Annotated in this window: 873 protein-coding genes, 9 tRNA genes, 2 pseudogenes and 1 riboswitch (2 of these 885 cut by a window edge); of the genes and pseudogenes, 366 read left to right on the top strand and 518 right to left on the bottom strand. The window is 67.1% G+C overall.

Annotated features, from left to right (window positions below; translation table 11 throughout):
* On the top strand, positions 1-345 hold the 3' portion of the coding sequence (gene gluQRS, locus NUW50_RS06535) for a tRNA glutamyl-Q(34) synthetase GluQRS (RefSeq protein WP_258288317.1). 525 nt of this gene lie to the left of the window's left edge; only the last 345 of its 870 coding nucleotides appear in the window; the start codon falls outside the window, past its left edge; it ends in the stop codon at positions 343-345.
* Here the strand turns inward: gluQRS and NUW50_RS06530 are convergent.
* The 5 genes from NUW50_RS06530 to NUW50_RS06510 all read right to left on the bottom strand — a co-directional run bounded on the left by NUW50_RS06530 (position 342) and on the right by NUW50_RS06510 (position 7,417).
* Positions 342-1,427: an ABC transporter ATP-binding protein gene (locus NUW50_RS06530; RefSeq protein WP_258288256.1), complete on the bottom strand. Its 1,086-nt coding sequence runs from the start codon at positions 1,425-1,427 to the stop codon at positions 342-344. The two genes, gluQRS and NUW50_RS06530, sit on opposite strands and share 4 nt — an antisense overlap.
* A gap of 11 nt (positions 1,428-1,438) precedes the next feature.
* A complete protein-coding gene (locus NUW50_RS06525) occupies positions 1,439-3,070 on the bottom strand; it encodes an alpha-amylase family glycosyl hydrolase (RefSeq protein WP_258288255.1) in 1,632 nt (543 codons plus the stop codon).
* A gap of 10 nt (positions 3,071-3,080) precedes the next feature.
* Positions 3,081-4,400: a carbohydrate ABC transporter permease gene (locus NUW50_RS06520; RefSeq protein WP_258288254.1), complete on the bottom strand. Its 1,320-nt coding sequence runs from the start codon at positions 4,398-4,400 to the stop codon at positions 3,081-3,083.
* Position 4,401: 1 nt separating this feature from the next.
* A complete protein-coding gene (locus tag NUW50_RS06515) occupies positions 4,402-5,574 on the bottom strand; it encodes a carbohydrate ABC transporter permease (protein WP_443135092.1) in 1,173 nt (390 codons plus the stop codon).
* Positions 5,575-6,067: 493 nt separating this feature from the next.
* Complete coding sequence (locus tag NUW50_RS06510; RefSeq protein ID WP_258288253.1) at positions 6,068-7,417, bottom strand: ABC transporter substrate-binding protein; 1,350 nt, start codon at positions 7,415-7,417, stop codon at positions 6,068-6,070.
* Between the two features lie 269 nt (positions 7,418-7,686).
* On the opposite strand from NUW50_RS06510, the gene NUW50_RS06505 reads away from it, so the two are divergent.
* The 4 genes from NUW50_RS06505 (at position 7,687) to NUW50_RS06490 (ending at position 12,328) form a co-directional block, all read left to right on the top strand.
* Positions 7,687-8,724 (top strand): LacI family DNA-binding transcriptional regulator, encoded by a 1,038-nt coding sequence (locus tag NUW50_RS06505; RefSeq protein WP_258288252.1) that lies wholly within the window; start codon positions 7,687-7,689, stop codon positions 8,722-8,724.
* A gap of 47 nt (positions 8,725-8,771) precedes the next feature.
* The gene (locus NUW50_RS06500; RefSeq protein WP_258288251.1) at positions 8,772-10,097 is read left to right on the top strand and encodes a GH1 family beta-glucosidase; all 1,326 of its coding nucleotides are present in this window, start codon (positions 8,772-8,774) and stop codon (positions 10,095-10,097) included.
* Between the two features lie 28 nt (positions 10,098-10,125).
* Entirely contained in the window at positions 10,126-11,124 is a 999-nt protein-coding gene (locus NUW50_RS06495) for a glucokinase (RefSeq protein ID WP_258288250.1), read from the top strand.
* A gap of 124 nt (positions 11,125-11,248) precedes the next feature.
* A complete protein-coding gene (locus NUW50_RS06490) occupies positions 11,249-12,328 on the top strand; it encodes an Mrp/NBP35 family ATP-binding protein (protein ID WP_258288249.1) in 1,080 nt (359 codons plus the stop codon).
* Between the two features lie 291 nt (positions 12,329-12,619).
* Here NUW50_RS06490 and NUW50_RS06485 read toward each other — a convergent pair whose 3' ends face one another.
* The 3 genes from NUW50_RS06485 to NUW50_RS06475 all read right to left on the bottom strand — a co-directional run bounded on the left by NUW50_RS06485 (position 12,620) and on the right by NUW50_RS06475 (position 17,118).
* On the bottom strand, positions 12,620-13,984 hold the full coding sequence (locus NUW50_RS06485; protein ID WP_258288248.1) for a cytochrome P450: 1,365 nt from the start codon (positions 13,982-13,984) through the stop codon (positions 12,620-12,622).
* The gene (locus tag NUW50_RS06480; protein WP_258288247.1) at positions 13,981-15,321 is read right to left on the bottom strand and encodes a hypothetical protein; all 1,341 of its coding nucleotides are present in this window, start codon (positions 15,319-15,321) and stop codon (positions 13,981-13,983) included. The genes NUW50_RS06485 and NUW50_RS06480 overlap by 4 nt, the downstream gene beginning before the upstream one ends.
* Before the next feature lie 237 nt (positions 15,322-15,558).
* Positions 15,559-17,118, bottom strand: coding sequence for a DUF853 domain-containing protein (locus NUW50_RS06475; protein ID WP_258288246.1), 1,560 nt, complete (start codon positions 17,116-17,118; stop codon positions 15,559-15,561).
* A gap of 631 nt (positions 17,119-17,749) precedes the next feature.
* Here NUW50_RS06475 and NUW50_RS06470 point away from each other — a divergent pair.
* Positions 17,750-18,433 carry an invasion associated locus B family protein gene (locus NUW50_RS06470; RefSeq protein ID WP_258288245.1) on the top strand — a complete coding sequence of 228 codons (684 nt, stop codon included), beginning with the start codon at positions 17,750-17,752 and terminating at the stop codon, positions 18,431-18,433.
* 153 nt (positions 18,434-18,586) lie between these two features.
* On the opposite strand, the gene NUW50_RS06465 is transcribed toward NUW50_RS06470, so the two are convergent.
* The 4 genes from NUW50_RS06465 to NUW50_RS06450 form a co-directional block, all read right to left on the bottom strand.
* A complete protein-coding gene (locus tag NUW50_RS06465) occupies positions 18,587-19,795 on the bottom strand; it encodes a beta-ketoacyl-[acyl-carrier-protein] synthase family protein (protein ID WP_258288244.1) in 1,209 nt (402 codons plus the stop codon).
* A gap of 2 nt (positions 19,796-19,797) precedes the next feature.
* Complete coding sequence (locus tag NUW50_RS06460) at positions 19,798-20,064, bottom strand: acyl carrier protein (protein WP_258288243.1); 267 nt, start codon at positions 20,062-20,064, stop codon at positions 19,798-19,800.
* Positions 20,065-20,094: 30 nt separating this feature from the next.
* A complete protein-coding gene (locus tag NUW50_RS06455) occupies positions 20,095-21,201 on the bottom strand; it encodes a UDP-3-O-(3-hydroxymyristoyl)glucosamine N-acyltransferase (protein WP_258288242.1) in 1,107 nt (368 codons plus the stop codon).
* 66 nt (positions 21,202-21,267) lie between these two features.
* Entirely contained in the window at positions 21,268-22,884 is a 1,617-nt protein-coding gene (locus tag NUW50_RS06450; protein ID WP_258288241.1) for a L,D-transpeptidase family protein, read from the bottom strand.
* Between the two features lie 397 nt (positions 22,885-23,281).
* Between NUW50_RS06450 and NUW50_RS06445 the strand changes: the two genes are divergently transcribed.
* Positions 23,282-23,851, top strand: a complete 570-nt coding sequence (locus tag NUW50_RS06445; RefSeq protein WP_258288240.1) for a YcbK family protein — start codon at positions 23,282-23,284, stop codon at positions 23,849-23,851.
* 73 nt (positions 23,852-23,924) lie between these two features.
* Here NUW50_RS06445 and NUW50_RS06440 read toward each other — a convergent pair whose 3' ends face one another.
* Positions 23,925-24,683: an RNA methyltransferase gene (locus NUW50_RS06440; RefSeq protein ID WP_258288239.1), complete on the bottom strand. Its 759-nt coding sequence runs from the start codon at positions 24,681-24,683 to the stop codon at positions 23,925-23,927.
* Positions 24,684-24,773: 90 nt separating this feature from the next.
* Here NUW50_RS06440 and NUW50_RS06435 point away from each other — a divergent pair, with 90 nt between their 5' ends.
* A complete protein-coding gene (locus tag NUW50_RS06435) occupies positions 24,774-25,103 on the top strand; it encodes a TfoX/Sxy family protein (protein WP_258288238.1) in 330 nt (109 codons plus the stop codon).
* A gap of 177 nt (positions 25,104-25,280) precedes the next feature.
* The gene (locus NUW50_RS06430) at positions 25,281-25,898 is read left to right on the top strand and encodes a thiamine phosphate synthase (protein ID WP_258288237.1); all 618 of its coding nucleotides are present in this window, start codon (positions 25,281-25,283) and stop codon (positions 25,896-25,898) included.
* Here NUW50_RS06430 and NUW50_RS06425 read toward each other — a convergent pair.
* The 3 genes from NUW50_RS06425 to NUW50_RS06415 form a co-directional block, all read right to left on the bottom strand.
* On the bottom strand, positions 25,895-26,722 hold the full coding sequence (locus NUW50_RS06425; RefSeq protein WP_258288236.1) for a lysophospholipid acyltransferase family protein: 828 nt from the start codon (positions 26,720-26,722) through the stop codon (positions 25,895-25,897). The genes NUW50_RS06430 and NUW50_RS06425 overlap by 4 nt on opposite strands.
* A 9-nt stretch (positions 26,723-26,731) precedes the next feature.
* Positions 26,732-27,499, bottom strand: coding sequence for a GNAT family N-acetyltransferase (locus NUW50_RS06420; protein ID WP_258288235.1), 768 nt, complete (start codon positions 27,497-27,499; stop codon positions 26,732-26,734).
* A gap of 132 nt (positions 27,500-27,631) precedes the next feature.
* On the bottom strand, positions 27,632-27,781 hold the full coding sequence (locus NUW50_RS06415) for a DUF3553 domain-containing protein (protein ID WP_275982000.1): 150 nt from the start codon (positions 27,779-27,781) through the stop codon (positions 27,632-27,634).
* A gap of 51 nt (positions 27,782-27,832) precedes the next feature.
* Between NUW50_RS06415 and NUW50_RS06410 the strand changes: the two genes are divergently transcribed.
* The 5 genes from NUW50_RS06410 to NUW50_RS06390 all read left to right on the top strand — a co-directional run bounded on the left by NUW50_RS06410 (position 27,833) and on the right by NUW50_RS06390 (position 31,442).
* Positions 27,833-28,438 carry a histidine phosphotransferase family protein gene (locus NUW50_RS06410; protein WP_258288233.1) on the top strand — a complete coding sequence of 202 codons (606 nt, stop codon included), beginning with the start codon at positions 27,833-27,835 and terminating at the stop codon, positions 28,436-28,438.
* Positions 28,439-28,503: 65 nt separating this feature from the next.
* Complete coding sequence (locus tag NUW50_RS06405; protein ID WP_258288232.1) at positions 28,504-29,442, top strand: PfkB family carbohydrate kinase; 939 nt, start codon at positions 28,504-28,506, stop codon at positions 29,440-29,442.
* A gap of 7 nt (positions 29,443-29,449) precedes the next feature.
* Positions 29,450-30,349: a pseudouridine-5'-phosphate glycosidase gene (locus NUW50_RS06400; protein ID WP_258288231.1), complete on the top strand. Its 900-nt coding sequence runs from the start codon at positions 29,450-29,452 to the stop codon at positions 30,347-30,349.
* An 83-nt stretch (positions 30,350-30,432) separates the two neighbouring features.
* A complete protein-coding gene (locus tag NUW50_RS06395; RefSeq protein ID WP_258288230.1) occupies positions 30,433-31,152 on the top strand; it encodes a DUF502 domain-containing protein in 720 nt (239 codons plus the stop codon).
* 101 nt (positions 31,153-31,253) lie between these two features.
* On the top strand, positions 31,254-31,442 hold the full coding sequence (locus tag NUW50_RS06390; protein ID WP_258288229.1) for a hypothetical protein: 189 nt from the start codon (positions 31,254-31,256) through the stop codon (positions 31,440-31,442).
* A gap of 90 nt (positions 31,443-31,532) precedes the next feature.
* Here NUW50_RS06390 and NUW50_RS06385 read toward each other — a convergent pair whose 3' ends face one another.
* Entirely contained in the window at positions 31,533-32,306 is a 774-nt protein-coding gene (locus tag NUW50_RS06385; protein ID WP_258288228.1) for a 3-hydroxybutyrate dehydrogenase, read from the bottom strand.
* A gap of 278 nt (positions 32,307-32,584) precedes the next feature.
* Here NUW50_RS06385 and NUW50_RS06380 point away from each other — a divergent pair, with 278 nt between their 5' ends.
* Complete coding sequence (locus NUW50_RS06380) at positions 32,585-34,402, top strand: extracellular solute-binding protein (protein WP_258288227.1); 1,818 nt, start codon at positions 32,585-32,587, stop codon at positions 34,400-34,402.
* A gap of 122 nt (positions 34,403-34,524) precedes the next feature.
* Here NUW50_RS06380 and NUW50_RS06375 read toward each other — a convergent pair whose 3' ends face one another.
* From NUW50_RS06375 to yajC, 3 genes are read right to left on the bottom strand one after another with little or no spacing between them, the layout of a single operon-like run.
* Positions 34,525-34,863, bottom strand: a complete 339-nt coding sequence (locus NUW50_RS06375) for an Mth938-like domain-containing protein (protein WP_258288226.1) — start codon at positions 34,861-34,863, stop codon at positions 34,525-34,527.
* A 4-nt stretch (positions 34,864-34,867) separates the two neighbouring features.
* Positions 34,868-37,501 carry a protein translocase subunit SecD gene (secD, locus tag NUW50_RS06370; protein WP_258288225.1) on the bottom strand — a complete coding sequence of 878 codons (2,634 nt, stop codon included), beginning with the start codon at positions 37,499-37,501 and terminating at the stop codon, positions 34,868-34,870.
* A gap of 33 nt (positions 37,502-37,534) precedes the next feature.
* On the bottom strand, positions 37,535-37,861 hold the full coding sequence (gene yajC, locus NUW50_RS06365; RefSeq protein ID WP_258288224.1) for a preprotein translocase subunit YajC: 327 nt from the start codon (positions 37,859-37,861) through the stop codon (positions 37,535-37,537).
* 264 nt (positions 37,862-38,125) lie between these two features.
* On the opposite strand from yajC, the gene serS reads away from it, so the two are divergent.
* On the top strand, positions 38,126-39,415 hold the full coding sequence (gene serS / locus NUW50_RS06360; RefSeq protein ID WP_258288223.1) for a serine--tRNA ligase: 1,290 nt from the start codon (positions 38,126-38,128) through the stop codon (positions 39,413-39,415).
* 46 nt (positions 39,416-39,461) lie between these two features.
* Positions 39,462-40,157, top strand: a complete 696-nt coding sequence (locus NUW50_RS06355) for a hypothetical protein (protein WP_258288222.1) — start codon at positions 39,462-39,464, stop codon at positions 40,155-40,157.
* Here NUW50_RS06355 and NUW50_RS06350 read toward each other — a convergent pair.
* The 9 genes from NUW50_RS06350 to NUW50_RS06310 all read right to left on the bottom strand — a co-directional run bounded on the left by NUW50_RS06350 (position 40,154) and on the right by NUW50_RS06310 (position 47,697).
* Positions 40,154-41,419, bottom strand: a complete 1,266-nt coding sequence (locus NUW50_RS06350; RefSeq protein WP_258288221.1) for a glutamate-5-semialdehyde dehydrogenase — start codon at positions 41,417-41,419, stop codon at positions 40,154-40,156. The genes NUW50_RS06355 and NUW50_RS06350 overlap by 4 nt on opposite strands.
* 62 nt (positions 41,420-41,481) lie before the next feature.
* Positions 41,482-42,585, bottom strand: a complete 1,104-nt coding sequence (proB, locus tag NUW50_RS06345) for a glutamate 5-kinase (protein WP_258288220.1) — start codon at positions 42,583-42,585, stop codon at positions 41,482-41,484.
* The gene (gene obgE, locus NUW50_RS06340; protein WP_258288219.1) at positions 42,573-43,616 is read right to left on the bottom strand and encodes a GTPase ObgE; all 1,044 of its coding nucleotides are present in this window, start codon (positions 43,614-43,616) and stop codon (positions 42,573-42,575) included. Before obgE ends, proB begins: the two co-directional genes overlap by 13 nt.
* A gap of 68 nt (positions 43,617-43,684) precedes the next feature.
* Entirely contained in the window at positions 43,685-44,209 is a 525-nt protein-coding gene (locus NUW50_RS06335; RefSeq protein WP_258288218.1) for a GNAT family N-acetyltransferase, read from the bottom strand.
* 4 nt (positions 44,210-44,213) lie between these two features.
* On the bottom strand, positions 44,214-44,750 hold the full coding sequence (locus NUW50_RS06330; protein ID WP_258288217.1) for a GNAT family N-acetyltransferase: 537 nt from the start codon (positions 44,748-44,750) through the stop codon (positions 44,214-44,216).
* A gap of 110 nt (positions 44,751-44,860) precedes the next feature.
* Complete coding sequence (rpmA, locus tag NUW50_RS06325; RefSeq protein WP_258288216.1) at positions 44,861-45,130, bottom strand: 50S ribosomal protein L27; 270 nt, start codon at positions 45,128-45,130, stop codon at positions 44,861-44,863.
* A 6-nt stretch (positions 45,131-45,136) separates the two neighbouring features.
* Positions 45,137-45,709, bottom strand: a complete 573-nt coding sequence (gene rplU / locus NUW50_RS06320; protein WP_443135083.1) for a 50S ribosomal protein L21 — start codon at positions 45,707-45,709, stop codon at positions 45,137-45,139.
* 209 nt (positions 45,710-45,918) lie between these two features.
* Entirely contained in the window at positions 45,919-46,788 is an 870-nt protein-coding gene (locus tag NUW50_RS06315) for a hypothetical protein (protein ID WP_258288215.1), read from the bottom strand.
* 57 nt (positions 46,789-46,845) lie between these two features.
* Positions 46,846-47,697, bottom strand: a complete 852-nt coding sequence (locus NUW50_RS06310) for a DUF2059 domain-containing protein (protein ID WP_258288214.1) — start codon at positions 47,695-47,697, stop codon at positions 46,846-46,848.
* A 143-nt stretch (positions 47,698-47,840) separates the two neighbouring features.
* Here NUW50_RS06310 and NUW50_RS06305 point away from each other — a divergent pair.
* Both NUW50_RS06305 and NUW50_RS06300 read left to right on the top strand, forming a co-directional pair.
* Positions 47,841-47,930: transfer RNA gene (locus NUW50_RS06305), tRNA-Ser, on the top strand.
* A gap of 186 nt (positions 47,931-48,116) precedes the next feature.
* On the top strand, positions 48,117-48,293 hold the full coding sequence (locus NUW50_RS06300) for a hypothetical protein (protein WP_258288213.1): 177 nt from the start codon (positions 48,117-48,119) through the stop codon (positions 48,291-48,293).
* 147 nt (positions 48,294-48,440) lie between these two features.
* Here NUW50_RS06300 and NUW50_RS06295 read toward each other — a convergent pair whose 3' ends face one another.
* The 10 genes from NUW50_RS06295 to NUW50_RS06250 all read right to left on the bottom strand — a co-directional run bounded on the left by NUW50_RS06295 (position 48,441) and on the right by NUW50_RS06250 (position 60,189).
* Positions 48,441-49,214: a TIM barrel protein gene (locus tag NUW50_RS06295; RefSeq protein WP_258288212.1), complete on the bottom strand. Its 774-nt coding sequence runs from the start codon at positions 49,212-49,214 to the stop codon at positions 48,441-48,443.
* Between the two features lie 39 nt (positions 49,215-49,253).
* Positions 49,254-50,051, bottom strand: a complete 798-nt coding sequence (locus NUW50_RS06290) for a glycerophosphodiester phosphodiesterase (protein ID WP_258288211.1) — start codon at positions 50,049-50,051, stop codon at positions 49,254-49,256.
* Complete coding sequence (locus NUW50_RS06285) at positions 50,048-50,893, bottom strand: inositol monophosphatase family protein (protein WP_258288210.1); 846 nt, start codon at positions 50,891-50,893, stop codon at positions 50,048-50,050. Before NUW50_RS06285 ends, NUW50_RS06290 begins: the two co-directional genes overlap by 4 nt.
* Positions 50,890-53,199 carry a DUF3604 domain-containing protein gene (locus NUW50_RS06280; protein WP_258288209.1) on the bottom strand — a complete coding sequence of 770 codons (2,310 nt, stop codon included), beginning with the start codon at positions 53,197-53,199 and terminating at the stop codon, positions 50,890-50,892. The genes NUW50_RS06285 and NUW50_RS06280 overlap by 4 nt, the downstream gene beginning before the upstream one ends.
* Positions 53,200-53,280: 81 nt before the next feature.
* Complete coding sequence (locus tag NUW50_RS06275; protein ID WP_258288208.1) at positions 53,281-54,747, bottom strand: alkaline phosphatase family protein; 1,467 nt, start codon at positions 54,745-54,747, stop codon at positions 53,281-53,283.
* A 1-nt stretch (position 54,748) separates the two neighbouring features.
* Positions 54,749-55,645: an ABC transporter permease gene (locus tag NUW50_RS06270; protein ID WP_258288207.1), complete on the bottom strand. Its 897-nt coding sequence runs from the start codon at positions 55,643-55,645 to the stop codon at positions 54,749-54,751.
* Positions 55,642-56,562 carry an ABC transporter permease gene (locus NUW50_RS06265; RefSeq protein ID WP_258288206.1) on the bottom strand — a complete coding sequence of 307 codons (921 nt, stop codon included), beginning with the start codon at positions 56,560-56,562 and terminating at the stop codon, positions 55,642-55,644. The genes NUW50_RS06270 and NUW50_RS06265 overlap by 4 nt, the downstream gene beginning before the upstream one ends.
* Complete coding sequence (locus NUW50_RS06260; RefSeq protein ID WP_258288205.1) at positions 56,559-57,551, bottom strand: ABC transporter ATP-binding protein; 993 nt, start codon at positions 57,549-57,551, stop codon at positions 56,559-56,561. The genes NUW50_RS06265 and NUW50_RS06260 overlap by 4 nt, the downstream gene beginning before the upstream one ends.
* Positions 57,548-58,522 (bottom strand): ABC transporter ATP-binding protein, encoded by a 975-nt coding sequence (locus NUW50_RS06255; RefSeq protein ID WP_258288204.1) that lies wholly within the window; start codon positions 58,520-58,522, stop codon positions 57,548-57,550. The genes NUW50_RS06260 and NUW50_RS06255 overlap by 4 nt, the downstream gene beginning before the upstream one ends.
* A 62-nt stretch (positions 58,523-58,584) precedes the next feature.
* Positions 58,585-60,189: an ABC transporter substrate-binding protein gene (locus NUW50_RS06250; RefSeq protein WP_258288203.1), complete on the bottom strand. Its 1,605-nt coding sequence runs from the start codon at positions 60,187-60,189 to the stop codon at positions 58,585-58,587.
* A gap of 166 nt (positions 60,190-60,355) precedes the next feature.
* On the opposite strand from NUW50_RS06250, the gene NUW50_RS06245 reads away from it, so the two are divergent.
* Positions 60,356-60,910 (top strand): histidine phosphatase family protein, encoded by a 555-nt coding sequence (locus tag NUW50_RS06245; RefSeq protein WP_258288202.1) that lies wholly within the window; start codon positions 60,356-60,358, stop codon positions 60,908-60,910.
* A gap of 17 nt (positions 60,911-60,927) precedes the next feature.
* Here NUW50_RS06245 and NUW50_RS06240 read toward each other — a convergent pair whose 3' ends face one another.
* From NUW50_RS06240 to NUW50_RS06180, 13 genes are all read right to left on the bottom strand, one after another.
* Positions 60,928-61,806 carry a GntR family transcriptional regulator gene (locus tag NUW50_RS06240; RefSeq protein ID WP_258288200.1) on the bottom strand — a complete coding sequence of 293 codons (879 nt, stop codon included), beginning with the start codon at positions 61,804-61,806 and terminating at the stop codon, positions 60,928-60,930.
* Positions 61,807-62,202: 396 nt separating this feature from the next.
* Complete coding sequence (locus NUW50_RS06235; protein ID WP_258288199.1) at positions 62,203-62,436, bottom strand: hexameric tyrosine-coordinated heme protein; 234 nt, start codon at positions 62,434-62,436, stop codon at positions 62,203-62,205.
* 3 nt (positions 62,437-62,439) lie between these two features.
* Positions 62,440-62,607: a cbb3-type cytochrome oxidase assembly protein CcoS gene (gene ccoS, locus NUW50_RS06230; RefSeq protein WP_258288198.1), complete on the bottom strand. Its 168-nt coding sequence runs from the start codon at positions 62,605-62,607 to the stop codon at positions 62,440-62,442.
* Positions 62,604-63,407: a DUF2189 domain-containing protein gene (locus NUW50_RS06225; RefSeq protein WP_258288197.1), complete on the bottom strand. Its 804-nt coding sequence runs from the start codon at positions 63,405-63,407 to the stop codon at positions 62,604-62,606. The genes ccoS and NUW50_RS06225 overlap by 4 nt, the downstream gene beginning before the upstream one ends.
* A gap of 10 nt (positions 63,408-63,417) precedes the next feature.
* Entirely contained in the window at positions 63,418-63,579 is a 162-nt protein-coding gene (locus NUW50_RS06220; RefSeq protein ID WP_258288196.1) for a hypothetical protein, read from the bottom strand.
* On the bottom strand, positions 63,576-64,502 hold the full coding sequence (ccoP, locus tag NUW50_RS06215) for a cytochrome-c oxidase, cbb3-type subunit III (RefSeq protein ID WP_258288195.1): 927 nt from the start codon (positions 64,500-64,502) through the stop codon (positions 63,576-63,578). Before ccoP ends, NUW50_RS06220 begins: the two co-directional genes overlap by 4 nt.
* Positions 64,495-64,656, bottom strand: coding sequence for a cbb3-type cytochrome c oxidase subunit 3 (locus NUW50_RS06210; RefSeq protein WP_258288194.1), 162 nt, complete (start codon positions 64,654-64,656; stop codon positions 64,495-64,497). Before NUW50_RS06210 ends, ccoP begins: the two co-directional genes overlap by 8 nt.
* Entirely contained in the window at positions 64,653-65,381 is a 729-nt protein-coding gene (gene ccoO / locus NUW50_RS06205; protein ID WP_258288193.1) for a cytochrome-c oxidase, cbb3-type subunit II, read from the bottom strand. Before ccoO ends, NUW50_RS06210 begins: the two co-directional genes overlap by 4 nt.
* 4 nt (positions 65,382-65,385) lie before the next feature.
* On the bottom strand, positions 65,386-67,017 hold the full coding sequence (gene ccoN, locus NUW50_RS06200) for a cytochrome-c oxidase, cbb3-type subunit I (RefSeq protein ID WP_258288192.1): 1,632 nt from the start codon (positions 67,015-67,017) through the stop codon (positions 65,386-65,388).
* Positions 67,014-67,463, bottom strand: coding sequence for an RrF2 family transcriptional regulator (locus tag NUW50_RS06195; protein WP_258288191.1), 450 nt, complete (start codon positions 67,461-67,463; stop codon positions 67,014-67,016). The genes ccoN and NUW50_RS06195 overlap by 4 nt, the downstream gene beginning before the upstream one ends.
* A 432-nt stretch (positions 67,464-67,895) precedes the next feature.
* The gene (locus tag NUW50_RS06190; protein WP_258288190.1) at positions 67,896-71,006 is read right to left on the bottom strand and encodes an efflux RND transporter permease subunit; all 3,111 of its coding nucleotides are present in this window, start codon (positions 71,004-71,006) and stop codon (positions 67,896-67,898) included.
* On the bottom strand, positions 71,003-72,232 hold the full coding sequence (locus NUW50_RS06185) for an efflux RND transporter periplasmic adaptor subunit (protein ID WP_258288189.1): 1,230 nt from the start codon (positions 72,230-72,232) through the stop codon (positions 71,003-71,005). Before NUW50_RS06185 ends, NUW50_RS06190 begins: the two co-directional genes overlap by 4 nt.
* A 172-nt stretch (positions 72,233-72,404) precedes the next feature.
* The gene (locus NUW50_RS06180; protein WP_258288188.1) at positions 72,405-73,046 is read right to left on the bottom strand and encodes a helix-turn-helix domain-containing protein; all 642 of its coding nucleotides are present in this window, start codon (positions 73,044-73,046) and stop codon (positions 72,405-72,407) included.
* A 99-nt stretch (positions 73,047-73,145) separates the two neighbouring features.
* On the opposite strand from NUW50_RS06180, the gene NUW50_RS06175 reads away from it, so the two are divergent.
* The 7 genes from NUW50_RS06175 to NUW50_RS06145 all read left to right on the top strand — a co-directional run bounded on the left by NUW50_RS06175 (position 73,146) and on the right by NUW50_RS06145 (position 77,862).
* Positions 73,146-73,511 carry an SUF system Fe-S cluster assembly protein gene (locus NUW50_RS06175; protein WP_258288187.1) on the top strand — a complete coding sequence of 122 codons (366 nt, stop codon included), beginning with the start codon at positions 73,146-73,148 and terminating at the stop codon, positions 73,509-73,511.
* Positions 73,512-73,686: 175 nt separating this feature from the next.
* Positions 73,687-74,352 carry a hypothetical protein gene (locus NUW50_RS06170; protein WP_258288186.1) on the top strand — a complete coding sequence of 222 codons (666 nt, stop codon included), beginning with the start codon at positions 73,687-73,689 and terminating at the stop codon, positions 74,350-74,352.
* The gene (locus NUW50_RS06165; RefSeq protein ID WP_258288185.1) at positions 74,349-75,071 is read left to right on the top strand and encodes a DUF3307 domain-containing protein; all 723 of its coding nucleotides are present in this window, start codon (positions 74,349-74,351) and stop codon (positions 75,069-75,071) included. Before NUW50_RS06170 ends, NUW50_RS06165 begins: the two co-directional genes overlap by 4 nt.
* A gap of 29 nt (positions 75,072-75,100) precedes the next feature.
* Complete coding sequence (locus NUW50_RS06160) at positions 75,101-75,466, top strand: HesB/IscA family protein (RefSeq protein WP_258288184.1); 366 nt, start codon at positions 75,101-75,103, stop codon at positions 75,464-75,466.
* The gene (locus tag NUW50_RS06155) at positions 75,466-75,846 is read left to right on the top strand and encodes a TfoX/Sxy family protein (RefSeq protein WP_258288183.1); all 381 of its coding nucleotides are present in this window, start codon (positions 75,466-75,468) and stop codon (positions 75,844-75,846) included. The genes NUW50_RS06160 and NUW50_RS06155 overlap by 1 nt, the downstream gene beginning before the upstream one ends.
* A 60-nt stretch (positions 75,847-75,906) precedes the next feature.
* Positions 75,907-76,677, top strand: coding sequence for a triose-phosphate isomerase (gene tpiA / locus NUW50_RS06150; RefSeq protein ID WP_258288182.1), 771 nt, complete (start codon positions 75,907-75,909; stop codon positions 76,675-76,677).
* A 15-nt stretch (positions 76,678-76,692) separates the two neighbouring features.
* Positions 76,693-77,862: an FAD-binding domain gene (locus NUW50_RS06145; protein WP_258288181.1), complete on the top strand. Its 1,170-nt coding sequence runs from the start codon at positions 76,693-76,695 to the stop codon at positions 77,860-77,862.
* Here the strand turns inward: NUW50_RS06145 and NUW50_RS06140 are convergent.
* Both NUW50_RS06140 and dksA read right to left on the bottom strand, forming a co-directional pair.
* Positions 77,856-79,028 (bottom strand): FAD-dependent monooxygenase, encoded by a 1,173-nt coding sequence (locus NUW50_RS06140; RefSeq protein WP_258288180.1) that lies wholly within the window; start codon positions 79,026-79,028, stop codon positions 77,856-77,858. The two genes, NUW50_RS06145 and NUW50_RS06140, sit on opposite strands and share 7 nt — an antisense overlap.
* Positions 79,029-79,162: 134 nt before the next feature.
* Positions 79,163-79,585 carry an RNA polymerase-binding protein DksA gene (gene dksA, locus NUW50_RS06135; protein WP_258288179.1) on the bottom strand — a complete coding sequence of 141 codons (423 nt, stop codon included), beginning with the start codon at positions 79,583-79,585 and terminating at the stop codon, positions 79,163-79,165.
* A gap of 180 nt (positions 79,586-79,765) precedes the next feature.
* On the opposite strand from dksA, the gene NUW50_RS06130 reads away from it, so the two are divergent.
* The 11 genes from NUW50_RS06130 to NUW50_RS06080 all read left to right on the top strand — a co-directional run bounded on the left by NUW50_RS06130 (position 79,766) and on the right by NUW50_RS06080 (position 89,845).
* A complete protein-coding gene (locus tag NUW50_RS06130; protein WP_258288178.1) occupies positions 79,766-80,608 on the top strand; it encodes an AAA family ATPase in 843 nt (280 codons plus the stop codon).
* A 123-nt stretch (positions 80,609-80,731) separates the two neighbouring features.
* Positions 80,732-81,916: an ABC transporter substrate-binding protein gene (locus NUW50_RS06125; protein ID WP_258288177.1), complete on the top strand. Its 1,185-nt coding sequence runs from the start codon at positions 80,732-80,734 to the stop codon at positions 81,914-81,916.
* Positions 81,917-82,014: 98 nt separating this feature from the next.
* Positions 82,015-82,794, top strand: coding sequence for an ABC transporter ATP-binding protein (locus NUW50_RS06120; protein WP_443135082.1), 780 nt, complete (start codon positions 82,015-82,017; stop codon positions 82,792-82,794).
* Entirely contained in the window at positions 82,791-83,501 is a 711-nt protein-coding gene (locus NUW50_RS06115) for an ABC transporter ATP-binding protein (protein ID WP_443135081.1), read from the top strand. The genes NUW50_RS06120 and NUW50_RS06115 overlap by 4 nt, the downstream gene beginning before the upstream one ends.
* A complete protein-coding gene (locus NUW50_RS06110) occupies positions 83,494-83,865 on the top strand; it encodes a hypothetical protein (protein ID WP_258288176.1) in 372 nt (123 codons plus the stop codon). Before NUW50_RS06115 ends, NUW50_RS06110 begins: the two co-directional genes overlap by 8 nt.
* The gene (locus tag NUW50_RS06105; RefSeq protein ID WP_258288175.1) at positions 83,862-84,353 is read left to right on the top strand and encodes a hypothetical protein; all 492 of its coding nucleotides are present in this window, start codon (positions 83,862-83,864) and stop codon (positions 84,351-84,353) included. The genes NUW50_RS06110 and NUW50_RS06105 overlap by 4 nt, the downstream gene beginning before the upstream one ends.
* Positions 84,354-84,384: 31 nt before the next feature.
* The gene (locus NUW50_RS06100) at positions 84,385-85,395 is read left to right on the top strand and encodes a branched-chain amino acid ABC transporter permease (RefSeq protein WP_258288174.1); all 1,011 of its coding nucleotides are present in this window, start codon (positions 84,385-84,387) and stop codon (positions 85,393-85,395) included.
* On the top strand, positions 85,392-86,684 hold the full coding sequence (locus NUW50_RS06095) for a branched-chain amino acid ABC transporter permease (protein ID WP_258288173.1): 1,293 nt from the start codon (positions 85,392-85,394) through the stop codon (positions 86,682-86,684). The genes NUW50_RS06100 and NUW50_RS06095 overlap by 4 nt, the downstream gene beginning before the upstream one ends.
* A 189-nt stretch (positions 86,685-86,873) precedes the next feature.
* Positions 86,874-87,929, top strand: a complete 1,056-nt coding sequence (locus tag NUW50_RS06090; protein ID WP_258288172.1) for a TRAP transporter substrate-binding protein — start codon at positions 86,874-86,876, stop codon at positions 87,927-87,929.
* 66 nt (positions 87,930-87,995) lie between these two features.
* Complete coding sequence (locus tag NUW50_RS06085) at positions 87,996-88,526, top strand: TRAP transporter small permease (protein ID WP_258288171.1); 531 nt, start codon at positions 87,996-87,998, stop codon at positions 88,524-88,526.
* Positions 88,523-89,845 carry a TRAP transporter large permease gene (locus NUW50_RS06080; RefSeq protein WP_258288170.1) on the top strand — a complete coding sequence of 441 codons (1,323 nt, stop codon included), beginning with the start codon at positions 88,523-88,525 and terminating at the stop codon, positions 89,843-89,845. Before NUW50_RS06085 ends, NUW50_RS06080 begins: the two co-directional genes overlap by 4 nt.
* 19 nt (positions 89,846-89,864) lie before the next feature.
* Here NUW50_RS06080 and rpe read toward each other — a convergent pair whose 3' ends face one another.
* The 4 genes from rpe to NUW50_RS06060 form a co-directional block, all read right to left on the bottom strand.
* On the bottom strand, positions 89,865-90,548 hold the full coding sequence (gene rpe, locus NUW50_RS06075) for a ribulose-phosphate 3-epimerase (RefSeq protein WP_258288169.1): 684 nt from the start codon (positions 90,546-90,548) through the stop codon (positions 89,865-89,867).
* A 91-nt stretch (positions 90,549-90,639) separates the two neighbouring features.
* Positions 90,640-92,388 (bottom strand): sensor histidine kinase, encoded by a 1,749-nt coding sequence (locus tag NUW50_RS06070; protein ID WP_258288168.1) that lies wholly within the window; start codon positions 92,386-92,388, stop codon positions 90,640-90,642.
* Position 92,389: 1 nt separating this feature from the next.
* Positions 92,390-92,965 (bottom strand): RNA polymerase sigma factor, encoded by a 576-nt coding sequence (locus tag NUW50_RS06065; protein ID WP_258288167.1) that lies wholly within the window; start codon positions 92,963-92,965, stop codon positions 92,390-92,392.
* Positions 92,958-93,122, bottom strand: coding sequence for a NepR family anti-sigma factor (locus tag NUW50_RS06060; RefSeq protein ID WP_258288166.1), 165 nt, complete (start codon positions 93,120-93,122; stop codon positions 92,958-92,960). Before NUW50_RS06060 ends, NUW50_RS06065 begins: the two co-directional genes overlap by 8 nt.
* Positions 93,123-93,246: 124 nt before the next feature.
* Here NUW50_RS06060 and NUW50_RS06055 point away from each other — a divergent pair, with 124 nt between their 5' ends.
* Positions 93,247-94,059, top strand: coding sequence for a response regulator (locus NUW50_RS06055; protein WP_258288165.1), 813 nt, complete (start codon positions 93,247-93,249; stop codon positions 94,057-94,059).
* Positions 94,060-94,114: 55 nt separating this feature from the next.
* On the opposite strand, the gene NUW50_RS06050 is transcribed toward NUW50_RS06055, so the two are convergent.
* Positions 94,115-94,288 (bottom strand): DUF1328 domain-containing protein, encoded by a 174-nt coding sequence (locus NUW50_RS06050; protein ID WP_258288164.1) that lies wholly within the window; start codon positions 94,286-94,288, stop codon positions 94,115-94,117.
* Positions 94,289-94,486: 198 nt separating this feature from the next.
* On the opposite strand from NUW50_RS06050, the gene NUW50_RS06045 reads away from it, so the two are divergent.
* From NUW50_RS06045 to NUW50_RS06035, 3 genes are all read left to right on the top strand, one after another.
* Positions 94,487-94,828 carry a DUF883 family protein gene (locus tag NUW50_RS06045; protein ID WP_258288163.1) on the top strand — a complete coding sequence of 114 codons (342 nt, stop codon included), beginning with the start codon at positions 94,487-94,489 and terminating at the stop codon, positions 94,826-94,828.
* Between the two features lie 11 nt (positions 94,829-94,839).
* Complete coding sequence (locus NUW50_RS06040) at positions 94,840-95,187, top strand: phage holin family protein (RefSeq protein ID WP_258288162.1); 348 nt, start codon at positions 94,840-94,842, stop codon at positions 95,185-95,187.
* 426 nt (positions 95,188-95,613) lie between these two features.
* Entirely contained in the window at positions 95,614-96,000 is a 387-nt protein-coding gene (locus NUW50_RS06035; RefSeq protein ID WP_258288161.1) for a hypothetical protein, read from the top strand.
* Between the two features lie 54 nt (positions 96,001-96,054).
* Here the strand turns inward: NUW50_RS06035 and NUW50_RS06030 are convergent, their stop codons facing one another.
* Complete coding sequence (locus tag NUW50_RS06030) at positions 96,055-96,459, bottom strand: hypothetical protein (protein ID WP_258288160.1); 405 nt, start codon at positions 96,457-96,459, stop codon at positions 96,055-96,057.
* Positions 96,460-96,795: 336 nt separating this feature from the next.
* Between NUW50_RS06030 and NUW50_RS06025 the strand changes: the two genes are divergently transcribed.
* The 5 genes from NUW50_RS06025 (at position 96,796) to pcaF (ending at position 103,546) form a co-directional block, all read left to right on the top strand.
* Positions 96,796-97,470, top strand: a complete 675-nt coding sequence (locus NUW50_RS06025; RefSeq protein ID WP_258288159.1) for a hypothetical protein — start codon at positions 96,796-96,798, stop codon at positions 97,468-97,470.
* Positions 97,467-99,107: an O-antigen ligase family protein gene (locus NUW50_RS06020; RefSeq protein WP_258288158.1), complete on the top strand. Its 1,641-nt coding sequence runs from the start codon at positions 97,467-97,469 to the stop codon at positions 99,105-99,107. The genes NUW50_RS06025 and NUW50_RS06020 overlap by 4 nt, the downstream gene beginning before the upstream one ends.
* On the top strand, positions 99,104-99,919 hold the full coding sequence (locus NUW50_RS06015; protein WP_258288157.1) for a metallophosphoesterase: 816 nt from the start codon (positions 99,104-99,106) through the stop codon (positions 99,917-99,919). The genes NUW50_RS06020 and NUW50_RS06015 overlap by 4 nt, the downstream gene beginning before the upstream one ends.
* A gap of 174 nt (positions 99,920-100,093) precedes the next feature.
* Complete coding sequence (locus NUW50_RS06010) at positions 100,094-102,229, top strand: GumC family protein (protein WP_258288156.1); 2,136 nt, start codon at positions 100,094-100,096, stop codon at positions 102,227-102,229.
* Between the two features lie 114 nt (positions 102,230-102,343).
* Positions 102,344-103,546 (top strand): 3-oxoadipyl-CoA thiolase, encoded by a 1,203-nt coding sequence (gene pcaF, locus NUW50_RS06005; RefSeq protein WP_258288155.1) that lies wholly within the window; start codon positions 102,344-102,346, stop codon positions 103,544-103,546.
* Between the two features lie 43 nt (positions 103,547-103,589).
* On the opposite strand, the gene NUW50_RS06000 is transcribed toward pcaF, so the two are convergent.
* The 3 genes from NUW50_RS06000 to NUW50_RS05990 are packed head-to-tail and all read right to left on the bottom strand — an operon-like array spanning position 103,590 to position 105,877.
* Positions 103,590-104,882: an O-acetylhomoserine aminocarboxypropyltransferase/cysteine synthase family protein gene (locus NUW50_RS06000; protein ID WP_258288154.1), complete on the bottom strand. Its 1,293-nt coding sequence runs from the start codon at positions 104,880-104,882 to the stop codon at positions 103,590-103,592.
* Between the two features lie 36 nt (positions 104,883-104,918).
* Entirely contained in the window at positions 104,919-105,353 is a 435-nt protein-coding gene (locus NUW50_RS05995; protein ID WP_258288153.1) for a DUF1330 domain-containing protein, read from the bottom strand.
* A 2-nt stretch (positions 105,354-105,355) separates the two neighbouring features.
* Complete coding sequence (locus NUW50_RS05990; protein WP_258288152.1) at positions 105,356-105,877, bottom strand: DUF2239 family protein; 522 nt, start codon at positions 105,875-105,877, stop codon at positions 105,356-105,358.
* Between the two features lie 86 nt (positions 105,878-105,963).
* Here NUW50_RS05990 and NUW50_RS05985 point away from each other — a divergent pair, with 86 nt between their 5' ends.
* Positions 105,964-106,278, top strand: a complete 315-nt coding sequence (locus NUW50_RS05985; protein ID WP_258288151.1) for a GIY-YIG nuclease family protein — start codon at positions 105,964-105,966, stop codon at positions 106,276-106,278.
* 166 nt (positions 106,279-106,444) lie between these two features.
* Here the strand turns inward: NUW50_RS05985 and NUW50_RS05980 are convergent, their stop codons facing one another.
* Positions 106,445-107,167 carry an SIMPL domain-containing protein gene (locus tag NUW50_RS05980; protein ID WP_258288150.1) on the bottom strand — a complete coding sequence of 241 codons (723 nt, stop codon included), beginning with the start codon at positions 107,165-107,167 and terminating at the stop codon, positions 106,445-106,447.
* A gap of 212 nt (positions 107,168-107,379) precedes the next feature.
* On the opposite strand from NUW50_RS05980, the gene NUW50_RS05975 reads away from it, so the two are divergent.
* Positions 107,380-110,976 carry a hypothetical protein gene (locus NUW50_RS05975; RefSeq protein ID WP_258288149.1) on the top strand — a complete coding sequence of 1,199 codons (3,597 nt, stop codon included), beginning with the start codon at positions 107,380-107,382 and terminating at the stop codon, positions 110,974-110,976.
* Positions 110,977-110,980: 4 nt separating this feature from the next.
* On the opposite strand, the gene lpxB is transcribed toward NUW50_RS05975, so the two are convergent.
* The 14 genes from lpxB to pyrH form a co-directional block, all read right to left on the bottom strand.
* Complete coding sequence (gene lpxB / locus NUW50_RS05970; RefSeq protein ID WP_258288148.1) at positions 110,981-112,156, bottom strand: lipid-A-disaccharide synthase; 1,176 nt, start codon at positions 112,154-112,156, stop codon at positions 110,981-110,983.
* The gene (locus tag NUW50_RS05965; RefSeq protein WP_258288147.1) at positions 112,153-112,971 is read right to left on the bottom strand and encodes an LpxI family protein; all 819 of its coding nucleotides are present in this window, start codon (positions 112,969-112,971) and stop codon (positions 112,153-112,155) included. The genes lpxB and NUW50_RS05965 overlap by 4 nt, the downstream gene beginning before the upstream one ends.
* Before the next feature lie 4 nt (positions 112,972-112,975).
* Positions 112,976-113,773: an acyl-ACP--UDP-N-acetylglucosamine O-acyltransferase gene (gene lpxA, locus NUW50_RS05960; protein ID WP_258288146.1), complete on the bottom strand. Its 798-nt coding sequence runs from the start codon at positions 113,771-113,773 to the stop codon at positions 112,976-112,978.
* 4 nt (positions 113,774-113,777) lie between these two features.
* Complete coding sequence (gene fabZ, locus NUW50_RS05955) at positions 113,778-114,236, bottom strand: 3-hydroxyacyl-ACP dehydratase FabZ (protein WP_258288145.1); 459 nt, start codon at positions 114,234-114,236, stop codon at positions 113,778-113,780.
* 62 nt (positions 114,237-114,298) lie between these two features.
* On the bottom strand, positions 114,299-114,904 hold the full coding sequence (locus tag NUW50_RS05950) for an OmpH family outer membrane protein (protein ID WP_258288144.1): 606 nt from the start codon (positions 114,902-114,904) through the stop codon (positions 114,299-114,301).
* Positions 114,905-114,908: 4 nt separating this feature from the next.
* Positions 114,909-117,341, bottom strand: coding sequence for an outer membrane protein assembly factor BamA (gene bamA / locus NUW50_RS05945; protein ID WP_258288143.1), 2,433 nt, complete (start codon positions 117,339-117,341; stop codon positions 114,909-114,911).
* 169 nt (positions 117,342-117,510) lie between these two features.
* Positions 117,511-117,639 carry a hypothetical protein gene (locus NUW50_RS05940; protein ID WP_258288142.1) on the bottom strand — a complete coding sequence of 43 codons (129 nt, stop codon included), beginning with the start codon at positions 117,637-117,639 and terminating at the stop codon, positions 117,511-117,513.
* A 156-nt stretch (positions 117,640-117,795) separates the two neighbouring features.
* Complete coding sequence (gene rseP / locus NUW50_RS05935; RefSeq protein WP_258288141.1) at positions 117,796-119,136, bottom strand: RIP metalloprotease RseP; 1,341 nt, start codon at positions 119,134-119,136, stop codon at positions 117,796-117,798.
* Between the two features lie 60 nt (positions 119,137-119,196).
* Positions 119,197-120,363, bottom strand: a complete 1,167-nt coding sequence (gene dxr, locus NUW50_RS05930) for a 1-deoxy-D-xylulose-5-phosphate reductoisomerase (RefSeq protein ID WP_258288140.1) — start codon at positions 120,361-120,363, stop codon at positions 119,197-119,199.
* Positions 120,364-120,366: 3 nt separating this feature from the next.
* A complete protein-coding gene (locus tag NUW50_RS05925) occupies positions 120,367-121,158 on the bottom strand; it encodes a phosphatidate cytidylyltransferase (protein WP_258288139.1) in 792 nt (263 codons plus the stop codon).
* Entirely contained in the window at positions 121,155-121,883 is a 729-nt protein-coding gene (uppS, locus tag NUW50_RS05920; protein ID WP_258288138.1) for a polyprenyl diphosphate synthase, read from the bottom strand. The genes NUW50_RS05925 and uppS overlap by 4 nt, the downstream gene beginning before the upstream one ends.
* A 29-nt stretch (positions 121,884-121,912) precedes the next feature.
* Complete coding sequence (frr, locus tag NUW50_RS05915) at positions 121,913-122,482, bottom strand: ribosome recycling factor (RefSeq protein ID WP_258288137.1); 570 nt, start codon at positions 122,480-122,482, stop codon at positions 121,913-121,915.
* Between the two features lie 131 nt (positions 122,483-122,613).
* Positions 122,614-122,832: a hypothetical protein gene (locus NUW50_RS05910; protein ID WP_258288136.1), complete on the bottom strand. Its 219-nt coding sequence runs from the start codon at positions 122,830-122,832 to the stop codon at positions 122,614-122,616.
* Positions 122,833-122,951: 119 nt separating this feature from the next.
* Positions 122,952-123,686: a UMP kinase gene (gene pyrH / locus NUW50_RS05905; protein WP_258288135.1), complete on the bottom strand. Its 735-nt coding sequence runs from the start codon at positions 123,684-123,686 to the stop codon at positions 122,952-122,954.
* Between the two features lie 218 nt (positions 123,687-123,904).
* On the opposite strand from pyrH, the gene miaA reads away from it, so the two are divergent.
* From miaA to NUW50_RS05875, 6 genes are all read left to right on the top strand, one after another.
* Positions 123,905-124,774, top strand: coding sequence for a tRNA (adenosine(37)-N6)-dimethylallyltransferase MiaA (gene miaA, locus NUW50_RS05900; protein ID WP_258288313.1), 870 nt, complete (start codon positions 123,905-123,907; stop codon positions 124,772-124,774).
* 82 nt (positions 124,775-124,856) lie between these two features.
* A complete protein-coding gene (locus tag NUW50_RS21415) occupies positions 124,857-126,116 on the top strand; it encodes a helix-turn-helix domain-containing protein (RefSeq protein ID WP_258288134.1) in 1,260 nt (419 codons plus the stop codon).
* Between the two features lie 278 nt (positions 126,117-126,394).
* Positions 126,395-128,029 carry an ABC transporter substrate-binding protein gene (locus NUW50_RS05890; RefSeq protein ID WP_443135080.1) on the top strand — a complete coding sequence of 545 codons (1,635 nt, stop codon included), beginning with the start codon at positions 126,395-126,397 and terminating at the stop codon, positions 128,027-128,029.
* A gap of 94 nt (positions 128,030-128,123) precedes the next feature.
* Entirely contained in the window at positions 128,124-129,170 is a 1,047-nt protein-coding gene (locus NUW50_RS05885) for an ABC transporter permease (RefSeq protein WP_258288132.1), read from the top strand.
* 10 nt (positions 129,171-129,180) lie between these two features.
* Positions 129,181-130,611: an ABC transporter permease gene (locus tag NUW50_RS05880; RefSeq protein ID WP_258288131.1), complete on the top strand. Its 1,431-nt coding sequence runs from the start codon at positions 129,181-129,183 to the stop codon at positions 130,609-130,611.
* Positions 130,612-130,745: 134 nt separating this feature from the next.
* A complete protein-coding gene (locus NUW50_RS05875) occupies positions 130,746-132,830 on the top strand; it encodes a dipeptide ABC transporter ATP-binding protein (RefSeq protein ID WP_258288130.1) in 2,085 nt (694 codons plus the stop codon).
* 60 nt (positions 132,831-132,890) lie between these two features.
* Here the strand turns inward: NUW50_RS05875 and NUW50_RS05870 are convergent, their stop codons facing one another.
* On the bottom strand, positions 132,891-133,310 hold the full coding sequence (locus NUW50_RS05870; protein ID WP_443135079.1) for a PaaI family thioesterase: 420 nt from the start codon (positions 133,308-133,310) through the stop codon (positions 132,891-132,893).
* Between the two features lie 59 nt (positions 133,311-133,369).
* Between NUW50_RS05870 and NUW50_RS05865 the strand changes: the two genes are divergently transcribed.
* Positions 133,370-134,155 carry an enoyl-CoA hydratase gene (locus NUW50_RS05865; RefSeq protein ID WP_258288129.1) on the top strand — a complete coding sequence of 262 codons (786 nt, stop codon included), beginning with the start codon at positions 133,370-133,372 and terminating at the stop codon, positions 134,153-134,155.
* Between the two features lie 40 nt (positions 134,156-134,195).
* Here NUW50_RS05865 and NUW50_RS05860 read toward each other — a convergent pair whose 3' ends face one another.
* Positions 134,196-134,786 (bottom strand): lytic transglycosylase domain-containing protein, encoded by a 591-nt coding sequence (locus NUW50_RS05860; RefSeq protein WP_258288128.1) that lies wholly within the window; start codon positions 134,784-134,786, stop codon positions 134,196-134,198.
* A 192-nt stretch (positions 134,787-134,978) separates the two neighbouring features.
* Here NUW50_RS05860 and ssb point away from each other — a divergent pair, with 192 nt between their 5' ends.
* From ssb to NUW50_RS05835, 5 genes are all read left to right on the top strand, one after another.
* On the top strand, positions 134,979-135,479 hold the full coding sequence (gene ssb / locus NUW50_RS05855) for a single-stranded DNA-binding protein (RefSeq protein ID WP_258288127.1): 501 nt from the start codon (positions 134,979-134,981) through the stop codon (positions 135,477-135,479).
* 100 nt (positions 135,480-135,579) lie between these two features.
* Entirely contained in the window at positions 135,580-135,969 is a 390-nt protein-coding gene (locus NUW50_RS05850; protein WP_443135091.1) for an acyl-CoA thioesterase, read from the top strand.
* Between the two features lie 74 nt (positions 135,970-136,043).
* Entirely contained in the window at positions 136,044-136,496 is a 453-nt protein-coding gene (locus tag NUW50_RS05845) for a YeeE/YedE family protein (RefSeq protein ID WP_258288125.1), read from the top strand.
* Positions 136,496-137,008, top strand: coding sequence for a DUF6691 family protein (locus tag NUW50_RS05840; protein ID WP_338001347.1), 513 nt, complete (start codon positions 136,496-136,498; stop codon positions 137,006-137,008). Before NUW50_RS05845 ends, NUW50_RS05840 begins: the two co-directional genes overlap by 1 nt.
* 65 nt (positions 137,009-137,073) lie before the next feature.
* Positions 137,074-138,684 (top strand): peptide chain release factor 3, encoded by a 1,611-nt coding sequence (locus NUW50_RS05835; protein ID WP_258288124.1) that lies wholly within the window; start codon positions 137,074-137,076, stop codon positions 138,682-138,684.
* A gap of 21 nt (positions 138,685-138,705) precedes the next feature.
* Here NUW50_RS05835 and NUW50_RS05830 read toward each other — a convergent pair whose 3' ends face one another.
* The gene (locus NUW50_RS05830; protein WP_258288123.1) at positions 138,706-139,566 is read right to left on the bottom strand and encodes a hypothetical protein; all 861 of its coding nucleotides are present in this window, start codon (positions 139,564-139,566) and stop codon (positions 138,706-138,708) included.
* 316 nt (positions 139,567-139,882) lie between these two features.
* Between NUW50_RS05830 and NUW50_RS05825 the strand changes: the two genes are divergently transcribed.
* The 4 genes from NUW50_RS05825 (at position 139,883) to mprF (ending at position 149,385) form a co-directional block, all read left to right on the top strand.
* Positions 139,883-142,921, top strand: a complete 3,039-nt coding sequence (locus NUW50_RS05825) for a caspase family protein (protein ID WP_258288122.1) — start codon at positions 139,883-139,885, stop codon at positions 142,919-142,921.
* 10 nt (positions 142,922-142,931) lie between these two features.
* Positions 142,932-144,638: an AmmeMemoRadiSam system protein B gene (gene amrB / locus NUW50_RS05820; RefSeq protein WP_258288121.1), complete on the top strand. Its 1,707-nt coding sequence runs from the start codon at positions 142,932-142,934 to the stop codon at positions 144,636-144,638.
* Positions 144,639-144,699: 61 nt separating this feature from the next.
* Entirely contained in the window at positions 144,700-146,538 is a 1,839-nt protein-coding gene (locus tag NUW50_RS05815; RefSeq protein ID WP_258288120.1) for an MORN repeat-containing protein, read from the top strand.
* A 189-nt stretch (positions 146,539-146,727) separates the two neighbouring features.
* A complete protein-coding gene (gene mprF, locus NUW50_RS05810; RefSeq protein ID WP_258288119.1) occupies positions 146,728-149,385 on the top strand; it encodes a bifunctional lysylphosphatidylglycerol flippase/synthetase MprF in 2,658 nt (885 codons plus the stop codon).
* Between the two features lie 48 nt (positions 149,386-149,433).
* Here mprF and NUW50_RS05805 read toward each other — a convergent pair whose 3' ends face one another.
* The 3 genes from NUW50_RS05805 to NUW50_RS05795 are packed head-to-tail and all read right to left on the bottom strand — an operon-like array spanning position 149,434 to position 152,645.
* On the bottom strand, positions 149,434-149,814 hold the full coding sequence (locus NUW50_RS05805) for a hypothetical protein (RefSeq protein ID WP_258288118.1): 381 nt from the start codon (positions 149,812-149,814) through the stop codon (positions 149,434-149,436).
* A gap of 16 nt (positions 149,815-149,830) precedes the next feature.
* Complete coding sequence (locus NUW50_RS05800) at positions 149,831-150,457, bottom strand: CDP-alcohol phosphatidyltransferase family protein (RefSeq protein ID WP_258288117.1); 627 nt, start codon at positions 150,455-150,457, stop codon at positions 149,831-149,833.
* A complete protein-coding gene (locus tag NUW50_RS05795; protein ID WP_258288116.1) occupies positions 150,450-152,645 on the bottom strand; it encodes an FAD-dependent oxidoreductase in 2,196 nt (731 codons plus the stop codon). Before NUW50_RS05795 ends, NUW50_RS05800 begins: the two co-directional genes overlap by 8 nt.
* Positions 152,646-152,969: 324 nt before the next feature.
* Between NUW50_RS05795 and NUW50_RS05790 the strand changes: the two genes are divergently transcribed.
* The 14 genes from NUW50_RS05790 (at position 152,970) to NUW50_RS05725 (ending at position 166,274) form a co-directional block, all read left to right on the top strand.
* Positions 152,970-154,235, top strand: a complete 1,266-nt coding sequence (locus NUW50_RS05790; RefSeq protein ID WP_258288115.1) for a lytic murein transglycosylase — start codon at positions 152,970-152,972, stop codon at positions 154,233-154,235.
* Between the two features lie 148 nt (positions 154,236-154,383).
* Positions 154,384-155,853: a F0F1 ATP synthase subunit beta gene (atpD, locus tag NUW50_RS05785; protein ID WP_258288114.1), complete on the top strand. Its 1,470-nt coding sequence runs from the start codon at positions 154,384-154,386 to the stop codon at positions 155,851-155,853.
* Positions 155,850-156,260 (top strand): F0F1 ATP synthase subunit epsilon, encoded by a 411-nt coding sequence (locus NUW50_RS05780; RefSeq protein ID WP_258288113.1) that lies wholly within the window; start codon positions 155,850-155,852, stop codon positions 156,258-156,260. The genes atpD and NUW50_RS05780 overlap by 4 nt, the downstream gene beginning before the upstream one ends.
* Positions 156,257-156,550, top strand: a complete 294-nt coding sequence (locus NUW50_RS05775) for an AtpZ/AtpI family protein (RefSeq protein ID WP_258288112.1) — start codon at positions 156,257-156,259, stop codon at positions 156,548-156,550. Before NUW50_RS05780 ends, NUW50_RS05775 begins: the two co-directional genes overlap by 4 nt.
* On the top strand, positions 156,547-156,834 hold the full coding sequence (locus tag NUW50_RS05770) for an ATP synthase subunit I (RefSeq protein ID WP_258288111.1): 288 nt from the start codon (positions 156,547-156,549) through the stop codon (positions 156,832-156,834). Before NUW50_RS05775 ends, NUW50_RS05770 begins: the two co-directional genes overlap by 4 nt.
* Positions 156,831-157,547 (top strand): F0F1 ATP synthase subunit A, encoded by a 717-nt coding sequence (locus NUW50_RS05765; RefSeq protein WP_258288110.1) that lies wholly within the window; start codon positions 156,831-156,833, stop codon positions 157,545-157,547. Before NUW50_RS05770 ends, NUW50_RS05765 begins: the two co-directional genes overlap by 4 nt.
* Positions 157,547-157,792, top strand: coding sequence for a F0F1 ATP synthase subunit C (locus NUW50_RS05760; protein WP_258288109.1), 246 nt, complete (start codon positions 157,547-157,549; stop codon positions 157,790-157,792). The genes NUW50_RS05765 and NUW50_RS05760 overlap by 1 nt, the downstream gene beginning before the upstream one ends.
* Positions 157,793-157,796: 4 nt before the next feature.
* A complete protein-coding gene (locus NUW50_RS05755) occupies positions 157,797-158,534 on the top strand; it encodes a F0F1 ATP synthase subunit B family protein (protein WP_258288108.1) in 738 nt (245 codons plus the stop codon).
* Positions 158,524-160,101 carry a F0F1 ATP synthase subunit alpha gene (locus NUW50_RS05750; protein ID WP_258288107.1) on the top strand — a complete coding sequence of 526 codons (1,578 nt, stop codon included), beginning with the start codon at positions 158,524-158,526 and terminating at the stop codon, positions 160,099-160,101. The genes NUW50_RS05755 and NUW50_RS05750 overlap by 11 nt, the downstream gene beginning before the upstream one ends.
* Positions 160,098-160,946: a F0F1 ATP synthase subunit gamma gene (locus tag NUW50_RS05745; RefSeq protein ID WP_258288106.1), complete on the top strand. Its 849-nt coding sequence runs from the start codon at positions 160,098-160,100 to the stop codon at positions 160,944-160,946. The genes NUW50_RS05750 and NUW50_RS05745 overlap by 4 nt, the downstream gene beginning before the upstream one ends.
* 304 nt (positions 160,947-161,250) lie before the next feature.
* The gene (locus NUW50_RS05740; RefSeq protein WP_443135090.1) at positions 161,251-162,918 is read left to right on the top strand and encodes a PHA/PHB synthase family protein; all 1,668 of its coding nucleotides are present in this window, start codon (positions 161,251-161,253) and stop codon (positions 162,916-162,918) included.
* Positions 162,915-163,679 carry an enoyl-ACP reductase FabI gene (gene fabI / locus NUW50_RS05735; protein WP_258288104.1) on the top strand — a complete coding sequence of 255 codons (765 nt, stop codon included), beginning with the start codon at positions 162,915-162,917 and terminating at the stop codon, positions 163,677-163,679. Before NUW50_RS05740 ends, fabI begins: the two co-directional genes overlap by 4 nt.
* On the top strand, positions 163,666-165,093 hold the full coding sequence (locus NUW50_RS05730; protein WP_258288103.1) for a bifunctional enoyl-CoA hydratase/phosphate acetyltransferase: 1,428 nt from the start codon (positions 163,666-163,668) through the stop codon (positions 165,091-165,093). The genes fabI and NUW50_RS05730 overlap by 14 nt, the downstream gene beginning before the upstream one ends.
* A complete protein-coding gene (locus tag NUW50_RS05725; RefSeq protein ID WP_258288102.1) occupies positions 165,090-166,274 on the top strand; it encodes an acetate/propionate family kinase in 1,185 nt (394 codons plus the stop codon). Before NUW50_RS05730 ends, NUW50_RS05725 begins: the two co-directional genes overlap by 4 nt.
* Before the next feature lie 25 nt (positions 166,275-166,299).
* Here NUW50_RS05725 and guaB read toward each other — a convergent pair whose 3' ends face one another.
* Positions 166,300-167,748, bottom strand: a complete 1,449-nt coding sequence (gene guaB / locus NUW50_RS05720; RefSeq protein ID WP_258288101.1) for an IMP dehydrogenase — start codon at positions 167,746-167,748, stop codon at positions 166,300-166,302.
* Positions 167,749-167,844: 96 nt separating this feature from the next.
* Complete coding sequence (locus NUW50_RS05715; protein ID WP_258288100.1) at positions 167,845-168,795, bottom strand: tellurium resistance protein; 951 nt, start codon at positions 168,793-168,795, stop codon at positions 167,845-167,847.
* A 369-nt stretch (positions 168,796-169,164) separates the two neighbouring features.
* Here NUW50_RS05715 and NUW50_RS05710 point away from each other — a divergent pair, with 369 nt between their 5' ends.
* The 4 genes from NUW50_RS05710 (at position 169,165) to NUW50_RS05695 (ending at position 171,898) form a co-directional block, all read left to right on the top strand.
* Entirely contained in the window at positions 169,165-169,614 is a 450-nt protein-coding gene (locus NUW50_RS05710; RefSeq protein ID WP_258288311.1) for a DUF2852 domain-containing protein, read from the top strand.
* Positions 169,592-170,341, top strand: a complete 750-nt coding sequence (locus tag NUW50_RS05705) for a DUF2852 domain-containing protein (protein WP_443135078.1) — start codon at positions 169,592-169,594, stop codon at positions 170,339-170,341. Before NUW50_RS05710 ends, NUW50_RS05705 begins: the two co-directional genes overlap by 23 nt.
* Positions 170,342-170,392: 51 nt before the next feature.
* The gene (locus tag NUW50_RS05700; protein ID WP_258288098.1) at positions 170,393-170,860 is read left to right on the top strand and encodes an RDD family protein; all 468 of its coding nucleotides are present in this window, start codon (positions 170,393-170,395) and stop codon (positions 170,858-170,860) included.
* 204 nt (positions 170,861-171,064) lie between these two features.
* Positions 171,065-171,898 carry an arginyltransferase gene (locus NUW50_RS05695; RefSeq protein WP_258288097.1) on the top strand — a complete coding sequence of 278 codons (834 nt, stop codon included), beginning with the start codon at positions 171,065-171,067 and terminating at the stop codon, positions 171,896-171,898.
* Between the two features lie 9 nt (positions 171,899-171,907).
* On the opposite strand, the gene NUW50_RS05690 is transcribed toward NUW50_RS05695, so the two are convergent.
* Complete coding sequence (locus NUW50_RS05690; RefSeq protein WP_258288310.1) at positions 171,908-173,704, bottom strand: cation:proton antiporter; 1,797 nt, start codon at positions 173,702-173,704, stop codon at positions 171,908-171,910.
* 216 nt (positions 173,705-173,920) lie between these two features.
* Complete coding sequence (locus NUW50_RS05685; RefSeq protein WP_258288096.1) at positions 173,921-175,057, bottom strand: deoxyguanosinetriphosphate triphosphohydrolase; 1,137 nt, start codon at positions 175,055-175,057, stop codon at positions 173,921-173,923.
* 129 nt (positions 175,058-175,186) lie between these two features.
* Between NUW50_RS05685 and NUW50_RS05680 the strand changes: the two genes are divergently transcribed.
* Together NUW50_RS05680 and NUW50_RS05675 are read left to right on the top strand one after the other, a co-directional pair.
* Positions 175,187-175,510 (top strand): HesB/IscA family protein, encoded by a 324-nt coding sequence (locus NUW50_RS05680; protein WP_258288309.1) that lies wholly within the window; start codon positions 175,187-175,189, stop codon positions 175,508-175,510.
* Between the two features lie 108 nt (positions 175,511-175,618).
* Positions 175,619-176,821 (top strand): NAD(P)/FAD-dependent oxidoreductase, encoded by a 1,203-nt coding sequence (locus tag NUW50_RS05675; protein WP_258288095.1) that lies wholly within the window; start codon positions 175,619-175,621, stop codon positions 176,819-176,821.
* A 51-nt stretch (positions 176,822-176,872) separates the two neighbouring features.
* Here the strand turns inward: NUW50_RS05675 and NUW50_RS05670 are convergent, their stop codons facing one another.
* The 4 genes from NUW50_RS05670 to NUW50_RS05655 form a co-directional block, all read right to left on the bottom strand.
* The gene (locus tag NUW50_RS05670) at positions 176,873-177,037 is read right to left on the bottom strand and encodes a hypothetical protein (RefSeq protein ID WP_258288094.1); all 165 of its coding nucleotides are present in this window, start codon (positions 177,035-177,037) and stop codon (positions 176,873-176,875) included.
* Between the two features lie 120 nt (positions 177,038-177,157).
* A complete protein-coding gene (locus tag NUW50_RS05665; protein ID WP_258288093.1) occupies positions 177,158-177,442 on the bottom strand; it encodes a hypothetical protein in 285 nt (94 codons plus the stop codon).
* A 31-nt stretch (positions 177,443-177,473) separates the two neighbouring features.
* On the bottom strand, positions 177,474-180,257 hold the full coding sequence (locus tag NUW50_RS05660) for a glutamine-synthetase adenylyltransferase (protein ID WP_258288092.1): 2,784 nt from the start codon (positions 180,255-180,257) through the stop codon (positions 177,474-177,476).
* Positions 180,254-180,667: a nuclear transport factor 2 family protein gene (locus NUW50_RS05655; protein ID WP_258288091.1), complete on the bottom strand. Its 414-nt coding sequence runs from the start codon at positions 180,665-180,667 to the stop codon at positions 180,254-180,256. The genes NUW50_RS05660 and NUW50_RS05655 overlap by 4 nt, the downstream gene beginning before the upstream one ends.
* Before the next feature lie 56 nt (positions 180,668-180,723).
* Here NUW50_RS05655 and NUW50_RS05650 point away from each other — a divergent pair, with 56 nt between their 5' ends.
* Entirely contained in the window at positions 180,724-181,194 is a 471-nt protein-coding gene (locus tag NUW50_RS05650; protein WP_258288090.1) for a YbaK/EbsC family protein, read from the top strand.
* Between the two features lie 47 nt (positions 181,195-181,241).
* On the opposite strand, the gene NUW50_RS05645 is transcribed toward NUW50_RS05650, so the two are convergent.
* Positions 181,242-181,670 carry a cell division protein ZapA gene (locus NUW50_RS05645; protein ID WP_258288089.1) on the bottom strand — a complete coding sequence of 143 codons (429 nt, stop codon included), beginning with the start codon at positions 181,668-181,670 and terminating at the stop codon, positions 181,242-181,244.
* A complete protein-coding gene (locus NUW50_RS05640) occupies positions 181,663-182,202 on the bottom strand; it encodes a hypothetical protein (protein ID WP_258288088.1) in 540 nt (179 codons plus the stop codon). Before NUW50_RS05640 ends, NUW50_RS05645 begins: the two co-directional genes overlap by 8 nt.
* A gap of 191 nt (positions 182,203-182,393) precedes the next feature.
* On the opposite strand from NUW50_RS05640, the gene tkt reads away from it, so the two are divergent.
* The 5 genes from tkt to NUW50_RS05615 all read left to right on the top strand — a co-directional run bounded on the left by tkt (position 182,394) and on the right by NUW50_RS05615 (position 187,140).
* Positions 182,394-184,415, top strand: a complete 2,022-nt coding sequence (gene tkt, locus NUW50_RS05635) for a transketolase (RefSeq protein ID WP_258288087.1) — start codon at positions 182,394-182,396, stop codon at positions 184,413-184,415.
* A gap of 161 nt (positions 184,416-184,576) precedes the next feature.
* On the top strand, positions 184,577-185,230 hold the full coding sequence (locus NUW50_RS05630; RefSeq protein WP_258288086.1) for a DUF1194 domain-containing protein: 654 nt from the start codon (positions 184,577-184,579) through the stop codon (positions 185,228-185,230).
* A gap of 112 nt (positions 185,231-185,342) precedes the next feature.
* Entirely contained in the window at positions 185,343-186,734 is a 1,392-nt protein-coding gene (fumC, locus tag NUW50_RS05625; protein ID WP_258288085.1) for a class II fumarate hydratase, read from the top strand.
* Complete coding sequence (locus NUW50_RS05620; RefSeq protein ID WP_258288084.1) at positions 186,731-186,925, top strand: DUF4169 family protein; 195 nt, start codon at positions 186,731-186,733, stop codon at positions 186,923-186,925. Before fumC ends, NUW50_RS05620 begins: the two co-directional genes overlap by 4 nt.
* Complete coding sequence (locus NUW50_RS05615) at positions 186,922-187,140, top strand: ribbon-helix-helix domain-containing protein (RefSeq protein ID WP_258288083.1); 219 nt, start codon at positions 186,922-186,924, stop codon at positions 187,138-187,140. Before NUW50_RS05620 ends, NUW50_RS05615 begins: the two co-directional genes overlap by 4 nt.
* 18 nt (positions 187,141-187,158) lie before the next feature.
* Here the strand turns inward: NUW50_RS05615 and hppD are convergent, their stop codons facing one another.
* Positions 187,159-188,253, bottom strand: a complete 1,095-nt coding sequence (gene hppD / locus NUW50_RS05610) for a 4-hydroxyphenylpyruvate dioxygenase (RefSeq protein ID WP_258288082.1) — start codon at positions 188,251-188,253, stop codon at positions 187,159-187,161.
* Between the two features lie 121 nt (positions 188,254-188,374).
* Here hppD and NUW50_RS05605 point away from each other — a divergent pair, with 121 nt between their 5' ends.
* The 3 genes from NUW50_RS05605 to NUW50_RS05595 all read left to right on the top strand — a co-directional run bounded on the left by NUW50_RS05605 (position 188,375) and on the right by NUW50_RS05595 (position 191,519).
* A complete protein-coding gene (locus tag NUW50_RS05605; protein WP_258288081.1) occupies positions 188,375-188,854 on the top strand; it encodes an Lrp/AsnC family transcriptional regulator in 480 nt (159 codons plus the stop codon).
* A gap of 58 nt (positions 188,855-188,912) precedes the next feature.
* Positions 188,913-190,772 (top strand): monovalent cation:proton antiporter-2 (CPA2) family protein, encoded by a 1,860-nt coding sequence (locus tag NUW50_RS05600; protein WP_258288080.1) that lies wholly within the window; start codon positions 188,913-188,915, stop codon positions 190,770-190,772.
* Between the two features lie 282 nt (positions 190,773-191,054).
* Positions 191,055-191,519: an SspB family protein gene (locus NUW50_RS05595; protein WP_258288079.1), complete on the top strand. Its 465-nt coding sequence runs from the start codon at positions 191,055-191,057 to the stop codon at positions 191,517-191,519.
* A gap of 69 nt (positions 191,520-191,588) precedes the next feature.
* On the opposite strand, the gene NUW50_RS05590 is transcribed toward NUW50_RS05595, so the two are convergent.
* The 3 genes from NUW50_RS05590 to amaB all read right to left on the bottom strand — a co-directional run bounded on the left by NUW50_RS05590 (position 191,589) and on the right by amaB (position 195,734).
* Positions 191,589-192,752 carry a Gfo/Idh/MocA family protein gene (locus NUW50_RS05590; protein WP_258288078.1) on the bottom strand — a complete coding sequence of 388 codons (1,164 nt, stop codon included), beginning with the start codon at positions 192,750-192,752 and terminating at the stop codon, positions 191,589-191,591.
* A gap of 178 nt (positions 192,753-192,930) precedes the next feature.
* Positions 192,931-194,226: an NAD(P)/FAD-dependent oxidoreductase gene (locus NUW50_RS05585; RefSeq protein WP_258288077.1), complete on the bottom strand. Its 1,296-nt coding sequence runs from the start codon at positions 194,224-194,226 to the stop codon at positions 192,931-192,933.
* 5 nt (positions 194,227-194,231) lie between these two features.
* On the bottom strand, positions 194,232-195,734 hold the full coding sequence (gene amaB, locus NUW50_RS05580) for an L-piperidine-6-carboxylate dehydrogenase (RefSeq protein WP_258288076.1): 1,503 nt from the start codon (positions 195,732-195,734) through the stop codon (positions 194,232-194,234).
* 274 nt (positions 195,735-196,008) lie between these two features.
* On the opposite strand from amaB, the gene NUW50_RS05575 reads away from it, so the two are divergent.
* Positions 196,009-196,893 (top strand): LysR family transcriptional regulator, encoded by an 885-nt coding sequence (locus tag NUW50_RS05575; RefSeq protein ID WP_258288075.1) that lies wholly within the window; start codon positions 196,009-196,011, stop codon positions 196,891-196,893.
* Positions 196,894-196,938: 45 nt separating this feature from the next.
* On the opposite strand, the gene NUW50_RS05570 is transcribed toward NUW50_RS05575, so the two are convergent.
* From NUW50_RS05570 to uxaC, 6 genes are all read right to left on the bottom strand, one after another.
* Positions 196,939-197,997 (bottom strand): sugar phosphate isomerase/epimerase family protein, encoded by a 1,059-nt coding sequence (locus NUW50_RS05570; RefSeq protein ID WP_258288074.1) that lies wholly within the window; start codon positions 197,995-197,997, stop codon positions 196,939-196,941.
* A 100-nt stretch (positions 197,998-198,097) separates the two neighbouring features.
* Positions 198,098-199,525, bottom strand: coding sequence for a mannitol dehydrogenase family protein (locus NUW50_RS05565; RefSeq protein WP_258288073.1), 1,428 nt, complete (start codon positions 199,523-199,525; stop codon positions 198,098-198,100).
* 94 nt (positions 199,526-199,619) lie between these two features.
* Positions 199,620-200,354 (bottom strand): 2-dehydro-3-deoxy-D-gluconate 5-dehydrogenase KduD, encoded by a 735-nt coding sequence (kduD, locus tag NUW50_RS05560; protein ID WP_258288072.1) that lies wholly within the window; start codon positions 200,352-200,354, stop codon positions 199,620-199,622.
* The gene (kduI, locus tag NUW50_RS05555; RefSeq protein WP_258288071.1) at positions 200,351-201,163 is read right to left on the bottom strand and encodes a 5-dehydro-4-deoxy-D-glucuronate isomerase; all 813 of its coding nucleotides are present in this window, start codon (positions 201,161-201,163) and stop codon (positions 200,351-200,353) included. The genes kduD and kduI overlap by 4 nt, the downstream gene beginning before the upstream one ends.
* A 10-nt stretch (positions 201,164-201,173) precedes the next feature.
* Positions 201,174-201,476 (bottom strand): cupin domain-containing protein, encoded by a 303-nt coding sequence (locus NUW50_RS05550; RefSeq protein WP_258288070.1) that lies wholly within the window; start codon positions 201,474-201,476, stop codon positions 201,174-201,176.
* 233 nt (positions 201,477-201,709) lie between these two features.
* The gene (uxaC, locus tag NUW50_RS05545) at positions 201,710-203,107 is read right to left on the bottom strand and encodes a glucuronate isomerase (protein WP_258288069.1); all 1,398 of its coding nucleotides are present in this window, start codon (positions 203,105-203,107) and stop codon (positions 201,710-201,712) included.
* 100 nt (positions 203,108-203,207) lie between these two features.
* Between uxaC and NUW50_RS05540 the strand changes: the two genes are divergently transcribed.
* The 3 genes from NUW50_RS05540 to mnmH all read left to right on the top strand — a co-directional run bounded on the left by NUW50_RS05540 (position 203,208) and on the right by mnmH (position 205,941).
* The gene (locus tag NUW50_RS05540; protein WP_258288068.1) at positions 203,208-203,912 is read left to right on the top strand and encodes a GntR family transcriptional regulator; all 705 of its coding nucleotides are present in this window, start codon (positions 203,208-203,210) and stop codon (positions 203,910-203,912) included.
* Positions 203,902-204,816 (top strand): sugar kinase, encoded by a 915-nt coding sequence (locus NUW50_RS05535; RefSeq protein WP_443135077.1) that lies wholly within the window; start codon positions 203,902-203,904, stop codon positions 204,814-204,816. Before NUW50_RS05540 ends, NUW50_RS05535 begins: the two co-directional genes overlap by 11 nt.
* A 72-nt stretch (positions 204,817-204,888) precedes the next feature.
* Positions 204,889-205,941: a tRNA 2-selenouridine(34) synthase MnmH gene (mnmH, locus tag NUW50_RS05530; RefSeq protein WP_258288066.1), complete on the top strand. Its 1,053-nt coding sequence runs from the start codon at positions 204,889-204,891 to the stop codon at positions 205,939-205,941.
* An 84-nt stretch (positions 205,942-206,025) separates the two neighbouring features.
* On the opposite strand, the gene selD is transcribed toward mnmH, so the two are convergent.
* The 3 genes from selD to NUW50_RS05515 form a co-directional block, all read right to left on the bottom strand.
* Positions 206,026-208,167 carry a selenide, water dikinase SelD gene (gene selD / locus NUW50_RS05525; RefSeq protein WP_258288065.1) on the bottom strand — a complete coding sequence of 714 codons (2,142 nt, stop codon included), beginning with the start codon at positions 208,165-208,167 and terminating at the stop codon, positions 206,026-206,028.
* A gap of 140 nt (positions 208,168-208,307) precedes the next feature.
* Positions 208,308-209,426 carry a mechanosensitive ion channel family protein gene (locus NUW50_RS05520; RefSeq protein WP_258288064.1) on the bottom strand — a complete coding sequence of 373 codons (1,119 nt, stop codon included), beginning with the start codon at positions 209,424-209,426 and terminating at the stop codon, positions 208,308-208,310.
* 84 nt (positions 209,427-209,510) lie between these two features.
* A complete protein-coding gene (locus tag NUW50_RS05515; RefSeq protein WP_258288063.1) occupies positions 209,511-209,948 on the bottom strand; it encodes a 6,7-dimethyl-8-ribityllumazine synthase in 438 nt (145 codons plus the stop codon).
* 76 nt (positions 209,949-210,024) lie between these two features.
* Positions 210,025-210,174: riboswitch (FMN riboswitch) on the bottom strand.
* 110 nt (positions 210,175-210,284) lie between these two features.
* On the opposite strand from NUW50_RS05515, the gene NUW50_RS05510 reads away from it, so the two are divergent.
* Together NUW50_RS05510 and NUW50_RS05505 are read left to right on the top strand one after the other, a co-directional pair.
* Entirely contained in the window at positions 210,285-212,126 is a 1,842-nt protein-coding gene (locus tag NUW50_RS05510) for a M3 family oligoendopeptidase (RefSeq protein ID WP_258288062.1), read from the top strand.
* Positions 212,127-212,185: 59 nt separating this feature from the next.
* Positions 212,186-212,611 carry a cupin domain-containing protein gene (locus NUW50_RS05505; protein ID WP_258288061.1) on the top strand — a complete coding sequence of 142 codons (426 nt, stop codon included), beginning with the start codon at positions 212,186-212,188 and terminating at the stop codon, positions 212,609-212,611.
* A 4-nt stretch (positions 212,612-212,615) separates the two neighbouring features.
* Here NUW50_RS05505 and NUW50_RS05500 read toward each other — a convergent pair whose 3' ends face one another.
* The 3 genes from NUW50_RS05500 to NUW50_RS05490 all read right to left on the bottom strand — a co-directional run bounded on the left by NUW50_RS05500 (position 212,616) and on the right by NUW50_RS05490 (position 215,328).
* On the bottom strand, positions 212,616-213,635 hold the full coding sequence (locus NUW50_RS05500; protein ID WP_258288060.1) for a LacI family DNA-binding transcriptional regulator: 1,020 nt from the start codon (positions 213,633-213,635) through the stop codon (positions 212,616-212,618).
* An 87-nt stretch (positions 213,636-213,722) separates the two neighbouring features.
* Positions 213,723-214,052, bottom strand: a complete 330-nt coding sequence (locus tag NUW50_RS05495) for a hypothetical protein (RefSeq protein WP_258288059.1) — start codon at positions 214,050-214,052, stop codon at positions 213,723-213,725.
* Between the two features lie 232 nt (positions 214,053-214,284).
* The gene (locus NUW50_RS05490) at positions 214,285-215,328 is read right to left on the bottom strand and encodes an anhydro-N-acetylmuramic acid kinase (RefSeq protein ID WP_258288058.1); all 1,044 of its coding nucleotides are present in this window, start codon (positions 215,326-215,328) and stop codon (positions 214,285-214,287) included.
* A gap of 64 nt (positions 215,329-215,392) precedes the next feature.
* Here NUW50_RS05490 and tyrS point away from each other — a divergent pair, with 64 nt between their 5' ends.
* The 6 genes from tyrS to grxD all read left to right on the top strand — a co-directional run bounded on the left by tyrS (position 215,393) and on the right by grxD (position 221,472).
* Entirely contained in the window at positions 215,393-216,646 is a 1,254-nt protein-coding gene (gene tyrS, locus NUW50_RS05485) for a tyrosine--tRNA ligase (protein ID WP_258288057.1), read from the top strand.
* Positions 216,647-216,850: 204 nt separating this feature from the next.
* Positions 216,851-217,903 carry a Hint domain-containing protein gene (locus NUW50_RS05480; RefSeq protein WP_258288056.1) on the top strand — a complete coding sequence of 351 codons (1,053 nt, stop codon included), beginning with the start codon at positions 216,851-216,853 and terminating at the stop codon, positions 217,901-217,903.
* A gap of 24 nt (positions 217,904-217,927) precedes the next feature.
* Positions 217,928-218,506, top strand: a complete 579-nt coding sequence (locus NUW50_RS05475; RefSeq protein ID WP_258288055.1) for a mismatch-specific DNA-glycosylase — start codon at positions 217,928-217,930, stop codon at positions 218,504-218,506.
* Positions 218,507-218,614: 108 nt separating this feature from the next.
* Positions 218,615-220,780 carry a phosphoribosylformylglycinamidine synthase subunit PurL gene (purL, locus tag NUW50_RS05470; protein ID WP_258288054.1) on the top strand — a complete coding sequence of 722 codons (2,166 nt, stop codon included), beginning with the start codon at positions 218,615-218,617 and terminating at the stop codon, positions 220,778-220,780.
* Positions 220,781-220,842: 62 nt separating this feature from the next.
* A complete protein-coding gene (locus tag NUW50_RS05465) occupies positions 220,843-221,085 on the top strand; it encodes a BolA family transcriptional regulator (RefSeq protein WP_258288053.1) in 243 nt (80 codons plus the stop codon).
* A gap of 27 nt (positions 221,086-221,112) precedes the next feature.
* Positions 221,113-221,472, top strand: a complete 360-nt coding sequence (gene grxD, locus NUW50_RS05460; RefSeq protein WP_258288052.1) for a Grx4 family monothiol glutaredoxin — start codon at positions 221,113-221,115, stop codon at positions 221,470-221,472.
* 118 nt (positions 221,473-221,590) lie between these two features.
* Here the strand turns inward: grxD and NUW50_RS05455 are convergent, their stop codons facing one another.
* Positions 221,591-222,697, bottom strand: coding sequence for a hypothetical protein (locus NUW50_RS05455; protein WP_258288051.1), 1,107 nt, complete (start codon positions 222,695-222,697; stop codon positions 221,591-221,593).
* 151 nt (positions 222,698-222,848) lie between these two features.
* Here NUW50_RS05455 and NUW50_RS05450 point away from each other — a divergent pair, with 151 nt between their 5' ends.
* Together NUW50_RS05450 and NUW50_RS05445 are read left to right on the top strand one after the other, a co-directional pair.
* Positions 222,849-223,796, top strand: coding sequence for an alpha/beta hydrolase family esterase (locus NUW50_RS05450; RefSeq protein WP_258288050.1), 948 nt, complete (start codon positions 222,849-222,851; stop codon positions 223,794-223,796).
* 215 nt (positions 223,797-224,011) lie between these two features.
* The gene (locus tag NUW50_RS05445) at positions 224,012-224,965 is read left to right on the top strand and encodes a cation diffusion facilitator family transporter (protein WP_258288049.1); all 954 of its coding nucleotides are present in this window, start codon (positions 224,012-224,014) and stop codon (positions 224,963-224,965) included.
* Positions 224,966-225,010: 45 nt separating this feature from the next.
* Here the strand turns inward: NUW50_RS05445 and NUW50_RS05440 are convergent, their stop codons facing one another.
* The 6 genes from NUW50_RS05440 to NUW50_RS05415 form a co-directional block, all read right to left on the bottom strand.
* Positions 225,011-226,060, bottom strand: a complete 1,050-nt coding sequence (locus tag NUW50_RS05440; protein ID WP_258288048.1) for an ABC transporter ATP-binding protein — start codon at positions 226,058-226,060, stop codon at positions 225,011-225,013.
* A 1-nt stretch (position 226,061) separates the two neighbouring features.
* The gene (locus NUW50_RS05435; protein ID WP_258288047.1) at positions 226,062-227,588 is read right to left on the bottom strand and encodes a sulfatase; all 1,527 of its coding nucleotides are present in this window, start codon (positions 227,586-227,588) and stop codon (positions 226,062-226,064) included.
* Positions 227,589-227,595: 7 nt separating this feature from the next.
* A complete protein-coding gene (locus NUW50_RS05430; RefSeq protein ID WP_258288046.1) occupies positions 227,596-228,666 on the bottom strand; it encodes an aldose 1-epimerase family protein in 1,071 nt (356 codons plus the stop codon).
* A complete protein-coding gene (locus NUW50_RS05425; RefSeq protein WP_258288045.1) occupies positions 228,663-229,511 on the bottom strand; it encodes a carbohydrate ABC transporter permease in 849 nt (282 codons plus the stop codon). Before NUW50_RS05425 ends, NUW50_RS05430 begins: the two co-directional genes overlap by 4 nt.
* Entirely contained in the window at positions 229,508-230,386 is an 879-nt protein-coding gene (locus NUW50_RS05420) for a carbohydrate ABC transporter permease (RefSeq protein WP_258288044.1), read from the bottom strand. Before NUW50_RS05420 ends, NUW50_RS05425 begins: the two co-directional genes overlap by 4 nt.
* Positions 230,387-230,466: 80 nt before the next feature.
* On the bottom strand, positions 230,467-231,813 hold the full coding sequence (locus tag NUW50_RS05415; RefSeq protein ID WP_258288043.1) for an extracellular solute-binding protein: 1,347 nt from the start codon (positions 231,811-231,813) through the stop codon (positions 230,467-230,469).
* 121 nt (positions 231,814-231,934) lie between these two features.
* Between NUW50_RS05415 and NUW50_RS05410 the strand changes: the two genes are divergently transcribed.
* Positions 231,935-232,840 carry a LysR family transcriptional regulator gene (locus NUW50_RS05410; protein WP_258288042.1) on the top strand — a complete coding sequence of 302 codons (906 nt, stop codon included), beginning with the start codon at positions 231,935-231,937 and terminating at the stop codon, positions 232,838-232,840.
* 8 nt (positions 232,841-232,848) lie between these two features.
* Here NUW50_RS05410 and NUW50_RS05405 read toward each other — a convergent pair whose 3' ends face one another.
* The 7 genes from NUW50_RS05405 to NUW50_RS05375 all read right to left on the bottom strand — a co-directional run bounded on the left by NUW50_RS05405 (position 232,849) and on the right by NUW50_RS05375 (position 240,085).
* Positions 232,849-233,634, bottom strand: a complete 786-nt coding sequence (locus tag NUW50_RS05405; RefSeq protein ID WP_258288041.1) for an SDR family oxidoreductase — start codon at positions 233,632-233,634, stop codon at positions 232,849-232,851.
* Entirely contained in the window at positions 233,635-234,912 is a 1,278-nt protein-coding gene (locus NUW50_RS05400) for an L-fuconate dehydratase (protein ID WP_258288040.1), read from the bottom strand. It abuts the gene before it with no gap.
* Positions 234,909-235,751: an ureidoglycolate lyase gene (locus NUW50_RS05395; protein WP_258288039.1), complete on the bottom strand. Its 843-nt coding sequence runs from the start codon at positions 235,749-235,751 to the stop codon at positions 234,909-234,911. Before NUW50_RS05395 ends, NUW50_RS05400 begins: the two co-directional genes overlap by 4 nt.
* Positions 235,752-235,819: 68 nt before the next feature.
* Complete coding sequence (locus tag NUW50_RS05390; RefSeq protein ID WP_258288038.1) at positions 235,820-236,767, bottom strand: ABC transporter substrate-binding protein; 948 nt, start codon at positions 236,765-236,767, stop codon at positions 235,820-235,822.
* A 63-nt stretch (positions 236,768-236,830) separates the two neighbouring features.
* Positions 236,831-237,829 (bottom strand): ABC transporter permease, encoded by a 999-nt coding sequence (locus NUW50_RS05385; protein WP_258288037.1) that lies wholly within the window; start codon positions 237,827-237,829, stop codon positions 236,831-236,833.
* Positions 237,826-239,340 (bottom strand): sugar ABC transporter ATP-binding protein, encoded by a 1,515-nt coding sequence (locus tag NUW50_RS05380; protein ID WP_258288036.1) that lies wholly within the window; start codon positions 239,338-239,340, stop codon positions 237,826-237,828. The genes NUW50_RS05385 and NUW50_RS05380 overlap by 4 nt, the downstream gene beginning before the upstream one ends.
* Before the next feature lie 28 nt (positions 239,341-239,368).
* The gene (locus NUW50_RS05375) at positions 239,369-240,085 is read right to left on the bottom strand and encodes an SDR family oxidoreductase (protein WP_258288035.1); all 717 of its coding nucleotides are present in this window, start codon (positions 240,083-240,085) and stop codon (positions 239,369-239,371) included.
* Between the two features lie 175 nt (positions 240,086-240,260).
* Here NUW50_RS05375 and NUW50_RS05370 point away from each other — a divergent pair, with 175 nt between their 5' ends.
* The 3 genes from NUW50_RS05370 to NUW50_RS05360 all read left to right on the top strand — a co-directional run bounded on the left by NUW50_RS05370 (position 240,261) and on the right by NUW50_RS05360 (position 243,585).
* Positions 240,261-240,953: a FadR/GntR family transcriptional regulator gene (locus NUW50_RS05370; RefSeq protein WP_258288034.1), complete on the top strand. Its 693-nt coding sequence runs from the start codon at positions 240,261-240,263 to the stop codon at positions 240,951-240,953.
* 172 nt (positions 240,954-241,125) lie between these two features.
* On the top strand, positions 241,126-241,836 hold the full coding sequence (locus NUW50_RS05365) for a B3/B4 domain-containing protein (RefSeq protein ID WP_258288033.1): 711 nt from the start codon (positions 241,126-241,128) through the stop codon (positions 241,834-241,836).
* A 411-nt stretch (positions 241,837-242,247) separates the two neighbouring features.
* Entirely contained in the window at positions 242,248-243,585 is a 1,338-nt protein-coding gene (locus tag NUW50_RS05360) for a serine hydrolase domain-containing protein (protein WP_258288032.1), read from the top strand.
* 280 nt (positions 243,586-243,865) lie between these two features.
* Here the strand turns inward: NUW50_RS05360 and NUW50_RS05355 are convergent, their stop codons facing one another.
* The 3 genes from NUW50_RS05355 to NUW50_RS05345 all read right to left on the bottom strand — a co-directional run bounded on the left by NUW50_RS05355 (position 243,866) and on the right by NUW50_RS05345 (position 247,264).
* Positions 243,866-244,627, bottom strand: a complete 762-nt coding sequence (locus NUW50_RS05355) for a CPBP family glutamic-type intramembrane protease (RefSeq protein ID WP_258288031.1) — start codon at positions 244,625-244,627, stop codon at positions 243,866-243,868.
* Complete coding sequence (locus tag NUW50_RS05350; protein WP_258288030.1) at positions 244,624-245,586, bottom strand: peptidoglycan DD-metalloendopeptidase family protein; 963 nt, start codon at positions 245,584-245,586, stop codon at positions 244,624-244,626. The genes NUW50_RS05355 and NUW50_RS05350 overlap by 4 nt, the downstream gene beginning before the upstream one ends.
* A 499-nt stretch (positions 245,587-246,085) precedes the next feature.
* The gene (locus NUW50_RS05345; protein WP_258288029.1) at positions 246,086-247,264 is read right to left on the bottom strand and encodes a trans-sulfuration enzyme family protein; all 1,179 of its coding nucleotides are present in this window, start codon (positions 247,262-247,264) and stop codon (positions 246,086-246,088) included.
* Between the two features lie 100 nt (positions 247,265-247,364).
* Here NUW50_RS05345 and NUW50_RS05340 point away from each other — a divergent pair, with 100 nt between their 5' ends.
* From NUW50_RS05340 to NUW50_RS05315, 6 genes are all read left to right on the top strand, one after another.
* Positions 247,365-248,282: a LysR substrate-binding domain-containing protein gene (locus NUW50_RS05340; protein WP_258288028.1), complete on the top strand. Its 918-nt coding sequence runs from the start codon at positions 247,365-247,367 to the stop codon at positions 248,280-248,282.
* A 150-nt stretch (positions 248,283-248,432) separates the two neighbouring features.
* A complete protein-coding gene (locus NUW50_RS05335; RefSeq protein WP_258288027.1) occupies positions 248,433-249,356 on the top strand; it encodes an ABC transporter substrate-binding protein in 924 nt (307 codons plus the stop codon).
* Positions 249,357-249,388: 32 nt separating this feature from the next.
* Entirely contained in the window at positions 249,389-250,306 is a 918-nt protein-coding gene (locus tag NUW50_RS05330) for an amino acid ABC transporter permease (protein ID WP_258288026.1), read from the top strand.
* The gene (locus NUW50_RS05325) at positions 250,303-251,112 is read left to right on the top strand and encodes an amino acid ABC transporter ATP-binding protein (protein WP_258288025.1); all 810 of its coding nucleotides are present in this window, start codon (positions 250,303-250,305) and stop codon (positions 251,110-251,112) included. The genes NUW50_RS05330 and NUW50_RS05325 overlap by 4 nt, the downstream gene beginning before the upstream one ends.
* A gap of 19 nt (positions 251,113-251,131) precedes the next feature.
* Positions 251,132-252,277 (top strand): amidohydrolase, encoded by a 1,146-nt coding sequence (locus NUW50_RS05320; RefSeq protein WP_258288308.1) that lies wholly within the window; start codon positions 251,132-251,134, stop codon positions 252,275-252,277.
* A gap of 9 nt (positions 252,278-252,286) precedes the next feature.
* On the top strand, positions 252,287-253,720 hold the full coding sequence (locus NUW50_RS05315) for an amidase (protein WP_258288024.1): 1,434 nt from the start codon (positions 252,287-252,289) through the stop codon (positions 253,718-253,720).
* Between the two features lie 176 nt (positions 253,721-253,896).
* Here the strand turns inward: NUW50_RS05315 and NUW50_RS05310 are convergent.
* From NUW50_RS05310 to NUW50_RS05250, 13 genes are all read right to left on the bottom strand, one after another.
* Positions 253,897-253,973 (bottom strand) — tRNA-Arg (locus tag NUW50_RS05310).
* Positions 253,974-254,037: 64 nt separating this feature from the next.
* Positions 254,038-255,255, bottom strand: a complete 1,218-nt coding sequence (locus NUW50_RS05305) for a cysteine desulfurase (RefSeq protein WP_258288023.1) — start codon at positions 255,253-255,255, stop codon at positions 254,038-254,040.
* On the bottom strand, positions 255,248-255,841 hold the full coding sequence (locus NUW50_RS05300; RefSeq protein ID WP_258288022.1) for a Yip1 family protein: 594 nt from the start codon (positions 255,839-255,841) through the stop codon (positions 255,248-255,250). Before NUW50_RS05300 ends, NUW50_RS05305 begins: the two co-directional genes overlap by 8 nt.
* Positions 255,828-256,325: a YIP1 family protein gene (locus NUW50_RS05295; protein WP_258288021.1), complete on the bottom strand. Its 498-nt coding sequence runs from the start codon at positions 256,323-256,325 to the stop codon at positions 255,828-255,830. The genes NUW50_RS05300 and NUW50_RS05295 overlap by 14 nt, the downstream gene beginning before the upstream one ends.
* Positions 256,322-257,584 (bottom strand): Fe-S cluster assembly protein SufD, encoded by a 1,263-nt coding sequence (sufD, locus tag NUW50_RS05290; protein WP_258288020.1) that lies wholly within the window; start codon positions 257,582-257,584, stop codon positions 256,322-256,324. The genes NUW50_RS05295 and sufD overlap by 4 nt, the downstream gene beginning before the upstream one ends.
* Positions 257,584-258,339 (bottom strand): Fe-S cluster assembly ATPase SufC, encoded by a 756-nt coding sequence (gene sufC, locus NUW50_RS05285; RefSeq protein WP_258288019.1) that lies wholly within the window; start codon positions 258,337-258,339, stop codon positions 257,584-257,586. Before sufC ends, sufD begins: the two co-directional genes overlap by 1 nt.
* Positions 258,332-259,141 carry an FkbM family methyltransferase gene (locus tag NUW50_RS05280; protein WP_258288018.1) on the bottom strand — a complete coding sequence of 270 codons (810 nt, stop codon included), beginning with the start codon at positions 259,139-259,141 and terminating at the stop codon, positions 258,332-258,334. Before NUW50_RS05280 ends, sufC begins: the two co-directional genes overlap by 8 nt.
* On the bottom strand, positions 259,138-259,452 hold the full coding sequence (locus NUW50_RS05275; RefSeq protein ID WP_258288017.1) for a heavy metal-binding domain-containing protein: 315 nt from the start codon (positions 259,450-259,452) through the stop codon (positions 259,138-259,140). Before NUW50_RS05275 ends, NUW50_RS05280 begins: the two co-directional genes overlap by 4 nt.
* 88 nt (positions 259,453-259,540) lie before the next feature.
* Positions 259,541-260,044, bottom strand: coding sequence for a hypothetical protein (locus NUW50_RS05270; RefSeq protein ID WP_258288016.1), 504 nt, complete (start codon positions 260,042-260,044; stop codon positions 259,541-259,543).
* Positions 260,045-260,230: 186 nt separating this feature from the next.
* A complete protein-coding gene (locus NUW50_RS05265; RefSeq protein ID WP_258288015.1) occupies positions 260,231-260,401 on the bottom strand; it encodes a hypothetical protein in 171 nt (56 codons plus the stop codon).
* Positions 260,401-261,987: a Fe-S cluster assembly protein SufB gene (gene sufB / locus NUW50_RS05260; protein ID WP_258288014.1), complete on the bottom strand. Its 1,587-nt coding sequence runs from the start codon at positions 261,985-261,987 to the stop codon at positions 260,401-260,403. Before sufB ends, NUW50_RS05265 begins: the two co-directional genes overlap by 1 nt.
* A gap of 16 nt (positions 261,988-262,003) precedes the next feature.
* Complete coding sequence (locus NUW50_RS05255; protein ID WP_258288013.1) at positions 262,004-263,062, bottom strand: cysteine desulfurase family protein; 1,059 nt, start codon at positions 263,060-263,062, stop codon at positions 262,004-262,006.
* A 115-nt stretch (positions 263,063-263,177) separates the two neighbouring features.
* Positions 263,178-263,639, bottom strand: coding sequence for an Rrf2 family transcriptional regulator (locus tag NUW50_RS05250; protein ID WP_258288012.1), 462 nt, complete (start codon positions 263,637-263,639; stop codon positions 263,178-263,180).
* A gap of 199 nt (positions 263,640-263,838) precedes the next feature.
* Between NUW50_RS05250 and NUW50_RS05245 the strand changes: the two genes are divergently transcribed.
* From NUW50_RS05245 to NUW50_RS05230, 4 genes are all read left to right on the top strand, one after another.
* Complete coding sequence (locus tag NUW50_RS05245; protein WP_258288011.1) at positions 263,839-264,492, top strand: alpha/beta hydrolase; 654 nt, start codon at positions 263,839-263,841, stop codon at positions 264,490-264,492.
* 3 nt (positions 264,493-264,495) lie between these two features.
* Positions 264,496-264,771: a hypothetical protein gene (locus NUW50_RS05240; protein WP_258288010.1), complete on the top strand. Its 276-nt coding sequence runs from the start codon at positions 264,496-264,498 to the stop codon at positions 264,769-264,771.
* A gap of 203 nt (positions 264,772-264,974) precedes the next feature.
* Positions 264,975-266,189 carry an NADP-dependent isocitrate dehydrogenase gene (locus tag NUW50_RS05235; RefSeq protein WP_258288009.1) on the top strand — a complete coding sequence of 405 codons (1,215 nt, stop codon included), beginning with the start codon at positions 264,975-264,977 and terminating at the stop codon, positions 266,187-266,189.
* Positions 266,190-266,331: 142 nt separating this feature from the next.
* Positions 266,332-266,769: a hypothetical protein gene (locus NUW50_RS05230; RefSeq protein ID WP_258288008.1), complete on the top strand. Its 438-nt coding sequence runs from the start codon at positions 266,332-266,334 to the stop codon at positions 266,767-266,769.
* A 36-nt stretch (positions 266,770-266,805) separates the two neighbouring features.
* Here NUW50_RS05230 and NUW50_RS05225 read toward each other — a convergent pair whose 3' ends face one another.
* Entirely contained in the window at positions 266,806-267,966 is a 1,161-nt protein-coding gene (locus NUW50_RS05225) for a M20 aminoacylase family protein (RefSeq protein WP_258288007.1), read from the bottom strand.
* A 203-nt stretch (positions 267,967-268,169) separates the two neighbouring features.
* On the opposite strand from NUW50_RS05225, the gene NUW50_RS05220 reads away from it, so the two are divergent.
* The 12 genes from NUW50_RS05220 (at position 268,170) to eno (NUW50_RS05165) (ending at position 280,417) form a co-directional block, all read left to right on the top strand.
* Complete coding sequence (locus NUW50_RS05220) at positions 268,170-268,778, top strand: outer membrane protein (protein ID WP_258288006.1); 609 nt, start codon at positions 268,170-268,172, stop codon at positions 268,776-268,778.
* Between the two features lie 67 nt (positions 268,779-268,845).
* The gene (mazG, locus tag NUW50_RS05215) at positions 268,846-269,676 is read left to right on the top strand and encodes a nucleoside triphosphate pyrophosphohydrolase (protein WP_258288005.1); all 831 of its coding nucleotides are present in this window, start codon (positions 268,846-268,848) and stop codon (positions 269,674-269,676) included.
* Positions 269,673-270,662: an aldo/keto reductase gene (locus NUW50_RS05210; RefSeq protein WP_258288004.1), complete on the top strand. Its 990-nt coding sequence runs from the start codon at positions 269,673-269,675 to the stop codon at positions 270,660-270,662. Before mazG ends, NUW50_RS05210 begins: the two co-directional genes overlap by 4 nt.
* 87 nt (positions 270,663-270,749) lie before the next feature.
* Positions 270,750-271,748, top strand: a complete 999-nt coding sequence (locus NUW50_RS05205) for a Fe(3+) ABC transporter substrate-binding protein (RefSeq protein WP_258288003.1) — start codon at positions 270,750-270,752, stop codon at positions 271,746-271,748.
* Between the two features lie 141 nt (positions 271,749-271,889).
* On the top strand, positions 271,890-272,822 hold the full coding sequence (locus NUW50_RS05200) for a nucleoside hydrolase (RefSeq protein ID WP_258288002.1): 933 nt from the start codon (positions 271,890-271,892) through the stop codon (positions 272,820-272,822).
* On the top strand, positions 272,819-273,265 hold the full coding sequence (locus NUW50_RS05195; RefSeq protein ID WP_258288001.1) for a GNAT family N-acetyltransferase: 447 nt from the start codon (positions 272,819-272,821) through the stop codon (positions 273,263-273,265). Before NUW50_RS05200 ends, NUW50_RS05195 begins: the two co-directional genes overlap by 4 nt.
* Before the next feature lie 101 nt (positions 273,266-273,366).
* Positions 273,367-274,785 carry a protein adenylyltransferase SelO gene (locus NUW50_RS05190; protein WP_258288000.1) on the top strand — a complete coding sequence of 473 codons (1,419 nt, stop codon included), beginning with the start codon at positions 273,367-273,369 and terminating at the stop codon, positions 274,783-274,785.
* Between the two features lie 284 nt (positions 274,786-275,069).
* Complete coding sequence (locus NUW50_RS05185; protein WP_258287999.1) at positions 275,070-276,317, top strand: cation:proton antiporter; 1,248 nt, start codon at positions 275,070-275,072, stop codon at positions 276,315-276,317.
* Between the two features lie 31 nt (positions 276,318-276,348).
* Positions 276,349-277,587, top strand: a complete 1,239-nt coding sequence (locus NUW50_RS05180; protein ID WP_258287998.1) for a YihY/virulence factor BrkB family protein — start codon at positions 276,349-276,351, stop codon at positions 277,585-277,587.
* Between the two features lie 111 nt (positions 277,588-277,698).
* Entirely contained in the window at positions 277,699-278,121 is a 423-nt protein-coding gene (locus NUW50_RS05175; protein WP_258287997.1) for a Fur family transcriptional regulator, read from the top strand.
* Between the two features lie 85 nt (positions 278,122-278,206).
* The gene (locus tag NUW50_RS05170; RefSeq protein ID WP_258287996.1) at positions 278,207-279,115 is read left to right on the top strand and encodes a DMT family transporter; all 909 of its coding nucleotides are present in this window, start codon (positions 278,207-278,209) and stop codon (positions 279,113-279,115) included.
* A 27-nt stretch (positions 279,116-279,142) separates the two neighbouring features.
* Positions 279,143-280,417 (top strand): phosphopyruvate hydratase, encoded by a 1,275-nt coding sequence (gene eno / locus NUW50_RS05165; protein ID WP_258287995.1) that lies wholly within the window; start codon positions 279,143-279,145, stop codon positions 280,415-280,417.
* Positions 280,418-280,486: 69 nt separating this feature from the next.
* On the opposite strand, the gene NUW50_RS05160 is transcribed toward eno (NUW50_RS05165), so the two are convergent.
* Positions 280,487-282,172, bottom strand: a complete 1,686-nt coding sequence (locus tag NUW50_RS05160) for a chloride channel protein (protein ID WP_258287994.1) — start codon at positions 282,170-282,172, stop codon at positions 280,487-280,489.
* Between the two features lie 51 nt (positions 282,173-282,223).
* On the opposite strand from NUW50_RS05160, the gene NUW50_RS05155 reads away from it, so the two are divergent.
* A complete protein-coding gene (locus NUW50_RS05155) occupies positions 282,224-283,624 on the top strand; it encodes an FAD-binding oxidoreductase (RefSeq protein WP_258287993.1) in 1,401 nt (466 codons plus the stop codon).
* A gap of 84 nt (positions 283,625-283,708) precedes the next feature.
* Here NUW50_RS05155 and NUW50_RS05150 read toward each other — a convergent pair whose 3' ends face one another.
* Positions 283,709-284,299 carry a thermonuclease family protein gene (locus tag NUW50_RS05150; protein WP_258287992.1) on the bottom strand — a complete coding sequence of 197 codons (591 nt, stop codon included), beginning with the start codon at positions 284,297-284,299 and terminating at the stop codon, positions 283,709-283,711.
* 234 nt (positions 284,300-284,533) lie between these two features.
* A complete protein-coding gene (locus NUW50_RS05145) occupies positions 284,534-285,445 on the bottom strand; it encodes a pirin family protein (RefSeq protein ID WP_258287991.1) in 912 nt (303 codons plus the stop codon).
* 62 nt (positions 285,446-285,507) lie between these two features.
* Between NUW50_RS05145 and NUW50_RS05140 the strand changes: the two genes are divergently transcribed.
* Positions 285,508-286,119 carry a hypothetical protein gene (locus NUW50_RS05140; protein ID WP_258287990.1) on the top strand — a complete coding sequence of 204 codons (612 nt, stop codon included), beginning with the start codon at positions 285,508-285,510 and terminating at the stop codon, positions 286,117-286,119.
* A gap of 20 nt (positions 286,120-286,139) precedes the next feature.
* On the opposite strand, the gene NUW50_RS05135 is transcribed toward NUW50_RS05140, so the two are convergent.
* From NUW50_RS05135 to NUW50_RS05110, 6 genes are all read right to left on the bottom strand, one after another.
* Positions 286,140-286,706 carry a TadE/TadG family type IV pilus assembly protein gene (locus NUW50_RS05135; RefSeq protein WP_258287989.1) on the bottom strand — a complete coding sequence of 189 codons (567 nt, stop codon included), beginning with the start codon at positions 286,704-286,706 and terminating at the stop codon, positions 286,140-286,142.
* An 11-nt stretch (positions 286,707-286,717) separates the two neighbouring features.
* A complete protein-coding gene (locus NUW50_RS05130; RefSeq protein WP_258287988.1) occupies positions 286,718-287,248 on the bottom strand; it encodes a TadE/TadG family type IV pilus assembly protein in 531 nt (176 codons plus the stop codon).
* On the bottom strand, positions 287,245-288,927 hold the full coding sequence (locus tag NUW50_RS05125) for a pilus assembly protein TadG-related protein (RefSeq protein WP_258287987.1): 1,683 nt from the start codon (positions 288,925-288,927) through the stop codon (positions 287,245-287,247). Before NUW50_RS05125 ends, NUW50_RS05130 begins: the two co-directional genes overlap by 4 nt.
* Positions 288,928-289,174: 247 nt before the next feature.
* Positions 289,175-289,711, bottom strand: a complete 537-nt coding sequence (locus NUW50_RS05120; protein WP_258287986.1) for a TadE/TadG family type IV pilus assembly protein — start codon at positions 289,709-289,711, stop codon at positions 289,175-289,177.
* Positions 289,712-289,722: 11 nt separating this feature from the next.
* The gene (locus NUW50_RS05115; protein ID WP_258287985.1) at positions 289,723-290,253 is read right to left on the bottom strand and encodes a TadE/TadG family type IV pilus assembly protein; all 531 of its coding nucleotides are present in this window, start codon (positions 290,251-290,253) and stop codon (positions 289,723-289,725) included.
* Positions 290,250-291,731: a hypothetical protein gene (locus NUW50_RS05110; RefSeq protein ID WP_443135076.1), complete on the bottom strand. Its 1,482-nt coding sequence runs from the start codon at positions 291,729-291,731 to the stop codon at positions 290,250-290,252. Before NUW50_RS05110 ends, NUW50_RS05115 begins: the two co-directional genes overlap by 4 nt.
* A 419-nt stretch (positions 291,732-292,150) precedes the next feature.
* Here NUW50_RS05110 and NUW50_RS05105 point away from each other — a divergent pair, with 419 nt between their 5' ends.
* Positions 292,151-293,584, top strand: a complete 1,434-nt coding sequence (locus tag NUW50_RS05105; RefSeq protein ID WP_258287983.1) for a Glu/Leu/Phe/Val family dehydrogenase — start codon at positions 292,151-292,153, stop codon at positions 293,582-293,584.
* 43 nt (positions 293,585-293,627) lie between these two features.
* Here NUW50_RS05105 and NUW50_RS05100 read toward each other — a convergent pair whose 3' ends face one another.
* The 9 genes from NUW50_RS05100 to NUW50_RS05060 form a co-directional block, all read right to left on the bottom strand.
* A complete protein-coding gene (locus tag NUW50_RS05100; RefSeq protein ID WP_258287982.1) occupies positions 293,628-295,526 on the bottom strand; it encodes an ABC transporter ATP-binding protein in 1,899 nt (632 codons plus the stop codon).
* Positions 295,526-297,367 (bottom strand): ABC transporter ATP-binding protein, encoded by a 1,842-nt coding sequence (locus tag NUW50_RS05095; RefSeq protein WP_258287981.1) that lies wholly within the window; start codon positions 297,365-297,367, stop codon positions 295,526-295,528. Before NUW50_RS05095 ends, NUW50_RS05100 begins: the two co-directional genes overlap by 1 nt.
* Positions 297,368-297,500: 133 nt before the next feature.
* Positions 297,501-298,958 carry a carnitine 3-dehydrogenase gene (locus NUW50_RS05090; RefSeq protein ID WP_258287980.1) on the bottom strand — a complete coding sequence of 486 codons (1,458 nt, stop codon included), beginning with the start codon at positions 298,956-298,958 and terminating at the stop codon, positions 297,501-297,503.
* A 1-nt stretch (position 298,959) separates the two neighbouring features.
* The gene (locus NUW50_RS05085; RefSeq protein WP_258287979.1) at positions 298,960-299,328 is read right to left on the bottom strand and encodes a hypothetical protein; all 369 of its coding nucleotides are present in this window, start codon (positions 299,326-299,328) and stop codon (positions 298,960-298,962) included.
* Complete coding sequence (locus tag NUW50_RS05080; RefSeq protein ID WP_258287978.1) at positions 299,328-299,789, bottom strand: lipocalin family protein; 462 nt, start codon at positions 299,787-299,789, stop codon at positions 299,328-299,330. Before NUW50_RS05080 ends, NUW50_RS05085 begins: the two co-directional genes overlap by 1 nt.
* Positions 299,790-299,802: 13 nt before the next feature.
* Entirely contained in the window at positions 299,803-300,144 is a 342-nt protein-coding gene (locus NUW50_RS05075) for a hypothetical protein (RefSeq protein ID WP_258287977.1), read from the bottom strand.
* Positions 300,141-301,055, bottom strand: coding sequence for a 3-keto-5-aminohexanoate cleavage protein (locus NUW50_RS05070; protein WP_258287976.1), 915 nt, complete (start codon positions 301,053-301,055; stop codon positions 300,141-300,143). The genes NUW50_RS05075 and NUW50_RS05070 overlap by 4 nt, the downstream gene beginning before the upstream one ends.
* Before the next feature lie 127 nt (positions 301,056-301,182).
* Positions 301,183-302,223 (bottom strand): aldo/keto reductase, encoded by a 1,041-nt coding sequence (locus tag NUW50_RS05065; RefSeq protein WP_258287975.1) that lies wholly within the window; start codon positions 302,221-302,223, stop codon positions 301,183-301,185.
* 94 nt (positions 302,224-302,317) lie between these two features.
* The gene (locus tag NUW50_RS05060) at positions 302,318-302,758 is read right to left on the bottom strand and encodes a DsrE family protein (RefSeq protein ID WP_258287974.1); all 441 of its coding nucleotides are present in this window, start codon (positions 302,756-302,758) and stop codon (positions 302,318-302,320) included.
* A gap of 124 nt (positions 302,759-302,882) precedes the next feature.
* Here NUW50_RS05060 and NUW50_RS05055 point away from each other — a divergent pair, with 124 nt between their 5' ends.
* Positions 302,883-303,524: an ImuA family protein gene (locus NUW50_RS05055; protein WP_443135089.1), complete on the top strand. Its 642-nt coding sequence runs from the start codon at positions 302,883-302,885 to the stop codon at positions 303,522-303,524.
* Between the two features lie 14 nt (positions 303,525-303,538).
* On the opposite strand, the gene NUW50_RS05050 is transcribed toward NUW50_RS05055, so the two are convergent.
* Positions 303,539-304,426, bottom strand: coding sequence for an NAD-dependent epimerase/dehydratase family protein (locus NUW50_RS05050; RefSeq protein WP_258287972.1), 888 nt, complete (start codon positions 304,424-304,426; stop codon positions 303,539-303,541).
* 122 nt (positions 304,427-304,548) lie between these two features.
* Between NUW50_RS05050 and NUW50_RS05045 the strand changes: the two genes are divergently transcribed.
* Positions 304,549-305,310, top strand: a complete 762-nt coding sequence (locus tag NUW50_RS05045) for a tellurite resistance TerB family protein (RefSeq protein ID WP_258287971.1) — start codon at positions 304,549-304,551, stop codon at positions 305,308-305,310.
* 100 nt (positions 305,311-305,410) lie between these two features.
* Here NUW50_RS05045 and NUW50_RS05040 read toward each other — a convergent pair whose 3' ends face one another.
* On the bottom strand, positions 305,411-306,847 hold the full coding sequence (locus NUW50_RS05040) for a UbiA family prenyltransferase (RefSeq protein WP_258287970.1): 1,437 nt from the start codon (positions 306,845-306,847) through the stop codon (positions 305,411-305,413).
* Between the two features lie 26 nt (positions 306,848-306,873).
* Positions 306,874-307,764, bottom strand: coding sequence for a lytic transglycosylase domain-containing protein (locus NUW50_RS05035; RefSeq protein WP_258287969.1), 891 nt, complete (start codon positions 307,762-307,764; stop codon positions 306,874-306,876).
* Between the two features lie 304 nt (positions 307,765-308,068).
* On the opposite strand from NUW50_RS05035, the gene NUW50_RS05030 reads away from it, so the two are divergent.
* The 14 genes from NUW50_RS05030 (at position 308,069) to NUW50_RS04965 (ending at position 320,020) form a co-directional block, all read left to right on the top strand.
* Complete coding sequence (locus NUW50_RS05030) at positions 308,069-308,260, top strand: hypothetical protein (protein ID WP_258287968.1); 192 nt, start codon at positions 308,069-308,071, stop codon at positions 308,258-308,260.
* A 267-nt stretch (positions 308,261-308,527) separates the two neighbouring features.
* Complete coding sequence (locus tag NUW50_RS05025) at positions 308,528-308,719, top strand: Flp family type IVb pilin (protein WP_258287967.1); 192 nt, start codon at positions 308,528-308,530, stop codon at positions 308,717-308,719.
* A 318-nt stretch (positions 308,720-309,037) separates the two neighbouring features.
* The gene (locus NUW50_RS05020) at positions 309,038-309,229 is read left to right on the top strand and encodes a hypothetical protein (protein ID WP_258287966.1); all 192 of its coding nucleotides are present in this window, start codon (positions 309,038-309,040) and stop codon (positions 309,227-309,229) included.
* Positions 309,230-309,480: 251 nt separating this feature from the next.
* The gene (locus NUW50_RS05015; RefSeq protein ID WP_258287965.1) at positions 309,481-309,669 is read left to right on the top strand and encodes a Flp family type IVb pilin; all 189 of its coding nucleotides are present in this window, start codon (positions 309,481-309,483) and stop codon (positions 309,667-309,669) included.
* Between the two features lie 149 nt (positions 309,670-309,818).
* A complete protein-coding gene (gene cpaB, locus NUW50_RS05010; RefSeq protein WP_258287964.1) occupies positions 309,819-310,682 on the top strand; it encodes a Flp pilus assembly protein CpaB in 864 nt (287 codons plus the stop codon).
* 269 nt (positions 310,683-310,951) lie between these two features.
* Entirely contained in the window at positions 310,952-312,364 is a 1,413-nt protein-coding gene (locus NUW50_RS05005) for a type II and III secretion system protein family protein (protein ID WP_258287963.1), read from the top strand.
* A 47-nt stretch (positions 312,365-312,411) separates the two neighbouring features.
* Positions 312,412-313,026: an OmpA family protein gene (locus NUW50_RS05000; RefSeq protein WP_258288307.1), complete on the top strand. Its 615-nt coding sequence runs from the start codon at positions 312,412-312,414 to the stop codon at positions 313,024-313,026.
* 247 nt (positions 313,027-313,273) lie between these two features.
* Positions 313,274-314,518 (top strand): AAA family ATPase, encoded by a 1,245-nt coding sequence (locus NUW50_RS04995; protein ID WP_258287962.1) that lies wholly within the window; start codon positions 313,274-313,276, stop codon positions 314,516-314,518.
* A 20-nt stretch (positions 314,519-314,538) separates the two neighbouring features.
* Positions 314,539-315,981 carry a CpaF family protein gene (locus NUW50_RS04990; RefSeq protein WP_258287961.1) on the top strand — a complete coding sequence of 481 codons (1,443 nt, stop codon included), beginning with the start codon at positions 314,539-314,541 and terminating at the stop codon, positions 315,979-315,981.
* An 11-nt stretch (positions 315,982-315,992) separates the two neighbouring features.
* The gene (locus NUW50_RS04985; protein ID WP_258287960.1) at positions 315,993-316,961 is read left to right on the top strand and encodes a type II secretion system F family protein; all 969 of its coding nucleotides are present in this window, start codon (positions 315,993-315,995) and stop codon (positions 316,959-316,961) included.
* 9 nt (positions 316,962-316,970) lie between these two features.
* Complete coding sequence (locus tag NUW50_RS04980) at positions 316,971-317,975, top strand: type II secretion system F family protein (protein WP_258287958.1); 1,005 nt, start codon at positions 316,971-316,973, stop codon at positions 317,973-317,975.
* 50 nt (positions 317,976-318,025) lie between these two features.
* On the top strand, positions 318,026-318,586 hold the full coding sequence (locus tag NUW50_RS04975) for a tetratricopeptide repeat protein (RefSeq protein WP_258287957.1): 561 nt from the start codon (positions 318,026-318,028) through the stop codon (positions 318,584-318,586).
* A gap of 40 nt (positions 318,587-318,626) precedes the next feature.
* A complete protein-coding gene (locus NUW50_RS04970; protein WP_258287956.1) occupies positions 318,627-319,487 on the top strand; it encodes a tetratricopeptide repeat protein in 861 nt (286 codons plus the stop codon).
* 5 nt (positions 319,488-319,492) lie between these two features.
* Positions 319,493-320,020, top strand: a complete 528-nt coding sequence (locus tag NUW50_RS04965; protein WP_258287955.1) for an A24 family peptidase — start codon at positions 319,493-319,495, stop codon at positions 320,018-320,020.
* A 76-nt stretch (positions 320,021-320,096) separates the two neighbouring features.
* On the opposite strand, the gene NUW50_RS04960 is transcribed toward NUW50_RS04965, so the two are convergent.
* Positions 320,097-321,725 (bottom strand): hypothetical protein, encoded by a 1,629-nt coding sequence (locus tag NUW50_RS04960; RefSeq protein ID WP_258287954.1) that lies wholly within the window; start codon positions 321,723-321,725, stop codon positions 320,097-320,099.
* Positions 321,726-321,878: 153 nt separating this feature from the next.
* On the opposite strand from NUW50_RS04960, the gene NUW50_RS04955 reads away from it, so the two are divergent.
* The 4 genes from NUW50_RS04955 (at position 321,879) to NUW50_RS04940 (ending at position 327,077) form a co-directional block, all read left to right on the top strand.
* Positions 321,879-323,195 (top strand): ATPase, encoded by a 1,317-nt coding sequence (locus NUW50_RS04955; protein WP_275981934.1) that lies wholly within the window; start codon positions 321,879-321,881, stop codon positions 323,193-323,195.
* Positions 323,196-323,371: 176 nt separating this feature from the next.
* Positions 323,372-324,370, top strand: coding sequence for a pyruvate dehydrogenase (acetyl-transferring) E1 component subunit alpha (pdhA, locus tag NUW50_RS04950; RefSeq protein WP_258287953.1), 999 nt, complete (start codon positions 323,372-323,374; stop codon positions 324,368-324,370).
* Complete coding sequence (locus tag NUW50_RS04945) at positions 324,370-325,743, top strand: pyruvate dehydrogenase complex E1 component subunit beta (protein ID WP_258287952.1); 1,374 nt, start codon at positions 324,370-324,372, stop codon at positions 325,741-325,743. Before pdhA ends, NUW50_RS04945 begins: the two co-directional genes overlap by 1 nt.
* Positions 325,744-325,754: 11 nt before the next feature.
* Positions 325,755-327,077 carry a pyruvate dehydrogenase complex dihydrolipoamide acetyltransferase gene (locus NUW50_RS04940; protein ID WP_258287951.1) on the top strand — a complete coding sequence of 441 codons (1,323 nt, stop codon included), beginning with the start codon at positions 325,755-325,757 and terminating at the stop codon, positions 327,075-327,077.
* Positions 327,078-327,192: 115 nt separating this feature from the next.
* Here the strand turns inward: NUW50_RS04940 and NUW50_RS04935 are convergent, their stop codons facing one another.
* Positions 327,193-327,834: a hypothetical protein gene (locus NUW50_RS04935; protein WP_258287950.1), complete on the bottom strand. Its 642-nt coding sequence runs from the start codon at positions 327,832-327,834 to the stop codon at positions 327,193-327,195.
* Positions 327,835-328,047: 213 nt separating this feature from the next.
* On the opposite strand from NUW50_RS04935, the gene NUW50_RS04930 reads away from it, so the two are divergent.
* Positions 328,048-328,383: a carboxymuconolactone decarboxylase family protein gene (locus NUW50_RS04930; RefSeq protein ID WP_258287949.1), complete on the top strand. Its 336-nt coding sequence runs from the start codon at positions 328,048-328,050 to the stop codon at positions 328,381-328,383.
* A 22-nt stretch (positions 328,384-328,405) separates the two neighbouring features.
* On the opposite strand, the gene cysE is transcribed toward NUW50_RS04930, so the two are convergent.
* The 25 genes from cysE to NUW50_RS04805 form a co-directional block, all read right to left on the bottom strand.
* On the bottom strand, positions 328,406-329,206 hold the full coding sequence (gene cysE, locus NUW50_RS04925) for a serine O-acetyltransferase (RefSeq protein ID WP_258287948.1): 801 nt from the start codon (positions 329,204-329,206) through the stop codon (positions 328,406-328,408).
* A 103-nt stretch (positions 329,207-329,309) separates the two neighbouring features.
* Complete coding sequence (locus NUW50_RS04920) at positions 329,310-333,215, bottom strand: baseplate multidomain protein megatron (protein ID WP_258287947.1); 3,906 nt, start codon at positions 333,213-333,215, stop codon at positions 329,310-329,312.
* Positions 333,215-333,649: an NlpC/P60 family protein gene (locus tag NUW50_RS04915; RefSeq protein ID WP_258287946.1), complete on the bottom strand. Its 435-nt coding sequence runs from the start codon at positions 333,647-333,649 to the stop codon at positions 333,215-333,217. The genes NUW50_RS04920 and NUW50_RS04915 overlap by 1 nt, the downstream gene beginning before the upstream one ends.
* Entirely contained in the window at positions 333,646-334,545 is a 900-nt protein-coding gene (locus NUW50_RS04910; RefSeq protein ID WP_258287945.1) for a DUF2163 domain-containing protein, read from the bottom strand. Before NUW50_RS04910 ends, NUW50_RS04915 begins: the two co-directional genes overlap by 4 nt.
* A complete protein-coding gene (locus NUW50_RS04905; RefSeq protein ID WP_258287944.1) occupies positions 334,542-335,174 on the bottom strand; it encodes a DUF2460 domain-containing protein in 633 nt (210 codons plus the stop codon). The genes NUW50_RS04910 and NUW50_RS04905 overlap by 4 nt, the downstream gene beginning before the upstream one ends.
* A 12-nt stretch (positions 335,175-335,186) precedes the next feature.
* Positions 335,187-335,852: a phage tail tape measure protein gene (locus NUW50_RS04900; RefSeq protein ID WP_258287943.1), complete on the bottom strand. Its 666-nt coding sequence runs from the start codon at positions 335,850-335,852 to the stop codon at positions 335,187-335,189.
* Complete coding sequence (locus NUW50_RS04895; protein WP_258287942.1) at positions 335,839-336,048, bottom strand: rcc01693 family protein; 210 nt, start codon at positions 336,046-336,048, stop codon at positions 335,839-335,841. Before NUW50_RS04895 ends, NUW50_RS04900 begins: the two co-directional genes overlap by 14 nt.
* Position 336,049: 1 nt before the next feature.
* Positions 336,050-336,373, bottom strand: coding sequence for a gene transfer agent family protein (locus tag NUW50_RS04890; protein WP_258287941.1), 324 nt, complete (start codon positions 336,371-336,373; stop codon positions 336,050-336,052).
* Between the two features lies 1 nt (position 336,374).
* On the bottom strand, positions 336,375-336,788 hold the full coding sequence (locus tag NUW50_RS04885; RefSeq protein WP_258287940.1) for a phage major tail protein, TP901-1 family: 414 nt from the start codon (positions 336,786-336,788) through the stop codon (positions 336,375-336,377).
* A 22-nt stretch (positions 336,789-336,810) separates the two neighbouring features.
* Positions 336,811-337,221, bottom strand: a complete 411-nt coding sequence (locus NUW50_RS04880) for a DUF3168 domain-containing protein (RefSeq protein ID WP_258287939.1) — start codon at positions 337,219-337,221, stop codon at positions 336,811-336,813.
* The gene (locus tag NUW50_RS04875; protein WP_258287938.1) at positions 337,218-337,553 is read right to left on the bottom strand and encodes a head-tail adaptor protein; all 336 of its coding nucleotides are present in this window, start codon (positions 337,551-337,553) and stop codon (positions 337,218-337,220) included. The genes NUW50_RS04880 and NUW50_RS04875 overlap by 4 nt, the downstream gene beginning before the upstream one ends.
* A complete protein-coding gene (locus tag NUW50_RS04870) occupies positions 337,550-338,152 on the bottom strand; it encodes a head-tail connector protein (RefSeq protein WP_258287937.1) in 603 nt (200 codons plus the stop codon). Before NUW50_RS04870 ends, NUW50_RS04875 begins: the two co-directional genes overlap by 4 nt.
* A gap of 169 nt (positions 338,153-338,321) precedes the next feature.
* Positions 338,322-339,518: a phage major capsid protein gene (locus NUW50_RS04865; protein WP_258287936.1), complete on the bottom strand. Its 1,197-nt coding sequence runs from the start codon at positions 339,516-339,518 to the stop codon at positions 338,322-338,324.
* Between the two features lie 50 nt (positions 339,519-339,568).
* Positions 339,569-340,141 carry an HK97 family phage prohead protease gene (locus tag NUW50_RS04860; protein WP_258288305.1) on the bottom strand — a complete coding sequence of 191 codons (573 nt, stop codon included), beginning with the start codon at positions 340,139-340,141 and terminating at the stop codon, positions 339,569-339,571.
* A 43-nt stretch (positions 340,142-340,184) separates the two neighbouring features.
* Positions 340,185-341,375, bottom strand: coding sequence for a phage portal protein (locus tag NUW50_RS04855; protein WP_258287935.1), 1,191 nt, complete (start codon positions 341,373-341,375; stop codon positions 340,185-340,187).
* Positions 341,376-341,592: 217 nt separating this feature from the next.
* Positions 341,593-342,984 carry a DNA-packaging protein gene (locus tag NUW50_RS04850; protein ID WP_443135075.1) on the bottom strand — a complete coding sequence of 464 codons (1,392 nt, stop codon included), beginning with the start codon at positions 342,982-342,984 and terminating at the stop codon, positions 341,593-341,595.
* Positions 342,872-343,222, bottom strand: a complete 351-nt coding sequence (locus tag NUW50_RS04845) for a hypothetical protein (RefSeq protein ID WP_258287934.1) — start codon at positions 343,220-343,222, stop codon at positions 342,872-342,874. The genes NUW50_RS04850 and NUW50_RS04845 overlap by 113 nt, the downstream gene beginning before the upstream one ends.
* 246 nt (positions 343,223-343,468) lie before the next feature.
* Positions 343,469-344,635 (bottom strand): endolytic transglycosylase MltG, encoded by a 1,167-nt coding sequence (gene mltG / locus NUW50_RS04840; protein WP_258287933.1) that lies wholly within the window; start codon positions 344,633-344,635, stop codon positions 343,469-343,471.
* A complete protein-coding gene (gene fabF, locus NUW50_RS04835; protein ID WP_258287932.1) occupies positions 344,635-345,894 on the bottom strand; it encodes a beta-ketoacyl-ACP synthase II in 1,260 nt (419 codons plus the stop codon). The genes mltG and fabF overlap by 1 nt, the downstream gene beginning before the upstream one ends.
* Before the next feature lie 110 nt (positions 345,895-346,004).
* Complete coding sequence (locus NUW50_RS04830; RefSeq protein ID WP_258287931.1) at positions 346,005-346,718, bottom strand: hypothetical protein; 714 nt, start codon at positions 346,716-346,718, stop codon at positions 346,005-346,007.
* Between the two features lie 30 nt (positions 346,719-346,748).
* Entirely contained in the window at positions 346,749-347,300 is a 552-nt protein-coding gene (locus tag NUW50_RS04825) for a GNAT family N-acetyltransferase (protein WP_258287930.1), read from the bottom strand.
* Between the two features lie 114 nt (positions 347,301-347,414).
* Positions 347,415-347,648 (bottom strand): acyl carrier protein, encoded by a 234-nt coding sequence (locus NUW50_RS04820; protein ID WP_258287929.1) that lies wholly within the window; start codon positions 347,646-347,648, stop codon positions 347,415-347,417.
* 193 nt (positions 347,649-347,841) lie between these two features.
* Positions 347,842-348,579 (bottom strand): 3-oxoacyl-ACP reductase FabG, encoded by a 738-nt coding sequence (gene fabG, locus NUW50_RS04815; protein WP_258287928.1) that lies wholly within the window; start codon positions 348,577-348,579, stop codon positions 347,842-347,844.
* A gap of 72 nt (positions 348,580-348,651) precedes the next feature.
* The gene (gene fabD, locus NUW50_RS04810; RefSeq protein ID WP_258287927.1) at positions 348,652-349,593 is read right to left on the bottom strand and encodes an ACP S-malonyltransferase; all 942 of its coding nucleotides are present in this window, start codon (positions 349,591-349,593) and stop codon (positions 348,652-348,654) included.
* 83 nt (positions 349,594-349,676) lie between these two features.
* Positions 349,677-350,294, bottom strand: coding sequence for a hypothetical protein (locus NUW50_RS04805; protein ID WP_258287926.1), 618 nt, complete (start codon positions 350,292-350,294; stop codon positions 349,677-349,679).
* A 425-nt stretch (positions 350,295-350,719) separates the two neighbouring features.
* On the opposite strand from NUW50_RS04805, the gene rpsF reads away from it, so the two are divergent.
* The 4 genes from rpsF to NUW50_RS04785 all read left to right on the top strand — a co-directional run bounded on the left by rpsF (position 350,720) and on the right by NUW50_RS04785 (position 353,272).
* Positions 350,720-351,079, top strand: coding sequence for a 30S ribosomal protein S6 (rpsF, locus tag NUW50_RS04800; RefSeq protein WP_258287925.1), 360 nt, complete (start codon positions 350,720-350,722; stop codon positions 351,077-351,079).
* Between the two features lie 22 nt (positions 351,080-351,101).
* Positions 351,102-351,329: a 30S ribosomal protein S18 gene (gene rpsR, locus NUW50_RS04795; protein WP_258287924.1), complete on the top strand. Its 228-nt coding sequence runs from the start codon at positions 351,102-351,104 to the stop codon at positions 351,327-351,329.
* Positions 351,330-351,340: 11 nt separating this feature from the next.
* Complete coding sequence (rplI, locus tag NUW50_RS04790) at positions 351,341-351,943, top strand: 50S ribosomal protein L9 (protein WP_258287923.1); 603 nt, start codon at positions 351,341-351,343, stop codon at positions 351,941-351,943.
* 138 nt (positions 351,944-352,081) lie between these two features.
* Positions 352,082-353,272: a PQQ-dependent sugar dehydrogenase gene (locus tag NUW50_RS04785; RefSeq protein WP_258287922.1), complete on the top strand. Its 1,191-nt coding sequence runs from the start codon at positions 352,082-352,084 to the stop codon at positions 353,270-353,272.
* A 78-nt stretch (positions 353,273-353,350) separates the two neighbouring features.
* Here NUW50_RS04785 and tig read toward each other — a convergent pair whose 3' ends face one another.
* Together tig and NUW50_RS04775 are read right to left on the bottom strand one after the other, a co-directional pair.
* The gene (gene tig / locus NUW50_RS04780) at positions 353,351-354,682 is read right to left on the bottom strand and encodes a trigger factor (protein ID WP_258287921.1); all 1,332 of its coding nucleotides are present in this window, start codon (positions 354,680-354,682) and stop codon (positions 353,351-353,353) included.
* A gap of 27 nt (positions 354,683-354,709) precedes the next feature.
* Positions 354,710-354,794: transfer RNA gene (locus tag NUW50_RS04775), tRNA-Leu, on the bottom strand.
* Between the two features lie 174 nt (positions 354,795-354,968).
* Here NUW50_RS04775 and NUW50_RS04770 point away from each other — a divergent pair.
* Positions 354,969-355,472 carry a Hint domain-containing protein gene (locus NUW50_RS04770; protein WP_258287920.1) on the top strand — a complete coding sequence of 168 codons (504 nt, stop codon included), beginning with the start codon at positions 354,969-354,971 and terminating at the stop codon, positions 355,470-355,472.
* A gap of 166 nt (positions 355,473-355,638) precedes the next feature.
* Here the strand turns inward: NUW50_RS04770 and NUW50_RS04765 are convergent, their stop codons facing one another.
* The 8 genes from NUW50_RS04765 to NUW50_RS04730 form a co-directional block, all read right to left on the bottom strand.
* A complete protein-coding gene (locus NUW50_RS04765; RefSeq protein WP_258287919.1) occupies positions 355,639-356,223 on the bottom strand; it encodes an HNH endonuclease in 585 nt (194 codons plus the stop codon).
* Between the two features lie 192 nt (positions 356,224-356,415).
* Positions 356,416-357,234 carry a glycosyl transferase gene (locus tag NUW50_RS04760; protein ID WP_258287918.1) on the bottom strand — a complete coding sequence of 273 codons (819 nt, stop codon included), beginning with the start codon at positions 357,232-357,234 and terminating at the stop codon, positions 356,416-356,418.
* An 84-nt stretch (positions 357,235-357,318) separates the two neighbouring features.
* Positions 357,319-358,482, bottom strand: coding sequence for a M20 aminoacylase family protein (locus NUW50_RS04755; protein WP_258287917.1), 1,164 nt, complete (start codon positions 358,480-358,482; stop codon positions 357,319-357,321).
* Positions 358,483-358,559: 77 nt separating this feature from the next.
* Positions 358,560-359,681: an NUDIX domain-containing protein gene (locus NUW50_RS04750; RefSeq protein ID WP_258287916.1), complete on the bottom strand. Its 1,122-nt coding sequence runs from the start codon at positions 359,679-359,681 to the stop codon at positions 358,560-358,562.
* A 1-nt stretch (position 359,682) separates the two neighbouring features.
* Positions 359,683-360,123, bottom strand: coding sequence for a TrgA family protein (locus NUW50_RS04745; protein ID WP_258287915.1), 441 nt, complete (start codon positions 360,121-360,123; stop codon positions 359,683-359,685).
* Between the two features lie 158 nt (positions 360,124-360,281).
* Positions 360,282-361,679, bottom strand: a complete 1,398-nt coding sequence (locus NUW50_RS04740; RefSeq protein WP_258287914.1) for a cryptochrome/photolyase family protein — start codon at positions 361,677-361,679, stop codon at positions 360,282-360,284.
* A gap of 65 nt (positions 361,680-361,744) precedes the next feature.
* On the bottom strand, positions 361,745-362,968 hold the full coding sequence (locus NUW50_RS04735; protein ID WP_258287913.1) for an aminotransferase class V-fold PLP-dependent enzyme: 1,224 nt from the start codon (positions 362,966-362,968) through the stop codon (positions 361,745-361,747).
* 104 nt (positions 362,969-363,072) lie between these two features.
* The gene (locus NUW50_RS04730) at positions 363,073-364,239 is read right to left on the bottom strand and encodes a helix-turn-helix transcriptional regulator (RefSeq protein WP_258287912.1); all 1,167 of its coding nucleotides are present in this window, start codon (positions 364,237-364,239) and stop codon (positions 363,073-363,075) included.
* A gap of 347 nt (positions 364,240-364,586) precedes the next feature.
* Here NUW50_RS04730 and NUW50_RS04725 point away from each other — a divergent pair, with 347 nt between their 5' ends.
* The 4 genes from NUW50_RS04725 to NUW50_RS04710 all read left to right on the top strand — a co-directional run bounded on the left by NUW50_RS04725 (position 364,587) and on the right by NUW50_RS04710 (position 366,741).
* Positions 364,587-365,465, top strand: coding sequence for a hypothetical protein (locus NUW50_RS04725; protein ID WP_258287911.1), 879 nt, complete (start codon positions 364,587-364,589; stop codon positions 365,463-365,465).
* Positions 365,466-365,652: 187 nt separating this feature from the next.
* Positions 365,653-365,726 (top strand) — tRNA-Gly (locus NUW50_RS04720).
* A 126-nt stretch (positions 365,727-365,852) separates the two neighbouring features.
* Positions 365,853-366,203, top strand: a complete 351-nt coding sequence (locus tag NUW50_RS04715; protein ID WP_258287910.1) for a RidA family protein — start codon at positions 365,853-365,855, stop codon at positions 366,201-366,203.
* A 7-nt stretch (positions 366,204-366,210) separates the two neighbouring features.
* The gene (locus tag NUW50_RS04710; protein WP_258287909.1) at positions 366,211-366,741 is read left to right on the top strand and encodes a GNAT family N-acetyltransferase; all 531 of its coding nucleotides are present in this window, start codon (positions 366,211-366,213) and stop codon (positions 366,739-366,741) included.
* Positions 366,742-366,754: 13 nt separating this feature from the next.
* Here the strand turns inward: NUW50_RS04710 and NUW50_RS04705 are convergent, their stop codons facing one another.
* The gene (locus NUW50_RS04705) at positions 366,755-367,213 is read right to left on the bottom strand and encodes a type II toxin-antitoxin system RatA family toxin (protein ID WP_258287908.1); all 459 of its coding nucleotides are present in this window, start codon (positions 367,211-367,213) and stop codon (positions 366,755-366,757) included.
* A gap of 88 nt (positions 367,214-367,301) precedes the next feature.
* Between NUW50_RS04705 and hpt the strand changes: the two genes are divergently transcribed.
* Complete coding sequence (hpt, locus tag NUW50_RS04700) at positions 367,302-367,838, top strand: hypoxanthine phosphoribosyltransferase (RefSeq protein ID WP_258287907.1); 537 nt, start codon at positions 367,302-367,304, stop codon at positions 367,836-367,838.
* Between the two features lie 10 nt (positions 367,839-367,848).
* Here the strand turns inward: hpt and NUW50_RS04695 are convergent, their stop codons facing one another.
* A complete protein-coding gene (locus NUW50_RS04695) occupies positions 367,849-368,868 on the bottom strand; it encodes a tetratricopeptide repeat protein (protein ID WP_258287906.1) in 1,020 nt (339 codons plus the stop codon).
* A 14-nt stretch (positions 368,869-368,882) separates the two neighbouring features.
* Positions 368,883-369,680, bottom strand: a complete 798-nt coding sequence (locus tag NUW50_RS04690; protein ID WP_258287905.1) for a tetratricopeptide repeat protein — start codon at positions 369,678-369,680, stop codon at positions 368,883-368,885.
* Positions 369,681-369,973: 293 nt separating this feature from the next.
* On the opposite strand from NUW50_RS04690, the gene NUW50_RS04685 reads away from it, so the two are divergent.
* Positions 369,974-370,153 (top strand): hypothetical protein, encoded by a 180-nt coding sequence (locus NUW50_RS04685; protein WP_258287904.1) that lies wholly within the window; start codon positions 369,974-369,976, stop codon positions 370,151-370,153.
* 22 nt (positions 370,154-370,175) lie between these two features.
* On the opposite strand, the gene NUW50_RS04680 is transcribed toward NUW50_RS04685, so the two are convergent.
* Positions 370,176-371,042 carry a LysR family transcriptional regulator gene (locus tag NUW50_RS04680; protein ID WP_258287903.1) on the bottom strand — a complete coding sequence of 289 codons (867 nt, stop codon included), beginning with the start codon at positions 371,040-371,042 and terminating at the stop codon, positions 370,176-370,178.
* A 122-nt stretch (positions 371,043-371,164) separates the two neighbouring features.
* On the opposite strand from NUW50_RS04680, the gene NUW50_RS04675 reads away from it, so the two are divergent.
* The 3 genes from NUW50_RS04675 (at position 371,165) to NUW50_RS04665 (ending at position 373,532) form a co-directional block, all read left to right on the top strand.
* Positions 371,165-371,605, top strand: coding sequence for a c-type cytochrome (locus tag NUW50_RS04675; protein WP_258287902.1), 441 nt, complete (start codon positions 371,165-371,167; stop codon positions 371,603-371,605).
* 69 nt (positions 371,606-371,674) lie between these two features.
* The gene (locus NUW50_RS04670) at positions 371,675-372,568 is read left to right on the top strand and encodes a c-type cytochrome (RefSeq protein WP_338001346.1); all 894 of its coding nucleotides are present in this window, start codon (positions 371,675-371,677) and stop codon (positions 372,566-372,568) included.
* 70 nt (positions 372,569-372,638) lie between these two features.
* On the top strand, positions 372,639-373,532 hold the full coding sequence (locus NUW50_RS04665) for a hypothetical protein (protein ID WP_258287901.1): 894 nt from the start codon (positions 372,639-372,641) through the stop codon (positions 373,530-373,532).
* A gap of 55 nt (positions 373,533-373,587) precedes the next feature.
* On the opposite strand, the gene lipA is transcribed toward NUW50_RS04665, so the two are convergent.
* The gene (lipA, locus tag NUW50_RS04660; RefSeq protein ID WP_258287900.1) at positions 373,588-374,538 is read right to left on the bottom strand and encodes a lipoyl synthase; all 951 of its coding nucleotides are present in this window, start codon (positions 374,536-374,538) and stop codon (positions 373,588-373,590) included.
* Positions 374,539-374,688: 150 nt separating this feature from the next.
* On the opposite strand from lipA, the gene NUW50_RS04655 reads away from it, so the two are divergent.
* Entirely contained in the window at positions 374,689-375,618 is a 930-nt protein-coding gene (locus NUW50_RS04655) for a hypothetical protein (protein ID WP_258287899.1), read from the top strand.
* Between the two features lie 73 nt (positions 375,619-375,691).
* Positions 375,692-376,600, top strand: coding sequence for a hypothetical protein (locus NUW50_RS04650; protein ID WP_258287898.1), 909 nt, complete (start codon positions 375,692-375,694; stop codon positions 376,598-376,600).
* A 12-nt stretch (positions 376,601-376,612) separates the two neighbouring features.
* Here NUW50_RS04650 and NUW50_RS04645 read toward each other — a convergent pair whose 3' ends face one another.
* Positions 376,613-377,737 carry a DUF6456 domain-containing protein gene (locus tag NUW50_RS04645; RefSeq protein ID WP_258287897.1) on the bottom strand — a complete coding sequence of 375 codons (1,125 nt, stop codon included), beginning with the start codon at positions 377,735-377,737 and terminating at the stop codon, positions 376,613-376,615.
* A gap of 221 nt (positions 377,738-377,958) precedes the next feature.
* On the opposite strand from NUW50_RS04645, the gene NUW50_RS04640 reads away from it, so the two are divergent.
* Positions 377,959-378,252, top strand: coding sequence for a DUF6477 family protein (locus NUW50_RS04640; protein ID WP_258287896.1), 294 nt, complete (start codon positions 377,959-377,961; stop codon positions 378,250-378,252).
* On the opposite strand, the gene NUW50_RS04635 is transcribed toward NUW50_RS04640, so the two are convergent.
* Together NUW50_RS04635 and NUW50_RS04630 are read right to left on the bottom strand one after the other, a co-directional pair.
* Positions 378,245-379,789 (bottom strand): trimethylamine methyltransferase family protein, encoded by a 1,545-nt coding sequence (locus tag NUW50_RS04635; protein WP_258287895.1) that lies wholly within the window; start codon positions 379,787-379,789, stop codon positions 378,245-378,247. The two genes, NUW50_RS04640 and NUW50_RS04635, sit on opposite strands and share 8 nt — an antisense overlap.
* A gap of 119 nt (positions 379,790-379,908) precedes the next feature.
* Positions 379,909-380,724, bottom strand: coding sequence for a universal stress protein (locus NUW50_RS04630; protein WP_258287894.1), 816 nt, complete (start codon positions 380,722-380,724; stop codon positions 379,909-379,911).
* 179 nt (positions 380,725-380,903) lie between these two features.
* On the opposite strand from NUW50_RS04630, the gene guaA reads away from it, so the two are divergent.
* The 3 genes from guaA to NUW50_RS04615 all read left to right on the top strand — a co-directional run bounded on the left by guaA (position 380,904) and on the right by NUW50_RS04615 (position 385,366).
* Complete coding sequence (gene guaA, locus NUW50_RS04625; RefSeq protein WP_258287893.1) at positions 380,904-382,460, top strand: glutamine-hydrolyzing GMP synthase; 1,557 nt, start codon at positions 380,904-380,906, stop codon at positions 382,458-382,460.
* Positions 382,461-382,613: 153 nt separating this feature from the next.
* Positions 382,614-383,933 (top strand): MFS transporter, encoded by a 1,320-nt coding sequence (locus NUW50_RS04620; protein WP_258287892.1) that lies wholly within the window; start codon positions 382,614-382,616, stop codon positions 383,931-383,933.
* Positions 383,934-384,040: 107 nt separating this feature from the next.
* Positions 384,041-385,366, top strand: a complete 1,326-nt coding sequence (locus NUW50_RS04615; protein WP_258287891.1) for an HlyC/CorC family transporter — start codon at positions 384,041-384,043, stop codon at positions 385,364-385,366.
* A 114-nt stretch (positions 385,367-385,480) separates the two neighbouring features.
* On the opposite strand, the gene NUW50_RS04610 is transcribed toward NUW50_RS04615, so the two are convergent.
* On the bottom strand, positions 385,481-386,224 hold the full coding sequence (locus NUW50_RS04610) for a cytochrome c biogenesis CcdA family protein (RefSeq protein WP_258287890.1): 744 nt from the start codon (positions 386,222-386,224) through the stop codon (positions 385,481-385,483).
* Positions 386,225-386,318: 94 nt separating this feature from the next.
* Between NUW50_RS04610 and NUW50_RS04605 the strand changes: the two genes are divergently transcribed.
* Positions 386,319-386,561 carry a sulfurtransferase TusA family protein gene (locus NUW50_RS04605; protein WP_258287889.1) on the top strand — a complete coding sequence of 81 codons (243 nt, stop codon included), beginning with the start codon at positions 386,319-386,321 and terminating at the stop codon, positions 386,559-386,561.
* A gap of 64 nt (positions 386,562-386,625) precedes the next feature.
* Here NUW50_RS04605 and NUW50_RS04600 read toward each other — a convergent pair whose 3' ends face one another.
* The 8 genes from NUW50_RS04600 to purC form a co-directional block, all read right to left on the bottom strand.
* A complete protein-coding gene (locus NUW50_RS04600) occupies positions 386,626-389,517 on the bottom strand; it encodes an Rne/Rng family ribonuclease (RefSeq protein WP_258287888.1) in 2,892 nt (963 codons plus the stop codon).
* Positions 389,518-390,062: 545 nt separating this feature from the next.
* Positions 390,063-391,394 carry a sigma-54-dependent transcriptional regulator gene (locus NUW50_RS04595; RefSeq protein ID WP_258287887.1) on the bottom strand — a complete coding sequence of 444 codons (1,332 nt, stop codon included), beginning with the start codon at positions 391,392-391,394 and terminating at the stop codon, positions 390,063-390,065.
* 6 nt (positions 391,395-391,400) lie between these two features.
* Complete coding sequence (locus NUW50_RS04590) at positions 391,401-393,197, bottom strand: sensor histidine kinase (RefSeq protein ID WP_443135074.1); 1,797 nt, start codon at positions 393,195-393,197, stop codon at positions 391,401-391,403.
* A gap of 45 nt (positions 393,198-393,242) precedes the next feature.
* Positions 393,243-393,911, bottom strand: coding sequence for a phosphoribosylformylglycinamidine synthase subunit PurQ (gene purQ, locus NUW50_RS04585; RefSeq protein ID WP_258287886.1), 669 nt, complete (start codon positions 393,909-393,911; stop codon positions 393,243-393,245).
* 231 nt (positions 393,912-394,142) lie between these two features.
* Complete coding sequence (locus NUW50_RS04580; RefSeq protein WP_258287885.1) at positions 394,143-396,755, bottom strand: CHAT domain-containing tetratricopeptide repeat protein; 2,613 nt, start codon at positions 396,753-396,755, stop codon at positions 394,143-394,145.
* A gap of 134 nt (positions 396,756-396,889) precedes the next feature.
* Positions 396,890-397,927, bottom strand: coding sequence for a zinc-binding dehydrogenase (locus NUW50_RS04575; RefSeq protein ID WP_258287884.1), 1,038 nt, complete (start codon positions 397,925-397,927; stop codon positions 396,890-396,892).
* Positions 397,928-398,015: 88 nt separating this feature from the next.
* Positions 398,016-398,255 (bottom strand): phosphoribosylformylglycinamidine synthase subunit PurS, encoded by a 240-nt coding sequence (gene purS, locus NUW50_RS04570; protein ID WP_258287883.1) that lies wholly within the window; start codon positions 398,253-398,255, stop codon positions 398,016-398,018.
* Positions 398,256-398,281: 26 nt separating this feature from the next.
* The gene (gene purC, locus NUW50_RS04565) at positions 398,282-399,043 is read right to left on the bottom strand and encodes a phosphoribosylaminoimidazolesuccinocarboxamide synthase (protein WP_258287882.1); all 762 of its coding nucleotides are present in this window, start codon (positions 399,041-399,043) and stop codon (positions 398,282-398,284) included.
* A 226-nt stretch (positions 399,044-399,269) separates the two neighbouring features.
* Here purC and NUW50_RS04560 point away from each other — a divergent pair, with 226 nt between their 5' ends.
* The 4 genes from NUW50_RS04560 (at position 399,270) to NUW50_RS04545 (ending at position 404,709) form a co-directional block, all read left to right on the top strand.
* Positions 399,270-399,584: a DUF1476 domain-containing protein gene (locus tag NUW50_RS04560; RefSeq protein WP_258287881.1), complete on the top strand. Its 315-nt coding sequence runs from the start codon at positions 399,270-399,272 to the stop codon at positions 399,582-399,584.
* A 190-nt stretch (positions 399,585-399,774) separates the two neighbouring features.
* Entirely contained in the window at positions 399,775-400,803 is a 1,029-nt protein-coding gene (gene bmt / locus NUW50_RS04555; RefSeq protein WP_258287880.1) for a betaine--homocysteine S-methyltransferase, read from the top strand.
* A gap of 89 nt (positions 400,804-400,892) precedes the next feature.
* Entirely contained in the window at positions 400,893-404,216 is a 3,324-nt protein-coding gene (locus NUW50_RS04550) for a VWA domain-containing protein (RefSeq protein WP_258287879.1), read from the top strand.
* A gap of 139 nt (positions 404,217-404,355) precedes the next feature.
* The gene (locus tag NUW50_RS04545) at positions 404,356-404,709 is read left to right on the top strand and encodes a rhodanese-like domain-containing protein (RefSeq protein WP_258287878.1); all 354 of its coding nucleotides are present in this window, start codon (positions 404,356-404,358) and stop codon (positions 404,707-404,709) included.
* 34 nt (positions 404,710-404,743) lie between these two features.
* Here NUW50_RS04545 and lpdA read toward each other — a convergent pair whose 3' ends face one another.
* The 5 genes from lpdA to NUW50_RS04520 form a co-directional block, all read right to left on the bottom strand.
* Positions 404,744-406,138: a dihydrolipoyl dehydrogenase gene (lpdA, locus tag NUW50_RS04540; protein ID WP_258287877.1), complete on the bottom strand. Its 1,395-nt coding sequence runs from the start codon at positions 406,136-406,138 to the stop codon at positions 404,744-404,746.
* 248 nt (positions 406,139-406,386) lie between these two features.
* Positions 406,387-406,956: a DUF924 family protein gene (locus tag NUW50_RS04535; protein ID WP_258287876.1), complete on the bottom strand. Its 570-nt coding sequence runs from the start codon at positions 406,954-406,956 to the stop codon at positions 406,387-406,389.
* Between the two features lie 93 nt (positions 406,957-407,049).
* Positions 407,050-408,327, bottom strand: a complete 1,278-nt coding sequence (locus tag NUW50_RS04530; protein WP_258287875.1) for an MFS transporter — start codon at positions 408,325-408,327, stop codon at positions 407,050-407,052.
* A gap of 117 nt (positions 408,328-408,444) precedes the next feature.
* The gene (gene queA / locus NUW50_RS04525; protein ID WP_258287874.1) at positions 408,445-409,506 is read right to left on the bottom strand and encodes a tRNA preQ1(34) S-adenosylmethionine ribosyltransferase-isomerase QueA; all 1,062 of its coding nucleotides are present in this window, start codon (positions 409,504-409,506) and stop codon (positions 408,445-408,447) included.
* A 90-nt stretch (positions 409,507-409,596) separates the two neighbouring features.
* Positions 409,597-413,457, bottom strand: a complete 3,861-nt coding sequence (locus NUW50_RS04520; protein ID WP_258287873.1) for a YhdP family protein — start codon at positions 413,455-413,457, stop codon at positions 409,597-409,599.
* Positions 413,458-413,669: 212 nt separating this feature from the next.
* Between NUW50_RS04520 and bcp the strand changes: the two genes are divergently transcribed.
* The 4 genes from bcp to NUW50_RS04500 all read left to right on the top strand — a co-directional run bounded on the left by bcp (position 413,670) and on the right by NUW50_RS04500 (position 416,933).
* Complete coding sequence (gene bcp, locus NUW50_RS04515) at positions 413,670-414,128, top strand: thioredoxin-dependent thiol peroxidase (protein ID WP_258287872.1); 459 nt, start codon at positions 413,670-413,672, stop codon at positions 414,126-414,128.
* Positions 414,125-414,931, top strand: a complete 807-nt coding sequence (locus NUW50_RS04510; protein ID WP_258287871.1) for a ferritin-like domain-containing protein — start codon at positions 414,125-414,127, stop codon at positions 414,929-414,931. The genes bcp and NUW50_RS04510 overlap by 4 nt, the downstream gene beginning before the upstream one ends.
* Before the next feature lie 177 nt (positions 414,932-415,108).
* On the top strand, positions 415,109-416,425 hold the full coding sequence (locus NUW50_RS04505; RefSeq protein ID WP_258287870.1) for a M23 family metallopeptidase: 1,317 nt from the start codon (positions 415,109-415,111) through the stop codon (positions 416,423-416,425).
* Positions 416,415-416,933 carry a bactofilin family protein gene (locus NUW50_RS04500; protein ID WP_258287869.1) on the top strand — a complete coding sequence of 173 codons (519 nt, stop codon included), beginning with the start codon at positions 416,415-416,417 and terminating at the stop codon, positions 416,931-416,933. Before NUW50_RS04505 ends, NUW50_RS04500 begins: the two co-directional genes overlap by 11 nt.
* Positions 416,934-417,055: 122 nt before the next feature.
* On the opposite strand, the gene NUW50_RS04495 is transcribed toward NUW50_RS04500, so the two are convergent.
* From NUW50_RS04495 to NUW50_RS04435, 13 genes are all read right to left on the bottom strand, one after another.
* The gene (locus NUW50_RS04495; protein ID WP_258287868.1) at positions 417,056-417,829 is read right to left on the bottom strand and encodes a DUF2189 domain-containing protein; all 774 of its coding nucleotides are present in this window, start codon (positions 417,827-417,829) and stop codon (positions 417,056-417,058) included.
* 99 nt (positions 417,830-417,928) lie between these two features.
* Complete coding sequence (prfB, locus tag NUW50_RS04490; RefSeq protein ID WP_258287867.1) at positions 417,929-419,053, bottom strand: peptide chain release factor 2; 1,125 nt, start codon at positions 419,051-419,053, stop codon at positions 417,929-417,931.
* A gap of 145 nt (positions 419,054-419,198) precedes the next feature.
* Positions 419,199-419,993 (bottom strand): crotonase/enoyl-CoA hydratase family protein, encoded by a 795-nt coding sequence (locus tag NUW50_RS04485; RefSeq protein ID WP_258287866.1) that lies wholly within the window; start codon positions 419,991-419,993, stop codon positions 419,199-419,201.
* Complete coding sequence (locus tag NUW50_RS04480; protein WP_258287865.1) at positions 419,986-420,840, bottom strand: hydroxymethylglutaryl-CoA lyase; 855 nt, start codon at positions 420,838-420,840, stop codon at positions 419,986-419,988. The genes NUW50_RS04485 and NUW50_RS04480 overlap by 8 nt, the downstream gene beginning before the upstream one ends.
* On the bottom strand, positions 420,833-421,480 hold the full coding sequence (locus NUW50_RS04475; protein ID WP_258287864.1) for a glutathione S-transferase family protein: 648 nt from the start codon (positions 421,478-421,480) through the stop codon (positions 420,833-420,835). The genes NUW50_RS04480 and NUW50_RS04475 overlap by 8 nt, the downstream gene beginning before the upstream one ends.
* Entirely contained in the window at positions 421,477-423,417 is a 1,941-nt protein-coding gene (locus NUW50_RS04470) for an acetyl/propionyl/methylcrotonyl-CoA carboxylase subunit alpha (protein ID WP_258287863.1), read from the bottom strand. The genes NUW50_RS04475 and NUW50_RS04470 overlap by 4 nt, the downstream gene beginning before the upstream one ends.
* 8 nt (positions 423,418-423,425) lie before the next feature.
* On the bottom strand, positions 423,426-425,024 hold the full coding sequence (locus tag NUW50_RS04465; RefSeq protein ID WP_258287862.1) for a carboxyl transferase domain-containing protein: 1,599 nt from the start codon (positions 425,022-425,024) through the stop codon (positions 423,426-423,428).
* 70 nt (positions 425,025-425,094) lie between these two features.
* Positions 425,095-426,258: an acyl-CoA dehydrogenase family protein gene (locus NUW50_RS04460; protein WP_258287861.1), complete on the bottom strand. Its 1,164-nt coding sequence runs from the start codon at positions 426,256-426,258 to the stop codon at positions 425,095-425,097.
* A 231-nt stretch (positions 426,259-426,489) separates the two neighbouring features.
* On the bottom strand, positions 426,490-428,139 hold the full coding sequence (locus tag NUW50_RS04455) for an amidase (RefSeq protein ID WP_258287860.1): 1,650 nt from the start codon (positions 428,137-428,139) through the stop codon (positions 426,490-426,492).
* 112 nt (positions 428,140-428,251) lie between these two features.
* Complete coding sequence (locus NUW50_RS04450) at positions 428,252-429,001, bottom strand: SDR family NAD(P)-dependent oxidoreductase (protein ID WP_258287859.1); 750 nt, start codon at positions 428,999-429,001, stop codon at positions 428,252-428,254.
* Positions 428,998-429,276 (bottom strand): fumarylacetoacetate hydrolase family protein, encoded by a 279-nt coding sequence (locus NUW50_RS04445; RefSeq protein ID WP_258287858.1) that lies wholly within the window; start codon positions 429,274-429,276, stop codon positions 428,998-429,000. Before NUW50_RS04445 ends, NUW50_RS04450 begins: the two co-directional genes overlap by 4 nt.
* Complete coding sequence (gene eno / locus NUW50_RS04440; RefSeq protein ID WP_258287857.1) at positions 429,273-430,592, bottom strand: phosphopyruvate hydratase; 1,320 nt, start codon at positions 430,590-430,592, stop codon at positions 429,273-429,275. Before eno (NUW50_RS04440) ends, NUW50_RS04445 begins: the two co-directional genes overlap by 4 nt.
* Positions 430,593-430,601: 9 nt before the next feature.
* Entirely contained in the window at positions 430,602-431,591 is a 990-nt protein-coding gene (locus NUW50_RS04435; RefSeq protein ID WP_258287856.1) for a phosphotransferase family protein, read from the bottom strand.
* Between the two features lie 131 nt (positions 431,592-431,722).
* On the opposite strand from NUW50_RS04435, the gene NUW50_RS04430 reads away from it, so the two are divergent.
* Complete coding sequence (locus NUW50_RS04430) at positions 431,723-432,739, top strand: LacI family DNA-binding transcriptional regulator (protein ID WP_258287855.1); 1,017 nt, start codon at positions 431,723-431,725, stop codon at positions 432,737-432,739.
* A gap of 68 nt (positions 432,740-432,807) precedes the next feature.
* Here the strand turns inward: NUW50_RS04430 and NUW50_RS04425 are convergent, their stop codons facing one another.
* The 9 genes from NUW50_RS04425 to NUW50_RS04385 all read right to left on the bottom strand — a co-directional run bounded on the left by NUW50_RS04425 (position 432,808) and on the right by NUW50_RS04385 (position 441,462).
* Positions 432,808-433,116, bottom strand: a complete 309-nt coding sequence (locus NUW50_RS04425; RefSeq protein WP_258287854.1) for a MocE family 2Fe-2S type ferredoxin — start codon at positions 433,114-433,116, stop codon at positions 432,808-432,810.
* A gap of 17 nt (positions 433,117-433,133) precedes the next feature.
* Entirely contained in the window at positions 433,134-434,210 is a 1,077-nt protein-coding gene (locus NUW50_RS04420) for a fatty acid desaturase family protein (protein ID WP_258287853.1), read from the bottom strand.
* Positions 434,211-434,315: 105 nt separating this feature from the next.
* Positions 434,316-435,440: a Gfo/Idh/MocA family protein gene (locus tag NUW50_RS04415; RefSeq protein ID WP_258287852.1), complete on the bottom strand. Its 1,125-nt coding sequence runs from the start codon at positions 435,438-435,440 to the stop codon at positions 434,316-434,318.
* A gap of 3 nt (positions 435,441-435,443) precedes the next feature.
* Positions 435,444-436,340: a ChbG/HpnK family deacetylase gene (locus NUW50_RS04410; RefSeq protein WP_258287851.1), complete on the bottom strand. Its 897-nt coding sequence runs from the start codon at positions 436,338-436,340 to the stop codon at positions 435,444-435,446.
* Positions 436,337-437,128 (bottom strand): ATP-binding cassette domain-containing protein, encoded by a 792-nt coding sequence (locus NUW50_RS04405; protein WP_258287850.1) that lies wholly within the window; start codon positions 437,126-437,128, stop codon positions 436,337-436,339. The genes NUW50_RS04410 and NUW50_RS04405 overlap by 4 nt, the downstream gene beginning before the upstream one ends.
* Positions 437,128-438,291, bottom strand: a complete 1,164-nt coding sequence (locus NUW50_RS04400; protein WP_258287849.1) for an ABC transporter permease — start codon at positions 438,289-438,291, stop codon at positions 437,128-437,130. The genes NUW50_RS04405 and NUW50_RS04400 overlap by 1 nt, the downstream gene beginning before the upstream one ends.
* A gap of 79 nt (positions 438,292-438,370) precedes the next feature.
* A complete protein-coding gene (locus tag NUW50_RS04395) occupies positions 438,371-439,342 on the bottom strand; it encodes a rhizopine catabolism ABC transporter substrate-binding protein (protein WP_258287848.1) in 972 nt (323 codons plus the stop codon).
* A 99-nt stretch (positions 439,343-439,441) separates the two neighbouring features.
* Positions 439,442-440,341, bottom strand: coding sequence for a myo-inosose-2 dehydratase (gene iolE / locus NUW50_RS04390; RefSeq protein WP_258287847.1), 900 nt, complete (start codon positions 440,339-440,341; stop codon positions 439,442-439,444).
* Positions 440,338-441,462 (bottom strand): Gfo/Idh/MocA family protein, encoded by a 1,125-nt coding sequence (locus tag NUW50_RS04385; protein WP_258287846.1) that lies wholly within the window; start codon positions 441,460-441,462, stop codon positions 440,338-440,340. Before NUW50_RS04385 ends, iolE begins: the two co-directional genes overlap by 4 nt.
* Before the next feature lie 96 nt (positions 441,463-441,558).
* On the opposite strand from NUW50_RS04385, the gene mocR reads away from it, so the two are divergent.
* The 3 genes from mocR to NUW50_RS04370 all read left to right on the top strand — a co-directional run bounded on the left by mocR (position 441,559) and on the right by NUW50_RS04370 (position 444,887).
* Complete coding sequence (gene mocR, locus NUW50_RS04380; RefSeq protein ID WP_258287845.1) at positions 441,559-443,004, top strand: rhizopine catabolism transcriptional regulator MocR; 1,446 nt, start codon at positions 441,559-441,561, stop codon at positions 443,002-443,004.
* Between the two features lie 143 nt (positions 443,005-443,147).
* Complete coding sequence (locus NUW50_RS04375) at positions 443,148-443,744, top strand: SAM-dependent methyltransferase (RefSeq protein ID WP_258287844.1); 597 nt, start codon at positions 443,148-443,150, stop codon at positions 443,742-443,744.
* Between the two features lie 135 nt (positions 443,745-443,879).
* Entirely contained in the window at positions 443,880-444,887 is a 1,008-nt protein-coding gene (locus NUW50_RS04370; RefSeq protein WP_258287843.1) for an LLM class flavin-dependent oxidoreductase, read from the top strand.
* A gap of 57 nt (positions 444,888-444,944) precedes the next feature.
* Here the strand turns inward: NUW50_RS04370 and NUW50_RS04365 are convergent, their stop codons facing one another.
* The 8 genes from NUW50_RS04365 to NUW50_RS04330 form a co-directional block, all read right to left on the bottom strand.
* A complete protein-coding gene (locus NUW50_RS04365; RefSeq protein WP_258287842.1) occupies positions 444,945-445,829 on the bottom strand; it encodes a dihydrodipicolinate synthase family protein in 885 nt (294 codons plus the stop codon).
* Positions 445,830-446,156 carry an L-rhamnose mutarotase gene (locus NUW50_RS04360; protein WP_258287841.1) on the bottom strand — a complete coding sequence of 109 codons (327 nt, stop codon included), beginning with the start codon at positions 446,154-446,156 and terminating at the stop codon, positions 445,830-445,832.
* A complete protein-coding gene (locus tag NUW50_RS04355; RefSeq protein ID WP_258287840.1) occupies positions 446,153-447,229 on the bottom strand; it encodes an enolase C-terminal domain-like protein in 1,077 nt (358 codons plus the stop codon). Before NUW50_RS04355 ends, NUW50_RS04360 begins: the two co-directional genes overlap by 4 nt.
* A gap of 95 nt (positions 447,230-447,324) precedes the next feature.
* Positions 447,325-448,377, bottom strand: coding sequence for an ABC transporter ATP-binding protein (locus NUW50_RS04350; RefSeq protein WP_258287839.1), 1,053 nt, complete (start codon positions 448,375-448,377; stop codon positions 447,325-447,327).
* Between the two features lies 1 nt (position 448,378).
* Positions 448,379-449,536, bottom strand: coding sequence for an enolase C-terminal domain-like protein (locus NUW50_RS04345; protein ID WP_258287838.1), 1,158 nt, complete (start codon positions 449,534-449,536; stop codon positions 448,379-448,381).
* Positions 449,533-450,390, bottom strand: a complete 858-nt coding sequence (locus tag NUW50_RS04340; RefSeq protein WP_258287837.1) for a carbohydrate ABC transporter permease — start codon at positions 450,388-450,390, stop codon at positions 449,533-449,535. The genes NUW50_RS04345 and NUW50_RS04340 overlap by 4 nt, the downstream gene beginning before the upstream one ends.
* Positions 450,387-451,274 (bottom strand): carbohydrate ABC transporter permease, encoded by an 888-nt coding sequence (locus NUW50_RS04335; protein ID WP_258287836.1) that lies wholly within the window; start codon positions 451,272-451,274, stop codon positions 450,387-450,389. Before NUW50_RS04335 ends, NUW50_RS04340 begins: the two co-directional genes overlap by 4 nt.
* 106 nt (positions 451,275-451,380) lie before the next feature.
* Complete coding sequence (locus NUW50_RS04330) at positions 451,381-452,700, bottom strand: ABC transporter substrate-binding protein (RefSeq protein WP_258287835.1); 1,320 nt, start codon at positions 452,698-452,700, stop codon at positions 451,381-451,383.
* A gap of 173 nt (positions 452,701-452,873) precedes the next feature.
* On the opposite strand from NUW50_RS04330, the gene NUW50_RS04325 reads away from it, so the two are divergent.
* Genes NUW50_RS04325 through NUW50_RS04305 form a run of 5 tightly spaced genes read left to right on the top strand, consistent with a single transcriptional unit; the run spans position 452,874 to position 457,523 of the window.
* A complete protein-coding gene (locus tag NUW50_RS04325; RefSeq protein ID WP_258287834.1) occupies positions 452,874-453,887 on the top strand; it encodes a LacI family DNA-binding transcriptional regulator in 1,014 nt (337 codons plus the stop codon).
* On the top strand, positions 453,884-454,978 hold the full coding sequence (locus NUW50_RS04320; protein ID WP_258287833.1) for a Gfo/Idh/MocA family protein: 1,095 nt from the start codon (positions 453,884-453,886) through the stop codon (positions 454,976-454,978). Before NUW50_RS04325 ends, NUW50_RS04320 begins: the two co-directional genes overlap by 4 nt.
* A complete protein-coding gene (locus NUW50_RS04315) occupies positions 454,965-455,711 on the top strand; it encodes an SDR family NAD(P)-dependent oxidoreductase (RefSeq protein ID WP_258287832.1) in 747 nt (248 codons plus the stop codon). Before NUW50_RS04320 ends, NUW50_RS04315 begins: the two co-directional genes overlap by 14 nt.
* Positions 455,712-455,738: 27 nt before the next feature.
* A complete protein-coding gene (locus NUW50_RS04310) occupies positions 455,739-456,581 on the top strand; it encodes a fumarylacetoacetate hydrolase family protein (protein WP_258287831.1) in 843 nt (280 codons plus the stop codon).
* 6 nt (positions 456,582-456,587) lie between these two features.
* Entirely contained in the window at positions 456,588-457,523 is a 936-nt protein-coding gene (locus NUW50_RS04305; RefSeq protein ID WP_258287830.1) for an amidohydrolase family protein, read from the top strand.
* 128 nt (positions 457,524-457,651) lie between these two features.
* Here NUW50_RS04305 and NUW50_RS04300 read toward each other — a convergent pair whose 3' ends face one another.
* From NUW50_RS04300 to NUW50_RS04285, 4 genes are read right to left on the bottom strand one after another with little or no spacing between them, the layout of a single operon-like run.
* Entirely contained in the window at positions 457,652-458,557 is a 906-nt protein-coding gene (locus NUW50_RS04300) for a dihydrodipicolinate synthase family protein (protein ID WP_258287829.1), read from the bottom strand.
* Entirely contained in the window at positions 458,554-459,444 is an 891-nt protein-coding gene (locus NUW50_RS04295; protein ID WP_258287828.1) for an aldose epimerase family protein, read from the bottom strand. The genes NUW50_RS04300 and NUW50_RS04295 overlap by 4 nt, the downstream gene beginning before the upstream one ends.
* Positions 459,437-460,285 carry an NAD-dependent epimerase/dehydratase family protein gene (locus NUW50_RS04290; RefSeq protein ID WP_258287827.1) on the bottom strand — a complete coding sequence of 283 codons (849 nt, stop codon included), beginning with the start codon at positions 460,283-460,285 and terminating at the stop codon, positions 459,437-459,439. The genes NUW50_RS04295 and NUW50_RS04290 overlap by 8 nt, the downstream gene beginning before the upstream one ends.
* Positions 460,282-461,034, bottom strand: a complete 753-nt coding sequence (locus tag NUW50_RS04285) for a FadR/GntR family transcriptional regulator (RefSeq protein WP_258287826.1) — start codon at positions 461,032-461,034, stop codon at positions 460,282-460,284. The genes NUW50_RS04290 and NUW50_RS04285 overlap by 4 nt, the downstream gene beginning before the upstream one ends.
* A gap of 330 nt (positions 461,035-461,364) precedes the next feature.
* Between NUW50_RS04285 and NUW50_RS04280 the strand changes: the two genes are divergently transcribed.
* Genes NUW50_RS04280 through NUW50_RS04255 form a run of 6 tightly spaced genes read left to right on the top strand, consistent with a single transcriptional unit; the run spans position 461,365 to position 469,604 of the window.
* Positions 461,365-463,281: an ABC transporter substrate-binding protein gene (locus tag NUW50_RS04280; protein ID WP_258287825.1), complete on the top strand. Its 1,917-nt coding sequence runs from the start codon at positions 461,365-461,367 to the stop codon at positions 463,279-463,281.
* A gap of 57 nt (positions 463,282-463,338) precedes the next feature.
* Positions 463,339-464,325 carry an ABC transporter permease gene (locus NUW50_RS04275; protein WP_258287824.1) on the top strand — a complete coding sequence of 329 codons (987 nt, stop codon included), beginning with the start codon at positions 463,339-463,341 and terminating at the stop codon, positions 464,323-464,325.
* Positions 464,326-464,337: 12 nt separating this feature from the next.
* Positions 464,338-465,450, top strand: coding sequence for an ABC transporter permease (locus NUW50_RS04270; RefSeq protein WP_258287823.1), 1,113 nt, complete (start codon positions 464,338-464,340; stop codon positions 465,448-465,450).
* Between the two features lie 15 nt (positions 465,451-465,465).
* A complete protein-coding gene (locus tag NUW50_RS04265) occupies positions 465,466-467,181 on the top strand; it encodes an ABC transporter ATP-binding protein (protein WP_258287822.1) in 1,716 nt (571 codons plus the stop codon).
* Positions 467,182-467,184: 3 nt separating this feature from the next.
* Positions 467,185-468,420 (top strand): mandelate racemase/muconate lactonizing enzyme family protein, encoded by a 1,236-nt coding sequence (locus NUW50_RS04260; protein WP_258287821.1) that lies wholly within the window; start codon positions 467,185-467,187, stop codon positions 468,418-468,420.
* Entirely contained in the window at positions 468,417-469,604 is a 1,188-nt protein-coding gene (locus tag NUW50_RS04255; protein ID WP_258287820.1) for a galactarate dehydratase, read from the top strand. Before NUW50_RS04260 ends, NUW50_RS04255 begins: the two co-directional genes overlap by 4 nt.
* 3 nt (positions 469,605-469,607) lie before the next feature.
* On the opposite strand, the gene NUW50_RS04250 is transcribed toward NUW50_RS04255, so the two are convergent.
* From NUW50_RS04250 to NUW50_RS04235, 4 genes are all read right to left on the bottom strand, one after another.
* Positions 469,608-470,483: an SMP-30/gluconolactonase/LRE family protein gene (locus NUW50_RS04250; protein ID WP_258287819.1), complete on the bottom strand. Its 876-nt coding sequence runs from the start codon at positions 470,481-470,483 to the stop codon at positions 469,608-469,610.
* A gap of 25 nt (positions 470,484-470,508) precedes the next feature.
* A complete protein-coding gene (locus tag NUW50_RS04245) occupies positions 470,509-471,492 on the bottom strand; it encodes a mannonate dehydratase (RefSeq protein ID WP_258287818.1) in 984 nt (327 codons plus the stop codon).
* Between the two features lie 267 nt (positions 471,493-471,759).
* On the bottom strand, positions 471,760-473,517 hold the full coding sequence (locus tag NUW50_RS04240) for a M28 family peptidase (protein WP_258287817.1): 1,758 nt from the start codon (positions 473,515-473,517) through the stop codon (positions 471,760-471,762).
* Positions 473,518-473,633: 116 nt separating this feature from the next.
* Positions 473,634-474,554, bottom strand: coding sequence for a LysR family transcriptional regulator (locus tag NUW50_RS04235; RefSeq protein ID WP_258287816.1), 921 nt, complete (start codon positions 474,552-474,554; stop codon positions 473,634-473,636).
* 96 nt (positions 474,555-474,650) lie between these two features.
* On the opposite strand from NUW50_RS04235, the gene NUW50_RS04230 reads away from it, so the two are divergent.
* Positions 474,651-475,028, top strand: a complete 378-nt coding sequence (locus tag NUW50_RS04230) for a DUF4260 domain-containing protein (protein WP_258287815.1) — start codon at positions 474,651-474,653, stop codon at positions 475,026-475,028.
* A gap of 37 nt (positions 475,029-475,065) precedes the next feature.
* Entirely contained in the window at positions 475,066-475,587 is a 522-nt protein-coding gene (locus tag NUW50_RS04225; protein ID WP_258287814.1) for a hypothetical protein, read from the top strand.
* A 53-nt stretch (positions 475,588-475,640) separates the two neighbouring features.
* Here NUW50_RS04225 and NUW50_RS04220 read toward each other — a convergent pair whose 3' ends face one another.
* From NUW50_RS04220 to NUW50_RS04175, 10 genes are all read right to left on the bottom strand, one after another.
* Positions 475,641-476,183, bottom strand: a complete 543-nt coding sequence (locus NUW50_RS04220; protein WP_258287813.1) for a cysteine hydrolase family protein — start codon at positions 476,181-476,183, stop codon at positions 475,641-475,643.
* Complete coding sequence (locus NUW50_RS04215) at positions 476,180-477,190, bottom strand: ABC transporter ATP-binding protein (protein WP_258287812.1); 1,011 nt, start codon at positions 477,188-477,190, stop codon at positions 476,180-476,182. Before NUW50_RS04215 ends, NUW50_RS04220 begins: the two co-directional genes overlap by 4 nt.
* On the bottom strand, positions 477,190-477,987 hold the full coding sequence (locus tag NUW50_RS04210; protein ID WP_258287811.1) for an ABC transporter permease: 798 nt from the start codon (positions 477,985-477,987) through the stop codon (positions 477,190-477,192). Before NUW50_RS04210 ends, NUW50_RS04215 begins: the two co-directional genes overlap by 1 nt.
* Positions 477,984-478,847 carry an ABC transporter permease gene (locus tag NUW50_RS04205; protein WP_258287810.1) on the bottom strand — a complete coding sequence of 288 codons (864 nt, stop codon included), beginning with the start codon at positions 478,845-478,847 and terminating at the stop codon, positions 477,984-477,986. The genes NUW50_RS04210 and NUW50_RS04205 overlap by 4 nt, the downstream gene beginning before the upstream one ends.
* 55 nt (positions 478,848-478,902) lie before the next feature.
* Positions 478,903-479,937 (bottom strand): ABC transporter substrate-binding protein, encoded by a 1,035-nt coding sequence (locus tag NUW50_RS04200; RefSeq protein WP_258287809.1) that lies wholly within the window; start codon positions 479,935-479,937, stop codon positions 478,903-478,905.
* Between the two features lies 1 nt (position 479,938).
* Positions 479,939-480,895 carry a PfkB family carbohydrate kinase gene (locus NUW50_RS04195; RefSeq protein ID WP_258287808.1) on the bottom strand — a complete coding sequence of 319 codons (957 nt, stop codon included), beginning with the start codon at positions 480,893-480,895 and terminating at the stop codon, positions 479,939-479,941.
* Positions 480,895-481,863, bottom strand: a complete 969-nt coding sequence (locus tag NUW50_RS04190) for an ADP-ribosylglycohydrolase family protein (RefSeq protein ID WP_258287807.1) — start codon at positions 481,861-481,863, stop codon at positions 480,895-480,897. The genes NUW50_RS04195 and NUW50_RS04190 overlap by 1 nt, the downstream gene beginning before the upstream one ends.
* A gap of 10 nt (positions 481,864-481,873) precedes the next feature.
* Positions 481,874-482,155: a UTRA domain-containing protein gene (locus tag NUW50_RS04185; RefSeq protein ID WP_258287806.1), complete on the bottom strand. Its 282-nt coding sequence runs from the start codon at positions 482,153-482,155 to the stop codon at positions 481,874-481,876.
* The gene (locus tag NUW50_RS04180) at positions 482,095-482,580 is read right to left on the bottom strand and encodes a GntR family transcriptional regulator (RefSeq protein WP_258287805.1); all 486 of its coding nucleotides are present in this window, start codon (positions 482,578-482,580) and stop codon (positions 482,095-482,097) included. Before NUW50_RS04180 ends, NUW50_RS04185 begins: the two co-directional genes overlap by 61 nt.
* A 305-nt stretch (positions 482,581-482,885) precedes the next feature.
* Entirely contained in the window at positions 482,886-483,125 is a 240-nt protein-coding gene (locus tag NUW50_RS04175; protein WP_258287804.1) for a hypothetical protein, read from the bottom strand.
* Between the two features lie 17 nt (positions 483,126-483,142).
* On the opposite strand from NUW50_RS04175, the pseudogene NUW50_RS04170 reads away from it, so the two are divergent.
* A pseudogene (locus NUW50_RS04170) lies at positions 483,143-483,420 on the top strand (IS5/IS1182 family transposase); the annotation flags it as partial.
* 10 nt (positions 483,421-483,430) lie between these two features.
* Here the strand turns inward: NUW50_RS04170 and NUW50_RS04165 are convergent.
* Entirely contained in the window at positions 483,431-484,987 is a 1,557-nt protein-coding gene (locus NUW50_RS04165; protein ID WP_258287802.1) for a winged helix-turn-helix domain-containing protein, read from the bottom strand.
* A gap of 456 nt (positions 484,988-485,443) precedes the next feature.
* Here NUW50_RS04165 and NUW50_RS04160 point away from each other — a divergent pair, with 456 nt between their 5' ends.
* From NUW50_RS04160 to NUW50_RS04120, 9 genes and pseudogenes are all read left to right on the top strand, one after another.
* The gene (locus NUW50_RS04160) at positions 485,444-486,013 is read left to right on the top strand and encodes an OsmC family protein (protein WP_258287801.1); all 570 of its coding nucleotides are present in this window, start codon (positions 485,444-485,446) and stop codon (positions 486,011-486,013) included.
* A 65-nt stretch (positions 486,014-486,078) separates the two neighbouring features.
* The gene (locus NUW50_RS04155; protein ID WP_258287800.1) at positions 486,079-487,314 is read left to right on the top strand and encodes an NAD(P)-binding domain-containing protein; all 1,236 of its coding nucleotides are present in this window, start codon (positions 486,079-486,081) and stop codon (positions 487,312-487,314) included.
* A gap of 16 nt (positions 487,315-487,330) precedes the next feature.
* Positions 487,331-487,888, top strand: a complete 558-nt coding sequence (locus tag NUW50_RS04150; protein WP_258287799.1) for a GFA family protein — start codon at positions 487,331-487,333, stop codon at positions 487,886-487,888.
* A 54-nt stretch (positions 487,889-487,942) separates the two neighbouring features.
* The gene (locus tag NUW50_RS04145; protein WP_258287798.1) at positions 487,943-489,010 is read left to right on the top strand and encodes an NAD(P)H-dependent flavin oxidoreductase; all 1,068 of its coding nucleotides are present in this window, start codon (positions 487,943-487,945) and stop codon (positions 489,008-489,010) included.
* 220 nt (positions 489,011-489,230) lie between these two features.
* Complete coding sequence (locus NUW50_RS04140; protein ID WP_258287797.1) at positions 489,231-490,454, top strand: MFS transporter; 1,224 nt, start codon at positions 489,231-489,233, stop codon at positions 490,452-490,454.
* A 27-nt stretch (positions 490,455-490,481) separates the two neighbouring features.
* Positions 490,482-491,424, top strand: a pseudogene (locus tag NUW50_RS04135) (IS3 family transposase); the annotation flags it as partial.
* 177 nt (positions 491,425-491,601) lie between these two features.
* Positions 491,602-492,345: a hypothetical protein gene (locus NUW50_RS04130; protein ID WP_258287796.1), complete on the top strand. Its 744-nt coding sequence runs from the start codon at positions 491,602-491,604 to the stop codon at positions 492,343-492,345.
* Complete coding sequence (locus NUW50_RS04125) at positions 492,342-494,240, top strand: MFS transporter (RefSeq protein ID WP_258287794.1); 1,899 nt, start codon at positions 492,342-492,344, stop codon at positions 494,238-494,240. The genes NUW50_RS04130 and NUW50_RS04125 overlap by 4 nt, the downstream gene beginning before the upstream one ends.
* Positions 494,237-495,232: an ABC transporter substrate-binding protein gene (locus tag NUW50_RS04120; protein WP_258287793.1), complete on the top strand. Its 996-nt coding sequence runs from the start codon at positions 494,237-494,239 to the stop codon at positions 495,230-495,232. Before NUW50_RS04125 ends, NUW50_RS04120 begins: the two co-directional genes overlap by 4 nt.
* Before the next feature lie 459 nt (positions 495,233-495,691).
* Here NUW50_RS04120 and NUW50_RS04115 read toward each other — a convergent pair.
* The 6 genes from NUW50_RS04115 to NUW50_RS04090 all read right to left on the bottom strand — a co-directional run bounded on the left by NUW50_RS04115 (position 495,692) and on the right by NUW50_RS04090 (position 501,577).
* Positions 495,692-495,781: transfer RNA gene (locus NUW50_RS04115), tRNA-Ser, on the bottom strand.
* An 87-nt stretch (positions 495,782-495,868) separates the two neighbouring features.
* Positions 495,869-496,585, bottom strand: coding sequence for an alanyl-tRNA editing protein (locus tag NUW50_RS04110; protein ID WP_258287792.1), 717 nt, complete (start codon positions 496,583-496,585; stop codon positions 495,869-495,871).
* Positions 496,582-499,191: a DUF3772 domain-containing protein gene (locus NUW50_RS04105; protein ID WP_258287791.1), complete on the bottom strand. Its 2,610-nt coding sequence runs from the start codon at positions 499,189-499,191 to the stop codon at positions 496,582-496,584. Before NUW50_RS04105 ends, NUW50_RS04110 begins: the two co-directional genes overlap by 4 nt.
* 5 nt (positions 499,192-499,196) lie before the next feature.
* Positions 499,197-500,228 carry a cysteine synthase A gene (locus NUW50_RS04100; RefSeq protein WP_258287790.1) on the bottom strand — a complete coding sequence of 344 codons (1,032 nt, stop codon included), beginning with the start codon at positions 500,226-500,228 and terminating at the stop codon, positions 499,197-499,199.
* Positions 500,229-500,526: 298 nt separating this feature from the next.
* Complete coding sequence (locus NUW50_RS04095; RefSeq protein ID WP_258287789.1) at positions 500,527-501,078, bottom strand: peptidylprolyl isomerase; 552 nt, start codon at positions 501,076-501,078, stop codon at positions 500,527-500,529.
* Positions 501,071-501,577 carry a peptidylprolyl isomerase gene (locus tag NUW50_RS04090; protein ID WP_258287788.1) on the bottom strand — a complete coding sequence of 169 codons (507 nt, stop codon included), beginning with the start codon at positions 501,575-501,577 and terminating at the stop codon, positions 501,071-501,073. The genes NUW50_RS04095 and NUW50_RS04090 overlap by 8 nt, the downstream gene beginning before the upstream one ends.
* Positions 501,578-501,787: 210 nt before the next feature.
* Here NUW50_RS04090 and NUW50_RS04085 point away from each other — a divergent pair, with 210 nt between their 5' ends.
* The 3 genes from NUW50_RS04085 (at position 501,788) to NUW50_RS04075 (ending at position 505,869) form a co-directional block, all read left to right on the top strand.
* On the top strand, positions 501,788-502,987 hold the full coding sequence (locus NUW50_RS04085) for a phosphoglycerate kinase (protein WP_258287787.1): 1,200 nt from the start codon (positions 501,788-501,790) through the stop codon (positions 502,985-502,987).
* Positions 502,988-503,184: 197 nt separating this feature from the next.
* Positions 503,185-504,789 (top strand): hypothetical protein, encoded by a 1,605-nt coding sequence (locus NUW50_RS04080; protein WP_258287786.1) that lies wholly within the window; start codon positions 503,185-503,187, stop codon positions 504,787-504,789.
* Between the two features lie 150 nt (positions 504,790-504,939).
* Positions 504,940-505,869 carry a class I fructose-bisphosphate aldolase gene (locus NUW50_RS04075; protein ID WP_258287785.1) on the top strand — a complete coding sequence of 310 codons (930 nt, stop codon included), beginning with the start codon at positions 504,940-504,942 and terminating at the stop codon, positions 505,867-505,869.
* A gap of 96 nt (positions 505,870-505,965) precedes the next feature.
* Here NUW50_RS04075 and NUW50_RS04070 read toward each other — a convergent pair whose 3' ends face one another.
* Positions 505,966-506,670, bottom strand: a complete 705-nt coding sequence (locus NUW50_RS04070; RefSeq protein ID WP_258287784.1) for an SDR family oxidoreductase — start codon at positions 506,668-506,670, stop codon at positions 505,966-505,968.
* A 48-nt stretch (positions 506,671-506,718) separates the two neighbouring features.
* On the opposite strand from NUW50_RS04070, the gene xth reads away from it, so the two are divergent.
* A complete protein-coding gene (gene xth, locus NUW50_RS04065) occupies positions 506,719-507,498 on the top strand; it encodes an exodeoxyribonuclease III (protein ID WP_258287783.1) in 780 nt (259 codons plus the stop codon).
* 109 nt (positions 507,499-507,607) lie between these two features.
* Positions 507,608-507,967, top strand: a complete 360-nt coding sequence (locus NUW50_RS04060; protein ID WP_258287782.1) for a hypothetical protein — start codon at positions 507,608-507,610, stop codon at positions 507,965-507,967.
* A gap of 19 nt (positions 507,968-507,986) precedes the next feature.
* Here the strand turns inward: NUW50_RS04060 and NUW50_RS04055 are convergent, their stop codons facing one another.
* The 5 genes from NUW50_RS04055 to NUW50_RS04035 form a co-directional block, all read right to left on the bottom strand.
* Positions 507,987-509,846 (bottom strand): caspase family protein, encoded by a 1,860-nt coding sequence (locus NUW50_RS04055; protein WP_258287781.1) that lies wholly within the window; start codon positions 509,844-509,846, stop codon positions 507,987-507,989.
* 66 nt (positions 509,847-509,912) lie between these two features.
* Positions 509,913-512,777 (bottom strand): excinuclease ABC subunit UvrA, encoded by a 2,865-nt coding sequence (gene uvrA, locus NUW50_RS04050; RefSeq protein ID WP_258287780.1) that lies wholly within the window; start codon positions 512,775-512,777, stop codon positions 509,913-509,915.
* A 153-nt stretch (positions 512,778-512,930) separates the two neighbouring features.
* The gene (locus NUW50_RS04045) at positions 512,931-513,959 is read right to left on the bottom strand and encodes a hypothetical protein (RefSeq protein WP_258287779.1); all 1,029 of its coding nucleotides are present in this window, start codon (positions 513,957-513,959) and stop codon (positions 512,931-512,933) included.
* Complete coding sequence (locus tag NUW50_RS04040; RefSeq protein ID WP_258287778.1) at positions 513,959-514,663, bottom strand: RlmE family RNA methyltransferase; 705 nt, start codon at positions 514,661-514,663, stop codon at positions 513,959-513,961. The genes NUW50_RS04045 and NUW50_RS04040 overlap by 1 nt, the downstream gene beginning before the upstream one ends.
* A gap of 77 nt (positions 514,664-514,740) precedes the next feature.
* Complete coding sequence (locus NUW50_RS04035) at positions 514,741-515,850, bottom strand: Ppx/GppA phosphatase family protein (protein ID WP_258287777.1); 1,110 nt, start codon at positions 515,848-515,850, stop codon at positions 514,741-514,743.
* 263 nt (positions 515,851-516,113) lie between these two features.
* Between NUW50_RS04035 and NUW50_RS04030 the strand changes: the two genes are divergently transcribed.
* From NUW50_RS04030 to NUW50_RS04015, 4 genes are read left to right on the top strand one after another with little or no spacing between them, the layout of a single operon-like run.
* Positions 516,114-516,413, top strand: a complete 300-nt coding sequence (locus NUW50_RS04030; RefSeq protein WP_258287776.1) for a virulence factor — start codon at positions 516,114-516,116, stop codon at positions 516,411-516,413.
* 24 nt (positions 516,414-516,437) lie between these two features.
* A complete protein-coding gene (locus tag NUW50_RS04025; protein ID WP_258287775.1) occupies positions 516,438-517,367 on the top strand; it encodes a methylenetetrahydrofolate reductase in 930 nt (309 codons plus the stop codon).
* Between the two features lie 7 nt (positions 517,368-517,374).
* Complete coding sequence (locus NUW50_RS04020) at positions 517,375-518,034, top strand: HAD family hydrolase (protein WP_258287774.1); 660 nt, start codon at positions 517,375-517,377, stop codon at positions 518,032-518,034.
* Positions 518,031-519,026, top strand: coding sequence for a methyltetrahydrofolate cobalamin methyltransferase (locus NUW50_RS04015; protein ID WP_258287773.1), 996 nt, complete (start codon positions 518,031-518,033; stop codon positions 519,024-519,026). The genes NUW50_RS04020 and NUW50_RS04015 overlap by 4 nt, the downstream gene beginning before the upstream one ends.
* A gap of 7 nt (positions 519,027-519,033) precedes the next feature.
* Here the strand turns inward: NUW50_RS04015 and NUW50_RS04010 are convergent, their stop codons facing one another.
* Together NUW50_RS04010 and NUW50_RS04005 are read right to left on the bottom strand one after the other, a co-directional pair.
* Positions 519,034-520,665: an SAM-dependent methyltransferase gene (locus tag NUW50_RS04010; RefSeq protein WP_258287772.1), complete on the bottom strand. Its 1,632-nt coding sequence runs from the start codon at positions 520,663-520,665 to the stop codon at positions 519,034-519,036.
* A 13-nt stretch (positions 520,666-520,678) separates the two neighbouring features.
* Positions 520,679-521,038 carry a hypothetical protein gene (locus NUW50_RS04005; RefSeq protein ID WP_258287771.1) on the bottom strand — a complete coding sequence of 120 codons (360 nt, stop codon included), beginning with the start codon at positions 521,036-521,038 and terminating at the stop codon, positions 520,679-520,681.
* Between the two features lie 191 nt (positions 521,039-521,229).
* Here NUW50_RS04005 and NUW50_RS04000 point away from each other — a divergent pair, with 191 nt between their 5' ends.
* Both NUW50_RS04000 and NUW50_RS03995 read left to right on the top strand, forming a co-directional pair.
* A complete protein-coding gene (locus NUW50_RS04000; protein WP_258287770.1) occupies positions 521,230-523,281 on the top strand; it encodes an ASKHA domain-containing protein in 2,052 nt (683 codons plus the stop codon).
* Positions 523,282-523,349: 68 nt separating this feature from the next.
* On the top strand, positions 523,350-523,820 hold the full coding sequence (locus NUW50_RS03995) for a MarR family winged helix-turn-helix transcriptional regulator (RefSeq protein ID WP_258287769.1): 471 nt from the start codon (positions 523,350-523,352) through the stop codon (positions 523,818-523,820).
* A 22-nt stretch (positions 523,821-523,842) separates the two neighbouring features.
* On the opposite strand, the gene NUW50_RS03990 is transcribed toward NUW50_RS03995, so the two are convergent.
* Positions 523,843-524,715: an NAD(P)-dependent oxidoreductase gene (locus NUW50_RS03990; RefSeq protein ID WP_258287768.1), complete on the bottom strand. Its 873-nt coding sequence runs from the start codon at positions 524,713-524,715 to the stop codon at positions 523,843-523,845.
* Positions 524,716-524,838: 123 nt separating this feature from the next.
* Here NUW50_RS03990 and NUW50_RS03985 point away from each other — a divergent pair, with 123 nt between their 5' ends.
* A complete protein-coding gene (locus NUW50_RS03985; protein ID WP_258287767.1) occupies positions 524,839-527,391 on the top strand; it encodes a penicillin acylase family protein in 2,553 nt (850 codons plus the stop codon).
* A gap of 9 nt (positions 527,392-527,400) precedes the next feature.
* On the opposite strand, the gene hflX is transcribed toward NUW50_RS03985, so the two are convergent.
* The 9 genes from hflX to dusB form a co-directional block, all read right to left on the bottom strand.
* On the bottom strand, positions 527,401-528,693 hold the full coding sequence (gene hflX, locus NUW50_RS03980) for a GTPase HflX (protein WP_258287766.1): 1,293 nt from the start codon (positions 528,691-528,693) through the stop codon (positions 527,401-527,403).
* Between the two features lie 3 nt (positions 528,694-528,696).
* Positions 528,697-528,930 carry an RNA chaperone Hfq gene (gene hfq, locus NUW50_RS03975; protein WP_127900169.1) on the bottom strand — a complete coding sequence of 78 codons (234 nt, stop codon included), beginning with the start codon at positions 528,928-528,930 and terminating at the stop codon, positions 528,697-528,699.
* Between the two features lie 144 nt (positions 528,931-529,074).
* Complete coding sequence (locus tag NUW50_RS03970; RefSeq protein ID WP_258287765.1) at positions 529,075-530,595, bottom strand: TrkH family potassium uptake protein; 1,521 nt, start codon at positions 530,593-530,595, stop codon at positions 529,075-529,077.
* Position 530,596: 1 nt separating this feature from the next.
* A complete protein-coding gene (trkA, locus tag NUW50_RS03965; RefSeq protein WP_258287764.1) occupies positions 530,597-531,973 on the bottom strand; it encodes a Trk system potassium transporter TrkA in 1,377 nt (458 codons plus the stop codon).
* Between the two features lie 162 nt (positions 531,974-532,135).
* On the bottom strand, positions 532,136-533,554 hold the full coding sequence (ntrX, locus tag NUW50_RS03960; RefSeq protein WP_258287763.1) for a nitrogen assimilation response regulator NtrX: 1,419 nt from the start codon (positions 533,552-533,554) through the stop codon (positions 532,136-532,138).
* Positions 533,555-533,583: 29 nt separating this feature from the next.
* Complete coding sequence (locus NUW50_RS03955; RefSeq protein WP_258287762.1) at positions 533,584-535,812, bottom strand: sensor histidine kinase NtrY-like; 2,229 nt, start codon at positions 535,810-535,812, stop codon at positions 533,584-533,586.
* Positions 535,813-535,972: 160 nt separating this feature from the next.
* Complete coding sequence (locus tag NUW50_RS03950; protein ID WP_258287761.1) at positions 535,973-537,346, bottom strand: sigma-54 dependent transcriptional regulator; 1,374 nt, start codon at positions 537,344-537,346, stop codon at positions 535,973-535,975.
* The gene (locus NUW50_RS03945; RefSeq protein ID WP_258287760.1) at positions 537,346-538,419 is read right to left on the bottom strand and encodes a two-component system sensor histidine kinase NtrB; all 1,074 of its coding nucleotides are present in this window, start codon (positions 538,417-538,419) and stop codon (positions 537,346-537,348) included. Before NUW50_RS03945 ends, NUW50_RS03950 begins: the two co-directional genes overlap by 1 nt.
* Positions 538,416-539,345 (bottom strand): tRNA dihydrouridine synthase DusB, encoded by a 930-nt coding sequence (dusB, locus tag NUW50_RS03940; RefSeq protein ID WP_443135088.1) that lies wholly within the window; start codon positions 539,343-539,345, stop codon positions 538,416-538,418. Before dusB ends, NUW50_RS03945 begins: the two co-directional genes overlap by 4 nt.
* A gap of 295 nt (positions 539,346-539,640) precedes the next feature.
* Between dusB and NUW50_RS03935 the strand changes: the two genes are divergently transcribed.
* From NUW50_RS03935 to NUW50_RS03925, 3 genes are read left to right on the top strand one after another with little or no spacing between them, the layout of a single operon-like run.
* Complete coding sequence (locus tag NUW50_RS03935) at positions 539,641-540,774, top strand: bifunctional 2-C-methyl-D-erythritol 4-phosphate cytidylyltransferase/2-C-methyl-D-erythritol 2,4-cyclodiphosphate synthase (RefSeq protein ID WP_258287758.1); 1,134 nt, start codon at positions 539,641-539,643, stop codon at positions 540,772-540,774.
* Positions 540,771-541,262, top strand: coding sequence for a phosphatidylglycerophosphatase A family protein (locus NUW50_RS03930; RefSeq protein ID WP_258287757.1), 492 nt, complete (start codon positions 540,771-540,773; stop codon positions 541,260-541,262). The genes NUW50_RS03935 and NUW50_RS03930 overlap by 4 nt, the downstream gene beginning before the upstream one ends.
* On the top strand, positions 541,259-541,729 hold the full coding sequence (locus tag NUW50_RS03925; protein ID WP_258287756.1) for a CinA family protein: 471 nt from the start codon (positions 541,259-541,261) through the stop codon (positions 541,727-541,729). Before NUW50_RS03930 ends, NUW50_RS03925 begins: the two co-directional genes overlap by 4 nt.
* A 7-nt stretch (positions 541,730-541,736) precedes the next feature.
* On the opposite strand, the gene NUW50_RS03920 is transcribed toward NUW50_RS03925, so the two are convergent.
* The 4 genes from NUW50_RS03920 to NUW50_RS03905 all read right to left on the bottom strand — a co-directional run bounded on the left by NUW50_RS03920 (position 541,737) and on the right by NUW50_RS03905 (position 547,227).
* Positions 541,737-542,570, bottom strand: coding sequence for an alpha/beta hydrolase family esterase (locus NUW50_RS03920; protein ID WP_258287755.1), 834 nt, complete (start codon positions 542,568-542,570; stop codon positions 541,737-541,739).
* 14 nt (positions 542,571-542,584) lie between these two features.
* Positions 542,585-543,874, bottom strand: a complete 1,290-nt coding sequence (locus NUW50_RS03915) for an MmgE/PrpD family protein (RefSeq protein WP_258287754.1) — start codon at positions 543,872-543,874, stop codon at positions 542,585-542,587.
* On the bottom strand, positions 543,871-544,635 hold the full coding sequence (locus tag NUW50_RS03910; RefSeq protein ID WP_258287753.1) for an SDR family NAD(P)-dependent oxidoreductase: 765 nt from the start codon (positions 544,633-544,635) through the stop codon (positions 543,871-543,873). Before NUW50_RS03910 ends, NUW50_RS03915 begins: the two co-directional genes overlap by 4 nt.
* Before the next feature lie 105 nt (positions 544,636-544,740).
* The gene (locus tag NUW50_RS03905; RefSeq protein ID WP_258287752.1) at positions 544,741-547,227 is read right to left on the bottom strand and encodes a heavy metal translocating P-type ATPase; all 2,487 of its coding nucleotides are present in this window, start codon (positions 547,225-547,227) and stop codon (positions 544,741-544,743) included.
* A 168-nt stretch (positions 547,228-547,395) separates the two neighbouring features.
* Between NUW50_RS03905 and NUW50_RS03900 the strand changes: the two genes are divergently transcribed.
* Complete coding sequence (locus NUW50_RS03900) at positions 547,396-547,593, top strand: heavy-metal-associated domain-containing protein (RefSeq protein WP_258287751.1); 198 nt, start codon at positions 547,396-547,398, stop codon at positions 547,591-547,593.
* Between the two features lie 17 nt (positions 547,594-547,610).
* Here the strand turns inward: NUW50_RS03900 and NUW50_RS03895 are convergent, their stop codons facing one another.
* Positions 547,611-548,747 carry a pyridoxal phosphate-dependent aminotransferase gene (locus tag NUW50_RS03895; protein WP_258287750.1) on the bottom strand — a complete coding sequence of 379 codons (1,137 nt, stop codon included), beginning with the start codon at positions 548,745-548,747 and terminating at the stop codon, positions 547,611-547,613.
* Positions 548,748-548,847: 100 nt separating this feature from the next.
* Between NUW50_RS03895 and NUW50_RS03890 the strand changes: the two genes are divergently transcribed.
* Positions 548,848-549,606, top strand: coding sequence for a DsbA family protein (locus NUW50_RS03890; protein WP_258287749.1), 759 nt, complete (start codon positions 548,848-548,850; stop codon positions 549,604-549,606).
* A 6-nt stretch (positions 549,607-549,612) separates the two neighbouring features.
* Here NUW50_RS03890 and ispG read toward each other — a convergent pair whose 3' ends face one another.
* The 5 genes from ispG to NUW50_RS03865 all read right to left on the bottom strand — a co-directional run bounded on the left by ispG (position 549,613) and on the right by NUW50_RS03865 (position 555,348).
* Positions 549,613-550,740 (bottom strand): flavodoxin-dependent (E)-4-hydroxy-3-methylbut-2-enyl-diphosphate synthase, encoded by a 1,128-nt coding sequence (gene ispG / locus NUW50_RS03885; RefSeq protein WP_258287748.1) that lies wholly within the window; start codon positions 550,738-550,740, stop codon positions 549,613-549,615.
* A gap of 139 nt (positions 550,741-550,879) precedes the next feature.
* Entirely contained in the window at positions 550,880-552,100 is a 1,221-nt protein-coding gene (locus NUW50_RS03880) for a helix-turn-helix domain-containing protein (RefSeq protein WP_258287747.1), read from the bottom strand.
* A gap of 116 nt (positions 552,101-552,216) precedes the next feature.
* A complete protein-coding gene (hemA, locus tag NUW50_RS03875; protein WP_258287746.1) occupies positions 552,217-553,440 on the bottom strand; it encodes a 5-aminolevulinate synthase in 1,224 nt (407 codons plus the stop codon).
* 144 nt (positions 553,441-553,584) lie between these two features.
* Positions 553,585-554,286, bottom strand: coding sequence for a hypothetical protein (locus NUW50_RS03870; RefSeq protein ID WP_258287745.1), 702 nt, complete (start codon positions 554,284-554,286; stop codon positions 553,585-553,587).
* Between the two features lie 81 nt (positions 554,287-554,367).
* Positions 554,368-555,348, bottom strand: coding sequence for a cation diffusion facilitator family transporter (locus NUW50_RS03865; RefSeq protein WP_258287744.1), 981 nt, complete (start codon positions 555,346-555,348; stop codon positions 554,368-554,370).
* A gap of 196 nt (positions 555,349-555,544) precedes the next feature.
* Between NUW50_RS03865 and NUW50_RS03860 the strand changes: the two genes are divergently transcribed.
* Positions 555,545-556,930: a M20/M25/M40 family metallo-hydrolase gene (locus NUW50_RS03860; RefSeq protein ID WP_258287742.1), complete on the top strand. Its 1,386-nt coding sequence runs from the start codon at positions 555,545-555,547 to the stop codon at positions 556,928-556,930.
* A 76-nt stretch (positions 556,931-557,006) separates the two neighbouring features.
* Here the strand turns inward: NUW50_RS03860 and NUW50_RS03855 are convergent, their stop codons facing one another.
* Positions 557,007-557,264 (bottom strand): DUF1344 domain-containing protein, encoded by a 258-nt coding sequence (locus tag NUW50_RS03855; protein WP_258287741.1) that lies wholly within the window; start codon positions 557,262-557,264, stop codon positions 557,007-557,009.
* A 375-nt stretch (positions 557,265-557,639) separates the two neighbouring features.
* Between NUW50_RS03855 and NUW50_RS03850 the strand changes: the two genes are divergently transcribed.
* Positions 557,640-558,335 carry a M48 family metalloprotease gene (locus tag NUW50_RS03850; RefSeq protein WP_258287740.1) on the top strand — a complete coding sequence of 232 codons (696 nt, stop codon included), beginning with the start codon at positions 557,640-557,642 and terminating at the stop codon, positions 558,333-558,335.
* Positions 558,336-558,350: 15 nt separating this feature from the next.
* Here NUW50_RS03850 and NUW50_RS03845 read toward each other — a convergent pair whose 3' ends face one another.
* The 4 genes from NUW50_RS03845 to NUW50_RS03830 form a co-directional block, all read right to left on the bottom strand.
* The gene (locus tag NUW50_RS03845) at positions 558,351-558,890 is read right to left on the bottom strand and encodes an RSP_2648 family PIN domain-containing protein (RefSeq protein WP_258287739.1); all 540 of its coding nucleotides are present in this window, start codon (positions 558,888-558,890) and stop codon (positions 558,351-558,353) included.
* 10 nt (positions 558,891-558,900) lie between these two features.
* Positions 558,901-560,130 (bottom strand): RSP_2647 family RNA methyltransferase, encoded by a 1,230-nt coding sequence (locus NUW50_RS03840; RefSeq protein ID WP_258287738.1) that lies wholly within the window; start codon positions 560,128-560,130, stop codon positions 558,901-558,903.
* 52 nt (positions 560,131-560,182) lie between these two features.
* Positions 560,183-560,788, bottom strand: coding sequence for a DUF6778 family protein (locus tag NUW50_RS03835; RefSeq protein ID WP_258287737.1), 606 nt, complete (start codon positions 560,786-560,788; stop codon positions 560,183-560,185).
* A gap of 141 nt (positions 560,789-560,929) precedes the next feature.
* A complete protein-coding gene (locus NUW50_RS03830) occupies positions 560,930-561,100 on the bottom strand; it encodes an RSP_7527 family protein (RefSeq protein WP_258287736.1) in 171 nt (56 codons plus the stop codon).
* A gap of 225 nt (positions 561,101-561,325) precedes the next feature.
* Between NUW50_RS03830 and edd the strand changes: the two genes are divergently transcribed.
* From edd to NUW50_RS03815, 3 genes are all read left to right on the top strand, one after another.
* Positions 561,326-563,131 (top strand): phosphogluconate dehydratase, encoded by a 1,806-nt coding sequence (gene edd, locus NUW50_RS03825; RefSeq protein ID WP_258287735.1) that lies wholly within the window; start codon positions 561,326-561,328, stop codon positions 563,129-563,131.
* 85 nt (positions 563,132-563,216) lie between these two features.
* Entirely contained in the window at positions 563,217-563,858 is a 642-nt protein-coding gene (gene eda, locus NUW50_RS03820; protein WP_258287734.1) for a bifunctional 4-hydroxy-2-oxoglutarate aldolase/2-dehydro-3-deoxy-phosphogluconate aldolase, read from the top strand.
* A 74-nt stretch (positions 563,859-563,932) separates the two neighbouring features.
* Positions 563,933-564,421 carry a VOC family protein gene (locus tag NUW50_RS03815; RefSeq protein ID WP_258287733.1) on the top strand — a complete coding sequence of 163 codons (489 nt, stop codon included), beginning with the start codon at positions 563,933-563,935 and terminating at the stop codon, positions 564,419-564,421.
* A gap of 142 nt (positions 564,422-564,563) precedes the next feature.
* Here the strand turns inward: NUW50_RS03815 and NUW50_RS03810 are convergent, their stop codons facing one another.
* The gene (locus tag NUW50_RS03810) at positions 564,564-565,355 is read right to left on the bottom strand and encodes a heme-dependent oxidative N-demethylase family protein (RefSeq protein WP_258287732.1); all 792 of its coding nucleotides are present in this window, start codon (positions 565,353-565,355) and stop codon (positions 564,564-564,566) included.
* A 121-nt stretch (positions 565,356-565,476) separates the two neighbouring features.
* Here NUW50_RS03810 and dddP point away from each other — a divergent pair, with 121 nt between their 5' ends.
* Complete coding sequence (dddP, locus tag NUW50_RS03805) at positions 565,477-566,802, top strand: dimethylsulfonioproprionate lyase DddP (protein WP_258287731.1); 1,326 nt, start codon at positions 565,477-565,479, stop codon at positions 566,800-566,802.
* A gap of 14 nt (positions 566,803-566,816) precedes the next feature.
* Here the strand turns inward: dddP and cobT are convergent, their stop codons facing one another.
* Positions 566,817-567,827 carry a nicotinate-nucleotide--dimethylbenzimidazole phosphoribosyltransferase gene (gene cobT / locus NUW50_RS03800; RefSeq protein ID WP_258287730.1) on the bottom strand — a complete coding sequence of 337 codons (1,011 nt, stop codon included), beginning with the start codon at positions 567,825-567,827 and terminating at the stop codon, positions 566,817-566,819.
* An 80-nt stretch (positions 567,828-567,907) separates the two neighbouring features.
* On the opposite strand from cobT, the gene cobS reads away from it, so the two are divergent.
* The gene (gene cobS / locus NUW50_RS03795) at positions 567,908-568,660 is read left to right on the top strand and encodes an adenosylcobinamide-GDP ribazoletransferase (RefSeq protein ID WP_258287729.1); all 753 of its coding nucleotides are present in this window, start codon (positions 567,908-567,910) and stop codon (positions 568,658-568,660) included.
* A 274-nt stretch (positions 568,661-568,934) separates the two neighbouring features.
* Here the strand turns inward: cobS and NUW50_RS03790 are convergent, their stop codons facing one another.
* Both NUW50_RS03790 and fdxA read right to left on the bottom strand, forming a co-directional pair.
* Entirely contained in the window at positions 568,935-569,441 is a 507-nt protein-coding gene (locus tag NUW50_RS03790) for a CarD family transcriptional regulator (protein ID WP_258287728.1), read from the bottom strand.
* Positions 569,442-569,721: 280 nt separating this feature from the next.
* Entirely contained in the window at positions 569,722-570,060 is a 339-nt protein-coding gene (gene fdxA / locus NUW50_RS03785) for a ferredoxin FdxA (RefSeq protein WP_258287727.1), read from the bottom strand.
* Between the two features lie 234 nt (positions 570,061-570,294).
* Here fdxA and NUW50_RS03780 point away from each other — a divergent pair, with 234 nt between their 5' ends.
* Entirely contained in the window at positions 570,295-570,462 is a 168-nt protein-coding gene (locus NUW50_RS03780) for a hypothetical protein (RefSeq protein ID WP_258287726.1), read from the top strand.
* Here NUW50_RS03780 and NUW50_RS03775 read toward each other — a convergent pair.
* Genes NUW50_RS03775 through NUW50_RS03765 form a run of 3 tightly spaced genes read right to left on the bottom strand, consistent with a single transcriptional unit; the run spans position 570,427 to position 574,326 of the window.
* Positions 570,427-570,771: an RNA-binding S4 domain-containing protein gene (locus NUW50_RS03775; protein ID WP_443135073.1), complete on the bottom strand. Its 345-nt coding sequence runs from the start codon at positions 570,769-570,771 to the stop codon at positions 570,427-570,429. The two genes, NUW50_RS03780 and NUW50_RS03775, sit on opposite strands and share 36 nt — an antisense overlap.
* Positions 570,772-573,822, bottom strand: a complete 3,051-nt coding sequence (locus NUW50_RS03770) for a helicase-related protein (RefSeq protein ID WP_258287725.1) — start codon at positions 573,820-573,822, stop codon at positions 570,772-570,774.
* Between the two features lie 48 nt (positions 573,823-573,870).
* The gene (locus tag NUW50_RS03765; protein ID WP_258287724.1) at positions 573,871-574,326 is read right to left on the bottom strand and encodes a tetratricopeptide repeat protein; all 456 of its coding nucleotides are present in this window, start codon (positions 574,324-574,326) and stop codon (positions 573,871-573,873) included.
* Between the two features lie 171 nt (positions 574,327-574,497).
* Between NUW50_RS03765 and NUW50_RS03760 the strand changes: the two genes are divergently transcribed.
* A complete protein-coding gene (locus tag NUW50_RS03760) occupies positions 574,498-574,788 on the top strand; it encodes an SCP2 sterol-binding domain-containing protein (RefSeq protein WP_258287723.1) in 291 nt (96 codons plus the stop codon).
* Between the two features lies 1 nt (position 574,789).
* A complete protein-coding gene (locus tag NUW50_RS03755; RefSeq protein ID WP_258288300.1) occupies positions 574,790-575,728 on the top strand; it encodes an alpha/beta fold hydrolase in 939 nt (312 codons plus the stop codon).
* A gap of 17 nt (positions 575,729-575,745) precedes the next feature.
* Here NUW50_RS03755 and NUW50_RS03750 read toward each other — a convergent pair whose 3' ends face one another.
* From NUW50_RS03750 to NUW50_RS03730, 5 genes are all read right to left on the bottom strand, one after another.
* Complete coding sequence (locus NUW50_RS03750) at positions 575,746-576,468, bottom strand: peptidase (protein ID WP_258288299.1); 723 nt, start codon at positions 576,466-576,468, stop codon at positions 575,746-575,748.
* Positions 576,469-576,516: 48 nt separating this feature from the next.
* Positions 576,517-577,530, bottom strand: a complete 1,014-nt coding sequence (locus NUW50_RS03745) for a transglutaminase family protein (RefSeq protein WP_258287722.1) — start codon at positions 577,528-577,530, stop codon at positions 576,517-576,519.
* Complete coding sequence (locus NUW50_RS03740; RefSeq protein ID WP_258288298.1) at positions 577,527-578,480, bottom strand: alpha-E domain-containing protein; 954 nt, start codon at positions 578,478-578,480, stop codon at positions 577,527-577,529. The genes NUW50_RS03745 and NUW50_RS03740 overlap by 4 nt, the downstream gene beginning before the upstream one ends.
* Before the next feature lie 118 nt (positions 578,481-578,598).
* Positions 578,599-580,023: a circularly permuted type 2 ATP-grasp protein gene (locus NUW50_RS03735; RefSeq protein ID WP_258287721.1), complete on the bottom strand. Its 1,425-nt coding sequence runs from the start codon at positions 580,021-580,023 to the stop codon at positions 578,599-578,601.
* Between the two features lie 174 nt (positions 580,024-580,197).
* The gene (locus NUW50_RS03730) at positions 580,198-581,484 is read right to left on the bottom strand and encodes a flavin-dependent oxidoreductase (protein ID WP_258287720.1); all 1,287 of its coding nucleotides are present in this window, start codon (positions 581,482-581,484) and stop codon (positions 580,198-580,200) included.
* 200 nt (positions 581,485-581,684) lie between these two features.
* Between NUW50_RS03730 and nirK the strand changes: the two genes are divergently transcribed.
* From nirK to NUW50_RS03715, 3 genes are all read left to right on the top strand, one after another.
* Entirely contained in the window at positions 581,685-582,809 is a 1,125-nt protein-coding gene (gene nirK / locus NUW50_RS03725) for a copper-containing nitrite reductase (protein WP_258287719.1), read from the top strand.
* Between the two features lie 104 nt (positions 582,810-582,913).
* Positions 582,914-583,762, top strand: a complete 849-nt coding sequence (locus NUW50_RS03720; RefSeq protein WP_258287717.1) for a formylglycine-generating enzyme family protein — start codon at positions 582,914-582,916, stop codon at positions 583,760-583,762.
* Positions 583,763-583,919: 157 nt separating this feature from the next.
* Positions 583,920-584,615 carry a Crp/Fnr family transcriptional regulator gene (locus NUW50_RS03715; protein ID WP_258287715.1) on the top strand — a complete coding sequence of 232 codons (696 nt, stop codon included), beginning with the start codon at positions 583,920-583,922 and terminating at the stop codon, positions 584,613-584,615.
* Between the two features lie 9 nt (positions 584,616-584,624).
* Here the strand turns inward: NUW50_RS03715 and NUW50_RS03710 are convergent, their stop codons facing one another.
* The 5 genes from NUW50_RS03710 to NUW50_RS03690 form a co-directional block, all read right to left on the bottom strand.
* Positions 584,625-584,849 carry a DUF1858 domain-containing protein gene (locus tag NUW50_RS03710; RefSeq protein ID WP_258287714.1) on the bottom strand — a complete coding sequence of 75 codons (225 nt, stop codon included), beginning with the start codon at positions 584,847-584,849 and terminating at the stop codon, positions 584,625-584,627.
* A gap of 325 nt (positions 584,850-585,174) precedes the next feature.
* Positions 585,175-589,308, bottom strand: coding sequence for an Ig-like domain-containing protein (locus NUW50_RS03705; protein ID WP_258287713.1), 4,134 nt, complete (start codon positions 589,306-589,308; stop codon positions 585,175-585,177).
* A gap of 1,105 nt (positions 589,309-590,413) precedes the next feature.
* Entirely contained in the window at positions 590,414-590,623 is a 210-nt protein-coding gene (locus NUW50_RS03700; protein ID WP_258287712.1) for a hypothetical protein, read from the bottom strand.
* A gap of 1 nt (position 590,624) precedes the next feature.
* Complete coding sequence (locus NUW50_RS03695; protein ID WP_258287711.1) at positions 590,625-590,759, bottom strand: hypothetical protein; 135 nt, start codon at positions 590,757-590,759, stop codon at positions 590,625-590,627.
* A 39-nt stretch (positions 590,760-590,798) separates the two neighbouring features.
* Positions 590,799-590,924 carry a hypothetical protein gene (locus NUW50_RS03690; protein WP_258287710.1) on the bottom strand — a complete coding sequence of 42 codons (126 nt, stop codon included), beginning with the start codon at positions 590,922-590,924 and terminating at the stop codon, positions 590,799-590,801.
* Between the two features lie 407 nt (positions 590,925-591,331).
* Here NUW50_RS03690 and NUW50_RS03685 point away from each other — a divergent pair, with 407 nt between their 5' ends.
* Both NUW50_RS03685 and NUW50_RS03680 read left to right on the top strand, forming a co-directional pair.
* Complete coding sequence (locus NUW50_RS03685) at positions 591,332-591,850, top strand: hypothetical protein (RefSeq protein ID WP_258287709.1); 519 nt, start codon at positions 591,332-591,334, stop codon at positions 591,848-591,850.
* On the top strand, positions 591,840-592,469 hold the full coding sequence (locus NUW50_RS03680) for a helix-turn-helix transcriptional regulator (protein ID WP_258287708.1): 630 nt from the start codon (positions 591,840-591,842) through the stop codon (positions 592,467-592,469). Before NUW50_RS03685 ends, NUW50_RS03680 begins: the two co-directional genes overlap by 11 nt.
* A gap of 37 nt (positions 592,470-592,506) precedes the next feature.
* Here NUW50_RS03680 and NUW50_RS03675 read toward each other — a convergent pair whose 3' ends face one another.
* Genes NUW50_RS03675 through NUW50_RS03630 form a run of 10 tightly spaced genes read right to left on the bottom strand, consistent with a single transcriptional unit; the run spans position 592,507 to position 600,827 of the window.
* Entirely contained in the window at positions 592,507-593,148 is a 642-nt protein-coding gene (locus tag NUW50_RS03675; RefSeq protein WP_258287707.1) for an aspartate/glutamate racemase family protein, read from the bottom strand.
* On the bottom strand, positions 593,145-594,605 hold the full coding sequence (gene hydA, locus NUW50_RS03670) for a dihydropyrimidinase (protein ID WP_338001344.1): 1,461 nt from the start codon (positions 594,603-594,605) through the stop codon (positions 593,145-593,147). Before hydA (NUW50_RS03670) ends, NUW50_RS03675 begins: the two co-directional genes overlap by 4 nt.
* Complete coding sequence (locus NUW50_RS03665) at positions 594,602-595,390, bottom strand: SDR family oxidoreductase (protein ID WP_258287705.1); 789 nt, start codon at positions 595,388-595,390, stop codon at positions 594,602-594,604. Before NUW50_RS03665 ends, hydA (NUW50_RS03670) begins: the two co-directional genes overlap by 4 nt.
* Entirely contained in the window at positions 595,390-596,325 is a 936-nt protein-coding gene (locus NUW50_RS03660) for a dihydrodipicolinate synthase family protein (protein ID WP_258287704.1), read from the bottom strand. The genes NUW50_RS03665 and NUW50_RS03660 overlap by 1 nt, the downstream gene beginning before the upstream one ends.
* Entirely contained in the window at positions 596,322-596,945 is a 624-nt protein-coding gene (locus NUW50_RS03655; RefSeq protein ID WP_258287703.1) for a flavin reductase family protein, read from the bottom strand. The genes NUW50_RS03660 and NUW50_RS03655 overlap by 4 nt, the downstream gene beginning before the upstream one ends.
* Positions 596,942-597,868 (bottom strand): N-carbamoyl-D-amino-acid hydrolase, encoded by a 927-nt coding sequence (locus NUW50_RS03650; protein WP_258287702.1) that lies wholly within the window; start codon positions 597,866-597,868, stop codon positions 596,942-596,944. The genes NUW50_RS03655 and NUW50_RS03650 overlap by 4 nt, the downstream gene beginning before the upstream one ends.
* A 10-nt stretch (positions 597,869-597,878) precedes the next feature.
* A complete protein-coding gene (locus NUW50_RS03645) occupies positions 597,879-598,544 on the bottom strand; it encodes an amino acid ABC transporter permease (RefSeq protein WP_258287701.1) in 666 nt (221 codons plus the stop codon).
* Between the two features lie 3 nt (positions 598,545-598,547).
* Positions 598,548-599,231: an amino acid ABC transporter permease gene (locus NUW50_RS03640; protein WP_258287700.1), complete on the bottom strand. Its 684-nt coding sequence runs from the start codon at positions 599,229-599,231 to the stop codon at positions 598,548-598,550.
* Entirely contained in the window at positions 599,228-600,013 is a 786-nt protein-coding gene (locus NUW50_RS03635) for an amino acid ABC transporter ATP-binding protein (protein WP_338001343.1), read from the bottom strand. Before NUW50_RS03635 ends, NUW50_RS03640 begins: the two co-directional genes overlap by 4 nt.
* Complete coding sequence (locus tag NUW50_RS03630) at positions 600,006-600,827, bottom strand: transporter substrate-binding domain-containing protein (RefSeq protein ID WP_258287699.1); 822 nt, start codon at positions 600,825-600,827, stop codon at positions 600,006-600,008. Before NUW50_RS03630 ends, NUW50_RS03635 begins: the two co-directional genes overlap by 8 nt.
* 218 nt (positions 600,828-601,045) lie before the next feature.
* Between NUW50_RS03630 and NUW50_RS03625 the strand changes: the two genes are divergently transcribed.
* Entirely contained in the window at positions 601,046-601,975 is a 930-nt protein-coding gene (locus NUW50_RS03625) for a LysR family transcriptional regulator (RefSeq protein ID WP_258287698.1), read from the top strand.
* Between the two features lie 101 nt (positions 601,976-602,076).
* Entirely contained in the window at positions 602,077-603,234 is a 1,158-nt protein-coding gene (locus NUW50_RS03620; RefSeq protein ID WP_258287697.1) for a WD40/YVTN/BNR-like repeat-containing protein, read from the top strand.
* 169 nt (positions 603,235-603,403) lie between these two features.
* Here NUW50_RS03620 and NUW50_RS03615 read toward each other — a convergent pair whose 3' ends face one another.
* Entirely contained in the window at positions 603,404-603,583 is a 180-nt protein-coding gene (locus NUW50_RS03615) for a TRAP transporter large permease subunit (RefSeq protein ID WP_258288296.1), read from the bottom strand.
* Between NUW50_RS03615 and NUW50_RS03610 the strand changes: the two genes are divergently transcribed.
* From NUW50_RS03610 to NUW50_RS03575, 8 genes are all read left to right on the top strand, one after another.
* On the top strand, positions 603,569-604,156 hold the full coding sequence (locus NUW50_RS03610; RefSeq protein WP_258288295.1) for a dihydrodipicolinate synthase family protein: 588 nt from the start codon (positions 603,569-603,571) through the stop codon (positions 604,154-604,156). The genes NUW50_RS03615 and NUW50_RS03610 overlap by 15 nt on opposite strands.
* Positions 604,157-604,192: 36 nt before the next feature.
* The gene (locus NUW50_RS03605; protein WP_258287696.1) at positions 604,193-604,552 is read left to right on the top strand and encodes a class II aldolase/adducin family protein; all 360 of its coding nucleotides are present in this window, start codon (positions 604,193-604,195) and stop codon (positions 604,550-604,552) included.
* A 405-nt stretch (positions 604,553-604,957) separates the two neighbouring features.
* Complete coding sequence (locus NUW50_RS03600; protein ID WP_258287695.1) at positions 604,958-605,434, top strand: DUF3830 family protein; 477 nt, start codon at positions 604,958-604,960, stop codon at positions 605,432-605,434.
* A gap of 80 nt (positions 605,435-605,514) precedes the next feature.
* Positions 605,515-606,546, top strand: coding sequence for an ABC transporter substrate-binding protein (locus NUW50_RS03595; RefSeq protein ID WP_258287694.1), 1,032 nt, complete (start codon positions 605,515-605,517; stop codon positions 606,544-606,546).
* Positions 606,547-606,576: 30 nt separating this feature from the next.
* The gene (locus NUW50_RS03590) at positions 606,577-607,395 is read left to right on the top strand and encodes an ABC transporter permease (protein ID WP_258287693.1); all 819 of its coding nucleotides are present in this window, start codon (positions 606,577-606,579) and stop codon (positions 607,393-607,395) included.
* A 4-nt stretch (positions 607,396-607,399) separates the two neighbouring features.
* On the top strand, positions 607,400-608,185 hold the full coding sequence (locus NUW50_RS03585; RefSeq protein ID WP_258287691.1) for an ABC transporter permease: 786 nt from the start codon (positions 607,400-607,402) through the stop codon (positions 608,183-608,185).
* On the top strand, positions 608,186-609,226 hold the full coding sequence (gene ccmA / locus NUW50_RS03580) for a heme ABC exporter ATP-binding protein CcmA (protein ID WP_258287690.1): 1,041 nt from the start codon (positions 608,186-608,188) through the stop codon (positions 609,224-609,226).
* A 110-nt stretch (positions 609,227-609,336) separates the two neighbouring features.
* Complete coding sequence (locus tag NUW50_RS03575; protein ID WP_258287689.1) at positions 609,337-610,257, top strand: LysR family transcriptional regulator; 921 nt, start codon at positions 609,337-609,339, stop codon at positions 610,255-610,257.
* 188 nt (positions 610,258-610,445) lie between these two features.
* Here the strand turns inward: NUW50_RS03575 and NUW50_RS03570 are convergent, their stop codons facing one another.
* On the bottom strand, positions 610,446-611,153 hold the full coding sequence (locus NUW50_RS03570; protein ID WP_258287688.1) for an NAD(P)H-dependent oxidoreductase: 708 nt from the start codon (positions 611,151-611,153) through the stop codon (positions 610,446-610,448).
* A 107-nt stretch (positions 611,154-611,260) separates the two neighbouring features.
* On the opposite strand from NUW50_RS03570, the gene NUW50_RS03565 reads away from it, so the two are divergent.
* Complete coding sequence (locus NUW50_RS03565) at positions 611,261-612,193, top strand: LysR family transcriptional regulator (protein ID WP_258287687.1); 933 nt, start codon at positions 611,261-611,263, stop codon at positions 612,191-612,193.
* A gap of 47 nt (positions 612,194-612,240) precedes the next feature.
* On the opposite strand, the gene NUW50_RS03560 is transcribed toward NUW50_RS03565, so the two are convergent.
* From NUW50_RS03560 to NUW50_RS03520, 9 genes are all read right to left on the bottom strand, one after another.
* A complete protein-coding gene (locus NUW50_RS03560) occupies positions 612,241-613,407 on the bottom strand; it encodes a mandelate racemase/muconate lactonizing enzyme family protein (protein WP_258287686.1) in 1,167 nt (388 codons plus the stop codon).
* Positions 613,404-614,864 carry an NAD-dependent succinate-semialdehyde dehydrogenase gene (locus tag NUW50_RS03555; RefSeq protein WP_258287685.1) on the bottom strand — a complete coding sequence of 487 codons (1,461 nt, stop codon included), beginning with the start codon at positions 614,862-614,864 and terminating at the stop codon, positions 613,404-613,406. The genes NUW50_RS03560 and NUW50_RS03555 overlap by 4 nt, the downstream gene beginning before the upstream one ends.
* Positions 614,865-614,871: 7 nt before the next feature.
* On the bottom strand, positions 614,872-616,491 hold the full coding sequence (locus NUW50_RS03550) for a GMC family oxidoreductase (protein WP_258287684.1): 1,620 nt from the start codon (positions 616,489-616,491) through the stop codon (positions 614,872-614,874).
* Positions 616,488-616,919, bottom strand: coding sequence for a hypothetical protein (locus NUW50_RS03545; protein WP_258287683.1), 432 nt, complete (start codon positions 616,917-616,919; stop codon positions 616,488-616,490). The genes NUW50_RS03550 and NUW50_RS03545 overlap by 4 nt, the downstream gene beginning before the upstream one ends.
* A gap of 13 nt (positions 616,920-616,932) precedes the next feature.
* Complete coding sequence (locus NUW50_RS03540; RefSeq protein WP_258287682.1) at positions 616,933-618,153, bottom strand: sugar ABC transporter permease; 1,221 nt, start codon at positions 618,151-618,153, stop codon at positions 616,933-616,935.
* Positions 618,143-618,961, bottom strand: a complete 819-nt coding sequence (locus NUW50_RS03535; protein WP_258287681.1) for an ATP-binding cassette domain-containing protein — start codon at positions 618,959-618,961, stop codon at positions 618,143-618,145. The genes NUW50_RS03540 and NUW50_RS03535 overlap by 11 nt, the downstream gene beginning before the upstream one ends.
* A gap of 9 nt (positions 618,962-618,970) precedes the next feature.
* On the bottom strand, positions 618,971-620,032 hold the full coding sequence (locus tag NUW50_RS03530) for an ABC transporter substrate-binding protein (RefSeq protein ID WP_258287680.1): 1,062 nt from the start codon (positions 620,030-620,032) through the stop codon (positions 618,971-618,973).
* Positions 620,033-620,191: 159 nt separating this feature from the next.
* Positions 620,192-620,947 (bottom strand): FadR/GntR family transcriptional regulator, encoded by a 756-nt coding sequence (locus NUW50_RS03525; protein WP_258287679.1) that lies wholly within the window; start codon positions 620,945-620,947, stop codon positions 620,192-620,194.
* Between the two features lie 567 nt (positions 620,948-621,514).
* A tRNA-Leu gene (locus tag NUW50_RS03520) sits at positions 621,515-621,598 on the bottom strand.
* A 109-nt stretch (positions 621,599-621,707) separates the two neighbouring features.
* On the opposite strand from NUW50_RS03520, the gene surE reads away from it, so the two are divergent.
* The 4 genes from surE to NUW50_RS03500 all read left to right on the top strand — a co-directional run bounded on the left by surE (position 621,708) and on the right by NUW50_RS03500 (position 625,523).
* The gene (gene surE / locus NUW50_RS03515) at positions 621,708-622,490 is read left to right on the top strand and encodes a 5'/3'-nucleotidase SurE (RefSeq protein ID WP_258287678.1); all 783 of its coding nucleotides are present in this window, start codon (positions 621,708-621,710) and stop codon (positions 622,488-622,490) included.
* Positions 622,487-623,128 carry a protein-L-isoaspartate(D-aspartate) O-methyltransferase gene (locus tag NUW50_RS03510; protein WP_258287677.1) on the top strand — a complete coding sequence of 214 codons (642 nt, stop codon included), beginning with the start codon at positions 622,487-622,489 and terminating at the stop codon, positions 623,126-623,128. Before surE ends, NUW50_RS03510 begins: the two co-directional genes overlap by 4 nt.
* Before the next feature lie 103 nt (positions 623,129-623,231).
* Complete coding sequence (locus NUW50_RS03505; RefSeq protein ID WP_443135072.1) at positions 623,232-624,374, top strand: peptidoglycan DD-metalloendopeptidase family protein; 1,143 nt, start codon at positions 623,232-623,234, stop codon at positions 624,372-624,374.
* Positions 624,375-624,485: 111 nt separating this feature from the next.
* Positions 624,486-625,523, top strand: a complete 1,038-nt coding sequence (locus NUW50_RS03500) for a Hint domain-containing protein (protein WP_258287676.1) — start codon at positions 624,486-624,488, stop codon at positions 625,521-625,523.
* A 15-nt stretch (positions 625,524-625,538) separates the two neighbouring features.
* Here the strand turns inward: NUW50_RS03500 and NUW50_RS03495 are convergent, their stop codons facing one another.
* Genes NUW50_RS03495 through NUW50_RS03480 form a run of 4 tightly spaced genes read right to left on the bottom strand, consistent with a single transcriptional unit; the run spans position 625,539 to position 628,324 of the window.
* Positions 625,539-626,375 (bottom strand): ATP-binding protein, encoded by an 837-nt coding sequence (locus NUW50_RS03495; protein ID WP_258287675.1) that lies wholly within the window; start codon positions 626,373-626,375, stop codon positions 625,539-625,541.
* On the bottom strand, positions 626,372-627,313 hold the full coding sequence (gene tatC, locus NUW50_RS03490; protein WP_258287674.1) for a twin-arginine translocase subunit TatC: 942 nt from the start codon (positions 627,311-627,313) through the stop codon (positions 626,372-626,374). Before tatC ends, NUW50_RS03495 begins: the two co-directional genes overlap by 4 nt.
* Positions 627,310-628,044, bottom strand: coding sequence for a Sec-independent protein translocase protein TatB (gene tatB / locus NUW50_RS03485; protein WP_258287673.1), 735 nt, complete (start codon positions 628,042-628,044; stop codon positions 627,310-627,312). The genes tatC and tatB overlap by 4 nt, the downstream gene beginning before the upstream one ends.
* Before the next feature lie 22 nt (positions 628,045-628,066).
* Positions 628,067-628,324, bottom strand: a complete 258-nt coding sequence (locus NUW50_RS03480) for a twin-arginine translocase TatA/TatE family subunit (RefSeq protein ID WP_258287672.1) — start codon at positions 628,322-628,324, stop codon at positions 628,067-628,069.
* Positions 628,325-628,641: 317 nt separating this feature from the next.
* On the opposite strand from NUW50_RS03480, the gene NUW50_RS03475 reads away from it, so the two are divergent.
* Positions 628,642-629,334, top strand: coding sequence for a helix-turn-helix transcriptional regulator (locus NUW50_RS03475; RefSeq protein WP_258287671.1), 693 nt, complete (start codon positions 628,642-628,644; stop codon positions 629,332-629,334).
* Between the two features lie 9 nt (positions 629,335-629,343).
* Here NUW50_RS03475 and NUW50_RS03470 read toward each other — a convergent pair whose 3' ends face one another.
* Both NUW50_RS03470 and NUW50_RS03465 read right to left on the bottom strand, forming a co-directional pair.
* On the bottom strand, positions 629,344-630,426 hold the full coding sequence (locus NUW50_RS03470; RefSeq protein ID WP_258287670.1) for an ABC transporter ATP-binding protein: 1,083 nt from the start codon (positions 630,424-630,426) through the stop codon (positions 629,344-629,346).
* 137 nt (positions 630,427-630,563) lie between these two features.
* Positions 630,564-631,343, bottom strand: coding sequence for an SDR family oxidoreductase (locus NUW50_RS03465; protein ID WP_258287669.1), 780 nt, complete (start codon positions 631,341-631,343; stop codon positions 630,564-630,566).
* Between the two features lie 298 nt (positions 631,344-631,641).
* On the opposite strand from NUW50_RS03465, the gene NUW50_RS03460 reads away from it, so the two are divergent.
* The gene (locus tag NUW50_RS03460) at positions 631,642-632,637 is read left to right on the top strand and encodes a Hint domain-containing protein (protein WP_338001342.1); all 996 of its coding nucleotides are present in this window, start codon (positions 631,642-631,644) and stop codon (positions 632,635-632,637) included.
* A 61-nt stretch (positions 632,638-632,698) separates the two neighbouring features.
* A complete protein-coding gene (locus NUW50_RS03455) occupies positions 632,699-633,859 on the top strand; it encodes a pyridoxal phosphate-dependent aminotransferase (protein WP_258287667.1) in 1,161 nt (386 codons plus the stop codon).
* Between the two features lie 94 nt (positions 633,860-633,953).
* Here the strand turns inward: NUW50_RS03455 and NUW50_RS03450 are convergent, their stop codons facing one another.
* The 4 genes from NUW50_RS03450 to NUW50_RS03435 form a co-directional block, all read right to left on the bottom strand.
* Complete coding sequence (locus NUW50_RS03450) at positions 633,954-635,027, bottom strand: class I SAM-dependent methyltransferase (protein ID WP_258287666.1); 1,074 nt, start codon at positions 635,025-635,027, stop codon at positions 633,954-633,956.
* Positions 635,028-635,033: 6 nt separating this feature from the next.
* Entirely contained in the window at positions 635,034-635,420 is a 387-nt protein-coding gene (locus NUW50_RS03445) for a PAAR domain-containing protein (RefSeq protein WP_258287665.1), read from the bottom strand.
* Positions 635,421-635,513: 93 nt separating this feature from the next.
* Positions 635,514-635,786, bottom strand: a complete 273-nt coding sequence (locus tag NUW50_RS03440) for a hypothetical protein (protein ID WP_258287664.1) — start codon at positions 635,784-635,786, stop codon at positions 635,514-635,516.
* A gap of 27 nt (positions 635,787-635,813) precedes the next feature.
* Entirely contained in the window at positions 635,814-636,689 is an 876-nt protein-coding gene (locus NUW50_RS03435; RefSeq protein WP_258287663.1) for a M15 family metallopeptidase, read from the bottom strand.
* A gap of 188 nt (positions 636,690-636,877) precedes the next feature.
* Between NUW50_RS03435 and NUW50_RS03430 the strand changes: the two genes are divergently transcribed.
* Both NUW50_RS03430 and NUW50_RS03425 read left to right on the top strand, forming a co-directional pair.
* On the top strand, positions 636,878-637,447 hold the full coding sequence (locus NUW50_RS03430) for an OmpA family protein (RefSeq protein ID WP_258287662.1): 570 nt from the start codon (positions 636,878-636,880) through the stop codon (positions 637,445-637,447).
* Positions 637,448-637,486: 39 nt separating this feature from the next.
* A complete protein-coding gene (locus NUW50_RS03425) occupies positions 637,487-639,679 on the top strand; it encodes a serine/threonine protein kinase (RefSeq protein ID WP_258287661.1) in 2,193 nt (730 codons plus the stop codon).
* Between the two features lie 24 nt (positions 639,680-639,703).
* On the opposite strand, the gene NUW50_RS03420 is transcribed toward NUW50_RS03425, so the two are convergent.
* From NUW50_RS03420 to tssA, 20 genes are all read right to left on the bottom strand, one after another.
* Positions 639,704-640,420, bottom strand: coding sequence for a PP2C family protein-serine/threonine phosphatase (locus NUW50_RS03420; RefSeq protein WP_258287660.1), 717 nt, complete (start codon positions 640,418-640,420; stop codon positions 639,704-639,706).
* Complete coding sequence (gene tagF, locus NUW50_RS03415) at positions 640,417-641,082, bottom strand: type VI secretion system-associated protein TagF (RefSeq protein WP_258287659.1); 666 nt, start codon at positions 641,080-641,082, stop codon at positions 640,417-640,419. Before tagF ends, NUW50_RS03420 begins: the two co-directional genes overlap by 4 nt.
* A gap of 73 nt (positions 641,083-641,155) precedes the next feature.
* Positions 641,156-644,746: a type VI secretion system membrane subunit TssM gene (tssM, locus tag NUW50_RS03410; RefSeq protein WP_258287658.1), complete on the bottom strand. Its 3,591-nt coding sequence runs from the start codon at positions 644,744-644,746 to the stop codon at positions 641,156-641,158.
* Positions 644,746-646,164 carry a type IVB secretion system protein IcmH/DotU gene (gene icmH, locus NUW50_RS03405; RefSeq protein WP_258287657.1) on the bottom strand — a complete coding sequence of 473 codons (1,419 nt, stop codon included), beginning with the start codon at positions 646,162-646,164 and terminating at the stop codon, positions 644,746-644,748. Before icmH ends, tssM begins: the two co-directional genes overlap by 1 nt.
* Before the next feature lie 108 nt (positions 646,165-646,272).
* Positions 646,273-647,613: a type VI secretion system baseplate subunit TssK gene (gene tssK / locus NUW50_RS03400; RefSeq protein ID WP_258287656.1), complete on the bottom strand. Its 1,341-nt coding sequence runs from the start codon at positions 647,611-647,613 to the stop codon at positions 646,273-646,275.
* 111 nt (positions 647,614-647,724) lie between these two features.
* Entirely contained in the window at positions 647,725-649,296 is a 1,572-nt protein-coding gene (gene tagH / locus NUW50_RS03395) for a type VI secretion system-associated FHA domain protein TagH (protein WP_275981928.1), read from the bottom strand.
* A 106-nt stretch (positions 649,297-649,402) separates the two neighbouring features.
* On the bottom strand, positions 649,403-650,059 hold the full coding sequence (locus NUW50_RS03390) for a DUF6931 family protein (protein WP_258287655.1): 657 nt from the start codon (positions 650,057-650,059) through the stop codon (positions 649,403-649,405).
* Positions 650,060-650,076: 17 nt separating this feature from the next.
* Complete coding sequence (locus NUW50_RS03385; RefSeq protein WP_258287654.1) at positions 650,077-652,152, bottom strand: type VI secretion system Vgr family protein; 2,076 nt, start codon at positions 652,150-652,152, stop codon at positions 650,077-650,079.
* A gap of 69 nt (positions 652,153-652,221) precedes the next feature.
* Complete coding sequence (locus NUW50_RS03380) at positions 652,222-654,060, bottom strand: type VI secretion system contractile sheath domain-containing protein (protein WP_258287653.1); 1,839 nt, start codon at positions 654,058-654,060, stop codon at positions 652,222-652,224.
* The gene (locus tag NUW50_RS03375) at positions 654,053-654,817 is read right to left on the bottom strand and encodes an ion transporter (RefSeq protein ID WP_258287652.1); all 765 of its coding nucleotides are present in this window, start codon (positions 654,815-654,817) and stop codon (positions 654,053-654,055) included. Before NUW50_RS03375 ends, NUW50_RS03380 begins: the two co-directional genes overlap by 8 nt.
* Positions 654,818-654,954: 137 nt before the next feature.
* Positions 654,955-656,493: a hypothetical protein gene (locus NUW50_RS03370; RefSeq protein WP_258287651.1), complete on the bottom strand. Its 1,539-nt coding sequence runs from the start codon at positions 656,491-656,493 to the stop codon at positions 654,955-654,957.
* Positions 656,494-656,509: 16 nt separating this feature from the next.
* Complete coding sequence (gene tssH / locus NUW50_RS03365; protein WP_258287650.1) at positions 656,510-659,209, bottom strand: type VI secretion system ATPase TssH; 2,700 nt, start codon at positions 659,207-659,209, stop codon at positions 656,510-656,512.
* A gap of 12 nt (positions 659,210-659,221) precedes the next feature.
* Complete coding sequence (gene tssG / locus NUW50_RS03360; RefSeq protein WP_258287649.1) at positions 659,222-660,271, bottom strand: type VI secretion system baseplate subunit TssG; 1,050 nt, start codon at positions 660,269-660,271, stop codon at positions 659,222-659,224.
* Positions 660,235-662,109, bottom strand: a complete 1,875-nt coding sequence (gene tssF, locus NUW50_RS03355; RefSeq protein ID WP_258287648.1) for a type VI secretion system baseplate subunit TssF — start codon at positions 662,107-662,109, stop codon at positions 660,235-660,237. Before tssF ends, tssG begins: the two co-directional genes overlap by 37 nt.
* Positions 662,109-662,606 (bottom strand): type VI secretion system baseplate subunit TssE, encoded by a 498-nt coding sequence (gene tssE, locus NUW50_RS03350; RefSeq protein ID WP_258287647.1) that lies wholly within the window; start codon positions 662,604-662,606, stop codon positions 662,109-662,111. Before tssE ends, tssF begins: the two co-directional genes overlap by 1 nt.
* A complete protein-coding gene (locus NUW50_RS03345) occupies positions 662,599-663,438 on the bottom strand; it encodes a type VI secretion system accessory protein TagJ (RefSeq protein ID WP_258287646.1) in 840 nt (279 codons plus the stop codon). Before NUW50_RS03345 ends, tssE begins: the two co-directional genes overlap by 8 nt.
* Before the next feature lie 80 nt (positions 663,439-663,518).
* The gene (locus NUW50_RS03340; protein ID WP_258287645.1) at positions 663,519-664,019 is read right to left on the bottom strand and encodes an Hcp family type VI secretion system effector; all 501 of its coding nucleotides are present in this window, start codon (positions 664,017-664,019) and stop codon (positions 663,519-663,521) included.
* A gap of 75 nt (positions 664,020-664,094) precedes the next feature.
* On the bottom strand, positions 664,095-665,585 hold the full coding sequence (gene tssC / locus NUW50_RS03335) for a type VI secretion system contractile sheath large subunit (protein WP_258287644.1): 1,491 nt from the start codon (positions 665,583-665,585) through the stop codon (positions 664,095-664,097).
* 3 nt (positions 665,586-665,588) lie between these two features.
* Complete coding sequence (gene tssB / locus NUW50_RS03330; RefSeq protein WP_258287643.1) at positions 665,589-666,095, bottom strand: type VI secretion system contractile sheath small subunit; 507 nt, start codon at positions 666,093-666,095, stop codon at positions 665,589-665,591.
* A gap of 70 nt (positions 666,096-666,165) precedes the next feature.
* Positions 666,166-667,206, bottom strand: coding sequence for a type VI secretion system protein TssA (tssA, locus tag NUW50_RS03325; protein ID WP_258287642.1), 1,041 nt, complete (start codon positions 667,204-667,206; stop codon positions 666,166-666,168).
* A gap of 262 nt (positions 667,207-667,468) precedes the next feature.
* Here tssA and NUW50_RS03320 point away from each other — a divergent pair, with 262 nt between their 5' ends.
* The 5 genes from NUW50_RS03320 to NUW50_RS03300 all read left to right on the top strand — a co-directional run bounded on the left by NUW50_RS03320 (position 667,469) and on the right by NUW50_RS03300 (position 671,261).
* Entirely contained in the window at positions 667,469-667,885 is a 417-nt protein-coding gene (locus NUW50_RS03320; protein WP_258287641.1) for a hypothetical protein, read from the top strand.
* A gap of 1 nt (position 667,886) precedes the next feature.
* Positions 667,887-668,522 (top strand): MotA/TolQ/ExbB proton channel family protein, encoded by a 636-nt coding sequence (locus NUW50_RS03315; RefSeq protein WP_258287640.1) that lies wholly within the window; start codon positions 667,887-667,889, stop codon positions 668,520-668,522.
* A gap of 3 nt (positions 668,523-668,525) precedes the next feature.
* Positions 668,526-668,966, top strand: coding sequence for an ExbD/TolR family protein (locus tag NUW50_RS03310; protein ID WP_258287639.1), 441 nt, complete (start codon positions 668,526-668,528; stop codon positions 668,964-668,966).
* Positions 668,967-669,030: 64 nt separating this feature from the next.
* Positions 669,031-669,447, top strand: coding sequence for an ExbD/TolR family protein (locus NUW50_RS03305; RefSeq protein WP_258287638.1), 417 nt, complete (start codon positions 669,031-669,033; stop codon positions 669,445-669,447).
* Positions 669,444-671,261, top strand: a complete 1,818-nt coding sequence (locus NUW50_RS03300; RefSeq protein WP_258287637.1) for a DUF4384 domain-containing protein — start codon at positions 669,444-669,446, stop codon at positions 671,259-671,261. The genes NUW50_RS03305 and NUW50_RS03300 overlap by 4 nt, the downstream gene beginning before the upstream one ends.
* A 190-nt stretch (positions 671,262-671,451) precedes the next feature.
* On the opposite strand, the gene NUW50_RS03295 is transcribed toward NUW50_RS03300, so the two are convergent.
* The gene (locus NUW50_RS03295) at positions 671,452-672,960 is read right to left on the bottom strand and encodes a caspase family protein (protein ID WP_258287636.1); all 1,509 of its coding nucleotides are present in this window, start codon (positions 672,958-672,960) and stop codon (positions 671,452-671,454) included.
* Positions 672,961-673,082: 122 nt separating this feature from the next.
* Between NUW50_RS03295 and NUW50_RS03290 the strand changes: the two genes are divergently transcribed.
* The 6 genes from NUW50_RS03290 to NUW50_RS03265 all read left to right on the top strand — a co-directional run bounded on the left by NUW50_RS03290 (position 673,083) and on the right by NUW50_RS03265 (position 679,257).
* Positions 673,083-674,258 carry an OmpA family protein gene (locus tag NUW50_RS03290; RefSeq protein WP_258287635.1) on the top strand — a complete coding sequence of 392 codons (1,176 nt, stop codon included), beginning with the start codon at positions 673,083-673,085 and terminating at the stop codon, positions 674,256-674,258.
* Between the two features lie 168 nt (positions 674,259-674,426).
* Positions 674,427-675,944, top strand: a complete 1,518-nt coding sequence (locus NUW50_RS03285; protein ID WP_258287634.1) for a caspase family protein — start codon at positions 674,427-674,429, stop codon at positions 675,942-675,944.
* A 144-nt stretch (positions 675,945-676,088) separates the two neighbouring features.
* Positions 676,089-676,913 carry a hypothetical protein gene (locus NUW50_RS03280; protein ID WP_258287632.1) on the top strand — a complete coding sequence of 275 codons (825 nt, stop codon included), beginning with the start codon at positions 676,089-676,091 and terminating at the stop codon, positions 676,911-676,913.
* Positions 676,914-676,917: 4 nt separating this feature from the next.
* Positions 676,918-677,556: a hypothetical protein gene (locus NUW50_RS03275; protein ID WP_258287631.1), complete on the top strand. Its 639-nt coding sequence runs from the start codon at positions 676,918-676,920 to the stop codon at positions 677,554-677,556.
* 274 nt (positions 677,557-677,830) lie between these two features.
* The gene (gene hemP / locus NUW50_RS03270) at positions 677,831-678,001 is read left to right on the top strand and encodes a hemin uptake protein HemP (protein WP_258287630.1); all 171 of its coding nucleotides are present in this window, start codon (positions 677,831-677,833) and stop codon (positions 677,999-678,001) included.
* 8 nt (positions 678,002-678,009) lie between these two features.
* Positions 678,010-679,257, top strand: a complete 1,248-nt coding sequence (locus NUW50_RS03265; protein WP_258287629.1) for an imelysin family protein — start codon at positions 678,010-678,012, stop codon at positions 679,255-679,257.
* Between the two features lie 109 nt (positions 679,258-679,366).
* Here the strand turns inward: NUW50_RS03265 and NUW50_RS03260 are convergent, their stop codons facing one another.
* The 5 genes from NUW50_RS03260 to NUW50_RS03240 form a co-directional block, all read right to left on the bottom strand.
* Positions 679,367-680,956 carry a GMC family oxidoreductase gene (locus tag NUW50_RS03260; protein WP_258287628.1) on the bottom strand — a complete coding sequence of 530 codons (1,590 nt, stop codon included), beginning with the start codon at positions 680,954-680,956 and terminating at the stop codon, positions 679,367-679,369.
* On the bottom strand, positions 680,953-681,813 hold the full coding sequence (locus NUW50_RS03255; protein ID WP_258287627.1) for an ABC transporter permease: 861 nt from the start codon (positions 681,811-681,813) through the stop codon (positions 680,953-680,955). The genes NUW50_RS03260 and NUW50_RS03255 overlap by 4 nt, the downstream gene beginning before the upstream one ends.
* 75 nt (positions 681,814-681,888) lie before the next feature.
* On the bottom strand, positions 681,889-682,746 hold the full coding sequence (locus NUW50_RS03250) for an ABC transporter permease (RefSeq protein WP_258287626.1): 858 nt from the start codon (positions 682,744-682,746) through the stop codon (positions 681,889-681,891).
* A complete protein-coding gene (locus tag NUW50_RS03245; RefSeq protein ID WP_258287625.1) occupies positions 682,743-683,825 on the bottom strand; it encodes an ABC transporter ATP-binding protein in 1,083 nt (360 codons plus the stop codon). The genes NUW50_RS03250 and NUW50_RS03245 overlap by 4 nt, the downstream gene beginning before the upstream one ends.
* Positions 683,826-683,880: 55 nt before the next feature.
* Positions 683,881-684,942, bottom strand: a complete 1,062-nt coding sequence (locus tag NUW50_RS03240; protein WP_258287624.1) for an extracellular solute-binding protein — start codon at positions 684,940-684,942, stop codon at positions 683,881-683,883.
* Between the two features lie 185 nt (positions 684,943-685,127).
* On the opposite strand from NUW50_RS03240, the gene NUW50_RS03235 reads away from it, so the two are divergent.
* Positions 685,128-686,234, top strand: coding sequence for a mandelate racemase/muconate lactonizing enzyme family protein (locus NUW50_RS03235; protein WP_258287623.1), 1,107 nt, complete (start codon positions 685,128-685,130; stop codon positions 686,232-686,234).
* A gap of 20 nt (positions 686,235-686,254) precedes the next feature.
* Here the strand turns inward: NUW50_RS03235 and NUW50_RS03230 are convergent, their stop codons facing one another.
* The 6 genes from NUW50_RS03230 to NUW50_RS03205 all read right to left on the bottom strand — a co-directional run bounded on the left by NUW50_RS03230 (position 686,255) and on the right by NUW50_RS03205 (position 692,823).
* Positions 686,255-687,154: a carbohydrate kinase family protein gene (locus tag NUW50_RS03230; protein ID WP_258287622.1), complete on the bottom strand. Its 900-nt coding sequence runs from the start codon at positions 687,152-687,154 to the stop codon at positions 686,255-686,257.
* Entirely contained in the window at positions 687,151-688,191 is a 1,041-nt protein-coding gene (locus tag NUW50_RS03225) for an ABC transporter ATP-binding protein (RefSeq protein ID WP_258287621.1), read from the bottom strand. Before NUW50_RS03225 ends, NUW50_RS03230 begins: the two co-directional genes overlap by 4 nt.
* A complete protein-coding gene (argH, locus tag NUW50_RS03220) occupies positions 688,191-689,678 on the bottom strand; it encodes an argininosuccinate lyase (protein WP_258287620.1) in 1,488 nt (495 codons plus the stop codon). Before argH ends, NUW50_RS03225 begins: the two co-directional genes overlap by 1 nt.
* On the bottom strand, positions 689,675-690,544 hold the full coding sequence (locus NUW50_RS03215) for a carbohydrate ABC transporter permease (RefSeq protein WP_443135071.1): 870 nt from the start codon (positions 690,542-690,544) through the stop codon (positions 689,675-689,677). The genes argH and NUW50_RS03215 overlap by 4 nt, the downstream gene beginning before the upstream one ends.
* Positions 690,545-691,441 carry a carbohydrate ABC transporter permease gene (locus tag NUW50_RS03210; RefSeq protein WP_258287619.1) on the bottom strand — a complete coding sequence of 299 codons (897 nt, stop codon included), beginning with the start codon at positions 691,439-691,441 and terminating at the stop codon, positions 690,545-690,547.
* Positions 691,442-691,566: 125 nt separating this feature from the next.
* Entirely contained in the window at positions 691,567-692,823 is a 1,257-nt protein-coding gene (locus tag NUW50_RS03205) for an extracellular solute-binding protein (RefSeq protein ID WP_338001341.1), read from the bottom strand.
* Positions 692,824-692,951: 128 nt separating this feature from the next.
* Between NUW50_RS03205 and NUW50_RS03200 the strand changes: the two genes are divergently transcribed.
* Both NUW50_RS03200 and NUW50_RS03195 read left to right on the top strand, forming a co-directional pair.
* Positions 692,952-694,106, top strand: coding sequence for an ROK family transcriptional regulator (locus NUW50_RS03200; protein WP_258287618.1), 1,155 nt, complete (start codon positions 692,952-692,954; stop codon positions 694,104-694,106).
* Between the two features lie 18 nt (positions 694,107-694,124).
* Positions 694,125-696,443 carry a PIG-L family deacetylase gene (locus NUW50_RS03195; RefSeq protein ID WP_258287617.1) on the top strand — a complete coding sequence of 773 codons (2,319 nt, stop codon included), beginning with the start codon at positions 694,125-694,127 and terminating at the stop codon, positions 696,441-696,443.
* 101 nt (positions 696,444-696,544) lie between these two features.
* On the opposite strand, the gene NUW50_RS03190 is transcribed toward NUW50_RS03195, so the two are convergent.
* Positions 696,545-696,970, bottom strand: a complete 426-nt coding sequence (locus tag NUW50_RS03190) for an OsmC family peroxiredoxin (protein ID WP_258287616.1) — start codon at positions 696,968-696,970, stop codon at positions 696,545-696,547.
* Between the two features lie 231 nt (positions 696,971-697,201).
* Between NUW50_RS03190 and NUW50_RS03185 the strand changes: the two genes are divergently transcribed.
* Together NUW50_RS03185 and NUW50_RS03180 are read left to right on the top strand one after the other, a co-directional pair.
* The gene (locus NUW50_RS03185) at positions 697,202-698,716 is read left to right on the top strand and encodes a DEAD/DEAH box helicase (protein WP_258287615.1); all 1,515 of its coding nucleotides are present in this window, start codon (positions 697,202-697,204) and stop codon (positions 698,714-698,716) included.
* Between the two features lie 84 nt (positions 698,717-698,800).
* Complete coding sequence (locus NUW50_RS03180; protein WP_258287614.1) at positions 698,801-699,226, top strand: PilZ domain-containing protein; 426 nt, start codon at positions 698,801-698,803, stop codon at positions 699,224-699,226.
* Here the strand turns inward: NUW50_RS03180 and NUW50_RS03175 are convergent.
* The 26 genes from NUW50_RS03175 to NUW50_RS03050 form a co-directional block, all read right to left on the bottom strand.
* On the bottom strand, positions 699,195-700,865 hold the full coding sequence (locus NUW50_RS03175) for a ribonuclease J (RefSeq protein WP_258287613.1): 1,671 nt from the start codon (positions 700,863-700,865) through the stop codon (positions 699,195-699,197). The genes NUW50_RS03180 and NUW50_RS03175 overlap by 32 nt on opposite strands.
* Positions 700,862-701,641, bottom strand: a complete 780-nt coding sequence (locus NUW50_RS03170; protein ID WP_258287612.1) for a type III pantothenate kinase — start codon at positions 701,639-701,641, stop codon at positions 700,862-700,864. The genes NUW50_RS03175 and NUW50_RS03170 overlap by 4 nt, the downstream gene beginning before the upstream one ends.
* A 156-nt stretch (positions 701,642-701,797) precedes the next feature.
* Positions 701,798-702,541: a biotin--[acetyl-CoA-carboxylase] ligase gene (locus NUW50_RS03165; protein WP_258287610.1), complete on the bottom strand. Its 744-nt coding sequence runs from the start codon at positions 702,539-702,541 to the stop codon at positions 701,798-701,800.
* Positions 702,531-703,967 (bottom strand): NADH-quinone oxidoreductase subunit NuoN, encoded by a 1,437-nt coding sequence (gene nuoN / locus NUW50_RS03160; RefSeq protein WP_258287609.1) that lies wholly within the window; start codon positions 703,965-703,967, stop codon positions 702,531-702,533. Before nuoN ends, NUW50_RS03165 begins: the two co-directional genes overlap by 11 nt.
* Positions 703,968-703,977: 10 nt before the next feature.
* Positions 703,978-705,516 carry an NADH-quinone oxidoreductase subunit M gene (locus NUW50_RS03155; protein ID WP_258287608.1) on the bottom strand — a complete coding sequence of 513 codons (1,539 nt, stop codon included), beginning with the start codon at positions 705,514-705,516 and terminating at the stop codon, positions 703,978-703,980.
* Positions 705,516-707,651 (bottom strand): NADH-quinone oxidoreductase subunit L, encoded by a 2,136-nt coding sequence (gene nuoL, locus NUW50_RS03150; RefSeq protein WP_258287607.1) that lies wholly within the window; start codon positions 707,649-707,651, stop codon positions 705,516-705,518. Before nuoL ends, NUW50_RS03155 begins: the two co-directional genes overlap by 1 nt.
* Before the next feature lie 4 nt (positions 707,652-707,655).
* The gene (gene nuoK / locus NUW50_RS03145) at positions 707,656-707,961 is read right to left on the bottom strand and encodes an NADH-quinone oxidoreductase subunit NuoK (protein WP_258287606.1); all 306 of its coding nucleotides are present in this window, start codon (positions 707,959-707,961) and stop codon (positions 707,656-707,658) included.
* Positions 707,962-708,082: 121 nt separating this feature from the next.
* Entirely contained in the window at positions 708,083-708,685 is a 603-nt protein-coding gene (locus tag NUW50_RS03140) for an NADH-quinone oxidoreductase subunit J (protein ID WP_258287605.1), read from the bottom strand.
* Entirely contained in the window at positions 708,682-709,092 is a 411-nt protein-coding gene (locus NUW50_RS03135; protein WP_258287604.1) for a carboxymuconolactone decarboxylase family protein, read from the bottom strand. Before NUW50_RS03135 ends, NUW50_RS03140 begins: the two co-directional genes overlap by 4 nt.
* On the bottom strand, positions 709,089-709,583 hold the full coding sequence (nuoI, locus tag NUW50_RS03130; protein WP_258287603.1) for an NADH-quinone oxidoreductase subunit NuoI: 495 nt from the start codon (positions 709,581-709,583) through the stop codon (positions 709,089-709,091). The genes NUW50_RS03135 and nuoI overlap by 4 nt, the downstream gene beginning before the upstream one ends.
* Before the next feature lie 2 nt (positions 709,584-709,585).
* A complete protein-coding gene (gene nuoH, locus NUW50_RS03125; protein ID WP_258287602.1) occupies positions 709,586-710,626 on the bottom strand; it encodes an NADH-quinone oxidoreductase subunit NuoH in 1,041 nt (346 codons plus the stop codon).
* 12 nt (positions 710,627-710,638) lie between these two features.
* Positions 710,639-711,016, bottom strand: coding sequence for a hypothetical protein (locus NUW50_RS03120; protein ID WP_443135070.1), 378 nt, complete (start codon positions 711,014-711,016; stop codon positions 710,639-710,641).
* 17 nt (positions 711,017-711,033) lie between these two features.
* Positions 711,034-713,052 (bottom strand): NADH-quinone oxidoreductase subunit NuoG, encoded by a 2,019-nt coding sequence (gene nuoG / locus NUW50_RS03115; protein ID WP_258287600.1) that lies wholly within the window; start codon positions 713,050-713,052, stop codon positions 711,034-711,036.
* A 26-nt stretch (positions 713,053-713,078) separates the two neighbouring features.
* Positions 713,079-713,519, bottom strand: a complete 441-nt coding sequence (locus tag NUW50_RS03110) for a DUF5333 domain-containing protein (RefSeq protein WP_258287599.1) — start codon at positions 713,517-713,519, stop codon at positions 713,079-713,081.
* Positions 713,520-713,716: 197 nt separating this feature from the next.
* Entirely contained in the window at positions 713,717-714,085 is a 369-nt protein-coding gene (locus NUW50_RS03105; RefSeq protein WP_258287598.1) for a hypothetical protein, read from the bottom strand.
* An 87-nt stretch (positions 714,086-714,172) separates the two neighbouring features.
* Positions 714,173-715,468 (bottom strand): NADH-quinone oxidoreductase subunit NuoF, encoded by a 1,296-nt coding sequence (nuoF, locus tag NUW50_RS03100; protein ID WP_258287597.1) that lies wholly within the window; start codon positions 715,466-715,468, stop codon positions 714,173-714,175.
* A gap of 10 nt (positions 715,469-715,478) precedes the next feature.
* Positions 715,479-715,703 (bottom strand): DUF5337 domain-containing protein, encoded by a 225-nt coding sequence (locus NUW50_RS03095; RefSeq protein ID WP_258287596.1) that lies wholly within the window; start codon positions 715,701-715,703, stop codon positions 715,479-715,481.
* A 25-nt stretch (positions 715,704-715,728) separates the two neighbouring features.
* Positions 715,729-716,670, bottom strand: coding sequence for a hypothetical protein (locus NUW50_RS03090; protein ID WP_258287595.1), 942 nt, complete (start codon positions 716,668-716,670; stop codon positions 715,729-715,731).
* 58 nt (positions 716,671-716,728) lie between these two features.
* Entirely contained in the window at positions 716,729-717,844 is a 1,116-nt protein-coding gene (nuoE, locus tag NUW50_RS03085; RefSeq protein WP_258287594.1) for an NADH-quinone oxidoreductase subunit NuoE, read from the bottom strand.
* 355 nt (positions 717,845-718,199) lie between these two features.
* Positions 718,200-718,559 (bottom strand): hypothetical protein, encoded by a 360-nt coding sequence (locus NUW50_RS03080; RefSeq protein ID WP_258287593.1) that lies wholly within the window; start codon positions 718,557-718,559, stop codon positions 718,200-718,202.
* Complete coding sequence (locus NUW50_RS03075; protein WP_258288290.1) at positions 718,559-719,773, bottom strand: NADH-quinone oxidoreductase subunit D; 1,215 nt, start codon at positions 719,771-719,773, stop codon at positions 718,559-718,561. Before NUW50_RS03075 ends, NUW50_RS03080 begins: the two co-directional genes overlap by 1 nt.
* A complete protein-coding gene (locus tag NUW50_RS03070; RefSeq protein WP_258287592.1) occupies positions 719,773-719,925 on the bottom strand; it encodes a hypothetical protein in 153 nt (50 codons plus the stop codon). Before NUW50_RS03070 ends, NUW50_RS03075 begins: the two co-directional genes overlap by 1 nt.
* A gap of 11 nt (positions 719,926-719,936) precedes the next feature.
* Positions 719,937-720,548, bottom strand: a complete 612-nt coding sequence (locus NUW50_RS03065; protein WP_258287591.1) for an NADH-quinone oxidoreductase subunit C — start codon at positions 720,546-720,548, stop codon at positions 719,937-719,939.
* Complete coding sequence (locus NUW50_RS03060) at positions 720,545-721,072, bottom strand: NuoB/complex I 20 kDa subunit family protein (RefSeq protein WP_258287590.1); 528 nt, start codon at positions 721,070-721,072, stop codon at positions 720,545-720,547. The genes NUW50_RS03065 and NUW50_RS03060 overlap by 4 nt, the downstream gene beginning before the upstream one ends.
* A complete protein-coding gene (locus NUW50_RS03055) occupies positions 721,063-721,428 on the bottom strand; it encodes an NADH-quinone oxidoreductase subunit A (protein WP_258287589.1) in 366 nt (121 codons plus the stop codon). Before NUW50_RS03055 ends, NUW50_RS03060 begins: the two co-directional genes overlap by 10 nt.
* Before the next feature lie 173 nt (positions 721,429-721,601).
* Positions 721,602-723,206: an acyl-CoA dehydrogenase family protein gene (locus tag NUW50_RS03050; protein ID WP_258287588.1), complete on the bottom strand. Its 1,605-nt coding sequence runs from the start codon at positions 723,204-723,206 to the stop codon at positions 721,602-721,604.
* Between the two features lie 163 nt (positions 723,207-723,369).
* On the opposite strand from NUW50_RS03050, the gene NUW50_RS03045 reads away from it, so the two are divergent.
* The 4 genes from NUW50_RS03045 to NUW50_RS03030 all read left to right on the top strand — a co-directional run bounded on the left by NUW50_RS03045 (position 723,370) and on the right by NUW50_RS03030 (position 727,348).
* Positions 723,370-723,672, top strand: a complete 303-nt coding sequence (locus NUW50_RS03045; protein ID WP_258287587.1) for a septum formation initiator family protein — start codon at positions 723,370-723,372, stop codon at positions 723,670-723,672.
* A 140-nt stretch (positions 723,673-723,812) separates the two neighbouring features.
* Positions 723,813-726,218, top strand: a complete 2,406-nt coding sequence (locus tag NUW50_RS03040) for a ligase-associated DNA damage response DEXH box helicase (RefSeq protein ID WP_258287586.1) — start codon at positions 723,813-723,815, stop codon at positions 726,216-726,218.
* Between the two features lie 48 nt (positions 726,219-726,266).
* On the top strand, positions 726,267-726,929 hold the full coding sequence (pdeM, locus tag NUW50_RS03035) for a ligase-associated DNA damage response endonuclease PdeM (protein ID WP_258287585.1): 663 nt from the start codon (positions 726,267-726,269) through the stop codon (positions 726,927-726,929).
* On the top strand, positions 726,926-727,348 hold the full coding sequence (locus tag NUW50_RS03030) for a PaaI family thioesterase (RefSeq protein WP_258287584.1): 423 nt from the start codon (positions 726,926-726,928) through the stop codon (positions 727,346-727,348). The genes pdeM and NUW50_RS03030 overlap by 4 nt, the downstream gene beginning before the upstream one ends.
* Positions 727,349-727,355: 7 nt before the next feature.
* On the opposite strand, the gene folD is transcribed toward NUW50_RS03030, so the two are convergent.
* The 7 genes from folD to cysS form a co-directional block, all read right to left on the bottom strand.
* Entirely contained in the window at positions 727,356-728,249 is an 894-nt protein-coding gene (gene folD, locus NUW50_RS03025) for a bifunctional methylenetetrahydrofolate dehydrogenase/methenyltetrahydrofolate cyclohydrolase FolD (protein ID WP_258287583.1), read from the bottom strand.
* Positions 728,250-728,462: 213 nt separating this feature from the next.
* Positions 728,463-730,139, bottom strand: coding sequence for a formate--tetrahydrofolate ligase (locus tag NUW50_RS03020; protein WP_258287582.1), 1,677 nt, complete (start codon positions 730,137-730,139; stop codon positions 728,463-728,465).
* A 376-nt stretch (positions 730,140-730,515) separates the two neighbouring features.
* Positions 730,516-731,115 (bottom strand): MOSC domain-containing protein, encoded by a 600-nt coding sequence (locus NUW50_RS03015; RefSeq protein ID WP_258287581.1) that lies wholly within the window; start codon positions 731,113-731,115, stop codon positions 730,516-730,518.
* 62 nt (positions 731,116-731,177) lie between these two features.
* Positions 731,178-731,918 carry a squalene/phytoene synthase family protein gene (locus tag NUW50_RS03010; RefSeq protein WP_258287580.1) on the bottom strand — a complete coding sequence of 247 codons (741 nt, stop codon included), beginning with the start codon at positions 731,916-731,918 and terminating at the stop codon, positions 731,178-731,180.
* A complete protein-coding gene (locus NUW50_RS03005) occupies positions 731,915-732,088 on the bottom strand; it encodes a hypothetical protein (protein ID WP_258287579.1) in 174 nt (57 codons plus the stop codon). Before NUW50_RS03005 ends, NUW50_RS03010 begins: the two co-directional genes overlap by 4 nt.
* The gene (gene cimA / locus NUW50_RS03000; protein ID WP_258287578.1) at positions 732,085-733,704 is read right to left on the bottom strand and encodes a citramalate synthase; all 1,620 of its coding nucleotides are present in this window, start codon (positions 733,702-733,704) and stop codon (positions 732,085-732,087) included. Before cimA ends, NUW50_RS03005 begins: the two co-directional genes overlap by 4 nt.
* A gap of 160 nt (positions 733,705-733,864) precedes the next feature.
* Positions 733,865-735,325: a cysteine--tRNA ligase gene (gene cysS / locus NUW50_RS02995; RefSeq protein ID WP_258287577.1), complete on the bottom strand. Its 1,461-nt coding sequence runs from the start codon at positions 735,323-735,325 to the stop codon at positions 733,865-733,867.
* Positions 735,326-735,533: 208 nt separating this feature from the next.
* Between cysS and NUW50_RS02990 the strand changes: the two genes are divergently transcribed.
* Positions 735,534-735,875 (top strand): MmcQ/YjbR family DNA-binding protein, encoded by a 342-nt coding sequence (locus tag NUW50_RS02990; RefSeq protein WP_258287576.1) that lies wholly within the window; start codon positions 735,534-735,536, stop codon positions 735,873-735,875.
* Between the two features lie 15 nt (positions 735,876-735,890).
* Here the strand turns inward: NUW50_RS02990 and NUW50_RS02985 are convergent, their stop codons facing one another.
* Positions 735,891-736,274 (bottom strand): VOC family protein, encoded by a 384-nt coding sequence (locus tag NUW50_RS02985; RefSeq protein WP_258287575.1) that lies wholly within the window; start codon positions 736,272-736,274, stop codon positions 735,891-735,893.
* A gap of 90 nt (positions 736,275-736,364) precedes the next feature.
* Between NUW50_RS02985 and soxR the strand changes: the two genes are divergently transcribed.
* From soxR to NUW50_RS02965, 4 genes are all read left to right on the top strand, one after another.
* Complete coding sequence (gene soxR / locus NUW50_RS02980; protein WP_258287574.1) at positions 736,365-736,844, top strand: redox-sensitive transcriptional activator SoxR; 480 nt, start codon at positions 736,365-736,367, stop codon at positions 736,842-736,844.
* A 102-nt stretch (positions 736,845-736,946) separates the two neighbouring features.
* Positions 736,947-738,158 (top strand): pyridoxal phosphate-dependent aminotransferase, encoded by a 1,212-nt coding sequence (locus tag NUW50_RS02975; RefSeq protein WP_258287573.1) that lies wholly within the window; start codon positions 736,947-736,949, stop codon positions 738,156-738,158.
* Positions 738,159-738,390: 232 nt separating this feature from the next.
* Complete coding sequence (locus NUW50_RS02970; RefSeq protein ID WP_258287572.1) at positions 738,391-739,320, top strand: TPM domain-containing protein; 930 nt, start codon at positions 738,391-738,393, stop codon at positions 739,318-739,320.
* A gap of 18 nt (positions 739,321-739,338) precedes the next feature.
* Positions 739,339-739,929: a hypothetical protein gene (locus NUW50_RS02965; protein ID WP_258287571.1), complete on the top strand. Its 591-nt coding sequence runs from the start codon at positions 739,339-739,341 to the stop codon at positions 739,927-739,929.
* A gap of 258 nt (positions 739,930-740,187) precedes the next feature.
* On the opposite strand, the gene NUW50_RS02960 is transcribed toward NUW50_RS02965, so the two are convergent.
* Positions 740,188-741,999, bottom strand: coding sequence for an ABC-F family ATP-binding cassette domain-containing protein (locus tag NUW50_RS02960; protein WP_258287570.1), 1,812 nt, complete (start codon positions 741,997-741,999; stop codon positions 740,188-740,190).
* Between the two features lie 62 nt (positions 742,000-742,061).
* Positions 742,062-742,814 carry a GNAT family N-acetyltransferase gene (locus NUW50_RS02955; RefSeq protein WP_258287569.1) on the bottom strand — a complete coding sequence of 251 codons (753 nt, stop codon included), beginning with the start codon at positions 742,812-742,814 and terminating at the stop codon, positions 742,062-742,064.
* A 120-nt stretch (positions 742,815-742,934) separates the two neighbouring features.
* Between NUW50_RS02955 and msrB the strand changes: the two genes are divergently transcribed.
* Positions 742,935-743,330, top strand: coding sequence for a peptide-methionine (R)-S-oxide reductase MsrB (gene msrB, locus NUW50_RS02950; protein WP_258287568.1), 396 nt, complete (start codon positions 742,935-742,937; stop codon positions 743,328-743,330).
* Positions 743,331-743,373: 43 nt separating this feature from the next.
* Here the strand turns inward: msrB and NUW50_RS02945 are convergent, their stop codons facing one another.
* Positions 743,374-743,835, bottom strand: a complete 462-nt coding sequence (locus NUW50_RS02945) for an outer membrane protein assembly factor BamE (protein ID WP_258287567.1) — start codon at positions 743,833-743,835, stop codon at positions 743,374-743,376.
* Between the two features lie 78 nt (positions 743,836-743,913).
* On the opposite strand from NUW50_RS02945, the gene NUW50_RS02940 reads away from it, so the two are divergent.
* The 8 genes from NUW50_RS02940 to NUW50_RS02905 all read left to right on the top strand — a co-directional run bounded on the left by NUW50_RS02940 (position 743,914) and on the right by NUW50_RS02905 (position 749,963).
* The gene (locus NUW50_RS02940; protein ID WP_258287566.1) at positions 743,914-744,495 is read left to right on the top strand and encodes a YceD family protein; all 582 of its coding nucleotides are present in this window, start codon (positions 743,914-743,916) and stop codon (positions 744,493-744,495) included.
* Positions 744,496-744,726: 231 nt separating this feature from the next.
* On the top strand, positions 744,727-744,936 hold the full coding sequence (rpmF, locus tag NUW50_RS02935; protein ID WP_258287565.1) for a 50S ribosomal protein L32: 210 nt from the start codon (positions 744,727-744,729) through the stop codon (positions 744,934-744,936).
* Positions 744,937-744,956: 20 nt separating this feature from the next.
* Complete coding sequence (plsX, locus tag NUW50_RS02930) at positions 744,957-746,216, top strand: phosphate acyltransferase PlsX (protein WP_258287564.1); 1,260 nt, start codon at positions 744,957-744,959, stop codon at positions 746,214-746,216.
* Complete coding sequence (locus tag NUW50_RS02925) at positions 746,213-747,187, top strand: beta-ketoacyl-ACP synthase III (protein WP_258287563.1); 975 nt, start codon at positions 746,213-746,215, stop codon at positions 747,185-747,187. The genes plsX and NUW50_RS02925 overlap by 4 nt, the downstream gene beginning before the upstream one ends.
* Before the next feature lie 93 nt (positions 747,188-747,280).
* Positions 747,281-747,583: an integration host factor subunit alpha gene (gene ihfA / locus NUW50_RS02920; RefSeq protein WP_258287562.1), complete on the top strand. Its 303-nt coding sequence runs from the start codon at positions 747,281-747,283 to the stop codon at positions 747,581-747,583.
* Positions 747,584-747,610: 27 nt separating this feature from the next.
* Positions 747,611-748,606: a MerR family transcriptional regulator gene (locus tag NUW50_RS21350; RefSeq protein ID WP_275981927.1), complete on the top strand. Its 996-nt coding sequence runs from the start codon at positions 747,611-747,613 to the stop codon at positions 748,604-748,606.
* 151 nt (positions 748,607-748,757) lie between these two features.
* Positions 748,758-748,835 (top strand) — tRNA-Pro (locus tag NUW50_RS02910).
* A gap of 54 nt (positions 748,836-748,889) precedes the next feature.
* Complete coding sequence (locus NUW50_RS02905) at positions 748,890-749,963, top strand: 2'-deoxycytidine 5'-triphosphate deaminase (protein WP_258287561.1); 1,074 nt, start codon at positions 748,890-748,892, stop codon at positions 749,961-749,963.
* Between the two features lie 33 nt (positions 749,964-749,996).
* Here the strand turns inward: NUW50_RS02905 and NUW50_RS02900 are convergent, their stop codons facing one another.
* Both NUW50_RS02900 and NUW50_RS02895 read right to left on the bottom strand, forming a co-directional pair.
* Entirely contained in the window at positions 749,997-750,164 is a 168-nt protein-coding gene (locus NUW50_RS02900) for a hypothetical protein (RefSeq protein WP_258287560.1), read from the bottom strand.
* Positions 750,161-750,490 (bottom strand): TraR/DksA family transcriptional regulator, encoded by a 330-nt coding sequence (locus NUW50_RS02895; RefSeq protein WP_258287559.1) that lies wholly within the window; start codon positions 750,488-750,490, stop codon positions 750,161-750,163. The genes NUW50_RS02900 and NUW50_RS02895 overlap by 4 nt, the downstream gene beginning before the upstream one ends.
* Positions 750,491-750,694: 204 nt before the next feature.
* Between NUW50_RS02895 and NUW50_RS02890 the strand changes: the two genes are divergently transcribed.
* Positions 750,695-751,120 (top strand): TIGR01244 family sulfur transferase, encoded by a 426-nt coding sequence (locus tag NUW50_RS02890; RefSeq protein WP_258287558.1) that lies wholly within the window; start codon positions 750,695-750,697, stop codon positions 751,118-751,120.
* A gap of 49 nt (positions 751,121-751,169) precedes the next feature.
* Here the strand turns inward: NUW50_RS02890 and NUW50_RS02885 are convergent, their stop codons facing one another.
* The 5 genes from NUW50_RS02885 to NUW50_RS02865 all read right to left on the bottom strand — a co-directional run bounded on the left by NUW50_RS02885 (position 751,170) and on the right by NUW50_RS02865 (position 757,074).
* Positions 751,170-752,045 (bottom strand): FliM/FliN family flagellar motor switch protein, encoded by an 876-nt coding sequence (locus tag NUW50_RS02885; RefSeq protein ID WP_258287557.1) that lies wholly within the window; start codon positions 752,043-752,045, stop codon positions 751,170-751,172.
* Positions 752,046-752,130: 85 nt separating this feature from the next.
* The gene (locus tag NUW50_RS02880) at positions 752,131-754,818 is read right to left on the bottom strand and encodes an ATP-binding protein (RefSeq protein WP_258287556.1); all 2,688 of its coding nucleotides are present in this window, start codon (positions 754,816-754,818) and stop codon (positions 752,131-752,133) included.
* Positions 754,819-754,829: 11 nt separating this feature from the next.
* Positions 754,830-755,219, bottom strand: a complete 390-nt coding sequence (locus NUW50_RS02875; protein WP_258287555.1) for a hypothetical protein — start codon at positions 755,217-755,219, stop codon at positions 754,830-754,832.
* Positions 755,216-755,623: a response regulator transcription factor gene (locus tag NUW50_RS02870; protein WP_258287554.1), complete on the bottom strand. Its 408-nt coding sequence runs from the start codon at positions 755,621-755,623 to the stop codon at positions 755,216-755,218. The genes NUW50_RS02875 and NUW50_RS02870 overlap by 4 nt, the downstream gene beginning before the upstream one ends.
* Positions 755,624-755,745: 122 nt before the next feature.
* A complete protein-coding gene (locus NUW50_RS02865; RefSeq protein ID WP_258287553.1) occupies positions 755,746-757,074 on the bottom strand; it encodes a helix-turn-helix domain-containing protein in 1,329 nt (442 codons plus the stop codon).
* Positions 757,075-757,301: 227 nt separating this feature from the next.
* On the opposite strand from NUW50_RS02865, the gene NUW50_RS02860 reads away from it, so the two are divergent.
* The 7 genes from NUW50_RS02860 to NUW50_RS02830 all read left to right on the top strand — a co-directional run bounded on the left by NUW50_RS02860 (position 757,302) and on the right by NUW50_RS02830 (position 765,581).
* On the top strand, positions 757,302-758,648 hold the full coding sequence (locus NUW50_RS02860) for a substrate-binding protein (protein WP_258287552.1): 1,347 nt from the start codon (positions 757,302-757,304) through the stop codon (positions 758,646-758,648).
* A 132-nt stretch (positions 758,649-758,780) separates the two neighbouring features.
* Positions 758,781-759,812 carry a branched-chain amino acid ABC transporter permease gene (locus NUW50_RS02855; protein ID WP_258287551.1) on the top strand — a complete coding sequence of 344 codons (1,032 nt, stop codon included), beginning with the start codon at positions 758,781-758,783 and terminating at the stop codon, positions 759,810-759,812.
* A gap of 3 nt (positions 759,813-759,815) precedes the next feature.
* The gene (locus NUW50_RS02850; RefSeq protein WP_258287550.1) at positions 759,816-761,033 is read left to right on the top strand and encodes a branched-chain amino acid ABC transporter permease; all 1,218 of its coding nucleotides are present in this window, start codon (positions 759,816-759,818) and stop codon (positions 761,031-761,033) included.
* 9 nt (positions 761,034-761,042) lie between these two features.
* The gene (locus NUW50_RS02845) at positions 761,043-761,813 is read left to right on the top strand and encodes an ABC transporter ATP-binding protein (RefSeq protein ID WP_258287549.1); all 771 of its coding nucleotides are present in this window, start codon (positions 761,043-761,045) and stop codon (positions 761,811-761,813) included.
* Positions 761,810-762,559, top strand: a complete 750-nt coding sequence (locus tag NUW50_RS02840) for an ABC transporter ATP-binding protein (protein WP_258287548.1) — start codon at positions 761,810-761,812, stop codon at positions 762,557-762,559. Before NUW50_RS02845 ends, NUW50_RS02840 begins: the two co-directional genes overlap by 4 nt.
* Positions 762,560-762,616: 57 nt before the next feature.
* Complete coding sequence (acs, locus tag NUW50_RS02835; protein ID WP_258287547.1) at positions 762,617-764,566, top strand: acetate--CoA ligase; 1,950 nt, start codon at positions 762,617-762,619, stop codon at positions 764,564-764,566.
* A 367-nt stretch (positions 764,567-764,933) separates the two neighbouring features.
* Entirely contained in the window at positions 764,934-765,581 is a 648-nt protein-coding gene (locus NUW50_RS02830) for a hypothetical protein (protein ID WP_258287546.1), read from the top strand.
* Between the two features lie 84 nt (positions 765,582-765,665).
* Here NUW50_RS02830 and NUW50_RS02825 read toward each other — a convergent pair whose 3' ends face one another.
* The 10 genes from NUW50_RS02825 to NUW50_RS02780 form a co-directional block, all read right to left on the bottom strand.
* Entirely contained in the window at positions 765,666-766,673 is a 1,008-nt protein-coding gene (locus NUW50_RS02825; RefSeq protein ID WP_258287545.1) for an ABC transporter substrate-binding protein, read from the bottom strand.
* Between the two features lie 98 nt (positions 766,674-766,771).
* On the bottom strand, positions 766,772-767,437 hold the full coding sequence (locus NUW50_RS02820) for a class I SAM-dependent methyltransferase (RefSeq protein ID WP_258287544.1): 666 nt from the start codon (positions 767,435-767,437) through the stop codon (positions 766,772-766,774).
* Between the two features lie 182 nt (positions 767,438-767,619).
* The gene (locus NUW50_RS02815; protein ID WP_258287543.1) at positions 767,620-768,459 is read right to left on the bottom strand and encodes an ABC transporter permease; all 840 of its coding nucleotides are present in this window, start codon (positions 768,457-768,459) and stop codon (positions 767,620-767,622) included.
* Positions 768,456-769,322 carry an ABC transporter permease gene (locus tag NUW50_RS02810; RefSeq protein WP_258287542.1) on the bottom strand — a complete coding sequence of 289 codons (867 nt, stop codon included), beginning with the start codon at positions 769,320-769,322 and terminating at the stop codon, positions 768,456-768,458. Before NUW50_RS02810 ends, NUW50_RS02815 begins: the two co-directional genes overlap by 4 nt.
* 15 nt (positions 769,323-769,337) lie before the next feature.
* A complete protein-coding gene (locus tag NUW50_RS02805) occupies positions 769,338-770,120 on the bottom strand; it encodes an ABC transporter ATP-binding protein (RefSeq protein WP_258287541.1) in 783 nt (260 codons plus the stop codon).
* The gene (gene hydA, locus NUW50_RS02800; protein WP_258287540.1) at positions 770,120-771,574 is read right to left on the bottom strand and encodes a dihydropyrimidinase; all 1,455 of its coding nucleotides are present in this window, start codon (positions 771,572-771,574) and stop codon (positions 770,120-770,122) included. Before hydA (NUW50_RS02800) ends, NUW50_RS02805 begins: the two co-directional genes overlap by 1 nt.
* 18 nt (positions 771,575-771,592) lie before the next feature.
* Positions 771,593-772,045, bottom strand: coding sequence for a hypothetical protein (locus NUW50_RS02795; RefSeq protein ID WP_258287539.1), 453 nt, complete (start codon positions 772,043-772,045; stop codon positions 771,593-771,595).
* The gene (locus tag NUW50_RS02790; protein WP_258287538.1) at positions 772,042-773,292 is read right to left on the bottom strand and encodes a Zn-dependent hydrolase; all 1,251 of its coding nucleotides are present in this window, start codon (positions 773,290-773,292) and stop codon (positions 772,042-772,044) included. Before NUW50_RS02790 ends, NUW50_RS02795 begins: the two co-directional genes overlap by 4 nt.
* A 9-nt stretch (positions 773,293-773,301) precedes the next feature.
* On the bottom strand, positions 773,302-773,511 hold the full coding sequence (locus NUW50_RS02785) for a hypothetical protein (protein ID WP_258287537.1): 210 nt from the start codon (positions 773,509-773,511) through the stop codon (positions 773,302-773,304).
* On the bottom strand, positions 773,511-774,836 hold the full coding sequence (locus tag NUW50_RS02780) for an aspartate aminotransferase family protein (protein WP_258287536.1): 1,326 nt from the start codon (positions 774,834-774,836) through the stop codon (positions 773,511-773,513). The genes NUW50_RS02785 and NUW50_RS02780 overlap by 1 nt, the downstream gene beginning before the upstream one ends.
* A 147-nt stretch (positions 774,837-774,983) precedes the next feature.
* Between NUW50_RS02780 and NUW50_RS02775 the strand changes: the two genes are divergently transcribed.
* Positions 774,984-775,622: a TetR family transcriptional regulator C-terminal domain-containing protein gene (locus NUW50_RS02775; RefSeq protein WP_258287535.1), complete on the top strand. Its 639-nt coding sequence runs from the start codon at positions 774,984-774,986 to the stop codon at positions 775,620-775,622.
* Positions 775,623-775,761: 139 nt separating this feature from the next.
* Complete coding sequence (locus NUW50_RS02770; RefSeq protein ID WP_258287534.1) at positions 775,762-776,193, top strand: hypothetical protein; 432 nt, start codon at positions 775,762-775,764, stop codon at positions 776,191-776,193.
* 28 nt (positions 776,194-776,221) lie between these two features.
* Here the strand turns inward: NUW50_RS02770 and preA are convergent, their stop codons facing one another.
* The 3 genes from preA to NUW50_RS02755 form a co-directional block, all read right to left on the bottom strand.
* Entirely contained in the window at positions 776,222-777,526 is a 1,305-nt protein-coding gene (gene preA, locus NUW50_RS02765) for an NAD-dependent dihydropyrimidine dehydrogenase subunit PreA (protein ID WP_258287533.1), read from the bottom strand.
* Positions 777,527-777,556: 30 nt separating this feature from the next.
* Positions 777,557-778,249 carry a hypothetical protein gene (locus NUW50_RS02760; RefSeq protein ID WP_258287532.1) on the bottom strand — a complete coding sequence of 231 codons (693 nt, stop codon included), beginning with the start codon at positions 778,247-778,249 and terminating at the stop codon, positions 777,557-777,559.
* Between the two features lie 183 nt (positions 778,250-778,432).
* Entirely contained in the window at positions 778,433-779,776 is a 1,344-nt protein-coding gene (locus NUW50_RS02755) for an NAD(P)-dependent oxidoreductase (RefSeq protein ID WP_258287531.1), read from the bottom strand.
* A gap of 214 nt (positions 779,777-779,990) precedes the next feature.
* Between NUW50_RS02755 and accB the strand changes: the two genes are divergently transcribed.
* From accB to aat, 3 genes are read left to right on the top strand one after another with little or no spacing between them, the layout of a single operon-like run.
* A complete protein-coding gene (gene accB, locus NUW50_RS02750) occupies positions 779,991-780,488 on the top strand; it encodes an acetyl-CoA carboxylase biotin carboxyl carrier protein (protein WP_258287530.1) in 498 nt (165 codons plus the stop codon).
* A 10-nt stretch (positions 780,489-780,498) separates the two neighbouring features.
* Positions 780,499-781,845, top strand: a complete 1,347-nt coding sequence (gene accC / locus NUW50_RS02745; RefSeq protein WP_258287529.1) for an acetyl-CoA carboxylase biotin carboxylase subunit — start codon at positions 780,499-780,501, stop codon at positions 781,843-781,845.
* Between the two features lie 44 nt (positions 781,846-781,889).
* A complete protein-coding gene (aat, locus tag NUW50_RS02740) occupies positions 781,890-782,486 on the top strand; it encodes a leucyl/phenylalanyl-tRNA--protein transferase (RefSeq protein WP_443135087.1) in 597 nt (198 codons plus the stop codon).
* Here the strand turns inward: aat and NUW50_RS02735 are convergent.
* The 7 genes from NUW50_RS02735 to NUW50_RS02705 form a co-directional block, all read right to left on the bottom strand.
* Entirely contained in the window at positions 782,450-782,821 is a 372-nt protein-coding gene (locus NUW50_RS02735) for a DUF2155 domain-containing protein (protein ID WP_258287527.1), read from the bottom strand. The two genes, aat and NUW50_RS02735, sit on opposite strands and share 37 nt — an antisense overlap.
* Positions 782,818-783,297 carry an outer membrane lipid asymmetry maintenance protein MlaD gene (gene mlaD / locus NUW50_RS02730; protein ID WP_258287526.1) on the bottom strand — a complete coding sequence of 160 codons (480 nt, stop codon included), beginning with the start codon at positions 783,295-783,297 and terminating at the stop codon, positions 782,818-782,820. The genes NUW50_RS02735 and mlaD overlap by 4 nt, the downstream gene beginning before the upstream one ends.
* 32 nt (positions 783,298-783,329) lie before the next feature.
* Entirely contained in the window at positions 783,330-783,713 is a 384-nt protein-coding gene (locus tag NUW50_RS02725; RefSeq protein WP_258287525.1) for an NADH:ubiquinone oxidoreductase subunit NDUFA12, read from the bottom strand.
* Between the two features lie 49 nt (positions 783,714-783,762).
* On the bottom strand, positions 783,763-784,203 hold the full coding sequence (locus tag NUW50_RS02720; RefSeq protein ID WP_258287524.1) for a RidA family protein: 441 nt from the start codon (positions 784,201-784,203) through the stop codon (positions 783,763-783,765).
* Between the two features lie 3 nt (positions 784,204-784,206).
* Positions 784,207-784,722, bottom strand: coding sequence for a hypothetical protein (locus tag NUW50_RS02715; protein WP_258287523.1), 516 nt, complete (start codon positions 784,720-784,722; stop codon positions 784,207-784,209).
* Positions 784,723-784,749: 27 nt separating this feature from the next.
* Complete coding sequence (gene clpX, locus NUW50_RS02710; RefSeq protein WP_258287522.1) at positions 784,750-786,012, bottom strand: ATP-dependent Clp protease ATP-binding subunit ClpX; 1,263 nt, start codon at positions 786,010-786,012, stop codon at positions 784,750-784,752.
* A gap of 186 nt (positions 786,013-786,198) precedes the next feature.
* A complete protein-coding gene (locus NUW50_RS02705) occupies positions 786,199-786,819 on the bottom strand; it encodes an ATP-dependent Clp protease proteolytic subunit (RefSeq protein ID WP_258287521.1) in 621 nt (206 codons plus the stop codon).
* A 239-nt stretch (positions 786,820-787,058) separates the two neighbouring features.
* Between NUW50_RS02705 and NUW50_RS02700 the strand changes: the two genes are divergently transcribed.
* Positions 787,059-788,039 carry a quinone oxidoreductase family protein gene (locus NUW50_RS02700; protein ID WP_258287520.1) on the top strand — a complete coding sequence of 327 codons (981 nt, stop codon included), beginning with the start codon at positions 787,059-787,061 and terminating at the stop codon, positions 788,037-788,039.
* Between the two features lie 69 nt (positions 788,040-788,108).
* Positions 788,109-789,020, top strand: coding sequence for an SMP-30/gluconolactonase/LRE family protein (locus NUW50_RS02695; RefSeq protein WP_258287519.1), 912 nt, complete (start codon positions 788,109-788,111; stop codon positions 789,018-789,020).
* Here the strand turns inward: NUW50_RS02695 and NUW50_RS02690 are convergent.
* The gene (locus NUW50_RS02690; RefSeq protein ID WP_258287518.1) at positions 788,984-789,496 is read right to left on the bottom strand and encodes a GNAT family N-acetyltransferase; all 513 of its coding nucleotides are present in this window, start codon (positions 789,494-789,496) and stop codon (positions 788,984-788,986) included. The genes NUW50_RS02695 and NUW50_RS02690 overlap by 37 nt on opposite strands.
* 163 nt (positions 789,497-789,659) lie before the next feature.
* Here NUW50_RS02690 and NUW50_RS02685 point away from each other — a divergent pair, with 163 nt between their 5' ends.
* The 5 genes from NUW50_RS02685 (at position 789,660) to NUW50_RS02665 (ending at position 795,209) form a co-directional block, all read left to right on the top strand.
* Positions 789,660-790,913: a sarcosine oxidase subunit beta family protein gene (locus NUW50_RS02685; protein ID WP_258287517.1), complete on the top strand. Its 1,254-nt coding sequence runs from the start codon at positions 789,660-789,662 to the stop codon at positions 790,911-790,913.
* Between the two features lie 85 nt (positions 790,914-790,998).
* Positions 790,999-791,475, top strand: a complete 477-nt coding sequence (locus tag NUW50_RS02680) for a hypothetical protein (protein WP_258287516.1) — start codon at positions 790,999-791,001, stop codon at positions 791,473-791,475.
* Positions 791,476-791,482: 7 nt separating this feature from the next.
* Entirely contained in the window at positions 791,483-791,746 is a 264-nt protein-coding gene (locus NUW50_RS02675) for a sarcosine oxidase subunit delta (RefSeq protein ID WP_258287515.1), read from the top strand.
* Positions 791,743-794,667, top strand: coding sequence for a sarcosine oxidase subunit alpha family protein (locus tag NUW50_RS02670; RefSeq protein WP_258287514.1), 2,925 nt, complete (start codon positions 791,743-791,745; stop codon positions 794,665-794,667). Before NUW50_RS02675 ends, NUW50_RS02670 begins: the two co-directional genes overlap by 4 nt.
* Complete coding sequence (locus NUW50_RS02665) at positions 794,664-795,209, top strand: sarcosine oxidase subunit gamma (protein WP_258287513.1); 546 nt, start codon at positions 794,664-794,666, stop codon at positions 795,207-795,209. Before NUW50_RS02670 ends, NUW50_RS02665 begins: the two co-directional genes overlap by 4 nt.
* 17 nt (positions 795,210-795,226) lie before the next feature.
* Here NUW50_RS02665 and NUW50_RS02660 read toward each other — a convergent pair whose 3' ends face one another.
* On the bottom strand, positions 795,227-795,814 hold the full coding sequence (locus tag NUW50_RS02660) for a TetR/AcrR family transcriptional regulator (RefSeq protein WP_258287512.1): 588 nt from the start codon (positions 795,812-795,814) through the stop codon (positions 795,227-795,229).
* Between the two features lie 115 nt (positions 795,815-795,929).
* Between NUW50_RS02660 and NUW50_RS02655 the strand changes: the two genes are divergently transcribed.
* From NUW50_RS02655 to NUW50_RS02625, 7 genes are all read left to right on the top strand, one after another.
* A complete protein-coding gene (locus tag NUW50_RS02655) occupies positions 795,930-796,196 on the top strand; it encodes a hypothetical protein (protein WP_258287511.1) in 267 nt (88 codons plus the stop codon).
* A gap of 74 nt (positions 796,197-796,270) precedes the next feature.
* Positions 796,271-797,560, top strand: coding sequence for a homoserine dehydrogenase (locus tag NUW50_RS02650; protein WP_258287510.1), 1,290 nt, complete (start codon positions 796,271-796,273; stop codon positions 797,558-797,560).
* 117 nt (positions 797,561-797,677) lie between these two features.
* Positions 797,678-798,643, top strand: a complete 966-nt coding sequence (gene glpX / locus NUW50_RS02645; RefSeq protein WP_258287509.1) for a class II fructose-bisphosphatase — start codon at positions 797,678-797,680, stop codon at positions 798,641-798,643.
* 118 nt (positions 798,644-798,761) lie between these two features.
* Positions 798,762-799,112 (top strand): hypothetical protein, encoded by a 351-nt coding sequence (locus NUW50_RS02640; RefSeq protein WP_258287508.1) that lies wholly within the window; start codon positions 798,762-798,764, stop codon positions 799,110-799,112.
* Between the two features lie 238 nt (positions 799,113-799,350).
* Positions 799,351-800,142: a phytanoyl-CoA dioxygenase gene (locus tag NUW50_RS02635; protein ID WP_258287507.1), complete on the top strand. Its 792-nt coding sequence runs from the start codon at positions 799,351-799,353 to the stop codon at positions 800,140-800,142.
* Positions 800,143-800,218: 76 nt separating this feature from the next.
* Positions 800,219-801,961, top strand: coding sequence for a single-stranded-DNA-specific exonuclease RecJ (gene recJ, locus NUW50_RS02630; RefSeq protein ID WP_258287506.1), 1,743 nt, complete (start codon positions 800,219-800,221; stop codon positions 801,959-801,961).
* Positions 801,962-802,065: 104 nt separating this feature from the next.
* Positions 802,066-802,140: transfer RNA gene (locus tag NUW50_RS02625), tRNA-Glu, on the top strand.
* Positions 802,141-802,306: 166 nt separating this feature from the next.
* On the opposite strand, the gene NUW50_RS02620 is transcribed toward NUW50_RS02625, so the two are convergent.
* From NUW50_RS02620 to NUW50_RS02530, 19 genes are all read right to left on the bottom strand, one after another.
* Positions 802,307-802,702 carry a RidA family protein gene (locus NUW50_RS02620; RefSeq protein ID WP_258287505.1) on the bottom strand — a complete coding sequence of 132 codons (396 nt, stop codon included), beginning with the start codon at positions 802,700-802,702 and terminating at the stop codon, positions 802,307-802,309.
* A 4-nt stretch (positions 802,703-802,706) separates the two neighbouring features.
* Entirely contained in the window at positions 802,707-803,108 is a 402-nt protein-coding gene (locus tag NUW50_RS02615) for an acyl-CoA thioesterase (protein WP_258287504.1), read from the bottom strand.
* A gap of 62 nt (positions 803,109-803,170) precedes the next feature.
* On the bottom strand, positions 803,171-804,793 hold the full coding sequence (locus NUW50_RS02610; RefSeq protein ID WP_258287503.1) for an AMP-binding protein: 1,623 nt from the start codon (positions 804,791-804,793) through the stop codon (positions 803,171-803,173).
* 3 nt (positions 804,794-804,796) lie between these two features.
* On the bottom strand, positions 804,797-805,954 hold the full coding sequence (locus NUW50_RS02605) for an acyl-CoA dehydrogenase family protein (protein ID WP_258287502.1): 1,158 nt from the start codon (positions 805,952-805,954) through the stop codon (positions 804,797-804,799).
* The gene (locus NUW50_RS02600; protein WP_258287501.1) at positions 805,954-806,766 is read right to left on the bottom strand and encodes an enoyl-CoA hydratase family protein; all 813 of its coding nucleotides are present in this window, start codon (positions 806,764-806,766) and stop codon (positions 805,954-805,956) included. Before NUW50_RS02600 ends, NUW50_RS02605 begins: the two co-directional genes overlap by 1 nt.
* On the bottom strand, positions 806,750-807,208 hold the full coding sequence (locus tag NUW50_RS02595) for a MarR family winged helix-turn-helix transcriptional regulator (protein WP_258287500.1): 459 nt from the start codon (positions 807,206-807,208) through the stop codon (positions 806,750-806,752). Before NUW50_RS02595 ends, NUW50_RS02600 begins: the two co-directional genes overlap by 17 nt.
* A complete protein-coding gene (locus NUW50_RS02590; RefSeq protein ID WP_258287499.1) occupies positions 807,205-807,945 on the bottom strand; it encodes an SDR family NAD(P)-dependent oxidoreductase in 741 nt (246 codons plus the stop codon). The genes NUW50_RS02595 and NUW50_RS02590 overlap by 4 nt, the downstream gene beginning before the upstream one ends.
* The gene (locus NUW50_RS02585) at positions 807,942-810,236 is read right to left on the bottom strand and encodes a bifunctional salicylyl-CoA 5-hydroxylase/oxidoreductase (protein ID WP_258287498.1); all 2,295 of its coding nucleotides are present in this window, start codon (positions 810,234-810,236) and stop codon (positions 807,942-807,944) included. Before NUW50_RS02585 ends, NUW50_RS02590 begins: the two co-directional genes overlap by 4 nt.
* 216 nt (positions 810,237-810,452) lie before the next feature.
* Positions 810,453-811,868, bottom strand: a complete 1,416-nt coding sequence (locus NUW50_RS02580; protein ID WP_258287497.1) for an enolase C-terminal domain-like protein — start codon at positions 811,866-811,868, stop codon at positions 810,453-810,455.
* Positions 811,865-812,725 (bottom strand): sugar phosphate isomerase/epimerase family protein, encoded by an 861-nt coding sequence (locus tag NUW50_RS02575; RefSeq protein ID WP_258287496.1) that lies wholly within the window; start codon positions 812,723-812,725, stop codon positions 811,865-811,867. The genes NUW50_RS02580 and NUW50_RS02575 overlap by 4 nt, the downstream gene beginning before the upstream one ends.
* Positions 812,722-814,248, bottom strand: a complete 1,527-nt coding sequence (locus tag NUW50_RS02570) for a tripartite tricarboxylate transporter permease (protein ID WP_258287494.1) — start codon at positions 814,246-814,248, stop codon at positions 812,722-812,724. Before NUW50_RS02570 ends, NUW50_RS02575 begins: the two co-directional genes overlap by 4 nt.
* Before the next feature lie 9 nt (positions 814,249-814,257).
* Positions 814,258-814,764 carry a tripartite tricarboxylate transporter TctB family protein gene (locus tag NUW50_RS02565; RefSeq protein WP_258287493.1) on the bottom strand — a complete coding sequence of 169 codons (507 nt, stop codon included), beginning with the start codon at positions 814,762-814,764 and terminating at the stop codon, positions 814,258-814,260.
* Positions 814,765-814,840: 76 nt separating this feature from the next.
* On the bottom strand, positions 814,841-815,851 hold the full coding sequence (locus tag NUW50_RS02560; protein WP_258287492.1) for a Bug family tripartite tricarboxylate transporter substrate binding protein: 1,011 nt from the start codon (positions 815,849-815,851) through the stop codon (positions 814,841-814,843).
* Between the two features lie 709 nt (positions 815,852-816,560).
* Positions 816,561-817,694 carry a mandelate racemase/muconate lactonizing enzyme family protein gene (locus tag NUW50_RS02555; protein ID WP_258287491.1) on the bottom strand — a complete coding sequence of 378 codons (1,134 nt, stop codon included), beginning with the start codon at positions 817,692-817,694 and terminating at the stop codon, positions 816,561-816,563.
* Entirely contained in the window at positions 817,691-819,211 is a 1,521-nt protein-coding gene (locus NUW50_RS02550; protein WP_258287490.1) for a tripartite tricarboxylate transporter permease, read from the bottom strand. Before NUW50_RS02550 ends, NUW50_RS02555 begins: the two co-directional genes overlap by 4 nt.
* 6 nt (positions 819,212-819,217) lie before the next feature.
* A complete protein-coding gene (locus tag NUW50_RS02545) occupies positions 819,218-819,706 on the bottom strand; it encodes a tripartite tricarboxylate transporter TctB family protein (RefSeq protein WP_258287489.1) in 489 nt (162 codons plus the stop codon).
* Positions 819,706-820,647 (bottom strand): Bug family tripartite tricarboxylate transporter substrate binding protein, encoded by a 942-nt coding sequence (locus NUW50_RS02540; RefSeq protein WP_258287488.1) that lies wholly within the window; start codon positions 820,645-820,647, stop codon positions 819,706-819,708. Before NUW50_RS02540 ends, NUW50_RS02545 begins: the two co-directional genes overlap by 1 nt.
* Before the next feature lie 131 nt (positions 820,648-820,778).
* Positions 820,779-821,483 (bottom strand): TetR/AcrR family transcriptional regulator, encoded by a 705-nt coding sequence (locus NUW50_RS02535; protein WP_258287487.1) that lies wholly within the window; start codon positions 821,481-821,483, stop codon positions 820,779-820,781.
* A gap of 10 nt (positions 821,484-821,493) precedes the next feature.
* Positions 821,494-822,981, bottom strand: a complete 1,488-nt coding sequence (locus tag NUW50_RS02530; protein WP_258287486.1) for a DUF3604 domain-containing protein — start codon at positions 822,979-822,981, stop codon at positions 821,494-821,496.
* A gap of 101 nt (positions 822,982-823,082) precedes the next feature.
* Between NUW50_RS02530 and NUW50_RS02525 the strand changes: the two genes are divergently transcribed.
* The 3 genes from NUW50_RS02525 to NUW50_RS02515 are packed head-to-tail and all read left to right on the top strand — an operon-like array spanning position 823,083 to position 826,030.
* Positions 823,083-824,126, top strand: a complete 1,044-nt coding sequence (locus tag NUW50_RS02525) for an NAD-dependent epimerase/dehydratase family protein (protein ID WP_258287485.1) — start codon at positions 823,083-823,085, stop codon at positions 824,124-824,126.
* The gene (locus tag NUW50_RS02520) at positions 824,113-824,958 is read left to right on the top strand and encodes a GNAT family N-acetyltransferase (RefSeq protein WP_258287484.1); all 846 of its coding nucleotides are present in this window, start codon (positions 824,113-824,115) and stop codon (positions 824,956-824,958) included. Before NUW50_RS02525 ends, NUW50_RS02520 begins: the two co-directional genes overlap by 14 nt.
* A gap of 10 nt (positions 824,959-824,968) precedes the next feature.
* Positions 824,969-826,030, top strand: a complete 1,062-nt coding sequence (locus tag NUW50_RS02515) for a dihydrodipicolinate synthase family protein (protein WP_258287483.1) — start codon at positions 824,969-824,971, stop codon at positions 826,028-826,030.
* Positions 826,031-826,046: 16 nt separating this feature from the next.
* Here the strand turns inward: NUW50_RS02515 and NUW50_RS02510 are convergent, their stop codons facing one another.
* Both NUW50_RS02510 and NUW50_RS02505 read right to left on the bottom strand, forming a co-directional pair.
* Positions 826,047-826,814 (bottom strand): SDR family oxidoreductase, encoded by a 768-nt coding sequence (locus NUW50_RS02510; protein WP_258287482.1) that lies wholly within the window; start codon positions 826,812-826,814, stop codon positions 826,047-826,049.
* A complete protein-coding gene (locus NUW50_RS02505; RefSeq protein ID WP_258287481.1) occupies positions 826,811-827,533 on the bottom strand; it encodes a GntR family transcriptional regulator in 723 nt (240 codons plus the stop codon). The genes NUW50_RS02510 and NUW50_RS02505 overlap by 4 nt, the downstream gene beginning before the upstream one ends.
* 163 nt (positions 827,534-827,696) lie before the next feature.
* On the opposite strand from NUW50_RS02505, the gene NUW50_RS02500 reads away from it, so the two are divergent.
* The gene (locus NUW50_RS02500) at positions 827,697-828,629 is read left to right on the top strand and encodes a 3-hydroxyacyl-CoA dehydrogenase (protein WP_258287480.1); all 933 of its coding nucleotides are present in this window, start codon (positions 827,697-827,699) and stop codon (positions 828,627-828,629) included.
* Between the two features lie 11 nt (positions 828,630-828,640).
* Complete coding sequence (locus NUW50_RS02495) at positions 828,641-829,570, top strand: 3-keto-5-aminohexanoate cleavage protein (protein WP_258287479.1); 930 nt, start codon at positions 828,641-828,643, stop codon at positions 829,568-829,570.
* A 22-nt stretch (positions 829,571-829,592) separates the two neighbouring features.
* Here NUW50_RS02495 and NUW50_RS02490 read toward each other — a convergent pair whose 3' ends face one another.
* The 5 genes from NUW50_RS02490 to NUW50_RS02470 all read right to left on the bottom strand — a co-directional run bounded on the left by NUW50_RS02490 (position 829,593) and on the right by NUW50_RS02470 (position 834,835).
* Entirely contained in the window at positions 829,593-830,420 is an 828-nt protein-coding gene (locus NUW50_RS02490) for an amidohydrolase family protein (RefSeq protein WP_258287478.1), read from the bottom strand.
* A gap of 203 nt (positions 830,421-830,623) precedes the next feature.
* The gene (locus NUW50_RS02485; RefSeq protein WP_258287477.1) at positions 830,624-831,316 is read right to left on the bottom strand and encodes an SOS response-associated peptidase; all 693 of its coding nucleotides are present in this window, start codon (positions 831,314-831,316) and stop codon (positions 830,624-830,626) included.
* Positions 831,317-831,399: 83 nt separating this feature from the next.
* Positions 831,400-831,900 (bottom strand): response regulator, encoded by a 501-nt coding sequence (locus tag NUW50_RS02480; RefSeq protein ID WP_258287476.1) that lies wholly within the window; start codon positions 831,898-831,900, stop codon positions 831,400-831,402.
* 5 nt (positions 831,901-831,905) lie between these two features.
* Positions 831,906-833,141, bottom strand: a complete 1,236-nt coding sequence (locus NUW50_RS02475) for a sensor histidine kinase (protein ID WP_258287475.1) — start codon at positions 833,139-833,141, stop codon at positions 831,906-831,908.
* A gap of 176 nt (positions 833,142-833,317) precedes the next feature.
* A complete protein-coding gene (locus NUW50_RS02470) occupies positions 833,318-834,835 on the bottom strand; it encodes a bifunctional metallophosphatase/5'-nucleotidase (RefSeq protein WP_258287474.1) in 1,518 nt (505 codons plus the stop codon).
* 174 nt (positions 834,836-835,009) lie between these two features.
* On the opposite strand from NUW50_RS02470, the gene NUW50_RS02465 reads away from it, so the two are divergent.
* The gene (locus tag NUW50_RS02465) at positions 835,010-835,348 is read left to right on the top strand and encodes a DUF952 domain-containing protein (protein WP_258287473.1); all 339 of its coding nucleotides are present in this window, start codon (positions 835,010-835,012) and stop codon (positions 835,346-835,348) included.
* Positions 835,345-836,406 carry a quinone-dependent dihydroorotate dehydrogenase gene (locus NUW50_RS02460; RefSeq protein WP_258287472.1) on the top strand — a complete coding sequence of 354 codons (1,062 nt, stop codon included), beginning with the start codon at positions 835,345-835,347 and terminating at the stop codon, positions 836,404-836,406. Before NUW50_RS02465 ends, NUW50_RS02460 begins: the two co-directional genes overlap by 4 nt.
* Positions 836,407-836,409: 3 nt before the next feature.
* On the opposite strand, the gene NUW50_RS02455 is transcribed toward NUW50_RS02460, so the two are convergent.
* The 3 genes from NUW50_RS02455 to NUW50_RS02445 are packed head-to-tail and all read right to left on the bottom strand — an operon-like array spanning position 836,410 to position 838,690.
* Positions 836,410-837,732: an MATE family efflux transporter gene (locus tag NUW50_RS02455; protein WP_258287471.1), complete on the bottom strand. Its 1,323-nt coding sequence runs from the start codon at positions 837,730-837,732 to the stop codon at positions 836,410-836,412.
* Positions 837,729-838,238, bottom strand: coding sequence for a PaaI family thioesterase (locus NUW50_RS02450; RefSeq protein WP_258287470.1), 510 nt, complete (start codon positions 838,236-838,238; stop codon positions 837,729-837,731). Before NUW50_RS02450 ends, NUW50_RS02455 begins: the two co-directional genes overlap by 4 nt.
* Positions 838,235-838,690 (bottom strand): PaaI family thioesterase, encoded by a 456-nt coding sequence (locus NUW50_RS02445; RefSeq protein ID WP_258287469.1) that lies wholly within the window; start codon positions 838,688-838,690, stop codon positions 838,235-838,237. The genes NUW50_RS02450 and NUW50_RS02445 overlap by 4 nt, the downstream gene beginning before the upstream one ends.
* 113 nt (positions 838,691-838,803) lie before the next feature.
* On the opposite strand from NUW50_RS02445, the gene NUW50_RS02440 reads away from it, so the two are divergent.
* The 11 genes from NUW50_RS02440 to NUW50_RS02390 all read left to right on the top strand — a co-directional run bounded on the left by NUW50_RS02440 (position 838,804) and on the right by NUW50_RS02390 (position 849,672).
* Entirely contained in the window at positions 838,804-839,985 is a 1,182-nt protein-coding gene (locus NUW50_RS02440; RefSeq protein WP_258287468.1) for a putative manganese transporter, read from the top strand.
* Between the two features lie 71 nt (positions 839,986-840,056).
* Positions 840,057-840,446 carry a MerR family transcriptional regulator gene (locus NUW50_RS02435; RefSeq protein WP_258287467.1) on the top strand — a complete coding sequence of 130 codons (390 nt, stop codon included), beginning with the start codon at positions 840,057-840,059 and terminating at the stop codon, positions 840,444-840,446.
* Between the two features lie 291 nt (positions 840,447-840,737).
* The gene (locus NUW50_RS02430; protein ID WP_258287466.1) at positions 840,738-841,133 is read left to right on the top strand and encodes a MerR family transcriptional regulator; all 396 of its coding nucleotides are present in this window, start codon (positions 840,738-840,740) and stop codon (positions 841,131-841,133) included.
* A gap of 25 nt (positions 841,134-841,158) precedes the next feature.
* Positions 841,159-842,937: an acyl-CoA dehydrogenase C-terminal domain-containing protein gene (locus NUW50_RS02425; RefSeq protein WP_258287465.1), complete on the top strand. Its 1,779-nt coding sequence runs from the start codon at positions 841,159-841,161 to the stop codon at positions 842,935-842,937.
* A gap of 68 nt (positions 842,938-843,005) precedes the next feature.
* Positions 843,006-843,218 carry a hypothetical protein gene (locus tag NUW50_RS02420; protein WP_258287464.1) on the top strand — a complete coding sequence of 71 codons (213 nt, stop codon included), beginning with the start codon at positions 843,006-843,008 and terminating at the stop codon, positions 843,216-843,218.
* Between the two features lie 31 nt (positions 843,219-843,249).
* Positions 843,250-844,410 (top strand): acyl-CoA dehydrogenase family protein, encoded by a 1,161-nt coding sequence (locus NUW50_RS02415; protein WP_258287463.1) that lies wholly within the window; start codon positions 843,250-843,252, stop codon positions 844,408-844,410.
* A gap of 91 nt (positions 844,411-844,501) precedes the next feature.
* The gene (locus NUW50_RS02410) at positions 844,502-845,140 is read left to right on the top strand and encodes a glutathione S-transferase family protein (protein WP_258287462.1); all 639 of its coding nucleotides are present in this window, start codon (positions 844,502-844,504) and stop codon (positions 845,138-845,140) included.
* Between the two features lie 10 nt (positions 845,141-845,150).
* Complete coding sequence (locus tag NUW50_RS02405) at positions 845,151-846,362, top strand: acetyl-CoA C-acetyltransferase (RefSeq protein ID WP_258287461.1); 1,212 nt, start codon at positions 845,151-845,153, stop codon at positions 846,360-846,362.
* A gap of 90 nt (positions 846,363-846,452) precedes the next feature.
* The gene (locus NUW50_RS02400; protein ID WP_258287460.1) at positions 846,453-846,878 is read left to right on the top strand and encodes a hypothetical protein; all 426 of its coding nucleotides are present in this window, start codon (positions 846,453-846,455) and stop codon (positions 846,876-846,878) included.
* Between the two features lie 22 nt (positions 846,879-846,900).
* Positions 846,901-847,383 (top strand): cupin domain-containing protein, encoded by a 483-nt coding sequence (locus NUW50_RS02395; RefSeq protein WP_258287459.1) that lies wholly within the window; start codon positions 846,901-846,903, stop codon positions 847,381-847,383.
* A gap of 81 nt (positions 847,384-847,464) precedes the next feature.
* A complete protein-coding gene (locus tag NUW50_RS02390) occupies positions 847,465-849,672 on the top strand; it encodes a 3-hydroxyacyl-CoA dehydrogenase NAD-binding domain-containing protein (protein ID WP_258287458.1) in 2,208 nt (735 codons plus the stop codon).
* 112 nt (positions 849,673-849,784) lie between these two features.
* Here NUW50_RS02390 and NUW50_RS02385 read toward each other — a convergent pair whose 3' ends face one another.
* Positions 849,785-850,507, bottom strand: coding sequence for a Hint domain-containing protein (locus tag NUW50_RS02385; protein ID WP_258287457.1), 723 nt, complete (start codon positions 850,505-850,507; stop codon positions 849,785-849,787).
* A gap of 184 nt (positions 850,508-850,691) precedes the next feature.
* Positions 850,692-851,339 (bottom strand): sulfotransferase domain-containing protein, encoded by a 648-nt coding sequence (locus NUW50_RS02380; RefSeq protein WP_258287456.1) that lies wholly within the window; start codon positions 851,337-851,339, stop codon positions 850,692-850,694.
* 96 nt (positions 851,340-851,435) lie between these two features.
* Between NUW50_RS02380 and NUW50_RS02375 the strand changes: the two genes are divergently transcribed.
* Positions 851,436-853,052, top strand: a complete 1,617-nt coding sequence (locus tag NUW50_RS02375; protein ID WP_258287455.1) for an AMP-binding protein — start codon at positions 851,436-851,438, stop codon at positions 853,050-853,052.
* 79 nt (positions 853,053-853,131) lie between these two features.
* Here NUW50_RS02375 and scpA read toward each other — a convergent pair whose 3' ends face one another.
* Positions 853,132-855,264, bottom strand: a complete 2,133-nt coding sequence (gene scpA, locus NUW50_RS02370) for a methylmalonyl-CoA mutase (RefSeq protein WP_258287454.1) — start codon at positions 855,262-855,264, stop codon at positions 853,132-853,134.
* A gap of 93 nt (positions 855,265-855,357) precedes the next feature.
* On the opposite strand from scpA, the gene NUW50_RS02365 reads away from it, so the two are divergent.
* A complete protein-coding gene (locus tag NUW50_RS02365) occupies positions 855,358-855,876 on the top strand; it encodes a DUF4174 domain-containing protein (RefSeq protein WP_258287453.1) in 519 nt (172 codons plus the stop codon).
* 16 nt (positions 855,877-855,892) lie between these two features.
* Here NUW50_RS02365 and NUW50_RS02360 read toward each other — a convergent pair whose 3' ends face one another.
* The 5 genes from NUW50_RS02360 to NUW50_RS02340 all read right to left on the bottom strand — a co-directional run bounded on the left by NUW50_RS02360 (position 855,893) and on the right by NUW50_RS02340 (position 860,996).
* Positions 855,893-857,893: an acetyl-CoA carboxylase biotin carboxylase subunit gene (locus tag NUW50_RS02360; protein ID WP_258287452.1), complete on the bottom strand. Its 2,001-nt coding sequence runs from the start codon at positions 857,891-857,893 to the stop codon at positions 855,893-855,895.
* Between the two features lie 153 nt (positions 857,894-858,046).
* A complete protein-coding gene (locus NUW50_RS02355; protein ID WP_258287451.1) occupies positions 858,047-858,253 on the bottom strand; it encodes a hypothetical protein in 207 nt (68 codons plus the stop codon).
* Positions 858,254-858,599: 346 nt separating this feature from the next.
* The gene (locus tag NUW50_RS02350; RefSeq protein ID WP_258288289.1) at positions 858,600-858,947 is read right to left on the bottom strand and encodes a hypothetical protein; all 348 of its coding nucleotides are present in this window, start codon (positions 858,945-858,947) and stop codon (positions 858,600-858,602) included.
* 14 nt (positions 858,948-858,961) lie between these two features.
* Positions 858,962-859,402, bottom strand: a complete 441-nt coding sequence (locus tag NUW50_RS02345; protein ID WP_258287450.1) for a DUF6497 family protein — start codon at positions 859,400-859,402, stop codon at positions 858,962-858,964.
* A gap of 64 nt (positions 859,403-859,466) precedes the next feature.
* Positions 859,467-860,996, bottom strand: a complete 1,530-nt coding sequence (locus NUW50_RS02340; RefSeq protein ID WP_258287449.1) for an acyl-CoA carboxylase subunit beta — start codon at positions 860,994-860,996, stop codon at positions 859,467-859,469.
* 229 nt (positions 860,997-861,225) lie between these two features.
* Here NUW50_RS02340 and NUW50_RS02335 point away from each other — a divergent pair, with 229 nt between their 5' ends.
* From NUW50_RS02335 to NUW50_RS02290, 10 genes are all read left to right on the top strand, one after another.
* Positions 861,226-862,446 (top strand): multidrug effflux MFS transporter, encoded by a 1,221-nt coding sequence (locus tag NUW50_RS02335; RefSeq protein WP_258287448.1) that lies wholly within the window; start codon positions 861,226-861,228, stop codon positions 862,444-862,446.
* Positions 862,447-862,529: 83 nt separating this feature from the next.
* Positions 862,530-863,924, top strand: coding sequence for a helix-turn-helix domain-containing protein (locus tag NUW50_RS02330; protein WP_258287447.1), 1,395 nt, complete (start codon positions 862,530-862,532; stop codon positions 863,922-863,924).
* A gap of 245 nt (positions 863,925-864,169) precedes the next feature.
* Entirely contained in the window at positions 864,170-864,616 is a 447-nt protein-coding gene (locus NUW50_RS02325; protein ID WP_258287446.1) for an SRPBCC family protein, read from the top strand.
* 129 nt (positions 864,617-864,745) lie between these two features.
* Positions 864,746-865,327, top strand: a complete 582-nt coding sequence (locus tag NUW50_RS02320; protein WP_258287445.1) for a TetR/AcrR family transcriptional regulator — start codon at positions 864,746-864,748, stop codon at positions 865,325-865,327.
* A 100-nt stretch (positions 865,328-865,427) separates the two neighbouring features.
* Entirely contained in the window at positions 865,428-866,018 is a 591-nt protein-coding gene (locus tag NUW50_RS02315; RefSeq protein WP_258287444.1) for a rhodanese-like domain-containing protein, read from the top strand.
* A 183-nt stretch (positions 866,019-866,201) separates the two neighbouring features.
* Complete coding sequence (locus NUW50_RS02310) at positions 866,202-867,209, top strand: sugar ABC transporter substrate-binding protein (protein WP_258287443.1); 1,008 nt, start codon at positions 866,202-866,204, stop codon at positions 867,207-867,209.
* A 64-nt stretch (positions 867,210-867,273) separates the two neighbouring features.
* Positions 867,274-868,074, top strand: coding sequence for an ATP-binding cassette domain-containing protein (locus tag NUW50_RS02305; RefSeq protein WP_258287442.1), 801 nt, complete (start codon positions 867,274-867,276; stop codon positions 868,072-868,074).
* 3 nt (positions 868,075-868,077) lie between these two features.
* The gene (locus NUW50_RS02300; RefSeq protein ID WP_258287441.1) at positions 868,078-869,094 is read left to right on the top strand and encodes an ABC transporter permease; all 1,017 of its coding nucleotides are present in this window, start codon (positions 868,078-868,080) and stop codon (positions 869,092-869,094) included.
* Between the two features lie 2 nt (positions 869,095-869,096).
* Positions 869,097-870,260, top strand: a complete 1,164-nt coding sequence (gene dgoD / locus NUW50_RS02295; RefSeq protein ID WP_258287440.1) for a galactonate dehydratase — start codon at positions 869,097-869,099, stop codon at positions 870,258-870,260.
* Positions 870,260-871,021, top strand: a complete 762-nt coding sequence (locus NUW50_RS02290; protein ID WP_258287439.1) for an SDR family NAD(P)-dependent oxidoreductase — start codon at positions 870,260-870,262, stop codon at positions 871,019-871,021. Before dgoD ends, NUW50_RS02290 begins: the two co-directional genes overlap by 1 nt.
* Positions 871,022-871,052: 31 nt before the next feature.
* Here the strand turns inward: NUW50_RS02290 and NUW50_RS02285 are convergent, their stop codons facing one another.
* Both NUW50_RS02285 and NUW50_RS02280 read right to left on the bottom strand, forming a co-directional pair.
* Positions 871,053-871,958: a dihydrodipicolinate synthase family protein gene (locus tag NUW50_RS02285; RefSeq protein WP_258287438.1), complete on the bottom strand. Its 906-nt coding sequence runs from the start codon at positions 871,956-871,958 to the stop codon at positions 871,053-871,055.
* Positions 871,959-872,371: 413 nt separating this feature from the next.
* Positions 872,372-872,500, bottom strand: a complete 129-nt coding sequence (locus NUW50_RS02280; RefSeq protein WP_258287437.1) for a hypothetical protein — start codon at positions 872,498-872,500, stop codon at positions 872,372-872,374.
* Between the two features lie 690 nt (positions 872,501-873,190).
* On the opposite strand from NUW50_RS02280, the gene NUW50_RS02275 reads away from it, so the two are divergent.
* Together NUW50_RS02275 and pdxY are read left to right on the top strand one after the other, a co-directional pair.
* Entirely contained in the window at positions 873,191-873,871 is a 681-nt protein-coding gene (locus tag NUW50_RS02275) for an MOSC domain-containing protein (RefSeq protein ID WP_258287436.1), read from the top strand.
* On the top strand, positions 873,868-874,716 hold the full coding sequence (gene pdxY / locus NUW50_RS02270) for a pyridoxal kinase (RefSeq protein WP_258287435.1): 849 nt from the start codon (positions 873,868-873,870) through the stop codon (positions 874,714-874,716). The genes NUW50_RS02275 and pdxY overlap by 4 nt, the downstream gene beginning before the upstream one ends.
* Positions 874,717-874,807: 91 nt before the next feature.
* Here the strand turns inward: pdxY and hypE are convergent, their stop codons facing one another.
* The 21 genes from hypE to NUW50_RS02165 form a co-directional block, all read right to left on the bottom strand.
* Positions 874,808-875,851, bottom strand: coding sequence for a hydrogenase expression/formation protein HypE (hypE, locus tag NUW50_RS02265; protein WP_258287434.1), 1,044 nt, complete (start codon positions 875,849-875,851; stop codon positions 874,808-874,810).
* Position 875,852: 1 nt separating this feature from the next.
* Positions 875,853-876,986, bottom strand: coding sequence for a hydrogenase formation protein HypD (gene hypD / locus NUW50_RS02260; RefSeq protein ID WP_258287433.1), 1,134 nt, complete (start codon positions 876,984-876,986; stop codon positions 875,853-875,855).
* Positions 876,983-877,273 (bottom strand): HypC/HybG/HupF family hydrogenase formation chaperone, encoded by a 291-nt coding sequence (gene hypC, locus NUW50_RS02255; RefSeq protein WP_258287432.1) that lies wholly within the window; start codon positions 877,271-877,273, stop codon positions 876,983-876,985. The genes hypD and hypC overlap by 4 nt, the downstream gene beginning before the upstream one ends.
* Positions 877,274-877,276: 3 nt before the next feature.
* A complete protein-coding gene (locus NUW50_RS02250) occupies positions 877,277-878,758 on the bottom strand; it encodes a sigma-54-dependent transcriptional regulator (protein WP_258287431.1) in 1,482 nt (493 codons plus the stop codon).
* Complete coding sequence (gene hypB, locus NUW50_RS02245) at positions 878,755-879,570, bottom strand: hydrogenase nickel incorporation protein HypB (protein WP_258287430.1); 816 nt, start codon at positions 879,568-879,570, stop codon at positions 878,755-878,757. The genes NUW50_RS02250 and hypB overlap by 4 nt, the downstream gene beginning before the upstream one ends.
* A complete protein-coding gene (gene hypA / locus NUW50_RS02240; protein WP_258287429.1) occupies positions 879,570-879,911 on the bottom strand; it encodes a hydrogenase maturation nickel metallochaperone HypA in 342 nt (113 codons plus the stop codon). The genes hypB and hypA overlap by 1 nt, the downstream gene beginning before the upstream one ends.
* The gene (locus NUW50_RS02235) at positions 879,904-880,743 is read right to left on the bottom strand and encodes a hydrogenase expression/formation protein HupK (RefSeq protein ID WP_258287428.1); all 840 of its coding nucleotides are present in this window, start codon (positions 880,741-880,743) and stop codon (positions 879,904-879,906) included. Before NUW50_RS02235 ends, hypA begins: the two co-directional genes overlap by 8 nt.
* A gap of 66 nt (positions 880,744-880,809) precedes the next feature.
* Positions 880,810-881,604, bottom strand: coding sequence for a [NiFe]-hydrogenase assembly chaperone HybE (gene hybE, locus NUW50_RS02230; protein WP_258287427.1), 795 nt, complete (start codon positions 881,602-881,604; stop codon positions 880,810-880,812).
* A complete protein-coding gene (locus NUW50_RS02225; RefSeq protein WP_258287426.1) occupies positions 881,601-882,443 on the bottom strand; it encodes a hydrogenase expression/formation protein in 843 nt (280 codons plus the stop codon). Before NUW50_RS02225 ends, hybE begins: the two co-directional genes overlap by 4 nt.
* A 12-nt stretch (positions 882,444-882,455) precedes the next feature.
* Positions 882,456-882,839, bottom strand: a complete 384-nt coding sequence (locus NUW50_RS02220) for a hydrogenase accessory protein (protein WP_258287425.1) — start codon at positions 882,837-882,839, stop codon at positions 882,456-882,458.
* A gap of 12 nt (positions 882,840-882,851) precedes the next feature.
* A complete protein-coding gene (locus NUW50_RS02215) occupies positions 882,852-883,172 on the bottom strand; it encodes a HypC/HybG/HupF family hydrogenase formation chaperone (protein ID WP_258287424.1) in 321 nt (106 codons plus the stop codon).
* A gap of 4 nt (positions 883,173-883,176) precedes the next feature.
* Complete coding sequence (locus tag NUW50_RS02210) at positions 883,177-883,785, bottom strand: HyaD/HybD family hydrogenase maturation endopeptidase (RefSeq protein WP_258287423.1); 609 nt, start codon at positions 883,783-883,785, stop codon at positions 883,177-883,179.
* A 283-nt stretch (positions 883,786-884,068) separates the two neighbouring features.
* The gene (cybH, locus tag NUW50_RS02205) at positions 884,069-884,815 is read right to left on the bottom strand and encodes a Ni/Fe-hydrogenase, b-type cytochrome subunit (RefSeq protein ID WP_258287422.1); all 747 of its coding nucleotides are present in this window, start codon (positions 884,813-884,815) and stop codon (positions 884,069-884,071) included.
* Between the two features lie 13 nt (positions 884,816-884,828).
* A complete protein-coding gene (locus NUW50_RS02200; protein WP_258287421.1) occupies positions 884,829-885,032 on the bottom strand; it encodes a hypothetical protein in 204 nt (67 codons plus the stop codon).
* A 12-nt stretch (positions 885,033-885,044) separates the two neighbouring features.
* Entirely contained in the window at positions 885,045-886,838 is a 1,794-nt protein-coding gene (locus NUW50_RS02195; protein WP_258287420.1) for a nickel-dependent hydrogenase large subunit, read from the bottom strand.
* A 3-nt stretch (positions 886,839-886,841) separates the two neighbouring features.
* Complete coding sequence (locus NUW50_RS02190) at positions 886,842-887,936, bottom strand: hydrogenase small subunit (protein ID WP_258287419.1); 1,095 nt, start codon at positions 887,934-887,936, stop codon at positions 886,842-886,844.
* 228 nt (positions 887,937-888,164) lie between these two features.
* Positions 888,165-890,414: a carbamoyltransferase HypF gene (hypF, locus tag NUW50_RS02185; RefSeq protein WP_258287418.1), complete on the bottom strand. Its 2,250-nt coding sequence runs from the start codon at positions 890,412-890,414 to the stop codon at positions 888,165-888,167.
* On the bottom strand, positions 890,414-891,847 hold the full coding sequence (locus NUW50_RS02180; RefSeq protein WP_258287417.1) for a nickel-dependent hydrogenase large subunit: 1,434 nt from the start codon (positions 891,845-891,847) through the stop codon (positions 890,414-890,416). The genes hypF and NUW50_RS02180 overlap by 1 nt, the downstream gene beginning before the upstream one ends.
* Positions 891,844-892,836 carry a HupU protein gene (locus tag NUW50_RS02175; protein ID WP_258287416.1) on the bottom strand — a complete coding sequence of 331 codons (993 nt, stop codon included), beginning with the start codon at positions 892,834-892,836 and terminating at the stop codon, positions 891,844-891,846. Before NUW50_RS02175 ends, NUW50_RS02180 begins: the two co-directional genes overlap by 4 nt.
* A complete protein-coding gene (locus tag NUW50_RS02170) occupies positions 892,833-894,158 on the bottom strand; it encodes a sensor histidine kinase (protein ID WP_258287415.1) in 1,326 nt (441 codons plus the stop codon). Before NUW50_RS02170 ends, NUW50_RS02175 begins: the two co-directional genes overlap by 4 nt.
* A 302-nt stretch (positions 894,159-894,460) precedes the next feature.
* Positions 894,461-894,548 (bottom strand) — tRNA-Ser (locus tag NUW50_RS02165).
* 361 nt (positions 894,549-894,909) lie between these two features.
* Between NUW50_RS02165 and NUW50_RS02160 the strand changes: the two genes are divergently transcribed.
* From NUW50_RS02160 to NUW50_RS02130, 7 genes are all read left to right on the top strand, one after another.
* On the top strand, positions 894,910-895,896 hold the full coding sequence (locus tag NUW50_RS02160; RefSeq protein ID WP_443135069.1) for an SPOR domain-containing protein: 987 nt from the start codon (positions 894,910-894,912) through the stop codon (positions 895,894-895,896).
* A gap of 76 nt (positions 895,897-895,972) precedes the next feature.
* On the top strand, positions 895,973-897,196 hold the full coding sequence (locus NUW50_RS02155; protein WP_258287413.1) for a D-alanyl-D-alanine carboxypeptidase family protein: 1,224 nt from the start codon (positions 895,973-895,975) through the stop codon (positions 897,194-897,196).
* Positions 897,193-897,816: a dTMP kinase gene (tmk, locus tag NUW50_RS02150; protein ID WP_258287412.1), complete on the top strand. Its 624-nt coding sequence runs from the start codon at positions 897,193-897,195 to the stop codon at positions 897,814-897,816. Before NUW50_RS02155 ends, tmk begins: the two co-directional genes overlap by 4 nt.
* A gap of 10 nt (positions 897,817-897,826) precedes the next feature.
* Positions 897,827-898,960 (top strand): DNA polymerase III subunit delta', encoded by a 1,134-nt coding sequence (locus NUW50_RS02145; protein WP_258287410.1) that lies wholly within the window; start codon positions 897,827-897,829, stop codon positions 898,958-898,960.
* 57 nt (positions 898,961-899,017) lie between these two features.
* The gene (locus tag NUW50_RS02140; protein ID WP_258287409.1) at positions 899,018-899,806 is read left to right on the top strand and encodes a TatD family hydrolase; all 789 of its coding nucleotides are present in this window, start codon (positions 899,018-899,020) and stop codon (positions 899,804-899,806) included.
* Positions 899,806-900,603 (top strand): MBL fold metallo-hydrolase, encoded by a 798-nt coding sequence (locus NUW50_RS02135; protein WP_258287408.1) that lies wholly within the window; start codon positions 899,806-899,808, stop codon positions 900,601-900,603. Before NUW50_RS02140 ends, NUW50_RS02135 begins: the two co-directional genes overlap by 1 nt.
* Before the next feature lie 2 nt (positions 900,604-900,605).
* Complete coding sequence (locus NUW50_RS02130) at positions 900,606-901,535, top strand: AEC family transporter (RefSeq protein WP_258287407.1); 930 nt, start codon at positions 900,606-900,608, stop codon at positions 901,533-901,535.
* A gap of 48 nt (positions 901,536-901,583) precedes the next feature.
* Here NUW50_RS02130 and NUW50_RS02125 read toward each other — a convergent pair whose 3' ends face one another.
* Both NUW50_RS02125 and NUW50_RS02120 read right to left on the bottom strand, forming a co-directional pair.
* Entirely contained in the window at positions 901,584-902,519 is a 936-nt protein-coding gene (locus tag NUW50_RS02125; protein WP_258287406.1) for an isoaspartyl peptidase/L-asparaginase family protein, read from the bottom strand.
* Positions 902,520-902,523: 4 nt separating this feature from the next.
* Positions 902,524-903,376 carry the 3' portion of a polysaccharide deacetylase family protein gene (locus NUW50_RS02120; RefSeq protein ID WP_258287405.1) on the bottom strand. It continues 44 nt past the right edge of the window, so only the last 853 of its 897 coding nucleotides appear in the window; its start codon lies off the right edge, out of view; the stop codon is at positions 902,524-902,526.

Below are 903,376 nucleotides of genomic sequence, written 5' to 3'. Positions count from 1 at the left end.
GCGCTCGACCCGCAGGCGTTGCTGACCGGCACCGGGGATGTGGTGCTGGCGCGGCGCGACATCGGCACTGCGGCCTATCATCTGGCGGTGGTGGTGGATGACGTGGATCAGGGGATCACCGAGGTGGTCCGGGGCGTCGATCTGTTCGCCGCGACGCCGCTGCATGTATTGCTTCAGACATTACTTGAACTTCCAACGCCAAGTTATTGGCATCACGATCTTATTCGTGATGAGAACGGCAAGAGACTGGCCAAGCGCGACGACGCCCGCGCGATCCGGCGCTATCGGGCTGAAGGGGTCTCTCCGGCCGAACTCCGGGAGATGGTCGGGCTTCCGCCGCCCTAGCGGTAGAGCAGCGACACGCCGTCGGAGAAGATATGCACCTTCTCGGGCGCCGCCCCCAGCTTGACCTCGGATCCGCGCAGGCCGGTATGGATGCCGGGCAGCTTGGCGATCACCGGATGTTCGCGGCCGTCCTTGCGGAAATAGAGGATGGTCAATTCGCCCAGGGCCTCGGTGAAATCGACGGAACCGGTATAGAGCGGTGTCTCGCTCGTCGCCAGAAGGTCCTCGGGGCGGACCCCGACATTGACCTTCAGGCCGCTGTCGGCCCCGGTGGTCGGCACCGATGACACCGCCACCCCGCCCGAGGCAAGCTGCACCGTGGTCTTCTCGCCGGTCCCGGAAATCACTCCGGGGAACAGGTTCATGGCCGGCGAGCCGATGAACTGCGCGACGAATTCGTTATGCGGCCGTTCGTAGAGTTCCAGCGGCGGGCCGGCCTGGCTGATGCCCTTGTTGGCCAAGACCACGATCCGGTCGGCCAGGGTCATCGCCTCGACCTGGTCATGGGTGACATAGATCATCGTGCGGTCCGGCATCTGCTCTTTGAGCTGGGCAATCTCGATCCGCGTCGCGACCCGCAGCGCCGCATCGAGATTCGAGAGCGGCTCGTCGAAGAGATAGACCTTGGGATCACGCACGATCGAGCGGCCGATCGCCACCCGCTGCCGCTGGCCGCCCGACAGCGCCTTGGGCAGCCGGTCCAGATAGGGTTCGAGCTGCAGGATCTTCGCCGCCTTGGCCACCGCCGCGTCGATCTCTTCCCGGCTCTTCTTGGCGATCTTCAGCGCGAACTGCATGTTCTCGCGCACCGTCATGTGCGGGTAGAGCGCGTAGCTCTGGAACACCATGGCGATGCCGCGCTGGCTGGGCGGCACGTCATTGACCACCATGCCGTCGATTTCCAGCGTCCCCGCGGTGATCTTTTCCAGTCCCGCGATCATCCGCAGCAGGGTGGACTTGCCGCAGCCGGAAGGGCCCACGAAGACGATCAGCTCGCCCGCCTTGATGTCCAGGTTGATATGTTCCAGGACACTGACGTTGCCGTAGCTCTTGGCGATATCCGTGAGTTTCAGATCGGCCATCGGTTCCTCCCTCAGCCCTTTGTTTTCAAGGCCAGGCAGCACTGCCACGGGCCCAACCTTACATGCCCTTCACCGTCCGCATGGGCCGAGTTCAACTCGGTCCCGATCTGCACCCATCGGCCCTCGGGAAGGTCGGTCTCGGCCGGATCCTTGCCCAGGTTGAAGGCGCAGAAGATCGTCTCGCTCGGGCCCTGGCGGGTGAACTGGACCACGTCGCCCACCGCCTCGACCCGGCTCTGGGTGCCCTTGCGCAGCGCCAGATGCGAGCGCCGGAAGGCCAGCGCCCGGCGATAGTGGTGCAGGATGTTGCCCGGGTCATGCTCGGCGTCCTGCACCGAATGGTGCAGATGTTCGGACGGCACCGGAAGCCAGGGCCGATGGGTGGAAAACCCGCCATAGAGGTTGTCGGTCTCCCAGACCATCGGCGTCCGGCAGCCGTCGCGACCCTTGAATTCGGGCCAGAACTCGATCCCGTAGGGATCCTGCAGATCCTCATAGGCCAGATCAGCCTCGTGCAGGCCCAGTTCCTCCCCCTGGTAGATGCAGGCCGAGCCGCGCAGGGTCAGCAACATCGTCGTGTAGACCCGCGCCGCCGGCGGGGTCAGGTCCCAGCGGCTGATGTGGCGCACCACGTCGTGGTTGGAATAGGCCCAGCAGGGCCAGAAATCGTCGTCGAAAGCCTCGAGCCGCCGGAAGGTCGCGGCCAGATCTTCCGACGTCGGGCGATGCGGCTGCAGGAGGTCGAACGGATAGCACATCTGCACCTTGTCTCCGCCCGAGGTATATTCGGCCATGATCTCGAGCCCGCGCTGCGCATCGCCGACCTCGCCTACCGCGGCGGCGTTGTACTCGTCGCAAACAGCGCGGAATTTCTTCAGGAACTCAAGGTTTTCCGGCTGGTTCTTCGAGTAGATGTGGCGCTGCCAGTTATAGGGGTTCACCGCCGGCGCGATGGTGTCGTTGCGCTCTTCCGGCGGCAGCGCCGGATTGTCCCGCAACTGCGCGTCGGCGATGTAGAAGTTGATCGTGTCGAGCCTGAACCCGTCGACGCCGCGATCCAGCCAGAACCGCGCGATGCTCAGCAATTCGTCCTGCACTTCGGGGCAGTGGAAATTGAGATCGGGCTGCGCGGTCAGGAAGTTGTGCAGGTAATACTGCATCCGTTCCGGGTTCCAGGCCCAGGCCGGGCCGCCAAAGACCGAAAGCCAGTTGTTCGGGGCCGTGCCGTCGGGCTTGGGATCAGCCCAAACATACCAGTCGGCCTTATCGTTGTCGCGGCTGACCCGGGATTGCTGGAACCAGGGATGCGCATCCGAGGAGTGCGACAGCACCAGGTCGATCATCACCATCAGGCCCAGGGCGTGGGCGGCCTCGATCAGGGTGTCGAAATCCGACAGCGTGCCGAACATCGGATCGACATCGCGGTAGTCCGACACGTCATAGCCGAAGTCCTTCATCGGCGAGGTAAAGAAGGGCGAAATCCACACGGCATCGACGCCCAGAGAGGCCACATAGGGCAGCCGCTGGACAATGCCCAGAAGATCCCCGACCCCGTCGCCATTGCTGTCCTGAAAGCTGCGCGGATAGACCTGATAGATCACCGCGCCGCGCCACCAGTCCTTGTCGCGAACCCATTCCCTCATTCTGCAAATCTCACTTGACCGACCCGGCCAGAAGGCCCCGCACCAGATAGCGCTGCATCAGGAAAAAGACGGTCAGCGGCACCGAGATCGAGACGAAGGCGGCGGTGGCGAGAATCTCCCAGTTGCCGCCCCGGGTGCCCAGAAGCTCGATGATCTGCTTGGTCATCACGGTTGTCTCACCCGAGGAATCGACCAGGAAGACCAGCGCGACCAGCAGGTCGTTCCAGGTCCAGAGAAACTGGAAGATCGCAAAACTGGCCAGTGCCGGAAAGCTGAGCGGAAGGATGATCTTGACGAAGATCTGGAAATCCGTGGCGCCGTCGACCTTGGCATTCTCGATGATGTCGCGCGGCAGGCCGGCCATGTAGTTGCGCAGCAGGTAGATCGCCAGCGGCAGGCCAAAACCCGTATGCGCCAGCCAGACGCCGAGGTAGCCCTTGCCGATGCCGATCGCCAGGTGGAACTTCAGCAGCGGGATCAGCGCCAGTTGCAGCGGCACGACCAGCAGCGCGACGACCGCTGCGACCAGCAGGGCACGGCCGGGAAAGTCCATCCAGGCCAGCGCATAGGCCGCGAAGGCGGCGACGAGGATCGGGATGATCGTCGCCGGGATCGTCACCGTCAGGGTGTTGAAGAAGGCCCTGGCCATGTTGTCGCCGGCCTGTCCGCCGCCGTTGCCACCCTGCCCCAGGCCGAGGATCATCGCCAAGAAAATGAAGACGACAAAGGCCCCCAGGGTGGCAATGGTGCGGGCCTGCTCCCATCCGGCGGCGCGGGCGCCATAGAAGGCGCCGATGCCCAGGGCCACCGATATGGCGGCGTAAAGCAGGATCGACTGCAGCACCCCCGGCCCCAGCACCGTGTCGTAATTGGCAATGGTGAAGTCCGGCGGCACCTCGGCATTCGCGAAGATGCGCGGCAGTCTCGTGCCTTCGAAACTGGCCGGACCCTTCAGGACATAGGCCCCGGTGTTGTCCAGGGTCAGCGTCACGCCATCGCCGAGGTCGGCGGTATCACCCGGCGCATAGGCATTCGGCGCCCGGCTCGACGTGCCCCAGGCCGATACGTTGCCGGGCTCGTCGAAAAGGCTGCCGGTTATGGTGAAGACACCATCGGATTCGACTTCGGTTCCGGCGACGCGGATCGCGGGCATCTGCATTTCCTGCGTCGCGAGCGCGTCCCACCAGCCCGACGAGGCGATCTGGTCGGCGGTGCGGAAGGACGAGACGAACAGTCCGACGGTCGGGAACAGCCACAGCGCCACCAGCGCCGCGACGGTGATGTGAACGGCCCAGGTGAGCGAGGATTTGCTGCCAGCGATGTTGTCCATGTCAGCGCATCTCCTTGCGGGCGTTGTAGACGTTCCAGACCAGGATCGGCGTCACCAGCAGCATGATGACCATCGCCGCCGCCGAACCGACGCCCCAGTCATTGGCCCGGAACAGCTTGTCGTACATGTAGTTGGCCAGCACCTGCGTCTCCCACTGGCCATTGGTCATCGCATAGACGATGTCGAAGACCTTCAGCACGACGATGGTGATCGTTGTCCAGACCACGACGATGGTCGGCATGATCTGCGGCACCTTGATCTTGAAGAAGATCTGGAATGGCCCGGCGCCATCGACGATGGCCGCTTCGATGGTTTCCTCGGGGATGCCGCGCAGCGCCGCCGAGAGGATCACCATGGCAAAGCCGGTCTGGATCCAGACCAGAACCACCATCAGCAGGAAGTTGTTCCAATAGGGCATGGTCAGCCAGGTCTGCGGCTGTCCATAGGGCGGCGAGGCCCGGACCAGCGACAGGATCGTGCCCAGCGACAGCCAGATCAGCCAGACCGCCACCAGCGCCGCCAGAATCCGCAACAGCAGCGACCAGGCGGCCGGTCTTTCGCCGTCACGGCCCAGGATCGGCCTGACCAGCAGCCAGCCGACCCAGCCGCTGACGATCGCGAAGCCCAGGACCAGCAGCCCCGGCAGCACCCGCAGGCACAGGGTTGACCAGATTCCACCCTGAAACTGCAGCCAGATGGCGTTCAGCACCCCGATCTGCGGCTGGTCCGGGGGTCTGGTGTCATAGACCAGCTTCCAGATCACCGCCGCGCCGACGAAGGAGATCGCCATCGGCATGAAGATCAGCGACTTGGCCAGCGCGCCCCATTTGATCCGGTCCGTCAACTGGGCGATGACCAGGCCGAAGGCGGTCGAGGCGGCGGGCACCACGATCAGCCAGAGCATGTTGTTCTTCAGCGCTTCCCAGAATTTCGGCTCTTGCAGCATCTGGGCGTAGTTGTCGGCGCCGACGAATTCGTAGCCGCCGCCCGCCACCCTCTCGGTCAGCGACAGCCGGATCGTCTCTACCACCGGATAGGCCAGATAGAGGCCGAGCGCGATCATCGCCGGGGCCAGGAACAGCCAGGGCCGGATCATCTCGGCCCGGTTGATCCTGCGCCCGATATCCGAGGGCGCATCGATGACGAAGACCAGCGCGATCAGCGCCACCACCAAGGCCGCGATCAGCAGCGGCAGGCGCAGGGCCGGATCGGCCAGCAGGCCATATCCGGCGCGGAAGGCGTCGGGGATCGAGCCCAGCCAGCGCAGGCTGAGCAGCGAGGAGACCAGCTGGACAAACGCCACGGCCAGCACCGCGATGACGATCACGCCCAGGAAGGTGACCAGCGGTGCCTGCCAGCGGTGACGGCGGGCCTCTTCCGGGCTGCTGCCGCGCGCGGGCAGCAGATACTTGTCAAGGTAGATGTTCGACAGCGAATAGTAGCCGACACAACCGCCGACTCCGATCACGATGGTCAAGAGACCTTGCAATGCGGGATGCATGGCGCTGTCCTCCCTGGATCGCCGGCGTTGCGGCGGGGTCGCGCAATTGGTTGCGCCGTTCCTGCGACCGATACCGGGTCGCCATACTGGTCAGGAGTACACTTGTTGCGCCAAGCTGGGCGCGGTCGGGCGGCCCTGTCAACTGGGCCGCCCGGTTGTCGTAGGGTTACTTCAGCGCGTCCCAGCTGTCCTGGATCGCCTTGGCGACATCGGCCGCGGACTCGCCGCCGACATAATCCACCATCCCGGTCCAGAACGATCCGGCGCCGACGCCGCCCGGCATCAGGTCGGAACCATCAAAGCGGAACGTCGTGGCGTTCAGCAGGATGTCGTTCATCTTGCCCAGGGTCGGGTCGCTGAAGACCGCGGTGTTCACGCCCTTGTAGGGGGTCAGGAAGCCTTTCTGGGCCATCCAGACCTCATGCGCGATCGGGCTTTCGAGGAACTTGATGAAGGCCTGCGCCGCCGGGCTGTCCTTGGTGATCGAGAACACCGTGCCGGCGCCCAGAACCGGCTTGCCGAGATCCTTGTCGGCATAGGCCGGGAAGTAGAAGAAATCGGCATCGACGCCAACCTGCACGCCTTCCGGGAAGAAGGCCGGAATGAACGAGGCCTGACGGTGCATCATGCACTGCGGCGGCGACGAGAACAGGCCCTTGGGCGAATCGCGGAAGTCGGTGGTGGCCACCGCTCCGGCGCCGCCGGCGACGAAGTCGTCGTTGCGCGCGAACCAGCCGAATGCGTCGATCGCGGCGATCACTTTCGGATCGTCGAACTTCAGCTTGTTGCTGACCCAGTCGTCATAGTCCTGCGGCGTGTTGAGGCGCAGCATCAGGTCTTCGACCCAGTCAGTCGCCGGCCAGCCGGTCGCGCCGCCCGATCCCAGACCGATGCACCAGGGGGTCACGCCATCGGCGGCCATCTGCTCGGTCAGCGCCTTCAGCTCTTCCATGGTCTGCGGCACTTCATAACCCGCATCCTCGAAGTTCTCCGGCGAATACCAGACCAGCGACTTCAGGTCGGCCTTGAAGGGGAAGCCGTAGAGATGCCGGGTGCCGTCCGGACCTTCGGCGCTGGACAGCGAGACCCAGGATTCCCCGGCCGCGTAGTTCTCTTTCAGCCAGCTGGCCACGGAATCGTCCAGCGGGGTGATCTTGCCCAGCTTGGCCAGGTCCGACATCAGGCCCGGCTGCGGGAACACCGCGATGTTCGGCGCCGACCCGGCTTCGGTGTCGATGCGGATCTGCTGCTCGAAACTGTCCGAGCCGACATATTTCACGTCGGCGCCGGTGGCGGCCTCGAAATAGGCCAGAACGTTTTCGAAGTTGTCCTGGTCCGGTCCCGGCCAGGGCCCGAAGATCGTGAGCTCCTGCCCCGACAGGTCCATCGACTTGAGCGCCTCGAAGCTCGACCAGGTGAAGTCGCCCTCACCCACAGGGAATTTCAGGTCTTGCGCCGGCGCCATGCCGACCGACAGCGCGAGCAGTGCGGCGCCGCCTAAGGCTGCATTCTTCATGATCGTTCTCCCATTGATCGCCCTTAGTATGGGCGCGGACCTGCAATTCACATAACCCAATCCCGCATCGAATCAAATCCAAAGCGGTTTGGCTGATGTTAGCGTCAGACAAATCCGCAGGGCTGTCAAATGGAATTCCAAAAACCCCATGTATTCCAGTCATTTCTGCACATGCATTGCGGCGGCGCGGCAAGAATTGCTTTTGACCTTCCTGTGGGCTGTCCCTATGGTTCGAAGCTACTTTGAAGCGCTTTGAATGTCCGAGGTCCATGAATCTCAAGGAACTTTCCGCCCGGCTCGGGCTCAGTCAGACCACCGTCAGCCGGGCGCTGAACGGCTATCCGGAGGTGTCGGAAGCGACCCGCAAACGGGTTGAATCCGCCGCCCGGCGCTATGACTACCGGCCGAACCCGGGCGCCAAGTCGCTGGCCACCGGCAAGACCATGGCGATCGGCCATGTGATCCCGGTCTCGACCAGGCACGAGATCGTCAACCCGGTCTTTGCCGATTTCATCGCCGGCGCCGGTGAGGTCTATGCCCGCAACGGCTATGACATGCGCCTGACCGTGGTGCCCGACGACGACGAGGACCACGCCTATCGCGAGATCGCCGCCAGGGGGTCGGTCGACGGGATCATCGTCCACGGGCCGCGGCCCGATGATCCGCGGGTCAAGCTGTTGACCGAGATCGGCCTGCCCTTCGTGGTGCATGGCCGGACCTCGACCCAGGACGAGACGATCAACTGGGTCGATGTCAACAACCGCCGGGCCTTCGAGCGGGCAACGAACTTCCTGCTCGACTTCGGGCACCGGCGGATCGGGCTGGTCAACGGGCTCGAGACGATGGATTTCGCGATGCGGCGCCGGCAGGGCTATTGCCGGGCGCTCGAAGCCCGGGGGCTGGCGCTGGATCCGGAATTGATGGCGGCGGAGGAAATGACCGAGACCTCGGGCTACCGCGCTGCCCGCCGGATGCTGGCGGCCCCTGCCCCGCCGACGGCCTTCCTGGCCTCGTCGATCATCTCGGCCGCCGGGGTCCGGCGCGCGATCACCGATGCCGGCCTGGTCATGGGCCGCGACATCTCGGTGGTGATCCACGACGACGACCTGGGCTACATGAAGAACGGCGAGGACGAGCCGATCTACACCGCCACGCGCTCCTCGGTGCGCGCGGCGGGCCGGCTCTGCGCCGAGTTGCTGCTCGACATCATCGCCGAGCCGGGGCAGAACCCGCGGCATCTGCTGCTCGACGCCGATCTGGTTCTGGGCCGCTCGACCGGGCCCGCGCCCGGCGGTGCCGGTGGCTGAGGGGCGGGCCGCCCTCCGGCAGGGCAGTTACATGAACAGGGGCCGACATGGCATTGACACGAAACGACTTTCCAGAAGGCTTTCTGTTCGGCGCGGCGACCGCGGCCTATCAGATCGAAGGCGCGCGTTTCGGCGGCTGCGGGTCGAGCCACTGGGACAGCTTCGCCCGCACTCCGGGCAATGTCGCCGGGGCCGAGGACGGCAGCCTGGCCTGCGACCACTACCACCATTGGGAGGCCGATCTCGACCTCCTGAAGGACGGCAATTTCGACGCCTACCGGTTCTCCACCTCCTGGGCGCGGGTGCTGCCGGAGGGCCGGGGCAAGCCGAACCCCGAGGGGCTCGACTTCTATGACCGGCTGGTGGACGGGATCCTGGAGCGCGGGCTGAAGCCGTTCCAGACCCTCTACCACTGGGAATTGCCCTCGGCCCTGGCCGATCTGGGCGGCTGGGAGAACCGCGACGTGGCGCAGTGGTTCGGCGATTTCACCGAAGTGATCGACGCGCGGATCGGCGACCGGGTGGCGCGGATCGCGACGATCAACGAGCCCTGGTGTGTCGCCTGGCTGTCGCATTTCCTCGGCGTCCATGCCCCGGGCAAGCGCGACATCCGTGCCGCCACCCGGGCGATGCATCATGTCCTGCTGGCGCATGGCACGGCGGTTCAGCGGCTGCGGGCCCGCGGGCGCGACAATCTGGGCGTGGTGCTGAACTTCGACTTCTGCGACCCGGCTTCGAATGCGCAGGAGGACTGGAAGGCCGCCGATCTGAACGACCAGATCTTCAACCGCTGGTATATCGAGGGCATCACCCGCGGCGCCTATCCGCCGGAACTGCTGGGCGCCCTCGCCCCCCATATGCCCGAAGGCTGGCAGGACGACATGGGGCTGATCTCGCAAGAGCTGGACTGGCTGGGGGTGAACTACTACACCCGCCACATCCACGCCGCCGACCCCGGCGCCCCCTGGCCTGCCACGAAGCAGGTCGAGGGCCATCTGCCGAAGACCCAGAGCGGCTGGGAAATCTATCCGGACGGACTCTATCACTTCCTGATGCGGGCGCATGAGGAGACCGGCGGCCTGCCGATCTTCGTGACCGAGAACGGCATGGCCTGGGACGACCGGATCGAGAACGGCGCGGTGCCCGACCCCGAGCGCGAGGCCTATATCGACCGGCACCTGGCGGCGGTGCGGATGGCGCTGGCGGATGGCGCCAACGTGCAGGGCTTCTTCTACTGGTCGCTGCTGGACAATTACGAATGGGCCGAGGGCTATGAGAAGCGCTTCGGCCTGGTCCATGTCGATTACGAAACCCAGGTCCGGACCCCGAAAGCCTCATATCACCACCTGGCGCGGATGCTCGAACGGCGCTAGGCGCGACTTTCCACTGGCGGAGACACGAATGGCCCTTGCCGCAGACCGATACTCGCTGGTCGCCGATGTCGGCGGCACCAACACAAGGGTGGCGCTGGCCGAAGGCCGGACGGTGCTGCCGGCGACGATCCGGCGCTATCCGAACCAGCCGTTCGTCGATCGCGGCGAGGGGCTGGAGGCGGTGCTGGCAGCCTATGTGGACGAGCTCGACGGGGTCGATTGCGAAGGCGCCGCGGTGGCGATCGCCGGGCCGGTGCGCGATGGCGCCGGGGAGCTGACCAACCTCTCCTGGCGGATGGACCGCGAGACCCTGGCCCGGGTGACGCGCGCCGAACGGGCGGTGGTGCTGAACGACCTCCAGGCGCAGGGCCATGCGCTGGACGACCTGGCGCCGGGCAGCGTCAAGGCGGTGCAATCGGGCCGCGCCTCGGCCCCCGGCGCGGCGCGGCTGGTGATCGGCGCCGGAACCGGGTTCAACGCGGCGCCGGTCTTCGACACCGCCGGGGGCCGGATCGTGCCGCCCTCCGAGGCCGGCCATGTCTCGTTGCCGTTGCGCGGCGAAGAGGATTTCCGCCTTGCCCGCTACCTGGAGAGCGAAGTGCCGATCGCGGATGGCTTTGCCAGCGTCGAGGAGGTCCTGTCGGGTCGCGGCCTGGAACATGTCTATCTCTGGCTCGGCACCGAGGCCGGCGATCCGGTGCCGCGCTCGGCCAAGGCGATCATGGCCTGCCTCGCCGATGGCTCGGACCCGAGGGCCGAGGCGACGGCGCGGGTCTATGTGCGGATGCTGGGCAATGTGGCCGGCAATCTGGCGCTGACCCTGCTGCCCTATGGCGGGATCTACTTCATCGGCGGCGTGGTCCGGGCCATGCGCCCCTGGCTGGAGCCTTTCGGCTTTGCCGCGGCCTTTGCCGACAAGGGCCGGTTCGGCGAGTTCCTGACCCAGTTCCCGGTCTCGGTGATCGAGGACGATTATGCCGCCCTGACCGGCTGCGCGAGCTTTCTCGACACGCAGCGCGGGCGCTGAGCGCGAGGGGGGCTGTCTGCCCCCCGCCTGCGGCCCCCCCCGAGGATATTTCCCAGGTAAAGCCCGTGCCGGGGTTGCGTCGCCGCGGCTACGGGACGATCTAGAAACCTGAAGGAGATCAGAGATGGATGTGACGCGGGATGCGGTTCTGGCGGCGCTGGCGCGGGTGGTGGACCCGGCCTCGGGCCGTGATCTGGTGGCGGCCGACCTGGTGCGGGCCCTGGTGATTGCCGACGGCAAGGTGCGCTTCGTGCTGGAGGTGGCCAATGCCGCCCAGGGCGCGCGGATGGAGCCGGTGCGCGCCGCGGCGGTGGCGGCGGTCGAGGAGCTGACCGGACCGGGCAAGGTGCAGGCGGTGGTGACCGCTCCCGCGGGGCCGAAACCGCCGCCGCCGGACCTGAAGATCGGCCGCCACCCCACGCCGCAGGCCGGGCCGCAGCCGATCCCCGGGGTGAAGACCATCGTGCCGGTGGCCAGCGGCAAGGGCGGCGTCGGAAAATCCACCGTCGCGGCCAATCTGGCGGTGGCGCTGGCGGCCATGGGCAAGCGGGTCGGGCTGCTGGACGCCGATGTCTACGGCCCCTCGCAGCCGAGGATGATGGGGATCAGCGGCCGGCCCGGGGCCGGCCCCGACGGCAAGACCATCCTGCCGCTGCATGGGCATGGCGTCACAGTGATGTCGCTGGGCTTCATGATGCCCGAGGGCGAGGCTGTGGTCTGGCGCGGGCCGATGCTGATGGGCGCCCTGCAGCAGTTCCTCGGCCAGGTGGAATGGGGCGAGCTGGACGTGCTGATCGTCGATCTGCCGCCCGGCACCGGCGATGTGCAGCTGACCCTGACCCAGAAGGCGCCGGTCACCGGCGCGGTGGTGGTCTCGACCCCGCAGGACGTGGCGCTGCTCGACGCCCGCAAGGCGCTGCACATGTTCGAGAAGACCGGGACGCCGGTGCTCGGGCTGATCGAGAACATGTCGGCCTATCACTGCCCGAATTGCGGCCATGAGGCGCATCTCTTCGGCCATGGTGGCGCCCGGGCCGAGGCCGCGGCGCGCGGGCTGCCCTTCCTGGGCGAGGTCCCAATCACCCTGGCGACCCGCATCGCCGGCGACGAGGGCCGGCCGGTGGTGCTGGCCGCACCCGACAGTGCCGAGGCGGCGGCGTTCCGGCAGATTGCCGAACGGGTTGCCGAGGCGGCGGGATTCTAGGCAGCGACTTTAACCCCGTCTTAACCCTGCCGGATCATCCTGGGGTGGATCGGACCTCTCTGGCTGCCCCCTGCCGAAGGGCGGGGCAGCCCCGGGTCTGGTTGTACCCCGCAAACGGAACGGACCCCCGCAGCAAGTGCGGAAGCACCCTGCCCCAATACGGGGGCAGGATGCTTCGCGACGTCCGGCGCCGAAGCCCGGCGCCGGAGAGCAGCCTAGCCACATCCGGGTTAACGGGGCATGAACGCGGCCGGGGGGACGGACCGGCAAGCGGCGGTCCGGGCGACCCCGCTACCCCTGGCGCCGGCTCAGCCTGAGCCAGATCCCGTCCTTCGCGCGCACCGTCAGATAGGCCACCGGCACCGGTCTTCGGTCGGGAATCGCCGCGACCCGGAACCGGCGCAGGATCTGCGCCAGGATCAACGGGCCTTCGATCATCGCGAAACCGGCGCCGGGGCAGACCCGGGCCCCCTGCGAGAAGGGCATGTAGGCGAGACGCTGACAGTCCTTGCCATTCTCGGTGCCGTAGCGATCCGGATCGAACCCGTCGGGATTGTCCCACAGCCTCTCATGCCGCTGCAGATGCCAGGGGCTGAGCACCAGCTGGGCGCGCTTCGGCAGCTTGCGGTCGCGGAAGCGCTCGGGCTTCGTGGTCTCGCGCACCAGCATCGGCACCGGCGGGTAGAGCCGCAGCGCCTCGCGGAACACGTCGCGGGTGAACTTCAGCTGCGAGATTTCGCCGAACTGCGGCCTGTCCGACAGGGCGGCGGCCTCGGCGGCGGCCCGTTCCTGCGCCTCGGGATGCGCGGCCAGCAGCCAGAGCGCCCAGCCGAGCGCCGAGGCCGAGGTCTCGTGCCCGGCGAGGAAGAAGATCGCCACCTGGTCGACCATCTCGGTGGTGGTGAATATCTGCCCGGACTGCGGATCGGGCGTGGTCATGATCTTGGTGGCGAGGTCGTTCGGGGCCTTGCAGTCCTGGATCGCGTTCATCCGCTCGGCGGTCAGATGGGTGATCAGGCTGCGGATGATCCGGGCGCTGCGCCGGGTCGCGGGCCGGTGCAGGCGCGGCAGCCAGCGCGGCAGCGGCAGGAAGGCCGCCAGGTTGAGGATCGGCTGGCTGCGCTGATAGGCGCGGAATTCGGTGAAGACCTCCGAGGCGACATGATGGGTGATCGGAATCGAGAACAGGGTGCGGAAGATCACATCCGCCGCGACATGGCTCATTTCCTCCTCGATCTCGACCGGCGCCTCGCCGACCATCGTCTCCAGCCGCGCCACCGCCGCCGCCCCGGCCGCCACCATGGCGGGAAAGGTATCGCGCAGCCGGCCCCCCTCGAAGGCCGGGTCGATGATCCGCCGCTGCCGCTGCCAGGCCGCGCCGTTGGTCAGGAAGACCGACTCGCCCAGCAGCGGCCGCAGCCCCTCGGCCACCCGGTTGGACTTCGGGAAATCCATCGGGCGGTGTTTCAGAACCTCATGGACCAGCCCGGGATCGTTGATCAGGAAGCTGCGGAAGAAGGGCGTGCGGAACTCGGCCATCCAGGCGCGGTAGAGCCGGGCCGGCTGGGCCGAGAGGATGTCCTGACGGAACAGCCTGGCATAGCGCCAGAGCGAGACCTTGCCCTGACGCGCGGCGGGCTTCGGCGGCAGGGTCATGCGGCATCCCCGCTCTGCCGGGCCGGGTGGCGGCGGCTGGCCATGTCCCGGGCGGGGAGCCGCGCCGTGTGGCGCGAGGCCGGAACGTCGATGCGGCTGGCCGAGGGCGCCCGGCCGGCAAAACGCGCCGCCAGGGTCTGCGGCCCGGCGGTGACGCGGAAATAGTCATAGTCCTGCGCGGTTCCCGGCAGGTTGTCGAAGGCGCAGAGATACTGGAAATGCAGCCGGAAGAAGCGCCAGCGCAGCGCCTTCCAGCGCTCCGGACTGAGGGTCCGGGAGAAGGCGGCCGAGATCACCAGCGGGCCTTTCTGCCCGGGTGGGGCGACGCCGGTCACCGCCACCGGGTCGCAGAGCGCGAAGGCGCAGCCGTCGCCCGGCGCCGTCACGTCGAGCCAGAACAGCTCGTCCCTGCCGGCCAGATAGTGCAGATCGGCGCGCAGGCGTTTCGCCTCGGGCAGGAAGGAGATCATCGGGATCACCTGGCCCAGCGACAGGAAGCCCAGGGCCGGCCCGTTGGCCGGCACCTTCCCGGCGCGCAGCAGATCGGCCAGGATCGACACCGCCAGATGGGCGCCCGAGGAATGCCCGACCACCAGCACCTCGTCGACATCCGAGGCCAGCGCCGCCGCGATCGCCTTGCCGAAGGCGGCCATCCGGCGTTCCAGTTCGGGCGGGTTGGCGCCCTTCAGCCGGGCCGTATAGGCGTAGTCATGCATCAGGTAATAGGCGAAGAGCTTGCCGTCGCGGGACTTGAACAGGCGCAGCAGCAGCACCATCGCCGCCGCGCCCGCCGCCAGGGCAAGCACGATCGACGGGTAGAACAGCGGCGTGAAGATGCGCCCCGGCCAGATCTGCGCCTCGACCCACCCGACCATCTCACCGACCAGCGAGGCCACCAGCCATAAGGCCAGCAGCGCGACGAACAGCTGCAGGATCAGCATCGCAACCGGATAGAGCGCCGCGATCACCGGCCCCTTGCGCAGCCACATCAGCCGCCGCAGCGTCCCCGAGGCGACATAGGTCCAGGCGGTGCGGACCAGTTGCAGATAGGTGCCCGGAATCGAGGCGTCCATCGACTCGCGCACCAGATCCGACCAGACCAGCACCTCGACATCTGCCGCCACGGTCGCGCCCTCGATCTCGGCATCGACATGCCAGCCATAGCGGCCCTTGCGGCTCTTCGGGGTCAGATGCAGCGCATAGCCCGACAGCTCGGCCTGCGCCGCCCCTTCCGAACGGTAGAGTTCGCGGTAGCGGCGCGGATGAATCGGGTCATAGCCGGGGATGTAGAACACCCGCCGCGACCGGACCTGCTTATGCGCTGCTGCCTCGTTCATTCCGGCCCGACGCTAACCCGAAATTCTGGCAGAGATAAGGGAGCGCCTTGACCGTGACGCGGCAAGACGCGGGCCGTTTCGCCGCGATCGGCAGCAGGTTTCGCCCTGCCGCTTTCCCGACCCGGCTGACCGCCCCACGGGGCCCCGAATGCGCTCTTTGCCTTGGAAATACTCCGGGGGGCGCGGGGGGCTGGCCCCCCGCGGATCGGAGCCGCAGGGCGGCCCGAAGCAGCCAGGCTAGCGCGAGCGGAACAGGGTGCCGAAAATCCCCCGCACGATGCGCCGCCCGGTGGTGCCCTTCAGCTCCTTGATCACCACCTTGGCAACCTCGCCGCCGAAGGTCTCCTCTTCCTTCGCCTTGCGCCTGGACTTCGACGTCCCGCGGCCGCGCGGGGTCGGGTCATAGCGCCTTGCATGGTTGTAGCCGTCATCCTCGCCGGCGCTTTCGGGACCGACCTCCGAGCCCGCCGCGGCTTCCGCCTCGCGCGCGGCCGCCTCGGCCCGGGCCTTCAGCTTTTCATAGGCCGAGTCGCGATCGACCGGCGTGTCGTATTTTCCCGCGACCGGCGAGGCCGCGATCAGCGCCTTGCGGGCCGCCGGGTCGATCGGGCCGAGCTGCGACGAGGGCGGGCGGATCAGGGTCCGCTCGACCACGCCGGGGGCGCCCTTGGCCTCGAGGAACGAGGTCACCGCCTCGCCGGTGCCGACCTCGCGGATCGTCTCGGCGGTGTCGAAGCGCGGATTGGGCCGATAGGTCTGCGCCGCCTGCTGGAGCGCCTTCTGATCGTTCGGGGTGAAGGCCCGCAGCGCATGCTGCACCCGGTTGCCGAGCTGACCCAGGATATCCTCGGGAACATCGGCGGGATTCTGCGAGCAGAAATAGACCCCCACCCCTTTCGAACGGATCAGCCGCGCCACCTGTTCGACCTTGTCGATCAACGCCTTGGGGGCATCGTCGAAGAGCAGATGCGCCTCGTCGAAGAAGAACACCAGCTTCGGCTTGTCGGGATCGCCGACTTCCGGGAGCTGCTCGAACAATTCGCTCAGCAGCCAGAGCAGGAAGGTGGCATAGAGCCGGGGCGATCCCATCAGCTTGTCGGCGGCGAGGATCGATATCCGGCCGCGCCCGTCGGGATCGGTCCGCATCATGTCGGCCAGGTCCAGCGCCGGTTCGCCGAACAGCATCGCGCCGCCCTGGTTCTCCAGCACCAGCAGCGAGCGCTGGATCGCCCCCACCGAGGCGCCCGAGACATTGCCGTAGCGCAGCGACAGGTCCTTGGCGTTCTCGCCGACCCAGACCAGCAGCGCCTGCAGGTCCTTGAGGTCGAGCAGGGGCAGGCCCTGTTCGTCCGAGACCCGGAACGCGATGTTCAACACGCCTTCCTGGGCATCGGAGAGATCCATCAGGCGGCTCAGCAGCAGCGGTCCCATCTCGGCCACCGTGGTCCGGATCGGGTGGCCCTGCTCGCCGTAGAGATCCCAGTAGGTGACCGGGAAGGCCGCGTAGTCATAGCTCTCGAAACCGATCTTCGCGGCGCGGGACTGGAACGCCTCGTGCAGCTTGAAGTCCTCGGACCCGGCGGCGCCGAGCCCGGAGAGATCGCCCTTCACGTCCGAGAGGAACACCGGCACCCCGTTGGCCGAGAAGCTCTCGGCCAGGATCTGCAGGGTGACGGTCTTGCCGGTGCCGGTGGCGCCCGCGATCAAGCCGTGCCGGTTGCCGTATTTCAGCAGCATCTCCTGCGGCGTGCCATAGTCCGGCCCGCCGCCGCCCACAAAGATCGCACCGTCCGTCATCACCTGTCCGCCCTGTTGCCCTGCCTGCGCCGCGGCACGCCCTGCAGCGTCCCGGCCCTGCCCTCTTTTGCCATGCCCGGACCGACACGGCCAGCCCGGCAAGGCGCCGTGGCCCGTGGCCGGGCGGGCTGCGGCCTGCAGGGCCGCACACGCGATCTTAATCTATTGCCGGCATAACCCTCCTGTCCGCGGGCGGCATCGGGTTGCCTGCGGATTGACTTCCTCCCTGTCGAACTGGCCGCGTCCCACCCGGACGCGGCACTTTTTTGCTCTGCGAAGGTATATTTTGCAGCACTATTGCCCGGTTGACGGACTGCAAAGCATGGCATAACAATTTTGTCATGACGAAGTCGGCCAGTCCGACAGGGAGAGATAAAGAAAGGGGCCCTCGTTGGCCCCTTTCGCTTGAACCCCTTGCCTCCGCGCCGTTTCCGCCCTTGCGGCAGAGCCCTGCCGGCCCCGACGGATCCCGGATCGCGGCGCATCGCCGGGCACGGCGGACGGCGGCCCCCGCCCCTGCCCGGCCCGCAAGGCCCCGCCCATGACACAACCGTGCGCCCGTGCCCCGCTGACAATCCCTGCGGAGAGTGCTAAGACCCGGCCCGACACAGGCTTTCACCCGAGGATCCGAATGAACGCAGTCCGTCTCTCACCGCTCGCCGCGCTGGTACTGGCCCTGGGCCTGCCGCTGGCCACCGTCGCCCAGGATGCCCCCGCGACCGACGCGCCGGCCGCCGATGCTCCCGCCGCCGACGCGCCGGTCAGCCCCGCCGACCAGTTCAACCCCGGCGAGGAAGTCGATGCCGAAAACGCCCCGGGGACCGATTACGTCATCGCCACCGAAGGCGACTGGCAGGTTCGCTGCGTCCACACCCAGGACGGGTTCGATCCCTGCCAGCTCTACCAGCTGCTGAAGGACAAGGACGGAAACTCGGTCGCCGAATTCTCGATGGTGGCCCTGCCCGAAGGTTCGGAAGCCGCCGCCGGCGCCACGATCATCACCCCGCTGGAAACCCTTCTGACCGCGCAGCTAACCATGGCGGTCGATGGCGGCAAGGCCAAGCGCTACCCCTTCACCTGGTGCTCGCAGGTCGGCTGCTTCTCGCGGATCGGCTTCACCTCTGCCGAGGTGGCACAGCTGAAGAAGGGCGCCAAGGCCGTGGTGACCATCGTGCCGATGGTGGCGCCGGACCAGAAGGTGCAGCTGACCGTGTCGCTGACCGGCTTCACCGCAGGGTTCGAGAAGATGAAAGCGACCAATGAAGAGACCCAGAAACGGGCCGACGAAGCCAGGAAGGCCGCCGAGGACAACTGAGCCGGTCGCGGATTTCGTGATCCAGACGCCGCCCCCCGGGGCGGCGTCTTGCTGTCCGGCCCCTGCCCGGGCCGGTGACGCGGGCTGCCGGCGGTGGAGCCTCCGGCGGGAGTATTTCGGACCCGAAGATGGGGGCGGCGCAGGCCGGCAGGCTCAGGCGCGTTTCAGGGCCAGCACCGCATTCAGCCCGCCGAAGGCAAAGGCATTCGACAGCACCGCGCCGACCTTTGCCTCGCGCGCGGTATTGGGCACCACGTCCAGTGCGCATTCCGGATCGGGCTCTTCATAGCCGATCGTCGGCGCGATGACGCCCTCGCGCAGCGCCATGATGCAGGCCAGCAATTCGACCGCGCCGGTGCCGCCGATCAGATGGCCGTGCATGGATTTGGTCGAGGAGATCATCAGCCGGTCGGCATGGGCGCCGAAGGCATCCGCGACGGCGGCGCATTCGGTCTTGTCATTGGCGGCAGTGCCGGTGCCATGCGCGTTGATGTAGCCGACGTCGGTCGGGGCCAGCCCGGCATCGCGCATCGCGCCCGAGATCGCCCGTTCGGCGCCCTGCTTGGACGGCATCACGATATCGGCGGCGTCCGAGGTCATCGCGAAACCGACCACCTCGGCCAGGATATCGGCGCCGCGGGCCCGGGCGTGCTCGTAATCCTCGAAGACGAAGACCCCGGCGCCCTCGCCCTGGACCATGCCGTTGCGGTTCAGCGAGAACGGCCGGCAGGCATCGCGCGACATCACCCGCAGCCCCTCCCAGGCCTTGACCCCGCCGAAGCAGAGCATCGATTCCGAGCCGCCGGTCACCATCACCCGGGCGCCGCCGGCGCGGATCATCTGGAAGGCCAGCCCCATGGCATGGTTCGAGCTGGCACAGGCGGTGGCCACGGTGAAGGCCGGGCCCTTCAGGTTCCACTCGATCGAGACATGCGAGGCGGCGGCATTGTTCATCAGCTTCGGGACCACGAAGGGATGGACCCGGTTCTTGCCGTCTTCATAGACCGCCCGGTAATTCTCGTCCCAGGTGTTGACCCCGCCCCCGGCGGTGCCCAGCACCACCCCGGCCTCGGCCGCCAGCTGGCCGCCGAACTCGAGCCCCGACTGGGTGATCGCCTCTTTCGCGGCGAGCAGGGTGAACTGGGTGAAACGGTCATAGAGCGCGATCTGCTGACGGTTGAACTGCGCCTCGGCGTCCCAGTCATGAACCTGGCCGGCGATCCGGATCTGCAGCCGCTCGACATCGCGGATGTCGAGATCCGAAATCCCGCAGCGCCCCTCGCGCATCGCCTCCAGCGTGTCGGGCACATTATGTCCGAGCGCGTTGATCGTGCCCGCGCCGGTGATGACAACGCGCCGCATTCCTAGCGGGCGGCCTTCTGTTCGGCGACCAGGGATTCGACCGCCCGGACGATGGCGCCGACCGAAGAAATGTCGAAATCGCTCGATGTGGGTTCGTTGGCGTTGAAGGGCACCGTGATGTCGAAGGCCTCCTCGATGGCGAAGATCGATTCGACCAGCCCCAGGCTGTCGATACCGAGCGCCTCGAGCGTCTTGTCGTCCGAGACATCGGCAACGTCGATCACGGCCTGCTCGGCAACGATCCGATATACCTCATCCTTGACGCTCATCTCACCGCACCCTTTTTCGGTCGCAGGTATTTAGTCATTCTCGCGCGGCTTGGAAACAGCATTCTGACCATCGCCGGCAGCGGCCCGAAGCCGCTCCATCAGGCGCGGCAAGCGGCGCAGTGCCTTGTAGCTCTCGACATGGGTCTCCATCCTGACCGCCGGATAGCCCTGCACCACCCGGCCGGCCGGCACGTTCGAGAGAAGTTTCGACCCGGCCCCCGCGATCACCCGGTCGCCGACAGTAATATTGTCCACCACACCCGACTGGCCGCCGAGGACGACGAAATCCCCGATCACCGTCGATCCGGCGATTCCGACCTGGCCGCAGAGCAGGCAATGCCGACCGACCACGACATTGTGCGCGACATGGACCATGTTGTCGATCTTGGTGCCGTCACCGATCCGGGTCGGGCGGATCGTGCCGCTGTCGATGGCGCTGAGCGCGCCGAGTTCGACGTCGTCGCCGATCTCGACCCCGCCCAGCGAGGCGATCCGCTGCCACTCCTGACCTTCGATGCCGGCGGTGTCGCCCACCAGCGTCGCGCGGGCGGTCTCGACCGCCGAGACCTCGGCGGTGACAAAGGAGAACCCGTCCGAGCCGACCACCGCATTCGGCTGCGCGATGAAGCCCCCGCCGATCCGCACCCGCGGACCGATCCGGGTGCCGGGATGGATCAGCGCACCGTCACCGATCACCGCCCCGGCCGCGATCGAGACATGGTCGCCGATCCGGCAATCGGCGCCGATCACCGCCCCGGCCCCGATCACGCCGAAGGCGCCGACCGACGTGCCGATCCCCAGCATCGCGCCGTCCTCGACGATCGCCGACGGGTGCACCCCCGGCGCCCATCCCGGGCCCGGGTCGAAAGCGGTGGTGAGGGTGGACATCGCCAGGCGCGGCCGCCCGACCGGCACCGCGGCCAGCAGCCCCAGGGCCTGCCAGTCGGTCCCCTCGGGCACCACCGCGGCACGGGCCTGGCCCCGGGCCAGAGCGGCCAGATAGGTCCTGGACATGGCGAGCGCCAGATCCTCCGGACCGGCCAGCGCCGGTTCCGCCAGGCCACGCATCTGCAACCCGGCATCCCCGAGGGGTTCCACGCCCAGGGCTTCGGCGATCTCGGCAACAGTCAGCAGCATGACACGGGCCTCTCCCGGAAGTAACGGCCGGACACGCTGCCCGGCCCGCCGTTCGGCCCCGTGGATTTAGCTATGAACGCCGTCCAGCACCACCCCGGCATCCTTCAGGGCCGCAAAAACCCGTCCGTCGCGGCCATAGACGTCGCGGCGATAGCCGATCCGCCCCTTGGCGGTGGTGAAGGCGGTCCGGTAGGTGATGTGGACCGGCAGCGCCGGCTCGACCGGGATCGGCGACTCGCGGCGCGAATTCAGATGCTTCTTGAACAGGCCCTTGGGGTCGTCGGTCTGTTTCGACAGCACCGCATAGGCAAAGTCGAACGGGTCCATCAGCCGGATGCAGCCATGCGAGAAGGCCCGCACCTCGCGCTTGAACAGGCTCTTGGCGGGCGTGTCGTGCAGGTAGATGTTCCAGCGGTTCGGGAACAGGAACTTCACCAGCCCCAGGGCATTGCCCGACGAGGGCGGCTGTTTCATGTCGAAGGGGAAGTTGTGCTCGTTGTAGGCCGACCAGTCGACGGCCTCGCGATCGACCAGCCGTCCCCGGCGGTCGGTGATCCGCAGATGCCCCGCGGCATTCGGATTCCGCTTGAGCATCGGCAGGTATTCCTTGACCGAGATCGAGCGCGGCACGTTCCAGGTCGGGTTGGCGACCACGACTTCCATCTGGTCCGAGAACTCCGGCGTCCGGCGGTCGGCGCGGTTGGCGCCGACGACGGCACGGGTCTCGAAGGTGACCTTGTCATGCTCGCGGATCTGCGCCGTGAAATCAGTCAGGTTGACCCAGACATGACGCTCGCCGCGCGGCATGTTCATCCAGCGCTCACGCTCCATCGCGACGAGGATCGAGGCCAGCCGGTCCTCGACCTGCGCATTGATCTCGCGCAGCGTGCTCTCTCCTGCCACGCCATCTGTGGAGATTCCGTGATCGACCTGGAACAGCTGCACCGCCTTCTGCATGTCGGCGTCATAGGTCGCGCTGGCAGTGCGGCGCATGTAGCCCATCGCGATGAGACGGTTCCGGAGGGCGACGACGTTTTCGCCCGACTGGCCGGGCTTCAGCGCACCGCCGCGCACCTTCGGTCCCCAGCCACCGGCGGCCAGCAGACGTTCCAGGCGCAACTTCTCCTTCATCAGCCGGGCATATTCCGGCGCCTGCGGCGCAAGGCGGCGCAGATAGCCGCGCGGGCTGGCCTTGGCAAAGCCGCGCAGCACCTCGGCGCCATCGCGCAGCGGCACGGTCAGCACCAGGCCCGGATCGACCTTGCGCGGCGTCAGAATGCCGGTCTGGATATCGCGCGCATAGCGCAGCAGGACCCGGCTCAATTCCACTTCGATTTCGCCGAGATCGCGCTGCGTCCGCACCGCGGCCATCCGCGCCTCGAGCCCCGGAAGGTCATAGGCCGCGACCGGCAGCCCGTGCGTGGCGGCCTGGTCGAGCGCCTCCAGCAGGGCGGCCCGGCGGGCGGCGTCGGCGGCGCTGTCACTGGTCCAGATGCCGGCGAAATCGTTGTTGCGATAGAACTCCGACAGGGCCTCGTCCTGCGCCGCGCTTTCGGCCACCGCCTGGCGGAACGCCGTCAGAGCCGTCGCACTGGCCGCTCCGGCCCCGCTCAACCACAAGGCGGCCGCAGCACCGCCTCCCGTCAGTAGCGTCCGTCTGCCGCTGTCGACCATCTTCGTCATCCGTAACCCTTTCGCGCCCTTCACGTCGCTGTTACCGCATCTTAGCCCAATAGTTGAGAGCTTGAAGCTTCACAAATGCGCCAACTGGCCCATTTGTCGCCGTCCGGCCACGGCAATCGGCATTCCGCGGCGGACCCGCGCGGCAATGGTGAAGAATCCGGCACGAACACACCCCTGCCGTCCGGCGCACCGGCGAATCGGCCGGTGTTCGCGCCGATCGGTCCCATGCGCCAAAACTTGCCGATCCGGCGCCCGCGCCCGATCTGCGACATCTCTTGCCTTGGTCGGACCAGTATTCTGTGGCATAATCGTCCTGCAGCCTGGGGATGAGGCGGCAGAGGAAAGAACCCGCGACAACAGTGGGACGACAGGTAAGAAGACGGGACGATCAGACAATATGACTCAGCTTGACTCGGCGAAGCTTTCGCGGCGCACCCTTCTTGGCGTCTTTGCCGCAACCGCTACGGTTGCAGCCCCCACCTTCTCGAAAGCCGCCGGGTTTCTGCGGGGCGCGGGCGACATCCGCCGGATCAGCATGTATTCGGGCCGCACCGGCGAGAAGATCGACACGATCTATTGGGTCGAGGGCGAATACATCAAGGACGCGCTGAAGGAGATCACCTATTTCATGCGCGACTGGCGCACCGACCAGTTGATGGGCATCGACGCCCGCACCATCGACATCACCGCCGCCGCGCATCGGCTGATGGATGTCTCGGAACCCTACATGCTGCTGTCCGGCTACCGGTCGCCCAAGACCAATGCCATGCTGCGGGCCCGTTCGTCGGGCGTCGCGAAGAACTCGCTGCACATGAAGGGTCAGGCCAACGACCTGCGGCTGAAGTCGCGTTCGGTCAACCAGATCTACGCCGCTGCCTGCGCATGTTCGGCCGGCGGGGTCGGCAAGTATTCGCGTTCGAACTTCGTCCACATGGATTGCGGCCCGGTCCGCACCTGGGGCAGCTGAGGCTGCGTCCGGGCAGGCAAGAGCTTCGATCGGGAAACCCGTAGGGTGCGTGCTTGCACGCACCTTTTTTTGTTCACTCGTCCCGTTTCCGCAGCAACTGCCGCAGCATCCCGTGCAGGGTCTGCACATCCGGGCGGGTCAAGGGCATCCGGCTCCACATGTTGCGCAGGCTCAGCTTCATCGAGGCCGCCTTTTCGGGCGGAAAGAAGAAGCCGGCCGCGTCGAGCCGCTCTTCATAGTGGTCGCCCAGCTTCTCGACCTCGACATGGCTGGCCCATTCGGCCCCGGCCATGGCCACCGTCTCGGCCGGCATCTCGCTGCCCTGCCGGGCGAACTCATAGGCCATCAGCAGAACGCATTGGCCGAGGTTGAGCGAGAAGAACTCGGCATTCACCGGCACCGTGACGATGGCATTGGCCTGGGCCACGTCATCTTTTTCCAGCCCGGTCCGTTCCGGCCCGAACAGCACCGCGACCCGCTGACCCTCCGCCCTCAGGGCGCGGGCCCTGGCCATTGCGTGTTCCGGAGTCATCACCGGCTTGGTCAACCCGCGATTGCGCGCGGTGGTGGCAAAGACATGGCTGCAATCGGCCACCGCCTCGGCCGTCGAGGCGAACACCCCGGCATGATCCAGCAACCGCCCCGCCCCCGAGGCCAGCGCGACCGCACGCGGGTTGGGCCAGCCGTCGCGCGGGGCGACCAGCCGCATCCGGTCGAGCCCGAAGTTCCACATCGCCCGGGCCGCCGCGCCGATGTTCTCGCCCATCTGCGGGCGGACCAGGACGAAGACCGGCTCTGCAACCGCAGGTTCATTGCTTTGCTTTTTATTCATATTTTGCATGTTACGAAGAGGTTCCAGAAAGGGGCGATCGGGCTTCGGCCCGGCGTCAGTGCTTATACGCTCGAAAGACAACCGGACTGAATGCCTACCAGAGATCAACTTCTCGCACTACTGCGGTCGGATCTCGCCGCACTGGATGGCCTGAGCGAAGGACAGATGTTCGGGGGGCTGGCATTCCTGCTGAACGGCCATCTTGTCTGTGCGCTGCGCCGGAACGACGGGATGTTCAGGGTCGGAAAGCCGAACGAACCCGCGGCGCTGCAGATCGAAGGGGCATCGCCGATGACCATGTCCGGACGCCGGATGGAGGGGATCGTCGAGGCCAGCGGGAGCGTCCTGGCAGACGACCGGCGGCGTCGGCAGCTGATGGAGATCGCATTGGGATATGTCCGGACGCTCGCGCCCAAGTAGCACCGCGAAGTCCCCGTCAGGCATGGCCGCGACAAGGGCATTGCAGAGATAGCCAAAGCCAGAATTTGCCGCTAGGAACGGCCGGCGGGCGGTAACGGACAAGCGCCGGCAACCGCCCGCCGGACCCGCCGGGGATCCGACGCCCCGGGATCATCCCGCCTGCCCGAAGGACTTGCCATGGACACAGATCAGCAGCGCCCGCAACTCTACCTGATCACCCCGCCGGTCTTCGATCCCGGCAGCTTCCCCGACCAGCTGGCCGCGGTGCTGGACGCGCAGCCGGTGGCCTGCCTGCGCCTGGCGCTGGCGACCCGGGACGAGGACGAGCTGTCGCGCGCCGCCGATGCGCTGCGCGAGGTCGCCCATGCCCGCGACGTGGCGCTGGTGATCGAGCGGCATGTCCTGCTGGCGGCACGGCTGGGGCTCGACGGCGTGCATCTGACCGAGGCCGGGCGCGGCTATCGCGCCGCCCGTGCGGAACTGGGCGATGACGCGATCGTCGGCGCCTTCTGTGCCGCCTCGCGCCACGACGGGCTGACGGTGGCCGAAGCCGGAGCCGACTACGTCTCCTTCGGGCCGGTCTCGGGCGCATTGGGCGATGGCACCACAGCACCGCTGGAGCTGTTCCAGTGGTGGTCCGAGATGATCGAGATACCGGTCGTGGCCGAAGGCGGCTTGACCCCGGAACTGCTCCCGGCGCTGGCGGAGGCCTGCGATTTCCTCGGCTTCGGTGACGAGATCTGGTCCGAGGACGACCCTGCGGCGGCCCTCAACCGGCTGGTCGCGCTCTACTAGCTGCTGCGTCCCTCGGCCAGCCACTGACCCTCGCGGGTCTGGCGTTCCAGGTGCAGGGCCAGCGCCTTGCGGTCCGGGAACCCGCCCGCATCGACCGGGGGATGATAGCGCAGCGTGACGCCGCCCTGCCGCGGTGCTGCCAGAACCGTCAGCATGTGGCTGCCGAAGTCCATGTCCCCCCACCAGCCATAGAAGCGCGGATCGGCCCCCCCGGGCGCCGTCCAGACCACCGAGACAGCCTGCACCTCCAACCTCGCCTGCCCCGCCAGCGGAGCAAACAGCGTGGTCTTGAAGGGCAGCACCCGGAACCCGTCGGTCGAGGTGCCTTCGGGGAACATCAGCACCGGCTGGCCAGCCGCGATCCGCTCGCGCAATGCGGCCTGCTGCTGCGGCGCCTCGCGCCGGTCGCGGCGCACGAAGAGCGTGCCGGTGGCCCGCGCCAGCCAGCCGATCCCGGCCCAGCCCCGGACCTCGGACTTGGCGACGAAGACAACTCTCTGGGTCGCGTTCAGGGCGAAGATATCCAGCCATGACACATGGTTGGCGACGACGACGCGGGCCTCGGCCGCGGGCCGGCCCTGAACGGTACGGCGCAACCCGATCAGGCGCAGCACGATACGGCAGACGGTCTGGGTGATATGGGGTGTCCAGGGACGGCGCGGCGCATGCAACGGGGCCTCGACAAGCCGCAGCGCCAGCAGGCAGGCCAGCCCGACCAGCAGAACCAGCAGGATCGCCAGCCCCCGAACCACGATCCGCAGCCAGCCTGCCAGTCCATAGGCGCGCGGTTCGGGCGGCGGGGTTTCGGAATACCAGGTCGCCAAGGCGGGCCGCTAGATGTTGTGCAGGCCGCGCGAATAGCGCGTGCGCTGCCGTTCGGTCATCCGCGCGGTATCCAGCACCAGGCAGACGTCGATCGTGTTGAAGGCATGGTCGACAAAGGCGCCGTCCCCGACATGACCGCCCAGTCGCAGATAGGCCTTGATCAGCGCCGGCACCGCCAGCATGGCCCGGGTCCGGTTGATCTTCTCCGGCGGCCAGAGGTCCATCGACTGATAGACCAGCGATCTGGGCCGGATCTCCTCGGGCGCCAGATGCGCCTGGCGCAGCTGGGCCAGCGGTTCGGCCATCGCCGCGACGTCGGTGCCGTGGAAACTGGCCACCCCGAACAGGATCTCGATGCCGCGCTGCTGCACCACATCGGCCAGCGCCATCCACAGATGCATCATCCCGGCGCCGCCGCGATAGCGCTTGTCGAGGCACGAGCGGCCCAGTTCCAGCAAGCGTCGACCCGAGCGCTTCAGCGGCGTCAGGTCGTATTCGCCTTCCGAATAGAAATGCCCGACCCGCGCCGCGCCCGGCCCGTCCAGCAGACGGTAGACCCCGACCACCTGATCGCCGTCGCGGGCCCGGTCGAACAGCAGCAGATGCTCGCAATAGGGATCGAAGGCGTCGGTCTCGAGCCCCCGCGCATGGTCCACCCCCGGACCGCCGCCGCCCAGTTCGGCCACGAAAACCCGGTACCGCAAGCGCTGCGCGGCGGCGATGTCGGAGGCATCGCGCGCCAGTCTTGTTTCGAAACGGGCGGCAGGGATGTCCATCAGGCCTCGGGTGTCGCGGTTAACGCGGATTTAAGGGGATCGGGCGAATGATGCAATCCGGGCGCTCGATTGCCCGGGGTTTGACACAAGCGGGGGTTGAATGAGATGCCTTTGGCCAAGCCAGCACGGGAATCAGGGCATGAAGACCAAGGCCAGCGCGACTCTTCGGGAATCGATCACGACCTTTCCGGCCTCCTCGAACGTCACGGTGATGCGGTTGCCAATGACCGACTGGATCTGGCCCAGCCCCCAATCGGGGCGCTCGGGATGGCGGACGAGCATTCCGGGCTGGAACAAGGCGCTCACGCGGAGGACCTGCCCGGAGGCGTCGGCATGAATAGAACCGTCATCCTGACCTCGCTGCTCGGTTCGCGTATCTGCCATGACCTTATCAGCCCTTTGGGGGCGATCGGCAACGGGGTCGAGCTTCTGTCGATGTCGGGCGTGGTCGCCGGGCCCGAGATATCGCTCATTGCCGAGAGCGTCACCAATGCCAATGCAAGGATAAGGTTCTACCGGATCGCCTTCGGCGCCGCCGCCTGGGGCCAGAGCCTCGCCCGGCCCGAGATCATCGACATTCTCGGCGCCCTGGCCAAGGACGGACGTCAGACCATCCTCTGGCAGGTCGAAGGCACGGTCGAGCGCCCCCTGGTCAAGCTGGCCTTTCTCTGCCTGCAATGCCTGGAAAGCGCCCTGCCCTGGGGCGGGCGGATCACCGTTTCGGAGCGCGACGGCGCCTGGCTGCTGAGCGCCGACTCGACGAAGTTCCGCGATCTCGACGGCCTGTGGTCGGTCTTCGACGACCCGCATCGGATTCACGACCTGGCCCCCGCCGACCTGCATTTTGCCCTGGCCCCGATCTGGGCCGGCGATATCGGGCTGCAACTGAAGCGCAGCGAAAGCAAGGCGGGACTGTCGCTGGCCTTCTCTCCGGCCTGAGCCTCGCAGGGCCGCTGTGCCCCGGCCCGACTTGCGGCGGGGCCCGGCATTGGCCATGAAGGGGCATGAGCCCCGTTCCAACCTCAGCCGCCGCCGCAGAGCCGCTTGCCGACGCGCCGGCACCGGACGTGCTCTGCATCGGTTCGGTGCTCTGGGACGTGATCGGCCGGTCGCCCTCGCATCTCAAGCTGGGATCGGATGTGCCGGGGCGGATTGCCCGGGTGCCGGGCGGGGTGGCGATGAACATCGCCATGACCCTGCGCCGCTTCGGCCTGCGCCCCGCCCTGCTGTCCTCGCTGGGCCGCGATGCCGAGGGCAACGAACTGGAGGCCGAGGCGGCAAGGCTCGGGCTCGACACCCGATATCTCTACCGGTCCGACGACCTGCCGACCGATGTCTACATGGCGATCGAGGGCGGCAACGGGCTGGTCGCGGCGATTGCCGACGCGCATTCGCTGGAGGCGGCGGGGCCGAAGATCCTCGCGCCGCTGCATGACGGGCGGCTGGGTGATGCCGCCGCGCCCTACCCCGGCACCATCGCGCTGGACGGCAATCTGACCGCCTCGCTGCTGGCCGACATCGCCGCCGACCCGGCCTTTGCCTGTGCCGATCTCCGCATCGCGCCCGCCTCGCCCGGCAAGGCCGAGCGCCTGCTGCCGCTGCTTCAACACCCGAAGGCGGTTCTCTATGTCAATCTGCACGAAGCCGGGTTGCTGGCCCATCGCAGCTTCGACAACGCGCCCGAGGCCGCCGCCGGCCTTGTGGCGCAGGGCGCCCGGAGGGTGCTGGTCACCGATGGTGCCCGCACCGCCGCCGAGGCCGAACCCGGAGCCCTGCGCCAGGCCGAACCGCCGCCGGTACTGGTGACAAGGATCACCGGCGCCGGCGACACTTTCATGGCGGCGCATCTCTTCGCCGAACGCAGGGGCGAAACCCGCGAGGCGGCGCTGCAGGCCGCGCTGGCCGCCGCCGCGGCCTTCGTATCCGGCGGACAACCTTCATGAGGCCGAAATGACTGCACCCGTCACCCTGTCCCCCGAGGTCGCCGAGGCACGCTCCCGGAACCGCCCGTTGGTGGCGCTCGAGTCGACGATCATCACCCACGGCATGCCCTGGCCGCGAAACCTGGAAACCGCGAAGGCGGTCGAGGACGAGGTTCGCGGCGCCGGAGCGGTCCCGGCCACGATCGCGGTGCTGGAGGGACGCCTGCATGTCGGGCTGACCGGGGCGCAGCTCGAATCGCTGGCACAGGCCAGGGAGGTCGCCAAGCTGTCGCGCGCCGACCTCGCGGTGGCCATGGCCCGGGGCCAGACCGGCGCAACCACGGTTGCCGCGACGATGATCGCCGCACATCAGGCCGGGATCGCGGTCTTTGCCACCGGCGGAATCGGCGGCGTGCACCGTGGCGCCGAGCTGAGCTTCGACATCTCCGCCGATCTGCAGGAACTGGCCCAGACCCCGGTGACAGTGGTCTGCGCCGGGGCGAAGGCGATTCTCGACCTGCCGAAGACACTGGAAGTGCTCGAGACCCTGGGCGTGCCGGTCATCGCGGTCGGGCAGGATGAACTGCCCGCCTTCTGGTCGCGCGACTCGGGCCTGCAGGCGCCGCTGCGAATCGATGATCCGGCCGGGATCGCCGCCGCTGCCCGGCAGCGCGCCGCCCTGGGGCTTCCCGGCGGCCAGCTTGTCGCCAACCCGATCCCGCCCGAGTCGGAAATTCCGCAAAATGTGATCGGCCCCTGGATCGAGGCCGCCCTGGCCGAGGCCGAAAGCCGGGGAATCGGCCAGAAGGCGGTGACGCCCTTCTTGCTGCAAAGGATATTCGAACTGAGCGACGGGGCCTCGCTCGAAGCCAATATCGCTCTGGTCCTGAACAATGCCCGGCTCGCGGCGCGGATTGCGGCGGCCTAAAGCGCAAGGGGCCATTGTGCAGCCGCAGCACTCGCCATAGATTACCCCCTGGCGCCGAATTGCGCCTGACAGCCGGGTCCTTGATGTCGCAACCACCGATCCATCAGCCGTCCCCCCGCCGCCGCTCGTTCCTGGGCGGGTTGAGGGCCAACTTCCTGACCGGACTTGTGGTGATCGCCCCGATCGGGCTGACCATCTGGCTGATCTGGAAGGTTGTCGGCTGGATCGACGGCTGGGTGCTGCCCTTCGTGCCGATGCGGTTCCAGCCCGACGTGCTGATTCGCGACTATTTCCCCTCGTTCCCGCTGAACTTCCGCGGCTTCGGGGTCATCATCTTCCTGGTCTTCACCGTGCTGGTCGGCTGGATGGCCAAGGGGCTGATCGGTCGGTCATTCCTGCACTGGGGCGAACGGCTGGTCGACCGGATGCCGGTGGTGCGGTCGATCTACAACGGTCTCAAACAGATCACCGAGACCGTCTTCGCCCAGTCAGAGAGTTCGTTCGAGAAGGCCTGCCTGATCGAATATCCGCGCAAGGGCATCTGGGCGATCTGTTTCATCTCGACCGAAGCCAAGGGAGAATTGGTGGAGAAGACACCCGGAGACGGCAAGCTGCTGTCGGTCTTCCTGCCGACCACACCGAACCCGACTTCGGGATTCTTGCTCTATGTCCCTGAAAAGGATGTACAATATCTGGACATGAGCGTCGAGGATGCGGCCAAGCTGATCATCTCGGCGGGTCTCGTCTACCCCAGCGGCAAGACGAACGGCCGGAACGGGTCCGGTTCCTCGGCAACGCCATAGTGTCATCTATGCCACATCACGGAAATCGCTTCGCGAGTCTAGGGCGGTTCTCGCAGACTGGCGCTAAATATGCTGTGTCACAGAACCTTATGGGGACAACCATGAAAAAGATCCTTGCCACTACCCTCGCCCTCTCCATCGCTGCTCCGGCCGTTGCCGGCGGTATCGCCCCGGTCATCGTTGAGCCGCAAGTCATCGTCGAAGATGCCTCGTCCTCGTCGGCCGCTGGCGTCATCGTTCCGCTGATGCTGCTGCTGCTCGTCGCCGCTGCGGTGTCTTCGTCGGACTAAGCCGGACGTCGGGCCCAACCGGCCCGAAACAGGCAAACGGACTCGGGACCCTTTCGGGTCCCGTTTTCGTTTCCGGGTCTCAGATGTAATCTAGAGCGCCGTCCAGCCGCCATCGACGCTGATCGTGGTGCCGGTGATCTGATCGGCTGCCTCCGAGCAGAGGAACACCGCAGTGCCGCCGATCTGCTCGACCGTGGCGAACTGGCGCGAGGGCTGGCGTTGCAGCATGACCTCGCGCACCACCGTATCCCGATCCATGTCATGCGCCGCCATTTGGCCTGGGATCTGCGCCTCGACCAGCGGCGTCAGCACATAGCCCGGACAGATCGCGTTACAGGTGATCGGCTCTTCCGCGGTTTCCAGCGCCGTGGTCTTGGACAGGCCGACCACCCCGTGCTTGGCGGCGATATAGGCCGACTTGAACGGGCTCGCCGTCAGCCCGTGCGCCGAGGCGATATTGACGATCCGGCCCCAACCCGCGGCCCGCATCAGCGGCAGCGCGGCGGCGGTGGTGTGGAAGGACGAGGACAGGTTGATGGCGATGATCGCATCCCATTTCTCGGTCGGGAAACTGTCGATCGGCGCCACATGCTGGATGCCGGCATTGTTCACCAGGATGTCGCAGGCGCCGGCCTTCTCGATCAGGGAACGGCAATCGGAGCCCTTCGACATGTCGGCGGCAATGTAGCGCGCCGAGACGCCATGCCGGGCGGCCAAATCGGCGGCCAGCGCGTGGTCCTCGTCCCGGTCGGTGAAGGAGTTCAACACCACGTCCGCCCCGGCACCCGCCAGGGCCTCGGCCACGCCCAGGCCGATGCCCGAGTTCGATCCGGTGATGACGGCGGTTTTTCCCTGAAGACTCATGCGATGCTCCTGCTGTCTGTCCGCACAGGGTAGCCGCAGCGCAGCATGGCCGAAAGCCCCGCCCCCCGCGACCAGGTGAAGCGTCTCAAAAAAAAACGCCCGCACAAGGCGGGCGTTAAGTCATTGAGGCAGGTTTCATACAGGCAAGAAACCTATCGAGCAGTGCCTTAGTTATACCTCCCCGAACCGGAGAGTCAAAGTGTAAAAGTTTGAAAAGGCTGGCATCCGGGTTTACGCTCCCCTCAACACCGACAGGCGATACGGGGATTGTTGCCAAAATGATGCCAGATTTTTTCCGTAGCATGGGATTGGCCGCCGCCCTGATGGCCGACCTTGGATTGGGCACGGGTGCCGTAGCGAAACCCATGCATGGCATAGCTATGTATGGAGAGCCGGCCCTGCCACCGGATTTTGTGTCTCTTCCCTATGTCAACCCGGACGCCCCCAAGGGTGGCAAGATCATCTTCGGGGAACCGGGCAGTTTCGACAGTCTCAATCCGCACATCCTGAAAGGCTCGGCCCCCTACGGCGTCGGGGTCTATGTCTTCGAAAGCCTGATGGGCCGGAACTGGGACGAACCCTTCACCCTCTACGGCCTGCTGGCCGAATCGGTCGAGGTGGGGCCGAATCGGGAATGGGTCGAATTCACCCTGCGGCCCGAGGCGAAATTCTCGGACGGCAACCCGGTGACCATCGAAGATGTGAAGTGGAGTTACGAGACCCTCGGCACCATCGGCCATCCCCGCTATCAGGGCAGCTGGGCCAAGGTCGCCAAGACCGAGATCACAGGCCCCCGTTCGATCCGCTTCACCTTCAATGTCGAGGATAACGAGCTGCCGCTGATCATGGGGCTGCGGCCGATCCTGGAAAAGGCCCAGTGGGAAGGCAAGGACTTCACCGAATCGGGTTTCGGCACGGTGCCGATCGGCTCGGGCCCCTATGTGATCGGCGACTATGAGCCCGGGCGCTACATCCGGCTGATGAAGAACCCCGACTGGTGGGGCAAGGATCTGCCGTTCAACCGCGGCCTGTATAACCTGGACGAGATCCGCTACGACTATTTCGGCGACGGCGACGTGGTGTTCGAGGCATTCAAGGCCGGCGAAATCACCTCGTTCCGCGAAGGCAATGCCGCGAAATGGGACAGCCAGTACGACTTTCCGCGCGTCACCTCGGGCGAGGTGGTGAAATCGCTGATCCCGCACAAGCGACCGTCGGGAATCAGGGGCTATGTGATGAACACCCGCAATCCGATCTTCAAGGACTGGCGGGTGCGGCAGGCGATGATACTGGCGTTCAACTACGAGTTCATCTCGGACACGCTGAATGCCTCGGGCGACCCGCGTATCCAGAGCTATTTCTCCAATTCGGTGCTGGGCATGGACCATGGCCCGGCGACCGGAAAGGTGCTGGAATTGCTGCAACCCTTCGCCGACCAGCTGCCGCCCGGCACGATCGAGGGCTATTCCCTGCCCAAGGGTGACGGGACCGCTCGCAACCGGGGCAATATCGCCAAGGCCATGGACCTGATGGAGCAGGCCGGCTGGACGGTGCAGGACGGGGTGATGAAGAACGCCGCCGGAGAGCCCTTCACCTTTGAAATCCTGCTGTCCTCGGGCGCCACCGAGACCCAGAAGACCATGGACATCTATGTCGAGGCGCTGAAGCGGATGGGGATCACCCCCACCGTCACCACGGTCGATTCGGCGCAATACAAGGAGCGCACCAACAACTACGACTTCGACATGGCCTATTACGTGCGCGGCCTGTCGCTGAGCCCCGGCAACGAGCAGATGCTCTACTGGGGCTCGGAAGGCGTGACGGAACCGGGAACGCGGAACTGGATGGGGATGAACTCTCCGGCCGCCGAAGCGATGATCCAGGCGATGCTCTCGGCCAAGACCCGCGAGGAATCGCTGGCCGCCGCCCATGCCTTGGACCGGGTGCTGACGGCGGGACGCTATGTGATCCCGATCTGGTTCACCACCACCAGCCGGATCGCGCATGACCGGCATCTGCACTATCCCACCGACTATATCGCCGCCTATGGCGACTGGATCGGCTTCCAGCCCGATGTCTGGTGGTGGGAGGATTAGGGGCGTCGATGGTGCGTGCGAGCACGCACCCTACGGTGTGGTTTGCGGATGGTGCGTGACGCACCACATCCTGCCCTGCGGTATTCGTAGTATTCGTAGGGTGCGTGCTCGCCGCCCCCCCCTCAAACCGGCAGCACCGCCAGCCCGACGCGCCGGCCCTCGGCCAGAAGCATGTTGTAGCTGCGGCAGGCCGCGGGCGAGGCCATGAACTCGACCCCGATCCCCAGCCCCTCCAGCGCCTCGCGAAAGGCCCTGGGCGGATAGCTGATCTCGGCGCCGGTGCCGACCAGCAGCACGTCGATGTCCCGAAAGGCCCGGTCGTCCCAGCCGGCCCAGGCCCGCAGGCCGCCCGGGTCCAGCGCCAGCGCGCCCTCATGCACCTGGCCGCCGATCCGGAAGAACCCCGGCCCGTAGCCATCGACCGGAAGAGCGCCGCCGAAATCGATCTCGGTCAGGCGCACCGGATCAGCCTTCCTTGGTGCTGAACTGGGTTCCGGCCGTGCCTTCGGCCACCGGCTTGGACCAGTCGCGCTTCACCCCGAGCATCAGCACGATGTTCTTGGAGATGTAGATCGAGGAATAGGTCCCGACCACGATGCCCCAGGTGATCGCGAAGACGAAGCCGCGGATCACGTCCCCGCCGAAGATCAGCAGCGCCAACAGCGCCACCAGCGTGGTGCCCGAGGTCATGATGGTCCGGCTCAGGGTCTCGTTGGCCGAGAGGTTCAGCACGTCGCGCAGCGCCCGCTGCTTGTACTTGATGAGGTTCTCCCGGGCCCGGTCGAAGACCACCACGGTATCGTTGATCGAATAGCCGACGATGGTCAGCAGCGCCGCGATGATGCTGAGGTCGAACTTGATCTGGAACAGCGAGAACAGGCCGATCGTCAGCCCCACGTCATGGACGAGCCCGACCAGGGCACCGACGGCGAACTGCCATTCGAACCGCAGCCAGATATAGACGGTGATCGCGGTCACTGCGGCCAGAACCGCCATGATCGCATCCAGGATCAGTTCCTTCGAGACCTTTGGCCCGACGCTTTCGACCGAGGGGAAGGTCACGTCCGGATCGACCGCACGCAACGCCGCCTCGACCTTGTCGATGGTCTCGCTGGTGATCGCCTCGTCGCCGTCCTGCGCCTGAATCCGGATCTGCGCCACGTTCTGATCGGGGCCGAAGCTCGGGTCGAAGACCTCGGCAATCGAGACATCGCCCAGCTTCAGAGGCGTCAGGGCCTCGCGGTAGGCGCCGACATCCACCTGCTGCGTGCTCTCGGTGCGGATCGTGGTCCCGCCGCGGAAGTCGATGCCGAAATTCAGCCCCATGGCAACCGTGACGATGATCGAGGCGATCAGAAGCACGACCGAGCCGCCGAAGGTCACCCGGGCGATGCGGAAGAAGTCGATGTTGGTGTTGTCCTTGACCAGACGCAGGCCCCATTGCAGCACGCTCTTCGGCCGTTTCCGGTGGAAGTAGCTGATGACCATCAGCCGGGTGACGAAATAGGCGGTGAAGACCGAGGTCAGGATGCCGAGCGCCAGGGTCACGGCAAAGCCCTTGACCGGGCCGGTGCCCAGCACGAAGAGGATCGCCGCGGTGATCAGCGTGGTGATGTTGCTGTCGAGAATCGCCGACAGCGCCTTTTCATAGCCCAGTTCGATCGCCCGTGCCGGTCCCTTGGTGTTCTTCAACTCCTCGCGTATCCGCTCGTAGATCAGCACGTTGGCGTCCACCGCCATCCCGACCGTCAGCACGATCCCGGCGATGCCCGGCAGGGTCAGCGTGCCGCCGATCATGCTGAGCGCACCGAACATCATCGCAAGGTTCACGGTCAGGGCGATATTGGCGAACCAGCCGAACAGGCCATAGGCCGCCGCCATGAAGACCACGACCAGAACCGAACCGACGATCGCCGCCAGCTTGCCGGCCGCGATCGAATCGGCGCCCAGTTCGGGACCGATGGTGCGCTCCTCCAGGAAGGTCATCCCCGCCGGCAGGGCGCCGGCCCGCAGCAGGACCGCCAGGTTGGTCGATTCCTCCAGGCTGAAGTTCCCGGTGATGATTCCCGAACCGCCGGGAATCGCGCTCTGGATCGTCGGGGCCGAAATCACCTGGTTGTCGAGGACGATGGCGAAGGGCTCGCCGATATGCTCGGCGGTGTAGATGCCGAATTTCCGCGCCCCGGTCGGGTTGAAGGTGAAGCTGACCGCTGGGCGGCCGTTCTGGTCGAAGGACGGCTGCGCGTCGGTCAGCTCGTCGCCCGTCACCACGGCCGTCTGTTCGAGGACGTAGTAGACGCCCTTCTCATCGGCCGAGGGCAGCAGTTCGTTGTTCGGTCCCGGCACCGCATCGGGGTCGGTCGTGCGCCCGACCACCGGCTGGAAGGTCAGCTTGGCGGTGGTGCCGATGATCGCCTTCAGCTCGGCCGCCGAGCCGATGCCGGGAACCTCGATCAGGATCCGGTCGTCGCCCTGGCGCTGGATCGTCGGCTCGCGGGTGCCGACCTCGTCCACCCGGCGCCGGATGATCTCGAGGCTCTGCTGCATGGTCCGGTCGTCGGTCGCCATCTTCTCGGCATCGGACAGCGAGACGATCAGGATGTCGCCTTCGCCCCTCACGTCGATGTCCTTGGCGCCGATATTGGACAGCGAAGCCACCGGCTGCGCCAGGCTCCGCACCTTCTCCAGCGCCGCGGCCATGCCTTCGGGCTTGGCCAGCCTGATCCGCAGATCGCCGCTGTTGGAATCGACCCGGCGAATGCCGCCAACCTCGTCGCGCAGCTCGCGCAGGGCATCACGGACTTCGGGCCAGTAGCCGTTCATCCGGTCTTCGTAGACCTCGGAGAGATGCACCTCGGCCAGAAGATGCGCGCCGCCGCGCAGGTCGAGCCCCAGGTTCACCAGCCGGTCCGGCGCCCAGCTCGGCCAGTCGTCCCGTGCCGCCACCAGTTGCGGCGTCTCGCCTCCGGACTCGATCTTCTTGATCGCGTCGTTATGGGTCTCGACCCTGTTGTAGAACAGGTTCGGGATGGCAGAGCCGACAAACAGCGCAGTGATCAGAAGGATCAGGATGCGCTTCCAGGGGGCGATTTGCAGCATGGTTTCGCTTTCGCGTCAGGGTGGACTTTCGCGTCAGGTCGCGGGTTCGGTCTTGGTCAGGACTGTGGCGATGGTCGACCGCATGACCCGCACCTTGACCCCGCTGGCGATCTCGACCTCGATCTCGTTCTGGCCCTCGGTGACCTTGGTGACCTTGCCGATGATCCCGCCCTGGGTGATGACCTGATCACCGCGGCGCAGCGCCTTGATCATCGCCTGATGCTCCTTGACCTTCTTCTGCTGCGGCCGGATCAGCAGGAAATACATGATCGCGAAGATCAGGATCAGCGGAGCGAATTGCACCAGGGCACCGCCACCGGCACCTCCGGCGGCCTGAGCATAGGCGGGGCTTGCGAACATGGGTCATCCTGTTGTCGGGCCCGTCCGGCCAGGGGCTTTGACGGGCATTTCGAATTGGCGCGCAACCTAAGGCCGGGGGGGGCGGATAGCAAGGCGCGGCGCCGCGCGGATTTCGCCAGGAAACCCGCAGGCTCCGGGGGCATATGGGGACGCCATGTCGGCAACAAAAGGGGTTTGCCGGCACGCGATGGCCTTCGCCGTTCCCCTTGCCCCGAATATACTCTATGACCGCGCCACTTTCCTGCCATTCGAGGAGCCGATCCCATGCACGACATCCGCGCCATTCGCGACAACCCCGCCGGTTTCGACGCCGCCCTGGGCCGCCGCGGGGTCTCGGGCCTGTCGTCGGAGATCCTGGCCCTGGACGAGGCACGCCGCGCGAAGATCCACGCGGCCGAGACCGCGCAGGCGGCACAGAACGCCGCCTCGAAGGAAATCGGCGCCGCCAAGGCCCGTGGCGACGAGGCCGAGTTCGAACGTCTGCGGGCGCTGGTCAGCGCGAAGAAGGCCGAGATCGCGAAGCTGAACGAAGAGGCCAAGGCCGACGACGCGGCGCTGCGCGACCTGCTGATGGGCATCCCCAACCTGCCCCGCGACGACATCCCCGACGGCAAGGACGAGGCCGACAATGTCGAGATCCGGCGCGAGGGCGCACCGCGCAACTTCTCCTTCAAGCCGCTGGAGCATTTCGAGATTCCGGCGGTCAAGCGCGGCATGGATTTCGCGACCGCGGCCAAGCTTTCGGGCACCCGCTTCGTGGTCCTGCAAGGCGCCGTCGCGCGGCTGCACCGGGCCCTGGCCCAGTTCATGCTCGACCTGCACACGACCGAGCATGGCCTGATCGAGACCAACACCCCGGTGCTGGTGCGCGAAGAGGCGATGTACGGCACCAACCAGCTGCCGAAATTCGCCGAGGACAGCTATCAGACCACCAATGGCTGGTGGCTGATCCCGACGGCCGAAGTCACCCTGACCAACACCGTCGCAGGCGAGATTCTCGACGCCGAGTCCCTGCCCCGCCGGCTGACCGCCCATACGCTCTGCTTCCGCTCCGAGGCCGGGTCGGCCGGCAAGGACACCAGCGGAATGCTGCGCCAGCACCAGTTCGAGAAGGTCGAGATGGTGACGATCTGCGCCCCGGAAACCTCGGATGCCGAGCATCAGAGGATGACCGAATGCGCCGAAGCGGTGCTGAAACGTCTGGGCCTGCCGTTCCGCACCGTGGTGCTCTGCACCGGCGACATGGGCTTTGGCGCGCAGAAGACCCATGACATCGAGGTCTGGCTGCCCGGACAGAACACCTATCGCGAGATTTCCTCGGTCTCGACCTGCGGCGATTTCCAGGCCCGCCGGATGAATGCCCGCTACCGGACCGAATCGGGCAAGCCCGAGTTCGTCCACACCCTGAACGGTTCGGGCCTGGCGGTCGGTCGGACGCTGATCGCGGTGCTGGAGAACGGCCAGCAGGAGGATGGCTCGGTGGACCTGCCCGAGGCCCTGCACCCCTATCTCGGCGGCAAGACCCGGCTGACACCGGACGGATATCTGGCCTGAACTGAACCGGGACGCCGATTGGCGCGTAGTAAGGGACATGCGCATCATGTCCCTTCTCGTCCTTGCCCTCGCCGCCAGCTTCGCGCTGTCGCCGTTCTTCGTCACCTCGTTCCAGGGGATCGACCCGAAGCTCTACCCGGTTCCGCAGGTCGATCCGCCGGTGCAGCCCGCCGGCTGGGCCTTCGCGATCTGGGGGCTGCTCTATCTCTGGCTGATCGTCATGGCCGGATTCGGTGTCCTGCGCCGGGCCGGGGATGCCGACTGGCAGGCGACCCGCCCGCCATTGGCCCTGTCTCTGAGTCTCGGCACCTTCTGGCTGGCGGCGGCCGAACGTTCGCCGGTGCTCGCCACCGCGATGATCTGGCTCATGCTGCTGGCCGCCGTGCTGGCCCTGCTGCGGGCGCCGCAGCTTCGCGACCGCTGGTGGCTGGGCATGCCTCTGGGGCTCTATGCCAGCTGGCTGACGGCGGCCTCCTGCGCCGGGCTGGGTCTGCTGGGCGCCGGCTGGGGCATCGGGCCGGGCGAGATCGCCTGGGCCTATGTCGGCATCGCCCTGGCGACGGCGATCGGCGGCGCCGTGCTGGTGGCCCGGCCGCAGTCCTGGGGCTATGGCGCGGCACTGATCTGGGCGCTGGCGGCGATTGCGGCAAAGAACGCGGAAACCGCCCTCCCGGTGGCAGGGGCGGCCGGGCTGGCCGCCCTGGCCGTGCTGACGCTGCTGCTGCTGCGCGGACGCCGCTAGGGACGGATCGTCCCGTTGCCCTCGACCAGATATTTGAAGCTGGTCAGCTGCTCGGCCCCGACCGGACCCCTTGCATGCATCTTGCCGGTGGCGATGCCGATCTCGGCGCCCATGCCGAATTCGGCGCCATCGGCGAACTGGGTCGAGGCGTTGCGGATCAGGATCGCCGAATCGAGCCGGGTGAAGAACCGCTCGGCGGCCGCATCGTCGGCGGTGACGATGGCGTCGGTATGCTGGCTGCCATAGCGACGGATATGGGCGATCGCCGCGTCCACCCCGTCCACCAGCTTCACCGCGATGATCGCGTCGAGGAACTCCTTGCCGAAATCCCCGGGCTCGGCCTGCACCGTGCCGGGAAGTTCGGCCAGCTCGCCATCGGCCCTGACCTCTACCCCCTTCTCGATAAGCTTTTCAATCAGATGCGGGCCGTTCTTCACGTAATAGTCGCGATCGATCAGCAGACATTCCGCGGCGCCGCAGATGCCGGTCCGCCGGGTCTTGGCATTGATCACCACCGCCTCGGCCATGGCCGGATCGGCCTTGGCATCGACATAGACATGGCAGATGCCCTCGAGATGCGCGAAGACCGGCACCCGCGCCTCGCGCTGCACCAGACCGACCAGCCCCTTGCCGCCGCGCGGCACGATCACGTCGATATATTCCACCGCCTTCAGCATCTCGCTGACCGCCGCCCGGTCGCGGGTCGGGACCAGCTGGATCGCGGTTTCGGGCAGGCCGGCCTGATTCAGCCCGGCCAGAAGCGCCGCATGGATCGCCTGCGAGGACTGGAAGCTTTCCGAACCGCCGCGCAGGATCACCGCGTTACCGGCCTTGAGGCACAGAGCCCCGGCATCGGCGGTGACATTGGGGCGGCTCTCGTAGATCACCCCGACGACGCCCAGAGGCGTCCGCACCCGGCGAATATGCAGACCCGAGGGGCGATCCCACTCGGTGATCACCTGGCCCACCGGATCGGCCTGTTCGGCGATCGCCCGCAACCCGTCCGCCATGGCGCGAATCCGCGTCTCGTCCAGCATCAGCCGGTCGAGCATCGCCGGAGACAGATCCTTGGCCCGGGCAAAGGCAAGGTCCTCGGCATTGGCCGCGATGATCGCCTCGCGGCGCTCCCAGACCGCATCCGCGGCCGCCATCAACGCTTCCGATTTGCGCTCCGGGCTGGCAAAGGCCAGTTCGGCGGCGGCGTCACGGGCCTTGCGGCCGATCTCGGCCATCAGGGCGGGGATGTCTTCGGCGTCTTTCATCACGAACTCCTGCGGTCAGGCAAAGGTTAGGCGGTTTGGCGGGGCAAGGGAACGGGCAAGGCTCAGACCGCCATGTCGTCGCGGTGGATCAGGGCGGCGCGGCCGGAATAGCCCAGCACCTCTTCGATATCGCTGGAGCGATGGCCCTTGATCTTCGCGGCCTCCTCGGCGGTATAGCGGGTCAGTCCGCAGGCCAGCATCGCGCCGTCCGGGCCCAGCACCGCCACCGGATCGCCACGCCCGAAGCGCCCGGAGACGCCGGTGACGCCCGCCGGCAACAGCGATTTGCCCGAGGCCAGGGCCCGCGCCGCACCGGCGTCGATCACGATCTCGCCGCGCGGCTTCATCGCCGCGATCCAGCGCTTGCGGGCCTGCTGCGGGTCGAGTTGCGGGGTGAACCAGGTGGCGCGGGCGCCCTCGGCCAGCGCGGTCAGGGGCCGCTCGGTGGCGCCCAGGGTGATCACCATGGCGCAGCCGCCGGCGGTGGCGGTCTTGGCCGCCAGCAGCTTGGTCTTCATCCCGCCTTTCGACAGGCCCGACGTGCCCTCGCCCGCCATCGCCTCGATCCTCGGCGTGATCCTGTCGATGATCTCGAAGTGATGCGCATCGGGATTGGTCTGCGGATTGCTGTCGTAGAATCCGTCCACGTCGCTCAGCAACACCAGCTGATCGGCCCCCACCGTCACCGCGATCTGCGCCGCCAGCCGGTCGTTGTCGCCAAAGCGGATCTCGTCGGTCGCCACGGTGTCGTTTTCGTTGACGATCGGCACGATGCCGAAGTTCAGCATCTGCGCGAAGGCGGCGCGGGCGTTGAGGTAGCGGCGCCGGTTCTCGGTGTCCTCCAGCGTCATCAGCACCTGGCCGGCGGTGATGCCATGCGGGGCCAGGGCTTCCTCATAGGCGCGGGCCAGCCTGATCTGCCCGACCGCGGCGGCGGCCTGCTGCTGTTCCAGGCTCAACGCCCCGGCGGGAAGGTCCAGCACCCGGCGCCCCAGTGCGATCGAGCCGGAAGAGACCAGGATCACATCCGTGCCCCGGCCACGCATCGCGGCAACGTCTGCCGCCAGTCCCTTCAACCAGCCGGTCTTCAAGCCGGCCTCGCGATCCACCAGCAGGGCCGAGCCGATCTTGACGACCAGGCGACGGGCTTCAGTCAGGGTCGCCACGATTCTTCCTCGGCAGGTTTCTCGGAGATCGCGGCGCGCAGCCGGTCCTCGGCGATCTGCGCCTTCACGGCGCGCAACACCTCGGTCACGCCCTCGCCGGTGACGCCGGACATCTGCATGACCGGGCCGCCGCTCGCCTTTTCCAGCTTCTTCACATTGGCCTTGCGGGTCTTGTCGTCCAGCGCATCGACCTTGTTCAGCACCAGCACCGCCGGCTTGTCCTCCAGCCCCGCGCCATAGCGGGTCAGCTCGTCGAGGATCGTCCGGTAGTCCTTTGTGATCGTGGCCGAAGTCCCGTCCACCAGATGCAGCAGGACCGAACAGCGCTCGACATGGCCCAGGAACTGGTCGCCGAGCCCCCGGCCCTCGGACGCGCCTTCGATCAGGCCCGGAATATCGGCCACGACGAATTCCGCCCCATCGACCCCGACCACCCCGAGGTTCGGCACCAGCGTGGTGAAGGGGTAGTCGGCGATCTTCGGGCGCGCATTCGAGGTCGCCGCCAGAAAGGTCGATTTCCCGGCATTGGGAAGGCCGACCAGCCCGGCTTCGGCGATCAGCTTCAGCCGCAGCCAGACATCGCGCTCGACTCCCTCCTGGCCCGGATTGGCGCGACGGGGGGCCTGGTTGGTGGCGGACTTGAAATGCAGGTTGCCCCAGCCGCCATTGCCACCCTTTGCCAGCACCACGCGCTGGCCGACCTCGGTCAGATCGGCGATCACCGTTTCCTGATCCTCGTCCAGCACCTCGGTCCCCACCGGAACCTTCAGCACGATGTCCTTGCCGTCCTTGCCGGTGCGCTGGCTGCCCATGCCGCCCTGGCCGTTCTGGGCAAAGAAATGCCGCTGATAGCGAAAGTCGATCAGCGTGTTCAGCCCCTCCACCGCCTCGGCGATGACATCGCCGCCGGCCCCGCCGTCGCCGCCGTCGGGACCACCGAACTCGATGTATTTCTCGCGCCGGAACGAGACGCAGCCATTGCCGCCGGCGCCCGAGCGGATGGTCACACGGCAGAGATCGAGAAATTTCATGCGGAGTTCCTTTTCAAGGACGGCTTACGGCGGGCGGCGGCGAAACTCAATCGCCGAGACGGGAGACGTTACGGTCGGCCGGCCCAGTCCCGGGCGCTCAGCGCCATCCGCAGGGTCTCTACCTCGCGGCCTTCGGCGCGGTGGAACTGCCGGCGCGGTGCAGTATAGCGGAAGCCGAGCTTGGCCAGCACCCGGGCCGAGGCCTCGTTGCCCGGCAGGTGGCCCGAAACCAGGTCACTGTCCGAGCCGGCAAAATGCGCCGCGACCAGCGCCGTCGCCGCTTCGGTCATCAGCCCCCTGCCCTGCGCCTCGGGCCGCAGCCAGTAGCCCAGTTCGCCCGAAGGCGCGATATGGACCACGCCCAGAACCGGCCCGTCCCCCTCGGTCACGGCAAGGGCGCCGTCCGAGTCATGCCGGGCGATGAAGCTCTCGGCATCCTCCAGCCGATAGGGCCAGGGCGGCGAGACCAGCCAGCGGATCACGTCCCAGTGGCCGATGCCTTCCGCCACCGCGGCGGCGTCTCCGGCCACCAGCGGCCGGAGGGTCAGCCTTTCGGTCCTGAACTCCGCCGGTGATGTGACAGGCCGGGCCATCGCATCAGAGCTTGCGGATATAGGTCCAGGTGCGGACCGTGGCGTCACGGGCAACCGAATAGGCCTCGGCATCGCCGAGATATTCGAAGCCGGCATTGGTCAGCACCCGGGCCGAGGCGGGATTGTCCTGGAACACTTCGGCGAAGAACGCCTTGTCCCCGCGCGGATTGGCGGCAATCAGCGCCTTGACGGCATCCGAGGCAAAGCCGGCATTCCAGAACCCCGGCGCCACCCAATAGCCGATTTCCGACTGATCGCGGTCCATGCCGCGCAGGGAGATCACCCCCAGCAACTCGCCCAGGTCGTTGGCACTGCCATCCATGACCCAGACCTGCTCGGCCGGGGCTTCGCCCATCGCGCGGGCGATGAAGGATTCCACCGCGCCGGGCGGCAGCGGGTGCGGGATCGAGCGGGTACCTCGGGCAACGCGCTCGTCGCCGGCATAGAGCGTCAGAAGCCCGGCATCCGAAGTTCGCATCGGCCGCAGCAAGAAACGACCAGCGTCGATCGTCGGCAATGGGTCAACCTTGGTAATGATCATCTGGGCCTCCTCCCGGACGATGATGGAGCCGAAACCTGGCGGTCCCGGAAAGCGGAAAGGGGGACCGGCGTCTGCGCCGATCCCCCTTGCCAATTCGTTGAGGTCTTCGGCTACTCGGCGGCCTCCACCGCCGGGAGGACCGAAATGAAGGTACGGCCCTTGAGGCCCTTCTTGAAGGTCACGTGACCGTCGGTGGTCGCGAACAGGGTATGATCCTTGCCCATGCCGACACCTTCGCCCGGCCACCAGGTGGTGCCGCGCTGACGCACGATGATCATCCCCGGCTTGGCGACTTCGCCACCGTAGAGCTTGACGCCGAGGCGCCGACCGGCCGAGTCGCGACCGTTGCGGGACGAGCCGCCTGCTTTCTTGTGTGCCATCTCGGATTACTCCTTCTTCGCGGCGGGCTTCTTGGCCGCCGCCTTCTTCGCGGGCTTGGCCGCGGCTTCGCCAGCATCGGCGGCCTTGGCTTTCGGCGCGGCCTTGGCCTTGGGCGCAGCTTCGGACTTGGCCTTGGCTGCGGGCTTCTCGGCGGCGGCCTTGGCCTTCGGGGCGGCCTTGGCCGGCTTGGCCGCAGCGTCGCCCTTGGTGCCATGCGCTGCGACGCGGGCGGCGGCGGAGCCGGTGGCAGCCATCACGCCCGATTTCTCGGCGCCGGATTCCAGGATGTCGGTCACCCGCACCAGGGTCAACTTCTGCCGGTGGCCCCGGGTCCGCTGAGACGAATGCTTGCGGCGGCGCTTGTGGTAGGTGATGACCTTGTCGGCCTTGATGTTGTCGATCACCTCGGCCTGCACCGCGGCGCCCTCGATATAGGGCGTGCCGACCTTGGCGCCGACCATCAGAATCTCGTTGAACTGGATTTTGTCGCCAGCATTGGCGGCAAGCAATTCGACCTTCAACACGTCACCCGACGCGACCCGGTACTGCTTGCCTCCGGTCTTGAGGACCGCAAACATCTTCGTCTTCCTTTTCGGTTCCGCGTCCTGTGGTCCCCGGACGCTACTCCGGACGTCTCGGCCCGCTGCGGGCCACCTCGGACGGCGCGCCCCATGGGGCGGCATTGTAAACTTGCCCGGCAACGGCAGGGCCGGCGTCGGGATGCAGGCTTATCGGAGAGTGCGGCAGCGAAGTCAAGCAACTTCGGCCCCCGCACCGCCTCCGACTGCTAGAGTTCCTCGCCGACCATCCGCCGGGCCAGCCCGGCGCCGAGCGCGAAGGAGATGTCGTTGAACATTCCGTCGAAGGCGCTGAAGATCGCCCGGTTCAGGGTCTGCCCCCCCGGTGTTTCCGAAAACGCGATATAGGCGTCCAGCTCGGCATCGGTCAGCGGCTGATAGGCGAGGTTGAGAAAGCTGTAGACCCAGTCGATCGTATCGGCCCGGACGCCCGGCTCCTGCGCCCAGACCTCGGCGAGGATCGCCGAGTCGTCCATCTCCGGGTCCAGCGCACCGCCCGAGGCGAGGCCTTTGAAGAAGGCGTAATTCGCGTTCAGCGCCCCGGCGACATTGCTTTCGAACAGGTCGTTCACCTCGGCAAAGCGGGTCAGCTGGTCGATCCACGGCAGCGCCCTGTCGCGCATCTCCTGAACCCGGACCCGGGCCAGTTCATCGGCCTCGGGGTCCAGCATCGCCTTGCGCGCCTCGTATTCCAGACGCACCGCACGGGCGCCGAGCTCGGAACTGAAGAAGGCGATGCCGTCGCTGACATCCACCCCGGCCAGCGCCTGGCCGAAGGCGGCCCGGGACGTCCGGGTCATCCATTCGATGTCGTAGATCGCGGCCACTTCCGCGGCCCAGTCGTCGCCCCCCTGCCCGCCCAGCATGTCCCGGTCGAGGCTCTCGCCGTAATCGATCCCCTCGGCATGCATGATCCCGAGCACTTCCGGCATCAGGAGCAGCGTCCAGAGCTGGTCGATCTCGGCCTGGTCCGCAGACTGGGCCGGCCGGGCGACGGCCAGCCCCAGCATCAGCGTCAGCACCATGAACGGCTGCAGCAACCACCGGACGGCGGCGGGAACGGATGAGATCGGGCGCATGAAACCTCCGGGCGGCACGGGGCTCAACCTAGGCCCTTGCCGCGATGAAGCAAAGCCTCAGAGCTCCTGCTCGGGCTGCAATTCCCCCAGTCGGGCACCCAGAACCTGATAGCGCTCGATCATCACCTGGAACTGGGTGGCATTCAGCACTTCGTAGACCCGCTGCATTTCGGGCGTCTCCAGAGCCGCGACATAGGCGGCCAGGTCGGCATCGGAAATGTCGCGATAGGTCCAGGCATTGGCCATCAGCCCCAGCATCTCGGATTGCGGCGCCCGGGCCACCGCCTCGCGCATCAATTCTGCGCGCAGCTCGGTCTCGGTCATGTCGAGCGGCGAGGCCCCGGCCGCCATCGCCGCCAGCAGGAACCGCACCTGGATCTCGACCACCGCCTTGCGCGAGGTCTCGGCCGAGCCGATCGCCCGATCCAGTTCCCGCAGCAGGTCGAGCCGCGGCGAATGCGAATCGATCATCTGCTGCACCAGCTTCTGGCCCTCGGTATATTTCACCGTGTCATCGGCCATGTGGCTGGCATTCTCGACCGCCACCAGCCGCTGGCCGAGATCAGAGGCATAGAAATCGGCGCCGGCATCGACCAGCGCCTCGGGCATCACCGCTTCCAGGATGTCCACCGCCCGGCGGACCATCTCCTCGGGCACGAAGACCTCTTCGGCCAGCTTCGAATACTGCTTGCCGAAGGTATCGGGCGCCTCGCCGACCATGCCCGGCCCGGCCATTGCCCCCTGCTGCAGGCTCTCGATCACCACGTCATAGCCGGTGACCTTCAGGAAGGCCTGCAGCTTGTCGCGATCGGCGGCATGGGCGTGCGACTGGCTGAAGAACACCAGCCCGGCGACCAGCAGCGAGAGCAGCGGCGGAAGGACACGGAAACTGCGAAGGAGGGATTTCATCATCGGCCTGCCTGTTGTTTTGCGGCGAGACTATCGCAGCCGGCGTGTCGTGCAAATCACGTTGCCCTGAGATTGTCCGGCATCGGTGCAGGGATTCGTCTTGCACGGCGCCCGCAAGGCAACTATACGCCCGCCCAGACCAAGGAGAGGTGCCGGAGTGGTCGAACGGGGCGGTCTCGAAAACCGTTGAGCGTGAAAGCGTTCCGTGGGTTCGAATCCCACCCTCTCCGCCACCCACCCAGCCCATTGAAAATAAGCGGTCTATGACCTGCGCATGGTGGCGAGGTTTCCGCGACATGCGCGGCGTGGTGCCCCTTGGAGACTTGAATTCACGGGCCAAGTAGCCGTCCCAAACGGCCCGAGTCTCCGTCTGGCGTTTGGCGCGATACCGTTTTCGGTCGCGGCTTCAGGTGCTGGACATGGCTTCTGGTTCCTTCCAGGCCGACGATGCCGCATCTTTGCGCAGACCTGTTCTCCAAGTCGGATGGAGTATTCCCAGCCATGCTCCGCTGAACTTTTTTTCGGTACTGATCCGGGAGAACCGTCACGAAGGCGGCGGCATCGCATTCTGGTGCCACAACGTCAGCGCAGCATGAGGATTGCGGGCAGGCCCGGTCCGTCTCCCTGTCTCTTGCAGCGCTGATCGCGCCGCGGTCCTCACACACTGTATCGCGACATGGCCCCGAATGCCTCCTCCCAATACGGCGAATACGTCACCCGATCAAACCTTGGGCTTAGCCGGCCTATAGCGTAAACGCGGCGCGGAAAGCCTCCAGCGCCTTTTCCTCGTCGTCTTGTGCAAAGGCTTCCAGTCCGACCGGACCGGCATAGCCCATCGCATCGAGGGCGCGGGCGATGCCCGCGTAGTTGATCTCGCCGGTGCCCGGTTCGCATCGACCGGGGTTGTCGGCCACCTGCACCTCGCCGATCCATGGCAGGCAGGCCCGGCACCAACGGATCAGGTCACCTTCGCCGATCTGCGTATGATAGAGATCGAGATTGATCCGAAGTTGCGGCCGATTGACGGCCGAGACGAGCGCCAGCACCTCCGCCGTGCTGCCAAAGGGGCAACCGGGATGGTCGGTCGGGTTGAGGTTCTCCAGCGCGAATACGACGCCTTCCGCTTCGGCCAGATCGCAGATCCGCATCAGCGTGTCGCGGGCCTGCTGCGCCATGCCCGGCGTGCATGATCCGATATGCGGGATCGGGATGCCCATGTCGCCAAGACCGGTACCGTGCAGGTTCAGCAGGCGGACTCCCAACCGCTTGCCGACCTGTGCCGCCTCCCGCGCCGAGGCCAGCAGGATTCGAGCGCCCTCGGCATCGGCAAGACGGCCCTTCAGATATCCGTTCATGATCGTGAATGTGGCACCGGTCCGGGCCAGCTCATCGACATCCCAGGCGGTCCAGTTCCACAGGCCGACACCGAAACCCATTTCATGCAGGCGGGCGGCGCGCCAGGCCATGGGTTTGTCGCGCCACATCATCTCGGCGCAGGCCGCGAGTTGAAAGCTCATATCACGCAGTTCCATCGAATCGGGTTACGGCGACGGCAGTCATCCCGGGACTCCTTCGCGCAGTCGGACAAGGAACGACACATCGTCGCCCGAGACGGAATCGACCAGGCCCTCTTCCAGCCAGCTGACCAGATTCGGCAACGGCGAGTGGCGCGTGCCCAGGTAAGGCGCCAAGGCGGTTGGCGGCGGAACATGGAGGCGCAGGTTGAATCCCCGGTCATGCAGGGCGCGGGCATCGTCGGGGTGGAACATGGCCAGTTCGATCGAGACCGATTGCGCCCCGACTGCCGCCAGAAGCGCCGGGAAATCGGCATGCCGAGCATGGGTGATGAGCTGCAGCCGCAGGCCGGGAATGGCCTCGGCCGCGGCCCGCAGAACGACGTGATCGAAACCGATGATCTGGACATGGCCGATGGCGCCGGTCCGCTCCAGCACCTCGGCCAGACGCTCGATCATCAACGCCGGCCGCTCGGCCTCCTTCAGTTCGATCTCCAGACCGATGCCGTTCTGCACCGCCCAGTCCAGCGTCTCCTCCAGGGTCGGGATCGCGGCCCTCCGCTCGCTATCTCCCCGCCAGACGGCTTCCAGCCCGCGCAGGGCTACGAGGTCGATATCCGACAAGAATCCGCTGCCGGTGGTGGTGCGATCCAGTGTGGCATCGTGCATCAGAACCGGAACACCGTCCCGCGTCAGGCGGATGTCGATCTCGCAGGTCGTCGCCCCCGCAGCGCGGGCATCCTCGAGATTGGCGATGGTGTTTTCCGGTCCGATCAGCGGATAGCCGCGATGCCCGCAGACATGCGCCCGGCCGTTGTCGCGGTGATGAAAGGAAATCATAGGCAGCCCTCGTTGCCGGTCATTGCACAGATGCGGCCAAGTTCGGCCGCGACGCCGGGCGCGGCGGCCAGCAGGGGGCCGCCGCCCGTCAACCCGCCATCGGCGAGAAAGGGCGAGACATGGCCGCCTGCCTCGGTCACCAGAAGGTTTCCGGCAAGGCAGTCCCAGGCATTGATATGCGCCTCGAAATAGCCCAGGAGCCGACCCGCCGCGACATAGGCCAGCATCAGCGCGCCCGAGCCGTTGCGCTGAAACATTCCGCCGGCCTGCGCCAGCCCGTCGATGGCGGCCAGCGCCGGCTCGGTTCCGGTCCGGTGCGAGAAGCCGATCCCGACCACGCCCTGATCGAGCGTGCCTGCCGGCGAGCAGGTGAGAGGGGTGCCGTTCAGGCTGGCCCCCCGGCCGGCCCGCGCCAGGAACAACTCGTCGGCGTTGGGATCGAAGATCCCGCCCGCGACCGTCTGTCCGTTCCGAAGCAGCGCCACCGAGACGCACCAGACCGGGATCGCGTTCACGAAGCACTGGGTGCCGTCGATCGGGTCGATCACCCACAGGAACCCGGCACCGCCATCCCGCCGGTCCCAGGTTTCTCCGTCGGCCGCCAGCGCGCCGCCGGAACCGGTCTCTTCGCCCAGGATGGCGTCCTGGGGAAAGAGCGCCGCGATGCGGCCCGAGATCAGTTCTTCGACGGCGCGGTCGGCGTCGCTGGCCTGATCCTGAAGGCCCTTCACCTGAACGGTGAACCGCGAGGGATCGCGAAAATAGGCCAGCGCCAATGCCCCGGCCTCGCGCAGCAGTCCGGGCAAAAGTCCGGAGCGGGTATCGAGCGCGGCATCGGTCATTTCGGCAGCAGGTAGATCGGGCTCGACCAGGCACGGGTGCCGTCCTCGAGCGTGATCCGCGCAAAAAGAGGATTGTCCCTCCCCGCTTCGGGCGTGACGGTGAAGCCGGCATCCAGCGACAGCCGGTCCAGCGTCTCGGGCAGGCGGAAGATCTTCAGGAATCGCGGCAGCCGGTCCGAGCGATCCTCGATGCGGGCTTCGCTGCCAAGTTCGCCCAAGGCCAGGCTGCATTGCACCAGCGGCGTCTCGATCTCGATGGTTCCCGCCCGAGGGTCGGCCAGCCAGATATCCACCCCGGCGAAATTGCCGGTGGTGATCGATGTCCAGTTCAGCCGGTTGCCCTGCCGGGTCAGGGCCAGATCGGGGTTGAAGAAGTTGAACGCGCGGACATCCCGAATGGCATTGCCCGACAGCCTGGCATGGCCGTTCCAGACCACCTGCCGCGCCCGGCCACGATATTCGGCCCCCTCCCAGTGCAGCCGCAGCCGCGGCGCCGCGGCGTCCGGCGCGTAGCCCAGCCGTTTCGCTATGCGCCTTGTGCCGTTGAACAGCTCGATACGTTCGACCGGCACCGGCGCCGAAACCGAGACATCCACCCGGACCTCGCCCGGCGGGACCGAGACTATGTCGCCCATCATCGCCTCGCGGGCCGGCGAACTTTCGTCCGGGCCAAGCGCCGGGTCGCGATGATGAAGCCGGGCACCTTCGGGAAGGGCCGCCGTCACCGACAGGAACATGCGCCCCGAGGGGCCGCCGGTGGTGGCGTAGTGATGGCGCCGGCGCAGGGCGTCGAACACCGCGTCGCGGCTCAGCTCGGGCATAAGCAGGCAGGTCAGCCCGCCGACAGCGCCGAACAGCGAGGCGCCGGGATAGCTGGCGCCGGGCCGGCCCTTGTGGCCATCGGAATTCGCCACGATGCCGACACGGTGGCCCAGCCTGAAGGCGTCCTCGACCAGCCATTCGAAACTGCCCCAGGAGGAATGGACCTCGACCGCGGTCTCGATGTTCGGATCATGCGCGACGCCGATATCGGCATAGCGCCCGCCGCAATGGGCGAAGCAAATCGCGTCCTCGCCGTCGAGTTTCCTGAACAGGGCGCGGGCGGTGGGCACGATGCGCTCCGGCGCCGCGGCCCCCGCGACCAGCACCCCCGACGAGCGGCGGATTGGGCGGAACGGCTTGCGGAAGAACACGTTGCGGTCGCCGCCCAGAGCGGTATTGCCCGACCATTCGTAGCCCGGCAGCACCGCGAAGCGGCCCGGTTCGTCGAAATCCTCGCAGATCTCGTTGAGACGTTGCCAGAACTCGTCGGTGATCTGGAAATCGTTGCCCTGATGGGCCGTGACGTCGAGAAAGGCGAGATCGCGGGCAAAGGTGAAATAGTCCTGTGCCGAATTGGTTCCGATCGTCTCTTCCGTCTGGCCGTGGAGATCGGCCCAATAGGGCCGCAGTGCCCCGGACTGCCGCACGCGGACCGGCGTGGCCGGGGTCTCGCCGATACGGATGCGGATGTCTCCGGGGCCGGTGGCGCTCAGCCCTTCCAGCCGCGCCACCTTCTCTCCCTCGGGCAGGGTCAGGCTTTCGGGCAGGCCCGAGACCGGGCCGGAGGCCGAAAGCGGCAGCGTCGCGCCGGTGAAGGCGGTCGGATTGCCCCAGGCATCCTCGACCTTGACCCGCATCACGAAGTCCTCGCCGGGACGCAGCTCGGTGGGGCAGACGGCGACAAGCCGGCTGGGCGTGCCGCCGGTGATCTCGATCTCGGGATGGGCGGCGATGGCCTGGAAGTTGTAGGTGGCGATCGGATCGACCAGAACGCGGAACTCGAAACTCGCCTCGGCGAAGGTCTGCAACCGCAGCCCCGGCGAGCCCTGCCGACGGTCGCCGAGACGAAAGATCAGCCGATCACCCTCGCGCAGATAGCCGCGCACCACCTTCACTTCCAGACACTTGTCCCAGGGCCGGACATTGCCCTTGACCGAATAGCGGCATTCGAGCACGGCACCGTTCGAGGCTTCCACGCTCGTGAACCCCGGCGCGGTCGGGTCAGTGAACTGCAACGGCGACTGATCGGTGGGATACCGGAAGCAGAGCCGGACAGCCCCGCTGTCGTCGATGCCGTAGAAACCGGCGGTATAGGTCAGCGTGAACTCGACGAAGCTCCCGGCGGCGAAGCTGCCGACCGGGGATAGCTCGACCTGGCCGAGCCGTGCGGTGTCGAGCGTGTCCGGCTGGGGCCGGCATTGCTCGCCGCCGAGGGTCTCGCCCTGGCGGCCGGCTGCGTCGTTTTCTGGGTCTGAGGAAAGCATGTTGCGAGAATTGTCCTGCCGAGCTGTTAAGTTGTCTCGAAAAGGCCACCTGCCCGGTCGGGCGTTGGCCTCATCTATGGTTCACTCTGTCTCAACGAATCCGCCGTCGAAGTAGCGGGCGCTGCCATTGTCGACATAGTCGAGCCGCTGCACCCGCCTGCCCCGCCGCACCTTGATCGAATGCCGGGATTCGGCGGGCACCGGCCCGTCCGGTACTTCACATAGCGCGCGGCCGCGCATGGTTGCCGGGCGCGGGATGCCGAGCAGCGCAAGCACCGTGGGGGCGATGTCGATGTCACCGGCATAATGCTCCGCCACCCTCCCAGTGCCGAAGCGGCTACCGTTCAGGATCAATAGGCTGGCCAGTTCGCGCGGGTTCAGCCCGCCGTGCATCCCGCCGCCAGGAGGCTGGCTGCCGTCATAGAAACTGCATCCTGGCCAGCCCGCCTGATTGGGCCGGTCGTCGCCGCGCGAGGTGTAATAGAGATCCGGCATCCGCGGATGCTCACCACCCAGCAGCTCCATTGCGAAGGTTCCCGGTATTCCGCCCTCGATCCCGTCGCCGCGGCGGGTGAACAGGCAGCCGCACCAGGGACGGGTCATCAGCCAATCGACCAGCTCCGGCAGAAGCCGCTTGCCCGGCGTGGGGTCGGTGATCGTGCCCAGATAGCCCGGAATACCCAGCAGGCTGGTCCCGGCTGGCTCTTCGGCGCTTTCCGAGACGGGGAAACCGGCCGCTGCAAATTCGGCCCCCATCTCGATCGGGTCGGTTCCGGTGACATGCCCGTGGTCGGAAGCCACGATCATCTGCAGCGATTGCCCGTCCGGCGATGCGTCGCGCCAGGCGACGATACGGGCCAGTTCGGCATCCACATCGCGCAGGGCCTGCAGACAGACCGGCGTTCCCGGACCGTGGCTGTGCAGTGTCTTGTCCGGGTCGTTGTACCACAGCAGGGTCACATCCGGTTTCAACCGTGGTTCGGTGAACCGCAGATAGAGATCGGAGACATATCGATTGCGTCCGCTGTTCGGCACGGTCAGCGGCGGGATCGGGCCCAACAGTTCCAGCGCCTCGTTGGCCAGGTTGCCGGGCACCGACGACCCCCAGTCCTTGACCGACAACGTCACATGGCCGTTGCGGGCGGCGCGCGGATTGGCAAGAAACGTCGTTCCCTCGGAGCCCGAGGTGATCACCGCCATGCTGCGCCCCGCTTGCGCCAGCGCCTCGCCCAGTGTGACGGTCGAAAGCAGCCCTCCGTCATAGGCCCGGTCCATCGCCTCCAGATGGGCGAGTCGGCTGGTATCGACGGCGCGGTCGGAGAACACCCGAGGGTCGCAGAACCTGTTGGCGATGATGCCGTTCGTCGCCGGAAGGGTCCCGGTGGAGATCGCCGTGGAATTGACCCGCGTCGCCGAAGGGAACACCGCCCGCGCCTTCGGAAAATCCTGCCCGGCCCGGGCCAACGCCCAGAGCGTGGGGGTAAGTTCGGGCGACAGGAAATCGCGCCTGAATCCGTCGAGTATGATGACGAGGATGCGATCAGCCATGTCAGTCCGCCAGTTTCGGATCGAGACGATCGCGGACCCAGTCGCCCAGGATCGAGATCGAGAGGGTGGTGAGGAAAATGGTCATCCCCGGCAAGACCGCGATCCACCAAGCCACGATCAAGTAGTCGCGGCCGTCTCCGAGCATCATGCCGAGGCTGGTATGCGGTGGCTGGAGACCGAGGCCCAGGAAGGAGAGCGAGGTCTCCGCCAGGATGATCTCGGGGAAATTCAGCGTTAGTTGTACGATCAGCACCGGCGCGATGTTGGGAAAGATATGGCGCAGGTAGACCCGCAGTGGCTTTGCTCCCAGGGACCGGATCGCGGCGATATGGTCGCGCTCCTGCGCCGAAAGTACCATGCCGCGCGAGAGGCGGGCATAGGTCTCCCAGCCGTAGAGCCCCATGAGCATGACGAAGAGCGTCAGGCTCGACCCCAGAAAGGCCAACACCGCCAGGGCGATGATCAGGAAAGGCAGGGAAGCCTGGAAATCGACCAGCGCCATCACCACATCCTCGAATATCCCGCCGATGGCGGCTGCGAGGAATCCCAGCAATGTTCCGAGCGCGGCGCCGATCACCGTCCCTGCCAGAGCCAGGGAGAGCGAGACACGCATCCCGTGGAACAGCCGGCTGAGGATGTCGCGGCCAAGCGTGTCCGTGCCCAGCGGATGCGCCCAGGTTCCGCCGGCGAAGACCGGAGGGGTCAGGCGTGCGAGCAGATCCTGTTCGGTCGGCGGATAGGGCGACAACCAGCCCGCGAAGAGCGCGGTCAGCACCACGGCCAGCAAGTAGATGGTCGAGAGCACCACGACCGTACCGCCGCCACCAAGCCGCGGCAGCCATCGCCTGCGCAGGGGCCGGCCACCGGGCTCGAGTCGGGTGCGGGTGAGATCGTTCACTTTTGCGTCCTCACCCTGGGGTCGATCAGCCCGTAGAACACATCGACAAGGAAGTTGGCAGTGATCATCGAAGCGGCCACCATCAGCACCAGCGCCTGAACCACGGCCAGATCGCGGGTGTCGACCGACTGGATCAGAAGCCGGCCAACACCGGGCCAAGCGAATACCGTCTCGATGACGATGGCGCCGGCGACAAGATGCCCGAACTTGAGCCCCATGATGGTGACGATGGGCACCAGCGCGTTCGGCAGGGCATGGCGCAGGTTGCGCACCATTGCAGACAGGCCCTTGGCACGCGCGGTGCGCATATAGGGCTCGTTGAGAATCTCCAGCATCGCCGAACGCGCGAACCTGGCAATGGCAGCGGCATGGGCAGTGGCCAATGTGATCATCGGCAGGATGATGCTTGATGACCGGGTGTCGCCGGAGCTGGGCAGGATGCGCAGCCAGACCGAGAAGATGAGGATCAGAACGATCCCGAGGAAGAAATTCGGCATGGCATAGCCGAAGACGGCGATGGTCATCATGCCGCGGTCGGTCGCGCTGTTGCGGCGCAGGGCAGCGACGATGCCCATCGTCGTGCCGAACACCACCGCAAGCAGATAGGCGGGTATGCCCAGCCGCAGCGTTGCCGGTAACCGCTCGGCGATCAGCGAGACCACGCCGCGATTGTCCTGGAACGACACGCCGAAGTCGCCGCGCAGTGCCGAGCCGATATAGCGCAGATATTGCTCCCAGAGCGGCCGGTCGAGACCCCAAAGCTGCCGGTAATGCTCGATCACCTTGGGCGAGACGTCCTCGGGCATCATCGTCCTCACCGGATCACCCGCGAGCCGCAGCACCACGAAGGCAAAGCTCACCACCAGCAGCATGGTCAGAAGCGCGCGCGCCAGTTTGATCGAGAGATAGCGAGTCATGCCCGTGTTCCTGCGGTTTCGACCAGATGGCAGGCCACCGCATGGCCGTCGCTGTCGGTCTGCAGCGCCGGAGCCTCGGCACGGCAGCGATCGGTCGCCAACGAACAGCGGGTGGCAAAGGCACATCCGGGAGGCAGGCTGCCGGGATCGGGCAGTTCGCCTTGCAGGACTTCGCGCTTGCGGCGGGCGGCGGGATCGGCAACCGGCACCGACCGGATCAGAGCGCGGGTATAGGGATGGCGCGGCTCGGCGAACAGTGCCTCGGTCTCGGCCTCTTCGACGATCCGGCCGAGATAGAGCACCGCGATCCGGTGACAGATATACCGGACCACGGCGAGATCGTGCGAGATGAACAGATAGGCCAGCCCGAGTTCGGCCTGCAGCCGGGACAGCAGGTTCAAGACTTGCGCCTGCACCGAGACATCCAGCGCCGAGACCGGTTCGTCGCAGATCACCAGATCGGGGTCCAGGATGATGGCTCGCGCGATGACGACGCGCTGCTGCTGGCCGCCCGAAAGTTGGTGCGGATAGCGCTGCGCCAGGTTCTCGTCGATACCCACCGAGGCAAGCGTGGCAAGCGCCTTGCGCTTCCGCTCCTCGGGCGTTCCTTCGGCATGGATGTCGAGAGCCTCGCGCACCTGCGCCAGAACCCGCATCCGCGGGTCGAGATTGCCCAGGGGGTCCTGGAAGATCATCTGCACACGACGCCGGAACCCGGCTCGCTCCGCCGGATCGAGCCCGGCGAGATCGGTACCATGCCACAACACCCGCCCTTGCGTCGGCTTCATCATCCCCAGCATGATCCGGCCCAGGGTCGATTTTCCCGATCCGCTCTCACCGACCAGCCCGAACGTCTCGCCGCGCCGGATGCCGATGCTGACATCGACCACGGCCTGAACCGCCTCGGTGGCGCTCCACATGCTCGTCCTGCGGCTCGCGAAGCTCCGGCCCACACCTTCCGCCCGGATCAGTTCGTTCCCTTCCGTCATGCCGCCGGCTCCGGGTTCCAGCAGGCGTAGCGATGACCGCGGTCCAGTTCGGTATGCCCCGGCATATTGGCGCAGCGCGGCTCGGCGCCCTCGCAGCGCGGCGAGAAGGGACAGCCCGGCGGCATCTCGCGCAACGAAGGCACCTGACCCTCGATGGTCGTCAGGGTCTCGATGCGCCGGTCGATCCGGGGCCGCGATGCAAGAAGGCCGCGGGTATAGGGATGGCGGGGATTGTGAAACACGTCGGTCACCTCGCCGCTCTCGACCAGCCGACCGGCATACATTACGGCCACGCGGTCTGCCATCTCGGCGACGATGCCTAGATCATGGGTAATCATCACCACCGAGGTGCCGCGTTCGCGCGCGATCTCGGCCAGAAGTTCCAGGATCTGCGCCTGGATGGTGACATCCAGCGCCGTCGTCGGCTCGTCCGCGATAACGATGGCGGGGTCGCAGGCCAGCGCCATCGCGATCATGACCCGCTGGTTCATCCCGCCCGAGAACTGATGCGGAAAAGCCCGCAGCCGCTTGCTGGGCTGGGGCACTCCGACCCGGTCCAGCAGCTCGACCGCGCGACGGCGGGCCTCAGAGAGGTCGAGCCCCTGATGCGTCATCATGGTTTCGGCGATCTGGCGGCCGATGGTGAGAATCGGATTGAGCGCCTGGGTCGAGTTCTGAGAGATATAGGCGATCTGTCTGCCCCGGACGCGGTTCAGCCGCTTCTCGTCGAGGGACAGAAGATCCTGCCCGTCGAACATGGCCGAGCCTTCGACAACCCGACCGTTGGCGGGCAGCAAGCCGAGAAGCGACAGGCAGGTGACCGACTTGCCGCAGCCGGATTCTCCGACCAGCCCCAGAACCTCGCCCTGGCGCACCGAAAAATCGACGCCGCGCACGGCCCTCAGCCCGCCGGCGAATTCGATCTCCAGTCCTGTAACGGACAGGATCGGAATGTGCTCTGCTGCTGTCATTTGGGGGATGTCCGATATGGCCCTGCACCAATGTAGCGCAGGGCAGCCGGTCGCTGTACGGCTTAGGTCGAGAACGACAGATTGTCGGGACCGAAGTCGAGATAGAAGAAGGAATAGGGCGTCCACTCGATCTCCTTCTTCATCGCGAACCAGTCGGCGCGCATCCACAGCGGGAAGCCGGGCGTCTCCTCGACCCAGATATCGACGAGCTGCTTGAACAGCTCGCGGCGCTTCTCTGGATCGCTCTCGACCTCGAAGGCGCGGCCGACGTCGATGAAGCTCTGCGGATGATCCCACGAGCTTTCCTTCTTGCCCGGCGCACGCGGACCGTCCGGCCCCCAGGTCGCCCAGATCGGCGTGGCCGGATCGGGGATGTGAATCCCGTTCGACCACGAGATCATCGCCACTTCCCCGTCCGGCAGCCCCTCGGCCGCCAGAGCTGAACCCTTTCGGATTTCGATCTCGACATTGATCCCGGCCTTCTTCCACATCTCGGCCATGATCTGCGCGGCATCCTCGATCTTGGGATAGCCGCCGCGCTGGATCCTGAGGTTCAGCACCTCGCCGTTGTAGCCGGCGCTCTCCAGCAGTTCCTTTGCCTTCTCCATGTCGTATTTCCGGCCCCTGCGGTCGGGATCGTAGTACTCGCCGTAGAATTCGAAAGCGAAGGGTTCGGGCACATGGGTGGCGTCGCCCCACAACGCCTTGGCCATCGCCTCGCGGTCAAGCGCGTGGACCAGCGCCTGACGGATGCGTTTGTCCGAGGTGACCGGATGCAGGGTCGAGATCACGATCACCACCTGGTTCTCGTAATTCACCTTGCGGACCTTGAGTTCGTCATGGGATTCGACGGTCGAGACCAGCTCGGGCTCGACATCGGTTATGATGTCGAACTCGCCCGAAAGAAGGCCGGCGACACGCGACGACATCTCGGGGACCACGCGGAAGGTGATCTTGCTGGCCGGCGGCTTGCCACCCCAGTAGTCGTCGAATGCCTCGAACTCGATCAGCGTATCGCGCTCGAGCCTCGTCATCTTGTAGGGGCCCGTCCCGACCGGGTTGAGGAAGAACTCGTCGGGTCCGACCTTCTCGTAGTAGGCCTTGGGCACGACGAAGCCGACCGGCGAGACGAAGCGCAGCGGCATGATCAGGTCGGGCGCATTGGTGCGGATGCGCACCGTCAACGGATCGACGACATCGATCCCGGCAATCAGGCCGCCGTTGAAGTAGCGCTCGCCCTGGGGCTCGGACGGGTTCTCGCCCCACATCCGGCCTTCACCGAAGGAAAAAGCGACATCCTCGGCCGTCATCTCGGTGCCGTCGTGGAACTTCACGCCCGGACGTAGCTTGAATTCCCAAACGGTGGGTTCGATCTGGCTCCAGCTTTCAGCCAGCCAGGGAACGATGTCGAACCCGTTGCCCTCGGGCGTCGCGTTGTAGTCGCGAGCGATGAGCTGGTCGAGATAGACCATCTTCAACCGGTTGTGCGTGTTGCTGATGCGGCCCGGCATCATGCTGGTCGGCAGACCCGAAATCCCGATCACCAGTTCGGGACGCCCGCTCTGGGCAAGTCCGGGTCGGGCCAGTGTGGCGCCGCCCAGGGCGGCAAGCCCCCCCATGAACAGACGGCGATCGAGAGGCAGCTTCGTGTGATTGTGCTGTGACATGGAATGCTCCCTGCAGAGGCGATTTTTGGTCGGATACCCGACTACTCTTGATAACAGCTATAGAGCTGTATAGCACATCGTCGTATACGAATCAATCCAGTTTGTATCAGCAGTTGCTGCCGGGACAGGTAGACCAGTATTGTAACACGACCTCGGAGGCGGCGGGATGAACGGGCAGGCGAACATTTTCGAGATCGGCTTCAGCTTTCTCCGACATGGCGAAAGCGAGGCGAACCGGTCAGGCCTGATTGCGGGAAGTCTGGACGTTCCACTGACCGATCGCGGCCGCGATCAGGCGCGGTCCGCCGCACCGGCGCTTGCCGGCGAAGGCATTACACGCATTCTCGCCAGCCCGATGGCGAGGGCGCATGAAACAGCAGAGATCGTCGCGCGGGAACTCGGACTACCGGTCGAGCCGCTGCCGGGCATCGAAGAACGCGGCTTCGGGCAGCTTGAAGGCCGGCCGCTCGATGACCGGCCGGACTATTTTGCCGATCCCCCCGGTGGCGAAAGCTGGGAAACCTTCCGCCGACGCTGCGAAAGCACCCTGGAGAGGATCAATGGCAGCGGCAATCTGATCGTCGGACATGCAGGCACCTGGCGGGCGATCTGCGCGCGGATCGGGTTGCGGCCCGAGGAAAACGCCATTCCGAACGCGACGCCGATCCGGGTCGCCCCCCTGGGAATGATTCCGGCCTGGTCTTCCCTGCCCCCGACCTGACCCCGGGCAAGAGGGATTCAACCCGTCGGTGTGTCCGGCGCCTCGATCTCGATCCCGGTCAGGGCGCCCCCCGAACGACCCCGAGTGACCGTCAGGGACATGTCGCTCACCTGCATGACGCGATCATTCGGCGGGATGAAGGCGCGCTGATACATCAGCGGACGATTGTTCATGTCGTAGGACAGGATGGTCAGTTCGATCCCGTCCGTGCCCTTTCTCAGGCCCAGTTCTTCCACCACTTCGTCAGGCAGGGCCCGAAACCGCAGCTGTTGCGCAACGCGGCGGGTGGGCATCCCGAATTCTTTGTCCAGCATCCGGTAGATGGCGGCACCGTGCAGGACATCGGGCGGAATTTGCGCGATGCGCCCGAATTTCCCGGCATCCAGATAGACTTCGGAGAACAGATCGAACTCGTGGTTGACCGACATCAGCCGACGGATCCGCACAAACTCGTCGGCGCCCTGCAGGAACCCCGACCAGGGCCCGCGTTCCGAGATGACGGACAAGCTCAGCACACGTGCATAGATCGGCAACAGCTCGGTTTCGTCCTCAGCGGCGAAACGATAGTACCAGATGTCCTCCTGCGGGGTCCGTCCGCCGGTGACGAAGGTGCCGCGGCCGTGTTCGCGCACCAGAGCGCCGTTGTCGGCCATGAGGCCAAGCGCTTTCTGGACCGTGCCCAGGCTCACATCCATGAGCCGGGCCAGTTCGCGCTCTCCGAGGATCTCGTCGCCCGGCTTCCAGTGGCCCTGATCGACCATGCGCTGAAGAAGATACATCAACCGACGATACTTCGGCAGACCGGCATCCTTCGGATCGGTAGGCTCTGCAGCAAGCGTCCGGAGCGCCGCCGCCTGGCGCTTGTGGCGCGAACTGGACTGCGAATGTGTCGTCATGGTTCGGATTGATGATACTTTTTTGTCTGGACGGCAATTGGTACCTTACCGGAACCATTCGGTCTACACGCGCCACCCGCTGAAAGGATGTGACCGGTCGGGCTCTGACGCCCCGAACCTGCCCGGCCATTTCCGCACGCCAATCGCTCCAAGTCGGGTATCCGCCCGCTATCGATCCATGCTGATGCCCCCTTTGGCCGGGCGCATCGAGATTGGTGTGAGCAAGCGCGCGCCTCCGAGAACGCCCCGGCCAGGGCAACGCAGCCACTGCCATGGCCGACGATTGCGCCACCGTTGGCACGTCTTCGCTCGCCTGTGTGGTGAAGATCGGTAGGCAGGCAAGCCGAAACCCGCATCTGTCCCCGCTTCGCCACGCCCCTGCCCCCTCGGCGCTGTTCAGGCCTTGTCGCGCCAATAGCCGTTCGCGGCGGCAACGGTGGCGAAATTGGTGGCCACCACCTGCGAAACGGCGATCAGCGCATCGGCGTCGCCGGCGTATTCGGGGCGCAGCCGGTCGCGTTCGGCGGCGTCGGGCTGGGTCAGTTTCACCGCTATCCGCGCCATCTTCACGGCAAGGTCGTAACCCTTGGTCGGCGTGTCGGTGATCAGTGTGGGCAGCCAGTTCTCCATGTCCTATTCCTTCTCTGTTTCGGGTTTCGTCGATATCTCGCCGTCCGAAATGACCCGCCAGGCGGCGCCATCCGGGTCGTCGAACTGGTCGTGCCTCACCGCCCAGAAGAAGGCGACGAGACCGATGCCCCCCATGCCGATCGACAGAGGGATGAGGACCATGAAGCTCATGCCCCAGCCCGTCCCGCAGCGATCGCGCGCCAGACCGCCCAAGTGCCGTGCCCGAGCACCGGATAGACGACGATCAGCCCCAGCAGCCCGGTCGCCGCCGACAGCGCCAGCCCCAGGGCGACGATCATCCCCCAGACCAGCACCGGGCGCAGGTTCTGGACCGTCATGGCAAAGCTGAGCCCGAGCGCCGTCAACGCGTCGCGCTTCTCGCTCATGAGCATCGGAATCGAAAACAGGCTGATGGCGAAGGCGAATGCGGCGAAAAGCCCGCCCACGGCCGATCCGACCGCGATCAGCAGCCAGCCGCGCGGTGTGGTGAGCACATTGACCAGGGCATCGCTCACCCCCGGAAAGGCCGCCAGTCCGAAGAACAGCGCGTAAAGCAGATCGGCTGCCCGCAGCCAGAACAGCACAAGCAGGCCGAGCATCAGGCCGGCATAGGCGAGCTGCCCCCCGGATGCCGGCCGGACAACCAGCATGGCCCGGAGAGAAACCGGCTGACCGGCGGCAAGACGGCGGCTCTTTTCGTACAGGCCAAGGGCCAGGAAAGGCCCGACGATCAGAAAGCCCGCGGTTGCCGGAAAGGCCAGATACAGCATCCCGGCGGCGTGGAGCATGGCCAGAACCGCGACCGACAGCACGAACATGAACAGCCCGTAGGCCAGGCTCGGCCAGGGCTGGTGCCGGAAATCGCGCCAGCCCGACGCAAGCCAGTCGAACGCCGTGCCGGTCGGCAGGTGGCGGGCGAATGCCGGCGGCGGGCGGCGCGGCGGATGCAATGTTGGAAGAGGTTCGAGCATGGCCGTCTCCTCAGCAGACGCGCTTTGCCGGGGGCTTGTCCGGCGCCGCCGGAACGCAGGCGCTCCGCGACGTCAGGGCGACGCCCAGCAGGTGAATGTTGGCGGCCACGAACAGGCCCGCCAGCAACAGCGCGCCGAGAATGGCCAGACGACGTTGCGCGGGGGCGGTCATTCGCGGGCCTCGTTCCGGTTCCCCTTGCCGAGCCTTTCGACGTAGAGCGCCAGCAGGTTGATCTCGGACGGGCTGAGCCGGCCTTCCCACGAGGGCATCACGCCCTGCCGCCCCTGTCTGAGGGTCGTCCTGATCTGCCCGGGGCTGCCGCCATAGAGCCAGTCGCCGTCGTTCAGCGCCGGAGCGCCGATCCCGAGCCCGCCGACACCGCCCTCGCCGTGGCAGGCGGCGCAGTTCTCGGCAAACAGTTCCGCACCGGGGCCGTCGGCGGCGTCCTCTCCCCTGGACAGGGCCAGGACATGATCGACCAGCAGTTCGATGTCCCCGGCGGGCAGGATGCCGTCGCGTCCGAAGGCCAGCATCTGGCTGACCCGGGTGTCTGGATGCGTGCTGTTGACGCCGACGCGCAGGGTCTCGGCGATCTCTTCCGGATCGCCGCCCCACAACCAGTCGGCATCGACGAGGTTCGGGAAGCCCGGCCCGCCAGTCCCCTTCGCCTGATGGCAGGCGGCGCAGTTGTCTGCAAAGAGCCGCGCGGCGGCCGGCATGGCCCGCGCCATCAGGGGCGCATCCGAGGCCAGCGCGGCAAATTCGGCGGAGGCGAACGGGGCAAGCCAGTCGGCCCGGGCGCGCTCCATCTCGCGATACTCCCTGACCGCCTCCTCGCTCTGGTCCAGCCCCAGCAGGCCGCGCGTGTAATCATGCCCCAAGGGCCAGGCGGGCAGCAGGATCCAGGCGATGACCGAATAGGAAAAAGCCAGGACCAGCGCCCAGATCACGATCCTCGGGAATGCCGTGTTGAGTTCGGTGATGCCGCCCCAGTCGTGGCCGGTGGTTTCATGGCCCGTCACCGGATCGACGGGACGGTCGCCGCCATGATGGCCGGCGGAGTGCCGCCGCCCCGGATCCGTCGCATCAGTCATCTTCGCCCCGCTCCACGAGAATCGACCGCGCGGCCTGCTCCTGCGCGGCACGGCGCGAGGGGGCGTAGGCCCGGATCACGACAATCAGGAAAAAGCCCATCAGCCAGAACAGGCCGACGGTCTTGGACAGGAACAGGAACAGATCGTGGGTCACTTGCCGGCCTCCTCCAGTTCCTCCTGCGCGGCGGCCGTCAGCGTGCCGATCGACTGGAGATAGGCCACCAGGGCATCCAGTTCGGTCAGCCGTGACGGGTCGCCATCGAAACTGCGCAGCGCAACCGCGTCGCCGTAACGTGCAAGGACATCCTCGGCGGCATCGCTGTCGGGGCGCGACTGGGCCAGGGCATCGGTCTCGGCCCGGTCGATCATCGCCTCGGAATAGGGCACGCCCAGCACCGCCAGCGTCGCCAGGGCGCCCGGCAGGACCCGGGTATCGAGCGACCGCGTCAGCCAGGGATAGGCCGGCATGATCGAGGCCGGCACGACGCTGCGCGGATCAAGGAGATGGGCGACATGCCAGGCGTCGGAATACTTGCCGCCGATCCGCGCCAGGTCGGGGCCCGTGCGCTTGGACCCCCAGAGCATCGGGTGGTCCCACGCGCTTTCGCCCGCCAGGGAATAGGGACCGTATCGGTCGATCTCGTCCGCCAGCGAGCGCACCATCTGGCTGTGGCAGGCATAGCATCCTTCGCGGATGAATATCTCGCGCCCGGCCAGTTCCAGCGGGGTGTGCGGGCGCAGGTCGTCGGGGGCGACAACCGTTTCATCGATGGTGAACAGAGGCGCGATCTCGACCGCACCGCCGATCGAGGCGGCGACGATGATCCCCACGACCATGCCCATCGACAGTTTCTCGAGGTTGTAATGCAGGCGCAGCATCGGTCTACTCCGCCGGCCCGGGAACGAGCGGTCGATCCCAGGCCCGCACCGCGCCGGTCGCGCGGCGCATCGTGGCACGGGTGTTCAGCGCACAAAGGATCGCGCCGCTCAGGAACAGGGCACCGCCGATGGTGCGCATCAGATAGTAGGGCGCCATCGCCATGACCGATTGCAGGAAGCTGTAGGACAGCGCCCCGTTGTCGTCATAGCTGCGCCACATCAGCCCCTGGGTGATCCCCGCATTCCAAAGCGCCACGACATAGATGAGGGCCCCCGTCACGGCGAGCCAGAAATGCCACTCGACCGCGCGCGGCCAGGCCATGGTCTCGCGCCCCGACAGCTGCGGGGCCAGGGTGTAGATCGCTCCGAAGATGATCATCGCGACCCAGCCCAGAGTCCCGGAATGGACATGCCCGACCGTCCAGTCCGTGTAATGCGACAGCGAATTGACCGGCCGGATCGCCAGGAACGACCCTTCGAAGGTGGACAGCCCGTAGAACACCGCCGCCACGAACATGAAGCGCAGCGTGGCGTCGTCCCGCACCTTGTGCCAGGCGCCGTTCAGCGTCGCGATGGCGTTGCCCGCCGAGGCCCAGCTCGGGATCAGGAGCATCACCGAGAAGGTCATCCCCAGGGTCTGCACCCAATAGGGCAGCGCGGTGTAGTGCAGGTGATGCGAGCCGACCCAGATGTAGAAGAAGACGATGCCCCAGAAACTGACGATGGAGAGCCGGTAAGACCATATCGGCCGCCCCGAGCGCACCGGCAGGAAGTAGTAGAGCATCCCCAGGAACCCGGCGGTCAGGAAGAAGGCCACGGCGTTGTGGCCATACCACCACTGCACCATGGCGTCCTGCACCCCGGCCCAGATCGGGAAACTCCGCGCCCCGGCAAGGCTGACCGGAAGCGCGAGGTTGTTGACGATGTGAAGCATCGCCACGACCAGGATGAAGGCCAGGTAATACCAGTTGGCGACGTAGATATGCGGTTCCGCCCGCCGCGCGAGGGTGCGCATGTAGAGGACGAAATAGGTGACCCAGACCACCACCAGCCACAGGTCGGCATACCATTCGGCTTCGGCATATTCCTTGGACTGGGTCGAGCCCATCAGATAGCCGGTCACCGCCCAGATGCAGAACAGGTTGAAGCCGATCAGGACCGCCCAGGGGCTGATCGAATCCGCCAATCGTGCGCGCGCGGTCCGTTGCAGGACATGGAACGATGTCGCGATCAGGGCATTGCCGCCGAAGCCGAAGATCACGCCCGTGGTATGGACCGGCCGCAGGCGGCCGAAGCTGGTCCAGGGCCAGGGCGGCGTCGCCTCGGGCCAGTAGAGCAGCGCCGCCACCCAGACACCGACCCCCATGCCGATGATGGCCCAGATCACCGTCAACGCGATCCCGAACCGGGTCGGGGCGTCGTAGAAGCGCTGCCTGCGACCGGCCGGAACCTCCGGGTCATACAGCGCGCCGCCAAGCCTGAAGACCAGCGCCAGGCCGAGCGCCGCGGCAATCGCGCCATGCACCGCCATCGGCCCCTGGCGCGCCGCCGCCGCCATCACCAGCCCCAATAGGGTCAGCGCCACCGCAAGCGCCAGCCCGACCTGCCGCTCGGAAATGCTCAGCGTGCCGGTCATGGCCGCGGCCCCGGCGGCGCGGCGGTGGCCCGATCGATCTCCCTTTCCGGCAGCACGATATCGGCCAGCGTCGAGTTGTCGAGGTCGGACAGAAAGGCGGCCTCGGCGCTGCGAAGCCGGGCCTTCAGCCGGCAGCAATGCGTCAACGAGCAATCGCCGCCGTCACTGGCCATGCATTCGACCATGGCCTGCCCCTGCTCCAGCAGCCGGACGAGGGCGCCGAGCCGTATGTCCCGGGCCGGTCGCGCCAGCATCGCCCCGCCGCCGGCACCGCGGCGGGTGGTGACGATCCCGCCCTGCGCAAGGCGCTGCATGATCTTTGTCAGATGGTTGCGCGACAGACCGAACTCCTCGGCGAGTTCGGCCGTGGAAAACGCGCGGTCCGGCGCACCGGCCATCCGCATCAGCATCCTGAGGCCATAATCCGTGAAAGATGTGAGGCGCATCCCTGCCCGGCCTTTCTGAATCGGTGTTTATAATACCTATTAAGAATCGGAACAGAAACGCAAGCGGGTTTTCAAGGCGCGGGCCGCTCGGCGCTTCGGTCGGAAATTTCGACAAACCCGCCCTTGGGTGGTCTGGAACAGCGGAGCGAAGCCGCGCCAATCTGTCCATGAACACGCGGGATGAAGGACCGGCGGCAGGTCAGCCAGACCGGATTGGGTCCATTCACGAACAGGACGACATCAACCGGACAGGCGCTCCTTGATCACTTCCGGAACGCCCTTGTTGCGGAAAGCCCGCTCTGGCCAAAGCCGGCCCCTTCCCGCCCGGGTTCAGGCGACGGAGTCGATCCCGGCCCTGCCGAGGGCCGAGAAGCGGTTCGTGTTCGCGATGCGGGTCCGGATGTCGGCGGTCAGGACGCAGGGCCCGGCAGGTCAGACCGCCGAGCCCGCGCCTTCGCCGCCGGTCTCGATCCGCAGGCGCTTCGACGCCATGCCGGGCTCGGCACCCCAGACCGCGATCCAGCGATAGAAGACCGGCGTCAGGAACAGGGTGAAGACGGTGGCGAAACCGAGACCGCCGACGATCACCCAGCCGACGGCGATGCGTGCCTCGGCTCCGGCACCCGAGGTCAGGATCAACGGCAGGCCGCCGAACACGGTCGAGACCATGGTCATCATCACCGGTCGGATCCGCAGACGCAGGGCGTCGCGGATGGCACTGTCGATATCCTGCCCCGCCTCGCGCAGCTGGTTCGCGAACTCGACGATCAGGATGCCGTTCTTGGCCATCACCCCGATCAGCATCACCAGCCCGATCTGGCTGTAGTAGTTCAGCGACCCGCCGCTGATCGAGATCGCCAGCAGCGCGGCGGCAAGACCGAAGGGCACGGTCAGCATGATGACCACCGCGCTGGCGATGCTCTCGAACTGCGCCGCGAGCACCAGGAACACGACCAGGAAGGCCACGCCGAACACCGTGTACATCGCCGTCTTGCTGTCGTTGAGGCTGGCCGCCTCGCCGGTGAAGATGAGCCCCGTCCCGTCCGGCAGGACCTCGCTGGCGATGGCCGAGAGACGGTCCATCGCGGCGCCCAGATCGACGCCCTCGGCCAGATTGGCCTGCGCCGCGACGGCGAGACTGCCGCCCAGGCGGGTCAGGCTCGTCTGGCTGACCACCGGTTCCAAGGTCGCCGCCGCCGACAGCGGAACGTAGTCGCCGCCGGGCAGGCGTATCTGGATCGAGTCGAGATCCGACGGATCGTCGATCGGCGGGCCGCCGGGGACGACCTTCACATCGGTCTCGACCCCGTCCACGAAGACGCTGACGGCGGTCTGGCCCTGGATCATCGCGCTGACGGTCCGGGTGATGTCGGATTCGGTCAGACCGAAGACGCTGGCCATGTCCGGATCGACCCGCACCTCGAACTGCGCCTCGACGGCATCGGCGGAAAGCTGCGGGTTCAGGAAAGCGTCATCCGCCGCCATCGCTGCGACAAGCGCATCGGCGGCCTCGGTCATGGCGTCGATGTCGTTGCCGGTGACCGCGAATTGCAGGCCCTGCCCCGCGCCACGGATGTTGAGGCTGTTGGTCGCTCGGGCGCTGGCCTGGATTCCCGGCACCCGGGCCAGGCTCCTGCTGATCTCGGCCACGATCTGCGATTGCGACCGCTCGCGCTCGTCCCAGTCGGCGAGCCGCACGATGATGAAGGCACTGGTGCCGCCGCCGATGCCGATGATGCTCTGCACCGAAGTGACCTCGCCGCTCTCGCGATAGGGGGCAAGGATGTCCTCGATCATCGCGACCTGGGTATCGAGGTAATCCACCGTGGTGTCCGACGCCCCCCTGGCCTGGATCAGGAAGAAACCGCGGTCCTCTTCGGGCGTAATGGTCGAGGACAGGCTGCCCGCCGCCCCCGCCGCGATGATGACGAATCCACCGGCCACGGCCAGCACGATCAGCGGCATCCGGATGGCCCGGTCCATGACGCTGTCGAACAGGCGCGACATCCAGCCGGGCGTGGCCGGGCGCGCGATGTCCCCGGCGCCGGGCTTGCCGGGATCGAGCATGGCGGCCATGACCGGGGTCAGTGTCAGCGCGGTGATCGACGACAGGGTGACGGCGAAGGCCAGCACGAAGCCGAATTCGCTGAACACGCCGCCCGCCTGGCCGGGCAGGAAGGAGATCGGGATGAACACCGCCGCCAGGGTCGCCGTGGTCGAGATCACGGCAAAGAAGACCTCGTTCGTCCCCGCCGCCGCGGCGGCGAAAGCGCCCATCCCCTGCTTGCGCTTGCGGGTGATGTTCTCGATCACCACGATCGCGTCATCGACGACCATCCCGGTCGCAAGCACCAGCGCCAGCAGGCTGATCGTGTTCACCGAGAATCCGGTGATCCAGATCGCTCCGACGGTGCCGACCAGCGCCACCGGGATCGTGACGGCGGGAATGATGGTTGCCCGGGGCGAACGCAGGAAGGTGAAGATCACCGCCACCACGATAATTGTGGCAAGGCCGATGGATTTGACCACCTCGCTGATCGACCCTTCGATGAAGGTGCCGTCGTCCGAGGTCACGATCAGCTCGACCCCCTCCGGCAGGGCTGCGCGCAGCTCCTCGACGGCGACGGCGACATCCTTGGAGATCGACAGCGTGTTGCCGACCGATTGCCGGGTGATGTCGATGCTGACGGCGGATTCGCCGTTGACCCGGGTCAGGACGGCGCTGTCCTCGGGGACCAGCCGGACGAAGGCCACGTCCGAGACACGGGCGTTGGCATCGATCGGCACCTGCCCCACCAGGTCCACCGTCGCATCGGCATTTCCGACCCGCAGCGAGATGGTCTGGGAATCGGTTTCGAGCGCGCCAAGCGGCGTGTCGTCGCGCAGCGCCGAGAGCGCCTCGGTGACGTCAAAGATGGTCAGGCCCCGGCTGAGCAGGGCCGGCATGTCCAGCGTCACGCGGAACTCGTTCGCCTGGCTGCCGCGCACCGAGACCTCGGCGATTCCGTCGATGGTGGACAGGCGATCATAGACCGTTCCCTCGGCCAGCGCGGTCAACTCGTCCAGGGTGACATCGCCCAGCAGGGCAAGGCGGATGATCGCATCGGCATTGCTGTCGCTCTTCGTGACCGACGGATCGTCGTCGATCGCGTCGGGCAACTGGCGCAGGGTGGCCGAGACGATCTCGCGCGCCTCGTTGGCCGCGACATCCACATCGGTGCCCTCGGACAGGTCGATGGTGATGCGGCTCTCGCCGCTTGACGAGGTGGATTCGATATAGGCCAGCCCGTCGAGCCCGCTCAGCGCATCCTCCAGCACCTGCGTGACCTCGCGATCGACGGTGGCCGGCACCGCCCCTTCATAGCTGGTGCGCACCGACAGGACCGGCCGGTCCACGTCGGGCATCTCGCGCACATCCACCGATTGCAGCGCCGCGAGTCCGGCGATCAGGATCAGCAGGTTGATGACCACACCGAAGATCGGTCGGGCGACGAAGAGATTGGCCAGGCCGGACCTCATTCCCGGCGTTTTCGGTGCGCTCATGTCGGTTCCCCGGCCGCGGCTTCGGGCGCGGCGCCGGGATCGGCCCCGGGACGCGGCGGTGCATTCGCGACCGGCGGGGTGCCGGCCTGGGCGGGAGCCCCGGTCGAAAGCTTCGCTCCGGCGCGCAGTTTCTGCGCGCCTTCGGTCACGACCTGCGTGCCCACGGGAATATCGGCGTCGATCCAGACGGTATCGTCGCGGCGATACAGGATCGTCACCGGAACCTGTTCGGCCACCCCATCCGCGTCGATCCAGACGCTGGACCCCGAGCGCGACCAGGTGATCGCGGTGGAGGGCAGCGCCGGCAGCGGATCGCTGATCTGCTCAAGCCGCACGGCAAAGGTCATCCCCGGCCAGAGCAGCCCTTCGGAATTGTCGATCTGCGCCTTCACGGTAACGCTGCGGGTCACCGGATCGACGCGGCTGTCGTAGGAGGTGATCGTGCCGGTAAAGACCCGTCCGGCCAGGGTGGAGGTGGTGGCCAGAACCTCCTTGGCCCCGGCCAGCATGCCGATGGACCGTTCCGGCAGTTCGAATTCGACGACCAGAACGTCGGACTGGTCGATGCTGGTGATGACGCTGTTGGCGCTCAGGGTGGCGCCGACCTCGATATCGCTGAGCCCCAGACGGCCGGAGATCGGCGCCCGAATGGTCTTGTCCTCCAGCGCGACCTCTGCCAGCCCGACCGCCGCCTCGGCCAGGCGCAGGTCCAGCCGCGCTTCCGAAAGCGTGACATCCGTGACCGTCGAACTGTCGCTCTGCTTCAGCCGCTCGTAGCGGGTGACGGTGTCCCTGACCTTTTCCAGCTGCGCCTGCGCGATCTCGAGGTTCAGCACCTCCGTCCTTGCGTCGAGCCGCAGCAGCACGTCGCCCGCCTCGACCGCGCGATTGGCCGCCAGGTTCGCCTCGGTCACGGTTCCGGCGCTTTCCGAGACCACTTCGACGCTGCGCAACGCCGAAGCGGTGCCGATGGCGCTCAGCACGCTGTCATAGGGACGCAGTTCCAGGGGCGTCGTGACGACGACGGTCGTTGCCGACCGGCCGCCGGGCCCGCCGCGACCGGGGCGGCCTCCGGCCGGCGCCTGCGGGGCCGCCCCGCTTGTCGCGGCAACCTGTTCCCCGCCGCTTCCGGTCAGTTCCGACAGCCAGGGGGGAAGGCCGAATGTGACGGCATAGGCCGCCGCAAGAATGCCGGCCGCCACGACCAAAGTTGCAAATCTGCGCATGTTCTATGAATTCCTGTCCGGTCCTGTCGCTCCCGGACCAAACGGCGGACCGGGAGATTTCCGTCGAAACATGTTTCAGTTTTCCATGCCGTGAGCTTCGCGGGCGCAAGGCCCCGGCGTCCCTCGGTCCGGGACAGGCCACCCGATCGCGTGCAGGCGCAGGCCCGCCGGGTCACGCCAGCGAGGTGACCCAGAGGATCGTGGCATCCTCTTCCGAGACCGAAATCACGTTGTGACCCATCGTCGCATCGTAATAGGCGCTGTCGCCGCGGCGCAGCTCGACCGGCTCGTAGAACTCGGTGATCAGCCGCGCGATGCCGGTCAGCACATAGAGGAATTCCTCGCCGTCATGCCGCACCCAGCCGTCGAATTCCTCGAAGGCCCGGGCCCGGATCCGCGCCCTGTAGGGCAGCATCGCCTTCTTGGTCAGGGCGCCGGCCAGCAATTCATGCTCATAGGTCGTCGTCGCATGCGCCGCGCCCTCGCCCAGGCGGGTCACCGCCATCCGGCCCGAGATCCTGTCGTCCTTCGGCGGGGTGAAGAGCTGCGGCACCGATATTTGCAGCCCCGAGGCCAGTTTCTTCAGCGCCTCCCAGGTCGGCGACATCTGACCGTTCTCGATCTTCGACAGGGTCGAACGGGCCAGCCCGGCCTGCCGCGCCGCCTGCTCCAGGGTCCAGTTCCGGGCCCGGCGCAGTTCGCGGACCCGCTCGCCGAGATCGAGCGGCGCCGGCGTTTCCGGGGCGCCGCCACCTTCGCGGGCCAGGCGGATCAGCGAGGGTTCCGCCGCCTTGCTTGGGGTCGTCTTGCTCATGCGACATCCGATAGCCGCTTGCCCGGGCGGCGTCCACTGTCGGCTCTGGACCTTGGCGCGGCAATCCCTATATAATTGGTCGGAAATCGGGGAAGACCTATGACAGTCGAAAGCAAAGAGCCTCTGGAAGGCGCGCCGTTGATCAAGCCCTCCAGCACGGATCATCCGTTGTACGACTCGGTGGTCGAGGCTTGCCGCACCGTCTATGACCCGGAAATTCCGGTGAATATCTACGATCTCGGCCTGGTCTACACGATCGAGATCAGCCCCGAGAACGAGGTCTCGATCCTGATGACCCTGACCGCGCCGGGCTGCCCGGTGGCCGGAGAGATGCCGGGCTGGGTCGCCGATGCGGTGGAGCCGCTGCCGGGGGTCAAGCAGGTCGATGTGCAACTGACCTGGGAACCGCAATGGGGCATGGAGATGATGTCCGACGAGGCGCGGCTGGAACTGGGGTTCATGTAGCCTGTCGGGCGCTTCGTCGCTGCGACGGCGCCCCTGCCCCGCGCGGGGTCCAGGCAAACCAATTCATTTGCTTCCCTTGATAGCAAATGATTATTCTTGCTTTCTAAATAGCAAGCATATAAGTTTGCTTTCGAGCTCAGCAAGCAAATCCGCTTGCGCGCTCGGAGGCGTCCGAATGCCCCAAGTCGCGGTACTGACCGGTGATCTGATCGACTCGTCGCGGGCTGCCCCGGCAGAGGTGGATGCCGCCATGACCTGTCTGGGCGCCGCGGCCCGGGAGATCGCGGCCCGGGCCCGGACCGACGCGCGGTTCTCCCGCTTTCGCGGCGACGGCTGGCAGATGGTGCTGGAAAACCCGTCCGACTCACTCCGGGCGACGCTTCTGCTGACCGCCCGGCTGCGGGCGGCCGACCTCGACCTTGCCACGCGGATCGCCATCGGGATCGGGGCGGTGGACAGCCTTGGCACCCGGAACCTGGGCGATGCCACCGGACCGGCTTTCGTGACCTCGGGCCATCTGCTCGACGGGCTGCCGCATGACCGGCGGCTGGCGATTGCCGGGCCGAAAGACCCGGACCAGCCGGCGTTCCGGCAGCTCGTCACGCCCCTTCATGAGGCCATCCTGGCCCTTGTCGAACAGCAGAGCCAGCGCTGGACGGCCGCTCAGGCCGAGGCGGTGGCCCTGTCGCTGATCCATCCCGGGCGCACCCATGCCCAACTGGCCGCCCAGCTTGGCGTGACCCGGCAGGCCGTCCAGTCGCGGCTGGCCTCGGCGGGGGCCGCGGCGCTGGAGCCGGCGCTTCGGGCCTTCGAGCTCTACCCCTGGGAGGCGGCATCGTGATCGAGTCCTTCGCCGCCCTGCTCTTCGCCCATGTCCTGGCCGATTTCGTGTTCCAGACCAACCGGATGGCCTCCGGCAAGGACCAGCGGCACCGCGATGCGCTGGCCGCACACCTGCTGGCCGTCGGCGCGCTGGCGGTGATCGCTTTGGGCCAACCGGCGCCGGTGCTGGCCGGGCTGGCCTTCGTGCATCTGGCCATCGACCTGCTCAAGCCCGCCCTGCCCGGCAGGGGTCTTGGCCCTTACCTTGCCGATCAGGCGCTGCATCTGGCGACCCTGGTGGCGCTCGCCTGGTGGATGCCGGGGCTCTGGGCCTCAAGCCTCTGGGCCGGGCAGGACTGGTTGCCGGGACTCATGGCCCTGGTGGCGGGCGCGATCCTTGCCACCCGTGCCGGGGGATTTGCGGTCGGCTTCCTCATGCGGCCCTGGGCCAATGTCCGGCTGCCGCGCGGGCTGCCCAACGGCGGCAAGCTGATCGGCCTGCTGGAGCGCGGGGTGATCTTCACCCTAGTGCTCGTCGGCCAGCCCGCAGGAATCGGCTTTCTGATCGCTGCCAAGTCGGTGCTGCGGTTCGAGACCACCTCGAGGGACACCCGCGCCGGGGAATATGTCATCGTCGGCACGCTGGCCTCCTTCGGCTGGGCGCTGATCGTCGCCTATGCGACCCGGGCGCTGATGGCCGCGCTGCCGCCGCTTGGAATCCTGCCCTTCAGCCCCTAGATTGGGGGAACCAGAATTGGAGAGACCCGATGTTCGGCATTCCCGGAAAACCGGCCGTCACCCTGTCCCCGAAAGCAGCGGAAGTGATCGCCGGGCTGATGGCCAAGGGCGGCACCAAGGGGCTGCGGCTGGGGATCAAGAAAGGTGGCTGCGCCGGCATGGAATACACGCTCGACTACGCCACCGAGATCGACCCGAATGACGAGGTGGTGGAACAGGACGGCGCCAGGGTGATGATCGCGCCGATGGCGCAGATGTTCCTTTTCGGCACCGAAATCGACTACGAGACCACGCTGCTTTCCTCGGGCTTCAAGTTCCGCAACCCGAATGTGGTTGACGAATGCGGCTGCGGGGAATCGATCAAGTTCGACGAGAGTCTCGTGGCCGACCGCTGATGGCGGCGGATCCCGATTTCGTCGCGCATGTCACCGATCTCTTCGCCGGGCTGGGCCCGATCACCCGGGGCCGGCTGTTCTCCGGCGTCTCGCTCTATGTCGAGGGCGATGTCATGTTCGCGATGATCTCGGCCTCGGACCGGGTCTGGATGAAATCCGACGCCGGCACCGAGGCCGCCTTCCGCGCCGCCGGATCGGAACCGTTCAGCTTCCACCGCGCCGATGGCGAACAGGTCGTCACCTCGCTGATGTCGTTGCCCGAAACGGCGCTGGACGATCCCGACGAGGCGCTGCACTGGGCCCGGCTGGCGCTGGAGCCGGCACGGGCGGCGGCGGTCCGGAAACGGCAGCGGAAGGCCCGCAAGGCACGATCCGGCTAGCGACGGCTTCCCTTGCCCGGGCCGGGCGGCTATCACCTTCCGCAAAAGTGGAGGACGGCCATGCGGCGCAAACTGGCAGCAGGAAACTGGAAAATGAACGGCACCGGGGCCGATCTGGCCGAGGTGACGGCCATGCAGGCCGGCTTGCCGAAGGGCGCGGAGGCCCCCGAGGTGCTGATCTGCCCGCCGGCGACGCTGATCCAGCGGATGGCGGCGATGGCGGCCCCGATCGCGGTCGGCGGCCAGGATTGCCACAGCGCCGAGTCGGGCGCCCATACCGGCGACCTCTCGGCGGCGATGCTGCTGGATGCCGGCGCCAGCCATGTGATCCTCGGCCATTCCGAACGCCGCACCGACCACGGCGAACAGGACGAGGATGTCCGCGCCAAGGCCCGTGCCGCCCTGGCCCAGGGGCTGACCGTGGTGATCTGCGTCGGCGAGACCCAGGCACAGCGCGAAAGCGCCAATACGCTGGGCATCATCGGCGGCCAGCTGGCCGGCTCGATCCCCGATCTGGTGACAGGAGACCGGCTGGTGGTGGCCTATGAACCGGTCTGGGCGATCGGCACCGGCCTGGTCCCGACCACCGACCAGATCGGCGAGGTGCATGGCTTCATCCGGCAACGGCTGGAACGCCGCTTCGGTGCCGGGGTCGGACGTTCGGTCCGGCTGCTCTATGGCGGCTCGGTCAAGCCCGGCAATGCTGCCGAGATCTTCGCGGTGGCCGATGTCGATGGCGCGCTGGTCGGCGGCGCCTCGCTGAAGGCAAAGGACTTCCTGCCGATCATCCAGGCCCTGGCCGACGCGGGAGCACGCGAACAGGGCCAGTAGCCGGAGGGCGCCCGGATGAGGATCGCCGTCAACGGCTGCGGAATCGCCGGGCCGGCGCTGGCATGGTGGCTGCGTCGGCACGGGATGACCCCGGTGATCTTCGAACAGGCGCCGGCGCTGCGGCGGGGCGGCTATGTCATCGACTTCTGGGGCTCGGGCTATGCGGTGGCCGAGAGGATGGGGCTGATTCCCGATCTGCTGGCCGAGGGCTATGTGATGCAGCGGCTCCGGAGCGTCACCCGGACCGGCCGCACCTCCAGTTCGGTCGATGCCAGCCTCTTCGGCAAGATCACCGGCGGCCGCTACATGAGCCTGGAACGCTCGGCCCTGTCAGCACGGCTGGTCTCGGCCTGCGACGGGATCGAGATCCGCTATGGCCAGCCGATCACCGGCATCGCCCAGGATGTCGAGGGGGTGACGGTCCGCTCGGCCGCCGGAGAGGAACGCTTCGACCTTGCCATCGGCGCCGATGGCCTGCACTCGGCGCTGCGCGGCATGGTCTTCGGTCCGCAGGAGACCTTCGAGAAACGGTTGGGCTATGGCGTCGCGGCCTTCACGCTGCCGGGCTACCGCCCGCGCGAGGACCTGGCCTATGTGCAGCACACCCAGCCGGGGCGTCAGGTCTCGCGGGTGGCGCTGCGCGGCGACCTGACGCTGATTCTGGTGATCTTCGCGGCGCATTTCCTCGAGAGCTGGCCGAAGGGGCTGGCCGAGGAGAAGGCCGCCCTGGCGCGGGTCTGCGACGGCATGGGCTGGGAGGTTCCGGCGATCCTGAAGGCGCTCGACAAGGTGGACGAGGTCTATTTCGACCGGGTCAGCCAGATCCGCATGGACCATTGGGCCGAGGGCCGGGTGGCGTTGCTGGGCGATGCCGCCGCCTGCCCCTCGCTGCTGGCCGGGGAAGGCTCGGGGCTGGCGATGACCTCGGCCTATGTGCTGGCGGGCGAGTTGAAACGGGCCGGCGGCGATCACGGCGCGGCCTTCGCCGCCTGGCAGGCACGGATGGCGGACTATACCCGCGGCAAGCAGGACATGGCGCTGCGCTTTGCCGGCTTCTTCGCGCCGAAGAACCGGCTGACCCTGATCCTGCGCGATGCAATGCTGCTGCTGACCCGGGTGCCGGGGCTGGCAAGGCCGCTGCTGGGCTCGGGGCTGACCCGGTCGATGGAGCTGCCCGACTACTGAGCCTTGGTCACATCGTGACGATAGAGCCAGTCGAACCGCTTCAGCGCCGCGCCCGGCGCCAGCCAGCCGCCGATCTTCAGCACCTTGTGGGCGCCATAGCGGGCAAAGCCGCGCAGATGGTAGTTCCGGGCATTGGCATTGGCGGCGGCGATGGCACGCCGGACCCGCGGCAGGCGAAGGGCCTGATAGGCGGCCAGCGCCTCGGGCTGCGGCATCGCGTCCAGGCAATCGGCCAGCACCCAGGCATCCTCCAGCGCCATGTTCGCGCCCTGCGCCATGAAGGGCAACGTCGGATGTGCGGCATCCCCCAGCAGGGCCAGCCCCTGCCCGTGCCAGCGCGCCGCGATCTCGTGCCGGAACAGACCCCACAGCCGCGGCGATTCGACCTGCTCCAACAAGGCCCGCACCTCGGGACAGAAGCCCGAGAAGGCATCGCGCAGGTTCTGCGGCGCATCGACATGGTTCCAGCCCTCGGCCGCCCAGTTGCGCCGGTCCTCGACCGCCACGATGTTGCGCAGGTCGCCGCCGCGCAGCGGATAGGTGATCAGATGCTGCCCCGGCCCCAGATAGGCCTGCACTTCGGACGGCACCGCCCTGTCGGCCGGGATCACCGCCCGCCAGGCCACCTGCCCGGTAAAGAAGGGGTCGGCGGGACCGTTCAGCACCGGCCGCCCCGAGGAATGGAACCCGTCGGCACAGAGCAGCAGGGGCGTCGAGACCTCGTCCCCGGCAACGCGGGCCCGCGCCTCGGCCCCGTCCGAAAGCACCTCGACCGGCGCCCCGGTCCGAATCTTCACCCCGGCCTCGCGCGCGCCCTCGGCCAGCAGCGCCACCAGATCGGCGCGATGGAACAGACGATACTCCAACCCCTCGGCCCGGTGCGGGCCCAGGTCCAGCCGGGTGATCACCCCGCCCAGCAACCCGTCGCGCAGCACCACGGCCTGCGAGGCCAGCCCCTGGTCGCGCGCCGCCTCGCCCAGCCCCAGGGCGTCGAGCACCCGCATTCCGTTCGGCGTGATCTGCAACCCGCCCCCTGCCGCGGCGGCGGCATCGGCGGCTCCGGCCTCGGCCAGTTCGACACTGGCCCCGCGCAACGCCAGGGCCCGGGCCACGGCATAGCCCGCCACCCCGCCTCCGGCCACAAGCACCCGCTGCCCGATCAACATGGCAGGCCCCGGAACGGAGTTGTCAAAAGAGAGACGCCGGGGCCTCCCTTCCCCGGCGTCTCAATGTCCTGACAGCGCACCGACAGGCCCATGTTCATGCTTGCAGCAGGTGTCATGCAGACCGACCCGCCGCCTCAATCGCCGCGATGCACCCGCTCACGCCGTTCATGGCGCTCCTGCGCCTCGAGGCTGAGAGTGGCAATCGGCCGCGCGTCCAGCCGCTTCAGAGAGATCGGTACCCCGGTCTCCTGGCAATAGCCGAATTCACCTTCCTCGATCCGTCGCAGAGCCGCGTCGATCTTCGACACCAACTTGCGTTCCCGGTCCCGGGTCCGCAGTTCCAGCGCCCGGTCGGTCTCTTCCGAGGCGCGGTCGGTGATGTCAGGAATATTCCGCGAGGTATTCTGCAAGGCTCCGATCGTCTGCTTCGTGTCGCCGAGAAGATCGGATTTCCATGCCAGCAACTTCCGTCGGAAATACTCCAGCTGGCGCTCGTTCATGAATGGCTCGTCCTCGGCGGGACGATAGTCGTCAGGCAAGAAAACCTCGGCCTTCATGCGTTGTCCTTTTACCCCGCCTCCGGCTTCAGCGCGTGTCTCTGTCACCATCGGCACCCTCCGTGGCCAGCCATTTACCGCAAGGACAAAGGCTTGTCACTCCCCCATTCCGGCTTTGTGCGGAATGTGATTAACTCTTTCGGCCACTTCTGAGCAGTGCCGCACAGGGATTTGAAAAGCGTGACGAAATTTACTGGGACCGACTCATATGTCGCCACCGACGATCTGACCGTTGCCGTCAATGCGTCAGTCTTGCTCGAGCGACCGCTATTGGTGAAGGGAGAGCCGGGAACCGGCAAGACCGAACTGGCCAGGCAGGTCGCCGCGGCGCTCGGGATGGAACTGATCGAATGGCATGTCAAATCCACCACCAAGGCCGCGCAGGGGCTGTATGAATACGATGCCGTCAGCCGGCTGCGCGACAGCCAGCTGGGCGACGCGCGGGTGCATGACGTGGCCAACTACATCCGCAAGGGCAAGCTCTGGCAGGCCTTCGAGGCACCGGAAAAGGTGGTGCTGCTGATCGACGAGATCGACAAGGCCGACATCGAGTTTCCCAACGACCTGTTGCAGGAGCTCGACCGGATGGAGTTCCATGTCTACGAGACCGGCGAGACGATCCGGGCCCGGCACCGGCCGGTGGTCATCATCACCTCGAACAACGAGAAGGAGCTGCCCGACGCCTTCCTGCGCCGCTGCTTCTTCCATTACATCCGGTTTCCCGACATCGACACGATGCGGGCCATCGTCGCGGTGCATTTCCCCGACATCAAGGAAGCGCTTCTGACCACCGCGCTGACCCAATTCTACGAGTTGCGCGACCAGGCCGGACTGAAGAAGAAGCCCTCGACCTCGGAAGTGCTCGACTGGCTGAAACTGCTGCTGGCCGAGGATCTGAGCCCGGAAGACCTGCGCCGCGATGCCGGATCGCTGCTGCCGCGGATGCACGGGGCGCTGCTGAAGAACGAACAGGATGTCGCCCTCTTCGAGCGGCTGGCCTTTCTGGGCCGCGGTCGCGGTTAGGTCCGGACCGCGTGGCGGCGAAGCCCGAAAGGGGAAAAGGTGCAAACCTTTGAAAGGCTTTCCTTTCAAATCGGCGGCGTCTAACCTGTGCCGCAGGACCAAAAATCCACTAGGGAGCGAAACATGAAGAAACTCTTGCTGGCCTCGGCCATTGCAGCCATCGCAGGCACATCTGCCATGGCGGAAGATATCAAGATCGGCGTGCTTCTGGGCTTCACCGGCCCGCTGGAAACGCTGTCGCCCGACATGAAGGCGGGGGCCGACCTTGCGGCCAAGGAAGTCACCGACTCGGGCTTGCTGCTCGACGGCGTCAAGATCGAGACGGTCCAGGGGGATACCGGCTGCATCGACGCCGGTCTGGCAACGGCCTCGGCGGAAAAGATGATCACCGCGGATGGCGTCAAGGGCATCGTCGGCGGCATGTGCTCGGGCGAGACCGGTGCGGTGCTTCAGAACGTCGCCCTGCCGAACGGCATGGTCATGATCTCGCCCTCGGCCACCTCGCCGGGCCTGTCGACGGTCGAGGACAACGGCCTGTTCTTCCGCACCTCGCCTTCCGACGCCCGCCAGGGCCAGGTGATGGCCGACATCCTGATGGATCGCGGCTACAAGGAAGTCGCGGTGACCTACACCAACAACGACTACGGCAAGGGTCTTGCCGACAGCTTCCAGACCGCCTTCGAGGCCGCCGGCGGCAAGGTGACGCTGAACGCCGCGCATGAGGACGGCAAGGCCGACTACTCCGCCGAAGTCGGCGCGCTGGCCTCGGCCGGCGGCGAAGTGCTCGTGGTTGCCGGATATGTGGACCAGGGCGGTGCCGGGATCATCAACGCCGCGCTGGATTCGGGCGCCTTCGATATCTTCATGTTCCCCGACGGGATGGTTTCGGAAACGCTGGAAAAGAACTTCGCCGACAAGACCGAAGGCTCCTTCGGCCAGCATCCGGGCAACGACAGCCCCGGCGGCGCCAAGTTCGAGGAACTGGGCAAGGCGGCGGGCTTCAACCCGACCAACGCCTTCGCGCCGGAAAGCTATGACGCCATGGCGCTGATGCTTCTGGCGATGCAGGCTTCCGGTTCGACCGACCCGCAGGTCTACAAGGACAAGGTGATGGAAGTCGCCAACGCTCCGGGCGAAAAGATCCTGCCCGGCGAACTGGCGAAGGCCCTGCAGATCCTCAAGGATGGCGGCGATATCGACTATGTCGGCGCCTCGGCGGTCGAGCTGATCGGACCCGGCGAAAGCGCCGGCAACTATCGCGAGATCGAGATGAAGGACGGCAAGATGGTGACGGTCGGCTACCGCTGAGCGTCGGAACTTCCAGAGCGGCCCGGAGATTTTACCGGGCCGCTTCAATGCATTACAGACCGTAATTCAAGCGGTGAGGGTACCCTGGGGGAGGGTCTATGATCGAGGTCCGCGACCTCCACAAGCATTTCGGCGCCTTCCGTGCCGTCGATGGCGCCTCGATGACCATCGCCAAGGGCGGGATCACCGGGCTGATCGGTCCGAATGGGGCCGGAAAATCTACACTTTTCAACGCAATAGCCGGGGTTCTTAAACCAACCTCCGGCCAGGTGCTGATGCAGGGCGAGGACATCACCGGCCTGCCGCCGCATGACCTGTTCCACAAGGGTCTGCTGCGCACGTTCCAGATCGCGCACGAATTCGGTTCGATGACGGTGCGCGAGAACCTGATGATGGTGCCCCCGGCCCAGACCGGCGAGGCGATCATGGCAAGCTGGTTCCAGCGCGCCAGGATCCGCGAGGAAGAGGCCGTTCTCAGCAAGCGTGCCGACGAGGTTCTGGATTTCCTGACCATCTCGCATCTGGCCGAGGAGAAGGCCGGCAACCTCTCGGGCGGGCAGAAGAAGCTTCTGGAACTGGGCCGGACCATGATGGTCGAGGCCAAGGTGGTGTTCCTCGACGAGGTCGGCGCCGGGGTGAACCGCACCCTGCTGAACACCATCGGCGACGCCATCGTGCGGCTGAACAAGGAACGCGGCTATACCTTCTGCGTCATCGAGCATGACATGGATTTCATCGCCCGGCTCTGCGATCCGGTGATCGTCATGGCCGAGGGCAAGGTGCTGGCCGAGGGCCCCGCCGACCACATCATGGAGAACGAGGCCGTGATCGAGGCCTACCTGGGCCGCGGCCTGAAGAACAAGGCGGTTCCGGCATGAGCCAGCCCTTTCTGATCGGCGAAGCCATGACCGGCGGCTATGGCGCCACGGACATCCTGCACGACTGCACCGTCGCGGTCGAAAAGGGCCAGATCGCGGTGATCGTCGGCCCCAACGGCGCCGGGAAATCCACCGCGATGAAGGCGGTCTTCGGAATGCTGACCCTGCGCAAGGGCCGCGTGGTGCTGGACGGGCAGGACATCACCGGCCTGTCGCCGCAGGACCGGGTCGCGGCCGGCATGGGCTTTGTGCCGCAGACAAACAATGTCTTCGTCTCGCTCAGCGTCGAGGAAAACCTGGAAATGGGCGCCTTCCTGCGTCACGACGACATCCGGCCGACGCTGGAGCAGGTCTATCATCTGTTCCCGGTCCTGCGCGACAAGCGCCGGCAGGCGGCGGGCGAGCTGTCGGGCGGCCAGCGCCAGCAGGTCGCGGTGGGCCGGGCGCTGATGACCCAGCCGAAGCTGCTGATGCTCGACGAGCCGACGGCGGGGGTCTCGCCCATCGTGATGGACGAACTGTTCGACCGGATCATCGAGGTGGCGCGAACCGGGATCTCGATCCTGATGGTCGAACAGAATGCCCGCCAGGCGCTTGAGATCGCCGATCAGGGCTATGTGCTGGTGCAGGGCGCCAATGCCTATACCGGCTCCGGGCAGGACCTGCTGGCCAATCCCGAGGTGCGGAGGAGTTTTCTCGGTGGCTAGGCGGCGCATGTTCATCACCCTGCCCGCCCTGCTGTGTCTGTCGGCCTGCGTCTCTGCCTCGGATGACCCGCTGCTGTTCGCCGATTGCACGCTGACCGACGAACCCTCGGCCACAACCCTGCACCTGCGCCTGCGCCGGACCTATCCGGAAGACCCGAGGGCGGCCTGCTGGAAGGACGACAGTTTCGACGGCCAGTCCTGCCTGATCTATGAAGGCATCCGGGGCGATCATGCCCTGTTCACCGAAGAACACGACGAGCTGACCATCTCGGCAGACAATGTCGGGGTCTACCGGACCTTCTACCCGGACGAACCGCAGAGGACCTATCGCGGAAGCTGCACAAGGGGGCCGCTGCTGCAATGAGATGGGGCCTGATTCTGATCCTCACCAGCCTGCCGCTGCATGCCGAGGTCTGGGCGCCGGGCCAGCCGCCGAGCTGGATCGTCACCTCCGGAGACGGCGAACCCGAAGACCCGGGCCTTCTCGAACCGCCGGAACGGCCCAATGCCGACGAGGCCTGGGTCTGCGACCTGCGCACGATCTGCGACGAGATGCTCTGCACCCCGAACGCCGATTACGCCTGGGAGCGGATGATCGCCCGGCAGGGAACGGACTGGTGGGTCTTCGACTATCCCGGCGGCGAGGGCGCCCGGGTGGAGCCGCTGTCGGCCCCGGATGCGATCCGGCACGGCGCCGTACTGGCGCTGCGCGCCGCCGCTCCGTCCCCGGACGCCCCGGAGGCCGTCACCTATCTGCGCCCCGACCTGCGGGCCCTGGTCACGACGGTGATGCCCGAGGGCGAGCCGCTGATCTCGTCGAGCTGGGGCAGATGCGAGAAGATCACCGGATGACCCTGCCAGCCACAAACAGAGCGGAGCGCCAATGGACCTGTTGAACGCGATCGTCGCGGTGCTGAACTATGTCTTCATCCCTGCCGCCTCCTATGGCGCGCAGCTGGCCCTGGGCGCCCTGGGCGTCACCCTGATCTACGGCATCCTCCGGTTCTCGAACTTCGCGCATGGCGACACGATGGCCTTCGGCGCCATGGTGACGATCCTGGTGACCTGGGGGCTGCAGGCCGCCGGGGTCAGCCTCGGGCCGCTGCCGACGGCGCTGCTCGCCCTGCCCTTCGGGATCGCAGCGACGATCCTGCTGGTGCTGCTCACCGACCGCGCCGTCTATCGCTTCTACCGGCGGCAGAAGGCAGCGCCGGTGGTCTTCGTCATCGCCTCGATGGGGGTCATGTTCGTGCTGAACGGCATCGTCCGCTTCATCATCGGCGTCAATGACCAGAATTTCTCGGACGGCGAGCGGTTCATCATCTCGGCCCGGACCTTCAAGACGATGACCGGGCTGAACGAGGCCCTGGTGCTCAAGACCTCGCAGGCGCTCACCCTGGTGACGGCGGGAATCGCCGTGGCGCTGCTGTTCTGGTTCCTGAACCGGACCCGCACCGGCAAGTCGATGCGGGCCTATTCCGACAACGAGGATCTGGCGCTGCTCTCGGGCATCAACCCCGAGCGGGTGGTGATCTACACCTGGATGATCGTCGCGGCGCTGGCGACCACCGCGGGGGTCCTCTATGGCCTCGACAAGAGCTTCAAGCCCTTCACCTATTTCCAGCTTCTGCTGCCGATCTTCGCCTCGGCCATCGTCGGCGGCCTGGGCAACCCGCTGGGCGCGATTGCCGGCGGCTTCCTGATCGCCTTTTCCGAGATCGGCGTGGTCTATGCCTGGAAGAAGGTGCTGGGCTATCTGGCGCCGGAGGGCTGGGAACCGGACGGGCTGGTCCAGCTTCTGTCCACCGACTACAAGTTCGCGGTCTCGTTCGCGATCCTGATCATCGTGCTGCTGTTCAAGCCGACCGGTCTGTTCAAGGGGAAATCGGTATGAGGGGACCCATCCTTTTCGCCATCATGGCGGCGCTGATCGTTCTGGTCGGTGAAAGCCAGAGCTGGAACACAGCGCTGAACATCGTGAACATGGGGCTGATCTCGGCGATCATGGCGCTTGGCGTGAACATGCAATGGGGCTACGCGGGCCTGTTCAACATCGGGGTGATGGGCTTCGTGGCCCTGGGCGGGCTGGGCTGCGTGCTGGTCTCGATGCCGCCGACGGGCGAGGCCTGGGCGGCGGGCGGCGCGCGCGTCCTGCTGGCACTGGCGGTCGGCGCCGGGGCGATCGGCGCGGCGATCCTGACCTGGCGGAAGATGCCGCGCGGGCGCTTGCGCGGAGCGGCGGTGGCGGTGGTGCTGATCGCCGGCTTCCTCCTGTTCCGCTACCTCTTCGACCCGGCGGTCGAGGCCATCGAGGCGGTGAACCCGGCGCAGACCGGCTATCTGGGCGGGCTCGGCCTGCCGGTGATCGTGGCCTGGCCGGTCGGCGGCCTGCTGGCGGCGGGCGCGGCCTGGATCGTCGGCAAGACCGCCCTGGGCCTGCGCTCGGACTACCTGGCGATCGCGACGCTGGGCATCGCCGAGATCATCATCGCGGTGCTGAAGAACGAGGACTGGCTGGACCGGGGCGTGAAGAATGTCATCGGCGTTCCGCGCCCGGTGCCCTACGAGATCGACCTCCAGCAATCCGCGAGCTTTGTCGACTGGATGCAACGCTGGGGATTCGACCCGGTGGTCGGCAGCTCGATCGTGGTGAAGCTGGCCTATGCCGGGCTGTTCCTGGCGGTACTCCTGATCCTGATCTGGCTGATGGAAATGGCGCTGAAATCGCCCTGGGGCCGGATGATGCGGGCGATCCGCGACAACGAGACCGCTGCCGAGGCGATGGGCAAGAATGTCACCAGGCGGCATCTGCAGATATTCATCCTCGGCTCGGCGGTCTGCGGGCTGGCCGGGGCGATGATGACCACGCTCGACGGCCAGCTGACGCCGGGCGCCTATCAGCCGCTGCGCTTCACCTTCCTGATCTGGGTGATGGTGATCGTCGGCGGCTCGGGGTCGAACTGGGGCTCGGCCCTGGGCGGGATGATGATCTGGTTCTTCTGGGTCGAGGCCGAACCGATCGGCAAGGCGATGATGGATCTCATCACATATCCGATGGCCGATGGTTCCTGGCTCAAGGGGCATCTGCTGGACTCGGTGCAGCACATGCGGTTGCTGGCCATGGGGCTGGTGCTGCTTCTCGCACTGCGCTTCGCGCCGCGCGGCCTGCTTCCGGGCCGCTAGGGGCACGCGCCCCCGGCAAAGCGGCATCAGGGACTGGCCGACAACGGCCGGATCGGGCTATGCCTAGGGTCACGCCGCCTTGTCGGCAAAAAAAGTTGGTGACCGGCAACCCGAAATCCGAAAGAAATGATTACCAGCGTCAATTGTCTGACCCCGGCCTCAGGGTCGGGGGATTCCAGGGAGGAAACCATGACACACCCTACTCGCCGCAAACTGCTTGCCGGTTCCGCCACTGCCCTTGCCGCGCTCTCGGCCCCCGGGCTGATGCGCCACGCCTATGCCCAGGACGTCATCACCCTGCGCCTGCATCAGTTCATGGCCCCGGTCGCGACCTTGCCGACGCATCTGCTCAAGCCATGGGGACAGGAGATCGAGGCCGCCTCGGAAGGCCGGCTGGTGATCGAGCATTTCGACGCCATGTCGCTGGGCGGGCGTCCCGGCGACCTGATCGACCAGGCCCGCGACGGTGTGGTCGACATCACCGTGACCCTGACCGGCTACACGCCGGGCCGGTTCCCGGGCTCGGAAGTCTTCGAACTGCCCTTCATCATGACCGACTCGGTGGCCACCGCCCGGGCCTACAACAAGATGATCGAGGACGATTTCCAGGCCAGTGAATTCGCCGGGATCAAGATCCTGTCGGGCTGGGTGCATGGCCCCGGGGTGATCCACTCTGCCGAGCCCATCACCAAGCTGGAGGACATGTCGGGCAAACAGATGCGTGCCCCGACGCGGGTCATCACCGACCTGATCTCGGAACTGGGCGCCACCGCGGTCGGGATGCCGCTGCCGCAGATCCCCGAGGCGCTGTCGAAAGGCGTCATCAACGGCACCGTGATCCCCTGGGAGATCACCCCCTCGATCAAGCTGGCCGAGCTGGTCCACAACCACACCGAGTTCAAGTCGACCGAGGCGCTCTATACCGCGACCTTCGTCATGGCGATGAACCAGCCGAAATACGACAGCCTGCCGGACGATCTGAAGGCGATCATCGACGCTACGACCGGCGACAAGATGGCCGCCGCCACCGGCAAGATCATGGCCGATGGCGACGCGCCGGGCCGCAAGATCGCCGTCGATGCCGGCAACAGGATCATCGAACTGGACCAGGCCGAGGTCGACCGCTGGAAGGCGGCCTCGCAGCCGGTGATCGAACGCTGGGTGGCCGATGCGCAGGGCAAGGGGCTGGACGGCGCGGCGCTGATCGAGAAGGCCCGAAAGCTGATCGTCGAGATGTCGGTCTAGAGCGGATACGGAGGTCGGGCGGCGCGCCGCTGTTGCGCCGCCCCGCGTCCTGCTGGCGGAGCTGAGATGTACAGAACCCTCGAGAGCTGGGCCCGCGGACTGGCCGTGCTGATGGCCTGGGCCGGCGGTCTGGCGCTGCTCCTGGTGGTCGCACTCACGGTCGTGTCGATCCTCGGCCGGGCCGGAGACAGCCTCGGCCTGGGCCTGAAGCCGCTGCCGGGCGACACCGAATATGTCGAGTTCGGCATCGGCTTTGCGGTCTTCGCCTTCCTGCCCTGGTGCACCTATGCCCGCGCCCATGCCAGTGTCGATCTGCTGCAGCCGGTGCTGGGGCGGCGGCTGAACCGGCTGATCGACCTGATCGCCGACATCGGCATGCTGTCGCTGGCGCTGCTGCTGACCTGGAGGCTCTGGCTCGGGATGCTCGACAAGCGCGGCTATCACGAGACCACATTCATCCTGCGGGCCGAGATCTGGTGGGGCTATGCCGCCGGGATGGTCGGTGCGGTGGCCTTCTGCCTGGTCGCGGCCTTCGCGGTGCTGCGCTCGGCCCGCGCCCTGACCGGCGCCACCGAACAGGGCGGCCAGGCCGCATGAGCAATTTCGAGATCGGCCTCTGGTCCTTCCCGGTTCTGCTGCTGCTCGTCTTCCTGCGGATTCCGATCGCCCTGGCGATGTTCGGGGTCGGCATGGGCGGCATGGTGCTGGTCCACGGCACCACGCTGCCGGTGCTGTCGCAGCTCAAGTCGCTGACTTACGGCACCTTCGCAAGCTATTCCTTCTCGATCGTTCCGCTGTTCCTGCTGATGGGGCAATTCGCCTCGATCTCGGGGATGTCGGCCTCGCTGTTCAAATCCGCCGAGACCTGGCTGGGTCATCGCCGGGGCGGAGTCGCCATGGCCGCGATCGGGGCCTGTGCCGGCTTCGGGGCGATCTGCGGTTCGTCCCTGGCGACCGCCGCGACCATGGGTCAGGTCGCGCTGCCGGAACTCAGGAGATACGGCTATTCCGGGCGGCTGGCCACCGGCGCGCTGGCGGCCGGCGGCACCCTGGGCATCCTGATCCCGCCCTCGGTCATCCTGGTCGTCTATGCGATCCTGGCCGAGCAGAACATCGCCAAGCTCTTCGTCGCGGCGATGGTGCCGGGCCTGCTCGCCGCGATCGGCTACATGATCTGCATCGCGATCTATGTCCGGCTGTTCCCCGATCAGGCCCGGCCCCGCGACCGCGTGGCCTATGCCGAGCGGTTCCGGGCTCTGGTCGATATCTGGCCGGTCCTGATCATCTTCCTTCTGGTCGTGGGCGGCATCTATGGCGGCTGGTTCACTCCGACCGAGGCCGCGGCCGTCGGCGCGGCGGGCACCGGGCTGGCGGCGGCCTTCTCGGGCCAGCTGGGCTGGAAGCGGCTGGGCGAGGCGCTGCTGGGCACGGCCTCGGCCAGCGCGATGATCTTCATGATCATCCTCGGCGCCGGGCTGTTCAACGCCTTTCTGGCGCTGACCCAGCTGCCGCAGCATTCGGCGGAATGGGTGACCGCGCAGGGCTATGCCCCCTTCACCGTGCTGACGGTGGTGCTGCTGCTCTATCTGCTGTTCGGCTGCGTGATGGATTCGCTGTCGATGGTGCTGCTGACGGTGCCGATCTTCTACCCGATCATGTCGGTACTGGATTTCGGCGTCGCGCCGGGAGACTTCGGGCTGTGGTTCGGAATCATCGTGCTGATCGTGGTCGAGGTCGGTCTGATCACCCCGCCGGTCGGGATGAACCTCTTCGTGATCAACTCGCTGGCCCGCGACATCCCGATATCCGAGACCTTCCGCGGCACCCTGCCTTTCGTGCTGACCGACCTGATCCGCGTCTCGCTGCTGGTGGCCTTCCCCTCGCTCACCCTGGGGCTGGTCTGGCTGATCTACTGACCCGGCCGCCGCAAGCTGCTCAGACCTCGGCCTCGGCCGCCTGGCGGATGGCGCGGATGTTCTCTCCCCAGGCATCGGGCGCACCGACAGAGCCGCCCCTGAACACCGCCGAGCCCGCGACCAGCACGTCGCCGCCCGCCGCCGCCACCAGACCCGCCGTCGCCGGGTCCACCCCGCCGTCGATCTCGATCCGGATCGGCCGGTCGCCGATCATCGCCCGCAGCCGGGCGATCTTGGGCAGCGCCGAGGGGATCAGCTTCTGCCCGCCGAAGCCGGGATTGACGGTCATCACGCAGATCAGATCGACCATGTCCAGGATGTCATGCACCGACTCGACCGGGGTCGCCGGGTTCAGCGCCACCCCGGCCTTGCACCCTGCCCCGGCAATCGCCTGAAGCGTGCGGTGCAGATGCGGCCCGGCCTCGACATGGGCGGTCAGCCGGTCGGCGCCGGCCTCGGCGAAGGCCTCGATATAGGGATCGACCGGAGAGATCATCAGATGCACGTCCATGCAGGTCTTCACATGCGGACGCAGCGCCGCGACCATCGCCGGGCCGAAGGTCAGGTTGGGAACGAAATGGCCGTCCATCACATCGACATGAATCCAGTCGGCGCCCTGGGCCTCGACGGTTTCGCAGACGGCGCCGAAATTGGCGAAATCGGCGGCAAGGATCGAGGGCGCGATCAGGATCGGACGGGACATCGGGGCTTCTCCTCGGGCTGGGCGGGACCGGGTCCGGGAATGCGACGGATGCGCGGCAAAGGCAAGGGGCGCATGGCCGCATGGCCTGCGCTCAGGCGCCGTCGTCGATCCCGGCTTCGACCGGATCGGCATCGAAACCGACGATCGGAAAGCTGACCCTGACCGCATAGCGGGCGGGATCGTCCTCGGTCACCTCGGCGCTGCCGTGCATCTGGCCGGCGAAGGCCTGGATCAGGCTGGCGCCCAGCCCGGTGCCGCGGGTCTGCTCGACCGGGGCCAGCGCCGCGCCGCGCGAATTCGCCACTTCGAGCCGCGCTCTCTCGGTCCCCTCATGCAGCAGCCGCAGGGTGATCCAGGGCGCAGTTCCGTCCGCCGGCCGGCCGACGTATTTGACCGCGTTGGTGATCGCCTCGGCGGCCAGCAGCGACAAGGGCACCGCCTGATCGGGATACAGCTGGGTCGGCTCGTAGGAAGTCTCGATCCGGATGCCCCCGGTCGGCAGCAGCACCGCCTCGATGGTCTTGTCGACGATCTCCTTCAGTAGCTCGTCGGCCTGCACATGGCCCACCGTCGAGGTGCTGTAGAGCGCCCGGTGCACCGTGGCGATCGACATCACCCGCATCTGCACCTCCTTCAAGGCCGTCCGTGCTTCCGGCGCGGTGGCCTTGCGGATCTTCATGCTGACGATCGAGGCGATCAGTTGCAGGTTGTTCTTGACCCGGTGGTGCACCTCCTTCAGCAGCACGGTCCGGGTGTGGATGATGTTCTCCAGTTCCGCCTCTTCGCGGACCACAGTGGCGGCGGTCTCTTCCCAGGTCTGGTCGATCTCGCGGAATTCCAGCGGCTTGGCCAGCGGCGCCTTGGCGCTGTCGAGCCGCCGCGACGCGGAAAAGCTCTGCATCCTGGCCCGCAGCTCGGAAATGTTGCGGATCGCCAGCCGATGCACCGCCAGATAGGCCACGCCCAGCGAGACCAGCCACATCAGCGAGGCGAAGATCAGCGGCGACAGCAGCGTCGCGCCCAGCCCCCGGTCGATCCGCGCTACCGGCCAGGAGCCGAGCGCATAGGCGGTGTCCGAGATGATCGGCACCACCGCGAAGACCCGCTTTTCCCCGGCCACCGTCTCTCCGGTAAAGGCGGTGCGCGGCTGGCCGACGAAGGACTTCAGGCTTCGGTCGCGCGGCAGTTGCGAGCCATCGGCCGCCGACTTGCTTTCGGTGGAAAGCACCGCGCCCTCGTCGTTGAATGTGACCAGTTCGATCGGCCGATCGACCGAAAACCTCTCGCTGTTGCGAAACAGCCCCTGGTTCGGGATCGAGACCGCGACATAGCCGTCGAACGCGCCCTCCGCGTCGAAGACCGGCTGCGACAGGATGATGACCGAAGCGTTCGAAATCCGGCCGCGGGCACTGACGTCGATCCGCGGCTCCGGCCTGGCCAGCATCTGCTGGTGGACCGGCGAGGTCGACAGATCGACCGCGCCGCCGGACGATCCGCATTGCACCTTTCCTTCTGGGTCGATGAAGCCGGCAAAGACATATTGCGGATTCTGCCGCTGGAAGGTTTCGAAGATGCCGTTGCACTCGACCGGGTCCTGGCGGACCACCGGAAGCGCCGCCGCCAGCGCCCCGGCGACCGAGGCCCCCGCCCGCATGAAGCTTTCCTCCGAGGCCGCGGCCTCGGCGGTCAGGGCCAGGATCGCGCTTTCGGCCCGCGCGTCTTCCTCCTGCTCGACCTGCCGGGTCAGCGAGATCGCGATCAGCCCGATCGGAAAAAGCGCCACGGTCAGAAGCAGACCGACCCGGAAGGCCAGCCCGTCCAGCAGCCTTGGCAGTGCCATCCTAGCCGGCGAACGGCAGGGTCGAGAACCCGCCGCTCAGCACCGACATCGTTGCCTTGTCGGTCATGTCGAAGGACTCGTCGTCGCGCATCCCCAGCAGCAACACCAGCCGCGCCCGCGCCCGGTTGACGCGACTCTTCACGGTTCCGACCGCCACCCCGGTGGTCTCGGCGGCCTCCTCGTAGGAAAACCCCGAAGCGCCGACCAGGATCAGCGCCTCGCGCTGTTCGTCGGGCAGGGTCTGGAAGGCCGCCAGGAAATCGGTTAGCGCCAGCGCCCCGTCATGGCGGGGTTTCTCCGTCAGGGTGGCGGCCAGCGCGCCGTCGGCGTCGCCGACCTCGCGCCTTGCCTTGCGGCGGTCGGAATAGAAGGTGTTGCGCAGGATGGTGAACAGCCAGGCGCGGAGATTGGTGCCCGGCTGGAACCTGTCGATGTTGCGCCAGGCCTTGACCACTGCGTCCTGCACCAGATCGTCGGCCGCCACGCCGTCGCGGGTCAGCGATACCGCAAAGGCCCGAAGCGCGGGCAGATGGTCGATCAGTTCGTTCCGGGGATCAGGCGGGGCCGGTCTAGCCATTCACGCCGCCCTCCGAGCCGTCCTGGTCCTTGAGCTGCCGGAGGAGGTCCAGGAACCGCTCCGGCACCGCCTCTTCCAGCGTCTCGTTGTAGACCCGGCGCAGATTCTCGACGATCTGGCGCTCCAGCTCGGGGTGTGTCTCTTTGGGACTCGTCATCAGGTTCATTCGATTTTCCAGGGATGGTAGCACTTCACAGGCGCGAAAAACAAACCGTCACAGGGAACCAAACCCGCCAGCCCCGGGTTGGGTTCCCATCAATACCGAAAGAAGGACGTCAAAAATGGCCGCTGACGTGAAACCGCAGCTCCTTTCCGAGGTCGTGGCCGGCTTGCTGCCCTATGTGCGGCGCTATGCGCGTGCCCTGACCGGCGACCAGACCAGCGGCGACCGATTTGCCGCCGCGACGCTGGAGGCACTGTTGACCGACCGCTCGGTTTTTGAACAGGGCATGCCGCACAAAGTGGCACTGTTTCACGCCTTTCACCGAATCTGGAGTTCGGTCGGCGAACCGGTCGCCAGCGGCGAGACCGGCGTGGCTCGCCAGGCCCAGGCCCGTCTGGCCAGGCTGACACCCCACACCCGCGAAGCGCTGCTGCTGTCGACCATCGAAGACTTCAGCCGCGAGGAAATCGCCCTGATCATGGACCGCGAGCTGAGCCAGGTGGATCACCTGCTGGCCATCGCCGCGCGAGAGATGGAATCGGACATCAGCGGCAGGATCCTGGTGATCGAGGACGAGGCGATCATCGCGCTGGACCTCGAAACCATCATCTCGGAGATGGGCCACCGCGTCAGCGGGGTTGCCGCCACCCGCCGCGACGCGGTGCGGCTGGCACGGCGCGAACCGCCCGATCTGATCCTTTCGGACATCCAGCTGGCCGACGGCTCCTCGGGAATCGACGCGGTGAACCAAATCCTGGAAACCGCCGGCGATACGCCGGTCGTCTTCATCACCGCCTTCCCCGAACGGCTGCTGACCGGCGAGCGGCCGGAACCGGCCTTCGTCATCACCAAGCCCTATTCCGAGGAACAGATCCGCTCGGCTGTCAGCCAGGCGATGTTCTTTGCCTCCACCGAGACGCTGATCGCCTGAGCCCGTCCCGGCTCCGAGAAAGCCCCCGGCCGCCGCCGACCGGGGGCCTTCCGGCTCAACCCGGCGGTTTGCCCCGGACCGCCCGCGCCAGCATGGTGATCAGGAACAGGATCAGGAACACGCCGAAAAGGATTTGCGCGATCCCCGCCGAAGCGGAGGCGACACCCCCGAAACCGAAGACGGCGGCAATCAGAGCGACGACAAGAAAGGTCAGGGCCCAGCCTAGCATGGGGTTCTCCTTCGTTCTGGGGGCTGTCATGCGCCATGATCCGGCGCGCCATGTGGAAGAAACGCGCAGCGGCGCATCCGGTTCCCTTCCGACAGCGCGGATTGCGCAGGATCAAAGCGAAGACCGCTGCTCCGAGTCATTGTGGAACCCGAAAGCGATCACCACGTTGAGATGTGGACAGCTACAGGAGAAACCGACATGGCCACGACTTCTGCCGCCACCGGCTCGAAACAAGCCCAGGCCGACGCCTCGACCGCCGAACTGCAGGAACAGATTCTGGCGCTGAAGACCGACATCGCGGAACTGACCGCCTCGCTGGGCCGCTATGGCAAGGCACAGACCGAAGCGCTGAAGGCGCAGGCGCGTGACGGGCTGCGGGCAGCCTCGGAGAAAGGCACCGAAGGCATGGCCGCGGCCAGCGACTTTGCCGGGCAGAAATATGCCGAGACCGAGGAATATGTCCGGGCCAATCCGGCCACAGCGGTCGGCATTGCGGCGGGGATCGGCTTTCTGGTCGGTCTTCTGACCGCACGCCGCTAGGGTCCGCAGAGATGTTCGGCGCACTTCGCGCCAGCGCCGCGGACATCGCCCGCCGCTCGGCCCTCGGGGTGGCGGCGGCGATCCTGCTGATCGTGGCCCTGGGCTTTATCACCTCGGCGGGATGGTATGCGCTGAAGCAATGGGACGGGCCGGTGACGGCCGGGCTGATCGTCGGCGGCATCTATCTGGTGCTGGGGCTGGTGCTGATGCTGCTGGCCCGCGAACCGGCCCCGCCGCCCCCGCCGCCGCAGGAAGAAGTGCCGCCGATGCAGAGAGTGGTCGCCGCCTTCTTCGACGGGATCGAGGCCGGGTCCCGCGCCCGCCGGCCGCCGCCGGACGATCCGTCCCGGCGTCGCTGAGGAGAGGCGGGGTTGCGGCCGGCCCGAAGGCAACTTTAACTTCGTTGCGCAACAATTTGATATTGCGACAATATCCCTCGCCGCCACTTGAGACGGCGAGGGTCTTGCCCTGGCACACCCTGCCCGACCGCGGCCGCGATCGAAAGGTTTTGTTGAAAATCCCCAACAAGCCTTAGGCATTTGCTGCACGCCGCGGCAGCCGATCGTTAACCGGCATCGGGCCTTATGACGGCATCGGGGGCGTGGGGTCTCTGTGGTCATCCGGCCAGAACGGCCGGGTCAACACTGATGTCGAGGTGGTTCATGTCAGCGCTGTCTTGCCGGCGGCCGTGCGCATTCGCGCGGCGCCGAGCGGTTTCTTCCTGTTTTCGTCTTGTCCTGCAACTGGCCCTGGCCCTTGGCCTGACCCTGGCCACGGCCCCTGCCGTGCAGGCCCGTGCCGAGGTCTATCGCGTCTCGGGCGATCCGGGCGGCCCGGTCGAGACCCGCGTGGCGCTGGTCGAGCAACTGCGGGCCAGCCATGCAAGGGTCGAGATCGTCGGCGGCTGCTGGTCGGCCTGCACGATGTTCCTGTCATTGCCGAATGTCTGCGTCGCCCGCTCGGCCCGGTTGGGCTTTCACGGCCCCAGTTCCGGCATCCCTGGCATCGGACTGGCACCGGAGAGGTTCGACTACTATTCGCGGCTGATGGCGGCCTATTACCCCGAACCGCTGCGCAGCTGGTTCCTGGCCGAGGGGCGGCATATCACGGTCGGCTTCACCCGGCTTCGCGGGGCGCAACTGATCCGCATGGGAATCCGCGAATGCGGGTAGTTGGCGTCCTAGTGAGTCCCGGGTCCGTTGGACTTTGTCCGGGCCGCCGACCGCTCAGGTCGCGCTGCCGGCGACCGCGGTGCCAAGGTCGATCGTCTCCGCATCCCCGGCAGCGACGATCTGGGCCACCTGCCTGATCGCCGCACGCTGAACGCTGTCGGTCGATTCCTCGGCCACCAGTTCCAGCGACGCCCCGACATCATCGGCAATGGCCGGGTCCGTCCGGGCGAGCTGCACCAGCGCGCCGGCCATCTGGCCGAGAACCGAGTTGATCTGGGCCTGGGTCAGGCCCAGACGCCTGAGCCGGGCCAGAATGGCCGCCACGGTCCTGGAACAGTGGCCGGCAGTGCAGCCCGCAGTCAGCTCGGCAAGGTCGAAACCCGCCTGCGCCAAGGCCGGGCCCGGCAAGGCGAGCGTGGCGGCGGCGATGGCCGAAAGCAGGAAGTTGCGCGCGATCATCCGAGCTGTCCTTACCCTGAACTCTGCCGGTGTTTTATAAACGCATTTTCGAAAAAACGCAATAACGACGACAAATACATACAGACCGAGGCCGGAATGCATATCTTTACCTTTTGTTAATAATTCCTAATCCACAATTCCACGACATCGGGGCCGCGATTCACCCGCGCCCCTCCCATACCCGGAAAGCGCGGAGGGTTATTGCACCGCCGCGGCGAGAAATTGATGCCGAATGGACATTCCCCGAAATTCCGACCCCGACGCCCGGCTGAACGCGCCGCGTTGTTGGCTGGCGTGGTTTCGGCATTCCCTATCCGGAGAACGTGAAAGACGCCAATGGCACCGGCAATCAAGACCATCGGCCCCTGGCTTGCCGTGATGCTTCTCGGCTTCGCCGCCCTGCAAAGCCTGGTCGCGTTCCGCAGCGAGTTCGCCGCCTTCCGCCTTGGCCGGCAGCCGCCCGGGTTGCGGATACCGGCCCTGGGCCGCGCGACGGTGGAACCGCCCGCCTCCTTCCGGGCCCGGCGCGAGCTGCTGGACAGTTGCGACCGGGGCCTGCGCGGTCCCTATGGCGCGTTTCAGCCGGTCGAGTTGCGGCAGGGGCTGGTGCAGACCTGTGCCCGGGCGGCGGACAGCATTCTGCGCCGCAGCCCGACCGACAGCATGGCCTTTCTGGTCGCCGCCGAGGCGGCTCTGCAGGCCGGGGACCGGCCCCGGTTCCTTGGTGATCTGGCGCTGTCGCAGCGCACCGCGCCCGCCGAGGGCTGGCTTGCGCAACGGCGGATCGACCTGATCGCCCCGCAGATCGCCGCATCCGCGGAACCGGGTCTGCAACAGATCGCCCGTGCCGACCTCCGCCTGCTGTTCCTGAGCCCGGCCTACATCCCCTTTCTCGCCCGGCTGCATGACAGCCATCCGGCCCTGCAGCCGTTGATCACCGCAGTGGCCGAAACCGTCCGGCCCGCGCAGCAACGCCGGTTCCTGAACGCGCTGCGGGCGCTGAAGGGATGACGGGGGCCAAGGACCCGAGCGCCCGTCCGGGCGCGGATCAGGCCACCGAACCGGGGCTGCGCCAGGCGCTGCACAGGGCCGCGGCGCGGGGCCGGGCCCGATGGGCGGAAAATCCGACCGATTTCTTCCGTCTCGAACCCCCGGCCGCCCCCGCCATCCCGCCGGAACCGGCCCGGCTTTCCGATCCGGCCGGCGGGCGGGCGGATCCTGCCCCGGAGGAACGGATGCGGCCGGTCAACCGCGTGGTCGCGGGCCTGCTGACCGGCATCGTCCTGCTGGCACCGCTGCCCGCCGGCAGCGACCGGCCCGCCGCCTGGATGCTGTGGAGCACGGTGCTTCATGCGACGGCCTGCCTCTATCTGGCCCGGACGGCGGCGACCGGGGCCCTGGGCGGAATGAAGCTGCGGCGCTTTCCGCTACTCCTGTTGCCGCTGCTGCTGCTTGGCTACGGGCTGTTGCAGACGCTGCCCCTGGCCGGGCTGCTGCGGGCCTGGATGCTGCCCCTGCCCGACACCGGCGCCCCGGCCCCGCGCAGCATCAGCCTGGCACCCGAAGCCGGGCGGATCGGCCTGTTGCGGATGAGCGCCAGCTGCCTGTTCTTCGTGCTGATGCTGGAAGCCTCGGGCCGCCGCGACCGGGCGCAGCGGATCGGCATGGCGATCATTGCCGGCATCGCGCTCTATGCCGTCTGGGGCATCGTGGCGTTGAAACTGCTGGGCGATGTGCATTTCTGGGGGCCGAAGCAGGCCTATCGCGGGGTGGCGACCGGCCCCTTCGTCAACCGCAACTCCTTCGCCACATTCCTGGGCATGGGAGCGGTGCTGGGGCTGGCGATGATCGTCGAGCGGACCCGCAGCCGGCAGGTGACCCCGGCGGGCCGACACACGGCAGGCCCCGAGACCGTCTCGCTGGCGCTGATGTGGAGCGCTCTGGCGCTGATCCTGATCTGCCTGGTCGCCACCCAGTCGCGGATGGGGCTGTTGGCCACCGTGCTGGGCCTGGCCGTGGTCGTGGCGATCTCGCCGCGCAGGCCCGGGATCGGGGGCGCGAAGCGGACAAGGCGCCGCTGGCGGATCGGCCTGGGCCCGGCGCTGCTGCTTGGCCTGGGGCTTCTTGCCTCGTCCGGGATCGTCGAGCGCAGCCTCTTCACGCTGAACAACGCCGATACGCGCGTCGAGATCTACCGGCAGGTGCTGGCCATGCTGGCCGATCGGCCGCTGACCGGCTTCGGGGCCGACAGCTTTGCGCTGGCCTTCGAACTCTATCACCGGCCCGCCCTGGCGACCCATCTGGTCTGGGACCATCCGCATTCCTCCTATCTGACCCTGTGGAGCGATTTCGGGCTGATCTTCGGATCGCTGCTGCCGCTCGCCGGGCTGGCGGCGGGACTGCACCTGGCGAGGGTGCTGGCCGGGCGGCGCGAGGCTGTCGCTCTGGTCGTCGCGGCGCTTGCGGTTCTGGTCCAGAACGCGGTGCATTCACTGGTCGATTTCAGCCTGGAGATGCAGGCCAACCTGTTCGTCTTTCTGGCCATCCTGGCGCTCGGCCTGTCACGGCGGCGGCTGGCGGTAGCGGCGAGCAATCGGCAGACCCGCGGCCCGGCACAGGCGCCGCCGGGAACGGGGATCGGGGCGTGAGCGGGCGCGGCTGGCTGGACCGCCTGTTGGGCACGGCGCGGCAGGACCACGCCGACCCGGTCGCCCGGGGGCAGAGCCTGAACCGGCCCGACGCGGTGATCTATGCGGTCGGCGACCCGCACGGCCGGCTGGACCTGTTCCGCCGGCTGGAGCGGCTGATCCTGTCTGACCCCGACCGGCCCGCGACGCAGCCGGCGCTGCTGGTGGTGCTGGGCGACATGCTGGACCGGGGTCCGGCCAGCGCCGGGCTGATCGAGCACCTGCTGGCGCCCCCGCCGAGGGGGCTGGAGCGGATATGCCTGATGGGCAATCACGAAGCCATGGCGCTGGCCTTCTTCGCCCGGCCCGATCCGGCCGCGCCCTGGCTGAAGCTCGGCGGCGCCGAGACCCTGGCCTCCTACGGGATCGCGCCGGACCCGACACTGGGCTACCGGCTTCCGGCCCGGCAGCTTGCGGCGCGGATCGACGGCCATGTTCCGGTGCCGCATCTGGCCTTCCTGCGCGGCCTGCCGCTCTGGCTGCGGATCGGGCCGCACTTCTTCAGCCATGCCGGGCCCGACCCGGCCCGCAGGCTCGACGCGCAACGCCCGCACGAATTGCTGTGGTCGCGGGCCTTCGATGCGGCACCGACCAAGCCGCCGCCCGATCTGGGAAACGGGTTGGCCGTGCAGGGCCATGTCCCCCTGCCCCGGGCCGAGCGTCGGGGCTGGCGGCTGGGCGTCGATACCGGCGCCTGCGCAACCGGTAGATTGACGGCGGTGCGGCTGCAGGACGGCCAGGCGCCGGCCTTTCTCGAAGCGGTGGAGACATGAGTGGCCGGAACCGAAAACGCAAACCACCCGGCAATGGCGCCATTCGGAAACCGGAAATGAACCGAATGGGCCAATCCGACGAATTTTCACCCAACAGGAAAGGCTGGCATGGAACGGCGTATCATGATTGAAGATTTTCCAGAACCGCGACCGATCCGGAATTGGGCCTGATCCATGGACCAGGACCCCATCGACATCAAGGCGACGATCCTGCAACTGCGGCGCCAATCGAAATTGATCCTGTCGGTCATATTGCTGTGCCTGGCAATCGCCGTGGGCTATATCGCGCTGGTCAAGCCGATCTATACCGCGACCGCGCTGGTGATGGTCGATCCGGCGGCCAAATCGCTGGTCTATTCCGATGATACCAGCCAATCGGCCTCGACCGAGAATGCACGGGTCGAAAGCGAGGTCGAGATATTCCGTTCTCCGACCGTGGCGCTGGCGGTGGTCGACAGGATGAACCTGATCAGCGACCCCGAGTTCGGCCCGACCCTGGGACTGGGCGCCAAGATCGGGCAGGCGCTCGGCTTTCGGAGCGACACGGCGGAATCGGGCACCCGGCTGCTGAACCAGGTGCTGGCCCGGTTCCAGAAGGCGGTGACGGTGCGGCGGCGCGGCCTGACCTATCTGATCGCGGTATCGGTGTCCTCGGAAGACGCCGAGCGGGCGGCGGCGCTGACCAATGCGATGACCGAGGCCTATATCCAGGCCAATATCGAATCCAAGGTCGCCTCGCGGCTGAACGCCCGCGACGCGCTTCAGGACCAGATCGCCACCGTCCAGGCGGCGATGACGGCCTCGGAGGACGCGATCGACAACTACATCTCGCGCAATCTCGGCCGTCTGGAGGCGGAAGGCGGCGGTGCGGCAGTGGCCGAGTTGCAGCGCCAGATCGAGGCATTGGACAAGCAGCGCCTGGCCGCCGAGGTCAGCGCCCGCGAAGCCCGCAAGGCGCTGGAGCAGCAGGACTGGGCGACCCTGACCGCCCGGCTCGGCGACGAGGCCCTGGCGGAACTGCAGGCACAACGCGACAAGCTGGAGCGGCAACTGGCCGGCACGGATGGCGGTTCGAGCGACGAGGTGGACCTGCGCTCGGCCCTGGCGGCACTGGATGCACGGCAGGCCAGGGCGGCCGAAGAGGCACTGTCGGCACTGACCGACAAGGCCGGGGCACTGGACCAAACGATGCGCGAGACGCGGGACAAGCTGCGCCGGACGCTTCTGAGCAGCGATCTGCCCAGCCAGATGCTGTCGGAGATCTACCAGTTGCAGCAAGAGGCGAGCATTGCCCGGAGCCAGTACCAGACCCTGCTGTCACGGTTGCGCGAGATCGAGGTGCAGGCCGCCGTGCAGGTCGCCGACAGTCGCGTGGTTTCGGCCGCGCTGCCGCCGGTGTCGGCCAGCTATCCGAACCGAAAGCTCGTTCTGGCGTTGGCGCTGCTGGCCGGGCTGGGCCTGGGCACCGGGCTGGCCTTTCTCAACGAGTTCTACCTGGGCGGCATCGTCTCGGAGACCCAGCTTCGCGATGTCCTGAAGCAGAAGGTGGCGACGGCCATCCCGCTGGTGGCGCTGAAGCCCGAATCCGAACGCTCGATCGCGGACAATGTCATCACCTCGCCCCTCTCGGCCTATTCCGAGGCGATCCGACGGCTGCGTGCCTCGATCGAGCTGGAACTGCGCCAGAGACCTGTCGAGCCGGACGCCGAGGGTCGCAAACCCGGCCGCACCATCGTTGTCACCTCCTCCGGCCCGGCCGAGGGCAAATCGACCACCGCGCTGGCGCTGGCCCGGGCCTTCTCGCTGAGCCAGGTCTCGGTGCTGCTGATCGACGCCGATCTGCGCAAGCCGACGATTCACCAGCTGGCAGGGATCACGCCGGAACGCGGGCTGATCGACTATCTGACCGATGCCAGCGGTTCCACACCGGCCGAGAAACTGCTGACCCAGGACCCTATCTCGGCGACCTCTCTGATCACTGGGCGCGGCCGGGCATTTCAGGAGACCGACCAGCTTCTGGGATCGGACACGTTCCGCGGGCTGATCCGGGCCGGGCGCGAGGCCTTCGACATCGTCATCCTCGACACCCCGCCGGTCGGACCGGTGGTGGATGCCCGCTATCTGGTGCCCTATGGCGATGTCGTGGCCCTGGTGGTCCGCTTCGCCACCTTCAGCCAGTCCGATCTGCGCAGCGCGACCCAGACCCTGACCGAGAACATGGGGCCGGATCAGGCGCTGCTGACGGTGCTGAACCACGAGCCCGAGACGCGCCGGCGCTACCCCTATTACAAGGACGACTATGCCGGCTAGGCGGCGCGCGCCCTCTCTGCACGGCTCCACGACGGGTCGGGGCCTTGGCCTCGGCCCCGGTTCCTGCCAGTAACGGGCCAGAGACGACAGGCTGCGGCAGCGCCAGGAGACCCGATGCACGACGTATTCATCTGCGACTATATCCGGACCCCGATCGGGCGCTATGGCGGCGCGCTGGCCACGATCCGCGCCGACGACCTGGCGGCGCTGCCGCTCAAGGCGCTGATCGCCCGGCATCCCGGGCTGGACTGGGCCGCCGTCGATGACGTGCTCTACGGCTGCGCCAACCAGGCCGGCGAGGACAACCGCAACGTGGCCAGGATGGCGCTGTTGCTGGCCGGGCTGCCCGAGAGCGTGCCCGGCGCCACGATCAACCGGCTCTGCGGCTCGGGCATGGACGCGATCGCCACCGCAGCGCGGGCGATCGCCACCGGCGAGGCCGCCCTGATGATCGCCGGCGGCGTCGAGAGCATGAGCCGCGCTCCCTTCGTGATCGGCAAGGCGGACAGCGCCTTTTCCCGCGACGCCACGATCCACGACACCACCATCGGCTGGCGCTTCGTCAACCCGGCGATGGAGCGGGCCTACGGCACCGACTCGATGCCCGAGACCGCCGAGAATGTCGCCGAGGACTACAGGATCAGCCGCGAGGAGCAGGATGCTTTCGCGCTCCGCTCGCAGCAGAAGGCCGCCGCCGCGCAGGCCTCGGGGCGTCTGGCGCGCGAGATCGTTCCGGTCGAGGTGACCGGCCGCAAGAGCACGGTGACGGTCAGCCATGACGAGCATCCGCGGCCCGACACCACGCTGGAGGCCCTGGCCCGGCTTCGCGCCCCGTTCCGCGCCGGAGGGACTGTCACGGCGGGCAATGCCTCTGGCGTCAACGACGGCGCCGCGGCGCTGATCCTGGCCTCGGCCGAGGCCGCCCATGCGCATGGGCTGACGCCCATCGCCCGGATCCTCGGCGCCGCCACCGCCGGCGTCGCGCCCCGGGTCATGGGGCTTGGCCCGATCCCGGCCAGCCGCAAGCTTTGCGACAGGCTGGACATGGACCCGCGTGATTTCGATGTGGTGGAGCTGAACGAGGCCTTCGCCGCCCAGGGCCTCGCGGTGCTGCGCGATCTCGGGCTGGACGAGACCGCCCCGCATATCAACCCCAATGGCGGCGCCATCGCCCTGGGCCATCCGCTGGGCATGTCCGGCGCCCGGCTGGTCGGCACCGCGGCGCTGGAACTGCAGCTGCGCGGCGAGAAACGCGCCCTCGCCACGATGTGCATCGGCGTCGGCCAGGGCATCGCCATGGCCATCGAAGCGGTCTGAGGGCGTGGCCCCGGCGCCGGGTCTCCGGCACCGGGGCGGTAGCTCAGGCGGTCGCCTTGGCCAGCGCCTGATCCAGGTCGGCGATCAGGTCGTCGGCATCCTCGATCCCGATCGACAGCCGCACCACTTCCGGCGCCGCGCCCGATGCCGTCTGCTGCTCGGGCGTCAGCTGCCGGTGCGTCGTCGAGGCCGAGTGGATCACCAGCGAGCGCGTATCGCCGAGATTGGCGACATGGCTGAAGATCTCCAGCGCATCGACGAACTTGACGCAGGAATCGTAGCCGCCCCGGACCGCGAAGGTGAACAGCGCCCCGGCGCCCTTCGGGCAGATCTTCCGGGCCCGGTCGTAATAGGGCGAGGACGGCAGGCCGGCATAGGTGACGTAATCCACCCGCGGGTCCTTCTCGAGCCATTCCGCGACCTTGCGGGCGTTCTGCACGTGGCGCTCCATGCGCAGCGACAGGGTCTCGATCCCCATCAGCGTGTAGTGCGCACCCTGCGGGTTCATCGTCATGCCGAGATCGCGCAACCCGATGGCGATGCCGTGGAAGGTAAAGGCCAGCGGGCCGAAGGTCTCGGCGAACTTCAGCCCGTGATAGGCCGGCTCCGGCTCGCTGAGCGAGGGGAACTTGTCGCTGGCGGCCCAGTCGAAGGTGCCCGAATCCACCACGCAACCGCCGGTCACGGTGCCGTTGCCGGTCAGGTATTTGGTGGTCGAATGCACGACCAGCGTCGCGCCCAGTTCGATCGGGCGGCAGAGATAGGGCGTTGCCGAGGTGTTGTCGACGATCAGCGGCAGGCCCGCCGCGCCGGCGATTTCCGCCACCGCCGGAATATCGGTGACATAGCCGCCCGGGTTGGCGATGGTCTCGCAGAAGACGGCCCGGGTATCGTCGTCGATCGCCGCCTTGAGCGCGTCGAGATCATCGAAATCGACGAATTTCGCCGACCAGCCGAAACGTTTGATCGTGTGGTTCATCTGGGTGACGGTGCCGCCGTAGAGCCGGGTCGAGACCACGACATTGCGGCCCGGCGCCATCAGCGGGAACAGCGCCATGATCTGCGCCGCATGACCCGAGGAACAGCAGACCGCCCCGGCGCCGCCCTCCAGCGTGGCGATCCGCTCCTGCAGCACCGCGATGGTCGGGTTGGTCAGCCGCGAATAGATGAAGCCGACCTCCTGCAGGTTGAACAGCGCCGCGGCGTGATCGGCGTCACGGAATACGTAGCCGGTGGTCTGGTAGATCGGCGTCTGGCGGGCGCCGGTGGCCGGATCGGGGCGGGCCCCCGCGTGAATTTGCAGCGTGTCGAAACCGTAGCTCGGTGCGTCTGACATGAGTGTCTTCCCCCTGGGTCAAGTGTCGGCGCGACCCTAGGGCGCGGAGGCAGTGAAAGGCAAGCCGGCAGCCATCGGCAGCAGGCGGCTGTCGGCCAGCGCGGCGGTGCGATGCGCCAGCGCGGTCTGCGCCGCCGGATCGCCCGCGAAGGCGAAGAAGCTCTGCAGGCTGGCCTGCCGGACGATCAGCACCCGGTCCCAATGCTCGGCCTCGGGGCCGATGAACCAGCCGCCGCCCTCGGCCTCGAAGATCACCGCGCCGCCGGTGGCCTCCAGCAGGGGCGTGATCTCGCGCGAATAGCGCCCATAGGCCTCGGCGCCGCTGACCGGCGCTTCCGGAGCCAGCTGCGGGGTCGCGGCATAATCCGCCTCGGCCCGGAACCGCAGCAGGTTCAGCATCAGGATCGGGCCGTCGATCCGCCGCGCGATCAGCGCCCGGGCCGTGGCATCGGTGGGGTGAAGGTAGCGCATGGTCATGATCCCCTTGCGAGCGCGAGAACATAGGCGGCCAGATCCGGCGGCCAGCCGGCCAGCGCCCGTTCCAGTTCGGACAGCTTGCCCGCGAAGAGCAGCCGCATCGCCTCTTCATAGCCGGGCAGATCGCCGCCCAGGGCGGTAGCAACACGATAGGCGGCTTCCTGTGCCCGGCGCGGATCGGGGCCGGTCTCGGCCCGGATCGCGGCTTCGGTCAGCCGCCGCAGCGCCGCCGAGGCGCCGCCCTTCTGCCTGGCCAGCCAGTCCCAGTGCCGGGGCAGCAGCGTCACCTCCTTCGCCGCGACCCCCAGTTTCGGGCGGCCCCGGCGGGCCGGCGGCGCATGGCGGGCGGCGACCTCGGCCGGGCTGCCGCGCAGGTCGAGATCGACGACCCGGCCATTGGAATCGTCGAAGGCCAGCACCCGGCCGCCGCGCGCCTCGGCGGCCTGGGCGGCGGCCGCCACCTCGGCGATCGTGCCGCTGGCGATCCGGGTCATGTTCTCGAAAACGGTCAGGCGCATCGCCCCCTCCGGTCTGGGTCGGCGCCTATTTATACCCGGATCAAAATATGTCAATAACACCCGGGCAAAACGAATCGGAGGCGGCGATGGACCGCAAACAGGCACGGGCCGACTTTCTGGAACGGAAACCGGACGCCGGCATCTACGCGCTGCGACTGCGGGCCGGGCTCTGGGTCGGGGCGGCGTCGCGGCTGACGGCGGCCGAGAACCGGTTGCGGTTCACCCTGTCCACCGGGACCGAGCGCAATCCCGCCCTGGCCGCCGCCTATGCCGACGAGGGGGATTTCAGCTTCGAGGTGCTCGAGACGCTGGACCCGAAGCTCTCGGCAATGCGCCGGCAGGACCTGCTGAAGGAGCGGCTGGCGCATTGGCTGGACAAGACCGGCGGCCAGCCGGTCTGATCCCCGCCACGGATTCACCTTCCAAATATCCCCGCCGGAGGTGCCTGCCCCCGCCACCCGTGCCGCAGCCCCGCATCGGAGCGCCCCGGACGGCAGGGCCGGACGACGCCCGGGCGACGGCCGCCGGGCGGCCCGAGCCCGGGCGTTCCCCTCGGCGGCGCCGGGCCTATTGCCCGGCCAGTTCGAAGACGATGGTCACAGAAGCCTGAACCGAGACCTCGCCGCCGGCGACCGGCACCGCCATCGCCGCCTCGCGCGCGAACATCGGCTGCGAGCCCGGGGACGATCCGCCCTCCTGGATCGTCACGATCCGGCCCAGTTCGACCCCCGCCGCATCGGCCAGCAACCGGGCCCGGCGCAGCGCCTCGGCCACCGCCCGTTCCCGGGCCTGGTCCTGCAGCGGCCCCGGCTCGGACAGGCCGAAGCTCAACCCGTTCAACTGGTTGGCGCCATTCTCGACCATCTGGTCCAGCACCGGGCCGAGCCGGTCCAGCGCCCGGACCCGGACCGTGACCACATTCGAGACCCGATAGCCGGTGATCTCCTGCCGGCCCGCCTTCTGGCCGTCCTTGTCGAAGACCGGGTTCAGGTTCAGCCCGGAGGTCTGGATGTCGCGGGCCTCGATGCCCTGCCGCTTCAGCGTCGCCAGCAGGGCCGCGACCCGGTCGCTGTTCTCGGCCAGTGCCCCGGCGGCGGTTTCGCCGGTCGTGGTGACGCCGACGCTGACCACGGCCATGTCGGGGGCCGCATCGACATGGCCCTCGGCGCTGACGGTCAGGCTGGCCATGGGGGCCACGGCGCCGGCTCCGGCGCCCTGCTGGGCGGCGGCGGGCAGCGCCGCAATCGGCCCGAAGGCGAGGGCAACGAACAGGCAAGGCAGGAATTTCATATCACATCTCCGTGGATTTCGGTGGCGGTATCATGCCCATAGACGCCGCCCGGGGGCGCATTCTTGGCCAGACACTTCATTTCACGAAACCGCTCCTGTAGTCTGGATTTGCGCCGAAGGGCAACTTTCGGTGCTGGGCTTGGTTGCGCGCCGGGATTATGCTGGCGGCCGACCGCCCCCCGGTGGCCAGACGGACGGATAACGCATTCTTCATGAGACCTAATTTCGCACTCAATCTCGGCCATGACGGCATCGCATTGCTGCACAGGGGCAAGACCGGCTGGCGCATGGTCGGCAGCACCAAGCTGGACGATCCGGACCTGGCCCGCAAGCTGGCGATGCTGCGCAAGACGGCGGTCAGCCTGGAAACGGGCGGCATGGCGGTGAAGGTCCTGATCCCCGATTCGCAGATCCTCTACACCGAGATCGACTGCCCCGACATGCCCGACCAGGACCGGCGGGCAGAGATCAGCCAGCGGCTGGAAGGTTTGACGCCCTACACGCCCGACGAACTGGCCTTTGACTGGCGGCCGCTGCGGCCGGGCCGGGTCCGGCTGGCGGTGGTGGCCCGCGACACGCTGGGGGAGGCCGAAGCCTTTGCCCGCGAGCATCGGTTCAACCCGGTGGCCTTCGCCGCCGCCCCGACGCCGGAGAATTTCCCCGGCGAGCCGTTCTTCGGGACGGCGGAGTCGGCAGCAGAACTGCTGGCCGGCACCGGGCCGGTGGAGCCCGATGTCGAGGCCCTGGATCTGGAGCGCCTGCTGGCCTCGGAACCGGAGGCGCTGACGGACCCCTTTGCGGAACCGGCCGAGGCCCCCGCCCCGGCGGAGGCAGCCCCCGAGACCGCTGAGGACGCCGGGGACGCGGCCCCGGCACAGGCCGACAGCACGGCCGTGGAACCGCCCCCGGCCGAGCCGATCCCGGAACAGGATGCAGCGGCCCCTGCATCGGATGCCGGGGACCCGGAATCACCGGCGCCCGAAACCGCAGTGGCCGGCGCCCCGGACTCCGCCTTGCCCGACGATGCCGATGCGAAAGGTGCCGGGGAGCCGACCGAGACGGACAAAGCCGATCTCGCGGAAGCGGCGACGGACAACGCCGAAGAGCTTCCCGCCGCGTCCCACGACGCCGGGGCGGAGACACCTCCCGAGCCGGTCGAAACACAGGCCCCGCAACCCGCGGCGCCGAAGGATGACGGAAGCGGCTCTGCCAGCGCCAAGGGCACTGGCCGGGTCGAGCCGCCCGAACTGTCGCGGGGCGCCGCGGCCCAGGCTGACCCGAGGGATGCCGCGGCCGAGCCGCGCCCGGTGCCGACCTTTGCTTCGCGCCGGGCCGCCGGCACGCCCCCGCCGCCCCGGATCGAACCCAGGCTCTCGCCCCCGTCCGGCCAGCCGGAACTGGTGCCGAGCCGGGTGCCGCTGCCCGAGCGGACCGCGACGCCGGTGCTGGTCAGCTCCGACAAACAGGGGCCCGCGCGTCCCGCGGCAATGGCCGACAGCGCCGCCTCGGACGGCCCCGGAACGCCCATGGGCGAGGCGACGGGACAGAGCGAGGCCGGGCTTGCCCTTGCAGACGCTCCGCCCGAGCCGGCCCCGGCCGAGCCGTCCAAGTCCCCTGTGCCGATCCGGGCCGAAGCGAAGGTGCAGGGACAGGTGCCGCCGCCGAGCCTACGCCGCGTGCCGCCGGTTCCCCCGGGCATCAAGCCGGTCGCCGGCGCCCCGGCCCGCCGGGCTCCGGTGATCAATTTCGGGCCGAAACATGCCGCCAAGGCCGCCGCGCTTGCCAAGGCGAAGGCCGCCGCCAAGCCCGAGCCGGGCCCCGGAAGCGCCCCGGTTCCCGAACCGCCCGGCGGCAAGCTGCCGGCGCGGGACCGCGACGACCTCTCGGTCTTCGGAGCCCGGAAACCGCTCGCCGCGCGTGGCCGGCGCAGTTCCCCCATGGCCGTCGTGGTGATGACCCTTCTGCTTCTGGCCGCGATGGCGGGGCTTGCCCTCTGGTCCACCTTCTGGAGCGACGGCCCGGCCGGCACCGACGCCGAGGTCGCGCTGGTGCCGCCGCCCGAGAGCCCGGTCGCGCCGCGCGCCGACACCCTGACCGAGAGCGCTGCCGCCGAACCACCGCAGCCCGAGTTGCCGAGCCCCGACCCGGTGCTCACCGCGCCCGAGGTGGCCGCGGCCGATCCGGTTCTTCCCGGCGACCCGGCCCCTGCCGCCGATCTCGCCGGGCGACCGCTCGACCCCGCCGAAGACGCCCCTGCCCAGGATGGCACCAAGGTCGCCGCCCTGCCCACCGATGGCACCGATGCCAGCCCCATGCCCGGGGCTCTCGACCCGTCGGTTTCCGAAACGCTCGGCCCGGATGGTGCCGCGGCGCTGGAGGGTGGCGATGCCGGCCTGGTTGACGAGGAAGCTCTGGCCGATGGTGAGCCGGACGCGCTGCTGGACGCCGTGCCGGGTGGCGGTGCGGTCTCTCCGGACGGGGCCGGAACCGACATGGCGGAGCTGGATGGCGCCGAGATCGACGGTGCGGGCACCGGCGAGACCGACCTGGCAGATGCCGAGGACAGCGGACCGGAGACCGAGCTTGCCGCCCTGACCGAACCCGAGGTTCCGGACGCGGGCGCCCCTCTGGACGTGGCGCCGGTTCCCGAGACCCCGGCCCTGCCGCAGGATCCGGTGACCGAACTGGTCGGCACCGACGACGGAGCCGCCGAACGGATCGCGGCGCAGCTTCTGGAAGAGCTGACCCCCGAGGTGGCCGAGCGTCGCTATGCCGCCACCGGCATCTGGGTGCTGCCGCCGGAACCACTGCCCGAACCGGGCTTCGACTCGGTCGATGATCTCTATGTTGCGGCGATCGACACCCAGATCGAGGGCGAGGATGCCGTAGCCCTGCCGGTCCCGTCACGCGATGCGCGGCTGCTCACCCAGCTGCCGCCGCCGCCCGCCGGAACCCGGTTCGATTTCGACGAACGCGGTCTGGTGCGGGCGACGCCCGAGGGTGCGCTGAACCCGGACGGGGTGCTGATCTTCCAGGGCCAGCCGGCGGTGACCCCGGCGCCGCGCCCGGGATCGGCCGAAGCCGCCGCCGCAGCCGCCAACCCGCCCGCGACGCCCGAGACGCCGGGCGCCGATGCGGCGACCCCCGCGACCGATGCCGCCCCGGCCGTGCCGAAAATCCGGCCGAAGCCCCGACCCGAGGATCTGACGGAGCTGAACGAAAAGGCCACGCTCGGCGGCCGCACGCGGGTCGAACTGGCCGGGCTGCGCCCGCGACAGCGGCCCGCGGTGATCGAGAAGCTGGCGCTGGCCTCGCGCGTGCCGGACGCGGCGGCGGTGGATGCGGTGGCCGAGGCGGCGAATGCCGCGGTGGCGCAGGTGGCGCTGGAACTCGCTCCCGGAACCAAGCTGGCGGTGCAGACCTCCCTGCTGCCAAAGCCGAAACCCGGCAATATCGAGAAACTCGCCGCCGCCGTGGTGGCGACCCCTGCCCCGGCCCCGGCCAAGAAAGCCGGCGGCGCGAAGGTGCAGGCCGCCGCCGCGGTGATGCCGAAACTGCCGACCAAGGCAAGCGTGGCCAAATCCGCGACGGTCCCGAACGCGATCAAGCTGTCGAAGATCAACCTGATCGGGATCTACGGCTCGTCCTCGTCCCGGCGGGCGCTGGTCCGGCTGGCGAATGGCAAATACGTCAAGGTCCAGATCGGCGACCGGCTCGACGGCGGAAAGGTGGCGGCGATCGGGGAATCCGAGCTGATCTATGTGAAGGGCAACCGGCAGCACAAGCTGAAGATGCCCTCGAAGACCTGACGCCTCAGCCTGCCGCCAGCCCGTCCAGCACCGCCCGCGCCGCGCGCAGGCCCGGCGGCTCTCCGCCCCTTCCGAGCGCCTGCATGGTTTCCGCCATCGCCTGACGCTGCGCCGCCTGCGCCGCGCCGTCACCCAGCAGCGCCGCCACGGCCTGAGCGATCAGCTCGGGTCGGCAGGCGGGCCCGAGCAGCTCCGGCACCGCGCGGCACCCCGAGACCAGATTGACCAGCGTCACGGAGGGCACCCGGGCCATGCGGCTCATGATCTGCCAGCTCAGCCAGCGCAGATCATAGGCGATGACCATCGGGGTATCGGCGGCGGCGAGTTCCAGGCTGACGGTGCCCGAAGCGGCCAGCGCCGCATTTGCAGCCCCGAAGGCCGCCCGCTTGCGTGCCGCGGCACGCTCCGGCGCCTGGCCGCGCGGGTCGAGGATCAACGGCCGCCCCGGCCAGCCCCTGGCCGCCTCGATCACCGCCTCGGCCACCGGCGCGGCGGCCGGCAGCACCAGACGGGTGCCCGGCCGTGCCGCCAGGATCAGTCGCAATGCGGCCCCGAAGACCGGCATCAGCCGCGTGACCTCGGACCGGCGCGACCCGGGCAGAACCAGCAGCACCGGCGCCTCTCCCAGGCCCTCCTCGGCCCGGAACCCGGCGATCTGGTCCCGGTCGGCCAAGGGGTCCGAGACCACCGGATGGCCGACGAAATCGGCCCGCATCCCGGCGGCTTCCATATAGGGCGGCTCGAAGGGTAGAAGGGTCAGCACCTGATCGACATGGCGGGCCATCTTGGCGGCGCGGCCCGGTCGCCAGGCCCAGACCGAGGGCGCGACATAATGGACGATGCGGATGTCGGGTGCCGCGGCGCGGACCCTTGCCGCCACCCGAAGGCAGAAGTCCGGACTGTCGATGCCGACCAGCACATCGGGCCTCGCGGCGATCACGGCGTCGGCGGTCTGCACCATCCGAGCCTTCAGGGCGCGGTATTTCGGCAGCACCTCGCTCAGCCCCATGACCGAGAGTTCCTGCATCGGAAACAGGCTCTCCAGCCCCTCGGCGCCCATCGCGGCGCCGCCGACCCCCTGGAAAGCCACCTCGGGGCGCAATTGCCGGAGCCCGGCCATCAGCGCCGCACCCAGCCGGTCTCCCGAAGGCTCTCCGGCGACCAGAAACACGCGGGTCACGGGCTCGCCCAGATCCGCAGGCCCCGCTGTTCCGCCTCGGCGAACAGCCGGTCGCGATCGAGAAACATCACCCGGCCCGCCTCGGCGCAGATCCCGCCCAGCCCGGCCGCGGTGGCCTGGTCCAGAGTGTCCGGGCCGATCGCCGGAAGGTCGATGCGCAGGTCCTGACCGGGCTTCGAGCGTTTCACCAGCACCCCGCCCGGCGGCAGGTCCAGCAGGCCACGGCTGCGGGCGACGAAATCGAGCAGCGCGGCGGTGCCCTGCAGGGTCTCGATCCCCAGGCAATGGCCGCCCGCCACGACACAGGCCTGCCCGACATCCAGCGGCCCGAGCGCGGCCAGGATCGCGGCACCGCGCCCGGCATCGCTCTGCATCCCGGCGTCGGGCGCCGGTCCGGGCGGCAGCGCGACCAGGGACGGCATCAGCTCATGCGCACCGACGACCTGCAGGCCGGCCTCTTCGAACAGGCCGATGACAAAGCGCAGCAAGCCATCGTCACCCTGCGCCATCGCGGCCATGATCCGGGGCACCAGCGGCGCCGTGGCGGCGTCGAGCGCGGCGGGATCGAAACGCGGCCGCCGCGCCGCTCCGGCCAGGCAGACACTGTCATAGCCCTCGGCGGCAAGACCGGCGATCAGGCTGCCCAGATGTTCGAAGCGGAACAGCTCTGCGGCAACCCCTTCCGGCGTGAAGCCCTGCGGTGCGAAAACGGTGACGGCCCGGCCCTCGGCCTGCAGATGCGCTGTCAGAAGCGCCGGCAACCGCCCCTGCCCGGCGATCAGAGCCACCCGGCCCGGATTCTCAGCCCCCGCCACCGCGCTACTCCGGCGTCAGGAAGGAGCGGTCGGACTGACCGAGGATGAACTCGACGATCTGGCGCACATGCGGGCTGTCTGTCTCGGCCCCCAGGGCGCGGGCGCGGTCGAGGAACGAGCCCTCATCCGAGGCCAGGCGCTCGAAGGCGGCCCGCAGGGCGCTGATCTCGGCCCGCTGCACGCCGCGCCGGCGCAGGCCGACGAGGTTCAGCCCGTCGAGCCGCCCGCGCGGCCCCTGCACCAGCCCGTAGGGGATCACGTCATTGGTCACCATGGTGACGGCACCGATGATCGCGCCCTGACCGACCCGGACGAACTGGTGGATGCCCGAAAGCCCGCCGATGATGACGTCGTCACCGATCACGCAATGCCCGGCCAGAGCCGCCTGGTTGGCCATCACCACCCGATTGCCGACCTGGGCGTCATGTCCGACATGGGCCCCGGTCATGATCAGGCAGTCGTCGCCCACCCGGGTCACTCCGCCGCCACCCCTGGTGCCGGTATTCAGCGTCGCGCCTTCGCGGATCCGGCAGCGTTCACCGACGATCAGCCGGGTCCGCTCGCCCTCGAACTTCAGGTCCTGCGGCACCTCGCCCACCGTGGCGAAGGGGAACACCTCGGAGCCTGCGCCGATCTCGGTCCAGCCGGTCAGCACCGCATGCGACTTCACCGTCACCCCGACCCCAAGGGTGACCTCGGGCCCGACGGTCGAGAACGGGCCGATGACGCAATCGGCCCCGATCACCGCGCCGGGCTCGACGATGGCCGAGGGATGTATCCGGGCGTCCGGGTGAATGCTCATCGCATCAGTCTTTCGGCAGATCCAGCATCGCGGTGAATTCCGCTTCGGCGGCCAGCTCGCCTTCGACGGTCGCGCGGCCATGGAACTTGAAGATCTTGCCGCCGCCCCGCTTGGTCTCGATATGCAGTTGCAGCTGGTCGCCCGGCACCACCTTGCGGCGGAACTTGGCGGCGTCGATACCCATGAAATAGATCAGGAAGCGGCGGTCCACCAGACCCTTGGCAACCCCGACCATCACGGCCGCGGTCTGCGCCATGGCCTCGATGATCGTCACACCCGGCATGATCGGCGTGCCCGGGAAATGGCCCTGGAAATGCGGCTCGTTCATGGTCACGTTCTTGATGCCGACCGCGCTCTTGTCGCCGTCGATCCTTTCGACCCGGTCAACCAAAAGGAACGGGTAGCGATGTGGAATGATCCGCTGGATCAACTGGATGTCGGCGCTGGCCAAACCGTCACTCATCTACCGGGTTCCTTTCGTTGTCCGGGCGCAATACCAACTCAATCCCGAGGGAACAAGCTGACCTATTCCTTTGGGGCCCCTTCCGCCCCGTCCCCGAGACGGGCGTCCATGGCTGCGACCACGTCGTCGGTCACGTCGATCGAATCGGCCGAGATCAGCGCCACGCGCCGGTCGATCACCAGCAGCGCGCCGCGTTGCCGCGCGACATCGGCCAGGACCGAGCCCAGTGCGGCCGCGAAGCGTTGCTGCTCGGAATCGCGGAACGTGTTGAGGGCACGGGATTTTGCTGCCTGCTCGGCACGGATCTTCTGCACCTTGGCGTCGAAGGCATCGGCGCGGGAGCGGAACTCCTCCACCGGAAGCGTCGGGCGTGCCTCGGTCAGCGCCTGCTCTTCCGCTTCGAGATCGGCTTCGATCTTGCGGTTCTCCGCCGCCAGCGCCCGGGCCCGGTCCTCGATCTCGGCGGTGACCCGCTTGCCGAACAGACTCTCGGAAAACAGCCGCTCCTGATCCAGCGTCAGGACCTGAGAGGGCACATCCTGGGTCGTCGGATAGCCCAGACCGGGGGGCGGCGCGGTGGCGTCCTGCGCCCGGGCCGGTCCGAATGCCGGAGCGGCCAGAACCAGGGCCAGGGCCGCGACACGCAAAAGGCGCGGCTTCAGATGCATCGTCCTAGAACCGTGTCGAGATCGACAGATCGAAGGACTGAACCCGGTCGTAGTCCTGCTTGTTCAGCGCCTTCGAGAAGTTGAACCGCAGCGGCCCGATCGGGGTGCTCCAGAACACCGACAGCCCGACCGACGAACGGACATGGAAGCCGTCATCGACCGTGTCGGTGCCCGTCGCGCCGCCATTCACGTTGTCCAGCCCCCAGAGCGAGCCGACATCGAAGAAGGCGCCGCCGGAAATCCCGTATTCCTCGGGCAGGCCGAGCGGGAATTCAGCCTCGAGCCGCGCGACGAAGTAGTAGTTGCCGCCCAATGCGTCCTGGTTGCTGACCGCCATGTCACGCGGCCCGATCCCGGCATATTCGAAGCCGCGCATCTGCTGCGAGGTCAGAAGATAGCGGTCGGTGAACCGGCTTTCGCCGTCCAGCATGTAGAGCGCGCCGCCCTCGAAGGTCGCCCGCAGGGTCACTTCTTCATTCGCCACCCGGCGTTCGGCCGCGGCCTGAAGCGAGGTCTTGATGAACTTGGAGTTGCCGCCAAGGCCGCTGAAGTCCTGCCCGAAGCGCAGCAGGATTCCGCCGCGCGGGTCGAGACCGCCGGTGCGGGTGTCATAGGTGTATCCATAGCCCAGGCTCGAGGTCCAGGCCGGGCCAAGCGCCTCTTCCTGCTGCAGGATGAAGGACGAACCCGAGGCGGTCTCGGAAGGGTCGATCACGCCGTTCTGGTCGATGTCGCCATCATTGAAGCCGTCGGCATCGGAATCGCCGTTGTCGACATCGAAGAGTTCCGCATAGCCCAGCGTATAGCGCACGCTCAGGCGCCCGTTGTCGCTGATCGGGAAGGACAGCGAGGGCGAGAACTTGCCGGTCCGGGTGCTGAAGTTCGAGTTGTAGTTCTCGGTCTCGCGGTAGCTCAGCCCCAGCCCGCCGACAAGGTCGCGGCCCAGCAGATTCGGCTCGGTGAAGTTGAAGTTGAACGACGACGAACTGGAGGTCGTCAGCACCTCGAACCGAAGCCCCTGGCCGCGGCCAAGGAAGTTCGACTCGCTGAACGAGATGTTCACCCCGGCGCCGCTGTCCTGGCTGAACGACGCCCCGAAGGAAAGCGAGCCGGTATTCTGCTCTTCGACATTCACATCGACGACGACCTGATCGGGGGCGGTGCCCTGGCGGGCCTGCACATCGGTCGAGGAGAAGAAGCCAAGGGCCCGGATACGTTCCGAGGCCTCGCGGATTTCACGCGGGTTGAAGGGGTCGCCTTCCACGGTCCGGAACTGGTTGCGGATCACCCGGTCCAGCGTCGTCGCGTTGCCTTCGATGTCGATCCGCTCGACGAAGATCCGTTCGCCCCGGACGATGGCGAATTCGATGTCCAGCGTCGCGTCGCGGTCATGGCGGGTGACGCGGGGATCGACGCGAACGAAGCTCATCCCCTTCTTCAGTGCCAGCGCCTCGATCCGGCTGATGACATTGTCGACCAGCGCCGGGCTATAGGTCGCCCCGCGGCGAATCTTCAGCTGGCTTTCGAAGTCCTTCGCGTCGGCCTCGGGGATTTCCGAGACCACCGTGATCTTGCCGAACTTGTAGGATTGCCCTTCCTCGACATGGAAGGTCAGGAAAAAGGCGTTCTTCTCGCGCGAGAATTCGCTGGTCACCGACTTTGTCCGGAAGTCGATGTATCCGCGCGACAGGTAGAAATCGCGCAGCACCTGCTTGTCGAAGGCGATCCGCTCGGGAACGAAGGTGTCCTTCTGGATGATCTGCCGGAAAATGCCGGCCTGCTTGGTGCCCAGCACCCGACGCAGGCGGGCGTCGGAATAGTCGCGGTTGCCGACGAAGGACAGGCGCTCGACCTCGACCACCTTGCCCTCGGCAACCTCGAAGACCAGATCGACCCGGTTGCCCGAGCGGCGAATGATCTTCGGCGTCACGGTCGCGGCCAGGCGGCCCAGCGATTCATAGGCATCGACGATCGCGGCCGCGTCCTGCTCGGCCACCGCGGGCGAATAGACCTTGCGCGGCTGCGACCGGATGAATTCCATCACCTGATCGTCCTTGAGCCGCCGGTTCCCCTCGACATTGATCCGGTTGATGGTTGGATATTCGGTGACCCGGATCACCAGCGTGCCGCCCTGGGGCGAGAGCTCGACCGCCTCGAAGAGACCGGAATTGACCAGCCGCTGATAGGCGTCGTTCATCTGCCCTGCGCTGATCGGCGTGCCCCGCGGAATGCCCGCATAGGAGAGGATCGTGGCGGGCTCGATGCGCTGGTTGCCCTCGATCTTCACCGCGTTGAAGGAATAGCTCTGGGCCTGCGCGGCACCCGGAACCGCAGCGGCGCCGATGCTCAGCCCGAGGGCCAGCACGACACACAATCGCAATGCCAGATTTCGAATATGTCCCCGGCGCTCTGCGGCGCCTTTACTGATGCTCGTCATGGCCCCAGAACTACCTCGCCCGCGATATACGTTCTAGATGTTGAGTATCGGGATTATCAAAGGTTGTCAAAAGGCGAAGACCGCCCGATCGGGCGGTCCGTCATGTCGTTTCCGGATGATTTCGGATCGGCGCGCGAGGCGCCCCGGCAACCGAATGCGGCCGCCCGGCTCAGAGCATCGAGCCGATCAGCCCGCCCAGCACCAGCGCCAGCAGCAGCGCGGTTGTCGTCAGCAACCTGTCCACGTTCAGATCAACCAGCAGGGAAAAGCTGCGATAGCCTTTGGCGATGGTTTGCATGACATCCTCGTCGATTTGCGGTTTAGCTCGCTCTGCCAACGAATTACCGCGCGATTATGGCATGATTTGGGCGCGAATGCCGCGTCTCGGCGGTGTTTCGCGCCGCGGCTTTCGGGCAACACCTCTGGCACGACAGGCGGCGTGACGCGCCCCGGCTCAGGGGCAGCGCACGTCGTTGGTCAGACCGAAGATCATCAGCGACAGGACCAGCACCAGCCCGATGGTCATCATGATCCGCATCGCCTTTTCGCCGGGCGCCTTGCCGGTAACGGCCTCCCAGGCCTGAAACACCAGATGCCCGCCATCGAGCACCGGGATCGGGAACAGGTTCAGCAGGCCGATCGCGGCCGACAGGAAGCCGATGAACATGACGAAGGAAGCAAGCCCGGCCGCCGCCGCGTCGCCGCTGGCCTCGGCAATGCCGATCGCGCCCTGGATGTTGCACGAATCGATCTTGCCGGTGACCATGTGGCCGATCCCGGAAATCGTCGTCACCAGCACTTCCCAGGTCTGCTTGACGCCGAATTCCGCCGCCTTCCACGGGCTGGGATATTCGGTCTTGGCCTCGTAGAGACTGCCCGAGGTCAGGCCGATCAGGTAGCGGGTCTCGAACCCGCCACCGCCGGTCGGCAGGTCCATCTTGCGCGGCACCAGGGTGAAATCGAAGGTCTCGCCATCGCGCCACACCTTGATCTGCATCGGCTCCCCTTCCGAAGCGCCGGTCAGGTCACGCAATTCGCTGAAGGTCGAGATCGGCTTGCCATCGACACTCAGGATCACGTCGTCGGGCGCAAGGCCGGCATCGGCGGCGGCGCTGTTGGGCATGACCGAGCCGACCAGCGCCGGGAACAGGTTCGGCGCCGTGACCAGCATTTCCGAGCCGTCGCGCTCGACCAGATAGTCCAGCGTGGCCTGGTCGGGCAGATCGGCCAGCGCCTCGGCGGCGGCGGTTTCGTCGCGGACATCCTTGCCATCGATGGCGAGGATCCTGTCACCGACCTTCAGGCCGATCTCTGCCTCGGCCGGAAACGGATGGATTTCGGCGATCGTCATCGGCGAGACCGGCACGCCCTGCGAGAAGATCAGGGCCGAGAAGACCACGAAGGACAGAAGGAAATTCGCCAGGGGTCCGGCAGCGACGGTCGCGGCCCGGGCCCAGAGCGGCGCCCCGTGGACCGAACGGCGGCGGGTCTGTGCGTCCATCCCGGCCAGCGCCGCATCGTCACGGCCCGAGGCGGCGTTCGAATCGCCGACGAACTTGACGTAGCCGCCAAAGGGAATCGCCGCAAGCTGCCACTTGGTCCCGTGCTTGTCCACGCGGGAGGCCAGCACCGGCCCGAAGCCCAGCGAGAACACCTCGGCCCCGATACCTGTCCAGCGACCGACAAGGTAATGGCCCAGCTCGTGCACCGTCACGATGACCGACAGCGCCACCACGAAGAACACAAGCGTCCAGACGCCGCCTCCAAGCATCCCGAACAGCGATTGAAAATCCATTATACCTGTTATCTCCGTAACGTGGCCTCGGGTCGCCCTTTGCCGGTCATTCGGTGCCGGTCATTCTTCGGCGGTCTGTCTCATGGCGATGGCGCGCGCCTCTGCGTCGATCCGGGTGACGTTATCAAGGGAAAATCGGTCAATTCCAAGGCTTCCCTCGCCGGACATCCGATCAAGAACGCGTTCCACCAGCGGCGCCATGCCGGTAAAGCCCAGCGTTCCGGCCAGAAACCGGTCCATCGCGGCTTCCTTGGCGGCGTTGAAGGCGGCCCCGGCCAGCCCGCCCTCGGCCATGACCTCGCGGGCCAGGCGCAGGGCCGGAAACCGCGTCTCGTCCGGGGCTTCGAAGCTGAACCGGCCGATCCCGGCCAGGTCGAGCCGGGCCACCGGAAGCGGCCGCCGTTCCGGCCAGTTCAGCGCATAGCCGATGGCGTGGCGCATGTCGGGCGGGCCGACATGGGCGATCAGGCCGCCGTCGTTGTGCCCGACGAGGGCGTGGATCATGCTTTCGGGATGGACGATGACCTCGATCTTCTCTGGCGCGATCCCGAAGAACTCATGTGTCTCAATGACTTCCATGGCCTTGTTGAACAGGCTGGCGCTGTCGATGGTGATCCGCTGCCCCATTTCCCAATTGGGGTGGGTGCTGGCCTCGGCCACGGTCACATGCGCCATCCGCTCGGCGCTCCAGTCCCGGAACGGCCCCCCGCTGGCGGTCAGGATCACCCGCTCGACCGAGGCGATGTCTTCGCCCTTCAGGGCCTGGAACACCGCCGAGTGCTCGCTGTCCACCGGCAGAACCGTGGCACCGTGTTTCCGCGCCGTCTCGATCACCAGCGGCCCCGCGGTGACAAGGCTTTCCTTGTTGGCCAGAGCCAGCGTCGTGCCCTGTTCCAGCGCCCGCAGTCCCGGCAGCAGCCCGGCCGCGCCGACGATGGCCGACATCGCCCAGTCGGCAGGACGGGAGGCCGCCTCGGCGATCGCCCCTGCCCCGGCCGCCGCCTCGACCCCCGATCCGGCCAGCGCCGCGCGCAGTTCGTCCAGCAGTTCCTCATGCGCGGTGACCGCGATTTCGGCGCCGAGACGCCGCGCATCCTTTGCCAGTCGCGCCACATTGCGCCCGCCGGTGAGGGCCACCACATGATAGCGGTTGGTCTCGCGGCCGATCAGATCCAGCGTGGATTGCCCGATCGAGCCGGTGGCGCCGAAGATCGAAACCCGTCGCATCGGCTAGAACCGCACCTCGGGCACATCGACCAGCAAGGCGACGACCAGCATCGCCAGCGAAGCCCCCAGCAAAGCGTCGAACCGGTCCATCAGCCCGCCATGGCCGGGGATCAGGTTCGAGGCATCCTTGACGCCATAGCGCCGCTTGACCGCGCTTTCGCCGATGTCGCCCATCTGGCTGACGAAGGCCACGACCGAGGAAATCCAGATCAGGTCCCGGCCGGCATCGGTGAAGGTCAGAAAGACCGCCCCGACCAGCGCCGCCGCGACCCAGCCGCCGATGATGCCGCTCCAGGTCTTCTTGGGGCTGATCGCGGGCCAGAACTTGGCGCCGCCCAGGGTCTTGCCGACGAAATAGCCGGCGATATCGGTGGCGATCACCACCCCGACCAGCCAGAACAGCCAGACCATGCCATAGGTCATCCGGAACTCGGCCAGCCCCCAGGCCGCCAGGCCGATCAGCAGGGTGACACCGCCGAAGGTCTTGAAATCGCGCTTCAATGTCAGGTCCCAGGCGACGGCCGGCAGCATCAGCACCGGCACCACCGCCAGGTCGGGCACCAGCCGCGCCGCCGCCACCGAGAGCCCGGCGACCAGCCCCAGCAGATACGCATCGGCCCCGGCCTCGGGCACGATGATCCGCGCCAGTTCCCAGGCCATCACCCCGGCAGCCACCACCGCCAGGGTGGTGAACCAGAACCCGCCGGCCCAGATGCAGCCCAGGCCAATGGCCGCCAGAGCCGCGCCCGAAGCGATCCGGGGCAGAAGGTCATCCCATTTCGACGGGCTGCTCATCCAGGCACGGCGCCGAACCGCCGCTCGCGCCCGGCGTAGCTGGCGACCGAACGGGCAAAGGTCTCCGCGGTGAAATCGGGCCAGAGCGTGTCGATGAACTCGTATTCGGCATAGGCCGATTGCCAGAGCAGGAAATTCGAGATCCGCGCCTCGCCGCTGGTGCGGATCACCAGGTCGGGGTCCGGCAGGACATAGGTGTCGAGATATTTCGCCAGGCTCTCGGCATCGACCTTTTCCGGGTCCAGACGTCCGGCCTTCACCTCGCGCGCAAGGCGCTTGGTGGCGCGGGCCACCTCGTCGCGGCCGCCATAGTTCAGCGCGATGGTCAGGTGCACGCGATCGTTGTCGCTGGTCATCAGCTCCAGATCGTCCATCAGCCGGACCAGCTTTTCGTCCAGCTTGATCCGGTCGCCGATGAAGCGCACCCGGACGCCCTCCTTGAACAGGGACCGCGCCTCGCGGGTGATGTAGCGGCGAAACAGGCTCATCAGCCCGGCCACCTCGGTCTGGGTGCGTTTCCAGTTCTCGGTCGAGAAGGCGAAGATCGTCAGATAGCGGACGCCGAGATCGGGGCAGGCCTCGACGATCTCGCGGACCCGCTTGGCCCCGGCGTGATGGCCGAACAGGCGCGGCTTGCCGCGGGCCTGCGCCCAGCGTCCGTTGCCATCCATGATGATGGCAACATGGCGCGGGCCACCTTTGGCGCGCTCGGTTGTCAGGTCCATCGGTCGTCCTTTCGGATCGACAGGTCCACTCAGACCTGCATGATCTCTTGCTGCTTCGCCTCCAGCGCCTTGTCCACGACGCTGATATACTCGTCGGTCAGGGCCTGAACCTCTTCGGTCCAGAGCTTCTGATCGTCCTCGGCCATGCCCGCGGCCTTGGCCTTCTTGATCTGGTCCATGCCGTCGCGCCGCACGTTGCGCACCGCGACCCTGGCATGTTCGGCATATTGTGCCGCCACCCGGGTCAACTCGCGGCGACGCTCTTCGTTCAATTCCGGGATCGGCAACATGATGATCGTGCCGTTGAGTTGCGGGTTGATCCCGAGACCCGACTCGCGGATCGCCTTCTCGGCCTTGCCGACCAGCGCCTTGTCCCAGACGTTGATCGTCACCATCCGCGGTTCCGGCACGTTCACCGTGCCGATCTGGTTGATCGGCGTCGGGCTGCCATAGGCATCGACCATGATCGGTTCGACCATCGAGGCGCTCGCCCGTCCGGTGCGCAGCGACGCGAATTCGTGGTTGAGGTTGTTCATCGCCCCCTCCATCCGCCGCTTGAGATCGTCAAGGTCGATATCGAGGTCGTTTTCGTCTGCCATCAATCCACTCGCCAGTCCTGTCCGGGTTCTGTCGCCCGGCGCCGGGGTTATAGCCTCAACCCCAGCCACTTGTATAGGTCTGCTGACTGCCGGCGACAGGGTTTGAAGACCGGAAGATGCCGGCGGCGGCGCTACTTCGCGGGCTCCGGCAGGATCACCGTCCCGTCCCAGGAAACGTCCTGTCCGGCCTCTTCGGCAGCGGGAAACAGCGTCACCGGCACCGGGCATATCCAGCCCGGCGGGCAGGACCGGGGGGCCGGGTCGCCCAATGCCTGGGCCGTCAGCCCGAGCGTCACGCCGAAGGCCAGCAGACCCCTGGCCAGCCGCAGCTTGAAGGACTTGCGCATCATCGTCGCGTTCCTCGTGTCACGCCCCGCAGGCCCGACAGGGAATGCCGGGCTCCGACCTCGGGTCATGATGGCCCGGGAATGTGCGAATCAGAGGGCAGGCACGCGGCGCAATTGCGGCGTCAGGGATGGACCGTCGTATAGGTGCCCTGCCCGGCCAGGATGCCCCTGAACCCGCCGGGTTCGTCCAGCGAGAAGACGATGATCGGCAGCGCATTGTCGCGCGCAAGGGCGATCGCGCTGGCATCCATCACCGCCAGATGCTTCTGCAGCACCTCGTCGTAGGTCACCCGATCGTAGCGCTTGGCATCGGGGTTCTTCTTGGGGTCCTTGTCATAGACCCCGTCCACCTTGGTGCCCTTGAAGATCGCCTGGCAGCCCATCTCGTTGGCCCGAAGGGTCGCCGCCGTGTCGGTGGTGAAATAGGGATTGCCGGTGCCGGCGGCGAAGATCACCACCCGCGACTTCTCGAGATGGCGGATGGCACGGCGGCGGATATAGGGTTCGCAGACTTGGTCCATCGGGATCGCGGAAATCACCCTCGTGTGGATCTTAAGATCCTCCAGCGCCGCCTGCATGGCCAGCGCGTTCATCACCGTGGCCAGCATCCCCATGTAGTCGGCGGTGGCCCGCTCCATCCCCTGGGCGCTGCCCTGCAACCCTCGAAAGATGTTGCCGCCGCCGATCACCATGGCGATCTCGACACCCATGTCATGCACCGACTTCACCTCGGCGGCGATCCGCGCCACGGTGGGCGGATGCAGGCCATAGCCCTGGTCGCCCATCAGCGCCTCGCCGGAGATTTTCAGAAGCACACGGCTGTATTTCGTCGCGGGGGCTGCGGCGGTCTCGGTCATGTTGATCCTCTGGGCATGGCGGACGGATTGGCTGTTGGCCGGCACAGGGCCCGGCCTCCGGGCCGGGCGTCTGGGCATGGCGGTTGCGCGATGCGGCGAAAATGTCGGAAAAGGCGTCAAGGTTCAACGCCCGATCTCGGGAAAATGCCCCTGCCGCCGGGGGAACATGAGGAATACCCCGCAAGGTGCTGGAAATAATTGATAATATTCCACACGACATGCCGGTGCTGATCGCCGGGCCGACCGCCTCGGGCAAGTCGGCCCTGGCGCTGGCGATTGCCGAGCGGCAGGGCGGAGTGATCGTGAATGCCGATGCGCTGCAGGTCTATGACAACTGGCGGATACTGACGGCGCGGCCCGGCCCCGGGGATCTGGCCCGGGCGCCACATGCGCTCTATGGCCATGTCGGCCCCCGGCAGAGCTATTCGGTGGGGCACTGGCTGCGGGACGTGGCGGCGCTTCTGGACCGGGGGCCGCGGCTGATAATCACCGGCGGCACCGGGCTCTATTTCACCGCCCTGACCGAAGGGCTGGCCGAGATCCCCCCGACCCCGCCCGAGATCCGGGCCGAGGCCGACCGGCGGATCGCGGCGGGTGAACTGGACGCGATGCTGGCAGAACTCGACCCGGTGACAGCGGAACGGATCGACCGGTTGAACCCGGTCCGGGTCCAGCGTGCCTGGGAGGTGCAGAGGGCCACCGGGCGGGGTCTGGCCGGGTGGCAGGACGACACCGGCCCGCCTCTGCTGCCGCTGTCGCGGGCCCGGGCACTGCTGGTCAACGCCCCGCCCGACTGGCTGGCCCCCCGAATCGCGGCGCGGTTCGATGCCATGCTGGCCGCCGGTGCGCTGGAGGAGGCGCGGCAGAACCTAGCCGACTGGGACCCTGCGCGGCCTTCCGCCAAGGCGATCGGCGGACCCGAGCTGATTGCCCATCTGCGCGGCGAGATGTCGCTCGACTCGGCCCGCGATCTGGCCATCATCTCGTCGCGGCAATATGCAAAGCGACAACGCAGCTGGTTCCGATCGCGCATGAAAGACTGGCCAGCACTGTCAGGCTCGGCTATCCCTGAGTCTTCGCAGGCCTGAATCCGGCGCCCCGGATTGCGGCTGCGTCCCGAGGACCATCCCCCGACAAGAGGTCCCCGGACCGACGAAAAGGATACTGCACGTGGCGACGAAACTGCCCAGCTTTCTGCAACGCCCGACCCCCGCCCCGGTAAAGAAACTTGGCAAGACGAGTGCCGACATCGCCACTCCGAAGCCGATTTTCCGGAGCAAGCCGCCGGTTCTGCTGACCGGAGCGGCGCCGGAGCTGAACGCCAGGCAGAAGACAAGGCTGCAGGAACAGGGCGCCCGGTCGGGAACACCGAAGCCGGCCCCGCAGGTCACCCAGAAATCGATCTTCCGCACGGCGCCGCCGGTCCTTGTCGGCAAGGCCGCCGCCCCCGACCGCAGCGCCGCGGCGGCTCCGAGAAACGCGACCGAAGCCGGTCAGGAAGACACCGAGGACCGGCACAAAGTCGGTTTCCGCCACCGGACCGATCCGACCGGCCGGGTTGCCGCGACGCTGGCGGCCCCGAAGGTCGCCCCGTCGCGCCCGGCCAGGCGATCCGGCAAGCGCCCGGAAGAGACGACGCCCCCCGATCCGGGCAACCGGTTCCGGATCGTCGCCCTGCCCCGGCTGGCCAAGGGCGGGCGCTGGCGCACCGAGGCGATGCGCAGCTATTCGGCCCCGGTGCTGATCTGGTTCACCTGCGGTCAGGGCCGGATCACGATTGCCGGGGAAACCCGAGGTTTCGGCGCCCATAACGCGATCTTCCTGCCGCCCGGCACCATGCACGGGTTCGAGACCACCGCCCAGATCTTCGGCAGCCAGGTCACCTTCCCGCGCGACTTCGCCGGGATGCTGCCCGACCGGCCGCATCACCTGCGGTTCCGCGACGCGACCGAGCAGAACGAACTGAGCCAGATGATCGACAACCTGCAGCGCGAACTGGATCGCGAGTTGCCGGTGGCCGACAAGGCCCTGGCGCATCATGGCGGGCTGCTCTCGGTCTGGCTGGAACGGCAAATCCTCAAGCGCGACCCGGAAGACAGCCCGCAGACCGCCGCAAAGCGGCTGGTCGCGGCCTTCACGGCGCTGGTGGAAGAGGATGTCAGCGCCGCCCATTCGGTCGGCGATTTCGCCGCAAAGCTGGGGGTCACGCCGACCCATCTGACCCGATCGTGCAAGGCCGCCTGCGGGCGTTCCGCGCATGAAATCCTGTCGGACCGGGTGTTCTACGAGGCCCGCAGCCTGCTGCGCGAGACCGACTGGCCGGTCAAGCGGATCGCCGAGACGCTGGGCTTCACCTCGCCGGCCTATTTCACCCGCGCCTTCCAGAAGGCCACCCGGGAGACCCCGACCGCTTTCCGGCGCCGCCGCTGAACCGACCTTTCGCCGGAACCGGGAAACTAATCCGAAATTGAGAGGACTTTCTCGCCTTGCCCCCCTTGCAAGCCGGAGCAGGTCGCTTTTCAATAGTGGATATGTCGCATTTGTGCTACGACACGGCGAAAGCCGACCTAGACGATCTGCCCGGTTCCGTTCTCAATGACGGAAAAAGGACCGATCCTCCAGGGCCCGTCCGGCAAGGTTCTTCCGGATAGCGGCCACGCTCGGGGCGCGAATACCAAACCAACGCTACATGTCACAGGGAGATCGACATGAAACATGAAACCCTTACGGGTAAAGCCTTGCATCCTGCCGTCGGCATGTACGCGGAAGAATGCAGGGCCGGCCAGATGAGCCGCCGTGAATTCCTGACCCGGGCCACCGCCCTGGGGGCGACCTCGGCGGCGGCCTATGCGATGATCGGGCTCGAAACCCCGGCCCGCGCCCAGGCGACGCCGAAATTCGGCGGCACGCTGCGGATGCAGATGGAAACCAAGGGCCTGAAGGACCCGCGCACCGCCGACTGGTCGCAGATCGCCAACTTCACCCGTGGCTGGCTGGAATACCTCGTCGAATACGAAAGCGACGGCTCGTTCAAGCCGATGCTGCTGGAAAGCTGGGAAATCAACGACGACGCCACCGAGTACCTGCTGCACGTGCGTCCCGGTGTGACCTGGTCGAACGGCGACGAGTTCACCGCCGAGGACGTGGCCCACAACATCATCCGCTGGTGCGACGGCACGGTCGAGGGCAACTCGATGGCGGGCCGGATGGCGACCCTGCAGGATCCCGAGACCAAGAAGGTCCGCGACGGCGCAGTCACGGTGGTCGATCCGATGACCGTGAAGCTGGTGCTCAGCGAGCCGGACATCGCGGTGATCCCGAACTTCTCCGACTATCCGGCGGCGGTCGTGCACCAGAGCTACGACAACGGCGATCCCTCGGTGAACCCGATCGGCACCGGCCCCTACATGCCCGAAGTCAACGAGGTCGGCGTCAAGCAGGTGCTGGTCAAGCGTGACGGCTGGTGGGGCGAAGGCGCCTATCTGGACCGGATCGAATACATCGACCTCGGCACCGACACCTCTGCCTGGGTCGCCGGCGCGGATGCCGACGAGATCGACATCCTCTACCAGACGGTCGGCGATTTCGTCGAGGTGATGGACAGCATCGGCTGGAAGAAGTCCGAAGTCGTCACCGCCGCCACCATCGCGGTGCGCTTCAACCAGGAGGCCGAGGTCTACAAGGACCGCAACGTCCGCAAGGCGATGCAGATGGCGGTCGACAACGGCGTGGTGCTGGAACTCGGCTATGCCGGTCTGGGGACCGAGGCCGAGAACTTCCATGTCTGCCCGATCCACCCGGAATATGCCGAGCTGCCGCCGCGCGTGGTCGATCCGGTCAAGGCGAAGGAACTGATCGACTCCACCCCCTACGCCGAGTTCGAGCATGAGCTGATCTCGATCGACGACAGCTGGCAGGCCGCCACCTGCGACGCGGTCGCGGCACAGCTTCGCGATGCCGGAATCCCGATCAAGCGGACCATCCTGCCGGGCTCGACCTTCTGGAACGACTGGCTGAAGTTCCCCTTCTCGGCGACCGAGTGGAACATGCGTCCGCTGGGCGTGCAGATCCTGGCGCTGGCCTATCGCAGCGGCGTGGCCTGGAACGAGTCGGCCTACAGCAACCCCGAGTTCGACACCCTGCTGGCCGAGGCGATGTCGATCGCCGATGCCGACAAGCGCCGGGTGCTGATGGCCAAGATCGAGAAGATCCTGCAGGACGACGGGGTGCTGATCCAGCCCTACTGGCGCTCGCTCTACCGTCACATGAAGGAAAACGTCATGGGGGCCGAAATGCACCCGACCTTCGAGCATCACCACTACAAGTGGTGGATCGACGCCTGAGTCCGAAACCGAAGGGCGGCTTGCGAGCCGCCCTTTGCACGACAGGTTTCCTTCATCCTAGTGGCTCCGGTACAGGCGCCGAAAGGACCAGCCCATGCTGATGTTTCTGTTGCGACGCCTTGGCCTGATGCTGCTGACGGCGCTCTGCCTGACCTTCATTGTCTTCCTGCTGACCAATCTGCCGCCCAACCTCGAGAAACTCGCCAAGAGCGAGGCCTCGGCGCGGATGGACGATGCCCAGGTTGCCTCGTGGCTGGAACGCAACGGCTACGAGCAGCCGGTGCTGATCCGCTATGGCGAATGGCTGGGCGTGGTTCCGGGCTGGACCCGCACCGACGATGACGGAAAGTTGCGCGGTCGTTGCGTGGCCTCGGGCGACACGGCCGAGACGGCGCCGCGCTATTGCGGAATCCTTCAGGGCGATTGGGGGTTCTCCACCGTCTTCAAGGACGAGGTCAGCACCATCGTCGCGAAACGGCTTGGCCTGACCGCCTGGCTGATGGGCGCGGTGATGCTGCTGATGGTGCCCGCGGCGCTGCTGATCGGGGTGCTGGCCGGGATGAAGGAGGGCTCGCGGCTCGACCGCTCGTTGTCCACCGTCTCGATCGCCTCGACGGCGACGCCGGAATATGTCTCGGGCGTCATCTTCATCGCCATCTTCGCCTCGTCCGCGGTCGGGCTGAAATGGTTCTCGGGCACCGCGACCAGCGCGATGGACCACATCACGTTCAAGAACTTCACCCTGCCGGTGGTCACCATCGCGCTCTACGGGATCGGCTATATCGCCCGGATGACCCGCGCCTCGATGACCGAGGTGATGACGGCGCAATACATCCGCACCGCAAGGCTGAAAGGGGTCAGCTTTCCGCAGATCGTCATGCGCCATGCCCTGCGCAACGCTCTGATCGCGCCCTTCACGGTGATCATGCTGCAATTCCCCTGGCTTCTGAACGGGGTGGTGATCGTCGAGACGCTGTTCAACTACAAGGGTTTCGGCTTCACCCTGGTCGAGGCCGCCGGCAACAACGACATCGAGCTGCTCCTGGCCTGCTCGGTCGTCGCCGTCTTCGTGGTTCTGGTGACCCAGCTGATTTCCGATATCGGCTATGTCTTCCTGAATCCCCGCATCCGTATCTCGTGAGGAGAGGCCCATGGACCAACTGACCTGGACTGGCGCCCTCGGCCCCTATCTGAACCCGGTCCTGATGGCGGCGATCGCCGTGGCGGTCGTGGCCTTTGCGTTGCAGGTGCTGCGCACCTTCCTGCGGCTGGTGTTCCGGCTGTCCGGGGTCCAGATGGTGCCCGAGGCCGGCCCCCCGGCGCCAGGCCACAGCGCCCCGCTCGACACCGCCGATTATCTGCGCCTCGCGATGAACCTGGCCTTCAAGGTGGCGCTGGCGGTGGTGCTGATCTACCTGGCCGCGGGGATCGTGCTGCAGGGCCCGGCCAAGGGCATCATCGGCCATATCTCGACCCTCTATCTGCCGGTCTGGATCGCGCTGATCATCACCTTCGCGTTGTCGATGAAGTTCAAGCGGCGGCTCGGCCTCTACGGCAAGCTGTTCGACAGTTCGATCGGGATGATCGGCTTCGGCATCGTGATGTTCTGGGTCTTCACCGCGATCTTCGCCGATCTGCTGGTCACCGCCGACCCGCTGACCACCCTGTCGGGGATGAAGAACAAGCCGCCGGGAACGCCGCTGCCGGACGGCACCTACTGGTATCTGCTGGGCGGCGACAATCTGGCCCGCGACGTCTATTCGCGGATGGTTCTGGGCGCCCGCGAGGTGCTGAAGATCGCCCCCGCCGCGACGCTGTTCGCCTTCATGGTCGGGATCACCCTGGGTCTGCCCTCGGGCTATTTCGGCGGCAAGCTGGACACCGTTCTGGCCTTCATCTCGAACCTCGTGCTCGCCTTCCCGGTGATCCTGCTGTTCTACCTGCTGGTGACCCCGGAAATGGTCGAGACCGGGATCCCGATGTACATGGCGGCCGTCCTGTTCATCTTCCCGGTCCTGTTCATGATCGTGCTGTTCAACTCGCGCTTTCACACCCAGCCGCCAAAGCGCAATCTCTATGTCGCGATCACCGTGGTGGTGGGGCTCTGGCTCTATTCCGGGCTGGCCTTCAACGCCGATCCGCTGGGCCTGGTCTCGATGCAGCCGAACATCCTGATCGTCTTCGTCTCGGTGGTCTTCGTAAACTCGCCCACCGTCTACCGGATCGTGCGCGGCCTGGCGCTCGACATCCAGACCCGCGACTATGTGGCGGCGGCACAGACCCGTGGCGAAGGGCCCTGGTACATCATGCTGTGGGAAATCCTGCCCAATGCCCGCGGGCCGCTGATCGTCGATTTCTGCCTGCGGATCGGCTACACGACCATCCTTCTGGGCACGCTGGGCTTCTTCGGCCTCGGCGTCTCGCCGGAGAGCCCGGACTGGGGCTCGACGATCAACGCCGGCCGCCGGCTGCTGTCGATCGCGCCGCATCCGGCCGTGGTGCCGGCGCTGGCGCTGATGAGCCTGGTCCTGGGTCTCAACCTGCTGGCCGACGGGCTGCGCGAAGAAAGCCTGAAGGATTGAGCCCCGCCCTGCCCCATATCGCCGACCGCCCGGTGCCGGCACGCCGCATCGGGCGCATGACCAAAGGCCATTGACCGCATGAGCCGAGACCGCAGGCGGCAACCGCCGACCAGAGGACGAGAAAAGGAAAAGAGATGAGCACATCCGACCACCACGGACCGATCCTCGAGATCAGCAATCTCTCGATCTCGTTCTTCACCCGATTGCGTGAAATCCCGGCGGTGATGGATTTTTCCTGCACCGTGATGCCGGGCGAGGCAATGGGCCTGGTCGGCGAATCCGGTTGTGGCAAGTCCACCGTGGCGCTGGCGGTGATGCAGGATCTCGGCGTCAACGGACGGGTCACCGGCGGTTCGATCCGGTTCAAGGGCCGCGAACTGACCGAGATGAACCAGGAAGAGCTGCGCCGGATCCGTGGTTCCGAGATCGCGATGATCTACCAGGAACCGATGGCCAGCCTCAATCCGGCGATGCGGATCGGCAGGCAATTGATGGAAGTGCCGATCATCCACGAAGGCGTTTCCGAGGATCAGGCCTACAAGATGGCCCTGCAGGTGGTGACGGATGTGAAGCTGCCCGACCCCGAGCGGATCATGAAGGCCTATCCGCACCAGCTCTCGGGCGGCCAGCAGCAGCGGATCGTCATCGCCATGGCGCTGATGAGCAAGCCGGCGCTGCTGATCCTCGACGAGCCGACCACCGCGCTGGACGTCACGGTCGAGGCCGGCATCGTCGATCTGGTCAAGGGGCTGGGCAAGAAATACGGCACCTCGATGCTGTTCATCTCGCACAATCTCGGGCTGATCCTCGATACCTGCGACCGGCTCTGCGTGATGTATTCCGGCGAGGCGGTCGAGACCGGCTCGATCACCGATGTCTTCGACAAGATGCAGCACCCCTATACCCAGGCGCTGTTCCGCTCGATCCCGCTGCCCGGCGCCGACAAGAACGACCATCCGCTGATCGCGATTCCGGGCAATTTCCCGCTGCCGCACGAACGCCCGCAGGGCTGCAACTTCGGCCCCCGCTGCGAATATTTCGAAGCCGGGCGCTGCGATGCCGGCGATGTCCGGATGGCGTCGATCGAGGGCGACGACCGTCACGGCTCGCGCTGCGTGAAATTCACCGAGATCGACTGGTCGGCGCCGCCGAAGCTCGCCAAGAAGACCAAGAAATCGACACCCGGCAAGGTCGTGCTGAAGCTGGAAGACCTGAAGAAATACTACGAGGTCTCGGCCACCAAGCTGTTCGGCGGCGGCGTGCCGCGGGTGGTCAAGGCCAACGAGACGCTGTCCTTCGAAGCCCGCGAAAGCGAGACCCTGGCCATCGTCGGCGAATCCGGCTGCGGCAAGTCCACCTTCGCCAAGGTGCTGATGGGGCTGGAGACCGCGACCAGCGGCAATATCCTGCTCTATGGCGAGGAGATTCAGGACACCCCGATCCAGCAGCGCCGGCCCGATACGGTCTCGGGCGTGCAGATGGTGTTCCAGAACCCGTTCGACACGCTGAACCCGTCGATGACCGTCGGCCGGCAGATCATCCGGGCGCTGGAGATCTTCGGCGAAGGGGCCGATGACTCGGCCCGCAAGGCGCGGATGCTGGAACTGCTCGACCTCGTGAAACTGCCGCGCGCCTTTGCCGAGAGGATGCCGCGCCAGTTGTCGGGCGGCCAGAAGCAGCGGGTCGGGATCGCCCGGGCCTTTGCCGGCGGCGCCAAGATCGTGGTCGCGGACGAACCGGTCTCGGCGCTCGATGTCTCGGTGCAGGCCGCCGTCACCGATCTGCTGATGGAAATCCAGCGCGAGAACAAGACGACGCTGCTGTTCATCAGCCACGACCTGTCGATCGTCCGCTATCTCGCCGACCGGGTGATCGTGATGTATCTCGGCCATGTGGTCGAGGTCGGCACCACCGATCAGGTCTTCGCGCCGCCCTACCACCCCTATACCGAGGCGCTGCTCTCGGCGGTTCCGATCGCCGACACGCGGGTCAAGAAGAAGCGCATCGTGCTGGAGGGCGACATCCCCTCGGCGATGAACCCGCCGCCGGGTTGTCCGTTCCAGACCCGCTGCCGCTGGAAGAGCCAGGTGCCGGGCAACAAATGCGAGACCGAGCTGCCGCCCTACAAGACCCTCGCGGACGGGCATCACACGCTGTGCTGGCTGTCGGACGAGGAACTGGCCAGCATGGAGCCGGTGATCCAGATCGCTGCCGAATAGCGTCTCTTTGCCTTGGAAATACTCCGGGGGTCCGGGGGCTGGCCCCCGGCCTCCCCCGCCCTACCGCTCCGGCGGGATCGAATAGGTCAGGCTGGCCCGCGCCACCGGCGCGTCCTGCCCCTCGGAGCGGAGCAGCACATCGCCCACCGCCAGGACCCGGCCCAGTTTCAGCAGCCGGCATTCGGACAGCAGATCGACCCCCGCCACCGGCTTGCGCAGGAAGTCGATCGAGGCATTGGTCGTCACCGCCAGCGCCTTCGGCCCGATCATCGCCAGCAGCGCCAGATAGACCGAGACATCGGCCAGGGCGAACATCGCCGGACCCGAGACCGTGCCGCCGGGGCGCAGGGTCTTTTCCGTACTCGGCATCCGGACCGCGATCCGATGCGGGGCAACCTCCTCGACGGTGAAATCCTGCGCCACCTGCGGAAAGGCCTGCCGCAGAAACTCCTGCAACGCGTCGCGGTCCATCTTCAGCATGCTTTCCCTCATCCCTTGCCGGGCCTAAGCTGCGAAGAAACCGAAGAAAGGGCAAGCCGATGATCCTGAAACGCCAGGACAGGGACGGGGTGGCGCGGCTGGTGCTGAACGCGCCGGAGCGGCTGAATGCGCTGTCGGATGCGATGCTGCTGGCGCTCCAGACGACGCTGGACACGATCGCCGGGGAGTCCGGCATCCGCGTGGTGGTGATCGCCGCCGAGGGAAGGACCTTCTGCGCCGGGCATGACCTGACCGAGATCCGCGCCGCCCGGGCGGCGCCGGACAAGGGAGCCGCGAAGCTCGCCGATCTGTTCACCCGCTGCGCCCGGGTGATGACCACGATTCGCGACATGCCGCAGCCGGTCATCGCAGAAGTTGGCGGATTGGCCACCGCCGCGGGCTGTCAGCTGGTCGCCGCCTGCGATCTGGCGATTGCCGCCGACACGGCGCGATTCGGGGTCAATGGGGTGAACATCGGCCTGTTCTGTTCGACCCCGATGGTGGCGCTGACCCGCAATGTCGGGCGCAAGCAGGCTTTCGAGATGCTGGTGACCGGGCGCTTCCTGAATGCCGACGAGGCCGTGGCCGCCGGGCTGGTCAACCGCGCCGTCCATGCCGACCGGCTGCAGGAAGAGGTGCTGGGCCTGGCCGAGACCATCACGGCCAAGCTGGGCGCGGCCGTGCGGATCGGCAAGCGCGCCTTCCACGCGCAGGCCGAGATGGGGCTGGACGATGCCTATGCCTATGCCGGCGAGGTCATGGTCGAGAACATGATGGACGAGGGCACCGCCGAAGGCATCGCGGCCTTCCTGGAAAAACGCAAACCGGACTGGGCGGCGGACTGAGCCGGCCTGCCCCGCAGGCCCGACGGCAAGGCGCCGGGGCTCAGGACCCCAGAATCACCTGCACATAGTTGCGGGTTTCCTTGTAGGGCGGAATTCCCGAGTGTTTCTCGACCGCTTCCGGACCGGCGTTGTAGGCCGCCAGCGCCAGCCGCCAGGAGCCGAACCGGTCGTATTGCTGGCGCAGATAGCGGGCGCCGCCTTCCAGGTTCTGTTGCGGGTCCAGCGGATCGACACGCAGCTTGGCCGCCGTCGCCGGCATCAGCTGGGCCAGCCCGAGCGCCCCCTTGTGCGACCGCGCCGAGGGGTTGAAGCCGCTTTCCTGCTGGACCAGCCGCAGGAACAGGTCTTCCGGCACCCCGTATTTTCGCGCCGCGGCCTTCGCCATGCTCAGATAGGGGCCCTTGTAGCTGCCCCGGAAGCTCGACACCGCCGCGCCGGCGACCGGCGTCAATGCCGATTTCGGCTGCAGTTTGACCGAGTTCGAATATTGCTTCGCCGCCCGCCCGTCGAGCACCGACAATTGTGACTTGAACAAGCCGGCCCGGTTCTTGGTCGAGAGACTCAAGGCCTCGGCTTCCGCCCCCGGCGCCGTGATCGCCAACAGCATCGCTGCCGCCGCTAATCCCCGCATCTGTCCCATCCCGTCATTTTCCGGACCGGTTATAGGAAAGTTTTCCTCCCAGTTCCAGACGCAACCGCGCACCCGGCATGGCCCGGCCGACGCGAATGGCCGGCCATCGCGACGTCAGGCGGTGATCCGGGGCTTCCCATCGCCGGTCTGGGGTGGTCTAACCTGTGCCCGAGGATTCTAGGGAGAACCAAGATGGCGGGCTCGGTGAACAAGGTCATTCTGATCGGCAATCTGGGTCGCGACCCGGAAGTGCGGACCTTTCAGAACGGTGGCAAGGTCTGCAACCTGCGAATTGCGACATCGGAAACCTGGAAGGACCGCAACACCGGCGAGCGCAAGGAACGGACCGAATGGCATTCGGTGGCGATCTATTCGGAACCGCTGGCGCGGGTCGCCGAGCAGTATCTGAAGAAGGGTTCGAAGGTCTATATCGAAGGCCAGCTGGAAACGCGCAAATGGCAGGACCAGTCCGGCCAGGACCGCTATTCCACCGAGGTCGTGCTGCGCCCCTATCGGAGCGAGCTGACCATGCTCGACGGGCGTGACGGCGGCGGCAGCGGCGGGTCTGGCGGTTATGACGACCGCGGCTACGACAGCGGCTATGGCGGCGGGTCGTCGGGCGGCAGTTCCTCGGGTGGCGCTGCGCCGCAGGGCGGCCCCCGCTCGGACATCGACGACGAAATCCCGTTCTGAGAATGGCCGGCGTCGACATGGGCCGGAGCCTGCCGTGAGCAGGCCCCCGCCCGGCACCCGCGCCGACTACCGTGTCTTTCGGCCCCTGCAGACCCGCTGGATGGACAACGACATCTACGGGCATCTGAACAACGTCGTGCATTACGCGCTGTTCGATACGGCGGTAAACGGCTGGCTGATCGACGCGGGCCTGCTGAACCCGGCGACCAGCCCCACGATCGGCCTGGTGGTCGAGAGCGGCTGCCGCTATGCGGCCGAGATGGGCTACCCCGATCAGGTGACCGCCGGGCTGCGGGTCGGGGCCCTGGGCCGGTCCTCGGTGCGGTTCGAGATCGGGCTGTTCCGAAACGACGCGCAGAGCGCCGCCGCGGAAGGGTTCTTCATCCATGTTCATGTCGATCGCGCCACCCGCCGCCCGGTGGAGATCGGCAGCGCCGCCCGCGCCGCCTTCTCGGGCCTCATGCTCGATCCGCCCGCGCCGAAGGGCTGAGCCATTGTCCCTTGCCAGACGCATCGGCATCGCCTAGGAAAGTCATTCGTCTTTTGGAATGTATGGAGCGCGCGATGCCGGATATTCTGACCTCGGACATGATCTATGGATTGCTGGGAGGGCTGATGATCGGCTCGGCAGCGGCGCTGTACCTGATGGGCAATGCAAGGGTCATGGGGGCCAGCGGCATCCTGGGCGGTCTGGTGGACCGCTCGGCGCGTGGCGCGGTGCCCGAACGGCTGACCTTCCTGGCCGGGCTGATCGCAGCGCCTGCGCTGGCGGTTCTGCTGATGGGCGGCGCCGACTGGGCCGGGGCCGAGACCCATCTGACCGGCAATGTCCCGCTGCTTGTCGCGGCCGGGCTGATCGTCGGCCTCGGCACCCGGATGGCCAATGGCTGCACCTCGGGGCACGGGGTCTGCGGCATCTCGCGCCTGTCTCCGCGCGGCATCGTCGCCAGCGCCACCTATGTCGCCGCCGGGATTCTGACCATGGCGGTCGGCCGCAGCCTGCTGGGGCTGATCTGATGCGCTATCTCTTCGCGCTGCTCGCCGGGTCGCTGTTCGGGCTGGGGCTACTGGTCGCGGGCATGACCGATACCGCCAAGGTGCAGGGGTTCCTCGATGTCTTCGGCGCCTGGGACCCGACCCTGATGTTCGTCCTCGGCGGCGCCATCATACCGATGGCCATTGCTTGGCCGCTGGCCGAGCGGCGCCGGACCGCGTTCACCGGCACCCGGATTCCGGCCCAGGGCGACGCGCTGATCGACCTGCGGCTGATTTCCGGTTCGGCCCTGTTCGGGCTTGGCTGGGGCCTTGTCGGGCTCTGCCCCGGCCCGGCGCTGGCAGTGGCGGGCTTTGGCGGCTGGCAGGCGCTGGTCTTCCTGGCGGCGCTGATCGCCGGGATGATCCTAGCCCGCCGCACCAGGCTGGCGGCGCCGCTGCCCGGCCAGGCCGGGTCGCCCTGCGACGTGGCCGGCATGACCCCGGCCGAGTCCGGCACCGGCCCGATCCCCGACACCGTCCTGTCGGACATCTGAAAACATCCGGCACCGGGCCGCGTTGCGCGATTGCAGCCCCGCCCGGTGCGCTCTATATCGCGGCCATGCTGGACCATGCCCCCAACCGCCCCGATCTGCCGCCCGAGATTGCCCGTCGCCGGACTTTCGCGATCATCTCGCACCCCGACGCCGGCAAGACCACGCTGACCGAGAAGTTCCTGCTGTTCGGCGGCGCGATCCAGATGGCCGGTCAGGTCCGCGCCAAGGGCGAGGCCCGCCGCACCCGCTCGGACTTCATGCAGATGGAGAAGGACCGCGGGATTTCGGTCTCGGCCAGCGCCATGTCCTTCGAATTCGGGCAATACCGCTTCAACCTGGTGGACACGCCCGGCCACAGCGATTTCTCCGAAGACACCTATCGCACGCTGACCGCGGTGGACGCGGCGGTGATGGTGATCGACGGCGCCAAGGGCGTGGAAAGCCAGACGCGGAAACTGTTCGAGGTCTGCCGGATGCGCGACCTGCCGATCCTGACCTTCTGCAACAAGATGGACCGCGAGGCGCGCGACACTTTCGAGATCATCGACGAGATTCAGGAAAACCTAGCCATCGACGTGACCCCGGCCAGCTGGCCTATCGGCGTCGGGCGCGAGTTCATCGGCTGCTATGACGTGCTGCACGACCGGCTGGAACTGATGGACCGGGCCGACCGCAACCGGGTCGCCGAAACGGTCAAGATCGAGGGGCTGGACGATCCGAAGCTGGCCGAACACGTTCCGGCCGATCTGCTGGCCAAGTTGCGCGAAGAGCTGGAGATGGCCAAGGAGCTGCTGCCGACCTTCGACCGCAAGGCCTTTCTGGAAGGCACGCTGACGCCGATCTGGTTCGGCTCGGCGATCAACTCCTTCGGCGTCAAGGAACTGATGGACGGGATCGGAGAATACGGCCCGCTGCCGCAGCCGCAACGCGCCGAACCGCGCCAGATCGGGCCCGAGGAGTCGCCGGTCTCGGGCTTCGTCTTCAAGGTCCAGGCCAACATGGACCCGAAACACCGGGACCGGGTGGCCTTCGTCCGCCTCGCCTCCGGTCATTTCGAACGCGGCATGAAGCTGCTGCACGTGCGGTCGAAGAAGTCGATGGCGATCACCAACCCGGTGATGTTCCTCGCCGCCGACCGTGAACTGGCGGAAGAGGCCTGGGCCGGCGACATCATCGGCATTCCGAACCACGGCCAGCTCCGGATCGGCGACACTCTGACCGAAGGCGAGGCGCTGCGGGTGACCGGCATTCCCAGCTTTGCCCCGGAACTGCTGCGCTCGGTCCGGGCGCTGGACCCGATGAAGTCCAAGCATCTCGACAAGGCACTCCTGCAATTCGCCGAGGAAGGCGCCGCCAAGGTCTTCAAGCCGACGATCGGCTCGGGCTTCATCGTCGGTGTGGTCGGCGCCCTGCAATTCGACGTCCTGGCCAGCCGGATCGAGATGGAATACGGGCTGCCGGTTCGGTTCGAGGCCTCGCAATTCACCTCGGCGCGCTGGATTTCCGGCAAGAAGGCCGACGTCGATGCCTTCGTCGAGAAGAACAAGGGCCATATCGGCACCGACAACGACGGCGATCTCGTCTATCTGACCCGGCTGCAATGGGATATCGACCGGGTGGAGCGGGATCACCCGGAGCTGAAACTGACCGCGACCAAGGAAATGATGGTCGGCTGACCCCGGTCGCGGCGGCGCTGCCTAGCTGTCTTTGACCGTGGTCTTGTAGAGCATGTATTCCATCTTCAGCAGCATTCCGGCCAGATAGCCGACATTGCCCTGGCTCAGCGTGCTCTTCCTGGTGATGAGAGCGACGCCACCGTCATCCTTGGTGGTGGAGCCCTCCACCGACACCACCAGTTCTGACGGCGTTTCGCGCAGAGATTTCAGCGCCCCGTAGAACCCCTTGGCCGGCGCATCCCAGATCGCCCCCTTGCCGCGCTTGGCCTCTTTCAGATCATAGCTCAGGTCCAGCGCGGGGAAGGTCACGCGAATTTTCCGGGTCGCGGGATCGGTGGCCATCACCTCCTGGGCTGCCTTGGCCTTGTAGAACACCGGGATGTCCACAGCGATCCCGCTGGAAATCGTGTTGCGCTCCTTGTTGTAGATCAGCATCGCGGTCAGCCTTCCGCCCCCGGCGAAGTCGCCGACGCAGACATAGCCGGTGTCGCGGACGGAGCAATCGACCAGCGGAAACGAGCGGGCGCCGTCGTCCTTGCCCGAGACATAGCGCAGCTCGACCCCGTTCGCGCGGTAGATCACCAGCGCCATATGCTTGTCGCCCTGGCGCATTTTCTGCGTCGGAACCGCCACCACTGCGCCCTTACGGGCCTCGACATAGCAGATCGGCTCGCCGCTCTTGAACCAGTCGGGCGAGCGGAACGGAACCTCGGTGGTGTCGGGCGCGGGCCGCTTCCCTGCCAGGCGGGGCGCATAGAAATACTCGCCGCACTGATCACCGGTCCGGGTGTTGCTGCCCGAATTCATGTCCTGCGCCAGGGACGCTCCGGTAGCCAGAACCGAGAAAACGCCAAGCAATGCCGATCGGAAAAAGAGAGTCATGGATGTCTCCGAATGAAGTTAAGAAAAAATATTCTCGCCACTCTTGTCGAATTCGTCCCCCGGATCAACCTTCGGGAGGTTTCGGGCCCTATCGCGCGGCCTCGCACAAGCCCCGCCGGACCACCGTTTCCGGGGCAAGGCCCGGCGCCCGGCCCTGACCTGCGCCGGGCGCGCGGGATCCGCCGGGACCGCCCGATCTGGCCTGACCCGCCGAATTCGGCAGCGCCCACCGGCAGGCCCCGAGGGGACGCCCGAGCGGACTTCCCTTTGGGCAGGCTCGGCCCTAGTCTGGCGGTATTTGAGCAGGAGGATTGCCATGCGCCTGTCTTTCAAACCCGGTTCCTTTTCCGCGCGCGCGGCGCTGGCCGCGATGCTGCTGGCCTGCGCCCTGCCTGGCCCCGCCCCGGCGCAGGAGGCCGCGCCCGAAGCCTTTCTCGATCTCGACACCGGCGGCCACCTGGCCACCATCCGGGCGCTGGTCGCCTCGCCCGACGGGCAGCGGCTCTACAGCGCCGGTGATGACAAGGTGGTGCGGGTCTGGGACTGGCAGGAAGGCCGCAGCACCGCCAGCCTGCGCGGTCAGATCGGACCCGGCGCCGAAGGCATGATCAACGCGCTGGCACTTTCCGCATCGGGCGACCGGATCGCCGTCGCGGGCTATTTCGCGCCGCATCTGTCGCCGGACCCGCCTTTCGGAGACGTCCGGATATTCGATACCGCCTCGGGAAAGATCACAAGGGTTCTCAAGGGCTTCGACTGGGTTGTTGAAGCGATGGATTATGATTCCGGGCGCGACGAGCTGCTGGTCTCGGGCCAGGGCGGCATGGTGCTGCGCTGGCGGATGCCCTTCGGCGAGGCCGAACCCGAGCCCCTGCCGCCGCTCGACAGCCAGTCGAACCGGGTGACGGCAGCGGCCTTTCTGGGCGGCGGCAGCCGGATCGTGGCGCTGACTTTTGATTACGGGCTGAAGCTCTGGGATGCCGGGACAGGCGAGGAACTCGCGGTGCCCGATGCCGAGGCGCTGTGGGACGTGCCGTTGATCGCACTGGCGGTGTCGGAGGACGGGATGCGCTTTGCCCTGGCAGGCGAGGACGGCCGGGTCGAGTTGCGCGACGGGCTGGACGGGCATCTGCTGGCGACCCTGCCCGAGCAGGGCTTTCGCGCCGACGCGCTGGCCTTCAAGGGCGGGTTGCTGGCCGTCTCCTGCGGCTATCACTGCGACGCCGGTCCGCAGACGCGGATCTGGGATGTCGATACGCTGCAAGTCGTCGCCAGCGACGACGGGGCACAAGCCGGCATCCATGCCGCCGTGGCGCTGCCGGGGGACGGGGCAACGGACCTGATTGCCACCGCCGGCGGGCGGATACCCGAAATCCGCGTGTTGCACGCCGAGACCGGCGCGAAGGTCGCCAGCCTGAAGGGCATCGGCGCTCCGGTCTCGGCGGTCGCGCTTTCGGCCGACGGAACGGCCATTGCCTGGGGCACGGACGACCCCTGCCCCGAGCGCGAGGTCTGCCCGGAGGTCATGGGCGCCCTTAGCCTGCGGATGCAGCTGCCTTCGGGCGAGCGTTCGGTCGAGGCGCCGAAACCGGCGGATGCGGCTTCGGCGCGGCTGGTCCGGGCGGTGCTGGCGGCGGCGGGCTACGGGCTGGCGGCGGGCACTTCCGACACCGGCAGTTTCGAAGCGGATCAGCTGCAGATCCTCGGCGCCGAGCCGGTGACGCTCGGCAAGGGGCCGGTGGATGGCTACTACTTCTCCAGCTTCGGGCTGGTGCCGGAACGCGGCGAGTTGATCACCGGCGGCGGCAATGGCGTGCTGCTGGCGCACCGGCTGCCGGACGGACAGATTCTGGGCGAATTCACCGGCCATACCGGCGACGTGCTGGCCCTGGCCGCGGCCCCCGGCGCCAACCGGCTGCTGACCGGCAGCGCCGACCAGACTCTGAAGCTCTGGAACCTCGACACGCGGCAGTTGATCGTCAGCATCTTCGTCTCGGGCGATGACTGGATCATCTGGACCCCGCAGGGCTATTTCCAGTCCTCTCCCGATGGCGACCGGCTGGTCGGCTGGCACCTGAACCAGGGGCCGGACAAGGCGGCGCGGCTGATCCGGGCCCGGCAGCTGCGCCAGCACCTGCATTCGCCCGAGATCGTGCGCCGCGCCATCATCACCGGAGATGCCGCCGCAGCCGCCAGGGAACTGCGCGGCACCGACCGGGAGCTGTTCGATCTCCTGTCCCGCCCCGCCCCGGAATTCGACCTGAAGATCGCCGAGGACATCCCGGCCCCGCCGGGCTTTGCCACGCTGGTGCTCACCGGGGCCTCGCTGGAAGAAATGAGCGACTGGGGATTCTCGGTGCTGGTCAACGACCGCCGGGTGCCGGCGCTACAGGTTCCGGCCCCTGCCGATGTGCCGCAGGCCTATGTTCCGCAGGACGGTGCGGCGGTGTTCTACTACCAGATCCCGATCGAGGACGGGCAGAACGACATCCTTGTCACCGGCGAGGACGATTTCGGCTATGTCACCGAGCGCGGCGGCACCGCGATCTTCCGGCTGCCCAAGGAGGACGCGCAGAAACAGGGCAAGCTGTTCGTCGCGGTGGTGGGCGTCAATTCCTATCCCAAGCTGACCGATTGCGGCGGTCCGAGTTGCGATCTTGCCTTTCCGGTGGCCGACGCGATCGGTTTCCTGAAGGCGGTGCAGCAGCATTCGGCGCCGCTCTTCACCGGTATCGAGACGCTGGTCATCGCCACCCCCGATGCGCTGGCCGCGGCGGGGGCCGAGGGCGTCGTTGATCCGGCCGAGGTGCTGGAACCGGATGCCGCCACGATCACCGGCGAGCTGATCGATTTCCTGCAACGGCCCGGCCCCGACGATACCACGATCATCTTCGTCGCCAGCCATGGGGTGAATGTCGGCGAACGCTTCTACCTGATCCCCGAGAATGGCGAGAAACGCGGCGACGCCTGGCGCAAATCCTCGCTGGTGGACTGGTCGGTGATCCAGGAGGAAATCGGCTTTGCCACCGGGCGGCGGATTTTGATGCTCGACACCTGCCATGCCGCCAATGCCTTCAACGCCAAGCTGGAAAAGGAGGCGGCGGATGCGCGGGTGATCGTCTTCTCGGCCACCGCCGCCAACAACACCGCGCAGGAGCGGCGCGACCTGGGGCACGGCATCTTCACCTATTCGCTGATCCGCGGGCTGTCGGGCGAGGCCGGTCAGGATGACGGGGTGCGCCTGCTGGGGCTGGCGGACTACATCTACCGCGAGGTGGTCCGGCTGTCGAAAGGCAAGCAGGAGCCGTTCTACCACATCTCGCAGACCGCCAATTTCCTGCTGGCGAAGAAATGAGGCGCGCGGCGTGAGTTTCGTAGGATGGGCGGGACGGCTGGGCCTTGGTCTGCTGCTGGCGATGCAGGCCCTGCCGGCGCCGGCCCGCAGCCCCTGCCCGACGGGCGACTACCCGGCCTTCTATCCCGACCCCGCGCCCTTTGACGCGGCGCTGGAGGCCACGGCCGGGGTCGCGCCGCGGCCGACCCCGGTGACCGGGCTGGTGGTGCCGCATCACCTGAACGCGCCCGATCTGATCGCCTCGGGCCTGCGGCTGGGCAGCGGGCAGCGGCCGCGGCGGATCGTGCTGCTGTTTCCCGACCATTTCGCCGAGAGCCCGCGCCCCTTCGCGACCACGACGCATGGTTTCCGGACCGTGCTGGGCGCGGTGCCGACCGACGCCGGGGCCGCCCGGACCCTGCTGGCCGATCCGGATCTGGTCGCCGACAGCTGCCTGTTCGGCAGCGACCATGGCGCAAGGGCGCTGCTGCCCTTCCTGGCCCGGCTCTACCCCGGCGTGCCGGTGCTGCCGCTGGCGATCGGCAATGGATCGAACCGGGCGGACTGGGACGCGATGGCGCGGGCGCTGACGCCGCTGATCGACGCCGAGACGCTGCTGATCCAGTCCACCGATTTCTCGCATTACCTGCCCTGGCACGAGGCAAGGCAGCGGGACCAGGAGGTGCTGAACCTGCTGGCGGCGGGCGATCTCGACGGGATTGCCCGGCTGGTGCAGCCGGATCACGTCGACTCGGTCGGGGCGCTCTATCTGACCATGGCGCTGGAACGTCGTCTGTTCGGCGCCGGCCCGCAGGTGGTGGCGAACCGAAACCAGCAACAGGGGGTCGATCAGTTTCTTTCTGAAACAACCAGTTACATGGTGATCCTCTACCAACCCGAAGGCCTGCCCCCGGTGCCGGCGCCCCTTGCCGGGGCGCATCGCTATGTCCTGGCAGGCGACTGGTTCCTGGGCCGGACCTGGCCCGGGCTGCTCTATGACGAACTGGTTGCCGGACGTGTCGAACGGGCAGCGCTGGAGGCCACCGGCGGCCTGCCCCTGATCGCCAATCTCGAAGGCGTTCTGCTGCCCGACCTTCCCGGAACCCTGGACCACATGACCCTGGCGATGCCGGCCGAACTGGTCGTGGACTGGGCGCGGCGGTTGAACGTGGCGGGCTTCGGGCTGGCCAACAATCACGCGATGGACATCGGCACCTCGGGCATGACCGAAACGCTGGCGGCGCTGGACGCCGCCGGGATACCCCATGCCGCCCAGGGCGAGCGGCTGCAGCTGCCGGGGCTGACGCTGGTGATACTGAGCGATCTCGACGGCGCCGCGATGCCGCCCTGGCACCGGCTGGACGAGGAACTGCTGGACCGGGTGCTGGTCGAGGATGCCTCGGTCCCGGTGCTGGCCTTCCTGCATTGGGGCGCCGAATGGGTGACCGAGCCGCGGCCGCGCGAGCAGATGCTGACCCGCGAGATCGAGGCGCGTGGCGCCGCGGCGCTGGTCGGCGCCCATCCCCATGCCGCCAGCGCCGGGCCGAGAGCGACACCGGGCGGGCGGATGCTGGTGATCCAGTCGCTGGGCAATTTCCTGTTCGACCAGCACGGACCCGGGGCGGGCGGCCTGGCCAGCGGCGCCCTGGCCGAGGTGACGGCCTTCGATCAGGGCACGATCTTCCTGCGCCAGATCCCGGCGCCGCAGCTTTATGATATCGCCCGGGGCCGGCAATAGGGGCTTGCCCCGCCGAACCCGGCCCGGCTAGGGTTTTCCGCAACGGAAACAGGGGTGTGCAATGCGTCGAACGGCCAAGCGGGTCTGCAGTCTGGCAGCGGGGGGGCTGGTTGTCCTGGCGCTGGCCCAGCCTCTGGCGGCGCGGCCCGGAGCCGACGCAGGCGCGCCGGCGACGGCAGCCACGGCGGCACCGGCCATCGTGTCGCGAATCCAGGTGCTCTACGATCCGGTCAGCCGCTCGGTCAGCCGCCAGAAGGTCTCGGTCGTCGATCCGCATCCGGAGCTGAAGCTAGAGTTTCTCTGGGAGCCGGCGAGCGGCAACTGGCCCGGCGTCGATGCCGAGGGCCTGGCCAGCGGCCCCGGCGTGCTGACCTGGCGGGTGCCGGGCACCGCCAGCTATGATCCGCGTGCCGTGCATGACCGTTTCGAGGGGACGTTGAAGGCCGGTGCCTATGACGGGCCGGGCCTGCTGACCCGTCGCGACGGCAGCCGCTGGGAAGGAACCTGGGTCGCGGGACTGATGGAGGGCGACGGCAGCCACCGCGACGCCGAAGGCAATCTCTACGAGGGCCCGTTCCACAAGGGGCTGGCCGAGGGCACCGGCACCTGGCGCTCACGCGAGGGCTGGATCTATACCGGCGGCTTCCGGGCCGGGCTGCGCGACGGCAGCGGCGAGATCACCCTGCCCGGCGGCCAGCGCTACGAGGTGGTGATGCGGCGCGGGGTCGAGATGTCCTCGACCCGACCGGCCGAGATCACCGACAGCACCCTGGCCGGTCTCCTGCCCGCACAGGGCGGCGGCAGCGCCGGCAAGGTCTCGATCTCCGTCGTCACCGATCAGCGGATCGCCCAGAACCAGGGCGTGCCCTATATTCATTACCTCGGCGACGGCGCCCTGCAGATCTATCCGCAAGACGAACACCTCGCCGCCGCATGGGCCGGCAACGGCACCGCCCAGGTGCCCTACCAGTTCTTGGAGAACACCCGCCAGGACTGGCAGGACACGCGGGCTTTCCTGAGCATCGACCTGGCCACGGACGACGCCTCGCGGGTCCGGATCGAGAGCCTGAAGCTGGCGGTGGACTATTCCGAGCCGCATCTGCGCCCGATGCTCAGCGTCGCGGAGCACCAGGGCTGCATCGGCACCCAGCCGGATTTCGAGATGACCAACTACGGCTGGGGCCCGGTCGAGAACCCCAGGCTGCGGGTACGCTTCGCCAATCCGGATACGCTGAACTACGAGAACATCCCGGCCACCCCGGCCACCGCCGCCTATGACGTGCCGATTTCCGGTTTCGACCAGGGCACCGATGTCGATCTGCGCGACGTCCTGACCCGCGCCGGGGTCGATCTGGCCACGCTCTCGGGGCACCGGTTCACCTGTCCCAGCTATGACGATCTCGACCGCTGCCGCGCCAATCTCATCGCCTCGGTGCCGATGGGCGAACTGACCGGTTTCGTCGGCGGCGGCAGCAACCTGCAGACCGTGGCGCTCGGCGAATTGACCTATGACTGGACCGATGCCCGTGGCGAGGTCCAGACCCTGACCGAGACCTTCCACACCTATATCAACCTCGCCCGGATCGAACTGCCCGACATGATGGCCGAGATGGGTGCCGGCGGCCCCTATGCCACCCAGGCGCCGCAGTTCCAGGAGATCAAGCTGCGCGATCAAGGCACCGATTACGCCATCGACCTGCCGATCCGCGGCAATCCCAATATCTCGACACTGCGTGCCCAGGTGCAGCTCTGGGCCGAAAGAAGCTCGCTCCATGCGATGCATGTCGAGGCGACCTTTGCCGATGGCTCGATCCGCAATTCGCTGCCGATCTACCTGTTCTACATCAGCCCGCGCACACCGGAATTCGTCTCGTCGATCCGGCCCGGCGCCTGTTTCTGAGCCGGATCGACCGACCCCGGCAGCGAGGTTTCGGGCTGCTCTCTCGCCTGTACCGGCGCCTGCCGGGCACCCTGCCCGCCTGACCCGCGAGCAAGACGGTTCCCCTGACCCGCCCGATATGCGATGCCCTACCGACCCTGCCGCATGGCCCCGCGGGGCCTGCAGCCAAGAAAGATCGACGGACCGGCGATGCCTGCGCCTCTTCCACATTCCGACCGAGCACCCCCGTCCGGGCCGCCCGAGGATGCGCCCGGCGGGCGGCTGGTGCAGAGACTGCGGCGGCTGGCGCCGATGCTGCTGGCCGGGGCGTTCTTCGTGCTGGGCCTGCTGGCGCTGCGGCATCTGCTGGCCGAGACCAATCCGCGCGCGATCCTGGTGCAGGCGGCGGCGGTGCCCTGGATCGACCTGGCGGTGGCGCTGGCGGCGACCGGGTTCGGCTACGGGGCGCTGATCCTCTACGACCGGGTGGCGCTGGACTACCTGGGCCGCCGGGTCCCCGCCCGCGCCGTCGCCCTGGGCGGGTTCCTGGGCTACGCCTTCGGCAACACGCTGGGGATCAGCGCGATTTCCGGCGGCGCAGTACGGTTCCGGGTCTATTCGGCCTTCGGCCTCGGCGCGCTGGACGTGGCCGGGCTGTCGGCCTTCATCTCGATCGCCGCCGGGCTGGGGGTCAGCGCCATCGGTCTGGCCGGGCTGATCTGGGCCCCCTCGGCGCTGGCGCATCTGGTCGATCTGTCCCCGGCCACGACCCGGCTGCTGGCGATTGCAGCACTGGCGGCCCTGGGCGGCGGGCTGGCCTGGCTGTCCCTCGGCGGCCGGACCCTGCGGCTGAAGGGGCTGGAGATCGCCGCCCCGGCACCGCGCATCGTTCTGGCGCAGCTGGCCGTCACCGTGATCGACACCAGCTTTGCCGCCCTGGCGCTCTGGATCCTCCTGCCCGCCGGGGCACCCGATTTCGCCAGTTTTCTGCCGATCTTCGCCGCCGGGATGATGATCGGCGTGGTGAGCCATGTTCCGGGCGGCATCGGCGTCTTCGAGACCATCGTGATCGCCGCGATGCCCTCGGGCCCGCCACTGGCGCAGGTCACCGCGGCGCTCCTGCTGTTCCGGGTGATCTACTATCTCCTGCCCTTCGCCCTGGCGCTGGTTGTCCTGGCCTTCAACGAGGCGCGGCTGGCCGGCGGGGTGGCGGCACGGATCTTCGGCGAGATCAGCGCCCCGATGCGGCCCGCGGTCGCCTCGCTGAAGGCGCTGATCCCTTCGCTGACCGGGGTCGTCTCGCTGGCGGCGGGGGTCTATCTGGTGCTGATCGCGCTGATGCCGGCGGTGCGGCCGCATACGATCGACCCGAGGGACATTCTCGGCGCCATCCTGCTGGAAGGCGGGGCGGCGCTGTCGGCGATGATCGGCGTGGTGCTGGTGATGCTGTCGCAGGCGCTGATCCGGCGGATTTCGGGCTCGTACTGGCTGCTGCAATCCGGTCTGCTGGCCGGGGCGCTGGTCTCGGCGCTGAACGATTTCGACATCGAATCCTCGGCGCTGCTGCTGGTTGTGGCGATCATCCTGACGCCGTTCCGTGGCCAGTTCACCCGGGCCGCAAAGCTGACTCGCGGCGTGCTCTCGCCGGCCTGGTTCGCGCTGGTGCTGGCGATCGTGCTGAGCCTGGCCGGGTTCTTCTTCTTCATGCATCGCGCGACACCCTGGTCGGGCTCGCTCTGGACCGAATTCGCGGGCGGCTCGGACACGCCGCGCAGCCTGCGGGCCGGGCTTCTGGCCTCGGCTCTGCTGGTGCTCGGCACGGTCTGGCTGGCGATGCGCCCCGTGCGCGCCCATACCCGCCGGCCCGAGGGCGCGGCGCTGGACCGGGCCCGCGCCGTCATCGCCGGCAGCGACGAACCGATGGCCTGCCTTGCCCTGACAGGCGACAAGGCGCTCTATTTCGACGAGTCCGACCGCGCCTTCATCGCCTATGCGGTGCAGGGCCGGTCCTGGATCGCCCTCGGTGATCCGGTCGGCCCGGCGCAAACGGCGCGGGACCTGGCCTGGGCCTTCTTCGACGAGGCCTGGGCCGGCAACGGGCGACCGGCCTTCTATGGCGTTTCGGACCGTTACCTGCCGCTCTGGGTCGAGATGGGCTTCACCCTGCACAAGCTGGGTGAAGAGGCCGTGATCTCGCTGCCGGATTTCTCGCTCTCCGGGTCGGGTTTCAAGACCATGCGGGCAGCGCATAACAAGGCGCGCAAATCCGGCCTGGCGCTGGAGGTCCTGCCACCGCCGCATGCGCCCGCCCTGCTGGCCGAACTGGCCGAGGTCTCCGAGGCCTGGCTGCGCGGCAAGACCGGGGCCGAGAAGGGATTCTCGGTGGGCCGGTTCACGCCGGCCTTCCTGAACGAGGGCCCGGTGGCCGTGGTCCGGCGCGAGGGCCGCCTGCTGGGTTTCGCCACGGTTCTGGCGCCGGGCACCGGCCAGCATCTGGCTGTCGATCTGATGCGCTACCGACCCGAGGAACGGGGAATGATGGAGTTCATCTTCGTCAGCCTGCTGGAGCATTACCGCGACGCAGGCGCCCAAAGCTTCAGCCTGGGTATGGCGCCATTGTCGGGGTTGCAGACCCGGCCGGGCGCCCGGCTCTGGACCCGGTTCGGATCGATGATCTTCCGGCACGGCGGGCCGATCTACAATTTCGAGGGGCTGCGCGCCTTCAAGCAGAAGTTTCGGCCCGACTGGCAGCCGCGGTTCCTGGCCGTGCAGGGTGGAACCCAGCCGCTGCTCTGGGTGCTGACCGATGCCACGGTGCTGATCGCGGGCGGGGTGCGCGGGATCGTCGGGAAGGGCCGCGGCGGATAAGGGCGCGGCGGGTCCGGTCTCGACCCCGGCCGGCGGTTGTCCCTGCCCCTAGCGTCGCGCCAGAAGCGCCGCCACCCCCGCCAGCGCCACCACCGCGCCGGCCATCACCGCGATCCAGCCGAAGAACCACATCTGCCCGGCCAGGGCATCCTCGGCATAGGAGGCGGCGAAGCGGGTCTTGCCGATGAAGGTCACGGCGCCGGCGCCGGCCAGAGCGACCAGTCCCAGGCCCGCCAGCAGCCCGGGCCGCAGCTGCAGCGCCAGCAGGGCCAAGGCCAGCGCCGCGCCGATCATGGCGCCGAGCCAGCCGACCTTGACGGCCCACCAGGGATGCGCGCCCAGTGCCGCCGTGCCGCCCAGCCAGGCGAACCCCGCCACTACCACAGCCGCGATGCCGACCGGCAGCAGCCCGCGTCTCAGCCCGTCCATCCGCCTTCCCTTCCCCTCAGCCATCATTGTCCCGCGCCTTCCCGAAAGCCTCCCAGCCCATCCGCCAGCGGGTGATCGAGGTCAGCAGGCAGGCGGCGGCAAAGCCATAGGCCAGCCAGGGGAAACTGCCGGGGATCAGGCACATGGCGACGAAAAGCGCGATGGTCTCGGTGCCCTCGGTCAGACCGCCGAGATAGTAGAACCCCTTGGCAGGATAATCCTCGGTCTTCAGGCCGCGCCGCTCGGCCAGCACCGCGAAGGCCAGAAAGGACGATCCGGTGCCCATGAAGGCGGCGATCAGCACAGCGGCGGGCAGCGCGTTGCGGGCCGGCTCGCAGAGCGCGAAACCCAGGGGCACCAGCGCGTAGAAGAAGAAGTCCAGCGCAATGTCCAGAAAGGCGCCCCGGTCGCTGGGCCGGGTCATCCGCGCCATGGTCCCGTCCAGCCCGTCGGCGATCCGGTTCGCGGCGATCAGCACCAGGGCCAGCACCGTCCAGCCCATCGCCAGCGCCGGGACCGCGAGGATGCCGAGGCCGAATCCCGCCACCGTCACATGATCCGGATGCACCCCGCGTGCCACGAGGACCCGCGCGACCGGGGTCAGCACGACCTTCACCGTGGGCAACAGATAGCGGTCAATCATCGCCGTCGGTCCCGGTTGCGGGCCGCAGCGAGGCCGGATCCCCGCCGCGCCGCCAGCGGTGGAACCGCTCGGCCAGCGCCAGCAGCCGCGGGTTCACATGCTCGCGCTTCCAGGCCCCGGCCGCGTATTTGTTGGCCTCGGCCATGGTCGGATAGATATGGATCGTGCCGAGTATCTTGTTCAGCCCCAGCCCCTGTTTCATCGCCAGAACATATTCGGCGATCAGCTCTCCGGCATGGGCACCGACGATCGTCACCCCCAGGATCCGGTCCCGTCCCGGCACGGTCAGCACCTTGACGAACCCCGCCGTGGCGCCATCGGCAATCGCCCGGTCCAGCTCTGCCAGCTCGAAACGGGTCACCTCATGCGCGATGCCCTGTTCCTTCGCTTCGGCCTCGGACAGGCCGACCCGCGCGACCTCGGGGTCGCAGAAGGTCGCCCAGGGGATCACCCGGTAATCGGCCTTCACCCGCCAGAACGGCGCCAGCAGGCCGTTGACCGCGGCAAACCAGGCCTGATGCGCGGCGGTATGAGTGAACTGATAGGGGCCGGCCACGTCTCCTGCGGCCAGGATGTTGGGATAGAGGGTCTGCAGCCAGGCGTCCGTCTCGATCACCCTGCCGGTGGGAATGCCCAGCTCTTCCAGCCCGTAGCCCTGCAACCGCGCCGCGCGGCCCACCGCGACGATCAGTTCGTCGAAGACGATGCGCCTGCGGGCGCCATCGGCTTCGACCTCGATCCATTTGTCGCCGCCCTCGACCCCGCAGGCCAGCGCCTTGTGGCCGGTCAGCACCTTGACCCCGTCGGCTTCCAGCGAGCGGCGGACCAGGGCCGAGACCTCCGGGTCCTCGCGCGGCAGCAGCCGCTCGCCCATCTCGATCTGCGACACCTCGGCACCGAGCCGGGCGAAGCCCTGCGACAGTTCGGTGCCGATCGGCCCGCCCCCCAGCACCGCGATCCGGCGCGGCACCTCGGGGCGGCCGCGCAATGCCTCCCACAACGTGTCCGAGGTCAGCGGATCGACGGTATCGAGCCCCGGCAGCGGCGGCATGAACGGCGCCGCGCCGGTGGCCAGGACGATGGCGCGGGCGGTCAGGCGCGTGGTGCCCTCGGCACCGGTGATCTCGACCGTCCAGGGGTCGATCAGCCGGGCCCGGCCAAGACGGACCTCGACCCCCAACCCCTCGTAGCGCTCGACCGAGTCATGCGGGGCGATCCCGTCGATCACCTTGTGGATGCGTTCCATGACCTCGGCAAAGCGGAGCTTCGGCGCCGGGGCCTCCAGCCCGTAATCGGCGGCATGGCGTTGCAGATGCGCGGCCTTGGCGGTGGCCAGCAGCGCCTTGGACGGCACGCAGCCGTAGTTCAGGCAATCGCCGCCCATCCGGTGCGATTCGATCAGCGTCACCTTGGCCTTGGTGGCGGCGGCAATATAGGAACTGACCAGCCCGGCGGCCCCGGCGCCGATGACGATCATGTTGCGGTCGAACCGCGCCGGGCGGCTCCAGCGGGCATAGACCCGGCGACGCTTCAGCAGCCGCAGCGCCGCCCGGGCAATCCAGGGGAAGATGCCCAGAAGCGCAAAGGAGCCCAGCAGCAGCGGCGAGGCGAGCCCCGAAAGGCTGTCGATCTGCGCCAGTTGGGTGCCCGCGTTCACATAGACGGCAGTGCCCGCCAGCATTCCGACCTGGCTGACCCAGTAGAAGGTCCATGCCTTGATCGGGGTCAGCCCCATCAGCAGGTTGACCGCAAAGAACGGCACCGCCGGGATCAGCCGCAGGGTGAACAGGTAGAAGGCGCCATCCCGCGCGACGCCCTGCCGGATCGCCTCGATCCGGCCTCCCAGACGCGCCGCCACCCAGTCGCGAAACAGCCAGCGGGCGGCCAGGAAGGCCAGCGTGGCGCCAAGAGTCGAGGCGAAGGAGACCAGCAGCAGCCCCTGCCAGAATCCGAACAGCGCCCCGGCGCCCAGGGTCAGCCATGTCGCCAGCGGCAGGGAAAGCGCGGTGGTGACGACATAGAGCCCGAAGACCCCCGCCGCCAGGGCCAGAGGATGCGCCATCCGCCAGTCCTGAACAGCCGCCAGCCAGCCCCGCAGGGTCTCGAGTCCGACCGGATAGCGCCACAGCAGGGTGAGCCCGACAACGATCGCCGCCAGCAGCACCGCCAGAACCGGACCCCGCCTCATGTCCGGTGACCTTGCAGATGCGGGCCGCCGCCGGAGGCCGCTTTCGGGAATGGATTGATTGTCACGTGGTGCCTTGTCTGACCGGCTGGCCGGGTCGCATTGTCTGTATGTAGCATGGTCTCCACTTCGTTCGGAACTCTGCGTTCGTTACAGCCGCCAAGTCCAGAGACGCCGAATTTTCCGCGGCCCTGGCCTGCGCGGTCGCCCGTGCGGCCCGGACCGGGTGGCAGGGCCACGCCAGCCCGGCAGCGCGGGCTTTGAACTGCGGGCCGACCGGGCTAGGTTTGCAGACACAACCGATCAACGAACCGGGACAGGCAGGGCATGGATATCGGCAGCGGCAGGATGAACCGGCGCAGGGCATTTCTGGGGCTGTCGGCGGGCGCTCTGGCGGCCTGTTCGGGCGGCGTGCGCGAGATCGGCGCCGGGCTCGCCTTGCCGCGCCGCACCGGCGAGGCCTTTCCGGCCCAGCCCAACCCCGGGTTCGACGCCTGGCTGGAGGGTTTTCGCGTCCGAGCCGCCGCCAAGGGCATCTCCCCCGCCACTCTGTCTTCGGGGCTGCGTCACGCCGCCTTCCTGCCCGGGGTGATCGAGCGCGACCGCAACCAGACCGAGTTCAAGCGCTCGCTCGAGGATTACCTGGCCATCGCCGCCTCGCCCGAGCGGGTCTCGATGGGACGGGAGGCGCTGCGCCGGCATGGCACGGTGCTGGGCCAGATCGCGCAGAAATACGGTGTCGAGCCGCATATCGTCACCGCGATCTGGGGGCTGGAGAGCTTCTACGGCACGAGACGCGGCGAGGTGCCGGTGATCTCGGCCCTGGCCACGCTGGCCTATGACGGCCGGCGCGGCAGCTTCTTCGAAGGCCAGTTGGTCGCGGCGCTGAAAATCCTGCAGAACGGCGACGTGACCGCCAGCCGGATGACCGGTAGCTGGGCCGGGGCGATGGGCCATACCCAGTTCATCCCGACCTCCTATCTGGCCTATGCGGTGGATTTCCGCGGCGACGGGCGGCGCGACATCTGGTCGGACGACCCGACCGACGCGCTGGCCTCGACCGCCGCCTACCTGTCGCGCTCGGGCTGGACCAGGGGCCAGCCCTGGGGGGTCGAAGTGCAGCTGCCCGAGGGTTTCGAGGGCCCCTTCGGGCGCGGCACCACCCGCAGTCCCGGGGACTGGGCGGCAGCGGGCGTGCGCGACATGGACGGGCGCAGGGTGCCCGACCACGGCGCCGCCTCGATCCTGCAGCCGGCGGGTCCGCGCGGCCCGGCCTTCATGGTGTTCCGAAACTTCACCGTCATCACCCGCTACAACAATGCCGAAAGCTATGTGATCGGGGTCGGGCATCTGTCCGACCGGATCCTGGGCCGGCCGCCGATCCGGGGCGGCTTTCCGCCCGATGCCGCCGGAATGACGATCGACGACCGGCAGCGCCTGCAACGCCGGCTGACCGCCCGGGGCTTCGACACCGAGGGCGATGACGGGGTGATCGGCCCCAAGACCCGCGCCGCCATCAAGGCCTATCAGCGCGCGTCGGGGCTGGCCGTCACCGGTGAACCCTCGCTGGACCTGCTGGCGCGGCTCGGATAGCGCGACCTTCTGCCGAAACTGCGGGTTCCGCTGTGTCAGCCTGACGCAGATCAATGTATTGCCGCCCGGCCTTTCCTATATTGCCTCCCCAAGCCCCGCCGACGATCCGGGGGGCATCGACTGATCGCACCCGAAAGGCCTGGACGGAATGCAAGACTCCGATCCCCTGACTCCTCCTCCCGGACAGCCCTGCGGAATCGTCCGGTCGGTACGGGGCGCGGTCGTGGATGTCGTGTTCGACGGCGTGGAACTGCCGCAGGTCAATTCGGCGCTTCTGGTGATGTGGGACCGGCCGACGCCGTTGATCCTGGAGGTTCACAGCCATCTCGACCTGACCACGGTCCGCGCGGTGGCGTTCCAGTCCACCGCCGGGCTTTCCCGGGGCGTCCCGGTCCGTGCCACCGGTGCACCGGTCAAGGTGCCGGTGGGCGAGGCGGTGCTGGGCCGGCTGCTGGACGTGGTCGGCAACACGCAGGACAACGGCCCGGCCCTGCCCGCCGATACCCCGCGCCGCTCGATCCACGCCAACCCGCCCTCGCTGGGTGCTCAGACCCGGACCACCGAGATATTCGAGACCGGAATCAAGGTCATCGACCTGCTGACGCCCCTAGCCCAGGGCGGCAAGGCGGCGATGTTCGGCGGCGCCGGGGTCGGCAAGACGGTCCTGGTGATGGAACTGATCCGCGCCATGGTCGAGAAATACGAGGGCATCTCCGTCTTTGCCGGGGTCGGGGAACGCTCCCGCGAGGGTCATGACCTGCTGACCGAGATGCAGGGCTCGGGGGTGCTGGAGCGCACCGTGCTGGTCTACGGCCAGATGAACGAGCCGCCGGGCGCCCGGTGGCGGGCGCCGCATACCGCGCTGACGATCTCGGAATACTTCCGCGACCAGAAGCACAGGAACGTGCTCCTTCTGATGGACAACGTCTTCCGCTTCGTTCAGGCCGGGGCCGAAGTGTCGAGCCTCCTGGGCCGCCTGCCCTCGCGCGTCGGCTATCAGCCCACGCTGGCCAGCGAAGTCGCGCATCTGCAGGAGCGGATCGCCTCGGTCGCGGGCTCGGCGGTGACGGCGATCCAGGCGGTCTATGTGCCCGCCGACGATTTCACAGACCCGGCGGTGACGACGATATCGAGCCATATGGACTGCGTCATCGTGCTGAGCCGGGCACAGGCGGCGGAAGGCTTCTACCCGGCGATCGATCCGCTGGGCTCGTCGTCGATCCTGCTCGATCCGCTGGTTGTCGGCGACGAACATTACCGGATCGCCGAGGCGGTGCGCCAGGCGCTGGCGCGGTTCCGCGAACTGACCGACATCATCTCGCTGCTGGGGGTCGAGGAACTGGGCGCCGCCGACCGGCTGATCGTGAAGCGGGCCCGTCGGCTGCAACGGTTCCTGACCCAGCCCTTCATGGTGACCGAGGCCTTCACCGGCACGCCCGGCGCCAGCGTGGCGCTCACCGACACGCTGGCCGGATGCCGGGCGATCCTGGATGGCGTCACCGACGACTGGTCGGAAAGCTCGCTCTACATGGTCGGGACGCTGGCCGATGCCGAGGCCAAGGAGGCCAGGGCGAAACGCCGCGCCGCCGCGCCCGAAGCCGAGGAGGCAGCACCGTGAAGCTGTCGATCGTCACCCCGCTGTCGGTGGTCCTGGAGACCGAGATCGACAGCCTGCGCGCCGAGGACATCAGCGGCAGCTTCGGCATCCTGCCGGGCCATGCCCCCTTCCTGACCACGCTGGCGATCTCGATCGTCAGCTGGCGGCGGGCCGAGGTCGAGCGGTTCTGCGCGGTGCGCGGCGGCGTGCTGACCGTGACCGATGGCACAAGCGTGGACATCGCGACCCGCGAGGCGGTGCTGGGCGACGACCTGGCGACGCTCGACCGCGAGGTGCTGGCCCGGTTCCAGTCCGACGCCGATGCCGAGCGGGTCGAACATGTCGAATCCATGCAACTGCAGTTGAACGCGATCCGCCGCATGGTCGAACGCCTGCACCCGGTCTCGACGCCACGGGGGTTCCAATGACGGAAACGAAACCACAGGATCCGGAAGACGAGCCGCTGGTCCGCGAGACCCGTCTGCGGCGGCTTCGGCACGAACTCTGGCTGCGCGAAGGGGAAATGTCCGTCGGGCGCCGGCTGGCGCAAATCGGCGTGCTCGGCTGGATCATCGTCGCCCCGACTCTGGCCGGGCTGTTCCTCGGCCGCTGGATCGACAACCGGTTCGGCTCAGGGATCTTCTGGACCGGCCCCGGCCTGGTGCTGGGCCTGTGCCTTGGCGGCTGGACCGCATGGAAATGGATGAACGCGCGATGATCGATCCTGCCACCCTGCCCTATACCGTCACCCTTCCGGCCTGCTTCCTGGGCGGGCTGGTGCTGGGCTACATCTACTTCCGCGCCCTGCGGCTGACCGCCAATCTGATCGTCAGCCACGGCCACCCACTGCTGGGGCTGGCCCTGACCTTCGGGCGGCTGGCGCTGCTGGGGGCCGGGTTCTATGTCGCGGTGCTGGCCGGGGCGCTGGCGCTTCTGGCGGCTTTGGCCGGGGTGCTGGGCGCCAAGGCGCTGATGCTACGCCAATACAGGGAGGCCGGGTGATGGACTCTCCGCTCGATTCCGTCGCGCTGTTCCACATCGGCCCGGTGGCGATCACCCAGGCCATCCTGACCACATGGGCCATCATGGCAGTGCTGGTTCTCGGCGCCTACCTGTTGAGCCGCAACCTGGTCCTGATGCCCAGCAAGCGCCAGGCGGCGCTGGAACTGATCGTCTCGACCATCGACATCCAGATCCGCGAGACCACGGGCGCCGAGCCGGCCCCCTATCGCGGCTTCATCGGCACGCTGTTCCTGTTCATCCTGGTGGCGAACTGGTCGTCGCTGCTGCCCGGGGTCGAGCCGCCGACGGCCACGCTGGAAACCGACGCGGCGCTGGCGGTGCTGGTGTTTCTCTCGGTGATCTGGTTCGGGGTCCGCGGCACCGGCTGGGGCGGCTACTTCCGGTCCTTCGCCGCACCCAATCCGGTGATGATCCCGCTGAACATGATGGAAAGCATCACCCGGGTCTTCTCGATGTTCGTCCGCTTGTTCGGCAACGTGATGAGCGGCGTCTTCGTCATCGGCATCGTCGCATCGCTGGCCGGGCTGCTGGTGCCGATCCCGCTGATGGCGCTCGACCTGCTGACCGGGCTGGTCCAGGCCTATATCTTCGCGGTCCTGGCGATGGTCTTCATCTCGGCCACCGTCGAGGACGGCAGGCCCGAGACGGCCGACGCCGACCCCTCCACCCCCTCAAGAGAAATGGAACGCTGATGGACTACCTCTCAATTGCCAGTATCTTCTGCGCCGCATTCGCGGTGTCGTTCGGTGCGCTCGGCCCGGCCCTGGCCGAAGGCCGCGCGGTGGCCGCAGCGATGGATGCGATCGCCCGCCAGCCGGAAGCCGGGAACACGATCTCGCGCACCCTCTTCGTCGGGCTTGCGATGATCGAGACCACCGCGATCTACTGTCTGGTCATCGCGCTGCTGCTGCTCTTCGCCAACCCGCTGCTGGGCTGATCCGATGACAATCGACTTCTGGGGACTGGGGCTGCAGGCGATCAATTTCCTGATCCTCGTCTGGCTTCTGACGCGGGTATTCTGGCGCCCGGTTGCTGCGGCGATCGTCGCGCGCCAGACCGCGGCGCGGTCCCTGCTGAACGAGGGCAAGTCCCTGCAGGCCAAGGCGGATGCGGCCCTGGCCGAGGTCGCCGAAATCCGCGCGGGGATGGCGGCCGAGCGCGAGGCGCTGCTCGCCAAGGCCGCGACCGAGGCGGAAACCGCGACCAAGGCGGTGCTGGCCGAGGCCCGGGACAAGGCCGACAAGCTGATCGCCGCCGCCGAACTGGCCCGCAAGCGCGATGCCGAGGCCGCCAGGGCCCGCGAGGCGGCCCGCTCGGCGGAACTGGCGGTGGACATCGCCCGACGGCTGCTCGACCGGCTGCCGCGCGAAGAGGTTCAGGCCGCCTTTCTCGACCTGCTGGTCAAGGCCCTGACCGAGATGAAACCGCAGGACCGCGCGGCGCTGCAGGGTGCCAGGGAGGGGATCGAGCTGGTCGGCCCGACCGATCTGGAGGCCGCCGAGCAGGCGCGGATCGCCAAGGCGGTGCAGACCGCGCTCGGCGGTCCGGCGAAGCTGCGCTTCGTCACCGAGCCCGAGTTGATCGCCGGGTTCGAGCTCCGCACATCGCATTTCGTCCTGCACAACAGCTGGCAGGCCGATCTCGACGCCATCCTGAAGGAGCTGAAACATGCCGCCTGACACGCCCGACTGGCTGACCGCCGCGCGGGAGGTGGTCGGCAAGACGCCCCTGGGTCCGCGCGCCGAAAGCCGGGGCCGGGTCGAAGAGATCGGCGACGGCGTGGCGATGATCTCGGGCCTGCACGACGTGCGCCTGGACGAGGTGCTGCGCTTCGCCGGCGGGCAGGTCGGCTTTGCCCGGGTGCTGGACCCGGACCGGATCGGCTGCGTGATGCTGGATGCCGCCAGCGAGGTCGAGGCGGGCGAAGCGGTCTTTGGCACCGGGGAAGTGGTGAGCGTGCCGGTCGGCGAGGCGCTGCTGGGCCGGATCGTCGATCCTCTCGGCCGCCCGCTGGACGGGATGGAACCGGTCGAGGCCGCGGAACATCTGCCGATCGAACGCCCCGCCCCCTCGATCATCGAGCGCGACCTGGTGACCGAGCCGGTGCAGACCGGGATCGTCGTGCTCGACACGCTCTTCGCGCTCGGCCGGGGCCAGCGCGAGTTGATCGTCGGCGACCACAGCACCGGCAAGACGACACTGGCCGTCGATGCGCTGATCGCGCAGCGCGACAGCGACATGATCTGCGTCTACGTCGCGATCGGCCAGAAAACCTCGAGCGTGCGGCGGACCATCGACGCGCTGCAGTCGCAGGGCAACTTCTCCCGCTGCATCGTGGTGGTGGCCGGCTCGGCCGAGGCGCCGGGGCTGCAATGGATCGCTCCCTATGCCGGGGTGACCATGGCCGAGTATTTCCGCGACCGGGGGCAGCACGCCCTGATCGTGATCGACGACCTGTCGAAACATGCCGCCACGCATCGAGAGATCGCCCTTCTGACCCGGCAATCGCCGGGGCGCGAGGCCTATCCGGGCGATGTGTTCTACATCCACGCGCGGCTGCTGGAACGCGCCGCCAAGCTGTCGAAGGCGCGCGGCGGCGGCTCGCTGACCGCATTGCCGATCGCCGAGACCGACGCCGGCAACCTCTCGGCCTATATCCCGACAAACCTGATCTCGATCACCGACGGGCAGATCGTTCTGGACTCGGCGCTGTTCCATCAGGGCCAGAAACCGGCCGTGGACGTGGGGCTGAGCGTCAGCCGGGTCGGCGGCAAGACCCAGGCCCCGGTGCTGCGTGAGGCGGCGGGGACCCTGCGGCTGGACTATGCGCAGTTTCTCGAACTCGAGGTCTTCACCCGGTTCGGCGGCATGCCGGACGGCCGGGTGCGTCAGCAGCTGACCCGGGGCGCGCGGATCCGCGAGGCGTTGCGCCAGACCCAGCATGTGCCCTACCGGCTGGCCGACGAGGTGGCACTGATGCTGGCCGTGCAATCGGGGGTGCTGGACCCGCTGCCCCTGGACGCGGTGAAGGTCTTCCGCGCCAGGCTGCCCGCGGCGCTCGACGCCGACAAATTCGGTGCGGTCAGCACCCTGAGCACGACCGGCAAGCTCGACCCGGAGACCCGCGAGAGGTTGATCGCACTGATGACCCGGCTGGCGGAATCGCTGGTCGAGGGCAAGGCCGACGCGGCCGGCAAGCCCGGCAAGCAGCAGGACGGCGACAGCGCCCCGCCGACCGGGCCATGACGGAACGGCTGGCCGATATCAGCGCCCGGATCGAGGGGATCGAGCAGCTGGGCGCGGTGGTGAACGCGATGAAGGGCATCGCCGCCGCGCGTGCCAACATGGCCCGGACCCAGGTCAAGGCGGTGGACAACTATGCCGAGACCATCGCCCGGGCCATGGCGCGCGCCATCGGCACCGAAGACAAGCCGCCCGAACGCCAGGCCGATGCCGGTGACCAGCGGGCCGGACTGCTGGTCTTTGCCGCCGAGCAGGGCTTTGCCGGGGCCTTCAGCGAGCGGGTCCTGGACAGTCTCGGCGCCGATCCCGGCCTGCGCCGCCTGTTCCTGATCGGCACGCGAGGCCAGTCGATTGCCGCGCAACGCGACCTGGAACCGTTCTGGACCGCCGCGATGCCCTCGCACAGCCAGGGTGTTCCGAAACTGGCGGATGCGATCACCCGCGCGATCTACGAGGAGGTTGCCGGCGGGCGGATCGACCGGCTGGACGTGGTCTTCACCCGCTGGCGGTCGGGCCGCCCGGCACTGGTGCGGAAGAGCCTGTTTCCGATAGACCTCGGCGATTTTCGCGCCCCGTCCGGCCCGCCGCCGCTGACCCAGGTTCCCCGCCAGGCGCTGATCGACGGGCTGGGGCAGGACTATTTTCACGCCCGGGTCTGCAATGCCGCCCTGCATGCCTTCGCTGCCGAAAACGAGGCCCGGATGCAGGCCATGGCCTCGGCCGGAACCCAGATCGCCCGCGAGCTGGAGATGTTCCAGGCGACGCTGCGCCGGGTCCGGCAAGAGGCGATCACCGCCGAGATCATCGAACTGGGTACCGGAGCCAACACGGCCGGCACGGCACAGTGAAACGGACAGCGGCCATCGGCACGGGTCGGCATGGGACGGAATCCGCCGATGTCCCGAAAAATCCTGACCCAGATCAATGCCGCAGCGCAGCACGCACCCTATATTTGAGCCTACGGATCGACCGCTTTCGCCGTCCAGGAAAGGAATCGCTGTGTTGAACCAGAGCAGGACCACCCCGCCCAAACGGACCAGCCGCCCCGCCAAGGGACGCCGCAAGCCCGCCGCCGCAACGCCGCCGGTCCCGGCCCTGCGCCAGGACGACGCGGAAACCAAGCGCCACGCCGCCTACGAGACGCTCGACCGGATGGCCCATGCCCGCGCCGCCAAGGCGACCTCGGGGCTGTCGCCCTCGGTGCTGGGCGAAGCCTGGATGGACTGGGCCGTGCACCTGGCGGCCTCGCCGGGCAAGCAGATGGAACTGATGCATGAGGCGCTGCGCAACATGCAGGCCTTCTGGACCGACAGCCTCGGCATCACCAGGCCCGACACCCCGGACGACCGCCGCTTTGCCGGGGAACGCTGGAAGGTCTATCCGTTCAACGTGCTGTCGCAGGCGCATCTGCGCAACTGGCAGTGGTGGCAGGATGCGATGACGGATGTGCATGGCGTGGCCTCGCCGCACGAAGACCTACTGGCCTTCGTGGCCAGCAATGTCATCGACACGGTGGCGCCGTCGAACTTCATCCTGACCAATCCCGACGTGATCGCCGCCACCATGGCCGAACGCGGCCAGAACCTGGTCCGCGGCGCCACCAACCTGGCCGAGGACATCGCCCGCAGGGTCGGCGCGCCGCATCCCGCCGGGCCGCAACCCTTCGAGGTCGGGCGCAATCTGGCGACCAGTCCCGGCAAGATCGTGTTCCGCAATGCGCTGATCGAGCTGATCCAATATGCGCCCGAGACCGAAAGCGTGCATCCCGAGCCGGTCCTGATCGTTCCGGCCTGGATCATGAAATACTACATCCTCGATCTCTCGGCCGAGAATTCCTTCGTCCGCTATCTCGTGAGCCAGGGCTTCACGGTCTACATGATCTCGTGGAAGAACCCCGACGCGGAGGACCGCGACATGGGCATGGACGATTATCGCCAGCTCGGGGTCATGGCCGCCATCGACGCGATACAGGCGATCACCAAGGCGCCGAAGCTGCATGCCATCGGCTATTGCCTGGGCGGCACGCTGCTGTCGATCGCCGCGGCGGCCATGGGCCGCGACGGTGACGACCGGCTGGCCTCGGTCACGCTGCTGGCCGCGCAGGTCGATTTCACCGAGGCCGGCCCGCTCAGGCTGTTCATCAGCGAATCCGAAGTCACTCTGATCGAGGACATGATGGCCGAGCAGGGTTACCTGTCCTCGGACCAGATGGCCGGGGCCTTCGCGCTGTTGCGGGCCCGCGACCTGATCTGGGCTCCCGCCGTCCGCGACTATCTGCTGGGCAAGCGCGGCAATGCCTTCGACCTGATGGCCTGGAATGCCGACGCGACCCGGATGCCGGCGCGGATGCACTCGGAATACCTGCGCAAGCTGTATCTCTACAACGATCTGACCGAGGGCCGTTTCCGTGTCGGGTCCAAGGCGATCGCGGTCAGCGACATCCGGCCGCCGATCTTCCTGGTCGGCACCGAGGACGACCACGTTGCGCCCTGGCGCTCGGTCTACAAGCTGCATCTCTTCGCCGATACCGATCTGGTCTTCGTGCTGACCAGCGGCGGCCACAATGCCGGGATCGTCTCGGAACCCGGCCATCCGCGCCGGCATTTCCGGATCGCCGAGACCCCGCATGGCCAGACCTATCGCGCTCCCGACGAATGGCTTGCCCAGACCAGCCCTCAGAACGGCTCCTGGTGGGTCGCCTTCTCGGACTGGCTCTCGAAACATTCGGGACCGCCGGTGCCTCCGCCGCCGATGGGCACCTCGTCAGGCCGCTACAAGGCCTTGTGCGATGCCCCCGGAACCTATGTGATGATGAAATGAAGCCGCTGCACAACAAGGTCGCACTGGTCGTCGGGGTCGCCAATACCCATTCGATCGCTGCCGGCTGCGCCCAGGCCTTTGCCGATGCGGGCGCCGAGATCGCGATGACCTATCTCAACGACAAGGCGAAGCCCTATGTGCAGCCAGTGGCCGATGCTGTCGGCGCCGGGCTGCTGCTGCCGCTGGATGTCGAGGTCGAGGGCCAGATGGAGGCGGTCTTCGACGCGGTGCGCGGGAAATGGGGACGGCTGGACATCCTGGTCCATTCGATCGCCTATTGTCCTGCCGACGATCTGCACGGACGGGTGGTGGACTGCTCGCGCGGCGGCTTTGCACGGGCGATGGACATCTCGGTCCATTCGCTGATCCGCATGGCGCGGCTGGCCGAGCCGCTGATGGACAAGGGGGGCACGATCCTGACCATGACCTACTATGGCGGCGAGAAGGTCGTCGATCACTACAACATCATGGGGCCGGTGAAATCGGCGCTGGAGGGCACGATGCGGGCGCTGGCGGTCGAACTCGGGCCGAAACTGATCCGCGTCAACGCGATCTCGCCGGGCCCGTTGCAGACCCGGGCCGGCTCGGGGATCGCCCATTTCGACGAGTTGATCGACGCGGCCCGGTCGCGGGCCCCGGAACCTGACCTGATCTCGATCGAGGATGTCGGCGCGGTGGCCACGATGCTGGCCAGCGACGGCGCCGGCCGCGTCTCGGGCGATATCGCCTATGTCGATGGAGGCCTGCATGTCCGCGCCTGAGCCAAAGGAAACCGAACCCACCATGCGCTACATCGAGAACCGCACCTATGACGAGATCGAGGTGGGCGACAGCGCCGAGCTGACCCGAACCCTGCAACCGAAGGACATCGAGCTCTTCGCGGTGATGTCGGGCGACGTGAACCCGGCCCATGTGGATGCCGATTACGCGCGCACCGACATGTTCCACGGGATCATCGCGCACGGAATGTGGGGCGGCGCCCTGATCTCGGCGGTGCTGGGCACCGAGCTGCCCGGCCCCGGCACGATCTTCCTGGACCAGAGCCTCAAGTTCGAGGCTCCGGTCGGGCTGGGCGACACGATCACGGTGCGGGTCGAGGTGACCGAGAAACTGCCCCGTGACCGGCTGCTGCTGGATTGCACCTGCCGCAACCAGGACGGCAAGCTGGTGATCGAGGGTCAGGCCCGGGTCATCGCCCCGCGCGACAAGGTGCGCCGCCCCCGCGCCGTGCTGCCCGAGGTGCATCTGCATGTGCAGGGCGCCCAATATGCCAAGCTGATCGCGGCGACCGAGGCGCTGGACCCGGTCCGCACCGCCGTGGTGCATCCCTGCGACGACCTTTCCGTGTCCGGGGCGCTGGATGCCGCGCATCAGGGGATGATCGTCCCGGTGCTGGTCGGTCCGCGCGCCAAGATCGAGGCCGCCGCCCGCGAGGCCGGGCGCAGTCTGGACGGGATCGAGATCGTCGATACGCCGCACAGCCATGCCGCCGCGGCGGCCGCGGTGGCGCTGGTCCGCGCCGGCAAGGTGGCGGCGCTGATGAAGGGCTCGCTGCACACCGACGAGCTGATGGAGGCCGCGGTGGACGAGACCCTGGGCCTCAGGACCGAACGCCGGATGAGCCATGTCTATGTGCTCGACGTTCCGACCTATGCCAAGCCGCTGCTGATCACCGACGCCGCGATCAACATCTACCCCGACCTCGCCATCAAGCGCGACATCGTGCAGAACGCGATCGAACTGGCCCTGGCCCTGGGCATCGAGCAGCCCAAGGCGGCGATCCTTTCGGCGGTCGAGACGGTCAACCCGAAGATCCCCTCGACCCTGGACGCGGCAGCGCTGTGCAAGATGGCCGACCGGGGCCAGATCACCGGCGGGCTGATCGACGGGCCGCTGGCCTTCGACAATGCGATCTCGCCGGCCGCGGTCAGCGCCAAGGGCATCCTTTCGGACGTTGCCGGCAAGGCCGACATCCTGGTCGCGCCCGATCTGGAAGCCGGCAACATGATCGCCAAGCAGCTGATCTATCTGGCCGGGGCCGATGCCGCCGGGATCGTGCTGGGCGCTAGGGTGCCGATCATCCTGACCAGCCGGGCCGACAGCCCGATGGCGCGGATCGCCTCCTGCGCCCTGGGGCAGCTCTTCATCAGCTACAAGACGAAGCCCGCACCATGAGGGAGGTCCTCCTGGTTCTGAACGCGGGCTCGTCCAGCCTCAAGTTCGCGGTCTACCCCGACCAGCCCGGCGACCGGCCCCCGATCCTGCGCGGCAAGATCGCCGGAATCGGCAACCGCGCGGTGCTTTCGGCCCGCGGCGAGGATGGCCGGGCACTGCCACGGGGACAGCTGTTTCCGGTGGCGCCGGATGTCGGGCACGACCGGCTGATCCCGGCACTGCTCGACTGGATCCGCGCCTGGCAGGGCGGGCTGTCCCTGGCCGCCGCCGGACATCGTGTGGTGCATGGCGGCAGCAGGCACCATGGACCGGCACGGATCACCGATGACCTGCTGGCCGAGCTCGACACGCTGAAACCGCTGGCACCGCTGCACCAGCCGCATAATCTGGCCGCCATCCGGATCGTCGCCGCCGCTGTCCCCGGCCTGCCGCAGGTGGCCTGTTTCGACACCAGCTTTCACCGCACGCAGTCCCGTCTCGCACAACTCTTCGCCCTGCCCCGCGCCATGGCCGAGGACGGCGTCCTGCGCTACGGATTCCACGGCCTGTCCTACGAATACATCGCCAGCGCCCTGCCCGGACTTCTTGGGGAACGGGCCGAGGGCCGGGTGATCGTCGCACATCTGGGAAACGGAGCCAGCGCCTGCGCGATGCGAAACCGCCGCAGCGCCGCCACCAGCATGGGCTTCACCGCGCTGGACGGGCTGATGATGGGGCGGCGCTGCGGCGCGCTCGATCCCGGGGTGGTGCTCTACCTGATGGAGCAGAAGCGGATGACGGCCGAACAGATCGGCCATCTGCTCTACGACGAGTCCGGCCTGCTCGGTGTTTCCGGCATCAGCAACGACATGGCGGTTCTGCAGGCCAGCGAGACGCCCGAGGCCAGAGAGGCCATCGCGCTGTTCTGCTACCGCGCCGCAACCGAAATGGCGGCGCTGGCCACCGCGATCGGCGGGCTCGACGCGCTGGTCTTCACCGCCGGCATCGGCGAGAACTCGGCCCGGGTCCGGCAGGGCATCTGCGAGCATCTCGGCTGGATGGGGGTCACGCTCGACCCTGCCGCCAATGCCGCGAACGCGACCCGGATCGCGGCCAGCGATTCGGCGGTCGAAGCGCTGGTCATCCCGACCAACGAGGAAGCCGTCATCGCCCGCGCAGTCCGCAGCCTGACCGCCGGATAGGACGAAACGGCCGCAGCGGCCGGCCTCAGCCGACCCGGTAATTCGGGCTTTCGCGGGTGATCTGCACGTCGTGGACATGGCTCTCGGTCAAGCCGGCCGAGGTGATCCGCACGAATTTGCAGTTCTTCCGCATCTCGGCCACCGTCGCGCAGCCGGTATAGCCCATGGCGGCGCGCAGCCCCCCCACCAGCTGATGCACCACCGCGCTGGCCGACCCCTTGTAGGGCACCTGCCCCTCGATCCCTTCCGGAACCAGCTTGTCGCTGGCGGCATCCTTCTGGAAATAGCGGTCGGCCGACCCGCGCGCCATGGCGCCAAGGCTGCCCATGCCGCGATAGGACTTGAACGAGCGGCCCTGGTAGAGGATGACCTCGCCCGGGCTTTCGTCGGTGCCGGCAATCGCCGACCCGACCATCGCGCAGGAGGCACCGGCCGCGATCGCCTTAGCAAAGTCGCCCGAATACTTGATCCCGCCATCGGCGATCACCGGAATCTCCCCGGCCGCGGCCGAGGCATCCATGATCGCGGTCAGCTGCGGCACCCCGACCCCGGCCACCACCCGGGTGGTGCAGATCGAACCGGGACCGATCCCGACCTTGATCGCATCCGCCCCGGCGTCGATCAGGGCGCGGGTGCCCTCGGCCGTGGCGACATTGCCCGCCACCACCTGAACCGCGTTCGACAGTTTCTTGACCCGCTCGACCGCCTGCGCGACGCCTTCCGAATGGCCATGCGCGGTGTCGATCACGATCAGGTCGCAACCGGCGTCGATCAGCGCCTGGCTGCGCTCGAACCCGGCATCGCCCACCGTCGTCGCCGCAGCCACCCGCAGGCGGCCCAGTTCGTCCTTGCAGGCCTGCGGGTTCAGCACCGCCTTTTCGCTGTCCTTCAGGGTCAGAAGCCCGGTCAGCTTGCCATGCCCGTCGGTCACCAGCAGCTTCTCGATCCGGCGCGACTTCATCAGGCTGATCGCGGTGTCGCGGTCGGCGGGCTCCTCCAGCACCGCGAGGTTCTCGGAGGTCATCATCACCCGGACCGGAGTCTTGTCGTCCGAGGCAAAGCGCATGTCGCGGTTGGTGACGATCCCCAGCACCCGGCCCGCGCCGTCCACCACCGGGAAGCCGGTGACGTTGTAGCGTTCCTGCAGCAGCTTGGCGTCGGCGAGCGTCTGGTCGGGCGTCAGGGTGATCGGGTTGTAGACGATGCCGCTCTCGAAACGCTTGACCCGGCGCACCTCGCCGGCCTGGGCCTCGAGATCGAGATTGCGGTGGATCACCCCGATCCCCCCGGCCTGCGCCATGGCAATCGCCATCCGGGCCTCGGTCACGGTGTCCATCGCCGAGGACAGCAGCGGGATGTTCATCCGGATCGCCTTGGTGACCTGGGTCGCGACATCCGCGGTGCCCGGAAGCACGCGCGAGGCGGCCGGAACGAGCAGAACGTCATCGAAGGTGAAAGCCTCGCGAATCTCCATCAGGAGCCTCCATTGGGGAGTGGTCGGTTGGCGGTTTCCTGTTTCACGGCTTGGCCGGAAGTGCAAGGCCCCGCCCGGGATTCACGCGATTCCGGCTCAGGCCCGCGCCGCGCCGGTCATCTCGCCCAGCCGCCCGCCAGCCCAGAGCCGCAGGATCCGGATCGCGATCCAGGGCACCGCCACCGTCGCCAGCGCCAGCACCGGCAGCGCCGCGACCTGCACCCATGGGTAGAGCCCGGCCATCAGCCCCAGCAGGTTGGCATAGGCGGCGACCGGAAAGGTGAAGGCGCCCCAGAACGGGGTGAACCCGGCGGCGGTGATCCAGCGCAGGCTTGCCAGCAATGCCAGCGCCAGCCCGCTGGCCAGCAGTGCCAGCAGCGCCGCAGCCCAGTCGATGCCCAGGGCGCCCAGCCCCAGGCCGCCCAGGCTGATCGGCGCCAAATGGATCACCAGCAGCGGCCGCAGAGGCGGGATCGGCGTCTCCTGCCAGAGCTGCCGCAGGCTGACCAGGTGGATCGCCGCCGCGACCGGCAGCATCAGCGCCAGCAGCAGCACCGCCAGCCCGCTCCAGCCCAGCGGCGCCGCGACCAGCGGCCCGAGGATGAAACCGACGAAGGTCAGCAGCCAGACCGGCGTCACCCGGCGCCCCTCGGGCGGGCCGCCGAAGATCAGCCGCAGCACCAGCACCGCGAAGCCCGCCTGCCAGGCCAGGGTCAGCAGCAGCAGCCCCCGTGCCAGGACCGGCGCATAGGGCACCAGCCCAAGGGCCAGCGCCAGACCGCCCAGCCCGGCCGCCGCCAGCCCGGCCCGACCGGGCAACGCCGCGGCATCCTCGGCCAGGACGCCCGGCCGCTGCCAGACCTTCAGCCCATAGCTGACCGCGGCAAAGAGCCAGAGCCCTGCGCTGGCCCCCAGGATCAGTTCGCCCATCGCGTCCGGAACGCCCCAGACCGCGGATGCCCGGCGCCAGGCCAGGCCAAGCCCCAGCAGCCCGAGAATCGGTGCGAAGACCGCCGGCGGCATCTGCGCTGTTCTCAGTCCGGCCATGGTCGCATGCTCCCCTGATCATCCCGTCCGGTCACCGCCCTCTCTTGCCCCAGCCGGGCCGACTTATCCAGCGCGACCCGGTGCCGCGCCCGACCGTCCGGGATCGGCCGGACGACTCACCCCGCAAGGCCCCGGAGGCGCCATCCGGCCGCCTCCGGGCCGCCCCGGCGCCCGAAAAGACGCCCCCTAAATCTCTGGCGCGAAAGCGCTTTCCGGCCCAATGTAAATAATCTTCACATAGCCCCTTGCGAAGTCGCCCTTCGCCCCCCACATTCGTAATGTGAATGCAGTTTACATCTTCAACACTCACATCCGGCAAGGAGGCCGCAGAGCATGAGTTTCACCGACCTTGACCCGCCCAACGCCGCCATGGGCCATCGCGACACCCGTACGGAGGGTCTCTACCGCTGGTTCACCCGCGCCGAGAACTGGCTTGACGAGCGCGGCAAGGGGGCCTGGATCGCGTTGATGATCCTCGGGTTCGTCTTCGTCTGGCCGCTCGGCCTTGCCCTTCTCGCATACATGATCTGGAGCAAACGCATGTTCAGTGGTTCCTGCGCCTTCCGCGGCGGCCTGCAATCGCATCGCCGCGCCTGGAAGGCCCGTCAAGGCTTCAACTCCACGGGCAACACCGCCTTCGACAGCTACAAGGCCGATACGCTGCGGCGGCTGGAAGAAGAGCAGGAAGCCTTCGAGGCCTTCCTGCAGAGGCTGCGCGACGCCAAGGACAAGTCGGAATTCGACGCCTTCATGGAGGACCGCGCCGCGCGCGCCCGCGCCAAGGCCGACAGCGTCGATGACGACGCCACACCGGCCTGATCCTTCCGCTGCCCGACGGCCCGGGCCGGCCCCTGGTCGGCCCGGGTCCTGCGCTCTGCCGGAAGGGTTGCCCCGACACCGGAGGCCCCCGGCATGGCAGAGACGACGCCGACCAACAGACAGCGAGGTTTCGATGACCGACTTGCCCATGATGCGCGGCTCCGTCGCGCCGGAAGAACCCGATTTCGCCCTGCGCGCCCTGCGGATCATCTTCTTCACCGGTTTCGCGGTGGTGGCGGTGGTGCTGGGCTTCGTCTTCCTGCCCCTGGCCGGCGCCGCCCTGGCGCTGCTGGCCGCCTGGCTGGGGTTCCGGGCGATGATCTGGACCGATCGCAGCCGGGCGCTGCGCGCCCTCTCGCTGATCGGCTTCACCGCCTTCGCCACCGTCGCCACGGTCCTGGCCTTCGTTTTCCTCGCGCCGGTCGGGCTGCTGCTGGCGGCGATCTTCCTCTGGCGCGGCTTCGCCGGATTCGCCTTCGGCACCACACAGGCGGCGGTGGCGCCCCAGGTCGGCGCATCCCCGCAACGCTCGGGCAACAGCGCCTTCGACGCCTTCAAGGCCGACACGCTGCAACGGCTGGAAGAGGAGCAGATGCGCTTCGAAGCCTTCCTCGACCGGCTCCGCGCCGCCAAGGACAAGTCCGAGTTCGACGCCTTCATGGAATCCCGCGCAGCCCGCGCCCGCAACGGCCATGGCGCAGAGGGCAGCCGGACCGCCGGGGCCTGACCGCCCCCGTTTCCTCGGCACAGCGCCCGACATCAGACAGGACCCCGCAGCATGACCGCCCCGCCCGACCGCGACGACCCGCTCTGGGGCCTGCCCGATCCCGAGGCCAGCCCGGCCTTCTATGCCGACATCCCCGGCAAGCGCCTGGTGGCCTTCCTGGCCGATTCGGTCATCATCGGCATCATGACGGTGATCCTGATCCCCTTCACCGCCTTCACCGCGCTGTTCTACCTGCCGTTCCTCGCCATGCTGGTCAGCTTCGTCTACCGAACCCTGACCCTCGCCTCCGGCTCGGCCACCTGGGGCATGCGGATGGTGGCGATCGAGATGCGCAATCACCGTGGCGAACGCTTCGACCTGCCGACCGCCGCCGGCCACACGCTGCTCTTCACCCTGTTCCTCGGCATGGTCGTGCCGCTCCTGATCTCGGTCGGGCTGATGCTGATCACCCCGCGCCGGCAGGGGCTGCATGACATGATCCTCGGAACCGCGGCGCTGAACCGCCCGGCCCGGCGCTGAGCAGGCAGCGGTTCCCGGCCCCTCCCCCGACCCGCACCGCTTTACCTCGGAAATATCCTCGGGGAGAGCGCGAGAGGGGCAGACAGCCCCTCTCGCCGCCGCCCGCACGCCGGACCGGCACGCCCCCCCGGCGCGGCCCGGAAAACCCTTTCCAATCCGGCATCGGTCTTGTTAGGCTTCCCGGGTTGGCAACCCGGGCACCACATGCGCCATACACTTCCCATCGCGCCGCAATTCTACGTGACGGCTCCGCAACCCTGTCCCTATCTGGACGGGCGGATGGAGCGAAAGCTGTTCACCGCGCTGCAGGGCGAAACCGCGCAGACCCTGAACGACGGCCTGTCGAAACAGGGCTTCCGCCGCTCGCAGAACGTGCTCTACCGGCCCTCCTGCGCCGAATGCTCGGCCTGCCTCTCGGCCCGGATCAATGTCGCCGAATTCCGGCCGACCCGCTCGCACAGGCGCACCCTGCGCCGCAATGCCCGGCTGGTGCGCGAGGCGACCAGCCCCTGGGCCACCGAGGACCAGTTCGAGCTGTTCCGCCGCTATCTCGATTCGCGCCATGCGACCGGCGGGATGGCCGACATGGACATCTTCGAATTCGCCGCGATGGTCGAGGAAACCCCGATCCGCAGCCGGGTCATCGAATACACCGCGCCGCCGGCCGATGGTGAAACCCGGCGCCGCCTGACCGGGGTCTGCCTGACCGACGTGCTCGATGACGGGCTGTCGATGGTCTATTCCTTCTACGATCCCGACGCCGCCCGCGACTCGCTCGGCACCTATATCATCCTCGACCATATCCGCATCGCGCGCGAAGCCGGGCTGCCCTATGTCTATCTCGGCTACTGGGTGCCGGGTTCGCCGAAGATGGGCTACAAGGCCAGCTTCCCGGCGCTGGAGATCTACCACGGCGGGCAATGGCAGCCGATCGGCGACCCCGAATCCTATTCCGCCGATCTGCACCCGCTCTCGACCGACCCGATTGCCGAGCAGGTCGCCCGGATCGCCCTGCCCGACATCCGCACCGGAAAATAGCCCGCCACCTCAGCCGGCCGCCGCCCTGGCCGCCTCGGGCGGGGTCAGGGCCAGGACACGGGTGCCCGGCGGCAGCTTCCGCTCCCCCGGCCCGCTCATCAGCCGCAGTTCGCCGGCCGGCGTCAGCCGTCCCAGCATCTGCGCCTCGGGATGGGTCTCCTGCCAGTCCTCGAACCCGAATTCCTCGCTCAGCCGGGTCAGCCGCAGGGTCCAGCCCTGCGCCACCCGGCCCTCGAAATGGTCCAGCGTCTCGCCCCCGCCCAGGATCCGCGCCTCCAGCGAGGCCGGCAGCGCGTGGCGCGCCTTGTCGGCCTTCTCGCGCCCCACCTGCCAGACATTCGCGCGGCCGAACTCGGGCGCGAAATCGGTGGCGACCAGGGTGTTGTAGGCGTCGTTCCAGGTCGCGGCCAGCAGGCTGCCATAGGCGACCAGTTCGACAGAATGCTCGGCCGCCTCGGACAGGATGTCGCCGTAGAAGACCGGCACCCCGGCCCCGCGCGCGGCGCGTAGCCGGGCCGGGTTCGGGTCCGAGATCAGCACCGGGACCCCGGCCTTGCCCAGCACCTCGGCCAGCGCCACCGCGAAACGCGAGCCGCCGACGATCAGCAGCCCCGGCGCCTCCTTGCCCGACAGCCCCAGCCAGCGCGCCAGCGGCACCAGGCCGAAGCCGTTCAGCACCACCGTCACCACCACCAGCGCGAAGGCCAGCGGCGCGATGCGCTCGGCATCGGCGATCCCCAGCCCGGCCAGCCGCTCGCCGAACAGGCCGGCGACCGCGACCAGCACCACCCCGCGCGGCCCGGTCAGCGCGATCAGCCAGCGCTCCGGCCAGGGCACGTCGGTCCGGGCCAGCGCCAGCAGCACGGTCAGCGGCCGCGCCACCAGCACCACCAGCGCGATGCCCAGGCCCGCCCGCCAGTCCAGCTGCGCCAGGGTCGAGAGGTCCAGCGAGGCCGCCAGCAGGATGAACACGCCCGAGACCAGGAGGATCGTCGCATGTTCCTTGAAGCGCCGCATCTCGTCGTAGCTCGGCAATCCGGCATTGGCGATCTTCAGCCCCATCACCGTCACCGCCAGCAAGCCGCTCTCGTGCAGCACATGGTCGGACAGCGCGAAGACCACCAGGATAGCGGCGAACAGGATCGGCACCTTCATGTATTCCGGCGCCAGGCCGCGGCGGAACAGCCAGACCAGCCCCTGCCCGGCCACCAGCCCTAGGGCCGCCGCCACCGCCAGCCCGATCACCAGCGACCAGATCGCGGCGCCGAAGGTTTCTTCCGCCCGCAGCACCAGCACCAGTTCGAAGGCCAGCACCGCGGCCAGGGCGCCGATCGGGTCGTTGACGATCGCCTCCCATTGCAGCAGCGCCGCCGGCCGCCGCGCCAGCCGTGCCTGGCGCAGCAGCGGCGCGATCACCGTCGGCCCGGTCACGATCAGGATGCCGCCGAAGACGCTGGCCGAGGCCCAGCCCAGCCCGACCCCGTAATGCAGCGCCAGGGTCGAGGTCAGCCAGCCCAGCGGCGCCCCGATCAGGACCAGCCGCGCCACCCCTTTCGAGGCATCGCGCAGCGCCGAGAAGTTCAGGCTCAGCCCGCCCTCGAACAGGATCACCGCCACCGCGAGCGAAATCATCGGCCCGGTCAGCGCGCCGATATCGCGCTCCGGCTCGAACAGCCCGAAGACCGGCCCGACCAGCACCCCGGCCGCCAGCATCAGCACGATCGCCGGCAGCCGCAGCCGCCAGGCCAGCCATTGCGAGCCGACGCCGAGGGCGCCGACCAGCGCGAAGGCCAGGATCGGTTCCATCCCGGCCGCATGTTCCGCTATCGCCACTGTGCCCTCACTCGTCCCCGACACTGCCGTCCGAACGCGATCCGGCGCCCGACCCCAGCCTAGCATGGCCCGCCACCGTGCAGAACAGGCGCCCTGCCGCTTTACCTCGGAAATATCCTCGGGGAGAGCGCGAGAGGGGCAGACAGCCCCTCTCGCCACGGCCGTTCCGCCTGCGCCCGCACAGGCCCCTCAACCGATCAGCCGCGCATGTTCCTGCAGGGCGAAACGGTCGGTCATCCCGGCGACGTAGTCCAGAACCACCCGGGCCAGCGCCGTCTCGTCGGTCGCCTGCGCCACATCCCGCTGCCATTCCTCGGGCAACAGCGACGGATCGCGCAGGAACAGCGGGAACAGGTCGTTGACCACCCCCGTCACCCGCTGCCGCTCGACCACCACCGAGGGCGCGCGATACATCCGGGTGAAGAGGAACCCCTTGATCGCCTTGAGGTTCTGGAACAGCGGCTTGGAGAACCGGATGATCGGCCCGTCCATCTCGCGGATGTCCTGCGCGCAGCTCGGCCTCAGCCCCTCCAGCCGGTTGCGCGCCACCGCGATCACGTCCTCGACCATGACCCCGAAAATCCGCCGCAGCGCCTCGTGCCGGCGCCGCATCGGGTCGAGCCCGGGATGCAGCGCGTCCACCTCGGCAAAGGCCGGCCCGGTGACGGGCAGCTCCATCAGGTCGGCCTCGGTGAACAGCCCGGCGCGCAGCCCGTCATGCAGATCGTGGTGGTTGTAGGCCACGTCATCGGCAATTGCCGCCACCTGCGCCTCGGCGCTGGCATGGGTGCCCAGTTCCAGGTCATAGGCGTCGTTCACCTCGGCCATGGCATAGGAATAGGGCGGATGCACCGGCCCGTTGTGCTTGGCGATTCCCTCCAGCGTCTCCCAGGTCAGGTTCAGCCCGTCGAAATCGGCATAGTGCCGCTCCAGCCTGGTCACGATCCGCAGCGCCTGGGCGTTGTGGTCGAAGCCGCCATAGGGCGCCATCAGCGCCTCCAGCGCATCCTCGCCGGTATGGCCGAAGGGCGGGTGGCCGAGATCATGCGCCAGCGCCACCGCCTCGGCCAGTTCCTCGTTCAGCCCGAGGGCACCGGCCAGGGTCCGCGCCACCTGCGCCACCTCGATCGTATGGGTCAGGCGGGTGCGGTAGTAATCGCCCTCATGCTCGACGAAGACCTGGGTCTTGTGCTTGAGCCGCCGGAAGGCCGAGGAATGGATGATCCGGTCCCGGTCGCGCTGGAACGCCGAGCGAAAGGTCGAGAGCGCCTCGGGATACTGTCGTCCGCGGCTGTCGCCCGGATCGCACGCATAGGGTGCCGCCATCTGCCGCCCGTTCTTGTCTGTCTGTCCTGCCCTCCATATATTGAAGAAATCGCCGGGGCGGAACGCAGAAAGCGGATCGGCCCGGGCAACGGACCCCGACAGCGCCGCCGAACGGAGAGGCCCATGGACCTGACCCTGCCCCCCAAAGTCACCCCGCGCGCCTTCGCGCGGTTGGCCGAGATCACCGCCTCTGCCCCCGGCAAGGCGCTGCGTGTCGCGGTCGAGGGCGGCGGCTGCTCGGGCTTTCAATATGACATCAAGCTGGATGACCCCGGCCCCGACGACCTGGTGCTGGAAGGCGACGGCCAGCGGGTGCTGATCGACCCGGTCTCGCTGCCGTTCCTGTCGAATGCCACCATCGATTTCTCCGAAGAGCTGATTGGCGCCCGTTTCGTGATCGACAACCCCAATGCCACCTCGTCCTGCGGCTGTGGCACCTCGTTCTCGATCTAGGGTGAGACCTCGGTTGCGCGAAGAAGGCAACGGCCGGTCCGCCGGGGAGGACCTATCAGCGACCGCCCCCGGGGGGCGGGACGGCCGCCGCCCGGCCGGGCCGCAATCTTGACCCGTGCGCCTGCGTCCTACGACGCCGTCATTCTCGGCGCCGGGGCGGCGGGGCTCTACGCCGCCGGGATCGCGGCGCAGCGCGGCCTGTCGGTGCTGCTGCTCGACCACGCCCGCGCTCCGGGCGAGAAAATCCGCATCTCCGGCGGCGGGCGCTGCAATTTCACCAATGTGAACACCGGACCGCAGGCCTTTCTCTCGGAGAATCCGCATTTCGCCAAGAGCGCCCTTGCCCGCCACACGGCGCAGGATTTCATCGCCCTGATCCGGCGCCACGGCATCGCCTATCACGAAAAGACCCTTGGCCAGCTGTTCTGCGACGGTTCGGCCCGGCAGGTCGTGACCATGCTGGTCGCGGAACTGGCGGGGGCGGAACTGCGGCTTTCGACCCCGGTCGGGGAAATCACCCATGCCGACAACCGCTTTGCCCTCAGCCTGGCGGGCGGTCGGGTCGAGACGCCCAATCTGGTCGTCGCCACCGGAGGCCGGTCGATCCCGAAGATGGGCGCCAGCGGCTTCGGCTACCAGATTGCCGAGCGGTTCGGCATTGCCCTGACCGAGACCCGCCCGGGGCTGGTGCCGCTGACCTTCGGACCCGGCGACCTGGCCTGGATGTCGCCGCTGTCCGGGGTCGCCCTGCCTGTCACCGCCAACAGCACGGCCAGACGCCGCCGCGCCAGCTTTGCCGAAGCGGCGCTGTTCACCCATCGCGGCCTCTCCGGCCCGGCGGTCCTGCAAATCTCCAGCTACTGGCGCGAAGGCGAGCAGATCGCCCTGTGCCTGCTGCCCGAGGCGCTGAGCTTCCTGCGCGCCCGAAAGGCCGAGGCCGGACGCAGGGCCCTGGCGACGGTTCTGGCCGAGAAGCTTCCGGCCCGGCTGGCGCAGAGCCTGGCCGAGCGGCACGGCCGCGCCGCGCCCCTGGCCGAATATGCCGATGCCGAATTGACCGCCCTGGCTTCGCTGTTGTCGGCCTACCCGCTGAAACCGATCGGGTCCGAGGGCTATCGCACCGCCGAAGTCACCCTGGGCGGGGTCTCAACCGCCGCGCTGGATGCTCGAACAATGGCCGCCAAGCCCTTGCCGGGGCTGCATTTCATCGGTGAGGTGGTAGATGTGACCGGCTGGCTGGGGGGCTACAACTTCCAATGGGCCTGGTCCTCGGCCCATGCCTGCGCGATGGGCCTGAACGGCGCCGGTTAGCGCCGCCGGTCGGCATCGCGGCCCGGTTGCCGGTGCCCCCGCTGCCGGTCCCTAGTCGGCCTCGCCCTCCTTGGGCAGCCGCGCCGGTTGTTCAGCATTGCGCGTCGACTGGGCCGCGCCCTGCGCATTCGCGTTCTGCGGCATCGGCAGTGTCACCGCCAAGGTGGTCGCGCCGGCCAGGAACGCCGCCGTCGAAATCCGCGCAATCTTCTTCATCTTTGCCTCCATGTCTGACTTTCCAGTCTTGTCCTTACACGTGGGAACTCGGCGAATCTGTCGCAAGCGTTGGTCACGGCTGCGTGATCCGGCCCGGCAGCCGGGCGCCGCCGTTGGAAGCTACCGCGCCCGCCCGCGCCAGCCGCCGCGGCGCCCGGTTCGGGCCGGTGTTTCCAGCGCCGCCCGCAGCACGGCGGTCATCGGATGATCCTGCATCCGGTCGCCGGGGGCGTGGAGGTCGAGCAGGAACCGGATCGCTGCGGCATTGTCGACCTCGGGTGCCAGTTTCATCGCCCAGTCGAGAAAGATCGACCGGCATTCCGCCTCGGTGATCCCCTCGATCCGATAGGCCTCGCGGATCAGCCCGGTGCGATCCGCCACCTCCGCCGTCATAGCCTCCGCCATGATAACCCCGTTCCTGTTGCGCGACTCCGGCTTAATCCGCCGCGGCGGCCGGGGGAAGGGCCGTCGCGATGACCTCGGCGGCGGCGCCGCGCACCTCTTCCAGCATCGCCTCGACCTCGGCAATGCTTTCGGCCCCCGCCTCGCGGATGATCAGGGCTTCGGCCCCGGCGCCCAGGGTCGCGGGGTCGGCGGGGCTATCGGCCAGCAGCCGCATCGCGGTGCGCAGGCGCTGCTGCAGGTCATGGGCCCGGCTCAGCGCCGCCACCGCCGCCGGGTCGAGAAAGCCGGTCCGCGCCGCTTCGGCCAGTTGCGCCGGGGTCTCGCGCGCCGCCGAGCCGGCCAGCAGCGCCGCGGTCTGCCCCAGAAGCTCGATATCCTGCACCCCGCCCGGCCCCGCCTTGAGGTCCCAGAACGCCGCCCCGCCGCGGGCCGCCGCGATCCGGTCGCGCATCTCGGCCACATCGGCCAGCACCTTGGCCCGGTCATGCGGCGCCGCCAGCACGTCCTGCCGGAACGACTCGACCTCACGGCCGATCTCCGCCACCCCGGCGACCGGCCGGGCCCGGGTCAGGGCCAGATGCTCCCAGGTCCAGGCCTCTTCCTTCTGATAGCTGCGGAACGCCGCGATCGCCGTCGCCACCGGTCCCTGCCTCCCCGAGGGCCGCAACCGCATGTCCACCTCGTAGAGCCGCCCGCCCGGCATCGGCGCGCTCAACGCCGTGACCAGCCCCTGGGTGAGTCGCGCGTAATAGGGCCGCACCGCCAGCGGGCGCCGGCCTTCGGACATCTCGGCCCCATCGGGATCATAGATCACGATGATGTCGAGATCCGAGCCCGAGGTCAGCCAGCCGGCCCCCAGCGAGCCCATGCCGATCACCGCGGCGCCGCGCCCCGGCATCGGCCCGTGCCGCGTCGCGAAATCGGCCACCAGCCGGGGCCAGAGCCCGGTCAGCACCGCATCGGCCAGCGCCGCATAGGCCCGGCCCGCCGCATCGGCCCCGATCTGGCCGCGCAGGTGATGCACCCCGATCCGGAAATGCTGCTCCTTCCACCAGAGCCGCGCCGCGTTCAGCCCGGCCTCGTAATCCGGCGCCGCCGCCAGAACCTCTTCCAGAGCCCCGGTGAAGGCCGCAGCATCCGGCAGGGGCTGGAAGAACCGGCCGCCGATCACCGCATCGAAGACCTCGGCATTCTGGCCCAGATAGGCGGCCAGCGCCGGCGAGGTCGCGGCGATGTCGACCAGCAGATCGACCAGCACCGGATTGGCCTCGAGCAGCGAGAATATCTGCACCCCCGCGGGCAGGCCGCGCAGGAAATGGTCCAACTGCACCAGCGCCTCGTCGGGGCGCCCGGTCTTCATCAGCCGGGTCAGAAGTTCGGGCCGCAGCCGGTCGAAGATCTGCACCGCGCGTGTTGAACGCAGGGCCGGGTAGGTATTCCAGCGGGCCACCGACTCGCGGGCGGCCTCGGACATTTCCGGGGCCGGCGCGACGCCGGATTTCGGCGCGAAGAAGCTTTCGGCGGTGGCGGCGACCCGGGTGACGCGCTCGCGGATGTCGGCCCGCAGCGTGGCGCTGTCAGTGCCCATCAACGCCGCGATCCGGTCAAAGCCCTCGGCCGTGGTCGGCAGTGCATGGGTCTGGGCATCATTGACCATCTGCAGCCGGTGCTCCAGTTCGCGATGGGCACGGTAGTCGGCGGTCAGCACCTCGGCGGCCTCTTGCGGCACCCAGCCCTTGGCGGCCAGCGCCGCCAGCCCACCGACCGTGTCGCGGCAGCGCAGGTCGGGATCGCGGCCGCCGGCGATCAGCTGCCGTGTCTGGGTGAAGAACTCGATCTCGCGGATTCCGCCCCGGCCCAGCTTCAGGTCGCGCCCCTCCAGCCCGTCACCATGCAGCCCCTTGTGGTCACGAATCCTGAGTCGCATGTCATGCGCGTCCTGGATCGCCGCAAAGTCCAGATGCCGGCGCCAGACGAAGGGCCGCAGCCGGTCGAGGAACCCCTGCCCCGCCGCGATGTCGCCGCCGCAGGCCCGCGCCTTGATATAGGCGGCCCGCTCCCAGGTCCGCCCGACGCTTTCGTAATACTGCTCGGCCGCCTCCATCGACAGGCAGACCGGCATCACCGAAGCATCGGGGCGCAACCGCAGATCGGTGCGGAAGACATAGCCTTCCGGCGTCAGGTCCGAGAGCATCGCGGTCAGCCGCCGGGCGACCCGGATGAAGGCGGCGCGGGCCTCGGAATAGTCCTCGGGCGCATAGCGGCCCTCGTCGAACAGCAGGATCAGATCGATGTCCGAGGAATAGTTCAGCTCGGCCGCTCCCATCTTGCCCATGGCCAGCGCCACCATTCCGGCACAGGTCGGGGCATCGGCCTCGGTCTGGCCCGGCACCTTGCCGCGCCTCAGTTCCGCGGCGACCAGCGCCCGCATCCCGGCATCGACGGCACGGTCGGCCAGCGCGGTGAGGGCGCCGGTGACGGCTTCCAGTTCCCAGACCCCACCCAGATCGGCCAGCGCCGCGAACAGCGCCACCCGGCGCTTGGCCCGGCGCAGGGCCGGGCCGAGATCGGCCGCACCCTCGGGCAGGTCGGCCAGCAGTTCGGGCACCACGCTGTCGGGGTCCCGGTCCAGCGCCGACTGAAGCCAGCCGTCCTCGACCTCCAGCAACCCGGCCAGATAGGGCGCGGAACCGGCGGTGCCCTCGATCAGCCGCGCCACATCGCCCGAGGCCCAGCCCGCCCGGCGCCGCGCCTCGGCCCCCGCATCGGGATCATGCGGGCGCGGCAGCCGGGTGATGCGTCGGGCGAAACTCATGCCGGGTTCTCCGGTCGGGACGAAAGCGGATCGGGCACGGCGGGCGTGTCCTGCGAGAAGAGATTGCGCCAGCCGCCGGGCCCGCGCTGCCAGAGCGACGAAACATACCTGTCATCGGCCCCGGCCGTCCCGGGGCGGTGGAACCGGGCGCGATAGGCGAGCAGCGCCAGATCGGGGGCCGGCCGAAGCAGGCGGGCTTCGGACAGGGCGAAATCGGCGACCACCGGCCCTTCGGCCAGTTGCGCCGCATGGCCTTCGCGATCCGAGAAGCCCGACCCGTAGACGCCGAGAAAGGACTCGGCCAGCAACTCCCGGTCGGCCCCGGCATCGCCTGCAACCAGAGCCTTCCAGACGCGCGTTTCGGCCGCCAGCACCTCTTGCAGCACGTCATCGTCCGGGGCAGTTTGCATCGCGCGGTCCCTCCTGTCGGGACCATAACGCTAGGGCCGGACGGCGGGGGGGACAAGTGAGCAAGTCGGTGGCAAGGGTGCGCGCGGCGCTGGAGGCGGCGGGGCTGGAAGCGGGGATCGTCGAGATGCCTTCGGAAACCCGCACCGCCCAGCAGGCCGCGGCGGCGGCAGGCTGTTCGCTGGACCAGATTGTCAAGTCGATCATCTTTGCCGGCACCGGATCGGGCAGGATCTTCCTGTTTCTGACCGCCGGCGGCAACCGGGTCGATCCCGGGCGCGCATCGGAACTGGCAGGCGAGCCCCTGGGGCGGGCCGATGCCGATCTGGTGCGCCGGCACACGGGCTTTGCCATCGGCGGCGTGGCCCCGGTCGGGCATCTTTCCCCGGTGCCCAGTTTCTGGGACCCGAGGCTGAACGACTTCGACAGGGTCTGGGCGGCGGCGGGCACCCCGCGGCACGTCTTTCCGGCAGCCCCGGACGACCTGCTGCGGCTGACCGGCGCCAGGGTGGCCCCGTTCACCGCCTGACGCGACGGCCGCCGGCGCGGATCAACGGATGCGGCAGGCCCCGGCGCTCAGGCCGCCGAGCAGCGCTGTTCGGCCTCGGCCGCCAACCCTTCGGCCTTCCCGGCCAGCGCGTCCAGTCTCTCCGCCAGCCCCTCGGGCAGAACCGGAACCTCGACCTTGACCTCGACCGGCACTTCGACCCGCTCGACCTCCTTCGTCACCGGGGGCCTTGCCTGCAACGCCGCGATCTCGGCATGAGCCTCGGCCAGCCGGCCTTCCAGCAGCTTGATCTGATCCTCGATCCCCGCCGTCTTGTCGGCCAGCATCAGCCCGGCCATCAGCAGGACCCGCGATTCGGGCAGCCGCGACGACTGGGTGCCCAGCACCGTGGCCTCTGCATCCAGAAGCGCCGCCGCAGAGCGCAGAAAGTTCTCTTCGCCCTCCTGGCAGGCAACCTCGTATTCGCGCCCCCCGACCGAGACTTTGACTTCAGGCATCGGCACCCTCCCCGATCAGCGGTTTCAGCTCGGCCAGCACGGCGTCGATCTCGACCCGCTCGGCATCGCGGCTGGCGCGAATCGATTCCAGCTCGGTCAGCATCGCCTTGTTGATCAGATGCGCGTCCGGCAGGCCCTTGGCATTGGCCTCGCGCAGCATCAGGTTGTTCTGCCGCAGCTGCGCATTGACCCGCCGGAACTGACCGGTCAGCGCATCGCGCGCCGCCAGTTCCCCCCTGAGCCGCTCGGCTTCGGCCTCGGCCGCGTCGAGCTTGGCATGCAGCGCCTCGTTGCGGGCCTTGAGCTGCTTCGTCACCAGCACCTCCTCGTCCAGAGCCTGCTTGGCCTCGGCCAGCTGCGTCGCGGTCGCCTCGACCTCGCTCGTCAGCCGGGCAACCGTATCGCCCAGCCGGTCGACCTCGGCCCGGGCGATCTGCAGTTCGTCCGAAACCGGCGCCGGCGTCCGCAGGGCCGTGCCGATCCGTTCAAGTGCCGCCTCAAGACGGCTCTCCAAGGCGCTGATCTCATTCATTTCCGCTTCCCCTTTGACACAGGATGCAATGCTTTCCCTGCTGCGGCAAGAGGCGGGAGGAATCGTCCTCCTTTCCCCCCGCAAACCCGCCTCTGCCTTGCGCTTGCGGAACTGCCTGCTATCAGAGGACAAATTCTCGGGCCGGGGGATGGCCCGACGGGCCCTGCGCCCGTTTTCAGGAGGACAACTCGATGGATATCGCCACGCTGCGCGCCAAACACCCCGACCACTGGAAGAAAGCCGCCGCGCTGCGCGTGCTGGCAATGGATGCCGTCCAGGCCGCCAATTCCGGCCACCCCGGCATGCCGATGGGCATGGCCGATGTCGCCACGGTCCTTTGGGAAAAGCATCTCAAGTTCAGCGCCGCCAACCCCGACTGGCCGGACCGCGACCGGTTCATCCTCTCGGCGGGTCACGGCTCGATGCTGCTCTACGGCCTGCTGCACCTGACCGGCTTCGCCGACATGACGATCGAGGAGATCCGCAATTTCCGGCAGTGGGGCTCGAAGACCGCCGGGCACCCGGAATACGGCCATGCCAAGGGAATCGAGACCACCACCGGTCCGCTGGGCCAGGGCCTGGCCAATGCCGTCGGCTTCGCGATGGCGGAAGAGGCGATGCGGGCCCGGTTCGGCAAGCAGGTCGTCGATCACCACACCTGGGTCATCGCCGGCGACGGCTGCCTGATGGAAGGCATCAGCCACGAGGCGATCGCCCTGGCCGGGATGCAGAAACTGTCCAGGCTCATCGTGCTCTGGGACGACAACGGGATTTCCATCGACGGCAAGGTTTCGCTGTCGGACGTCACCGACCAGAAGCGGCGCTTCGAAGCCTGCGGCTGGGCGGTCTTCGACTGCGACGGCCATGACCCTGACGACATCGACCGGGCACTGACCGCCGCCAAGAAGTCGAACAAGCCGGCGATGGTCGCCTGCCGCACCCATATCGGCTTCGGCTCGGGCAAGCAGGACACCAACAAGGCGCATGGCTCGCCGCTGGGCGCGGAAGAGATCGCCAGGACCCGCGAGGCCTATGGCTGGACCGCGGCGCCCTTCGAGATCCCCGCGGATGTCGCCAGCGCATGGAAGGCGATCGGCGCCCGCGGCGCGGCGGAATGCGCCGCCTGGGAGGCCCGGCTGGCCGGGCTCAGCAACGCCCGGCAGACCGAGTTCAACCGGGTGCTCACCGGCGCCGCGCCGAAACGGCTGGCGGCGACGATCCGGGCCCTGAAGAAGCAGGCCAGCGAGACGCGACACAAGGTGGCGACCCGCAAGGCTTCGGAAATGGTGCTGGAAGTGGTCAACCCGATGATGCCCGAGACCCTGGGCGGCTCGGCCGATCTCACCGGCTCCAACAACACCCTGACCCCCGACCTGGGGATCTTCGGCCCCGAGAACCGCAAGGGCCGCTATGTCCATTACGGCATCCGCGAACACGGCATGGCGGCGGCGATGAACGGCATCGCGCTGCACGGCGGGCTGCGGCCCTACGGCGGCACCTTCATGTGCTTCACCGATTACGCCCGCGGCGCGATGCGGCTCTCGGCGCTGATGGGCCTGCCGGTGACCTATGTCATGACCCATGACAGCATCGGCCTGGGCGAGGATGGCCCGACCCACCAGCCGGTCGAGCACCTGGCGATCTGCCGGGCGACGCCGAACACCCGGGTGTTCCGCCCCGCCGACGTGGTCGAGACCGCCGAGGCCTGGGAACTGGCCCTGACCTCGACCCGCACGCCCTCGGTGCTGGCGCTGTCGCGGCAGAACCTGCCGACGGTGCGGCTGACCCACTCCAACGCCAACATGACCGCCAGGGGCGCCTATGTGCTGGCCGAGGCCGACGGCAAGCGCCAGGCGATCCTGATCGCCACCGGCTCGGAGGTCGAGATCGCCCTGGCGGCGCGAACGCTGCTCCAGGAACGCGGCATCGGAACCAGGGTGGTCTCGATGCCCTGCATGGAGCTGTTTGCCGAACAGGACGAAAGCTGGCGCCGCAAGGTGCTGCCGACCGGCGGCGCGGTGCGGGTCGGGATCGAGGCGGCGCTGCGGGACGGCGGCTGGGACCGCTGGCTGCTGGGCGAACGCGCCCGGGCCGGCAAATCGGCCTTCATCGGCATGGAGGGCTTCGGCGCCTCGGCCCCGGCGAACCGGCTCTATGCCGAGTTCGGGATCACCGCCGAGGCGGTGGTCGATGCGGTGACCGGGCTGCTCTGAACCGGGTTCGGCGGACCGGCAGGGCCGGTCTCGGGCCCCGCCGGGGCCTTCGCCCGGCCCTCGTCCGGCTGCGCCGTCCGGCCTCCGGCGGGGATATTTGGAAGATGAAGCGGGGCCGCTGACACCCTTGCCCTGTCGGGCGGGGCTGCTAGCATGCCAGCATGACCGGACGGCTTGCTGCCCTGGCCCTGACAGTTCTGACCGCGTTTCCGGCCCGGGCCTGCGACACGGCGCTGCTGCTGTCGATCGACGTTTCCTCGTCCATCGATGTCGGAGAATACCGGATTCAGGTCGATGGCCTGGCCGATGCGCTGGCCGATCCCGAGATCGTCGATGCGCTGGTCCAGGGCCAGGTGGCGCTGGCGGTGATGCAATGGTCCGGGGTCGGGGCCCAGGAACTGGTGATGGGCTGGGAGCGGATGACCGGACCGGCAGCGGTGGCCGGCTTCGGCCGGCGGGCGCGGCAGATGGAACGGGCCTTCGTCAACTCGGATACCGCGATCGGCGACGCGGTGCTGTTCGGATTGGGGCAGTTCGGCCCGGTCGCGGACTGCACCCGGGCGGTGATCGACATTTCCGGCGACGGCACCGAGAACGCCGGCGGCTCGACCAAGGCGGCGCGGCAGCGGGCCGAGCGCCAGGGGGTGATCATCAACGGCATCGCCATCGAATCGATCGGCGTCGCGGTCACCAGCTTCTACCGGCTGGCGGTGATCACCCGGCACGGTTTCGTGGTCACCGCCCGCGGGCATCTCGATTATCCCCGCGCGATCAAGGCCAAGATCAAGCGCGAGGTGACCAAGGTCACCGGCTGAACGCCGGCGTGACGAACGCTAGCGCAATCATCGCCTTCCGGCCCCCGGCCTCTCTTGCCCTCTCCCCCCGGCCTGCCCTAAACCCGGCGCAACCCGATCCAGGAGGCCCCCGATGACCGCGACCAGAACCGAGACCGACAGCTTTGGACCTCTGGAGGTGCCCGCCGACAAGTATTGGGGCGCCCAGACCCAGCGGTCGATCATGAACTTCCCCATCGGTTGGGAAAGGCAGCCGGTGCCGATCATCCGCGCGCTTGGCGTGATCAAGAAGGCCTGCGCCCAGGCCAACAAGGCCTCGGGCGCGCTGGATGCGAAGCTGGCCGACGCCATCATCGCCGCCGCAACCGAGGTGATCGACGGCAAGTTCGACGACAACTTCCCGCTGGTGGTCTGGCAGACCGGATCGGGCACGCAGTCGAACATGAACGCCAACGAGGTGATTTCAAACCGCGCCATCGAGATCCTGGGCGGCACCATGGGGTCCAAGGATCCGGTGCACCCGAACGACCATTGCAACATGGGCCAGTCCTCGAACGACACCTTCCCGACCGCGATGCACGTGGCCATCGCCATGCAGGCGCGCGACGTGTTGCTGCCCGGCCTGCGCAAGCTGCACGCCGCGCTGGCCGCGAAGTCGGAAGAGTTCAAGGACATCATCAAGATCGGCCGCACCCACACCCAGGACGCCACCCCGCTGACGCTGGGGCAGGAATTCTCGGGTTATGCGCACCAGGTCAAGAAGGGCATCGAGCGCGTCGAATCCTGCCTGCATGACATCTATGAACTGGCCCAGGGCGGCACCGCCGTGGGCACCGGGCTGAACACCAGGGTCGGCTGGGCCGAGACCGTCGCCGCCAACATGGCCGAGATCACCGGCCTGCCCTTCGTCACCGCGCCCAACAAGTTCGAGGCGCTGGCCGCCCATGACGCCATGGTGATGTTCTCGGGCGCGCTGAAGACCGTCGCCGCCAGCCTGTTCAAGATCGCCAACGACATCCGCCTGCTGGGCTCTGGCCCCCGCTCCGGCCTGGGCGAGCTGATCCTGCCCGAGAACGAGCCGGGCAGCTCGATCATGCCGGGCAAGGTGAACCCGACCCAGGCCGAGGCGCTGACCATGGTCTGCGCCCATGTCATGGGCAACGACGCCGCCATCGGCTTCGCCGGCAGCCAGGGCCATTTCGAGCTGAACGTCTACAACCCGATGATGAGCTACAACGTGCTCCAGTCGATGCAGCTGCTGGGCGACAGCGCCAGCGCCTTCACCGACAAGATGGTGTCGGGCATCAAGGCGAACGAGCCGCGGATCGAGAAGCTGATGAAGGAATCGCTGATGCTGGTGACGGCGCTGGCGCCGACCATCGGCTATGACAATGCCACCAAGGTCGCCAAGACCGCCCACAAGAACGGCACCACCCTGCGCGAGGAGGCAATCAAGCTGGGCTTCGTGGACGAGGAAACCTTCGACCGCGTCGTGCGGCCCGAAGACATGATCGGCCCGAAATGAGCGACGACAAGCCGTCGCGCGTCGTCAGCCTGGCCCGCGCCCGCAAGGCCCGGCTGCGCGAAGCCGCCAAGGCCCAGGCCGACAGCAACGCGCTGAAGTTCGGCCGCAGCAAGGCCGAGCGGATACTGGAGGCCAGCCGGACCGAGGCCGCCCGCCGCAATCTCGACCAGCATCGGCTGGAGGACGAGTGAGCCGCCCGCAGAAACACTCCCTGACCCTGAAGGGGCACCGAACCTCGGTGTCGCTGGAGCCGGAGTTCTGGGCGGCCTTTCGCAGCATAGCCGAAGAAAAAGGCCGCGGGATCAACGATCTCGCGGCCGAAATTGATGTGAAACGAGACGAGGATACCGGCCTGGCCTCGGCGATCCGTCTGTTCGTCCTGGCCCATTACCGGCCCGCCGGCTGAAGACCCGTTCCGGGCGCGTCAGCCCGCCTTCAGCACGCCGCGTTCGATCTGGTCGGCCTCGATGGATTCGAACAGCGCCTTGAAATTGCCTTCGCCAAAACCGTCATCGCCCTTGCGCTGGATGAATTCGAAGAAGATCGGCCCGATGCAGGTCTTCGAGAAGATCTGCAGCAGGATCCGGGTTTCGCCGCCATCGACCACGCCTTCGCCGTCGATCAGGATGCCGTGCCGGGCCATCCGGTCCAGCGGCTCTTCATGGCCCGTCACCCGATCCTTGCTGCGCGCATAGTAGCTGGCCGGCGGCGCCGGCATGAAGGTGACTCCCCTCTCGGCAATCGCGTCGGTGGCGTCGTAGATGTCCCGGGCGCCGACCGCGATATGCTGGATGCCCTCGCCCCGGTAGCGCTTCAGATATTCGACGATCTGCCCGGTCTCGCCGCGATCCTCGTTGATCGGAATCCGGATCCGGCCGCAGGGCGAGGTCAGCGCCCGGCTGGTCAGCCCGGTGTATTTCCCGGAGATGTCGAAGAACCTGATTTCCTTGAAGCCGAAGATATCCCCATAGAACTTGAACCAGACATCCATATTGCCCTTGTGGACATTGTGGGTCAGGTGATCGAGGTAGTAGAAGCCGACGCCCTCGGGATGCGCCGGGGCCAGCCAGTCGAATTCCTCGTTATAGGGCGACGCCGCCCAATACTGGTCGATGAAATAGATCAGGCTGCCGCCGATCCCGACGATCGCCGGCACATCCATGACCCTGCCCGGCCCGTCATAGGGCGTGGCGCCCCTGGCCACGGCATGCTCATAGGCATGCCTGGCGTTCACCACCCGCCAGCCCATCGAGGGCGCGCAGGGGCCGTGCTCCTCGACGAAGCCCCGGGCGTGGCTTCCCGGCTCGTCGTTCAGCACATAGGTGATGTCGCCCTGCTGCCAGAGTTCCACCGCCTTGCTCTTGTGCCGGGCGACCAGCCCGTAACCCATCCGGGTGAAGAGCTGGCGCAGCTTCTCCGGCTCGGGTGAGGCGAATTCGACGAATTCGAACCCGTCGGTGCCGGCCGGATTCCCGGCGCTGATCGTCGCCCTCGGGGCATCATGCGGAAAGGGACCCATGGCTCGCTCCTGTTCTTTGCGCGTTTGTGCGGAGGATTGCACAGATTCGATGCGAGGTATGCGCGAAGATCGGCGCGATCAGAGCTATACATGCGCGTATTTCACACTATGATGTGAATTCATGCACGAACACCGCACAGCATTGGACGAAATCGATTCCCGGCTGCTCGACGCATTGCAGACCGATGCGCATCTGACCGCGCAGGAACTGGGCGAGTTGCTGAACCTCTCGTCCAGCCAGGCCGGGCGGCGGCGCCAGAGGCTCGAGGCCGAAGGGTTCATCGACGGCTATGCGGCGCGGCTTTCGGCGACACATCTGGGCCTGCAGGTCCAGGCCTTCATCCAGGTGCAGATGGCCACCCATGTCCCCGACCGGGTCAGCCATTTCGCGCGCACGGTGGCGACACGTCCCGAAATCGTAAGTGCATGGACCTTGACCGGCGAGGCGGATTATCTTCTCAGGGTCTATTGCGAAGACCTGGCTGCGCTGAACCACCTGATCCATCAGGTGATCCTCCCCGACCCCGCCGTCGCGCGGGTGCAAAGCCAGATCGTGATGGATCAGTTCAAGCCCGACGCCCCGCTGCCCTGCCACCTGTGACCCCGCCCGGCTGATCCTCGGACCAGTCCCGCACCCCGGAAAGGACCCGCGCCCGCCCATGGACAGCTTTCTCTACCAGGCCTCGATCTATCTGCTGGCAGCGGTGGTCGCGGTGCCGATCGCCGCGCGTTTCGGACTGGGGTCGGTGCTGGGCTACCTGATGGCCGGGCTGATCATCGGGCCGATGCTGGGGCTGGTTGGTTCGGAAACCGAGGACCTGCGCCATTTCGCCGAATTCGGCGTGGTGATGATGCTGTTCCTGATCGGGCTGGAACTGGAGCCCAAGGCGCTCTGGGACATGCGGCACCGGCTGCTGGGGCTGGGCGGGCTGCAGATCACCTGTACCATGGCGCTGGTCACCATGGCCGGGCTCTGGCTCGACTATTCCTGGCAGCAGAGCCTGACCGCCGGAACCATCCTGTCGCTGTCCTCGACGGCCATCGTCTTGCAGACCCTGTCCGAGAAGAAGCTGATGAACACGCCGGGCGGGCGTTCGGCCTTTGCGGTGCTGCTGACCCAGGACATCGCGGTGATCCCGATGCTGGCGCTGCTGCCGCTGCTGGCCTTCGCCCCGGTGGTGCGGGTCGACAGCCATGCCACCGAGGGCGCCGAGGCGGTGCAGGCGGCGCGCTCGCTGATCGAGAGCCTGCCGGCCTGGGGGGTGACGCTGGTCACCCTGGCGGCGGTGGCGGTGATCGTGCTTTCCGGCACCTATCTGATGCGGCCGATCTTCAAATACATCCACACCGCCCGGCTGCGCGAGCTCTACACCGCGCTGGCGCTGCTGATCGTGCTGGGCATCGCTCTGCTGATGTCGCTGGTCGGCCTGTCGCCGGCGCTCGGCACTTTCCTGGCCGGGGTGGTGCTGGCGAACTCGGAGTTCCGGCACGAGCTGGAAAGCGACATCGAACCGTTCAAGGGCCTGCTGCTGGGCCTGTTCTTCATCACCGTCGGCGCCGGGATCGACGTGCAGGGGCTGGCCAGCGCCCCGGTCTCGATCCTCGGGCTGACCCTGGGGCTGATGGCGGCCAAGGGGTTGGTGCTCTACGGGCTGGGGCTGCTGTTCAAGCTCAAGGGCCGCGACGCCTGGCTGTTCACCCTCGGCCTGGCGCAGGCCGGCGAATTCGGCTTCGTGCTGACCTCCTTCTCGATCCAGCAGCGGGTGATCCTGCCCGGCCTCGGCGACCGGCTGCTGCTGGTCATCGCGCTGTCGATGCTGCTGACCCCGCTGGCCTTCATCCTCTACGAGCAGATCTCGAAACGGATCGGCGAAGGCGATGCGCCCGAGGCCGACGAGATCGACGAGCGGCACCCGATCCTGATTGCCGGGATCGGCCGCTTCGGCCAGGTGGTGAACCGGCTGGTGACCTCTTCCGGCTTCCGCACCACGGTGCTCGACAACGATCTCGAAACCATCGAGATGATCCGCACCTTCGGCTTCAAGAGCTTCTTCGGCGATCCGACCCGGCCCGACCTGCTGCATGCCGCCGGCATCGACAAGGCCGAGGTGCTGGTGGTCTCGCTCGACGATCCCAAGGCGGCGATCCGGCTGGTCACCTATGCCCGCAAGCGCCGGCCCGACATCTACATCATCGCCCGCGCCCGCGACCGGGTACATGTGTTCCAGCTCTACCGCGCCGGGGCCGACAAGATCGTCCGCGAGGTCTTCGACGCCAGCCTGCGGGCCGGGCGCTATGTGCTGGAGCAGATGGGGCTGAGCGAATACGAGGCGCATCAGGCCGAGAGCACCTTCTACAAGATGGACCGCAGCGCCATGCAGGGACTGGCCGAGGTCTGGGATCCGGATATCCCGATCCATCTGAACCAGGCCTATATGGAGCGCTCGCGGCTGATGAACCGCGACATGGAGGCCGCGCTGATGAACCTCTTCGCCTCCGACGAGGAAGACGCCGCCTGATCCGGCCGGCGCGCCATCTTTGGGTGCAAAATACTCCCGCCGGAGGCTCCCGCACCCGCATCCCGCGCCTCGGCCGGGGCCCGGGGCCGGCAGACAAACGGGCTTTTCCCGGCTTCCGCAGGCCGGATTTCCCTTGCCCGGCAGGGCGGCGCGCGGCCTTTGCCTGTCCCGGCGTCACGGTCCGCGGCGGCACGGCGCAGGTTCGGCAGCTTCCCGCTTCGCCTCCTCTTCCCTTCCGGATCGAATCCCCTATGCTTGAGGTCGAGCGAATAGGGACTTCGGATGGCCCGCACCATCGACTATGGCAACCTGATGCACCGCGCCATGCGGAGCCTGATCCGTGAGGTTCTGGGCGATGTTGCGGTCAACGGACTGCCCGGCGACCACCATTTCTTCATCACCTTCGACACCACCCATCCGGATGCCGAACTGGCCGACTGGCTGTCCGACCGTTATCCGACCGAGATGACGGTGGTGATGCAGCACTGGTACGACAATCTGGAAGTCACCGATGACGGCTTCGGCGTCACCCTGAACTTCGGTGATCAACCCGAGCCGCTCTACATCCCCTTCGACGCGATCAAGACATTCGTCGATCCCTCGGTGGAATTCGGCCTGCGATTCGAGACCACCGAAACGCCCGAGGACGGCGGCGACGACAAGGAACCGCCCAGCGACCCGACGCCGCCCGAGGACGGCACCCGTCGCAATGCCGAGGTGGTCAGCCTGGACAAGTTCCGCAAGTAACCCGATTCGAAGTAACCCGCTCCGCCGCGCAGCGAAGGCCGGCGGGCGCCGGGCGCCCGCCGTGCCCGGTCAGGGTTTGACCCAGGCGCCGTTGCGCTTCGAACTCGCCAGGCAGGCGGCGATGAAACGCATCCCGGCCATGCCCTCGGCGATCCCGGGGAACTCGACCGCCGGGTCCGGCGCCGCGCCCTCGCGCCGCGCGACGATCGCATCGGCCACTTCGCGGTAGATCGTCGCAAAGCCTTCCAGGTAGCCCTCGGGATGGCCCGCCGGCACCCGGCTGACCCGCATCCCGGCCTCGGTCGCTCCGGCGCCGTTGCGGGTGATCAACCGCTTCGGCTCTCCGAAAGGCGTGAACCAGAGATAGTTCGGATCGGTCTGCATCCATTCGATGCCGCCCTTGCTGCCATAGACCCGCAGCTTCAGGCCGTTCTCGTTGCCCACCGCGACCTGCGAGCACCAGAGCATCCCCTTGGCGCCCTTCTCCATCCGCAGCATCACATGCGCATTGTCGTCCACCGCGCGGCCCTCGACGATGCTGTGCACATCCGCCGAGATCTCGGCCGCGACATCGCCGGTGACGAAACAGGCCAGGTTGTAGGCATGGGTGCCGATGTCGCCCAGGGCGCCGGCGCCCGAGCGCTTGGGATCGGTGCGCCAGCCGGCCTGCTTGTTGTCGGTCCTCTCCAGCGGCTCGCTCAGCCAGTCCTGCGGATATTCGACCTGCAGCAGCCGGATTTCGCCCAGTTCTCCCGCCGCCACCATGGCCCGGGCCTGCCGCACCATCGGATAGCCGGTGTAGTTGTGGGTCAGGCAGAAGATCGCCTCGGACCCCGCCACCGCCTTCTCGAAGGCGCGCGCTTCGGCCATGGTCGCGGTCAGCGGCTTGTCGCAGATCACATGGATGCCGCGCTTCAGGAATTCCTTGGACGCCGGGAAATGCATGTGATTGGGGGTGACCACGGCCACCGCCTCGATCCCGTCCTTGCGCCGCGCCTCGCGGCTCGCCATCTGCTTGAAATCGCCATAGCAGCGCTTCGGGTCCAGCCCCAGGGCAACGCCCGAACGGATCGACTTCTCCTCGCTGCCCGAGAGCGCGCCGGCCACCAGCTCGTAGCGATCGTCGAGCCGCGCCGCGATCCGGTGCACCGCGCCGATGAAGGCCCCCTCGCCGCCGCCGACCATGCCCAGCCGGATTCTCCCGCCCCGATCCGTCGCCCCTGAGTTCGCCATGCCCTGCCCCTTCGCCTTGCTGTGTCCCGCGGGACGGCAGAGACGTCCCCGCCTGCCCCGCCTCCGGTCTCGGATCCGGCGCTTGCACCGGATTTCCCCTGCAATACCGGGGCCGTGCAAGCCGCGTCAATGATCGAGAGGCCGATCCTTCCGGCACGGGGCCGGCAGGCCGGGGCGCTCATCCGGCAGGTGCCGCCCTGCCCCCCCGGGACAGGCGGGCATCGGCCAGATGGGTCAGGACCGCGCCAGTCTCGCAGTAGAGCGCCTTCAGCGGGTTGCGCGGGCCGGGACCGGCAGGAAGGACCGGCACCGGAAAGCCGCCGCGTCCCGTCGCCCAGTCGGCGGCGGCGCGGCCGAAGACGGTGCCGGGGGAAATCCCGCGGCCGGAATAGCCGAAGATCGAGACAGCCCCCTCGCCCAGGGCCTGCACCCGGGGCAGATAGGTCGATGTCATGGCGATGCGGCCGGTCCAGTCCTGCTCGAACGGGACGCCCGCCAGCTGCGGGAACAGGGCCGCCAACTTACGCCGCGCCCAGCCGCGATGCGCACGGCCCCCGGCGCCGTCCAGATTGCCCAGGGCGCCGAAGATCATCCGCCCGGCCCGGTCGAGCCGGAACGACGACATGATCAGCGCCGTATCCCAGCAGCCTTCGCCGCCGGCCAGGATGCCGCGGAGCAGCGACCTGGGCAGCGGCGCGGTCGCCAGTTGAAAGTAATGCGCCAGGGTGACCGGGTTGGCCGGCACCCCGTCGCTGCCATAGGCATTGGTCGCCTGGATCAGTCGCGCCGCCCGCACCTCGCCGCCCGCCGTGCGCAACCGCCAGTGATCACCGTCCCGGACCATCCCGGTCACCGCCGAGCGCTCGTGCAGCCGGGCCCCCTGCGCGGCCGCCGCCCGCGCCAGCCCCTGGACATAGGCCAGCGGCTGGATCGTGCCGGCCCGGGCATCCCAGAGCGCGCCGTGGAAGGCCGGCGATCCGGTGCGCCGCGCGGTTTCCTCGGCATCGAGCAGCCGGACCGGCGCGCCCCGCGCCCATTGCTGGGCCGCGCGCCGCTCCAGGTCGCGCAGCCCGGCGGCGGAATGGGCGCAATGCAGGGTGCCGCAGCGCGTCGCCTCGCAATTGATCTGCTGGCTCTCGATCAGGTCGAAGACCAGTTCCGGCCCCGCCGCCAGGGCCCGGTTCAGCTCCGCCCCGACCTCCTGCCCCAGCTTCTCCTCGACCGCGTCGGGCGGGGTCCAGAGCCCGGCATTCACCAGCCCCACATTTCGGCCCGAACCGCCGAAGCCGACCGTCACCGCCTCGAGCAGCACCACCGAAACCCCCTGCACCGCAAGGTGATAGGCCGCCGAAACGCCGGTGAAGCCGCCGCCGATGATCGCGACATCGGCGCTCACCGCGCCGTCGAGCGCCGGATAGCTGCGAGACTCGGGCGTGGTCCGCTGCCAGAGACTGTCGGGGGGATTGGCGGGCATCGGCGTCAGATATCGAAGGAGATGCCCTGCGCCAGCGGCAGCTCGCGAGAGTAGTTCACCGTGCTGGTCTGCCGCCGCATGTAGGACCGCCAGGCATCCGAGCCGCTCTCGCGGCCGCCGCCGGTCTCTTTCTCGCCCCCGAAGGCGCCGCCGATCTCGGCCCCGGACGGGCCGATGTTCACATTGGCAATGCCGCAATCGGACCCCTGCGCGGAAAGAAAATACTCGGTCTCGCGCAGGTCGGTCGAGAAGATGCAGGACGACAGGCCCTGCGGCACCGCGTTCTGCAGGGCGATGGCCTCGTCCAGATCGGAGTATTTCACCGCATAGAGGATCGGCGCGAAGGTCTCGCGGTGCATGATGGCGCTCTGCCTGGGCATCTCGACGATGGCCGGGGTGACATAGGCCGCGTCGGGGAACCGGTTGGTCAGCGCCCGGGTGCCGCCGTGGACCGTACCGCCCTCGGCCTTGGCGCTCTCCAGCGCCTGGGCCATGGCCTCTGCCGCCGCCTCGTCGATCAGCGGCCCGACCAGCGTGCCGGGGTCGAGCGGATCGCCGATGGCCAGACCTTCGTAGACCTTCACCAGCCGCGCCACCAGCGCGTCGTAGATGTCTTCATGCACGATCAGCCGCCGCAGCGAGGTGCAGCGCTGCCCGGCGGTGCCGACCGCGGAAAACACGATCGCCCGGACCGCCATTTCGAGATCGGCCGACGGGGCCACGATCATCGCGTTGTTGCCGCCCAGTTCCAGGATGGTCTTGCCCAGCCGCTGCGCCATGTCGGCGGCGACGGCCTTGCCCATGGCGACAGAGCCGGTGGCCGAGACCAGCGCCACGTCGCGGGACCGGGTCAGCACCTGGCCGAGGTCGCGCTCGCCGATCAGGGTCTGGATCAGCCCTTCCGGCGCCTCGGGACCGAAGGCCGCACAGACCCGGTCACAGATCTTCTGGATCGCAAGCTGGGTCAGCGGGGTCTTTTCCGAAGGTTTGGCGATCACCGGATCGCCGCAGACCAGCGCCAGCGCCGCATTCCAGCACCAGGGCGCGGCGGGGAAGTTGAAGGCGGTGATGATGGCGCAGAGCCCCAGCGGCTGCCAGGTCTCGCGCATGGCATGGCCCGGCCGTTCCGAAGCGATGGTCAGGCCGTAGAGCTGACGCGAGAGACCGACCGCGAAGTCGCAGATGTCGATCATCTCCTGCACCTCGCCCAGCCCCTCCTGATAGATCTTTCCGCATTCCAGCGTGACCAGACGACCGAGGTTCTGTTTCTCCCGGCGCAGTTCCTCGCCCAGCAGGCGGACCAACTCGCCCCGCCGCGGCGCGGGCACCCGGCGCCAGGCCAGGAAGGCGGCCTTGCCGCGGGCGATGGCGGCCTCGGCATCGTCCACCGAATGAACCGGCACCGCGGCGATCTCGCTGCCGTCGATCGGGGTCGTGACCTTCAGCGTGCCGCCGGCGGTCTGGTCCGGGCCAAGGGCGCAGGCGGTGAGGATATCCTGATAGGGCATGTCGGCTCCAGTTCGGGTCAAGGGCTCGGGTCGGCTCTGCGGCGGGCTGGCAGAAGCAACGTATGAGCGAAGTGAATATGCATTTGCAGGCGCGAGGTTTCGGGACGGGCTCGGCAACGGCCAGGTGCCGGCGCGGATGTCGGGCTAACCATGTATGTCCAAGAGCGGAGCATCGGCCTGAACTCGCACTGCAGTTTCAGCACCGGATTTGACATCAGAAGCGGCGCCATGGGAAACGGATTTACCCGCTACAGTATGCAGAATCGGAATACCCATGTCGCCACCCAAGCGGTTCCTGCCCCCGATCTCGGCCTTGCGCGCGCTCGAAGCCTTCGCCCGGACCGGCAATGTCACGGTATCGGGGCGGGAACTCGGGCTGTCGCAAAGCGCCGTCAGCCGTCAGTTGCGGGTGCTGGAAGAGTATCTCGACACCGACCTCTTCATCCGGAACCGCAAGCGGATCACCCTCACCGCCGCGGCGCAGAGCTATGCCAACGAGGTCCGGCGGGGGCTGGAACAGATCGCCAATGCCAGCCTGCGGCTGAAGGCGAACCCGACCGGAGGTCTGTTGAACCTGGCGATCCTGCCTGCCTTCGGCATGCGCTGGCTGGCGCCGAAGCTGCCCGATTTCGTCCGCCGCCACCCGCAGGTGACGGTCAATCTCGGCACCCGCCTGACGCCGTTCGATTTCCGCGAGGAAGCCTTTCACGCGGCGATCCATTTCGGACAGCCCGACTGGCCCGAGGTTCACCATCTGAAGCTGATGCGCGAAGAGGTGATCGCCGTGGCGGCGCCCGAAATGGCGGCAGGCTTCATCCCCGGCGATCCGGCCTCGATCTTCGCCTTGCCCCTGCTGCATCTCGATTCCCGGCCCGACGCCTGGGAAAACTGGGCGCGTCAGCTGGGGTTCGAGGTCGCGCCCCCCCGCGGCATGCTGGTGGACCAGTTCGCCTCGATCGTGCAGGCGGCGGTGCACGGGATGGGCGTGGCGCTGGCGCCGACCTTCCTGATCGATCAGGAAATCGCGGACGGCCGCCTGGTCGCGGCCCCCGGCGTCGCGCCGATCAGCATCGGCGACTACTACCTTGTCTGGCCCAAGACCGACGCGCCCTTTGCCCCCTGCCGGATGTTCGAGCAGTGGCTGAGAACCCAGATCTAGCGATTGCCGCCTGCCCCCGATCCGGGTGCACAACCTGCTGAGAGTTCAGACCTGGAGACCCAGCATCTTCCGGTTCGCCGCCTCGTCGGTGCCGGCATCCGCGAAATCGTCAAAGGCCCGCTCGGTCACCCGGATGATGTGATCCTTGACGAATTGCGCACCTTCCCGGGCGCCGTCCTCGGGATGCTTCAGGCAGCATTCCCACTCGACCACCGCCCAGCCGTCGAAATCCATCGCCGCGAGTTTCGAGAAGACGGCCCCGAAATCCACCTGCCCGTCGCCCAGGCTGCGGAACCGGCCGGCACGGTCCACCCAGCTCTGGTAGCCGCCATAGACACCCTGCCGCCCGGTCGGGTTGAATTCGGCATCCTTGACGTGGAACATCCCGATCCGGTCCGCGTAGATATCCAGGTTGTCAATGTAATCAAGGCATTGCAGGACGTAGTGACTGGGATCATACAGCATCCTGGCGCGCGCATGGCCGCCGACCCGCTCCAGGAACATCTCGAAGCTGACCCCGTCATGCAGATCCTCGCCGGGATGGATTTCATAGCAGAGATCGACACCATGTTCCTCGGCATGGTCCAGGATCGGTCGCCAGCGCTTCGCCAGTTCGTCGAAGGCGGTTTCGATCAGCCCCGCCGGGCGCTGCGGCCAAGGGTAGACATAGGGCCAGGCAAGCGCGCCCGAGAAAGTGGCCTGCGCGGAAATCCCAAGGTTTCTAGAGGCTTGTATCGCCTTCTTCACCTGATCGACGGCCCATTCCTGACGCGCCGCCGGATTGCCCCGCACCTCGGGCGCCGCGAAACCGTCGAAGGCGGTGTCATAGGCCGGATGCACCGCCACCAGCTGGCCCTGCAAATGGGTCGAAAGCTCGGTCACCTCGATCCCGTTCTCGGCCGCCTCGGCCTTGAAGGCATCGCAGTAGTCCTTGGACTCGGCCGCCTTGGCCAGGTCGAACAGCCGCGCATCCCAACTGGGCACCTGCACCCCGACATAACCGCAATCGGCCGCCCATCTGGTGATCGCGCCCCAGGAGTTGAACGGCGCCGTATCGTCCGCGAACTGCGCCAGGAACAGCGCAGGCCCCTTGATGGTCTTCATGATGATCTCCCAGCAGCGGCACCGCCCGGCGCCAATTGTCGGGCCAAAGCTATGCCGCGGCTTCGACCAAGGTCAACGCCGCAATCCTGCCGGACGACCGCTATCCGGCAATCTTCTGCGCCGCCCCCCGGGAGCCGAGTTCCAGCAGAGAGCGATAGGCCGCGGTCACCCCGGGTTTGAGACCGGCGGCCTGGTCGGGCGAGAAGATCTCGGTCACGCCGAGCAGCGCCGCAACCTTGCCCTCGGGCGTTTCAGCGCTATCCGACAGCGCCCGCAGCCGGGCCGCCAGCGGGTCCTTGACCTCGATCGGCTGGCCTTTCTCGTCCACCCCGCCGACATAGCGCATCCAGCCCGCCACGGCGAGCAGCAGGCCGGCGCTGTCCCGCCCGGCCGCCGCGTTCTCGCGCAGGGTGCCCAGCAGCCGCTGCGGCAGTTTCTGGCTGCCGTCCATGGCGATCTGCCAGGTCCGGTGCCGGATCGCCGGATTGCGATAGCGCGCCAGCAGCGCCTCGGCATAGGCCGTCAGGCTTTCCCCCGGCGGCGGCGTCAACGCCGGGATGATCTCGCGCTGCCAGAGGTGCTGGACATAGGCGGCAAAGACCGGATCGGCGACGGTATCGGCGATCGTCTCGTGCCCGGCCAGATAGCCCAGATAGGCCAGGCTGGAATGGGTGCCGTTCAGCATCCGCAGCTTCATGTGTTCATAGGGCGTCACGTCGCGGACCATCTGCACGCCGACGGCCGAGAAATCCGGCCGGCCATCGACGAAATCATCCTCGATCACCCATTGCCGGAACGGTTCGTGCATCACCGGGGCCTCGTCCAGCCGCCCGGTCGCCTTGGCCAGCCGGGCGATATCCTCGGGCTTGGTCGCCGGCACGATCCGGTCGACCATGGTCGAGGGGAAGGCGCCCCTTGTCTCGATCCAGTCGGCCAGGCCGGGATCGATGACCCGCGCCAGGCTCAACACCACCTTGCGGACCACCTTGCCGTTCTCCGGCAGGTTGTCGCAGGTCATCACGGTAAAGGGTTTCAGCCCGGCCCGGCGACGCATCGCCAGCGCCCGCACCAGATAGCCGGGGGCCGAGCGCGGCATCTCGTGTTCCATGTCATGGATGATATCGACATGGTCGAAATCCAGCTCTCCGGTCGCGGGTTCGTGGCAATAGCCCTTCTCGGTGACGGTAAGAGAGACGATCTTGACCGCCGGATCAGCCATCGCCGCCAGCACTGCGCCGGGGTCCTCGGGCGCTACAAGAACGCCATTCAACACGTTGACGACCCGTGGAATCTCTCCATCCGGCCCCTGCTCCACCGCGGTATAATCCCAGCCCTGCGGCTGCAGCGCGTCGCGGGTGCCGGGGCTCTTCAGGCTGACCCCCAGAATTCCCCAGTCGCCGGGATGCGCCGCCATCGCCTCGGCGATGTAGATCGCGCCATGGGCCCGGAAGAAGGCGCCGAGGCCAAGGTGAACGATACCGGTGCCGGGGCGTTGGCCGGGTTGGCGGGTCAGACGTGGCGTGGTCATGTAGTCGGTCCTTGATGCGATGTGCCGGGGACCGCCCGCGCCGGGCAGCCCCGGACGCGGTCAGGCGGCCCCTTCCGCTGAGATGTCGACCAAGTTAACGCGCCATCCAGCCGCCGTCGACATTGAGAATCGCCCCGTGAACATAGGCCGCAGCCGGCGAGGCCAGGAAGACCGCCGAGCCCGCGATGTCCTCGGGCGCTCCCCAGTGGCCGGCGGGAATCCGGTCGAGGATCGCCTGGTTGCGCACCGGATCCTCGTGCAGCGCCTTCGTGTTTGCGGTGACGATGTAGCCCGGCGCGATGGCGTTGACGTTGATCCCCCGGCCCGCCCATTCGTTGGCCAGCAACTTGGTGATCCCGGCAACACCGTGTTTCGCCGCCGTGTAGCTGGGCACCCGGATGCCACCCTGGAACGACAGCAGCGAGGCGATGTTGATGATCTTGCCGCCCGCGCCCCGCGCCAGCGCCGCCTTGCCGAAAGCCTGGCAGGTGAAGAACAGCGCCTTCAGGTTCACGTCCATCACCGCGTCCCAGTCGGCCTCGGAGAACTCCAGCGCATCGGCGCGGCGGATGATCCCGGCGTTGTTGACCAGGATATCGACCGGCTCGTCAAAGGCACCCTGCCCGGCCATCGGATCGGCGAAGTCGAGCGTCATCGGCCGGCCCCGGCCACCGGCGCTTGCGATGAGGTCCAGGGTCTCGTCCGGGGCGCGGCGCGCGGCGCAGATCACCTCGGCCCCCGCCTCGGCCATGGCCACGGCGATCGCCTGCCCGATCCCGGCATTCGACCCCGTGACCAGCGCCACCTTTCCGTCGAGCCGGAACCTCATCTCAGCGCATCCATCGCCACGGGCTCTTGATCGCGGTAATCGACATTGTCGCCCGCCATCGCCCAGATGAAGGTGTATGATCCGGTGCCGCAGCCGCAATGGATCGACCAGGGCGGCGAGACCACGGCCTCTTCATTGGCCATGACGATGTGCCGGGTCTCCTCGGGCCGGCCCATGAAATGGAACACCCGGGCGTCGGGCGCCATATCGAAATAGAGATAGGCCTCCATCCGCCGGTCGTGCAGATGCGCCGGCATCGTGTTCCAGACCGATCCGCCGTGGAACTGGGTATAGCCCATGACCAACTGACAGCTTTCCATCACCTCCGGATGGACGAACTGGTTGATGGTCCGGTGATTGGCGGTCTCGGCCGCGCCCAGGGTCAGCTTCTTTGCCTCGGCCAGGGTGACCAGCCGCGAGGGCAGCGCCTTGTGCGCCGGGGTCGAGAGGATGTAGAATCGTCCCTGCCCGCCGAATGTCACCGGCCCGGACCCCAGCCCGAGATAGAGCACATCGCCCTTCTCCAGCCGGTGCTCGTTGACTGTCCCGGTCTCGCCGATGTTCACCACCGCCATCTCGCGGCGGTCGAGCACGCTGGCGGTGCCGCATTCCTTGACCTCGTCCAGCACCAGAGAGCCCCCGGCCGGCACCGCGCCGCCCAGGATCATCCGGTCGTAATGGGTATAGACCAGCCGGATTTCCCCGGCCGCGAACAGCCCCCCGGCGTGGAAGTTGGATCGCAGCCCTTCGGTATCCAGCCCCTTGGCGGATGCGGGATCGACGGCGTGGCGGGTTTCGACGCTCAGCATGGTCGTCCTTTCACAGAAAATCGTCGCGGCGCGGCGTGAAGCTGTCGATCAGCTCTCCGGCCTCGAGGCATTCGCAGCCATGCGGCACATCGGCCGCCATCGTGACGGTGTCGCCGGGGCCGACGACCATGTCTTGCCCGTCAACGGTAAAGCGGAACCGGCCCGATTTGACGAAGGTCGCCTGCACATGCGGGTGATGATGTGTAGCGCCCCTGGCGCCGGTCTCGAAGGCGACCGAGACCAGCATCAGCTCGGGCGCATCGGTCAACACCTGCCGGGTAACGCCCGGTTCGGGAGAGACTTTGGGAAACATCGGCAGTCCTTTCGTCAGAACCATAGGAATATGAGGAACGCCCGCATTTCGGACATGCCGGCGCGGATAGCCGGCACGACCGTTCGGGAACAGGGGTCATCGGCAGCAGGCCGTCGAAAGCGGCGCAGATCGCACCGCGAACGACCCTGTCACGGCCGGGCGGCATCCTCAGTGAAGCGCCCAGCCCGCAAACGACCATATTCTACTTGTAATCAGTCACTTCTCCCATGAAGTTAAAGTTTGTATGCCTGTTTCGCCAGGCCATAGGCCAGGTCTCGCGCCACTTCGGGCGCTTCATCCGCATCCAGCCGGCCGGTGCCGACCAGGGTCGCCAGATAGGCGCAGTCCACCCGCCGGGCGACATCGTGCCGGGCCGGGATCGAACAGAAGGCCCGCGTGTCGTCGTTGAAGCCGACGGTGTTGTAGAAACCGGCGGTTTCGGTGGCGGTCTCGCGGAACCGCTTCATCCCTTCGTAACTGTCGAAGAACCACCAGGGCGGCCCCAGCTTCAGCGCCGGATAGACCCCGGCCAGCGGCGCCAGCTCGCGTCCATAGCTGGTCTCGTCCAGCGTGAAGGCAATGACCGTCAGCCCCGGCTCCATCCCGACTGCATCCAGCAAGGGCTTGAGATTGTGGACATAATCCGTGCGGGTCGGAATATCGAACCCCTTGTCCCGGCCAAAGGCCTGCAGCATCTGGCCGGAGTGGTTTCGATAGCTGCCGGGGTGAATCTGCAGCACCAGCCCGTCATCCAGGCTCATCCGCGCCATCTCGGTCAGCATCTGGCCGCGGAAGGCATCGGCCTCTTCGGCGCTGCACTTGCCGCGCATGGCCTTGTCGAACAGCGCCGCGGCCTCGTCCGAGCTCAGGTTCTCGGTCCGCGCCGTGGCGTGGCCGTGATCCGAAGAGGTGGCGCCGAATTCCTTGAAATAGGCCCGCCGCGCCCGATGCGCGGCAAGATAGCCCTGCCAGCTTGAAGTTTCGCCCGCAAGTCCACAGAAATATTCAACATTCTCTGCAAACCCGGCAAACTCGGGATCGACGACCTGGTCCGGCCGGTAGGCGGTGATCACCTTGCCGCCCCAGCCCGACTCGCGGATCATGCGATGCCATTTCAGATCGTCGGTCGCCGCGTCCGTGGTCGCGATCGCCTCGATCCCGAAGCGTTCGTACAGCGCCCGGGGCCGGAACTCGGGCCGTTTCAGGCAGGCGTCGATATGGTCATAGGCGGCGTCGGCGGTCTTTTCCGACAGCCGCTCGGTCCAGCCGAAGACGTCGGCCAGCGCATGTTCGACCCAGAGCCGCGACGGCGTGGCGCGGAACAGATGCCAGTTCGACGCGAAGAGCCGCCAGATCGCCCGCCCGTCGGTCTCGGTCTTGCCGCCATCGGCGCGCGGCACCCCCAGGCTTTCCAGCGGAATCCCCTGCGAACAGAGCATCCGGAACACATAATGGTCGGGGATCACGAAAAGCTCGGCCGGACCCGGAAAGGGTTGATCCTCGGCGAACCAGCGCGGATCGGTATGACCATGCGGAGACAGGATCGGCAGCGCCTTGATGCCTTCATACAGGTCGCGCGCCAGGCTACGCAGCGAAGGTTCCGCCGGAAACAGCCGATCGTCGTCAAGCATGAGGACCCTCCCAGGTCACGCCGCCCCAACTCGGGGCTTTCAATATCTTCGGAGTCTGCTAATATTCTAGCATACCAATTCTGTCAACGCGAGGGGCAACATGGCAGCCATCGGGGCGCTGAAGACCCGGGAACCGGCTCGCCGGCCGACGGTTGCGGACGGGGTGTTCGACCTGCTGCACCGCCGTATCCTGACGCTCGACCTGCCGCCCGGCACCCGCCTTTCCGAGGCCGAAGTGGCCCAGGCGATGTCGGTCTCGCGTCAACCGGTGCGGGATGCCTTCTACCGGCTGTCGAAGCTGGGCTTCCTGACGATCCGGCCCCAGGTCGCCACCGAGATCGCGCCGATTTCCGCCGCTGCGGTGCTTCAGGCCCGGTTCATCCGCGCCGCCATCGAGGCCGAGACCGCCAAGGCCGCCGCGACCGCTTTGAGCGAAGAGGACCACCAGGCCCTGCGCGCCTTGCTGGAACGACAGCGGAGCGCCGTCGAAACCCGCGACAAGTCGGCGTTTCACGCGCTCGACGACCAGTTTCACAAGGAAATCTGCATCCGCTCGGGCCATGCCTTCGCTTGGGAGACGATCCGAGAACACAAGGCCCATATGGACCGGGTGCGCTATCTGTCCCTGGCCTTCGCCAGCGAAGAGGCTTTCGAAGACCACCAGGCGCTGATGAGCGCGCTCGAAGCGCGTGATCCGGAGGGCGCCCATGCCCTGATGCATCATCACCTTGGCCATATGCGCGAACAGATTGTACGTATCCGCGCCGAACACAGCCGATTCTTTACCGAGGAAGATGATGACTGAACATTTGAAACCGGCGCGGTTTCTGTCGATCGGGGAATGCATGGTCGAAATGGCCCCGCAGGCCGGCGGCCTGTTTGCCATGGGCTTTGCCGGCGACACGCTGAACACCGCCTGGTATGCCCGCCGGGCGCTGCCGCCGGAGTGGACGGTCGGATATCTGACGGCGGTCGGGACGGACCGGATTTCGGACGACATGGTGGGTTTCATCGAAGACTCTGGGCTGGACAGTTCGGCCATCGCGCGGGTGCCGGAGCGGACGGTGGGGCTCTATCTGATCCAGCTGTCCGGGGCCGAGCGCAGCTTTGCCTATTGGCGCGATTCCTCGGCGGCACGGCTGCTGGCCGCGGATGCCGGGCGGCTGCGGGCGGCGCTGGACGGGGCACGGCTGGCCTATCTGTCGGGGATCACCCTGGCGATCCTGTCGCCTGCCGACCGGGCGGTGCTGTTGCAGGAGCTGACGCGCGCCCGGGCGGCGGGAACGCTGGTGGCCTTCGATCCGAACCTGCGGCCCCGGCTCTGGCCCGACGCGCCGACCATGCGCGACGCCGTCACCCGGGCGGCGCAGGTGGCCGATATCGTCCTGCCTTCCTTTGACGACGAGGCGGCGGCCTTTGGCGATGCCGATCCGCAGGCCACGGCACGGCGCTATGCGGCGCGGGGCGCCGGGCTGGTGGTGGCCAAGAACGGCGCCGGCGAGGTGGCGGCGCTGTCCGACGGGCAGATGACGCTCTGGACCCCGCCGGCCGTGGCGCAGCCGGTGGATACCACCGCCGCGGGGGACAGTTTCAACGCTGCCTTCCTGGCCGCGCATCTGACCGGCGCCGGGCTGTTGGAGGCCCTGCAGGCCGGGGCGGCGCTGGCCGGAAAGGTGATCGGCCAACGCGGGGCGCTGGTGGAACTCTGACGCCCGGCTTTACTTCCGGCCCCCTGCGCCCGAAACAGGGGGCCGGTCTCGGGCAAGCGGCAAGGGCAAGCCATGATACAACTCGACAGCCTTTCGGCACTGGGCAGCCTGCCCTTTGACGAGGTGATCGACGTGCGCTCGCCCGCCGAATTCGCCGAGGATCACGTGCCGGGCGCGATCAGCCTGCCGGTGCTGAGCAATGCCGAACGGGCCGAGGTCGGGACGATCTACAAGCAGGTCGATCCCTTCGTGGCGCGCAAGGTCGGCGCGGCGCTGGTGGCGAAGAACGCGGCGCGACATCTCCAGGGGCCGCTGGCCGACCGGCCCTATCGCTGGCGGCCGCTGGTCTATTGCTGGCGCGGCGGGCAGAGGTCGGGCTCCTTCGCCTCGATCCTGGCGCAGATCGGCTGGCGGGCCGACACGATCGAGGGCGGCTACAAGGCCTATCGCAAGCTGGTGGTGCAAGAGGTCTATGACCGGCAGCCGGCACCGCGGCTGGTGCTGCTTGACGGCAATACCGGCACCGCCAAGACCCGGCTGCTGGCGCTGCTGGCCGAAGCCGGGGCGCAGGTGCTGGATCTCGAGGGGCTGGCCGAGCATCGCGGCTCGCTCTTCGGCGGCTTCGGCGGATTGCAGGCGCCGCAGCCGAGCCAGAAGATGTTCGAGAGCCGGCTGGCGGCGGCCTTGCAGGGCTTCGACCCGGCGCAGGTGGTCTTTGCCGAGGCCGAGGCGGCCAAGATCGGCGACCTGCTGGTGCCCAAGGGGGTCTGGCAGGGGATGCTGGCGGCCGAGCGGATCGAGATTTCGGCGCCTCTGGCGGCGCGGGCCGATTTCCTGATGCAGAGCTACAGCGACCTGATCGAGGACGGCGCGGTGCTGGCGGCGCGGCTGGACAAGCTGCGGCCCTATCACGCGGCGGAGGTGATCGAGGAATGGCACGGGCTTGCGGCGGCAGGCAGCTTTCATGCGCTGGCGCAACAACTGATGGCGCTGCATTACGACCCGCGCTATGCCAAGGCCGCCGAGCGGCGCCGCCCGCCGGTGGCGCGGGTGGCGCTGGAGCGGCTCGACGACGCGGCGCTGCGCGCGGCGGTGCCGAAAATCCTGGCCGCGGCACGGGTCTGACGGCCGAGGGCCTGCCGCCGGACGCGTTTGCAGGCTTCCGGACGACCGTTTGCAAATGGCGGCCCCGGGACCGGGCCGAACCCCTCAGACCAGCCGAAGCAGTTCAGGCGGCGGGGTCAGTTGCCCGATCCGGACCGCGGGAAAACCCGCCGCCCGCAACTCGGCCAGCAGGCGCTCGGCCGCGGCCTCCGGCACCGCCGCCAGCAACCCGCCCGCGGTCTGCGGATCGTGCAGGAGGTCGGCGCGGGCATCCTGCGGACCGGCCAGCGGCGCCGCCGCCCGGTTGGCATGCAGCAGGGTCGAACGGCGCCCCTCCCGCGCCAGCTCCAGCGCGCCGGGATAGAACGGCACCGCCTCCAGCTCGATCTCCGCGCCGCAGCCCGAGGCCCGGCAGATCGCCGCCAGATGCCCGGCGAGGCCGAAGCCGGTCACATCGGTCATCGCATGGGCGCCGCGCAGGATCCCGGCGGCCCGGCCCTGGGGCTGCTGCATCGCGGCCAGCAGCCCGGCCACGTCCCGGCCCCGCGCCGCACCGGCCATCTCGGCGGCCAGCAGCACCCCCGAACCGATCGGCCGGGTCAGGATCAGCGCATCGCCCGGCTGCCCGCCGCCCTGGGTGATCGCCGCTCCCTCGCAGAGCCCGGTGACGGTGAAGCCCAGCGTCATCTCGTCGCCCATGGTGGAATGGCCCCCGACGATCTCGGCCCCGGCCTCGGCAAAAACCTGGGACGCCGCTTCCATGATCTCGGCCATGGTCCGGGCCTGCAGCCCGGCCGCCATCCGCGGGAGGGTGATCGAGGACAGCGCCGCCTGCGGCTTCGCGCCCATCGCCCAGATGTCGCCCATCGCATGCAGCGCGGTGATCCGGGCCATCGTCACCGGATCATCGGTGAAGGCGCGCAGGTGGTCGGTGGTCAGAACCTGGCGGACGCCGCCGACCTGCAGCACGGCGGAATCGTCCCCGGCACCGGTCAGCACATCGGCCCGGGCCGTCGTCGGCAGGGCGCAGAGGCTGTCGGTCAGCACCGTGCCGCCGACCTTAGCGCCGCAGCCGCCGCAGAGCGGCACATCGGCCAGCATCTCGGCCACCCCAGTGGCGGCGCGGCGCGGCGGTTTCGGCTCGGACATTTCCGGCAGGTCGCCGAACCGCTCCATGAAGCGCCGGTCGATCCAATCCTTCCAGCGCCAGAGCAGCGGCCCGGCGGGGGCCAGCCCCCATTTCTCGGCCAGCGCCGACTTGCCGCCCAGCGACACCAGCTTCAGATAGCGGCGCTGCGGGCGGAAGGGACGCAGCTTGCCGCCTGACAGCGCGGCGCGCAGGTTGTCGTAGAGCACCGGGGCCGCGCGAACGGCGAAAACCCCCGCCTTGGGGCGCGGGCTGGCGGTCAGATTGGCGCAGTCGCCGCAGGCAAAGAGCCCCGGATGGTCAACAACCTGCAGGGAGGCGTCCACGTCGATGAAGCCATCGCTCAGCGGCAGGCCGGTCTGCTCCAGCCAGCGCTGCGGAAAGGCCCCTGCGGCACCGACGGTGAAGGACGACTCCAGGATCGCCCCGCCTTTCAGTCGCAGCGCTTCGGGGCCGACCTGCCTGACCTCGGCGTTGAAATGGCAACGGATGCCGGCCTTGCGGAGCGCACGCATCAGCCGCGCCCGGGCCAGGGCGCCGGTGCCGCCGATCCGGGCCTCGCGTTCGACAAGCGCGACCTGCGGATCGGTGCCCTGCCCGCGCAGCGCATGGGCCATGGCCAGCGCCAGTTCCACCCCCGCGACCCCGCCGCCGATGACCGCGGCCCTGGGCGGCCGGCGGCCCGCCGCGACCTCGGCCAGGAACCGCTGCCAGCGGGCCGCATAGGGGCCGAGCGGCTTGGCCGCGATGCCATGGACGGCAAAGCCGGGGATGTCCGGCATTTCGGCGGTGATGCCGATGTCGATCGAGGCCACGTCATAGGCGATCGGCGGCCGCCCCGGCACGAAGACCCGGCGTTCCGCGGGGTCGAGCCCTTCCACCCGGCCCAGGACCAGCCGGGCCCCGGCATACCGGGCCAACCTCACCAGATCGATTTCCAGATCGTCGCGGCCGTAATGCCCGGCGATGTGACCCGGCAGCATCCCGGTATAGGGCGCCGTCGGGTCCGGGTTGATCACCGTCAGCCGGGCGCCGGGCAAGGGCCGCATCCCCCAGCGTCGCAGCAACAGCGCATGGGCATGGCCGCCTCCGATCAGCACCAGATCGCGGGTCAGGGGAATTGACGGAAGAATGGCGGACCTCCGGGTCGATTGCCGTGTTGCATCAGTTTCTTATCAATCGGCTTCCGTTCAGGCACCAGACATTTTCGCCCTCTTTCTCCGGCCGCCCTGCCCGCCCCTCAGCCTTTCACCAGAAGCGGCGAAGGCGCGGCGTCCGGGTCGAGCGTCACCTCGCCGCGGGTCCGGGGCAGCGCGCCGGGCATCTCGGCCTGGATGAAGGCAATCAGCTTCTCGCGGATCTGGCAGCGCAGATCGAACGTCTCCGATGCATTGCGGGCCGAGGCCAGAACCCTAAGCTCCATCACCCGCTCGCGGAAGTCCGTCACCTGCACCGCGAAGACCCCGCGATCCCAGAGCGGCGAGGACTCGACCACCTCGCGCGCCCGCGCCCGGATCGCGGCGACATCGGCGGAATGATCGAGATAGAGCATCACCGCGCCGATCAGCGAGGCGGTCTCGCGGGTCCAGTTCTGGAACGGACGTTCGATGAAATAGCCGAGCGGCACGATCAGCCGGCGCCAGTCCCAGATCTTGATCACCACATAGGTTGCGCTGATTTCCTCGACCTGGCCCCATTCGCCCTCGACGATCAGCGCGTCGTCGATCCGGATCGGCTGGGTGATCGCCAATTGAATGCCGGCAATGAGGTTCTGCAGCACCGGTTGCAGCGCCAGGCCGACGACGATCCCCGCCGCGCCGCCGGCAGCCAGCAGCGAGACCCCGTATTGCCGCACCGAGTCGAAGCTCATCAGCACCGCGGCGGCACCGACCAGCAGGATCAGCACCCGCGCCACCCGCAACAGGATCCGGCTCTGGGTGACATGCTTGCGGGCCAGAAGGTTGTCTTCGGCATCCAGCTTGAACCGGCGCAGATAGAGCGTGGACCAGATATGCAGCGCCACGAGGGCACTCCAGGCCAGAAGCACGATGAAGCCGATCAGCAGGCCATGGTTCAGCGCCGCCTGCCAGGTCTCGTCCAGCGGCGAGACGCCGGCGCCAACCGCCAGGGCCAGGATGACGATCCCCAGCCGCAACGGCCGCCGGCTCCGCGCCACCAGCGAGCGCCAGAACAAGGGCCGGTCCGCGACCAGCCGGGTCGCGAGTCGGTCGAACAGGTGATGGACCAGCAGGCCGAACAGCAGCGCCGCGACCAGGGTCAGGGCGGTCAGCGCCCAGTCCGGCAGCAGTTCGCCAAGACGGTCCGAAAGCACCGTCAACCCGTCGATCAGCCCATCCATTCCGTACTCCCTCTTGCGTGCCCGGGCACGGCTGGCAGGAACGGGCGGGCCGACCGATGCGGTGCCGCCCCGCCCGGCCCGGAGTCAGGCCGCCTTTTCCAGCCGCGACCGCAGCCCGGTGATCGCCTGCGCCGCCTCGGCGGCCTCGCGCCCCTTCTCGACGAAATGGGCCGCGAATATGCCGCGATGATGGTCGGTCTCGTGATAGTGATGCGGCGTCAACGCGACCGAGAGCACCGGCACCCCGGTGTCGAGCCCGACCCGCATCAGCCCGTCCACCACCGCCGATGCGACGAAATCGTGCCGGTAGATGCCGCCATCGACGATCAGCGCCGCACAGGCGATCGCGCCGTAACGGCCGGTCAGGGCCAGTTCGCGCGCCAGCAGCGGCATCTCGAAGGCGCCGGGCACGTCGAAGACATCGACAAGGGCGGCGGGAATGAGCTCGGTGAAGCCCGCAAGTGCGCGGGAGGTGATATCGCCATGCCAGTTGGCTTTGACGAAGGCGTAGCGGCAGGTCATCGGTTTTCTCCTGTTCACGACCAAACGCTCCGCAGGGCAACCAGGACCCGCCCGCCGGAGGACCGGAGAGGCGTGCCTAGGTTCTCTTTCATCCGGACTGTGACCGTCGGCCCAGGAATCGCACCTGATCTGCTGACCCCGGCCGGGTGGCCGGGCGCTCGCGGGCTTGCCGGGCCAGGCCCTGCTTACCGCCGGTGGGGAATTTCACCCCGCCCCGAGAACGCCGCCAACCTGCCATGCCGGTCGCCGCCCCGCAAGACCGGGCCGCGCCCCCGACCACCTTCCCATTCGGGCGCAGGCATCCTATCTAGATTGCAAACAGAGAAAGGCCTTTCGATGATCAAGTCCGGCTTCGCCATTCCGCATGTTCCGCAACCCCTGCTCGACGCCAACAGCGGCGGCGGCAAGGAGCTTGGCGATCTGCCGGAATGGGACCTGACCGACCTCTACGCCTCGCCCGATGCCAAGGAGCTGAAGCGCGACCTGGACTGGCTGGAATCGGCCTGCGCCAGCTTCGCCGAGGATTTCGAGGGCAAGCTGGCCAGTCTCGACGGGGCCGGGATGCTGAACTGCGTGCTGCGCTACGAGAAGATCGACGTCGTCGCCGGGCGGATCATGTCCTTTGCCGGGCTGCGCTACTACCAGAACACGATCGACGCCGAACGCGCCAAGTTCATGTCCGACATGCAGGACCGGATCACCACCTTCACCACGCCGCTGGTCTTCTTCTCTCTGGAGCTGAACCGGATCGACGACGACGCGCTGGACGCGGTGATGGCCTCGAACGCCGATCTGGCGCGCTACAAGCCGGTGTTCGACCGGCTGCGGGCGATGAAGCCCTATCAGCTGTCGGACGAGCTGGAGAAATTCCTTCACGATCAGTCGGTTGTCGGTGCCTCGGCCTGGAACAAGCTGTTCGACGAGACCATGGCCGGGCTGGAATTCGAGGTGCAGGGCGAGACGCTGACCCTGGAGGCCACCCTGTCGCTGCTGACCGAGCAGGACCGCGCCAAGCGCGAAGCGGCCAGCCATGAACTGGCGCGGGTCTTCTCGCGCAACATCAAGCTGTTCTCGCGCGTGCACAACTCGCTGGTCAAGGAAAAGGAAATCGAGGACCGCTGGCGCAAGATGCCGACCCCGCAGACCGGGCGCCACCTGGCCAACCATGTCGAGCCGGAAGTGGTCGAGGCGCTGCGCAATGCGGTCGTCGCCGCCTATCCGAAGCTGTCGCATCGCTATTACGAGCTGAAGCGGAAATGGCTGGGGCTGGACCGGATGCAGGTCTGGGACCGCAACGCGCCGCTGCCGATGCAGTCGGACCGGCTGGTGGACTGGGACAGCGCCAGGAAGACGGTGCTCGACGCCTATGCCGGCTTTGCCCCCGAGATGGCCGAGATTGCCAAGCCGTTCTTCACCAAGGGCTGGATCGACGCCGCGGTGAAACCCGGCAAGGCGCCCGGCGCCTTTGCGCATCCCACGGTGACCGAAGTGCATCCCTATGTGATGCTCAACTACCTGGGCAAGCCGCGCGACGTGATGACCCTGGCGCATGAGCTGGGCCATGGCGTCCATCAGGTTCTGGCCGCCGGTCAGGGCGAGCTTCTGTCCTCCACCCCGTTGACCCTGGCCGAAACCGCCAGCGTGTTCGGCGAGATGCTGACCTTCCGGGCGATGCTGGCGGAGGCCAAGGACCAGGCCGAGCGCAAGGTGTTGCTGGCCGGCAAGGTCGAGGACATGATCAACACCGTGGTCCGGCAGATCGCCTTCTACGATTTCGAGTGCAAGCTTCATGCCGCCCGCCGGGCCGGCGAGCTGACCCCGGACGACATCAACAATCTCTGGATGTCGGTGCAGGCCGAAAGCCTGGGGCCGGCCTTCGACTTCATGGACGGCTACGAGACCTTCTGGGCCTATATCCCGCATTTCGTCCATTCGCCCTTCTACGTCTATGCCTATGCCTTCGGGGACGGGCTGGTGAACGCGCTTTATGCCGTCTACGAGGAAGGCGGCGAGGATTTCCAGGCCAAGTATTTCGAGATGCTGAAGGCCGGCGGCAGCATGCACCACAAGGTGCTGCTGGCCCCCTTCGGCCTGGACGCCAGCGATCCGGCATTCTGGGACAAGGGCCTGGGCATGATCTCGGGCATGATCGACGAGCTTGAGGCGATGGAGGGCTGAGGCCGGGAAACGCTCCCGGGGCGGCTTGCAAATCCTGCCGCTCCGCCTACCCTTTCGCCATGACCGCCGACCAGATCATCGCCCGCCTGAACCTTTCGCCGCATCCCGAGGGCGGCTGGTATCGGCAGAGCTGGGTCTCGGAAGCACCGGGGGAGTCCCGCCCGGCCGGCACCTGCATCTATTTCCTGCTGAAACCGGGTGAGCGGAGCCATTGGCACCGGATCGATGCCGACGAGATATGGCATTTCTACAGCGGCAGCGCCCTGACGCTCCGGATTTCCGAAACCGAAGACGGGCCGGCCCGCGCCCACCAGCTCGGCCCCGACCTGGCGGCAGGCGAACTGCCGCAGCTGGTGGTGCCGAAGGGCCATTGGCAGGCCGCCGAGCCCGGGGCGGGCTTTGCCCTCGTCGGCTGCACCGTCTGCCCGGGTTTCCGTTTCGAGGCGTTCGAGCTGGCCGCGCCCGGGTTCGATATCCCCGGCTGACCTTCTATTCCGCCGGCAGGTTCTCGCGAAGCCAGATCCGGATCGGCAACGGCAGCGGCGTGATCGGCTCGGGCGCCAGGACAGCCTCCAGCGCCCGCCTTGCCAGCAGGTCCACATCATGCGCCAGCACCGCGGTCAGATGCCCCGCCAGCAGGGCCGCGCGGTTGGCCGGGGTCAGTTCGTGCCCGATGGCGACGATGTCGCGGCGATCCGCCTCGGACAGGGCGCGCACCGCCGCCACGTTGGCGCCGCCCGGAATATACAGGCCGATCCGGCCCGGCGTGGTGGACAGGAACTCGGCGACCAGATCATGCACCCGATCGGGATCATCACGGCCCGAGCCAAGCCGCCTCACCTCGACCGCCCTGGCCATGGCCATCGACTGTTCGAAGCCGGCGCGGCGCTCGACATAAAGCCGCGCCCTCAGGTCACCCATCAGCATGTGGACCGGCGCCGGGTCCGGCCCGATCATCCGCGCCATCAAGGCTCCGGCGGTGCGCCCGGCGGCGAAGTCGTCGATCCCGACATGGGCCACACCCTGCAGCGGGACCGCCGAGCTGGCCAGAGTCACTATCCGCTGGCCCCGGTCCCTGCGGCGCAAAATGGCATCCCGCACCTCGGGAGAATCCAGCCCCATCAGGATCACCCGTCCGGCGCCCTGAGAACCGTCGTCGAGCGCCCGGATGATGGCTTCGGTCTCAAGTGACGGCAGATCGGTGACGGCCAGCCGCGATCCGGCCGGGGCGGCCCGGCCAAGCTCGGCCTGAAGGGCCGCGAGTATCGCCTGTGCAAAGAAACTGACGCCAATCGGCAGCAGCACCTCGATGACCTGCGGCTCGGCGGTCGGCATCGCCTTGGTCGCGCCCGCTGCGGCGGGCCTTCCATAGCCCAGCCGGTCAATCTCGGCTTCGACCCTGCGCACCGTCTCGGGTCGGACTCCGGGGCGATGGTTGATCACCCGGTCCACGGTGGCCGGAGATACCCCGGCCGCCTTCGCGACATCTCGTAGACGGACCTTCTTCATCGCGGCAGGGCTGCGCCCCCGGGTCCTGGGATCCGGGTCATGAGCGCAGCAGGCTCCGTGGCAGGGGACGACATCATTCTGGCCTTGTTATTCGGACCCAGCTTTGCGCGGGGCACCGCCGGCAGGCAAGGCTGCGGGAATGTCCCACCGCCCCTGCGCCACCAGCTGGATCGCCAGATCGACCAGGGCATCGAACTCCAGCCGCCCGCAGCGGTTCGCGGCAACGTCGAGCCCCGAGCGCAGGACCGCATGCGACAGATGGGTGTAGCCGCGCTCGTCGAGTTGCGAGAGCAGATAGCGGATGAACCGGGCGTCGAACTCATCCTCGCCCGGGCATCGCTGGACGCTCTTCTCCACCTGCTCCAGCCAACGCAGCCGCTCTGCGCGGGTGAATCCGGATTGATCTGATCTTCCCACTTCGACACTCCCATTCAGGGTTCGAGGACGAGATTTCTGCCCAGCCCGAAAGATATTATCGCGGCGGGGAAAGCCATCACGGTTGATGCAAAACCATCATCGTTATCGGAAAATAGATCATTTTCTCATCAGGTTGAAGCATCAAACGGCTGTTTCAAGACACCGTGCGACATGACGTCGCGGAATATGCTCAGAAACCCGGCAGGGAAGGAACGGGAAAGCCCTCAGGCGGTCAATTTCCGGGGTCCCGACGGTCCCCGCCCGGGCGGCTGACCCGCCCGCCGCCGACGCTGGCCGCGACACCCGTGGTGCCGGGCCCCGAGCTTGGCAGCCCCGCCAGCACCCGCAGCGCGAGCCAGGCACAGGCCTGCGCCGTCAGTGCCTCGCCGTCCAGCCCGGCGGCCTCGACGGTGCGGATCCGGCCCTCGAACCCGGCCTCCAGAAGCTGCAGCAACTCGGAATCCCGGCGCCCCGGCCCGGCGACCAGCAGCTCTTGCGGCGGTGCCGGGCATTGCGACAGGCCGATCAGCGCCGCAACCGCGATCAACGAACGGGTGGTGGCGGCGGCATCCGCCGGGTCGAGTTGCGCCAGCGCCGCGCCAAGCTCGGGGAAGCTCTGCCCGGTCAGCCATTTCGGCGGCAGCTGCCGGAACCAGAGCGCCTGCGTCGCCGCCTCGATCAGCGGCTCGCTGACCCGCCCGCCGGTCAGCCGGTAGCCCGCCTCGGCCTGACCGGGGCCGATATCGAAGGCCAGGCAGGCGCCGGGCGCTGCCGGGTCGGGCTGATCGGCATCGGCCCATGTCAACCGACAGACCCGGTCCAGCACCAGCACGGCCGAGGCCCCGCGCAGCCCCGTCGAGCGCAGCAGCGCATGGTGAAAGAAGGCGTCCATCGGCCGGCCCCGGCCTCCCAGTTCGCGGTCGGCGGCGGCAAAGTCGCGGACCACCGGCAGGCCCATCGCCTCGGCCAGGGCCGCGCCGACCTCGGGTGCCAGCGTGTCGCAACCCAGGGCCTGCGCCTCGGGGAAGGCGGCCAGGACCTCGGACAGCGCGGTCAAGGCGCCCTCACGCCGCGCCTCGGCACCGGCGGTGCCATCTGCGGACATCGCCCGACGCTCGGCCGCACTCCAGTAGCGCCAGCGGGTCTGGCCCAGTTCTTCGATCGCGCAGCCGTCCCCCAGCAGTGCCGCCGCCGTCAGCCCCTGCCCCTCGGGCATCTGCACCAGCCCGACCGCCCATCGCGCCGTCTCCCGGGCCTGCGCTGGCCTGCGGCTCATCTCCTGCTTCCCCTCGCCTCGGACCGCCCCTATAAGAGCGCACCCGAAATTGGACCGAAGCGCAATGACCTACCACCCCAAATCCGAATTCCTGCACGCGATCCAGAGTCGTGGCTTCCTGCAGGACTGCACCGATCTGCAAGGCCTGGACGAGGCCCTGACCAAAGGGGTGGTGACGGGCTATATCGGCTTTGACCTGACCGCGACCAGCCTGCACATCGGCAACCTGGTCCAGATCATGCTGCTGCGCTGGATGCAGAAGACCGGGCACCGGCCGATCACCCTGATGGGCGGCGGGACCACCAAGGTCGGCGACCCCTCGGGCAAGGACGAGATGCGCAAGATCATCTCGGTCGAGCAGATCAACGCCAATGCCGACGGCATCCGGAAGGTGTTCTCGCGCTATATCTCCTATGGCGACGGGCCGACCGACAGCCCGCTGGTCAACAATGCCGAATGGCTGGACAAGCTGGGCTACATCGATTTCCTGCGCGACATCGGCAAGCATTTCACCATCAACCGGCTGCTCGCCTTCGAAAGCGTCAAGTCGCGGCTCGACCGCGAGCAGGCGCTGAGCTTCATCGAATTCAACTACATGCTGCTGCAGGCCTACGACTATCTGGAGCTGCACCGCCGCTATGGCTGCATCCTGCAGATGGGCGGATCGGACCAATGGGGCAACATCGTTTCCGGCGCCGACCTGATCCGTAGGGTCGAAGGGCACGAGGCCTTCGGGCTGACGACGCCGCTGGTCACCCGCGCCGACGGCAAGAAGATGGGCAAGTCGGCGGATGGCGCGGTCTGGCTGAACGAGGACCGGATGTCGTCCTTCGACTTCTGGCAGTGGTGGCGCAACATCGCCGATGCGGATGTCGGCAAGTTCCTGAAGATGTTCACGGAACTTCCGCTGGACGAATGCGAGCGCCTGGGCGCCCTGGGCGGGTCCGAGATCAACGCCGCCAAGGTGATCCTGGCCAACGAGGTGACCGGGCTGTGCCGGGGCGCCGAGGCGGCCGCGGCGGCCGAGGCCACCGCCCGCGAGGTCTTCGAACGTGGCGGCGTGGGCGAGGCCCTGCCGACCCTGGAACTGAGCCGCGACGAGATCGGCGAGGGCATCTCGGTGGTGCAGCTGCTGACCCGCGCCGGGCTGGCCGGATCGGGAAAAGAGGCGAAACGGCTGATCGCCGACAATGGCGCCCGGATCGACGATGCGCCGCTGGCGGATGCCGGGCTGATGCTGACCGCCAGCGACCTGGAGTCGCCGATCAAGCTGTCGGCGGGCAAGAAGCGCCACGCGCTGGTCTCGCTGCGGGGCTGAGACCCGGCGTTTCCCTGACGACGACATTTCCCCTGACCGCGCCGGATTGTTGCCGCTCCGGCCCGGCCGACCCGCAATGGCCCGGCTCTTGCCCGATTCCGCGCCCATACGCCCCGGGCAGGCCGCAGAACCGCCATACCGGTCTGCGATACCGGAGGCCACGCCGGGCGGGACCGGCGGAAAGACGGGTCGGGTCGGTTGTCCTTGTTCACGGTTTATGTTCTCGGCGCGGCGAATGTCAGCGTCTCGGGTGGAAGTCAGCTTTCGGGATTTACCCAGGGCGATGGCTCGCATCTGGTCGGCCGCAGCATCACCCTGGATGCCCCGGCCTGGCAGCCGGTCGAGATATCGGACAATGACGGATTCTTCGCCGACAACGACAGCGGCCAGACCCTGTCCCAGTCCAGTTCGATCGACGGCACCAGCTATTCGGCGGGACGGATCGTCGAGGCCGAATACACCTTCACCGTCACCGATGGCGGCGGCAACAGCTACCAGATCATCGGCTTCAACATAAACGAACCCGGCTCGTCCCATCCCTCTTATGGCACGATCGAGGGGCTGGCCTTCGTCGGACCGCCCGGCGGCTGGCCGCCGGTCGGCACGCCGCTGACCGTGGTGAATGTCTCGGAAGGCCCCCCGAATGCGGCCGGACCCGCGGCGGTTGCCTATGAAGACCATGTCGCGCCGATCTGCTTTGTCACCGGCACGCGGATCGCCACGCCCGAGGGAGAGCGCCCGGTCGAGAGCCTGCGCCCCGGCGACATGGTCGAGACCCGGGACAACGGCGCACAGCCCCTGCTCTGGGTCGGGCGGACGGCGGTCGGCGGCACCGCCCGCGCCGAAGACCCGCGCTATGCGCCGGTCGAGATTTCCCCCGGCGCATTGGGTCCGGGCCAGCCGCACCAGCGGCTTGTCGTGTCGCGCCAGCACCGGCTGCTGCTGAGCGGCTGGCAGGTCGATCTGATGTTCGGCCTCCATGAAGTGCTGGTGCCCGCCGGGGCGCTGCTGGGCCAGCCCGGGTTCAGCCGGGGGCGGCCGAGCGGGGGCTGGGCCTATCACCACCTGCTCTGCCCGGCTCACGAGATTCTCCTTGCCGAAGGCGCTCCCGCCGAGAGCTTTCTGCCCGGCCCCGAAGCCTGCGCGGCATTGTCACCCGAGGCGCTGGCCTCGCTGGAACGCGCCCTGGGCGGGCGGCGGGTCGGAACGGTCTCGCGGCCGTTGCTGAAAGCCTGGGAAGGCCGCTTGGCCCTGTAGCGGATGCGGCCTAGACTGGCCGGCATGGCCGACCCTTCCCATGCCCGCGCCGACAGACCCGCCACCGCGAATGCCCCCGCTCTCGACCGTCACGGCGCGCTGCCCGCCAGCCACGCGGTCCCCGACCTGCTGACCCCGGGCCTTCGGCTGGTGTTCTGCGGCACCGCCCTGGGCCGGGTCTCGGCCCTGCGCCGGGCCTATTATGCCAATCCGACCAACAAGTTCTGGCGCACACTTCATGCGGTCGGCCTGACCCCGACCCGTTTCGCGCCCCAGGACTACCCCAAGCTGCTGCCGCTGGGCATCGGCCTGACCGATCTGGCCAAGGCCCATTACGGCAACGACGCCGAGCTTCCCGAGGGGGCGCTGGACGCCGCGGCGCTGACACAGAGGATCGCGCAGGTGGCGCCGCGAATGCTGGCCTTCACCTCGAAAACCGCCGCCAGCGCCTGGCTGGGCCGCCCGACCGGCCGCATCGCCTATGGCCCGCAGGTCGAGCGGATCGGGCCCACCGCGATCTGGGTCCTGCCCTCGCCCTCGGGCAGCGCCAGCCGCTATTGGGATGCCGCGCCCTGGCAGGCCCTGGCCCGCGAGATCGGCTGAACGCCCGCGCCCGGCCCGCCTGGCCGCGTGAATCTCGGCGCCGCCCCTTTTCACCCCAGCCTTCCCCGCATAAGACCGGGCCCTGAAGACTGGCGCATGAGGACGGCAATGCAGGAACCGGAAATCACCGAAGGCTTGGTCGCGGCGCATGGCCTGAAGCCGGACGAATACGCCCGCATCCTCCAGATCGTCGGACGCGAGCCCAGCTTCACCGAACTGGGCATCTTCTCGGCGATGTGGAACGAGCATTGTTCCTACAAGAGTTCCAAGAAATGGCTCCGCACCCTGCCGACCAAGGGGCCGCAGGTGATCTGCGGGCCGGGCGAGAATGCCGGCGTGGTCGATATCGGCGACGGCGACGCGGTGATCTTCAAGATGGAGAGCCACAACCACCCCAGCTATATCGAGCCGCATCAGGGCGCCGCGACCGGCGTCGGCGGCATCCTGCGCGATGTCTTCACCATGGGCGCCCGGCCGATCGCCGCGATGAACGCGCTGTCCTTCGGCCGCCCCGATCATCCCAAGACCCGGCATCTGGTGCAGGGCGTCGTCGAAGGGGTCGGCGCCTATGGCAACGCTTTCGGGGTGCCGACCGTGGGCGGCGAGGTGCGGTTTCACCGCTCCTATGACGGCAATTGCCTGGTCAATGCCTTCGCGGCGGGCCTGGCGAAGGCCGATTCCATCTTCTACTCGGCGGCCTCGGGCGTCGGGATGCCGGTGGTCTATCTGGGCGCCAAGACCGGGCGCGACGGCGTCGGCGGCGCCACCATGGCCAGCGCCGAGTTCGACGACACGATCGAGGACAAGCGCCCCACCGTGCAGGTCGGCGACCCCTTCACCGAGAAATGCCTGCTGGAAGCCTGCCTCGAACTGATGGCCTCGGGCGCGGTGATCTCGATCCAGGACATGGGCGCGGCGGGGCTGACCTGTTCCGCCGTCGAGATGGGCGACAAGGGCGGGCTGGGCATCCGGCTCGACCTCGACCGGGTTCCGGTGCGCGAAGAGGCGATGACCGCCTACGAGATGATGCTGTCGGAATCGCAGGAAAGGATGCTGATGGTCCTGAAGCCCGAGCGCGAGGCCGAGGCCAAGGCCATCTTCGAGAAATGGGATCTGGATTTCGCCATCGTCGGCGAGACCCTGGCCGAAGACCGCTTTCTGGTGGTGCATGGCAACGAGGTGAAGGCCGATCTGACGCTGTCGCAGCTGTCTTCGACCGCGCCGGAATATGACCGCCCCTGGGTGCCGACCCCGGCCCCGGCCGCACTGGCGCCGGTGCCCGAAGTCGATCCCGTCGAAGGGCTGAAGGCCCTGCTGGCCTCGCCGAACTACGCCGCGAAGACCTGGGTCTGGGAGCAATACGACAGCCAGGTCGGCGCCGATACCGTGGTGACTCCGGGCCTTGGCGCCGGGGTGGTGCGGGTGCATGGCACCGGGAAGCTGCTGGCCTTCACCTCGGACGTGACACCGCGCTACGTGAAGGCGAACCCGACCGAAGGCGGGAAGCAGGCGGTGGCGGAGGCCTTCCGCAATCTGGTCGCGGTCGGCGCGAAACCGCTGGCCTCGACCGACAACCTGAATTTCGGCAACCCGGAAAAGCCCGAGATCATGGGCCAGCTGGTCGGCGCGATCGAAGGCATCGGCGCCGCCTGCCTGGCGCTGGACATGCCGATCGTGTCCGGCAATGTCTCGCTCTACAACGAGACCGACGGCACCGGCATCCTGCCGACCCCGACCATCGGCGCGGTCGGGTTGATCGAATCCGCCGAAGGGTTGATCGCGGGCCGGGCCCAGACCGGCGACCTGCTGCTGCTGATCGGCGAGACGCAGGGCCATCTTGGCCAGTCGGCGCTGCTGGCAGAGATGTTCGGACGCGAAGACGGCGATGCCCCGGCGGTGGACCTGGCGGCCGAGCGGCGCCATGGCGATTTCGTCCTGGCCAACCGGACCCATATCCGCGCCGCCACCGACCTGTCGGATGGCGGGCTGGCGCTCGCGGCCTTCGAACTGGCCGAACGGGCCGGCTGCGGGCTGGAGGTGACGCCTACCGGCACGGCGCAACTGTTCGGAGAGGATCAGGGCCGCTATCTGCTGGCCGCCGCACCGAAACAGGCGCGCTTGCTCATGGCCGCGGCCAAATCCGCCGGGGTGCCGATGGCCGAGGTCGGCCGTTTCGGGGGCACCGCGCTGACGCTGGGCGGCACTTCGGCACCTCTGGAAGAACTGGCGGCGCTCTATCACTCGGGTTTCGCGGCCGCGCTCGACCTGCAATAGTCCCGCCTCTTGCGACGCCCCCCTGCCGGGGCTACATCTGAGACGAAGCGAAGGAGCGTACGATGGCGATGGAACCGCAGGACATCGAGGAGCTGATCCGCGCGTCCTTTCCCGAGGCGAAGATCACGATCACCGATCTGGCCGGCGACGGCAATCACTATTCCGCCGAAGTCATTGATGAGAGCTTCCGCGGCAAGAACCGCGTCGAGCAACAGCGCGCCGTCTATGCGGCGCTGAAGGGCAAGATGGACGGTCCGGCAGGCGAACTGCATGCGCTGGCACTGACCACAAAGGCGCCGGACTGATCCCGGCCAGATGAAGAGGAAACTGAAATGAGCGCCGAAGACACGATCCGGCAGACCGTTACCTCGAACGACGTGGTGCTGTTCATGAAGGGCACCAAGTCGATGCCGCAATGCGGTTTTTCGAGCCGCGTCGCCGGGGTGCTGAACTTCATGGGCGTCGATTTCGCCGATGTGAACGTGCTGGCCGATCCGGATATCCGCCAGGGCATCAAGGATTACTCGGACTGGCCGACGATTCCGCAGCTCTACGTCAAGGGCGAGTTCGTTGGCGGTTGCGACATCATCACCGAGATGACCCTGTCGGGCGAACTGGACCAGCTGTTCCTGACCAAGGGCATCGCCTTCGACAAGGACGCCGCCGACAAGATCCGCGAAGCCAACGCCTGACGACCGGATCGGTCGCGGGATGGTGCGTGACGGCACGCACCCGGCAACCGCATTCGAGTAGGCTGCGTGATTTCACGCACCACCGCCCTGCCCCGGTCGGCCCCGGGCGCGGAGCGGCTCAGAGCTTGCTGACCTCGGACACCACCGATTTCAGCGAGGACAGGACCGTGTCCTTGTCCTTCCAGAGGCTTTGCAGCGCCCCCTTCTGATCCTTCCAGGCCACGGCATCCTTGGCGATCAGCGAATTGGCCGCGGCCACCGCCTTGGTCGCGCTATCGACCGCCGTGGCAAGCTTGTCGATCTCGCCGGTCGCTTTCTCGAAGGCATTGGCCTTGAAGAACAGCAGGTTGACCTCGTTTCGCAACCCTTCGAGCTTTTTCTTCTGGGCCGGTCCGGCATCCTTGCCCGCACGTTTTTCGAGCTCGGCCAGCGCCTTCTGCGCCTTGGCCAGCTCGCGCGCGGCGCCGGCCATCTCCAGGGTGAATTCCTCGCGGCTCTTCACCATCCGCTCGATCGAGGGCGCCAGCCCGGCCAGCGCCTCGCCGGCCTTCTTCAGACCGTCGCGAATCTGGTCGCCGTTCTTCTCGACCTCGCCCGAACGCTTGGCCGACAACGACATGCTGCTTTCGGCGCCCTTCATCAGCGACGCCAGCCCGCCGAGCCCGGCCGCCAGCCAGCCCAGCCCGCCGGTCGGAACGCCTGCCGCAACGATCACCACCCCGCCGAGGATGGCCTTGAGTATCCCTACCCGGTCGTCCTTCAGCGCCGCATCGCCCAGCTTCAACTTCGGCTTGGCGCCCCTGGCCGCGGCATCGGATTTCATTTCCTTCAGCACATAGGCGATCGAGGCGTCGGCGAAGGGAATGCCGACCTTGGCCGGGAAGGCATTCCAGGCCGAAAGGATCTTCTTTTGCACCGCCGCCGCCAGCTTTTCGGCCACCGCCTGGTCCTTGGCCCCGGCCACCGCCTTGGCGACCGCGGTCCAGTCCTTCAGCGCCTCATTCTCCAGCTTCAATACCGGCTGCTTGAGGTTTGCCTTGTAAACCCCTTCGAATTTCTTGAGAATTTCCTTGAATATCGGGGTGTTGGGCTTGATCCCGCCAAGGTCGAGGGTGACATCGAAGCTGTTGGCCAGTGTCACCGCATCGACATTGCCGACCTTCGGCAGGGTCAGGCTTCGGCTGACCGTCGCCTTGGCGCCATTGATTTTCAGAGTGAATGACATGACGCCCCCATGCTGGCCGGAGATGTATCATTCTAGACTAATTCCGCGCCGAAGTCGCGCACAGGCGGGAATACCCTACCAGTGGCCACGGAGTCTTTGGCGTTCTCGCTACGGGCGGTGTATCCAGCAAGCGATCACCCGGAGCGTCCAGATGAAACCCCGCGTCCTCCTGTCTGCCCTCGCCCTGCTGGCCAGCCTGGCCGCCCTGCCTGCGCCCGCGGTCGCCGGAACCGAAACCATCGAGATCGAGGGCCGCGAAATCATCATCGAGAGCCCGGACTGGCTCGGCACGTCACCGGCGCCGATCGTTTTCCTGCTGCATGGCGCATTCGGCACCGCCAAGGAGATGGCCGACCGGATACCGCTGGCACGGCTGGCGGATGAGGGCGGCTTTCGCGCCGTCTATATCGACGGCAGCCGCCTGATGCGGCTGAAGGGCGGCAACTGGAAGGCCTGGAACGCCGGCTATTGCTGCGGCCGCGCCTTTGCCGACAACGTTGACGATCTCGGCACGCTCGACCGGATCATCGCCAGGTTCGAGGCCGCCGGCCTGCTGCAGCCGGGACGGGTCTATCTGGTCGGGCATTCCAACGGTGCGATGATGTCCTATCACTATGCCTGCAACCGCCCGGGGGTGATTGCCGGCGTGGTCGGGCTGGCCGGCAACTATGTCGCCCAGTCCTGCCCCGGCGCCAGGGGATTGCAGGTGCTGGAGATTCACGGCGCCAAGGACGAAGTGATCTCGATCGACTACGGGCTCAGCCAGGTTCTGGGCGCGGTGCATACCAGCCTCGACGGCTTTGCCCGGTTCATGCGCGAGGAAGGCGCCGAGATGCAGGTGATCCTGCTGCCTGACGCCGCGCATCCGCTGGAGGACATCGAGCTGAAGGTCGCCCGCCACACCGGGCTCGGGCTGAACGCCACCGTCGCGCGATTCGTCGTGACCGGTGGTCACGAGGATGCCCCGGTCCTGCCCACACCGGCAGAGGTGCCCAAGGTCGAGACCCCGCCGGTCGAGGTCCTGCCGCTGCTGCCAGAGCCGGGCGCCCCGGTCCCGGAACCGATCGAGGTGCAACCGCTGCCGCCCTCCAGCCCCTGAAGGTCATCCCGCGCCGGTAGCCAACTGATCCGTTCTTTGCGGTTGGGCGCCCGGCCCATCCCCGATAAGATGCGGGATCGGGGCCACGCGTCAGGCGCCCCGGTGCCCTGACGCATCGCCACCGATGGCCGGCCGGACCGGGCCGGCAAACAACAACCTCCCGCCACGCAGGGGCTTCCGGCGCGGCAGGGCCCAGGAACGAAAGCGAGCTTGCCATGGCTGCCGGCGAATCCACCCGCGTCGTCATCGTTGCCTTCCTCGGCAATGCCCTGATCGCGGCCTCCAAACTTGGCGCCGCGGCCTTCACCGGCTCTTCCGCGATGTTCGCCGAAGGGGTTCACTCCATCGTCGACTCCGGCAACCAGCTGCTGCTGCTGCACGGCATGAAGCAGTCCAAACGCCCGGCCGACCGCAAGCATCCCTTCGGTTACGGCAAGGAGGTCTATTTCTGGAGCTTCGTCGTCGCGATCCTGCTGTTCTCGATCGGATCGGGGGTCTCGCTCTATCACGGGGTCGAGAAGATCCTGCATCCGCACCCGGTCGAGAATCCCTATGTCAATTTCGTCGTCATCGGCCTTGCGGTGATCTTCGAGGGCTATGCGCTGCGGGCCGCCGTCGTCGAGATGAACCGGCGGCGGCAAGACGAGTCGGTCCTGCACTATGTCCGGCGTTCCAAGGATGCACCGCTGGTCGTGGTGCTTCTCGAGGACACCGGGGCGCTGATCGGCCTGGCCACCGCGGCGCTGGCACTACTGGGCGCGCAGATCTTCGGGATACCCGAACTCGACGGTCTCGCCTCGGTGCTGATCGGCATCCTGCTGGCCGCCGCGGCGATCATCCTGGCGGTGGAGACCAAGGGGCTGCTGATCGGTGAAGCGGCCGAACCGCATGTGCAGGCCGGGATCGAAGCGATCCTGAAGAGCGATGCCCGGATTCTCGCGATCAACGAGATCCTCACCATGCACATGGGCCCCGAGGACATTTTCTGCGCCCTCTCGGTGGACTTCAAGGACGGGGAATCGTCGATCGACGTCGAGGCCTCGATCTCGGACCTGGAAGCAACGATCAAGGACGCCTTTCCGGCAATCAAGCGCGTGTTCATCGAGGCGCAGAGCGTCAGTGGCCACCGGCGATCCCAGAGGGCCGCAGCGCAGGCGGCCGGGTCCTGATCCGGGCGCAACCGCCGCCAAGGGCCGGCAGAACCCGGCCCGGCGTCAGACCCGCCGGCCGGTCTCGCGGTCGAAGATGTGCAGTCTCTCCGGTGCGACCGACAAGGCCACGGTGTCGCCCGGCGCGATGTCGCGGCGGTCCGAGATGCTGACGTTGATCAGGTCCTGGCCGACCTCGACCGAGATGTTCAGCCGGTCGCCGGTATTCTCGGCGCTGTCCACCCGGCCGGAGAACTGACCCGGCCCCTCGGTCAGAACCTCGACATGTTCGGGCCGGAAGCCCAGCGTCACCGGGCGGGTGATGTTGTCGGGGATGGCGATGCTGGTGCCCAGGGCCTTGACGGTTCCCGCCGCCACCGGTTCGCTGTCCACCAGATTCATCGGCGGGCTTCCGATGAAGGCGGCGGCGAAGACGCTGGCGGGACGGTCATAGAGTTCGAGCGGCGGCGCGAACTGTTCGATCCGCCCCGCGTTCAGCAGCATGACCCGATCGGCCATGGTCAGCGCCTCGACCTGGTCATGGGTGACGTAGATCGCGGTCACGCCGAGGCGTTGCTGCAGGCGCCGGATCTCGCCGCGCATCTGCACGCGGAGCTTGGCGTCCAGGTTGCTGAGCGGTTCGTCGAACAGGAACACCTTGGGTTCGCGGACGATGGCCCGCGCCATGGCGACCCTCTGGCGCTGCCCGCCGGAAAGATCGCGCGGCTTGCGGTCGAGATAGGGCTCCAGATTCAGCAGGGCGGCAGCCTCGTTCGAGCGGCGGCTCCGCTCGACCTTGCCGAGGTCGAGCACCTCCAGCGGAAACTCGATGTTCTCGCGAACCGTCATGTGCGGGTAGAGGGCATAGGTCTGGAACACCATGGCGATGTCCCGTTCCTTCGGTGTCAGATGCGTCACCTCGCGCCCGTCGATCTCGATCTCGCCCGAGCTGGCGTCTTCCAGCCCGGCGACGATGCGCAGGAAGGTGGACTTGCCGCAGCCGCTTTCGCCCAGAACGGCAATGAATTCGCCGTCGGCAATGGCGATGTCGAGACCATGCAGGACTTCCACCGCACCGAAGGCCTTGCGCAGGCCGCGAACCGTTACATGCGCCATCTCAGGTCTCCTGCGGAGTCAGGCCAAGGCGGCCGAAGGCTTCGGGCGGGGCGTCGTGGCGCTGCATCTGTTCGCAGAGCGCCCGCGACAGACGTGCTTCCACCTCGGGATCGTCGAGCGGCGAGAGCTGCGCCGGGTCCGTCTGGACATCGTAGAGAAGCGAGGCGTTCTGTTCCATGACCGCCGGGCCATGGGACTGATACCAGGCCGATTCCGGCAAGACCGGCACGCGCAGCACGGGAACCCCATCGGCATAGGCCAGATTGGTCACCAGCGTCGCGCCCTGCAGTTCCTCGCGTCCGAAGGGCACCAGCATGTGGCTGGGCATCAGGGTATACTGGTTCAGCTCCTGTTTCAGGAGGTCCTCGGGATAGCGGAAATAGGTGTATCTGCCGTCGGTCACATTCACGGCGCCGCCGAAATAGCCGTAGATCACCGCCTCATGCCCCGGTTCGGCGGGATCGCGCAACGCCGGAAACAGCGACTTGCCGCGCACCGATTCCGGGATCGCGCAGCCGAAGGCGTCCAGCAGGGTCGGCATCAGGTCGGGCGTGTAGCTCAGCGTCTCGCAGGCGCTGCCGTCGCGGTCGGCATGGGCCGGGTGATGGATGAACAGGGGAATATGGGCGATCTCCTGATAGGCCGGCATCCGGTTCTTCGCCCACCAGCCATGCTCCCCGGTCAGATAGCCGTGATCGGTCGAGACGATCAGCATCGTATCCTCCCACATCCCGAGCGCGTCCATCTTGTCGAGCAGCCGGCCAAGCTGTTCGTCGCAATGCGCCAGCAGCGCCTTGTAATTGGCGCGCAGCTCGTCGGCCTCGCCGGCCTCCTCGGTCACCCGCGCATAGGGCGGCCAGTCCCGCACCGGGCCGTTCCAGCCGGTCTGGAAGCGTTGCTTGAGCCGCTCCGGCGCGTGGAACGGCTCGTGCGGGTCGAAGGTCTCGATCTGCAGGAACCAGTTGTCGGCCGCGTGGTTCCGGTCAAGGAACGCGCAGCCCAGGTCGAAGCACTGGACCGAGGAGAAGTCGCCCTCGTCCCTGATCTCGCCGCGATTGACCATGTTGTGATAGGCCAGATCGCCCGGGGTCTCGCTGTATTGCGCCTTGTGGTAGGTCTGGCGCCACGTCTCCAGCGGCGGATCGACCTCTGCCTTCCAGAGATCGCCCTCCTGCCCCCGGAGCATCTCGAAGCTGCTGTAGGTATTCAGATAGCCCGCACCGCCCGGTTCCAGATAATGGTAGTGATCGGTGATCATGTGGCTGTAGACACCCGATTTCTTCAGGATCCTGGGCATTGCCTCGTCGAAGGGTTCCAGCGGCCCCCAGCTGCGATGCAGGAAGTTCAGCCGTCCGGTCTGCAAATCCCGCCGCGCCGGCATGCAGGGCAGCGACCCGACATAGTGGCGGTCGAAACGCACCGAGCGTTCGGCCAGCCGGCGGAAGTTCGGCGTTTCCAGATCGGTCCCGCCATAGGGTTCGAGGTTGTGCCGGTTCAGGGTATCGAAGAGGACGAAGATCGCTCGCATGGCAGGTCTATTCTTTCGCGGAAGTCGTGGTGTTGCGGGTCAGTGAGATGTCGAGCGCGAAGTCGCGCCGCTCTCCGGGCATGAGGACGGGCAGTTCGCCGGCCGCGCGGGCCTCGCCCCGGCTGCGGTGAACCGTCGTGCAGGGTTCGATCCCCGCCATGTAATAGCCCGCGCCGCGCAGGCGGAGCAGTTGCAGGCAGGGCAAGGTCGCGGTGTCGAAGGAAATCCCCAGTTCGAGCCCGCGGGCCGGGTTCACCAGCCGGCAGGTCGCGATGCCGGGCGACGCCGGGCGATGCACCGAGATTTCCGACCGGTAGCTGTCGAGCGGCGGGCCGAAGGCCGAGCGCGGATCGTGCTCGGCGCTCTGCCAGAGCGGTTCCGAGGGATCGAACTCCAGCCGGCTGTCCGTATCGACCAGCGGGTAGCCGAGATTGAAGTGATACAGCATCATCGAGGGCGCGGGATGCGGGCCGATATTCTCGACCCGGTCCCGGATCCGCAGGTCGGCGCCGCCCAGCGACATCTCGATCCGCCGCCTGAGCCGCAGGGCGCCGCGAAAGTTCATCGCCTGGACCACCTCGCCTTCGCACCAGAGATGCGGCCGGTCGCCGGTCTCGCTCAGGCCGTGGCCGATCAGCCGTGCCGGCTGGTGCGCGCCCAGCCCATGCAGCGGGTAGTGGATGTCGGGCGTCGGGTGCAGCGGCATGTCCCGCGCGGATTCGGTCTCGGGCTGCCGGATGTGGTCGAAGCCGCAAGTCGAGAGGAAGCCGGAAAAGCCGCGCAGATAGCCCTGCCCGTCCTCGGCATGCGGGTCGATCAGCGCCGGATGCCGGTCGCCTGCCGGCGTGTGCCAGGACACCGTCTCGCCATCGCGGGCAAGACGGCCGATGTCGAACGAGCGATCGACGACGATCTCGGCCTCGAGCCCGGCGCCGGAGCGCATCTCGATCACCCGCACTCCGCGCCCTGCCCCGTCGTCCAGCGTCACCAGCCGGGTTCCGGCATAGGCTTCCAGACTGGCATGCCGCCGCCGCAGCGCCGCGAGATCGACGGGTGTCTGCTCGGGACCCGCGCTCACTTCACCGCCCCCGCCGTCAGCCCCTTGACGATGAACCGCTGGAAGAAGATCAGCACCAGCAGCGCCGGGATCGCCGACAGCACCGAGGCCGCGGCCATCTGGGTGTACTTGATCTCGTTTTCCTGCGCGAATTTGGCGATGCCCACGGGCACCGTCGCGGAATGGTTGTTGGTCAGCGCCAGGGCGACCGGAAACTCGTTCCAGCTGAAGATGAAGATCAGGATCCCGGTCGAGACCAGCCCGGGCATCATGATCGGCACCACGACGCGGCGCAGCAGCCGGACGAATCCCGCGCCGTCCACCACCGCCGCCTCTTCCAGCTCACGCGGGATTTCCCGCAGGAAGGACGACAACAGCCACAGCGCCATCGGCAGGTGCAGGGTGGTGTGGGCCAGGATCAGCGCGACCAGGGAATTGGCCAGCCCGATGGCGCGGAACACCTCGTACCAGGCCCCGGCCAGCGTCACCGGCGGCACCAGGTTGAACACGACGGACCAGAGCAGGAACAGGTGCACCACCCCCCGCGGCCACTGCATACGCAGCAGCGAATAGCCGGCCAGAAAGCCGACGCCGAGCGCCACGGCGGTGCTGATGCTGGCCACGATGACCGAGTTCAGGAAATTCCGGACGAAGGTCGAGGTATTGCCGAACAGCACCTCGGCATAGTTCAGCGTCACCGGCTTGAATGTCACATGGCCCATCAGCAGCACGATCTGGGTCTTCAGCGAGGCCGCCGCGATCCACAGGAAGGGCCCGAGGATCAGCACCGCGGCCAGGATCAGGGCGCCGTGCAGGACCAGGTTCACGGTGCGGCGCGAGTTGAACCTGCGGGATGAGACGCTCATCGGCTGCGGGCCTTCTGGCTGGTCATCGCGACCCCGATCACGAGCGCGACGAGGAACATCACAAAGATGGACATCGCGGCGCCATAGCCGGCGCTGTCCTGGACGAAGAACCGCTGGTAGATGGTGAAGCTGATCACCTGGGTCGAGGTGCCGGGGCCGCCGCCGGTCAGCAGATAGACCTCGTCGAACACCTTGAAGGCGATGATCGCCCGGAACACGAATGTGGTGAAGATCGCCGGCCACAACAGCGGCAGGACGATGCGCCGGAAGGTGCGCCAGCTGCCGGCGCCGTCGATCTGCGCCGCTTCGAACACGTCACGCGGCAAGGCCTCGACCGCCGCCAGCAGAAGCAGGAAGGAAAACGGGGTCCAGTGCCAGACATCGACCGCGATCACCGATGCCAGTGCCAGCGTCGAGGAGCCGAGCCAGTCGAACGGGCCCAGACCGACCAGGCCGAGCAGCTGGTTGATGACGCCGAACTGGGTATTGTACATCAGCTTCCAGATCGCGCCGATGATGATGCCGGGGACCAGGATCGGCAGCAGGAACAGGGTGCGATAGGCCTTGGCACTGCGGCCCAGCCGCGAGCAGATCAGCGCCAGGCCCAGACCCAGGCCGACCTGCAGGGTGGTGGCGCTGACGACCAGGATCAGGGTATTGACGATGCCGGCCTTGAACAGGGCATCCTCGGCCAGGGCGCGATAGTTCGCCAGCCCTTCCCATGTCCAGGTTGCGCTGCCCTCGGCCCAGGTCACCTTGGCAAAGCTCAGCGCCAACAGGTTCGCCAGCGGCAGCACCGACAGCAGGACCAGAAAGAGCAGAGCCGGCAAGACGGTGAAGAGCTTCACTCGGCGGCTGGCTTTGAGCATTGCCATCTTGAATCCGGTGTCTTGGGCCGCGAACGGTCGCGTGCCGGGGAAGGTCCCGGCCGCCGCAGCGGCCGGGCGGCGCCAACCTATTCCGTGAGATCGGGCAGGCGTCCGGTCTTGTAGCCGGCATCCCGCATGATCTTCTCGATCTCGGCGGCCATCGAGTTCAGCGCCTCGACCGCGCTGATCTCGCCCGCGACGGCACGGTTCAGGCCAACCTCGGTCACGGCGACGATCTCGGCGCCTTCCGGGATGGTCCACATCCGCCGCGCGGTCGGCAGGGCCTTGCGCATGGTGATCATGTAGCGGTTTTCGGGCTTGTCGGCAAAGTCGCTTTCATAGGCCGCGGCGCTGACCGGCGAGCCACCCATTTCGGCATAGGCGATCTGGGTCTCGGGCTTCTGGAACCAGCTGAGGAACGCCAGCGCGGCCTTCTTGTTCTCGTCCGGGATGTTCTTGGGAACGCCGGCCAGCCAGTGGCCGATGGCCGGAGCGCTGTCATGACCGGGCGCATGCGGCAGGTTCATGTAGCCGATCTTGCCCACCACCGCCGACTTGTTCGGGTCGTCCATCTGCGACTGCGCGGCCACCGGCAGGATCGCATGGGCGGCCTGCCCCGTGACGAGATACTGGATCAGGGTCGCCTGGTCCATCGCGGCGGGGTTGGGCGGGCCGACCTCGTTCGCGATCTTCAGATACATCTTCAGCGCCTCGAGCGACTCGGGGCTATTCAGGGTCACGAAGAAATCGCCGTTGCTTTCGTCCCGGAACAGCGAGCCGCCATAGCTGTTCATGTAGGGCCAGTAGTCCCAGCTGATCGAGATCGCGGCCCGCGCGGCGCGCTGCATCATGCCGACGATGCCTTCCTTCTCCTGGATCACCTTGGCATTGGCCAGCAGCTGATCCCAGGTCTCGGGGATTTCCAGCCCGTATTTCTCATAGAGATCAGCGCGATAGAACATCATCGTGATGTTGGGGTTGACCGGGATCGTCAACAGGTCGCCGGTCTCGCGGTTCACCGTCTTGGTCTTGCCGTCATACCAGAGCGTGTCGTCGAACGTGTAGATCTGCGGGTCCAGCTTGAACTCGGGATCAATGTCCGTCAGCGGCTCGAGGAAGCCGCCCTGATACATCTCGGGATAGAAGATGCCGTTGACGATCAGGATGTCGTATTCGCTTTCGGCCGCCCGCACCGCGTTGCGCTGCTTTTCCAGGCTGCCCGCATAGGGGTTGACGTCGAGAGAGACCTTGTTGCCGGTCTGCTCCTCGTAGAGATCGACGACATTGGCAAAGCCTTCCAACCAGGGCGACTGGTTGATGACGATGTTGATCGGCGCCTCGGTCTCGGCCTGGGCCGAAGGCGCGGCCAGAATGGCCAGTGCGGTGGCGGCCGCAACCGGCACGCCACGCAGACTCGTTCGAGTGAATTTCATAGCATCCTCCCCTGAAGCTGCGGGCATGGTGCCTCTGGCAAGCTAGAACTACAAACTTCTTTTTCTTTGAGTTGTGAACGCTTTTGTTATACCTGTCCTGGCGCGACGGGAAGGACCATCGATGATCAATCTGCGCCAGTTCCGCCACTTCATCGCCGTGCTGGAAAGCACCAGCCTGCTGGAGGCCTCGCGCAAGGTGAACATCAGTCAGCCGGCGCTGAGCAAGAGCATCGGATCGCTGGAATCCTACTACGGCGTCGCGCTGTTCCAGCGCCTGCCCCGCGGCGTGCGCCCGACGGCATTTGCCCTGACGCTCGAACCCCACGCGCGGCGGCTGCTGCATGATCTGGTCGAGAGCGAAACCGAAATGGCGGCCCTGGCGTCCGGCTCCACCGGAACGGTCGCGGTCGGGGTCGGCGCCGCCTTTGTCCCGATCGCCAGCGAGACCATTCGCGATCTCGACCGGGAATTTCCCGAAGTCCGGTTCAGGGTCATCACCGACCATGCGCGGAACCTGCGGCAGGCCCTGCTGGGAAACCAGATCGAGTTCTATGTCGGCATGGCGAACAGCGAGCTGGACGACCCGATGTTCGAGGTCGAGCGGCTGTTCGCGGACAATCTGCTTGGCATCTGCTCGCGCCATCACCCGTTCGCCGGGCAGGTCGTCCGGCCCGAACAGTGCCGTGACAGCGAATGGATCGTGCCGGCGCTCGAAGAGCCCGGCCGCGCCGCGCTGGATGCCTATTTCGTCTCGACGCTGAAGCGGAAACCGCGGGTCAAGGTCACGACCAACGCCGACCACCTGATGCGGCAGTTCCTGTCGGGCACCCGCTACCTGAGCATCACCCCGGAACTGAGCCTGCGGATGCGCGAGTTCTCCAGTTTCGGCCATTTCCGCCTGGCCGGCTTCGACTTCCAGCGAGAGGTCGGGATCGTCCGGCGGACGGGCGATTTCAGCACTCCGCTGGGCCGGCGCTTCTCGGAAATGCTGGCGACCAGGCTCCGGGCGCTGCCGAACCCGGATTGACGGCGGCGCTAGGCGGTCTCGTCCAACGCCCGGTCCAGATGGGTGTAGCCGCCATCGACAAAGACCCATTGCCCGGTGGTATGCCCGGCGCGCGGCGACAGCAGGAACACCACCTGATCCGCCAGTTCCGCGGGCCGGGTCATGCGGTGGCCGAGCGGAATCCGGCGGGTGATCTTGGCAAGCTGGGCCTCGGGATCGTCGAAGGTCCGGATCCAGCGTTCATAGAGCGGTGTCATGCTTTCGGCCGGGATCACCGCGTTCACCCGCACCCCGTCGCCGGCCAGCGCCGCCGCCCATTCCCGGGTCAGCGCCAGCTGCGCGCCCTTCGCCGCCGCATAGGCCGAGGTGTTGCCCTGCCCCGTCACCGCGGTCTTGGACGAGATGTTGACGATCGCGCCCGACTGCGCCTTCAGATGCGGCACGCAGAGATGCGCCATCGTGTAGTAGTGGACCAGGTTGTTCTCGATCGAGGCGCGGAACGCCTCGGGCCCGGCATCCAGTCCGATCGAGTCATTCGCGCCCGCGTTGTTGACCAGCCCGTCGATCCGGCCGAACGCCTCCAGCACCTCCGCCACGGCCGCAGAGCATTGCGCATCGTCGGTCAGCTCGGTCCGGATCAGCCGGGTCCCGGCGCTGTCGGCCCGAAGCTGATCGAGGAACCCGGGATCGGCGTCGCGGCGCGAGAGGATGACCGGAATCGCCCCCTCCGCGGCAAGCGAGGCCGAGATCGCCGCGCCAATGCCCGAGGCGCCGCCGGTGACGATCACCACCTTGCCGGCAAGACCCAGGTCCATTCAGCCAGCCCCCTGAAAGCGGAACTGCGTCAAGGTCTCCGGCTTCATCTCGATCGAGAAGCCGGGACGTTCCGGCGGCATGTAGGCGGCATTCTCGATCCGGCAGGGATCGACGAAATGCTCGTGCAGATGATCGACATATTCGATCACCCGCCCCTCGCGGGTTCCGGCGATGCAGAGGTAATCGATCATCGACAGGTGCTGCACATATTCGCACAGCCCGACACCGCCGGCATGCGGGCAGACCTTCAGGCCGTGTTTCGCGGCCATCAGCATCACCGCCAGGATTTCGTTGACGCCGCCGAGTCGGCAGGAATCGATCTGCACCACATCCACCGCGCCGCGCATGATGAACTGCTTGAACAGGATGCGGTTCTGGCACATCTCTCCGGTCGCGACCTGCACCGGGGCCACTGCCTCGCGGATCTTGCGATGCCCTTCCACGTCGTCCGGGCTGGTCGGTTCCTCGATGAACCAGGGCTTGGCGAAGGCCAGTTGCCGCACCCAGTCGATGGCCTGATCGACCTCCCAGACCTGGTTGGCGTCGATCATCAGGTTGACGTCCGGGCCGCATTCGTCCCGCGCGATGGTCAGGCGCCGGATGTCGTCCTGCAGATCGCGGCCGACCTTCAGCTTGACGTGGTTGAACCCGGCATCCACAGCCTCGCGGCACAGGCGCCGCAGTTTCTCGTCGCCATAGCCGAGCCAGCCGGCCGAAGTGGTGTAGCAGGGATAGCCCTCGGCCTTCAGGCTGGCCAGACGCTCGGCCTTGCCCTCGGCGGCGCGGGTCAGGAAATCGAGCGCCCATTCCGGCGTGATGCAATCGGTCAGATAGCGGAAGTCGATGCAGCGCACGATCTCGGCGGGGGTCATCTCGGCGACGAGTTGCCAGACCGGCTTGCCCTCGGCCTTGGCCCACAGATCCCAGGCGGCATTGACCACGGCACCGGTGGCCAGATGGATCGCGCCCTTGTCGGGGCCGATCCAGCGCAGCTGGCTGTCGCCGGTGACATGGCGCCAGAACCGGCCCATGTCCTCGGCGATCCAGTCCAGTTCCAGCCCGACCAGAAGCGGCCGCAGCGCATTGATCGCGGCGACGCAGATCTCGTTGCCGCGCCCGATGGTGAAGGTCAGCCCGTGGCCCTGATGGGGTCCATCCGTTTCGAGGATGACATAGGCGGCGGAATAGTCCGGATCGGGGTTCATCGCGTCCGAACCATCCAGCGATTGCGAGGTCGGGAAGCGCAGGTCGATGGTACGAAGACCGGTGATCTTCATGCCCGCACGACCTTCTGGGTCTGCTCGCCCAGCCCTTCGATGCCAAGGCGCATGGTCTCGCCACCCTTGAGGAAGACAGGCGGCTTCTGCCCCAGCCCGACCCCAGGCGGCGTTCCGGTCGAGATCACGTCGCCTGACTGCAGCGACAGGAACTGCGACAGGTAGCTGATGATCTTCGGCACCTGGAAGATCATCGTCGCGGTGCTTCCGTCCTGGTAGCGATGCCCGTCGACCTCGAGCCACATTTTCAGATTGCCGATGTCTCCGGCTTCGTCGGGTGTGACCAGCCAGGGGCCGATCGGGCCGAAGGTGTCGCAGCCCTTACCCTTGTCCCAGGTTCCGCCACGCTCGATCTGCCATTCGCGTTCCGAGACATCGTTGACGACGCAGTAGCCGGCAACATGCGACAGGGCGTCGGCTTCGTCGATGTAGCGGCCCGGCTTGCCGATCACGACGCCCAGTTCCACTTCCCAGTCGGTCTTCTTCGAACCGCGGGGGATTTCGACATCGTCATCCGGACCGCAGACCGCCGAGGTCCATTTGTTGAAGACAACCGGCTCGGTGGGAATTTCCGCGCCGGTCTCGGCCGCATGATCCGCGTAGTTGAGCCCGATGCAGATGAACTTGCCGATATGGCCCACGCAGGGACCGATCCGGGGATTGCCGGACACCAGCGGCAGGTCGTCCACATTCATTTCGGAGAGCCGCGCCATGGAACCGGGCGTCAGGACGTCACCGGAAATGTCGTCCACCACCGCCGACAGATCGCGGATCGCGCCGGATGCGTCGAGCAGACCGGGTTTTTCCTGGCCCTTGGGACCAAAGCGCAGAAGTTTCATTGTTGCCTCGTTGTCGCTGGAAGTCCCCGGGGCACCGCGGCGCGGCCCCCGGGGAGAAGGAATCGCAATCAGTCGTAGAGAACGGCCGCGATTTCGGGATCGTCGATATTGGTCGCGTCGTACCAGTAGAAGCCGGTATCGATCGACGGCGGGACGGATTCGCCCTTGGCCGCGGCGACCGCCGCCTTCACGGTCTCATAGCCGATGCCGACCGGGTTCTGGGTGATCGCGCCGGCCATCAGGCCTTCGCGGATCGCGTCGGTCTGCGCCTTGCCGGAATCGTAGCCGATGATGGTGAGACCCTTGGTCCCCATCTCGCGCACGCCGTTCACGACGCCGATGGCCGAGCCTTCGTTGGTTCCGAAGATGCCGACCAGGTCGGGATTGGCGGTCAGCAGCGCCTTGGTGATCTCGGTCGACTTCAGCTGATCGCCGCCGCCGTATTCGATGGCCACGATCTCGATATCGGGATGTGCCTCCTTCATCCGGTTCACGAAGCCGTCGCGACGATCGACGCCGGTCCGCGAGGTCTGGTCATGCGCGACCACGGCCACCTTGCCCTTGCCGCCGACCAGTTCCGCCATCTTGTCGGCCGCCAGAGCCGCCGCCGCCACGTTGTCGGTCGAGGCCGTGGTCACCGGGATGTCGCTGTCGACGCCGGAGTCGAAGGCGATGATCGGAATGCCGGCTTCCTGCGCCTGGCGGAGCAGCGGAATCGCGGCCTGGCTGTCGAGCGCGGCAAAGCCGATCGCCTTGGGCTTGTTGGCCAGCGCGGCGGCCAGCATGTCCATCTGCTTGTCGACCTGGGATTCGTTGTCCGGCCCCTCGAAGGTGACCCGCACCCCCAGCTCATCCGCCGCCTGCTGGGCGCCGGCGTTCACGGCTTGCCAGAACTGGTGCTGGAAGCCCTTGGAAATCAGCGGGATGTACATTTCATCCTGCGCGAATGCTCCGGTCACGCTACCGGCCGTGGCAAGCGCGGCAACCGCGCCCAACAGGGTTCTTCTGGTGAACATTTGGTATCCTCCTCTGGGTTCACTGGTTAAGTTCACGTCCTTGGTTCGGTGGACCATGCCGGCTCAGCCGGGCGCACGCCGGCGCAGCTGGTCGGCATAGACCGCGACGATGATGATGGCGCCGGTCACGACCGTCTGCCATTCGGGGGCGACCGACAGGACGCGCAGCCCGTTGGTCAGCACGGCCATGATGAGCGCACCGATCAGCGTGCCGAGAATGGTGCCGCGCCCGCCGGACAGGCTGGTGCCGCCGATCACCACCGCGGCGATGGCCTCGAGCTCGTAGCCGAGGCCGAGCGCCGGTTGCGCGGAATTCAGGCGGCTTGCGATGAGCAGCCCGCCGACCCCGACGATGGCGCCCGCGACGGCATAGATCGCCATTTTCCAGGCATCGGCGTTGACCCCCGAGAGCCGGACCGCCTCTTCGTTCGATCCCAGGGCGAAGGTGTAGCGCCCGAGCACGGTCCGCGACAGCACCCAGGACACCAGCCCGGCAATCACGAAGAGGATGAGAACCCCGTTCGGCACCGGGAAGGCGGGAACCACCCAGCCCACCAGGGACCCGCGCGAGATCTGGTCGAAGCCGGGCGTGTCGTTGAAGTAGATCGGCCGCGTTCCCGTCACGATCAGCGACAGGCCCTTGAGAATGAGCATCATGCCCAGCGTCGCGATGAAGGGCGGGATCTTCATCTTCGCGACCAGGCTGCCCGAGATCAGCCCCGACAGCGCCCCGGTGCCGATGGCCGTCACCACGCCGACGATCAGCGGCGCGCCCAGCCAGGTCAGCACCACGCCGGTCATCACCGCGCAGAAGGTCATCAGCGTGCCGATCGACAGGTCGATGCCGCCGGTGATGATGATCAGGGTCACGCCGATCGCCAGAACGCCGTTGACCGAGGCCGCCTGAAGGATCGCCAGCAGGTTGGAGACCTGCATGAAGTTCGAATTGGCAACCGAGAAGCCGATCACCAGGACGATCAGGCTGGCAAAGGCCAGAAGCTTCTGCTGGGTCGCCCCTCGGCGGCCGTTCCTTGCACTGGAGTCCGTTTTAGAGGCCGTCATTCTGCTGTCATCCCTTCACGTTGGGTGGCCAGGGCCATGATCTCTTCCTGCGCCGCGCCGCCGGGCAGGATCCCGGTCAGGCGGCCCTCGCACATGACCGCGATGCGATGCGACAGGCGCAGCACCTCGGGCAGTTCGCTGGAGATGACGATGATCGCCTTCCCGCGCGCCGCAAGATCGTTCAAAAGGCGGTAGATTTCGGATTTGGCGCCGACGTCGATGCCGCGCGTCGGCTCGTCGAAGATCAGGATATCGCAATCCCGCAGCAGCCATTTCGCGATGACCACCTTCTGCTGGTTGCCCCCCGACAGGAACCGGACCTGCTGCTGGTCATGCGGGGTGCGGATGTTCAGGGTCCGGATATAGTCCTGCGCGATCCCGGCCAGCCGGTGCTCGTCGATCCGGCCGATGCGGTCGGCATAGCGGCCGAGGCTGGCCAGCGCGATATTGGCCCGCACGTCGAGCCCCAGTGCCAGGCCGTAATGCTTGCGGTCCTCGGACAGATAGCCGATCCCGGCCGCCACCGCATCCGACGGGCTGCGGATCGTCATGTGATGACCATGCACGACGATCTCGCCCTCGTCGGGCGGCTCGGCCCCGAAGATCGCGCGGGCAAGCTCGGTGCGCCCGGCGCCCATCAGCCCGGCGAAGCCGAGGATTTCGCCCTTACGCAGGCTGAAGGTGACGTCCTTCACGTCGCGGCCGCGGCTGAGATGGCGCACCTCGAGCGCGACCTCCGCCCTGGACAGATCGGGCACCTCGACCGGCTCGTCATCGACATCGCGTCCGACCATCATCGAGATGATCTGCGAAATCGGGGTATCGGCGGCCTGCACCGTGCCCACATAGCTGCCGTCGCGCATCACCGTCACCCGGTCCGAGATGCGCCGGATCTCGTCCATCTTGTGGCTGATGTAGATGATGCCCACGCCTTCGGACCTGAGACGGCGAATGATCGTGAAGAGTTCCTCGATCTCGGCTTCGGTCAGCGCCGCCGTCGGCTCGTCCATGATCAGGACCCGCGAACGGAACGACAGGGCCTTGGCGATCTCGACCATCTGCTGCCGGGCGATGGTCAGCGACGAAACCGGGGCCTTCGGGTCGATCGAGACATTCATGCCCTCGAACAGCGCCGCGGCATCGGCGTTGAGCTTCGCCTCGTCGATCCGGCCGAAGGACAGGCGCGGCTCGCGGCCGATCCAGATGTTCTGCGCGACGGTCAGGTCGCGCATGAGTTCCAGTTCCTGGTGGATGATGCCGATCCCGAGGTCCTGCGCCGCCTTGGGCGTGGACAGCTGCACCTCGTTGCCGTCGATGACGATGCGGCCCGACGTCGGCTGATAGATGCCCGACAGGCATTTCATCAGGGTCGACTTGCCGGCGCCGTTCTCGCCCATCAGCGCATGCACCTCGCCGGCGCGCAGATCGAAATCCACCGACTTCAGGGCATGGACGCCCGGAAACCTCTTGTCGATCTGCTCCATGCGGATCAGGTCGGTCGTCGCCGTCATGATGGCCTCCTCCCCCTCCCGGACGCTGTCAGATGGTCACGCCGCCGTCCACCAGCAGCGCCTGACCGGTCACGAACCGGCTTTCATCCGCCAGCAGATAGATGACCATCGGCGTGATATCATCGACCGTCGCAAGCCGCCCCATCGGCTGCCGGGCGACGAAATCCTTCTCGGCCTGAACCGGATCGGGGGCCGCCTTGATCCGGCCGCGAAGCGAAGGCGTGTCCACGGTTCCGGGGCACAGCGCGTTGCAGCGCAGGCCCTGCTTGACGAAATCGGCGGCGACCGCCTTGGTCAGGCCGATGACCGCGGCCTTGGTCGCGCCGTAGGCGGCGCGGTTGACGAAACCTTTGATCGACGAGGCCATCGACGCCATGTTCAGGATGGAGGCCGTCCCGGTCTCTTCGGCGCGTTCCAGCATGCCCGGAAGGCAGGCCCGTGTCAGGCGCAGGGCAGAGGTCACGTTGACATCCAGACTGCCCTGCCAGGCGTCGTCCGACAGGTCGAGGATCGTGCCGTGATGCACGATCCCGGCGCAGTTGAACAAGCCGTCCAGCGGGCCGACCTTCCGGGCGATCTCCTTGATCGCCTGCGGGTCGGTCACGTCGAGCTGCGCGGTCTCGATCCCGGCATCCGAAAGACCGTCAAGCAGCGCCGCATCGCGATCCGTGGCGATGACCTGCGCCCCCTCGGCGGCACAGGCGAGCGCGGATGCGCGCCCCATCCCCTGCCCGGCTGCCGTCATCAGAATCTTCTTGCCACTCAGTCGCACGGATTGGTTCCCCCAGCATCTCGAATCCTCGCCCATCTTTGGCGACTCCGCTGCCAGGTTGTCAAGTGGCCTGACCAGTTGTATTCTCCGGCAAGTTGGCAATCCGAACGGCCCTGCGCGACGGATTGAACGCTGTGCGAGGGATCCGATGAAGCTTCAGGCTGTCACGAACCGAAAACTCTACATCCAGATCGCGGACCAGATCCGCGAGAAGATCCTGTCCGGCGAGGCGCAGCCGGGACGGCAACTGCCCTCGGAACGCGACCTGGCCCAGAGCCTGGGCGTTTCCCGGCCGACGGTCCGCGAGGCGCTGATCGCGCTGGAGGTGGCCGGCCTTGTGGAAGTCCGCGTCGGCGTCGGCGCCTTCGTGCGCGCCGAATCCCGGCAGCCGCAGGCCCTCACCGAACATGACGCCTCGCCCATCGAGGTGATGGCCGTGCGACGGCTGCTGGAGCCCGAGGCCGCGGCGCTTGCCGCGGCGCATATCGAGCCCGGCGAACTGCAGCGGCTCGAAACCGTGCTGGCCAGCATGGAAGACGAAACGCGCCACGGAAGCTGGAGCGCCCGGAACGACCGTGCCCTGCACCTGACCATCGCCGAGGCCTGCAAGAACGAGGTCCTGCGCGAGCAGCTCGAGTTTCTCTGGAACATGCGGTCGCAGGAGGTCGACAAGCGGTTCCACGAGCATCTGGCCGGTATCGCCGAGGTTCGCGAGCAGATCCTGCGGGACCACCAGGCGATCTCCCGGGCCATTCTGGCAAGGGACAGCGACGGCGCCCGGGCGGCGATGACCCGGCACCTGGACTATGTCGCGCGGGCCATGTTCGACGTCTGGGATTAGCCCGGCGTCCAGGCGCCGCGCCGGATCATGCGCCGTTGTCTGCCGCCCGCCCCCATCGGCAGATTCTGGACTTCGGGTGCCAGGCGCTTCATACCCGATCCCGTCCGCCAGGGGCCCGGCCCGAAGATCCGGGACCAGATTGCCCAGCCAGCCCGCCGAAGGTCAGAAGCACATGCACCCGATCATCGCCCCCGAAATCTTCACGCTGCGCCCCGATTTCGTCGCCATCAGCCTGTCCGTCCGAGGGGCACGCAACGGCCCGAGCGATGACGCAAGCGAGGCGCTTCTGGCGCGGTCCGTCGCCGGGCTGGATGAAGCGCCCTGGGCCGACGCGCATCTCGACGCCTGGCGCGACGCCTATCGGGCCTTCGGAGCCAAGCCCAAGCGCACCCCCTGTTCCGCCGAAGCGCTGCGCAAGCGCGCCCGGAAAGACGGCCGGATGCGGGCGCTGAATGCGGTGGTGGACATCTACAACGCCATCAGCCTGGAATTCGCCATCCCGGTCGGCGGGGAGGACGCCGAAAGCTACGACGGCCGGCCACGGCTCTGCCGCGCCAGCGGTCAGGAGCCCTTTCACACGACCGCGGACGGCCGGCCCGTGGTCGAGACCCCGGACCCCGGCGAGGTCATCTGGCGCGACGACGCCGGCGTCACCTGCCGGCGCTGGAACTGGCGCCAGGGTCCGCGCACCCAGATCACCGAGGACTCCCGCGACATGTGGTTTGTCCTGGAGCGTCTCGATCCCATGCCTCAGACGTCCCTGCTTCAGGCCGGGCAGGCCCTGACCGACGGACTCCGCCGCCTGTCCCCCGATCTGACGGTCTCGGTCCTGCAGTTCGACGCGGCGAACCCGTCGGGCCTGGCGCTGTCCTCGATCCACTGACCCCGTCGCCCTGACCGGCCCGCGCCCCGCTGGTGCCGGGGATGTCCCGCAAGGGCAAGGTTCCGGCCGTTCGGACCGACTCCGCTGCCGAACTCATCGGGATACGGCAAACAACGCCGGCCCGCCTTTGACCAGGATCATGGAAGACAGAGGGACGACCCCGGATGGTGGCCTGGCTCGTCACAGAATTCGGAGCGCCCCCATGTCACGCTTCTCCAATGCGTCAAGCCTCCCCACCGTGCCGACCGGCGTGGTCGCGTGGTTCCGAGCGATCGGCGGCACCCATCCTCTCTGGCCCGCTGCCGCTCTGCCACCCACGACAAGGCGGGTCCATGGCCTGGGCGGGGCGGCGCAATGACGTTGAAGACCGCATGCAAGCACCTATGGGCGGCCTTGTTCCCGGGCCTTGCCATGCTGGCCCCGCCGGCGCTGGCAGAGGACCCGTCCCTGGCCCGGCAACTGACGCGGACCATCGAGCAGCGGCTGATTTCGGACCAGGTGGCAGGCGCGGTGGTCGTGCTGATCGAAGACGGCGTGCCGGTCTGGACCGGCGCCTTCGGTCTGGCCGATCCGGCCCGCGGCCTCTCGATGACAACCGACGCGCTGTTCCGGGTGGAATCCATCTCGAAACCGGTCACCGCCTGGGGTGCGATGCAACTGGCCGAAGGCGGGCGGCTGGACCTCGATGCGCCGGTGACGGACTGCCTGAAACGCTGGCAACCGCCCGAGGGCACCGCGCCCTTCACCCTGCGGCAACTGTTGCAGCAGACCGCGGGGATCGGCCTGGGCGACTATGCGGCGCGCTATGCCCCCGAGGCACCCCGGCCGACCCTGCCGGAGCACATGGCCGCGGACTTCGCCATGATCGCCGCACCGGGGGCGGGCTTTGCCTATTCGGACACCGGCTACAACCTGGCCGAACTGGTGATCGAGGATTGCACGGGCGAGGATTTCGGCACCCTGATGGCGCGCGAGGTGATGCGCCCGCTCGGCATGGAGCGGGCCAGTTTCGACTGGACCGGGGCCGGGATGCCCGTGGGCCACGACCTGCGCGGGCGGCCCGTGGCGCCCTATCTCTATCCCGGGCGGGCCTCGGGCGGGATGATGGCCACCGCGGCGGATATCGCGCGTTTCGCTGCCGCCGGGATGCAGGGCGCCGATCAGGATTTGCTGTCGCATGAAGCCGTCGCCGAACTGCATCGGCCCGCGGTCCCGGTCGGCGGGTTGTTCGGCCTGGTCACACAGGGCTACGGGCTGGGACATTTCACCGAGACGCTCTCGGACGGGCGCGCGGCGGTCTGGCATGGCGGGCAGGGCTTTGGCTGGATGAGCCACATGCACATCGTGCCGCAGACCGGCGACGGCATCGTGATCCTCTCCAACAGCCAGCGCGCCTGGCCGCTGTTCGCCGCGGTGCTGCGCGACTGGTCCGACAGCCTGGGCGTGGCGCCTGTGGGCATGACGCGGGTGCTCTGGGCAGAGACTGCAGCGCGTATCGGCATCGGGGCGTTGCTGGGGCTGGCGCTTGCGGCCCTGTGGCTGGCGCGGCGCCCCCGCTCCCGCCCGGCGCGGATCGCGGCAGGCGGGATTGCCGCCGCCCTGCTCGGCTGGCCGCTGTGGGCCGCCATGCAGGACTATCTGTTCCTGTTCTCGATCCTGCCCGGCCTCTGGCCCTGGCTTGGCGCGGCCTCGGCCCTGGCAGCGGGCGGGCTGCTTCTCGTCGCCGTCGCGCCGGAACGGAAGAGATGAAGACCCTGCGGCTGACGGTGCTTCCGATGCCCGCCGAGCATGCCGGCAACCTGCCGTGGACAGGACGGCCTACCCAAACCGCACCCATCGACCGGCCGGACCCGGCGGCCGAGCCGATCCAGCCCGTCAAAGCGGTGCCTCAGCGGGATTTCAGCGCCCCCCATAGGGACCGGCGCGACGCAGGCAGGCCGTCCCCGAAGGACGTCGATCTCTTGACCACGAGGCCCGACCCCTTGCCGGCCTTCGCCCGTGAGACTGGTGCCATCGTGCTTCGATGCCCTCACCGCCCCGGCGCGCCCTCCCCCGGCAGGCGCCGCGCCACGCCGATGGCCACCAGCCACAGCAGCCCGACCGCGATCCACAACGGTCTGGTCCCGCCCGCGCCCTCTCCGGGGATCAGCGGCAGCAGGCCCAGGGTGGTGTTCGAGGCCGCATGAAACAGATGCACGACGATCAGGCTGCCTTCGCTCTGCAGCCAGAGCCAGGTATAGAGGATCGAGAACCCGAGGGTCTGCGCCGCAAAGAGCGACAGCGGAATTGCGGCATGGAAATCCCCCGGCAGAGCCCAGAGCGGCAGGTGCCACAGTGCCCAGACGAGGCCCAGCACCAGGCTGGCACGCAGGGGGCCGGTCCGTTCCAGCAACCGCGGCAGCAGATAGCCGCGCCAGCCGGTCTCCTCTCCGGCGACGCTGAAGGCCAGCACCCAGAGGAAGATCACCGGGGCAAAGACCAGGACGCGCGGCGACAGCCACTCGGCCCTGCCCCCCAGCAGCCAATCGACCCCCAGTGCCGCCAGGCCCAGAACGGCCGTCGAGAGCAACGCGAAGGTCCAGACCCAGACCGGTGCCCGCCAGCGGGCAAAGCCCGAAAGCAGGCACCGCAACTCCCCGGCCTGCGCCGCCAAGATCACCGCCGCCAGGCTCGGGCCGTAGCTGCCGGCAATGCGCCAGATGCTCGCCTCGCTACCGGTCAGGATCGCCCAGCCCCAGGCGGCCCAGGACAAGAGGAAAGCCAGGCCGACGAAGAGCGCCGCCTGTCTCACGACGCCCGCCCCTGCAGCCGGTCGCCGCGAACCAGGAAGCGCCCCGCGATCCGAAGCCCGAGCGGTTCGCCGGAAATCGGCGGCTCCCCCTCGGCCGCGGGCCGCTGGGCGTGGATGTGGAGATGCGGCTCGGTGCTGGCGCCGGAATTGCCCGCCTCGCCAAGCGGTGTGCCCACCGCCACCCGGTCGCCCGGTCCGGCGGAGAGGCTGCCCTGCCGCAGATGGGCCAGGACGATCTCGACATCGCCGCACCGCAGAATGACATGGTTGCCCAGCCGGTTCACCTCGTCCATCTGCGGCACGTCGTAGTCCGGCATTCCGTTTTCCGCGGCCACCACCGTCCCCGCACAGGGGGCGCGGACCATGGCCCCGAAGATCGCATAGGCCGCGGGATCGGCGGGCCTCCAGCCGCGCGCCCGCAGCCCCCAAGGGCCAAGTCCGAAGAAGTCCACCGCATAGGATTGCCCGCGCCATGGTTTGAAACGCGCCACCGCCGCGTCCAGCGTCTTCACATGACCGTTGACCAGAAGGTTCGAGCCGCCATGCCCCACGAGATACCGACCAGGCCCGAAGGGGTTGGCGATGTCCACCACCTCGACCGGCGGAAGGCGACGCCCCGCCAGGGCCTGCGCACCATACCAGCCGCCAAGCCCCAGGAGCAGCAGCGACAAGACCAGCCCGCCCCAGCCCCAGGGCCCGTCGGGCAGCAGCGGCAGACCCGCCAGACCCTTTCGCAGCGGCTGGACGAGAACCGCGACCAGCCAGAGCCCGGCATAGACCCGCGGCAACCACCAGACCGGCACCGCCCATTGCGCGACCCTCGCCAGCGCGAACAGAACGGCCCCGGTGCCAAGGGCCTGCAGGACGAAGCCCAGCAGACTGCCCGCCGGAAGGAAGACCAGCGCCAGTAGCAGCGCCAGCGGCAAGGCCAGTTGAACGGTCAGGATCAAGACATTCATGGCGCCCCCCCAAGGAAGCGGGCCCCGGTCACATCGCCAATGCAGAAGGGAAAACGGGACCCGGTTTCAAACATGTTGCCAGGCTCGACATGGAAGGGCGGCCGGGAGCCTCCCAGGCGTTCCGGGTTGACGCGCCGACCGCCTGCGCCACTCCGCCCGGCCCATCGCCGGGGCGTCCGAACCCCAATCCCGATTGCGAATTCCATGCCATCGCCTCTCGTGATACGTCCCGATCTCTTCAGCATCTTCCGCCCACGGCGCACCTTGATCCGGATCAAGATCATCGGAGGATCATCAACACCGCCAGCCCGCAGTTGCCACACCGTGCTTGCGCCAACATTGACCGCATGGCGAGCGCCGCCCGTCTTTTCCCGAGATCGATCACGGCTTCCCGAGTGTTCCCGGCCATGGGCGAAGCCGATGCCTTCAGAGGTGCCGGGCGGGCCGTGGCCGTCTCAGGCCCAGCCCTGTGCCAGCGTCACTGTGCCGCCGGGGCGGCCTACTCCGCCGCGACCGCGCGCTCCAGAGCCCCGAGAAACCGGCTCAGATCAGCCTTCAGATCCTCGACATGCTCCATGCCAATCGAGAGCCGAAGCACGACCTCGGGGCCGGTCCAGGGCCGGGCGCTGCGCTGCTCGGCGACTGCCGCCGGTGCGGCGAGGCTGCGGGTGCCGCCCCAAGAGGCGCCGATGGCGATCAGCGACAGCGCATCCAGGGCCTCCAGCACATGCGGAGTGGCCGGCTCGGTGAAATCGACCGTGAAGACGCCCGCCGCACCATCGAAATCGCGGGCCCAGAGCGCATGGCCCGGGTCCTCTTCCCGCGCCGGATGCCGCACCCCAGCCACCAGCGGCGACCGTGACAGCCAGTCCGCGATCTCAAGCGCCGACTCCGCCGAGCGCCGCATCCGCACCGCCAGCGTGTCGATCCCGCGCATCACCAGGGCGCAATCGTCCGGGGACACACCGATGCCAAGCCGCCCGAGTGCCGCCTTCATCCGCAGCCCGAGTTCCGTGTCGCGCAGGGTGATCGATCCCATCAGCAGGTCGGAATGTCCGCCCAGATGTTTGCTCAGCGCCTCGACGACGATATCGGCGCCAAGTTCCAGCGGCCGGAAATTCAGGGCAGACGCCCAGGTGTTGTCGCAGCCGACCAGGGCACCGACCCGGCGCGCGACGGCCACCACGGCGGGCAGGTCCTGAAGCTCCATGGTCAGCGAACCGGGCGATTCCACCCAGATCAGCCGCGCCCCACCGGCTGCCAGTTCGGCCAGCCCGGCCATGTCGGTCGGGTCGTAGAAGACCGGCTCGATCCCCAGGGCCGTCAGCTCATGCAAGGCGAAGTCGCGCACCGGGCCGTAGCAGGAATCCGTGATCAGCACCCGGTCACCGCTGCGCAGCACCGCAAGCATCGCCATGGTGATCGCTGCCTGGCCGGAGGGTGTCAGCAGGCTTCTGGCGCCGCCGTGAAGCTCGGTCAGTTTGCCTTCGAGATGGCGATGCGTCGGGGTGCCGTAGAGCCCGTAGACATAGCCATCCGCCCCGCGCTCCATCCGCGCCGCAAAGGAAGCGGCGTCGGCATAGCGGATCGTCGAGGCCCGGTTGATCGGAACCGTCAGGCTGTCATAGCCCTCGGAACTGACATCAACGGGCGTCACACAACGGGTCTCTGGTCGCATCGGGCTGTCCTATTCGGTCCGCCCGGAACTTGACGCGCCAAAGCTATGCCGTCCAATATTCTTCTTGCCGCACTCTATTCCGTTTGATTATAGCATTGGCATGGATGTTCGCCAGATCGAAGCCTTCCAGACCGTCATGACGCTGGGCACGACCGCCCGCGCTGCCGAGACGCTTGGCATTTCACAACCCGCCGTCAGCAAGGCGATCTCGACGCTGGAGCGCTCGATCGGGTTCAAGCTCTTCGATCGCGAAAAAGGCCGACTCGTACCCTCGGCCGAAGGCCAGCTGTTCTTCAAGGAGGTGGAGCTGTCCTTTGCCGGGCTGGCCAAACTCCGCAGCGCCGCCGCCCGGATACGCGACTATGGCTCGGGTCAATTGCGGTTTGCCTGCCTCTCGGCCTTCAGCACCAACCTGGCGCCCAATGCCATCGCCGCTTTCAGCCGCCGCAATCCCGACCTGCAACTGTCGTTCTTCGTTGCGGCATCCTCGTCGATCCGCGACATGATCGCGGCGTCACAGCTCGACCTGGCCATCACTGCCGACGAGATCGACGCCACCGGGGTCACCGCCACCCCCTTTGCCCAGGTCCGCGCCGCGCTGGCGATGCCACCAGGCCATCCACTCTGTGACAAGAAGGCGATCCGACCCGAAGACCTCGACGGTGTGCCCTTCGTCGCCCTGGCCCCCGAGGACACCACCCGGCGCGAGGCCGAGAGCATCTTTGCCGACGCTGGCGTTTCGCCGCGCATCATGATCGAGACCGCCTATTCCTCGACCGTCTGCGCCTTCGTTCTGGCCGGCCTCGGGGTCGGCATCGTCGATCCGGTGACCGCCGCAGGCTACACCGAGCGCGGTCTCCAATTGCGGCGGCTCGAACCGAAGATCGAGTTCCGCACCCTGCTGCTCTACCCGCCGCAACGACGCTCGCGGCTGGCCAACGAGATGACCGCGGCGCTGGAATCGGAACGCGACAGGCTGTTGCAGGCACATGCCGATACCGACGCTGAATCTCTATAACCAAACCGAATTGAATCCCGCCAACATAGTATTGGACAGAATAGACCTCACCTCTCACCCTTAGCGGAAATTCACGACGGTCTCTGCCGTCGCGATCCACCAGAGCGCGACCAAGGACCAGGCCCGCGCCGCAACGACAGGGACCGAGAGATGACAAGACCTACCACAATTCCCCGCAGCATCGGCACCAATGCCCTGGCGGCCGTCATGGCCCTTCTGGGCGTCCTGCCAGGCGCCGCCCTGGCCGAAAGTGCCACCGAGGTGCTGGCCGCGGTGGCCATCGACCAGGCCCTTGCCGACCGCGTTCCGGCCCGTATCCGCAGCGCAGGCGTGCTGACCATCGGCTCGGACAACGCCTATGCGCCCTGGGAATACCTTGCCGGCGACGACGGCCAGACACCCGAAGGCATCGACGTCGACATCGCAGCGGCGATCGGCAAGACGCTTGGCGTCGAGATCGCCTTCCAGACCTCTGCCTTCGACGCGATCATTCCCTCGCTCGGGAGCAAGTTCGACCTGGGCATTTCCGCCTTCTCCATCACCAACGAGCGGATGAAGGTGGTAAATTTCGTCAGCTACACCGTTTCGGGCAGTCTCTGGGCGGTGGCGGCGGGCAATCCCAAGGGGTTTGACCCGGCCGACTATTGCGGCACCACCATCGCGGTCCAGAGCGGCACCTACCACGAGCGGATACTGACCGAGGAAAGTGCCGGATGCGAAGCCGAGGGCAAGCCCGCAATCACCCTGCTGCCCTTCGACACCCAGCCCGAGGCGCTCACCCGGATCGCGGCGGGCGGCGCCGATGCGACGATCTCCGGCGGCGCGACCATCGGCTATGCCGCCGCCCAGTCGCGCGGCTCGCTCGAGGTGATCCTGCCGGTCGGCGGCATCCTTGCCGAAAGCGGTATAAACGGCATCGCGGTCGCCAAGGCGGATGACGAACTGACCCGGCTGATCGCCGACACGATGAATGCGATGATCGCCAATGGCAGCTATGTCGGCATCCTCGAACACTGGGGCGTCGGCAGTTCGGCCGTCTCGGAAGCCGTCATCAACCCCGAGGTCGGCGAGTGACGGCAGGCGGCGACACCACACTTGGCCGCAGTATGGCCGGGTCCGACACCAAGGGCGCGCGGGGCTCCGTCCCCGCCGCCTCGGTGCGCCAGATCGACGGCGTACCGCTGAACGACGTGGCGCCGCCGCGCCACTCCGGACGCTGGATCGCGCTGATCCTGCTGCTGGTCCTGGCCGGGCAGATGGCCGTGGCTGTCGCCGGAAATCCCAATTTCCACTGGCATGTATTTGCCGAATACCTGTTCCATCGCAATGTCCTGCGCGGCGTGCTCTGGACCCTCGGACTGACCGTCGCGGCGATGTCGGTTGCGGTGGTCCTGGCCATTGCGCTGGTCGTGATGCGCGACAGCGACAACCCGATCCTGCGCGGGTTGAGCTGGCTCTGGGTGTGGTTCTTCCGCGGCACGCCGATCTATACCCAGCTGCTGTTCTGGGGCCTCTTCGCGGTGCTGTTCCCGGTGCTGTCGCTGTCGATCCCCTTCGGACCGGAACTGCTGACGATCGAGACCAAACGGGTGATCACCGCGATGACCGCCGCGATCCTCGGGCTGGCCTTCAACGAAAGCGCCTATCTGACCGAGATTTTCCGCGCCGGCTTTCGTGCCATCGACCGGGGTCAGACAGAGGCCGCACAGGCCATCGGAATACCCAAGGCCAAGATATGGGCCCGCATCCTGCTGCCGCAGGCCATGCGCACGATCATTCCGCCGACCGGCAACGAAACCATCGGCATGTTGAAGATGACCTCGCTGGTCCTGGCCATTCCCTTCACGCTCGACCTGATGTTCGCCACCAATGCCATCGCAAACCGGCTCTATCTTCCGGTGCCGCTGCTCATGGTGGCGGGGTTCTGGTATCTGGTCATCACCTCGGTGCTGATGGTCGGCCAGCATTATCTGGAGCGGCATTTCGGCAAGGGTCACGACGCCGGCGCGGGGCAAAGGGCATGACCGTGGCAAGCTTGACCCACACCGCGACCAACGCAAGCCATGCAGGGTCCGCCAGCGTCGAGATCACCGGCGTTCACAAGTTCTTCGGCACCGTCCACGCGCTGCGCGGCATCGACCTCACCATCCGGCCCGGCGAGGTCTGCGTAGCCATCGGCCCGTCGGGATCGGGGAAATCGACGCTCTTGCGCTGCATCAACCAGCTCGAAACCATATCGGCGGGCCGCATCCACCTGAACGGTGAGTTGCAGGGCTATACCGACTCCGGCGGTCGCCTGCATCAACTCAGCCCGCGCCGGATCGCGGCACAGCGGCGCCGGACCGGCATGGTGTTCCAGCGGTTCAACCTGTTCCCGCACATGACCGCCCTGCAGAACGTGATGGAAGGTCCGGTGCAGGTCAGGCGTATTCCCCGTGCCAGGGCCCGGGAGCAGGCCCGCGCCCTGCTCGACCGCGTCGGACTCGGAGGCCTGGGAGACCGCTATCCCAACCAGATATCCGGCGGCCAGCAGCAGCGCGTCGCGATTGCCCGCGCCCTGGCGATGGAACCCGAGGTGATGCTGTTCGACGAACCGACCTCGGCGCTCGACCCCGAACTGGTGGGCGAGGTGCTGGACGTGATCAAGGATCTGGTCCGCACCGGCATGACGATGATGCTGGTGACGCACGAGATCGGTTTCGCCCGCGAGATCGCCGATCATCTGGTCTTCATGGACCAGGGCGCCATCGTCGAAGAGGGCCGGCCCCGCGAGATGCTGAGCCAGCCCAAGAACCCGCGCACCCAAGCGTTCCTGTCCAAAGTTCTCTGAGAAAGCCCCGACGACCCGGATCGACACAGCCCTTCTTGCCGACGTTGGCCGGTGGCGCCGCCACCTGCACGCCCATCCCGAACTCTCCGGCGAGGAGCGGCAGACCGCCGCCTTCGTCGCGGCCCGGCTCACCGAGTTGGGGATTGCGCACGAAACGGGGATCGGCGGACATGGGGTGGTGGCGCGGCTGCACCGTCCCAGCTCGAACCGGTCGGTCGGGCTGCGCGCGGATATGGACGCGCTGCCGATCACCGAAGAGAACGAGACCGCGCATCGCTCTACCGCGGCCGGGGTCATGCATGCCTGCGGACATGATGGCCACACGGCGGCGCTTCTGGGGACGGCCGCGGCTCTGTTGCAGGACAAGGACTGGACCGGAACGATCCACCTGATTTTCCAGCCCGCCGAAGAGAACGGCCAGGGCGCCAAGGCGATGCTGAAGGACGGGCTGTTCGAGCGCTACCCGACCGAGCGGCTGTTTGCCTTCCACAACTGGCCCGGCTTCCCCCCGGGCACGGTCGCCGTGCACACCCGGCCCTCAATGGCGGCGGGCGGCGACTGGACGGTGCTTCTACGCGGGGTGGCCGGACATGCCGCGATGCCGCAGCTGACCCGCGATCCGATCACCGCGATGGCGCATCTGATCGTGGCGCTGAATTCGATCGTGCCGCGCAATGTCGATCCGCTGGACACGGTGGCGCTGACCACCGCGATGGTCGAAGCCGGCACCGTCAGCAACCAGACGCCGGCGACGGCGCGGCTGGTCGGCACCCTGCGCACCTTCGATGCCGAGGTGCGCCGGGCGATCATCGCCCGCATGGAAGAGGTCATCGAAGGCACCGCAGCAACCTTCGGAGTGACGGCGGAATACCAGATCAACTCCACCGGCCGGGTGATGGAAGACACGGCCGAGGAGGCCGCGCTCTCGGTCGCCGCGGCCGAGGCGGCCGGGCTGGAGGTGACACGCGACGTGCGCCCGGCGATGGGCGGCGACGATTTCGCCTTTCTGATGGAGGGCCGTGCCGGCGCCTATGTCTACATCGGGAACGGGCCGATCGGGCCGGATGGAGACCTGCACAACGCCCGCTACGAATTCAACGATGCGATTCTCGGCCCGGCCATATCCTGGCTGACCTCGGTGGCCCGCATGGCGCTGACGGACTGACGCGATATCATGGCCCTGCCCGTGCCGCCCGCCGGGGCCGAACGTCCGGAATTCACCATCGCCGCCCTCGCCCGGCATATCCGGGCGGGCGATTTGTCACCGGTCGCGCTCACCCGGGGCTGCATCGACCGGATCGCGGCCCTGGATGGACGGATCGCAAGCTTCAATTGCGTCGCCGCCGAAGCCGCCCTGTCCGAGGCCCGGCGGGCCGAGGCCGAGATCGCGGGCGGTGGCTGGCGCGGCCCGATGCACGGGATCCCGGTCGGCATCAAGGATCTGATCGACGTGGCAGGCCTGCCAACGACCGCCCAGGCAGCGCATCGGCGCGACCATCTGGCCCGCCGGGATGCTGCCGCAGTCGCCATGCTGCGCCGCGCCGGGGCCGTGATCCTCGGCAAGACTGCCACGGCTGAATATGCAGTCGGCGGGACAAGACTCGACGGCCCCTGGCCGCCGGTGCGCAATCCCTGGAACCTCTCCCGCGACCCGTCGTCCTCGTCCAGCGGCTCGGCCGCAGCGGTCGCCGCCGGCTTCGTGCCCGGCGCCCTGGGAACCGAGACCGCGGGCTCGATCCGCGCCCCCGCCGCCTGGTGCGGCACCGCCGGGCTGAAACCGACTGACGGGCTGGTCAGCCGCGCCGGGGTGCTGCCGGTCTCGCGGACGATGGATTGCCTCGGGCCGCTGGCCTGGACGGTCGAGGACTGTACGCTGATGCTGTCGGCCATGATCTCGCAGGACGCCGCCGACCGCGCCCTGCCCGGCTTCCGCGCCCCCGATCCGGATCGGCTGACGGGCGGCATCGCCGGGCTGCGGATCGGCGTGCCGCGGCATCTCTACGAAGACCATCCGCAACTGCACCCGGCCGTGGCGGCGGGCATGGAACGGGCGCTGGCACTGCTGCCGCAACTCGGCGCCGGGCTGCAAACCCTGCGCATCGCGGATCACGCGCTTTACAGCCGCACCGCCAAGGCGATCACCTGGCCCGAGGAATATGCCGAACACGGCGCCGAATTGCGCGCGCATCCGGACCGGTTCGGGGCCACCACACGCTCCCGGCTGCAGGACGGGCGGGCCTTTTCGGCAGCGGAATACATCCTGGCCCTGCGCTTGCGGCAAGAGCTGATCCGCGCCCTGGACGAGACCATGCGCGGGGTCGATCTGCTGATCCTGCCGACGATGCTGACCCCGGCGCAGCCGCTGGGCTACGAACATCAGCCCGGCGCCATCGACACCTCGCTGACCCGGCCCTTCAACCTGACCGGCTCCCCGGCCCTGACCCTGTGCAGCGGACATGACTCCGACGACCTGCCGGTGGCGGTGCAACTGATCGGACGCCGCTTCGAGGACGACCTGCTGCTGGCCGCCGGTCATGCGCTGGAGACCGCACTCGACACCCGCAACCGGCGCCCCGTAGACGCCTTTCCGCAAGGCGGAGGGCAGTAGTGCGTTGCCTGTGGCGCTGACGCGACCTGGACGAGCAATCAGGATCTTCTCCCACAAAGCCCGGCCCTCTGGAAGCTGCGCCCATCGGCCGTCAGTTCGCCGGACTCTCGAAGGACTCCGGCTGGATCACGATCGCATTGGCGGTTCGATCCCGGCAGGTCTTCTCTTCAGGGGTTTGGCGCACCCGACACGATTCGAACGTGTGACCTCTGCCTTCGGAGGGCAGCGCTCTATCCAGCTGAGCTACGGGTGCGGACGGCGATCTGATAGGGCAAAGGCGGCGCTGCCGCAAGCGGTGTTTCGTCCCCCCTGCCGCTTTAGCCGAACAGCTTGCGGCAGAGTTCCAGCGCCTCGACCAGCTTGTCGACCTCGGCTTCGGTATTGTAGAGCCCGAACGAGGCCCGGCAGGTGGCGGTGACGCCCAGATGGTCCATCAGCGGCATCGCGCAATGGGTGCCGGCCCGGACCGCGACGCCCTTCTTGTCGAGGATCGTCGAGACGTCATGCGCATGCGCCCCGGCCATGGTGAAGGAGAAGATCGCCGCCTTGCCCGGCGCATGGCCCTGCACCGACAGCCAGTTGAGCCCCGACAGCCGCTCCTGCGCATAGGCCGCCAGCCGGGCCTCATGCGCGGCCACCGCCTCCATCCCCAGATCCATCAGATAGTCCAGCGCCACGCCCAGCCCGATGGTCTGGACGATGCCCGGGGTGCCGGCCTCGAACTTCAGCGGCGCGTCGGCATAGCTGACCGTCTCGCGCGAGACCTCGCGGATCATGTCGCCGCCGCCCAGGAAGGGCCGCATCTCGGCCATCCGCTCGGGCGCCACATAGATCGCACCCGACCCCGAGGGGCCATAGAGCTTGTGCCCGGTGATGCAGTAGAAATCGCAGCCCAGTGCGGACACGTCGACCGGGCCGTGCACCGCGCCCTGCGAGCCGTCGACCAGCACCGGCACGCCCTGCGCATGGGCACCGCGGGTGATGGCGGCCACATCAACTTTGGTCCCCAAGACATTGGAAAGATGCGTTATTGCCACCAGCTTGGTGCGCGGTCCGATGGCGTCGATCACCTTCTGCGGGTCCAGCGAGCCGTCGGCCTCGGTCTCGACCCATTTCAGCACCACGCCCTGCCGCTCGCGCAGGAAATGCCAGGGCACGATGTTCGCGTGATGCTCCATGATCGACAGCACGATCTCGTCGCCCGCCTGCATCCGCGGCGCCGCCCAGCTGTAGGAGACCATGTTGATCGCCTCGGTCGATCCCGAATTCAGGATGATGTCATCCTCGGACCCGGCATTCAGGAACCGCGCCACCTTGCCGCGCACGGCCTCGTAATTGTCGGTGGCGAGGCTGGAGAGATAGTGCAGCCCGCGGTGCACATTGGAATATTCCTGGCTGTAGGCGCGGGTGATCGCGTCGATGACCACCTGCGGCTTCTGTGCCGAGGCGCCGTTGTCGAGATAGACCAGCGGCACGCCGTTGACCTCGCGCGAGAGGATCGGGAAATCGGCGCGGATCTTGGCGAGGTCATACATAGGTCATCTCCGGCAATGTGACGCCGATCAGGGTCAGGACGAAGACCAGCACCGTGGCCAGTGCCAGCAGCCCGATCAGGATTCCGGCAAAGACCCGCGGACGCGAGCGGAAGCCGTGGATTTCGGCGACGAAACTGGTCAGCAGCCAGAAGAACAGCACCACGCTGAACAGGCCCAGGACCCCGGCCAGGAAGGGCAGCGTGAGCATCGCCACCAGTTGCGCCACCTGGACCAGCGCCATGATGAACTGCAGCCAGGTGACCGCCAGGATCGCGCCGTCGAGGGTTCCGGTGCCGCCCAGCATCCGTCCGGCCCAGAGAATCGCCACGATCAGGATCGCCAGAAGCGCGAATTCGATCAGCGCCGAGCCCAGCGGCAGGGTGCCGAAGGAGAACATCGGCTCCACCCCCTGCTGGCGCAGGATCGCCAGCATCACCTCGGCCAGCAGAACGCCCACCGCCGTGGTGGCGCCGAGCGCGATCCAGAGCGTCTCGCGGTCGAGCCCCAGCCCGATCAGCTGCCGCAGCACGCCTTTCGGGTCCGAGATCGTGTCGCGGGCCAGTGGCAGCAGGTCACGCAGAAGCATCGGCGGGCCTCCGTTCGGCTTCCAGCAGCGCCGTTAGCCAGAGCCACAGGAATCCGGCCAGCGCCAGCGCCGCCGCGATCCGGGCGACGGCGCCCGGCGCCACCGCGCCAAGGGCCGCCTGCGCCAGCCAGGCCGGGCTGGCCGCCAGCAGCGCCCAGAACAGCGCCAGCCGCGCCCCGTAGAAGCTGCCCTGCCCGCCCAGGGCCCGGGCCAGCAGATGCGAGACCGCCGCCAGCACATAGGCCGCCAGCGGGATCAGCGCCAGCCAGGCCAGCATGCCGCCGCCCAGCCGCGCCTCGAGCGGCACCGAAGGGTCAAGCCGCGCCGCCTGCGCCAGGCCGGGCCAGGACGAGACATAGATCAGCCCGCAGCCGACCAGCAGATAGACCAGCACCCGATCCTCGCGCTGGCCCTGCGCCAGCAGGCGGCGCAGCACCCGGCGCGGGGCGCGCCAGCTTTCCCAGATGTCGCCGGTGACGCTCATCGCAATTCGGCCAGCCCGTCGGTCAGCCGCCCCAGAACCGCCTCGGCCAGGGCCGGATCGGCGATTTCGGCCAGCGCCTCGGCCAGGAAGGCCTGCACCAGCAGATGTTCCGCCTCGGCCTTCGGCACCCCGCGCGAGCGCAGATAGTACAGCGCCGTCTCGTCGATCGCGCCCGAGGTCGAACCATGCGAACACTGCACGTCGTCGGCATAGATCTCCAGTTCCGGCTTGGCCAGGAAGCTGGCGTCGTCATCCAGCAGCAGCGCCTGCGAAATCTGGTAGCCGTCGGTCTTCTGGGCCCCCTGTTTCACGAGGATCTTGCCCTGGAACACCCCGGTCATGCCCTTGCGCAGCACCTTCTTGAACACCTGTCGGCTTTCGCAGCGCTCGGCGTCATGGGTGATGAAGACGGTATCGTCCTGCGACACCCCCTTTCCTCCCATCGCCACGCCCGCGACATGGGCCGAGCCATCCTCGCCCGCCAGTTCGATCACCGACTCGTTGCGGCTCAGCGCCCCGCCCGCGGTCAGGGTGAAGGAGCGGAACCGCGCCTCGCGGCCCAGCCGGGCAAAGACATGGCTGACGACCTGCCTTGCCGGGTCTCCGCCCTGGGTCCGCAGATGGTGGAAGGTCGCGCCTTCGGCAATATCCACCTCCAGAACCGTATTGCCGCGCCCGGCGGCGGTGCCAGTTTCCAGCAGGGTCAGAGAGGCGCCCGGGTCCAGCCGCACGACATGGTGCAAGAACACCTCGGAAGCCCCTGGTTCCACGTGATAAATCAGCTCCACGGGTGTCGCGTTCGGCTTTGTCGCCCGGATCAGCACGCCCTCCGGCGCCAGCGCCGTGTTCAGCGCCGCGAGCGGCCGCGCCACCGGCGTCTGGCCCCGCGCCTCGAGCGTGCCGTAGGTCTCGCGTGCCCAGTGGATGTCCGAGCCGCCCGCGCGTGACAGGAGTTCCACCCCCGCCGCCTTGGGGTCGTCGCTGGCCTCGGCGTCGAAGACGCCGCCGCGGAACACCAGCCGCACCCGCTCCAGCGCCTCGAAGGCGGAAGCGGCGGTATCGTCCGCGACATGCGGCGCTTCGGCCAGCAGCGGTGCCGGATCGGTGTAGCGCCAGTATTCATCGCGGCGGAACGGCAGCCCGGACTCGACCAGCCGCGCCAGCGCCGCCGTGCGCGCCGGCCCCGCCCAGCCGCCCTTCGGCAGGCTCAGCCCGTCGGCAAAGGCCTGCGCGGCCTCACGTCTTGCAGGAAGCGCCATCACGCCACCTCGGCCAGGATATCGGCATAGCCGTTCTTCTCGACCTCCAGCGCCAGATCCGGCCCGCCGGTCTTCACGATCCGGCCATCGGCCATGATATGCACCACGTCGGGGGCGATGTGATCCAGAAGCCGTTGATAATGCGTGATGACCAGGAAACCCCGGCCCTCGTCGCGCAGCGCGTTGACGCCCTCTGCCACCAGTTTCATCGCATCGACATCCAGCCCCGAGTCGGTCTCGTCCAGGATGCACATCTTCGGCTCCAGAACCGCCATTTGCAGGATCTCGTTGCGCTTCTTCTCGCCTCCGGAGAAACCCACATTGACCGGGCGCTTCAGCATGTCGGCGTCGATATGCAGGGTCTTGGCCTTGGCGCGGATCAGCTTCAGGAACTCGGCCGCCGAGACCTCCTCCTCGCCCCGCGCCTTGCGTTGCGCGTTCAGTGCGGTGCGCAGGAAGGTCATGTTGCCGACGCCGGGAATCTCGACCGGATACTGGAAGGCCAGGAACAGCCCCGCCGCGGCGCGCTCTTCCGGTTCCAGATCCAGCAGGTCGGCGCCGTCCAGCGTGGCGCTGCCGCCGGTCACCTCATAGCCGTCACGCCCCGACAGCACATAGGAGAGCGTCGATTTGCCCGAACCGTTCGGACCCATGATCGCATGCACCGACCCGGCATCGACATGCAGGTCGACACCCTTCAGGATCGCCTTGTCCTCTTCTTCAAGTTTGACCTTCAGGCCTTTGATATCAAGCATTTTCTTTATCTTCCGTAGGAACCGCTTCCGGGGTGTCCGGCAGCAGGATGTGATTGTCGTTGGCTCTTCCGACCCGGCGGGTCAGATGGGTTCTGTAGTGATGCCCTGCGGCCCATTCGGCGAAGGCATCCGCATTGGCATGGTTGACTTCGACCATCAGCACCGGCCGGGCGCGGGCGATCAGCGCCTCGAGCCCCTCCAGCACCTGCATTTCCATCCCCTCGACATCGATCTTGACCAGATCGGGCCGGGCCCGGGGAAAGACGCCGTCACCGCGGCGCACGCTGAACGGTCCATCGGTTCCGGCAAACATCCTGGTGGCGCCGAGGTTCCGGTCATGCGGCTTCATCGAGAACCCGGCTTCGTCGCGGTCGGCCAGGCCGAAGCCCAGATACTGAAGCTGGATCACGTGATCGAGCCGGTTGCCGAGGACATTGGCGACCAGGGGCTCCAGCGCCAGCGGGTTCGGCTCCACCACGATGATCCGGCGGGCGTCGTGGAACAAGGCGAAGAACAGCGCGTGATTGCCGACATTGGCGCCGACATCCAGGATCGACGCCCGCTTCGGCACCAGCCGCACCAGTTCGGCCAGCTCCTCGGCCTCGTAGAACCGGCCATGCCGGTGGCAATGCTGGATCGGGTCGTTCTCCATGTTCAGATGGAACTGCACCGGGGTGCCGTCGATCCGTGCCAGCACCTGCTCCATCGGCGCCAGGCGCAGCGGACGGCCCTTGGCGCGCCCGGCCAGGCGCTCGGCGATCGGGGGCAGCCCGGAGGGAAGGATCGGCGGCTGGGCGTTCATGATGCCAGCGTCACCGCGGTGCCCGAGGCCGAGACCATCAGCATGTTGTTGATCACCTCGTAATCCAGATCGACCCCGACCACGGCATTGGCGCCCTGCTCCAGCGCCTTGTCCTGCATCTCGCGCAGCGCCGTCTCGCGGGCCTTGGCGAGCTCCTCCTCATAGGCGGCGGACCGGCCCCCGACGATGTCCCGGATTCCGGCGAAGAGGTCACGGAAGATGTTGGCGCCCAGGATCGCCTCGCCGCAGACGATGCCATGATAGACGGCGACGGGTTTGCCCTCGACCGTGGGGGTGGTGGTGACGATCATGCTGACTCTCCTGATATGACGAAATCGGCCGGGCAACGCAGTGCGCGGCCCGGTCGGCAGGATGGGAAAGGATACTGGGGTTGCGCCCCTAGAAGGTCAGAGAGGCGCCCCGGATCAGCAGCGAGTTCGGCTCGGTCTCGACCAGCACGGCGCTGACCCATTGCTGCGGAAAGATCTCGGCGAAGATGTCCGGCGCCATATGCACCAGATTGTGCATGCCCAGCAGCATCGCCGCGGCCCCCGCGGTCTGCAGGAACAGGAACTGCCGCAGGTTGAGCCGGAACAGCATCTTGACCAGCAGCGCCACCGCCAGCGCCAGCAGCGCGTCGTTGATCATCGCTTCCTGGGCGCCGCTTCCGGTCAGCCCGGCATCGAAGAAATCGGCCCGGAACAGGCGCGAGGCGACCACCGCCAGACCGCCCGAAAGGATCGCGAACACATTGCTGAACAGCCCCGTCTTCCGCGACCGCATGCGCGCCCGGCGCTTGCGCATTTCCTGCAGATTCTGCTCGGCGCGTTTTTCGACCCGGGCCAGCCGGTCGTGGAAGACCCGCATGTTCTCCTGATCCATGTGCTCGCCAGAACCCGACATTCGACGACCCTCCAACCTGTCCTGCAATCAGAGGTAGACCGGGATTGGGGCCAAACTCGGGCAGATTTGTAAAGAAGCTGGGCAGATTCCGCGGCTGCGTCGGCATGACGCAGGACCGTTCCGGCAGGGCCGTCCCGCGCCCCGCCACGGGTCGCCGCGCCGGCCCGGACATCATCCGCAGCCCCATCACGCCACCCATCCGATCAGCAGCGCCGCCAGCGTCACCGTCACCCCCACCATGGCCGCCGGGAGCACCGGCCCATGCTGCAACTCGGTGCCCTTCAGCTTCCAATAGATCGCCAGCCCGACAAAGCAGCCGAGTCCGATCCCCAGAGCCTTCAGCACCTCGCCCATCATCAGCCGACCGAGCCTTCCAGCGAGATCGCGACAAGTTGCTGGGCTTCCATCGCGAATTCCATCGGCAGCGCCTGCAGGACTTCCTTGCAGAAGCCGTTGACGACCAGCGCCACGGCCTCTTCCTCGTCCATCCCGCGCGAGCGGCAATAGAACAGCTGGTCATCATCGACCTTCGAGGTGGTCGCCTCATGCTCGACCCGCGAGGACATGTTCTTCACCTCGATATAGGGCACGGTATGGGCGCCGCACTGATCGCCGATCAGCAGGCTGTCGCACTGGGTATAGTTGCGGCTGTTCTTGGCCCGCGGATGCATCGAGACCAGCCCGCGATATGTGTTCTGCGCCTTGCCCGCCGAAATCCCCTTCGAGACGATCCGGCTGCGGCTGTTCTTGCCCAGATGCACCATCTTGGTGCCGGTGTCGGCCTGCTGGAAATTGTTGGCGATGGCGATCGAGTAGAACTCGCCCTGGCTTTCCTCGCCGCGCAGGATGCAGGAAGGATATTTCCAGGTCACCGCCGAGCCGGTCTCGACCTGGGTCCACATCACCTTGGCCCGCGCCTCGCGGCAATCGGCGCGCTTGGTGACGAAGTTGTAGATCCCGCCCTTGCCGTCCTCGTCGCCGGGGAACCAGTTCTGCACCGTCGAGTATTTCACCTCGGCGTCCTCGAGAATCACGATCTCCACCACCGCCGCATGCAGTTGCGCCTTGTCGCGCTTCGGCGCGGTGCAGCCTTCGAGATAGCTGACGAAACTGCCCTTGTCGGCGATGATCAGGGTCCGTTCGAACTGGCCGGTGTTCTCGGCGTTGATGCGGAAATAGGTGCTCAGCTCCATCGGGCATTTGGTATTCGGCGGGATGTATACGAAGGACCCGTCCGAGAAGACCGCCGAATTGAGCGTGGCGAAGAAATTGTCCGACTGCGGCACCACGCTGCCCAGGTATTTCCTCACCAGTTCCGGATGTTCGCGGATCGCTTCCGAGATCGAACAGAAGATCACCCCGGCCTTGGCCAGCTCGGTCTTGAAGGTGGTCCCGACGCTGACGCTGTCGAAGACCGCGTCCACCGCGACCCGGCGTTCGGGCTGGCCATCATCGACCCGGCCGCCCACCGGGGCGCCCTCTTCGACGCCGGCCAGGATCTTCTGCTCTTTCAGCGGGATGCCCAGCTTGGCATAGGTCGCCAGCAGTTTCGGATCGACCTCGTCCAGCGACTTCGGCCGTTCCATCATGCTCTTCGGCTTGGCGTAGTAATACTGGTCCTGGTAGTCGATCTTCGGATAATGGACCATCGCCCAGCTCGGCTCGGTCATCTCCTTCCAGCGCGCGAAGGCCTCCAGCCGCCAGTCGGTCATCCACTGCGGTTCGCCGTTCTTCTGCGAGATCAGCCGGACGATGTCCTCGTTCACGCCCTTCGGCGCGTAGTCGGTCTCGATCTCGGTTTCCCAGCCGTATTTGTAGGCGCCCATGCCCTCGACCGTCTCGACCGTGGCGCGGTCAACGCCCTCGCGCACCTCGGTGCCGGCCTCGGTGGTCCCGGATGTCGGGGCGTCGGTCACGCCGAGATCGCTGTCATTCGCATCCATGATTCTGGTCCTTCGCTCAGGCCGCCGGGGCCCGGTGTTTCGTCCGATGTCGCTCGGCCGCGGCCAGATAGGCCGTGGCAAAACGCTGCAAATCCTCGTCGCGGGTCGTCGCGCCGATCGAGACCCGGATCGCGCTGGCCGCGGCGTCCGGATCAAAGCCCATCGCCGCCAGCACCCGGCTGGGGCGGACCTTGCCGCTGGAACAGGCCGACCCGGCCGAAACCGCAAAGCCGGCGAGGTCCATCTGCATGACCTGGGTCTCCCCCTTCCAGCCGGGCAGCACCAGGCAAGTCGTGTTGGGCAGGCGGGCCGCCCCCTTCCCTGCACAGATAAGCCCTGGAAGGCGATCGACAAGCCGGGCTTCCAGCGCATCGCGCCGCGCCGCCACCCGCTCCATCTCGCCCGCCGCCAGGTCGCGCGCCGCCGCCTCGGCCGCCGCCGCCATTCCGACGATGCCGAGGATGTTCTCGGTCCCGGCCCGGCGCCCCATCTCCTGGCCGCCGCCCTTCAGCTGTGCCGCCAGATCGGTGCCGCGGCGCAGGATCACCGCGCCGACGCCCTTCGGGCCGCCGAACTTGTGCGCCGAGAGCATCACCGCCCCGGCGCCGAGCCAGTTGAAGGCCAGCGGGAGCTTGCCGAAGCCCTGCGTCGCATCGCAGACCGCCAGCCCCTCGGGCAGGCTCTGCAGCACCCCGGTCTCGGAATTGGCCAGTTGCAGCGCCGTGGCGCCCGGATCGGCGACTGTCACCTGCCCCTGCGCATCGACCGGCAGGCCGTCATCCACCCAGGCCGAGACCGCCTCGTGTTCCACCGCGGCGCCCGCCAGCCCGCGCCCGGCGCAGAGCAGCGCCGCGGCCTCGGTCGCGCCCGAGACAAAGACGATATCGGCGCCCTCGGCCCCGAAGGCCCGGGCCAGACGGTCGCGCGCCTTTTCGACCAGCGCCCTGGCCGCCCGCCCCTCGGCATGGACCGAGGACGGGTTGCCGACGAGGTCCATGGCCGCGACCATCGCCGCCTTCGCCTCGGGCCGCAGCGGCGCCGTCGCATTCCAGTCCAGATAGACCCGGTCGCTCATCTCCCGCGCCCCGCATCTTTGGGTCGCAAATACTCCCGCCGGAGGCGATCCGCCGCAGGCGGATACCCCGGAAGGCGTGCCGGTGCCCTCGGCACATGATGATCCGCGGGCAGGCTCACGTCTCGTCCACCACTTCGAACAGCGACGGCACCGCCGGACAGGGCACCAGCGCATCGCCGATCACATCCGACAGCCGGGCCTGGTGCAGATAGACATAGACATGCGCCGAGAGACCTTCCCAGAGCCGGTTCGCCATCGCCTGGGCCTCGGTGCCCGAGACCCCGCCACTGGCCCCGGCGCCGGAATGCATGGCCGAAACCGTCTCGTCCACCGCCGCCAGCACATCCGCGACCCGGATTTCCGACGCCGGCCGCGCCAGCCGGTAGCCGCCGCCCGGACCGCGGGCCGAGTCGACGAGACCGGCGCGGCGCAGCTTCACGAAGAGCTGTTCGAGATAGGGCAAGGAAATGTCCTGGCGCTTGGAGATGTCCCCCAGCGAGGCCAGCGCCTCGCCCGGCTGCATCGCCAGATCGGCCAGCGCCACCATCGCATAGCGTCCCTTGGTGCTCAGCTTCATACCTACGCCCCGACCCGTTCCGGGTGATTCCCTGGGCGATTGCCCGCAGAAAACCCGCGAAACCATTGACGATGCCCGCCATGCCCATTACCTCACCGCGAGGCAAAGACCGTCCGACGGGCGGTTTAGAATGTTTCTAAGGTGCCTGAGCAAATTCGTCAAGAATTGCCGGGCCAGCTGCTGGAGGGAACCGGGACTTATGCCCGAGGTGATTTTTCCGGGCCCCGAGGGCCGGCTCGAGGGCCGCTACCATCCCCAGAAGGCCAAGGACGCGCCGATCGCGATCGTGCTGCATCCGCATCCGCAGTTCGGCGGCACGATGAACAATCGCGTTGTCTACAACCTGCACTACGCCTTCTACAACATGGGCTTCACCGTACTGCGGTTCAATTTCCGCGGTGTCGGGCGCAGCCAGGGCGAATACGATCAGGGGATCGGCGAGCTCAGCGACGCCGCATCGGCGCTCGACTATCTGCAAAGCATGAACCAGAACGCCAAGCATTGCTGGGTCGCCGGGTTCTCCTTCGGCGCCTGGATCGGCATGCAGCTGCTGATGCGCCGGCCCGAGATCACCGGGTTCATCAGCGTCTCGCCGCCGGCGAACATGTACGATTTTTCCTTCCTCGCCCCCTGCCCCTCGTCCGGGTTGATCATCAACGGCGCCGCCGACCGGGTCGCGCCGCCGAAGGATACCCGCACCCTGGTCGGCAAGCTGCACGAGCAGAAGGGGATCACGATCACCCATGAAGAGGTCGAGGGCGCCGGGCACTTCTTCGAAGACCCGCATATGGAACAGATGATCGGCTCGGTGGACAGCTATGTCCGCCGTCGGCTGACCGAATCGAGTCGCTGACGCATGGGACTGCTCGAGGAAAAGGGCGAGGATCTCGCCAAGCGGGCGATCGAGGCCGAGAAGCGGTTCGGCGACCCGACGATTCCGGACGAGATCGGCAAGGCCATCGGCGCCACCTCGACCACGCTGCAGGAGGCCTACCTGACCGCGCTGCGCATCCTGCGCGCCGCCGACCGGGCCGATGACCTTCTGGGCCGGATCATCGCGGGTCGGGAAAAGGGCGAAGTCGTGGTTTCGACCGAAAGCGTTCTGGAAGACGATCCGAACCTCGCCAACTGACGCGGTCCCGCCCGGACGCAGCAGCAAAGCCCCCCACGCCCCTTGCAGCGATCGGCTTCCGGGCCGTCGAGGCGCGTGGATTGCCGGCTGCGACGCTTGTATACAGTCGCATACCTTCCCCCGCCCCCGCTTTTCGGCTATGGCCTAGGCCGAACGATTCACCCCCTGTTTCAGACCAGCTTTCCAAGCCCCGGAGTATGCCCATGACCAAGATCAAAGTCGCCAACCCGGTCGTCGAACTCGACGGCGACGAGATGACCCGGATTATCTGGGACTTCATCAAGAAGAAGCTGATCCTGCCCTATCTGGACATCGACCTGCTCTACTACGATCTCGGCATCGAAGAGCGCGACCGCACCAATGACCAGATCACCATCGACGCGGCCAACAAGATCAAGGAAGTCGGCGTCGGGGTGAAATGTGCCACGATCACGCCGGACGAGGCCCGGGTCGAGGAATTCGGCCTCAAGGAGATGTGGCGCAGCCCGAACGGCACGATCCGCAACATCCTGGGCGGGGTGATCTTCCGCCAGCCGATCATCTGCAACAACGTGCCGCGCCTGGTGCCGGGCTGGACCAAGCCGGTCGTGGTCGGCCGTCATGCCTTCGGCGACCAGTATCGCGCCACCGATTTCCGCTTCCCCGGCAAGGGCAAGCTGACGATCAAGTTCGTCGGCGAGGACGGCGAGACCATCGAACGCGAGGTGTTCCAGTCGCCCAGCTCGGGTGTCGCCATGGCGATGTACAACCTCGACGACTCGATCCGCGACTTTGCCCGCGCCAGCCTGAACTACGGTCTCAACCTCGGCTGGCCGGTCTATCTCTCGACCAAGAACACCATCCTCAAGGCCTATGACGGGCGCTTCAAGGACCTGTTCCAGGAAGTCTTCGACGCCGAATTCGCCGACCAGTTCAAGGCCAAGGGCATCACCTACGAACACCGTCTGATCGACGACATGGTTGCCTCGGCGCTGAAATGGTCGGGCGGCTATGTCTGGGCCTGCAAGAACTACGATGGCGACGTGCAGTCGGACATCGTCGCGCAGGGCTTCGGTTCGCTGGGCCTGATGACCAGCGTGCTGATGACGCCGGATGGCAAGGTGGTCGAAAGCGAGGCGGCGCATGGCACCGTGACCCGCCACTATCGCCAGCACCAGAAGGGCGAGGCGACCTCGACCAACTCCATCGCCTCGATCTACGCCTGGACCGGCGGGCTGAAGCACCGCGCCAAGCTGGACGACAACGCCGAGCTGATGCGCTTTGCCGAGACGCTGGAAAAGGTCGTCGTGGATACCGTCGAAGCCGGCGACATGACCAAGGACCTGGCGCTGCTGGTCGGTCCCGATCAGAAATGGCTGACCACCGAGGGCTTCCTCGAGAAGGTGGACAGCAACCTGAGCAAGGCCCTGGGCGGCTGACCCCGGACAAGGCCGAACCGATCGAGGGCGCCCCGAAACGGGCGCCCTTCTGCTTTTGGCCGGCCAGTTGACGTTACGTTAATGACCGGTCGCGGCAGCTCTGCTATGCAAGAAGGGCAACCTGCGCATCAGGGAGGATCCGATGGCTGCCCCGGTAGACAAGAAGCAGATGGACGGCGCCAAGAAGTCGATCCAGGCCGAAGTCAAGAAACTCGCCCAGAAAACCAAGAAGACGACCGAAGAGGCCCGGAAACTGATCGATGAAAAGGCCAAGGCGGCCAAGGACAAGAAGACCGATCCGAAACGCCTGAAGGCAATCGACCTGAAGCTGAAGGGCCTGCATCAACTCTGCCAGAAGGAAGCCGACAAGAGCGCCAGGTCGATCGGTCTGATGCTGAAGACCTATGTCCCGGCCGACAAGAAGGCCGTGCCGGAATGGCAGAAGGGCATGGACAAGTGGTATGTCGATATCCTGAAGAAGGAACCCGGCCTGGCGATCGGCGGCGGCGCACGGGTCAATGGGTCGATGTCGGTCAAGGACAAGAAGGCAATGATCAACTTCACCTGGAAGCTGAGATAGCGGCACCGGGGACCCGTGGCCCGGACGAGCCGGCGCCTACAGCGGCTGCGCCCGTTCGACCAGACGCGCCAGCAGGCTGGCTCCGATCGGCGCGACCTCGTCGTTGAAATCATAGGCCGGATGGTGCAGCCCGGCGCCCGGCCCCTGCCCCAGGAACAGATAGGCGCCCGGGCGGGCCTCCAGGAAATGCCCGAAATCCTCGGCCCCCATCTGCCGGTCGGCCGCGCCATCGACCGCCGTTTCGCCCAGCACCTCGCGCGCCACCTCGGTGGCGAAGGCGGCCTCGGCGGCGTCGTTCACCGTGGCCGGGTCCCCGACATGGTAATCGAGCCGCGCCGTCAGCCCGAATGCCGCCGCCTGCCCGACCGCAATCTCGGCCAGCCGACGCCGGACCATGCCCTGCACCGCGGGATCGAAACTGCGTACCGTGCCGCCCAGCCAGCCGGTGCCGGGCACCACGTTGAAGGCGGTTCCGGCGTGGATCTGGGTGACCGAGACCACCAGAGCGTCCAACGCATGGTGGTTGCGCGAGACGATGCACTGGATCGCCGAGGCCATCGCTGAAAGCGCCGGGATCGGGTCGGCCGTCTCATCGGGCATCGCGGCATGACCGCCGCGCCCGGTGACATGGATCTCGAAAGTGTCCACCGCCGCCATGATCGGCCCCGGCGCCGTCATCACCGTGCCGAACTCCATCCCCGGCGCATTGTGCAGCGCGAAGATCCGTTCGATCCCGAACCGCTCCAGAATGCCGTCCTCGATCATGACCCTGGCGCCGCTGCCCTCTTCTTCGGCCGGCTGGAAGATCAGCGCCACCCGGCCCCGGAAGGCCCGGGTTTCGGCAAGGTATTTCGCGGCGCCCAGCAGCATCGCGGTATGGCCGTCATGGCCACAGGCATGCATCGCGCCGGGCGTCGTCGAGGCATGGCTGGCGCCGGTCTCCTCGTGGATCGGCAGCGCGTCCATGTCGGCGCGCAGCCCGATCGTCGGCCCCGGCGCCTGACCTTCGATGATCGCGACGATCCCGCTTCGGGCAATGCCGGTATGCAGCGAGTCGACCCCGATTTCGGCCAGCCGCGCGGCGACATAGGCGGCGGTCCTGTCCAGATCGAAGCCGATCTCGGGAATCCGGTGCAGATACCGGCGCCATTCGGCCATTTCGGGGCCCAGGGCGGCAATTCTGTTCAGGATCGGCATCGGCAAGACTCCCGGCTTCGGGCCTTTCTGGGCGCCGCGGACCGGCACTGCAATCCCCAATCGTTCGGCGGGAAACTGCCGCGCATCGGCTGGCTGTTGCCAGCTTCGTGAGGCGCTATTGAACGCCGCCCCGGCGTGCCCAGTTACTCCCCTGCAAGTGCCCGGACTCAACCACCGGGCGTGACTGCACGAAAGGAACTGACATGATTACCCGTTATCTCGGACTCGGTGCCACCTTGGCCCCGGTGCTTCTTGCCACTCCGCTGTTCGCCGGTGGTCCCGGCCCGGTTGTGGTCGAGGAAGCCCCCGTGGCGCCGGTCCCCGCGGCCGCCCCGATCACCGACTGGAGCGGCTTCTATGCCGGTCTCGGCTATGCCCAGTCCACCGGCAGCCTCAAGAACGGCACCCGCACCGATTTCAACGATGGCGACGGCGTCTCCGGCTTTGCCGGCTACAATCTGCAGAACGGCAAGTTCGTCTATGGTGGCGAGCTGTCCTATACCGGGCTCAACGACATGACCCTCACCGGCACGCCATCGACCGAGCTGACCGACTCGATCGATCTCCGGGCCCGGCTCGGCTACACGATCGGGCGCGCCCTGCCCTATATCACGGTCGGCTATTCGACCGCCAATCTCGACACCGCGACGGGATCGGTCGATCTGGACGGCGTCAACTACGGGCTGGGCCTGGACTACCAGGTCTCGGACCGGGTGTTCCTCGGCGCCGACTACTCCAAGCGAGACCTCTCGGGCAGCGGCCTTGATGCCGATCCCGAGACACTTGGCCTGCGGGTCGGTTTCAAGTTCTGAAGCACTGTGACAGACTGGCAAAGGCCCGGCTTCCGGCCGGGCCTTTTTGCTGTCCGAAGGAACAAGGATGACCGATCTGCAAGATCAAGACGGCAGCCCCGTCGAGCGGCTGCTGCGCATCATGGCGGCGCTGCGCGACCCCGAGACCGGCTGCCCCTGGGATGTGGAACAGAGCTTCGCCACCATCGCCCCCTACACAATCGAGGAAGCCTACGAGGTCGCCGACGCGATCGAGCGCGGCGCCCATGACGAACTGCGCGGCGAGCTGGGCGACCTGCTGTTCCAGGTCGTGTTTCACGCCCGGATCGCCGAGGAAGCCGGGCACTTCGACTTTGCCGATGTGGCGCGGGCGATCTCGGACAAGATGGTCGCGCGGCACCCGCATGTCTTCGGCGACGCCAGGCCGCGCAATGCCGAGGAACAGACCCGCGACTGGGAGCGGTTGAAGGCCGAGGAACGGGCGAAACGTGCCGAAGGGGGCGTGCTCGACGGGGTGGCACAGGGCTTGCCGGCGCTGTTGCGGGCGGTCAAGTTGCAGAACCGGGCGGCCCGGGTCGGCTTCGACTGGCCATCGACCGACGAGGTGCTGGACAAGCTGACCGAAGAGGCCGCCGAACTGGTCGAGGCCCGCGAGAAGCTGGGCGAGGACGAGATATTCGAGGAATTCGGCGACTTCCTGTTCGTCGCCGCCAATCTGGCCCGACATCTGCGGATCGACCCCGAGGCCGCGCTGCGCGCCGCCAATGCCAAGTTCACCCGCCGGTTCCGCGCCATCGAAGCGGCGCTGGCCGCGCGGGGCAAGACCCCCGCCGACAGCGACCTGGCCGAGATGGACGCCCTGTGGGACGCCGCGAAGGCCGCCGAGAAATCAGGAACAACGACGAAGGAAATGCCATGAGAACCCGCAAATTCGGCCCCAACGGACCTGACCTTCCGGCGCTCGGCTATGGCGCCATGTCGCTGGGCAATGCCTGGGGCGATGTCGATGACAGCGGCGCTGATGCGATGCTGTCGGCGCTGGCCGATCGCGGCATCCGCCATCTCGATACCGCCAATGTCTACGGCCAGGGGCTTTCGGAATCCCGGATCGGCGCCTGGATCGCGCGAAACGGCAATCCGTTCCACATCGCGACCAAGGCGACCATCAGCCGCGATTCCGAGGGCAACCGGACCTTCAACAACGCCCCCGAACATCTGATGAGCGAGCTTGAGGGCAGCCTGAAGCGGCTGAATGTCGAGGCCGTCGATGTCTTCTATGCGCATCGCCGCAATCCCGGCACCCCGGTCGAGGAACTGGCCGAAACCCTGCAGGGCATTGTCCGGTCCGGCAAGGCCAAGGCGGTCGGCCTCTCCGAGGTTGCGCCCACCACGCTGCTGACCGCCGCCGAGATTCAGCCGATCGCCGCCGTGCAGTCGGAATACTCGCTGCAGACCCGCGCCCCCGATCTGGGGCTGCGCCAGGCCTGCGAAAGGCTGGGCACCGCGCTGGTCGCCTTCTCGCCGGTCGGGCGCGGGCTGCTGACCGATACCCCGCCGACGCCGGAATTCGCCGCCGCGAACTTCTTCATGAAGGACAATCCCCGGTTCCAGCCCGAGGCCCTGGCCCGCAACATCGCCTATCTGGCGCCGCTGCGCAGCTATGCCGCCGATCTCGGGCTCAGCCTGGCCGGGCTGGCGGTGGCCTGGACGCTGGAACAGGGGCCGACGATGTTCTCGATTCCCGGCACCCGCTCCATCGCGCATCTGGATCAGATGATCGAAGGCGCCCGGCGCGGCCTGACCGCCGATGAACTTGACGAGATCGAGCGCCTGGCCCCGGTCGGCTGGTGCCTCGGGGATCGCTATTCCTACCAGCAATGGTGGGGCGCCGAACGCTACAGCTGACCGGGGGGCAATATTCCGACAAACACAGTCAGGTATTGACCCAACCAAAAGACTCAGGTTTAACCGGCGCGATAACTGGAGCCTGACATGACCCGAGTTCTACTGACCGCGGCCCTCACCGCCCTTGCCCTTCCGGCATGGGCGGACGAGGTCAACATCTATTCCTACCGGCAGCCGGCCCTGATCCAGCCGCTGCTTGATGCGTTCACCGAAAAGACCGGCATCACCACCAATGTCGCCTTTCTCGACAGCGGCATGGTCGAGCGACTGGTGGCCGAGGGCGACCGCTCGCCCGCCGATATCGTCCTCTCGGTCGATATTTCGCGGCTGGCCGAGGTCAAGGCGGCGGGGGTGACGCAGGCGGTCTCGGACCCCGTGCTCGACGCCATTCCCGCCACGCTGCGCGACCCCGAGGGCCACTGGTTCGCCCTGACCACGCGGGCGCGGATCGTCTATGCCTCGAAGGAGCGCGTCGCCGATGGCGAGGTAACGACCTACGAGGATCTGGTGAACCCGAAGTGGAAGGGCCGGATCTGCACCCGCTCGGGCACCCATGTCTATACGCTGGGCCTGGTCGGCGCCTATATCGCGCATCACGGAGAGGCCGCGGCCAAGGAATGGCTGACCGGGCTGAAGGCCAATCTGGCCAAGAAGCCGGAAGGCAACGACCGGGCGCAGGTGAAATCCATCTGGGCCGGGGAATGCGACATCTCGCTGGGCAATACCTATTACATGGGCGAGATGCTGGCCGACCCGGAACAGACCGAATGGGCCAATTCGGTGCGCATCGTCTTTCCGGCCTTCGAGAACGGCGGCACCCATGTGAACATCTCGGGCATCGCGATGACCAAGGCGGCACCGCACCCGGACACCGCGTTGGCGCTGATGGAATTCCTCGCCTCGCCCGAAGCGCAGGAAATCTATGCCTCGACGGTCACCGAATACCCGGTGGTGCCGGGGGTCGCGACCTCGGATCTGGTGCGCAGCTGGGGCAGCTTCACCCCGGACGGGATCGACCTGTCCGAGATCGCCGACAATCGGGCCACCGCGCTGCGGCTGGTCGAAGAGGTCGATTTCGACGGCTGAGCGGGCACGGCCGCGGCCGGCTCTCATCCCCGAGTCGGCGGCGATCCGCAGGCGGGCGGTCCGGACAGCGGGCCGCCCGCTTCGCGTCTGGACAAGCCGCCGTCGGGGCGGCAGGGTCTCGGCGAGTCCCAACGAGGCACCATGACCCGCAACATCATCATCGACACCGACCCCGGCCAGGATGACGCCGTGGCGATCCTTCTGGCCCTGGCATCGCCCGAGTTGAACCTGCTGGGGATCTGCGCCGTCGCGGGCAATGTGCCGTTGCCGCTGACGTCAAAAAATGCCCGTATTGTCTGCGAGTTGGCAGGCAGAGTTGATGTGCCCGTCTTCGCCGGATGCGCCGCCCCGATGGCGCGCGCGCTGGTGACGGCCGAGCATGTCCATGGCAAGACCGGGCTGGACGGGATCAGCCTGCCCGATCCGCAGATGCCGCTTCAGGACCGGCATGCCGTCGATTTCCTGATCGAGACCCTGCGTCGAGAGCCGCCCGGCACGGTGACGCTCTGCCCGCTGGGCCCGCTGACCAATATCGCCACCGCCTTCACCCGGGCGCCCGACATCGTCGAGCGGGTGCAGCAGATCGTGCTGATGGGCGGCGCCTATTTCGAGGTCGGCAACATCACCCCCGCCGCAGAATTCAACATTTACGTCGATCCGGAAGCCGCTGAAATCGTTTTCAAATCCGGCGTCGACCTGGTGGTGATGCCGCTCGACGTGACGCATGGCGCGCTGGCCACCCCGGCCCGGGTCGCGGCGTTCCGCCAGGCCGGCCGGGTCGGGCCGGCGGTGGCCTCGTGGCTGGAATTCTTCGAGCGTTTCGATACCGAGAAATACGGCTCGGAAGGCGGGCCGTTGCATGACCCGACGGTCATCGCCTGGCTGCTGCAGCCCGGGCTCTTCACGGGCCGCCGGATCAATGTCGAGATCGAGACCACGGGACGCTGGACCAGCGGCATGACGGTTGCCGACTGGTGGGGCGTCTCGGGGCGCGAAGCGAATGCACTGTTCATGGGCAAGGTCGAGGCGCAGGGCTTCTTCGACCTTCTCACCAACCGGATCGCAAGGCTATGAGCATTCTCACACCCGCCGGCGCCGAGCATCTGTCGCGACTCCTGCCGATGATCGCCGCCTATCACGAATTCAAGGGCATCCAGTCCAACGACTCGCGCCGCCGCGCGGCGCTGGAACCCCTGCTGCGCGGCACGCCGCTGGGCTCGGTCTGGCTGATCGGGCCGAAGATGGCGCCGGTGGGCTATGTCGCTGTCGGGATGGGCTGGTCGATCGAACTGGGCGGGCCGGATGCCTTTGTCGACGAGTTGTTCATCCGCGAGGCGGTGCGCGGCCGCGGCATGGGCGCGCAGGCACTGGACGCGCTGGCGACCGAGCTGGCAGCGCGCGGCGTGGTGGCGCTGCATCTCGAAGTGGCGGGCGACGATGCCAAGGCGCAAAGCTTCTATGCCCGACGCGGTTTCGCAAGGCGCGACAATCACACGCTGATGACCCGGCGGCTGTGACCCGCCCCGGTGCGGGCCACCGGCGGACCCGGCGCAACACCGGCGCGTGACTTTGCGGCGCTGCCCTTGGGCTGGACCGTGCAGGTGCCTACATCTGTGCCATGACACTCAGCATCGCCTTCGACAATTCCTATGCCCGCCTTCCCGACCGGTTCTTTGCCCGTCAGGCCCCGGTGCCGGTGGCGGCCCCCCAACTGCTGGCGGTGAATGCCGGGCTGGCCGACGAACTGGGGCTCGACCCGCAGGCGCTGGCCAGCCGGGAGGGGCTGGAGGTCCTGGCGGGCAACCGGGTCGCCGAGGGTTCCGAACCGCTGGCGCAGGCCTATGCCGGGCATCAGTTCGGCGGCTGGGTTCCGCGCCTGGGCGATGGCCGGGCGGTGCTGCTGGGCGAGGTGATCGACCGGCAGGGCCGGCGCCGCGACCTGCAACTGAAGGGCGCCGGGCGGACTCCGTTCAGCCGCGGTGGCGATGGCCGGGCCTGGCTGGGGCCGGTGCTGCGCGAATATGTGGTGTCCGAAGCGATGCATGCCCTGGGCCTGCCGACCACCCGGGCGCTGGCCGCGGTCGGGACCGGCGAGATGGTGCAGCGCGAAACCGCCCTGCCCGGAGCGGTCCTGACCCGCGTCGCCGCCAGCCATATTCGGGTCGGCACCTTTCAGTATCTGGTTGCGCGCAACGACATCGAGGGGCTGTCCGCGTTGACCGAACATGTCATCGCCCGCCACTATCCGCAGGCCGAAGGCCCGATGGGCCTCTTGCAGGCCGTGGTCGCGGCACAGGCGCAGCTGATCGCGGGCTGGATGTCGGTCGGCTTTATCCATGGCGTGATGAACACCGACAACATGTCGGTCGCCGGCGAGACCATCGACTATGGCCCCTGCGCCTTCATGGACGGCTACGATCCGGGCAAGGTCTTCTCCTCGATCGACCTTCAGGGCCGCTATGCCTATGCCAACCAGCCGCAGATCGCGGTCTGGAACCTGGCGCAACTGGCCTCGTCCCTGCTGCCGCTGATGGGCGGCGAGTCGGCGATCCCGGCAGCCACCGAAGAGATCGAGCGGTTCGCCGATCTCTACAGCGCCGCCTGGGCCCAGCGTTTCGCGGCCAAGCTCGGGTTTTCCGGGCCGCCGAAGCCCGGCGATTGCGGGCTGGCGCAGCGGCTGCTCGACCAGATGGCCCGCGCGGGTGCCGATTTCACCAACACCTTCCGGGCCCTGGCCGAAGGTCGGCCGACCGGGCTGGAAGACGGCAAGGACTATGCCGCCTGGCAGGCCGACTGGCAGGCCCGGCTGGCGGACGAGCCCGACCCGCAGGCGGTGATGCGGGCCGCCAATCCGGCGGTGATCCCGCGCAACCACCAGGTCGAGCGGATGATCGAAGCCGCCGTCGCGGGGGACATGGCGCCCTTCGAGAGATTGACGGCGGCGCTGGAACAACCCTTTGCCGACAGCGCCCCGGCCTGGCTGCGGGAAGCACCCGGACCCGACGAGGAAGTCACCCGGACCTTCTGCGGAACCTGACCGGCGCCGACCCTTTCGGCCAGGACGGGTCCGCAAGGGCCGAACGGCGTGCCGGGACGTGACATCAGGTCGCCGGGATCTGCCGAACTGCGATGACGCTCTCTACCCGTGGCGGTCCGCAGGATGGGTGATGTCACGCACCATTCCCCCCGTCCCCGCTTTTGCCGGCGGGGCATGGCAAGGCCCTGCGCCGCGCTTCAAATCACTTCCCGTCCGGGCCCGATGAAGTCTTTTCGCTTCGCGAGCCAGCCGCTAGACTTGCGGGGACCAGAAGCGGAGCACCCATGACGATCCTGCAACTCGCCGCCCTGATGATCGTTCTGGCGGGGGCCTTCGGGTCGATCAACTATCTCTTCCTCAAGCTGCCGCCCGCCATCGGCATCCTGATCGTGGCGCTGGCCGCCTCGGCCGGGATGATGCTGCTCGGCTGGCTGGCGCCCGGCCTTGGCCTGGCGACCACGGCGCGGGGGATCATCCAGGACATCGAGTTTGCCGACGCGCTGCTGGAGGGGATGCTGGGGCTGCTGCTCTTCGCCGGTGCCCTGCATGTCAAGGTCGAGGACCTGCGCGACGAGGGCAAGGTGGTGTTCCTGATGGCCACGCTCGGGGTCGCGCTGTCCACCGTCATCGTCGGCGGCGCCTTCTCCTGGCTGACCGGGATGCCGCTGCTGGTGGCGCTGGTCTTCGGGGCGCTGATCGCCCCGACCGATCCGGTGGCGGTGCTGGGGGTGCTGAAGCAGACCGACCTGCCGAAATCGCTGGAAACCCAGATCGCCGGCGAGTCGCTCTTCAACGACGGCGTCGGCTATGTCGTGTTCCTGGTGCTGGCCGGCCTCGCCTTTCCGAGCGCCGGCAGCCATGCCTCGGGCCTTGCCGAGGCCGGCCGGCTGTTCCTGCAGGAAGCGGTCGGCGGCGCCGTCCTGGGGCTGGTGCTGGGCTGGCTGGTGTTCCGGGTGATGCGGCGGATCGACGACTACCCGCTCGAGGTGCTGCTGACCCTGGGCCTGGCATTCGGCGGCTATGAACTGGCGGTGGCGCTGCATGTCTCGGGACCGATCACCGCGGTCTGTTCGGGGCTGCTGATCGGCGATATCGGCGCGCGCCACGGCATGTCGGAAGAGACCCGCCGCTATGTCGATGCCTTCTGGCACCTGATCGACGAGATGCTGAACGCGGTGCTGTTCCTGCTGATCGGTTTCGAGGTCTTCGCGATCGGCTTCGGCGTCGATGCGCTGAAGGCCGGTGCGCTGGCCATCGGCCTGTCGCTGTTCGCCCGGCTGATCTCGGTCTGGGTGCCGGTGACGATCCTGCGGCCGTTCAACAGCTTTTCGCGCGGGGCGGTGCAGGTGATGACCTGGGGCGGTCTGAAGGGCGGCATCTCGGTGGCGCTGGCGCTGTCGCTGCCCGAGGGCGAGTGGAAGCCGCTGATCCTGACCGCGACCTATATGGTCGTCGTGTTCTCGATCATCGTCCAGGGCCTGACCGTGGCCCAGCTCGCGGCCCGGGTGACCCGCGAACCGGAGATGCTCTAGCCATGCCCGCCCGGCAGTCGAGGCCCGCGCGATGAGCGGCCCGGACGACCCCGAGGACGATGACGCCCCGATCGGCGCCGCGATTGCCGGAGCGGCGCTCTATGGCGCGCTGGCCGCCGCCAACGAGACCCGGCGCGGCATCGAGGAGGGCCGGGCCGGCAGGCGCGGCGTGCGCCGGGCCTTTGCGCGGCGCGGCCTCAGGAAAGAGGGGCCGGCCTCCGATGCCGAAACGGATGCCGGGATCATCCACAGCCATGCCGACCGGCCGGGCGAGCATCCCCCGCTGGCGCCGCAACGCCCGGTGCACGAAAGCCGCCGGCTGGCCCGGGCGCGGGGCCGCTACGCCAATTCCCCCTGGCGGCTGCCGCCCCGGGCCTGGCGCCATATCCTGCATCGCACATGGATCGAGATGAATCAGGACCACCTGGGCCTGATCGCCGCCGGAGTCGCCTTCTACGCGATCCTTGCCCTGTTCCCTTCGCTGAGCCTGCTGGTGGCCCTGGGCGGACTCTTCGCCGAGCCGGTGGACGTCGCCTCGGCGCTGGACGCGGTCTCCGAGATATTCCCGCGCGAAGCGGCACAGATCCTGCTGAACCAGACCAACCAGGTGGCCAATGCCAGCGGCAGCGGGCTGGGCCTGACGGCGATCTTCAGCTTCGCCATCGCGCTCTATTCCGCCTCGCGCGGGGTGATGAGCCTGATCGAGGGGCTGAACGTCGCCTATGACGAGGACGAGAAGCGCAGCTTCCTGCGGCTGGGCCTGACCGCCTTTGTGCTGACGCTGGTGGTGATCGGCGGCACCTTCGTCGGACTGACCGCGACGGTGGTGATCCCGGCGGTGCTGGAGATCTTCGGGATCGAGGCCGGGCTTCTGACCTGGTTCGACTCGCTGCGCTGGCCGATCCTGCTGATCGGCACGATCATCGGGCTGACCATCCTCTACCGTTTCGGCCCGTCGCGCGAACATGCCCGCTGGTCCTGGCTGTCGCCCGGGGCGCTGCTGGCCTGCCTGCTCTGGCTGATCGGCACCGCCGGCTTTGCCTGGTATGCGGGCAATTTCGCGCTCTACAACCAGACCTTCGGCACTCTGGGCGGGGCCATCGTGCTGCTGATCTGGCTCTGGCTCTCGGCCTATGTGGTGCTGATCGGCGCCGAGCTGAACGGCGAGATCGAGGCCCAGATCGCCCGCGACACCACCACCGGCCCGGCGCTGCCACGGGGGCGGCGGGGCGCGGTCAAGGCCGATACCCTGGGCGAGCCGGTGGACTGAAGCGGCATGGCATGGCCGCTGCGGCCGATGCGCGGATTTCGGGAACGGTTGAGCCTGTGGCCCGCTTCGCCTAACTTGCCGGGAAAGCCCCCAGCACAGTGCCGAGGTCCGATGCCGCATTCGATCATCTCCCGTTGCGCAGATATCGGCCTGCGCCTGACCGCCCCGCGCCGCGTGATCGCCGAGGTTCTGGAAGCCTCGCATGACCACCCCGACGTCGAGGAACTCCACGCCCGCGTCGCCAAGGTCGATGCCCGGGTCTCGCTGGCCACGGTCTATCGAACGGTGAAGCTGTTCGGAGAGCACGGGCTGCTCGACCGGGTCGATTTCGGGGATGGCCGGGCCCGCTACGAAACCGCGGACCGCGAGCATCACGACCATCTGATCGACCTGTCCACCAACAAGGTCATCGAATTCGTCGATCCCGAGATCGAGAAGCTTCAGGAACGCATCGCGCAGCGGCTGGGCTATCGGCTGACCGGGCACCGGATGGAGCTGTTCGGAGAACCGCTGGACAAGGACGAGGACGGCTAGGAAGATACCGCGCCCTCTGGCCCTTGCGACCCATCCACGCTAACCGGAAATTCGGCCCGAACATGCGAGGCCCGGAGCCTCCCCGATGAACGACAATCTCCGCGCTGCCCTGCTGATGATCGCCGCCATGGCCGGTCTGTCGGCGGAAGACCTGTTCATCAAGATGCTGCTGGACCGGGTGCCGATGGGAGAAATCCTGCTGATTCTCGGCACCGGCGGCACCCTGGCCATGTTCGTCGTGGCCCGGATTCGCGGCGACCGTCTGCTCGACCCGCTGATGCTCTCGCGCCCGGTGCTGATCCGCAATGGCGCCGAGATGGCCGCCCAGGTGCTCGGCTTCACCGCGCTGGCGCTGCTGCCCCTGTCGCTGGTCACCTCGATCGGCCAGGCGGCGCCGATCGTCACCACCCTGGGCGCGGCGCTGTTTCTGGGTGAAGTCGTCGGCTGGCGCCGCTGGAGCGCGATCTTCGTCGGGCTGATCGGCGTTCTGATGATCCTGCGGCCGGGGTCCGAGGCCTTCCAGCCAGCGATGATCCTGTCGGCGCTCGCCGTCTGCTGCATCGCCGCCCGCGATCTGGCCACCCGCCGCGCCCCGCGCGAACTGGGCACCATGCCGCTGAATTTCTGGGGCTATGCCACGACCATCCCCTCGGGCCTGTTGATGCTGATCTTCGGCGGGCAGGCGCCGGTCTGGCCCGAGCCGATGGATCAGGTGATCCTCGCGGCGGCGGTCGTGATGGGGGTCAGCTTCTACTTTATCCTGACCCTGGCGCTTCGCATGGGCGAAAGCTCGGTCGTGGTGCCGCTGCGCTACACGAGGCTGGTCTTCGTCCTGATCCTGGCGGCGCTGGTGCTGGGCGAGCGGCCCTCTGCGATGATGCTGGCCGGGGCGGCGCTGGTCACGCTGTCGGGGCTCTACACCCTGCTGCGCGAGGCCCGGCTCAAGCGGCGCCGGCGTCAGCGGCCTTCCCCTGAACCGATGCCGCCGCTATAGGAAGGCGAACCTCGAAAGGGAGCCGAAATGAGCACGATCATCGACATCAACGCCCGTGAAATCCTGGACAGCCGGGGCAACCCGACCGTCGAGGTCGACGTGATCCTGGAGGACGGCACCCTGGGCCGCGCCGCCGTGCCCTCGGGCGCCTCGACCGGCGCGCATGAGGCCCACGAACTGCGCGACGGCGACAAGGACCGCTATCTGGGCAAGGGCGTGCTCAATGCCGTCGCGGCGGTGAACGGCGAGATCGCCGATGCGCTGGTCGGGATCGACGCGACCGAGCAGCAGGCGATCGACGCCATGATGATCGAACTGGACGGCACCCCGAACAAGGCGCGACTGGGCGCCAACGCGATCCTCGGGGTCAGCCTCGCGGCGGCCAAGGCGGCGGCGGATTTCTCGGCCCTGCCGCTCTACCGCTATGTCGGCGGCTCGGCGGCGCGGGTTCTGCCGGTGCCGATGATGAACATCATCAACGGCGGTCAGCATGCCGACAACCCGATCGACATCCAGGAATTCATGGTGATGCCGGTTGCTGCCGGCTCGATCCGCGAGGCGGTCCGCTGGGGTTCGGAGATATTCCACACCCTGAAGAAGGAACTGGCCCAGGCCGGCCATGCCACCTCGGTCGGCGACGAAGGCGGCTTCGCGCCGGGGCTGAGCTCGACCCGCGAGGCGCTGGACTTCATCATGCGTGCGATCGAGAAGGCCGGCTACAGGCCCGGAGACGATGTCATGCTGGCGCTGGATTGCGCCGCCACGGAATACTTCAAGAACGGCAAATACGAGCTTGAGGGCGAAGGAAAATCCCTGACCGCCGCCGAGAATGTGACCTATCTCCAGGGGCTGGTTTCGGATTATCCGATCCTCTCGGTCGAGGACGGCTGTTCGGAAGACGACTGGGAGGGCTGGGAACTGCTGACCCGGACCCTGGGCGACCAGGTGCAGCTGGTCGGGGACGACCTCTTCGTCACCAACCCGACCCGGCTGGCCGACGGGATCAGCCGCCGCGCCGCCAATTCGTTGCTGGTCAAGGTCAACCAGATCGGCACCCTTTCCGAGACCCTGAAGGCGGTGGACATGGCCCATCGCGCCGGCTTCACCTGCGTGATGAGCCACCGCTCGGGCGAGACCGAGGACGCCACGATCAGCGACCTGGCGGTGGCGACCAACTGCGGCCAGATCAAGACCGGCTCGCTGTCGCGCTCGGACCGGCTGGCGAAATACAACCAGCTGATCCGGATCGAGGAACTGCTGGGCGAGACGGCGGAATACGCCGGGACCGGCATCCTGCGCTAATCGGTCCGCGCCGGGGGTTTTGCACCCCCGGACCCCCGCAGGATATTTTCAAGGTAAAGCGGCGCCGGGCTAGCTGTGTTCCTCGGCCGCCTGCGCCGCCAGCGCCGCGTTGAACGCCTTCAATGCATCGACATGGAAGAGCGCGCCCCAGAGCTCGGGCGGGTCGCCCTCGCCGCCCAGCGTCACCACCGGCAGGAAGCTGACCCCGGTGCGCTCGAACATCGGCATCGCCTCGTCCAGCGTGGCGTTGCCGTTGATATGGATGCCGTCCTCGATCAGTTCCCAGCAGGCCTCTTCCCTGGCGGCCCGCTTGTCGCCCTTCTTGCGCATCAGTTTCGAGACCGAGAAGGTGGACAGCAGATAGGCCTGCGGTCCCGCCGCCAGTCGGATGTTGCGGCGCAGCAGCTGGGTCAGGAAATAACTGCGCACCGCCAGCCGCGAGGCCAGCGCCGTCGAGATCGCCACCGCCGTCATCACCGCCAGCCCGGCCTGCCAGTTGCCGGTCAGCTCGAAGACGATCAGCGTGGTCGAGATCGGCGCCCCGAGCACCGCGGCCGAGACCGCCCCCAGCCCGGCCAGGGCATAGAGCGTCTCGGAACCGGAGACGCCGGGGAAGACGGCGGTGGCGATCTGGCCGAAGGCCAGCCCGGTCAGCGCCCCCAGCATCACCGCGGGCGAGAAGATGCCGCCGCCCATCCGGCCACCCAGCGTGAGCGAGACCGCGATCACCTTGACCACCGCGAAGGCGATCGCCTGGCCCAGCACCAGCTGCCCGGTCAGCGCCCGCGAGGTCGTCTCGTAGCCGACCCCGATCACATGCGGGAACCAGATCGCCAGCAGCCCGACACCCAGCCCGGCCACCATCGGCCGCAGCGCCCTGTGCAGGCCCAGACGTTCCTGCCAGCGGTCGGCCCAATCCTCGGCCCGGAAGATCGACCAGATCAGCACCACGGCCACCGCCCCCGACACCAGGCCGAGGATCAGATAGGCCGGAAGCTCGGCATAGAAGGCGCCGGCGCCCTTGAGGACCAGCGAGAACTCGGTGACATCGCCCAGCACCGAACGCGAGATCACCGCCCCCACCACCGAGGCCAGGGCGATCGGCCCGAAGGCATGGATCGCGTAGTGGCGGAGCACCACCTCGAGCGCGAAGATCGTGCCGGCGATCGGGGCATTGAACGAGGCCGAGACCGCCGCCGCCACCGCGCAGCCCAGCAGCTCGCGCCCGGTCACGCCCGAAGCCTTCATCCAGTCGGCCACGGCACTGGAGATCAGCCCGGCCAGGTGCACCACCGGCCCTTCCCGGCCCGACGAGCCCCCGGTGCCGAGGGTGATCAGCGAGGCCAGCGCCGAGGCAATGCCCTCGCGCCGCTCGACCCGGCCATCCTGCAGCGCGGCGCCCTCGATCACATCGGCAACCGCGCGAACCCGGCCGTCCGGCGTGTAGCGGTGCAGGATCACCCCGACCAGCAACCCGCCCAGCGTTGGCACCGCGATCAGCCAGTACCAGGGCAGCAGCGGCGCCAGGCTGTGCATCTCGTGATCCGAGGCGCCGTAGACAAGGCTCTGCAGGGCGTCGATCGAAAAGCGGAACCCGGTGGCGGCGAGACCCGAGGCCGTTCCGACCAGCAATGCGGCAAGCCAGAACCGGGCCTGCGCCGGGGCGTTGTCGCGCGCCGCGCGGGCCAGGACCAGCGCCCGTCTTGCCTGTCGTCTTACGCTCCGCACCCAGACCTTGGTGCCGCTGGCTGCCATGCCTGCTCCATTCCCTTCCCCCGCCGCTGCTGCGGGTCTAGGATCCGGCGCATGAGTCCGAAATGTCATGACCCCGAACCCGCGCTTTCCGAATTGTCTGCCTTCCTAGGCAATCGGCTGGCCCGATCCAAGTCCGAACGCGACCTGCATGGCGGATCGGAAAGCCATTTTGCCGCGGCGCCGCCGAATGCGGTGGCCTATCCGGAAACCGCCGAGGAGGTGGCGCGGATCGTCCGGGTCGCCGCCGCGCACGGGCTGCCGCTGATCGGCTATGGCCAGGGCACGTCGCTGGAGGCGCAGACCTCGGCCATCGCGGGCGGCCTGACGGTGGATTTCGCCCGGATGGCGCGGGTGCTGGCGGTGCATGCCGAGGACATGGACGTGGTGGTCCAGCCCGGCATCACCCGCGAGGCGCTGAACCGAGAGCTGCGGGCGACGGGGCTGTTCTTTCCGGTCGATCCCGGCGCCGATGCCTCGCTGGGCGGGATGGCCTCGACCAGGGCCAGCGGCACCACGGCGGTGCGCTATGGCACGATGCGCGACCGGGTGCTGGGGCTGCAGGTCGTGCTGGCCGACGGGCGGGTGATCCGCACCGGCAGCCGGGCCCGGAAATCCGCGGCGGGCTATGATCTGACCGGGCTCTTCGTCGGCGCCGAGGGGACGTTGGGCCTGATCACCGAGCTGACCCTGCGGCTGGCCGGGCAGCCCGAGGCAGTGAGTTCGGCAATCTGCGGCTTTCCGGCGATCGGCCCGGCGGTCGAGGCGGTGATGGCGGTGATCCAGTCGGGAATCGGCGTGGCACGGATCGAGTTCACCGATGCCGCCACGGCGCGGGCCTTCAACGCCTATGCCGGGACCGGGCTGCCGGAACAGCCGCATCTGCTGCTGGAGTTCCACGGCTCGCCTGCCGGGGTGGACGAGGATGCGGCGCGGACCGGCGAGATCGTGCAGGGCTTCGGCGGTTCGGATTTCCAGTGGTCGGCCCGGACCGAAGAGCGCAACGCGCTCTGGCAACTCCGCCACAACGCCTATTACGCCTGCCTGCGGCTGCGTCCCGGCGCCCGCGCGGTGGTCACCGACATCTGCGTGCCGATCAGCCGTCTGGCCGAAGCGGTCGAGGCGGTGACGGCGATGGTGGAGCGGGCCGGCCTGCTGGGGCCGATCCTGGGCCATGTCGGGGACGGGAATTTCCATGCCGTCCTGCTGGTCGATCCGGGTGATGCGGACGAGATGGCGCGGGCCCGGACCTGCGCCACCGAAATGGCGGAACTGGCGCTCGGCATGGGCGGCACGATCACCGGCGAACATGGCATCGGGATCGGCAAGCGCGGGCTGATGCAGGCCGAGCATGGCGAAGCCTGGGCGGTGATGGGCGCGGTCAAGCAGGCGCTCGACCCGCAGGATTTGATGAATCCGGGGAAGCTGGTGCCGGATCCGGGGCGGAACGGGTGACGGCGGGCGACTACAGATTACTCGAGGTCGCACAAACATCCATCGTCGTCGGAACCAAGCATTCTTTGCAGCTAAGCCGCAAGTCTAATCCTCGGCTCGTCGCTCGCTTCGTCGGGCTTCGAATTGCTCCCAAACATGCATCCGACCCTTCTGGCGGGCGTCAGCCAACCATAATTTCTTGCGTACATTGGGCAATTCAAGAGAGCGGTAGGTTCCCCCCGAGAACTTTGCCCAGTCAATAGCCAACCCAAGCTTGACCATTTCGGCGGAGAGGTCGCGGCCATCTTGTAGATAGCATCGTGCGACGGTGCGACCATAAGCGTCTCGAGCTGCAACCTCTGCCCGAACTGTCGTCCCCTTGCACAATGAAACCAAGGCCCATTTGGCCTTCTTTCCATAGGGGTGATCTATTTCAGGCGCATCAACACCGAACAAGCGAATTTGCGTCTTTTCTATAACCAAGGTGTCCCCATCGACAACATAGGCAGAGCCTTGCAAGACTTGCCTCGCCGACTGGGGCCGGGCGGTCTTTGCATCAAAAGGCCGCCGCTTTGTAGTCGTGTCGATTTGAAATGTTGTTCGGTATTGATGTGTTTCTTTTCTGCGGGTGCTCCTTCTCCTAGACAGCAGAAATACGACAACAACAAGAAAGAGGATCAGTATAGAAGCTTCCAATTAACCAACCGATTCCAAACATTGCGACCCAAGATGTTCTTTAGGGCAATAGCTTCCAGCATTCCTCCTCTCCATGTCTAGCAAAAAAATGGCTTACTGGAGAAAAGTCTGTCTCCGGGTCAAGTAGCCAAGACTAAAGTCTAGCAAGCGACCGGCGACCCATATCCAGAGAAATCATTGATATCTAGCAGTTGCAGGGCGAGCGCTAATGTCGCCCTGGCTTCGCTAAATTTCTCACTGCGCCGGCTTGATGAAACTGCCGTTCCGCAAGTCCTTCATCGCCTGCTGGATTTCCTCACGGGTGTTCATCACGATCGGGCCGTGCCAGGCCACCGGCTCCTGCAGCGGCGCGCCCGAGATCAGCAGGAAGCGGATGCCCTGCGGCCCCGCCTGTACCGTCACCTCGTCGCCGGTGCCGAAGCGGACCAGGGTACGGTTGCCGGAAAGGTCGCGGATGTTGACCTCCTGTCCCATCACCTCTTTCTCCAGCAGCACGCCCGAGGGCGCCGAGGCATCGGCGAACCGCCCTGCCCCTTCGAAGACATAGGCGAAGGCACGGCGGTAGGTGTCGATCCTGAACGTCTTGCGGAGTCCGGCAGGCACCGAGATGTCGAGATACTGCGGATCGGCGGCGATGCCGTCGACCGGGCCGCGCCGGCCCCAGAAGCTGCCCGTGATGACCCGCACCCGGGTGCCGTCGTCGTCGATGATCTCGGGGATGTCACCCGCCTTCACGTCCTGATAGCGCGGCGCGGTCATCTTCAGACTGGCAGGCAGGTTGGCCCAGAGCTGGAAGCCATGCATCTGCCCGCTGGCCGTGCCCTTGGGCATCTCCTGATGCATGATCCCCGATCCGGCGGTCATCCATTGCACGTCCCCCGCGCCCAGCGTGCCGGAATTGCCCAGCGAGTCGCCATGTTCGACGCTGCCCGAGAGCACATAGGTGATGGTCTCGATGCCGCGATGCGGGTGCCAGGGAAAGCCGCGCTGGAAGTCCTCGGGGCGCTCGTTGCGGAAATCGTCGAACAGCAGGAACGGGTCCGACAGCTCGGGGTCGCCGAAGCCGAAGGCACGGTGCAGATGGACCCCGGCCCCCTCGATATGGGGTCGGGCGGTCGAGAGAGACTGAACGGGACGAATGGACATCGGATGTCTCCTTTCGCGCCTCAATCTAGCTGTGCGCCGACACCACGCCAATACGGGGGCCGGTGCGCCAACGCACAACCGTTGTGACGGGCGTGCCCGGCAGGCGGCGCGTGGCGGCACCGCGCTCGACGCTGGACGCCGCCCCCTGCCCCGGCTACCACCGCCGGATGACGCCAAGCAACGATCCCGACGATCCCGTCATTGCCCGGCTGGCCGTGCCCATGTGGCGGCGGGTCGTCGGGATGGCCGTCCTGGCGCTGCTGGTCGTGCTGCTGGCCCGGCTGGCCTGGACCGAGAGCAGCACCGGGCGGCAGGCGGGGCTGATCCTGGCGATGCTGGGGGGCGGATTTCTGCTGCTCGGGCTCTGGCGGGCCACCGCCGGGGCGGTGCTGCTGCGCGCCTCGGGGCGGCTGGAGACCAGCGGCGGGCGGGTTCTGGCGCTGCCGGACGAGATCGCCTCGGTCGAGACCGGGGCCTTTGCGGTCCGGCCGTCGAACGGTTTCATGCTGCGGCTGCGCTCGACGCGCCGGGGCCCCGGCTGGGCGCCGGGCCTGTGGTGGCGGCTGGGCCGGAGACTGGGCGTCGGCGGGCTGGCCGACGCGGCCGAGGTCAAGGCCATGGCATCGGCGCTGAAGGCGCGTCTCTCTGCGTCAGGCTCGGACCCGCGAGAATAGCCGAGCGGCGGGTTGCCCGGTCAGCTGCTGGTCCACAGCAGCTGGCCCGAGAAACGCGGCCGGGTGATGACCACGTTCTTGTAGGCAAAATCGGCAAGCCCGACGCGCAGCGGCATCTCATAGGGCATGTAGGTCTCGACCACGATCACGGTATCTTCCTCGGCCATGTCGGGGATCGAACCTTCGACCACGTCCAGCGTGTCCTGGGTCAGTGACTCGACGCCGGTATTGCCCTGGCTCCAGACCAGCTTGAATTCCTCGTCGTCACCGTCGTAGCGCACCACCGAGACACGGATCCATGTGTCATCGGCATTGGCCAGGGTGATGTAGTCGAAAATCCCCTTCATCCCGTCGATGAAGTCCTGGTCGATCTCTTCGGTCTCGCGCGACAGAAGGTCGCCGATCGTGTAGGCCGCCTTGGAGTTTGTCGCGTCGATGCGGAAGATGTCGAAGGTGACATACATGAGCGACAGGAAGAACACGAGCAGCGGCGCGGCGATGGCGGCCTCGACCGAGAGCATGCCGCGCGTGTCGTCGGCAAAGCTGCGCAGGCGGCGGCGCAGGGAATGGAACGGATGCAGGATCATGACTGGCTCCCTCACGGCTCGTTCACGAACGAGGTGGATGCGATGATCCGGTAGCCGCCGGATGCGTCGGTGGGCAGATCCGGCCCCAGACCATAGGTGGGAAACATCGGGTCGAAGACCGCACAGGCCCGCAGCAGCATGAAGGCGTTGCGCTGACCCTGGGTGAAGTTGACGATCGGCTCGACCTCATGGGTCCGGTCCACGCAGGTCACGGCGGTCTCCGGCACCGTGAAGTTGTCGGTCGAGATCGGCGTCAGTTCCAGATGCAGCGTCTCGGCGCAATCGGGAATGATCAGCGAGTTTGCGCAGATCGCATCCCGCACCGACTCGAAGGTCGGGTCCGTCATCGATCCGACCCGCAACGCCCGGACAGTGATGTCCACGCCGCGTTCCAGCATCACCTGGCGCAGCGTCAGCACGCCCATTTCGACACCGGTGACGGCGAGGATCATGAAGATCGGGAACAGGATCACGAATTCGATCGTGGCCGTCCCGTCCTCGCGCCGCGCAAGGCGGCGCAGGTTTCGAAGCGCACGGATCATTGGGTCAGCCTGAGCTTGCCGATCGCGTTGGCGATGGACTGGAATGCGGTGGTGATCTCAAGCCCGTTCACCCGATAGAAATGGCTGGGCGAAGAGGCGCAGGCCTCGAGGATGTCGGCCGAGTCGTCGGTGACCTCGAAACCGATCGAGAACACGATGATCCCTTCCTCCTTGGCCGCGTTGCACATCGCGCTCAGCCGCGCATCCTTGGTCGAACCGCCGACATAGGTGATCGGCTCGTCGTCCCAGGCGTAATAGTCGCTGCTGTGGTTGCGGATTTTGTAACGCAGGTAATAGGCGTGGTAATCGACCGACATGATCTTCCACAGATCGTAATAGGTCAGCTCGGTGGCATCGGGTGCGCCTTCCGGCAGCAGTCCCCAGCGGTTCGAGCCGCTGCCATCCTTGCGCCAGTAGTATTCCAGCAAGCCGTCGCTGTCGCCCCAGCTGCTGCTCTCGGGGTAATAGACCGAATACTTCCAGTCCGACCCGTCCCACCAGCGCCACACGCCGGATTTCTGCCCCTTGTAGGCGTCGTTCAGCTTGTATTCCGTGGTGTTGATCCCATCGGTCATGACCACGATGACCTTCATCGTGTCCGAATTGGTGTAGGAGAACGGGCGGCCTTCAAAGCTGCTCGAAACCTTGCCGTCGGCGATCATGCCGCTGACCGCGGGCTGCGCCGAGGGGTCAAGCAGGGCGGTGCCCCATTTCATCCCGATCTCGATCGACGTATTGCCGCCCGACTGCAGCGCATCGATCTTGTCCTTCAGAACCTCCGGATCATCGGCCAGGACCAGGATGCGCGAATAGGTCGTGTCGGGGCAGATGCCGTTCATGCTCGGCGGCATCGTACGATAATAGTAGTCGAAGACATCCGACCGGTAGAGCGTGCTGGTGGTGCTCACCGCCGTGTTGGAGAAATCCTCGGTCGAGAAATCGACGCAATAGTTCGTCGTGTTCTGATTGGTCAGCGTGTAATGCGCCAGCAGATCCGGCCCGGCGTTCACCTGCATGTTGTACGGGATGATCGACATCGAGGTCCGCGCATCCACGGTGGAAGCATAGATCGTGTCGACGAATTCCTTGGCCGCGTTCTGCAGCGATTCCAGCTTGGTCGTACCGGTGTTCTGGCGATAGGTGCGCGAACCGTAGCGCCGGCTGTAATAGGTCACATATTCATAGATCGGCTCGCCCATCGAACCCGAGACGTCCAGGACCAAAGAAATCTCGATGTCCGAAATGCTCTCCTCGGCGGTGCCGGACGCAACCGGCGACAGGGTGTCGATTCCGAACATGCTCATGAAGAACGTGTCGAGCGTGCCGGTGGCGGTGGCCGAAACGGTCTTCGAATTGAAGCCCGAGGAACTCTGCGGTTCGGCGTAATACTCGGACAGGCCGGCCTTGTCGAAATAACTCTGCACGACCTGCGCCGGGGTCAGGGTCTGGCCCATGTCGGCGGCGGCCAGAATGGCCCGGTCGAGCGTGTTCTGCAGACGTGCCCGCTTGGCTTCGAACCGGATCGCATCGACGGCGATCCCGGCGACCATCATCACGGTCATCAGCAGAAACAGATTGAGAATGGTGAATGAACCGGCTTCGTCGCGGGCAAACCTGCGACGCGCTCCGACTCTTCCAAGCCCAGCCCCGCCCAGCAACTTTTCCTTCAAGGAAAACATGTCATTTGCTCCACATACCAACCCCGGTCCCAAATGACCTTGTGGCAGGCAAGTGCGGCGGAAATGCGGAGGTACGGTGGCAACGACCGGATGATTTCAAGCGGCATTGCGGCAGAAACGGGGGCGAGTCGCCCGCAAGCCCGCCCCCTGCGGAGCAGCACGAACGCCCAATGGAAAAGGCCCCGGAGAGCGTTCTCCCGGGGCCTTCACTGATCGTTTGCGGGGGCCGGCCCCAAGGCCGGACGCGTCAGGATGCCCAGAGCAATTGCGGCGCGAAACGCGGCCGGGTCACGACCACATTCCGGAAGGTCATCCTGTCCAGGCCGATGTTGAAGGCCGGCGTGAAGGGCATGAAGGTTTCGACCACGATCACCGTGTCGCCGTCCGACATCATCGGGATCTGCGGCTCCAGTTCGGCCATCGTCGCCGCGGTATGCGAGCCGGTGGCATAGGTCCAGTTCAGCACCATCTTGTTCTCGGAACTGTCGAAACCGACGTTCGACACCCGGATCCAGGTGCCCTCCTGGGCGAAGACCATGTAGCTGAACATGGTGTTCAGCCCTTCGATATAGGTCGCGTCCACCGGCTCGGTCTCGCGGCTCAGCATGTCGCCGACGGTATAGGCGGCCTTCACATTGGTGGAATCGGCCCGGAACGTGTCGAAATAGGTGAAGGTCGTCACCATGATCCAGGTGATCAGCGGAATCATCAGCGCCGCCTCGATCGACAAGCTTCCGCGGCCGTCGCGTCCGAACCGGGCCAGCCTGGCACGAAGATGTTTCATGTCCTTCTCCCTCACGGTTCGTTCACGAAGGCCGAGGTGGCAATCAGGCGATAGCCACCCGAAGCGTCGCGCGGCAGATGCACCGCCAGCCCCGTCGCAGGGAACATCGGGTCGAACACCGCGCAGGCCCGGACCATCATCAGCTTGTTGCGCTCACCGGGATTGAAATTGATCACCGGGTCGATCTCGGCCGTCCGGTCGACGCAGTTGTTGCCTTCGAGCGGCACGTTCCAGGCCGTCGTGTCGACCTCGCGCAGTTCGAGCTGCACCACGTTCTCGCAATTCGGAATGATCATCGAATTCTTGCAGATCAGAGCCTTCACGTTGTCATGCGTGGGATTGGCCACCGTCCCCAGCCGCAGGGACCGCATGGTCAGGTCCAGCCCGCGTTCCAGCATCATCTGCCGGGTCATCAATACCCCGGCCTCGATCCCCGAAATCATCAGGACGATGAACACCGGGAACAGGATCACGAATTCGATTGTCGCAGTGCCCTCTTCGCGGCGGAACCGCCGCAGGGTGCGGAAAAACAAACCAATCATTGGGTCAGCCTCAGTTTGCCGATGTCATTGGCGATGGACTGGAAGGCGTCATGAATCTGCAGGCCGTTGACCCGGAAGAAATGCGATTTGGTGGTGGCGCATTTCTCGAGCACCTTGGCCGAGTCATCCGTGACCTCGAAACCGATCGAGTAGATCTTGATCCCGGCGCTCTTGGCCGCGGTGCAGATCGTATCGGTGCGCGCGTCCTTCTCGGAGCCGCCGATCATCGTGTAGACACCGGGATGGAACAGACCAGAGACCCAGGTGCCGGCGGTCCAGAGGTTGTAGGTCAGGTTCCAGGCCACGCCGCTGCCGCTCTGCATCATGTCGGCGGTCTTCGAAGCGTTGTACTTGACCCCCGTCGTGGCCCAAAGCTCGGGATAGGTCAGCTGCACCGCGTCCGAACCGCCATCGGGCTGCAGTTTCCAGCCCGAGCCGACCACCCAGAAGCCCAGCAGCCCCTTGTAGGACAGCTTGCCGTTGTCCGGATTGACCCAGACCTGAGACAGGCCGGACTTGTAGCTGTCGGCCATCAACCACTGGTTGGTGTTGATCCCGTCGGTCATCACGACGATCACCTTCAGGGTCTCGGCGGCGTTGTTGTCCAGGGGGCGCGAGGCCACGGAAGCGGGCAGCACGCCATCGGCGGCCAGCGCGGCGATCGCCGGGCGGGCCTCGGGTTCCAGCAGCGCGGCGCCCCATTTCATCCCGATCTCGATCGAGGTGTAGCCATCGGCCACCAGCGAATCGATCTTGGCCTTCAGGATGGCCGGATTGCTTTCCACCGGCATCACCTTGACCGAGTCCTCGGTGCGGCAGACGAAGCGCCGCGGCGTCTTGGTGCTGCGGCCCGAAATCGGGTCGAAATGCGCCGTCCGGCTCAGCGGTTCGGTCGTCGTCAGCGCCACCTTGGTGTAGTCCTCGGGGGTGAAATCGACGCAGGCCGAAACCGTCTGCTCCTTCGAGATGCTGAATTTCGATGCCAGTTCCTCGCCCGCATTGACCTGGGTCGAATAGGGCACGATCGAGATCGTGGTGCGGTTCGGGTCGGTCTGGGCGTAGATCGTATCGACAAAGGCCTTGGCCGCCGTCTTCAGCTCGTCGAGCTTCTTCTTGCCCGAGGCCGAGGTCTCGCCCATCGAGCCGGACACGTCCAGCACCAGCGAGATCTCGATGTTCGAGATGCTTTCCTCGGCCGCACCGGCCGCCGGCGCGTCCAGCGAGGCGATCCCGAGGAACTTGAGGAAATAGCTGTCGATCTCGCCGCTGGTCACCGCCGAGACCCGGCGCGAGTCATAGCCGTTCGCGACATGGACATTCAGCGTGTAGCCCTTGACCCCCGACTTGGCGAAATAGTCGCGTACGACGGCTTCGGGGTCCTGCTTCTGGTCCATGTCGGCGGCGGCAAGGATCGAACGATCCAGCGTGGATTGCAGCCGTGCCCGGGTGCTTTCCTGCCGCATGAAATCGACGGCCATTCCGCCGACCATCAGCATGATCAGAATAATGAAGAGTGAAAAGACCGTCAGCGACCCGCGTTCATCGGATAGCCGACGCGGACTGCCAAAGCAGCTTTTGAGAGACCAAATTGTCATAACCCGATAACTTTCCCGACAACACCAATTCGTCGGCCCCCCGGCCGAACTGGTAAATAAAACGAGACCCAAAAGCACCCAGAATGTGGCGGCAATGTGGCGAGTAGCCATAATTCCCCAATGTTCTCAATTAGTTAGAAACAGTAACTGGAAATTGTTGGCGCTGTTGCCCCCGCCGGGACAATATTGCGGCATCTCGATGACGGCCCGCGATCGTTAGGGAAAAGCCGATCTGCCGTGGTAACTGTGATTCTATGGATGAAGACCCCGGAAAGGGGTTGGCCTGTTGGAAGGGATGACCGATGAATGCTCCGATCCGCGAGCCCTCGTTCCGCGAAAGCGTGGACCTCATGTTCAATCGCGCCGTGGCGCTGATGGATCTCAGCCCCGGGCTTGAAGAAAAGATACGGGTCTGCAACTCGACATATATCGTGCGCTTCGGGGTGCGCCTGCGCGGCCAGATCCAGACCTTCACCGGCTACCGGGCAGTGCATTCCGAGCACATGGAGCCGGTCAAGGGCGGCATCCGTTATGCCACCAACGTCAACCAGGACGAGGTCGAGGCGCTGGCGGCGCTGATGACCTACAAATGCGCGCTGGTCGAGGCGCCTTTCGGCGGCTCGAAGGGCGGGCTCTGCATCGACCCGCGGCAGTATGACGAACACGAGCTGGAGCTGATCACCCGCCGCTTCGCCTATGAACTGGCCAAGCGCGACCTGATCCACCCAAGCCAGAATGTCCCTGCCCCGGACATGGGCACCGGCGAACGCGAGATGGCCTGGATCGCCGACCAGTATTCCCGGATGAACACCCGCGACATCAACGCCCGGGCCTGCGTCACCGGCAAGCCGCTGCATGCCGGCGGCATCGCCGGCCGGGTCGAGGCGACCGGGCGCGGCGTGCAATACGCGCTGCGGGAGTTCTTTCGTCACCCCGAGGATACAAGGATCGCGGGCCTGTCGCCCACCTTGGACGGAAAGCGGGTGATCGTGCAGGGCCTCGGCAATGTCGGCTATCACGCCGCCAAGTTCCTTTCGGAAGAAGACGGCTGCAAGATCGTCGGGATCATCGAGCGGGACGGTGCCCTGCTGGACGAGAACGGCCTGCATGTCGAACAGGTCCGGGCCTGGATCTCGGCGCACGGCGGGGTCACCGGCTATGCCGACGCCACCCATGTCGAGGATGGCGCCTCGGTGCTGGAGATGCCCTGCGACATCCTGATCCCGGCGGCCCTGGAAGCCGTCATCAACCAGGGCAACGCCGAGCGGATCAAGGCGTCACTGATCATCGAGGCAGCCAACGGCCCGATCACTGCCGGGGCCGACGACGTGCTGCGCAAGAACGGCTGCGTCGTCATTCCCGACATGTATGCCAATGCCGGCGGCGTCACGGTCAGCTATTTCGAATGGGTCAAGAACCTGTCCCACATCCGTTTCGGGCGGATGCAGCGGCGGCAGGAGGAATCACGCCACGATCTGCTGATCCACGAACTGGAGCGGCTGTCGGCCGACAAGGGCCTGGGCTGGGAGCTTTCGCCGGGGTTCAAGGAACAGTATCTGCGCGGCGCCGGGGAACTGGAACTGGTGCGCTCCGGTCTGGATGACACGATGCGCGCGGCCTATGGCCATATGCGGGAGGTCTGGCATTCCCGCGGCGACGTGCCCGACCTGCGGGTCGCGGCCTATCTGGTGGCGATCTCGCGGGTCGCGGCCAGTTACCGCGCCAAGGGCCTTTAGGGCCGCCCTGCCCGCCTGATCCCGCCGCCCGTTAGCGGGGGGATCAGGTGTCGGAGCCTGCCGGGGCGCCGGGAAGGTCCTGCGGCCGGATGTCGTCGAACGAGGCGTAGCTGAAGTTGTAGAGCTGCGAATAGGGTCCGCCCGCCTCCATCAACTCGTCATGGCTGCCCTGCTCGATCAGCTCGCCCTTCTGCAGGACGATGATCTTGTCGGCGTCGCGGATCGTCGCCAGCCGGTGCGCGATGACCAGCCCGGTGCGCCCCTTCAGCAGGATCTGCAGGGCCTTCTGGATCTGCATCTCGGTATAGCTGTCGATACTGGCGGTGGCCTCGTCCAGCACCAGTATCCTGGCATCGGCCACCAGCGCCCGGGCAAAGCTGATCAGCTGCCGCTGGCCCAGCGACAGACTGCCGCCGCGTTCGCCCAGCATCTGCGCATAGCCGTCGGGAAGCGCCCGGATGAAGCCGTCGGCGCCCACGGCCCTGGCCGCCGCGACAACCTCTTCGTGGGTGGCATCGACCTTGTTGTAGCGGATGTTCTCCTCGACCGTGCCGGTGAACAGGAACGGCTCCTGCAGCACCATGGCGATCTGCCCGCCCAGCGAGGCCTGGGTGACAGAACGCACGTCGCGGCCGCCGACCAGCACCGCGCCCTCCTGCACGTCGTAGAACCGATGCACCAGCGACATGGCGCTGGACTTGCCCGAGCCGGTCGGCCCGACCAGCGCCACGGTCTGGCCCGGTTCGACCCGGAAGCTCAGGTGCTTCAGGATCGGCTGACCGGGATTGTAGCCGAAGGTGACATCGCGGAACTCGATCGAGCCATCCATGTCGGCCGGCAGTTCCTCGGCATCGGGCGCGTCCTGTATGTCCACCGCCACGTCGAGCACCTCGATCAGCCGGTGCCCCGAGGCCATGGCACGCTGCATCACCGAATACTGCAGGGTCAGGGCCCGGATCGGGTCGAAGAAGCGCTGGATGTAGAACAGGAAGGCCACCATCACCCCGACGTCCAGTTCATGGTCCAGCACCATGGCGCCGCCAAAGACCACCAGCACCGCCATGGCGATGCCGGTCAGGCTGTCGACGATCGGCACCATCACCTGGGCGAAACGGGCGGCGGTCCGGTGCGCGTCCAGATTGGCCCGGACCTTGTCGTCGTAGAGGGTGAAATTGACCTTCTGGCGGTCGAGGCTCTGCACGATGCGGACCCCGTGGATGCCCTCGGCAAGTGCGCCATTGGCGACCGAATTGGTCTCATGCGCCGCCATGAAGGCGCGCCGCGCCGGCGGCAGCCAGAACAGCCGGACCACGAAGAGCACCGGCAGCACCATCATCACCATCAGCCCCAGCTGCCAGTCGAGCCAGAGCATCAGCGCGATGATCCCGAACAGAAGCACGATGTCCCCGACCGAGAGCACCGAGGTTTCCAGGAATTCCTGCATCGCGTTGACGTCGCCCTGCAGCCGCGACATCAGCCGGCCGACCTCGGTCTTGTCCATGAAGGACAGCGAGACCCGTTGCAGATGGCTGAACATGGCGCTGCGGATGTCGAAGAGCACGTTCTCGGCCACCTTGCCGACCACGCTTTCCTGCACCCAGCTGGCGGCGAAATTGACCAGAATGGTCGCGCCGAAGACCAGGATCACCAGGTTCAGCGCGGTGCGGCCGCCGGTCTCTTCGGTCAGGCCGGAATCGATGGCGTGACGAATGATCAGCGGAATCGTCAGCTGCGTCGCGGTAAAGACCAGCACCGCCGCCACCGCCAGCGCCAGACGGAAGCGGTAGGGCCGGACGAATTGCCAGATCCGGCGGATGATGCGGCCGTCGAAGACCTTGCCGAACATCTGCTCCTCGATCCGGTGCGAGCCGACGACCGCGCGCGGCGGGCGCAGGCTGTCGCTCGGCGCCTCGCGCCGGTCACTGTCGCGGACCTCGGCCATCAGGCGGCTCCCTTCGGGCGGACCTGCAGGTCGTAGAGCGCCCGGTAGCGGCCGCCCAGCTGCAGCAGTTCGTCATGGCTGCCCTGTTCCACGATCCTGCCGTCCTCCAGATAGAGGATGCGGTCGGCATGCATCAGGGAACTGAGCCGATGCGCGACGATGATGGTGACGCGCCCGGCGGCCTTCTCCTGCATCGCCTCGCGGATCCGGCCCTCGGTATTGGCATCGACCGCGGCGGTGGAATCGTCGAAGACGAGGATCGCCGGGTCCAGCAGCAGCGTCCGCGCGATTGACATCCGTTGCCGCTGCCCGCCCGACAGAGAGGCGCCCCGCTCGCCGACAACGGTCCGATAGCCGGCGGGCAGGTCCTGAATATAGCGGTGCAGCTGCGCCGAGGCGCTGGCGCTGGCGATCCGGCTTTCCTGCGCCCAGGGGTCGCCATAGGCGATGTTGTTTTCCAGACTGGTGGTGAACAGGAAGACGTCCTGCTGCACCACCGCCACCGCATGGCGCAGCGACGAGACGGTGACATCGCGGATGTCCTGCCCGTCGATGGTGATCCGCCCCGCCGTGACATCGTAGAATCGGGGGATCAGATGCGCGATCGTTGTCTTGCCGCTGCCGGGCGGGCCGATCAGGCCGATGGTCTCGCCCCGCCGGGCCGAGAAGCTGATCCCCGACAGCACCGGACGGCCGCCCCCGGCATAGGCGAAATCGACATTCTCGAAGCGCAGCTCGCCCTTGGTGATCTCCAGCTCCGGGGCGCCGGGCTTGTCGGCGATGGTCGGAGCCAGATCGAGGATCGCGAAGAGCCGCGCCCCGCAGGTCGAGGTCCGCGCCAGCGAATTGACCAGCAGGCCCAGCTGGCGCACCGGCATCTGCAGGATCGTCATGAAGGTCAGGAAGGCGGCCAGGGTGCCGACGGTGATCTGGCCCGACAGGACCTTGTTGCCACCGACCCAGAGCACCAGGCCCATCGCCATCAGGAACGACAGGTTCATCGCACTGGTATTGCGGACCCGGAGATCGACCCGCTTGTGCGACAGGTCCAGCGCCCGCTCAGACGCGACGGCGAATTTCTGCAATTCATAGGGCGCCGCGGTAAAGGCACGGACCACCCGGATTCCGGCCAGGTTCTCTTCCATCACCCGGCTCAGTACCGAAAGCCGCTGTTGCAGTTCCAGCCAGGTGCCGCGCAGCCGCAACTGCGTCACCGAGGACCGCCAGGCCACGAAGGGCACGAAGCTCAGCGCCGTCAGCCCCAGCACCAGATCGGTCGAGAGCAGACGGTAGCCGCCGATCCCGATCAGCATGGTCAGCAGAACCATCCGGGTCAGGCTGGTCGAGAAGAACATCCGCACCCCGTCCAGATCCAGCAGCCCCAGGGTGATCAGGTCGCCGGAATGGGCCTGATCGTGAAAGTCGAAGCTCAATTGCTGAATCTTGCGGTAATAGGCCAGCCGCATCCGATAGCCGGTGGTATGACCGACCATCTCGCTGAAATAGTTCTGCGCCGTGGTGAAAAGCCCCCGCAGCACCGCCACCAGCAGCACCATCCCGGCGATCGACCACAACGCCTGCCGTGCCGCCTCGGCCTCGGACGGGCCGGCGGTCAGCACCTGGGTCTGGTCGATGGCGCGGCCGAGCAGCACCGGGATCAGCAGTTGCAGCCAGGCCGCGATCACGGTCGAGATCAGCGCGACGGCCACCATCCGGGGCGTCTTCAGATTGATCCGGACCACCCGGAAGATGGTGCGCAGACCGGCACGCCAACCCGCGGCGGCGGTGCGACGAAGCAATTCCTCGCGGGTCGGCACATCATGGGTCGGGCGGCTGGCCACGTTCAGGACTCAGACAGAATGAAAGGATGTTCGGAGACTTCGCCCGGCCGGCACAAGACTACAAGGCCAGGCGGTCCAGATTATGGAATATTCCGTGCTTTTGGCGGTTTTGAAGACCCTGAGGTATGGCTGACTATTTCCGGCCGACGCTGCGCCCCACCCCGTCGGGGCGCGGCAGCCTTGCGTGCGCCTCGGCAATCGCCCCCAGCCGGGCCGCCAGTTCCGGCTCGGGATCGCAGGCCTTGCGGGTCTCCAGGCTGACATGGATCAGCATGTGCTCGCCGGTCGCCAGCAGCCGGTCGCCGCCGGGTTCCTCGGCGAACATCCGGTGAAACAGATGCATCTTCTTGCCCCGCCCCTCCAGCACCAGCGTCTCGACCCGGATCATCGCCCCGGCCAGAACCTCGTCGATATGGCGGATATGCGTTTCGGCGGTAAAGAAGCTGCCGCCGCGGGCCAGATAGGCCGGATCGACACCGATCAGCAGCATGATCCGGTCGGTGGCATCGCCGAATGCATGCAGATAGCGCGCCTCGGTCATGTGGCCGTTGTAATCGGTCCAGTCGAGCGGCACCGCGCGACGCAGGCTTTCGATCGGCCGGCCCAGATCGCCCGGTTCCGGGCGCAGCCGCTCATCCTGGGCCTTCAGCAGTTGCCCTGCCCCCCAGTTCTGGCCCTTCAGCCCGCGGAGAATGGCGACCAGATTGTGATCGCGGATCCGTTCCAGATCGCGGATCGAACGGGCGCCCGACTGGGCGTCGGACTGGCTGGCGATCCGTTCGACCAGCGCGTCGTCCAGCTCGGGCACATCCGTCAGCCTGGTCCAGGGCCAGGAAAGCGCCGGGCCGAACTGGGCAATGAAATGCCGCATCCCGGCCTCGCCCCCCGCGACCCGGTAGGTCTCGAACAGGCCCATCTGCGCCCAACGCAGGCCGAAGCCATAGCGGATCGCGTCGTCGATCTCCTCCGTGGTGGCGACCCCGTCACGCACCAGCCACAGCGCCTCGCGCCAGACCGCTTCCAGCAGCCGGTCGGCGATATGGCCGTCGATCTCGGCCCCGACCTTCAGGGGATGCATCCCGATCCCGGTCAGGATCCGGGCGGCGCGGTCGGTCACGTCCGCCGGGTTGGCGGGCGAGGCGACCAGTTCGACCAGCGGCAGCAGATAGACCGGATTGAACGGATGGGTGACGAGGATCTGCCCCGGCCGCGCCGAGCCTTCCTGCAACTGCGAGGGTCTGAAGCCCGAGGTCGAGGAGCCGATGATCGCCCCGGGGTCCGCCGCCGCCTCGATCTCGCGATAGATGCGGTGCTTGAGTTCCAGTCGCTCGGGCACGCTTTCGCCGATCCACTCGGCCCCCGCGACCGCCTCGGCCAGGGTTTCATGCAGACTCAGCCGCCCCTCGCCGGGCAGCGCCACGTCCAGCAGACCGGGCAGCGAGGCGCGGGCATTGTCGAGCACCGCCGCCAGCTTGCGCGCCGCCTCGGGGTCGGGGTCATGAACCCGGACGTCCCAGCCCATCAGCAGGAACCGCGCCACCCAGCCGGCGCCGATCACCCCGCCCCCGATTATCGCCGCAACGCCTGCCATGTCAGCCTCCACATCGGGTGAAACGGATCGGATCGCCGCCGCCGAAGAACATCCACAGCACGTCCGGCTCGGCCAGCATCAGCAGCCGGGGTTCTTGGTAGCTGTCGCCCTCGCTTTCACAGGACAGCATCAGCGTCCACCATGCGGCATCCTCCGGCCAGCGCCGGATTTCGGTGACCGAGCAGCTGTTCTCGTAGCCCGAGACCTCCTCGGCGGTGACCAGGATCGGCGCCGGGCTATGGCTGCCGATCCGGTCGGCATGGGCGCACCAGTCCGGCTCGGCGGCCCATTTGCCTTCGAAGGCCTCTTCGGCCGGGGCCGCCGTGGCGCAGGCCAGCGCCAGCGTCGCCAGGGGAACGATCCGCGCCATCAGAGCACCTCCAGCCGGGACAGGTCATAGCCGTTGAAGTCCAGCACCCGGCGCGCCGCCTCGAGCCGGTCGGAGGAGATCGGACCGCCCCGGTTGAGCACCGCGCCGATCTGGCCATCGGGGCTCCCCAGGACCAGGGTCCGGTAATCGGCATCGACCCAGAGCACCCAGAGCACCTCCCTGCCCACCTCCAGCCGCCCCGGCCCCACCCTGCGCAGCGGCGCGCGGCCCCGAACCGGCAGATAGCGCCCGGGCCCGCTGATCGCGGCGCCGCCCGAGGTGATCCGGTAAACCCCTGCAGCGGCGGAACCACGCGGATAGCCGGCCACCTCGCGCCAGTCACCCTCCAGCCGCGATTGTTCGAAAAGTGCAATCGAGCTGATCGGCACATCCGGGTCGCGCGGGCTGCCATGCGGGCCGTTTCCGGGGAATCCGCAGGCTGAAACCAGCAAAAGGGCCAAGACACACCCGGCCCTAGTCAATGCAGATCGTCCCGGGCTGGCCGTTGTCGCCCAGGATATCCTGGCAGCCGAACAGCGGGATGACCGGGGCGCAGGTCCGGGACCGCGCCAGGCACAGCCCCTCGCAATCGGACCCGGCGCTGCAGGACTTTCCGCCATCCCGGGTGTTGCGGTAACAAACATTGAAATCTCCCAATCCGCCGCGTCCCCAGCGTCCGCCGCTCTTTTCGCAGGCTTCCTTCTGGGCCGCCGCGTCGGCGGGCACCGGCCCGCCCAGCAGGCCGTCATCCTCGGGCGCCTTGGTCTCGCAGCCGTTCAGCGCCAGGACCAGCAACAGGGGCAGGATCAGCTTCATGCCGGCACCGGCGCGCGCTTGTGCAGGCCCAGTTTCAGGCGCACCTCCTCGGGCCCCAGTACCCTTGCCCCCATCGCTTCGACAAGCCCCACGGCCCGCTCCACCAATTGTTCGTTTTGTGCAAGCTGCCCCTTGGCCAGCCAGAGGTTGTCCTCGAGCCCGACCCGCACGTTTCCGCCCGCCAGCACCGAGGCCGCGACATAGGCCATCTGGTTCCGCCCCAGGCCGAAGGCCGAAAAGCACCAGTCCGGCGGCACGTTCTGCACCATCGCCAGGAAGGTCGGCAGATCGTCCGGCGCCCCCCAGGGCACGCCCATGCAGAGCTGCACCAGAGCCGGGCCGCGCAGCACGCCCTCCTCCACCAGCCGCCTGGCGAACCAGAGATGCCCGGTGTCGAAGGCCTCGATCTCGGGCCGCACCCCGAGTTCGGTCATCATCGCGCCCATCGCCCGCAACATGCCCGGCGTGTTGGTCATCACGTAATCGGCCTCGGCGAAATTCATCGTGCCGCAGTCAAGCGTGCAGATCTCGGGCAGGCAGGCGGCGATATGGGCCATCCGCTCCCCGGCGCCGGCCATGTCGGTGCCGGGTCCGGGCGGCATCGGGCGCTCGGGTGGGCCAAAGACGATATCGCCGCCCATCCCCGCGGTGAGGTTCAACACCACGTCGACCTCGGAATCGCGAATCCGCTCGGTCACTTCGCGGTAAAGGTCGAGCCGCCGCGACGGCGCCCCGGTCTCGGGATCGCGGACATGGCAATGCACCACCGCCGCCCCGGCGCGGGCCGCGGCTATGGCGCTGTCGGCAATCTGCTCGGGGCTGCGCGGCACATGCGGCGAGCGATCCTGCGTCGCCCCCGATCCGGTGACGGCGCAGGTGATGAAGACTTCGCGGTTCATGGCCAGTGGCATGTTCGCCTCCCATCCGTCCCCCGAAAGGGAATGCGATTTCGACCGGTTCCGCAAGGGCTGGCACGGCTCGGACCGGAATGGTGCCGAAAGCCCCTGCCCTTGCCCCCGGGGCCGGGCGCGGACCGGATCAGAACGGCATCGGCCAGGCCTTGTGTGCCGCCGCGATCTCGTCCAGCACCTCGGCGCTCAGGGTGACATCGACCGCAGCCAGGTCATTGGCCAGCTGCGCTTCGGTGGTGGCCCCCAGGATCGCCGAGCCGAGGAACGGCCGGGACAGGACGAAGGCCAGCGCCATCTGCGCCGGGTCCAGCCCGTGACGTTTGGCGATCGCCATATAGGCCTCGACCGCGCCCCAGACCCGCGGGGTGATCCGGCCGCCCAGTTCGGGCGAACGGGCGCGGCGCGACGGGGTCGGGATCATCCCGGCACCGTATTTTCCGGTCAGCAGCCCGGTGGCCAGGGGCGAGAAGGCCAGAAGCGCCACGTTCTCGTGATGGCTGACCTCGGCCAGGTCCAGGTCATAGAGCCGGCAGAGCAGCGAATATTCGTTCTGCACGCTGGCCACCCGCGGCCCGCCGCAGGCCGCCGCGGTGCGGTTCCAGGCGATCACCCCCCAGGCGGTCTCGTTCGAGAGGCCGAAGGCCCGGATCCGTCCGGCCTTCACCTGCGCCGCCAGTTCGCCCATCACCTCGGCCATGTTCTCGGCCACCGCCGCGGTGTTCTGCACCGAGGGGTCATAGGTCCAGTTGCGCCGGAAGGACCAGGTGCCGCGGTTCGGCACATGCAACTGATAGAGGTCGATGACATCGGTCTGCAAACGCCGCAGGCTGTCCTCGATGCAGTTGCGCACCGTCACCGCGGTGATCGGCGCGCCGCCCCGCGCCGCCTGCCCGGCGCCCGCCGCCTTGGTCGCCAGGATCACCTTGTCGCGCTTGCCGGACTTGGCAAACCAGTTGCCGATGATCTTTTCGGTATTGCCGATGGTTTCGACCCGCACCGGGTTGACCGGATACATCTCGGCAGTGTCGATGAAATTGACCCCGGCCTCCAGGGCCATGTCGATCTGCCGATGGCCCTCGGCCTCGGTGTTCTGCGATCCCCAGGTCATCGACCCGAGGCAGAGCGTCGAGACCTTCAGGCCGCTGTCACCCAGAGTACGGTATTTCATGGCTGTTCCCCGGTTGCTGTCCGGGGTGCAGCTATAGCGGGCCATACGTCAGGCGCAAGCGGTCGGCAAACGCGGCCTCATGCCGTGGACGGGCTCAGGGCCTCACATAGGCATAGCCCTGTTCCTGCAGTTCGATCAGCCGGACCACGCCCGAGGGCACCACCTCGGCCTCGTCGAGCAGGGTCATCTTGTGGCCGAGCTTCTTCTCCATCGCCGCCATCGTGTTGGCGCAGGCCGAGAAGGAGATGTCGTCCAGTTCCAGCGACATCATCGCGATCCGGTCCTTCATCGGACTGCCCTCCAGCAGGATCGCCAGGCCGGGGCCATAGGCGACCAGCTCGATCACCACCTTGTCGCCCTGCGAGGCGTAATAGGCGGCGACGTTCTGGGCGTTGTTCAGCGCCATGTTCATCAGCGGCGGGTCGCCTTCGTCGACATGGATGGCGACATGGTGGGTCTGGCCTTCGGCCATGGCGGCCATCGGCAAGGCGATCGGGGCCAGCGCGATCAGCGCGGCGCAGGTCAGTTGTTTCATTTGGTCCTCCCTCTATAGGATTACGATATCCGAATATTCTAATGAGTCAGCAAAAACTTTCCCCGGGCCTTGGCAGCTCCGGTCGGGAAGATTAGAACATAACGGGAACACCATGAATGACCGCATGCCGATCAACCTGCTGCCCCGGAACGGAACCGGCACCGACCGGCGCCCTGCCCTGCGCTTCGCGGGCGAGGTGGCGCTGACGCTGGCCCGGGTGCATGAGCTGTGCGGCGCGGCGCGTCGCAGCCTGGCGGCGATGCTGGCGGGTCAGCTCCTGGCCGAGACCGGCGGCCCGGTGGTCTGGATCCAGCCGGCCTGGCGGGTCGAGCGGCTGAACGGCGAGGCGCTGGCCGCACTGGCCGATCCGGGGCGGTTCCTCTTCGTCTACCCGCGCCGGCCCGAGGACATGCTCTGGACATTGGAAGAGGTGCTGCGGTCGGGCGCGGTGGCGCTGGCGCTGGCCGATCTGCCCGGGCCGCCGGGGCTGACCCCGGTCCGGCGGCTGCACCTGGCGGCCGAGGCCGGGGCCGAGAGAGCCCGGCACCATCCGCTGGGCCTGCTGCTGACCCCGGGCGCCGGCGGTGCCCCGGGGGTCGAGAGCCGCTGGCAGATCGAGCCGGACCATCGCGGCCGCACGGAGGGCGGGCCGGGCTGGCAGCTGTCGCGGCGCCGCTCGCGGCTGGCGCCGCCGAAGGACTGGCGGCTGGTCCACCGCGACGGCAGGTTCCGGCTAGAGGAGATCGCGCGGGCGGCGGCAGGGTAACGCCGGCACGCCCCCTACTTGATCTCGGTCCGCCAGCTGTGCTTCGGCTTGAACCCCAGCAGGGTCTTCGCCTTGCTGATCGAGAACAAGGTCTCGTCCTCGCCCATCTCGCGTTTCATCGGCACACCCTGGTAGAACTGCGCCACGATCTCCGAGGTCTTCAGCCGCACCGAGTGATCCTCGTTCGCCACGTTGAATATCTGATAGCCCAGCCCGTCGGTCTTCAGGCAGAGATCGACCATCTGGCCCAGGTCGCGGGCATCGATATAGGCGAAGAAATTGCGCCGCCGCACTTCGGGGTGATCCAGCCAGTAGGGAAAGTCGTCGCGATACTGCTCGGGCGCGATCACGTTGTTGATCCGCAGCCCGTAGATGTCGATCCCCGAACGGGCCTGAAAGCTGCGCGCCGTCGCCTCGTTGCAGACCTTGGACATGGCATAGCTGTCATGCGGCACCACGTCATATTCCTCGTCCACAGGCAGATAGTCGGGCTTGCGCTCGCCATCCGCGAAACAGACGCCATAGGTGGTCTCGCTCGAAGCAAAGACCACCTTGCGGATGCCCAGCTTCACCGCCGCCTCGATCACCCGGTAGGTGCCCATGGTGTTGACCCGGAAACACTCGTCATCGGTGGTAATGAGAATCCGCGGGATCGCGGCGAAATGCACCACCGCGTCGAACTTCGGCACCCCGGTGCCCGGCTCCAGCTCGTCGAAATTGGCGTAAGAGGTGAGGGCGTTGAAGACATGGCCGGAGTCGGTGATGTCGCCGATCAGGTTGTCGACGCCGGGCAGGTCCAGCGGTTTCAGGTCGAAGTTCACCACCCGGTGTCCCTGGGCCTGCAGCCAGGGCACGACCACCCGTCCCGCCTTGCCGCTGCCGCCGGTGAAGAGAATGCGCATGATTGGTCCTCCCGTTCTGCGGCGCCGGTTATGAACCCGAGTCGGCGAAAGGGCAAATGACATGCGCATCAGGATTTGCCATGCTGCCGGGAACAACGGCGGAGGACGGACGGACAATGAGCATGCTGGAAACACTCGTGATGGTGATCGACGCCATGGAGGCCCCTCCGCCACGGACCGCGCCCCCCGCGCCATCCGCCCGCCGCGCCGCCGCCGACGCGCCGATGAACACCGCTCCCGGGGCGGCGGCCGCGCCGCAATCCGCCCCGGCCGAGATGAACGCGGCGCCGGGACGGCCATCCCCCGCCGCGCCGGCGGCGCCGCAGGCCGCCGGCGGTTTCGGCGCTCTCCTGCGCCGGGCCCAGGGCGGTGCGGCTCCGGGCCGGGGCGGCGACATCGGCGCGGCGCTGGACGATCTCTCGGCGCTCTCACGTCCCGGCGGCAGCGCCCGCCGCCGCCCGGCCCCGCCGCGGCGGCCCGCGCCCGACGCGCCGCAATCCTCGGCCGGCCGCCGCGCTGCGCCCGACCCGCAGGAAGAACTCGCCCGGCTGCTGATCCGGGCAATGCTGCAGGCCGCCAAATCCGACGGCCGCATCGACCGCGAGGAGCGCGGCCGGATCATCGAGCGGATGGGCCGCCCCGGCCATGCCGAAATGGAGTTCCTCCAGGCCGAGATGGATCGCCCGGTCGATCTTCCCGGCCTCGTCTCGGAAACACCCGAGGGCGCCGAGGCGCAGGTCTACATGATGTCTCTTCTGGCGATCCGTCTCGACGAACAGTCCGAAGCACAATATCTGCACGGGCTGGCCCAGGGTCTCGGTCTCGACCCCGCGGCGGTCAACGCGATCCACCAGCGCCTCGGCGCCCCGCCGCTCTACCGCTAGCCGCGCCCTGCCCCGATCTTCGGGGCCCAAATACTCCGGGGGGAGGCGCAGCCGGGGGGCAGCGCCCCCCTTCCCCGGCCAGCCGACCCGCGCCGCTCGTCTAGAGTCCGAACAGGAGTTGCCAGATCCCCGCGGCATAGAACATCAGGCTGAGCGTCAGCATGATCAGCCCCAGCCCGCGCAGGTCCTTCATCGCGAAGACGATCGGGTCGTAGTCCTGCTTGCCGGTATAGCCGAGCCAGACCATGCGGATCAGCCAGGCCGCCATCGGCAGCATCGCCACCCACAGCAACCAGCGCAGCGGATAGAGCGTCCGCGCCTGTTCGGTGAAGGTATAGAGGAAGAAGGTCAGCAAGGCGCCGACCACGCCGAGGATCGCCACGTTCAGCAGGTCGCCCCGGTCGGGCCGGCCATAACCGCGGCCCGGCAGCCGCTCGTCCGAGGTCGCCAGGGTCAGCTCGGTCAGCCGCTTGACCCCGCCGAGCGCGATGAAGACCGGGAAGATCCAGACCAGCAGGAAGCCCGAGACATAGACGGCGCCCGCCGCCGCGCCCGCGACCACCCGGATGGTATAGAGCGAGGCCAGCGTGGCGATGTCGATCCAGCGCAGCCGCTTCAGCCGCAGCGAATAGGCTAGCGACAGAGCCATATAGAGCATCACGATCCAGAAGAACGGCGCCCCCAGCCAGAGGCCCAGCACCAGGGCGCCCAGCCCCATCACGCCCGAGGCCCACATCCCGATCCGGATCGGCACCGCGCCGCTGGCAAAGGGCCGGCGAAACTTGGTCGGATGCAGCCGGTCGGCCTCGAGGTCCAGCAAGTCGTTGACCACATAGATCGACGAGGCCGCCATCGAGAAGGCCGCCATGCCGATCAACACATGCAGCAGGGTCGCCAGGGCAAAGTTGTGCGCCGCCAGCATCGGCACCAGCAGCAGCACGTTCTTGACCCATTGATGCGGCCGCAGCGCCCGGACCAGGTCGCGGGCCTTCCAGCCGCCGGGATATTCGGCCACGTTCTGCCCGGCCCGGGTCATCGCCCCGGTCACCCGCGGCAGGTCGCCCACCACCAGCGCATTCTCGGCATGGTCCCAGATGTCGCGGTCCACCGGCTCGTTGCCGGCGTAGTCAAAGCCCTTCTCGCCATAGGCGGCGACCAGGGCCTGCGCCTTGGCCCTGCCCTTCAGGTTCACCACCCCGTCCGAGGCAAAGACCCGCTCGCTCAGCCCGTGGTCGGCGGCCAGCCGCTTCACCAGCTGCTCGTCCGAGGCCGAGGCCAGCACCACCTCGCGTCCCGCCTCGACCGAGCTCTTCGCCAGATCGAGCAGTTCCGGCGAGACCGGCAGCAGATCGGTGCGCAGCGGCGCGATCCCGGCCAGCTGGCGTTTCAGCGCCGCCGGGTCGCGCCAATGGGCGATGCAGGCCGACAGCACGGCGCCCGGGTTCCGGCCCAGGCCGGCCCAGAAGCACTCGAACAGCATGTCGGTCCGCAGAAAGGTGCCGTCCACGTCAAGCACAAGGGGTTTGATCGGGGCCATGGGTCTCTCTCGGCTCGGCTTGCTGTTCAGTCGTTCCGCGCCGCGCGCACCATGAAGACGCAGCCGTCACCGGGCAGCTGCGGCGGGGTCACGCAAAGCCCGCGCGCCACCTTCCAGGCCGCCAGCACCTTGGGCACATAGCCGCGGGTCTCGGGATAGGGCGGCACCCCTGCATTCTTGCGCACCGCGCCCTCGCCGGCATTGTAGCCGGCCAGGGCCAGCACCGCATCATCCGAGAATTCGCCCATCAGCCAGTCCAGATAGGCGACGCCGCCCTTGATGTTCTGCACCGGGTCGGTGGCCTCGGTCACCCCGAAGCGCGCCGCGGTGTCGGGCATCAGCTGCATCAGCCCCTGCGCCCCGGCGCCCGAAACCGCCGCCGCATTGCCGCCGCTCTCGACCGCGATCACCGCCAGCACCAGCGCCGGCGACACCTTGGTGCCGATCGTGGCCTTCAGGATTTCGGTGCCATGCGCCGCGGCAATGCCTTGCAGGGTCTGCAGGCGCGGCGCGTTCACCCCCTTGCCTGCCGGCGCCTTGGACAGCGCCTCGACCGCAGCCAGGAACCGGCCCCCTCCGGGAGAGAGACCGATATCGGGAGAGACCGCATTCCAGTACCAGGCATAGGCGTCGCCGGCCGGGGCGGCGGCGACCGCATTGCCGGCATCATCCCCTTCCCCGGCCTTGTCTCCGGTCTTGTCCTTGCGCTTGCCCGGCGGCGGCGGATAGGGCTCGGTGATCTGCACGGTGATCCGTTTCGCCGTGCTGCCCTTCTTCGGCGCGGCCACGCGCTTGAAGGTGAAATCCTTGAACTCCGGGGCGTCCCCGGCAACGACCGGCGCCACCGGCGCAAGCCCGCCCGCGCAGAGTAGAACTGTCAGGCCGAACGTCGGGCCAAGAGCCGGAAATATCCGCATCGGTGTCTGCCTCGGGTCGGTTTCTTTGTTATTGCCGCCGAGACTGGCAAATGCAGCCCCGCTTGGCCAGTCCCGAGCCTTCCCGCCGCGCGCAAGGGATTCTGGCTATGGCATTCCTGCCATTGGTGGCGCCCAGCACCGACGAAACGTTGCGGAAACAGCACGACGGCCCGCGCCGCCACAATTGCCCGACCCGCGCCGCATTCTCGCCGCAATCCGGCAGGCATTTGAATGCACCGGCCCGGGACAGACCCAGCAGAGGTCTGCCTGCCGGCAGAGACAATCGGGCAAGAATGAGGGTCCAATGAAGCTTTTCAAGTTCACCAAGAAGTTCCGCGATGCCGAAGACGGCGCGGTGACCGTTGACTGGGTCGTGCTGACCGCCGCCATCGTCGGCCTCGGCCTGGCCGTCATGTCGACCGTTCGCGGCGGCGCCAATGGCCTGGCCAGCAAGATCTCGACCGGTCTGGGCAGCATCTCGGTCAGCACCAACTGATCGAAGGCCCAGGACGAGACGAACCATCCAGGGGCGGCGGCCGGCACGGGGCGCCGCCCCTTTTCTTTGCGAGTGGCGGCCAGGCGATCGACGAAACCCCTTGTTTTCAGGCCCCCGCCACAAAATTTCTTCGCAATCAGTCCGAAAATACCCGTTTCGGGTCCAATTCATGCCCGATTCCTCGCGCTTATTGCGAGCATTCCAAGGCGGTGGCCGGATGCACCGGATAGCGCGCATGGATTTGTAAACAGTTCTACGGAGGGACCTATGAAACTGTTCAAGATGACCAAAAGATTCCAGAAAGACGAAGACGGTGCTGTGACCGTCGACTGGGTCGTGCTGACCGCCGCCATCGTCGGCCTCGGCCTGGCCGTCATGTCGACCGTTCGCGGCGGCGCCAATGGCCTGGCCAGCAAGATCTCGACCGGCCTCGGCAGCATCTCGGTCAGCACCAACTGATCGAACGCGCCTCACCGGCATAGTTCAGGGCCGCGACCGTCACCGGTCGCGGCCCTTTCTTCTGTCTGAAGACAAATGAGCCCTCGGACTGGTCCGACGTCCGTCAAGCGCCCCGCAGCTGCCGCGGAACTCGATTCGGGACAAAGCCCGGCAGGCCGCACGCAACACCGCAGAATCGCTTGGAATTGACTCTGAAATTGTACGATTCGCGCCCAACTCCCGCCCGAATCTGACGGCAAACAGGAAGCATCCAAGCGAGACGCCAGATTACCTGGTCCCTCGCCAAGGATGTTCAAGCAGCTCCACGGAGGGACCATCATGAAACTGTTCAAGATCACCAAGAAGTTCCAGCAAGACGAAGACGGTGCCGTCACCGTTGACTGGGTCGTGCTGACCGCCGCCATCGTCGGCCTCGGCCTGGCCGTCATGTCGACCGTTCGCGGCGGCGCCAATGGCCTGGCCAGCAAGATCTCGACCGGCCTCGGCAGCATCTCGGTCAGCACCAACTGATCGAACGCGCCTTACCGGCCAAGTTCAGGGCCGCGACCGTCACCGGTCGCGGCCCTTTTCCTTAAATGACCAACCCGATCCGCAGCTCGCGCAGCCTTTTCGTCCGGTTCCCGGGCCGGGCCGGATCGCCATCCGGAAACGGTCTTTCCCTTTAAACGGTCCTGCGGGCGTCAAATTTCAGCCGTAATCGGCATGCAATTTCATTGCGGGGTCAAGGCCGCCCGGAGCGGCGCAGAGTCGGAGTACGAAAGATGATGAAACTCTTCCGCAAGGTCCGCGAGGACGAAGATGGCGCCGTGACCGTCGATTGGGTGGTTCTTACCGCCGCGGTTGTCGGAATGGGCCTGGGCGTTGTTGCCATCATGCGCAGCGGACCTACCAATATCGGCAATTCGATTTCCAGCACGCTGGCATCGAGCATTACCGTCGCGACCCAATAGGCTTTGCCTCCTGGTTGACGGGTGCGCAACAATTCCTCGGATCTCCGCCATTATACCGCAAAATGGCCAAGATTGGCTGGCAGAGAGGATACGACCCGGAACAAGACCTGCCGCATGGCGGGACAGACGGGAAGTGAAAGGAACTCAACATGCGCATGGTCTTTGGACTTGTTCTCATTCTCGGCATCGGGCTGGCCGGTTTTGCGGTCTACATGGCCCGGGGCTATGTCAGCGAATATCAGGCTGAATTGCAGGCCGAACGCGCCGCCAGGGCGCAGATCGTGCCGACCAAGGAAGTCTATGTCGCCACCCGCCCCGTGCGCTATGGTGAACGCCTGAAGCCGGAAGACGTTCGGGCCGTGCCCTGGCCGGAAACCGCCCTCCCCGAGGGCGCGTTCCTCGTCGCCGACGGCACCCTGTTCCCCAAGGATGAAAAAGAGCTGCGCACGGTCACGCGCGCGATGGAAAAGGACGAGCCGATCCTGGCCGTCAAGGTCACCGAGCCAGGCGAGGATGCCGGGGTCTCGTCGCGACTGTCCAAGGGCATGCGGGCCTTCGCCATTCAGGTCGATGTGCAGACCGGCGTCTCGGGCTTCCTGCGCCCGGGTGACCGGGTCGACATCTACTGGACCGGCAACGTCGTCATGAACGGCCCGGATGGGCCGGTTCGCGGCGACATCACCAAGCTGATCGAAGCCGGCGTGTCCCTGATCGCGGTCGACCAGTCCGCCGACGGCGACCGGAACAACCCCTCGATCGCGCGCACCGTGACGGTCGAGCTGACCCCGCAACAGGTCGCCTCGCTGGCCCAGGCGCAATCCTCGGGCCGCCTGTCGCTCAGCCTTGTCGGCGCTTCGGACAACACCGTGGCGGAAGCCGCCAATGTCGATCAGCGCACCCTGCTGGGCATCGAGGAACGCAAGGTCGTCCAGGCAGAAGAGCAGAAGGTCTGCACGATCAAGACCCGCAAGGGCGGCGAGCTGATCGAAGTTCCGGTGGAATGCACCAACTGATCGGGTAACACTTTCAGTCCGAAAAGGCCGCGCCAGGGAAACCCGGCGCGGCCTTTTTGCATGTGCCGCGGGGCCGCCCGCGCCGGGCATCCTGACGCCCCGCCGCGACGCCAACCCCTGCTGCGAAAACTGTAACCCTGTGACTTATCCACATCAGCAACGCAGGGCAACCGTTTGAACGTTGCAATAAAAGCCGAGTTGACGCATGCTTTCGACAATCGGGCAGAAAAGACCCAATCCAGAGGCGTGATCGGAGAGGCAGGATCACAATGAAAATCGACAGATTTCTACAGGCCGCGCTTGTCGGCTTTTCGCTGGCACTGGCACAAGCCGCTCCTGCCGGAGCAGAAACGCTGCGTGTCATGTCGGGTTCACCTTCGGGTTCGCTCAACGTTCCCATGAACCGGGCCGTGGTCGTCGAGAGTGACGTCCCGTTTGCCGAACTTTCGATCGCCAACCCCAACATCGCGGATATTTCCACGCTGTCGGACCGGACGATCTATGTGCTGGGCAAGGCGCCGGGCCGCACCACGCTGACCCTTCTGGGGCCGGACGGGCGGCTGATCACCAATGTCGAGGTGCAGGTCGCCCCCGACATCGCCGAATTCAAGGAGCGTCTGCAACAGATTCTCCCGGGCGAGAAGATCGAGGTCCGCACCGCCAATGACGGCATCGTGCTGTCGGGCACCGTCAGCTCGATCATCGCACTGGACCGGGCGCTCGACCTGGCCGAGCGTTACGCGCCGGAGCGGGTCTCGAACCTGATGAGCGTCGGCGGCACCCAGCAGGTCATGCTGAAGGTGCGCTTCGCCGAGATGTCGCGTTCGGTGTCCAAGTCGCTCTCGTCCTCGCTGGCGGTCCGCAACAACAGTTCGCTGGGCGCGATCGGCGGCACCGGGCAGTTCACCGACAACGGCAACATCGTCTCGGCGCTCGATGGCAACCCGGCCACCGCGCCGGCCTCGGGCAACGAGGCCGAAGGGCGCTTTACCCTGGGCTTCAATGCCGGCGGGATGGAATTCGCGGTGCTTCTGGAAGCGCTGGAATCCAAAGGGGTGGTGCGCACCCTGGCCGAACCGAACCTCACCGCCCTCTCCGGGCAGGAGGCCAGCTTCTTGGCGGGTGGCGAATACCCGATCCCGGTGGTCGGCTCCGACGGCAATGTCACCATCCAGTACAAGCCCTTCGGGGTCGAGCTGAAGTTCACCCCCCGGGTCGTGGACGGCGATATCATCAACCTGGAAATGAAGGCGGCGGTTTCGGGCATCGACTCGACGGTCACCTTCAACAACAACGGCTTCTCGGTCTCGGCCTTCCGGCGTCGCGAAACCGCGACGACCGTGGAGATGCGCGACGGCGAGAGCTTTGCCATCGCCGGCCTGTTGCAGGATGATTTCCAGGATCTCAGCGGCCAGGTGCCTTGGCTGGGCGACATCCCGGTTCTCGGTGCCCTGTTCCGTTCGGCCAACTACGAACGCAACCAATCGGAACTGGTGATCATCGTCACCCCGCATCTCGTGACCCCGATCCGGGGTGAGGCGCTGGCGCTTCCGACCGATCGCGTCAAGCCGCCAAGCGAGGCCGATCTGTTCCTTCGCGGCAAGACCGTTGCCCAGCCCGGTGCGGCTGGCGAGGTCGCCAAGCAGGACTTCAACGGCCCCTATGGCTATGTGATGGAGTGAGGCGCATGTTGGCACAGAAATCCACGACGATCCTTCTCGTTTCTTCGATGCTGGCGCTCGGCGCCTGCACCGAGGGCAGCCAGTGGAACGGCGAGGCCGGAAAGTTCCTCGACGAGGGTGGCTTCGGCAACCCGACGATGAACAACAGGCTGATCATGTCGGGCGAGCTCGACTATGTGGTCAACCTCAACCAGCGCTTTGCCAACGACGTTCCGACCATGGTGAACTTCGCGTTCAACTCGGCCACGCTGGATGGTCAGGCCCGGGCGATCCTGGACAAGCAGGCCGACTGGATCCGGCAGTTCCCCGAGGTCAAGTTCAAGGTCTTCGGTCATACCGACCTGGTCGGTTCGAACGCCTACAACAAGCGTCTTGGCCTGCGCCGCGCCAATGCGGTGGTCGCCTATCTCGCGACCCGCGGCATCTCGCGCTCGCGCCTGCAGGCGGTGGTCTCCTACGGCGAGACCCAGCCCCTGATCGTGACCCAGGACAAGGAGCGCCGCAATCGCCGCACGGTGACCGAGGTTTCCGGATTTGTCGGGCGTCACCCGACGATCCTGAACGGCAAGTATGCCCAGGTCATCCATCGCGAATATGTCGAAAGCGCGACCGAGGTCTCCTCGAAGAACGAAGCCGGCACCGTGGACAGCGCCGGAAACTAAGCCCAGCTCTCCGGTCAGGCTCTAATGACCGGTCGGTAAACGATTGGGCGAAAGCCGCAGGATCACCACGTGATTCCGAAATAATACGCGCCTTTCGCCCAATTGTTGCCCTTATTTCCCAGCACTTTCAATTCGTGGGGCCGGTTTGGCGGCAATATGCCGGAATCGGACGGAAGGGGATTGCGCAAAGCTCCGGGGGATATCGGGGCATGCACGGGTCCTGGCACGATTGAAAGGACGTTGAGGTATGTCGAGTACGCCTGCATTGCGACCAGAGGCTGCACCGATCGTGGCTTGCACGATCTCGCGGGACGTTCAGAACTTCGATCTTCTGATCGAGGATATGGAAACCGAATGCGGCGAAGCCTGGGGCGACCTGTCCTTTGCGGATGCCCGGCAATTCCTGGCGCAACCTGATGCCTCGCATCTGAAGTTCGTGGCCGTGGCCATCGACAACGAGGACGAGGACAACCTTGCCGGCGTCGTCGATGTGATCCGCACCGCCATCAAGCAGGGCATCAAGGTCATCGTGATCGCCGAGGAAGTCTCGCCGATCGCCCTGCACCAGCTGCTCAAGCTCGGGGCCGAGGAATTCGTTCCCTACCCGCTGCCCGACGGCGCGCTGCACGATGCGCTGGAGCGGATGAACAAGCCCCCTGCCCCGGCGCCCGAAGCCCAGCCTGCCAACCAGGTGCTCAAGGCCACCGGCGACCGCGAAGGCGTCATCCTGCCGGTACAGGGCATGGCCGGCGGAAACGGCGCGACCACATTCGCGGTCAACCTGGCCTGGGAACTGGCCAATATCGACAAGAAGTCCCCGCCGCGCGTCTGCATTCTGGACCTCGACCTGCAACATGGCTCGGTCTCGACCTATCTCGACCTGCCGCGCCGCGAAGCCGTCTACGAGATGCTCAGCGACACCGAAGGGATGGACAGCGAGTCCTTCATGCTGGCCCTGCAGCCGTTCAACGAAAAGCTGCATGTGCTGACCGCCCCGTCCGACCTGCTGCCGCTCGACCTCATCAACCCGGCCGACGTGGCCAAGATTCTCGAAGTCGCCCGGACCAATTTCGACTATGTCGTCGTCGATATGCCGAAGACCTTCGTGCAATGGACCGAGACCGTCCTGCACGAGGCCCATGTCTATTTCGCCCTGCTCGAACAGGACATGCGCTCGGCGCAGAACTGCCTGCGGATCATCCGGGCCCTGAAGGGCGAGGAACTGCCCTACGAGAAGCTGCGCTATGTGATGAACCGGGCGCCGGGGCAGTTCGACCTGTCCGGCAAGAGCCGGATCAAGCGGATGGCCGAAAGCCTGGACATCGACATCGAACTGCTGATGCCCGACGGCGGCAAGCAGGTGACGCAATCCAATGACCACGGCCTGCCCCTGGCCGAGAGCGCCGCGAAGAACGCGCTGCGCAAGGAAATCCAGAAACTGGCCAAGTCGGTGCATGAGGTCAACCAGTCGGTGGCCTCGAAAGCCGCCTGAGGTCCAAGGAGTAATCGCCCGTGTTTTCGCGTTACAAGAAATCCGACAGCGGCAAGGCCAAGCCGGTTCTGGCCGCCGTGCCGCCCGCCGCCGCCCCCAAGGCCGCGGTCGCCGCGGCCAAGCCCGCGCTCGCGCAACGCCGCCCCACCGTCGCCGCGGCCCCTGGCCCGGCCGACAAGGAACGCAAGCGCAAGGAGCGGTTGCAGGAGATCAAGGTCGAGCTGCACAAGCGGCTGCTCGACAACCTGAACCTCTCGGCCCTTGAATCCGCCGCCGAAGCCGACCTGCGCGCCGAGATCACCTCGATCGCCGGCGAGGCGCTGGAAGAGATGGCGGTGGTGCTGAACCGCGAGGAACGCCAGCACCTGAACCAGGAGCTCTACGACGAGGTCACCGGCCTCGGGCCGCTGGAGCCGCTGCTGAAGGACGAAACGGTCAACGACATCCTAGTCAACGGCCCGCATCAGATCTTCGTCGAACGCGACGGCAAGCTGATGCTCTCGGACATCACCTTCAAGGACGAACGCCACCTGCTGCGGATCATCGACAAGATCGTTTCCGCAGTCGGACGCCGGGTCGACGAGTCGAACCCCTATGTCGACGCCCGCCTGGCCGATGGCTCGCGTTTCAACGCCATGGTGCCGCCGGTCGCAGTGGACGGCTCGCTGGTCTCGATCCGGAAGTTCAAGAAGGAAAAGCTGGCGATTGACGATCTCGTCAGGTTCGGCGCCTTCACCGAGGAAATGGCGGTGTTCCTGCAAGCGGCCGTCGCCTGCCGGCTGAACGTCATCGTGTCGGGCGGGACCGGCTCGGGCAAGACCACGACGCTGAACGCGCTGTCGAGCTTCATCGACAACGCGGAACGGATCCTGACGATCGAGGACACGGCCGAACTTCAGCTGCAGCAGACCCATGTCGGCCGGATGGAAAGCCGCCCGCCGAACGTCGAGGGCCGTGGCGCCGTCACCCAGCGTGACTGTCTGCGCAACGCCCTGCGGATGCGTCCCGACCGGATCATCGTCGGCGAGACCCGCGGCGAAGAGGTCATCGACATGCTGCAGGCCATGAACACCGGCCACGACGGCTCGATGACCACGATCCACGCCAACTCGGCCCGCGACGCCGTTTCCCGTCTGGAGAACATGATCGCCATGGCCGGGATCGAGATGCCGCTGAAGGCCGTCCGGGCGCAGATCGCCAGCGCCGTCAACCTGGTCGTGCAGGCCAGCCGTCTGCAGGACGGTTCGCGCCGCATGGTGTCGATCACCGAGATCACCGGCATGGAAGGCGAGGTCATCTCGATGCAGGAGGTGTTCCGCTTCCAGCGCCAGGGTCTGGGACCGGACGGAAAGATCATCGGTCGCTTCACCGCAACCGGCGTGCGCTCGCACTATTCCGAGCGCTTCAAGCAATGGGGCTACGACCTCCCGGCATCCTTGTTCGAGCCGGTCGCGGCGCAATAGGAGCGAGTTTCATGGTCATCTCAGCCGAACCGATCATCTACGGCCTGATCTTCATCGCCGTGCTGGTCCTGGTCGAAGGCGTCTACCTGACGGTCTTCGGCAAATCCATTTCGCTCAACAACCGGGTCAACCGCCGGCTCGAGATGCTGGAAAAGGGTCAGGGCCGCGAGCAGGTTCTGGAACAGCTCCGCAAGGAGATGAGCCAGCACCTCAAGTCGCGCTCGATCCCGCTCTACGCGATCCTCGCCAACAAGGCGCAGAAGGCCAACATCGCCTTCACCCCCTCGCAGCTGATCATCATGATGGGCGTGCTGGCGGTGGTCGCCTTCATGGGGCTGACCGTGGCCACGGCGGCCGAACTGCCGGTGCGGATCGCGGTGGCAATCGCCATGGGGATCGGCGGCATCTACGTCTGGGTCAACAAGAAGGCCAAGAAGCGGATGGCGATGATCGAGGAACAATTGCCGGATGCGGTCGAGCTGATGGTGCGCTCGCTGCGCGTCGGCCACCCGTTCTCCTCGGCGGTGAACATCGTCGCCAAGGAAGTGCCGGACCCGCTGGGCTCGGAAATGGGCGTCATCGCCGACGAGGCCGCCTATGGCCGCGACATGAGCGAAAGCCTGAAGAACATGGCCGAGCGGATCGACACCCAGGACATGCGCTTCCTCGCGGTCGCGGTCTCGATCCAGCAGCAGTCGGGCGGCAACCTGGCCGAGATCCTGGACGGTCTGTCGAAGGTGATCCGGGCCCGCTTCAAGCTGTTCCGTCGGGTCAAGGCGATCACTGCCGAAGCGAAATGGTCGGGCATGTTCCTGTCGGTCTTCCCGCTCGGCGCGCTGGTGATGATCAACGTCCTGCAGCCCGGCTATTACGACGAGGTCAAGCAGACGTCGGTCTTCATCCCGGCCTGTCTGATCGTCGCCGCGTTCCTGACGGTCAATATCTTCGTTATGCGCATGCTCGTGAACATCAAGGTGTAGGGGCCGACCATGGAAACTCTCAAAGGCATCTTTGCACCGTTCAACGCGATGCTCACCGACACGCTGGGCCCCTTCGGCCCGCTGGTTCTGGCCGGAGTGGCAGGCTTCTTCCTGATCCTGCTGACCCTGCCGGTCCTGCTGAAAAAGCAGAAGGACCCGCTGGAGCGGCTGCGCGAACAGCGCATTCCGAGCGCCAAGGCCAAGGGCGGCAAGGAAAAGTCGCTGCGCGCCGAGACCAAGAAGGACAAGCTCGAGAAATACGCCACCTTCCTCGAACCGCAGGACGAGGCGCAGTATTCGGCGATCAAGCTGAAGCTGGTGCAGGCCGGCTACCGCTCCAAGAACGCGGTGCGGCACTATCATTTCGCGCAATTCGCCCTGGGCATCCTGCTGCTGATCGCCGGTGTCGCCTATGCGGTGCTGCAAGGCGCCACCAATGACGAGCCGATGACCCCGACCAAGATGATGCTGGTCATCCTCGGCCCCGGCATCGCGGGTTACATGCTGCCGAAATACTGGGTCACCAAGCGCCAGCAGACCCGGCAGGAAGAGATCACCAACGGCTTTCCCGACGCGCTGGACATGATGCTGGTCTGCGTCGAGGCCGGCCAGTCGCTGGATCAGTCGATCATCCGCGTCGCCAAGGAAATCCGCGCCGGCTTCCCTGCCCTGGCCGACGAATTCGACATCGTCAGCTACGAGGTCAAGGCCGGCAAGGACAAGATTTCGGTGCTGCGCGACATGTCCGAACGGGCCGGTGTGGTCGATGTCGCCTCTTTCGTCACCGTGCTGATCCAGTCGGCCTCTTTCGGCACGTCGATCGCCGAAGCCCTGCGGGTCTATGCGGCAGAAATGCGCGACAAGCGCGTAATGCGCGCCGAAGAGAAGGCCAACACCTTGCCGACCAAGATGACCCTTGCCACAATGATGCTGACGGTGCCGCCGCTTCTGATCATCCTGATCGGGCCTTCGCTCTACGATATCTACCAGACGCTGAACAACGCGAAGTTCTGAGGCACTGCAAGACATCACCCGGGTCGCGGCCCGGGCGGAAAAAGGACCTGATGACCGGACACAACAGGGCAGCCGCCTTTCTCAGCCTCGCCTTGCTGGCCGCCTGCGGAAACGCGGGCGGCCCTGGTCTTGACGGAAATCCCTATGCCCCTGCCCTGCGCGCCCGCGGCGAATCCGTCGACGGGCTGATCGTCGGCCACAGGCTGATGGCCGCCGGCGAATACGACCTGGCGCTGAAGGCCTATTACCGCGCCGCCGCCGAACACGGCACCTCGGTCGATGTGCTGTCGGCCATAGGTTCAGCCAATCTCGGCCTCGGCCGCCTGGGTCAGGCCGAACTGCTGCTGCGCCGCGCCCTGGAGGTGGACCAGACCTTCGTTCCGGCCTGGAACAACCTGGGCGTGGTCCTGATGGAACGCGGCAAGATCGGCGAAGCGGTCGAGACCTTCAAGCGGGCCTACGCGCTCGACAGTGGCGAAAGTGCCCGGATCCGCGATAATCTGCGTTTGGCATTGGCCAAACTGGACAATCCAAGTTACTCTGAACCGGATAACAACTTCGCATTGGTGCGACGTGGAAGCGGGGAATACCTGCTTCTCTCAGAACACTAGAAAAGCGAAGAGCATAGAGAGCAGGACAAGGACGCAGGCCATGCGCCATTCACTGATTCTGACGCTCTGCCTAGGCGGAGCGGTTGCCGTTTCTGGATGCCAGAAGAGCTCGGATGCCGAGGTCGAACGCGCCCTGAAGGACGTCAACGTCATCGACGAGAGCAATCTCAACGACATCATGCTGACCGTTGCCGACCCGAACGAGGCGGTGGCCTATTTCAAGAAGACCCTGGCCCAGAACCCGGATCGGGTCGATCTGAAGCGCGGCTATGCGCAATCGCTGATCCGCGCCAAGCGCAACCCCGAAGCCGCCCAGGCCTGGGCCGCGGTCGTGGCCGATCCCAACTCGACCCTGGACGACAAGGTGGAACTGGCCGATGCGCTGATCCGCAACAACAAATGGGACGAGGCCGAGAAGGTCCTGAACCAGGTCCCGCCGACGCATGAGACCTTCAAGCGCTACCGGCTGGAAGCGATGATCGCCGACACCCAGAAGAAATGGGACAAGGCCGACAGCTTCTACGAAACCGCCGTCGGCCTGACCACGACCCCGGCGACAACCTACAACAACTGGGGTTACTCGAAACTGACCCGCGGCGACTACAAGGCCGCCGAGCAGAAATTCGGTCAGGCGATCACCTATGACCGAAACCTGTTCACCGCCAAGAACAACCTCGTCCTGGCACGCGGCGCACAGCGGATCTACGATCTGCCGGTGGTGCCGATGACGCAGGAAGAGCGGGCGCAGCTGCTCTACACGCTGGCATTGGCCGCGATCAAGCAGGGCGACGTGACGATCGGCAAGGGCCTGTTGCGCGAAGCCATCGACACCAATCCCCAGCACTTCGAGGCCGCGGTGCGGAGCCTCAAGGCGCTGGAAGCCAATGTCTCGAACGGCTGAAGCCGATGCTGGACTGGCTAGCGTCGATTGACCCGCCGGTGGCCGCCAGCCGGTGGTCAGCCTGGTGGTTCCTGCCCTTCGCGGTGCCGATCTCGGTCTATGTGGCCTGGACCGACCTGAAGGCAATGCGGATTCCCAACAAGTCGGTGCTGCTGCTGTTCGGCTGCTTCCTGGGGGCCGGGCTGGTGGCGCTGCCGCTGCCCGAATACGGCTGGCGGCTGGTGCAGGCGCTGGCGGTGCTGGCAATCGGCTTCTTTCTGAACCAGTTCGGCGGCGTCGGCGCCGGAGACGTGAAATTCGCCGCCGCCGCCTCACCCCTGGTGGCGACCGCCGACGGCAAGCTGATCATGATCCTCTTCGCCTCGGTGCTCCTGGCCGCCTTCGCCACCCATCGGGGCTTTCGCGCCCTGCCCTTCGCCCGCCGCGTCACCCCGGAGTGGCAGAGCTGGACCCGGCATGACTTTCCGATGGGCCTGGCTCTGGGCGGCGCGCTGATCTTCTACCTGATCCTGGTCGCGGTCTACGGGGTCTGAGACCGCCCGGACCGGCGCCCGCAGGTGCAACTGCCGGACACGGGACTGCCCCCCGCAGCCATCGGCCCTTAACGCCTCACCCGGGCGGGGTAACGCTGTAAAGCGTGTAGAGCGGCGTCTCGCGAATAGGCGCCAGCACATAGCCGGCCTCGCTGATCGCATCGAGCTTGGTCTTGCGGGCCGGCAGGCTGACCGCGCATTCGGGCACCAGCACCAGATCGGCATCCGCCATCCCGGGCGTGCCGCCGTAATACCAGGGCGCGGCGCCGATCAGCGGCGGGAAATCACCGAACAGCCACAGCGCGTTGAACAGATCGGCTTCGAAAATCCGCCGGCCCTCGAAGCCCGCCTTCTTCAGATCCCCGGCCACCGCGTCGAAAACCCCTTCGATCCCCATTTCCAGGCCGCAGCTGCGCAATGGTTCCCCCGACAGTTCGGCCTCGTCCTTGTCGCGCTCGGCAAAGCTCGCCAGATGATCCAGCCCCGATCCCTCGCCATCCAGGGGAATCTTCCCGTCGGCGCGGGCATAGCGCACCTGTGGCAGGCCCAGGTCGCCATAGCGCGGGTTGTTGGGGATCATCGCGACATAGTCCGACGTGTCGAGCCAGAGATGCCGCCAGGGTGAATAGCCGAGGTTGAGCACCGAGGGCGCCGCAAAGGCCATCACCGCCGCCGCCGTCAGGTTGAAGGCGTTGCGCAGGTTCCAGCCCCAGCCGTTGACCATCTCGGCGCCGGGCCGCAGCGTCATCAAGAGCACGCCCAGCAGGACCAGCCATTGCGGATCGTTGCCGAAATTCTGCAGCTCGATATAGAGCATGCTGGGCAGCAACAGCAGCAGCACCAGCCCGACCCGGCCGCGATGCGCCTGCCGCATCAGCACCACCGACAGCAGCAGCAGGATGTTGATCGGCAGGAAGGACGGCGCCCCCATCAGGTTTCCGATCGGCAGGCCCGGCTGGGTCCGCAGGGGCGACTCGGCGACCGTCCTGAGATCGCCGATATAGCCCAGCCAGAAGGCCGGCCCGCCCCAGAGCGTCACCACCAGCGCCACCGCGACCCCGGCCAGAAACGCCGTCAACAGCGTCCGCCGGGCGTTCAGCATTGCCAGCGAAACCACGACCGGCAGCAGCAGGGCCATGAAATAGGTGATCTTCAGCAGCACCAGCGCCGCCATCGCCAGGCCGATCACCAGCCCGTCCAGGGTCTCGGCGCGGCGCCTGGCCCGGGCCGGGACCAGGGCCGGCAGCAGCGCCAGATAGGCCAGGACCCAGGCCCATCGGTTGTAATGCATGGACATCGACAGGGTGACTTCGGTGCCGCCATAGGTCAGCGCCATGCACAGCACGACCAGATAGAGCCCGACCAGATAGGCCGCCAGCCGCGGCAGGCGCTGCGCCACCCACCAGATCGCCGGCAACAGCACCAGCGCCGTGCCGATCTGCGCCAGGATCATCGCCTTGCCGATCGTCGCCCCTGCGGCAAAGACCGCCACGATCGGCGCAAAGGCCAGGACCCCGATCGGGGTCATGAAATCCTGATGGATGCGCTGGCCATCGGCCATCCGGCTGACGATGTCCAGCAGATGCAGCGTGTCGCCTTCATGCTTGGCAATGAAGACCCCGCCCTTCAGCAGTTCCATGCCGCCGATCAAAGCCAGAGCCGCGGCAAGAAGCCCGAACAGAAGAACTGGGTTGGGTCGCTTCAAGGGGCTGCTCCTGTCGATTTTTTCGCAAACTCTATCGGCCCCGGCATCGCACCGCCAACAAATCGCCGAAATTAGTGTCCAAAACGGGGTTCAGGTGGTAGATTCGACACAAAACAAGAAGCAGTTCGCAATAAGCATTCAACAGGCTCGACCATGAACATCCAGACCCAGACCTCCGGCATCATCGCGCCGCCGCAGCCCAAGGACCTGGCCGACACCGGCCTGAACACCGTCATGCTGCGCGACATCCTGCTGAAGACCATGTTCCGGCAGAACCTGACCGAGGTCAGCGCCCTGTCGCGCGTGCTCTGCCTGCCGATCCCGGTGACGCAGGAACTGGTCGATCTGGCGCGAAGCCAGCGGCTTGTGGAAGCCACCGGCACCCTGAGCGCCACCGCCGGCAAGGAGATGGGCTATCAGCTGGCCGACGCCGGCAAGGCGCGGGCGCTGGATGCGCTGTCCCAGTCCGAATATTTCGGCGCCATGCCGGTGCCGCTGGAACGCTACGGCATCCAGATGAAGAGACAGTCGATCCGCAACATCACCATGACCCGCGACCGGCTGCTGGGCGCCATGGGCCATCTGATCCTGCCGCCCGAACTGATCGACCATCTCGGCCCCGCCGTCGGCTCGGGCCGCTCGATCCTCATGTACGGCCCGCCGGGCAACGGCAAATCCTCGATCTCGAACGGTATCCGCGACGCCCTCGGCGACACGATCTATGTTCCCCGCGCCGTCGAATACCAGGGCCAGGTGATCTCGGTCTACGACCCGATCGTGCACACCCTCGCGCCCGAACCCGAGGACGATCCCAATTCGCTGCGCCGCACCGCCGCCAAATACGACCGCCGCTATGTCTATTGCGAGCGTCCAACGGTGATCACCGGCGGTGAACTGTCGCTGGAGATGCTCGACCTCGTCTACAACCCCACCTCGCGGACCTACCAGGCACCTTTGCAGATGAAATCCTCGGGCGGCGTCTTCATCGTGGACGACCTCGGCCGCCAGAAGGAACCGCCGCAGGCGATCGTCAACCGCTGGATCGTGCCGCTGGAGGAAAGCCGCGATATCCTCGCCCTGCAATCGGGCGAGAAGTTCGAGGTACCCTTCGACACGCTGGTGATCTTCTCGACCAACTTCCACCCGAACAAGATCTTCGACAAGGCGGCGCTGCGCCGGATCTTCTTCAAGATCAAGATCGACGGCCCCAGCCAGGAAGACTTCCTGAAGATCTTCGCCATGGTGGCGCGCAAGAAGAAGATGCCGCTGGACGAACAGGCGCTGGTCCATCTGATCAAGGTGAAATACCCGACCATCGACAATGTCTACGCCAACTATCAGCCGATCTTCCTGATCGACCAGATGATCGCGATCTGCGAGTTCGAGGGCATCCCCTACCAGATGACGCCCGAGCTGATCGACCGCGCCTGGGCCAACATGTTCGTCGAAGAGGGCGAGATCGTCCATTGACCCGCGGGCGCGGGGCCACGGCCCCGCCCCGGTTGACGCCGCAGCACTGGCAGCCATTCGCCTTTTGCATGTCTGCCCTGTTTCCAAGCCGCGAAAATGCGCTACACTCCTTGGCAAGGATAGGATATTAGATAGTTTAACGTTAAACTATCTTCGCGCCAGGGGAGGAGTGCCGCATGGCAGCCAGAAAGACGCAGGCGAAACCCAATACATCGAAAGAGGACCTGCTGCATTTCTACCGGGAAATGCTGCTGATCCGTCGGTTCGAGGAAAAGGCCGGCCAGTTGTACGGCATGGGCCTGATCGGCGGCTTCTGTCACCTCTACATCGGTCAGGAAGCGGTCGTCGTCGGGCTGGAAGCCACCGCCGAGGAAGGCGACAAGCGCGTCACCTCCTACCGCGACCATGGCCATATGCTGGCCTGCGGCATGGACCCGAAGGGCGTCATGGCCGAGCTGACCGGCCGCGAGGGCGGCTACAGCCGCGGCAAGGGCGGCTCGATGCACATGTTCTCGAAGGAAAAGCACTTCTACGGCGGTCACGGGATCGTCGGCGCCCAGGTGCCGATCGGCGCCGGGCTCGCCTTTGCGGACAAGTATCTGGAAAACGGCCGCGTGACCTTCACCTATTTCGGTGACGGCGCCGCCAACCAGGGCCAGGTCTACGAAACCTACAACATGGCCGAACTCTGGGATCTGCCGGTGGTCTTCGTGATCGAGAACAACCAGTATGCGATGGGCACCTCGGTCAAGCGCTCGACCAAATCGACGACGCTCTACGGGCGCGGCCTCGCCTACGGCATTCCCGGCGAAGAGGTCGACGGCATGGACGTGCTGGCGGTCAAGGCAGCCGGCGAGAAGGCGGTGGCGCACTGCCGGGCCGGCAAGGGGCCCTATATCCTCGAGATCAAGACCTACCGCTATCGCGGCCACTCGATGTCCGACCCGGCCAAGTACCGGACCCGCGAAGAGGTGCAGAAGATGCGCGACGAGAAGGACGCGATCGAGCATGTGCGCACCATGATCCTCGACGGCAAACATGCCTCGGAGGACGACCTGAAGGCGATCGACAAGGAGATCAAGAACATCGTCAACGAAGCGGCCGAGTTCGCCAAGGAGAGCCCGGAACCGGCCGAAGCCGAACTTTGGACTGACATCTACGCGGAGGCCCAGTAATGGCGACTGAAATTCTCATGCCCGCGCTGTCTCCGACGATGGAGGAAGGCACCCTGGCCAAATGGCTGGTGAAAGAGGGGGATACGGTCACCTCGGGGATGATCCTGGCCGAGATCGAGACCGACAAGGCAACGATGGAATTCGAGGCCGTCGATGAGGGCATCGTCGGCAAGCTGCTGGTCGCCGAGGGCACCGAAGGCGTCAAGGTGAACGCGCCGATCGCGGTGCTGGTCGAGGAAGGCGAGGCGGTGCCCGACGCCGCCCCGGCCAAGGCCCCTGCCCCGGCAGCCCCTGCCGCCGAGGCCCCGGCCCCTGCGCCGGTCGCGGCCCAGGCCAGTGCCCCGGCCACGCCACAGGCCGATACCAGCCCGGACTGGCCCGCCGGCACCGAAATGAAGACCATGACGGTGCGCGAGGCCCTACGCGAGGCGATGGCCGAGGAAATGCGCCGCGACGACCGCGTCTATCTGATGGGCGAGGAAGTCGGCGAATATCAGGGCGCCTACAAGATTTCCCAGGGCCTGCTGGACGAGTTCGGCCCGAAGCGGGTGATCGACACCCCGATCACCGAACACGGATTCACCGGCATCGCGGTCGGCGCCGCCTTTGGCGGGCTGCGCCCGATCGTCGAGTTCATGACCTTCAACTTCGCCATGCAGGCGATCGACCAGATCATCAACTCGGCGGCCAAGACCCGCTACATGTCGGGCGGCCAGATGGGCGCCCCGATGGTGTTCCGCGGTCCGAACGGGGCCGCGGCCCGGGTCGGCGCCCAGCACTCGCAGGACTATGCCGCCTGGTATGCGATGGTGCCCGGCCTGCGGGTCGTCATGCCCTGGTCGGCGGCGGATGCGAAGGGCCTGCTCAAGACCGCGATCCGCGATCCGAACCCGGTGATCTTCCTGGAGAACGAAATCCTCTATGGCCGCAGCTTCGAGGTGCCGGTGCTGGACGATTTCACCATCCCCTTCGGCAAGGCCCGGATCGAGCGGCAGGGAACCGATGTCACCATCGTCTCCTTCGGCATCGGCATGAGCCATGCGATGGCGGCGGCGGAAGAGCTGGCGAAAGAGGGGATCGAGGCCGAGGTGATCGACCTGCGCACCCTGCGCCCGCTCGACTACGCCACGGTGATCGACAGCGTGAAGAAGACCAACCGCTGCGTGACCGTCGAGGAAGGCTTCCCGGTGGGTGCCATCGGCAACCACCTCTCGGCCTATATCATGACCCATGCCTTCGACTATCTTGATGCGCCGGTCCTCAACTGCACCGGAAAGGATGTGCCGATGCCCTATGCGGCCAACCTCGAGAAGCTGGCGCTGATCAATCCGGCCGAGGTGGTCGCAGCCGTCAAACAAGTCACATATCGCTGAGGGGGCCGAAGATGCCGACAGAAATTCTGATGCCCGCGCTGTCTCCGACGATGGAGGAAGGCACGCTTGCGAAATGGATGGTCAAGGAAGGGGATACGGTCAACTCCGGCGACATCCTCGCCGAGATCGAGACCGACAAGGCGACGATGGAATTCGAAGCCGTCGATGAAGGCGTGGTCGGCAAGCTGCTGGTCGCCGAGGGCACCGAGGGCGTGAAGGTCAACGCGCCGATCGCGGTGCTGCTGGAAGAGGGCGAAAGCGCCAGCGACATCGCCAGCGCCGCCCCGGCCAAGGCGGCGGCTCCGGCCGAAACGCCCAGCACAGCGGCCCCCGCCGCCCCCGCGGCGGCTCCCCCGGCGGCCCCTGCCCCGGCTCCGGCAGCCGCCCGGTCCGGCGACGGAACCCGGGTCTTCGCCTCGCCGCTGGCCCGGCGGATCGCGGCCGAGAAGGGGCTCGACCTCTCCACCATCACCGGCTCGGGCCCGCACGGACGGATCGTCAAGGCCGATGTCGAAGGCGCCCGACCCGGTGCCGCGGCCCCGGCGGCGGCCTCTCCGGCTGCCGAAGCGGCTCCGACCAAGGCAGCGGCCCCCATGCCGGCCGGCCCCGGCGCCGAGACCGTGCTGAAGATGTATGCCGACCGCGAGTTCGAAGAGGTCAAGCTCGACGGAATGCGCAAGACCATCGCGGCGCGGCTGACCGAGGCCAAGCAGACCATCCCGCATTTCTACCTGCGCCGGGACATCAAGCTGGACGCGCTGATGAAATTCCGCGCCGAGCTGAACAAGGCGCTGGAACCGCGCGGCGTGAAGCTCAGCGTCAACGACTTCATCATCAAGGCCTGCGCCGTGGCCCTGCAACAGGTGCCGGACGCCAATGCGGTCTGGGCCGGGGATCGGGTGCTGAAGCTGAAGCCCTCGGATGTGGCCGTCGCCGTCGCGATCGAGGGCGGGCTGTTCACCCCGGTCCTGCGCGACGCCGACATGAAGTCGCTCTCGGCGCTGTCGGCCGAGATGAAGGACCTCGCCAAACGCGCCCGCGAACGCAAGCTGGCGCCGCATGAATACCAGGGCGGCAGTTTTGCGGTCTCGAACCTCGGGATGTTCGGCATCGACAATTTCGACGCGGTCATCAACCCGCCGCATGGTGGCATCCTGGCGGTCGGCGCCGGCGTGAAGAAACCGGTTGTCGGCGCCGATGGCGGCCTCACGGTGGCCACGGTGATGAGCGTGACGCTTTCGGTCGATCACCGGGTGATCGACGGGGCGCTCGGCGCGCAACTGCTCGAAAAGATCGTTCAGGCGCTGGAAAACCCGGTGACGATGCTGGCCTGAGGCCGGCGGCCGGACGGCCGCTTGCCGTGCAGCGGTTTCAGGTCGTCCGGGGTGCTCGGGCGGCCGGGACCGGACGTCCGGCCCCGGAGTGGCCGGCAGTTGCGCCGCGCCCGCCTCAGTCCCCTGTCCGACGAAACTCCACGAACACGCGAACCTTGCAATTGGCCAGCCCCAGCATCGCCAGTTGCCCCCCGTCCATGCTCAGCCGGAAATCCAGTTTCGCCTGCACGAATTCCGGGTCCCTGATCTGGCTGTCCCAGATTGCCGACATCCTGACCGGTCCGCCGGACTGCAAGGGCATGATGCCGCTGTAGCGGTCATCGGTGACTTTCGACCAGCTCACCGTGCTGCCCGGCGACAGCTTTTGCGGATGGAACACCCCTTCCCAGAGCACCCGCCGCGACCGGCCCAGCCCCGCAAGACCGGGCTCCAGCGCGCTGTCCAGCCCGGCGGGACAGCCCGAGACCTGCCTGTCGGTCACTTGGCCGAACCAGGTTCCGTCCCGCGGCGTGATCGCCGGAAAGAACGCCAACTCGCATTCGCCGGGGCCGCCCGAGGTCAAATCCAGCTCTTCGGCGGTCATGGCTGTCCAGACATAGCCTTCGTCGGTTTCGACCAGCAGCGGATCCTCGACCCCTTCCGGAGGCGCCTCGCCCAGGGTGATCGTGGCCTCTTCGACACTCAGCTCGGTCAGCAGACATTCGCAACCCGAGGTGCTGCATGTCGCCACCACGACATTGCCCTCGGCCCGCGCCATCCCGGGCACTCCCCCCGGCCCGCAGGCCATGAGCGCCACAAACGCAAGCCTTATCAATGACATCCGATCTCCCCCGCTCTCACCACGCTTTCATGGTGCGGCGAGGGGGTCCATTCCGTCAAGTTTTGCCCGGCTGCGCCAATTGACCTGCCGCAAGGATTCCCCCACCGCTCCCGGCTAGGACCGGCGCAGCGCGCAATAGGGAGCACCCGCATGGACTGGACCGCAGAACTGGCCGAAGCCAACACGAACCTGGCCACCTACCGCAAGGCGGCGCCCGAGGTCGGGGTCGGATTTTCCGGCCTGGCCAAGGCCTCGATGAGCCCGGGGGCGATCGACCTGAAGCACAAGGAACTGATGTGCATCGCCATCGGCATTGCCCGGCAATGCACCGATTGCATCGGCTTTCACGTCAAGGCGGCGATCCGCGCCGGCGCCACCCGCGAAGAGGTGGCGGACTGCGTCTCGGTCTCGATCTACATGGGCGGCGGCCCGGCCTTCATGTATGGCGCCAGGGCGCTGGAGGCCTACGACCAGCTGGCCGGCTGAAACGGCGGCGCGGCGGGCCGGATCAGTCCCCGATCACCTGATCCATGCTGATCGAGGGCTGCGAGCATCCCGCCTCGCCCACCACCTTGGCGGGCACCCCGGCCACGGTCTTACAGGCCGGCACGTCCTGCAACACCACCGAGCCGGCCGCGATCCGGCTGCAACTGCCGATCCGGATATTGCCCAGAACCTTGGCCCCGGCGCCGATCATCACCCCGTCACCGACCTTGGGATGGCGGTCATGACCTTCCTTGCCGGTGCCGCCCAGCGTCACCGCGTGCAGCATCGAGACATTGTCGCCGACCACCGCCGTCTCGCCGATCACGATCGAATGGGCGTGGTCGATCATCAGCCCGCGCCCGATCTTGGCATTGGGATGGATATCGACGCCGAAGACCTCCGAGACCCGCATCTGGAAGAAATAGGCCAGGTCGCGGCGGCCCTCGGTCCACAGCCAATGCCCGACGCGATAGGCCTGCAACGCCTGATAGCCCTTGAAATAGAGCACCGGCTGCAACATCCGGTGGCAGGCCGGATCACGCTCGTAGACCGCCACCAGATCGGCGCGGGCGGCATCCGAAAGGTCCGGCGCGCTGGCATGGGCCTGATCGGCGATCTCGCGGATCAACTGTTCGGACATCTCGCCCGAGGCCAGTTTCATCGACATCCGATAGGCAAGCGCCCGGTGCAGGCTGGGGTGGTGCAGAATGGTGGAATGGATCATCCCGCCCAGCAGCGGCTCGGCCTGGACCGCCTCTTCGGCTTCGGTGCAGATCTGCGACCAGACCGGATCGACCTGGGCAAGCTTGGCGCGGTTTTCCATCGGGGGGCCTCCTGCGGCAATCCTGTCGGGCTTCTACCGCAGATAGGGCTGCCGGGCCAAATGGAAAGAGGGTCCGGCGCCGATCACGCCGCCGCGAGCGGGGTCAGAAACTGGTGCCCAGAACCCGCGGCAACCCGGCGCCGAAGACATCCGAGAGTTGCGCGACGCTGATCTCGGCCGGGCCGCTCAGCCCGTCGGCGGCCATCGCGGCGGCGGTGTAGGTCCAGCCCGGGGCCGACGTCGCGGCTTCGCGGATCACCACCGGGCCCTGCATGACCCGGACCCGATAGGCCTCGGTGGCTTCGCCCAGCGGCACGTCCTCGAATTCCCAGCTGTCGCCATTGATCCGGGTCCGCCGGATCCAGGAATAGACCCGGTCCCCGCCGACCAGTTGCTCGCGCAGATGCACCGGCGCATAGGGGCGCAACCCGATCCCGTCGAAGGCCTCGACCCGGTGGACATAGGACGGATCGTCATAGCCGCGCAGCGCCGGGCCGATCCGGTAGTGCCGCGCCAGGCGCCGGGCCGAAGCCTCCAGCGCGATCTGCCGGACGGCGGGATCGAGCAGCACGAAATAGCTGCCCTCGGGCCATTCCTCGGGCATCAGCGCATCGCTGCCCGCCTGACCGCGCAGCAGCCCGCTCAGCGCCCAGACCCGCGGCGCCACCAGCGTGGCGGTCCGGAACTGGAACAGCTCCCAGCGATCCGAAGAGCCGTCGCCCAGCACCGCCACATTGGCGCCGTTCAGCAGGCCCAGCTCGCTGACCGAACTCAGCGTGCCCTGGGTCAGCTTCACCTCGACCGTGTTGCCCCGGTCATAAAGCCCCACCGGCCCGCTGCCGACCGCGCCCAGCGTCACCCCGACCGCCGCCGGATCGGGCAGGATCAGGTTCTGCGCATAGCCGTCGTCGCTGTCCGAGGACCAGACCGCCGCCGCCCCCGGCCAGGGCCGTGCCGTCACCGCGACATGCGGCGCATGCGGCACCTCGTTGCCCTTCAGCAGGGGCAGGTCGAGAAACAGCGGAAACACCGGCACCGGCGGCACGAAGGGCCGGTTGCGCGCGACTTCCTCGACCGCATCCGAGGGCTGATAGGTCTCGGGTTCGCAACGGGTCGCCTCGATGGCCTGGCTCTCGGTCAGCTCGACCCGGTCGATCCGGTATTCGGCGGCCTCCGCGCCCTGCCCCAGCACCACCACGTCGCCGGCCCCGAGCGGCAGCCGCGACGGCGGCAGCGCGAACCGTGCCACGTCGCGGGCGATCCGCGATTCCGCCAGCCAGCGTTCGGCGATGCCGCGCCCCTCGACCGAGACCAGCGCCAGCGCCAGCTCGGTCTGATCGACACGATGGGTCTCCCCGTCGGGAAACACCGCCTCGGCACTGCGGATCGCGTAGTCACCCTCGGCCTCGGTATGGACCAGCCGCAGCCGCCCCGAAACCTCGGCCTCGGGCGCCCGGACCAGGTCCAGATCGCCCGCCTCCCGCGCCACCAGCCCCTCGGGCAGCACCATGCCCGCCGGACGCCGCCCGCGCGAACGGAAGATCAGCTTGCCGCCCCGCTCCACCGCGTCGAAACCATAGGCCAGCATCAGCGGCTGCAAGGCCGCCCGCGCCGTCGCGGTGCCATCGGCCAGATAGCCGCGCAGCAGCCCGTAGAGCTCCGAGACATCGTAATCCTCGACCCCGGCCCGGCGACAGCACTCGGCCGCCACGGTCGCCAGCGACCGCGCCCCGCCACGCCCGTTCAGCCAGTGCCCGCGCGCGTAATTCGCCGCATCGGACCAGAGGCCCGAAAGGTTCGGAAAGGCCGGGAAGGGCCGTGCATCCCAGGCCCAGACATGGGCATGGGCCATATCGACCATCGGCCCGCCGTATTCGGGCGAGACCGGGTTTTCCGCCGGATCGTTCCAGAAGTCATGCACGGCGCGCAGATACTGCATCTGGATCACGTCATCGCGGCGCCCGTTCGAGAAATGGGGCAGCCCCGATTCCGAGCTTTTCGCGTCCGGAAAGGCATTCGGCTGGTTGCTCCCCTTGTCCACCGCCGGGCAGCCCAGTTCGGTGAACCAGATCGGTTTCATCCCCGGCACCCAGCCGGTGTCGGTCTCCTGCCGCACCCCGCCGATCCGCTCGTTATGCGGGTTCGACCACCAGCCGCGGATGTCCTTGGGACGGAAGACCCAGTCCTGCCCATGCGCCGTGTCGCGGATCGGGGTCCGCAGCTGCGCCGCGCGCGCCTCGGGGGCATGGTAATACCAGTCATACCCCTCGCCCCCCGCCACGTTGCCGCGCAGATAGGCCAGGTTGTAGATCGAACCGAAACCTGCATCGGCATGATCATCGCCATCACGCCAGTCGCTCAGCGGCATGTAATTGTCGATCCCAACGAAATCGATCGCCGGATCGGTCCAGAGCGGGTCGAGATGGAACAGCACGTCGCCGGAACCGTCCTGCGGGTGATAGCCGAAATATTCGGACCAGTCCGCGGCATAGCCGATCCTGGTGCCGGGCCCGAGGATCGCCCGCACCTCCGCCGCCAGCACCTTCAGCGCCGCCACCGCCGGGAAAGACCCGCCCGCACCCCGGATTTGCGTGATCCCGCGCAGCTCCGAACCGATGCAGAAGGCCGACACCCCGCCGGCCGCCGCGCAGAGATGCGCGTAATGCAGGATGAAGCGGCGATAGCTGAACTCGTCCGGGCCGGCATAGCCGACCGTGCTGCCGCTGACGCTGAAATCGCCCGGTTGGGCGGTTCCGAAGAAGGCTGCCACCTCGGCCTCGGCCGCCGCCGTGCCGTCAGGCGAGCCGTTGCGCCCCGGTGCCACCGAGGTGGTGATCCGCCCGCGCCAGGGCAGCACCGGCTGATCGGCGGCCCCGGACCAGGGGTCGGGCAGCCCGTTGCCCGGCATCTGCTCCATCAGGAGGAAGGGATAGAACATCACCTCCTTGCCGCGGGCCGCGATCTCGCGGATCGCCTCGATGACCGAGTCATCGGCGGGCGTGCCGCCATAGACCGGACCGTCGTCATCCTGCGGCACCACCCCGGCCGAGGCCCGATCGATTCCCGAGACCCGCCAGGGCATCGCGGTGCCCTCGGTCTCGGCCTGCTCGACCCTGGGCTGCACCCGGCAGGCCCCGACCCGCAGATCGTCACCGAACCATGACACGACCAGCGAGACCGAGCCGACCGCCGGCAGCTCGTTCTCCAACCCGTCCAGCGAGGTGACCAGATCGGTCCGGCCCGACGCCGTGGACTGGTTGGCGACCCGCAGCTCGCCCAGGCCGAGATCGTGGTTCACCGGCGTCGTGGCCAGCGCATATTCGCCCGAGCCGGGGATCAGCGCCACGCCCCGCACCGCCAGCGCCGGGTCCGGGACGACCCCGGGCAGTGCCCGGTCGGCGGGGCGAAAGACCTCGAAATTGAACGCCGGCACCCGGTTGCCGAAGGGCGAGAGGTCCAGCTCTTCCAGCACGACATAGGCGGTGCCGCGATAGGCCGGAACCGTCCCCGCGCCCTCGACCGCCTCGATCAGCGGGTCGGGCAGCTGGTCCTCGCTGCCGGGATAGACCCGCAGGTTCAGGCTGTCGGGCGCGATCTCCTGCCCGTCGGCCCAGATCCGGCCAACCCCGGAGATCTCGCCCTCGCAGAGCGCGATCGCCAGGCTGACGGTGTAGCTGTAGCTGCTGACCCGCGGCGAGGCTGTGCCCTTGCCGCCGCTCCTGTGCACGGTCTCGCGAAAGTTCGAGGCCCAGATCACCTGCCCCGCCAGCCGCATCCGGCCGTGCAGACGGGCGATCCCGGCGCCCTCGCTGGCGCCGGTCAGCCGGAACCGGTCGATCCGCCCGGTCTCGACCGGCTCGGACCCCGCGCCCAGCAGCCGCTGGTCGATCGCCCGGCCCAGCGTCGCCCCGATGGCCCGCCCGATCAGCACCGAGGACAGGCCCAGCACCCCGCCCCCGACCGAGGCTCCGGCCGCGGCCCCCAGGGCTCCAAACACGATCGTCGCCATCAGCAGCTCCTTGCGGGAAAGTCGAAACAGGCCACGATCCGCCGCGCCCAGGGGGCCGACAGCGGACTCTCGGTGACCCGGTGCCCGGAATAGGCATGGATGAAGCTCGGGCGCGGCCCGGTCTCGGCCAGGATGCCCAGATGCTTGGCCACCCCGCCGGCGCGCATCCGGAACAGCAGCACCGCGCCGGGTGCAAGCCCCTCGCGCGGGATCAGATGGGTGCGGGCGGCGGACCAGAGCCGCTCGTCCCGCCCGGCTTCGGACCAGTCTTCGGTATAGGCCGGGACCGTCGCCGGTTCGGCGCCCAGGGCCTCGCGCCAGATGCCCCGGACCAGGCCCAGGCAATCGGCCCCGGCCCCCCGGGTGGAGCCCTGATGCACATAGGGCGTCCCGATCCAGCCCCGCGCCAGCGCCACGATCTCTGCCCGCCTCATCGGCCGAACCCGTCCCGGCTGCCCCCATCCTTGACGGGTTGGTTCGCCGGCACAGCCATCAGCCAGTCCTCGCCCGGGATCGCCGGAAAGCCACGATGGTTGGCGATGTTGTCGAACTTCAGCCGGCAGGTCTCGACCCGCTTGTCGCAACCCGCCTCAAGCCGGAGCATGTCGCCCGCCGCCACCGGCGCCCGCAGGTCCTGCCACAGCTCGATCACCCGGCCCGAAGCCGACAGCCGGTCGTTCTTGATCACCCCGATCAGCCCTGCCGCCGCGCCGCTCAGCACCCGCATCCGGCCACGCTCGAACCAGCGGTCATCGAAGCCGTCGAGCGCCGCGAAGACGAAGCGCTTGCCGTCCTCGACCGCCTCGGCCGCGACCTCGGCGAAATAGCCCGGATCGCCCAGATCGACACCACAGCGGGCATCGCCCAGGACCGCCGAACAGGGCGTCTGGTAGACATGCCCCTGCGGCTGGTTCAGCGCCTCGGCCAGCCCGCGCAATTCGGCATGGAAGGCACCGCCGGCCCGTGTCACCTCGCCCAGCGTGCCGCGAAACAGCATTACTCGCTGCTCCGGCGCCGCCCAGTTGACCAGCCAGGCCGTCACCTCGGCACCGTCATAGCGCCCGGCAGCCAGGTCCTCTTCGCGGATCAGATCACTGCTCAGGGCACCCATGGCTTCGGTATTGTCCACCGCAAGCCCGGTCGATTGCTGCACGGCCGAGGCGGTCAATCCCGAGTCGGCCCGGAACAGCCTGCCGTCGAAGGCCAGATCGGCATCATGGTCGGTAAAGGCCAGCGCCATGCCGTCACGCCGGACCAGCACCCAGGCCCGGCAGACCGTGCCGATCCCTCCCGCCAGATGCGCCGCCAGGTCCTCCGGAAAGTCGCTCATAGCCGCAGTTCCAGCACCGGGACCGAGGGCACCTCGCCGGCCTTGAAGGCGGCGACCGAGGTGCGGATCTGGTCGGTATCGAAGCGCACCGGCACATCGAATTCATAGCCCGCGGTGATCTCGACCCCGGCCTCGGGCGCCACCGCAAAGGTGATCAGCCCGGTGGTCGCGTCCATCTCCCAGTGCAGGCTCTCCTGCAGCGGCTCGCGCTGGATGCCCAGCGTCACCGTGCCCGCCACCGGCTTGCGGATCGGCCGCAGGTAATCGCTGCCGCCCGAGGCATAATGCTTGCCCAGTTGCCAGACCCGGGTCTCGCCGTCGCCGATGCCGATGACCTGGTCGCGGAAATCTGGGTCCTTCGAGGCCGAGCAGCTCTTGTAATCGGTCCAGTCCTTCCAGCGGAACCCGTACAGCATCCCGCGCCGGGCTTCGAAGAAGGCGACCAGCGTCTCGATATCGTCCAGCGAACGCAGGCTCAGCCCGGCGTCATAGCGCCGCCGCGAATGCGCCCAGGGCGTGTTGCGTTCCTCGTGGCCGTTGGCCAGGGTCACCACTTCGGTCCGCCGCTCGGGCCCGCCGACCGAACCGAAGCTCAGATTGGCCGGAAACCGTATCTCGTGAAACCCCATCACCTGCCTCCCCTAGCGGTTGCGGTTGCCGCGCTGGATCGCCCGGCCGACCTCGGCGGCGATCTGGCTGCGGCTGCGCCGGAAGCCTTCCGCGTCCGGCGTCCGGATGTTCATCACCACCTGCACCGGACGGCCGGCGCCGCCTTCGCTGCGCACCCCCAGCCGGCCGTCGCTGCCCCGCGCCAGGGGAAGGATCGCCTCGGGTCCGGCCTCTCCCATCAGCCCGGTGCCGCCCCGCATCGGGAACCGCACCGGCGCCGTGACGATGCCGCCCCGGGCAAAGGGCATCACCCGGCCCTGGGTGAACCCGGCGCCCTTCTCGAAGGGCAGCAACCCGTTCATCACCGAGGCGACGCCCTCGGCCAGCAGCCCGCCGAAATGGCCGGTCACCGGGCGCATGGCGGCGGAATAGGCGGCGTCGAGCATCGACCGCGCCACGCCCTTCAGCGCCTCCGACAGCTTCAGCCCGTCAAAGGCCAGCCCGTCGAAGGCCCGCCGCAACCCGCGGCTGATCCCGCCCGAGAGCATCCCCACGTCGCGCCCGGTATCGTTCACCGTCGCCTGCATCCGGATCAGCTCTGCCGAGAAGGCCCCGGTCATCTGCGCCGCGCCGTCCAGGGCGCCTTCCAGCGCCTCCAGCCCGGCATCGAAACCGTCGATTGCGTCAATCTCCGTCATCGCCCTGCCCTTTCCGGTCCGGCCATCTTGCCGCCAGTTCCTCCAGCCGCGCCCGTGCCATCGCGGGCGCCGCCACCTCGCCCAGCATCAGCCGCAGCTCCGCCGGGGTCAGCCGCCAGAAGACCCGCGGCTCCAGTCCCAGCCCGCGCAGCCCGGCCCGCATCAGCCCCGGCCAGTCGAGTCCCCCGCCCGCCATCTCAGTCTTCTCCCGGCAGGGCGAAGGCCCGCGCCAGCAGCTCTGCCGCCGCCCGCGCCGCACCCACCGGGCCGCCGCCGATATCGGCCCCCATCAGCGCGGCGGGCGAACACTCGGCCCAGCCGCCGCCCCGCAGCCCGGCGACGATCAGCGCCAGCACGTCGCGGGTCGAGAAGCTTCCGCCCTCGAACCGCTCGACCAGCGCCGGCAGCGACTCCGCGCCCAGCCCCGCCTCCAGCTCGGCCAGCGCCCCAAGCGTCAGCTTCATCCGCCGCGGTACGCCGTCGATCACGATCTCGACCTCTCCGGCCCAGGGGTTCGCCATCTCAGAGCGCCACGAAGGTCAGCTGGCCCGCCGAGGCCAGCGACAGCTCATAGGTCGCCTCGCCGTTCAGCGTGCCGGCATATTCGATCGAGGTGATCTGGAACGGCCCTTCGATGGTGCCGAAATCCGGCACGATCACCTGGAAGTCCGGCACCGTGCCGTCAAAGAACAGCGCCCGCGCCCGCTCGTCCTGGGCCGAGTCCCTGAAGATGCCCGACCCCGAGATCGTCGCCGAACGTATCCCCGCCCCCGACAGCAGTTCGCGCCAGCCGCCCTGCGAGTCCAGCGAGGTCACATCCACCGTTTCCGCGTTGAACGAAATCCGCGAGGCCCGCAGCCCAGCCATGGTCTCGAACAGCCCGTCGCCGGTCATGTCGATCTTGATCAGAAGGTCCTTGCCAGCCTGCGCCGCCATTGCCATCACTCCGATATTGGTTTCAGTCGTCACTGACCCGCGCCCGGAAGCGCAGGTCGATCCGCCGGGCCCGCCCCTGGCTGGTCTGCCGCGCCGTGGCGCGCAGGAACTGCATCGAGACCAGCGCGCCGCGGCTCAGGCTCAGATCGGCATCGACCAGGACATCCGAGACCGCCGCGGCCGCCTGCTTGGCGGTCTGGAAGCCCCCGGCATCCGCCACCACCGAGACCAGAAGATCATGCGCCGCGCCATGCCCGGTCATGTCCGATCGGTCGCGGACATCCTCGGACCCGAGCGCCACATAGATCGGCGGCAGGGGACCGGGCGGCGCGGTGTCGAAGATCGCATTGCCGACCAGTGCGGTCAGGGCCGCATCGTCCGAAAGCGCCTGATAGACCGCCGCCTGCAACGCGGCGGCCGCTCCATAGCTCATGCCGCAGCCTCCTCTCTGGCGAAACAGGTCAGGTAGAGCCCGTCCCGGTCGGCCTCGGTCACTGCCAGAATGCGAAAGCGCCGTTGCCCTTCGCGGAACCGCTGCCCCGGCTTCGGCCGCGACAGCGCCCCTTCCGGCGCCGCCCGGACGATGATCCGCAACGGCACCTGCGCCAGCGCCACCAGATCGGCCGCCCCGCCCTTTCCGGTGCCGCTGCGCACCTCGACCCAATGGGTGCCCAATGGCACCCAGGTCTCGGTATAGCCACCGGCGCCGTCGGGCAGACGCGAAGCCGCCTCCAGCACCATCGCCCGGGTCAGACGGAAGCTCATGACATCCCCCAGCCGCCGACCCGCAGCGCCCGGTAACGCTCGATCAACGCAGTGACACCAAAGGGCATCTCGGCACGGGCCCGCTCTTCGGGCGCGTGGCGGTGCTCGTGATAATGCGCCGCCAGCAGCATCACCGCCTGCGCCAGATCGGGCGGCACATCTTCCCAGGCCGGGCCGAAACCGGCATGGAACTCGATCTCGGCCATGCCGCCGCTCGGTATCTCCGGCAGACTCGTCGCCGTCGGCCGGATCAGCGGCCGATGCATGTCCTGTTCCAACCGGTAGGCCGAAGCCTCCACCAGAGTCTCGCCGCCGGCGCGGGTGAACAGCCGCAGGCTGTCGATCGCCCCCACCGGCGCCAGTGGCAGCGCCTGGCCAAGGGGATCGCGCCAGCCGGTCAGGGTCCAGACAAAGGCCCGTTCGAGCAACGCCTTGCCGGTCCGCCCCTCGATCACCGCCAGCGCGGCACGCAGGTAGCTTTCCAGCACCGTGTCCTGCACCGTGTCCTCGCCAAAGCCGGTCCCCAGTCTCAGATGCGCCCGGAACCCGGGCACCGGCAGGGCGCCGCTCGGCACCGCCGTCAGTTCGACTACCATCATGGGAAGCATCTCTTGTCCGGTCCTCCCCCCCTGCTCGGTGAAATGGGATGGTGAACGCGTGCCAGACACCGCTCGGACGGAGGGACACGCAGAAGGTGCCTGCAACCGCACGCGCTCACCCGCCCGGGGCCGGTCCGCGCCGGCCCGGCCCCGAACCTCGGCCCCGGCCCTAGCTGACCGAGAATTTCAGCAGCTTGATCGCCGCGAAATCGCTGACATCGCCGCCGACCCGCTTGGTGGCGTAGAACAGCACGTTCGGCTTGGCCGAGAAGGGATCGCGCAGGATTCGCACCTCGGGCCGCTCGGCGATCGTGTAGCCGGCATTGAAGTCACCGAAGGCAATCGCATGGCTGCCCGAGCTGACATCCGGCATGTCCTCGGCGATCAGCACCGGATAGCCCATCAGCCGCGCCGGTTCGCCCGCCGCCAGCCCGTCCGACCACAGGAAGCGGCCATCGGCATCCTTCAGCTTGCGAACCAGACCTGCGGTCTTCGAGTTCAGCACGAAGGTCCCGTTGGCGCGGTATTCGGCCCCGAGCGCATAGACCAGCGAAACGATCCCGTCGGGGTCCGGGCCGAAGCCCCCATCGGTGCCGGTCGGCACATAGCCGAGCGCCCCCCAGGCCCAACTGCTCTCGGCCACGATGCTGTGGTCCAGGAACCCTTTCGGCTTGTCGGCCCCGTCGCCGCTGATGAAGGCCGCCGCTTCCGAGCGGATGAACTTGTCGGCGATCCGTTCCGCCAGCCAGCCCTCGACATCGAAGGCGCTGTCGTCCAGCAGACGCTGGCTGGCTTTCGGCATCGCCGCCAGCTCGTGCAGCGGAATCGTGATCCTCTCGATCACCGGGGTCGCGCTCTCGCCGACCGTGCCGGCCTCGGTCGCCCAGGCCGAGCCGACATCGCCATGATCCACGATCACGTCATAGGAGGTCGCCTCGATGCTGACGATCCTCGCCACCTGCCGCAGCGAGGCGGTCGATTGCATCACCGTGCCGATCCGCTCCGATGTCTGCGGATCGACCAGATAGCCGCCCTCGGCCGCCACCGCGGTGTTCAGCGCCTTGCCCTCCAGCGCCAGCCCGCGCAGCGCGTCGTCGTCTCCCGACCGCACATAGGCCGCGAAGGCCTTCTGATGCGGCGCCTCGGGAGCGGCCGCGGCGGCCAGCACCGGGCGGCCGGAGGAAATGGTCTTGCGATCCAGCATGGTCAGTCGCTCTTCCTGTTGCTTGAGTTTGGTCCGGATCTCGGACTGGAAGCCCTTCAGCTCGTCCAGCAGCCCGGTCAGCGCGGCTTCCACCTCCGCTTCCGGCCCCTCGGCCCCCGGCAGGGCCTGCCCGGCCCGGGTCTTCGTCTCGGTCGTCTTCATCGTCGCACCCCGAATGTCGGTTCTCGTGACTGGTGGTCTCCGCCGGCCGGTCAGTCCCCGGCCAGCAGGCCGCGCGCCTCGCTCAGAAGGCCCGCCCAATGGCGCAGGGTCTCGGGCGCCGGGCCGCTCTGCCCCTTGGTGCCGCCGACCCGCGCATCCGGGAGCATCGGAAAGGTCACCAGCGAGACCTCCCACAGCTCCAGTTCCGACAGCAGCCTGCGGCCGCCGTCATCCCGCGCCGCCCGCAGCGTCCGGTAGCCGATCGACAGCCCGTCGATCGCCCCGGCCCCGATCAGCGCCGCCGCCTCGCGCCCGCGCGCGATCTCGGTCAGCAGGCGGCCCTTGACGAACAGCCCCCGGCCATCCTCGCGAACCTCGTCCCAGACCCCGATCGGCTCGCGCGGGTCATGCTGCCAGAGCATCTTGACCCCCTGCGCCCCGCGCCGGTCCAGCGACCCGGCATAGGCGCCCGGCGCCACAACGTCGCCGCCCTGGTCCGGGCGCCCGAAGACCGAGGCATAGCCCTCGATCCGCACCCCGTCGGTGACCACCAGATCACCCTCGCCCGCCGCGCCGATCCGCGCGAACTTGGTCTCCAGCCATTGCGCCAGGGCCTGTGCCATGACCGGTCCCTCCGATATCTCGATTTCTGCCGGCATCAGGGGATCAGGACGCATCGCCCGGCTCCTCCAGCTTCGGCAGCCCCAGCAGCGCCCGCTTCTCGGCCTCGGTCAGGAAGCCGGCGGCGCCGACCCGCGCCCATAGCGCATCGCGTTCCGCCGACAGCGCCGGCACCTGGTCGGGGTCGGGTCGCAGGTCCAGCACCTCGCCGGCATGGTCCGACAGCCAGTGCCCGATCGCCTGGCACATCCGCACCGCCAGCGGCAGCACCGTCAGACGATAGAAGGCCCGGTTCGCCTCCTGGTAGTTCGCATAGGTCGCATCGCCCGGAATCCCCAGCATCATCGGCGGCACTCCGAAGGCCAGCGCGATCTCCCGCGCCGCCCCCTCCTTGGTCTTCAGGAATTCCATGTCCGAGGGGCTGAACCCCATCGGCTTCCAGTCCAGCCCGCCCTCCAGCAGCATCGGCCGCCCGGCATTGGCCGCCCCCTGATGGTGGCTCTCCAGCTCCCGGGTCAGCCGGTCATATTGTTCGGTGGTCATCGACGCCGCCCCCTCGGGCCCGCGATAGACGATCGCCCCCGAGGGCCGCGCCGCGTTGTCCAGCAGCGCCTTCGACCAGCGGCTTGCCGCGTTGTGCACGTCGATCGCCGCCGCGGCCGCCTGCATCGGCGACAGGCCGTAATGGTCATCCTGCGGATTGTAGGCCCGGACATGGCAGATCGGCGACGGCTCGTCCCCGATCTGAAACCGATGCCTGCGCCCGCCCACCGCATAGTCATAGGCCACCGGCCAGCCATCCGGCCCCGGCACCACGCTCATCCGGTCCGAACGCAGCACATGCAGTTCCAGCGGCAGCCCCTCTCCGCCCACCGCCTCCAGCCAGGCATCGCCCGTGAGCAGGATCGAGGCATAGAGCGCTTCCAGCAGTTCGGCCCGCCCCTGCGCCCCGTTCGGCCGCGCCAGAAGGCTCAGCACCGGATGCTCGGCATAGCGCTGGCCAGCGCCCTGCAGGACCAGCGGCAAGGCGGCGGCGGCCTCGGCGACCAGCCGCACCACCCGGAACCCGACCGGGTTGCCGGCGAATCCGACCCGGGTCATCGTGCCGGTGTCGCGCGGGCTCCAGGCCACCCGGCCCGAGGAGTGAAAGGCCACCACCTTGCCGGTTGCGCCGGCCTTGCGCTCCGGCACCGGAGTCGCCGGCCCGTTGCCCGGCTTCCTGAGAAAATCGAACATCTCGCTCCTTCCGTTTGGCGCATGTCCCGGCAGGGCCGATCCCCGCCCCGCACCCCCTGCCGCGGAACCTGGGCGACCCTAGAGGCGAGGGGTTGAGACCGGTTGAACGCAGCGCGCGGGGCCCGTCCCGCCGACGCAACGGCCCGAACCGCGGCCCGGCCCATCGAAAAGGCCCCGGACATCGCCCGGGGCCCCGCTCCACCTCATGGTCATCGCCTCAGAGCCGGCGTATCCGCGGCACCGCCTCACTGAACTTTGCCGACGGCTCGACGATCAGCGCCGTCAGCGCCCAGACCAGCGCATCGACCCGGTCCGGAGAGCCCTGCCCCTGATAGCCACCGACGGTCATCCGGCACATCTGCGCCTCGAGCTTGTCCAGCCCGCGCAGATGAGCCACCCGCCCCTGCTCGTAGAGCGCCGCCACCGGCTCGGCCCGCAGCGCCTTGCCGCGGGTCGCGGTGACGCCGCGATAGGGCACCAGCGGCGCCACCTGGCGCAGGGTCGCCTCGACCATGTCGCCGCCCTGGTTGACCTCGGCCACCAGCCGGTCGGCGCCATGCCGCTCGAAGGCCGCCAGCGCCGCCTCGGCCCAGCCCAGCGGCGAAAGCCCCGCCACCGTGGCATCCTCCAGCACCACCGCATGCCAGTCCTGCGGCCTGCCCGCCGTCACCGCGCCGACCACCACGATGCCGCATTCGTCGCCGGCCTTGCCGCCGCCGGCCGCCGGGTCCACCGCCACGACAACCCGGTCGAAGGCAGGAAGAGGACCGCGCAGCCGGCAGCGCTCCAGCGTCTCGGACGACCACAGCGCACCTTCCACATCATCCAGCAGCACCCCGTCCAGCTCCTGCCGTTCCAGTCGCGTGCCGGCGAATCTGGCCCGCACCTCGTCCAGGAAACTGGCCGCCAGCCCGACCGCATTGGCTTCGGTCGCGGCATGGCTGACCGGGATCGCCGGATGGTCCAGCAGTTCCTTCAGCACCGCCACGTTGCGCGGCGTCGTGGTGATCACCGCCCGCGGCACCTGCCCCAGCCGCAGCGTCAACTGCAGCATGTCCCAGGTCTCCTGCGCCTTGGGCCATTTCGCCAGTTCATCCGCCCAGGCGGCATCGAACTGCGGCCCGCGCAGGGCCTCGGGCTCATGCGCCGAATAGACCTGCGCCTCGGCGCCGTTCGGCCAGACCAGCATCCGCCGCGTCGCCAGCCACTCGGGTCGCCGGTCCGGCGGCGAACAGGCCAGGATGCCGCTCTCGCCGAACACCATCACCTCCCGCGCCTGGTCGAAGGTCTCGCCAACCAGCGCCACCCGCCGCGACAGGCCGCGATCCAGCGGCCGCGACCCTTCCACCCGCGAGCGCACCCATTCCGCCCCGGCCCGGGTCTTGCCCGCACCGCGCCCGCCCAGGATTATCCATGTGCGCCAATCCCCTGCCGGGGGAAGTTGATGCGGATGCGCCCAGAAGCCGAAGATATGGGGCAGCGCCAGTAGCGCCCCGTCACTCAGGCTGTCCAGAAACCGGTCCCTCTCTGATTTCGGCCGCGAGGCGATCCAGCAGGCGTTCCACCTCGTCGCGCGCAGCCGCGAGGTCGAGCGCGTAGTCTCGAACAATACCGCGGGACTTGTTGATTTCATCTGCGACACGGCGGCCATCCTCCAAAGCTGACAAAGCGACCTTGCGGTATTCATGCAGCCGATCCCGCGCCCTGGCCGGGCTGTCCTCTCCCTCAAGCTTGGCCCGCAGGCTCAAGTCGCGGTAGAAGTCACTGCTTTCCTTCAGGAATTCCAGCGCCTCGGCGGCGCGCTTCAGCAGGTCCGGATCAACCTCGGTGGGTTTGATCAATGCCATATGTGCTAAACACCTTCGCTCAACGCCCCTCCGGCCCGAGCCTGGCTGGTCGAAAACGAAAGGGCGGCCCCGGTTTCCCGGTCCGCCCTCAGCTATTCCAGCCTGCGCAATTCCCTACCCGAGAGAGAGCGCAAAGTCAAGATTTAAACCGTTAGTTGTGTCTTGCCGCAGCGCCCGGCGCCCGGGTGCAAGACAGTCTTAATCGTTTAACTTCACGCTCCAAGCCCTTGGAAAAACGGGAAACTCCTAATCCCCATCCCCCGCAGCCCGCTCGGCCTCGATCTTGCGCCACTTGGCGACATTGTCGTTATGCTCGGCCAGCGTCCTGGCAAAGGCATGGCCGCCGGTGCCATCGGCAACGAAGTAGATATAGTCCGAACTCTCCGGATGCAGCGCCGCCTCGATCGCGGCGAGCCCCGGATTGGCGATCGGCCCGGGAGGCAGCCCGGCGTTGACATAGGTGTTGTAGGGCGTGTCGCGCTGCAGTTCCGATTGCCGCAACCCGCGCCCCAGCACCCCCTTGCCGCCGGTCACACCATAGATCACGGCCGGGTCGGTCTGGAGTTTTATCCCTTGATTCAAGCGGTTGACGAAGACACTTGCGACAAGCCGGCGCTCTTCCGGCACCCCGGTCTCCTTCTCGATCAGGCTGGCCAGCACCAATGCCTCTTCCGGCGTCTTGACCGGCAGCCCCTCGTCGCGATTGCGCCAGGCCTCGGCCAGCCGTGCCGATTGTGCCGCCTGCATCCGGGCCAGCAGCTCGGCCCGGTCGGCCCCCGGTGTCACCTCGTAGCTGTCCGGCGCCAGGCTTCCCTCGGGCGGCAGCTCGGTGATCTTTCCGTCCATGAAATCAGCGGCTTTCAGCGCCTCGGCGACCTGCCAGACGGTCGCGCCCTCGGCCATCGCCACGCGATAGCGGGTATCCGCGGCCTGCCGCACCTCGAGGTATTCCGGCGGCGGCTCGGCGCCATCCTCCGGCTCGAAGGCCGCGACCTCGACAAAGCGATTGGTTGCCGGATCCAGCTCCCGCACCTGCATCTCGGCCCGGTTGACACCGATCCGATAAACCACCTCGGTGCCGCAGGTCGAGACCCCGGAACCGGTGATTTCATCCATGATTTCAGCCATCGAGCTGCCTTCGGTCACCAGGAAGCTGCCCGCTTTCAGCGCCTCTGACTTGCCCGAGTATTCAGCCCCCAGCCGAAACAGCCAGGCCGCGCTCACCGCGCCCTGTTCGGCCAGCTGTTCCGAGACCTTGCGCATCGACGATCCGCTCTCGACCCGCAGGCAGATCGCCTGCGCCAGCGGCCCCGGCGCCTGATACTTCGCCTTGCCCCAGGCAATCGCCCCGGCAGCCGCGATCAGCAGCACGATCAGCAGCGACATGCCGTTGCTGGCGATGTGACGCCACATCAGCCGACCCGCCGAAGCACCAGCGAGGCATTCGTCCCGCCAAAGCCGAACGAATTCGACAGCGCCACATCGACCTTGCGCTTGACCGGCGCATTGGCCGCCAGATTCAGCCGCGGCTCCACCGCCGGATTGTCGAGGTTGATCGTCGGCGGGCAGATCTGATCCCGGATCGCCAGGATGCAGAAGATCGCCTCCACCGCGCCGGCCGCGCCCAGCAGGTGCCCGATCGAGGACTTGGTCGAGGACATCACCGCATCCTCGGCCGCGTTGCCAAGCAGCCGTTCGACGGCGGCCAGTTCGATCGTGTCGGCCATGGTCGAAGTGCCATGCGCGTTGATGTAATCCACTTCGGCCGGGGTCACGCCGGCCCGCTTCAGCGCCATCGTCATCGCGCGGAACCCGCCGTTGCCGTCCTCGGAAGGCGCGGTGATGTGATAGGCATCGCCCGACAGGCCATAGCCGATCACCTCGGCATAGATCCGGGCGCCGCGCGCCTTGGCATGTTCGTATTCCTCCAGCACCACCACGCCGGCGCCCTCGCCCATCACGAAGCCGTCGCGATCGGTGTCATAGGGGCGGCTGGCCTTGGTCGGGTCGTCGGCACGCTTGGTCGACAGCGCCTTGCAGGCGTTGAACCCGGCGATCCCGATTTCCGAGATCGGGCTTTCGCAGCCCCCCGCCACCATCACGTCGGCATCGCCCCACTGGATCAGCCGCGCCGCGTCGCCGATGGCATGGGCCCCGGTCGAGCAGGCCGTCACCACGGCATGGTTCGGCCCCTTGAAGCCGAAGCGGATGCTGACCTGGCCCGAGGCCAGGTTGATCAGCGCCGAGGTGATGAAGAACGGGCTGACCCGTTTCGGCCCGCGCTCGTTGATCAGAACCGCGGTCTCGGCGATCGAGGTCAGGCCGCCGATCCCGGCGCCGATCATCACCCCGGTCCGCTCGCGGTCTTCCTCGTTGGCCGGTTCCCAGCCCGAATCCTTCACCGCCTGCTCGGCCGCCGCCATCCCGTAGAGGATGAAGTCATCGACCTTGCGCCGGTCCTTCGGCTCCATCCAGTCGTCCGGGTTGAAGCTGCCGTCGCTGCCGTCGCCGCGCGGGATTTCGCAGGCGTATTTCGTCACCACGTTCGAGGCATCGAAGCGGCTGATCGGTCCGGCGCCGGACTTTCCGGCCAGAAGCCGTTCCCAGGTTGCTTCGACCCCGCAGGCCAAAGGCGTAACAAGACCGATACCGGTCACGACCACTCGACGCATCTGTTGCCCCTTTTATCTGGCGGTGCTTGGCCCTGATTACCCCGGCTTCCGGGGGCGGGGCAAGTCGGTGCCGGCGCGGGGGCCGTCCGGGCGCGCTGCGGCGCCGTGTCTCAGCCCGAGCCGGGCCGCGCCTTCAGATCGGCCTCGGCCTTGGCCAGCAGCTTGCCAATCGCCCCCGCCTTGGCCCCGTAGGCGTCGATGTAGCGTTTCACATAGGCCTGGACCTGCTTCTTGGCACTGTCCGGCAGCTTCTTGTTCTGCAACAGTTTCTTCAGCTCGACATGGACCAGATCGCTGTTCTTCCGGAAGGTCTCGTAATCCCGCATGAACTCGGCCAGAATCATGATCTCGCCCTCGGTATTGGCGGCATAGAGCTTCGAGAGCACCGACCAGACCTTGCGCTGATCGGCCGCCAGCAGATAGGCGCCGTCGCCCTTGGGTGACAGCCTTGTGACACCATGCGCATAGGCATTCATGTCGGCAAAGGGCTTGATCGGCTTGACCGTCAGCGGGTCGATCACCGCCGGCGGCGCCTTGGGGCAGGCCTTCAGGGCGGTGTCGATCGAGGAGTAACGCAGCTTCCTGCCGACCGGATTGTCGGTCATCTCCTTCACATAGGTCCAGATTCGGCCGATGTGCCGGTCCTTCCTGTCGCTCGGATCATGCGCCTTGGCCAGCTTGCCCAGCTCGCCCATGTTGATGAAATCGCCGGCATAGAACAGCGCCACCTCGCGGCGCGGCTTCACCTCCTTGCCATTGGCTTTCACCCAATCGCCGAACAGCTTGAAATTCGCCGCCCGCACCTTGTCGCCATCGACCGCCATGCGCCTGGCCTCCCCTGCCGCTACAGCAGTTTACACCGAAAGCGCGCTCGCGTCTGCCCTCCAGGGCGCCGGGCGCTGCAGGATATGCATCGCGGCGCGGTCATAGATGTCTTCGCGCAGCAGCCGGTAGCCGCAGCGCTCCGCGACCCGGACCGAGGCGCCATGCCCGGTCTCGATCATCACGAAGCTGGGGCCGAATCCCTGCCCGTCATACCAGCGATGCACCGCCGCGGCCGCCTCGTAGGCGAGCCCCCGGCCCTGGGCGGAACGGGCCAGCACCCAGCCGCATTCCGGCCGCCCGTCGAGATCGGCAAAACCGCGCCGGGCCCGCATGAAGCCGATGCACCCCAGCCAGTGGTCCGGCTCGTCGCGCGGCGTCATCGCCCAGAACCCGTGCCCGAACAGCGGCCAGTAGCCGGCATAGCGCAGCAGAGCGGTCCAGCTTTCATCCTCGGTCCGGGGTTTGCCGCCGATGAATCGCACCACCTGCGGATCGGCCCACATCGCCGCGAATCCGGCAAAGTCGCCGGGCCGGAACCCGCGCAGCCGCAGTCTCTCGGTCTCGATCACCGGAATCGTCATTGCCGCGCTCCGCCTGCCCTGCCGGGCCCCTGCCACATAGAAAACGGCGCCCCCCAATGGTCCTGGGAGGCGCCGTCGAAAACCGTTCCGGCCACAGCGGGCCGGCGAGCAGACTCAGGCGGCTTCGGTGATGAATTTCACCGCGTCACCGAAGGTCTGGATACCTTCCGCCGCGTCGTCCGGGATCTCGATGCCGAACTCTTCCTCGAAGGCCATGACCAGTTCGACCGTATCCAGCGAATCCGCGCCCAGATCGTCGATGAACGAGGCCGATTCCGCAACCTTGTCCTCTTCCACACCCAGGTGTTCGACAACGATCTTGCGAACGCGATCTGCGATGTCGCTCATGTAATATTCCTCACGCTCTGGGGCCTCGCCCGATTGTCGTTTGGCCCAATCGGGCCGCTGAAAATTCGCGTCGCAACGCCTTTTGCCCGCAGCATACGCGCCTTGGGCCTCACTTGGAAAGCGGCTATATCGGATGCCTCCCAGCTTGGCAAACGCTTTCCCGGGGGCCGTCCGGACCGCCCTGTCGCGATCCTCAGATCATCGCCATTCCGCCGTTCACATGCAAGGTCGCACCGGTGACATAGGCGGCTTCCGGACTGGCAAGGTAGAGCGCGGCGGCCGCGATATCGCCGACCTCGCCCATCCGGCCGGCCGGAATCTGGCCCATGATCTTGCCCTTCTGCTCCTCGGTCAGCTTCTCGGTCATCGCGGTGGCGATGAAGCCCGGCGCGATGCAGTTGACGGTGATGCCGCGGCTGGCGACCTCATAGGCCAGGCTCTTCGACAGGCCGGTGATCCCGGCCTTGGCGGCGGCATAGTTGGCCTGGCCGGGATTGCCGGTGCTGCCGACGACCGAGGTGATATTGACGATCCGCCCCCAGCGGGCCTTCATCATCCCGCGCAGCACGCCCCGGCAGAGCCGGAAGGTCGAGGTGAGGTTCACCTCCAGCACCGCCTGCCATTCCTCGTCCGACATCCGCATGAACAGGTTGTCGCGGGTGATCCCGGCGTTGTTCACCAGGATGTCGAGAGAGCCCATCGCCTCCTGGGCCGTCTTCGGCAGCGCCTCGACCGCCGCCGGGTCGGAAAGGTTGCAGGGCAGCACGAAGGCATTCTCGCCCAGAGCGTCGGCCAGTTCGTGCAGCGGCGCCTCGCGGGTGCCCGACAGCCCCACCTTGGCCCCGGCCTCGTGCAGCGCGGCGGCGATTCCGGCGCCGATCCCGCCCGAGGCGCCCGTCACCAGCGCCGCTTTTCCCGTCAGATCGAACATCCTGCCACTCCTCTCGTCTTTACCTTGGAAATATCCCGGGTGGGTCCGGGAGGGCTGGCCCTCCCGGCGCGCTCAGCCCGAGACCGCCGCGCGGACATCCTCGGGCGTGCCGACGGCCCGGCTCTTCGCCTCCGGCGCGATCCGGCGGATCATCCCCGACAGCGCCTTGCCGGCGCCGATCTCCCAGAACTCGTTCACGCCCTGCCCGGCCATCCAGGCCACCGACTCGCGCCACCGCACGGCGCCGGTCACCTGGGCGACCAGCAAGTCGCGGATCGTCTCGGGGTCGCTCACCGCCTCGGCGCGGACATTGGCGACCAGCGGCACCGCCGGCGCCCTGATCTCGACCTCCGAGAGCGCCTTGGCCATCACATCCGCGGCCGGCTGCATCAGGGCGCAATGGAACGGTGCGCTGACCGGCAGCAGGATCGCCCGCCGGGCGCCCGCCGCCTTGGCAAGATCCAGCGCGCGCTCGACCGCCGCCCTGTGGCCCGAGACCACCACCTGGGCCGGATCGTTGTCATTCGCGGCCTGGCAGACCTGGCCCTGGGCGGCCTCTTCGGCCACTTTCGAGGCGGCCGCGAAATCCAGCCCCAGCAGCGCCGCCATGGCGCCCTCGCCGACCGGCACCGCCGCCTGCATCGCCTCGCCCCGGATCCGCAGCAGTCGCGCGGCATCCTCGACGCTCAGGCTGCCGGCCGCCGCAAGGGCCGAATACTCGCCCAGCGAATGCCCGGCCACGAAGGCCGCGTCGGTGACCGCGACACCCTCGGCCTCCAGCGCCCTGAGCGCCGCCATCGAGCAGGCCATCAGCGCCGGTTGCGCGTTGCGGGTCAGGGTCAGCGCGTCCTGCTCGCCCTCCCAGATCAGGGTCGAGAGCTTCTCGCCCAAGGCGGCATCCACCGCATCGAAGACCGCCCGCGACTCGGGCCAGGTCTCGGCCAGTGCCTTGCCCATCCCGATGACCTGGGCGCCCTGCCCCGGAAAGACGAATGCCCGCATGTTTCCCCGCATGGTTTGTCCTGTCGTCCTTGTCCTAGACGGAAGCCGCCAGCGCGGCAAGCCGCGGGGGCGGGCTCCGGGCCGGACGGCGCGGATCAGGCGGCGGCGGGGCTCTTGGGCAGGCGGCGGCTGGTGCTGTCGCTCCGGAACCGGGGCGACATATCCACGATCAGCCGGTCGCGGATCGGCAGAAGCTCGTTCTCGTCCGAGGGCAGGATGTCCACGAATCCGCCGCTGCGCGCGATCCGCAGCGACAGCCGGGTCGGCGAGAAGGCCGATTTCGAACGTTTCAGCACGACGCTGGCGATTTCCTTGAAGGCAAACAGCGCGATCAGCCGGCCCTCGCCATGGCGATTGCGCTGAACCAGGCGGATTTCTTCCTTCTTGGTATCGACATGCAGTTCCTGCACCATGCCCTGACGCCCGGTCCAGATCAGCGCCGCGCCCATGGCGGCGAAGATCAGGGTCGAGACCAGCTTGACCGGGATGACCGACAGCGACAGGTCGGTGCCCGGCAGCAACCAGTGCCCATAGGCGGCGAAGAACATCAGCACGCCGGCGAAGGTCGAGACGATCTCGATGACGGCGGCACGTTCCAGATAGGCTTCCGGCGGGCGGACCACATAGCCCCAATAGGTCTCCGAGACGATCGGCGCCGCGCGCAGACCCTCGGTGACCACTCCCAGTTCGACAAAGCCACTGCGTGCGCTCATCATGCAGTTCCCAATTCCGCCGTCCCCAATGCGGCGCATGTCCAAGCATTGCTCGGCAATCTGGGCAGGAATTGGACGGCGCCGGAGCATTTTCACGCCTTGGAGTTGTAGACGGCGCCGCAGGCTGGTTTTTGCCGATCCGGCAAGGAATTGATCTAAATGCACTTTATTTCGCTCCGGCCGGCACCGCACCGGTGCCGTCGGCGAACAACCGCCAGTTGAACACCCGGGCCGGAGATGTGGCGCACCGGACCCCCTGACCGGATCGCGCGGGAGGGCGCAATTGCCCCGCCGGCCTTGCATCACGGGCCCGCCCGTGTATAAGGCCGCATCCTTCCGCAGGTCATGCATCGCGCAACCTCTCGGGGGCAGGTCGCGGAAGGAAGATCTGCCCGGTGAAGTGCGCCTGAAAAACTGGAGTGAACATGCCGCTTTACGAGCATGTCTTTATTGCGCGTCAGGACTTGTCCAACACGCAAGCTGAAAGCCTTATCGAACATTTCGGCACCGTCCTGGCGGACAACGGCGGCAAGGTCGTCGATTCGGAATACTGGGGCATCAAGACGATGGCCTACAAGATCAACAAGAATCGCAAAGGCCATTTCGCGCTGATGCGGTCCGACGCGCCCGCTCCGGCGGTGCTGGAGATGGAACGCCTGATGCGGCTGCATGACGATGTCATGCGGGTGCTGACCATCAAGGTGGACAAGCACGAGGAAGGCCCCTCGGTGCAGATGCAGAAGCGCGACGAGCGCGACCGGGGCGACCGCCCCCACCGTTCCTGATCCGGGCCGAGGAGAATAACCAATGGCTACCAAACCGTTTTTCCGCCGCCGCAAGGTCTGCCCCTTCTCGGGCGACAACGCACCGAAGATCGACTACAAGGATGTGCGCCTGCTGCAACGCTATGTCTCCGAGCGCGGCAAGATCGTGCCGTCCCGGATCACCGCCGTCTCGGCCAAGAAGCAACGCGAACTCGCCCGGGCGATCAAGCGCGCCCGCTTCCTCGCCCTGCTGCCCTACGCCGTGAAGTGAGGACCTGAACGATGCAAGTCATTCTTCTGCAACGCGTGCCCAAGCTGGGCCAGATGGGCGAAGTGGTGAAGGTCAAGGACGGCTACGCCCGGAATTACCTGCTGCCGCAAGGCAAGGCCCTGCGCGCGTCCGAATCCAACATTGCCAGCTTCGAGGCCCGCAAGGCCCAGCTCGAGGCCCACAACCTCGAGACAAAGAAAGAAGCCGAGGCGATGGCCGCCAAGCTGGACGGTCAGCAATTCGTCGTGATCCGCTCGGCCTCGGACTCCGGCTCGCTCTACGGCTCGGTCACCCCGCGTGACGCCGCCGAAGCGGCGACCGCCGAAGGCTTCTCGATCGACAAGCGCCAGGTCGCGCTGATCCGCCCGATCAAGGACCTCGGCCTGCATGACGTCTCGGTGACCCTGCACCCGGAAGTGGTGGTGACGATCGTGATGAACGTCGCCCGCTCGGTCGAAGAGGCCGAACTTCAGGCCGCCGGCAAGTCGATCCAGGAACTGGCCGCGGAAGAGGAAGCCGCCGCCGAATTCGAGATTGCGGAACTGTTCGACGACATCGGCGCCGCCAACAACGAAGACGAATTCGGCCCGGTCCCGACCCCCGAAAGCGACTGAGCCTTTCCACAAGGCCGATCCCGAAACCGCGCCCCGACCGGGCGCGGTTTTTCTTTTGCCGCCGGTCGCGTGCCGTGAGGGGTGCAATGCCCGCGTCTCCGGCCTAACCTGTCCCGGACAGTTTCCGGGAGACCCGAGATGTTCCGACACCGCCTGATCTGGCCGTGCCTCGCCCTGGCCCTGGCCTTGCCCGCCGGCGCCGGGCCGATTGCGCAGGGGCCGGCCAATGTCCCCGAATTTTCGCCCGCCTTCCCCGAACAGACCCGCGCGCCCGAACTGCCACAGCACATCGCCCTGACGGTGACCCCGGTGGCGACCGGCCTCTCGCATCCCTGGGGACTCGCGATCCTGCCCTCGGGCGGCTATCTGGTCACCGAACGCGCCGGGCGGCTGCGGCATGTCGCGCCGGATGGCAGCGTCTCGGCGCCGATCGCGGGCCTGCCCGAGGTGCTGGCCTTCCAGCAGGGCGGCTTGCTCGACGTGGCGCTGGCGCCGGACTTCGCGACCTCCCGTGTGATCTTCTGGACCTATGCCAAGCCGCTGCCGGGCAACAAGACCGCAACCGCCGCCGCGCGGGGCGTCCTGTCGGCCGACATGACCCGCCTGACCGAGGTGCGCGACATCTTCGTGCAGACCCCGCCCTCGGGCGTCCCGGCCCATTTCGGCAGCCGGATCACCCCGCAGGGCGAGCTGGTCTGGATCACCACCGGCGAGCATTTCACCCTATCCGAACGGCAGAAGGCGCAAAGCCTGGCCACGACCTATGGCAAGGTGATCCGCCTGCATGGCGATGGCAGCGTTCCGGAAGACAATCCCTTCGTCGGTGACGCCGCGGCCCGGCCGGAAATCTGGTCCTACGGCCATCGCAACATCCAGGGCGATGCGCTGGACCCGGAGGGCCGCTACTGGACCGTCGAACACGGCCCCCAGGGCGGGGACGAGCTGAACCTGCCGCTGGCGGGCCGCAATCACGGCTGGCCGGTGATCTCCTATGGCGAGAACTACAACGGCACGCCGGTCGGAAGCGGCCGGAGCGCGGCGCCGGGGATGGAGCAGCCGGTCTATTACTGGGACCCGGTGATCGCGCCGGGCGACATGGTGTTCTATCGGGGCGCCGCCTTTCCGGATTGGAACGGCAGCCTGATCATCGCATCGCTGACCCCGGGCGGCCTGAACCGGCTGGTGCTGAAGCGCGACCGGGTGATCGGGGAACAGAAACTGCTGCCCGATCTGGGCCGGGTCCGCGATGTCGATGTCGATACGGACGGCAGCCTGCTGGTCCTGACCGATGCCGAGGACGGGGCGCTGCTGCGGATCGCCCCGGGCTGAGAACGGGCAGAAACGCAAAAAGGGCGGCCCGAAGGCCGCCTTTCGCCGATCTCATGTCCTTGCCCGAAGGCCGGGCGCTCACTCGTCGTCGAGCGCGTCCACCGCCTTTTGCAGGGCTTCCTTGTCCACCGTCTTTTCGGTGACGCTGGCCAGTTCGAAGATGTAATCGACCACCTTGTCCTCGAAGATCGGCGCCTGGATCTGCTGCCGCACTTCCGGGGTCTTCTGCACATAGTCGAAGAAGGCCCGCTCCTGACCCGGATATTGCCGGGCCTGGTTCAGCACCGCCTGGGTCATCTCCTGGTCGGTGACCTTGATCTCCTGCTTGCGGCCGATCTCGGCCAGCAGCAGCCCCAGCCGCACCCGGCGCGCGGCCAGTTTCCGGTGCTCGTCCGTGGTCTCGATCTCGGGGTGATCGTGGCCATGCTCGTCAGGGTGCTCCTCGTGCCAGAGCTGATGCGCAATCTGCCCGGCTTCGGCCTCGACCAGGCCGGTCGGCAGTTCGAAGCTGACCTCCTTGTCCAGCGCGTCCAGCAGGCTGCGCTTCATCACCGCCCGCGCGGCGCCCTTGTATTCGTTCTCCAGCCGCTCGGTGATCTGGGCGCGCAGACCCGCGACATCCTCGGCACCGTATTTCTTGGCCAGCTCGTCATTGACCTCGGCCGGTTTCGGCTCTTTCACCGCTTTCACGGTGCAGGCGAAGACCGCGTCCTTGCCGGCGAGATTCTTGGCCTGATACTCGGCCGGGAACGAGACCTTGACCTCGAGCTCATCGCCCGCCTTGACCCCGACCAGCTGCTCTTCGAAGCCCGGGATGAACGAGCCGGAGCCCAGAACCAGCGGGTAATCCTCGGCGGCGCCGCCGTCGAACTTCTCGCCATCGACCGAGCCGACGAAATCGATCGTCACCTGGTCGCCGTCCTTGGCCTTCGAGCCCTTCCTGCGGTCCTCGTAGGAGGGCGCGCTGTCGGCCAGCGATTGCAGCGCTTCATCGACCTGCGCGTCGCCGGCCTTCACCACCAGCCGTTCGAGCTTGATCTTCTTGAAATCGACCTCCGGAACCTCGGGAAGCGCCTCGTAGCTCATCGCCACCTCGACGTCGTCGCCTTCCTTCCAGTTTTCGTTGGTCATCTTCATCTCGGGCTGCATCGCCGGACGGTCGCCGCTCTCCTCGAAATGCTTCGACATCGCGCCGTCGATCGCTTCCTGCATCGCCTCGCCCATGACCCGGGGCCCGAACTGCTTCTTCAGCAGCGCCATCGGAACCTTGCCCTTGCGAAAGCCCTTCATCTCGACGGAAGGCTGGGCCTCGGCCAGTTTCTCCTGGACCTTGGCTTCCAGCTCTCCGGCGCTGAGCGTGATCGTATAGCCGCGCTTCAGACCTTCGTTCAGCGTCTCGGTAACCTGCATCTGTTTTTCCGTCCTTCTCAACATCTCTGGTGCGGGTGAAGGGACTCGAACCCCCAAGCCTCTCGGCGCCAGAACCTAAATCTGGTGCGTCTACCAGTTCCGCCACACCCGCCTGCGCCCAAGGAAGGCCCCGGTTGCCCGACGCCGCCCTGCAAAATCGCGCCCTTCTAGCAAAGGCACGCGGCAGGGCAAAGGGGAAAAAGAACCGGCAAATGAGCTGGGCATGATCGCATTCCTGACATAATCTGAGAGAAAACAACAAGGCAGAGCAAAGTCAGGTGCCCCAATGTCGCAGCGTTCTTTCTTTCGCGGCCCCGAGTCACGGGCCGTGGATGCCGTCATCGCCCGGCCCGCGGGCCGGGCGCGGCCGTCCGGCGCGGTCACCGGTTTCTCGGCCGGAACCCTGATCCTGACGCTGGACGGCGAATTGCCGGTCGAACATCTGGGCGTCGGCGACCGGGTCATCACCCGTTCCGGCGCCCGCGCCGTCACCGGCGTTTCCGCAGAGATGGTCAAGGGCGCCTTCACCGTCAGGCCGCATAGGCTCGGCCATGACCGCCCCGAAGCGACGATGAGCCTCGGCCCCGGGCAGGAGCTCCTGCTGCGCGACTGGCGCGCCAGGGCCCTGTACCGGCAGGATCAGGCCCGGATACCAGTCGCCCGTCTCGTCGATGGCGAATACATCACCCGGGCCGCTGGCCCGCTGCGGCTGTTCCGGCTCGAATTCGCGCAGGACGAGGTGATCTATGCCGGCGGGCTGGAAGCGGCGGTTCCCGCCTCCGGCGGCTGAGCAGGCTGCGGCCGCGGGTGCCTCCGGCGGGAGTATTTTCGACCCAAAGATGCAGGCGGCCGGGAAACACTCCCGGCGCCTTGCCCTTGCCGGGCGGCTTCATCTTGCAAATATCCTCGGGGGGAGCCGCGCAGCGGCGGGGGGCGGACAGCCCCCCTGCCCGGCCTCAGGCCTCGAGTTCGGCATCCCAGTAGAGGTAATCCAGCCAGGTCGCGTGCAGGTGGTTCGGCGGGAACTTGCGGCCCTGGTTGCGCAGCTCCTCGGCGCCCGGGGTCCGCGGCGGCCGGCGCAGGGTCAGGCCGGAATGCTTCAGCGACTTCGAGCCCTTGCGCAGATTGCAGCGGGAACAGGCGGCGACGACATTCTCCCAGCTGGTGACCCCGCCGCGGGCGCGGGGGATCACATGGTCGAAGGTCAGATCGCCCTTCGAGCCGCAATACTGGCAGCGGAACTCGTCGCGCAGGAACAGGTTGAACCGCGTGAAGGCGACGCGGCGCTGCGGTTTGACGAATTCCTTCAGCACCACCACCGAGGGGATCCGGATCGTGGTGGTCGGCGAGCGCACCACCTGGTCGTATTCGGCGATGATGTCGACCCGTTCGAGAAAGGCCGCCTTGACCGCCTCCTGCCAGGGCCAGAGCGACAGCGGATAGTAGCTGAGCGGGCGGTAGTCGGCGTTCAGCACAAGGGCCGGGTGGTGTTTCAGCGCGCCGGGGTCCCTGACGAAGCTGGTCCTGAAGTCGGTGTCCATTCGGTTTACGCTCACAGCTCTGGCCGGGCCTCGGCCCATCCGGAGCGGGCGCCACCCCGCCGCCACAGGTTCCACTATATCTGGCGTCAATCATCTGACAAGCCCCGAGATATTCGGGGATTGCGCAGAGTGATGACAGGCCATGGCAACGATTCCGTGACAGGCGCCCGGGGCGCCGGCGCCGAGCGGCGCTCAGACCCAGTCGGCGCCGAGATCGGCGCGGGCCCGCTCGACCCAATGCTCCCGCAGCCAGCCGCAGGGCCGGCAGGTCCGGTTCGGCGCGCTCAGGCTGGTATAGCCGGCCAGCGCCTCGGGCATCTTCGGATGGCCGTGAAAGCAGACCACCCGGGCATTGTCCGGCAGGCGCGGCGGCAGCAGCCAGTTCAGCGGGAAGGTCGGGTAGCAGTCATGCTTGAAGCTGACCACCTGATCGGGCGGCAGATAGGCGAAGTCGCCGCGCGCCTGGGCGAGCGTCGAGGTGTGGCGCTGCTCGGAGCCGCGGGCGCGCGCGACCGCGCCGGCCGGATCGCGGGCAACCTCCTCGTAGAGATAGCCATGGCGTGCCGGATCGTAGCGGAACACCGAACCGTGGCCGGTCGGCCGCCCGCGCCGCGCCTCGACCCAGTCGGCCCGCATCGCCACCTTGCCGGGGGCGAAGCCCAGCAGATCGTCCAGCGGGCCGGTGATGACCACATCCAGGTCGAAGCCCAGCACCGGGCCCTGCAGGTCGCGGATCAGCCCGGGCCGGAACAGCGAGACCTTGCGCATCGCGCCCTTCCGGTCGGCCACCGCCAGCGCCGCGTCCATTGCCGGGCGGAAGGGCTCGTCGGGCAGGTCCAGCACCTCGACATCCGGATGCAGCCCCTCGGCATGTTCCGTCATGCAGAGAAACCGCACCGGGCGCGACAGGTTGCGGCGCACGCCGGAATAGAGCCGGTTGACGTAATCGGCGCCAAAGGCGGTGCCCCATTTGATGCAGGCGACGGTGGCATGTGTCGGATCGGCGGGCATGGGCAGGTCTCGGGGCCGGTTTCGCGGGGCGTCTGCCCTGCCCTATCCCGGCTGCGGCCCGGTTTCCAGCCTGCCGCCCATGCCTCAGGCCACCGGCATCCGCCGCTCGACCACCTCGGCATACCAGGAACAGCCGGCGGGAATCGCCTCGTCGGAGAAATTGTACTCGGCGTTGTGGACCATCGCGGTGTCGCCGTTGCCGACCAGGATATAGGCGCCGGGCCGGCTTTCCAGCATATAGGCAAAGTCCTCGCCGCCCATCACCAGCGGCGCGTCCTCGCAATCGCCCGAGACTGCGCGCGCCACTTCGGCGGCGAATTCGGTCTGCTCCTCGGAATTGACCATCGAGGGATAGCCGACGATCCAGTTGATCCTGGCCTCGGCGCCATAGGCCTCGGCGGTCAGGCTGGCGATCGCCTTAAGCCGTTTCTCGCCCAGTTCGCGCATCGGCTTGGTCAGGGTGCGGATCGTGCCCTTCAGCGTCACCCGCTGCGGGATCACGTTGAAGGCCGTCGAGGAGGTCTCGAAGGAGGTGACCGAGACCACGATCTGTTCGACCGGGTCGGCATTGCGCGAGACGATGCTCTGCAGCGCCAGGACGACATGGCTGGCGACGACGGTCGGGTCCACCGTCTCATGCGGCTTGGCGGCATGGCCGCCCTTGCCCTCGATGCTGATCTCGAACTGGTCGGTGGCGGCGAAGAACGGGCCGGAGCGGATCGAGAAGCTGCCGACCGGGCGGCCCGGCCAGTTGTGCATCCCGTAGACCTCATCGACCTTCCAGCGGTCCATCAACCCGTCATCGACCATCTCGCGCCCGCCGGCACCGCCCTCTTCGGCGGGCTGGAAGATGACCAGCGTGGTGCCGTCGAAATTGCGGGTCTCGGCAAGATACTTGGCCGCGCCCAGCAGCATCGCGGTATGGCCGTCATGGCCGCAGGCATGCATCACGCCGGGGGTCTTCGAGGCATAGGGCAGCCCGGTCGCCTCGGTGATCGGCAGCGCATCCATGTCGGCGCGCAGCCCGATGACCTTGCCCGAAGTGTCGGTCCTGCCCTTGATGACGCCGACCACGCCGGTGCGGCCGATGCCTTCGACGACCTCGTCGCAGCCGAAGGCACGCAGCTTTTCGGCGACGGTGGCCGCGGTCCGGTGGGTATCGAAGAGAAGTTCCGGATGTTCGTGCAGGTCCCGCCTCCAGGCGGTGATTTCCGGGAGCAGTTCGGCAAAACGGTTCTTCACGGGCATCGCGGGCATTCCTCTGGCAATTGGCGCGGCGATCCTGCGGCAAAGCCCGCGCAACGGCAAGCCCGGCGTCGGCCCCGTCAGCGGCGCAGGGAGTCGCGGCGTCGGGCCAGTTCCAGCGCCGAAAGGATCAGCGGCCCGGTGGTGCCCTGATCGGCGTCGATCAGCTGCATCAGCGCATCGAAGGACAGCAGGTGGACCCGGATGTCCTCGGCCTCGCTGTCCAGCCCGCCGGGGCCGGTGAACCCCTCGGGCAGGTCCGCCAGGGCAAGGAAGGAATAGAGAAACTCGGTCAGCGTTCCGGGCGAAGGATAATAGCCGCCGATCCGGATCAATCGGTCCAGCCTCAGCCCCGCCTCCTCGACGCTTTCGCGCCGCGCCGCCTGTTCCGGGGACTCGCCGCCATCTATGCGGCCGGCGATCGGTTCCAGCATCCAGGGCAGCGGATCGCCGCGCATCAGCGGCCCGAAGCGGAACTGCTCGACCAGCAGCACCCGGTCGCGCGCGGGATCATAGGGCAGCACCGTCACCGCATCGCAGCTGACGAAGGCGGCGCGATTGACGCGGCGGCTGAGGCTGCCGTCGAACTTCGGAAACCGGAGATCGGCCTCGGCCACCTCGAAGAACCGGCTGTAGGGCACCGAGCGCGAGAGGATCTCGGGCGTTCCCCGGCCCTTCCGGGGCCCGCGCGGGACCGGCTCGGCCCGGGCCCGGACCTGCGATGCGGCCCGCTGCAGCATCTGCGGATAGCGCTCGGCCGCCCGCTCCGGTTCGGTCGCGGGCCAGAGCGCCATGAAGGCCTCGGCGGCCAGCACCGTCTCGGGGCCGAGCCGCGCCACCCAGTCCTCCAGCGACCAGTCGGCCCCCGCCTGCCACAGTCCCGGACGCGGCAGATAGGCCCGCGCCGCGACCGGGCCGTCCTCGGTCTCGACCGTGATCGGGGCCAGATCGTAACCGAAGCCCAGCTCGTAGAAATCCAGCCGCGACTGCACTTCGCCATCGACGCCGCCGGGCCCGGACTCCGTATCGATCAGCAGCCCCGCCGCGCTGCGGCCCGGCGCCGGCAGCATCAGCGGAAAGCCCTGACCCTCGGCCCAGACCACCGCCTGGTCCGGCGCCGTCGCGGGCCGGGTCTCGACCGCGCGGCCCAGCACCACGCGCAACAACGGCAGATGCCGCAACGTGCCATAGAGAAAGATCATGTCAGGACCAGTTGCGCGCCGTGCGTTCCGTGACCCAGCCGCCGAACAGCGCCCCGACGATCAGCCAGATGATGACATCGGGATGGATCATCATCTTGGCGTAATCGACGAACAGCTGCACGCCTTCGGTCAGCGCCTCGATCGGGCCGTCGTAGCGGACGTTCAGGGAGCGGTCGAGCATCTCTTCGCCGGCAAAGATCAGCAGGCCCCAGAACACCGTGGCCGCCACCGTGGTCAGCCCGTAGCCGATCCCGGCCCGCATCCCGCCGCCACCGTAGCGCCCCGAGATGCGCCAGCCCATGACCATTCCGATCGCCGTCGATACCTCGGCGAAATAGGCCTGCCGCGTGCCTTCCGGCAGATAGGGAACCATGAGACGCGACACGAACCAGGCCACGAAGCCGAAAACGATCGCTGCAACGAATTTGGCGGCTGTCGGCATCCGGTCCCTCGATCGGACCCCTTGCGTCGGGCCCGCGTGTTTGCGTTGTCGGACAGTTTCCGTGCTGGGCGGTTTTCGCGCAAGGGCGCTGTGCGCCTTCGCGGTTCTGCCGGAACAGGCGTGGCGTCAAGGTCGCAGGGGCCTGCCGCGTCGCGGCCCTAGGTCCGATGCGCCGCATAGGCCGCCAGCGCCCGCTGCCGCCCCTCTGCCAGCGGCAGCGCCGGCTCCGGGCGGGGCGCCTTCGGGTCCAGCGCCCAGCTGCGCGGCACGGCATCGAAATAGCTCAGCGCGGTCTGCGTGGGCGCTGCCTCCCCTTCCGCGATCCAGCGGCGGCGATAGCGGCCCTCGGGGTCGAACCGGACCGCCTGGGTCTCGGGGTTGAAGACCCGGAAGAACGGTGCCGCATCGGGGCCGGTCCCGGCAACCCATTGCCATCCCATGGCATTCGCCGCTTCGTCCCAGTCGGTCAGGCAATCGGCGAACCAGCGCAGCCCGACCCGCCAGTCGGTCAGCAGGTGCTTGGTCAGGTAGGAGGCCGAGACCATCCGCGCCCGGTTGTGCATCCGGCCGGTGACATAGAGCTCGCGCATTGCCGCATCGACCAGCGGCACGCCGCTGCGGCCCTGTTTCCAGGCCAGCGCCTGCGCATTGTCGCCACGCCAGGGAAAGCCGTCCCAGCCCTCGCGCCAGTTTTCCTCGGCCATGTCGGGGCGATGGAAGAAGAGTTGCCAGGCGAAATCGCGCCAGACCAGTTGCCGGAGAAAGGCCTCCGCCCCCGGTTTGCCCTGCGCGAGATGCCAGAGCAGCCGCGGCGAGACCTCGCCGTAGGTCAGCGGTTCGGACATGCCGGAACATCCCGGCAGGGCCAGCATGTCGCGATCGGTCGCATAGCGGGCGACCGGCCCGGCCAGGAACGCGGCAAAGCGGGACCGCGCCCGCTCTTCGCCGACCAGGGCATGACGCGCCAGGACTTCGGCACCGCGACCGACCCCCTCCGACAGGCGCCATGACCCGAGGATTTCACTGTCAGGCCAATGCGTTGGCGGACGAAGTTGAGACGGTGCCTGAACTGGGTCCGGCACCGGCCGATCCTTCACCGCCCGCCAGAACGGCGTGAAGACCCGGTAGGGGCCGCCCGTCGCCGTCGTCACCTCCCAGGGTTCGAACAGAAGCGATCCGTTGTAACTTTTTGCCGTGATATCATGGGCTTTCGCCCAGTCCTTCACCCTGCGCCCAAGCTCGACCGAGGCACCGTCATAGGCCCGTGACCAGAGGATCGTCGCGGCCCCGGTCTCGGCCACCAGCCCACGCAGCACCTCCAGCGCCGGGCCGGACCGCAGGACCAGCCGGCTGCCGAGGCCCTGCAACCGCGCGTCGAAATGCGCCAGCGCCTGCCCCATCCGCCAACGCGCCGCGGCGCCCAGCCGGTCGAGAGCGGCGTCGCGGATCACCACCGGGATCACCGGGCGGCCGGAAGCGGCCGCAGCATGCAGCGCCGGATGGTCGGCCAGCCGCAGGTCGCGGCGCAGCCACAGCAGGATCGGCTTGTCGGTCATCTCGTTCCCTGACGGTTTCCGGCGTCGGGGCAGGCCCACCCTGCCCCGTCAGCGCATCTAGCCCGTCAGAGGATATGGTCCAGTGCTTCCATCAACCGCTCGATCTCGGCCTCGGAGGTGTAGTGCACGAAGGACAGACGCAACACGCCCCGGGCCGGGTCGATGCCCATCGCCTGCAACGGACGCCGGGCATAGAAATCCCCGCCCCCGGCCATGATCCCGTGCGGGGCCAGTTCCGCCGCCACCTGCTCGGCGCTGCGGCCGAGGTCCAGCGCCAGCGTCGGCGCCCGCAGCCTGGCATCCTTCGGCCCGAGCAGCCGGATCGAGTTCTTGGTGGCCAGGAAGTCCAGCAGGGGTTGCAGGACCTCGATCTCGCGGGCGCGGAACAGGTCATGCACCCGGGCGGCACGGGTCCGGGCATCGGCGGGGGTGCGGTGGTGAAAACTGTAAAGCTCGTCGATATAGTCGGCGATCCCGGCCGAGGCCGCGACCTGCGCATGATCCGGCCCGGCCGGGGTGAACCGCTTGTAAAGCGTATCGCCGTTGAAGAAATGCGCCTGGTTCGGCAGGCTCTCGCCCAGGGCACGCCGGATCACCATGAGGCCCTGATGCGGGCCATAGGTCTTGTAGGCCGAGAACAGGTAGATGTCGGCCCCGAGCGCCCCCACGTCGGGCAGCCCGTGCGGCGCATAGGATACCCCGTCGACACAGGTGACCGCCCCGGCCGCATGGGCGATCTTCACGATGGCGGCGGCGTCGTTGACCTCGCCCACCACGTTCGAGGCATGCGGAAAGACCACCAGCCTGACCTTGTCGTCGAGCAGCGCTTCCAGCCGTTTCGGGTCCAGATGCCCGGTCTCGGGGTCGATCTGCCACTCGCGGACCTCGACGCCCTCGTCGGCCAGGCGGCGCCAGACGCCCGAATTCGCCTCGTGGTCCTGATCCGTGACCACGATGGCCGACCCTTCGGGCAGCCAGGTCCGGAACGCCTGCGCCAGCACATAGGTGTTCTGGCTGGTCGAGGGGCCGAAGCTCAGCTCGTCGGTGGCGACGCCCAGCAGCGCCGCCAGGCGGATCCGCGCCTCGTCCATTTCCTCGCCCGCCACCCGGCTCGCCTCATAGGGCGCATAGGGCTGCACCTTGCGTTCGTGGTAGAAGCGGGTCAGCCGCTCGATCACCGGGGCGCAGGTATAGGAGCCGCCGGCATTCTCGAAGAAGGCGCGGCCCCTCAGGGCAGGCTCGGAGAAAGCGGGAAAACGGCTGCGGACATAGTCGATATCGAGTTTCATGGTCGGTCCTCCGCCGCGCACCTTCTGCGAGGCCCGCGACGGCGTCAATGCACGGCGACGGGAGCATGCCGGAGAGAGCGGAGCGCCTCCCGCGCGCCGGGCGATCACTCCTCGTGCGGCGGCGACGGCGGCGGAAGATCGAGCGGCAACCCTTCCAGTGCCAGAAGCCGCACAAGTTCGGCCTGGCGCGTCATCCCGGTCTTCTCGAACAGATGCATCATGTGGCTGCGGACGGTCGCGGGGCTGATCCCCAGCCGCTGCGCCACGGCATTGCGGCCGTCGCCGCGCAAGAGCTCAAGCGCCACGCGGCTCTCGGCCGGGGTCAGGCCGAACCTGTCGCGCAGGAAGACCAGCGCCTCGGCCATGCGCGCGGCCGGGTCGTCGATCAGCACCAGCGCCACGGCACCCGGCATCAGCAAGTCCCCGAAATCGGGCGAGAGACTGCCCGGCGGCGCGGGCAGAACCCTGATCTGCAAGGTGCCGCCCGACTCCGTCCGCAGGTTCAGCGATCCGCCCCGCCGCCGCATCCCCGCGTCGGCCCCGCAGTTTTCGATCAGCCGCGTCAGCCGCTCGGTTTCGGCCGGTGTTCGGCAGGTCAGCAGCCCATGTCTGACGCCGATCGCATCTCCGCGCGAAAACAACCCTTCCGCCGCCGCGTTGCTGGCCAGCAGATGCCCCCCGGCCCCGACCAGAAGCGCCGCCTTGCCCTTGCCTTCCACCTGCGCCACCTGTTGCGCCAGTTGCCGTTCCAGCTCGGCCTGGCGCAGTTGGCAGCGGATCTCGACCGCGCGCTGCAGATGCGGGATCATCGCCAGGAAGGCGTCCCACATGTCGGGCGAGATATCCTCGTCCTGGCGGCGCGCATGCAGGCCGATACTGGCGAACCGGCCCTCGCGGTTCACAAGGTTGGCTGCGAGCCGTTCGGCCGTGTGGCCCGAGCCCTTCCAGAACTCATTGTAGAACTCGCTCTTCAGGAACCGCTCGCGGCCGATGTCCTTCAGGCTCATCAGCTGCCTCTCCGGGGCCGCCAACATGGCGTTCCGGGTGATGTCCTTGCGGTGCCAGAAACGGCAGAAATCGTCGATCACCTCCGGGTCCGAGCGGGGCGAGACGACCGAAACCATGTGCAGCCGCGGTATGGCCAGCACCAGCGAGACGCCGCCAGCGCCCGCCATGTCGGCCAGGTCTTCCAGCGCCTGTTCCCAGCCTTCTCCGGGCATTGCGACCCGATAGATATCCCCGACGATCTCGAGGGGTTCCTTGCCCTGCATCCTGCTGCTTCCGACTGTCCCCCACGGCAGTCTAACACGGTAACGGATATCTGTCCGGTTCCCCCCCCGCCTGCCCCGTGCCGGGCGGTCTCACCGAGGCCGGCATTCAGGGACCGACCGCCTCCCGGTTTTCCCGCCGGACAGGTCTGACAGCACATTGCCCGGCGCCAACCCGGGTCCGGGACGACGCGCGCCGACCGGGGGTCGCCTCTGGCCTCGGACATTCGTCTGAGGCGACGCGGCGCGGCCGAGTCCAGAGTCGGACCCGTGACCGAACGGACCGCCCCGGGCGCCGAAGCCCTCGGTTCCCGCTTCGGAAGTAGCGATCAACGCAGGAGACCAATTTCATGTTCAGACAATCCATTTTCCCCGCGGCGGCACTGGTTCTTGCGCTGGCGTCGCCCGCCCTTCCAGCGACAGTCGATTACCACACCGAACTGGAATGGGATTTCATCAATTCGGCCGGAAGCCAGGCAGGTTTTGCCCAGGGCTCGGACAGTTTCGGCAATATCGACGAATACGCGATCGCCCCCCATCCCTCGCTTCTGGCAACCGCCTCTCTCAGTGACGACCAGCCGTTCTTCTCGGTTGCGGGCGCCATCGACGAAACGACGCTGGGCTATCTCCGTTCCAAGGCCCAGGTCACCCTGCAGGACTTCCTGATTCCCGAAAGCGGGCAGCTCGTCAGCCGTATCCAGGGTGGCACGATGTCCATGTTCCTCGAGGACATGAGCTCGGAAAACTTCGTCTCGCTGGTCCTGACGGTCGTCGTCGACGGGGTCAACCGGCTGACCCGCAGCTACGCGCTGGAGGGAGCGGACGGCGACCCGATCACCTATGGCTTCAAGGCGGACTCGAGCGGCTGGGGCGTTGGTGACGGGATGCAGATGATCCTGTTCGGCGAATTTACCGATCCGCCGGTGGAGCAGGATGCCAATGCCTACCGGCGCAACTACCATGTCCTCAACAACCAGTATGTCGTCGATCTGTCCGCCCTGGGCTATCTTCCGGGAGAAACCGTCAATGTCGAGGCTTCGCTCGAACTCGAGATCTTCAGCACCGGGCTGAACCGGATCTCGGCCGACCTGACCGACCCGATCCCGATCGAGGACACCGCGCCCGTACCGCTGCCGGTGCCGGCGACCATGCTCATCGCCGCCCTCTGCGCCCTGCCCCTGATCAGGGGCCGGGGCGCGGCGGGACGCGAGGGGATGCGCCGCAGCTGAAACGGCGCATCCGGTGACGGACCGGCACCCGGCCGGTCCGGTCGCCACCAACCCACCCGGCCCTCCGCGTGGCCGCCTGCTGCGCGGGGGGCCACGAACCGGGCCACGCAACGAACCGCTCCGAGGACCTCGGACAGGCAAGCTGCCACTTGCCTCGGACGTTCTATCGGGCTACGAGAACCGCTGTGCGGGTGTAGCTCAATGGTAGAGCAGAAGCTTCCCAAGCTTACGACGAGGGTTCGATTCCCTTCACCCGCTCCACTCCCGCAATTCCGGGCCTCCGGGCCCTGCTCCACCGGCCCACTACGGGCGGCATCGGTCCTGTCCCCCTAGCCTTGCGCAGGGCTTCCGGCTAGGACGGTATCGACCCATTCAGGAGCGACCTTCATGTCCGACATCACCCGCATCGAACCCGGCCCGCGAATGAGCCAGGCCGTCATCCACAACGGCGTGGTCTATCTGGCCGGCCAGGTCGGCGCCCCGGGGGCCACGGTGGCCGAACAGACCAAGGCGGCGCTGGCCAGCATCGACCGGCTGCTGAAGGAAGCGGGGACCGACCGGTCGCGTCTGCTGACCACGCAGATCTGGCTGGCCGACATCGCCGCCGATTTCGCCGCGATGAACGCGGTCTGGGACAGCTGGGTGCCCGCGGACAATCCTCCGGCCCGCTGGACCGGCGAGGCCAAGCTGGCAGCGCCGGAATACAAGGTCGAGATCGTCGTGACCGCAGCGCTCTGACCGCCGGATGCCGGTCACCAGGCATCTGCTGCTGCGTCCGTCGCTGCTCTCGGATGCGGCGGAACTGCACCGGTTCCTCGGTGACCCCGAGGTCATGGCCCTGACCCATCGTGACGCCGACCTCGCCGCGACCGAGGCCCGGATCGCCGCCTATGAAGCGCGGCGGGTGAGCGACGGCTTTGCGCCCTGGACGGCGATCCTGCGCGGCAGCGGTCAGATCGTCGGCTGGGGCGGGCTCTATGTCGATCCGGCCGATCCCGACTGGGGGCCCGAGGTCGGATATTACTTCGCCGCCGAGGTCTGGGGCCGGGGGCTGGCCGGGGAGCTGGTGGCCGAGGCGCTGCGCGAGGCCGACCAGACCCATCGTCTGGCCCAGGTGACCGGCTTTGCCCATGCCGACAATGCCGCCTCGCGCCGGGTGCTGACCCGGGCGGGATTCGTCGAGGTCGGAGACGTGCCCGAGATGGGGCGTATCCAGTATCGCAGAACCCGGCCGGCCAGCCCCGAGGTCTTCGCCTCGCGCCGCTCGCGCCACTGAGGCGAGCCGGAACTCAGCCGGCGGCGCCGGCCCCGTAGAGCGCCTTGGCCCGATCCTCGAACGCCCGGACGACGCGCATCATCGCCTCGTTGAAGACCAGCCCGATGACGCCCTGCAGGATCCGGTTGCGAAACTCGAAATCGACCCAGAATTCGACCCGGCAGCCGCGCGGGTCCGGGGTGAAGGTCCATTGCGACTTCATGTATTTGAACGGTCCGTCCAGATATTCGGTGTCGATCTTGCCGGCCTCGGGCCAGAGCGTCACCCGGCTGCCGAACCGTTCCCGGAACAGCTTGAACGAGATCACCAGGTCGGCCTCGAGCACCGTGTGATCGGTCGCCTCCTTGCGGCTGGTGATCCGCGCCGCTGCGGTCCAGGGCAGGAACTCGGGGTAACGCGCCACATCAGCGACAAGGTCATACATCTGCTCCGGCGTATAGGGCAGGACACGGGATTCGTCATGGCGCGGCACGGGGTCGCTGGCCCTCCGTTGCGGTGATTTCTGGGGCGACTTCAGGGCCTGATGTCGTTAAACGGGACGCGGAATGCAAGGGGGCGAAATGCCGGACAGGGAATATGTGATAGATCCGATGATCTCGGCCAAGACGATCGCGGCCCGGATCGAGGCCTTGTCACGCGAGATCGGGGCGGCCTTCGCGGGCACCGAGAAGCTGGTGGTGGTGGGGCTGCTGCGCGGCTCCTTCGTCTTCATCGCGGATCTGGTGCGCGAGATCGACATGCCGGTCGAGGTCGATTTTCTCGAGGCGACTTCTTATGGCAACGCCATGGAGAGCAGCCGGGAAGTCCGCATCCTCAAGGACTTGCGGGGCAAGATCGAAGGGCGGGACGTGCTGGTGGTCGAGGATATCGTCGATACCGGCCATACGCTGAAACATGTGCTGGGTCTGCTGGCGGCCCGCAACCCGGCGCGGCTGAAGAGCATCGCGCTGCTCGACAAGCCGTCGCGGCGCGAGACCGACATCCGCGCCGACTGGATCGGCTTCGAGATCCCCGACGAATTCGTCGTCGGTTACGGAATCGACTTCGCGCAGCGCAACCGCAACCTGCCCTATATCGGCAAGGTCCGCTTCGTCTAGCGTCGGCGGCTCAGCGGGCGCGGGCGGCGATCAGGGCTGCCTTCATCAGGTCCCGGGTCGAGACCATGGGCCGCAGCGCCTCGCAGGCCGCGTCGATCTCGCCGAAGAATTCGGGGCCGGCATTGTCGCGGGCAATCACGCAATGGGCCCAGCCGGTGACCGGATCATGCCAGTAGTCGCCGGGGCTCTCGATCAGCAGCCGGGCGTAATCCGGCATGGCGCGAACATAGTTGTCGAAGACCAGTTCGTAGATCAGCGCATAGGCGGCGACGCGGTCCGGGTCTGCGTCACCGATCCCCCTCAGATACTCCCGCGCCAATCCCCACATCGCCTCGTGATCGCCCTCCGACAGCGCGGTCTTGCGATACCAGGCGACGGCGGCGGCCTGATCCCTGACCAGTCCCATGCCGCTGGCCTGCAGATCGGCCAGCGCCTGCGCGGCATTCGCCATCCCGGCGGCGATGCCCCGGTCGAGCAGGTCGCGGATCCGCTCCGGCTCGGCCGGGCCGACCTCGCCCGAGGCAAGAAGGCGGGCCAGCCAGGCATGGGCGGGCGCAAAGCCGGCAGCCACGGCGCGCTGGTAGTAGTCGAGCGCCAGTTCCGGATCGACACCTTCGCCGTAGCAGCCGGAATGCTTCATCCGGGCGAAGTTGTACATTGCCCGATCCAGCCCCTGATCGGCGGCGCGGCGGGTCCATTTTTCGCCCAGTTCGCAGTCCTGCACCACGCCACGACCGAAGAAATAGGCGTTGCCGATCATGTTCTGCGCCACCGGGTTGCCCTCGCGCGCCAGCGGGAAAGCCTCCTTGAACCCTTCCTCGAACTCGCCGGCCAGATAGCGTTTGCGGGCGGCCTCGGCCGGGTCTTCGGGCTCTGCCGCAGGCATCGGGGCGCATTCGCTCGGGCCCGGCGCGGCCGAAGCTCCGGCCTCGGGCGGGGCGCACTCCTCTGCCCCGGCGGGATCGGTGGATTGGGCCTGGGCCGAAGCGCAGACCAGCGCCAGCAGCCCGGCGGTTGCCAATATCCGCATCGTTCGCACTCCGTTCAGTCCCAGCTCTCGAAGAGCGCCTGCCCCTCGTCGATCTGTTCCGGCGTCAGCCACTTGTCGATCTCGGCGCAGTCCGCGGCATAGGCTGCGGCACTTTCCCCGGTCGCCTGCGCCACCCCGTATTGGCACAGGGCATGGCCATAGGGCGGATCATAGAAATGCGCGTCGGTCTCGAAAGCGACCAGCCAGGCGAGATTGATCGAGGCATGGGCATAGCCGGCGTCCTGCGCCAGACGGTAGAGGTAGAAGGCGGTCACGGGGTCGGCCTCGGTCCCCATACCGTTTTCGTACATGGCACCCAGATTGTTCAGCGCAATCGGCAGGCCCATCGCCGCCGCCTCACCATAGAGCCGCAACGCGGCCTCCAGATCGGCCGGAGCGCCCCGCCCCTCGCGCATCAGGTCGGCCAGGTTGGTGATCGACTGCGCCGAGCCCAGCTTGCGGCCCCGGATATAATATGCGCGCGCCTGTTCGTAATCCGACCCTTCCGTCAGCCTGCCGTCGGCATAGAGCCGGCCCAGATTGGTCATCGCCTCGGGATAATCCTGTTCGGCGGCCTTGAGATACCAGTCGCGGGCCTGGAGGTAATCGACCGGGAAGCCCTCGAACCCCTGTTCCCAGAACCAGCCGAGATTGAACTGGGCCCGGGCAAAGCCCTGATCGGCCGCCTTCCGCCACCAGTCCAGGGTCTGCGCGTGGTCCACCTCGACCCCGCAGCCGTCATCATAGGCGGCGCCCATCACGTTCTGCGCATTGGCATCCCCTGCCTCGGCCAGCGGCCGCAGGATCGCCAACGCACCATCACAATCGCCTTCGAGATAAAGCGCCCTGCCCTCTTCGGCGGTCTGCGCGCTGGACGGGCTCGCACCGGGAACAAGCAGCGCGACAGCGACGGCAGCAGCGAGAAATCGGCCGCCGCAGCGGCGAGGGAAAGCGGCGTGGTTCAACATCTTCCCCCTCAGGTCCCTATTGCCGGAGAGTCTGCGTCTGACTCCATGACATTGCAACGTTCTTTGCGTGACAATCATGGACAGGTTAGGATGCGTCCGGCGCGGGACAGCGCCCCGAGACAGGCGGATCACGGCAGATGAGCAGCTTCACCCAGTTCCTGAGGATGGCCAAATGGGCCCGGCGTCCTCCCTCGACACGGCGGGTGATCCTGGTCGCGGTGGTGATCGTGGTCTGCCTGATCCTGTTCGGCATCGAGCGGCTGGTCGGCTGGCCCGACTGGCTGACCCCGAACCGGGTGCCGCGCGGCCGGATCTGAGGCCCCTGCCGCAGGCCGCATCTCAGCCGGGTTCGCCGGCCAGCCGCGGCGCTTCCTCGGCGATCGCCTCGGCCAGCAGGGCGCGGGCGGCATGGAGCCGGGGCACGCCCTGGAGTTCGGAATGCAGCGCGACCCAGATCGGCACCGAGATCTCGGGCACCACGCCCCGGACCCGCTCCAGCCGGGGATCGGCATCGCCGATCACGCAGGGCAGAATGGTCTGGCCCAGCCCCTCGGCCACCATCGCCGCCAGGGTCAGGAAACTGTCGGCCCCGCCCTGCACCGAGTCGGGCGGCAGCCCGGTCGCCATCCAGCCCGCCGGAGCCGATCGCCCCAGCGGCCCCGACAGGCCGAGCCAGCAGTCGATCCCGCCCGCCCGGGCCCGGTAGTGGCCGAAGCCCAGCACCGCCGCCTGGGTGCCGGTCAGCTCTTCGCCCAGTTTTTCTGCAGGGCGAACGGTCAAATCTGCGTGAAGCCGGCCGAGGTCCAGATGCGCATTCGACGACAGGATTTCAAAGCGCAACTGCCGCGCGGAGGACTCGATCCGGGCCAGGATGCCGGGCAGAACCAGGGTGCAGAACGAGTCGGTCGAGGTCACCCGCACCACGCCGCGCAGCGGCGCCTGGGCGCCGTGAATCAGCCGTTCGACCGATTGATGCGCCGCCTCCACTTCGCGCGCCGCCTCCACAAGCCGCAGTTTTTCAGGCGGAATCGCGTATCCGCGACCGGATTTGTCAAATATCTCGACACCATGGCGATCTTCGAAGCTGGCGACCCGGCGCAGCACCGTGGCATGGTTCACCCCCAGCTTTCGCGCCGCCGCCGAGACCGACCCGGTTTCGGCCACGGCCAGCACAAAACGCAGGTCATCCCAGTTCTCCTTCGGCATGGCCGACCCTCCCCTGTGCAGGTTTGACATAGTACTCTGCGAAATTTTCCACTTCATCTGTAATTTCCAACAGGTAAGGTCGGGCCATCAGATCCAAGACTCAGTTTCCAGGGAGAGACCGGATGCGGCTTACCAAGACCACCATGATCGCGGCGATGATCGGCGCCATCACCGCCGGCGCGACGCTGGCCGAAACCCCGCACGAAATGCGCTCGGCGATGATGAAGGCCCAGGGCAAGCAGCTGGGCATTCTGGGCGCGATGGTGCAGGGCAAGGCGCCCTATGATGCCGCGGCGGCCTCGGCAGCGGCGACGGAGCTGGACAAGCTGGCCAACGCCGACTGGATGCCGGCCTTCCCGGCCGACAGCCTGGACGGCAAGCGCGCGATGCCCGAAATCGCCAGCAACATGGATGATTTCATGGCCAAATACGAAGCTCTTGGCGCCGCCACGACCGCGCTTGTCGCGGTGGCGGGCACCGATCTCGACGCACTCAAGGCCGCGTTCGGCCCGGTCGGCGCCGCCTGTGGCGCTTGCCACAAGAGCTACCGCGCGCCAGAGTAGGCCGCGAACAGGGACAAGGACGGGGCGCGGGGCCTGCTCCGCGCCCTTTCCGTCTGCAAAGGGGATGAGATGCTGCGTCGCGCAATTCTGGTTCTGCTGGTCCTGGGCCTGATCGGGCTTGCCGCATTCTGGGTCATCACCCGCCCCACCCAACTTACGCCCGATGCGATTGCCGGGCTGACCCCGGACCCGGTGCGCGGCGAATATGTGTTTCGCGCCGCCGGCTGCGCCTCGTGCCATGCGGCGAAGGACGCAACCGGCGCCGATCTGCTGAAACTCGGCGGCGGCAAGGCCTTTCCCAGCGAGTTCGGTACGTTCTACGCCCCCAACATCTCGCCCGACCCGGTGCACGGGATCGGCAACTGGACCGCGATCGACCTGGTGAACGCCCTGCAGAACGGGGTCGGGCCCGACGGGACGCATCTCTATCCGGCGCTGCCCTATGGCGCCTATGCCAAGATGACCCTGCAGGACGTGGTCAGCCTGCGCGCCTATCTGGCCACCCTGCCCGCCGTCGATACGCCGTCGAAACCGCAGGACGTGAGCTTTCCCTTCTCGATCCGGCGGGCGCTCGGCGGCTGGAAGTTCCTGTTCCTGCAGCGCGACTTCGTCATTCAGGATGTCCCGCCCGAGGCCGAGACCGGGCGCTACATCGCCGAGGCGCTGGCCCATTGCGGCGAATGCCACACGGCGCGCAACGCCCTGGGCGGGCTGAAGACCGGCCAGTGGCTGGGCGGCGCGCCCAACCCGACCGGCAAGGGCACGATCCCCAATATCACCCCCGGCAAGCTCGACTGGTCCGAGGCCGATCTGGTGACCTTCTTCCAGTCCGGCTTCACCCCGGAATTCGACACCGCCGGCGGCACGATGGCCGAGGTGGTCGAGAATCTCTCGACCCTGCCGGAGGCCGATCTTGTCTCGCTGGCGCGCTACCTGAAATCGGTCCCCGCGGTGACCGACTGACCGCGCCGCGGGGTTGACTTCGGCAGTGAAGGGCGTAGCCGGAGCAAAGGCGATCTGACGGAGAGACGCGATGGCTGAGCGGCATGGAACCGGCCTGGCCGCAGCCCTGATTCTGGGCGCGACGCTGCCTGCACAGGCCGGGAGCCTGGGCTTCGGCAATACCGAATTCGAGGGCCGGCTGGCCGCGGTCACACGGCTGGAGGACCAGCGCATCACCCCTGCCCTTTCGGGCGATCTGAGCTTTGCCCTGCCGCTGTTCGGCGGACCGCTCGGGCTGGAAATCGGCCTGTTCGGCCTCGCCACCGATCTCGACACCCCGCATGAGACCTACGGCACGCTGACCCTGGAGCTTGCCGCGGTGAAGCTGGCGGCGGGCGTGCCGCGCCCGGCCTTCGACGGGGTCGCGGTCTCGGTTCTGGACCGGCTGGTGCCGATCAGCGGGCTGGACGAGGCGCGGATCGCCACGACCCGCAGCCGGGTGACATGGGGCGCGATGTACGGCCACTACCTGCCGCTCGGCCTGTCGGCCTCGGGGCAGAGCGGCGCCATCGGATGGGCGGTCTCTGCGCATCAGGTCGATCAGCAGGATTTGCAGGTGGTCGGTGCCGGGCTGGACTGGCAGAGCGGCGACTGGTCGCTGGCCGCGGCGCTGGAATGGGCCTCGGACGGCGGCTTCGGCGGCAAGGTCCAGGCAGTTCGGCAGATCGGCGACATCCGGCTGGGCGGCACGGTCTTTGTCGCGCCGCTGCCGGGTGCCGAGGACCGGGGCGAAGCCTTTGTCAGCTGGCATGCCGGCCAGCATCTGGACCTGACCGGCGCGCTGCAGGTCGCGCGCGATTCGGGCGACGCGCTGGCGCTGATGGCGGCGGATTACGGCATCGGCGACCGCGGACATCTGACCGCCGCCCTGATCTCGGACGCCGGCGACCCGGCGCTCGACCTCGGGCTGGGTTGGGATTTCTAGACCAAGGGAAGGTGCGTGAAATCACGCACCGCCCGCAAACGGCCCCCGCCCCCCGCTATACCCCCAGCTTTGCCAGACGCGCTTCGCGGAGCCGCGCGAAATCGTCGCCGGCATGGTAGGAGGACCGGGTCAGCGGCGTCGCCGAGACCATCAGGAACCCCTTGCCGAACGCGGCTTTCTCGTAGGCGGCGAATTCCTCGGGCGTCACGAAGCGATCCACCCGGTGATGCTTGGGCGTCGGTTGCAGATACTGGCCGATGGTCAGGAAATCGACATCCGCCGCGCGCATGTCGTCCATGACCTGCCGCACCGCTTCGGCCTCTTCGCCCAGCCCGACCATCAGGCCCGACTTGGTGAACATCGTCGGATCAAGCTCCTTGACCCGTTGCAGCAGCCGCAGCGAGTGGAAATAGCGCGCCCCGGGCCGGACCGAGGGGTAGAGCCCGGGCACGGTTTCCAGATTGTGGTTGAACACGTCCGGCCGCGCCGCCACCACCACCTCGAGCGCCTCGGGACCGCAGCGCAGGAAGTCGGGGGTCAGCACCTCGATGGTGGAACCGGGCGACTGGCGGCGAATGGCGCGGATGGTCCGGGCGAAATGCTCGGCCCCGCCGTCGGCCACATCGTCGCGGTCAACGCTGGTGATCACCACATGCTTGAGCCCCAGCTTCTTCACCGCGTCGGCGACCCGGCCCGGTTCGAAGACGTCCAGGGCTTCGGGCTTGCCCGTCGCAACGTTGCAGAAGGTGCAGCCGCGGGTGCAGATCTCGCCCATGATCATCATGGTGGCGTGGCCCTGGCTCCAGCATTCGCCGACGTTGGGGCAGCCCGCCTCTTCGCAGACCGTGCTCAGCCGATGCTGGCGCAGCGTGTTGCGGGTCTGCTTGTAGCCTTCCGAGGTCGGCGCCTTGACCCTGATCCAGTCAGGTTTCTTCGGTTGGGCGTTGTCGGGACGATGCGCCTTTTCGGGGTGGCGCTGGTCCGGCATCTTCAGGTCTCGGGTCATTCGGTCCTCCGCTCTCAGGCCCCATATAGATCATCCCGCGGCCAACGTCAGCCTGATCTGGACATAGGAGATATGCAGGCAGGACAGGTAAGGAATTGCTTCCCTCGCGCCGAATGTTGCCTCAAGGTAAAGCAGGCTGAGCCGAACCGCATGGAGGAGAGCAAGGTGGCCAAGGAAATCGCGAAATTCGAGACGGCGCACAAGAAGATCGCGCCGCAACTTAAGCTCTACACCAACGCGGCGGCATCCAAGCTCAGCAAGACGGCGTCGGGGCTGTACCTGACCCTGATCGGCGATGCCTCGGACGTGCTGGCCGAGTCGATGGCCGAAGCCCGCGAGAACGGCGTCACCGGCAACAAGTTTGCCGATTTTGCCAAGGACCCCGCCTTCAAGGACGGGCTGAAGGTCTACAACATCGCCTGCAACCAGCTGGAAAAGGCGCAGACCGAGCTCAAGACCTTCTGCGACAACGCCGCCAAGTGCAGCGCCGAGCTGGTCAAGCTGCAAAAGGATATCGACAAGGACCTGAAGAGCCGCAAGAGCAGCTCGGCCAGCAAGAAGGATATCGAGAAGCTCCGCAAGCAGGTCGCGGGCGAGATCACCGAGGTCAACAAGGCCGCCGCAGCCTATGGCAAGCTGCCGCCGGCCCAGCTGACCTATCTCAGCAAGTTCCAGGCCAATGTCGACAAGATCATGAAGCAGGCGCCCGAGGCGCAGAAGCAGAAACGTGACGCCACCTTGCTGCCGCAGATGCTGGTCGACCGCAATCTTGCCAAGGGCCTCAGCCAGGCCAACGGTTTCGCCAAGAAGGTCAAGGCGCATTGCGATGCCGCGATCGACAAGGCCGGGACCGACATCAAGCTGGCGATGCCCGAGCTGAAGGCGGCGGCAGCCGAAATGGCCAAGCTGAAGAAGGTGAATGACGACTATGACAGGGCGTTCAAGGCCACGGCCAAGCAGTTGAAGGGCACCAAGGACGAGGCCAAGGTGACCAAGCGGGTCCAGACCATCAACAAGCTGGCCACCGACGCGGCCCGCACCTTGCGTGGCGTGGCAACGACGATCAAGAAAGCGGGCTGAACCGACCCCGGGCAACGGCAGCGCCGGGGCCCGGGACGCCCGGAACATCTGGCTTCAACAGGGAATACACAGCATGGCGATCGCAAAGGAACTTGCCGATTTCGAAAAGAAATTCAAGGCGATGACAAAGGACCTGCATGCCTTCACCAAGAAGGAAGGCGACTACAAGGTCAACACCATCAAGACCTATGTCATGCGGGTCAAAGGCTGTGGCGAGAACTTCGCCGAAGCGGTTGGATATGCCCAGGACGATGGGTTCAAGGGCAGCAAGCTGGCCGACTACATCAAGGACAGCGATGTTGCCAGGGCGCTCAAGACCTACAAGCGCTCGTTCGAGGATCTCGACGACGAGACCGCCGGGCTCAAGAAATTCTCCGAACAGGCCGCAGCCACGCTGGACAAGCTGCAGCGGCTGATGGCCGAGATGGAGAAGAAGGTCGGCAAGAAGCCCGCCCCGGCGCTGAAGAAGGACCACGACGCGCTGCTCAAGGCGATGACCGCGCGGCTGAATGACCTGAAAGGCGCGGCAGCGGCCTTCAAGGCAGCGCCCAAGGATGCGCTGGAGATGAGCAAGAACATCGACGCCAATCTCACCGCGCTGATCAAGAAGGCGGCGACCATGCCGCGCAAGCCCAAGCAGCCCTTGCCGAAAGAGCTGGAAAAGGGACCGTTCGACAAGATCATCAAGGCGGTCAAGACCCAGGACAAGGCGCTGAAGGCGGCGATGAAGGACTGCGCGGTGGCACTGAAGAGCGGGGCCAAGTCGAAGGCGGAAGAGGCGATGGACTCTGCCCAGAAGGCGCTGGACGAGTTGTCCGAGATTGCCGGAGATCTGGAAAAGAGCTGCAAATCGGCCAAGGACGCGATCCGGCGCGCGCCGCATGGCTCGCTGATCATCAGCACCCAGGACCAGGCCTCGCGCGCGGCGCGCGGCGGCAAGGCGACGCTGGCCAAGTTGGAATCGGTGCTCAAGAAGCTCTGAGCGCCGGCCGACCTAGCCGATCAGCACATCGTGCAGGCCCCCGTTGGCCTCGTAATGCCGCCGCAGCCGGTGCAGGGCGATGCGCAGCACGATCTTGGCCGAGCGTGACGACCAGCCCAGCCGCCGCTCGGCCGCCTCCAGCCCTTCCAGATGGCAGCAGCAGCGCAGCGCGATGTCGCCCAGCCCCGGGCCGAGGTCGCCGAGCGCGGCCGCGACCCGCTGGCGTGCGGCCTCCGGCCCGTACGAGGGTCCCGCCCCTGCCGCCGCCGAGGTCTCGACGCCGCCGGTCAGAATGCCCTCCCAGTTCTGCGCGACCCTCGGGCCGAGTTGCGACAGTTCGAAATCCTCGCGCAGGCGTTCGGCGGCGGCCAGCAGTTCGGGGGCCAGAAACGGCGCCCCGTCGCGATCGCGGCGGCGGGCCAGGGCCGCCACCGGGCTTTCGGCGGCCTGATAGCGCCCCGCGCCACGGCGCGGCATCGCCCTGGCCCGCACCCCGTTCGCGGCAGCCGCGGCCCCGTCGAACCGCTCCTGCGCCTCGGCAAATCCGGCGCGGGCGTTCTCTTCCCGGGCCAGCATGGTCTTCAGCGCCGAGCGTTCCGCCGAACTGATCCGATAGCGCCGGACCCGCCCCTTGACCGAAGCCGGCGCGATCCATTCTCGCAGCGCCATGGCCTCGGCCTGCCGACGCTCGATGACAGCGGTGCGCAGCGTGCGCCCGTCGGCCGTGTCGCGGACCACCACCGCCTTCTCCATCTCGGGCGCCACGGCCAGCACCGCACCCGGCTCCAGCAGCCGCCGCAGGACGGCCAGCGCCTCGCGGTCCGGATCGTCATCCCCCGTCGCCCGCCCGGCCGGGCCCGGCTGTTGGGTCTTTGCCATGGGAGCCTCTCTGGTCGTCTCGGGAAAGCTGGCGGCACCGGCACGCGCCAGGGCCAGGATCGCGGCATCGACAAGCGGGTCGTCGCGGCGGGTCTCGATCCGGCGCACCTGACGCAGGATCGTCGAGGCATGAACGCCGTTGTCCCGCGCCAGGGCCCGGATCGAGCGCCCGGATTCGGTATGTGACAGATAATTCCGCGCCGCTGCCGGCACCCAGTCCGGCATCGGACCGGGTCGGTCCAGATCATCCTGTGTCATGCCGTCGCCCCACCTTGCCGCCCGGAATGGGCCGCGAGCCCTGCAAGCGCGAACAACCATGAGTTGAATTTCTTACCTAATGGTTAAACGATCGAACTTCTTCATCAATTGCTATCAATATCTAAAGGGTTCTCTAACGATTGGTGCGGAAGGTCGCCCCAATCCGCAACACAAGCATTGGTTGTTTATGACGGGGCCGGAAAACCTCCGGGAGCAGACCGATGCAAGACCTCAGCACGCATGTCGAATCGCTTCGCCGGCCCAGCCTTCTGATCCGCGCGGCGCGGGCCGGGCTGGCCGATTACAACCGCAACCGCGACCTGCGCCGCTTGATGCAGGATCGACTGCCGACGCCGGAGGTTGCGGTGCGGCACCTGCTCGATGCCGAAGCCAGGGCCGAACAGCGACGCCAGGCCGGCGATGCGGGCTATTCGCTGACCCGCCATGTCACGCTGATGATTGCGCTGCTGGGCGAGAGCCGCCTGCTCGAAAGAGCGCGAAGCGGTGCTAGATGAAGGCGTCCGGCATCGAGGCCTTCTTCTGCGCCACATAGGCGTTCAGCGCCTCGGCAATGCCGGGGTCCAGAGCCGGGGCCTGATAGTCGCCCAGCAGCTTCCGGACCCGCGCCGTCGCCAGCTGCGCCGTGTCGCGGGCGCCCTCTTCGGACCAGGTCTCGAAGGGTTTGTAATCCAGCACATCGGTGCGCCAGAAGGCCGATTTGAAATTGTCCTGGGTGTGCTGGCAGCCCAGGTAATGCCCGCCCGGCCCGACCTCGCGCAATGCCGCCATGGCCTGGCCGTTCTCGGACATGTCGATGCCCTTGGCCAGACTGTGCAGGATGCCCAGCTGATCGGCGTCGAGCACGAATTTCTCGAACGAGCTGACCAGCCCGCCTTCCAGCCAGCCGCAGGCATGCAGCATGAAGTTGACCCCGGCCAGCAGCCCCATGTTGAGACTGTTGGCGGTCTCGTAGGCGGCCTGTGCGTCGGGAAGCTTCGAGCCGCAGAACGACCCCGCCGAGCGATAGGGCAGGTTCATCCGCCGCGCCAGCTGACCGGCGCCATAGGTGATCAGGCCGGCCTCGGGGGTGCCGAAGGTCGGCGCACCCGAATTCATGTCGATCGAGGTCACGAAGGCACCGAAGATCACCGGCGCACCCTTGCGGACCAGCTGGCTGTAGGCGACGCCGGCCAGCACCTCGGCCAACACCTGGGTCAGGGTTCCCGCCACCGTGCAGGGCGCCATCGCTCCGCCGACGATGAAGGGAGAGATGATGCTGGCCTGATTGGCCCTTGCATAGACCTCCATCGCGCCCATCATCAGCCCGTCGAAGGTCAGCGGCGAGTTGATGTTGATCAGCGAGGTGATCACCGTGTTGGCCTCGACGAAATCGGCGCCGAAGAGGATCTTCGACATCTCGACCGAATCCACCGCCCGGCTGGGCTCGGTGACCGAACCCATGTAGGGCTTGTCGCTGAGCGTCATATGCGCCAGCAGCATGTCCAGATGGCGCTTGTTCACCGGCACGTCGGTCGGCTCGCACACCGTGCCGCCGGAATGGTGCAGCCATTTCGACATCTGCCCGAGCTTCACGAAGTTCTGGAAATCCGCCAGGGTCGCATAGCGCCGCCCGCCTTCGGCATCGCGCACGAAGGGCGGGCCGTAGACCGGGGCGAGAACCAGCGACCTGCCGCCGATCTCGACGGTCTTTTCGGGATTGCGGGCGTGCTGGGTGATCGTCGCGGGGGCTGTCTTGCACAGCTCGCGGGCCAGGCCGCGCGGAATCCGGACCAGGTCGCCCGACACATCGGCCCCCGCGTCCTTCCAGCGGGCCAGCGCCTCGGGCTGTTCGGGGAAGCGGACCCCGATCTCCTCCAGCACCGTGTCGGCATTCCATTCGATGGTTTCGAGCGCCTCGGTATCGAGGATCTCGAAATTCGGAATGTTGCGCTCGATGAAGCGCGCGGTCTCGATCCGCACCGCGGTGCGTTCCGCCCGCCGCGCCGCGCCGCCACCGCCCCGCGCCCGCCGTCCCGTCCCGACATCCGTCATCGCCAATCTCCCGATCGTTATCCGGGTGATAGCCTTTGGAACCGCAACCGGATGAGCCTATTGCGGCTTTCCAGGACGAATTGCGACATCCCCGACCGGTCCGCGGCGGGAGGCCCGGCCTAGCTTCTGACGACCAGGATATCGCAGGGCGGCGTGCGCAGGATTTCCAGCGTGAAGCTGCCCAGATGCGAGGGCATCAGAAGCCCCCGGCCATGCGCGCCGAGAACCAGCAGGTCGGGTTCGACCTCGATCAGCTTCCGGCTCAGCAATTCCCGCCGCCCGGCCACGACCGGGGTCGGCCTGGCGCAGCTTTCGGGCAGGTCATGCGCGGCCCAGAAGGCGTCCAGCGCCCGCGTCGCCTCTTCGATCATCGGCGCCTCGGCGGCGCTGCTGCCCTGCGGCATCAGGAATCCCCGGTACGGGACGTGAACCGCATGGAAGGTCGTGACCTCGGCTTCGGGGGCAAGACGGAGGGCAGCCCGCAGCGCCGCGCCGCAGGGCGGCGACATGTCGATGCCGGCGAGGATGCTCTGATAGGCGTGATCCGCCGGATCGTGAACCAGCAGGACCGGCCCCTTGCTGTCGCGCACGATCCGCTCCATCGTCGAACCGGCGAACAGCTGCAACCGCGGCCGATGCGTGCCCAGCACCAGAAGGTCGGCGCCGCTCTGTTCCAGATGTTGCAGGACACCGGCGGCCGGGTCGGCGATGTCCACGTCGATCGTGCAGGGGTGGTCCGAGATCGAGCCGCAGAGCTGTTCCAGCGCCTCGCGCGTGTCGCCGAGAAACTTCTGCGCCATTGCCCCCGGCAGGTCCTCGTCGACCACCGACAGCACGGTCAGCTTGGCGTCATGCTTTTCTGCCAGCCGGAATGCCCGCCGCAGCGCGCGTTCGGATCGGGCTGACAGGTCGGAAGCTGCGAGAATATGGTCCACCAAAACACGTCTCCTTTGCGTCTGCGAAGGCCGCAGGTCCGACCCTCACACTGGACATAGGGCGCCGACGGCGCGGTTCTTAGGGTTCGGGGAGGATTTTTCGCGCCACGCCAGCCGGCCCGGGGCGGCCTCGCACCGAACCGCTTGCCTCGGAACCGGTGGCAAACTATGGCGTGGCCATGACCCAGCATCAGCGCCTTCTCATCATCGACTACGGCTCCCAGGTGACGCAATTGATCGCGCGCCGTCTGCGCGAGCTGAACGTCTATTGCGAAATCCATCCCTACCAGAAAGTCACCGAGTCCTTTCTCGAGTCCTTCGCCCCCAAGGCGGTGATCTTCTCGGGCGGGCCGTCCTCGGTCTTTGCCGAAGGCGCACCCTCGGTGCCGATGTCGGTCTTCGACATGGGGGTGCCGATCCTGGGCATCTGCTACGGCCAGCAGTTGATGATGCATCTGCTGGGCGGCAAGGTCGATCGGGGCCACGACACTGCCGAGTTCGGCCGCGCCTGGGTCACCCCCACCGACGAGAAGCTGCCGCTTCTGGACGGCTGGTTCGAGGAAGGGCGCGAGCGGGTCTGGATGAGCCACGGCGACCATGTCTCGGCCATCGCGCCGGGCTTCAAGGTCTATGGCACCTCGCCCAATGCCCCCTTCGCGGTGACAGCCGATCCGGACCGGCATTTCTATGCTGTCCAGTTTCACCCCGAGGTGCATCACACCCCACGCGGCGCCTTGCTCTACGAGAATTTCGTCAAGCTGGCGGGATTCACCGGCGACTGGACGATGGGCGCCTACAAGGACGAGGCGATCCGCCGGATCCGCGAACAGGTCGGCGATGCGAAGGTGATCTGCGGGCTGTCGGGCGGGGTCGATTCCTCGGTCGCGGCGGTGCTGATCCACGAGGCGATCGGCGATCAGCTGACCTGCGTCTTCGTCGATCACGGGCTGCTGCGACTGAACGAGGCCGAGGAAGTCGTGTCGATGTTCCGCGACACCTACAACATCCCGCTGATTCATGCCGACGAGGCCGAGCTGTTCCTGGGCGAGCTTGACGGCGTCTCGGACCCCGAGACAAAGCGCAAGATCATCGGGCGGCTGTTCATCGACGTGTTCCAGAAACACGCCGGAGAGGTCGGCGGCGCCGAATTCCTGGCGCAGGGCACGCTCTACCCGGACGTGATCGAGAGCGTCAGCTTCTCGGGCGGGCCGAGCGTCACCATCAAGTCGCACCACAATGTCGGCGGGCTGCCCGAGAAGATGGGCATGAAGCTGGTCGAACCGCTGCGCGAACTGTTCAAGGACGAGGTCCGGGCCCTGGGCCGCGAACTGGGCCTGCCCGACAGTTTCATCGGCCGCCACCCCTTCCCCGGCCCCGGCCTGGCGATCCGCTGCCCGGGCGAGATCACCCGCGAGAAGCTCGACATCCTGCGCAAGGCCGACGCGATCTACATCGACCAGATCCGCAAGCACGGGCTCTACGACGAGATCTGGCAGGCCTTCGCGGCGATCCTGCCGGTGAGGACCGTCGGGGTGATGGGCGATCACCGCACCTATGACTTCGCGTTGGCGCTGCGCGCGGTGACCAGTGTCGATGGCATGACCGCCGACAGCTACCCGTTCAGCCATGACTTCCTGGCCGAGACCTCGACCCGGATCATCAACGAGGTGCAGGGCATCAACCGGGTCATGTATGACGTGACCTCGAAGCCGCCGGGCACCATCGAAATGGAGTGAGCCCGGCCCCGGGGCACCCCGGGCCACGCAAGGCGGCACGAGGAAGGCGAGAACCGGACGCAGGTCCGGTCTTTCTGATCCGACCCCTCTGGCCTTCCCCTTCGTCAAGTGCATATTGGGCGGCGGCGCGTCCAGCGCCCCGGATCCCTTGTCATGAGCCAGACCGCAGGCCACCAGCGCCCGTTCCTGTTCCGCCATCGCGACTTCACGCTTTTCTGGGGCGGGATGCTGATGGCCAATATCGCGGTGCAGATTCAGGCGGTGACGCTGGGCTGGCAGGTCTACACCTTGGCGCGGCAGACCCGCAGCGTGGCCGAAAGCTCGCTGCTGGTCGGGATGATCGGTCTGGCGATCTTCCTGCCGCTGTTCTTCCTCGCCCTGCCCGGAGGCTCGACCGCCGACCGGCACGACCGGCGCAAGATCGTGCTGATCTCGCTGGGCGTGGAGTTCCTCTGCGCCCTCGGCCTGGTGGCGGTGACCCTGCATCCGGCCAATGGCATCGTGCTGATCTTTGCCATTGCCGCCGTCTTCGGCGCCGCGCGGGCCTATCTGGGGCCGGCCTCCTCGGCGCTTGTGCCGATGCTTGTGCCGCTGTCGGAGATGGCGCAGGCGATTTCCTTCAAGTCGCTCAGCTGGCAGGCGGCGGTGATCACCGGCCCCTGGATCGGCGGGCTGCTGGTCGCGGTCTCGCCGGCGGCCGGCTACATGGTCTCGGCGCTGCTCTACGGCCTCTGCATCGTCACGCTGCTGTTCATCCGCGCCAATACCATGCCCCGCCGCCAGCACGGCAGCCGCATCGCCCAGATCCTCGAAGGGCTGAACTACGTCTGGGGCAACAAGATCATCCTCGGCGCGATCTCGCTGGACCTCTTCGCGGTGCTGCTGGGCGGGGCGACGGCGCTGTTGCCGGCCTTCGCCAATGACGTGCTGCATGTCGGGCCGACCGGCTTCGGCATCCTGCGATCGGGTCCCGCCATCGGCGCGGCACTGGTCGCGGCCTGGCTCAGCTGGCGGCCGATCCGGCGCCGGGCCGGGATCAAGATGTTCTGGGGCGTCGCCGGTTTCGGCCTTTCGACCCTGGTCTTCGCGGTGTCGAAGAACATGTGGCTGTCGCTGGCCGCGCTGGCCTGCCTGGGCGCCGCCGACATGATCTCGGTCTTCGTGCGCCAGACCCTGGTGCAGGTGGTGACGCCCGACCACATGCGCGGCCGGGTTTCTTCGGTCTCGGGGCTGTTCATCTCGGGTTCGAACGAACTGGGCGAGTTCGAGAGCGGTGTCGTGGCGCGGCTGATCGGGCCGGTCGGGGCGGCGATCTTCGGCGGCATCGGCACCCTGGTCGTCACCGGCACCTGGGCACGGCTGTTCCCGGCGCTGCGCAATGCCGACCGGCTGGACGGCACCGACGAGACCGCGCCGATGGCCGAGGGTCCCGAGCAGCCGCAATCGCTTTCTGCCCCGGCCAGCCCGCTGTGACGGACGCGGGCCAGGCTGCGCCGGCCTGACCGGCCCGGCACCCCGGCGGCCACACTTGATCGGCGGCCCGCAACAATGGATAAGGCGGCGATGTCAAGGATACAGCCATGCCCGCCGACCTGATACTCGATACCGCCTTCTGGATAACCGCTACAGGCATTTTCATCCTGCTCTTCGCCTCGGCCTTCTTCTCGGGTTCCGAGACCGCGCTTACGGCGTCGAGCCGCGCCAAACTGCGGATTCAGGCCGACAAGGGGTCGGCGGGCGCGAAGAAGGCGCTGGACCTCACCGACGACAGCGAGCGGCTGATCGGCTCGATCCTGTTGGGCAACAACATCGTCAACATCCTCGCGGCGGCACTGGCGACCTCGCTGCTGACCCGGCTGTTCGGCGAATCCGGCGTGGCGCTGGCGACGCTGGGCATGACCATACTTGTGCTGATCTTCGGCGAGGTTCTGCCCAAGACCTATGCGATCACCAACCCCGAGCGGGCCTCGTCCATGGTCGCCTATCCGATCTCGCTGGTGGTGCTGATCGCCTCGCCGGTGGTTTCGGCGGTGCGACTCCTGGTGCGCGGGCTGCTCTATCTCTTCGGGGTCCGCACCGATCCCGACAGCCAGATCCTGGCGGTGCGCGAGGAAATCGTCGGCGCCATCACCCTGGGCCACCACGAGGGCGCGGTCGAAAAGGAGGACCGCGACCGCCTGCTGGGGGCGCTGGACCTGGGCGACCGTATGGTCGAGGAGGTGATGCGGCACCGCTCGGAGATCGAGATGCTCGACGTCACCCTGCCGACGCAGGAACTGCTGGAACGCTGCCTGAACTCGTCCCACACCCGGCTGCCGCTCTACCGCGACGATCCCGACAATATCGTCGGCGTGATCCATGCCAAGGATTTCCTGCGGGCGATGTATGCCGAACGGCGCGACGCCCCCTCGGACGCCGACATGTTCGAAGGCTTCGACATCCTGGAGGTGGCGACGAAGCCCTATTTCGTCCCCGAGACGACGACGCTGGACGACCAGATGCGCCAGTTCCTGAAGCGCAAGAGTCATTTCGCGCTGGTGGTGGACGAATACGGCACCCTGCAGGGGCTGATCACGCTGGAGGACATCCTGGAAGAGATCGTCGGCGAGATCACCGACGAATTCGATGTCGAGGCCCCGCCGATGCTGAAACGGGCCGATGACGGCTCGGTCACGATCGACGGCGGCATGACGATCCGCGACTTCAACCGGGCCACCGACTGGTCGCTGCCGGATGACGAGGCCAATACCGTGGCCGGGCTGGTGATCCACGAGGCCCAGGCGATTCCGGCCCAGGGCCAGGTCTTCCTGTTCCACGGGTTCCGCTTCGAGGTCCTGACCCGCGAGGCGAACCGGATCACCCGGATCAAGGTGCGCCCGATGGTGGAACGCGGCGAGGCGCTGTAGCGGCCAAGGCGCCCTTGCGGGGGAATGCTGCCTGAAATCGTGCACCCTGCGGCTTGGAGGGAATGCAGCGCGGCCCGCGCAGGGCGCCTGCGTGCACGCACCACGCCCGGAGGGTTACCCCAGCGTCGCCAGCCCCGGCATCGTTTCGAGCAGCCAGTACGAGAAGGCCGAGAACCCGCCGGTCAGCATCATCAGCCCGACGGTCCACAGAAGCAGCCCCATGATCCGCTCGATCCGCTCCATGTGGCGCTTGAGAAAGTTCATCGGGCCCTTCAGCCGCGGGAAGAACGCCGCCACGGCCAGGAAGGGCAGACCCAGGCCCATTGCATAGGCCGCCAGCAACAGGGTGCCGCGACTCAGCGAGGCTTCCGATGCGGCGACGGTCAGGATCGCGCCCAGGATCGGGCCGATGCAGGGGGTCCAGCCAAAGGCGAAGGCCAGCCCCAGCACATAGGCGCCCAGCGACGAACCGCCACGGTCGCCGGCCTCGAACCGCAGGTCGCGATCCAGGAAGCGCAGCCGGTAGACGCCGATGAAATGCGCCCCGAAGATCATCACCACGATTCCGGCGGCGGTCGAGAACCACTCCTGGTTCATCAGGAAGAACCGCCCGAAGGCCGAGGCGGTAAAGCCCATCAGCAGGAACACCGTCGAAAGGCCCAGCACGAAGAACAGCGCCGGAACCAGCGCCCGGTTGGCCCTGTCGCCCATCTCGGTCACGGTGATCCCGGACATGAAGGCCAGATAGGGCGGCACGATGGGCAGGACGCAGGGGCTGAGGAACGAGATCATCCCCGCCAGAAGCGCCACGAACAATGCCGGCAGAAGCGAGGCGTCGATGATTTCAAATCCGAACATGGACCTCCCATATCCCAGCCCCGGACCGAGGTCACGCCCTGCCCGATCACCAAACCGTGGACAAGACGCCCCACCCCCTGCTAGGCGGCGCGGCATGGATGTGGATGTCGAACTCGATGCCCTGGGGCTGCTCTGCCCGCTGCCGGTGCTGCGCGCCGCCAGGCAACTGCGCGGCATGGCGCCGGGCGAGGTTCTGACGGTGCTTGCCTCGGACCCCGCGGCCGAGGTGGACATGCCGCATTTCTGTGCCCAGGCCAGCCATGATTTTCTGGGCGCCGAGGACCGCGGCGACCATCGTGCCTACCGGATCCGCCGCGGTCCCGATCCCACGGACTGAGCCCCCGGGAATCGACAAGGGGCGACGCCAGGCGCCGCCCCCTGCGAAATCATTCCCGATCCGCTCAGCGGCCGAGCGACCACCAGCCGCGTTTCTTCGGCTTGGCCTCTTCGACAGTCTCGACCGGCGCGGCCTCGGCTGGCGCTGCTTCGGCCGGCGCTGCTTCGGCCGGTGCCGCTTCGGCTTCCGCTACGGCGGCGACCGGTTCTGCCTCCGGCTTCGGCTCGGCCTTCGGCTTGGCACGCGATCGCGTCGCGGGCTTCGGCTTCGGCTTCGGCGCCTCTTCGGCGGTGTCCGGCGCGGTTTCGGTCACTTCCGGCTCCACCGCTTCGGCGGCCTTGGCCTTGGTCGTCCGCGTCGAAGGCTTCTTGGCCGCCGGTTTCTTGGCCGCCGTCTTGGTCGTCGTGGACTTCGATGCGGTCTTCTTGGCCGGGGCCTTGCGGGTGCTCGGCTTCTTCGCCGGGGCCTCCGCCTCGGCTTCGGCCTCGGGCGCAGGTTCAGCCTCGGCCGCGGGCGCAGGTTCGGCGCTCGGCTCGGCCACCGCCTCGGTCTGGGCCTCGGCCTCCTCGGCCTTGGCCGCCTTCGCACTGGTGCTCCGCGAAAGCGACGAGCGGCTCACCGTCCGGCTCTTCGGCTTTTCGGCAGGCGCTTCGGCTTCGGCAGATGCCTCGGCCGTTTCGGGCTCGACCTCGGCCGGAGCGTCCTCATGCTGCACGACCTGGGCGGCGGCAAAGGCGGCGCGTTCCGCGTCGCTGTCCTCGCCATCGCCGTCCTTCCGGTCGTCGCTTGCCTGTCCGCCCTGATCGGCGCCATTCGCGTATTGACCGTTCTGCCCGGAAGACGACCCCGACTTGCGCCGACGCCGACGCCGGCGCTTCTTCTTCGGCGGGCCGTCCCCCTGTTCGCCGCCACCGGACTGGGCCTGACCTTCTTCGGTCTCGCTCTCGTCCTCGACGACCTGATCCTCGTCCTCGTCGACCTGATCCATCAGCGCCGAGGACCCCGAGATCACCGGCAGCGCCTCGGGCACCGAACGGGTCGCGGTCTTGAACTTCTCGATCGAGAAGTCGGGCGAGATCAGCGTCGGGTCGGCCTCGATCCGCACCGCCATGCCATAGCGCTGCTCGATCACCTGGATATGCTCGCGCTTCTGGTTCATCAGGAAATTGGCGATCGCGATCGGCGCCTTCAGCAGCACCTCCTTCGAGCGCTTCCTGGTGCCCTCTTCCTCGAGCTGGCGCAGGATGGTCAGGGCAAGGCTGTCGTCCGAGCGCACAAGCCCGGTGCCGTGGCAATGGCTGCAGGGCGCGGTCGTGGCTTCCAGCATCCCGGGACGCAGCCGCTGCCGGCTCATCTCCAGCAGGCCGAAGCCCGAAATCCGCCCGACCTGGATCCGCGCCCGGTCGGTCTTGAGCTTGTCCTTGAACCGCTTCTCGACCGCCGCGTTGTTCTTGCGCTCTTCCATGTCGATGAAGTCGATCACGATCAGACCGGCCAGGTCGCGCAGCCGCAGCTGGCGGGCCACCTCTTCGGCAGCTTCGAGGTTGGTGTTCAGCGCCGTCTGCTCGATCGAGCCTTCCTTGGTCGCGCGGCCCGAGTTCACGTCGATGGCCACCAGTGCCTCGGTCACGCCGATCACGATGTAGCCGCCGGATTTCAACTGCACCGTCGGGTTGAACATGCCGGCCAGGTAGCTTTCGACCTGATAGCGGGCGAAGAGCGGCATGGTCTCGGTATAGAGTTTCACATTCTTCGAATGCGACGGCATGATCATCTTCATGAAGTCCTTGGCGCTGCGATAGCCCGCCTCGCCTTCCACGAAGACCTCGTCGATATCCTTGTTGTAGAGATCGCGGATCGACCGCTTGATCAGGTCGCCTTCCTCGTAGATCTTGGCCGGCGCGATGCTCTTCAGCGTCAGCTCGCGGATCTGTTCCCAGAGCCGTTGCAGATACTCGTAGTCGCGCTTGATCTCGGCCTTGGTCCGCTGGGCACCCGCGGTCCGGATGATCAGCCCGGCCCCGTCCGGCACTTCAATTTCGTTCGCTATCTCTTTGAGTTTCTTGCGATCCGCGGCATTGGTGATCTTGCGCGAGATGCCGCCGCCCCGGGCGGTGTTCGGCATCAGGACACAATAGCGCCCGGCCAGGCTCAGATAGGTCGTCAGCGCCGCGCCCTTGTTGCCGCGCTCTTCCTTGACCACCTGAACCAGCATGACCTGGCGGACCTTGATGACTTCCTGGATCTTGTACTTCCGGGCCCGCGGCTTGCGTGGCTGGCGGATTTCCTCGGTGACATCCTCGTCGGCCACCGACTCGATATCCGGATCGGAGTTCTCGGCATCCCCCGAGTCGGCCCTGTCCTGATCGTCCTCAACATCCTCCTCGGCCTCGGACGCGGCCGGCGTCTCGACCGGGGTTTCCTGCACGGTGAAGGCGGGCGAGGTGCCCTCTTCCGGCTGCGCGGCACCGGTCTGATCCTCGTCATCGCCCAGATCGACGACATCCATGCCGGGGATCGAGGCCTCGGTCGAGACCACCTCGTCCGACTCGGCGCTGGCGGCCTTGCTGCGGCTCGAACTGCTGCGGCTGCGCGAGCGCGAGGATTTCGATTTCGAACCGGACCCGCCACGCGAGCGGCGGTCCTCCTCGGCTTCCTCGGCCTGCGCGAACTCGCGCTCCTCGGCCAGAAGCGCTTCCCGGTCGGCGACCGGAATCTGGTAATAGTCGGGATGGATTTCCGAGAAGGCCAGGAAACCGTGCCGGTTCCCGCCGTAGTCGATGAACGCCGCCTGAAGGCTTGGTTCGACCCGCGTGACTTTCGCGAGATAGATATTGCCAGCTAGCTGGCGCTTGTTCTCCGATTCAAAGTCGAATTCCTCGACCTTGTTGCCGTCCACCACCACGACGCGGGTCTCTTCCGCATGGGTGGCATCGATAAGCATCTTCTTTGCCATGTGTTTGGTACTCGCGTGACGGCGCGCGTCCCCCCTGGCGGGCAGGCGCTGCGGTCACGGCTCTGGTTGGGGGCGGGATCGGCGGCGCCGAAGGGCTGCGCGGCGCGGTCGCGCCCCGTTCTGCCCATCAATCCTGCGCTCGGCCTCATCCGCATTTCACTCCGGCGTCGGGTTGGTCCCGTCGCCCGTTTCAGGCCCGGCAACCCGACATCCGGGGGGAAGTCGCGTCTCGGGCAGGTCTTCGGCCTTTCGGCCTCTATCGGTTGTCCCTTGGGGCCCCGACATTGATCTCAGGGCTGCAATTGGAACAGCGAATCTCTTGCCGCCTGCGGGCTTGTCCAGGCGCCACGGCGGTCGCGCGACCATAAGGGGGATCACGGGGACATGACAATGGGCAAAATCCCGCGCGCCCCGCCGCCGCAGCTGCCGCGCCCGAAGATCGGCCTGCAACACCCTGACTTTCCTGACCTCTTTACCTTGGAAATATCCCGGGGGTCCGGGGGCAGAGCCCCCGGCCCTGGCGGCCGCAACCGGCACGGATCGCGCTAGAGGTAGTCCGACCGGGTCAATCCGTATTTCGCCATCTTCTCGTTCAGCGTCCGCCGCGGCAGGCACAGCTCGTCCATCACATTGGCGATCGAGCCCTTGTGGCGCCGCATCGTGTTGTCGATCAGCATCCGCTCGAAGGCCTCGACATATTCCTTCAGCGGCTTGCCCTCGGTGGTCATCGCCGGGCCGGCATCCTCGTTGTCGGCCATCAGCAGCGAAGCGATCGAGCCCGAGCCGCGCCGCGCCTGCAGCACCGCGCGTTCCGAGATGTTGATCAGCTGCCGCACATTGCCCGGCCAGGGGGCCTGCAACAGCTGCGCCGCCTCCTGCGCATTCACCTGCGGCGCCGCGCAGCCGTATTCCTCGGCGAATTGCTCGGCATAGCGGGTGAAGAGGGTCAGGATGTCCTCGCCCCGGGTGCGCAGCGGCGGCAGGGTGATCTTCATCGCCGCCAGCCGGTAATAGAGATCGGGGCGCAGCACGTCCTCGCAGGTCTTGCCCTGCTCGGCCAGGTTCGAGATCGCGACCACGCGGGTCTCGGCCGGGGTGCCCTGATCGTTCATCCAGGTCAGCAGCCTGGCCTGAAGCGCCTGCGGCAGGGCGTCGATGTCTTCCAGCACCAGCGTGCCGCCGCGCGCCTCCTCGATCAGGGGCAGCACCACGCCCTCGGTCACCGGGCCGAAGAGCCGCGCCGCCAGCCCGGCCTCGTCATGCGCGGCGCAGGAGAAGAGCACGAATTTCCGCCCCGCCTTGGCACCGACCGCGTGCAGGGCATGGGCGACAAGGGTCTTGCCGGTCCCGGTCTCGCCGTCGATCAGCACATGGCCTTCGGCCTGGCCGAGATCGAGAATATCCTCGCGCAGCCGTTCCATCGGCGCCGAGGTGCCGATCAGCTTCTTCATCAGCCCCGAGCCGTCGGACAGTTCGCGCCGCAGCGCCCGGTTGTCCAGCGTCAGCCGCCGGTTCAGCGTCGCCTTCTTGGCCAGTTCGGTCATCCGGTCTGGGTTGAACGGCTTTTCGAGAAAGTCGAAGGCCCCGACCCGCATCGCCTCGACCGCCATCGGCACGTCGCCATGGCCGGTGATCATGATCACCGGCAGTGCCGAATCCTGGCTCATCAGCCGCTTGAGGAATGCCATACCGTCCATCCCCGGCATCTTGATGTCGCTGACCACCACCCCGGGGTAATCCGGCCCGAGTGCCTTCAGCGCCTCTTCGGCGCTCGGATAGGTTTCGGTGTCGAACCCCGACAGTGCCAGCCACTGGCTGATCGACTGCCGCATGTCCTGCTCGTCGTCCACGATGGCGATTTTCATGCCTTTGGCCATTCTGGCTTACTCCGCTGCTTCCGTGCGTTCCCGTAGGATCGGCAATTGCATTTCAAAAACGGCGCCGCCGCCCTGAGCATTCCGGGCCGTCAGGCGGCCCCCGTGATCGTTGACGATTCCCGAAGAGATCGCCAGCCCGAGTCCGACTCCGTCGCCGGGTGCCTTGGTTGTGTAAAATGGTTCAAAAAGGTTCACCAAGTCCTTGATCCCGTGCCCATTATCACGAACCATCAACACCGCTTGACTGCCGGCGCTGAGGGTCAGCGAAATTTCGGGTTCCGCGACGTCCTTGGTCGCGTCCAGCGCGTTGCGGAACAGGTTGATGACCACCTGTTCGATCCGGATCCGGTCGCCCAGCACCATCACCGGCTGGCGCGGCATCGAGCGGTTGATCTTCACCTTGCGGCTCTTCAGCTGCGGTTCCATCATCGCAAGCGCCGCCGAGATCGCCGTGCGCAGGTCGATCGGCTCGAAGGCGTCGCCGCCCTTGCGGGCATAGCTCTTGAGCTGCCGGGTGATGGCGCCCATCCGCTCGATCAGGTCGTCGATGCGCTGAAACGAGGCCAGGCTCTCCTCGGGCCGCTTGCGCTGCAGCAGCAGCCTTGCCCCGGCCAGGTAGGTCTTCATCGCCGCCAGCGGCTGGTTCAGTTCGTGGCTGACCGCCGCCGACATCTCGCCGAGGGCGGCCAGTTTCGACGATTGCGCCAGGGTCTGCTCGGCCACCTGCAGGTTCTTCTCGGCCCGCTCCCGCTCGGCGATCTCGCGCTGCAGGGCGACGTTCAGCTGCCGCAGCTCGGCGCTTTCGGCGCGGAAGAAGGCCGATTGCGAATAGGCCCGGCGCGAGGACAGCCAGAAGGCCAGCGCCAGCAGGATCGCGAATCCCATGATCTCCAGAGCCAGCACCGCATTGACCCGTTCGCGCACCGAGGCATAGGGCGAGAAGGTCACCATCCGCCAGCCCTGGAAGGGAATCCGGCTTTCCAGCCGCATCACCGCCTCGCCGCGCAGATAGGCGTCGGGCGGCAGCGCCGTCCAGTCGGCGGTGGCGCGGATCGCGCGTTCGATGGCCGAGGGCGCCGAGGTATCGGCCAGCGCCTCGTTCTCCAGCAGCCCGCGCCAGCGCGGCTCGGTGGTCAGCATGATCCGGCCTTCGCTGTCGGTCACGAAGACGGCATCGGAAATTCCCGACCAGCTCTGCTCGAACTTGCGCAGATCGACATGGACAAGGATCACCCCCAGCAACACCCCGTCGGCCTGGATGCGCCGCGAATAGGTAAAGCGGAAGGCCCCGGCCTCGGACAGCGTGGTCGAGAACACGGTGTCGTTCGAGCGCTGCGCCTCGATGACGAAGGTGGATTGCCGGTAATTGGTGCCGATCAGGTTGCGGTCGGTGGCGCCGACCACCCGCCCGGCGCCATCCACCAGTTGCAGGGAGGCCGCGCCGATTTCGTCGACGAAGGTGATCAGCCGCTGCGAGGCGCGCGAATAGTCCTGGCTCTGCAGGGCCTTGATCAGTTCCGGATCGCGCGACAGCAGAAGCGGCACGATCGAATTGCGTTGCAGTTCGCTCATGATGTTGCCGGAATAGAGCGTCTGCCGGACCTCGGCCCGGGCCCGTGTGGTGGCGGTAAAGCGTTCGGTCAGCCAGGTGTTGGTGTACCAGACGGTGCCGACCGCAAGGCCGATCATCAGCACCATGACCAGCCGAATCAGCCAGCGCCACCGCAGGCTGCCGCGGCGGGTACGGCTGCCTTCGCCGCCTTGCGGCGGTCCGGCGGACTGGATGTTGGCCTCGGCCGTCATGGACGGAGTCTAGGCCCCCGGCGGGGGCGGCTCAAGCGTTGGTGCTCAGGCGCTCACCACGGCCTGCAAGATACCGCCGAAGACCGCGCGGCCCTCGGCCGGGCCCAGGGCCGGATCGGCGGCGCGTTCGGGATGCGGCATCATGCCCAGCACCCGGCGATTGTCGGACAGGATGCCGGCGATGTCGGCGACCGAACCATTCGGGTTCTCGGTATAGGTGAAGGCGATGCGATCCTCTGCCTTCAGCCGGGAAAGCCCATCGTCGTCAATGACATAATTGCCCTCGTGATGGGCCAGCGGCACCTGGATCACCTGGCCCTTGTCCAGCGCCGAGGTAAAGACCGAGTCCGAGGTCTGGACCCGCAGCCCGACGGTGCGGCAGACGAATTTCAACCCGGCATTGCGCATCAGGGCGCCCGGCAGCAGGCCGGTCTCGGTCAGAATCTGGAAGCCGTTGCAGATTCCGATCATGTAGCCGCCGCGGGTGACATGGGCCGTCATTGCCGCCACGATCGGCGATCGTGCCGCGATGGCACCGCAGCGCAGGTAGTCGCCGTAGGAGAATCCTCCCGGCACGCCGACCACATCGGTGCCCTCGGGCAAGGCCGTGTCCTTGTGCCAGACCCGGGCAACCTCGAAGCCTTCGCGTTCGAAGGCGGTGGCCAGATCGCGGTCGCAGTTCGACCCCGGAAAGGTGATGATGGCGGCCTTCATCGGCGGTCCCCTTTGGCGCTGGCGGATGCCCTGCCCTTAGCGCAGATTCCCGCGCGCGACCAGAGTGGAGACGCGGGGAAAGGCGTCGGTTTGGTGCGGGCGTGGTGCGTGGGTGGTGCGTGCGAGCACGCACCCTACACCGCGCGACGAACCACCGTTGTCTGGAGGGCCCGTAGGGTGCGTGCTCGCACGCACCATGCCCCGACACAATCCGGCGACCCGGCCAACCCCCTACAGCCAGTTGCCCATCAGCACGAAGGCCGACCAGAAATAGGGATGGTCCAGCCCGACAGACCCCTTGCCGCTGCCGCGCCGGATCGGCCTGCCCGACCGTTCGCCACCGCCGCCGGCGCCACCTTCGGCCAGCATCGACAATTGCGCCTGGCGCAGCGCCTCGGCCTTGTCCATCCCGCCTTCGATCATGTTGCGGTAGAACAGCGCCATCAGCCGGGGCGTCGCCTCGTCGGCCACCGGCCAGAGAGAGGCCATCACCGCGCTGGCGCCCGAGAGCTGGGCCGTGGCGCCGAACCCGTCAAGCTCGGACCCGTCGCCGCCCCGGGCCGTCTGGCAGGCGCTGAGCGTCAGCAGGTCCACCCCCCGAAACCGCAGCGCCCGCTCCTTGCGGATCGTGGCAAGGGTCAGATGCGCGCCATCGCCCAGCAGCAGGAAGGAGTCATCCTCCTGCCCCGGTTGCAGGGCGAAATGGCTGGCGATGTGCAGGATTTCAGGCTTGCCGCGCAGGGTCCGCTTCAGGCTGGCCTCGTCGAAGGCCTCGTCCAGCCCGGTCTTTCCCGCCAGCACGCCGCCCTCGGCCCCGAAAATCCGCTCGATCTCGCGTTTCACTCCCGGCAGGGCGTCGAATCCGGGAAAGGCCTTGGTGACGCCGAAGCCGGCGGTCCTGTCGGCATCGCGGCCACCGCGGCGGAACTGGGTCGGCACCGCCGCCGAATAGATTGCCAGGGCGTAATCCTCGACCAGATAGCCCTCGCCGTCATAAAGCGCCGCGAAGGGCACATAGCGCAGGAAGCCGTCGAGATTGAGCATCACCACCTCGATCCCCGCCGCTTCGAGCGCCGGGCGCACCGGTGCCACCAGCAGGTCGTGCAGCCTGCGCAGCGGCACTTTCACCTCTGCGTCGCGGTCCTCGATCGCCTGCAGCGCCTCGAAGACCAGCCCGGCCAGTTCGGCCCGGGTCACGGCGACCTCGAAATGTTCCGAGATGCCCGGCAGGGTCAGGAACAGATGCGTCGCATCGTCCAGGGCGGCGATCTGCAGGATCGCGGTCGGCCGGTCGAGTTCGTCGAGAATGTCCTGATAGGTGCCGACCGAGTCGAACTGCGCCTCGAAACTGCCGCGTTCCTCGGTGCCGACTTCGGCCAGAAACCCCTCGACCGCGGCATCGAAGGCATCCGTGGCACGTTGCAGCGCCTCTTCCAGCACCGCGATCTGTTCCAGGTCCTCGTCGGTGGCGACGCCGTCGTCATCCAGGGCATAGAGCCGCTGCAATTCCTGCTCGGCCGCCACCGGAATCTGTGCAAGCGCGGTCAGCCGCGCCTGCTGGTCCAGTTCGCTGTCGGACAGCAGTGACTGGGTCTTGCGCAGATCGGCCGTGCCGTCGCGTTGCAGGAACTCGAAGACTTCCTGCTCCTTCTCCATGTTCAGCACCGCCTGGGCTTCCGAGAGACGCCCCTGCCCGATCAGCAACCCGGCGAGGTCCTGATAGAGCCGGCGCCATTCGCTTCGCAGCCCTTCGGTTTCGGATTCGCTCAACGAGTCGTTCAGCGCCCGTATCTCCTGCTGCGCATTGACCGCCATCTTGCCGAACAGGATCGCGCGGTCGATCTCTCCCTTCTTCGCGAAGGCGCGTTGCAGGGTTTCGAAGACCCATCTTTGATCGCTCAGGCTCTGGCGCCGGTTCGCCACCATCCAGGGCAGCGCCTTCATCGACCAATAGATCGCCTGATCGACATCGCCGAGGTCCAGGGAGACCAGCCCCAGATTGATCCGCGACTTGGTCGCGTTGATGCTGAAATCGCCATCCGAGACCAGGTCGAACTCGAAGCCGCGTTCCATCCAGGCCCGGGCCAGTTCGAACCGGCCCATGCGCCAGTAGACCACGCCGATATTGCCGATCGCATAGCCATATCCGCCGGCCTCGCGGCCCTCGGACTGCTCGAACAGATCCATCGCCTTCCGATAGGCCGCGATCGCCTCTTCGAAACGTTCCTGATGCTCCAGCGCGATCCCGGTGTGCAGCCAGGTCGAGGCGACATTGACCATGTAGTAGTCCCCCGTCGCCTCGGGTCCGCCGCCGGTCCAGCCGCTGAAGATCCTCCGGGCGGCCTCGAACTTGGCCAGCGCTTCGGGGTAGCGCGACAGGTCCAGCAGGGTCAGGCCCTGCAATTCCAGCGCCGAGGCGATACGCCAGTCACTGTCGCGCAGATGCGACAGCTCCCGGGCATTGGCCAGCATCGCGTCGAACCAGACCAGCGCCTCGTCGAAATCGCTCAGGTCCTTGTAGGCATAGCCGATGTTCCAGGCCGCCACACCGGCATTGCGGCGCACGTCGCCCGACATGGCGTCGAACTGGTCATAGGCGGCCTCCAGCCAGTAGATCGCCTCGCGCAGGCTGGCGTCCTGCAGGATCTCCGCCAGATTGGTGCCCAGTTCGAGCTGTGCGTAGGGATCGCCCGCCTTGGCCTTTGTGACCAGCTGCGAGGGCTGCCCGGCAAGGATCTGGTCGCGGATCTCGGCATCGGCCTGTGCCAGCGCCGGGCCGCCGCCGAGCGTGACAGCCGCCAACGCCAGCCAGAAGCAGAGGGCAAATCTCGACAGTATCGGCAAGGCACACTCCCAGAGCGCACGGCGCGCGCCGCACTGCGCAACTGTCCCGCCCCGGGCGCGCCCTGTCCAGCCCCAAGCCTGCCGTGACGGCATTTGTCACCCGCCGCCCCGGATGGCAGCGCGGTTTCAGCCGTTCAGTTCAGGAAATCGGTGATGACCGCGGTGCCCGGCGCCGTCGGCCCGTCGAAGGCACGAAGCTCGGCGCTGGCCCCCGAGAGCGGCACCAGCCGGGACACGATCGGCCGCACATCGACCCGGCCCGCCTCGATCAGCGACAACAGCGACGGGTAGCGCCAGGACGGCATTCCCCGGGTGCCGAATACGGCGAGGTTCTTCATGTAGATGGCGCTCATGTTGATCTCCATGACCGCCGTATGGCCGATCGGCATCCCGACCTGGACGTGCCGGCCCATCGGGCGCAGGCATTCCAGCGAGGCATTGGCGGTCTGCTGGATGCCCAGGGCCTCGACGCTGACATGGGCGCCGCCGCCGGTGATTTCGCGGATCGCCTCGGCAACATTGCCGTCGCGCGCGTTCACCGCCGCTTCGGCGCCAAGCCCCAGTGCATGGTCCAGCTTCTCCTGCACAACGTCGACGACCACGACCCTGGCGCCGAGCGCCTTGCCGAGGATCAGGCAGGACAGGCCGATGCCGCCGGTGCCATGCACCGCCAGCCACTCTCCCCCGGCCAGGGCGGCCCGGCCGGTCAGCGCATGCCAGGCGGTGGTGACCCGGCAGCCGAGCCCCGCCGCCAGTTCCGGCGTCAGGCTTTCGGGCAGCCGGGCAAGATTGTGATCGAACGGCACGGCGATGTATTGCGCGAAGGCGCCGGGCTCGACAAACCCGGGCAGGCGCTGGTTCGGGCAGGTGTTCTGGTGGCCCGACTGGCAGGACGGGCACGAGCCGCAGGCCAGGATGAAGGGCGCCACCAACCGGTCGCCGACCTTGTAATGCGCGTCCTTTCCGGCCTCGATCACGGTGCCGCAGTATTCGTGGCCGGGAATCTGTCCCGGCTTGACCCGGGGGTGCTCACCGCTCCAGCCATGCCAGTCCGAGCGGCAGATGCCGCAGGCGGCGACTTCCAACACCACGCCATCGGGCGGGCAGTCCGGATCGGGAACCTCCTTCAGTTCCAGATCCTCACGATAGGTTTTCAGAACCGCTGCGCGCATGATGCCTCCCCGATCTGTGCAGATCATGGGTTGCGCGCGGGGCGCGGCGAGTCAAGCACGGCGGCATGGCGCGGCGCGCTTGGGACTTTCAGCCGATCTCGACCTGGTAGCTCTCGATCACCGTATTGGCGAGCAGCTTCTCGCACATCGCCGTCACCTCGGCCTCGGCCTCGGCCCTGTCGGTGGTGGCCAGATCAAGCTCGATCACCTTGCCCTGGCGGACCTTCTCGACCCCCGCGAAGCCCAGCGACCCGAGCGCATGACGCACCGCTTCACCCTGCGGGTCCAGAACCCCCGCCTTCAGCATCACCGTTACCTTGGCTTTCATCCTAGGGGTCTTCCGTTGTCAGAATCTCAGTTGATGACCGTCGGCTTGACCGAATGGGTCACGTTGGTCGGCAGCACGCCCAGCCGGCGGGCGACTTCGGTATAGGCGTCGGAGAGGCTGCCCAGGTCGCGGCGGAACACGTCCTTGTCGAGCTTCTGCCCGGTCTCGATATCCCACAGGCGGCAGGAGTCCGGGCTGATCTCGTCGGCCACGACCAGGCGCATGAAATCGCCTTCCCAGATCCGCCCGATCTCGATCTTGAAATCGACCAGCCGGATGCCGACGCCCAGCATGACGCCCGAGAGGAAATCGTTCACCCGCAGCGCCAGCGCGATGATGTCGTCGAGGTCCTGCTGACTGGCCCAGCCGAAGGCAATGACATGCTCTTCGCTGACCATCGGATCGTGCAGCGAGTCATCCTTGAAATAGTATTCGACGATCGGGCGCGGCAGCGGCGTGCCCTCGGCAATGCCGAGCCGCTTGCTGATCGAGCCGGCCGCGACATTGCGGACCACCACTTCCAGAGGAATGATCTCGACCTGGCGGACCAGCTGCTCGCGCATGTTCAGGCGGCGGATGAAATGGGTCGGCACGCCGATCTGGTTCAGCCCGGTCATGAAGAACTCGCTCAGGCGGTTGTTCAGCACGCCCTTGCCGTCGATCTGGGCCTTCTTGGCCCCGTCGCCGGCGCTGGTGTCATCCTTGAAATACTGCACGAAGGTGCCCGGCTCGGTGCCTTCGTAAAGGATTTTTGCCTTGCCTTCGTAGATTTTCTTGCGGCGCGCCATGGTCTCTCCCGGGAGGTGGGCGGCGGGCACTGCCCGTCGCGGCTGCTTTATCGCGGATACCCCAGTGCCGCAAGGCAGAGCCGTGCAGGCACCGAAGCACCGGCCCGCCCCCTTGCCCGACCGGGATCGGGGCCGGATTTTCGTCGCCGGGCCGCCCTGCCCCTTGCGGGATCGGCCCCGGCCTTGCATATGGGGGCACAGACGCGCCCAGCCAAAGGACACAGCGATGCCCACGTTCGACGACCGCGAAAACGCCTTCGAGAACAAGTTCGCCCATGACAGCGAAATGCAGTTCAAGGCCGAAGCCCGCCGCAACAAGCTTCTGGGCCTTTGGGCCGCCGAGCTGATGGGAAAGGGCGACCAGGAAGCCCAGGCCTATGCCCAGGAAGTCATCAAGGCCGATTTCGAGGAAGCCGGCGATGCCGACGTGTTCCGCAAGATCAAGAACGATCTGGCGGGCAAGGCCGACGACGACACCATCCGCAACAAGATGGTCGAGCTTCTGGCCACCGCGAAGGCCCAGCTGATGGACGAGGCCTGAGCCAGCCTCGGGCCCCTGGCGGGCTACCGGACGATCGGGCGCCGGGGCGGGCAATACGCCGCCCCGCCGCACGCGCCTCCCGGCCTGCCGCCCCCCTGACCCGACGACCAACCTGCGGCCTCTGACTTTGCCCCGGCATCGCAACGCGCCGCTTCCCGCCGGATGCCCCGGCAGAGTGGAGTATTCACCCGTGTCCAGTTCCGCCCCGACCGACGACGCCCTGACCCAAGCCCTTGCCAGCCACGACTGGCTGATGGCCGATGGCGCCACCGGCACCACGCTCTTCAACATGGGGCTGGAGGCCGGCGAGCCGCCGGAACTCTGGAATGTCGATCACCCGGACCGGATCCTGGCCCTTTATCAGGGCCCGGTCGATGCCGGGTCGGATCTGTTCCTGACCAATTCCTTCGGCGGCAATGCCGCCCGGCTGAAGCTGCACGATCACCAGCGCCGGGTCCGCGAGCTGAACCGCGTCGCGGCCGAACTGGGCCGCGAAGTCGCCGACAAGGCCGGGCGCAAGGTCATCGTCGCCGGCTCGATGGGGCCGACCGGCGAGATCATGGAGCCGATGGGCAGCCTGACCCATGCCGATGCGGTCGAGATGTTCCACGAGCAGGCCGACGGGCTCAAGGAGGGCGGCGTCGACCTGCTCTGGGTCGAGACGATCTCGGCCCCCGAGGAATACCGCGCTGCCAGCGAGGCGGCCGCCCTGGCCGGGATGCCCTGGTGCGGCACGATGAGCTTCGACACGGCCGGACGGACCATGATGGGCATGACCTCGACCGGCATGGCCGCAATGGTCGAGACCCTGCCCTACCCGCCGATCGCCTTCGGCGCGAATTGCGGCGTCGGCGCCTCGGACCTGCTGCGCACCGTACTGGGCTTTGTCGCCCAGGGGACCGAGCGCCCGCTGATCGCCAAGGGCAACGCCGGAATCCCGAAATACGTCGATGGCCATATCCATTACGACGGCACCCCGGAACTGATGGCGGAATACGCGGTTCTGGCCCGGGATTCGGGCGCCCGGATCATCGGCGGCTGCTGCGGCACCACGCCCGAGCACCTGCGCCTGATGCGCGAGGCGCTGGAGACCCGGCCCACCAACGGCCGCCCGACGCTGGAGGCGATCACCGCCGCCCTGGGCGGTTTCTCCTCGGCCAACGACGGGCTGAACGACGACGGCCCGAAGCGCACCCGCGCCAGCCAGCGCCGCCGCTGAGGGCAGCGCGGCGGCTCGCCACGGCGAAGGGCTTTACGCAAAGTCAGCTGACAGGTTATCCTCCGGCAATTCTGACCGGAGATTTCCAGATGTTCCTTTCGCGCCTCGCCGCCTGCCTGATGGCCTGCCTGGTCGGCCTCACCGCCGCCCCCACCCTGGCACAGGATCGTGCCGACACGATCCTCGTCCTCGACGGGTCGGGCTCGATGTGGGGCCAGATCGACGGGGTGGCGAAGATCACCATCGCGCAGAAAGTGGTCGCGGACCTGCTCGACAACCTGCCCGCCGACCAGAACCTGGGCCTGACGGTCTATGGCCACCGCAGGAAGGGCGACTGTTCGGATATCGAGACGGTCGTCGCACCCGGCCCCGACACCCGCGCCGCGATCCGGGCCGCGGTCGAGGCGATCAAGCCCAAGGGCAAGACCCCGATGACCGATTCCGTCATCGCGGCGGCCGAGGCGCTCAAGTTCACCGAGAACGCCGCCACCGTCATTCTGGTCTCGGACGGGATCGAGACCTGCAACCCCGATCCCTGCGCCGCCGCGAAAATCCTGGAAGAGACCGGGGTGAACTTCACCGCCCATGTCGTCGGCTTCGATGTCGCCGGCGATGTCACCGCGATGGCGCAGATGCGCTGCATCGCCGAAGAGACCGGCGGCAAGTTCCTGACCGCCGAGGATGCCGCCACCCTGGCCGATGCGCTGACAGAGGTGGCCGCCGCACCGCCCGAGCCCGTGGCCCCGCAACCGGTGACCGTCAGTTTCGAGGCGCATGTCGCCAGCGAAACCGGGCCGCTGATCGGCGACGGGCTGATCTGGACCGTTACCGGCCCCGAGGGCGCGGTGATCGAGAACGACGGCTCGGATGCCGACCCGCAACTTCAGCTCCTGCCCGGCGATTACACGGTTTCGGTGCTGCGTCTCGCCGACGAGGCGACGGCTGAAGCTTCCTTCCGCCCCGGCACCGTGCCGATGACCGTGCGGCTGGTGCTGCCGGAACTGCTGCCGCAGGCCACCATCTCGGGTCCGGCCGAGGCGCCGATCGGCGCCACGATCAAGGTCGAATGGACCGCCGACCCCGATACCGATGGCGGCGACTATATTTCCGTCGCGGCGCTGGACCGCGAGGATTACGAATACGCCAATTACCGCCATGCCGCCGAAGGGGCGCCGACCGATCTGATCATGCCGCTGATCCCCGGCCAGTACGAGCTGCGCTATGTCGCCTCGATCACCGGACGCGGCGACATCGTTCTGGCCCGCGCCCCGATCACCGTCACCGATCTCGCGGTGACGCTGGACGCGGCGGCCTCGGGTGGTGCCGGCTCGGCCTTCAAGGTCGGTTTTGACGGCCCGGACTATCCCAGCGACTATATCTCTGTGGCCAAGCCCGGCGAGACCGCCGGGACCTATGTCACCTATACCTACACCCGCAACGGCAATCCGCTCGAGCTGACTTTGCCGCTGGAGGCCGGCGAATACGAGCTGCGCTATGTCGCGCATGGCTCGCCGGATCGGGTTCTGGCAAGCCAGCCGCTGACCGTCACCGACATCTCAGCCACGCTGGAGGCGCCCGACAGCGCCGGGGCCGGCAGCCGGGTCAAGGTCACATGGACCGGGCCGGGCAATCAGAACGACTATATCTCGGTCTCGAAGACGGATTCCGAGCCGTGGCAATACGAAGCCTATACCTTCACCCGGCACGGCAATCCCGCCGTGGTGACGATGCCGCTGGACCCGGGCACCTATGAGCTGCGCTATGTCGCCAACGGCTCGCCCGACCGGGTGATCGGCACCCGGCCCATCACCGTGGTCGAGGTCGGCGCTACGCTGGAAGCGCCCGAAGAGGTCGGCGCCGGCAGCGAGGTCAAGGTCATCTGGGACGGACCGGACAACCAGAACGACTACATTTCGGTCGCCAAGACCGACGCCGATGCGGGCAGCTACGAGCACTACAGCTACACCCGGCACGGCAGCCCGGCCAAGGTGAAGATGCCGCTGACCCCCGGCACCTATGAACTGCGCTATGTCGCCAACGGCTCGCCCGACAAGGTGCTGGCCACCCGACCCATCACCGTAGTCGAGGTCGGCGCGACGCTGGAAGCGCCCGAAGAGGTCGGCGCCGGAAGCGAGGTCAAGGTCATCTGGGACGGACCGGACAACCAGAACGACTACATTTCGGTCGCCAAGACCGACGCCGATGCCGGCAGCTACGAGTACTACAGCAACACCCGCCACGGCAGCCCGGCCAAGATGAAGATGCCGCTGACCCCCGGCACCTATGAACTGCGCTATGTCGCCAACGGCTCGCCCGACAAGGTGCTGGCCACCCGGCCCATCACCGTGGTCGAGGTCGGCGCGACGCTGGAGGCACCCGAAGAAGTCGGCGCCGGCAGCGAGGTCAAGGTCATATGGGACGGACCGGCCAACCGGGACGACTACATTTCGGTCGCCAAGCCCGACGCCGATGCAGGCAGCTACGAAAACTACGCCTATACCCGCAATGGCAGCCCGGCCAAGGTGACGATGCCGCTGACTCCCGGCACCTATGAGCTGCGCTACGTCGCGCAGGGCCGCCCCGACAAGGTGCTGGCCTCCCGGCCCATTTCGGTGGTCGAGGTCGGCGCGACGCTGGAGGCACCGGAGACCGTGATCGCCGGCAGCGAGGTGAAGATCGCCTGGACCGGACCGGGCAACAGGAACGACTTCGTCAGCGTTGCCAGTCCCGGCGAGGATCCGAACAAATACGAGAACTACGCCTATACCCGCAACGGCAGCCCGGCCAAGGTGACGATGCCGCTGACCCCCGGCACCTATGAGCTGCGCTATGTCGCGCAGGGCCGCCCCGACAAGGTGCTGGCCTCACGGAAGATCGAGGTGGTGGCGGCCGAGGTCTCGCTGTCCGCGCCGACCGAGGCGGTGGCCGGAGAAACGATCCAGGTCACCTGGAGCGGCCCCGACAACCGCAACGACTTCATCGCGGTCTCCTTGCCCGGCGCCGACCCGAACGACTATTTCAGCTATACCTACAGCCGCCAGGGATCGCCGCTGCCGCTGCTGATGCCGGTCGAGGCAGGCACCTACGAGATCCGTTATGTCGGCCAGGGCAAGCCCGACCAGGTGCTGGCCAGCAGGACGATCACGCTGAGCCCGCTCTCGGCCAGTCTCACCGCTCCGGCGACCGTCAAGCTGGGCGAGAAGCTGATGGTCGAGTGGGAGGGGCCGAACTACGCCAATGACTATATCGCCGTGGCGGTGCCGGGCTCGGACAAGAAGCTGACCTTCGCCTATACGCGGAACGGCCAGCCACTGGCGGTGCCGCTGCCGAAAGAGCCCGGCAGCTACGAGTTGCGCTATGTGCTGGGACAGGGCCGCGGGGTCATCGCGACACGCCCGCTGACCGTCGAATAGACATCCGGCCGGCGCGCTCCGGGGGCCGTGGCAGGTTGTCGCAAGCCCGGCCCCGGTTCCGCCCCCGCCTTAACATTCGAGTTCTTGAATGTTATGTGCCGGCTGCGGCATTGGAGCCGCCCCAACCGGAGTCTCCACGATGTTCGCGTTCCTGCGCAAATCCCGATCCGACATGAGCCCCGCCGAGGCGGTCGCCCTGGCCCGCGAGGGCAGGATCGTGCTGATCGACGTGCGGGGTCCGGACGAGATCGCGATCAGCGGCAAGGCGGAAGGTGCGCTCTGCATCCCGTTGGGCGAGATCGGGCTGCGCTGTGATCCCAAATCGGCGGGGTTCGACGAGAGGCTGGCCTGCGGACACCCGGTGGCGGTCTATTGCGCCACGGGCATGAGATCGGGCCGCGCAGTCGAAGTGCTGCGCAACCTGGGACACGAGAACGTTCACAACATCGGCGGCCTCGGCGACTGGCTGCGTGCCGGCGGCAAGCGCGACTGATCCCGGTGATCGGGCGGCGGGGCGCCCGGCCCCCCTAGATGTGGATCGCCCGACCGTAGGCCGAGAGCACCGATTCGTGCATCATCTCGCTCAGCGTCGGATGCGGGAACACGGTCTCGATCAGCTCGGCCTCGGTGGTCTCCAGCGTCCGGCCGACGACATAGCCCTGGATCAGCTCGGTCACTTCGGCGCCGACCATATGGGCGCCCAGAAGCTCGCCGGTCTTGGCGTCGAAAACGGTCTTGACCAGCCCTTCCGGTTCGCCCAGAGCCACCGCCTTGCCGTTGCCGATGAAGGGGAAGCGCCCGACCTTGACCTCGAAACCGGCTTCCTTGGCCTTGGCCTCGGTCATGCCCACGCTTGCGACCTGGGGCTGGCAATAGGTGCAGCCGGCAATCGCGCCGGGCTTGATCGGATGCGGATGGCCGCCCGCGATCAACTCGGCCACCATGACGCCTTCATGGCTGGCCTTGTGCGCCAACCAGGGCGCACCCGCGATATCGCCGATGGCGAACAGCCCATCGACCCCGGTGCGGCAGAATTCATCGGTCACCACATGGGTCCGGTCGATCTTGACCCCGGCCTTCTCCAGGCCCAGCCCTTCGACATTGCCGACGATGCCGACCGCCGAAATCACCGTGTCGAACTCTGCCGTGGTGGTCTTGCCGTCGGCTTCGAGATGCGCCGTGACCTTGCCCTTGCCCCGGTCCAGCTTCTTCACCGTGGTCTTTTCCAGGATCGTCATGCCCTGCTTGACGAACTGCTTCTTGGCGAAGGCGGAAATCTCGGCATCCTCCACCGGCAGCACCCGGTCCATCACCTCGACCACCGTGGTTTCGGCGCCCATGGTGTTGTAGAAACTGGCAAATTCGATACCGATCGCGCCCGATCCGATGACCAGCAGCTTCTTCGGCATCCGCGGCGGCACCAGCGCGTGACGATAGGCCCAGACCAGGTCGCCATCCGCCTCGAGCCCCGGCAGTTCCCGCGCCCGGGCGCCGGTGGCCAGCACGATGTTGCGGGCGGTCAGTTCTTCCGTGCCCTTCTCGCCCTTGACCGAGACCTTGCCCGGCCCGGCGAGGGCAGCCTCGCCCATCACCACGGTGACCTTGTTCTTCTTCAGCAGGTGCTTGACCCCGCCTTCCATCTGCTTGGCCACCCCGCGCGAGCGCTTCACGATCCCGTCGAGATCAAAGCCGACTTCCCCGGCGCTCAGCCCGAAATCCTTGGCCCGGTGCATCAGATGGTACACTTCGGAGGACCGCAGCAGCGCCTTGGTCGGAATGCAGCCCCAGTTCAGGCAGATGCCGCCGAGGTTCTCGCGCTCGATCACCGCCACGTTCAGGCCCAGCTGTGCCGCCCGGATGGCGCAGACATAGCCCCCGGGCCCGGCGCCAATCACGATCAGGTCGAAGCTTTGAGATGCCATTCCATCCTCCCGGTTCCAAGGTCGTTTAACGTTAAACTATCTACACCGGCCCGACAACGCCCCGGCCCGGCAAGGCCGATCTACCCGTCGCGCATGGCTCTGGCTGGCCGCCCTGCCCCGACCCTGCGATGCCAGCGGGCCGCGATCAAGCCCGCAGTCGGGTTTCCGCACGGGCAACCCGCCCGCCGGTCCCGTCCATTGGACTCGCGGGGCGCGCGCCGCAGCCGGCGCTGTGGACCGGGGATCGGTTATGCCGCCTTCACCTCGTTCAGCGCGAAGCGATAGCCGCCGGCGTCGAGAAAGACCTGCTCGGCCGGGGTCGTGGCGCGGCCCAGATGGGCGTTGCGATAGGGAAAGCGGCCAAAGCGACGGATCACCTCGCGATGGGCGCGGGCGTGCAGCAGCAGTTCCTCGGAATCCATCCGGGTCTTCATCAGCCGCACGGCGTGGTCCTGGTCGGCCTGCGATTCGGAATGCTCGAAGGGCATGTAGAAGAACTGCCGGGCCGGCGGGTCGATCTTGAGGTCGAAGCCCTGATCCAGCGCCGCCTGCGCCGCGCAGCGTGCCAGCCGGTCGGAACTGTAGGCCGCAGCGGTGTCGCGGAACATGTTGCGGGAGAACTGGTCGGTCACGATGATATAGGCCAGAACCCCCGTAGGGTATGTCAGCCACATTCCCAGATGACCGTCCATGGCGGCCTGCCAGACCGGCTCGAACCGCTCGCGGATTTCCGCGTCCAGCGCGGCGCCGCCTCCATACCAGCCCTTGGGTCCGGTTTCATCCAGCCAGAAGGCCAGCACGTCTTCGGGTGTTGTCATGACCATGACTCCCTGCTCCGCCACAAGTTCAGCCTGACACGGGTGCCTTGACCCATCAAGCCGGGTCTTCCTTACCCGGCCCGGGTGCGGGCTCTATGCATCACCCGCGCCAGGCCCCTCGTCCTCGGGCTTGTCGTCCCCCATGTCGAGGAACACTTCGGTCGCCGCCTCGACCGCCACCGAAGTGGCCGAGGGCGTGACCGCGACATAGCCGGTCTCGGCGACGATCCCCTTGCGCGACCGCTGGGTCGTTCGCCAGGCGGCATAGCCCGCCAGCGCGAACATCAGCACCGCCATGAACAGGAAATAGGCCCAGGTGCCGAAACCATCCATCATCCAGCCGGTGAGCAGCGGGCCGAAGATCGCCCCGACCCCGTTGATGAACAGGAAGCCGGCGCTGGCGGCGGGCATGTCCTCGCGCTCCATGTAATCATTGGCATAGGCCAGGCAGAGCGCATAGAGCGGGTTCGACAGCCCGCCCAGCAGGAAGCCCGAGATCAGCCAGAGCGCGAAGATCCCGTTGGCGAATGTACCAATCAGCCCGCCGAACCCGGCCAGAACTGCCAGGATCAGGATCATGCGGCGGCGGTCGGTGCGGTCGGAAATCCAGCCGATCGGATACTGCAGCACCAGACCGCCGACGTAGATCACCGAGACGAAGACCGAAATCTGCCCGATCGACAGCCCGGCCTTGGCGCCCCAGACCGAGGACATGCCGAACTGCGCTGCGAAGACCCCGCCGAGCAGGAACATCCCCATGCAGGACAGCGGCGAAATCTCGATCAGCTTGCGGATTGCCAGCGGCTTGGTGGTCTCGAACACCGGGGCCGGGCTGACCGACAGCAGGATCGGCGCAAAGGAGATCGAGACCAGGACCGAGGGAATGATGAACAGGATGTAGCCGGACGGATCACCGGCCGAGAGGATCCCCTGGGCCGAGATGATCCCGACCATCTGCGCCAGCATGTAGAGCGACAGCGCCTTGCCCCGGTTCTCGTTCGCGACCGAATTGTTCAGCCAGCTCTCGGCGGTGATGTAGACGCCGCAGAAGGAGAACCCGATGATCGCCCGCAGGACCGTCCAGGCCCAGGGATCGGCCACCACGGGGTAGAGCACCAGCACCGCCGAGATGAAGCTTCCCAGGGCCGCGAAGACCCGGACATGCCCGACTCGGCGCAGCATGTCGGGCGTGACCCGGCTGGCGATCAGGAAGCCGACGAAATAGGCCGACATGACGATCGAGATTTCCCAGGTCGAGAATCCCTCGATCTCGCCCCGGATGCCCAGCAGAGTGCCCTGCAACCCGTTGCCGATCATCAAGAGCAGGATGCCCAGCAGCAATGCCCACGAACTTCCGAGAACCTGTAGCATTCGCTGCCTCCGTTTCGGCGCTTCTAGCGCCTTGCCCGGCCCGGATTACCTGTCCATTGCGACACTTTCCGGCCTGCCCGCGCCAACTGTCCGCGGGGCCGCCGATCGGCGCCGGTCTCAGGGCTCTCCAGGCAGCAGAAGCGAGGCGTCGCCATAGGAGAAGAAGCGATAGCCCTCGGCGATCGCATGGGCGTAGATGGCCCGTATCCGTTCGGTCCCGATCAGCGCCGAGACCAGCATCAGCAGGGTCGATTTCGGCAGGTGGAAATTGGTCATCAGCGCGTCGGTGATGCGGAAGTCATAGCCGGGCCGGATGAAGATGTCGGTCTCGCCGCGAAACGGCGCGATCTCGCCCGCGGCGGCGGCGCTTTCGATCAGCCGCAACGCGGTGGTGCCGACCGGGATCACCCGTCCGCCGGCGGCGCGGGTGGCGGCGATCTCGGCGGCGGCGGTCTCGGTCACCTCGCCCCATTCGGCATGCATCCGGTGTTTCGAGACATCATCGACCTTGACCGGCAGGAAGGTTCCGGCCCCGACATGCAGCGTCACCCGGCTGGTCTCGACCCCGCGCGCCGCCAGCGCCGCCATCAGGTCGGCATCGAAATGCAGCGAGGCCGTCGGCGCCGCCACCGCGCCGGGCCGGGCCGCCCAGAGGGTCTGATAGTCCTGCCGGTCCTGCGCATCCGCCGGGCGCTTGGCCGCGATGTAGGGCGGCAGCGGCATCATCCCGGCCTTGTCCAGCGCCGCGTCGAAATCGGCGCCGGTCAGGTTGAACGACAGGACCGCGGTGCCCTCCTCGCGCCGTTCGACCCGCGCCAACAGGCCGGCGGCAAAGCGTACCACCTCGCCGTCGCGCAGCTTTCTCAGCGGCTTGACCAGCGCCCGCCACCAGCCTTCGGCTTCGGCCAGCGGGTCGAGCAGGGTCACCTCGATCCGGGCCTCGGCGGTGCCCTGGGCGCCGGTGCGCCGGCGGCTGCCAACCAGCCGCGCCGGAAGCACCTTGGTATCGTTCAGCACCAGCCGGTCGCCGGGGCGCAGGACCTCGGGCAGGTCCGCGACGGTCCGGTCGGACAGGCTGGAGCGGCCCGCGACCAGCAACCGCGCCGCGCTGCGCGGCCGGGCCGGCCGGGTGGCGATCAGCCCCTCGGGCAGGTCGAAATCGAAATCCGAAAGCAGCATGCGGCAGGCCTCTGGGCAGCGGGGGCTGGCCCCTCCAACCATTCCGGACGCTGTTAGGCAAGCCCCCCGGACGCCGGGCCCTGTCGCGGCCTACTTGATCTCCGGCGGCGGCGTGTTGAAGATCTCGCGGAACATCCCCGGCGTGAAGATCGACAGCGGGTTGACCGAGACCTTCGGGTTCTCGCTGGTTCCCTGCACCCGGTAGTTGAAGCCGAACAGCCCTTCGCCCTTCTTGCCGAAGATCTGCCCGATCCCGTTCAGCAGGTAGAGCGGCGAGAACACGCCGCGCAGGTCGAGCGCCCCGGAGCCCAGCGTGTAGCTGCCTTCGACCGAGATCCCCAGCGAGGCGCCGATGGCACTGGCACGGGTGAAATTGATCGCGTTCGGGGTCAGCAGGAACCGCGCCTCGACATTGTCGAAGACAAGGCCGTCGCCGTTCAGCTGCTGCATCAGCCCGACGATCGACACCGCGTTCAGCAGTTCCGCCAGCGCCGGGGTGCCGCGGATACGGACCTTCTTGGCGGTGAGGCTGCCGTCATAGATGCCGGTGCGCCCGGTGGGGATCAGGATGAGCTCCATCGCCCCGCCGCGCACCCTCTTGGCCAGATTGGCGTCCTTCAGCACATCCCCGGCATTGTCCGAGATCACCCTCAACGCGGTGCCGCCGTTCTGCGGCGCCACGGTCCCGTTCAGCACACCGCCGCCATTCAGCCTGGCGGTGAACTTTCCGTTGAAGCCGCCACGGGTGCTGAATTCGCCGTTGAACCCGGTCAGCGTGATCCCGTCCGCCACGGACAGCCGGTCGAGCCGGACCGAGACCGGCCCGCCCGCCGAGCCGCCCGCCCCCTCGCCGAAGGCGGCGCGCCGGAAGTCGAGACTGCCGCCCCGGACCAAAACCCCCGGCTGCACCCCGCGGCCCCGGCCCTGCAGGGTCACCGGCGCATCCAGCCAGCCGCCCAGCCGGACCCGGTCGAACCGCGCCTCGTCCAACTGCCCGTCGGCCTTCAGCGCGATGCTGCCCGAGGCGGTCAGGCCGCCGCCTTCCAGCACGATCCTGTCGATCTTCGGCGGCGAGCCGAGACTCCCCGAGAGTTCGAGCCTGCCCTTGGCGGCCGCCGCCTTGGTCCAGACGATGCTCTCGATCTTCAGCGCCAGCCCCCGCAGGTCCGAGGTCAGCCGGAAGGTCGGTGCACCGCTGCCGGTCTCGATCTCGACCTTGGCGGTGCCCTTGCCGCGCACCGCGCCGGGGGGCAGGTCGATGCCGAATTCCTCCATGAAGGTCTGGCTCAGCTCCACCTGGCCATCCAGCCGCCCGGTGCCGGGATCGCCCGGAGCGATGCCCTGGCGCCAGGTCACATCCACCGGCAGCGCCCCGAACCGGGCCTTGCCGTCGATGGTCAGGGTCTGTCCATCGGCGGCGACCGACAGCTTGTCGGAGGTGATCATCCGGCCCTGCACGATCTTGTCCGAGCGCACATCGGTCAGGCTGCCGCTGGCGGAATAGGTCACGTCGTCCTTTCCGATCACCGCGATCAGCGGCAGCGAGATATCGGCGGTCAGGTCGGCCTGCCCCTCGGCCAGCGCCACCGGCCGCCCTGCCTTCTGCATGACCCGGAACGGGTTCTGATCCAGCAGCGACAGCACCGCCGGGATCGGCCCCCGCGCCGCCAGCGAGATCTCGCCCTGGGCCGGCTTGACCCGGATGTCGGGAACGACGAACACAGTTCCGGCGATGTCGAGCACCCCGCCCTCGGGGGCCTGCACCAGGCCGGTGTCGGCGCGGACCACCATCCGGTCACCGTCGATGCTCAGATAGCCGCTGCCCGAGGTGATCGGCGGCATGGTCTTCATGAAGCGCATGCTTGCGGCATTGAAGGTGGCCCCCAGCATGGTCCGGTCGGCCTGCCCCGGCGCCCGCCGCCAGGCGCCCCGCGCATCGGTGAAATTCCCGGCCAGCAGGTTCTTGCCCAGCCAGGCCCGGGTCTTGGGGATCAGTTCAGGCGGCCAGAGTTCCAGCAGCCGGGCCGTCGATATCCTGTCGATCGTGGCGTCGAGCGCCAAGTCGGGGCCCGCTGCCGTCGCCGTCACCGATCCGGCCAGCCGGATCGTGCTGTCGCCGTCCCGCAGCCGCAGCTTGCCGACCCTGAGCTGGAACGGATTCAGCACCAGCTTCAGTTCCGCCAGCCCGTCATGGAAATGCAGCGGCGCCAGCAGATAGTCATCGGCCCGCGCCACCAGGTCGAGCAGGCGGAACTGGCCGACATAGGCATTCGGCCAGCCGTCCTCGCCCAGGTCCTGCAGATAGGTCTGCCCCGAAAGCTGCACCTCCAGCGCGTCGCTGGCGATCGAGAGGTCGGAGAAGTCGATCCGCCGCCGCGCCGGATCGAAGGTGAAATAGGCCTTGCCGCGGTCGATCCGGATCGGCTTGGCGCCCTCGCCCGGGGTCAGCGTCCCCTCCCCGATTTCGAGCGTCCCGGCAAAGTCGGTCAGTTCGGCATCGGCACCGACCGACAGCCGGAGCGCCCCCGAGATCGGCGCGTCCAGCACCCCGAGGAAGGCCAGCACCGGAGATTGCAGCGCGATGTCGCCCGATGCGGCATTCGAGAAGGCCGCCCCGATCTCGGCCGCCGGCGTGCCCTTGTCGGAATGGAACGTGAAAGAGGTCGAGGCAAGATCCTCGGTGCCGTTGAAGACATCGAACGCCACCGAAATCTCGATCTGCCGGGCGGTCTGGCTGAACAACAGCCGACCATCCGTGACCTGCCAGAGCCGCGAGGTGCGCGCGTCCTCCAGGGTGATGGTCAGTTCGCTGGCCGCGATGGTCTCGATCTCGCTCAGCGGACCCGCGGCGAAGATCTCGTCGATGGTCTCGAGCATCCGCGCCGCCGACCCGGAGCTGCCCGCGGCCGCGACATCGCCGAAGCTGAGGTCAAGCGAGCCGTCGCGCTTGCGCCGCACGGTGATCTGGGCCCCGGAAAGGCGCAGCGCATCGGGAATCAGGTCGCCCCGGACCAGCCCCGGCAGATCGAACCCGGCGCCGACCTCGTTCAGCCGCGCCACCTCGGCGCCGCTTGCATCGAAGATGCCGACATTCTTCAGCCGCACCTGCGGAACCTCGCCGCGCTCCAGCTCGATCTCGATCCGGTCCAGCGAGATATGCCCGGCCGGGAGACCCCGGTTGATCTGCGTCTCGACCCGATGCGCGACCCAGCCCGGAAGGGTCACGGGCCGGTCGATGAGCGCCAGCGCCGCAAGCAGGGCAAAGGCCACGGCAAAGGCGAAGGCCGCGATGCTCCACAGCACGACGAAGCGCCAGCCGTGACGGACCGTGTGGCGGGCGATGCGATGGGCGCGACTGCGTTGCGGCCGGATTGCAGGCGCGTCCGGATCGGGCACCGGGGCGTTGCGCCGGCGGCCCCGGCGCGGCTCCGGCGACTCGGCCAGCCGCAGGGCCGGATCGGCCTGCACCGGCGCCGCCGAGGCCGGTCGCCCCGCCACCCGCATCGCGGGGGACAGCACCATCGGGGCAGCGCCCGGTTCGGGGTGTTTCGCAAGCAGGTTCGGTGTCGCCGCCTCGACCTCGGAGGGCGGATCACCGCTGCCGGACGCCTCTGCCGCCGCATCCGGGTGCGGCGTCGCGGGTGCTTCTGTTTCGGGCGGCTCGGTGTCTGCGGCGGGCTCCTGGCCATCGGTCCCGGCACAGCCCCCGGCCTCAGCCGTGCGGGCAACCTGCGTGCTGACGAAGACCGGCACCGACGCCTCGTCGCTCTTGGCGGCGGCCTGACAGCTGACGAAGACCGGCAGTCGGTCCGGCCCCGGGTCCCCTGCCCCGCTGTCATCGACCCGCGACTCGGCGCCCAGCAGAAGCGGTTCCGCCGAGTCGCCGCCGGATGCCCCCTCGGCCGGCCTGGCCCGGGCTTCGCCGCCGGTGTCCTTCGGTTCCTCCTCCATGCCAGCGGACCCGTTGCCGGGCGGGTCATCAGCCGCTGTCTGATCCTTGGCCACTGCCAATGCGCTCCGATCCTATGGCGTCGCAGCGCCGCAGCCCTTTCGACCACCTCTGCCGCCCGCCTGAAACTGCCTGCTTCCTGCCCTCGGGCTTTCCTTCGCACGAACCCGTTCGTAAAAGCACGATAGCATTCTTCACGGGAGTTCAAAGCCACATGATCCAGCCCGGCGACACAGCGCCCGATTTCACCCTGCCGGCAACGCCCGACACGACCGTCACCTTGTCGGAGCTGCGCCCCTCGCGGGTGGTTCTGTTCTTCTACCCCAAGGACATGACCCCGGGCTGCACCGATGAAGCCATCGGCTTTTCCGCCGCCGAAGCCGACTTCGCCAAGGCCGGGGTGCGCATTGTCGGCGTCTCGAAGGACAGCCTGAAGCGGCATCAGAACTTCATCGCCAAACACCCGGTCAGCGTGCCGCTCGCCTCGGATGCCGAAAGCGACACCTGCGAGCGTTACGGGGTCTGGGGCGAAAAGAAGATGATGGGGCGCAGCTATCTCGGGATCATCCGCTCCACCTTCCTGATCGGACCCGACGGCACGGTCGAGAAGGTCTGGAGCCCGGTCCGGGTCAAGGGCCATGTCGCCGAGGTCCTGGCAGCGGTGACCGGATGAGCAAGGGCCTTGCCGCCCGTGCCGTCGAGGTGCTGAACACGGCCGACGGTCGCACCAAGGCGGCGTTGTCCCTGGCCCATGCACAGGCATGGAAGGACAGCCGCGCCGCCGGGACGCCGCTGCCCGTCGGCGCGGCGACACCGCCGGAGACGCCGGCCCGTCCCGACACGCCGGAATTGCTGCCGCCCAGGGACATGCCGCGTCGCCGCCCCGGCTCCGAGGCCGGGCGGATCGCGCTGCTTCACGCCGTCGCCCATATCGAACTGAACGCGATCGACCTGCACTGGGACATCATCGCCCGCTTTTCCGACACCAGAATGCCGGCGGGGTTCCATGATGACTGGGTGCAGGCGGCGGCCGACGAATCGAAGCATTTCAATCTGATGTGCGACTGTCTTGAAGCGCTCGGCAGCCACTATGGCGCCCTGTCAGCCCATGCCGGCCTGTGGCGCGCCGCCTCGGCCACCAAGTCCGACATCATGGGGCGGCTGGCGGTGGTGCCGATGGTGCTGGAGGCGCGCGGCCTGGACGTGACACCGGGAATGATCGCCGCCTTCGAAGCCGCCGGGGCCGATCAGGCGGTGGCGGCGCTGAAGGTGATCTATGCCGAAGAGGTCGCCCATGTGGCCTATGGCTCGAAATGGTTCAACTTCCTCTGTGGCCGCGCCGACCTCGACCCGAAAGAGACCTTTCACGGCCTCGTCCGCAAGTATTTTCACGGCGCCCTGAAGCCCCCGTTCAACGAAGAAAAGCGCGCCGACGCCGGCTTGCCGCCCGACTTCTACTGGCCCCTGGTCGAATGACCGGGGCGCAAAGTCGGCGGTTTCTCGCCGATTCGGGAACGATTCTGCCTGCAATCCCGGTCTGTTGACCAAAAATCTTGCAACCGGTTCCCCGCCTTGCCTAAAGACATATGGACGGCGCCGCAGGACCTTGGGGAGGGTCGGCGCCAGACGGGATAACGGGACAGGATCGGATCATTGATAGCGGGATTTCTTCACCGGATCGACGCCGCGCTTTCGCGCGCATTCCCAGAACGCCGGGTATTTCTGCGATCGGACACCGAGACGCGATTCATCCGGCTGACGCCCGCAACCCAACTTTTCAGCCTGGCAGGCAGTGCCCTGGTGGTCGGCTGGGCGATCATCGCCTCGGCGATCATCCTGATGGACTCGATCGGCTCGGGCAATGTCCGTGAACAGGCCCGCCGCGACAGGCTTCTCTACGAACAGCGCCTGAACGAACTCTCCGCCGCCCGCGATCAGCGTGCCGAAGAGGCGGCGATGGCCCAGGACCGTTTCAACGCGGCGCTGGACCAGGTCTCGCAGATGCAGAGCGAACTGCTGGCATCCGAGGATCGCCGCAAGGAACTGGAAGAAGGGATCGAAGTGGTTCAGGCCACGCTGCGCAGCGCGATCCGCTCTCGCGACGAGGCCCGCGCCGAAGCGCTGGCACTGGCCGCCAAGCTGCAGGGTGCCGGCAGCGACGGCGACCCCAAGGTCAAGATCGCAAATTACGAAGCAACGCTCGACACCATCGCCGATGCGCTCGACAAGGTCGCGGTCGAACGGGACAGGATGGCCGAGGCCGCCGCCGATGCCGAGGCCGAAAGCGCGCAGCTGCTGCACGAAGCGAAACTGGTGGCGGAAAAGAACGACCGCATCTTCGCGCAGCTTGAAGACGCGATGTCGATCTCGCTGACCCCGCTGGACAACATGTTCAAGAAGGCCGGCATGCCGACCGAGAAGATCCTGGAAACCGTTCGCAAGGGTTATTCCGGCCAGGGCGGCCCCCTGACCCCGATCTCGCTGTCGACGAAAGGCTCGGTTTCCGGGGTCGAGAAAGAGGCGAACGCGATCCTCGACAAGCTGGACCGGCTGAACATCTACCGGATCGCGGTTCAGAAGGCGCCCTTCGGGATGCCGGTCAAGACCGCCTTCCGCTACACCTCGGGCTTCGGAATGCGGTGGGGCCGGATGCATGAAGGCACCGATCTCGCCGGCGCCTATGGCGCGCCCATCTATGCCACCGCGGATGGCGTCGTGACCCATGCCGGCTGGAGCAACGGCTACGGCAACCTGGTGAAGATCCAGCACGAGTTCGGAATGGAAACCCGCTACGGCCATATGTCGAAAATCCGCGTGAAGGTCGGCCAAAGAGTCTCGCGCGGGGATCGCATCGGTGATATGGGGTCTACTGGACGGTCCACAGGCACGCACCTGCACTATGAAGTGCGGATTGGCGGCAAGGCCGTGAACCCAATGACTTATCTCAAGGCAGGCAAAGATGTTCTCTAAGTCGCGCATCAATGAACCCGGCACCAAACCCCCGGAAGGTGAAGTGAAAACCCACAGCAACGATCCCGCCGCCGCGCCCGCGCGGACCGATTTCTCCGCGTCCGCCACGCCCAAGGCCAAGCCGCCGGCATCGGTCCTGTCATCGGACCTGACCGTGACCGGCAACATGAAGACCACGGGCGATATCCAGGTCGAAGGCACGGTCGAGGGCGATATCCGCGCCCATCTGCTGACGGTCGGCGAAGGCGCCACGGTCAAGGGCGAGGTTGTTGCCGATGACGTGGTGATCAACGGTCGGATCGTCGGGCGTGTGCGGGGCCTCAAGGTCCGGCTGACCTCGACCGCCCGGGTCGAGGGCGACATCATCCACAAGACCATCGCGATCGAATCGGGCGCCCATTTCGAAGGTTCGGTGCAGCGTCAGGAAGACCCGCTCCAGGGCAACCAGACCCGCGCCATCCCGGCCCCGAAGACCGAGCGCAGCGGCCCGGCGGATCAGAACGCCTGAGCCCGGCCCGGATCGACATGAAACGGCCTCCCGAACGGGGGGCCGTTTTCGTTTGGGGCAGCGCTCTGCCACACTCTCTGCTGCCCGGCCCGGAACAGGGGCATGCGGCCCCCCTTCCGACCTCACACCGGGACGTACAGCGCCCGGCGATAGAGATGCCAGCTTGCGTGGCCCAGCACCGGCAGCACCACCATCAACCCCAGGAACGCCGGCAGCATCCCGATCAGCAGGCCCAGTCCGATGAGCACCGCCCAGAGCGCCATCACCGCCCGGTTGCGCCGCACCACGGCCAGGCTCAGCAACATCGCCGAGACGAAATCGACTTCGCAATCCAGGCAGAGCGGCAGGCTGACCACGGTCAGGCCGAAGATCAGGAACGCCGTCAGCCCGCCCACGGCCAGTTCCGCCCCGACCAGCGCCAGACCGGGCCAGGTCAGGAACATGCCCCAGTCCAGCATCCCGGTGCGCAGCGCCGTGACCCCCATCACCAGGGCAAAGAGCAAATGCGCCAGGAAACTCCAGAACAGGAAGGCGATGGTCAGGATCGCACCGATCCAGGGCACCTGCCGGCCACGTTCGGCCGCCACCACGCCCAGAACGCCGCGCCAGTCCAGCGCTTCCCCCGCCTCGAGCCGCCGCGAAACCTCATACAGCCCGACCGCCGCGAAGGGAGCCACCAGCGGAAAGCCCAGCGACAGTGTCAGCACCCAGGCCATGGTCCCGGCGCCAAGCCAGATCAGGGCAAAGCCGGCCAGCACGTAGACCGCGCTGAAGAACAGTCCGAACAACGGCGCCCGCCGAAAATCCCAGACCCCGGCCTTCAGGGCCGAGATGAGGTCGCTGATCGTGACCCGCCCGACCTCGGGCAGAACGCTGGCTTCGACCGGTTCCGGCATCACCCCTCCCACTTCGCGCGCCGGAAAGAGTGGCGTGAAACCTTCGGATTTCCAAGCAGGAAGCAGCGCGGCCTTCGGTGCCCGGCCAAGGGGCCGGCGCTAGTCGCCCTGCGCGTCGGCCCGGGCCTTGCCCGAGACATCCATGGCCAGCGTCGCGGCCATGAAGGCATCCAGGTCGCCGTCGAGAACCCCCTGGGTGTCCGAGGTCTCGTAGTTGGTCCGCAGGTCCTTCACCATCTGGTAGGGTTGCAGGACGTAGCTGCGGATCTGGTTGCCCCAGCCGGCCTCGCCCTTGGCCTCATGCGCTTCCAGCGTCGCCGCGTTCCGCTTGTCCAGTTCCATCTGGTAGAGCCGCGCCTTCAGTGCCGCCATGGCGTTGGCCCGGTTCTGGTGCTGCGACTTCTCGGAACTGGTCACGACGATCCCGGTCGGGAAGTGGGTGATCCGCACCGCCGAGTCGGTCTTGTTCACGTGCTGGCCGCCGGCGCCCGAGGAGCGATAGGTATCAACCCGGATGTCCTTGTCGGCGATCTCGATCTCGATCGAGTCGTCGATCACCGGATAGACCCAGACCGAGCTGAAGCTGGTGTGGCGCCGCGCGGCGCTGTCATAGGGGCTGATCCGCACCAGCCGGTGCACGCCGCTTTCGCTCTTCAGCCAGCCATAGGCGTTCGGGCCCTTGATCTTGTAGGCCGCCGACTTGATCCCCGCCTCTTCGCCCGGGGTCTCGCTGATCAGTTCGACCTCGAAGCCGCGCTTCTCGGCCCAGCGGACATACATCCGCGCCAACATGCTGGCCCAGTCGCAGCTTTCGGTGCCGCCGGCGCCCGAGTTGATCTCGAGATAGGTGTCGTTGCCGTCCGCCTCGCCGTTCAGCAGCGCCTCGATCTCTTTCGCCGCCGCCCGCTTCTCCAGCGCCTTCAGCGCCGCCTCGGCCTCGGCCACGACCTCGGCATCGTTCTCGGCCTCGCCCAGTTCGATCAGCTCGACATTGTCATTCAGTTCCCGCTCCATCGCCTTGGCGCCCTCGACGGCATCCAGCAGCATCTGCCGGTCGCGCATCAGCTTCTGCGCCCGTTCCGGATCGTTCCAGAGGTCCTGATCCTCGGTCATCGCGTTGAACTCTTCCAGCCGGTGCTGGGCGGTATCCCAGTTCATCCGCTGCTTGAGGATCGCCAGCGACTTGCGGATTGCCTCGACGGTATGAGTGGTCTCAGAGCGCATGTGGTTCGGTCCCTCGATCAGTCCCGCCTCTTAGCAACGCGGCCGAGGCAGGGCAAGTTGGCGCACCATGGCCGGGCGGCGCGACGGCGGCCGGGGCGGGAGCCTCCGGCGGGGATATTGGCAAGGTAAAGCCGGTTGCCAGGCGCTACGGGTTTCCGCCCCCTGCCCAGGAGGGTTTTTCCCGCGCGAAGAAAGCCTTGATCCCTTCTGCGGCTTCGGGGCTTTCCCAGCGGGCGACCAGGGCCTCGACGCTCAGCGCGATGGCTTCCTCGTCGATCCTCGGGCCGAAGCGGCGGGCCAGCGCCTTGGCCTCGGCCACCGCGCCGGGGGCGCAGGCCAGGTAGGGGGTGACTTCGGCCTCGACCGCGGCCTCGAGATCGGCGGCCGGCACGGCCCGGGCGGCCAGGCCCAGCGTCACCGCTTCGGCGGCATCGAAGAGCCGCGCCGAAAAGAACACCCGCCGCGCCATGGCCTCGCCCATCCGGGCCAGCACATAGGGACCGATGGTGGCCGGGATCAGACCCAGCCGGGTCTCGGTAAAGCCGAAACGCGCGCCTGCGACGCAGAGCGCCACGTCGCAGACCGCGGCCAGCCCCAGCCCGCCTCCGAAGGCATTGCCGTTGATCCGGCCGATCAACGGTTTCGGCAGGGTGTTCAGCGCCCCCAGCATCCCGGCCAGCCGCATCGCCCCGGCGGCGCGGTCGCGTGGTTCGGCGGCAATCTGGGCCTGCATCCAGGCCAGGTCGCCGCCGGCGCAGAAACTGGTCCCGGCGCCGGTCAGCACCACGGCCCGCACCGCCGGATCGCGGCCCAACCGCCCGGCCGCCTCGGTCAATGCCGCGATGGTCGCCTCGTCCAGCGCGTTGTGCTTGTCCGGCCGGTTCAGCGTCAGCAGCGCCACCCCGCGGTCGTCGGTCTCGATCCTGATCGGCTCAGCCATGCCGCATCCCCCTTGCCAGTTCCGCCGCCTCGGCGAGGAGCGCGACATCCAGCCCGGTCTCGAAACCGAGTCCGGCCAGCCGCGCCGCCACCGCCTCGCTCGCCACGTTGCCGCTGGCACCGGGCGCATAGGGGCACCCCCCCAGCCCGCCGACCGAGGCATCGAAGACCCGCAGCCCCCGGTCCAGGGCGACCTCGATATTGTCCAGCGCCCGGCCGCCGGTGTCGTGGAAATGCCCGGCCAGCCGTTCGGGCGGCAACTCGTCCAGCACCGCCGCCAGCATCTGCGAGACGCGCTCCGGGGTGGCGCGGCCCAGCGTGTCGCCCAGCGAGATTTGTTCGCAACCCAGATCGCGCAGGCTCGCGGTCACGCGCGCCACGGCGGCGGGCACCACCGGGCCTTCGACCGGGCAATCGGTGACGCAGGAGACATAGCCGCGGACTGACACTTTTGCGTCCCTGGCCGCGGCACAGACAGGCCGAAACCGCTCAAGACTTTCAGAAATCGAACAATTGAGGTTCTTCTGCGAAAAGCCCTCGGTGGCCGAGGCGAAGACCGCGATTTCCTGCACACCCGCCGCCAGCGCCCGTTCGAGCCCGCGCATGTTCGGCACCAGCGCGGAATAGGTCACGCCCGGCAGCCGCGTGATTCCGGCCAGAACCTCCGCCCCGTCGGCCATCTGCGGCACCCAACGGGGCGAGACGAAGCTCGCCACCTCGATATGCCGGAACCCGGCCCGGCCCAGCAGGTCGATCAGGGCGATCTTCTCGGCGGCCGGAATGATCCGGGGCTCGTTCTGCAAGCCGTCCCGCGGGCCGACCTCGTAGATTTCGACCTGTTCAGGCATCGGGGACCGGGTAGAAATCGCGGGTGTAGAGCTGCGGCACCCCGTCACGCGCCGCCGCCCGGGCAAAGGCGGGCCGCTCCCGGTAACGGGCGCGATAGTCCTGCACCGCCGGCGTCAGTTCGACGAAACGCCGGGCCACCTCGATCCCGTAGCCGACATTGGTGTCCACCGCAGAAAAACCGCCGGGCAGCAGCCAGTCCTGACGCGCCACCGCCTTGTCCACCACCGCCAGACAGGCCGCCAGCCGGCGGGCTTCCAGCTTCATCAGGGTCGGCGAGCGCATCCAGTCCTCTCGCAGGACGATATGGTTCTGGGTCAGGTTGGCGCAATGCTGGCCGATGGTTTCGGCGAAATGCAGCCATTCCAGCCAGTCGGCACGCCCGGCGGCGCCCGGCGCCGGGGCAAAGCCGGGGCGGGTCTCGCAGAGATATTCGGTGATCGCGCCGCTCTCGAACAGCACCAGCCCGTCGATCTCCAGCGCCGGAACCCTGCCGGCGGGCGACAGCGCCAGATAATCGGGGTCGCGCAGCGAGCGGTCGAAGATCGAATGCTCGACGACCTCGAACTCCAGGCCCATTTCCTCGAGCAGCCACAGGGTCCGGAAGGATCGCGCCTGCGGGATATGGTGCAGCCGGATCATCCCTCGCCCTCCTCCAGCCGGATCAGCGGTTGGCCGGCCTCGACCTGATCGCCGGGGGCGACCAGAACCTCGGCCACCACGCCGTCACGGCTTGCCGTCAACGCATGTTCCATCTTCATCGCCTCCAGCACCGCCAGCCGGTCGCCCCGCGCCACCGCCTGACCTTCGGCCACATCGACGGCCCGCACCAGCCCCGGCATCGGCGACAGGGTCAGCCCCTGCCCCGGCCCGGCCGTATCGACCGCCAGCGGATCGGGCGCCTCGAAGACCCAGGCCCGCCCCAGGGCGAAAATGGTGATCGTCCCGCCCTGCCGCAAGCCGTGTCCGGCCGGGGCGCCATCGGCCGTCCAGCCCCGCACCCCATGGCGCAGGGTGATCCGGGCCTCGGGCAGTTCGACAGAGATCACGCCCGGTGCCAGACAGCTCAGCCGAGCCTCGTTCCGGGTCTCGCCCTGCCGCAGCTCCGCCCGCCAATGCAGCGCCGACCAGAGCGCGAAGCCCTGCGCCCAGCCCGGTTCCGCATCCAGCCCAAGGGCCACGAGCGCCGCCATCGCCCAGACCTGCGGCGGCGTTTCGGGCTGCGCCACCAGTTCTTCCAGATCACGGGCAATCAGATGGGTATCGACCTCGCCACGCCGGACACCGGGATGGCTGCAGAGCGCCCCCAGGAAATCCAGATTGGTCACCAGCCCGGCCACTTCCGTCGCCGCCAGGGCCCGGCTCAGCCTGGCCAGGGCAATCTCGCGCGTGGCCCCATGCGCCACCAGCTTGGCGATCATCGGATCATAGAAGGGCGAAATCGCATCGCCGGCCCGCACCCCGGTCTCGACCCGGACGCCGGCACCGAAGGCCAGATGCGCAAGCCGCCCGGTGGCGGGAAGGAAGCCTGCCGGCACGTCCTCGGCATAGAGCCGCGCCTCGACGGCATGGCCGGTGAGGCTGATCTGGTCCTGCACCAGCGGCAGGGTCTCGCCCGCCGCCACCCGCAATTGCCATTCCACGAGATCCAGCCCGGTCACCGCCTCGGTCACCGGATGCTCGACCTGAAGGCGGGTGTTCATTTCCATGAACCAGAACCCGTCCGGCCGCAGTCCCTGCCCGGCATCGACGATGAATTCCACCGTCCCCGCACCGGAATAGCCGATCGCCTCGGCCGCCCGCACCGCCGCCGCCCCCATGGCCTGACGCAGCTCGGCGGTCATGCCGGGGGCCGGGGCCTCTTCGATGACCTTCTGGTGCCGGCGCTGCAGCGAACAGTCGCGTTCATAGAGATGCACCGCCCGGGCCCCGTCTCCGAAGACCTGAATCTCGATATGGCGCGGCCGCTCGATGTATTTCTCGACCAGCACGGCCGGATTGCCGAAGGCACCCTGCGCCTCGGCCCGGGCCGAGGCCAGCGCCGTCGCGAAGCCCGAGGCATCCTCGACCCGCCGCATCCCCTTGCCGCCGCCGCCGGCCACCGCCTTGATCAGCACCGGATAGCCGATCCGCCCGGCCTCCTGCGCCAGGACGGCATCCGACTGATCGGCCCCGTGATAGCCGGGCACCACCGGAACCCCGGCCTTTTCCATCAGCGCCTTGGCGGCGTCTTTCAGCCCCATGGCCCGGATCGCCTGCGCCGAGGGACCGATGAAGACCAGCCCGGCCGCCGTCACCTGCTCGACGAACTCGGGATTCTCCGACAGGAAGCCGTACCCCGGATGAATTGCCTCGGCGCCGGTGGCGCGGGCAATGTCGATCAGCTTCGCGCCCTGAAGATAGGTGTCGGCCGGCGCGTTGCCCGGCAGATGCCAGGCCTCGTCCGCCATGGCCACATGCCTTGCCCCGGCATCGGCATCGGAATGCACCGCCACCGTGGCGACGCCCAGACGGCGGCAGCTGTCGATGATCCGGCATGCGATCTCGCCCCGGTTGGCGATCAGGATCTTGCTGAACATCCGCGCCATCACATCCTGAACACGCCGAAGCGCGTCTCTTCGATCGGGGCGTTCATCGCCGCCCGCAGGCTCAGCGCCAGCACGTCACGGGTCTTGCGCGGGTCGATCACGCCGTCATCCCAGAGCCGGGCCGAGGCATAGAGCGGATCGGACTGCCGGGCGAACATCTCGACGGTGGGGCGCTTGAATTCGGCCTCCTCCTCGGCGCTCCAGGTGCCGCCTGCCCGTTCGATCCCGTCGCGCTTGACCGTGGCCAGCACCCCCGCCGCCTGCTCGCCGCCCATCACCGAAATCCGGGAGTTCGGCCAGGTCCAGAGGAAGCGCGGCTGATAGGCCCGGCCCGCCATGCCGTAGTTCCCGGCCCCGAAGGAGCCGCCGACGATCATGGTGATCTTCGGCACCGAGGTCGTCGCCACCGCCGTCACCATCTTGGCGCCATGGCGGGCGATGCCTTCGTTCTCGTATTTCCGGCCGACCATAAAGCCGGTGATGTTCTGCAGGAAGATCAGCGGGATCCGACGTTGGGAGCAGAGCTCGACAAAATGCGCGCCCTTCTGCGCGGCCTCCGAGAACAGCACCCCGTTGTTGGCCACCAGCCCGACCGGACAGCCGCGGAGATGGGCGAATCCGGTGACCAGCGTCTCGCCGAAACGCGGCTTGAACTCGTCGAGGCGTGAGCCGTCGACGACGCGGGCGATCACTTCGCGGATGTCGTAGGGCGTGCGCAGATCGGCGGGGACGACGCCCAGCAGTTCCTCGGGGTCATAGGCCGGGTCTTCCCCGGCACCCCAGTCCGGGCCGGGAGCGCGATTGAGCGAGCCGATCGCCTGCCGCGCCAGGGCCAGGGCATGGCTGTCATCCTCTGCCAGATAATCCGCCACGCCCGACAGCCGGGTATGCACATCGCCGCCGCCAAGCTCTTCGGCGCTGACGACCTCTCCGGTCGCGGCCTTGACCAGCGGCGGCCCGGCCAGGAAGATCGTGCCCTGCTCGCGGACGATGATCGTCACGTCCGACATCGCCGGGACATAGGCCCCGCCGGCCGTGCAACTTCCCATCACCACCGCGATCTGCGGAATGCCCGCGGCGCTCATCCGGGCCTGATTGTAGAAGATGCGGCCAAAATGGTCGCGGTCGGGAAAGACTTCGTCCTGATTGGGCAGGTTGGCGCCGCCCGAGTCGACCAGATAGACGCAGGGCAGTCGGCATTCCTGCGCGATTTCCTGTGCCCGCAGGTGCTTCTTGACGCTCATCGGGTAGTAGGTGCCGCCCTTCACCGTCGCATCGTTGCAAAGGACCATCACGTCCTGCCCGTGCACCCGGCCTATTCCCGCAATGATCCCGGCACCCGGGGCCGCATCGTCATACATCCCCCAGGCCGCGGTGGCGCCGATTTCCAGGAAGGGCGAACCGGGATCGAGCAGCCCTGCAACGCGGTCCCGCGGCAGCATCTTGCCGCGCGACAGGTGCCGCTCGCGCGATCGCGCCCCGCCCCCCGCAGCCGCCGCCTGCGCGGCATCCGAGACCCGCGCCAGGAGGTCGAGATGCGCGGCCCGGTTGGCGCGGAAGCTGTCCGAGGTGGGGAGAGCGTTGGAATTGAGTTTCACCGGACCTCACTCGCTTCGAATTCACATGATCGGCCCGGCGCGGCGGCGCCGGGATTTCGATGCGGCAGAGTCACCCCATCGCCCCCATCAACTCGCGCCCGACCAGCATCCGGCGGATTTCGCTGGTGCCGGCGCCGATCTCCATCAGCTTGGCGTCGCGGAACAGCCGCGCCACCGGGGCATCGGCCAGGAAGCCCGCACCGCCCATCGCCTGCACCGCCTGATGGCTCTGGACCATCGCCTGCTCGCTGGCATAGAGCACGCAGGCCGCCGCATCGGCCCGCGTCACCTCGCCCCGGTCGCAAGCTTTCGCCACCTCGTAGACATAGGCGCGGGCCGAGTTCAGCGCGGTGTACATGTCGGCGATCTTGCCCTGCATCAGCTGGAAGTCCCCGATCCTCTGCCCGAACTGCTTGCGCTCGACCATATAGGGCATCACCTCGTCCAGGCAGGCCGCCATGATCCCCAGGCCGATGCCGCTGAGCACCACGCGTTCGTAGTCCAGCCCCGACATCAGCACCCGGACACCGCGGCCCTCTTCGCCCAGCACGTTCTCGAAAGGCACCTCGACATCGTCGAAGATCAGTTCGGCCGTGTTCGATCCGCGCATTCCCAGCTTGTCGAAATGCGGGCTGGTCGAGAAACCCTTCATCGATTTCTCGATGAGAAAGGCGGTGATCCCCTTCGACCCCGCCTCGGGGTCGGTCTTGGCATAGACCACCAGCGTGTCGGCATCCGGCCCGTTGGTGATCCAGTACTTGGTGCCGTTCAGCACATAGCGGTCGTTCTTCTTCACCGCCGCCAGCTTCATGCCGACGACATCCGAGCCCGCCCCCGCCTCGCTCATCGCCAGGGCGCCGACATGCTCGCCCGAAATCAGGCCCGGCAGATAGCGCCGCTTCTGCGCCTCGCTGCCGTTCAGCCGGATCTGGTTCACACAAAGGTTGGAATGCGCCCCATAGGACAGCGAGACCGAAGCCGAGGCGCGGGCCACCTCTTCCACCGCCACGGTATGGGCCAGATAGCCCATCCCGGCGCCGCCATAGGTTTCCTCGACGGTGATCCCCAGCAGCCCCAGTTCGCCCATCTCGCGCCACAGCGCCGGCGGGAAGGCATTGGAGCGGTCGATCTCGGCCGCTTGCGGCTTGACCCGGTCCTGCGCCCAGGCATGGACCATCTCGCGGAGCGCGTTCACATCCTCGCCCAGGTCGAAGCGCATGGAAGCTCTAAACATCTGGCCACCTTTCTGAACGTGTGTTCAATAAATAGCGCGGCGCGAAAGCTGCGTCAATCCGGTCCAACGCTTCCGGCATCAAGTTCTTCCGGTCGGGGCGTCACCATCGGCAAGGCATTGCTGCTCCCATCGTGGCGGTCGCGGCGGCGACCCGCCTGAACGGCATCGCCGGGCCGACAGCTCGATGGGCTTTCCCGAACGCGACCCGAAATTGCCGCGCGGCCGGCGGCGTCACTTCGCGAAGGTCGGTCGTTCGGCGGCAACGCCCAGTTCGCGTTCCAGCGCCATGCCGAGACCCAGCATCGGCCCTTCGTCGAACAGCCGCCCCCACAGCGATATGCCCTGCGGCACCCGGAAGGTCGCGCCCGCCGTATCCGCCCGGCTCCCGGTCAGCTTGCCGGCCCCCAGCGAGCCGCGGCCGCGGGTGCCGAGAGATTCGAACCCGGCCCGCAGGTGCAGGCAGGGATGGCCGGTGAAATTCGAGGCGACCAGCATCGGCCCGGTCATGAACGGCCCGATCAGCACATCGACCTGCCGGAACAGCCCGTCCAGCGCCAGCATCACCTGGTAGCGGAGCCGGTCCAGCTGCACGTGATCCACTGCCGACAGGAACCGCGCCTTGCGCATCGTGTTCGGCCAGGCTCCGGCCTCCTGCCAGGTCAGACTGTCGTCCTGGCCGCTCAAGGTCAGCTCTTCGAAGAACGCCGCCGCCTCGGCATAGAGCGTGTTCATCAGCGCCGCATAGGGCAGAACGGGCAGATGCGCCTCGACGACCTCGACACCGAGCCGCCGAACCGCCGCCAGCGCCTCGTGATCGACCGCTGTCGCCCCCTCGCCGAATGCCTCGGGCAGGTATCCGACCTTCAGCCCGGCGATCGGGGCGCCGGCGTCGAAGGCGAAGGGCGCCGCGATGCTGGAGCGGTCCTCGACATCGGCACCGTTGAGCGCGGCCAGGACCATCGCCGTATCCTCGACCCTGCGGCAGATCGGCCCGATCTTGTCCAGGCTGTTGCTCAACGCCATGACCCCGGCCCGCGACACCCGCCCGAATGTCGGTCGCAGCCCGGTGGTGCCGCAACGCTGGCTGGGCGAGGTGATCGAGCCCAGGGTCTCGGTCCCGATGGCAAAGCCGCAAAGCCCCGCCGCGGTGGCCGAGGCCGAACCGGCGCTGGAACCGCTGGAGCCTTCGTTCAGGTTCCACGGATTGCGCGAGATGCCGCCATACCAGATGTCGCCATAGGCCAGTGCCCCGAGCGCTGTCTTGCCCAGCAGCACCGCTCCGGCGGCGCGCAGCTTCTTCACGACGGCCGCGTCGGCATCGGGCACCCGGTCCCGATAGGGCTCGGCGCCCCAGCCGGTCACGATACCCCGGGTATCGAACAGGTCCTTCAATCCGTAGGGGATCCCGTGCAGCGGCCCGAGCAGCACCCCGGCCCGCAACAGCGCATCCGCCGCTTCGGCCTCGGCCAGGGCAAGCTCCGGCGTCACGGTCGCGAAGCATTCCAGCTTCGGCCCCAGTTCGGCGATCCGGTCGAGATAGATGCGGGTCAGGCGCCGGCTGCTGAGCTGCCCCGAGGCAATCCAGCCGGACAGTTCCCTGAGACCGGCGAAGGCGATGTCCTCGTCCGACTCCGGAAGCGGCGCGGTCGCGGGGCTCAGGTGCAGGGTATCGGCGCCATGCGGCAGGACAAAGCCCGGCAGACGCGGATCGAAGCGCAGCGCCATCGGCGCCGAATTGGCCAGCTTGACACCGCGACGCGCCCTGGCGAGGCCGATCTGGCCTTCCAGATTGTCCAGCATCTGCGCGCGTTCCTCCGGGGTGTACTCCAGCCCCATCAGCGCCTCGGCGGCCGCGATCATGTCTTCCGAGAGCCCGGTCACCCCGTTATCTTAACCCGCGCGGGACCGGCGCACAATTCGGCATCGCCGCCGGGCCGGTTCCGCCGCTTCGGCCCGTGCGAGCCATTGTCGCGGCGGGGTTTCACGGCCACGCTCAATAGGTCGCGCGGCCCCCCGACAGGTCGAAGACCGCGCCGGTGGTGAAGGAATTCTCTGCCGAGGTCATCCAGAGCAGCATGCTGGCGATCTCGTCCACGGTCACGAAGCGGCCGCGCGGTATCTTGGACAGCATGTAGTCGATGAACTCCTGGCTGACCTGATCCAGGATACGGGTCCGGGCGGTGGCCGGCGTAATGCAGTTCACCGCGATGTCGTAGCCGGCCAGTTCCTTGCCCAGCGACTTGGTCAGCGCGATCACTGCCGCCTTCGAGGCCGAATAGGCCGAGGCGTTCGGATTTCCCTCCTTGCCCGCGATCGAGGCGACATTGACGATCCGGCCATAGCCGCGCGCCATCATCCCCGGCGTGACGATCTTGCAGCAGTTGAAGGTGCCGCCGAGGTTCACGTCCTGGACCTTGCGCCACATGTCGGCGGGATAGTCCGCCAGGGTGCTGGTCGGTCCGGCGATCCCGGCGCTGTTGATCAGCACGTCGATCTTGCCGAAGGCGGACTCGGTGCTGGCCAACGCGGCCTCGACGCTGGCCGGATCGCTGACATCGACCTGAACCATGAGCTTTCCGGCATCCGGCAGATCGGCGATCTTCGCTTCGGGCGACGAGATGTCCATGTCCCAGATCGCCACCCGGCCCCCCGAAGCCGCAAGCCGGGCCGCCGCCGCGGCGCCGATACCATTGGCTCCGCCGGTGACCACCGCCACCTGATCGTTGAAATCGTAGCTGTTCATTGTGTGACCTCGCTCAGGGGGGTGACGTTCCGATGTTGCGCGCCGAGGCCCCGGATGCCCAGCCTGATGACGCGTCCGAAGTTCGAATATTGCCGCAGCGTCATCCCGGCCCCGACGCCCGGAGGCGTGCCGGCGCCGATCAGGTCGCCCGGTTCCGGCTGGCAGAGCGCATCCGTGCAGGACAGGATCCTCGCCGCCTCGCGTGCCTGTTCGGCCAGGCCCGTCGCGCCGGGACATCCCGCGTCGCGGGGCGCGACGAAACGCAGCCGCATCATGTCGATCCGCCTTCCGATTGTCGCGCCCACCAGGTGCCCGCCAGCGGTGCGCCGCCGACAAAGGCCGACCCGCCCAGGGCATCACCGATGCGCAGGCATTCATTCCATTTCGCCATCCGCTCGGACCGGGTGAACGACCCGACCTTGAGCTGGCCCGCGTTCAGCCCGACGGCCAGATGCGAGATCGAGACATCCTCGGTCTCGCCCGACCGCGCCGAGACGATGCAGCGATAGCCGTTGCGCCGGGCCTCCTGCATGCAGGCGATGGATTCGCTGACCGTGCCCGCCTGATTGACCTTGATCAGCACCGCATTGCAGGCCCCGGCCCCGGCGGCCGAGGCGACGAGTTCCGCGTTCGTCACCAGATAGTCGTCGCCGATGATCTGCAGGCGGTCACCATAGGCCTGCGTGAAGGCGACCGTCCCCTCGGGGTCATCCTCGGCCAGCGGATCCTCGATCGAGACGATCGGGTAGCTGTCGATCCAGCGCCCCAGAAGGTCGATCATCTGGTCACGATCCAGTTCGCGGTCTTCCAGCGCCAGGCGATACCGGCCCCTGGAGCCGAATTCCGAGGCCGCGATGTCCAGCGAGATCACCACCCGCTCGCCCGGCTTCTCGCCGGTTGCCTCGATCGCGCGGACAAGGGTTTCCAGCGCCTCTTCATTGTTCGAGAACACGGGCCACCAGCCGCCCTCATCCGCCACGCCGACGGAATGCCCCTTGGCCGACATGAGGCTGCCCGCCGCGCGGTATATTTCCGACGTGACCTCCAGCACCTCGTCAAAGCTGCCGGCGCCGGGCACCATCACCATGAAGTCCTGCACGTCGACGCGCCGCCCGGCATGGGCGCCGCCGCCGAAAATCTGCACTTCCGGCAGGGGCAGGCTCGGCACTTCGCCGGACAGATCGGCCACATGCCGCCAGAGCGGCACCCCCTTGGCCGCCGCCGCCGCGTGCAGCACCGCCAGCGAGGTCGCGACCATCGCGTTGCCGCCAAGCCCGGACTTCAACGGCGTGCCGTCCAGCGCCACCAGCGCCGCATCGATGCCCCCCTGGTCCTCGCAGGACATGCCCTTCAGCGCCGTCGCAATCGCGGTATTCACGTTGGCGACCGCCTTGCGGACGTCCATGCCCTGCAGGGCCGGGCCGCCATCGCGCAGGTCGATCGCCTCGCGCGTGCCCCGCGACGCGCCGGCCGGGGCGATCGCCCGCCCGATCACGCCCGAACCGGTCCGCACCTCGACCTCGACAGTCGGGTTGCCCCGGCTGTCCCACACACGGCGGGCCGAAAGCTCCTGAATGGCGGAAGCGCTCATCTGATGTTCCTATTGCAGTCTGTTCAACACGTCGGCCAGCCCCGAAGCCGGGCTGGCAATCAAGGGCATGGCGGCGGCGCGCACCCGCGCCCGGGCGGCTTCGTCCAGGTATTCGACCGGAGACTTTCCGTCGATCCGCGCCAGCATGAGCATCGGCAACAGCGCCGCGACACGCGCTTCCAGTTGCCCGGCAGGTTCCCAGCCGACATGCGCGGCATAGGCGGACCAGAATGCCCGGGCCTCGGCGCGCAGCAGGTCCTGCCGCTCGGGCATGTGGAAGGACTTGAGCACAACGTGATTCAGACAGAAGGCCACGTCGAAGGCCGGGTCGCCGATCGTCGCGCATTCGGCATCCAGAATGATCGGCCGACCGTCGCGGATCATGATGTTCTTGGGGCTGACATCCCCGTGCACCAAGGCGACGCGGCTGCCAAGCAACGCCTCCGCCATCGCGACCATGGCCCCTGCCAGATCGGGATGGCGTGCGGCCGTGAAGCGAAGATACGGGTCCAGACGCAACTGGTCGAAATCGGCGGCATTGTCGAACGGCGACCGGTCGAAATCCTCCGATGTCGAGGCCGCATGCAATCGGCCCAGCACCTCCGCGACGGCGGCGGCTTCGCCCCGCGGCGCAGCCCCCTGCAAGAGCGCGTCCTTCCAGAGATAGATGCCGGGCCCGTCGATGAATTCCATCGCAAAGCCGTTTCCCCTGTCGGACCAGCCCAGAAGCGCCGGAACGGATTCGGGAACCACCGCCGAGGCTGCCTTCAGCCAGGCATATTCCGCCCGCCCGCGATGCACCGGGGCGAACCAGTCTTCGGCCACCTTGAGCTTCGGCAGCGCGAATTTCGCGCAGACGGTCCTGCCGCCGAAGGTGACGGCTGCTATGTCCGAAGCGACCCCGCCGGAAAGCGGCCTGACCGAAGTGACCTCGGACGCCTTGCCCAGGCCAAGGCTCTCGATCAGTTCCGCGCAGAGTTTCTCAAGCGTCGATGTCAACGGCTCCCCCCTTGAAACGGTGCCATGTTCACGTGCACTGTTCACGTGCACATCTAGAGGATGGGCCGTTGACAGGTCAAGCCGCGCGGCGAAAGATGCGGCCGGATCCGACAGGTTCGAAAGGAACCCCTTTGCGGGCAACGATAAAATCCATCGCACGGGATCTCGGCATCTCGCACATGACGGTGTCGCGGGCACTGTCCGGCAATCCGAATGTGAACCCCGAGACCCGGGACCTGATTCTGGCCCGCGCCAAGGAGGTCGGCTATGTGAAGAACTCGGCGGCCAACGCCATGCGCGGCGACCCGACCGCCATCGTCGGCCTGTTGCTGCCGAACATCATCAACGAGTTCTATGCCCGCTTCGCCAATGCGCTGGCGATGCTCTGCGCCGATCTCGACCTCGATCTGGTGATCCACCTGACCAATGACGACTATGAGCGCGAGCAGAAATCGCTGCTGCGGCTGCGGGCGCTTCAGGCATCGACCGTCATACTCGTCCCCGCCCCCGACCCGTCCGGCCGGTCGAAGGGCCAGGCGTCCCCGATGCGGATCGTCGAGTTGATCCGCAGCCGCGAGGGAACCGGCGCCTGGGGCAAGCTGCTGATCGACGACGGCCCCGCGATCGCGGCCGCGGTGGCGCATCTTGTCAGGACCGGGCGACGGCGGATCGCCTTCATCGGCGCCGATCCTTCGATGTCGTCGGGGCGCGGCCGGCTGGCGGCGTTCGAGTCGGCGCTGCAATCGCATGGGCAGACGCCCGACCCCGGTCTTGTCCGGACCGGCGCGCCGGGTTTCATGATGGGCCATGACAACATGGCGGCGCTCCTGTCCCTGGAGGCGCCCCCCGACGCCCTGATCTGCGGCGGGTTCGAGATTTCCAACGGTGCCCTCGACTGCTGCCTGCGCCGGGGCCTGCGGTTCCCGCAGGATCTGGCCTTCGTCGGCTATGGCGACCCGATCAGCTATGGCTGGATCGACAAGGGGATCAGCACCATCGAGATTTCGCCCGAGGAACTCGCGAAACAGGCCTGCCGGATGCTCGCGCCGCAGGCCATGGCGGCGGAAGACCATGTCGAACACCTGCCCACCACCTTCCACCTGCGCGGCTCGGCCGCCGCGGCAGACTCTCCGGGCGTCACGACCTAGAGCATCGAAAGCCTGTCCCTCGCGGCGCGGATGCCCGCCACGGCGGGGCCAACCCCGAAAAGGCCCGCTCAGAGTTCCAGTTGCAGGCGACCGTCGACCACCCGGACCCTGTAGGTGGCAAGGTTGACGCAGGCCGGCGCGCGCTTGGCCTCGCCGGTGCGGTAGTCGAAGACGCCGTTATGCTTGGGACATTCGACCTCGTAATCCATCACCAGGCCATCGGAAAGGAAGGCATGCTCATGCGTGCACAGGCCGTCGGTGCAGTAATAGTCATCCGCCGGTCCGCGATACAGCGCGAACACGCGCCCCCCATGTTCGAAGCGCATCACGTCCTCCGCCTCGATCTCGTCCGCCGAGCAGACATCTATCCATGCCATGATCTGTCTCCCTCTTGTCATCCTGCCGTGCCGAGCGCGGCAACGTGCAGGTCCTGCTTGTAGGGCTTCGCGGTCGGGGGCAGTTCGCGCAGGATGAAATAGTCCTCGTTGGCGAACTGGCGCCGCAGCGCCGGCCACATCTCGCGAAATCCGGCAATGATCGAAGGCGTGGGGCTGGGCAGATCATGAGCGATCAGCGCGTGCAGATCGGGCAGACGGTGATAGGGAACCATCGGGAACATGTGATGTTCGACGTGGTAGTTCATGTTCCAGTAGATGAAGCGCGAGATCGGGTTCATGTAGACGGTGCGCGAGTTCAACCGGTGGTCGATCACGTTGTCGGCCAGTCCGCCATGCTGCAGGACCCCGGTCATCACATGGTGCCAGGCCCCGTACATCCGCGGCAGGCCGATCACCATGAAGGGCAGGATCGACTGCATCCACAGCGCCAGCATCAGCGTCGCGGCATAGATCGCCAGCCAGATACGCGCGACGCGGAACACCTTGGGCTGCTCCTGTTCGGGAATCCAGGTCTCCTCTTCCGGGTGCAGCTTGCCGGCGGCGTTCAGCAGCATCCTGTGCACCCCTTCGATCACGTCGCCCACGCCGACGACATCCAGCAACAGCCGCATGACGCGGGGCGGGCGCATGACGGTGATTTCGGGGTCGCGCCCGACGATGATCGTATCGGTGTGGTGCCGCGCGTGGCTCCAGCGCCAGGAGACGGGATTCCGGATCATGCAGAAGCTTGCGATCTGGTAGAGGGCATCGTTCATCCAGCGCGACCGGAAGGCCGTCCCGTGCGAGCATTCATGCCAGCGGCTGTCCATGGCAGAACCGTAGAGCACCCCGTAGGCAAACCAGAAAGGCGCTGACCACCAGGACGGCCAGAGCGCGATGCCGGCCCCGGCCAGCAGAACCATCGCGCCGAACAGCACGATGGTGTCGCGGATCGCCGGCTGATCGCTGCGCCGCATCAGGTCCTTCATCTGCTTGCGCGACACGTCGGTGTGATACCACTCGGCCGCCGCAAGCCCGGACTCGACCGCGCGGCGGGCCGAAGGCCCCAGCATGGAATAGTCACGTTTTGCCATGTAACCTCCTTCAATTCTCTGCCACCGCCCCCCGCCCTGTCGAAGGCGAGGCGTCGTGGCGTCCGTTTCCAGAGTTCCGACCCGTGATTCAGCCCCTGCGCCTGCCTAGCCCGGCGATACCCACTGCCCGGATCGTGACGACTCGACGAATGCATGCGCGGCACGCTCGATCCCGAGGCCGGCGGCGAAATCCAGGCAACGCGAAGGTTTGCCCAGGATCGACCGGACCAGTTCGGCCAGTTCGATGACCTTCAGTTCGTTGAATCCCAGACCATGGCCGGGGGCCGGACACAGATGGGCGTATTCCGGGTGCAATGGGCCAGAGAGGACGCGCCGGAACCCGCGTTGCTCAGCCGGCCCCCTGGCAAGATAGAGGTTCAGCTCGTTCATCCGTTCATTGTCGATCCAGAGCGTGCCGGCGGAACCGTGGACCTCGACACGCAGCCCGTTCTTGCGGCCATGGGCGATCCGGGAAGAGGCCAGCGTGCCGCGTGCACCGGACCGGAACCGGACCAGGGCATGGGCAATGTCGTCGTTCTCGACCTCGGCCTTCCGGTCTTCGCCGGGAACAGGGCGCGAGCGGTGAACGGTCTCGACGCTCGCCGTCAGCATGTCGATGTCGCCCATCAGCTCGCGCGCCATGGACAGCAGGTGGACCGTCAGGTCCCCCAGGGTTCCCAGGCCGGCATCGGCGGCACGCAACCGCCAGGACCAGGGCAGATCGGGGTCGGCCATGTAGTCCTCATCGACGCTGCCGCGAAAATCGAAGGGCGTGCCGATGGCACCGGATTCGATCAGCTGACGGGCATGCTGAAGGGCCGGGTTGCGCAGATATGCGTAACCCAGGGCCGTCGCCTGGCCGGGCCGGGCAGCGGCGGCATCGGTCATCGCCTCGGCGTCGGCCAGGGTCAGTGCCATCGGCTTTTCGCACCAGACATGCTTGCCCGCTTCCAGCGCGGCAATAGCCATCTCGCGATGCAGCATGTTGGGCGAGGTGATCGAGATCAGGTCGATGCGCGGATCCTCGATCAGCCGGCGCCAGTCGGTGGTCGACTCCTCGAACCCATAGGCCTTCGCCAGATGCGCCGCCTGCCCGGCCTCGAGATCGCAAAGCGTGACCTTGTCGATCGCGGGCCCGTCATCATATGCGGTCCGGAACGCCCCATAGGCGAGCGCATGACACTTGCCCATGAACCCGGTCCCGATCAATCCGACGCCGATCCGTTCCATTACCTATACTCCCTGCCCTGCATGTTGCCGCCCGTTCTGGCGAAGCTCTTCCCGGAATTGCCGCATCCCGACGAACTCCATCCCCTGCACCCCGCCGTCCCGGAGGAAGGCGCGAAATTCCGGGGAAGAGAAAAGCGCATGTTCCTCGGTGCGCAGCCGGTAGCCTTCGGGGTCGATGGCCTCGATGTCGCCCGGCCGGGTGAAATGCAGCGCCAGAAAGCTGGTCCCCTCGCCCAGCCCCGCGATCATGGCCCGATAGATCGGCTCGGCGGCGCCGGTGCGCGACCAGTCGGTTTCGACGATGCGGTCGAAGACCCGCAGCCCCTGCGCCGCGGCACGCGCGATCCCGCGGCGAAAGCGGTCGTCGTCGGCGCCCACCATGTTGTGGGGGCCGCCATAGTCCGAGAGGCTTGGACAGAGCACGAGCGGCAGACGGCGCCGGCAGGCAATGTCCACCGTGATATCTAGGAACTCCGGCGCCAACACCGCGCCCATGTGGTCGTCGAGATGGGTCACGTCGATCCCGGCGGCCAGCGCCTGGTCGATCTGGGCTTCCAACTCGACACGCACCGCCTCGCGGTCTGCCCGCGCCCGCACCGTAGCCGTGTCGGGGTGAAAGAACCCGTCGGCATCGGTCAGTCCCGCCGACGCCGGCGGTCGGGTCAGCGGGCGCCAGCGATAGCCCGACATCTCGCTGGTCAGCGTCAGGTGAACGCCGATGTCGAGCGCCGGGGCCGCACCGGCCATGGCGGCCAGTTCCACGAACCAGGGACATGGCACCATAACCGAACCAGAGGTGCAGGTCCCGAAGGCGCAGAGCTCCGCGAAAGCCATATTGGCGCCGTGGCTCATGCCGAGGTCGTCGGCATGGATCACCACCCGGCGGATCGGCGCGGTCATGACTTCACCGCAAGCATCTCTTCGATTTCGCGCTCGACCGCGATCATGTCCTCGCCGCCCGACATGATCTGCAGGACCTCGTCCTGGCTGATCTCGGATTTCCGGTAGGTTCCCATGCTGGAGCCACGGTTGAGCAGGGTAAAGGCATCCGCGACCGGATAGGCATGGCGGATGTTGTGGGTGATGAAGATCACCGCCAGACCACGCGACCGGGCGTCGATGATGAACTTCAGCACCGTGGCGGCCTGATGAACCCCGAGCGCCGAGGTCGGCTCGTCAAGGATCAGGACCTTGGCCCCGAAATGGATGGCGCGGGCGATGGCCACCGACTGGCGCTCGCCGCCCGAAAGCGTGCCGACGGCCTGGGTCGGATCGCGGACCTGAATGCCGATATTCGCCATTGCCTCGCTGGCGATCTTGTTGGCCCGGCGCTTGTCGAAGCGTCGGAAGGGAAAGATGCCCTTCTGCAGTTCGCGGCCCAGAAAGAAGTTTCGGGTGATCGACATGAGCGGGATCAGCCCGAGGTCCTGAAACACCGTGGCGACGCCGCAATCGGCGGCATCCCGGGGGCTATTGAATTCCACCTGCCTGCCGCCGACGACGATGCGCCCCTGCGACGGCCGATGAACACCGGACAGTATCTTGATCAATGTCGATTTCCCGGCGCCGTTGTCGCCCAGCAGGCAGTGCACCTCGCCGGCATTGACCGACATGGTGATGTCCTTGAGCGCGATGACCGAACCGAAACGTTTCGATACGCCCTGAAGTTCGATTGCGGGATGTTCCATCACGATGACCTCTCGCCCAGAGCCTTGCCGCGCGCGTAGTTGTTCACCAGCACGGCGATCAGGATGACGATGCCGAGAAAGACCTTGAACCAGTCGGTGTCGATCCCGGTGTAGAAGATGCCCATCTGCACGAGCCCGAAGATCAGCGCCCCCAGTGCAGCGCCGTAGATCGTCCCGTATCCCCCGGTCAGCAGCATGCCCCCGACGACCGCGGCGATGATGGCTTCGAATTCCTTCAGCAAGCCGCGGATGGTGTCGGCGCTGCCCGAACCGGTGACCTGGATCGTGGCCATGAGAGTCGCGGCACAGGCGGTGCAGATGAAGAGAAGGATCTTCACCCGTGCAACCGGCACGCCGACATTGCGCGCCACTTCGGCATCGCCGCCCGAGGCATATATCCAGTTGCCGAAACGGGTCTCGGTCAGGATGTAGCCCGCGACAACGGTGAAGCCGATCCACCAGACGATCGAGACCGGAATCCCGTCTACGAAGGGCAAACCCGAGGATTTGACGGCAATCCAGCCCTGGTCCCCCATCCAGCGGAATAGCCCGCGCAGGACGCGCCCGTTGAACAGCGCCGCAGTTCCCGGATCCGGAACCCCGTCGAGAATGTAGGGAATCTGCGTGCGCCCGGTCACCGCGCGGGTGATGCCGATCGACAGGCCCCGCAGGATGTAGAGCGATGCCAGCGTGACGATGAAGGACGGCAAGCCGGTCTTCACCACGATCAGCCCGTTCAGATAGCCCACCACGACCGCCACCAGGAAGGCGGAACCGATCGCGGCCCAGAGGGGAAAGTGCAGCTGCGTGACCAGCAGGCCGATCACCACCCCGGCAAAGCCGATCATCGACCCGATCGAAAGATCGAACTCGCCCGCGATGATCAGCAGGGCCACCGCCGCAGCCAGGATACCCAGTTCCGCCGAGAGGGTCAGGAAGGTCATCGAGCCCTGCAACGAGTAGAGCGCCTCGGCGCCCGGCAGGAAGGCGAAGATCACCAATGTCGCGACCAGCCCGGCGAAGACACCCGCCTCGGGGCGGCGCATCAGCCTGACCGCAAGGCCGGTCCGGCGCAGTCGTTCATCGGCGCTGCCCTGGGATTTCCGGACAATGTTGAATTTCGGACTGACGCCATCCGGCCTGGTTCGAGTCACCTTTTGCATGACAATCGGCCTTTGTTCTGAACTGTGGGACGGGGAACCGGCACCGCCGGCCCCCCAGCTTCGGCCCTTCACCCGCCGCTCAGCGCGTGCCTTCCATGGCCAGCTTCTGAATGGCCTTGGCCTTCTCCGGACTATCCACGAAAAGCGGCCCGGTGTAGATATTGTTCTGCACCATCAGCCCGTGGGTCGCATACTGGGCCAAGAGGACGACCGGCAGGTAGCCCATCAGATACTGCTGACCGTCGATCCCGAAGCCCATCTTGCCGTCGGCCACCGACTCCAGGATTTCCGGGCCGAGATCGTAGGTGTACAGCTTGTACTTGCTCCACAGTTCCTGATCCTCGAACAGCTGGATCAGCGGGTTGGCCGACGCCGTGCCCGTCGCAAAGACCGCCTGCACGTCCGGATGCGAGGACAGATAGGCCTGGACCCGCTGTTGCACGCCCGACGGGTCGCCCTGTTCGACCGCGACGACCGCCGAGGCACCACCAGACTTGGCAAGGCCGTCGTTGATTCCGTTGCAGCGCTGGTCGAGGCTCAGGTTGCCGACCTCATGGTTGATGCAGGCAACCTGCAGGATGCCATCCTTGGCCAGCCGCTCGCCGGCCAGGATGCCGGCCTGGTACTCGGACGTCGTGCCGACATAGAGCGGCACACCGATGCTCTCGCCCTCGGGTTCGCCGGAATCGATGTTGATGACCGGAATGCCGGAATCTATCGCCTCCATGAGCGCCTCCCGCAGGGCGTCGATGTCGGGGATCGAGACCACAAGACCGTCCGGCTTGGTGGCCACCGCGGCCTTGATCAGGCGCGCCTGCTCGACGCTGTCGAAGACCTGCGGCGCGATATACTGCACCTGTGCGCCGGTGTCCGCAGCCGCGTCATCGACGCCGCGCTTGACCACCGACCAGTAGGCATCGGACGAGCTGCCGTGCACCACGACCGCGATCTTGACGTCCTCGGCATCCATCAGGCCTTCCGCGCTGGCACCGAACGTCGTGGCAGCGAGCAAGGCACAAACGGCGGAAGCAAGTTTCATCCACTTTGGCATTGGTTCCTCCTCTGTCAGACCCAAGAGGGCCCTGTTGCGCGGATCGCTTTTTTCGTTCTTGCCGCAGGATCGACCCGCCTAGCCTGCGGCGATACGATTTCAGGTCAAGACCTCGAACCCGGCGGCGCGCGCCAGGGACGACAGGTTCCCGAACCCCATCGTTGCATAGGTCAGCGGATGGGCCTTCTTCGGGTCCTGTTCCGCCTCGACGACGAGCCAACCAGAGTATCCATGGTCGGCCAGCATCTTCAGGATGGTCGCGTAATCCAGCCCGCCATCCCCGGGCACCGTGAATATCCCATCGAGCACGGCATCCATGAAGCTCATGTCGGTGGCACGTGCGCGCTCCAGGATCGCGGGGCGCACATCCTTGCAGTGGACATGGACTACCCGCGCGACATGCGCCGCCAGCAGGGCCACCGGATCGCCCCCGGCAAAAGCCGAATGGCCGGTGTCGTAGAGCAGCCCCACCGCTTCACCGGTGTGCCGCATCAGGAGGCCGACCTCCGCGTCGCTTTCGACGATCGTCCCCATGTGGTGATGAAAGGCCATGGCGACGCCGAATTCGGCCATCCGCTCGGCCAGCGCGGTCAGCCGCCGGCCATAGTCGGGCCATTCGTCATCACCCAGCCGCGGACGTTTGGAGATCGGTTCCCAGATCGCCCCGTGGCGTCCCCGCGAAGTGTCGGCATAGACCACATGCGCGCAGCCCATAGCCTTGAGCAGCGACAGGTGCGGCAGGATCGCCTCGAATTCGGCCTCGACCTCCTGTTCGGCACAGCGACCGTCATACCAGCCCGAGACCAGGGCAAGACCATGGCGGTCGAGGATCGGGGCCAGCGTCGCCGGATCGCGCGGAAACTTCCCGCCCAACTCGGTCCCGGCATAGCCGGCCTGCGCAGTTTCGGCCAGGCAGGTCTCCAGCGGGGTGTCGCCGCCCAGCTCGGGCACGTCGTCATTTGTCCAGGTGATGGGATTGATTCCGATCTGCACGGTCATGCGACGGCTCCGTTTCTTGTATCCTCGGCTTCTCTTGTCAGCTGCCAAAGGGTCATCTCCTTCAGCAGCGCCATGTCCCGTGCAGCGGCTTCCGCGGTGTTGCGAACGGGGGCGCCATCGACCACTGCGGCATGGAAGCCCTTCAGCTGCTCTTCGAAAGGCTCGGCATAGCCGCAGCGGATCGTCTCGCTGTGAAGCCGCTCGCCACCGCCGCCATGCACCGTCAGTCCGGTGGGGACATTGGCCAGCCAGGGCGACGGAAAGACCAGCTCGAACGATACCGACTCGAAGACCAGGCTGATCCGCTCGCAGTAGCGCGGCAGATCGGGCACGGTCAGATGCGACATCATCCACAGCCCACCACCGCCAAGGCGCACGGTGCCGTGCCCCCCTTGCCCCTCGGCATAGAACTGCGCTCCGACGACCTCTTCGGTGGCCAGACCCAGCCGGTCGAGCAGGCCGTGCACTGCATTGACATCATGAACGATGGACGAGGCAAAGGGACCGCAGAACCCGCGGGCGACATGATCATTCAACGGCCCCCCGAAGACCTGCGCCAATTGCGCGCGGCGCTTGCGCCTCATTTCGTCCCCGACCCGTTCCGGCAGGTCGTTGCCGTTGCAACCGGGATGGTGGCCGATGAAGGGGCCTGAATCGGGGTCGAGCACCTCGACAACCACCTGCATCAACTGGCCGCCATCGGCAGGCAGCAGGTCCAGAAGCGTCTCGTAGGCCGGATCGAAGCGCTTCATGTAGCCAACCTGCAAGACCTTGTCCGCCGCGTCCCTGGCCGCGATCATCTCGGCGATCGCCCCGGCACCATAGGCCAGCGGCTTTTCGCAAAAGACATGCAACCCGGCGGCAAGGGCGGCCATCACCTGTTCGCCGTGCAGCGCATCGGGCGAGGCGATAACCACCGCATCGAGAGGTGCGGACAGGAGCGCGTCAACCTCGGAGAACGCCGGGACGCCGAAGCGGTCCTGGACGAAGCCGCGCACCCGCGGCGACGGGTCGAAGACACCGACAAGATCGAAGCGATCGGGCATCCCGCAGAGGTTCGGCAGGTGCATGACCTGCGACACGGTTCCGGCGCCGATGACTCCTGTCCTGAGCTTGTCCATGTCCCCCCACGCTTGCAGCCTGCTTTACGGATACTGACGCTAGCCGCATAGTGGTTCTGAACTAAGTGCCAGTTTGGCAAAATTTGAGGATACCACATGACGGCCGGCCTTCCTGTCGACAACCTGATCCTGGACCGCCGAAAACGCCGGAACCTGCACCGGCAGCTCTATGATCACCTGCGCCGCATGATCGAGACACGGGCGCTTCCGCCGGGGGCTCCGCTTCCGGCAACGCGGGCGCTGGCACAGGATCTCGGCCTGTCGCGGAACACCGTGATCGCCGCCTACGATCAGCTGGCGTTGGAGGGATTCGTCGAGATACGGCGCGGCGTCGCCCCGGTGGTGCTGAACCTGCCCGCACGGCCCGATGCGGCGCCCGGCGGGCCGGCCCGCTTTGAAGGCAGTCTTTCAAATCGGGGCCGGACGATGGCGGCGCAACCGTTCCACCACGGCAGCCCGGGGATCACCGCCTTCCACCCGGGTCTGCCGGACATCAGCCGGTTTCCCTTCAACACATGGGCGCGCCTGACCAACCGTCGCGCCAAGAGCGCGGCATCGGATCTGTTCGGGACCTACCACGTCGAAGGCTACCCGCCGCTGCGCGAGGCCATCGCCCGCTACCTGACCGCGTCGCGCGGCGTGGTCTGCTCTCCCGAACAGATCATCGTGACCAATGGTGCCCAGGCCGCTTTCGACCTGCTGGCCCGGTGCCTGCTCGACCCCGGCGACACGGTCTGGATGGAAGAGCCCGGCTACTACGGCATGAGTTCGGCATTCGTCAGCGCGGGGGCCCGGCTGGAACCGCTGCGGATCAACCGAACCGGCTGGGCGCTGACGCCTCCGGCCGTGCCCCCGAAAGTCATATTCGTGACGCCCTCTTGCCAGCATCCCCTAGGCCTGACCATGGCGATGCAGCAGCGGCTGGACCTGATCCGGATGGCGGAGCGCTGGCGGGCCTGGATCATCGAGGACGACTACGACAGCGAATACCGGTTCCAGGGCCAACCGATCCCGGCCCTGCAGGGCATCGCCTCCAACGCCGGCACGATCTTTGTCGGGACCTTTGCCAAGATCCTCTTTCCGGCCATGCGGCTCGGCTACATGGTCGTGCCCGACACCCTGCGCGAACCGATGCGGGCGGCCCTGAGTTCCACCGGGCATTTCGCGCCGCTGATCTCGCAGGCAGCGCTGACCGACTTCATCAACGGCGGGCATCTTACCCGCCACCTGCGCCGGATGCGCCGGCTCTATGCCGAGCGGCGGGAGTATTTCATCGAGACATTCGAACGCCTGCTTTCCGACCTCCTGACCCTGCGGCGCACTGATACCGGCATCCAGCTGGTGGCGCGGTTCAATTCCGAAGTGGACGACAAGAAGGCGGTGCAGATCGCCGCGCAGCACGGGGTCAATGTCTCGGCCCTGTCCATGCAGTTCCGGCATCAGCCCGCCGAGAGCGGCCTGGTGATGGGGTTTGCCGCCCCGCCGCGCAAGGAGATCCTTCGCGGGCTCGGCATTCTCGCCGACGTGCTGCCCGGACGCTGATCCCGCCCCGGCCGAAACCTGCGGTCACATTCGCGCCAGGACCTTCCAGACGCCGCCGTCATTTGCGATAGCTGTCCAGACCCGACCGGACGGCCAGAACCGGCCTGTCCGTCAACCGCCCCGAGAAGATGGAGGAGCCTCGCATGTGGGACGCCCGATACGCAGATCCCGACTATATCTTCGGCACCCAGCCGAGCGAATTCCTGGCCCGCAATCAGGCGCTTCTCGCCAACGGCGGTTCCGCGCTGGCGGTGGCGGATGGCGAGGGGCGCAATTCCGTATTCATGGCCGAACAGGGGCTGAAGGTGACGGCGATGGACAGCTCGGCCGTGGGACAGGAAAAGGCCCGCCGGCTGGCCGCCGAACGGGGCGTCGAGGTCGATTTCAGGCTCGCCGATCTCAGAACCTGGGACTGGACTCCCGAAAGCTATGATATCGTCGCGGCCATCTTCATCCAGTTCGCCGACCCCGCCTTTCGCGCCGAGATATTCGACGGCATGGAACGGACACTGAAGCCGGGCGGGGTGCTGCTGCTGCATGGCTACACGCCCCGGCAGCTCGCCCATGGTACCGGCGGTCCGAAGGCCGTCGAGAACCTCTATGAGCCCGACATGCTTGCCGAGCGTTTCCGCCACTGGGAGGTGATGCAGCTGGCCGAATACGAGACCGAGCTGAAAGAAGGCACGCGCCATGCGGGCCAATCCGCCCTGGTGGACCTGGTCGCGCGAAAACCCGGATAGCCCGGCGCGACCGGTATCCCGGGAACTTGCCGTGGCGTGAACATGCCCGTGACGGCCAAGCCTTCCGGTCAATGAACCGGAGCGGCCTTGGCATGGTCCGCTTCGGTGGTTACCTGCGGAAGAACGGAGGCCGGCATGCAGCATTTCTCACTTCTCGATCTTTCGCCCGTTGCGGAGGGAAAAACCGTGGCCGACGCCCTGACGAACACGGTCAGTCTGGCGCAGGCGGCAGAGGGGTTCGGCTATCATCGCTACTGGCTGGCCGAGCATCACAACATGCCCGGCATTGCCAGCGCCGCCACGGCGGTCGTGATCGGCCAGGTGGCGGCGGCAACCCGCACCATGCGGGTCGGGGCCGGCGGGATCATGTTGCCCAACCACGCGCCGCTGATGGTCGCCGAGCAATTCGGCACGCTGGAGACACTCTATCCCGGACGGATCGACCTGGGGCTCGGCCGGGCCCCCGGGACCGACATGGCGACCGCCCGGGCGCTGCGCCGCCACATGGCGCCCGAGGACACTTTCCCGCAGGACGTGCAGGAGCTGATCGGCTATTTCGACGCGCCGCCGGAGGGGCGGTCCGTCCGCGCCATCCCGGGCGAAGGCACGCATGTGCCGATCTGGATTCTGGGCTCCAGCCTCTATGGCGCACAGCTGGCCGCCTATCTGGGCCTGCCCTATGCCTTTGCCTCGCATTTCGCCCCGGCGATGCTGGGCGAGGCCCTGGCAATCTATCGCAGCAATTTCCGCCCCTCGGAACGTCTCGAGAAACCGCATGTGATGATCGCCGCCGGGGTCTGCGCCGCCGAGACGGACCGCGAGGCGGCCTATCTGCGCTCTTCCCAGATTCTCGCCTTTGCGCGCCTGCGCAGCGGCCGGCCCGGCAAGCTTCCGCGCCCGGTGGAGGACGTCGAACGGGACATTCCGCCCGCCATCATGGCGCAGGTGAGGGAATCGCTGTCCTGCTCGGCCACCGGGTCGCCCGGGACGGTCCGTGAAACCCTCGCCACCCTGATCGAGACCCATCAGCCGGACGAGCTGATGGTCACCGGAATGATCCACGACCATGCGGCGCGGGTCCGCTCGTTCGAGATCGCCGCCGAAGCCCTGGCCGACCTCTGCGAAGCACCCGCCGCGGCATAGGCGAGAAGACGGCCCGGGAAGCCGCCCGTCATGTCCTGGGTCCGGACCTTCCGGGCCCTAGAAATAGCGTTCCAGCATCGCGTCGATCTCGCGCAGGGTGACGGCGTCGATGCGGCAGGTCGGGGAGCGGACAAATGCACCGGCGATCACGCCCCGGCGCTGCAGGATCCGTTTGTGAACATGATAGAAGAGATCCCCGTCCTGGGCGGCCAGCCGATTGATCGCCATGATCCTGGAGTCGAACCTGTCGCGGGCCGCAACCTCGTCACCGGCCACCAGATGGTCCCAGACAGCGACGAAATCCTCTGGCTGGCTGCAGAATGGCATCGTTCCCCGCGCTCCACGGCGGTATTCCTCGATCATGTAGCTGCCGCCGGCGCCGCCGATGACCGTCAACTGCCCGGCCACCTTCTCGGCCATGGTCCGGACCTGCGCGACGGTCGGCAGGGTCTCGACCTTGATGGCTGCGGTCCTGCTGGCGTGCAAGGCGATGCGCCGGACGGCTTCCGCCGAGATCGGGGCCTGCGGGACATCCTGCAGGATGATCGGCAGGCTGGTGGCCGAGTCGAGCCGGTCGAACAGATCCAGCATCGCCTCGGGCCCGGTCGGCATGAAGGACATCGGATAGATCATCAGCGCATCCGCGCCAAGCTCCTGTGCCCTGCGCGAAAGCGTCACCGCGATGTCGGTTCCGGGCGCAGAGGTGTTCATCACCACCGGGACCCGACCGTTCACGGTCTCGACCACCAGTTTCAGAACCTGATCGCGCTCCGGATCGGTCAGCTTGAAGATTTCGCTGCCCAGGGCGATGCCCAGCCCGTGCACCCCGGAAGAGACATTGAATTCGACAAGGGCCTTCAAGCTGTCGGAATCGATCCGGCCCTCGTCGTCGAACGGGGTGACGAGGATCGGTATGATCCCTTGGAAATCGAACTGGGACATTCAGCTATCCTTCGGAAACGTGTCGGCGTGAAAGGCGAAGACATCCTCGACCTCGGTCTGAATCGGACGGGTGTCGGGGTGGCAGTGCATCAGGGGCGCCATTTCGGCCCACCAGCGCCATTGCACCGGGTCCGGTTCCGTCGCCACGGGCAGGGCATCACGGTCCTGCACCGCGATCAGCGTCAGGCCATGGCGGTGGATGGTGAAATCGCGGATACCGTTGCTGCGCATCAGCTCCAGAAGCTCGGGCCAGATCGCATCGTGGCGGGCCTTGTATTCGGCCTCGCAGCCCGGCTTCAGCGTCATCAGCCACACCCGGCGGATCATGGCGCGTCGATCCGGTTGTCGTCGATGTAGTCCCAGACGATCTCGTAGCCCAGCCCCGGCGTCTGCGGCAGCGGGATCATCCCGTCGGCATCCATCGGATCGCAGTTGGCGCGCAGATAGGGATGCGGCGCGTCATAATCGACGCCGGGGGCCAGCAACCCCTTTTCGTAATACTCGCTGGTATCCTCGGACGTGGCGCCCATCGCCTGCAGGTTGCCCCAGCCGGCCATGTGGATTTCGCATTTGATGCCGTAGGCTTCGCAGACCACGGCGGTCTTGCGGCAACCGGTCAGCCCGCCGCGCCGCACGTCCATGCGGCTCATGTCCGAAGCGCCGCGCAGAATCCATTCGGCCCGGGTAAAGACCCCGCCCGCCGCGATTTCCGGGGCAAGGATCGGGATCGAGAGTTCGCGACACAGGCGGACGTAGCTTTCGACGCGATACTCGGGCATCGGATGTTCGAACCAGTAGAAGTCCAGCTTGTCCAGCTCGCGCCCGACCTTTATTGTCTCTTCCAGCGTGTGATAGGTGCCCCAGACGTCATACATCAGCACCATGTCCGGGCCGACGGCCTCGCGCACCAGGTGACAGGTCTCGATATCCGCCTTGATATTGGATGGACGGCCCGGTGTCGGTTGGCCGGTCTCCGGGTTCCAGAAGTAATGCGGATGAATCTTGTAGGCGGTGTAGCCCTGGGCCTGGCAGGCCAATGCGTGATCGGCATAGACCTGCGGAGGACCGATGTTGGGGTAGGTCGAGGCATAGGCCTTCACCCGGTCGCGGGCACCGCCCATCACCTTGTAGGTCGGCAGGCCAAAGGCACGGCCTGCCAGGTCCCACAGGGCGAGATCGACGACGCTGGCGACGACTTCGGGGATGTTCGCGACCCAGAGCCATTTCCAGATCATTTCGCGGTCGAACGGGTCCTGCCCGACCAGGAGGTCCTTGATCCGGCCGGTCAGCATCTGCTGCTCGACCACGTTCAGGCCGTCCTGATCCCCGTGCTTGCCGCCGCCGAGGAAATAGCCCGTCAGCCCTTCATCGGTGTCGATGCAGGTAACGGTCTGGTGCACCTCGGCGCCGGGGATCGGGCGGCCGTGGCCAGAATCCCATCGGTCTGCATGGGTGCGAAACGGTATGACCCTGATATCCGTGATGCGCATGGCCGTCAGCCCAGCCGCTGGCCGGTTTCGGTGTCGAAGGCATGCAGGCGCCCCGGTTCGACGGCAAGGCTCACTCGGTCGCCGTGGCGCAGGTTGACCCTGTCGCGGGTGGATACGAGAACCGATGTGCCGGCCAGATCGACGACGAACTGGATTTCGGCGCCGGTGGGCTCGACCAGGGTGACAGTGGCCGCTGCGCCCTGCTCCGTCACCATCAGATGCTCGGGCCGGACCCCGGCGACAAAGGCCAGCCCCTCGGCCAGCCCGGCCGGTGCAGGCGCCAGCGCCGTGCCGTCGGCGAGAAGCGCCTGTCCGTTCTGCACCCTGGCCGGAATGAAGTTCATCGCCGGAGAGCCGATGAACCCCGCGACAAAGCGGTTGGCCGGGCAGTCGTAGAGTTCGAGAGGCGCGCCGATCTGTTCGACATGCCCGTCCTTCATGACCACGATCTTGTCGGCCATGGTCATCGCCTCGATCTGGTCATGGGTGACATAGACGATCGTCGTGCCCAGCCGCTGATGCAGTTCCTTGATCTCGGCACGCATCTGAACCCGCAGGGCGGCATCGAGGTTCGACAGGGGTTCGTCGAACAGGAAAACCTTGGGGTCACGCACGATGGCACGGCCCATGGCGACACGCTGACGCTGGCCACCGGACAATTGCTTCGGATAGCGCTCCAGCAAGGGCGTGAGGCTGAGGATCTCGGCCGCCTTGCGGACCTTGGCGTCGATCTCGGGCTTGCTGACCTTGGCCATTTTCAGCGCAAAGCCCATGTTCTCGGCCACGTTCATATGCGGATAGAGCGCGTAGTTCTGGAACACCATCGCGATGTCCCGGCTCTTGGGAGGCAGGTGAACGATGCTGGCGCCGTCGATGGAGATCTCGCCACCGCTGATGGTTTCCAGCCCGGCAAGGGAGCGCAGCAACGTGGACTTGCCACAGCCCGAGGGCCCGACCAGCACGACGAATTCGCCATCGGCAACGTCGAGGTCGATGCCGTGAAGAACTTCGACGGCACCATAGGACTTGCGGATTTCGCGAAGTGCAACTGAGCCCATGTCAGACCTCCTTCATGTGTTTTGCGGCGCAGTGGCCTGCGAATTGAGTGGCGATGTCGGCCGGGGGCCGGTTGCCGGACACATCCGTCGGCACCGCGACCCGCCCGTTCCTGAAGATCGGCGGCTCGCCCATCAGGCCATAGAGTGGTGAGACCTCGCCCCGATCGACGAATTCGACCACGGCATCGGACTGTCGCGCCGCGGCAAGCGACAGCGCCCAGGGCTGTTCGCAGGTGTTGTGCAGGATCACCGGGATGTCGGCAGCCTTCGCCATGTCGAGAATGCGCAGGCACTCGGTGATGCCGCCCGCCCAGGCAACATCCGGTTGCAGGATGTCCACCAGACCCTCGCGGATCAGCTCGGCGCAGTCCCATCGGGTGAAGCAGAAGTTGCCGAGCGCCAGCCGGGTGCCGCCGCGGGTTCTGGACCTGAGCCGGCGCAGCCCCTCCATGTCGTAGGGCGGCAGCGGGTCCTCGATCCAGTAGAGATCGTGATGATCCGCAGCCTCGGCGAAGCGCAGGGTATAGTCGCTGTCCCAGGCCATGAAGGAATCCAGCATGACCCGACCACCGGGGCCGGCCGCCTGGCGGAAGGCCGTCATGTACTCGACATTGGCCTTGAGGCCCTGTTCGCCGGCATCCGGGCCGAAGGGCATGGCGGCCTTCAGGCCCCACCACCCCCTGCCCTGCTGCGCCTCGGGCTGCGGTGTCGTGCAGTAGACTGGCAGTTCGTCGGCGCCGCCCCCCAGGGCCGTTGCCAGCGAAACGCCAAGCGTCTTGGCGTGCAGATCCCAAAGCGCGATATCGACCCCGGCGACGGCCATCATCGAGAATCCGGACCGGTCGCAGGGAAGCAGGGAATTGAACATCTGGTCCCAGACATCGGCGATGTCCCTGACCATCGTGCCCTCGATCAGTCGCGAAAGATGCTTGTCGATGATCAGGGCGACGATCTCGCCGCCGTTGGTGCAGGACCAGCCGACAACGCCGTCGTCGGACTCGATCCGGACAAAGACCTTCTTGGTCGGCCACATCCAGCTGGACCGGTTCTCGCCGAACTGCGGCCAGCGCGACATGGGAGAGGCGACACGGCTGGTCTGAAGCTTCTGGGCCTGAAACCCGCAGTCGATGGCCAGTGCCTGAACGGATAGGATCCTCATCCCTTCACCGCTCCGGCCAGAAGGCCGCGTGTGAAGTAGCGCTGACCGAAGAAGAACACGACCATGATCGGCAATGCGACCAGAGTGGCGGCGGCACCGACCCGGTTGAACTCGATGGTGAACAGTTCCACAAAGCTCGCCAGCCCGATGGTCACCGTCTTGTGGTCCGCCGATTCCATCAGGATCGATGCGAAGGCGAATTCGCTCCAGGCACCGACAAAGTGCCACATCGCCGCGGTGATCAGCGCCGGGGTCGCCAGAGGCAGCACGATCCGGACCATGCTTTGCAGCCGGCTGGCGCCATCCATGATCGCGGATTCCTCCAGTTCGAACGGGATTTCCCGCAGCGACGAGGCGATGATCCAGGTGGCGAAGGGCAGTCCGAAGGCCGAGTAGAGCAGGATCAGACCGATCAGGGAATCCTGCAGATTCAGCGCGTTCATCAGCCGGTAGGTCGGCAGCAGCAGCGCCGCCCCCTGAAACATCCGGCTGATCAGCAACCCGCCCAGGATCAGGTCCCGGCCCGGGAAATGCAGACGGCTGAAGGCATAGCCCGCCAGGGTTCCGAAGATCAGCACCAGAATGGTCGAACTGACCGCCACGATGAAACTGTTCGAAATCAGCGTCGGCCAGCGCAGCAACTGGCTCGACTGGGAGTTGGCGTCGAACAGGGCGGTATAGGCCTCGATCGTGGGGGCCTTGGGCCAGAAGGTCAGCGGCAGGCTGGCCAGTTCGCCGGTGGTCTTGAACGAGGCCAGCACCAGCCAGAAGATCGGGAACAGGACATAGGCCGCGATGATTGTCCCGATCAGGCCGAGACCCAGCCAGTAGAGAGGGCGGGATGTCTGGTTCATTTGCTTCCTCCCGCGGCCCAGGACCGACGGTTGACGTAAAGGTAAAGGCCGACGACGCAGATCAGGAAGCCAAGGTTGACGACCGACATGGCCGACCCGACGCCCCAATTGAAGAACGTGAAGCTCTGCTGATAGATGTAGGTGGACATGATCTGACTGGCGTTGGCGGGGCCGCCGCCGGTCATGACCCAGGGCAGCGTGAATTCCGCGGTGATCCAGATCATCGAAATGACGGTCACGGCGGTAAGGGAAAACGCGATGTTCGGCAGGATCACATGCCGAAACCGCTGCCGGGCATTGGCGCCGTCCATCCGGGACGCCTCGATCTGTTCCGCCGGAACCGAGCGGATCGCCGCGCAGAGGATCAGCGCCACCAGGGGCATCTTGCGCCAGACCAGAACGACGACCAGCATCCACATGACAAGGTTCGGGTCGCCCAGGAACGAGATCGGCTTTTCGGTCAGGCCGGTCCGGGTGAAGGCATCGCCGATCACCCCGACCTGGCCGTGCAGCATCCATTTCCAGGCCATGGCCGTCACCACGTCCGGCAACACCCAGGGCAGCAGGATCAGCGCCCGCAATGCGGTGGTCATCTTCGAGTCGATGGCCAGAAAGGTGCCCACGGCCAGCCCGGTCACGACGCAGAACAGCGTCCCGCCGAGGATCCAGATCACGGTATTCCTGACCACGGTCGGAAAGATCGGGTCCGCCCAGAGGGCGCGGAAATTGGCCAGGGTGCCGAAGCCTCGTTCCTGGCCCATGACGAATTGCGTGAGGCTGAGCGTGGCGACGTCCCAGGTCGGACCGAGCACGAAGGCAAGGACCGCGGCGACGACCGGAAAGATCATGAAATAGGCAAGCCATGCGTCACTGCGACGATTCATCGTTTGGCCTTTCGAAAGGAACTGGGATGCGCCGGGCGCCCGGGGGCCGCACGCGCCGCGAGTGGTGGTCCGGCAGGCCCGAAGACGCCCGCCGGACCCGCCGTGATCAGCCGCGCAACAGGTCGATCTGCGCCTGCGCCGCCTCGTTCGCGGCATCCAGGGCTTCCTGCGGCGCTTTCTGCCCCAGAACCACTTGCTGGATCGCCGTCGCAAGGGCGCTTTCCACCGCCGAGACGCCGATGAAGCGCGGCATCGGTTCGGCCCCGGTGAAGAACGTGCCTTCGTTGTAGGCTTTCACCCAGTTCGGCCAGGCCTCCGCCAGTGCCGGGCTCGACCAGGCTTCCTTGCCGGCCGGAACACGGGCGATTTCGGGACTGCCGCCCCAGGTGTTCAGCTGTTCGTTCTGGGTCCAGAAATCGATGTAGGCCATCGCGGCTTCGGGGTTCTTCGTGCGCGACGAGACCATGAGCAGCGCGCTGCCGTCCATGATCGCCGCGACGGGCGGATGGTTGCCGCTGGGCGCATCGGGGCGCGGGAAAGGCACGCCTTCCCAGTTCGGCTCTTCCGGCACCGGCCAGGGCGTGTTCAGCCAGGACAGGCCGATCCACATCGCCGCGCGATGCTGGCTGAACAGCTGCGCCGTGTCGCGGAAGTTGGTTTCGGTCATCGAAGTGCCGGCCGGAGTCGACCCGTCGGCGATCAGGTCCGCATAGAGCTGCAGCGCATCGACCACCCCCTTCTCGTTCAGCAGGACCTTGCCCGATTCCTCGTCGAACACCCGCCCGCCATTGGCATAGGCAATGCCTTCGAAGATGTTGATATCGACCGGGGCGGTCGTGGCCGGAAAGGCGATGCCGGGGCGGTCGGGCTTGGTCATCGCCTTTGCGTATTCGCGCAGCTCGGACCAGGTGCTGGGCGGACGGTCGAATCCGGCCTCGGCCAGCGCATCCATGTCGATGGCAAGGAAGCTGGCCATGTCCACATAGGTGGGCATGCCATACAGCTTGCCTTCGTGAACGCCGGAGCCGAGGATCTCGGGCACGATGCGCGATTTCCAGTCATCGATCTGCCCCGGCGCGGCAATGTCGTCCAACGGCTGGATCAGGCCGAATCCCGCGAATTCGGGGATGTCCTGACCGAAGGCGATGATCACGTCGGCAAGGCGATTGGTCTGGAAGCCCGCAAGGATCTTCTGCCGGCGGATCTGGCCGTTGAAGAACGAATAGTCCAGCTCGACATCGGGGTTGGCGGCCAGGAAGCGCTCGTTGGCGGCCGGCCAGGCCTCGACCTCGGCGATGGTACCGCCGAATTTCCATACCGACAGCTTTCCGGACGCGGCCCTTGCCGGCCCCGCGCCCAGAGCGGCCGTTGCGGCCAATGCGGTCGTTCCGACCAGGAATCCGCGCCTGCTGAGGTCAAGTTTCATCATGTCTCCTCCCGAGATGATTGGTCACTGGATTTCGTTCACCCGGCGAATGACATTCGTATGTCATCGCGACTTGACGCAGCCTTATGCCTATGACATTCGTATGTCAACACTCCTGTGCAACGGCCCGACATCAGCCGGCCATGCCCGGGACGCACAAGGCAGAGGCAGGAATGACCCGGGGACGCAAAGTAACGCTCAAGGATGTGTCGAAGGCCTCGGGACTTTCCCTGATCACGGTGTCGCGCGCCCTGCGCCGTCCCGAAACCGTGCAGGAAGAAACCCGGCGCAAGGTTCTGAAGACCATCGACGATATCGGCTATGTGCCGAATCTGATGGCCCGGTCGCTGGTATCGAACCGCTCGAACATGATCGGAGTCGTGGTGCCGATCCTGACCAGCTCGCTGTTTGCAGACTTTGCACAGGGCGCCGAGACGGTTCTGAAGAATGCAAATCTGCAAATGCTGCTGGGTGTCAGCCAGCGTTCGAAGGAGCAGGAAGCCGAAGCGGTCCGGACCTTCATCGCCCGCCAGGCCGACGCGATCATCGTAACCGGCTTCACCCATTCCGATGCCTGCCGAAAGCTTCTGCAGGCTTTTGACGGACCGGTTGTCGAGACCTGGAACCTGCGGCCGGAAGCGCTGGATATCTCTGTCGGCTACAGCAACCACGATGCTTCGGCGGCAATGACGCGGTACCTGATCGAAAAGGGTTACCGAAACATCGCGACGGTCGGCGGCGCGTTCGAGAACAACGATCAGGCGACCGACCGGCAGGCGGCATTCCTCCAGACGATGCGCGAAGCCGGCCGCTCGGTTCCGCCCGAGAACATCCTGGCCGTGCCCAACCCGACGACGCTCGAAAGCGGCGGCCCGCTCATCCTGTCCTTGCTGGACCGGCCAAACCCGCCGGATGCCGTGTTCTTCCAGGCCGAACTGCCGGCGCAGGGCGCGATGATGGCCTGCCTGTCGCGGGGCATCCGTGTGCCCGAAGACGTGGCCATCGCCGGGTTCGGCGACCTGAGCATCTCGGGGCTGATGCCGGTGCCGATGACCACGGTCAAGGTTCGCGCCAAGGAGATCGGCCAGCGTTCGGCCGAACTGGTGCTGCAAAGGCTGAACGACGGCGGCGGCGAGGCGACGGTCGAGGATGTCGGATTCGAACTCATGATCAGGCAGAGCGCATGACCACCAGCAGAGAGACCATCGACAGGCCGATCCGTGCCGCCGTGATCGGCGCCGGGCATTTTGCCTATCGCGTCCACATTCCCGTGCTGCGGGAGCGCCCGGAAGTGGTGCTCGATTCGGTCTGCCGGATCGGCGCCGAGGAGCTCGCGATCATTCGCGACGAATTCGGCTTCGACTTCGCGACCGAGAATTGGCGCGAGGTCCTGGACCGGGACATCGACGTGGCGGTGATCGCGACGCCGCATCACCTTCACTTCGAACAGGCGATGGCCTTTCTGGACAAGGGCTGCCACGTCCTGGTCGAGAAACCGATGTGCCTCGATCCGGCAGAGGCCTGGACCCTTGTCGCCAAGGCAGCGGAAGTCGGCCGGGAACTTCTGGTCTCATACGGCTGGCACTACAAGCCCGGCCTGAAGAAGGCCCGTGACCTGCTGCCCCGGATCGGCAGGATCGAACATGTCCTGTGCCACATGGGCTCCTTCACGCGCACGGTCTTTGCCGGCAGCGGCGGCGGCGCGCGCTGGCAACATGTCCGGATCCAGCCCGAAGCGCGGACGTGGCAGAATGCCGACGCCGGCGGAGGCTTTGCCTATGGGCAGCTGAGTCACGCAATGGGCCTGCTCTACTGGCTGACCGACCTCCGCAGCGACTCGGTCAGCGCGATCACCCTGGATACCTCCAGCCGGGTGGATCTGCATGACGCCGCCATGGCCCGCTTCACCAATGGCGCCACCGGCGTGTTCTCCGGCACATGCGGCGTCCCCGAGGGGCATGGGTTCGAGCTGGACATCCGTCTCTATGGAGAGACCGGCTCGCTTCTGATCGACATCGAAACCGAACGGATGATCCTGAAGCTGCCCGACGGGGTGACCGAGGATCATTCCGTCGCCCCGGGCACCTGGTTCTACAGCTGCGAGGGCCCGGCCAATGCGCTGATCGACGTTGCCCTGGGCAAGGGCGGCAACGAAAGCCCGGGCGATGTCGGCGCGCGCGCGGTCGAGACCCTGCACGCCCTCGTCACCTCGTCACGGGCCGGCGGCAGCACCACAGAAGTCACATCCATGAAAGGACAATCCCTTGAGCAGAGCTGAATTATCGAAGCAGAGCGCGATCGTGACCGGCGGGGCGCAGGGTATCGGCGGCGCCGTGGCCGAGCATCTTGCGGGGCGCGGTGTGCGGGTGGCGATCTGGGACATGGATGGCGATCTGGCGCAGGCGACGGCGACGCGTCTCGGCGCCGGGGCGATCGCGGTGGCGGTCGATGTCTCGGACTGGGACAGCGTGCAGGCCGCGACCGGGCAGACCGTCTCGGCCTTCGGCGGGGTCGAGATCCTGGTGAACTCGGCCGGGATCGCCGGGATGAACGCGCCGCTGGTCGATTACCCGGTGGAGGAGTTCCGCAGGATCGTGGACATCAACCTGAACGGCACCTTCCTGGTCAACAAGGCGGTGGTGCCGCTGATGAGTGCCGGGGGCTATGGGCGGATCGTCAACATCGCCTCGGTCGCCGGCAAGGAGGGCAATCCCAATGCCAGCGCCTATTCGGCCTCGAAGGCCGGGGTGATCGGGTTGACGAAATCGCTGGGCAAGGAGCTGGCGGGGCAGGATATCGCGGTCAACTGCGTGACCCCGGCGGCGGCGCGGACCCGGATCTTCGACCAGATGAAGCAGGAGCATATCGACTACATGCTGTCGAAGATCCCGCGCGGCCGGTTCCTGGAACTGGACGAGGCGGCGGCGATGATCGGCTGGCTGGTCTCGCCCGAGAACAGCTTCACCACCGGCGCGACATTCGATTTGTCCGGCGGCCGCGCGACCTATTGAACGACTTGAAGATCAAGGAACAACCTTATGAAACTGCTACGTTTTGGCCCGAAGGGGCAGGAGCTTCCCGGGATTCTGGACAGGGCCGGCAAGCTGCGCGACCTGTCGGGCCATCTGAGCGATTTCGCCGGCGCCGGCCTGCCGGAGGCGATCGAGACCGCCCGGGGCATCGACCCGGAGAGCCTGCCGCTGGTGCCGGGCTCGCCGCGGCTCGGGCCCTGCGTCGGCGACGTCGGGAAGTTCATCTGCATCGGGCTGAACTATTCCGACCACGCCGCCGAATCCGGCATGGAGGTGCCGCCGGAGCCGATCCTGTTCTTCAAGGCGACCTCGGCGATCTGCGGCCCGAATGACGATGTCGAGATCCCGCGCAACTCGGCGGCCACCGACTGGGAGGTCGAACTGGCGGTGGTGATCGGCAAGACCGCGAAATACGTCCCGGAAGCCGAGGCGATGGACCATGTCGCGGGCTATTGCGTCGTCAACGACGTATCCGAGCGCGACTTCCAGCTCCGGCGTCACGGGCAATGGGTGAAGGGCAAGTCGGCCGACACCTTCGGCCCCATGGGCCCCTGGCTGGTGACCCGGGACGAGGTGCCGGACCCGCAGGCGCTGGCCATGTATCTCGAGGTCAACGGCAAACGCTACCAGAACGGCAGCACCGCGACGATGGTCTACGGGGTGCGGCATCTGGTGTCCTACATCTCGCAGTTCATGAGCCTGCAGCCCGGCGACATCATCTCGACCGGAACCCCGCCCGGCGTCGGCATGGGCCAGACCCCGCCGGTCTACCTGAAACCCGGCGACGTCATGGAACTCGGCATCGAAGGCCTCGGCAGCCAGCGCCAGCGCACCGTCGCTGCGGCGTGAGGAAACATGGAACCCGCCCGGGACCGTGCCCCCGACGGGCCCCTGCCGACCAGGATCGTCGACGCCCACCATCACCTCTGGGATCTCGGGCGCTTCCCCTATCCGTGGCTGGCCCCAGAAGCGCCGCCGCGTCCGTTCGGCAATCATGACGCCATCAAGCGCGATTTCCTGATTCCGGACTACCTGCGGCATTTCGACGGGCTGCCACTGGTGGCGTCGGTCCATGTCCAGGCCAATTGCGGCGCGGCCGATCCCGGCGACGAGACCGCCTGGCTCGCGGAGCTGTCGCGGGACTCGGGCTGGCCCGCTGCGGCCGTCGGGGAGATCGACCTCTGCTCGGGGACGGCAGCCGAGGTTCTGGCCGCGCACGCCCGCCATCCCCTGGCCCGGGGTGTCCGGGCCATGGTCGCGCATGACCGGACGGGGCGCTGGCGGTTTTCCGACCGGCCGCAGGTCATGGGCGAACCCGGCTTTCTCGACAATGCGGCGCGGCTGATGGAGATGGGATTCAGCCTCGATCTGGTCATCGTCCCGGAACAGCTGCCCGAAGTCGCCCGTCTTGCCGCGGCCTTGCCGAAGCTGGCGATCATCGTCGATCATCTGGCGACCCCGGAACCCGAAACCTGGTCGCAATGGACAAGCGGCATCGAAGCCGTGCGCCGTTTCGACAATGTCGCGATGAAGCTGTCCGGTCTCTGGACCATCGACAAGCCCTGGCGGCCCGACCGCCTGCGTCCCTTTGTGCGGCATGCCCTCCGCCAGCTGGGTGGCGACCGGCTCATGTATGGCTCGAACGCGCCGATCGACCCGCTGCACTGCCCGGTTGCGGATCAGGTCAGGACGCTTGCCTGTCTGGTGACCGAAACACATCCGCAGGACCTGGACGCGGTGTTTGGAGACACCGCCAGCCGATTGTACCGCCTCGCCCGCCCGGCCGGTTGAGCGTCAGGTGCCGGCGATCAGCCGTCGTGATGTGCCGAAGTGACCTGCTGGAGCGCCCTTTTACGCGACACAAAGCTCGCCGGGATGTTGCGCGGGTCCGGCGCTCCCGCCGCCCTGCCCCGGCCCGGTCACTCCCCGGCGGCCAGCCCGTTGGCCTGCAGGAACCCGCCCAGGCGCCGCTGCTGATCCGCGGTCAGCGGCCAGGCCGCCGGCGGCCGGGCCGGGCCGCAATCCTGCCCGCTCGCGGCCAGCGCCCATTTCACCCCCGAGACATTGGCGCCGTTCTGTTCCTCGGCCCGGATGTCCTCGAACACCCGCACCTCGGCGATCAGCCGGTTCGCCTCTCCGTAGTCGCCCCGGTCCAGCGCCGCGTGGATCGCCATCGAGCGTTCCGGCCAGACGTTGATCAGCCCCGAGGTGAAGCCCCGCGCACCGACGGCATAGAGCGGCGGGGCCCAGACCTCGGCCAGCCCGGCGACCCAGGTGACGCCCTCCGGCGCCGCCGCGATGGCGCGGACCAGGTTCATCGGGTTCGGCGTCGCCCATTTCACCCCGAGCACGCCCTCGATCGCGCAGAGCCGGGCGATCGTTTCGGTGCCGATGGCGTCGTTGCGCAGATAGAGCACCACCGGCAGGCCATCGCCGGCGCCGACGATCCGGGCGACATAGTCCACCAGGCCGCGCGGCGACACGAAAGGGTCCGGCGGCTGGTGGATCATCAGCGCCGAAGCCCCGGCCGCGGCCGAGGCCCTGGCCAGCGCCAGCGCCTCGCCAAGGCTGCGCCCCACCCCGGCGATCACCGGCGCACGGCCCGCGACAAGTTCGGGCACGCTGCGGGCCATGGTCAGCGCCTCCTCGGCGCTCAGGGCGTAGAACTCTCCGGTGTTGCCGTTGACGGTCAGCGCGTGGACACCGGCCTGCACCGCCCGGTCGATGATCGGGGACAGCCGCGCCGGATCGGGCCGGTCGTCGCTGTCGAAGGGCGTCACCAGGATCCCGGATATGCCGCGGAGCGCCGTCTGGATGTCGGTCATTTGGTTACCTCTGATGGCATGCGTCCCGGCGCAGCCATGGGCGGCGCCCCGGGAAGCTGAACATGGAGCGCCACGGTTCCGGAGAGCGTCTCGCCCGGCGCCAGGGTCTGCATCCCGTCGCCGGGATCGCGCGGGGGGCGGGCCAGCGCGTTGGCCAGATGGCTGACCGGCTCGACGCAGACGTAACCGGCCGGGGCCGAATAGACCACGATGTGGTTGAGCTCGGGCGTGGCGGAGAGCGAGAGCCGCAGGCCGTTGTCCAGAACCATGTCGCAGCGGCTCCAGTCCGAGAGATAGCGCGTGTCGCCGTCCTGACCTGCGGCCGGCTGCTTCTCGCCGGTCGGGGTCAGATCGGGATTTGTCGGCCAGAAATGGGCGGCATCGACGTCAATGCCGGCCAGGTGCGGCAGATACGGATGCCAGCCGATTCCCGCCGGCATCGGTGTCGTGTCCCGATTGCTTACCGACACCGTAACGTCGATCCGGTCGGGCGCCAGCCGGTAGTCCTGCGCGGCATGGCAGCGCCAGGGCCAGGCCGCATCGCCCGGGTGATCCAGCTGCATGTGCGCCGCGGTGTCGGTCAGGGCTGCGCCTTGCCAGGCCCGCCGGCTGGAAAAGCCATGCAGGGCATTGGGCGCCACGTCGGGATGCGCCGGAAGTTCCACGCTCCGGTCCTGGAACCGGAACCGGGCGTCGCTGACCCGGTTGTGGAACGGCACCAGCGGATAGGCCCCGCCCTTCGGCCATTGGTCGGGGACGAAAGAGTCGGTTTCGATCGGCACCAGAATGTCGCCGAACCGCTCGTGCACGGCGCGCAGCACCCGGCCGCCCCAGGCCGGGCGCAAGACAACAGTCAGAGGCCCGGCAGCCAGCGTGATGTCAGTCATGATCGGAATTCGACTTGGAAAGCAGATCCGCCCGGCCACGGATCACGCCATCATGGTTCACGCTGCAGAACATGCCGCCCTGAAAGGTCTCGGCGACTTCCGTTTCAAGGGGCGAAGTCCAGGCATCCGGCGTCGCGAAATCCTCGATCCGGTCCTGCGGGACATAGCCAAGGGCGGTGGCGACGGAGTTGTCCCACCAACCGTCCTCGCAGGCCGAAACCCCGTAGATCACCGTTGCATCGATATCGGGATGGGTGAGGCCGATCCGCACCTGTTGCGCCAGGTCGCGGGGGCTGATCCAGGTGACCAGGCCGCGCCGGTGCGACGGCCGGTCCATGGCGTTACCGATCCGCAGCGACAGCGTCCGGATCCCGGCCTTGTCCCAGTAGAGCCCGGCCACAAGTTCGCCGAAACACTTCGACAGGCCATAGGAGCCGTCCGGCCGCATCGGCATGTCGGGCGAGACCCGCTGATCGCGCCGGTAGAACCCGGTGGCATGGTTGCTGGAGGCCTGAACGACCCGCCCGATTCCCTGCTGGCGGGCGGCCTCGTAAAGGTTCCAGGTTCCCTGACAATTCACCCGCAGGATATCCTCGATGGCCTGATCGATGGGGTAGCCGGCCAGATGGATCAACGCATCCGCGCCTTCCAGGGCACCGGTCAGCGCCGCCAGGTCGACAATGTCGCACACCGAGGCCACCTCGTTCTCGGCCAGATCGGTTTCGGCCACGAGGTCCAGCACCGTGACCTTCCGGAACTCGGCGGACATCGCCTTGCGCAGGGTCTTCCCCACCCTGCCGGCTCCGCCGGTCACGACCACATGCATCTCCGACAGGTTCACCGGTCCACTCCTTCAAACATGCGGCGGCGGGCGGCCAGGATGTGCTCCCGCATCAGGGTCCCCGCCGCGTCGGCGTCGCGGGCGCGGATCGCCTCGACGATCGCCTGGTGCTCGCTCTGCACCTGTTGCAGCCTGTCGCGGCTGCGGTGCAGGGTCAGCGTCCGCGAGATCTTCATCCCGATCCGGATATGTTGCCGGAGCTGCCGCTGCAGCCCGGCATGGTACTGGTTGTGCGTCGCTTCGGCGATCGCCTCGTGCAGCAGGCTGTCCTGATCGGCGCCCAGGTCGCCGCGGGCAATGCAGGCATCGATCGCCGCCATCGCCTTGTCGATCCGGCGCATGTCTTCGGTTTCCCAACGCCCGGCAGCCAGGTTGGCGGCGGCCGCCTCGATCCCGGTGCGGAATTCGAAACAGCGCTGCACATCGGCAATCGAGCCCATCGTGGTGGGCTCCAGCAGCGTTGCAGCAGGCTGGCGCTGGACATAGGAGCCAGAGCCCTTCCGCGACACGATCACACCATCCTCGCGCAGTCGCGCCAGCGCCTCGCGCACGACGGGACGGGAGGCGCCGCAAAGCTCTCCCAGCCGCGCTTCGGAAGGCAACCGCTGGTTCAGCCCGAACTGGCCTTCGGCGATGAGGTCGATGATCCGGTCATAGACCGCCAGCGACAGCCGCACCGGCCCCGGCGCATTGAGTGCCGAGGTCAGTTCGACCGGTTCGTCCGAGTTCGGGTCGTTGTCAGCCGTCATCGCCCATACCCGAGGGCGTCCGATGCCCGGATATCCCCCAAGGAGCACGGCCGGGCTGAGCAGCGCAGATTCTTCGAACCGAACATGGCTTCCTCCTGACCGCCGGGCCCTTAGACGGAATATTCAAACTTCCGTCAAGTTGTCAGCTTCTGTCCTGACCTGATCCAATTTCTGGTGATTTTTCTCGCATTTCGCCCAAATGCTGTCAATACTTGCCAAGTGAATTTACATCTGTAACAGTCCGGGCAGGCAGGCGGACCAGTCAGATTCGCTGCGCAATGGGAGGAGAAACACACAATGGGAACTGACGGAAAAAGCGTTCGCGGGCGGATGAGCCGCCGTGCGTTCCTGGGCACCACGACCGGTTTCGCCGGCCTGGCTCTGACGTCCGGCGCATCCTTCGCCGCGGCAAAGGAAGCCCCTGAACTTGCGGCAATGGTCGCCAAGGGCGATCTGCCGCCACTTGCCGAGAGGATCGGCGAGAACCCGATGGTCGTGACCCCGGCCGACCGGATCGGTAGTTATGGCGGCATGTGGCGCCGCGGCTTGCGCGGCAGCTCGGACCACAACGGCATCCTGCGCTGCGTCGGCAACAACGGGCTGACACGCTGGGACATGGATTTCACCAAGGTCGAACCCAATGTCGCCGCCGGATGGGATGTCAGCGACGACGCCCGGACCTTCGTTTTCCACCTTCGCAAGGGGATGAAGTGGTCGGACGGCCAGCCGTTCACCGCCGACGACGTGGTGTTCTCGATCGAGGACTGCGTCAAGAACCCCGAGCTCTACAGCTCGGTCCCGTCGATCCTGACCTCGGGCGGCAAACCGGCGACGGTCACCAAGATCGATGACGAGACGGTGCAGTTCCAGTTCGAGGAACCCTATGCGCTGTTCCTCGAGCAGCTCGCGACGCCGCTGGGCCAGCACCCGACACTGTTCTGCAAGCACTACGCCAGCCAGTTCCTGCCGAAGTACAACGACAAGCTGGACGACATGGTGAAGGCCGAGGGGCTGAGCAGCTGGGCCGATCTGTTCCGCGCCAAGAACGGCGATATCGAGATTCCCTCACGCTGGGCCAACCCCGAGAAACCGGTTCTCGACCCGTGGGTCGTGGAAGAACCCTATGTCGGCGGCGCCACCCGGGTCATCGTCAAGCGCAACCCCTATTTCTGGCAGATCGATACCGAGGGCAATCAGCTGCCCTATCTCGACGGGATCAACTTCGGCATCAGCCAGGACGTCGAATCGCTGATGCTCGACGTCATCTCGGGCAAGATCGACCTGCAGGAACGGCATATCAACTCGCTGGCCAACAAGCCGACGCTGGCCGCGAATACCGAGAAGGGCGACTATCACCTGATGGAGCTGGTGCCGTCGTCGGCCAATGTCTGTTCGATCTACCTGAACATGTGCCACAAGGACCCGAAGATGCGCGCCATCTTCGAGCAGAAGGATTTCCGCGTCGCCATGTCACTGGCGATGGATCGCGAGGAAATCATCGACCTGATCTACCTTGGCCAGTCGGAACCCTACCAGACCGGCCCGCGGCCATCGCATCCCTGGTATTTCGAGAAACTGTCACGCCAGTTCACCGAACGCGATCTCGACAAGGCCAATGCGCTGCTCGACGGGATCGGGCTCGACAAGAAAGACGGTTCGGGCATGCGGCTGCGGCCGGATGGAGAAAAGCTGTTCTTCTCGGTCGACGTGATCCCGACGCTGTATCCCGACCTTGTCGACGTGCTGGAACTGGTCAAGTCGCATTGGGCCGAGATCGGCGTTGACATCAAGGTCAACTCCATCGAGCGGGCGCTCTATTATTCGCGCGGCGATGCCAACGACCACGATGCACAGGTCTGGCCGGGACCGGGCGGGCTCGACCCGATGTTCGACCCGCGCGACTACTTCGCCGCGCATACCCAAGGGTCGCGCTACGCGGTGCCCTGGGCACAGTGGTACGTGTCGAACGGGACCCAGGGCGAAGAGCCGCCGGAAAGCCAGAAGCAGCGCATGAAGCTCTATGATCAGGCCAAGGCAACGGTTGACCTGGAAGAGCGCGGCCGGCTGATGCACCAGCTGTTCGAGCTGACCGCGGATGCGTTCGAGACCGTGGGGGTCTGCCTGGGCGTCAACACCTTCGGCGTCTGCCGCAACAACTTCCTGAACACGCCGAAACGGGAACCGGACAGCTGGACCTACCCGAATCCGGCACCCGCATTGCCGCAGCAGTTCTTCTTCGAGAGCTGATCACGCGCCGGGGCGGCCCAGCAGGCCGCCCCGGATCACCCTTTCGGGATTCTCCAGATGTTACGATTCATATTTAAGCGCGTGCTGTGGATGATCCCGGCGCTGTTCGCTGTCAGTTTCCTCGCCTTCGTCCTGATCCAGCTACCGCCCGGGGATTTCGTCACCAATTACGTCGCCACCCTGGCGGCCTCGAACGAGATCATCGACCAGAACGCCGCCGACGCCCTGCGCGAGCGGTTCGGGCTCGGCGAACCGATGCTCCTGCAATACGGAAAATGGATTTGGGGCATCCTAGTGCATGGTGACTTCGGAACCTCGTTCGAATGGCAGCAACCGGTCGGAGACCTGGTCTGGGAGCGGATGGCGCTGACGCTCACCCTGACGCTCTCGACCCTCGTCGCCACCTGGGCCATCGCGTTGCCGATCGGGATTTTCTCGGCGGTCCGGAAATACACGATCGGCGACTACATCGTGACCTCGATCAGCTTCTTCGGTCTGGCGATCCCGTCGTTCCTGCTGGCGCTGGTCCTGATGTACATCGCGGTGGTGATCTTCGGTCAGGATGTCAGCGGGCTGTTCTCGGACGAGTACCAGAACGCCCCCTGGACCTGGGCCAAGGTCGCCGACCTGATCCACCATCTCTGGATTCCGGTAATCATCCTAGCGGTCTCGGGCACCGCCAGCCTGATCCGCGTGATGCGCGCGAACCTGCTGGACGAGCTGAACAAGCCCTATGTCACCACGGCCCGCGCCAAGGGGCTGAGCGAGTTCCGCTTGTTGATGAAATACCCGGTGCGGATCGCGCTGAACCCGTTCATCTCGACCATTGCCTGGCTGCTGCCGAACCTGGTCTCGGGGTCGATCGTGGTGGCCGTGGTGTTGAACCTGCCAACGGCCGCGCCGCTGCTGCTGCAGTCGCTGCTGGCGCAGGACATGTATCTGGCCGGCGCCTTTGTCCTGCTGATCTGCACCCTGACCCTGATCGGGTCGCTGGTCAGCGACATCCTTCTGGCCATCGCCGATCCGCGGATCAGGCTTGAATAGAGGAGCCGAGGCATGACCGAAGCAACAACCAACGCCGGGCCGCCACGCCTGGAAGTGGCCTCGCAGTCCAAGTTGATCTGGTGGGCGTTCCGCAAGCACAAGCTGGCGATGGCCGGATTGATCGTCGTCGCGATCCTCTACGTCATCGCCGCGATGCCGGGCTTCTTCGCAATCAACGACCCGAGTGCGCAAAACGCCCGGACACCGTTCCACCCGCCGGAAGCGATCCATCTGTGGTCCGATGACGGGTTCGTCGGACCGCATTTCGTGCCGTCGAAGCTGAAACGCGATCCCGACACCCTGGCGGCGATCTATGTCCCCGAGCCCGAAAAGGCGGTGCGGCTGGTCCTGTTCGGCCATGGCTACAGCTATCGCCTGTTCGGGCTGATCGAGACCGACCGGCATCTCTTCGCCTCGTCCGATCCGAAACAGCCATTCTTTCCATTCGGGACCGACCGGCTGGGTCGATGCGTCTGGAGCCGCATCATGCAGGGTGCCCAGACATCGTTGTCGATCGGCCTGGTCGGCGTGGCGCTTTCACTGATCATCGGGGTCATCCTGGGCGGCATCTCGGGCTATTTCGGAGGCCGGATCGACTTTGCCATCCAACGGGTGGTGGAATTCGTCCTGGCGTTGCCGACGATCCCCATCTGGCTGGCGCTGGCGGCGGCTCTGCCACAGGACTGGCCCGCGACACTGCAGTACATGATGATCACCATCATTCTGTCGCTGACCGGCTGGGCGCATCTGGCGCGGGTCGTGCGCGGCCGCTTCCTGTCGCTCAGGACCGAGGAATTCGTCTCGGCGGCACGGCTGGACGGCTGTTCCGAGGGCCGGATCATCTTTCGCCACATGCTGCCCAGCTTCATGAGCCACATTATCGCCTCGATCACCCTGGCGATCCCGGCGATGATCCTGGCCGAGACCTCGCTGAGCTTCCTCGGACTGGGGCTGCAACCGCCGACGATCTCCTGGGGGGTTCTGCTGCGCGAGGCACAGAACGTGCGCTCGATCGCCACCGCCCCCTGGCTCTTCGCCCCTGGCGGCGCCGTTGTGCTTGCCGTGATGGCCCTGAACCTTCTGGGCGACGGCTTGCGCGACGCAGCCGACCCCTACAACAAATAAGGCGCGAGTTCTCCGATGTCCGAAACAGGTCAGAACCCGAACAAATCCGCGAAGACACGCGCCGAACCCGTGCTGGAGGTGCGCGATCTGGTCACCCACTTTCCGGTCCGCACCGGGGTGGTGAAGGCGGTGGACGGGGTGTCCTTCAAGGTCTACCCCGGCCAGACCCTGTGCATCGTCGGCGAAAGCGGATCGGGCAAGAGCGTCACCGCCCGCTCGATCCTTCAAATCGTTGACGCGCCCGGCCGGATCGTTTCGGGTCAGATGATCTTCCGCCGCGCGGATGGCTCGACCGTGGACCTCGTCAAACTGGGCGACCGGGGCCGTGAAATCCGGCGGATCCGCGGCAACGACATCGCGATGATCTTCCAGGAGCCCATGTCGTCGCTGTCGCCGGTCCACACCATCGGCGACCAGATCATCGAGGTGCTGCGGCTGCACCTGGGTCTGTCCAAGACAGCGGCCCGGGCCCGGGCGATCGAACTGCTGGCCGAGGTCGAGATTCCGACCCCGGAAAAGGCCATCGACCGCTACACCTTCGAATTCTCGGGCGGGATGCGGCAACGGGCGATGATCGCGATGTCGCTGGCCTGCGATCCCCGGCTGCTGATCGCCGACGAGCCGACGACGGCGCTGGATGTCACCACCCAGGCCGAGGTTCTGGATCTGATCAAGCGCCTGCAGGACCGCCACGGCAGCGCGGTGATCTTCATCACCCATGACATGGGCGTGGTGGCCGAGATCGCCGATGACGTGCTGGTGATGTATCGCGGGCGGGTGATGGAACAGGGCAATGTCGACACCATCTTCCATCACCCCAGCGACGACTATACCCGTGGCCTGATCGACTCGGTGACCCGGCTGCAACGTCGCTCGGACCTGCGCGCCGCCCGGGCGCCGGTGCCGGCGGACCGGCCACCGGTGCTGGAGGTGAAGAACCTCTCGATGGATTTCGAGGCGTTGCGGGCGGTGAATGACGTCAGCTTCGAAGTCCGCCCCGGCGAGACTCTGGGAATCGTCGGCGAAAGCGGATCGGGCAAGACCACGATGGGGCGCTGCATCGTGCGGCTGCTCGACCCGACCTCCGGCGAAATCCGCTATCGCAAGCCGGATGGCGAGGTGATCGACCTGGTTACCGCCCACGGCCCGGCGCTGAAGGACATGCGGCGCGAGGTGCGAATGATCTTCCAGGACCCGTTCGGCTCGCTCAATCCACGGATGACGGTTGCGCAGATCATCGGGGAGCCGCTGCTGGTCAATGGCATCGCCCGGGGCCGGGAACTGGACGAACGTGTGTCGCATCTGATGGAGCAGGTCGGGCTGGAACCGGCCTGGCGAGAGCGCTATCCGCACGCCTTCTCCGGTGGCCAGCGGCAAAGGATCGGGGTCGCGCGGGCGGTGGCGCTGCAACCCAAGGTCATCGTCGCGGACGAGGCGACCTCGGCGCTCGACGCCTCGCTCCGGTTCCAGGTTCTCGACCTTCTCCTGAAGCTGCAGGACGAACTGGGGCTGGCCTATGTCTTCATCAGCCATGACATCGGGGTGATCCGCTATCTCTGCGACCGGGTCGGGGTGATGTATCGCGGCAAGCTGGTCGAGGTGGGCGAGACCGAGCAGGTCGTCACCGCACCGAACCATGCCTACACGAAGGCGCTGATCTCGGCGGTGCCCTGGCCCGACCCGAACCGGCGCGGAATTCACAAGCGTCACCGTTATGTCGAACAGGTCTGACCGATGAAGATTACCGGAATCCGCACCTTCCTGATGCATGTCGGCCAGCCTGCCGCGCCGACCTATGCCACCGACGGACCGAAGACCCAAGCCTTCGGCGCCGAGGGCAAGCTGAACGGGTTCCGCAACTGGCTCTTCGTCAAGGTCGAGACCGACGAGGGGATCACCGGGATCGGCGAATGCTCGGGCTGGCCGCGGGTATTGCAGACCGCGGTCGAGGATCTGGCCCATATCGTCATCGGCGAAGACCCGATGCATATCGAGAAGCTCTGGCAGAAGATGCAGGTGGCGATCATGGGCCACGGCATGACCGGCACCGTCGGCGGCGGCGCGATGACCGGCATCGACATGGCGCTCTGGGACATCAAGGGCAAGGCCCTGGGCGTGCCCGTCTGGCAGCTTCTGGGCGGCAAGATCCGCGACCGGGTCCGGATCTACACCCATGCCAATACCGCCGAAGTGGCACGATCGGCCCAGGCGCGCGGGTTTTCGGCAATCAAATGCGGCGGGGTGAGCGATCCGGTCCGCAAGGTGGCCGAACTGCGCGATGCCGTCGGCGCCGACGTGGATATCGCCATCGACCTGCATGGGCCGCCCTGGCTGACCCCCGCCGATGCCGCAAGACTTGCCCGGGCGCTCGAACCCTATGACCTGATGTGGATCGAGGATCCGATCGCACCCGAGAACCTGTCGGGCTACCGCCGGATCCGCGACGCCGCCCATGTGCCGCTGGCGGCGGGGGAGCGAAGCGCCACGATCTTCGGTCAGCGCGAACTGATCGAAGAGGAACTGGTCGATGTCGTCCAGCCCGATACCGGACGCGGCGGCGGCCTGACCCAGATGAAGAAGATCGCGGCCATGGCAGAGGCGCACTACATCATGATGGCGCCGCATTCCGGCTCGCTCGGGCCGGTGGCGGAATATGCCGCGCTGCATCTGCTGGCCACGATCCCGAACGGGCTGATCCTGGAACGGCTGGAAGACGACTGGCCCGAGCGGCGCAACATCATCCGGCCCTACCCCGAACAGACCGACGGCTTCCTGACCGTCCCCGACGCGCCCGGTCTGGGCTGCGACATCGACGAGGCGCTGGTCGCCCGTTACCCGAGCCAGGGCAATACAGGCATCCCCGCCGAGGCCGGAAACCGGTCCTGGGTGCCGGGGACATGGTCGGAACATCTCTATGTGCAGACGCGCACCGGGCGCCAACGTTACTTTTCCGGAAAGGACCAAGAATGAAGATTGACAGGATGCGGGTCTTCATGACCCGCGACAAGGATCGGCCCCGCGTGGTCGTGGCACTCGACACCGATGACGGGCTGACCGGCTGGGGCGAGTGCTACAATCACGGACCGGACAAGGCGCTTCCGGCGGTGCTCGACTATTTGCTCGGCTTCCTCCAAGGCGAGGACCCGACCCGGGTGGAGTATCTTGTCAACCTGATGATCCAGCAGGCCCGCTTCCCTCCGGGAGCACTTGGGCTGGCGGCGATCTCGGCACTCGACCACTGCCTGTGGGACCTTGCCGCAAAGGCGCTCGGCGTTCCGGTCTATCAGATCCTCGGCGGCCATGTCCGCGACAGGGTCCGGGTCTATGCCGGCGTCTACACCGCCCCCGACGCGCCACAGGCCCGCGATGAGTTCGACCGGCTGAACGCAGGCTGGGGATTCACCGCCTTCAAGCTCAGCCCCTGGCGCATCGACCAGCATGCCAATCGCTGGGGCGAAGTCGTGCGCACCTCGGCCGAGTACTTCCGGGAACTGCGCGAGACCATCCGCAGCGACTACGAAATCGCCTTCGACGCCCATGCCAAGATTTTCGAGCCGATCCAGGCCAAGCAACTGGGCAATGCGCTGGCGCCCTATGATCCGCTGTTCTTCGAAGAACCGCTACGGCCCGAGAACATCCCGATCTGGGGGGAACTGAAGAAGGGGCTCGAATGCCGGCTGGCCACCGGGGAATCGCTCTACAACCGGTTCGAGTTCTTGGAACTGCTGAAGGCGAATGGAACCGATATCGCGCAGCCGGACATCTGCGTTGTCGGCGGCATTACGGAAATGCGCCGGATCGCCACCATTGCGGAAGCGCATTACGTGACCGTGGCGCCGCACAATCCGATGGGACCGCTGGCGACGGCGGTGAACCTGCATTTCTCGGCGGCGACACAGAACTTCACGATCCTGGAGTATCGACTGCCCGAAGGCCCGGCCTATGCCTATGGCGACCACAACCACGTCACCACGACCGAGTCCTCGCGCTATGTCGCCGACCCCTATCTGCCGAAGGACGGCTATCTCGAGCTGAGACCCGACCGCCCCGGCTGGGGGGTCGAGATGGACGAGGACTACATGGGCCGCGACGGCTATGTTCACTGGCAGCGCCGGGTGCCGAAGCGGCCCGATGGGTCCTACGCCTTCGCCTGAGGCTCAGCCGAACCGGGCCACCGGCGCGCCGGCGATCCCGAGATCGCCGTCGAGCCGGTAGAGCCCGCCGGCCTCGGCGCGGTCGCCACGCCGGGTGGTGAGCGAGGTCAGGTAGACCGTCTTCAGATCGGGCCCGGCGAAGCAGGGCATGGTCGGCGCCAGGATCGGCACATCGACCCGCTGCAGCAGCGTGCCGTCCTGCGCCAACCGGTTCAGACATCCGGCCGAGACGCCGGCGGACCAGTAGCAGCCTTCGGCATCACCCGCAGCGCCGTCCGGCCGGCCATCAGCCTCGGGCAGCCGGCGGATTTCCCGCCGATTGGTCGCGGCGCCGGTCGCCGGGTCGAAATCCCAAATCCAGACCACGGTCTGGCGGCTGTCGGAGTGGAACATCCGGCGCCCGTCGGCCGACCATGCCAGCCCGTTCGAGACCGTCAACCCCTCGACCACCTTGGTCACGGCCCCATCCGCAGTCACCCGGTAGAGCGCGGCGTTCGGCCCCTTGTCGGCGGTGTCGTCCATGCTGCCGATCCAGAATGCGCCGTCCGGGCCGACCTTGCCGTCGTTCAGGCGGTTGCCGGGCCGGTCGGGTTCGGGCCGCGCCAGCAGGTCCAGCGCCCCACTCTCGGGGTCGAAGAGGAACACGCCCGAACGCAGCGCGGCGACGATCCGGCCATCGGCGCAGAGACCGCAACTGCCGATCGTCTCGGGCATGTCCCAGCGTTCGACAGCGCCGCTTTCGGGGTCATAGCGAAAGATCGCCGGCGCCAGGATGTCGATGAAGACCAGACGTCCTGTGCGGTCGTCCCAGACCGGGGATTCACCGACGCCGAGGTCGAGTTCCAGGCAACGGGTCACGCTGGCGGATTGCGGGGGCATGCTGTTTCCTTTCATGTTCCGGGCCTCAGACCCGTTTGGCGGCCAGCCGCTTTTGTCGGTCCAGCAGCGCCGCGATATAGCCATATGAAAAGGCAAAGGCCGTTCCCTCGGGGTCGCGCCCGTCCATCCTCGGCGCGTGGTCCGGCATCACCATGCCCTTGTATCCCCCCTCGGCCAGTGCCTCGATCACCGCCGGCAGATCGATGTCGCCGGCATCCGGCAATGTCTCGGCAAAGGACAGCCTGCCGCCGGCAATGTTGCGCAGATGGATGTTGAAAATCTTGCCGGTCGCGCAGAACCGCCGGGTGATCGCGGGCACTTCCGAGACATCCTCGAGCATCTCGCCGACGGTGCCGATGCAGAAGTTCAGACCGTGAACCTCGCTCTTGCGCAACTCGATGAACCGCGCCAGCCCCTCGACCGTGCCCAGAACCCGGGTCACGCCTCGGTAGCCCGGCGGCGTGTAGGGATCGTGCGGATGGCAGGCAAGCTTCACCCCCGCGGCCTCGGCGGCGGGCACCACGCGGGCCAGGAAATAATCGATCCGGCTCCAGATCTCGTCCTCGCTCAGCACGCCCAAAGGCGCCGGCGCGTCGTGATCCATCCGGTCCCACCGGAACGCGGACATCCGCACCCCGCCGCGGCCTATTTCGTCCTCGCTGCGCGGAATGCCGATGTAGTTGAAATTGTATTTCACCGCCGGGATGCCCGCCTTGCCGCAGTCCGCGATGATCTGGCAGCAGGCCGCGATCTGTGCATCACGTTCGGGTCCGGCGCTGAGGATATCGGGCATCTGCGCCTTGTCGAATGGTTTCGACGGCAGGGGCAGCTGGATCATGTCCAACGTCAGCCCGAAGGATTCGATGCGCGTCCGATGCGCCGTCAGCGCTTCGCGGTCCCAACCGCGCCAGTCGCCGGGAGGATCGGCACAGATGTTGTCGACGCCAAGCTGTTTCATCACGACGTAGTCCGCCTCGTCGCGCGCAGGCAGTTGCGTTCCCAGATACAATGCGGCCTCCTCCCCTTTTTGCCATCTATTAGGCCGATCGGCGGGGAGGTTCGAGCCCAATCATCGGACCAGAAACCGCTTCCCGGAAGATTGACCGGCCTTGAACCGGACCTGCGCCGCGCCTGTTTCGGTCTGCCTTCCATCGACATCCGTCGCAGATGACCATGCGGCGACCTACGCAGGCGACCCTGTCATCCTGACGCAGTTCCCTGTCCCCGGCCGGGCCTGCGGGCAGGCCCTCCACGAAGCGGTCCGCTCTCTGCAGGTTTATGCTTCCGCGCCGGCCCCCTGCGGCGTCGGGGTTTCCGCAAGACAATCTTCGATGGCCGACAGCGCATCGGCCAGTGCCGAAGCGGCGCGATTGATCGACTGGCGAAGCGATACCGTCGCGAATTTCTCCGCATCCGAGCCCGGCTCGGTCACGGCGAACCGGGCGATCTCACACAGCCCGGCGAATGGGGGCATGCCCAATGCAGGATCATGCGTGAAGCGGTCGCCAACCGTATGCTGCAACGGCACCAATGCATGCGAGATGTCCATGATGCAGGCATTGATACGCTCAACCGTCACGCCCCTGTCCAGCGCGTCGTCGAGCCGGCCGAGCGCCGCCTGCAGCCTCGTTGCGCGGTCGATCAGCCTGCCGAGGTCAAAGCGCCCGCCGAGCCGTTCCGAGTCGGCGCGCAGCTTCTGCAACAATGCACCGACGGAGGCCTTGTGGTCGATCGGCAGCCGCTTGCCGGTCAGCAGTTCCCAGACCACATGCAGGTAAATCCGGGTATCGCGGACAGCGATATCGAGGTCCATCTTGTCCAGCGTGTCATCCGGCGTATGCCACCACCAGCCGGTGCCCGCCCCCTTGCGGCCGGGGCCGCCGAAAGGAGATGCCGTCGCATCCGACGCCGGCTGCTCGCCCAGGTCGGCGAAGATCGACGGCACGCCGATCCCCCAGAACGACTGATCTCCCGCGCGCGCGACGGGCGGGCCGCCGAATTCCTGGCCGCCGCGCTGCCGGATGGCCCGCCCGGCCAGTGCGGAGAGTTCCGGGTCGGCCTGCGCATCGCCGAGGACGACGTTCCCTTTCGCCCCGGTCGAGTCGATGTTGACATGCGCCACGGCCCGTTTCCGGAGCTCCTCGTAATGCGTGTCGGCATACCATGCGGAGCCCGAATACCGGCCCTGCGAATGCCCGGACCAGAAGGCGATCCGCAGCCCCCTTTGCCATTGGTCGCGATGCAGGGCGCAGAGGCGTGCGACCTCGATCATGGTCGCGTTGGCGCCGCCATTGTCCATCACGCCGTAGTGCCAGGTGTCGTGATGCCCGCTGAACAGGACGAAGGGGCCGTCGGCCGGGGCCGAAGGACCGGGAAGCTCCGCCACCAGCAACGGCGTCTTGCGCCAGCCGGTGTCCACCTCGGCATGGAGGGTGATTTCGGCGTCGGCCGTGCCGGCATAGATGGCCTTCAGCCGCTCCCCGACCGACTTCGCGACACTGACGACCACCGTGGCCGGCAATTGCGGCAGGCTGTCCTGCGAGGGGCTTCCCCAGACGGGCGAAATGCACATTTCGTGGATCTGTTCGGCCGGGCAGACATGAATCTGTCCCAGTGCCCCGGCCCCGCTGGCACGGGCCGCAACGGGCGCCGTCGCAATCCCGTCCACGATGACGATCGCGCCCCCGGCCTCGATGCGTGCGAAATCCTCCGGCGAACCGGTCCCGGCCTCGATGGCCCTTGCGGTCGTTCCCTCGGGCGGCGAGCTCCGCGAGAAGGAATGCGTGATGCAGGGGAACCGCTGCCCTGCCGCTTCGATCCAGGCCTGTCCCGGCAGGCTGATATAGGCATCGTGGAACAGCAGTTCGACATCATAGCCCAGTGCCTCCATTTCGGCCTGGACGTAGTCGATGCTCGCCCTTTCGCCCGGCGATCCGGCTTCCTTCGTCCATTTCGAGAAGGCGAGCAGATGCCGTTCCAGATTTGCGCGGTCGACTTCGGTCGCCAGCCTGTCGAGCATAGAAGTCACATCCATTCGAGCCATTCCCAATCGGTTGGACAGGAGCCGGCGCCGCGAACGCTGCGCCCGGTCCCCGTGTTCGGGTCGGTTGATATCACTTCCCTGCCGGGAGACCAGCGCCGCGACCCGGCCTAGGTCGCGGCGGGCTGCGCCGGCATCTGACCGCTGCGCAACAGCACCGGCAGGACCGCCGACAGATGATCCGCCAGCAGACGCAGCATCGGCAGCCGCCGCAAATCGTCGTGCAGGACCAGCCAGGCGTCGAGAGTCCAGTTCACGGCCCCCGGCAGGACGGGTTCCAGCATCGGATCCCGCGCCGCGACCCCGGACTGCATCGGTCCGATGCCGAGTCCGGCGCGGATGCTCGCGATCTGCGCCGCTTCGCTGTCGGTGCGCAGCCGCAGGTGACGCGGCCCGAGAGCGGCGCCAAAGACATCGAACCCGGCCAGCGCCGAAGGGTCGGCATCCGGGCCGATCAGCACATGTCCGGTCAGGTCTTCCGAGGTCGCCGGCCGCCCGGCACGCGCAAGATAGGCCTGGTGGGCGAACAGGCCGATCGGCACCGGCCCCAGCCTGCGCGCGACGAGGCTGCCTTGCGAGGGGCGCACCATGCGGATTGCCAGATCGGCTTCGCGGCGCAGCAGGTCGGCGCTGTCGTTGGACAGGGCGAGTTCGATCGAAAGGCCCCGGTTCTCGGCCAGGAGCGGCGCCAGCGCCACCGGCAGCACCTCGGCGCCGACCACATGGCTGGCGGCGATGCGCAGGGTGCCGACGCCCGCCTCGGGCGCACTCGAGGCACGACGCCCGAGGCTCTCGGCGGTCAGTTGCATCGCCCGCGCCTCGGGCACCAGCAGCGCGGCGGCCTCGGTCAGGCTCAACCCCTGCGGCGTGCGCAGGAACAGGGTCTGCCCCACCAAAGCCTCCAGCGTGTCGATGTGGCGGCCGACGGTTGGCTGCGTCAGACCCAGAGCCCGTGCCGCTGCCGACAGGCTGCCGGTGTCGGCCACCAATAGAAAACTGCGCCAAAGCGCCCAGTCAATGCCCATGCTCATGAATTTTCGTATATCGACTATCCGAAGATAAACAATTCCTTTGATCGCGGCGAAGGCGCAAAAGCGGCGCAGCACCAAGACGCCATGAGCTCCGCCATGACCCCGATCACCGAACGCCCCGTTCTCGCCCTGCTGCGCCTCGAGGGCATTGCCGCCTTCGCCGGCGGTGCCGCCGGCTATGTCATGCTGACCGACGGCTGGCTGTTGTTCGCCGCCGTCGCGCTGGTCCCCGATCTCGCCATGATCGGCTATGCCTTCGGGAACCGGGCCGGCGCCCGTCTCTACAACCTCGCCCATACCTACCTCGTCCCGGCGCTGCTGGCGGCGGCCGGTCTCTGGGCGCTCCCCGCGCTGCTTCCGGTCGCCTGCGCCTGGCTGGCACATATCGGGATCGACCGCGCCCTGGGGTTCGGGCTGAAATCCGAGACCGCCTTCGGCCTGACCCATCTCGGCCGGATCGGGCGCGCTGCCTGAACCGGCTGATTTTCGATCACGGATAAAGGAGAGAGACATGAAATCCGACGTCACCCGCCGCGCCGCGACGATCATCGCGGGCCTCGGCCTTGCAACACTCATCGCATCCACGCCGACACCGGGTCTGGCGTCTTCGGCACGCATCACGGTCCCTGATCCAGGCGAGGCCCCGCCCCTGCAACAGCAGGGCCACACCGATGCGGGCACCGCCCTGATCGAGATCGACGGAAAGTGTTTCAGCATCCCCGTCCGCTTCGTCGCCGGCGTTTTCGACGGAGGGGACTTTGCACCCGGTGACGGCGATCCGATCCGCCTGCAGATCATGAACGCCGCCCTGGCCCGCGCGCTCCATGCAGGTCGCGACCTGATCAGCGAGGATCACAAGGTGGTCATCGGCAGAGCCGGCGACGCCCCCGACATCGTCATCGAACCCGGTCTCCCGACCGGGGCCAGCTTCGTCATCAATGCCGCAAGCAGCATCCTGGCGGACGTCCTCGACCTACGCCCCAGCCCCGCCCCCTGCTCGGGCATGGATGCAACGACACCCGAGCCGGATTAGGCGGGAGCCGAAGGGCGACACCCCGATGCCCCGCGCCGCGATCCGATGCCGGTTCAACTGCTGGGCGCCGTCGGCAGGTCGGCGACGTCGGTGATGGTCAGCATCGGCGCACGGCCGGCCATGACGGTGAGCGCGGAGTGGTGGAGGGCTTCGGTTCCGGCGGCGCAGGCATCGCGGACGAGATGCACGCGCCGCCCGTCGTCAACCGCCTCCAGTGCCGTACCCATCACGCAGCAATCCGTGGCCACGCCGCAGATGACCAGTTCGGCCTCTCGCGGGATGTGGGGCGCCGCCTCGACCCACTTGGCAAAGCGCGCGCTTGCCACCTGCGGCCCCTCGAAACGCGGGTCGAGCTCCCACAGCCAGCGGTGTTCCGGGGCCAGCGCGAAATCCCACTGATCATAATACGCCCGCCATGCGCCCTGCGGTTCGGCCGGAGGTACGAAGCGGGTGAAGAGCACCCGGTCGGGAAAGGCAGGCAACATGGTCTTGATCGCCTCGGCACAGGCGTCGTAGCCCGGTGTCCACCACGGGCTGTCGGCATGGCCGAACCCCGGCTGCATGTCCACCACGACAAGCCATTGCAGCGCGCTCATGCCGGCACCGCCACGGTATCCTCGGGCGCCCACGAGACCCAGACCGGCGCATTGGCCGGCAGTTCGGGCAGGTCGCGGTCGCGGGCGATCAGCTTCCATGGCTGGCCCTGAACGGTGACGATGCAGGTGGCCATGGCTCCGGCGAACACCCTCTGTTCAAGCCGTGCCTCCAGCGCGTTGACGCCCTCGGGCCGCGTGGCCGAGAGGCCCAGCGCCTCGGGCCGCACGGCAAAGCGGAAGCCCTCGCCACCGCCCGGCAGGGAGAGGCCGGGCAGGACGGCCTCGGGCAGCCAGTTGGTTTCGCCGAGGAACTCGGCAGAAAAGGCGCTGTTGGGGCGGTCGTAGACCTCGCGCGGGGGGCCGACCTGCACCAGCCGTCCGTCGCGCAGGATGCCGATGCGGTCCGAGAGCGTCAGCGCCTCTTCCTGGTCATGGGTGACGAAGATCGTGGTGATGCCGATCTCGCGCTGGATGCGCTTCAGCTCGATTTGCATGTCCACGCGCAGGGTCTTGTCCAGCGCCGAGAGCGGTTCGTCCAGCAGCAGCACCTTGGGGTTGGTCACGATGGCACGGGCCAGCGCCACGCGCTGGCGCTGACCGCCGGACAACTGGTGCGGCATGCGGTTGGCGAACTGGCCGAGCTGCACCAGCTCCAGCGCCTCGCCGATGCGGCGTTTCTCTTCCGCCGCGCCGACCTTGCGCACCCGCAGGCCGAAGCCCACGTTGTCGGCCACGCTCATGTTGGGAAACAGCGCGTAGTTCTGGAACATCATCCCGATGTCGCGCTTTTCCACCGGGATGGTTTCGACGTTGCGCTCGCCGATGCGGATGGTGCCGCTGTCGGGGAAGGAAAAGCCCGCGATGGTGCGTAGCAGCGTCGTCTTGCCCGACCCGGACGGCCCCAGCAGTGCGAAGAATCCGCCGTCCTCAAAGGTGATGGTCACGTCATTCAGCGCGCGCGCCTTGCCGAAGGTCTTGGTGACATTGCTGATTTCGACGGATGACATCAGCGGCCTCCTCCGAATCTGGCCTTGCGGGCGGCGAGGAACATGATCCCCATGGACAGGGCGATGATGATGGTCGAGATGGCGTTGATCTCGGGAGTGAAGCCCTTGCGGATGGCGGTGTAGATCAGCACCGGCAGGGTGCTGTCGCCCGGCTTGGCCAGGAAATAGCTGACCACGAACTGGTCGAAGCTGACCGCGAAGGCAAACAGCGCCCCGGCCACGATGCCCGGCGCGATCCACGGGATCGTCACCCGCCGCAGCACCGTCCAGCCATCCGCGCCCAGCGAGCGCGCGGCCTCTTCCAGCGTCACGTCGAAGCTGGACAGCCGGGCCGTCACCGTGACGATGACATAGGGCAGCGCCAGGGCGACGTGGCCGATCAGCACTGCGGGCGTGCCGCGCCCGATGCCGATGGCGAAGAAGAACACCAGCATGGCGGTGCCGATGATCAGCCAGGGAATGGCGATCGGCGGGAAGAGCATGACTTGCAGGAACCGCTTGCCGGGGAAATCATAGCGGAACAGCCCGACCGAGGCCGCCGTTCCCAGCGCCGTGGCGATCACCGTGGTTGCCACCGCGATGCCGACCGAGCGCAGGCTGGCGGCGAGGATCTGCGCATTGCCGGCCATGTCCTGATACCAGCGGGTCGAGAACTCGAAGGGCAGCTGGTAGAAGGGCGAGGCGTTGAAGCTCATCGCCGCCATGACGAGGATCGGGGCGTAGAGGAACACCAGCACCAGCGCCAGCCAGGCGCGGCCAAGCGCGGGCAGAATCAGGGCTTTCTTGCGCGGCGTCATGTCTGGGCCTTTCTCAGGATCGGGCTGGTCAGGGCAAAGATCAGCAGCACCACCGCCAGCAGCACGAAGCTGAGCGCCGCGCCAAGGGGCCAGTTGTAGACGGCGACGAACTGGTCCTCGATCACCGTGCCGAAATAGGTGCCGACACGGCCGCCGAGGATGCGCGGCTCCATGAAAGAGCCCACCACGGGCACGAAGACCAGCACCGCGCCCGCCAGCAGCCCGGGCAGCGACAGCGGCAGCAGCAGGCGGCGCAGGATGGTCAGCTTGCCGGCCCCCATGGAGCGGGCGGCGTCGATGATGTCGTCGTCGATGGCCTGGAGCGCGAGATAGGAGGTGAGGATGACATAGGGCAGGTAGCTGTGCACCAGCCCGATGACCACGGCATTGGTGGTGAACATCAGGTTCAGCCGGATGTCCCACGGCAGGATCGCCTCCAGCGTGCGCTCCAGGATGCCGTTGCCGCGCAGCACGATGGCCCAGCTGAAGATCCGCACCAGCGAATTGGACCAGAACGGCAGGATCACCAGCAGGAACAGCACCTCGCGCGCGCGCCCCTTGATGACGCGGGCCAGCACCAGCGCACAGGGATAGCCGATGAGGATGCAGAAGAGGGTGACGGTGGCCGCCAGCTTCAGCGATTTCCACAACAGCTTGCCGTAGACGGGGTTTTCCAGGAACTTGCCGTAGTTTTCCAGCGTGAAGGCCCAGTCGGGCGCGTCCTGCGGCAGGTCGGTGACGAAGCTGAAGAACAACATGGCCGACAGCGGCAGGAAAACGGCCAGCGTCAGCCAGAGGTAGGCCGGGGACAACAGCGTGGCCAGGCGCCGCTTGTCCGCGGGGGTGGCGAGTTCGGCCATGTCGGTGCTCCCCTGGGAAGGGGGCCGGCGGACCGGCCCCTCTTGCGTCTCGCGCTTACTGGGCCGCCTTCAGGCGCTGCCAGATTTCCAGATACTTCTCGCGCGTCTCGTCATCAATCGGCGCCTGGAAATGCACCCGGGCGACAACCTCGGGATCACCTAGGACCGCCTTGTTGAAGGCATCGTCCGGCAGCGCCTCCATGGCCTTGGCATTGGCCGAGGCCGGCGCGCCTTCCGCGTCCCACTTCACGTAGAACTCCGGGTCGATCATCCAGTCGATGAAGGCCCGGGCGGCCTCCTGGTGTTCCGAGGTGGCGGGGATCGAAAGGCCGTCCAGCCAGCCCACCGCGCCCTCTTCCGGCACGACGAACTGCACCGGCAGGCCCATGGCGGCCGAGCGGCTGGCCGAGCCGGACCAGTAGGTGGCGGCATCCAGTTCTCCCGCCGCCATGAACTGGTTCCAGTCGTTCTCGCTGCTCCAGAAGGTGCGCAGGTTTGGCAGCAGCTCGGCCAGCTTGGCTTCGACGGCGTCGAGGTCCTCGATGTCGTTGATGTCCTGCCCGGTGGCCAGGGCGCCCAACTGCATCGCCTCGATGGCATCGTCGCGGATCGAGATGCGCCCGGCGTGGGCCGGATCCCACAGCACCTGCACGCTGGTCGGCACCTCGTCCCAGGCCTCGGTATTGATGGCGAAAGAGGTCAGCCCCCAGGTCCACGGCACGCCATAGACCTTTCCATCGACGTTCAGCTTCGGATCCTCGGCAAAGCTGGCGGGGATGTCGGCATAGTTGCCGATGGTCGAGGTGTCGATCGGCGCCACCAGCCCCTCGGCAATGGCCTGCGGGGTGAAGGCGGCATTGATCATCACGACGTCATAGGCACCGGGATTGGTGCGCAGCTTGGTCAGCATCTCCTGCTCGGAGTTGAAATATTCATGCACGACGCTGTGGCCGGTGGCCTCTTCGAAGGCTTTCAGCGACCAGTCAAGGTCGGTGCCGTAGCCCTGCCAGTTCAGCACGCGGATTTCATCGGCCAGCGCTCCCGAGGCGGTCAGCGCCAGGGCCGTGGTCAGTGTCAGGATGGACTTCATGTCAGGTCTCCATGTTGGTGGGGGAGGCGGCGATTGCTGCGCCTTGTTGCTGCTCGTTCAGGATCGCCTCGACCGTGGCGCGGTCGGGGGCCGTTGCAGGGCCGCGGCGCAGGGTTGAAAGCGCGGCGGCGACATTTGCATAGCGCACGGCGCGCAAAGCGTCGCCGTGGCGGTCGAGTTCGGCCAGGAAGCTGCCGACATGGCAATCCCCGGCGCCGTTGGTGTCGATGGCATCGACGGGATGGCCGGGGATGGTGACGATGTCGCTGCCCTGCGCCAGCAGCTCCCCGTCCCTGCCCCGCCGAAGGATCGCCCCCGCGCGGCCTCGTGCCAATGCCCGGGCGGCCCGTTCCGGCTCTGCGTCGCCGGTCAGAACGGCGGCCTCTTCCGCGTTGACACTGACCCAATCGGCGCGGTCCATGACCTTCGCCAGCAGCGCCTTGTCCAGCCGCGCCACCACCGGCGCAGGGTCGAAGGCAAAAGTGATCCCGCGCGGCAGGGCAGCCACCCATTCGGCCAGCGCCGTACGCGCGTGGGTGTAGTGCAGTGAATAGCCCGACATCAGCACCTGGGTGACGCCGTCGAGCGAAACGCCGCTCAGCGCCTCGGCGGTAGCGTGTCCCTCGGCCCCCGGATAGCTGATGAACGTCCGTTCACCGTCCGGCTCCAGCAGCACGGTGCAACAGCCCTGGTCCACATCCGTCAGACGCGCCCGGGCCAGCGAGATGCCAAGCGCATCGAGGTCCAGCGCCACCCGATCGGCCATCGGCCCCGTGCCCAGCGACCCGCCCAGCACCACCGACTGCCCCGCGGCGCGCGCCGCCGCCATGGCGTTGAAACCGCCGCCCGAGGTCATGTCGAAGCCGGTCACTTCTGCCTCCTGCCCGCGCTCCGGCAGGGCGCGGACGTAATAGACCAGGTCAACCACCGGCCCCGTCATCTGAATCAGCCGTCCCATCAGGCCACCCCCTGCAGGGCGATCAGCGGCTCGGCCAATCCATCGAGGTCCAGCGCATTGGCCGCGCGCAGCCGGGCAACCGCCGCCTCCGGAAGGGACCAACCAAGGGCGCCGCCCATGGCCCCGGCGATGGCGCCAATGGTGTCGGTGTCGTCGCCGGCATTGGCGGCGGCAACCAGCCTGTCCCACAAGGGCGCGCCCATGCTCAGCAAGCCGAAAGCGTAGGCCACGCTTTCGCGACTGGCAACCGAGGTGCCGATGCCCTCGATCAGCGCGTCTTCACCCTGCCCGGCAAGTTCCACCGCCCGCACGATCTGCCCGGCCATGTCGGGTTCGCCTTTCGGATGGCCGGCTTTCTGACCCGCACTTGCAGCCTCCAGCGCGCGCGGCAGCGCCTGGTTGAAATCCATGCCCGCCACGCCGCAGCTGACCACCATCGCCACGGCCGAGGCCGCCGCGATCGCCTCGCCCGTGTTGTGCGTCACCCGGCAGGTCTGGACGACGCGCGCCACCAGCCGGTCCACCTCGGGCGGCACCGACAGGCCAACGGGGGCAATCCGCATCGCCGCGCCGTTGGTCGTACCGTTCACGCCGGTCCGGTCGGGCGGCGTGCCTTCCAGCAGCGCGGCAATCGCCGCCTTCGAGGACGGCCCCAGCAGGTCCGACAGCCCCTTGGCGCGGATTTCGGCCTCCCACGCCAGCAGGTCGCGGGCCCAGCCTTCCTCGTCGAACCCCCGGGGGTCGGCCACCAGCCGCCGGGCCAGCAGCAGCGCCTGCTCGGTGTCGTCCGTCACCTGCCCCGCGGCCAGCCCGTGCGAGACGGGATGTCCCTCATATGGCGCGACGAAATCGGTAATGCGCCCATATTCGGCCTTGATCCGCTCGCGCGACAGCGTCTGCGCCGGCATCCCCAGAGCATCGCCCGCAGCCAGCCCCAGGAGGCAGTAGCGTGCCCGGGTAAGCGCCATGCCATCCATCTCAAAACACCATGTGCAGGCCGAACAGCTCCGGGTCGAGAGAGCTTTCGACGAATTCCACCGTCTTTCCCGCTGCGTCGCGGGTCAGGCGCCGCAGGCGCAGCATCGGTTCGCCCGCGACGCGCCCCATGATCGCCGCATCGACTTCCGACAGCCCGGGCAGAACGTTGGCCCATTCTTCGCCCGATGCCGGCACGAGTCCCCTCGCCGCAAGCGTCGCGCTCAGCGAACCGCCGTCGAGGCCGTCCCGCAGCAGTGGCGCGAAGTCGTCGCGCCAAGGCACGCGGGCGCGTTCAAGCGAAGCCCCCTGCCCGTCTCTTCACGGAACCGCAGCCTGTCCACCGCCAGCATCTCGCCCGAAAGCGGCACCGGACAGTCCAGGTCCATCCCGATCCGCGCGATGGACAATATGCGGGTCCCCATTCGGGTGTCGTTGCCCGACAGCGCGACCGACCAGCCCGGCCCGTTGTCGATGACATTGCCCGCGTAGGTCACGAAAGAGCCGATCCCCACCTTGGTGCGGATCAGGCCCTTTTCCGCGAGCATCCCGAGGCTCTTGCGCACGGTGCTGCGCGACACGGCGAACCTTTCCACGAGGCTGTTTTCGCTCGAAAGCGCCACCCCGTCGCGCAGATGGCCCGACTTGATCTCGGCCTCCAGCAGGCGAGCAATGCGCTCCGATTTCGAGCCGACCGCAGCCTGGTTCATCCTCTCCCCACCCCGGAACAACAAACAGGTCCATACAAGTATATTCAGTACGCATCGCAGCTATCAAGAAAATTTCGCGCGGAGAGCGGGGTCTTTCTCGATACCCGGAGGTCCAACCATACAGGTGCGTACAGGATGCGCAGCGCGTCCTTCCCAGGTGTGAACAAGCACCGGAGTTCTCCGGTTTGCCTTCTCGGGGACGCCATGCCAACGCCCGTTGTCCAGCCGAACGGTGGGGGGACTGACCGGCGCCATAGAATGCGGGGTAACGGAAAAGATCCGGAACCAATGACGGCCTTGGATCGTCAGGGACCGCCACGCAGGAAGGCATTGAGGCTGCCGGCCGTGAGGTTGGCCTGGAACCCGAACGGAGAATCCGCCAGGGGGAAGGAGAGTGTCCAGGGCGCATGAAGCCCCTCGAACTCCAGATCCAGAATGAGCCCAGCGGTGGTTTGCAGCGGCTGCGGCAAACCGAAGACATGCGTGCCGCCATCGGTGGTTTGCAGCCGGTCCAGAACGGTCTCCGCCTCGACCGCCGCATCCACGTCTGTGGGGCGCAAGGTCCGGGCAGACCTCGGACGATCACGGCTTTGTCTCGGTGATGGCGGACAACCTGCCCCGCCCGAGCGGGCTGCCCGAGTTCCCGAAGCGGAAGTCCCGCAAGAAGCGGACCGGTGTGGACCGCCCGCTGTATCGCCGCGAAATCCGGTTGAACGCTGCCTCATCAAGCTAAAGAACGCCAGGCGTGTCGTAGGCCGCTACGACAAGACGGCAGAGCGCTTCCGCGGCTTCATCGATATCACGGCGATCCGCTTCTGGCTCCGTCATTTGTCGAGATGACCTGGCTTCCCTAGAAGCCCAGGTCTTGCAGGGCCGTCTGCACCTCTTTTCTGATGCGTTGATCGCGCAATGGATAGGCCACGAAGAACTGTTGGATCGAGGCATCCGGTCTCAGCTGGCGGGTCCGGTCGGCCCAGTACCGCGCCTGATCGTGGTTTCCGGCGATCTTGTTGATCGCCGCCGCGACGATCGACACCAGATAATGCGCGCCGGGTTGTCGCGCTCCGATGTCCAGCCAGTGGCAGGCTTGCTCCAGGTCCCCTGTATGGGCCAGGGAGAACCCCTTGGTCGATTGCATCGCATAGAGAAAGGGGTCGAGAGGGCTCAGCTTGATTGCCGCGTCGAGCTTGGAGATTGCAGCTTCGCCGCGACCGGCCATCAGATTCGCGAGACCATGGGCATACATGCCATGCGAAAAGCTGGGGCTGAGGTCGATGGAGCGATCCAGGAATATCAGGCCGGATTCATGGTCGTTGACCAGCCAGTAAGCGCGGCCGAAGTTGAAATTCCCGAACGGGTCCATCGGATCGAGTTCCAGGCTTTTTTCCGCGAATCTGCGCGCGTTCTCGATCTCGGTGTCGCGGTCGCCCCGGTAATTCACGAATGCTGATTGGAAGCTGGTGAAGGACCGGGCCGCGTAGGCGCGGGCAAATCCGGGGTCGAGCCTGATCGCCTGCGAGAAATGGCCCTCTGCGATCGCATTGTCGGTCGCGTTGAACCGGTACATGTGACGCAGGCCCAGGTGGTAGAGGCTCCAGGCGTCGAGACTCTCCGGCGACTGCAGTCGCGCATGATCTGCCTCGTTCAGGGATATGTGCAGTTCCATGGCCGAGGACACCCGACTGACGATATCGGTCCGTATCTGGTGTACGTCCTCGATCCTTCCGGAAATCCTGTCGCTCCAGACGATGCGGCCGTCGCGGGTGTCGGAAAGCTCGACCGAAAGCGCCAGTCGGGGCTCCAGGATTTCGACATCGCCGGTCAGGCAGTAGGTCGCGCCAAGCAAGCCACGGATCGACGCCATGTCCGGCGAATCCTCGCGGAACCGGAACGTCGATCCGCGGGCAAGGACTTTCAGCCAGCGCAGACGCGACAGCGAAGAGATCAGTTCGGATGGAATCGCGTCGGCAATCGCCCCGTAGGTCTCGGACCGTCCGATCCGCCGGAAGGGCAGCACGGCGATGGTCGGCTGCCCGCCAAGCTGCGGGGACTGGGGGGCCTCACTGGCGGGAGGCTCCGGGATCGGCTCTGCCGGGACATTCGCCGTCACGTTGCCCGTAAACCGGAATCCGCGACCATGGACGGTGCGGATAAGGCGCTGTGTCTTGCCATCGTCGCCAAGCGCACGACGCGCGGTCTTCACCAGTGTTGAAATGGCCGTGTCCGATATGAACCGACCGTTCCAAAGCTCTTTCACCAACTCGTCCTTGGTTACGAGCCGATCCCGATGCTCGATCAGATGGCAGATCAGTTCGAAGGCGCGGGGCTCGATGGGGACGTCCTCCCCCTCGCGGGTGAGCTGCCCGAGGGATGGATCGAGTGTGAAGGCGTCGAACCTGAAGATCATGCGGCATTTTATGAATTCCTCACGATATCACCACGAAAATCTCAGGTCGTCCTCAAGCGTGGCTTCCCGTGGCGCCGTAGTCAGCCTCTCGACACAGCAATCATCTGGAGACTGACATGAAGACGGACCCACATTCCACGCGGCGCGAACCGCCCTACGGAAATGGCTTCGACCGGGTGCGCAACCCGTCGCCGCCCGATGCAGCCTGGGCCTGGTTTCGCGGCCGTATCAGGACTGTCGCCCACGCGGCCGGAAAGCCCGGGCAGGCGCCACGCTGATCCAATTCCTGTCGCGCCGTCGTCACCTCGGGGCGTTGTTCGCCCGGCGCCGATTTCGCGACAGGATCGCCCCCCGAAATACCGGCCCGAGCCGGTGCAAACCCCGGCGAAGCCAAGCCACGCCGGGACACGACCCAGACGACCAAACCAACGCAACCCCAACCGAAAGGACAAGTTCATGAACACCGAAACCCAGATGACCGCCGTGGCCGACAACGGGGTCAACACCGAAGCTCTCATCGGTGCCCGCGGCGCCTTCGCCGAAATGCCCGAGGCCGCCTCTTTCACCTTTCGCAGTGCCTGCGAGTGGAAGGAAGGCACCTACAATATCAACACGATCAACGGCTATTTCGGACTTGGCCAGGAGCATGCGCGCAAGCAGAGCTTCACGATCGAAGCCGATCACCCCGAGGTCTTCGCGGCCCATGACCGTGCGGCGACGCCGACCGAGATCGTGCTGGCAGCCCTTGCCAGTTGCCTGACCGGCGGCGTGGCCGCAGTCGCCCAGCATCGCGGCATCCAGCTGCGCTCGGTACGTTCGACCGTGGAAGGCGACATCGACGTGCGCGGCATCCTCGGCATGGACCCGGATATCCGCAATGGCTTCTCGGCCATCCGCGTCACTTTCGAGATCGATGCCGACGCCAGCCAGGACGATATCCGCGCGCTGGTCGCCCAGTCGCAGAAGCGTTCGGCAATGTTCGACATTCTCACCAACCCGACCAACGTCGCCGTCAGCGTCGCCTGAGGCAGACAACTGGGCCTGCCCGGCATCGGCCGGGCGGGTGCCATCGCACCGGAAAGGCGAACGCCATGAAACGGATTTCAACCCTTGTCATCGGCGCCGGACAGGCCGGGCTGGCAATGAGCCACTGCCTGACCGAGCGGTCGGAACCTCATGTCGTGCTGGAGCGCGGCCAGATCGGCAATTCCTGGGCCCGCGAACGCTGGGACAGTCTCAGGATGCAGTCGCCGAACTGGCAAACGCGCCTGCCGGGCCATGCCTACGCCGGGTCCGATCCGGATGGCTACATGACCATGCCCGAGGTCCGCGCCTACCTTGAAAGCTACGCCGCGAAATCGGCTGCCCCGGTGGAAACCGGCGTGACGGTCACCTCCGTGACCCGCGACGACGAAAGCCATGTCGTGAAGACGACCAAAGGCACCTGGCGCGCGACAAACGTGGTTCTGGCAAGCGGGGCCTGCAATCAGGCCTCGATCCCCGGTTTCGCGCAAGACATCCCGGACAGCATCACCCAGGTGTCTCCCCTGTCCTATCGCCGGCCATCCGACTTGCCCGAGGGCGGTGTCCTTGTCGTCGGCGCCTCGGCAACGGGTGTGCAACTGGCCGCCGAGATACAGGCCTCGGGTCGCCCCGTCATTCTTGCCACCGGCAATCATATCCGGATGCCGCGCCGATACCGGGGGCATGACATTACCTGGTTGCTGGAGCATTCCGGGCTGTTCTCGAAGACACTGGAGAATGTCGACGACATCAATCGGGTTCGCTCGTTGCCGTCGCTGCAACTGATCGGTGACCGCTCCTGCCTGTTTCTCGACCTCAACGCGCTTCAGGACATGGGGGTCGAGATCGTCGGCCGCCTGACCGGTTGCCGGGACGGGACGCTGCTGTTCTCCGGTTCGCTGGCCAATACCGCGGTGCTCTCCGACCTGAAGATGAACCGCGCGCTCTCGGCAATCGACGATTGGGCGTTGCAGAGCGGTCTTGAGTTTCCCGAGCCGCCGCGCCGCTTCGCGCCGACACTGGTGCCGGCCAAGCCGCGGCTTGCGCTGCCCCTCGCGAGCGGTGCGATCAGCACCATCGTCTGGGCGTCGGGTTTTCGGCCCGACATGTCCTGGCTGCAGATGCCGGTCTTTGACGGAAAAGGGCGGATTCGGCACGCGGGCGGCATCGTGGCGCCGGGGCTCTACGTTCTCGGGCTGCCGTTTCTGCGCACCCGGAAATCCACCTTTCTCGACGGAGTCGGCGACGATGCCCGAGTGTTGGCCCAGCACATCGCCGACGCCCGGCTTCGGCAAGCCGCCTGAACCCAGGGAGCCTAGCATGACCCAGCAAACCTCTACAGTGACGCAAGCCCGCCCGAACGATGGGAAGAAACCGGCACGACCTTCGGTCTGCGAAGGCGGCTGCGCCTGCGGCGCCGTGCGCTACCGCGTGACCAGCGGGCCGCTGATCGTCCATGCCTGCCACTGTCTTCTGTGTCAGCGCCAGACCGGCAGTTCCAACGCCGTCAACGCGTTGATCGAAGCAGATCGCGTCATCCTGCGGTCGGGCGAGATCGAACAGGTGCTTCTCGACACGCCCAGCGGGAACGGCCAGCGCATCGCGCGCTGTCGGTCCTGCAAGGTTGCGGTCTGGAGCAACTACCTGATCAACAAGCTGGACGACAACCTTCGCTTTCTTCGCGTCGGGACGCTCGACGATCCGGGCCTCATGCCGCCGGACGTGCACATTTTCACCCGGTCCAAACAGCCCTGGTACGTCATCGATCCGGACACCCTGGCCGTCGCGCGTTTCTACGATCAGGACACCACCTGGTCGAAGCGGAGCAGGCAAAGACTGCAAGCCCTCGCTGAAAGGGTCGGCGTCCGGATCCGTTGAAATCCGGGATGCTCTGTCCACCCCCCAAAGGTCATGCTGAGAAAGGAACCTGCCATGTGGCCCGACAATCGAATTCGCGACCTGTTTTCAATCGATCTTCCGATCATCCAGGCACCGATGGCTGGAGCCAGCGGTTCCGAGATGCCGTTTGCGGTCAGCGCGGCAGGCGGGCTCGGGTCTCTGGCCTGCGCCTCCTACGATCCGGACCGCTTGCGCAGCCTTATGGCAGCGGCGCGGGAAAGGACGGACAAACCTCTGAACGCGAATTTCTTCGCCCATGCCATGCCGGAGGACGACGCGGAACGCGACGCAGCATGGCTCGGCAGATTGTCGACGTATTACGCCGAGTACGGGCTCGACGCTCCGACATCTCTGCCCATCGGACCCGTCCGCCCCTTCGATGCCGCGCGCTGTGCCGTCGTCGAGGAGTTTGCACCGTCCGTGGTCAGCTTCCACTTCGGATTGCCGGAGCCGGCACTGGTTGCAAGGATCAAGGCGGCCGGCTGCAAGATCATCAGTTCGGCCACGACGGTGAACGAGGCGCGCTGGCTGGCCGCGAATGGCTGCGATGCCATCATCGCACAAGGTCTTGAAGCGGGCGGCCATCGGGGCATGTTCCTGACCAAGAGCCTTGGCAGCCAAGTGGGAACGATGTCACTGGTGCCGCAGGTGGTCGACGCGGTCGATGTGCCTGTCATCGCGGCCGGCGGCATTGGCGACGCGCGCGGCATCGTCGCAGCCTTTGCCCTGGGAGCAAGCGCCGTTCAGATCGGAACGGCTTACCTGTTCACCGAAGAGGCCGCCATCAACCCGTTCTACCGGCAAGCGCTGGAGGACGCCGGAAACGGCGAAACCGTCGTGACCAACCTGTTTTCCGGCAGGCCGACCCGGGTGCTTGCCAACCGGATGATCCTCGACATCGGCCCGATGTCAGAGGACGCGCCGAGCTTTCCCAAGGGGTTTGCCGCGACAGGCCCGATACGAGCCGCTGCCGAAAGGACCGGAAAACGGGACTTCAGCGCCCATTTCTGCGGTCAATCGGTCGCGCTCGGGCGCAGGACATCGGCCTTCGCGCTGACCCGCGAGTTGGCGTCCGAAGCACTTCGCCACGGCGCGATCTGATGCGCGTGGCGTCATCGCGCAGCCTCGGGGTGACCCTCGCAGCCCCGGCAGGCAACCTGGCAGAGCCGGAATCCCTTTTGCTGCCCGGCCTGGTCACGGGACAGCACCAGTCCGGGGAGGGTTGGCCTCCCGAGAGTCACCCGTCCATCCGCCTGCGCCCGCGCGGGACCACCATGGAAACCAAGACACAAGTTGCCCGAGGGCAAAGGAGAATTCGCGCATGACCGATTTCCAATCCCCCTATCGCTGGGTCATCGTCGCGGTCGCGGCCGTGATGCTTGCCGTATCCATGGGCCAGCTGGTCAATGGTCTTTCGTCTTTCTTCCTGCCGCTGGAAGCCGAGTTCGGCTGGGGTCGGGGCGAGATCGCCCTGATCAATACCTTCGGTCTCATAGGTCTTGGCCTTGGCGGCATCCTGATGGGCCGGGTTGCGGACCGGGTCGGTATCCGGGGCGTGGTTCTGACAGGGGCCATAACGACCGGATTGTCGGTCTTGGCCGCGTCGCAGGCGCGCGAGCTTTGGCAACTCTATGCACTCTTCTTCGTCGCCGGCGCAGTTGGTGGCGGAGCGCTCTTTGCCCCGCTCATCACGCTGGTCGGCGTCTGGTTTCGTGCCGGCGCGGGACTTGCCATCGGACTGGTCGCTGCGGGCCAGGCCATTGGCCAGGGCGGCGTCCCCCTCGTGTCGGCCCTGCTGATAGAGGCGTTCGGCTGGCGCGGAGCGTTCATGACTCTGGGCCTCGGATCGCTCGTCACGCTGGTGCCCCTGGCATTGCTGATCCGCCCACCGCCGACGACCGCCGCAACAGTGTCGCAGGCCGGTGGGGATATCCGCGCGCTCGGGGCGGTCTCCGCGGTGGTGGTCATGGGGGCCGCAACGCTGATGTGCTGTTCGCTCATGTCGGTGCCGCTGATGCACCTGTTGCCCTATGCGCAGGACTGCGGAATTCCCGCGGCCCAGGCGGGCGGCATCGTCAGCGTCATGATGCTGGCCGCCATTGTCGGTCGGGTCGCTTTCGGCCAGCTGGCCGACTGGATCGGCGCGATCCCTGCCTATCTCGCGGCATCGGCCTGGCAGACGGCACTGGTCTTTCTGTTCACGCAGTTTCACGACGTGAACCAGCTCCTGGCCTTCGCGCCGGTCTATGGCTTCGGCTATGCCGGGGTGATGACCGGCGTGCTGCTGACGATCCGCCGCGTGACCCCCGCCGAATCCCGCGCAACCTGCACCGGAGTCATCGTGGCGTTCGCCTGGGCCGGTCACGGGCTGGGCGGCGTCGTCGGGGGCTATCTCTACGATGCGACAGCGAACTACGATCTGACCTTTGCGGTCGCGGCGGCGGCGGGCGTGGTCAATCTGGCCATCGTGGGCTCCCTCGGGCTGTGGCTATCTCGGGACCGGAGCCAGGTTCCCTCGCCCAGGGGGGCCGCTCTGCCTCGTTGACGATCTGGTGCTGTTTGGGTTGACGGGCTGGCGCGGGTCACAAAGGAGCGTGACATTTCGAAGAAGGCCACCGCGTGTTTCGCTAGGGACGCAAGGTGAGATACGCGTTCGTGGCCGAGCATCGCGGGCGGTTCTCCGTCCGGACGATGTGCCGTTGTCTGCGCATCCAGCCGAGCGGCTTCTATGCGTGGGTGAAGGCGCCGCTGAGCAAGCGTGCCCAGGAAGACGCCCGCCAGACCGAACTGCTGAAGGAGGCCTGGGTCGAAGCGGCAAGGTCTATGGGCACCGCAAGCTTCACGACGATCTTCTCGATCAGGGCGAAAGCGCCTGTCTGAACCGCGTCGCGCGCCTGACCAGGCTGGCCGGGATCACGGCACAGATCGGCTACAAGCGCCGCCCCGGGAAGTATGGCGGCAAACCCTGGGTCGTGGTCGACAACACCTTGGACCGGCAGTTCGACGTGGAGGCTCCGGACATGGTCTGGGTGACCGACATCACCTACATACGGACGCAAGAAGGCTTCGCTTACCTCGCTATCGTAAACGGCCTGTTTTCTCGGCGCGTGGTCGGATGGTGCATGCGTTAACGCCAGACAACCGACGTCGTGCTTCAAGCTCTGCTCATGGCCACATGGCGAAGGAAGCCGAAGGCTGAGGTGCTGATCCACTCGGATCAGGGCAGCCAGTTCACAAGCATGGACTGGGCCGCTTTCCTAAAAGCCCACGACCTCGAGCATTCCATGAGCCGACGCGGCAATTGCCACGACAACGCCGTCGCCGAGAGCTTCTTCAACCTCCTCAAGCGCGAGAGGATCAGGCGCCGCACCTACCGGACCCGCCAAGAAGCGCGGCGGGACGTGTTCGACTACATCGAGATGTTTTACAATCCGAAGCGCAAGCACGCGCGGAATGGAATGCTCTCGCCCCTCGAGTTCGAGCGGCAGCAAGAACTGAGACAAGAAGGCGTCTAAGAAACGCGGGGCTATTCAATCTGCGATATTGCGAGCAGCTGCTTCCTCGCAATACGCCCTGCAGGGACGGACCGCTGCCCTTTCAAGAACATTTCGTGCGGAGCAGGCGCCGGCTGTCAATAATGATTGATTGACAGAGATGAATGCTGCCCCTTACGTCTTTTGCAGGGGGGGAAGATGCTCGGTTCTTCTCGTGAACTCGTCCTGTCAGTCGTGGCGATCAACCTTGTGGTTCTGATCGCGTTCGTCGTCCTCACAGTGCTTCAATTCGGCCGGATACGCACGGAACTCGAACAGGAACGTCTGAGGGTGGTGGTGGGCCGTGCTTCCGAACCGTTGGCATCCGCGGCAGCACTCGGCCTTGATCTGGGTTCGGTGAGAAACGTCGGCGCGGTTCTTGAACGGGCAAGGCAGGCGGATGATGCGATCATCGCCTTGTACATTCTCGACCCGGACGGTGGCATCGTGGCCAAGACAGCCGGCAGCAAGCGCACCAGCGTCAGTCCCGAGACGCTGCAGCGCCTTGCGGGGCCGACTTCGGATGGAAGCTACAAGGAAGATGGTGACTATCGCTACCTCGTGACCTTCAGAAGAAGCACCGGTGACCTGGCCGGTGCATTGCTGATGGAATATTCTGGCGCATCAGCGATCGCGTCCGTATGGGCCATGGCCGGGCGCCTTGCCACTGCCGCCCTGGTCTTTTGTATCATCAGCAGTGGCCTGTCTGCCTGGGCGGTCCGAAACGTGCTCCGACGCGAGAGCAGGGTTGAACGCAACTTCCTGGCCGCAGATGCCGTCGCACGGCGCAGGCTTTGGCGTGGCGATGCCGGCATGTCCGGCACTTCCGATTCAGGCGAGGTTGGCGCGCCCATGCGCGAGGCCGAGGCGCAATACGTCAAGGCAAGGGACGTGATGCTTTGACCGCCCGCAAATCCCTGGGCGTTCAAGGCTTTGGCCTTCGCCTGACGCTGGCGTTGGTACTGATCATCGCGGTAAACGTTGCGGCCATTTCAGTTGTGACGTTTCAAGCCTTCGACAAGGCGATCGAGCCGGAACTGCGCCAGCGCACCAAGCTTCTCGGGACGCTCCTAAGGGACGATGTCCAGCGCGCCCTCGAACTGGGGATTCCCATAGGCTCCATTGCCGGTTTTGACGATAGAGCCGCTGAAATCATCGCCGATTTCCCGGAAGTCCAGCAGGTGCGAATCCTGTCGCGCGATGGTACGGTCCTGTTTGATATCGACAACGGCGAGCCGGAAACGGCCTCGAAGAACGACCTTGGCCTGCAGACCTGGAAGAATAGCCTCCCGGTCTTGTCGGGCAGCCGGATTTCCGCCGAGATTGAACTGACAGGCAATCCGAGGTTGATCGAGGTGCGCCTGCTACGGGTCCTGATCGATATCGGCGTAATTGCCCTCGCCATCATCCTGTTTGGTGTTGAGGTCATTCTTGCACTGGCAGCGCGAAACATCTGGCAGCCACGCGAGGCCGTAACGCGCCTGCTGGTCGAACAGCGCGACGGGCGGTTCGACACGACCATTTCAGTGCCGACGGATGGTCCGTTGGCAGGACTGGCAGAGCGGTTGAATGACCGTTCCGTGCACATCTCGGAAGGTGGCCCTCCGCCGGCACGGCTTGAAGTGTCGTTGCCGGTCTCGGCGCGCCTTCCGGTGTTCCTGCTCGCAATGGGGACCGAGACAACAGCATCCTTCCTGCCGATCATGGCCGGAAATGCGGGCCGCATGGCTGGAATACCAACCGCTTTCGCGGCCGCAGCACCGCTGGTTCTGTATCTGCTTGTTGCGGCAGCGATGGCCCCGATCGCCGGGCGTCTGGTCCGCAGAAACGGCGCACATCGGGCGTTTTCCTGGGCCGTCCTGCCGGTCATGGCTGGGCTCGTGTTGATGGCGGCGACCTCAAGCCTTGCCGGGGTCGTGCTGGGGCGCATGTTCGTCGGGGCGGGATATACCTTGGCGGCGATTTCATGTTCGGTCTACATGGTCCGGGCCGGTGGGCACGGGCTTGTGACCCAGTCCCAGGCGTCGCTGAACGCCTCGCTGTTCGGGGGGGTTCTGGCCGGGTCCGTGATCGGCGGCATATTGGCTTTCGAAGCTGGCTACGCGGCCGCGATCCTGTTTGGGGCCGGTACCACGCTGATCGCGGCGTTGGCCGCACACTGGGGCCTTTCCGGCCCCGCGGGACAGCCTCGACAACCGTCGGTTGCTCCGGTGAAATACGCCAAGAGTGGCGGCGATTTCACGGTTCTCGTGCTTTGTCTTGCCGTGCCAGCAAGCGCGAGCGTGGCCATGGTCATCTGGTATCTCATGCCGCTGGTCATGGCGGCCCAGGGATTTGACATCGCAATCATCGCGCGGGTCGTTATGCTCTACTACCTTGCTGCGATCCTGATAGCCCCACTCGCCAGCCATCTGTTCGGTGCTGTCGGAATCGGCGACAAGACGGCTGCGGGATTGGGGGCAGCATTGGCCTCGGTCGCCTTGCTGGGCGCCGGCCTGGCGGATCTGGCACCTGTCACGGTCGTCTCGTTGCTCGGCGTAGGACATGCATTTCTGCGCCCCTCTCTGTACGCACTGGTTGCGCTTTCCGCCAGGGGACGGCCGGAACGGATGGACCGCTTCCGCATGGCCGAGCGCCTGGGCGCCGTTGCAGCCTTCGTCGCCGCGATGCTGCTGACCGGGCAGGATGACCCGGCACCGGTCTTTGTCATGCTTGGGGTGTTTTCGCTGACCGGTCTGGTGGTCTTTGCCGTATTCATGAGCATTCCGAAATCTGGGGGAGTCTTAAACACACAATGAAGAAGACATCGCTTCTAATGACAGCACTCGCTTGCGTGGCTTTCGCCACGCAGGTCGAAGCGAAAGGACAAACCATTCTTTTCGCCACATGGCGCGGATGCGAGGAGGCATGCCATGGCGTGGTGGATTACTTGTCCGAAACGGCACCTGATGCCGAGGTCGTAATTCTTGACGCTGACCGCAACCATGATCGCCTGAAGGGGATCGTCGCCGAGGCGCGATCAAAGGATGTGGACTTGATCATCTCGTGGGGCACCACGGTGACCCTTGCCACGGCCGGAACATTGTCCGATCTGAACGACCCATCCTTCAATCATGAAATTCCTCAGGTATTCATGATCGTGGCAGACCCGGTCGGCTCGGGCATCATCGAAACCCTCGATGACACGGGACGCGGCAACCTGACGGGCACCTACAACCGGGTGCCGGAAAACGTAACCGTCGACACGCTTCGGCGCATCCTGCCAGACATGAAATCGCTCGGGTTGCTGTATAATCCGAACGAAAAGAACTCGATCCTCAAACGGGATGAATTGGCAGAGTTGCTGCCATCCCTCGGTGTGAGGTTGGTCGATCACGCCTTTGAATTGTCCGAAGAAGGCGCGCCGCAAATCGAGGATATTGCAGGCCAGGTCAAATGGCTCAAACAGGCCGGCGCCGAGGCAATCTACGTCGGAAGTTCGTCCTTTCTCCGGGCGAACGCGAGCATCTTCGGGGCGGCGGCAAAGGATGCCGCGCTACCGGTCATCAGCCCCTACGAGGAAATGGTGCAGAATGGCGATGCACTGATTTCTGTTGCCGCACGGTATTACGATGTCGGGCAGCTTGCCGGGCAGCAGGCCGCCGCAATCCTGGTTGACGGAAAAAGCGCCGGATCGCTGCCCGTGGCAAGAATAAAGGACTTCGCTATTACCGTTAATCTGGATTTTTCCCGCGAGATAGAGATCTGGCCCCCGATCGACTTGCTGGGAATCGCCGACATTGTCAGATGAATCCGGGAGACCTGAAAGCGGGACGTTGGATTGTTCAAGCGGCAATGAGAGGCAATCCCGGAAATGGACAACACCACCTGTTCAGGAGGTTTCGGCCGTTCGGCCTGATCGAAGCGAAGGACTGCCTCCCGCCCCTGATGCCGTTCGCCGCATTGCGGCATGTCGATTGAGCCCTGGCTGGCAGTTGCCAAAACGCGCTTCGATTTCAGATCCAACCGACCGAGCGAGACCTGCGTCGAAGTGAATTTTCTGCCTTCGGAAAACCCGTTTCAGATCAGCGCCTTACAATCTCTGAACCAGATCGGCGCAGTCATCAGGTCCAGAGAATATCATCCCGTAGAGAACGCTTCGGGCCCTTCTGGCACCGTGGCCAGTGAACAGCCCCTCTCGCATAACCCCCGAAAACAACGAGAAAATCCGGCCGCAGCCGGATCGGGAGAACGCTTTCACAAAGGCAAGTGGCGGACAGTGTGGGATTCGAACCCACGAGACGGTCTCCCGCCTACACACTTTCCAGGCGTGCGCCTTCGACCACTCGGCCAACTGTCCGGTCGCGGCTCTTTAGCCGGATGTCATGGGTCGATGCAAGGGCCGTTGCGGGCTTGGCCGGCTTTGTGCCGCGCCCGACGGGCCGGCCTAATCGAACAGCAGGGTGACGCGGCGGTTCTGGCGGCCCTTGTTGTCGATCCTGCCCAGACGGATGCCGCCGATCTCTCCGGTCCGGGCGACATGGGTGCCGCCGCAGGGCTGCAGATCGACCTGCTCCGCCCCCTGCCCGATCCGGATCAGCCGGATCCGGCCGGCGCCGCGCGGCGGCGCCACCGAGAGGGTCTTGACCAGGCCGGGATCGGCGTCGAGCTCGGCCTCGGTGATCCAGTCCTCGGACACCACCAGATCGCGGTCGACCAACGCGGTCAGCGCGGCCTCGATCGCGGCGGGGTCTTTCGGCGGCTCGGGCATCAGGAAATCCAGCCGCCCCTTCCCGGTTCCGACCTGGCCGCCGGTGACCGGCAGCGGAATCACCACCGACAGCAGATGCAGCGCGGTATGCATCCGCATCAGCCGATAGCGCCGATCCCAGTCCAGCAGCTGCCGCACCTCGGCCCCGACCCGGGGCTGCGCCGCCGGCGCGTCGGGCACCAGCACCACCGCCCCCTCGGCGCCCTTCACCGTCGTCGCGATGCCGATCCGGCCGCCGTCCCAGTCGAGCCATCCGGCATCGCCGGGCTGGCCGCCGCCGGTCGGGTAGAACAGGGTTTGATCCAGCACGATCCCGCCCTCCGTGGTCAGCCCGACGACCCGCGCCGGGGCCTCGGTCCGGTAGGCGTCGTCACGAAACAGCAGTTCGGTCAATCGTCGTCCCTCATGGCTTGTTCCTCGCTCGGATTGCTGGCGGCGTCGAGGCGATCGTGCCGCACCGCGGCGGGCGCGACCGCGGCCGGTTCGGGCGCCGAAACGGTGGGCGGCGCCGCGCCGGGGGCCGGCCCGGGCACCATGGCGCCGACCAGCGTCTCGGGGTTGCGCAGCCAGATGTCACGCTGGCCGAAGGGGATCTCGATCCCCGCCTCGGCAAAGCGCCGGGCGATCTCGTGATGGATGTCCGACTTGGTCGACAGCGAGAAATTCACGTCGCGCAGGATCGCCCGCACCTCGAACTCCAGCGCATCGGCGCCGAAGCCCGCGAAGGTCACCGAGGGCGCCGGGTTCAGGCTCACCAGCGGATGCGCCTCGGCGATCTCGCGCAGGATGCTCTCGACCAGCCTGGTGTCGGTGCCATAGGCGACGCCGACCGAGACGAGGATCCGCCCGGTCAGGTTGCCCCGGGTCCAGTTGGTCACCGTGCCGCTGATGAAATCGGCATTCGGCACGATCACATCGGTCCGGTCGAAGGTCTCGATCCGGGTCGAGCGGACCGAGATCGCCTTGACGATGCCCATCTTGCCGCCGACCTCGATCCAGTCGCCTTCGGCCACCGGGCGTTCGATCAGCATGATGATGCCCGAGACGAAGTTCGAGACGATGTTCTGCAGGCCGAAGCCGATCCCGACCGAGAGCGCCCCGGCGACGAAGGCCAGCGAGGTCAGCGAGATCCCGGTCGAGGTGATGGCCAGCAGCCCGGCCAGGAACATGCCGACATAGCCGATGCCCGAGACGATGGCATTGCGCCCGCCGGCATCGATCCTTGTCTTCGGCAGCACGGTGGAGCGCAGCATCCCCTGTATCAGTCGCGTCGCCGCGTAGCCGATCGCGAAGACCACCAGCAGGGTCACGAGCTGGCCCAGCGACAGCTTGGTGTCGCCGATCGAGATCCCCTCGCTGGCCCGGGCCCAGATCTCGGTCAGATCCGACACCCGCGCGCCCCAGATCAGCGCGAAGACCGGCACCGAGACCAGGACCAGCAGCATCCCGAACAGGACCGGCATCAGCGCCTCGTGCAGCTCGCTGTCGGATTTCCCGGTGATCAGCCCGTAGAGCTGGGTGACGAAGTTCTGCAGCACGACCAGAAAGGCAAGCAGGCCCAGCGAGACCGTCGCCGGGAAGGTCAGGAAGCCCGCCGCGGACTGATAGCCGATGCCGGCCAGCACCGGCCCGAGAATCCCGAAGATGCCGATGATGCGCCCGACCATCCGCGCCAGGCGGCTCCGATAGGCCGTGCCCTGCGCTTCGTCCCCGGTCTCGACCGGCCGATGGCCGATCAGCTGGCCGATCCGCGCCAGGCACAGGCCCGCCACCACCAGCACCGGGAAATAGAGCACCGCCCGCGTCGCATCGGAATAGCCTTCATAGTCCGACACCGCCCGGACCAGCACGATCAACCAGAGCATCATGCCCAGCACCAGGGTGAAGAACCGTCCCTCGGTGCGGCGCTCGGGCGGCAGCGACAGCACGTCCATGCCGCCGGCGTCGCGCGGGAAGACCTGGCTGCCGACCCAGAGCGAGACCGCCAGCATCAGGCCGAACCGGCCGATCTGCCCGACCAGCACCGAGCCGTGATACCCGGCCAGATGGCTGATCTCGATGGCGCCCTGGATCGCCAGGAACCCGGCATAGAGCACCACGGCCCGGCCGATCGAGATGACAAAGCCGATCACGCCCTGGGCCTGCAGCGACCGGTTTGCGGCAAGCCTGTTCCGCAGCAGTTGCAGCCAGCGCCGCCCGCGCAGCAGCAACAGCGCCGCGGCCAGCAGCAGCAGCAGGATGGCCGGCGCGGCGGCGCGGGCCTCGGCAATCGTGCTGGGATTGCTCCAGACCGAGACGGCTTCCTGCATCACCACCCGTGCGGTGCTGCCCAGTTCGGCCACGGCGCCGGGCCAGTGGCTCGGGTTCAGCGGCGAGGGCCCCAGTTCCAGCAGCGCCCTTGTCTGGCGCGAGCGGATCAGCGCGTCGATCTCGCTGATCAGGCTGTCGGCGCGGGAATAGGCCTCGTCGGCGGCGATGCGCGGGGCCTCCAGCCGCGACAGCTGCGCGGTCAGCTCGGCCCGCCGCGTGGCGATTTCCGTCGCCTCGGTGGCGCCCTCCGCCGGTGCCGGCCCGAGGGCCGAAATCTGTGCCTTCAGGGTCGCGATGCGGCTCTCGTTGGTGGTCTGTGCCTCCTGGAACTTCGCCCGCCAGACCACCAGATCGGCGCGGAGCACCTCGAAGGCCGCCGTCGATGCCAGCCCGTCCTCCAGCGCCGTCTCGGCCCGCTTGGCCAGCTTTTCCCACTCGGGATCGGTGGTCGAAACCGTGGCCTGCGCCGAGGTATCGGCGGGGATGAGGCTGTCGGCCGGGGCGGCAGGATCGAAGGGCAATTGCCCGGCGCTGTCTGCACCCGTGTCGCTGTTGGCGGCATCCGGCGAGTCCTGCGCCAGGACCCGCGGCGCGGCCAGCGTCAGAAGGCTGCCGAGCAGCGCGAGAAGCAGCACCAGCCGCAGCAGCAGGGCCCGGCCGGATCGACCGGCATGGGCGAGGCGCGGCACCCGCCCTAGTCCTCGAAGACTTCGGGCAGATCGCGCCCGCCGCCGTCCAGCCAGGCCGGGACCGGCAGCCCCTGCTTGTGCAGGAAGGCCGGGTTGAACAGCTTGGACTGATAGCGGGTGCCGTAGTCGCAGAGCACCGTCACGATGACATGGCCCGGGCCCATCTCGCGCGCCATCCGCACGGCGCCCGCGACATTGACCCCGGATGACCCGCCCAGGCACAGCCCCTCATCGGTCAGCAGGTCGAAGACATAGGGCAGCGCTTCGGAATCCGGCACCTGACAGGCGAAATCCGGGGTGAACCCCTCGAGATTGGCGGTGATCCGGCCCTGCCCGATCCCCTCGGTGATCGAATTGCCTTCGGATTTCAGCACCCCGCTGGTGTAGAAACTGTAGAGCGCCGCCCCCATCGGATCGGCGATGCCGATCTTCACGCCCTTCGGCTGCAACGCCATGCCGACCCCGGCCAGCGTGCCGCCCGAGCCCACCGCGCAGATGAATCCGTCCACCTTGCCGCCGGTCTGTTCCCAGATTTCCGGCCCGGTGCTCTCGATATGGGCCTGCCGGTTGGCGGTGTTGTCGAACTGGTTGGCCCAGATCGCGCCGTTCGGCTCGGTCTTCGCCAGTGCCTCGGCCAGGCGGCCGGAATAGCGGACATAGTTGTTGGGGTTCCGGTAGGGCGCCGCCGGAACCTGCACCAGCTCGGCGCCGGCCAGCCGCAGCATGTCCTTCTTTTCCTGGCTCTGGGTCTCGGGGATCACGATGACGGTGCGAAACCCCATCGAGGCCCCGACCAGCGCCAGCCCGATCCCCGTATTGCCCGCGGTGCCCTCGACGATGGTGCCGCCGGGCCGCAGCTGGCCCCTGGCCACCGCGTCGCGGATGATCCACAGCGCCGCCCGGTCCTTGATCGACTGGCCGGGGTTCATGAATTCGGCCTTGCCGAGGATCTCGCAGCCGGTGGCCTCGGACGCCGCCTTCAGGCGAACCAGCGGCGTGTTGCCGACCAGCTCGGCCAGATCGCTCTTGACCTGCATCATCATCTCCCTTCGGGCCCGTCGTCGGACCATCCCTCAGACCCATCCTTCCTAGGACCGCACTCCTCGAAGCTCAAGGGAGAAGCCTTGCCGGCCCCGGCCCCGCACCCGGCGCCGAAACCCTGGTTCCGCCCCGGCCCGGTTTCCCGGATCAATCCCCTGCCCTGACCGCGGCCGGGCGGAACCCGGTCCGCGCCCGGCGGCGGAAATAGGGACCACCGCCCGGCGCCCGACAGGTCCGTCAGGTGCGGCAGACACATCGCCAAGTGTGGCGATGCCTCGCCCGGCCGCGACGGGATCAGTCCTTGCTGACCGTCGCCTTGACGATCACGTCCGGGGTGCCCGTGACCTTGCCGTTGCCGCCGGTGCCCCTCTTGATCGCGTCCAGCACGTCGAGACCTTCGGTCACATGACCCACCACCGTGTACTTGCCGTCCAGGCTCGGCGCCGGGGCGAACATGATGAAGAACTGCGAATTGGCGCTGTCGGGATTCGACGCCCGGGCCATGCCGACGGTGCCGCGCACGAAGGGCGCGTCCGAGAACTCGGCCTTGAGATCGGGCAGGTCCGAGCCACCCATCCCGGCGCGCGAGATGTCGCCGCCCGACTTGCCGTATTGCACGTCGCCGGTCTGCGCCATGAAGCCGTCGATCACCCGGTGAAAGACCACCCCGTCATAGGCGCCCGATTCGGCTAGGGTCTCGATCCGCGCGACATGGTTCGGCGCCAGATCCTTGGCCAGGTCGATGACGATCTTGCCATTGGCCTCGCCCGACACTTCGAGCGTCAGCGTATCGGCGAAGACCGGCCCCGCGACCAGCAGCGCCGCGCTCAGCAGCAGGCTACGCATCGGCGGCAACCCTGACCGAGATCATCCGGTCCGGATTCGCAGGCGGCTCGCCCCGGACGATGGCATCGACATGTTCCATGCCCTCGATCACCCGACCGTAGACAGTGTAATTCCCGTTCAGGAAGTCGTTGTCCTTGAAGTTGATGAAGAACTGCGAGTTGGCCGAATTCGGGTTCGACGAACGCGCCGCGCCGATCGTGCCGCGGGCATGCGGCAGGCTGGAAAACTCGGCCGGCAGGTCCGGCAGGTCCGAGCCGCCGGTGCCGGCCCGGCGAATGTCGAAGTCCTTTTCCGCATTGCCGTTGGCGACATCGCCGGTCTGCGCCATGAATCCGTCGATCACCCGGTGGAAGACCACGTTGTCATAGGCACCGGCGCGCGCCAGTTCCTTCATCCGCGCAACATGTTTCGGCGCCACATCGGCCAGCAGTTCGACAACCACCGTGCCGTCTTTCAACTCGATGAGGATCGTGTTTTCGGGGTCCTTGATATCGGCCATCCGGGCCTCCTATGCGTTCAGGTCGCCCGCAACCTAGGCCGCTGGCCGCGGAAGGGAAAGGGGCGGAAGGATCACCGCGCGTCACCCGCATGTTATCCGCGCCGCGCCGGCGCCGGCCCTGCCCCGGCCGATGTTGACGCCGCCCCGACAATAGGGTTCGAAGGAGGGACAACCGGCAGCTACGCCGCCCCCCGAACCGGAGTTACAGCCATGGCCTTCCTCAGCCTCGACGACCTCGACCTGACCGGCAAGACCGTCCTGGTCCGCGTCGATATCAACGTGCCGATGGAAAACGGCAAAGTCACCGACATGTCCCGGATCGAACGGATCGTGCCGACGGTGCGCGATATCGTCGCCAAGGGCGGCAAGCCGGTGCTGATGGCCCATTTCGGCCGCCCCAAGGGCAAGGAAGTGCCGGAAATGTCTCTCCGGCACTTGGTTCCGGCGCTGCAGGCGGCGCTCGACCTGCCGGTGGCCTTTGCCGAGGACTGCATCGGCGGCCCCGCCAAGCGCGCCGTCGCGGATCAGGCGGCGGGCACCGTGGTGCTGCTGGAGAACACCCGCTTCCATGCCGGCGAGGAATCCAACGACCCGATGTTCGCCGCCGCCCTGGCGGCACTGGGCGACATCTATGTCAACGACGCCTTCTCGGCCGCGCACCGCGCCCATGCCTCGACCGAGGGCATCGCCCGGCTGCTGCCCTCGGCCGTCGGACGGCTGATGGCCGAGGAGCTGAAAGCGCTCGACCTCGCCCTCGGCGCCCCGCAACGCCCGGTGGCGGCGATCGTCGGCGGCGCCAAGGTCTCGACCAAGCTCGACCTGCTGGGCAACCTGGTCCGCAAGGTCGAATCGCTGGTGATCGGCGGCGGCATGGCCAACACCTTCCTGGCGGCGCAGGGAATCGACGTCGGCAAGAGCCTCTGCGAACACGACATGGCCGAGACCGCCCGCGAGATACTGAAGAAGGCCGACGAGGCCGGCTGCACGGTGATCCTGCCCTCCGACGTGGTGGTGGCACGCGAATTCGCCGCCGGCGCGGCCACGGAAACCCTCGCCGCCGAGGCCTGCCCGGCCGACGCGATGATCCTCGACGCCGGCCCCGAGACGGTGGCGCGGATCAACGCGACGCTCGAACAGACCCGGACGCTGATCTGGAACGGCCCGCTGGGCGCCTTCGAGATTCCGCCCTTCGATGCGGCGACCCTGGCGGTGGCGGCCCGGGTGGCGGAACTGACCGAAGCCGGCACGCTGGTCTCGGTGGCCGGCGGCGGCGACACGGTGGCGGCGCTGCATGCCGCCGGGGTGGCCGACAAGCTCAGCTACATCTCCACCGCCGGCGGCGCCTTCCTCGAATGGATGGAAGGCAAGACCCTGCCCGGTGTCGCGGCGCTGGAAACCCGGCAGGATTGAGCCGGCATCCCCGACGGCCGCGCGGGCCGGCCGGGGCGGGCGCCTCCGGCGGGAGTATTTCGGACCCGAAGATGCCCGACGGTGCCATGACCGGAGGCTGCGGGCGATTTCACCGCCCCTGAACCCCTCCGACCGTTGACCACGGGTCAATCGGGCGGCAAGCTGTTCGGGTGAATTTGCACCGAAAGGAATTTGCCATGCCCTTGTCCCGCCGCACTCCCGTCTGGGCCGTCGCAGGACTGGTCGCCCTCGGCCTTGCCGGGCCCGCCGCCGCGCAGCAGCAGAAGACCACGCTGCTCGACCTGATCAGCCCCGACCGGATCGTCGCGCGGATGATGCAGATGGGAATCATGTCGCTGCGGACGCAGATGGACCTGACCTACGGGGCGATCTCGGCCTCGGCCCTGACCGGCAGCGTCACGCTCACCGACATCAAGGCCTGGCCGCTGGTCGACTGGGAGATCGAAGAGGGCTGCGCGATCACCATCGACCGGCTGACCCTGCGCACCGTGCCGCTGGACGAGCTGGACCTGGTCCGGATCAAGGCCCAGGCCACCGGCGCCGAAGCGACGCTCGACTGCCTGCCGCCCGAGGCCCGCGCCGGCGGCGCGATGCTGGGAATCGACAAGGTCGCCCTGTCGCGGATGACGGTGGATCTGGACTACCGGATCTCGACCGCCGGGGCGAAGGCGCATGTCTACGCGCTGGCCGACGGGCTGGCTGCGATCTCGGCCGATGTCGATCTGGACTATATCTGGATGGACGGCACCCGCCGGATGGATGATCCCGAGCCGGTGGTATTCCTCAACTCGGCCTCGCTGAAGCTGGAGAATCTCGGCGCCTGGGAAAAACTCTCGCCCATGGTTCCGCCGCCGATGCTCGACGCGGCCCAGTTCGGCCCGATGATCGATCAGGGGCTGAACGGCATGCTCGGCCTCGCCCCGGGGGAACCGGTTCCGCCGGCGCTGGCGGAATTCTCGGCCTCGGCCAAGGAGGCCTGGTCGGCCTTCCTGGCCGATCCGCGCAGCCTGGTGCTGGAGACCGGCTTTCCGAACGGAGCGGCCCGCTATCTGAACCTGATGGACTGGGAAGGCAGCCTGGATACCATGCTGAGCGATCTGGAACCGCATATGGCGCTGCGCACCCAGCCGGCCCGCAGCATGCTGCCGGTGGCGCTGATCTCCAAGGCGCTGGACGCGCCGGACACGCTCGACCTCGATGAGCGGGTGACGGTCGGCACCGCCTTTGCCACCGGGATCGGCGCACCGCGCGACCTGGCCACCGCCGAAACCCTGCTGGGCCCGGCGGTCGATGCCGGCAACGGCTCCGCGGCGCTGGTGCTGGCCCGCGCGGTCGAGACCCGCGACCCGGAGAAGGCCTATGCGCTGGCCCTGCTGGCCGCCGAGCGCGGCACCGAAGGTGCGGCCGGCGTGCTGGACCGGATCGAGGCCGCCCTGCCCTTCGCCAAGGTGCTGGAACTGCAGGGCGTGCTGGTCGAAGGCATCGAGCATCCCGTCGAGGCGCTGGAACAGCTCACCTCGGTGCGGGACGAGGCCTCGAAGCGGATGACCGGCAAGGGCCGGACCCGGTCCTACGAGGTCGCCGCGCTCTGGGCGATGATCGGCTCGGCCGCCGGCGACCAGGAATGCGCCGACATCCTGGCCGAGATCGACGAAAAGGTCCGGCTGGCCGGGCCCGACGCCGCCGACGTCTGGGCGGCGCAAGAGGCCAATGCCGTCGAACTGGCCCGCGGAGCCTGGGTCGGGTTCGACCTGCCGTCGAGCTTCGGCGGGGTCCACTAGGCCCCGTCCCGGCCGGGCGACAGGCCGCGTCGCCCGGTCCGGTCACGGCAATGCAGGAAATCCGCCCCTGCGTTAGCGCAACCGTCCTTGAAGCCCCGGCCCGCCGCCCCTACTCACTCCTCACATCTTGCCAGAAGAGGATTGAACGCAATGCGGACCACCCGGGCGGTGCAGGCCATCTTGAAGAATTACGAAGGGGAAAACCCCGGCGTGAAAGGCAACTTGGCGCGGATGCTCATGGAGGGGAAACTCGGCGGCACCGGCAAGATGGTGATCCTGCCGGTCGATCAGGGTTTCGAACACGGGCCGGCGCGCAGCTTTGCGGTCAACCCGGCCGCCTACGACCCTCTCTACCACTACCGGCTGGCGATCGATGCCGGGCTTTCGGCCTATGCCGCGCCGCTGGGCATGCTGGAAGCCGGAGCGGACAGCTTCGCCGGGCAGATCCCGACGATCCTGAAGGCCAACAGCGCCAACAGCCTGATGAGCCCCTCCGCGGGCAAGAACCAGGCGGTGACGGCATCGGTCAACGACGCGCTGCGGCTGGGCTGCTCGGCCATCGGGTTCACCATCTACCCCGGGTCGGACATGGCGCTGGACATGTTCGAGGAAATCCGCGCCTTGCGCGAAGAGGCCGCCAGCGTCGGCCTGCCGACGGTGATCTGGTCCTATCCGCGCGGCGAGGCGATCACCAAGGAAGGCGAGACCGCCATCGACATCGCCGCCTATGCCGCCCAGATCGCGGCCCTGCTGGGGGCGCATATCATCAAGATCAAGCTCTCGACCGACCATCTGATGCTGCCCGAGGCCAAGAAGGTCTACGAGGCGGAGAAGGTCGATATCTCGACCCAGGCCAAACGGGTCGCGCATTGCATGCAGGCGGCCTTTGCTGGACGCCGGATCGTGGTGTTCTCGGGCGGCGCCAAGAAGGGCGAAGGCTCGGTCTACGACGACGCGCGCGCGATCCGCGACGGCGGCGGCAACGGCTCGATCATCGGCCGCAACACCTTCCAGCGGCCGCGCGACGAGGCGCTGGCGATGCTGGGGCAGCTGATCGACATCTACAAGGGCAAGGCCTGAGGGCCAGGGCCCCGCAGCGGCGCAAAGGGCGGCGGCCGCCCCGGGAGGGGGCGGTCCGGTCGCTGCCCGGGCAGATGCCCGGGCCGCCCTTCCCTTTCAGACCGAGCGGGTGATCCCGCCATCGACGCGCAGGTTCTGCCCGGTGATGTAGCCCGCCCCCTCCGAGGCCAGGAAGGCCACCGTGGCGGCGATTTCCTCGACATGGCCGTAGCGGCCCATCGGAATCCCGGCCTTTCGCTCGGCGGTCTCGGGCAGCGAATCGATGAAGCCCGGCAGCACGTTGTTCATCCGCACGCCCTTGGCGGCGAATTCGTCGGCAAAGAGCTTGGTGAAGGCCGCCAGCCCGGCCCGGAACACGCCCGAGGTCGGAAAGGTCGGATTCGGCTCGAAGGCCGCGAAGGTCGAGATGTTGACGATCGAGCCGCCGCCCTGAGCCGCCATGATCGGCGCCACGAGCCGCGCCGGACGCACCGCCGAGAGGAAATAGACCTCCATCCCCCGGTGCCAGTCTTCATCGGTCAGTTCCAGCACCGGCGCCCGCGGCCCGTGCCCGGCAGAGTTCACCAACACATCGATCCGGCCCCATTTCTGCATCGCCAGATCGACCAGCCGCTGCAGGTCGGCCTCGACCTCATAGCTCCCGGTCACGCCGACGCCGCCGAGTTCGGCCGCCAGAGCCTCGCCCTTGCCCGACGAGGACAACACCCCGATCCGGTAGCCATCCGCCGCCAGCCGCCGGGCGCTCGCCGCCCCCATGCCGCTGCCGCCGCCGCTGACCAATGCCACCTTGTCCGCCGCCATATCCAGTTCCTCCATTGCTTTGCCGGAGGGGCAGGCTACAAAGGCGGAATGAAAATCGCCAGCTTCAATATCAACGGAATCAAGGCGCGGGCCGGCGCGGTGCTCGACTGGCTCGGGGATGCGGACCCCGATGTGGTCGCCCTGCAGGAGATCAAGTCGCAGGATGCCGACTTTCCCGCCGCGCTCTTCGAGGATGCCGGCTACAATGTCGCGACGCATGGGCAGAAGGCCTATAACGGCGTGGCCTTGCTGTCGAAACTGCCGCTGGAGGATGTCAGCCGTGGCCTGCCCGGCGACGAAAGCGACGAGCAGGCGCGCTGGATCGAGGCGACCGTCGTCGGCAGCACGGCGGTGCGGGTCTGCGGGCTCTACCTGCCCAACGGCAACCCGGCGCCGGGCCCGAAATACGACTACAAGCTGGCCTGGATGCAGCGGATGGAGGCCCGTGCCCGCGCCCTGCTGGCCGAGGAAATGCCCGCCGTCATGCTGGGCGACTACAATGTCATCCCGCAGGACGAGGACGCCGCCCGCCCGCAGGACTGGGTCAAGGACGCCCTTGCCCTGCCGCAGACCCGCGACGCCTTCCGCCGGGTGCTGAACCTGGGCTTCACCGATGCCTTCCGGGCCTGCGTGCAGGGGCCCGGGCATTACACCTTCTGGGATTTCCAGCGCGGCGCCTGGCAGCGCAACGACGGGATCCGGATCGACCACATGCTGCTGACCCCGCAATGCGCCGACCTGTTGCAGGAGGTCGGGATCGACAAGGATGTGCGGGGGCTCGAACGGCCCTCGGACCATGTGCCGATCTGGATGAAGATTGACGCCTAAGCGTCGGATGTCTAAAATCTTTCCTGAAATTCCCGGGTAAACAGGCAGCCCGGCCCAGACTCCGGACCCATGTCCCCCGGGACATGTCCGACCGAAGAGGTATGCTGCCATGTCATCGCGCCCGGCCCCGTTTCTGCGCCCGCTCTCCCTCTGCCTCGCCCTGGCGCCGGCCCCGGCCCTTGCCTGCTCGACCGCCAGTACCGGCGCCAAATGCGTCGGCGTGGGCACGATGCATTCCGGCGGCGCTTCGGGTCTGATCCGCAAGGCCCCCTATCGCGAACCGACCTACAAGGTCGGCGATACCCTGCCGGAAGAGTACCAGATGCTGACCAACACCGGCTATTACGGCCTGCCGCCGGCCCGCGACGGCTGGCTCTATTTCCGGGTCGAGCACCAGCTTTTCCGGGTTGACCGGAAAAGCCGGGTGATCCTGGAGGACGCGACGCGCGAGGCAAACAAGGCGTTCTGAAACCGGGGGCCGGCCCGCGTCAGCCGCAGGTCCAGAGGAAATCGGCCTGGTTTTCACCCTTGTGGATGTGGATCACCGTCAACAGGCAGCTTCCGGCGGCGGTGACGACCGGATGCTGCTGGCCGATGGCGAGGGATGATCTCTTGCCGCCCAGGACGATGCCGACCAGATCGCCGCGCCCGCCCGCGGGCGTCCCGGTGACGGCCAGAACCGTGCCGCCGGGGTCAAGCAGGCGCGTGGTGCCGCCGGCCATGGTGAAGGTCTCCTGGCGGGTCGGCGCGGCATCGAGATCAAGCGCCAGCCCGGCCGCCTTCCGGTCCGCATCGCTGGACCGCGCGCCGCAACGGACCAGGAAATTCGCCTTGTTCTCGCCCCGCACGATCTCCATCAGCGTCAGCACGCAACCGTCCGAGGCACCATCGGCCGCGACATAGCCGCCGAGCGAAAGCAAATGCTTCTTGCTGTTGGCTCGGATCGCGACCAGATCGCTGCGCCCTCCGGCCGGGGTTCCGATCATCGAGAACAGCAGCCGGCCCTCCATCAGCAGCCCGGTGCGGTTGCCCTCGATCGCCAGGGTGGCCAGGGTCGCCGGGACCGGGGGCAGATCGACCGCCCGCGCCGCGGCACGCCGCACGTCCTTGCCGGATGGCTCCCCGCAGCGCAGCAGGAACTCGGCCCGGTTCTCGCCGGTCGCGATGCCCAGAAGCGTCAGGCTGCACCCCTCGGTCTCGCTGTCGGCCACCACATAGCCGCCGATGGCCAGACTGGCCTTGCGGCCATTCAGGCGCACCGCCACCAGGTCCCTGCGCCCGCCGGCGGGAGTCGCCACCATCGAGAACACCAGCCGGCCATCCATGAAGTAATGGCTCTGCCCGCCGTCCATGGTCAGCCGTTCCTCGTCTACCGGCGGCACCGGTTCGGCCGGAGGCTCGGCTTCCGGCGGGGCCGGCGCCGGCACCTGCCCGATTTCGGGAAGCTCGGCGGCCCCGCGCGCGTCGGGTTCGGGCACCGCCCTGCCCGCGGCATCCCCGGCCGGGGCCGCGACCCTGAACACGAAATCGCCCCGGTCGAAGCCGAGTTCCCGCAGCTTGCCATAGCGCGGCGTCTGCCGGTTCAGCGTCAGCGAGGTCATCTTGTCGGCCAGGAACAGCCCGAGTTCGGATCCGGTCAGATAGCCGTCATGATTGGCATCGGCGTTCGGCTCGTCCCCCGACAGCGCGTCCAGGAACAGGCGCCGGAAACTCCCGTCATCGCTGACCGTCTGACCGGCATCCCCGGACGAGATGATCTGCCGCACCGGCAGCCCGGTCGCACGGGTGATCGCCGGCGAGGGCATCGCGCGGGTTGTCTCGAAGACATTGCCGGAAAAGCAGGAATCGAAGATCGCCAGAACATGCTGGGCCCGCACCTCGCGCATGTATTTGCCGAAATCGCGCATCGAGACCGCCCGGCGCCGGAACAGGCCCTCGCGCTGCGGCGCCGGCGCGTCGATCGGCACCAGATAGGCTTCCTCGCCGATCATGTGGCCGTGCCCGGCATACCAGATCAGCAGCCGCGCCCGTTCCTCCTGACCATGGCCGTAGATGAAATCCTCGAGCGCGTCCTCCAGCCCGCGCGAGTCGAGATCGGTCTTCAGCGTCACCTCGAATCCGCGCCGGTCGAGCGCCTCGGCCACCGCCCTGGCGTCGCGCACCGCGTTCGACAGCTTCGGCCAGCCGCCCGAATAGCGGTCCATGCCGATCACCAGCGCATAGGAATGGTCGTAGAGCGGTTGTGCCGCGCCGCCGCCGGCGCCCGGCAGCCGCACCCCGCCCCGCGTCTCGGCGACGGCAAGACTGGCGGTCCACGCCAGGATCAGCGTCAGCAGAAAGCGTATCATCCCGGCTCCGGCATTGCCCCTTTGCGAAACAGTGGCATCGCCGGGCCAATGCCGCAACCCGCCCGGTCACTCGGCGGCAACGGCCTTTCGTGCCTTCAGCATCTGTTTCAGGTGGTGGCCGGTGTAGGAGCCTTCGACCTTGGCCACATCCTCGGGGGTGCCGGTCGCGACGATCCGGCCGCCGCCATCGCCGCCCTCGGGCCCGATGTCGATGATCCAGTCGGCGGTCTTGATGACATCCAGATTGTGCTCGATGACCACCACCGTGTTGCCCTGCTCGACCAGTTCGTGCAGCACTTCCAGCAGCTTGCGCACATCCTCGAAATGCAGCCCCGTAGTCGGCTCGTCGAGGATGTAGAGCGTCCGCCCGGTGGAGCGGCGCGACAGTTCCTTCGACAGTTTCACCCGCTGCGCCTCGCCGCCCGAAAGCGTCGTCGCCTGCTGGCCGACCTTGATATAGCCCAGCCCGACCCGCACCAGCGCGTCCATCTTTTCCCGGATCGCCGGAACCGCCTGGAAGAATGCCTGCGCATCTTCAACCGTCATGTCAAGAACGTCCGCTATCGACTTGTTCTTGAACTTTATTTCCAAGGTTTCACGATTGTAGCGCTTGCCCTTGCAGGTCTCGCAGGTGACATAGACGTCGGGCAGGAAATGCATCTCGATCTTGATGACGCCGTCGCCCTGGCAGGCCTCGCAGCGACCGCCCTTGACGTTGAAGCTGAACCGCCCGGACTTGTAGCCCCGCGCCCGCGCCTCGGGCAGGCCGGCGAACCAGTCCCGGATCGGTGTGAAGGCCCCCGTGTAAGTGGCCGGATTCGAACGCGGAGTCCGCCCGATCGGGCGTTGGTCGATGTCGATCACCTTGTCCAGATGCTCGAAGCCCTTGATCGTCTCGCAGGGCGCCGGCACCTCGCGGGCGCCGTTCAGCCGCATCGCCGCGTTCTTGTAGAGCGTCTCGATGGTCAGGGTCGATTTGCCGCCGCCGGAGACTCCGGTCACGCAGATGAAACGGCCCAGCGGAAACTCGGCCGTCACCTCCTGCAGGTTGTTGCCGGTCGCCTTGACCACGGTCAGCGTCTTTCCGTTGCCCTTGCGCCGTTCGGCCGGAATCGCGATCTCGCGGGTGCCGGAAAGATACTGCCCGGTGATCGAGGCCGGATCGGCCGCGACCTCGGCGGGGGTCCCCTTCGACACGACATGGCCACCATGCACCCCGGCGCCGGGCCCGATGTCAAAGACGTAATCCGCCTCGCGGATCGCTTCCTCGTCATGCTCCACCACGATCACCGTGTTGCCGGTGTCGCGCAGCCGCTTCAGCGTGCCCAGAAGCCGGTCGTTGTCGCGCTGGTGCAGGCCGATCGAGGGTTCGTCGAGCACATAGAGCACCCCGGTCAGGCCCGAACCGATCTGGCTGGCGAGCCGGATCCGCTGGCTCTCGCCGCCCGACAACGTGCCGGAACTGCGGCTGAGGGTCAGATATTCCAGCCCGACGTTGTTCAGGAATCCGAGCCTTTCGCCGATCTCCTTCAGGATCGCCCGCGCGATCTCGTTCTTCTGCTTTGTCAGCGACTCGGGCACCGTCTGCACCCAGTCATAGGCCTCGCGGATCGACAGCCGCACCACCTCGCCGATGTGCTTCATGCCGATCTTTACCGCCAGCGCCTCGGGCTTCAGCCGATAGCCGCCGCAGGCGCCGCAGGGGCGGTTGTTCTGATACTGCTCGAACTCTTCCCGGACCCAGTTCGAATCGGTCTCGCGGTAGCGCCGTTCCATGTTCGGGATCACGCCTTCGAAAGGCCGCGTCACCTGATAGACCCGGCCGCCCTCGTCATAGCGAAAGGCGATTTCCTCATCGCCCGACCCGCGCAGGAGCACCTGTTTCGCGCGCTCCGGCAGGTCGATCCAGCGGGCCTTCTTGTCAAAGCCGTAGTGCTTGGCCAGCGCGTCGATGGTCTGGGTGATGTAGGGGCTCTTGGTCTTGCGCCAGGGCGCGATCGCGCCATCGGCCAGCCGCAGCGACTGGTCCGGCACCACCAGGCGTTCGTCGAAGAACAGTTCCACCCCCAGCCCGTCGCATTGCGGACAGGCCCCATAGGGGGCGTTGAACGAGAACAGCCGCGGCTCGATCTCGGCGATGGTGAAGCCCGAGACCGGGCAGGCGAATTTCTCCGAGAAGGTAAAGCGTTCCGGCTCCTCGCCCCCGGACGGCGCGGTTTCCAGGATCGCGATGCCGTCGGCAAGGTCCAGCGCGGTGCGGAAGCTGTCGGCCAGCCGGGTCTCGATCCCCTCCTTCACCACCAGCCGGTCCACCACCACGTCGATGTCATGGCGGAACTTCTTGTCGAGCGCCGGCGGGTCTTCCAGGTCGTGGAATTCCCCATCGACCTTGACGCGCTGGAAGCCCTGCTTGCGCAGCTCGATGAATTCCTTGCGGTATTCCCCTTTCCGGTCGCGCACGATCGGGGCCAGCAGATAGGCCCGGCTGCCTTCGGGCATCGCCATCACCCGATCGACCATGTCCTGCACCTGCTGCGCCTCGATCGGCAGGCCAGTGGCCGGGCTGTAGGGCGTGCCGACCCGGGCGAAGAGCAACCGCATGTAGTCGTAGATCTCGGTCACCGTGCCGACGGTCGAGCGCGGGTTCTTGCTGGTTGTCTTCTGTTCGATGGAAATCGCCGGGGACAGGCCCGAGATGTGATCGACATCCGGCTTTTCCATCATGTCGAGAAACTGCCGCGCATAGGCGCTGAGGCTTTCGACATAGCGCCGCTGGCCCTCGGCATAGATGGTGTCGAAGGCGAGGCTGGACTTGCCCGAGCCGGACAGGCCGGTGATGACCACCAGCCGATCGCGCGGAATGTCCACGTCGATGTTCTTCAGATTGTGCTCGCGCGCGCCGCGAACCTCGATGAACTTCTGCTCGGCCATGACCACCTCTGTCGGGGACCCGTGCAATCTAGGGTGCTGACCGCGATAAACCACCCACGCGGCCGGGGCATTCTGGAACAAAGCATGAATATCCACAAGGGATACTGTTAACGTCGCGCTCCCGGGCGGCGTCGGCGCCCTGTGGGGACGAATCTACGCCCCGAAGATGGCGGGGTCGATGGGCAGATCGACGCGGCTGCCGCTGTCGCCGGTGAGGCTCAGGCGGGCGCCGGAGACGGCGATATCGGCCACGCTCTGCCAATCGGCGGGGCGCGGAATGGCGCCGATGACATGACGGATGACATGGCGCGGGCCCAGGATCAGGCAGGTCGCCACCCCTTCGCGCCGGACCGGATTGTCGGCCGAGGCGGCGCGATGGCCCTCGGCGCCCGGAGCGATCCCGTCCTCGATCCCCAGAACCCCGCGATGCCGGCGATGCCAGGGGGCGGCCTCGCGCCCGCCGTTGGACAGCCAGAGCATCGTCACCGGCAGCACTTGCGGGTCCTTCAGCACGAAGACCACGTCCTCGTCCCGGGTTACGGCGGTCCAGCCCAGGGGATTGCCCGGCGCCTCGACCGCCGTCAGGAAATCCTCGCAGCGGGTCTCGGGGTAGCGGCTCAGATCGACCGGCCCCGCGACACCGCGGATCGCCGTCAGCGCCGTCGAGCGGGCGCCCGGCAGAAAGATGTTCTCGTCCTTTTCCAAAGGCTTGGAGGGTGCAATGAATGCAGTTTTCGGGCTCATCGACAGCCGCGCACCGCGGGCCTGCACCATCGGGTGATGCGCCAGGGTGATCGCCCCTTCGCCGCCGGTCACGACATGGGTCTGACAGAGCAGCGGCGCCTCGGCGCTCAGCTCCAGATGCTTCTCGACCGTCGCCCCCTGCACCGTCCGCGCCAGCCGAAGAACCGCCTTTCCGGGGGCCTGCGTGACCAGATCCCAGGCGCTGTTCGAGGTGTAGCCGTGTTGCGGATCGCCGGTCAGGTCGGACTTGCCGAAAGGCATGCAGAGGAAATCCCCGGCCAGCCGCTGCTCGACCTTCGACAATGTCGCGTCACCGTCGCAGGTGCCATGCCATTGCGCCCGGTGCAGCGGGGTCAGCGGGCCGAACCAGAGATCGGGGATATTGCCGAGACTCGCGTCGAAGGTCAGCCCGTTCGGCCCCGCGAGCAACTTTAACATCAGCCCCGAAACCCCTGAGCAACAACATATTTTTCGGAACTGTCTGCGCGGCTTGCGGGCGGTTTCACATTCGCCACCTTGTCGAACCGCTTTTTCAGAAGCAGTTGCAGCCCCTGTTCGGTTCCCCCCGCCAGCACCTTGGCCACGAAGGTCCCGCCCGGCACGAGAACGTCGAACGCCAGTTCCGCCGCCGCCTCGCAAAGCGCGATGATCCGGATGTGATCGACCTGCTTCACCCCCGAAGAGGCCGCCGCCATGTCCGACATCACCACATCCGCCGGCCCGCCGAGCCATTCCTTCACCGTGTCGTCGGCGCCTTCGGAAAGGAAATCCAGCACGTGGATCTCGGCCCCCGGGATCGGATCGACCTCCTGCAGGTCCAGCCCCAGCACCCGGCCGACCTTCTTGCCCGATTTCTGGCCAAGCGCGTTGACCCGCTCGACCGCCACCTGGCACCAGCCGCCGGGCGCACAGCCCAGGTCCACGACCCGCGCGCCGGGCACGAGAAACCGGTACTTGTCGTCCAGCTCCAGAATCTTGAACGCCGCCCTGCCGCGATAGCCCGAAGCCTTGGCCTTCTTCACATAGGGGTCGTTCAGCTGCCGTTCGAGCCAGCGGGTCGAGCTGAGCTTGCGCCCGCGCGCAGACTTGACCCTGACCCGCAGGTCGCGCTGCCCGCGTCCGCTGGTAGGTTTCCCGGCCATGGTCTCATGCAATCCTGTTGGCGACCGGTTCCTCCGGCCAAACACGCGGCATAGTCAGCCCGGCGCGACTCCGCAAGTCAGAACGGGCCATCTTCCAGCACCCCATGCGCCGACATCTGGGCATAGAGCAGCCCTTCGCGCAGCCCCCGGTCGGCCACGGTGAGCCGGTCGGTCGGCCAGATCCGCAGCAGGGCCTGCAGGATCGCCGCCCCCGACATGATCAGCGTATGCCGGTCGCGCCCGATCCGCGGGTCGGTCCGCCGCCCCTCCGGCCCCAGGGTCAGATATTCGCGGATCACCCGGTCGATCTGGTCCGAGGTCATCCGCAGCCCGTCCACCTTGTTGCGGTCATAGCGCTTCAGCCCCAGGAACGAGGCCGCCACCGTGGTGACGGTCCCCGAGGTGCCGATGATCTGGAACCCCTCGCGGGTCTGCTCGCTTTCGTAGGGGCTGAACGAGGCCAGGTTCTCTTCGAAGAACCAGGACATCAGCGCGAATCGCGCCGCATCGTCATCGACATCGCGGAACTGGTCGCGCAGCGTCGCGACGCCCAGCGGCACCGAGATCCAGTCGACCACCTTGGCATGCGGGAACGGGCTGTCCTGCCGGAACCCGGTGTGCAGCCGCATGATCGCCTTGGGCCGTTCGACCCAGGGCACATTGGTCAGGTCGATCCAGACCAGTTCGGTCGAGCCGCCGCCGATATCGACGACCAGCAGCTGATCGGTCCGGGTCGAGACCAGCGGCGCGCAGGAGATCACCGCCAGCCTTGCTTCTTCCTCGGTCTCGATGATCTCCATCGCCAGCCCGGTCTCGCGCTTGACGAAGGAAATGAAGTCACCCGCGTTGCTGGCCCTTCGGCAGGCCTCGGTCGCCACCAGCCGCATGTTCCGCACCGCGTGCTTCTGCAGCTTCTTGCGGCAGATATGCAGCGCCTGGACGGTGCGCGCCATCGACGCCCGGCTCAGCCGCCCGGTCGATTCCAGCCCGGCCCCGAGCTGCACGGATTTCGAAAAGGAATCAACGACGTGGAACGAGTTTCCCTTGGGCTGCGCAATAAGCATCCGGCACGAGTTCGTGCCAAGATCGAGCGCGGCGTAAAGCTCGGCCGGGTCGGGTTTCGATGGCGCAAGCGGCTCGACCGGAGACGGGAACGCGCCTGCACCTTTGGGACGCATGGGCGCCATTTCGACGCGCCCTCCTGTTAGTTGTCCTGATGTTAGCACGCATCCCTCGTTACGCAAGCCCGCCCGGGCGCCGGAATCCGACTGCGGCGCCCCGTCCCCGCCTCATGATGATGATGCCTCGATTTCATCGCCCCGGGCATGGCGCCAGCCCGACCCATCGGCTATGTCTGGCAGCGTCGTTTCACGACGCCACTATGTCGATTTTCTACTGTGTCGCGGGCCGATCGGGCCCTACAAGCGGCGGAAAGAAGGACGGGACACGCATGGCCGCAATCACCATCGTCTACTGGCGCGACATGCCGGCGCAGGTGATCGCGGGCAAGGGCCGCAGGGGGGTGAAGTTGCCGCTTCCCGAACGGTTCGAGCAGGCCATCGACCGCGCGGCGATGAAATCCGGAGCCGCCGGAACCGATGCCTACCTGGCCGAATGGCGCCGCGCCGAGCCCTATGAGGTGCCCGGCGAGGATGCCGAAGCCGCGGCGGCGGAGGTCGCGCGGATCGATGCCGAATTCGATCCGGCGCGACTGCGGGCACTGATCGAGACCGGAGGCTGGGCGCGCTAGCGTCCCGACATGTGGGAGAGACTGATGGCTTTGCTGAATTTCCGTAACCGCCCCGCCACGCCGGCCCCGAAAGGGGCCGCCGTCGAGGCATTTCTGCAAGGCTGGTCGATCGAGGTCATGCCCCGCACCGCCGCCAAGATCGACAGCTTCGCCGCGATCCTGCCGCCGGGCACGCGGGTCTACATCGCCCATATCGACGGCACCCCGATCGAGGAGATGGTCGCCACCGCCCGGCGCATCGCCGGCGAGGGCTTTGCCGTCATGCCGCATTTCCCGGCGCGGATCATCCCCGATGCCGCCACCCTGGCCGACTGGATCGCCCGCTATCAGGGCGAGGCCGGTGTCACAGAGGGCCTGATCCTGGCCGGTAACCCGGCCCAGCAGGCGGGCGATTTCCATTCCTCGATGCAGCTGCTCGAAACCGGCGCCTTCGACCGGGCCGGCTTCACCCGGCTGCATGTCGCGGGCCATCCGGAAGGCAACCGCGACATCGACCCTTCGGGCGGCGACGCCAATGTGATGGCGGCGCTGAAATGGAAGCAGGACTTCGCGAACCGCAGCGACGCGAAGATGGCGCTGACCACGCAGTTCTGCTTCGAGGCGGCGCCGGTCATCGCCTGGGTCGAGGCAATCAAGGCCGCCGGGATCGACCTGCCGGTGCATATCGGCATCGCCGGACCGGCCCGGCTGCAGACCCTGATCAAGTTCGCCATCGCCTGCGGCGTCGGCCCTTCGCTGAAGGTGCTGCAGAAGCGGGCAATGGACGTGACCAAGCTGGTGCTGCCCTATACGCCCGAAACAGTGGTGGCCGAACTGGCCGCGCACATGGCCGCCAACCCCGGTTTCGGGATCGAACAGGTCCATTTCTTCCCGCTGGGCGGGATCGGACAGACCGCGACATGGACCGCCGAACACGATGGCCGGGGCGGTCTGGCCCGGGCAGCGGCGGTCTGATCTGCCGATGACGTCAGCCCTGCTCTTCGATCTCGACGGAACGCTTCTGTGCTCGGACCCGCTGCATGTGGCGGTCTTCATCGACATCTTCGCCGCCCATGGCGTGACCATCACCGAAGCCGACTACATGGCCCATATCATCGGCCGCTCGAATGCCGCGATCTTCGGTCACTTCCTGCCGGGGATGGACCCGGCGCCGCTGTCCGAGGCCAAGGAGGCGGCCTTTCGCGCCCGGCTGGGCGACAGCGTGCCGCCGGTGCCGGGGTTGCTGGACCTGCTGGCCTGGGCCGAGACCGAAGCCCTGCCCTGCGCCGTCGTCACCAATGCGCCGCCCGCGAATGCCACCGCGATGCTCTCCGCGATCGGGCTTGCGACCCGCTTTGACGTGGTCGTCACAGAGGGCGACACGCCGCGCGGCAAGCCCGACCCGGCGCCCTATGCGCTGGCGCTCGACCGTCTTGGCGCCGATCCCGCCCGCAGCCTGGCCTTCGAGGACAGCCCCTCGGGCATCCGCGCCGCCGTCGCGGCCGGGCTGACCACCGTGGGGATGCGTTCCTCGCTGTCGGACGCCACCCTGCGCGAGGCCGGCGCCACCCTCACCATTCCCGATTTCACCGACCCCGCGCTCCAGCCGTTGCTGGAACGCCTGCAAGGAGCCGACGCATGACCCGCACCGTTCTGGAATCCAAGACCAAGACCGTGGTGATCGGCTTTGACGAGCCGTTCTGCGTGATCGGCGAGCGGATCAACCCCACCGGACGCAAGAAACTGGCCGCCGAGCTGGAACAGGGCGATTTCTCGACCGTCGAGAAGGATGCGCGCGAACAGGTCGCCTGCGGCGCCATGGTTCTGGACGTGAACTCGGGCGCGGTCTTCACCAACAAGATGGCCGAAGACCCGCGCTATGCCGACAACAATTTCGTCGAGCCGCCGCTGATGCGCGAGCTGGTGACCCGGATACAGGGCATCGTCGATGTGCCGCTCTGCATCGATTCCTCGGTGCCCGGCGCGCTTCAGAACGGGCTGGAGGCGGCCGAGGGCCGGCCGCTGCTGAACTCGGTGACCGGCGAGGAAGAGCGGATGGAACTCGTTCTGCCCCTGGTCAAGAAATACAACGTGCCGGTGGTGGCGATCTCGAATGACGACACCGGGATTTCGGAAGACCCCGACGTGCGTTTCGCGGTGGCCAAGAAGATCGTCGAGCGGGCCTCCGATTTCGGCATTCCGGCGCATGACATCGTGGTCGATCCGCTGGTGATGCCGGTCGGCGCCATGGGCAGCGCCGGGCAGCAGGTCTTTGCCCTGGTGCGGCGGCTGCGCGAGGAACTGGGGGTGAACACGACCTGCGGCGCCTCGAACATCTCTTTCGGCCTGCCGCAGCGGCACGGGATCAACGGGGCCTTCCTTCCGATGGCGATTCAGGCCGGGATGACCAGCGCGATCATGAACCCGGTGCGGATGCAGGAGATGGAGGCGATTCGCGCCGCCAATTTCCTGATGAACCATGATCCCAACGGTTCGGAGTGGATTGCCTTCACCCGGATCATGGACGCGGTGGCGGCAGGCAAGACCTTCGCCGAAGCGTCGTCGGACGCCATCGCGGCCGGCAGCAGCCGCCGCGCCGGGGGCCGGACCGGCGGCCGCCGGTCGCGGGGCTGAGCCGGGGTCAGCCTTCGGGCAAACGGTCCAGCGGCCGGAACTGATTGGCCTGCGCCAGCAGAACCTGGCGCTGGTCCTCGGCCATGGCCGCCAGAATCCGCTCCTGCAGCGCCAGCAGGCTCTCGCGGTCATCCTGGTCCCGGTCACTTGCCAGTGCCCTGGCCACCGCCTCCAGCGCCTGCGCGAAATGCCCTTCGGCCAGCGCCACCTCGCCCAGCACCCGCTGCGACGAGTGGTTCGAAGGCGCAAGCGCGACACCCCGGTCGATCGCCTCGCGCGCCTCGGCCTTCCGGCCCAACGCCAGCAGCGCCTCGGCCCGGACCCGCCACAGGCCCGGCGCCAGCGGATTGAGCTCCAGCCCCGCCGCCGCCATGTCCGCGCTCGCCTGGTATTCGCCCGAGGAGTAGAGCTGCAGAGTGGCGATCTCTTCCATCAGCGACCAGTCCCGCGGCCGCAGTTCCAGCGCCCGGGCATAAAGCGCCCGGCTGGATTCGAACATCCGCGCCGGGATGTACTTGCGCGCCGCATCGACCGGGGCGGTCATCGCCCGATAGCGGAGCCCGCCGTGCAGGTCATCGACCAGCTCGCGCAGATCATCCGATGCCGCGCCCTTGACCACCACCCGGGTCAGCAGCGCGCCCTCCTCCTGCGCCGGAACCAGCAGCGTCACCCCGTCCCAGCTTCCGACCGCAGACGAGATCTGCGGGAAGTTCAGCCCCACGGCCACCGAGCCGCCGAACATCTGGAACTCGACCGATTCATGCGCCTCGAGCATCTCGGCATGGCCGTAATCGCTGACCACGATGACCCCGCCGTCATCCAGCGCCTCGACCGCGCGCCGCAGGGCGCCCAGGGCACCGTGGGAATGCAGGAAGGGCAAAGTCGTGCCGCCGGTATCCTCGGGCACCGCCGCGGCTTCGGCCAGGTCGCCACGGTCGATCGGGACATGCCGGGTCTGCACCACCAGCCGGCGCCCGGCCTGGACGAAGGGCAGCAGCGCCGCCGGATCGTCCGAAGCCAGCGCCGCCTTCAGCTCTTCGGCTTCATCCGCGGGGCCGGGATGGAGGCTGCGGACCTCCTTGCGCCAGACCCGGGCATCGTTCACCGCCAGGAAGTCGAATGGCAGGCTGTCGAGGATATAGGTGCCCAGCACCACGTCGAAGGGCCCGAGGCCCCGCCAGTCGCCTGCGGCATCAAGGCGGCGCCATTCGATCTGATCACGGAACGGGTCCAGAACCCCGCTTTGCCGCTGCGCGTCCAGCATCCGCTCGGAGCCATCGGTCACCAGGTAGCGGGTCCGGGCCAGGACATCGGGGGCCAGATCGCCGAGCCGTTGCAGGAACAGCCGGGCAAAGACGCCGGACCCCGAGCCGATTTCCAGCACCCGCAGCCCGCCGCTGCGCCCGGCTGCCTTCTGCGCCGCCAATGCCACCGCCACCGCATCCTCGGACAGCCGGCCGCTGGAGGTTCCGGTATAGGGCACGTCATAGTTCAGGAAGGGCTCGATCGTGCTGACCTGCCAGGTCGCCCGCGCCAGCCTCAGCCGCGCCGAGTTCCAGACCGGGCCGAAACCGTCCACGGGCGTTCCGGCCTGCAGGCCGCGCGCCAGCACCTCGGCGGGATCACGCGCCGCGCTCATGAATTTGCCAAGATCAGCGCCGCTTGTTCTTGTCGTAGGCCTTCAATGCCGAATCGACCAGTTTCATCAACTGCTTTTCCTGCATCTTCGGGTCTGCCGCCTTCATGGTCTGCTTTCCCACCGCCTCGACCTTCATGAATTTCTTTTCGAGCGCCGAGATGTGGTCATAGGCCTTCTGATTGACCTTGTTCTGCGAAATCAGGTTGTTTTCCAGCCGCGCCATCGTGACACGCGTCTCTTTTTCCAGCTTGTCGACACGGCTTCGAACATCGCTGACGGTCTTCGCAGCGCCATCCATGAATTTCTGCATGATCTTCAGGTTTCGGTCGACCCGATTTTCAAGATCGGCGACCCGCCTGTCCAGTCCGGACATAATACCTCCAGAAATCGAAACGGATAATTCGCCGAAAATAACACGAATGGCAGATTTGGTCTACGGCGGCGGATCCGGCGGCCATTTCCGGGATCACTGCGCAGTGGCGCGCACCGCACATCAGCCGCCGCTTCCGGGCTTTCGGCCCGTCTCCGGCGTGGCTAGAAGAGAGGCAGCAAGGGAAGCCCGCCATGACCGCCGAAACCACGAAAGACCCGCTTGTCATCTTCACCCCTTCCGGCAAGCGCGGTCACGTGAAGGCCGGCACCCCGGTGCTGACAGCCGCCAGGCAGTTGGGCGTCGATCTCGATTCCGTCTGCGGCGGGCGCGGCATCTGCTCGAAATGCCAGGTCCAGCCGGGTGTCGGCGCCTTCCCCAAGCATGGCGTCACCGTCGGGCCCGACGCGCTGAGCGATGTCAATGCGGTCGAGGAACGCTATGACCGGATTCGCGGCCTGAAACCGGGCCGGCGGCTGGGCTGCCAGGCCCGCATCCAGGGCGACGTGGTGCTGGACGTGCCGCCGGAAAGCCAGGTCCACAAGCAGGTGGTCCGCAAGGCCGCCTCGGACCGGACGATCGTGATGGACCCGGCGACCCGGCTCTATTACGTCGAGGTCGCGGAGCCGGACATGGAGGAACCCTCGGGCGATCTGGAACGGCTTCAGGCGGCTCTGGCCGACCAATGGCAGGTCGGCCCCGCCGAGGTGCCGCTGAGCGTCTTGCGCAAGCTGCAGAAGGTGCTGCGCAAGGGCGACTGGAAGGTGACCGTCGCCCTGCACCGCGACCGGCCCGACGGGGCCGAGCAGTTGCTCGACATCTGGCCCGGCTTCTTCGAAGGCCCGATCTGGGGGCTGGCGATCGACCTCGGCTCGACCACCATCGCGGCGCATCTCTGCGATCTGACGACGGGCCGGGTGGCGGCGTCGAACGGGATGATGAACCCGCAGATCCGCTTTGGCGAGGATCTGATGAGCCGGGTCTCCTATGTCATGATGAACCCCGGCGGCGATCTCGAGATGACCGGGGCGGTGCGCGCGGCGCTGGACCAGCTGGCGGTCGATCTGGCAGGCGAGGCCGGGGTCGATCCGGCGCTGATCCTGGAAGCTGTGGTGGTCTGCAACCCGGTGATGCACCACCTGCTGGTCGGGGTCGATCCGGTGGAACTGGGACAGGCGCCCTTTGCCCTGGCCGCCTCGTCCTCGATGGCGCTGGATGCCGCCGATCTGGACATGGGCTCGGTCAACAAGGCGGCCCGCGTCTATATCCTGCCCTGCATCGCCGGCCATGTCGGCGCCGATGCGGCGGCGGTGGCGCTGGCCGAAGAGCCGCAGAAGTCCGACGACCTCGTGCTGATCCTCGATGTCGGCACCAATGCCGAAATCCAGCTGGGCAACAAGACCCGGGTGCTGGCCTGTTCCTCGCCCACCGGCCCGGCCTTCGAGGGGGCGCAGATCTCCTCGGGCCAGCGCGCCGCCGCCGGAGCGATCGAACGGGTCGAGATCGACCCCGCCACCAAGGAACCGCGCTTCCGGGTCATCGGGTGCGACCTCTGGTCCGACGATCCGGGCTTTGCCGCCGCCACGGCCGCCAGCGGGATCACCGGCATCTGTGGCTCGGGCATCATCGAGGCGGTGGCCGAATTGCGGATCGCCGGGCTGCTCGACGCCTCGGGGCTGATCGGCAGCCCCGAGCAATGCGGCACCGCGCGGCTGATCCCGAACGGCCGGACCCATTCCTATGTGCTGCACGACGGCCGGGCCGAGGGCGGGCCGCTGATCACCGTCACCCAGGGCGACATCCGCGCCATTCAGCTGGCCAAATCGGCGCTCTATGCCGGGGCGCGGCTGCTGATGGACGAATTCGGAGTCGATCAGGTGGACCGGATCGTGCTGGCCGGGGCCTTCGGGGCCCATATCTCGACCAAACATGCCATGGTGCTGGGGATGATCCCCGACGCGCCGCTGTCCAAGGTCACCAGCGCCGGCAATGCCGCCGGCACCGGGGCGCGGATCGCGCTGGCTTCGCTGGCGGCGCGGGCCGAGGTCGAGGCGCTGGTGCGCCGCATCCACAAGGTCGAGACCGCCATCGCGCCGCGGTTCCAGGAGCATTTCGTCGCCGCCAATGCGATCCCCCACGCCACCGCACCCTTCCCGGAACTGGCCAGGATCGTGCCCCTGCCCGACGTGTCCTTCAACACCGCCGGCTCGGGCAACGAAGGCGGGCGGCGACGCCGGCGCAGGTAGCCGCCCTGCCCCGCGGCGGGCCCCGGTCATGCCTTGCCGCCCGGATTCAACTTCGATATCGGCATTTCATGCCCGAGACAAAACTCCCGATCGAAACCGTACTCGAGATCCGCGACAGTTGCCTCTGCCTGGCCGCGCAGCGGGCCGCACGGCTGCTGGCACGGCGCTTTGACCGGGTCTTCGCGCCGCTCGGGCTGACCAATGGCCAGTTCTCGCTGCTGGTGGCGCTTTCGGCCGACTGGTCGCCCCGGCTGGGAACGCTGGCCGAGCTTCTGGCGATGGACCATGCGACGGTGACCGCCGCGATGCGCACCCTGTCCCGGCACGGGCTGGTGACGCTGGAGACCGACCCGGCCGACGCCCGGGCCCGGATCCCGAGGCTGACCGAGGCCGGCCGGGCCAGGGTCGCCCGGGCGGTGCCGCTGTGGCGGGCCGAACATGCGCGGATCAACGCGGCGCTGGAGCCCGAAGCCCGCGCCGCGCTGCCCGATCTGCTGGGCCAACTGGCCCGCGCCGCGGGAAGCGCGCCCGACTCCTAGCCCGGCCCCGGCCGGTGGCGGCTCAGCCCATCGCCCGCAGCCGCTTGATCAGCGACGAGGTGTCCCAACGGCCGCCGCCGAGCTTCTGCACATCCTTGTAGAACTGATCGACCAGCGCCGTCACGGGCAGCGAGGCGCCGTTCTCGTCACCGGCCTCCAGACAGATGCCCAGATCCTTGCGCATCCAGTCCACCGCGAACCCGTGCTCGAACTCGTCGTCCAGCATGGTCTCGTAGCGATTCGACATCTGCCACGACCCGGCTGCGCCCTGGCTGATCACCTCGACCACCGCGCGGCCATCCAGCCCGGCCTTCTCGGCGAAATGCAGCGCCTCGCTCAGCGCCTGCACCAGCCCGGCAATGGCGATCTGGTTGCACATCTTGGTGAGCTGCCCGGCCCCGGACTCGCCGATCCGCCGGCAGATCCGCGCATAGGCGGCGATCACCGGCTCGGCCCGCTCGTAGGCCGCCGCGTCGCCGCCGCACATCACCGAGAGCTGGCCGTTCTCGGCCCCCGCCTGGCCACCCGAGACCGGCGCATCTACGAAGGCGATCCCCGCCGCCTCGGCCTCGGCGCCAAGCGCCCGGGTGATCTTGGCCGAAACCGTCGTGTGATCGACGAAGACCGAGCCGTTTTCCATGCCGGCAAAGGCGCCATCGGCGCCGCGGCAGACCGAGGCCAGATCGTCATCGTTGCCGACGCAGGCCATGACGAACTCGGCCCCCTCGGCAGCCTCGCGCGGGGTCGCGGCGGCGCGGCCGGGGTGTTTGGCGGTCCAGGCCTCGGCCTTGGACCGGGTGCGATTGTACACCGTCACCTCATGGCCGGCCGCGGCAAGATGGCCCGCCATCGGCGCTCCCATCACTCCCAGTCCCAGAAACGCGACTTTGGCCATGGCTTTCTCCTCGGGTGTTCTTGCACTACTGTCCGCCCCTAGTTAACCGGCTGCCCGGTCCAGTCAACCGACGGACCCCGGGCCTTCTGGCCAAGCGCCCGACACGACCTGACCCGAGGACTTATGGCGACCACTTTCCGATGGCTGATGCGGTTGTTCCTTGCGCTGGCCGCTGTCACGGCCCTGAGCGGCATCGCGATCTACTATGTCGCCAGCCGCTCGCTGCCCGATTACAACGCCACGCACCATGTCGAGGGGCTGCAGGCGCCGATGGAGATCGTCCGCACCAATGCCGACGTGCCGCATATCTTCGGCGCCAATGACGCGGATGTGTATTTCGGGCTCGGCTTCGCCCATGCGCAGGACCGGCTCTGGCAGATGATGCTGCTGCGCCGCACTGCGCAGGGCCGGCTGTCCGAGATCTTCGGCGCCCGGACCCTCGCCTATGACAGCCTGATCCGCAGGCTCGACCTCTACCGGCTCGCGGTCAGTTCGGTCGCCGCGCAGGATGCCTATGCCAAGGCCGCGCTCGAATCCTATTCCCGCGGCGTCAACGCTTGGCTGACCGAGGTGAACAAGGGCGCCCTGGGCCGGGGCGCGCCCGAGTTCTTCCTGTTCACCAATGCCATGGCCCCCTGGCAGCCCGCCGATTCGATCGCGATCCTGAAGCTGCTGGCCTGGGAGCAGTCGGAACAGGCTGCGGGCGAATCGCTGCGCGCCCAGACATCGCTGCTGCTGCCCGACGACCGGCTGCGCGACATCCTGCCCGACGCGCCGGGACCGGGGATCGCCACCCTGCCCGACTATGCCTCGCTGGTGCCGGGTCTGGACGGGCTGCGCTTTGCCGAGGACCAAACCGAGGATACCCGGCGGCCCGGCCTGCTGGCCCGGTTGCTGGGCGAGACCGCCGCCGACGGGTACGACCCCCTGTCGCCGATCCCGCATCCCGGGCGGCAAGGCGCCTCGAATGCCTGGGCGGCGGCCCCCAGCCGCTCGGCCTCGGGCGGGACGCTGCTCGCCTCGGACCCGCATATGGCCTATTCGGCGCCGACGATCTGGTATCTGGCGCGGCTGGAGCTGGCCTCGGGCGGGGTAATCGGCGCCACCGTGCCCGGCCTGCCGCTGATCCTCGAGGGCCGCACCGACCGCTTCGGCTGGGGGCTGACGGCGGCCTTCATCGACGATCAGGATCTGCATGTCGAGAAGCTGAACCCCGACGACCCGACCCAGGTCGCCACGCCGGACGGCTTCGTGCCGCTGCGCCACCGCGCCTCGATCGTCGAGATCAAGGACTCCGCCCCGGTGACGCTGGACCTGACCTGGACCCCGAATGGCCCGGTGCTGCCCGGCGACGTGATGAACCTGGCCCGGATCACCCCGCGCGGCCATGTGATGAGCCTGTCATGGACCGGCCTCTCCCCGGACGACACCACGATCAGCGCCGGGCTGCGGCTGATGCGCTCGGCCTCGCTGGCCGAGGGCATTGCCGCCGGGGCGGCATGGGTGGCCCCGGGGATGAACGTGATCATGGCCGAAGGCGCGGATGCCGAAGGAGTCGGCCCCGACGGTCCCGGCATCGCGCTGAAGACCTTCGGCGCCGTGCCGCGCCGCGATCCGCAGCATCAGAGCAAGGGCCGCCTGCCCTCGCCCGGCTGGATCGGCGCCAATCTCTGGCTCGGCGTGCAGCCCTATGCCTCGAACCCGGAATTCGTCAATCCGGCCGGCGGCCTGCTGGGGAACACCAACAACAAGCTGCTGAACCGGCCCTTTCCGCAGCATGTCAGCTATCTCTGGGGCGACACGCAGCGGATCCAGCGCTGGCGCCGGCTGATGCAGAGCCGCGAGGTGCATACCCGAGAAAGCTTCATCGAGGCGCAGCTCGACACCGTGTCGCCCACGGCACGCACCCTGCTGCCGCTGGTCGGCGCCGACCTGTGGTTCACCGGCGAGGCGGCCCCCGAGGGCACCCCGGAACGGCTGCGTCAGGACGCGCTGCAGCTGCTGGCCGACTGGAACGGCGAGATGAACGAACATCTGCCCGAGCCGCTGATCTACGCCGCCTGGATGCGGGCCCTGCAGGAACGGCTGATCCGCGACGAGCTGGGGCCGCTGGCGCGCCAGTTCACCCATCTGGACCCGGTCTTCATCGAGCGGGTCTATACCGATCAGGACGGCGCCTCGGCCTGGTGCGACATCCTGCAATCGGCGGCGATCGAGACCTGCACCGACATCGCGCGGCTGGCACTGGACGATGCGCTGGTCTGGATCGGCGACCACTACGGCAAGGACCTCACCTCGCTCCGCTGGGGCAATGCGCATGAGGCGGCGCAGGACCATCAGGTGCTGGGAGAGAGCCCGTTGGTGAAATACCTGGTGAACATCCGCCAATCGACCAGCGGCGGCGACAACACCCTGATGATGGGCCGCACCCTGGGCAGCGGCCCGAACCCGTTCGAAAGCGTCGCCGGGGCCACCTATCGCGGTGTCTACGACTTCGCCGATCCCGACAGTTCGGTCTTCATCATCTCGACCGGCCAGTCCGGCCACCCGCTGTCACGGCATTACGACGATCTGGGCGTTCTGTGGCGGCGCGGCGAATACATACCGATGTCGCTCGACCCCGATCTGGCCCGCGCCGCAGCGGTCGGGATCACCGAGCTGTTGCCGGCCGACTGAGACCCCGTCTCAATCGCCGCTGCCCTCTCCGGGCGCGGCCAGCCTGCGCCGCTGCCGTTCCGACCAGCGCAGCCGCAGCAGATGCCCGCCCTCGACCTCGCGTTCCTCCAGCACCGTGCCGCTGTCGTGCAGAAGCGCCCGGCGGCGGCCCTCGGCATAGGGCACGAAAATCTCTTCCTCGATCCGTGCCCCTTCCAGCGCCGTGGTGATCATCGCGATCAGACCGTCGAGCCCGGCCCCGGTCAGCGCCGAGACCGCCTGCACGCCGTCGGTCCGGGCAGCCTGGGTGGTCAGCGCCTCGCGCCGGTCCTCGGGCAGCAGGTCGATCTTGTTCCAGACTTCGATCAACGGCACCTCCTCCCTGACCCCGAGGTCGTGCAGGATGTCGGTCACGTCGGCGGCCTGCTCCTCGGTCTCGGGATGGGCGATGTCGCGGACATGCAGGATCAGATCGGCGCTCAGCACCTCTTCCAGCGTCGCGCGGAAGGCCGCCACCAGCTGCGTCGGCAGATCCGAAATGAAGCCGACGGTATCGGAAAGGATGACCTTCAGCCCGCCAGCCAGTTCCACACCCCGCATCGTCGGGTCCAGCGTGGCAAAGAGCATGTCCTTTGCCATCACCTCGGCCCCGGTCAGCCGGTTGAACAGGGTGCTCTTGCCGGCATTGGTATAGCCGACCAGCGCCACCACCGGGAATGGCACCTTCGCCCGGGCCGCGCGGTGCAGATCGCGGGTCTTGCCGACCTTGGCCAGCTGTTTCTTCAGCTTCAGTATCTGCTCGTCGATCGCCCGCCGGTCGGCCTCGATCTGGGTCTCCCCCGGCCCGCCGACAAAGCCCAGGCCGCCGCGTTGCCGCTCCAGGTGGGTCCAGGCACGGACCAGCCTCGTACGCTGATAGCTCAGCGCCGCCAGCTCGACCTGCAAGACGCCCTCGCGGGTCCGGGCGCGGTCGGCGAAGATTTCCAGGATCAGCCCGGTCCGGTCCAGCAGCTTGCAGCCCCAGGCCTTTTCCAGGTTGCGCTGCTGCACCGGGGTCACCGGTCCATCGACCAGCACCAGCTCGATTTCCTCGGCCTCGAAACGGGCCTTCAGCTCGTCGATCTTGCCCGAGCCGAACAGCAGCCCGGCATTCGGTTTCGGCAGCCGGACCACCTCGCCGCCGACGACCTCCAGCCCCGGCAGCGCATGGGCCAGCGAGACAGCTTCCTCGAGCGCCAGCGCGGGGGTGCGGCGCGCCTTGGCGGAATGGGTATCGGGATGCAGCACATAGGCGCGTGTCGGACGCGCCGCGGTTTCATCCAAGTGTCAGTCTTCCCCGTCGTAGAGGCTGATCGGCTGACCCGGCATGATGGTCGAGATCGCGTGCTTGTAGACCAACTGCGACTGGCCGTCGCGGCGCAGAAGAACGCAGAAGTTGTCGAACCAGGTGATCACACCCTGCAGCTTGACGCCATTGATCAGGAATATCGTTACGGGAATCTTCGTCTTGCGGACGTGATTCAGAAACGCGTCCTGCAAGTTCTGTTTGTCGGCAGCCATAGGTCTTCGCCTTTGGTTATATCATTGCGCTGTCGTTGCCGGCCTGAAACGCTGCCGGAAAGTCCGTTGTGAATTATGCGGCCGCACAAGGCAAGATTCCAGCCCCTTCGTCAAGGGCTTGGCATGACGGCCCGTAACCGTGCCCTAGCGGCGCCAGAACTCGGGGTTCAACAGCGCGATGATGGCCAGCGTCTCGACCCGGCCCAGCACCATGGAGGCGGCCAGGATCATCCGCGCCGAGTCGCTCAGGCTGTCATAGGACAGCGGCACGCTGCCGGCCACATTGGCGACCGGCCCGGTCGTGGACAGGGCCGCGATGGCGAAGGTGATCGAGTCATTCAGGCTCAGCCCGTCCAGCGACAGCGCCAGCATCACCACCGCGATCGAGATCGCGAAGAGCATGAAGAACACCCAGGCGATATAGGCGCCCTGCCGCCGCAGATGCCGCGCCACCTTGCCCGAGCCGCCGACCGAATGCGGCTCGACCAGTTTCTCCAGCTCGCGCACGCCATGTTTCCACAGGGCATAGACCCGCAGCAGCTTGACCCCTCCGGCGGTGGTCGCCACCCCGCCGCCGAAAACCGCCAGCCCCATCAGGATCAGCCCCGGCGTCGGCAGGCCCGACCAGCTGCGGGCGCTCAGCCAGTCGGCGCTGACGAAACCGGTGGTGGTCAGGAAGGAGGCGACCGAGAAGACCGAGCCCCAGAGCGCGCCCAGGGCGGCGCCCAGATTGGATTCGTCGCGCACCTCGTAGGCGCCGATCCAGTGCCGCAGGAACAGCATCGCCGGGACCACCGCGATGATCAGCAGGCCCAGCCGGAACTCGGGATCACGCCAGGTCTGGCCCAGCCCGCCGCCCTGATCGGCCCCGGCAAAGGTCCGCCGCGACAGCGCGAAGGCCAGGAACAGCAGGATGAGCACCTCGCCCGACCGGCCCGAGCCCGCTGCCGCGACCCCGCCGTTGATCGGCGAGATCCCCGAGGTCGAGAGCGTCGACATCGCATGGCAGATCGCCACCAGCCCGGAATCCCCGGTCAGGATCAGCCCGATCCAGAGGATCAGCGTCATCGACAGGTAGACCGGGAACAGCGAGGCCGAGAACCGGGCCATGCGCTCGGCCGGATCGGCAACGCGGGTGATCTGGTTCATCGCACCATCGCTGCCGCTGGCCGCCCCCGACAGCACCTCGAAGCCGCCCAGGTTCAGCGGCTGGAACACCGACACCGCGATCACCCACATGAAGAAGCCGCCCATCCAGCCGACCAGCGCCCGCCACAGATGCAGGCTGTCGGGCAGCCGCGCCGGATCGGTATAGACCGTGGCCCCGGTGGTGGTCAGCGACGAGACCATCTCGAAATAGCTTTTCAGATAGGTGGTCGAGGGCAGCGCCTCGTGAAACGGCACCGCCAGCATCAGGGGCAGCGCCGCATAGGCCGCCAGCAGCGCGATCAGCCGCGACCGGGCCAGCCGCGACGGCCGGTAGGGAGAGGTCGCCAGGGCCAGGAACCCGGCCAGGATCAGGAAGATGCTGCCCGAATAGACAAAGGCCCGCGCCGTGTGCCAGTCGCGCAGGGCCACCGCATGGGCCGCCGGCAGGAACATCGCGATGGCGCCGATCCCGATCAGGATCACCACCAGGGGCAAGGTCAGGATCCGGCGGAGCATCTCAGAAGAAGTCGATCGAGACCTGCAACAGGCGCTCGACCTCGGGCACGTCGGCGGCCATCGAAAACAGCACGATGACATCCCCGACCTCGATCCGCGTGTCGCCGGTCGGCTTGATGACCTCGCCGTCCTTCATCACCGCCCCCACCAGCACCCCGGCGGGGAAATCCGTCTCGCGCACCAGTTGCCCGGCGATCGGGCTGGTCGAAAGCACCTGCGCCTCGATCACCTCGGCTTCGGCATCGCCGATCGAATAGACGCCGCGGACCCGCCCGTGCCGGATATGGCGCAGGATCGAGCTGACGGTTGTGGCGCGCGGGTTGATATGGGCGTCGATGTTCAGCGTCGCCATCAGAGGCACCAGGGTCGGATCGTTGATCAGGGCAATGGCCAGCCGGCAGCCCGCCGCCTTGCCGCGCACCGCCGCAAGGATGTTGGTCTTGTCGTCGTCGCTCACCGCCAGGATCGAATCCGCCCGGTCGATCCCGGCCTCTTCCAGAATTTCCGCCGACAGCCCGTCGCCGGCCAGCACGATGGTCCGCTCCAGCGCATCCGCGGCGCGTTCGGCCTGGGCGCGGTTGCGCTCGATCACCCGGACCCGGACCCGGTCGGCCCGCGCCTCCAGCGCCCGCGCCACCGCCAGCCCGACATTGCCGCCGCCGACGATCACCACCCGCTCCTGCTTCTTCACCTGCTTGCCGAAGATTTCCAGCGTCCGGTTGATGTCGGCCGCGTGGGTGACGACATAGATCTGGTCGTTCGGATAAAGCTGGTCCGCCGCGTCCGGGGCGAACAGCTTGCCGTCGCGCCGGACCCCGACGACGATCGCCCGCAGGGTCGAGAACAGCTCGTTCAACTGCCGCAGCGGTGTGTTCACCACCGGGCAGTCCTCGTCCAGCGCGATCCCCAGCAACTGAGCCTTGCCGCCGAAGAATGTCTCGGATTCGAAGGCCACCGGCGCCGCCAGCCGCCGCAGCGCCGCCTCGGCCACCTCGCGCTCGGGCGAAATCACCACGTCGATCGGCATGTGGTCGCGGCGGAAGATATCGGCGTAGATCGCATCGAGATAACTCTTCGAGCGCAGCCGGGCGATCTTGCGCGGCACCGCGAAGATCGAATGCGCGACCTGACAGGTGACCATGTTCACCTCGTCGGAATAGGTCGCGGCGATGATCATGTCGGCGTCGCGGGCGCCGGCCTTCTCCAGCACATCCGGATAGCTGGCAAAGCCGACAAAGCCCTTCACGTCCAGCGTATCCGTGGCCCGGCGCACCAGTTCGGCATTCTGGTCGATCACCGTCACATCGTTCTTTTCACCCGCCAGATGCCGGGCAATCTGCCATCCGACCTGGCCGGTGCCGCAAATAATGACCTTCATGGCAGCCTTTCCGCCTCGCCCTGTTTTCCGGACGTCCCACCTGATTGGCAGGCCGCGCCGCCAAGGTCAATCGAGACGGCGGCGGACCGCCCCGGCCGGCGGCGCCTCGGGCAGGAGATGCCGGCCCGGCTGCGGCCGGGTTCCTGCCTGCCCGCTCGGCGCTCAGCCCTCGGCGCCGACCGTCTCGTCTTCCTCGACATAGGCCACCCGACCGCCCCCCTTGGCGGCGGTCACCACGCCGAGACTCTTCAGCTTGCGATGCAGGGCGCTGCGCTCCATGCCCACGAAGGTCGCGGTGCGGCTGATATTGCCGCCGAAACGGTTGATCTGGGTCAGCAGATATTCCCGTTCGAACAACTCGCGGGCCTCGCGCAGCGGCAGGGTCGCCAGCCCGCCGGCCAGCACCACCCGGCCCTCGGCCACCGCCGGCGGCATCGTGTCGGGCAGTTCACGCGGCTCGATCGGGCCCGTGCCGTCGCCCAGGATCAGCACCCGTTCGATGACATTCTTCAACTGCCGCACATTGCCCGGCCATTGCATGGTCTGAAGCTGGGCCACCGCCTCTTCGCTGAGTTCGCGCAGCGGCAGCCCCTGGCTGCGGTTGAAGGTCTCGATGAAATGTTTCGCCAGATCGGGAATATCCTCGCGCCGGTCCTCCAGCGACGGCACCGCGATCGGCACCACGTTCAGCCGGTGGAACAGTTCCTGCCGGAACCGACCTTCATCAATTTCGACCTGCAAATCCTTGTTGGTGCTGGAAATCACCCGGACATCCACCTTGACCTTCTCGGAGCCGCCGACCCGGGTGAAGGTCTGCTCGGTCAGCACCCGCAGGATCTTCGACTGGGTGCCCGAAGGCATGTCGGCCACCTCGTCGAAATAGATGACCCCGCCGCTGGCCTGTTCCAGCAGGCCCGGCTCGACCCGGTGATCCGGGGTCTCGCGGCCGAACAGGACCTCTTCCATCCGATCCGCCTCGACCGAGGCCGAGGAAACGCTGACAAAGGGCGCCTCGGCACGGTTCGACTGGGCATGGATATAGCGGGCGGCGATTTCCTTGCCGGCCCCGGCCGGCCCGGTCAGCATCACCCGCCCGTTCGACTTGGTCACCTTGTCCAGCTGCGATTTCAACGACTTGAACGCGGTCGATCCGCCGATCATCTCGGCCGGGGCGGTATCGCGCCGCTTCAGTTCCGAATTCTCGCGCCGCAGCCGCGAGGTTTCCATCGCGCGCCGGATCACCACCAGGAGCTGGTCGATGTTGAAGGGCTTCTCGATGAAGTCATAGGCGCCCTGCTTGATCGCGGCCACGGCGATCTCGATATTGCCATGCCCCGAGATGATCACCACCGGCACCCCGGGGTGGTCGCGCTTGACATGCTTGAGGATGTCGATCCCGTCCATATGGCTGTCCTTCAGCCAGATATCGAGGACCATCAGCGCCGGGGTCTCGGCGTTGATTTCGGCCATGCAGCTGTCGGAATTGGCTGCCAACCGGGTCGTGTAGCCTTCGTCCTTGAGAATGTCCGAGATCAGCTCGCGGATGTCCCGTTCGTCGTCAACAATCAGAATATCGCCCATTTTCCAGTCCCTTGCCTCACGTTCCTGAACTATTCAGCGGCGCGGCCTTCGGCCTGCTCCGCCCCGTCTTCCTGACCCGCGGTCACCGCTTCGACCGGCAGTCGCACTTCGGCTCGGGCGCCGCGTCGCGCCCCGTCCTTGAAGGGCTCGGCGTCGGTCAGGATCAGCGTCCCGCCGTGCTCTTCGATGATTTTCTTGACGATCGGCAGGCCCAGCCCGGTGCCCTTTGCCCGCGTCGTCACATAGGGTTCGAACAGCCGCGACCGGTCCGCCGGCAGGCCGATGCCATTGTCCGAGATCGAGATCAGCACCTCGCTGCCCTGCCGCTCCATCGTCACCCGGATTTCCGGGACGAAGTCAGGATCGACGCCATCTTCCTGAGCACTTTCAATGGCTTCGACGGCGTTCTTCAACAAGTTTGTCAACGCCTGACCGATCATCGTCTCGTCGACCATCGCCGGCACCGGCGTCTCGGGCAGATCCGAGACCAGCCGCAGCCCCTCCAGCGATCCTTCCTGCAGGACCAGCTTGTCGCGCAGCAGTTGCAGCAGGTCATGGGTCCGCAGCTCGGGTTCCGGCATCCGGGCGAATTTCGAGAACTCGTCGACGATCCGGCGCAGGTCGTTCGTCTGCCGCACGATGACATCGGTCATCTGATCCAGTTCGGCGGCCTCGTCCCCCGCCGCGGCGCGGAACTTGCGCTTGATCCGCTCGGCCGACAGCTGGATCGGGGTCAGCGGGTTCTTGATCTCATGCGCGATCCGCCGCGCCACGTCGCCCCAGGCCGCCATTCGCTGCGCCGAGACCAGGTCGGTCACGTCGTCGAAGGCGATCACGAAGCCCTCCGGCTCGCCGGAGGTGGCCCGCCGCGTGGCGATCCGCACCAGCAGGTTCTCCATCTTGCCGTGCCGGGTCAGCTTGATTTCTTCCTGCGCCACCGAGGCGCCCGTCTCGGTCAGCCGGGCCAGCAGCGGCGCGAATTCCGGCGCCAGTTCGGACAGGGTCCGGCCCTCGGGCTCACCGACCACCTCCAGAAGGGTCTCGGCCGAACGGTTGACGAAGGCCACCCGCGCCTCGGCATCCAGCCCGACGACCCCCGAGGTGACCGAGCCGAGCACCGAATCGAACAGCCGCCGCCGCCGCTCGATCTGCGCCGCATTGTCCATCAGGGCGTCGCGCTGGCCCTTCAGCTGCCGGGTCATCTGGTTGAATATCCGGCCCAGCATGGCGATTTCGTCGTCGCCGTCCTCCTCGACCACCCGCACGTCCAGATCGCCGGCCCCGACCCGCTGCGCCGCCCCCGTCAGGCGCCCCACGGGGCGCGACAGCCGCTCGGCGAACCACAGACCCAGCCAGGTCGCGGCCAGGATCAGGATCACGGCAAAGCCCAGATAAAGCAGCGCGAATTCGAAGACGATGCGCCCGCGCTGGCTTTCCAGCTGGTTGTAGAGCGTCACGGTTTCGGTGGTGTCGTCGAGCAGCGAGAGGATCTCGCCATCCACCGCGCGCGAGACATAGACATAGCGGTCGGGATAGGATTTCAGCACCATCAGGGCGCGGAACTCGTTCTGGTCCCAATCCTCGATCACCACCACTTCGCCGGCCGCGGCGCGGGAAATCTGCTCCTGGGTCGGCTTTTCGAAATCGAAGAGATAGGAGCGTTCGCCCCGCGATTTGATTTCCCCATTTCCATCAATGACATAGGCCTCTCGCAACCCGCGCTGCACATTGGCCTGCGCCTGGGTGAGCAACTGCCGCAACTCGCCGTCCGAGACGAAGAAATTCGCCTCGCGGGCGGTGTTGAGATAGTCGGACAGGGACCGGATGTCGGCGATCAGGTCGCTCCGGTGCTCCCCCTCATAGGCCTGCGCCGCCGCCAGCGAGGTGCCCAGCACGGTGCGCACCCGGTCCGAGAACCAGCCCTCCAGCCCGACATTCACCGTCAGCCCGGCAAAGACCGCAACCAGAACGGTGGGGATCAGCGCGATGAGGGCGAAGACGCCGGTCAGCCGCAGGTGCAGCCGCGACCCGGCGGATTTCGCCCGCCGGTCGGCGATCATCTTGGCGACGCGCTGCATCACCAGCGCCGCAATCGCCAGCACATAGACCAGATCGGCCAGCAGGATCAGCCGCAGCGACAGCGCCGAGGCGCCCTGATCCAGGGGACCGAGAATGGCGAAGGTCGCAGCCGTCAGGACCGGTCCCAGAAGGACGAGGCCAAGCGTCGCCGCGTTCTGAACCCGCCGAAGCTTGCGCATCCGGTTCAGACGTTCCCAAGTTCCCGTTCTCGCCGGGCTTGCCACGTTCCGACCACCTGACTCTCCGGCCCGCCCGACCCTTTGCTGGGCCGTTGCAGAACCGCACCGCTCGTGGCTTATGTGCCGACCTGACGCCGATCTGCCACTCTCTGTGTCATTCTTACATCAGCTTGCGGCGTCGTGTCACGCGAATATCGAGGTCGGTGATCTTTTTTCTCAGGGTATTGCGGTTGATGCCCAGCAGATCGGCACATTTTGCCTGGTTGCCGCCGGTCGCATCCAGCGCCAGTTCGATCAGGGGCAACTCCACTTCGCGCAGGATCCGTTGATAGAGACCCGGAGGCGGCAACTGCCCGCCATGCAGGTCGAAATAGCGCCTCAGATGCCGGTGGACCGAGGACGAAAGCTTCTCGCCCTCGCCCTGATTGCGCAGCGGTTCCATCGCCGGCTGGTTGCCCAGCACCGCATCGACCTCGGCGCGCGAGATGTCCTCCTCGCCGCCGGTGACGGTCAGGCGGCGGACGGTGTTTTCAAGCTGCCGCACGTTGCCCGGCCAGGAATAGGCCCGGACCAGATCCATCGCCTCGCCCGAGAACCGCCGCAACGGCAGCCCCTCGCGCTCGGCCCGGGCCAGGAAATGGTCGGCCAGCAGGGCGATGTCATCGACCCGCTCGCGCAGCGACGGCACCGCCAGCGTGACCCCGCCGAGCCGGTAGAATAGATCCTGCCGGAATTCCCCGGCCTCGATCTTGCGCGACAGGTCGGCCTGGCTGGTCGCCATCACCCGCGGCGCGTTGTCGGTGAAACTGTCGAGCATCCGCACGATCCGGGCCTGCGCCTCTTCCGAAAGATCGCCGACCTCGTCGAAGAGGATCGAGCCGTTGCGGGCCCGGCTCAGCACTGCCGCCGGGCCTTCCATGGTCGCCAGATCGGCGGCGCCGACAGTCACGAAGGGCAAGGAACGGCGGTCGGAGAAATCGTGAATTGCGCGTGCGATCAGGGACTTGCCGGTTCCGCTCTCGCCGGTGATCAGCACCGGCAGATCGGCGTTCATCACCCGTGCCACCAGCCGGTAGAGCGCCTGCATGGCCGGGGTCCGCCCGACCAGCGGCAGATCGTCCTGTGGTGACTGGCCCGACTCGCGGCGCGGGGGCGCGGGGCTGGCGCGCCGCTTGATCTCCAGCGCCCGCGCCGCGCGCTTCATCAGGTCGGGCAGGTCGAAGGGTTTCGGCAGATAGTCATAGGCCTCGGCCTCGGCGGCCTGGATCGCGGTCATGATGTTGTTCTGCGCCGAGATCACGATCACCGGCAGGCCGGGACGCAGCTTGCTGATCTGCGGCAGCGCCTCGAGCCCGTTCCCGTCCGGCATCATCACGTCCGAGATGACCAGGTCGCCCTTGCCCTCTTCCACCCAACGCATCAACGTCACGAGGCTCGATGTGGCATGAACCTTGCACCCGGCCCGGGTCAGCGCCTGGGTCAGGACCGTGCGGATTGTCCGGTCGTCGTCGGCAACAAGAACGGTGCCATCCATCAGTCAGTCTCCTTGGCAGATTTCGGCGCCACCGGCAGCGAGATACGGAACACGGTGCGGCCGGGAACCGAGTCGACGGCAATCCAGCCGTCGTGATCGGATATGATCTTTGAAACAAGCGCGAGACCCAGGCCGGTGCCGTTCTCACGCCCCGAGACGAAGGGTTCGAATATGTCGGCGGCGATGTCCGGCGGAATGCCGGGGCCGTCGTCGATGATCTCGACCTGCAGCGGCAGGGGTGAGCCCGAGCCATCCTTGCGGCGCAGGCGCAAGCTCAGGTCATAGAAGGTATGAAGCCGAATTGTTCCATTTTTTCCAGATGCTTGAGCGGCGTTCTTCAACAGGTTCAGGAAGACCTGCAACAGCTGATCGCCATCGACGAAGGTCGGCGGCAGCGAGGGGTCGTAGTCCTCGACGATCTTCATATGGGCGCCGAAGCCGACCAGGGCCGAGCGCCTTGCCCGGTCCAGCAGGTCGTGGACATTCACCGGCTTGCGGATCGGCGGGCGCAGGTTGCCGAACTGCTCGACCTGTTCGAGCAGGGCCACGATCCGGCGGCTTTCCATGACGATCAGATCGGTCAGTTCCTGATCCTCGGGGCCGAGATTCATCGACAGAAGCTGCGCCGCCCCGGTGATCCCGGCCAGCGGGTTCTTGATCTCGTGCGCCAGCATTTCCGCCATGCCGATCGCCGAACGGGTCGAGGACTTCACCGCCTGCGCCCGGCCGAGACGGTCGGCGATATGGCGCGGCTCCATGATCAGCAGGACATGGCCGGGATAGTCGATCAGCGGCGCGATCTGGATGTTGCACTGCACCGGCGGCGCGTTGCCGCCCGAGACATCGACATTGTTGATGAACAGGCCGGAATGGTCGCTGCGGACCCGGCGAAAGGCTTCCTCCAGCGGCGCATCGATGGTCAGCCGGTCGAAGAAGGGTGCCCCCAGCATGCTCTTGGACGAGGCGTTCAGAAAGATCTCGGCCGCCGCGTTGGTATCGAGGATCGCATCGCCGTCATCCAGCAGGAAGGCCGGCACCGGCAGCGAGGCCCAGATCGCTTCGGCGGTGCTCATGCCGCCTGTCTCGCGTCGGGGGCCAGGGCCTCGGGCAGCAGCGCCAAGACCCGTTCGGGCCGGGTCTCGGTCAGGATCGCGCGCCGCAATTCCGGCCCGGTCCCGGCGTGATCCATGAACCATCCCAAATGCTTGCGGACCGTTCTTGAACCAAGCTGCGTGCCGTAGAAGCGCAAGGTCTCTTCGTAGTGGCCGGCGACCAGATCGACCAGTTCCGCCCCGTTCGGCACCTTCGGCGCCCGGCCGTCGGTCAGCGCCGCCCGAAGCTCGGCGGGCAGCCAGGGCCGGCCCTGCGCGCCACGGCCGATCATCACCCCGTCGGCGCCAGAAAGCCGCAGCGCCTTCCGCGCAGAGGCGGCATCGACGATGTCGCCATTCGCCAGCACCGGGATCGACACCGCCTCTTTCACCGTCCGGATCGCGGCCCAGTCGGCCGACCCCTGGTAGAACTGGCAGCGGGTCCGGCCATGCACGACCAGAAGCCGCACCCCGGCGGCCTCGGCCCGCACCGCCAGCTCGGGCGCATTGATCGAACCGTCATCCCAGCCCAGCCGCATCTTCAGCGTCACCGGCACCCGGACGGCGCCGACCACCGCCTCGATCAGGCTCAGCGCATGGTCCGGCGCCCGCATCAGGGCCGAGCCGGAGAGCCCGCCGGTCACCTTCTTGGCCGGGCAGCCCATGTTGATGTCGATCAGCGTGGCGCCGTTGGCCTCGACCATCCGCGCCGCTTCCGCCATCCAATGCGCCTCGCGCCCGGCCAGTTGCACCGCCGAACCCTCGACGGCCAGACCCAGCCGGGCCTTCTCGCGCACACCGGGCTTGGACTGCACCATCTCCTGGCTGGCGACCATTTCCGAGACCACCCGATCGACCCCGAATCGCTGCACCAGCCGGCGGAACGGCAGATCGGTGATCCCGGCCATCGGCGCCAGAAAGACCAGCGGTCGCGCCACGTCGGCGGTGGCAGAGGCATCTGGACCGGGCGCAGGCCGATCGGATCGGGCGAAAGTGGGCGTCATGAAGGCAGCGGGTCATCCGGGTTCTGGTCAGTTCTGCGCTAACGACGCGGGCCGGGCCTTGCAAGCACCGCCCCCGCGGCACTGCATCAATTTTCATCGCGAAATCATAATCGCCCAAAAAATAGGCATACACTCACGGAGTCGTGGCATTGCATGGCCAAACCGCAGCGCCTAGAGAGTGGCCGAGGAGAGGCACCGGATGTCCACCGCGATCATCATCGTCGCCGCAGGCAGCGGCATCCGCATGGGCGGCCCGGTGGCCAAGCAGTGGCAAGTGCTTGGCAGCAAAGGCGTCGTTCACCGTTCGGTCGAGGCATTTCAGGCCGCCCTGCCCGAGGCCCGGATCGTTCTGGTGCTGCGCGCCGAGGACCTGTCCCGCGCCGATGAATTTCCCGGCTGCCAGGTGGTGGCGGGCGGCGCCGAGCGCGCCGGATCGGTGCTGGCCGGGCTGGAAGCGCTCGAAGGCAGCGATTGTGCCCATGTCTTGATCCATGACGCGGCGCGGCCGCTTGTCCCGGCCGAGATGATCCTGCGGGTGTCCGATACGCTGGACCGGCATGTGGCGGTGGCCCCCGGGCTGGCGTTGAGCGATGCGCTGTGGCGGACCCAGGGCGACCGGATCACGGGCACCGCCGACCGGACCGGTCTCTGGCGCGCCCAGACCCCGCAGGGGTTCCGCTACGAGGCGATCCTCGAAGCGCACCGCGCCCACAGGGGCGGCCCGGCCGCCGATGACGTGGCGGTGGCGCTGGCGGCAGGGATCGAGGTGGCGCTGGTCAATGGCGACGAACGGGCGCTGAAACTGACTCATCCCGAGGATATGGAGCGCGCGAGCGCGATGCTGGAGGTGGCGATGGATGTCCGGGTCGGACAGGGCTTTGACGTGCATGCCTTCGGGCCGGGGGACCATGTGACGCTCTGCGGCGTCACGGTGCCGCACGGGCGCGGGCTGGCCGGGCATTCGGATGCCGATGTCGGGCTGCATGCGCTTTGCGACGCGATCTACGGCGCCCTCGGCGCCGGCGATATCGGCCGGCACTTTCCACCCTCCGAGGCCGAATGGAAGGGCGCCGATTCGATGCGCTTCCTCGACCATGCGGCGGGGTTGGTGCGGGAGCGCGGCTACCGGGTCTCGCAGGCCGACGTGACGCTGATCTGCGAGGCTCCGAAGATCGGCCCGCATGCACAGGCGATGCAGGACCGGATCGCGCCGGTTCTGGGGGTCGCGGCGGATCGGATTTCGGTCAAGGCGACGACCTCGGAGCGCCTGGGCTTCACCGGGCGCGAGGAAGGGATCGCGGCGATGGCCGTCGCGACACTGGTGGCGCCATGAGCCGGATGCTGGCGATCTTCTTCGGTGTCGGGCTGCTGCGCCCGGCGCCGGGCACCTGGGGCTCGCTTGCGGCGCTGCCGCTGGCCTGGGCGATCGCGGTGCTGGGCGGCCCCTGGGCGATGGTGGCGGCGGTAGTTCTGGCCTCGGGGCTCGGCTACTGGGCGGCCGGGGCCGAGTTGCGGCTGGGCGACGACCCGGACCCGGGGGAGATCGTGATCGACGAGGTGGCCGGGCAATGGCTGGCCCTGTTGCCGGTCGTGATCGGCGCTGCGCATGTCGGCCGGCCGCCGATGGATCTCTGGCCCGGCTGGGTCGCGGCCTTCCTGCTGTTCCGGCTGTTCGACATCTGGAAGCCCGGCCCGATCGGCTGGGCGGATCGCAAGGGCGGCGCCCTGGGGCTGATGCTCGACGACCTGCTGGCCGGGCTGGCGGCGGCGATCGGCGTGGCGCTGCTGGCGGCGCTGGCGCATGGGGTGCTGATGCGATGAGCGCGGCGGAGCGGCTGTTGTCCCTGGCCCGTGCCAAGGGCGCCCGGATCGCCACGGCGGAAAGCTGCACCGGCGGGCTGATCGGCGGCGCGATCACCGAGGTCGCGGGCTCGTCGGATATCTTCGAGGCCGGGATCGTCACCTATTCCAACGCCGCCAAGGTGGCGCTTCTGGGGGTCCGGAAGCGCAGCCTCGCCGCGCATGGTGCGGTTTCCGAAGAGGTCGCGCGGGAAATGGCGCAGGGCGCGCTGGAACGGACCGGCGCCACCCTGGCCGTCGCCGTGACCGGGATCGCCGGGCCGGGCGGCTCGGAGCACAAGCCCGAGGGCCGGGTCTGCTTCGGCCTGGCCCAGGACCGCGCCTGCCGCAGCGAAACGGTGGAGTTCGGCGCCCTCGGCCGCAGCCGGGTCCGGGCCGCGACGGTCGAACATGCGCTGGCGCTGCTGATCGGCGCGCTTGAGGGCTGAGCGCCGCTCAACGCCAGGCGTCGAAGAAATCCAGCACCTCTTGCGTGGCCGACAGGGCCTGCCGCCGCGCCCAGCGGCCGCCGAACCAGGTATGCCCGCCGCCCACCACCCGCAGCGTCACCACCACCGGCCGCCCGGCGCGGTCGCGGTAGATGTCGCGGATCAGGTTGCCCGACCGCTCCCGCAGCGGCGCCGAGGTCGGCCAGCGGGCGGCAAAGGCGGCGGCCTCTTCGGCGACCGGGGGATAGACCGCCGGGCTGAGCTGTTTCGGCCCTGCCCCGCCGTCGAAGGGAATCCGCGGATCGGCGTCGCCGTGGATATGCAGCACCGGAACCGGGGCCTTTGGCGGATAGCGGGAGAGGTCGAGCGTCCCGGCCACCCAGGCCCCGGCCCGGACGGTTCCGGGCCGCGTCGCCGCAAAGGCCGCCGCCATCATGGCCCCATTCGACATGCCGGTGACAAAGATCGGCCCGGCGCCATCCCGCGCCGCCAGATCGGCGACCACGGCATCGAGAAAGCCCAGGTCATCGATCCCCTGCGCGGCGGCATAGCCGCAGCAATGTCCGGCGTTCCAGGTCAGCAGCCGGGTCCGGCCGCTGCCGGCCGGAAAGGCGACCGCATAGCCCCGCGCCAGCGCCGGCGCCACCAGCCCCGAGCTTCGGGCGAACTGCCGCGGATTGCCGCCGCCGCCATGCAGGGCCAGGATCACCGGCGGATGGGCCACGCCCTTCGGCGCCGCGAACAGATAGCTGCGGCCATCGGCCAGTCTGCGGGTTTCAAGGGCCTGCGCCCGGGCCAGGCCGGGAACCAGCAGGCAGAGAAGGATCAGGGCGCGCAGCATCGGCAAGCCCGCCCCTAGCCCAGGCAGGCCGCCAGCGCGGCGGGCTCGGCGGTACCCTGCGTGACCTCCCAGAGCCGCGCCTCGGCCGCGTCGCCCAGCAGCGCCCGGGCCTTGGCCCGCAGCTTGGCGGCGCGATCCTCGAAGGACAGCGGCGCGGTCAGGTCGTGGTGCAGCTCGCGCGGCCGGACACCGGTCAGCCGGACCCGCGCTTCGGTCTCGGCGAGGTTCGCGTCGCCCGTCACTTGCACCCGGTCGCGCAGGGCGACCAGTTCGGGGTCGTGGCAGGCGGCATCGGTGAAACTGTCCAACGCGCCGGTCGAGCGCCCGGCCAGAGCCATCGCCGCGGTCAGGCGATAGCTGAACTTGGCCTCGAGCCCGGTCGCGGGTTCGGCGATGTTGCAGACCGTCAGCCAGCGCGGGTTGGTGGCTATCTCGACCGCCTCGACCCCGGCGCCATCCTGCCCGGCCAGCGCCTCCAGCATCGCGTGCAGCCCGTGGCAGCAAGCGTGGAACTTGTGACTGATGCCCAGAAAGCGCCAGTCCCGGCCCAGCCCGTCGAGCGCCGACAGGTCGGCGGCGCCGTGATGCGTCGGGCCGAAGCCGGCCTCCAGCGCATCGGGGCGGGCCACGAACCCGGCCGCCGCCAGCAACGCCGCCTCGACCCCGGCCTGGGCGGCGATCCCGGCGTTGTAGGGTTTGCCCATGGTGCCGAATTCGGCCTTGAGGCCCGCGGCCCGGGTCGCCACCAGACCGAGCGCCATTTCCAGCGCCGGAGCATCCAGCCCCAGCAACCGCCCCGCCGCGGCCGTCGCGCCAAAGGCGCCGGCGGTTGCGGTCTGGTGAAAGCCGATCTGGTAATGCCCCCGGCCCAGCCATTGCCCGACCCGGATCGAAAGTTCTTCCCCGATCAGCGCCGCCTCGATCAGCGCCTTGCCGCTGGCGCCCTGACGCTCGGCCACCGCCAGTGCGGCGGGCAGGATGGCGACCGAAGGGTGGCCGATATGGCCGAAATGGGTGTCGTCATAGTCCAGCGCATGGCTGGTGGCGCCATTGACCAGCGCCGCGCCCCGCGCCGGCGCCCTGCCGCCGCCGATCAGCGCCGCCTCGCCGCGCCCCGCCTCGTCCAGCACCATCTGCCGTGTCAGCCGCGCCACCGGCTCGTCCCGCCCGGCGATCCCGCAGGCGGCCCAGTCGTGCAGGGACAGGCGCAGCATCGCCAGCGCCGGGGCGGCGGTGTCGCTGCCAGGATCGGTCCCGGCGACGAAACGGGCCAGCGCCGGGGTCAGGCTGCCGGCCGCGCTCATCGCGGCGCCATCCGGATCGCGCCGTCGAGCCGGATCACCTCGCCGTTCAGCATGTCGTTCTCGACGATATGGCGGACCAGCGCGGCGAATTCAGCCGGTTCGCCCAGCCGGGAAGGGAACGGCACCTGCCCGGCCAGCGAGTCCTGCACCTCCTGCGGCAAGCCCTCGAGCAGGGGCGTGCGGAAGATCCCCGGCGCCACGGCGCAGACCCTTATGCCAAGCGGTGCCAGGTCGCGCGCCATCGGTAGGGTCATCGCCACGATGCCGCCCTTCGACGCCGCATAGCCGACCTGCCCCACCTGACCGTCATAGGCCGCCACCGAGGCGGTCGAGACGATCACCCCCCGCGCGCCGTCGGTGCCGAGATGCGGGGCGGTGGCAATGAGCGCCGCGGCCTGCGAGGCCAGGTTGAAGCTGCCCTGAAGATTGACCGCGACGACCCTGGCGAAAAGCGCCGGATCATGCGCCGCCCCGCGCGAGACGGTCTTGGCCGCCGGGGCGATCCCGGCGCAGTTCACCGCGATCCGCAGCGGCGCCTGACGGGCGGCGACCTCGGCCAGCCCATGCGCCACGCTTTCCGGGTCGGACACATCGACGCGGGCGAAATGCCCGCCCAGCTCCGCCGCCGTCGCGGCCCCGGCCTCGGCGTTCAGATCGAAGATCGTCACCTCCGCCCCGGCCCCGGCCAGCGCCTGCGCCACCGCCCTGCCCAGCCCCGAGGCCGCCCCCGAAACCACCGCCTGCATGTCTTCGATCTTCATGGCTCTCTCCTGCCGAGTTGTCGCGCGGTTTCCGATCCGAAGAACCTTCTCCCCTCCTGCCGGCGGGCTCAAGCCCGTTTCGGGCTCGGCCGCGGCGAGACGACGTCAGCCCTGCACGGCGGCGACCGGCTGGCCCGGCCGCCCTGCCCCGGCCCGATGCCGCCCGAACCGCCGCAGCCGGAGCGCATTCGACACCACCAGGACCGAGGACATCGCCATGGCCCCCGCCGCCAGTGCCGGGGTCAGGCCGAAGCCGAGCCAGGGGGTAAAGACCCCCGCCGCGACCGGGATCAGCAGGATGTTGTAGCCGAAGGCCCAGGCCAGGTTCTGCCGGATGTTGCGCATCACCGCGCGGCTGAGACCGACCGCGGTCGCCACGCCCCGCGGATCGCCCGAGGTCAGCACCACCTCGGCCGCCTCGATCGCCACATCGGTGCCGGTGCCGATCGCCAGCCCGACATCGGCCCCCGCCAGCACCGGCGCGTCGTTGATCCCGTCACCGACGAAGGCGACCGGCCCGCTGCGCCGCATCTCGGCAAGCGCCGCCACCTTGTCCTCGGGGCCAAGCCCCGCCCGCACCGAACCGATGCCCAGCCCGGCGCCCACCGCGCGGCCCACCGCCTCGGCGTCGCCGGTCAGCATCACCGTGCCGATGCCGAGCGCCTCGAGCGCCCGCAACGCCGGGGCGGCCCCGGGCTTGACCGGGTCCGAGACCCCCAGCACCGCAACGGCGGCCTCGTCCTCGGCCACCAGCAGCGGTGTCCGCCCGGCCTGCGCCAGCGCCTCGGCGCGGGCCTCCAGCGGCGCCGGATCGACACCCTCGGCGCGCAGGAACCTGGCGTTGCCGATCCGCAGGGCATGGCCCGCCACCTCGGCGCGGACCCCCTGCCCGACCACCGCGGCAAAGCCCGAGACCTCGGGCAGCGCCAGACCGCGCGCCTCGGCCCCGACCACCACCGCCCGGCCCAGGGGATGTTCCGACAGCGCCTCGACCGCCGCCACCCGGGCCAGCAGTTCGGGCCCGGCGTCGCAATCGGTCAGCGCCGGATGGCCCTCGGTCAATGTGCCGGTCTTGTCAAAGGCCACCTGCCGGACCCCGGCCAGCGTCTGCAACGCGTCGCCGCGCCGAAACAGCACGCCAAGTTCGGCGCCGCGCCCGGTGCCGACCATGATCGAGACCGGCACCGCCAGGCCCATAGCGCAGGGACAGGCGATGATCAGCACCGAGACCGCCGCCACCATCGCCTCTCCCGGACCGGGGCCGAAGGCAAGCCAGGCGATCAGGGTGACCAGCGCCACCGCAAGCACCGCGGGGACGAAATACTGGGTGATCCGATCGACGAGGTTCTGCACCGGCAGCTTGGCGCCCTGGGCCTGCTCGACCAGCCGGACGATCTGCGCCAGCCTGGTATCGTCGCCCACCGCCTCGGCGCGATAGGTCAGCGCGCCCAGTCCGTTCACCGTGCCGCCGGTCAGGCTGTCGCCCGCCGATTTGGCGACCGGCGCCGATTCGCCGGTCAGCATCGATTCATCGACATGGCTCTCGCCGCTCAGCACCACGCCATCGACCGCCACCCGCTCTCCCGGGCGCAGATGCAGCACCGCGCCGGGGGCCAGTTCCGCGACCGGCACCTCGACCACCGAGCCGTCGCGCTCGACCCGCGCGGTGGCCGGGGTCAGGTCCAGCAGATGCCGGATCGCGGCGCCGGCGCGGCCCTTGGCGCGGGCTTCCAGCCAGCGGCCCAGCAGGATCAGCGTGACGATCACCGCCGCCGCCTCGAACCAGACGCTGCGCGAGCCCTCCGGCAGCCAGCCGGGCGCGAAGGTCGCCACCGTCGAATAGGCCCAGGCCGCCCCGGCGCCGAGCGCCACCAGCGCATTCATGTCGGGCGCCCCGCGCAGCAGACCGGGCACGCCATGCGCAAAGAACATCCGCCCCGGCCCCGCCAGCACCGCCGTGGTCAGCAGGAACTGGATCACCCAGGAAGTCTGCTGGCCGATGCTGGCCGCGACGAGATGATGCCAGGCCGGGATCAGATGCCCGCCCATTTCCAGCACGAAGACCGGCAGGGTCAGCAGCGCGGCAAGGATCAGCCGGGGTCGCAGCCTGTCGGCCTCGGGCAGCGGCGGCCGGGCGGCGTCCTTGCGTTTTGCCGGATAGCCGGCCCTGGCCAGCGCCGCCAGCACCGGGGCCAGCGAGGCGCCGCGCAGCACGCTCAGCCGCGCCTCGTTGGTGGCAAGGTTCATCGTGGCGCCCTCGACCCCCGGCACCCTGGCCAGCGCCGCTTCGATCCGCCGCACGCAGGAGGCGCAGGTAGCGCCCTCGACGCTGAGCACCACGGACTCCTGCGGCACCTCGTATCCGGCCTTTTCCACCGCCGCCCGCAGATCGGCGGGCTGCGCCGGAGCGGCAAAGCTGACCTCGGCGGACTGTGTGGCGAGATTGACCGAGGCGTCGAGAACGCCGGGCACCTTGGCGATCGCCCTTTCCACCCGCCGCACGCAGGAGGCACAGGTCATGCCCTCGATCGGCAGGTGCAGGCTTCCGGCGCCCTCGGCGGAGGCTGCGGGGATCGCGGAGGGATCGGTCATGGCGGCACCTTTCAGGGACTCCGAGATAAGGAACCTCGGCGGCAAAAGGTCAAGGGTGCGGACCAAGGCCCGGATCGCAACCCTGCCCCACGATCATGGCATGGATCGGCCCCTTGACGCGATGCCCCGGCTGCGCCCATCTGTGCACCCGAGCCAGGAGATGCAAGAATGACCACGCTTTCCGTTCCCGACATGAGTTGCGGCCATTGCAAGACCGCCATCGAAGCCGCGATCCGTGCCGTCGATCCCGGCGCCGAGGTCTCGGTCGATCTCGACAGCCGCACCGTCGCCCTGACCGCCTCGGACCTGGCGCCGGTGTTGAAGGCGCTGGAAGAGGAAGGCTACCCGGCGACGGTCGCCGCCTGATCCGCTGTTGCCGGGCCTCAGCGCCCGAGAAACCGCTCCAGCCGGTCCAGCCCCTCGGCGATCTCTTCGGTTCCCGCGGCATAGGAGAACCGCAGGAACCGCGCCCCCCGGCCCGGGTCGAAATCCAGCCCCGGGGTCAGTGCCACATCGGCCCGATCCAGGATTTCCGCGGCGAAGGCCCGGCTGTCCCGCGTCATCTCCGAGACATCGGCATAGATGTAGAAGGCCCCGTCCGGCGGCGCGATCCGGTCGAATCCCATTCCCGGAAGCCGGTCCAGCAGCATCTCCCGGTTCGCCGCATAGACCGCCAGATTGGCCTGCGCCTCATCGTCGCAATCCAGCGCCGCCAGCGCCGCCACCTGGCTGGCATGGGGGGCACAGATGAACAGGTTCTGCGCCAGCCGCTCGACCCGGCGCACCTGCGCCTCGGGCACCACCATCCAGCCGACCCGCCAGCCGGTCATCGACCAGTATTTCGAGAAGGAATTGATCACCCAGGCGTCATCGGTCAGTTCCAGCGCCGAGACCGGGCGGAAGCCGTAGTCGATCCCGTGATAGATCTCGTCCGAGACGAAGGCCGTGCCGTTGGCCGCCGCCCAGTCGAGCAGCCCGCCAAGCGCGTCGCGGTCCAGCATCGTCCCGGAAGGGTTGCCCGGAGAAGCGACGATCAGCCCGGCCAGACCCTCGGGCAGTTCCTCGGGCACCGGCTGATAACGGGTCTGGGCCGAAGTCTCGATTCCGACCGGCTCCAGACTCAACGCCTTCAGGATATGCCGATAGGACGGATAACCCGGCAGGCCGAGGCCGACCTTCTCTCCGGCATCGAAGAGCGCGGTGAAGGCGAGCAGGAATCCGGCCGACGAACCGGCGGTGACGATCACCCGTTCGGGGTTCAGCTCGATCCCGTAGCGGTCGCGGTAGAGCCGCGCGATGCGGGCCCGCAGCGCCGGCAGGCCGAGCGCCTCGGTATAGCCGAGCGCCCCCGACTGCATCGCCTCGCCCAGGGCTGCCAGCGCGCCCTTCGGGGCCGGGAAGCCGGGCTGGCCGATTTCCAGATGCGCGATCCTGCGCCCCGCCGCCTCGGCCTGACGGGCGGCGCGCAGCACGTCCATCACGATAAAGGGATCGACCTCGCCGCGTCTTGAGTTCCGCACCCGCGACCTCCATTCTGGAACCGAATTCATTCCGCCCGGCCTGCCGGGATTGCCGCCGAAGGTCAATGGCCCTAGACCTGCCGGAAACGAGGAGAGCCCGATGTTTCGCCCCCTGCCCGCCGTTCTGGCCGCCGCCACGCTGACCGCGATCACCCTGAGCGCCCCGGCGCAGGCCTTTGATGTCTCGGCGATGACCGATTCCGAGCGCGATGCCTTCCGCAGCGAGATCCGCGCCTATCTGCTGGAAAACCCGGAAGTGCTGATGGAGGCGATCGGCGTGCTGGAAGCCCGGCGCCAGGACGAACAGCTGGCCGCCGATGTGAATCTGGTCGCCGACAACCACGCGGCGATCTTCGAGGACGGCCGCAGCTGGGTCGGCGGCAATCCGGACGGCGACCTGACGCTGGTCGAGTTCATGGATTACCGCTGCGGCTACTGCAAGAAAGCCTATCCGGAAGTCGACAGCCTGCTGGAAACGGACGGCAACATCCGCTTCATCGTCAAGGAATTCCCGATCCTGGGCGAGCAGTCCCTGCTGGCGTCGCGCTTTGCGATCTCGGTGCGCAACAATGCCGGAAGCGATGCCTATGCCGAGGCGCATGACGCGCTGATGACGTTCCGGGGCGACATCACCGAAGACAGCCTAGCCGCACTGGCCGGGCGTCTGGGGCTGGACGCACAGAAGATCATGGACGGAATGTACAGCGCCGAGGTCGAGAACGAGCTGAGCGACAACCACGCCCTGGCGGCGAAGCTCGGGATCAACGGCACGCCGGGCTTCATCTTCGAGGATCAGCTCGTGCGTGGCTATGTGCCCTATGACTCGATGGTGCAGATCATCGAGCAGCTGCGCAGCTAGGGCCGGCTATTCGGCGGCCTTCGCCGCCGCTGCGGCCTCCAGTTCGGCGGCCTTCTTCTCGACCAGCTCGACGATATGGTCGATCATGCCCGCCGTGCCCAGCTTGTGATGCTGCTTGCCGGCCAGATAGACCATGCCGGCATCCTTGCCGCCGCCGGTGAAGCCGATGTCGGTCATCAGTGCCTCGCCCGGGCCGTTCACCACGCAGCCGATGATCGAAAGGCTCATCGGCGTCTTGATATGGCCCAGCCGCTGTTCCAGCACTTCCACCGTCTTGATCACGTCGAAGCCCTGCCGGGCGCAGGACGGGCAGGAGATGATGTTCACCCCGCGATGCCGAAGGCCGAGCGATTTCAGGATCTCGTAGCCGACCTTGACCTCCTGCACCGGATCGGCCGAGAGCGAGACCCTGATCGTGTCGCCGATCCCGAACCAGAGCAGGCTGCCCAGGCCCACGGCGCTCTTGACCGTGCCGGTCATCAGCCCGCCGGCCTCGGTGATGCCCAGGTGGATCGGGGCGTCGGTGACGCTGGCCAATTGCTGATAGGCCGCCGCCGCCATGAAGACATCCGAGGCTTTCACCGAGATCTTGAACTCGTGAAAATCGTTGTCCTGCAACAGCTTGATGTGATCGAGCCCCGACTCGACCATGGCATCCGGGCAAGGCTCCCCGTATTTCTCCAGCAGGTGGCGCTCCAGCGAGCCGGCATTGACCCCGATCCGGATCGAGCAGCCATGGTCCCGGGCCGCCTTCACCACCTCGGCCACCCGCCTGGAGTCGCCGATATTGCCGGGGTTGATCCGCAGGCAGGCGGCCCCGGCCTCGGCTGCCTCGATGGCGCGTTTGTAGTGGAAATGGATATCGGCCACGATCGGAACCGGGCTTTGCCGGACGATCTCGGCCAGGGCCCTGGTGCTGTCCTCGTCGGGAGTCGAGACCCGGACGATATCCGCCCCGGCATCCGCCGCCGCCCGGACCTGCGCCACGGTGGCCGCCACATCCGTTGTGTCGGTATTGGTCATCGTCTGCACCGAGATCGGCGCGTCGCCCCCCACCGGCACCCGCCCGACCATGATCCGGCGCGAGGCACGGCGGTCGATGTTGCGCCAGGGGCGGATCGGATTATGGGTCATAGCGGGCCTCGTTCGCGGCAGGAGCCAGGGCTTGGATTGCCTGCGTCTCAGATAATCCGCCACCGCCGGGCATGCAACGCATGGTCCTGTGACGTCTCGATGACGGCCGGGTGGCGCCCTTGCGCTGCCTGTTGCCGGGCTATTCGACCGGCTGCTCGTCCTCTGGCGGCGGTGCCGCCGCGTTCTGTGCCACGGCGACGAACTCGGCCAGATCCTTGTCGGCCGACAGATCGGCCACCGAATAGTTCTGCTTCAGCTTCTCGACCGACAGCGCGACGTTGTTGACCACCGAGGGTCCGACCCCGGCCGGCCCGTAGTTCTCGCCATTCACCGCGAAATAGACCGAACCGGCATTGCCCGCCCGCAGCAGCGGCGGCTCTTCGGTCTTGGGCAGAACATAGCTTTCGCCGGCGTCGAGGATCTTCTCGAACAGGACCGTGCCGTCCGCCGCCTTGACCCGCACCCAGGAGGGGCGCACCGCGAACATCACCACATCGGGCGCATCCTCGGCCACGACCTGCGGGACCTGGCCCGCGGGAGGCGGCGCATCCTCGCCCAAGGCCATCCGCACCGCCGCATCCGTGGCGCTTTCCGTTTCCTCGGTTCTGTCCGCGGAGCCGACCGGGCGCAGGGTCGAGATCGGGCCGTCGCGGGCCACCAGCACCGGCACGTCCAGCGCCTGCGGGCGATAGAGCCGGTCCAGCGCGTCGGGCGCCGGCGGGGCGATCTGGGCCGACTCGGTCTGGGCCGCGATCACATCGCCCGGCGCATCCAGCGACTCGATCTCGGCCACGACGCCGGGGGCCTGATCGACCGGGGCGAATTGCACTTTCTGGATTTCCTGCAGGATCGACCAGCCGCCATAGCCGAGCCCGACGATCAGCGCGATCAGCACCGCGACCGAGCCGAGCGCGCCGGGCTCGACTCGCGAGAACACGCGGTCACTGCGCGGCGCGAAGGGTGTGTTGGGATTGGCGAAGGGGTCGCGGGGGCCGTCCTGGGCCGGAGCCCGCGCCCTCCGCGGTGCCGAAGCCTGCGCCGACATGCCGTGCGCGACGACGAAATTGCCTTCCTCGCAGAACTTGCCATAGGCCCATTCCGGGTCCATCCCCAGATAGCGCGCATAGCTGCGCACATAGCCTGCGACAAAGCCCTGGGTCTCGAATGCGGTCGGATCGGCGTTCTCGATCGCGGCGATATAGGCCGCCTTGATCTTCAGCTCGCGCTGCACATCCAGAAGGGATTTTCCCAGAGTCGCCCGCTCCCCGCGCATGACGTCGCCGAGGCGCAGATCAAAGTCATCAAAGCCGCGAGGCTTCGATTCTTCTTCGACTTTGGGCGTCTTGGAACGCCCGATCATCTACCCTGCCCAAACGTCAATGCTCTGGTCCCCACGAGCGCGATTCGGTGTGTCCCCACCGCCTATTGCAGCCGAGGTTAACACAATGCAACCGAGGGTGCAGCGAAACTTGAACCTCAGGCGCTGAGATCGGCGCGATTCAGCGCGCAGCGCGACCAGAGTTGATCCAGCGCCTGCACCAGCGCCTCGATTTCCGGCGCTCCGTGCACCGGCGAGGGGGTGAAGCGCAGCCGCTCGGTTCCGCGCGGCACCGTCGGGTAATTGATCGGCTGGACATAGATGCCGTGATCCTCCAGCAGCATGTCGCTGAGCAGCTTGGTATGCTTGGGATCGCCAACGATCAGCGGCACGATATGGGTGCCGTGGTCGATGACCGGCAGGCCCAGCCCGCGCAGCCGCAGCTTGAGGATCTTCGCCTGGGTCTGATGCGCGGCGCGCAGTTCATTGTCGGTCTTGAGATGCGCGACGCTGGCCGCGGCCCCCGCCGCGATGGTCGGCGCAAGCGAGGTGGTGAAGATGAAGCCCGGCGCGTAAGACCTTATCGCATCGACCATTTTCGCGCTCGACGCGATATAGCCGCCCATCACCCCATAGGCCTTGGCCAGGGTGCCGTTGATGATGTCGATCCGGCCCATCAGCCCGTCACGCTCGGCCACGCCGGCACCGCGCGGACCGTACATGCCGACGGCATGCACCTCGTCCAGATAGGTCAGTGCGCCGAATTCCTCGGCCAGCGCCACGATCTCGGCCATGGGGGAGAAGTCGCCGTCCATCGAATAGACCGATTCAAAGGCGATCAGCTTCGGCGCCGCCGGGTCATCCGCTTCAAGTTTGGCGCGCAGGTCATTGAGATCATTGTGTTTGAAGACGCGCTTCTCGCCACCGTTGCGGCGGATGCCTTCGATCATCGAGGCGTGGTTCAGCGCATCGGAATAGATGATCAGCCCCGGGAACAGCTTCGGCAGGGTCGAAAGCGTCGCGTCGTTGGCGATATAGGCCGAGGTGAAGATCAGCGCCGCTTCCTTGCGGTGCAGGTCGGCCAGTTCGTTTTCGAGCCTGCGGTGATAGACCGTGGTGCCCGAGATGTTGCGGGTCCCGCCCGAGCCGGCGCCGGTGGCGTCCAGCGCCTCGTGCATCGCCGCCAGAACCACCGGATGCTGGCCCATGCCCAGATAATCGTTGCCGCACCAGACCGTCACCGGGCGCTGGCTGCCGTCCGGCCGGGTCCAGGTCGCATGCGGGAAATGGCCGCGGCCACGTTCGATCTCGATGAAGGTCCGGTAGCGACCTTCGTCATGCAGCCGCTGCAGGGCGGCGTCCAATCCGGCAGTATAGTCCAAGGGCCAAGCCCCCCCTTTTGGCGGTCGATGCCCTTTGCACCGGCGTCGATGGCTGCGCCAAGGAATAATCACTCGCGCGCGTCGGGTCAAAACCCTATCGCGTTACAAAGTGTCGCGGCGTCCGGTGCTGGGCCATGACCTGGATCAATCGTCGGCGATCACGACCGTGCAATCGTCGGCGCCCTTCATTTCGGCGAGGCGTTCGCATTCGCGCCGCGCCCCGATCTTCGCGCCGATTCCCCGCGCCACCGCCCAGGCATCCGTCGAGGCCGAGATTGCCAGGGCCTTCGGCCCCTTGCCCTTCTTGTAGGTGGCAAAGCCCTCGGTCGCCGACTGGCTGAGCGTCAGCGGCTTCGGCTTGTATCTCCGGGGCAGCACCTCGGCCACCACCACGCAGGGGCTCTGGGCCAGCTTGGCGCAGGCGGCCAGAGCCGCGGCGCGGGCGGCCTCGGGCGAATGCAGGTTCTGCGCGATCTGGGTCGCCGGCGCCACCAGCCCGTCACCCGGCGCCGCCGCGACCGCGCCGTAGTAGTGCGATTCCTTGAATTGCGAGAAAACCGCCTTGGCGCTCTCACGATCCGCCGCGCTGATGCCCGGAAGCTGGTCGAGCAGCGCCAGGTCCTTTTCCTTGAGCTTGAACAGCGTGCCCAGGATCGCCTGGTCGGCGGCCGAAAGCCCGCTGTCCTTGACGATCTCGACGGCGCTGGTCCGGGCCGAGAACAGGGCCCGGCCCGCGGCCCGGCCGTTCAACGGCTCGGCCACCGCCTGTGCCGCGGTCAGCAATGCGATGCCTCCGACAATCCCCGTGACAGTTCCGCGCAGTCGCCCGATCGGTTTCGCCGTCATTCGCTGGTCTCCCCTGGCTGTGGGGAAGTTCTAGCGGCCCTGCGCCGCGGGTTCCAGCCCCATCACCGGCCCGGGTCCCTGCTAGACGACTCCGTCGGGTCGCAGGGCGCATTGCTCGGCGATCTCGGGGGTCTCCATCTGCAGCGTCGCATGCCCGATGCCGAAGCGCTCGCGCATTTCCCGCGTCGCCTGGCGGATCAGCCCGGCATCGGCAGCGGCGTCGCTGCGCACCAGATGCGCGGTCAGTGCGGTCTCGGTGGTGCTCATCCCCCAGATATGCAGGTCATGCACATCGCTGACCCCGGGCAGGCCGCGCAGGGCCGCCTCGACCCGGCCGGGGTCGATGCCCGGCGGCACGGCATCCAGCGCCAGGTCCACCGAGTCGCGCAGCAGGCCCCAGGTGCTCAGCAGGATCACCGCCGCGATGACCAGGCTGATCGCCGGGTCGATCCATTGCTGGCCGGTCCAGCGGATCAGCAGCGCCGCGATGATGACGCCGACGGTCACCCCGGCGTCGGCGGCCATGTGGACGAAGGCGCCGCGGATGTTCAGATCGTCCCTGGCGCCGGACATGAACATGAGCGCCGTGCCGACATTCACCAGCACCCCGACCGAGGCGACCCAGAGGATGGTGCCGGTGGCGACCGGGCCCGGCACGATCAGGCGGTGGATCGCCTCGACCCCGATGAAGCCGACCGCGACCAGCAGGATCGCCGCATTGCCCAACGCGGCCAGGATCGGACCGCGCTTGAAACCGTAGGTATGCGACCGGGTCGGCTTGCGCTGCGCCAGCCAGGACGCCCCCCAGGCCAGCAGCAGGCCCAGCACGTCCGACAGGTTGTGCCCGGCATCGGCCAGCAGCGCCAACGAGCCGGACGCCAGCCCGTAGCCGGCCTCCAGCGCCACATAGAGGAGGTTCAGCCCGACGCCGATCGCGAAGGCGCGGTTGAAACCGGCCGGGGCATGGACATGGACATGGCTGTGCCCGTGGTCATGCCCCCGGGCGTGGTCGTGCTCTTCCCCTGCGTGACGGTCGGGCGCGGGATGGAACTTGTCGTTCATCCCGGCAATCTCCCCCGCCGGCCCGCCGCTGTCCATCCCGGCCAGGCCCCCCGGCCCTGCTTCCTCTCGTCACAGGTCGCGGGCTGCGCCCCGACGTCCCGGCAGCTTTACCTTGCCGATCGGAGTGCTAGGGTAACGCCGAAGCCCTGGGCCGGTATCCGGCCGGGGAAACCGGACACCCCAAGGAGACCCCGACATGAGCCTGGATGCCGTTCTGGCGCGTATTGACGCCGATCTGCCGAATGCCACCGAGCGCCTGATGGACCTGCTGCGGATTCGCTCGATCTCGACGGACCCGGCCTACAAGGCGGAATGCGACAAGGCCGCCGACTGGCTGGTCGCCGATCTCAGGTCGCTGGGCGTGGATGCGTCGAAACGCCCGACCCCCGGCCACCCGATGGTGGTCGGTCATGCCGGCGACGCCGAGGACGGGACCGGCCCGCATCTGCTGTTCTACGGCCATTACGACGTGCAGCCGGTCGATCCGCTGGACCTCTGGGACCGCGATCCCTTCGATCCCGAAGTGCAGGACACCCCGCAGGGCAAGGTGATCCGCGCCCGCGGCGCCAGCGACGACAAGGGCCAGCTGATGACCTTCATCGAGGCCTGCCGGGCCTGGAAAGAGGTGCATGGCAGCCTGCCGGGGCGGCTGACCTTCTTCTTCGAGGGCGAGGAGGAATCCGGCTCGCCCAGCCTGGTGCCCTTCATGAAGGAAAACACGGCCGAGCTGAAATCGGACATCGCGCTGATCTGCGACACCGGGCTGTTCGACCCCGACACCCCGGCGATCACCACCATGCTGCGCGGGCTGCTGGGCGAAGAGCTGACCATCACCGCCGCCAACAAGGACCTGCATTCGGGCATGTATGGCGGGCTGGCGATGAACCCGATCCGGGTCCTGTCCAAAATCATCGCCGGGCTGCATGACGAGACCGGGCGGATCACCCTGCCCGGCTTCTATGACGGGGTGCCCGAACTGTCGAACTCGATCCGGGCGCAATGGGAAAGCCTCGGCTTCGACGACCAGCAGTTTCTCGGCGATGTCGGCCTCTCGGTACCCGCCGGCGAACAGGGGCGGACGCCGCTGGAAATGATTTGGTCGCGCCCGACCTGCGAAGTGAACGGGATCTGGGGCGGCTACGAAGGCGACGGGTTCAAGACCGTGCTGCCGGGCCAGGCCCATGCCAAGATCTCGTTCCGGCTGGTCGGCACCCAGGACCCGCTGAAACTGCGCGAGACCTTCCGCGACTATGTCCGCGCGCAACTGCCGGCCGATTGCAGCGTCGAGTTCAAGGGCCATGGCGCCTCGCCCGCCGGTGTGATGCAGACCGAGTCCCCGGCCTTCGAGGCCGCCCGCCAGGCGCTGACCGACGAATGGCCGAAACCGGCCGCCTATACCGGCTGCGGCGGTTCGATCCCGATCGCGGGATATTTCAAGACCGTGCTGGACATGGACGCGATGCTGATCGGCTTCGGCAAGGACGACGACCAGATCCACTCGCCGAACGAGAAATACGACATGCGGAGCTTCCACAAGGGCATCCGCAGCTGGGCCCGGGTACTGGCGGCGCTGAACAGCTGAGCGGCCGAAGGGCCGATACGGAAACGGAGGCCCTGGCCGAGCCTCCGTCCCCCCCGCGCATCCGGGCGCGGATGCGCTATTCGGCGATCGTCACCGCCGAAGCGTCATGCTGGGTGCCCTTCATCTCCCAGACCACCTTGACCTTCTCGCCGACCTTCAGCCCCGGGTCGCTGAAACCGGCGGGAAGCTGGTAGGTCGTGCCGTCGTCCAGAACCAGCGTATGCTTGGCCAGGTCGAAGGCCTTGACCGTGCCGATCGTGGTGGTGGCTGCGAATGCCGCGCCCGAGAGGGCGGTCGAGACGACCAGAGCGGCGGGAAGAATATGGTGACGCATCTTCGTTCCTCCATATCCCCGCGGGCACCGCGGGGGCTTGTCGACATCGTCCCGAACTGTCGCGTCGGCGGCGTGATCCGCCCGGCAGTTCCCGATGCCGGGGCGGATCTAGATCGGCCCCGGCGCCCGGGCCAGACCCCCTCGCCCGGGCGTGAAACGGTTTGAGCGGCGCAATTTCCTGTCGCGGTTGCGGTCGTGGTCTCCGTTCCGGCGGCAAGGCCCTGCACCCGGTCTCGACGGGCCTGCGGCCCGCCGATCCGCCGGGGGGCCAGCCCCCCGGTCCCCCCGGGATATTTCCAAGGTAAAGCCGGTGCCGGGGCGGGACGGGGCCGATCCGCCCTTGGGCTTTGCCCGGCGGCAGACCATATAGGAAGGATGTTGAAGTTCACCCCCCTGCTGCTGGCGCTTCTCTACGGGCTGGCGATGTATCACTTCTCGGCCTGGCGCACCCGGCGCGAGCTGGATGCGCGCTCGACCGAGCTGGCCGACGCCCGGCTGCGCAGCGTGACCGACCGGATGGCCCGGGCCCTGGGGCTGGAGCGGATCCGGGTCAACATCTACGAGATCGCGCCGGTCAACGGGCTGGCGGCGCCGGACGGGCGGATCTTCATCACCCGCGGGTTCTATGACCGCTACCTGCGCGGCGATGTCAGTGCCGAAGAGATGGCCAGCGTCATCGCGCATGAGCTGGGCCATGTCGCCCTGGGCCATTCGCGGCGCCGGATGATCGACTTCTCCGGGCAGAACGCGATCCGGGTCGCGCTGGCCACGGTCCTGGGCCGGTTCCTGCCCGGCATCGGGCATTGGCTCGCCGGGCTGGCGACCTCGCTGCTGGCGGCGCGGCTGTCCCGCAAGGACGAATACGAGGCCGACGCCTATGCCGCGGCCCTGTTGACCAAGGCCGGCATCGGCATCGCGCCGCAGGTCAGCCTGTTCACCAAGCTGGCGGCGCTGACCGGCCAGGGCCAGGCCGCCCCGGCCTGGCTGCTGAGCCACCCGGCCACCGCCGACCGGATCGCGGCGATCGAGAAACTGTCGGCGAAATGGCAGGACGCCCCGACACCGCGCTGACCGGCGGCCCGGCCGTCAGCCCAGGGCCTTGCCGAGCCGGTTCAGCCTGGCACGCTTGAGCAGGGCCCGCAGCGGCAGGGTCTCGCCCGCCAGCCGCTCCGCCATGGCATGGACCCGATGCACGACCTCGCGCAGGGTCTCGGGGTCGCTGTCGAGGAAGCGGCGCAGGAACAGGTCGGGATCGATCCGGTCCAGCCCTTCCTCGGCCAGCGTGTGGCGCGGAAAGTCCCGGGCGTTGAAGGTCACGATCAGATCGGCCGAGCCGGCCACCGCCGTCGCCAGCACATGCACATCGTCGGGATCAGGCAGCCAGAGCCGCGCCTCCAGCCCCGGCGCCGGGGCGACCATCGCGCCGGGAAAGGCCGCCTTCAACGCCACGACCTCGCCCCGCGCGATGACCTCGGCCCCCTCGCCCAGCCTGACCGTGGCGCGGGCCCATTCCTCGAGGATGCGGTCCGACCAGAGCGGCCGGTAGAGCCCGGCCCCGGCCGCACCGGTCAGGATCTCGCGCAGCACGGTCGGAAACAGGACGCAGGCGTCGAGAACCGCCTTCACGCCCCGGACCTCACGGCAGCAACCGGAACGCCAGGGCCTTGAGATAGCCGGACTCGGCCAGTTGCGGCAGCAGCGGGTGGTCGGGACCGGCAAAGCCGGTATGGACGATCTGCGCCCGGCGCCCGGCCTTGCCGATGCCGCGGGTGCAGGCGGCGCGGAACTGGGCCAGATCGGCAGCATGCGAGCAGGAGCAGAGCATCAGCACCCCGCCCGGCGCCACCAGCGCCGCCGCCAGCCGCGCCACCCGTTCATAGGCGCGCAGCCCGGCCTCAAGCGCCGGCCTGGCGGGTGCGAAGGCCGGCGGGTCGCAGATCACCAGCCCGAACCGGCGCGACTCCTGCGCCAGCGCCTCCATCGCCTTGAAGGCATCGCTCCTGCGGGTCTCGAAACGCCCGGCCAGACCGCTGGCCTCGGCGCCCTGCCGGGCCAGATCCAGCGCCGGTTCCGAACCGTCGATGGCCAGCGCCGATTCCGCCCCCGCCGCCAGCGCGGCCAGGGCGAAGCCGCCGACATGGGAAAACACGTCCAGCACCGCCTGCCCCGGCGCCAGGCTGGCGGCAAAGGCATGGTTCGGGCGCTGGTCGTAGAACAGGCCGGTCTTCTGCCCGCCCAGCACATCGGCCATGTAGGTGGCACCGTTCATCGGCACCGGCACCGGGCCCGAGACCGCGCCGCAGAGCACCACGGTCTCTTCGTCCAGACCTTCCAGCCCACGCGCGCGGCCGGTGCCGTTCTTCACCACCGTCGAGACCCCGGTCACCCGGATCAGCGCCGCGACCAGCGCGTCGAGCCGCGCCTCGGCCCAGGCGGCATTGGGCTGGATCACCGCCAGATCGCCGAAGCGGTCGATCACCACGCCCGGCAGCCCGTCGGCCTCGGCATGGATCAGCCGGTAATGCGGGCTGGAATAGAGCCGCGCCCGGAACGCCTGCGCGGCCTCCAGCCGGGCGGCGAACCAGGCCTCGTCCACCTGCGCGGCCGGGTCCGCATCCAGCATCCGCGCCGCGATCTTCGACAACGGGTTGACCGCGACCAGGCCCATCGGGCGCCGCTCGGCATCCTGCAACACCGCAACGGTGCCGGGCGCCAGCGCTCTGGTCCTTCGGTCCATCACCAGTTCATTGGCATAGACCCAGGGAAAGCCGTGCCGGATCGCCCGCGCCTCGGCACGCGGCATCAGGCGCACCGCCGGCAGGGCGGCGGCATCGGCAGGATCGACGGAAGAAGGGGGCAGCGTCATGCCACCCCCTCTAATCGGTTTCGTTCCGGCCCGGAAGGCCTGTCAGGAAGGCTCAGGTCTCGACATGGCCCAGCAACTGGCCGATCTGGCCGGACAGGAAACGGGTCACGATCGCCTTCTCGCCACCCGATGCCGGGTCGCTCAGCACGTCGCGGGCACTGCCCCACATCGGCATGTCGGCATGGATGAGCCGCGGCGGCGCGATCACGGCGCCGGTCTTCGGATCGGTCAGGGTCAGGCGGAAGCGGATCGCGTAATTGCCGCCGGTAAGATAGCGGGCCTTTTCCGAGAGCCCGTGGAAGCGGACAAGCTCGACAATGGCATCGACGGGCTGGCCGTCCTTGACATCGGCGCCGGCGGCCGCGGTCTTGAAGATCGACTTGATCTGTTCGCGCCGGTCGCCGGGCGCATCCCCACGCCAGACGATGTCGGCGGCGGGGATCAGGTCGTTGGCTTCCGAGACCGTCAGGGAGTCGGGCACCAGAACCGTCAGCTTGTTCAGCGCATAGACCGGATGTGCTTGCGGAGCCGCGCGCTGGCCGATGCCCAGCACCGGCTCGGTGGCGATGGCCGGCGCGTTGCGCGTCGCGGTATCGACATTGCCGCAGGCCGTCAGGACCAGCATGGCCAGGACTGCGGAGATTGCCTTGAATTGCATCTGTCTCACTCCTTCGGCGAACCCCACATCAGCAGGCTGCCTTGGAATTGAGGCCAAATTTCGCTTAAATCCCGGTGTTTTAGCGCGTTTTCTTCATGTAGTTGTGCCGGGCCGAAACCCGCTCAACCTGTGCTTGCAGGATCAGGCCCGGGCTTTCACGACGGGCCGGCGGTGCAGGCGCGCCTTCAGCCAGCCGGTCATGGCAAGGGCACCGGTCCGCATCGCTTCGGCGCGCAGGCGATAGGCTTCGCGCTCGATCGCGGCATAGTCGATGGGGCCGTCATCCGGGGCATTCAGTTCGGGATTGGTCATCTCTGTTCTCCTTGGGCTGGCTTGAAAATAGGTAAGCACTACTGCCAGAACCAGCGCCAATCCGACAATCCCGCTATGCAGTCGCAGCAATACGCCGCGGCGCAGAAAAACTTGCCGCAAGGGCGCCCGCGCATCTTGTTAGCGCTAACAGGCTATGTTATGATCCTTGGCAGGCGGCAATTGCCGCAGAGATACCCCCCTTTCGCCCCGGGAGAGATTACCGACATGCCGCTTCATCCTGACATTGCCCGCCTGACCGACCGGATCATCGCCCGTTCCCGATCCAGCCGGGGGGATTATCTGGACCGGATCGCGGCGGCAGCGGACAAGGGCGTGGCCCGCGGCCATCTGGGATGCTCGGGCCAGGCACATGCCTATGCGGCAATGGGAGACGACAAGCCGACGCTGGTGGCCGAGAAGGCGCCCAACCTCGGGATCGTCACCAGCTACAACGACATGCTCTCGGCGCATCAGCCGTTCGAGACCTTTCCGGCGCTGGTCAAGGACGCGGCACGGGCGGCGGGCGGCACGGCGCAGGTGGCAGGCGGGGTTCCGGCGATGTGCGACGGGGTCACCCAGGGCACGGCCGGGATGGAGCTGTCGCTGTTCTCGCGCGACGTGATCGCCATGGCGACGGGGGTGGCGCTGTCGCACAACACCTATGACGCGGCGCTCTACCTGGGCGTCTGCGACAAGATCGTGCCGGGCCTGGTCATCGCCGCCGCCACCTTCGGCCATATCCCGGGGATATTCGTTCCCGCCGGACCGATGACCAGCGGCATCAGCAATGACGAGAAGGCCAAGGTCCGGCAGCGCTATGCCACCGGCGAGGCCGACCGGGCCGAGCTGATGCAGGCCGAGATGGCCGCCTATCACGGCCCGGGCACCTGCACCTTCTACGGCACCGCCAACACCAACCAGATGCTGATGGAGTTCATGGGGCTGCACCTGCCGGGCGCCTCCTTCGTGCCGCCGGGCTCGCCGCTGCGCGAGGCGCTGACCCGGGCCGCCGCGACCCGCGCCCTGGCGATCACCGCGCAGGGCAATGCCTATACGCCGCTGGGCGAGGTGCTGGACGAAAGGGCCTTCGTCAACGGCATGGTCGGGCTGATGGCGACCGGCGGCTCGACCAATCTGGTGCTGCATCTGCCCGCCATGGCGCGGGCGGCGGGGGTGCTTCTGACGCTCGACGACTTCGCCGCCGTCTCGGACATCGTGCCGCAGATGGCCAAGGTCTATCCGAACGGTCTGGCCGACGTGAACCATTTCGCCGCCGCCGGCGGCCTGCCCTACATGATCGGCGAGCTGCTCGACGCCGGGCTGCTGCATGAAGACGTGCGCACCGTGGCCGGCGACGGTCTGCGCCGCTACCGGCAGGAGCCGAAGCTGCGCGACGGCGCGCTGGTCTGGGAAGACCTCGCGGGCGGCAGCCTGAACGAGCGGATTCTGCGACCCGTCTCCGATCCCTTCGCGACCAGCGGCGGGCTGAAGAAGCTGTCCGGCAATCTGGGCACCGGGGTCATGAAGGTCTCGGCCGTGGCGCCCGAGCGGCATCTGGTCGAGGCCCCGGCCCGGGTCTTCGAAAGCCAGGAGGCGGTCAAGGCGGCCTTCCGGAACGGTGAGTTCACCTCCGATACCGTGGTGGTGGTCCGGTTCCAGGGGCCGGCGGCCAACGGGATGCCGGAGCTGCATTCGCTGACCCCGACGCTGGCGGTCCTGCAGGATCGCGGGCTGAAGGTGGCGCTGGTCACCGACGGGCGGATGTCGGGCGCCTCGGGCAAGGTCCCGGCGGCGATCCATGTCTCGCCCGAGGCCGCCAAGGGCGGGCCGCTGGCACATCTGGCCGATGGCGACGTGATCCGCGTCGATGCGGTGGCGGGCACGCTCGACGTGACCGACCCGGCGGCGCTGACCCGGCCTGCCGCCACGCCCGACCTCTCGGCCAACGGCCACGGCAGCGGGCGCGAGCTCTTCGCGCTGTTCCGTCAGGGCGTGACCGATGCCACCGATGGCGCCTCGGTCCTCTACTGACCGTGCGACCCGGCTTCAAATTCCCCGCGGCCCGGCTTATGCCCGGGCTGCACCCGCCCAGACGACCACGCCGAAAGGACCCGCGATGACTCCCGCCGAAATGAACGCCGCCAACGAAGCCGTCATGCGCCTGGCCCCGGTGATCCCGGTTCTGGTGATCGAGGACGCCGCCCAGGCCCAGGGTCTGGCCCGTGCCCTGGTGGCGGGCGGCCTGCCGGCGCTGGAGGTGACCCTGCGCACCCCCGCCGCGCTGGATGCGATCCGCGCCATGACCGAGGTGCCGGGCGGCCGGGTCGGCGCGGGCACCCTGCTGACCCGGGCCGACGTGAAGGCGGCCAAGGCGGCCGGCGCGACCTTCGGCGTCTCGCCCGGCGCCACCCCGGCGATCATCGAGGCCTGCGAGGACGAGGGCCTGCCGCTGCTGGCCGGCGCCGTCACCGCTTCCGAGGTGATGACGCTGCTGGAACACGGGCTGACCACCGGCAAGTTCTTCCCGGCCGAGGCAGCCGGCGGCGCCGCGGCGCTGAAAGGGCTGGGTGCGCCGCTACCGCAGATGCGGTTCTGCCCCACCGGCGGCGTCTCGCTGAAGAATGCCCGCGACTACCTGAGCCTGGCGAACGTGCTTTGCGTCGGCGGCAGCTGGGTCGCTCCGGCGGCGATGGTCAGGGCGGGCGACTGGGCCGGGATCGAGACCCTGGCGCGCGAGGCCGCCGCCCTGCCGCGCTGACGGCATCCGGCTTGCCCGGACGGGCGCCCCGACGCTAGGCTGCCCATGCGGCACCCGTCGCAGGAGTACCGCCGATGCCCGAGTCCCCCGCCCCCTCCGTTGCCACCTGCCTGTGGTTCCAGACCGACCCCGAACCTGCCGCCGAATTCTACGCCGGCCTCCTGCCCGGCAGCAGCTGGTCGGTGCCGAACCGCGAGATGCTGCCCGACGGCAGCCTCGGCGCCGCCTTCATGGCAGAGGTGGTTCTACAAGGTCAGCGCCTGATCCTGATGAACGGCGGGCCGCAGTTCAAGCTGACCCCGGCGGCCTCGATCCAGGTGCATGTCGAGACCCAGGCCGAGATCGACCGGCTCTGGTCGGCGCTGCTGGAAGGCGGCAGCGAGAACCGCTGCGGCTGGCTGACCGACCGTTGGGGCGTCTCCTGGCAGATCATCCCCCGCGCCCTGCCCCGGCTGCTGGCCCTGCCCGACCGCGCCGCGGCGGGCCGGGCAATGCAGGCGATGATGGGCATGGTCAAGCTGGACATCGCGGCGCTGGAAGCGGCGGCGGCGCAGAAGGTGTAGCCCCGGCGTCGCAGGGGACCCGGGCCGGCGCCCGGGACTGCGGCGCCCCGGCCGGCCATGAGGCTCGACGGGCCTACGGCCCGCCGATCCGCCGGGGGGCCGGCCCCCCGGGCCCCCCGGGATATTTCCAAGGTAAAGCCGGTCAGGCACCGGGGCCCGCGGCCGGGCGGTCGGATTCGCGGAGCGCCCCGGGCGGCAGCTCGGCCGCGAACCGGTCGAGCGGCAGGACATAGGTATGAATGCCGAACACCACCGCGCCGGTCCCGGGCAGCTTCAGGAATGTCTGCCGCTCCGAGCGCAGATAGCCCGGCGCACCGTCCCGCGCCGGTTTCCTCTCGCCCTCGCGGCGCGGCTGGAACAGCGCCGGATCGCGGTAGATCAGCCAGTTCGCCCGCCAGAGCGGGGTGCCGGGGCGCAGCGCATCGAACATCCGCTGCACAGAGCGGGCCACCGCGGCATAGGAAGGCACCGGCCGGTGAATGCGGCTGAGCGGCCGGCCCGCCTTCTCGGCCAGGGTCCAGCTGGACGGGAACAGCAGCGTGCCGCCGATCAGCACATGCTCGTCGCCCCGTTTCACATGCAGCAGCAGATCCTCCTGCACCAGCCGGGCCAGCGTGGCCATTGGCCCGTCGGCCGCCAGATCCACCGTGACCCCGTCCGGACGCCGGACCGCCTGCGACGAGACCGCATAGCCCCTGCAGCCGGCCAGATAGGCCAGCACCGCCGAAAGCAACTCGGCCACCGCCGGATCGTCGCTGTCGGCCAGGACCTGCGCCCGGTGGCGGGCCAGCAGCCGGTCCCGCTCGGCCATCTGGGCGGCGAAGACCTCGTCCTGCAGCAGCCAGGGCAGCGCCCCCAGCGGCTGCACCCCCGGCAGGCGCTTCAGCGCCGGATCGGACCAGGGACGATAGGGCAGGCTGTCATGAAGGATCATCCCCTCTACCTGCCACGGCGCGGCGCGGTGCGAAAGCGTCGCCTCATGTCGCAATCCGCCGCGACGGAGCCCGGTCCCGGCCCGATCCTCGCCGCATCCGCCCCTTTCGACAGGCCCCGAGATGGACGTCCCCTATCGCGACCGCCGCAAGATCGACCCCAGCCGTGGCGCCACGCTGGCCGATGGCAGCCCGAACGACCAGGACCGGATCGAGATCGGCCCGACACGGCTCGCCCTCGCGGAATGGGCCGAGGCCGGGCTGACCCTGCCCGACCTGCCGCGGATGCGCGCCTATCGCTGGCAACGGCTGGTCGCAGGGATCGTGGGGCGGGACTATGGCGGGCTGCTGCTCTTCGATCCGCTGAACATCCGCTATGCTACCGATTCCAGCAACATGCAGCTCTGGAACACCCATAACCCGTTCCGCGCCCTGCTGATCTGCCCGGACGGCCATATGGTGATCTGGGACTACAGGAACGCCATGTTCCTGAGCAAGTTCAACCCGCTGGTGCGCGAACAGCGTTCGGGCGCCGACCTGTTCTATTTCGACCGCGGCGACCGGCTCGACCTGGCGGCGGATGTCTTTGCCAACGAGGTGCGCCTGCTGGTCGCGGAACATGCCGGCGGCAACCGGCGGCTGGCGGTCGACAAGATCATGCTGCACGGGCTGCGGGCGCTGGAGGCGCAGGGCTTCGAGGTGCTGCCCGGCGAGGAGCTGACCGAGAAGGCCCGCGCGGTGAAGGGGCCGGACGAGATCGCCGCGATGCGCTGCGCCAGCCATGCCTGCGAAACCTCGGTCGCGGCGATGCAGGCGGCCATGGCGCCGGGAATGAGCGAGGCCGACATCTGGGCGGTGCTCCATGCCGAGAACATCCGCCGCGGCGGCGAGTGGATCGAGACCCGGCTGCTGACCACGGGGCCGCGCACCAATCCCTGGTTCCAGGAATGCGGCGCCCGGATCGTGCAGCCGAACGAGATCGTCGCCTTCGACACCGACCTGATCGGCGCCTACGGGATCTGCGTCGATATCTCGCGGACCTGGTGGCTGGGGCCGGACCGGCCGCGGCCCGACATGATCGAGGCGATGCGGATCGGGGTCGAGCACATCGCCCGCAACATGGAACTGCTGGCGCCCGGGGTGCCGTTGGCCGAGCTGACCCGGCGCTGCCACCGCCTGCCCGATATCTACCAGAAGCAGAAATACGGCTGCATGATGCACGGAGTCGGGCTCTGCGATGAATGGCCCCTGATCGCCTATCCCGACGCCGCGGTCGAGGGCGCCTTCGACTATCCGCTGGAACCCGGCATGGTGCTCTGCGTCGAGGCGCTGATCTCGCCCGAAGGCGGAGATTTCTCGATCAAGCTCGAGGATCAGGTGCTGATCACCGAGACCGGGCACGAGAACCTGACCCGCTACCCCTACGACGAAGCCCTGCTGGGCGGTTAGACCGGGGCCCGGGATCAGCCGGCGCTGACCCCGGCCTCGGCAAAGGTCGCCATGCCCGAGTGGCAGGCCAGCGCCCCTTGCAGCACCTGGATCGCCAGCGCCGCACCCGAACCTTCGCCCAGCCGCAGGTTCAGCGCCAGCAGCGGCACCTTGCCCAGATGGTCGAGCAGCCGGGCATGGGCGGCCTCGGCGCTCTGATGTCCGGCCACCGCGTGATCCAGCGCCCCCGGCGCCAGCCGGTGCAGCACCGAAGCCGCGGCGCAGGCGATGAAGCCGTCGAGAATCAGCGGAATCCGCAGCACCCGCGCCCGCGCCATGGCGCCGGCCATCGCGGCGACCTCGCGCCCGCCCAGGGCCGTCAGTGCGACCAGCGGATCGGCGGCGGCGCCGGGATTGGCCGCCAGCCCGGCCTCGACCACCGCCACCTTGCGCGCCAGCCCTGCGTCATCGACCCCGGTGCCGCGCCCGCACCAGTCCCCGGCGCTGCCACCGAACAGCGCCAGCGCCAGCGCCGCCGCCGAGGTGGTGTTGCCGATCCCCATCTCGCCGGTGACCAGCAGGTCGGAAGCCGGGTCCACCGCCTGCCAGCCGGCAAGCAGCGCCGCCACGCAGTCGGACTCCGACATCGCCGGACCCTTCGTGAAATCGGCGGTCGGGCGATCGAGCTCCAGTTCATGCACGTCGAGCCGCGCACCGGCCAGTGCCGCCAGCTGGTTGATCGCCGCCCCGCCGGCGCGGAAATTGGCCACCATCTGCACCGTCACCTCGGGCGGAAAGGCCGAAACGCCCTGCGCCGCGACACCGTGATTGCCGGCGAAGACCAGCACCTGCGGCGCCGCGATCCGGGGCCGGGCATCGCCGCGCCAGCCGGCATACCAGAGCGCCAGATCCTCGAGCCGTCCCAGGGCGCCCGGCGGTTTCGTCAGCTGGCCGTTGCGGGACTCGGCTCCGGCGCGGGCCGCGGCGTCCGGCGCGGGAAGGTCTTGCATCACGGTGCGAAACTGGGCGAGGTCGGCGAAGGGCATGGCGGGTCTCGTTCGTTGAAAAGCCTGCCGCCTGTCTTTACGCTGCGCCGCGCGGGCGCAAGCCGGGAAAGGACCATGACATGAGCAAAGCCGACCCTGGACTGATCGAGGCCGAGGATATCAGCGTTGCGCTCGGCCTGCTGACCCGGTTGCCGGTGCCGGGCGGCACGCGCGGTGCGCGGGCGGCCTGGGCCTGGCCGGTGGCGGGGTTCCTGGTGGCGCTGATCGCCGGGCTCTGCGGCTGGTTCCTGCTGGCGATCGGGCTGGTGCCCGGAGTGGCGGCGGCGACGGTGCTGGGGATCCTGGCGATGCTGACCGGCGCCATGCATGAGGACGGGCTGGCCGATTCGGCGGACGGTCTGTTCGGCGGCTGGACCGTGGCGCGGCGGCTGGAGATCATGAAGGACAGCCGGATCGGCACCTACGGGATGCTGGCGCTGCTTCTGGTGACGCTGGCGCGCTGGTCGGCGCTGTCCTTCCTGCTGGCCACAGGGCATACGCTGGCACCGCTGATCGTGGCGGCGATGCTGAGCCGGGCGGCGCTGCCGCTGGCGATGATCGCGATGCCGAACGCGCGTGGCGAGGGCCTGTCGCAGTCCGCCGGCGTGCCGCCGCGACCCTCGGCGGCGCTCGGGCTGGTGCTGGCGCTGATCGCGGCGATTGCCCTGCTGGGCTGGGCGGCGATCCCGGTGGTGCTGGCGGCGGCGGTGCCGATCATCGCCCTGGCGCTGCTGGCGCAGGTCAAGATCGGCGGCCAGACCGGCGACATCCTGGGCGCGATGCAGCAGCTGGGCGAAGTGGCCGTCCTGTCTGCCCTCTGCGGGCTGGTCTGACGGCGTCCCCATGGGGACGGGGGTTCAACTACCTGAAATTCAATAATAATCGCTGCGGACACCCGTCTTGGTCAATGGCGCATTGCCGCACCGCCCGCGCATCGGCCCGCCGAGGCAACGCCCTGTCCTTTGCGACGGGAAGGCCAGGCCGCGCGCCCTGTTCCGGGCCGGGCATCTGCGGTTCGGAGCGGGCCGCCCCCTGCCCCACCGGCCCCGGAACAAGCGAAAACCGCCGCCCAGAAGGACGGCGGTTGCCGAAACTCTCGTAACCGGATCAGGCGGCGCGAGCGACCAGAACCTCGTCCACCTGCTTGGCGGCTGCCATCTCGTCCGAACCCGAGACCGCCGCGATCTCGCGGGTCAGACGCTCGAGCGCAGCTTCGTAGAGCTGCCGCTCGGAATAGCTCTGCTCGCGCTGATCGTCGGTGCGGTGCAGGTCGCGCACCACTTCGGCGATGGCGATCAGATCGCCCGAGTTGATCTTCTGTTCGTATTCCTGGGCCCGGCGCGACCACATGGCCCGCTTGACCTTGGCCTTGCCCTTCAACGTCGTCATCGCCTTGGTGACGATATCGGGCGAAGACAATTGCCGCATCCCGATCGACAGCGCCTTGTGGGTCGGAACCCGGAGCGTCATCTTGTCCTTTTCGAACGAGATCACGAACAGTTCCATCCGCAGCCCGGCGATTTCCTGCTCTTCGATCGAGATGATCTTGCCGACGCCATGGGCCGGATAGACCACGAAATCGTTCGGGCGAAATTCAGATTTGGTCTTGGTCATACAGTCATATCCCCAAACCCATCCGTTCCTTGGCCGCCCCATTGCACACACACATCACGCATGAGGGGATCGTTTGGCGTCAGAAACACAGCCACAAGGCCGAACCTCGTGGCTGAGCGAATGGAATAGTTGTTCACATGGCTTTCATATAGCAGAAAATACGGCGATTTTAAAGGGTTCTGAACGGTTCGGCAGGAAAATGCCTGAATCCACGCCGAATTCCGGCCCAGATGGGGCCGCTACGCGCATCTGACGTTGCGTAACCGGTCGGCGCGGCCGGTCAGCCGCCCTCGCCCGGGGCTTCGGAAAAGTACTTTTCGAGCTTCCCCGATTCGCCGTCCCGCTCTTCCGCCTCGGGCAGCGGGTCCTTGCGGGTGACGATCACCGGCCAGGATTCCGAGTATTTGCGGTTGAACTCCACCCAGGGCTCCATCGCCGGTTCGGTATCCGGGCGGATCGCGTCGGCCGGGCATTCGGGTTCGCAAACCCCGCAGTCGATGCATTCGTCGGGATGGATCACCAACATGTTCTCGCCCTCGTAGAAACAGTCCACGGGGCATACCTCGACACAGTCGGTGTATTTGCAGGCGATGCAGTTGTCGGTGACGACATAGGTCATGGGTCGGTCTCTCCGGCGGGCTCGACGCGGCGCCCTGCTGGGGACGCGCGCCCCTAGGTATTTTCGTGCGGCCCGAGGTTCAAGCGAAGAATAGGCAAGATCGGGGCCCGGCGACACCGGATTCCGGCCTCACGGCAAGATCGCGGGCGGTTTTCGCGCCGCGGCGCATGGCCGCAGGCCGCTTGCGACAACGCCGGGCGCTGCGCTACGCCAAAGGAGTCCACTGGGAGATGGATGATTCTGGAGAGCGCCCCCGCCAGACGCGCGACATCCGGGCTCGCGACGCTGTTGCCGGCCTATTTCGGCATGGTCATGGCGACCGGGATCGTCTCGCCGGCGGCCTGGGCGCTGGCCTTCGAGGCGCTGTCAGCGACGCTTCTGCGACGGCTTCGGCGCGGCTGAGTCCTCCGGTTCGGTCAGATCGTCATAGAGCGCCTGCGCCTCGGCGGCCGAGCCGCGCCGTTCCGGCAGGGCCAGCAGCCGCACCACCCGGATCCGCCGGGCCTGGCGGAAGGTCAGCACGTCGCCGGGGCCGACGGGCCGTGCCGGCTTGCCGACCTTGCGGCTGTTGATCCGGAGATGGCCGGCCGAGATCACCTCGGCCGCCAGGCTGCGGGTCTTGAAGAAGCGGGCGAAGAACAGCCATTTGTCGACGCGCATCCGGGCGCTGCCGTCCGCAGCCGGCGCAGCCTCGGCCGCGTCGTCGCGCACCTATTGCTTGTCCTTCAATGCCGCCAGGACCGCGAAGGGATTGTCCGGGTCGATCGGCTTGTCGTGGCGCGGCGGGCGGGCCTCGAAGCTTTTCGGGCGGTCGTCGCGCTTGCCGCCCTTGCCCTTCTTCGGACCCTTGAACCGGCCTTCGGGCTTGCCGCCGCCCGCCTTGCGGGGGCCGCGGTTGCCTGCGCCGGCGTCGCCCTGGCCCTGACGGGCATTGTCGCGGCGCGGGCGCCGGTCGCCGCGCGGCTTCGGGCGCCATGTGAAGGTATAGAAGACCTCCATCTCGACCGGGGCGGATTCGGCCTCGGGGGCTGCCGCGGGATCGGCGGCTTCGGCCTCGGGCGGGGTCGCGGCGGGATCGGCGGTTTCGGCTTCGGGGGCGGCTTCGGCCGGCACCGGGGCCTCTTCGGCCGCTGATTCGGCGGCCGGGGTGGCCGCTTCGGCCGGGGCGGCTTCGGCGGGCGGCACGTCGCCTTCGCTGATCGCGGCGGTCACCGCGGCGACGACGGCCTGGGGCGGCACTTCCGCATCGTCACCGGCCAGCAGTTTCGCGGCCTCCTCGGCAGCGCGCTTCTCGGCGGCTGCCTGAATCTCTTCCGCCGTCGCCTCGCGCGGCTTCTCGACCGCCTTCACCTTGGGCCGCTCGCCCTTTTCGGCGGTATAGCCCAGCCCGGTCATCAGATCGGCGAACTGGTCCAGCGTCATCCCGGTGATCGAGAGCATGTCCGCCTTGGCCTCGAAGCCGGCGCGGCTGTCCTCGCCGCGGATCTGATCGGCCAGGCGTTCCAGCATGTCGATCCGGATCGCCCGGCTGCCGGCGCGGTGATAGCCCGACACCGTGTAGCTGCCTTCGGGCGTGCCCTCGACATTGGGGATCGTCACCAGCCCCGGCGGCGGGCTTTCGGGGAAGGTCTCCAGCCCCCTGGCCAGCGACCAGAGCACCAGCCGCAGCCGGGTCGGCGCCGGTTTCAGCAGGGCCGGCATGAAGATCGTGTACTGACCGAAACGGATGCCATGCTTGCGCAGGGCGCCCCGCGCCTCCTGGTCCAGCGCCTTCACGTCCGCCGCCACCTGCTGGCGCGGCAGCACGCCGAGAGCCTCGACGAGACGGAAGGCAAAGCCCTTGGCCAACCCGGTCAGGGTTTCGTCCTTCCGAAGTCCGAGCAGCGGCTCGAACAGCGAGGCGATCTTGCGGTCGATGAAATGCTGCAGGCGGCGCCTGACCTTCTCGGCCACTTCCGGTCCGGCCTCTTCATCCACGAAGGGCTCCACCCCCGGCGACAGCGGGTCCGGCCCGGCCACCAGCTTGCCAAGCGCGGTGTCGCCCCACATCAGCCCGCCCTGTTCGGTATAGTCGAACTCGGTATCGGGGGCGTTGTAGCAGCGGTCCGCCTTCAGCGCGAAATGCGGCCGCAGCGCGGCTTCGGACGCCTGCCGGACTGTCTTGGCCTCATCCGGCGAGCCGGTCTTGTCGATCCGGAACCGGAATCCTTCGAGACGGCCGACGAATTCGCCCTCGACCGTCACCTCACCCTTGTCGTTCACTTCGGCCACGAGGCTCTCCCGGTCCTTCAACCGCCGCATCAGCACCGAGGTGCGGCGATCGACAAAGCGTTGCGTCAGTGCCCCGTGCAGGGCATCCGACAGGCGGTCTTCTACCGCGCGGGTCTCGCCGCGCCAATGTTTTTCGTCATCAACCCAGGCCCGCTGCGCGACATAAGTCCAGGTCCGGATATAAGCGAGACGTTTCGAGAGTGTGTCAATATCACCCTGCGGCCGGTCGAGACGGCGCACCTGGACCGCCAGCCAATCGTCGGGAATCCGGCCCCGGTCCGAGAGAAAGTCGAAGATCTGCGCCAGAAGATGGGCGTGCTCGGTGCCCGAGAGGCTGCGGAAGTCGGGCACCCGGCAGACATCCCAGAGCAGCCTGACCCGCTGCGGGTGGGTCAGCCGGTCGGTGACCTCGGGCCGCTCGGACAGCGCCTTCAGCGCCAGCACGTCATCGGCATCGCGGGCCCGCGACAGCCATTCGTTGCTGGTGTGCTGCTCCAGCGAGGCCAGAAGCCGCTGCGCGGAGCCGAATTCCAGCCGCCCGTTGCGCCAGACCAGACGCCGCAGCGGCAGAAAGCGGCTCTGTTCGATCGACTCGACGGTTTCCTCGTCGAGCGGCGATGCCTCGCCGGTGACACCGAAGGTGCCCGAGGCCATGTAGCGCCCCGCCCGGCCGGCGATCTGCGCCAGTTCGGTGGGCGCCAGATGCCGCATCCGCCGGCCGTCGAACTTGACCGTCGAGGAAAAACCGACATGGGCGATGTCGAGATTCAGCCCCATGCCGATTGCATCGGTGGCAACCAGATAATCGACATCGCCGTTCTGGTAGAGCTCGACCTGCGCGTTCCGGGTCCGGGGGCTGAGCGCGCCCATCACCACCGCCGCCCCGCCCTTCTGGCGGCGCAGCAGTTCGGCGATGGCATAGACGTTCTCGACCGAAAACCCGACGATGGCCGAACGCGGCCTGGTCCGGCTGATCTTCTTCTGGCCGGTATAGGTCAGGGTCGAGAACCGCTCGCGCTTGAGGAACTGGACCCGGGGCACCAGTGCCGCGATGGCCGGGCGCATGGTCTCGGCCCCCAGAAACAGCGTCTCGTGCCGCCCCCGCGCGTTCAGCAGCCGGTCGGTGAAGACATGGCCGCGCTCGGGATCGGCGCAGAGCTGGATTTCGTCCACCGCCAGGAAATCCGGGTCCATCTCGGGCATCGCCTCGACCGTCGAGACCCAGTAGGCGGCGCGGTCGGGGACGATCCGTTCCTCTCCGGTGACCAGCGCCACCACCGAGGGGCCGCGCAGCGCCACGATCCGGTCATAGATCTCGCGCGCCAGAAGCCGCAGCGGCAGGCCGATGACCCCGGTGCGATGCGCCAGCATCCGCTCGATGGCATAATGCGTCTTGCCGGTATTGGTCGGGCCCAGCACGGCGGTGATCCGACCGCCGCCATTCGGGCCGCCCCGGTTCGGGCCGCTGTCGGGAAGATATCCGTCGGGCATTCGCCTGCCTTCGCGCTTGCAGTCGGTCGGGGCCGGAATCGCGGCGGTTCAGAGAGTCTCGCCGGTCAGTTCCTTGTCGAGCCGCTCGATGGCTTCCTTTACAGCCGGACGATATGGCGTCAACTCCTGGACCTTGTGCCAGACCTCTATGGCGTCTTCCGGGTGGCCGAGGTCCTCGAGAATCAGCGCCAGCCCGGAAAGCGCGCCAAAATGTCGCGGGTTGAGCCGCAGCGCGGTGCGGATATCGGCCAGTGCGGGGCCGTAAAGCCCGGAATTGTAATAGGCGGTGGCCCGCGCATTCCAGCCCTCGGCAAAGTCCGGCGCATGGTCCGTGAGCGCGGTGAAGAAGCCGATGGCCGAGGCCCAATCCTGTTCCTCCATGGCCGCGCGACCCCTTTGCAGCAACAGATCCATCGAGGGAGAGCCGCTTTTCGACCACTCCTCCCAGATCTGCGATTCGACCGCCTCGGAGTTGACCGAGGGCTGCTGCAGCCTGTCGAACATCTCGTCCACCGTCTCGGCATGGGCCGGTCGCGGTAGGGAATACACGACTGTCAGGGCCAATGCCGCGACGATACATTTGAGGCGATCAAGCTGGGTCTGCATAAACCCGAGTGTAACTCAGGCCATGAACAGGGCGCTAGTGCCTCGGCCCCAGCAAACAAGGAAGTGAATATGAGCGATGTTGTCAGCGCGGCAGTAGAAGCCCTTCAGGCCAAGATCGGCGACGCGGGATTCGACGGCGTGGCCAAGTTCGTGATCTCGGGCGAAGGCGCCCTGATGATCGACGGCGCCGGTGTGCATGCCGGCGACGACGAAGCCGATGTGACGCTGACCGCCGATGCCGAGACCTTCCAGGCGATCCTGGACGGCGAGATCAACCCGACCAATGCCTTCATGTCGGGCAAGCTGGCCATCGACGGCGACATGGGCGCGGCGATGCGGCTCGGCTCGGTGCTTGCCTGAAGTGCGCAACGCGGCCCCCTTCCTCGCGGATCTGTCCGAAGGGCCAGAGGGCGGCTATGCACGCTGGGTGACCAGCAGTGACGGGGTGCGCCTGCGGGTGGCGATCTGGCCGAAATCGGATGCGAAGGGCACGATCCTGCTGTTTCCGGGGCGCACCGAATATGTCGAGAAATACGGCCGGGCGGCGGTGGAATTCGCCGACCGGGGCTATGCCGTGGCCACGATCGACTGGCGCGGCCAGGGCCTGTCCGAGCGCCTGATCGACGATCCGATGACCGGCCATGTCTTCGATTTCAAGGACTACCAGATCGATGTCGCGGCGCTGCGCGAGGCGGTCCGCGATGCCGAGATGCCCGAGGCGACCTTTCTGGTCGCGCATTCGATGGGCGGCTGCATCGGCCTGCGGGCGCTGACCGAAGGGCTGCCGGTGAAGGCCGCGGCCTTTTCGGCGCCGATGTGGGGCATCGGCATGTCGACGCCGCTCAAGCCGGTGGCCTGGGCGGTCTCCTGGGCCTGGCCGAAACTGGGCCGGGGCGAGAACTACGCGCCCGGCACCGATGCCACCTCCTATTCCGCGACGGCGCCTTTCGAGGGCAACGTGCTGACCTCGGACCCGGAGATGTATGCCTATATGCAGGCCCAGACCGCCGCCCTGCCCGGGCTGGCCCTGGGCGGGCCGTCGCTGCAATGGCTCTATCAGGCGCTGACCGAGACCCGGGCGCTGCGGGGGCTGGAACGTCCGGATCTGCCCGCGGTGGCGCAGGTCGGCACCAACGAGAAGGTTGTCGACATGCATGCGGTGGAAGAATTCATGGAGACCTGGAAGAACGGCGCCTTCACCAAGATCCACGGCGCATCGCACGAGATCATGATGGAACAGCGGCCGATCCGAGAGGGCTTCTTCGATTCCGCGGCCTCGCTGTTCAACCGGGCCGCCTGACCCCCGGCGGGTCCGGCTCAGACCTCGATATCCTCGAAACTGCGGCGCAGCGCGTCCGACCATGCGGCGCTCATCGCGCGGAAATGGTCGTCATCGGGCTCGATCCGGCGCTTTTCGCTGACCTTCAGGGCATCGGTCTCGATCACCGCCATGTCCAGCGGCATCCCGACCGAGAGATTCGAGCGCAGGGTCGAATCCATCGACAGCAGCACCGCCTTCTTGGCATCGGACAGCGAGGTGTTCGACTGCACCACCCGGTCGAGGATCGGCTTGCCGTATTTGTGCTCGCCGATCTGCAGATAGGGCGTATCGTTCGAGGCTTCGATGAAATTGCCTTCGGGGTAGATCAGGAACAGCCGAATCACCCCGCCCTTGCGCTGCCCGGCGACCAGCATCGAGGCCGAGGCCTTCTGGCTCATCCGTTCCATCTTGCTCCGCACGTCGACGGTGACATCCGACAGCGTCTTGCCGACCAGTTCGGCGACTTCGAGCATGGTGTCGCAATTCATCAGCGAGGGCACCTCGTCGTCGTCGAGTTCGATGGCCTCGTTCAGGCGCGCCAGCACGGTCTGGGTGATCGACAGCGAGCCCGCCGTCAGGATCGCCACCACCCGGTCGTCGGGCTTCTCGAACAGGAACATCTTGCGATAGACCGCAATGTTGTCGAGCCCGGCATTGGTCCGGGTATCCGACAACAGGACGATTCCCGCATCCAGAAGCAGTCCGACGCAATAGGTCACGGCATGGTCTCCCTCGCCGGCCCGTATCGGGTCCGGCACGGCGCGACCCTATTGCCCCTGACGCTGCACCGCAACATCGACCTCGAGCGTGCCCGGCTCGGACGCCCCGGCCGCGATGCCGCGGATCGGCGCCGCATCCTGGGCGTCATAGCCCGAGCAGAGCCGGATATAGCGGTCGTCCGGACAGCATTCGTTGGCCGGATCGAAGCCGACCCAGCCCAGCCCGTCCAGCCACAGCTCGGCCCATGCATGGCTGGCCTCGCCGATCGCGCCCTCGGCAAAGAGATAGCCGACCACATAGCGGGCCGGAATATCGGCCAGATGCGCCAGGGAGATCATCGCATGGGCATGGTCCTGGCAGACCCCCTTGCCGCCGGCCAGCGCATCGGCGGCGGTGGTATGGGCGGCGGTTTCGCCCGGCGCATAGGCAATCGCGCCGGTCACGGCCTCGGACAGCTTGTGGGCGCGGTCCAGGGTGCTGGTGCCCTCGGTGGCGGCGATCACCTCGCGCGCCAGTTCGGTCAGCGCCACATCCGGGGCGGTGGCCCTGGTCGAACGCAGATAGAGCCCCGGCGGCGCCATTTCGCGGTGGCCGCGCAGCACGCCCGACAGGTCATGAGTTTCGACCCGGCCGGTGACGGTGACCACGACCCGCGAGACCGGGCCGCGGATCGAGACCGTTTCGGTCCAGTCGCCGACGCCATCGCGGAAGGCGGCGCCGATCCGGGCCTGGCCGGCCGCGTCGGGCCGCGGCCGGGTGGCTTCCGGCGCCTCGCCCAGCGACTGCGCCATGCCGCCCAGACTCTGGCCCATGCCGCCCGGCCCGTCGGATTTCTTCGCCTTGTCGCCGGATTTGCCGCCGCCCTTTCCGCCGCTCACCGCCTGCCGCATCGCGCCGCCGGCATGGCCGGGCGCGGCATCGCCGAAACCCTCGATCGAGACCTGCCAATCCTCGACGGTCTGGCCGTCGAAGCGCGACGGGAACAGCCTGACGCTTTGCACCAATGTCCGCATCGGCTGCGGATAGCTGTAGCTGGTGGCGTGGCGGACGGTCAGCTTCATCGTGCCTCTCCGGTCAGATAGGCATCGCGCACCGCCGCGCCGAGGCTGCCGACCTCGCGGATGAAGCGGGTTAGGAACTCGTGCAGCCCCTCTTCGAATATGTCCTCGACGCTGGCCTCGGACAATTCGCCCAGCAGCCGGCGCACCTGCGCCTGCGCCTCGGTCGAATGGCCGTAGCCGCGTTGCAGGGCTTCCAGCTGTTCGGTGGCGCCGATGATCGAGGAGCGGAGCGAGCGCGGGCAGGCCGGGTTCAGGATCAGGAAATGCGCGATCCGGGCCGGGGTCATCTCGGCGCCATAGGCCCAGTTGAAGCTGCGATAGGCGGACATGGCGCGCAGCAGCGTCGCCCATTGGTAGTTGTCCAGCCCCGAGCCGACATAGGCGGTCTGCGGCAGCAGCACATAGTATTTCACATCCAGCAGCCGGGCGGTGTTGTCGGCCCGTTCCAGATAATAGCCGAGGTTCAGGAAGTAGAACCCGTCGCGGCGCAGCAGCGTGCCGAGGATCGCGCCGCGGATCAGGGCCGAGGTGCGGGTCGTCCAGTCGGTCATCGTGGACAGTTCGATCTTCGAGCGTTCCTGCCGCGCCATCTCGCGGATTTCCTGGAAGGCGGTGTTGATCGCGTCCCAGACCTGGGTGGTCAGGGCGGTGCGGACGATCCGGGCATTCTCGCGCGCCGCCTCGATGCAGGACAGGATCGACGAGGGGTTGTCGCGGTCGAAGAACATGTAGGTTTCGATGTTGCGCTGCACCGGCTCGTCGTATTTCTCGATGAAGCGCTCGCCGGTGCCCGACGCCAGCAGGATCGCATCCCATTCGTTGCGATAGCCGCCGCCGATGTTCGGCATCAGCGCGTTGCGGCCGCCGACCTCCAGAAGCCGGGCCGTGGTCTCGGCCCGTTCCAGGTAGCGGGCGATCCAGTAGAGATTGTCGGCGGTGCGGCTGAGCATGGTCATCTGCAGACCTCGCGCGGTTCCGATTGCCCGAAGCGACGCCCGGGCGCATCGCCACGCCGCCGGCCTTCGGCACAGGGCCGCGGCCCGATCCTGGTATCCCCGACAGGCCCCGTCATTCCGCCAGCACCCAGGTATCCTTGACCCCGCCGCCCTGCGACGAGTTCACCACCAGCGAACCGTCCTTCAGCGCCACGCGGGTCAGCCCGCCCGGCACCAGCTCGATCGTCTCGCCGACCAGGCAATAGGGTCTCAGATCGACATGCCGCGGCGCCACGCCTTCATCGACGAAGGTCGGGCAGGTCGAGAGCGCCAGCGTCGGCTGGGCGATGTAGTTCGACGGGTTGGCCCGGATCTTGTCGCGGAACAGCTCGACCTCGTCCTTGCTGGCCTTGGGTCCGACCAGCATCCCGTAGCCGCCCGAGCCATGCACCTCCTTCACCACCAGATCGGCGAGGTTTTCGAGCACGTAACGGGCGTCGTCGGCCTTGTTGCAGGTCCAGGTCGGAACGTTCTTGAGCAGCGGCTCCTCGCCCAGATAGAAGCGCACCATTTCCGGCACATAGGTATAGATCGCCTTGTCGTCGGCGACCCCGGCCCCCGGCGCCGAGGCGATTGTCACCCCGCCCGAGCGATAGACATTCATCAGCCCCGGCACGCCCAGCATCGAGTCGGGCCGGAAACACAGCGGATCGAGGAAGGAATCGTCGAGCCGCCGATAGATCACATCGACCCGCTTCGGACCCTCGGTGGTCCGCATCCAGCAGTAATCGCCATCGACGAAGAGGTCGGCGCCCTCGACCAGTTCGACGCCCATCATGTCGGCCAGGAAGCTGTGCTCGTAATAGGCCGAGTTGAAATGGCCCGGGGTCAGGATCACCACGGTGGGGTCGCGGTCGCATTTCTCGGGCGCGACGCTGGCCAGGGTGCGTTTCAGCAGCCGCGGATAGGCCTCGACCGGCGCGATCCGATTCGCCCGGAACAGCTGCGGGAACATCCGCATCATGATCTCGCGGTTTTCCAGCATGTAGGACACGCCCGAGGGCGTGCGGCAGTTGTCTTCCAGCACGAAGAACTCGTCCGGGCCGGTGCGCACCAGGTCGATCCCGACGATATGGGAATAGATGCCGCGCGGCGGCCGGAAGCCGGTAACGGCCTTCTCGAAGGCCTCGTTCTTCCAGACCAGCGGGCCGGGAATCCTGCCGGCGCGGATGATCTCGCCGCGGCCATAGACATCGTCCAGAAAGGCGTTCAGCGCCCGCGCGCGCTGCTTGATGCCGCGCTCCAGCCGCCGCCATTCGTCATGCGCGAAGATGCGCGGGAACATGTCGAAGGGGATCAGACGGTCGGGGTCGCCGCCTTCGCCGTAGACCGCGAAGGTAATGCCGATGCGGCGGAACAGGGCCTCGGCCTCGTGCTGCTTCATCGCACGCAGTTCGGCGGGCATCTCGTCGACCCAGCCCTGCAACCCCTGATACGCCGGACGTACCCCCGAAGGGTCCCGCATCTCGTCGAAATAAGCCGGTGTCTTGTAAACCATTGTCAGGTCAGCCTATGCCGCGCCGGGCGCTGTGGGAAGGGAGTCGTTACGGGAGGTCGGGGGCCGATCGCCGCGCGATGAGGCGGCGGCCCTGCCCCGCCCAAAAGTCGGGCATGTGGCGCAGAATCGGGCAATCCCCGGGTTGCGGGGCGGGTCCGGGCCCGGCTTTGCCGCTCAGAGAGACAGCCTTGCGCCCGGCGGGATCGTCGGCGGCGCGGCGTTCAGGCGATCGACGGCATAGCCCGCCGCGGCCTTGTAGCTGGCCATGAAGGCGGCGCGTTCGTCGGGCGGGATCACCGCGTCGATGTCGTCGAAATCTCCACCGCAGCGCTCGTCCACCAGATTGAGCAGGCCGAACGGGCCGGCGCCGCGGTTGCGCAGCACCACCTCGGAGATCGGGCCGCAGAGCCTGTCGTCATAGGCCTGCAGGGCCTCGGGCGTCAGGCCGTGCTCCAGCAGGCAGGCGCCCAGAACCCTGGCATCGACAATGGCCTGGGTCGCCCCGTTCGAGCCGGTCGGATACATGGCATGCGCCGCGTCGCCCAGCAGGGCGCAGCGCCCGTCCACCCAGGTCGGGATCGGGTCGCGGTCGATCATCGGATATTCCCAGACCTCCTCCGCCCCCGCGAGCAGTGCCGGCGCGTCGAGCCAGTCATAGCGCCAGTCGGCGAAATGCGGCAGGAAGGTCTCCAGCGGCACCTTCCTGGTCCAGTCGCCGCCCTGCCAGCCCTGCGAATTGTCCACGGTGACTTCGGCGATCCAGTTGATCGTGGCCAGCCCGGTGTCGGGATCGGGCTGCGAGATCGGATAGAAGACCATCCGGTGCCGATGCGTGCCGAGACCGACGAAAGAGGCGCCGGTGCGGATCGGCCTGGCTTTCGCGGTTCCGCGCCACATCACCGCGCCGCCCCAGTGGATCGGCGGCTGGTCCGGGTGCATCTGCGCCCGCAGCGTCGAGTGGATGCCATCGGCGCCGATCAGCAGCGTCGCGCCCTGTTCCGCCGTGCTGCCGTCGGCCCGGCTCAGCAGCGCCGTGACGGTGCCGTCGGCATTGTTGCGATAGCCTGTGACGCGGGTGCCGAGCTGCACCGCCGCCGCGCCCAGCCGGTCGCGCAGCTGCTGATAGAGCAGCATCTGCAACCGGCCGCGATGCACCGCGTATTGCGGCCAGTTGCAGCCCGCCGCCCGACCCCGGGGTTCGGCATAGATGTCCTGCCCGTTGCGGCCCACCAGCGCCCATTCCCGCGCCGCAAGACCGATCCGGTCCAGCGCCTCGGCGCCTATCCCCAGGTCGAAGAGCTCGCGCACCGCATTGGGTTGCAGGTTGATCCCGACGCCCAGCGGTTTCAGCTCCCGCACCGACTCGCAGACCACGCAGGGCACGCCGATCTGTTCCAGCGTCAGGGCCAGCGCCAGCCCGCCGATGCCGCCGCCGGCAATCATCACCTGGGGGTCCGTCATGCCATTGCTCCGCCCGTCGCTTCCTGGAACCGCGACTGTTCATAGCAAGAACCGCCGGTTTCACAATGTCGGGCCCGAGGGCCGGAATTGGCCTTCCGGGCCGCGCTTTCGATGCGGACTTTGCGGATGCTCAACGTTTTTCTGCGATGCAGCGTGTAGGACCGACCCAACACCACGAGTTACCCGAAAGGAGACTTCCCATGCTGACCCGCAGAGCCGCCCTGATGAGCGCCGCCGGTCTTGCCGCCGCGCCGAGCCTGCTGACCCGCGCCAGCGCCGAGGAGACCATGGACACATCCATGGCCGCACCGGTGGACCTGTCCGCCCTGCCCCGGATCAAGCGCCAGCTGGTCGCCCCGCCGCATGTTCACGAGCATGAACAGGTCGCACCCGGCGGCCCCCGGATCGTCGAGTTCGAGATGCATATCATCGAGAAGGAGGTCCAGGTCGCCGAGGATGCCTATATGCAGGCGATGACCTTCAACGGCTCGATCCCCGGGCCGATGATGGTGGTGCACCAGAACGACTATGTCGAACTGACGCTCTACAACCCGCCGGAAAACCTGATGCAGCACAACATCGACCTGCATGCCGCGACCGGCGGCCTGGGCGGCGGTGCGCTGACCCTGATCAACCCCGGCGAAAAGACCACGCTGCGCTTCAAGGCGACCCGCGCCGGAACCTTCATCTACCACTGCGCACCAGGCGGCCCGATGATCCCCTGGCACGTCGTGTCCGGCATGGCCGGCGCGATCATGGTCCTGCCGCGCGACGGGCTGAAGGACGCCAAGGGCCGGCGTGTCACCTATGACCGGGCCTATTACATCGGCGAGAACGACTTCTACATCCCGAAGGACGAGAACGACGACTACATGCGCTTCGAGGATATCGGCGAAAGCTATGCGGATACCGTCGAGGTGATGAACAAGCTGATCCCCAGCCATGTCGTGTTCAACGGCGCGGTCGGGGCGCTGACCGGAGACGGGGCGCTGACCGCCAAACAGGGCGAGAAGGTGCTGTTCATCCACAGCCAGGCCAACCGCGACACCCGTCCGCACCTGATCGGCGGGCATGGCGATCTGGTCTGGGAGCGCGGCAAGTTCGACACCACGCCGCTGGTGGATCAGGAAACCTGGTTCATCGCCGGCGGCTCCTGCGGGGCGATGATCTACGAGTTCCTGCAGCCCGGCGTCTATGCCTATGTGAACCACAACCTGATCGAGGCGGTGAACCTCGGCGCCACGGCGCATGTGCTGGTCGAGGGCAACTGGGACAACAACCTGATGGAACAGGTCCAGGCCCCGATCGAGTACAACCCCGCCTGACGCGGCGCATTTCCCGCGCCCCCGGTCCTTCGGACCCCGGGGCGCGGGCCCGGCGCCGGGGCGCCCTGCCCCGGGCCGGTCTCCGCAACCGAAAGACCAATGCGATGACCCTTCGCACCCTCTTGACCGGCCTCGCGGCCGGAACCGCCGTCATGGCCCTCTCGGCCATGTCCCTCTGGCCGACGGGCGGCCACACCGGCCAGGACCGGAATGCGCCCGAGACCGTCCGCCTTGCCCCGATCACCTTCCAACACCGGCCCTCGGGCAACTATACCCGCACCGGGCGCCGCGCCGATCCGCCGCTGGAACGGGTCACCCTGCCGGCGCTGGAGATCATGAAATACCAGGTCAGCAGCGCCGAATACGCTGCCTGCGTCGCGGCACGGGCCTGCAGCCCGGCCGATCCTTCCGCCGCGCAGGCCCGCAAGCTGGCCGATGCCCCCGACGGCGCGCCGCTGCCGCAGACCGGCGTCAGCTGGCATGACGCCACCGCCTATGCCGAGTGGCTGTCGCGCCAGACCGGGCAGCACTGGCGCCTGCCGACCGAGACCGAGTGGCAACGCGCCGCCGCCGAGCGCTTCGTCGATGACGCCACCGACCTGGACGGCACCGACCCGGCGAAACGCTGGCTGGCCGATTACGCCCGCAACACGAAGGCGCGCGAGGATTCGTCGGCGCCGCTGCGGCAACGCGGCGGCTATGGCGAGAACAGCCTCGGGATCGCCGATCTGGTCGGCAATGTCTGGGAATGGACCGGCACCTGCGTGACCCGGGGCCGGATCGATGCCGAGGGCCGGATCGCCGAGACCGAGGACTATTGCGGCGCGAGGATCGCCACCGGCCAGCACCGTGCCCAGATCATCGACTTCGTCCGCGACGCCCGCGCCGGGGGCTGCGGCGCCGGGGTGCCGCCGGACAATCTGGGCTTCCGGCTGGTCCGCGACCGGAGCTGAGCCCCGGGCGCCCCCCTGCCCCGTCGCCGGCGCCGCGAATGCGGCGCCGCTGCACCTGTCTGCACAGATTCGTCTTCGGATTTGCGTTTTACGGCCTGCATTCGCTGCAGGATCGGGGTAGCGTCGCCGCGCCCGCATCCATCAATCCGGAGCCTTCGTGAACAAACTCGACGAAAGCCTTCTGACTGGCCTGCCGCCCTTTTCACGGCTCGACCGGAAGCAGATCCGCACCATTCTCGATGCCGCCACCCCGAAACGTCATGACGAGGGCGCGACGGTCTTTGCCGCGGGCGCCGATGCCGATCGTTTCTTCCTGCTGCTGGACGGCTTCATCCGGGTGATCCGCGCCACGCCCGATGGCGAGCAGATCGTCGCGCTGCATATCTCTCCCGGCCAGTTGTTCGGCATCGCCCAGGCATTGGGCCGCACGACCTATCCGGCGACGGCGGTGGCCGCTTCGGAATTGCTGACCCTGTCCTGGCCGACCAAGCTCTGGTCCAGCTACACCGCCGAATACGACGGCTTCGCCACCGAGACCTATCGCACCGTGGGCGAGCGGATGGGGGAAATCCATGCCCGGGTCGAGGAGCTGGCCACCCAGGCGGTGGAAAAGCGGGTCGCCTCGGCCCTGCTGCGGATGGCCAACCAGAGCGGCCGCCGCACCGACGAGGGCGTCGAGATCGGCTTTCCGGTGACCCGCGCCAATATCGCCGAGATGACCGGCACCACCCTGCATACGGTGAGCCGGCTGCTCAGCGGCTGGGAGCGTGACGGCATCGTCGCCTCGACCCGCAGGCATGTGGTGATCACCAAGCCGCACCAGCTGGTGCTGCTCAGCGGCGTGTCCGGTTAACCCCGGCGCTCAGGCGCAGTCCTGCCGCGCCGCGACGGCCTGCCGCAGCTCGGCGCGGAACCGGGCTTCGTCCAGACCGTATTCGATACAGGCATCCACCACCGAGTGAAACGGCGCGATCGGGCAGCCGAAGCAGAGCATCTGATGGGCGAGGAAGACCGGGACCGTCTCGGGCCAGTCGCGGAACATCCGTTCCAGCGGCAGGTCGGGGTCGTCGATAGAGGGGCGGCGCATGATCCATCCTCCGGATGCGGAGCGTGAACCCGCAGCCTGCCGGGAATCGGGCGGTCGGTCGTTGTTCTGGCGCAACCTGGGGAACCGAGCCGAAGCGGCGGGCCGGCGCAGGCCCCGCCACGCGGCGCCGCAATGCCGCGCAGCCCGCCCGGCAGCCGGGTAACCCGGGCCGAACGAAAATCGGGGCGCTGGCACCCCCCGACACCTGCACCCCGATTCCCTGCCCCCATCCGGGGGCCGCTGCGGTTCGCGCCTGGCCCTCGTGACCGTCGCGCGAACCTGCAGGAACCGGCCCTGGTGTAATTCCCGAGGGCCGGTCAATCGCCTACCTGAAGAGCAACTGAGCCTCGTGCTTCTTCAATGTCCGCCGGGCGGCGGCGTAGCCTTCGATGCCCTGCCGGTCCTTGAGTTCCGGGAACAGGCCGAGGATTTCGGCGCGTTGCGAATTGCCGATCCCTTTCAGCGTGTAGTCGCCCGGCTGGAAGCTCTCGGTCCAGGCGCCATCCGACAGCACGACCTCGTGGTGGTCGAACATGAAGTGGATGTAGGTCGTGCCCAGGCTTTCCGCGACCGAGACCCCGGCGTTGTTCACCAGATGCTTGGCGGCGACCAGAACCTCGCGCTCTTCGAAATAGAGCTGGGTCTGGTCATTGGCCACCAGCACGCGGTGGTTGGGCGACACCAGCATGTCGCGCTCGGGCAGGCCATGGCCGAGCGACCCCTTGCGGATCAGGATCGGCTTCAGATGCGGCTGGGTGCCAAGCGCCTTCCAGTCCAGCGCCTTGGCGCCGACCCAGCGGATTTCCTGGATACCGTTGTCGCGGGTGATGACCTTGTCGCCGGCCTTGAGCTCTTCCACCGGACGCTCGCCCTTCGGCGTGGCGATCAGCGACCCCGGCGTGAAGCAGGGGATCACGTTCTCGATGTTCTTGAACTCCATCGTGCCGGTGACATTGCCGTCCATGTCCCGGAACTCGACGACGCCGTTCTCGGCATTGTCGGGATCGTAGGAGATATGCAGCGGACCGGCGCCGGTGAGGTCGAGCGTGTCGTAATCGGCATGTCCGTCCTGGAACCCTTCGCCGCCATCGACGAAATCGCCCGCCGTGCCGCCGATGAACGTATCCTCGTCATCCTCGCCATACATCTCGTCGGCCCCGGCGCCGCCGAAGAAGACGTCCTTGCCGGCATCGCCCTTGAGCGTGTCGTCGCCCTCGTCGCCGTGGATTTCGTCGTCGCCGAAGTCGGCGGTGACCCGGTCGTCGCCGGTGCCGCCGTAGATGACATCGTCATCCTGGCCGCCCTTGACCCAGTCGTTGCCGGCATCACCGAAGAGATGGTCGTTGCCGTTGGCGCCCTCGACCTCGTCGTCGCCGTCGCCGCCGTAGATGTAGTCGTCGCCGAGCGAGCCCTTGACGTTGTCGTCGCCGGCGTCGCCGTAGAGCGTGTCGTTGCCGGCATGGCCCTGGATGTCGTCGTTGCCCGCGCCGCCATGGATCAGGTCGTCGCCTTCGCCGCCGTTCAGGTAGTCGTCGCCCTGGCCGCCGTCGATGGTGTCGTTGCCGGCATCGCCGTAGATCTCGTCGTCATCGATACCGCCGTCGAGCACGTCGTTGCCCTCGCCGCCGTAGATCAGGTCGTCATCGTCCTGGCCGTTGACATAGTCGTCGCCGGCACCGGCATGGATCACGTCCATGCCGTTGTCCGGGCGCAGGTCGCCCATGTCGTCGCGGATGTTCAGCGCATCGGGAAGGACCGGGCCGGCGCCGCCCCAGATTTCGTCGTTGCCGGCACCGCCGGAGACGGTATCCGAGCCTTCGCCGGCAATGATCAGGTCATCGCCCTCGTCGCCCGAGATGGTGTCGTCGTCAACGCCGCCGTCGATGCTGTCGTCGCCGGTGCCGCCGAAGATCACGTCGTTGTCGTCGCCGGTGGTGATTGTGTCGTTGCCGGCACCCCCGTAGACCGTGTCGCGGTCATCGAAGGGATCGCTGTCGGCCGGGTAGAGGCCCGGATAGTCGCGGTCGGGCGCGCCGATGCCGAAATTGGCCGGGTCGCCGGTCCTTATGACATCGTCGCCATCATCGCCATGGACGGTGTCCGCGCCTTCCTCGCCGCGCAGGATGTCGTCGCCGGCGCCGCCGTGGATCGCGTCGTCACCCGCGCCGCCATAGACATCATCGTCGCCTTCGCCGGCCATGACGGTGTCATCGCCGCCATAGGCCTCGATGATGTCGTCGTTCGGGCCCTCGCCCGGCAGAATCTCGTCGTTGTTGTCGACGCGGTCGCCATCGGGATCGCCCAGATAGGCGTCGTCGATGACATCGTCGCCATCTGTGCCCTCGACGATCCCGTCCAGCGGCGCGGCGGCCACGGTCACATCGACCTCGGCCATGTCGGTGCCGCCGTTGCCGTCGCTCACCTCATAGGTGATCGTGTCGGGGCCCGAGTAGCCCGGTTCGGGCGTGTAGACGAGCATGCCGTCCGGGTTAACCGAAACCGTGCCATGCAGCGCCACGGGCGTGCCGAGGATGGTCAGCGTGTCGCCGTCCACATCGGTGTCATTGTAGAGCACGTCGATCGTCGTGGGCGTGTTGAAGTCCACCGTCGCACTGTCGTCCACCGCCACCGGATCGTCGTTGACCGGGTTCACCGTCACCGCCACCGCGCCGGTATCGGTGCCGCCCTGCCCGTCCGAGACGGTATAGCTGATCGTGTCCGGCCCGTTGTAGTCGGGATCGGGCGTGTAGGTCAGCTGGCCGTCGCCCCCGATGGTCACGGTGCCGTGGTCGGCGCTGGCCGAGATCACGCTCAGCGGGTCGCCGTCCACATCGCTGTCATTGCCCAGGACGTCGATGACGACCGGGCTGTCCTCGTCGGTTTCGGCATTGTCGTCCCCCGCCACCGGCAGATCGTTGACCGGGTTGACCGTGACCCCGACGGTGCCGGTATCGCTATGACCGCTGCCGTCCGAGATCGTGTAGGTGATCGTGTCTTCGCCGTTGTAGTCCGGGTCGGGCGTATAGGTCAGCTTGCCGTCGCCGCCGATCGTGACCACGCCATGCTCGGCGCTGGCGCCGGTCACGGTCAGCGCATCGCCGTCCGGATCGGTGTCATTGGCCAGCACGTTGATCGAGGCCGAGCTGTCCTCGTCGGTGGTGGCGCTGTCGTCATTGGCGGTCGGCGCGCCGTTGTAATAGCTGCCCTTGATCTCTTCGATCTCCTCGAAGGTCATGGTTTGCGGTGTGCCGTCCGGGTTGCAGATCGGCGTGCCGTCGGCGTTCAGGAAATGCACCGTGCCGTTGTAGCCGTTGCCGTTCGAATCCGGAGCCAGATCGGTGATCTTGATGAAGCCCTGGCCGGTCAGGTCGAGCACGTCGTGATCGTCGCCTTCCGCGCCGCCAGCGGCATGGTCGCCGGCACCCGCCTTCAGCACGTCGCGGTCGGCGCCGCCATAGAGCATGTCATCGCCCCGGCCGCCGACCAGCGTATCCTCGCCGCCATCGCCATATAGCGTGTCGTCGCCGTCGTCGCCGTCGAGATAGTCGTCACCGACATTCTCGGGACCGATGGTGTCGAAGAAGATGTCCGACACATTCACCGCCGAACCGCCGGTGCCGACGTTCTCGTGCACGATCTCGATCCGCGAGACCGGGCCGTTGATCGAGACCAGAACCGAGTTGTTCGGGTCGTCGGTGCTGCCGTTGCCGAGGCCGGTCGCGGTGTCGTTGCCGGCGACGCCATCGGTGTCGGAGAGGCCGATTTCGCTGCCGCCAGTCATCGAGACCTCGATCGGATTGCCGTCGGCGTCCCAGGCGTGAACCGTCACCTGCCCGCGATTGGCGTCGATGTCCGAGACGGTGAACTGGACGTTGGCGACTTCCTGGTCGAAATCGACGAGGTAATGCGCCTCGCCGTTGCCGTTGGTGCCATAGCTGTCGAGGCTAGAGTTGTCGTTGACGGTCTCGCCGCCGCCGTCGATCCCGGCGACATTGACGCTTTCGGTATCGAAGGTGGTCTTCAGGCCGGCCGCGGCATTGGTCGGCACGGTGACCGTCACCTTCACGTCGCCGGTGTCCTGGACCAGCCTGTCACCCGAGAGCGACTCGCCGTCATCGACCTTTCCCGAGCCGCAGCGGTCGGTGTCCTTCAGCTGGCTCCAGTTGAAGCTTTCGCGATGCCCGGTGTTGCCGCCGTCGCCATGCAACTCGTCATCGCCGGTGCCGCCGTAGATCTCGTCATCGCCCAGTCCGGCCTTCACGGTGTCGTTGCCGGCCCCGGCCAGAACGATGTCATCCTGCGGCGCCTCGCCCGGCAGGAGCGCGTCGTTGTGGTCGATCCTGTCGCCTTCCGGGTCCCCCGTGTAACCGGCGTCGATCACATCATCGCCCGAGCTGCCCTCGACCAGACCGTCGCCCTTCGGACCGCAGCCGCCGCCGTGAAACACTACTTTCGTCATGACCCGTATCCTTTACCCCGAATGCATAGCGGCGGCCGACAACCGCGCTGCCCATGCCGGGACTTCGGACGCAGCGCCCCGCCAGCCGGCGCAACGAATGCGCCGCCTGGCCAGGCCTGCGAACGGGCTTGGTCGAACGGGACCGGCACCGAGCGGACCGCCGTGGATCGGAATGGATGCGCGGGCCCGGAACACCGGGCACCGGCCGGATGAACCCGGCCGGCCGCAACCGCGGAAATGCACGGTCACCACCTCTTGCGCATCCACGAAACACACGCGGATTTCGGTCGCCTCATACTGGCCGTCAAACCCCAACCCCCCGGTCAGGCAGGAAAAGGGTTACTGAAGCGACCCATCCCCGCGAAGTGAAAAATGTCCGAAAGAAGGCAGAAAAAACGCGACTCTCCCTCTGATTGCGGCAGGAATCTGGCGCGGCGGCGCGGCCAAGCCGGGCCATCGTTGCTGCAATCGAACCAAGCTCCCCCGGCGAACATGGCGTTTTTTCGCCGCCGCGGGGGCGGCAGACCCTTGTCGGCAAGGCTCCGCGCAGAGATCGGCGGAGTGTCGCCGGACACCGGTGCGCATCGCCATTGTTTCCCTATCCGCCCGGGTCCGTCCGGGAACCGGCTGCGGTCGATCGCGGAACCATGGCAGAATTGCGGCGGAGCAGATCGTTGCCATTCCCGCAACAACCGTCCCGATACCGGACCATTGACCGCCAGTTGCACGGATGCCGCCGGAGAAGCCGAGAATCGGGCACGGTTCGGTGAGACGGAGTCGCGGCCTTCCGCCGATCCGGAGTCCCGGCGGGCATGCGCGGTGGAGCCCCGCTGCGGGGCCATCGGCAACGACCGGGCGCAGGGCCGTGGCATGCCGAAGCCGGACGGAGGGTGGCGAACGGGACTCGTCGGGGCGAGGAGATGCTGCCGGGGCAGCGGATCAGGGTAAGCGGGCGGCGCCGGAGATGGGTCTGGGCACATTTCCGGCGCCGTCCCCGGCCGGGACACAACCAGCTGTCATGGACGCCCGGGCAGTTGTCAGGAACTGACGCAGCCCGGACTGACCGGTGGGGGACATGCTGGCCGCGCCCCTGCCGGTCACGGCGCTAACGCTGCGCCGTGACGTCGCGCCGCGTCAGAGCCGAAGCGCGGGCAAAGAGGTTGACGGTGTCGCGCTCGCTGAGCGGTGCGAAGCCGCCGCGCGCCCGGACCGCGAGTTCCGGGCTGCACGGCAGGTCCTTGCCTGCCCGACCCGGCCGGCGGCCCTGGTCAGCCGGCTCCTTTCGGACGCGGGTGAGAAAGAACAGGCCCGGCATATCATTCGACCGCGAAAGCCCGGGTCCGGCAGGCCGAGCGGCAGGACGCGAAGATCAGCGCGGGCCGGCGCTGCTGCAGGATACCGAGAGCGGCGACGCGGTTGGCACGGGCCTTGGCAACGAGTTCTGCAAACATCTCTGTACTCCCCTGAATGGACCGACGTCGAAAAGCGGGTCAGAGACCCATGATCCGGCGGATGGCCGGCATCGCATGATGGCGCAGGCCATGGCACGGCATCGCCGCGCGGGGCGGAAGGCCCTTGCGGGGCTGCTGGATGCCGGACGCTTCATGGCCGATCATGTCTGGCCTCCCTTCAACGGACACGACGACCCTGCGCCATCGGTCCTTGTCACGATGCCTCCAGCTTCCGGGCGATTCCCGCTCTGGCCAACCGCCCGCAGGGTGGAACGGGCCTCCTTCCCCCCTAAGGAGGATGCCCGGAAACGCGAAAACCCGGGAATGACCCCGGGATCGGCCATTCCGCGCCCTTGCGGAGCCCGGATTTCGCCCGACTCGGTCCGGGCCGGGACCGGGCCGAACGGCGGCCCCCGTCCATACGACTGTAGTATGATGGCCCGCTTTTACCCCCGGCTCGGGATGGCTCGGGCGCCCTGCCATTGCGCAAATTCGGTCACAAGGTGGCCCAGTTCTGCTGCCATGGCTTGCACAAGGAAGGGTATAGGAAGATGTTTCCTCTCAGGAATATCATGACGGTGGCCGTGCTGGCCATGACTGTGGGACTGACCTCTGCGCCGACGCCGGTCCATGCCGGCGACCAGAGCGCCGAGCCGACCTATGTCCAGGTCGTGGCATCCCTGCAGAACGACGGCTTCACGATAGACAAGATCTCCCGGACCTTCCTTGGCAGGATCCGCATCGTCGCGTCCAACAGCAAGGTGGTGCGCGAGGTGGTGGTCAGCCGCAACACCGGAGAGATCAAGAGCGACATGATCATCAAGGTGATCGGTGACGGGTCGGCACGCGGCACGGCCGGCGGAACCGGACGCGGCAGCGGCGGCGACGGCCCGGCGGACCCCTCGCCGGGGACCGGCGGCGGTTCGATCGGCGGCGCGGTGGCCGGCGCCGGAAGCGCGGTCGGAGGAGCCGTCGGCAGCGTCGGTGGTGCGGTCGGAGGCGCTGTGGACAGCGTGGGCGGTGCCGCCGGGGATGCCGTGGACAGCGTGGGCGGCGCCGTGGGCGGCGCAATCGACAACCTTGGCCTCTGATGTCTCTGTTCCCCTGCCTGCCGCGCGGGGCCGCCGGTCACGCCTGCGGTCCCTGCGTGCAAGGGCATTCTGCAAGCAGAAGCTGGCGCTTCTCTATGCGGTCTTCACGGTCCAGTTCCTGAGCGCGCTGTTCTTCGTCGGCGAACTCTGGTCCGAGGTCCTGGGCATCCGCCACACGCCGATCCCCTACGCCTGGCAGGAATACATCCAGTTCTGGGCCAGCATCGGCCTTGTCGTCGGCGTGATCACCAGCTTTGCCTTCCTGACGCAGACGCAGCGCCGGATGGCCTCGATGCACCGCCAGATCGACGTCACCTCGGGCAAGTACCAGAACCACCTGATGGGCCATTTCGACCGTTGGGGGCTGTCGCCTTCCGAGCGCGCGGTCACGATCTGCGCCATGAAGGGCTTCTCGAACAGCGAGATCGCCGAGCTGCGCGGCACCTCGGCCTCGACGATCAAGAGCCAGATGAAGGCGGTCTTCCGCAAGACCGAACTGCAGAACCGCCAGCAGCTCATCGCCTTCATGGTCGAGGAGCTGCTGGTCGGGATGGAGCCGGAACCGGCGTCGGGATCGGCCGCGGCCGGGACGGACGGCCGCCAGCAGACCGGCTCCTGACACCCGCCTGCCCCTCTTCACCCGCATTCGGGGCGGGTCAGGCCAGCACCGCGCCCATGGCCATGGCCACCGCGGCCTGTGTCGGGTCGATCACCGGGCAGCCGAGCGCCTCCTGCAGCGGCGCCCGGTGGCGGGCCATGCCGGCGCAGCCGAGGATCAGCACCTCGGCGCCGTCACCGATCAGCTCGTGGCCGACCTCGGTGAGCCGGGCCAGGGTTCCGTCGCCGCGTGCGCTCTCGTCTACGCTCATGTTCAGCGCGCGTTCCCCGGCCAGGCGCTGCTCGACGCCCATCCGGCGCATGTAGCGCATGTGGCGCCGGATCGACGGCTCGGCGATGGCGAAGACACCGAAACGGTCGCCCCGGGCCATGGCGGTCAGCAGGCCGGATTCCTGGATCCCGAAGACCGGCACCCGGGCCGTGGCGCGGCAGAGGTCGATGCCCGGATCGGAATAGCAGGCGATGACGAAGGCACCGGCGTCCGGGCGCCGCTCGATCAGGGCGGCGAGCGGCAGGGCCACCTGATCGACATCGCGCTGGCTTTCGATGCCGAAGGGCCCCTCGTCCAGCGTCAGGCACTCGATGGGGACCGCGGCGCGGAACGGTTCCAGCGCCTCGGACAGGCCGTCGGTCACCGCCTGGTTCGAGTTCGGGTTGATGACGACGATCGGCCCGGTCACGGCGCGATCTCCGCCCCGAAGTTCCAGGCCGGGTCGAGTTCCGGGGTCCGCGTGCCGGGATAGCCGGTGAAGTCGGGCCGCGCCCGGGCAACGAAGCGGCCCCGGCCCGGCTCGGCCACCAGTTCACCGCCGTCGATCACCGTTTCGCCCCGCGACAGCACCGTGACCGGCCAGCCGGTGACCTGGCGCCCCTCGAAAGGCGTGTAGTCCATGTTGTCGTGCTGGCCCTCGACGGTGACGGTCCGGGTCTCTTCCGGGTCCCAGATTGCGATATCCGCATCGGCGCCGATGGCGATGGTGCCCTTCTGCGGATGCATCCCGTAGAGCTTCGCCGCGTTGGTGGCGCCGAGCGCGACGAACTGGTTCAGCGTGATCCTTCCGCCGCGCACACCTTCCGAGAACAACAGCGGCAGGCGCAGGGCAAGGCCCGGCATGCCGTTGGCGATCTGCTTGAACGTTGCCTCGGGGCCCTTCGACAGCTTGCCGCTGGCATCGAAGCGATAGGGCGCGTGATCCGAGGAAAAGACCGAGAAGGTGCCCGCCTGCAGATGCCGCCACAGCGCCTCTTGCGTGGGCGTGTCGCGCACCGGGGGCGAGCACATGAACTTGGCCCCTTCCATGCCGGGGCGGTCGAGATCGTCCTTGGTCAGGAACAGGTATTGCGGGCAGGTCTCGCCGAAGATCTTCGCGCCTTCCAGCCGGGCCTGCGCCACCAGCCCGGCACCTTCGGGCGTGGAGACATGGACGATCAGCAGCGGCGCATCGACGAAACGGGCCAGGGTGATCGCGCGGTTGATCGCCTCGGCCTCGGCGGCGGCGGGGTGGCTGATTGCGTGATAGCGCGGCGCGGTATGGCCCGAGGCCACCAGCCGGTCGGATATCCACTTGATGATACCCGAGTTCTCGGCATGCACCATGGTCAGCGCGCCGTGGCTCTTGGCGACCGAGAGGATATCGAGGAACTGGCTGTCGTCGATCTTCATCAGGTCGTAGGTCATGAAGACCTTGAACGAGGTCACGCCGCGCGCGAAGGCCTGCGGCAGTTCCTCGGTCAGTGCCTTCTCGGTCGGGTCGGCGACGATCAGGTGATAGCCGTAGTCGATGACCGAAGCGCCCTGGGCCCGGCTGTCATAGAGATCGAGCGTTTCGAGAACCCCCATGCCGCGATGCTGGGCGGCGAAGGGGATGAAGCACGAATTGCCGCCGAATGCGGCCGAGATCGAGCCGCTGCGATAATCGTCCGCCGTCATCCCGCCGGTCGCGCTTTCCTGGGCGATGTGGCAATGCGCCTCGATCCCGCCGGGCAGAACCAGCTTTCCGGTCGCATCGATCTCCCGCGCGGCGGACAGGTCGTCGGCAATGGCGGTGATGCGCCCGCCGGCGATGCCGACATCGGCGCGAAAGGTGTCCGAGGCCGTGGCGACTGTGCCGTTCTTGATGACGATATCCATGGTCACACCGATCTGATGGAGCCACCGTCGCAGCGCACGAGGCTGCCGGTGATGTAGCTGGCCGGTGCCGAGACGAGGAAGGCGGCGGTCTTGGCGAATTCCTCGACCGTTCCGTAGCGGCCGGCCGGGATGGTACTGGCCGAGGCCATGCGGGCCTCGTCGATCGAGACCCCGCCCCGCTTGGCGGCGGCGGCGTCGAGTTCATCCACGCGCTCGGTGTGAATCCGGCCCGGGATCAGCATGTTGACGGTGATCCCTTCGGCGGCGAGATCGTTCGACAGCGATTTCGACCAGCCGACCAGGGCAGAACGGATCGTGTTCGACACCGCAAGTGTCGGGATCGGCTGGATGACGCCGGACGAACCGATGGCGAGGACCCGGCCCCAGCCGGCCTTGCGCATCGCCGGCAAGAGCTTGTCGGTCGTCTCGATCACCCGCAGCACCATCTGGTTGAAGTGACCGGTCAGCGTCGCGGGATCGGCATCGACCATCTTGCCCGGCGGCGGACCGCCGGTGTTGGCCACGAGGATATCGGCGGCCCCCAGCTTCTCGGCCACCGCCTGCGCCAGTGTCTCGGCCGCATCGTCGCGGGCCAGGTCGCAGGCGACCCAATGCGCCCTGCCCTGCCCCTTGGCGTTGATCGCCGCGACCTCGGCGGCCAGCCGGTCCTCCGAGCGGCCCGACAGCAGCACGTCGGCGCCCTCTTCGGCCAGCACCTTCGCGATGCCCAGCCCCAGCCCGCGCGAGGACGACATGACCAGCGCCCGTTTTCCCTTCAGCCCCAGATCCATCAGCCCAATTCCTCCAAACGTTTCTCCAGCCGCCCGACCAGACGGGTCAGGTCGTCGTGATCGGCGGGCGTCATCGTCGGCCCGGGGGCCCGCACCCTGGCCGAGGCGATCACACCGCGCCGCTTCAATGTCTCCTTGCGGATCGCCAGCCCAAGGCCCAGCTGCTGTTCGTAGCGGACCAGCGGCAGATAGGCGTCGAAGATGTCCTCGGCCCGGTCATGCTCTCCCTTCAGGCACAGGTCCACCACCTGCACCATCATCTCGGGATAGGCAAAGCCGGTCATCGCCCCGTCGGCGCCGCGCTGCATCTCCTGCGGCAGGAACAGGGCCGAGTTGCCGGTCAGGATCGACAGCCGCGGCTGCTCGGCGGTATCGGTTTCGGCCCGGACGCGCGACAGCTTGTTGAGCCCCGGCCAATCCTCATGCTTGAGCATCACCACCTGCGGGTTCTGCCGCGCGATCCGCAGGATGCTCTCGACCGAGAAGCGGACGCCCGTCGTCTGCGGATAGTCCTGCAGGCAGATCGGGACATCGGGGCCGAGCGTCTTGCAGACCTGCGCGAAATAGCCTTCGAGCCGGTCCTCGGGACCAAGCCCCGGCATCGGTGCGACCATGACGCCCGCGGCGCCGGCCTCCATCACCTCGGCCGTCAGGGCCCGCATCGGGTCGAGCCCGCCCCCCGAGACGCCGACGATCACCGGCACCTTGCCGGCAACGCGGGCCAGGACGCGCTTGACGAAGCTGCGCGACTCCTCGCCCGACAGTTTCGGGGCCTCGCCCATGATCCCGAGGATGGTCATGCCGGTGACGCCGGTCTCGAGATAGAAATCGACCATCCGGTCGGTCGAGTCCAGGTCGAGCGCCCCGTCCTCGGTGAACGGAGTCGCGGCGATCACGAAGACCCCGGATGAATTGCGATGGATAAGCTCGGTCATCTTTGTCCCACTGGTTTCGGTATGGTGTGGCGCCCGATCTCTTCAAGCCGGGCATAGCGGTCGGCGAAGAGCCGGGCCACCGGATAGTCGCCGTCCCAATCGACATGCATGCGTTCGGTATCGAGCAACCCGTCATGCGCGGCCAGCGCCACCGCCTCACCGACCACGATATCGCGCTCGGGCGAATAGCGCAGCGTGTCCTTCAGCCGGCATTCGATGGCGGCGGGCGCCGCTGCCAGCCGGGGCGGCGCGACCAGGGACGAAGGCGCCAGCTCCAGGCCCAGAACCTCGGGTTCGCTGACATCCGCGGCATAGGCGGCGGCGGTTTCCACCATCGGCTCCACCAGGTCCGGCGTCACGATGTTGACCACGAATTCGCCGCTGTCGGCGATGTTGCGGGCGGTATCCTTGGGGCCCGTGCCGTCGCGGTGATGCTCGAGCCCGAGGATGATCAGCGCCGGGTCCTGGCCGAACAGGTTGAAGAACGAGAACGGCGCGGCGTTGACCCGGCCCGACCGGTCCATAGTCGTCACCCAGGCCACCGGGCGCGGAATCACCACCGCCGTCAGCAGCTTGTAGCGGTCCATGGGCGCCAGCCGGGTGAGGTCGAGCTGCGTCATACCTTCACGACCGTGCCCGTCTGGCTGGTGATCAGGCCGTAATGCTCGATCCGGCGATGCCGGGCGAAATCGAAGATCGTCTTCTTGCCGAAGACCGACAGGTCCATGTCGCAGGCATGAACCAGCAGTTCGTCCCCCTTGGTCTTGGCGCGCTGCACCACATAGCCGTTGGGATCGACGATGATCGAGCCGCCCATCAGCGGATGGCCGTCCTCGTCGCCCGCCTTGGCGACGCCCACCACCCAGGTGGCGTTCTGATAGGCGCCCGCGGTCATCGACAGGTCGGAATGGTAGAGCCGCTGTTCCTCGCCTTCGCTGCTGTCCTGGCTGTTCACCGAGGGCGTGTTGTAGCCGAGGATCACCAGTTCCACGCCCTGAAGCCCCAGCACCCGGTAGGCCTCGGGCCAGCGCCGGTCGTTGCAGATCAGCATGCCGACCACCGCATCCTGGGTGCGCCAGACCGGAAAGCCCAGATCGCCGGGTTCGAAATAGCGTTTCTCGAGATGCTGGAAGGCCCGTTCGGTATCGTATTCGGAATGGCCGGGCAGGTGGATCTTGCGATACTTGGCGATGATGTTCGCCTGCCGGTCGGTCAGGATCTGGGTGTTGAAATGGTGCCCGTCCGGGGTCAGCTCGGCATAGCCGAAGCTGATCGCGACCCCCAGTTCCCGGGCCCGGTCGAACAGCGGCCTGGTGGCGGCGTTCGGCATCTCGGTCTCGAACCAGCGGTCGACCTCGGCCTGATCCTCCATGTACCAGCGCGGGAAGAAGGTCGTCAGCGCCAGTTCCGGAAAGACGACCATCGTGCAGCCTGCGCGCCCGGCCTCTTCCAGAAGCGCCAGCATCCGCGCGACGATCGCCTCGCGGCTGTCGGCCTTCTGGTTCGGGCCCATCTGGGCGGCTCCGACAACAATCTCTCGCATGTTTACCCTTTCAGACAGATATCCGGCGCTGGTAGCGGCTGAGCAGCCGGACCACGGGCCAGATGAGGACAAGATAGACCCCCGCCGCCAGCGTCAGCGGCGAGGCATTGTAGGTCACCGATCGCGCAAGATCGGCGGCATGAAGCAGTTCGCCAAGCGACACGACCGAGGCGAGCGAGGTCAGTTTCACCACCTCGACGGTGTTCGAGATCAGGTCGGGCAACACGTTGCGGATCGCCTGCGGCAGGATCACGTGGACCAGCGTCTGGCGCTGCGTGAGACCGGTGGAGCGCGCGGCCTCGGCCTGGCCCTTGCCGATCGAGATCAGCCCGGCGCGGAACACCTCGCCGTAATAGGCCGAGTTGTTCAGCAGGAAGGCGACCGTCACCGCCACGAAGGGCGACAGCTGAATGCCGGTGAACGGCAGGCCGGCATAGACGAAGATCAGCAGGACCAGCGGCGGGATCGCCCGGAACAGGTCCACCAGCGCCACCGCCGGCCAGCGCAGCCAGCGCGACCGCGCCGTCGATGCCAGCGCCGCGATCAGCCCGCCCGCCAGGCCCAGCGGGATCACCGCGCAGCAGATCAGCAGCGTCACGCCGAGGCCGCGCATGATCGTGGGCCAGGCCCGCATCATGATGTCGATGTTGAAGAATTGCTGAATGAGCTGGTCCATGGGTCAGTTCTTCTTCCAGGAGAACCGGCTTTCGAGCCAGCGTGACAGGATCACGAAGGGCAGGAACAGCAGCACATAGGCCATGGCGGCCAGGGTCAGCGGCGAGGCGTTGCCGGAAAAGCTCTGCGCCGTGGTGGCCTGGTTGAGGATGTCCGGCACCCCGATCACCGTGCCGAGCGCGGTCATCTTGGTGATCGCGATGGCCCGGTTGGTCAGCGGCGGGATGACCATGCGCACCGCCTGGGGCAGCACGACATGGATCAGCGTCCGGGTGAAGCCGAGCCCGGTCGAGCGGGCGGCCTCCCACTGGCCCTTGTCGGTCGAGGTGATGCCGGCCCAGATGATCTCTTCCGCGAAGGCGCCCAGCGTCAGGCCGAGGATCACGAAGAGAACGGTGAAGCTCGACAGCGAGAGGCCGATGTTGGGCAGGCCGAAATAGGCCAGCAGGATCAGCACCAGCGGCGGCAGGGCGCGGAAGATGTCGGCATAGATCACGATCAGGAAGGATATCAGCCGCAGCCGATAGGCGCGGATACAGGCCAGCAGGGTTCCCAGCAGCGTTCCAGAGATCACGATCAGGATCGACAGTTCGACGGTCACCCAGACGCCCTGCAGGATGCTTGGCGTGTATTTCGCCAGCACCGCCCCGTTCAGGAAGGTCTCGATGAAGCGGTCCAGATTGCTCATTGGCCGTAACTGTAGCGGGACAGGAAGGCCCGGGTGCTGTCGTGCTGCGGATTGGTGAAGATGTCCTCCGGCGGCCCCTGCTCGACGATATGTCCGTCGGCCATGAAGACGACCCGGTCGGCGGCCTCGCGGGCGAAGGCCATCTCGTGGCTGACCACCAGCATCGTCATGCCGTCCTGCTTCAGTTCGCGCATCACGCCCAGAACGTCGCCGACCAGTTCCGGATCGAGCGCCGAGGTCGGCTCGTCGAACAGCATCACCGCCGGCTCCAGCGCGATGGCGCGGGCGATGGCGACGCGCTGCTGCTGGCCGCCCGACAGTTGCGAGGGGTAGTTGCCTGCCTTGTCGGCCAGCCCGACCCGGGCCAGCGCCGCCGCGGCGCGGGTATCGGCCTCGTCGCGGGATTGTTTCAGAACCTTGCGCAGCGCCAGCGTCACGTTCCGGCGCGCATCGAGATGCGGGTAGAGGTTGAAGCTCTGGAACACCATGCCGATGCGGCGGCGGACCTTGTCGAGATTGACCCCGCGGCCGGTGATCTGTTCGCCTTCCAGCAGGATGTCGCCCGAGTCCGGTTCCTCGAGCCGGTTGCAGCAGCGCAGCATCGTCGACTTGCCCGAGCCGGAACGGCCGAGGACAAAGACCATCTCGGACTTCGCCACGCTCAGGCTGACGTTCTTCAGCACTTCGACCGTGCCGAAGGATTTCTTCAGCCCGATCACTTCCAGCGTGGGCCGCCCCTTTGCAGGGGCGGTCGCGCCGTTCTGTTGGTCCGGCTTATTCACAGCCGGGCGTATGGTCGTCTTCGACATAGCCGTCGAAACCCGGTTCGCCCCAGCCGGCCCGCGGCGTCACGGCGGCAGAGCCTTCGGCCGGATCGATTCCGAACCACTTCTTGTGCAATTCGGCCATGGTGCCATCGAGCTTCATGCATTCGATGACCGCCTCGACCTTGGCGCGCAGTTCCTCGTCGCCCTTGCGGAACGGCATCCCCCAGACCAGGCCGGTCGAATAGAGATAGCTCAGCTTCACGCCGGGGGTCTGCTTGGCCGCCCAGGCCATGACCGTGTTGCCGGCCACGGTGGCATCGGCGCGGCCCGAGAGCACCGCCTGAACCGCGTCGGTCGCGGTGCCGTAGCTTTCCACGGTCCAGCCGATCTCGTCGGTCAGGCCGCGCGCCCAGCTGTCATAGACCGAGCCCTTGTTGACCGCGATGACCTTGCCCTTGAAACCTTCCAGGTCGGAAATGTCGTCGGCGTCCGCCTTCACCACGAACTGGAAGTCGGTGTTCAGGTAGCCCTCGGAGAACAGGTAGTTCGCCGCGCGCTCCTCGGTGATCGTCGTGGGGGCGACCACGAAGTCGTAGGTGCCCGCCTGCAGGCCCGGCAGGATGCCCGAGAACTGCGTCGCGACGATCTCCATCTCGGTGCCGAGCCGCTCTCCGATGGTGTTGGCCAGGTCGACGTTGAAGCCCTCGACGCCACCATCCATCGTCGGCATCGCGTGCGGAGCGAAGGTCCCGTCAAGTGCCACGACATACTTGTCCTGGGCCATGGCGCCGCCGCTCAGCACGAGCGAAAGCGCAAGGCTTCTGATCATGATCTTCATCTCATTCCCCTCTGTTGGTTGATGCAGGCGCCATTGCCGTGCCCAGAAGAACCGGGCTGCCGAAGGAAGTGGTTAAGTCGACCTGCGCCCTGCTGCCAAAAGTTCAACACAGGGACGGAGAGCGACGCAATATATCTGGCTATAAAAATCTTCGCCTTCAAAATAACATTTCATTATACTGCAGCCGAAATGGGCAAAGGGAGACGCCGGTGTTCACGTTGAGACAGCTGGAGACTTTCCGCGAAGTGGTGCGGGCCCGGACGACGCTGCGCGCGGCCAAGGCGCTGAACGTCTCGCAGCCGGCGGTGTCGAACATGATCCGGCAGATGGAGGCGCGGCTCGGCTTTCCCCTGTTCGAACGTCTGGGCAACCGGCTGGTGCCGACGCCGGACGCGGACGAGATCTACCGCGACAGCGAGTCGATCTTCGCTCTCTACCAGGCGTTCAGCCACCGGATCGAAACCCGCCAGCGCAGCGAGGCCGGCCATCTCAGGATCGTCGGGACGCCGCCGCTGGCCAACGCGCTGATCCCGCAGGCGCTGCGCGAGTTCCTGTCGAAGCGGCCGGCGGTGCGGGTCCATGTCGATACGCGGCGGATCACCGGCGTGATGGAATCCGTCGAGACCCGCATGGCCGACATCGGTTTCGGCCTGAATCCGCCCGAACGCGAGGGCCTGTCCTTCGAGACCCTGGCAATGGCGCAAATGGTCTGCGTCTTTCCGCCCGGCCACCCGCTGGAAGACAAGGCGGCGATCTCGTCACGCGACCTGGACGGTCAACCGCTGGTTCTCTACGAGCCGAACTCGAGTCTCGATCGCGCGATATCCTCGGACATTCTCACCCGCGAGCTGCGGGCCCGGGCGATCGCCGAGGTGCGCTATTCCTCGCTCGCCTGCCTGATGGCCGAGGCCGGGCTGGGCGTGGGCTTCGTCGATTCCCTGACCGCCACCGTCGGGGAACGCTACCGGCTTTCGGCCCGGCCGCTGTTCCCGAGCCAGCCGGTGCCGGTCTGCGTCATCACCCGGAAGGGCGAAACGGCAAAGCGGATTCAGGCCACCTTTCTGACCGAGCTGCGCAAGTCCCCGGCCCTGACCGCCATCCAGGAATATGGCGCCGAGGTTCCCGACGTCAGCACCTGAGCGGGCACCGCCGCGCGCCCGGGCCGGGGGGCGGCCGGCATGGTGCTGTGCAGAATTGGCGCGGGATGCTATTCTGGAAGCCCAACGACGGAGCGCGAACCATGTCGGACGGCAAACTCACGATCCTGATCGGAACCACCAAGGGGGCTTTCCTGCTCTCCGGCGGCAGCGACCGCAACGGCTGGACGGTTGCCGGACCGTTCTGCGACGGCTGGCCGATCAACCATGTCGTCGGCGACCCTGCCAGCGGCACGATCTGGGCCGGAGGCGGCGGGGACTGGCACGGCGCGGGCGTCTGGCGATCCGGCGATGGCGGGGCAAGCTGGGAGCTCACCCGGCTGACCCGCGGAACGATGGACGACTGGGCCGCCAACGATCCCGACTTTGCCGAGATGATCGGCTGGAAGGACGAGCCGCTGCCCTTCGGCGACGGGTTCGCACAGATCTGGTCGCTGGGCCTGGTCGATGGCACGCTCTATGCCGGGACCAAGCCGGCCAGCCTGCTGGCCAGCCGGGACGGCGGCAGGAGCTGGAACCGGGTGCAGGGGTTGAGCGATCATCCCTCCTCCGACAGCTGGACCCCCGGTGCCGCCGGGCTGGTGCTGCACACGATCGTCGCCGATCCGGAGAACCCGAGAAAGCTCTGGATCGGGATCTCGGCTGCCGGGGTCTTCGCGACCGAGGACGGCGGCGAGACCTGGGAACGGCGCAACCGGCTGTCGAATGCCGGGGACTGCGCCGGCCACGACCACCCGGCGGCACCGCGCGACGGCGAGATCGGGCATTGCGTCCACAACATGATGCGGGCCCCCGGCGCCGATGACCTGCTCTACCAGCAGAACCACCACGGTGTCTGGCGCTCTGCCGATGGCGGCCGCAGCTGGGAGGACATCACGGCCGGGCTGCCCTCGACCTTCGGGTTCCCGATCCGGGTCCACCCCCGCGACCCGGACCGGCTCTGGACCATTCCGCTGAACGGGGACAGCGCCGGACGCTATCCGCCGGATGCCGCGGCGGCGGTCTGGCGGTCAACGGATGGCGGGGCAAGCTGGCAGCCGATGCGGGAGGGACTGCCGCAGACCGGCTGCTTCTTCACCGTGCTGCGCCAGGCGATGGCCGGGGATGCCCGCGATCCGGCCGGGGTCTATTTCGGCACCAACAGCGGCTCGGTCTTTGCCAGCCTCGACGAGGGCGAGACCTGGGCCGAGATCGCGCGGCATCTGCCGACGATCCTGGCGGTGGAGGTCCTCGACCACTGAACCGTTCGGCCGCCGCCACGTCCGGGGACAGGCGGCCCTGCCCCTCTTCGATCAGCTTGATCGCCCGCAACGCCATGTCCTGACCGTCGATCCCGACCGGCCCGGCAACCCGCAGCGCGGCGCCCTTGTCGGCGCTTGTCGCGGGCCTGCAATGCGGCGGGCCGCCGCCCTACCCCGAGTATCCCGCCATGCGCGGGATCGCCAGGACCAGGTCGGGGAACAGGATGATCAGCAGCAGCGCCACCAGCAGGGTCAGGATGAAGGACCAGATTTCCCGGATCAGCTCCGACAACGGGATTTTCGACACGCCGCCGATCAGGAACAGCAGTTCGCCATAGGGCGGCGTGATCAGCCCGATCTTCGGCTGTATCTGTACAACTTCCCGGAAATATGCGGCGTCCAGATCAGTCTGGGGCTGATCCGCCGCCTGACCGAGAAGTTCCCGGGCATCATCGCGGGTGTGAAGGACAGCGGCGGCGATCCCGATGTGACGGCCGACTATATCCTGTCGTTTTCCGGTCTGAGGATCTTCACCGGCAACGAAGTCGATGTGCCCGAGCTGAACCCGCTGGGCCTTGCCGGTACCGTCTGTGGTCTGGCCAATGTCGTGCCGGCCTTCATGCGTCATCTCGTCGATGCGCGGAACGAATACGAGGGCCGCCCGCTCGTCGCCGCCCTCCGGGAAGCCGATGCCGTGCTGTCGCGCTTCCCGTTCATACCGTCGGCCAAGGCGATCATCGCCGACCGGATGCAGGACCCGAACTGGCTGCGGCACATGCCGCCGATGACCACCCCTCCGGCACAGCTGCGGGCCCGGATGGTGGCCGACTATCTCCAATGGCTCTCGACCGGTGGCCAGACCACTGTCGCCACGGGCCAGGATCTGTCGGCCACGAATGTCCTGCCCCTCAAATCAGCCTGAAACGATGAACGGCCACTCGAATACGAAAGAGGCATCATGACGACCGCCGCCCCCACAGGCCGCGCCAGCGGCAAGAACAGCCCCGATCTTGATACCGAAGGCAGCCGCATCGCGAATGCCATCGGCTCTGCGGACATCGTCTTCATGCGCCATCACGGGGTGATGGTCCTGTCCGACAGCATCGCCAAGGCCTGGGATGACCTGTATTATCTGGAACGCGCCTGCGAGGTGCAGGTGCTGGCCCTGTCCACCGGCCGCCCGATCATTCCGATCGATGCCGAGCTCGCGCGGAAGACCGGCGCCCAGATCATGGGCGAGGCCGCCGAGGCTGCTGATTTGCATCTGGCAAGCATCCGGCGGCAGCTGGACCGGCTGGAACCCGATTACCGCTCATGACCGCCTGACCTGACCCCGCCGACGGCGAACTGGTCGAGACGCGGAATTCCGAAAGCAATCGGCCGCGAACTGCGACCGAAACAGGCCCTGCCGGCCTTGGCCATGCGCCGGGTCTTCTTGACCAGTGAATGATGCGACCCGCGGCCGCCGTCGTGCCGCGGACCAGCCCCGAGTCCGGCAGCTGCCCCACGACCATGCGGCGGATCACCGCACGGGCTGCGCGCCCGAACCTGTGCCCGCTCCTCGGCACATCGCAGACTCGACAGGGGTCGGGCCACGGGGAAGAAGAGATCATCCCGACTCCATAGGTCATAAAGAAATCTTTTCACTCCCATATCTCGATTGGATTGGACGAATTCGGGAAAATCTGGTGCTCTGAAGACGATATCACAAGGAATCATGCCCATGTCAGACCGTCAACTCTACCTGAAATTTCTTGATTCAGACGTGCGGGGCATCATCACTCTCTATGAGGAAACCGCGCCGAAGACATGTGCCGCGATCTGGAGCGCATTGCACGAGCCCGTGCAGTGGCCGGCGCTGCATGCGTCCTACACCGGACCCGAGATCATGATGGGGCTTCCCGAAAGCGCGCGGACCTTCGACCCGACCAGCATCGGCCCCGAGAACATCACGAGCTTTCCCGCCCCGGGCGAGCTGCTGTGGTTCTATCAGCCGAAGAACTACTTCAAGATGGACCCCGACGAGTTCTGGGAAATCGGCCTTGTCTATGGCGAGGGCGCCCGCACCGCCGGCCCGACCGGCTGGACCGCTCCCAACTTCTTCGGCCGGATCACCGAGAATTTCGACGCCGTGGTCGAGCAATGCCGTATCATCCGCCGCAAGGGCGAGCGGATGGTCGAGCTCGGTCGCTGCGCCTGAGCCGACAGCTTCGCGACGGCGCCCATGCCGCCGCGGCCCAGACATCGACTTTGTCCGTGAAACCATAGAATGGAAATGCCATGCAAATCACCACTCGCAGTCTTTTCGGTTCGGTCGCCATCAGCCTCTTCGCCATGCCGGCGCTGGCCGACGAAATCACCATCAACTCCTTCGGCGGCGCCTATGAGGAAGCGCATCGCGCCTGCGTCATCGACCCGTTCGAAGCCGCCACGGGCGCCAAGGTCAACATCGTCACGGCCTATTCCGCCGATGCCTTCGCACAACTTCGCGCCCAGAAGGATGCGCCGCAGTTCGACGTGATCCACTTCTCGGGCGGGCAGGAGATCGTCGGGGCCAGTGAAGGTCTGCTGCTGCCGATCACCCCCGAGATGGTGCCCAACCTTGCCGATGTCTATGACTTCGCCAAGGAAGGCGTCGCCAAGGGCGAAGGCCCGGCCTACCAGATCGCCGCGGTCGGGCTGGTCTATGCCGCCGACAAGATGCCCGAAGCGCCGACCAAATGGGCCGACCTGCTGAACCCCGAATACAGCGACCGGCTGGTTCTGACCGATATCTCAAACGGATACGGGATGATCGGACTGCTGATGCTGAACCAGATCTCGGGCGGCACGATGGATGATATCCAGCCCGGCCTCGACGCGGTGTCGAAGCTGCTCGAACAGGGGGCGATCGTGGTCTCGAAATCGCCGGAAATCCAGCAGGAGTTCGCTCAGAACGACGCCTGGCTTGCCGCCTATGCCTCGGATTATGCCTATACCCTGCAAAAGGCGGGGCTGGACGTGAAATTCGTCCAGGGCGAGGAAGGCACGCCGGCCAGCTTCATCACCGCAAGCCTGGTCGCCGGACGCGACAATGTCGAGCTGGCGTCGAAGTTCATCGACATGGAACTGTCGCCCGAGGCGCAGGCCTGCTTCTCGGAAGCGCTGCGCTACACGCCGACGAACTCGAAGACGGTGCTGGCCGATGACGTGGCCGCTTCGGTCGTCTACGGGCCCGACGCGACCGCCGGCCTGATGCGGTTCGACCCGATCAAGATCGAGGCCAACCGGTCCGCCTGGGTCGAGGCCTGGGGCAAAACCATCGCCCGCTGAACCTGAAACGGGCGGCGGCAGGAAGAGCGCATGACGGACCGCAGGGAAGCCTGGCTGTTTCTGGTCCCGGGACTGGCATTGCTGGTCCTGGGATTCGTCCTGCCGATCCTGCGGATGCTGGTTCTCTCGGTGCTGGGGCCGGACGGGCTGACGCTTCAGCAGTTTGCCCGGTTCTTTCAGGACGGCTACTACCCGTCGATCCTCTGGCGCACGGTCCGGATGTCGCTGGTCATCACGGCGATCACCGCCGCAATCGGCTTTCCGCTGGCCTATATCACCTCGCGGGTGGGTCCCCGGCTGCGGCTCTGGCTGATCGTCATGGTGATCCTGCCGCTGATGACATCGGTCGTGGTCCGCACCTTCGGCTGGATGGTCCTGCTGGGCCGGTCCGGGCCGCTGGCGACCACGCTGCGCGACATGGGGCTGGTCGGGCGCAGCTTTTCCCTGATGCATACCGAGGCGGCGATCGTCCTGGGCATGGTCCAGGTTCTGCTGCCTTTCATGGTGCTCAGCATGCTTGGCGTTCTCAGCCGTCTCGACCCGAGGCTGGAGGAAGCGGCGCGGACCATGGGCTGCAGCTTCCTGCAGACCATCAGGCGGGTGGTCCTGCCGCTGGCGATGCCCGGCGTGGTCGCCGGATCGCTGCTGGTCTTCACCCTGTCGGCCTCGTCCTTCATCACCCCGAGCCTGCTGGGCGGCGCACGGATCGAGGTGCTGGCGGGCTCGATCTACAAGAGCGTAACGCAGACGCTGGACTGGAACTTCGCCGCCGCGCAATCGGTGATCCTGTTCCTAGGGCTTGCCCTGGTCCTGATCCCCTATCTTCGCCTTGGTGCGCGGCATGGTTAAGGCGGTGCCCACCTGGCTTCGCTGGCTGGCCTGGATCTTCGTCATCCTGGCGGCGCTGCTGCTTCTGGCGCCGCTGGTGGTGGTGGTCGGGGTCTCGGTCTCGGAAAGCCAGTTCATCGCCTTTCCGCCGAACGGCTTCTCGCTGAAATGGTACGGGAACGCCCTCGGGTCGCGCGAATATGTCGAGGCCTTCTGGCTCTCGCTGCGGCTGGCGGCGCTGGTCACACTGTCGGCCACGCTGATCGGCGGCGCCGCGGCGATTGCCCTGTCGCGGCGCCGGGGCGGCCAGGCGCTCGAGACCTTCTTCCTGTCGCCGCTGGTCATCCCCAGCATCATCTTCGCGATCGGGATGCTGATGCTCTGGAGCTCGCTCTTCGGCGTCACCTCCTTCCTGGCGCTCTGGATCGCGCATACCGTGGTGGCACTGCCCTATGTGCTGCGCACCACGCTGGCCGTGCTGGCCGAAAGCGACCCCTTCCTGGAAGAGGCGGCACGGACGATGGGCGCCAGCTGGCCCCGCCGGCTCTGGCATGTCGTCCTGCCGCAATGTCGACCGGGGCTGGCCGCGGGGGCGTTCTTTGCCTTCAACATCTCGTTCGACGAGGCGGTCCTGTCCCTGTTCCTGCGCAATCCGGGTCTGAACACCCTTCCGGTGCAGATCTACGGGCAGCTCGAATTCTCGCCCGACCCGACCGTGGCGGCGGTTTCGACCATGATGATCGTTCTGACCGTGACCCTGATTGTCCTTCTTGACCGGCTTCTTGGCCTGAACCGCGTGGCGAGTACCTGAATGTCCGACCTGACCCTCCGCCAGATAGAAAAATCCTTCGGCCGCACCAAGGTGCTGCACGGGATCGACCTCGACATCCGTTCGGGCGAGTTCGTCTCGCTGCTCGGGGCCTCCGGCTGCGGCAAGACCACCTTGCTGCGCATCATTGCCGGCCTCGAAAGCGTCAGCGGCGGCAGCGTCAGCATCGCCGGCCGGGATGTCACCGAACTGCCGCCGGAGAAGCGGGACATCGCGATGATGTTCCAGTCCTACGCGCTGCTGCCGCATCTGACGGTGGCCGAAAACGTGCGCTTTCCCCTGCGGATGCGGCGCCGGGGCAGCCGCGAGGAACAGGTCGCGCAGGTCGAGAAGGCGCTGGAGACCGTGCAGCTCGGCCATCTGGGTGATCGCATGATCCGGCAGCTCTCGGGCGGGCAGCAGCAGCGGGTGGCCCTGGCACGCGCCATCGTCTCGGGTCCGCAGGTCCTGCTGCTGGACGAACCGCTTTCGAACCTGGATGCCCGCCTGCGCGAGGAGATGCAGGTCGAGCTGATGGAGATTCACAACCAGCTGGGCCTGACGACGATCTTCGTCACCCACGATCAGGAAGAGGCCCTGTCCCTGTCGGACCGCGTGGTGCTGCTGAACAACGGCCGGATCGAACAGCAGGGCAGCCCGCATGCGATCTACAGCGCCCCCGAGACGGGATTTGCCTCATCCTTCCTCGGCGCCGCCAATCTGCTGCCGGTCGCGGTCGAGGACGGGCCGGTGGCCCGGCTGGCGGACGGGCAAGAGCTGGCGCTGCGCGACGAGGAGACCCAGCGGGGCGACAGGATGCTGCTCCTGCGGCAGGAGGACCTGAAGATCGTGCCCGCAACGACCGCTGGCGCCTTGAGGGCCCGGGTGGCGATCCGTGTCTATCTTGGCGCGCGCTACCGTTACATGCTGGATCTGGCCGGCCAGCGGATCAGCCTGACCGCCCCGAACTCGGTCCATGTCGAACCGGGAGAGGACGTCGACCTGACCATCGCCCCCGACCGGATTCGCCTGCTGGCACGCTGAGGCAGGGCGACTTGCGCCGGGGTGCGACAGGGCTATCATTGCCGGGAAAGGACGCGGGGCCAGAACGACGCTTGAGGTCAGGCACCGCCCGTGTCCCACGGGAGGCGCAGGTGCGCACAATCGACATGCGGACCTTTGTCGTGCTGACCCGGACCCGCAATTTCCGGCGCGCGGCGGAGGAGTTGAACACCACGCAGCCGGCCGTCTCCAGCCGCCTCGCCGCGATCGAGCGCGAATATGGCCGCCGTCTGATCGAGCGCGGCGACGGCGTGTTTCGGTTGACCGATGCCGGAGAACTGGTTCTGAAAGGGTTCGAGACGGCTCTCGACGAACTCGACAAGGTCTCGGCCCAGCTGTCCGGCTCTCCAGTGGTCCGGGCCGCGCCCCTGCGTCTGGGGGCCATCGATACGGTGGCCGCGACATGGATGCCGGACCTCATCGACAGGCTGCATGCGCAGTTCCCCGGCGTTCAGATCGAACTGACGGTCGATGGCACCGCGCCGCTGCTCGCCGGCCTGAAGAACGACCGTTTCGACGTGGCCTTCGCGATCCAGTCACTGGTTGACGAGGGATTTCGCAGTTTCTCGCCCTGCACGCTGCAGATGATCTGGGCCGGGTCGCCGCGGCTGATCGACCCCGGCCATCGCTACACGCCCGGAGACCTGGCACGGCTCCCGATCATCTCGTTCCCCAAGGCATCGCCGCCCTTTCTGATGATCGCCCCCTATTTCCACGACGAGAAGCTGCTGGCCGCCAACCTGACCAGCTGCAACTCGCTCTATGCCATCGTCAACCTGCTGATCGACGGCTTCGGCGTGGCGGCGCTGCCTGCGGTCACGATCCGGCGCGAACTGAAGACCGGGAAGCTTTGCGCGCTGAACGTCACCAAGCATTTCCCGGCGATGCCCGTGATCGCATCCTATCAGGGCCTCACCCAGCAAGACACGATCCGTGCCGTGGTCGAGACCAGCCGCACGGTCGCCGCCGACTTCTGCGCTAAGGTCGAGCCGGGAACGGCCTGGGTCGAATAGACGCCTGCCCCGAAATCCGCGAGACTCCCCCGGCCGCCCGGCCTGCCCCCCTGCCCTGGCGGAACCGCCCATCGGGTAGGCCGCTGTTTCGGCAGTCCGGCCCATCGGCGTCCTGCTCATGATCCAGAACAGGAGCTTCGTCGTGCGCAGGCCCATCTTGCCGCCCCGGGACATCCGCACCGGATCGCTCAGAACCAGGTGACGGTGTCTTCCATCGTGCGCCGGGTCTTGGGGAATTCCGGCTCCCTGGCGCGGTAGCCGAAGGCGAACATCACCGCCGGTTTCCACCGGGTGGTATCGATGCCGAAATGATTTTCCAGGGTTTCGACGGTGCGGCCCATGTCGAAACCTTCGATCGGGCAGCTGTCGATGCCCATGAGCGCCCCGGCCGTCATCATGTTGGCCAGCACGATATAGGCCTGCTTGCCGGACCAGTCGGTGATCTCGCGGTCGGTCGTGATGCCGTGATCCACCGTCTGGAACTTGCCGTAGGCACCGTTGAATCCCTCGATCACCTCGTCCGGCAACTGCTTGACGGTGCGATAGTGGTTCTGCAGGTACTCCGACCCGGCCGCCATCGTCCTGGCGGTGCCGGCAAGGATGATGCCGAAATGGCTGGCCGTGCCCAGCTGGCCGCTGGAGCCGTTCATCATGCCGTTGGCACCCCAGGAGAACTCCCGGAACAGCTCGCGCTTTTCCGGGGTCTGGATCACCAGCACCCTGAACGGCTCATGACCGAAGGATGTCGGCGACAGACGCCCGGCTTCGAGGATGGTCTCGAAGGCGGAATCGTCGATCCTTCGCGTCGGATCGAAGACCTTGGTCGCATGACGGAAATTGAAGGCATCAAGGATCTGCGCCTGAATGTCCCGGGTAACATCGGTGATCGCGTTCATGGTCGGCTCCATCGGAATGGTGTTGTCCCGACCCAGATATCACTTGTGAGATCGCAGAAAATTGGCGCATATCAGAGTTCAGTTTTCGTCTTTCGGATATAATGACAATGGACACCGACAGCCTGCGCCTGTTCGTCATGGCGGCCGAACGGCTCAACATCAGCGCGGCCGGCCGTGAGCTTGGCCTGGCGCCGGCGGTTGCCAGCGCACGGCTTGCGAAGCTGGAGAACGAACTTGAGGTCGAACTCCTGCACCGCACCACCCGCAAGGTGACCCTGTCGCTGGAGGGGGCGGATTTCCTGCCCTATGCACGCGAAATCCTTGCCCAGGCGGATGCTGCCCGGGCCGCGCTTGGCGGATCGGAAACCGGCCCGATAGGCACCCTGCGCTTTGCCGCCCCCAGCAGTTTCGCACAGCTGCACATCATGCCGCTTCTGCCGGAGTTCCAGGCCCTCTACCCCGATCTCACGCTGGATCTTCGCCTGTCCGACAAGCAGTTCGATGCCATCGAGGGCAGCTTCGACCTTGCGCTGCGCAGCGCGCCCTTGACCGACAGCAGCCTCAGGGGCCGCAAACTGGCAGAGGACAAGCGGATTCTCTGCGCCTCGCCGGCCTATCTCGAGACCCACGGAACACCCGCGACTGTCCAGGACCTCGCGGGGCACAGGTTCATCGCCTGGAGCGATGCGGGTGCGCGGGAACTGATCCATGCCTCGGGCGCAGTGGCCCTGCTGGACCCGGCCAGGATGGTCTGCCGCACCATCGTGGATGACGGCGATGCACAGCGCGAAGCGACCATCGCCGGTGCGGGGCTTTCGATCAACTCGCTCTGGAGCGCCGCGCATGAAATCCGTTCCGGCCGGCTTTTGCAGGTCCTGCCCGATTGGCGGCTGAACGATCGGTCGGTGCTGTGGCTGGTCTATCCGCGCTCGAACGTGCTGACCCCCAAGACCCGTCTCTTCATCGACTTCCTGATCAAGCGTCTCGGGCCGGCGGTCGCATTCGATCCGGCAAGCCCGGAATTGCCCGTGCCCCCGTGATCCGCCACCACGAGTGCAACCCGTGCCAATCCTCGGCCTTGGCCGAGCTACGCGACCTCGTAGGCCCGGATGAATTCCCGGTCGGGTTCGATGCCAAGGCCGGGCCCCTGGGGGATCGCAACCATCCCGTGATTGCGGGCAACCTGGCCCCGAATGTCCAGCGGCTCCTTCAGCAGTTCGTCGCGAAACAGGTTGTGGGTGGTGTCGAACTCCAGCATTGGCTCCCACGGCGTCAGCCCGCCCGGCAGCGCTGGCATGGCGGCCAGCAGGTGCAGGTTGGTGGCGACCGCCACGGCAGAGCCCCAGACATGGTTGATCACGGGGGTGAAATGGGCGTGGCAGAGCGTCAGGACACGCAAATACTCGCTGATACCGCCAAGGGCGCAGACCTCCGGTTGTGCGATGTCGAGCCCCCGGTTCTCGAGGATACTGCGCCAACCCCAGCGGTTAAATTCGGCCTCGCCGCCGGAGATGTTGACCTTCAGGCCAGACCGTAGCTCGCGGTAGCCGTCCAAATCTTCTGGTGCGATCGGCTCTTCGAACCAGTAGGCCCCCAGATCTTCCAGCGCCCGACCGACATAGAACGCGTCCGATGTTGTGTAGCAATGATTGGCATCGACCATGAAGCGGCCCGCGTCGCCGGTCCCGACGGCCACCGCTTCGCACATGCGCACATCGGCGCGCGGCCCCAGTCCGACCTTCATCTTGGTGGCAACAAAGCCCATGCCGATGATCGCCGCCGCCTCGTCACGGAAGCGCATGACGTGATCCTCAATGCTTTCCCGCTTGAGCATCATGCCGTAACCGTAAGCCGAGATCCGGTCGCGATGTGCCCCACCGATGAGCTTGTGCAGCGGCAGGCCCGCGACCTTGCCCGCAATGTCCCAAAGCGCAATATCCACCCCCGACAGCGCCTGCATAGGCATGCCCTTCTGGCCGTGGTCGCGCAGGAGGTTGTAGACCTTGTGCCAGATAACGTCACGGTCCATCGGGTCGTCGCCCAGCACCATCGGCTGGATGACCTTCTCCACGATCCCCTTGTTGGCGAGCGCCACGTTTCCGGGGCCGAAGCACTCTCCCCACCCGGTTATGCCCTCGTCTGTTTCGATCTCCACCAGATGTGCCGTGCGCCGGGAATAGAACTGCTGCGAGTAGCCAAGCTCTTCCGGCAGGTCGTATTGCAGGACGTGGCTGGTAACCCTGATGATCTTCATGCGTTCAGCCTCTCGAAGCGGCTCGTGTCCAGCGCGCGGGTTATCCGTTTCACCACCAGATAGTCGTGCAATGCCAAGGGCGAGCAATCATGCCCGAGTCCGGATTGGCCGATCCCGCCATGCGGCAGGTCGATGTCGTATTTCACCCCGTTGATCTGGATTTCGCCGTAGCGAAGCCGACCTGCCCAGGCCTCGGCCCGTGACAGGTCGCGTGTGAACAGATAGGCGGTCAGCCCGCCTTCGTCGCAGTCGTTGGCCATCTCCAGAAGCCGCGACTCGTCAGCAAAGGGGATCACGCTGACGATGGGGCCGAAGGTTTCCTGGCGGTAGACATCCATTGTCTCGGTGACGCCGTCGAGCACCGTCGGCGCGATGTAATGGCCCTTGTTCAGATGCGGCGGCCTGCCGCCGCCCGCCAGCAGCGTCGCGCCCTCTGCCACCGCGCTGTCGATCAACCCCTTGATCCGGGTCCAGGCCCGACCGTCGATGAGCGGGCCCGTGGTGATGTCCTGGTGGCGATCGAAGCCGACCCTGGCGGCCTGCGCCCGGCTGCGCAGCTTCTCGCGGAATGTCGCGTGTACCGACTCGGCCACGAAGACCCGGTTGGGAGAGACGCAGATCTGGCCGGCATTCGAGAACTTGACGCCGCAGATCACGTCGGCGGCCAGATCCAGGTCGGCATCGCCAAAGACGAGAACCGGCGCGTTGCCGCCCAGTTCCATTGAGTAGCGCTTGATCGAGGTCGCGCCGGCCCGCATGATGTGCTGCCCGGTCTTGGTGGATCCAATGAGCGTCACCACCGCCGGAATGGTCGAGGCCGTCAGCGCATCAGCCACATCGTATCCGTCAGTGCAGAGGATCTGCACAACCCCGCGGGGCAGCCCGATCCTTTCGCACAGCATCCCGACGGCATAGGCCGAGACCGGTGTGGCCTCGGAAGGACGAATGATGATCGGGCAACCCGCCGCCATCGCCGGACCGATCTTGAAAGCCAGGTTCAGAAGCGGGAAGTTCCAGGCCAGGAAGGCAAGGGCCACCCCGGCGGGTTCATGCACCAGCCGGTGGCTGTGGGTTCCGGCCCGGTCCACAAGGCCGATGTCGGCGACCCGTGCGATCTCCTCTGCATAGTAGTCGAGCGAGACGACAAGGCGGTCCCAATCCTCATGCGTCTGCGCCCAGGGCTTACCCATTTCGTGGTGGACGCAGCTGCGCAGCAGCTCTTCCTCGGCGATCACCTCGTCCCGCAGGCGCCGCATCCAGCCCTGGCGCTCGCAGATCGGTGCCCGCGCCCACCCCGGGAAAGCAGCCTTGGCCGCCTGCAAAGCAAGTTCGGCCTCTGGCAGCCTGGCGGTGGCGACGGTTGCGATCAGTTCCTCGGTGGCGGGGTTCACCACGTCCTTCCGGCCGCCCCCCGCCACCAGGGCACCGTCAATATACATCTCTGTCGGGAATTCCATCTGGCCCTCAGTCGAAAAGGTTGGCGATATTGGTCTTGATCCGGTCGCCGACATAGAGAGCCAGCGCCTGGATGGTCGATGTCGGGTTCACAGCACCGGCCGTCACGAAGATCGACCCATCGACGATGAACAGGTTCTTGACATCGTGGCTGCGCCCCCAGCTATTCACAACCGACCGCTCGGGATCATTGCCCATCCGGCATGTGCCCATCTGGTGCCACCCTGCCCGCCACCAGACCTTTCCATCCCCCTTCGACAGAATCCTACGGGCGCCGGCGGCCCGCAGCACCTCACTGGCACGGGCCTCGCCATGTTCCAGCATCCGCCGGGTATTCTCGCCCAGTCGATAGGTAATCTTCGGGGCCGGGATGCCGTCACTGTCGGTCAGTTCCGGGTCGAGAGTGACGCAGTTCTCTTCTTCCGGCAGATCCTCGGACACGATGGTGAGCCCGGCGAGATAGGGATAGATCTCATCCATGATCTCGCGGTGCGCCGCCCCCCAGGGGATCGGGTCGTCGATACCATAGCCGCCAAGCGCATAGGTCATAGGCGTGGTGGAGCGGCCCGAATGCAGCCCATAGCCCCGCACGAAACCGCGCGAAGGGTCGGACTCGTAGAACTCCTGACTGAGGATTGAGCAGGCCATCGGCCCCTCATGCCCCAGCATGGGTTCGTCAAAGACCCCCGTGACCCCGATCAACGGATGGAACATCAGGTTCTTGCCGACCATGCCCGAGCGATTGGCAAGCCCCTCGGGAAACAGGCCGGAACGCGAGTTGAGCAACAGCCGCGGTGTGCCGATCCCGTTGCAGGCGACGACCACCATTTCGGCCTTCTGTTCGTGCAACTGCCCGTCCGCCCCGTGATACAGCACGCCGGAGGCAAGGCCCGTACGCTGATCGACCAGGATTTCCCGGACCCGGGACCTGGTGCGCAGTTCCACCCCGGCATTCTCGAGGATCGGCCAGTAAGTGAAATTGGTTCCGCCCTTCGCGCCCGCCGCACAGCCCAGATCGCAGGTGCCCGCGTTGACGCATTTCTGTCGTCCGTCGCGATCCTCGCTGAGGATGGCGACATCCGAAGGCCACCAATGCCAACCCAGCTTGTTGAACCCCTGCGCCAGGGTCTGTCCGAGCTTGCCAATCGGAATCGGCGGCAGGGGTGGCTTGTACTCAGGGTATGCCGGATTGCCCGCAAGACCGGAGACGCCGGTGTTGGCATCGTTCATGTCGTAGAACGGGGCAAGGGTGTGGTAGTCGAGCGGCCAGTCCTCTCCGACGCCATCCAGCGTCCGGGTGCGGAAGTCCGAAGGCCGCATCCGTGGCCAATGCCCGAGGAAATTGATGGTCGAGCCACCGACACCGTTCCAGTTGACCGGTGTGATGCAGCTGTCGTTCGAATTGATCGGGTAGTCTTGCGGTTGCCGTCGCACGTTGGGATCGCAGGAGAACTCGGCATAACGGGCCAGTTCATAGTCCTCGCGGCGTGAAGGAAAGTCTCTGTCGGGCAGGTGGCCGCCCTGTTCCAGGCACAGGATCCGCATGCGCGTCTCGAGAAGCGACCAGGCGATCGCCGCGCCCGACGCGCCGGCTCCGATGATCAGGACATCTACCGGTTCATGGCTCATGCTGCACCTCCCGTCGGATCTCGATAGATCGGCCCACGCGCCCGAACCGGGGCGGTCAGCCGTTTCATCAGCTCGGGCGGTTCCCGATCCACTGGATAGCCCTTCGGATGCACCGGATGCGCCCCGACGCCCAGCTTTTCGCGCATGTCGGGACGGCTGTAGTAGGCCATGTAGACGGCGCTCAGCAGTTGCCTAAAGTCCTCCGGGCGGTCCTTCTCCAACCGGGAGACGAGCCTGGGCGAGACCTCGCCGGGCTGCGCTCGCACCTCCGAGAGCAACGCCCTGATCGCCGAAGCAAGGGTCGGTTCGGTCGCTTCGATGAGGCCGGACGCCAGTCCAAGCTGCCCGGCGCCGGGAATGGCGCGATCGGGATTGGCCGGGATCAACTGGTCCAGGATCGCTGTCAGCAGTTCGATATCGGATTGCATGATCATCGTCCTCCTATCGGCTACCTGCAGAGTCGCCGCGGGAAACTGCATCTATGGCAACAGCCAGAAGCAGTATGGCGCCGGACACCATCAGCTTGTCGGCCGCACTCGCTCCGGTCAGGTCCAGACCGTTGCCGAGAGACCCGATGACCAGCGCACCAAGGATCGCGTTCCAGACCGACCCGCGCCCGCCAAACAGGGACGTACCGCCAATAACCGCCGCCCCGATTGCTTCCAGTAGCAGCGAACCGCCGGCAAAGGCCGTGTAGGAGACCGAGCCATAGCGCGAGGCGCCGAAAATCCCGCCGATCGCCGCCATCAACCCGACGATGCCGAATCCTGCCGCGCGGATGCGCTTGACCTTCATTCCTACTCGCCGTGCGCTTTCGGCATTGCCGCCCACGGCAAACAGGGCACGACCGAAAGGCGTCGATGTGGTGATCCATCCCAGCAGGCCGGTAATGCCGACAAGCAGCACCAGCAGCAGAGGCAGCGAGCGATAGGCGTTCAGCGTCAGGATGACCGAGATCACGATGACCCCGAACAGGAAAACCTGTCCCCACAGGGCCAGCGGGCTATCGATTTCAAGCCCCCGGGCCCGACGCTTCATCTGCTTTCGCAGGCTCCCGTAGGCAAAGAGTGCCACCACCACAATCCCAAGCGCGACACCCCACAGGTCGGGGATCAGAACCCGCGCGAATCCGCGCACGAAGGGGTCGCTGACATTCAGGTTCCCGGTCGGCAGGATCTTCTGCATCAGCCCCTGGAATCCAAGCAGGCCGGCCAGCGTGACCACGAAGGCGGGAATACCGACATAGGCCACCAGCAGGCCCTGGGCCAATCCCATCAGGGTACCGATCGCCATGACGATCAAACAGGCCAGCCAACCCGGAACCCCGGCCAGCACCAGCACGCCCAGTAGCGCCGCGCAGACGCCCGCGGTCGCCGCGGCCGACAAGTCGATATCGCCCAGCAACAAGACTACAGTGATGCCCACCGCCAGCGTCGCGATGACCGAGGACTGCATGAACAGGTTGTAGATGTTGCGCGGACTTAGAAAGATCACGCGAAAACTATCTGCCGCACCGGTCGCCAGGTCGTAGAGCGGCATCACGAGGCCGAAGTAGCCCCAGATCACCGCAAGGGCGAACAGCACGGGAACGAAGGTGCCGAATTGCGTCCGGCGCAGCGCGCGGAAGCGGTCCAGCAGGGAAAGGCGGGCGTCAGGCTGCATCGGATGTGCTCGGGTCAAGGCCGCGCGTCATGGCGACGACGATCTCATCGGGATTGGTGTCCGCAGTGCGGTAAGTGGCGACATTACTGCCATGACGCAGCACGCAGATCCTGTCGGACACCTCGAAGATATCGCGCATGTTGTGAGAGATGTAGACCACGGCGTGACCTGTCTCGCGCATGCGCTTGACCACCTCCAACACCTGCCGGGTCTGCGCGACACCCAGGGCGGCGGTCGGTTCGTCGAGCATCACGACGGTGCTTTGCGCCCCCACAGCGCGGGCAATTGCGATTGCCTGTCGCTGACCGCCGGACAAGCCGCCGACCTTGGCGCGCACCGATTGCAGCGTCCGCACTTCCAGACGGTCGATTGCGCTGCGTGCCCGGACCTCCATTTCCAGTTCGTCCAGCGGGCGCAGCAGGCGGGGAAGGAATCCCCATCCCGGCTTGACAGGTTCCGTGCCCAGCGACAGGTTCGCCGCCACATCAAGGTTCTCGCACAGGGCCAAGTCCTGGTAGACGATCTGGATGCCAAGCGCGGCCGCATCGTTGGGGGAGTTCACTCCGACTGGCCTGTCGTCGAGAAAGAACTGTCCCTCGTCCGCCGTAAGGGCCCCGGCCAGCACCTTCATCAGGGTCGACTTACCGGCGCCGTTGTCACCAACCAGCGCCATGACCTCACCGCGGGCGACCTCGAAATCCACGCCTTTCAGGGCATGGACACCGCCGAACCGCTTGTGGATTCCGCGCACGGCAAGGTGCGCTGGTGGGGCTGACCGCCCCACCACTCTTTCCTCGTTTCGTGTCATGACAGGGGGCTACTGACAGAAGTCGGTCTTGGCCGCTTCACCCTGGCACACCATCTCGCGTGTGACCGAGGGATCGTGTTCGATCACATAGCCCACGCCCTCGGTGCCGACAGCCGAATAGGCGTCAATCGGCACAAAGGCCACGTCCGCCCCGACGCCATTCTGCACGACCTCGGTCGCCAGGTCGTCATAGGGCTCGTCCTTGAGGAGACGGACAGCCACTTCGGCAGCAGCATAGCCCATCTCGTGCAACGGGCGCCAACCGCACTGGGTCTGCTTGCCCAGCAGCATCAGCTGCAGCGCCTGGACGGTGCAGTCAAGGCCCGATACCGGGACCGTGCCGGCCATGCCCTGTTCTTCCATCGCCGCGATAGCGGCGCCGGCGTTACCATCGTTCGAGGAAACAACGCCCTGCACATTATTGCCCAGCAGCGTCAGGGCCTGGTCCATGGAGCGGCGGGCGATGGCGGGATCCCAACCCGGCGTCCAGTTCTCGTACCCCAGGATGCGCTCGCCCGAGTCGAACAGCGGCTGCAGGACCGACATCTGGCCATCCGAGATCACGGCCGCATTGGGATCGGTCGGCGAGCCGCGGAGCAATACCAGCGTGTCCCCGGATTTCGTGTTGTCCACCACGTGTTGCGCCTGGGCAGCACCGGTGGCAAACATGTCGGCCTGGATCCAGACCAGCGTATTCTCCGAATTGATCATGCGGTCATAGGCGATTGTCGGCACGCCCTCCTCGGCCGCCGTATCCGCGATGATCGCGGAACTGTCACCGTCGATCGGGATCACCACCAGGACATCGGCGCCCTGCGTCAACGCCTGTTCCGCCTGCCGTTGCTGCATTGCGGTGTCGTTGTTCGCGTTGAACACTTCGACATCCACATCCGGCGCGATCTCGGCCATCCGCGCCTTGAAGGCGGCGGCATCCTGCTGTTCCCAGCGCGGGTTCACGTTTTCGGGCAGCAACAGCGCCACCATATCCTTCGCCGACGCCGCCCCGCCCGCGAAGAAAGCGGCAGCGGCCACACTGCCTGCCAATAGACCTTTTGTAGCCTTCAAGAACATCTTATCCTCCGTCTCGATGTCTGTGGCGCTTTCCGCGCCGAGGTGTCTGGTGGCAGTCAACCCTTTTCAGGGCCGCACGGGCAGTTCGAGCCAGGTTCCAAGTTGTCTCGAACTGCCGCCACTAGCCGGCCACCGTCCCGGCCACTGGCAATCTGTTTGTCAGCCTGTTCTCCCGGCCTTGCCAAAACCCGCAATCGCGCCGGAAAGGCGGGTGTGGGTATCCCCCAGATGTTCGGTCATCGTCGCCATGGCACGCGCACCGTCCCGCGCCTCGATCGCCTCAAGCACCTGCCTGTGGAGGGGAATTGACCGCTGGTTCTCGCGCGGGTCTGCGTTGGTCAGCCGGATCGAACTGAGCAGAGCCGAGAAGATGACCCCTTCCATTGCCATCAGGATCTCGTTGTTTGCGGCGCGCAGGATGGCCCGGTGAAACAGCGCATCGGCCACAACGAAAGCCTCGATCGACGCGGCAGACTCCATTCTGTCCTGTGCGGAGCGGATTTCCAGGATCTGTTCGTCAGTGGCAGAAACGGCCGCCCATGCTGCGGCACTTGGCTCGAACACCTGACGAACATCCATCAACTGGCGAAGGAATTCCGGACGCGGCTCCACCCCCTGATGCCAGGCAAGAACGTCGTCATCGAGCAGGTTCCAGCTGCTTCTCCGACGCACACGGGTGCCTATGCCGCGCCGGACCTCGAGCAGCCCCTTGGCGACCAGAAGCTTGACCGCCTCGCGCACCACCGTCTTGCTGACCCCGAAACGCGCCGCAAGCTTGCCCTCATCCTCGACAAGATCATTCTCGCGATAATGACCAGCCACGATGCGCCGCCCGATCTCGCGGCTGACCTGGGTGGTCAGGTTCGGCGTGATGCCCACCACGTCTTTCAGATCGTAAAAAAGAAGCTCGCTCATGGCAACTTCATAAACATGTGATGTTTCCTTTGTCTAGATGTTTTTGCTCTATTGGGCCGCATATTGCGCCCGGTGGTTTTCATCCCGCGCGACGCGGAAATACGAAAGCCCACACAGCCAGAACCGAGGACGTCAACCTGCCCACCGGCTGACCATCAATCCAGTCGTTGGGACATGATCCAGAGCGCAAACGCTGTCATGGCAGTTGAAGCGCCTTCTCCAGGCCCTCGAACGCGCTCTCCAGGATTATGTCGCGCGCGGCAATGTGCCGACCTGATGCGCGCACCTTCCGCGGGCAGAAGCCGGCGGCAACACCGCATGCTCCCGCCGGCGAGACCGGCCCCTTTCACACTTGCCTGGCGAGTTCCGGCACCACCGTTCCGATAGCTTGCCCCATCCAGTCGCCGGCTTCCGGAGCTACAATCGGCCCCGCCCAATTCGCTAGGCTCGTGCCATCGGCACCGCAAGCCACGCAAACACGCACCTCCCTAAAGGAGGACACAACGGAAGGCATGGAACGCCGGTGCCGCAGATGACATTGTCATCGACAGTGGTTGCCGGAAAATCTGGTGCCCGAGGCGAGACTCGAACTCGCACGCCTTGCGGCGGCGGATTTTGAATCCGCTGCGTCTACCATTCCACCACTCGGGCAGCACCGGGGCTGGTTCTAGCGCGCCGGAAAGCCACGGTCCATTGCAAATTTGCGTGGATTCTTTACCCGGGCGGGCCGGGCGACTAAGGAACCATTGAAGGGACCATCATGAAAATCCTGATCACCAACGACGACGGAATCAACGCACCCGGGCTGAAAGTGCTCGAGGCCATCGCCGAGGCCATTGCCGGCCCCTCGGGCGAAGTCTGGACCGTCGCCCCGGCCTTCGAGCAGTCCGGCGTCGCGCATTGCATCTCCTACACCCGACCGGTGATGATCTCCGAATTCGGACCGCGCCGCTTTGCCTGCGAGGGCTCGCCCGCCGATTGCGTGCTGGCCGGGGTCCACGAAGTGCTGCACGCCGCGCCCGATCTGGTGCTCTCGGGCGTCAACAAGGGCAACAACGCGGCCGAGAACACGCTTTACTCGGGTACCATCGGGGCCGCGATGGAGGGCGCCCTGCAGGGGTTGCGCGCCATCGCCCTGTCGCAGTTCTGGGGACCGGGCAACGCCGATCTCGACAACCCGTTCGAGGCCGCCGCCGCCCATGGCACCGATGCGGTCCGCGCGATCTGGGAGAACGGCGACTGGCGCGAGGAAGACTACCGGCTGTTCTACAACGTCAATTTCCCGCCCTGCCCGGCCTCGGCCGTGAAGGGCCGCCGGGTCACAACGCAGGGCTTCCGCGAGGCGACCAGCTTCGGCGTCGCCCCCAGCATCGCGCCGAACGGGCGCAAGTTCCTCTGGATCAAGGGCGGGGCACAGCACCATCCGACCGGGGCCGGCACCGATGCCGCCGCCAATCTGGACGGATATGTCTCGATCACCCCGATGCGCGCCGACCTGACCGCGCATGACCGGCTGGCGGCGCTGCGGGACGCGCTGGAATGATCGACGACGCCGAACGCCAGATGCAGTTCCTCTACACGCTCCGTTCGCACGGGGTGACGGATGCGCGCGTGCTCGGCGCGATGGAGACGATCGACCGGGGCACCTTCGTGCGCGGCCTCTTCGCCGAACGCGCCTACGAAGATACGCCGCTGCCGATCCCCTGCGGCCAGACGATCAGCCAACCCTCGGTGGTCGGGCTGATGACCCAGGCGCTGAACATCTCGCCGCGCGACAAGATACTCGAGGTCGGCACCGGTTCGGGCTATCAGGCGGCGATCCTCAGCAAGCTGGCGCGGCGGGTCTACACGGTGGACCGGTTCCGGCGCCTGGTGCGCGAGGCGCAGGCGGTGTTCGACGAGCTGAAACTGACCAACATCACGGCGATGACGGCGGACGGCAGCCACGGGCTGCCGGAACAGGCGCCCTTCGACCGGATTCTGGTCACCGCGGCCGCCGAGGACCCGCCCGGCACCCTGTTGTCGCAACTCCGGATTGGCGGTATCATGGTGATACCCGTCGGCCAGTCCGATACGGTGCAGAGCCTGATCCGCGTCACGCGCTCGGAGACGGGTTACGATTACGAGGAACTGCGTCCGGTGCGCTTCGTGCCGCTGGTCGAGGGGCTGGGACAGGACTAGCGCCGCGCCTGCGGTGCGTCGGGATGGAACAAGGCGCCGGGCAACCGGCGTGGGGTGGCCAAGGTTCGCAATGAAGACGAACCGCGGACAAGAGGTGGTGAGCATGATGACTATTCGCATTTCTCGCGGTCTGATGACGGGTGCGGCGCTTCTGGCGCTGGCCGGATGCACGGATCCGATAGATTTCGATCTTCGCGACCTCGGCAACGGATTCGACACCTCGGATGCGGTCCGCCAGCGCAGCCTCGACCGGCCCGCCACCGATGATCGCGGCGTGATCTCCTATCCCGGCTATCAGGTGGTCGTGGCCCGCCGTGGCGATACCGTCGCCAGCGTCGCCGCCCGGGTCGGTCTGGGGGCCGAAGAACTGGCCCGCTACAACGGCCTGTCCACCGGCGACACCCTGCGCGCCAACGAGGTGCTGGCCCTGCCGCGCCGGGTGGCCGAGCCCTCGCCCGCCACCGGGGCGCTGCCCTCGGGCGGCAATGTCGATGTGTCGGTCATCGCCGGTTCGGCGCTCGACCGCGCCGAAGGTGCCAATCCGGCGCCGGCCGCCTCCCCGGCGACCCCCAGCAGCCCCGAGCCGGTGCGCCACAAGGTGGCACGCGGCGAAACCGCCTATTCCATCGCCCGGCTCTACAACGTCTCGGTCCGCGCCCTGTCGGAATGGAACGGGCTGGGGCCTGATCTCGCGATCCGCGAGGGCCAGTATCTGCTGATCCCGGTCACCCAGCCCGTGGCGCCGCGCACCGCCGAGCCCGAACCCCTGCCCGGCACCGGCTCTCCCACGCCCGAGCCGCCCTCGGCCAAGGAGCCCCTGCCCGCCGAAGATGTGGCGCCGGTGACGCCCAAGGACGTGCCCGCCTCGCCTGACCTGTCCAAGGGCAAATCCTCGAGCTCGCGGCTGGCGATGCCGGTGGCCGGCAAGATCATCCGCGAATACGCAAAGAAGAAGAACGAGGGCATCGACATTTCCGCCGCCGCCGGCAGCACGGTCGTGGCCGCCGGTGACGGCACCGTCGCCGCGATCACCCGGGACACCGAGCAGACGCCGATCCTCGTCATCCGCCACGCCAACAACCTGCTCACCGTCTATGCGGGGCTCGACGCGATCAAGGTCTCGAAGGGCGACAAGGTCAAGCGCGGGCAGGCCATCGGCGTGGTCCGCAAGGGCAACCCGCCCTTCGTGCATTTCGAGGTCCGCGAAGGCTTCGAAAGCGTCGATCCGGTGCCCTTCCTGAACTGATCCCCGACCGCCCGGCGTGGAAAAAAGACGCAGTTTGGGCACAGTCGTTGCAAAGTTTGGGACAATTCATCCGCTAGGTCTGTTCCCTGGACTGGGGACAGAACGGGTACGATGTCAGTTTATTTTGGATATAATGCGATCTACGGCACCCAGACCCTGGTCGACGGGGTGCCGCAGAATTACGCCTATGCGCCCAGCGAGGGCAGCACCTGGAGCTATACCGGCGATCAGACCTGGTTCCACGTCCGCGAGAACGACGGCGCAACGGTCTTCAACGGCGACAACACCAACGAGCAGATCGGAAGCAACGAACAGATCGGCGGCTCCTGGGAGCAACTCGCCTATGTCGACGGCGCCTATTACCAGACCATCTGGGATTATACCTTCACCGTGTCGAGCGGCGGCGACACCTACCGCGTCGGCGTCATAGACATCGACTTCAACAACAACGATTTCATCGATCTCGAAACCGACAACGGCTATTACCTCGTCTTTCCCGACGGGGTGCCGCCGCCCGGCAGCTATACCGTCGGACCGGTGGTCAAGAACGATTCCTACACGGCGCATTCCGAGATGGGCGGCACCGTGGTCTGCTTTGCCGCCGGGACGCTGATCGAGACGCCCGAAGGGCCGCGCCCGATCGAGGACATGGTTCCGGGCGACCTTGTCCTGACCAAGGACCGCGGTCCGCAACCGCTGCGCTGGAGCGGCTGTCGCCGGGTTCCCGCGCGCGGCAGCATGGCGCCGGTCGCCTTCGCCCCGGGCGCCATCGGCAACAGCCGGCGCCTTCTGGTCTCGCCGCAGCACCGGATCCTGGTGTCGGACTGGCGCGCGGAACTGCTATTCGGTGAAGGTTCGGTTCTGGTCCGCGCCAAGGACATGGTCAACGGAAGCACGATAACCCGGATCGAAGGCGGCAGCGTCACCTATCACCACATCCTCTTCGACCGGCACGAGATCGTCTTTGCCGAAGGGGTCGCCTCGGAGAGCTTCCAGCCGGGCGAGCAATCGCTGGCCAGCCTGGCGCCGGAAGCGGCGGAAGAACTGCTGACCCTGTTCCCGGACCTGCCGATGAATCCCGCCACCACGGGCCCGGCGGCCCGGCGGTCGCTGAAGAGCTTCGAGGCAAGCTGCCTGCTGGCGGCCTGACCAGGGCCCGGCGGATCAGAGTCGCAATCCGCGCCGCCCGGCCAGATCGGTGAAGAACTGCCAGGCCACCCGGCCCGACCGGGACCCGCGCGTCGCCTGCCATTCGATCGCCTCGGCCCGCAACTCGTCGTCATCGATCTCCAGCCCGTGCGCATCGCAATAGCCCCGGATCATCGCCAGATACTGGTCCTGATCGCAGGGGTGGAAGCCCAGCCACAAACCGAAGCGATCCGACAGCGAGACCTTTTCCTCCACGGCTTCCGAAGGGCTGATCGCGGTCGAACGTTCGTTCTCGATCATGTCACGCGGCATCAGGTGGCGGCGGTTCGAGGTGGCGTAGAACAGGACATTCTCGGGCCGGCCTTCGATGCCGCCGTCCAGCACCGCCTTGAGGCTCTTGTAATGCTGGTCGTCCTGGCTGAAGCTCAGATCGTCGCAGAACAGCAGGAACCGGTAGTCCGAGGCCCGCAGGTGCCGCAGCAGCCGGGTGACGGAGGGCAGGTCCTCGCGCTGGAGCTCGACGATCTTCAACCCCGGCACTTCGGCCGCGACCAGGGCATGCACCGCCTTGACCAGCGAGGATTTTCCCATCCCGCGTGCACCCCAGAGCAGTGCGTTGTTGGCCGGGACCCCGCGCGCGAACTGGCGCGTGTTCTCGATCAGGATGTCGCGGGCCCGGTCGATCCCGACCAGCAGATCCACCCCGATGCGCGAGACCCTGGGCACCGGTTCCAGCCGGTCGGGCGAGACATGCCAGACAAAGGCGTCCGCCGCCCCGAAATCCGGTGCCGACATGGGCGGCGGGCTGACCCGCTCCAGCGCCTCGGCAATGCGGATCAACGGGTCACTCATGGCTTCGGCTCCTCGTCTGCCTCCGGTTCGGGCTCTGGCTCGTCGTCATCCTCGGGGATGTCGAACAGGCTTTCGTCTTCACCGATGATGCCCTCGGCCCGGGCCTCTTCGTCCTTCTTCTTCTCGACCCAGACGACCAGGAAGATCGAAATCTCATAAAGCCCGTAGACCACGGTGAAGAGGATCACCTGGGTCGTCACGTCCGGCGGCGTGACCAGGGCCGCGACCACCAGAATGCCGACCACCGCATATTTCCGCGTCGCCTTGAGCCCGCGCGAACTGGCCAGCCCGGCCTTTCCCATCAGGGTCAGAAGCACCGGCAGCTGGAAGCAGAGGCCGAAGGCGACGATCATCTTCAGCGTGATGTCCAGCGTCTCGTTGACCTTGCCGTTGAAGACGATGTCGATGCCGGTGTCGGGCACCGCATCGGCCCCGGGCAGTCCCGTCGCCTCGCCCTGCACGATCGCCGCCACGAAACTGGGCAGATCGGCAAAGCCGAGGAAGAAGGTCATCGCCAGCGGCACGACGACGAAATGGGCAAAGCTGGCGCCGAGCAGGAACAGCACCGGAGAGGCGATCAGGAAGGGCAGGAAGGCGTTCTTTTCTTGCCGATACAGCCCCGGCGCCACGAAGCGCCACAGCTGATAGCCGATCACCGGGAAGGAAATCGCCAGCCCGCCGACCATCGAGATCCGGATCAGGGTGAAGAAATACTCCTGCGGAGCGGTGTATTGCATCACCGGGTTCGGGTTGCCGAGGCTGCGCATCGTCTTCTCGATCGGCATCAGCAGGAAATCGAGTATCGCGCTGCCGAAGGAAAAGCAGATCACCATGCCGGCGACAAAGGCCAGCACAGACCAGATCAGGCGTGTGCGCAACTCGGCCAGATGCTCGATCAGCGGGGCCGAACTGTCTTCGATCTCGTCTTCGGGGCTCATGTCGTGGGCTTCTTGCGGGCCGCGGTGCCGGCCTTGGCGGCCGGTTTCGCGGCGGTCCCGGCGGCAGCGGGTTTGCCTGCCCTCTTCGCCGCAGGCTTACCGGTCGCTTTGGCTGCGGGCTTGGCGGACGTCTTGGCGGCCGGCTTGGCAGGGGCCTTGGCCGCGGGTTTCGCCGCGGACTTGGTGGCCGGCTTGGCCGCCGCCTTGGCACGTGGCTTGGCCGGGGCCTTCGCGGACGCCTTGGCCGGCTTGGCGGTTTTCGGCGCCGCGGCTTCGGCGCCGTCGGACGTCTTGGCGGCCTCGGCGGCCTTGCGCTCGGTCGCGCGTTTGGCGGCAGCGGCCTCGATCTTGGCCTTGTTGGCGGCGCGTTCCTCGCTCAGCGCCTGGGTGGCCGGCCCGACGGGCTTCTTGTCCGTGGCCTTGCCGTCGGCGGGCTTCTGGGTCGCCTTCTTCATCGGGTCCCAGGCCTCGAACTTGCCGACCGCCTGGGACACCTTGTCCAGGCCGAGGCTCTTTGCCGAGGTCATGCCCTTGAGGTCCTTGGCGACATCGCCGACACCGCTTTCCTTGGCCGCGTCGTCCATCGCCCGGCTGAATTCGCGCGCCATCGAGCGGGCCTTGGCGGTGAACCGGCCCAGGGTATGGAACATCCCTGGCAGGTCCTTCGGACCCACCACGATCAGCGCCACCACGCCGATGATCAAGAGTTCTGACCCGCCGATGTCGAACATCGCTTCAGCCCCCGGCCTGCACTCAGGCCTTGTCCTTTTCCGCGGTCTTCGATGCGGCAGCTTTCGCTGCGGGCTTGGCCTCCACTTCCGGCGTCACGTCCATCGCGTCTTCCGCGGCGGCGTCCTCGATCTCTTTCGTTCCATCCGAGACGCCGCGCTTGAAGGCCGTGATGCCTTTGCCGACCTCGCCCATCAGCGACGAGATTTTGCCGCGCCCGAACAGCACCAGGACCACGACCGCGATCAGAAGCAGGCCCGGCAGGCCGATGTTGTTGAACATGGGTTCTCTCCCTGGGGGAATGCGCCCCCGAACGCTTATGCGGCCCCTTGTGTAAGTCCGCGCCCAGGCGGTGAAAAGGCGCATCTGGCCGCAGGGCCGCGATTCCTTCGACTGTCCGGAAATTTCTCTGATTTTCAGCGCCGACGCAAACCCAACTGACAGTTCAGTGTCAGTTAACCTTGGGTAAACGGACCGGAAACCGGCAGAATCGGCCCGCTTCTCCCCTCCCGTTGCGGCCCTGCCCTGGTCCGTTGCCGGGACCGGCGCCTGCCGTTCCTCCCCTTGACCTTGCGGGGCGCAGGCCCGAACTCTGCCCCATGCGCCGCACCGACCGCCTGTTCGAACTGATCCAGATCCTGCGCGACGGGCAGCTGCATACCTCTGCCCAGATGGCCAGGCGGCTGGCGGTCTCGCCCCGCACGATCTGGCGCGACATGGAAACGCTGATCGCCTCGGGCGTGCCGGTCGAGGGCGAACGCGGCCAGGGCTATCGCCTGACCTCGCAGATCACCCTGCCGCCGCTGACCCTCTCCGAGATCGAACTGGAAGCCCTGAACCTCGGCATGGCAGTGGTCGCCGAAGGTGCCGACCCCGAGTTGCAGGGGGCCGCCAGGGCGCTCTCGGCCCGGATCGAGGAAATGCTGCCCGGCCATCGCACCGCCCCGGCGGCAGGCTGGGGCTTTGCGGTCTTTCCCTTTGCCGATGCCGCCAGCGGTTTTCCGCACATGCCGGTGATCCGCGCCGCGATCCGCGCCCGGACCCGGCTGCGGCTGACCTATGGCGCCCCCGACCGCGATCCGGTTCCGCGCGTGGTCCGGCCTCTGCAGATGGAGTATTGGGGCCGGCTCTGGACCCTGACCGCCTGGTGCGAACTGCGCGAGGATTTCCGGATGTTCCGGGTCGACCGGATCGAGACGCTCTCCGACACCGGCGAGCCTTTCCAGGAAGAGCCCGGCAAGACCCTGGCCGATCACATGGCCCGCTTCACCGAGGGTCCGGACGGCAACTGAACCGGGCGTTCAGGCCGGGAACACGAAACAGCGGTCGCGCCGGATCGTCAGCCACAGGACCGTGCCCGGCTTCGGCAGAAACACCTGCGGCACCGTGGCGCTCAGCCGCGAGCCGTCGTGATCCATCCGGAACTCGACCAGGCTCTCGCGGCCCATGAAGCGGGCGCGCTCGACCACCGCCCTTGCCGGGGTGCCGTCCTCGGGGGTCGGCAACGGCCCGTGCCCGCCCCGATCAAAGTCGATCTTCAGATGCTGCGGCCGGATCACGATATCCACCGCCGCACCCTCGGCATGGCCGGGGGCGAGGAACTGGCCAAAAGGCGTTTCGGTCAGCGCCCCGTGAACTTCGCCGCGGATCACGTTGATATCGCTGAAGAAGGCCGCCGCCGCCCGATCCACCGGCGCGGTATAGATGTGATAGGGCGTGCCGCGCTGCACGATCCGCCCCTCGCGCATCAGCAGGATCTGGTCGGCCATCCGCATCGCTTCGTCCGGTTCATGCGTGACCAGCAGCACTGCGGTGCCCTCTTCCTTCAGCACCGCCAGCGTATGGTCGCGGATGTCGTCCTTCAGCCGCTCGTCGAGGCCCGAGAAGGGCTCGTCCATCAGCATCACCTTGGGACGCGGCGCCACTGCGCGGGCCAGCGCCACCCGTTGCGCCTCACCGCCCGACAATTCGTGCGGATAGGCGCGTGCCTTGCCCGACAACCCGATCCGCGCCAGCAGCTCCGCCACCCGCTCTTCCCGCTCGGCCTTGCTGCCCGAGACGCCGAAACCGACATTGGCCGCCACCGTCAGATGCGGAAACAGCGCGAAATCCTGGAACATCAGCCCGACCGAGCGCGCCTCGGGCGGCACCTCGATTCCGGGTCCGGCAACGCAGCGCCCGTCGATCGAGACGGTGCCGGCATCCTGCCGATCGACCCCGGCGACCAGCCGCAGCGTGGTGGACTTGCCGCAGCCGGACGGCCCGAGCAGGCAGACCACCTGCCCGGCCAGGACCTCGAAGGACACGTCCTCCACGGCCGCGCGCCCGTCGAATCGGCGCACGAGCCCCGAGACCTCCAGCCGCGTCTGCAATTCCTGAGGCACCGGCGCCCCCTTAACCCGAGTGAAACAATCGGTTTTGGCGCTCTAACAGGCTGCCGCCCGCCGGGCAAGATGCCGGGCCGCGACAGGCCGCCGCCCCCTTGCGGGGTGGCCCCCACAGAGGCGGCCGGGCCTGGCGCTCACATCGTCGTATTGCTGGCGCCGCCGTCCAGCAGGATGTTCTGCCCGACGATGAACCCGGCATGGACCGAGCACAGGAAGGCGCACATGGCGCCGAACTCCTCGGCCGTGCCCTGCCGCCCGACCGGGATCCGCGCCGCCGTGGCCAGCCGGATCTCCTCGACCGATTTCCCGGTCCGCTCCGATTCCGCCTGGGCCAGCGACAGGGTCCGGTCGGTCGCATGGCTGCCCGGCAGCAGGTTGTTGATCGTCACGCCGAAGGGCGCCACCTGCCGCGATGTGCCGCCGACATAGCCGGTCAGCCCCGCGCGGGCCGAATTCGACAGGCCGAGGGCCGGCAACGGCGTCTTCACCGATTGCGAGGTGATGTTGACCACCCTGCCCCAGCCCTGCGCGATCATGCCCGGCAATTGCGCCTTCATCAGCGCGATGGGCGTCAGCATGTTGGCGTCCAGCGCCTTGATGAAGTCCTCGCGTTCCCAGTCCGACCAGAGCCCCGGCGGCGGACCGCCGGCATTGGTCACCAGGATATCGACCTGCCCGGCGGCGTCGAGAACCCGCGCCCGGCCCTCTTCCGAGACGATGTCCGCCGCCACCGTCGTCACCGTCACCCCATGCGCCCGGCGGATCGCCTCGGCGGTGGCCTCCAGCGCCTCGGCGCCCCGCGCGTTCAGCACCAGATCGACTCCGGCAGCCGCCAGGGCCTCGGCCGAACCGCGCCCCAGCCCTTTCGACGAGGCCGTCACAAGGGCCCGCTTGCCCGAAATTCCAAGGTCCATACCGATCTCCTGCAGTTGCGCGCCGACCATGCCGTGCCCCGGCCCGATTCGCACCCCCGGCCCTGCAACAATGATCGGGCGGCGAGACAACTGTTTCCCGCCGCACCGCATTTGCGCCCGCCATCCCGGGTTTCGTTGACCGCTTTTGCCCGCCGGCGTAAGCCTTGAAGGGACCGTGGTGGTGGGATGGTCTTCGGCTGACGTCATTTCCGGGGGGAAACGGGCGCAGGCGGTGGTCCGACCGTGAATCCCACGGCCAGGCTGCCCAGTGAATTCCGAGTCGATGCCAGAGAAAACCGTGCCAGCCCAGAGTCTTCCGGTCTATCGATCGGCGGACTTCACCGTGATCAACGGCGCCAACCTGGGCGACGGGCTGGCCCATGCCGCGGAGCTGATGCTGGACGACATCTATGCCCTGCGGCCGCACGCACGCCGCCACCGGCTGGCGCTGAGCGGCGGCAATGGCGCGACGCTCTTCCAACTGACCGAAGGGTCCGAGATCGGCACCCCCGGACAGGATGTCCATCTCGACTGCGCCCTGACCTTCATGTGCCCCGACGGCGCCACCGTCGAGGCGCTGGTCTTCGTCGAGGTGACGCCGGACTCGACCATCGCCGCCTGCTACCTGCTGCCGCTGGCCCCGCTGGAGCCGCGCCGCGACTATGCGCTGGTCGCGATCGACCGCACCTCCGCCCGCGCCAAACTGGCCGAGATCGCCTGCGTGTCCTTCGCGCTCGGCACCCATATCACCATGGCCAACGGGCTGCAGAAACGGATCGAGACCCTGTCGGTCGGCGACAGGGTGCTGACCCGCGACAACGGCCCGCGCGCGATCCGCTGGATCGGCCGCCAGACCGTGCGCGCCACCGGGACCTTCGCGCCGATCCTGATCGCCAAGGGGGCGCTGAACAACTCCGGCGACCTGATGCTGTCGCCCAACCACCGGCTGTTCATCTACCAGCGCCGCGACCGGATCAGGGCCGGCCGCCCGGAAGTGCTGGTCCGCGCCGGTCATCTGGTCAACGGCGACACCGTGGTGCAGTCGGACGGCGGCTTCGTGGACTATTTCCAGCTGCTCTTCGATCAGCACGAGATCATCTATGCCGAAGGCATCGCCGCCGAAAGCCTGCTGATCGATCCCCGCACCCAGCCGGTGATCCCGGCCGAGGTCCGGGCCCGGCTCGCCGAAGGGTCGCGCGCCGGCCGCGACGACCGCGCCGCCTTCGAGATCGGTGAAGGGCTGCTCGACGCCTCGGTCGCCGCCGACCTGCTGCGCCGCGCCTCGGCCTGCTGACGCCCCCTTGCCTTTTCGCCCCGGCTGACCTTACGTCCCCCGGACCAATGAGGGGATGAGAATGCAGCTAGTCGACGCCATGTCACGCCTCGGAACCGAGAGCGCCTTCGAAGTTCTGGCCCGCGCCCAGGCTCTTGCGGCCCAGGGCAAGGAGATCATCAACCTCGGCATCGGCCAGCCCGATTTCCGCACCCCCGACCATATCGTCGAGGCCGGGGTGAAGGCGCTGCGCGACGGCCATCACGGCTACACCCCCGCCAACGGCCTGCCAGCCTGCCGCGAAGCGGTCGCCGCCGACCTGCACCGCCGCCACGGGGTCGAGGTCGATCCCGACCATGTCGTGGTGGTCCCGGGCGGCAAGCCGACGATGTTCTTCGCGGTGCTGATGTTCGGCCAGCCCGGGGTCGAGATCATCTATCCGAATCCGGGATTTCCGATCTACGAAAGCGTCATCCGCTTTTCCGGCGCCACGCCGGTGCCGATCCCGCTGCGCGAGGAGAACGGCTTTGCCTTCGACGCCGAAGAGCTTCTGTCGCGGATCACCCCGCGGACCCGGCTGATCATCATCAACTCCCCCGCCAACCCGACAGGCGGGGTCACGCCGAAAGCCGAAATCGACAAGCTTGTCAAAGGGCTGGAAGCCTTTCCTGATGTGGTCCTCCTGTCCGACGAGATCTATTCCAACATGCTCTACGGCGGGCGCGAGCATGTCTCTCTGCTGCAATACCCCGAGATCCGCGACCGGCTGATCATGCTCGACGGCTGGTCCAAGACCTATGCGATGACCGGTTGGCGGCTGGGCTATGCGGTCTGGCCGGCGGCGCTGGTCGATCCGGTGACGCGGCTTTGCATCAACGATCATTCCTGCGTCAACGCCGCCGCGCAATACGCTGGAATCGCTGCGCTTTCCGGCCCGCAGGACGCGGTTCACGAGATGGTCGCCGCCTTCGACAGGCGGCGCGCCCGGATCGTCGAACTGCTCAACTCCCTGCCCGGCTTCCGCTGCGCCGATGCCGCCGGCGCCTTCTATGCCTTCCCCAATATCGAAGGCACCGGCCTCGACGCCCGCGCGGCGCAGGACCGGTTCCTGACCGAGGCCGGGGTCGCCACCATCGCCGGCACCTCCTTCGGGAAATACGGCGAAGGATACCTGCGCTTCTCCTACGCCAATTCGATCGAGAACATCGAGAAGGCCGTCGAGCGGATCGGCCAGCTACTCTGACCGGCCCGCTTCACCTTTGAAATATCCCACGGGGGTGCGGGGGGGGGGTGAACCCCCCGCCTCTGCCGGCGTCGGCCCGCGCCCGGCGCCGGGATCAGGCGGTCGCCGCCGCCCGCGCGGCGCGGGACGCCAGCACCATATGCATCTGATAGGTCATTTCCGACCTTGCATGCGGCCGCAGCACCCAGGGCAGTTCGGCAACCTCGGCCAGGGTGTCGAACCCGGACCGCTCCAGCGTCGCCTTCAGCACCGGCTCGCCGCGGCCCTGATGCGCGGCACGTTGCGAATGGCCGCCGAACCAGCCCTGCGGCGCGGTCACGTTCGGCGCCCAGTCATAGGGCGTGGTGACCAGCAGCCCGGCCCCGTCGGCCATGACCCGGCCGGCCTCGATCAGCGCCTCGGTCGGACCCGAGATGCAATCGACGACATTGATCATCGTGCCCAGTGCAAAGGCGCCCTCGACAAACGGCAGGGCCAGCGCGTCGAGCGCCCAGAAATCCACCGGCATTCCGGCATGGCTTTCGGGCATCGTGACCTCGACCCGGTCATAGACGGTGCCGATCCGGCGTTGCGGAAAGCTCGCCCGGCCCTCGACCAGCAGCTTCTGGGCAAAGCGCAGGAAGGTCAGCGACAGGTCGGCGCCCAGCGTCACCCGCCCGGTGGCCCGCGCGATCTCCCATGCCGCCCGGCCGGTGCCGCAGCCGAGGTCCAGCGCCGGGCCGTCGGGTGGCGCGGGATGATCGGCCATCAGCCCCAGACCCGCCGCGACCGTGCCGGCGCAGGACGAGGCCCGGCCGCTGCCGGTCCAGTCGTCATACTGGCTGCCGCAATACAGGCTCATGTGGCTGCGCCGGGTGTCGTAGTCGCTGCCGGTCCCGGCGGCGTCGCCCAGGATGCTCTCGAGCGCGGGCGGCAGGTCGTCGCGGCAAAGCGCCTGAAATCCCAGCGATTGCAGACTGGCCGCCGGGTCCCGGGTGATCACCGGTACCCCGTCGATCACCGGGAATTCCAGCCAGCATTCGGGGTTCGAGCAGGTCAGGACACCGTGCCAGAGATCGCCCGCCCGCATCTCCTCGCGGGTCGCGATGGTGATCGGGGACGCCCGGCCAAGCTGGTGCAGGCAGCGCGGGCAGATCGGCGCCAGCGCCTCGAAGACAGCCAGCCGCATGGCCGCTCAGCCGCCGATCATGACGGTCGTGCAGCAGGGCGGCAGGATTTTTCCGGTCGGGCCGGGGATCGGCGCAACACAGGAGGCATGCGCGGTCGCATCACCGGCCCGCGCGGCGGGCAGGTTGCAGATCAACACCGTTCCGGAGCCCTTGGCGATCATCCCCGGCCCGCCGGGCACGCAGGGCACCATCATGCAGGGCTGGGAAATGTCGGTCACCCGCGCCGCCGGAGGCCCGCCGATCAATACGTTCACCGCGCCGGGCGGGACGATCGCCAGCGGCATCGGCGGATGCGGCACCGGGGTCGGCGTCGGCGCCGGCGGATGGATCGGCGCATGGCAATGCGGCGAATCCTGCAACATCATGTCGGAAACGCGGGCGGCGGGCGGCATGGCGGAAATCCCAGGGTTCAAATGCTCTTGCCGGCGACGATACGACCGCGCCGCCCTCGATGCAACGTCAGGTAAACCCGTCCCCTGCCCGGCTCAGGGCCGCAGCAGGAACTGGTCCGGCGGCAGGCTGGCGTCGAAGGAGATCACGATCCGCTTGCCCAGCACCGGCACCGGCACCTTCAGAACCTTCTCGTCCTCGGCCCCGGTCGCGGGGATGCCGCCCGGGGTGAATTCCAGCGGCGAGACATGTTCCGAAGACAGCACCTCGAGCCACAGGTCGAATCCCAGCAGCGCCGTCTGCACCTGGTTGGGATGTCTGCGGATGCCTTCGGCCAGGGCCTTCATCGAATCGGAGAGTTCGGCCATCAGTTCGGTCCCATCACAGTCGCCCGGTCACAGCAGGCCCTGGGCGATCCATTCGTCAAGCTGCTTCTTCGACACTTCGAAATGCATTGAATCCTCGCGGCTGAACGCCGCCCCCCAGACCCAGCCCTCGGTATTGAAGAAATCGGCCAGGATCGTCAGCCCCAGCTGGGTCTTGCCGTCGCCCAGCGTATCCAGACGCCCGTCGATGTTCAGATCGACCGCCAGCCCGAAGCTGTGGGTCGAGACCGAATTCTTCGACCCCCTGATCCGCCGCACGCAGAGCGATCCGGCAGTGTTGATCCGGTCATAGAGGTCGGGGTCGGCTTTCCTGATGTTCTCGAAAACCCGGGCCAGGCTGTCGGCCGCCGGCTTCAGCATCGAGACCCGGATCGGCCCGACCTGCTCGGTCACCAGGATGTTCTTCAACCGCGGATTGGTCATCGCCTGGCAATTGTCGTTCAGATCGGGGCGCGGCATCCCCAGCTTCTCGATCAGATACTTCGGCGAGGCGACGAACAGCCCCTGGTTGATGTTGCGCCGGTCTGCGACCAGCACCACCTGGGCATAGCTGTCGATGATGTCGTTTTCGCCGTTGTTGAAGATCTCTTCGGCGCCGTCGAGAATGCCCGAATTGTCGGTCTGGGCCGAGCGCAGCTCGTTCAACTGGCCTTCGAGATTGGCGATGGCGATCTGCAGGTTCTCGATATCGCCGCGCAGCAGTTCCAGCTCGATCCGGGCCTCGCTGTCCACCGCGCCGCCGACGCCGTCACTGGCGAACAGCTTGCTGCTGCCGCCGCCGTTTCCGCCATCCGACTCACCCGGCAGGATCACCAGAAACAGCACGGCAACCAGCGCCAGAACCAGCACCACCATACCGCCAATGAGAAGATGAATGACCCGCATCGCTGTCCAGTTAGGAATTCATGACCGTAAAATTCACCCTATACCCCTTAATCGCGGGGTTCCTGCCGTAGCGCAACCCTTGCGTGACCACTATACTGTGTAGACCAGCAAGTCGTTGTTCCCCAAGAACGACTCGTGTAAGATTTTGCCGGATCGACCGGCGCAACCCGTATCGGTGAGGAATTGCCATGAAGATTTCCCAACTCGTTCTTGCCCTGGTGCTGGGACTGTCGGCCGCCCAGGTCGGGCCGGTCTATGCCCAGGATGACTCGAACCTGTCAGCCGAAGAGATTGCTGAGCGGTTCAAGAACCAGAAGACCCGTGGCCTGGTGATCGCGCCCGGGACCGACACCGGCACCGGCGGCGAAGTCGCCGAAGGCGCTGCCCCGGCCGTGCCCGGCACCGTGGTCGAAGTCGCCAAGGCCGATCAGGTCAACATCCAGATCCGTTTCGATTTCGACAGCGCCCGGCTGAACGATTCCGAAAAGCCCAAGCTGGTCGCGCTCTGCTCGGCGATGAAATCGGTGGACGTCCAGGTGTTCCGGATCGTCGGGCACACCGATTCCTCGGGCAGCGCCGCCTATAACGAAAAGCTCTCGCTGCTGCGCGCCGAAGAGGTGAAGCGGCATCTGGTCAGCGAGTGCGGCATTGAACCGACGCGGCTGGAAGCCGTCGGCGTCGGCGAGGCGATGCCCTTCGACGAGAACGATCCCCGTGCCGATGCCAATCGCCGGGTCGAGTTCCAGGTGGTGTCCTGAACTGATGCAATCGGAACCGCGGCCCGGGACCAGTTCTGAATGACCGAGTCGCGGCCGAGTGATATCTTCAAGCCGGGCGACCTGCTGAACAACACCTACCGGATCGAGGCGATCCTCGGTCGGGGGGGTACATCAGAGGTGTATCGCGCCCGCAACGAGGTCTCGAAACGGCTGATCGCCGTCAAGGCCTTGAAGAGCGAGTTCTCGGACAACGAGGACTATCTCACGCTGATGACGCGTGAGGAGGAGATCCGCGAGATCCGGCATGACGCCGTGGTTCGCTACTCCGAAAACCACCGCACCCGGGACGGGCATATCTATCTGGTGATGGATTACGTCGAAGGCCCGGCGCTGGAAGCGGTGATGAACAACGGCGGCATGGCGGCGGAAGACCTGCTGAAGGTCATGACCCGCGTGGCGCAGGGCCTGCAGGCGGCGCATCGGCGCAACATCATCCATCGCGACCTTTCGCCCGACAACATCATCCTGCGCGGCGGCGTCCCGGAAGAGGCCGTCATCATCGACTTCGGCATCGCCAAGGACACCAATCCCGGCGCCAAGACGATCATCGGCAACGAATTCGCGGGCAAATACGGCTATGCCGCGCCGGAGCAGCTTTCGGGCAATTCCGACCCGCGCACCGATATCTATTCGCTGGGCGCGCTGATCCTGGCGACCTACCGCGGCAAGCGGCCTCAAATGGGCAACAACCCGATGGAGGTCGTCCAGAACAAGGCCCTGCCGCTGGACACCGAAGGTGTGCCCGAGCCGCTGAAGTCGCTGATCGACAAGATGTCCGACCCGATCCCGGATCGCCGTTTCCAGTCGGCGGACGAACTGCTGCGGGCGCTGGAACCGGGGCTCGAGGATCGCACGGTGATCGTGCCCCGCGCCGAGACCGCAGCCAGGACGCCCGAGCCCGGACCGGCGGCCAAGGTCGAACCCAAGGCCGAGATCATCGTCCCCAAGGACAAGCCCGCCGAAACCAGGCCGAAGAAGAAGAAATCCCGCGGCGGGCTGGTGTTCCTGATCCTCCTGCTGCTGCTCGGCGGTGGCGGCGCGGCGGCCTGGTTCACCGGGATGGCCGACCCGCTGGTCGCGCGCTTCCTGGGCCCGAAACTGCCGGTGGCCGATCCCTACACGCTGATCGTCGAACGGCCCGAGACCGGCGCCGCCCAGGTCGTCGGCTTTGCCCCCTCGGAAGAGGTCGTCGCGGCACTGGACAAGATCGCCGGCGAGATCGGCGGCTCCGCCGACCTGTCGATCGCCACCGGCGACATTTCCGAAAGCTGGGGCGCCGATGTGTTGGCGCTGATCGCCATCGTCGCGCCGCTGGACGAATTCCGCATCGCGGTCAACGGCAATGCCGCCCGGGTCACCGGCGTGACCCGCGATGCCGATCTGCGGCTGGCGGTCGAGAACGCGCTGAAGGACGGGCTTCCCGGCAGCCTGCAGGGCTCGGCCACCATTCTCCAGGGCCCGGTGATCGTCACCGAGCCGATGCTGCGCGCCGTCATCGACCCGTTCCAGGACTGCGGCCATCTGAGCATCGCCGACATGCCCGCCACCGGCTTCGGCCAAGGCGCCACGATCACTGTGCAGGGCCAGATTTCCAGCACCGCCAAGCGCGTCGGCCTGTTCGACGCGCTGACCGCGATGGTCGGCGACCGCCGGGTGGTGGTCGATACCGAAGTGCTGAACCCTGCGCTCTGCGCGGTCGAGGCCAGTCTGCCCAAGGTCGGCGCCGGCGGCTTCAAGTTCACCTTCGGCTTCGGCGACCGGCCCGACCCGAACCCCTCCGGCCGCTATTTCGTCGGCGAGAACCCGGTGATCGACGTCACGATCCCGGCCACGGTCACCGACGGCTTCCTGACCGTCTCGATCATCGACGTCAGCGGCGCGGTGTTCCACATCCTGCCGCGCCGGACCGAGCCGGACAATTCCGTGGAAGCGCTGCGCGAAGGCCAGAGCGGCCCGGTGACGCTGCGCCTCGCCTATTCCGAGGCCGATGCCCTGGCCGACCCGGAGAAGAGCAAGATCGCCTTCCGCGTCGACGCCTCGTCGCTGGGCAAGTCGAAGATCATCGTGATCCATTCCGACAAGCCGCTGTTCGACACGCTGCAACCGCGTGAGGAAAGCGCCCAGGCCTTTGGGGAAGCTCTCGCGGAAGCTGCGGCCAGCGCCTCGATCCGCTCGATGGATTCGGCGATCCTGACCACCGCCGAGAAATAGGGCCGGCGCAGCGGCCGCGCAGGCTCAGATCACGTCGATCACGATCACCGAGATATTGTCGGCCCCGCCGCCATCCAGCGCCATCTGGATCAGCTTTTCGGTCAGCGTCTCGATCGGCGCACCGACCATCGCCCGGCGCAGCTGGTCGAAGGTCGCGTATTTGGTCAGCCCGTCCGAACAGATCAGGTAGCGGTCGCCCGACAGCAGTTCGCCGTGCACCTTTTCAAGCTCCAGCTCGTCCCCGACCCCGACCGCGCGGGTAATCTGGTTTGATTGCGGATGCAGTTCGGCTTCGTCCCAGTTCATCCGCCCCGACTTGACCAGTTCGGCCACCACCGAGTGATCCGAGGTCAGCATCTCGATCTGCCCGTCGCGCAGCCGGTACAACCGGCTGTCCCCGGCCCAGAGCGCCAGCCAATGCCCATCGGCCAGCACCAGCGCCACCACTGTCGCGCCGATCGTGGTGCCGCGGGCATTGCCTTCGGCCACGATCGAACGATGCGCGGACTGGAGCGCCTCCCGGATCGCATGCATCTTGGTTGCCGGGTCCATGCCATCGGGCAGCATGGTGATCGCATCGACCACCGTCCGGCTGGCCAGATCGCCGCCCTCGTGGCCGCCCATCCCGTCCGAGACCGCGTATATCTGCTGCTCGGGCATCATCAGGATCGAATCCTCATTGACCTTGCGCTGCAGGCCAACATGGGTCTTTCCGTTGTAACGTATATGAAAATTGGTCATTCAAAACCCTCGGACCAAATCGGTGCGAAAATGTCGAAAAGCGCCGCGGCAGCTCGGTTGCCGGGCATCGAATGTGTCGTCATCAGCCGCGCCTGGCCTTCGACCGCGGTGGCGAAAACGGTCGAGTAGATCGGCCCCAGCCGCAGCGCCAGATCGGGCAGCACCGCCGAGGCATCGGAGCTGGAGACAACGATCCCCGCCCGCCCGGTGCGCACCACCGAGGGCTCCAGACGCGGCGCCAGCTGCACCGCCTCCAGCCGCCGGGCCAGTTCCTCGCGGGTCATGTCGTCGTCCAGCGCGTCCAGCGCGATCAGTTCCAGTTCCGACAGCGCCGCCTCCTGCATCGCCAGGGTGCGCATCGGCGCGTCGGTCGGCGCCGGGGCCACGAGGGTCAGCGGAAATTGCCGCCCGACCCGATCGACCGAAGGCATCATCACCCCGATCACCGCCTCCTGCCCGGCATAGCCCGGCGACAGCGCGAACCGCCAGATCGGCGCCGACATGTAGCGCTCGGTCCAGTCGCTGCCGTGATCGACCCGGCCGCAGAGAAGGGCCGCCTGCAACCACTCGTCCCAGGCCTCGACAAAGCCCTGCGAGACATTCATCCGGAAGAAATCACCGAGCGCCGGGATCTTGCCGAAGGCTCCGAAGGGACCGGCCATCAGAAAGCCCCTGTAGCAGGGGTTTCACCGAGAGACCCATCAGGTCTCCCCGGTCGCGTGACCAGGACCCGCATCAGAACGACTCGGGGCATTTGAACTTGGACAAGGCCGCCAGCCCGAACGGGTTGACCAGCGACGACGTCTGCAACTGGAAGATCGCGATCCGGCCGCCCACGTTGAAGATCAGCCGCTTGCGGTCCGCTGCGTTGGTGTTGCGCACCTCGGCACTGTCCAGAAGCCGGAACCAGCCCCAGGGGCCGTCCTTGTTCAGCACGCTCTCGACACCGTTCAGCGGCGGGGTCAGGCTGACCCGGCCCAGACCGACCGATCCCGGCCAGGTAAAGCCGGTGGGCGAAGGCTGGCCGTCCCGATGGGTGAAGGTGATCGACTGTCCGTCGATCTCCAGCACCACGGCTTCGGCCTTCGGGTCCAGCGCCGCCGGGGTGATCTGGAAGGACACCGACGGAGTCGGCCCGGTCGGGAAGAACGCCGCCCGGATCTCGGCCGCCAGTTCGAACTGCGCCAGCACTGCCGGCGAGATGCCCAGATCGGTGTCGTTGACCTTCTTGAAGGTCCAGGGCCGCGTGTTGGTATCGACGAACGGCTCCAGAGACTCCTTGAAGAACTTGTCGATCATCCCGTCGGGCCCGAAGACCCTCTGGAAATCCGCCATCCCGAGTTCCGCCGCCGCACGCCGGTTGAACGGATAGACCGAGGTCGCCGCCTGGCAGGTCGGCAGCACATTCGCCTTCCAGGCCGCGTCGATGCTCGCCCGGTTGCCGGCCGCCGCGAGCCCCGAAGAGCCGGTCCCGATCTGGGTCGCCCAACGTTCCAGCGGCCCTTCGATGCGGCTGGCCGCCTGGCGGAACGAGATCAGCGCCGGGATATCGGTGATCGGCGCGTTCTGGCCACGGAAGGCCAGCTTGTTCAGCTCCTGGCTGACCAGGGTCAGCGAGGCCATCAGTTCGTCCAGCTGCGACGGCCCGGCCGAGGCATCGACAAGGTTGTGCAGGAAGGCGAAACGTTCTTCCACCGGCGCGCCCGGCGGCTTCTGCGGCTGGCCGTCGGCGCCCTGGGCATTCTTCAACGCCCCGAGAATCCGCCGGTTGGTCACCGACAGGTCCTCGGTGATCTCGCGCTTGGCCACGTCCAGCAGCCCCTCGCCCACCTTCTCGGCATCGACCTGGTCGCGCTCCTCGGTCAGCTTGGTCTCCTGCGAGATCGCATTGAGGATGTTCACGATCGGAGAGGTCGGGCCGGAAAGCACCTGGGTCACTTCCACGGCGCGGGCCAGATCCTCCATCGGCACGATGTCGAGATCGCCCAGCAATGCCTCGTACTGCTTGATGAAGTCGTCGTAGTAGAGGTCCAGAACATCGCGGCTCAGCGCGATCAGCTTGGCTTCGTCCTGCTGGCCCTCGCCGGCCTCGCCGAGCACGAAGCTTTCCTTCTGCACCCGTTCCGCGACGCCCACCGCTTCGCGCAGGAAGACATCGTTGAAGCCGTCATAGGTGTAGATGCCCGGAATGCCCTCGGACAGCGGCTTGCCCGACGAGCGGGTCATGACCCGTCCCACATTCGGCCCGCCGATGTTCGAGATCCGGAACTCGGGCAACTCGGTCGCGGCCTTCGAGACCAGGATGCCGTTGTAGACCCGCTGCGCCAGCGGCAGCTTCGCCAGGACGCCCTGCGCCTGTTCGATCAGCGGTCCGTTCAGCGAAATCTCGTCCATCGGCGCCGAAAGCAGCGCATCCAGATGGAACGCCAGATCCTCGCGCAGCTGCGCCCGGCCCGGTCCCTGGAAGGCAAGCTCCCAGTCGATGGTCATGAACTGCTTGATCAGGTCGGTGTTCATCGGGCCCTGCTGGCCCAGAACCAGGTAGGTCTTGAGAACCTCGTACAGAAGTTCGGGCTGGTTCATGTTGGCGGCGATCTGATCTTCCAGACGCAGCAGCAGCCGCGGCAGGAAAATCTCGTTCAGCGCCGCGCGATAGGCCTGATTGACCTCGTTGCCCAGCCTGTCGCCCTGATACAGCCCGTAGCCCAGCTTGCCGTCCTTGTCGGGCCGGTCCTCGGGCGCCTCGTCGCGCTCTTCCAGCAGCCGCAGCGCCGTCGGGTTCACCGGCACGTCGCGCAGCGTGTTCAGCGCATCGACGATGCCGGGCAGGTCGGTATCGGCGATCGGGTTGCCGGGGATCAGAGATGCCTGCTCCTGAAACAGCGTCACCCGCTGCTCCACATCGGCGATCAGCTTGCGGTTGGCCAGGAAGCTGCGGGTCCAGAAGGTGCCCGCCGCGATGGCGAAGATCAGCGTGGCGGCAATCGCTCCGCGCACCGCCCACTTGTAGCGCCGCTCGACCTTGTCGTCGGCCGAGACCAGCCCGGCTTCCTTGAAGATCACCCCCTCGAACAGCCGGGTCAGGAAGAAGGACCGGCCGGTCCCCTGCCCCGAGCCGATCGCCTGCCGGCCCAGCCCGAAGGTCTTGGCCATGCCCATCATCAGGCGGTCGATCGGCGTGCCTTCCTGGGTGCCGCTGGTGAAATAGACCCCGCGCAGCATGTGCCGCTTCTCGTAGCGGTTGTCGACGAAGACCTCGGCCAGGAACCGCTTGGCGATTTCGCGAAGGCTCGCGACCTGGCCCGGGAAGCCCTGGATCAGCGAACGGCGCTGATGGTCGGTCTCGGCCTGCATCCGTTCCAGAAGCTGAAGGTTGAGCTGGCCCAGCAGCGCGCCGAACTCCTCGTCGAAGGAGGCCACCGGGGATTTCTCGCCGCGCGACTTGTCCAGCGGCAGGGTAAAGCCCCAGACCTGCTCGCGTTCCTCCTTGCCGAGATCGTCGAAATACTCGGTGAATCCGGCGATCAGGTCGGCCTTGGTGAAGATGACGTAGACCGGGAACCGGACCCCCAGCTTCTCGCGCAGCTCGTGCAGCCGCCGCCGCACCGCCTTGGCATGGGCCATCTGCGTGGTCTCGTCCTGCAGCGACAGGTCGCTGAGCGAGATCGCCACCATGGCGCCGTTGATCGGTTGCCGCTTGCGGTGCTTCTTCAGCAGCGACAGGAAGCCGAGCCAGCCGGCGTTGTCGGTGGTCGCGTCGCTTTCCTGGGTCGTGTAGCGGCCCGCGGTATCGATCAGAACCGCGTTCTCGGTGAACCACCAGTCGCAGTTCCGCGTGCCGCCGACGCCGCCGATGGCCCCCTTGCCCAGCTCGTCCGCCAGCGGGAATTGCAGCCCCGAGTTGACGATCGCCGTGGTCTTTCCGGCGCCCGGCGGGCCGATCATCACATACCAGGGCATCTCGTTCAGATGCCGACGGCCCATCTTCGACTTGCGAAGCTTGATCAGCGCGGCGCGCAGTTTCTCGCGCACGTCGCCCAGTTCCGCCTTGACCGCCTCGTCCGCCGGGTCCTCCTCGGCGACCTGTTCCGAGATGTCCTCGGTCAGCTTGCGGTCCTTCTTGTTGCGAACCAGGTGGATGATCAGCATCAACAGCAGCACGAAGAGCCACAGGATGGCGATCACGATCACCCGCGGCAGCACCGCCTCGAACGGATGGGTCTCGCCAAGCAGCGGCCCGTAGAACCAGAACACCAGCGACAGGATCAGCGTGATCAGCGGGAACACGAAGACGGAAGAGATCAGGAAACGTAACCAGCGGCGCATCAGGTGCCCTCCTGCTTGACCAGGAAGATTTCAATTCGACGGTTCTTGGCACGGCCTTCCGGCGTGGAGTTGTCCCCGATCGGGTCCTTCTCGCCGCGGCCCTCGGCTGTCAGCCGGTCGAACCCGCCCAGTTCGGCCGCCAGCAGCTTGGCCACGGTCTGGGCCCGCGCCAGTGACAGTTCCTTGTTGTCCTTGAACCGGCCGCGGCCCGACAGCGGGATCGAATCCGAATAGCCGGCCACGATCAGTGGTCCGGGCTGATCCTTCAGGGCCTGGCCGACGCGGGCGATCAGGTCCTCGACCCCGCCTTCCACCTGATCCGATCCGGACTTGAACAGCGCGGTGCCGACCAGACGGACCACCAGCGTGTTGCCCTTCTCGAAGACCTCGACCTTGCCTTCCCGGACCTCGTCTTCGAGGAAGCCGGTGGTCTTGTCGATCACCACCTTGGCTTCCGGGGTCGGCGGCGGTGGCGGCGGCGGCGGGGCCCGGCGTTCCAGCACCGCGACCGTGCCGTTGGACAGCGCCGAGATCTGCCCGACCAGCGTGCCGGTCTGCTGGCTCAGGGCAAAGCTCAGCCCGCCATAGGTCGCGGCCAGGATCAGCGAGGTGACGCCGACCGCGATCCAGACCGGCTTCCAGACCGACAGCCGGCGCAGCGGCTTGTCGAGCCCCTTCCAGCGCGGTGAAAGATCACGTTCGATTGCGCCGCGCTGGCCGCGGATGATCCGGGCCAGAGAGTTGCGGATTTGCAGGTGCTTGTCGCCGCCGCGATCCTCGACCCGCAGCCGGCCCTCGAAGCCCAGCGACAGGCAGGTATAGAGAAATTCCAGCAGGTCGATGTTCTGGCCCGGGTCCTTTTCCAGTCGCGCCAGCAGGTCATAGAAGCGGTCGCCGCCCACCGTCTCGCGGTGGAAGGTGCCGACCATCGACTGCAGGGCCCAGTTCGACTGTCCGCCCCAGGGCGTGTTCAGCACCACATCGTCCAGTGTCGCGCAAAGCGCATAGCGCGCCACCTTGACCGTCTGCGGTTCGATCTGGGCACTCAGGGCCCGGCTCTCGAAAGCCCGCACCTCGGCCACCACGGATTGGCGCAGCTTGTCCGGGTCGACATGCTGGGCCCGGTTCCGGATCCGCGAAATCAAGGCGAACAGCGGCGAGGCGCAGGCGTTCAGCGCGTTCATCCCGGTCATGGCGATGGCCTGATCGGCCGAGGCCTTGGCACCGCCACGCGGCCCCTGCGGCACACCATAGGCTTCGCCGCCCTGCGGGCTCTGTTGCGAAGCGCCGCCGCCCTCGAAGGGCGAGGCGACCGGAGTCGAGACGGGCGCCGCGGTGCCGCGCCGGCCGCCCGGATTCGGCCGGATCACCGTGCGTTCGCCGTCGTCCTTTTCAGCGAAGGGATCGTCCCCTGACATGCGCGTGATCTCTCCCTAACCCTTCCGGACCGCTATCGGTCCGGCCGTCCCGTCTGTGATCCGCACCGGCGCCGATCCCGGCCCCGGTCCGTCCTGGATGCGCCCCGGCTAGGCCTGCCGGATCGCCCAAAGCTCCATCTTCAGCCCCGGGAAATTGCCCGAGACATGCACCGCAATGCCACCCGAGGTGGTCATCTTGCCCCAATAGGGGCTGTCGGCGTTCAGTTCGAAATAGACCACGCCCGAGTGATAGGGGATCTGGCGTGGGGCCACCGGCAGCGGCCGCAACTGGATGCCCGGCAGGGCCGAGTTGACCAGTTGCCGGATCTCCTCGACCGGACCGATCTTGGCCTGGCCGGCAAAGTGGCGACGGACATCTTCGTCGGAAACTTCCGAATCGACCGCCAGCACGAATTGCGAGGTGCCGATCAGCTTGCGATCCGCGATGACGCCGACCGAGATGCCGTACTTGCGTGGCTCCAGCTCGATCAGCACCGCATTCTGTTCCAGCACCGAAGACAGATAGCTGCGCAGGGTGCGGATCACCGGCTGGAAGCTGTGGGTCAGGTCGTCGTGCTTGTAGGCGGGAAACTCGGGCGGGTGCTTCTCGGTGGCCATGAAGGTTGCCAGTTCCCCCGCGAGGCGCAGGCATTCGGCATAGGCCCATTGCGGGTGAACGTTCTCGATCGAGGTCATGTGCCGGAACAGCGGCACCGCCCGGTTGACCACCATCAGCAGCAGGAAGTCGGTGATCTCGGCCACGCCGCGCGTCGCGCCGCTTTCCGACAGCCGCCCCGACAACGCCGTCATGCGGTGCGCCAGAAGCCCTTCCAGTTCGCGGATGAAACCGTTCAGCGGCGCCGAGGCGCGGATGTCGAGACAGGAGGCGATGAAGCCCTTGTCGAGGATCACTTCCTTGTCCGAACGGACCTCGATGATCCGGGCGATCGGGATCACCAGCTTGTCGGCGAGGTCGTCGACCTCCAGCGCGAACTGCAAGCGGAGCTTGCCGACCGCCAGCGTCACCGGCTTGCGGTCCTGGCTCATCGTGTCGACGACTTCGATCTCCGAGGGGCGCAGCCGGCTGACCGAATGTTCGGCGCCGGAGAGATCGACCTCTTCGGCACCCTGGCGGCGTTGCGGGACCGAGAGATAGACGACGCAGTCCTTGATCGTCTCGGGCACCACCAGCGCCGGCGGGTGATCGTCGGCCTGCGGAACCCGGAACACGGTGCCGTCCTGGGTCAACCCGGTCACCGATTTCAGCGCGAACTGACCGACCTTCAGCGCCTCGTCGTCGATTTCCAGCGTCGAGACACCCCAGAGATAGGGCGCCACCCGGCGGGCGAGACCGGCGACCAGCGCCTCGGAATGGCGGTCGGCCTGTTGGAAATGGTGCGGCTGAAGGAACAGGCCTTCGGTCCACAAAACCTTGCTATCCCAGCTCACGCGCCACCTCCGATCCAGGTGTCCCCATGGGGACGGGGTGTCAAGCCATTGATATCATGGAATTTCACCGAAAAGGGCCTTTCTGGTTAACGGGAGATTGACGCCCGAGCCTCATTTCAAACGCTCCAGCTGGTTCTTGTAGGCGGCGGCAAATTCCCGGGCAAAGAGGTCGTGGAACTGGTTTTCGGCCTGGTCGGAGATTTCCGAATACATGTCCTCGTAGGCCTCCCAATACTTGGCCTTCTTGTTCGACAGGAAGCCGCCCGCCTTGCCTTCCAGTTTCTCTTCCAGAACCTTGGGATCAAGCTTCTTCAGCACGCCCTTCAGCGCCGCCTCCATCCCGGTGACCATCGCCACCTCATGCGCCTTGATGTCGGACAGCGCCTGTTCGGTCGCCTCCTTGGCGCCGAGATAGCCCTTGGCATGGGTCTTGGCCATCGCCTCGATCGCCTGTTCCGGAGTGATCGAGAATTTCAGGGGGTTGTTGCCGCCGGCCGAGATCATCGTCTGGTCGATGCGGAACTCGCCCTTGATCTGGGTCCGGGTCATCAGGATTTCGCGAATCCCGGTGATCATCGCCTTCAGGACCGAGGCCAGCCGGATCATGGTCGGATGCAGCTCGTCCGCCGGAATCTTGTCATCGGCACCGAGCGTCCGCAGGAAGGCGCGGGCCGTGTCGCCGGAATCGGCCGCCCCGGCCGCGGCGGGTTGCGGTGCAGCCTTGGCGGCCTCGGTGGGGGCCGCGGGTTCGGCCGCGGGTTCGGCGGCGATCTCGGGCGCGGCGGGCGGAGGCGCATCGACCGAGGGCGTGTCACCGCCCAATCCGAAGGGATCGTCATCGGTTTCCGGCGGCGGCGCCGGGGCAGCGGCGGGCGCCGCATCCTCGGGCAGAGGCTTGCCGTCCGGGCCATAGCGGCGCGCCGGGGCCGGCTTGGCCGGTGTCGGCACCGCGGCCGGCTGCGCCGGAGCGGCAGCGGGCGCCGGCGTGGCCGGATCGGGTTTGCCGAGGTCGAGCAGGTCGTCCCAGTCGTCGGGGATGATCCCCGCCTTGGGCTGGGCCGGGCGGAAGGCATCCGCCGTCGAACTGGCGTGGTCCTGCGCCGAAGGACCCTCGTATCCCGGATCCTTGGCACCGAAGAACGGGTCTTCCTCGTCCCCGAGCGGGGCCAGGAGACTGTCGAAGGGATCGTCGGGTTCGGCCTTGAACTGCGACGGTCCGGTCGGCGGCGAGGACGGTCCCAGCAGATCGTCCAGGAAATCACCGCCCGGGCCCGGCGCCTCGAGAAGGTCCAGCGGGTCGGGCGCGGCCTTGGCATTGCCGAAACCGACGCCTTCCTCGGCCAGCGGATCGGCAATCACCTCGCCCTTCTTGGCGATCTCCACCACCAGTTCATAGGGCCCGATGGTCAGCACGTCGCCGGAGTTCAGCGGCGTCGGCGTCTTGCCCAGCGGCACCTTGCCGTAGTTCAGGAAGGTTCCATTGGTCGAGAGATCGACCACCACCACATTGCCGTTGTGGTTCTCGATCACGCAGTGGGTGCCTGAAACCATGCGGTCCGGGTCCGGAAGAACCATGTCATTGCCTGCGCCCCGCCCGATCGTCAGCGAGGGCCCACGCATGGCGACAGGCGCGCCGTCGCCTGGCACGAGACCTGTCGATTGAAACCGCAGTCTGACCGTCATTTCCCGTCCATTCCAAGGCCGCCCTGAGGCCCCGTTCGCAACAATGCGCCGTGAAGGCGGCGGATGTCAAAGTGCCGCGCTTCACGAATTTTCCAACTTCCCACGCTCAGCCGCCAGCCGCTGCACCGGCTGCACCGTCAGTGGCCCCGGGCGCCCCGCCGGGCGGCGGTGGCGTGTCCTTCGGGCCGACATCCCCCTGCCCGCCCCTGGCAATATCCAGCGCCCGATCGATCAGCAATTGGCCCTGGCTTTCAACCTTCTCCGAATCGAGACAGAGGCTCTGCGCGTTGATGACCAGGGCATAGGTCGCCGAAGCGCCCGGCGGCGCCTCGAACTGGGCCAGTTCCTCGGGGCCGAGCCTGCCATCGGCGTTCAATGCGCAATGGCCCGCCAGCGCGGTGCCGTCATCGGGGTCGGCGGCATCGACGCAGCGCCGGACCTTGATCAGGGCCTCGGTCGAAGGCTTGAAGACCCAGGCCTCGACCGCCTCGATCAGGGTCTCGTTCTCGCTGAGGCCGGCATTGACCAGGTCATGGGCCGCAAGACAGGCCCACCAGACCCGTTCGCGCGCCGGAAGCGCCACCGCCAGCATCCGCAGCATATCGACCACGGCGCCCTTTTCCTCGAGCTCGGCCAGAACCTCGGGCACCAGCGCCGCCGCAGGCGCAGACAGCTTCACCCCCAGCCGCGCATTGGCCAGCACAAGCATCCTGGCGGCCGGTTCGGCGGGTATCTTATCAAGACCCTTGAAGCGATCGGACATGTTTTTCTCCCGCTCCATCAGTTGATCTTGACCAAGCCACCCTTGAGGGTGGCCATTCCGCCGCCATCAAAGGTGCCACTGGCACCGCCCTTGAATGTCGCATTCGCACCGGCCTCGGCGGTCAGCGCTGCGTCGGCCTTTATGTCGATCTGCACCGAGGTCATGGTGATCTTCGATGGCTCGATCTTGATCGACGAGCCGCCGACGACCAGCTCGATCGACTTCGCCGCCGTCACGGTCATCTTTCCGGAGTCGATATTCGTCGTCTGATCACCCGATGCGATGGTGAGCGTGTGGTTCCCGCCGTCCACATTCGTCGTGTGGTTGCCGCTGCGGATCGTGGCCGTGTGGTCCTTCTCGATCTCGATGGTCTGGCTTCCCTTGTCCACCGTGAAGGTGTGGTCACCCTCCATCAGCAGTTCTGTCATCGAATTGTAAACCGTCAGCGACATGTCGCCGGGGTCCATCTTTTCGAGACCGATGGTGATCTCGGCATTGTTCTTGATCTTCTCGAACCAGTCCTTCTCGGACTGGAGCCGGATGAACTCCTCGTCCTTCTTGTCCTCGAACACCAGTTCGTGGAAGCCGCCGCCGCCCTTGGTGCTTTCGGTCTTGATCCCGGTCTGGGTCATGTTGTCCGGCAGCGTGTAGGGCACCGGCTCGAAGTTGTTGTAGATCTGGCCGATGCAGATCGGATAGTCCGGATCGTCGCGTTCGAAGGCGATCAGCACCTCGGAGCCGATCCGGGGAATGAACATCGTGCCGTAGCCCTTGCCGGCGAAGGGCTGCGTCACGCGGACCCAGCAGGAAGAGTTCTCGTCCTCCTTGCCTTGCCGGTCCCAGTAGAAGAACACCTTGATGCGGCCGTATTCATCGACATAGATCTCTTCCCCCTCGGGGCCGGAGACGACGCCGCGATGCACGCCCGACATCTTCGGCCAGGCGGTGGTGGCCTTGGGGCGGAACTGTTCCGACTTTTCGGTCACCTCGAATTCGACCAGATACATGTCGTCCTTGGAGGGGAAGTTCAGCCCCTTGTTGACCACGAACTGCTCCAGCTCGCCGCCGCCGTCCTCTTCACTCTGGACCTCGATCTGGAAGTAATGGGTGCATTTCACCAGCAGGAAGTCGTTCTTCTTGCCGAGCCGTTCATGGCCCTTCAGCTTGAAGGTGGCACCGGGGGTCATGGTGCGGGCGTTGGCGGCGCCGGTCCAGCGTTCGGCCTCGGAGGCGTGGCGTTCCACCGCCACCTTGGCGAAGTTCTCGCCATCCGCGACCTTGCTGTAGTGGCCGTCCATCGAATAGATTTCCAGCTCGTTGTAGCTGTGCTTGCCCTTCTTGTTGATGCTGGTCACGCCGAGGTTGGTGTTCGGGGTGGTGAACTCCAGCGCCTGGAGCGAGACCTTGCCGGTGACGACCTTCTGCCTGTCGCTCCACTCGAACACGGTTTCCATCTCGCGCTTGCCCTTCTGCACGCGCGGTTTGAACTCCAGTTCGGGGGTCTGCGGCAGGGGCTGGTGCGCGCCCAGCCCGTCGGCCAGCACCAGTTTCTCGGTGCCGCCGGAATGATCGAAGAAATAGTAGATCCCCGCCTCTTCCATCAGGCGGCTGATGAAATCGAAATTGGTCTCGTTGTACTGCACCACATAGGTGCGCGGGCTGTAGGTGGCCGAGAGCTTCAGCTCGACATCGGTGAAGCCCAGATCCTTGCAGACCTGTTCGACGATCTCGGGAATCGACTTGTCCTGGAAGATCCGGTTGTCCGAACTCTGGGTCAGGAACCACAGCCAAGCGCGGGTCTCGACCGCGAACATGTCATAACCCTGCGAGATACCGAGATATTCTGCCTCGATGCAGGTGCCCAGAAACTTGCGCGGCGATTCGTCCTTGGTCAGCAGCTCGACATGCAGCTTGGTGCCAAGCAGCTTGTCGAGCCCCATCTTGCTGTCCTTGACGGCGAATACGATCCGCGCCCGGGTAATGGTGCTGAGTTCTTCAGTAACTTGCGCCGAAATCAGAAACGATTCCTGCGTAGAAAAGTCGCCGACCACCTTGGCCAGCGGGTGTACCAATTGGGCTATGGACTTGGCCATTGCTTCATCCTCTCACCGGCCAGCGGGTAATTCCGCTGGCCTTGGGTCTCCCGGGTTGGCGCTGCAAGCCTAAAGACTCTCAAGCAGCGCCGCCAGTTCCGGGTCCATTTCTTCTTCATCGCCAGCGTCGTCCTCGGCGCCGTCGTCATCGTCGCTGTCGTCGTCGAAACCTGCCAGCAGCGCATCGAGATCGTCATCGCCCCCAGTATCGCCCTCGTCGTCGAGTCCCGACAGTAAGGAATCCAGATCATCGTCACCGACATCGCCATCGTCGCTGCCGGCGTCGTCATCGTCGCCGGCCAGCAGGGCGTCGAGATCGTCATCATCCTCGGCACCGCTGTCGGCATCGTCGTCGCTGGCGGTCGCGGGCGCGGCCGAGCGGCTGGGCGGAGACGGCTCGGGCGCCGGTGTCTTGGACCAGGGGCCAAGCAGGATCTTGCCGGCAAGCGACATGAAGGCTGCCAGCCTGATCTCGTCGCGGCCCTTGATCGTCAGGACCGGCATGAAGCCGCGCTCCAGCACCTTGACGGCCTTGGCCTGAGTGATGTTGCGCTCGGTGCAGGGCAGCTGAATCTGGTCGCCATACTGATCGACCACGAAGTGATACGGCTGGCCGCCCAGCTGCATCACAGAGCCGAGCTTCATCGCCGCGCCGTTCTGCTTGTAGGACAGTGCCAGCAGAATCGCCACGAAGACCGCCGGATTGGCCCAGAGCATCCCCGCCATGCCCTCCTGCGGGGTGAACTCCTCGAAATCGAACTCCGAGATCGGGTCGGTCTTCTTGCCGTAGGGCCGGCGCAGCAGGAAGCGCGGCGTGGCCAGCGCCACATGCCCGGCCTCGGGCATCGCGCGCAGCCCGTCCCAGGCCTCGGCGACCAGCGGGTGCCGGTTCTTCTTCTCGATGTCCATGAAGCCCGGCGCCATGGCCGAAACGAACGGCGCGTCGATATGCGCCGCCAGCCGCGCCACACGGCCCAGCAATTCGGCGTGGGGCGGGGTTTCCTCGAATGTATAGAGCCCGATCAGGGCCGAGAAATTGCCGCGCCCGTCCGGGGTGCCCTCGGCCAGCAGCTGGTAGAGGCCGCTTTCGGTCAGATCCTCGACCGAGGCCAGGTCGGCGGCGATCTCCTCGGCCGAGATGTCGTAGAGAATGATGTCGAAATCGTCGTCGGTCTCGATCGAGCGCGCGATCAGGTCGAGCATCCGCCACTGCGCCTCGACCGACTGGAACTCGGGGTGGTGCAGAACCAGGCGCATCGCGTCCGACAGCGCCTCGTCCACCGCTTCCTGCAGCGCCGGCGCATCGGCGTCGGGCAGCGATTTCACATGCGGGCCGACGATCCGGGCGATCAGCTCATCGGCGGGGGTGGCGGCGGGCTTTTCGGCCTTGTCGCCCATCAGCTTCTGAAAATCCGTCAGCTTGCGATCGGCCGGCACCTTGTTGCCGCGCGACGACTTCTTCGGCGGCGAGACCTTCCGGCCGTGCTCCTTGCCCCATTCCTTGAGCGTCTTGACGGCGGATTCGGAGGTCTTGCCCGAGCCGAGCTGGCGCCGCAGCGCCACCAGCCCTTCGAACAGCTCGACATTCTCGAACAACTCGTCGGGGTGCAGGTCGTCGATCCCGTTCAGCTTGACCTCGATGCCCGCGCCCTTCTTGCCGATCGGCAGCACCAGCGTGGTCGCGAAGCCCTCGATCACGTCCTCGATCGTATCGACATCCAGCTTGATCGCCCGGCGCTTGGCCAGGGCCTCGCCGGTTTCGATCTCCCCCTTCGCGGCGCGTCCCGAGAAGTCTCCCATGATCGCCATCCGGAACCGGCTGCGGTTCAGACTGGCGCGGTCCGGGCGTTCCTTGCCCATGCTTCCGAAAGCGAAGGATCCAGTGCCGGAATGAAGCGTATCAGCCATTCTTGTTTCTCCCAATTTCGACGATTTCGCGCCGCAGTGATCTGATTTCTTCGGTCAGGGTCTGGGTCTGTTCGACCGTGATCCTGGTCAGTTCCTCGATGTCCAGCGATCTCTGATCCTCCACCGCGCCCTGCATGGTGTTGACCAGAAGGCCGATGAAGAGGTTGAGCACCGAAAACGAGGTGACGATGATGAAGGGCACGAAGAAGGCCCAAGCATAGGGAAACTCGTCCATGACCGGGCGGACGATGCCCATGGACCAGCTTTCCAGCGTCATGATCTGGAACAGAGAATAGAGCGAACGGCCCAGGGTGCCGAACCATTCGTCGAAGGCGTTGCCGAACATGAGCGTCGCCATGACGCCGAAGACGTAATAGACGATCGACAGCATGATGATGACCGCGCCCATCCCGGGCAGCGCGTCGAACAGCGCCTGCACGACGGCGCGCATCTGCGGCACCACCGACAAGAGCCGCAGCGCCCGGATCACCCGCAGCGCCCTGAGCGCACGCAGGCTGCCGGTCTGCGGCAGCAGCCCGACCAGGATCACGAAGGCGTCGAACAGGTTCCACCAGGTGCGGAAGAAGGCCAGCCCGTAGGCATAGAGCTTCAGCCCCAGCTCGATGATGAAGATCACCAGCACGATCCTGTCCACCGCATGGATCAACGGCCCGGCCACCGCCATCACGGTGTCCGAGGTCGAGAACCCCAGGGTGATCGCGTTGAAGATGATCACCGTCAGGATCGTATTGCGCACGGAGTCGCGTTCCAGGAATCCCCGCAACCGGGCCCTGTGTCCGCCGCTCTCGCTGTGGTTCGTCGCAATCACGTTCTGGTCGCTTTCCTTCTGTCGTCGCGGTCACGGCGCCCCGGCGGGGGCGCCGCAATGCCTTGTCAGCCGAGGTATTCCTCGAGCTTGTCCTTGCCCTCGCTCATGATGTCGTTGGCCAGGCCCAGAGCGGTGTTGAAGGTCTCGAGCGTGGTCTTGGCCTCCTTGAAGCCGACACCCGCCGAGGCGCCCGACAGGGTCAGGTTGACCACTGCGGGGAACACCTTGTCGAAGATCTTGGCGAAGTCCGAGTTCTGGTTCGACAGGCTCTTGAGCGTCTTCTGCAGCGCCGGGCCGTTGGCCTCGAAACGGCTGACCTTGGCCATCAGATCCGAGGTCTTGTTCAGGGCTTCGTCCAGTTGCTTGCGCAGTTTGACGAGGGTCTTGTAAACCTTCTGCGCCTCCTTGCCCTGGGCCTTCATGATCCGCTTCTCGGCGGCGTCGCAGCCCTTCAGCGCCTGGTTGATCTGCTTCGAGGCAGCCCGGCCCGCGACCGTCACCCCGGCGATCTTGTTGTCCCAGAGTTCGTAGTTGGCCTGCGCCTTGGGGATCGTCGCGAGGAAGGGCGCATCGGTGCCGAGGATGCTCTTCAGCACCGTTCCGCCGACCTCGGCCGCGCCCTGGGTCTTCTTGTTGGCCTGGCCCTGGGCATCGACATAACGCGCCAGGAGCGTGTCGCAGTCCTTCTTCAGATCCTTGCCGACCTTGTCGGCGTCCAGCGCCAGATCGTAGATCTGCTTGATCACCGCGGTGGTCGAGCGGACCAGCGCCACGATCCCCAGCACCAGCCCGGCGCCGCCCGATCCGACGATCCCGGCCGCCGCCCCGGCAGTGCCGAGAATGCCGAGCGTGACGTCGAAGCCGGCCTTGATCTTGTAGTCCTTGTACTGCTTGTGCCGCGCGACGAAGGTCTTCCAGCGGGTCGCCGGGATCGGCGCCAGCTTCTTCGCCTGGGTCTTGATCAGCCCTTCCGCAACCTTGACGAAATTGGCCCGCATCTTGTCGACCGCCTGCGGCGTGCCGGTGAAGGCATCGACCTTCTTGGCCGCGTTGACGATCGCATCGACGGTCTCCTTGCCGACCTTCTGGGCATCCTCGACCATGAAGGCGGGGGTGACGAAATCCTCTTCCGCTTCCAGCAGCTTGAGGATGTCGTCATTCAGCTTCAGGGACATCTTGTAGCCCTTGAAGCTTTCCAGCCAGGCGGGCTTGAACTGCTTCTGGACCTCGACGCCGACGTCGATGGACCAGATCACCACGTCCTTGCCGATCTTCTGCTTCGGCGCCGGCCCGCCGCCCTTGGCGGCCGCGGCGTCGCGGGCGATGCGCTCGTTCGCCAGCTTGATCTGCTCTTCGATCAGCTTCGGGTATTTCTTCAGCGCCGCGATGGTTTCGGCATGCAGTTTCGGATTGGCCTTGGTGACGCCGTTGGCGACCGCCTTCTTCAACACCGACAGGGACTTCAGGACGAGCTGATCATCCTTCTTGGCCTGCGCCACCTCGTAGTTGCGCAGGGCATCGCCGATGCCGGTCTTGAGCAGGGTCTTGGCCTTGTTCTTTGCCCACCATTTGGAATCCAGCTGTGGAGTTACCCCCTTCTTCATCGCGTCGTCCTCCCTTTCAATCGAATGCGTAAGTGAAATTGCCGTCCGCGACATCGAGGGCGACCTTGGTTACCTCGCCGCCGGCCATCATCCGTTTCAGGAATTCGGAGGAAATGTCGGGCAGCATGGTATTGGTGACGATCGCGTCGATCATCCGGCCGCCGGATTCGACTTCCTGGCAGCGCTCGACGATCAGATCGACCACGGCATCGGAATATTCGAACGGCACGCCGCGCTGCGCCTCGACCCGCTTCTTGATGCGGTTCAGCTGCAGCTTGGTGATCTCGGCGATCATGGACGGGCTCAGCGGGTAATAGGGGATCACCACCAGACGTCCCAGCAGGGCCGGCGGGAAGATCTTCAGCAGCGGCTCGCGCAGCGCCTTGGCCATCCCGTCCGGGTCCGGCATCAGATCCGGATCGGCGCAGAGATCCATGATCATCTCGGTGCCGGCATTGGTCGTCAGCAGGATCAGCGTGTTGCGGAAGTCGATCGAGCGGCCCTCGCCATCCTCCATCACGCCCTTGTCGAAGACCTGGAAGAAGATCTCGTGCACATCCGGGTGCGCCTTTTCGACCTCGTCCAGCAGGACGACGCTGTAGGGCTTGCGCCGCACCGCCTCGGTCAGCACCCCGCCTTCGCCATAGCCGATGTAGCCCGGCGGCGCGCCCTTCAGGCTGCTGACGGTATGGGCCTCCTGATACTCGCTCATGTTGATGGTGATGACGTTCTGTTCGCCGCCATAGAGCACCTCGGCCAGCGCCAGCGCGGTCTCGGTCTTGCCGACGCCGCTGGTCCCCGCCAGCATGAAGACCCCGATCGGCTTCGACGGGTTGTCGAGCCCGGCGCGGCTGGTCTGGATCCGCTTGGCGATCATCTTCATCGCGTGGTCCTGGCCGATCACCCGCTTGGCCAGCAGGGAGTCGAGGTTGAGAACCGTCTCGATCTCGTCCTTCAGCATCCGGCCGACCGGAATCCCGGTCCAGTCGCCGACGACACTGCCGACGGCCTGGGCATCGACGATCGGCAGGATCAGCGGGTCTTCGCCCTGAAGCTCGGTCAGTTCGGCATTGGCGGCCTTGAGTTCCTCCAGCGCCGCGGCCCGCTCTTCACCCTGCAACGGGCCCTTGGTGCTTTCGGCGGCATCCGGCGTGTCCACCGGCGCCCCGCCTTCGCGCAGCTTCTCGCGCAGGGCGAGAATCTTCTCGACCACCGCCTTCTCGGCTTCCCATTTGCCGGTCAGCTCGGCCAGCCGGGCCTCCTCTTCGGTCTTGGCCGCCGTCACCGCCTCGCGCCGGTCGGCGACATCGTAACCGGCGGTCTCGTCGCGGCCGATGATTTCCAGCTCGGTCTCCAGGGCGCTGATCCGGCGCTGCGAATCGTCCACCGAGGCCGGCGTCGCAAACTGGCTGATCGCCACCCGGGCACAGGAGGTATCGAGCACCGAGACCGACTTGTCCGGCAATTGCCGGGCCGGGATGTAGCGCGCCGAGAGGTTCACCGCGGCTTCGATGCCTTCATCGAGGATCTGCACCTTGTGGTGCTTTTCCAGCATCGAGGCGATGCCGCGCATCATCATGATCGCCTTTTCCGGATCGGGCTCGTCCACCACGACGGTCTGGAAGCGCCGGGTCAGCGCCGGGTCCTTCTCGATATGCTTCTTGTATTCGGCCCAAGTGGTGGCGCCGATGGTCCGCAGCGTGCCCCGGGCCAGCGCCGGTTTCAGCAGGTTGGCGGCGTCGCCGGTTCCGGCCGCGCCACCGGCCCCGACCAGCGTATGGGTCTCGTCGATGAACATGATGATCGGCACGGTCGAGGCCTGAACCTCGTCGATCACCTGGCGCAGGCGGTTCTCGAACTCGCCCTTCATGCTGGCGCCGGCCTGCAGCAGCCCCACGTCCAGCGCCATCAGCCGCGCCTCGCGCAGCGCCGGAGGCACGTCGCCGCGGGCGATCCGCAACGCGAAGCCTTCGACCACGGCGGTCTTGCCCACCCCGGCCTCGCCGGTGAGGATCGGGTTGTTCTGGCGGCGGCGCATCAGCACATCGACCACCTGGCGGATTTCCTCGTCGCGGCCGACGATCGGGTCGATCTTGCCGTCGCGGGCCTGCTGGGTCAGGTCGGTGCAGAACTGCGCCAGCGCCTCTTCCTTGCCCATCTGGGCCGGGGCGCGGGCGTCGGAAAACTCGCCCGGCTCGCCGCCGCCGACGGCGGACCCATCGGTCGGTTTCTGGCCATCCTCGGGCGAGCCCGAAACCACGTCCATGAAGTTGTCCGAGAAATCGTCCGGCTTGATCTTCTTCCACTCCGCCGACATGTCGTACAGGATGTTGCGCAGGGGCGGCGTCTTGAGCATTCCCAGAATGATGTGGCCGGTCCGCACCTGGCTGGAATTGAACATCAGCGAGCCGTAGGTCCAGGCCCGTTCGACGGCGTTTTCGAGATGTTCGGAGAGGTCGGAAATGGTCGAGGCGCCGCGCGGCAGGGCATCGAGCGCGCGGGTCATGTCGCTGGCCAGCCGCGAGGGGTCGATCTCGTAATGCTGGACCAGCCGATGCAGGTCGCTGTCCTGATTGTTCAGGATCTGGTGGAACCAATGCACCAGTTCGACATAGGGGTTGCCGCGCATCTTGCAGAAGACGGTGGCCCCTTCGATCGCCTGATAGCCCAGTTTGTTCAGCTTCCCGAACAGCGACACACGGCTGATTTCACTCATTCTATTCCCCTCTCAATGTCCTGCAAGCGCCCGAGAGCCGCGGGTCTGCGACGGCGGCGCCAGATAAAGGTCGTCGGCATCTTCGGCCATGTCGCGGCGGCGACCGACCCAGGTCGTCTGTCCCAGGGCCGAACCGGCGCCCAGAGCGGTACGCGGCACGTCCTCGGCCTTGAGGATGATGTTCACATCCCAGTCCAGACGGTCGCCGACATAGTTGCGGACGATCGCCTCCATTCGTTCCAGGGCCCCCCGCCCCGGCAACAGCCTGCGGTAGGTCTCGATGTCCACCGGCCCGATCAGCAGCCGGAACTTCGAGGCCCGCGACCAGACCCTTGTGCCGACCGAGGTCGAGGCGCCCAGCCCCGCCGGCGCGCCCAGTTGCCAGCGGTCCGAGCCTTCCAGCTCCAGCCAGCAGCCGACGAACTGCTGTATCCGGACCGGCGCCTCGAAAAAGGCGGACAGGATCGAGACCAGCCCTTCGGCATGTTTGGCGCCGCTGGCCAGGTGGCCCGCGAAATGCCGCTTGGCGAGGTCCGGCATCAGGTCGGCGCCGTCCATCTTGTAGCCGCCGTAGCCGGCCAGCGCGGCCACCTTGCGCTCGACCGGGTCCGGACCGCCGCGGTCGAAACTCGGCGCCGGCTGGCCCGCCGTCCAGGCCCGGTAGAACAGGCCCATCATCCGGTGCGTCAGCATGTTGGCAAAGGCCACCAGCGCGCTGTCGCGGTGGTTGCGCTGCCGGTCGCGGGCGTATTCGGTCAGATGGAGCGGCAGCGGCCCGTGCGGCCCGAAGAGCCCGAAGAAGCGGTTGATCAGCCGCCCCGGCTTGCCGTTTTTTGGCGGGGTGAACGAGGCGATGGTCGAGGGAGGAAAGGCCAGTTCGGGTTCCTGCTCCAGCCGCACGGGGTCCTGCGCGGAACGGCGGCTTTCCCCCAGGCGCGGCGAATCCTTGTAGCGCGCCTCGATGATGCGAAGCGCGTGGAACAGGTGGTGCTTTTGCGGGGTCTTCAGGAGCTGCGCGAAATGCGTCAGATCATCCGACCCAGACCCGCCGCCGGTCTCCATCGGGCTATCTCTCCGCGTTGTTGCGTCCTGAGGACGGTTTCGGTGAAGGAATTGATCGTCACATGCTTGCGGAAGAACCGCTCGAGCACCGAACCCAGCAGATAGGCGCTGGAGCCCTCGAAGAAGCTGTCGTCGAAGGTCAGGGTGATCTCGAGCCCGCGCACCGCGGTCGAGAGAACCTCATCCGTCATCCGTCGCACGATCGGGCGCGAGGAGATGTCCACCACGCCTTCCAGCTGCTTCGAGATCACCCGGTCGCCGACCGGGGCGTAGATCCCGATCAACTCGCGCAGCGCCTCGGCGCCCTGTTCCGGATTGTCGGCAATCGAAATGTAGTTCAGCGACAGATGCGAGATCAGCCGCCAGGCGGTATCGCCCTGGGCCATGGTCGGGCGCGGCCGGGTCGGCGCCACCGGGGTGCTGACCGACAGCACCGGGCCGCCCTCGGGCAGGTCGAAGACATCCTTGCCCGCGGTGGCCAGAAGCATCGGCAGGTCGCGGTTGGTGCAGAGCCCGCTGACCGCAAGCTGGGTGATGTCGGCGCCGTAGGGGGCCTGCTTGCCATCGACCAGGCTCAGGTAGATCTCGGCCCCCAGGTAGGAGGTCCGCACCCCGCGCAGCCGCTCCCGCTCGGACCGCTGCCGCATCCTGCGGTGGATCGTGTAATAGGCCGGATGGGTCTCTCCCGCCGCGGTCAGGTCCGAGGCCGAATAGAAGGGCTTGAAGACGACGTCCTCCTTGCCCTCGCCCGAGATGCCGATGACCCGATCGATGCTGTAGATCTCGTAGTCCAGCGGCGCCGTGCGGTTCACCGTGATATGCTGTTCGGTGTCGGTCGTGGTCACATGGGCGCGGTCGAAGCGGCGCGGGAACAGGTTGATCGCCGGAACCGCGTGCAGCAGGAACGAGTCCACCGACAGCCCCTCACCGATGTCGCGATTGCCGTCCTTCAGCAGGATGTAGATATCGACATCGCTGCCGGGCGCCTTCTTCAGCGCCGGTTGCAGCCCGCAGAGTTCGACGAAATGGAACCGCTCGGGCATGGCGAAATATTCTTGCAGCAGCCGGTAGCCGTCGAAGCTGCGCGCCGGGGTCGGCAGCAGCGCCTCTTCCGGCTCGAAGCCGCGCTGCTCGACCCGGCCCTCGGGCAGTTCCAGCGTCCAGTCGGCGCGGCGGTCGGTCGCCCGCCCGACCAGGCCGACGGATTCCGCGGCGATCATCTCGTGCAGGGCCCAGGCATTGCCGGCCTGGCTGTTGAGATGCACCACCAGCCGGTCCATCGACAGCGCCGCCATCTTCAGCCCGTCGGTCCGTTTCAGCCGCAGCCGGATGCCCGCCCTTGCCTCGGTCCGGCGCGACACGCCGGCCGCCACAAGGCCGCCGCGGCTGTCGATGTATTCGACCTCGGAAATCTCGATCGGCCAGAGCGTGACATCCGCCGCGGTGCGGAAGACGCAGGCGGTCTGACCGCCCTCGACCGTCCGCGCCCGAAGCTGGGTGTGGCGCTCCAGGACATAGCCGTCCTTGACCGCCGAGTTGCCGACATCCGGCTGGAAGGCCGCCACCATCATCGACGGCGTCGGCGCCAGATAGTGCGGATAGATGATTTCCAGCAGGTTGGCGGTGAAGGCCGGGTATTGCAGCTCAAGCTCCAGCTGCACCCGTGCCGAAAGGAAGGCGACGCCTTCCAGCAGCCGCTCGACATAGGGGTCGAGGACTTCCAGCCCCTCCATCCCCAGCCGTGCGGCGATCTTGGGATAGGCAGCCGCGAATTCGCCGCCCATGTCCCGCATGAACGCCAGTTCGTTCTCGTAATGGCGCAGCAGTCGGGTATCCATCACATGGACCTCTCGACCGAAATCTCCCCGGTCGTCACATCGACCTCCGAGCGCAGGTAGAGTTCCATCGGCACCGGTTCGGCCCACATGTCGGCGCGGATGTCGAAGGCGACGATGGTTTCCCGTTTCACGTCATTGGTGCGCAGCTCGACATCGACCGAGCCGGCGCGAATCCGCGGCTCGAAGGTTTCGATGGCGTTCTGGATCGACTTGCGGATCAACTCGGCCTTTTCCGTTGTCGAATAGTCCCCCGATATCTCCTTGACCCCGTATTTCAACACCGATTGCGCCGCATGGGGGTAGATCTCGGGGTCGATGAGGTTGTCGTTGTTGTCGGTGTTCAGAAGCCAGCTCAGATCGCGCTGCACGATCTCGCGCAGCCGACGGATGTCGATCACCCGCTCGTCCCGGGACTCCTTCAACTGGGTCGGTTCCCGGTCGGTCAGCCGGTCGAGCAGCGAGGGCTGGAGCCTCTCGTGATCCGAATTCTCAACCATTCTCACCGCTCTCGTCCGGGGCGGCAGGCTCGGCCTCGGCCTCGGCGCCGACGATGGTCAGCGACCGTGCCTCCATCAGCGGGACTTCGTTGTTGTCGGTGGTCCAAAGCCGTTGGCCCGAGCCCACGAAGGTCTCTGCGCCGGCATCGGTCCAGCTGGTGGCGCGCGACAGTTTCTCGGCCGCGGTGCCGGTGCGTTCGGTGCCGGGATAGCGGGTCGGCAGCAGTGCCACGACCTGGCCTTCGTTCGGCAGGGTCAGCGTCGCCGGCATCCAGATCGCGTCGCGCAGATCGGTCGGCGCCTCGAAATCGAGCTGCTTGACCCGGGAGAAGGGCACCCAGAAATAGCGGCCGTTGACGATCGCCTCGAAACAGGGACCCAGCCGCATGTCGGCATCGGATATCCATTCGAATTTCTCGCCGTTGATCATGCCGGGGCTGGCCGGCGCCGCATCGAAGGCCTTGTCGCGCAGCTTGGCGGCGTCGTCTGGGTGGCCCTGGGCCAGGAGCTTGAGCGCCTCCATGAGATGCGCCATCCATTCCGAAGGATCACCGAAGACGAGCGGCTCCTTCTCGCCGGCGAAGACCTTCTCGCGGTAGACTTCGCAGATGATCGCCTCGCGATAGGTCTGGCACATCGGCAGGGCCGCGGGCGAGAGCTCGCCGCAGACCTTCAACTGGTTGATCGCACGCTTCCAGTCGCCGAGCACGCAGAGAAGCTGAAAAAGGAAAATCCGCAGCTTCACTTCTGCGGGGTTTGCGCGGATGCGATCCTGAAGGGCGGCAAGTGCCGCGTCGAGATCGCCTGATCTTAGGTGCTCTTCGGGCGTCATGCTGCCAGCTTTCGGTCAGAGTAGAAGGGCCTCCGGGCGCCACCGATGTGACGCCCGAAGAAGACATGAAGCAAGATGGATCAGCCGACCTTGCCGGTCCGCAGGTTCCACTTGAACTCGCTCTCTTTCGACAGACCGGCGGTGTCCTGATCGGTGCCGTGGTACTCGACCATGATCTTCTCATAGGCCAGGGTCCAGGTCTCGGTCGGGACGGCGTCGGCGCTGGAGCTAACGCTGTAGCTGTCGACGACGGTCGAGTAGAGGGTCCAGATCAGATACGGGGCCAGACCTTCGTCCTCGGCGTCGCCCGAACGGCACTGGTGGATCGTGATCTCGGGACGCACGGTGCCGTTGGCGACCGACAGCATCAGCTTGCACGACGCCTTGCCCAGTTCGGTGGTCACTTCGACCTTGCCGAAGTTGGTGTTCGCGTGACCACGCTGGTTCGAGCCGAGGTCGGTCATATCCACCGCGCGGGCCAGGTTCCAGTTGACGCCTTCCAGCACGATCCAGTTCTCGTGGTTGCCTTCGACGGCGTCGCCTTCAATGTCCGAAATGAGCATGAACATATTCGCTGCCATGGTCTTAATCCTTTCTTAGAGTTCGCGCATATGGCGCAGGGGTTGGGGTCTTGAATTGGTTGAGGTGAGCTGTCCTCAGCTCTTCTCTGACGGGAGTTTCGACACCAGCCGGAGAGACACCGACAGGCCTTCAAGCTGGTAGTGCGGGCGCAGGAAGAACTTCGAGGAGTAGTAGCCGGGGTTGCCCTCGACTTCTTCAACGACGACCTCGGCGGCAGCCAGCGGCTTGCGTGCCTTCTCTTCCTGCGATGAGATGTCGGCGTTGAAATCAACGTAGTTGTTGATCCACTGCTGGAGCCATTTCTCCATGTCCTGGCGGCTCTTGAACGAGCCGACCTTGTCGCGGACCATGCACTTCAGATAGTGGGCGAAGCGGCAGGTCGCGAAGAGATAGGGCAGCCGCGCGGCCAGGTTGGCGTTGGCGGTCGCGTCCGGATCATCATATTCCGCCGGCTTGTGCAGCGACTGGGCGCCGATGAAGGTCGCCATGTCGGTGTTCTTGCGGTGGATCAGCGGCATCATGCCGTTTTTGGCCAGTTCCGCCTCGCGCCGGTCGCCGATGGCGATTTCGGTCGGACATTTCTGATCGACCCCGCCGTCGTCGGTCGGGAAGGTATGCGACGGAAGTTCCGACAGCGTCCCGCCCGATTCAACGCCACGGATCTGGCTGCACCAGCCGTATTGCTTGAACGACCGGGTGATGTTGACCGCCATGCCGTAGGCCGCGTTGACCCAGGAGTACTTGCTGGAATCGGCGCTCTCGGTGTCTTCCTCGAAGGCGAAGGCCTCGACCGGATCGGTCTTGGAGCCATAGGGCAGACGGCCCAGGAACCGCGGCATCGCCATGCCGATGTATTTCGAGTCCTCGCTCTCCCGCAGGCTGCGCCAAGCGGCGTATTCCGGGGTCTGGAAGATCTTGGTCAGATCGCGCGGGTTCGACAGTTCCGACCACGAGTCCATCTGGAACAGCGTCGGGTTGGCCCCGGTGATCAGCGGCGCATGGGCCGCGGCGGCGATCTTGGCCATCTCGCCCAGCAGTTCCACGTCCGGCGGGGAATGGTCGAAGTGGTAGTCGGCGACCAGCGCGCCATAGGGTTCGCCGCCGAACTGGCCGAATTCCTCTTCGTAGACTTTCTTGAAGATCGGCGACTGGTCCCAGGCGGTGCCTTTGAACTTCTTCAGCGTCTTGGCCATCTCCTTCTTGGAGATGTTCATGACGCGGATCTTCAGCTGCTCGTCGGTCTCGGTGTTGTTCACCAGATAGTGCAGACCGCGCCAGGCGCTTTCGAGCTGCTGGAAGTCGGGATGGTGGATGATCTCGTTGATCTGCTCGGTCAGCTTCTCGTCGATCGCGGCAATGATCGACTGGATCGAACGCAGGGCGTCGTCCGAGATCAGCGCCGTGTTGGCCAAGGCATGTTCCGCAAGGGTCTTGACCGCATCCTCGACCGCCGACTTGGCGGCATCGGACTTGGGCCGGAACTCCTTGTTCAGAAGCGACGAGAAATCGCTGGCTTCCGCAGTTTCGGTTGCGCCTTCGGCGGCCGCCTGTTCAGCTTCGGCCATGTCTTACTCCTCCGCCGGTTTGTCATCTGCCGGCTTCTCAGCCAGCGTCTTCAGAAGCGCCGGGTCCTGGATCACCTGGGCGATCAGGTTCTCGGCGCCGGTTTTGCCATCCATGTAGGTCATCAGGTTCGACAGCTGGGTGCGCGCATCGAGCAGCTTCTTCAGCGGCTCGACCTTGGCCGCGATCGCGGCGGGCGAGAAATCGTCCATGCTCTCGAAGGTGATGTCCACCGCAAGGTTGCCCTCGCCGGTCAGCGTGTTCGGAACCGAGAAGGCGGCACGCGGCTTCATCGACTTCATCCGGTCGTCGAAGTTATCGACGTCGATTTCCAGAAACTTGCGGTCGGCCACGCCGGGAAGCGGCTCTTCCGACTTGCCCGACAGGTCGGACATGACCCCCATGACGAAGGGCAGCTGAACCTTCTTCTCGGCGCCGTAGAGTTCCACATCATATTCGATCTGGACCCTCGGTGCGCGGTTTCGCGCAATGAATTTCTGTGAACTGGCCATCCCTGGTCTCCCCTATCGTCTGTTCCGATGGCCCGGCTTGGCGCCTGGCCGTTTCCGGTTAGCGGCCATACTAGCCGTCTTCGCCGCCGATCATAGTGACGCTATCCATACCTTGCGGCGCAAGATCTTTGATGATCGTCATGAAATCCGCACCCACGAGACGCTTGGCCCGCTTCAGGATGATCGGCACCGGGCTCGAAGGCTCGGCGCGCTCATAATAGGCCAGAAGCTTGTCCAGCGTCTTGGTCACGTCGCCGGGCGAATTGATCGCCCCGACGCCGCCGCCACCACCGCCGCCAGCCGCCGGGGCCGCACCGCCCTCGCCCTCCGCGGCCGCGTCGAAGCCCTCGGCATCGCCGCCGGCGTCTTCCGCGGCCTCGGGCGCGGCGACATTGTCGTTCAGTGCATTGATGATCTGCTGCAAGGTCTTGATCAGCAGGTCCAGATTCGGACCGCGGCCCGGAGTCTCCTCGGCAAACTTGGCCTCGATGGCCTTCACATTGGCCAGCGCCTCGCGGGCGGCGGCGAGCTTTTCGGCCAGCACCGCCTGGTCGCTGTCCTGGAACGCGGCCGAGATTTCGCCGCCGTCGGGAACCGTGGCATCCTTGGGCGGCTGGCTTTCGCCGCTGGCGTATTGCAGTTCGCGCAGGCCGAAGCGGCCGAAGCCGCGGCTCTCGGTCAGCGGGGTCTGGCGCAGCGAGCGCACCACCGCCTCGGGCGCTCCCAGTGCCTGCATCGCATTGATCCGGGCGGTCGGGTCGTTGTCGTCCTCGGCATCAAGCTCGGGGTGGCAGGTGTCCCAGAAATCCTCGAGGCAGCCGCGGATATAGGCCGTCACCTCGACAAAGCCGGAAAGGCCGTCGGTATGCAGGATCGCCTGGGCAAGATAGTTGGCGGCCCGCAGGTCATGCGAGCGCTCCATCACCGTCAGGGCCTTTTCCTTTACATCGCCCCAGTCCGGGTCCTCGGCAGGCAGGATCTCGTCTCCCGCCTGGCGCTCTTCCCCGGGCGCGGCGGCAAGTTCGAGGTTGATGAAATCCATGTCATACTCGAGGTTTTCACCACTTGGAGCATCGTCGCCATGGCTGGCAAGCAAGGCTTGTAGGTCCATCTCTCCCCCGGCGCTGTCGCATTTCGGACGTCAATTCGGACGGGAAAAATTCTGCGAAGTCAATCGGCAGCGAATTTGTGGCTGGTCCGTTTGCGTCATCATCCTGTCGATCCCGACTACAGCCCCGTGAGGCCCCCGATGTCAATAATGACTTGACCCAAGGTCAGGAATCCCACACCAAGAATTGCCTTGGATCGGGTGGTTTGCCCCTGCGGCGGCCCCACCGGACTCATCAGGGATGCATTTGAACGGGAGACTTTGCATGCGGCGCGGATTCTTGTTGGCAGCGGTATTGGCGGGGCTGGCCGGACCGGCCCCGGCGCAGGACGGCAAACTGACCGTCGAGATGAACAAGTTCGAAGAGAACGAGGGCGGCGGCTGCCGGGCGTTCTTCCTGTTCCGCAACCAGACCGGCAAGACCTTCGAGGGATTCGAGATGTCGCTGGCCATTCTGGACAAACAGGGCGTGATCGACCGATTGTTGTCGATCGACGCCGCACCGCTGCCGGCCGACCGGACCACGCTGAAGCTCTTCGAGGTGCCCGAGATCGCCTGCGCCGACATTTCGGAAGTGCTGCTGCACGAGATCTCTACCTGCAAGCCGCAGAACGAGGATCCGGTCGATTGCTTCCCCCTGGTGACCTTGCAATCCAAGACCACCGCGCAACTGGTGAAGTGACATGGCAAGTCTTCTGGGAATGATCCGGGACGGTGGCCCGATCATCCTGCTGTTGCTGGCGCTGTCGCTGCTGTCGCTGACCCTGATCGTCTGGAAGATCATCCACCTGGCCCCGGTGCTCGGCGGTCGCGACCGCCGGGCGCAGGCGCTGGAGGACTGGCGCGAGGGCCGGCGCGAGGCGGCGCTGGCCGAGCTGCGCTCGGGCCGCGCCCCGGCCGACCGGATCACCGCCTATGCCATGGAATCCCTGTCCGAGGGCATTTCGGGCCCTCTGCTCGATGCCGAACTGACCCGGCGCGGCAACGAGGAGATGGCGCAGATGTCCTCGTCGATCCGGCTGCTGGAGCTGATCGCGATGATCTCGCCGCTGCTCGGCCTGCTGGGCACCGTCACCGGGATGATCCAGTCGTTCCAGATGCTGGCGGCGGCGGAAGGCTCGGCCAATGCCTCGGTGCTGGCGGGCGGCATCTGGCAGGCGCTGCTGACCACCGCGGCGGGGCTCATCGTGGCGATTCCGGCGGCGGTCGGGGCCTCGCTGCTGGCCGGACGGGTCGAACGGGCCGGGCTGGCGATGGAAAGCGCCGTCGGCTCGCTGATGCTGATCGAGGGCGGTCCGGCGCGGGCCGCCTCGGACTAGGCCATGGGCCTGGCCCTGACCCCCAGGCGCAAGTCGCGCGGCCCGGCGATCACGCTGGTGCCGATGGTCGACGTGATGATGATCCTGCTGGTCTTCTTCATGGTGACCTCGACCTATCTCGATCTCGACATGGTGCCGGCGGTCGATCAGGCGCCCGAGACCGAAGCGCAGAGCCTGCCGCCGCCCGAGGGGGCCGGTGCCGGCGGGACGGTGCTGATGGTGCGGATCGCGGCCGGCGGCGCGGCGGTGGTCGGCGGCCGGAGCCTGACGCCCGAAAGCTTCGGCGCAATGGTGGCCGAACGGCTGGAGGCGGAACCGCTGACCCAGATCGTGCTGCTGCCCTTGGCCGAGGCCGAGATGCAGGCGCTGATCTCGGTGATGGATGCGGCCACCCGGGCCGGGGCGACGCGGCTCAAGGTGATCCGGCTGGAGGCAAGGCCGTGAGCGGGCCCGGGACCAGCGCCCCCGGGGCGGCGCGGCCGGGCCATGAACCGGAACGGCCCGCGCCATGAAGCTCCGCCGCGCCGAACCGAAGCCGCAGCCCGAAACCATCGTCGCCCTGATCGACGTGGTCTTCTTCCTGCTGGTCTTCTTCATCCTGGTCGGCCGAATGGACGCCACCGCCCCCTTCGACGTGATCCCGCCCACCGGGCTCACCGGCCAGGACCTGCCCGCCGGCGGCCTCACCGTGGCGGTGGACAGCGATGGCCGCTACGCGATCGACAACGTTCTGATGTCGCGCGACGAGGTGCTGACCCTCGCCGCCGGAAGGATCGCGGAAGACCCCGACCTGCTGTTCCGGATCAACGCCGACCGCGAGACCGCGCTGCGCTTCGTGCTGCCGCTGGTCTCGGAACTGGAGGCCGCGGGGGCCAGGGAGGTCGTCCTCGTCGTCACCCCGAACCCGCCGAAGACCGCGCGATGAGCCTGACCCCGCCCCCTTCCGGCCCCCGGGTCGCCGCCCTGCCGGTGGCGGTCAGCGCCTCGGCCCTGCTGCATGCGGGCGTCGCGGGGTTGCTGCTGCTCGTCTATGCCCCCAAGCTGGTCGAACCGCAGACGCCGCCCCAGTCCCGGATGACGGTCGAGGCCTATCAGGTGGACCGCTCCGAAGCCGCCGAGGCGCGGCCCGAGACCGAGGCTGCCGCCGAAGACCGGCCGCAGGGCGCCCTGGCCGAACAGGGGGCGGTGCCGCAGAGCCGCGCCGAGCCGGCGGCACTGAGCCCGGAGGCCGCCGCCGCCGAGACACCCGCGGCCGAAGCCGTCGCCGCCGCAGAGCCCGAGGCCGCCGCGCTGGCCCCGGCCGAGGCCGCCCCCGAAGCGGTCCGCCCGGCCCCGCCCGCCGCCGACCGGGCCGAAGCCGCCGCCCCCGAGGCCACACGGGCCGAGGCCGCCAGCCCGGCACCGGAACAGGCCGAAGCCGCCGCCCCCGAGGCTGCCGCCGCCCGGGTCGAGGCGCCAAGGGCCGAGGCCGCTGCCCCGGTGCCGGCCGCTGCCGCCCCCGCCGCCGTCGAAGCCCCCGAGGCCGAAGCCGTCGCTGCGGCCGCCCCGCCCGCCGAGGCCGCCGCCCCGGTCGCGGCCCGGACCGATCCCGTCGCCGCCTCGGCCACACCGGCGCCGGTCGTGGTGGCCGCGGTGGTCGCCAGCCCGGCCCCGGTCGCCGCGACCCCTGCCGTCCCGGCCCCTGCCCCGGCGGCCGAGATCGCCGCCCCGGTGCTGGCCGCCGCCGCGCCCGAAGCCCCGGCGCTCGCCCCCGCCGCCCCTGCCACCGAAGCCGCCCCGGCGGCACCGCCACCGGCCGATGCCGCCCCGGCCACGCCGCCGCAAGCGCAGGATGCCCCCGCCGCCGCGCCGCAGACCGACGCGGCGCCGGACCGCACCCAGGGCGCCTCGGAACCTCTGCCCGACACACCGCCCCCCGCCGAGAAGGGCAAGGCGACGCTGGCTCCGGTCGGCCCGGACGGCGAGCTGGACCCGAAATCGCTGGAAGCGATCCAGGCCTTCATGCAGCCCGGTGACGCCGCCGCGGCCGCCTCCGAGGTCCGCGACGGGATCGAGGGCCTGCTGGCCTCGGTTCCCTGCGCAAGGCTGCAGGTCGAGTTCGACCCCGACACCGGCACCCTCGCCCTGCGCGGCCACATCCCCGAGGAAGGCCTTCAGGCCCCGGTTCTGGCGGCGCTGCAGGCGCAGATCGGCGAGGGCATCCCGGTCGAGGCCGACCTCCGGATCCTGCCGCGGCCGCAATGCGGGGCGCTGTCGGGGATCGCCGATGTCGGGCTGCCGCAGAGCACCGACCAGACATCTAACCCGCGGATCGTCGGCGACGACAGCTATGCCCGCGAATTCTCCTACAAGGGCGGCGACCGGCTGACCTTCGACCTGAACGCGCCGGATTACGACGCCTATGTCTATGTCGATTACTTCGACGCCGGCGGCAACGTCATCCACCTGATCCCGAATGACCGGATCGCGCTGAGCCTGACCCCGGCCAAGACGCCGCTGGATGTCGGGCAGAAACGCGAGGGCCAGCCCTATCTCGACATCACCATCGGCCCGCCCTACGGCCAGGAGATCGCCGTCGCCTTCGCCGCCTCGGTGCCGCTCTATGACGGGCTGCGGCCCTTCGTCGAACCCGCCGACGCCTATCTGGCCGAGTTGAAGCAGCGCGTCGCCGAGGCCCGCGCCGCCGACCCCTCCTTCAAGGGCGAATGGGTCTATTTTTTCATCTCGACCAGCGAATAGCGGGGCGTCGGGCGGCGGCACGGTGCGTGATGTCACCCACCGCCAACGCCCGCCGCAGCGGTCATCTTCGGGTCGAAAATACTCCCGCCGGAGGCTCCGACGCCGCCGCCCGCGGCGCGGTCTCAACTGATGGGGAACCTGTCTTCACGCGCCCCCCGACCGGCCGGCCCGCAGAGGCGGCCCCGGATCGCTAGCGGCAGCCCTGCCCGGCCCAGGCCTTCAGCACCTGCCGGAACTGGCCACCCAGCGGATGGATCGGGCCGAAGGCGTCAGGCGTGTCCTTCGAGACATAGAAATTGCCCTGATCGCAGAGCGCCTCCTGTGTCCATTCATGGCAGTTCGCACATTGCTTGCCCTTCCAGACCTCGTCGGGGATGCCCTCGAAGGGCACGAACATGGGCGAGCCGAGGATGATCTCGTCGATCCTCTTGCCCAGCACATTGTCTCCGCCTTCGACCAGGGGCTGGTCGAAGAAGATCTCGGCGGTCAGCGGTGCGACCTCGCCGCCGGGCGGATTCACGTCCGGGTCATGCTGTTCCTTGGCCTGCGCCGCGGCGAGTTCGATTTCCGCCGCCTCGCGGAACAGGCTGTCGGGGAAATCGCGCAGGAAGGCCTCCCAGAGTTCCACCGTGCCCGCCGCCTGCGCCGCGTCGAAGGCGGCCTTCTCGGCGGCGCTCGGCCCGGCGGGCTTCGGCGCTTCCTCCGGCGGCTTGGTCACCGGGGTCTCGGCCCCGGTGCCGGTCTCGAATTCCATCACCGCCGCCAGCAGGGCGCGGGCCTCTTCGAAATGCTTGCCGTCAGGATAGGCGCGCATGAACAGCATGATCTGCACCGGATCGCGGCTTGCCTCGACCGAGGCCCAGAGCGCATCCTCGGGATCGCCCATCGGCTGGCCGGCGGCGAACTGGAAATCCGAGGTCAGCGAAGAGGTATCCCATGGCGTCTGCTGGCCGCCGGTGGCTTCCAGCACCGCCACCCGGACGCGCTTGAACATCTGCTCGATCGGCACCCCCGGTTCGGGCATGAACTGCGCCAGCGCCTTGGTGAAGGGGCTGTTGGCCTCGGTCCCGTCCAGCGCCACCGCGCCGGGGGCCGTGGCATAGGCCAGGAAGGTGCCGGTCGGCGCCTTCATCTCGGCCAGGCCGTTGTCGTCGATCGAGCGGATCGCCTCGAACGGGTTGTTCCGGCAGGCGTCGAGAATGACGATGTTGGTCCGGTTCCGGGCCGAGGACATCTGCCGCAGGATCGACTGCGCCTCGACCGCCACCAGGTCGAGATCGGCGGCATCCACCAGCGAGGCATCGACCGGCAGCAGGTAGTTGGTGCCGAAGCTCTGCACCCCGTGACCGGCATAGTAGAACAGGCCGGTCGCCTCGGGGCCCGCGGCGCGCAGCGCCTGGCCGAATTGCGAGACACCGCGCCGGAAGTCGGTCAGATTGGCATCGGTGAGCAGCGTCACCTCGAAGCCGAGACCGCCCAGAGCCTCGGCGATCAGCGCCGCGTCGTTCTTCGGGTTGTCCAGCGCCGAGACCGATTGATAGCCGCTGTTGCCGACCACCAGCGCGATCCGCGGCTCGGCCCGCGCCGCCTGCATCGGGCCAAGCCCGCACAGCAATGCCAGGGCAAGGCAAAAGCGCAGCGCAACCCTGGCCACAGCCGCCCGCAGGTCTGTCGATGAAAAGGTCAAAATGCGCGTCATCTTCTCTGGGAGTAGTAGGGATCGATTGATTTTTTGGCAACCAGTTGCAACAGTCGGTGCATGCGCATGCGAACGGCGCATGGGAATTCATTGAAGAATGCATGTTGAAAAGAGGCGGTAACATGACCGAAGCGACATTCCGGCGCGACCACGGCACAGTGCGACTTCTTTCCCACAGGGCAGGCTGGCCACGCCGTGCGCTTCGATGGATTTCCCGCCTCGCGGTCCCGGCGGCCTTCGGGCTCGGCCTGGTTGCCTCTCCCGCCGCCGCCCAGGACGACCCATTCGAGGACGGCTGGGTGCTTCGCGACGACAGTTCGACCCTGTCCTTCCAGTCGGTGAAGAACCAGACCAAGGTCGAGACCTCGGGCTTTGCCACCTTTTCCGGCGGGATCGACGAGAACGGGCTGGCGACGATCAAGATCCTGATGGATTCGGTCGATACCAAGGTCGATCTGCGCAACGTGCGGATGCGCTTCCTGTTCTTCGAGACCTTTCAGTATCCCGAGGCCACGGTGCAGGTGCAGTTGAACGAGGCCGATCTTCTGGACCTGCCCGACACCCGGCGCAAGACCATGACCCTGCCCTTCACCCTGACGCTGCACGGTGTCACCAAGGAGCTGAGTGCCGATGTCGCCGTGGTCCTGATCTCGTCCGATCTTGTGGCCGTCTCGACCGTCTCGCCGATCTCGATTTCGGTCGATGACTTCAACCTGTCCGAGGGGCTGGAGAAGCTGAAGGACGCCGCCAAGGTCGAGATCGTGCCCTCGGGCGCGGTGACCTTCGATTTCCTCTTTGCGCGCAACAAGGAGGACGGCGACATCGTGACCGCCGGAATTGCCGAGGACGACGATGACGACGACGAGATCGAGGATACGTCTGACGACATCGGCTCGGTGGCGCTGGAGACCAAGGGCGATTTCGGGGTCGAGGAATGCGTCGGCCGGTTCGAGATCCTGTCGCGGACCCGTTCGATCAACTTCGCCGTCGCCTCGGCCCGGCTGAGCGCTGATTCCAACGCCTTCCTGGATGCACTCTACGACATCGTGCGGCGCTGCCCCGGCATGGTGATCGAGATCGGCGGCCATACCGACAGCGACGGTTCGGACGCAACCAACCAGGCGCTGAGCGAAAGGCGCGCCGCCGCGGTCGCCGCCTATCTGGAGGCCAAGGGCATTTCCGGCGGGCGCCTTGTCACCAAGGGCTATGGCGAAAGCCAGCCGCTGGTCGCGAACAACAGCTCGCGCAACAAGGCCAAGAACCGCCGGATCGAGTTCAAGGTGCTGTCGAACGGCTGACCGATGGCCGGGGCGGCCCCGAACCGGGCGGCCCCGCCGGACCGATCAGCGCCGGCACAGGTCAGGCCCGGCGGGCCGGCAGGTCAGGATTCCCGCCTTCATATCGAACCTGTCCTCGGGTAAGGTTCGACAGCTACCCGAATTTTCAGAGTCTTAGGCATATTGACCATGTTCCATGCCCGCCGTTTCTCCGCCCGTGTCCTGGCCGTCGCCCTGGCCCTGGCCGCGCCGGGTCTTGCCCGCGCCGCCGACCGGATCGCCCTGGTGATCGGGATGGCCAACTACGCCCATATCGAACCGCTCTCCAACACGCTGAACGATGCCCGCGGCATCGCCCAGACGCTGAAGGGCATCGGCTTCGACGTGACGCTGACGCTCGACACCAAGGGCGACGACCTGCGGCAGATCGTCGATGATTTCGCCTTCCGCTCGGAAACCGCCGACCTGGCGCTGATCTATTACGCCGGTCACGGGGTCGAGGTGCAGGGCGAGAATTTCCTGATCCCGGTCGATGCCGAGATCAGGTCCAACGTCGACGTGCAGCGCCAGTCGGTCTCGCTCAAGCAATTGCTGGTGGCGGTGGACCATGCCCGCAAGATGCGGGTCATCATCCTGGATTCCTGCCGCAACAACCCGCTCGGCGACGCGCTGGATCTGACCCAGCTGCAGCAGCCGGGCCAGCCGGCGGGCGATGGCACGACCCGCGGCGCCGGCGGGCTTGCCGTGCCCTCGCCCGACCGTGGCACGCTGGTCGCCTTTGCGGCCCGTGACGGCCAGGTGGCGCTGGACGGTCTGGGCGCCAACAGCCCCTATGCCACCGCGCTGATGGAGAAACTGCCGCAGCCGGGGCTGGAGATCTCGCTGATGTTCCGGCAGGTCCGCGACCAGGTGCTGAAGGCCACCGGCAACCTGCAGGAACCGCATACCTACGGCTCGCTCTCGGGCGAACCCTTCTATGTCGCGGGCAGCGGCACCGGGAATGTCGCCGATGTCTCGGTGCTCGACCCGACGCTGGCCTGGGCGGCGATCGCGCCCGAGCAGGAGCCGCAGTTCCTGGCCCTGGCCGATGCCGGCGACACCCGCTCGATGCTGGGGCTGGCCTACATGCGGTTGAACCCCGACAGCGACCGTTACGATCCGGTCGAGGCAGCCGGTTTTCTGGAACGCGCCGCCGAGGCCGGGGCGCCGGACGCCCAGTGGGAACTGGCCCGGCTTTACGAAAAGGGCATCATCGGCACCGCGCCGGACCCGGTGAAGGCGCTGGAACTGTTCCGGAAATCGGCCGATCAGGAATACGCCAAGGCGCTGAACGACATGGGCTTCTTCTACTACCAGGGCAGCCTCGGCCTGACCCAGGACAAGGCCAAGGCGCTGGACTATTTCCGCCGCGCCGCCGACCAGCGCCACCCCGAGGCACAGTTCAACTATGCCGCGCTGATCGACGACGGGCTGGTCGAGGGCAAGGGCCCGGAAGATGCCGCGCGCTATCTCTACGAGGCGCTGCGCTCGGGCAACGAGGACGTTCTGAACCTGCTGAGCGAGCGGCCGACGATGTTTTCCGCCGAGACCCGCCGCGACCTGCAGGCGATCCTGAAGAAGTTCTCGTTCTACAAGGGCCCGCTGGACGGCGATTTCGGCCCCGGCACGCAGAAGTCGATCCGCGAGGCCTTCGGCATCGAAAGCTGAATTGTCGCAGGGACGCCGGGCCCCTGCATCCATGTCACATGGGCGCCGCGCCGAGCCGGGGCCCGGGTGTTGTCGGTTGACTGATGCAGGCCCATCGCTCACCTTGGCCGCGCCTTGTTTCCGAATTTGCAGACTGAGAGTTTCATGCCGATAATCAACGACTTTCCCGGCCCCGGCCGACAAGGGTTCCGCCCGATCGCGCTGGCCCTGGCGGCGGGAATTGCCTGCACCTCGCCAGTCGCCGCACAGGATTCGGGCAAGCATCTCACCCTGAACGGCATCATGTCCGGAACCGTCGCGCCGAATGGTCTCGGCTTCGTTTCGCTCTCGGCAACCGACAACGGCTGGGCCAGCGGCGACACCGAAGGGGCGATGGCCCTGGGCTTCGGCCTGGGCGATGCCGACGAAGGCATCGGGATGCAGTTCACCGTCAATCTCGTCTCGCTGGGCGCGCCGGGCAACGGCGTCGGGGACTCGGGCTATCTGTCGCTGAAGTTCTCGAAACGGCTCGGTGAGCGGCCCGTCTATCTCGGCCTGCAGATCGACCATCTGGCACCCTGGGGCGATGCCTCGATGCGGGTGGTGGACGTGCTGATCCCGCCGGGCCCGAATGATCCCGGCCTCTATCTTGTCGAGAATGTCGATCCTTCGGTGAAACTGGCCGCAACCTGGTTCACGCAGATGGACATCCGGGGCGACAGCTATCCGCTGATGTTCACCCTGGGCGCCGGCAACCGGGTCCGCAATTTCGAACGCGACCCGGGAATGTTTGCCGGCGTCGGCATGGGGCTGAGCCAGAACCTGGCCGCCTCGATCGCCTGGAACGGCGACTATGCCGATCTGGGTCTCGGCTACCGGATCGGTGGCAACCTGTTCCTGAACGCGACGCTGAACGATGCGTTCGACATGGAAGACCAGCAACGCGTGACCCTGACGGTCTCGCATACATTCAACGCATTCGGGGGATAACGTGATGCGCAGACCATTCCGCTCGCTTGCCGCCGGCGCCCTGCTGCTGGCCGCGCCGGTGCTGCTCGGCACGTCGCCCGCCCAGGCGCAGAACTACAGCGACCACGACTACCCCGGCCCCTCCTTCGTGCCGAGCGTGACCTTCGTTCCGACGCTCGGGCTGACGCAGTACAAGCAGAACGACCAGGACACGGCCGCCATCGGCAACGCGGTCTACAAGGCGGTCACCGAGGCGGCGGCCTTCTGCGCCGCGCTGCCGGACGAGACCTATCAGATCGACTGCCTGTCCGAGCGGCTGAACACGATCTACCGGTCGATGCCCAGCAACACCCCCTATGACGAGACCAAGGCGGCGCTGAAATCGGCGGCCGCGCAGCTCAAGGCGGTGGTGGACGCGAACCGCGACGGCGACAAGAGCGGCAAGACCTTCGCCACCGCCAGCGGCGACCAGAAGACCACCCGCCGGATCCGCCCCGTTGCGCCGGCCAGGAAGGCCGCCGCGGTGGCCCAGGCGGTGGCGATCATCGAAGAGACCCAGACCGTGCTGCTGCGTTCGAGCGCGACCTCGCCCGAAGCCAAGCCGCAGATCGAGCGGATCGCGGCGGCGGTCGGATCGAACAAGGTGCTGCTGCGCTCGGCCTGATCCCTATCCGGAAAAACGACCAAGGTCCGGTGGTTTGCCGGGCCTTTTTCATGTGCGCCCGGACCTGCTCCTACCGGCGGGCAGCGGCAAAAAAAGTCTTTCACTCAGGAATTGACTTCACCAAGTCTTTTTGTCAACTTCTCCCTGTCCAGCCAGCCGCGCAGCATGTTCCTGCGGTCCGCCCGACCGGATTCGGGAGCGATCCCGAAGCCCGAACCGAAACCTTGCCCGGCCCGGCATGAAACGGTCCGGCCATTGGATTGAAAGGCGCGCGATGACCCTGCTCTCTCCGATTCCCGAACCCGCCAGCCCGGCACCGCAGAGGCTGGAAACCTATGACGTCCGACGCCTCACCGGCCCCTCCGGCCTGGCCCATCTGGTCCTCGACGGCCAGACCTACACGCTGCGCATCACCCGCGCAGGCAAACTGATCCTGACAAAATGAAAGTGCATATGCGCCCTACATATTTCGCCCTCGCCGCCCTTGCCGCCCCGATGACGAGCCTTGCGCAGGCATCGGACGCCGTCACCCCGGCCGCGGTGGTCAAGACCTATGCCGATATCGGTGAAGCGGTCTTCACCGATGCGCTGGCCGGCTCCCGCGACCTGCAGGACGCCGTCGATGCGCTGCTGGCCACGCCGTCACCGGAGACTCTGGAAGCTGCCCGCGCGGCCTGGATCAAGGCGCGCGAAAGCTACATGCAGTCCGAAGCCTTCCGCTTCGGCAACCCCTCGGTGGACGATCTCGAACCGATGGTGAACTCCTGGCCCCTGGACGAAGGGCTGATCGACTATGTCGATCCCAGCTATGGCGGCGCGACCGACGAGAACGAGTTCGCGGCGCTGAACGTGGTCGCCACGCCGAGCTTCAGCCTCGGCCCGGTCCAGGTCGATGCCTCCAAGATCACGCCGGAGCTGATCGCCGACACCCTGCAAGAGGCCGACGGGATCGAGACCAATGTCGCTTCGGGCTGGCACGCGGTGGAATTCCTGCTCTGGGGGCAGGACCTGCACGGCACCGGGCCCGGCGCCGGCGAGCGGCCCTGGACCGACTATGCCCAGGGCGCCGATTGCACCAACGGCAATTGCGACCGCCGCGCCGCCTATCTGTCGGCGGCGACCGAGCTTCTGGTGAAGGACATGCAAAGCATGGCCGATCTCTGGTCCGACGACGGCACCGCCCGCGTCGCGCTGGAGGCCGATCCCGAGGCCGCCCTGGGCGCGATGCTGACCGGGCTTGGCAGCCTCAGCTTCGGGGAACTGGCAGGCGAACGGATGAAGCTGGGCCTGCTGCTGCACGACCCCGAGGAGGAACAGGACTGCTTCTCGGACAACACCCACAACGCGCATTACTACGATGTGGTGGGAATCCAGAACGTCTGGCTGGGCCGCTACACGCGCGCCGATGGCTCGGTGCTGGAAGGTCCGTCGCTGGCCGCCCTGGTGGCCGAGACCGATGCGGGGCTGGCCGAGGAGCTGACCGCGGACATCGCCGCAACCCTGAAGGCCATGATGGCGATCAAGACCGCCGCCGAGGGTGGCGAGGCCTATGACCAGCAGATCGGCGCCGGCAACGAGGCCGGAAACGCCCGGGTGCAGGCCGGGGTCGACGGGCTGGTCACGCAGACCAAGACCATCGAGCGGGTGATTGCCGCCCTGGGCGCCGAAAGCACGATCGAAGGCTCGGACAGCCTGCAATAGGGCGGACAGAGGCCGGATCACGAGGGGCGCCGGGTGGCGCCCCTTTTTCATGGGTGCCCGGCATTGCCGGGAACCGGCCCGCACCCGACGGGTATCGACCCCGCGCCCCCTACCCCAGCAGTTCGGCCGCCCGCTCTCCGACCATCATCGAAGGCGCGTTGATGTTGCCGCAGGTGATCCGGGGAAAGATCGAGGCGTCGGCGACGAACAGCCCCTCGGCGCCATGCAGCTTCAGGTCCGGGCCGACCACCGAGGTCAAAGGATCAGGGCCCATCCGGCAGGTGCCGCAGGGGTGGAACACCGAATAGGCCCGCGCCCGCGCATCCGCCTCGAGCGCCGCGTCGCTGCTCACCTCGGGCCCGGGCCGTCGCTCCTGTTCGATCAATGCCGACAGCGCCGGGGTCCGGGCCAGCCGCCGCAGGAATTTCATCCCCTCGACCAGATCGGCCACGTCGCGCGGATCGTCGAGATAGTTCGGATGGATCGCCGGCGGCGCCCGCCAGTCCGGCGCCGAAAGCTCGATCCAGCCACGGCTGTGCGGCTTGCAGGGCGACACCGATGTGCAGAAGCCCGGAAACGGGTCGGGCCGGGTCATCTTGCGGGTGCCGGGCCTGGCATGCTCGTAGGTCAGCGGCGAGAAATAGAGCTGCATGTCCACCAGCGCCCGGTCCGGCGTGGTGCGATAGTAGCCGCCGCCCTGGTTGACGCTGGCCGCCAGCGGCCCGTCGCGCCGTATCGCCCAGCGAAGGCCGGCCCGCGCCTGCCCGAAGGGAGAGCCCAGAACCTGGTTCATCGTCGGCTGCCGGGCCCGGTAGTAGATGTCGTGGCAGAGGTGGTCCTGCAGATTGCGGCCGACCGCCGGGCTGTCGATGACCACCGGCACCCCCTTGTCGGCCAGCAGCGCCCCCGGCCCGACGCCGGACAGCTGCAACAGGATCGGCGTGCCCACCGCCCCCGCCGAGAGCACCACGCGCGGCGCCCGATAGGTAACCGGCCCGCCCGGCGCCATGGCCTCGACCCCGACCGCGCGGCGACCCTCGAAGAGAAGCCGCGTCACCTGGCAATCGGTGACGATCCGCAGCGTCGGCCGCTTGCGCAGATAGGCGGTGGCGCTGCTTTCGCGGCGCCCGGCCCGGGTGGTGATCTGGTAATAGCCCGCCCCCTCGATGCTGGCGCCGTTGAGGTCCGGGGAGAAGGGTAGCCCGGCCTCGGCCGCCGCCGCGACAAAGGCCCGGGTGGCCGGATGGGCGCAGCGGCTGGTGTCGGTGACATGCACCGGCCCGCCCGCCCCGTGCGCCTCGCTGGCGCCCAGATCGTGGTCCTCCATCCTGAGGTAGCAGGCCAGCACCTCGTCCCAGCCCCAGCCCGGATTGCCCGCCGCCTTCCACTCTTCGAAATCGGACGGCTGGCCGCGGCTGTAGACCATGGCGTTGATCGCCGAAGAGCCGCCCAGAACCTTGCCGCGGGGGAAATAGTTGTCGCGCCCGCCCATGCCGGGGATCGGCTGGCTGCGGAACATCCAGTTGACACGCGGGTGGTTGAAGGTCTTGCCGTAACCGATCGGGATCGTCGTCCAGGGAAACGCCCCCCTGGGCCCGGCCTCGATCAGCAGCACGCGGGTGCCGCCCGCGCTCAGCCGGCCGGCCAGCGCCGCGCCGGCCGAACCGGCCCCGACCACGATCACCTCGGCTTCGTTCAATTCCCGCCCCTGTCGCGCTGCACCAGCACGCCGATCAGGCCAAGCAGCCCCGAGCCCAGCATCAGCGCCAGGGAGACCGCGTTCAGCACCGGGGTCGAGCCTTCCTTCATCCGGTCGAACATGGTGATGACCAGCGGCGCATCGGACCCGTTCAGCATCAGGGTGGTGTTGAAATTCTCGAAGGAAATCAGAAAGCTGACGATCCCCGAACCGATCAGCGCCGGGCGCAGCCAGGGCAGCGAGATGGTCCGGAACACGGTCAGCGGCGAGGCGCCGAGGTTCAGCGCCGCCTCTTCCAGCGCCGGATCGAATTTCCGCAGCCGCGCCGCCAGCACCAGGGTGACGATGGTGGTGATGAAGGAGAACTGGCCGAGCACCACCAGGAACATCCCCGGCCGCAGCGCCGAGATCTCGATCCCGAGCGTATCGGAGGCGAAATTGGCGATGGTCGAGGAAAAGACCAGGATCGAGATGCCGAGGATCACGCCCGGGATCACCAGCGGCGCCAGCATCAGCATATAGGCCAGCTCCTTGAAGCGGAACGAATGGCGCTCGAAGAGATAGGCGGTGGTGGTGGCGACGCTCAGCGACAGGGCGGTGACGCAGCTGGCGATGATCAGCGAGTTGAAGAAGCCCGCGACGATCCGGCGGTCATGGATCAGCCCGATCTTCGGCCGCTCGGTGCCGAAGAACCAGTCCAGCGTGAAGCCCTTCCAGGGCAGGCCCGGGAACTGCGCGTCGTTGAACGCGAAGGTGGCGACGACGGCCAGCGGTGCCGCCATGTAGAGGAAGAACAGCGCCACATAGGCGCCATAGGCGAAGCGGATGCCGCGCGGTTGCGGGATCGACGGGATCATCGCCGCCCCCCGCGTCGAGGGGGCTCTGCCCCCGCCTGCGGCTCCCCCGGAGTATTTCCGACCCAAAGATGCATGTCAGCGGCCCAGTGTATTGGAAAGCGACTGGCCCGACAGCCGCAGAAGCAGCCAGACGACCAGCGTCGAGGTGATCAGGAGAATGAAGCCGAAGGCGCTGCCCAGCTCCCAGTTGAAGCGGGTGATGAACTGGTTGTAGATCTGCGCGGTGAACCACTGGCCGTTCTTGCCGCCGAGCAGCGTCGGGGTCAGGTAGTTGCCGAGGCTCAGCATGAAGACCACGATCGAGCCGGCCATGATCCCCGGCATCGCATAGGGAATGACGATCCGGGTCATCACCGTGACGCCGTTGCCGCCCAGGTCATAGCCCGCCTCGATCAGCGCGTCGTCGAGCCCGTCGATGGTCGAGATCAGCGGCACGATCATGAACAGCATCGAGGTATAGACGAGGCCGATCATGATCGCGGCGTCATTGTAGAGGAACTCGACCGGGCCGGACGTGACATGCGCCCATTGCAGGAAGCCCGACAGCAGCCCGGTTTCGCGCAGGATCATCATCCAGCCGAAGACCCGGACGATCTCGGAGACCCAGAAGGGCAGCAGGCAGAGCAGGAACAGCGCCGCCCGGCGGCGGCCGCGCGCCACCTTGGCGATGTAGAAGGCGACCGGGAAGCCGATCACGAAGGTGACGGCGGTGGTGACCAGCGAAAAGGCGACGGTGCGGAACAGCGTCCAGGGATAGACCGAGGAGGTGATGAAATCGGCATAGTTGCGAAAGCCGGTCTCATAGACCCGGGGCGCCACCTTTTCGCGCAGCGACAGGATGAGCAGGTCGATATGCGGGATCACCACCAGCAGCAGCACCCAGGCCAGGAAGGGCGCGAAGAGAAGCCAGAGGGTGAGTCGCGAGGCGGTCATTTTGGGAACAGGACCAGAGCCTCGGGCGCGACGCCGAGGGTGACGGGCGCGCCGCGTTTCAGGCTGGCGGCGGCGCCGGTCTGGGGCAGCAGCGCCTCGATGCTGTCGCCCGAGGGGAGCCGGGCCAGGATCCGGCTCTGGGCGCCGTTGAACAGCACGTCCTCGACCCTTGCCTTCAGCCGGTTGCCGGCCCCGTCCGGGGCGCCGCCACAGGCGATCGCCTCGGGGCGCAGGAAGAGCTCGACCGCAGTTCCCGTCCGGACAGGACCGCTGGGCGGACCGGCGATCAGCTCCAGCCCCGACTCGGTGGTGACGGCGGTGCGGCCGTCGCCCACGGCCTTGACCCTGCCCTGCAGGCGATTGGCATCGCCGACGAATCCGGCGACGAAGGCGGTTGCGGGCCGGTAGTAGAGTTCTTCCGGCGTGCCGACCTGCTCGAACCGGCCGGCATTCATGACGGCGACGGTGTCCGACATCACCAGCGCCTCGGACTGATCATGGGTGATATAGACGAAGGTGGTGCCGAATTCGGCCTGCAGCTGCTTCAGCTCGATCTTCATATGCTCGCGCAGCTTCAGGTCCAGCGCGCCGAGCGGTTCGTCCAGCAGCAGCACCGCCGGGTCGAGCACCATGGCGCGGGCGATGGCGATCCGCTGTTTCTGGCCGCCGGACAGCTGGTCGATCCGCTTCGGACCGGCATCCGGCAGGCCGACCCGCTCCAGCACCTCGCCCACCGCGCGGGTGATCTCGGCCCGGCGCTGGCCGCGACGTTTCAGGCCGTAGGCGATGTTCTCGGTCACGCTCATCATCGGGAACAGCGCCAGATGCTGAAACACCAGGTTGACCGGGCGCTTGTTCGGCGGCACCCGCAGGACCGAAGCCCCCTTGATCAGGATGTCGCCCTGATCCGGCGCGGCGAAACCCGCCAGCATCCGCAGCAGCGTGGTCTTGCCGCAGCCCGAGGGCCCGAGGATCGAGAAGAAGGCGCCCCGGGGGATCGAGAAGGACACGTCATCCACGGCGGTAAAGGTGCCGAAGCGCTTTACCAGATTGCGGCAGTCGAGATCGAAGTCAGGCACGGGGTCAGGTCCGGGATCAGGGGGGCGCGGGGAAACCCCGCGCCCGCCGATCAGATCACTTCGCCGCCACTTCGTCCAGCAGCCGGCCCTCGATATCTTCCAGACCGGCGGGCACCGGCGGGAACCATTTGATGTTGGCGATCACGTCCGGGGTGAAGGCTTCCTGATAGGCGGCCTTCATCACCGGGCTGACCAGTTCGTCGCTGCCTTTCGAGGCCGAGAACGCCCCCGAGGCCTCGATGATCTGGGCCGCGATCTCGGGCCGCATCACGAAGTTGATCCAGGCATAGGCGGCATCGTCGGCCTCGCCCTTGGCGGGCAGCGCGAACGTGTCGATCCAGCCGAGCGCGCCGGTCTCGGGGGCGACGAAGTTGAACTTGGTGTCCTCGCCATAGAGCTTGAAGCCGGTCGCGTCCCAGGCCTCGGCGGCGATCACCTCGCCCGAGCGCATCATCGCCAGCAGATCGTCCGACCCGGACCAATAGGCCTTCACGTTCGGCTTGCATTCGGCCAGCTTGGCGGCGGCCTTCTTCATCAGCTCTTCATATTTGACGGGATCGTCATAGGCGGCAAAGGGATCGTCGCCGAGACCGAAGGACATGCCCAGAAGCGCCGTCCGCTTGAGCCGCATCGAGATCCTGCCGGCATATTCCGGCTTGCAGAGATCGACCCAGGTCTTGATCCCCTCGCCCCGGCTGCGGTCCATCGCAAAGCCCGACGAGCCCCAGATATGCGCCACGCCATAGGCCTGGCCATCCACCGTGGTGCTCTTGATCGAGGCGTCATAGAGATCGCCGACCCAGAGAGCCTTGTCCAGTTTCGACTGGTCCAGCGGCTTGTAGATGCCGAATTCCATCTGCGGGCCGAGAATCCGGTCCTGCGACGGCTGGGCCAGGTCAAAGCCGGCACCACCGGTGGCGCGCAGCTTCGAGATCATGTCCTCGTTGTTCGACAGGGTGACTTCCACCTCGATGCCGGTCTCGGCCTCGAAAGCGTCGATCACCGCGTCGGGGGCGTAGCCGCCCCAGGTCAGCAGGCGCAGGGTCTCGGCCTGGGCCGCGCCGGCGATCAGCGCCAGCGCCGAGGCGGCGGCGGTCAGTTTCAGCGTCAGTTTCATAGTCCACTCCCTGGGTCATGCGCCCGGCGGCCGGGCGGTCGGTAAATCCCGCGGCCGTGCCGGGGTTCGACCCAGTCTAGCGCGGCAATTGTAACGGAGTCTCCGGGAATCTCGCCGCGCCTATGCCCTTGCACTGCCGCGGGTTCTGTCCGAGCACTGTGGCACGGGGCCGGACAGGAGCAGGTATGAAGATCGTCAAGCTGGAAAGTTTCAGCACCGAATACGTGGGGTTCACCCGGGTAACCGATTCCGCCGGGCGGCAGGGCTGGGGCCAGGTCTCGACCTACAACGCCGATATCACCTGCGAGATCTTCCACCGCCAGGTGGCGCCGCATGCTCTGGGCACCCCGTCCGGGGACTGGTCCGAGACGCTGCTGCGGATCAACGAGGCCGAGCACAAGTATCCCGGCTCCTACCTGCGCCGCGCCACCGCTGGGCTGGACACCGCGCTCTGGGACCTGAAGGGAAAGGTCGCCGGGCAACCTGTGGTGGCGCTTCTGGGCGGCCGGCCGGGCAGGTTGCGGGCCTATGCCTCGTCGATGAAGCGCGACATCACCCCGCAGGCCGAGGCCGACCGGCTTTGCGCCCTGCGCGATGCACATGGGTTCACCGCCTTCAAATGGCGGATCGGCGCCGAATGCGGCCGCGACCGCGACGAATGGCCGGGCCGGACAGAAGAGATCATTCCATTGGTTTCCAAAGCTTTGGGAGACGATGTTGAGAAACTGGTCGATGCCAATTCGGGTTTCTCGGTCGCCCGCGCGATCGAGGTCGGGCGGATGCTGGAAGCCAACGGGATCGGCCATTACGAGGAACCCTGCCCCTATTGGGAATTCGAGATGACCAGGGCGGTCGCCGATGCGCTCGACATCGACGTGACCGGCGGCGAGCAGGATTGCGAGCTCTCCGCCTGGAAGACGATGATCGGCATGCGCGCGGTGGATATCGTGCAGCCGGACGTGATGTATCTGGGCGGGATATCGCGGACGCTCGAGGTCTGCCGGATGGCGGCGGCGGCCGGCCTGCCGGTGACGCCGCACAGCGCCAACCTGTCGCTGGTCACGATCTGCACCATGCATCTGCTGCCCAGCCTGCCGAATGCCGGGAAATATCTGGAACTGTCGATCGAAGGGCCGGATTACTACCCCTGGCAGGAGGGCCTGTTCCTGGGCAATCCGTTCCGGGTCGAGGACGGCCATGTGACGGTGCCGGACAGCCCCGGATGGGGGGTCGAAATCAACCCGGACTGGCTGGACAAGGCACGCTACAAATGCAGCGAAATCAGTTCATAAGGGGACAAAGTTGAAGTTCCCTAGCGGATCTGCCCGGCCTCGGCCGATGCCGTCCCGCCTTCCACCAGCCCGCGCAGGTCGCCCAGCCCCTCGGCGCCGCCGATCCGCGCCACCGCCAGCGCGCCGCAGGCATTGCCCAGTTCCAGACAGGCCAGCGGATCACGGCCGCCCAGCCAGCCCGCCAGGAAACCGGCATTGAACGCATCGCCGGCGCCGGTGGTGTCCAGCACCGTCGTCTCGCGGGCCGGGGCCGACAGCTCCTCCCCCGAGGCAGTAAGGATCGCCCGCGCGCCCCCGGCGCCCCGCTTGATCACCAGGGCCTGCCTCGGCCGCAGGGCGACCCCGGCCCCATGCAGCGCCGCGATTTCCTCGTCATTGGGCAGGAAGAGATCAACCGAGGCCACGGTCTCGGCCAGGCGCGGATCGGCAAACATCGCCGCGTCCCAGCCGCAGTCGAGCGAGACGGTCATCCCCCGCTGCCGCGCCGTGGCGATCAGGCCCGGGGCCTCCAGCGCCGAGGTCATCTCGCCGATATGCAGATGCCGCGCCTCGGGCAAAGCGCCCTGCGGCAGCAAGGGTCCGGTGCGGCGGGTGACGAAGGCCCTGTCGCCGCCCTGGACCAGCGCCGCGGTGATCTGCGGTTCGGTACCGGGCGGCGGCGATTCCAGCAGCCCGATGATCCGGTTGCGCGACACCCCGGCCATGACGCAGGCCTCGAAGGGCGCCGCCGGAGCAACGCCCCAGAGCGCGGCGCGCAGGCCCAGTGCCGCGGCATAGCTGGCGGTGATGAAGGGACCGCCGCCGGGCACGATGTCGAGCCGCCGGGCAAAGACCTCGTGGCCCGGCTGCGGCGTCCCGTCCAGTCCGGTGAACACCAGATCGGCATAGACGCGACCGATTGCGACCAGATCGAGACTCACCGGATCGCCGTGCCGGTCTCGGCGTCGAAGATATGCAGCGTCACCGGCGACAGGCCGATCACGTCGCCCGGGCCCGGCGCCCCCTGACCCGGGCCCGAGGCGATCACCTCGGCCCCCGCCACATCGACATAGAGCAGCGTCTCGGCGCCCAGCGGCTCGGCCAGGATCACCTTGCCCTGCATCGGCGCGCTGGCGGGATCGCCGGGATGCAGGTCTTCCGGCCGGATGCCGACCAGGACATCGCCCCGGGCGCTGCCGGGAATCGCGGCGCCCGAGGCCAGCCGCAGGTTGCTGCCGTCGCCGCTGGCCGGCAGCAGGTTCATCGACGGCGCGCCGATGAAACGCGCGACGAAGGTGTTGGCCGGAGAATGGTAGACCTCGGACGGGGTGCCGATCTGCATGATCGCGCCGTCCTTCATGATCACGATCCGATCCGCCAGCGTCATCGCCTCGACCTGATCATGAGTCACGAAAATCACCGTTGTTCCAAGACGTTGGTGAAGTTTCTTGATCTCGATCCGGGTCTGGGTGCGCAGCTGCGCGTCCAGGTTCGACAGCGGTTCGTCGAACAGGAACACCGAGGGCTGGCGGACCATGGCCCGGCCGATCGCCACCCGCTGCCGCTGACCGCCGGACAGGGCCGAGGGCTTGCGGTCGAGATACTGGGTCATGCCCAGCGTCTCGGCGGTTGCCTCGATCCGCTTCGCCTTCTCTTCCTTGGATATCTTCGCGGTCTTCAGCCCGAAGCCGATGTTCCGCCGCACCGACATATGCGGGTAGATCGCATAGTTCTGGAACACCATGGCGATGTCGCGGTCCTTCGGCTCGACCCGGTTGACCACCCTGCCACCGATTTCCACGGTGCCGTCAGAGACATCCTCGAGCCCGGCGATCATCCGCAGCGTGGTGGATTTGCCGCAGCCCGAAGGCCCGACCAGAACCACGAATTCCCCATCGGCAATGTCGAGATCGATGCCATGCAGCACCTCGGTCTTGCCGTAGCGCTTGGTGAGCTTGTTGAGCGAGACGGTGGCCATCAGACCTCCTGCAGTTTGGTAAAGGCGGCCAGGCGGGCCCGGGTCGCGGTGTCGATGCGGCCTCTGCCCTCGGCCAGGGTCGCGGCAAGGGCGTCGATCTGGCCGCCATAGGCGGCGAAACCGGCGTCGAGCGCCTTGGGGGCCGGACCGCCGAAGCGGTCGCGGCGGGCGATGAAGACCTCTGGCGAGACGGCCTGACGGAAACCCGCCTCATCCAGAGAGCTGGGCCGGCCGCATTCCTCTTCGAAGGCTGAAGAAAAGGCCGCAAAGCCTTGGTCCAGATTGGTTTTCTCGGCAATGACAGCCCGGGCGGTCGCGGCGGCGACGTGATGCGCCTGGCGGAAGGACAGCCCGTCCTGGCGCACCAGCGTGTCGGCCAGTTCGGTGATCGTGATGCAGGCGGCGTCCGAGGTGGCGCGGACCCGTTCGGCATTGATGCTGACCGCGCCGACCAGCGCCGTCAGCAGCCGCGCCGCGCGAGAGCCGCTGGCAAAGGCGGCATGGCCGGCCTGCTGCACCTCGCCCTCGCTGTCGTTCATGTCGGTGAAGGGCGTGTTGTGCATGGTGCCGACGATGGTGTCGGCATGGCCGCAGGTGACGCTCATCAGGTGACGCAGATGTTCGATCGGCACCGGGTTGCGCTTTTGCGGCATGATCGAGCTGATCTGCACGAGGCTGCCCGGCACATGCAGCTGGCCGACCTCGAAGGCGGTCCAGAACTGGAAGTCCTGGACCAGCCGACCGAGATGCAGGAACGGAAGCTTCAGCGCCGAATAGAGCCCGGTAACGTAGTCAATGCTGGCGATGCAGCCGTAGGAATTGCGCTTCGGCCCGGTGAAGCCCAGCAGCTGCGCCACCCGGTCGCGGTCGATGGGAAAGCCGGTGGTGGTGATGGCCGCCGCCCCCATCGGACAGAGATCCAGCGCCTTGCGGGCATCGAGCAGCCGGGCGATGTCCGAGATCAGCACTTCGAGCGCCGCCGCGAGGTAATGCCCGAAGGTCGAGGGCTGTGCCGGCTGGCCGTGGGTATAGGCGACGATCAGCGTATCACGCTCGGCCCTTGCCTTGGCCAGCATCGCCTGCGCCAGCGCGATCAGCTCGGCCGTCATGGCGTCGGCGCGTTCCCGCAGGTCCATCTTGAACAGGGTATGGTCCATGTCGTTGCGTGACCGCGCGGTGTGCAACATGCCGCCCAGATCGGCACCAAGGCGCTGTTTCAGCTCGGCTTCCACCAGGAAGAAATAGTCCTCGTGCTCGCCGGTGTAGGCCAGCGATTCCACATCAACTTCCGCCTCTATCGCCTTGAGAGCACGGGCAATATCGGCTCCCTGGCCGGGCGTGAGGATACCGGTCTCGACCAGCATCACCAGATGCGCCTGATGCAGCGCCATCATGTGGCGGGCATAATGCGCCTTCACCCCGTCGAACAGCGGCGCCAGAACCGTGTCGCGATAGACCGGATGCGGGAAGCTTTCGATGTCGATCATCCCTTCAGCCCCGCCATGACCACGCCGCGGATGATGAAACGCTGGAAGATCAGGAACACGATCAGCGTCGGCAGGGTCGCCACGGCGGCGCCGGTCATGACCATTTCCCAGTCCACCGACTGCTCGACCGCGAAGGACTTCAGCCCGACCGGCAGCGTGTACATATCGACCGAATTGGTGACGATCAGCGGCCAGATGAAGGCGGTCCAGTTGCCGAGGAAGACGAAGATCGCCAGCGCCGCCAGCGCCGGGCGGACCAGCGGCAGCGCGACCTGCCAGAATATCTGGAACTCGTTCAGCCCGTCGATCCGCGCCGCTTCCAGGAAGTCGTCCGGCACCGTCTCGAAGAATTGCTTCATCAGGAAGGTGCCGAAGGCCGTCATCATGCCGGGGAACATGATGCCCCAGTAGCTGTCGATCCAGCCGAATTTCGACGACATCACATACCAGGGAATCACCAGCATCTCGGTCGGGATCATCAGGGTCGAGAGAATGGCGATGAAGACGATGTAGCGGCCCGGAAAGCGGAACTTGCACAGCGTGTAGCCGACCAGGCTGTCGAAGAAGAGGTTCGATATCGTCACCAAGGTGGCGATCAGGATCGAGTTGCCAAACCAGCGGGCAAAGCGGCTGTCGCCCAGAACCTCGCGGTAGTTGTCGAAGGTCGGTTCCTTCGGGATCAGGTTCAGGTCGAACAGCTCGTAGGGATACTTGATCGAGGCCGAAAGCATGTAGGCCAACGGCGCGACCATGACGATGCCGCCGGCGAACAGCAGCAGCCAGCGGATCATCTGGCCCCAGTTGGCCCGGCGCGGCGGCGGGGCGGCAACGACCCGGTCGGCGATCGGAGTTTCGATGACGGCCATCTAGCGGTCCCTCAGAATGCGGAGTTGGATCAGCGAGACGATCAGCAGGATCAGGAACAGCACCACGGTCTGCGCCGCGGCATATCCCATCTCGAACGAGCCCCCGAAGGCGGTCTGATAGATCAGCAGCACCAGCGGCTTGGTCGCGTTCAGCGGCCCGCCGGGGTCGTTGGTGGTCATGTTGAAGACCTGGTCGAAGATCCGCAGGAAGCCGATCGAGGAGAACACCACCAGAAAGACCATGGTGGGTTTCAGAAGCGGCAGGGTGATCTCCCACAGGACGGTCAGGCCCGAGACGCCGTCGATCTTGGCGGCTTCATAATAGCTGACCGGGATCGCCCGCAGGCCGGCCATGAAGATGATGATCTGGAAGCCGAGCCCGGCCCAGATCGCCGGGGCCAGCACCGCCGGCAGCGCGTTGGAGGTCGAGTTGAGAAAGGCGACCTGCGAAAAGCCGAGGCTGGCCAGCATGTTGTTGAACAGGCCGATCGGCACCGGCTGATAGAACCATCGCCAGACCCAGGCCATGGCAACGGCCGAGGTCATGAAGGGCAGGAAATAAAGTGCCCGGATCGTGCCGTGCAGGAAGCGGACCTTGTCCAGGTGCCAGGCGACGATGAAGGCGATGACCAGGCTGACCGGGGTGCCGATGATCAGATAGACGAAGGTGTTGCGGAACACCTTCCAGAACACCGGGTCGTTCCAGAGCGTCACATAGTTGTCGAAACCGACCCATTCACGCGGCTTCAGCAGATTCCATTTCTGGAACGACAGCACGAAGGCATCGGCGGTCGGCCAGAAGCGGATGGTGACGTAGAAGACGATCGGCAGGGCCAGGAAGGTCCAGGCCCAGCGGATGCGCCGCTGTTCGATTGTGGGATCGCGGAAGACGCTCATGCGGGGCGGAACCAATCGGGTGGGCGTAGGGTGCGTGCCGGCACGCACCGACGGCGGGAACGGTGCGTGCAAGCACACACCCTGCGAGGGCCGCGCCGGATCGCGCCGGCGCGGCCGGGGCGCCCCTACTTGGCGTTGTACTTGTCGAGGATCGCCTGCTCTTCCATCGCCGCCTGATGCAGCGCATCCGCCGCCGACTGGCCTTCCAGCAACATCCGGTTCACCGCGTCAACCAGCACGTTCCGCTGACCGCTTTCATCGGCGAAGATCGTCGCATGGGCATAGGACAGCCCCCTGACGAAGGGACCATAGACCGGGTCGGCCTCGTTCTCGGGGGTCAGCGCCGCGGTCGGCTTGGCCGGCAGTTCGCCGACCGTTTCCAGCCAGATCTGCATCGCTTCGTCCGAGGTGATATAGGCCATGAACTTCTCGGCCGCTTCCAGCTTTTCGCCTTCCGCCTTGGACGAGATCGCGTTCACCCAGTAGCTGGCGTAGTTCGACTGGACGCCCATGCCCGAAGGCAGTTCGGCAACGCCCCAGTCAAGCCCCCGGGTCGATTTCAGCGCCCCGATCCGGAACGAGCCGTCGATATGCATCCCGGCACGGCCGGCCTTGAACGCGGCCTGGGCCTCGTCCATGAAGGTGTTCTGGGTCACCTTCTCCTTGGCCTGCAGATCGACATACCATTGCAGCGCCGCGGCGCCGGCCTCGTTGTCATAGGCGACCGAGCCGTCCTCGTTGTACGGCGGGGTGCCGAACTGGCGGAACAGCACTTCGCGCAGCCAGTGGTGGTCCTGCCCGGTCATGCCCGAGGTCAGTCCTTCCTGGGTGATGTTTCCGGCACCGTCGGTCTTGGTCATCAGCTTGGCATCGGCGACCAGCTCTTCCAGCGTCGCCGGCGGGGTGGTGATCCCGGCCTCCTCGAACAGACGCTTGTTGTAGAACAGCGCCAGCGCCCGCACCGCGGTCGGCAGCGCCATGTACTGGCCGTCGCGCTTCATTGCCTGGACCATCGGGAAGAATTCTGCGTCGATCTTCTCGGGCGGGAACATGTCGGTCGGCAGCGGCTGGATCAGACCCGCATCGACGTAGTCGTTCAGCCAGCCGTAGAACAGCTGCACCACATCCGGCCCCTCGCCGGCCGGGATCGCGGCAGCGACCTTGGTGCGGTAGTCATCATAGGGGAAGTGGGTCATCTTGACGGTGATGCCGGGGTTCGCCGCTTCGAAATTCTCGATCAGCTTGTCCATCGCATCGACACGGGCCTCGAAGAAATACTGCCAGTATTCGATCTCGACATCGGCGCGCGCCGCGCTGGCGCCCAGGCCCAGGGCCATCGCCGCCGCCATCACGCCTGTCTTCAGATGCAGTTTCATGTCCATCTCCCCATTTCCTTGTTCTGGTTGCTCGCCGGGCTCCCGGGTCGTGAGAATCGATTCGGGCCGGTCTTGCTGCCAACTTAAGGTCAATTCAATTGAGCTATCAAGCAAGTTGCGCTAGGCGATAGGGCATGACCCTGCAAACGCCCCGATTCCCGGGCTCGAATGCCGAGCGGAGCCGCCTGTGGAACCGGGCGCTGGTGCTTCGGCATGTCCGGACAGCGGGCGCCTCGGGCCGGGCCGAAATCGCCCGGGCCTCGGGGCTCTCGACACAGGCGGTGTCGAACATCATCGCCGATCTGACCGGCGAGGGATTGCTGGCCGAGATCGGGCGCAGGCAGGCCCGGCGCGGCCTGCCGGTGGCGCAATATGCCGTCGCCCCCTCGGGCGGACACGCCTTGGGGGTGGAGTTGCGGCCCGATGCGGCACGGGCGGTGCTGAGCGATCTGGCGGGGCGTGCGCTCTGGTCGGGGCGGCGTGCCCTGGCCCATGCCGGACCTGACGAGGTCGCCGGGGAAATCAATACGTTGCGCGACGAAGCTCTGGCAGGTAGCGGGGTCTGCCCGGACCGGCTTCTGGGCATCGGCGTGGTCATGCCGGGCCCCTTCGGGCACACCGGACTGGCCGCCGCCGCCACCGAACTGCCGGGCTGGGAGCAGACCGACCCGGCGCCGTTCCTCGAGTCGCGGCTCGGCTGCGCGGTGGTGATCGAGAACGATGCCAACGCCGCCGCGGTGGCCGAACGGCTGTCGGGCGTGGCGCAGGGGCTGGAGCACTACGCCTTTCTCTATTTCGGAGCCGGGCTGGGGCTGGGGATCGTCTCGGACGCCGGCCTGCTGCGCGGCGCTTTCGGAAATGCCGGCGAGATCGGCCATGTCCGCATCGACGGGCGGCGGCTGGAAGAGGTCGCCAGCCGGGTCTCGCTGGCCCGGCGGCTGTCGGCGGCCGGCCATGCGGCGGGCACGGTGGAAGAGATCGAGGCGGCGCTGGACGCCCCCGAGACCGGCCAATGGCTGGACGAGGCCGCCGCGGCCCTGGGCCAGGCGGTGGTGCTGCTGGAAAACCTGCTCGACCCGCAGGTGGTGATCCTCGGCGGCGCCCTGCCCGATGCGCTGATCGACGGGCTGATTTCCCGGATCGTCCTGAGCCCCGCCAGCCTTGCCGCCCGCCCCGACCGGACCCTGCCGCGCCTGATGCGGGGCGCCGCGGGCCGGATGACCGCCACCCATGGCGCCGCCGCCCTGGTGCTGGACCGCCTCTTCACCCCACGGCTCGACGCCGCCTGACATATTACGGAGCCAATCATGCCCCTGACCGACCGAGACCTTCTTGCCCAGGACCAGGACCACCCATTGATCGTCGATCTCTGGCTGGCCCTGCGGGCGCTCGGCTCGGTGACCTCCTTCATGCAGACCGGCGCGCATCCGGATGACGAGACCAGCACGATGCTGGCGCCGCTGCGTTTCCGCGACGGGCTCTCGACCTCCTATCTCTGCTCGACCCGCGGCGAGGGCGGACAGAACGACATCGGCGCGGAAACGGTGCGCGACCTGGGCGTGATCCGCACCGCCGAGATGGAGCGTGCCGCCGCCGCCCTGGACCTGCGGATGTACTGGCTGAGCGAGACCCCGGAGGATGCGATCTTCGATTTCGGCTTCTCCAAGTCGGGGGTCGAGACCATGGGCATCTGGGGCCGCGACCGGACCATTGCGCGTTTCGTCGATGTGCTGCGGCAGGAAAAGCCCGACATCATCTGCCCGACCTTCCTGGATGTCGGCGGCCAGCATGGCCATCACCGCGCGATGACCGAGGCGGCGCATATCGTCTTCGAGGCGGCGGCGGACCCCGCCTTCAAGGGGTCGGACCTGGCGCCCTGGACGGTCTCGAAACTCTATCTGCCGGCCTGGGGCGGCGGTGGCGGCTCCTATGACGACGACGAACCGCCGCCGCCCGCCACGGTGACGGTGGACTGCCGCGACCGCGATCCGGTCACCGGCTGGAGCTATGCCAACATGGCGCAGCGCAGCCGGGCGTTCCACCTGACCCAGGGCATGGGAAGCTGGGTGGCGCCGGGCGCCGAGCAGGACCGCGCCCTGCACCTGGCGGCCAGTCGGGTCGGCGCCGACAGCGCGGCGGTCACCGACAACCTGCCACGGAACCTGGCCGACCTGGGACTCGAGGCCGCCGGCCGCGCCCTGGCCGAGGCACAGGCCGCCTTCCCGGACCGTGCCGCCGTCGCCGCAGCCGCCGCCGAGGCGCTGCGCCTTCTCGACGGCGCGGTGGTGGCGCCGGAACATGCGCATCGGCTGCCGGTGAAGCGCCGCGAACTTGCCCGGGTGCTGCGGCTGGCCCTGGGGGTCGGCGCCCGCGCCCGCAGCGGCCGCGACTGGCTCTGGCCCGGCGCCTCCGGCGCCCTGCGGATCGAATCCGACAAGGGCCGGGCCGAGTCGCTGGAGGTGCGCCCGGTGCTGCCCACGGGCTGGCATTTGCGCGACGGCGCGGTCGAGATCGACGGCACGGCCGCGGTCGCCGATCCCTACCCCGTCGCCTATGACCCGCTGCGCCCGCGCCTGCCGGCACTGGCGCTGAAGATCGGCCTCGGCGGCCAGGTCGTGGAGGACCTTCTGCCGATCGACTCGCCGCCCCAGGTCGGCCCGGCCAAATCCGCCCGGCTGGTCCCGACGGCGGCGCTGATCAACCTGGCCCTGCCGGTCGGCGCGGTGACGGTGCATCTGGCCGATCTGCGCCCCGAGGCGGCGCGGCCCGAACTGTCCCTGCCTGACGGCTGGCGCCAGGACTGGTCCGGCCCCCAGGCCCTGCTGATCCCGCCGGACGGGCTGCAGGAAGGCATCGTCGAGGCGCCGCTGCTGCTCGACGGCGAACCGGCGCCCTCCGAGCACCGCTTTGCCTACAAGCATATCGCACCGCGGCTGCGCAGTTTCCCGGCTCGGCTGCGGATCCTGGCCGCCCATGTGGCGCTACCGCAGGTCCGGGTCGGCTATGTCGGCACCGGCAATGACAGGGTGCTCGACTGGCTGCGGGCCATGGGGCTGGACACCGTCGATCTTTCCGAGACTGATCTGGGCGATGGCGAGGGGTTCGAGGGGATCGGGGCGCTGGTCGTCGGGGTCTTCGGCTTCCGCAACCCGCGTCTCGCCGCCGCCCTGCCCCGGCTGCACGACTGGGTCGCGGCGGGGGGCACGCTGCTGACGCTCTACCACCGGCCCGGCGACAACTGGGCGCCGCAGACCACCCCGCCGCGGCCGATCCAGATCGGCAGCCCCAGCCTGCGCTACCGGGTCACCGACCAGAACGCCGCCGTCACCCATCTGTCCCCGGATCACCCGGTTCTGACCGGCCCGAACCGGATCGGCCCCGAGGACTGGCAGGGCTGGGCCAAGGAACGCGGGCTCTATTTCGCCAAGAGCTGGGATGCCGCCTATTTGCCGCTCATCGAGCTTGCCGACCCCGGCGAGGCGCCGCACCGCGGTGCGCTGCTCAGCGCCGAGATCGGCCAGGGCCGCCACAACCACTGCGCGCTGAACCTGCACCACCAACTGCCGGAACTGACCCCCGGCGCCTTCCGCCTGATGGCGAACCTGCTGGCCAGGCGCGGCGGCTGACCGCTTTACCTTGGAAATATCCCACGGGGGCGCGGGGGTGTGAAACCCCCGCTCCCGCCCCCGTCACGACGCGGGCGGGTCGTCCCCGCGGGGCCGGACGCTCAGGCCAGATTCGCCTCGACGGTGATTTCCGCCGCCGCCAGCAGGCGCGAGATCGGGCAGGTGTCCTTGGTCTTGGTCACGAGTTCCTGGAACCGGGCCGCATCCAGCCCCGGCACCGCCGCCTCGACGGTCAGATGGATCCTGGTCACCGTCGGCGCCTCGCCCGACAGGTCGAGCGAGACCTCGGCCCGGCACTCGATCCGGTCGGCCTTGACCCCGGCGGCATCGAAATTCCCCGACAGGGCCATCGCATAGCAGCCGGCATGGGCCGCGGCGATCAGTTCTTCCGGGTTCGAGCCCTCCTCTTCGCCGAACCGCTTGGCAAAGGCATAGGGCGCGTTCAGGGTGCCGCTCTCGGATGTAACGGTCCCGGTCCCGTCCTTCAGCCCGCCGGCCCAGGTTGCCGTGGCATGTCTGCGGATCATCTTCGCCTCCCTCTTCAACGCCCGGCCACACCGGCCGGGATCCCGCTCAGGCTATCCGTTCCGTTGCGACGGCAACAGCCCGTTTCCCGCACGGTTTCTTGACCTTCCGTGCATTTTGCAGTAGCAGCGTGCCGCCCGACATCCGGTCGGGCTTCAGGCGGGGCGTGTCAGGCAAGCGTCCCATCACATGCGGGCAGGCAAGGTGCCAAGGCCCGCTACGATTGGACGCAAATGACGAAATTCACCGACCTCAAACTGGACCCCAAGGTCCTTTCCGCTGTTGCAGATGCGGGCTACGAAACCCCGACCCCGATCCAGGCGGGCGCGATTCCGGCCGCCCTCGAAGGCCGCGACGTCCTGGGCATCGCTCAGACCGGCACCGGCAAGACCGCCGCCTTCGTGCTGCCGATGATCTCGCTGCTCGGCCGGGGCCGCGCCAAGGCCCGGATGCCGCGCAGTCTGGTCCTATGCCCGACCCGCGAACTGGCGGCCCAGGTGGCGGAGAATTTCGACACCTATGCCAAGAACCACCGGCTGACCAAGGCGCTGCTGATCGGCGGCGTCTCGTTCAAGGATCAGGATGTCGCCATCGACCGCGGCGTCGATGTGCTGATCGCCACGCCGGGCCGGCTGCTCGACCACCGCGAACGCGGCAAGCTGATCCTCAACGACGTGAAGGTGATGGTCATCGACGAGGCCGACCGGATGCTCGACATGGGCTTCATCCCGGATATCGAGCGCATCTTCGAGATGACCCCGCCGCGCAAGCAGACGCTGTTCTTCTCGGCCACCATGGCGCCCGAGATCGAGCGGATCACGAAGACCTTCCTGAAGGACCCGTTCCGCGTCGAGGTGGCCCGCCAGGCGACCACCGCCGAGACCATCGAACAGGGCGTCGTGATGTTCCGCGCCTCGCGCAAGGATCGCCAGCCGTCGGAAAAGCGCGAATTGCTGCGCAAGCTGATCGAGGCCGAGGGCGAAGCCTGCACCAACGCGATGATCTTCTGCAACCGCAAGTCCGAGGTCGATATCCTGGCCAAGTCCTTGCAGAAACACGGCTATGACGCCGCCCCGATCCATGGCGATCTGGACCAGTCGCAGCGCACCCGGACCCTGGAAGGGTTCCGCGACAAGAGCCTGCGCTTCCTGGTCTGCTCGGACGTGGCGGCGCGCGGGCTGGATATCCCCTCGGTCAGCCATGTGTTCAATTTCGACGTGCCGAGCCACCCCGAAGACTACGTCCACCGGATCGGCCGCACCGGCCGGGCCGGGCGTTCGGGCAAGGCGATCATGATCTGCACGCCGGGCGACGAGAAATATCTCGATCAGGTCGAGCGTCTGCTGGGCAAGACCATTCCGCGGCTCGAAAGCCCGATGGGCGGCAGCGCCGAGGCTCCGGCGGAAGACGCGCCCGCGCCCGAGCGCAGCAGTTCCTCGTCGCGGTCCAGGTCACGCTCGTCGCGGTCGCGCTCTTCCTCGCGCCGCAGCGACGGGGACAAGGCCAAGCCGCAGGACACCGCAGCGGCCCCGGTGGCGGAACAGAGCCCGGAACCGGCCGAGACCGAGGCCCCGCAGGCCCCCGAGAAACAGGCCGCCGAGAAACCGGCCGGCGAGAAGAAAGAGCAATCCGGCCGTGGCCGGCAGGACTCGCGCCGCGAGAACAAGAAGGGCGACGCCGTGGTCGGCATGGGCGATCACCTGCCCTCCTTCATCGCGCTCAGCTTCGACCAGCGCCGCCCGGGCTGAGCCCGGGCCGCCGTTTACCGGATCGCAAGCCCGCCATGCCAGGGTGAGACCGGCCACAACCGGCCCGGTTTCCCCGAGGGTGCGATGAGTTTCATGTCAACGAGGCTGGACGCCGACCCACGGCGTTACCGCAGGCAGAAGATATCGCTTCTGTCGGAACTCGCCGCCCCGGATGGCGAGACCTTTCAGGTCCGGACCATCGAATGTTCGGGCGGCGGCGCCAGGATCATCTTCGAGGATGCCGACGGTGACGCCTTGCAGGGCGAAGGCTGGTTGCTGACGATCCCGCGCCTCGGCTGCTACGAGGTGCAGATGAAGTGGCGGCGGGACAGCACCTATGGGGTCCGCTTCGTGATGCCGGTGGCCGAACAGGACCATCTGGCCGCCCGCCTGGCCCTGATCGCGCCCCGCCTGCAACAGGCCGAACCGCAGCGGGACCGGACGGGCCGGGCAGCGCCCGGCCCCCTGCCCGGCCCGCTCAGGCCGACAGCCGCGAAATCACCACGCTGACTTCCGGCTTCTTGCCGATCTCGTTGGCGGCCGACTGCCGGGCGATCCGGCGCAGGTTGTCTTCCAGCTTGTCGTCGTTGCGCAGGGTCTTGGCATCGGCGCGGCCGAGGAACTGCGACAGGTCCTCTTCCAGCACGTCCAGCAGCGGCGCGTTAGAGCGGCCGAGTTCCGGCAGGCCCATGGTATCGCACCAGGCATCGCCCAGAACCTCGTCCGATTCGTCGATGATCACCGTGACAACGACATGGCCATTCAGCGCCATCCTGATCCGGTCGCGGACCACCCCGTCCATCGCGCCGATCAGCACCGAACCGTCCAGATAGGTGCGGCCCGGGTCGATCCTCTCGACGATCTCGGGACGGTCTCCGGAAAGATCGACCATCATGCCGTTGGTGGCGATGACCGAGGGGATCCCGGCCTCCTCGCCCAGATTGGCATGTTCGCGCAGCATCCGGTGCTCGCCATGCATCGGCACCAGCATCTTCGGCTTCATCAGCCGGTGCATGAAGGCGAGGTCGGGCCGGTTGGCGTGGCCCGAGACGTGGTAGGCGCCGCCGTTGTCATCGACCACCTCGACACCACGTTCCGAGAAATTGTTCATGATCCGCAGCACGCCGCGTTCATTTCCGGGGATGGTCTTCGAACTGAACAGGAAGGTGTCGCCCTCCTTCAGTTCCAGGCCCAGATACTTGCCCCGGCTCAGCGCCGCGCTGGCGGCCCGGCGTTCGCCCTGGCTGCCGGTGGTGAGCAGCATCAGGTGGTCGCGCGGCACATCCGCCGCCTCTTCCGGCTGCAGGACGCGGGGGAAATCGGTCAGCACGCCGGTCTCGGTCGCGGCATCGACCATCCGGCGCATGGCGCGGCCGAGCAGGACGATCTCGCGCCCGGCCCGCTTGCCGGCCTCGGCCAGGGTCTTCAGACGCGCCACGTTCGAGGCAAAGGTCGTCGCCGCCAGCATCCCGCTGGCCCCCGCGATCAGCCTTTCCAGATTGTCGGCGATGTCGGCTTCGGAACGGCCCGCGGCGGGCTGGAAGACATTGGTGCTGTCGCAGACCAGGGCCCGGACGCCCGGCGCCGCGATCGAGGCCCAGAGATCGTCATCAAAGGCCTCGCCGACGCCCGGCGTCCGGTCGATCTTGAAGTCTCCGGTATGGACGATCCGGCCGGCCGGCGTATCGATGACCAGCCCGGCGCTTTCCGGGATCGAATGCGAGATCGGCAGGAAGCCGACCTTGAAGGGGCCGGCGGTCACCGTCTCGGGCCAGGCCTCGGTGATCTTCAGCACATCGGTCGCCAGCCCGGCCTCGGAGAGCTTCAGCGCCCCCAGATGGCCGGTGAAGCGGCGGGCATAGACCGGCGCCTCGATCTGCGGCAGCAGCAGCGGCAGCGCACCGATGTGGTCCTCGTGGGCATGGGTGATGAACACCGCCTCGATCCGGTCGGCGCGCTGCGCCAGCCATTTGATGTCGGCCATGATCAGATCGACGCCGGGAGAGCTGTCCATGTCGGGGAAGGTGACGCCGAGATCGACGACAATCAGCCGCTCGCGGCCCTTCTTGCCATAGCCATAGACATAGAGGTTCATGCCGACTTCGCCGGCGCCGCCGAGTGGCAGGTAGATCAGCCGTTCCGCTGTCATGAGTGGTCCTGATCCTTGTTGAATTTGTGAATGACGGTCAGCCCGTGCATGGTCAGATCGTCCTCGATCGCGTCAAACAGAACGTCGCCCTGTGCAAACAGGGGCGCAAGGCCGCCGGTTCCGATGATCTTCATCGGGCGGCCGTATTCGGTGCGGATCTGATCGCAGATATAGCGGGTCAGTCCGATGTAGCCCCAATAGACCCCGGCCTGCATGCAGGCAACCGTATTGGTGCCGATCACCTTGTCGGGCCGCGTGATATCGATATGCGGCAGGGCGGCGGCGGCGATGTGGAAGGCCTCGAGCGAGGTGTTGACCCCGGGCGCGATCACCCCGCCGACATAGGCGCCGTCCTCGGCGGTGATGTCGAAGGTGGTGGCGGTGCCGAAATCGACGCAGATCAGGTCGCCGCCATGGCGGTCGTAGGCGGCGGTGGTGTTGACGATCCGGTCCGGCCCGACCTGGGTGCCGACATCGACGCGCGGCACATGCGGCAGGGCGCAACCGGGCTTGCCCACCACCAGCGGCCGACAACCGCAATACCGGTCGGCAAAGACCCGCAGGTTGAACAGCACCCGCGGCGCCGTCGAGGAGACGATCATCTCGGTGATGTCCCAGGGCAGGTTCTTGTGCTCCATCAGGGTGGAGAGCCAGACGAAATACTGGTCGGCGGTGCGCTGCCATTCGGTGGAGGTGCGGAAGGTGGCGAGAAAGCGCTCGCCGTCCCAGATCGACATCACCGTGTTGGTATTTCCGCAATCGATGCACAGAAGCATGGTCATCCCCTCGGGTCGGGCCTCTGGACCTGAGCTACCGGAGAATGCGCCGCCAAGGAAGGGTGCAGCCCGAAATCGCCCGGCGCGGCGTCTATGGCGCCCGGCGGGGGCCCTGCCCCCGCACCCCCGGAGTATTTGCAAGGCAAAGAGGCCGGATCAGAAGAAGACCTCGGCAGCGGCGATGGTGTGGCGGGTCGTCGGGGTGGCAAGGATCAGGCAGCCGCTGGCGTCGATGCTCTCGAACCGGCCGGTCAGTTCGCGGCTGCCGGTGCGGGCGGTGATCTCCTGGCCGAGCCGGGCGGCGCGGCGCAGCCATTCGGCGCGGACCGGGGCGAATCCCTCGGCCCGGAGCCGGGCCTCCCAGCCGGCGAAGGCCCTGGCGAGCAGGGTCAGGAAGGCCTCGGGCGCGATGCGCAGCCCGGTCTCGGCCAGCAGCGCCACCGGGGGAAGCGCGCCGGGCTGGAGTTCGTCCCGGGCCGGGGCGGCGGCCAGGTTGACCCCGATGCCGATCGACAGCCAGCCACCGGGCAGCGTCTCGAGCAGGATGCCCGCCACCTTGCCGCCATGCAGCAGCACGTCATTGGGCCATTTCAGCGCAAAACCGTCGGGTCGGCCGGTGGCATCGGAAAAGGCGTCATGCAGGGCCAGCGCCGCCGAGAAGCTGCGCAGCGCCGCCTGTGCCGCATCGGTGCCGACCGGCAGGGCCAGCGTCGCGGCAAAATTGCCCGGCGGCATCGCCCAGGCCCGACCGCGCCGACCGCGCGCGGCGGTCTGCTGCAAGGCCATGATCCATTCCGGGCCGCTCAGCCCCGGTGCGACCCGCGCCGCCTCCAGCATCGTCGAATCGACGTCCGGAAGTATCCGGCGGCCATAGCCCTCGGGCCAGTCCTCAGGGGACAAGGGCCGCGGCGGCGGCGGCCGCCATGCCCTCGATGCCGAAGAGATTGACCACGCCGACCAGCATCAGCAGCGCCGAGCCCATCAGGGCCAGCCAGGGCACCGGGGTCATCGTGCCGTCGAGCGCATCGCCCTCGTCGCCGAAATACATGTAGTAGACGATCCGCAGGTAGTAGAAGGCGCCGATCACCGAAGCGACGACCCCGCCGACCGCCAACCAGAACAGGTTGGCATCGACCGCGGCCTTCAGCACCCACCATTTCCCGAAGAAGCCGACCAGCGGCGGCACGCCGGCCAGCGAGAACAGCAGCACCAGCATCGCCAGCGCCTTCAGCGGCTCCCGCTTGGAGAACATGTTGAGCGAGGCGATCTCGGTCACCGGCTGGCCATCCCGGCTCATCGACAGGATGAAGGCAAAGGTGCCGATGTTCATCGTCACGTAGATCGTCATGTAGACCAGCATCGCCTGCACCCCGGTCTGAGTGCCCGCCGCCAGCCCCATCATCGCGAAGCCCATGTGCGAGATCGAGGAATAGGCCATCAGCCGCTTGATGTTGGTCTGGCCGATCCCGGCGATGGCGCCGAGGAACATCGACAGGACCGAGATCAGCGCCAGGACCTGGCTCCAGTCCGCCACCACCTGGCTGAAGGCATCCTGCATCAGCCGCGCCAGCAGCAGCATGGCGGCGACTTTCGGCGCGGTGGCCAGGAAGGCCGTCACCGGCGTCGGCGCGCCTTCGTAGACATCCGGCGTCCACATGTGGAACGGCACCGCCGAGACCTTGAAGGCCAGGCCGGTGATCAGGAAGACCAGGCCGAACAGCAGCCCGATCGGGGCGCCTTCGGCGGTCGCGGCGACGATGCCCTCGAAGCTCGTCGTGCCGGCGAAGCCGTAGCAGAGCGAGGCGCCGTAGAGCAGCATCCCCGAGGCCAGGGCGCCGAGGACGAAGTATTTCAGGCCGGCCTCGGTCGAACGCTCGGAATCACGGCGGATCGAGGTGACGACATAGAGCGACAGCGATTGCAGCTCGAGCCCCATGTAGAGCGACATCAGATCGCCGGCCGAGACCATCATCATCATCCCGACCGCGGCCAGGGCGACCAGGATCGGATATTCGAAGCGCAGCAACCCGCGGCGGGTCATGTAGCTTTCCGAGATCGCCAGCACCGCGGCGGCCGACAGCAGGATCGTCACCTTGCCGTAGCGGGCGAAGGCGTCGTCGATGAACATGCCGTGGAAGGCCGTCTCGGCGCCGCCGCGGCTGAGCGCCAGCCAGACGCCCAGCACCGCCATGACCACCACCGTGGCCCAGGTGATGAGCGTGGCCAGCTTGTCCTTGCCCGAGTAGACGGCACCCAGGAGCGCCGCCATGGCGAAGACCGCCAGCAGGATTTCCGGCAAGATGACGGAGAGATCGGTCTGGGTCATCGCTGCCCCCTCAATGCACGGCTTCGGCCACCTGCCCGATCGCGGGCAGGTCGGCATGGTAATTGGTCAGAAGCGCCGTCACGCTCGGCCCGATGACATCGGTCACCAGCGCCGGATAGACGCCCAGCAGCAGGGTCATCACCACCAGCGGCGCGAAGATCGCCTTTTCGCGGGTGGTCATGTCCTTGATCGATTTCAGGCTCTCCTTGATCAGGTCGCCCAGCACCACCCGACGGTAGAGCCAGAGCGCGTAGGAGGCCGACAGGATCACCCCTGTGGCCGCCACCGCCGCCACCCAGGTGTTGACCTGGAACATGCCGGCCAGGGTCAGGAACTCCCCGATGAAGCCGCTGGTGCCCGGCAGGCCGACATTGGCCATGGTGAACAGCATGAAGATCAGCGCATAGGCCGGCATCCGGTTCACCAGGCCGCCATAGGCGTCGATCTCGCGGGTATGCATCCGGTCGTAGATCACCCCGACGCAGAGGAACAACGCGCCGGCGACGAAACCGTGCGAGACCATCTGGAAGATCGCGCCGTCGACGCCCTGCTGGTTGGCGGCGAAGATGCCGGCGGTCACATAACCCATGTGGGCGACCGAGGAATAGGCGATCAGCTTCTTCATGTCCGACTGCGCCAGCGCCACCAGGCTGGTGTAGACGATGGCGATCGCGCTGAGCCACAGCACGAAGGTGCTGAACAGGTCCGAGGCGAAGGGGAACATCGGCAGCGAGAACCGCAGGAAGCCGTAGCCGCCCATCTTCAGCAGGATCGAGGCCAGCACCACCGAGCCCGCCGTCGGCGCCTGCACGTGGGCATCGGGGAGCCAGGTGTGCACCGGCCACATCGGCATCTTCACCGCGAAGGAGGCGAAGAAGGCCAGCCAGAGCAGGCTCTGCATCCCGCCGATGACCTGGACGCCGAGCACCGAGATCGTGCTGTGGCTGAAGTCATGCACCAGCAGGGCCGGGATGTCGGTGGTTCCGGCGTCGATATACATCGCCACCATCGCGACCAGCATCAGCACCGAGCCGAGGAAGGTGTAGAGGAAGAACTTGAACGCGGCGTAGATCCGCTCCTTGCCGCCCCAGATGCCGATGATCAGGAACATCGGGATCAGCCCGGCCTCGAAGAACAGGTAGAACAGCACCAGGTCCAGCGCCATGAAGACGCCGAGCATCAAGGTCTCGAGCACCAGGAAGGCGATCATGTATTCCTTGACCCGGGTCGTGACGTTCCAGCAGGCGGCGATCGTCAGCGGCATCAGGAAGGTGGTCAGCATCACGAACAGGACCGAAATCCCGTCGACGCCCATCTTGTAGGTCAGGCCGGCCAGCCAGGTCCGCTCTTCCACCATCTGGAAGTCGGTGTTCTGCGGGTCGAACTGGAAGTAGATGAACAGCGAGATCAGGAAGGTCGCCGAGGTGGCGAAGAGGGCCAGCCACTTGGCGTTCTTCTGTGCTGCCGGGTCTTCGCCGCGCAGGAACAGCGCCAGTGCCATGGCCGCAACCAGCGGCAGGAAGGTGACGATGGATAGCAGGTTGTCCATCAGCCGTTGCCTCCGATCAGAACCATCCAGGTAATCAGCACCGCGATCCCGATCACCATGGCGAAGGCGTAGCTGAAGATGTAGCCAGACTGCCAGCGTCCGGCGAGCCTGGTGAAGAAGGGTATGATGCCCATCGCAACCCCGTTGAGGAATCCGTCGATCACCGAGCCGTCACCCCGCTTCCACAGGAAGCGGCCCAGGGCCCGGGCCGGGCGCACGAAGGCCCAGTTGTAGATTTCGTCGACATACCACTTGTTCAGCAGGAACAGGTAGAGCGGCCGCTGGTTCGCCGCCAGCCGGCCCGGCAGAGCCGGATTGACGATATAGAACATCCAGGCGGTGAACAGGCCGATCAGCATCGCGATGAAGGGCGAGACCTTGACCCAGCTCGGCGCTTCGTGCGCGTGCTCGATGACGTGGTTGTCGGGCCCCATGAAGATCGCGCCTTCGGGTGCCACCGCCGGGCCGTGGCCCTCGGCGCCCTGGCCCGCGTCCGCCCCGGCATGATCCGCTGCGGCCGGCTCGGCGGCGCCATGGTCGGCACCGGCGGGCGCCTCGGTCGCGGCGGCGCCGTGGCCTTCCCCTGCCCCGGCCTCGGCGGCGGCATGGCTGGGCAGTGCGAAGAACTTGTTCAGCTTGTCATGGTCGCCGAAGAACGGCCCGTACCAGACCATCCCCGCCAGCGCCGCGCCCACCGCCAGCACGCCCAGCGGCACCAGCATGACACCCGGGCTTTCATGGGCGTGTTCATGCGCATGATGATCGCCGCGCGGCTTGCCGAAGAAGGTCATGAACATCAGCCGCCAGGAGTAGAACGAGGTGAACAGCGCCGCGATGACCAGGCTCCAGAAGGCATAGCCGGTGCCGCCGGCCCAGGCGCTCTCGATGATCGCATCCTTCGACAGGAAGCCGGCGAAACCGATCGTGGTCAGCGGAATCCCGACCCCGGTGATCGCCAGGGTGCCGATCAGCATGGCGTAGTAGGTCAGCGGGATCTTCTTCCGCAGCCCGCCATAGTTCCGCATGTCCTGCTCGTGATGCATGGCATGGATCACCGAGCCGGCACCGAGGAACAGCATCGCCTTGAAGAAGGCATGGGTCAGCAGGTGGAACATCGCCACCGAATAGACCCCGACGCCCGCGGCCACGAACATGTAGCCCAGCTGCGAACAGGTCGAATAGGCGATCACCCGCTTGATGTCGTTCTGCACCAGGCCGACCGTCGCGGCGAAGAAGGCCGTGGTGGCGCCGATGAAGACGATCATCTGCTTGGCATAGGGGGCGTATTCGAACAGCGGCGACATCCGGCAGACCAGGAACACCCCGGCGGTCACCATGGTGGCGGCGTGGATCAGGGCCGAAACCGGTGTCGGGCCCTCCATCGCGTCGGGCAGCCAGGTGTGCAGGATGAATTGCGCCGATTTGCCCATCGCGCCAATGAACAGCAGCACCCCCAGCACATCCGCCGCCGGCCAGTCGCGCCAGAGGAAGTGCATGGTTTCGCTGCCCAGACGCGACGACTCGGCGAAGATCACGTCGAAGGACACCGAGTCGGTCATCCAGAACAGTCCGACGATGCCGAGCGCGAAGCCGAAGTCCCCGACCCGGTTGACCACGAAGGCCTTGATCGCGGCGGCGTTGGCGGACGGTTTGCGGAAGTAGAAGCCGATCAGCAGATACGACGCGACGCCGACACCTTCCCAGCCGAAGAACATCTGCACCAGGTTGTCCGAGGTGACCAGCGCCAGCATCGAGAAGGTGAAGAAGGACAGATAGGCGAAGAAGCGCGGCTTGTAGCTTTCGCCTTCCTTGAAATTGTCGTCATGGGCCATGTAGCCCAGCGAATAAAGGTGGACGAGGCTCGACACGCTGGTCACCACGATCAGCATGATCGCGGTCAGCCGGTCCAGCCGGATGCCCCAGTCGGCGGTCAGCGTGCCCGAGTCGATCCAGCGGAACAGCGTGATGTGCTGGGTCTCGCCGTCGAAGCCGAGAAAGACGATCCAGCTCAGCAGCGCCGCCAGGAACAACAACCCGGTGGTCAGGTACTGCGCCGCCTGCTCTCCGATGATCCGCCAGCCAAAGCCTGCGATGAGGGCGCCGATCAACGGCGCAAAAAGGATGATCGAGGTCATTATCCTAGCCCTTCATCACGTTGACATCTTCGATGTCGATGCTGCCGCGGTTTCGGAAGAACACCACCAGGATCGCCAGCCCGATGGCGGCCTCGGCGGCGGCGACGGTGAGGACGAACATGGTGAAGACCTGGCCGACCAGGTCGCCGAGGAAGGAGGAGAAGGCGACAAAGTTGATGTTCACCGCCAGCAGCATCAACTCGATCGACATCAGCACGATGATGACGTTCTTCCGGTTCAGGAAGATGCCGAAAATGCCGATGACGAACAGAGCCGCCGCGACGGTGAGGTAATGTTCCAGTCCGATCATTCGCCTAACCCTGAACCTTGTGTTTCGCCGGCACCGCCGGAACGCCCGGCCGCGATCCCGGCCGAAGCCATTGCGCGCGCCCCGGGTCGTCCCCGGGCGCCCGAGACAGAACCGCCCATGCTCACAGCCCCTGCCCCGGCTTCACGTCCTTCATTTCCATCGTCTTGGCCGGATCGCGCCACATCTGCTGCAGCACGTCCTGACGCTTCACGCCCGGACGATGGCGCATGGTCAGCACGATCGCCCCGATCATCGCCACCAACAGGACCAACCCGGCCAGCTGGAACAGCAGGAAATAGCGGTCGTAGATCAGCAGGCCCAGGGCCTCGGTGTTGTGGATGTCGTCCGGCGTCACCGCGGCGCGCTGCCCTTCGGCAAGGTCGGAGGTGGTCCAGACCCCGAAGACCAGCCCCAGCTGCATCAGGATCACCACCCCGATCAGCAGGGCCAGCGGCATGTAGCGCGCCATCTCGGCCTTCAGCTCGGCGAAATCGACGTCGAGCATCATCACCACGAAGAGGAACAGCACCGCCACCGCGCCGACATAGACGATGACCAGGAGCATCGCCACGAACTCGGCCCCCAGGAGCACGAAGAGCCCGGCAGAGGAGAGGAAGGCGAGGATCAGCCAGAGCACCGAATGCACCGGGTTGCGGGCCATGACCGTGCCGAGCCCGGCAATGATGACCGTGATCGCGAAGAGGTAGAAGGAAAAGGTAATCATTCGTCTTTCTCCTCGGAAGTCTCGGCAAAGACCTCTTCGACCATCTGCATCGCCCGGCCCATCGCCGGCAGCCCGCCCAGCATCGACATCTGCCAGATCACTTCGGCAATCTCTTTCTTGTCCGCCCCGGCCTCGGCGGCATGGCGGACCGTGGCCTTGAAGGCCGGCTCGGCCTGCGCGCCCAGCACCGTCATTCCCGCCAGCACCACCAGCAGCCGCGTCTTGGCATCGAGACCGCCGGGATTGAAGGCGTTGCCCCAGATCATTTCCATGACCTCTTTCGGCATCGTCGGCCACAGCTTGTCGAAGCCCTGCGGCTGGAAATTCTCCAGCGCCGGGTTGAACGCCTTGGCCATCCTCTGACCCTGCGCCATCATCTCGGCCCAGATGTTCGACACTTCGGTCATCGGTATGCCGCGTCCAGTTCCAGGTTCCGGGCGATCTCGGCCTCCCAGCGTTCGCCGTTGGCGAGCAGCTTGGCCTTGTCGTAGAACAGTTCTTCGCGCGTTTCGGTGGCGAATTCGAAATTCGGCCCCTCGACGATGGCATCCACCGGGCAGGCTTCCTGGCAGAAGCCGCAGTAGATGCATTTGGTCATGTCGATGTCGTAGCGGGTGGTCCGGCGCGAGCCGTCCTCGCGCGGTTCGGCGTCGATGGTGATCGCCTGTGCAGGGCAGACCGCCTCGCAGAGCTTGCAGGCGATGCAGCGTTCCTCGCCGTTCGGATAGCGGCGCAGCGCGTGTTCACCGCGGAAACGCGGGCTGAGCGGCCCCTTCTCATGCGGGTAGTTCACCGTCGATTTCGGCTTGAAGAAGTACTTCATGCCCAGGCCGAAACCTTTGAAGAAATCGAACAGCAGGAAGTACTTGGCAGCGCGGGTATAGTCGATATTGGCCATTCTCAGCCTCCAATCGTCCAGCGGGCATAGGCGCCGCCGAACGCTCCGTATTGCGCGAGGAAGGCCACGATCACCACCCAGGCGATGCTCAGCGGCAGGAGGACCTTCCAGCCGATCCGCATCAGCTGGTCGTAGCGGTAGCGGGGCACCACGGCCTTGACCATCGAGAACATGAAGAACACGGCGCAGGCCTTTGCGACGAACCACAGGAACCCGTCCGGCAGGCCGGGGATCGGGCTCAGCCAGCCGCCGAAGAACAGCAGCGTGACCAGGGCGCACATCAGCACGATGGCGACATATTCACCGATCATGAACAGCAGGAACGGGGTCGAGGAATATTCGACCTGGTAGCCCGCCACCAGTTCCGATTCCGCCTCGGGCAGATCGAAGGGCGGGCGGTTGGTCTCGGCCAGTGCCGAGATGAAGAACAGCACCAGCATCGGCAGATGCGGCAGCCAGTACCAGCTGAACAGCCCGTAGCTGCCGTCCTGCGCCTTGACGATGTCGGTCAGGTTCAGCGATCCGGTGGTCAGGATGACCCCGATGATGATCAGGCCGATCGACACCTCGTAGGAAATCATCTGCGCCGCCGAGCGCAGCGCGCCCAGGAACGGATATTTCGAGTTCGAGGCCCAGCCGCCCATGATGACGCCGTAGACCTCGAGCGAGGAGACCGCGAAGATGTAGAGGATGGCGACGTTGATGTCGGCCAGCACCCAGCCGTCGTTGAACGGGATCACCGCCCAGGCCACCATCGCCAGGACGAAGGACATCATCGGCGCCAGGAAGAACACGAAACGGTCGGCGCCGGCCGGAATCACCACCTCCTTGGTGATGTATTTCAGGAAGTCGGCAAAGCTTTGCAGAAGCCCGAATACCCCGACGACGTTCGGCCCGCGCCGCATCTGTACCGCCGCCCAGATCTTCCGGTCCGCGTATAGCAGGAAGGCCAGAGCGACCAGCAGCGGCACCACAATCAGCAGGGACTCGCCCAAAAGTGTCAGTGCGATGCCGAGGCCGGTCGTGGTGAAAAATTCGTACATTTGCCTAAGCCCTCAGACCGTCGGTATTCCCTGCTCGCGGCAGTCCTGCACCACGACTTCGGCGTCGAGCGTGCGCAGACCGTCCGGCAGGGCGGACGATATGGTGTAAACAGCATCCCCGCGCCAAACGCCACCCTCTTCCGTGACGTTTGTGCGCACATGACGCGCGAATCCATAGCCCCGGATCAGCGCATATTGCGCCGCCGCGCATTTGGCATAGTCGCCGACCTGGGACTGATCGCTGACATCCCGCAACTGGACCAGAAAATTGACCAGGTCACCGTCCAGAAGACGGGTCTCGATTCCCAGATAGGTCGGCCGGGCGCCCGGGTCGGACACCTGCGGCCCGGCCCCGGCACAGGCCGCCAGCCCGGTCAGAACGCTCAGCATCGGCCAGGCGCCCCGCATCACTCGGCCGCAAGCGCCCCGGAGGTGCGCGCCGCCGCAAGCCGGCTCAACTCGCCCATCAGGGCCGAGGCCCGGGCAATCGGATTGGTCAGATAGAAATCGCCGACCGCAGGGACAAAGTCGCCGGCGCCCGGCTTGGACAGCGGCACCCGGGTCCAGCCGTTGTCCTGCACCTGATCGACATCGCCCAGAAGCGGCACCGCATCGATCATCGCATTGCGCAACGCGGCCAGCGTGTCATAGGGCAGCGCCGCGCCCAGTTCGGCCGACAGGGCCCGCAGGATCGCCCAGTTCTCCTTGGCCTCGCCCGGCGGGAAGCCGGCACGCAGCGCCAGTTGCGGGCGGCCCTCGGTGTTGACGAACAGGCCGTTCTCCTCGGTCCAGGCGGCGCCCGGCAGGATCACGTCGGCCCGGTGCGCGCCACGATCACCGTGGCTGCCCTGATAGATGACGAAGGGCCCGGCCGGCAGGTCGATCTCGTCCGCGCCGAGATTGTAGATCACGTCGGCACCGTCGAGACAGGCATGGATGCCGCCCTCGGTCACTGCGCCGACATCCATCGCACCGACCCGGCCCGCCGCCGAATGCAGGATCATGAATTTCGACTCGGTCGCCTCGGCGAATTTCATCGCCTGCGCCAGAACCGCATCGCCATCCGGCCCGGTCAGGGCGCCGATTCCCAGGATCACCAGCGAATTCTGGGTCAGGGCGTCGGCATGGTCGCCCTCGTTCAGCTTCACCAGCCCTTCGCGGCCGGTGCCGAGATGGAAGTATTCATAGGTCAGATCCACGGCCGGCCCGACGACGCCGACCTTGGCGCCATTGGTCCAGGCGCGGCGGATCCGCGCGTTCAGCACCGGCGCCTCGTCGCGCGGGTTGGTGCCGATCAGCATGATCGCGGTGGCGCTGTCGATATCCTCGATCCGCGCGGTGCCGACATAGCCCGAGCGATTGCCTTCCGGCAGCTTTGCGTCATCGGCCCGGCATTCGACACTGCCGCCCTGCCCCTCGATCAGTTGCTTCAGCGCGAAGGCCGCTTCGGTCGGCGCCAGATCGCCGACCAGGCCGGCAACCTTCTTGCCCTTCATCGCCGCCGCCGCAGCGCCAAGCGCCTCGGCCCAGGTCGCGGGGCGCAGCTTGCCGTTCTCGCGCACATAGGGCTTGTCCAGCCGCTGCCGGCGCAGCCCGTCCCAGACGAAGCGGGTCTTGTCGGAAATCCACTCCTCGTTCACCCCGTCATGGTTGCGCGGCAGGATGCGCATCACTTCGCGGCCCTTGGTGTCGACCCGGATGTTGCTGCAAAGCGCATCCATCACGTCGATGGTCTCGGTCTTGGTCAGCTCCCAGGGCCGGGCGGTGAAGGCATAGGGTTTCGAGGTCAGCGCCCCGACCGGGCAGAGGTCGATGATGTTGCCTTGAAGATTCGAATCGAGCGTCGAGTTCAGGTAGCTGGTGATCTCGGCATCCTCGCCGCGCCCGGTCTGGCCCATCTGGGTGATCCCGGCCACTTCCGAAGTGAAGCGCACGCAGCGGGTGCAGGAGATGCAGCGGGTCATGTGGGTCTCGACCAGCGGCCCGAGGTTCAGATCCTCGCTGGCCCGCTTCGGCTCGCGATAGCGCGAGAAATCGACCCCGTAGGCCACCGCCTGATCCTGAAGATCGCATTCGCCGCCCTGGTCGCAGATCGGGCAGTCCAGCGGGTGGTTGATGAGCAGGAACTCCATCACCCCTTCGCGGGCCTTCTTGACCATCGGGGAGTTGGTCTTGACCACCGGCGGCGCGCCTTCCGGGCCGGGCCGCAGATCCTTGACCTGCATGGCACAGGAGGCGGTCGGCTTGGGCGGGCCGCCGACGACCTCGACAAGGCACATCCGGCAGTTGCCGGCGATCGAGAGACGTTCGTGATAGCAGAAGCGCGGAATTTCAATTCCGGCCATTTCGCAGGCCTGGATCAGCGTCATCGCCGGATCGACCTCAACCTCACGGTCATCGATGATGATTTTCCGCAGATCGGTCATGCAAAGCCCCCGGAGCTGTCGGGTGGCTACTTCTGGTAAAGCAACGACCCGGTGAGTGTCTTGGCCGCGATTTCGGCGCGCCCGAGCCTGCAATAACTCTCTGCGTCGCCCTGCACCACCCCCTTCGAAGCGAGATAGGCATCAACGAGGGCATCACGCTTGTCCCGCGCGGCCCCGTCCTTGGTCAGCGCCTTGAAATCGGCATCGGTGTAGCCGAGCGAGCGCGCATAGGCGGCCAGCTTCTTCAACCGGCTGAAGGCGACGAGCTTGCGCGCCGAAATCGTGGGGCAATGTTTCTGGATCTGATAGGCGACTTCGCCGTCGACCAGTTCGCCCATGACGCGCTTGTTGTCCATCAGCGGCGGCAGGGCCCAGGCAGCGGCGGTGGCGCCGACGGCCAACACCAGTGCGGCGGCGACCAGACGCGTGGCCCGGGGGACAAAGGCGCGGGACGGATTGCTGTTCATCAGGTCGGTCTCCTGCGGCCCGGTCGGGGCCTGATGCTGGGTTTGCGGGCTGCGGACCCGTCCGAAACAGTGGTTTGCTGCGTCTTTAACTGGGGAAGCCGGGGCTGTTATGCAATAACAGGGGCATGACATTGCCTGTCATCGGGGGTCGAGCGGCAAGCACAGGCGCGATGTCGCCGCTGCCGCCCGATCCGGGATCACGGCAATGCCCTTCCCGGTGTCACGCAGTCGAATCGGAACGCCCAGACCGCGCCGTCACGCTCTTCGGTCACATCCAGCACATGGCCCTTGTCGCAGACCAGCGCCGCCGCCCGTAACTCGTCCTCTTCGGCCTCGGTCAGCGGCCGGTCGCCCTCGATTCGCGCGATGACCGTCACCGGCAGCCGAATCTGCGTCGCGTTCTTGTGGGTGCCGTCCGAGAGATAGAGCCGAATCTCCTCCTCCTGCGCCACGCCGATGCTGCGTGTCAGGCTGACGACCGGCCCGGAGGCGAAAGCCACGCCGGAAAATGCCGCCAGCAGGGCCGGCGGCAGCAGATGGTGCCAGGAATATGCGCTGAATGTCATGCCACGAGACTGGCAGCCGCCGCCGGGCGTTACAAGACGCCGCGGGCGCGCGCGCAGTGACAAGGGCCGTCACACGGCGGGGCGGGACTATTCGGCCGCGATCGCGCCCATCTGGCCCTTGCGCTTGGCCTTGATCCGGTCCTCGATCTCGTCGCGGTAATGCCGGATCAGGCCCTGGATCGGCCAGGCCGCCGCATCGCCAAGGGCGCAGATCGTATGGCCCTCGACCTGCTTGGACACGTCGAAGAGCATGTCGATCTCTTCGACCTCGGCCTCGCCCTTCACCAGACGCTCCATGACCCGCATCATCCAGCCGGTGCCTTCGCGGCAGGGCGTGCACTGGCCGCAGCTCTCATGCTTGTAGAAGGCGCTCAACCGCCAGATCGCCTTGATGATGTCCACCGAGTTGTCCATCACGATCACCGCCGCGGTGCCGAGGCCCGATTTCAGGTCCTTCAGCGAATCGAAATCCATGATCGCGTGGCGCATCTGGTCGCCCGGCACCACCGGCACCGAGGAGCCGCCGGGAATCACCGCCTTGAGGTTGTCCCAACCGCCGCGAATCCCGCCGCAGTGCTTTTCGATCAGTTCCTCGAAGGTGATCCCCATCGCATCCTCGACGACGCAGGGGTTATTCACATGGCCCGAAATCGCGTAGACCTTCGTGCCGACGTTGTTGGCCCGGCCGATGCCCGAGAACCAGGCCGCGCCGCGCCGCAGGATGGTCGGTGCAACGGCGATCGATTCGACGTTGTTCACCGTGGTCGGGCAGCCATAGAGCCCGGCGCCCGCCGGGAACGGCGGCTTCATCCGCGGCATCCCCTTCTTGCCTTCCAGGCTTTCCAGCAGCGCGGTTTCCTCGCCGCAGATATAGGCCCCGGCGCCGTGGTGCAGATAGAGGTCGAAATCCCAGCCCGAGCCGCAGGCGTTCTTGCCGATCAGCCCGGCGTCATAGGCCTCGTCGATGGCGCGTTGCAGCGCCTCTCTCTCGCGGATGTACTCGCCGCGGATGTAGATGTAGCTGGCATGGGCACCCATCGCGAAACTGGCGATCAGGCAGCCTTCGATCAGCGTATGCGGATCATGGCGCATGATCTCGCGGTCCTTGCAGGTGCCCGGTTCCGATTCGTCGGCATTGACCACCAGATAGGCCGGGCGGCCATCGCTTTCCTTCGGCATGAAGGACCATTTCAGACCGGTCGGGAAACCCGCCCCGCCACGTCCGCGCAGGCCCGAGGCCTTCATCTCGTTCACGATCCAGTCGCGGCCCTTGGCAAGGATCTCCTTGGTGCCGTCCCACTGCCCGCGCGCCATGGCGCCCTTCAGCGAGCGGTCATGCATGCCATAGAGATTGGTGAAAATCCGGTCCTGGTCTGTCAGCATCTTCTGCCCTTCAAGTCTCGCGGCGTCGCCGCCAGATACGGTAAGTCACGATCAGTGCCCAGAGAAAACCGGCCAGCGCGGCCAGATCAATGAGGATCGCATAGCGCCCGTCCATCCCCAGCCGCGGGGCCAGCGCCTGCGCGCCCAGCCACAACAGCATGGTGCCGGCGATGACCAGCGCCACCAGCCGGCTCTGGCGGGCCAGTGCGCGTTCTTCCTCGTCGCTCAACGGCATCGGCCGGACCTCTGGCGCAGCGGTTTCAATAGACGTCGCCCTTCTTCACCTTGGCGGCAAAGGCGGTGGTGCCGCCCTCGGCCAGGGTCTTGGCCTGTTCGATCCAGCCATCGCGTTCGATCCGGCCCGAGAATTTCAGCTTCGGCTCGATCTCGGCGATGTCGGCAGCGCTCCAGCCGGCGATCTGCGCGAAGGTCGTGATGCCCAGCCCGTGCAGGGTGCTTTCCAGCTTCGGCCCGACGCCCTTGATCTGCTTCAGGTCGTCCGGCCCGGCGCTGGCGCTGGACGCCGGAGTCGTGCCGGCCCCCGCCTTGGCGGCTTGCGTGGGTTTGCCGGCGGCCGGCTTTTCCGTGGTGGTCGTGCTCTTGGCGGCGCCCGTCGCCGACTTGGCCTTGGCCTCGCGCCGCGGGGCCGGGCGCGGATCGCTGCCGGCGGCGGCCGCGCCACGGGTGCCGCGCCGCGCACCTTCGCCCTTGCCGCGGGCTGCCGGACGTCCGCCACGGCCCTTGCCCGATGCGGTCTGAGCCCCAGCGGCGGCCAGCTGCGACGGCGTCGCGGCGGTCTTGCCGCCCGGCGCCTCATCCGCCTCCTCGCGCAATTTCGCCGGGGTCACCGCCGCTTTGCCCGAATCCGCAGCCTTGGGTTTCAGGCCCGGCCCTTCGCTGCTGCCCGAACTGATCGAGGCAGAGCCACCGGCTGCCGCGGCCTTGGTTTCCGGCGTGGCGCCGCTCCTGACAACCCCGCTGACCGCCTTGACCGGCGCCACCGCCCCGGCATCGGGCCCGGCAACCGCATCGGGTTCGTTGTTCCAGAGGATCCAGAGCACCAGCGCCACCAGCAGCAGCACCAGAATGGCCAGCAGCAAGGCCGAGAAGAAGCCGTAACCAGCGAACCATTTCAATACGATGAACGCGGCGACGGCAACTGCGGCCGCCACTGCCCAGAGCCGATTTGCCATGCTGTCCATCCTGTCCACTCCCTACCCGGCGCCCTGCCCTGCGGTCAGGCGCCAAACGGCGCCGGACCTAGTATTTGGCGCGCTTTGAAAACTCGGTCTCTCCACCTTCGGCCAGCACCTTGGCCTGCGCCTGCCAGTTGTCGCGGGTGACCCGGCCCTTGAAGCCTTCCAGATTGGCATCGACCCAGGCAATCTCGTCCGCCGTCCAGCCCGCAATCTGATCGTAATGGAAAAATCCCATCCGGTGTAGCATTGCTTCCAGTTTCGGGCCGACGCCCTTGATCTTCTTCAGATCGTCGGGCTTGCCGTCGCGCGCCGCTTCCAGCCGGGCCGGAGCGGTTCCGGGCGCGGTCTCGCCCGAATCGGCCGGCTCCGGTTCCGCCGCTTTCGGGGCGGCCGTCCCGGCCTTGGCCGGGGCCGGCTCGGCCGGTTTCGCGGTTTCGGCCTGCGGACTGGCCGCCGCCGGCTTGCCGCCCTTGCCTTGCCAGGGCGCGGTCAGCGGCACTTCGGTGCCGTCGATCCGCTTCACCGTGTCGCCGAGCGCCAGGGCCAGTTCCACGCTGGCATTCTGCGGCATCCGGTCCTTTTCATGGTCCTTCAGGCTGGTCAGCCCCGAGGCCGGTTCCGAGGCATAGCGCCCGTTCTGCGGCCCCGGCGTCGGCACCTTGCCCGCCGCCAGTTCATCCAGGATGCGCTCCAGTATCTCGGGCGTCAGATCCTCGTAGTAATCCTTGCCGATCTGCGCCATCGGCGCGTTGGCGCAGGCGCCCAGACACTCGACCTCTTCCCAGGAAAACTTGCCATCTTCCGAGACCGTATGCGGTTGCGGAGCGATCCGGGACTTGCAGGTCGCGACCAGATCCTCGGCGCCCGAGAGCATGCAGCTCAGCGTGCCGCAGATCTGGATATTGGCCACCGAGCCGACCGGGTGCAGTTGGAACATGAAATAGAAGGTCGCCACCTCCAGCGCCCGGATATAGGCCATGCCCAGCATGTCCGCGACATGCTCGATCGCCGGGCGCGACAGCCAACCCTCCTGCTCCTGCGCACGCCACAGCAACGGAATGATCGCCGAGGCCTGGCGGCCTTCGGGATATTTGGTGATCTGCGCCTCGGCCCAGGCCTGGTTGGCCGGGGTGAAGGCGAAACTCTCGGGTTGGTGGGAAGCTAGTCGGCGCAGCATCAGGCCTGTCCTTCGGCAACGAGGCGGCAGCCGGCATTCACCCGAAACTGCGCCCTCAGGAATTCACACTGGGTCGTGAAGACCGCTTTGATTTCATCGTCCATCTCGGCCCCGCCAATAGCCCCGGGCGCGTTCGAGGGCAACTCCGGGCAACGCCCGGCGTGGCCCTGCGTCAGACTGGCACGGGGCCCGTCCAACGCGCCGGAAAGCGGCGACCATGACCATCGGCGGCCAGTTTTCCGCCAGTCCGGCGCCCGGTGCAAGGGCAGGCAGCGGGAAATCGCGGCGTCGGCGCGCCCTGGCGCCCGGAAATCCGGGCCGCGGCCTGTCGTTCCGGCAGGGGACCGCCCCGGCATCACTTGCAGCCTTCGATCTTGAGCCGCAGGTTGGAATCGCCCTCGGGCACGGCCCGGCCGTCGGTCATCCAGAGGCTGACGATCACGCCCGCCTCGGTCTCGTCCATCTCGGCTTCCGAGAGAATGGTCCTCTGGTTCAGCTCGTTGACCACGCAGCCCGCCGCCGCGATCGCCTGCGCCAGCCGTGCCTGGCTTTCCGCCGAAGGGCCGCCTTCGGCCCGGGCGGGCAGCGCGGCCAGCAGCGCCAGCGTCAGGGCGCCGGGCAGCCGCAGCGCCCGAAACGGGGACCGGAGATCGGGACCTTCAGCGACAGTGGCGCCAGCCGACTCGGTCCGGGCAGGCCGATCTGCCGCGGGCATCAGCGATCAACTTCGCCGAACACGATGTCGAGCGAACCGAGGATCGCCGAGACATCGGCCAGCTGGTGTCCGGTCGCGATGTAATCCATCGCCTGCAGATGCGGGAATCCCGGCGCCTTCAGCTTGGCCCGGTAGGGTTTGTTGGTGCCGTCCGACACCAGATAGACGCCGAACTCGCCCTTCGGCGCCTCGACGCAGGCATAGACCTCGCCCGCCGGGACGTGGAAGCCTTCGGTGTAGAGTTTGAAATGGTGGATCAGCGCTTCCATCGAGCGCTTCATCTCGCCGCGCCTGGGCGGGGCGTATTTCCCCTTGGCCAGAACCTCGCCCGGAGTTTTCCGCAGCATCTCGACGCATTGCCGGATGATCTTCGTGCTTTCCCGCATTTCGGCCATGCGGCAGAGATAGCGGTCATAGCAGTCGCCGGCCTTGCCGACCGGGATCTGGAACTCGAGCTCGTCGTAGCATTCATAGGGCTGTGCCCGCCGCAGGTCCCAGGCCAGGCCCGAGCCGCGCACCATGACGCCGGTGAAGCCCCAGTCCTGGATGTCCTTCTCGCTCACCACGCCGATATCGACATTGCGCTGCTTGAATATCCGGTTCTCGGTCAGCAGCCCGTCGATGTCGTCCAGCACCTTCGGGAAGGCCTTGGCCCAGTCCTCGATGTCATCGACCAGCGCCGGCGGCAGATCCTGATGCACACCGCCGGGACGGAAATAGGCGGCATGAAGCCGGGCCCCGCAGGCGCGCTCGTAGAAGATCATCAGCTTTTCGCGCTCCTCGAAGCCCCAGAGCGGCGGCGTCAGCGCGCCGACGTCCATGGCCTGCGTGGTCACGTTCAGCAAGTGGTTGAGGATACGGCCGATCTCCGAATACAGGACCCGGATGATGCTGGCCCGTCTCGGAACCTCGATCCCGGTCAGCCTCTCGATCGCCAGGCACCAGGCATGTTCCTGGTTCATCGGGGCGACGTAATCGAGCCGGTCGAAATAGGGCAGGTTCTGCAGATAGGTGCGGCTTTCCATCAGCTTCTCGGTGCCCCGGTGGAGCAGGCCGATATGCGGATCGACACGTTCGACCAGCTCGCCGTCCAGCTCCAGCACCAGCCGCAAAACGCCATGCGCCGCAGGGTGTTGCGGGCCGAAGTTGATGTTGAAGTTGCGGATCTTCTGCTCGCCCGTGAGGGCGTCGTTGAAGTCGTTGCTGCCGTCCATCATGCCAGTGCACCTTTAGCGGCTAGAATTTCTCTTTCATCGCAGATGGCTAGAGCAAAGGAGCACTTTGTAGCCGCGTTCGCGTTGTTCAGGAACGGCAGCGCCGTGAGAGCCACCCCCACCACGGCGCAAAGGGTGCTCAGCAGTTCCATGCCAAACTCCATCACTTCGCCGCCTCGTTCTTCTCATCCCCCGGCAGGATGTATTGCGCGCCCTCCCAGGGCGACATGAAATCGAACATCCGGTAGTCCTGAACCAGCTTGACCGGCTCGTAGACCACGCGCTTCTCAAGGTCGTCGTAGCGCACCTCGACATAGCCGGTGGTCGGGAAATCCTTGCGCAGCGGATGGCCGCGAAAACCGTAATCGGTGAGGATCCGGCGCAGGTCGGGATGGCCCGAGAACAGGATGCCGAACATGTCGAAGACTTCCCGCTCGAACCAGTTGGCCGAAGGATGCACCGGGATCGCCGAGGGCACCATCTCGTCCTCGCGCACCGCGACCTTCACCCGGATGCGCTGGTTCTGATACATGCTGAGCAGGTGATAGACGACATCGAAACGCACGTCCCGCTCGGGCAGATCGACGGCGGTGATGTCGATCAGGGTCGAGAACCGGCAGGTCCGGTCGACCTTGAGGAACTCCAGGAACCCGACCAGCGCCGCGACGGTGACATTGACCGTCAACTCGCCATGCGCCACCGCCCAGGACAGCACGCATTCCGGGCGCTTCGATTCGATATGGGCGCCAAGGTCGTTCAGGGCTTCGTCGCTCATCTTTCAATCGTCCCGGTGCGGCGGATTTTGCGTTGCAGCTGCAGGATTCCGTAGAGCAGCGCCTCGGCGGTCGGCGGGCAGCCGGGGACATAGATATCCACCGGCACGATCCGGTCGCAGCCGCGCACCACCGAGTAGGAATAGTGGTAATAGCCGCCCCCGTTGGCACAGGACCCCATCGAGATCACATACCGCGGCTCGGGCATCTGGTCGTAGACCTTGCGCAGCGCCGGGGCCATCTTGTTGGTCAGGGTGCCGGCGACGATCATCAGGTCGGACTGCCGCGGCGAGGCGCGCGGCGCGGTGCCGAAGCGTTCCAGATCATAGCGCGGCATCGAGGTATGCATCATCTCGACCGCGCAGCATGCCAGGCCGAAGGTCATCCAGTGCAGGCTGCCGGTGCGGGCCCAGTTGATGATGTCCTCGGTCGAGGTCAGCAGGAACCCCTTGTCCTGCAGTTCCTTGTTCAGCAGGGCGGCGCCATGGTCCTTGTCGGCCCCGACATCGGTCGCGATCACTGCCATTCCAGCGCGCCTTTCTTCCACTCATATGCGAAGCCGACGGTCAGCACCGCCAGAAACACCATCATCGACCAGAATCCGACCAGCCCGACATCCTTGAAGGCCACGGCCCAGGGGAACAGGAAAGCGATCTCGAGATCGAAGATAATGAACAGGATCGAAACCAGGTAGAATCGGACGTCGAACTTCATCCTGGCATCGTCGAACGCGTTGAACCCGCATTCATAGGCCGAGACCTTTTCCGGGTCGGGGTTGCGCACCGCGACGACCACGGCGGCAAGGATCAGCACCAGACCCAGACCGATGGCCAACGCCAGAAAAATCAGGATCGGCAGGTAGTTTCGCAGAAGCTCATCCAAGGCAGGCTCCTTCTCCGCGCGGGCGCGGGCTTGGGGGTTGGCCGAGCATTACCCCCACGCCCCGGGAGGGTCAACCGAAGCCGGGCCGCGGATCCGGGGAATTGCGGGCTTGCGGGCGACCCGGTCGCGATCCGCCGGACCGGACCCCGCAGGCCCCCCGCCGGGCCAATGTCTCAAACCGCGAAACGGGCCAGCAGCGACTCGACCGGAAGGTCCGGCGCGGTGCCGTAAAGCCGCGAACGCGGTGCCAGGCGGCTGGCGGCATAGGCGGCGGCGATCTCGGGCGGGGCGACGGCAAAGAGCGTGGCGGCGGAGAGCAGGGTCGCCAACCGCTCGGCCTGCTGCCGGGCCGCCGATTCCGGCACTTCCGCCGGCAAGGCCGCCAGCGCCGCGTCATAGGCCGGGTGCGCGCCCCTGGCGGCGTTCAACTCTGCCCGGAGCGCCTCGGCAGCATGCTTGTCGCGCTCCAGTGTCCGGGCGATATCCAGCGCGATGACATTGCCCGAGCCTTCCCAGATGCCGTTCAGCGGCGCTTCGCGGTAGAGCATCGGCAGGGGGCTCTCCTCGATATAGCCAATGCCGCCAAGTGCCTCCATCGCCTCGACGATCAGCCCCGGCGCCAGCTTGTTCGACAGGAACTTGGCCAGGGCCACGCCGATCCGGGCAAAGCCGCGATCGGCCCGGCTTTGCCCGTCGAAGGCCCGGGCCACCCGCAGGCCCAGGGCCAGGGTGCCTTCCCAGTCCAGCGCCAGGTCGGCCAGCACCGCCGCCATCAGCGGCTGATCCGCCAGCCGCCGCTGGAACACGCTCCGGTGCCGCGCCCAGTGCATCGCCTCGACCAGCGCCGCCCGCATCAGCCCGGCCGGCGCCATCGCGGTGTCGAGCCTGGTGTGATGGACCATCTTCAGGATCGTCCGGACCCCCTGCCCCTCGTCGCCCAGCCGCTGCGCCAGCGCGCCGTGATACTCGATCTCGGCCGAGGCATTGGCCCGGTTGCCCAGCTTGTCCTTCAGCCGGATCAGGTGAATGGCGTTGCGTTCCCCTTCCAGCCAGCGCGGCACCAGAAAGCAGGTCAGCCCGCCCGGCGCCTGCGCCAGGGTCAGGAACCCGTCCGACATCGGCGCCGAACAGAACCACTTGTGGCCCTGCAAGCGATAGGCATCGCCCTCGGGCAGCGCCCTGGTGGCGTTCGAGCGGATGTCCGAACCGCCCTGTTTCTCGGTCATCGCCATGCCCAGCGTCGCGCCGCGCTTCCGCGCGACCGGCGCCACCGCCGGATCATGAACCCGCGAGACCAGTTTCGGCCGCCACAGCGCGGCAAGGTCCGGATCGACCTCCAGCGCCGGAACCGCCGCATAGGTCATGGTCATCGGGCAACAGGTTCCCGGCTCGACCTGCGAATGCAGATAGACCAGCGCGGCATGGCCGACATGGCCGCCGGGGGTCCCGTCCCAGGCCATCGCGGCGTAGCCCGCGCCGAGCCCTTCGGTCATCATCCGGTGATAGGCGGCATCGAAGCGGACCTCGTCCAGCCGCCGGCCGCCGCGATCGAAGCCGACCAGTTCCGGCAGGCGGCGGTTGGCCTCGCGCCCGATATCGCGCAGCTCGCGCCGGCCCAGCTGCCAGGCATGGGCGGCCACCGACTCGGCCGGGCCGCCCTGCGCCAGCACCGACTCACGCAGCGCCGGGTCGCCGGCCCAGAGGTCGAGATCGCCCGGTTCGGGCGGCTGATTGGTCACGTCATGGCCGGGCAGACGGTCCTGTGGCGGCAGAGTCATCCCGCGTCCTCCCCGCCGGCCATCCTAGCGGCGAAGCCGGTGCCGGGGAAGTCGGCAACATGTGATCGGCGGGCGGGCGAAAGGGGATTCCAATGCCGAATCGCCTGTGCAATGATTCGCCAAGGCGCCCGACAGAGGTGCAGACAGAGGCAGATTGGCAGTCATGACACGTCCCCGCACCCGACCCTCGTTCGGTTCGATCGTCTATCTGACGCTGGCCTTCACCGCCGGCGCCTATTTTGCCATTGCCGGGGTGCAGGGCGATTACGGCCTGTTCCGCCGCATCCAGATCGACGCCGAGGCCCAGGCGCTGGCCGCCGAGAAGGCAGCCCTGGAGGCGGAAGTCGCCGCGCTGCGCAATCTGACCAAGCGGATGTCCGACGACTATCTGGACCTCGACCTGCTGGACGAGCAGGCCCGCGACATCCTCGGATATGTCCGCCCCGACGAGGTCGTGATCCGCTAGGGTTGCGGTCCCGGCAGGCGGCAGGAGCCTCCGGCGGGAGTATTTGACAGGCAAAGACGCGCAACGCCTGGATCGGCACCGGACACCTTGGCAAGCGGCCTGTCGGCGCCGATAGTGGTGGGAACAAACCCGGATCATCCGTGCAACAGACCGCCACCCTGCCGCCGCGTTTCGCCGACTGGTTTGCCAGCCGCGGCTGGACGCTGCACCCGCATCAGGCGCGGATGCTAGCGGCGGTCGGCGACCCGGCGGTGCTGCTGATCGCGCCGACCGGAGGCGGCAAGACCCTGGCCGGGTTCCTGCCCAGCCTGATCGAACTGGACGACTCGCCGCGTCCCGGCCTGCATACGCTCTATGTCTCGCCGCTGAAGGCGCTGGCCGCCGACATCCGACGCAACCTGACCACACCGATCGAGGCGCTGAAGCTGCCGATCCGGGTCGAGGACCGGACCGGCGACACCCCCGCCGGCCGCAAGAAGGCGCAGCGCGCCGATCCGCCGCATATCCTGCTGACCACCCCGGAAAGCCTGGCGCTGCTGCTCAGCTACGAAGACGCGCCAAGGATCTTCGGCAGCCTGCAACGGGTGATCGTGGACGAGATCCACGCCCTCGCCGAATCGAAGCGCGGCGATCAGCTGATGCTGGGGCTGGCCCGGTTGCAGGGCCTGGCGCCGGGACTGCGCCGCGTCGGCCTCTCGGCCACCGTCGAGGACCCCGCCGCCATCGCGCATTTGCTGGCGCGGCACCCGGACCCCTGCCCGATCCTGCTGGCCGATCCGGGCCCCGACCCCGATATCCGGATGCTGACCACCGACGAGCCGCCCCCCTGGCGCGGCGGCGGCGGCACCTATGCGATCCGCGCGGTGCTGGACGAGGTGCGGCGGCACGACACCACGCTGATCTTCCACAACACCCGCGCCCAGGCCGAGATATTCTTTCACCATCTCTGGATGCAGAATGACGAGGGCCTGCCGATCGGCATCCACCATGGCTCTCTGGCCCGCGAGCAGCGCGAAAGGGTCGAGGCGGCGATGCAGGCCGGGGCGCTCAGGGCCATCGTCTGCACCGGGACGCTCGACCTCGGCATCGACTGGGGCGATGTCGATCTGGTGATCCAGGTCGGCGCGCCGAAGAACGTCAAGCGCCTGGTGCAGCGGATCGGCCGCGCCAATCACCGCTACAACGCCCCCTCCAAGGCGCTGATCCTGCCCGCCAACCGTTTCGAGGTCATCGAATGCATCGCGGCGCTGGAGGCGGCGAAGGCCCATGATCTGGACGGCGAGCCGCGCGGACCCGGTCCCCGCGACGTGCTTTGCCAGCATATCCTGATCACCGCCGCCGCCGGCCCCTTCGACGAGACGGCGCTGTTCCGCGAGGTCAGAAGCTGCGGCGCCTATTCCGGGCTGAGCCGGGCCGCCTTCGACGACTGTCTCGATTTCGTCGCCACCGGCGGATATGCGCTGCGCGCCTATGACCGCTGGCAAAGGCTGATGAAGAAGGACGGGCGCTGGCAGTTGCGCGACCCGCGCGCGGCGGCGCGGATACGGCGCAACATCGGCACGATCCAGGACAGAGACCTGCTGAAGGTGCGGATGCGCGGCCGGGGCGAACCGCTGGGCGAGATCGAAGAGGGGTTTGCCGCCACGCTCACCCCCGGCGACACCTTCCTGATGGGCGGCAGGGTGGTGCGATTCGAGACCCTCAAGGACGTGACCGTAGAAGTGTCGCGCGACAAGGGCCGCAAGCCGCGTGTCGCCACCTTCATGGGGACCAAGTTCGCCACCTCGACCCAGTTGTCGGCCCGCATCCTGCGGATGTTCCGGCAGGACAGCTGGCCCGACCTGCCCGCCCATACCGCCGCCTGGCTGGCGCATCAGCGCAGCGTCTCGCGTCTGCCGCAGGCCGATCGGCTGCTGGTCGAGAGCTTTCCCTGGGACGGGCAGGCGCATACCTGCATCTACGGCTTCGCCGGGCGCAACGCGATGCAGACCCTGGGCCTTCTGCTGACCCGGCGGATGGAAGTGTTGGGGCTGAACCCGCTCGGCTTTGTCTCGACCGATTACGGGGTGCTGATCTGGGGGCTCGACCCGGTCACCGACCCCGAATCGCTGCTGGCGCCCGACAGCCTGCGCGACGGGTTCGAGGACTGGCTGGCCGGCAATGCGGTGATGAAGCGCATCTTCAAATCGGTGGCGACGGTGGCCGGTCTCCTGGACCGGGTGCCCCCGGGCGGCAAGCGCGGCGGACGGCAGACGAGTTTCTCGGCCGGCGTCCTCTACGACACGCTGCGCAAATACGATCCCGATCACCTGCTGCTGCGGATCACCCGCGAGGAGGCGCTGCGCGGACTGGTCGATTTCGGCCGGATCGAGGAGATGCTGGCCCGGACCGGCGGCCGCGTCGATCACATGCAGATCGACAGGGTGACGCCGCTGGCCGCGCCGATGCTGCTGGAAATGGGCCGGGTGCCGGTAGACGGCGCCGCCGAGGAGCGGCTGCTGGCCGAGCAGGCTCAGGCGCTGATGGCGGCGGCGGGGCTGGGCTGAGCCGCCGGCCCACTTGCCTTCGGCCCGGAGCTGCGTCACCACCAAGGGATGAACGGTTATCCGGTTCCTCTCGCCGGGGCCACCCTGCTGGCCCTGGGGTCCGGCGCGCTCTGGTGGGCCGAGCGGCGGATGCTGGTGGTCTCGGACCTGCATCTGGGCAAGTCCGACCGGATCGCCCGCAATGGCGGCGCCATGCTGCCGCCCTACGAGACCGGCGACACATTGGCCCGGCTCGAATCCGACATCATGCGCAGCGGCGCCGAGACCGTGGTCTGCCTGGGCGACAGTTTCGACGACCCCGGCGCGGCGGCGCGGCTGGACGAGGCGGCGCGGCTCTGGCTGATGCGGATGCAGGCCGGGCGGCGCTGGATCTGGGTCGAGGGGAATCACGACCCCGGCCCGATCGAACTGGGCGGCAGCCATCTGGCCGAACTGCCGAGCCCGCCGCTGCTGTTCCGCCATATCGCCCGGCCCGGCGCCAGCGGCGAGGTCTCGGGCCATTACCACCCCAAGGCCGGCGTCCATGCCCGCGGCCGGGTCATGACCCGGCCCTGTTTCCTGGCCGACAGTGACCGGATCGTGCTGCCGGCCTATGGCACCTATACCGGCGGGCTCAGGGCCCAGTCCCCGGCCTTGTCGCACCTGATGCGGCCCGAGGCGCTGGCCATTCTCACCGGCCCGGTGCCGCAAGCCATCCCGATGCCAAGATGACCCGAGCCGACCCCACCATTGTCAGAAAAGTGCAAGACAGCTTTGCGAAACAGGGCTTCCTGAAGACGTTCGACGCCGAGATCGTCGAAATTCTGCAAGGTTCGGTCACGCTGTCCGCGCCGCTTCTGCCCCGCGCCTCGCAGCAGCACGGCTATGGCCACGCCGGGCTGAGCTTCGCCCTGGGCGATTCCGCTGCCGGCTACGCGGCGCTCACCCTGCTGCCGCCCGAGGCCGAGGTGCTGACGGTGGAAATGAAGATCAACCTGCTGGCCCCCGCCCGGGGCGACCGCCTGATCGCCACGGGCCGGGTCCTGCGCCCCGGCCGCCGGCTGAGCGTCGTCAGCGCCGAGGTCTGGGCCGAAACCGGCACCTCCCGCAAGCCGGTCGCCCTGCTGCAGGGCACGATGATCCCGGCCTGACGGCGGCTCAGGCGGTCAGCCCCTCGGGCTCGGGCAGGCCGTTGGCCCGGCAGCAGGCGGTCAGCGTATTGGCCAGCAGGCAGGCGATGGTCATCGGCCCGACCCCGCCCGGCACCGGGGTGATCGCCCCTGCCACTTCCGAGGCGCTGGCGAAATCGACATCGCCCACCAGCCGGCCCTTGCCGCCCTCTTCGGCCGGCGGCAGCCGGTTGATGCCGACATCGATCACCGTGCAGCCGGGTTTCAGCCAGTCGCCCTTGACCATCTCGGGCCGCCCGACCGCCGCCACCACGATGTCGGCGCGCCGCACCACGCCGGGCAGGTCGCGGGTCCGGGAATGGGCGATGGTCACCGTGCAGCTGTCGCCCAGCAGCAGTTGCGCCATCGGCTTGCCGACGATGTTCGAGCGCCCGATCACCACGGCCTCGAGCCCTTCCAGCGATCCCAGATGATCGCGCAGCAGCATCAGGCTGCCCAGCGGGGTGCAGGGCACCATGGCCTTCTGCCCGGTCGCCAGCAGCCCGACATTCGAGATATGGAACCCGTCCACATCCTTGGCCGGATCGATCGCCGCCAGCACCCTGGCTTCGTCGATCTGTTCCGGCAGCGGCAGCTGCACCAGCACGCCATGCACCGCCGGATCGGCATTCAGCCGCGCCACAAGCGCCAGCAGATCGGCCTCGGAGGTCTCGGCGGGCAGCTTGTGCTCGTAGGAGTTCATCCCGACCTCGACGGTCATCCTGCCCTTCGAGCGGACATAGACCTGGCTGGCCGGGTCCTCGCCGACCAGCACCACCGCCAGTCCGGGGGTGATGCCCCGGGCCTTCAACCCGGTGACTCCTTCGGCCACCATGCCCCGCACCCGCGCCGCGAAGCCCTTGCCGTCGATCACTTTGGCCATGGAGTCTGTTCCTTCATCTTTGGGTCTCAAATACTCCCGCCGGAGGCCGGGCGGGACAAGGGCGCTCGATGCGCCCTTGGACCGCGGCCGGCGCCGACGGTGGGGCCGGCCTGCCCGCCGCAGCACCGGGCGCCGGGCTGCGCGGGGCCCTTATACCACGGGGGAACGGGCCCGCCAGTTGGCCGGCGCCGGGTCGCGCCCCGCGTGGCCGCGTCAGAACAGTCCCTCGACCTGGCCGGCGTCGTTCAGATGGATGTTCTCGGCCGAGGGCACCCGCGGCAGACCCGGCATGGTCATGATCTCGCCGCAGATCACCACCACGAAGCCGGCGCCCGCCGACAGCCGCACCTCGCGCACCGGCACCGAATGGCCGGTCGGCGCGCCGCGCAGATTGGGATCGGTCGAGAAGGAATACTGGGTCTTGGCCATGCAGATCGGCAGATCGCCATAGCCCTGCTCCTCCCAGGCCTTCAACTGGGCCCGCACCGACTTGTCTGCCAGCACCGCGTCGGCATGGTAGATCCGCTTGGCGATGGTCTCGATCTTCTGGAACAGCGGCATCTCGTCCGGGTAGAGCACCGAGAAGTTCGAGGCCTCCGACTCGGCCAGCTGCACCACCTTGCGGGCCAGGTCTTCGGCCCCCTTGCCGCCCTCGGCCCAATGGGTGCAGAGGATCGCCTCGGCGCCCTGGCTGGCGACATAGGATTTCACCGCCTCGATCTCGGCATCGGTATCCGAGACGAAATGGTTGATCGCCACCACCACCGGCACGCCGTAGCCCTTGAGATTGCCGATATGCCGACCCAGGTTGGCGCAGCCCTTCTGCACCGCCTCGACATTCTCGGGGCCGAGATCGGCCTTGGCGACGCCGCCGTTCATCTTCATCGCCCGGACCGTGGCCACCAGCACCACCGCATCCGGCGCCAGGCCGGCCTTGCGGCACTTGATGTCCATGAATTTCTCGGCGCCGAGATCGGCACCGAACCCGGCCTCGGTCACCACATAGTCCCCCAGCTTCAGCGCCGTGGTGGTGGCGATGACCGAGTTGCAGCCATGCGCGATATTGGCGAAGGGCCCGCCATGGACGAAGGCCGGGTTGTTTTCCAGCGTCTGCACCAGGTTGGGCTGCATCGCGTCCTTCAGCAGCACCGTCATCGCGCCGTCGGCCTTGATGTCGCGGCAGAAGACCGGCGACTTGTCGCGGCGATAGGCGACGATCATGTTGCCGAGGCGTTTCTCGAGATCCTGCAGGTCCCTGGCCAGGCAGAGGATCGCCATGACTTCCGAGGCGACGGTGATGTCGAATCCGGTCTCGCGCGGGAAGCCGTTGGCGACGCCGCCCAGCGAGGCGGTGATCTGCCGCAGGGCGCGGTCGTTCATGTCGAGCACCCGGCGCCAGACCACCCGGCGGGTGTCGATCTCCAGGCTGTTGCCCCAGTAGATATGGTTGTCGATCATCGCCGCCAGCAGGTTGTGGGCGCTGGTGATGGCGTGGAAATCGCCGGTGAAATGCAGGTTCATCTCCTCCATCGGCACGACCTGCGCCCTGCCGCCGCCCGCGGCGCCGCCCTTCATCCCGAAATTCGGGCCGAGGCTGGCCTCGCGGATGCAGATCACCGCCTTCTTGCCGATCCGGTTCAGCCCGTCGCCCAGGCCGACGGTGGTGGTGGTCTTGCCCTCGCCGGCCGGGGTCGGGTTGATCGCGGTGACCAGGATCAGCTTGCCGTTCTTCCGGTCCTTCAGCCCTTCGATGTAGCTCTGGCCGACCTTGGCCTTGTCATGGCCATAGGGCAGCAGATCCTCGGCCGGGATGCCCAGCCTGGCGCCGATCTCCATGATCGGCAGCTTGTCGGCTTCGCGGGCGATCTCGATGTCGGACTTATGGCTCATTGCGCGCTCCCTACGGCTGTGCCCCGGCGTCAAGCTCCGGGTTCGGCCATGGCCTAGCCGATGCCGGGCCGAAACACAGGGGCTTTTGCGACATTTCCGGCGATGGAATCGGCAGCCGCGGTTTCGGATCGGAAATCGGCGCGGCCGATCGTGGCCGCAATCAACGGTTCGTAAAGGATTTTGCCCCTGACTAGGCGGCGGGACCGCAAAGGGTACAGAAAGGGACCCGGGCAATGAATGCGATGCTGGCCGTGAATCTCGGATTTCTGATCGGGCTGGCCCTGGGCGTGCTGCTGGCGCTCTGACCCGGGCCGCCCGCCGACCCCGGGGGTGGGCGCCTCCGGCGGGAGTATTTTCGCCCCGAAGATGGCCGCGGTCAGCTCTGCCGGGCAGCGTCGAGATGCGGCCAGGCCGGTTGGTCGGGGACATGCAGGCGCAGGCTGTCGCCCAATGCGATCGGACCTTCACGCTCGACCCAGGCGGTGACGCCGCGCCGGCCCCGGGCGGCGGATTTGAACCCCTTGCCGAGACCGGGGTGATGGCGCTCGATCACCGGTGCCGGCAATTGGCAGGGCCGGTTCTCCATATCGACCACAAGGGTCGCGCCCGAGGGCGCCTGAAGCCGCGACGATGGCGGGACATGGGTGAAATCGGGGATGCCCTCGAGCAGCAGCGTGGCGCCGAGCCAGGCGGGATCGAGCCACTCCAGCCCCATGGCGGCGGCGGTCGCGGCCAGGTCTTCGGCCGAGACCAGCGAGAGCTGGCGGGTGTTCCGGATCTCGGTGCCGCGCGGATGCAGGTCCAGAACGCGCGAGCAGCTGGCCCGGGTGGCGCCGCCGTGATCCTCGCCCGCGACGCCGTCGAAACGGCAGGTGATGCGCTCCACCGGCGCCGAGGCCAGCGCCGCGCCACGGTCGCGGACCAGGCCGAGCCAGAGCACGCGGGCCGTGAATCGGGTGGGTTTCAGGGCCGCCATACCGCCTCCGCCGGCTGTTCCCGCCCAGTCTTGCCGCCCGGGGCCAGCGCGTGCAAGCCTGCCTAGCCCGCCAGGCTGCGCCAGAGCAGGCTGCCGCGGCGGCGGAACTCGGACTGCGCGAGGCGGCCGGACAGCACCCGGTCGGGGTGGCGCCGGGCCTGTGTCAGCAGCGCCTTCGCGCGCCAGGTGGCCAGCAGCACCGGGGTTTTCGGCGGCCGCACGGCGCGGATTTCCTTCAGCGCCGCCTCGGCCAGCGCGGCGATCCCGGCCCCGGAAGCATCCGGCAGCGGGGTGCCGCCCTGCGCCAGCAGCGCCGGACAGGCCAGGAACCAGTTCGCCAGCCCCTGCGCCCGGCCCCAGGCCCGCAGCGCCTGCTCGCCCTCGGCCGCGCCCAGAGATTGCGCCCCGGCCCAGAGCAGGGTGCCGGCGGTGCGGTCGAGATAGTCCATCAGCGCCGCGGCATCGGCAAAGGGCTGGGCGCCGATATCGCAGTGCCGGGCCAGGATCAGATCGTCGAGGCCCCGCGCCGCCGCCGGGGTCAGCGCCGCGGCCAGCGGTACCGTCACCTCATGGTTGCGGACCGGGCGGCCTTCGGCGATCTCGGCCAGCGCGTCGCGCCACCATTGCAGCCGCATCTCTGCGATCAGCGGTTCGCGCGTCACCTGCGGGGCGCGGGCAACCTCGAGATTGAAGGCATAGAGCGGGAACAGGACGGCGCGGGCCGCCGGCGGCGCGGCCATCACCGCCAGGAACCGGTCCGGATCGCCACGCTGGACCAGGGAGGCGCAGGCATCGAGGCTCATGCCGGGGCCGCGACGGTCAGCGAACAGGCGATCCCGCCCGGTGCCCGATGCCGGAGGCCACCCCCCTGCGGGGCATCTTCCGGCATCCCGGCCAGGGCCAATCCATCCGCCCCCGGCTCCTCGCGCGGCAGGTCGCGGTGCAGGGTGAAGAACGCGGCGGGCGGGCTCACACCGGGCGCGCTCCGTCGCGCACAAGCTTCCAGTTGATCGCGTCGCAGAGCGCCTCGAAGGAGGCATCGACGATATTGGGAGAGACGCCGACGGTGGCCCAGCGACGGCCCTGCCCGTCCTCGCTGTCGATCACCACACGGGTCACGGCCTCGGTCCCGCCCTGGGTGATGCGGACCTTGAAATCGACCAGCCGCAGGTCGTCGATGATCGCCTGATAGGGGCCGAGGTCCTTGGCCAGCGCCTTGGACAGCGCGTTGACCGGGCCGCGATCCGAGCCGCTCTCGTCCAGGCTCTCCGAGACCGACAGCATCTTCTCGCCGCCGATCTTCACCACCACCACCGCCTCAGACAGCGTCACCATGTCGTCGCGCTTGTTCTTGCGGCGCTCGACGGTGACCCGGTAGCGTTTCACCTCGAAGAAATCCGGCAGCAGGCCCAGCTCGCGCCGCGCCAGCAATTCGAAGCTGGCCTGGGCGGTGTCATAGGAATAGCCCTGCGATTCCCGTTCCTTGATCGTTTCGAGGATGCGGGCCAGGGCCGGAGTGTCGCGCGGGACATTCAGCCCCATGCCTTCCAGCCGGGCGCGCAGGTTCGATTGCCCGGCCTGGTTGGACATCGGCACGATCCGCGCGTTGCCGATCGAGTCGGGCGGGACATGTTCATAGGTGCTCGGGTCCTTGGCGATGGCGCTGGCATGCAGCCCGGCCTTGTGGGCAAAGGCCGAAGCGCCGACATAGGGCGCGGCACGCAAGGGAACCCGGTTCAGGATGTCGTCGAGCAGGCGCGAGGTCTTCGTCAGCCCGCGCAGGGCCTCGGCGGTGACGCCGGTGCGGAACTGGCTGCAATAGGGTTCCTTCAGCAGCAGGGTCGGGATCAGCGTCGTCAGGTTGGCATTGCCGCAGCGTTCGCCCAGCCCGTTCAGCGTGCCCTGGATCTGCCGCGCCCCGGCGTCGATGGCGGCCAGGCTGTTGGCCACCGCGTTGCCGGTGTCGTCATGGGCGTGGATCGCCAGGCGGTCGCCCGGGATGCCGCTTTCGATCACCGCGCGGGTGATCCGCGCCACTTCGCGCGGCAGGCTGCCGCCATTGGTGTCGCAGAGCACGATCCAGCGGGCGCCGGCATCGTAGGCGGCGTGCAGGCATTCCAGCGCATAGTCCGGATCGGCCTTGTAGCCGTCGAAGAAATGCTCGGCATCGAACAGCGCCTCGCGTCCCTGCGCGACGACATGGGCGAAGGAGGCAGAGAGATTTTCGATGTTGTCCGCCAGCGGAATGCCAAGCGCGGTCTCGACATGGAAGGCATTGGCCTTGCCGACCAGGCAGACCGCCGGGGTGCCCGCGTTCAGCACCGCCGCCAGAACGTCGTCATTCTCGGCCGAGCGGCCCGAGCGCTTGGTCATCCCGAAGGCGGTGAGGGTGGCGTCGAGCGGCTGCGGCGACTCGAAAAACTCGCTGTCGGTCGGGTTGGCGCCCGGCCAGCCGCCTTCGACATAATCGATGCCGAGACTGTCCAGCGAGGCCGCGATCTGGCGTTTCTCGTCGGTCGAGAACTGAACGCCCTGGGTCTGCTGGCCGTCGCGCAGCGTGGTGTCGAAGAGATAGAGGCGTTCGCTCATGATCTTGTCTCCTGACCCATACGAGGCCGGCTGTTTTCTTCCTGAAAGCCCGGTTCGCCTGCGAACCGGGCAGCGCCCGACCCGCCCCCCAGGGCGGGCGCTTCGCACCCACCCTCGGGCCGGGCGCCGCCCTCTGTGGGGAGATGATTTGAACGGTGGGTCATTTCAGCGCCTCCAGCTTGGCGGGGTCGAAGTCGGTTGAAGGCAACAATTCGACTCCTTCTTTTGAAATCCGCACTTCAATTCCAGCATCGGTCAATGCGGCCTTCAGTGAATCCACAGCCGTGAAATCCTTCGATTCGATTGCTGCCAAGCGAAGCTGGAAAAGCCGGGTTGCAAAGGCATCAAGAAGCGGCTGCGCAGCCAGTCGCTCAACAGCTCCATCAGATACCCAAGCGCCCATTGTGGAGTTGTCCTCCAACACCCCAAGCAACTGCGCCGACGCTGCGAAATCATCCATCTCGGCTTGCGAGACATCAGAGCGCTGCTTGCGCTCAATCGCCCCCGCAATCTCGTGAAGCACGGAAATCGCGCCCCAGGTGTTCAAGTCATCAGCAAGCGCGGACACGACCCGAGGATTCGGTGTCCCGCCCGCTTGCGCGGAAGCTGTCAGCTCGCGCCACTTTCTGAGAGTGGCCTCGGCCTCCTCGCGTTTCTTCTCGGTCCAGTCCATCGGCTTGCGATAATGCGTCCCCAGCAACACGAACCTGATCACCTCCCCCGGCACGCCCTGGTCCAGCAGGTCCCGCACGGTGAAGAAGTTGCCCAGGGACTTGGACATCTTCCGCCCCTCGACCATCAGCATCTCGTTGTGCAGCCACACTTTCGCAAAGCTGCCATGCGGATAGGCGCAGCAGCTTTGCGCGATTTCGTTCTCGTGATGCGGGAACATCAGGTCCGAGCCGCCGCCGTGGATGTCGAAGCTTTCGCCCAGCAACTCATGCGCCATCGCCGAGCATTCGATATGCCAGCCCGGCCGGCCCCGGCCCCAGGGGCTCTCCCAGCCCGGCAGTTCGGCGTCCGAGGGTTTCCACAGCACGAAATCCATCGGGTTGCGCTTGTAGGGCGCCACCTCGACCCGCGCCCCGGCGATCATGTCCTCGACCGAACGGCCCGACAGCTTGCCATAGCCCTCGCGCCAGGAATCGACCGCGAACAGCACATGGCCCTCGGCCTCGTAGGCATGGTCCTTGTCGATCAGGTCGGCGATCATCGCCACCATCTGCGGAATATATTCCGTCGCCCGCGGCTCATGCGTCGGCGGCAGCGCCCCGAGCGCCCCCATGTCCTCGTGATACCAGCGGATCGTCTCGTCGGAACGGGCGTGGATCAGCTCTTCCAGAGTGCCCTCGGCCCCGGCCTCCTTCCGCGCCAGGGCGGTGGCGTTGATCCGGTCGTCCACGTCGGTGAAATTGCGCACATAGGTGACGTGATCGGCGCCGTAGACATGCCGCAGCAGCCGGAACAGCACGTCGAAGACCACCACCGGCCGCGCGTTGCCCAGATGCGCCCGGTCATAGACCGTCGGGCCGCAGAGATACATGCGGACGTTCTGCCGGTCGAGGGGCTCGAACAGCTCCTTCTTCCGGGTCATCGAATTGGTCAGGCGGATCGGCGTCATCACGCGCTCCAGAACGGGGTGCGCCCGCGGGACCGTGTTTGCTTATGGAATAAGGAAAACCGCCCGCGGACTGAGGTCAGCAGGGAATGCAGCAGATAATGGCGATTGCGGCACGGTTCATGGCGGCTGTCCTAGCACCAAGGCCCGGCCCCGCCAAGCAATTTCGCAGGGCTTGCCGGACATCGCGGCACCGGGCATGCTGCCGGGCATGAGCCGTGATGCCATCAACGCGATCTGCGCGGGCTTCCCCGGAGCCGAGGTATCGGACCCCTGGGGTGGCGGCCATGACGCCTGGAAGGTCGGCGGCAAGATGTTCGCCAGCATCGGCGCGGTGACGCCCGGCGTCTCGGTCAAATGCGCCGGGATCGAGCAGGCGGAAATGCTGATCGACGCCGGGGTCGGGGTGAAGGCGCGCTATTTCCACCGCTCCTGGATCACCCTGCCCTTCGACAGCGACCCCGAGGAACTGGCGCACCGGCTGCGCGAGAGCTACCGGATCATTCGCGCCGGCCTGCCCAGGAAGGTGCAGGCCGCGCTCGGGGCATTCTGAGGGACGCCGGCCGGCTCAGGCGTAGCTGACCAGTTCGAACTCCACCCCCTCGGGGCCGTCGAAATAGAACCGCCGCCCGGGTTCGTAATCGGCATGGCTGCGCGGCGTGAAGCCGGCGGCGCGGACCCGTTCCTCCATCGCGTCGAGGTCATCGACGACAAAGCCGACATGGTTCAGCCCGCCCCGTGTCGCATAGCTCGACCCGCCCGGCTCGGCGATACCGTTCGGCCCGCTGTAGACCGCCAGATAGGTCTCGGGCCCGCCGACATGGACGCTGAATCCCTCGGCGATCGCCGGGCCTTTCCAGCGGATTTTCCAGTCGAACAGCTCGCAGAGCTTTTCGGCAAAGGCCTCGGGGTCCGAGACGGTCAGGTTCACATGTTCCAGAGTGGCCGTCATGGCTGTGTCCTTTCGGTTTGAACTCTCTGGCACCGTGGTCTAGGACCTCAAGTATACTTTAGGTCAAGCGATTTCTTCAAAGAGGCTTTCATGGCGCTTCCTCCCCGCGATCTCGGCATCGGCGAAGTCGCGGCCCGCACCGGGCTGTCGGTCCCGACCCTGCGGTTCTACGAGACCCGGGGCCTGGTCAAACCGCTGCGCACCTCGGGCGGGCAGCGGCGCTATCTGCGGGCCGATCTGCGGCGGCTGTCGATCATCCGGGTGGCGACCGATCTGGGCTTCTCGCTGGCCGAGGTCGGCGCGGTGCTGGACCGGTTGCCGCCAGGCCGGGCCGCCACCCAGGCCGACTGGAACCGGATCGCCCGGCATTTCCGCCGTGAGCTCGACCGACGAATCCGCGGCATGGAACGGCTGCGCGAGCGGCTGGATGGCTGCATCGGCTGCGGCTGCCTGTCGATGAAACGCTGCGCCCTGTTCAACCGCGATGACGAGGCCGCCGCCGAAGGCCCCGGGTCGCGGCTCTGGCGCGAGATCGGCGGCGACGACCATGCCGAGGGGCCGGCGCGATAGCCCCGGCCGATCAGCGCCCGTCATGGCCCGTCGCACAGCCGTTCATTTGACAATCCGCCGGCCCCATGCACCCTGCCGGGCGCGAATTTCAGGAGGTGGCGGATGCAATTGTCACGACAGATCAGCGGCATTCATGCCAGCGGCCCGGATGGCTGGGACGCCTTCCGCCGCGCCCGCGCGATGGCCCGGGCCGGCGAGCCGGTGATCGAACTGACCATCGGCGAGCATGACATCCGCACCGATCCGCAGATTCTCGACGCGATGCACCGGGCGGCGCTGGCCGGCGCCACCGGCTATCCGGCGATTCCCGGCATCCTGCCGCTGCGCGAGGCGGTCGCCGCCCGGGTCTCGGAACGGACCGGCGTGCCCACCGGCGTCGAGAACGTGCTGATCGTGCCGGGCGGCCAGGCGGGGCTGTTCGCGGCCCATCACGCGGTCTGCGACCCCGGCGACAAAGCGCTGATCTGCGATCCCTACTATGCCACCTACCCCGGCACCGTCCGCGCCGTCGGGGGCCGGCCGGTCGCGGTGCCCTGCCGGCCCGGGAACGGCTTTCGCCCCGATCCCGCCGATATCCTTGCCCGCGCCTCCGGCGCCCGCTCCCTGCTGATCAATTCTCCCAACAACCCGACCGGGGTGATCTATGACCGGGCCACGCTGGACGGGATCGCCGGGGCCGTGCGCGAGGCCGATCTCTGGCTGATCTCGGACGAGGTCTATGACACGCAGGTCTGGGAGGGCCGGCACCTCTCGCCCCGCGCCCTGCCCGACATGGCGGAACGGACCATCGTCATCGGCTCCATGTCGAAGAGCCATGCGATGACCGGCAGCCGGATCGGCTGGGTCGTGGCGCCGGAACCGGTGATCGCAGCGATGGACGCCCTGGCCACCAACACCACCTATGGCGTCGCCGGTTTCGTCCAGGTGGCGGCGCTCTTTGCGCTGTCGCTCGGCGCCGGGTTCGAGGCGGAGATCGCCGAACCCTTCCGCCGCCGCCGGGCTCTGGCCAGGGCGCTGCTGGAGGCGCAGAACGTCGTCCGGCTGATCCCCTCCGGCGGGGCGATGTATCTCATGCTGGATATCCGTGCCACCGGGCTGGACGGCAATGCCTTCGCCGACGCGCTGCTGGAGGCCGAGAAGATCGGCGTCATGCCCGGCGAGAGCTTCGGCCAGGCCGCCGCCGGCCATATCCGGGTTGCGCTGACCGTCGCCGACGACCGCTTCACCGATGCCTTGTCGCGGCTTCTGGCCTTTGCCGCCCGGCTGGCCGCCGCGCCCGAGGCCCGAACCGCCCGGTTGAAGCGCGTCGAATGACAGGCTTGCGTGACCTGCACCACACGGGCGACGCCTTTGCCGGGACCGACCGGGTGCAATAGCCGCGGATCGGCGCGGCGCGGCTGCCGCCGGCGCACCGGGCGCACGGCGCAGGAAGGCGACAGGCTGGCGATTTCATGCTAGCGCTTGCTCCATGGCGCCGGTCCCGGCCGGTGCCCCGATTGCGCGCTGCCGGTCCCAGACCGGCCATTTTCGACCGAGAGGATTGTTCATGAGAAAAATTGCCCCCGCCCGGCTGCTGCCGATGCTGGCCGCCCTGCTGATCGCCCTCGGCACGGCCGCCGGCCCGGCCCGCGCCCAGACCTATCCCGATCATGTCACCGACACGGTGAACGATTTCGCCGACCTGCTCGACGACGAGGCCGAGGCGCGGATCACCGATGAACTGGTCTCGCTGCGCGAGGACATCGGCGTCGAGATGACCGTGGTGACGATCAAGGCGCTGGCCGATTACGACGCCGGCGACATCGAGGATTTCGCCACCGGCCTGTTCAATTCCTGGGGCGTCGGCGATGCCAGCCGCAACGACGGGATCATGATCCTGGTCTCGGAGACCGACCGCGAGATGCGGCTGGTTCTGGGCGCGGGCTACCCTTCGACCTATGACTGGCTGGCCGAGGATGTGGTCGATCTGACCATGCTGCCGCGGTTCCGCGACGGCGATCTGCAGGGCGGGATCGAGGCCGGGGTCAAGGACGCGATCTCGCGGATCGCCGAACCCTTTTCCGAGGGCCGTCCGCCGGAAGAAAAGCCCGCCACCGGCGCGGCGCCGCAACCGAGCGAGCTGGTCGAAGGCGGCGAAAGCTCCGGCGGCGGTTGGGCCGGGATCGGGATCGGCGCGGTCTTCGTGGCGCTGATCGGCGCCCTCTTTGCCAAGGGACCGATCGGCCGGATGATGCTGGCCCGCAAGCCCTGCCCGAAATGCGGCGCCAAGGGCCATCTCAGCCGCCACTCGGAAACTCTGAGCCGCGCCACCACCACCTCGACCGGCACCGTCCGCGCGGTGACCGAATGTTCGGCCTGCGGCTGGCATGACGAGACTACCCGGACCCTGCCGAGGATCCGCAAGAGTTCCTCGTCCAGCGGCGGCTCCTTCGGGGGCGGCAAGTCCTCGGGCGGCGGTGCCTCGGGCAAGTGGTAGCCGGGCGGGCCGGCCGCGATGCCCTTGCAGAACCGGGTCTTGCCGGACGGGAAGATCGTCGCCGACCCGGCGCGCGGCACCCTGACCGGCAACCGCGGCTGCCTGCATGACGGCGACCGGCGGATCGTCCGGCGCTGGACCACCCATGCCTGGATCGCCTGCCGGCTGGAGTGGAAGGGCGTCCGGCGGGTGCCGATGACGCCGGGGCGCTGGACCGAGCTGTTCTTTCTCGACGAGGCGGTGGCGCTCTCGGCCGGGCACCGGCCCTGCGCCTGTTGCCGCCGCGCCGATTACAACCGGTTCCGCGCCGCCTGGGCGGCGGCCTTCGGCGCCGTGGTCAGGGCGCCCGAGATGGATGCGGTCCTGCACAAGGCCAGGACCGGGGCGCCGGAGCGGCTGCCGGTGGATGATCTGCCCGATGGCGCGTTCCTGCGCACCGACAGCGGCCCGGCGCTGTTGTGGCGGGGGCTGGCCCACCCGTACCGGCCCGATGGCTATGGCGAGGGGACCGCGGTCTCGGGCCCGGTCGAGGTGCTGACCCCGGCACCGATGCGGGCGGTCCTGACGGCGGGCTATCGGCTGATGCCGCAGCCGAGCCTGGCCGGCTGATCCCGCCCCTGCCGATCGCAAGACTTTCTTAACCCTTTCCCGCCAGACTGATCGTCGCCAGGCCCCTGCCGGCCCCTGCCCGATACCGCCCCCCCGGTACGCGGCGGGGAGCGGCCGCGTCTTGCCCGGAAACAGTCCCCCGAGCCTGCGCAGAAGCGGACGCATCCCGCCCCAACAAGGGGCGGGATGCGACGCTGCGGCGATCGAGGCAAGGCCTCGGCCTCGGGGTCAGACAACAGCCAAAGGATGAAGGATCGGTTAACCCTGCTCGGCGCGTTCGGCGAGGTCGAGCCAGTCCTCCTCGGCCGCCGCCAGCGCCTGCTGCCGCTCGGCCAGCGCCTCGGTGGCCTTGCGGAACTTCACCGGGGCGCGGGAAAACAGCTCGGGGTCCGACAGCAGTTCGGAGAGCTTGGCGATCTCGGCGGTCAGCCGGTCGATCGTCGCCGGCAGGGTCTCGAGCCGGTGCTTCTCGGTATAGGTCAGGCCCGGCGCCGGGCTGGATGCCGTCTTCTTCTTCGGCTCGGCGGCCTTTGGCTTCGCGGCCGTCTCGGGCGCATCCCGGGGGCCGCGCTGGCTGAGGTAGTCCGACCAGCCGCCGGCATAGACCGTCGCCCGGCCGTCCCCTTCCATCGCCACGGTGATCGTCGCCACCCGGTCGAGAAAATCGCGATCATGCGAGACCAGCAGCACGGTGCCGTCGAACTCGCCCAGCAGATCCTGCAGCAGGTCCAGGGTCTCGACATCCAGATCGTTGGTCGGCTCGTCCAGCACCAGAAGGTTGGATTGCCGTGCCATGATCCGGGCGAGCATCAGCCGTGCCTTCTCGCCCCCCGAAAGCGAGCGCACCGGGGCCCGGGCCTGATCCTCGGAGAACAGGAAATCCTTGAGATAGCCGACCACATGCCGGGGCTGGCCCCGCACCATGACCTGATCCGAGCGGCCCGCTACCCGCATCTCGGGATCCAGGGTCAGGCTGTCCCAGAGCGTCGCATCCGGGTCCAGCGCAGCGCGGTTCTGGTCGAAGACCGCCATCTCCACCGAGGTGCCCAATGTCACCGTGCCGGTGTCGGGCGGGGTCTGCCCGGTCAGCACATTCAGCAGCGTGGTCTTGCCGACGCCATTCGGCCCGACCAGCGCCAGACGGTCGCCCCGCATGACCCGCAGCGAGAACGGGGAAAAGATCAACTTCCCGTCGTAACTCTTTGAAATCTCGTCGGCTTCGATGACCTTTCGGCCCGAGGTCGGGGCCGCATCCAGAGCCAGGGCCGCGGTTCCCTGGCGGCGCAGTTGCTCGGCCCGCTCGCCGCGCAGCGCGGCCAGTGCCCGGACCCGGCCCTGATTGCGCTTGCGCCGGGCCGAGATGCCTTCCACCGCCCAGCGTGCCTCGGCCTTGATCTTGCGGTCCAGCTTGTGCCGCGCCTCGTCCTCTTCCGCCCAGGTGGCATCGCGCCAGGCCTCGAAATGCTCGAAGCCCTTGTCCTGCCGCCGCACCACGCCGCGGTCGATCCAGAGCGTTCCCCGGGTCAGCGCCCGCAGGAAGGCGCGGTCGTGCGAGATCACCACGAATCCGGCGCGGGTGGTTGAAAGATGCGCCTCAAGCCATTGAATCGCCTGAATATCCAGATGGTTGGTCGGCTCGTCCAGCAGCATCAGACCGGGCGCCTCGGCCAGCAACCGCGCCAGCGCCGCGCGGCGCCGCTCTCCGCCCGAGGCGGTCGCCACCGGCCGCGCGGGATCGAAGCGCAGCCCCTCCGCCGCCCGCTCGGCGCGGAAGAGCTCGCCCGGCGGCAGGGTCGCCGCGGCATAGTCGCCCAGGGTCTCGAAGCCCGAAAGATCGGGATCCTGCTCCATGTAGCCGATGCTGACCCCAGGCGGCAGCACCCTGGTGCCACGGTCCGGTTCGACCAGCCCCGCCATCACCTTCATCAGCGTCGACTTGCCCGAGCCGTTGCGCCCGACCAGCGCCAGCCGGTCGCCCGGCTGCACGGTCAGGGACAGCCCGTCGAACACGGGATGGCCGCCGAAGGTCAGCGAGATATCGGTGAGTTGCAGGAGCGGGATACGGGCCATGCGCCCCAGCTATGCGGGGCGCGGGGCGGCGTCAACGGGTCGGCGTCATCGCGGAGGCAAGCTCACCCGGCAAGCATCCGCAAGAGCCGGGCCCGACCGGGCGGCACCTTGTTGATCTCGAGACCGGTGAACACATGCAGGGTGTTCAGGTCGCGGTCCACGACGGCGTGATCCGAGACCCAGCCGCCCATCAGCAGATAGGTCCGCAGCAGCGGCGGCATGGCCGACATCGCCCGCCGGGCGTCGGGCTTGCGCCGCAGCCGGGCGGCGAAGCGGAACACGTTCGGCGCCTTGACCCGGGGCAGCCAGCGTTTCGGCGCCAGATGCCGGTCGCGCAGCATCGCGAAGGCGTCGTAATAGTCGCGCGCCTCGGTGCCGTGGAACGAGGAACAGCCGAACAGCATCTCGACCTTCTCGTCATCGACGAATCGGGTCATCGCGCCCCAGGCGACACGCAGGATGTCCGGGTCGTGATGCGCGGGGTGAAGGCAGAACCGGCCCATCTCGACCATCCGGCCCTCGAAGCCTTCCAGCGCCGTAAGGTCGTAATACTGCGCCGAATAGCTCTGCCCGATCCCCGAACCGCCCGAAAGCTCCAGCAGCCGGAAGCAGCAGACCAGCACGCCGCTGCGGGTCTCCTCGACCAGCACATGCCGGCAGCGCGCGTCAAAATCGTCACTGTCGCGGGCCTCGGGGCGGGGCGCGGCGCCGGTTCCGGCGATGAAGGCCATGTGCCGCAGCACCTGCGCTGCCGCCAGATCCTCGGGGGTCTCGGCGAAACGGGCCGTGTAGCGGGCCTTTCCGAGGTTCAGCACGATCGTGACCTCCTTGCGCCTTGGCGGGCCGGTGGCCCCTGCCTAAATATGTCCACGGCCATCATCCGCACAAGATATGACACGATGATGATGGGGTTACGGCATGATAAAGGATCGGGCATGACCAGGATCGAGAAGACCGAGGCCGAATGGCGCGCGCAGCTGGGTGACGAAGCCTTCCGGGTGATGCGGAAGCATGGCACCGAGCGGCCCGGCAGCCACGACGATTTTCCCGATGTGCCGGGCCAGTACCGCTGCAAGGGCTGCGGCGCGGTGCTGTTCGAGGCCCAGACCAAGTTCGACGCGCATTGCGGCTGGCCCTCCTTCTATGCCGCCAAGGAGGGCGCACCGGTCGGGGAAAGCCTCGACACCAGCCTGATGATGACGCGGACCGAGGTGCATTGCGAGGGTTGCGGCGCCCATCTGGGCCATGTCTTCCCAGACGGGCCCCGGCCCACCGGGCTGCGCTATTGCATCAACGGCGTGGCGCTTACCTTCGTGCCGGACGAGGCCTGACTTCGGATCATCGGCGGGGCGCGCGCCGGGCGCGCCTTGTCCGCTAGCGTTGCTGGAGCAGATCGCCGGCGTTCAGACGGCCCAGCGAGCCGAACAGCTGCCGCAGGAAGCTGACACCCTTGACGTTGTCATCGGTCACCCGCCGCGACAGGGCGATGACCCGACCCTTCTCGAGCCCGAAGCGCTCGATATTCTCCACCACGCCCTTGTCGTCGAACGAGATCGCCACGACCTGGCGGTCGATCTCCTTCGGGGCGCGATAGGCGTAATGTTCGTAGCGGGACTGAACGTAATACCAGCCGCCATCGGCCAGCAGTCCCGAGGTTCCCGGGGCGCCGATCGCCTGGCTGACGGTCTCGCGAGTATCGGTGCCGACGGTGATCTGCGCCAGATCATCATCCGACGGCGCCCAGCCGTGATTGCGATAGGTGGCGGTACAAGCGGCCAGTGACAGCAGCAGGAGCGCGGCCAAGCCGAGCCGCAGTCTGCGCGAAATTGCGGTCATCCCGCCCCCTTGCCGTTTGCCCCTTGCCTTCAGAGTGGATTACATAAGCTTCGCTGGTTGTTCAAGAATGGTATGCAGATGGCCGACTCCAATCCTGACCCCGACACCGCGCCGACACGGCTGCGGATCGGCGACCTGCCCAGCCGCAAGGCAACCCGCTTCACCCTGGAGCCGGACAGCGAAACCCGTGCAGAGCTGGCCAAAACGCTGAACCTGCTGGCCCTGCGCAAGCTGAAGCTGACCGGCGAGATCGTGCCGAAGGGCCGCGGCGACTGGTTTCTGACCGCCAAGCTGGGTGCCACGGTTGTGCAGCCCTGCAGCATCACCCTGGAACCTGTGACGACCCGAATCGATACCGGGTTGACGCGACAATACCTGGCCGACTGGGTGGAACCCGAGGGCGACGAGGTCGAGGCGCCCGAGGATGACAGCCAGGAAGCGGTACCCGAAGTGCTCGACCTGATGGCGCTGCTGACCGAGGAACTGGGGCTGGCGCTGCCGCTCTACCCGCGCGCGCCGGGCGCCGAACTGGGCCAGGCGGTGTTTGCCGGTCCCGGGACCGCGCCGATGACCGACGAGGCCGCCCGGCCCTTTGCCGCCCTGGAGGGGCTGCGAAACCGGCTGACGGGCGACACCGACTCGGAGGACGATCCGGACTGACCGCGGCCTGCCGAAGCGGTCCCGGGGCGGCGACTCGCAGGGCGGATGCGTGGCCCGGCAGCGGCACCGCGGAAAAACCCCTTGCACATTGCCGCAATCTTTCTATTTTCCGCGCTTCCCTAGCCCGAGACGGGTTGGCAGAGTGCCAGCATCGGCGTAAGACGGCGGGAACGTATGCGAAATTCCAGCGGGTTGGCCGAAGCGGCCCGCCTATGCACCAGAGGTTGAGACATGGCTGTCCCCCAGAACAGGATTACCCGCTCGAAGCGGAACATGCGCCGCGCGCACGATTCGCTGGTTGCCGGCAATCCCGCCGAATGCCCGAACTGCGGCGAACTGAAGCGCCCGCACCACGTCTGCGGCGCCTGCGGCCACTATGACGACCGCGAAGTCGTCGCCCAGGTTGCCGAGATCGATCTTGACGAGGAAGACGCGGCGTAAGCCGTCCGCTTCCGCCCGGCATGGCGACGGCACCGTCAGACACGAATACGTCGGGTGCGGGAAGCCCCCAGACTGCGATTGACCAGACTGTGGTCGAGCGGACTCTGGCACCTGCTGCGCGTGGGCGGGAGCCCAGTGTCATTTCGGTCGATGCCATGGGTGGCGATCTGGGGCCCGCCGCGGTTGTCGGCGGGGTCGCCCGCGCCGCCAAGGATCACCCGGACGTCCGCTTTCTGCTGTTCGGCCACGAGGACGAACTGTCCCGCCTGATCCAGCGCCGCGGTCTGGCCGACCGGGTCGAGATCCGGCACGCCGCCGACGTCATCACCATGGATGTCAAGCCCAGCCACGCCATGCGGCGCGGCAAGGGGTCCTCGATGTGGGCGGCGATCGATGCCGTGGCCCAGCACGAGGCCGGGGTCTGCGTGTCCTGCGGCAATACCGGGGCGCTGATGGCGGTCTCGATGCTGCAACTGCGCAAGATCGCCGGGGTTCACCGCCCGGCCATCGCCTGTCTCTGGCCCTGCCGCAATCCGCATGGCTTCAACGTCATGCTGGATGCCGGGGCCGATATTTCCGCCGACGAGACCGACCTGTTCCAATATGCGCTGATGGGCGTCAGCTATGCCCGCAACGGGCTCGGCATCCTCAAGCCGCGCGTCGGGCTGCTGAATGTCGGCACCGAGGAGCACAAGGGCCGGTCCGAGCTGAAACTGGCACACGAGGCGATCGGCGCGGCGACGGACTCGGCCGATTTCGAATACATCGGCTTTGTCGAGGGCCGCGACCTGCCCTCGTCCCGGGTCGACGTGATCGTCACCGACGGCTTCACCGGCAATGTCGCACTGAAGACGGCCGAGGGCACCGCCGGGCTGTTCCGCGATTTCCTGACCCAGGCCTTCAAGGCCACCCCGCTCAGCCGAATCGCGGCGCTGCTGGCGCTGACCTCACTGAAGCGGCTGCAAAGGCGCATCGACCCGCGCCGGGTCAACGGCGGCGTCTTTCTGGGGCTGAACGGCACCGTGGTGAAGAGCCACGGCGGCGCCGATGCCACCGGAGTCGCGGCAGCCATCGACCTGGCGATCAAGCTGGACCAGTCCGGCTTCAACGAAAGGCTGGCCGCACGGGTTGCATCGCACCTGCCGGATCGCCAAGCTTCCCCGCAGGGGTCAGGGACCGAGTCCGGCGATTCGAATGCGCCGGACCGGAAGACACAAGGGCCGGAACCGGGGGAACCTTCCCCGTCAGGGCGGCAATCGGGGGGCGAGGCAGCTCAATGACGATACGCGCCGTGCTGCGCGGCACCGGGCATTATCTGCCCGCCCGCATTGTTCCCAACAGCGAATTCGAGGCCACGCTGGACACCAGCGACGAATGGATCGTGACCCGCACCGGCATCCAGCGCCGGCACTTCGCCGCCGAGGGCGAGACCACCTCGATGATGGCGGCCCATGCCGCCCGCGCCGCCATTGCCGATGCCGGGCTGACCGCCGACGACATCGACGGGATCATCCTCGCCACCTCGACCGCCGATCTCACCTTCCCCTCGGTCGCCACGATGGTGCAGGCCGAACTGGGGATGGACCACGGTTTCGGCTTTGACGTCCAGGCCGTCTGCGCCGGGTTCATCTTCGCGCTCGCCAATGCCAATGCGATGATCCAGACCGGACAGGCCAGGCGCCTGCTGGTGATCGGCGCCGAGACCTTCAGCCGAATACTCGATTTCGAGGATCGCAGCACCTGCGTGCTGTTCGGTGACGGTGCCGGGGCGATGGTGCTGGAGGCGCAGCAGGGCGACGGAAGCTCGGCCGACCGCGGCATCCTCTCGACCGATCTGCATACCGACGGGCGCTACCGCGAGATGCTCTATGTCGATGGCGGCATCTCGACGACCGGCACGGCTGGCAAATTGCGAATGCAGGGCAACCCGCTGTTCCGCCAGGCGGTCGAGAAACTGGTCTCGACGGCCGACGCGGCGCTGAGCAAGGTCGGGCTGGGTCATGACGATGTGGACTGGATCGTGCCCCACCAGGCCAATCTGCGGATCATCACGGCCACCGCGCAACGTCTTGGCGTGCCTATGGAAAAGGTCGTCGTCACGGTGCAGGACCACGGCAATACCTCGGCGGCCTCGATTCCTCTGGCCCTGTCGGTCGGTCGCGCCGATGGCCGGCTGAAACCCGGACAATTGGTTGTCACCGAGGCGATTGGTGGCGGGCTTGCCTGGGGGTCGGTCGTAATCCGCCTGTAGCAGCCCATTAAAGTTGCATCCCAAGCCATTGATATTGACTCGGAAATTGCCGCCCCATTAAGGTCGCATGTAACCACTTTGGGGGGACGGGCAATGGCCGGCAAGACCTTGACGCGAATGGACCTTAGCGAAGCGGTGTTCCGAGAAGTCGGGCTGTCGCGCAACGAATCCGCGCAATTGGTCGAACAGGTGCTGGGTGCGATCTCGTCCTCTCTGGCCGCCGGCGAGACGGTGAAGATCTCGTCCTTCGGCACGTTTTCCGTGCGCGACAAGGCGCAGCGGGTCGGCCGCAATCCGAAGACCGGGGAAGAGGTCCCGATCCTGCCGCGCCGGGTGTTGTCCTTCCGTCCTTCCCATCTGATGAAGGAACGCGTGGCCGACGGAAACCGGAAATAGACCGGGCCGGCGGAGGCGGGCGAATCGATGGCAATCCAGAAATCCAGGGACGCGTTCCGCACCATCTCCGAGGTGGCCGAAACGCTGGACGTACCGGCGCATGTGCTGCGTTTCTGGGAAAGCCGCTTTACCCAGGTGAAGCCGGTCAAGCGGGCCGGCGGGCGGCGCTATTACCGGCGCAGCGACATTGCCCTGCTGGACGGAATCCGCAAGCTTCTGCATGACGACGGCCTGACCATTCGCGGCGTGCAGAAGATGCTGCGCGAAGAGGGGGTGCGGGCGGTGGCGGCACAGGGCCGGCACAACGACGACGACACCGCCGCAACCGGCGACACCGTCGAGGCGACCCCGGTGGCAGAACCACCCGCAACCGCCGATGCCCCGATGGCCGAGGATGTTCCGACCGCCCCCGAAAGCTCGCGCGTTCTGCCCTTCACCCGACCCGCCGGCGAAGCGCCCACGGCCCGGGAAGAGCCCGGGGCCGCAACACCGGAGGCCGCCGACCACGTGGCCGGGGAAGCGTCTGCCGGCGCCGCGCCCGAGACCGAGGCGACCGAGGACTCCGACGCCGCGCCGGTGGCCGCCGCGCCGGAGGGGCGCCTGCATCTGGGCCTGAACGAAACCGAAGACGCCGGCGCGCCGCCTGTCGAAGCCGTCGGCGACACCCCGGCCATGGCCGGGGACGATCCTGCGACGACGGCCCCGGAAACGCCCGACACCACCGCGGCCGAGGCAACGGCGCCTGCCGAAGTGGCCTCGCCTGCCCCGCCGACCGCCGAGCCGCCGGCCGAGGAACCCCCGGCCGAAGTCCCCGCGACCGACGGCAGCGCCCCGATCCGCGCCATTCCCGCGACGCCGGACCTGCTGCCCGATCCGGAAGACGACGATCCGGCCTTTGCCATGCCCGGCCTGAACATCCGGGCGATCAAGGCCGATCCCGAGGTGCTGCGCCCGCTCTACGACCGGCTGGTCGAGGTGCGGCGCAATCTGGGCGACACGAAACGGCGCGGCCCCTCGGCGTGAACCCGGCCCGGAGAACGTCCTGCCCGCGCATGGTTGACGGCTTTGGGGGCCGTGATCCGGCCATCCCGTATCCGCTCGACGTCATTCCCTTGGCCCGTGCCCCGATTTGCGCCTTGCCACGCCCGCGAATTCGGGTATCTATGCGCCGCGTCGGGCCATGGCGCAGCCTGGTTAGCGCGTCTGTCTGGGGGACAGAAGGTCGTGAGTTCGAATCTCGCTGGCCCGACCAAACCGCCCACTGCCCCCGATCGGGGCTTGGCGGAAACTGACAAGGGGGAAGGCGATGCCGGGTGTCCTGCCGGATAGTGCGCTCAGGCGCCTGATCGCCGAGGGCGCCATTGCCGCCGATCCCGCCGTCTCCGATGCACAGGTGCAACCGGCCTCGCTCGACCTTCGGCTCGGGCCAAGGGCCTATCGCATCCGCGCCTCGTTCCTGGCCGGCTCCGGGCAGAGCGTGGCCAGGCGGCTGGCGGATTTCCAGATGCACGAGATGGACCTGACCCCCGGCGCGGTGCTGGAAAAGGGCTGCGTCTACCTGGTGCCGCTGATCGAGCATCTGGACCTGCCGCCCGATGTCCAGGGCGTCGCAAATGCAAAAAGCTCGACCGGCCGGCTCGACCTGCTGACCCGCACGATCACCGATGGCGGCACCGAGTTCGACCGGATCGCCCCCGGCTACCGGGGCCCGCTCTATGCCGAGATCTGCCCGCGCTCCTTCTCGGTGCTGGTCCGGCCCGGGATGCGGTTGAACCAGCTCAGGCTGCGCAACGGGGCGGCACAGCTGGACGATGCCGAACTGGCGGCGCTGCACCGGGCCAGCCCTCTGGTCGATGGCACCCCGGTGATTTCCGGCGGCCTGGGCTTTTCGGTCGATCTGCGGCTGCCCGAGACCGATCTGGTCGGCTTCCGGGCCAAGCCGCATACCGGGCTGATCGACCTCGACAAGATCGGCCATTACGACCCGGCCGAGTTCTGGGAAGAGGTCCGCAGCAGCCAGGGCCGGATCATCCTTGACCCCGGCGCCTTCTACATCCTTGTCAGCCGCGAGGCGGTGACGGTGCCGCCCGGCCATGCCGCCGAGATGGCGCCCTATCTGGCGATGGTCGGGGAATTCCGCGTCCACTACGCGGGGTTCTTCGATCCGGGATTCGGCCATGCCGAGGCCGGCGGCGCCGGATCACGCGGGGTTCTGGAGGTGCGTTGCCACGAGGCGCCCTTCGCGCTGGAGCATGGCCAGGTCGTCGGGCGGCTGGTCTACGAGCGGATGACCGCCCCGCCCGACCGCCTCTATGGCGCCGGGCTGGCCTCGAACTACCAAGGCCAGGGGCTGAAACTCTCCAAGCATTTCCGGAGCTGAGCCGGCCGGTCCGGGGCCGGACGCGCCTGCGGTTCAGACCGGCACGTCATCCCAGAGATCGCCTTCATCATCCACCGCCTTCGCGGGCTTCTCGCCCGTGAGAGCGGCCTTGCGTTCGGCCTCTGCCGCCTTGCGCAGGGCTTCCTCGCGATCCTCTTCCGACTGCTGCGCCGGAGCCGGCTGCTTCTTCCGCCCGCTCATGACTCGGCCTCGCGGGCGCAGTCGCGGCAGAGCGGCGTCGCCGGAAGCGCCGACAGGCGGTCCTCGCTGATCGCCTCGCCGCAGCGCAGGCAGATGCCGTATGTGCCCTTCTCGATCCGGTCCAGCGCCGCGCGGATCAGGCCGATCTCGCGCTGTCCGGCCCCGCCCAGGGCTTCGAGCACCTCGTCGCTTTCGCGTTCGGTGGCCTGGTCCTCCCAGTCCGGGTCGGCATGGCTGACCAGCTCACGCTCGATCCCGTCCAGCCGCACCCCCAGTTCGTTCAATCGTCGCAGCAATTGCCGCTTGTAGCTCACGGTCCGTTCCATCGCCGTTACTCCTTGCCGATCCTTCGGGTTGCCCGACAGACTGGCCGCGGGCGCCGGGCGCCGCCTTGACATGAATCAACAGACCCGCCGCGGCATCGGTTCCCGCCTTGAATGCCCCCCCGTGGCCGCTATGATCGGCGCCAATCCGCCATCGGCCGGCCAAAGGGCCGGCCCGGCGCCCCAGGAATCAGGACTCCCGACCCCATGGAAATCCGCGAACTCGTCCCCGGCTATGCCGTCGCCCCCCAGATCGAAGCCTCTGACATGGCAGAAGTGGCCGCCGCCGGTTTCGGTACCGTGATCTGCAACCGGCCCGACGCCGAGAACCCGGCCGAGCGGGCCTCGGACAGGATGCGGGCCGCCGCCGAGGAACACGGGCTGGTCTTCATCTTCAACCCGGTGATGCCGGGGCAGATCACCTCCGAGAACATCACCCTGCAAGGCCAGGCCCTGAGCGACGCCGACAAGCCGGTCTTCGCCTATTGCGCCTCGGGCAACCGGTCTTCGGTGGTCTGGGCCCTGTCGCAGGCGGCGCTGAAGGAAGCCGACGAACTGATCCGCGCGGCGGCGAAATGGGGCTATCAGCTGGAAGCGCTGCGGCCGCATCTCGAGGCGCTGGCCAGGGGCTGAGCACCGGGCATCCCGCCCGCATCGCAGGACCACGGGCAGCCCCGGTCCGTCAGTCCCCGCCCACCGGCGGCAGCAGCCGCAACGCCCGGTTGCCGTTCACCCGGCCCAGCTTGCCCCGCGCCAGCAGGGCACCGTCGATGTCTTCCAGACGCACAGACAGCAACGACTCGCGGGGCAGCGGCAGCAGCCCCCCCGGCTGCCAGGCCGTCACCTCGTCCAGCGGCAGCGACAGCCGCGCCAGCACCGCCCGCACCTCGGCCTGCGCCGCCATCACCCGGCGCTCCAGATCGCGGGCCAGCCCTTCCGCCGCCGCATCGGGAGCAACCACGGGTCTGGGCGGCGCCAGCGGCAGGGCGATCTGAGCGGTGCCGGAGCGCGCACCATCGCCGAAATCGAAGCCGATCCGGAAGCTCCGCATCGCCACATCCTCGACCACCAGCGGCATCGTCGCCGGATCGGCGATCATCTCTCCGACCCGCCAGCCGGTCACCGCCGCCGCGATCGACAGGGATTCGGCCAAACCGTCGAATTCGGCCAGGGCGGCATCGACGAAAGCCCCGACGATCAGCGCGTCGATCCGGGTCGGGGGCCGGGGCGCACCGGTCGCGCGACCGACCCGGCCCATGGTCTCGCTCTCGATCAGCGCCGCCGTCATTCCGGGATCGACGATCAGCACCCCGGTACCGCCCGAGGCGCGCCGCAGCGTCGTCACCAGCCCGGCCTCGGGCACCGCGCCGGCCAGCCCGGCGACCGTGGACCGTTCGTCCGCGAAACCGACCATCCGCAGCCCGAGGCCCGCAAGTCCGCGCCCGGCGCGGCCAAAGGCCAGTTTCAGGGCGCTTTCGGGGGTGATCCGCGCCGCCGAACTCGCGGCCCGGGACGATCGCGCCTTGCGCCGCAAGATATTTGCCGCCTGATCCGCCATCGCCCGCCTCGTCTTGCACCCATGAGGGTCGGGACCGAGTATCCTCGGGCACGGTTAACCAAGCCCTAATCCGGTCCGCCGCGGTTCAGGCGGCCTCGGCGCGCGCCAGCGGCAGGGTGACCCGGAACGCGGCCCCGCCCTGCCCCGGCAGATAGACGATCTGTCCGCCGAGCTTGAGCATGATCTCGCGGCAGATCGCCAGACCCAGCCCGGCCCCACCGGCCTTGGAGTTGTCGTCGAGCCGGACGAATTTCTCGAAGATCACCGGCTGGGCGCTGATCGGAATCCCCGGCCCGTTGTCGATGAAGTCGATCTGCACCGTGCCCGGCCTCCGGGTGACCGCGATCCGCAGTTCGGGCTGGTCGTTGGTGCAGTATTTCCCCGCATTGGCGATCAGGTTGATGAAGACCTGGGTCAGCCGGTCGGGATCGGTATGCAGCAGAACCGCCTCGTCCCCGTCGTCGCGGTGGATCGCGATCTTCCGGGCCGCGCCGTCCGCCGTCGCCGCATTCACCGCCGCATCAAGCACCGCGCCCAGCTCGGCATCGGCCCAGTTCAGCGTCACCTGGCCGTTCTCCAGCACCGCGAGGTCCAGCAGGTCGTCCAGCAACCGGGTCAGCCGCTGCGTCTCGCCATGGATGATCTCGGCGTAGCGGGCGCGCTCGCCTTCGGCGAGGTCGCCATCGCGGAGGATCTCCGAAAACGCCCGGATCGAGGTCATCGGGGTCCGCAGCTCATGGCTGATCTGGCCCAGGAAGGCGTCCTTCTGCACGCTGAGCGCGGTCAGCTTCTCATTGGCCTCGCGCAGCGCCCGCGCCGTGCGGCCCAGTTCCGCCGACTTGGCTTCGAGCTGGGCGGTCTGGTCGATCAGCTGCTGGGTCTCGTCGGCCACCGCCATCAGATCCTCGACCGAGACCGTCGCATAGCCGCCGATCTGGCCGATCATCGCATGGGCGGTGGCGGCGCCGACCGAGCCGGAGAGCCGCCGTTCCAGCGTTTCGACGAATTCCGGGGTCACATCGGGCAGAAACCCGGCCTTGCCCTGCGCCGCCGCCTCGGCCTGGAACAGCGCCTGCGCCTCGGCCGCGCCCAGCAGCCGCTGCGACATCACCAGCAGGTCTTCCGCCTCGGCGGTGCCGCGCTGAACCCCACGGGCGCCGGCGGCATAGTCAAAGACATTGACGAATTGCGCGCCCTGCAGCCGCTCCATCGGGGTCGGGAAGGACAGCAGCGACCCGCCGATGAAGACCAGCGTATTCATCGACAGGCTCCAGAACAGGGCATGGACCAGAGGGTCCAGCCCGCCGATGCCGAACAGCGCCTCGGGGCGCAGCCAGGAAATGCCCCAGGGTCCCTCCTCCATCAGCCAGCCGGGCATCAGCCCGTCGGCGCCGAAGGACGGCAGGAACAGGCAATAGGCCCAGACCGCAAAGCCGGTCAGCAGCGCCCCCGCCGCGCCGATCCTGGTGGCGCCGCGCCAGAACAGGGCACCGATCAGCGCCGGCAGGATCTGCGCCACCCCGGCAAAGGAGATCAGCCCGATGGCGGCCAGCGCGGTGCCGCCGCCCGAGAGCCGGTAATAGGCATAGCCCAGGGCCAGGATCGCCGCGATCGAGACCCGCCGCGCCCGCAGCACGGTCTTTCGCACATCGCCCGACATCACCGCGCCGCTATGCCGCGCCGCCAGCCAGATCGGCAGGACGATATGGTTCGACACCATGGTGCTCAGCGCCAGCGCCGCCACGATCACCATCGAGGTTGCGCTGGAAAACCCGCCCAGGAAGGACAGCATCGCCAGCCCGCCCCGGTCATAGGCCAGTGGCACGGTCAGCACGAAGAGGTCGGGGTTCGACCCTTCCGGCATCACCTCGAGCCCGATCGCCGCGATCGGCACCACGAAGAGCGACATCAGCAGCACATAGAGCGGGAAGGCCCAGCCCGCGGTGGCCAGGTGCCGCTCGTCGGCATTCTCGACCACCAGCACCTGGAACATCCGCGGCAGGGTCAGGAAGGCCGCCCCGGCCAGAAAGGTCAGCCCGACCCAGCGGGTGCCGTCGGGCCGCCAGTCGGAAATCGGCGAGGCGTCGATCCGCGCCAGCGTGTCGGAAATCCCCCCGGCCGCGCCCCAGACCACGAATCCGCCCACCGCCAGCAGCGCCACCAGCTTGACCACCGCCTCCAGGGCGATGGCGGTGACGACGCCGTGATGCCGCTCGTTGGCGTCCAGATTCCGGGTGCCGAAGAGCACGGTAAAGAAGGCCAGCCCCGCCGCCACCCAGAGCGCGGTCAGATTGGGATCATGCGGCACCCAGGCCGCCTCCACCGGATCGGCGAAGACCGCGATGGACAGCGTCACCGATTGCAGTTGCAGCGCGATGTAGGGGGTCGATCCGATGACCGCCATGAAGGTGACGATCACCCCCAGCAGCGTGGATTTGCCGTAGCGGCTCGAAATCAGGTCGGCGATCGAGGTGATCCGCTGCGCCCGCGCGATCCGCACAAGCTTGCGCACCAGGGCCCACCAGCCGACCATGACCAGGGTCGGCCCGAGATAGATGGTGAGGAATTCCAGCCCCGAGCGGGCGGCATAGCCGACGGCGCCGTAGAAGGTCCATGCGGTGCAGTAGATCGACAGCGACAGCGTGTAGATCAGCGGCGAGCGCAGCCAACCGCCCTGCCCGCGTTCGGCCCGCTTCTCGGCCGCGAAGGCGACCAGGAACAGCAGCGCCACATAGCCCAGACTGACCGCCAGCAAGAGGTTGGAAGACACCATCGGCGCGGCCCTCAGCTCCGGCCCGGCGGGCGCGTCGGCGGTGTCGGCTCGGCATCGGTTGCGGGGTCGGCCTGCAGGGGCTTCGGCGCCGGGTCATTGCCGGCCAGTTCGCTCGCCACCGCGCCAAGCTCCTGGGTCCCGACCGCTCCGGGGCCGCCGCGGGTGGTTTCCTCGACCCGGCGCCCCAGGGCCCGGGACAGGCCGGCCGCACAGCCGACCAGCAGCAGCCAGCAGGCAAAGAGCCAGAGCCCGCCACCGCTTGTCGAATGCCCCTCTCCGCCCAGCAGCGGCGCCATGAACAGAACCGCGCCCAGGGCCGGCAGAATCCGCGCCGCATCGCCCAGGCGGCGGCGGCGATAGCTCTGTCGGGCCAGAAAGAGCGGCCCCGCCTGGCGTGTCATGGCTGATCCGGCTCCCGCGCCGCATTCGCCCCCTCGGACGGTCCGGCCAGTTCCCGCACGGCGGCCAGAATCTCGGCATTGGCGAAGGGTTTGGTCATGAAGCGGCTCACCCCGGCCTGCTCGGCCTGCGCCCGGTCGCGCGCCTGCCCCCTTGCGGTCAGCATCATGACCGGCAGGTCCGCCAGTGCCGGATCGGCGCGTAGATCGGCCAGGATGTCGAAACCCGAGCGGTTCGGCAGCATAACGTCGAGGATCACCAGGTCGGGCCGCCGCTCCTGCACCACGGCCACCGCATTGGCGCCATCGGAATGGCTCGAGACCGCCCAGCCATCCCGCGTCAGGATGAACCGGATCGCCTCGATGATGTTCGGCTCGTCCTCGATCAACAGAACCTGCTTGCCCACGCCTCCCCCTCCACAGCCGCCTCCGTTCCGGATCTCGACCGTCTTGCGTGGCTGAAACTATCACCGGCTTTCGGCACCAAGTCAAAACCTTGCGATCTTCGCGGGCCGGCGGGGCCTGACGGTCAGCCCGGCAAGACCGAGGCCTCGCGCCGCGCGGCGCATGTCGGGCGCGGGCAGACCCGGCAGGTGGTGCCCACCGGTGCAGCGGCCGCAGTCTCGTCGCCCCGGGCCGGGCGCAACAGCATCGCCGCGACAAAGACCGGCGCGGCGCCCGGGTCGCCGGCACCGGCCGCCGCCGGCTCGGCCAGGGTCCAGGCCCGGAACCGGTGCGGCAGGCGGCTGGCCTGTTCGATCACCCCGCTCCAGGGCTGCATCGGCCGCGACAGGGCCTGGAACAGCGGCCAGAGCGGACAGGCCGCGCCCAGCCTCGGCATCTGGAATCCTTCGGGCGGGCGGCGAAAGGTGATCGCCCCGGCGGCATCGCAGATCACCAGCCCGTAGCCGCCGGGATTGCCCGGCAACCCGACCAGCCGCCGGAACACCGCGACCAGCGACACCCCGAAGCGCCGCGCCATCTCGCCCGGCTCGGCGCCCGCCTCGACCAGGGACAGCATATCGGCCAGCGGCATCGCCAGCGCATCCCGCCGGGCCTGCGCCAGATGCGACTCGGCCAGCACCCGCGCCTCGCCCTCGTCCGGCAATTGCGGGTCCGGCAGCGACTCGGCCCCCGGCTCGGCCTCGGCCAGAAAACCGCCGCGCGCTTCGAGCCAGGCTTCGAAAGCCTCCTGCGGCGAGGCCGCACCCGCCGCCGCCGCGCCCTCCGGGCCGGCGCCTTCGCCGTCGAGATAGGCCACCAGCGCCTGGGCCGAAGCCGCCAGCCGGGCGCCGTCCTCGTTCAGGTTGCGGTGGAACCGGTCCAGCCAGTCGCGGTCGAGATCGCCGGTCTCGGCCAGGATAGAGGCCGTGGAGCGGATCGCGGTCACGGTCGACAGAACCTCGTGCAGCGCCGCCGCCAGCCGCGGGTCATGGGTCAGCCGGTCCGAGAGCGCCTCGATGGCCTGTTCCAGCGAGCGGATGCGCCGGTGCTGGGTCGCGACCAGTTCGGCCCAGCCGGGAAATCGGGCGGCGAAATCCGCGGCCCGGGCCGCTTCGAGCTCGATGTCCACCCTTCCGCCACGCTCGGCCCCGGCATCCAGGCTGGTGCCGTTCAGCGCCGCGCCCAGTTCCGCCACCAACCCGGCCTCGGCGCCCTCGGTCAGCGCCGAGGGCTCGACCTTCAGCGCCCGCGCCAGCGCCACCAGCAGCCGGCCGCCGATTCTGCGCCGCTCGTGCTCGATGAGGTTCAGATAGGGCGCCGAAATCCCGACCTCGGCCGCCAAGGCCGCCTGAGTCACGCCCAGATCCGCCCGCCGGGCCCGGATCCGCCCCCCCATTCCACGCCTGTCCGCCATCGCCAAACCCCGCGTTTCGCTCACTTCTCTGCGCGCGCAAGAAAATTGCTTTACAGTTTCTGCGCTTGCACTGTCATAATATTTACAGAAAAATTGTTGCGACAAAAGAGCTTATTGCGATCTTATCCAACCACACGATAGTCTCACTACATCCTGTTAACAGGACTTGCCGGATTCCGGGTACTGAGGAGCGCCCGACCGGCAACCAACCGAAAAGGGAGGAGCTAATGACGCGAGGCAATCTCACACGTCGTGGCCTGCTGCGCACCGGTGCTGTCGTCACCGGGGCGGGACTGGCATTGCCGACCATCTTTACGTCGAGGGCCTCGGCCTTCACCAACGACCCCACGGGCGATACCGTCACCCTGGGCTTCAACGTGCCCCAGACCGGGCCCTACGCCGATGAAGGCGCCGACGAACTGCGGGCCTTCCAGCTCGCCGTCGAGCACCTGAACGGCGAAGGCGATGGCGGGATGCTCAACACCTTCTCGTCGAAGGCGCTTCAGGGCAACGGGATCCGGGGCAAGAAGGTGGCCTACGTCACCGGCGACACCCAGACCAAGTCCGATGCGGCACGGGCCTCGGCCCAGTCGATGATCCAGAAGGACGGCGCGATCATGATTTCGGGCGGTTCCTCGTCCGGCGTCGCCGTGGCCGTGCAGGGTCTCTGCCAGGAAGCCGGCGTGATCTTCATGGCCGGCCTGACCCACTCGAACGACACCACGGGCAAGGACAAGAAGGCCAACGGTTTCCGGCACTTCTTCAACGCCTACATGTCGGGCGCCGCGCTGGCACCGGTGCTGGCCAAGAACTACGGCACCGACCGCCGGGCCTATCACCTGACCGCCGACTACACCTGGGGCTGGACCCAGCAGGAGTCGATCCAGGCCGCCACCGAGGCCCTGGGCTGGACCACCGTCAACAACGTGCTGACGCCTTTGGCCGAAACCGACTTCTCGGCCTATATCACCCCGGTTCTGCAGTCCGGCGCGGATGTGCTGGTGCTGAACCACTACGGCGGAAACATGGTCAACTCGCTGACCCAGGCGGTCCAGTTCGGGCTGCGTGACAAGGTCGTCAACGGCAAGAACTTCGAAATCGTCGTTCCGCTCTACTCGGAGCTGATGGCGAAAGGCGCCGGAGACAACATCAAGGGCATCTTCGGCTCGACCAACTGGTCGTGGACGCTCCAGGATGAAGGCACCAAGGCTTTCGTGAAGTCCTTCGGCACCAAATACGGCTTCCCGCCGTCGAACGCAGCGCAGACCTGCTACGCGCAGACCCTGCTCTACGCCGACGCCGTGGAACGTGCGGGCTCGTTTGCGCCCTGCGACGTCGGCGCGGCCCTGGAAGGGTTCGAGTTCGACGGGCTGGGCAACGGTCCGACGCTCTACCGTGCCGCCGACCACCAGTGCTTCAAGGACGTGCTGGTCATGAAGGGCAAGGAAGACCCGGCCAACGAATTCGACAATCTGGAGCTGGTGGAAGTCACCCCCCGCGCCCAGGTCGAATACGCACCGGATCACCCGATGTTCGCCGGTGGCGAACTCGGCGCCTGCAACAACGGCGCCTGATCCGGGTCAGCTGATCCTCGGCCGCGCTCTCATCCCCGAGGGCGCGGCCGATACCGGTTTCAGCGACAGCCTGGGTTCCGACACTGGCCCGCAGATGCGGGTCCTCCGACGCATTATCCGCAGGGTGGGACGATGGACGCCATAATTCTTCAGATCCTCAACGGTCTGGACAAGGGTTCGGCCTATGCGCTTATCGCGCTTGGCCTGACGCTGATCTTCGGCACATTGGGTGTCGTAAACTTCGCGCATGGCGCCCTGTTCATGATCGGCGCCTTCTGTGCCGTGACCCTGAACCGCCTGTTCAGTCTCAGCTTCGAGGTGGTCGATCCGACCAAGCTCGACTTCCTGGGCAATCCGGCCAAGATTAAGACGGCCTATGTCGAGGCCTGGTTCGGCCAGGATTTCGGCGCCGCGATCATCGACTGGTCGGTGCCGCTGGCGATCCTGTTCTCGATCCCGGTCATGCTGGCGATCGGCTTTGCCATGGAGCGCGGGCTGATCAAGCATTTCTACAAGCGCCCCCATGCCGACCAGATCCTGGTGACCTTCGGCCTGGCCATCGTGCTGCAGGAGATCATCAAGTATTTCTACGGCGCCAACCCGATCCCGACCCCGGCACCCAGTGCCTTCACCGGCTCGTTCGATTTCGGCGCGATGCTGGGCTTCGATGTCGGGCAGATCATCTATCCCTACTGGCGCATGGTCTATTTCGCCTTCAGCCTTGTCGTGATCGGCGCCGTCTTCGCCTTCCTGCGCTTCACCACCTTCGGCATGGTGGTCCGCGCCGGCATGGCCGACCGCGAGACCGTCGGCCTGCTGGGCATCAACATCGACCGCCGCTTCACCATCATGTTCGGCATTGCCGCCTCGGTCGCCGGGATGGCGGGCGTCATGTACGCCCCGATCAACTCGCCCAACTACCACATGGGCATGGACTTCCTGGTTCTCAGCTTCGTCGTCGTCGTCGTCGGCGGCATGGGGTCGCTTGCCGGGGCAGTTCTTGCCGGTTTCCTGCTGGGCATCCTGCAAAGCTTCGCCTCGATGAACGAGATCAAGTCCCTGCTGCCGGGGATCGACCAGATCATCATCTACCTCATTGCCATTGTGATCCTTCTGACCCGTCCGCGCGGTCTGATGGGGCGCAAGGGCGTGATGGAGGACTAGACCATGCTCGGCCTTGACCGCAAAGACTTCACCCTTGTCCTGATCATCGCCCTGGTGGCGCTGCTGGCCCCCTTCCTGCTGAACTTCTGGCCCACCGAATCGGGCATGGCACAGTTCAACGCGGGCTATCCGGCGCTGATGCAGCGTTTCGCGATCTACGGGATCTTCGCCATCGGCTTCAACATCCTGTTCGGGCTGACCGGCTATCTCAGCTTCGGCCATGCCGCCTTTCTCGGGGTCGGCAGCTATTCGGCCGTCTGGATGTTCAAGCTGCTCAGCATGAACGTCCTGCCCGGCATCTTCCTGGCGATCATCGTCTCGGGGCTGTTCGCCCTGGTGATCGGCTATGTCTCTCTGCGCCGGTCGGGGATCTATTTCTCGATCCTGACCCTGGCCTTCGCGCAGATGTCGTTCAACCTCGCCTATTCGGTGCTGACCCCGCTGACCAACGGCGAGACCGGGTTGCAGACCACGCTGAACGATCCGCGGATCCTCGGCGCCTCGCGCACCGCAGAGGGCGGCATCCCGGTGCCGAGCCTTTTCGGGCTCGAAATGAACGCCACCTCGATCTGGAAGATCGGCGGCTGGGAGTTCCAGTTCAACGTCGGCTACTACTTCGCCGCGGCGCTGATGGTGCTGACCTTCTACCTGTCGATCCGGCTGTTCCGCTCGCCTTTCGGGCTGATGCTGCGGGCGATCAAGACCAACCAGACGCGGATGAGCTACACCGGTCTCTCGTCGCGGCCCTACACGCTGGCGGCCTTCGTCATCTCGGGCATGTATGCCGGGCTTGCTGGCGCGCTGCTGGCCTGCATGGACCCGCTGGCCGGGGCCGAGCGGATGCAATGGACCGCCAGCGGCGAGGTCGTCATCATGTCGATCCTCGGCGGTGCCGGCACCCTGCTGGGGCCGATCCTGGGCGCCGGCGTGATCAAGTACCTCGAGAACATCTTCTCGAAGATCAACGAGGGCGTGCTGCATGGCTGGTTCGACTTCCTTCCCGAGGTGGTCAAGGAACCGCTGGTCTGGCTCTTCGCCCGGTTCACCGGCGAAGGCTGGTCGCTGACCCTGGGGCTGATCTTCATGATCGTCGTCATCTTCCTGCCCGGCGGGCTGATGGAGGGCGCGCGGCGGATCGGGGACCTGTTCCGCAAGCGCGGCAAGCCCTCGGACGACGACAAGGAACACCACCCGAAACCTGCCGCACATGTGGCCGAATAGGAGGCGACGATGGGCATTCTCGAAGTCAAGAACGTCTCGAAGCGCTTCGGCGGCCTGAAGGCCCTGTCGGACGTGAATCTCTCGATTGCCGAAAACACCGTTCACGCGCTGATCGGTCCCAACGGCGCCGGCAAGTCGACCCTGCTCAACGTGCTGGTCGGCAAGCTGATCCCCGACACCGGCTCCGTGACCTTCGAGGGTCAGTCGGTGCTGGGCCGAAAGCCGCACGAGATCAACCAGATGGGAATCTCGCGGGTGTTCCAGACGCCGGAGATCTTCGGCGAGCTGACGGTGATGGAAAACGTCCTGATCCCCTGTTTCGCCAAGCGCGACGGAGCGTTCCGGATGCATGCACTGGAAAGCACCGGGCGCGAGAAGGAGATGGTCGAAAAGGCGGAAGCCATGCTGATCGACGTCAAGATGATCGACAAGCGCGGGATGCATGCCGCCTCGATGTCGCGCGGCGACAAGCGGCGGCTGGAAATGGCGATGTGCCTTGTGCAGGAGCCCAAGCTGCTGCTGCTCGACGAACCCACCGCCGGCATGGCGCGGGCCGACACCAACAACACCATCGACCTGCTGAAAGAAATCAAGTCGAAGCGCCCGATCACCATGGCGATCATCGAGCATGACATGCATGTCGTCTTCAGCCTGGCCGAGCGGATCACCGTCCTGGCGCAGGGCACGCCGCTGGTCGAGGATATCCCCGAGAACATCAAGGGCCATCCCAAGGTGATGGAGGCCTATCTGGGCACGACACATGGGGAGGCCGCCGAATGAACGAACCCTTCAATCCGAATGCCAACCATGCCGAGACCGCCCCGGCCTATCTCTCGGTGTATGACGTCCACGCCTATTACGGCGAAAGCTACATCGTCCAGGGTGTCAGCTTCCGGGTCCACGAGGGCGAGATCCTGGCCCTGCTGGGCCGCAACGGCGCCGGCAAGACCTCGACCCTGCGGTCAATCGCGCGGCTGGCCAGTCCGCAGGTCACCCATGGCGAGATATGGCTGGACCACAAGCCGGTGCACCTGATGAAATCCCACGAGGCCGCGCAGGCGGGCGTGGCGCTGGTCCCCGAGGACCGCCGGATCATTGCCGGTCTGACGGTCGAGGAAAACCTGCAGCTGGCGCAGATCGCCCCTCCGATCGGCTGGTCACTGGAACGGATCTACGAACTCTTCCCGCGGCTGGAAGAACGCCGCAAGCAGGAAGGCACGACCATGTCCGGTGGCGAGCAGCAGATGCTGGCCATCGCCCGGGCCCTGGCCCGCGACATCAAACTTCTGTTGCTGGACGAACCCTACGAGGGACTCGCGCCGGTCATCGTGCAGGAGATTGCCAAGACCTTGAATACGATTCGCGATGAAGGCATTACGACGATCATTGTAGAGCAGAACGCAATTGCTGCGTTGAAACTCGCCGATCGCGCGGTGATCCTTGACACCGGGACCGTTGTTTTCGACGGTTCGGCCAAGGAGGTTCTGGAAAACGAGAAGCTCCGCGCGGAATATCTGGCCATTTGACCAGAGCCAACCAGACCACCAAGACAGGCGCCCAGCTGATGGCGCCGGGGGAATGACATGACCGAGACCATCTACCCGCCTTCGGCGGAATTCGCTGCCCATGCTCATGCCGACAAGGCCCGTTACGAGGAACTCTACGCCGCCTCGATCGCCGACCCTGCCGCCTTCTGGGCGAAAGAGGCCCAACGCCTCGACTGGATGGTGCCCTTCACCAAGGTCAAGAACACCTCGTTCGAGCCCGGCAATATCACGATCAAATGGTTCGAGGACGGCAAGCTGAACGCCGCCGCCAACTGCATCGACCGGCATCTGGCGACCCGCGCCGACCAGACCGCGATCCTGTGGGAGCCGGACGATCCCAAGACCCCGGCCCAGGCGATCAGCTATGCCCAGCTGCACGAACAGGTCGGCCGGATGGCCAATGTGCTGAAGGCGCATGGCGTCGGCCATGGCGACCGGGTCATCATCTACCTGCCGATGATTCCGGAAGCCGCCTATGCAATGCTCGCCTGCGCCCGGATCGGGGCCATCCATTCGGTGGTCTTCGCCGGCTTCTCGCCCGACGCGCTGGCCAACCGGATCAACGACTGCGGCGCCAAGCTGGTCCTCACCGCCGACCACGCCCCGCGCGGCGGCCGCTCGACGCCGCTGAAATCGAACACCGACGCGGCGCTGCTGCACTGCTCGGACCATGTGAAATGCCTGGTGGTCAAGCACACCGGCGAGGAGACCACCTGGGTCGATGGCCGCGATTTCGACCTGCGGGCCGAAATGGCCGCCGCGTCGCCCGATTGCCCGCCGGTTGCCGTGGGGGCCGAGGACCCGCTGTTCATCCTCTATACCTCGGGCTCGACCGGCAAGCCCAAGGGCGTCGTCCACACGACCGGCGGCTATCTGACCTATGCCGCGATCACCCATCAATACACCTTCGACTACCATGACGGCGATGTCTTCTGGTGCACCGCGGATGTCGGCTGGGTCACCGGGCACAGCTACATCGTCTACGGCCCGCTGGCCAATGGCGCCACCACGCTGATGTTCGAAGGCGTGCCGACCTGGCCCGACGCCGGCCGATTCTGGGAAGTCTGCGCCAAGCACAAGGTGAACCAGTTCTACACCGCCCCCACAGCGATCCGCGCCCTGATGGGCCAGGGCAAGGAATGGGTCGAAAAGCACGACCTGTCGTCGCTGAAACTGCTGGGCACGGTGGGCGAGCCGATCAACCCCGAGGCCTGGAACTGGTACAACGACGTGGTCGGCAAGGGCCGGCTGCCGATCGTCGATACCTGGTGGCAGACCGAAACCGGCGGCCACATGCTCACCCCGCTGCCCGGCGCCACGGCGACCAAGCCCGGATCGGCCACCCTGCCCTTCTTCGGCGTGCAGCCGGTGGTGCTGGAGCCAACCACGGGCGAGGAAATCAACGAGACCGAATGCGAGGGCGTGCTGGCCATGAAGGACTCCTGGCCCGGCCAGATGCGCGGCATCTGGGGCGACGAGGAGCGCTTCGAACAGGCCTATTTCTCGGACTACAAGGGCCACTATTTCGCCGGCGACGGCTGCCGCCGCGATGCCGACGGATACTACTGGATCACCGGCCGGGTCGATGACGTGATCAACGTCTCGGGCCACCGGATGGGCACCGCCGAGGTCGAGAGCGCCCTGGTCGCCCATGCCCAGGTCGCCGAGGCCGCCGTGGTCGGCTATCCGCACCCGATCAAGGGTCAGGGCATCTATGCCTATGTGACCCTGATGCACGGGGTCGAACCCAGCGACGAACTGCGCAAGGAACTCGAGAAATGGGTCCGGACCGAGATCGGCCCGATCGCCAAGCCGGACCTGATCCAATGGGCGCCCGGTCTGCCGAAGACCCGCTCGGGCAAGATCATGCGCCGGATCCTGCGCAAGATCGCCGAGAACGACTTCGAGACCCTGGGCGACACCTCGACCCTCGCCGATCCGTCGGTGGTGGACGAGTTGATCGAAAATCGGATGAATCGGGGCTGACCCGGCACCGATCCGGCCCGGCGCCGCACAGGGCGCCGGGCTCCTTGCCGGACGAACCGACGGCCACTTCCCCATACCACAAGCCGCTTCACGGCCACCCCGGCCGGAGGCGAATCGCGTCTGGATGGTAGCGGCGTCCGGGGCGCGCCCTCCCGAAAGCCCCTGAGATCATTGGACACTTCGGGCGGCGAGAATCGGGAAAAACCGCAGGATCGCGGGGTCTCCGCCGCCGTGGATAACCCTCTGGTTGTATTTTTGCCCCACATTTCAAAGCACCCAAAAAGATAAATTTTTCTACTTGAGATTAAGGGCCATCCCGCGCAACCTGCGGATGTGGGGGCCTCAGAAGACAATCATGAGGTCTAAGATGGTTATTACCAAACAAGTGCGTTCCGTTATCCTGGCATCGGTGTTTGTTGCCCCTCTCCCCGCGGTCGCATTGGACCTCGGCGTGGATTTGGGCGTTGCCTCTGTTGGTGTTTCCGTAGGTGGTGGTGGTGCGTCCGTGGATGCGGGCGTCGGTGGTTCGGATGGCGTCCAGGCATCGGTTGATGTCGGAACCGGTGGTGGCTCGGGCGGCGGTGTCGGCGTTGACGTCGGCATCGGCGGTGGTTCGGGTGGCGGCGGTGTCGGCGTTGACGTAGCCGTCGGCGGTGGCTCGGGCGGCGGCGGCACGGATGTCGATGTCGAGGTCGGCACGGGTGGCGGTACGCCGGTCGTGACGCGTCTGCCGACGGACGGTTCCCTGACTTCGGACAGTGAACTGAACAGGCAGAAGCTGGCCGGGATTCGTCACAATCCGATCGGAAAGCTTCTGGTGTCCTCGGATCAGCGGCCTCTGGGCGTCGTGACCGGCATCGAGAAGGATGGCGGCTCCTATATCCTCAGCGTCAATCTGCTTGACGAACTGGGCAGCCATGCGAAATCCGCCAAGATCGTCATGAGCCGGGCGCCGGGAAGCGAAAAGATGATCCGCCTGCGGATGTCGTTCAACGCCTTCCTGCGGCAGTTCTGAGCATCCGCTCGGTTCCCTGACGGAACAACGAAAAGGGCGCGCCCGTCGCAGGGCGCGCCCGAAATCCTTCAGCCCGGTCGGGAATTACATCCCCAGGGCCTTGTCCGAGATCACATGGGTCCAGGCGCCATCGTCGGGCCGCTTGGTGATCGCCGGATTGTCGGGCGAGACCGCCGACAGCAGCGTCGAGACGGTCTGCTCGTAATCCGCCGGGTCCAGCGCCCCGTTCGACCCTGCCGTCAGCTTGGCCACCTCACCCATCATGTAGGTCTGGTGCTCCAGCGTCTGGGCGCCGGTCTCGTCGGAATCGACCACGATCTGCGCCGCTTCCTCGGCATGGGTCTCGGCGTATTTCCAGCCCTTCATCGAAGCCCGCACGAAGCGCACCATCTTGTCCTGGAAGTCCGGGTCCTCCAGGCTGTCCTCCAGCACATAGAGCCCGTCCTCGAGCATGCCCACGCCTTCGTCGAGATAGTTGAAGGTGACAAGCTGATCGGGCGTGATGCCGGCGTCCAGAATCTGGCCGTATTCGTTATAGGTCATGACCGAGATGCAATCGGCCTGCTTCTGCAGCAGCGGATCGACGTTGAAGGCCTGCTTGAGCACCTCGACGCCTTCCGGCTTGCCGGTGGTGGCGACGCCCAGCTTGGCCATCCAGGCATAGAACGGATATTCGTTGCCGTAGAACCAGACCCCCAGCGTGTGGCCGGGGAAGTCCGCCGGGCTTTCGATCCCGGTTTCCTTCAGGCAGGTCAGCTGCAGGCCGCCTTGCTTGAACGGCTGGGCGATGTTGACCAGCGGCAGCCCACGCTCGCGTGCGGCAAGCCCCGCCGCCATCCAGGTCACGATGACATCGGCGCCGCCGCCCGAGATCACCTGCTCGGGCGCAATGTCCGGGCCGCCGGGCTTGATCGTGACGTTCAGGTCTTCCTCGTCGTAGAATCCCTTCTCGAGCGCGACGTAGTAGCCGGCGAACTGCGCCTGCGTGACCCATTTGAGCTGCAGGGTGACATCGTCCGCCGACCAGGCGGGCGCGGCCAGGCCGGCGACGGCGGCCAGCGAAGCGAGTGTTCTGTTGATTCTTGTGGTCATGGTATCCCCTGTTGTTGGCGGTCTGACATGCCGCTTCGGCCCGCCCCTTCCCGGAGCTTGACCTTCTGGTAAAAGATTGCGATGGGCGTGGCGCGAGATCAAGCGATCTTCTTCCACAGGTTCCCGTCGGTGCCGACCTTGAGCATCCGCCGCGAGGGTTTGGCTTCCATCAGCAGCGGTGCCAGCAGATAGGCTGAAACTTTCATCGATTTCTCGACATGGGCCTCGTAACGGCGCTGCAGCGTGTCGTCGATGAAGGGCCGGTAGCTGTAGATCACGTCATAGGGCGAATAGTCGAAGGTCATCGCATCCGCGACCGAGATTTCCTCGGTCAGGCCGAATCCCTTCCGGCCGGCGGCAATCATCGCCTCGGAGATGTCAAAGCCGGTCAGGTCGGCATAATCAATCACCCCGGCATGGCGGATCAGCGCCAGATTGCGGCCGTGCCCGCAGCCGACCTCAAGGAACCGCACCGGCCGGTAGCGGGTGCCGTGGCAAGCATAATCCGGGTCTTCCGCCAGGGCCGCGTCCAGTTGCCTGAGATCGCGCAGCAACCCCGGAACGTTGATCGGCACATAGTCGAAACTGCCCTTCGGCGGCAACTTGGCCTTGTCCATCTCGCCGGTGGCCTCGATCACGTCGCCGGTCAGCCCCTCGATGGTCCGCGCCATCGCCTCTTCGACGAATTTTGCATCGTTCAATTCCCGCAGGATGTCGGTGAAGACCGAGCGGTAGTAGCCGTAGTCGTCCTCGCTTTCCAACATCTAGCAGGCCGCTCCGTGCTGCAGCCGTGTCCCGGTGTTCTGCAAGGACCGACCCGGCCCGCCGGACCGGTGGCGGGGATGGGGTGATGTCAACTCGGGCATGAAAATCTCCTGGGCAAGAGGCGAATGTACCGGCCAAGGCTACAACCGGCACCGATTCGCACAAGCCCAATCGGACCGCCCTAGCCGCGTTGGCTGGGGTGCCAGAAGGTCGCCCAGCGTTCGACCAGCGCCACCAGCCCGTAGAAGACCGAGCCCGCCAGCGCCGCCACCCAGATCTCGGCCCACACCATGTCGGCCCCCAGACGGCCCGCCGCGGTGGTGATGCGGAACCCCATCCCGACGTCCTTGGAGCCGAAATACTCGGCCACGATGGCCCCGATCAGCGCCAGGGTGGTGCCGATCTTGAGGCCGTTGAAGATGAAGGGCATCGCCGCCGGCAGCCGCAGCTTCCACAGCGTCGCGCCCCAGCCTGCGGCATAGGTCCGCATCAGGTCGCGCTGCATCCGGTCGGCCGCAGCCAGGCCCGCCACGGTATTCACCAGGATCGGGAAGAACACCATCGCCACCACGACCGCCGCCTTCGACTGCCAGTCAAAGCCGAACCAGGACACCAGGATCGGCGCGATCCCGACGATCGGCAGCACCGCGACCAGGTTGCCGATCGGCAGCAGCCCCCGGGTCAGGAAGGGCGAGCGATCGATCAGCAGTGCCGCGGCCACCGCCGCCATTGCCCCGATGACCCAACCCGCCAGGGCGCCTTTCAGACCGGTCTGGACGAAATCCAGCCACAGGATCGAGCGGTTGTCGGCAAAGGTCTGCGCAACCTTCGAGGGCGCCGGCAGGATCACCGGCTCGATCCCGAAACCGCGCACCAGCGCCTCCCAGACGAAGACCACGGTCAGACCGAAGATCAGCGGCACCGCGACCCGCGCCATCCGCGCCGGCGCCCGCCGTACCAGAACCCCGTTCAGCCCCCAGGCCAGGGGCCAGATCAGCAGCGCCGCCAGAAGCCAGGTCATGCCCGCACTCCCATCATCCGGCCCAGCAGCCTTTCAAGCAGCCCCACCATCAGGATCAATCCCGCCCCCAGAGCCGAGGCCACGACCAGCGCCGCCCAGATCATCAGCGGCTGGCCGTTCTGGCTGCCGATCAGCAGCCGCGAGCCCAGCCCCTGCACCGCCCCGGTCGGCAGTTCGGCGACGATCACCCCGACCAGGCTGGCGGCCATGGAGATCTTCATCGCGGCAAAGAAATAGGGCAGCGACGCCGGCAACCGCAGCTTGCGGAACACCTGCCCCGGCGCCGCGCCATAGGTGCGCAGCAGGTCCAGCTGCATCGCATCCGGGCTGCGCAGCCCCTTCACCATCGAGACGAAGACCGGGAAGTAGCTGAGATAGGCCGCGATCACCGTCTTCGGGATCAACCGCCCCTCGATGCCGATCCTGCTGGACAGGACCACGATCATCGGTGCCAGCGCCACGATGGGAATGGTCTGGCTGATGATCGCCCAGGGCGTCACCGACAGTTCCATCACCCGGCTGCGCACCACCGCCACCGCCAGTGCGATGCCCAGCAGGGTGCCGGTCAGGAACCCGGTCAGCGTGGCGCCCAGGGTGATGCTCGCCTGATAGACCAGGCTGCGCTTCGACGTCACCTTGGTGTCGATCACCGTCTTCTTCAGTTCGCTCAGCACCTGGTGCGGCGCCGGCAGCTTGGGCCGCCGCTGGGTCATCGTGTCGGCAAGCAGTTCGGACAGCGTCACCTCAGTCCCGGCCCGCTCCGCTTGATCGTAGGTCCATTGCGCGTTCATCACGACCGCGGCCGCATACCAGAGCGCCAGCAGCGCCGCGACGACCGTCAGCACCGGGCCCAGCGACTTCATCGTGTCTCTCCGGTGCTAGACGTCATCGCCATGCCCCGCACGCAAACCTTCGCGCACCCGATGCGCGATCGCGATGAACTCGGCGCTGTCGCGGATGTCGAGCGGCCGCTCCTTCGGCAAGGGGCTGTCGATCACATCGGTGATCCGTCCCGGCCGCGGGCTCATCACCACGATCTTGGTCGAAAGATAGACCGCCTCGGGGATCGAATGGGTGACGAAACAGATGGTCTTCTCGGTCTGCGCCCAGAGCCGCAGCAACTGTTCGTTCAGCCGGTCGCGGACGATCTCGTCCAGCGCCCCGAAGGGTTCGTCCATCAGCAGCAGATCGGCGTCAAAGGACAGCGCCCGGGCGATCGAGGCCCGTTGCTGCATTCCGCCCGACAGCTGCCAGGGGAATTTCCGGCCGAAGCCCTCCAGCTCGACCAGAGCCAGAACACGCTCCACCCGTTCGGCCTGTTCGGCCTTGGAAAACCCCATGATCTCGAGCGGAAGCGAGACGTTCCTGGCAATGGTCCGCCAGGGATAGAGACCCGCCGCCTGGAACACATAGCCATAGGCCCGCGCCCGCCGCGCCTCGTCGGGCGTGACCCCGTTGACGGTCAGGCTGCCGTCGGTCGGCGTCTCCAGCCCGGCGATGCAGCGCAGGAAGGTTGTCTTGCCGCAGCCCGAAGGGCCGATGAAGCTGACGAACTCGCCCCTGTCGATGCCGAGATCGACATCCTTCAGGGCATGAACCGGGCCGTCGCCGGTCTGAAACGTCAGGTTCAGGCCGGCGGCATCAATGACATGCGAGGCCATCAAACCCCCGTCGCCGGAACGCCGGTACGGGTCACGGGCCGCGGCGAGGTCAGTTCCTTCCACTGGCTCAGCGCCCGGTTCACCGGGGTGTTTGCACTGCGCTTGACGAACTGGCCATGGCCCTCCTTGGGCTGCAATTCGCCGTCCATCACCGCGACCCGGCCCCGGGTCAGGGTATAGCGCGGCAGGCCCTTCACGGTCTTGCCCTCGAAGACGTTGTAATCAATGGCGGATTGCTGCGTGGCGGCGGTGATCGTCTTGGTCTTTTCGGGGTCCCAGACCACCAGATCGGCATCCGCCCCGACCAGCACCGCGCCCTTTTTCGGGTAGCAGTTCAAAATCTTGGCGATGTTCGTTGATGTGACCGCGACGAATTCGTTCGGCGTCAGCCGCCCGGTGCCGACCCCATGGGTCCAGAGCATCGGAAGCCTGTCCTCCAGACCCCCGGTTCCATTGGGAATCTTGGTGAAATCGCCGACCCCGTAGCGCTTCTGCTCGGTCGAGAAGGCGCAATGGTCGGTGGCGACGCAGGACAGCGTCCCCGACTGCAGCCCGGCCCAGAGACTGTCCTGATGCTTCTTGTCGCGGAACGGCGGCGACATGACGCGCCGCGCGGCATGGTCCCAGTCGGGGTTGAAATACTCGCTCTCGTCCAGCGTCAGGTGCTGGATCAGGGGCTCGCCCCAGACCCGCTTGCCGGCCATCTTTGCGCGCCGGATCGCCTCATGCGCTTCCTCGCAGGAAGTATGCACGACATAGAGCGGCACCCCCGCCATGTCGGCGATCATGATCGCGCGGTTGGTCGCCTCGCCCTCGACCTGGCTCGGTCGGCTGTAGGCATGGGCCTCGGGACCGGTATTGCCCTCGCGCAGCAGCTTGGCCGACATTTCCGCCACCAGGTCGCCGTTCTCGGCATGGACCAAGGCGATCCCGCCCAGGTCGCCGAGCCGCCGGAACGACGAATACATCTCGTCGTCATTGACCATCAGCGCGCCCTTGTAGGCCATGAAATGCTTGAAGGTGGTGATGCCCTCGTCGGCGATGATCGTGGCCATGTCGGCAAAGACCTTCTCGCCCCACCATGTCACCGCCATGTGGAAGGAGTAGTCGCAATGCGCCTGGGCCGACTTGTTGTGCCAGCCCTTCAGCGCGTCGTGCAGGCCTTGGCCCTGGCCCGGCAGCACGAAATCGACCACCATCGTGGTTCCGCCCGCCAACGCCGCGCGGGTGCCGCTTTCGAAATTGTCGGTGGAATAGGTGCCCATGAAGGGCATCTCGAGATGGGTATGCGGGTCGATCCCGCCGGGCATGACGTAGCAGCCGGTGGCGTCGAGTTCCTCGTCGCCCTTCAGGTCCGGGCCGATGGCGGTGATGACGCCGCCTTCGACCAGCACATCGGCCTTGTAGGTCAGGTCGGCGGTGACGATTGTGCCATTCTTGATGACTGTGGTCATGGTCGGTCTCCTTGGGCGTTAGTCGGCGTAGGGCGTGAAGTCCGGGATTTCGGTTTCGGGGCATTGCCCCGGCATTCCGGCGGCGAGGATCAGGGCATTCTCGACCACCAGCGCATAGGCGTCCTCGCCCGGGACCAGGCTGCCGTCGTCCCGCGGTTTGGGCAGGTCGCGCAGCGCCAGCAGCGCCGCCGCCATGTCCTCGGGCCAGCCCAGGTCGGCGGCATAGGCCGCGGCCAGGCCGGCACTGCTCAGCGTCCGGACCATGGCCATGCGGCTGACGCTGCGGCTCTCTCCGGCCTCGTCCAGCATCTCCGCGACCTTGCTCATGGTCTTGCCGGCGGCGATGCAATCGGCCTTTTCCTCGGCCAGGGCGCCCTGCGCGGCGGCAATGCCGACCGCCGCCGTGACCCCGAGCCTCATCTGGCGCCCGCCGCTGGCCGCCGAAACCGCAGAGAGCGCCTGTCGGATCACCCGACCACCTCCGCCGTCTCGACCACCGCGTGAAACAGCACGTCCACACCCTTCCGGGCCCATTCCGGCGTGATCTCCTCGGCCTCGTTGTGGCTCAACCCGTCAACGCAGGGACACATGACCATCGCCGTCGGCGCCACCCGGTTGATCCAGCAGGCGTCATGCCCGGCGCCCGAAACGATATCCATATGCGAATAACCCAGCCGCTCGGCGGCGCGGCGCACGGTGGAGACGCAGTCGGGATCGAAGGCAGGCGGATCGAACTGGCCGGAGCTCTGGCAGGAGAATTCGACCCCCAGTGCCTCGCAGAGCTTCGGCGCCTTTTCCTCCAGCTCGGCGACCATGGCATTCAGCGTCTCCAGCACATGGCTGCGGAAGTCGATGGTGAAGACCACCTTGCCGGGGATGATGTTGCGCGAATTGGGATAGACGTCGATATGGCCGATGGCGCCCACCGCGTTCGGCTGGTGCTTCATGGCGATCTCGTGCACCAGTTCGGTGATCTGGGCCAGGCCCCGGCCGGCGTTGCGGCGCATCCTCATCGGGGTCGAGCCGGTATGGCTTTCCTTCCCGGTGACGGTGCATTCGATCCAGCGCAGCCCCTGTCCATGGGTGACGACGCCGATGTCCTTGCCCTCGGCCTCGAGGATCGGCCCCTGCTCGATATGCAGCTCGTAGAAGGCCTTCATCTTGCGGGCGCCGACCTCTTCCTCGCCGCGCCAGCCGATCCGCTTCAGCTCGTCGCCGAACTTCTTGCCCTCGGCATCGACGCGCTCATAGGCCCAGTCCTGATCGAGCACGCCGGCAAAGACGCCCGAGGCGAGCATGGCGGGGGCAAAACGGGTGCCCTCCTCGTTGGTCCAGTTGGTCACCACGATCGGATGCCGGGTCTTGATCCCCAGATCATTCAGCGTCCGCAGGATTTCCAGCCCGCCGAGCACGCCCAGAACGCCGTCGTATTTTCCGCCCGTGGGCTGGGTGTCGAGATGGCTGCCGACATAGACCGGCAGCGCGTCCGGGTCGGTGCCTTCGCGGCGGGCGAACATCGTGCCCATCTGGTCGACCCCCATGGTCGCGCCGGCCGCCTCGCACCAGCTCTGGAACAGCTTGCGCCCCTCGGCATCGGCATCGGTGACGGTCTGGCGGTTGTTGCCGCCCGCGACGCCCGGCCCGATCTTGGCCATTTCCATAAGTGAGTCCCACAACCGCTCACCATTGATCTTCATGTTTTCAGCAGGGGCGGCCATGGCGATACCTCATTTCAGTTCGATTGCGACGAAGGGCAGCCGCGCCGCTCCGCCAGAGATGATACTGCGCGTTGCCCCGACCCGGCGGGCGTAGCCGCGTCCAGCCGGGTTGCGGCAACGGATCAGCGTGGAAATGATCTGGCCGATGGCGGCAGCGACGCGGGCGGCGCGGACATGGAGAGCGGTCCCCTGCCCCGGCGTCACCGCCCCGCCCGCCATCAGTCGAGCGCCTCCAGCACCTCGCGCAGGGTGCCGATCAGCTGATCGACATGGGACTTCTCGACGATCAGCGGCGGCGACATGGCGATGATATCGCCGGTCGTGCGCACCATGATCCCCTTTTCGAAGCCCTTGAGGAAGGCGTTGAAGGCGCGCTTCGTCGGGGCGCCGGGGATCGGCTCCAGCTCGATCGCGCCGATCAGGCCGAGGTTGCGGATGTCGATCACATGCCGCGTGCCCTTCAGCGAATGCAGCGCCTCTTCCCAATAGGGTGCGATGTCGGCGGCGCGCTGGAACAGGCCCTCTTCGCGATAGACCTCCAGCGTCGCGAGCCCGGCGGCACTGGCCAGCGGCGACCCGGAATAGGTGTAGCCGTGGAACAGCTCGATCATGTGCTCGTCGCCGGTCATGAAGGTGTCGTGGATCTCCGAGGTGGTCAGCACCGCCCCCATCGGCACCGTGCCCGAGGTCAGCCCCTTGGCCGTGGTGATCAGGTCGGGCGTGACGCCGAAATACTCGGTGGCGAAACTGCTGCCGAGCCGGCCGAAGCCGGTGATGACCTCGTCGAAGATCAGCAGGATGCCATGCTTCCTGGTGATCGCGCGGAGCCTTTCCAGATAGCCCTTCGGCGGCAGGATCACCCCCGCGGACCCCGCGACGGGTTCGACGATGACGGCGGCAATCGTGTCGGCGCCGTGCAGCGCGATCTTGCGCTCCAGATCATCGGCCAGTTCGGCGCCATGCTCGGGCAGGCCCCTGGTCCAGCGGTTCTGCTCGGGCAGATAGGTGTGCGGCAGGTGATCGGCCCCCGGAAGCAGGCTGAACACCCGGCGGTTGTTGACCAGCCCGCCGACGCTGATGCCGCCGAAGCCGACGCCGTGATAGCCCTTCTCGCGCCCGATCAGCCGGGTCCGGCTGCCTTCGCCCCGGGCCCGGTGATAGGCCTGCGAGATCTTCAGCGCGGTATCGACCGATTCCGAACCCGAATTGGTGTAGAACACATGGTTCATGCCCTCGGGCGCCATCTCGACGATCCGGTTGGCCAGTTCGAAGGCCGCCGGGTGGCCCATCTGGAAGGCCGGCGCATAGTCGAGCTCCGCCGCCGCTGTCTGGATCGCCTCGACGATCTTCGGACGGCAGTGCCCGGCGTTGCAGCACCACAGGCCCGCCGTGCCGTCCAGGATCTGGCGGCCGTCGGCGCTGGTGTAATGCATGTCCTTGGCCGCAACCAGCATCCGGGGCGCCTTCTTGAACTGCCGGTTCGCGGTGAAAGGCATCCAGAATGCAGACAGATCGTTCGGCACGGGTTTGCGGTCAAGCGCCATGGTATCCCCCAAGGGTGGGCCCGCCGCGCAGCATTCCTTCGCGACCGGGCCGGTCCAATTAATTTGACCATTAGGTCAAGAGGACGCTACCACCCTATAACGATCAGTCAAGGGACGACGGGAGGTGAACGGGTGCCAGAAGACCTGATGCGGGACGAAGACTCGGCCGAGCCGAAGAAACCACGCCAGACCCGCATCCAGCGCAAGAACCGTCAGGCGATCCTCGAGGCCGCGCTCGACGCCTTCGCCGAGGCTGGCTTCCGCGGCACGACGCTGGACCGGATCGCCGAGAAGGCCGGGCTGTCGAAGCCCAATCTGCTGTACTACTTCGCCTCGAAGGAGGCGGTGCACGGCGCCCTGCTCGACGGGCTGCTGGATCTCTGGCTGGCGCCGCTCCGGGCGATGGATGCCGATGGGGAACCGGTCGAGGAAATCGTCACCTACGCATTGAAAAAGCTGGAAATGGCGCGGGTCATGCCGCGCGAAAGCCGGCTGTTCGCCGGCGAGATCCTGCATGGTGCGCCGCATATGATGCCCGAGATCGAGGGCCCCCTGCGCGCCCTCGTCGACGAGAAGGCGGCGGTGATCGCGGACTGGATGGCCCAGGGCCGGCTGGCCCCGACCGACCCGCGCCACCTGATCTTCTCGATCTGGGCGACGACCCAGCATTATGCCGATTTCGATGTGCAGGTCCGCGCCCTTCTGCAACCGAAACGGGACGAGCATTTCACCCAGGCGGCACAGTTCCTCGAAACGCTCTATCGTCGCGCCCTGACCCCGGCCTAGGCATCCGGGGGCCGGTTGCCCGAAGTTTCAGCGTTTCGTTAACCGAACCGCGCGGCTCCTGTCGGCAGTTAACCGGTCGTTCATGCCTCTGCCGCAGAGTCGGCGCCGGGTCGGGGGTTCCGATCGAGGAGCCATAGGTATGCTGGCATTTGCCGGATCAATTGCGCTCAATCATCACGTGCCGCCGGTGGCGGTTGCCGAGTCGCACCCGACCGCGTCCGACAGGGACGGGTCCCGGGCAGGTGCGGCGGCGCCCCGCGGGAATGCCCCCGGTCCTCCCGGTCCGGCCGGCACGGGAACCCCCGATCCTCTCGACACCACCGCGGAACGGCCGGTGCCGGCGCTGGCCGATCCCTATGCGCTGACCGGGCCGAGCCCCGCCTTCGATGCCAATGTGCTGGATGCCGAGCGGGATCTGGACGCCGTCCTGGCCCGGATGAACGCTTCGCGGGCACAGGCCGAAATGGCCCGGATGGCGGCGCCGACCATGCCGGACGGCCCCCCGGCGGCGGTGCCGGATCGGGCGGCGGATGACACCGGACCCGCCGACCCGGGCGACGGCGCGCCGTGATCCTCCGGGGCGGTCCCGCCCGTTGCCTCTATTCGGCGGCCTTCACCGTCGGGTTGTTCGGATGCGTCGTCCAGTTGGCGTAGTCCCTGCTCACCACCTTGCCGGTCCGCGCATCGACACTGCCCGGCGCCAGTTCTTCCATGGTGATGCAATTCTCGACCGGGCAGACATCCACGCAGAGATTGCAGGCGACGCATTCGTCGTCCTGCACCTCGAACACCCGGCCCGGCAGCATCGCGATCGCCTGATGGCTGGTATCCTCGCAGGCTGCAAAACAGCGCCCGCACTTGATGCAGGACTCCTGGTCGATCCGGGCCTTGGTGATGTAGTTCAGGTTCAGATACTGCCAGTCGGTGACATTGCCCACCGCCCGTCCCGAGACCGCCGCGACCGAGGCATGGCCCTTCTCGTCCATCCATTCCGCCAGGCCCGAGATCATCTCCTGCACGACCTTGAAGCCATAGGTCATCGCCGCGGTGCAGACCTGCACATTGCCGGCGCCCAGTGCCAGGAACTCGGCCGCGTCGCGCCAGGTGGTGATGCCGCCGATGCCGCTGATCGGCAGATCGGCGGTCTCCGGGTCGCGGGCGATCTCGGCCACCATGTTCAGCGCGATCGGCTTCACCGCCGGGCCGCAATAGCCGCCGTGGCTGCCCTTGCCGTCGATCGAGGGCAGCGGCGACATCGTGTCGAGATCGACCCCGGTGATCGAGTTGATCGTGTTGATCAGCGACACCGCATCGGCGCCGCCGGCCTTGGCCGCGCGGGCCGGCTTGCGGATATCGGCGATGTTCGGCGTCAGCTTCACGATCACCGGCATCCGGGTGTACTGCTTGCACCAGCGAGTCACCATCTCGATATATTCCGGCACCTGGCCGACCGCGGCCCCCATGCCGCGTTCGCTCATCCCGTGCGGACAGCCGAAGTTCAGCTCGATCCCGTCGGCGCCGGTGTCCTCGACCAGCGGCAGGATCGCCTTCCATGCGGCTTCCTCGCAGGGCACCATGATCGAGGCGACCAGCGCCCGGTCCGGCCAGTCGCGCTTGACCTGCTTGATCTCGCGCAGGTTCACCTCGAGCGGCCGGTCGGTGATCAGCTCGATGTTGTTCAGCCCCAGAAGCCGCCGGTCGGCGCCCCAGATCGCGCCATAGCGCGGGCCGTTGACATTGACGACAGGAGGACCCGCCTCGCCCAGCGTCTTCCAGACCACACCGCCCCAGCCGGCCTCGAAGGCGCGGCGGACGTTGTACTCCTTGTCCGTTGGCGGCGCCGAGGCCAGCCAGAACGGGTTGGGGGATCTGATCCCCACGAATTCGCTCTGAAGATTGGCCATCGGCGTCCCTTTCCCTGACTGAGGCCGCGCTCAGGTCGAGCGCAGCAGCACTTTCGACGAATTCACCGCAGCGGCGATCTTTTCATAGGCGGCCGACTGCGATGGCTTGATGTCCGACGACCGCAGCAGGACCGTCTCGGTCTCTTCGATGATCTCTAATGCTGCGGCCTGTGCGGCCTTGAGTTTCTCCGGCGAGACCGGGCGCACCGAGCGTTTCGCCTCGGGCACCTTGACGTCGGGCAAGGCGGCCGGGGCACGGTTCGCCGCGGCGAGACCGCTGAGTTGCGAGGCCGCCCGTGCAACCGCTTCGCGGGCATCGCCGAAGGTCGCGTTGTCGGGAATATCCGCGGCGGTCCGGGTATAGCCTTCACCCAGACAGTCGATCCGGTACTCGGCCGAGCTCAGCGACTGACAGGTCTGGTTGACCTTTTCCAGCTTGCTGGCGATGGCAACGGCCACGACCAGCGCCTGCGCGAGCGCCTGTGCGCCGTTGTTGTCGTCATCGTCGGACCTGGTTTCGGTCCGCGAATAGAAGCCGAACGGGGTGATGACGACCTTGGTGTCGCTCTTGCCGTCGCTGCTGGTCGTGGAGCAGGCCACAAGGCCGAACAACGCCGGCGCGACCAGCACCGAGGACAACAGCGCCGTCCGGCGCTTGCGGCGGGTGGCGGGCGGCGCGTTGGCCAGGGGTTGACGGGCGGTAACGTGAGTGGATTGGGGCATGGCAGTTCCTCCTGCGTCAATCATTGCAGCGGAGGTCTGCGAAATCAAATAGCGATACAACTTTCTCACGACCGAAACACGGCGCCCCGGCCCCGTCCCGGGGCGGCTTTCCGGCCGCCAGACCGGCGCATCGGAATATGCCGCGGGCCATTGCCGGGGCCGCGATATCCGACCGCCCCGGGTTCATGACCCTGCGGCCATCAGGGCCTGATGGATGTCTTCGGCGGCATCCCGGCCTTCGGCCACCGCCGTCACCGTCAGATCCTCGCCGCCGCTGGCGCAGTCGCCGCCGGCCCAGACCCGGTCCAGCGAGGTCCGCCCGGCGCCGCTCACCGCGATCTTGCCGCCGTCCAGCGCCAGGCCCTCGGGCGCGCCTTCCAGCTTCTGCCCGATCGCCTTGAACAGCTGATCGGCGGGCAGGCGGAAGGTCTCACCGGTGCCGGTCAGCCGGCCGTCGGTCACGGTGGTATATTCGAACTCGACCTCGCGCAGCGCCCCCTCGCCCAGCACCGCCACCGGCTGTGCGCCAAAGATGATCCGCACGCCTTTCGAGGCGGCCAGATCCTGTTCGTAGGCCGAGGCCGACATCGCGGCACGGTCACGGCGATAGACGATGGTGACGTTCTCGGCGCCAAGCAGCCGCGATTGCACCGCGGCATCCACCGCCGTCATCCCGCCGCCGATGACCACGACATTGCGGCCCACCGGCAGTTCGGCCAGATCCTCGGCCTGGCGCAGGTCGGCAATGAAATCGACCGCATCGCGCACGTTGGGCAGGTCCTCTCCCGGCACCCGCAGCGCGTTCACCCCGGCCAGTCCGATCGCCAGGAACACGGCGTCATGCTCGGCCCGCAGGCTTTCCAGATCCAGCGCGGCACCCAGGGCCTGACCGGTCCGAAGCTCGATCCCGCCGATCCGCAGCAGCCACTCGACCTCGGCTTGCGCGAATCCATGCGGAGTCTTGTAACTGGCGATGCCGTATTCGTTCAGCCCGCCCGGCTTCGGCAGCGCATCGTGGAGCACCACGGAATGGCCCTTCATCGCCAGCCGGTGCGCACAGGCCAGCCCCGCCGGCCCGGCCCCGACCACCGCGACCGTCTTGCCGGTGGGCTTCGCCCGGGTGAAGGGATGCCCCCCCGCGGCCATCAGGCTGTCGGTGGCAAAGCGTTGCAGGCGCCCGATCTCGACCGGCTTGCCCTCGGCCGCCTCGCGCACGCAGGCCTCTTCGCAGAGCGTCTCGGTCGGGCAGACCCGGGCGCACATGCCGCCCAGGATGTTCTGGTTGAAGATCGTCTTCGCCGCCGCCCCCGGCTGACCGGTGGAAATCTCGCGGATGAACAGCGGGATGTCGATGCTGGTCGGGCAGGCATCGATGCAGGGCGCATCGTGGCAGAAGTAGCAGCGATCCGCCGCCACCCGCGCCTCGTGCCCGTCCAGCGGCGCGTGCAGGTCGCCGAAGGCTTCGGCATATGCCTCGGCCGGCAATCGTCCCGGCTGTATGCCCGGTGTCCGCATGTCATTGGCCATAGGCTCGCTCCGTTGTTTCGGTGGCTGGCCATGGAACTGTGCCACAGGCAGATATTTTATCAACTGGTAAAATCATGCCGCCCGGCATTATGTGCCGATTGACCCGGAAACTGGCGCTTTCCTAAGCAGCATGGCTGCGTTACAAGCGGTACCGCAGGAACCGTCCCGGAAAGATGGGCGAAGACAACGGGCAAATTATCAGCGGGCCGACCATATGTCTGAGAAGAAGAACGAAGCCGATGTCGCGTTTATCCAGGCGCTCGCCGCCCTGTTGCGGGAAAACGACCTGACCGAACTGGAGGTCAAACGCGAATATGGCGAGGCCGACCGGCTGAATGTCCGGGTCAGCCGCAAGCCGCCTGCGGTGGTTCAGCATGTCGCCGCCCCGAACGCGGCCCCCGCCCCCGCCGCTCCTGCCGCCGCCGCGCCCTCGGCCCCTGCGGCCGCCCCCGCGGCCAACACGGACCCGGCCGATCTGCCCGGCGCCCTGACCTCTCCCATGGTCGGCACCTGCTATCTTGCGCCCGAACCCGGCGCCGCCCCCTTCGTCAAGATCGGCGACGCGGTGTCCGAAGGGCAGACCGTGCTGATCATCGAGGCGATGAAGACGATGAACCAGATTCCCGCGCCCAAGGCCGGGATCGTCCGCCGCATTCTGGTCGAGGATGCCACGCCCGTCGAATACGGTGCGCCGCTGCTCGTCATCGAGTGAGGGCGGGGCCATGTTCGACAAAATCCTGATCGCCAACCGTGGCGAGATCGCCCTCCGGGTGATCCGTGCCGCACGCGAGATGGGCATTCGGTCCGTGGCCGTGCATTCCACCGCCGATTCCGACGCCATGCATGTCCGGATGGCCGACGAGGCGATCTGCATCGGCCCGCCCGCCAGCGGCAAGAGCTATCTTTCGATCCCGGGGATCATCTCGGCCTGCGAGATCACCGGCGCCGAGGCGATCCATCCCGGCTACGGCTTTCTCAGCGAGAACGCGCAATTCGTGCAGGCGGTCGAAGACCACGGCCTGACCTTCATCGGCCCCTCGGCGGAACATATCCGCATCATGGGCGACAAGATCACCGCCAAGGAAACCGCCAAGGCCCTGGGCATCCCGGTGGTTCCCGGCTCGGAAGGCGGGGTGCCGGACTTCGCGACCGCAAAGAGCGTCGCCGAGGCGATGGGCTTTCCGGTCATCATCAAGGCCACGGCGGGCGGCGGCGGCCGCGGCATGAAGGTGGCGCAGGACGCGGGAGAACTGGAAGTCGCCTTCCGCACCGCCCGGTCCGAATCCAAGGCCGCCTTCGGCAATGACGAAGTCTATATCGAGAAATACCTGCAGAAGCCGCGCCATATCGAAATTCAGGTGTTCGGTGACGGCAAGGGCAACGCGGTCCATCTGGGAGAACGAGACTGCTCGCTGCAGCGTCGCCACCAGAAGGTGCTGGAAGAGGCCCCCGGCCCCGCCGTCTCCGAGGAACAGCGCGCCAAGATCGGCAAGATCTGCGCCGACGCGATTGCCAAGCTCGGCTATTCCGGCGCCGGGACCATCGAGTTCCTCTTCGAGGACGGCGAGTTCTATTTCATCGAGATGAACACCCGCCTGCAGGTCGAACACCCGGTGACCGAAGCGGTCTTCGATGTCGATCTGGTCCGCGAACAGATCCGCGTCGCCGCCGGCGAACCCTTCGGCTTCAGCCAGGAAGACCTGAAGATTCGCGGCCATGCGATCGAGGTCCGGATCAACGCCGAGAAACTGCCGACATTCTCGCCCTGCCCGGGCCGGATCACCCAGTATCACGCCCCCGGCGGGCTGGGGGTGCGGATGGATTCGGCACTCTATGACGGCTATGTCATCCCGCCCTATTACGACAGCCTGATCGGCAAGCTGATCGTCCACGGCCGCGACCGGCCCGAGGCGCTGGCGCGGCTGAACCGGGCCCTGGGCGAGCTGATCGTCGATGGCGTGGACACAACGGTGCCGCTGTTCCACGAACTTCTGGCCGATCCGGACGTGCAGGCGGGAACCTACAACATCCACTGGCTGGAAAAGTGGCTGGAGAAGACCCTGGGCTGACCCAAGACGCGATCTCTCCCGAGCTGCTGTTGCGCGGCTATGCGATGGGCATCTTCCCGATGGCCGATGGCCGCGATGCGGACGAGATATTCTGGGTTGATCCACGCCGGCGCGGCGTGCTGCCGCTGGACGGGTTCCACATCTCGCGCTCGCTGGCGCGGCGGATGCGGCGCGGCGGCTATCAGGTGACGCTGGACCGGGACTTTGCCGGCGTGCTCGACGGCTGCGCCGACCGGCCCGAGACCTGGATCAACGCCGAAATCCGGGCGCTCTACCTGGCCCTGCATCAGAAGGACGCCGCGCATTCCATTGAAATCTGGAACGAATCCGCGCTGATCGGCGGCGTCTACGGCGTCACCCTTGGGGCCGCCTTCTTTGGCGAAAGCATGTTCTCGCGGGCCACCGATGCCTCGAAACTGGCGCTGGCGCATCTGACCGACCATCTGGCGCGGCAGGGGTTCCGGCTGTTCGACACCCAGTTCCTCACCGATCACCTGGCCAGTCTCGGAGCGGTCGAAATCTCGCGTTCCGAATACCACCGGCGCCTGCACGAGGCGCTGTCGGCCCGGGCCAGCTTTGGCGCCGATCGTCCCCTGGCCCCGGCTCAGGAGGTGATACAGCGCAGGACCCAGACATCGTAGCGCGGATCGTCCAGCGCGTTCAGCGCCGGTGAACTCGCCACCATCCAGCCAGAGAACAGCGGCGCCTGCCCGGCCGCGGGATTGGCGCTGGTGATCGTCACATGGGCATAGGCATTGCCGGCCGGGTTGCCGGTGGGAAAGCGGCAATCCTCGACCGAGACGACCAGCTTGCCATAGGTCTGCGCGGTGCCGCTCGGGATCTCCAGATCGGTGGTCTCGCCCGACATCCGGTCCAGCGCCCGCAGCACGGCGCCGCTGGCTTCGGTGGTCTGCTGCTGCGTTGTGGTCGCGCCGGTGCCCAGCACCGCCAGCGCCAGAAGAAGCGCCCGGATCATTCCGCAGGCTCCGGCTCGGCGGCATCAGAGCCCGATCCGCCGCCGCCGACATATTTCAGCAACAGCTCGATCAGGCTGACCGAACCCTGAGTAAATTCGATCTCGTCGCCGGGTTTGTAATTGGTCAGCGATCCACCCGGCAGCAGTTCCACGAAACTGCCGCCCAGCAGGCCCTCCGAGGCGATCCGCGCCTCGGTGTCGTCGGGCAGCTGCACATCGGCCCCGACCGACAGCGTGGCATCGGCAAAGAAGGTTTCGTTGTTCAGCTTGAGATCGGTGACGGTGCCGACCTTGACCCCCGCCAGCCGCACATCGGTGCCGACGGTCACGCCCTCGACCGAGCGGAACGAAGCGGTCAGCGGATAGCTGGCGCCACCGCCTGCAAAACCCGACAGCTTGCTGCCATAGACGATGAAACCCGCCGCTGCGATCAGCACCAGCCCGCCAGTGACGGTTTCGGTCAGAGTTCCTGCCATGCGACTGCTCTCCGGTCCAGGGCCCTGCCCGGTTACTCGGGCGTCCAGGCCTCGTAATCCTGGCGCACCACCGGCTGCGCCCGACGGATCGAGCCGGGCGGCACATAGGCAGCCTCGGTGCCGGTCAGGTTCGGGACATGGGGTTTTTCCCAGGGCTTGTGCGGCAACGGCGACTGGGTCGGCGGCTGCTCCCAAGTGTGGTGCAGCCATCCATGCCATTCCGGAGAGATCCGGCTGGCCTCGGCCTCGCCATTATACAGCACCCAGCGGCGCTTGCCGTCCTTGGTCTGGAAGAAACGGTTGCCCTCGGCATCCTCGCCGACCTTCTGGCCTTTGCGCCAGCTCCACAGCTGGGTGTTCAGGGTTTGCCCGTTCCACCAGGTCAATGCCCTCAGGATGCCCGTGAGAATGCCCATTTCCGTTCCATCTTCCGACTGTGCGCTTTGCGATATATGGGCGAATTCGTCAGGAAGGTCTAGGACCATCCGGGCCGTCTCCCCGCCCGTGCGGCGGCATGTCGCCCGCTCGGGGCAGCCGCGCCGTCACCTCGATCTCGATCTTCATCTCGGGGGTCTGCAATCCGGCCCGGATCATCGTCGCCGCGGGCCGGGCCCGGGCGAATGCCGCCGAAACCACCGGCCAGCAGGGCGGCCAGTCATCGCCGTCCGGCAGGATGTAGCGCACCCGCACCACATCGTCGAGCGAAGCCCCGGCCTCGGCCAGAGCCTTGCGAATGGTTTCCAGCGCATTGCGGCACTGGTCCTCGACCCGCTCGGGCATGGTCATCTCGGCATAGTCGTACCCGGTGGTTCCGGCGACGAAGACCCAGCCGTCGCTGACCACGGCGCGGGAATAGCCGATGTCCCGCTCGAAGGGAGAGCCCGATGATATGAGACGGCGGGTCATGGGTCAGTCTCCATAGCGGATTCGGGCAGCCAGACGCTCGGGCACGGAATAGAGAAACACCGTCTCGCCGACGCCGTCCCGGATATACCACGATCCCGGCGTGTTCAACGCCCGTTCCAGCCGCCCGGCCAGTGCCGCGTCCCAGTATCGGCTGCAGAAGTCCAGCGCATCGCGGGTGGTATCGTTCAGCGGCGGCGCCGGGCTGGCCTGCCAGTTCCCGCCATAGGCGAATTGCCAGCCGTCGCCGCTGACGGCAGTGGGCGGAGTCGGCGCGGCAGCGTCGGACAGCTCGACGATTCCATAGCTGCAGTCCCAGGATTCGGCGCCCCAGCCATGCCAGCGCCGCGAGGCAAGAACCCGGTCATGCTCCAACACGCCCGCGAACAGTTTCTCTGCATAGCCGGGATTGTCGCGCAAGCGCCGCAGCGCCGGATAGCCCCACAGCAGCCCGGCGCCCAGCAGCGCCAGCAGAATCGTTCCGGAAACCGCACCGCGCACCAAGGACCGGAGGACGCCCATTCACGGCAGCCCTCGCCCGCCCCGGCCTCAGCCCGCGGCGGCTTGCTCTTTCTTGCCTTCCGCGAAGATCAGCAGCGGCTTGGCGCCCGAGGTCACGGCTTCCTCGTTCACCACGACCTTGTCGACATTGTTGAGCGAGGGCAGGTCGAACATGGTTTCCAAGAGGATGTCTTCCATGATCGAGCGCAGCCCGCGCGCCCCGGTCTTGCGCGCGATGGCACGCCGGGCAATGGCCAGAAGCGCATCGTCGGTGAACTGCAATTCGGTGTCTTCCAGTTCGAACAGCCGCTGGTACTGCTTGACCAGCGCGTTCTTCGGCGCCGACAGGATCGTGACCAGCGCGTCCTCGTCCAGATCCTCCAGCGTCGCGATCACCGGCAGGCGGCCGACGAATTCCGGGATCAGGCCGAATTTCAGCAGGTCTTCCGGCTCCAGCGACTTGAACACCTCGCCGACGCCGGCGCTGTCCACTTCCTTGACCTCGGCGCCAAAACCGATGGCCGAGCCCTTGCCGCGCTGCGAGATGATCTTGTCCAGCCCGGCAAAGGCGCCGCCGCAGATGAACAGGATGTTCGTGGTGTCCACCTGCAGGAATTCCTGCTGCGGATGCTTGCGGCCGCCCTGCGGCGGAACTGAGGCCACCGTGCCCTCCATGATCTTCAGCAGCGCCTGCTGCACGCCTTCGCCGCTGACGTCGCGGGTGATCGAGGGGTTGTCGGACTTGCGGGTGATCTTGTCGACCTCGTCGATATAGACGATGCCGCGCTGCGCCCGTTCGACGTTGTATTCACTGGCCTGCAGCAGCTTGAGAATGATGTTCTCGACATCCTCGCCGACATAGCCGGCCTCGGTCAACGTTGTGGCGTCGGCCATGGTGAAGGGCACGTCGAGGATGCGCGCCAGCGTCTGCGCCAGCAGCGTCTTGCCGCAGCCCGTGGGGCCGATCAGCAGGATGTTCGACTTCGCCAGCTCGATGTCCTGCGACTTGGCCGAATGGTTCAGCCGCTTGTAATGGTTGTGGACCGCGACCGAGAGCACCTTCTTGGCATGCATCTGGCCGATCACGTAATCGTCCAGAACCTCGCAGATCTCCTTCGGGGCCGGCACGCCGTCCTTGGACTTGAAGCCCTGGGTCTTGGTCTCTTCACGGATGATGTCCATGCAGAGCTCGACGCATTCATCGCAGATGAACACGGTCGGCCCGGCGATCAGTTTCCTCACCTCATGCTGCGACTTGCCGCAGAATGAGCAGTAAAGGGTGTTCTTGCTGTCGCCCGAATTCGTCGCCATCTCAGTCCCCTGCCGTCCGCTGTTCCGACCCGAATTCCGCCCCGAATTGAGTCTCGCCAACCCGTCCGTCTTCCGGCCCATGGGGCCGGCCGCCAAAGTCTAGGGCAGCGGAATCACAGGCACAACGCCAAATCGTCCTGATCACTCGCCCGTGTCGCAACGGACTCACCTCGGGTCCCCGCGTCATCAAACCTCCGGCACGCGGCTCGACATGATCTCGTCGATCAGGCCCCAGTCCTTGGCTTCCTCGGGCGACATGAACCGGTCGCGGTCCAGCGCGGCCTCGACCGCCTTCAGCTTCTGGCCTGTATGCTTTGTGTAGATTTCGTTCAGCTGATGCTTCAGCTTCAGCGTTTCCTGGGCGTGGATCATGATATCCGTAGCATTGCCCTGATACCCGCCCGAGGGCTGGTGCACCATGATCCGGCTGTTCGGCAGCGAATAGCGCATCCCCTTTTCCCCGGCGGCCAGCAGCAGCGCGCCCATCGAGGCGGCCTGGCCCACGACCAGCGTGGAGATCTTCGGCTTCACGTATTGCATCGTGTCATAGATCGACAGGCCGCTGGTCACCACGCCGCCCGGCGAGTTGATGTACATCGAGATTTCCTTCGACGGGTTCTCCGCCTCCAGGAACAGCAGCTGCGCGCAGACCAGGGTCGAAATCCCGTCATGCACCGGCCCGGCCAGAAAGATGATCCGCTCCTTCAGAAGCCGTGAAAATATGTCATAGGCCCGTTCGCCCCGGCTGGTCTGTTCGACCACCATCGGGACCAGGGTATTCATGTAAAACTCTGCCGGATCGCGCATCTTGCCTGCTTTCTTCCTGGGCACCGTTCTAGCCGGTGGTGGGTTAAACGAGTCTTAGTGGTGCCACCCGGGGGCTGCAAGGGGAGGAACCCATGCATTGCCGCGGCTGGCCCGACGACACCCTCAGCCGGCCGGCGTTCGGATCCGCCCCCGTTCCGACCGCCGCCCGCGGTGCCGGGCCGTTGCTGGACAAGCTTCGCCCGGCAACCATAGTCTGACCGCAACGAGGGAGGATTGGCATGGCAACCGCGAGAACCGTCATCATCGAAGCGCCAGGCGGGCCCGATGCGCTCAAGCTCGCCGATCTGCCGCTGGGCGATCCGGGGCCGGGCGAAATCCGCATCCGGCACAAGGCCATCGGGCTGAACTTCATCGACGTCTATCACCGTTCCGGGCTCTACAAGCTGTCGATGCCGCATGCGATCGGGGCCGAGGGCGCCGGGGTGGTCGAGGCGGTGGGCGACGGCGTGACCCATCTCAAGCCCGGCGACCGCGCCGCCTATGCGGCCATGCCGCCGGGCAGCTATTCGGAGGCGCGGGTGATGCCCGCCGCCCAGGTCTGCCCTCTGCCCGACGGGGTGTCCTTCGAACAGGCCGCGGCCGCGATGCTCAAGGGCATGACCGTCAACTACTTGTTCCGCCGCGTCACCCCGATTGCCCCCGGCGACAGGGTGCTGTTCCACGCCGCCGCGGGCGGGGTCGGAAGCATCGCCTGCCAATGGGCCCGGGCCGAAGGCATCGAACTGATCGGCACCGCCGGCTCGGACGAGAAATGCGCCCTGGCCCGCGACAGCGGCGCCGCCCATGTCATCAACTACCGGACCGAGGATTTCCCGACCCGGGTCCGCGAACTGACCGAGGGTCGCGGCGTAGACGTGGTGATGGACGGGGTCGGCAAGGACACTTTCGACGCCTCGCTCGACTGCCTGCGACCGCTGGGCTTCATGATCTCCTTCGGCAATGCCTCGGGCCCGGTGCCGCCGGTCGATCTGCTGAAGCTCGCCGCCAAGGGCTCTCTGAAGCTGACCCGGCAGACGCTGTTCACCCATATCGCCGACCCCGACACCTGCCAGCAGATGGCCGCCGAGCTGTTCGAGATGATCGCCTCGGGCAAGGTGCGGATCCGGATCGACCAGAGGGTGCCGCTGGAACAGGTGGCCGAGGCGCATCGCGCGCTCGAATCGCGGGCCACCACCGGCGCCACCGTGCTGACGCTCTGACCCCGCCCCCTGGCGGACACCTCTTTCCCGACGCCGCAAGGCCATTCACATCACGCGAGGACTTTCTGCATGCAACTCTACTCCACCATCGACCCGCGCTTCGACGCGCTGATCCACAAGAACGTCCGGATGGAGACCCTCTGGACCGGAGCGCGCTGGTGCGAGGGGCCGGTCTGGGTGCCCTCGGGGCGCTATCTGCTCTGGTCCGACATTCCGAACGACCGGGTGATGCGGTGGGACTGGGCCGATGGCCATGTCTCGACCTTCGAGCAGCCCTGCTTCAACCGGAACGGCCACACGATCGACGCCCAGGGCCGGGTGATCGCCTGCGAGCACCGAGGCCGCGCCGTGACCCGGACCGAGCATGACGGAACCCGCCGGGTGCTGGCCGACCGCTACCAGGGCAAGCGCTTCAACTCGCCCAACGACGTGGTGGTCAAGCGCGACGGTTCGATCTGGTTCACCGATCCCTCCTACGGGATCGATTCGGACTACGAGGGCGACAAGTCCCCCTCCGAGATCGGCGCCCGCAATGTCTACCGGATCGACCCCGACGGCAGCGTCGAACGGGTCATCGACGACATGGTGCAGCCGAACGGGCTGGCCTTCTCGCCGGACGAGAGCCTGCTCTATGTCGCCGACACCGGCCGCACCCATCAGCCCGACTGCACCCCGGCAATCCGCGCCTACCCGGTCGCGGCGGACGGGAAATCGCTCGGCGCCGGGCAGACGCTCTGCGAATGCGATGTCGGCCTCTATGACGGTTTCCGCGTCGATACCGACGGCAACATCTGGTCCTCGGCGGGCGACGGCGTGCATTGCTATGCCGCCGACGGCACGCTGCTGGGCAAGATCCTGGTCGACGAGGTGGTCGCCAACATCTGTTTCGGCGGCCCGAAGCTGAACCGGCTGTTCATCTGCGCCACCACCTCGCTGCGCTCGATCTATGTCAACGCCCGCGGGGTGTCGCACTTCGCCTGATCGCGCCGGCGCTCCATCAGGAGCGCCCGGCCCCAGGGCGTGTCGAGCGGCCCGCCCGCGATCCGGAAGCCGGCCTTCTCATAGGCCCGGATCGCCCGCCGGTTGTCGGGATGCGGATCGGTGCCGACCGCCGGGGCGCCGGCCCCGAACAGGCTGCGGACATGCTGGTCGATGAAGGCCGGCCCATGGCCCTGCCCCAGCATGTCGGCCTCGCCGATGAACTGGTCGATCCCGCGCGCCCCCGGCGGCAGATAGGCGAAATGGTGATCGGGCTCGTCATGGACGCCATAGTCCTGGATATAGGCAAAGGGCCTGCCCGCCAGTTCGACGATGCTCGGCACCGTGCCCGGGTCCACCTGCCCCGGCGGTTCCGCCCCCTCCTGCGGCCACCAGCGCAGCACATGCGGCGCCTGGCGCCAGCGCCGCAGCAAGGGCAGATCGGCCCCGGTCAGGCACCGGATCAGATAGCGGTCCATGCCCCAAGACTGGCAAACCCGGACCCGCGCCGCAAGACGCCCCCGGCGGGCCGCCGCCCCGTCGCCGGAAAGAGGCGGGGAAAAGTGCCGCAGGGCCCGTCAAGCCATTGAATAATCCGTCCGGGACCGTTTAGCTGGCCCCGACCCGCCGCTGGGAGTCCCGATGCGCTATTCCGCCCTGAAAATCCTGACCCAAGGTCTGACCGGCAACAAAGGCTGGACCCCGGCCTGGCGTCAGCCCGAACCGAAATCCGACTATGACGTGCTGATCATCGGCGGCGGCGGGCACGGGCTGGCGACGGCCTATTACCTGGCCCGGACCTACGGGCTGACCAATGTCGCGGTGCTGGAAAAGGGCTATCTCGGCGGCGGCAATGTCGGGCGCAACACCACGATCGTGCGGGCCAACTACTTCCTGCCCGGCAATTCCGAGTTCTACTCGCATTCGCTGAAGCTCTGGGAAGGGCTCGAGGCCGACCTGAACTACAACGTGATGCATTCGCAGCGCGGGCTGATCAACCTGTTCCATTCGGACGGCCAGCGCGACGCCTTCGCCCGGCGCGGCAATGCGATGATCAACCAGGGCGACGACGCCGAACTGCTCGACCGCGACGGGGTCCGCGAATACCTGCCCTATCTCGATTTCGACAACGGCCGCTTCCCGATCTACGGCGGGCTCTACCACCCGCGCGGCGGCACCGCCCGGCACGATGCCGTGGCCTGGGGCTATGCCCGCGCCGCCGACCAGCGCGGTGTGGACCTGATCCAGAACTGCGAGGTGACCGGCATCGACATCTCGGGCGGCAAGGTCACCGGGGTGCAGACCACGCGCGGCGCGATTCGCGCGAAGAAGGTCGCCATCGTCACCGCCGGCCGCTCGGGCCAGGTCGCCGCGATGGCCGGTCTGCGGCTGCCGATCGAAAGCCACATCCTGCAGGCTTTCGTCACCGAGGGGCTGAAGCCGGTCATCAACCATGTCGTCAGCTTCGGCATGGGGCATTTCTACATCTCGCAGTCCGACAAGGGCGGGCTGGTCTTCGGCGGCGATCTCGATCTCTACGCCTCCTATGCCCAGCGCGGCAATCTGCCGATGGCCGAACATGTGATGGAGGCGGCGATGACGCTGATGCCGATCATCGGACGGGCCAAGGTCCTGCGCAGCTGGGGCGGGATCATGGACATGACGCCGGACGGCTCGCCGATCATCGACAAGACCGGGATCGAGGGGCTCTACATCGACTGCGGCTGGAACTACGGCGGCTTCAAGGCGGTCCCCGCCTCGGGCGACTGCCTGGCGCACCTGATCGCCACCGACAAGCCGCACGAGGTCGCCAAGGGCTTCCGGCTGGACCGGTTCCGTACCGGGCGCGGGATCATCGACGAGGAGGGCACCGGTGCGCAGCACAACCTTCACTAGAGACACCGGACGGCCGGCTTGCCGCGACACCGGGCCGGAGGGGCAGGACCGGGGGATTGCGGACGCCCGGAACAGGCCCTCGGGAATGGTGATCTGCGCCGCTCTCGCCTGTCTCGCCGCCCTGCCCGCCCGGGCCGAGGGCCCGCCACCCGGCTGCTACGACCGCAGCTACAGCGCCGCCCATCTGGCCTCTCACCCCGACCAGATCGCCGCCAGAATACGGCTCTGGCTGGAACCCGACGGCGACGGCACCAACGCGGTCGGCAACCTCACGATCTGGACCGCCGACCAGGGCCATGCCCGGCGCGACGGGCTGGGCAACAGCCGATTCGATTCCTTCCTGCTGTGCTGGACCGAGAACGGCCGCGACTTCTGCGGCATCGAATGCGATGGCGGCCATGCCTCGATCACCGTCAAGGGCGACACGCTTGACCTGAGCACCGACGGGATGTGGGTCGGCGAAACCCAGGGCTGCGGCGGCGCCATCGACATTGCCGAACGCCCCGATACCCGAGTCACCTACCGCATGACCCGCGTCCCCGACGCCCACTGCAACGACTGAGAGCCTGATGCGAATCCCCTGCCCCCTCTGCGGCCCCCGCGACCTGCGCGAATTTTCCTACCGCGGCCATGCGGTCGGGCTCGACCGTCCGGCGCCCGACGCCGGCGAGACCGCCTGGGACGAGTTCGTCTATCTGCGCGAGAACCCCGCCGGTCCGACGCAGGACCTCTGGTATCACGAGGCCGGCTGCGGCGCCTGGCTGGTGGTCGAGCGCAATACCGTGACGCATGAGATCACCGGCGCCCGGCTCGCCTCGGAGGCCGCGTCATGAGGGTCGCGGGCCGTGGCATCGTCGATCGCAGCACGCCCGTCGGGTTTTCCTTCGACGGCAAGGAGTTCACCGGCTTCGCGGGCGATACGCTCGCCTCGGCGCTGCTGGCCTCGGGGCAGCGGCTCATCGGCCGCTCGTTCAAGTACCACCGCCCGCGCGGTGTCCTGACCGCCGGCTCCGAGGAACCGAACGCGCTGGTGACCACCGGGCGCGACACCGACCGGACCCCGAATGTCCGGGCCACGGTGCAGGAGATCTATGACGGGCTCGAAGCCCAGAGCCAGAACGCATGGCCCTCGCTCGGCTTCGACGCGCTGGCGGTGAACGACTTGCTGTCGCCCTTCCTCGGCGCCGGGTTCTATTACAAGACCTTCATGTGGCCGGTGAAGTTCTGGGAAAAGCTCTACGAACCGCTCATCCGCCGCGCCGCCGGGCTGGGCGCCCTCTCCGGCGCCCCCGACCTGGCGCCCCGCGAAAAGGCCTACGCCTTTTGCGACTTGCTGGTGATCGGCTCCGGCCCGGCCGGCCTGGCCGCGGCGCTGCTGGCGGGACGGGCCGGGGCGGATGTGATCCTGGCCGAGGAGGACTCGGTCTTCGGCGGCCGGCTGAACGGCGAAGCGCTGCAGATCGACGGCCAGCCCGGCCGCGACTGGGCCGCCGCGGTTCTGGCCGAGCTGCAGAGCCTGCCCAATGTCCGGCTGATGCGGCGCACCACGGTGACCGGCGCCTATGATCAGGGCACCTATGCCGCGCTGGAACGGGTGAACCTGCACCGCACCCCGCCCGGCGATGCGCCGATCGAATGCTTCTGGCGGATCGTCGCCAAGCGGGCGATCCTCGCCGCCGGGGCGCAGGAGCGGATGATCGCCTTCCGCAACAACGACCGCCCCGGCATCATGCAGGCCTCGGCGGTGCGCAGCTATCTGCATCGCTTCGGCGCCGTCGCCGGGGCGCGGGTCGCGGTGTTCGGCAACAATGACGACGCGCATCGCACCGCCCACGATCTGGCCGCCGCCGGGCTGACCGTGACGGCGCTGATCGACACAAGGCCCGACGCCGTTGTCGAAGGCCCGTTCCCGATCTTCCGCGGCGCCGAGGTGATCAACACCGCAGGCCGCACCGGGCTGCACGGGCTCAGCCTGCGCCACGCCGGCGGCAAGGCGGATATCGAGGCCGATTGTCTTGCTGTTTCAGGAGGTTGGAACCCGAACCTCGCGTTGACCTGCCATCATAACGGACGCCCGGTCTGGGACGAGAAGATCGCCGCCTTCGTGCCCCGGCCGGGGTCGGTTCCGGGGCTCGAAGCCGCCGGCGCGGCGCTCGGCGTCTTCTCCACCAGGGGGGCGCTGGATTCGGGCGCAAACTGCGCCAAGACCGCCCTGCAAGCCCTTGGATTCAAATGCCCTTCATGGGAACCACCGGAAGCGGAAGAGGCCGAGCCCGGGATCACCGCGCATTGGGCTGTGCCGGGTCCGGGCCGGGCCTGGCTCGACATGCAGAACGACGTCACGGTCAAGGACGTGAAGCGCGCCGCGCAAGAGGGCTTCTCCTCGGTCGAACACATGAAGCGCTACACCACCCAGGGCATGGCGACCGACCAGGGCAAGACCTCGAATGTCTCGGCCCTGGCGATCCTGGCCGATACCACCGGAAACGGCATTCCCGCCACTGGAACAACCACTTACCGCCCACCCTTCACACCGGTCTCGATCGGCGCAATGGGCGCTGGCGGCTGGGGAATGGGCTTTGCCCCGCAGCGCTTCACCACCTCGCACGCCGCTTCGGTGGACCGGGATGCGCCGATGGTCGAGGTCGGTCTGTGGTATCGGCCCAGCTACTTCCCGCGCACCGGTGAATCCAGCTGGCGCGAATCCTGCGACCGCGAGGTGACCATGGTCCGCGAGACGGTCGGGGTCTGCGATGTCTCGACCCTCGGCAAGATCGACATCCAGGGCAAGGACGCCGCGGAATTCCTTGATTTTGTTTACACAAACACGTTTTCGACCCTGCCTGTCGGCAAATGCCGCTACGGGCTGATGCTGCGCGAGGACGGCTTCGTGATGGATGACGGCACCTCGGCCCGACTGGGACCCGAGCATTTCGTCATGACCACCACCACCGCCGCCGCCGGGCCGGTGATGAAGCATCTCGAATTCGTCCGCCAGGCCTTCCGGCCGGGCAAGGACATCCGGCTGATCTCGGTCACCGAACACTGGGCGCAGTTCTCGGTTGCCGGGCCGAAATCGCGCGAGTTGGTGAACGCAGTGCTCGACAAGCCGATCGACGACGACGGCTTCCCCTTCATGGCCTGTGGCGCGGTCAGCGTCGCCGGGACGCCCGGGCGGCTGTTCCGGATCTCCTTCTCGGGCGAGCGCGCCTATGAAATCGCGGTGCCGGCCCGCTATGGCGACAGCCTCTACCGGCTGCTCGTGGCCCAGGCCGAGGCACTCGGCGGCGGCCCCTACGGGATGGAGGCGCTGAACGTGCTGCGGATCGAGAAGGGCTTCATCACCCATGCCGAGATCGACGGCCGCACCACCGCCTTCGACCTCGGCCTTCAGGGCATGATCTCGAAGAAGAAGGACTGCATCGGCAAGACCCTCTCGGCCCGGCCCGGGCTGATGGAGGACCGGGAGGAGATGGTCGGCCTCAAGCCGGTCGGCGGCGTCATGCAGCTGACCGCCGGGGCGCATCTCTTCGCCGCCACCGACAAACCGCTTCGCCAGAACGTGCAGGGTCATGTCACCTCGGCCTGCCATTCGCCGACGCTGGGCCATCCGCTGGCGCTGGCCTTCCTCAGAAACGGCCGCGCCCGGCATGGCGAGACGGTGAAGATGGTGGACCACCTGCGCAAGATCGAGACCCTGTGCGAAGTCACCCATCCGGTATTCTTCGATCCCGAAGGAGGGCGCGCCCGATGAGCCGTCTGATTGCCCGTGCCCCGGCCGAGGGGCTGACTCCGCTGGATGCCGACGGCACCACGCTGATCGAATTGCCGATGGAGCCGATCACCGCGATCAGCCCCTTCGCAGGGCAGGAGAAAGCCGTCAACGCCGCGTTGAAGCCGCTGGGCCTGCGTTTCCCGAAACCGGGCCAGTCGCTGGCCAGGGGCAAGGCCCGCATCCTCTGGACGGGGCAGGATCAGGCCTTCCTGATCGGTGTCGCGCCGCCCGAGATTCCCGGCGCCGCTCTGGCCGACCAGTCCGACGGCTGGGCGCGGCTCCGCCTGACCGGCGCGCTGGCCGAGGCCGCGCTGGCCCGGCTGGTGCCCCTGGACCTTCGGACCGGGGCCTTCCCGCTCGACGCCACCGCCCGCAGCCTACTCAACCACATGCCACTGTCCGTCACCCGCACCGGGACCGACAGCTTCGATCTGATGGTGTTCCGCTCGATGGCCACGACCGCGGTGCATGAGCTGGACGTCGCCATGCGCAGCGTCGCCGCCCGGCAGGACGGCGGCTGAGCCCGGGCCCGGCCGGGTCAGGCCCCGACGGCCCGGCGGATCATGTTCCAGTAGATCCGTTCGACCCGGCCGCGCGACAGGCGCCCGTCCTCGCGGAACCAGCCCGGGATCCCGTTCAGCATCGACAGCAGCGCCATCGCGGCCAGCCGCGTGTCGGGGATCTGGAAGTCGCCCGCGCCCTGCCCCTCGATCAGGATTTTCTCCAGCCGGTCCTCGTAACCGTGCCGCAGCGCCTCGATCGCCCGGTGATTCTCGGGTTCGAGATTGCGCATTTCCATATAGGCGATGACCACCGCCTCGGGCCGGGCCAGGTGGAAGCGGATGTGAAAGCGCACGAAGGCCTCGAGCCGGGGAATCGCGCCTTCGGGCAGGACCACCTCGTCCCAGGCGGCCAGCAATTCGGTCAGATGATCCTTCATCAGGTCGAAGAGCATGGTCTGCTTGTCGGGCGTGTAGAGATACAGCGCCCCGGCCTGGACCCCGACTTCGGCGGCGATCTGGCGCATCGAGACGGCGGCATAGCCATGCCGGGCGATCAACCGCTGCGCGGCCTCGCGCACCCGGGGGCCGGTGATCTCGGAATGGGAACCCTGTTTGCGTGCCATGCGGACAATCTATCTGAACAGACGTTCAGCGAAAGCCCCGATTTGCCTTACCGGCGGTCCGGGCCGCGCTTGTGGCCAGCCGGGCGGCAGCCTAGCATGGGCGAGAGAGGTTTCCATGCGCCCTGCCCGCCGCCCCGCCATCCTGCTCTGCCTGGCCATGACGTCCGGGCTGGGCGGCTGCGCCCCGTTCCCGTTGCAGGACGGTGCCGGCGTCGAGGTGGCCGAGGCCGCGCCCTGGCCGGAACTGCTGCCGATGGACCGGCTTCTGGCCCGGCAGGACGAGGTCGGGATCACCGACGAGACGACAGCCGGGCTGCTCGCCCGTGCCGCGGCGCTGCGGGCCCGGGCGGCACGGCTGCGGGCCCGGCAGGTCGGCGGCTAGGGCCGCCGTTGCGCCCTGACGGCTGGTAAGCTAACAGGCGCGGGATCAGGAGCCCCAACAAAAAGGCCATAGCCATGACCCAGCCCCCCCTACGCCTCGGTATCGCGGGTCTTGGCACTGTTGGCGCCGGCGTGCTGGCCATCCTGCAGGACCAGCCCCGGATGATCGCCGCCCGTGCCGGACGCCCGGTCGAGATCACCGCCGTCTCCGCCCGCGACCGCAACCGCGACCGCGGCGTGAAGCTGGACCGCTACGGCTGGGAGGACGATCCCGTGGCCCTGGCCACCCGGCCCGACATCGACGTCTTCGTCGAGCTGATCGGCGGCGACAACGGCCCGGCCAAATCCGCGGTCGAGGCGGCCCTGGCCAGCGGCAAGGACGTGGTGACCGCCAACAAGGCGCTGCTGGCGCTGCACGGCCAGGCGCTGGCCGAGGCGGCCGAGGCGAAAGGCCGTGTGATCCGCTTCGAAGCGGCGGTGGCCGGCGGCATCCCGGTGATGAAGGCGCTGACCGAAGGTCTGGCGGCGAACCGGATGTCCCGGGTGATGGGGGTGATGAACGGCACCTGCAACTACATCCTGACCCGGATGCAGGCGACCGGAAAGGCCTATGCCGACATCTTTGCCGAGGCCCAGGCCCTGGGCTATGTCGAGGCCGATCCGACGCTGGATGTCGGCGGCATCGACGCGGCGCACAAGCTGGCGCTGCTGGCCTCGGTCGCCTTCGGCACGAAGGTGGATTTCGCCGGCGTCGAGATCGAGGGAATCGAGCGGATCAGCATCGAGGACATCGAGCAGGCCGCCGACATGGGCTATCGGATCAAGCTGCTGGGCGTGGCCCAGGTCACCGGGCGCGGGCTGGTGCAGCGGATGTCGCCCTGCCTGGTGCCCTCGGACAGCCCGCTCGGGCAGCTCGACGGCGGCACCAACATGGTGGTGCTGGAAGGCGACCAGGTCGGCCAGATCGCCCTGCGCGGCCCCGGCGCCGGGGCAGGCCCGACCGCCAGCGCGGTGATGTCGGATGTCATCGACCTGGCGCGCGGCTTCCGGGTGCCCTGTTTCGGCCAGCCCGCGGCGACGCTGGAACAGGCCACCGCGGCCAGCGCCCAGGTTCCGGCGCCCTATTACCTGCGCCTGCGGCTGACCGACAAGCCCGGCGCCCTGGCCAAGGTGGCGACGCTGTTGGGCGAGGCCGGGGTCTCGATCGACCGGATGCGTCAGTATGGCCATGCCGAGACCACGGCGCCGGTCCTGATCGTCACCCACAAATGCGCCCGCGCCGCGCTGGACCTGGCGCTGGAAGGGCTGTCCAGCACCGGCGTCGTGCCCGGCCACCCGGTCGCGCTGCGGATCGAAGAGGTCTGAACGGCGGCTTTCCGGCCGCCGCCGCGCCCTGGGGAAAACTGTTACCGCTACCCGGTCTTGCCGAAGCCAGACCTGACCGTTAGGCCATGGCCGGGCAGGAAACCAAGGAGCGCCACCGTGACGGACAAAGCACAATTCATGGACCGGATGCTGTCGTTGGGGCTGTCCCGGGTCTCCGAGGCGGCGGCGCTGGCCTCGGCCCGGCTGATCGGCCGCGGCGACGAGAAGGCCGCCGACCAGGCTGCGGTCAACGCGATGCGCGACCAGCTCAACATGCTCGACATCAAGGGCACCGTGGTGATCGGCGAGGGCGAGCGCGACGAGGCCCCGATGCTGTATATCGGCGAGGAGGTCGGCACCGGCAACGGCCCCGAGGTGGACATCGCGCTGGACCCGCTGGAAGGCACCACCCTGACCGCCAAGGACATGCCCAACGCGCTCACCGTCATCGCCATGGCGCCGCGCGGCACCCTGCTGCACGCGCCGGATGTCTACATGGACAAGCTGGCGATCGGCCCCGGCTTCGCCCCCGATCTGCTGTCGCTGGACATGACCCCGACCGAGCGGGTCAAGACCCTGGCCAAGGCGCGCGGCGGCAGCACCTCGGACATCACCGTCTGCATCCTCGAACGGCCCCGGCACGAAGAGCTGATTGCCGAGGTCCGCGCCACCGGTGCCGCGATCCGGCTGATCACCGATGGCGACGTCGCCGGCGTGATCCATTGCGCCGAGGCGGAAAAGACCGGCATCGACATGTATATGGGGGCCGGCGGCGCGCCCGAGGGCGTGCTGGCGGCCAGCGCCCTGAAATGCATGGGCGGGCAGATGTGGGGCCGGCTGATGTTCCGCAACGAGGACGAGCGCGGCCGCGCCCGTGCCGCCGGGATCACCGACCTGAACCGGATCTACAGCCGCGACGAGATGGTCACCGATGACGTGATCTTCGCCGCCACCGGGGTCACCAGCGGCTCGATCCTCGCCGGCATCCGGCGCGAGCCCGGCTATGTCGAGGCCGAGACGATCCTGATGCGCTCGAAGACCGGCTCGGTCCGGCGGATGCTGTATCGCAACCCGACCCGGTAGGGGGCCAGAGCAGCCAAACGGCATGGGGCGAAACCATGGCCCCATTCGGCAAAACCGTGTTACGGTCCAGGCAAGGCGCAATCCTGCGTGCTTTTCCTCTTTCAGATCGGCCAGATAGATGCAGATTCCTTCATGGACGAAACCCGCCCTGCTGGGCGCGGGGACAGGAGCGATTGCCCTGGCAATCCTCGGCTTCAACTGGGGCGGCTGGATGACCGGCGGCAGTGCCGCAGCGCTTTCGGACAGCCAATCCATGGCCGCCGTTGCCTTGGCCCTGACGCCCTATTGCCTGCAGAACGCGCAAAGCGACCCGCAGTCGCTTGCCATCATGACTGAACTCGATGCCGCCAGCAGCTATCAGCGCCGGGGCATTGTCGAAAAGGCGGGCTGGGCGACGCCGCTGGGCATGGACAAGCCCGACCGGGCGCTGGCCGAGGCCTGCCAGATCGCGTTGAAGAAGGACGCGTAGCCCCCGCTTGCCGGCAGGGGTCTCCTGCCGGCAGGCATTGTCGGCCGCCACCCTGGGACTCTCGGCTTGCGATCTCGCTGACGGCACCCAAGATTTCCGCCATGATGTTCATGTCCTCCGTCTTCCCGCTGAACTGAACGCGCTGCGCTCGCCCTGATCGAGCGCGCCTGTTCCGGCGCTTCGGCACCGTCCCTCAGCCCTGGCCGCGCCTCTGCGACGGCCTTCTGGAGAACATCCCATGCCCAGAAATGAATTGAACGGCCTGACCGAGAGTCAGGGCCGTGGCTTTATCGACGACGGTTTCCTCCGCCTCGACGCCGCCTTCGACCCCGAGCTTGCCCGGCGCTGCCGAGACGCTCTGTGGTCGCAGATCGGCCTGTCGCCCGGGGCACCCGAGACCTGGACCCAACCGGTGATTCGGCTGGGACTGCAGAGCACGCCGGATTTTGTCGCCGCCGCCAACACGCCACGCCTGCATCGGGCCTATGACGGGCTGGTCGGCGCAGGGCGCTGGCTGCCGCCTGCCGGACTCGGCAGTTTTCCGGTCCGCTTTCCCGCGCCGGAAGTGCCCGGCGATGACGGCTGGCATGTCGACATGAGCTTTAGGACCGAGGCGCCGGATTTCCTCGACTGGCGGGTCAATGTCACCAGCACGGGCCGCGCCCTGCTGATGCTGTTCCTGTTCTCGGACACCGGCCCCGAGGATGCGCCGACCCGGATCAGGCGCGGCTCGCACCTGATCATCGCGCGGGAATTGCTGCCCCATGGGGTCGAGGGCACGACTCTGCGGCAACTGGCGGCGAACGGTTTCGCCTCCAGCGCCGACTGCCCGCAGGAGCTGGCAACCGGGGCGGCGGGGACGGTCTATCTCTGCCATCCGTTCCTGGTCCATGCCGCGCAAGCGCATCACGGGTCCGCGCCGCGCTTCATGGCACAGCCCGCCCTGCTGCCGAGGGGCGGGTTCGATCCGGCGCTGCCGCCCTCGCCTATGCAGATCGCGATCCGCGAGGCCTGCGGGCTGCGGTTCTAGCCACGGCAAGGGGCGGGTCCAGCGGCCTGCCCCACGCCACCCTTGCCCCGCGTCGGCTTTCGGGCGAAACCGTCGCATGGCCGATTTCCTGAACGTCTCCGCCTCGCTCACCGGCCGCCGCTGGGTCGGCCCCACGCCCGAACAGGACCGCCTGGCCGAGGCGATGGCCCAGATCACCGGCCTGCCGCTGCCGCTCTCGCGGGTGCTGGCAGGGCGCGGCGTGGCGCCGGAAGAGGCGCAGGGCTTTCTCGAACCCACCCTGCGCGACCTGCTGCCCGACCCGCTGAGCCTGAAGGACATGCAGGCCGCCGCCGCCCGGTTCCTGAAGGCCGTGAAGGACCGCCAGCGGATCGCGATCTTTGCCGATTACGATGTCGATGGCGGGTCCTCGGCGGCGCTGCTGATCTGCTGGCTGCGGGCGATGGACCGGCAGGCGACGCTCTATATCCCCGACCGGATCGACGAAGGCTACGGTCCCAACGAGGCCGCGATGAAGATGCTGGCCCGGGATCACGACCTGATCGTCTGCGTCGATTGCGGCACGCTCTCGCACGGGCCGGTGGCGGCAGCGCGGGGCGCCGACGTGGTGATCCTCGATCACCACCTGGGCGGCGAGACCCTGCCCCCGGCGCTGGCGGTGGTGAACCCGAACCGGCAGGACGAAGACGGCGCCCTGGGTCATCTCTGCGCCGCCGGTGTGGTGTTCCTGATGCTGGTCGAAGCCAACCGACAGCTGCGCGGCGACAAGCAGACCGGACCGGCGCTGCTGTCGTTCCTCGACCTCGTCGCCCTGGCCACCGTCGCCGACGTCGCGCCACTGGTCGGCGTCAACCGCGCATTCGTGCGCCAGGGCCTTGCGATCATGGCGCGGCGCGAACGCCCCGGGCTGGTGGCGCTCGCCGACGTGGCGCGGATGGACGAGGCGCCGAACAGCTATCACCTCGGCTTCCTGCTCGGCCCCCGAGTCAATGCCGGCGGAAGGATCGGCCAGGCCGACCTCGGCGCAAGGCTGCTCTCGACCGACGACCCGGCCGAGGCGGTGCGGCTGGCGACGCGCCTCGACGAACTGAACAGCGAGCGGCGCGAGATCGAATCGCGGGTCCGGGAAGAGGCTCTGGCCCAGGCCGAGTCGCGCGGGCTGGATGCGCCGCTGGTCTGGGCGGCGGGCGACGGCTGGCATCCCGGTGTCGTCGGCATCGTCGCGGCGCGGCTGAAAGAGGCCGCCCACCGCCCTGCCGTGGTGATCGGCTTCGAGGGCGATGCCGGCAAGGGCTCGGGCCGTTCGGTCAGCGGCATCGACCTTGGCGCCTCCGTGCAACGCCTGGCCGCCGAAGGGCTGATCGAGAAAGGCGGCGGGCACAAGATGGCGGCGGGCCTGAGCCTGAGCCGGGCGCAGCTGGCCCCCGCCATGGACCGCCTGGCCGCCCTGCTGGCGCGGCAGGGCGCCGCCGAACTGGGGCCGTCCGACCTGCGGCTGGCGGGGCTGCTGATGCCCGGCGCGGCCACCATCGACCTGATCGGCCTGCTCGACCAGGCCGGCCCCTTCGGCCAGGGCGCTCCGGCGCCGCGTTTTGCCTTTGCCGATGTGGCGATCCGCTCGACCCGGCGAATCGGTGACACCCATCTGCGGCTGAGTTTCGGCGACAGCACCGGCCCGGCGCTGGAGGCGGTCGCCTTCGGGGCGATGGACGGACCGCTGGGCCCGGCGCTGCTGGAGCATGGCGGCGCGCGCTTCCACCTCGCCGGACGGCTGGAAATCAACCGCTGGAACGGCCGCTCCAAGGCGCAATTGCGGCTGGAAGACGCCGCACGGGCCTGAGAGCTCCCCGCCCGGGCAGCGGAATGCAAGCTTTGTGCGCCAAGCGCAGATTTCCCATTGCGCGCCGCGCCAAGCTTGACTAAACACCCGTCACGCCGCGACACGGCCCGTTCGTCTATCGGTTAGGACGTCAGGTTTTCAACCTGAAAAGAGGGGTTCGACTCCCCTACGGGCTGCCACCGCGTCGAAGCCTCCCCCGGCATCGCTGGTGATTTCATCGAATTGCGGACCATGCCCGCCCTGCGTGATTCGGCGGGTTTGTCGCCTGGCGGCCGGGCTGCGGGCCGGCGTGGCTGCCGATCGGGCTGCGGACCCGGCAACTGACGGCGGGAGGTGTCCCGCGCCCTATTGCAGCTGCGCCGTGGCCTCGATTTCGACCATCGCCTCGTCTTCGACGAGTTCCTTGACCACGACCAGCGACATCGCCGGGAAATGCCGCCCCATCACCGCGCGATAGGCGGCACCGACCTCGCGTTGCCGGGCCAGGTATTCCGTCTTGTCGGTCACGAACCAGGTCATCCGGACGATGTCGCCGACATGGCCGCCCGCCGCCTCGACGACGGCGCGGATGTTTTCCAGCGCCTGTTGCATCTGGCCGACGAAGTCATGCGTCCGGAAGTTCTGCTCTGCGTCCCATCCGATCTGACCGCCGATATGGAGCGTTCCGTCCCTGGTCAGCACGCCGTTGGCATAGCCCTTTGCCGGCAGCCATCCACCCGGCTGAATCACCTTGTTTGCCACGAAATCACCTATTCAAATGGGATTGCAACTTGTCCTTGATCCGGGCGGGCCAGACCTCGGGCCGGCCGCTCCGGTCCACATGGACGATGGTCGAGGTGGCCCGAAACCGAAGTTCCTCGCTGCAATGCGCGTCGATGTCCAGCGTCGCGCTGGTGCGGCCGATCCGGCGGCAGGACAGGCTCAGAAGCAGCCGGTCACCGTGCCGGCTGGGTGCCTTGAAGGTCGCCGTGATCTCCACCGTCGGCACGCCGCCAACCTTCATGAGTTCCTCGAAGGGAACCCCGATGGCCTCTCCGAAAAACGTCTCGATGCAGTCGTTGATCAGTTCGAAATAGCGCGGAAAGAACACGATCCCGGCCGGGTCGCAGTATTTGAACAATACTTTCTGGGGATAGGTGAATGCCATGTTTCAACTCCTGGGGCGCGGTCCGGGCAGCGCCGCCGGCCGCAGCCGACGGCATCGCATGCTCAGTCCGCCAGTTCGCGCAGAACGAAGCGCTGGATCTTGCCGGTCGCGGTCTTGGGCAGGGCCTGGCGGAACTTGATCGAGCGCGGATACTTGTAAGGCGCGATCGTCGCCTTCACGAAGTCCTGGAGAATCTTCCGCGTCAGGTCCGAGGCGGTGACGCCCTCGTTCAGCACCACATGCGCCTCGACGATGTATCCGCGGTCCGGATCCGGCGCCCCGATGACCGCGCATTCGGCCACCGCCTCATGCGAAAGCAGCGCCGCCTCGACCTCGGGTCCGGCGATGTTGTAGCCCGCCGAAACGATGATGTCGTCGCTGCGGGCGGCAAAGTGGAAATGCCCGGACTCGTCCTGCCAGAAACTGTCGCCGGTGATGTTCCAGCCGTCCCTCACGTAATCCGCCTGGCGCGGATCGTCGAGATAGCGGCAGCCGGTGGGACCGCGCACCGCGAGGCGACCGACCTCGCCCGGGGGCAGATCGTTCATCTGCGCATCCACGATCCTGGCCTGGTAGCCGCCCACCGGCCGCCCGGTGCAGGCCGGCCGGGAATCGTCGAACCGGTTGGACAGGAAGATATGCAGCATCTCGGTCGCACCGATCCCGTCGAGCATCGGCTTGCCGGTCCGGCGCACCCATTCCTCGTAGATCGGTGCCGGAAGGGTCTCGCCGGCCGAAACCGCCGCCCGCAGGCTGGACAGGTCGGCGCCCTCCTCCATCGCCTTCAGCATCACCCGATAGGCGGTCGGGGCGGTGAAGCAGATCGTGGCTTTGAAGGTCTCGATGATCTCGATCATTTTCGGCGGCGTGGCGGCTTCGAGCAGGGTCGCCGCCGCACCGAAGCGCAGCGGAAAGACCGCAAGACCGCCGAGACCGAAGGTGAAGGCCAGCGGCGGCGAACCGACGAAGACGTCTTCGGGCGTGACCTTCAGCACTTCCCGGGCATAGCCGTCAGCGATGATCAGCAGGTCGCGGTGAAAATGCATCGTGGCCTTCGGCGCACCCGTGGTGCCCGAGGTGAAGCCCAGCAGCGCCACGTCGTCGCGCCCGGTCCGGACCGCATCGAACCTTACCGGCTTCTGCAGCGCCAGGCGGTCGAGTTCGGCATCGTGGTTCGCTGTACCATCGAAGCCGACCACCGTCTTCAGGAAGGTGCTCTTCTTTGCACAGGCGATCAGTTCGTCGGTCAGGCGGGTGTCGCAGATCGCATGGCCGATCTCGGCCTTCTCGACGATCTTCAGCAACTCCCCGGCCCGCAGCATCGGCATCGTGTTCACCACGACCGCCCCGGCCTTTGTCGCCGCCAGCCAGCAGGCCACCATGGCCGGGTTGTTGGCAGAGCGGATCAGCACCCGGTTGCCGGGCTTGACCCCCAGGTCATCGACCAGGACATGCGCCAGCCGGTTGGTCCAGTCGGAGAGTTCCTTGTAGGTCCGGCGCCGGCCGTTCCCGATCAGCGCGGTGTTGTCGCCAAAGCCCTTCTCGACCATCCGGTCGGTCAGTTCGACCGCGGCGTTCAGGGTCTCGGGATAGTCGAATCCCTCCAGCAGGAAATCCGGCCAGCTGTCGTGCGGCGGAAGACCGTCGCGGGTGAACGTGTCGATATGTGCGCTCGGTCCGAGCATGTCCTATCCTCCCAGATAATCCCGCATCGCCTGACGGGCGATCACGACCCGCTGGACGTCCGACGCGCCTTCGTAGATCCGCAGCGCCCTGATCTCGCGGTAGAGCCTTTCGACGGTGCCGCCGGACCTGACGCCGTCGCCGCCATGCAGTTGCACGGCCAGATCGATGACCCGTTGGGCCTGTTCGGTCGCGAAGAGCTTGGCCATCGCCGCCTCGCGGGTCACACGCGGCGCCCCCTGATCCTTGGTCCAGGCGGCGCGATAGACCAGCAACGCGGCGGCATCGACATCCAGCGCCATGTCGGCGATGTGGCCCTGCACCATCTGGTGATCGAACAGCGGCGCCCCCTGGACATGGCGTGCATTCACCCGCTCCAGCGCCTCGTCCAGCGCCCGGCGGGCAAAGCCGAGCGCCGCCGCCGCGACGGTGGAGCGGAAGACGTCGAGCACCATCATCGCGATCCGGAACCCGTCGCCGCTTTCACCGAGACGCGCGCCCACCGGGATCCGGCAACCGGTGAACCGCAAACGCGCCAGCGGGTGCGGCGCGATCGTTTCGAGCCGTTCGACGATGGCGAGACCCGGCGTATCGGCCGGCACGAGGAAGGCCGAGAGCCCCTTGGCCCCCGGTGCGTCGCCGGTGCGGGCGAACACCGTGTAGAGCCCCCCGATGCCGCCGTTCGAAATCCAGGTCTTCTCGCCGTCCAGCACATAATCGTCGCCGTCCCGCACCGCGGTCATCTGCGAATTCGCGACGTCGGAACCGGATTGCGGCTCGGTCAGGGCAAAGGCGGCGATGACCTCGCCGCGCCGGGTCCGGGGCAGCCATTCGGCTTTCTGCTCCGGCGTCCCGAACAGCGAGATCGCACCGGTGCCGAGCCCCTGCATGGCGAAAGCGAAATCGGCAAGCCCGTCATGGCGGGCCAGTATCTCGCGCGAGAGGCAGAGCCTTCGCACGTCGAGCGTTTCACCTTCGCCGGCGGCGGTCGGCATCAGCCAGCCCGCCGCGCCCAGTTCCGCCACCAGCCTGCGGCAGGTGGCGTCGGTATCCTGGTGATCGACCGGACCGATCGTCTCGGCCGCCCAGACCCCCAGCCGTTCGGCATGGTCCCGATGGACGGCGTCGAAGAACGGCCAGTTCAGATAGCTGCTGTCCGGCATCAGTCGCCCTCGAACACAGGTTTCTGTTTCGCGACGAAGGCATGATAGGCGCGTTCGAAATCGCGGGTCTGCATGCAGATCGCCTGGGCCTGCGCCTCGGCCTCGATCGCCTGCTCAAGCCCCATGTTCCATTCCTGGTTGAGCTGGGTCTTGGTGATGCCATGGGCGAATGTGGGACCGGCCTTCAGCCGTTCGGCCAACCTGCGGGCCTCGGCGTCCAGCGCCTCTGCGGGGTGAAGCGCATTCCAGAACCCCCAGCGTTCGCCCTCGTCGGCCGACATCGAGCGGCCGGTATAGAGCAGTTCGGCCGCCCGCCCCTGCCCGATGATGCGCGGCAGCATCGCGCAGGCGCCCATGTCGCAACCGGCAAGCCCGACCCGTGTGAAGAGAAAGGCACATTGCGCCGCCGGCGTCGCCAGTCGCAGGTCCGAGGCCATGGCGATGATCGCCCCGGCCCCGACGCAGACTCCGTCCACCGCCGCTATGATCGGCTTGCCGCAGCCGATCATCGCCTTGACCAGATCGCCGGTCATCCGGGTAAAGGCCAGCAGACCTTTCATGTCCATTCCGACCAGCGGCCCGATGATGTCATGCACATCGCCGCCCGAGCAGAAATTGCCGCCGTTCGAGGCAAAGACGACGACGTCCACATCCTCGGCATGGGGGAGTGCCCGGAACAGATCGCGCAACTCGGCATAGCTGTCGAATGTCAGCGGGTTCTTCCGTTCGGGCCGGTTCAACCGCACCGTCGCGATGCCGTTGTTGCAGACCCATTCGAAATGGGTCGGGCGGTAGTCAGTGAATCCTGTCATCGGTCTTGCCTTCCAGATGCCGCACCAGATCGCGGATCGTATCGAGTTCCCTGTGGCCGAGGCGGTCGAACAACTGGTTGACCTTTTCCTCATGCGCCTTCGCGAGCGTCTCGAACCAGCTTCGGCCCGCCTCGGTCAGCGCCACGAGGACGACCCGCCGGTCGTCTTCACCGGTGACGCGGGCGGCAAGGCCATCCTTCTCAAGCCGCTCGACCACCGCCGTCGCATTGCCGTTCGAGACCAGCAGCATCTGGCTGAGCTCGCTCATCCGGATCGGCCGCCCGCTGCGGAAGAGCGCCGCCGCCACGTCGAAGCGGGGAAGCGTGGTGTCGAATTCCACGCGGAGGAACTCGCGCAGCTGGTTCTCGGTGGACCGGGTCAACCTCAGCAGGCGCAGCCATGTCCGCAGGCGGCGGCGGGACAGGGTGTCTCGGTCGCTCATATTTCCCCCCCGGCAATCGCGATGGCCTGGCCGTTGATCCCCTCGGATCCTTCCGCGCAGAGCCACATTGCGGCGGCAGCCACCTCGGAGGGCCGGATCAGCCGTTTCTGCGGGTTAAACGCCGCCAGCGAGGCCCGCGCCGTCTCGGCGTCACGACCGGTTGTCCCGACAATCGCATCGACGCTGCGGTCGGTCATGCCGGTGTCCAGAAACCCCGGACACAGGGCGTTGGCCGTGATCGGGCGCCGTGCGACCTCCTGCGCGATCGAGCGGATCAGACCGACAACGCCGTGCTTGGCCGCCGCATAGGGCGCGGCATAGCCGTATCCCTTCAGCCCCGCGGTCGAGGCCACGGCAATCAGCCGTCCGCGCCCCTGCATCTGATTGAGTCCGGCGCGGAGGGTCAGGAAGACGCCGGTCAGGTTCACCCCGATCATCGCGTTCCATTGCGCCAGCGTCGTGCGGCCGAAAGGGGCGCTGTCCGCCGCCCCCGCATTGGCGATCACGACATCGACCGGGCCGGCGGCGTCGAAGAGTGCGGAGACGGACGCCTCGTCGGTCACATCCGCCGGAATCGCCCGGATCGCATCGGATGCCCCGGCCAGTTCGGCCAGCGGTTCCGGGCGACGTCCCGCCACCACGACCTCGGCACCGGCCGCCGCGAAGGCCCGGGCGATGGCGGCGCCGGTTCCGGTGCCGCCCCCCGTGATCAGTACGCGCTGCCCGGCGGTGCTCATACCCGGATGGTCTCCTGCTGTTGCTCGCGCAGGCGATAGGCCTGGTCGCGCCCGTTCAGGTAGGGCAATGGCCAGGGCACATGGGGGTCGCCAAGGGTCACGCCCGCATGCAGCGTCCAGTAGGGATCGGCCAGATGGGGCCGCGCCAGGCAGACGAGGTCCGCCCGCCCCGCCAGCAGGATCGAATTGACGTGATCGGTGTCATAGATATTGCCGACAGCCATGGTCGGCATCTTCAGCTCGTTGCGGATACGGTTCGAGAACGGTGTCTGGAACATGCGCCCATAGACCGGCCTGGCCCCGGTGCTGGTCTGGCCGGCGGAAACATCGATGATATCGGCCCCCGCGGCCCGGAATTGCCGGGCGATCTCGACCGCCTCTTCGGGTCCGACCCCGGCCTCGCCGATCCAGTCATTGGCACTGATCCGGACCGACATCGGCCGATCTTGCGGCCAGACGGCGCGCATCGCCCGGAAAACCTCGAGCGGATAGCGCATCCGGTTGTCCAGGCTGCCGCCATAGGCATCGCCGCGAACGTTCGACACCGGTGAGATGAAGGAGGAGATCAGGTAGCCATGCGCGGCATGAAGCTCAACCATGTCGAAGCCCGCCCGCAGCGCCATTTCCGTTGCCGCGACGAACTGGTCGCGGACCTCGTCCATATCCGCCCGGGTCATCTCGCGCGGGACGGCATTGCGCTCGGACCAGGGAATGGCCGAGGCGGAGATCAGCTCCCAGTTGCCGTGTTCAAGAGGGGCATCCATCTCCTGCCAGCCCAGCTGGGTCGAACCCTTGCGCCCGGAATGGCCGATCTGGCAGCAGAACCGGGCCTCGGTTTCGGCATGGATGAATTCGGCGATCCGTTTCCATGCGGCCTCGTGCTCGGGCGCATAGAGACCGGGGCAGCCGGGCGTGATCCGGCCGGTCGGGCTGACGCAGGTCATCTCGGTGTAGACGAGCCCGGCGCCACCTTTCGCCCGCTCACCATAATGGACGAGATGCCAGTCGGTCGGGCAGCCGTCCTCGGCCCGGTACTGCGCCATGGGCGAGACGACGATGCGGTTCGACAGCGTCATGTCCCGCAGCTTGAACGGCGCGAACATCGGCGCGCGCGCGGGCTGATCCCCGGGCACGCCCGCCTGGCGCTGGAACCAGCGTTCGGCCGATCCCAGCCATTCGGGATCGCGCAGCCGGAGATTCTCATGGCTGATACGCTGCGATCGGGTCAGCAGGTTGTAGTTGAACTGGACCGGATCCTGATCGAGATAACGTTCGACATCCTCGAACCATTCCAGCGAGTTGCGCGCCGCCGACTGCATCCGAAGCACCTCGAGCCGCCGTTCTTCCTGGTAGCGTTCGAAAGCCCGTTCCAGCGTCGGTTCGCTGTGCAGATAATCGGCCAGCGCGATCGCGCTGTCGAAGGCCAGCCGCGAACCGGAACCGATCGAGAAGTGACCGGTCGCCGCGGCATCGCCCATCAGGACCACATTCTTGTAATGCCAGGTCTCGCAGATCACCCGGGGGAAGTTCATCCAGATCGCCGAGCCGCGCAGATGCCCGGCATTCGACATCAGGGCGTGGCCGTCGAGATGCCTTTCGAAGATCCTGCGGCAGGTTTCGACCGTCTCTTCCTTGGACATGTGCTCGAAACCCCAGGCGTCCCAGGTCGGTTGCAGGCATTCGACGATGAAGGTCGCCGTGTTTGCGTCGAACTGATAGACATGCGCCCAGGCCCAGCCGTGTTCGGTCTTCTCGAAGATGAAGGTGAAGGCATCGTCAAATTTCTGATGTGTCCCGAGCCAGACGAACTTGCATTTCCGCAGATCGACGTCGGGCCGGAACGCGCTTTCGTATTCCCTGCGGATCCGTGAATTGATCCCGTCGCTGGCCACGACGACATCGTAGTCCCGACGATATGGCTCGGCACTGTCGAATTCGGTCTCGAAGCGCATGTCGACACCCAGTTCCCGGGCCCGTTCCTGCAGCAGCACCAGCATCTGCCGGCGCCCGATCCCGGCAAAGCCATGCCCGCCCGAGACGGTACGCACCCCGTTGTGCTCGACCGCGATGTCATCCCAATAGGCAAAATGATCGCGAATGGCCTGGGTGCTCTTGGGGTCGTTCCGCTCCATGCGCCCGAGCGCATCGTCCGACAGGACGACACCCCAGCCGAAGGTGTCATTGGCTCGGTTTCGCTCCAGCACGGTGACGTCGTGCGACGGATCGCGAAGCTTCATGCTGATCGCGAAATACAGACCCGCAGGGCCACCGCCGAGACACAGAACCTTCACGTGCAATCCCTCCTCAGATCGGCGCGCGTCTCCCCGATGCGAGTCACGTTACGGAGGTCAGGTTTTTATTTCAAGTTTGAAATTTAAAGTTTGAAGCTATTGGCCGACGGCCCTTCGATGCTGCTGTGCCAGCGCGTTGAGGCCCGTCCCCGACGAAATGCCCTGAATATCGCGGTCCCGAAAATCCAGCCGCCCCGAACCCCGGGGCGTCCGGCCCTACCCCGCCGCACCCATGCTGTCCCAGTCCGGCGTGACGGCGGTGCCAAGGGCCGGCGCGGCCAATGAGCCAATGGCCATGCGCCCATCGCTGATCGCCACCCGGACCCGGCCGCCATCCTGCCGGTAGAGGTCGGGATGCGCCGCCAGGAATCTCTGCTGTTCGGCCTCGGGCGCACCGGCCATGCCATCGACATAGTGATGGCCGTTGCGCTCGACATGGGTGCAGCCGATCAGCGTCGCCAGGGCCAGATCCTGCGCCAGGGCGACGCCAGGCTGGGTGGTCAGATCCTCGGCGGTCATGAACATCTTCGCCCCGTCCTCGGCCGTCCATTTGGCCACCCGCGCACGGTTCAAGAGCGCCCGGTAGACCCCCTTGCAGGACTTCGACGAAATCCCCGCATAGCCGAGCGCCCGCGCCTCGGGGAACACCCCGATGCCGCTGTCGGATTCGTCGATGATTACCGGCAGATGCGCTGCGAGGGCCGTGACGGGCCGTTCCAGCGCATGGGCGCGGGAGATCGGCTGTTCGAGATAGGCGGTGGACCGCATCAACCGGGCCAGCGCCGGTTCCTGCCCGAGCCGATGCAGCAGTTCCAGCACCGCCTCGGCATCCTCGTATTGCTCATTGCCGTCGAGGCTGACGAGATAGGGTGCCTCGGCCCGGTCCAGCACCGCGGCGATCCGTGTCAGCCGGTCGATGTCGGCCGCCATGTCACCGCCGACCTTCAGCTTGAAATGCCGCAGCCCATAGGTGGCGACCGCCGCTTCCAGGCTCTCGGGCAACCCGTCGTTCAGCCGGTCGGCCGGGGCGATTTCGGCTTCGGTGATCGGATCGACAAGGCCCACCGTGTGCCGCACGGCAATGCTTTGCGCCGGCGCCAGCGTCTGCAGGAAGCCGGACATGTCGAAGCCGGCAAGGTCGGGCGTCGTGCGGGCGTCGATCCCCGGCAGGTTGCGTTGCACGGCCGCGAAGACCGACAGCCCCTGCGCCCGGCACAGCGCGTCCAGCACCGCCCGATCGACCAGCGCCACGCCGAACCCGGCGATCAGCCCGTTCAGGCCCCGGGCGGCGCATTCGGGATAGGCCGCTTCGGCGATTGCCGCGTGCAGGCCGAAGGCGCTCAGCGGTTCGCCCGCGTCAACCGCCGCCGTCCGGGCGATCGAGAGCGCTGCGCGCAGCTGGTCGTAATTGTCCTCGTTCGACAGGTCGGGGTTCTTGTCGAACCATTTGGCCGCCAGAAGCTCGGCCGACTGGCCTTCGACGGTGCTGCCATCGGACAGGCGCACCCGGACCCGCACGAAGACCTGGGTCGCCTCGGTCAGGGTGACGATCCCGAAGCGGAACGGCGTCCGCAGACGCAGGTTGCGTTCGTGGAAACCGATATCCTCGACGACAAGTCCCGGCGCGGTCATGACCTCTCCGCCGGGCCGGCCCCCGCCCCCTGCGACAGCGCGGCCTCGATACCGCGAATGTAACCGATGGCGCGGGCCGCACAGGCGGGACCGTCCGGCTCGTAGACGAAGGGCTCGACCCCGATCCAGCCCTGATAGCCCCCGGCCCGCAGGGCCGCGGTGATCGGCGCGAAATCCATCGCGCCCTGTCCCGGCCCGCGCCGGTTCGGATCGTTATAGTGGACATGCGCGACCTTGCCGCCGGGCAGCCAATGCGCGATCAGATCGGGCACCGGCAGATCCTCGCGGGTGCCTGCCGAATTGCAGTCGATCATCGTGCGCAGCGCGTCCGAGCCGATCTCGTCCACGATCGCGGCGGCTTCCGCGACATTGACGATGAAATTGGTCTTTTCCGGCGACAGCGGTTCGAGCAGATAGGTGATCCCCGCCGCTTCGGCCGCCTCGGCCATGGCCGCGAAATAGGCCAGTGCATTGGCGCGGTCCTCGGCCTCACGCCCCCGGGCCAGCATCCGCTGCCCCGGAGAACCATGCACGACATAGCCGCCGCCCAGTTCGGCGCAGAGATCCACGAGGCGCCGCACGGTGTCCTCGGTGAACCGGCGCACTTCGGGATCGGGGCTGGTGATCGACATCCCCTCCGGCGCCAGCAGCAGCCAGTGCAGGCCGCTGATGGCAAGGCCGGCCTCCTGCGCGGCGCGGCGGATCTCGGCGATCCGGGCCGGGGAGAGGAGATGCGGCGCGGCGTCCAGCGTGAAGGGCGCGATCTCGATCCCGTCATAGCCAAGCCCGGCGGCCAGTGCGCATTGCTCCGCGAAGGGAAGCTCGCGGATGACCTCGTTGCAGAGCGCGATCTTCATGAATCGGCCCCGCCCCGCCCGGTCAGCCGGCGCAGCCCGGCCACGACCGGACGGCGGATGAAGGGCACCGAGGCCAGCACCATGATCACGCAGGCCGCAGCCAGGATCGCGGAAATCGGCTGGATCAGGAAGCCAGTGAAATCGCCGTCGAACAGCACCATGCCGCGACGGAACGAACTGTCGAGCAGCGGCCCCAGGACGATGCCCAGCACCAGCGGCGCCATCGGATAGTCCATCTCGCGCAGGATGAAGCCGGTGACGCCGAAAAACAGCATCACGTAGATGTCGAACTCGCGACCCGCGATGGCGAAGGAACCGATGGTGCAGAGCGTGAAGATCAGCGGCATCAGCTTTTCACGCGGCACCGACAGCACCCGCAGCAACGGCTTGGTCAGCAGCAGGCCGAAGACCAGCATCGCGATCGTCGCCATGAAGACCATGGCCACGACCTGAAAGACGAAGGCGGGCGACTCGATCATGATCATCGGCCCCGGACGGATGCCGTGGATGAACATCGCCGCCAGCAGCACCGCCGCGGGGGCCGAGCCGGGCACCGCCAGGGTCAGGATCGGGATGATCGCGCCCGGCACCGCGGCGTTGTTGCCGGTCTCCGAGGCCAGCAGTCCCTCGGGCGCGCCCTTGCCGAACTGATCCTTCTCGGGGCTGGCGCGCTTCGCCGCCGCATAGGACATCCAGGCGCCCATGTCCTCGCCGACGCCGGGCAGCAGCCCCATCAGGGTGCCGATCAGGCCCGAGCGGGCGATGGTGCGCTTGTAGCGCCAGATCTCTTTCGGCCGCGGGATGATCCGGTCCTTGGCGCGGCCGGCGGTTTCGTAGTTGCGGGCCTTCATGACCCCGATGATCTCGGCAAAGCCGAAGGCGCCCACCAATGCCGGCAACAGCGCCAGCCCGCCGGACAGGTCGGTCCAGCCGTAGCTGAAGCGCTGATAGGCATGGATCCCCTCCTGCCCGATCATCGCCACCAGCAGGCCCAGCACCCCCGCGATCCAGCCCTTGAGCGAATCTCCGGTGGTGGTGAGCTGCCCCGAGATCAGGATCCCGAAGAGCGCCAGCCAGAAGAACTCGGGCGACTTGAACGACAGCGCGATCTCTCCCAGCACCGGCGCGATCAGCGCCAGGGCCAGCATCCCGATCATGCCGCCGATGAACGAGCCAGAGGTGGCGATGCCCATGGCCCGCCCGGCCTGGCCGCTGCGGGCCAGCGGAAACCCGTCGAGCGAGGTCGCCGCGCTGGCCGGGGTGCCGGGAATGTTCAGCAGGATGGCCGAGCGCGAGCCGCCGTAGATGGCCCCGACATACATGCAGACCAGCACCAGGATCGCGCTTTCCGCCGGCATGTGGAAGGTCAGCGTCGTCAGCAGGGCAATGCCCAGCGTCGCGGTCAGCCCCGGCAGGGCGCCGACGGTGATGCCCAGCAGCGTCGCCCAGGCCACATTGAACAGCGCCATCGGGTCGGTCACGAAAGAGACGATCGCGGTCAGGAAGTATTCAAGCCCTTGCACGGCAAACCCTCATGGCAGGCGGACGAAGAAGATGTTCGAGAAGACATAGGCAATCAGCCAGCCCGCGATCACGGCGATGATCAACGCGACCACGGCATGGCGCAGCCAGTTGCGTTGCGCCTCGGGGTGGCCCCAAAGCTCGAAGATCATGATGAAGACAAAGGTGAAGAGCCCGGTCGCCAGCGCGAAGGGCATGTTGCCCACCAGCACACCGGCATAGGTCAGGCACAGCACCAGGGTCAGCGCGACCCGGCCGCGGCTGCCCGGTTCGGGCGGCAGCACGTCGTCCGCGTCGCCCTCGGGCACCCCTTCGCCCCGCCGCGCCTTGATCGAGCGGAACAGCAGGATCGCGGCCATGAAGGTCAGCGCCAGCCCCAGCAGCCCAGGCACCATGCCCGGCGCCGCCCAGATGCTGGACCCGACATCGGTATAGGTCGGCATCCGCCAGGATTCCTCGGCGATTGCCAGTCCGAGGATCATGAAAACGATCGAAGTGATGAGGTCTGCGCGCGCCATGATGCTCCCGGCATGCCTGTTCGAAAATAGCAGGACGCCCCGGACGGTCTGCCCGGGGCGTCCGCAGAGTGTCGCCTTACTTGGCGTCCAGACGCTCGATCCCGAGTGTCGCCGGATCGGTCTTGGTCTTGCCGCCGTCGAACATCAGATAGGCGTTCTTGCTGATCGCCGGCATCACCCGCTTCTGCGCGTCCTCGCCGTAGTAGGGCGCAAAGACCGCGCCGCGCTGACTGGCATATTCCTTGAGCGCCTCGGAGTTGGCGATCTTGGTCTTCCAGACCTCGTCCATCGTGTCGATGACTTCCTGCGGAACGCCATCCGGGATGAAGACGCCGAAGTAGTTCGGCGCCGGCGAGAAGTCCTTCAGCCAGTCGGTGACCGGCGGAATCGGCTGATCATAGCCCTCGATCATCAGCGGTTCGTCGTTCAGCACCGCCAGCGGCCGGATCCGCCCGGCGCGGATCATTTCGGCCTGTTCCACGGCCAGCTGCGTGGTCAGGTCGGTTTCGCCCGACACGGTCGCGATGACCGCCGGGTTACCGCCGTCATAGGTGACATGCTTGTACTCGACCCCCGCCAGGGCGGCGATCGCCTCCATCGCGTTGTGCCCGGCCGAGGTGATCCCGCCGGTGGCGACCGAGATCTTGCCCGGGTCCTTCTTCATCGCTTCCAGAAGCTCGCCGAAGTCCTGCCAGGGCTCATCGGCGTTGACGCCGATCACCGAGACGTTGGCAACGTCGAGATAGAGATGCCAGTCCTTGATCGAGGTGTCGATCATGCCGAGCACCTGGTAGGTGCCCAGGTCCTGCGCCGCGCCGGCGGTCCAGGTGTAGCCGTCCTTCTCGGCGTCAAGCGCGTTCTTGGTCCCGATCGAGCCCGAGGCACCGGGCTGGTTCTCGACCACCACGGTGGCGTCGAGCGCCTTGTGGATCTCGTCGGCGATGATGCGCGTGACCTGATCGGTCGAGCCACCCGCCGACCAGGGCACGATGATGGTGATCGGCTGATCGGGCACCCAGTCTCCTGCCGTTGCCAGGCCGGTCGTGGCCAGCAGCGCCCCGAGGGTCAGTGCGAATGTCTGTTTCAAGTTCAGTCCTCCCTTTTTTCCGTCCGGCACGGCTCCGCCGCGCCCAGTTGCAGTCATGAAAATCCCGGCACCACCACTCGGCGGCCCTCGCGTCCCGCCACATCGTCCGCCGCCCGACGCCCGAAGGACGGACCGATTCGACCTGCCCCGCGTGACGCTTGCCGCACCCGGGTCACAGACCCGACTCGGCACACGAAATCCCTGATCCGACAGTGACACCGCCGGCTCTGGCTTGTCAAAGCTCTGTCGTCCCCACGCCAACAACGCCGAGACGACAGCCGCGGTCTGAATCCGCCAGTCCTGGACCACGCCGATCACCACCCCCGGCGGGCCTCGGCCCTGGCGGCGCATCTTCCGACAAGCCCCCTGCCCGGCGCCGGCCGGTCGCGACCCGCCGATGCAGGCCGGCACCGCGCAGGAACAACGCTGTTCGATCGCGCAAGATGCTGATCGCGACGCGTCCGAACGGTCGTTCCATGCATGTTGATCTCGACTCCGCGTTTCCTCGCAGGATGAATCGCCCCGCCACTCATCTCAACTAACCGGTTACATCGTGGTCCGACAGCGCGCCAAGGTCAAGCGCACTCCGGCCGCAAAACGCGCGGCCCAAACGCGCCGGGCCGGGTGAACGGGGCCATGCCCGCGATTTCCCCGCCCGGGTCCGCCAGGCCGCCCGCCCGAACAGTTTTTCCGCCCCCGGAACAAGCATCTAGATCGACAGGTCCAGCGCCAATTCGCCACGCACCCGGTCCTCGTCGATGTCGCAGCCCAGGCCGGGAACCTGAGGCACCAATGCCATCTGTCCCTCGCGCGGCAGCGGCGTTCGCAGATAGTCTCCAGACAGATGCTGCGGCCCGTTCAGATCGACGGGATAGTCGATCCCGTAGGCAGCAAAGACATGCACCGAAGCGGCAAATCCGATCGGCGCGTCCATCAGCCCCGACCCGATCAGCTTCATGCCCGCGTTTCGCGCCAGGTCACAGAGTTGCCGGGCGTAGTGGATGCCGCCAACCTTCTGCACCTTGCAGACCAGCCCTTCGACCGCGTCGCGTCGCAACAGGTCTATGATCAGCGGCAGCCCCATGGCGGCTTCGTCCAGGGCGATGTTCATCGCCGTGGCCGAGAGCAGCTTCTTCAGGCCGTAGAGGTCGGTCATCGGGATCGGCTGTTCGAAGAGTTCGATGCCCTCGGCTTCGAACAGCTTTGCTGCGCGCAGGGCGTTGTCGAGATCGTAGCCCTGGTTGGCATCGACCCAGACCACCGCGTCGGGCGCCGCCTGACGCACCGCGCGCACGATCTCGGCATCGAAGGCCGGGCTGTTGCCGACCTTGACCTTGAAGGCGCGAAACCCTTCGTCCAGCGCCTTCCCGACCGCCGCCGCGGTTTCGTCGGGACCCGGCTGCGAGACCAGATAGGCCAGCTCGACCCGATCCATCCGTTTCGCGCCCAGCCAGGTCTGAAGATTGATCCCCAGTGCCTTGCAGATCAGATCGTGCGCCGCCATGTCCAGCGCGCCCTTGGCGATCGGCTGGCCAGGGTCGAAGCCCGGAGCGAGTTCGGTGTCCATCGCGGCATGCAGGCCGGCGATGTCGAACGGGTCCCTGCCGATCAGCACCGGCGCCAGGACGTGCCGGATCGTCGTCGTGACCGAATGGATGGTTTCGGCCGACCAGCGGCGGCTCGGCCCGGCCTCGCCCCAGCCGACGGTCCCGTCGTCGCCGGTCATCTTGACCAGCGCGATCTGCTTGCCTTCGTCGATCGAGCGCGACACCCCCCGCGCCAGTTTCAGCACCCCTTTCAGGGGCAGCCGAACCGGAAGCACCTCGATTCGCTCGATTCTCATGTCAGCGGCTCCTCATCCTGAATTTGCGTCCGTTTTCGCCGTCCCGCGTATTCCCGCCAGCCGACCACCAGGACGGTCAGCAGCGCGAAAGCCAGGAACAGCGCCGAAATTGGCCGGGTGAGCAATATGGTCATGTCGCCGCGCCCCATAATGGCCGCCTGCCGCAACCCGATCTCGATCAGCGGGCTCAGGATAAAGCCGATCAGAAGCGGCGCGATCGGAAAGCCCAGCCTGTTCATCAGATACCCCAGGACGCCGAATCCGATCATCACGTAGATGTCGAAATAGCTGCTGGTGGAAACGAAGATCCCGGTCACGCCCAGCACCAGAACGGCGGGAAACAGCACCGGATTCGACACCCGGGTCGTCTGGATGAACGCGTACATCCCAAGCCGCCCGATCACCAGATGCAGCACCGAGGCCGCCAGGATCATCAGGAAGAAGCCGGCGACGAAAGCCCCCTGCTGTTCGAACAGCGCCGGGCCGGGCACAAGCCCGTGCGCGATGAACGCGCCCAGCATGATCGCGGTGATGACGTCGCCCGGAATCCCCAATGTCAGGAGCGGCACGAAGGTTGAACTGGTCACGGCATTGTTGCCCGCTTCCGCGGCCGCGACGCCTTCGATGGCACCTTTCCCGAAACGTTCCGGCTCGCGCGAAAGACTGCGGCTCAGCCCATAGTTCAGATAGGCCGAAACCGCCGATCCCAACCCCGGAATCGCGCCGATGAAGACCCCGATCAGCGACGACCGCCCGATGACCGGCAGCGACCGGCGCCAGTCGTCGCGCGTGAGACAATTGTCGGGATCGTCCAGGCGCGGAGCCGCCTTGCTCCGGGTTCTCGTGACCCGCGATTCCATGACGCCGAGAGCCTCGGCAATGGCGAAGACGCCGATCACCAGCGCGATGAACGACCATCCCCCGGCAAGCTGACGGGACCCGAAGGTCAACCGGAACTCGCCGCTCAACGGATCGACCCCGAAGGTCGCCAGGAACAGGCCCATCGCACCGGCGATCAACCCCTTGACCATGTTTCCCTGCGACAGCACGCCGACCAGCGTCAGCGCGAAGATGCCCAGCGAAAAGCTCTCTGGCGGGCCGATGCGCAGCGCGAAGCCCGCCATGGGAACGGCAAAGGCGATCAGGGCGATGTCGCTGACGAACTCGGCAAAGACCGATGCGTAGAGCGACATCTTCAGCGCCTTGCCCGCCTTGCCCTGGCGCGTCAGTTCGTTGCCGTCGATTGCCGTCGCCGCCGCCGCCGGCGTGCCTGGCACATTGATCAGAACCGCCGTCAGCGAACCGCCATAGGTGCCTCCCTTGTAGATACCGACCAGCATGGCCAGGCCCGCGATGGGCTCGACGTTGAAGGTGATCGGCAAGGCGATCGCGACGGCCAGCGGCACGTTCAGGCCCGGCACGGATCCGATCAGGATCCCCACCACGAGGCCCAGAGACAGCATCAGGAACACCTGGATGGAGGCGATCTCGGGCAGGCCTTGAAGCAGGAAATCCATGGCGCGTCAGTTCCAGAGGCGCGCGGCGGGAAGCAGCACGATCATGACCTTTTCGAAGAACAGCAGCAGCAGGCCCGGCAGCACGACCGCCGAAGCGAGCAGGACCGTCCACCGCCGGTTGCCATAGAGCATGCCCGCGCCGACAAGAAACACCCCGCTGGCCAGCAGATAGCCGACCCAGGGCAGTGCGGCGGTGTAGGCGACCAGCCAGAGCACCATTGCCGGAACGCGCCAGTTCAGCCCCCGGCCGGACGGACTCTCGGCGCGCGGCTTCGGTGCGGTCCGGCCGGTCCGCAGGACCGAACCGACCAGCAGCACCAGCGCCATCGACGCCATCAACACGACAATCGCGATGGGCATGGTCACCGAGGTCACATAGGCGCCCGTGGCCTGGCTGTTCAGCAGATCGAACAGGAAGACGGCGCAGAACCCCAGAAGAACCAGCGCCGCCCAACCATCGCCATCGAGCCGGCGCAAGCCGCGCGCGACCGACATCACTTTTGCAGCATCGGCGCGTAGGTTTTCCAGTCGCGCTCCCAGATCTTGCCGAATTCGTCGGCCGGCAGATAGGTCAGCGCCGACACTGTCTTGACGGCGCGCTCCTGGAACGCCGGGTCATTGGCCACCGCGTCGAAGGCGGCTTTCAGCGTCTCGAGGACATCATCCGGCACGCCCTTGGCGACGGCCAGGCCCACGAACGGGCTGCCATAGACTTCGTAGCCCTGCTCCTTGGCGGTCGGGATATCGGGAAAGGCCGGGTCGCGGTCGGCGCTGAACACGGCAAGTCCGCGCATCTTTCCGCCCTTGAGACTGGAAGCCACCGTGGCGGCGTTGGCCGGCAACAGGTCGATGTCGCCGGCAAGCAGCGCCGTCGCCCCCGGCGCACCGCCCTGCTGGGGAAGATGAACGACATCGAGGCCGGCGGCATCGGCCAGCGCCCGCATCGTCAGGTGCGGCGCCACGTCCGGCACCGCCCCGAACAGGTACTTGCCGGGCTCGGCCTTCGCGGCCTCGATGAAGTCATCCAGCGTCTGCCAGGGCGAATCCTCGCGCACCGCGAGGATCAGCGACGCGGCCACCAGCTGTCCGATCGGCTCGAAGTCGTCATAGCGATATCCAACGTCGTTCTTCAGCGGCGTCAGGATATGGTTGCCGGAGGTCGTGGCGAGGATCGTGTAGCCATCCTTCGGCGCGTCCAGCGCGGCCTGGGTGCCCAGCGACCCGCCACCACCGGGCATGTTGGTCACCGCGATCGGCACCCCCAGTTCCTTGCTCAACGGCTCGGCCAGCAGCCGCGCCAGGACATCGGTGCTGCCGCCTGCGTTCCACGTCACGATCATCGAGATCGGCTTTTCCGGATAGTCATCCGCGGCGGCAAGGCCGGTCGCCATTGCCAGCGCGCCGATCACGCCTGCGAGTTTGACGGTCAGTTTCATGATGAGTCCCCCCTTGGTGCATGTCTGCGCCGAGCGCCCATGAGAGATGCCCCACGTGTTGCGCAGCTTTCGCCCCGGACGCTTTCAACCGCTTGGTTGATACTGACAGTCTCCCGCAAGTTTCCCTTATGTCAAGTTTTATGTTGGCCGGGCGGGGCCGCCGGCACGCTGCGCAGATAGCTCAGGACCATTTCGGTCACGTGATCGCGGCGCGCCTCGATCCGATCGCTTTCCAGCAGATCGACATTGAAGATCACCGACAGCGTGTGCCGGTTCGACAGGAAGAAATAACAAAGCGATGCGATCGAGATGTAGAGTTCGACGGGGTCGGCCTCGCGCCGGAAACTGCCGTCCTCCAGCCCCCGCCGAATCACCCGCGCCAGGGTCCGCTTCATCGTGCTCTGCAGGGCCGGAATCCTGTCGTTCACCTTGGCGTGGCGCGCCTTGTGCAGGTTCTCGTCGTTCAGCAGGGCGACGAAATACCGGTTCTTGACGGTGTAATCGAAGTTGAAATGGATGAAGCGGCGCAGCGCGTCCTCCGGCGACAGCGCATCCAGGTCCAGCGCGTTCTCCTGCTTGCGGATGTCGCGGTAGGCACGTTCCAGGACGGCGCCGTACAGACGCTCCTTGTCGTCGAAGTAGTAGTAGATCAGCTGCTTGTTCACCCCTGCCCGCTCGGCGATCGTGTTGACCCGAGCGCCGCTCAGCCCCTTGGCCGAGAATTCGTCTCGCGCGGCGTCGAGGATGCGCTCGCGCGTTTGTTCGGGGTCCCGAACCCGACCGGCGCCCCCGGTCTTGGCACGCGGGGACCGCCCGGGAGGCCTGTCGTCATTCATGCTGCCCAGCCTATCCCACGAATACGGGGCTTGCCCATGCTATTTGGCCATTGGCCTGGCGGGCGCGCAGATAGACGTGGCCGCGACCACCTTCCAGAGGAACATCACAGCGCCCCGTGACCCGCGAGGCGCTCATCGGTACCAGTCGGTGCCACTGATAGGCTTCCTTCGGGAACGGACCCGTGAACAGGTTCTTCGACGTCTTCGCAAGTTCGGCCAGCGAGGTTTCGCTCTTCTGCTCGACCGGCAGGCGAAGCGACAGGCTCACGCGGGTTCCCGCATCCCCGGCGATTTCCAGAATGGCGCTCTGGTTCGGATTGCCGCGATAGGCGTCGCGGCGCGAGGTATACGACCGGATCGACAGGCCGTCGCTGCCCTTCCTTGCGATCCGGTGACGCCGCGCCTCGTCGAACGGGCCCGATTGCAGACAGGGCCAGAAGTCGAGCAGCCGCCCGCCCTCGACGGCGACATCCATCTCCCAGTCACAGATCCGCTCCAGAGCCAGGTCGCCCCACGGTCCCCAGCCCCATTCCAACCGAACCTGCACCGGATCGGCAAAGCCGTCGCCGCCCAAAGGTGCCGGCGCGGGGAAGCCGCGATGCACGATCTCGCCGCCGGAAATGATCTCGACAACGTCCATTTCGTCGCGGCCCTGAACATCATAGGCAATCTCGACGCTGTTCCGGGCCCCGAGAAACGCCCCCATCGGAGCCCCGTCGGCGGCAAAGTCGATCGCGATGCGATCGCCGGTCAGCGCATAGGTGCGCCGCTGACGGATCGCATCCAGAATGGCCGCTCGCGAGTTCTCCTTGACCAGCGCCGCCATCAGCCCTTCGCCATAGGCGCCGGGAAATCCGCAGTGACTGTCGGAGGATGCCACGAAGCCGAAACGCAAACCGCATTCGAGCGCATGGGCCACGGTATTGGTGGTCTCGCGCCCGCCCATGGAATGGTTGAAGAAGGGAAACGCGCCGCGATCGTTTTCCGAGTTGCCGTGCTCGGAGTAGATTTCGACAACCGGCGTGCATTCAGAGTTGAAGACATTCCAGTTCACGCCCCGATGACCCTGCGGATAGGCCAGGTGGTGGGGTATCATCAGCGCCCGCTCCTCGCGGCAGAACCCGCGAAGCGTCTCGATGTCGTCGGGACGGAACAGGGGACGGTGATCCTCGGGAAAGACGACGCATTGATCGCCGAAGGTGCTGGAATGCCATTCGAACCCGAGAAACGCGCTGAAATCGTCGGCGCTGTTGGCATCGGCGATCAGGTTCTGGACCTTGGGCCAGCCTTCTTCCAGCCGACGGAAGCCTTTCAGCCAATGGGCTTCGCGCCCGCCCTCCATCGGCTCCATGTCGTGCCAGTGGGAATGGCCGGTGAAGGAAAAGAAATCCAGATGATTCCGGGCGATGTCGATGGCCCGCTCCAGCGACCCGGTGCCGTAGCCAAGCGCGTTGTGGTTGTGAATGTCGCCGAACAGTATCTGATAGCCGGACGTCATGACCCTTGCCTCCCCCCCCACACTGTGGCAGTTTTCAACCAGATGGTTGATACCAATGTTGTTAGCGCGTCGGTCACCTCAGATCAAGCGACGGAGTCATCATGAACACAGATACCCGGGGCGAAGCCCTGCCCGACCGGTTCGAGGATATCGAGGCGCTGGAAGCCTTCCTGACCACGCCGGATGCCGGATTGATCGCGGATCTGGCCCGGATCGACGGCGACATCGTGATTCTCGGCGCCGGCGGCAAGATGGGCCCGACCATGGCGCGGCTGGCGCAGAACGCGGCGCCGGACAAGACCGTTCACGCGGTGTCGCGGTTCTCGAACCAGGAGGAGCGCAAACGGCTCGACGCGCATGGCATCTCGACCATCGCGGCGGATCTGATGGACCGCGACGCGCTGGCCGCCCTGCCCGATGCCGCCAATGTGGTCTACATGGCCGGGCACAAGTTCGGGGCCAACGACAATCCCGGCCTGACCTGGGCGATGAACGTGCATCTGCCCGCGCTGGTCGCAGAACGCTATGCCAAGGCGCGGATCGTCGCGATGTCGACCGGCTGCGTCTATCCCTTCGTGGCCACCGACAGCCAGGGCCCGACCGAGGACACACCCCCGGACCCGCCGGGCGAATATGCCCAGTCCTGCGTCGGGCGCGAGCGGATGTTCCAGTATTTCTCGGCCAGGCACGGCACGCCGGGGCGGCTGATCCGGCTGAACTACGCCATCGACATGCGCTATGGCGTGCTGCACGACATCGCCCGCAAGGTGGCGGAGGGCGAAGAGATCGACGTGACCATGGGCCATGTCAACATGATCTGGCAGGGCGACGCCAACGCCCAGATCCTGCGGTCGCTGGCGCATTGCACCACACCGACCAGCCCGTTGAACGTCACCGGCCCGGAAACCGTCTCGACCCGTTGGGCGGCGCAGCGCTTTGCCGAACTGCTGGACCGGCCGGCCCGGATCGTCGGCCAGGAGGCCCCGACCGCCTGGCTCAACAATCCGGCCCGCGCCCTTGGGCTGTTCGGCTACCCGCGGGTGCCGCTCGACCGGATGATGCGCTGGACCGCCGACTGGATCTCGGGAAACAAGCCGAGTCACGGCAAGCCGACCAAATTCGAGGTCCGGGATGGACGCTACTGACACCCTGACGCCACGCGACCTGACGGCGGACGACCTGCCCGCGCTGATGGCGCTGGTCCGCGAGGCCGGCTGGAACCAGACACCCGAGGACTGGCGCGGGATGCTGGCCCGCGGCAAGGGGCGCGGGCTGGCCGACTGCACCGACCGCATCATCGCCTCGGCGCTGACCCTGCCCTATGGCGCGACCCTCGGCTGGATCGGCATGGTCTTGGTGGCGGGCGAATGGCGCAAGCGCGGCTGCGCCACGAGGTTGCTGAAGGACTGCATTGCCGAGTTGCGCGGTGCCGGACGGGTCGCCGGACTGGACGCGACCCCGGCGGGGCGGCCGGTCTACGAGAAGCTCGGCTTTGCCGGCAGCCGGGGAATCGCGCGCTGGCGGCGTCCGGCCTCGGCCCCGTCCGGCGGCATCACGCCCGGAACCCGCCTCGCCGGGCCTGGGGACCTGGACCGGATCACGGCGCTGGATGGCGCCTGTTTCGGGGCCCCGCGCCCGGCGCTGATCCGCGACCTCTGCGCCCGGGCCGAGCCGATCGGCTGGGTCGCCGGGGAGGATGCCTTCCTGCTGCACCGGGCCGGGTTGAAGGCGCGCCAGATCGGGCCGATCTGCGCCCCCGACCTGGCCACCGCCGGGCAGCTGCTGGACAGCGCGCTGGCGGCCTTCGGCGAAGCGCTGGTGATCGACGCCTGCGAGACTCGGTCCGGTTTCGACGCCCTGCTCGAAGCTCGGGGCTTTGCCGTCGAACGGCGCTTCACCCGCATGTATCTGGGCGCCCCGGCGCCCACCGGCGACCCGGAGCGCCTGTTCGCCATCGCCGGCCCCGAACTGGGATAGGAGACCCGAGATGCCCCGCAACGCACAAGACCTGCCTGACGACATCCGCGCCCTGATCCGGCAGGGTGTCGCGATCCCGGCCCACCCGCTGGCGCTGAACGCCGAACGCCGGCTGGACGAACGGCGGCAGAAGGCGCTCAGCCGCTACTACATCGACGCCGGATCGGGTGGCCTGGCGGTCGGGGTCCACACGACGCAATTCGCGATCCGCGATGTCGGGCTCTACGAGCCGGTGCTGCGCCTGGCCGCCGCCGAGATGGACGGCTGGACCGACCGCCCGCTGGTCCGGATCGCCGGGCTGGTCGGCAAGACCGAACAGGCCCGCCGCGAGGCGGCGCTGGCCCGCGACCTCGGCTATCATGCCGGGCTTCTGTCGCTGGCCGCCTGGCGCGGCACCAGCGAGGCCGAGATCCTGGACCATTGCCGCGCGGTCGCCGGGGAAATCCCGCTGGTCGGGTTCTATCTGCAGGACTCGGTGGGCGGGCTGCGGCTCAGCGCCGAATTCTGGCAGGGCTTTGCCGAAATCGAGAACGTGGTGGCGATCAAGATCGCGCCGTTCAACCGCTACCGCACCCTGGACGTGATCCGCGGCGTTCTGGCGGCACGGGCCGAGGACCGGGTCACGCTTTATACCGGCAATGACGACCATATCGTCGCCGACCTGATCACCCCCTTCACCCTGATGCGCGACGGGGAGCCGGTCACCGTGCGGATCAAGGGCGGCCTGCTGGGCCACTGGTCGGTCTGGACCCAGCGTGCCGTGCAGTTGCTGAAGCGCTGCCATGCGGCGGCCGAAAGCGGCGAGGTCCCGGCCGATCTGATGGCGCTGGACGCCCAGGTGACCGACTGCAATGCCGCCGTCTTCGACGTGGCCAACAACTTCGCCGGTTGCATCGCCGGCTGCCATGAAGTCCTGCGGCGTCAGGGATTGCTGGAGGGGATCTGGTGCCTCGACCCGGACGAGACGCTCGGCCCCGGACAGGCGGCAGAGCTTGACCGGGTGTCGGCGGCCTATCCGAATCTCGCCGACGACGCATTCGTCGCCGCCAATCTCGACCGCTGGCTGGGCTGACCGGTCCGGGCGGGCTTCAGGCCAGCATCTGCCCGTCGCCGCATATCGACACCGCCTGACCCGAAATCATGCGGCCCCGCGGGCTGGTCAGGAACAGGACCTGGTCGGCGATCTGTTCGGGCTGCACATAGTCCTTCAGCGAGGTGTAGGAAAAGGCCTCGGCCTCGACCTCGGCAAAGCTCATGCCGCGACGCTGCGCCTTGGCTTCCAGCACCCGGCGCTGACGGTCGCCCGCGACGATGCCGGGCAGGATCGCATTGCAGCGAATGCCGTCCTTGCCCAGTTCGATGGACAGCGACTTGGTGAACCCGATCACGCCCCATTTCGCCGCCGCGTAGGGCGTGCGCAGGGCAAAGCCCAGCCGCCCGGCCAGCGAGGACAGGTTGATGATCGAGGCGTTGTCACTGGCCCGCAGCGCCGCGACCGCATGGCGCACACAGTGGAATTGCGAGGTCAGGCAGACCGCCAGCGTGGCGTCCCAGTCCGCCGGGTCGATATCCTCGACCGGGCTCGTCGGGCCGGCGATGCCGGCGTTGTTCACCAGCACGTCGAGCCCGCCCAGTTCGCCGATCGCCGCCGCGATGAACCGCTCGATCTGCGCCCCGTCGCCCATGTCGGCGTTCTGGTGGAAGACTTCGGGCGGCAGCGTGGCAAGCGCCGCCTCGTCGATGTCGCAGGTCGCCACGCGGGCGCCCTCGGCCAGATAGGCGTCGAGAATGGCGCGGCCAATGCCTTGCGCCCCGGCGGTCACGATGACCCGCGCTCCCTCCAGGTCCAGTTTCATGGTGCAATCTCCCTCTGATCGTTGTCATCCTGCATCCGGCCCCGGGCGCGGATCAGCTCGGAGGCCACGCGGATGTCCTCGGCGACGGCCAGGGCCGCGGCCTCGCCATCCCGCACCCGCAGCGCCTCGCAGAGCCGGCGGTGATGGTCGCGCGAATGGTGGCTGCGCAGCTGCGAGGCGTCGGAGTCGTCACCGATGTCGAAATGGATGACCGGCCCCGCCTTGAGCCACAGCATGGTGATGACGTCGAGCAGCGCCGGCGACCCGGCAGCGCGATACAGGGCGAAATGCAGGTCCATGTTGGCGGCGACCGCGGCTGCACTGCCCCGGACACGGTCCAGCACGTCCTCGAAGCGATGCGCCAGCGCCTCCACTTCGGCAATCTCGGCCCTGCTGGCCCGGGTCGCGGCCAGCCGTGCCGCCTGGCCCTCGTTCAGCATCCGCACCATGGTCAGATCGGCGAATTGCGCCGCCGTCATCAGCGGCACCATGACCGCACGCTTGGGCGAGACCTCCAGCGCCCCGCTGGCGGCGAGACGACTGACCGCCTCGCGCACCGGCATCATCGAGACTTCCAGCCGTTCGGCCAGATCGCGCAGCGACAGCCGGTCGCGCGGCCTGAGCGCACCGGACAGCAACATCCGGCTCAGGGCGTCGAAGACCTGGTCGGACAGAGTCTGGCGGCGGGCGGGCCGCAACTGGTCGAGCGTTTCGGACAAGCGCTGCGAACTCCGGTTGACAGTCGGCGGGTCCTTCCGCAACTGTGATCTCAGATCACAGTAGATCGGACGGATTCGCAAGCCCTGATTACCCGCCGAAGAAGAAACCCGCCGGACATGGCCAGTCCCCCGATCCCGCCCTGGCCGCATCGAAAGGACCATCATGACGGACACCATTGCCATCATCGGCGCCGGGCTGATCGGCCGGGCCTGGAGCGCGCTCTTTGCCCGGGCCGGTTTCACGGTTCAGGTCTGGGACGCCGATCCGGGCGTCCTGAGGCGGTATGCCGAAGACATGGCCACACTCTGCGACACCATGAAAGCCGAAGGATTGCTGGATGACCCCGCCGCCACGATCGCCCGCATCCGCACCTGCCCGACGCTGGAAGAGGCGGCGGACGGCGTTGCCTTCGTGCAGGAAAACGGGCCGGAACGGATCGAGGTCAAGCGCGACCTCTTCGCCCGGCTCGACACCGCCGCGCCGGCCGGGGCCATCCTCGCCTCATCCACCTCGGCCATCGTCGCCTCGCGCTTTACCGAAAGCCTGGAACACCGCGGCCGCTGCGTCGTCGGGCATCCGGTGAACCCGCCGCATCTGGTCCCGGTGGTCGAACTCTGCCCGGCCCCCTGGACCACGCCCGAGACCCTGGACCGGGCCGAGGCGCTCTATGCCCGGATCGGCCAGGTGCCGGTACGGATGACCCGCGAAAGGGACGGCTTCGTGCTGAACCGCCTGCAGGGTGCGCTTCTGGCCGAAGCGCTGCGCCTGCTGGATGAGGGCGTGGTCAGCGTCGAGGGGCTCGACGCCACGATCAAGGACGGGCTGGGGCTGCGTTGGGCGCTGATGGGGCCGATCGAGACCATCGACCTCAATGCGCCCGGCGGCATCGTCGATTATGCCACCCGCTACGGGGGCTTCTATGCCGATCTGGCCAGCACGCCGGCCGGGCCCGAGGTCTTCTCGGTCGAAACCGCCGAAAAGATCGCCGCGACATGGCCGCAGGACCGCAGCCCCGACAACATCCGCGCCCGGCAGGACCGGCGCGACCGGCGACTGGCCGCGCTGCGCCGCCATCTCGCATCCGAACAATCCTGAAGGAGAGACCCATGGCCAGACCCCGCAAGGTCATCATCACCTGCGCCGTGACCGGCGCCATCCATACCCCCACAATGTCGGAATACCTGCCGATCACCGCGTCGGAAATCGCCGATGTCGCCATCGGCGCGGCCGAGGCCGGCGCGGCCGTGGTGCATCTGCATGCCCGCAACCCCGAAGACGGCCGCCCCGACCAGTCGCCCGAAGCCTTCACGCCCTTCCTGGGCGTGATCAAGCAGGCCTCGGACTGCGTGGTGAACATCACCACCGGCGGCGCCCCGACCATGACCATCGAAGAGCGGGTCCGCCCGGCCCAGACACATCGGCCCGAGGTCGCCTCTCTGAACATGGGGTCGATGAATTTCGGCCTGTTCCCGATGCTGAAGCGGTTCCCCGATCTCAAGCATCAGTGGGAGCGCGACTATCTGGGCAACAAGAACATCATCTTCAACAACAGCTTCGGCCAGATCGAGTACATCCTGACCACCCTGGGGCCGCTGGGCACGAAGTTCGAATTCGAATGCTACGACACGGCGCATCTCTACAATCTCAAGCACTTCCTCGACGAAGGGATCGTCAAGGCTCCGCTGTTCATCCAGACGGTCTTCGGCCTGATGGGCGGGATCGGGGCCCATCCCGAGGACGTGCAGCACATGAAGCGCACCGCCGACCGGCTGTTCGGCGATCAATACCGCTGGTCGGTGCTGGGCGCCGGCAAGAACCAGTTGCCGATTGCGGCAATGGCGGCGGCGATGGGCGGCAATGTGCGCGTCGGTCTGGAGGATTCGCTCTGGATCGGGCCGGGACAACTGGCCAGGAGCAATGCCGAGCAGGTGCGCAAGGCGCGGCAGATCATCGAGGGGCTTGGGCTGGAACTGGCCACCCCGGACGAGGCGCGCGAGATCCTGGAGCTGAAAGGCGCCGACAAGGTCGGGTTCTAAGGCGCGGCCGGCGGGGTCGGTCCTAGGCCAGCCCCCAGAACCGCCGCGCGTTGCCGTGGAACAGCGCCGCGCGTTCGTCCGCGGAGCATCCTTGGATCAGGGCATGGGTCGCCGCCACCCAGTCCGACAGGCTGCCGCCCAGCGTCACCACCGGCCAGTCCGACCCCCAGATCACCCGGTCCCAGCCGAAGCTGGCGATGACATGCTCGACATAGGGGCGCAGGGTCTCGACGCTCCACTCCGGCCCGGTCTGGGCCAGGAGGCCGCTGATCTTGGCAATCACATTGGGCCGCCGCGCCAGTTCGGCCAGCGGCGCCGCCCAGTCATCATAGCCGTTTCGGGCCACTTCGGGATTGCCGCAGTGATCCAGCACGAAGCGCGTGTCGGGGCAGGCATCGGCCAGCGCCGCGCCGCGGCCCAGCTGGTCGGCCCGCAGGCAGAGGTCGAAGCTCAGCCCGGCCCGCCCGATCGCCCGCAACCCGTCACGGAAGGCCGGCGCATCGGAGACTTCATCCGGCACCACATGCAGCACCCGGCGCAGACCGCGCACCACCTTCCGGTCCAGCCCGGCCAGCCAGTCGGCGATGTCGGGCCGCTCGGGCCGCACCCCGGCAATGGCACCGATGACCAGCCCGGCCTGAATCGTTTCGGCCACCATGCCGATTTCCGCCTCGGCGTCGGATTCGGCGGTATCGACCTCCATATGCAGCGCCGCGGTGATCCCGCAGCGCCCGGCGGCGGCGGTATACTCGGCCAACGACCAGTCCCGGTTCAGTGCCGGAACCCCGTCGAGCCAGGGATAGGACAGGCGCCCGCGGTCAATGAGATGCAGATGGGTGTCGATCAACATGGTTCCTGACTTCTCCTTGCCACAGATTTCGGCAATCGCCTCAATTCCGCCCAATTTTGTTGACAATATCTATCAATAGGGCGGATTGTTTACCTATTCGCCCTGTTTGACTGAGTAGTAGCAGACTCCTCCGGACTGGAAAGGGCCGCGCCCTCCCTCGCGGCCCTTTTTCCTTGCCGCCCCGCACTGCCCCCCTGCCCCGCTCACCCCTGTGCCTCGATCGGTTCGATCAGGCCCGGACCGGAGGCGCGGTTGGAGTTGACCGCCGGATCGACGCGGTGAAAGCGCAGTGCATCCTCGGGCGCCGGACGCATCAGCACCGCCGCCCCCTTGCCCTCTTCGCCCAGCCAGAGGCCGATATCCGCGGGCGCCAGGATCACCGGCATCCGGTGGTGTATCCGGGCCATCACCGGATTGGCGTCACAGGTCACGATGGCGCAGGAGACAAGCTGCTGGCCGTCCCGCTCCCACTCCTGCCAGATGCCGGCGAAGATCAACGGCTGATCGTCGGCGCGGGTGATGTACCAGGGCAGCCGCGCCTTGTCCGGGGTCACGGTCCATTCGTAGAAGCCCGAGGCCGGGATCAGGCAGCGGCGGCTGCGCACCGCCTGCCGGAAGGCGGGTTTCTCGGCGATGGTGTCGGCGCGGGCATTGATCAGCAGCGGGCCGTCGTTCGGGGCCTTGTACCAGGACGGGATGACGCCCCACCGCATTGCCACCAGGCGCCGGCCGGCCTCCCCGTCCCCGGCCTGCGCAGCGCCACGCCGCACCACATGCACGGCATTGGTCGGGCAGACATTGAAATTCGGGACCGGGGGCAGATCGTTGCCGGGCACGGCATCGAAGAGTTGCACCATCGCCTCGGGCGGCAAGGTAATCGCAAATCGCCCGCACATCGCTTTCTCTCCCCGGCGGCAACGGCACCGGCGGGCAGCCTAGACGAGCCCGACCGGGCTGGCCAGAGGTCGGCCCGCAGAGGTCAGGGTTCCCGGCGTGGCCCCGGGGCGAATTCCGGCTCCAGCGGGCCGGGATCGGCTGGGCCTGCGCCGATGCTCGGCGACGGGCCCGACGTGCCCAGGCGCGGCGCCCGCCGCCGGGAGTGCTTGGCCAGGATCCGGCAGACCGTATTCGCGTCGGCACCCTTCACCAGGTAGTCGTTCACCTGCAGCACATCCGCCAGATCCATGTCGAAGGGTGAATCCGAGGTCGTCAGAACCACCACCGGCAGATCGTGCAACCCGGGCGTCTCGCGGATGAAGCCCAGCACCTCCAGCCCGTCGACCCGCGGCATCTTCAGATCCAGGATGATCAGATCGGGCGCCGGCTGCATCCGCGTCTCCGAGGCCGGGTCGAGCATGTCGATCGCCGCCTGCCCGTCGCGGACCACGGTCAGCTCGTAGGCCTCGTCCCAGGCGCGAAGTTTCCGGGTCAGGTCGCGGACCGAGAACTGGCTGTCTTCCGCCAACAGTATCTGATGCATTGCCTCTACTCCTGATTATATCGTTGTGCCCCGAGCTGGGCATTGGGAAAGATCAGCTCGAACACGGCGCCGCGGCCGTTTGCCTGTTCTCCCAGCCGGACAAAGCCTCCGGCCCGTTCCATCACCTTCTTGACCATGGCCAGCCCCATGCCGCTGCCCTCGACCTCGTCGCGGGGCCGCAGGGTCGAGAACATCTCGAACACCTTGTCGGCATAGGCACGGGCGATCCCCGGCCCGTCATCGGCCACCTCGATCTTGACCAGATCGCCTTCCGAACGACCGCGGACCACGATCTTCCCGTGGTCACGGTCGTGATGCTTGATCGCATTCGAGATCAGGTTGCGCATGACCAGCGCCAATTCGGTCGGCGCGCAATGGACCTTCGGCAATTCGCCCTCGACATCCACCTCGAACCCGGCCGGCACCCCGCTGAGCCTTGCGCTTTCGCGGACCGTCTCGGTGGCATCGACATCGCAGACCAGTTCGCCCAGCTGGCCGATCCGCGCATAGGTCAGCAGATCGGTCAGCAGCTGGTCCATGCGCCGGCTCTGCACCTCCATCTCGCGCAGATCGACCTCGAGCTCGTCCTCGATACTTCCGTATTTCTCCTGCAGCGTTTCGCGCAGCCAGCCCGGAATCGTCATCAGCGCCCGCAGCGGAGCGCGCAGATCATGGCTGGCGATATAGGCGAAGCGTTCCAGCTCCTCGTTCGCGCGGGTCAGGGCAGCGGTGCGCATGCCGACCCGGCTTTCGAGCTCCTGGTTGACCTTGCCCAATTCGTCGAGCGCCACCTTCAGCGCCGCTTCGGCCTGCGACCGGCGCTGCACCTCGAGCGACAGCGACACCGCCTTGCGGGCGTGTTCGTCCGGGCGCGGCACGGTGATCAGGACCGGAACCAGGCGCCAGAACCGCACCGCCGTGGCCCCCGAGATCACCGCGCAGACCCCCTTGAACACACCTTCGGCGGCATAGATCGGCAGCCAGAGGGTGACCACCGCCATCAGATGGGCCAGGGCGCAGGCGGTGATGAAGGCGGCAAACAGGGCCGTGGTGCTGCGATGCTTGAGGTCCGGGCGGGCCTGCAGGATGCGCCAGATCGCCGCCGGGATCGACAGATAGGCCGCGGCAATGGCCAGATCGGACAGCGCGTGCAGCAGCACCAGATCGGGCCGCCAGACCAGACAGTCGCCGTGCGGCAACGAGCCGGCGGCGGTCAGCGAGTCGATGAGGGATTGCAGCATGGCATTGGGACCGAAGGTCAGATGAATCTCGTCCCGAAGAGCAGCAGAATATCCTTAACGAATTGCGAAAAACCCAGCGGACGGGCGGCGTTGCGCCGAAGACCGCCAATTGTCGCACCGCAACGAAAAGGGGCGCGCCCGACGGACGCGCCCCTCCTGCCGCGGCAGATCCCCGATCAGTCGCCGAGCTTCTTGATCCGGCCTTCGACCTTGGCGGTGACGGTGCCCATCTTCGAGATGTAGTCCATCACGTCATTGGCCATCAGGTTGCCGTTCCCGGCATTGATCAGCACCCGGCCGCCGCCCAGTGCGGAATAGCCGTCGCCGCCGCCGAGGATGTAGTCGTTGGCCGCGACCTTGTAGAGCTTGTCCATCTCCAGCGGCTCGCCGCCGACCAGAACCTCGGTCACCCGGCTGCCGGGCTCGGCGGTCGGGTCATAGACGAAGGTCAGGCCCGAGACCTGGGCAAAGCGACCGGCGCCGTTCTCGACCTGGCTGACCGCATTCTCCAGCGCCGCCAGAACCTGGCTGCCCGGCAGTTCGGTCAGCACGGTGACATTGCCGAAGGGCAGTTCGGTCAGGATGTCGCGCCGGGTCAGCTTGGTGCCGGCGTCATAGGTGCGGTCGGCGCGGATGCCGCCGCCGTTGGCCAGCGCGATGTCGGCGCCGGTGGCATCGCGGATCGCGTCGGCGATCAGGTTGCCCATCGCCGATTCCTCGCCCCGGACCACGTTGCGGCGGCTGTCCAGCGGCCCCTCGGTCATCCCGATCTCGACGTTCAGGCTGTCATCCAGCTGCTTCTCGAAGGCCTTGACGATCTCCATCGAGGCGGGATCCGGCTCGACCGTGGCTGTGTCGATGAAACGGAAAATCGGCGACCACTTGATGCTGCGTTCGCCGTCCTTCTCCTCGATATCGACCATCAGGTCGACCGGAGACAGGAACCGCCCGTCGATCGAGGTCTCGACATAGGCCGTAACCCCGTCATAGGCGGTGGCGAAGGAGTGGTCGTCGCCCGACATGATGACGTCGAAGGCGTGGCTGGCGATCAGTTCGCGGTCGTTCTCCATATTGGTCTGGATCACCCCGATGACGATCTCGGCGCCATCCTCGCGCGCCTTCTTGGCCGCCGCGATGGCCATGTCCACGGTCGGGCCGAACTTCAGATCACCCGGGCTGGAGACCTCGGGGGTGGTGTCCTGCGCCACCGGCACCAGCGCCACCTTCAGCCCGCCGACCTCCTTCATCATCACGCCGCCCAGCCCCTCGACCGGAGAGCCGTCGCCGTTGGTGATGTTGATCGCGGCCCAGGGGTATTTCGACGCGGCCATCTTCTCGAAGAAGTTCTCCGGCCCGAAGTCGAATTCATGGTTGCCCGGAACGGCGATGTCGAAGGGCACCAGATTGGTCAGGTCGATGGTGTTCTGGCCCTTGTCGAAGCCGGACAGGATCGAGGGGCTCAGCATGTCGCCGTCGAAGACATAGATCGTGTTCGGATTGGCGGCCCGTTCGGCCTTGGCGACAGCGTTCAGCCGGGCAAAGCCGCCGCGTCCGTCGCTTTCCTGGAAGTTGTAGACGTCCCCGACCCCGAGAACGGTCAGCTTGACGGTTTCGGCCAGGGCCGGCAGCGCTCCGGCGGTCAGCGCGGTAGCGCCGAGCAGAAGCGCGGCAAGGCGGTGCATTTGGCGAGTCATGTTGGCAATCCCCATGGGCTATGTTGCAGCAGCTGTGAATGCATGTTTGCGCTCTGCGGGATCAGAGTCAAAGGCATTCCAGTGCCATTCCTCGCCTGCCGGGGTGACATGGCGATGACGGTCGCCCTCCGGGGCCGCTTGACCCGCGCCGGGCAACAGGGGCATCTAGCGCCCATGCCGATCTACAAGATCTTCCGCACCCCGGAATGGGAACAACTGCGCCAGGCCGGTTCCACCACCGGGGCGCCTGTCGACGTGGCCGACGGCTTCGTGCATTTCTCGGCCGCCGACCAGCTGCGCGAGACCGCCGCGAAGTGGTTTGCCGGGGCCGACGGGCTGTGGCTGCTGGCCTGCGACCCCGAGACCCTGGGCGCGGCGCTGAAATGGGAGGTGTCGCGGGGCGGCGCCCTGTTCCCGCATCTCTACCGGCCGCTGCTGATCTCGGACCTGCTCTGGTCCCGGCCCTTGCCTCTGGGCGATGCGGGACATGTCTTTCCGCCCGAGATTCCGTGAGCCTGATCGAATCCCTCGGCATGGCGGCCCTGCGGCGGATCGACCCCGAGACCGCGCACGGGCTGGCCTTGCGGGCCCTGCGGCTGGGCCTGGCCGGCCTGCCGGGGCCGGTGCGTTCCGACCGGCTGGCGCAGAGGCTGGCAGGCTTGGACCTGCCGAACCCGATCGGGCTGGCGGCGGGCTTCGACAAGAACGCGGTGGCGGTGGCGCAGTTGATGCGGGCCGGGTTCGGCTTTCTGGAGGTCGGCGCCGCGACGCCTCTGCCGCAGCCGGGCAACCCGCGCCCGCGCCTGTTCCGGCTGACCGAGGACCGCGCCGTCATCAACCGCTTCGGCTTCAACAACGACGGCGCCGAGGCCATTGCCGCCCGCCTTGCAAGGCCCCGTGCCGGCGGCATTCCGGTGGGCCTGAACCTGGGCGCCAACAAGCAGTCCGCCGACCGTTCGGCCGATTACGCCGAGGTCTTGGCGCTTTGCGGTCCGCATGTCGATTTCGCGGTGGTCAATGTCTCGTCACCGAACACCGAGCGGCTGCGCGACCTGCAGGGGCGGGCAGCGCTTTCGGCGTTGCTGCGCAAGGTGATGAGCGCCCGCGCCGAGCTTCCGCACCGGATACCCGTGTTCCTGAAGATCGCCCCCGACCTGACCGAGGACGAGCTGGCCGAACTGGTCGAGACCGCGCAATCGGCGCGGGTCGATGCGCTGGTCTGCACCAACACGACGCTCTCGCGCGAAGGTCTCAAAAGTGCAAATTCCAGCGAGGCTGGCGGTCTTTCCGGCGTGCCTCTGTTCGAAAAGTCCACCCGGGTGCTGGCCCAGGTCGCGGCACTCAGTGCCGGGCAGATGCCGCTGATCGGGGTCGGCGGGGTCGCCTCGGGAGAAGACGCCTATGTCAAGATCAAGGCCGGGGCGAGTGCGGTGCAGCTCTACACCGCGCTGGCCTATCGGGGCCTGACGCTGGCCGCCCGGATCGCCCGCGAACTGGACGCGCTGCTGGAGCGCGACGGCTTCGCGTCGGTCGCCGAAGCGGTCGGAACCGAACGCTCGGCCTGGCTGTAGAGCTCAGGCGGTCCGGGGCCCGGTCGCTTCGCGTTCCAGCCCCGGATACTTGGCCCAGAGCGTCGCCGCCCGCGCCAGGAAGCTGACCATCATCGCAGCCCAGAGACCGTGGTTTCCGAAGAACGGCACCAGTGCAGCCACCGCCGCCAGGTAGATCAGCAGCGCCAGGAGCATCATGTTGCGCATGTCGCGGGTCCGGGTCGCGCCGATGAAGATTCCGTCCAGCATCCAGGCCGCCACGCCCAGCAGCGGCGAGGCCACCATCCAGGGCAGGTAGACCCGCGCTTCGGCCCGCACCGGTTCCGCGGTGGTCATCAGGTCGATGATCGCCCCGCCCCAGAGCCAGAAGGCGGCCGACATCAGCACCACCGCCGCCAGCCCCCAGCCCGAGGTCAGCAGCGCGCCACGGCGCAGTTCCGCCCGGTTGCGCCGGCCAAGCGCCTGGCCGACGATCGCCTCGGCGGCAAAGGCAAACCCGTCCAGCGCATAGGCGGTGATCGAAAGGAACTGGACCAGGATCTGGTTCGCCGCCAGGGTCACGTCGCCGAACCGCGCGCCCAGCAGCATGAAGGACGTCAGCGTTGCCAGAAGCGCCAGCGAGCGGATCATGATGTCGATGTTCACCAGCGCCATGCGCCGCAGCCGCGCCGCATCGAAGACCCGCGCCCAGTCGCGCCATTCCGGCGTGGCAAAGGCGCCGCGCACCAGCCACAGCGCCATGGCCAGCCCCGACCATTCGGCCAGGAAGGTCGCCGCCGCGACGCCGCGGATGCCCCAGTCGAGCCCGAGCACGAACCACATGTCCAGGGCAATGTTCAGCCCGTTCATCCAGAGCTGGATCACCAGCACCGCCCGGGTCCGCTCCTGCGCGATCAGCCAGCCGGTCACCCCGAACAGCGCGATCGCCGCCGGCGCCGACCAGATCCGCAGCGCCATGTAGCTTCGGGCCAGCGACTCGACCTCGGCCGAGGCCGGAGTCACCCGGAAGGCCGCCCAGAACAAGGGCAGCTGCAGCGCGATCAGCGCCAGGCCCGCCGTGGCGCCGATCATCAACGCACGCGACAGCAGCGCCGCCACCTCGGCCCGGTCGCCGGCGCCGACCGCCTGTCCGGTCAGGCCGGTCGTGCCCATCCTGAGGAAACTGAAAATCCAGTAGACCGAGGTCAGCACCACCGCCCCGACGCCGACCGCCCCGATCGGCGCCGCGGTGCCCAGTTGCCCGATCACCCCGGTATCGACGGCACCCAGAATCGGCACCGTCGCATTCGACAGCACGATCGGCATCGCAATGTGCAACACCCGCCGGTGCGTGATCGTCTGAGTCATCGGCCCTGCCGGTCGGCCTTTCCCGCGTCGGGCATCATGAAATGCCCGGTGGCCTGGGCAAAGAGCCGGGCCCGGTTGTCCTGCCAGGCCTCGACATGGACCGAGGCATAGCGCCGGCCCGAACGGTTGATGCTGGCCCGGGCATAGGCATCGCGCGGCAGGCCCGAGCGCAGGTAATCCACCGTCAGGTCGATGGTCCGGGGCAGAACCGGGTTGCTGCCGTCCGAGCGCCCGCTCTCGACCTCTTCCCAGAGCAGCGACCAGCCCAGACCGATGATCGCGGTCACTTCCAGGAACGCCGCCGTGGCGCCCCCGTGCAGCGCCGGCAGAAGCGGATTTCCGATCAACCGGTCACTGTAGCTCATGATCGCGGTCAGTTCGTCACCGCGGCGTTCGAATTCGATGCCCATGAAACGGATGTAGGGCACCGAGGCGACCAGGGTCTTGAGCGCCTTGTCGCGCCGTTCCTTCACCACCTGAACCGGTTCCGGCCGCCGCGGGTTCATGACGTACGCTCCACGGCAAAGGCGCCGGCCGCGGTGGCGACCGGGCGGCTTTCGTCCTCGTCCAGCGCCACGGCACGGACGAAGGCGACCGAGCGGGTGATGTTGTAGCACTCGGCCCGCGCCACGATCTTCTGCCCCGGCGTCGCCGGCCGCATGTAGTCCACCCGCAGGTCCATCGTCGCGGTGCCCGCCACGCCCGCCGGGTGGAACATCACTGCCGCGCCACCACAGCTGTCGAGCAAAGCCGAAACAGCGCCGCCATGAATCACGCCGGTGGCCGGGTCACCGATCAGGTCGGGGTTCCAGGGCATCTCGACCTCGGCCTCGCCATCGCCCAGCCGGACCAGCCGCATTCCCAGGGCATGGCAATGCGGCAGCGAGTCGACGAACTTGCGCCCTGCCGCCAGCCGTGCGTCCGCCGCCTCGGCGCCGTCGTCCTCACCGGATGCCATGTGCCGCCCTGCCCTTTTGCATGTTGCAGTCAGTGCCCGGTTATTCCGCCTTGCCAAGCCCATCGCAAGTGCTATGTTCTGCAAATGAGAATTATTCGCAACAGGAATCCCCCATGACCACCAGCGCCGCCAACGCCCTGCCGCCGACCGGAGACAGCGCTGCGGCCAAGCCGCAGGGCTTTGTCGCCGAGGACCGCCTGGGACCGTTCCGCAGCCGCCGCCTGCCCTTCGCGCTGGCCTGCCTGGTTCTGGCACTGATGCCGGGGGAGCTGGGGCGGGTCACCCGCGGCCTGATGACCGATGCCTATGTGCAGGTCGCGGCCTTCGTGGCGGTGACGCTGATGCTGTTCTACGGCGCCGAGAAGCTGTTCCGCTTCGATATCGGTCAGGGGCTCAAGGGCGCCCGGCTTTGGCAGGTGCCGATCGCGGCGCTGCTGGGGGCGACACCCGGTTGCGGCGGCGCGGTGATCGTGGTGGCGGCCTATTCCTCGGGCAATGTCGGCTTTGGCGCGGTGGTGGCGACGCTGACCGCGACCATGGGCGACGCCGCCTTCCTGCTGATCGCCACCAAGCCCGAAGTCGCCCTGATCCTGCTGCCGATCCAGTTCAGCACCGGGGTCCTGTCTGGCTGGCTGGTCGATGCCTTCCACAGGAAGGACTATCGCGGCGTTGCCGGCGCAAGCTGCGACATGGCGCCCCGGATCGGGCGGGTTCGCGCCCGGGACTGGGCCTATCTGGGCTTCGTCATTCCGGGCCTGGCCCTCGGGCTGATGCAGGCGACGCAGACCGATGTCGGGTTTCTCGGCCCCTGGCCGATGATCATCGGCCTCGGCGGAACCGCGATCGGGCTGTTCACCTGGGCCACCTCGCCGCTGCAGGCGATGACCAACCCCGCCGACCGGCCGGTCACGCGGATGACCGAAGAGACGTCATTCATCGCGGTCTGGGTGATCGGCGCCTATCTGGCCTATGACTACATCGTCGCCTTCGGCGGGCTCGATCTCGAGACCCTGTTCGGCTCGGTGGCGATCCTGCTGCCGCTGGCCGGGGTGCTGGTGGGTTTCATCCCCGGATGCGGCCCGCAGGTTCTGGTCACGACGCTCTACGTCAACGGTCTGATTCCCTTCGGGGCGCTGATCGGCAACGCGATCTCGAACGATGGCGACGCGCTGTTCCCGGCCATTGCCCTGAATCCGCGCGCCGCCGTGGTCGCCACCGCCTATTCCGCAATTCCGGCCCTGATCCTGGCCTACGGGTTCCACCTCATCGCCCCGGGATTCCTGTCTCCTTTCTGACACTGTGACGTTACGTCATTTGCGCTCCGCGTCCGCCGTGCTAGCTTGTCGATCAAGATAGAGGCCCGCGAATGTCTGAAGACGAACTCAGCTTTAAGGATATGTGCGCGCAATTCGACGTGACGCCGCGGACGTTGCGCTACTACGAATACATCGAACTTCTGAAGCCCCGAAAGGATGGCCGAGCCCGCTGGTACGGGCCGCGCGAAGTGGCGCGGATGAAGCTGATCCTGCGGGGCCGTCGCTTCGGCTTTCCGCTCGAGGAAATCCGCCAGTGGCTCGAAATCTACGGGCAGGAGGGGAACGACGCCCAGATGCGCGCATGGATCGCCCGCGCCGACGAGCAGATGGTGGAATTGCGCCGGCAGCGGGACGAACTCGACCAGGCGCTGATCGACCTCAAGAAGCTGCGCGACGAGACCGCGGCCTCGCTGAAGAACCCCGACACGCCGCAGGGCTGAAATGCATGGTCGTGAGCGCCGCCGGGCGGCAATCTGCCGGCCCTGGCCCGCGTATCCGGCGCGCCCGGCCGAACCGGACAAGACCGGAAAGGCCCTCCCGCAATCACCCCGGTTTCCGCGCAAGATTATTGTGACTTCCGTTGGGTCGCCTTCTCCAAGATTTCGCGCCTGTGACACTGACGTGACGTTACGGTTACGCATGCGTCAACCTGGGTTGTCAGGCGGCGTCTCTCCCCCCATCTGCCGGCCATAACGTGTGTCACGAGTTCCCGGATGGAAGGTAAAATGACAATGACCGATGCTAACATGACGATCCGCGAGATGTGCGACGCCTTCGAGGTATCGCCGCGCACCCTGCGCTTCTACGAAGCCAAGGAATTGCTTTTCCCGATCCGCGAAGGGCAGAAGCGCTGGTTCACCAAGCGTGACCGCGCGCGGCTGAAGCTGATCCTGGAAGGCAAGCGCTTCGGATTCTCGCTGGAAGACATCCGGCAACTGCTGGACCTCTATGATCAGGGCCCGAACGGCCCCGAAATTCAGCTCGCCCAGGCCTATGAGCTGGCGCAGAAGCGGCTGGCCGAGATGAAGGCGGAACGTGACGAATTGACTGCCGCGATCAGCGCCTTGCAGGAGCGTCTTGCCTGGGCCGCCGAGCGCCTGGAGAAACGCGACCAGAACGCCGCCTGAGACGGCACGATACCGGAGAAGCCCCATGACCAGCTACACCGCCCCGACCAAAGACATGGCCTTTGTCCTGCATGAGGTCCTGGATGTCGGAAGCGGTGCCACGCCGGGCTACTCGGAACTGGAGCCATCGTTCACCGCAGCGGTGCTGGAAGAGGCGGGGAAGCTCGCCTCGCAGGTGCTGCACCCGTTGAACGCGGTGGGCGACGCACAGGGCTGCCGGCTCGACAACGGGGTGGTGCGCACCCCGGAGGGTTTCAAGGAGGCCTATGACAAGGTCTGCGAAGGCGGCTGGACCGGGCTCGACTGCGACCCGGAATTCGGCGGCCAGGGAATGCCCTATGTGCTGAACTCGGCGGTGGGCGAGATCCTCTCGGCCTCCAACATGGCCTTCAACATGTACATGGGCCTGACCCATGGCGCCTATTCGGCGATCCATGTGCATGGCTCGGAAGAGCAGAAGGCCACCTATCTGCCGAAGATGGTCACCGGTGCCTGGACGGGCACCATGAACCTGACCGAGCCGCATTGCGGCACCGATCTGGGACTGCTGCGCACCAGGGCCGAGCCGCAGGACGACGGCAGCTATCTGATCACTGGTCAGAAGATCTTCATCTCGGCCGGCGATCACGACCTGTCCGAGAACATCATACATCTGGTGCTGGCCAAGGCGCCGGGCGGAGGCGAGGGGACGCGGGGCATCTCGCTGTTCATCGTGCCGAAATTCCTGATCAACGAGGACGGCTCGCTGGGCGACCGCAACCCGGTCACGGTCGGCAAGATCGAAGAGAAGATGGGCATCCACGGCAATGCCACCTGCGTGCTGAACTATGACGGCGCCAGGGGCTGGTTGCTGGGTGACCTGCACAAGGGGATGCGGGCGATGTTCACCATGATGAACGAAGCCCGGATCGGTGTCGGCCTGCAGGGCTATGCCCAGGCCGAGGTCGCCTATCAGAACGCCCTTGCCTATGCCAAGGACCGGCTTCAGGGCCGCGCCGTCACCGGCCCGGAAAACCCCGACGGCCCGGCCGACCCGCTGATCGTCCACCCGGATATCCGCCGCAGCCTGATGGATCAGAAGAGCTTCATCGAAGGCGCCCGGGCGCTGACCTTCTGGGGTGCCACCCTGATCGACGCCGCGCATCGCTCGGGCGACAAGGAGGCCGATGCGCTGATCGGGTTGCTGACCCCGGTCATCAAGGGCTTCCAGACCGATCGCGGCTTCGAGATGTGCGTCCAGGCGCAACAGATTTATGGCGGGCACGGCTATATCGAGGAACAGGGCATGTCGCAGTTCGCCCGCGACGCCCGAATCGCCCAGATCTACGAGGGCGCCAATGGTGTCCAGGCGCTGGATCTGGTCGGCCGCAAGCTGGCCCAGGACGGCGGCAAGCCGGTGATGGCCTTCTTCGAGCTGATCAAGGGCTTCATCAAGGAGAACGAGGACAACGCCGCGCTGAAGGCCGATTTCCTCGATCCGCTGAAGGCCGGGTCCAAGGACCTGCAGGCGGCGGCGATGTATTTCATGCAGAACGGGATGAAATCGCCCAATTCGGCGCTGGCCGGCAGCTATGACTTCATGCTGATGTTCGGCCATGTCGCGCTCGGGCTGATGTGGGCCCGGATGGCCAGGGCCGCGCAGGCGGCGCTCGACGCGGGCACCGGCGACAAGGACTTCTACCAGACCAAGCTGGCCACCGGCCGCTACTACATGGCCCGGCATCTTCCGGCCACCGGCCTGCACCTGGCCAGGATCACCTCGGGCGCCGATCCGGTGATGGCCTTGGCAGCCGAGGCTTTTTAGGGGAGTGTCGCTCACGGGACCGCCCCGGATCGCAGGGCGCGGTCCGGGTGCAGCCTCGGAGGGACCAGATGCCGAAACGTTTCCGCCTGACCCGGCGATTTCCGGTCGCGATGACCGAAGACGGCTACCGTCGCCTGCGCCGCTTCGCCGCCGAAGCGGGGCTGGACGAGGGCGAGGCGCTGTCCTTCCTGTTCGAGAACTTCAATTCGGTGATCGACGAGGAGAACCTGACCGCCCGGCTCCGCCTGTTCAATTCCGAACTCGAGGCCCGCAAACGCTGAGGCCGAAACACCGGGAGGAGGAGGCGTTGCGATGACATGGATGACCGACGAGCACCGGATGCTGGCCGAGATGACCTCGGACTTCATCGCGCGGGAATGGAAACCGCATTTCGCCCGCTGGCGCGAACAGGGCGAGATGGACCGCTCGACCTGGGCGCAGGCCGGCGAACTGGGGCTGCTCTGCCCCTCGATCCCGACCGAATACGGCGGCGCCGGCGGCGATTTCGGCCATGAGGCGGTGATCCTGCTGGAAGGCTCGCGGGCCAATCTGGCGGCCTGGGGACATGGCATCCATTCCGGCATCGTGGCGCATTACATCTTGGCCTACGGCACCGAGGATCAGAAACGGCGCTGGCTGCCGAAGATGGTCAGCGGAGAACTGGTCGGCGCCCTGGCGATGACCGAACCTGGCACCGGCTCGGACGTGCAGGCGATCCGGACCCGGGCCGAGAAGGACGGCAACGGCTGGACCCTGTCCGGATCGAAGACCTTCATCACCAACGGCGCCCATGCCGATCTGATCCTGGTCGCCTGCAAGACCGACCCCGAGGCCGGGGCGCACGGCATCTCGCTGATGGTGGTGGAAACCGAGAACGCGCCCGGCTTCACCCGGGGCCGCAAGCTGGACAAGGTCGGCATGCTGGCCGCCGACACGTCCGAACTGTTCTTCGACAAGGTGCCGCTGCCGCCGGAAAACCTGCTCGGGCTGGAGCCGGGCCACGGCTTCGCCCAGATGATGAGCCAGCTGCCGCGGGAACGCCTGATCATCGGCTGCGGCGCCGTCGGCGCCATGGAAGGCGCGGTCGAGCGCACCATTGCCTATGCCAACGAGCGCGAGGCCTTCGGCGGCCCGATCATGCAGTTCCAGAACACCCGATTCCAGCTCGCCGAATGCCAGACCAAGACCACCGTGGCGCGGGCCTTTCTCGATTCCTGCATCGTCGACCTGATCGCGGGCAATCTCGGCGTCGAGAAGGCCGCGATGGCGAAATACTGGCTGACCGACACCCAGGGCGAGGTGCTGGACGCCTGCGTGCAGTTGCATGGCGGCTACGGCTTCATGCAGGAATACGAGATCGGCGGCATGTGGGCCGATGCCCGGGTTCAGCGGATCTACGGCGGCACCAACGAAATCATGAAGGAACTGATCTCGCGCAGCTTCTGGGACGCCCGCCGGCAGCGCCGCGGCTGATCGCGCCGGCAGCGGCTTTACCTTGAAAATATCCCACGGGGGTCCGGGGGTGTGAAACCCCCGCTCCCCGGCCTCGGAAAAGGACCTGACGATGACCAATGTGCTCCACTGCTTCGGTGAAAGCGGCAATGCCTACAAGGCGGCTCTGACCCTCACGCTCTGCGGCATCGACTGGACGCCGCGAAAGGTCGATTTCTTCAACGGTGCCACCCGGACACCCGAATTCCGGGCCCGGAACGTGATGGGCGAGGTGCCGGTGCTGGAAACCGGGGACGGCGAGGTCATCACCCAGTCCGGGGTGATCCAGCAATGGGCCGCCGAACAGTCGGGCAGACTGGGCGGCGAGACCCCGGCCGAGCGGCGCGAGGTGCTGCGCTGGCAGTTCTGGGACAATCACAAACTGTCGAGCCAGGCCGGGATGCTGCGCTTCCTGATGAACTTCCTGCCGCCGGAAAAGCGCCCGGCCGAGGTGATCGAATTCACCAAGGGCCGGCTTCAGGCCGCCTACAAGACCCTCGATACCGCGCTGGAAAACAGCGACTTTCTGGTTGGCCGCAGCGTCACGCTCGCAGACACCGCCTGCTGCGGTTACCTCTATTACCCGGAACCCTTCGGCTTCTCCCGCGCGGACTGGCCGAACATCGACCGGTGGCTTTCCAACCTCCAGGCTCTTGAAGGCTGGAAGCACCCCTACGACATGATGCCCGGGTCACCCGCTGATCGGGCATAAGGAGAACGACATGACCGAGGCCTATATCTATGACGCCGTGCGCACACCGCGTGGCAAGGGTCGCTCCGATGGCAGCCTGCATGAAGTCACTTCGCTGCGGCTCTCGACGCAGGTTCTGGACGCCCTGGCAGAGCGCAACGGGCTGCAGGGCCACGCCGTCGAGGACGTGATCTGGGGCAATGTCACCCAGGTGGGCGAACAGGGGGGATGCCTGGCCCGCTCGGCGGTGCTGGCCTCGCAACTGGACGAGAGCATTCCGGGCCTGTCGATCAACCGCTTCTGCGCCAGCGGGATGGAGGCGGTGAACCTCGCGGCCAACCAGATCAAGGCCGGGGTCGGCAGCGCCTATGTCGCCGGCGGGGTCGAGATGATGGGCCGGGTGCCGATGGGCAGCGACGGCGCCGCGATTGCCGTCGATCCCTCGATCGCGATGAAGACCTATTTCGTCCCGCAGGGCATCTCGGCCGACATCATCGCCACCGAATTCGGGTTCTCGCGCGACGATTGCGACGCGCTGGCGGTCGAAAGCCAGCGCCGGGCCAAGGCCGCCTGGGACGCCGGACGCTTCGACAAGACCGTCATCACGGTGCGCGACATCAACGGGCTGCCGATCCTGGACCGCGACGAACACATGCGCCCCGAGACCGACATGCAGACCCTGGGCGCGCTGAAGGCCAGCTTCAAGGAGATGGGCGAAGGCATGCCCGGCTTCGACAAGGTGGCGCTGATGAAATATCCGCATCTCGAGCGGATCAACCACGTCCACCACGCCGGCAATTCCAGCGGCATCGTCGATGGCGCGGCCGGCATCCTGATCGGCTCCAAGGCCTTTGGCGAGGCGCAGGGCCTGAAACCCCGCGCCCGCATTCGCGCCACCGCCAAGATCGGCACCGATCCGACGATCATGCTGACCGGGCCGGTCCCGGTGACCGAGAAGATCCTGGCCGACAGCGGCATGGCGATCGGCGACATCGGGCTGTTCGAGGTCAACGAAGCCTTCGCCGCGGTGGTCCTGCGCTTCATGCAGGCCTTCGATGTCGATCCCGCCAAGGTCAATGTCAACGGCGGCGCCATCGCCATGGGCCATCCGCTGGGCGCAACCGGAGCGATTATCCTGGGCACGCTGCTGGACGAAATGGAACGCAGCGATGTCGAATGCGGGTTGGCGACTCTCTGCATCGCTTCGGGCATGGGGGCCGCGACGATCCTGGAACGGGTCTAGCTGCAATGCACGTTTTGCGTGAATCCAGCTTGTATGGCGCCATGCCTTGGGGCAAGTTCCCCTCTGCTCCGGAAGAGATGCACGAATGGCATGGCGTCATACTTCGAACGCTTTCTCGAAAGGTCGCTTCGCGCATTCATGGCCGGCGAACCGACGACCCTCGCCCGGCTGGCGGCGGTACCGCTGGCGGTGCATGTCGAGGATGCGTTCCTGTTGCTGCAGAGTTTCGAGGCCGTGGTGCAGGCGCTGGAGGTTCAGCGCCGCTACCTGCGGGTTCGCCGGATCACCGACGTCAAGCTGGTCGAGACGGCGCTGGAACTGCCGCGCAAGGACCGGTTCCGGGCCTGGGTCGAGTATTCCTATCTGCGGGGCGAGCAGGTGCTGCCCGAGTCCAGCAAGGTGATCTACTACGGGCACCGCAAGGGTGGGCAGACCTTGGTCGAGATGGTGCAGTATCAGACCTTCGCGCATCCGCGGCTGAAACGGCTGATCCCGGCGAGCAACAGGGCCGGTTGACCCGCACCGGGCGGACCCGGCCATGACTGTCCTGCGACGCGGCACCGTCCCCGAGACCGACGCGGTCTCGACCTATCCCGAACCCTACAACAGGGGCCGGGGGCGGATGTTCTACGCCCCTCTCTCGGATGTCGGCGGGCTGACACAGTTCGGCGCCGCCTTCGAGAGGCTGGTGCCGGGCGGGAAGGGCTCGCAGAAACACTGGCACGAGAGGGAGGACGAGTTTCTCTACCTGATCTCGGGCCGGCTGACGGTGACCGAGGGCGAGACCGAAACGGTGATGGAACCGGGTGATGCCGCCTGCTGGAAGGCGGGCGAGCCGGTCGGCCACACGATCCGCAACGATGGCGATGTCGATGCGGTCTACCTGATCGTCGGCAGCCGCGACCCGCAGGACATCTGCCACTATCCCGGGCTCGACATGCGGCTTCAGCCGCTGGAAGGCGGCGGGCACGGCTTCGTGCATCTCGACGGAACGCCCTGGCCGGAGTTCCGGCCGAAATAACCCGGCAGCGGCCCCGCGCCGCCGCCGACTACAGATCCAACGGCCCTGCCCCGCAGAGCCAAACCGTTCAAGGAGGTCCCGATGACCGAATTCACCTATGCCGTCGATGCCGATGGCGTCGCAACGATCACCTGGGACCTGCCCGGCAAGTCCATGAACGTGATGAGCCTCGCCGGGATCTCCGAACTCGAGGCGCTGATCGACAAGGCCCATGCCGATGCGGCGGTCAAGGGGATCATCATCACCAGCGGCAAACCGGACTTTGCCGGCGGCATGGACCTGAACGTGATCGCCCAGATGAAGGACGGCGCCGGCGACGATCCGGCGGCCGGCCTGTTCGAGGGCATCATGGGCATCCACCGGCTCGAGCGGAAGATCGAGCTCGCCGGGATGGACCGCAAGACCAAGCAGGGCGGCAAGCCGACCGTGGCGGCACTGCCCGGCACCGCCCTGGGCATCGGGCTGGAAATCCCGCTGGCCTGCCACTACCGGATCGCCGCCGACAATCCGAAGGCCAAGATCGGCCTGCCGGAGATCCAGGTGGGCATCTTCCCCGGCGCCGGCGGCACCACACGGGTCAGCCGGATGCTGGGCATCCTTGCCGCAGCGCCGGTGCTGCTGGAAGGCAAGATGCTGGACCCCAAGGCCGCCAAGGCGACCGGCCTGATCGACGCGGTGGTGCCGCCCGGGGATCTGCTGGCCGAGGCCAAGGCCTGGGTGCTGGCCGCCAAGCCCGCCGATCTGGTCAAGCCCTGGGATCAGAAGGGCTGGAAGATGCCGGGCGGCGCGCCCTATCACCCGGCCGGATACATGACCTTCGTCGGCGCCAACGCCATGGTTCACGGCAAGACCATGGGCGTCTACCCCGCCGCCAAGGCGCTGCTTTCTGCCATCTACGAAGGCGCGCTGGTGCCCTTCGACACGGCGCTGAAGATCGAGGCGCGCTGGTTCACCCATGTGATGCTGGACCCGACCAGCAGCGCCATGGTCCGCTCGCTCTTCATCAACAAGCAGGCGCTGGAAAAGGGCGCGGTGCGGCCGCAATCGGTGCCGGACCAGTCGGTCAAGAAGCTCGGTGTGCTGGGCGCCGGCATGATGGGCGCCGGCATCGCCTATGTCGCGGCCAATGCCGGGATCGAGGTCGTTCTGCTCGATGCCTCGCAGGAAAGCGCAGAAAAGGGCAAGTCCTACAGCGAAACCATCCTCGACAAGGGGATTTCGCGCAGAAAAGTGACAGCTGAGAAGAAGGCCGAAGTTCTGGGCCGGATCACCCCGACCACCGATTACGCAATGCTGGCAGGGGCCGACCTGATCGTCGAAGCGGTCTTCGAAGACCCGAAGGTCAAGGCCGATGTGACGCAGAAGGCCGAGGCGGTGATCGGCGCCGACTGCATCTTCGCCACCAATACCTCGACCCTGCCGATCACCGATCTGGCCCGCGCCAGTCAGCACCCCGACCAGTTCATCGGCATCCATTTCTTCTCGCCGGTCGACAAGATGGCGCTGGTGGAGATCATCAAGGGCAAGCAGACCGGCGATCGTGCCGTGGCCAAGGCGCTCGACTTCGTGCGCCAGATCCGCAAGACCCCGATCGTGGTCAACGATGCCCGCTTCTTCTACGCCAATCGCTGCATCATCCCCTATATCAACGAAGGCGTGCGGCTGGTCGCAGAGGGTACCGAACCGGCTCTGGTCGAGAATGCGGCGCGGCTTCTGGGGATGCCCCTCGGGCCGCTGCAGCTGGTGGACGAAACCTCGATCGACCTCGGCGTCAAGATCGCCAAGGCGACCCGGGCGGCGATGGGCGATGCCTATCCCGACGGCGCGGTGGACGAGGTGCTGTTCTGGATGGCCGATCAGGGCCGGATAGGACGCAAGTCGAAATCCGGCTTCTATGCCTATGACGAGAAAGGCAAGAGGCTCGGCCTCTGGGACGGCCTGGCCGAACGCTACCCGCATGCCGATCCGCAGCCCGTGCTGACCGAGGTGCAGCACCGCCTGATCATGGCGCAGGTGCTGGAAGCGGTGCGGGCGCTGCAGGACGGGGTTCTGACCGATATCCGCGAAGGCGACGTCGGCGCGATCCTCGGCTGGGGCTTCATGCCCTGGTCGGGCGGGCCGTTCTCGTGGCTCGACCGGATCGGTGCGGCGCGGGCGGTGCAGATCTGCGAGGGGCTGGAGGCGCGCCATGGCGCCAGGTTCGCGGCGCCGGAACTGCTGCGTGACCTGGCCGGGGCGGAAGAGACCTTTTATGGCCGCTTCGCTCCCGCCCCGGCCGTGGCAGCCTGACAGGTCAGGCGGCCTTTTCGAAGGGGCGGACATCCGGTCCGCCCGTCATTGTCACCCGAGACATCCCCGAACGGCGCGGCCTGTCACCCGACCGCGCCCGGGGAAACCCGCCTCAGGCGACCCGTGCCGGCGCCGCATCGACGCAGCGCCGGTCATGGCCCTCATCCACCGCCATGCAACCGACCAGGAAGTTTGCGTCTTCCCTGGGCAGGACGGTGTAATTTCCGGTGGCCCCGTGCAGCAGGTCCGAGACCGTCACATCCGCAATCGAGGGGCAGAAGAACAGCGCCCCGGCCGAGGCGAAGACGACCTGGTCGCTGGCGAAATGCAGGGTGATCACTTCGAGCCCCGCCTTCGGCCGAACCCGCTCGATCCCGTGGAACCCTTCCAGCGCCGCCGCCGGGATCAGGGTGAAGGGGTCGCCGTAGATTTCTTCTCCGACATCGCTCTCCACCATCACCGACTGCTCGGGCAGCACCATCAGCTCCTGCGCGTTGCCCAATGCGCCGACCGGAATGTGCAACGGCCAGAACTCTCGCGGGCAGAGCTGATCGTCGGACCACAGAACGCCGCGGCCGACATGGGTCACCAGCTGCATTCCGGCGTCGAAGGTCAGCACCTTGTCCCCGGCCACCACCATCTCGACCGGGCGCCAGCCGATCCCGGTCGCCACCTTGGTTCCCGCCACCAGCCCGCTTGCCGTCCCCGACGGCGCGCTGCACAGGGCATCGGCCCCGGGGATATCGCCCGTGATCAGGCCTGCAAAGCTGCTGCCCATGTCAAAGGCGCGTTTGGCCTTGGGGTCGTTTCTGCGGATCTTGGCGGGGCCGAACATGTTCATCTCCCTCTCCGAAGCCTGTTGCCTTCTTTACGAAACTTAGCAAGCCGCTTCAGTTGGGGTGATTCGTCAGACCGGACTTGGCCGGAAAAGCGGTCAAATTGCGGCACTGATGCGTCTGCGGCAATTCATCCGGAGTCTGCCGGCGACTGGAGCCGATCCGGAAACAATAGGCCGACAATCAGAAGTTGTATCCAAATCGTGCGATGTCCTTCCCGGCCGTCGCGGCGACGATCTGCCGGGTCTCGTCGGTATAGTAAATTCGATAATCCCTGTCCCTGCTGGACTCGTTGTGGCGCGGCACCGGCCCGATCCGGAAGCCGAGATGCTCTTCGAAGGGCAGCAGATCCTCGGCCAACCGCTCGATCCGGGCAAACAGCCGGCAGCGTTCCCGGCCGCGGGAGTCGGTGACATAGCTGCCATAACTCGCCTGGCGCAGGCTGTCCTGCATCCAGGGCTCTGTCAGGAATCGGGTGAAATCATGGCGTTTCGCCAGTGCCACCGCCGGGTGCTCGAAGCCCTGCGCCCGCAGCCAGTGGTAATAGCTGACCACCCGGTCCCAGGGATTGCGCACCAGGGTCAGGACAAAATAGCGCTCCAGATCGTCCGGGGCCACCACGCCCTCGATATCGGCCAGGGTCGAATGCTTCCACAACCGACCACGCGGGGTCAGCGCCGCCAGACGCCGCCGCCGGGCCCTTGCCTTGGGCGTGTCCCCGATCAGGATGTCGTCCGCTCTTGCCCGCGCCTCCAGCGCCAGGCTCAGCGCCGTGCCGCCGGTCTTGGGGATGTGAACAAGGATGTATCGGCGCCCGGGCGAGATGATCATGGCGCCAGACTAGCAGCCCCCCCGCCGCGCCGCGAGAGTGCTTGACCCGGCCCCGCGCAAGGGGTGTGATCGCCGGGCGCAGTGGAGGAGGGTTCGATGGGCTGGATGGCGGATGAACGCGGGCTGGAGAAAACTGCGGCCAATCATGTGCCGCTGACCCCCCTGTCCCCGCTGCTCCGGGCGGCGGATGTCTATGCCGAGCGCGTGGCGCTGATCGACGGCGACAGGCGCTGGACCTATGCAGGGATGCGCGAGAGGGTCTCGCGGCTGGCCTCGGGCCTGGTCGGGCTGGGTGTCGGCCCCGGCGACGTGGTGGCGACGCTGCTTCCCAATGTCTCGGCCCAGGTCGAGGCGCATTTCGGCGTGCCGGCCTGCGCCGCGGTGCTGAACGCGATCAACACCCGGCTGGAAGAGGATACCGTCGCCTATATCCTGGAACATGGCGGCGCCCGGGCACTGCTGGTCGACAGCCAGTTCCTGGACCTGGCCGAGGCCGCCTGCGCCGGCCTCTCGCACCCGCCGAAGATCATCGAGGTCGAAGGCGACGGGCACCCTCTGTCCGGACGCCAGGACGACTACGAGGCCCTGCTGGCGGCGGCCGACCCCGGCTTTGCCTGGCTGATGCCGCAGGACGAATGGGAAAGCCTGGCGCTGAACTACACCTCGGGCACCACCGGCCGGCCGAAGGGCGTCGTCTATTCGCATCGCGGCGCCTATCTCTCGGCGGTGCAGAACCTGATCTCCTGGCGGATGCAGCTCTATCCGGTCTACCTCACCATCGTGCCGCTGTTCCATTGCAACGCCTGGACCCACCCCTGGATGGTGCCGCTGCTGGGCGGCACCATGGTCTGCTGCCGCGACGTGACCGCCAAGGCCATCTACGACGCCATCGCCGACCACGGCGTCACCCATTTCGGCGGCGCCCCGATCGTGCTGAACACGCTGATCAACGCCCCGGAAAGCGAGCGCCGCGCCTTCTCGCATACCGTCGAGGTCTTCACCGCCGGCGCCCCGCCGCCCGCCGCCACCCTGGCCGCGATCGAACCGCTCGGCTTTAACGTCACCCAGGTCTACGGCCTGACCGAGGTCTATGGCCCGGCGACCGAATGCATCTGGAAACCCGAGTGGGAGCCGGTCTCGGGCCCCGACCGTGCCGCGCTCAAGGCCCGCACCGGGGTGCTGATGCCGATGATGGAAGAGATCACCGTGCATGACGGCGCCGGCCAGGAGGTGCCGCGCGACGGCAGGACCATCGGCGAGATCGCGATGCGCGGCAATGTCACGATGAAGGGCTACTACCGAAATCCGCAGGCCACCGACGAGGCGTTCCGGGGCGGCTATTTCCGCACCGGCGACATCGCCTTTCGCCACCCCGACGGCTATATCAAGATCACCGACCGGGCCAAGGACATCATCATTTCCGGGGGCGAGAACGTGTCATCGGTCGAGGTCGAGAACGCGCTGGCGCATCACCCGGCGGTCTCGCTGGTCGCGGTGGTCGCCAGGCCGGACCCCAAATGGGGCGAGGTGCCCTGCGCCTTTGTCGAGCTGAAACCGGGCCATGACCCCGACGAGGCCGAGTTGATCGCCTTCGCGCGGGAGCGACTGGCCGGGTTCAAGACCCCGAAGGCGGTGGTCTTCGGCGAACTGCCCAAGACCTCGACCGGCAAGATCCAGAAATTCGAACTGCGCGAACGGGCCAAGCATCTCTGAGCCCGGCCCCGGCTTTACCTTGGAAATATCCCGGGGAGCGCGAGGGGCCGGCCCCTCGCCCCTGCCCCGCGCCGAGTGTTCAGCCCTTCCGCGCCGCCCGGATCATCGCCAGGATGTCCTTCGCGGCCTCGGGGATGTTGGTCCCCGGTCCGAAGATCGCCCGGACCCCGGCGGACTTGAGGAAATCGTAATCCTGCTGCGGGATCACCCCGCCGCAGATCACCAGGATGTCCCCGGCCCCCTTGGCCTTCAGCGCCTCGATCAGCTTCGGCGCCAGGGTCTTGTGCCCGGCCGCCTGCGACGAGATCCCGACGACATGAACATCGTTGTCCACCGCGTCCTGCGCCGCCTCCTCCGGGGTCTGGAACAGGGGCCCGACATCGACGTCGAAGCCGATATCCGCAAAGGCGGTGGCGATCACCTTGGCGCCGCGGTCATGGCCGTCCTGGCCCATCTTGACCACCAGCATCCGCGGCCGTCGGCCCTCTTCCTCGGCAAAGGCCTCGACATCCTTCTGGATCGCGGCAAAGCCCGCGTCGCCCTCATAGGCCGCGCCATAGACCCCGGCGAGGGTCTTGACCTCGGCCCGGTGCCGCCCGAAGGCCTTTTCCATCGCCATAGAAATCTCTCCCACCGTGGCCCGGGCCCGGGCCGCTTCCACCGCCAGGGCCAGAAGGTTTCCGTCGCCGCTCCGGGCGCCGGCTTCCAGCGCCGCAAGCGCCGCATCGCAGGCCGCGCCATCGCGTTCCGCCCGCAACCGCGCCAGCGCCGCCACCTGGGCGTCGCGCACCGCCGAATTGTCGATCTCGCGGGTCTCGACCGGGTCTTCGTGCTCGAGCCGGAACTTGTTCACCCCGACGATCACCTCGTCGCCGCGGTCGATCGCCGCCTGGCGCCGCGCCGCCGCCTCCTCGATCCGCAGCTTCGGCATCCCGCTGGCGACCGCCTTGGTCATGCCGCCCAGCTCGTCCACCTCGTCGATCAGCGCCTGCGCCGCCTCGATCAGCTCGGCCGTCAGACTCTCGACGTAGTAGGAGCCGGCCAGCGGATCGACGACCTTGGTCACGCCGGTCTCATGCTGCAGGATCAGCTGGGTGTTGCGCGCGATCCGGGCCGAGAACTCGGTCGGCAGGGCAATCGCCTCGTCAAAGCTGTTGGTATGCAGCGACTGGGTGCCGCCCAGCACCGCCGACATCGCCTCGAAGGCGGTGCGGACCACGTTGTTGTAGGGATCCTGTTCCTGCAGGCTGACGCCGGAGGTCTGGCAATGGGTGCGCAGCACCAGAGACCCCGGCTTCCTGGCCCCGAAGCCCGACATGATCCGGTGCCAGAGGAACCGCGCCGCGCGCAGCTTGGCGGCCTCCATGAAGAAATTCATCCCGATGCAGAAGAAGAACGACAACCGCCCGGCAAAGGCATCGACATCCATGCCCCGCGCAATCGCGGCGCGGACATATTCCTTGCCATCGGCCAGGGTGAAGGCCAGCTCCTGCACCAGGTTCGCGCCCGCCTCCTGCATATGATAGCCCGAGATCGAGATCGAGTTGAACTTCGGCATGTTCTCGGCGGTATAGGCGATGATGTCGCTGACGATCCGCATCGAAGGCTCGGGCGGATAGATATAGGTGTTGCGCACCATGAACTCTTTCAGAACGTCGTTCTGGATGGTCCCCGACAGCGCCGCCCGGTCGACCCCCTGCTCTTCGCCGGCGACGATGAAGCTGGCCAGCACCGGGATCACCGCGCCGTTCATCGTCATCGAGACCGAGACCTCGCCCAGCGGGATACCGTCGAACAGCCGCTTCATGTCCTCGACGCTGTCGATCGCGACGCCCGCCTTGCCGACATCGCCCTCGACCCGCGGATGATCGCTGTCATAGCCGCGATGCGTCGCCAGATCGAAGGCGACCGACACGCCCTGCTGCCCGGCGGCCAGCGCCTTGCGGTAGAAGGCGTTGGATTCCTCGGCGGTGGAGAAGCCCGCATATTGCCGGATCGTCCAGGGCCGGCCGGCATACATCGTCGCCTTCGGGCCTCGGGTATAGGGCGGCGCCCCCGGTGCGCTGCCCAGCTGCGGCAGGCCCTCCAGATCCTCGGCGCGATAGACCGGCGCCACCTTGATGCCTTCCGGCGTTTCCCAGGTGAGGCTGTCGGGATCGCGCCCCTTCAGCTCCTTTTGCGCCTGCTTGCGCCAGCTTTCGGTGCCACTCATCCCCGAAACTCCTCTGCATGTCGCTGCATGTCGCAGCTCTTGCCCTTCGCATCCCGCCCCAAAGGTCCTATATCGAAGGCAACTGGAGGACTGATGCGCTTTACGTCGATCATTCTGGGCCTGGCCCTGGCCCTGTTCCCGATGGCCGCCGCCGCGCAGGCGCTGGCCGCCACCGATGCGCCGCCGGCCGAGGGCGCACCGCAGGCCGAGGCCGAAACGGTCGACCACTTCCCGATCGCCATAACAGATGAACGGGTCGAGGATTTCCTCTGGCGAAAGAGGCTTGTCGTGGTCTTCGCCGATACGCCGCTCGATCCCTCGTATATCCGCCAGATCGAATTGCTGACCGCCCGGCCCGAGGATCTGGTCGAACGCGACGTGGTGGTTCTGACCGATACCGACCCCGCCGCCCGCAGTGCGATCCGGACCGAGCTGCGGCCGCGCGGCTTTGCCATGGTGATCGTGGACAAGGACGGGCGGGTGTTGCTGCGCAAGCCCTCGCCCTGGGACGTACGCGAGATCACACGCGCCATCGACAAGACCCCGCTGCGCCAGGAAGAGCTGCGTGACGCCCGGGACGCCGACGCCCGGGCCCGCAATCTGTCGCAATAGAGGCGCGCCACCGGGGTCATTCGAACTCCATGATCACTTCATCCACCGCCAGCGACTGACCGGCGGTGGCGTTGATCTTCTTGACCACCCCGCGCCGCTCGGCCCGCAGCGTGTTCTCCATCTTCATCGCCTCGACGGTGCAGAGCGCCTGACCCTCCTGCACCTCGTCGCCCTCCGCCACGGCAAGGCTGACCACGAGTCCCGGCATCGGGCAGATCAGCATCCGAGAGGTATCGGGGGGCAGTTTCTCGGGCATCAGCCGCGACAGTTCCGCCCGGCGCGGCGAGAGCACCCGCACTTTCAGGTCGGCACCGCGCAGCCGCAACCGGAACCCGTTCGGCTGCTTGCCGACCTTCATCACCAGCGGGGTGCCATCGACCTGCAGCCGGGCCAGGCTCTGCCCGGGGCGCCAGTCGCTTTCCACCCGGATGGTGCGGCCATCGGCAAAAGTCACATTCGACCCGGCCTTGTCGGCGTGGACCGTCACCGGCATCTCCTGCCCGTCCAGCGCCACAACCCAGTCGGCGCCCACATGGCGCTCGTGATTGTCCATCCGCCCCGAAATCCGGGCCCGCCGCACCTCGGTGACGAAATACATCGCCGAGGCCGCCGCCGCGACCCGGCTCAGAAGCTCGGGCGCCAGCGTGGCACCCTGGAAGCCGTCGGGATATTCCTCGTCGATGAAAGCGGTGGAGATATCGCCCGAGACAAAGCGCGGATGATCCATCACTGCCGAGAGGAAGGGCAGGTTGTGGCCGATGCCTTCGACCTCGAACGTGTCCAGCGCCACCCGCATTCCGTCGATCGCCGCCGCCCGGTCCGGTGCCCAGGTGCATAGCTTGGCGATCATCGGATCGTAGTACATGCTGATCTCGCCGCCCTCGTAGACGCCGGTATCGTTGCGCACCACCGCCTCGGGGGTCGCGAATTCCTGCGGCGGCCGATAGCGCGACAGCCGGCCGATCGAGGGCAGGAAGTTGCGATAGGGGTCTTCCGCGTAGAGCCGGCTCTCGATCGCCCAGCCGTTGATCCCGATGTCCTCCTGGGTCAGCGACAGCTTCTCGCCCGCGGCGACCCGGATCATCTGCTCGACCAGGTCGATGCCGGTGATCAACTCGGTCACCGGATGCTCGACCTGCAGGCGGGTGTTCATTTCGAGGAAATAGAAGTTCCTGTCGCCATCGACGATGAATTCCACGGTGCCGGCACTGGCATAGTTCACCGCCCGCGCCAGGGCACAGGACTGCTCGCCCATCGCCTTGCGGGTGGCGGCGTCGAGAAAGGGCGAGGGCGCCTCCTCGATAACCTTCTGGTTGCGGCGCTGGATCGAACATTCCCGTTCGTTCAGCCACAGCGTGTTGCCATGGCTGTCGGCCAGTACCTGGATCTCGATATGGCGCGGCTGGGTGACGAATTTCTCGATGAAGATCCGATCGTCCCCGAAACTGCTGGCCGCCTCGTTCTTCGAGGCCTGGAAGCCCTCGCGCGCCTCCTCGTCGTTCCAGGCGATCCGCATCCCCTTGCCGCCGCCGCCGGCGCTGGCCTTGATCATCACCGGATAGCCGATCTCCGAGGCGATCTTCGCCGCCTCGTCGGCATCCGCGATCAGCCCCATATGGCCCGGCACGGTCGAGACCCCGGCCTCCTTGGCAAGCTTCTTCGAGGTGATCTTGTCGCCCATCGCCTCGATCGCCCCGGCCGGCGGGCCGATGAAGGCGACGCCCTCGGCCTCCAGCGCCTCGGCGAACCTGCGGTTCTCGGACAGGAAGCCATAGCCGGGATGCACCGCCTCGGCGCCGCTGTCGCGGACCGCCTGCATCACCTTGTCGATGACGATATAGGACTGGTTGGCCGGCGAGGGGCCGATATGGATCGCCTCGTCGGCCATCCGGACGTGCAGCGCGTTGCGGTCCGCGTCGGAATAGATCGCCACGGTGGCAATCCCCATCCGCCGCGCGGTCTTGATGACCCGGCAGGCAATCTCGCCCCGGTTGGCGATCAGGATTTTCTTGAACATCTGTCCCCCTTGCCCGGGCATGCTCCCGGCGGTCGCAACGCGCCCGCGGCAGCCGCGGGCCGATCGGAAAACGCAAAACGGCCACCGGCGCGACAAGCGCCAATGGCCGTTTCGATGGAGTAGAGGCGCGCCGCGCGGGCGCGCCGGATCAGGTCAGCGGCAGTACTGCGGTGCCACGTTGTCGCACAACACCCCGACCGAACCGCCGACGGCGGCGCCGACGACGGGATCATTGCCGGTGAGGCTGGCCGCACCGGCGCCGATCGCCGCGCCGGTAACCCCGCGCTCGAGATCGGTGGTGCCACAGGCCGACAGCCCGAGAACCGCGGAGATGGCCGCGACAGCAAAAAGACGTTCCATGATAACCTGCTCGTTTGTTTGGTCTTATTGGCCGCGATTGTAGCACGATTTCGCGCCGCGCCAACGGAAAATTCGCAACCTACGGTGGCGTCGGCAGCGCCTTGCCAAACGCCGGCCGCCCGGGTCGACCCCACCCCGGGGAAAACTGGTCTGACCCTTTTGGGGCCAGACCAGGTAGAAGGGGAAGGGTAACGGTCTTGACAATATGCGGCAGGAAACTTGCTGGAGGGACCTGCCGCAGAACCGACATTGGCGCAGCCGGTCCCGCCGCGAAACGGCGAAACCTCCGCCGCCGCGAAATGGGCACGAACCTGCCGAAACCCGCGCAGTGATGGCGGAAAGATGCTCATTCCTCGAACAGCTCCGGAAAGCTCGCCCGGGCCTTCGCAAGATCGACCCGCAGCAGCGCGTCATAGCTTTTCGGATCGAAGGGGTCGTCCACCGCCACCACCTCGCGGCCGAACAGCCAGCCGATCCGCCCGGCGTCCAGATTGCCGCGCACGAAGGGTTCTTCGCCGAAATGCTCGATCAGCGCCGCCAGAAAGGCCCGATCGGCGGCGCGGTCGATCGGGCGGCGGTCGGCATAACGGTCGCGCGCCACGATCGGCGAGGGCCCCTTCGGATTGGCCCGGCGCACCACGAACTGATGATCGCTGCCCGGCAACCGTCCCGGAAAGCCGCGATGTTTCACCATGTCTTCGCGTGCCATCAGAACATCTCCCAAACACATTTGCCGTCTTCGACCCGGTAGGCCTCGAAATACTGGGTCGCCTCGGGCGCCGGCTCGCCAAAGGCGGTGGCGCGATCCGACAGCGAGATGATCAGCTGCCCCGGTGTCGGCCCCATGCTGGGCAGATGGTCGATCCCGAAGCCGTCGCAGAGCGCCTGCATGTCGTCGCGCGCCTGCTCGGGCGTGACCGTGCCGCCGTCGCGCGCGATCCCCGGCGCGATGAAGCGGAACCGATAGACCAGCCCGGCGGCGCCGCGCTCGGACCGGATCACCTCGGCGAAATAGATCGCCTGGCCCGAAGGCACCTCGACCACCGGCAGATCGAAGGCGGGCTCGGGCGGCGGGGCCGGCTTCAGCAGCACCCAGGCCGCCGCCGCACAGGCCAGCGCGAAGGCGAAGGCGGGACGCAGCCATTTCATCCGGCGCCCCGGCGGCGGGAACCGCCCTGCCCCTGTCCATCGCTCTGCGCCATCGCCCTGCCCCTCACAGCGGAATGTTGTCGTGCTTCTTCCACGGGTTCGTCAGCGACTTGCCGCGCAGCGAGGCAAAGGCCCGGCAGACCCGCTTGCGTGTCGAATGCGGCTGGATCACCTCGTCGATGAACCCCTTTTCCGCCGCCACGAAGGGATTGGCGAAACGGTCCTCGTAATCCTTGGTCCGCTGCGCGATCTTCTCGGGATCGCCCAGTTCCGAGCGATAGAGAATCTCCGTCGCCCCCTTGGCCCCCATCACCGCGATCTGCGCCGTCGGCCAGGCATAGTTGAAATCGCCGCGCAGATGCTTCGAGGCCATCACGTCATAGGCCCCGCCATAGGCCTTGCGGGTGATGACCGTGACTTTGGGCACCGTCGCCTCGCCATAGGCGAAAAGCAGCTTCGCCCCGTGCTTGATGACGCCGCCATATTCCTGACTGGTGCCCGGCAGAAAGCCCGGCACGTCGACCAGGGTCAGGATCGGAATCTCGAAGGCATCGCAGAACCGCACGAAGCGTGCCGCCTTGCGGCTGGAGTCGATGTCGAGACAGCCGGCCAGCACCAGCGGCTGGTTGGCCACCACCCCGACGGTCGAACCTTCCAGCCGGATGAACCCGGTCAGGATGTTCTTGGCGAAATCGGCCTGAAGCTCGTAGAAGTCGCCCTCGTCCGCCAGTTTGCCGATCAGCTCCTTCATGTCGTAGGGCTGGTTCGGATTGTCCGGGATCAGGGTGTCGAGGCTGGGCTCGGTCCGGTTCGGATCGTCGAAGAAGGGCCGGACCGGCGGCTTGGTCCGGTTGTTGACCGGCAGAAAGTCGATCAGCCGCCGCACCTCGGTCAGCGCCTCGACATCGTTCTCGAAGGCGGCATCGGCGACCGAGGATTTCCTGGTATGGGTCGCGGCGCCGCCCAACTCTTCCGCGGTGACGACCTCGTTGGTCACGGTCTTGACCACATCGGGGCCGGTCACGAACATGTAGGAACTGTCGCGGACCATGAAGATGAAATCGGTCATCGCCGGGCTGTAGACCGCGCCGCCCGCGCAGGGGCCCATGATGACGCTGATCTGCGGCACCACGCCCGAGGCCATGATGTTGCGCTGAAAGACCTCGGCATAGCCGGCCAGGCTGGCGACGCCTTCCTGAATCCGCGCCCCGCCGGAATCGTTCAGCCCGATCACCGGGGCGCCGTTCTGCATCGCCATGTCCATGATCTTGCAGATCTTCTGGGCATGGGTTTCGGAAAGCGAGCCGCCGAACACGGTGAAATCCTGGCTGAAGACATAGACCATCCGGCCGTTGACGGTGCCCCAGCCGGTGACCACGCCGTCTCCGGGCGGGCGGCTGTCCTGCATCCCGAAATCGGTGCAGCGATGCGCGACGAACATGTCGAACTCTTCGAAGCTGCCATCGTCGAGCAGCAGCTCGATCCGCTCCCGCGCCGTCAGCTTGCCGCGGGCGTGCTGCGCCGCGATCCGCTTTTCGCCGCCACCCAGCCGGGCCGTCGCGCGGCGGTCTTCGAGCTCTTGCAGAATATCCATCGACCGAGTCCCTCGTTTTCAGGCAGACTACAGGCAGAGGGGCATTTTCGAAAGCGCCAAGCCGGATATTTGCAAAGTGTTTGCAGACTTTCGATTGCGAACTGCAAAGAGTGCAAATTTCCCGTCACCTGCCACCTCGCCGGGGTCATGGCCGCCCCCGACAAAGCCACCTCCGCCGAGCGAATGAGACTGGACGACCCCGGCCCCTCCGGCCTAAGTCCCTTTGGTCATGACTGATATGCCAGCCCCTCGTTTTCTCGACCGGACCACCGCGCCGCATATCGCCACGCTGGTCATCGTCACCTCTCTGTCGGCGCTGTCGATGTCGATCTACCTGCCGTCGCTGCCGGCGATGACCGAGTATTTCCACGCCGAATACTGGGTGCTGCAACTCTCGGTCTCGCTCTATCTGGCCGGCAACGCGATGCTGCAGCTGGTGGTCGGCCCGCTGAGCGACCGCTACGGGCGGCGGCCGGTCATGCTGGGCGGCTTCGCGATCTTCATCCTCGCCACGCTGGGCTGCATCCTGGCCGGTTCGGTCGCAGTCTTCCTGCTGTTCCGGATGCTGCAATCCACCGTCGTCGTCGGCATGGTGCTGAGCCGCGCCGTGGTGCGCGACATCCATGACTCGGACCAGAGCGCGGCCATGATCGGCTATGTCATGATGGGCATGTCGGTGGTGCCGCTGATCGGCCCGACCTTGGGCGGAATCCTGAACGACGCCTTCGGCTGGAAGGCCTGCTTCTGGGCGCTGCTGCTGATCGGCGTCGTGGTGACGGGGCTGATCTACACCGACCTGGGCGAGACCGCCCGCAGCAAGGGCCGCAGCTTCCGCGACCAGATATCCGAATACCCCGAGCTGCTGACCTCGCCCCGGTTCTGGGGCTACACGCTCTGCGCGATGCTGTCCTCGGGGCTGTTCTTTGCCTATCTCGGCGGCGCGCCCTTTGTCGGCGTCACCCTGTTCGGGCTCAGCCCGACCGGGCTGGGCATCGGCCTGGGGGTCCCGGCCATCGGCTATTTCTTCGGCAATTTCCTGTCCGGGCGCTTCTCGGTGGCCATGGGAATCAACCGGATGGTGCTGGCGGGCTGCATGGTCGCGGCCACCGGCGCGCTTCTGGAGCTGGTCATCTTCGCGCTTGGCCACGGCGGGCCGGTGCCCTTCTTCGGCCTGATGAGCCTGGTGGCGGTCGGCAACGGCATGACCCTGCCCAACACGATTGCCGGCACGCTTTCGGTGCGGCCCTTGCTGGCGGGCAGCGCCGCCGGGCTGGGCGGCGCGCTGCAGGTGGCCGGAGGCGCCGTCGCGGCGGCGGCCTCGGGCGCCTTCCTGACCGTCGAATCCGGCGCCATGCCGCTGTTGTGGCTGATGATGTCCTGCGCGGCGGGCGCCGTCGGCGCGATCCTTTTCGTCATTGCCCGGACCCGCGGCCTGGCCGGGCAGAGCTGATCCGGCACCGGCCTTTCGCAACGACTTTGCAAAGCGTAGACTGGACCCTGCAAAGTTGCGAAACAGGGCATCGGACGGCGACCATGGCGACAGGCAAACTCTACGCGGGCGCCAAGCTGCGCGAAACCCGGATGCGGCTGGGCGTGACGCAGAAGGTCTTTGCCGCCAAGCTGGGCGTCTCGCTGCCCTATCTGAACCAGATGGAGAACAACCACCGCCCGGTCTCGACCACGGTGGTGCTGGCGCTGGCCTCCGAGTTCGGCCTGGACGTGACCGAGCTGCGGGCCGGCGATGCCGAGCGGGTGGTGGGCGATCTGCGCGAGGCGCTGGCCGACCCGGTCTTTGCCGATGCCGCGCCGCCGCTGGCCGACCTGCGGCTGACCGCATCGAACGCGCCGGGGCTGGCACGGGCCTTCCTGGACCTGCACCGGGCCTATCGGCAGGCGCATGAGCGGCTGGCCTCGCTGGACGAGGCCCTGGGCCGGTCGGGCAGCGCCGCCTCGCCCTGGGACGAGGTGCGCGACTTCTTCCACTATTGCGACAACTACATCGACGCCGTGGACCGCGCTGCCGAACGCTTTGCCACAGGGCCGACGGCGCAGGGCGGCGTGATGGAGACCGCGCGGCGGGTGCTGGACGAGTTGCGGGTTCAGGTGGAAATCCGGGACGGCGGCGACATGCGCGGCTATGATCCGCAGACCCGGCGGCTGGTGCTGTCGGGCCGCGTGTCCCAGGCCACGCAGCGGTTCCAAATGCTGCACCAGGTGGCGCTGCTGACCCAGGACAAGCTGTTCGAGGCGACGCTGGACCTGGCCCGGTTCCAGTCCGACGCGGCCCGGGCCATCGCCAAGATCGGCCTTGCCAACTATTTCGCCGGGGCGGCGCTGATGCCCTATGCCGCCTTTCAGGCCGCCGCCGAAGAGACCCGGCACGATCTGGAGCGGCTGGCCGACCGCTTCGGCGCCTCGATCGAGCAGGTGGCGCATCGGCTTTCGACCCTGCAGCGGCCCGGCGCCAAGGGCATTCCGTTCTTCTTCGTCCGCGTCGATCAGGCCGGGACGATCACCAAGCGCCATTCCGCCACCCGCCTGCAATTCGCCCGCTTCGGCGGCGCCTGCCCGCTGTGGAACGTGCATCAGGCCTTCGAGACCCCGGGCAGGTTCCTGCGTCAACTGGCCGAGACCCCGGACGGGGTGCGCTACCTGTGCCTGGCCCGCGATGTCTCGAAGGGCGGCGGCTCCTGGGGCGCGCCGGTGGCGCGCTATGCGATCGGGCTGGGTTGCGAGGTCAGCCATGCCGGGCGGCTCTGCTATGCCGACGATCTCGACCTGAACAATCCGCGCCTGTTCGAGCCGATCGGAATCTCCTGCCGAATCTGCGAGCGCCGCGACTGCCACCAACGCTCGGTCCCGCCACTGGAACGCCGGCTGACGGTGGACCCGGACCGGCGCGGCACCCTGCCCTACGGGATCGAGTAGCGGCGCGGGCCGGGTCCTTCGGCACGCCATGCATAAGCTCCCGATCCAGCTTTAGCACTGTCGTCACGGCGTCCCGGACCCCGCCGGCGGGGGCTGCGGAAGGTCATGGAAGGGGACCGGGGGGACATTCGGCCGGCCCCGGCGCGTTTGGCGCTTTACGGGTTTCGGGATCGCTTCTAGAAAGCCCTGACGCCCCTGCCGCCGCCGCGGCCCGAGACGGGGCCTGGGAACTGGGAGACTTGACCATGGAACTGACCGGCAGCCGCACCATCGCCGCCGACCGCGCCACCGTCTGGGCACGGCTGAACGACGCCGAAACGCTGAAGGCCTGCATTCCGGGATGCCAGGAACTGACAGGGTCACCGGAGGAAGGTTTCGAGGCGGTGGTCAAGCAGCGGGTCGGGCCGGTCTCGGCGACCTTCAAGGGCAAGGTCGTGCTGTCGGACGTGGTCGAGGGCGAAAGCTACCGGATCGCCGGTGAAGGCACCGGCGGGATCGCCGGCTTTGCCAAGGGCGGCGCCGATGTGAAGCTGACCGATGCCGAGGACGGCGGGACCGAACTCACCTATGCCGTCGATGCCAAGGTCGGCGGCAAGATCGCGCAGCTGGGATCGCGGCTGATCGACGGCTTTGCCCGCAAGATGGCCGATGCCTTCTTCGAGAAATTCAAGTCCGAGGTCGAGGCCGGCTGAACCCCGGCCCCGCGCGGCCCCTGCGGCGGGCAGAGACCGCCGGGCAACGGGCTTTCCCCGGGCGGTCGGGGATTCTAGGAACTGCACGACAGAGCCGGGACGACCCGGCCGGACCTGGGACGGAACGGAATGACACTGGGCAAGACCCGACGCGATGCCGCCGTCGAGGCGGCAATGGACCTGTTCTGGCGCCGGGGCGCGGACCGGGCCACCTATCCGGAAATCGTCTCGGCAACGGGGCTGAACCGCAAGCGGCTCTATGCGCTCTGGCCCGAGAAGGATGCGCTGGTGCTGGACACCCTGCGGCACTACCGGGCGCAGGTTCTGCAGGCCGGCCTGGACCGGCTGAGCCCGCCCGGCGCAGCGCCGCTGCTGGCCTTCTGGGACCGGCTGGAGGCCGAGACCCGGGGCCGGGACTGGGCCGGGTGCTTTCTGATGAGCACCGCCGCCGGCCCATACGGGCGGTTGCCTGCGGTGCGCAAGCTGCGCGACGAGTGGCTGGACCAGCTGGCCGAGAGCCTGACGACGGCGATCCTGGCGGCGGTCCGCGACCTGCCGCGCAGCCGGGTCCTGGACCCGGGCGCGGCGGCCTGGCAGGCGGTGGCACTCTGGGCGCTGATCGCCGAACTGGGGCCGGACAGCGGCTATGATGCCCGCATCGCCGGGCTGTTGCGCGCCGGCCGGCTGGCCTGCGGCCTGCCGCCGGGCTGACCCGCACGGCCCGACGCTCACCGGGGTCCGCGGCAGTGACGGGGTGCCGTTCCGAGGCTAGGCTTGTCCCGGAACGCGCATTCCACTGGAGGACCATCCGATGAAGACACTTGCCTGGACGCTCGCCCTGACACTGGCCGGCGGCGCGGCGCTGGCGGAGGATGCGGTCGGCATCACCAAGGACATGCCCAGCGTTACCGTCCCGACCGCGAATGGCACGGTCGAGATCAGCCGCATTCAGGATACCGGCAACCGGATCGGCGGCGACTGGGCGCTGACCTCGCGCCCCTGCCCGAATTTCTGCATCCAGCCGCACAGCCCCGCCGAGGGCGTTACCACGATCGGAGAACTGGAGCTGATCGCCATGCTGCAGGACCCCGAGGCCGTGGTGGTGGACAGCCGCACCCCGGACTGGTTCGCCGGCGGCACCATCCCCGGCGCGATCAACATTCCCTATACCTATGTGGTCGACGAACTGGCCCGGCTGGGCTGCGAGCCGGATTTCGACGGATGGGACTGCAGCGCGGCGAAGCCGGTGGCTTTGTTCTGCAACGGCCCCTGGTGCGGCCAGTCGCCCACCGCGATCCGCAACATGATCGAGGCCGGATACCCCGCCGAGCAGATCCATTACTACCGCGACGGCATGCAGGTCTGGCGCCTTCTCGGCCTGACCGTGACCGGCGCCGAATAGGCGAAACGCCGGGCGGCGGATGACGCCGCCCTGCAGCAAACACCACCTGCAGGCGTCTTTCCCACGGCCATGGCGCGCAAAGGCTGCATTGCGCTTTACACTTCTCTTCCTGTCCCCTTACGATCCCCTTCGCCGGAGGGGAGCCGGCAGGCGCCACACTGGCCGACACTCAGGGAGGAAATCATGAAATCCAATCACTTCACGCGCAATCTGATGGGGGCCACAGCCCTCATGCTGGCGGGAACCAGCGGCGCATTCGCATTCGATCCCGCGCCGCGCTGGTGCGAAGGCGTGACCATCGCCGCCTTCCCGGGCGGACCGCAGGGCGGTGTCTTCGCCAACAATGTCTACAACGGCTTCCGCCAGGCGGAACTCGATCTGGGGCCCAAGGTCACCTACTATTTCTCGGACTGGGACCCGAACAAGATGCTGACCCAGATGCAGCAGGCGGTGGCGACCGGCGTCGATGGCATCGCGACCTACGGTTTCGCGGGCGAGGACGCCACCGGGCCGGTCGTGCAGCAGGCCTATGACCAGGGCATCATCTTCACCACCCTGAACACGGCCCTGCGGGCGAGCCAGGAGAAATACGGGCCACAGGGTTTCGGCTTCGTCGGTGCGCCGAACTATGACGCCGGCCACGCGCTGGCGGCGGAAGCGGCCAAGCGGACCGGCCTGAAAGAGGGCGACGAGGTGTTCGTCTGGGGTCTCAAGGGCCAGGGCGGCGACCGCGGACAGCGCACCGTCGGCGTGCTCGATGCCTTCACCGAGGCCGGCGCCAAGATCATCTACCAGGAGATCGACGCCGCGACCAACGCCGACCCGAACGCCGGAACCGCCACCTTCGTCGGCGTCATGGGGGCCAATCCGGGGATCAAGATCGTGGTCACCGACCATGGCGGGCTGACCGCGAATGTCGGCGTCTACGCGCAGGCCGCCGGTCTGGAGCCCGGCGAGGTCTATTTCGCCGGGTTCGACATGTCCCCCAACACCGCCCAGGCGATCGAGAACGGCTACCAGAGCCTGGTCATCGACCAGCAGCCCTTCCTGCAGGGCTATCTGCCGATCCTCAACATCTGCCTGACCAAGAAATACGGCTTCTCCGGTCTCGACATCAACACGGCCGGAGCGTTCGTCGACAAGACCAACGTCGCCGCCGTGGCACCGCTGGCGGCCATCGAAGTCCGCTGAACCGGGTGAGACACTCCCTGACTGGGCGGGCCGACGGCCCGCCCGCATTTCCGACGAGGACATGATGGCAGCAGCCGCAACAGCTCCCGCAGCCGCATCGGCAGCGGACACACCGGTCATAGAACTGCGCAAGGTTTCGAAGACCTTCGGCGAGGTTCGGTCACTGTCGAACATCGATTTCGCGGTTCGTCCCGGCGAGATCGTGGGCCTTCTGGGCGACAACGGCGCCGGCAAGTCGACGCTGGTCAAGACGGTGATGGGGTTTCACCGGCCCGATCCAGGCGGCGAAATCTATTTCCACGGCAAGCAGATCAGCGACTGGTCGGTCGCACGGGCCCGCAATCTCGGGATCGAGACGATCTATCAGGAACGCGCGCTCTGCGAGAAGCAGCCGATCTGGCGCAACATGTTCATGGGCCGCGAGCTGCGCAACAAATGGGGCCTTCTCGACGTGCACCGGATGCGGGAGGAATGCGCCCGGCTGATGAAGGAGCATATGGGCTTCACCTCGGCCGCCGTGCATCCCGACAATGTCGTGACCACCATGTCGGGCGGCGAGAAGCAGGGGGTGGCGATCACCCGCGCGCTCTATTTCGACGCCCAGCTGGTGATCCTGGATGAACCGACCGTGGGCCTGTCGCTGACCGAGACCAGGAAGACGCTCGACTTCGTCAGCAACATCAAGAAGGCCGGCAAGTCCGCCATCTTCATCGACCACAACATCTTCCATGTCTATCCGGTGGTCGACCGCCTCTATGTCCTCGACCGCGGCAAGGTCGCGGGCGTCTACGACAAATCGCAAATCACGATGGATGACCTGATCGACCGGCTGTACCGCGTCGCCCGGTCCGGATCGATGGAGTAGATCATGGCCGAGACAAGCACTTCGAAGCCGGCCGACAACCGGGTTTCGCCACCGTCCCTTCTGCGCCGCCACGGCAGCCAGCTGGGCATCATCGGGGTCGGCATCGCGCTCTGGCTCTCCTTCGTCGCGGCGGCGCCCGCGGTGTTCACCAACGGCAACATCTATCTGGCCTTCATGCAGTCGACCCCGCAGTTCGGCCTGATCGCCCTGGCGCTGACCTTCGTGGTCATCACCGGCGAGATCGACCTAAGCTTTCCCTCGGTCATGGCGCTCGGCACCGCCATCTTCTGCCTGACCGTGGAGCGGGTCGGGGTGCCGGTCGCGATGATCCTCGGCCTGCTGACCGGGGCGGTCTGCGGCGCGATCAACGGGCTGCTGGTGGCAAAGCTGAACATCCCCTCACTGGTCATCACCATCGGCACCTGGTTTCTCTATCGCGGCCTCGAACTGGTGCTGATGAACGGGTCCGGCGTGCCGCTGACCGCACAGGATTACCCGGGCCTTCACGCGGTGTTCCGCGAGCCGCTCTGGGGCATTCCGATCCAGACCCTGTGGATGATCCTCGCCTGCATCGGCCTCTGGCTGCTGCTGAACCGGACCCGCTTCGGCGCGCATGTGTTTCTTGTCGGCGACAACCCGACCAGCGCCCGGCTGATGGGGATCAACACGGTCTCGGTCAAGATGCGCGCCTTCATGCTGGTCGGCGTCTGTTCGGTCTTTGCCGGGATGATGACCTCGATCTACGGCTATTACTTCTGGCCGACGATGGGCGACGGCTTCCTGCTGCTCACCATCGCGGCGGTGTTCCTGGGGGGGACCTCGGTCTTCGGCGGCACCGGATCGGTCGTCGGCTCCTTCGTCGCGGCCTTCATCATCGGCGCGATCAACGCCGGGATCGTTTCGGCCGGCATCAACGCCTTCTACACCCAGCTGGCCTTCGGCACGGTGATTGTCGTCTCGGTCGTGCTGCAGACCATCATCGACCGCCGGATCCGGCGCCAGTCGATCACCGGGCGGTAGCCATGAAGATCACGGCAATCCACACCCAGGTGGTGAATGCGCGGCTGCGGAACTGGATCTTCGTCCAGGTCGAGACCGATGTCCCGGGCCTGTTCGGTCTGGGCGAGGCGACGCTGGAGTTCCAGACCCGCGCGGTGGTCGGCGCCATCGAGGATCTGTCGCTGCTGATCCTGGGCCAGGACCCGCGCAACATCGAGCATCTGTGGCAGATCATGTTCCGGCATCCGTTCTTCAAGGGCGGGATCGTGACGATGTCGGCACTGTCGGGGATCGACCAGGCGCTGCACGACCTCAAGGCCAAGGATCTGGGCATCCCGCTGTGGCAGTTGTTGGGCGGCCTGACCCGGGATCGGCTGCGGATGTACGACCACCTGGGCGGCGGAAGCTCGGACGCGGTCTATGACGATGCGCTGCCGGCCTCCTTCGCCGAGAAGGCGGCGCAGTCGCGGGCCGAGGGCTTCACCGCGGTGAAGATCCTGGCCGTCGGCCGCACCGCGCCGCTGGACGGGCTGGCGGCGCTGACCCATGCCGAAGACCTGATGGCTGCAGCGCGCGAGGGTGCCGGCGACGACATGGACATCATGGTCGATCTGCATGGCCGCACGACCGCGGCCATGGCGATTCAATATGCCGCCGCGCTTGCCCCCTATCGGCCCTGGTTCATCGAGGAACCCTGCCAGCCGGAAAGCTGGGAAGGCACCGCACAGGTGGCGCGTTCGACGGCGATCCCGATTGCCGCGGGCGAGCGGCTGGTGCATCGGCGCGAGTTCCTGCCCCTGTTGCAGTCCGGCGCCATTGCCATCGCCCAGCCGGATGTCTGCCACGCCGGCGGGCTGACCGAGGTGCGGCGGATCGCGGCGCTCTGCGACACCTTCGGGGTCAGCATGGCGCCGCACAATCCGCTGGGCCCGATCGCCACCATGGTCAACATCCACATGGGCTTTGCGACGCCGAATTTCCTGATCCAGGAGGTGATGAAGTCGGACGTGCCCTGGCGCGACGAGATCGTGTCGGGGGTCACGCCGATCGTCGATGGGCATGTCGTGCCGAGCCAGGCCCCGGGCATCGGCGTCGAGATCGATTTCGACGCCGCCGCCCGTCACCCCTATGTCGATGTGCAGCCACCGCAGTGGTTCCATCCCGACGGCAGCGTGGCGGATTGGTGATGGACAGGCTCAAGGATCATCATGTGCTGGTCACCGGCGGCAGCCGCGGAATCGGCGCCGCGATCGTCCGCAAGGCGCTGGCCGAAGGCGCCTCGGTCTCGATCATCGACATGGACGCCAAGGGCGGCGAGGCGCTGCTCGACGAGGTCGGGCGCGCGCGGTGCCATTTCTCGGAAGGCAGCGTGACCTCGGCCCGGGACATCGACGCGGCGGTCAGCGCGGCCGGCGAACGGTTCGGCCCGGTGACCGGGCTGGTCAACAATGCCGGGCGCAACACCTATGCCGATATCGTGGCGATGACCGAAGAGGAGTGGGACGCCGTCTTCGCCGTCGACCTCAAGGCCGCATGGCTGGTCGCGCGGGCGGTGCTGCCCGGGATGATCGCGGCGCGGCGCGGGGCCATCGTCAACATCGCCTCTGTCCATTCCGAGATGACCTACAAGGGCATGTTCCCCTATGCCGCCGCCAAATCGGGGCTGGTCGGCATGACCCGCTCGATGGCGCTCGACCTGGGACAGCACCAGATCAGGGTGAATGCCCTGTCCCCCGGCTATACCGAGACCTTTCTGGTCCAGGAGTTCTTCGACAAACACGACCCGGCGCTGCGCGAGCAGGTGATCGCGGCGCATCCGATGGGACGCATGGGCAAGCCGGCCGAGATCGCCAATGTCGCGGCCTTCTTGCTGTCGGACGAGGCCTCTTTCATCACCGGCGCGAACTGGTTCGCGGATGGCGGGTTGACGGCCCGCTTTGCCGGCTGATCCGGCGCTCCCGCCGCCCTGCCCCGGCCGGTCACTTCCCGGCGGCCAGCCCGTTGGCCTGCAGGAACCCGCCCAGGCGCCGCTGCTGATCCGCGGTCAGCGGCCAGGCCGCCGGCGGCCGGGCCGGGCCGCAATCCTGCCCGCTCGCGGCCAGCGCCCATTTCACTCCCGAGACATTGGCGCCGTTCTGTTCCTCGGCCCGGATGTCCTCGAACACCCGCACCTCGGCAATCAGCCGGTTCGCCTCTCCGTAGTCGCCCCGGTCCAGCGCCGCGTGGATCGCCATCGAGCGTTCCGGCCAGACGTTGATCAGCCCCGAGGTGAAGCCCCGCGCACCGACGGCATAGAGCGGCGGGGCCCAGACCTCGGCCAGCCCGGCGACCCAGGTGACGCCCTCCGGCGCCGCCGCGATGGCGCGGACCAGGTTCATCGGGTTCGGCGTCGCCCATTTCACCCCGAGCACGCCCTCGATCGCGCAGAGCCGGGCGATCGTTTCGGTGCCGATGGCGTCGTTGCGCAGATAGAGCACCACCGGCAGGCCATCGCCGGCGCCGACGATCCGGGCGACATAGTCCACCAGGCCGCGCGGCGACACGAAAGGGTCCGGCGGCTGGTGGATCATCAGCGCCGAAGCCCCGGCCGCGGCCGAGGCCCTGGCCAGCGCCAGCGCCTCGCCAAGGCTGCGCCCCACCCCGGCGATCACCGGCGCACGGCCCGCGACAAGTTCGGGCACGCTGCGGGCCATGGTCAGCGCCTCCTCGGCGCTCAGGGCGTAGAACTCTCCGGTGTTGCCGTTGACGGTCAGCGCGTGGACACCGGCCTGCACCGCCCGGTCGATGATCGGGGACAGCCGCGCCGGATCGGGCCGGTCGTCGCTGTCGAAGGGCGTCACCAGGATCCCGGATATGCCGCGGAGCGCCGTCTGGATGTCGGTCATTTGGTTACCTCTGATGGCATGCGTCCCGGCGCAGCCATGGGCGGCGCCCCGGGAAGCTGAACATGGAGCGCCACGGTTCCGGCGCCTGTCGGACCCGGCACCGCCGGGCCGCCGGTCGGTTTCCCAAGGACATGCGGCCTCCTCCCTCCTGCCAATGCTTAAGCCGATCGGCGGAGAGGTTCGAGGGCAATCATCAGAGCGGAGCCTCCATGCGGCAGGCCGGGCCGGCCGCAGGACGGTGGCGTCGGGGGAAAGGCGCCGCAAAGGCGGCGTCCCCCGCCAGATGGCGGGGTCCAGGGTGCAGCGGCATTCGGAAATGCCATGCGGAAGCCCCGCTTGCCGAGGCGCGATCTGCCCGGATCACGACCGGTCCGCCACCATTTGCAGGGCCAGTTGCCCGCGCGGGGCTGGTGTCAGTGCAGCATCCCGACGCACATCGCAAGAAGATAGAGCACAACCCAAATCATCTCGCGTGCATAGGGAGGGCGCAGCAGGGTATTGAGAATTCTTGCCGCGCGGTCGTCCAGATAATCGGGTTTCATATTCACAATCAATTTGGGCGGCAGCTACATGTGCCGCTGTCTTCAGTCAGGCGGCGGCGCACCCGAAGGTTTCGCCAGGTGGATGACTCCGCCGCGATTATCAGCAGTTCTCGCGCCCGAAACGGGCACAGTAGATGTGGATTCAGGGGACGGCGACCATCACCGGATCTCTCCGGCATCAAGGCCGCCGCCATCAATGGCAACTATCCGACTGTCACCATCCCCCCCTTAGTTGAAATCACTTTTCAACAATTGCAGAACGCTACCCGAACACTCGATACGCTAATTAGTTTTACTAATGCTAGATTAGTCATACTTACCACCAGGGTCAACCGGCGATCCGCGGTTGCGAGGAAACAGTCATTGTCCGCGAACAAGACAATCGTTTCGGACCGGTCCGCGCGGCCCGTTGACGGGCCATTTCCGCCCTGCCGGCGCGCCCGGACGCCGGGCGGGAAACGGACGCATCGCTGCCCGCAAGACTTCGACTGAAGATCACCGCCGCCGCGCGGCATTCTGACCGGGGCAAGCCGCTCTCGGGCTTGCTGATTGCGCTTGGCCGAGTGCCCTGTATTGTCCTTCGGCGCCGCCATGGGTGCAACGCTTGTCCGGAGCCCTTCGAATCAGCTTCCCCGATCATGGCCGCGTGGTCCGGGCCGGTGTTGCCGACCCCATGTTCTGGATATGAAAATGTACCAAATCACGCTTCTGACAGGTCGGACCGCACCGCTGCCCGACAGCAAGGCCCTCAGCGGAATCGCGAAACGCCCGGTGGACCGCCCCCTGCCCCTTGGCCCCGAGGGGTTCGAAGGTGACGAACAGGCGGACCTGCGGGCGCATGGCGGTGTCGAGAAGGCGGTGCATCACTACCCGTACGATCACTACCCGACCTGGGCGGCCGAACTGGGCGCACTGCCGTTGCTGGGCGCGCCGGGCGCATTCGGCGAGAACATCTCGACCAGCGGCCTGACCGAGGCGAGCATCGCGGTCGGGGATGTCTTCCGGCTAGGGTCGGCCGTCCTGCAGGTCTCGCAGGGCCGGCAACCCTGCTGGAAACTGAACCGCCGCTTCGGCGTGCCGGACATGTCGCGCCGGGTGCAGAGGTCCGGGCGCACCGGCTGGTACTACCGCGTGTTGCAAAGCGGCGAGGTGGCGCCGGGCGACCGCCTGGAACTGGTCGAACGTGCCGCCCCCGAATGGACATTGCAGCGTCTCTGGCAGGCGCTCTATGTCGACCGGCTGAACAAGGCGGAACTCGAAGGCATGGCCGCGCTCGAGGTTCTGGCCGAAGGCTGGCGCAAGCACGCCCGCCGCCGCCTCCAGAGCGGCCGGGTCGAGGACTGGAGCAAGAGGCTGGACGGCGAGACATGACAAGACCGCCCTTCGTGATCTCGATCCAGAGCCAGGTGGTCTTCGGCCATGTGGGCAACTCGGCCGCCCTGTTTCCGATGCAGGCGGCGGGGCTGGAAGTGGCGCCGATACCCACCGTCCTTTTCTCGAACACGCCGCATCATCCGACCCTGCGCGGCCGGGCCATGCCGCCCGAACTCTTCGCGGACCTGCTGCTGGGCGCACGGGAACGCGGCCTTCCCGAACGCGCGGATTTCCTTGTCACCGGCTATATCGGCTCGCCCGAGGTGGCCGGGCTGGTGGCGGATTTCGTGGCCGAGGCCCGGCAGGCGAACCCTGCCCTCAGATACATCTGCGATCCAGTGCTGGGCGACGAGCATCCGGGGCTCTATGTGCCGGAAGCCATTGCCGGGATCATGCGCGACCGTCTGGTGCCGATGGCGGACATCGCCACACCGAATCCCTTCGAGCTGGGCTGGCTCACGGGCTGCGAGGTCGCCACGCTCGCCGATCTGGAAAACGCCCGCGAGGCGTTGCGGATGCCGGCCGGGGCGCAGCTGATCACCACCGGGTGCCGGTTGCAGGATACCCCCGCCGGCCAGATCGAATCGGTCATCCTCGGCCCCCACGGCCACAGCCGCCACCCGACCGAGCATCTGCCCGTCGCCCTTCCCGGCACCGGCGATCTCTTTGCCGGGCTGGTCGTGGCGGGGCTCGGCGCCGGGACGGAACTTCCCCGCGCCGTCGATGTCGCGCAGGCCCTTACCGCCCGGGCGCTCCGCGATGCGCAGGAACTCGGCGCGGACGAGGTGGTGTTGAGCGGGGCCGGATTCCGCCGTGCGCTTCTGAAGCTCGGCACCGAGTAGGCCGGCCTGAGCCGGGCCGAAGCCGGATCACGTCATGCTTGCGCCGGATGCCGCGGGCTTTCTCCTTCGTCAGCAGTGTCGCCCTGCGCCTTCAGCAAATCCGCGGAAGCTGCTCTCCGACAAGCATGTCGACCAGCCGCTGCCCGCCGAACAGCGTCCGCAGGGTCACGCGCCCCGGCGGGCCTTCGAGCGCCTTGCCGATGGCAACCGCCCCCTGCCCGGCCGGGGTCGTCCGCATGGCAGCCAATGCGGCCTCGGCCTGGTCCGGCGGGACGAAGAGGACCAGCGTGCCCTCGTTCGCCAGATAGAGGGGATCGAGCCCAAGGATTTCGCAGACGCCCTTCACCTCTGTCCGCAGCGGCAGGGCAGCCTCGTCCAACTCGATCCCGACGCCGGAGGCCGCGGCCAGTTCGTTGAGGGCCGAGGCCAGCCCGCCCCGCGTCGCATCCCGTGCCGCCCGAAGATCGGGAGCCGCCGCGATGGCGGCCTCGATCAATGCGTTCAGGCTTTGGCAATCCGATTTCAGATCGGTCGTCAGCGCCATGTCTCCGCGCGCAGCCATGATGGCGGCGCCGTGGTCGCCCAGCACACCGTTCACGATCGCAATGTCACCCGGCCGGATCCGGTCGGCACGCATGTCGCGTTGCGGCGGGATCACCCCCACGCCGGCGGTCGTGACAAAGACCTTGTCGGCCTGGCCCTTGCCGACCACCTTGGTGTCGCCCGTCACGATCCGCACGCCGGCCTTCTCCGCCTCGGCCTGCATCGAGGCGACGATGCGGCGCAGCAGCGCGATCTCGCATCCTTCCTCGATGATGAAGGCTGCCGAGAGCCAGAGCGGCTGCGCGCCGCCGACGGCCAGATCGTTGACCGTGCCGCAGACCGCGATCTTGCCGATATCGCCCCCCGGAAACTCGACCGGAGAGACCACGAAACTGTCGGTGGTGAAGGCCAGTTGCGCCCCCGGTTCCCGCAGCGCCTCGGACATCAGCCGCGCCTGATCCTCGTCCCCCGGAGGATGAAAGACATCGGTGAAGACATCTTCGATCAGGTCGCGCATCGCCTTGCCGCCGCCGCCATGGGCCAGCGTCACGCGATCGCCGCGCAGGCGGGAAGGCTTGACGGACGTCGGCATCCTATTCCGCCGCCTCGATCGCGCCGTATTGGAAATAGGCCGCGCAGGCCCCTTCGGAACTGACCATCAGCGCACCGAGCGGCATCTCGGGCGTGCAGCCCTTGCCGTATTGCGGGCATTGGAAGGGCTTGATGCGCCCCGTCATGACCTCGCCGCAGGCGCAGCCTTCCGGCTCCTGCACCGAGCGCATACCGGCGCCGTAGCCGACGCCGAATTTCGCTTCGGCATCGAAGTCCCTGTAGTGGTCACGGATGCGCAGGCCGCTGGCGTCGATCTCGCCCAGGCCCCGCCATTCGAATGACGGGCGTTCCTCGTAGACATCCGCTATGGCCGCCAGGCTGACCGGGTTGCCGTTCTCGGGCACGACGCGGGAATACTGGTTTTCCACCTCGGCCCGGCCGTCGCGGATCTGTTCCAGCACCATCAGCACCGATTGCAGGAGATCGAGCGGTTCGAACCCCGCCACGACAATCGGCTTCCCGTAGTCTTCGGCAATGAAATCATAGGGATGGATGCCAATGACCATCGAGACATGGCCCGGCCCGACGAAACCGTCGAGCACCATGTGCGGATCGTCCAGCAGCGCCTTGATCGGCGGCGGAACGGTGATGTGGTTGCAGAAGACGGTGAAGTTCTCCAGCCCCTCGCGCGCCGCCTGCTGAATCGACAGCGCGGTTGACGGCGTGGTGGTTTCGAACCCCAGACCGAAGAAGACGACCTCGCGATCCGGGTTGCGGCGCGCGATTTCCAGAGCATCCAGCGGCGAATAGACCATCCGGATGTCGGCGCCATCCGCCTTGGCCTGAAGCAGCGACTTGCGCGAGCCGGGCACCCGCATGGCATCGCCGAAGGTCGTGAAGATGACTTCGGGCCGCTCGGCAATCTCGACGCACTCGTCGATCCGGCTCATCGGCAGGACACAGACGGGGCAGCCGGGGCCGTGGATGAACTCGATCCCCGGCGGTGTCAGACGGTCGAGCCCGTAGCGGAAGATCGCATGGGTATGCCCGCCGCAGATTTCCATGATGTGCACCGGCTTCTCTGCCGTCGCTCCGATCTCGTCGACCAGGCGTTCGATCGCGTCCAGATGGGCTCTCGCCGCCTTCGGGTCGCGGAATTCCTCGGCATATCTCATAGCGATCCCTCGAGAGCAGCTTCACCCTGTGCCATGGCTTCCAGCGTTTCCTGGGCCTCGCCCAGACCGCGCAGCGCCTCCAGCGTCTTTGCGGCCTCGTCCTCGTCGATCAGGCTCATGGCGAACCCGACATGGATCAGGGCCCAGGCGCCGATCAGCGACTCGAGCGGGCCGTCCATGATGCAGGCCACGTTCACCTCGCGCCGCACGCCGGAAACCTCGGCCATGGCCATCAGGCGATCTGCATCGGTGATCTCGACGATCTGTCCGGGAATTCCCAGGCACATGGCTCAATCTTCCTCGTTTTCGGCATTGATCTTGCCGGGTTGACAGACTCCGTAACGGTCCAGCTTGGCCCGCAGGCCGACACGCGAAAGGCCCAGTTCGGCAGCGGCACGACTCTTGTTCCATTTCAGGCGTGTCAGCGTCTCGCGCAGGATCCGCATCTCGACCATCTCGACGCGGTCCTTCAGCGTGCCCTCGCCGGCCAGCACATCCGCCTCTGCGCTGCCGTCTCGCTGGGTCAGGGAAGGATCGGCCTGAAGGATATGGCGCGAGATCAACTCGGGGCCGAGCAGGACGTCCTGGGCCGCGATCAGCATCCGCGTCAGCTCGTTCTCGAGTTCGCGCAGGTTCCCTGGCCAGTCATAGTTGGAGAGGAACTCGATCGCCAGTTCCGACAGGCCCCGGACCGCCTTGCCATGATGCGATCCCAGTTCGAACAGCATGTGCTGCGCCAGGATCGGCAGGTCCTCGATCCGGGCGCGCAGCGGCGGCACGCCGAGTTCGGTGATGGCCAGCGCATAGTAGAGATCGTTTCGGAACCGGCCCGACTCGACCGCCCGCAGAAGGTCCGAATGAGCCCCGGTCAGCAGCCGCGTGTTGGTGGTCAGGACCTCGTGGCCGCCGAGGGGCTGGAAGCTGCCTTCCGTCGCGACCCGAAGCAGGATCATCTGCATCTGCGGGCTGAGCGTATCGACACCGTTCAGGAACAACGTGCCGCGGTCGGCCTTCTGCAACAGGCCGACCTTGTTGCTGGGCACCCCGGGCAGCGCACCGCGCTTGGCGCCGAGCAGTTCGACCATCAGCAACTCGTCCGACATGCCGGCGCAGTTGATTTCGTAGAAGGCGTGATCCGAGCGCAACGAGGAGTAATGGATCGCGCGCGCCAGTTCCGCCTTGCCGGTGCCCGGCTCGCCGGTGATCAGGACCGGAACATCGAAGCTGGCATATTGCCGGGCCTGTTCCACCGTTGCGTTCAGAGGCGAGTTCGAAGCACGCAGGACATTCTCGAACCCCAGCCCTTCGCGCAGGCTCTTGCGGCGGCTTTCGAGCTTGTTCTCGACCGTGCGCCCCAGGAAGCGCATCTCCAGCGACATGCGGTCGTAGTCACGGGTCAGCTTGAACAGCCGGCTGGCGTTCCGGGCCGCCATGACCAGTTGATCGGGATGCCAGGGCTTGGTCAGGAACTGATAGATGCCCGCATCGTTGATCGCCGCGATCATGTCGGCGGTCTCGGTATAGCCGGTGATGATGATGCGCACCGTCTCGGGCCATTTCTCGCGGACTTCGCTCAGGAACTCGACCCCGGTCTTTCCCGGCATCCGGTGGTCGCAGAAGATGACGTGGACGAAATTCTCCTCCATCAACCGCGTCGCGTCCTCGGCACAGGTCGCGGTGATGCAGTCGAAATCATCCTCCAGCGCCATCCGCATCGAGGCCAGAGAGTGCTCCTCGTCATCGACCAGCAGGATGGTGGGCAGCGTGCTCATTCCGCCGCCTCGACCCTTACAAGATCGGCAAGGGCGCCGCGCAGCCAGTTCGTCCAGTCCGCCATGCCCTCGCCGGTGCGGGCCGAGACCCGCAGTATCTCGATCTCGGGGTTGACCCGGCGCAGATTGGCCTCGTAGAGGTCGAGGTCCACGTCGCAATGCGGGGCCAGGTCGATCTTGTTCAGGATCGCAAGCCGGGCGGCGGTGAACATGTCGGGATATTTCAGCGGCTTGTCCTCGCCTTCCGTCACCGACAGGATCGCGACCTTGCAGGCCTCGCCCAGGTCGAAGGCGGCCGGACAGACCAGATTGCCGACATTCTCGATGAACAGCACCGAAGCGGGTTCCAGCGGCAGATGCTCCATCGCATGGCCAACCATATGGCCGTCCAGATGGCAGCCCTTGCCGGTGTTGACCTGAATGGCCGGAACACCGGTGGCGCGAATACGGTCGGCGTCGTTCTCGGTCTGCTGATCGCCTTCGATCACGGCGACGGGGACATCTCCCAGGGCCTCGATCGTCTTGCACAGAAGCGTCGTCTTGCCCGAGCCGGGTGACGAGACGAGGTTCAGGGCCAGAACACCGCGGGCCGCAAGCAGGGCGCGATTGGCCTCGGCATAGCGGTCGTTCTTGGACAGGATGTCGGTCTCGATCTCGATCAGCCGCTCCTGCGACATGCCGGGCACCTCGACCCCGGCCGGGCCATGGCCGAAATGCAGGCCATGGTCATGGTGGTGATGATGATGGTGGTGGTCATGGCTGTGACCTCCGGTCTTCACCTCACCGTCTCCGCATCCGCATGTCGTGCACATCAGGCCACCTCCAGGTCCTTGATCCTCATTTCATCGCCGCCTTGCGGCAACAGCTTGCCGCCACCGCAGTCCGGGCACGGGTCAAGCCGGTGATCGATCTCCACCTCGACCCCGCAATCATAGCAGAGTGCGCGCCCCGGCAGGTCGATGGTGACGAGTTCGGCCCCCTCGGCGACCGATCCGCGCATCACGACGTCAAAGGCAAAATGCAGCGCGTCCTTCTCGACCCCCGCGAAACGGCCCAGTTCCAGCCGCACGCGCGTGACCCGGGTCACCTCATGGGCGCGCACCTGGTCCTCGATCACGCCACGAATTCCTTCGCAGATCGACATCTCATGCATGATCCAGCTCCCTCAGGCGCACGGGCGAGCACGGGTCGAGGATATCCAGAAGAAGCGCGGCCATACCAGCCTTCCTCGCGGGCAAGCTGGCCAGACTCCGGTCCAGAACGCCGCCCGGCGCCAGCAGGTGATCGGTGGGCGTGACCCGGTGGAAGGCGGTGACAACACCCGCCTCCACCCTGGCAGCGATGGCATAGGTGCCGCGCGCGGCGGGGACGATGGCGACGCCGGGCCGTGGGCTGACAAGCCGGGGCATGCGCCCATTCATGCAATCCTGCGCATCATAGGCCCGCGCCGCCACCCGCCAGAAGGGACCGCGCCCGAACCGCTCCTCGATCGCGAGCAGGACGGGATTCCGCGCCTGCCGTCCCGCGACCGAATTCTCGAGCGGCGCCACGTCCAGAGCATTCGACAGATCGACATCCGGCAGATGCCCGCTGCAGGCTTCGCCCGGCGCAAAGCAATCCCGCACCCGGGTCAGGACCGGCGCAATGCCCTGGCCCGCGTCCAGAAACGCGTCCAGTTCGGCAGGGGTTTCGGGCAGGGCCCCGCGCGGGCCGAAAAGCGCGAGGCGTGCGGCAGCCCCGCCGGTCTGCCAGCCGTCGGGAAACGGCGCCGCGCCGGTGCCGAAATGGCCCGGCAGCTTCAGGCAGAACCTGACGAGATGCTCGCGCAGGATTTCCAGTCGCACCTGCCCGGCATCCTCGGGACCGAGCGGCAGACCAAAGGCCATGCGGGCCGCGACCTTTTGCGCCGTGCGGCACAGGTTGAACAGGCGCGGCAGCAACTCGGCCGCCTCTTCGACCGGCTTGCCCAGGATCAGCGCCTCCACCGGCAGCGGTTGCGACCGCTCGGCCTGCAGGGTGCATCGGGCATTGACGGGCCGGTCAAGCATTCATCAGCCCTCTGCCGCGCCATCCGCCAGACCTGCTGTCAGGACGGCGCGACGGGTGGGGTTTGCAGGCAGGGCCGGGGTGTCTTCCTCCGGTTCCGGCGGGGCCAGTTCGGCCTCGCGGGCAGCCCGGATGTCGGCGGCGCGGTCGGTCTCGGCCCGGTTCTCGGGATCGAAGAGCGCCGCCATCACCGCGCGCCCCACCTCGACCGCCTGCATCTGGCTCTGGAATTCGCTCATCGGCGAGAACAGCGAGCAGGCCTTGTAGCCGCCGATCATCGGCCGCGTGTTGTGGATGAACTCGTAGTCGCCCGAGGGGAAGGCGATGATCTCCTTGGCCCCCGGCACAAGTGCACTCCAGTCCTCGTCCTCGGCCGGCAGCAGGATCAGATTCATGAACCACGGCGACAGGAGCACGCCCAGCGGGCGACCCTGCTCGATACGGAAGCCGACCGCCTCGACCGAGAGCATCTTGTTGACCATCGGGACGTCGCGCATCTTGGAATGCCAGATTTCGCGGAACTCGGCGACCAGCCGGGCGGTCACCTCGTCGATCCGCTCCGCCTCGGCGGCCGCCACCGAGCCGGGGTCTTCCAGCACCATGAACTGTTCCTTGGGCGCGCCGCAATTCGGGCAGGACCAGTCATGCGGCAGATCCAGAAACGAGGTGCCGGGTTCCGCCTGACGGTATTCGTCGCCCACCGCCGGATCATAGGGCGTCCAGCAGATCTTGCATTCCATGACCGCCTTGGCGCTGATCTTGTCGCTCGCGCCCAGGAAGCTGCCTTCGAACCCGCTCACGAGATCGCCTCGATCACCTGGCCGATACGGGCGCTGCTGTCGGAGAGGTCCTCGGGGGCGGCAAGCGCCACTTCGGGGATCTCGGTCACTTCGAAGGTGTCCAGAATCAGCACATCCATCGAGTTGAAGAACTGCACCCGCCAGACATGCGGCAGCGCCGTCGCCGTGACCCGGCAATTTCCGTAGCCGCGCGACAGGATGGTGACGGCACCCTCGCCCAGGGCCTGATCGAGCCAGACCAGGTCTTCCTCGGTATGGGGCAGAAGCGAGAGGTTCACGACGTGCAGATCGGCCCCGGGCTTCCAGCTCGCGGACTTGTCGCGCAGCTCGACCAGCAGGGGTGGCGCGTTCACCACCCCGGGGGCCATCGGTGCCTTGGCCAGCAGCGCGTTCCGGCGCGGCGCGAAGGCGTCGCGGGTCATGCAACCGGGGACCGGCGCGACCTCGATGCAATCGACGCCCACGCCGCTCAGCCGCCAGACGCCGGCAAAGACGCTTTCCTGCACCGCGATCGCGGGCACGGCGCGAACCTTTGCGGCGACTTCGCCCTCGCCCAATGTCTCCTTGATGACCTGCAGGCTGGCCGGGTCGAGACCTTCCAGACCGAACTGCGCCGTCTCTCCGGTTTGGGCGGCCGTGGCACAGGCCGCCGCGACCCTCCGCAACAGGTCGAGCGCCGGCGTCACGTCACCGGCAAGGCCGGCGACTTCGGGCACATGCGGCACATAGGTGCGCATGTCGCGCGGCAACGGCATGTATTCCAGTTTCTCGTCATCCTCGGCCAGAGGCTGCGAGCCGGGGCCGAAACCTGCGGGCGGCATCATGAAGGGGGTTGTCATCGGGGCGGCTCCTCACTCGGCGGCGATTGGTTGGGCGGTGATCTGCGAGATACGCTGGACATATTCCGACCAGTCGCGAACCTTGGGGATGGCACCGATCAACTCGCCCTCGCGGTAGAAGATCAGGCTGGGCGTCTTGAAGACCCCGGACCGTTCGCGCACTTCGGCTTCCACGGCATCATCGACCACGGCGCAGTCGAAGCGCCCCTGAAAGGCCATGTGCAGTTCCGGCAGGATCACCGCCACGTCGGGGGTCTCCAGGTTGCGGGAGGCATCACCGGGCACGAAGAGAACATGCACACCGGGCGCCTCGATGAATTCGGCAATTCCGGTCATGTCCGTCAGGTTGCGCCAGCCGAGTTCGGTGGTCAGACGGGTGACAAGCGGATGGGTCATCTCGGTTTCTCCTCAGGCCGTTGTCTCGCCGGCGTCGAGCGCGGCTTGCAGGTGGGCGGGCAGGCGTGGGCCACTGTCTTCGAGATCGGCAAAGGCATCCCCCAGAGCGCCGCCCTGCATCAGCGATTGCAGGCCGCCCAAGGCGGCTGTGATCTTTTGCGCCTCGTCCTCGGAGATGACTTCGCGGGCCGCGCCCAGAAAGATCAGCAGCCAGTCGCCGACCCGCGCATCGGGCGTCAGGGACAGGTCGATCAACTCGTCATCCCGGCCGTTGGTCACATGGCCGGCGATGCCGTCGATGGACAGGAGCTGCATGGGGATTCCGACGCACATGGCCCTAATCCGCCGCCGGAAAGAAACGGTCGTCGCCGGTGCGGCATGCCGCCTCGGGCGAGGGGCGTCCCTCTTCATAGGCCTGCCGCAGGATCGCGGGGTCGGCCAGCAAGCGATCGTCACCACGGCCCGGCCTGGCATGGATGCCGAGAGCACGCAGCTTTTCCAATGCGATGTCGATGGCCGGGGCAATCTGGGCCGCCACGACTTCGCGCAGCCCGCCGCCGTAATCCTCGATCTCGGCCGGCTGGCAACCGATCAGGATCAGCGTCTCGGGGCAGTAGCCCATCAGCTGGGCGGTCGCGATCACGTCCTGAAAGCCGGTCTGGTGCAACGACATCTTCTTGGCCCCCATGAAGCGGGGAACCGCGTCGCCTTCCACGATCTTCAGCGTGCCGGGCTCCAGCCCGTAGTCAACGGCGTCGAAGACGACGAGAATGTCGGCCTCTTCCAGAAACGGCAGCAGATACAGCCCCTGGGTGCCGCCATCGAGGATCCGCACGTTGTCCCCGAAGGCCCATTTCTCGGCCAGCGTCTCGACACAGCGCACCCCGAACCCTTCATCGGCCCAGAGAACGTTTCCGATACCCAGGACGAGTGCCGCTTGCGTCATGTTTGCCCTCCCTGACCGTCCTTGACCGGATAGCATCTTTCCGGTTCGTCGTTGAAATGAGAGTAACTTCGCCAGAACGCGGTGAAATCAACAAAGGCACAGCTGGCGAGAATTTTTTCAAGCTACTGTTTTCATTAATATTTTAGGCCCAACGCAGCACATCGAAGGAACAGGGCCGGACACCAACCTGCCGAATGGCCTCCAAAATGGACACTTATCTTCCAGAAAGCAGGAAGCGGGCGACTCGCGCCCGCTTCCCAACAAGTCCGGCTTCCTCCCGCGGCTAGTCCGGATCGTCGTCCTTGAAGGTCCGCATGCCCGAGATCATCGTCGACACGATCGACTGCCGGCTCATGATGTCTTCGCGGATCGCTACATAGATGTGGATGATCATGAAGATCGTGATCCACCACATGCCCAGGTGATGATAGGTGTGCAGCAGCATCGAGTTGCCGCCCACCAGCATCACGACCCAGCCGAACATCGCATCCGCCCAGCTGCCGTGACCCAGACCCTCGGCATAGAGCGCGAAGCCGGTGAGGATCATGAAGCTGACGCCCAGGGTGATGAAGCAGAACATTGCCAGCTGCGCCAGCGGGTTGTGGCCGACGTATTTCTTGGGCTGCTTCTCCAGGAACAGATACCAGCGGACTTCGAAGAACACCTCGCGCCACCAGGTGCCGCTGTAGATCGGCAGGTAGAACATCTGTCGCGCATGGTGATTGCCGAAGATCGCCCAATAGATGCGGCCGAGGAAGCCGATGGCCAGCACCCAGCCCGCCGCGAAATGGACAAAGCGGATGTAGCCGAAGACGAACTGATGGGCCGCCTCGGAGATGATCATGGTCGGCGGCGGCGAGCCGATGAAATAGCCCGTCAGGCAGAGGATCGTGATGGCGGCCGCATTGATCCAGTGCCACAGCCGCACCGGCGCCTCATAGACATAGACGCTGGTCTGCCGCGCCACATGGGTCAGATCCCCGGGGTTCGCGTCGGTGCCCGCAAGGGGCTGTGGAGAGATATCGGTCATGTCACCGCTCCTCTCATGCCCGCTTCGACGCGGCGACCTTGCGACGCAGCACCGAACGGACACCGATCCCGAGCACAATGCCGGCCAGCAGCAGGACGATCAGGTGATCGCCCGCCGTCAGCCAATGGGCCCCGCCCTGCTCGATCGCTTCCTCGTGCCCGCCATGGGCAAGGGCGGCACCGGCACCGAGGAGGTAGACTGTCATTGCGTGTTTCATCGGAACGCTCCTTCAGCGGATTTTCACGGTGGTCAGCTCGTCACCGTCCGGCGACATGACATGGGTGGAGCAAGCCAGGCAGGGATCGAAGCTGTGCAGGGTGCGCAGGATTTCGACGGGTTCCTCGGGGCGTTCCATCTTGGTGTTCATCAGGCTGGCCTCGAAGGCGCCGATGTTGCCCTGGCTGTCCCGGGGCGAACCGTTCCATGTGGTGGGCACGACGCATTGATAGTTCTCGATCCGCCCGTCCTTGATCCGGACCCAGTGGCCAAGGGCGCCGCGCGGGGCCTCGGTCATGCCCACGCCCTTGGCTTCCTTCGGCCAGGTCTTGGGGTCCCATTTGGCGACATTCGCGGTGCTTTCGTCGCCGTTCTTGATATTGGTCACCAGCTTGTCGAAGAAATGCTTCTGAAGACGCCCGCAATACTCAGCCTCCAGCGCCCGCGCGGCGGTGCGCCCAAGCGTCGAGAACAGCGCCTCGACCGGCAGGTCCATCGTTCTGAGCAGACCCGTGACCTGCTCGGTGATGTCCTCGTGCCCCTTGGCATAGCCCACGATGTAGCGCGCCAGCGGCCCGACCTCCATCGCGTTGCCGCGCCAGCGGGGCGCCTTGATCCAGCTGTATTTCGCGCCTTCGTCGATCTCCTCGATATTGGTGCGGGTGCCCTTGAGGTTCGGGCCCAGCTCGAACTTGGCCTGGGTTTCGCCGTCCCAGGGATGCAGGCCCTTGCCCTTCTCGGCATATTCGTACCACGAGTGGTCCACGAATTCCTGGATCTGCTCGGGGTCCCGGACATCGACATCATGCACCGTGGTCAGGTCGCCGTTGATGATCGCCCCGCGCGGCAGATGCAGCTGTTCGGGGGAGAAGTCATTGGCGTTCTCGGGGATGTCGCCATAGGCGAGAACCGATTGCGAACTCAGGCCGCCGCCATAGAGCCAGTTCTTGTAGAACCCGCCGATCGCGACGACATCCGGCAGATACACGTTCTTGTTGAACTCGATGCACTTGTCGATGATCGACGAGACGTGGTTCAGCCGCTCCATGTTGATCGCGCCGACCGCGCCGGTGGAGTGCACGTTGATCGGGCACGGCACCCCGCCGACAAGCCAATTCGGGTGCGGGTTCTTGCCGCCGAAGATCGTGTGGATCTTGACGACCTCCTTCTGCAGGTCGAGCGCCTCCAGATAGTGGGTCGTGGCCATCAGATCGGCCTCGGGCGGAAGCAGATAGGCGGGGTTGTCCCAGTAGCCATTCTTGAACAGGCCCAGCTGTCCGCTTTCGACGAACTGCTTGAGCCTGTTCTGAACGTCCCGGAAATACCCGGGAGAGGACAGCGGGTGGCTGGGAGAGACCGCCTGCTGCAATTCGGATGTGGCCTTGGGATCGGCGCGCAGGGCATTGACGGGATTGACCCAGTCCAGCGCGTGCAGGTGATAGAAATGCACGATGTGATCGTGAATCTCCAGGTTCAGCTGCATGATGTTGCGGATCGAGTTGGCATTCTCGGGGATGGTGATGCCAAGCGCATCCTCCACCGCGCGGACCGAGGTCAGCGCATGGGTGCCGGTGCAGACCCCGCAGATGCGCTCGGTAAAGGCCCAGGCGTCGCGCGGGTCGCGGCCCTTCAGGATCACTTCCAGCCCGCGCCACATGGTTCCGGTCGAGACCGCGTTGCGGATGTAGCCTTCGTCATCCACGTTCACTTCACAGCGCATGTGGCCTTCGATCCGGGTCACCGGGTCGACGACGATCCGCTTCCCGGAGGTGTCGAGATTGAATCCGTTCGGTGTCTGCACGACCATGACTCAGACCTCCTCCTTGCTCGGTTGCGATTGCGATTTCTTCTGGGCGGCCTTCAATGCCGAAACGGCGGCATGCACGGCGACGCCGGCCCCGACGACACCGGCGGCGGCCATGCCCACCTGATCGGCGTTCTTCTCGACCCCGAACTGGGTCAGGTCGGTGACGCGATTGTAGAACGAGCCCTGATCCCAGAACCCGTCCTCGGAACAACCGATGCAGCCGTGGCCGGACTGGATCGGGAAACTGACACCCTCGTTCCAGCGGACCGTGGAACAGGCATTGTAGGTGGTCGGCCCCTTGCAGCCCATCTTGTAGAGACAGTAGCCCTTGCGCGCGTTGTCGTCGTCCCAGGCCTCGACGAACTGGCCGGCGTCGAAATGCGGCCGGCGATAGCACTTGTCGTGAATCCGCTGGCCATAGAACATCGCGGGACGCCCCTGCCGGTCGAGTTCGGGCAGCCGGTCGAAGGTCAGCATGTAGGTGATGACACCGGTCATGACCTCGGCGATCGGCGGGCAGCCGGGCACCTTGATGATCGGCTTGTCGATGATGACCTTGTGCACCGGGGTCGCCCGGGTCGGGTTCGGCTTGGCGGCCTGCACGCAGCCGTAGGATGCACAGGCGCCCCAGCTGATGATCGCCTTGGCATGCTCGGCGGCGTGGCGCAGCTGCTCGACGAAGGGCTTGCCGCCGATGATGCAATACATGCCGTCCTCGTTCAGCGGCGGGTTGCCTTCGACGGCGAGGATGTAGTTGCCCTTGTATTTCTCGATCGTGTCCTCAAGCGCGGCCTCGGCCTGGTGCCCGGCGGCGGCCATCAGCGTGTCGTCGTAGTCCAGGCTGATCATCGACAGCACCACATCCTTGGCCAGCGGATGGGCCGAGCGGATGAAGCTCTCCGAGCAGCAGGTGCATTCCAGCCCGTGCACCCAGATCACCGGCGTGCGCGGCTTGGTCTCCATCGCATGGGCGATCTTCGGCACGAAGGCGGGCCCCAGCCCGAGAGCCGATGCCGTCAGCGAACAATACTTCATGAAACTGCGCCGTGTGATGCCTTGCCTGCGCATCACGTCATAAAAGGTTTCAATGGCTGCCACTGATATCTCCTCCGTCTGGCCACCTGTGACTCAGCACCTGGCGTGCGGTCTGGCTCAGTGTCAGAATTGCGACGGTATGCAGTGCCATACAGAAAAATCGCACGGCCCGAGGAGATCGATTTTAATTACGTAATATCAGCATGTTAGTGGAATTTTCCCGGATCAGCGCCGGCCCGACATTGGCCAAGTGATAACCGCATCGCGCCGATCCTGGTCAGGTGCTTTCCGCTACGGCCTGTGGCTGGCCGCCGCGACCAAAGCCTGCCCCAAGGCCAGGCCGCCATCATTGGCAGGGACATGATGGTGCGCCAGAACCGGCACCCCGTCGAGCTTGCGCACCACCAGATCAAGCAGCACCGCATTCTGGAAACAGCCGCCCGACAGGGCCACGGCCCCCGCCTGCCCGCTCTCGACGAGGGCGCGGGCGGCCCCGGCGAATACCTCCGCCAGACCCGCGTGAAACCGCGCGGCGACTCTGGCAGGATCCAGCCCTGCGCGCCGGTCGGCGGCCAGCGCGGCGAACATCGGGGCTGGAGAGATCACGCCGTCATCGTCGGCAAACGGATATGGGGCAGAGAAATCCTCGGGGGCCTTCGCGGCCAGAGCTTCGAGCGCCATCGCGGCCTCGCCTTCGAAGCTCTGCCGACGGGACGACAGGCCAAGGCAGGCGGCGACCGCATCGAACAGCCTGCCGGCGGAACTCGACGGAACGGCATTCATCCCCGCAGCCGCAGCCTGCCGGATCAGCCCGACCGGGCAATCGGGGAAGAGCACCTCTGCGAGGTCCTCCAGCCCGGCCCGGTCCAGCCGCATCACCGCATTGCGCCAGGGCTCGCGCTGCGCGGCATCGCCGCCGACCAGCGGTGCGGGGTCCAGCCAGGCGGCGCGCCGATAGCCGCGATAGTCGCCCAGAAGCAACTCGCCGCCCCAGATCGTGCCGTCCGGGCCCAGCCCCAGGCCATCCAGGATGATCCCGGCCACCGGGCCGGCATCGCGGGCCCAGCCATTCTCGCCCAGGCAGGCGGCCAGATGCGCGTGGTGATGCTGCACCTCGATCAAGGGCGCCTGCCCGGCACGGGCGGCCGCGTGTTGCGAGGACCGATAGCCGGGGTGAAGATCACAGGCAAAAAGCGCGGGGGCATGGTCGAAGAGGTCGGCATAGTCGGCATCGGCCTTCAGGAACTCGTCCCAGGTCAGCGCCTCGTCCAGATCGCCCAGATGATGCGACAACAGCGCCTGACCGTTCTTGAGCAGGCAGATCGACGATTTCAGATGCGCGCCGAAGGCCACGACCTGCGGCGCCTCCGCGAATCCTTCGGGCAGCGGCAGCGTCCCGGGCACCCGGCCCCGTGCATGGCGCAGGACCATCAGGCCCTGCGGAGTGATCCGCTCGACGCTGTCATCGAGCCGGCGCATGATCTCGCGGTCATGCATCACCCATGCATCGACGATCCCCGAAAGCTTGCTCCGCGCCTCGTCATTGCCGATCACCTGCGGCTCTCCGGACAGGTTGCCCGAGGTCATCACCAAGGGCCGGTCCACGGCCTGCAACAAGAGATGATGTAACGGCGTGTAGGGCAGCATCACGCCCAGTCGGTCCACGCCGGGGGCCAGCGACCCGGGCAGGACGTCCCCCTTCCTGGCCAACAGCAGGATCGGCGCCGCCGGGTCTTGCAGGCGCGATGCCTCTGCCGCCGAAAGCGTCGCATAGCGCGGGATATTCTCGAGACGGTCCATCAGCGCGAGCGGCTTGGTCGGCCGCCGCTTGCGCTGGCGCAGCAGTGCCACGGCATCGGCATTGGTCGCATCGCAGCACAGGTGGAACCCGCCCAGCCCCTTCACTGCCAGTATCCGGCCGGCGCGGATCAGACCGGCCGCCTGTGCCATCGCGTCACCGGCGGGCAAATCCTCGGCGGTTTCCAGCCAGAGCCGCGGGCCGCATGCCGCGCAGGCGACGGGCTGGGCGTGAAAGCGCCGGTCGGCGGGGTCTGCGTATTCGGCGGCACAATCGGCGCACATCTCGAAGGGCGCCATCGAGGTTTGCGCCCTGTCATAGGGCAGCCCCTTCAGGATCGTGAAACGCGGGCCGCAATGGGTGCAATTGGTAAAGGCATAGCCGGCGCGGCGCGGGTCGGCCCCGTGGATGTCCTCGATACAGGCGGCACAGGTCGCCGCATCGGGAGTCACGCGGGTTTCGGCCCCATGCCCCGTGCTCTCGGCGATCCGGAAATCCGTGGGCGCGAGGTCGAAGCGGAAGGGCGCGGTCTCGACCGAATCCACCCGTGCCAGCGGCGGCGCTTCGGCGGCGATCGCGGCAACGAAGGCATCGAGCCTGTCCCCCGCGGCATGGATCAGCACGCCCTCCGGGTCGTTCAGAACCGTGCCGGTGATCCCGAAACGGCCCGCCAACTGCCAGACGAAGGGACGAAATCCGACGCCCTGCACCTGGCCCCGGACACGGATCGCCGCCCCCTGCATCAGTGAACGGTGCAGACCATGCAGGGGTCGAAACTGCGCACGATGTGCTGGACCGACAGGGGCGTGTCCTCGCCTTCTCCGACCGCCGCGCCGACCAGCGCCGACTCGACCGGGCCGGGGGTGCCGGCCGCATCGCGGGGGCTGAAGTTCCAAGTCGTGGGAGCGATGATCTGGTAACGGTCGATCCGCCCGTCCGCGATCGAAATCCAATGCCCGAGGGCGCCCCGCGCCGCCTCGACCAGACCTTCGCCCTGGCCGTCGTGCGGGATGTCGACCACATCCATGAAATGCTCTTCCGGCCTGATCTGCCCGGCCCAGCTTTCCAGCAACAGCTGGGTGCGGGCGATCTCCAGCAGCCGGCCCGCGACCCGCGCGGAAACGCTGGACCCGGCGCGGGCAAGATCGAGTGCGGCGGGATGGCCATCCACGACCTGGCGGGCAAAGGCACCGGTCTCGACGGTCCGTCCCGAAAGACGCGGCGCCTTGCACCAGCTGTATCCGGGATCCTTCATGTCCTCGTCCGGCGTCGTCTGCCCCTCGCGCGGATGCGCCGCCCCGCCCAGCATCCAGGCGTGACTCAGGTCCTCGACGATCTCGCCGGTATCGAGCGGCGCGAGGCTTCCGCCCTCCCAGACCCCCGCGGCGAAACTGCGCCCGCCCGGCAACGGATAGGCACCGAAGGAAAGGTAGCGGCCCGGCCCCCGGCCCGATTGCGCCAGCCCCAGGTCGCGGGCGATCTCCATGAACAGGCCCGCATCGCCCCGGTCCCAGCCCAGCACCGCCTCGGCCGTCTCAAGCCCGGCAAAGAGTTCGACCGGCGCACCGAACAGGACGCGCTCCAGGTAAAGACGGAAGGCCCGGAGAGTGGACGCGATCCGGATCCGGTCCCGCGCCGTGGGTGCGCGGGTCACGCCGCCCGGCTGGATCGCCAGCGTATGGGGCCATTTGCCGCCGAGCATCCCCACGATATGCAGCAGTTGCGCCCGCGCCTCGACACAGTCCCGCGCCGCCGAGCCCTGCATCGCCGTGAACCGTGCCACCGCCCGGTCATGCCAGGCGCGGCCCGCATAGGCGGGACGGGCGAAATCGGTGCAGAAGAACAGGTTGAAATGGGTGATGTGGTCGCAGACGTTTTCCACGCCGTGCAGCAAGGCAGCCACAAGCGCCCCCTGATCCGCGGGCGGGCGTCCGGCGACCGCCCCAAGGGCCGCCGCTGCCGCCGCCGACTGGCTGATCGAACAAATCCCGCAGATCCGGGGCGTGATCGTCAGCGCATCCAGCGGAGCCTTGCCCTGCAGCATCGCCTCGAAACCACGGAACAGCGGCGAGTTCGCATAGGCGGCGGTGACATGGCCGTCCTCCACCTCGAGCCGGATTTCCAGATCTCCCTCGACGCGGTTGAAGGGGCCGACCAGAAGGCTGCGCTGGCTCATGTCTTGCCGGTCTTCTGATTCGGGGCGACCTCGATCCGGTCGGACACGGCATTGCGGGCGATCCGGCGCGGCGTGGCGGCCTTGGACAGAGAGGCCAGCGCCATGAACCAGGCCTTCGGCATGTCCGAGGGCAGCCCCACGGGAATGCCGGCGAACTTGGGGGTTTCGGTGAAGGTGTGGCGCGGCTCTTCGAACTCGGGCGCGGTGCAGTTGATGCAGGGATAGCCCGCCCGGGTGCAGGCGCCGTCCCCGTTCCAGCCGCGAATGTTGCAGTCCCCGACGGCCTGGGTGCCGACGCAGCCGAGATGCTCCATCATGCAACCCATTTCGCTGAGCTTGGTGGCGCTGGCCTTGTATTCATAGAACTCGTTCTTGGGGCAGGCATGATGCACCAGGTTGTCGGCGTAGAATCGGGGCCGGCCAAGACTGTCGAGCGCGGCGGCGTCCAGATCCCCCGCCGCCAGCAGCAGCAGCGTCTCGGTCACCCAGTCGGGATGGGTCGGGCAGCCCGCGACATTGATCACCGGCAGGCCGCTCCGGCTGCGGAAATCCGCGGGCAAGGCGCCGCCGGGCTGGCGGCCGTCATATTGCACGCCGATCGCCGAGGCCGGATTCCCGCCCGCCGAGGTGACGCCGCCATAGGTCGCGCAGGTGCCCACCGCCACGACATGCTGCGCCCGTTCGGCCAGCGCCCGAACCCAGTCCAGCATCGACCTGCCGGTGCCCGAAAGCATGTGGAACCGGCCGGTTCCCCTGGGTCCGGTCAGGATCGAGCCTTCCACCGCCAGGACATCGAGCGCGATCTCACCGGACTCGACGGCCTGAAGCAGGCGCAGGACCTCGCCGCCGGTCTGTTCGGACAGGGCCGGATGCCACAGGAACTCGATCCCTGCGCCCGACAGCAGGTCGAAGGCATTCGGCCCTTCGGCGCAGAGCAGCGACATCGTGCATCCCCCGCATCCTGCCGACTGCAGCCACAAGACGTTCATCGGCTCTGCCCTCCGGGAAGCTCGAGGCAGAAGCAGCTGCCCCCCTCGTCGCTCTTGCAGTAATAGAGATCGCCGCCATGTTCCTGCGCGATCTTGTGCGAGATCGAAAGACCCAGCCCGGTCCCCTTGCCCACGGGCTTGGTGGTGAAGAAGGGATCGAAGATCGAGCCGACGATCTCGGGGCTGATGCCCGGACCGTTGTCGCTGACGATCAGCACCGCCCGGTCGCCGCGCGTTTCGTGGCGCAGGGTCACCCGGGGATCGGCCGTTTCGCCCAACGCGTCGATTGCGTTCTGGACCAGGTTCATGACGATCTGCTGGACATGCCCCGGATTGCCCCGGGCCACGGGCCGTGCGCCCTCGGAAAAGACGATCTTCACCGGGGTCTTCGTGCCGCGGACAACCCAGTCGGCAGCCGTGCGCGTCGTCGTCACCAGATCGAAATCGACCGCCTCGCCGGACCCTTCCGCCGACAGTCTGCGCAGGTCCTCGACAATGTCGCGCACGCGCTCGGCGCCCTCCTTGGCCCCGTTGATCGCCTGGCGCAGGTTCTTGACGGCACGGTCCAGCTTGAGATCGCGCCGCAGCGCCACCAGCTCGGCGCGCGAGGCGCCCGCCTGCACCGCTTCGAAATAGGTCTCGAACCGGTTGGCGTATTTTTCGAGAGCGTGGGTATTGGCATAGACGAAACTGATCGGATTGTTCAGCTCATGCGCGACGCCGGCCAGCAGGCGACCCAGCGAGGCTAGCTTTTCGTTGCGCACCAGATGGCCCTGCGCCTCCTTCAGCGCCTTGTGGCTGGCCTCCAGTTCGAAATAGGCCCGGCGCAATTCACCCACCGGGCGGCCGACGATGACCGCGCCCATGCTCTTGTTGCGCTCGTTGAGGCGCGGCGCGATGCTGAGTTCCAGCGGCGCCGCGCCGTCCCGCGTCACGACCTCGATCTCGACCGTGGTGAATTCCCGCGTCTCGATCACCTTCTCGAGCGAGGCCCGGATCAGCTCGCGCGACAGTTCGGTCGCCAGGTCATCGACCAGAAATCCCAGATGCCGGTCCGGCCGAGGGTTGAACAGCCTGTCGAAGGACCCGCCCGTCTGCTCGACCCGATGCGCGCGATCGACGACGATCAGGACGTCCGAAACAGACTCGAAGACCGAGGACATGAACCGGCGCAGGTCCTCCAGCTCGGCATTCTGTGTTTCCAGCTTCTCCTGATAGGTGACGAGTTCGGAATAGGTCCGATCCATCGCCCGGATCACATCCGCCCAGGCCGCATCGCTAAACGCGGCTTCGCTGCGATCAGATGGATGTGCCAGAGCCATGCGCGGCGTTCTCTCTCATTCCCGCGTCAAGCCTACAGGATGCTCCCGAGGTCGGAAAGCTGGGACTTGGCGGGGTCAACCGAAACACCTCCGGCGAGATGGATCGCACGAACGACGGCAGGACTGTCGCTTTCCCGCCGAGAGATGGGATGGCGGGCGGATACGGCCGCATCGACGGCGCCCGACCTGTTGCCTCCAGACCGGATGGACCTGTTCGCTTGTGGTGACGGGGCAAATGGAAGGGGCGTCAACAAGAAATCTTCCGCCGATCCGTTGAAATGCAACCAGACCCATCGGCCAACTGGCGGAAGAGGTGGGATTCGAACCCACGGAACCTCTCGGTTCGCTGGTTTTCAAGACCAGTGCAATCGACCACTCTGCCACTCTTCCGTCGTCGGTCTTCCGGGCCGCCGGGGGCGACGGCCCGCTGCCTGCCCGACCCGGTTGACGTATCCGCTTGGGAAATGGCGGGCAAGACCCGGTGCGATGGCGGGGCCCTGGTCTGGGCACCGCGGATCGAGGCGACCGGCGCGGGAAAGCTTTCGTGATCGCCGAAATACGCCCAACGGTGGCGGCGCCCTTTCCATGCAGCGCTATTCTGGTTAAACTCCCGCGCAACCCGGATCGGAAGACCAAGACCGGGGATCGGGCGAAAAAGCCGGGCAAGGATCCGGCGGAACGGGTCGGCGTGAACCGACCGGGGGGCAACTGGATGGCAACGTTTCGTGCAGGGCAGTTCTTGATCGTAGTGGTGGCAGCTGCGCTCTTGCAGGGCTGCGAAGAGGGGCAGTCGCCGTTCGGCAAGCCCGCAATCGATGAAGACGGCGCCGCCGTCGCGCCGGGGCCGGCCGGCCCTGTCGTGGAGCGCGATGTCGAGGCGCCGGAGATATTCCAGACCACCGACGAGGGTCTCTGGGACGGCCGGCCGTCGCTGGGCGGAGTCTGGGTCGCCTATGCCGATGTGAAGGACCCAGAGCGGGTGATCATCCGCAACGAGGAAAACGGCAAGTTCGTCATCGGCGCGCTGTTCCGGCGCGAGCGCGAGAATCCGGGGCCGAAGATCCAGGTCTCCTCCGATGCCGCCTCGGCCCTGGGGATGCTGGCCGGTGCCCCGGCGAAACTGAACGTGACCGCGCTGAAGCGCGAAGAGATCGCACCGCCCGAACCGGAGCCCGCCGCCGAGGCGCCCGCGAGCGAAACCATCGCCGCCGCCGAGGAAATCGAGTCGAAGCCGCTCGACCCGGTGGTTGCCGGGGCCGCCGCGGCGCTGGACGCGGCCGAGGGTGCCGGCGAAGCGGCCACCGAGCAGGCGGCCAAACCGCTGACCAAGGCCCAGCAGCGCCGCGCCGACCGGATCGCCAGGCGCGAGGCTGCCGCCGCTGCCAAGAAGGCCGCGGCCGAGGCCAAGGCCGCCGCGGATGCCGGCCTTCCGCCCCCCGAGACGGCGCTGAAGCCCGCCGAGGACATCGCTGCCGTTGCCCCGGCCCCGAAACCGGTGGCCCGGATCAGCAAGCCCTTCATCCAGATCGGCATCTTCAGCGTCCAGACAAACGCCAACAACACCGCCACCGCCCTGCGTCGCGACGGCATGATCCCGACGATCAAGAAGAGCTCGGCCAACGGCAAAGCCTATTGGCGGGTGATCGTCGGACCGGCGACGAGCGTCGGTGAGCGCGCGGTGCTGCTGAAGAAGGTGAAGGCCCTGGGCTTCACCGATGCCTATTTCGTCAACGGCTGACCAGGAGACCGGCCGCAAGGCCGGCCGCCCCGGTCACCGACCTGACCGCCGAAGGACCGCCTGAAGGACGCCCCAGATGACCCGACTGCTGATCCGCCTTTTCCTTTTCGTGACGCTGCTGCTTCCGGCCCTGCCGGACAGCGCCCTTGCCTTCGAGACCCGGGCCCGCGCGGCCTATGTGCTCGACCTTTCGACCGGGACCGTGCTGCTCGAGAAGAATGCCGACGAGGCGCTGCCGCCGGCCTCGATGTCGAAGCTGATGACCGTCAACATGCTGTTCGAGGCGCTGCATGACGGGCGGGTGACGCTCGACACCCGGTTCGGCGTGTCGAGCCGGGCCAAGGCGATGCAGGGCTCGACCATGTTCCTCAACGAACAGGACCGGCCGACGGTCGAGGAGCTGATCCAGGGCATCGTGGTCCTGTCCGGCAACGACGCCTGCGTCGCGGTGGCCGAAGGGCTGGCCGGGACCGAGGAAGCCTTTGCCCAGCAGATGAACGAGCGGGCTCCGAAGATCGGGCTGACCAACTCGCATTTCGTCAATGCCAGCGGCTGGCCGGCGCCCGGACACAGGATGTCGATGCGCGATCTCGGCACGCTGGCGGCGCATATCATCACCGAGTTTCCCGAATACTACGGCTATTTCTCGGAGAAGGAATTCCTCTGGGACGGGCGCGCACCGGACAACCGCTTCAACCGCAACCCGCTGCTGAAGCTGGGCATCGGTGCCGACGGGCTCAAGACCGGGCATACCTCCGAGGCCGGCTATGGGCTGGTCGGCTCGGCGGTGCAGGGTGACCGGCGGATCGTCGTCGTGATCACCGGGCTGCGCAGCGAGAAGGAACGTGCCGAAGAGGCCGAAGCCCTGGTCAACTGGGCATTCCGGCAATTCGTGCAGAAGACGGTGGCGCCGAAGGGCAAGGTCCTGGCCGAGGCGGCGGTCTGGCTGGGTGACAGCCCGACGGTCGGACTGGTCCCGGCCGAGGACGTCAATTTGCTGATTCCGGCGGTGCACCGCGATGGCGTGCCGGGGGTGGTCCAGTATTCCGGCCCGATCGAGGCGCCGATCGCCGAGGGCCAGCAACTGGGCACGCTGGTCGTGGCGCTGGACGGAATGCCCGAACACCGGGTGCCGCTGGTCGCCGACCATGCTGTCGCCAAGGGCGGCATCTGGCCGCGCCTGACCACGGCGGCGAAGGTGCTCTACGGGCGCTATGTCGCCCCGGAAGAAGCCCCTGCCCCGACCCCGGCCGCCGCGGCGCCCGCCGACTCCGGCGCTGCGCCGGCCGACAAGGAATGACCAAGGGCAGTTTCCTGACGTTCGAGGGCATCGACGGCTCGGGCAAATCGACCCAGGCCCGGCGTCTGGCCGAGCGCCTGCGTGCCGGCGGGCGCGAGGTGGTGCTGACCCGGGAACCGGGGGGCTCTCCCGGCGCCGAGGAGATCCGCCGCCTGCTGGTCGAGGGCAGCGCCGACCGCTGGTCGCCCGAGACCGAGATCCTGCTGTTCACCGCCGCCCGGCGCGACCACCTGGAAAAGACCATCCTGCCGGCGCTGGAGCGCGGCGCGGTGGTGATCAGCGACCGCTTCGCCGATTCCACCCGCATCTATCAGGGCGCCACCCGTGGCGAATTGCGCACCGTCGTCGATCAGCTGCACGCCCTGATGATCGGCCGCGAACCCGACCTGACCCTGATCCTCGACATGGACCCGGCACTGGCCCTGTCGCGCGGGCTGGCCCGCGAGTCGGGCGAGGACCGGTTCGAATCGATGGGGCAGGACTTTCAGGACCAGCTCCGGACCGGTTTCATCCAGCTTGCCCGCCGCTTCCCGCTCCGCTGCCGGATGATCGACGGCAATCGCGACCCCGACATCGTGGCAGATGAAATCATGGCTGTTGTCGAGCGCGCCTTGCGGTAAGCACGAAGTCATGGCCGATCCGAGCGAGCTTCCCGAACCCGACGCCGTCGAAGGCGTGCCGCATCCGCGCCATGCGCAGCGGGTCTTCGGCCATGAGGAGGCCGAGGCCGCCTTTCTCGATGCGTTCAATTCCGGACGGCTGCACCATGCCTGGCTGATCTCGGGGCCACGCGGGATCGGCAAGGCGACCCTGGCCTGGCGGATGGCGGCCTTCCTGCTGGCGCAGCCGACCGAGCCCGCACCGGGCCTGTTCGGAGAGCCCGAGCCGCTGACCAGCCTCGACATCGACCCGGACAGCCCGTTGCGGCACCGGATCGCGGCGCTGTCGGAAAGCCGGCTGATGCTGCTGCGGCGCGGCCCGAACGACAAGGGCGACCAGCTGGAAACCCAGATCACCGCGAAGCCGGTACGGGCGCTGAAGGAGTTCTTTCACCTCTCCTCCACCGATGGCGGGCGGCGTGTGGTGATCGTCGATCCGGCCGACGAGATGAACCCGACCGCAGCCAATGCGCTGCTGAAGGAACTGGAAGAACCGCCCAAGGCCACCACCTTCCTGATCGTCTGCCACCAGCCGCACCAGCTGCTGCCGACGATCCGCTCGCGCTGCCGCAGCCTGCGCCTGGGGCCGCTGGCGCCCGAGGCGCTGACCGCCGCGCTGGATCAGGCCGGCGCGGTGCCGCCCGAGGACTCGGCCACGCTGGCCTCGCTGGCAGCCGGATCGGCGGGCGCGGCGGTGCGGCTGGTGAACCTCGGGGGGCTCGACCTCTGGGCCTCGCTGCTGGAACTGATGAAGGGGGCGCCGGGCATCGACCGGCCGGCCGCGATCAAGTTCTGCGAAGGTTTCGCCGGCCGCGCCAAGGAACCCCAGTTCGACCTCGTGCTGACCTTGATCGACCTGTTCCTGTCCCGTCTTGCCCGCGCCGGGGTCGATCCCGACCAGGCCCGGGCGGCGACCGAGGCCGAGGCCGCCCTGCTGGCCCGGCTTGCCCCCGATCCCCGGGCCGGGCGCGGCTGGGCCGCCCTGCAACAAGAACTGTCGGCCCGGGCCCGGCACGGCAAGGCGGTCAACCTTGACCCCGGCAGCCTGATCCTTGATACCCTCCTCAGGATCGACGAGGCTGCCTCGACACTGGCCCTGCGCTGACCCGCCCGAACTGTTCAGACAGTGCCAGACAAGACCCTTGAAGGCGACCCGACCCCTATGACGACCCCGCCCGCGATCACCGACAGCCACTGCCATCTGGACTTCCCCGACTTCGACGGCGAACTGCCCGAGGTCATCGCCCGCGCCGAAGCCGCCGGAGTCCGGCGGATGGTGACGATCTGCACGCGACTGGACCATGAGCCCAGGGTCCGCGCCATCGCCGAGGCCCATCCGCGCGTCTTCTACGCCGCCGGGGTTCACCCGATGAGCGTCCATGAACAGCCGCTGGCCCGGCTGGAGGAACTGGTGGCGCTGGCGGCGCATCCGAAATTCGTCGGCATCGGAGAGACCGGGCTCGACTATCACTATTCCGCCGACAGTGCCGGGATTCAGCAGCAAAGCCTGCGCATCCATATCGCGGCGGCGCGGGAGACCGGCCTGCCGCTTATCATCCATGCCCGTGCAGCGGATGACGACATGGCGCGGATATTGACCGAGGAGCACGGGAAAGGCGCCTATTCCTGCGTCATGCATTGCTTCTCCTCCGGGCCGGATCTGGCGCGGGCGGCGCTGGAGCTTGGCTTCTACCTCTCGATCTCGGGCATCGCAGCCTTCCCGAAATCGGAAGAGCTTCGGGCGATCTTCAAAGCGGCGCCGCTGGACCGGCTGCTGGTCGAGACCGACAGCCCCTATCTTGCGCCACCGCCGCACCGGGGACGCCGCAACGAACCGGCCTATACCGCCCTCACCGCGCAGCGGATGGCCGAGGCGCTGGACCTCCCCTACCCCGAGTTCGCCGCCCGGACCGAGGCCAATTTCGAACGTCTGTTCCGGAAGGCCGCCTGATGGCCCGGCTGCGCGTCACCCTGCTGGGCACCGGCTCTTCCGGCGGCGTGCCGCGCCTGGGCGGTCATTGGGGCGCCTGCGACCCGGCGAACCCGAAGAACCGCCGCCGCCGCTGCTCGGCCCTGGTCGAGCGGATCGAGGGCACAGCGGTGACAAGGGCGCTGATCGACACCTCTCCCGACATGCGCGACCAGCTGCTGGACGCCGGCGTCGGAACCCTGGACGGGGTGGTCTACACCCATTCCCATGCCGATCACACGCATGGCATCGATGACATCCGGATGCTGGTCTACAACACCCGCAAACGGATGCCGGTCTGGGCCGATGGCGATACCGAGGAAAGCCTGCTGTCGCGCTTTGCCTATGCCTTCGTGCAGCCGGAAGGGTCGAGCTATCCGCCGATCTGCGAGCTGAACGCCATCAACGGCCCATTCGAGGTGCCCGGCCCCGCCGGTCCGATCCCGTTCCGGCCGTTCCGGGTCGGCCACGGCGCGATCGACGCCCTCGGCTTCCGGATCGGTGGTCTGGCCTATCTGCCGGATGTCGCGACCATGACCGAGGAGGCCTGGGAAGCGGTGTCGGGGCTGGATGTCTGGGTGCTCGACGCGCTGCGCCGCGACCCGCATCCGACCCATTCGCATCTGGCCCAGTCGCTGGACTGGATCGCCCGCGCCGGACCGAAACGGGGAGTGGTGACCAACATGCATATCGATCTCGACTATGCGACACTCTGCAAGGAACTGCCCCCCGGCGTCGAACCGGCCTTTGACGGCATGGTGATCGAGCTGGACCTCTAGCCGTGGAAGCCCTGATCGGAGTCATCCTGCCGGTGTTCCTGGTCCTGGGCTTCGGCTATCTCGCCCGCTGGATGGACTGGTTCAAGGACGAATGGGTCGAAGGGCTGATGCGCTTCACGCAAGGTTTCGCCCTGCCCTGCCTGCTCTTCCGGGCGATCTCGGAACTGGACCTTGGCCAGAACTTCGATCTGCCGCTGCTGCTGAGCTTCTACACCGGCGCGGTCTCGGGCTTTCTGGCCGGGATCGTCGGCGCCAGGCTGATCTTTCACCGCCCCTGGGAGGACAGCGTCGCCATCGGCTTCTGCGGCCTGTTCTCGAACTCGCTGTTGCTGGGCCTGCCGATCACCGAACGCGCCTATGGCACCGAGGCCCTGACCGCCAATTACGCGATCGTCGCCCTGCATGCGCCCTTCTGCTACGCCCTCGGCGTCACCGTGATGGAGGCGGTCAAGAACCGCGGCGGCTCGATCGGCGTGACGCTTCTCAACGTCCTGAAAGGCATGCTGGGCAATGCGCTGGTGATCGGCATCCTGCTGGGCTTCGCGGTCAACCTGACCGGCCTGCCGGTGCCGCAGGCGCTGAAGGAAGCGCTGGACATGATGGTTCGTGCCGCCCTGCCGGCGGCGTTGTTCGGGCTGGGCGGCGTGCTCTGCCGCTACCGGCCCGAGGGCGACCTGCGCACCATCCTCTATGTCTGCGGGCTGAGCCTGATCCTGCACCCGGCGGTGACCTACGGTCTGGGCTGGACGCTGGGCCTCTCGACCGGGCAGATGCGTTCGGCCGTGCTCACCGCCTCGATGGCGCCGGGGGTGAATGCCTATGTCTTCGCCAACATGTATGGCGCTGCAAGGCGGGTCGCCGCCTCGTCGGTGCTGATCGCCACCGCGCTGTCGGTTCTGACGGTCTGGGGCTGGCTGGCCCTGCTGCCCTGACCGGCCCGCCGGGGCCGGCCCGGTGACCAGCCGGCGCCCCGCCCCGTTTCAGTCGCGGTAGATCGCGACTTTCGGCTGGTCGCCTTCGCGCACCCAGCCGCGGTACATGCCTTCGGAGTTGAAGGGCAGCGCGAGGTTGCCCCTGGCATCGACGGCGATCACGCCGCCCGAACCGTCATTGTCCTTGAGATCCTTCATCACGACGTGCTCGGCCGCCTCGACCACCGTTTCGCCGAGATGGCGCATCCGCGCAGCGATTTCGGCCCCGGCGGTCCAGCGGATGAATATCTCGCCATGGCCGGTTCCCGAAACAGCGCAGGTCGCGTTGTCGGCGAAATTGCCCGCTCCGGGCATCGGCGTGTCGCCCACGCGGCCCGGCAGCTTGCCGGTCCAGCCGCCGGTCGATGTCGCCGCCGCGACATTGCCCATGCGATCGCAGGCCACCGCCCCCACGGTACCGTGACGCCGGGCGGGATCGTCGTCATCCTCGCCCTTCTCGCGCATCGCCAGCGTGTCCTGAAGCGCATCCCAACGTGCCTGCGTGAAGAAGTAGTCGGCATCAGGAAACTCCAGCCCCGCCGCGCGGCCCAGTTCGAGCACATGCTCGCCGATCATGCAGACATGCGGTGTGGTCTCCATCACCAGACGCGCCAGCTTCACCGGATTTTTGGGGCCGAAAATCCCGGCCACGGTGCCGGTGTCGCGGTTGCGGCCATCCATGATGGCGGCATCCATCTCCTGCTTGCCCGCAGTGGTAAAGACTGCCCCCCGCCCCGCGTTGAAGAGCGGCTCGTCCTCGAGCGCGCAAACCGAGGCCGTCACCGCGTCCAGAGCCGAGCCGCCGGCCTGCAACACCGTTTCACCAGCGGCGACGGCGTGGCGCAGAGCCTCCTCGTAGGCGGCCTCCTTCTCGGGCGTCATGGTGGATTTCAGGATGGTGCCGGCGCCGCCGTGGATGGCCAGTGCATAGGGTTGCTTCGTCATGATCTCAGCCTTTCAATCCCGCCTGCTCGGCGCAGTAGCGGGCAATTTCCGCGTGGGTGGCGATCCAGCAATCGCCCTTGGACACGATGTGATCCAGCAGTTCTTCGAGAATGAAGATCCGCGACCGGTAGCCGGTGATATGCGGGTGCATGGTCAGCAGGAACAGCCCACCCTCGGCATGGGCGCCGTCGAATTCGCGGCGGAAGATGTCCAGCACCGCTTCGGGTGGGGTATAGGGTCGCTGGGCGCCAAAGCGGTTCATCATGAAATAGGGCGCGTCGTCCCTGATCCATTCCACCGGTAGTTCGACGATGCCGGTCGCTTCCCCCTTGTCGAGGATCTCGTAAGGGTCGTCATCGGCAAAGAGCGAGCTGTCGTAGAGCAACCCCATCTCGCGGGCGATGCCCAGCGTTGCGGTCGAGTAATCCCAGGACGGGGTGCGCATTCCCACCGGGCGACGGCCGGTGATCCGTTCCAGCGCGTCGGCCGAGCGCAGCATCAACTCGCGCTCCGCCGCGGCGGGCACCTCGGTATTGCGCTCGTGAATCCAGCCATGCAGAGCAATCTCGTGCCCCTCGGCGGCCAGTTCGGCCTGTTCCTCGGGGTGCAGCAGCGCCGACACGGCGGGCACGAAGAAGCTGGCCTTCGCGCCATGCCGGTCCAGCGCCGCACGGATGCGCGGGATGCCGCGGCGGGTGCCGTATTCGCCCCAGCTCAACCGCGCGACCGAGGTGGCGCCATCGCGCAACTCGTTGGTTTCGTGATCGCTGTCGAAGCTCAACGCCACGGCGCATCTTGCCCCGTCCGGCCATGCGGCAGGCTTCAGGGATCGCCCGGCGCGCACGGCTTCGACCTTG

The sequence above is a fragment of the Frigidibacter sp. ROC022 genome, from assembly GCF_024723735.1.
Lineage (GTDB): Bacteria > Pseudomonadota > Alphaproteobacteria > Rhodobacterales > Rhodobacteraceae > SLM-1.
The sequence above is the reverse complement of the archived record's forward strand: the minus strand, read 5'-3'. Positions and strand labels throughout refer to the sequence as shown.

Coding starts and splice junctions, on each gene's coding strand:
- NUW50_RS06530 (WP_258288256.1), bottom strand. CDS start 1,427: ATGGCCGATCTGAAACTCACGGATATCGCCAAGAGCTACGGCAACGTC.
- NUW50_RS06525 (WP_258288255.1), bottom strand. CDS start 3,070: ATGAGGGAATGGGTTCGCGACAAGGACTGGTGGCGCGGCGCGGTGATC.
- NUW50_RS06520 (WP_258288254.1), bottom strand. CDS start 4,400: ATGGACAACATCGCTGGCAGCAAATCCTCGCTCACCTGGGCCGTTCAC.
- NUW50_RS06510 (WP_258288253.1), bottom strand. CDS start 7,417: ATGAAGAATGCAGCCTTAGGCGGCGCCGCACTGCTCGCGCTGTCGGTC.
- NUW50_RS06505 (WP_258288252.1), top strand. CDS start 7,687: ATGAATCTCAAGGAACTTTCCGCCCGGCTCGGGCTCAGTCAGACCACC.
- NUW50_RS06500 (WP_258288251.1), top strand. CDS start 8,772: ATGGCATTGACACGAAACGACTTTCCAGAAGGCTTTCTGTTCGGCGCG.
- NUW50_RS06495 (WP_258288250.1), top strand. CDS start 10,126: ATGGCCCTTGCCGCAGACCGATACTCGCTGGTCGCCGATGTCGGCGGC.
- NUW50_RS06490 (WP_258288249.1), top strand. CDS start 11,249: ATGGATGTGACGCGGGATGCGGTTCTGGCGGCGCTGGCGCGGGTGGTG.
- NUW50_RS06485 (WP_258288248.1), bottom strand. CDS start 13,984: ATGACCCTGCCGCCGAAGCCCGCCGCGCGTCAGGGCAAGGTCTCGCTC.
- NUW50_RS06480 (WP_258288247.1), bottom strand. CDS start 15,321: ATGAACGAGGCAGCAGCGCATAAGCAGGTCCGGTCGCGGCGGGTGTTC.
- NUW50_RS06475 (WP_258288246.1), bottom strand. CDS start 17,118: ATGACGGACGGTGCGATCTTTGTGGGCGGCGGCGGGCCGGACTATGGC.
- NUW50_RS06470 (WP_258288245.1), top strand. CDS start 17,750: ATGAACGCAGTCCGTCTCTCACCGCTCGCCGCGCTGGTACTGGCCCTG.
- NUW50_RS06465 (WP_258288244.1), bottom strand. CDS start 19,795: ATGCGGCGCGTTGTCATCACCGGCGCGGGCACGATCAACGCGCTCGGA.
- NUW50_RS06460 (WP_258288243.1), bottom strand. CDS start 20,064: ATGAGCGTCAAGGATGAGGTATATCGGATCGTTGCCGAGCAGGCCGTG.
- NUW50_RS06455 (WP_258288242.1), bottom strand. CDS start 21,201: ATGCTGCTGACTGTTGCCGAGATCGCCGAAGCCCTGGGCGTGGAACCC.
- NUW50_RS06450 (WP_258288241.1), bottom strand. CDS start 22,884: ATGACGAAGATGGTCGACAGCGGCAGACGGACGCTACTGACGGGAGGC.
- NUW50_RS06445 (WP_258288240.1), top strand. CDS start 23,282: ATGACTCAGCTTGACTCGGCGAAGCTTTCGCGGCGCACCCTTCTTGGC.
- NUW50_RS06440 (WP_258288239.1), bottom strand. CDS start 24,683: ATGAATAAAAAGCAAAGCAATGAACCTGCGGTTGCAGAGCCGGTCTTC.
- NUW50_RS06435 (WP_258288238.1), top strand. CDS start 24,774: ATGCCTACCAGAGATCAACTTCTCGCACTACTGCGGTCGGATCTCGCC.
- NUW50_RS06430 (WP_258288237.1), top strand. CDS start 25,281: ATGGACACAGATCAGCAGCGCCCGCAACTCTACCTGATCACCCCGCCG.
- NUW50_RS06420 (WP_258288235.1), bottom strand. CDS start 27,499: ATGGACATCCCTGCCGCCCGTTTCGAAACAAGACTGGCGCGCGATGCC.
- NUW50_RS06415 (WP_275982000.1), bottom strand. CDS start 27,781: ATGCTCGTCCGCCATCCCGAGCGCCCCGATTGGGGGCTGGGCCAGATC.
- NUW50_RS06410 (WP_258288233.1), top strand. CDS start 27,833: ATGAATAGAACCGTCATCCTGACCTCGCTGCTCGGTTCGCGTATCTGC.
- NUW50_RS06405 (WP_258288232.1), top strand. CDS start 28,504: ATGAGCCCCGTTCCAACCTCAGCCGCCGCCGCAGAGCCGCTTGCCGAC.
- NUW50_RS06400 (WP_258288231.1), top strand. CDS start 29,450: ATGACTGCACCCGTCACCCTGTCCCCCGAGGTCGCCGAGGCACGCTCC.
- NUW50_RS06395 (WP_258288230.1), top strand. CDS start 30,433: ATGTCGCAACCACCGATCCATCAGCCGTCCCCCCGCCGCCGCTCGTTC.
- NUW50_RS06390 (WP_258288229.1), top strand. CDS start 31,254: ATGAAAAAGATCCTTGCCACTACCCTCGCCCTCTCCATCGCTGCTCCG.
- NUW50_RS06385 (WP_258288228.1), bottom strand. CDS start 32,306: ATGAGTCTTCAGGGAAAAACCGCCGTCATCACCGGATCGAACTCGGGC.
- NUW50_RS06380 (WP_258288227.1), top strand. CDS start 32,585: ATGATGCCAGATTTTTTCCGTAGCATGGGATTGGCCGCCGCCCTGATG.
- secD (WP_258288225.1), bottom strand. CDS start 37,501: ATGCTGCAAATCGCCCCCTGGAAGCGCATCCTGATCCTTCTGATCACT.
- yajC (WP_258288224.1), bottom strand. CDS start 37,861: ATGTTCGCAAGCCCCGCCTATGCTCAGGCCGCCGGAGGTGCCGGTGGC.
- serS (WP_258288223.1), top strand. CDS start 38,126: ATGCACGACATCCGCGCCATTCGCGACAACCCCGCCGGTTTCGACGCC.
- NUW50_RS06355 (WP_258288222.1), top strand. CDS start 39,462: ATGTCCCTTCTCGTCCTTGCCCTCGCCGCCAGCTTCGCGCTGTCGCCG.
- NUW50_RS06350 (WP_258288221.1), bottom strand. CDS start 41,419: ATGAAAGACGCCGAAGACATCCCCGCCCTGATGGCCGAGATCGGCCGC.
- obgE (WP_258288219.1), bottom strand. CDS start 43,616: ATGAAATTTCTCGATCTCTGCCGTGTGACCATCCGCTCGGGCGCCGGC.
- NUW50_RS06335 (WP_258288218.1), bottom strand. CDS start 44,209: ATGGCCCGGCCTGTCACATCACCGGCGGAGTTCAGGACCGAAAGGCTG.
- NUW50_RS06330 (WP_258288217.1), bottom strand. CDS start 44,750: ATGATCATTACCAAGGTTGACCCATTGCCGACGATCGACGCTGGTCGT.
- rpmA (WP_258288216.1), bottom strand. CDS start 45,130: ATGGCACACAAGAAAGCAGGCGGCTCGTCCCGCAACGGTCGCGACTCG.
- rplU (WP_443135083.1), bottom strand. CDS start 45,709: ATGTTTGCGGTCCTCAAGACCGGAGGCAAGCAGTACCGGGTCGCGTCG.
- NUW50_RS06315 (WP_258288215.1), bottom strand. CDS start 46,788: ATGCGCCCGATCTCATCCGTTCCCGCCGCCGTCCGGTGGTTGCTGCAG.
- NUW50_RS06310 (WP_258288214.1), bottom strand. CDS start 47,697: ATGAAATCCCTCCTTCGCAGTTTCCGTGTCCTTCCGCCGCTGCTCTCG.
- NUW50_RS06300 (WP_258288213.1), top strand. CDS start 48,117: ATGGCTTCTGGTTCCTTCCAGGCCGACGATGCCGCATCTTTGCGCAGA.
- NUW50_RS06295 (WP_258288212.1), bottom strand. CDS start 49,214: ATGAGCTTTCAACTCGCGGCCTGCGCCGAGATGATGTGGCGCGACAAA.
- NUW50_RS06290 (WP_258288211.1), bottom strand. CDS start 50,051: ATGATTTCCTTTCATCACCGCGACAACGGCCGGGCGCATGTCTGCGGG.
- NUW50_RS06285 (WP_258288210.1), bottom strand. CDS start 50,893: ATGACCGATGCCGCGCTCGATACCCGCTCCGGACTTTTGCCCGGACTG.
- NUW50_RS06280 (WP_258288209.1), bottom strand. CDS start 53,199: ATGCTTTCCTCAGACCCAGAAAACGACGCAGCCGGCCGCCAGGGCGAG.
- NUW50_RS06275 (WP_258288208.1), bottom strand. CDS start 54,747: ATGGCTGATCGCATCCTCGTCATCATACTCGACGGATTCAGGCGCGAT.
- NUW50_RS06265 (WP_258288206.1), bottom strand. CDS start 56,562: ATGACTCGCTATCTCTCGATCAAACTGGCGCGCGCGCTTCTGACCATG.
- NUW50_RS06260 (WP_258288205.1), bottom strand. CDS start 57,551: ATGACGGAAGGGAACGAACTGATCCGGGCGGAAGGTGTGGGCCGGAGC.
- NUW50_RS06255 (WP_258288204.1), bottom strand. CDS start 58,522: ATGACAGCAGCAGAGCACATTCCGATCCTGTCCGTTACAGGACTGGAG.
- NUW50_RS06250 (WP_258288203.1), bottom strand. CDS start 60,189: ATGTCACAGCACAATCACACGAAGCTGCCTCTCGATCGCCGTCTGTTC.
- NUW50_RS06245 (WP_258288202.1), top strand. CDS start 60,356: ATGAACGGGCAGGCGAACATTTTCGAGATCGGCTTCAGCTTTCTCCGA.
- NUW50_RS06240 (WP_258288200.1), bottom strand. CDS start 61,806: ATGACGACACATTCGCAGTCCAGTTCGCGCCACAAGCGCCAGGCGGCG.
- NUW50_RS06235 (WP_258288199.1), bottom strand. CDS start 62,436: ATGGAGAACTGGCTGCCCACACTGATCACCGACACGCCGACCAAGGGT.
- ccoS (WP_258288198.1), bottom strand. CDS start 62,607: ATGAGCTTCATGGTCCTCATCCCTCTGTCGATCGGCATGGGGGGCATC.
- NUW50_RS06225 (WP_258288197.1), bottom strand. CDS start 63,407: ATGCTCGAACCTCTTCCAACATTGCATCCGCCGCGCCGCCCGCCGCCG.
- NUW50_RS06220 (WP_258288196.1), bottom strand. CDS start 63,579: ATGACCGCCCCCGCGCAACGTCGTCTGGCCATTCTCGGCGCGCTGTTG.
- ccoP (WP_258288195.1), bottom strand. CDS start 64,502: ATGACTGATGCGACGGATCCGGGGCGGCGGCACTCCGCCGGCCATCAT.
- ccoO (WP_258288193.1), bottom strand. CDS start 65,381: ATGCTGCGCCTGCATTACAACCTCGAGAAACTGTCGATGGGCATGGTC.
- ccoN (WP_258288192.1), bottom strand. CDS start 67,017: ATGACCGGCACGCTGAGCATTTCCGAGCGGCAGGTCGGGCTGGCGCTT.
- NUW50_RS06195 (WP_258288191.1), bottom strand. CDS start 67,463: ATGCGCCTCACATCTTTCACGGATTATGGCCTCAGGATGCTGATGCGG.
- NUW50_RS06190 (WP_258288190.1), bottom strand. CDS start 71,006: ATGAGCGCACCGAAAACGCCGGGAATGAGGTCCGGCCTGGCCAATCTC.
- NUW50_RS06185 (WP_258288189.1), bottom strand. CDS start 72,232: ATGCGCAGATTTGCAACTTTGGTCGTGGCGGCCGGCATTCTTGCGGCG.
- NUW50_RS06180 (WP_258288188.1), bottom strand. CDS start 73,046: ATGAGCAAGACGACCCCAAGCAAGGCGGCGGAACCCTCGCTGATCCGC.
- NUW50_RS06175 (WP_258288187.1), top strand. CDS start 73,146: ATGACAGTCGAAAGCAAAGAGCCTCTGGAAGGCGCGCCGTTGATCAAG.
- NUW50_RS06170 (WP_258288186.1), top strand. CDS start 73,687: ATGCCCCAAGTCGCGGTACTGACCGGTGATCTGATCGACTCGTCGCGG.
- NUW50_RS06160 (WP_258288184.1), top strand. CDS start 75,101: ATGTTCGGCATTCCCGGAAAACCGGCCGTCACCCTGTCCCCGAAAGCA.
- NUW50_RS06155 (WP_258288183.1), top strand. CDS start 75,466: ATGGCGGCGGATCCCGATTTCGTCGCGCATGTCACCGATCTCTTCGCC.
- tpiA (WP_258288182.1), top strand. CDS start 75,907: ATGCGGCGCAAACTGGCAGCAGGAAACTGGAAAATGAACGGCACCGGG.
- NUW50_RS06145 (WP_258288181.1), top strand. CDS start 76,693: ATGAGGATCGCCGTCAACGGCTGCGGAATCGCCGGGCCGGCGCTGGCA.
- NUW50_RS06140 (WP_258288180.1), bottom strand. CDS start 79,028: ATGTTGATCGGGCAGCGGGTGCTTGTGGCCGGAGGCGGGGTGGCGGGC.
- dksA (WP_258288179.1), bottom strand. CDS start 79,585: ATGAAGGCCGAGGTTTTCTTGCCTGACGACTATCGTCCCGCCGAGGAC.
- NUW50_RS06125 (WP_258288177.1), top strand. CDS start 80,732: ATGAAGAAACTCTTGCTGGCCTCGGCCATTGCAGCCATCGCAGGCACA.
- NUW50_RS06120 (WP_443135082.1), top strand. CDS start 82,015: ATGATCGAGGTCCGCGACCTCCACAAGCATTTCGGCGCCTTCCGTGCC.
- NUW50_RS06115 (WP_443135081.1), top strand. CDS start 82,791: ATGAGCCAGCCCTTTCTGATCGGCGAAGCCATGACCGGCGGCTATGGC.
- NUW50_RS06105 (WP_258288175.1), top strand. CDS start 83,862: ATGAGATGGGGCCTGATTCTGATCCTCACCAGCCTGCCGCTGCATGCC.
- NUW50_RS06100 (WP_258288174.1), top strand. CDS start 84,385: ATGGACCTGTTGAACGCGATCGTCGCGGTGCTGAACTATGTCTTCATC.
- NUW50_RS06095 (WP_258288173.1), top strand. CDS start 85,392: ATGAGGGGACCCATCCTTTTCGCCATCATGGCGGCGCTGATCGTTCTG.
- NUW50_RS06090 (WP_258288172.1), top strand. CDS start 86,874: ATGACACACCCTACTCGCCGCAAACTGCTTGCCGGTTCCGCCACTGCC.
- NUW50_RS06085 (WP_258288171.1), top strand. CDS start 87,996: ATGTACAGAACCCTCGAGAGCTGGGCCCGCGGACTGGCCGTGCTGATG.
- NUW50_RS06080 (WP_258288170.1), top strand. CDS start 88,523: ATGAGCAATTTCGAGATCGGCCTCTGGTCCTTCCCGGTTCTGCTGCTG.
- rpe (WP_258288169.1), bottom strand. CDS start 90,548: ATGTCCCGTCCGATCCTGATCGCGCCCTCGATCCTTGCCGCCGATTTC.
- NUW50_RS06070 (WP_258288168.1), bottom strand. CDS start 92,388: ATGGCACTGCCAAGGCTGCTGGACGGGCTGGCCTTCCGGGTCGGTCTG.
- NUW50_RS06065 (WP_258288167.1), bottom strand. CDS start 92,965: ATGGCTAGACCGGCCCCGCCTGATCCCCGGAACGAACTGATCGACCAT.
- NUW50_RS06060 (WP_258288166.1), bottom strand. CDS start 93,122: ATGACGAGTCCCAAAGAGACACACCCCGAGCTGGAGCGCCAGATCGTC.
- NUW50_RS06055 (WP_258288165.1), top strand. CDS start 93,247: ATGGCCGCTGACGTGAAACCGCAGCTCCTTTCCGAGGTCGTGGCCGGC.
- NUW50_RS06050 (WP_258288164.1), bottom strand. CDS start 94,288: ATGCTAGGCTGGGCCCTGACCTTTCTTGTCGTCGCTCTGATTGCCGCC.
- NUW50_RS06045 (WP_258288163.1), top strand. CDS start 94,487: ATGGCCACGACTTCTGCCGCCACCGGCTCGAAACAAGCCCAGGCCGAC.
- NUW50_RS06040 (WP_258288162.1), top strand. CDS start 94,840: ATGTTCGGCGCACTTCGCGCCAGCGCCGCGGACATCGCCCGCCGCTCG.
- NUW50_RS06030 (WP_258288160.1), bottom strand. CDS start 96,459: ATGATCGCGCGCAACTTCCTGCTTTCGGCCATCGCCGCCGCCACGCTC.
- NUW50_RS06025 (WP_258288159.1), top strand. CDS start 96,796: ATGGCACCGGCAATCAAGACCATCGGCCCCTGGCTTGCCGTGATGCTT.
- NUW50_RS06020 (WP_258288158.1), top strand. CDS start 97,467: ATGACGGGGGCCAAGGACCCGAGCGCCCGTCCGGGCGCGGATCAGGCC.
- NUW50_RS06010 (WP_258288156.1), top strand. CDS start 100,094: ATGGACCAGGACCCCATCGACATCAAGGCGACGATCCTGCAACTGCGG.
- pcaF (WP_258288155.1), top strand. CDS start 102,344: ATGCACGACGTATTCATCTGCGACTATATCCGGACCCCGATCGGGCGC.
- NUW50_RS06000 (WP_258288154.1), bottom strand. CDS start 104,882: ATGTCAGACGCACCGAGCTACGGTTTCGACACGCTGCAAATTCACGCG.
- NUW50_RS05995 (WP_258288153.1), bottom strand. CDS start 105,353: ATGCGCTACCTTCACCCCACCGATGCCACGGCCCGGGCGCTGATCGCG.
- NUW50_RS05990 (WP_258288152.1), bottom strand. CDS start 105,877: ATGCGCCTGACCGTTTTCGAGAACATGACCCGGATCGCCAGCGGCACG.
- NUW50_RS05985 (WP_258288151.1), top strand. CDS start 105,964: ATGGACCGCAAACAGGCACGGGCCGACTTTCTGGAACGGAAACCGGAC.
- NUW50_RS05980 (WP_258288150.1), bottom strand. CDS start 107,167: ATGAAATTCCTGCCTTGCCTGTTCGTTGCCCTCGCCTTCGGGCCGATT.
- NUW50_RS05975 (WP_258288149.1), top strand. CDS start 107,380: ATGAGACCTAATTTCGCACTCAATCTCGGCCATGACGGCATCGCATTG.
- lpxA (WP_258288146.1), bottom strand. CDS start 113,773: ATGAGCATTCACCCGGACGCCCGGATACATCCCTCGGCCATCGTCGAG.
- fabZ (WP_258288145.1), bottom strand. CDS start 114,236: ATGAGTGACGGTTTGGCCAGCGCCGACATCCAGTTGATCCAGCGGATC.
- NUW50_RS05950 (WP_258288144.1), bottom strand. CDS start 114,904: ATGCATCTGAAGCCGCGCCTTTTGCGTGTCGCGGCCCTGGCCCTGGTT.
- bamA (WP_258288143.1), bottom strand. CDS start 117,341: ATGACGAGCATCAGTAAAGGCGCCGCAGAGCGCCGGGGACATATTCGA.
- NUW50_RS05940 (WP_258288142.1), bottom strand. CDS start 117,639: ATGCAAACCATCGCCAAAGGCTATCGCAGCTTTTCCCTGCTGGTTGAT.
- rseP (WP_258288141.1), bottom strand. CDS start 119,136: ATGGATTTTCAATCGCTGTTCGGGATGCTTGGAGGCGGCGTCTGGACG.
- dxr (WP_258288140.1), bottom strand. CDS start 120,363: ATGCGACGGGTTTCGATCTTCGGCGCCACCGGCTCGATCGGGCAATCC.
- NUW50_RS05925 (WP_258288139.1), bottom strand. CDS start 121,158: ATGAGCAGCCCGTCGAAATGGGATGACCTTCTGCCCCGGATCGCTTCG.
- uppS (WP_258288138.1), bottom strand. CDS start 121,883: ATGGACCTGACAACCGAGCGCGCCAAAGGTGGCCCGCGCCATGTTGCC.
- frr (WP_258288137.1), bottom strand. CDS start 122,482: ATGGCAGACGAAAACGACCTCGATATCGACCTTGACGATCTCAAGCGG.
- NUW50_RS05910 (WP_258288136.1), bottom strand. CDS start 122,832: ATGATGCGCAAGTCCTTCAAGCTGCGGCTGGCCAGGGGTCTGCTGGCC.
- pyrH (WP_258288135.1), bottom strand. CDS start 123,686: ATGACCGAGACCGCCGCAGCCCCCGCGACGAAATACAGCCGTGTGCTT.
- miaA (WP_258288313.1), top strand. CDS start 123,905: ATGCCGGTGCTGATCGCCGGGCCGACCGCCTCGGGCAAGTCGGCCCTG.
- NUW50_RS05890 (WP_443135080.1), top strand. CDS start 126,395: ATGAAACATGAAACCCTTACGGGTAAAGCCTTGCATCCTGCCGTCGGC.
- NUW50_RS05885 (WP_258288132.1), top strand. CDS start 128,124: ATGCTGATGTTTCTGTTGCGACGCCTTGGCCTGATGCTGCTGACGGCG.
- NUW50_RS05880 (WP_258288131.1), top strand. CDS start 129,181: ATGGACCAACTGACCTGGACTGGCGCCCTCGGCCCCTATCTGAACCCG.
- NUW50_RS05875 (WP_258288130.1), top strand. CDS start 130,746: ATGAGCACATCCGACCACCACGGACCGATCCTCGAGATCAGCAATCTC.
- NUW50_RS05870 (WP_443135079.1), bottom strand. CDS start 133,310: ATGCTGAAGATGGACCGCGACGCGTTGCAGGAGTTTCTGCGGCAGGCC.
- NUW50_RS05865 (WP_258288129.1), top strand. CDS start 133,370: ATGATCCTGAAACGCCAGGACAGGGACGGGGTGGCGCGGCTGGTGCTG.
- NUW50_RS05860 (WP_258288128.1), bottom strand. CDS start 134,786: ATGCGGGGATTAGCGGCGGCAGCGATGCTGTTGGCGATCACGGCGCCG.
- ssb (WP_258288127.1), top strand. CDS start 134,979: ATGGCGGGCTCGGTGAACAAGGTCATTCTGATCGGCAATCTGGGTCGC.
- NUW50_RS05850 (WP_443135091.1), top strand. CDS start 135,580: ATGGACAACGACATCTACGGGCATCTGAACAACGTCGTGCATTACGCG.
- NUW50_RS05845 (WP_258288125.1), top strand. CDS start 136,044: ATGCCGGATATTCTGACCTCGGACATGATCTATGGATTGCTGGGAGGG.
- NUW50_RS05840 (WP_338001347.1), top strand. CDS start 136,496: ATGCGCTATCTCTTCGCGCTGCTCGCCGGGTCGCTGTTCGGGCTGGGG.
- NUW50_RS05835 (WP_258288124.1), top strand. CDS start 137,074: ATGCTGGACCATGCCCCCAACCGCCCCGATCTGCCGCCCGAGATTGCC.
- NUW50_RS05830 (WP_258288123.1), bottom strand. CDS start 139,566: ATGACTCTCTTTTTCCGATCGGCATTGCTTGGCGTTTTCTCGGTTCTG.
- NUW50_RS05825 (WP_258288122.1), top strand. CDS start 139,883: ATGCGCCTGTCTTTCAAACCCGGTTCCTTTTCCGCGCGCGCGGCGCTG.
- NUW50_RS05815 (WP_258288120.1), top strand. CDS start 144,700: ATGCGTCGAACGGCCAAGCGGGTCTGCAGTCTGGCAGCGGGGGGGCTG.
- mprF (WP_258288119.1), top strand. CDS start 146,728: ATGCCTGCGCCTCTTCCACATTCCGACCGAGCACCCCCGTCCGGGCCG.
- NUW50_RS05805 (WP_258288118.1), bottom strand. CDS start 149,814: ATGGACGGGCTGAGACGCGGGCTGCTGCCGGTCGGCATCGCGGCTGTG.
- NUW50_RS05800 (WP_258288117.1), bottom strand. CDS start 150,457: ATGATTGACCGCTATCTGTTGCCCACGGTGAAGGTCGTGCTGACCCCG.
- NUW50_RS05795 (WP_258288116.1), bottom strand. CDS start 152,645: ATGAGGCGGGGTCCGGTTCTGGCGGTGCTGCTGGCGGCGATCGTTGTC.
- NUW50_RS05790 (WP_258288115.1), top strand. CDS start 152,970: ATGGATATCGGCAGCGGCAGGATGAACCGGCGCAGGGCATTTCTGGGG.
- atpD (WP_258288114.1), top strand. CDS start 154,384: ATGCAAGACTCCGATCCCCTGACTCCTCCTCCCGGACAGCCCTGCGGA.
- NUW50_RS05775 (WP_258288112.1), top strand. CDS start 156,257: ATGACGGAAACGAAACCACAGGATCCGGAAGACGAGCCGCTGGTCCGC.
- NUW50_RS05770 (WP_258288111.1), top strand. CDS start 156,547: ATGATCGATCCTGCCACCCTGCCCTATACCGTCACCCTTCCGGCCTGC.
- NUW50_RS05760 (WP_258288109.1), top strand. CDS start 157,547: ATGGACTACCTCTCAATTGCCAGTATCTTCTGCGCCGCATTCGCGGTG.
- NUW50_RS05755 (WP_258288108.1), top strand. CDS start 157,797: ATGACAATCGACTTCTGGGGACTGGGGCTGCAGGCGATCAATTTCCTG.
- NUW50_RS05750 (WP_258288107.1), top strand. CDS start 158,524: ATGCCGCCTGACACGCCCGACTGGCTGACCGCCGCGCGGGAGGTGGTC.
- NUW50_RS05745 (WP_258288106.1), top strand. CDS start 160,098: ATGACGGAACGGCTGGCCGATATCAGCGCCCGGATCGAGGGGATCGAG.
- NUW50_RS05740 (WP_443135090.1), top strand. CDS start 161,251: ATGGCCCATGCCCGCGCCGCCAAGGCGACCTCGGGGCTGTCGCCCTCG.
- fabI (WP_258288104.1), top strand. CDS start 162,915: ATGAAGCCGCTGCACAACAAGGTCGCACTGGTCGTCGGGGTCGCCAAT.
- NUW50_RS05730 (WP_258288103.1), top strand. CDS start 163,666: ATGTCCGCGCCTGAGCCAAAGGAAACCGAACCCACCATGCGCTACATC.
- NUW50_RS05725 (WP_258288102.1), top strand. CDS start 165,090: ATGAGGGAGGTCCTCCTGGTTCTGAACGCGGGCTCGTCCAGCCTCAAG.
- guaB (WP_258288101.1), bottom strand. CDS start 167,748: ATGGAGATTCGCGAGGCTTTCACCTTCGATGACGTTCTGCTCGTTCCG.
- NUW50_RS05715 (WP_258288100.1), bottom strand. CDS start 168,795: ATGGCCGGACTGAGAACAGCGCAGATGCCGCCGGCGGTCTTCGCACCG.
- NUW50_RS05710 (WP_258288311.1), top strand. CDS start 169,165: ATGGGCCATCGCGACACCCGTACGGAGGGTCTCTACCGCTGGTTCACC.
- NUW50_RS05705 (WP_443135078.1), top strand. CDS start 169,592: ATGACGACGCCACACCGGCCTGATCCTTCCGCTGCCCGACGGCCCGGG.
- NUW50_RS05700 (WP_258288098.1), top strand. CDS start 170,393: ATGACCGCCCCGCCCGACCGCGACGACCCGCTCTGGGGCCTGCCCGAT.
- NUW50_RS05695 (WP_258288097.1), top strand. CDS start 171,065: ATGCGCCATACACTTCCCATCGCGCCGCAATTCTACGTGACGGCTCCG.
- NUW50_RS05690 (WP_258288310.1), bottom strand. CDS start 173,704: ATGGAACCGATCCTGGCCTTCGCGCTGGTCGGCGCCCTCGGCGTCGGC.
- NUW50_RS05685 (WP_258288096.1), bottom strand. CDS start 175,057: ATGGCGGCACCCTATGCGTGCGATCCGGGCGACAGCCGCGGACGACAG.
- NUW50_RS05670 (WP_258288094.1), bottom strand. CDS start 177,037: ATGAAGAAGATTGCGCGGATTTCGACGGCGGCGTTCCTGGCCGGCGCG.
- NUW50_RS05665 (WP_258288093.1), bottom strand. CDS start 177,442: ATGGCGGAGGCTATGACGGCGGAGGTGGCGGATCGCACCGGGCTGATC.
- NUW50_RS05660 (WP_258288092.1), bottom strand. CDS start 180,257: ATGAGTTTCGCCCGACGCATCACCCGGCTGCCGCGCCCGCATGATCCC.
- NUW50_RS05655 (WP_258288091.1), bottom strand. CDS start 180,667: ATGCAAACTGCCCCGGACGATGACGTGCTGCAAGAGGTGCTGGCGGCC.
- NUW50_RS05645 (WP_258288089.1), bottom strand. CDS start 181,670: ATGCCTGAAGTCAAAGTCTCGGTCGGGGGGCGCGAATACGAGGTTGCC.
- NUW50_RS05640 (WP_258288088.1), bottom strand. CDS start 182,202: ATGAATGAGATCAGCGCCTTGGAGAGCCGTCTTGAGGCGGCACTTGAA.
- tkt (WP_258288087.1), top strand. CDS start 182,394: ATGGATATCGCCACGCTGCGCGCCAAACACCCCGACCACTGGAAGAAA.
- NUW50_RS05630 (WP_258288086.1), top strand. CDS start 184,577: ATGACCGGACGGCTTGCTGCCCTGGCCCTGACAGTTCTGACCGCGTTT.
- fumC (WP_258288085.1), top strand. CDS start 185,343: ATGACCGCGACCAGAACCGAGACCGACAGCTTTGGACCTCTGGAGGTG.
- NUW50_RS05620 (WP_258288084.1), top strand. CDS start 186,731: ATGAGCGACGACAAGCCGTCGCGCGTCGTCAGCCTGGCCCGCGCCCGC.
- hppD (WP_258288082.1), bottom strand. CDS start 188,253: ATGGGTCCCTTTCCGCATGATGCCCCGAGGGCGACGATCAGCGCCGGG.
- NUW50_RS05605 (WP_258288081.1), top strand. CDS start 188,375: ATGCACGAACACCGCACAGCATTGGACGAAATCGATTCCCGGCTGCTC.
- NUW50_RS05600 (WP_258288080.1), top strand. CDS start 188,913: ATGGACAGCTTTCTCTACCAGGCCTCGATCTATCTGCTGGCAGCGGTG.
- NUW50_RS05595 (WP_258288079.1), top strand. CDS start 191,055: ATGGCCCGCACCATCGACTATGGCAACCTGATGCACCGCGCCATGCGG.
- NUW50_RS05590 (WP_258288078.1), bottom strand. CDS start 192,752: ATGGCGAACTCAGGGGCGACGGATCGGGGCGGGAGAATCCGGCTGGGC.
- NUW50_RS05585 (WP_258288077.1), bottom strand. CDS start 194,226: ATGCCCGCCAATCCCCCCGACAGTCTCTGGCAGCGGACCACGCCCGAG.
- amaB (WP_258288076.1), bottom strand. CDS start 195,734: ATGCCCTATCAGGATATCCTCACCGCCTGCGCCCTTGGCCCGGACCAG.
- NUW50_RS05575 (WP_258288075.1), top strand. CDS start 196,009: ATGTCGCCACCCAAGCGGTTCCTGCCCCCGATCTCGGCCTTGCGCGCG.
- NUW50_RS05570 (WP_258288074.1), bottom strand. CDS start 197,997: ATGAAGACCATCAAGGGGCCTGCGCTGTTCCTGGCGCAGTTCGCGGAC.
- NUW50_RS05565 (WP_258288073.1), bottom strand. CDS start 199,525: ATGACCACGCCACGTCTGACCCGCCAACCCGGCCAACGCCCCGGCACC.
- kduD (WP_258288072.1), bottom strand. CDS start 200,354: ATGAGGTTCCGGCTCGACGGAAAGGTGGCGCTGGTCACGGGGTCGAAT.
- kduI (WP_258288071.1), bottom strand. CDS start 201,163: ATGCTGAGCGTCGAAACCCGCCACGCCGTCGATCCCGCATCCGCCAAG.
- NUW50_RS05550 (WP_258288070.1), bottom strand. CDS start 201,476: ATGTTTCCCAAAGTCTCTCCCGAACCGGGCGTTACCCGGCAGGTGTTG.
- uxaC (WP_258288069.1), bottom strand. CDS start 203,107: ATGCTTGACGACGATCGGCTGTTTCCGGCGGAACCTTCGCTGCGTAGC.
- NUW50_RS05540 (WP_258288068.1), top strand. CDS start 203,208: ATGGCAGCCATCGGGGCGCTGAAGACCCGGGAACCGGCTCGCCGGCCG.
- NUW50_RS05535 (WP_443135077.1), top strand. CDS start 203,902: ATGATGACTGAACATTTGAAACCGGCGCGGTTTCTGTCGATCGGGGAA.
- mnmH (WP_258288066.1), top strand. CDS start 204,889: ATGATACAACTCGACAGCCTTTCGGCACTGGGCAGCCTGCCCTTTGAC.
- NUW50_RS05520 (WP_258288064.1), bottom strand. CDS start 209,426: ATGGATGGGCTGATCGACGGGTTGACGGTGCTTTCGGACCGTCTTGGC.
- NUW50_RS05515 (WP_258288063.1), bottom strand. CDS start 209,948: ATGACCTGCCGCTACGCCTTCGTCAAAGCCAACTGGCATGGCGATATC.
- NUW50_RS05510 (WP_258288062.1), top strand. CDS start 210,285: ATGATCAAGTCCGGCTTCGCCATTCCGCATGTTCCGCAACCCCTGCTC.
- NUW50_RS05505 (WP_258288061.1), top strand. CDS start 212,186: ATGACCGCCGACCAGATCATCGCCCGCCTGAACCTTTCGCCGCATCCC.
- NUW50_RS05500 (WP_258288060.1), bottom strand. CDS start 213,635: ATGAAGAAGGTCCGTCTACGAGATGTCGCGAAGGCGGCCGGGGTATCT.
- NUW50_RS05490 (WP_258288058.1), bottom strand. CDS start 215,328: ATGAGCCGCAGGCCAGCGCAGGCCCGGGAGACGGCGCGATGGGCGGTC.
- tyrS (WP_258288057.1), top strand. CDS start 215,393: ATGACCTACCACCCCAAATCCGAATTCCTGCACGCGATCCAGAGTCGT.
- NUW50_RS05475 (WP_258288055.1), top strand. CDS start 217,928: ATGGCCGACCCTTCCCATGCCCGCGCCGACAGACCCGCCACCGCGAAT.
- purL (WP_258288054.1), top strand. CDS start 218,615: ATGCAGGAACCGGAAATCACCGAAGGCTTGGTCGCGGCGCATGGCCTG.
- NUW50_RS05465 (WP_258288053.1), top strand. CDS start 220,843: ATGGCGATGGAACCGCAGGACATCGAGGAGCTGATCCGCGCGTCCTTT.
- grxD (WP_258288052.1), top strand. CDS start 221,113: ATGAGCGCCGAAGACACGATCCGGCAGACCGTTACCTCGAACGACGTG.
- NUW50_RS05455 (WP_258288051.1), bottom strand. CDS start 222,697: ATGTCATTCACTCTGAAAATCAATGGCGCCAAGGCGACGGTCAGCCGA.
- NUW50_RS05450 (WP_258288050.1), top strand. CDS start 222,849: ATGAAACCCCGCGTCCTCCTGTCTGCCCTCGCCCTGCTGGCCAGCCTG.
- NUW50_RS05445 (WP_258288049.1), top strand. CDS start 224,012: ATGGCTGCCGGCGAATCCACCCGCGTCGTCATCGTTGCCTTCCTCGGC.
- NUW50_RS05440 (WP_258288048.1), bottom strand. CDS start 226,060: ATGGCGCATGTAACGGTTCGCGGCCTGCGCAAGGCCTTCGGTGCGGTG.
- NUW50_RS05435 (WP_258288047.1), bottom strand. CDS start 227,588: ATGCGAGCGATCTTCGTCCTCTTCGATACCCTGAACCGGCACAACCTC.
- NUW50_RS05425 (WP_258288045.1), bottom strand. CDS start 229,511: ATGAGCGTCTCATCCCGCAGGTTCAACTCGCGCCGCACCGTGAACCTG.
- NUW50_RS05420 (WP_258288044.1), bottom strand. CDS start 230,386: ATGGCAATGCTCAAAGCCAGCCGCCGAGTGAAGCTCTTCACCGTCTTG.
- NUW50_RS05415 (WP_258288043.1), bottom strand. CDS start 231,813: ATGAAATTCACTCGAACGAGTCTGCGTGGCGTGCCGGTTGCGGCCGCC.
- NUW50_RS05410 (WP_258288042.1), top strand. CDS start 231,935: ATGATCAATCTGCGCCAGTTCCGCCACTTCATCGCCGTGCTGGAAAGC.
- NUW50_RS05405 (WP_258288041.1), bottom strand. CDS start 233,634: ATGGACCTGGGTCTTGCCGGCAAGGTGGTGATCGTCACCGGCGGCGCC.
- NUW50_RS05400 (WP_258288040.1), bottom strand. CDS start 234,912: ATGAAGATCACCGGTCTTCGTACCATCGACCTGCGCTTCCCGACCTCG.
- NUW50_RS05395 (WP_258288039.1), bottom strand. CDS start 235,751: ATGAAACTTCTGCGCTTTGGTCCCAAGGGCCAGGAAAAACCCGGTCTG.
- NUW50_RS05390 (WP_258288038.1), bottom strand. CDS start 236,767: ATGTTCACCAGAAGAACCCTGTTGGGCGCGGTTGCCGCGCTTGCCACG.
- NUW50_RS05385 (WP_258288037.1), bottom strand. CDS start 237,829: ATGACGGCCTCTAAAACGGACTCCAGTGCAAGGAACGGCCGCCGAGGG.
- NUW50_RS05380 (WP_258288036.1), bottom strand. CDS start 239,340: ATGACGGCGACGACCGACCTGATCCGCATGGAGCAGATCGACAAGAGG.
- NUW50_RS05375 (WP_258288035.1), bottom strand. CDS start 240,085: ATGACGGCAGCCGGGCAGGGGATGGGGCGCGCATCCGCGCTCGCCTGT.
- NUW50_RS05370 (WP_258288034.1), top strand. CDS start 240,261: ATGAAGCTTCAGGCTGTCACGAACCGAAAACTCTACATCCAGATCGCG.
- NUW50_RS05365 (WP_258288033.1), top strand. CDS start 241,126: ATGCACCCGATCATCGCCCCCGAAATCTTCACGCTGCGCCCCGATTTC.
- NUW50_RS05360 (WP_258288032.1), top strand. CDS start 242,248: ATGCTGGCCCCGCCGGCGCTGGCAGAGGACCCGTCCCTGGCCCGGCAA.
- NUW50_RS05350 (WP_258288030.1), bottom strand. CDS start 245,586: ATGAATGTCTTGATCCTGACCGTTCAACTGGCCTTGCCGCTGGCGCTG.
- NUW50_RS05345 (WP_258288029.1), bottom strand. CDS start 247,264: ATGCGACCAGAGACCCGTTGTGTGACGCCCGTTGATGTCAGTTCCGAG.
- NUW50_RS05340 (WP_258288028.1), top strand. CDS start 247,365: ATGGATGTTCGCCAGATCGAAGCCTTCCAGACCGTCATGACGCTGGGC.
- NUW50_RS05335 (WP_258288027.1), top strand. CDS start 248,433: ATGACAAGACCTACCACAATTCCCCGCAGCATCGGCACCAATGCCCTG.
- NUW50_RS05330 (WP_258288026.1), top strand. CDS start 249,389: ATGGCCGGGTCCGACACCAAGGGCGCGCGGGGCTCCGTCCCCGCCGCC.
- NUW50_RS05325 (WP_258288025.1), top strand. CDS start 250,303: ATGACCGTGGCAAGCTTGACCCACACCGCGACCAACGCAAGCCATGCA.
- NUW50_RS05315 (WP_258288024.1), top strand. CDS start 252,287: ATGGCCCTGCCCGTGCCGCCCGCCGGGGCCGAACGTCCGGAATTCACC.
- NUW50_RS05305 (WP_258288023.1), bottom strand. CDS start 255,255: ATGTATGACCTCGCCAAGATCCGCGCCGATTTCCCGATCCTCTCGCGC.
- NUW50_RS05300 (WP_258288022.1), bottom strand. CDS start 255,841: ATGCTTCTGCGTGACCTGCTGCCACTGGCCCGCGACACGATCTCGGAC.
- NUW50_RS05295 (WP_258288021.1), bottom strand. CDS start 256,325: ATGAGCGTCACCGGCGACATCTGGGAAAGCTGGCGCGCCCCGCGCCGG.
- sufD (WP_258288020.1), bottom strand. CDS start 257,584: ATGGCGCTTCCTGCAAGACGTGAGGCCGCGCAGGCCTTTGCCGACGGG.
- sufC (WP_258288019.1), bottom strand. CDS start 258,339: ATGCTTGATATCAAAGGCCTGAAGGTCAAACTTGAAGAAGAGGACAAG.
- NUW50_RS05280 (WP_258288018.1), bottom strand. CDS start 259,141: ATGAACGCCCAGCCGCCGATCCTTCCCTCCGGGCTGCCCCCGATCGCC.
- NUW50_RS05275 (WP_258288017.1), bottom strand. CDS start 259,452: ATGATCGTCACCACCACCCCCACGGTCGAGGGCAAACCCGTCGCCGTC.
- NUW50_RS05270 (WP_258288016.1), bottom strand. CDS start 260,044: ATGTCGGGTTCTGGCGAGCACATGGATCAGGAGAACATGCGGGTCTTC.
- NUW50_RS05265 (WP_258288015.1), bottom strand. CDS start 260,401: ATGATGGGCGAGGTGCTGAAGGCTCTGGGGATCGGACTCGGCTGCTTT.
- sufB (WP_258288014.1), bottom strand. CDS start 261,987: ATGGATGCGAATGACAGCGATCTCGGCGTGACCGACGCCCCGACATCC.
- NUW50_RS05255 (WP_258288013.1), bottom strand. CDS start 263,062: ATGAGCGACCGGGTCTATCTGGACTGGAATGCGACGGCGCCGCTGCGG.
- NUW50_RS05250 (WP_258288012.1), bottom strand. CDS start 263,639: ATGAAGCTGAGCACCAAGGGACGCTATGCGATGGTGGCGCTGGCCGAT.
- NUW50_RS05245 (WP_258288011.1), top strand. CDS start 263,839: ATGCCCGAGGTGATTTTTCCGGGCCCCGAGGGCCGGCTCGAGGGCCGC.
- NUW50_RS05240 (WP_258288010.1), top strand. CDS start 264,496: ATGGGACTGCTCGAGGAAAAGGGCGAGGATCTCGCCAAGCGGGCGATC.
- NUW50_RS05235 (WP_258288009.1), top strand. CDS start 264,975: ATGACCAAGATCAAAGTCGCCAACCCGGTCGTCGAACTCGACGGCGAC.
- NUW50_RS05230 (WP_258288008.1), top strand. CDS start 266,332: ATGGCTGCCCCGGTAGACAAGAAGCAGATGGACGGCGCCAAGAAGTCG.
- NUW50_RS05225 (WP_258288007.1), bottom strand. CDS start 267,966: ATGCCGATCCTGAACAGAATTGCCGCCCTGGGCCCCGAAATGGCCGAA.
- NUW50_RS05220 (WP_258288006.1), top strand. CDS start 268,170: ATGATTACCCGTTATCTCGGACTCGGTGCCACCTTGGCCCCGGTGCTT.
- mazG (WP_258288005.1), top strand. CDS start 268,846: ATGACCGATCTGCAAGATCAAGACGGCAGCCCCGTCGAGCGGCTGCTG.
- NUW50_RS05210 (WP_258288004.1), top strand. CDS start 269,673: ATGAGAACCCGCAAATTCGGCCCCAACGGACCTGACCTTCCGGCGCTC.
- NUW50_RS05205 (WP_258288003.1), top strand. CDS start 270,750: ATGACCCGAGTTCTACTGACCGCGGCCCTCACCGCCCTTGCCCTTCCG.
- NUW50_RS05200 (WP_258288002.1), top strand. CDS start 271,890: ATGACCCGCAACATCATCATCGACACCGACCCCGGCCAGGATGACGCC.
- NUW50_RS05195 (WP_258288001.1), top strand. CDS start 272,819: ATGAGCATTCTCACACCCGCCGGCGCCGAGCATCTGTCGCGACTCCTG.
- NUW50_RS05190 (WP_258288000.1), top strand. CDS start 273,367: ATGACACTCAGCATCGCCTTCGACAATTCCTATGCCCGCCTTCCCGAC.
- NUW50_RS05185 (WP_258287999.1), top strand. CDS start 275,070: ATGACGATCCTGCAACTCGCCGCCCTGATGATCGTTCTGGCGGGGGCC.
- NUW50_RS05180 (WP_258287998.1), top strand. CDS start 276,349: ATGAGCGGCCCGGACGACCCCGAGGACGATGACGCCCCGATCGGCGCC.
- NUW50_RS05175 (WP_258287997.1), top strand. CDS start 277,699: ATGCCGCATTCGATCATCTCCCGTTGCGCAGATATCGGCCTGCGCCTG.
- NUW50_RS05170 (WP_258287996.1), top strand. CDS start 278,207: ATGAACGACAATCTCCGCGCTGCCCTGCTGATGATCGCCGCCATGGCC.
- eno (WP_258287995.1), top strand. CDS start 279,143: ATGAGCACGATCATCGACATCAACGCCCGTGAAATCCTGGACAGCCGG.
- NUW50_RS05160 (WP_258287994.1), bottom strand. CDS start 282,172: ATGGCAGCCAGCGGCACCAAGGTCTGGGTGCGGAGCGTAAGACGACAG.
- NUW50_RS05155 (WP_258287993.1), top strand. CDS start 282,224: ATGAGTCCGAAATGTCATGACCCCGAACCCGCGCTTTCCGAATTGTCT.
- NUW50_RS05145 (WP_258287991.1), bottom strand. CDS start 285,445: ATGTCCATTCGTCCCGTTCAGTCTCTCTCGACCGCCCGACCCCATATC.
- NUW50_RS05135 (WP_258287989.1), bottom strand. CDS start 286,706: ATGATCCTGCATCCGTTCCATTCCCTGCGCCGCCGCCTGCGCAGCTTT.
- NUW50_RS05130 (WP_258287988.1), bottom strand. CDS start 287,248: ATGATCCGTGCGCTTCGAAACCTGCGCCGCCTTGCGCGGCGCGAGGAC.
- NUW50_RS05125 (WP_258287987.1), bottom strand. CDS start 288,927: ATGTTTTCCTTGAAGGAAAAGTTGCTGGGCGGGGCTGGGCTTGGAAGA.
- NUW50_RS05120 (WP_258287986.1), bottom strand. CDS start 289,711: ATGAAACATCTTCGTGCCAGGCTGGCCCGGTTCGGACGCGACGGCCGC.
- NUW50_RS05115 (WP_258287985.1), bottom strand. CDS start 290,253: ATGATTGGTTTGTTTTTCCGCACCCTGCGGCGGTTCCGCCGCGAAGAG.
- NUW50_RS05110 (WP_443135076.1), bottom strand. CDS start 291,731: ATGGCCGTCGATTTCATGCGGCAGGAAAGCACCCGGGCACGGCTGCAA.
- NUW50_RS05105 (WP_258287983.1), top strand. CDS start 292,151: ATGAATGCTCCGATCCGCGAGCCCTCGTTCCGCGAAAGCGTGGACCTC.
- NUW50_RS05100 (WP_258287982.1), bottom strand. CDS start 295,526: ATGGCCGAGGTCCGCGACAGTGACCGGCGCGAGGCGCCGAGCGACAGC.
- NUW50_RS05090 (WP_258287980.1), bottom strand. CDS start 298,958: ATGGCAGGCGTTGCGGCGATAATCGGGGGCGGGGTGATCGGCGCCGGC.
- NUW50_RS05085 (WP_258287979.1), bottom strand. CDS start 299,328: ATGGCGCGGATCGTTCCCCTGGCGACGCTGGCGCTGGCCTGCGCCACG.
- NUW50_RS05075 (WP_258287977.1), bottom strand. CDS start 300,144: ATGAAGCTGATCCTGCCCCTGTTGCTGGTCCTGGCGCTGAACGGCTGC.
- NUW50_RS05070 (WP_258287976.1), bottom strand. CDS start 301,055: ATGCCACTGGCCATGAACCGCGAAGTCTTCATCACCTGCGCCGTCACC.
- NUW50_RS05065 (WP_258287975.1), bottom strand. CDS start 302,223: ATGAAATACCGTACTCTGGGTGACAGCGGCCTGAAGGTCTCGACGCTC.
- NUW50_RS05060 (WP_258287974.1), bottom strand. CDS start 302,758: ATGAAACAACTGACCTGCGCCGCGCTGATCGCGCTGGCCCCGATCGCC.
- NUW50_RS05055 (WP_443135089.1), top strand. CDS start 302,883: ATGCCGATCAACCTGCTGCCCCGGAACGGAACCGGCACCGACCGGCGC.
- NUW50_RS05050 (WP_258287972.1), bottom strand. CDS start 304,426: ATGCGCATTCTCTTCACCGGCGGCAGCGGCAAGGCGGGACGGGTGGTC.
- NUW50_RS05045 (WP_258287971.1), top strand. CDS start 304,549: ATGCTGGAAACACTCGTGATGGTGATCGACGCCATGGAGGCCCCTCCG.
- NUW50_RS05040 (WP_258287970.1), bottom strand. CDS start 306,847: ATGGCCCCGATCAAACCCCTTGTGCTTGACGTGGACGGCACCTTTCTG.
- NUW50_RS05035 (WP_258287969.1), bottom strand. CDS start 307,764: ATGCGGATATTTCCGGCTCTTGGCCCGACGTTCGGCCTGACAGTTCTA.
- NUW50_RS05030 (WP_258287968.1), top strand. CDS start 308,069: ATGAAGCTTTTCAAGTTCACCAAGAAGTTCCGCGATGCCGAAGACGGC.
- NUW50_RS05025 (WP_258287967.1), top strand. CDS start 308,528: ATGAAACTGTTCAAGATGACCAAAAGATTCCAGAAAGACGAAGACGGT.
- NUW50_RS05020 (WP_258287966.1), top strand. CDS start 309,038: ATGAAACTGTTCAAGATCACCAAGAAGTTCCAGCAAGACGAAGACGGT.
- NUW50_RS05015 (WP_258287965.1), top strand. CDS start 309,481: ATGATGAAACTCTTCCGCAAGGTCCGCGAGGACGAAGATGGCGCCGTG.
- cpaB (WP_258287964.1), top strand. CDS start 309,819: ATGCGCATGGTCTTTGGACTTGTTCTCATTCTCGGCATCGGGCTGGCC.
- NUW50_RS05005 (WP_258287963.1), top strand. CDS start 310,952: ATGAAAATCGACAGATTTCTACAGGCCGCGCTTGTCGGCTTTTCGCTG.
- NUW50_RS05000 (WP_258288307.1), top strand. CDS start 312,412: ATGCTGGCGCTCGGCGCCTGCACCGAGGGCAGCCAGTGGAACGGCGAG.
- NUW50_RS04995 (WP_258287962.1), top strand. CDS start 313,274: ATGTCGAGTACGCCTGCATTGCGACCAGAGGCTGCACCGATCGTGGCT.
- NUW50_RS04985 (WP_258287960.1), top strand. CDS start 315,993: ATGGTCATCTCAGCCGAACCGATCATCTACGGCCTGATCTTCATCGCC.
- NUW50_RS04980 (WP_258287958.1), top strand. CDS start 316,971: ATGGAAACTCTCAAAGGCATCTTTGCACCGTTCAACGCGATGCTCACC.
- NUW50_RS04975 (WP_258287957.1), top strand. CDS start 318,026: ATGACCGGACACAACAGGGCAGCCGCCTTTCTCAGCCTCGCCTTGCTG.
- NUW50_RS04970 (WP_258287956.1), top strand. CDS start 318,627: ATGCGCCATTCACTGATTCTGACGCTCTGCCTAGGCGGAGCGGTTGCC.
- NUW50_RS04965 (WP_258287955.1), top strand. CDS start 319,493: ATGCTGGACTGGCTAGCGTCGATTGACCCGCCGGTGGCCGCCAGCCGG.
- NUW50_RS04955 (WP_275981934.1), top strand. CDS start 321,879: ATGAACATCCAGACCCAGACCTCCGGCATCATCGCGCCGCCGCAGCCC.
- pdhA (WP_258287953.1), top strand. CDS start 323,372: ATGGCAGCCAGAAAGACGCAGGCGAAACCCAATACATCGAAAGAGGAC.
- NUW50_RS04945 (WP_258287952.1), top strand. CDS start 324,370: ATGGCGACTGAAATTCTCATGCCCGCGCTGTCTCCGACGATGGAGGAA.
- NUW50_RS04940 (WP_258287951.1), top strand. CDS start 325,755: ATGCCGACAGAAATTCTGATGCCCGCGCTGTCTCCGACGATGGAGGAA.
- NUW50_RS04935 (WP_258287950.1), bottom strand. CDS start 327,834: ATGGCGCGGGCCGAGGGCAATGTCGTGGTGGCGACATGCAGCACCTCG.
- NUW50_RS04930 (WP_258287949.1), top strand. CDS start 328,048: ATGGACTGGACCGCAGAACTGGCCGAAGCCAACACGAACCTGGCCACC.
- cysE (WP_258287948.1), bottom strand. CDS start 329,206: ATGGAAAACCGCGCCAAGCTTGCCCAGGTCGATCCGGTCTGGTCGCAG.
- NUW50_RS04920 (WP_258287947.1), bottom strand. CDS start 333,215: ATGGCGACGATCGTGTTTGGAGCCCTGGGGGCCGCGGCCGGAGCCTCG.
- NUW50_RS04915 (WP_258287946.1), bottom strand. CDS start 333,649: ATGAGGCGGGCAGAGATCGTGGCGCTGGCGCGGGGCTGGATCGGGACG.
- NUW50_RS04910 (WP_258287945.1), bottom strand. CDS start 334,545: ATGAGCGACTTTCCGGAGGACCTGGCGGCGCATCTGGCGGGAGGGATC.
- NUW50_RS04905 (WP_258287944.1), bottom strand. CDS start 335,174: ATGGGGTTTCACGAGATACGGTTTCCGGCCAATCTGAGCTTCGGTTCG.
- NUW50_RS04900 (WP_258287943.1), bottom strand. CDS start 335,852: ATGACGGAGATTGACGCAATCGACGGTTTCGATGCCGGGCTGGAGGCG.
- NUW50_RS04895 (WP_258287942.1), bottom strand. CDS start 336,048: ATGGCGGGCGGGGGACTCGACTGGCCGGGGCTGATGCGGGCCGGGCTG.
- NUW50_RS04890 (WP_258287941.1), bottom strand. CDS start 336,373: ATGGCGAACCCCTGGGCCGGAGAGGTCGAGATCGTGATCGACGGCGTA.
- NUW50_RS04885 (WP_258287940.1), bottom strand. CDS start 336,788: ATGGCGGCGCAGGCTGGCAAGGACCTTCTGATCAAGATCGACATGACC.
- NUW50_RS04880 (WP_258287939.1), bottom strand. CDS start 337,221: ATGAGCTATGGAGCGGCCGCCGCGTTGCAGGCGGCGGTCTATCAGGCG.
- NUW50_RS04875 (WP_258287938.1), bottom strand. CDS start 337,553: ATGAGCTTCCGTCTGACCCGGGCGATGGTGCTGGAGGCGGCTTCGCGT.
- NUW50_RS04870 (WP_258287937.1), bottom strand. CDS start 338,152: ATGATGGTAGTCGAACTGACGGCGGTGCCGAGCGGCGCCCTGCCGGTG.
- NUW50_RS04865 (WP_258287936.1), bottom strand. CDS start 339,518: ATGAAGACGACCGAGACGAAGACCCGGGCCGGGCAGGCCCTGCCGGGG.
- NUW50_RS04860 (WP_258288305.1), bottom strand. CDS start 340,141: ATGGCACAGGCCCTGGCGCAATGGCTGGAGACCAAGTTCGCGCGGATC.
- NUW50_RS04855 (WP_258287935.1), bottom strand. CDS start 341,375: ATGTTCGATTTTCTCAGGAAGCCGGGCAACGGGCCGGCGACTCCGGTG.
- NUW50_RS04845 (WP_258287934.1), bottom strand. CDS start 343,222: ATGGCATTGATCAAACCCACCGAGGTTGATCCGGACCTGCTGAAGCGC.
- mltG (WP_258287933.1), bottom strand. CDS start 344,635: ATGTGGCGTCACATCGCCAGCAACGGCATGTCGCTGCTGATCGTGCTG.
- fabF (WP_258287932.1), bottom strand. CDS start 345,894: ATGCGTCGAGTGGTCGTGACCGGTATCGGTCTTGTTACGCCTTTGGCC.
- NUW50_RS04830 (WP_258287931.1), bottom strand. CDS start 346,718: ATGGCGGTCGATGGCGACAAGGTGCGGGCGGCGAATTTCAAGCTGTTC.
- NUW50_RS04825 (WP_258287930.1), bottom strand. CDS start 347,300: ATGACGATTCCGGTGATCGAGACCGAGAGACTGCGGCTGCGCGGGTTC.
- NUW50_RS04820 (WP_258287929.1), bottom strand. CDS start 347,648: ATGAGCGACATCGCAGATCGCGTTCGCAAGATCGTTGTCGAACACCTG.
- fabG (WP_258287928.1), bottom strand. CDS start 348,579: ATGTTCGATCTGACGGGAAAAGCGGCGCTGGTGACGGGCGCCTCGGGC.
- fabD (WP_258287927.1), bottom strand. CDS start 349,593: ATGCGGGGAAACATGCGGGCATTCGTCTTTCCGGGGCAGGGCGCCCAG.
- NUW50_RS04805 (WP_258287926.1), bottom strand. CDS start 350,294: ATGAGCGCACGCAGTGGCTTTGTCGAACTGGGAGTGGTCACCGAGGGT.
- rpsF (WP_258287925.1), top strand. CDS start 350,720: ATGCCGCTTTACGAGCATGTCTTTATTGCGCGTCAGGACTTGTCCAAC.
- rpsR (WP_258287924.1), top strand. CDS start 351,102: ATGGCTACCAAACCGTTTTTCCGCCGCCGCAAGGTCTGCCCCTTCTCG.
- rplI (WP_258287923.1), top strand. CDS start 351,341: ATGCAAGTCATTCTTCTGCAACGCGTGCCCAAGCTGGGCCAGATGGGC.
- NUW50_RS04785 (WP_258287922.1), top strand. CDS start 352,082: ATGTTCCGACACCGCCTGATCTGGCCGTGCCTCGCCCTGGCCCTGGCC.
- tig (WP_258287921.1), bottom strand. CDS start 354,682: ATGCAGGTTACCGAGACGCTGAACGAAGGTCTGAAGCGCGGCTATACG.
- NUW50_RS04770 (WP_258287920.1), top strand. CDS start 354,969: ATGTCGCAGCGTTCTTTCTTTCGCGGCCCCGAGTCACGGGCCGTGGAT.
- NUW50_RS04765 (WP_258287919.1), bottom strand. CDS start 356,223: ATGGACACCGACTTCAGGACCAGCTTCGTCAGGGACCCCGGCGCGCTG.
- NUW50_RS04760 (WP_258287918.1), bottom strand. CDS start 357,234: ATGCCCGCCGATCCGACACATGCCACCGTCGCCTGCATCAAATGGGGC.
- NUW50_RS04755 (WP_258287917.1), bottom strand. CDS start 358,482: ATGCCCGTGAAGAACCGTTTTGCCGAACTGCTCCCGGAAATCACCGCC.
- NUW50_RS04750 (WP_258287916.1), bottom strand. CDS start 359,681: ATGATCTTTCTCTATGGCACGTTGCGGCATCTGCCGTTGTTGCGCGTG.
- NUW50_RS04745 (WP_258287915.1), bottom strand. CDS start 360,123: ATGCCGACAGCCGCCAAATTCGTTGCAGCGATCGTTTTCGGCTTCGTG.
- NUW50_RS04740 (WP_258287914.1), bottom strand. CDS start 361,679: ATGACCGACAAGCCGATCCTGCTGTGGCTGCGCCGCGACCTGCGGCTG.
- NUW50_RS04735 (WP_258287913.1), bottom strand. CDS start 362,968: ATGAAACTCGATATCGACTATGTCCGCAGCCGTTTTCCCGCTTTCTCC.
- NUW50_RS04730 (WP_258287912.1), bottom strand. CDS start 364,239: ATGCAGGGCAAGGAACCCCTCGAGATCGTCGGGGATATCTATCGGGTC.
- NUW50_RS04725 (WP_258287911.1), top strand. CDS start 364,587: ATGTTCAGACAATCCATTTTCCCCGCGGCGGCACTGGTTCTTGCGCTG.
- NUW50_RS04715 (WP_258287910.1), top strand. CDS start 365,853: ATGTCCGACATCACCCGCATCGAACCCGGCCCGCGAATGAGCCAGGCC.
- NUW50_RS04710 (WP_258287909.1), top strand. CDS start 366,211: ATGCCGGTCACCAGGCATCTGCTGCTGCGTCCGTCGCTGCTCTCGGAT.
- hpt (WP_258287907.1), top strand. CDS start 367,302: ATGCCGGACAGGGAATATGTGATAGATCCGATGATCTCGGCCAAGACG.
- NUW50_RS04695 (WP_258287906.1), bottom strand. CDS start 368,868: ATGCGGATATTGGCAACCGCCGGGCTGCTGGCGCTGGTCTGCGCTTCG.
- NUW50_RS04685 (WP_258287904.1), top strand. CDS start 369,974: ATGAGCAGCTTCACCCAGTTCCTGAGGATGGCCAAATGGGCCCGGCGT.
- NUW50_RS04680 (WP_258287903.1), bottom strand. CDS start 371,042: ATGCCGAAGGAGAACTGGGATGACCTGCGTTTTGTGCTGGCCGTGGCC.
- NUW50_RS04675 (WP_258287902.1), top strand. CDS start 371,165: ATGCGGCTTACCAAGACCACCATGATCGCGGCGATGATCGGCGCCATC.
- NUW50_RS04670 (WP_338001346.1), top strand. CDS start 371,675: ATGCTGCGTCGCGCAATTCTGGTTCTGCTGGTCCTGGGCCTGATCGGG.
- NUW50_RS04665 (WP_258287901.1), top strand. CDS start 372,639: ATGGCTGAGCGGCATGGAACCGGCCTGGCCGCAGCCCTGATTCTGGGC.
- lipA (WP_258287900.1), bottom strand. CDS start 374,538: ATGACCCGAGACCTGAAGATGCCGGACCAGCGCCACCCCGAAAAGGCG.
- NUW50_RS04655 (WP_258287899.1), top strand. CDS start 374,689: ATGGAGGAGAGCAAGGTGGCCAAGGAAATCGCGAAATTCGAGACGGCG.
- NUW50_RS04650 (WP_258287898.1), top strand. CDS start 375,692: ATGGCGATCGCAAAGGAACTTGCCGATTTCGAAAAGAAATTCAAGGCG.
- NUW50_RS04645 (WP_258287897.1), bottom strand. CDS start 377,737: ATGACACAGGATGATCTGGACCGACCCGGTCCGATGCCGGACTGGGTG.
- NUW50_RS04640 (WP_258287896.1), top strand. CDS start 377,959: ATGCAAGACCTCAGCACGCATGTCGAATCGCTTCGCCGGCCCAGCCTT.
- NUW50_RS04635 (WP_258287895.1), bottom strand. CDS start 379,789: ATGACGGATGTCGGGACGGGACGGCGGGCGCGGGGCGGTGGCGGCGCG.
- guaA (WP_258287893.1), top strand. CDS start 380,904: ATGACCCAGCATCAGCGCCTTCTCATCATCGACTACGGCTCCCAGGTG.
- NUW50_RS04620 (WP_258287892.1), top strand. CDS start 382,614: ATGAGCCAGACCGCAGGCCACCAGCGCCCGTTCCTGTTCCGCCATCGC.
- NUW50_RS04615 (WP_258287891.1), top strand. CDS start 384,041: ATGCCCGCCGACCTGATACTCGATACCGCCTTCTGGATAACCGCTACA.
- NUW50_RS04610 (WP_258287890.1), bottom strand. CDS start 386,224: ATGTTCGGATTTGAAATCATCGACGCCTCGCTTCTGCCGGCATTGTTC.
- NUW50_RS04605 (WP_258287889.1), top strand. CDS start 386,319: ATGGATGTGGATGTCGAACTCGATGCCCTGGGGCTGCTCTGCCCGCTG.
- NUW50_RS04600 (WP_258287888.1), bottom strand. CDS start 389,517: ATGGCAAAGAAGATGCTTATCGATGCCACCCATGCGGAAGAGACCCGC.
- NUW50_RS04595 (WP_258287887.1), bottom strand. CDS start 391,394: ATGGCCAAAGGCATGAAAATCGCCATCGTGGACGACGAGCAGGACATG.
- NUW50_RS04590 (WP_443135074.1), bottom strand. CDS start 393,197: ATGACGGCCGAGGCCAACATCCAGTCCGCCGGACCGCCGCAAGGCGGC.
- purQ (WP_258287886.1), bottom strand. CDS start 393,911: ATGAAGGCCGCCATCATCACCTTTCCGGGGTCGAACTGCGACCGCGAT.
- NUW50_RS04575 (WP_258287884.1), bottom strand. CDS start 397,927: ATGCGCGCAGCGGTTCTGAAAACCTATCGTGAGGATCTGGAACTGAAG.
- purS (WP_258287883.1), bottom strand. CDS start 398,255: ATGAAAGCCAAGGTAACGGTGATGCTGAAGGCGGGGGTTCTGGACCCG.
- purC (WP_258287882.1), bottom strand. CDS start 399,043: ATGGCGCGCCGCAAGAAAATCTACGAAGGCAAGGCAAAAATCCTTTAC.
- NUW50_RS04560 (WP_258287881.1), top strand. CDS start 399,270: ATGCCCACGTTCGACGACCGCGAAAACGCCTTCGAGAACAAGTTCGCC.
- NUW50_RS04550 (WP_258287879.1), top strand. CDS start 400,893: ATGTTCCTTTCGCGCCTCGCCGCCTGCCTGATGGCCTGCCTGGTCGGC.
- NUW50_RS04545 (WP_258287878.1), top strand. CDS start 404,356: ATGTTCGCGTTCCTGCGCAAATCCCGATCCGACATGAGCCCCGCCGAG.
- lpdA (WP_258287877.1), bottom strand. CDS start 406,138: ATGGCATCTCAAAGCTTCGACCTGATCGTGATTGGCGCCGGGCCCGGG.
- NUW50_RS04535 (WP_258287876.1), bottom strand. CDS start 406,956: ATGACAACACCCGAAGACGTGCTGGCCTTCTGGCTGGATGAAACCGGA.
- NUW50_RS04530 (WP_258287875.1), bottom strand. CDS start 408,327: ATGCTACAGGTTCTCGGAAGTTCGTGGGCATTGCTGCTGGGCATCCTG.
- queA (WP_258287874.1), bottom strand. CDS start 409,506: ATGCTGCTTTCGGATTTCGATTTCGACCTGCCCGAGGGGCTGATCGCC.
- NUW50_RS04520 (WP_258287873.1), bottom strand. CDS start 413,457: ATGGAGGAGGAACCGAAGGACACCGGCGGCGAAGCCCGGGCCAGGCCG.
- bcp (WP_258287872.1), top strand. CDS start 413,670: ATGATCCAGCCCGGCGACACAGCGCCCGATTTCACCCTGCCGGCAACG.
- NUW50_RS04510 (WP_258287871.1), top strand. CDS start 414,125: ATGAGCAAGGGCCTTGCCGCCCGTGCCGTCGAGGTGCTGAACACGGCC.
- NUW50_RS04500 (WP_258287869.1), top strand. CDS start 416,415: ATGTTCTCTAAGTCGCGCATCAATGAACCCGGCACCAAACCCCCGGAA.
- NUW50_RS04495 (WP_258287868.1), bottom strand. CDS start 417,829: ATGCCGGAACCGGTCGAAGCCAGCGTTCTGCCCGAGGTCGGGCGGGTC.
- prfB (WP_258287867.1), bottom strand. CDS start 419,053: ATGCGCTCTGAGACCACTCATACCGTCGAGGCAATCCGCAAGTCGCTG.
- NUW50_RS04485 (WP_258287866.1), bottom strand. CDS start 419,993: ATGGCTGAGCCGATCAGGATCGAGACCGACGACCGCGGGGTGGCGCTG.
- NUW50_RS04480 (WP_258287865.1), bottom strand. CDS start 420,840: ATGCCTGAACAGGTCGAAATCTACGAGGTCGGCCCGCGGGACGGCTTG.
- NUW50_RS04475 (WP_258287864.1), bottom strand. CDS start 421,480: ATGATCCGGCTGCACCATATCCCGCAGGCGCGATCCTTCCGGACCCTG.
- NUW50_RS04470 (WP_258287863.1), bottom strand. CDS start 423,417: ATGTTCAGCAAGATCCTGATCGCCAACCGGGGCGAGATCGCATGCCGG.
- NUW50_RS04460 (WP_258287861.1), bottom strand. CDS start 426,258: ATGTTTAGAGCTTCCATGCGCTTCGACCTGGGCGAGGATGTGAACGCG.
- NUW50_RS04450 (WP_258287859.1), bottom strand. CDS start 429,001: ATGAACAGCTACGATTTCAACGATCAGGTGGCGGTGGTCACCGGCGGA.
- NUW50_RS04445 (WP_258287858.1), bottom strand. CDS start 429,276: ATGATGCGGCTGCGTTTCGTCGCGCCCCGCGACGCGGGATGTCCCGGC.
- eno (WP_258287857.1), bottom strand. CDS start 430,592: ATGAGCGCTTCCGCCATTCAGGAGCTTTCGGCCCGCCGTGTGTGGGAC.
- NUW50_RS04425 (WP_258287854.1), bottom strand. CDS start 433,116: ATGGCATGGATAGATGTCTGCTCGGCGGACGAGATCGAGGCGGAGGAC.
- NUW50_RS04420 (WP_258287853.1), bottom strand. CDS start 434,210: ATGGCAAAACGTGACTATTCCATGCTGGGGCCTTCGGCCCGCCGCGCG.
- NUW50_RS04415 (WP_258287852.1), bottom strand. CDS start 435,440: ATGGAACGGATCGGCGTCGGATTGATCGGGACCGGGTTCATGGGCAAG.
- NUW50_RS04410 (WP_258287851.1), bottom strand. CDS start 436,340: ATGACCGCGCCGATCCGCCGGGTGGTGATCCATGCCGACGACCTCGGC.
- NUW50_RS04405 (WP_258287850.1), bottom strand. CDS start 437,128: ATGGAACATCCCGCAATCGAACTTCAGGGCGTATCGAAACGTTTCGGT.
- NUW50_RS04400 (WP_258287849.1), bottom strand. CDS start 438,291: ATGCAAAAGGTGACTCGAACCAGGCCGGATGGCGTCAGTCCGAAATTC.
- NUW50_RS04395 (WP_258287848.1), bottom strand. CDS start 439,342: ATGCCAAAGTGGATGAAACTTGCTTCCGCCGTTTGTGCCTTGCTCGCT.
- iolE (WP_258287847.1), bottom strand. CDS start 440,341: ATGACCGTGCAGATCGGAATCAATCCCATCACCTGGACAAATGACGAC.
- NUW50_RS04385 (WP_258287846.1), bottom strand. CDS start 441,462: ATGGACAAGCTCAGGACAGGAGTCATCGGCGCCGGAACCGTGTCGCAG.
- mocR (WP_258287845.1), top strand. CDS start 441,559: ATGACGGCCGGCCTTCCTGTCGACAACCTGATCCTGGACCGCCGAAAA.
- NUW50_RS04375 (WP_258287844.1), top strand. CDS start 443,148: ATGTGGGACGCCCGATACGCAGATCCCGACTATATCTTCGGCACCCAG.
- NUW50_RS04370 (WP_258287843.1), top strand. CDS start 443,880: ATGCAGCATTTCTCACTTCTCGATCTTTCGCCCGTTGCGGAGGGAAAA.
- NUW50_RS04365 (WP_258287842.1), bottom strand. CDS start 445,829: ATGTCCCAGTTCGATTTCCAAGGGATCATACCGATCCTCGTCACCCCG.
- NUW50_RS04360 (WP_258287841.1), bottom strand. CDS start 446,156: ATGATCCGCCGGGTGTGGCTGATGACGCTGAAGCCGGGCTGCGAGGCC.
- NUW50_RS04350 (WP_258287839.1), bottom strand. CDS start 448,377: ATGGGCTCAGTTGCACTTCGCGAAATCCGCAAGTCCTATGGTGCCGTC.
- NUW50_RS04345 (WP_258287838.1), bottom strand. CDS start 449,536: ATGAGGATCCTATCCGTTCAGGCACTGGCCATCGACTGCGGGTTTCAG.
- NUW50_RS04340 (WP_258287837.1), bottom strand. CDS start 450,390: ATGAACCAGACATCCCGCCCTCTCTACTGGCTGGGTCTCGGCCTGATC.
- NUW50_RS04335 (WP_258287836.1), bottom strand. CDS start 451,274: ATGAATCGTCGCAGTGACGCATGGCTTGCCTATTTCATGATCTTTCCG.
- NUW50_RS04330 (WP_258287835.1), bottom strand. CDS start 452,700: ATGAAACTTGACCTCAGCAGGCGCGGATTCCTGGTCGGAACGACCGCA.
- NUW50_RS04325 (WP_258287834.1), top strand. CDS start 452,874: ATGACCCGGGGACGCAAAGTAACGCTCAAGGATGTGTCGAAGGCCTCG.
- NUW50_RS04320 (WP_258287833.1), top strand. CDS start 453,884: ATGACCACCAGCAGAGAGACCATCGACAGGCCGATCCGTGCCGCCGTG.
- NUW50_RS04310 (WP_258287831.1), top strand. CDS start 455,739: ATGAAACTGCTACGTTTTGGCCCGAAGGGGCAGGAGCTTCCCGGGATT.
- NUW50_RS04305 (WP_258287830.1), top strand. CDS start 456,588: ATGGAACCCGCCCGGGACCGTGCCCCCGACGGGCCCCTGCCGACCAGG.
- NUW50_RS04300 (WP_258287829.1), bottom strand. CDS start 458,557: ATGACCGACATCCAGACGGCGCTCCGCGGCATATCCGGGATCCTGGTG.
- NUW50_RS04295 (WP_258287828.1), bottom strand. CDS start 459,444: ATGACTGACATCACGCTGGCTGCCGGGCCTCTGACTGTTGTCTTGCGC.
- NUW50_RS04285 (WP_258287826.1), bottom strand. CDS start 461,034: ATGACGGCTGACAACGACCCGAACTCGGACGAACCGGTCGAACTGACC.
- NUW50_RS04280 (WP_258287825.1), top strand. CDS start 461,365: ATGAGCCGCCGTGCGTTCCTGGGCACCACGACCGGTTTCGCCGGCCTG.
- NUW50_RS04275 (WP_258287824.1), top strand. CDS start 463,339: ATGTTACGATTCATATTTAAGCGCGTGCTGTGGATGATCCCGGCGCTG.
- NUW50_RS04270 (WP_258287823.1), top strand. CDS start 464,338: ATGACCGAAGCAACAACCAACGCCGGGCCGCCACGCCTGGAAGTGGCC.
- NUW50_RS04265 (WP_258287822.1), top strand. CDS start 465,466: ATGTCCGAAACAGGTCAGAACCCGAACAAATCCGCGAAGACACGCGCC.
- NUW50_RS04260 (WP_258287821.1), top strand. CDS start 467,185: ATGAAGATTACCGGAATCCGCACCTTCCTGATGCATGTCGGCCAGCCT.
- NUW50_RS04255 (WP_258287820.1), top strand. CDS start 468,417: ATGAAGATTGACAGGATGCGGGTCTTCATGACCCGCGACAAGGATCGG.
- NUW50_RS04250 (WP_258287819.1), bottom strand. CDS start 470,483: ATGCCCCCGCAATCCGCCAGCGTGACCCGTTGCCTGGAACTCGACCTC.
- NUW50_RS04240 (WP_258287817.1), bottom strand. CDS start 473,517: ATGGATGTGACTTCTATGCTCGACAGGCTGGCGACCGAAGTCGACCGC.
- NUW50_RS04235 (WP_258287816.1), bottom strand. CDS start 474,554: ATGAGCATGGGCATTGACTGGGCGCTTTGGCGCAGTTTTCTATTGGTG.
- NUW50_RS04230 (WP_258287815.1), top strand. CDS start 474,651: ATGACCCCGATCACCGAACGCCCCGTTCTCGCCCTGCTGCGCCTCGAG.
- NUW50_RS04225 (WP_258287814.1), top strand. CDS start 475,066: ATGAAATCCGACGTCACCCGCCGCGCCGCGACGATCATCGCGGGCCTC.
- NUW50_RS04220 (WP_258287813.1), bottom strand. CDS start 476,183: ATGAGCGCGCTGCAATGGCTTGTCGTGGTGGACATGCAGCCGGGGTTC.
- NUW50_RS04215 (WP_258287812.1), bottom strand. CDS start 477,190: ATGTCATCCGTCGAAATCAGCAATGTCACCAAGACCTTCGGCAAGGCG.
- NUW50_RS04210 (WP_258287811.1), bottom strand. CDS start 477,987: ATGACGCCGCGCAAGAAAGCCCTGATTCTGCCCGCGCTTGGCCGCGCC.
- NUW50_RS04205 (WP_258287810.1), bottom strand. CDS start 478,847: ATGGCCGAACTCGCCACCCCCGCGGACAAGCGGCGCCTGGCCACGCTG.
- NUW50_RS04200 (WP_258287809.1), bottom strand. CDS start 479,937: ATGAAGTCCATCCTGACACTGACCACGGCCCTGGCGCTGACCGCCTCG.
- NUW50_RS04195 (WP_258287808.1), bottom strand. CDS start 480,895: ATGGGACGGCTGATTCAGATGACGGGGCCGGTGGTTGACCTGGTCTAT.
- NUW50_RS04190 (WP_258287807.1), bottom strand. CDS start 481,863: ATGGCGCTTACCCGGGCACGCTACTGCCTCCTGGGGCTGGCTGCGGGC.
- NUW50_RS04180 (WP_258287805.1), bottom strand. CDS start 482,580: ATGAACCAGGCTGCGGTCGGCTCGAAATCGGAGCGCATTGCTCGCCTG.
- NUW50_RS04165 (WP_258287802.1), bottom strand. CDS start 484,987: ATGATCTTCAGGTTCGACGCCTTCACACTCGATCCATCCCTCGGGCAG.
- NUW50_RS04160 (WP_258287801.1), top strand. CDS start 485,444: ATGAACACCGAAACCCAGATGACCGCCGTGGCCGACAACGGGGTCAAC.
- NUW50_RS04155 (WP_258287800.1), top strand. CDS start 486,079: ATGAAACGGATTTCAACCCTTGTCATCGGCGCCGGACAGGCCGGGCTG.
- NUW50_RS04150 (WP_258287799.1), top strand. CDS start 487,331: ATGACCCAGCAAACCTCTACAGTGACGCAAGCCCGCCCGAACGATGGG.
- NUW50_RS04145 (WP_258287798.1), top strand. CDS start 487,943: ATGTGGCCCGACAATCGAATTCGCGACCTGTTTTCAATCGATCTTCCG.
- NUW50_RS04140 (WP_258287797.1), top strand. CDS start 489,231: ATGACCGATTTCCAATCCCCCTATCGCTGGGTCATCGTCGCGGTCGCG.
- NUW50_RS04130 (WP_258287796.1), top strand. CDS start 491,602: ATGCTCGGTTCTTCTCGTGAACTCGTCCTGTCAGTCGTGGCGATCAAC.
- NUW50_RS04120 (WP_258287793.1), top strand. CDS start 494,237: ATGAAGAAGACATCGCTTCTAATGACAGCACTCGCTTGCGTGGCTTTC.
- NUW50_RS04100 (WP_258287790.1), bottom strand. CDS start 500,228: ATGCAGGTCAAGAGCGATCTGGCCGAGCTGGTCGGCAACACGCCGCTG.
- NUW50_RS04095 (WP_258287789.1), bottom strand. CDS start 501,078: ATGCGTAGCCTGCTGCTGAGCGCGGCGCTGCTGGTCGCGGGGCCGGTC.
- NUW50_RS04090 (WP_258287788.1), bottom strand. CDS start 501,577: ATGGCCGATATCAAGGACCCCGAAAACACGATCCTCATCGAGTTGAAA.
- NUW50_RS04085 (WP_258287787.1), top strand. CDS start 501,788: ATGGCCTTCCTCAGCCTCGACGACCTCGACCTGACCGGCAAGACCGTC.
- NUW50_RS04080 (WP_258287786.1), top strand. CDS start 503,185: ATGCCCTTGTCCCGCCGCACTCCCGTCTGGGCCGTCGCAGGACTGGTC.
- NUW50_RS04075 (WP_258287785.1), top strand. CDS start 504,940: ATGCGGACCACCCGGGCGGTGCAGGCCATCTTGAAGAATTACGAAGGG.
- NUW50_RS04070 (WP_258287784.1), bottom strand. CDS start 506,670: ATGGCGGCGGACAAGGTGGCATTGGTCAGCGGCGGCGGCAGCGGCATG.
- xth (WP_258287783.1), top strand. CDS start 506,719: ATGAAAATCGCCAGCTTCAATATCAACGGAATCAAGGCGCGGGCCGGC.
- NUW50_RS04060 (WP_258287782.1), top strand. CDS start 507,608: ATGTCATCGCGCCCGGCCCCGTTTCTGCGCCCGCTCTCCCTCTGCCTC.
- NUW50_RS04055 (WP_258287781.1), bottom strand. CDS start 509,846: ATGATACGCTTTCTGCTGACGCTGATCCTGGCGTGGACCGCCAGTCTT.
- uvrA (WP_258287780.1), bottom strand. CDS start 512,777: ATGGCCGAGCAGAAGTTCATCGAGGTTCGCGGCGCGCGCGAGCACAAT.
- NUW50_RS04045 (WP_258287779.1), bottom strand. CDS start 513,959: ATGTTAAAGTTGCTCGCGGGGCCGAACGGGCTGACCTTCGACGCGAGT.
- NUW50_RS04040 (WP_258287778.1), bottom strand. CDS start 514,663: ATGGCCGGGAAACCTACCAGCGGACGCGGGCAGCGCGACCTGCGGGTC.
- NUW50_RS04035 (WP_258287777.1), bottom strand. CDS start 515,850: ATGGCGCCCATGCGTCCCAAAGGTGCAGGCGCGTTCCCGTCTCCGGTC.
- NUW50_RS04030 (WP_258287776.1), top strand. CDS start 516,114: ATGGCCGCAATCACCATCGTCTACTGGCGCGACATGCCGGCGCAGGTG.
- NUW50_RS04025 (WP_258287775.1), top strand. CDS start 516,438: ATGGCTTTGCTGAATTTCCGTAACCGCCCCGCCACGCCGGCCCCGAAA.
- NUW50_RS04020 (WP_258287774.1), top strand. CDS start 517,375: ATGACGTCAGCCCTGCTCTTCGATCTCGACGGAACGCTTCTGTGCTCG.
- NUW50_RS04015 (WP_258287773.1), top strand. CDS start 518,031: ATGACCCGCACCGTTCTGGAATCCAAGACCAAGACCGTGGTGATCGGC.
- NUW50_RS04010 (WP_258287772.1), bottom strand. CDS start 520,665: ATGAGCGCGGCGCGTGATCCCGCCGAGGTGCTGGCGCGCGGCCTGCAG.
- NUW50_RS04005 (WP_258287771.1), bottom strand. CDS start 521,038: ATGTCCGGACTGGACAGGCGGGTCGCCGATCTTGAAAATCGGGTCGAC.
- NUW50_RS04000 (WP_258287770.1), top strand. CDS start 521,230: ATGACCGCCGAAACCACGAAAGACCCGCTTGTCATCTTCACCCCTTCC.
- NUW50_RS03995 (WP_258287769.1), top strand. CDS start 523,350: ATGCCCGAGACAAAACTCCCGATCGAAACCGTACTCGAGATCCGCGAC.
- NUW50_RS03990 (WP_258287768.1), bottom strand. CDS start 524,715: ATGGCCAAAGTCGCGTTTCTGGGACTGGGAGTGATGGGAGCGCCGATG.
- NUW50_RS03985 (WP_258287767.1), top strand. CDS start 524,839: ATGGCGACCACTTTCCGATGGCTGATGCGGTTGTTCCTTGCGCTGGCC.
- hfq (WP_127900169.1), bottom strand. CDS start 528,930: ATGGCTGCCGACAAACAGAACTTGCAGGACGCGTTTCTGAATCACGTC.
- NUW50_RS03970 (WP_258287765.1), bottom strand. CDS start 530,595: ATGCTCCGCCGGATCCTGACCTTGCCCCTGGTGGTGATCCTGATCGGG.
- trkA (WP_258287764.1), bottom strand. CDS start 531,973: ATGAAGGTCATTATTTGCGGCACCGGCCAGGTCGGATGGCAGATTGCC.
- ntrX (WP_258287763.1), bottom strand. CDS start 533,554: ATGGGCGATATTCTGATTGTTGACGACGAACGGGACATCCGCGAGCTG.
- NUW50_RS03955 (WP_258287762.1), bottom strand. CDS start 535,812: ATGCGCAAGCTTCGGCGGGTTCAGAACGCGGCGACGCTTGGCCTCGTC.
- NUW50_RS03950 (WP_258287761.1), bottom strand. CDS start 537,346: ATGGATGGCACCGTTCTTGTTGCCGACGACGACCGGACAATCCGCACG.
- NUW50_RS03945 (WP_258287760.1), bottom strand. CDS start 538,419: ATGAGCACCGCCGAAGCGATCTGGGCCTCGCTGCCGGTGCCGGCCTTC.
- dusB (WP_443135088.1), bottom strand. CDS start 539,345: ATGGCCGGGATCACCGATCTGCCGTTCCGCCGGCTGGTGCAGCGATTC.
- NUW50_RS03935 (WP_258287758.1), top strand. CDS start 539,641: ATGTCCACCGCGATCATCATCGTCGCCGCAGGCAGCGGCATCCGCATG.
- NUW50_RS03930 (WP_258287757.1), top strand. CDS start 540,771: ATGAGCCGGATGCTGGCGATCTTCTTCGGTGTCGGGCTGCTGCGCCCG.
- NUW50_RS03925 (WP_258287756.1), top strand. CDS start 541,259: ATGAGCGCGGCGGAGCGGCTGTTGTCCCTGGCCCGTGCCAAGGGCGCC.
- NUW50_RS03920 (WP_258287755.1), bottom strand. CDS start 542,570: ATGCTGCGCGCCCTGATCCTTCTCTGCCTGCTGGTTCCCGGCCTGGCC.
- NUW50_RS03915 (WP_258287754.1), bottom strand. CDS start 543,874: ATGAGCGCGGCCGGCAGCCTGACCCCGGCGCTGGCCCGTTTCGTCGCC.
- NUW50_RS03910 (WP_258287753.1), bottom strand. CDS start 544,635: ATGAAGATCGAAGACATGCAGGCGGTGGTTTCGGGGGCGGCCTCGGGG.
- NUW50_RS03905 (WP_258287752.1), bottom strand. CDS start 547,227: ATGACCGATCCCTCCGCGATCCCCGCAGCCTCCGCCGAGGGCGCCGGA.
- NUW50_RS03900 (WP_258287751.1), top strand. CDS start 547,396: ATGACCACGCTTTCCGTTCCCGACATGAGTTGCGGCCATTGCAAGACC.
- NUW50_RS03890 (WP_258287749.1), top strand. CDS start 548,848: ATGTTTCGCCCCCTGCCCGCCGTTCTGGCCGCCGCCACGCTGACCGCG.
- ispG (WP_258287748.1), bottom strand. CDS start 550,740: ATGACCCATAATCCGATCCGCCCCTGGCGCAACATCGACCGCCGTGCC.
- NUW50_RS03880 (WP_258287747.1), bottom strand. CDS start 552,100: ATGATCGGGCGTTCCAAGACGCCCAAAGTCGAAGAAGAATCGAAGCCT.
- NUW50_RS03870 (WP_258287745.1), bottom strand. CDS start 554,286: ATGACGGCGAAACCGATCGGGCGACTGCGCGGAACTGTCACGGGGATT.
- NUW50_RS03865 (WP_258287744.1), bottom strand. CDS start 555,348: ATGAACGACAAGTTCCATCCCGCGCCCGACCGTCACGCAGGGGAAGAG.
- NUW50_RS03860 (WP_258287742.1), top strand. CDS start 555,545: ATGAGCCTGGATGCCGTTCTGGCGCGTATTGACGCCGATCTGCCGAAT.
- NUW50_RS03855 (WP_258287741.1), bottom strand. CDS start 557,264: ATGCGTCACCATATTCTTCCCGCCGCTCTGGTCGTCTCGACCGCCCTC.
- NUW50_RS03850 (WP_258287740.1), top strand. CDS start 557,640: ATGTTGAAGTTCACCCCCCTGCTGCTGGCGCTTCTCTACGGGCTGGCG.
- NUW50_RS03840 (WP_258287738.1), bottom strand. CDS start 560,130: ATGACGCTGCCCCCTTCTTCCGTCGATCCTGCCGATGCCGCCGCCCTG.
- NUW50_RS03835 (WP_258287737.1), bottom strand. CDS start 560,788: ATGCAATTCAAGGCAATCTCCGCAGTCCTGGCCATGCTGGTCCTGACG.
- NUW50_RS03830 (WP_258287736.1), bottom strand. CDS start 561,100: ATGACCAATCCCGAACTGAATGCCCCGGATGACGGCCCCATCGACTAT.
- edd (WP_258287735.1), top strand. CDS start 561,326: ATGCCGCTTCATCCTGACATTGCCCGCCTGACCGACCGGATCATCGCC.
- eda (WP_258287734.1), top strand. CDS start 563,217: ATGACTCCCGCCGAAATGAACGCCGCCAACGAAGCCGTCATGCGCCTG.
- NUW50_RS03815 (WP_258287733.1), top strand. CDS start 563,933: ATGCCCGAGTCCCCCGCCCCCTCCGTTGCCACCTGCCTGTGGTTCCAG.
- NUW50_RS03810 (WP_258287732.1), bottom strand. CDS start 565,355: ATGATCCTTCATGACAGCCTGCCCTATCGTCCCTGGTCCGATCCGGCG.
- dddP (WP_258287731.1), top strand. CDS start 565,477: ATGGACGTCCCCTATCGCGACCGCCGCAAGATCGACCCCAGCCGTGGC.
- cobT (WP_258287730.1), bottom strand. CDS start 567,827: ATGCCCTTCGCCGACCTCGCCCAGTTTCGCACCGTGATGCAAGACCTT.
- cobS (WP_258287729.1), top strand. CDS start 567,908: ATGAGCAAAGCCGACCCTGGACTGATCGAGGCCGAGGATATCAGCGTT.
- NUW50_RS03790 (WP_258287728.1), bottom strand. CDS start 569,441: ATGACCAAGACCAAATCTGAATTTCGCCCGAACGATTTCGTGGTCTAT.
- fdxA (WP_258287727.1), bottom strand. CDS start 570,060: ATGACCTATGTCGTCACCGACAACTGCATCGCCTGCAAATACACCGAC.
- NUW50_RS03780 (WP_258287726.1), top strand. CDS start 570,295: ATGATTCTGGAGAGCGCCCCCGCCAGACGCGCGACATCCGGGCTCGCG.
- NUW50_RS03770 (WP_258287725.1), bottom strand. CDS start 573,822: ATGCCCGACGGATATCTTCCCGACAGCGGCCCGAACCGGGGCGGCCCG.
- NUW50_RS03765 (WP_258287724.1), bottom strand. CDS start 574,326: ATGTTCGACAGGCTGCAGCAGCCCTCGGTCAACTCCGAGGCGGTCGAA.
- NUW50_RS03760 (WP_258287723.1), top strand. CDS start 574,498: ATGAGCGATGTTGTCAGCGCGGCAGTAGAAGCCCTTCAGGCCAAGATC.
- NUW50_RS03745 (WP_258287722.1), bottom strand. CDS start 577,530: ATGAAGCTGACCGTCCGCCACGCCACCAGCTACAGCTATCCGCAGCCG.
- NUW50_RS03740 (WP_258288298.1), bottom strand. CDS start 578,480: ATGCTCAGCCGCACCGCCGACAATCTCTACTGGATCGCCCGCTACCTG.
- NUW50_RS03735 (WP_258287721.1), bottom strand. CDS start 580,023: ATGGTTTACAAGACACCGGCTTATTTCGACGAGATGCGGGACCCTTCG.
- NUW50_RS03730 (WP_258287720.1), bottom strand. CDS start 581,484: ATGACGGACCCCCAGGTGATGATTGCCGGCGGCGGCATCGGCGGGCTG.
- nirK (WP_258287719.1), top strand. CDS start 581,685: ATGCTGACCCGCAGAGCCGCCCTGATGAGCGCCGCCGGTCTTGCCGCC.
- NUW50_RS03720 (WP_258287717.1), top strand. CDS start 582,914: ATGACCCTTCGCACCCTCTTGACCGGCCTCGCGGCCGGAACCGCCGTC.
- NUW50_RS03710 (WP_258287714.1), bottom strand. CDS start 584,849: ATGCGCCGCCCCTCTATCGACGACCCCGACCTGCCGCTGGAACGGATG.
- NUW50_RS03705 (WP_258287713.1), bottom strand. CDS start 589,308: ATGACGAAAGTAGTGTTTCACGGCGGCGGCTGCGGTCCGAAGGGCGAC.
- NUW50_RS03700 (WP_258287712.1), bottom strand. CDS start 590,623: ATGCCGGGCCTGTTCTTTCTCACCCGCGTCCGAAAGGAGCCGGCTGAC.
- NUW50_RS03695 (WP_258287711.1), bottom strand. CDS start 590,759: ATGTTTGCAGAACTCGTTGCCAAGGCCCGTGCCAACCGCGTCGCCGCT.
- NUW50_RS03690 (WP_258287710.1), bottom strand. CDS start 590,924: ATGATCGGCCATGAAGCGTCCGGCATCCAGCAGCCCCGCAAGGGCCTT.
- NUW50_RS03685 (WP_258287709.1), top strand. CDS start 591,332: ATGACGGTGGCCGTGCTGGCCATGACTGTGGGACTGACCTCTGCGCCG.
- NUW50_RS03665 (WP_258287705.1), bottom strand. CDS start 595,390: ATGGATCTGGGGCTGAAGGGAAAACGGGCGCTGGTCATGTCGTCCTCG.
- NUW50_RS03660 (WP_258287704.1), bottom strand. CDS start 596,325: ATGACCGAGCTTATCCATCGCAATTCATCCGGGGTCTTCGTGATCGCC.
- NUW50_RS03655 (WP_258287703.1), bottom strand. CDS start 596,945: ATGACGCAGCTCGACCTCACCCGGCTGGCGCCCATGGACCGCTACAAG.
- NUW50_RS03650 (WP_258287702.1), bottom strand. CDS start 597,868: ATGCGAGAGATTGTTGTCGGAGCCGCCCAGATGGGCCCGAACCAGAAG.
- NUW50_RS03645 (WP_258287701.1), bottom strand. CDS start 598,544: ATGGACCAGCTCATTCAGCAATTCTTCAACATCGACATCATGATGCGG.
- NUW50_RS03640 (WP_258287700.1), bottom strand. CDS start 599,231: ATGAGCAATCTGGACCGCTTCATCGAGACCTTCCTGAACGGGGCGGTG.
- NUW50_RS03630 (WP_258287699.1), bottom strand. CDS start 600,827: ATGATCAGAAGCCTTGCGCTTTCGCTCGTGCTGAGCGGCGGCGCCATG.
- NUW50_RS03620 (WP_258287697.1), top strand. CDS start 602,077: ATGTCGGACGGCAAACTCACGATCCTGATCGGAACCACCAAGGGGGCT.
- NUW50_RS03605 (WP_258287696.1), top strand. CDS start 604,193: ATGACGACCGCCGCCCCCACAGGCCGCGCCAGCGGCAAGAACAGCCCC.
- NUW50_RS03600 (WP_258287695.1), top strand. CDS start 604,958: ATGTCAGACCGTCAACTCTACCTGAAATTTCTTGATTCAGACGTGCGG.
- NUW50_RS03595 (WP_258287694.1), top strand. CDS start 605,515: ATGCAAATCACCACTCGCAGTCTTTTCGGTTCGGTCGCCATCAGCCTC.
- NUW50_RS03590 (WP_258287693.1), top strand. CDS start 606,577: ATGACGGACCGCAGGGAAGCCTGGCTGTTTCTGGTCCCGGGACTGGCA.
- ccmA (WP_258287690.1), top strand. CDS start 608,186: ATGTCCGACCTGACCCTCCGCCAGATAGAAAAATCCTTCGGCCGCACC.
- NUW50_RS03570 (WP_258287688.1), bottom strand. CDS start 611,153: ATGAACGCGATCACCGATGTTACCCGGGACATTCAGGCGCAGATCCTT.
- NUW50_RS03565 (WP_258287687.1), top strand. CDS start 611,261: ATGGACACCGACAGCCTGCGCCTGTTCGTCATGGCGGCCGAACGGCTC.
- NUW50_RS03560 (WP_258287686.1), bottom strand. CDS start 613,407: ATGAAGATCATCAGGGTTACCAGCCACGTCCTGCAATACGACCTGCCG.
- NUW50_RS03555 (WP_258287685.1), bottom strand. CDS start 614,864: ATGGAATTCCCGACAGAGATGTATATTGACGGTGCCCTGGTGGCGGGG.
- NUW50_RS03550 (WP_258287684.1), bottom strand. CDS start 616,491: ATGAGCCATGAACCGGTAGATGTCCTGATCATCGGAGCCGGCGCGTCG.
- NUW50_RS03545 (WP_258287683.1), bottom strand. CDS start 616,919: ATGCAATCCGATATCGAACTGCTGACAGCGATCCTGGACCAGTTGATC.
- NUW50_RS03540 (WP_258287682.1), bottom strand. CDS start 618,153: ATGCAGCCTGACGCCCGCCTTTCCCTGCTGGACCGCTTCCGCGCGCTG.
- NUW50_RS03535 (WP_258287681.1), bottom strand. CDS start 618,961: ATGACACGAAACGAGGAAAGAGTGGTGGGGCGGTCAGCCCCACCAGCG.
- NUW50_RS03530 (WP_258287680.1), bottom strand. CDS start 620,032: ATGTTCTTGAAGGCTACAAAAGGTCTATTGGCAGGCAGTGTGGCCGCT.
- NUW50_RS03525 (WP_258287679.1), bottom strand. CDS start 620,947: ATGAGCGAGCTTCTTTTTTACGATCTGAAAGACGTGGTGGGCATCACG.
- surE (WP_258287678.1), top strand. CDS start 621,708: ATGAAAATCCTGATCACCAACGACGACGGAATCAACGCACCCGGGCTG.
- NUW50_RS03510 (WP_258287677.1), top strand. CDS start 622,487: ATGATCGACGACGCCGAACGCCAGATGCAGTTCCTCTACACGCTCCGT.
- NUW50_RS03505 (WP_443135072.1), top strand. CDS start 623,232: ATGATGACTATTCGCATTTCTCGCGGTCTGATGACGGGTGCGGCGCTT.
- NUW50_RS03500 (WP_258287676.1), top strand. CDS start 624,486: ATGTCAGTTTATTTTGGATATAATGCGATCTACGGCACCCAGACCCTG.
- NUW50_RS03495 (WP_258287675.1), bottom strand. CDS start 626,375: ATGAGTGACCCGTTGATCCGCATTGCCGAGGCGCTGGAGCGGGTCAGC.
- tatC (WP_258287674.1), bottom strand. CDS start 627,313: ATGAGCCCCGAAGACGAGATCGAAGACAGTTCGGCCCCGCTGATCGAG.
- tatB (WP_258287673.1), bottom strand. CDS start 628,044: ATGTTCGACATCGGCGGGTCAGAACTCTTGATCATCGGCGTGGTGGCG.
- NUW50_RS03480 (WP_258287672.1), bottom strand. CDS start 628,324: ATGTTCAACAACATCGGCCTGCCGGGCCTGCTTCTGATCGCGGTCGTG.
- NUW50_RS03475 (WP_258287671.1), top strand. CDS start 628,642: ATGCGCCGCACCGACCGCCTGTTCGAACTGATCCAGATCCTGCGCGAC.
- NUW50_RS03465 (WP_258287669.1), bottom strand. CDS start 631,343: ATGGACCTTGGAATTTCGGGCAAGCGGGCCCTTGTGACGGCCTCGTCG.
- NUW50_RS03455 (WP_258287667.1), top strand. CDS start 632,699: ATGCAGCTAGTCGACGCCATGTCACGCCTCGGAACCGAGAGCGCCTTC.
- NUW50_RS03450 (WP_258287666.1), bottom strand. CDS start 635,027: ATGCGGCTGGCTGTCTTCGAGGCGCTGGCGCCGATCTGCCCGCGCTGC.
- NUW50_RS03445 (WP_258287665.1), bottom strand. CDS start 635,420: ATGCCGCCCGCCGCCCGCGTTTCCGACATGATGTTGCAGGATTCGCCG.
- NUW50_RS03440 (WP_258287664.1), bottom strand. CDS start 635,786: ATGGCCGAACTCTCCGATTCGATGAAGGCCCTGGCCGAAGGCATCCGC.
- NUW50_RS03435 (WP_258287663.1), bottom strand. CDS start 636,689: ATGCGGGTCATTCATCTTCTCATTGGCGGTATGGTGGTGCTGGTTCTG.
- NUW50_RS03430 (WP_258287662.1), top strand. CDS start 636,878: ATGAAGATTTCCCAACTCGTTCTTGCCCTGGTGCTGGGACTGTCGGCC.
- NUW50_RS03425 (WP_258287661.1), top strand. CDS start 637,487: ATGACCGAGTCGCGGCCGAGTGATATCTTCAAGCCGGGCGACCTGCTG.
- NUW50_RS03420 (WP_258287660.1), bottom strand. CDS start 640,420: ATGACCAATTTTCATATACGTTACAACGGAAAGACCCATGTTGGCCTG.
- tagF (WP_258287659.1), bottom strand. CDS start 641,082: ATGGCCGGTCCCTTCGGAGCCTTCGGCAAGATCCCGGCGCTCGGTGAT.
- tssM (WP_258287658.1), bottom strand. CDS start 644,746: ATGCGCCGCTGGTTACGTTTCCTGATCTCTTCCGTCTTCGTGTTCCCG.
- icmH (WP_258287657.1), bottom strand. CDS start 646,164: ATGTCAGGGGACGATCCCTTCGCTGAAAAGGACGACGGCGAACGCACG.
- tagH (WP_275981928.1), bottom strand. CDS start 649,296: ATGACGGTCAGACTGCGGTTTCAATCGACAGGTCTCGTGCCAGGCGAC.
- NUW50_RS03390 (WP_258287655.1), bottom strand. CDS start 650,059: ATGTCCGATCGCTTCAAGGGTCTTGATAAGATACCCGCCGAACCGGCC.
- NUW50_RS03385 (WP_258287654.1), bottom strand. CDS start 652,152: ATGGCCAAGTCCATAGCCCAATTGGTACACCCGCTGGCCAAGGTGGTC.
- NUW50_RS03380 (WP_258287653.1), bottom strand. CDS start 654,060: ATGGCTGATACGCTTCATTCCGGCACTGGATCCTTCGCTTTCGGAAGC.
- NUW50_RS03370 (WP_258287651.1), bottom strand. CDS start 656,493: ATGAAGAAGGGGGTAACTCCACAGCTGGATTCCAAATGGTGGGCAAAG.
- tssH (WP_258287650.1), bottom strand. CDS start 659,209: ATGAGTGAAATCAGCCGTGTGTCGCTGTTCGGGAAGCTGAACAAACTG.
- tssG (WP_258287649.1), bottom strand. CDS start 660,271: ATGGAGACCGGCGGCGGGTCTGGGTCGGATGATCTGACGCATTTCGCG.
- tssF (WP_258287648.1), bottom strand. CDS start 662,109: ATGGATACCCGACTGCTGCGCCATTACGAGAACGAACTGGCGTTCATG.
- tssE (WP_258287647.1), bottom strand. CDS start 662,606: ATGGTTGAGAATTCGGATCACGAGAGGCTCCAGCCCTCGCTGCTCGAC.
- NUW50_RS03345 (WP_258287646.1), bottom strand. CDS start 663,438: ATGACGCCCGAAGAGCACCTAAGATCAGGCGATCTCGACGCGGCACTT.
- NUW50_RS03340 (WP_258287645.1), bottom strand. CDS start 664,019: ATGGCAGCGAATATGTTCATGCTCATTTCGGACATTGAAGGCGACGCC.
- tssC (WP_258287644.1), bottom strand. CDS start 665,585: ATGGCCGAAGCTGAACAGGCGGCCGCCGAAGGCGCAACCGAAACTGCG.
- tssB (WP_258287643.1), bottom strand. CDS start 666,095: ATGGCCAGTTCACAGAAATTCATTGCGCGAAACCGCGCACCGAGGGTC.
- tssA (WP_258287642.1), bottom strand. CDS start 667,206: ATGGACCTACAAGCCTTGCTTGCCAGCCATGGCGACGATGCTCCAAGT.
- NUW50_RS03320 (WP_258287641.1), top strand. CDS start 667,469: ATGCGGCGCGGATTCTTGTTGGCAGCGGTATTGGCGGGGCTGGCCGGA.
- NUW50_RS03315 (WP_258287640.1), top strand. CDS start 667,887: ATGGCAAGTCTTCTGGGAATGATCCGGGACGGTGGCCCGATCATCCTG.
- NUW50_RS03310 (WP_258287639.1), top strand. CDS start 668,526: ATGGGCCTGGCCCTGACCCCCAGGCGCAAGTCGCGCGGCCCGGCGATC.
- NUW50_RS03305 (WP_258287638.1), top strand. CDS start 669,031: ATGAAGCTCCGCCGCGCCGAACCGAAGCCGCAGCCCGAAACCATCGTC.
- NUW50_RS03300 (WP_258287637.1), top strand. CDS start 669,444: ATGAGCCTGACCCCGCCCCCTTCCGGCCCCCGGGTCGCCGCCCTGCCG.
- NUW50_RS03295 (WP_258287636.1), bottom strand. CDS start 672,960: ATGACGCGCATTTTGACCTTTTCATCGACAGACCTGCGGGCGGCTGTG.
- NUW50_RS03290 (WP_258287635.1), top strand. CDS start 673,083: ATGACCGAAGCGACATTCCGGCGCGACCACGGCACAGTGCGACTTCTT.
- NUW50_RS03285 (WP_258287634.1), top strand. CDS start 674,427: ATGTTCCATGCCCGCCGTTTCTCCGCCCGTGTCCTGGCCGTCGCCCTG.
- NUW50_RS03280 (WP_258287632.1), top strand. CDS start 676,089: ATGCCGATAATCAACGACTTTCCCGGCCCCGGCCGACAAGGGTTCCGC.
- NUW50_RS03275 (WP_258287631.1), top strand. CDS start 676,918: ATGCGCAGACCATTCCGCTCGCTTGCCGCCGGCGCCCTGCTGCTGGCC.
- hemP (WP_258287630.1), top strand. CDS start 677,831: ATGACCCTGCTCTCTCCGATTCCCGAACCCGCCAGCCCGGCACCGCAG.
- NUW50_RS03265 (WP_258287629.1), top strand. CDS start 678,010: ATGCGCCCTACATATTTCGCCCTCGCCGCCCTTGCCGCCCCGATGACG.
- NUW50_RS03255 (WP_258287627.1), bottom strand. CDS start 681,813: ATGATCCCGTCGATCCCGCAACCGCGCGGCATCCGCTTCGCCTATGGC.
- NUW50_RS03250 (WP_258287626.1), bottom strand. CDS start 682,746: ATGACCGCCTCGCGACTCACCCTCTGGCTTCTCTTCGCGCCCTTCCTG.
- NUW50_RS03240 (WP_258287624.1), bottom strand. CDS start 684,942: ATGAAACTGACGCTGAAACTGACCGCCGCCGCCTCGGCGCTGGCGCTG.
- NUW50_RS03235 (WP_258287623.1), top strand. CDS start 685,128: ATGAAGATCGTCAAGCTGGAAAGTTTCAGCACCGAATACGTGGGGTTC.
- NUW50_RS03225 (WP_258287621.1), bottom strand. CDS start 688,191: ATGGCCACCGTCTCGCTCAACAAGCTCACCAAGCGCTACGGCAAGACC.
- argH (WP_258287620.1), bottom strand. CDS start 689,678: ATGATCGACATCGAAAGCTTCCCGCATCCGGTCTATCGCGACACGGTT.
- NUW50_RS03215 (WP_443135071.1), bottom strand. CDS start 690,544: ATGGCCGTCATCGAAACTCCGATCGCCGACCGGGTCGTTGCCGCCCCG.
- NUW50_RS03210 (WP_258287619.1), bottom strand. CDS start 691,441: ATGAGCGTCTTCCGCGATCCCACAATCGAACAGCGGCGCATCCGCTGG.
- NUW50_RS03205 (WP_338001341.1), bottom strand. CDS start 692,823: ATGGACATGAAACTGCATCTGAAGACAGGCGTGATGGCGGCGGCGATG.
- NUW50_RS03200 (WP_258287618.1), top strand. CDS start 692,952: ATGACCCTGCAAACGCCCCGATTCCCGGGCTCGAATGCCGAGCGGAGC.
- NUW50_RS03195 (WP_258287617.1), top strand. CDS start 694,125: ATGCCCCTGACCGACCGAGACCTTCTTGCCCAGGACCAGGACCACCCA.
- NUW50_RS03190 (WP_258287616.1), bottom strand. CDS start 696,970: ATGATCCGCAGACATGCCACGGCAACCTGGGCCGGCGGGCTGAAGGAC.
- NUW50_RS03185 (WP_258287615.1), top strand. CDS start 697,202: ATGACGAAATTCACCGACCTCAAACTGGACCCCAAGGTCCTTTCCGCT.
- NUW50_RS03180 (WP_258287614.1), top strand. CDS start 698,801: ATGAGTTTCATGTCAACGAGGCTGGACGCCGACCCACGGCGTTACCGC.
- NUW50_RS03175 (WP_258287613.1), bottom strand. CDS start 700,865: ATGACAGCGGAACGGCTGATCTACCTGCCACTCGGCGGCGCCGGCGAA.
- NUW50_RS03170 (WP_258287612.1), bottom strand. CDS start 701,641: ATGCTTCTGTGCATCGATTGCGGAAATACCAACACGGTGATGTCGATC.
- nuoN (WP_258287609.1), bottom strand. CDS start 703,967: ATGACCCAGACCGATCTCTCCGTCATCTTGCCGGAAATCCTGCTGGCG.
- NUW50_RS03155 (WP_258287608.1), bottom strand. CDS start 705,516: ATGGACAACCTGCTATCCATCGTCACCTTCCTGCCGCTGGTTGCGGCC.
- nuoL (WP_258287607.1), bottom strand. CDS start 707,651: ATGACCTCGATCATCCTTTTTGCGCCGTTGATCGGCGCCCTCATCGCA.
- nuoK (WP_258287606.1), bottom strand. CDS start 707,961: ATGATCGGACTGGAACATTACCTCACCGTCGCGGCGGCTCTGTTCGTC.
- NUW50_RS03140 (WP_258287605.1), bottom strand. CDS start 708,685: ATGATTACCTTTTCCTTCTACCTCTTCGCGATCACGGTCATCATTGCC.
- NUW50_RS03135 (WP_258287604.1), bottom strand. CDS start 709,092: ATGACCGAAGTGTCGAACATCTGGGCCGAGATGATGGCGCAGGGTCAG.
- nuoI (WP_258287603.1), bottom strand. CDS start 709,583: ATGGCCAATATCGACTATACCCGCGCTGCCAAGTACTTCCTGCTGTTC.
- nuoH (WP_258287602.1), bottom strand. CDS start 710,626: ATGTACGAATTTTTCACCACGACCGGCCTCGGCATCGCACTGACACTT.
- NUW50_RS03120 (WP_443135070.1), bottom strand. CDS start 711,016: ATGCTGAGCGTTCTGACCGGGCTGGCGGCCTGTGCCGGGGCCGGGCCG.
- nuoG (WP_258287600.1), bottom strand. CDS start 713,052: ATGACCGATCTGCGGAAAATCATCATCGATGACCGTGAGGTTGAGGTC.
- NUW50_RS03110 (WP_258287599.1), bottom strand. CDS start 713,519: ATGAACAGCAATCCGTCCCGCGCCTTTGTCCCCCGGGCCACGCGTCTG.
- NUW50_RS03105 (WP_258287598.1), bottom strand. CDS start 714,085: ATGACATTCAGCGCATATTCCTGGCACCATCTGCTGCCGCCGGCCCTG.
- nuoF (WP_258287597.1), bottom strand. CDS start 715,468: ATGCTGACAGACCAGGACCGGATTTTCACCAATCTCTATGGCATGCAT.
- NUW50_RS03095 (WP_258287596.1), bottom strand. CDS start 715,703: ATGCCGTTGAGCGACGAGGAAGAACGCGCACTGGCCCGCCAGAGCCGG.
- NUW50_RS03090 (WP_258287595.1), bottom strand. CDS start 716,670: ATGGACAGCATGGCAAATCGGCTCTGGGCAGTGGCGGCCGCAGTTGCC.
- nuoE (WP_258287594.1), bottom strand. CDS start 717,844: ATGCTGCGCCGACTAGCTTCCCACCAACCCGAGAGTTTCGCCTTCACC.
- NUW50_RS03080 (WP_258287593.1), bottom strand. CDS start 718,559: ATGCCCGCGGCAGATCGGCCTGCCCGGACCGAGTCGGCTGGCGCCACT.
- NUW50_RS03075 (WP_258288290.1), bottom strand. CDS start 719,773: ATGGACGGCAGCAACGACTTCAACGACGCCCTCACGGGCGAGCAGAAG.
- NUW50_RS03070 (WP_258287592.1), bottom strand. CDS start 719,925: ATGGAACTGCTGAGCACCCTTTGCGCCGTGGTGGGGGTGGCTCTCACG.
- NUW50_RS03065 (WP_258287591.1), bottom strand. CDS start 720,548: ATGAGCGACGAAGCCCTGAACGACCTTGGCGCCCATATCGAATCGAAG.
- NUW50_RS03060 (WP_258287590.1), bottom strand. CDS start 721,072: ATGGCAGTGATCGCGACCGATGTCGGGGCCGACAAGGACCATGGCGCC.
- NUW50_RS03050 (WP_258287588.1), bottom strand. CDS start 723,206: ATGACTCTGCCGCCACAGGACCGTCTGCCCGGCCATGACGTGACCAAT.
- NUW50_RS03045 (WP_258287587.1), top strand. CDS start 723,370: ATGACACGTCCCCGCACCCGACCCTCGTTCGGTTCGATCGTCTATCTG.
- pdeM (WP_258287585.1), top strand. CDS start 726,267: ATGAACGGTTATCCGGTTCCTCTCGCCGGGGCCACCCTGCTGGCCCTG.
- NUW50_RS03030 (WP_258287584.1), top strand. CDS start 726,926: ATGACCCGAGCCGACCCCACCATTGTCAGAAAAGTGCAAGACAGCTTT.
- folD (WP_258287583.1), bottom strand. CDS start 728,249: ATGGCCAAAGTGATCGACGGCAAGGGCTTCGCGGCGCGGGTGCGGGGC.
- NUW50_RS03020 (WP_258287582.1), bottom strand. CDS start 730,139: ATGAGCCATAAGTCCGACATCGAGATCGCCCGCGAAGCCGACAAGCTG.
- NUW50_RS03015 (WP_258287581.1), bottom strand. CDS start 731,115: ATGGCGGCCCTGAAACCCACCCGATTCACGGCCCGCGTGCTCTGGCTC.
- NUW50_RS03010 (WP_258287580.1), bottom strand. CDS start 731,918: ATGAGCCTCGATGCCTGCGCCTCCCTGGTCCAGCGTGGCGATCCGGAC.
- cimA (WP_258287578.1), bottom strand. CDS start 733,704: ATGAGCGAACGCCTCTATCTCTTCGACACCACGCTGCGCGACGGCCAG.
- cysS (WP_258287577.1), bottom strand. CDS start 735,325: ATGACGCCGATCCGCCTGACCAATTCGATGACCCGGAAGAAGGAGCTG.
- NUW50_RS02990 (WP_258287576.1), top strand. CDS start 735,534: ATGAGCCGTGATGCCATCAACGCGATCTGCGCGGGCTTCCCCGGAGCC.
- NUW50_RS02985 (WP_258287575.1), bottom strand. CDS start 736,274: ATGACGGCCACTCTGGAACATGTGAACCTGACCGTCTCGGACCCCGAG.
- soxR (WP_258287574.1), top strand. CDS start 736,365: ATGGCGCTTCCTCCCCGCGATCTCGGCATCGGCGAAGTCGCGGCCCGC.
- NUW50_RS02975 (WP_258287573.1), top strand. CDS start 736,947: ATGCAATTGTCACGACAGATCAGCGGCATTCATGCCAGCGGCCCGGAT.
- NUW50_RS02970 (WP_258287572.1), top strand. CDS start 738,391: ATGAGAAAAATTGCCCCCGCCCGGCTGCTGCCGATGCTGGCCGCCCTG.
- NUW50_RS02965 (WP_258287571.1), top strand. CDS start 739,339: ATGCCCTTGCAGAACCGGGTCTTGCCGGACGGGAAGATCGTCGCCGAC.
- NUW50_RS02960 (WP_258287570.1), bottom strand. CDS start 741,999: ATGGCCCGTATCCCGCTCCTGCAACTCACCGATATCTCGCTGACCTTC.
- msrB (WP_258287568.1), top strand. CDS start 742,935: ATGACCAGGATCGAGAAGACCGAGGCCGAATGGCGCGCGCAGCTGGGT.
- NUW50_RS02945 (WP_258287567.1), bottom strand. CDS start 743,835: ATGACCGCAATTTCGCGCAGACTGCGGCTCGGCTTGGCCGCGCTCCTG.
- NUW50_RS02940 (WP_258287566.1), top strand. CDS start 743,914: ATGGCCGACTCCAATCCTGACCCCGACACCGCGCCGACACGGCTGCGG.
- rpmF (WP_258287565.1), top strand. CDS start 744,727: ATGGCTGTCCCCCAGAACAGGATTACCCGCTCGAAGCGGAACATGCGC.
- plsX (WP_258287564.1), top strand. CDS start 744,957: ATGGCGACGGCACCGTCAGACACGAATACGTCGGGTGCGGGAAGCCCC.
- NUW50_RS02925 (WP_258287563.1), top strand. CDS start 746,213: ATGACGATACGCGCCGTGCTGCGCGGCACCGGGCATTATCTGCCCGCC.
- ihfA (WP_258287562.1), top strand. CDS start 747,281: ATGGCCGGCAAGACCTTGACGCGAATGGACCTTAGCGAAGCGGTGTTC.
- NUW50_RS21350 (WP_275981927.1), top strand. CDS start 747,611: ATGGCAATCCAGAAATCCAGGGACGCGTTCCGCACCATCTCCGAGGTG.
- NUW50_RS02905 (WP_258287561.1), top strand. CDS start 748,890: ATGCCGGGTGTCCTGCCGGATAGTGCGCTCAGGCGCCTGATCGCCGAG.
- NUW50_RS02900 (WP_258287560.1), bottom strand. CDS start 750,164: ATGAGCGGGCGGAAGAAGCAGCCGGCTCCGGCGCAGCAGTCGGAAGAG.
- NUW50_RS02895 (WP_258287559.1), bottom strand. CDS start 750,490: ATGGAACGGACCGTGAGCTACAAGCGGCAATTGCTGCGACGATTGAAC.
- NUW50_RS02890 (WP_258287558.1), top strand. CDS start 750,695: ATGGAAATCCGCGAACTCGTCCCCGGCTATGCCGTCGCCCCCCAGATC.
- NUW50_RS02885 (WP_258287557.1), bottom strand. CDS start 752,045: ATGGCGGATCAGGCGGCAAATATCTTGCGGCGCAAGGCGCGATCGTCC.
- NUW50_RS02880 (WP_258287556.1), bottom strand. CDS start 754,818: ATGGTGTCTTCCAACCTCTTGCTGGCGGTCAGTCTGGGCTATGTGGCG.
- NUW50_RS02875 (WP_258287555.1), bottom strand. CDS start 755,219: ATGACACGCCAGGCGGGGCCGCTCTTTCTGGCCCGACAGAGCTATCGC.
- NUW50_RS02865 (WP_258287553.1), bottom strand. CDS start 757,074: ATGGCGGACAGGCGTGGAATGGGGGGGCGGATCCGGGCCCGGCGGGCG.
- NUW50_RS02860 (WP_258287552.1), top strand. CDS start 757,302: ATGACGCGAGGCAATCTCACACGTCGTGGCCTGCTGCGCACCGGTGCT.
- NUW50_RS02855 (WP_258287551.1), top strand. CDS start 758,781: ATGGACGCCATAATTCTTCAGATCCTCAACGGTCTGGACAAGGGTTCG.
- NUW50_RS02850 (WP_258287550.1), top strand. CDS start 759,816: ATGCTCGGCCTTGACCGCAAAGACTTCACCCTTGTCCTGATCATCGCC.
- NUW50_RS02845 (WP_258287549.1), top strand. CDS start 761,043: ATGGGCATTCTCGAAGTCAAGAACGTCTCGAAGCGCTTCGGCGGCCTG.
- NUW50_RS02840 (WP_258287548.1), top strand. CDS start 761,810: ATGAACGAACCCTTCAATCCGAATGCCAACCATGCCGAGACCGCCCCG.
- acs (WP_258287547.1), top strand. CDS start 762,617: ATGACCGAGACCATCTACCCGCCTTCGGCGGAATTCGCTGCCCATGCT.
- NUW50_RS02830 (WP_258287546.1), top strand. CDS start 764,934: ATGGTTATTACCAAACAAGTGCGTTCCGTTATCCTGGCATCGGTGTTT.
- NUW50_RS02825 (WP_258287545.1), bottom strand. CDS start 766,673: ATGACCACAAGAATCAACAGAACACTCGCTTCGCTGGCCGCCGTCGCC.
- NUW50_RS02820 (WP_258287544.1), bottom strand. CDS start 767,437: ATGTTGGAAAGCGAGGACGACTACGGCTACTACCGCTCGGTCTTCACC.
- NUW50_RS02815 (WP_258287543.1), bottom strand. CDS start 768,459: ATGACCTGGCTTCTGGCGGCGCTGCTGATCTGGCCCCTGGCCTGGGGG.
- NUW50_RS02810 (WP_258287542.1), bottom strand. CDS start 769,322: ATGAAGTCGCTGGGCCCGGTGCTGACGGTCGTCGCGGCGCTGCTGGCG.
- NUW50_RS02805 (WP_258287541.1), bottom strand. CDS start 770,120: ATGGCCTCGCATGTCATTGATGCCGCCGGCCTGAACCTGACGTTTCAG.
- hydA (WP_258287540.1), bottom strand. CDS start 771,574: ATGACCACAGTCATCAAGAATGGCACAATCGTCACCGCCGACCTGACC.
- NUW50_RS02790 (WP_258287538.1), bottom strand. CDS start 773,292: ATGGCCGCCCCTGCTGAAAACATGAAGATCAATGGTGAGCGGTTGTGG.
- NUW50_RS02785 (WP_258287537.1), bottom strand. CDS start 773,511: ATGGCGGGCGGGGCGGTGACGCCGGGGCAGGGGACCGCTCTCCATGTC.
- NUW50_RS02780 (WP_258287536.1), bottom strand. CDS start 774,836: ATGGCGCTTGACCGCAAACCCGTGCCGAACGATCTGTCTGCATTCTGG.
- NUW50_RS02775 (WP_258287535.1), top strand. CDS start 774,984: ATGCGGGACGAAGACTCGGCCGAGCCGAAGAAACCACGCCAGACCCGC.
- NUW50_RS02770 (WP_258287534.1), top strand. CDS start 775,762: ATGCTGGCATTTGCCGGATCAATTGCGCTCAATCATCACGTGCCGCCG.
- preA (WP_258287533.1), bottom strand. CDS start 777,526: ATGGCCAATCTTCAGAGCGAATTCGTGGGGATCAGATCCCCCAACCCG.
- NUW50_RS02760 (WP_258287532.1), bottom strand. CDS start 778,249: ATGCCCCAATCCACTCACGTTACCGCCCGTCAACCCCTGGCCAACGCG.
- NUW50_RS02755 (WP_258287531.1), bottom strand. CDS start 779,776: ATGGCCAATGACATGCGGACACCGGGCATACAGCCGGGACGATTGCCG.
- accB (WP_258287530.1), top strand. CDS start 779,991: ATGTCTGAGAAGAAGAACGAAGCCGATGTCGCGTTTATCCAGGCGCTC.
- accC (WP_258287529.1), top strand. CDS start 780,499: ATGTTCGACAAAATCCTGATCGCCAACCGTGGCGAGATCGCCCTCCGG.
- aat (WP_443135087.1), top strand. CDS start 781,890: ATGGGCATCTTCCCGATGGCCGATGGCCGCGATGCGGACGAGATATTC.
- NUW50_RS02735 (WP_258287527.1), bottom strand. CDS start 782,821: ATGATCCGGGCGCTTCTTCTGGCGCTGGCGGTGCTGGGCACCGGCGCG.
- mlaD (WP_258287526.1), bottom strand. CDS start 783,297: ATGGCAGGAACTCTGACCGAAACCGTCACTGGCGGGCTGGTGCTGATC.
- NUW50_RS02725 (WP_258287525.1), bottom strand. CDS start 783,713: ATGGGCATTCTCACGGGCATCCTGAGGGCATTGACCTGGTGGAACGGG.
- NUW50_RS02720 (WP_258287524.1), bottom strand. CDS start 784,203: ATGACCCGCCGTCTCATATCATCGGGCTCTCCCTTCGAGCGGGACATC.
- NUW50_RS02715 (WP_258287523.1), bottom strand. CDS start 784,722: ATGGGCGTCCTCCGGTCCTTGGTGCGCGGTGCGGTTTCCGGAACGATT.
- clpX (WP_258287522.1), bottom strand. CDS start 786,012: ATGGCGACGAATTCGGGCGACAGCAAGAACACCCTTTACTGCTCATTC.
- NUW50_RS02705 (WP_258287521.1), bottom strand. CDS start 786,819: ATGCGCGATCCGGCAGAGTTTTACATGAATACCCTGGTCCCGATGGTG.
- NUW50_RS02700 (WP_258287520.1), top strand. CDS start 787,059: ATGGCAACCGCGAGAACCGTCATCATCGAAGCGCCAGGCGGGCCCGAT.
- NUW50_RS02695 (WP_258287519.1), top strand. CDS start 788,109: ATGCAACTCTACTCCACCATCGACCCGCGCTTCGACGCGCTGATCCAC.
- NUW50_RS02690 (WP_258287518.1), bottom strand. CDS start 789,496: ATGGACCGCTATCTGATCCGGTGCCTGACCGGGGCCGATCTGCCCTTG.
- NUW50_RS02685 (WP_258287517.1), top strand. CDS start 789,660: ATGCGCTATTCCGCCCTGAAAATCCTGACCCAAGGTCTGACCGGCAAC.
- NUW50_RS02680 (WP_258287516.1), top strand. CDS start 790,999: ATGGTGATCTGCGCCGCTCTCGCCTGTCTCGCCGCCCTGCCCGCCCGG.
- NUW50_RS02675 (WP_258287515.1), top strand. CDS start 791,483: ATGCGAATCCCCTGCCCCCTCTGCGGCCCCCGCGACCTGCGCGAATTT.
- NUW50_RS02670 (WP_258287514.1), top strand. CDS start 791,743: ATGAGGGTCGCGGGCCGTGGCATCGTCGATCGCAGCACGCCCGTCGGG.
- NUW50_RS02665 (WP_258287513.1), top strand. CDS start 794,664: ATGAGCCGTCTGATTGCCCGTGCCCCGGCCGAGGGGCTGACTCCGCTG.
- NUW50_RS02660 (WP_258287512.1), bottom strand. CDS start 795,814: ATGGCACGCAAACAGGGTTCCCATTCCGAGATCACCGGCCCCCGGGTG.
- NUW50_RS02655 (WP_258287511.1), top strand. CDS start 795,930: ATGCGCCCTGCCCGCCGCCCCGCCATCCTGCTCTGCCTGGCCATGACG.
- NUW50_RS02650 (WP_258287510.1), top strand. CDS start 796,271: ATGACCCAGCCCCCCCTACGCCTCGGTATCGCGGGTCTTGGCACTGTT.
- NUW50_RS02640 (WP_258287508.1), top strand. CDS start 798,762: ATGCAGATTCCTTCATGGACGAAACCCGCCCTGCTGGGCGCGGGGACA.
- NUW50_RS02635 (WP_258287507.1), top strand. CDS start 799,351: ATGCCCAGAAATGAATTGAACGGCCTGACCGAGAGTCAGGGCCGTGGC.
- recJ (WP_258287506.1), top strand. CDS start 800,219: ATGGCCGATTTCCTGAACGTCTCCGCCTCGCTCACCGGCCGCCGCTGG.
- NUW50_RS02615 (WP_258287504.1), bottom strand. CDS start 803,108: ATGGCATTCACCTATCCCCAGAAAGTATTGTTCAAATACTGCGACCCG.
- NUW50_RS02610 (WP_258287503.1), bottom strand. CDS start 804,793: ATGCTCGGACCGAGCGCACATATCGACACGTTCACCCGCGACGGTCTT.
- NUW50_RS02605 (WP_258287502.1), bottom strand. CDS start 805,954: ATGCCGGACAGCAGCTATCTGAACTGGCCGTTCTTCGACGCCGTCCAT.
- NUW50_RS02600 (WP_258287501.1), bottom strand. CDS start 806,766: ATGACAGGATTCACTGACTACCGCCCGACCCATTTCGAATGGGTCTGC.
- NUW50_RS02595 (WP_258287500.1), bottom strand. CDS start 807,208: ATGAGCGACCGAGACACCCTGTCCCGCCGCCGCCTGCGGACATGGCTG.
- NUW50_RS02590 (WP_258287499.1), bottom strand. CDS start 807,945: ATGAGCACCGCCGGGCAGCGCGTACTGATCACGGGGGGCGGCACCGGA.
- NUW50_RS02580 (WP_258287497.1), bottom strand. CDS start 811,868: ATGACCGCGCCGGGACTTGTCGTCGAGGATATCGGTTTCCACGAACGC.
- NUW50_RS02575 (WP_258287496.1), bottom strand. CDS start 812,725: ATGAAGATCGCGCTCTGCAACGAGGTCATCCGCGAGCTTCCCTTCGCG.
- NUW50_RS02565 (WP_258287493.1), bottom strand. CDS start 814,764: ATGGCGCGCGCAGACCTCATCACTTCGATCGTTTTCATGATCCTCGGA.
- NUW50_RS02555 (WP_258287491.1), bottom strand. CDS start 817,694: ATGAGAATCGAGCGAATCGAGGTGCTTCCGGTTCGGCTGCCCCTGAAA.
- NUW50_RS02550 (WP_258287490.1), bottom strand. CDS start 819,211: ATGGATTTCCTGCTTCAAGGCCTGCCCGAGATCGCCTCCATCCAGGTG.
- NUW50_RS02545 (WP_258287489.1), bottom strand. CDS start 819,706: ATGTCGGTCGCGCGCGGCTTGCGCCGGCTCGATGGCGATGGTTGGGCG.
- NUW50_RS02540 (WP_258287488.1), bottom strand. CDS start 820,647: ATGAAACTGACCGTCAAACTCGCAGGCGTGATCGGCGCGCTGGCAATG.
- NUW50_RS02535 (WP_258287487.1), bottom strand. CDS start 821,483: ATGAATGACGACAGGCCTCCCGGGCGGTCCCCGCGTGCCAAGACCGGG.
- NUW50_RS02530 (WP_258287486.1), bottom strand. CDS start 822,981: ATGACGTCCGGCTATCAGATACTGTTCGGCGACATTCACAACCACAAC.
- NUW50_RS02525 (WP_258287485.1), top strand. CDS start 823,083: ATGAACACAGATACCCGGGGCGAAGCCCTGCCCGACCGGTTCGAGGAT.
- NUW50_RS02520 (WP_258287484.1), top strand. CDS start 824,113: ATGGACGCTACTGACACCCTGACGCCACGCGACCTGACGGCGGACGAC.
- NUW50_RS02515 (WP_258287483.1), top strand. CDS start 824,969: ATGCCCCGCAACGCACAAGACCTGCCTGACGACATCCGCGCCCTGATC.
- NUW50_RS02510 (WP_258287482.1), bottom strand. CDS start 826,814: ATGAAACTGGACCTGGAGGGAGCGCGGGTCATCGTGACCGCCGGGGCG.
- NUW50_RS02500 (WP_258287480.1), top strand. CDS start 827,697: ATGACGGACACCATTGCCATCATCGGCGCCGGGCTGATCGGCCGGGCC.
- NUW50_RS02495 (WP_258287479.1), top strand. CDS start 828,641: ATGGCCAGACCCCGCAAGGTCATCATCACCTGCGCCGTGACCGGCGCC.
- NUW50_RS02490 (WP_258287478.1), bottom strand. CDS start 830,420: ATGTTGATCGACACCCATCTGCATCTCATTGACCGCGGGCGCCTGTCC.
- NUW50_RS02485 (WP_258287477.1), bottom strand. CDS start 831,316: ATGTGCGGGCGATTTGCGATTACCTTGCCGCCCGAGGCGATGGTGCAA.
- NUW50_RS02480 (WP_258287476.1), bottom strand. CDS start 831,900: ATGCATCAGATACTGTTGGCGGAAGACAGCCAGTTCTCGGTCCGCGAC.
- NUW50_RS02475 (WP_258287475.1), bottom strand. CDS start 833,141: ATGCTGCAATCCCTCATCGACTCGCTGACCGCCGCCGGCTCGTTGCCG.
- NUW50_RS02470 (WP_258287474.1), bottom strand. CDS start 834,835: ATGACTCGCCAAATGCACCGCCTTGCCGCGCTTCTGCTCGGCGCTACC.
- NUW50_RS02465 (WP_258287473.1), top strand. CDS start 835,010: ATGCCGATCTACAAGATCTTCCGCACCCCGGAATGGGAACAACTGCGC.
- NUW50_RS02455 (WP_258287471.1), bottom strand. CDS start 837,732: ATGACTCAGACGATCACGCACCGGCGGGTGTTGCACATTGCGATGCCG.
- NUW50_RS02450 (WP_258287470.1), bottom strand. CDS start 838,238: ATGAACCCGCGGCGGCCGGAACCGGTTCAGGTGGTGAAGGAACGGCGC.
- NUW50_RS02445 (WP_258287469.1), bottom strand. CDS start 838,690: ATGGCATCCGGTGAGGACGACGGCGCCGAGGCGGCGGACGCACGGCTG.
- NUW50_RS02440 (WP_258287468.1), top strand. CDS start 838,804: ATGACCACCAGCGCCGCCAACGCCCTGCCGCCGACCGGAGACAGCGCT.
- NUW50_RS02435 (WP_258287467.1), top strand. CDS start 840,057: ATGTCTGAAGACGAACTCAGCTTTAAGGATATGTGCGCGCAATTCGAC.
- NUW50_RS02430 (WP_258287466.1), top strand. CDS start 840,738: ATGACCGATGCTAACATGACGATCCGCGAGATGTGCGACGCCTTCGAG.
- NUW50_RS02425 (WP_258287465.1), top strand. CDS start 841,159: ATGACCAGCTACACCGCCCCGACCAAAGACATGGCCTTTGTCCTGCAT.
- NUW50_RS02420 (WP_258287464.1), top strand. CDS start 843,006: ATGCCGAAACGTTTCCGCCTGACCCGGCGATTTCCGGTCGCGATGACC.
- NUW50_RS02415 (WP_258287463.1), top strand. CDS start 843,250: ATGACATGGATGACCGACGAGCACCGGATGCTGGCCGAGATGACCTCG.
- NUW50_RS02410 (WP_258287462.1), top strand. CDS start 844,502: ATGACCAATGTGCTCCACTGCTTCGGTGAAAGCGGCAATGCCTACAAG.
- NUW50_RS02405 (WP_258287461.1), top strand. CDS start 845,151: ATGACCGAGGCCTATATCTATGACGCCGTGCGCACACCGCGTGGCAAG.
- NUW50_RS02400 (WP_258287460.1), top strand. CDS start 846,453: ATGGCGTCATACTTCGAACGCTTTCTCGAAAGGTCGCTTCGCGCATTC.
- NUW50_RS02395 (WP_258287459.1), top strand. CDS start 846,901: ATGACTGTCCTGCGACGCGGCACCGTCCCCGAGACCGACGCGGTCTCG.
- NUW50_RS02390 (WP_258287458.1), top strand. CDS start 847,465: ATGACCGAATTCACCTATGCCGTCGATGCCGATGGCGTCGCAACGATC.
- NUW50_RS02385 (WP_258287457.1), bottom strand. CDS start 850,507: ATGTTCGGCCCCGCCAAGATCCGCAGAAACGACCCCAAGGCCAAACGC.
- NUW50_RS02380 (WP_258287456.1), bottom strand. CDS start 851,339: ATGATCATCTCGCCCGGGCGCCGATACATCCTTGTTCACATCCCCAAG.
- NUW50_RS02375 (WP_258287455.1), top strand. CDS start 851,436: ATGGGCTGGATGGCGGATGAACGCGGGCTGGAGAAAACTGCGGCCAAT.
- scpA (WP_258287454.1), bottom strand. CDS start 855,264: ATGAGTGGCACCGAAAGCTGGCGCAAGCAGGCGCAAAAGGAGCTGAAG.
- NUW50_RS02365 (WP_258287453.1), top strand. CDS start 855,358: ATGCGCTTTACGTCGATCATTCTGGGCCTGGCCCTGGCCCTGTTCCCG.
- NUW50_RS02360 (WP_258287452.1), bottom strand. CDS start 857,893: ATGTTCAAGAAAATCCTGATCGCCAACCGGGGCGAGATTGCCTGCCGG.
- NUW50_RS02355 (WP_258287451.1), bottom strand. CDS start 858,253: ATGGAACGTCTTTTTGCTGTCGCGGCCATCTCCGCGGTTCTCGGGCTG.
- NUW50_RS02350 (WP_258288289.1), bottom strand. CDS start 858,947: ATGGTGAAACATCGCGGCTTTCCGGGACGGTTGCCGGGCAGCGATCAT.
- NUW50_RS02345 (WP_258287450.1), bottom strand. CDS start 859,402: ATGAAATGGCTGCGTCCCGCCTTCGCCTTCGCGCTGGCCTGTGCGGCG.
- NUW50_RS02340 (WP_258287449.1), bottom strand. CDS start 860,996: ATGGATATTCTGCAAGAGCTCGAAGACCGCCGCGCGACGGCCCGGCTG.
- NUW50_RS02335 (WP_258287448.1), top strand. CDS start 861,226: ATGACTGATATGCCAGCCCCTCGTTTTCTCGACCGGACCACCGCGCCG.
- NUW50_RS02330 (WP_258287447.1), top strand. CDS start 862,530: ATGGCGACAGGCAAACTCTACGCGGGCGCCAAGCTGCGCGAAACCCGG.
- NUW50_RS02325 (WP_258287446.1), top strand. CDS start 864,170: ATGGAACTGACCGGCAGCCGCACCATCGCCGCCGACCGCGCCACCGTC.
- NUW50_RS02320 (WP_258287445.1), top strand. CDS start 864,746: ATGACACTGGGCAAGACCCGACGCGATGCCGCCGTCGAGGCGGCAATG.
- NUW50_RS02315 (WP_258287444.1), top strand. CDS start 865,428: ATGAAGACACTTGCCTGGACGCTCGCCCTGACACTGGCCGGCGGCGCG.
- NUW50_RS02310 (WP_258287443.1), top strand. CDS start 866,202: ATGAAATCCAATCACTTCACGCGCAATCTGATGGGGGCCACAGCCCTC.
- NUW50_RS02305 (WP_258287442.1), top strand. CDS start 867,274: ATGGCAGCAGCCGCAACAGCTCCCGCAGCCGCATCGGCAGCGGACACA.
- NUW50_RS02300 (WP_258287441.1), top strand. CDS start 868,078: ATGGCCGAGACAAGCACTTCGAAGCCGGCCGACAACCGGGTTTCGCCA.
- dgoD (WP_258287440.1), top strand. CDS start 869,097: ATGAAGATCACGGCAATCCACACCCAGGTGGTGAATGCGCGGCTGCGG.
- NUW50_RS02290 (WP_258287439.1), top strand. CDS start 870,260: ATGGACAGGCTCAAGGATCATCATGTGCTGGTCACCGGCGGCAGCCGC.
- NUW50_RS02285 (WP_258287438.1), bottom strand. CDS start 871,958: ATGACCGACATCCAGACGGCGCTCCGCGGCATATCCGGGATCCTGGTG.
- NUW50_RS02280 (WP_258287437.1), bottom strand. CDS start 872,500: ATGAAACCCGATTATCTGGACGACCGCGCGGCAAGAATTCTCAATACC.
- NUW50_RS02275 (WP_258287436.1), top strand. CDS start 873,191: ATGTACCAAATCACGCTTCTGACAGGTCGGACCGCACCGCTGCCCGAC.
- pdxY (WP_258287435.1), top strand. CDS start 873,868: ATGACAAGACCGCCCTTCGTGATCTCGATCCAGAGCCAGGTGGTCTTC.
- hypE (WP_258287434.1), bottom strand. CDS start 875,851: ATGCCGACGTCCGTCAAGCCTTCCCGCCTGCGCGGCGATCGCGTGACG.
- hypD (WP_258287433.1), bottom strand. CDS start 876,986: ATGAGATATGCCGAGGAATTCCGCGACCCGAAGGCGGCGAGAGCCCAT.
- hypC (WP_258287432.1), bottom strand. CDS start 877,273: ATGTGCCTGGGAATTCCCGGACAGATCGTCGAGATCACCGATGCAGAT.
- NUW50_RS02250 (WP_258287431.1), bottom strand. CDS start 878,758: ATGAGCACGCTGCCCACCATCCTGCTGGTCGATGACGAGGAGCACTCT.
- hypB (WP_258287430.1), bottom strand. CDS start 879,570: ATGTGCACGACATGCGGATGCGGAGACGGTGAGGTGAAGACCGGAGGT.
- hypA (WP_258287429.1), bottom strand. CDS start 879,911: ATGCATGAGATGTCGATCTGCGAAGGAATTCGTGGCGTGATCGAGGAC.
- NUW50_RS02225 (WP_258287426.1), bottom strand. CDS start 882,443: ATGACAACCCCCTTCATGATGCCGCCCGCAGGTTTCGGCCCCGGCTCG.
- NUW50_RS02220 (WP_258287425.1), bottom strand. CDS start 882,839: ATGACCCATCCGCTTGTCACCCGTCTGACCACCGAACTCGGCTGGCGC.
- NUW50_RS02215 (WP_258287424.1), bottom strand. CDS start 883,172: ATGTGCGTCGGAATCCCCATGCAGCTCCTGTCCATCGACGGCATCGCC.
- NUW50_RS02210 (WP_258287423.1), bottom strand. CDS start 883,785: ATGACGCAAGCGGCACTCGTCCTGGGTATCGGAAACGTTCTCTGGGCC.
- cybH (WP_258287422.1), bottom strand. CDS start 884,815: ATGACCGATATCTCTCCACAGCCCCTTGCGGGCACCGACGCGAACCCC.
- NUW50_RS02200 (WP_258287421.1), bottom strand. CDS start 885,032: ATGAAACACGCAATGACAGTCTACCTCCTCGGTGCCGGTGCCGCCCTT.
- NUW50_RS02195 (WP_258287420.1), bottom strand. CDS start 886,838: ATGGTCGTGCAGACACCGAACGGATTCAATCTCGACACCTCCGGGAAG.
- hypF (WP_258287418.1), bottom strand. CDS start 890,414: ATGCAGGGGGCGGCGATCCGTGTCCGGGGCCAGGTGCAGGGCGTCGGA.
- NUW50_RS02180 (WP_258287417.1), bottom strand. CDS start 891,847: ATGAGCCAGCGCAGCCTTCTGGTCGGCCCCTTCAACCGCGTCGAGGGA.
- NUW50_RS02175 (WP_258287416.1), bottom strand. CDS start 892,836: ATGAACGTCTTGTGGCTGCAGTCGGCAGGATGCGGGGGATGCACGATG.
- NUW50_RS02170 (WP_258287415.1), bottom strand. CDS start 894,158: ATGGCTCTGGCACATCCATCTGATCGCAGCGAAGCCGCGTTTAGCGAT.
- NUW50_RS02155 (WP_258287413.1), top strand. CDS start 895,973: ATGACCCGACTGCTGATCCGCCTTTTCCTTTTCGTGACGCTGCTGCTT.
- tmk (WP_258287412.1), top strand. CDS start 897,193: ATGACCAAGGGCAGTTTCCTGACGTTCGAGGGCATCGACGGCTCGGGC.
- NUW50_RS02145 (WP_258287410.1), top strand. CDS start 897,827: ATGGCCGATCCGAGCGAGCTTCCCGAACCCGACGCCGTCGAAGGCGTG.
- NUW50_RS02140 (WP_258287409.1), top strand. CDS start 899,018: ATGACGACCCCGCCCGCGATCACCGACAGCCACTGCCATCTGGACTTC.
- NUW50_RS02135 (WP_258287408.1), top strand. CDS start 899,806: ATGGCCCGGCTGCGCGTCACCCTGCTGGGCACCGGCTCTTCCGGCGGC.
- NUW50_RS02125 (WP_258287406.1), bottom strand. CDS start 902,519: ATGACGAAGCAACCCTATGCACTGGCCATCCACGGCGGCGCCGGCACC.